This window comes from Thermosynechococcus sp. B1 (assembly GCF_030322985.1).
Taxonomy (GTDB): Bacteria; Cyanobacteriota; Cyanobacteriia; order Thermosynechococcales; family Thermosynechococcaceae; genus Thermosynechococcus.
This window is the reverse complement of the sequence record NZ_CP096573.1, coordinates 1-907,145: the sequence shown is the minus strand read 5'-3', so window position 1 is coordinate 907,145 and position 907,145 is coordinate 1. Positions and strand designations below refer to the sequence as shown.

The window sequence follows — 907,145 nt, the reverse complement described above, 5'->3', positions numbered from 1 at the left end:
ATCTTGATGAACTGCGCACCCATGAAGGCGTGCTTTGGAACCGCTCCCTTGTCTGTGTTGCCTGTAATGGTGAACTGGTGGCACTGGTGTTCTATAGCAACCCCGTGCGTTCTGAAGCCGCTAGTGTGATTGCCGCTCTGCAACAGCGGGGTATTGAGTGCTATATGGTGACGGGAGATCACCACGAAGTCGCCAATGCGGTGGGCTATGCCACTGGCTTTCGTCTCGGTCAAATCTATACCAATAAAATGCCAGAGGACAAAGTTGAACTTCTAGAGAAGTTTAAAAATGGTGGCGAAAAAGTCGTGGCCTATGTGGGCGAAGGCTTCAATGATACAGCAGCAATGGCCTACGCTGATATTTCCATTACCCTTTCTGAAGGCAGTGATGCGGCGCGGCAAACCGCAGATCTTCTCTTGATGAATAATCGCCTTGAGGGACTGGTGCAGGCGATCGCCCTCAGCCAAGAAGTGATGAACATTATCAATCAAAATATCGCCCTTGTGGTCATTCCCAATGTCAGTGTGGTTTTAGCGGGGGTCTTTTTGAGCTTGCACCCTGTGATTGCCGTCTTGATTAGCAATGGAGCAACCCTCTTGGCCGAACTGAATAGCCTGCGCCTCCTCACGAACTATCGCCCCGTCAAAGTTGAGCACAAGTCCAGTCGTAGCCGCTCCCAAGCGGGGGTTCTCGATATTCCTTGGAAAAAACGTCCGCGCCGCAGTTTTGGTCATTTCGGCAGCGAGTTGAGTTCTGAGTCCCTCAGCAATGGCCACGTCCCCTCAGAAACTTGACCAACAACTTCAGCAGGTCAATCAACGCCTCAAACTGGCGCAGTTGGGTCTGCAAATTGAACAACGCGGCCAACGTCTCAGCCTGCGGGGTACCCTGCCGCCACGACCGGGCAGTCATCGGCTCCGCCCCCACCAACAGCGTTTAAGTCTAGGGTTACCCGCCACCCCCAGCGGTCTTAAGGCAGCGGAAAAGGAAGCCAAAATTATTGCCGCCAAATTACTGGAAAACACCTTTCGCTGGCAGGACTATGAACGGGTCAAGGGCTTAGGGCGCCTTGGGGAGTTATCCTTGGGGGAACAAATTACTGCTTTTGAAACTGCCCTGTTGGCTCAAGGGGATCTCAGCCGCACCACTTGGGAAACGGCCTATGCCCCCTATTTGCGGCAGTTGCTCAAAGCCGCCGCTGCCCATCCCGACCATTCATTACCAGAACTGATCTATGGCCTGTTGCAGCAAATCCCCGCTGATAAGCGACAACGGCAGGTGGCCTGTACCGCCTTTCAAAGGTTTTGTCGGTTCCTAGGGGTAGAGTTACCGATTCCCCTAGCTCAGTTTTGGGGCACCTATTCGCGGCGATCGCTCCAACCACGGGAGTTACCCAGTGATGAGGAGATTCTAGCCGCCTACCAGCAAATTCCCAATCCCCAGTGGCGCTATGTCTATGGCTTGATGGCGGCCTATGGCCTGCGCAATCATGAAGTGTTCTTCTGCGATTTAAGTGGCCTTGTCACAGGTGACGCGGAAGGGATGATCGAGGTGCAGGAAACGACAAAAACTGGCTGCCATCAGGTGTGGCCCTTTCCTCCCCAGTGGGTCGAGGTGTTTGGCTTGCGATCGCCCCAGTTGCCGAGGATCAATACGGATTTGACCCAAACAACCCTCCAACGCATTGGCCAGCGGGTAAATCAACAGTTCCGTCGCTACGGCTTGCCCTTTCGTCCCTATGACTTGCGCCATGCGTGGGCGGTGCGCACAATTCACTATGGCTTACCCGATACCGTTGCCGCACGGATGATGGGACACAGTGTGGCGATTCATACCCAAACCTACCACCGCTGGCTGACCCTACGGGATCAACGGCAGGCAGTGGCTCGTGTCCTTACTCAATTCGAATGCTCTTGAAGTCACTGGGGGGGGGTGGCGGCGGGCTGGGGGGCTGATAGTCGCCGTACTGCTTGAGCCAATCGCTGACTGGCTTTTGATCAAGGCTCAACCCCAACAATCCAGAGACAAAGCCGCCCATAAAGGCAACGGGTTTTTGGCTCAACTCTTTGACAAGGGGCGCTAATTCGCTCAAGAACATAGGCTATCTGGCAATATCAGCACAGGTTTCCTCACTGATTGTAGCTTAGGCACAGCGGAACGCACCTAAAACTTGGCACGGACAACAAATTCATAATCGCCCCCCGGCTCCAATTGATAGTCTTGGGCTTCCAGAAACCGCCCCAAGGGTTCTTTGATCAGAGCACGCCCAAGGGCTGGGGAGATTTGCAGTTTTTTCGCCTTAAATTGCCAGCAAAATTCCCACTGGTACTCGCTGGCGCAGACATGGCCACGAATGTGACCCTCTTGCCAACTGTGGGCAATGATGCGGACATAGGCAGTAGTTTGGGGTAGGGAATGGGGAGCCACAATGCAATTCGGTCAACGCAATTGGGTGACGATTTGATTATTGATGAGACGCTCTTGGGTGAGCAAGTCATCAACGGTAACTCGCAGTTGGCGATCGCCATCCACTTGAAAGAGAACCCGAATGCGATCGCTCCCCGGATAGCCAGGGGGATCCAGCTTGGCGAGGGTTTTGCCTTGGGGGGTGTCATTGAGGGGCTGCACCGTGCGTTCACCGGCACTACGGGTAATCAGGCGATCGCCATCAAAAAAGATCTCCACACCCCCTTGCTCGTCCCCCAATTCACCAATCACCAGTTCAATACTGGGCTGTCCCTCCGTCGAGGCCCCTAAAATCAATTCCACGGGTTCGCCCATGGGGTAGGGTTGTCCCCGCTGGATAATGGGGTGCCAGCCATGACGGTTGAGCTTAGCATCCCAGAAGCGAATGCCGTAGCTGTGGTAGAGAAAATCCTTGAGATCCAGCCCTTGGGTCACTGCTAGAGCACCCATGGCCACCGCTGTAAAAGGCTGTTGGGCGTTGATCTTTGTGGCCTCAAAATACTCAGCAACCCATTTTTGCACTGCGGGAATTTGCGTTGTCCCCCCCACTAGGAGCACCGCATCAATCGTGTCGGGGGTGATCCCTTGGCGGCGAGCCTGTTGGAGTACTTGAGTGAGGGCATCATCGAGGCGTTGGAAAAATTGCTGTTGGCGAAGCATCTCCTCCAGTTCAGACCGTTCGAGGCGCAGTTCAAGGGTGGTGAAGGCTTCGCTGTCAAAGTACACCTCTTGGGCATAGGGCTGCTGCGAGAGTTGAATTTTTAAGCGCTCGGCAAGGCGCAGGAGTAGGCTATTGGCGGTCATTCCCCGCTTCACCCACTCATCAACAATCCAGTGGTCAATATCGGTGCCCCCTAAATTTAAGCCCGCTTTGGCAATCACCCGCGCTGTGCGAGGCCGTTGGTTGTCGCTTGAGGCCCACTGGCGATCGCCCCACTTGAGAATAAATCCCAAAGGACGGCTTTGGCGTTGATCGGTCTTGAGTTCCACAAGGGAGAGATCGAGGGTGCCCCCACCAAAATCAATCACTAAAATCAGCGGGCGATCGGCCACGCCATAACCTAAGGCCGCAGCCGTCGGTTCATCCAAGAGGCGAATTTGCTCAATGGCAAACCCCTCACACACCTGCAACAGCCAACTGCGATAGGTTTCAAAGCTATCCACCGGCACGGTGAAGATCAACCCCTGTTCGACATCGCCGCCGCTAGTGTGTTTCAGTTCCTTCAACAGGGCTTGCAAAAACCACGTACCAATGGTTTCAAAGCTCAAAGAACAGCCATCCAGCTCGGGTAAATAGCCCTGTACGGTGGCGCCAATCCCCCGCTTAAACCGCGAGAAAAAGCGACGATCGCCCACGACATCAAACCCGCGATCGCGCACCTGCTGCCCCACCACCACAAGGGGGACACTGGCATCCTCCACATAGGCCAAGCTAGGAATGAGCGCAGGTACCTCACCAAACCCCACCGAGAGTCCAGAGAGCGTTACCGCTTCCGCCGCTTGGGTGGCATAATTCCACCGCGCCACCAACGTATTACTGGTTCCAAAATCAATTGCGTAGGTCACCGTTTGCACACATCAACCGCATTCTCTCATCCCTACCTTACCGAGATTTCTCCCCCTGAGATCCTGAGAGTATGTCACAATAAGAAAGCGATCGCGAAAAGATTTAGGTGATTTTGGGAATGGCGAGCCAAACAGGTGTACTACTTCTCAATTTAGGGGGGCCCGATCGCCCCGAGGATGTGCGCCCCTTTTTGTACAACCTGTTCTCTGATCCCGAAATTATTCGCCTACCCTTCCGTTGGCTGCAAAAGCCGCTTGCTTGGTTTATCTCCGCCAGTCGTGCCCGGCGCTCTCAGGCCAACTATGCCCAAATTGGTGGCGGCTCTCCCCTGCGGCGGATGACTGAACAGCAAGCCCGTGCCCTCAAGGATGCCCTAGGAGGCATTGGCATTGAGGCCAATTTGTACATTGGTATGCGCTACTGGCACCCCTTTACCGAGGAGGCGATCGCCCAAATCAAAGCAGATCAAATTCGCGATCTAGTGATTTTACCTCTTTACCCGCAGTTTTCCATTAGCACCAGTGGCTCTAGTTTTCGCCTCCTAGAGAGCCTGTGGAACCAAGACCCTGAATTGCAAAAGATTCGCTATACGCTGATCCCTTCTTGGTACAACCACCCCGGCTATGTGGCGGCTATGGCGGACTTGATTCGCCAAGAACTCGACCAATGCCCCAACCCCGACGAAGCCGTGATTTTCTTTAGTGCCCACGGCGTTCCCAAAAGCTATGTCACCGAAGCAGGGGATCCCTACCAAGAGGAAATCGAAGCCTGTGTAAAGCTCATCATGGCTGCCCTGAATCGCCCCAATGTCCATGTGTTGGCTTATCAAAGTCGGGTGGGGCCTGTGGAGTGGCTGCAACCCTACACCGAAGATGTGATTCCTGAGTTGGCCGCTCAAGGGGTGAAAACCCTTGTTGTTGTTCCCATTAGCTTTATTTCAGAACATATTGAAACGCTTCAAGAAATTGACATTGAGTACCGCGAGATTGCTGAAGAAGCGGGTATTGAAGTCTTTCGGCGGGTGCCTGCCCTCAACGATCACAAGGGGTTTATTGCTGCTCTTGCCCAGCTAGTGAAGGACGCCCTTGCTGCTCCACCCCGCACCTTTGCCGAAGTGAATAAGTCTCGCAAGCGCGTCAAGCTCTATCCTCAGGAGCGCTGGGAATGGGGGATGACCTCCGCTGCTGAACGCTGGAATGGTCGCTTAGCAATGTTGGGATTTTTAGCCTTGATCATTGAGTTGATTAGTGGTCAAGGGCCATTACACATGCTGGGGCTGCTGTGAAAAATTGCCGCCTGTTGCCCATAGGAACCTGAAAATTTTCGATAGAATAGGGGGTAACCTCACTGGCAAAGGGCTACGCCTGTGTCTGAATCGCCCAAACCGGAATTTGACAAAGAAAAGTTCCTCTTCCCCACCAGCCGCTACCATGGTGTATTTACGCCGCAAAACTTGGCCTTTAATGCCAATTTGCAGGAATTTGCTCAACGGGTGAGCTATATTTGTGGTCTGGAAACCGGCGGCAAAATTAGCACCGAGGAGGCCTACAGTCAAATTAAGGCACTTTGGAAGCAACTGAAGAAATCACGAGACTTGCTCTTTGCCAATGTTCCTCCTGAGGAGGATACGGATAGTTCAGATGTTGATTAGTTCTTGATGCGTTCTGATGGCTCGCTTAGCACCGACAACACTACTGTTAAGCTTGAGTACCGCTCCCTTTCTAGCGGCTTTGTGCCTAGGGCAGGGATTATGGCAGATGGGATTGTCCTTGAGTGCAAGCAGCACTGAGCTATTACGGGGCGATCGCCTGCCCTTGGTCGAACAGGATGAAACTTGAGTCCTAGGGATAAAAGGCGACCTGCGGTAAGCCCAGCGTTTCTGGCCAGCCCATCATTAGATTCAAGCATTGCACCGCTTGGGAAGCCTGTCCCTTCATTAGGTTATCAATGGCGGACATGACAATCACCCGGCCGGTGCGCTCATCCACCTCAATGCCAATAAAACAGGCATTGGTGCCCCATGCCCATTTCGTCTGGGGATAGAGGCCGGGGGGCAGGATATTCACCCAAGGGGAATGGCGATAAAAAGCTTGGTAGATGGTGATTAAATCTTCACGCACTAGACCGGGATCCCGCAGCGTGGCATAGACAGTGGCCAAAATCCCCCGTGGCATGGGCACGAGGTGGGGCGTAAACTGCACAAGGACGCTTTGGCCGGCTAATTCGCTACAAATAGCTTCAATTTCTGGGGTGTGGCGATGTCGAGCAACACTGTAGGGAGCAAGGGAGTTGTCAGCTTCCGCAAGCAGGAGATTGATTTTGCCCTGACGACCACCGCCGGAGGTACCGGACTTAGCATCAATAATTGCCGTATTCGGTTCAATCAGACCCTGCTTCATCAGGGGTGCTAGAGCCAGCAAGCTAGCGGTGGGATAACACCCCGGACAACCAATGAGGGCACTTTGGCGAATGCGATCGCGATAGAGTTCTGGCAACCCATAGACCGCCTGTCGGACCGTAGCCTCATCTTCCCTTGGTTCACCGTACCACTGGGTGTAGGTTTGCAAATCCTGAAAGCGATAGTCTGCCGACAAATCCAGCACTTTGCAGCCCTGCTCAAGGAGTTGCGGGGCAAGCTTACAGGCAATGCCATTGGGCAGCGAGAGAAACACCACTTGGGCGCGATCGCGAATCACCTCCACAGATACGGGTTCCACCGTGAGATTCACCCGACCCTGCAAATGGGGATATAGCTCCGTGTAGGGGCGACCCGCACTCCCCTCACCGCCAAGGTATGCAATCTCCACTTGGGGATGGTCAAGGAGTAAACGCACCAGTTGGACGCCCCCATAGCCAGAGGCCCCCACAATCCCCACCGTCACGCGATCGCCCATCGTTCCTCAATCCTGCCGCTACTGTTGGCCTCACCACTGCGATAGTGCCATCGAATCCCCTGTTTCGCCAAGGGGGCAGACCACGCTGAAGAAGTTAAGAATTATTACAAATCTAGCCTTGCTTTTCCTCTCTGATCCTTGAACAGCCCTACGGGGGACAGGCTACAATAGCGACGAAGAACCTGTCGGGAATAATGAGTTGATGACATCGCCAATTGACTGGGATTATCTTGCGGCCCTTTCAGGGGGCGATCGCGAGTTTGAAATGGAATTGCTGCAAACCTTTGTCGAGGATGCCCAAGAGCGCCTCCAAACATTGGCTAACGCTGTCAACCAAGGCAACATTGAACAAATTAAGCGGGATGCCCACCATCTCAAGGGCGCCAGTGGTAATGTCGGCATTACTGCCATGCAAACCATCGCCGCCCAACTGGAACAATCCACAACCCCGCAAACGCTCGCCCAAGCCAAAGCCCTAGTGGAAGAGCTACAGCGCCTGTTTGCCACCGTTGCTAGTGAGGTCTCCGCTTAAGACTCATGTCGATCCTGCCCCCCGATAGTCTGGAGACTGCCCTTAGCCAAGCCCAACAGGCCACCCAAGCTGCGCTTCAAGAGGGGAAAAATCGGCTGCAAATCGAGATCCTGTTGCCCGATCTCAATGCGATGGCCTTTGCCGCTGGCTACCTCCCTTTGTTTGAGGAACTAGGTCGTGATCTCAAGGTCTTTTTTGCCGATGCCGGATCTGCCGCCCTAGCCCGTCGCGAATGGGGAGAAACCGCCTATAGTGTGCGGGGCGTGAATGAACTACTGACACCCATTGCAGCGAGCGATCGCGCCATTGTCATCGTTGCCCCAACCCCTGTAGAAGTCAATGCCATTGAGCAGATGTGTGAAACGGCTGGCGATCGCCCTTTTATCCTTTTGAACCCAAGGCTTCAGGATGTGGCCGTCGTTGGTATTGGCTACGCCGGTCGGCGGCTGCGGGAGCGATTTCTCAACACCCTTGAACCCTGCTACTACCTTCGTCCCCTCGCAGAAACCATCATTCTCTGGCGCTGTTATCCGCAACCGTGGCAAATTTGGCAATACGGCAAAACCGCCCCCACCTGCCTAGCAGAATTTGAGCAACGCCCCAGTAGTGAAGACATTGAGCGTGCCCTGACGCCCCAAGGCAAACCCCGTGGTCAGGGAATCTTTAGTCGCTTGGGTGCCTTTTTGCGAGCACTTCAGAACTAGCCAATCTCTAAGGGGTGGCCGGTTCAGTGTTACTGGTTGGCGGGGGTGACACCTCGGGCATTGCCTCTGTCGGTGGCGGTGAGGGCGTAGGTGTTGGTGGAGATGGTTCAACGGTGGTGGGGGGGGCGACGGGAGGCTCTGCGTTCTTTGGGGGCTTTGGGGACTTTGGGGGTTTTGGAGAGAGGGATGGAGGAGGAGTCGGCGTTGGTTCTGGGGATGCTTCCTCAGGACTCGGGCTAGGGGTAGGCGTTTCCGTTGGCTCTGGGGTGGGCGTCGGTTCCGTAGGGGTGGGTTCCGGCTCTGGCGTCGGTGTCGGGGTGGGAGTGGGCCTCACCTCTACAGGTGGCACAATGGTCGGCAGGGTGGGTGGAAATTCCTGTTCCTGAGGACGCGGGGGGCGAGGGGTGACTGTGTCCACGGGTTGGTTGCGCAAAAATAGCCCTAGGCCAATGCCTGCTAAGCTGCCAAAGATTGCCGTTCCCAATAGCCATAGCCACGGCGAAAAATTGCGTTGTTTGAGGGGAGCAACGACGGCTGTCCCCTCCGGTTGAGTATTTGCCAAGATAGTGGATCGGTACTGCGGCATCACCGCTACCGTTGCTGTGGTTTGACGCGCCACGGGCTGTCCCATGAGCAGTTGCAGCCACGCCCGCACCGTTTGGGGACGTTCGCGGACATCCAAAGCCATTCCTGCTTCAATGGCATCAATGGTGCGCTGACTAAGATTGGGCTGAAACTGGCGTAAATCCTCGAGAGGCACGCGATCGCGCAAGACCGAGGCCACAGGAGGGCGTCCCGCCAAAAGGGCATAGAGCGTTGCTGCTAGGGCATAGACATCCGTTGCCGGCGTCCATTGGTGGCGGGGTAAATACTGCTCCACCGGCGCATAACCTGCTGAGAGCAGTCCCGTATTTGTTTCCGTCACCCCAGCAGTGTATTCACGGGCAATGCCAAAGTCAATCAGCACCACTTGATCTGTGCCGTCCCGCAGCATGATGTTATCGGGCTTGACATCGCGGTGCAGCAGCCCATGCTCATGCACTAATTCAAGGGCGCTAGCCACTTGGCGAATATAGTGGAGAGCCGTTTTTTCCGGTAGGGGGCCTTCCTCCTGAATCACTTGGGCAAGGGTGCGTCCGGGGATATAGTCCATGACAATGAAGGGACGCCCCCCCTCAATAAAGCAATCACTGACGCGCACAATGTGGGGATGATTAAACTGGGCAAGGCGCTGCGCTTCTTGGATAAAGCGCTCCCCCAGATCATGAATCCGCTTCGGGGGTTCCTGCTGCAAGTTCAATGTTTTGAGCACCACTGGCTGATGGAGCAGGGTGTGGGTTGCGCGATAGGTGACACCAAAGCCCCCCTGACTCAAAAGGGCATCGAGGCGATATTTTCCCCCTTGGAGGGTTGTGCCCACACTAAGCAAACTGAGGGAGGACATAGGCACCTTAGGGACGCAATGGAGCAGATGGAGTAGTGGTTGGCAGTGGGGCTAAGCGTTGACTGAGAATAACCAAGCGATAGCCCAAATATGCAGGTAAGGTTGCCATCATCATCAAGAGTATCACGGACAACAAAGATTCCCATTCAAACCGAGACCCATAGTAGCTGCGGTAGGGATCGTAGTTGGCACTGGGCTTGATTTTTTCCCGCAGGGCCATGGGTCGCTTAAAGCGCAATCGGCGATCGTCGAGCTTCTCAAATAAAATCCAACCCCCTTGGGCTTCCTCTTGGCAGACTTTGCGCAGGACATCGGGATCATGAAATTGGTTGCGGCGCGATCGCAGGATTTTGAATTCCCAACCTCCCAGCTTGGGGGATACTTGACGCTGTTCTTCTTTGGAGGGGTAGGTGGTCAACTGTTCCTCTTCTTCATCGCGTTGTTGGCTGAGTTGCTCCCGCCAGCCCCACCACTGATAGTAAAGCAGTGCTGAGACACCGAGGCTACCGCTCATCAGGGATAATAACAGCACTTCAGGCATGGGGAATAGGAGCAAGCGTCTGTTGGGCGATCGTACTCGAAAAGTTGATCCTCCTCAGGAGAGATCACCCCCTTCCCCCCGGCGGACAAAGTGGCAAATCCCTCGTTCTGAGGCACTAATAAAATCGCAAAACTCTTGAATGAGGGGATGGATAAACTGTTCCCGCAGGTGCTGTACCGCTTGGGAGGTGGTGAATTGGGAGCGGTAGAGGATATCCAGCGCTTTTTTAAGCAGTTGGCGCTCTTGCGCTGAAAAGCCAGCACGTCGCAAACCCACCACATTTAAGCCCATGATCGTATTGGTACTCAGACTACGGGTCATACAAAAGGGGGGCACATCTTTTTGAATGGCAGTGCCGCCGGAGAGCATGGCCAAGCGACCAATACGGGTAAATTGATGCACAAGGCAGTTCCCGCTGATAAAGGCGCGATCGCCCACATGGGCATACCCGGCAATCAAAGTATTATTGGCGATCGTCACATGGTTTCCCACATAGACATTGTGACCTAGATGACTGTGGGCCATCAGCAGACAATCATGCCCGACATGGGTGACGGTTTCTGGTTGGGTTCCCCGATGAATGGTCACGCCCTCGCGCAACGTACAGCGATCGCCAATGTGGACATAGCTAATCCCCCCCTGATAAGCCACATCTTGGGGGAGATCGCCAATGACTGCCCCACTGTGAACTCTACAGTTCTCGCCAAGACGGGTATATCCCAACAGGGTGACATGGGGAGCCAACTGCGTACCGCGTCCAATCTCCACCGTGGCCGCCACATAGCAAAAAGGACCAATCTCCACTTCTTCCCCAATGTGGGCACCCGCCTCAATCACTGCCGTGGGATGAACCGCCATGACATTCCTGCACGATTGGCTAAAGATTCTTAACATAAAAGAGATTAAGCGATTTTGATCCCCGATGACGAACGACCTGCGGCAATATCTCCAGCTTTTAGAACAGCGGCAACAACTGCGACGCATCACCGTACCCGTTGATCCCGATCTGGAGATGGCGGAAATCTGTAACCGCCTGTTGGCTGCCGGCGGGCCAGCGTTACTGTTTGAAAAGGTCATTGGCTCTCCCTATCCCGTGGCAATTAACCTCTTGGGCACCGTCGAGCGCGTGTGCTGGGCCATGAACATGAACCACCCCTTAGAGCTAGAGACCCTCGGGGAAAAGTTGGCTAAGCTACAACAGCCGAAGCCGCCCAAAACCCTGAGTCAAGCCCTTGATTTCGGCAAAATTCTCTTTGATGTCGTCCGTGCCAAGCCGAGTCGCGATTTGTTACCCCTCTGTCAGCAGGTGGTGATCAAAGACCCCGATTTGGATCTACGGCAACTGCCCCTGATTCGCCCCTACCCCAAGGATGCAGGCAAAATTATCACCCTTGGCCTCGTCATTACCAAAGACTGTGAGACGGGCATTCCCAATGTCGGGGTTTACCGCTTGCAACTGCAATCCCCAACCACCATGACCGTGCATTGGCTTTCAGTGCGGGGAGGAGCACGCCATCTCCGCAAAGCTGCCGCCCGTGGCAAGAAGCTAGAAGTGGCTGTGGCATTGGGGGTGCATCCTCTAATCATCATGGCGGCGGCAACGCCAATTCCCGTGGATTTATCCGAATGGCTCTTTGCGGGTCTCTATGGTGGGGGCGGCATTCATTTGGCCAAGTGCAAAACCCTTGATCTCGAGGTGCCTGCCCACGCGGAATTTGTCCTTGAGGGCACCATTACCCCCGGTGAAGTTTTGCCCGATGGCCCCTGTGGCGATCACATGGGCTACTACGGTGGCGTTGAAGACTCCCCCGTCATTCATTTCCACTGCCTGACCCATCGCCGCAATCCCATTTACCTGACAACATTTAGCGGTCGCCCCCCCAAGGAAGAGGCCATGATTGCCCTTGCCCTCAACCGCATTTACACACCCATTTTGCGGCAGCAGGTACCGGAGATTGTGGACTTCTTTTTGCCCATGGAAGCCCTCAGTTATAAGGCGGCGATTATTTCCATTGACAAAGCCTATCCTGGCCAAGCACGCCGCGCTGCCCTCGCCTTTTGGAGTGCCCTACCCCAATTTACCTACACCAAGTTTGTGATTGTTGTGGACAAAGAGATCAATATTCGTGATCCGCGTCAGGTGGTGTGGGCGATCAGCTCCAAGGTGGATCCCAGCCGCGATGTCTTTATTTTGGGAGATACCCCCTTTGACTCCCTTGACTTTGCCAGCGAAAAAATCGGCCTTGGGGGACGCATGGGCATTGATGCCACCACGAAAATTCCCCCAGAAACAGACCATCCTTGGGGCGATCCCCTCACATCGGATCCTGAGGTGGCACGGCGAGTCACAGAACGCTGGCAGGAATATGGCCTTGGGGATATTGACTTAACAGCCGTAGATGCGACGCGGTTCGGCTATGAGCTAGACCCCGCCTTTCGTTGGCGATAATCGGAGAAACAACGGTTCATAAAACATGACGAATAGAGATGCGATGCGTTGGCAACAGCGGTTGCAGAACTTTGGTCGCGCCCTAATCCGCCTAGAAACCGCCTGTGCTCAGGAGGAGTATTCGGAACTAGAGCGAGCCGGTCTGGTGCAAATGTTTGAGTTCACCCTTGAACTAGCGTGGAAAACATTGAAAGACCTTCTTTTTTATGAGGGGCTGGATGTGAAAACTCCCAGAGAAGCTATTCGCAAGGCCTTTGAGACGGGCTATCTCACGGAGGAAGACACGGAGACACTGCTAGATGCCTTGGCAAAGCGAAATCTCTTGAGCCATACCTACGAAGAGCAAACGACAAAAGAGGCGGAACGACTGATCAAACACAGGTTGACTCCTGTTTTTCGGAAACTGTACAACTGCTTGCAGGAAAAATATCAACAATGACGGACGGACTCACCCCAGAAAAACGCAAAGCCATCGTTGACACTCTAACGGCCAATCCCAAGGTAGAACGAATCGTCCTCTTTGGCTCACGGGCGATCGGTACCTTCAGAACAACTTCGGATATTGATATTGTCCTCTTTGGCGAGAACCTCACCCTTAGTGATCAAGCTGCCCTTGCCGAGGCGATCGCTGAACTGCCCATTGCCCAACGGGTGGATCTCCTCGTCTATCACAGCATCGAGAATGCAACTCTGCGGGAAGAGATTAACCAGCATGGGGTGGAATGGTTTGCCCGCGACAAGTTGATTAGTGGATAGGGGACTGGCCGCGATAGCCTAAAAGATAGGCTAAAAATGTGCTGCTATTGTCTGGATACTTCGGATGGGTCGCACCTACCGCACAATTGGCATTAACCTCAAGGCCATGCCCCTGGGGGAAAGCGATCGCCTGCTCAGTGTCTTTAGTCGCGATCGCGGGCTGTTGAAGTTAGTCGCCCCCCATAGCCGTGGCTCCCGCTCGAAACTGGGCGGACGGGTGGATTTGTTTGTCGTCAATGACCTCTTTATTAGTCCTGGCCGCAATTTAGATCGCATTCTCCAAGCAGAAACAGTCGCCACCTACCAAGGCCTCAACAGCCACTTGACCACTCTGACCGCTGCCCAATATCTCGGTGAGGTGGTGCTCTACCAAGTCCATCCGCAGCAGCCTCAACCGGATCTCTTTGATTGGCTCTGTACCACCTTAGACCAGCTTCAGGGGGTTTCGAGTCGCGCTGCCCTAGCGCTATTGGTGCGCGGCCTGTGGGGCATCTTGCGATTGGGGGGCATTGCCCCGGAATGGTACCAGTGCCATGAAAGTGGCTGCCAGATTGCTGTTCCTGCGGCGGATACCGACTGGCGGGTGGGCTTTAGTTTTGCTAGGGGAGGCGTTTTTACCCTTACTGAGGCGCGTCCCAACAACTCTCTTGCGGCGGTGTCTTCAGAGGGCGATCGCCAACTGACAGCAAGTGAAGTGCGCCTCGGGCAATGGCTAGCACTGCCCACCACCCCATCCTTGGCACGGGATGAATTCCTTGCCCAAGCCGAGACCTATCCCCTTAGTGTTTGGCTGTCCCTTGAGCGGGTGTTGCGCCAGTACCTGCAATTTCATCTGGAGCAAACGTTGCGGGTGCCCCCCCTCCTTGATAGTTGTTTTTCACCTGTTGCGGTGTCCCAGCCATGACCATTGAGCAGCAAGACATTCGCATAGATCTCCCCCTACCACCGGTGCCTCCCCTCTGGCAAAACCGCAATTTTATTGCTCTTTGGTTGGCGCAGGTCTGCTCACAGTTGGCTGACAAAATTTACCTTGTATTTGTAATTGCCCTCACTACAGAGTTTTTCCAAGCGGCACACCAGAGTATTAGTGGCTGGGTGTCGGCCATCATGGTGGCCTTTACGATTCCGGCCATTCTCCTCGGATCGGTGGCGGGGGTGCTGGTGGATCGCTGGTCAAAAAAACAGGTGCTCATTGTCACCAATCTCTACCGTGCCCTCCTTGTCTTAGGGATTCCGATCACGATTCTCCCTGGCGCCGGGCAATGGTTTGGGTTTATGGCGCTGTTGCTGATCACGTTTACGATTTCCTGTTTAACCCAGTTTTTTGCCCCCGCAGAACAGGCGGCCATTCCGCTGCTGGTGGATAAGTCCCATCTGATGTCCGCCAACTCCCTCTATACCCTGACGATGATGGCTGCTCTCGTGGTGGGGTTCGCTGCGGGTGAACCGCTTTTGAATCTTGCGAGCCACTGGCACTCCCAGTGGGGTGGGGCTGTCTTTGTCAGTGCCTGCTATGGGGGGGCAGCACTCCTACTCATGCTGCTGCGGCCACCGGATCAGTGTCATCTGCCGCCAACCCACTATCGTCAAGTGTGGCAAGAACTCCGCCAAGGCCTTCAGCTTTTGCAGGAATATACAGCATTGCGTTTTGCCCTGCTGCAACTCATCCTGCTGTTTGCCATTGTCGCGGCGATGTCGGTTTTGGTAGTGCGCCTTGCGGAGGTCTTACCCAGCCTCGATACGGATCAATTTGGGTTTCTTTTGGCGGCTGCGGCCGGCGGACTCGGGCTAGGGGCACTGCTCTTGAATACGGTGGGCAAGCACTTTGCCTACGGCTGGTCGGGTTTAGTGGGCTGTTGGGGCATGGGGGGCATGTTTCTTGGTCTGTCCCTGAGTTTGGATTCTTTGGCTTGGAGCATGGGCTACATCATTGGTTTGGGCTTCTTTGCCGCCTTTGTGGCGATTCCGATGCAAACCTTAATTCAACTAATGACCCCAGCCGAACAGCGGGGGACGATTTTTGGGCTACAAAATAATCTCGTGAATATTGCCCTCAGTGTGCCCTTGGCGGTGGTTGGTTTAGCGGAGACTTGGTGGGGGCTACAGCCGGTACTCATCGGTTTGGCGGGGGCGATCGCCCTTGGTGGGACGCTGATGACCCTCAGCCATCGCAACGGCATGGTGACCGGCGGCCTGCTCTAAAAGTTCCATAAAAAATCTTAAATCCTTTCATCTTGACGTTTTTTGCGCTACGCTGTAGAGTCAATTGACGCTTTTGCTGGCGTAACTTACCATGTCACCTGCCTTCCCCTCCTCCTCTATGACCTCCTCTAGCCCTGTGATCGCCCTTAAGGAAATGGTGTCGCGGTTACAGCGGGAAAACAGTAAAATTCAGGAGCTATTGGCCTCCCTAAGCTTTGCGCTGCGGAGTTTCAACAACCTGAATCAATTTTTTGAACTGATCCCCCTCATTACCTGTCGGGTCACAGAGGCAGAGGCAGCAGCTCTAGTCTTATTTCGCGCCGATGGTCAGGCTCGTCTTGAACAACTCCATTGTCACGCCAGCGATCAGTGTCCCAATATTCGCGCCGCCCTAGAAACGGCCACCCGCACCCTTGCCAATAGCGTTGGTATGGCGGCAATCGATGCGGAGAATAATCGCGAGATCAGCCGGCCTCGGCTTGAGCAACTTCTGGATCAGCAACTGCGAGAACGCCTCCCCCAAAGCATTCAGTTCTACGGCACGGCGATTCTCGTCAAGGATTCGGGACTCACGGAGCGGGGGCGGCTCTACGTTTTTAGTCAGCAACCTGAGTACGAGTGGAATGAAACGCGGCAGCAACTGTTGCAGGTAATTGCGGATCAAACGGCAGTGGCCATTGCCAATGATGAATTGGCCTTAAAGTTGCGCGATCGCCAGCGTTTGGATCGGGAACTGGAAATTGGGGCAGAAATTCAACGGCGACTCTTGCCCCACCGCTGTCCCAAAATCCACGGCCTCGAGCTAGCCGCCGAGTGTCGCACCGCCAGTTGGGTGGGGGGGGACTACTATGACTTTATTCCCATTACCTATGGCCTCGGCGATCAACAAGACATTGAACAGGGTCGTTGGGGCATTGCCATTGGCGATGTGATGGGTAAGGGGGTACCGGCCGGATTGATCATGACCATGACCCGAGGCATGCTGCGGGCAGAAGCACTCAATGGTCACCGTCCTAGCCGCATTTTGCAGCACCTCAACCGGGCGATGCAGCCGGATTTAGAAAGCTCCCACCGCTTTGTCACCCTCTTTTACTCTGAGTACAACCCGCAAACGCGGCTCTTGGCCTACAGTAATGCGGCTCATCTTCCTCCCCTATTATGGCGAGCTGAAACCGGGATTATCCATCGGCTGGACACCTACGGTATGCTCATTGGTCTGGATACCCGCAGCCAATATCAAGAGGCAGAAGTGCGACTGCAACCCGGCGACACGGTGGTTTACTACACGGATGGCATCACAGAAGCCGATAATCCGAAAGGTAAACGCTTTGAGGAAGAGCGCCTCGCAGCAGTCTTCAAAGAGGGCTGTGCCAAGGGTTTGGGTGCTCAGGCACTATTGGATTATATTTTTGATGCCGTTGATGCCTTTACCAATGCCAGTGGCCGGCGCAGCGATGATATGACGCTAGTGATTCTGCGGGTCATTGACCAGTAGGCAATCCTGCTTGACCCTTGTTTGACCCCATCGAGCTAACAAAGGCACCAGCAAAACCCTTGCCATAACGCACAAGGATTGAAAGTTGCTGCCTCCTCTCCCATTCGAGGGAACCCTCCCAACAGCATGACAATGAAATCAATAAAAGCGGTTAAGATAGCCGCAGGTGCCTGTGAGGTGGGGATGCGCTATTTCGTTGAGGTGAGTTTCCGATGCGATGATGATGCCATTTGGGACATCCTAACCCGTCATCTCGGCTTTGTTGAAGCCAAAACCCTTGAGCAAGCCATGGCACTCCATCATTTTTTTGAGATGCATCCCCTTGTTACTGGTGTGGAAACCTTTGTGCAATCAAGGGAAAGCCAACCCTACCTCCTGATGACCACGTATCCAGAGCGCATCAGCAAGGCCAATGTTCAACGCAGCCGCTTTCAAGAGGCCATTTCCATCCTTGGGGAACATAGTCCGGGACTGGCGGAGTGGCTCTTTATGGAGACCACGGGGGATGAGTATTAGGTGCTCTACTCCACAATAGAGAAAACTATAATATAAGGTCCCCTTGGAGCACACCACAGGAAGCTGTGACGTTGCCATGTCCGACGATCGCCCGCTGCCCCATTCTGAGACTGAGTCCCCTGCCCTGCGCTTAGGACGCAACCCTGGCCTACAGGTGCGCCACGATGAGGTGGAGCGATCGCTCTTGACGCCGATGCTTCAGCACTATGCTGAAATTAAGGATGCCTACCCCCAGGCCCTCCTCCTCTATCGGGTGGGGGACTTCTACGAAACCTTTTTTCAAGACGCCTGCACCGTTGCCCGCGAGCTGGAACTGGTGCTCACCGGCAAAGAGGGGGGCAAAGAAGTGGGACGAGTGGCCATGGCTGGCATTCCCCACCATGCCCTTGAACGCTATTGCCGCACCCTCATTGAAAAGGGCTACGCCATTGCCATCTGCGATCAAGTGGAAGACCCCGCCCAAGCTCAAGGACTGGTGAAGCGGGAAGTGACCCGAGTGTTTACGCCAGGAACGGTGTTGGACACAGAACTGCTCCAACCGCGCCGCAATAATTTCCTTGCTGCTGTTCTGCTTTCTGGGAGCCATTGGGGATTGGCCTATGCCGATGTTTCGACGGGCGAGTTTTGTACCACCCAAGGGAGCGATCGCGCCGAGTTAATTGCTGAACTCAACCGCTTGCAACCCGCAGAAATTCTCCTGCCTAGTCAGGCTCCGGACATTAATCGCGTTTTGCGCCCGGGTGAAGCCAAGGATCAATTGCCCCCTGAATTGCCTCCCCAGTGGTGCTACACCCTGCGATCGCCCCAAGATTTTCAGGCAGCGGAAGCTCGCCAACGCCTGTGTCAACGCTTTCAGGTCAAATCCCTCGAAGGCTTTGGCTGTGAACATCTGCCCCTTGCCATGCGGGCGGCCGGTGGCCTCTTGGCCTATTTGGATGAAACCCATCGCCAACAACCAGTGCCCCTGCAAAACCTCAGCACCTACTCCCTCGCCCAGTATCTCTTTCTCGACCCGCAAACCCGCCGCAATCTGGAACTGACGCAAACCGTCCGCGATGGTAGCTTCCAAGGTTCGTTACTGTGGGCGATCGATCGCACAACGACGGCAATGGGGGGGCGTCTATTGCGCCGCTGGCTCCTGCAACCCCTCCTTGATATTGAGCAGATCACGGCGCGCCAAGAGGCCATTGCTGAATTAATGGCCAATAGTAGCCTACGTCAGAGTCTGCACCGCCACCTTCAGGAAATTTATGACCTCGAACGCCTAGCGGGTCGGGCGGGTTCTGGGACGGCCAATGCCCGTGATTTAGCGGCACTGCGGGACTCCTTTCGGACGTTAGTTTCCCTTGCGGCGGTTGTGACGGCAACCCAATCCCCCTATCTCCAAGCCCTTGCCCACCTGCCACCGGTGATTGAGCAGTTGGCGGATACCCTCAGCGCAGCCCTTGTGGATCAGCCCCCCATTAGTCTCACCGAAGGGGGTCTCCTGCGGTCGGGTGCCTACCCCGAACTAGATCAGCAACGCCAGCAAATTGAGCAAGATCAGCAGTGGATTCTTAATTTAGAAGCCCAAGAACGGGAGCGCACGGGCATTACCACCCTCAAAGTGGGCTATACAAAAGTCTTTGGCTACTATCTGAGTGTCTCCCGCGCCAAGCTGAACCAAGTCCCCGATGACTACATCCGCAAACAAACCCTAACAAATGAGGAACGCTTTATCACGGCGGAACTCAAGGAACGGGAAGCACGGCTATTGGCGGCTCAAAGCCATCTTTTTGAACTGGAGTACCAGTATTTTGTGCAGTTGCGGGAGCAGGTGGCCGCTCAGGCCTCAACGATTCGTGAGATTGCGGCAGCGGTGGCAGCGGTAGATGTGCTTTTGGGGTTAGCAGAGGTGGCGCTGTATCAGGACTATTGCCGACCGCACATGACCCGCGATCGCCAGCTTCAGATTCGCGGCGGGCGCCATCCGGTGGTCGAGCAGATGCTACCAGCGGGGTTTTTCGTTCCCAACGATACGGAACTCGGTACAAGCGCTGATCTGATGGTGCTGACAGGCCCCAATGCCAGTGGCAAAAGTTGTTATCTACGGCAGGTGGGTTTGATTCAACTGCTGGCGCAAATGGGCAGTTATGTGCCCGCCACCAGTGCCACCTTGGGAGTGTGCGATCGCATTTTTACGCGGGTGGGTGCCGTTGACGATCTCGCCACGGGTCAATCTACCTTTATGGTGGAGATGAATGAAACGGCCAATATCCTCAACCATGCGGGCGATCGCTCCCTTGTCCTCCTTGATGAAATTGGGCGCGGCACGGCCACCTTTGATGGGCTGGCGATCGCTTGGTCAGTGGCAGAATATCTTGCCACCACCCTCAAATCCCGCACCATTTTTGCCACCCATTACCACGAACTCAATCAACTGGCAACGCTGCTGCCCAATGTGGCCAACTACCAAGTGGTGGTCAAAGAACTCCCCGACGAGATTATTTTTCTCCACCAAGTCAAGCCCGGTGGTGCCGATCGCTCCTACGGCATTGAAGCGGGACGCCTTGCGGGCCTTCCTCCTGTAGTGATTCAGCGAGCCCGTGAAGTGATGCGCCAAATTGAAAAGCACAGCAAAATTGCCGTGGGGCTACGCAAAAGTCAAATGAATGGAACTCCGAAAACCGAAACTCCCGAAGAAATTGATCAGGGAGAATTACCTCTTTAACTAATCACCAAAGAGTTTCCATTCATTTCCATTCATTCTGCTTCCCCGAAGAGAAGCAATAGCATCTTCGACATAGCCTCTCCCGGAGCGGATTGCAACCCCCTGTTCCGAGGGATCCCTTTTGAAGGGGGGCAAATTATTTTCTACAAGGTCATCGAAAATACTCAAATCCTCTCCCAGAGCGACTCCGAGGGATTCTACGAGAGAATCAACCTTAGGGAGGCTTTTGGGGATCTGTCGGAGCAGGATCGCAGGCATTCTTGAGCCAGCAGCAGTGGACAGAATTCAGGTGCATAGCCAGCGGCCAGCAAAAAGCTATCATAGATAAGGAATGTAACGTTTTGTTAACAAGGGGGATTTGTGGTTGTCCTGTTGAAGCTACCCCCATCCGTGCGCCAAACGCTACTCAGGCTCGTACTGGCTGGTCTGTTGTTTTGGTCCAGCATTGCCGCAATGTTACCCACATTACCCCTCTACATTGCTGAGAAGGGGGGCACGCCCCATCAGGTGGGGTTTGTCATGGGTGCCTTTGCTGTGGGGCTGATTGGTTCCCGCTCGTGGTTAGGGCCTCTGGCCGATCGCCGGGGACGCAAAATTACATTGCTGATTGGCCTCGCTGTGGCCGCGATCGCTCCCCTGTTTTATATCGTCAGCCACGACCTACCCCTCCTTGTTGCGGTGCGCCTTCTCCATGGCGTGAGCATCGCTGGCTTTACCACCGGCTACATGGCACTGGTGACAGATATTGCCCCACCTGAGCATCGCGGTGAAATCATTGGCTACACCAGCCTTGTCCATCCCATTGGGGTTGCCCTCGGACCGAGTCTCGGTAGTTGGCTGCAAATGAACTACAGTCATAGCTCGGTCTTCATGGTTGCCAGTAGCTTAGCTGCCCTTGGGTTCATGGCTGCCGCAGGCGTGCGGGCGGTGAATATCCCACAGGACTCTGGAGGGTCTCGCCCAGAGAAAGCCCTCTTTTGGCGGCTCTTGCTTTCAGAACGGCTGCGGATTCCCAGCTTGGTGATGCTGAGTGTAGGGCTGACCTTTGGCACGATCGCCACCTTTATTCCCCTGTTTATTGCGGCTGAGCGGCTCAACATTTCGGCAGGGCTGTTTTACTCCGTGGCGGCGATCGCCAGCTTTATCGGTCGTGTGGCCACGGGTTCTGCCTCCGATCGCTGGGGAAGGGGCATTTTCATCTCCGCCAGCCTTGCCTGCTATGGGGTCTCAATGGTGCTCCTCGCCCAAGCCCAAACCCCCTTGGATATCCTCTGGGCGGCGATTCTTGAAGGTCTTGCCGGCGGTGTCCTGATTCCCATGGTCGCTGCCCTGATGGCCGATCGCTCCACCACCGATGAGCGGGGACGGGTTCTCAGCCTCAGTTTAGGGGGATTTGATCTGGGGATGGCCTTGTCAGGGCCACTGCTGGGGGGGCTGATTGATCCTTTGGGTTATCGCCTGATCTTTCGCATGGCGGCGGTCTTTAGCCTCTTGGGGCTAACCTTCTTTTTAACCGCTAGTAGCAAAAGCCTGCCCGATTCCCTGCGTTTTGCCCTCGGCATGGGGCGCGATCGCTATGCCCTGTAGCCTATTATTCTTTGGTATCGTTAGGGATTCGTTACAATTTGTTGAGATCACCCACTAGGGAAGAGCGTGTGTCCACACCAGTTTCGGCCAGTTTGACGCCCACCGGCAAATCCTATCGTTGGAATCGCGAGCGCTACTCAAAAACGCGGCGCTTCTTTGATATTTGGTTTTTTGTCTGGCGATTTCTCTTTGGCCGTTGGCTCCTCACCAAATCTTGGAGCTACTGGGGCGGTATGACCGATGCTAAGCGTGCGGCGCGACGCCGTGCCCAAGCGATCTGGATTCGTGAAACCTTCCTTGAGCTGGGCCCCACCTTCATTAAACTGGGGCAACTCTTTTCTACCCGTGCCGATCTCTTCCCCAGCGAATACGTCGAAGAACTGAGTAAACTTCAAGACCGCGTCCCCGCCTTTAGTTACGAGCTAGTCGAAAAAATCATCTACGAAGACTTTGGCCGCCATATCCCTGAACTGTTTCGCAGTTTTGACCCGATCCCCATGGCCGCCGCCAGTCTGGGTCAAGTCCACAAAGCACAACTCCTCTCAGGCGAAGAAGTGGTGGTCAAGGTTCAACGCCCCGGCCTGCGGCAGTTGTTTGACATTGATCTGGCGATTCTCAAAGGCATTGCCCAATACTTTCAAAACCACCCCAAATGGGGGCAAGGGCGCGACTGGATGGGCATCTACGATGAGTGTTGTCGCATTCTCTACGAAGAAATTGACTACCTCAATGAGGGACGCAATGCCGACACCTTCCGCCGCAACTTTCGCGATCGCGACTGGGCCTGTGTTCCACGCGTCTATTGGCGGTATACCTCACGGCGTGTGCTCACCCTTGAGTACCTACCGGGGATTAAAATTAGCCACTACGAAGCCCTTGAAGCGGCGGGTCTAGACCGCAAACGCCTTGCTGAACTCGGTGCCAAGGCCTACCTCTATCAAGTTCTCAACGATGGCTTCTTCCACGCTGACCCCCATCCGGGCAACATTGCCGTCAGCCCCAACGGCCAACTGATTTTCTACGACTTTGGCATGATGGGGCGCATTCAACCTGTGACCCGCGATAAATTGCTGAAAACATTTTTAAGCATTGCCCAACGGGATGCCGAACAGGTGGTACAGTGCCTTGTAGAGCTAGGAGCGTTGGTTCCCACAGGCGATCTAGGGCCGGTACGTCGCTCGATTCAGTATCTCCTCGACAATTTCATGAACCAGTCCTTTGAAGCCCAATCGGTGGCTCAAATTAGCGATGACCTCTACGAAATTGCCTATGACCAACCCTTCCGCTTTCCCGCCACATTTACCTTTGTGATGCGGGCATTTTCCACCCTAGAGGGGGTAGGTAAGGGACTCGACAAAGACTTTAACTTCATGCAAGTTGCCCAACCATTTGCGACTGAACTTATGACCAACGGAAACTTCCCCGATCCCAGTAATGGCAGTCTTTTCTCTGAACTGAGTCGTCAAGCGGCTCAAGTGGGCAGCAGTGCCATTGGCTTGCCCCGTCGCCTTGAAGAGGTGCTCGATAAACTGGAAAATGGTGATCTGCGCTTGCGTGTCCGTTCCAGTGAGAGCGATCGCATTCTGCGGCGCCTGAGTAACATTAACTTAGGACTAAATTATGTCGTCCTTATTGGCAGTTTTTCCTTAGTGGCGACAATTTTACTCGTGAACCAGTATCTCCTCTTGGCGGGTGTGGCAGCCGCATTAGCGGTATGGTTTGGTATCCTCTATTGGCGACTCATGCTTAAACTCGATAAGTATGAAAAAATGTTTTAACAAGCAACCCAACATAGGGGGGTCATGGACGTTGCCGGCTTAACTGATTGTGGTCTGATTCGCAAAAGCAATCAGGATGCTTTTTATATTGACGAAAAGCATCAGCGTTTTTTTATTGTGGCCGATGGCATGGGTGGGCACGCTGGGGGCGAGGAAGCCAGTCGTTTAGCTGTCGAACATATTCAGGCATTCTTGGAAACCCACCTTGAGGACCTTCAGCATGACCCTGTGACCCTACTCCGCCAAGCCTTTCTCGCTGCCAATCATGCCATTGTTGAGCAGCAACGCCAAAATACTGCCCGTGCTGATATGGGGACAACGGCTGTGGTGGTTCTCGTTGATGAAAAGGGCGATCGCGCTTGGTGTGCCCATGTGGGCGACTCCCGCATCTACCGCTGGCGCAAAGACCAACTCCAGCAAATTACCAGCGATCACACTTGGATTGCCCAAGCCGTACAACTGGGAAGCTTGACCATTGAGCAGGCGCGGCAGCATCCATGGCGCCATGTCCTCTCCCAGTGCCTAGGCCGTGAAGACCTCACCCAAATTGATATTCAACCCATTGATCTAGAGCCGGGCGATCGCCTGCTGCTGTGCAGTGACGGCTTAACTGAAGAACTCACCGACGAGGTGATCAGTATCTACCTCAGTGAACCCAATGTCGAAAAAGCGGCGGCTGCCCTCGTGAATGCTGCCAAAACCCACGGCGGCCGCGACAATGTCACCGTCGTTGTCATTGGTGTTTAACCCATCAAGCAAAACCTATGCAAACGGAATTTATCCGTCTGACCCTACCCCGACACAGCCTTTCCTCGCCTTTCCATGAGGCTATCGAACAGGCGCTGCAAGCCCATGGTCAGCCCCTGCGTTGGGCGATTACCGCCACCACTACCACAGATCTAACGGTTGAAGCCGTTGTTCTCAAAACCCCACCCCGCCCTTGATACAATCCCTCTAGGTTCTTTGATTCACACCTCTATGACCCGTGCAGGTATTGGCATTCAAACCGCTCAGATTCGCCCCGGACGGGTGAGCGGTCAACTCCACGTCTATGACGGTGCTGGTAAGGGCAAATCCCAAGCTGCCCTCGGGGTTGTTCTGCGCTCCATTGGTCTGGGTATTGCCTCTGCTTGGCCCACTCGGGTACTCCTGTTGCGCTTTCTCAAAGGACCTGGCCGTGCCTATGCCGAAGATGCCGCCATTGAAGCGCTGCAGCGCGGGTTTCCCCACCTCATTGACCAAGTGCGCACTGGCCGCGCTGAATACTTTACTGCCGAGCAAATTACCAAGTTCGATCGCCAAGAGGCACAGCGGGGCTGGGATATTGCCAAGGGGGCGATCGCCTCTGGTCTCTATTCCGTCATTGTTTTAGATGAACTCAACCCCGTCCTAGATTTAGGCCTTTTGCCCGTTGATGAAGTTGTCAACACCCTCCGCCACAAGCCCGAACACCTAGAAATTATTGCCACTGGCCGGGGGGCTCCTGCCCAGCTCCTGCAAATTGCTGACCTCCACTCCGAGATGCGTCCCCTTGTGCATCCTACGGCTCAAGAACAGGGCATTGAAGGTATTGAAATCTATACGGGTGACGGCAAAGGCAAGTCCACCAGTGCCCTCGGTAAAGCCCTGCAGGCGATCGGCAAAGGAATTAGCCGCGATCAATCCCACCGTGTGCTCATTCTGCAGTGGCTCAAGGGGGGGCAGGGCTATACCGAAGATGCGGCGATCGCTGCCCTCAAAGAGAGCTATCCCCATTTAGTGGATCATCACCGCTGTGGTCGGGATGCCATTGTCTGGCGCGGTCAGCAGCAGGAAATTGACTACATCGAAGCCGAACGCGGCTGGGAAATTGCTCGAGCTGCCATTGCCTCTGGCCTTTACAAGACCATTATTCTCGATGAACTCAACCCCACCGTTGACCTCGAGCTTCTCCCCGTCGAACCGATTGTGCAAACGCTCCTGCGCAAGCCCCGCACCACGGAAATCATTATTACCGGTCGCTGCAAATATCCCCCCGCCTACTTTGAACTGGCCAGCGTCCACTCGGAGATGATCTGCCACAAGCACTATGCTGAGAAAGGCGTTGATCTCAAGCGCGGCGTTGATTTTTAAGAACAGATGCGAGCCAGCACCGTTTCCCCCACCGTAAACTGCTGCAAATAGGCCATTAGGACTTCAAATTGGGGACGATTGAGGCGGTAATAGACCCACCGCCCTTCTTGACGCGACAGCACGAGATTGGCTCGCCGCAGTGCCTGCAGATGAAACGAGAGTTTTGAGGGGGTCAGGTGCAGGCGATCGCACAGATCACAGACACACAGCTCCTCCCGATGCAGAATCTCAATCACCTTCAACCGCAACGGCTCCCCAAGGGCATGGAAGGCCAATTGAATCTCAGCGGGGTATTCCTGATCAATCTCTGAAACAACCATCACTGCACCGGACAAGGGACACCAAGGGGTTGGCGAAACTGCTCCTGCTCCCCTGTTTGAGCCGTATTCATGGGCTTAGGCGCTTGACTGCGATAAATGGCTTGGCGCAATTGAGCCACTCCTGCTTGGTACAGGCGATCGGCTGCTGTCGTCCACAAACGGGGATTGGTACTCACCTCCTGCGGCAGCGTCACCATTACATTCGGCGTAATCCCTGTGCGGTTAATATCCGTGCCATTGGGCGTGTAGTAATGAGCAACCGTCACCGACAATCCTGAACCATCACTCAATTGATGAATGGATTGTACCAAGGCCTTACCGTAGGTTGGCGTGCCCACCACAATCGCACGACCGTTATCCTGCAATGCCCCTGTGAGAATTTCACTACTGCTAGCAGAGCGGTGATCCACCAAAACCACGAGGGGCAAATTCGTCAATGCCGATTGATTCGCCCGTGCCTGCTCACTGTGGCCACTGCGATCGACCGTACGCACAATCAAACCTTGATTCAACCACATGCGGGCAATATCAATTCCTGCCTGCAATAGTCCTCCTGGATTCCCTCGCAAATCCAAAACAAACCCCTCCACCTTCTCCGCCTCTAGCTTGCGAATCGCCGCGCGCAACTGATCCGCTGCATGGGCAGTAAATTCACTCAGATAGATATAGCCAATGCGGGCACCGCCTTCCTCCTTCACTAGCGATCGCACCGCAGGGAGTTCAATCAATGCCCGTGTCAGCGTCAGGCGAAAGGTACCGCGATTAGGGCGAAACAACTGAAGTTCAATGGGAGTCCCCACCCGCCCCCGAATCCGCCGCGATGCCTCCTCAATCGACATCCGCCGAGTAGAGTGACCATCAATGGCCAGCAGGCGATCGCCCGCCCGAATTCCCGCCTTAGTTGCAGGTGAATTTTCCAGCGGCTCCAAAATCGTCAACTGTTGTGTCTTTTCATCCACCGTCAAGCGAATACCAATCCCCGAAACTTCCCCCGACGTTTGCGTGCGCAAAGCCGTAAACTCCTCTGGAGTCATGAAGCGCGTATAGGGGTCATTCAACTGCTGCAACATTCCCCGAATAGCTGCATAGGCCTGCTGCCGCGACGTGTAGCGCTGCGCCAAAAGTTGCCGCCGTACCGCCAGCCAATCCACTTGATTAAACGACTCATCCACATATTCCTGCTGCACAATTTGCCACACCTCATCCACCAACATCTTGGGGCTATCCTGCATTCGTCCATAGCCTGGTAACGCCGCCGCCAGCACCGCTGCCACCACCGAGGAACCCACCCGCATCCAGTGCCGAAGACCCATCAAACGCATGAATTGAGGCATGACCCTAAAAACCTTTTGAGGAGAGCGATATTTGATGCAATATAGACCGAACTACCCATCAATGTCACTCCTCTATCCAAAACCGATCATCCCTTAAACATTTCTTAAAAATCAAGACCCCACCTAGGCAACCTAGATGGGGTGGTTTGAATATTTTGCCTAGCACCGAGCTATTTTTGCAGGAGGCGACCCTCCAACTATCTTCACCGCTGCGGCGTTTCACCTCTGAGTTCGGGATGGATCAGCGTGGTTCCACCGCGCCATAGGCACTAGGCAAAGCATTAATTTTGAATTGAGAACCTAGACTAGAGAACTGCTAGATAAATTCAGCGGAAATACCCTTTCAACTAAATAGCGATTGTCAGTACAGTTGCTTAACTCAGACACCGGTTGATTGATGAGGTCAAGCCCTCGGTCTATTAGTACTCCTAGACTTCATCCATTACTGGACTTCGATCGGGAGCCTATTAACGGGTGGTCTACCCGTGACCTTACTGGCTTACGCCATGGGAGCACTCATCTTGAGGTGGGCTTCCCACTTAGATGCTTTCAGCGGTTATCCACTCCGCACATGGCTACCCTGCGTCTACCGTTGGCACGATAACAGGTACACCAGAGGTGCGTTCCTCCCGGTCCTCTCGTACTAAGGAGGACTCCTCTCAATGCTCCTACGCCTGCACCGGATATGGACCGAACTGTCTCACGCATGTTGTTCTCGTATCACTACGAGCATGGACTATATCTTCATCCTGACTCTCGCCACTAACGAATCAGGAGCCGACATTTGATGTCTCTGACAACCTCAGAGCATCTCAGCTTACGCTTGATGGCTAACTCAAGCCTAGGCTTCAGTCTCTACGGGATCAAGAGTTGTCGTGATCTCAAAAACTGCTCCACCTGCTCAGAGCGAATCGAACGCTTTTTAGAAGCATTCAGTTCACCGAATTGATCCACCTGCTGAGCAAGTTTTAGGAATTGTTCTGGCGTTAATCGCCTTGATTGAACAACTTCCTGTAGAACAGTAATTGCTAAATCACACTGTGGCTTCTTGAGTTTAAGGTAGCTGCGAAGAGTTAGCAGTACTTCTAAGACAGATGGCGCATCAACAATTGCATACTCACTTAAGCCACCCTTTCGGTCTCTCACAAACCCTGCTTGGAAAATGGACTTTAACCACTCCAAGAAGGAACGATGCGAAGAAGACTGAAAGAAAGTGATGCTAGCGCGAATTTGATAACCAAGGATGTAATCCTTACGTCGCACTAGTTGAAGGTTGATACAGCCATCACCATCCAAGAAACCAGCAATGTAACTCAGCGTTAAATCGTCTGTCACGAGACTCTTGCTTACCCTCGGTATTGTCTTAATCAGCCGTTCGTCACTGATTAAGATTCTACCGATTTTAGTCGGTTTGCTGCTTCACATTACTGTGAAGTGACGCAATGATTTACGTTCTGAACCCAGCTCACGTACCGCTTTAATGGGCGAACAGCCCAACCCTTGGGACGTACTACCGCCCCAGGTTGCGATGAGCCGACATCGAGGTGCCAAACCTCCCCGTCGATGTGAACTCTTGGGGGAGATCAGCCTGTTATCCCTAGAGTAACTTTTATCCGTTGAGCGACGGCCCTTCCACGCGGAACCGTCGGATCACTAAGGCCGACTTTCGTCTCTGCTCGACTTGTAGGTCTTGCAGTCAAGCTCCCTTATGCCTTTGCACTCTACGGCTGATTTCCGACCAGCCTGAGGGAACCTTTGCGCGCCTCCGTTACCATTTAGGAGGCGACCGCCCCAGTCAAACTGCCCACCTGAAACTGTTCCTTCGCTGGCTAACAGCAGAAGGTTAGAATTCTAGCCTTGCCAGAGTGGTATCTCACTGGCGACTCCATATCCCCCGCAAGGGATACTTCAACGTCTCCCACCTATCCTGCGCAAGCAAAGCCCGAACCCAATTCCAGGCTACAGTAAAGCTTCATAGGGTCTTTCTGTCCGGGTGCAGGTAGTCCGCATCTTCACAGACACTTCTATTTCGCCGAGCCTCTCTCCGAGACAGCGCCCAGATCGTTACGCCTTTCGTGCGGGTCGGAACTTACCCGACAAGGAATTTCGCTCAGTTGTTCTCTACCGTTTCCGATAGAGCTGGACTTTACCTTGTGCGACTACGATTTATTTGAGACGCCAGTTTTTGGATTTTTTCTAGACCATCATTTGTCAAATGGACACCTGCTTGACACAGCAGAACTGCATCTCTGAACTTCAAGAAGTCAATGTTCTTACTTGTTTTCAGAGGATGCTTAAGAAAAAAGGGACAAATACGGTCAGCTAGATGCTCTATGCTTCGGACTCGATAGGCCATGCGATCGCCATGATTCACACGAACCACGCCACAATCGAAATAAGCCTTGAGTGCATAGAGAATTTTTACGTCTCGTCGATGTTGAACAACAGTAAACTCAGGAAGCACCTGAAAACCTGTTGCCATCTCGGAGTGAGGATTGACCCTCACATGAAAGCATCCCTCGCCATCAACGAAACCAACAATCCACTGGGCATCTAAATTCATGCGTCGCACCTGAACATCAAGTCTCTGAGGATTCCTAGAAACTTCTAGGTCTTTCCTGCGGATTATCCCCATGTCTTTCACATTTTGACTGAACAGCACCGCAGCACCTTAAGTTTTCAAACTCTTTCGAGTTAAGTGCCTCGCTGAACGAGTAGTGAAAAGCTGTCAGAGGATTTCCCCGCATATGGTTCAGTTTTACTAAGGCTAGCGTTCGTTAACCTTAGGACCGTTCATTTATGTTTCACTCAACTCTCAAGTATGCTGTACATAATTGTTGAGTGCGACCAGAGCATCACCTAAATTTACTCTGATCCTTCATGTCGCCATGAAGATCGGACTATATCATCACCTTCAATTTGCGGTGTCTGGCATATAGTCTCTGAGGATTTGCCAATGGTTGCCAAGATTTGATCGTCCGTGTATCGCCGTTTCCCACCGTCATTCATTAATTGACGGATCTTGAGAATTTTTTTGATACCGTCCTCCGTTAGGTGAGCACCTTGCAGCATCAGAGCTACAATTTGCTTAAATTTGGAAAAGTCCCGCTTTTTCTTAGCTGAAAGAAAGCCAAACCGATTAAAAAAAGGTATGACCTTTTCAGCTATAGCATTCAGATTGGTAACTTCGTAGTACCATACCCCATCAGGGCGCTCACGAAGTGTTCCACAACCCAAATGCTTTTTGTACAAAGCAAGGATGACACGGTCTTTTTGGGAAACATTGAAGCTAGCAGTAACCTTCCAAGGCACAAAGTAGTCAGGACGCGGGCGAAAAGAAACATTGAAGCTTCCTTCGCCATCAGCAAAACCTGCTAGGTAGTAACCTATCTGTGGAGGCACTTGCTTGATATTGGCAGTCATTGGCACCTTTCCTGCTGATTGTCCGCACTGCATGCATTGTCACTGCTCTTTTATCTTAGGAGCGAGTAGCAGCAGATACACCGGATGTTCCAGCATATAGCCAGATTTATTTACGTAACTACAACTGGGTCATAGTTACGGCCGCCGTTCACCGGGGCTTCGGTCGCCAGCTTCGCTTGCGCTGACCAGCTTCCTTAACCTTCCGGCACTGGGCAGGCGTCAGCCCCCATACATCGTCTTACGACTTAGCGGAGACCTGTGTTTTTGGTAAACAGTCGCCTGGGCCTCTTCACTGCGACCACCTCTCGGTGGCACCCCTTCTCCCGAAGTTACGGGGCCATTTTGCCGAGTTCCTTAGAGAGAGTTATCTCGCGCCCCTTGGTATACTCTACCCCCCCACCTGTGTCGGTTTCGGGTACGGGTATCTTGGCTTAACGTGCTTAGAGCTTTTCTTGGAAGCATGACATCAATCACTTCCCCACCGTAGTGGGTCGTACTCCTGCCTCAGCTCAGAGCGTTTTCACCGCTCCTCAACACCTCGGACAGTTGAACCGGTAACCAACATCCGGCTGATCTAGCCTTCTCCGTCCCTCTGCACAAACCAAGATGAGTACTGGAATATTGACCAGTTGTCCATCGACTACGCCTTTCGGCCTCGCCTTAGGTCCCGACTAACCCTTCGCGGACGAGCCTTCCGAAGGAACCCTTGGGGTTTCGGGGCATTGGATTCTCACCAATGTTTTCGCTACTCAAGCCGACATTCTCACTTCTGCCTCGTCCACACCTGCTTACGCTAGTGCTTCAAACTAATGCAGAACGCTCCCCTACCACTTACGTAGTAAGTCCACGGCTTCGGTACATCACTTAGTCCCGTTCATTTTCGGCGCAGGAACGCTTGACCAGTGAGCTATTACGCACTCTTTTAAGGATGGCTGCTTCTAGGCAAACCTCCTGGTTGTCTGAGCATCCCCACCTCCTTTGCCACTTAGTGATGATTTAGGGACCTTAGCTGGTGGTCTGGGCTGTTTCCCTCTCGACGATGAAGCTTATCCCCCACCGTCTGACTGGCTGTGTGTACACAGGGTATTCAGAGTTTGACTCGATTTGGTACCGCTCTCGCAGCCCGCACCGAATCAGTGCTTTACCCCCCTGCTATAATCACAACCGCTATGCCTCAACATATTTCGGGGAGAACCAGCTAGCTCCGGGTTCGATTGGCATTTCACCCCTAACCACAGCTCATCCGCCGATTTTTCAACATCGGTCGGTGCGAACCTTCACTTGGTGTTACCCAAGCTTCATTCTGGCCATGGTTAGATCACCCGGGTTCGGGTCTATAAATACTGACAAACGCCCTATTCAGACTCGCTTTCGCTATGGCTTCGGCATTCTTGCCTTAACCTGCCAGTACCTATAAGTCGCCGGCTCATTCTTCAACAGGCACGCCGTCACTCGTTAAATCGAGCTTCGACTGCTTGTAAGCCTACGGTTTCATGTTCTATTTCACTCCCCTTCCGGGGTTCTTTTCACCTTTCCCTCGCGGTACTATGCGCTATCGGTCACACAGGAGTATTTAGCCTTACGAGGTGGTCCTCGCAGATTCATCCGGAATTCCACGTGCTCCGGACTACTCGGGATACAGCTAGGATTGTTAAGCTTTTGACTACAGGACTTTCACCTTCTCTGGTGTAGCATTCCACTACTTCGTCTAGCCGCTCAATTCCACGTTGCTGTCCCACGACCCCAACAGGCAAGCCCGTTGGTTTAGGCTGTTCCCCTTTCGCTCGCCGCTACTAAGGGAATCGAGTTTTCTTTCTTTTCCTCTGGCTACTAAGATGTTTCAGTTCGCCAGGTTCGCCCTCTAACGTTATGGATTGGCGTTAGAGTCACTGGGTTGCCCCATTCGGAAATCTCCGGATCAAAGCTTGTTTCCAGCTCCCCGAAGCGTATCGTCGGTATCCACGTCCTTCATCGCCTCTGTGTGCCTAGGTATCCACCGTAGGCTCTTTGTAGCTTGACCACAGTCAACATTGGTGTCTGTGTTTCTAGATAGGACAAGTGATTGTCCTATCCAAGATAACTACCTGACTAATCGCTATTCAGTTTTCAAGGTTCTGTCGCTGAAATTTAATGTGCAGACACGTCAACCTTTGATGGAATGACGTGGAGGTAAGCGGACTCGAACCGCTGACCCCCTGCGTGCAAAGCAGGTGCTCTACCAACTGAGCTATACCCCCAGGCATGTGTATGGGCCATCCTGGACTCGAACCAGGGACCTCACCCTTATCAGGGGTGCGCTCTAACCACCTGAGCTAATAGCCCATGCCTGTCTGCTTAACCTAGCAGAGTTTGAAAGCCAAGGTCAACCTCGTGCTTAGACCGCATTGAATCTGTTCTAAATAAGGTGACGTTGCGACCTGAACAGATTGGGTCTCCTTAAAAGGAGGTGATCCAGCCACACCTTCCGGTACGGCTACCTTGTTACGACTTCACCCCAGTCATCAGCCCTGCCTTAGGCGTCCCCCTCCCTTGCGGGTTAGAGTAACGACTTCGGGCGTGGCCAACTCCCATGGTGTGACGGGCGGTGTGTACAAGGCCCGGGAACGTATTCACCGCAGTATGCTGACCTGCGATTACTAGCGATTCCGCCTTCATGCAGGCGAGTTGCAGCCTGCAATCTGAACTGAGCCGTGGTTTAAGAGATTAGCTCGCCCTCGCGGGTTGGCAACTCTCTGTCCACAGCATTGTAGTACGTGTGTAGCCCAGGACGTAAGGGGCATGATGACTTGACGTCATCCCCACCTTCCTCCGGTTTGTCACCGGCAGTCTCCCTAGAGTGCCCAACTGAATGCTGGCAACTAAGGACGAGGGTTGCGCTCGTTGCGGGACTTAACCCAACATCTCACGACACGAGCTGACGACAGCCATGCACCACCTGTGTTCGCGTTCCCGAAGGCACTCCCACGTTTCCGCAGGATTCGCGACATGTCAAGCCCTGGTAAGGTTCTTCGCGTTGCATCGAATTAAACCACATACTCCACCGCTTGTGCGGGCCCCCGTCAATTCCTTTGAGTTTCACACTTGCGTGCGTACTCCCCAGGCGGGACACTTAACGCGTTGGCTACGGCACTGCTGGAGTGGATACCAGCAACACCTAGTGTCCATCGTTTACGGCTAGGACTACAGGGGTATCTAATCCCTTTCGCTCCCCTAGCTTTCGTCCATGAGTGTCAGTAACGTCCCAGTAGGGCACTTTCGTCACTGGTGTTCTTCCCGATATCTACGCATTTCACCGCTACACCGGGAATTCCCCCTACCCCTGACGCACTCTAGCGATCCAGTTTCCACCGCCGATCCGAGGTTAAGCCTCGGGCTTTGACGGCAGACTTGGAAAGCCACCTGCGGACGCTTTACGCCCAATAATTCCGGATAACGCTTGCCTCCTCCGTCTTACCGCGGCTGCTGGCACGGAGTTAGCCGAGGCTTATTCCTCAGGTACCGTCATTGTGTTCTTCCCTGAGAAAAGAGGTTTACAACCCAAAGGCCTTCATCCCTCACGCGGTCTTGCTCCGTCAGGCTTTCGCCCATTGCGGAAAATTCCCCACTGCTGCCTCCCGTAGGAGTCTGGGCCGTGTCTCAGTCCCAGTGTGGCTGATCATCCTCTCAGACCAGCTATGGATCGTCGCCTTGGTAGGCCATTACCCCACCAACTAGCTAATCCACCGCGAGCTCATCCCCAGGCCAAAAAAGATTTCACCTTGCGGCATATGGGGTATTAGCGGCCGTTTCCAGCCGTTATCCCCCTCCTGAGGGTAGATTCTCACGTGTTACTCACCCGTCCGCCACTAGCACCGAAGTGCTCGTTCGACTTGCATGTGTTAAGCAGACCGCCAGCGTTCATCCTGAGCCAGGATCAAACTCTCCATTTTGAAGAAAGAGAATTTGACTTTTTGCTCTAGTAGGTGTAACCTACATCGAAAATGTACTTACTTGAGTACCTTGACGAGGGTTAACGCTTTGGCTTTCAAACGTTGATTTGTCTAGGTTCAGGACTCGTTTCGGCTGCGCGCCTCATCGAGTGCTTTATCAATCTAACAAGCCTACATAGGCGTGTCAACCCCTTTTTCGAGATTTTTTTCGGATTTTTTTCTGGATTTGGCTGAAACGCTCTCTACAAGCGGCTTTTGGGGCTAAAAATTTTTTCAGATTTTCGTTTCAGGAGGGTGAGCATGTCAGCGTTGGCGCTGCTGGAGGCCTATAGTCGTGCCCATCCGCAGGAGGTGTTGCTGGTGGAGGCACAGGTGGGGGAGCAGGAGGAGGTGGTGCTGATCTTTAAGGGGGTGTCGTCGTCGTTGACGGGAGCGACGGTGGTGGATGCGGATGTTCCCCTTTTGCCGCAGGAGGCGGTGATTGTGGCGGTGGATCGGCTGCGTAGTCCCTACACGCCTAGTGCGCCGGTGTATTTGGAGCGCGGAATTCCTTGGGAGGATTTTCAGCAACGGTGCTTGGGCGTAAGCTGATCGACGATACGTGTGCTTAAGGGATAGTGGTATGGATGTGCTGCTGCGGCGGTTGGATATGGAGGGGTGGCGAAGCCACAGTGGGGTGGGGCGGCTTTTGGGTTTGCTCCAAGGATGGCAGGAGAAGAGTTGGCTGGGGCGATGGCTGCCACATTGTGCGGCGCTGCTGGTGGGCTTGGTGCTGGTACTGGCGCCGTTGATGCCGTCGGGAATGATTGGGATGCTGCTGGCAGCAGGGGGTGGGTTTTGGTTGCTGTGGACGCTGGCGGGGGAACGGGAAGGCCGCTGGTCGGGGGTACATTTGCTGGTGCTGCTGTATTGGGGGATTGCGCTGTTGGCAACGGTGTTGTCGCCGGTTCCTCGGGCGGCGATGGTGGGGTTGTCGAAGCTGACGTTGTACTTGCTGTTTTTTGCGCTGGCGGAGCGGGTGATGCGCAATGAGCGGTGGCGATCGCGCTTGCTGACGGTCTATCTGCTGACGGCGTTGCTGGTGAGTGTGGAGGGGATACGGCAGTGGATTTTTGGGGCGGAGCCGTTGGCGACGTGGACGGATCCAGAGTCGGCCTTAGCAAATGTGACACGGGTGTATAGCTTTTTGGGAAATCCCAATCTCTTGGCGGGTTATTTGTTGCCTAGTGTGCCGTTGAGTGCGGCGGCGATCGCGGTGTGGCGAGGCTGGCTGCCAAAGCTGTTGGCGGTGGTGATGCTGGGGATGAATACAGCAAGCCTGATATTGACGTTTAGCCGTGGTGGTTGGTTGGGGTTGGTTGCGGCGACGATCGCTGGGGTGGGGTTGCTGGGGATTTGGTTTTGGCCAAGGTTACCGCTGCAATGGCGGCGTTGGGGGGTGCCGACTGTGGGGGGGCTGGCGATCGCCCTCTGTATTGGTGCGATTGTGAGTGTGGCGCCGCTGCGGGAGCGAGCAGCGAGTATTTTTGTTGCCCGAGGGGACAGTAGCAATAATTTCCGCATTAATGTTTGGACGGCAGTGCAACAGATGATTTGGGCACGGCCTTGGCTCGGCATTGGACCGGGGAATGTGGCCTTTAACCAGATTTACCCGCTGTATCAGGTGAATGTGCGCTTTACGGCCTTGAGTGCCTATTCCATCTTTCTGGAAATCCTTGTGGAAGTGGGGGTGATGGGCTTTAGTGTCTTTCTCTGGTTGTTGGCGGTGCTCGCCGATCGCGCGTGGCGTTGTTTGCAGGCGTTACGGACAACAGCAAACCCTCAAGGGTTCTGGTTAATGGGAGCTGTGGCAAGCATGGTGGGAATGCTGACCCATGGGTTGGTAGATACGATTTGGTTTCGCCCGGAGGTGGCTACCCTTTGGTGGCTGATGGTGGCGATCGTTGCCAGCTTTGCACCGTTGGCAGACCGAACAGAGAATACAGCCGCTAACGGTCTGGATGCTGAGCCGTCAACCTAGGCATAAGCTCGGAATCGCCCGCTTGATCTTGCCAGCCACAGTGGGAGCAATGGCACTGACCTATCTTGAGTTGGGAGTGATGGATAGGTTGCCGACACGCAGGGCAGCGACCGGTGAAGTAAGGGTGGTACATCAGCATCCGAATCTGCTCAACAGGAGGAAGATGACCAATCACTTGCTCAAGACTGGCTGTGGGGCATTCTAGAGAAAACATCAGGGAGTCCACAGGAACGTTCGTATCGGTTGGCACAATCTCTTTTTTTCAGTGTGCGAGCGATCGCCGACAAGGGGAATCGTAGAAATACGGAAATCTTCCCCCCCTAGCCTGTGGAAAACTCCAAAAAGCCTGTGGAAAATTCTGGGGAAAACCTGTGGAAAACCCCGGAAAAACTCTGAAAAACTGTGGAAAACTTTTTATTCTTTTTCCACTAAGATAATAGCCTGTGGAAAAACCCCCCACTTTTTCCACAAGTTTTCCACAGGGGGGAAGTGGCTCAAAGTCGCTCTGCAAGCGGGTTTCCGAAAATTTTTCCACATTTCCACAGCCCCTACTACTACTATAAATATTATTTAAATAATTTAGTAGTAGTAGATCTCTAAGATCTAAAGAGAATAAGATTCTGACAGAGAAAAATAAAGATGTGATTTGGGGCATGTGGGGTTAGTCTGAAGCTGTCTTAGAGCTTGAGGAAATCTTGGTTGAGAGGGTTGTGACACTGGGAAACATTAGGAAGACAAGAACAAAACGAAGGGTTGAGATGGCTAGAGGATCAGAACTTCCAAGTGCTTGGGGAAAACTTTGGGGAACTTGGGGAAAACTCTGAAAAAGGATTTGAATTTAGGTTCAGAATGCTCTAATGAGGATCTGTTTGCGCCGCGAAAAATTTTTTTGGCCTGAGAAGGGTCTAGAAGCCCCTAGAAGGAGGGCGATCGCCCTAGTAAGTAGCTTTATCGTTGAGGGGATTTTGCTGCCCATAGAAGCGATTTTATGAGGGGTTGTCTAGAGAACCTTGGGATAGCCGTTTGCCGATAGGATAGTCCAAGCAACTATCGTCCTCAAACTTGCCATGACACGCATTGTTACTCTCTTAGGAGCAACCCCAGAACAACAAACAGCACTGGGTCTGGCTATTGCCCAGTGGTTTGCCGGGCGACAGCAGCGAACCTTGTTAGCAGTGCCGAGTCCAGCCACTTCCCTGCAATTTTTCATTGGCAGTCCAGATCAGGCGATTGGTTGGCAACCCAAGTTGCTGTCGGAGGGATTAGCGATCGCTGAGCTGCTGGCTACTGAAAGTCTCAACACCGCATGGCAAGAACTCAGCCGTTTGGTGGAACCCTATTTGCCCCAAGAGTTGGTGGGTAAGGTTTATGCAGGCGAATTGGTGATCTTGCCGGGGATGGATACTTTGCTCACCCTCAATGCCCTACGCATTCACTACAGCAGTGGTGAGTACGATGTGATTGTCTACGTGGGCGGGAATAGTCAAGATACACTGCGGCTGATTGGGTTGCCCCAAGGGTTGGCGTGGTACTATCGCCGCTTTCAACGTTTGCTAGATCAACTAGATCTCAACGCGATCGCCAATGCTATTGGGGGGCCGATCGCTAGTGCAATTATGGCAGCCAATATTGATACCCAAAAAGTGCGGGAGCGTTTCGGTGAGGCGAAGGAGTGGATCGATCGCGGTGTGCAGATTGCCGCGGACTCGCAACGGTTATCGGTGTTTCTGCTAACGGATGGCACAGTGATCTCAACGGCTCAAACCGAATGGTTATGGGGCAGTGCTCAACAGGTGAATATCCCCATTTCTGAGGTCTTTTGTATGGGGGAACCCACGCCAGAGGTCAGCCGCACGTTTGCACTGCTACGCATTTCGGCGCTCCCCAAAGACTGGAGCCACTGGCAAAGCCTTGTTTCCCATCTTCCAGACCTGAACCAGTTGGCGGCAGCACCAGCTCCCCATGAATTTGATGAGACGCAACAGCAGGTGCGCATTTTCCTGCCAGGATTTCGCAAAGAACAGGTGAAACTCAGCGAGTTTAGTGGGGAACTGACGGTGGAGGCTGGCGATCAGCGACGCCACATTGAACTGCCCCCTAGCTTGAAGGGCAAACCGGTTCGCGGGGGTAAATTTGAAGCCCCCTACCTGATTGTTAGTTTCTAAGGCTCAAGGCGCAGACGCACGGAGTCGCGGTGGGAAATCAGGCCTTCTGTTTCAGCGAGGGTCATGACCGCTCCCCCCTGTTTGCGTAAGGCAGCAGGGGTGTATTGAATAATGCTGGAGTGTTTGAGGAACGTTTCTACACCCAAGGCAGAAGCATAACGGGCGGCACCAGAGGTGGGCAGGGTGTGATTGGGACCCGCGAGATAGTCGCCAACCGCTTCAGGGGTGGAATAGCCGAGGAAAATCGCACCGGCATGGCGCACCTGCTCGACAAGGCTCCAAGGGTCTTCGACTTCCAATTCCAGATGTTCAGGGGCAAAGTGATTGGAGAGTTCTACCGCTTGTTCTAGGCTCTCGACAATGCCAATCAACCCGTAGTGGGCGATCGCCTTCTCGGTGAGGACACGGCGCCGATGCTCAGCCAATTGTTCATTAACAGCCGTGACAACTGCTTCCGCAAGGGGAAGACTCGGTGTGAGCAAAATGGCTGCCGCAAGGGGATCATGTTCCGCTTGAGCCAGTAGATCAGCAGCAATGTGAACGGGATTGGCTGTCTCATCGGCAATGATCAAGACCTCTGACGGCCCTGCTAGGGAGTCAATACCAACGCGGCCATAGACCTGTTTTTTGGCCAGCATCACATACAGGTTTCCCGGCCCAGTAATGACATCCACCCGAGGAATCGTTTCTGTGCCATAGGCAAGGGCGGCAATGGCTTGGGCGCCACCAACGCGATAAATCTCTTGAATTCCCGCTTCTTGGGCGGCAACGAGAACCGCAGGGTTAATGCCTTTGCCCTGACCGGGAGGGGTGACCATGACAATCCGCTGCACACCGGCCACCTGAGCGGGAATCGCATTCATTAACACCGTACTCGGATAGGCAGCCCGTCCCCCCGGCACATACAGTCCGGCAGCATCAACAGCAGTGTAGCGTTTGCCGAGGACAATGCCATCTTCACCAAATTGCACCCAACTTTTGGGCACGCGCTGGCGGTGGAAGGCTTCAATTTGTTGCTTGGCAAGGCGAATGGCATCGAGGAGTTCTTTGGACACCTGTTGGTAAGCGGCATCCAGTTCATCTCCTTTCACCCGTAATGTTTCGGGGGTGAGGTCAATGTGATCAAACTGGGCAGTGTACTCAATCAGGGCGCGATCGCCTTCCTTGGCCACACGGCGCAAAATTGCCTCAACGGTAGCCTGTTGTTCGCTCATCTCCCCGCTATCGGTGCGATCGCAAATGCGGCGTAGTTCAGCGCGTAGGTCTGTTAACTGGGTGATGATCCGCAACATGGTCGTTCACGTAGGCGAGGCAGAGAGTCGGGGAAAGGTTAAAAAACCTTAATCAACCCTATCAATAGCTTACAGCGATTTTCCAATTACAGGGGCGGGCTAAGGCTGGCCAACAACGAGTGCTTAGGGCAAGATCGCGATTCACGAGACTGAGCCTTCGCAGTTCGCATCAGATTGCCAAGGCAGCCAGTTCTGATCGAGAGCTTGTTCAAGGCTAAATTCGGGGGCTTCAGGAATCAAATGAGGATTTACCCCACTAGCGCTGAGAAAGAGTTTTCTCCCATTGCAATATTGTTTGATGAAAATCTCCTGTACAAAGGATGTCAAGCTAGGGCTGGCTTCGAGTATTTCCTGAATGTGCAGTCTAAAATTCATCACTTCTCGTTGCCAACCCCGCAGGCAGTATTCCCGTTCCGTGTCCCAGTATTTAATTTTGAGGAGGTGCTCACAGAGTCGCATTAAATAGCTCGCGATCGCCTGTTTTTCGCTTCGACCCAAGCTCTCAATCTCCTCAATTAAATTTTCCACATCTAAGTTGTCGAAGTCCCCTGCCTTGAGTTGGGCAACGGTCTCCTTAAGCCAAAGGTAATAGTCTGCGGTGTAGAGGGATGCAGGCTTAGTTTTAATGGGAGAGGTCATACCAGAATACTTCTCGAAGGCCAGTGGATTCTATGAATTGAGGTCAGATTGCCAAGGCAGCCACTCCTCGTCTAGAGCTTCCTCCATTGTGAAGTCGGGGACTTCCGGAATCACGTCAGGGGATAACCCAATCACCTTCAGCATATTTTTCCTTGCCTTTTGATAGGAATCTAGGAAAGATGCCTTTGCAAATGGCTGAAGACTGGGGCTATCCTGCAAAATTAGTGCAATTTCTAAACGGAAATGACTAATCTCCAACAGCCAACCCCTATAGCAGTATTGTCGCTCAGTTTCCCAGTATTTGAGCTTGAGAAGATGCTCACAAAGACGCAGTAGATAGCTGAATAGGGCGCGTTTTTCGCTTCGACCCAAGCTCTCAATCTCCTCAATTAAATTTTCCACATCTAAGTTGTCGAAGTCCCCTGCCTTGAGTTGGGCAACGGTCTCCTTAAGCCAAAGGTAATAGTCGGTCTCATAGAGGAGTTGGGTCTTAAGACAAGGGGTCATGGGGACGAGATAACAACGGCAACTGGTTCTCTGGTGGAGTATAGCCTAGGTGTTGCCAAGCGCGGGGAGTGGCAACGCGGCCTCGGGGGGTTCGTTGCAGATAGCCCATCTGGAGCAGGTAGGGTTCATAGACCTCTTCAATGGTTTGCACATCCTCACCAGTGGCTGCAGCAAGGGTTTCAATGCCCACAGGCCCGCCTTGATAGGACTCAATCATCAGACTGAGGAGCCGGCGATCGCTCCAATCCAAGCCTGCTGGATCCACATTGAACAGTTCAAGGGCAGCGGTAGCCACCTCTAGGCTAATCGTGCCATCGTGTTTCACAGCGGCATAATCCCGTACCCGCTTCAGGAGCCGCAGGGCAATGCGGGGGGTACCCCGACTGCGGCGGCCAATTTCTAGAGCGGCTTCAGGAGTAATGGGAGTTTGTAAGAGGGCTGCCCCCCGCTGAACGATCTGCTGGAGTTCTTCGGGATGATAAAAGCGCAAGCGCTCCACTAAACCAAAGCGATCGCGCAAGGGCGAGGTCAACGCACCGGCACGGGTGGTTGCTCCCACAAGGGTAAAGCGATTGAGTTTCAGTCGTCGCGTGCGTGCCGTTTGCTGTTTGCCCACGGTGAGATCAAGGTAAAAATCCTCCATGGCGGGATAGAGGAGTTCCTCGGTCATGCGGGAGAGGCGGTGAATCTCATCAATAAAGAGAATATCCCCCGCTTGCAGGTTCACCAAGAGACCCACAATGTCGCGGGGGCGTTCCAAAGCTGGGGCACTGGTCACTTTGCAGTTGACCCCCATTTCTGCCGCTAAGATCAAGGCAATGGTGGTTTTCCCTAAGCCCGGCGGGCCATAGAGCAGCAGGTGATCAAGGGGTTCTTGGCGTGCCTTGGCTGCCTCGATCGCAATGTGCAGCACATCTTTTAGTTCCTGCTGGCCAATGTAGTCCTGCAAAGAGCGGGGACGTAGGGACTCTTCAGCCGGCGCGTGCTGTTCCTCTGGGGTGAGTTGATTGGAGAGCAGTGAAGGGGGGCGCGATCGCTCCGGCGGTGAATTTTGCGATGAAATAATCGCCATTGGTGCCCCCTAGGGCAAAGCTTAAGCCCGTTTTAACCAGCTAAACATGGAACGCAGTTCTTGACCCACCTGTTCAATGGGGTGTTCTGCCTCCCGTCGCCGCATTGCAGTAAAGCCCGGTTTACCCGCCATATTTTCCAGCACAAACTCACGGGCAAATTGACCCGTTTGAATTTCGTGGAGAATTTTGCGCATTTCCGCGCGGGTCTCCTCGGTAATAATCCGTGGGCCACGGGTGAGGTCGCCGTATTCTGCGGTGTTGGAGATGCTGTCCCGCATTTTGGCAAGCCCCCCTTCCACAATCAAATCCACAATCAGCTTCACTTCATGGAGACACTCAAAGTAGGCCAGCTCTGGCTGATAACCGGCCTGCACCAACGTTTCAAAGCCAGCCTTAATCAGGGCGCTGAGGCCACCACAGAGCACCACTTGCTCACCAAACAGATCGGTTTCTGTTTCTTCGCGGAAGGTGGTTTCCAGAATGCCGGCACGGGTGCCTCCAATCCCCTTGGCGTAAGCCATGGCTAAATCGCGGGCTTGACCACTGGCATTTTGATAGACCGCAAACAGGCAGGGTACCCCTTCCCCTTGGGCATAGGTGCGGCGCACGAGGTGACCGGGGCCTTTGGGCGCCACCATCACCACATCCACATTGCCGGGGGGCACAATTTGGCCAAAGTGAATGTTAAAGCCGTGGGCAAAGGAAAGAACATTCCCCGCTTGCAGGTGGGGGGCAATCTCCTGCTCATAAACAACCCGCTGAACTTCATCGGGCAGAAGAATCATAATCCAGTCGGCCAGTTTCGCGGCTTCCGCCACGGAGTGCACCGCTAGACCATCGGCACGGGCACGCTCTGCAGAACGACTGCCGGCATAGAGACCCACCACAACATTGAGACCGCTATCCCGCAAGTTGAGGGCATGGGCGTGGCCTTGGGAGCCATAGCCAATAATGGCGATCGTTTTGTCCTTGAGGAGTTCTAATTGGGCATCTGCGTCGTAATACATGCGCGCCATAGTGATGATGTTCCTTTCCAATTGCATTCAGCAGGTCGTTATTATTTCTCTACCACATTGGCAGAGCCGATATAGCACCTCCTAGAGGGCTAGTTGCGGGAGTTAGCGATTACGGGAATAACGATTGTTGCCACCACCCATGGCTTCACGGGGGCGTGCCTTGTTGACCTTGAGTTGCCGTCCCATCCACTCGGCACCGTCGAGATCAGCGATCGCCGCCTCTTCTTCAGCATCCGTGGACATTTCCACAAAACCAAAGCCCCGCTTACGGCCTGTTTCCCGATCCACCGGTAAGTAGACTTGTTTGACGGAACCGTACTCGGCAAAAACGGCCTCTAGGTCTTCTTGGGTGGCCGTGTAGGAAAGGTTGCCGACATAAATAGACATAATCTGATCTGCTCCAAAGCAAAAATTGAACCATGTGTTGACGCTGACTTCGGAGAGACGACTGTCACGTAACCAACCTTCCCTAAAACCGAACTCAAGAATCGCTCTACTTAAAAAACTCAAGCGGCGATTACTCGCCAACCTTGTCTCCCGATTATAGCCGATTGCGATGGCCTGCGCTGCGAAAGTAGGGATGCTACCCTAAAAGAGGTAGATTTTTTGTGAATCTTAACAATGTCCGATTTACCGGCGGTTGTTGTTGGCCTTTCCGGCGGTGTTGATAGTTCCGTGGCCATTGCTAGCCTCAAAGCTCAAGGGTACCCCGTTGTTGGTCTGACGCTGTGGCTGATGAAGGGTAAGGGGCAGTGCTGCTCTGAGGGGCTAGTGGATGCGGCGCGTCTTTGTGAGGAGCTGGGAGTCCCTCACCATATTGTGGATAGCCGCGAAATTTTCGAGAAATATATTGTGAACTATCTAGTCAGTGGCTACGCCAGTGGGGTGACACCGCTGCCCTGTTCCCAATGCAACCGTTTGGTGAAGTTTGGGCCGATGCTCGCCTATAGCCGTGAGCAACTGGGGATTGACTACATTGCTACCGGGCATTATGCCCAAGTGAAATACAATCCCACGAGCGATCGCTATGAACTGTGGCGGGCGGTGGATCGTCATAAGGATCAAAGCTACTTTCTCTATGACTTGCCCCAAGAGATTCTGGCCCATGTGCTGTTTCCTCTTGGTCAGCAAACCAAGGCGCAGACCCGTGCCCTCGCGGCGCAGTATGGCCTGCACACCGCCAGTAAACCGGAAAGCCAAGATCTCTGCCTGATTGAAGCCCATGGCTCCATGCGCCAATTCTTGGATCAGTATCTGCCCAGTCAGCAAGGGGAAATTGTCGATGTCCATGGCCGGGTGCTGGGGTACCATCAGGGGATTCACCACTATACGATTGGCCAGCGCAAAGGCTTGGGAATTGCGGCACCTGAACCGCTTTATGTGGTGGCCTTGGATCGGGAACACAATCGCGTCATTGTCGGCGATCGTGCCACCGCCGGCCGTCGTGAGTGTACAGTGGCCCGGGTGAACTGGGTCTCGATTCCCCCTCCCACAGAACCGATCACAGCCACGGTACAAATTCGCTATCGTACTCCTCCGGTGCCGGTAACCATCATTCCCGCTGCCAACGCTGAGCAGGTACAATTGGAGTTTGCTGAACCGCAATTTGGGGTAACGCCGGGGCAAGCGGCGGTTTGGTATGCGGGCGATCGCCTGCTGGGGGGCGGCATTATCCAGCCCTTTGTGACACCGACACCACAACCCCTACAAGCAATGGCCACCCACGTTTAAGGAAAAGACTGACCATGCAAAAGCGCCTTCATTACTCAGCCTTGGAAATTAACCGCCGAGCGGAAGAATTAATCAAGCACTCCGCCAATCGCTATCGGATTACGGTGCAAATTGCCAACCGGGCGAAACAGCGGCGGGGGCTAGAGGCCAGTGAAGATCTCGATGATCTGCCCCTGAAGCCGGTGACCCGTGCCATTATCGAAATGTCCGATGAAATTGCTCAACCGGAGTTACTGGCAGATTAGGCGCCATGGGAAGACGACGGGGCTGGACGTTTTTGGGCTGGGTGACGGGGGGGTGCTTGCTGGCACTTTTGTGGTTGCCCCTGAGCAGTACTTGGAGTGTGGGGCGATCGCAACCTGACCCCAACCTACCCGATGCCACTGCCCAAATTCTGATTAACCCGCGGCTGGTGGCAGAAACCCTCTATCCCAAATTGCCCGCTTTACCGAAGGAAAACCACTATATCCGCCAAGAAAATCGTCAGCCCGCGCCGGAGAGTACCCTCCTAGAGCGATTCATTGTCTATCACACCACGGTCAAAGGGCGATCGCCCCTCTACCGTTTTGACTGGAAAATTTCCCTTGCTGACTATTTGGGGCTGAATGACTTCCTGCGGGGAGAAACCTATCCGGGACGTTCTTACCTGACAGTCAACCCCATGGAAGGGGATATTGCTGCTATTCGCCAACTCAATCGCCAACAACGGGATGCCTTGGTGAGCACACTGGCCACCTTCTACGCCCAGCAAGCGGGGTTACCCACGACTACGCCCCAGCGTCCCCAACCCCAAACAACACTGCCAGAACCGACATCGAGACCTCCCACCGTTTTGCCCCCCGTTCCCCAACCTGGCAGTGCTGGACTTTTGGCGCCCCCCGAACCCCCCCCCCGATGCCCACTGGGGAATCCCGTTTTTTACTGCCCTAGATGTTTGCAATTGGGTTCATGAGTCATGGTTGTTCCGATTACTGAGTTGCTCACCCCAGAGATTCTCAAACCTGCTCGCTATTTGGGCAATGAGCGAGGAGCGGTTCATAAGCCATGGCAGGCCGCAACGGTGCGCTGGGTGCTCAGCTATCCGGAAATCTATGAGGTGGGCGCCTCGAACTTAGGACACATTATTCTCTACAACATTCTCAATGCCGTCCCCGATCAACTGTGCGATCGCGCCTACTTACCCGCAGCGGATTTAGCCGCCAAATTGCGAGTGACCCAAACTCCCCTTTTTGCTGTGGAATCGCGCCGTGCCCTGCGGGAGTTTGACCTCATTGGCTTTAGCCTCAGTTATGAGTTGGGTGCCACGAACATTCTGGAAATGCTCGACTTGGCTGGCTTACCCCTGACTTGGCGAGAACGCCAACAGGCACCCCTAGAAGAGATTCCCCTTATCTTTGCCGGTGGACAGACAGCGACATCAAACCCTGAACCCTACGCTGACTTCTTTGACTTTTTTGCCCTTGGGGATGGCGAGGAACTCTTGCCCGAAATTGGCCTCGTGGTGGCAGAAGGCAAACGAGCCGGCTTGAGTCGGCAGGACTTGCTATTGGATTTGGCACAGGTGCCGGGGGTCTATGTGCCGCAATTTTACGATCGCCAAGGGGATGGCGCTGTTAAACCCAATCGCCCCGATGTGCCTGAGCGCATTTTGCGGCGAGTAGCTACCCCGATGCCCCACTATGCCATTGGCTTGGTGCCCTATGTAGAAACCGTTCACGATCGCTTGACGGTGGAAATTCGCCGGGGCTGTACGCGCGGCTGTCGCTTTTGCCAACCGGGGATGCTCACCCGCCCTGCCCGCGATGTTGCCCCCGATGAGGTGATTGCTGCCATTGAAACGGGGATGCGCGCCACGGGCTACAACGAGTTTTCGCTACTGTCGTTAAGTTGCTCCGACTACTTGGCTTTGCCCGCCGTGGGTGTGGAAATTAAAAACCGCCTGCAAAACGAGAACATCTCCCTCTCACTCCCCAGCCAGCGGGTGGATCGCTTTGATGAAAACATTGCCCATATTGTGGGGGGCACGCGCCAAGGGGGACTGACCTTTGCCCCGGAAGCGGGAACACAGCGGCTACGGGACATTATTAACAAAGGTCTGACCAATGAGGAACTGCTGCGGGGGGTCAAAACTGCCTACGAACAGGGCTGGGATAAGGTCAAGCTCTACTTTATGATTGGCCTGCCGGGGGAAACCGATGCCGATGTGTTAGGCATTGCTGAAACGATCCGTTGGCTGAAGCGAGAATGCTGGATCAAGGGACGCAAACCCCTGAGCTTTAACCTGACCATTTCCAACTTTACCCCCAAGCCCCATACGCCCTTCCAGTGGCACGCGGTCTCCACCAGTGAGTTTCTACGCAAACAGGAGCTACTGAAGGCGGAATTCCGCACGATCAAGGGGCTAAAGGCCAACTTTACCGATGTGCGCATCTCAGCAATGGAAGACTTTGTCGGTCGGGGCGATCGCCAACTGGGGCCAGTGATCCGCCGCGCGTGGGAATTGGGGGCACGGGAAGATTCTTGGTGGGAAAGCCTCGATCGCGCCTATGCCGCTTGGACGCAAGCCATTCAAGAAGCTGGCCTGGACTGGAAATACCGTCAACTGGAAGCGGGTGAGTGGAATGTCTTTAGTGGTGGCAGCCACAACCTCGATGCTCCCCTGCCTTGGGATCACATTGATACGGGCATTAGTAAAACATGGCTGAAGGAAGACTTGCACCGTGCCCTAGAAGCGGTGGTCGTTCCCGATTGTTCCTTTGAGGGCTGCTCCCATTGTGGCGTCTGTGGCATTGACTTTGGCCATAACGTGGTCGTGCCGCCCCCCCCGATTCCGCCCATTCAAGGTCAGCCCCAAGCCCCCCAAGAACGGGTGCAACGTCTGCGCCTCACCTTTGGGAAAACTGGGGAAATGACGCTTCTCAGCCATTTAGATCTACTGCGCCTCTTTGAGCGAGCAGTACGCCGTGCCCATCTACCCATTGCCTTTACGGGGGGATTTCATCCTTCACCCCGCATCTCCACCGCCAGCGCCTTGCCCCTTGGGGTGACCAGTTATGGCGAAATTGTTGATCTGGAATTTTATCGCGAGGTGGATCCGCCAACGGTGCTGGAGCAATTGCGGCAACAACTGCCGGCGGAGGTGCCCCTTTACACCTGGGAAGTGGTGCCCTTAAGTGAACCGGCAGCGAGTCAAGCCCTGCGGGCAGCTACTTATGAACTGCTCATCCGTACCCCTGAACCCGTGGAGCGGGGCACTTGGCAACAGTGGTTAGAGGATTTGCGAGCCACCCCTGAAATTCTCTATGAGCTAACCACCAAGTCAGGGAAAACCCAAGTGGTGAATTTGCGCGATCGCCTGCTGGAGATCCGCCTCAAGGAGCACCAAGACCACTGGCCAATGGTGAGCCTGATCTACACGGGGGTCTGTCGCAACGATGGCACGTTCCTGCGGCCAGAGCATTGTCTTTATTTACTAGAGAAGGTCAGTGGTCACGCCTTAGAACTGGGGGCGATCGCCCGCCAGAAATTGCATTTAGAGACACCATGAACCTAGCAACGCAAATTCGCGGCGGTCTGATTGTCTCCTGCCAAGCACCGCCCGATTCTCCCCTAGCCGTCCCAGAGATTATTGCAGCCATGGCAAAAACCGCTGTTTTACGGGGGGCAGTGGCCGTGCGCATCAATACCCCAGCCCATATTCAGGCGGTGCGCCAAGCGGTAAAGGTGCCCATTATTGGCCTCTGGAAACAGGTGTTGCCCGAGTACCCCGTGTATATTACGCCTCGCTTTGCCGATGCAGTGGCCGTTGCTGCTGCCGGTGCCGATGTGATTGCCCTCGATGCCACAGCGCGATCGCGCCCTGAACCCCTACAGGACTTGATTCAGCGAATTCACGATGAACTGGGCAAGCCCGTCATGGCCGACATTGACTCCCTTGCAAGTGCTGAAGCGGCGGTTGCTGCCGGTGCTGATTGGGTGGGCACGACCCTCTTTGGTTACACCGAAACCACGGCGCATACCCCACCCCCCAGTTGGGCGCTCCTGAGTCAGCTTGTTGAGCACCTCAATGTCCCTATTCTCTGTGAAGGGGGGATTGCCAGTTCCACAATGGCTGCAAAAGCCTTGAATTTGGGTGCTTGGGCAGTGGTCGTGGGCACGGATATTACGGGTATTGACCTCAAGGTGCAGCAGTATGTCCAGACCCTAAAGGCAACGACGATTGAAAATTCTCAACCCTAAATCCTATCCAATTCTATCGGTTTGTATATTTTCCTCTATATTCCGACCGATAAACGAGAGTTTGTGGCAAGATAGAATCCGTAGCTAAAGATACATCGTTAGCCTAGGAGCCACCATCTATGAGCCTAAAACTTGGGGATGTCGTACCCAACTTTACCCAAGCCTCTTCCATGGGGGAAATCAACTTCTATGAGTGGGCAGGGGATAGCTGGGTTGTATTGTTTTCCCACCCAGCGGATTACACCCCCGTTTGTACGACAGAACTGGGCGAAGTGGCGCGGTTACGCTCAGAATTTGAGAAGCGCAATGTCAAAACCTTGGCCTTGAGTGTAGATAGTGTGGAGTCCCACCTCGGCTGGATCAAAGACATTGAAGAAGTCAACAACGTCAAGGTGGATTACCCGATTTTGGCAGACGAAGATAAAAAAGTCTCCAACCTCTACGACATGATCCACCCCAACTCCCTCAACAACCTGACGGTGCGCACAGTCTTTATCATTGACCCCCAAAAACGCCTGCGCTTGACCTTGACCTATCCCGCGAGCACGGGGCGTAACTTTGCTGAGATTCTGCGGGTGATTGATTCGCTGCAACTGACGGACAACTACAGTGTGGCCACCCCCGTCAACTGGCAAGAGGGTCAAGAGTGCGTGATTGTGCCTTCCCTCAGCGATGAAGAGGCGAAGCAGAAGTTTCCCAAGGGCTTCAATGCTGTTAAGCCCTATCTGCGGTTGACACCTCAACCCAACAAATAGCCTAGATTAGCCTAGACAAGTTATGGCGACACCCTGAGCTGTTCGGGGTGTTTTTTTGTGCCTTGGCAGCATCCCAAGATAGGATAATCTTGCACAGCAAAACCAAGGAAAGGAATAGAGGCGGAATGCAGCGCTGGATACTTTGGCTCTTGATACCCCTTGTGGTCTGTTTGAGTGGATGCGTCCAAGCAGATATGGTCATCCAGCATCAGGGACAAACTGGGGGGAGCCTAACCTACACGCTGACGCTGCCCCAACCCGATCTCCCTTTTACAGAACAGGTGATTCAGCAGGCGCGCCGCTTGGGGGGAGTGGTCAAGGAACGCGATAAAACCCATCTTCAGCTGACGATTCCCTTTGACACCAGCCAGCAATTGGCCACTGTCCTCAACCGCATCGGTGGTGTGCCCTATCTTCCCCAAGTCACTGCTGAGGCGGAGATTTTTGACCAGAACTGGTTGCTCTTTGTACGGGAGCGCTTTCGCTATGACATTGATCTGCGCCCCTTGGGCATTGAGTCCCGTGATCAAGCTGTTTTGGTGGCACCGCAGTCGCTCCTGAAGTTTCAACTTGCCCTAGAAACCCCTTGGGGGGCACGCCCGATTGAGCGTCCAGCCACTACTGCTGATACCGTGGTCAATCCTCATGTTCAGCAAAGGGGCGATCGCCTGACTTGGACATTGATGCCCGGTTATCTGAATCACCTAGAGGCAGCCTATTGGTATCCGAGTCCCTTGGGTTGGGGCACACTGGCGATCGTGGGCTTGCTGGTGCTGGGCAATTGGTTACGCACTCGCCTGCCTAGGAGTCATTCAACCTAGAGTCCCATGAGATGGTCTGGCCCGCCGCAGAGTTGGCAACGGTATCTTGCCTATTTAATAGCGGGACCTTTGATTGTCCTCAATCTCTGGGTGGCGGAGCAGGTTTACCTTTACTTTGAATATCCGATTAATCTCCTTGTCATTGCCGCCATCTTGGCTTTTTTGCTCAATCAAGTGGTGATTCGCCTCTGTGCTCGTGGTTTGCGGCGGCGGAATGCGATCGCCCTTGTGTTACTGATTACTCTTTTAGTGGTCAGTGTCTTGATGCTGTTGCTGCTCCCCCTTGCTATTCAACAGGCGGAAGAACTCCTGAATCAACTGCCAGAGTTGGCGGATACCAGCAATCAAAATTTGCGCCATCTGGATCAACTACTGCGCCGCTACCGCTTTCCCGTGGGGGTGAATGACTTGATGGAAGAGCTGACGATCCAGCTCAAAGGGATTGCCGCCATGTTACCCGGTGTGGCGATTACAACCCTAACTAAATTTGTTGATGTGCTCCTCGTGCTAATCCTAACGGTGTATATGCTCTTTTATGGCAGTGAAATTTGGCGCGGAATCATGAAACTGGTACCCAAGCCTTGGCGACAGATGGTGGATTACTCGCTGCGGCTGAATATTCGCAGTTTTTTCTCAGCACAGCTTTTTCTGGGGTTGTTTATGTTTCTTGCCCTGATTCCCTTTATGATCGCCTTCAAGGTCAATTTTGGCTTTCTCTTTGCCCTGATCATTGGTATTGCCCAGCTCATCCCTGTGGTGGGGGCGACCTTGGGCATTGGTTTAGTGACACTGCTCATCCTCTTTCAGAATGCGTGGCTGGCTTTGAATATTTTCGTGATTGCTGTGGTCTTGCAACAAATTAAGGATAACGTGCTTACCCCAAAGTTACTGGGGGACTTGATGGGCCTGAATCCCCTCTGGCAGTTTATTGCTCTGCTCATTGGCGGACGGGTGGCAGGTTTTTTGGGAATTTTGCTGGCCATTCCCCTAGCCGCAACGCTGAAAACCGTCCTAGAGTCTGAGCCTGTCGAAGACACCTAACTAGGCGATCGAAACGTTTTGATCACCGTACACACCCCATGACCGCAAATGTTCATCATGACGGCATTCGTCGCCCCGCCAATCACGCCACTCACAAGGGGAACGGCCTGCGCAGGTAGGGTGAGACTTTTGCTCGAGGCTTTGCCAAAAATCTGCCGCAAAAGGGGAGGCGGCAGCTGCCTGAAGACTGCCATCAGCACTTGGGATAAATTTTTTTGCGCCGCCCGCCGGCCAAAGGTCTTGAAGATTTGCCGACAAAATTGGGTACCGAAGTGGTTTGCAAGTTCAGCGGCAGTAAACCCCAAGGCAGTGGGAATCAGCATCATCAGCACATTTTTGTTTTCGGGATCTAAGCCATAGATGATGAACAGCGCCGCTGCCAGCTTGATTTGGGCATAGTAAAAGTAGGCAATTTCGAGGGGCATGCCAGCCCAGCCCATGACGCCAGTGGCGACTCCAGAACCCACTGACCAGAGGGTGGCTTCATAAATTGCGTGGTTGGCCATGCGATCGCGATCGCCACCCCAGTGGGGATCACGAAGAAACTCGTATCCCCATTCTCGACCATCCTGAATAGCAAGAAGCATGAGGTTGAGCAGCCAATCGGGTATAGACGCTGACGCTGTGGCCATAGGCTTAAGAAATAATTGTCAACTTAAGGGATGGCGTTGGCACAGAAGTGTTGAAAGATAGTTTGAGAGGCTAGAAAAAAGGGAAGAAATGTCATATTCTTCCCTTAAAAGAAGAAAAACAGTCAACTTACTATGGCATCTTTTGCAACTCTTGTCAAGTCCATTCTCAATCGGCTCAGCCCCTGTGACTACCCCGTGCTGAACTCTCAATTGTTCTTCAAAATCTGGTTGACCTACGTTCTCGACCAAGGGTTAACCAGTATGAGAGCCTTATTTTATCGCTTGAATCATGCAGGGATTACAAATGCTGTTGTAATCATGGATAGAGGGTTTGCGAGCTGGCAATTTTTAGAGCGACTGAGTGAGAGGAAGTGCTCATTTGTTGTACGTATCAAGAATAACATGAGAATAAAGCTCAATCATGAGAGATATCGCGTGGTTCAATTTTTTGACGAGAATCAAAGGGAGTTTCGTATAGCGACAAATCTAAAGGAGCTGAGTGATGAGGAAGTGAGTGAGTTATATCGGCATCGGTGGGCGATTGAGAACCTATGGAAATTTCTGAAGATGCATTTATCATTAGACAAGTTGATTACGAAGAGTTTGAACGGGGTGATAAATCAGATTTATATGGTTTTAATTGCCTATTTAATTTTAGAGCTGGTGGAGATAACTGAATACTTTGGGAAGAAGCTATTAGACAAATTGCGATATTTGCAACTGGAACTCAGTCGTCGCTGCTCGATAGTGCATTGGAGCTTTGATTGGCAGCCAGAGCTACTGGTCACTTAAAATGTTAAGTTTTGTTGCAGGATTCAACACTTCTGACCAAGTTCCTGTAGTATGTTTGTGACTGAGGTCTCCTCACGAAGGATCACAGAATTCTTGGGAAAAGTAGTGCTAATCACAGGCTTTTGTGTTTTGTGTTAAGATGTTAAAATATACACGGATTTTGTATGGTCACAGTAGTTTTCAGTAACAATTCTGATATTTTAATTATTCTGAGGATATGCGCCGCTCTATCAATTCAACCTCATATAATAGCTTAATTACTCCTTCAATTACCTTTTTAGTTGGTTTAATAATTTATACACTAACACTTGCGCCTACAATATCATGGGGTGATAGTGCCGATCTTGCTCTCAGAATGCTTAGTACACAAGATACAACTTTCATAGGTAGTCATCGAGAGTATAAGTTATTCCTTTCAATAGGCCAATTTTTCCAAGCAATTCCTTTTGGTGATGTCGGTGCTAGGGCTAATTTTGTTTCGGCTTTCTTTGGTGCAGTAACCGTAGCCTTGGTAACATGGATAGTACAAGTAATTACCCTTAATAGAACTGCCTCTGTTCTTGCAGGTACTAGCCTCATTGTATCTCACAGTTTTTGGCTGCTGTCAGTCATTGCTGAAGTTTATACTTTTAGTACTACATTAGCTTTTGCAACTCTTGGCAGCATAGTCTATTGGAGTCGCTACAATGCACACCACTCGAAATACTTTTTGTTACTCTCCTATGGTTTAGCAGGATTTAGTTTACTTCATCTGCCAACTGGCTTAATTCTTCTAGTAGCTATCGTTTCCTTAACATTCATTCGATGGAGGCAGACTAATCTAGCTAATTTTGCTATTTGTCTAGCTATCTTCTTTCTAGTTTCTCATACATACTGGAACAATGTTTTCTTGGAATTACTTTCAGGTCAAAGTATTTTCAAGGCACTTGGATTGGTCATGACTCAAAATTCATTTTATGAAGTTTCGCCTTTACGTGAATTTTTTAAATTTTTTGCTTATCTGGCATATAATTACTTTGGTCTCTCTATTTTAATTGGCTCAGTTGGAGTCGTTGCTTCTATTTGGTTTCGTGTGTTTGAGGCATTACCTATTATCATTTGGGGCGGAACATTCATATATGCAGGGTCGATAAGTTCTATTCCTGATAAATTCAATGTTTATATTCATGTCTATCCAGCATTTTCGGTTTTTGTTGGTTTGGGGATTGCCTATCTTACACATCTATATCCTTTCTTTCGTAGGAATATTATTTTACTGTTTTTAGCAATTGCATTAATTCCCCCAATCACATATTTTTCCGCAGTTAAATTTAGTGAAATTACGAAAATAGATATAGTTGGAGCAAGAGTAGCACCATTGCGAGATAATAATTGGTACTTCTTATGGCCACCTAAAAATGGAGACTACTCACCTAGACTATTTGCTGAAACGGCTTTAAGTAATGTATCCAAAGATGGTATTTTGATAGCAGATTATACACTGTGGAGACCTTTACTATTTATTCAGACCATTGATAAGTATAGGACAGATGTTCGATTAATTTTTGTAGAAAGACTGTTTTCGGAGGGAGTTGTAAATTGGATTGATCGCAATATTGATGATAATCAGATATTTATTGCAGCAATTGAACCACCTGCTTATTATCAGTTAGATGAAGTGATCAAAAAATATCAACTTGAGCAAAAAGGAATTATTTATCAAATTATTCCAAAATTAAACTCATCTAGCTCACTGAGTAATCACCCATGACCTTAAATCGCTGTGACAATAGAGTTCTATCTATCCCATTTTTTACTTCCGCCTTTCTATTTCTGGCATGAATAGATGATTTACCTTGCAGTTGATTTAGATAAAACACTACTGAAAACAGATGTTCTGCTGGAATTAATCTGGTCGTCTTTTAGTCAGTCTCTAATTCAATTATTCAAAACAAGAAGTTTTAATCGCGCCCAGATCAAAAGAAAATTAGCCACTCTCTCTAAAATAGAGGTTACATCACTACCCTATAATTCAGAAGTTATTCAGTATATCCAAGCTTGGAAAGCAAGGGGGGGTAAGGTTGCTCTCGTCACTGCCACTGATCAACTCATTGCTGATAAGATTGCTGCCCATTTAGGGCTTTTTGACGAGGTTTATGGGTCTGATGGCCAGCTTAATTTGAAGGGAGAGCATAAGGCAAGGTTCATTATAGAGCGTTTTGGTGAGAAAAACTTTATCTACATGGGGGACTCTGAGGCTGATTTGCCTGTGTGGGCAGTTGCGGCCAAAGCAATGACGGTCAATGCGTCTCCTCGGCTACGCAAAAAAGTCGAGCAAATTAATCCCAATGTGGAACATCTCGGCAGCGCAAAACGAAGTATTAAGCCCTACCTGAAAGAAATCCGCCCCCATCAGTGGGTGAAAAATAGTTTGGTCTTTGTGCCTATGCTCGCGGCACATCAATTTGATTTACCAACCTTTTGGATTTCGCTGTTGGCAGTGGTTGCCTTTAATTTCACGGCTTCTAGTGTCTATGTCTTAAATGATCTTTTGGATTTGCAGGCCGATCGCGCCCATCCCCGCAAGCGTCATCGTCCCTTTGCCGCTGGGGATCTTCCCCTCTGTCATGGCATCTGGATGATTTTGGTGCTTTTAGGACTGGGAATGGCGATCGCCACCACTATTAGTTGGTCATTTCTGGGCATTCTGCTGGCCTATTATGGTCTCACAACTGCCTACTCCTTTTACCTAAAGCGACGGATTATTATTGACATTTGCACGCTGGCTGGTCTTTACACCATTCGCATCTTTGCGGGTGCGGTTGCCACAAAAATTTCCCTCAGTGTCTGGCTTTTGGCCTTCTCCATCTTTTTCTTCTTTTGCCTAGCAACAGTCAAGCGGCAAGCAGAACTGGTGGATCATCGTCACCGCAAACAACTCAAGACCAGTGGTCGGAGCTATCATATTGACGATTTGCCGATTATTAGCATGATGGCCATTGGGGCGGGTTATGTCTCAATTTTGGTGCTGGCACTCTATATCAACTCTCCCCAAGTGCAGCTTCTTTACACAAGACCACAGGTGCTCTGGGGTATTTGCTGTGTGCTGCTATATTGGATTACCCGCACCATCCTGCTGACCCATCGCGGGTTGATGCACTATGATCCAATTGTTTATGCAATTAAAGATCGCCAAAGTCAAATTTGTTTCTTGATCTGCCTAGTTCTCTTTATTCTTGGTGGGATTCTATGAGTTTGCAAACTCTGATTATTCGCTATACAGTTTTTGCGGTTATTGCCACCTTTATGAATTTATTTTTTCAAAGGGTGATATTACTCATTGATAATAGTTTCCCTTATTTTATAACCGCAGTGGCAGTGGGTACCCTCGTGGGTTTGGTAGTGAAATACTATCTGGATAAGCGCTGGATTTTTTTTGATCATAAAAAGGGTGTGCATCACTATAGCCGTCAATTTAGTCTGTATGCTTCGATGGGGATTTTCACAACGGCCATCTTTTGGGGATTTGAAACTGTATTTTGGTTGATTTGGCACAGCCATTTCATGCGCGAAATTGGCGCCATTATTGGTCTAGCCATTGGCTATGTTGTCAAGTATCACTTAGATAAACGATATGTCTTTTCCCATCACCCATAGGAGCTATCTACAACCGCTCTGCGGCTGGGGGCGGTATCCTGTGCAGACCTGTCATGTCTATTGCCCGCGCTCAGAATCCGAAATTCTCCAGCTTCTCAAGAGGGATTTGCCGCTCATTGCCCGAGGAAATGGCCGTGCCTACGGCGATAGCGCCCTCAATGGCGAAGCAACGCTGCAAATGCGCCACTTCAATCGCCTATTGGGGTTTAATCCGCACACGGGTCAATTGATTGCTGAGGCGGGGGTGCTGCTGGCGGAGATTCTCGAGATTTTTGTGCCTCGCGGTTGGTTTCCCTTGATTACCCCCGGTACAAAGTTTGTCACTGTGGGGGGCATGATTGCGGCTGATGTTCATGGCAAGAATCACCACAAAGAGGGCAGTTTTGTTCAGAGTTTGGACTGGCTGGATCTCCTCACCAGTGAGGGGCAAATTTATCGCTGCTCCCCTTCCGAAAATCAGGATTTGTTTTACTGGACGGTGGGGGGAATGGGCTTGACGGGGGTGATCCTCAGAGCCGCCTTTCGCTTGCGCCCCATTGAAACCGCGTGGATTCGCCAAACGACCCGCATCGCCAAGCATTTAGACGAGGTCATTGATCTCTTTGAGGCGGCTCAGGACGTGACCTACTCCGTGGCTTGGATTGATTGTCTGGCGACTGGTTCGCAGTTAGGACGGTCTGTGCTCATACTGGGCGAACATGCCACACGGGAGGAGTTGCCAGCCAAATATCGCCAAAGGCCACTGCGGACTCCGCAACGACGCAAACTCTCGATTCCCGTGGATTTTCCCAATGGTGCCTTGAATCCCTTGACGGTTCGCGCTTTTAATCAACTGTATTTTCTCAATCAGCAACGGCAAGCCAGCCAGTCCTTCGTGGATTGGGATCGCTTCTTCTATCCCCTTGATAGCTTATTGGGATGGAATCGCATCTATGGGCGGCGCGGTTTTGTCCAGTTCCAATGTGTCTTGCCCCTGAGCACTGCCCGTGAAGGTTTATCGGCGTTACTGCATTGCACGTCAGCCGCAGGAGCGGGATCCTTTCTGGCGGTCTTGAAGAAGTTGGGGGATCAACAGGGTTATTTTTCATTTCCCATGGCGGGTTATACCTTGGCCTTGGACTTTCCGATGTCGCAACGCACCCTCAAGGTTTTGGATCAACTGGAGGAGATCACCCTACACTATGGGGGTCGCTTTTACCTTGCCAAGGATAGCCATTTGACGCCGATGCGCCTGCGCCAGTCCGATGCTCGGGTAGAAACGTTTGTCAAGGTCAGGGATGCCCAACAGTGGACGGTGAATTTTGCTTCGGAACAGTCAAAGAGGTTACATCTATGAGGGCGCCTGTGCTGATTTTGGGGGCAACTTCCGATATGGGGCGGGCGATCGCCCAGCGGTTTGCAGCTCAGGGCTATCCGATTCAATTGGCGGCACGACAGGTGAGTCGCCTAGAGCCAGATAAAGCAGATCTGGAAATACGCTACGGCGTGGCCGTCAGTGTCCATGAATTTGATGTTTTAGCGGTGGAGACCCATGCAAGTTTTATCCAGCAACTCCCGGAGCAACCCGCGATCGTGATCTGCGTTGTTGGCTTTATGCCAGACCAAAAGGCATGTGAGCAAGATTTATCCCTTACCCTTGAAGTGATGCGCACCAATTATGAGGGGCCAGTCGTTATTTTGAGTCTCTTTGCCAATATGTTTGAGCAGCGGGGGTTTGGGACGTTAGTGGGGATTTCCTCTGTGGCCGGGGAACGGGGGCGGGCAAAGAATTACTGCTATGGCTCTGCCAAGGCGGGGTTTACAGCCTTTTTGTCGGGGTTGCGGCAGCGCTTGGCCAAATCGGGGGTTCGGGTCTTAACGGTTTTGCCGGGCTACGTGAGGACACGGATGACCGAAGGCATGAGGTTGCCCCCCCTACTCACTGCTCAGCCGCAGGAAGTGGCCAATGCGATCTTCACAGCCATAGAAAAAAAGAAAGATGTGATCTATGTGCGACCCATCTGGCGCTGGATCATGGTGATCATTCGTTGGATTCCTGAACCCTTGTTTAAGCGACTGTCTCTGTGAACTGCCTATGGCTCGCTGCATTACCCTGCTGACGGATTTTGGCCATCAGGATGTTTATGTGGGGGTGATGAAGGGGGTGATTTTAAGTATTGATCCCCAAGCCCAAGTGATTGATCTGTGCCATGAAATTCCACCGCAGGATTGTCGCACGGCCAGTTTTCAACTGCTGCAAGCGGTGCCCTATTTTCCCCCGCAAACGGTGCATGTCGTGGTGGTGGATCCGGGGGTGGGAACCCGTCGGCGGGCGATCGCCCTTGATCTGGGGGTTGGCTATTGTGTGGGACCCGATAATGGGGTCTTTAGTCTAGTGGGCGATCGCTATCCCCCGCGGCGAGTGGTTGAACTCACCCAGCCGCAGTTTTGGCGTACCCCCAACCCCAGTGCTACCTTCCATGGGCGGGATATTTTTGCCCCCGTGGCCGCCCATTTAGGCGCAGGAACAGATTTCGCGCGCCTTGGCTCTGCCATTGAGCCAGACAGTTTGGTGCGCTTGCCCCACCTCACCTATGAAATCACCCCCCAAGGCATCCAAGGTTGGATTCAAGCGATTGATCACTTTGGCAATGTGATCACCACACTCCCTGCGGCGCTTTTAGCCAAGGGCTACCACCACATTCAGATTCAGGGGCAGCAGATTCCCCTCGTCCACACCTATGGTGATGTTCCACCTCAACATCTGATGGCATTAGTAGGCAGTCATGGGTTTATTGAGTTAGCCGTTAATGGCGGCAGTGCCCAAAGGGTGTTGGGTTGCCGCAATGGCGATGCCCTGTGGCTAATTTGAGGGGGGATTGCTCAGGACAGTTTTTGAAGCAATGCGCGTGCGCTTAAGGGCTGATTCACTGAGGGTGGATTGTTGCTGTAGCTCTTGAGCCGAGGCCTCAAGGACTTTTGCGGCTTCCGTATCCCCCAGTTGGAGAGCAGTTTTGGCCGCACTCTGAAGAAAGGTGGCAGCGCCAGCGGTGTCTCCCGATTGCAGTTTCGTTTCCGCCAGTTTCGTTTTGCGGTATTTTTCGAGGGTGAGAATGCTCTGCTGCACCTCTGGATCCACTTGGGGGATGTGCTCTGGTTCTGCTGTGAGCGTCAGGGGAATCCTCTCGGAGAAAAGGCCAGTGGCTTGCTGCACGGGGTCATCGTAGCGGACTTGGACAAAACCAATGAGGTGAGAGCCTGGGGGCAAGGGTTGGGTACTCAGGGTGATCAGGAGTGTGCGTTTGACGGTAGCGGAAACATCGCCAATCCGAATCACATACTCGTGGGGGGTGGGGCTGTCGTAGGTGAGTTCAATCGTATCGGGAGCCACTTGGTTGACTGGTTTGAAGTTCCCTAGTTGTGCCGCCTCACTCAGGGTCAATAGGACATGGGCATTGGTGTAGTCCACGCTGCTAATGTGGCTAAAGAGCGCTTGAAAACAGGGGATCGCCTGCTCAGCATACTCAATAAACATCAGCCGCCCGCCGCCTGCATCGGCAATTTGCTCGAGGACATCCTGATTCCAGTGAACGCCAAACCCTAAGGTATTAAACGTAATGTTGTACTCTGCTGCCAGCTTGGCCAGTTCAAGGCAGCGTTGGTTATCGCCGTGCTCATTTTCGCCATCGGTGAGCAAAAAGGCTTGGGAGATGGTTCCCTGTTTGCCTTTGGCCAACTCTGTCAGGGCCAGTTTCATCCCCAGATCAATGGCAGTGCCACCACTTGGCTCAAGGGTTGCAATTTGCTCCTTGATTGCGGTTTTATCCTGCACAAATTGATTGGGCACTAACACCTGAGCTTTGTGATCAAAGGCCACGATACTCAGGCGATCGCTCGGCTGTAATCGATCCACTAATGACTGAGCCGCTCGCTTGACCATTGCCAAAGGTTGCCATGCCATTGAGCCACTGTGATCCAAAATCAGGCAGAGATTGAGAGGAGCGCGCTGCTGTTGTTGTCGCTGTGCCGCTAACGTTAGTTCCAGTTGGCGCTGTGCCCCCTGTCCGGCACTGACAATGGGATCGCTGAGTTTGGCAATAAGTTCAACCGTCATTGGCAAAGTGTGCTGTTGCTGACTCTACTCTACCATTTTGCCGATATTGTGCCGCAAGCTGCTACCCCTGTCCTAGGTAATGATGCTGAGTTGGGAGGCTCCCCCTATTTTGGTGACTTCGATGCGGGTTTGAAAAGCTTCTTTGAGGGCAGGCACATGGGTAATGGCGAGGATGCAGTGAAATTCAGGGGCGATCGCGTTCAAGGCGGCAATCAGCCGTTCACAGCCCTGGGCATCTTGGGTTCCAAACCCCTCATCAATAATGAGAAACTGGACATCACTGCCGGAGCGCTGCGCCAACAATCGCGCCAAGGCTAAACGCAACGCAAAATTGATGCGAAAGGCTTCACCCCCAGAATAACTTTCGTAAGGTCGAGTCCCTTGGCAATCGGCAATGAGAATATCGAGGGTCTCAATGGGCTTAGTATCAGCGCCACTGCGCCGCCGACTGCGTTGGGTAATGAACTGCACATGGAGTTGATGATTGCTGAGGCGACCCAGGATATGGTTGGTTTCTGCCTCCAGATGGGGCAAGACCGTTTCAATGAGCATGGCAGGAATGCCATTTTTGCCTAGGGCTTGGGCTAGTTCGCAGTAGAGGCGGTATTGATAGCGGAGGTGGGCAAGGGTTTGCTGTCCCTGTTCGTATTCTTGGGCTAGGCGATGGAGTTGCTCTAATTCAGCGCTGAGTTTGCCATGCTGGGCAAGGTTAGCTTCGAGGGTCTGCTGCTGCTTCAGGAGTTCCTGTTGACATTGGTTCAGCTCGGCGGCAAGGCGGCTGGCGGCGCGTGCAGTGTCCTCAAGGGTAGCAAGTTTGTCAGTAATGCGTTGCAGTTGTTCCCGTTGTTGGTGCAGCGTTTCCTCTAGGTGCTGGAGGTCTTGGCGGAGTTGGGATTGGCGCGATCGCCCCCGTTGCAGGGTCTGATAGGCCTCACAGTTCGGTTCTAATGCCGCCAGTTGTGCCTGAATTTGGGCGTGCTGCTCAGGATCGTAGGCTAAGGCCGCCAACTGCTGATCAATGGTGGCCAAGGTTTGTGCCAAGGGGGAGAGGGTTTCAAGGGCATTGAGTTGGCGTTGCAGTTCTTCCTGTTGTGCCACTAGGGCCGGCAGTTGTTGCTGAATTTGGCGGTATTGCCGCTGCGCTTGGCGGAGTTCCTGTTCCTTGGCTTCGGCCCAACGCCATTTTTCCACTTGCCCGCGGGCGATCGCTAAATTTTTCTCGTCATAGTTGAGGCGCTTCAGTTCCGCCTCAATCGATTGTAGTTCCCCAAGGGTTTCCTGATGGCCGTTCCTCAGCTGCCGCTCAATCTGCTGAATTTCTGCAGCCAAGCGATTCAACTGAGGTTCCAAATCCTGTGTGCTCTGGAGTTGTTGCTGGAGTTGCCCCCGCTGCTCAAAGAGTTGCGTCAGTTGGGAAATCTCATGGGCAACCGTTGCATATTCCCGCCGCAGGACCTGAATTTCGCGCTCTGTGACTGCCAGCTGCTCGCGGATTACCCACACCTGATTGAGCAGTTCCTGTTTTTCAGCGACATGGCGCTGCAGGACAGCCTGGTAGTGCTCGGCATCGAGGGGACGTTGACACAGGGGACAGATGGCTCCCGGTTGATGGAGCAGTTCTAGGCGCTGGTTCAGTTGATGAATCTGCCGCTCGTATTCCCGCTGGCGGGCTTGCAGTTGCTCTAGGAAGCGGCGGCGCTCTAGTCCCTTTTCCCGCACATGGTCTTGATAAACCCGTTGTTTTTCAAGGGTTTCAATCTGTGTTGTAATCAGTATCACCGCCTCTTGGAGAGCAGGTTGTCGTTCCACCTGTTGGTGGAGATGCTGCCACAGCTGCTGCAATTCATCGCGCCGGCTGCGGAGGCGTTGCTCCTGCTGTTGCCGTTCCAGTTCAAGGCGCTGTTTGGCTTGCAGAAGGGGAAAGACTTTTTGTTGAAGCTCTTCCTGTGCTTGGAGCTGAGCGCGCGATCGCTGTAGCTGTTCAAAGGCAGCGACAATCTGATTTTCTTGCTTGAGGAGCTTTTCCAACTGCTGGCATTGTTCCAGAAGAAATTGCTGCTGGCTCTCCAATCCATGCAGGATGCGCAGAAGGTCTTGGCGCTGCTGGTCGAGGTTCTGCTGCTGGCGATCGCGCTGTTGGCGCAGCCGTTGATAGTCAGCAAAACACTGCTGCAATTGCGCTTCAGCGGTTTTCAGGCGCTGCCATTGGCTAACGGCGGCTTCCAAGAGGGGGGCACGGGCTTCTAGATCCGCAATCGCGGCCTGTTCTTGGCGGAGCGTCTGGCACTGCTGCTCGAGATGGGCGATTGTTGTCCCGAGGGTGTCTCGCTGCTGTTGCAGGTGTTCATAGTCCCGCTGTTGCAGTTGATGGACGTGGTAGGCGGCCTGTTGCTCTTGGAGCCGTTGTTGACACTGCTCGACTTGCTGCCGTTGCTGTTGAATCTGCTGGCTCACCGCTGCCTGTTGGGCGCGTAACTGCGGTTCTTGGGCGAGTTGCTCCCCTAGGCTCTGGAGGCGTTGTTCCAGAACGCTGATTTGGGCTTTGTAGTCACGGGCGCGATCGCGAGCCGCTTCCGCAAGGGTCTCGTATTGATCCAAGCCTAAAAGGGTGGCCAAGAGTTGCTTGCGTTCACTGGGGCGTTTGGCCATAAATTCATCGGCACGGCCTTGGCGCAGATAGGCACTGTTGACGAACGTGGCGTAGTCAAGGCGCAGAATTTGAATGATTTTTTCCTGTGTTGCTCGTAGCGATCGCCCCGTTAGCGAGGTATAGCCCGCTGCTGTTTGAATCTGCAACTCTAAAACCGTATGTTGCTCGCGTCGCCGCAACCGTACCACCCGATAGGTCTGCCCCTGAACGCTAAACTCAAACGTCACTTGGGCTTCCATTTCGCCGTAGTAGATCACATCATCCTCACGGCTAGCGCGGCTTTGCCCCCAGAGTGCCCAGGCGATCGCCTCAAGAAGCGAGGACTTGCCCGCCCCATTGGCACCACAAATACAGGCCAGATGTAACCCCGCAAAGGGAAGAGTGGCCTGGCGATAGCTGAGGAAATTGCGCAATACCAGTTGACGTGGAATCATAGGGCACCACACCCTTGATGTTTCCACAGTTTAGGGCATTCTCTAGCGAAGAATGCGTCACTTCTGAGACTCTGCCTAAAATTAAGATCATGATCATCACCACTTGCCAACCCACTCCAACCCCCCAACCAGTGCGATTTACGGTGCAGGACTATCACCGTTTACTGGAACTTGGGTTTCTGAGGGAAGATGACCACATTGAGCTAATTCGGGGGGAATTGGTGCGAATGGCGGCCAAGGGAACAGCGCACGAAAGCTGTCTGCGGCGATTGTTGCGAATTTTACCGAAGATTGTGGGCGATCGCGCCACGCTTCAGTGCCAGTCGCCGATTACGATTGCCCTTGACGGTGAGCCAGAACCCGATGTGGCGATCGTTAAAAACCAAGAAGATGACTATGCCTCAGCCCATCCCACACCTGCGGACACGCTCCTTGTGATAGAAGTGGCGGATTCATCCCTAGAGTACGATCGCACAGTGAAACTATCGCTTTATGCTGAAGCCAAGATTCCCCATTACTGGCTGTTCAATGTCAGCGATCGCACACTGGAAGTCTATAGCGAACCTGCTGAAATTACCCCGCGGCAGTTTGGCTACCTCAGCAAGAGAATTATTCCGACCAGTGGCGTTGTGCAATTGCCGCAGTTCCCCGAACAAGTGCTTGAGCTTGCTTCTATTTTCCCAAATAGTTCACAATGATCAGCAGGCCAATTCGGGTTTGACACTCTTGGGCTTTGCCACCTCACACTGAAGCGACTGTTGTGAGCGTATTCAATTCTTGCAAAAAGTGCCGTAAGTTTGATTGGCGTCATTTTCTGAAGGATAGAGCATCTACCGCCCTTGTCTTAAATAAGGGATACATAAACGCTGATAGAAATCTCTTCCGTCGTGGCTTTTGTAGTGTTTGAGTCTGCGCGATACCTGTGAAAAGGGCTGTAAAAGAGGTGGCGTACTTTCTACACTAGCCCTCACTTTTTTGAGTCTCTTGCGTCCCTGTGAAAAGAGTGTCAATGTAACTCGTCTAAAGGAAATGTAAAACCCTGACTCAAGGGCGATCGCAACTTGAATTCTGAAAAAAATTATGGTTTGCTAAAAATAGACACTCACTCATTACGAGTTCGCTGTCAGGCTTTGGCACTCTTTGATTGAATCGCCAATGAATAGACAGTATTTGATCATTGAAAAGGTAGGTTAAAATGGGACGCAAGCAAGTAGAACCCTTGACAGGTGCTGCTTTATTAGAGAAGTACAAACAATTGGAACATCTCAGCCACGAGGAAAAAGCAAAGGCCTGTGGCTACTACACGGTCACCCAAAGTGGTAAGGAGCGCATCAGCAAAATGAAGTTTAATAAGGCGCTTCTTGAAGCCTTGGGTATGAATCTTGATACGAAGTCAGGGCGTGGTGGTAGCCGAGGCGGTCGCAGTGCTAGTTATCGAATCACGGTACAAGCCAATGGTAATTTACTCATTGGTTCGGCCTATACCAAGCAAATGAATCTCAAGCCGGGGGATGAATTTGAAATTACCCTTGGCCGTAAGCACATTCACCTTAGACAAGTGAGCAGCAACGGTCAACCCACCGACGATGAAGATTAATTTGATATATCTAATCTGAGAGTTGAGGTACCCCAAAGCCACCACCACCTGGGGTACAAATGCGCAGGCGATCGCCCGCTTCAACATTGATTGTGGCGGTTCCTGCTAAGGGATGGGGAATTTGGCCGAGTTTCAGCCATTGATTTTCACCCACTGCACCGCACTCACCACCCGCAAGGCCAAAAGGGGGAATTTTCCGCGACTGGCTGAGGAGGCTGACGGTCATGGGTTCACGAAACTCAAGGACACGAATTGCCCCATCTCCCCCCGGTTGCTGCCCTTTGCCCCCACTGCCCCGCCGACGGCAAAACTCCCAAACAATCACGGGGTAGCGGTTTTCGAGCACTTCGACATCGGTGAGCCGAGAGTTGGTCATGTGGGTTTGCACCGTACTGGCTCCGGCAAAGGTGGCTCCTGCCCCAGCGCCGCCAGAGATGGTTTCGTAGTATTGATAGCGATCGCTGCCAAAGCTGAGGTTGTTCATCGTTCCCTGAGCCGCTGCCATAATGCCGAGGGCACCGTAGAGGGCATTGGTGAGGGTTTGCGAGGTTTCGACATTGCCAGCAACCACCGCCGCCGGAAACTGGGGGTTCAACAGTGAGCCTTGCGGCACCCGCAGTTCAATGGGACGCAAACAGCCCGCATTCAGGGGAATGTCCTCTTGTACGAGGGTTCGCAAGACATACAGCACAGCCGCCTTGGTAATGGCAAGGGGAGCATTGAAATTGTCATTGGTTTGCTGGGAGGTGCCCTCAAAGTCCAGGCAGGCGGTGCCTTCGTTGCTATCAATGGTGATTTGTACCTGAATTTGGCTGCCGTTGTCCATCGCAACGCAAAAGCGTCCCCCTTGGAGCGATCGCAGGCATTGGCGCACACACTCAGCAGCATTGGCTTGGCTAAATTCCATATAGGCAGCGACAACCTCGCGACCATAGCGATCGCACAGGGTAATCAGTTCTTGTACCCCCCGCTGATTGGCGGCTATTTGGGCTTGCAGATCCGCCAGATTCTGCTCAGGATAGCGAGCCGGCCAAGGGGCTTGGCTCAACAGTTGATTAATGGCCGCCTCTTGAAACTCCCCGCCCTCCACCAGCAGCACATTATCAAAGAGAATTCCCTCTTGACGGACATCGGTACTATTGGCCGGCATTGATCCAGGACTAATGCCCCCAATGTCAGCATGGTGCCCCCGTGAGGCGACAAAGAAGGCGGGTTGCGCTTCCCCCTTGAGAAATACGGGGGTAATCACGGTAATATCCGGCAGATGGGTGCCACCGCGATAGGGATTATTTGTGGCAAAAACCTGACCCGCCCGGAGGGTGTTGCCTTTCTCAGCCAGCAGTGCCTTAACACTTTCGCTCATTGACCCCAAATGGACGGGGATATGGGGGGCATTGGCCACAAGGTTGCCGGCAGCATCAAACAGAGCACAGGAAAAATCCAACCGTTCTTTGATATTGACCGAGGCACTGGTCTGCTGGAGCGTTACTCCCATTTGCTCAGCAATGGCGCGAAATAACTGCTGAAAAATGGCTAGTTGCACCGGATCCGCAACGGTGACGGCAATCTGCTTTGACGGTGCCGGGGATTCCTGCAGGGGACGCAGCCACAATCCCCCTTGATCATCCACTTCCGCCTGCCAGCCCGCCTCAACCACATTGGTGCCCGTAGCATCTAAGATCAAGGCCACCCCTGCAATGACCTGATGGACAGGGAGGCAATCGCGCTCATAGACGGGTGCTTTGTGCCATTGGCCTTTGCTGTAAACCGACACATGGGCAAGGGGCGTGAGTTCTGTGGCGGCATGGGGCATCGTGACCGCTGGAACTGCCTGAACAGCAACGGCTTCAACCGCGACTTGACCGATGCGGAGCAATCGCCCCCGTATAGTAAACCCATAGCGATCGCGATGGGCTTGGGCAAATGCGGCTGCCATCCTTTCCAAATCTGCCCAGGGCACCCAGAGGATCGTATCTGTCCCCACATAACCTAAGCCGATGCGCACTTGACTTTGAATCTGCGGGCGATCGACCCCTTGGGCAACAAGTTCATCTATTGCTTGCCCTTTTAGCTGCTCAATTTGGCCTTGCAGCTCCACCAGAACAGCGGCGGTGAGGGGTTGTTCAATCGTTTGCTCCTTGAGTACCCGCAGCTCCGCCTGACCAATGCCGTAGGCCGAGAGCACCCCCGCATAGGGATGGAGATACACCTGCGGCATTCCCAACACCTCGGCAATCAAACAGGCGTGTTGGCCGCCGGCACCGCCAAAACAGCAGAGGGTATAGTCGCGCACATCGTGCCCCTGCTCTAGGGAAATTTTCTTAATTGCCTGTGCCATGGTATTCACCGCCACTTCAATAAAACCAGCCGCCACATCGGCAACACTGCGGGCATCTCCGGTGCTCTCGTAGATCTCTTGGCGCAGTTGAGCAAATTGCTGTTCCACCGTCTCGCGATCCAAGGGCTGTTGACCATCGGCGCCAAAGACAGCGGGGAAATAGGCGGGCTGAATTTTCCCCAAGAGGATATTGGCATCGGTCACCGTGAGAGGTCCGCCGCGACGATAGGCAGCAGGTCCGGGATTGGCACCGGCAGAGTCTGGCCCCACTTGGTAGCACCCCTTATCAAATCGCAAAATCGAGCCACCGCCGGCAGCGACGGTATGCACGGCTAGGAGGGGCGATCGCAAGCGCACACCGGCAATGGTGGTTTCCTGCCACCGCTCATACTCTGGCCAAGGGGCATCCGGATTGTGGCGATAGTGGCAGACATCTGTCGAGGTACCTCCCATATCTAAACCAATCAGCCACTCAATCCCTGCGGCTAAAGCAGTGCGCACCACCCCCACCATCCCCCCAGCAGGGCCTGAAAGCAGACTATCCTTACCGCGCAAGCAGGCCGCCGCCACCACACCGCCATTGGACTGCATACAGTAGAGGGGAATCTCCCCCAGCTCCCCCTGCACCCCCTGTAGATAGCGATGCAGCACCGGCGACAAATAAGCATCCACAACAGTCGTATCGCCCCGGCTGACCAGCTTGATCAGGCCACTTACCTCGTGGGACACCGACACTTGGCTAAACCCCATCTCCCTTGCCAAGGCTGCCACCTGTTGTTCATGGTCAGGGTAGCGGTAGCCATGCACGAGCACAATGGCGCAACTGCGGATGCCTTGGTCATAGACCGCTGCCAATTGGGGCTTCAGGGCTTCTAAGTCAAGGGGAACGAGAATTTCCCCTTGGGCACTCACCCGTTCTTTGACTTCAATGACATGGCTGTAGAGGGGCGGCGGTTGCTGAATCGCTAAGGCAAACAGCTCCGGGCGGTTTTGGTAGCCAATGGCTAGAGCATCCCCAAAGCCTTGGGTAATCAGGAGCACCGTTGGCTCGCCTTTGCGTTCCAAAAGAGCATTGGTGGCCACCGTTGTCCCCAGTTTCACAATTTCAATGGCTTCACTGGGAATGGGGGCATCCGGCGCCAACCCCATGAGCATCCGAATTCCCGCTACTGCTGCATCGCGATACTGCTCTGGATTCTCTGAGAGCAGCTTGTGCACCACCATTTGCCCATCGGGACGGCGGGCGACAATATCCGTAAACGTGCCCCCGCGATCGATCCAAAATTGCCATTTGGCTTTCATTGCAACCGCATTGTTCATGATCACTCTCAGAAGTGTTGAATCCTGCAACAAAACTTAACGTTTTAAGTGACCAGTAGCTCTGGCTGCCAATCAAAGCTCCAATGCACTATCGAGCAGCGACGACTGAGTTCCAGTTGCAAATATCGCAATTTGTCTAATAGTTTCTTCCCAAAGTATTCAAGTATCTCCACCAGCTCTAAAATTAAATAGGCAATTAAAACCATATAAATCTAATTTACCACGCCGTTCAAACTCTTTGTAATCAACTTGTCTAATGATAAATGCATCTTCAGAAATTTCCATAGGTTCTCAATCGCCCACCGCTGCCGATATAACTCACTCACTTCCTCATCACTTAGCTCCTTTAGATTTGTCGCTATACGAAACTCCCTTTGATTCTCGTCAAAAAATTGAACCACGCGATATCTCTCATGATTGAGCTTTATTCTCATGTTATTCTTGATACGTACAACAAATGAGCACTTCCTCTCACTCAGTCGCTCTAAAAATTGCCAGCTCGCAAACCCTCTATCCATGATTACAACAGCATTTGTAATCCCTGCATGATTCAAGCGATAAAATAAGGCTCTCATACTGGTTAACCCTTGGTCGAGAACGTAGGTCAACCAGATTTTGAAGAACAATTGAGAGTTCAGCACGGGGTAGTCACAGGGGCTGAGCTGATTGAGAATGGACTTGACAAGAGTTGCAAAAGATACCATAGTATAGTAAGTTGATTGTTTTTTCTTCTTTTAAGGGAAGAATATGACATTTCTTCCCTTTTTTCTAGCCTCTCAAACTATCTTTCAACACTTCTGGTAAAAGCGGTGAGATCCTCCAACCTTTTTGAAAAGGCCTATACTGTCCTTCTCGCTGTTGATCAGAGTGACTTGATCAGATCAGCGTTGCCCGCGGTCGAGAAACTGCCTATTGGGAGATGGAGGGATTGAGATCACCACTGGTGGAAATTCCCTCACTGTGAAAGCCATTGGTCGTTTCCCCTTGGAGTCGTTGATGATGCTGGTGAATCAGTTGAATGGTGCGGCTGACTTCCGCTGGAAAGATCACCACTAGGGAGCCTTGGGGGGCGCGATCGAGGGCAAATTGAATCGCTGCTACCTCGTCATGGATGATGTCGTATTGGCGTTGGACACTGTGGTGATGTACTCCTCGCTCAATCCAATAGGCGGCATCGCCGCGCGGCCGGCCACGGGTATCGTCATCTTCTTTAATGATGATCCAATCAAAGATTTTCGCCGAGAGTTCACCCAGTTGTTCTAAGTCTTGATCACGGCGATCGCCCGGTCCGCCAACGACACCAATGCGCTGCCCTGGCCATTTTTGGACAAATTCACCAATGGCCTCATACCCTGCTGGATTGTGGGCATAGTCCACCAAGACACTAAATTGCCCCAAATCAAAGAGGTTCATCCGCCCGGGGGTTTGCTCCACTGAGGTTCGGAAGCTGGTCAAGGCAGTGCGAATATGCTCAATACTGATGCCTTGGGCAAAGGCGGCTAGACTGGCAGCGAGGGCATTGGCAATCATAAAGCCGGCTCGACCGCCAAGGGTAATGGGCACATTTTCTGCCTGCTCAATCCGTAGCGTCCAGTCCCCTTTCAAAATCGAGAGATAGCCATTTTCATAAACGGCGGCGAGACCCCCCTGCTGAATGTGCTGCCGAATAATCGGATTGTGGGGATTCATCGAGAAATAGGCCACTTGGGCTTTGACTTGGCGTGCCATTCCCGCCACGAGGGAATCATCGGCATTCAAGACAGCATAGCCATTCGGCCAAGCGGATTCCACCACCACGGCCTTTAAGTCCGCCAACTGTTCAACGGTGTCAATATCACCAAGGCCAAGATGGTCAGCCTGCACATTTAGCACCACCCCGACATCACAGTGGTCAAAGCCCAAGCCGGAGCGGAGAATACCACCGCGCGCTGTTTCTAGGACAGCAATCTCAACTGTGGGGTCTTGCAGGATCAGTTGGGCACTTTGAGGCCCGGTGGTGTCCCCTTTTTCCACCAGATAATCGCCAATATAGATGCCGTCTGTGGTGGTGTAGCCAACGGTTTGCCCCGTTTGTTTGCAGATATGGGCAATGAGGCGGGTGGTGGTGGTTTTACCGTTGGTGCCCGTAATCGCAAAGATTGGGATGCGGCAGGGCGTTCCCGGTGGAAAGAGCATATTCAACACCGGTTCGGCGACATTGCGGGCAATCCCTTGGCTGGGGTTTGTGTGCATGCGAAAGCCGGGAGCAGCATTGACCTCGACAATCACACCGCCAACTTTAGGCAGGGGCTGACTAATATCGGGGCTGACAACATCAATCCCCGCAATATCGAGGCCAATGATCTGAGCCGCCCGCTGGCAAATCCAAACATTTTCCGGGTGAATTTCATCGGTGCGATCGACGGCAATGCCACCGGTACTCAGGTTCGCCGTGGCGCGTAGATAACAAATTTCCCCCGGTTGCAAGACAGTATTTAGGGTATAGCCCTGCTTTTCCAAGAGTGTCCATGTGTCGTGATTCACCTCAATGCGAGTGAGGATATTATCGTGACCGTCTCCCCGCTGCGGGTCTTGGTTAGTTTTCTCAATGAGTTCTTCGATGGTGGAGCGGCCATCGCCAATGACATGGGCTGGCACCCGTTCAGCAACGGCGACTACTTTGCCATTGACCACTAGAACCCGAAAGTCGCGACCCGCATGGTAGCGTTCCACAATCACTGATTTGGAGACACTGCTGGCAATTTCAAAGGCTTCTTCGGCCTCTTCTAGGCTGTTGATGTCAATCGTAATCCCCCGACCGTGGTTGCCGTTGAGGGGCTTAATGACAATCGGGTAGCCGCCGATGTCTTCAATGGCTTCAGGGAGGTCTTCAATGTAGCGGACGACGGTTCCCTTGGGCACAGGAATTCCGGCATCCTGAAGCAGTCGCTTTGCCCCTTCTTTGTCCCCTGCGAGTTCCACGGCCAAGATGCCACTGCGATCGCTCAAGGTGGCTTGGATGCGATGACTGCGGGCACCATAACCCAATTGAATGATCGAGCGACTGCTCAACTCAAACCAAGGAATATTACGGGCTTCCGCCTCGCGGACAATCGCTTCCGTACTTGGGCCTAGGGAGGCTTTGGCTTTTAACTCGCGGAGATCGGCGAGATCCTGATCCAGTTCGCGCTGGGGATAGGTGCCCGTATCAATAATGCTTTGACAGAGTCGTACTGCTGCGCGGCCGGCATAGCGACCCGCTTCTTCCACTTGGTATTCATAGACGACTTGATACACCCCCGGCGTTGAGGTCTCCCGCGTGCGGCCAAAACCAACGGGCATCCCTGCTAGTTCTTGGAGTTCGAGGGCGACATGCTCAACCACATGACCGAGGTAGGTGCCTTCCCTTAGGCGGGTGAGAAAGCCCCCCTCATGGCCAAGGGAACAAAAATGATTGTAGAGACTGGGTAAAACCCGCGCCAACCCATCCACAAAGCCGGGAATCTGATTGGAGGGGGTGTTGGCCACCTCTTCTAGATCTAAACGCATGACAATCAGCTTATGACGCCGAATGCTCCAATAATTAGGACCCCGCAGCGTTTGTAATTTGAGAATTTTCATAGAAGAGTGGCTTTTTTAAGGACAGCTTACCATTTTTAGTTTTGAGGCGAGTGACGCAATAAACTGTATCTTAAGCAACACTTTCCTGAAAACTTAATTTAGGGGAGGCAAAATACATTTGTGCTGCACTTGATGGGTGCGGAGGTTATAGCAGTCACCATCACTGAGGATGTGCAGGCGCAAGTTGTAGATACTCAAGGGTTCGTTAACATCCACATGGGCATAGTTCGTGTAGCTGACATCCCGAGGATCAACAATGGTGACAGAGCCACGACCAAGAACCCGCAGCATACCATCAGCTTCAAACATGGCACAGGTATCTTCGTCAATGCCGACTCCCAGCTTGTCGGGGTGAGCAGAAATGGCGCTGATCAGGCGCGCGAGGCGATTGCGATTGTGGAAATGCTGATCCACTAAAACATCGGGAAGAATACCCAAGCCTGTGGCCAAATCGACTAAGGAGCGGTTTGGAGCTTCATTGCTGCCCCCACTGGCAATCATGCACTCACCCATGACAGCGGCACCGGCACTCGTGCCCCCAAGAATTGATTTGCCTTCCCAGACTTGATGACGCAATTGGTAGAGGAGGGGGGTTTCATCTAGCAGCGCCGACAAACGCAGTTGATCGCCCCCGGACATAAAAATGCCAGTACAGCGACTCAAGCGAGCTAGCATCTCTTCCTGTTCGGCATCAGCGCGATCGCCCACCAATAGAACGTCCACTTCGCGCACACCAATTTCGCGGAAAATATCGTGGTAGAGCCGCCCCATGGCATCGGGTTCACGGGAAGCAGAGGGAATGACGCCAATGATGGCATCTAGGCCGCCAGCGCGTTGGCAGAAGGTGGTGAGAATTTGTCGCCCACGTACTTTGTCTTCCGCTCCCCCGATCGCCATCACTAAACCTTTGTGACCAGAATGTTGATTGGTCGTTTTGGAAATGGGGTCTAATTGCAACATAGGGCTACGGTGAATGAAACGTTCAATCGGCAGACAGAATCGATGCATTTGGCAAGGGCGATGCCAATACCCCCCTATTGACACGGGGATTCTATACAGCATAATGCCAGATTAGGGAAATTTTTTAAGTTTTGGTCAAGATTTGCACGAACGCTTGATGTTCGGGGGTGGCAATTCCCTGTTGGAGTACCTGCAAAACCATACCCAGATCATGGGCCAGTAATGCCTCAGGGGTGAGCCAAAGGCCGGGGAATTGGCGACTGCGAATGATGCCCTCAGCATCAGCAGTGAGGGGCTGGTATTCTCCTGCTTCAAGGGAGAACCAGTGGATTTGGCGATCGTAGGTACACCACACAAGATATTCCTGAACGCCATTGCGGCGGTACACCCTGAGCTTATCGTGCAGGTCGTAGGCGGCACTGCTGGCGGCAATTTCAACTACAAGTTCCGGTGCCCCCTCGATATAACCATCCTCACTAATGCGAGAGTTGCCCCCGCTTTCAAGGCGGAGCACAGCATCGGGCTGCGGTTCATTATCGCCATCCAAGCGAACCGTCGGATTGTCATAGACGAGAGCCCCCGGCGTAACTGCTTTGTAAAAACCGAGCCAAGCCATGATCTCGGCATGGGGCTGACTGTGACTGACACGAACGGGAGAAGCCACGTAAACAATTCCCTCAATCAGTTCTGCTTTTTTCAGGTGGGGCATGGCTGTATAGCGGCGCTCAAATTCGTCCCGTGTCAGGCGATCGCCATTTTCAAGGGGCGGCAGAGAATACTTTAGTGTCATGGCTCTCTCTCCTCAGAACCTCTCTATCGCTGCTGGCGAGCCACAAACGCTTGATGTTCAGGGGTGGCAATTCCCTGTTGGAGTACCTGCAAAACCGTACCCAGATCATGGGTCAGTAATGCCTCAGGGGCAAGCCAGAGTCCGGGAAATTGACGACTGCGAATTATCCTCTCAGCATCGGCAGCAAGTGGTTGGTATTCCCCCGCTTCAAGGGAGAACCAGTGGATTTGGCGATCGTAGGTACACCACACAAGATATTCCTGAACGCCATTGCGGCGGTACACCCTGAGCTTATCGTGCAGGTCGTAGGCGGCACTGCTGGCGGCAATTTCAACTACAAGTTCCGGTGCCCCCTCGATATAACCATCCTCACTAATGCGAGAGTTGCCCCCGCTTTCAAGGCGGAGCACAGCATCGGGCTGCGGTTCATTATCGCCATCCAAGCGAACCGTCGGATTGTCATAGCAACCTAGCCCCGGTGTTGCAGCACTGTAGAACCATAACCATCCCATAATTGAGCCATGGGAGCGACTATGATCGATACTCACGGGAGACCCCATGAATACAACTCCTTCAATCAGTTCTGCTTTCTTCAGGTGGGGCATGGCTGTATAGCGGCGCTCAAATTCCGCTCGTGTCAAGCGATCGCCATTTTCAAGGGGGGGTAGAGAATACTTTAGTGTCATGGCTCTCTCTCCTCAGAATCTCTCTATCGCTGCTGGCGAGCCACAAACGCTTGATGTTCAGGGGTGGCAATTCCCTGTTGGAGCACTCGCAAGACAGTACCCAGATCATGGGCGAGTAATGCCTCAGGGGCGAGCCAGAGTCCAGGAAATTGGCGACTGCGGATGATGCCCTCAGCATCAGCAGTGAGGGGCTGGTATTCCCCTGCTTCAAGGGAGAACCAGTGGATTTGGCGATCGTAGGTACACCAGACAAGATATTCCTGAACGCCATTGCGGCGGTACACCCTGAGCTTATCGTGCAGGTCGTAGGCAGCACTGCTGGCGGCAATTTCAACTACGAGTTCTGGCGCGCCCTCAATATAGTCATCAGCAGTAATTCGCGATCGCCCCCCGTGGCTGAGGCGTAAAATGGCATCGGGTTGCGGTTCATTATCGGCATCTAGGCGAATAGTCGGAGCATCTGCCGCTTCAACCCCCGGTGTGGCTGCACAGTAGGTGCCCAGCCAAGTGATTAGGAATAGGTGAGGTTGACCGTGACTGCGGTAGCGTAGGGGAGAAGCCACGTAAACAATTCCCTCAATCAGTTCTGCTTTTTTCAGGTGGGGCATAGCCGCGTAGCGACGCTCAAATTCGTCCCGCGTCAGGCGATCGCCATTTTCAAGGGGCGGCAGTTGCACTGGGTGTTCAATTGTCATGGCAGGCTGTTGAGGATCCGCGTGCTGCCTTTATTGTAGTTGGTGCATTCTGCGGCTATATTGTCGCTGCTTGATTTGGGCAAGGGGGGCAACAAAAGCCGTGTTGGGAATGCTGTCTAGGGTGGCGATCGCCCGCTGCCACAAGGTCTTAGCCACTGATGATTGTTGTGCTTTAGCGGCAAGCGTCGCCTGCTCCGCCAGTTTGAGAGCCGCTTGATATTGACCTTCAGCAGCTTGTTCAAAGGCCAGCCGTTGTTGCACCCAAGACAGAGCTGCCTGTTGCTCCCGTAGGGTGGCCGCTAGGTACTCCCGTTCGGCGATCGCCCATGGGGGTGTAGTCTTTAGCTCTTTTTCTAAAACTTGAATGCGGGTCTCTAGTTGCAGAATCAACTGCTGAAGCTGCGCCGTTTCTTGAATCGTCAGCCAAGAAGGGGGTTCTGGTAGACTCGTTGGCTCTTGAGCGGCAATCAACTCAGGAACAGTAACAAATTGATAGCCCTTAGCTCGCAGTTCGGCAATGATTCTGGGCAAGGCTGCAACCGTTGCTCGCCGAGAGCCACCCCCATCATGGAGCAGAACAATGGCACCGGCATGCGCCTGCTGGACAACTGTGTTGACAATGCGATCGCTCGTTTGGCGAGGTAACCAATCCTGTGGATCTACTGACCACATTACCACACCGTAGCCCTGTTGGCTGGCGCGACTCACCAGACCATTATGGAGATTTCCCCCCGGTGGTCGAAAGAGCTTGATATTTGCCTCAGTGATGTCTTCTATCAATTGTTGGCTTTGATCCACCTCGTGCTGGGCAGCCGCAGGATTAAAGTAATGGTAGCCGTGGCTCCAAGAGTGGTTGGCCAAGACATGACCTTCCCTAACAATGCGCTGCGCTAATTTTGGGCGCGCTGCAACGGCTCTGGCAATGGCAAAAAATGTCGCTTTGACCTTTTCTTGGGCAAGAATGTCGAGCACTTGGGGCGTGTAGGTCGGATCAGGGCCATCATCAAAGGTCAGTGCCACCAACTTTTGCTCAGGGGGTAACGCAACCCGATTAAACACATGGCCACGAAAGGCCTCAGGGGGTGAGTAGTGGTGCCACAGGGGTGGGCGGGCGGGAGTCAAAATGGGCGCAGCATTAAGAATGACCGATCGCACTTGTTCAACGGTGGGTTCGGGTGCTGCTGCCAACCAAACACTAGGAGACTGCCATTGGCCGACGGCTCCTAAACCAAAGATTCCTAAGACACTGGCCGCTAGGGCTAAGGGTTCAAGCTGGCGAGCGCGAACTGTTGCGGGTGTGGGGGTTGCAACCGGCCGAGGCCGCAGACGTACCCCCCATGCAGGGCGCTGCCCCCCCAACTGTCGCCCATAGACATCAATGGATTGGGGTAGGAAAGGACTTAAAAAAGCAACCAAGACATCAAGGCAGGTGCGTTGATCGGGAATTTGCTCTGCCTCTAGGAGAATTTTCCAGCCTTCGGCGGAGTGAGCGACACGCACATAGGTGGCCTGCGGCGCAAGGCGGCGCGCTAATTCACGGGCGATCGCCTGAGGTGAAATCTCCCTGACCGTTGACTCCAGCGATGCCACCATAACTGCGCTCCTAGAGCGAGAACGAATAACTACTAGCCCTAGGGTAGCGATCGATTCACAACCACACCTTACCTCTTAGACCACATTCTCAAGCGGACTTGACGCAGCGATCAACCAAAGCGACCACTCACGTAATCGGCAGTCTTCTGTTCCACTGGCTTCGTGAAGATGGACATGGTTTCGTTGTACTCAACGATTTCGCCCAAATACATAAAGGCGGTGAACTGGGAAATACGAATCGCCTGCTGCATGTTATGGGTCACAATCAGAATCGTCACTTGCTCCTTGAGTTCGCTAATCAGGTTCTCAATACTGACCGTGGCAATCGGATCCAATGCCGATGTTGGCTCGTCAAAGAGAATAATCTCTGGATCAGTGGCTAGGGCACGGGCAATACAGAGCCGCTGCTGCTGACCGCCCGACAGAGACGTGCCCGGTTCCTTCTGACGATCTTTGACCTCATCCCACAGGGCAGCACGACGGAGCGATCGCTCCACCACCTCATCGAGGATCGCACGGTTATTGATGCCGCGCACCCGCAATCCATAGGCAACGTTTTCGTAAATCGACTTGGGGAAAGGATTGGGCTTTTGGAAGACCATGCCAATCTGCATCCGCACTTCGATTGGATCCATTTGCAGGAGGTTACGCGGTTGCTCATCCCCCAACCAAATTTCCCCCTCGTAGCGATTGCCGGGATACAGATCATGCATGCGGTTAAAGCAACGCAGCAACGTAGTCTTGCCACAACCTGAAGGCCCAATCAGTGCCGTAACTTTCTTTTCATAGACCGGCAAGTTGATGTTTTTCAGAGCCTGCTTGCCACCGTAGTAAAAGTTCAAGTCCCGAACTTCTGCCAGCTTTTTCAGTGGCTCGTTCTCGGTAGCCACGACCCAATCTGTAGGTTTTACCATTTGATACTCTTCCTAAAACGATAGCGTAGATAAATAGCTGTTGCATTCACCGCCAGCGTCAACACCAGCAGGATAATCCCAGCCGCTGCAGCATTCACTTGAAAGGCCTCTTGAGGACGGGAAACCCAGTTAAACATCTGAATCGGCAGCACCGTAAAGGGAGACCAAATCCACTTAAAGGAAATGTAGGGAAACTCGCTTTGAATTGGTGGATCCGGCAAGAACGTGATAAACGTCAAAGCACCAATCGTGATCAGGGGCGCCGTCTCACCAATCGCACGGGAGATACCCACAATAATCCCCGTGAGGATCCCACCCATCGAGTAGGGCAGCACATGATCAGCAATCACCTGCCAGCGACTCGAACCAACCGCATAGGCGGCTTCCCGAATGCCTTGGGGAATGGCGCGCAAGGACTCGCGGGTGGTCACAATCACCACGGGTAAAATCAGCAGTGCCAGCGTAAACCCAGCTGTGAGAATGCTCTCACCCCAGTTGAGGATATAGACAAAGAAACCGAGAGCCAGCAGACCATAGATAATCGAGGGCACGCCTGCTAGGTTCGTGATATTGACCTCAATGAAATCCAACAGCCAGTTTTTAGGAGCATATTCTTCGAGGTAAATGCCCGCCGCAATGCCCAAAGGAATAGCCACAAACGCCGTTACAAGAATGACCAATAAACTGCCCACCCATGCCGTGAGGATACCTGCCTCTTCTGGATCGCTACTGGGGGGCGAGGTGAAGAATTTCCAGTTGAGCATTGGCAGGCCGCGCATAAAAAGGTCAGAGACCAAAAAAATCAGTGTTAAGAGCGCTACAGCTAGGGAAAACCACCCTAGAACAATGAAAAAACGTTCCCAACGGGTGCGAGAGCGAATGGAGGCAGCGATGGCGATGGGGTTGCGGAGGTTACTCAAAAGCGGGTGCTGGCTAGGCATAGCTAGTACACCTCACGATAGCGACGACTAAAGAAGTACCCCGCCACATTGAGAATCAGTGTGGCAAAAAACAGCATGATCCCAGCGGCAAAAATAGATTGATATTCCAATGAGCCATGGGGGAGATCCCCTAAACTGACCGAGACAATGAAGGCGGTAGTTGTGGAGGCCCCTTCTAAAGGATTAAAGGTGAATTTGGGCTGTAACCCAGCGGCCACGGCCACAATCATTGTTTCGCCAATTGCCCGTGCCAGCCCCAAAATATAGGCGGCCATAATGCCAGAGATAGCAGCCGGCATGAGAACCTTGATTGCTGTTTGCAAACGCGTTGCCCCCATCGCATAGGATCCCTCCCGCAATTGCAAAGGAACAGCCTGCAGGGCATCTTCTGTCAAACTGGCAATATAGGGCAGCACCATTAGTCCCACCACAATACCTGCCCCCAACATGTTAAAACCAGGTAGCTCAAAATATTCCCAAGGTTCCTTGCCAGGATTAAAAAATTGCTGAACGCCAAGAATGATTTTCTGGAGAAAGGGAGTGACCACCAAAAGGGCAAAGTAGCCGTAAACAACCGTGGGGATACCCGCCAAGATTTCAAGGATAGGCTTGAGGATCTCCCGCATTTTGGCGGGTGCAAACTCACTCAGATAGATGGCCGCAATCGTGCCAAGGGGGATAGCCACACAACTGGCCACAAAGCAGGTCGTGAAGGTTCCAGAGAGCAAGGGTAAGATGCCGATTCCAATAGGCTCAATCAGAGGTGACCAGTCCGTACTCGTAAAGAACTCCACCAACGCTTCAAAGAGGGACTCTTGATGCAGCTCCATCACCTTTTCAAAGAAGATCACTGTTTCGGTAAACAGGATATAGATGATGACAAGCGTGGTCACGACCGATGAGATTGCTGCCAAAAATAGAATGCTAGCAATGATCCGCTCCCGCCAAATCCTGACGGTACGGGATGGCAGGGTAACAGGTAGCTTCGTTGAGTAGGGTAGGGGCTGTTCTACCATGGGTATTATTCCAGCAAGCAAAAATCTTTTAGTTGGAATTTATCTTTTGAGAGAATCAACGACTGAGGTTGACAAAATGGGAAAAAAGGGTGGAGGGCTGATACCTCACACCCTTCATTAAATCAAAATATTAATCTATTGGGGTTGCATCCTCAGCAGTTGGTTGATTGTCAAGCCAATGGCCTCTTTGCCCCCAAAGATCGTACCCACACGGTTGCGGTTGAAGTTAGCCAGAATCGTGCGGTAGGCACTAGCCGGCAGAGGCACATACTTCACCTTTTTCACCATGGCCGGGGCATTATTGAGGTAGTAGGTGACAAACTGCCGTACTTCAGGCCGCTGCGCTGACCTAGCGTTGACGTAGATAAAGATGGGACGGGAGAGGGGCTGGTATGTCCCATTCAGCACGTTTTGCTCGGAGGGTTGGACAGGGCCTTTGCCGTTGTCAATGGCAACCGCTTTGAGCCGATTACGGTTTTCCGCATAGTAGGCAAAACCAAAGTACCCAAGCGCACCGCGATCGCGACTGATACCTTGAACTAGCACATTATCATCTTCGCTGGCGGTGAAATCTTTGCGACTGACTTTTGATTTACCATTGATGGCCTCTGTGAAATAGTCAAAGGTTCCAGAGTCGGCACCTGGCCCAAAGAGTTTCAAAGGAATATTGGGGAAACCTTGGCGCACTTGGCTCCAGTTATTGATTTTAGAATCGGGTTCCCAAATCCGCTTCAATTCAGCAACCGTTAAGCTTGTTGCCCAAGTATTTTGGGGATGAACCACCACGGTGAGGGCATCGTAGGCCACTGGCAGTTCAATAAAGTTGATACCAGCAGCGCGGCAGTCGGCAATTTCCTTGGCCAAAATGGGGCGTGAGGCGTTGGAAATATCCGTTTCACCGCGGCAGAACTTCTTGAAGCCACCGCCTGTACCAGACACACCTACCGTAACGCGGACTTTACCCCCTTGGGCTTTTTGGAAGGCTTCAGCAACAGCTTCGGTAATGGGGAAAACGGTGCTAGAACCATCAATGCGAATCGTAGGTGTCCCTTGGGATAAAGCAGCAGGAGTCAGGCTACCCGACAGAGCCGCGACCGCGGCAACGATACCAAAACGAGCATAGCTCTTTACAGATATGAACATAGTAATCTCTCCTAGCGGAGTAAACAGCGTTTCCCAAAGACTTGAACCCTTGGGGTCTTGGCTTGACGGCTGCCAACAGGTTGCAGGCAGGCGAACCGATCAAACTACCCTTCCGTCAGAATACGCAACGTTTCTAGGGGATAGGTTAAACCAAGGGAAAGATTTGGTTAAAATTCCTACCCAATGTTAGGGATTAGCCATATTGTTGAGGTGGGTTCCATACCCGCTGGTTCAGTGTCAGGGAAATCCTCAGAGGCTGTCTGCAATGCCGTCATTTGTTTCTAAAACCTATCGGTGGCAGGGCTTTCCCTGCACTTATCGTCTCAGTGGCAAAGAAGGGCATACCCCCATTGTTTTTGTCCATCCAGTGGGCGTGGGCCTCTCTGGGCGGTTCTGGGATCGCTGTGTGGGCCATTGGCAGTCCCAAGGGGAAGGTTACTCATTTTATATCCCTGACTTGCTCGGCTGTGGCCAGAGCGCCCTACCCCACATTGCCTATTACCCCGAAGATTGGGCGGCTCAGTTACATGGCTTTATCGCCTCTGAGATTCGCCAAGCGGTGATTCTCGTTGTCCAAGGGGCATTGTTTCCTGTGGCAATGGAGCTAGTTCACCTTGATCCCCAAGTCGTTCGAGCCATGATCCTCAGTGGCCCTCCAGCGGCTTCTCTCGTTTCTGAAAACACTGATCCTAGGTGGCAAAAGGTGCGCTGGAATCTCTTTGACTCCCCCTTGGGTTGGGGCTTTTATCTCTATGCCCGCCAAGAAAGTTTCCTGCGGCAGTTTTCCATTAATCAGCTTTTTGCCAAGCCTGAGGATGTAGATGATGAGTGGCTAAAGATGCTGGCCGCTGGTTGTGCTGACCTTGAGAGTCGCCATGCGGTGTATTCATTCCTGTCGGGTTTTTGGCGGCGGGACTATCGTGAGAAAATGCAGCAGACTGGGCAGCCAGTGCTTGTGGTGATGGGAGACCAAGCCTCGAGTATCAGTCGGGAGGGGGGGGCTGGATCGCCTGCAAAACGGTTGAAATTTTATACCAAGACATTTCCCAATGCTGAGGGAGTGGTGATTGCGGGGCGCAATGTCTTGCCCTATGAGTCAGCCCCTGCTTTTGTGGAGGCGTGTCAAGGGTTTCTGCGTGCTCAGGGTCTCTAAAGCCAACCTCTGAGTTTGTAAACGAGCAGACCTTGGTATTCCCGTAGGGCGATCGTGGTGATGTCCACGTTGGAGGGATTGGGGATCAGGCTGAGCAGTAGGTTTTGCCAAGTGGGCGATCGCGCGATCGACAGGTACCGATAGTCCGTCGGTGCCGGGATCACCTTCATTCCCAAACGGCGAAAAATGGCGACGGAGCGGGGCATGTGGTAGGCGGATGTCACCAGCAGCAGATCCCCCTGAATTTGATGCTGCTCAAGAAGCGCTTTGACATTCACGGCATTTTCATAGGTATTCAGTGCGGTGGTGTCCAGCAGCATCTTGTCCATCGGCACACCGCAGGTGGTGGCAATTTCCGCCATGTCTGCTGCTTCTCCCCGCTGAAAGGTTTCGCCGAGCCAGTCAATGCGACCCCCACTGAGGATGAGATAGGGGGCATAGCCTTGGCGAAAGAGGTGGGCACCGTAGAGGATGCGATCGCCCCCTTCCGTGACTTCTACCCAAGGCCTCGGCGCCGTTTGCGGGACAACCGCCCCACCGAGAACAACGATCGCGGCAGCTTTGGGCATGGGATCAGGGGGTAAATACTGTCGCTCTAGGGAAGCAATAAGCGCTGTTGCCACATAGTCATTGCCGCTCAGGAGTAAAATGCTCAGGGCAATCACGAGGGCGATCGCCGCCTGTTTGGGAGCACGCCAAAAGCGAACAATGGCAAAAATCAATGCCCAACAGGCCAAGGGCAATGGATACAGCAATGGCGGCAGTAATTTCGACAGCAGCAGATCCATAGTCTTAGCGAATGCGCTCCATCTGGATGCGGTAGCGCTCTTTCTTGGTAACTTGAATGTCTTGAATCCGTAATCGCCCTTTGCCACGAATGGCAATGAGGTCATTCACCTTGAGCAGATACCGCGGTTGTTGCACCACTTGCCAGTTGACCCGCACCAGTCCTTGGCTAATCCAGTCGCTCATTTTACTGCGGGAGACGCCAAACCCGGCTGAGGCCACAGCATCCAAGCGCAATGATGCTTCGACGGTACTGAGGGATTTCCGTTGGGGGGGCGCTACGGCCAGTTCTGACCAGTCACAGAGATCGACGGTCACCGCTACAGTCCGCACTTGTTTTAAGTGTTCTTGTAAAGTAGGGACTTTTTCAGGGATGAGAATGACCTGTGCCCCCCGTTCCCCAAGGAGAATCACATCCCCATAATCGCCGTCATCGAGACCGGCATTGGCGATCGCTTGCTCAAAATCACTGTAGGTGGCGGGATCAAAGAGAAAGTTGCCTGTGATTCGCACCAAAGCAAGGGGCGGCTGTTGCTCTTCAAGACTAAGTTCAGTGGGGGCGATCGCCAGCCGACAGCGTTCCGCTTGCGGGTACCCCCCCCAGGCGAGACCATGAACATCGGCCCGTTGCTCAAGGGTGCGGAGTGCCTGCACCACCTGATCGGGGGACAAAAAGGGGGTATGCACCACCGACCAAGTTTTAATGGCTGTGTCAAGGGCGGTCCCTAGGTCAAACATTTAGACCTCAAGAAATTCCGGCAGTTCCAGCCACTGGGCTAAGTGGGCTTTCACCTGTTGGCAAAACTGGGGGCGATCGCCAAATTTCTCAGTGCGGATGGTTTTGCGCTGTGCATCCAATGTCCAGCCATAGTCACTGCTGAGGCGGATTTTCCCCTGCCAGTCGGCGATGGATAGCATGAGCTGTGGGGCGGGGCTATTGTCCACCCCCTTGACGCGAAAGACATAGTTAAAAGTGTTTTGCTTGCCGGCAGCAACCGTTGAGGCTTGACCAAACCGCTCCTGCAAGCGCGATCGCACCCGCTCCACAAATGCCGCATCGCCTAAATCTTCTAGGGTGCGCATGGCCAAGGTAAGGGCAAAATAAAACTCTTCGACAGGAATGAACTCCAGTTCCATGCAGCTTGCCAAGACTCTCTTCAAAATAGTATATTAGTAAGCTGTGTCTAAAATAGGGCAAGGCTATGCCAAAGCTAAAAACACGTCGTGCTGCTGCCAAACGATTTCGGACGACGGGCAGTGGTAAGTTTGTCCGCCGTAAGGCCAACAAAAATCACTTACTCGAACATAAGGGGAGCGATCGCAAGAATCGTCTTTCCCACAAGGCCCTCGTCGATCCACGGGATTTTGAGCGAGTATCGCTGATGCTGCCCTACGCTTAATTGATAAATTTTCAGTTTTTGATCAAGGGTGAAATTGAACTATGGCAAGGGTCAAACGGGGTAACGTTGCCCGCAAACGGCGTAAAAAAATTCTCAAGCTCGCCAAGGGCTATCGTGCGGGGCACTCCAAGCTCTTCCGCACCGCCAATCAGGTGGTCATGAAGGCACTGTGCAATGCCTATCGCGATCGCCGGCGGCGCAAACGGGACTTTCGGCGGCTCTGGATTGCGCGGATTAACGCTGCTGCGCGTCAACATGGCATGAGCTACAGTCAACTCATGGGCGCCCTGAAAAAAGCCGATATTCACCTCAATCGCAAGATGCTGGCTCAATTGGCGGTGTTGGATACGGACGCCTTTGCCACTGTCATTCAGACTGCTCGCGCTGTTTAGAACCTATTCTAGGCATGATCGCCACTTTCCAATCCCCCGGTGCCACCCTTGAGCTAGGGTTCATCACCCTACGGTGGTACGGTCTACTCATTGCTGCCGCCGTCTTTATTGGCATTTGGCTGAGTCAACGCTTGGCACGCCAGCGGCAGATTGATCCTGATCTGATTGCGGATCTGTCGATTTGGCTTGTGGTTGCCGCTATTCCCGCTGCACGGCTCTATTACGTCGCCTTTAACTGGGGCTTTTACCAAAAGCACTTAGATCAAGTGGTGCAAATTTGGAAAGGCGGCATTGCCATTCACGGTGCCATCCTCGGCGGTATGCTAGCGATGGCGATCTTTACGTACGTGCAGCGGCTTTCCTTTTGGCAAGTGGCGGATGTCATTGCCCCTTCACTAATTTTGGGACAGGCCATTGGACGCTGGGGCAATTTCTTTAACTCTGAGGCCTTTGGTGCCCCTACGGATTTGCCGTGGAAACTCTATATCCCCGCGCCGCAGCGTCCTCCGGCGCTAATCAACGAAGCCTATTACCACCCCACCTTTCTCTATGAGTCCCTTTGGAACCTAGGAGTCTTTGTTCTCCTGCTGTGGCTCTTTCGTCAACCTCGCTATCAAAAACCCGGCACCCTGCTTTTGGTCTATGCCATTGCCTACAGCTTGGGTCGCTTCTGGATTGAAGGACTGCGCATGGACAGCCTGATGTTGGGGCCGCTGCGAATTGCCCAAGTGGTTAGCTTGGTGGCGATCGCCCTAGGGGCTTGGGGACTCTTTCGCCTCTATTACCAAGGCAAACCGTTACCAGATTGGCAAACCGCCTAGGCAATAATTTCATCAGCAAAGCTCTGCCAGCGCACAAAGTGAAAGGGACCTGCCACGGAGCCCCAAACGTGCTCATCGGTTTCGGGATCCCGTCCGCGATCGTGGCTAATGAAGCGATCGCCATCAATTTCAAACGTGCTATCAAGATAGGTTTCCCGTCCTTTACGTACGACTTTACAGGCTTTGCCCGGCTCCACTTCACCGCGAAAGCTGTGCCCTGTCCAGTAGGTGAGCATATTGCAGCCACAGAGGAGTTCCAAATCATCGGCTGTCATCGCCTGAAGCCGCTGGCGATCGCGAGCTGCCCCAAAGAAGCGTTTTTCATCCTTGAGTATGTAATTTTTAATCACAATGTGATCATTGGCGGGCACCAGTTCTAAAACCCGTGTGCGGTAGGGAACACCTAGAAGATAGTCATAGGCCTGTTCCACATAAAGGGCAATGCCCTCTAGAAGACCACTGGGCAGAGGGCGCATACACACCCGAATATGGGCATAGAAGGGGGGATTCTCAAAGGCTTGGGCTTGGTTACTAAAATCCGCCGCCATCCAACGGCCAAGGGTCAGCACATCGGTTGCGTGTGTCATGCTCCACAATTGCCTTACAACAGTCCTTTTTTCACACTAGCGGATTGGTGCACCCAAAGCACTAAGTGATCCGTAATAACGCCTGAAGGAGTCCCTCAAGGGTATGCTCTGTGGCTTCAGTATCCACCCGTCCCAAGAGTTCGCGACAAGTTTGCGAGGTTTGCGGGCCAATACTGGCAATCTGCACATTCTGAAGTAACTCTGCCGCCTGCGCACCCACCAATTGGCAAAAGTGTTTCACCGTCTTAGAACTGGTAAACGTGACCATATCCACTTGACCCCCTTGCAGCGCCCCTAAGACTTGGGCATCAACGGTTTGGGGACAGCGGGAATCGTAGGCGGGCACCTCAACAACCTCAGCCCCAGCCGCTGTAAAGGTCTCTACTAGAACGGGTCGTCCGCCCTTTTCAACCCGTGGAAAAAGAAAACGCAACCCCGCCACAGGTTCTGGGAATTCTGCCACTAGGGCATCGGCGACAAATTCACTGGGGGTGAAGTCAGCCACTAAGCCGTAACTGCTGAGGGTTTGGGCGGTTTTTTCGCCAACAACAGCGATCTTGAGACCCGCGAGGGTACGACTATCCTTGCCATGATGCTGTAACCGTTCCATAAAAAAGCTAACGGCATTGTGGGACGTGAGAATGAGCCAGTCAAAGGTATTGAGTTGCGCCAAAGCCTGATCGAGGGGCTGCCAAGAACTGGGGGGAACGATTTCCAGTGTCGGCATTTCTAAAACGGTGGCACCGGCGGCTGTCAGTTGCTGCGTAAAGTCACTCGCTTGCGCTGCTGCCCGGGTGACGAGAATGGTTTTGCCGTGGAGCGGAGACATGGCTGGTGGGGAAATCTTCAAAAATTCAGGGAAGACCAGATCTAGACTAGCCAAAGGGTAGCGTTTTTGGGCGATCGCCCCCACAACCACGACGGCTGGTGCCCTGTCTGGAACGTGAGGCGTATTTAGATAGCTCTCCAACGTGCCAAACCAAAACTGTTGCTGCGGCTGGCCGGCCCATTGCAAAATTGCCAGTCCCTCAGCGGGCGATCGCCCCTGTTGCAGCAGTTCTTCAACGATTTGCCGCAGGGAACGGCTGGCCATCAAAAAAATCAACGTTTCCATTTGGGCGATCGCTGGCCAAGGAAGCCGCTCTGGAGCATGACCTGAAAGAATGGCCACCGACTGGCTCACATCCTTTGCCGTCAGACACAACCCCGCCAGCAGTGGTGCCGCCAGCGCTGACGATAGACCCGGAATCACCACCGCCTCTAGACCTGCCCCTAGGACAGCATCCAGTTCCTGATGCAAACGGCCAAACAGTCCCGGATCGCCACTTTTGAGGCGGACAACCCGTTCATACTGCTGGCCGTAGTCCACTAAAAGGCGGTTGATTTCTGATTGGGGAACCACCTCAGCCCCTGCCCGCTTGCCCACCGCGACTCGCAAACAATCGGGGGGCGTAAGGTCTAGGAGGTCTGGGGAAACAAGCGCATCGTAAAGAACCACCTGCGCCTGCTGTAGACAAACCCAAGCGGCCAAGGTGAGATAACTAGGTGAACCTAGGCCTGCCCCCACAAAATAGATCGTCAACGCCTAGCCTTGGCTACGTTGCAGGAAGATCATCGGGTTGACCGCACCCCGCCCTGGGGGATGTATCTCAAAGTGAACGTGGGGTCCTGTGCTGCGTCCCGTACTGCCCATTTCGGCAATCTGCTGACCCTGCTCAACGTATTGGCCCACGCGCACCAAGTTGCGATGGTTATGGGCATAGAGCGTCAGGGTGCCATCGGCGTGGCGAATTTCCACCAAGTTGCCGAAACCACCAGAATTCCATTGGGAGTAGGTAACGACACCGGCGGCAGCAGCATAGATGGGCGTGCCAATGGGAGCAGCAATATCAATTCCGCGGTGCATCCGTCCCCAGCGAGGTCCAAAGCCAGAGGTCAACACACCACGCGCCGGCCAGATAAAGTTGGTGGTTAGGCTAGGTAGAAAGCGATCGGAGTTGGGCAGAGGGGGTAGGTCGAGATTACTGGGTAAAGGGGGAGCCACAATTGAGCGTGCCACCTTGACGGGCACAGGGGGAGCAATGGGCTGTACAGTCGCAGGTGTCGGTGCTGCTACTGTTGTTGTTTGCGGGCGATTTGCAACAGTGGGCTGGGGTAGAGCTGGGCGAGCAGGCGGTTGTTGGACTGAAACTAGGGCAGGGGTGGTACGCCGCCGCCGCTCAGCAGCCCGCCCAAAGGGAACAGGCTCTAGGGTTGCAGTTGAGGTCGATGCGGCTGGAGAGTGCACAACTGCCACCCGCTGGGAGAGTTGAGTCGTTTCCCCCTCGGCGAACGGTGGTTCAACTTCCGTCGTGGTTTGCTCCAAAGAGCCACCCATTGCAAAGGGGGTATCAATGGCCAAGGAAGCAACAACAGAGGTGGTGGCCTGCGTCACCAAATCCGCCAAGCTATTGGTGCGAACCCGCCGATCCACCACTTTGAAGGTCGGTTCAGAAGGACGGCTGCGGTGCTCAAAGGTGGCAGAGGTAGATAGGGTAGGTGCAGGTGTACTCAAGGGCAAGGGGGCAAAACTGACTTGGGGCTGGATGGTGCGTTGCCATGCCGTTTGGGTGACGCCCAAGAGTAGGTCGGTTTTGTTGGCGGATAAAAGATTTTCAAATTCCGCAAGCGGGTCTTGGGTTTCAGTGCTGAAGAGGGAGGGGAGGTTAAGAGATTCGGGGCGAATGTCCTTTGAACCCAGATCGCGATCGCTCGCAAGAGTGGTCAGATCAAGGGCTTGCGTAGGCTGAATCAAAACAAAGGTGCCCAGCAGGGGCAGACAGGAACAAAGGGAGCGCAGCGAACGACCAAGCATAGCAGCAGACGCAAGGGGTGCATCCTGAGAGGCGGTAGGGGTACGACTATCGTTGCTCAAGGTAATCCTCCTCGCACACAAAATTGACAGTGATTCGACAAAGCGGTGAACCGAGAACACACATCATGAGCAATCGTCCAAGGTAGCCAGAGGCCACTCGCCGCATCTATGCCTAAAACTGTCCCAATCTGTTGTTTATGCAAAGGGTGTTTTGGCACCACGACGAAACTTCTAGGTGACTTTACCCAATCCACAACCAAATGACAAGCCACCCCCTTGCCTCGTCCTGCCCTCTCTGGGGGGTGAATTACTTACTGCAAAATAAAAATGCGAATTTTCTACCTACTGGTCAATAATCAAAAAAAACCTGAATTCATCACGACTTGGGCTTAATTACTACCCATGAAAAAAATCATTATTTCCAATAAATGAATAAGTAGAGTAAAGTCAGCTAATCAGTGTGTATAGTTTTTTTTAATAATGTAAGTCAGTTGACAGCCTTCTCATCGTTGGTCGTTACACCAAAATTGTCCTATAGCACTTGTGCCAAATTGCGCCAAAAGTGGCACATATTCATCTTCACTCTCAGGAGCGATCGGAGCAAGCTTGCTTGGTAAAATAAACCAGTTTGTAACGATTTTTGGCGATCGCCTTTTTGACGGAGCTTTGTCCCCATGACTTACCACAAGCTGTGGTTTCAACAAACAGCAAGCCACCTCAAAGTCTTGCGTCCTTTTCCCCCCTTTAGGGTTGTCCAAAACTTTATTCGCGAATATCTTCCCAACCTCATTGACTATATGGATGGCCAAGGATTGGATCTGCGGGATCCACAGCACTGGTGGGAGAGTATCCACATTGACGGCATTTTGGAATTAGAAAATAGCGAAGGGGAAACCCTGCGGGTGGCGGCTGGGATTATTGAGCAGTGGCGCAATGCCAACGCTGCTCTGCGCCTGATTACAACCCCGGCAATGACCAAGCTGCGGCGCGAGTCCCTCAATGTCAGCCAGCATTGGCTTTTTTATGTCTCTAGTCGCAAGCCCTACCCGGAGTCGCTGTGGATTGATTTGCTCTATGAGCAGGCGGATACGCCCCCCACAGAAACGGGCTGTACCATTATTGAAGTGACGGAACCCGACGCCTAGGCGGTAGGTAGCCCACTAGGAGAATGTCCTCGCCCACGATTTGCCAAGTCACGTCCTCTAGGCACAGGGCCTCATTCATCTTGGTTAAGCCGAGATCGGCCACTGGGGCGGGGGCAGCAGAGCCACCAATAATCTTTGGCGCAATAAATGCCCACACTTTCTGTACCATGCCTTCGGCGATCGCTGCCGCTGCAAGGGAACCGCCGCACTCCCAAAGCACCGTCATAATGCCCCGTTGATGCAGCTCTGCCATAACAGTGGTCGGTGTTAGCGGCTCTCGGTGCACCACCTCCACGCCCCGTGCCTGCAATTGGGGAATGAGGGGATGTTGGGGGGAAGCAGCGGTAACCACCAATGTTGGAGCCGTGGCCGTTTCCCACAAAGAGGCATTCGGCGGTAGATCAAGGGTACGACTCATCACCACCCGTAGGGGATTGCGCTCATGGCGCGAGGTCAAGAGGGGATTATCCAGACGCACGGTATTGCCCCCCACAATCACAGCATCGCATTCAGAGCGCAGTTGATGCACCATGGCGCGTGCGGCTTCACCACTCACCCAGAGACTGTGGCCGGCACTGGAGGCAATTTTGCCATCGAGGGTCATGGCGTATTTGAAAATGCCAAAGGGACGCTGATAGCGCACCCGATGCACAAACGCTTCGTTCAGGCGTTGACACTCTGCTTCCCGCACGCCGACGGTGACTTCTATGCCCGCTGAGCGCAGCCGTTCTACCCCCGCCCCGGCCACTTGGGGATTCGGATCAATCATGCCCACCACCACCTTGGGAATGCCCGCCGCTATAATCGCCTCGGTACAGGGGGGCGTGCGGCCATAGTGATTGCAGGGTTCAAGATTGACGTAGAGGGTGGCCTTGCTGAGGAGGGGGCGATCGCCCTCGCTGACGCTGCGCAGGGCAAACACCTCGGCATGGGGTTCCCCCGCCTTGGGATGAAACCCCTCCCCAATCACCCGTCCCTCTGCCACAATCACACAGCCCACGAGGGGATTCGGAGCCGTACAGCCTTTGGCACGAGCGGCTAACTCAAGGCAGCGCCCCATGTACTGGGCATCAATCGTGGCTATCTCCTCCACAACGGGGGCTGAGCGCATGGGTTAAGACTCAACGCTCGTGTTCGGTTTCCGAGGAATGCTTCGGCAGTTGCTCCGCCTCTGGACACTCATCCGCAATGGGTAACTCCGCATAACCCCGCGGAACTGCTGCGAGCCGCCGTGAAATCGAGCCAATGCTTTCGATATTGACGATCTCTTCCCAAGCACACACTTCGTCGTCTTCCTCCGTTTCGTAGCGGATGGTAACAACATTCCCTTCGATGTCCACAATGCGTGCCCGGTCAATCAGGCGTTGTTGATCCCGCAAGTAAATCCAGACTTCTTGGCCGTCGGTATAGAGTTGATAAAGCTTGCGGTGTAACATAGAACGGTCTCCTTCTCGGAATTGGGTGTAGCAACAGTGAGTCAGCTGTGCTGCAACCTCTTGCCTGTCATCTTACCGCTAGACTTCAAGAGATGAGCAGCGGTGAATGGGAGGTGTGGGGACTGAGGTTGTTCATATCGTTGTAGCGATCGCGCAGCACAGGGGAAAGAGTGATTCTCTGACGGTCTAGGGCAGATCTCGTACAATCAAATAAGCGTAACGAAGGGTAAATAATCCGTTACTATAACGCTATTCATTTATTCTAACCAGTGCGGAGTCGTTCAAACGGCATGGGCAAAATTGTTGGCATTGATCTGGGGACAACCAATTCCGTCATTGCTGTGTTGGAAGGGGGAAAACCCGTTGTGATTGCCAATGCAGAAGGCTCCCGCACCACCCCCTCTGTGGTGGCCTTTGGCAAAGATGGCGAGCGCCTTGTGGGTCAGTTGGCACGGCGACAGGCGGTGCTCAATCCCCAAAACACCTTCTATGCCGTGAAGCGGTTTATTGGCCGCGAATACAGGGAACTGACGGCTGAATCCAAGCGGGTACCCTATACCATTCGCCGCGATGAATCAGGTAAAGTGCGCATCAAGTGCCCACGATTGCAACGGGAATTTGCCCCCGAAGAAATTTCAGCCATGGTCTTGCGCAAGCTGGTGGAGGATGCCAGCCGCTATCTAGGGGAACCCGTCACCGATGCGGTGATTACTGTCCCCGCCTACTTTAATGATTCACAGCGGCAAGCCACCCGTGATGCTGGGCGGATTGCGGGTCTGAATGTGCGGCGGATTATTAATGAACCGACGGCAGCAGCCCTTGCCTATGGCCTCGATCGCCAGAAGGAGCAGACGATTCTCGTTTTTGACCTTGGCGGTGGCACCTTTGATGTCTCGATTCTTGAGGTGGGGGATGGCGTGTTTGAGGTGAAGGCCACCAGCGGCGATACCCAACTGGGGGGCAATGACTTTGATAAGTTGATTGTGGACTGGCTAGCCGAAGACTTCCTCGCCAAAGAGGGCATTGATTTACGGCGCGATCGCCAGTCGCTACAACGGCTCACCGATGCTGCCGAAAAAGCCAAAATTGAACTTTCAGGCTTACTGGAAACCAATATCGATCTGCCCTTTGTCACCGCCACAGCGGATGGGCCAAAACACATTGAAACCACCCTCAGTCGTCGCCAATTTGAAGACCTGAGCCAAGACCTGCTGCAACGGCTGCGCTATCCGGTCGAACAGGCACTGATGGATGCCCATTTAACCCCCGCTCAAATTGATGCCGTGGTGCTGGTGGGTGGTGCGACGCGGATGCCCATGGTGCAGGATCTGGTGCGGCAGATGATTGGCCGTGAACCCAACCAAAATGTCAACCCCGATGAGGTGGTGGCTGTTGGTGCCGCCATTCAAGCAGGCATTCTCGCCGGGGATATGAAGGATATCCTGCTGCTGGATGTAACCCCCCTTTCCTTAGGGGTGGAAACCATTGGCGGCGTCACGAAGGTGCTGATTCCCCGCAATACAACGATTCCGGTGCGCCGCTCCGATATTTTCTCAACCTCAGAAAATAACCAAAGCCAAGTGGAAATCCACGTCGTTCAAGGGGAGCGGGAACTAGCAGAACACAATAAGTCTTTGGGACGCTTTAAGTTAACGGGAATTCCGCCAGCGCCTCGGGGGGTGCCCCAAATTCAAGTGTCCTTTGACTTGGATGCCAATGGCCTGCTCCAAGTGGTGGCCTTGGATCGCTTTAGCGGTCGTGAGCAAAGTGTGGTGATTCAGGGGGCATCAACCCTGAGTGAAGAGGAAATTCAGCAGATGCTCTTGGATGCGGAGGCCAATGCAGCGGGCGATCGCCAGCGGCGGGCACGCATTGAGAAGCGCAACCGTGCCCAAGATTTGATTCACCGCGCTGAACGTCAATTGCGGGAAGCGGCTCAAGAATTTGGCTATCAATTTGCCGCTGATCAGCGCCGGAGTATTGAGGCCCTAGTGCGGCAATTGCAGGAGGCCATTCGCAATGAGGACGATCGCCAGATTGACCTCACCTATGCTGCCCTTGAAGAGCGGCTCTACGACTTTGTCCGCCAACTGCGCCTCAGCGAAGAGGAATTGGAAGACGATGAGGATCTCTTTAAGCTGCCCAACCTCAAGGAAGCAGTCAATAAAGGCCTTGATGCGGTGCGGGGTCGAGAGCGGCGGCGTGACGATTATGAGGATGAGTGGGATGAGCCACCCCGGACGCGGCGTTCTCGGGGGTATTCCCAGCGCAGTGATTCAGCCGCATGGGAGGATTGGGATGACGACGACTGGTAGAGCTTGTTTGCATTGTTTGCCGCAACTGTGAGTGTAGATAGGACTGTCGATGCGTAATTTTCGAGATTACTACCAGCTTTTGGGCGTGGATCGAGGTGCGAGCACTGAGGAAATTAAACGTGCCTATCGGCGGCTGGCGCGGCGGTATCATCCCGATATGAATCCGGGCGATCGCGCTGCTGAAGAGAAGTTCAAAGACATTAGTGAAGCTTACCAAGTCCTAAGTGATCCGGCTCGCCGTGAGCAATACGATCGCTACGGTGAATATTGGTCACAGCCCGGCTTTCGCACTCGCCCTTCCCAACGTACCACTATGGCTCGGCGCAATGGCACCAGTGTCAGGGAAGAACCCGACCTCAGTGAAGATAATTTTCAAGAGTTTTTGGATCAACTGTTGGGTCGGCGATCGCCCCGCACCTCTACGGTTGCTGCGGATCCCCCCCGTCGCTCGCCTACGATAGAGACAGACTACTTTCGCCCCGGCACCGTCAAAACCGCCTATACCGCTGTGAGTCGTCGCGACGCTGAAGCCACCCTAGAAATCCCCCTCGAGAAGGCCTACGAAGGGGGACGGGAGCGGATTCGCCTTGGGGATGGGCGCTCCTTAGAAGTGACGCTGCCAGCGGGGATGGTTACGGGTCAGCGGATTCGGCTGCGGGGTCAAGGTACGGGTGGAGGTGATCTCTATCTGAAAATTCAAGTGACGCCCCATCCCCTCTTTCGCCTTGAGGACTACGACATTGTCTGTGAACTCCCCGTGACCCCCAGTGAGGCTGCCCTCGGCGGCCAAATTGAAGCCCCGACCCTCGATGGTTGGGTGAAAATGATGGTGCCAGCAGGCGTACGCACAGGCCAACGTTTGCGACTGGCGGGTAAGGGCTATCCTCGCCCCGATGGCGATCGCGGTGACCAACTGGTGGAGATTGTCATTACACTGCCGCCCCAACTGAGTGATGCTGAACGCGATCTCTACCGGCAACTTCAGGCCATTGAGTCCTACAACCCCCGTGCCCATCTGGCGTACTCCTAAACTATGGATGCCTTGGTCTTTGCTGACCCCGCAGCGCAGCCTCTCCTAGAGGACATTCAGACCTACCTCAGTACCGTTGTTGCGCCAATTGCCAACCGCATTGATCAGCAAAAGTCCCTTTTATCGGAAAGTCTGCAAGCCCTAGGAAATTTGGGCATTTTTCGTTTGGCGGTACCCAAGGCAATGGGGGGATTGGGGTGCGATCGCCGCACGCTGTGGCATTTGAGCTTACAACTAGCGCAAACCTCCGGTGCCCTTGCCTTTTTGGTGGCACAACATCAATCCGCCTTGGGGATGATTCTTGAACATCCTGAAGGGAACGTTGCCCAAACCTACCTAGCGGACTTAATGAAGGGGCAGATGTTGATTGGTGTCAGCTTTTCCCACTTACGCCACAACCCAGTGGATCTACAAGCTCAACCCACCAGTGGGGGCTACCTCCTGCAGGGCACGCTGCCTTGGCTCAGTGGCTTTCAGCACATGACGATGTTTATCGCCGCAGCTCCCCTACCGGATCAGCGTATTCTCTTTGCCCTCATGCCCTTTATCAATGCCCAACAGGCTGGCGGTGGCATTTTGCACCTCTCATTGCCCTTACCTCTAGCGGCTGTGCCCTCAACTCAAACGGTGCAAGCAGAAGTGGTGGATTGGTTAGTCCCGCCGGAAGATGTGGTGGGTATCAGTGAGGCGGATTGGATGGCCCTCCGCGATCGCCAGCAATTGCTGCGGGGCAGTGCCGCCCCCATGGGTTGTGCCCGTGCCAGTTTGCAGATTCTCGCCGAGAGTACCGACGCCAAAGACCTCTATCACCACTTTCGCGATCGCTGGCACCGCCTTTACCACCAAATTCAAGAAGAGCTAGAGAACCTGAATCCCCCCCACCATGCACAACTGCGCGCCGCAGCCATTCACCTTGCCGTCCAAGCGGCTCAGGCTGCCCTGATGACGACGGGTGGCAGTGCCTTGATGCTCAGTCACACGGTGCAGCGTCTCTATCGCGAAGCCATGCTCTACACCGTCTCTGGCTTGAATGCCCCCGTGCGCCATGCCTTGATGGAGGATTTGTTGCTTGAAAAGGGTTCCCATTGAGCGAGATCAGTGTCTGCCCCTTGAGTGGTTGGCTCGCCCTGCCCCAGTGGTTGCCCAAGAATTACTGGGGTGTCTTCTCGTGCGACAGCAGGCCAATGGTCAACTCTACCGCGGCCGTATTGTTGAAACTGAAGCCTATATGGCCGGCGACCCCGCGTGTCATGGCTACCGTCGCCAAACGGCTCGCAACGCCCCGATGTTTGCAGCACCAGGGACAATCTATGTCTATCAAATCTATGGCATTCACCACTGCCTGAATATCGCCAGCGATCGCCCCAATTTTGCCAGTGCTGTTCTCATCCGTGCCCTTGAGATGCTCAGCCCGCCCTTGCCCCCCCGCAGTGCCGCTGGTCCGGGGAAACTGTGCCAAGTCTTGGGGATCGATCGCCAGCTTTCGGGCTTGATGCTAGGGAAAGAGAGCGGCCTCTGGTTAGAAAAGCCGCCCCAACCCCTGACAGCCCCTGTGGTACAAACCACTCGCATTGGTATTTCCCAAGGGCAGGAGATTCCGTGGCGCTGGTATGTGCAGGGCAACCCGGCGGTCTCCCGTTATTCGTAGCTGCCCGTTGTCACCTCCAGCAATTCCTCCGGTTGGTGGAGAAACTGAATGGCCTTTTCGAGGGCGTCTCGGCGATCGCTCACCACATGGTCTGCCGGCAACCGATCCAAAATACGGAAGCGTTGCAGCCGCTGTTGCACCTTATCCGCCGAACCATTCACGAGAAAAATTGCTAAACGATGCTTTTGTGCCTCCTGGATGAGTGACTCAATGGCCAAGGTTGCCGTTACCCCCAACAGGGGCACACTGCTGACATCCAGAATCAGCACCTTATAGTCCGACATGATCGCCTGCCGCTGGGAAATTGCCCAAGCGGAGCCAAAACTCATCGGACCCCCAAGGTGGAGGAGCAACAGTTGACCCTTGGCTTCGCGGAAGAGTTCTTTTTCCTCGGGGGTGAGGGGCGTTTGATCATCGGCGTGGGTAATCGCCTTCACATCCTCCGATTGCAGATCCGCCAAGCGCTTGATCGTCAGCATATTGGCAATAAAGACACCAACACCCACCGCCACAATCAAATCCACAAAGACCGTCAGCAGCATCACGCCATACATAATGAAGGCCGCCCGCAGGGACAAGAGGTGGGCACGTTTGAGAAAATTCCAGTCAATGATGTCAATCCCCACCTTGATCAGAATCCCCGCCAACACTGCATTGGGAATCGGTTCCGTCAAAGGCGCCGCCCACAGCACCACCATCAGTAGAATGACAGCGTGGATCATGCCCGATAAGCAGGTGCGTCCCCCCGCTTGAATATTTACCACTGTGCCCATCGTGGCACCGGCACCGGGCAGACCACCAAATAAGCCGGACAGTAGGTTACCAATACCTTGGCCAATCAGTTCCTTATCGGAATCGTGCTGGGTGCGGGTAATGCTATCGGCAATCACCGAGGTCAGGAGCGAATCAATACAGCCGAGCATCCCCAGCATTGCCCCGTCCACAATCATCGTTTTCAGCGCAGGCAGTGTAAACGTCGGCGGCACAAACGCTGGCAGCCCCGTGGGAATCGTGCCAATGCGGGTCAAACCGGCATCCCCAAAAAACACCATTGACAAAATCGTGCCTAAAACTAGGGCGAGAAGCTGTGGCGGCACAATTCGCCGAATTTTCTGGGGCGTGAAATAAATGAGTCCGAGGGTGAACAAGCCCAAGGTAAGGGCAGCCGAGTTCAGGGTTTGAATCCACTCTGGCAAGTTTTGCACTGCCCCCAAGACCCCCCCTTTACTGCTGTGCCCCAACAGCGGACCAATTTGCAGCAGGATCATGATCAGGCCAATTCCCGACATAAAGCCAGAAATCACGGTGTAGGGCATGAGGGTGATGTATTTACCCAACCGCAACAGACCAAAGAGGATTTGAAAACCGCCCGCCAGCATTACCACCGTAAAAGCCATGTATAACCCCTGTTCGGGATATTCACTGGTCAGGCGGGTGATCACTGCCGTCATCACGACGGTCATCGGCCCTGTCGGATTGGAAATGAGTGTTGGTGTGCCCCCAAAGAGAGCCGCAAAAAAGCCAAGAAAGACGACGCAGTACAGTCCCGCCGTTGCACCAGCCCCAGAGGTGACCCCAAAGGCCAAGGCCATCGGCAAGGCGACAATGGCGGCAGTCAGCCCACCAAAGAGATCGCCGCGCCAATCGCGAAAGTGAACTCGATTAACTAAATTTGTTAGCATTTCTGCCCCTTTTGGCGAATCTAGAGAGGGTGTCATAGCGAAATCGCTGTTAAGAGCACTCCCTATGGGAGCATCCTCATAACTTGTAGCTATGGTAAGAAAATATTTAATTGATATAATTCTATGCTTTAGCGGAGACAATTGGTCTAGGGAGAACGTCAAAGAATTTCTTATCTGTTCTATAGGAAAAAGCTGGAGAAGGGGGAGAGAGCGAGATCTGTTTACTGTAAAACTTTGTTACACTCGTGGATTGAGAGACACAACTGATGAGGAATACAGCTCCTATGAGTCAATCGCCGCTGGATGCCTTCTTCCTTGGTCGGGCAACCGCAACGCTCCTGCGTGATCAGGCGCAGCATCTATTTGTAGAATTCCTGAGTCAACTGGGGCGATTTGATGCCGAACAGCAGCAGCGGCTCCATCAATTCATGGAAGAGGTGCAAGCTCGTGCCCGTCAAGAGGCAGAAATGGTGGTGCCTCGGAGTGGGGTGGATTGGCAAGCCCTCATTGATGATTTGCGGGCGGAAATTGCTGCTCTACGCACGGAACTGCAACGCTACCGCAATCGCGAAAGCTAGGCACGCGGAACAACAATATAGCCAGTTTTTAAGTAGGCATCGGTTGATGCTGGCTCTGGGGAAAAAGACTCACCACCCAAAACCCAGTGGCGATCGCGCCCCCAATACCACCAATAGGCTGCCGTGTAGGCACAGAGAACGGCATCGAGTTGATCCTCAAGAGCCTTGAGGTCTCGCCCGTTGCTGGGGATTTCGATAGTTAGTTCTAGTGCTAAGGGTGGCTCACAGTGGGGAAGCTGGGTGGCCATTAAATCCCTAAGCTTGGCTAACCCTTTGGCTCGTTCTGCAAGGCGGCCTTTTTTGTATTTAATGATTTGGTCAAGCTGAAAGAGGGCGATCGCCGTGGCATGGGGGAAGACTTCAATTTGAAATCGCCCGCGTTCTTGGGGGGCGATCGTAGGTCCATGGCGAAACCCCCGTTGGCTAAGGGCTTGACTAAAACCCGTGGTGTGCTGCGCAAAGGGGGACTGCTGATTCGCAGGATAGCAGCCGGCATGATACCGCCCAAGGACTTGATGGGCTTGGCGATCGCAGGTACGCATTCCCCGCGAATTGGGAATAATTAGGGGGGCATCCACCGCCACCATGGCTGCTTGCGCAGAGGGTGCATCGCGATCAATCCATGCCAAAAGTTCATCCGTATCACGGGAGCGAGCCAGACACACTATCTCTAGATGCTGAGCCTGCCACTGCAAACAGCAGTACCCTGATGCCCCCCCTTTCCAAGCCAGATCAACGCCGAGAAACCGCATTCGCTGCCATCAACTGTTGTTGCGGTGGATGATCTTGAATCAGTAAAGCAGCAGCCACAACTCCCACGGGTGGTACGAGCACCAAACCGACGAAGGGGATCAGCAGCCCCAAAAACTGCGCCAAACCAAGGCCATAGATTTGGGGCGTATAGGCACGGGTCAAGAGCTTGCGCTCTCTCAAAGAGGTGCTGTGTTTTTCAAGGAGGTAATCAAAGCTGCCTCGCCCTAGGAAGAAACTGTTGACGATCGCCATCACGATAGGTTGCAGCGGCCCCGTTAGAAATGAAAGTAGCAGGAAGATCACCTGCAACACTGCATCCCGCAGCGCAAACCAACCACCGATAATGGCGTTCAATAGATCGCGCCGCCACCCCACCTCAATCGTTTGTCCCGTGGTAATTTTTTCAACACGGTTGAGCAGTGGACCAAGGAAAGGAATCACCACAAGGGGAATCAGCGTTTGATAGCCAATTAGGGCCAAAAAGACAGCAATGAGGGTTGCCAAAATATCAATGAACCCTTGGTAGAGCCACTGCCATTCCCCACCCACAAACCAATCATCACCAATGACTTGAACAGCCCAGAAAGCAGCAATGATAAGCGTTACCCCCAGAACGAGGCTCAAGCAGGCAGGTAACAATAGATAGCCCCAAAGACGATAACGGGCGATAAAAAAAAGACCACGACCAAAGGCAAAGAAACCCGCCTGAAACCGCTGTCCTGCTGACCAAAGCTGCTTGATCACTCAATTGTTCTTCTAGAAGCCCCTAGGAAAATCCTAGCCTATCCACGGCGGGGCGGTGTTCCTTCATCATCCGGCGGCGGCGCATCGGCAACAAAATCAGGGGTATTGACCTGTTCAGCACGGGAAACTGGCGTTGCTGTCGGTCGCCATAGCCAACTGGTCAACAGTCCAAGGGTGAGAAGTCCCACCAGGAGGGGAATGAATAGATCCGTCATCGTTGTTCGCCTCATTGAAGTCATTATTGTACAGAATCGGAGGAATCTCTCTTGAGTGCTGGCTCTCTTGACGCAGTGGGACTCTTGTAAGTTCCAGTGCAACTCTTTCGCAAGAATTGAACACACTCAAAACGGTTAAACCTGCTCGCTGTAGCCGCAGAGTTTGAGCTATCGTTGAAGTGGCTGCCTTGGGTGATAAGAGCAATGCCCCTGTCTCCCTTTTGGATTTGGTTAATTGTTGCCATCATTCTTTTTGTGATGGAGCTTGTTTTGCCGACGGCTTTTATGGAAGCCACTCTCGGCCTCAGCGCCCTGATTGTTGCCTTTCTCTCGTTTCTGATTCCCAGCTTTTCAATACAGATTCTCCTCTGGATGGTGCTCTCTGTTGTGGTGGTCTTTCTCCTGCGGCGGTATCAACCAAAGCGAGTTCCCCCCGTACTCAAGGAAGCCGCCGAGGCGGAAACACTTACGAAAATCCCCGCTGGCGAGACGGGGCGAGTGCTGTACGAAGGGATCTCTTGGCAAGCTCGCTGTGATGATCCCCGCTTGGCCATTCCCGAGCATCAGCGGGTGATTATCATTGGCCGTCAGGGAACGACGCTGATTGTGATGCCCGAGGATGCTATTCAGTCCTAGGGGGCGATCGCCGTTTCTTGCGGTGCGTGGTGGCTGGATCAATGGGAAAACCGGCAAGGGGAACCACCTGCTCAAGGCGTTCTTTCTCAAGCCGTTTTAATTCCGTGTAATCTACCCAGTGGATACAGTCAACGGGACAGGTATCAATGGCTTCTTGAATCAGTTCGAGGGGGTCACCATCTTGGCGTACAACCCGCGATCGCCCGTAGTTCGGCTCAATGTAGAAAGTATTACGAGCCACATGGGCACAGTGTTTGCAGCCAATACAGGTAATTTCATCGACATAGACACCGCGTTGGCGATGGGTTCCTCCGAGTTCAGGTTCGTAGCCGCTGCGAGGTTTACTTTGGCGCAGTTGGCCGCCAAGCTCTGGTTCTAAGCCAAGGGGCTGACCCATCTGCCTATCCATTATTTTGACCGGCTAGGAACGCCAGCGTTGCAATACGAGCTTGACACTCCCATCGGCCTGCTGTTCTGTGGCCTGCACTTGAAAGCCCTGTTCAGTAGCGGATTGCAACACCGCATGGTAGGCATAGCGCTGAGTGACTTTATTCAAGAAGCGATCCACTGACCATGCCTGCTGCCAAAACTCCAAATCCGCCACTAGCTCATACTCAGTGCCATTCCAGCGAAAGCCAATGTCATAGCCATTATCTTGGGGAACAACGACTTGGGCCGTTTGGGTTTGACCGCGAAAGCCGCGCACTTCTTGGCAGCCAGATTGCCATGGTAGGCCCAAGTCCGTTAGGGCAGCCTGTAGGGCGGGTAAACTGCGAATTTGGGTTTTGATTTGGCTGAAGTGCGACATGGATCACCAATCCTCAACGATTACCACTGGGAGGGGACAGATTGAACAACCAATTGATTTTCTTCCTCTTGGGGAGCGTAGTATTCTGCGGTGGGCTGTTGGCTAATGACACACCCGAGTTGCGCTTCAATGGCAGCAGTCACCTCAGCACAGGATGCCCCAGAAATGCCCGTCACTGTTTCAACGACACGGCCATCGGGATAAATCACAAATTCAAGGGTTTCTAGCATTGGCACAACCTACCCACTCGCAGCTATGACTAACCGCTCACGAGGATAAAATTCAAGTCCTAACCTATGGAACTCATTGTGACGAAGGCTAACCAAAGGAGTCAAGGTCTTTAATAAACTTTACACTCCGCAGCAGTTTCCCCCGGATGCCTGAAGACCTGAAGAATCAGTCATCTATAGAGCCAAGTCTGCGTCGAGAATTGATAAGAGATATGTAGATTGCTTTTCTTGGACGGGACGGCGGCCTCAGGGCGATCGCGACCTCACTCAATCCCTCTGGAAAAGGCGGTATGATATTCAGAAATTCGTTTCGCCTTAAACCCTCAGAAAACCATAAAAAACGATAAAACAGTTATTCTGAGACAGGTAGGCGTGTACAAAGAGCGTCTTGGGAGTCAGATCAACGACAATATTGTCAGTATCAAGGTAGCCTTTTCTAACGTTACAGATACATTGATTGTGATGATGGATAGCAATGGTAAGATCACAGGTATTGATTTCCCTGCAGCGCCTGATGACCTGTCTGCTCAGCCTCTGCTTTCGCCCTCTCGGCCTTGACCTTTATGCAAGAACGGCGTAGTTCTCCTGCACCTGAATTATCTTTACAAAATACGCCCTTTTTTCGCGACTTACCCCAGGCAGTGGTGGAGAAAGCCCTAGCCCATGTAGTGACACGTCAGCATCCCGCCAACCGAGTCATCTTGCTGGAGAATGATTGGGGCACATCGGTTTACTTTATCCTCAGTGGCTGGGTCAAAATTCGCACCTACAACATTGATGGCAAAGAAGTCACCCTGAATATCCTCGGGCCCGGCGAACTCTTTGGCGAAATGGCCCCCCTAGAGGAAGTGCCCCGCTCAACGGATGTGATTACCCTAACACCGACAGTTGTGGCCAATATGCCCGCGACGGATTTTGTCAATCTTGTCAATACGGAACCTCAAGCGGGCATACGCCTCGCCAAGTTGATGGCACGACGGCTTCGGCAACTGAATCGGCGGCTGCGGCTGCGGGAATCGGATAGTACGTCAAGGGTGGCCGATATTCTGCTGTTTTTGGCGGATGGTCAAGGGCGACAGGGAGCCGATGGCCTAGAAATTCCCAATCTACCCCACCGTGAATTAAGTAGTCTCAGTGGCATGGCGCGGGAAACGGTGACACGGGTGCTTGGGAAACTGGAGCGCAAGGGCATTATTCGCCGCAATCAAGAGAGCTTGTGCATTACGAATCTACGTGCCTTAGAAAGTTTACTCCTTTAGGACTAAGAACAATAATGATTGCCCTGAAGAGGATGGCAGCAAGTAATGCCCAATGCTCCAGCCAATGAACACTCCTAAAATTGCCATTTGAATCAGCACTAGCATAATTTGCCAGTTCTGGTAGCCAGCGGCTTTCATTTCAATGCGCACGAGAATTTCGGTGCCAATGAGAATGGCAATCACACTAAAGACATGAAAGGCAATAATGGCAAGGGTGACAGCGGTACTCAGCACTAGTACTGTAAAGAGACTGGGGGTGCCCACGCGCATAATTAAGCTACTAAAGATACTTTTAGGGTTGCTCTGGCGCGATCGCAACAGGCTAGAGGTGCCACCCACGACAAACACTGTCAGAATTGCTGCCAAAAAAGAGGCATAGGCTGACCACATCCAAGGATAGGCAGACAAATACCAGCCCACGAGGACGTAGCCCAGAACCACCAGCAACAGTAGAGCAAGGGGAAACTTGGTATAGTCTGGCGATGCGCTCATCGCTAACGAGGTGCAAGGTGCGTACAAATCCACTCTACGGCAGCGGCTAAATCTGCTGCAATGTAATCGGGTCGACTGGCGTGCTGGTAACTCCCCTCAAGAACGCGATCGCCAAAGCCGGTTTGTACTAAAATCCCATAGCAGCCGGCATTCCGCGCCAGATCAATATCGGTGGCTTTGTCCCCCACCATGACACTGCGGCTGAGATCTAAATCATGATCCCAAGCGGCCGCTACGAGCATTCCTGTATTGGGTTTGCGCCATGTTGTCCAACCCGCATAGTCGGCAACCACTCCCCCTTCAGGACGGCTGAGATCAGGACAGAAATAAACCGCATCCAACACCGCACCAGCACTGGCGGCTAGCAACTCCTGAAGTCTGTGGTGCAGGGCATAGACATGCTCAATGCTGTAATAATCCCGCGCCGGACCCGACTGATTGGAAGCTAAACAGCAAAACCACCCCGCATCATTGAGCCGTCGCACTGCCTGAGCCACACCGGGGATGAGCTGTAAGTCCTCAAGGCGGTGAATATAGCCCACCTCTTGGTTCAGTACGCCATCGCGATCGAGAAAGACAGCCGGTCTAGCCATGGCGAGCCGCCTCAATCACGGCTGAGACGGGAATATCGGCCATGTTGCCAGTAGGGGATTTAACGGCTCGAAAGCGCGGATCGTTGGGCAGGAGTTTGGCAGGATCCGTAGGGCCAAAAAGCGCCACAAGGGGAGTCCCCACCGCCACGCCAATGTGCATCGGGCCACTGTCGGTACAGAGAATCTGTTGTGCCTGTTGCATTAAAGCCGCAAGTTTACGCAGATCAGGGGGATGGCTAATTGCAAGGTTGGTGAGAGTTTGTGTCAGGGCACCCACCCATGCCTGATCCTCAGGGCCACAGACCACAATGAAGGGCAGGTGCGGCTCCTGCTGTTGCAGCGCCTGGATGACTTCAGCCCAAGCAGTGGGGGGGTAAATTTTGTTAATCCCCTTTGTGAGGGCCATTTGACTAGAGCCGCCGTGCAAAAGGCGATAAGCACCAGAAATGCCTAGGCGTTGCCGCTCTGCAGTTGCCCATTGCCTATCTTCTTCGGCAATCACTGCCTTGGGTAGGGGACAAGGGGTAGTAATGCCAAAGGCCTTGAGCAAATCGTGGTAGGTGGCGGCGCTGTATTGATCAAGGTTGACAGGTACCGCATCGGTGAGAAACCCCAAGGGATTGAGCTTCGCAAAGCCCACGCGCTTGGGAATCCCCGTCAGCCACAGCAAAAAGCGCACCGCCTTACTGCGCCCCAAGGAGAGAATGGCGTCGTACTCCCCATCCCGCAACATACCAATCAGGTTTACCCAGTCAGCCAAGGCATTGCGGTCTTTGAAGTCAAAGGGAATCACTTGGTGGACTGTAGAACTCAGTTGGTAGGCAGCAACCGCACGGGGTTCAACAACCACATCAATTTGACTATTCGGAAAGTGGGTTTTGAGGTCGTCGAGGGTAGGAAAAAACAAAATTTGATCCCCAATACCCCCTGGCACCAGCGCCACAATATTTTTCATCAGCGACCTCCAACAGCAAAAAGCCTTGAATCCAAAGCCCCATAAAAGCCACTGCGTTTCCAGAAGAAGACCACTTTGCAGGGCTTGATCCAAGACTGAGCCATTGCTGGCTGATTCAGCATAAATGGTGGATTCTGGTTGACCACAGACACATCCATAGGGCTAGATTCCTTGGGCAGTATTGAGGAGGCTTAGCTTCAATTTTAAAGGCTAGCGTCTTTTCCCAAATGTGGACATCAAAGCCCCCCTAGTTCCCTGTTGTTCTAAAAACGGGCGCCGATACCAATGCGTGCTAAGGGATAGCCTGCACTAGAAAAACTTGCCCCTGCATCAATAATCACCGGTCCGATTTGGTGGGCTATAGCCATCCCGGCTGCACTGTATCCACCGTAGGTTGCAAATCCCACATTAAATGTGGTTTGACCAGAACGTGCCGGCACAATCGGCATGAGTGCTGCTGCCGAGGCAATGCCCGCAAAAGCCTCTCCCCGTAATTGATTGATTTGAGCATCGGTGTAGGCATTCGCTGCTCCCAAGGCCACTGCTCCCATGCCGTCAACATAGGCTTTATTGACAGCATCCGTTGGATTGATGGGGGTGGCCACATTGGTAATGCGGCGTTCTGCTCCTGGGGCGCCCACAGAAACCGTGTTGGGAGCTGTTGTTACAGAGCCAGCGCCAATGGCCACACTGTTGGGATGGATGGCCTGTGCCGATGGGCCAAAGGCAATGGCATTATTGGCACCCGTCGTTGAATTGTTGCCAATGGCAATACTATTAGCACCCCCAGGGTTAGCAGCATTTCCCAAAGCAATGTTACCGCACGTTACTGTTGCGTTAGTGATTGAACAAATTCCAGTAGCAAACAGTTGGTTGATGAGGGCAGAGAGCTGACTGCCATTGATTGCATCCGTACTCGTTGGTGCAATGATGCCAGGCGCAACATTGACAACCTTGCGTTCAGCACCGGGGGCACCAACAGACACAACATTGGCCTGTGTTGTTACAGAGTTTGCCCCAATGGCCACACTGTTGGCATGTTGAACTGTGGCACCTCTACCAATGGCCACACCATCAGTAGCACCACCCACGACTTGGGCAGTCTGACCAATTGCAATACTATCAGCCGGGTTTGCAGTACTTTGGTGGCCAATGGCAATACTACGAGCCCCCAGCGCTTGGTTGCCAGAGCCTACAGCGGTGGCGTTTGCTGCATTTGCTTGGTTCAAAAACCCCATTGCGGTGCTGTCAGCTCCTTGGGCTAGGTTCTGCCTCCCCACAGCGGTGGCATTGTTTTGGGTGGCTTGGTTGCCCGAACCCATTGCGGTGCTGTCAAGCCCTTGGGCTAGGTTCTGCATCCCCACAGCTGTAGTGTTGTCTGCATTGGCTTGGTTCACAAACCCCATTGCGGTGCTTCTATCTCCTTGGGCAGTGTTTGCAAAGCCAACCGCGCTGCTCTGAACTCCTTGGGCGGTGTTTTCAAAGCCAACTGCGCTGCTGGCATCTCCCAAGGCGTCGTTATCATACCCCATTGCGGTGCTTCTAGTTCCTTGGGCAGTGTTTGTAAAGCCAACCGCGCTGCTCTGAAATCCTTGGGCTTGGTTACCAGAGCCTACGGCGGTGGCGTCCTGTTGAGTGGCAAAGTTCTGTCTACCCACGGCGGTGGCATTTGCTTGGGTGGCTTGGTTGCCTGAACCCATTGCGGTGCTGTCAGACCCTTGGGCAGTGTTTGTAAAGCCAACCGCGCTGCTTTGAACTCCTTGGGCTTGGTTGCCTGAACCCATTGCGGTGCTGTCAAGCCCTTGGGCTTGGTTACCAGAGCCTACGGCGGTGGCGTTTACTGCATTGGCTTGGTTCACAAACCCCACAGCTGTGGTGTTGTCTGCATTGGCTTGGTTCACAAACCCCATTGCGGTGCTATTAGCTCCTTGTGCGGTGTTTGCAAAGCCAACCGCGCTGCTCTGAACTCCTTGTGCAGTGTTTGCAAAGCCAACTGCGCTGCTGTCATTTCCCAGAGCTCGGTTCACAAACCCCACAGCGGTACTGTTGTCGCCAGGGGTCAGGTAGGTGTTGCTAGTGCCATCATAATTATTCTGCATCCCCACAGCGGTGGCATTTGCTGCATTCGCTGAATTCTGCATCCCCATCGCGGTGGCATTTACTGCATTGGCTTGGTTCACAAACCCCACAGCTGTAGTGTTGTCTGCGTTGGCTTGGTTCACAAACCCCATTGCGGTGCTATTAGCTCCTTGTGCAGTGTTTGCAAAGCCAACCGCGCTGCTCTGAACTCCTTGTGCAGTGTTTGCAAAGCCAACCGCACTGCTGTCATTTCCCAGAGCTTGGTTCGCAAACCCCATTGCGGTGCTATTAGCTCCTTGTGCGGTGTTCACAAACCCCACAGCTGTAGTGTTGTCTGCATTGGCTTGGTTCACAAACCCCATTGCGGTGCTTCTATCTCCTTGGGCTCGGTTCTGCATCCCCACAGCGGTACTGTTTTCGCCAGGGGTCAGGTAGGTGTTGGTGGTGCCAATATAATTATTCTGCATCCCCACGGCGGTGGCATTTACTGCATTCGCTGAATTCTGCATCCCCACAGCAGTGTTGTTATCACCCTCGGCTCGGTTCTGCATGCCAATGGCGGTGTTGTTACTGCCAGTTGTATTCGTAGTGCCATCAGCAACGTTTTGATAACCGACTGCGGTATTGTTATTGCGAGCTGCGTTGGCAAAAGGACCTGATCCACTGGGTGTTCCAGTTGTGCCGACTTGATTTTGTGCTCCTAGGGCAGTGTTATTGTTGCCTTTGGCTTGATCTTCTGGAATTGACAAATTCAAATTACCGTCATTGTTGCCAATTGTGTTGTTAGAGCCAAAGGCATGATTTTGAGAATTAACGGTGTTGATCCTGTTGTTAGTACCAACAGCGGTGTTTGTGGTATTTATGTTTGACCCAAGGTTATTGTTGCTACCGATCGCATGATTGGCGACAGTGCCACCATTTACTGTGTTGCTAATACCAACAGCAATAGACCGTTGCAAGGCAGGGAGTAAATTGTTATTTGCGCCACAAATTAGGTTGTCGTTCGCTCCACCACCGGTAGAATTGAAGGAACCACTAGGATTCCCACAGTCTAGAGTTTGAGACAATGCAGGTGTGGTGACCAGAATAATGTGCACTGTTGTGCTAACAACACAAGCCAAAACGGGGTGTAGTCTTTTGCACATGAGGATAGGCCTCCCAAGGTTAAGGTGTAAATACAACAGTCAAGTGCTTTGTAGAATTTTGCACTTTCCTATGGGCTACTCTTTCCTTAAACCCAAAAAGACACAAGTCCTACAGTCGCTAAAAAAGCGAAGGAAAACCTTGCCTTTTTGGTATCCCCCGTTAGCTCACTATTTAAGTAACTCTAGTCAGACTTCGCTTAATTGTCAAGCTTAGTCAAGCACAATTTAGATTTTTTTCGTTTTTAATCAACCTCATCAGTTCCTGATCGCCCGTTGCAGGCGATCGCGCCATGCCAAGGCAAGGGTGAATTCTGTAAAAGGAATGCGATAACAGTCTCCTGTAAAGGTTTCTAGCACCAGTTGAATTGCTCCTTTAGAATGAGTAGTTTGTGTGTCAATTCGTTGACCGTTACACTCAATCCAAATGTTTTGAATAGTTGATAATTCACAAGTTTGCAAATGAATAATGCCCTGTTGGGTAGGGCGTCCCCACGTCAAGCGATCGCCCTGTTGACCGAGGACAGCGGCAATGTCATATTTACTGGTTTCAAAATTTTTTGCCCACTGGCGATAGTGTTCCACCTTCCGGTACTCGACCCAGCCCAACCGTGCCAGCACGATAAAAATAGCCAATAGGGGTAACCAGAGCAGACCGTGACTCATCGATTCACCAATAACTGCCGCCGCAAGACATCGAGGGCATTCATAGCACTGAGATGCCGCACCCAATCCCGTCCCCGTTGACCACTAAAGCGAAATTCACGGGTCATGACCTCGCCATTGGGCAGTGCCACGCCAATATACACCAATCCCACTGGCTTACTGAGCGTCGCGCCGCCGGGGCCAGCAATCCCGGTAATACTGACGCCCCAGTCACTGCCTAAACGCGTTTTCACGCCTAAAGCCATCTGGGCAGCCACCACGGCACTCACGGCACCTTCTTGCTCTAAGTCCTCAGGATTGACCCCCAGTAGAGTTACCTTGACATCATTGGCGTAGGCAATTACGCCCCCCTTAAACGAGAGGGAACTCCCCGGCAAACGGGTTAGCATCTCCCCAAGGCCACCGCCGGTGCAGGACTCTGCCACTGCCACTGTTTGCTGTCGTTCCTGAAGCAGCCGCGCTACCGCACTGGCAAGGGTATCCTCATCCGCACCGTAGCAATCTAGGCCGACAATTTGGCGGATTTCTGCTTCAACGGGTTGAATCAATTGCTGGGCTTCTGCTTCGTCCTTGGCACGGACGGTAATGCGGAGGCGGGTTTCCCCATTGCTGGCATAGGGCGCCACCGTGGGATGCTCACGGGCAATTTGGGCAGCCACTTTTTCCGCAAGTACCGATTCAGGGATGCCCCAGAAACGCAGCACACGGCTGTAAATCACCTCTTTTCCCCAGCCCTGGGAGCGCAAAAAGGGCACCGCAGTTTCTTGCCACATCTGCTTCATTTCGGCGGGAACACCGGGAAAGGTGAGAATTGTCAGACCCGTGCGCGGCTGCCAAATCATACCGGGGGCACTGCCAATCGGGTTGGGCAAAATCTGGGCGCCCGCAGGCAGGAGCGCCTGTTTACGGTTACTGGGACTAAAGCCGCCGCGATGGGCATACTTGCGTTCTAGGTCAGTAATAATTTCCGGGCGTTCTTCAAGGGGGGCTTGAAAGAAATCCGCTAGGGTTTCCGTTGTCAGGTCATCGGGCGTGGGGCCAAGGCCACCCGTGAAAATCAATAGGCGGGCGCGATCGCAGGCAATAGCGACGACTTTCTTAATCCGCGTGGGATTGTCGCCAACGACAGTTTGGTAATAGTGGGGAATACCCAAGCTCGCCAGTTGTTGCGCTAAAAACTGGGCATTGCTGTTGAGAATTTCCCCCAGCAGCAATTCTGTGCCCACGCAAATAATCTCTGCGCTCATTGTTTCAGTCATCTTCGTTGTTGCGCACCCGTTCCCATACATACCAAGCGGCAAAGCCCATCAAAAGGGAGGCAGCCACGGCATAGCCCCATCCCCCCGGCAAACCAGCCAAGGCCAAGGCCAGACTCCCCACCCATAGCGTTAGGCAATAGATAAACAGCACCGTCATCCGCTGAGAAAGACCAGCCTTGAGCAAGCGATGGTGCAGATGACCCTTATCGGGGGCAAAGGGAGACTGCCCTTTCAGGAGGCGGTTAAAAACAACGGTTGAGGTGTCCACAATAGGCACAGCCAGAATCAATAGGGGCAGCAAAATTGCCACCGCTGTGTAAGCCTTCACAAGGCCAATCACCCCCAAGCCAGCAAGGGTAAAGCCCATGAAGTAGGCACCACCATCGCCCATGAAAATTTGGGCAGGATTGAAGTTATAGCGTAGAAACCCCAAGGCACCTCCTGCCAAGGCAGCTGCCAATAGTCCTGCCTCCGGCTCCCCCATCAGCATACAGACAAACAGCATTGCTGAGGCAGCAATCCCCGACACCCCTGCTGCTAGCCCATCTACCCCATCAATGAAGTTAATGGCATTGGCAATGCCCACTAGCCACACTGTGGTCAGGGGCAAACTGAGCCAGCCGAGGTCAACAGTTCCCACCAAAGGCACTGTGATAATGCGAATTTTGACCCCCACCGCCCAGACAATACCCGCCACCAGAAATTGCAGGACAAGGCGTAGAAGCGCTGGTAAAGTCAGCAGATCATCCGCTAGGCCAATGAGGAAAAAGGCCACCCCGCCAAGAGTGACCCCCCAAATTTCATACTCCGCTGGCTGGGGTAAAACACCAAATCCGCCGGCATTCCAGACAATCAGCAGTGCCACCAGATTACCAAGAAAAATGGAGACGCCACCGAGGCGCACCATTGGGCGGGTGTGAATTTTGCGTTCATTAGGTCTATCCACAAACCCTGCCTTCTGGCCAAAGTCATTGACAATGGGGGTGACCAACAGAACAACGGCAATGGCAGCAAGGAAGGCAATCAGGTGGTACAGCATCTGATTAGACCATTGGCAGGATTCCCCCTCAGGCTAGCACTGGTTGCGGCAATTGCAAGTGGGGATAGAGGGGAAATTGAGCACAGAGGGCAGCCACCCGCTCGCGGCAGCGGTTTTTAATCACCTCATCCTCGGGGGCATGCAGGCGATCGCTAATAATTTCGGCGATTTCCGTAAACTCAGCCTCAGTGAAGCCACGGGTTGTCAACGCTGGGGTTCCTAACCGCAGACCACTGGTGACAAAGGGAGAGGCAGGGTCAAAGGGAATCGTATTTTTATTGGTGGTGATATTGATTTCCCCCATCAGGCGATCGGCCTCTTTGCCCGTTAGATTTACCGATCGCAGGTCAATCAGCATCAAGTGGTTATCGGTGCCCCCAGAGACAAGGCGCAGTTGTCGCGCTTGCAGCCCCGCAGCGAGGGCTTGGGCATTGCGGATCACTTGGCCAGAATAGGCTTTGAACTCGGGCTTAAGGGCTTCACCAAAGGCCACCGCCTTAGCGGCAATAACGTGCTCCAATGGCCCCCCTTGGGTACCGGGAAAGACGGCTTTATCGAACTTTTTGCCCAACTCTTCATCACGGGTAAGAATCAGGCCGCCGCGAGGGCCGCGCAGGGTTTTATGGGTGGTGGTGGTGACCACATCGCAAAGGGGCACCGGATTGGGATGGTGACCTGTGGCAACCAAACCGGCAATGTGGGCAATATCGGCCATGAGGTAGGCCCCCACTTCATCGGCAATTTGGCGAAACTCGGCAAAGGGAATGACGCGTGGATAGGCGGAATAGCCGCAGATGATCAGCTTAGGACGGTGCTGCCGCGCCAAATCCCGCACCTGGTTCATATCGAGGCGTTCTGTTTCAGGATGGACACCGTAGTGAACGACGTTAAACCATTTACCAGAAACGTTGACGGGGGAACCGTGGGTGAGATGGCCACCGTGGGACAAGTCCATCCCCATAATCGTGTCGCCGGGATTGAGCAGTGCCAAAAAGACGGCAAAATTGGCTTGGGCACCGGAGTGGGGTTGCACATTGGCGTGGGCGGCGGCAAAGAGTTCCTTGGCGCGATCGATGGCCAGTTGCTCTACTTCATCCACAAATTCGCAGCCACCGTAGTAGCGTTTACCGGGCAATCCCTCGGCATATTTGTTGGTGAGAACTGTGCCTTGAGCGGCCATCACCGCAGGAGAAGTAAAGTTTTCGCTGGCAATCAGTTCAAGGTGTTGCTGCTGCCGCTGGATTTCCCGCTGTACCATTTCAGCGACCAAGGGATCCGTTTGCGCAAGCCAATCAATATGGGTCATTTTATTGTCGATGGAGGGAGATGAACTGCCTTACTATCTTATCGCGGATCGCTGCCTGAGCCTTGGTTAGTTGCTCAGTTGCACGTTCCAGAGTCGGGAGGTTTCGAGGCGATCTAGCCACGTTTCGTAGAATGCCCGATTGGCGGCTTGCTCTTGGGGGTCAGTGGTCGTCCAAGGATAGGGGGCAAGGGCGGTGATTGCCGCTGTGGTGACGCAAAACATTGATTTTTGGAAGGTTTGGCAAATTTTCACGCGCAGATCGTCTTCCCCTCGGCCTTGGCGACGATAGAACTCTAAAAGATAGGGAGGGAGATAGTGGCGCATATCCTGCATGAGCAGTGTGGGAGGAATACCAGCCGCACCCGTGGGAATGGGATCCGCAAACAGGGCGCCATAGCCAAATTCGGCTTGATCGCGGGAAATTTGTTGCGCTTGGGCATTGAAAGAAATGAGGCCAAAGAAGGGGGTACCCCGCAGGAACACCGCTTCGACATAGGGAATGGCGGTGTCAGCTAAAAAGGTAAGACCAGCGCTAGCCGGCAGAATATCGTAAGTTTGGCCGTGAATGGTAACGCTGTAGGTAATGGGGCGATCGGCAGCCGCAATCAGTCCCGCGCGAATATGATCTACGACATCGGGAATGCTGCGAATCTCACCCGCATCGTAGCGATCGCTCAAGGTGAGAAAGATGGGATACATCACCGTCCAAAACTGCCCCAAGCCACTGTAGTAGCAAAGCATCCGCACTGTTTCCAGCAAAAACTCTGGAAAAAGCTGGTTCACGAATTGCATCAGGGGATTGCCCCGCAGTTTAGCGGCGATCGCCTTGGCCGCCAATTGCCGAAATTCTGCCGAATCAAGGAAGGCATCAAGACCGCCGCCCCCATGCCACATCATGGCACGCATACAGTATTCGGCGTATTCGTAGTTAATGCGGTCGTGCCACCAGTGGCGCAGCAGCTTGGGAATGGTAATCTCACCGTTGAAGTATTTGAAAAAGGGAAAGAGCACCAGAAACTGCCGCTGACTAATGTCACAAAGATTTTCGGCATAGGCCTTGAGCACCACCCCATAGCTTTTGAGGATGCCCACCACTTCCATCACATGGGTTGGCGTATCCGGTAACAGGGCTTGACCATTCAGCAACCGCTCTAGGATGGCGGTACGCAGTTCTTGATGCAGGGAGGTTGGAGCAGCAGTAATCAGGGTCATGGTACGGGCAGCGTAGCAACAGCAGTGGTGAGAAGGCTAACGGTGGTTTCACTCCAATGGATCAGCCAGTTAGGAACAATCCCTAAGATCAAGATTAGCGTGGCTAATAGGAGGCTCGGCAGGCGATCGCCCCACGCCACGGGCGGCAAATCCGTCAATTCATTGGGCAAACGACCAAAAAAGACGCGGTTCACCAGCAAGAGAAAATACACTGCCGTTAAGCCCGTCCCCACCATACACAGGAGTGTTTGCACTGGGAAGGTGAGGAAACTACTGCGGAAGATCAGGAACTCCGCCACAAAGCCCACCATGCCGGGGATACCGCCACTGGCCATGACACCGACAATCATCAGGCTACCAATCAGGGGCAACCCCCGCTCAGGGTTCAGCAATCCCCGCAGTACCTCAATGTTGCGGCTGCCAGTTTTTTCATAGACAACCCCCACCAGCAAAAAGAGGAGGGCGGAAATTAAGCCGTGGCTCATCATTTGGGCAATAGCCGCCAAAATACTCAAGGGAGTGGCAGTGGCAGTGGCCAAGAGAACAAACCCCATGTGCCCAATGGAACTGTAGGCCACCATTTTTTTCATATCCGTTTGGGCGATCGCCATTAGGGAACCGTAGAGGACACTGACTACCGCCCAAGTGGCCAACCCCGGCGCCAAAACTTGCCATGCCTGCGGGAATAACTGCACGCCAAAGCGCACTAGCCCATAGGTACCCAATTTCAGGAGTACCCCCGCCAGCAGCACAGAAATCGGCGTGGAAGCTTCAACGTGGGCATCGGGTAACCACGTATGGAAGGGCACGAGGGGAATCTTGATGCCAAACCCCACCAAAATCAGCCCTAGCAAAACCAGCTGTGAACTGAGGGGCAGGGGGGTGGATAACTGGGGGTCAAAGTCAAAGGAGGGGGCATGGGCAAGCCACACCAGTCCTAGGAATCCGGCTAGAAGCAGCACCCCAGAAATGGCCGTGTAAATTAAAAACTTGGTGGCCGCATAACTGCGCCGTGCCCCACCCCAAATCGCAATCAGAAGGTAGAGGGGAATCAACTCCAATTCATAGAAGAGGAAAAAGAGCAGCAAATTATCGGCCAAAAAAGCGCCACTGACACCCGCATTCAACAGCAGTACCAGCGGGTAATACAACCGCGGACGGGGCAGATTGACAGAAGTGGCCAAGAGGGCAATCAGCGTCAGGAAGTTATTTAAGACCAATAGCGGCAGCGACAGGCCATCCACGCTCAGGCGATAGCTCAAGCCCAGTGGCTCCAACCAAGGAATCACCTCGGTTAATTGCGGTGCTGCATTGGCGGGGTCAAATAGACGGGCGATCGCGAGACTGACGACAAGGGCGATCGCCATCACGACAGCGGCTAAACTGCGGTAGGTGCGTCCCAGACTTTCAGCGGGTAACAGGCTGAGGGCAAGGGCACCGAGTAAGGGCACCCAGAGAAGGAAACTTAACAGCGGCATTACAGTAATAGCCATGCGATCGCCCCCCCAAGAATTGCCACACCAATAAACACCAGCAGCAAATAGGCTTGGGATTGACCACTGGCACTGTACTTGAGCAACTCACCCCCCACAAGGGATGCCACACCCGTTGTATTCACAATGCGATCCACAATGTGGCGATCCACCCAAGCGCTGAACTGCGAGAGCGATCGCACTGCCCAAACCACGGTATAGCGATAGAGTTCCTCAATGTAAAGATCGTAGGCTAACAGATCCTGCACAAAGCGCAAGGGCACCTTGATCGGACGTGTCCACTGGCGTTTGAGGGTGACAAAGCCCCCAAGGAGAATTCCAGTGAATCCTGACACCACAAGCAGAACCACAATCCACCAATCAATCGTTGTCGGTAACAACTGCACGCGCTGCAAGATAAAGGGCACCAGCACATTCAAAATACTCAGGGTGACCATTGGCACTGCCAGCGGCCAAGGCACTTCAGGGGCACGGCGGGTTTTGGGTTGAGCAGGCCCCAAGAAGACCAAGCGAAAGACACGGGTGAGGTTGACCGCCGTTAGGGTATTAACCAGCAAAATCAGACCCACCAAGCCAAGCTGGGTTTGCCAGTAGTAGTCAATGCCGCGATAAAACGACCAAAAGGCACCCAAGGGCAGACAGCCAATTAGGGAGAGACCGCCAATCACAAAGGCTGAACTTGTAGCTGGCATCCGTCCGCCTAAGCCCCCCAATTCCGTCAAATCCTGACAGTTGGTGGTCATAATCACACTGCCAATACTCATAAACAGCAGTGCCTTGGCGATCGCGTGGGTGAGCAATACAAACAGGGCAAAATCTGTCCAGTTGGTGCCGACACCAATAAACACCAACCCCAGATAGGCGCTCGTCGAGTGGGACAGTGCCCGTTTAATGTCAATTTGGGCAATGGAAACAAGGGATTCACTGATGGCTGTGACTGCCCCAATCAGGATCAGCGCAATGTTTGCCCCCGGGCAGGCCACCAGAATCGGCTGTAGCTTAATGAGAATATAGGCACCCGCCGCCACCACCACTGAGTTGCGCATAATCGAAGCGGGGTTGGGCCCTTCCATCGCTTCATCGAGCCACAGGTGCAAAGGCACTTGAGCACATTTACCCGTGGGACCTGCAATCAAGGCTAAGCCCAGTAAAAAGCCCCAACCGTCTGGTAAATTGGCGTCTTCTGCCCATTGGTAGAGATTGGGAAAATCATAACTCCCCGCAAGGCTGCCGACAGCGACTACCCCCATGAGGAGTAAGATATCCCCCACCCGTTTGGTGAGAAAGGCATCCCGTGCTGCTTTGACCACAAGGGGCTGAGCATACCAGAAGCCAATCAGCAAATAGGTCGAGAGGGTCAGCATCTCCAACAGGCCATAGCTCAGGAGCAGCGAGTTACTGATCGCAATGCCACTGAGGGCCGCCTCAAAAAAGCCCATTAAGGCAAAGAAGCGGGCCATACCCCAGTCCTTTTCGAGATAACCCAGGGCAAAAATCTGGGCGAGGATACTCAGGCCCGTCACCAACTCCATAGCCCCCGTGGTGACACTGTTGATGAGCAATGAAAACGAGAGATCGAGTCCCGGTGCCTGTAGCCAATGCCAAACAATCGTTGCGGTGGCGCCACTGCGAGTTTGTTGCAATAGGAAAAAGCCATGCACAAAAGCAACAACCGTCATCAGCAGATTGAAATAGGCTGCGGGTCGAGGCCCGGTGCGCCGCACAACACCGGTGGCCCAAGGCAACGTCAGGGCTGCACCCACTAAGCCATAACAGGGCACCCACCAACTGGTTTCTAACAGTGAATTTGGCATGGCAAAAATGAACCTTGGCGGTTGAGGACGTTTGCAATACTGCTCTCTTCGTGTATTTTACAGGCTGGGGTTCCGCAGCAGTTTTGAGCCAAATCAATCATGGGGCAAGGATTCACTCTAGGGAAGGTTGAGCAATGGGGGCGATCGCCCTTCCTCGCTATTGTCCTAGCGGTAACGTTTTTTGCCGCCCCACCCGCCCCAGCTCAAACGATTAGCCAGCGGGGAATGGTGACAGCAGCTCAACCCGCAGCAGCAAAAATAGGAAGAGACATCCTCAAGGCAGGGGGCAATGCCGTGGATGCAGCCGTGGCAACCGCATTCATGATCGCCGTCGTTGAACCCTATGCCGCTGGGATTGGTGGCGGTGGCTTTGCCCTTGTGTATCACGCCCAATCTCAAACCCTGCGTGCCCTTGATTTTCGGGAGCGTGCCTCCCTGCAAGCGACACCAACGATGTATCTCAACGCGAAGGGAGAGGTGATTCCCCGCGCCAGTTTGGATGGAGTCTTGGCCGCAGGCACCCCCGGCACCGTTGCTGGCTTAGCCGCTTTGCACCAGCGCTATGGTCAACTGCCTTGGTCGCAGGTGGTGGCACCCGCCATTCAGGCTGCCCAACAGGGGTTTGCGGTTACCCCACGTTATCAGCAGTGGGCAACGATGCGCCAAGCCGTTCTGCAGCACGATGCTACCGCCGCGCGCATTTTCCTCAGGGATGGCCAAGTTCCCCCCTTGGGCACGGTGATTCAACAGCTAGAGTTAGCAAAAACCTTGGGGGCGATCGCCCGCGAGCCGCGCAGCTTTTATGAGGGTTGGATTGCCAGAGCGATTGCCGAGTTTATGGCGCAGCAAGGGGGCAAGATCACCCTAGAGGATTTACGAACCTATACCCCCGTTTGGCGAGAGCCAATTTGTGGCACCTATCGTGCGTTTCAGGTCTGTTCGATGCCACCCCCCTCTGCTGGTGGCGTTGCCCTTGTGCAAATGCTCAACCTCTGGCAACTGTTGCCCCCTGCTTCTACCCCCAGCGATCGCGGTCACTACCTAGCCAGCGTCATGCAAATTGCCTACGCCGATCGCGCCCGTTACCTCGGGGATAGTGACTTTGTGCCGGTGCCGGTCACGACCCTCACCCATCCTCGCTATGCCCAACAGCGGGTTAGCGAAATTCTTCCCCGTCGTGCCCGTCCCCAACGTGCTGTGAGTGCCGCAACCCCAATTCAACTTGCAGAGTCAGACAACACCAGTCACCTGAATGTTGTCGATGCCCAAAGAAATGCCGTTAGCCTAACCTTTACGATCAATGGTCCCTTTGGGGCGGGTGTGGTGGTGCCGCAAACGGGGATTCTCCTCAACAATGAAATGGATGATTTTGCCATTGCCCCCAATCAACCCAACCTCTTTGGTGTGGTTGGTATTCAATCAGAAAACGCCCCCCTAGCCAATGGCATCGAACCGGGCAAGCGTCCCCTTTCGAGCATGAGTCCAACAATTGTGCTAAAGGATCATCGCCTCAATATGGTTTTAGGCTCCCCCGGCGGCAGTCGCATTATTACAACTGTGCTGCAACTGTTTCTGAACGTCGTTGATTTAGGGCAGGATGCCGCCACCGCCGTTGCCCGTCCCCGCATTCATCAGCAGTGGGCGCCGGATACCCTCTTTGTCGAGCCAACGATTCCAAGTTCTTGGATTCAAACGTGGCAGCAGTGGGGCTATCGGGTAGAACAAAGCCGCCCTTGGGGGAATGCCAGCTTAATTCGCGTTTTGGATCAGGGACAATTGGAAGGGGCAGCGGATCCTCGGGGGGAAGGAGCTGCCATGGGTTGGTAGAGGAGAAATATGGCACAGGTGAGTATGGCCGCCTTAGTCGCCGCAGTGCGAGCGGGCCATTGGTTGATTAGTTTTCCCACCGATACGGTGCCCGCCTTGGCCAGTCGGTGCGATCGCGGGGAATTGATCTATGCTGCCAAGGAGCGCCAACTGGCTAAACCCTTGATCCTCATGGGTGCCAATCCTGAGCAACTCTGGCCCTTTGTGCGCGGTAGTGCGGCTGAATGGGAGCAGTGGTCTGCCATGGCGGCGCGTTATTGGCCGGGAGCCGTGACCTTGGTGTTGCCCGCTGCTGAACTTCCTGCGGGTTTGAACCCCCTAGGTACAGGCACGATTGGCTTGCGGGTTCCCGATTGGCCGCCTGCCCAAGCCCTCCTCGAGCAAACAGGACCATTGGCCACCACCAGTATTAACCGTTCAGGTCAGCCGCCACTCATTGAATGGGGGGCGATCGCCTGTGAGTTTCCCCAAGTGCTGACGCTCCACCCGTGGCAGTTACCCCCTACCCCCCCAGAACCTTCAACCGTCGTGCAATGGCAATCGGGGGAATGGTACGTCCTGCGCCAAGGGCGAGTGCAGATTAAAACACCCTAATACTGGGAATCAATTTCCCCAGAGGCGACCCGTTCGAGGAGTTCCTGTAAAATTTTTTCCTCTTCTTCGGAAATTTGGCCATCGGAAAGCACTGCGTCAATAATTTGGCCATGCTCTTCGAGGGTAAGAATTTTATCTTCTAGGGCTTTTTCCACTAGAGCTTTAATTTGGGCTGTATCCATACTGCGACTCCACGTCGTCACTGCCAGTATAGCCTTGATGCCATGAGTATGCTTCAGAACGCTGAAGTTTTTTACTTCGTGGCAGGAAAGTCGGGATCAAAGAGTTGCCCCAGTGTATAGGGGCAGGTTTCAGGGAGATCTGAGTAGTCCAAGGGGGTTTCACGCACCACTAAATCTTTGCCAGATTCATAGGCCTCAGCGATCGCCTGGGGTAAGTAGGGTTGCAGGCTGGGGTTTTGATGGATCAGTTTCTGCACAGCTCGCCGTTGTTCGCGAATGGTTGCTCGCCAGCTTTTACTGCGTTTTTGCGGCTGATAGTCCCACTTCAGGAGATGTCCAATGAGAATCCCGAGGCGATTTTCTAGCTCCCGACGCTCCTGCCGTCCCAAGGCTTCGATTTCCTCTACTAGGTGGGCAATATCAAGATGGCCAAAGTCGCCTGCCTTGAGCAACTTCGCCTGCTCTAGGCTCCAAGCATAAAAGTCCGTGTCATACAGAGGAGAGGTCATGGCCTTTGATGGTGAACTATTCCGTGGGATACAAATCTCGCGGGAAGTCTGGGTCAAGCAATTGTTCTAGGGTATAGGGACAGGTTGGGGGTAAATCTGGATAGTCTAGGGGCGTTTCCAAGCACACTAAGTCGAGTCCTGCCAAATAGGCTTTGGCGATCGCCTTCGTTAGATAAGACTGAAGGCTAGGATTTTCCTCCAATAAATCCTTAATCTCGCGTCGTTGCATCTGAATCGTGACTCGCCAACTTTTACTGCGTCTTTCTGGCTGATACTCCCACTTCAGCAAATGCCCAATCAAAACACCGAGGCGGTTTTTTAGTTCTTGCCGCTCCTGCCGTCCCAAGGCTTCGATTTCCTCTACTAGGTGGGCAATATCAAGATGGCCAAAGTCGCCTGTCTTGAGTAACTTTGCCTGCTCTAGGGTCCAAGCATAAAAGTCGCTTTCATAAAGATTGCTTTGCATGATTTTTGATGAGCAGATCCCCTCCAGCTGCATTTTAGATAATGTACGCCGCAAAAAATTGCCCCAAGCTAGGACTAGCACTCACCAGTGTATGGAAGATGCGACTGCCGGCTTCCTGCCCCGGCTGAATGGGAAACATTCTTTGCCAAGGTTCTGGCGGGTCTAACCATTGCCAGTGGGCACCAGCAGCATGGACAATCGGCCAAGCGGGGGCAACATCCCAAATGCGAGGTGTGCGCTCCACAGCACCGAGGGTATAACCCGCAGCAACGGTCAGCAAGTTGTAACTGGCGGCTCCTAACATGCGAATTTTGCAGGGGAAGGAGCGCTTGAGCACATCGGTACTGCGGGCACAAAGACTAAAAAACGTCTGCAACGTTGGCTCACTGACCTTAACGCGAATGGGTTTCTCATTCAAATAGGCACCGTTGGCATGGTCAGGGGCTTGATAGAAGCCATGAAACGTCTGCTGAAAGCCGGGAACGTGCACATAGCCAAATACGGGTGTGCCTTGGTAGAGCAGACTGAGGGCAATACACCAAATGGGCAAACCATGACTATAGTTAGTCGTGCCATCAATGGGATCAATGATCCAACACCACTGTTCACCACCGTAGGTATGGTTGCCCTCTTCACTCAGACAGCCGTGGTGGGGAAAGCGTTGTTGCAGCATTTCGGTGATTTTCTGATCGGCCCAAAGGTCGGCGCGGGTAACAAGGCTGCCATCGGCTTTGCGATCGCTGGGGGATTCCCCTGCCCACTCCAGCAAACGGGGGGCAACCACCTGTTGAATCTGTTGACAGGTTTGCAGCACCTCAGACCAAAACCCTGAGTTCATTGGCTGTCTCCCACCGCGATACAATGAGCACGTCTGATCCTATACCCACTGGTCAATATCCGTCCCGACTCCCCATGGCACAAACACTGGTCGTCAAAATTGGCACATCGAGCTTAACGGGGGGTAAAGAAGGAAATCTGGCCTTGGCCACTATTGCCCAACTGGTGGAGGTCTTGTGTCACTGTCAACGGCGGGGCGATCGCGTGGTACTCGTCTCCTCTGGGGCGGTGGGTGTGGGTGCTGTGCGCTTGGGCTTAACAGAGCGTCCCCAACAATTAGCCCAAAAACAGGCGGTGGCAGCAGTGGGGCAGGGACACCTAATGCGCATGTACGATGATCTTTTTTCAGTCCTGCGCCAGCCGATTGCCCAAATCCTCGTGACGCGGCAAAATTTTGTGGATCGCCAGAGCTACCTGAATATCTACAACACGTTCCAGGCGCTGTTTGAACTGGGCGTCATCCCCATTGTCAATGAAAACGATACGGTGGCGGTGGATGAACTCAAGTTTGGCGATAATGATACCCTCTCAGCCCTTGTGGCGAGCCTTGTAGAAGCCGATTGGTTATTTTTGCTCACGGATGTCGATCGCCTCTACTCAGCAGATCCGCGCATTGATAAAACAGCCGTTCCCATTGAGCGGGTGGTCTCCTTAGCCGAGTTAGCCCAAACGATTCAAATTGGTGCTGCTGGCTCCCCTTGGGGTACCGGGGGCATGGCCACCAAAATTCGGGCTGCCGAGATTGCCACCGAAGCTGGCGTACGCACTGTCATTACCGATGGGCGATCGCCCACCAACCTGCTAAAAATCCTTGCGGGTGAACCCTTGGGCACCCACTTTGAACCTCGTCCCAAAACCATCAATGCCCGCAAACGCTGGATTGCTCGTGCCCTCATTCCCAAAGGCGAGTTGTGGCTCGATGAGGGTGCCGTTAAGGCCATTACTGTGGGTGGCAAGTCTCTTTTGGCAGCAGGCATCACCCGTGTTGCAGGGGAGTTTCAAGCCCAAGATGCCGTGAAGCTCTGTGACCCCACAGGCACTGAAATTGCCCGTGGCCTTGTCAACTACAACAGTGAAGAAATCCGGCGTGTGCAGGGGCAACAGTCCAGCGAACTAGCCAAGATCCTCGGCTATGCCGCTGCCGATACAATTGTCCACCGCGACAACTTGGTGGTGACCCTGTAACCGTGCTTTATCGCCCCAAAAAGAACGATCGGTAGCAAGTGCGGTAAAATTACTCACTAACTGTGACGGTTTATGCAGCGATTGGGGGTAGGTTTTGCATCTGGCATAGCCACACCAAGGAGGGCGTATCCCTCTAGGACAGTACCTGATGGGCGAAAGGACACGTATGGTTCAATTCCACATCCAACCAGATAGCGAAATTCCTGCTTCAACTCAGCTCTTTAATCAAATTAGTTTTGCGATCGCTGCACGGCAATTTCCGCCGGGGTATCGCTTGCCCAGTACGCGGCAGCTGGCCATGCAAACTGGATTGCACCGCAACACGATCAGCAAAGTTTACGAACGCCTTGAAGCTGCTGGTTTAGTCGTGCCCCAAGTGGGGTCGGGCATCTATGTGCGTGCCCTCGGCCAAGAGGAAACCCGTCCTCGCCAACGCCGACCCGCTGTTGTGCCTGTGCACCGCATTGTTCAAGAAAGCGTTGATACCCTCCTCGAAATGGGCTATTCCCTAAGTCAAATTCGCGAGTTATTCCTTGCGGAGATTGATGCCCGCCAAAAAGCCGGGGTGAGGGTTTTGGTGACGGTGCCCCGCCACGATCAAGGGGCTGGCGAACTGATTGTTCAGGAACTGCAACAACTGCTGCCGATTCCCGTCGAGCTGATTTTTCTTGAAGACTTAGAAACCGTCCTTGATGGCGATACCTCTGCAACTGTCGTTACCGTGCGCTATTTTGCCAGCATGACGGAAGCCATCACCCGCGATAAGGACGTGCGAGTATTTTTCATCGACATCTACAACTACCAGCGGGAACTGGAAGTGGTACGGCAATTGCCGAAAGGCTCCTGCTTGGGGTTGGTCAGCCTCAGTTCCGGTACCCTTGGTGTCGCAGAGGTGATGATCCACAGTTTGCGGGGGGATGAGCTACTCTTGGTGACGGCTCAAGCCAACGATAGCTATAAGCTCAATGCCTTGGTGCACCGTGCCCATACGATCATTAGCGATCGCGCCAGTGGGGAACGGGTCAAAGCAGCCATTGCGGCGGCCCGCCATGAGTTGATTCGCATCCCCCGTCTCATTTGCTGCGAAAGCTACATTGATCCGCAGTCGGTCGAACTGCTGAAACGGGAAATTGGTCTGACGGAAGATCTCCCCCTCGAAGCTAAAGCCTCTTGACTCAGGGATTGAGATCATTCAGGCTATGGGACAATTGCACGGTGATTGCCTGGTTTTTTGCTTGATTGTGCATTGCATCCAGTTGTAGGTTCGTAAGATAACCTAAGCCAGCGGCTAGACCACAGTACAGGAGGCCGACGGCACTGAGTTTTGGCCAATGCAAGCTCATAAAACGCCACATGAGTTGACTCCTCGTTGACAGAACCACACCACATAAATCAAGACCCCTGCTGCCAGCCCAAAACCCAGCCCTCTTCACAGGGATGGAACACAGTTAAAACGATGAAAGTCTCTATAGGAGAGAAGCCCCCTTTGTGTCCCCCATGTTTTAGAACAGGACTGTACCTAGGAAATCTCTGGAGAACTTCCTAAGCAAGGGAACGCGGTTTGCGAGTAGGGGTCACACCTAAAAAGTTATTTCCAATTCTACTGATTGCGCTAAGAACCGTACTAAGCGTGTTACAGTTATTAAATTTTATGAAATATGCAGCAAAGTCCTGAATTTGTAAGGACTTGAGAAAGATTAAAGAAGTCTTCTAAAATCATCTAGAAAATGTTAATTATTTTTTTATTTTGGCTCAGCCAGCAAGCGTGGATACCCTGCCTTTGGTACGCATTGTGCTCGTTGAACCCCAAGGGGAGATCAATGTCGGCAGCATTGCCCGGGTGATGAAAAATATGGGGTTACAGCAGTTGTGGATTGTCAGTCCCCGCTGTGATCCCAAGGGAGAGCTAGCCCGTCGCTGGGCGGTTCATGCAGAGGATGTGCTCCAGCAAGCCAGAATGACGGACTCCCTCGCAACGGCACTGGCGGATTGTCAGCGGGTCTTTGCCACGGTGGGGCGAGATGTGGCGGATTTGGCGTTACCTCTGTGGACACCGCGTCAGGCGGCACCGCAACTGTTGGCTGTCCCGCAGTCGGCACTGGTCTTTGGTCGCGAGGATCGGGGACTCACGAATGCAGAATTGGAGTGTGCCCATGGTTTGGTGCAGATTCCTACGGCTAATGCTTATCCATCTTTGAATCTGGCGCAAGCTGTTGCCGTATGCTGCTATGAGTTGTGGTTGACGGCCTGCGACAGCGCGGGAACTTTTTCCCAAGGGTCTGCCGTCCCCTTTGAGCAGTTGCAGGGGTTTTATGACCATTTAGAGCAGGTGCTGCTCCAGATTGGTTTTTTGTATCCCCATACCGCTGCTAGTCGTATGGCCAAGGTGCGATCGCTCCTCGGGCGCGCCTACCCCACGGCTGCTGAAGTAGCGCTGTTGCGGGGCATACTGCGTCAGGTGGAGTGGGCGATTCAGCACGCAGCCACGATTGCTTCGGACACCTTCCCTCTACAGTAAATGGCATGGTTGCTCAGTCGCGTTCAATGGTTCCGTCCTCTACTCTTTCCTCACTGTCTCGTCCAGCACCGCTTCCTAGCCCAACGCCTCCCCGTCCCAATTTGTTCTTAATGACTTTTCGCTTTGGCGTCAGTGTGGTTGCCCTTGCCACCATAGTCGGCACACTGCTGTCGGTGTTGCAGCCTGAAAAACTGTCCCTAGAGACCACGGCCAGTCAGGCGATCGCCCCCGAAGCACCAATCCCCAACTTGCCCCCAGAACGTCCCCTGACAAACCTGCAACAGCAAATTCAGCAATTAGTGAGCCGTCAACCCAATCTGGCCGCGGGGCTGTACTTTTTTAACCTCGACTCCGGGGCATCTCTGAATGTAGGCGGCGATGCGGTCTTTCCAGCGGCCTCTACGATTAAATTTCCCATCCTTGTTGCCTTTTTCAAGGCGGTGGATGAGGGACGAGTCACGCTCCATGAACGCCTGACGATGCGCCCCGATCTGATTGCTTCTGAGGCGGGCACATTGCAATACCAAAAGCCGAATTCCCAGTACCCCGCCCTTGAGGTGGCCGATTTAATGATTACCATTAGCGACAACACGGCAACGAATATGATTATTGATCGCCTTGGGGGCGCCGCCGTGCTCAACCAACAGTTTCAGGAATGGGGCTTAGAAAATACGGTGATCAACAATCTGCTACCGGATATGAAGGGCACCAACACCACTAGCCCCCGCGACTTGGCAACGCTGATGCTGAAAATTGGTCAGGGGGAAATTGTCTCCCCCCGTAGTCGCGATCGTCTGCTGGACATTATGCGGCGCACGGTCACTAATACCCTCTTGCCCGCTGGTCTTGGCAAAGGGGCCACCATTGCCCACAAAACTGGCGATATTGGTATTGTGGTGGGAGATGCGGGCATGGTGGATATGCCCAATGGCCAACGCTATGTGGCAGCAATGATGGTGAAACGCCCCTACAATGATCCCCGAGGTAGTGAACTCATTCGCCAAGTCTCGCGCATGGCCTACCAAGCCTTCGAGAAACTTCCCCCTCCTCAGCCCTAGATGTCGCAGCCACTCCTGACCTTAGAGAATGTGTGCCGCTACTTTGGCGGCCTCAAGGCGGTTGATCGCGTGTCCTTTAGCGTGGCAACGGGGGAGATTTTTGGCATTATTGGCCCCAATGGCGCTGGTAAAACCACCCTTTTTAACCTGCTGACGGGGTTAATTCCTCTCACCTCAGGAGAAATTCAGTTTCAGCAGCAGCCCCTGCACCTGCTTAAGCCCCACCAGATTGCTGGGTTGGGCATTGCTCGCACCTTTCAAAATATTCGCCTCTTTCCAGAGATGAGTGTTTGGGAGAATGTGCGCATGGGACAGCATCTCCATGCCCCTGCCAGTTTTTGGGCAAACCTCTGGGGAGCAGCCCCTGTACGGTATGCTCAGGAGCGCTTGGAAAACCGCGCCAAGGAACTTCTCTACTGGGTGAATCTCTATGAGCGGCGCCACGAGCGGGCAGGCAACTTACCCTATGGTGAACAACGCCGCCTTGAACTGGCGCGTGCCTTGGCACTGCAACCCCGCCTGCTTTTGTTAGATGAACCCGCTGCGGGTATGAACCCCAAGGAAAAGCAAGACCTCTGTGAGTTAATTCGCCGCCTCAAGGAGACCTTTGACCTGACGGTGATTCTCATTGAGCACCATGTGCCCTTGGTGATGAGTTTGTGCGATCGCTTGGCAGTATTGGACTTTGGTCAACTCATTGCTCTGGGCGATCCCCTGACGGTTAAAAATGATCCCAAGGTGATTGAGGCCTATCTTGGCGGTGATGTTTAGAGCTACAGATCGCTACTTCCAAGGACGCACGGCAATTCTTGCCACCAAGCATGGCAAAGAGCAGGCGATCGCTCCGGTGCTGGCTCGCTTAGGGGTAACGGTAGTTGTGGCCTCAGATTTTGATAGCGATCGCTTTGGGACGTTTAGCCGTGAAATTCCCCGCTGTGGCACCCAAGAAGAGGCGGCTCTCGCCAAGGCAGAAGCAGTGCTGGCACAAACGGACGCAGACTTAGTGGTTGCCAGTGAGGGGAGCTTTGGCCCCCATCCGCAATTTCCGATGCTTCCGAGCGATCGCGAACTCATCCTGCTTGTGGATCGCCGCCATGACCTTGTCTTGCGGGGGGAAGTGCTCTCCCTAGAAACGAACTTTAACCATGCCACCGTGAGCAATCTTGAAGAGGCCTTGGCCTTTGCCGAGCGGGTGGGCTTTCCAGAACATGGTTTGATTGCGATGGCGCAGGCGGATCCTCTACCCAATACGCCAATTTTCAAAGGAATTCAAAGCGAGGAACAGTTGCAAAGGGCGATCGCCACCCTGCAAACCGATCGCCCCACCATTCACCTTGAAACCGATATGCGGGCCCACATGAACCCGACGCGCATGCAGGTGATTGCTCAAGCGGCTGCTGACCTCGTTCAAGCAATGGCTCAGGGCTGTCCTCAGTGTGGTTGGCCGGGGTTTGTGGCTCGTGAGAAACTGCCGGGGCTACCCTGTGAACGGTGTGGCGCACCCACCAGCGCCATCAAAGCCAGCTGTTACCACTGTCAACGCTGTTTGCACCAACTCACAGTACCGGTTCCTGAAACCGTTGCCGATCCCAGTCAATGCTACTTCTGCAACCCCTAGGCAACGACAAAGACTTGGTATAATCCCTTGTACAGCCCTCGGCACCGATTGAGCCATCCTATCGTCTGCATTCCTAGCGCATGTTTTGAGGAGTGACCCATGACACCTCGCTATCTAACCAGTCTTGCCCTTGCTGCACTTACTCTCAATCTCGGGAGTATGGCGCTTGCCCAGACTGCAAACACGAATAACCCAATGGAAGGCTGGCAACAAAACGGCAATGCCAATGATTTGGGAAGCATTCTTAATCCCCAGAATGGCAACTTTTCCGTGCCCGGACTGATGAATCGCCTGCGTTTGATGGATGGTCGCGATCCCAACGAAGTAGTGGCGGATCAAATGGAAAATCTTAATGCTGAAGCAGAGGCCTTTCGCAAACGACAGCAGCAACAATTTCAAAATCTAACGGTTACCCCCTAGGACGGGGATGGTATGTCCCCAAGGGTATTGATTTTGGGCTTAGGTCATTGGGGACAAACACTGGCATACCTATTTGAGCAACAGGGCTGCACGGTCTCCTGCTGGGGGCGATCGCAGGGGGCACTCTCGGCTGTTCTTTTTCAAGACATTCATTTACTGGTTTCGGCTCTCCCCATCAAAGCCGTACGGGAAGTGGCTGCCCAAGTCGCCGCCCTTCAACCCCCCTTAGAAATGATCCTTGTCAGTGCTACCAAGGGTTTAGAAGCAGAAACCTTTGCCACAGCGGCGGATATTTGGCAAACCTACTGCCCGCATCACGATCTTGTGGTGCTTTCAGGACCCAACCTAGCCAGTGAAATTCAGCAGGGATTACCGGCAGCGGCAGTGGTGGGGGGCAACCTAGCAGCAACCAAGCAAGTGCAGGACTGTTTGGGCAGTACCACCTTTCGCCTCTATAGCAATGAGGATCGGCGGGGTGTGGAAATGGGGGGCATCTTCAAAAATGTGATTGCGATCGCCTGTGGCGTCAATGATGGTCTGGGTCTGGGCGTCAATGCCCGCTCTGCCCTGATTACCCGAGGACTGGTGGAAATGGTGCGGGTGGGTACCCACTGGGGCGGACAAGTGGAAACCTTCTACGGCCTTTCAGGGTTAGGAGATCTCCTCGCCACCTGTACCAGCGCCCTGAGTCGCAACTATCAAGTGGGGTGGCATCTTGCCCACGGTAAGTCCCTCTCCCAAGCCCTAGCGCTGACCAAGGGGACGGCTGAAGGGGTGAACACTGCTCGCGTGCTCTGCACCTATGCCCAGCAGCACCAGTTAGATATCCCGATTACGGCGATGGTGAATGCCGTTCTTAGTGGCCATCTCACTCCCCAAGCTGCCCTCAACTGTCTTTTGGAGCGTCCCTTCAAGCCGGAGATTATTCCTAGTCAGTAGCTTCAGTCCTTGGCTGTGAACTTGCCTGGGGTGCCGGCAGCGCCGCAGGAGCCGTTTCACTGACGGGAATGGCCACAGGGGGACGGTCAAGACTGAGCATCAAGCCGACTGCCGTTGGCTCAATCGGTAGGGGAGATACCTCTGGCTCAATGCCAGCAGGACTGGTGATAGCTACAGGCAGACTGGGGAAGGGATTGGGAATTAGACCCGTCAGGATTGCCACGAAGGATGCCGCTAGGGTTGCTCCCGCACTCCCTAAGACCCAAATACGACGGGGGCGATGGGCCTTAGCAATCACTTGAGCGGCCAAACGATCCGCTGGACAGGGGGTCAAGGGTACGGGCAGTTCTTGCATCTGCTGCTTGAGGGTCAGGAGTCGCTGATAGAGGCGTTGGCCTTCGGGGTCAGTGGCCAGCCATGCTTCCACCTGTTGCCGTTCTGCAGCCGTCACTTCACCATCGAGGTAGGCGCTCAGGAGTTCAAAGGTATCGCGTTTGCAGTGATCAAGTTCGTCCATCATAGGGGTCTGTCCTTGCAGGAAAAGGGTAGGGGTGATTCGCATCAGGTTGAAGGGAGATCGAGGTGGGGTTGGAGTTCTAGTTGGAGTCGCTGTCGGGCACGGGCGATTCGCGATTTCACGGTTCCGAGGGAAACCCCAGTGATTTGGGCAATTTCTTCGTAGGAGAGGCCTTCAATTTCCCGCAGAACAATCGTTGTCCGAAAGGTTTCCGGTAGGTTGGCGATCGCCCGCCGTAATTGATCATAGAATTCATCCGTACGCAACCGGTCATCGGGACTGGCATCACTGGCGGCAAGTTCCCAGCTCATTTCACCCTCTTGGGTTTTCAGGGGTGCATCCAGCGACAGGGGCGGTTGATGGCGTTTGCGTTTGCGCAACTCATCGTAAAACAAGTTGGTGGCAATGCGGCTGAGCCAACCCCGAAATTTGCTGGCGTCTTGCAGTTTGTGAATGTTGCGATAGACCCGAATCCAGACTTCTTGCACAAGGTCGGCGCGATCGTCCCAGTCGGGCGCGAGGTGATAGATAATTCGCTCCACATGGGATTGGTATCGCCGCAACAATTCAGTAAAGGCAGCGCGATCTGGGGTTCTGCCGGCTTGACAGCGGACAACCAACTCTTGGGGTGTAAGTTTTGTCAGCGGCAGCGTCACCCGAGCACTGGTCTCCTCAACACGCGTCCAAGCAAGGGGAAGACTGGATGTCATGGATACAATCGACCTCAGACCAATCGCTTTTCATGACGCCCTTGCCCCCATGATGTTCCATAATCCGTTATAGCTTGGCAAGGACACTGCCATGCATCCTGTCTTGGCTGCGAGTCTGTTAATGTTCCCTTAACGTTGGTGAATTTAGATTAAACTTTTTATTGTAGCGGCGATCGTTCTTTGGACGCGCTACGCAAACACTCAACGCGCGGCTCAATGTAACCCCTTATCACCGCCCCTCACCACCATGCTCTGGATCCGCATTGCCAGTGGACTTGTCGCGATCGCTCTCGCGCTGCTAATGACCTTTCTAGGCGGTTGGTATTTTTGTCTGGGCATTGGGGCACTGATTTATCTGGGTCAACTGGAATACTTTGAATTAGCCCGTGCCAAAGGGAGTGCGCCGGCGGCTAAAACCACCCTCGTGGTGAGTCAAGTGCTCCTCATCACCTCACTGCTGCGTCCAGACCTTGCGGATGCTGTCTTTCCCGTCGCAGGTACCTTCATTTGCTTCTACTTGCTATTTCAACCCAAGCTGGCCTCGATCGCCGACATTTCCACCTCAATCATGGGGCTGTTTTACGGCGGCTATTTGCCAAGCTATTGGGTGCGCTTGCGGGGATTGGAGCAACAGGCAACATTACCTTTGGGAGGATTTTGGCCAGAGCAGTTTCAACTCACCGCTTTGCCCTTGGGGTTGCAGGTAACCCTCTTGGCCTTTGTCTGTATTTGGGCGGCAGATATTGGTGCCTATGCTGTTGGTAAGCTCTTTGGCCGGACACGGCTTTCCCACATCAGTCCCAAGAAAACCGTAGAAGGGGCAGTGTTTGGCGTTTTAGGGAGTTTAGGCGTCGCCCTTTGGGGAGCACATTCCCTCGGCTGGCCACTCCCTTGGCTTTTGGGTGCAATGTTTGGCCTCATGATTGGCATTGCCAGTCTATTGGGGGACTTAACGGAGTCAATGATGAAACGGGATGCCGGCGTCAAAGATTCTGGCCAGTTGATTCCCGGGCATGGCGGCATTTTGGATCGCGCCGATAGCTATGTTTTTACGGCACCCCTTGTGTTTTACTTTGTGACGTTACTATTGCCCCTGTGTCAATGAGTTTCTTGCCATTCAATCTACCAAAATTCGCCGCAGTGCTCCGTCTATACCGCAAAGCGGTTAGGTAGTGGTGAGGCGGCGGGCGACCATAGGGAGCAGTCACTCAATCTCAGCTTGTTGCTGGATATATTGAGCTAGCACCGAACATCGGGTGCGACTGATAGCTATAGTCCACTCATGATCACCCTGACGTACGAGTACAGGCTAAAACTAACCCAGCAGCAGGCCAAGCAGATCGACTACGATCTAGAGGTGTGTCGCCAAGTTTGGAATGATGCGCTGAGGGAACGCAAAGACTGGATTGCTTCGCGCAAATGTCCAGTCAATGCCTGCTCTGTGCATAGCGAGTACATCATCTCAGCGGATGCCCCTTACCCCAGCTTCAACGTGCAGTGCCAACGATTAACCCAAGCAAAGCAGACCAACCCTGATTTAGCGTCGGTTAACACCCAAGCATTGCAGCAAGTCTTGAAGCGGGTGGTTGGCCTCGATGTTGGTCTGGAATACTTTCTCTCCACCTCGGACGGACTTCAACTAGCACGGCCTAGGTTTTTCGTAGAGATGCTGTGAACGGGGAATCTCCTGCTATACGCCTAGCGTTAGCGGGATGAGCGTCAATGAGAACGGGGCTCAGCCTGTCCAGAGGTACTTGATCGTCCGCCTAAAGATCAGGAAAGACAACCCGCACATCGGGATGGACTAAATGGTGCTGCTTGACCACTAGACCCTTGGCAAGGGCAGGGGAGAGTTCGAGGGCGCGATCGCCATGATCGGCGAGGCAAAGAATATAGGGCAAGGTGCTATTCGTCAGGGCTTGGGTGGCTGTCCAAGGCACGGCTCCCGGCATATTCGGCACGCCATAGTGAACCACACCAAAGGCGGTATAGGTGGGGTTGGAATGGGTAGTGGGTCGCAGCGTTTCCACACAGCCCCCTTGATCCACGGCCACATCAATGATCACTGCTCCGGGGCGCATCGTTTGCACAAGGGACTTGGGCACCAAACAGGGAGGACGCTGACCCGGCACAAGGACAGCACCAATCACTAAGTCCGCTTGGGGCAATAGCTCAGCAATGAGGTGAGAACTGCTGTAGAGGTACTCCACCCGGGCGCCAAAGAGGGTTTCTAGGTACTTGAGACGCTCGACATTAATATCGAGAATGCTCACCTGTGCCCCCAAACCCACAGCCATCCGCGCCGCTTCTGTGCCGACGACACCGCCCCCTAAAATGACAACCCGCCCCGGCCGCACCCCCGGAATGCCACTGAGGAGCACTCCCCGCCCCCCTTGGGTACGCTCTAGGAAGCGGGCACCAAACTGCACTGCCAAGCGACCGGCAATCATGCTCATGGGGGTTAGCAGCGGGAAGCTGCGTTGGTGATGCGTTTCTTCAACACTTTCGTAGGCGATCGCGGTAATCCCCGATTCCAACAGAGCCACCGTCAGCTCCCGACTAGCGGCAAGGTGCAAGTAGGTAAAGAGCAGTTGGCCAGAACGCAAATAGCGATACTCCGAGGGCAAGGGTTCCTTGACTTTGACCACCAGTTGGGCATCCCACGCGGCTTGAGCCGTGGACACAATTTGGGCACCTGCGGCAACATAGGCCTCATCGAGAAAGCCTGAACCCACCCCCGCGCCACTTTCAATGAGAACCTCATGGCCGCGCTCCCGCAGACTTTGTACCCCCGCTGGCGTCAGACCGACGCGGAATTCTTGATCCTTCATTTCTTTGGGGACACCGATACGCATGGCCAATCTATTCTCCGAGGTCTAGAAATTGATAACTACCAAAGACTTTCAACACATCTGTAGCGTCCTTAAGCGCCAGCAGACAATCAGCCACCACATCAGGGCGACCATTCACCTCTAGGTCAACAAAGAAGAGATAATCCCCCAAAGCACGTTTGCTGGGGCGCGATTCAATGCGGCTGAGGTTAATCTGGCGATCGCTAAAGAGTTGCAGCACCTTGAGCAGGGCACCGGGGGCATTGGCCTTCAGGCTAAAGGCAATGGAAGTGTGGGTATCCCCCGGCTGGGGCCAGCCATCCCCCTGTTGGCGACTCACCACCCAAAACCGCGTGCAATTGTCGGGAATATCCTGAATTTCGGTGGCGACAATGGGTAGTTGATGGAGTTGGGCGGCTCGTACGGAGGCGATCGCCCCCACCCGATCGGATTGAGCCACGTATTGCAGCCCTTCGGCGGTGGAGGTCACCGGACATTGGCGCGCATGGGGAAGATGGGCTTGTAACCAGCGCTGGCACTGCCCGAGAGCTTGGGGATGGGAATAGACCGCTTGAATTTGGGCGAAATCTGTGGTTTGGGCAATGAAGGCATGGACAATGGGGCGGATAAAGGCGTACTGAATGTGCAGCGTATCCAGTCGCCACAGCGAATCAAGGGTAATGTTGACACTGCCCTCAACCGAGTTTTCACTGGGCACCAGCGCTAAATCTAATTCTCCTACCGCCAATGCCTCCAGACAGCCGGCGATCGTGATCATCGGCACAAGGCAAAGGCATACTCCCTGTTGTTGCTGCCATTGGGCATAGCTTTGGGCAGCTTCTTCGCTGTAGGTGCCCACTGGGCCAAGGTAACCCAGCTTCACCATAGATGGACTTCAATACAGAGGCAGAAAAGAGTCAAGGGCACGTCCCCAGGGGGCATTTCTCAAGATCATAAAAAATGATTAATGAATGAGTTAGACGTAAGCCGGGTTCTGTTCAAAGGGTGGTTATCTATCTGGGACACTTGTTACCAAGTGCCTCTAGCGGCTCTGGCTAGCAAAGAACTGGGGAAAAGACCAACCCTGGTTCCTTAGCGCTAGCACACCTTGCTTCCAGCCGGGGTTTACCGAGCCAACACCTCTCGATGTTGCTGGTGCGCTCTTACCGCACCGTTGCACCCTTGCCTGTGAGGTTTCCCTCCATCGGCGGTATATTTCTGTGGCACTATCCTCGCGGTCACCCGCACTGGGCGTTACCCAGCAAGCTTGGTCTTTTGGAAGCCCGGACTTTCCTCAGGAGTGAGAGACTCCCGCAACCACCGCGCTAACTCATTCAGTTTTATTGTACTAGGGGTGCTTGGGCAATACTCCCTAGACCAACGGCAGATAATACGGCGACCCATTCACTGCGGGCTAGGTTCCGTGTGGCTTCATTCCCTTGCAGCTCGGCCAAAATCGCCAAGGTTTCGTACCAAAGACCCGCATCAACTGCTGCCCCAAGGCGATCGCCCCCACTCTTGCCCTGAAGTTGCTTTGCCAAATCCGTTGCCGGCTGCACCCGCGAAATCACGCCACTGACAGAGATAAAGGCGGAGGGATCATCGGCATCAGCACCACACAGTAGGGTAAAGGTCCAGCGGTAGTCTTGGCCGGGTTGGAGTTGCACATTGGGCTTCAGTGCCAGAATCCCCGGTTCAGCGGGTAGATCCACCACCATTGTTGCTAGGGGACGATGCTCAGCATCAGCAATCACCACTTCCCCCTGCGTGGCTTTGCTCTTGGGCACAAAAACAAAGAGGGTTGGTGTCGCCACAGCCGTTTGGCCAAGGTGGGTATCAGGGAGTAAGGCGGTTAAACGTTCACTGCCGCTAACACAGGCTCCACGGGTTGCCCCCCCAAAGCGACTACCGGGAACACCACGGTTCGGCAGATTCGCCCGCAGCCGCGCCACAAGACTGGAAGGCTGACTCACCACAGGGGTCGTTCCCTGCGCAAGGCTGAGAGAACCAAGGGGCAACAGAAAGAGGGTCACCGCAGGTACAAGGGCAAGGTAGGAACGCATGGCCAAACTCCTAAGAAGAATGGCTCTACCCTAGCCCTAAGGAGTCGGCCTTGGCAGTGAACTCGCTTACCGTTGGGGTGTGATTGCGATCGCTTGTTTTAGGCAGTGGCACTGGCCAACTGACGCAAAATCTTGAGCGCCTCATCTACGTGGGCTTTGAAGTTGAGCATAGAGTCAAAAACGTAGCGCACCACACCCTCTTGATCAATGACATAGGTGACCCGCCCCGGAAAGAGACCAAAGAGCGAAGAGGCACCATACTGCTGGCGAACCTTGTTGCCGGGATCACTGAGGACGAGAAAGGGGAGTTGGTGATTTTTCTGGAAGCCCTGCTGCCGCTCCACGGGGTCGCCACTAATGCCAATCACTTCAGCACCCAGTTCTTGGAAAACACTGTAGGCATCGCGAAAGGCACAGGCTTGAATCGTGCAGCCGGGGGTTTCTGAGGCGGGGTAAAAGTAGAGGACAACGTTCTTTTTGCCACGAAAGTCGGAGAGCTTCACCTTGCGGCCATCGGCAGCCGTGAGTTCAAAGTCAGGGGCGCGATCGCCCACTTGAATTGCTGTGGCCATACTCTCGCTAATTGCCTCCCAACCACTTTTGGCCATTCAGGCGCTGCATCACCCCAAAGACTAGGAGATCAAGCGTTACTTTACGCTCATCCCCCAAAAATGGCTCAATGGTGCTGGGGGTAATGCCACCGCTGCTACAGACAAAAGCCTTCGGCCCTTGGATATCCCCCTCTAGGAAGTAGAGGCGAAACTGATACATTCCCTTGCCCCACTCACCCATCACGGTATTCTCCTCTAGGCGCAGACTCACATCCCCCACTTTGGCGCTGAGGGCGTTCTGGAGAGCAGGCAAAAAAGCCTCATTAATAAACTCAGCAAAGGGTTTATCCTCAATGGCGGGGGGCTTTTCTTTTTTGGGGGCTTGGGTGGGCGTCTCTTCTGCCATAGCGCTGCTACACGGTACCATTTCCTCTGCATGATAGCACTCTCCCTTGCAGGCAACGGCCATGGGGCAATTAGAATTACGACGCCCAACGATCAAGGATTTAGATAGCATCGTTCAACTGGATCAGGTGTGTCTGGGGGGCTTTTGGTCGCACCAGGGCTATGCCCGTGAGTTGGAGAATCCGCAACATACGCTGCTGGTGGTGGCCACCCTTGATCAAGTGTGGGGCTGTGGCGTGAGCTGGGGGATTGCCGATGAATTGCACCTTGTGTTGCTGATGGTGCATCCGCAGTACCGGCGGCAGGGGTTAGCGGGGTTACTGCTGTGTCGGCTCTTGCAACTGGGGCATCAAGGGGGCGATCGCCAGTGGGCAACTTTGGAAGTACGCGCCAGCAATGCAGCCGCCCAACGACTCTATCAGCACTTTGGCTTTGAACTGGTCGGACGGCGTCCCCACTACTACGAGAACCCCCCAGAGGATGCCCTGATTCTTTGGCGCAATCACCTCAATACTCCCGAAATGGGGCAGGAACTTGAGCAGCACTGGCAGCACTGGCGATCGCGGGTTGAGGCGCAAGGTTGGTTGCTCAGCGATCGCACTGAGAGAACCTAGGGGTGACATATTGCGCTTTGTTACGGTGCTTTCCCCGACCCTTGGGCTGGCGAACGATAATGAAAGGGACACCTTTGGGAGACCTGTCTCATGAACTTGCTGGAACAGTTGCGACAAATGACAGTTGTGGTCGCTGATACGGGAGACATCCTCGCCATTGAAAAATTCACCCCCCGCGATGCCACCACGAATCCCTCGTTGATTACGGCTGCTGCCCAAATGAAGGAGTACCAGCCCATTGTCGATGAAACCCTGCGCAAAGCCAAAGCTGATTTGGGGTCTGGTGCTACTCCCCGTGAGATTGTCTCCCTTGCTGTGGATCGCTTGGCGGTGGCCTTTGGCTTGAAAATTTTGCAAATTATCCCCGGTCGGGTCTCAACGGAAGTAGATGCGCGGCTCTCCTACGATACAGAAGCTACAGTGCAAAAGGCGCGGGAGTTGATTGGCCAATACGAAGCCGCAGGTGTGGGGCGCGATCGCGTGCTGATTAAAATTGCCTCGACTTGGGAAGGCATTCGTGCAGCCGAAATTCTCGAAAAAGAGGGCATTCACTGCAATTTAACCCTGCTGTTTGGCTTCCATCAGGCGATCGCCTGCGCTGAGGCGGGTGTGACATTGATTTCCCCCTTTGTTGGGCGCATTCTCGACTGGTACAAGAAAAAAACAGGTCGTGCCGAGTATCCGGGGCCTGAGGATCCAGGGGTGATTTCCGTCACCAAAATCTACAACTACTACAAGAAATTCGGCTACCCCACGGAAGTGATGGGCGCCAGCTTCCGCAACATTGGCGAAATCATTGAACTGGCCGGCTGCGATTTGCTCACCATTTCCCCGGCCTTGCTCCAAGAGCTACAAAATACCAGTGGCGAGCTAAAACGCAAGTTGGATCCGGCGATCGCTGCCACCCTTGACATTGAAAAAGTCGCTATGGATGAAGCCACCTTCCGCAAGATGCACGCGGCTGATGAGATGGCCAGTGAAAAACTGGATGAGGGCATTAAGGGCTTCACCAAGGCACTGGAGACCCTTGAGGATCTCTTGACGCAGCGACTGGCCCGCCTTGAAGGGGCGGAAACCCTCACCCATGCAGCAGAAGAACTCTTCCATGTCTATGACCTCGATGGCGATGGCATTATTACCCGCGAAGAGTGGCTGGGAACGGATGCAGTGTTTGATGCCCTCGATGCCAACCACGATGGTAAGGTCACGCCAGAGGATATGGGCGCGGGTCTGGGCGTTGTGCTGCATTTGGCTAAGGCGAAATAGAGAGCTAACTCGGCAGGCTTGCATCGGCATCCCCTGTGCGTCACAGTGGAAGAAGTGTTCATGGCTGATGCACCAACGATGTCTGATACTTCTCCCTCCTTTCAGCAATTCCTCAGGGATTGTGAGCAATTGGGGCTACTGCGCCTTGTGGTTACAAACGAAACTGCCGTTCTGGAGGTGCGATCGCCCCTCACCAAGGTCTTCTATGCCGAACTGCCCAAGGGGCGCTATGCCAATATGCACACGGAGGACTTTGAGTTTCACCTGAATATGGATCAGGTGGCCAAAGTTCGCTTCGAGGAGGGGCAAGCCAAGCGGGGCAACTTTCCCACCTACGCCATTCGCTTTCTCGATGCCAATGAAAAATCTGTCCTCAGCGCCTTTTTGCAATGGGGCAAACCCGGTGAATACGCCGCAGGTCAAGTGGCAGCTTGGCACGCCCTGCGGGAACGCTACGGTACAGAGTGGCAACCCGTGGTGGCCGACCTTGAGGCAAAAGCGTCCAGCGCAACCCATGGATAGGCATCTATGAGAGTCGTTGTAACCGGTGCTACTGGATTTGTCGGGCAGCAGGTCGTCAGCGCCCTCAGCGATCGCGGCGATCACGTGGTTGCCTTAGTACGCTCCCCGTCGAAAGCCGCCAAACAATTCGCTGGCATGACCCATGTTGAATGGGTGGGCTATACCCCCAAAGCCGCTGGGGACTGGTTTGCTGCCCTTGAGGGGGCGGATGCAGTAATTAACTTGGCAGGAGAACCCCTTGCCAATGGTCGCTGGACAGCGCAGCGCAAACAGGAGATCTACGATAGCCGGGTTGTCGGCACACAGCAGTTGGTGCAGGCGATCGCCCAATGTCAACAGCGCCCGCAGGTATTGGTCTCCACCTCTGCCATTGGCTACTACGGCACTAGCGATACAGAAATGTTTGTCGAAACCCATGCAGCGGGAAATGATTTTCTGGCCAAGGTCTGTGTGGACTGGGAAGCGGCTGCCCAAGGGGTAACGGATTTAGGGGTGCGGTTAGTGATTCTGCGTTTTGGCATTGTCCTCGGCGAGCAGGGGGCACTGGCCAAGCTCCTATTGCCCTTTCAGTTATATCTAGGGGGGCCCCTTGGCTCGGGTCAGCAGTGGTTTTCGTGGATCCATCAGCAGGACTTAGTGCGCCTGATTCTAGCCGCAGTGGATCAAGCGGGAATGCAGGGGGTTTACAATGCCACCGCCCCAGAGCCACTGACGATGGCGGACTTTTGCCGGGTATTAGGAGAGGTGATGCAGCGCCCCTCTTGGTTGCCTGTGCCTGCCCCAGTTCTCCAATTGCTGCTTGGGGAAGGAGCTGATGTGGTGCTCAAGGGGCAGCGGGTCTTGCCGGAGCGAACGCTGGCTACGGGATTTCAATTTGACTACCCCAACGCCAAGGCAGCTCTCACCAACCTCCTCAAACCACGATATACTGATGGTTCCCGCTAGTTTGGTGCAAGATGGTGGAATTGACCCCCGCAGCCATTCAAGAGTTGGAACGTCTCCAAGCCCATGGCGTCAGTCGAGGCCAAGCAGCCATTCTGCGGATTCAGGTGCAACCCAGTGAGTGCAGTGACTGGCGCTACGATCTTGCCCTTGTGGCCGAACCCGAGCCGACGGATGTGCTCACCCAGTCCCAAGGCTGGACGATCGCGATCGCGGCGGAAGCGGCTGAGATGTTGCGGGGCTTGCGGGTGGATTACATCGAAGACTTAATGGGGGGCGCTTTTCGCTTCCACAATCCCAATGCCAGTCAAACCTGTGGCTGTGGCATGGCCTTTCGGGTGAGCGGATCGTAGGTTTCAGAAATCACTATGGGCAATACGTTTGGGCATCTCTTTCGCGTCACCACCTTTGGTGAATCCCACGGGGGCGGTGTGGGGGTGGTTGTGGATGGCTGCCCTCCCCGATTGGAACTGTCAGAAGCGGATATTCAAAAGGAACTGGATCGCCGCCGCCCCGGCCAAAGTCGTCTCACGACCCCTCGCCAAGAGAGCGATCGCTGTGAAATTCTCTCCGGGGTCTTTGAGGGCAAAACCCTCGGCACGCCCATTGCGATTCTGGTGCGCAACAAGGACACTCGCCCCGAAGATTATGCCGAAATGGCACAGGTCTATCGTCCCTCCCATGCAGATGCTACCTATGACGGCAAATATGGGATTCGCAACTGGCAAGGGGGTGGGCGTTCCTCGGCACGGGAAACCATTGGGCGTGTGGCCGCGGGGGCGATCGCCCGCAAAATTCTGGCTCAAGTCGCGGGTACCGAAATCATTGCCTACGTCAAGCGGGTCAAGGACATTGAAGCCATTGTTGATCCTGATACCGTGGCAGCGGCTGCCGTTGAGGCGAATATCATGCGCTGTCCCGATGCCACCACCGCAGAAAAGATGATTGCCCTTGTGGATGAGGTGCGGCGGCAAGCCAACTCCATTGGCGGTGTCATTGAGTGCGTGGTTCGCAATGTGCCTGTCGGCCTAGGCTCCCCCGTCTTTGACAAACTAGAAGCAGATCTTGCCAAGGGGGTGATGTCGCTGCCCGCCAGTAAGGGCTTTGAAATTGGTTCTGGCTTTGCCGGTACCCTGCTCACGGGTCAAGAGCACAATGACGAGTTCTATACCGATGAACAGGGGCGCATTCGCACCCGCACCAATCGTTCTGGGGGGGTTCAGGGGGGCATCTCCAATGGCGAAAACATTATTTTGCGGGTAGCTTTTAAGCCCACCGCCACCATTGGCCAAGCCCAGAAAACCGTGAACCAAGCAGGTGAAGAAACCATTCTAGCGGCAAAAGGACGGCATGATCCCTGTGTGTTACCGCGAGCGGTGCCGATGGTCGAGGCAATGGTAGCTCTCGTTCTCTGTGACCATCTGCTCCGGGATCATGCCCAGTGTCATCTGCTGTTTTAGCGACTGCGATTGAGGGCAATCAGTAACCGCAGGATAAAGATAAACAGGTTGATGTAGGTCAAGTACATCGAAAGGGCAGCAGAGAGGTACTGATCATCGCGGTAGGTACGGGGCAGCACAAAGAAGTCCACCACCGCAGCCCCCACAAAGAGCACGACACCAATGCCAGAAATCGCAATTTCCAGAAACGTGGGTGTAAAGACACCAAAGAAGCTGAAGACTAACTGGAGAACGAGCACCACCAGCAGGGCAATAATCCCCAGTTGTACCGTTTTGGCAAGGGCAAAGCCATCGCGTTCCGACAGATTGGAACCAATGGGACTAGCGGCCATAAACGTGATGCCACAGCCGCCAGCGGCAATGATGATCCCCATAATGCCCACGGTGCTGAGGGCAAGGGCAATCAATCCAGAGAGCGTATAACCCGACAGCAAACTGTAGGTGGCCAACAGGGGTAGGGCTAGCCCATTGTTCCCTTTGCGAGCGGCTCCCTGCGCCACAAAAAAGAGGACAAGTTCAGCAATAATGGCCACAATAAACGTGGGCATGAAGAGTTGGGGCGCAGCAGCAAGCACGCCCAGACCACCCCAGCTACCCACCGCCGTCAGGACGAGGCCACCACCGACAAAGGGCAGGGCATTGCGAATCACATTGGGACCGACGATCGCGCTACTACGCGCCTCGCGAATCGCCTCTTGAAAATTACTGGTACTACTCACGGGAATCCTCCAAGGGTGGTGAATAGACAACATGGCCAGATGGCATAGTTCTATTGTGCCAAAATTCCCAAGGGCACCTAGCTGGCAACAACCACGGAGACCTCTGGTGGCGGGGCGGTTATCTCTAATGGCGGATAGAATTGGGTCAAGACACTCAAGGATAGATGCTCCACCGTTGGGTAGTATCCCAGCCATTGACTGGCTAACTGGGCAAATTGTTCGGGTATCCCACTGACATAAAAGTGCACTTGGCCTTGGGGGCAAGGAGTCGCTAAATTCATGGCTTCTAGTTTGCGCACTGTTGCACGGGCAACGGCATGGGCAGGATCAAGGTGATGAACCGTTGCGGGCAAATACTGCTCAATCACAGGGCGCAGGTGGGGGTAATGGGTGCAACCATAAATGAGGGTATCGGGGTCAAATTGAACTAGGGGGTTTAGGGTCTGACAAACAATGCGGTGGACGCGATCGCCCTCTAGGCAATTGCTTTCCACAAGGGGGACAAACTCAGGGCAAGCCACTTGAGCGATCGCCACTGTGGGTGAGAGTTCCTGAAGTGCCCGTGCATAGGCACCGCTTTTAACCGTTGCGGGGGTAGCAATGACACCAATGCGCTTTCCCAGCGTGACCGCCATCTTGGCAGCGGGGACAATCAAGCCAAGGATCGGAAAGGGAAACTCACTGCGAACCTGTGCCAAGGCAAGGGCTGAACTAGTATTGCAGGCCATTACCGCCATCTTGACGCCTTGGGAATGCATCCACGTCAAAATCTCCCGCACATATTGCAGGATTTCACTGCGGCGGCGAGTTCCATAGGGCAACCGTGCTGTATCCCCAAAGTAGAGAAACGATTCTTGGGGTAAAAGGCGTTGGAGTGCCTGTAAAACCGTTAGGCCCCCCACCCCACTGTCAAACACGCCAATCGCTCCCAGAGGATTTAGCCCTAGGGATGTCTTGTGCCAGTTGTCCACTCGAACCTCGACCTCACACCAACAAAAATGACATTGCCCCGTTCAGCAAGAGAGCAACCACAGCCAATCTACCGCCCTTTTCACCGGGATGAAACACGCTCCAAACCGTGAGAGCCACAATACATCCCCTCTATGGACGCTAGGTCTGAGAAAAGGGCTGTAGTGCCACTCTAGCAGGTTTTGCCAAGAACCGAATAATTGACGCCAAGACCGAACATCGGGTGCTATACATTGAATCACAGAGCACCTGTGGCTGTAAGTTTCGTCACCCCCTACTGGGGAATTATGGTGTGAGGATAGGAAAAACAATGCTCAGTCAGGAACAGCTCACCAGTTCCCATGAGTGTGAGCGCGCGTGGATTGAAATTGATTTAGCGGCCTTGGCAGCCAATACCCAACATCTTCGCCAATGGCTGGCACCAACAACGGAACTTTTAGCCGTGGTGAAAGCAGATGCCTATGGTCATGGTGCCCTCACGGTGGCACAGACGGTTTTAGCCCACGGTGCAACTTGGCTAGGGGTGGCAACAATTCCCGAAGGGATTGCCCTACGGCAGGCGGGGATTACAGCGCCAATTTTGGTCTTGGGATCCGTCAATTTGCCCGTGCAGGTGCAGATGATGGCCGAGTGGCAGCTTCAGCCCACCCTCTCTACACCCAAGCAAGCCTTGATTTTCTCCGACTACGCCGATCATCTGCGGGAACCCCTTGATGTCCATTTGATGATTGATACGGGCATGTCTCGCTTGGGCTGTCCGTGGCAGGATGCCGTGGGTTTTGTGCAGTTTGTGCAGCGGTTACCCAACCTCCGCATCCAAGGGATTTATTCCCACTTTGCCAGTGCCGATGACCCTGACCCCAGTTTGATGCACCAGCAGCAGGCCTATTTTGAGCAGGTGTGTCAAGAACTTGCTCCCCTTGGGTTGGGATCGGTGCGGCGTCACATGGCCAATTCAGCCGCCACCTTGGCCAATCGCAGTAGCCACTATGACATGGTGCGGATTGGTTTGAGTCTCTACGGTGTGTATCCTGCCCCCCATTTACGGGAGGTGGTGCCGCTGCGACCAGTCATGCAAGTGCGATCGCGCATTACCCTATTGAAAGAGATTCCCGCCCATACGGGCATTAGCTATGGCCACCAATTCATTGCCCCCAAGCCGATGAAAATTGCCGTTGTTGGCATTGGCTACGCCGATGGGGTGCCCCGCCTTCTTTCCAACAAGCTTGAAGTCTTGGTTCAAGGAAAACGGGTGCGCCAAGTGGGAGCCATTACGATGGATCAACTGATGATTGATGTCAGTGACATTGATGGCTTGCAAGAGGGGGATGTCGTCACGCTCCTAGGCGAAGATGGCGAGGATTGCCTAACCGTAGAAACTTGGGCGGATACCCTAGGCACAATTACTTGGGAAATTCTCTGCGGTTTCAAGAACCGCTTGCCGCGTATTCCTGTCTCCTGAATTTTGCTACTCTCCTTCAGAGGTGAGTTCGCCAATGTCCTCGAACCAGAGCTGGGGATGTTGCGTAATAAAGTCCCGCATTAACTGCTGACATCGCTCCAAGTTCAGGTCAATCACCTCAACGCCGTGGGCTGCCATGAACTCCCGCGCCCCCCGGAAAGGTCTGGGATTCACCCGCAATCACTTTTTTGATGCCAAACTGCACCACCGCACCGGCGCAGAGATAGCAGGGCATGAGGGTTGAGTACAGTACTGTATCATCGTAGCGACCGATGCGACCCGCATTGGCCAGACAGTCAATCTCCGCATGCAGAATCGGACTGCCCCGCTGCACCCGTTGGTTGTGGCCGCGACCAATGATTTGGCCATTGCGCACCAAGACCGAGCCAATGGGAATGCCGCCCTCTTTGAGTCCTTGCTCTGCCTCGGCGATCGCTGCCGCCATAAATTCATCCATGATTGTCCGCCTGAGCAAATGTTCATTCCTAGTAAACGTCTTTTTCTGAACAGGTGTCTAGTCTTGGTATGATGCAAGCCAGAATCTGCTGGTGTCAGTGTCCATGATCAAGTTTTTGGTAACGGGTGGGGGTGGTTTTATTGGCGCCAACTTTGTGCGCTTAGCCCTTACGGAAGGCTGGGGTGCAGTGCTCAACCTCGATAAAGTGACCTATGCCTGCCACCCTGGAACCTTGGCCATGCTGGAGCAACTGCCCAATTATCAGTTTGTCAAGGGGGATGTGGGCGATCGCCCCCTTGTCCAAGAGCTATTGCAAACCTTTCAGCCCGATGCCGTGATTCACTTTGCTGCCGAAAGCCATGTGGATCGCTCCATCAATAGTCCCCAAGACTTTATCCAAACCAATGTTGTGGGCACCGCCAATCTCCTCGAAGAGGTCAAAACCTACTGGCAACAGTTACCCACTGGAGCACAGGAGCAGTTCCGCTTCATTCATATTTCCACCGATGAAGTCTATGGCAGCCTTGGCCCTGAGGATCCGCCCTTTCGCGAAGACACCCCCTACGCCCCCAACAGCCCCTATGCCGCCTCAAAGGCCGCCTCAGATCACCTTGTGCGTGCCTACCACCACACCTACGGTCTGCCCACCCTGACAACGAATTGCTCCAACAACTACGGCCCCTACCAGTTCCCCGAAAAACTGATTCCCCTGACGATCTGCCAAGCCCTAGCGGGGCAACCGCTACCCATTTATGGCGATGGTCAAAATGTACGGGATTGGCTCTACGTTGAAGATCACTGCCGCGCGGTCTATACCGTTTGGCAAAAGGGTCAGGTGGGGGAAACCTACAACATTGGTGGCAACTGCGAAAAGCCGAACCTTGAGGTGGTGCAAACCCTCTGTGATCTGCTGCAAACCCTTGTGCCCCGGTCTGATTTGAATTACCGCAGCTTGATTACCTTTGTGAGCGATCGCCCCGGCCACGATCGCCGCTACGCCATTGACGCCCGTAAAATTCAGCGAGAATTGGGGTGGCAGCCCCAAGAAACCTTCAGCAGTGGCCTCGAAAAGACGGTGCAGTGGTATCTTGCCCATCAAGATTGGGTGGAAGCAGCGCGCACCGCCGACTACAGTGCTTGGCTGGCAACCCACTATGGCAGTCTTTTAACCCCTTGCCCATGAAAGGAATTATTTTGGCTGGTGGCTCTGGAACCCGCCTCTATCCCCTGACGCAGGTGATCAGTAAACAACTGATGCCCATCTACGACAAGCCAATGATTTACTATCCCCTCTCAATTCTGATGTTGGCGGGGATTCGGGAGATCCTCATTATTTCTACCCCAGAGCACCTCTATCTTTTTGAAAAGCTTCTAGGGGATGGTCATCAGTGGGGCTTGTCCCTCAGCTATTGTGTGCAGCCTCAGCCCAATGGTCTCGCGGAAGCTTTTATCCTAGGGCGGGAGTTTTTACAAGGAGAACCCGTCTGCCTCACCCTTGGGGATAATCTGCTCTACGGCCATGATTTACCCCAAAAATTGCAACAGGGGGCGCAATTGACGGAAGGGGCAATGATTTTTGGCTATCGGGTGGCCAATCCGCAGCAGTACGGTGTGATTGAGTTTGATGCCAGCGGTCGCGTCCTCGGCATTGAGGAAAAGCCAGCAGTACCCAAGTCCAACTATGCGGTGCCCGGCATCTATTTCTATGACCATCAAGTGTGCGATCTGGCAGCCCAACTGCAACCATCGGCACGGGGGGAACTGGAAATCACCGATCTCAACCGCCTTTACCTTGAAAAGGGACAACTGCGGGTGGAATTGCTGGGACGCGGCTATGCGTGGCTGGATACGGGTACCCATGATCTGCTGCAACAGGCCAGCAGCTTCATTCGCACGCTGGAGGAACGGCAGGGGGTGAAAATTGCCTGCTTAGAGGAAATTGCTCTGCATCAGGGCTACATTACCCCAGAGGAACTTTATGAACTCGCCCAACCCCTGCGCAAAAGTAGCTACGGTCAATATCTCTTGCAGGTGTGGGCAGAAGTCACTGGAGGCATTCATGCTTAAGGTACAACCGTTGGCGATCGCTGATGTTCTGCTTTTGGAACCCCGTGTCTTTCGCGATCAGCGGGGCTTTTTCCTAGAAAGCTTTAATCAACGGGCTTTTATGGCCGCTACAGGCTTAGAGGTGACCTTTGTCCAAGACAATCACTCTGCCTCACAACAGGGCGTGCTACGGGGATTACACTACCAGCACCAACAGCCCCAAGGCAAACTCATTCGCGTCATCGAAGGAAAAATTTTTGATGTCGCAGTCGATTTGCGGCGTTCCTCGCCCACCTGTGGCCAATGGGTAGGGGCTTGGCTCAGTGCAGACACCTTCCAGCAACTGTGGATTCCCGCTGGCTTTGCCCACGGCTTCTGGGTGCAATCAGCCACTGCCCAAGTGCTCTACAAAACAACGGACTACTACAATCCGGGGGATGAATATACACTGCTGTGGAATGATCCAACCGTCGGCATTCAATGGCCGATCGACAGCGAACCCCTCCTTTCTGCCAAGGATCAGCAGGGCAAGTCTTTCAACGAACTTCCCCTATTTGCTTGAGATAAAAAATCCCTCCCCAATTGGAGAGGGACACTCAGACGAGGATACGATTAGGCTCTACAGAGCGTTACCACGGGGGAGTACCTCTTCTGGGAAGACAAAGTTTTCATGGGGTTGGTCTTGGGGCGCCATCCAAGCGCGAATGCCCTCGTTCAAGAGCAGGTTCTTCGTGTAGAACGTCTCAAACTCAGGGTCTTCCGCGGCCCGAATCTCCTGGGAAATAAAGTCGTAAGACCGCAGGTTCAACGCCAGACCCACCACGCCAATCGCACTCATCCACAGCCCCGTTACGGGCACAAACAACATGAAAAAGTGCAACCAGCGCTTGTTCGAGAAGGCAATCCCAAAAATTTGGCTCCAGAACCGGTTCGCCGTCACCATCGAGTAGGTCTCTTCCGATTGGGTGGGGCTAAAGGCACGGAAAGTGCTGGCGCCTTCGCCATCTTGGAAGAGGGTGTTCTCCACTGTGGCACCGTGGATGGCACACAACAGGGCACCGCCGAGCACACCGGCCACCCCCATCATGTGGAAGGGGTTCAAAGTCCAGTTGTGGAACCCTTGGAAGAACAGCAGGAAGCGGAAGATGGCAGCCACCCCAAAGCTGGGGGCAAAGAACCAACTGGATTGCCCCAAGGGGTAGATCAAAAAGACGCTGACAAAGACGGCAATGGGGGCACTGAAGGCAATGGCGTTGTAGGGACGGATGCCCACCAAGCGAGCAATTTCAAATTGCCGCAGCATGAAGCCAATGAGGCCAAAGGCGCCGTGGAGGGCGATAAAGGTCCACAGACCACCGAGTTGGCACCAGCGGGTGAAGTCCCCTTGGGCTTCGGGACCCCAAAGGAGAAGAAGGGAGTGCCCCATGCTGTTGGCGGGGGTGGAAACGGCAACGGTGAGGAAGTTGCAGCCTTCGAGGTAGCTGGAGGCGAGGCCGTGGGTGTACCAAGAGGTCACAAAGGTGGTACCGGTCAGCCAGCCACCGAGGGCAAGGTAGGCGCAGGGAAACAGCAGGATGCCTGACCAGCCGACAAAGACAAATCTGTCACGTTTGAGCCAGTCGTCGAGGATGTCAAACCATCCCCGTTCTGCTGGCGCTCGTCCAATTGCGATCGTCATAAAACTCAACTCCAAAAGGAAGTGATAAAGGCAGATTCGTGAGGTAGCTCAATGGGACGATAAGAGCCAAGTTTACGAATCTTAATAACGACTCTAATCTAGCAAAGGCGTTTTGTGGATTTCAACAACGCATAGATCCCAAGATAGGGCGGTAGCTATTATGGCCCTTGCTTCAACATCCCTGTTAAAAGCTGTTTTTGCCGGGAGGGTGCAATTACTGTGAAAAGGGCTGTAAGATACTCGGTGTTTCTTGCGCTGAATTTTGCCCTATGGGTCGCTCAGTTCTAATTCCCGCCATTCCCGTAAAGGTCTCTGTTCTTGGCTTTCCACTGCACTTGGTGGATAATGCCCCAGAGTGGCTCTTGATGCAGCAGCGGGATGGCCATGGTCAGCACGTAATCACGCTCAATTCAGAGATGGTGATCCTAGCGGAGCGCACACCAGAGTTTGCCGATGTTTTACACCGTGCTGATTTGGTGATTCCCGATGGATCGGGGGTCATTCTCTACCTCAAGTTGCATGGCCTCTCGGTGCGCCGTCTGCCGGGGATTGAATTTGCCGAAGCCCTCCTGCGACTCGCCAATGAAGCTCCCCAGCCCAAGCGAGTCTTTTTCTATGGGGCAGCGCCGGGGGTGGCAGAAAAAGTGGCTGAGCGCTGGCATCGAGAGTTGCCCAACCTGAACATTGTTGGTGTGCAGTCAGGCTACCACGATGCCGATACAGAGGTTGCTCTCATTGAAACGCTGAAGGAGACACAACCCCACATTATTTTTGTGGCTTTGGGGGTGCCTCGGCAGGAATACTGGATCGATCGCCATCGTCACATTTGCCCAGAGGCGATTTGGGTTGGCGTGGGCGGTAGTTTTGATGTGTGGGCGGGGGTGAAAAAACGGGCACCCAAGCTAATGCAAAAACTCCATCTAGAATGGCTCTATCGCCTGTATCAGGAACCGTGGCGCTGGCGGCGGATGTTGGCTTTGCCCCAATTTGCATGGAAGGCGCTCCTAAGTCGTTTGTATGGGCGACAGCGTTTCTCGTCCCGATGACAGCAGTGACCCCAGTGGTACCCCCCTGCGAACCCACCTCTCAGGGGGTAATCGTTGCAGAACTGTGGCAAGTCACGAAGTCCTTTGGTGGCACTTTGCCCTGCTTACATCGCGTCAATTTACAACTGCGACGGGGAGAGTTTTATTTTCTCACGGGTGCTTCGGGGTCGGGTAAATCCACCCTCTTAAAACTTCTCTGTGGCCAAGTTCGCCCAGATCAGGGCATAGTTCGCCTGTTTGGTGAGGAAGTCAATCCCCAGCAGGATCGGCGGATGGCACAGTTGCGGCGGCGCCTAGGGGTGATTTTTCAGGACTTTAAGCTCTTGGGCGATCGCTCCGTGGCAGAGAATGTGGCCTTTGCGCTGCTGGTGCGCGGTATTCCCAAAGCAGAAATTCAGCAGCGGGTACAAACGGCGCTCAAACTGGTGGGCCTGAGCCACAAAGCCAATGCCAATCCCCAATCTCTATCGGGGGGAGAGCAGCAGCGGGTGAGCATTGCTCGGGCGATCGTTGGTGGGCCTGAGCTATTGCTGGCGGATGAACCCACGGGCAATCTGGATCCGCAAACCAGCCAACAAATTCTTGCCCTGCTCCATCGCCTCCATCAACATGGGCTAACGGTTCTCTTTACCACCCATGACTTAGCCTTGACTCGCTTAGTCCCCCATCGGATTCTCCATTTGCACCATGGCAAACTTGAGCCCCTTACCCACCCTTGACTTTTTGCTTCCAGAAGTGCGCCGCAGTCTCTGGCGCGGTGGTTGGCTCAATAGCGCAGCCGTCATTGCTGTGGCCGTGACGCTCTTTATTTTTGGTTGGGGTTGGCAAGTGTCGCACCTCCTTGGCGCTAGTGTTGAGTCCTTGGGCAATCGCCTAGAAATTACGGCCTATGTGTCGCCTAAACTTCCCGCAGCCAAAGTGGCCAGCCTTAAGGAGCAGTTGGCGGCATTACCGGGGGTAGCCGACTTCACTTGGATGGATCGCGATCGCGCTTGGGCAGAATTGCAAGCTGATTTAGGCCTCAAAAGTGAACAGGGTGGCTTAGACCTCTTTGACACCAATCCCCTCAGCGATGAAATCAAGATCCGCGCCCAAAGCCTCGATCAGGTAGCTCCCCTAGCCAGCCAAATTGCCCAAAAGGAAGGCATTGAGTCGGTGCAGTATCTTGAGCGCGCCCTAGTAGGTCTGCAAAGTGTGCAGCGAGTAGTGCGGGGAATCACGTTCATTTTGGTGCTGCTCCTGAGTTTAACGGTAGTTGCCTTAGTGAGCGCCATTTTACGGTTGATTATCCTTGTGCGCCAACCTGAAATTGAGATCATGACTCTAGTGGGCGCCACCCAAACTTGGATTTATACCCCCCTATTTATTCAAGCTGCTAGTCTAGGGGGCGGCGGCGGTTTACTGGCGTGGATGGTTGGCTGGGGTAGCAGTCAACAGCTGCAGCAGTGGTTAGCCCAACAGGCCAGCTTTCGCGCTCTTTCTAGCCATGCCTCTGTTGTCTGGTCACCCGCTTTGGGGGTGTTCTTGGTTCTCAGCGGCGTGATTTTGGGACTGGTGAGTACCCGATTAGCCCTGCCAACCACCTCTCAGCGGTAGGCGGCTATGCCACAATAAATGGGGCAATGACGATTGATTCTAAGGGCTATGACACAATTTACGGCTGACGAGAAAGCAATTGTTCAAAATTATTTCAACACGACCGGCTTCGATCGCTGGCGGCGCATCTATGGCACGGATCAGGTCAGCAAGGTGCAAGCGGATATCCGCATGGGACACCAACAGACCATTGATACGGTGCTGGCATGGCTCAAGGCTGATGGCTCCCTCAAGGGTAAACTCATTTGTGATGCGGGCTGTGGTGTTGGTAGTCTGAGCATTCCCCTAGCGGAATTGGGGGCACGGGTCTATGCCAGTGATATTTCCGAGAAGATGGTGGCCGAAGCCCGCGATCGCGCCGCTGCTCAATTGAATGGCCACCATGAACTCATCCTCAGTGTCAGTGATCTTGAAGCCCTGCGGGGACAATACCATACCGTCATCTGCCTCGATGTCCTCATCCACTATCCCGACAGCCAAATGGCAGGGATGCTAGCCCACTTGAGTTCCTTGGCGATGGAGCGACTGATCCTCAGCTTTGCCCCCAAAACACCAAAATATACGCTGCTGAAAAAAATTGGTGAATTCTTCCCCGGCTCCAGCAAGGCCACCCGTGCCTATCTCCACAGTGAGGAATTTATTGTGGGGATTTTGCGAGACTTGGGTTGGCGGATTGAACGCAATGCCATGATCAAAACCCGCTTTTACTTTTCGCGACTCCTAGAAGCAGTGCGCGCCTAGATGACGAACCTCAACCTCAGCTTGGCGGATCTGCAAGCCTTGGGGCGCCAGTGGGGGACATGGCTGCCGCCGGGGACAGTGCTCTTGTTAGCGGGGGATCTAGGGGCAGGGAAAACCACGTTTGTGCAAGCCTTGGGGGAGGGATTGGGCATTGCGGATGTCATCCAAAGCCCCACTTTCACGCTGATTCAGGAATACCCCGAAGGGCGTGTGCCCCTCTATCACTTTGATCTCTATCGCCTTACCCCCGCTGAAGTGGCGGAGTTGGCACCGGAACGCTATTGGCTTGGGGAAGAAATTGATCTGGGAATTGTTGCCATAGAGTGGCCCGATCGCCTGCCAACGCTACCCCCAGACTACCTTAGGCTCCAGCTTCAACGACAGCAGGATCGCACCCATCTAACCTTAGAGGCTGTAGGGGCAGCGACATCGCTGTTGCCCAAGTGCTTAAATCTTTGAGGGCGCGATCGCGATAGGCGGCATAGCGCAAGGCCTTTTGCCGAACATTTTGCTCTAGGGGTGGCAGAATACCAAAGTTGGGGGGCATGGGCTGGAAGGTTTTGCTCTCCGCCGTACTGATGTAGTGGAAGAGGGCACCGGCCATCGTGGTTGGGGGTAATACCAAGGGGGCGAGTCCTTGTGCCAAGCGAGCCGCATTCGTGCCGGCTAACCACCCCCCCGCCGCCGCTGCTGTATACCCTTCGGTACCCGTAATTTGACCCGCCGCCAAGAGGGTGGGGCGATCGCGAAACTGGAGACTGGCACTCAACAACTTCGGCGCATTTAAGAAGGTATTGCGGTGCATCACCCCCATGCGCACAAACTCCGCCTGCTCTAAACCGGGGATCATCCGAAACACCCGCTGTTGCTCCCCCCAGCGTAGATTCGTTTGAAAGCCCACCAAGTTCCACAGTTGGCCGTGGCGATCCTCTTGGCGCAGTTGTGCCACCGCATAGGGACGCTCTCCCGTACGCGGATCTCGCAAGCCCACGGGTTTCAAAGGTCCAAAGCGCAGGGTATCCACCCCCCGCCGCGCCAACTCCTCTACAGGTAAGCAAGCCTCAAAAAATTGAGCATTCTCACGCTCAAAGTCCTTCAAGGGTGCCTGTTCAGCTTCACAGAGAGCCTGCCAAAAGCGCTGATATTCTTCAGCAGTGAAGGGACAGTTGAGATAGGCCGCTTCCCCGCGGTCGTAGCGGGAGGCCAAAAAGGCCACCTCACGGTTAATGGACTCCCCGACCACAATTGGGCTGGCAGCATCGAAAAAGCTGAGGTAGTCCAGTCCGGTAAAGCGTTGGAGATCCGCACTCAGCATCTCACTGGTAAGCGGCCCGGTGGCTAGCACGACAATCCCGGTCTCTGGCAAATGGGGGAGTTCTTCGCGCCGCAATGTCACAAGGGGATGGCGTTCGAGGGTTTCAGTCAACTCACGACTAAACTGGGCACGATCCACCGCTAGAGCACCGCCGGCGGGCACTTGATGGCGATCGGCAGTGGCAATAATCAACGACCCGAGGGCACGCAGTTCATGGTGCAATAACCCCGTGGCGCGATCGCTCGCCTTGGCACCAAAGGAATTACTGCACACCAACTCTGCCAACTCCGCCGTATGGTGAGCTGGACTAGGCACATGGGGGCGCATTTCATACAGCACCACCGGCACACCCGCTCGAACAATTTGCCAAGTTGCTTCTGTACCCGCTAGACCACCACCAACGACCGTAATCGGTTCCATTGCTATCCTTCTGGGGGAGACTCCACTGCAACTTCTGAGCTGGGTAACGCCTCTGACTCCTCTACCTCTGGCTTAAAGACCAAGCGCAACAGGGGTGGCGCAACAAAGGTGGTCACAATCACCATGACGATAATACCGGCATCTAGAGCCTTCGAGAGCACACCGCTGGCCGACCCCACAGCCGCAAAAATCAAACCCACTTCACCGCGAGGCACCATACCAATGCCAATGGCCCAACGGTTAATTCCCGGCTGACCAAAGACCGTTGCCCCTGTAACTACCTTACCAACAATGGCCACAACGACAAGGAAGGAGGCAATGATCAGACCCGCACGATTGGCCGGTTCTAGGGGATTGAGAACGCTAATATCGGTGCGCGCGCCAACACAGACAAAGAAAACTGGCACTAGCATATCGGCAATGGGCAAAATCTGCTCCTCTAGCTCACGTCGTTTTTCCGTTTCTCCCAAGACTAAGCCAGCGGTAAAAGCACCGAGAATCGCTTCCAATTGCAGGATCACTGCCACATAACCAAGGACAAAGGCAAAGATAAGAGAGGGAATCAGCAAGTTACCGCGCGTTGTCAGGCGATCGACCATTCCCAAAAAGAAGGGACTCAGCAGCCGCCCCACGACAACAGACCCCACCAAAAAGACCACAGAGCTAATGATCAAGTAGATCACATTGCTAATCTCGACCGTGCCCGTTTTGGCTAGACTGGCCACCACTGCCAGCACAATAATGCCGAGAATATCATCGAGAACGGCTGCCCCAATGATGATTTGACCTTCCGGGGAAGTAAGACGTTGAATTTCGGCAAGGACTTTGGCTGTGATGCCAATACTGGTTGCCGTCAGAGCCGCACCGGCAAAGATGGCCGGCACCAAGTCCACATGAAACAGCGTCACGAGGCCAAGGGTTCCTGCTGTAAAGGGAGCCACCACCCCGCCCACAGCAACGATGGCTGCCTGCGGACCCACCCTCAGCAAACCCTCTAGATCCGACTCCAAGCCAATCTCAAAGAGCAGGATCATGACGCCAATTTCTGAGAGGACGGCAATGACCTCACTGGCAGTATTGGCAACCACCGTAGCCAGCGGGTCATCCATACCGGTGGTCTGCTGAATAAACGTCGTCAGCACAGAGGGCTCAGTGGTTCCCCCTTCGGAAAAGACCAACAGGTGCAAAACCGAAATACCAACCACCACACCGCCCACCAGCTCGCCCAACACCGGTGGAAAGTTAATGCGGGCACAAATTTCACCGCCCATTTTGCTCGCCAAGTAAATCACCACCAGACTCAGTAAAACAGCGGCCAAAATTAAAGGTGCTGCTTCCGCCAAGTTCACTGATTCTGCTGCCGCATTGGCAAAAAAGGGTTCAAACAGTAGCGTTATCAAAGGCATAGGAGCAAAGGCTCAAAACTCTTTAACTCAGTTAAGCATGCCTTCCCCTTTTGCTCAACTTGCCTCTGGCCTGAACCGAATCCTATTCCTTTCTGTCTAACCTAAATTGGATTTCAGCAGGTTTATCATCGTTCTTTATAGCAGCGGTCACTCGAGCATGCGCATTCTCTTTGTCGAAGATGATCCCCATCAGCGGCAGCCCATTTACCTAGCACTGCAGCGGCAGGGCTACACCGTTGATACTGCACCCGATTTGAAAACAGCCTACTGGTTAGTCCATGAGGTGGATTATGAATTGCTCATTTTAGATTGGCTTTTACCCGATGGTGAAGGCACACAGCTGTGTCGCTATTACCGCCAGCAGCAAAAAACTGCGCCAATTGTCTTTCTTACCGCAAAGGACACGACGGCGGATAAAGTCACTGGCTTGGATGTGGGTGCCGATGATTATCTCATTAAGCCCGTGGATCTATTGGAATTATTGGCACGCATCCGCGCCCTGCGGCGGCGATCGCCCCTCTGGCAGGGGGATGAACTAACCCTTGAGGGATTAACTCTCCACCTAGAGACTCGGAAGTTGAGCTATCAAGGTGCGGAAATTCAGCTTAAAAGTCGAGATTTTCAGTTGCTCAGCTACCTGATGCGCCATCCACGCCAAGTTCTCAGCTGCCAGCAAATTGAAAGTCAACTCTGGGAATGGGATAAATCCCCTGAGAGTAACGCGGTTGCCGTGCGAGTGAAACGGCTGCGGGAGCAATTGAAACAACTGGGGGTAGAGCATTGGCTCAAAACCCACTACGGTAGTGGTTATTCCTTGAATCCCCAGCAAAATGTTTCTTAGGAAAGTAGTTGGATCAATTCGCTATCGTGCTGGCTTAATTATTGCCATGCCGATTATCTGTCTGTTCATTATTGTCGCGTCATTTATATGGTTGAAGCTAAACCTAATTGAAGATGATGAATGGGTGTTGCATACGCAAAAAGTACGACTAGAAACGCAAAAACTACTTAACTTACTGCTGGACTTGGAAACAGGTGTGCGTGGCTATAGCCTGACACGCAGTCACAGCTTTCTGCAACCTTACATCACAGCAAAATCTCGCATTGTTCCATCATTGGAAAAAATTAGAGGGCTGGTACAGGATAATCCTGAGCAACTTAAAGCTTTAGACTCCATCGAGGAAACCCTTCATCAAAACATTCAGATTTTTGATCGTTACGTATATTCAGAAAATTTTGCATCTACGACTCATGTATTCAGTAAGTCCAACCAAGAGCAGAATATTGATTGGAATAAAAGTCGAATTTTAATGGAAAGAGCACGGCAAAGCATTTACGAATTTTATAAAAATGAGGAGGTGCTGTTGGGCGATCGCCGGCAGCACCAAATTGAGTATCGAGAATTGGCATGGTCAATTATAATTGCTGCCGCCGTGATTGGTGGTATTGCTAGCTTACTCTCTGTTCGCTTGTTTTATCAGCTGGTTGCGGAGCTAGAATTTCGCGAAAATTCCCTTAGGGAAAATAATGAAAAACTATCTGTTGTTTGTCATCAGCTTCAGCGATTTACAGCCAATGCTTCCCATGAGCTAAGGGCACCTTTATCAGCAATTTTAAGTAATAGTCAGCTGGCTCTAATGATCCTAGAAGAAGAGCTGCAAGATGACAGTGAATCATTTGCAACTGTGCAGCAAAATTTAAACAACATTTGCCAGATTGCAAAACAAATGGCCAATTTAGTCAGCGATCTGCTGTTTTTGGCTCGCCATGAAGGTCAATTGGCCAATTGCCAATCGTTTAATGCCCATGCGCTGATCAAGGAATTAGCTGAAGAGTGGCAGCAGCCCATGGATAACCAAGGGATCACATTTGTGGTTCAATTCCCTGAATTGCCCGTCATGGTAAAGGGTGACTTTTTGCTGCTCAAGCAAGCAATTGCAAACCTTTTGAGAAATGCCTGTGCCTATACCCCTAGGGGTGGCAAGGTGAAATTGGAAACTCAGTCAACGGAGCGCGAGGTTCAAATTGCTGTTGTGGATACGGGGATCGGCATTCCAGAAGCTGCCCTGCCCCATGTCTGCGAGCGCTTTTATCGCATTCATCAAGGTCAGAAACAACCGCAGGGCTTTGGTTTAGGGCTGGCAATCGTCAAACAAATTGTTGATGCTCATCAAGGACAGCTGCAAATTCACAGTCGCGTGGGGGAGGGAACAACGGTGACCATTACCTTACTCCCAAGCGGACGTTGACGGACGTTGACATAGTTCTGTCATTTTTTTTCCTTAATCTAGGGATTGAAGCATTGAGGACACAGAAGATGGTTAGGAAGTATTTATGGGCCTTGGGTATGTCTCTTTTTGTTGGTACTACGGGCGTTTTGATGCCGCCGATGGCTCAAAGCGTTGCCCAGTCGGTAACCCCGATTCGTAATTTAGGCAATGTCTATGGCATTACCATTCGCGGCACCGTACGCAGTGCGGTTGGCAATCATTTCATTCTCGATGATGGCACTGGCCAAGTGATTGTGGATGCGGGGCCGCGTTGGTTTCACCAAATCAATCTCCAGCCCGGCGAAACGGTCACGGTGGTGGGGAAATATGATGATTATGATTTTGACGCCTTTCGTATTACCCGCGCCAATGGAGAGGTGATTAACATTCGTCCCCATGGTGGGCCTCCCCCTTGGGCGGGTGGCCGGCGACGCTGGGAGCAACGACAAGCACGTTAGGATAAACCACTTTACCACATAGGCCGCTGGAAAATTTTGTGAGGTAGCTAAAAATTTCGATGGATAGAGGGGGCGATTGCCCCTTTTATTTTCAGCGATCGCTAGCCAAAATCAGCCTAGAATCCAGCCTAGTTCTATTACGGATTCTTGGGTTAAGGCATGAGTTTTTCGAAACTTTCCGCGAAAGGATTCTTGGTATAGTAGAAGCGTTTACGAACTACTGTCCACTCGTCATTGGGTCAGCCATGCTACTGAAGTCCACAACACGTCACGTTCACATCTATGCCGGCCATGTGGTTGATGGTGAAGTTCATCCTGATACAGAAACGCTGACGCTGAATGTGGATCCCGATAACGAGTTGGAGTGGAACGACGCCGCCCTAGCGAAGGTGGAAGCCAAATTTCAGGAGTTGGTGGCAAATGCCGCTGGCGAGGACTTGACGGAATATAATCTGCGGCGCATTGGCTCGGACTTGGAGCATTTTATTCGCTCTTTGCTGATGCAGGGGGAAATTGGCTACAACCTCAACAGTCGCGTGCGCAACTACAGTCTGGGGATTCCTCGTGTGAATCACTCCTAGATTTATTCATCCTTAATCGCGAATTATTTAACAGGTACTTTGACAGCGAAATTTCCCGCTACAGTCCTGACATATTGGGATGCATAGAGGGAGTACAATCCTCTCTGCTAGTCGCTTTCACGGTTTTGAAGGTGTGCTCTCTTTGTGAAAGGCGCTGTGTTTGCCTTGTAGTACCGCTGAATTGGCCAAAAAAAAAAGAGGCCATTACTGACCTCAAAATGACACTTTGACCGCTGAAAATTGGGAGAGAGTTAAGGTCTAGAGGAGACCCCAGAAGTGAAGCACGCCTTGTTTGGTGATCAGTTCTGTGAGTAGCGCCGCCACAAAGCCAATCATGGCGAGGCGACCGTTCCAAATTTCAGCTTGGGGGGTGAATCCAAAGACCCATGCGTTGCGATCTTCAGCTTTGATGGTTTTGGTATCTTCCATGGTTTTGACTCCTGATCGAACCCTGTACCCTCACTGTAACAATTCTTTACTAATTCCGCAACATCTCTTAATATATTTTTCTCTATTGCTGTCCTAGAGGGCGATCGCGATATCCCTAATCAATGACTGTGGCCATCTTCACGTTCTCCAGCTTGGCGAGGATTTGCGGCTTGTAGTTTTCAAACTCTGCTTTGAGGAGATTACGGCTCACAATCGCTGGGGCAGAACTGGGCAAGCTTTTACTGGTTTGCAGCCAATCCCGTAGCAGTTGCCGCTGGAAGGTAGCGATCGTAAACATGCGGACATTGATGCAGTGTTGCGGATCCTCAAGGGAGAAAAAGAGCAGCGGATAGTAGCCGGTCTCCGAGAGCAAAACGCAGAGTTCTTGGTTGCGTGGCAGTTTCATATCCAAATAACAGGGCAACCAGCGGGGACCTTGTTTGGGATCGTAGATAGCAGTAATCCAGAGGATCATCGGGTGGGGACTGGTGGTAAAGAGAAACTGGTTGTAGCGAATATTGAGCATGCGCCGATCAATTTCTGGGCGAGGCAGCATCACCCACAGCGAGGCGGCTGATTCCCGCTGTGCATACAAAGGCATCGGAAAGACAATTTCCGCGACGGGTTTATCGGCAGGCCAAACACTTTGCCAGCAGACTTCTTCAACCGTTGCAAGGGCAACAGGCGGTTGAGACTGGCGTTCTGAGGGTTGAGAGACTTTTGCAGCAACCTCTACCCCCGGCTGGGTGACTCGACTACTCCCAAACTGTTCCTCAAGGGCTGTTAAGACGTTGATAATTTCACCGACGTTTTGGGGGCGATCGCTGGGGGACTTGGCCATGCAGGCCATGATCAGTTCCTCAAGGACAGGAGGAAGATACAACCCTGGACTGGCCACATTGAAGGGCACTGGCTTTTGGAAGTGGTGTGCCTTAAACCAACTGCCAATGGAGTGGGTGTCCGCCTGAATGGGCATCTTGCCGGTGAGTAGCTCATACATGGTGATGCCAAGACTGTAGATATCCGAGCGGTGATCCAACTCTCGCCCTTCAATTTGCTCTGGGGAACAGTAGGCCAAAGTGCCCATAAACGACGAGGTTTGCCTTTTTTCAGAAACATCCCCCAAAAATTTGGCAATCCCAAAATCCAATAGCTTCGCAAGTTCCCCCATCGTGCCATCCTGAATCACAAGGACGTTGCTAGGTTTGATGTCACGGTGAATAATGGGGCATTTTTGGCCTTCGATGATAATTCCCTCATGGGCTACCTGCAGACCAAGGCACATATGGCGTGCAATTCGCAGAAATCGGCTTAAGGGCAGGGGTTCTTCTAGGAGCAAATCACTGAGGTTTTCGCCTTCCAAAAATTCCATGACGTAGAAGGGAATTTCCTCGTTGTTCATGCCGTAGTCGAGCACCCGCACCACGTGCATACTTTTCTGACCGAGGAGAGCACCCGCGCGCGCTTCTTGGGCAAAGCGGGTTTTCATGCGATCGTTGAGCAGGGTTTGCGACAGGAATTTAACGGCAACGGGAACACCACCAAGGAGAATGTCCTCTGCTCGATACACCCGCCCCATTGAGCCTTTGCCAATCAGCTCCGTCAGCTGGTACCGATTCATCAGAATTTGGCCAATGTTGGTATCGCGGTGCGGTTCTGACATAGTTGCCTCAAGGGGAAATCGGCTGATGAGGTCGCAAACAGGCAAGTATTGTGTTGCTAGGTCGCTATGGTTATACGTCTATTATCTCTAGAGTCTTTAGGTTCTGTTTGATCCATTGGGGCGATCGCTCCCCCCAATCCGTAGTTTCTTAAGCCTTTTTAGGGTTCTAAGCATTGGGAACGCCTAACCAAGACATCAGTGAAGAACTGGTAATCTGAATCTCTTTCTCCAGATCCGGAACAGGGATAAAGACCACACCGCCACTACAGGAAATCTCCCCCACCGATCGCCACTGATTCGCGGTATAGATGTGCACATGATCAACGGCGCCCCGTCGCCAACTGCGCCACATCTCACTGGCAGCACAATCATAGAGTTGATAGCCTTCGGGAATGGCGGCACGGGTAAAGGGCACCAGTTGTGCCTTATTTTGAGCAAGATCAGGGAAAAATGAACCATGGGTCAATGCTTGTCGCAAAGATTCCCACGCATCGCAGTAGCGCTTGACCATGATCTGCGGTTGACCATTTTCACTTTTGCCTGTGGCAATGACGCCCGCTTTGTTGTCCACCAGTTGCCAAGTCCCTAAGACGGATTCAATGCGATAGTTGGGATTCGATGCAAGGCTCTCAGCCCCATTGACAACATCGGCAACAAAAACAGCAAACAACTCGCTGTCATCCATGTATCCACTCCCGATTCTGCTTCTCTCTTAGTGTAGCCAGTTCGCTGGGCCGCACCAGCAGGAGAGGGGGAGCCAATTCATTTTTACTTTTTGAAATTAAAACATCTGGGAAAATTTCCTTTCTGAGGCGATCGCAAAGCTCCGTATAATCATGGATTGATAAGGTAGTTGCATGGCTGCCTTCACTGGACTCTTACGCAGGGGTATCTCCCACACTCTGACTGCTTTGAGATGCTTTGACTTCTGAGGTTAACCATGAAATATCGCATTTTAATGGCGACGCTGCTGGCGGTATGTTTAGGGATTTTTTCCTTGAGCGCCCCCGCCTTTGCCGCAAAACAGACTTTAACCTATGACGATATTGTCGGCACTGGTCTGGCCAACAAGTGCCCCACGCTTGATGATACGGCACGCGGTGCCTACCCCATTGATAGCTCCCAAACCTATCGCATTGCCCAACTGTGCTTGCAGCCGACGACATTTTTGGTCAAGGAAGAGCCTAAGAACAAACGCCAAGAGGCCGAATTTGTTCCCACAAAACTGGTGACCCGCGAAACCACGAGCTTGGATCAAATTCAAGGGGAACTCAAGGTCAACAGCGATGGCAGCCTCACGTTCATAGAAGAGGATGGGATTGATTTCCAACCAGTGACCGTGCAAATGCCCGGTGGCGAGCGTATCCCACTGCTGTTTACGGTGAAAAACTTGGTGGCGAGCACTCAGCCCAACATTAGCAGGATCACCACTTCAACGGATTTCAAAGGGGAATTCACCGTTCCTTCCTACCGCACCGCCAACTTCCTCGATCCCAAAGGACGGGGCTTGGCCTCTGGTTATGATTCGGCGATCGCCATTCCCCAAGGTAAAGAAGAAGAGCTGGCTCGCGCCAACGTCAAACGCTTCTCCCTGACCAAGGGTGAAATTTCTCTGAATGTGGCGAAAGTGGATGGCCGCACGGGTGAAATTGCTGGCACCTTTGAAAGTGAGCAACTCTCCGATGATGATATGGGTGCCCACGAACCTCACGAAGTGAAAATTCAAGGGGTCTTTTACGCCCGCATCGAACCTGCCTAGGATCGACCAGCCCATGGCGACTCTTTTAGAACTCAGGGAACTGCGGGTCGCCTACCCTACAACGGAGACATCATCTGCTGCAACATGCGTGGTGGATGGTGTTTCTTTTTGTGTGGCCGCAGGGGAGCGGTTTGGCTTAGTGGGGGAGTCGGGTTGTGGCAAATCCACGATTGGTAAGGCCATTTTGCAATTATTGCCGCCGGGGTCCCAAGTTGCTGGGGCGATCGCCCTTCAGGGGCAATCCCTTTTGGGGCTGACCACTTCCCAATTGCGGCGACTGCGGGGCGAGCAAATTGGTTTGGTCTTTCAAGATCCGATGACGCGCCTCAATCCCCTCATGAGCGTCTATGACCACTGCGATGAGCTATTGCGGAGTCATTGCTCTGCTTGGAGTCGCTCCCAACGGCGGCAGCGCATTGTTGAGGTGTTGGATCGGGTGAAAATTTCGGCCAATCGCCTGCATCAGTATCCCCATGAGTTTAGTGGCGGGATGCGTCAACGGGTGGCGATCGCCCTTGCGTTGCTCTTGAACCCACCCCTGATCATTGCTGATGAACCGACAACGGCGCTAGATGTGACTGTCGCGGCGGAAATTCTCGATGAACTCACGCGCCTGTGCCAAGCGGAGCAGCGGGGACTGCTGCTGATTTCCCACGATTTGGCATTGATGGCCAAGTATTGCGATCGCCTTGCGGTCATGCACCAAGGCAAGATTGTTGAACTGGGAGCGGCTCGTCAAGTGCTGCAACAGCCCCACCACCCCTATACCCAGTCCCTACTTGCGGCCACCCAACTCACCCCTAAAGAAACCCCACCCTTGGACACTGCCCCAGAACTGCTGCGGGTTCACAATTTACAGCGGCACTACCGCTTGGGGGGATGGCTACAACCGCAAACCACGATTCGAGCGGTTGATGGCGTCGATCTAACGTTGCGCCGCGGAGAAACCCTTGGCCTTGTGGGCGAATCCGGCTGTGGTAAAAGTACGCTCTCGCGCCTGATTCTGCAACTGATTCCCGCCAACGCCGGTGAAGTGGTCTTTTTGGGGCGCAATTTAACTCAATTACCAGCGGCACAACTGCGCCCAGTCCGCCGCGATCTGCAAATGATTTTCCAAGACCCCCATGCCTGCCTCAATCCCAAAATGACCGTAGGGCAAAACTTGCTGGAGCCACTGCTAATTCATCGGCTGATGGCCAAAGAGGCTGCCCAAGAACGGGTACGCGAGATGCTGGCACAGGTGGAATTAACCCCCAGTGAAGTGTATGTTCATCGCTATCCCCATGCCCTGTCGGGGGGACAACGCCAACGGGTGGCGATCGCCCGTGCCCTGATTACCCATCCCCAACTGGTGGTCTGTGATGAACCAGTGAGTATGCTCGATGCCCATATCCAACGCCAGGTGCTGGCGCTGATGCAACAGTTAAAGGAACAATTCCAACTCACTTATCTCTTTATCACCCACGATCTGGCGATCGCCCGCTATTTTTGCGATCGCATTGCCGTCATGTACGCTGGTAAGATCGTTGAACTGGCTCCCACTGCCCAATTGTTTGCCCAGCCGCAGCATCCCTACACGCAAAAATTGCTGGCCGCTGCTCTGTAGCGTATCTTAACCATTTTTCCCCCATTTCTTAGGCAAACCCTAACCCAACTTCCCTAAAGTTTAGGAACTGGCTGCCCACAGTGGATGAATTTGGAACGAGATACGCTTCATGGCTGAATATTTTGGTGATCTGTTACCCCGTGTCCTAAGCCGACGCACCGTACTAAAAACTGCTCTTTTTGGCGCGGCGGGTTTAACCCTTGCAACCCTGACCAAGGGGTGTGCCACTGCACCGGCTTTAGGCTTTCCAACGATTTACCCCAACACCGACGATAAAATTACGCTGCCTGAGGGCTTTGAGCATGGCGTCGTGATTCGCTGGGGCGATGCCCTCGATGGTGGTGAAAACTTGAATTGGAATCGCATTCACCAAACAGTCACCGCAGCCGATGTCCAGCGGCAGCAGCAGTGCTTTGGCTACAACTGTGATTTTGTTGGCTATCAGACCACACCCGATGGCAAGCATTTGCTGGTCGTGAATCATGAATACACCAATCCCGAACTCATGTTTCAAACCGTGGGCGATCGCCCCAATCAATGGCAAGCCGCACTCCAGCGGGAGGCCCATGGACTCTCCATTGTCGAGATTGCCAAAAACGCCAATGGTGGCTGGCAATATGTGAAAGCCTCGCCCTACAACCGCCGAATCACAGGTTCAACGCCCTGTGAGATTTCTGGCCCTGCTAAAGGCCACGCCCTTTTGAAAACGGCTGCGGATCCCACGGGGACACGGGTGAATGGCACCCTCAATAACTGCGCAGCGGGCAAAACCCCTTGGGGCACGGTACTCACCTGCGAGGAAAACTTCCATAGCTATTTTGGCGGCAGTGATAGCAACCTCACGGGCATGGTGAAGGAGCTGCATAAGCGCTATGACATTCCCAATGAGCGGGCCGATCGCTATGGCTTTTATCTCTATGAAGATCGCTTCAACATCGCGAAGGAACCCCAAGAGGCCTTTCGCTTTGGCTGGGTTGTGGAAGTGGATCCTCTTTCTCCGGATCGCGCCCCCATTAAACGCACAGCCCTAGGACGGTTTCGCCATGAGGCGGCGACAACGGTGATTGCCCCCGATGGTCGAGTTGTGGTGTATATGGGGGATGATGAACGCTTTGAGTATGCCTACAAATTCATTACCAAGGGCAAGTACCAAGCCAACGATCGCGCCGCCAACTTGAACCTGTTGGATGAAGGGGAACTGTACGTTGCTCGCTTTAATGACGATCTGACGGGTGAATGGCGAGCGATCGCCCGCGTTGAGGGCAGTACAATTACCCCCAACCCCAATCTGCCCACAGCCTTCCAACAGGATCCTGCCCTGTGTTTTATTTACACCCGCGCCGCCGCTGATGCCCTAGGGGCAACAAAAATGGATCGACCCGAGGACTTCGAGTGGAATCCGGTCACCAAAAGTGTTTGGCTGGCGCTGACCTACAACGAGAAACGGAAGGCTAAGGCCACGGATGGCGCCAACCCGCGTCCTGAAAATGTGATGGGGCATGTGATTGAAATGATTGAGCAGGGCAATAACCCAACCGCCTTGCAGTTTCAGTGGCGTTTACCTTTGCTTTGTGGAGATCCCTCCGCCCCAGAGAAAAACCGCCAGTTAGTGCTGTATGGTGAACCCACCAACGCAGAGGTACCGCCAATCTCAGCCCCCGATAACTTGACCTTCGATCGCGCCGGCAATGTCTGGATTGCCACCGATGGCAATGGCGGATCAACCCGCTTGGGCAAAAATGATGGCGTTTATGTCCTCAATCCGCAGCGCCGCGAACTGAAGATGTTCCTCTCTGGCGTGCCCGGCTGTGAAATTTGTGGCCCTGAATTTAGCAGTGACTATCAAACCTTCTTCTGTGCTATTCAGCATCCGGGGGAAGGGGCAAAATCCACAGCTGATCTGCCAACACGCTGGCCCTATGGAGAAGAGGTGGTCGTGCCTCGGCCTGCCGTCATTGCTGTATGGCGCTCAGATGGCCGGGAAGTGTCAGCCTAGGGCTTGCGGGAAGAATAGCGATTGATCCCTTCAGGACGCAGGGGTACGACTGGGGCAGCCCGGCGGCGGTGGGTTCTAGACGTTTTGGCGCGAGTGTTTGTGGCAGCGGGGAAGGCAATCACCTCTGCCTGCTGTCCTTCACGGGCACAGCGAATCAACAGGCCAGCGATCGCCATACTGGCCATAATTGAGCTACCGCCATAGCTAAAGAGGGGAAAGGGTAATCCTGTTGTCGGTAGGATACCAATGGCGACACCTATATTAATCAGGGCCTGTAGGAGCATGATCACCGTTGCCCCCAAGGCAATGAGCTGGATCAGGGGATCCCGCGCCTGATTCACCACCCGCATTCCCAGCCAACCGTAGGCCGCCAGCAGTCCTAGGAGCAAGAGGCACCCCAATAGCCCCATTTCCTCGGCATAGACCGCAAAAATAAAATCCGTGTGCTGGATGGGCAAATAGGAGAGCTTTTGCTGTGAAAAGCCATAGCCCGTGCCCAAAACGCCCCCCGAAGCAACCGCCAAGAGACTCTGCACCAGTTGGTAGCCATCCCCCATCGCATCCGCCCAAGGGTTGAGGAAGGACATCACCCGCCGCCGTTGATACTCGTTAATGCTGATGCTGAGGACTGCCAAGCCCAAGCCACTCATGGCTGTTAACAGTAGGGGCGCCAAGGGTAAACCTGCCCCAAGGGCAATCAGCCACAATGTCATGCCACAGAGGGCGGTGGTGCTGAGGTTGGGTTGGATTAAAATTCCCAGCAGCGTCACGGCAAAGGCCGTTAACCAAAAACAGCGTGCCTTGAGATGCAGCCGCCGCCAAGAACTAAACACCCAAGCGGCTTGCAGGACTAAAAAAGGCTTCATCATTTCCGAGGGCTGGAGTTGAAAAGGACCAAGACTAATCCAGCGGGTGGCGCCCATCACCGTTGTCCCGACCCCCGGTAGGCGTGTTGCCCAGATCAGCAGCAGAAACAAAAAGAAACCTGGAATGGCCATCTGGAGCGATCGCCGCAGCGGCAGCCGCAGAAACACTTGAAAGCCTATCCAGCCAAGGGCAAGCCACAGCAACTGGCGCGTAAAGTAGTACAGCCCATCCCCTGTTTCGGCCAAACCGACGGGAAAACTAGCGGAAAAGAGGACGACCAAGCCAAGACCAATCCACACTAGGGTCAACCAGTGGAGCAATCGTGCTTCTAGGGTCCACTGCCGCAGGTCGCCAACCGCTTCGCTGCGCCGCAGGCGATCGCCAAAGGGGAGAAAACGCCACCAACTCACGCTTAGATGACCCTCACTGGCATCGGCCACTATAGGAACAGTATCTAATCTGGCACAATTATTATGCATCTTTTAGAGCGACTGCCTGTGACTTTGCCTACAATTTCTGAACGCTTTGAGCAATGTCGTGCCCGCCAACGCTGTGCCCTGATTCCCTTTTTGACTGCCGGTGACCCTGATTTAGAAACGACGGTTGCTGCCCTCAAGGCCTTAGATGCCCATGGTGCAGATTTGATTGAACTGGGAATGCCCTATTCCGATCCCTTGGCCGATGGTCCCGTGATTCAGGCAGCCGCTACCCGCGCCCTGCAACGGGGAACTCGCCTCGAGGCAGTCTTAGAAATGACAACGGACTTACACCGCCAACTGAGGGCACCACTCATTTTATTTACCTACTACAATCCCATCTACCATCGAGGGGTCTCTTCATTTCTGAAAGCCGTTGCCCAAGCCGGGATCAAGGGCTTAGTGATTCCGGATTTGCCCCTTGAGGAAGCAGAACCCGTTCTTGCAGAAACAGCGCATCTAGGCTTGGAATTGACACTACTGATTGCGCCCACCACATCGCCCGAACGGATGCAGGCGATCGCCACCGCCTCCCAAGGTTTTATCTACCTTGTCAGCACCACGGGTGTCACTGGCATGCGCCAAGAAATGGCCACTCGGGTTCAGGAACTGGTGCACACCCTACGCCAGATCACTCCCAAGCCCATCGGTGTCGGGTTTGGCATTGCCAGTCCGGAGCATGCCCGCCAAGTGCGCGATTGGGGCGCCGATGCTGCCATTGTCGGCAGTGCCTTTGTCAAACGTCTGGCAGAACCAGAGCAGGGAGTTGCCGCTGTCGCCGAGTTTTGTCAGTCACTCCGCGCAGCCCTCGATACGCCCTAGGGACGCACCGTCAACGTAAAGTAAATGCCATCGGACTGCAAACTGCGGGTTTGACCGGGCAGATCAATCAATGGTGCCGCGTACTGGAACTGAATGTCTAAGTTGGGCGTTGGTTGCACCAAGAGTCCCATACCTAAGCCGGCAATCACATTATCGGGCACTGCACCCGCAGGATTACGGCTATTGTTCCAGACCACCCCTAGATCAAACAGCGGTCCAATGGAAATAATCGGGCGACGATTGGCAGTGCGCAGTATGGGAAAACGGGCTTCCCCAGAGAACCGCAGGCCATTATCCCCAGAGAGGGCATTGGTTGAGTAACCCCGCACCGACAGGGGGCCACCAATGACAAATTGGTGAAAGGGGAGGAGGCTATTGGGACTCAGTTGCACATCCGTACGCAAAATCAAGAAGTTATCTGCCCAGAGGCGTTGCAGCCGCTGTCCCTGTCCCAGCCAGCTAAAGAAAGTACCATCAGGGGTTGGACTGGGGTTTTCGGTGGCGCCAAAGATCGGCAGGCCAAAGTTGAACTGCGAACGAAAGACCCATGCCCCTTGGGGATCACGGCGGATATATTCTTGGCTCACTTCCAGCACTCGGGTGGCACTATAGCCCGATGGATCAGAACCAATGGAAATGGGGGTTGGCACTCCCAAAACAAAAGTCTGTGCCGACTGCATCAGGAAGCCAATGCCAAAGGCCAGTTCCTCACGGAGATTGCGAATCACCGGTTGGCGAAAACTGGCTTCGTAAATAGAAGACTCACTGCGAATATTCAAGCCAGCAAGGGCGGGGGGGCGGGTAATTTCGCTGTCTGCTTGTACGGTGCGAATGGTGAGTGTGCCATTCATGGCATTGAGGGGCAGACTGTAGCCAAACTCTACGGTGTTGGACGCTCCCCAGTCAAAGGTGCTAAGGTTGTTGCTAATGGCGTAGGAGCCATAGACACTATCGCCGCGGCCACTGAGGTTGTTGTATCCCAAAAAGACAGTAGCACGGCTGGGGGCGATCGCCGGTGGTGTATTGTTATCCAAACCAAAGGCGGCATTAAACCAGCGGGCGGGCACCACCCGTACCACCAAAATACTGTCTTGGGGCGTCGTGCCGGGTCGCAGACTGGCAGAAAGATTGGCAAAGAGAGGATCCGTTCGCAGCAGGCGCAACTGCTCTTCCAGACGATTGGAGTTGAGGGGCACGCCGGCACCGAGGGCAATACGACTGCGAATATAGCGTTGGATAATTCCTTTATTCCCTTCAATACGAATGTCCTCTAGGCGGCCTTCAAGCACTTGAATCGTGATTACCCCATCCCGTGCCACCTGCTCGCCTAAAACGGCGCGAGAGGTCAAATAGCCCCCCTCAAGATAGAGTTTTGTAATCGCATCGGCAGCGCCTTGTAGCTCCGCAAGCGTCACCTGACGCCCTTCCAGGGGCTTAATAATCGGATCAAATTCCGCAGGCCCAAAGATAGTACTCCCTTCAACAACAATTTTTTGTACAGGTATTAAAACGTTTTCTGACTCGGGGGCTGGGCTAGGGGGTGAAGGGGGCGGTTCAAGAGCGGGTGGCGACGTGGGGGGTAGGGGGGGCGGATCCGGTAGGGGGGGCTGAATATCCTGTTGGGTGGGGGTGATAATTGGAATCGCTAAAGCAGGTAACACCGCTCCCGTACTGCCGAGAACAGAGAGAAGGGCAACGGGTGCAAATAAGTTTGTTTTCACGTCCTCAACCCCAATGCTTAGTTATTTGGTTTTAGATAGGGCAGCAAAATCAATACAAAAATTTGTCTCTTTTCCTGAGGGTCAAGCCCAAGGAACCATCGGCGTGAGGAGTTATTGATTCTTGCCTTCAGATTTTAGCGGATCATTTGTGGTTGTTGGCAACGATCGCCCCCATCAACACTGACTCCGAACCTGTTTCAAGCGGGGGGAAGTGCCGTTTCAGCAGTGCCATCAGGGTTATTAACGAGGGCGGATTCATCAATGGCCAAATCAAACCAAAAGGTACTGCCGACCCCCAATTCACTAATTAAATGAATTTGTGTATTGTGCTTGTGGATAATATCTTGGACAATGGCCAACCCCAGCCCTGTCCCCTCTAGGGTATGCACGCGATTCTCAACGCGGAAAAACCGTTCAAAGACGCGGGGTTGATCCTCTGGGGCAATGCCCATACCCGTGTCGGCGACTTCAATGCGCACCCGTTCCTGCTCTGGATCGCTGGGGGGATGCCAGACATAGGCACGAATGGTTACCCGTCCATTTTCGGGGGTAAACTTCAAAGCATTCCCCACCAAGTTAGTGAGGGCACCAATGAGTAGATCGTAGTTGCCCCAAACCGGTGGCAAGGGGTTTTCCACTTCGGCAGTGAGGGTAATGGACTTATTGGCAGCATTGAGTTGGTAGGTGCGCATGATCTGATCAATCACCTGCGCCATCTGTACCGAGCCAAATTGATAGGGGCGACCCGATTCGAGGCGAGAAATATCGAGGAAATCATTCACAAGACGAGTCAGGCGATCGGTCTCGTGATTCGCGGTTTCCAGAAACTCCTGCTGCTCTTTTTCACTAAGACTGCTGCCGTACTCTTGAATGGTTTCGATGATCGATTTGATATTGAATAGAGGTGTGCGCAATTCGTGGGAAACATTGCTAATCAATTGCGCTTTGGCTTCGTTGAGTTCCACCTCGCGGGTGATGTCCTGAATCGTAATCGCAATGCCCTTGGGTTTTTCCCGTTGCACATCCATAACCGTTGTCAGCAAAATGCGTACCGATCGCGAGCTGGGTTCTTGGAGCGTGACGCGAAATTCTCCCCCTTCCGATTCGCCCTTGGAGGCTTTGTAGAGAGGACAGGTGAGTTTTTCACACACCGGCGCCGGAAAACAGTTCAGGGCATTTTGACCAATGACATTCATCCCCTCCCAATTAAAGAGACGTTGAGCCGTGGGGTTGACCAAAATAATCCGCATGTCAGTGTCCAACAGGATTGCCCCATCGGCAATGGTGGAAACCAAGGTATCCAGCTTGGCTTTTTCCGCTTGCAGTTCTTCAATGTTTTGCGCTTCGTAGGAAGCAAGCCGCTCTGCCATGTCATTAAAGCTAGCAATCAACTCCCCCAGTTCACCACCAAAGGGCAGGTTAATGCGTTGCTTAAAATTTCCTGCGGCAATGTTTTTCACCCCCTGTACCAACTCTTTGATGGGTTGGGTAATGGTCAGGGCATTGAACACTCCGCCCAAGATCACCATGATCCAGAGGGAGACAAACACGGCAATGGTCAGATCACGGGTGAGATTGGCAGAGGCAATAAGCGTTTGGTTGGGATTAATGCCCAAAGCCACAACTCCTAGATTTTCATCATTAAATATCAATGGCACAAAGACATCGGCCACAAGGCCGTCGGGGGTTTGGTGTTGGCGCACAAGGGGTTCTTGGCTGGCACGGTAGGTGTCCGGCAGTTGAATACGGCGGCGCAGGGTCAGCGCACTTTCCACTTGGGGGGCAGAGTAGGGGAGGCCATAGTAAATTTCGCCATCGGGATCGGCATAAAGGATGTAGCGAATACTGGCACTGCGCTCATAGAACTTACGGGAAAATTCGGCAACAGCGGCGGTATCCCCCTTGGCCACGAGGGGCGCCACATCGGCAGCTAAGAGCAACCCCAAATCGCGGCCATAGCGGGTGTCATTGAGGTGGGCATTGGTTTGAATGGTATTCACCGCCCAAAAGGTGAAACCACTCATGATGATCGAGACCACGAGGGTTGCTGTGGCCATGAGGCGGGTTTGAATTTTGAATTCCGACCACCAACGGGCAATGCCCCGCAATTTATCGCTCAAGTCCCCTTGGGTTTTCTCGGTTTTCAACACCACCATTGCGCCTAACGTACGAAAAATTTTCCCTGATTCTACGGGATTTTGCTCACATTTTTATTGTGGCATCTGAGAGGGGTTCCAAGCGGGCAAACTCTTCAATGCGGCGGCTATAGCGTTGCAGCATCTGCTCACTCCAAGTGGCATCGGGACTATTGACGTAGAGGTGTACCAATGGCTCACTGGCATCGGGCAGAATCAGTACCCAGTGGTCAGTATTGGGTTCACCAATTTTGACGCCATCAATGAGACTCAAGTGATTGCGGGGATGGGTTTCCACCAAGTGGCGCATCAATGACCCTTTGGCAATCCAAGGACAGCGAATCGGGCGATGATAGTAGTGGACGCGGGGCAGTTCTTGGCGCATGACGGTGAGGGGTTTGCCAATCAGTGCCAGCAGTTCGATCAGGGTGGCGATCGTAAACATGGCATCAAATCCCGGATGCAGTTGTGGGAAAATAAATCCCGTTTCCGCAGAACCGCCGAGAACCACACCGCTGTGGTGTTGGCAGGCTTCCATGAGATCAGTGGGGTTGGTGCGACTGCGAATCACTTGTCCGCCCTGTTGATGGGCGATCGCCTCCACCGCACTAGAAGTTGTGACCGGCACCACGACAGTGCCCCCCGGATGGGTCAAGAGGATCAAGTAGGTCATCAACGCTGTGAGTTCTTGATCACTGAACACCTGACCGGCATTGTCCACTAAGGTCAACCGTTCACCATTGGCGGAGACTTGCACCCCCAAACTGGCAGATAGCGCTGTCACCACCTGTCCCAGTTCCCGCAGGAGTCGCTGTCGCTCGAGAATATTGAGGGGGGTTGGGTGCAGGGTGGCATTGAGAACAACGGCATCACAGCCAAACTTACTGAGGATTTGTGGCAAGACAACCCCAGAAACGGCATAGGCATAGTCAATGACAATTTTGGCGGCGCTACCATAAAACAGTTGGGTATTTAGCCACTTTTCAAAGCCCTGGGCATAGGCGGCCACGCAGTTGTTGGGATGGGTCATGACACCGACATCCGTAAGTAGGGCGCGGCGAATATCTTCGCGGAAGTAGGCGGTTTCAATTTGCCGCTCTTTGGCTTTGCTCAGGTTGATGCCCTTATGGTCAAAAAACTCAATCAACAGTTGATCGGCGCGATCGGGATGGGCACGCACATGAATTCCGCCGCTGACTGAAAGGGTTTGGGCAGCAAAGCGGGCAATCGGTAGGGCGATCGCCTCCAAATTGAGGACATGAATCCCCACCGACATCAAACCCGACATCAGAGCATGGGACACCATCCGCGACACATTGCGCTGATCTCGCGACACCAGCACACTAGTTCCGGGCTCAAGGATTGAAGCATAGGCGGCCGCCAGCCGCACAGCAAACTCCGGTGTAATGTCCACATTGGCCACACCGGCTACCCCCCGCTGGCCAAAGAGATAGCGTTGCCCCGTTGTGCCCCAGATCAGGCTTTCATTGACAATTGCACCCGCTTCAATGCGTTTGCCCGGCCAAAGCCGCACCCCCTGACTGAGGCTAGCTTCCTCCCCGACCACACAGCGACTGCCAATAATTACCCCTTCGTGCACCCTCACATGGCGATCGACATGGACATGGCGAGCCAAAATGCAGTGCTCTAATTCACTGTCATCCCCAATAAAACAGCCACTCCAAGCCACCACTGAGCGCAACCGACTGCCATTACCAACAATCACGTTATCTCCCAAGATCGTCCCTGCCCCAAGGGTGACCCCCGCACCAAAGCGGCAGTTATTGCCCAAGACTAGCGGCGCCTGTAGCTGAACTGTTTGCGGCAATGTGGTGTTGTGCCCTACCCAAATTTGCGGCTGAACTTCGTGCCCCTGAATTTCCAAGTGCACGCGGCCATAGAGGGCATCCTGTTGCACCTGTTGATAGGTTTGCAGACTACCGACATCGCACCAGTAGGCATCGGTGATATAACCATACATCGGCACATCCGCCTGCAATAGCAACGGGAATAAATCCCGCGAAAAATCCCGCTCGATGCCGCTATTGAGATAGTCCATGACAGCAGGGCTGAGGATGTAGATGCCTGTATTCACCGTATCCGTAAAGACTTCCCCCGCTGAGGGCTTCTCGAGAAACCGCCGCACGCGACCATCGCTATCAGTAAAGACAATGCCAAACTCCTTCGGTTGAGGTACACGGGCAAGGATCAGGGTTACGGGAGCACCGTGCTGCTGGTGAAAACGGAGGGCATCGGTTAAATCGATATCGGTAATGCTATCGCCACTGACCACCAAAAAAGGATCCGTTAGCAAATTGGCAATGTTTTTGACTGAACCTGCTGTGCCAAGGGGCTGCTCTTCCTCAACGACATAGCTTAGGTGCACCCCAAACTCATTCCCATCGCCAAAATAGTCGCGCACGACATCGGGGAGATAGTGCAATGTCATGACCACATCATCAAGGCTATGGCGGCGTAGGAGATTGAGAATATGCTCAGCAATGGGACGATTGACCACCGGCACCATTGGCTTAGGTAGATCACAGGTGAGGGGACGCAACCGAGTACCACTTCCCCCGGCCATGAGGACGACACGCACTGTTTTCTCCTTTGTCAAACCTCGCCCTAGGATCCCAGTGTAGGAGAGGACGGCAGGCTCAGGGGGATGGCTTCAGGAAACTGCAATGATTTTTGACACTTGAGAGTAGCCTAGGCATAAAAAAACCTACCCTGGGTAGAGGGCAGGTTCAGAGCATGATATAACGCGATCGCGCCTAGGCAGTAAAGCCAGCTTTGTATTCGGCGATCGCCTCTTTCAGCAAGGCTTCAGCTTTTTCATCCAGTTTTTGGGTGGTGCGGATGATTTCGCCGTATTCGGGCTTGCTTGTGTGTAGGTAGTCCCGCAGACCGGCAACAAACTTGGCCACTGCCTCAACGGGGATGTCGTCAAGGTAGCCATTGGTACCGGCGTAAATGGTTGCCACTTGGTATTCCACCGGAATGGGTGAGTACTGGGGCTGCTTGAGAATTTCCCGCAGGCGTTGGCCTCGTGCCAGTTGGTTTTGGGTGGCTTTATCCAAGTCAGAGGCAAACTGGGCAAAGGCTTGCAGTTCATCAAATTGCGCCAATTCCAGCTTCAGTTTGCCAGCCACCTGCTTCATGGCTTTGATTTGAGCAGCAGAACCCACCCGTGACACGGAAATCCCCGCGTTGATGGCAGGACGCAAGCCAGCGTTGAAGAGGTCAGAGGAGAGGAAGATTTGACCGTCGGTAATGGAAATGACGTTGGTGGGAATGTAGGCAGACACGTCACCGGCTTGGGTTTCAACCACAGGAAGCGCCGTCATGCTGCCACCGCCGAGGGCATCGTTGAGTTTGGCGGCACGCTCCAGCAGGCGGGAGTGGAGATAGAACACATCCCCAGGGTAGGCTTCACGACCGGGGGGACGGCGCAGCAGCAGCGACATTTGCCGATAGGCTTGCGCTTGTTTGGAGAGGTCGTCATAGATGACGAGGGTGTGCTTGCCTTGGTACATGAAGTACTCAGCAATCGTGGCACCGGTGTAGGGAGCGAGATACTGCAAAGCGGCTGGATCACTGGCGTTAGCGGCAATCACAATCGTGTAATCGAGTGCACCCCGCTCCCGCAGCACGTTCACCACTTGAGCGACACTGGACGCTTTTTGACCGATGGCCACATAGACGCAAATCACATCTTGGCCTTTTTGGTTCAGAATTGTGTCAATGGCAACGGCCGTTTTTCCGGTCTGGCGATCGCCAATGATCAGTTCTCGCTGACCACGACCAATGGGAATCATGGCGTCAATAGCCGTAATCCCCGTTTGCAACGGCTCACACACAGATTTGCGCTGGACAATACCGGGGGCAGGGGATTCAATCAGGCGGGTTGCCGTCGTGTGGATCTCCCCTTTGCCGTCAATGGGGCGCATCAGCGCATCCACGACCCGACCAATGACCGCTTCACCCACAGGCACGGAAGCAATTCTACCGGTGGCCCGCACCGTACTGCCTTCTTCGATACCGAGGCCATCGCCCATCAGCACCACCCCTACGTTATCCTCTTCGAGGTTAAGGGCAATCCCCACGGTGCCGTCTTCAAATTCCACCAATTCTGAGGCCATCACTTTGTCGAGGCCATAGACACGGGCAATGCCATCGCCCACCTGCAATACAGTACCGACATTATCGACTTTGATCGACTGTTCGTACTGCTCGATTTGCTGGCGAATAATGCTACTGATTTCGTCGGGTCGGATACTTACCATAGAAGTCGCTCTCAAGGGTTGAACAGTTTACAAAGGGACGTTAAGCGGCTTGCGCCAAGGTGAGACTGAGGCGGCGGAGTTGACCCCGCAGACTAGCATCAAAGACTTGGGAGCCAACTTTAATCACCACGCCACCAATCAGTTCGGGATCGCAGGCAGTGACAAGCTCCACATCGGCAGCACCGGTCATGGCTTTGACCTTTTCGACCACGGCACGGCGTTGATCGTCATTGAGTTCGACAGCACTGGTGACTTCCGCCAAGACCACATTGCGGAGTTTGCGCACAAGGGCACGATACTGCTCACAAATAGGGCCAAGAAGGTTAATTCGCCGCCGATCCACGAGCAACATTAAGAAGTTGAGGAAGTAGCCGTGCACCTTATCCACTGTCAACTGCCGCAGCACATTCTTTTTGGCCTCAGGCTTGATCAGGGGATTGGCAAGAAACTGTTGCAGTTCACTGGAGCTGGCAAGGAGTTCCAGAATTAACTGCGTGTCCTGCTGAAACTGATCAATGAGGTTGTGGGTTTGCGCCAACGACAGCAGCGCCTCGGCATAGGGTTCAACAAGTTCACCACGGACAGTGGTCTGCATCATTTGCCTCCTAGTAGGGCAATACTGCGATCAACAAGGGTGCGTTGAAGGTCTGGATTTTGGCTCAAACGCGCTTTGAGTTGGTTTTCGGCCTCGGCAAGTGCCATAGCAGCAATCCGCTCACGAATTTCGGCGATCGCCCGCTCAGTGGCGGCACTGGTATCTTGGGAAGCGGTTTCCTTCAAGCGCTCAATTTCTCGCTTGGCTTGGGCAATGAGTTCTTCCTTGGCAGCCTTGGCACGGGCAAGGGCGTCTTCGCGAATGCGTTGTGCCTCCTGCTTGGCCTGAGCCAGTTTTTGTTGCTCTTCGGCGAGGCGGGCAGCGGCCACTTTCTGGCGTTCTTCGGCTTCCGCAATGGCTGTGGCAATTTGTTGCTGGCGATCGCCCAAGGTTTTGCCAAGTACGCCCCGCCCAAAATACACCAATACCCCAATAATGATGGCAAGGTTGATCACATTGGTTTCGAGCAAATTGGTGTTAATGCCAAAATGCCCCGCTTCTTCCGTTGCCAATAAAAATACTGCGTCCATGACCCACACTCCTAGGCCAGTAACTTCGCTAATAACTGTTCACTCAAGCTGGCAACTTGACCCTCAAGCGCTTGCAGTGTCGCCTGCTTTTGCTGATCAATTTCTGCTTGAATCTTGAGTAACTCTGCCTGCACGGCCTGCTGTGCTTCAGCAATTTCGGCGGTGGCAATTTTTTGTGCCTCGGCTCTGGCCTCTTCAATCAAGGCTTGGGCTTGGCGACGGGTACTGGCCAATTCCTGCTCATACTGCTGAGCCAGTTCAGTTGCCTGTTGCAACCGCTCCTTGGCCTGCTGCAAGTTGGTTCGGATATATTCATCCCGATTGTCCAGCGCCTGACCCAAGGGCTTGTACAGCAGCGCATTCAAAATGACGGTCAAGATTAAGAATTGCACAGCCATCAGGGGTAGGGTGGCATCAAAATCAAACATCAGCCTCTCCAGAATGGGGGATCGGGGGAAAGCTCATCCAAGCCTCCCCCACTGGGGTTAATTAGGATGCAAAGGGGTTGGCAAACAGGAGCACCAGCGCAATCACCAGACCGTAGATGGTCAGGGACTCCATGAATGCCAAGGTCAGCAGCAGTGTACCCCGAATTTTACCTTCCGCTTCCGGTTGCCGCGCAATCCCTTCCACGGCTTGACCAGAGGCATTCCCTTGACCAATCCCAGGCCCAAGCGATGCCAAACCAATTGCCAGAGCAGCAGCCAAAACAGAAGCAGAAGCGACTAACGGATCCATAGTTGATTTCCTCGAGACGTAGTAGGACGAAACAAAATTTCCAGAGATAACAATAGCAGGGTATGTACCCCTTTTAGGAGTGAGCCTCTTCGTGCTCGCCGCCATGCCCCTCCATGGCCTCCCCAATGTAGGTGGCTGCGAGGGTGGCAAACACAAGGGCTTGAATGGCACTGGTAAAGAGTCCCAAGGCCATCACGGGCAAGGGCACAAACAAGGGCACCAGCAACACCAAGACCCCCACCACCAATTCATCCGCCAAGATGTTGCCAAAAAGACGGAAGCTCAGGGAAAGCGGTTTTGTAAAATCTTCCAAGATGGCAATGGGAAGTAAGACGGGCGTTGGCTCGATGTACTTGGTGAAATACTTCAGCCCCCGCTTGCGTAGCCCGGCGTAGAAATAGGCCAAGGAGACCAGTAAAGCCAAGGCCACGGTGGTATTGATGTCATTGGTGGGTGCTGCTAGCTCCCCTTCTGGTAGTTCGATGAGTTTCCACGGTACCAGTGCGCCTGACCAGTTACAAACAAAAATGAACAGGAACAGTGTCCCCACAAAGGGAACCCAAGCTCGGTACTCGTGCTCACCCATTTGGCTCTTGGTCAAATCGCGGATGAATTCCAGCGCGTATTCCATCAGATTTTGAATCCCACTGGGCACCCGTTGGATATTCCGCGAGGCGGCAAAGGCCGCCGCAATCAGAATGGCCATCACAAACCAAGTGGTGATGAAGACTTGACCGTGAACTTTTAGGTTGCCAATATGCCAGTAGAAATGGTGCCCCACCTCCAACTTGGCAAGGGGAAGAGCTGTCCAAAGGTGTATCAAAGGCATCATGCCTCCGCGCTCGGTTGTCTAAGCACTACAGTGAGCCAGCGTTAAGGGGACGGCAAAACCGTACGAAACATATAGACCAGAATGGCGGCTTTGTAGGTTAAGAACCCCAAGAACACTGGAATAATATGTAGCTCTTGCCAACGGGCTGCCAAAATAATCACAACCACGACGACAAGGAGCTGCGTTTTCCCCAGCTTTTTCTGGTCGTTTCCTAGGCGCTCCACACTGCGGGCGAGGAGCCGCAGATAAATTAGGCTCGCACTTGCCCCCAAAAGGTAGTTCAACGCTGTGTTCAGGCCGTGAATCAGCCAAACCGCTCCAAAGGCGATCGCCATCAGCACGAGGCTTGTCGTGAATAATTCGCGACAGAGTTGATAAAACTCGGCCATCGAGCCGCCCTTCTTTGGGGAATTGGCAATGGTTGATGGCGCAGAGGGTGCTGAAGCAGAATCGGGAACAGTCACAGCAGAATAGGGAGCATCCGAGGATGCCTTGAACTGGCCACTAAGCATCCTATCACGCAGTGGTTACATTTCATTACGGGATTCTGCTTCGTCGATATTGCTGTTCATTTCATTGCGAATGTGCCGCTCAAGCAGTTGAAAAATCTCCTGTAGACGTTGAGGATTGGTGAGGTAGAGGTATCCCAGTAGGGCTTCAAAGCCAGTAGCTTGGCGGTAAATTTTTGCGGCAACTCGCTTTGGGCCATCGGCAGCCGCATTGCGACCCTGACGAAAAATCGAGCGTTCGGTTTCGGTGCAATGCTGCCAAAGGAAGTCCATATAACGGGCTTGACTTTCAGCACGCACATGCGCCACCACTTGGCGGTGGTAGGTATTGATGCGTTGGGGCGGGGTTAGAAAAAGCCAGCGGATAAAGAGTTCATAAACGGCGTCGCCAAAGTAGGCCAAAGCCGCCGGTGGCAGTTGATGGGCGGGAATTTTGGGGGGGACAAGGGGCAATAATCCAGCAGAGTCCAGCATGACGTTTCAGCTAAAGAGACCCCCCTTGGTTTTACTGCCACAGGAACAGAATGTTTAGGAATGGGTTTCGCCAGTAATTTGGGCGATCGCCGTCGCCAGATCCGGCTGAAGGGGCAAAAAGTTTTCTAAACGCACGAGTTTGACCGTTTGGGTGATGCGGGGATTGGTGACAATTTGCAGTTGACCCTGATGCTCTTGGGCTTTTTTGGCGAGTTGTACCAAAATGCCGAGGCCAGAGCTGTCAATAAACTCAATTTTTGAAAGGTCTAAGATGACGTTGGCAGGCCCATCGTCAAAACACTTACTAATGACCTTGCGAAAGGCCGACTCGGAGAACGCATCAATGAGACCCGTCAGGCGAAACACTTGATAGTTATCGCGAATCTCACGGGTACCCCTTAGGCTTTGGGTGAGGGCAAGTGGTTCAGAAATGAGAGCCTCCTTTGCCGATAACTGGACACACAAAACGATAGAAAACAAGTATAGATAAACGTGGCATCCTTGTCTATGACTTGATCGCTAACTCAACAAAAGTTTGGAAGTGCAGCAACCGCAGGAAGCTCTTTGCCAGAATCGGATCAGGTACCGCCCCAATGAAATTCTCCAAACTCGTGATGAGCCTTCTCAGCAGTAGCGGTCTGGGATTGCTGAGTTTATCTATTTTCGCCCAAGAAATGCCAGCGGCGACTTATCCCCCAGAGGCGATCGCGGTCTTTATGCAGGAGTGTCAAACCAAATTTGCGGCGCAAGCGCCTCCCGGCTTTGGCGATCGCGGCGATCGCTATTGCACTTGCCTGATAAACCGCCTCCAACAAAAAATGAGCTATGAGGAATTTCAGAAAATGACTGCCGACAATGAACCCCCGGAAGTTAAAGCCGCAACCAATGAATGTATTGGCGCTATTTTCTAGGGCGCCTAGGATGGACGGGCGATGAGCCTGCGCCTGTTTTGGCATCGTCGCGATCTGCGCCTCAGTGACAGTGTGGGGTTGGCGGCTGCCTACACCCAAACTCCCAAAGTGGTTGGCATTTTTTGCTTTGACCCGGCGATTCTCAGTGCCTCGGACATTGCGGCGGTGCGGGTGACATACCTCATGGGTTGCCTACAGGCCTTGCAAGAAGCCTATCAGCGACTTGGGGGGAGCTTTTTAATTTTTCATGGTGACCCGCGTCAAATTCTGCCCCAAGTGGCCGGTGGCTTAGGGGCGGTGGCGGTGCATTGGCATGAGGATGTGGAACCCTACGGTCGCGATCGCGATCGCGCTGTGGCTGCTGCCCTCAAGGAAAAAGGCATTGCCGTCGAAACCACATGGGATCAACTCCTACATCCCCCAGAGGCCGTACAAACAAAACAGGGGCAGCCTTACACCGTCTATTCCCCCTTTTGGCGCAACTGGTCGAGCCTTGCCAAACCGCAGCCAGCTCCCACTCCCCAACGCCTCGAACCTCTGACAGAAGCTGAACAAGCGACAGCCACAGCCCTAGGGGCGATACCGCTGCCCACTGCCAAGGACTTGGGATTTCACTGGTCAGGAGAACTGATCCTTGCTCCCGGTGAAGCCGCTGCCCAAGCACAACTGGAGACCTTTATTGACCAGCACATTCAAGACTATGGTGAGCAGCGCAACTATCCAGCGCAACCTGGAACCTCCCTCTTAAGCCCTGCCCTCAAGTTCGGTGTCATTGGTATTCGTCGTGTCTGGGCAGCCAGTCAGGCCGCTATGGCCGCAGCCCGCAGTGAAGAGGCACAAACGAGTATTCGCACGTGGCAGCAGGAATTGGCGTGGCGGGAGTTTTATCAGCACGCCCTCTATTGGTTTCCCCACTTGGCGGAGCGTCCCCATCGTGAAGGATTTGCCACTTTTCCTTGGCTGAATCACGCAGAACACTTTGCGGCTTGGTGTGAGGGGCGCACCGGTTACCCAATTGTGGATGCCGCCATGCGCCAACTCGATGAAACGGGTTGGATGCACAACCGCTGCCGCATGATTGTGGCCAGTTTCCTCACCAAGGACTTAATCATCAATCCCCAATGGGGTGAGCAGTACTTTATGCAAAAACTGATTGATGGCGACTTGGCAGCCAATAATGGCGGTTGGCAGTGGAGTGCCTCTAGTGGGATGGATCCAAAGCCGCTGCGGATTTTTAACCCAGCCAGTCAAGCGCAAAAATTTGATCCTGAGGCGGAGTACATTCGCCGTTGGCTGCCGGAATTGAAATCCCTAGACACGGCAGATTTGGTGACGGGAAATATTTCTCCCCTAGAGCGGCATCGCTGCGGTTATCCCTTGCCAATTGTGGATCACGGGCAGCAACAGCGGCGATTTAAGCAGCTCTATCAAGCGCATTTTCGTTCACCCATCCCTCAAGGATAAAATTGACATTCCCCTGATCAGCGCAACAGCGTTATCCTGAAAAAGAACGATTTTTGCGGTTGCATCGCGCCCATGAATATCCTTGGCAGTCTGCTCACTCCCCCCACCACCCCTGTCCAAACTCGCCCCCGCCGTGGCATTGAAATTAAATCTAAGCGAGAAATTGAGATTATGCGGCAGGCCTCGCGGATTGTCGCGACGGTGCTCAAGGAAATCTCCCAAATGATTGAGCCGGGCATGACGACGGCGGATCTCGATGCCTATGCTGAGAAACGCATCCGCGAAATGGGGGCAACACCAAGCTTCAAAGGCTATCAGGGTTTTCCGGCCTCCATTTGCGCCTGCATCAATAATGAAGTGGTTCATGGCATTCCCAGCCCCCGCAAAGTGATTCGCAATGGCGACATCGTTAAGATTGACACCGGTGCCTACTACAACGGCTTCCATGGCGACTCTTGCATTACGATTCCGGTGGGGGAGATCTCTGAGGAGGCGGCCAAGCTTGTAAAAGTTGCCGAAGAAGCCCTCTACCGCGGCATTGAGCAGGTCAAAGAAGGCAACTACCTCATGGATTTGGCGGGTGCCATTCAAGATTATGTCGAAGCCAATGGCTTTGTGGTGGTGGAGGACTTCACAGGGCATGGTGTGGGTCGCAATCTCCACGAGGAACCCTCGGTGTTTAACTTTCGCACCACTGAACTCAAGAATGTGCGGCTGCGGGCAGGGATGACCCTAGCTATCGAACCCATTGTCAATGCGGGGTCAAAGCAGGTGCGGATTTTGCGCGATCGCTGGACAGCGGTTACGGTTGATAATTCCCTCTCTGCCCAATTTGAGCACACGGTCTTGGTCACCAAAACGGGCTACGAAATTCTCACCGATCGCACCCTTGTCTAACCCCTATGACGAAAATCCCCCCCGAAGTCCTCGAACGCCACTGCTTTTGCCGCAGTCGTAAGTTTACCTTTGAGGTCAATCAATATCGCTTGCCCCATGGGTCTGTCTCGATCTTGGGAACTGTGCGGCATCCAGGGGGGGCATTAGCTGTGCCGGTGACCCCAGAGGGCAACCTGATCCTTGTCAAACAATACCGCTTTGCCACTGAGGAATATCTGCTGGAGTTCCCAGCCGGCACCGTTGAGGATCACGAAAAGCCCTTTGCTACGATTGAGCGGGAAATTGAAGAGGAAACGGGCTACCGCGCCCACCATTGGCAAAAACTGGGAGAGTTTTACATTGCCCCCGGCTATTCTGATGAAGTGATCTACGCCTACTTGGCCACTGAGCTGGAAAAACTAGAGACACCCCCGCCTCAGGACACCGACGAGCACATTGAAATTGTGGAGTTTTCTCTAGCTGACTTGACCGCTGCGATTCATAGTGGTCAAGTGAAAGATGCCAAGACCGTCACCAGTTTCTATCTGGCCTTGCCCTATCTGCAACCCGCTTGAACACTGAAGTTGTTCGTAAACGTTTGTAAGCATCCTGCACCGCCCACAGTTTTGATCCCTCAAGGTGAGATAATGCGGAAATAATCCAAAGGTTGTACGTGCTGATTCACAGCTGTTTGAACTGGGACATTACTGAGTTTTTGATTGTTGAATTATGGAGCTAACCCATCGGCCTCGCCGTTTACGCCGCACGGCTCAAATTCGTCGCTTGGTGCGCGAGCATACCCTAACCACGGGCGATTTGATCTATCCGGTCTTTGTCATGGAGGGGGAAGATCAGGTGCAGGAAGTCCCCTCAATGCCCGACTGCTATCGCTATACGCTGGATCGCCTGATTTTAGAGCTGAAGGAGGTCTATGCCTTGGGAATTGGGGCGATCGCGCTATTTCCCCTTGTGCCTGAGCACCTCAAGGACAACGCAGGTACTGAAAGCTACAATCCTGAGGGTCTTGTCCAGCGATCGGTACGCGCCATTAAGGCCGTCTTACCGGATCTGCTGATCTTTACCGATGTCGCCCTTGATCCCTACAGCAGCGAAGGCCACGATGGCATTGTCAAAGATGGCGAAATTCTCAATGACGAAACCGTAGAGGTGCTGGTCAAACAGGCAGTGAGTCAAGCGGCTGCGGGCGCTGATTTTGTTGCTCCGTCAGATATGATGGATGGCCGTGTCGGTGCCATTCGGGCGGGTCTAGATGCCGCAGGCTATACCCACGTGGGGATTCTCGCCTACTCTGCGAAATACGCCTCCGCCTACTATGGCCCTTTTCGCGATGCTTTAGATTCGGCACCGAAGTTTGGTGATAAAAAAACCTACCAAATGGATCCCGCCAATGTCCGCGAAGCAGTGCGGGAGGTCAGCTTGGATATTGAGGAGGGCGCCGATCTGGTGATGGTGAAACCTGCCCTTGCCTACATGGATGTCATTGCCCAACTCAAGCAGGTGAGCGATGTTCCGGTGGCCGCCTACAACGTTTCCGGGGAATACGCAATGGTGAAAGCCGCCGCCCGCAATGGCTGGATTGATGAGAAAAAAGTGGTGCTGGAAACTCTCCTTGGCTTTAAGCGGGCAGGTGCTGATGTCATTCTCACCTACCATGCCAAGCAGGTGGCGCAGTGGCTGCAAGAGGGATTGAATTAGGCGCTTGCTTCTCGTAGTTGACGGGTGGTCTGAATCCAACTGGCAATCATTTTGTCCACTCGCTCATCCAGCTTGGGATCCCTCAATTGCCCTTCGGGTGTGAAGGCTTGCCACGCCTGACCAATGGCTACCTGCTCTGGAATCACCCAAGCATGCACCCAGCGCAGAATCACCCGTAGATCGTTGAGGGCATTGCTGTTGGTTTGGCCGCCGAGGACACTCATCATGGCGACCACTTTGCCGCTGAGGTGTTCAAAGCTGAGGAGATCAAGGGAGTTCTTGAGCACACCGCTAACGCTGCCGTGGTACTCCGGGGTCACCAGCAAAATACCATCGGCTTCCTTGACCTTGGTTTGAAAGATGGCGACATCGGGGTAGTCGGGGTAGCTCTCAGCACCGGTACAAAAGGGGAGCGTCATTTGCCGTAAATCCAGACGTTCAACGGTAACCCCTTGGGCGGCGGCTTTGGCAATGGCAACATCTAGGGCGCTTTGAGAGTAGGAGCCATCCCGCAGACTCCCTGCCCAACCAATGAATTTGAGCATAAACAAACTCGTAATGACTATGGCTTATTATACAAAACTTAGGTTTGTTCAAACATCCTCTTTAAGAAGGAACCTCACTCAGGGAAATGGAACCACCCGTGGCCATTTGGGCAATGACGCGTTGTAACTGCGCTAGCGATCGCTCGGCCTCGGTGTAGCGATCCTTCCAGTGTTGAACAGCGGTTTCCTGCTCCCGTGCCTGCTGTGCCTGATGGAGAATTTGCTCTTGGAGTTCGGCAATTTGGGCTTCTAGGTGTTGTAGGCGTTCCTGTTGTTGACTAGTGCGCGCCTCCAGCTCTTGGTTGTAGTGCTGGGTGGTCATATATTGCAGGCGCTGCTGCTGATAGTCCCGTTCCAATTCCTGTAACTTGGTTTGGGTTTTTAGCAGGGTTTTACTCAGTCCCTGAATAACACTGTTTTTGCTGGCCTCTGATCCTTGCGCCTGTTGCAGCGCAGTGATGATCCGTTCTTGGGTTTCAATTAAATGGTTGGCTTGGGTGAGGCGACGGTTGAGATCATCCAGTTGGGTTTGGCGATCGCTCAACTCTGAGCGGGCTTGTTCAAGGCGAGTTTGCAGCAGCGCTTTTTCCTCTTGGACTTGGCGCAGTTGGGATTCAAGGAGTTGATATTCCTGTTCCCGTTGCCGCAGGAGGCGATGGCTATTCACCAATTTAGCCTCGAGGGCATCTTGAGCCTTGAGGAGCCGATCCACCTCCTGATGTAGGTGCTCAATTTCCGTTTGCGATTGCTGAAGAATCGTTTCCAAGGATTGGCGATGGTGGCTCATTTCGGCCAACTCGTGGGCACAGGTGGCTTGGGAGCGCAATTGTTCTTGGAGGGCAACGATCGCCTGTTGTTGAATCTGAGCGGTTTCCTCAGTGCGAGCAAGTAAGTCTTCCAAAAAGGCCTGATTGCGCAGTTGCTGCTTCAGCTCGTTAATATAGTGTTCGCATTGGTCAATAGCCTGCTCTAAATAACGGATGCGCTCTTGGCTACTATCACTCCCTGCAACAGGAGTAGCCGCTAGGGAACCTTCAGCCAGCGGTTCAGAAGGCATCGGATTCCATGGAAAACTGAGTTGCTGGGGCAGCTGTGCTTCCATTGCAGCAGGGGTGAGAATCGTGCCACTCTTCCCTAGTTTAACGGTACAGGGAATTGTCCCTAAACCCGGCTCAAGACAAAAAGGCTCCCCTCATTGCCGCGGGCAATTCGCAAATCCTCATCAAGGTAAGTGATATCGAGCCAGCCCTGTTGATCATTGCTGTTGAGGGGGACATCTAGGGCAATCAGCGGCTGACGGCTGTGGAGTTGGGGAATGAACTGGGAGGGAGAATAGTAATTGAGCCACTGACGCAACCCAACAATGGAGCGTTCAAAGTACACCTGTACCCGCTGTTGGGTCAAGGGTTCAAACCGCGCCAAGACACTGATAATCCCCTCTAGGAAGGGCAAGCCGTAGAGTTCAGCGATATTGTAGATGCGCTGCTGCTGCGGACGAATGCACTGATAAATTTGCCCCAGCTTGACAATTGGGGAGCGATCTAGAGCAAGCAGCGCCTGACTACTGGTGTAGATGAGTCGCCAATCCCCGGCAAGTTTTTCGAGGGCATTGAGGGGATCGGGGGTGGGATTCATGGTTTCAAGGGAAGCGGCAAGGGCGGCCACCTGTTTGCGATCGCGCGGTGTGGCTAGAATGCCTCGATTCAGGCCAGCGATCGCCATCAATAACTCTGCTTTTGCCACAGTTTACCCCTCCTTGTGCAAGAAACTTTTTCGCCCCTATGGGTTGCGTCAAGACCCCCCTAATTCGAGAATGGGAAAAACCTCCCTCCCATTCAGGTTAGCGAAATGCGGATCGCGCTATTTACCGAGACCTTTCTTCCCAAGATTGATGGCATTGTGACCCGTTTGTGTCAAACCGTCCGACATCTGCAACGGAATGGCCATCAGGTGTTGGTGGTGGCTCCCGAGGGCGGGCTAGACCATTATGAAGGTGCGCAGATCTATGGTGTCTCCGGTTTTCCCCTCCCATTGTATCCTGAACTCAAACTCGCCCTGCCACGACCCGCCATTGGTCAAGCCCTAGAGGCCTTTGCACCCGATCTGATCCATGTGGCGAACCCAGCGGTCTTGGGGGTAGCGGGTCTGTACTATGCGCAGAAATTCCACTTACCTTTGGTCGCTTCCTACCACACCCATTTGCCGCAATACCTGAAGTACTATGGCTTGGGGTTTCTTGAAGAGATGCTCTGGTCGCTGCTGCGGTTGGCCCATAACCGTGCTCAACTCAACTTGTGTACCTCAACGGCCATGGTGGCAGAACTGAAAGCGCACGGCATTCGCCATCTGGATCTCTGGCAGCGGGGGGTAGATGTGGAGTTGTTTCATCCGCAGCGCCAAAGTCAAGAAATGCGTTTCTTTCTCAGCCAAGGGCATCCAGAAGCGCCCCTATTGCTCTACGTTGGTCGCCTCTCCGCGGAAAAGGAAATTGAGCAGATTAAGCCCATTCTGGAGCAGATTCCTCAGGCGCGACTGGCACTCGTGGGCAATGGTCCGCATCGGGAGGCACTTGAAAAACACTTTGCCGGTACCCCCACCCATTTTGTCGGCTATCTGCGCGGTGAACGCTTGGCAGCAGCTTTTGCCTCGGCGGATGTCTTTGTCTTTCCCTCGCGCACGGAAACCCTTGGCTTGGTTCTCTTGGAAGCCATGGCCGCAGGCTGTCCTGTGGTGGCTGCCAACAGTGGGGGGATTCCGGATATTGTCACTGATGGGGTGAATGGGTTTTTGTTTGACCCAGCGGATTCTACAGGAGCGATTACGGCTTGTCAGCGCCTCTTTGACTCTCCGAGCGATCGCGAGACCCTACGCCAAAATGCCCGCCAAGAAGCTGAACGCTGGAGTTGGGCGGCGGCCACCCAGCAACTAGAGCAGTACTACCGATCAGTTTTGCCAGTCCCCCAGCGGGATGTGGCTCTTAGTCATTAACTGAATCCCTGATCCGCTTCTCTGAGTTGCGGCAGATCGAGGGTGGCTTGCTTCCCTTGGAGAACGACGTAAAAGCCACCGAGGCCAAGGGGGTCAATGAGTTGGTGCAGTGATTGATGGCGGTTCAGGGCTTGGAGGAGATTGCCATTCCTCTGCTGTTGCGCCAGTAGGCGATCGCCCAAACCCAAGGCCATGAGAAATAAACTCTGGCGGGTGACATAGAGGGTTTCAAGGCCAAAGTGCTCCCCATAGCGCGTCAAGGCCGTCACATCCACATGAGCCGTAATGTCTTGCTCGCCAACAAAACAGTAGGGATTGTCATGGTAGCGGTGTTGATAGTAGCACTGCAAGGTACCCTCACAGCGGGCGGGATGATAGTATTGCTGGGCGGGATAACCATAGTCAATGGTGAGAACAAAGCCCCGCTCTAGGTGCTGACTCAGATCCTTGAGCCAGGGGATGAGGTTCAAATTAACCTCGGTACGGTAGCCGTCGCTGTAGCCCTGCTGCTGCGGATTAATGCCAACGGTGGCAAAGTATTTGTGAATGCGATCGTCGCTAAGGGGACGCAAGACTTCTTGCAACGCCCCTTGGGCATCGAGACTGACATAAATTTCCTGCCAACCGTCCCCCTGCCATTGCAGCCGATGCACGGGAAAAGCATCCACGAGTTCATTACTAAAGATGCAGCCGGTGATTGGTTCAGCAGGAGTGTCAGAGCCTCGCCAGCACAGGCGATCGCCCCAAGGAGCCAAGCGTTGCCGTTGGCGTTCCCGTAAAGTGGGGGACTGCTCTTGAATCTGGTACTCCAAGGCGGTAAAGAAATCGGGGTAGGTCGCTTGGCTATAGCCCAAGACCCCAGCCGCAAATTGGCCTTCACCCGCCCCCATCTCCAACAGGGTAAACCGCTGCGGTCGCTCCAAGGCGTGCCACATCTGCACAAAAGCCTCAGTGAGCAGTTCCGCAAAATCCCTCGTCAGACTACTGGACGTGATAAAGTCGCCGCGCCGACCAATCTGTATTTGGGGACGGTTGTAGTAGCCCCACTGCGGTGCATAGAGAGCCAAGGCCATAAACTCACAGAAGGAAATGGCGCCCGCTGCCCTGATGCGCTCCTGAAGGTCGGCCAATAGCTGAGTGCCCTTTGACATCAATCATCCACTCCGGCAATGGGGGCAAACCCTTGGCGCTGCACATTCTCGGTAATGACACGCGGTTCCAGAAATTGCAGCAGGTAATCGCGGCCACCCGCTTTGGAACCAATCCCTGAGAGCTTAAAGCCACCAAAGGGCTGCCGATCCACGATCGCCCCCGTAATCCCACGGTTGATGTACAGGTTCCCTACGGCAAATTGGGCTTTGGCCTGCTGAATATGGGACGGCGTCCGCGAATACAGCCCCCCCGTCAGGGCATAGGCCGTGGCATTGGCAATTTCAAGGGCTTGGCTGAAGGTTTCTGCCCGCAGTACCGCTAGCACCGGGCCAAAAATTTCCTCTTGGGCGATCGTGGCGGTGGGGGGGACGTTGGTAAAGATGGTAGGAGAGACAAAATACCCCACCTCCGGTACCGGTACACTCAAGGTCAGTTCCGCTTCCCGCTGTCCCTTGGCAATGTATTCCTGAATGCGATCGCGGGCGGCTGCGGTCACCACCGGTCCAACACGGGTACTGGGCAAATGGGCAGGCCCAATATTGAGGGACTTGGTGGCCTCCACTAAGCGCTGCACAAAGGGTTGATAGATGGACTCGAGGACAATCACCCGTGAACAGGCGGAGCATTTTTGGCCGCTGTAGCCAAAGGCTGATTGCACCACCCCCGCCACTGCCTGATCTAAGTCGGCACTTTCGTCAATGATAATGGCGTTTTTGCCCCCCATCTCGGCAATCACCCGTTTGATGTGGGTTTGTCCCCGCTGCAACACCGCTGCCTCAGCAATAATGCGGCAGCCCACCTCTTGGGAGCCAGTAAAGGCAATGAGATGCACATCGGGATGTTTGGTGAGGTAGGGGCCAATCACGGAGCCACGGCCGGGGAGAAACTGAAATACCCCGCGGGGAAAACCAGCGGCAATGAGAATTTCAGCCAGCTTCGCTGCAACCACAGCCGCCGGATCCGCGGGCTTGAGGATGGTACAGTTGCCTGTGACTAAGGCGGCCACGGTCATACCGGTGGGAATCGCTAGGGGAAAGTTCCAAGGGGAAATGACGACTGCAATGCCGCGACCTTGGTAGTGGTAATGGTTGGTTTCGCCGGGAAAGTTGCGGTCATAGCCGCTGCTGAGGCGCTCCATTTCATCAGCGTAGTAGCGGCAAAAATCAACAGCTTCGGAGACTTCAGCATCCCCTTCCGCCACCACCTTGCCCACTTCGTAGCACATCCAAGCCACCAGTTCATGGCGTTGTGCCTCGAGGAGATCCGCTGCCCGCCGGAGCAGGATGGCCCGTTCGGCTACGGGAGTCTGTTGCCACTGCGCTTGAGCAGCTTTGGCAGCCCGGATTGCATGCTCGGCATCCTCAATGGTGGCCAAGCCAACGCGACCGACAACTTCTTCGGGCTGTGAGGGGTTGAGGGACTCACTGTATTCGAGGGTATTGACGCGATCGCTATTGATGATGGGGGTATAGGTTTGCCCTAGTTGGCGATGGACATGAATTAAGGCCGCTTGAATCGCTTCCCGCTGGCTGGCGCGGGCATAGTCGCTATTGGCAGCATTGAGAAAGGTTGAGGTCTTGCCCGTGGTCAGATGAACGTTCACTGCCCTAAAGTCTGCCGTTGGTTCTGGCGGTGCCAAGAGTGCGTCAATATTTACCGCTCCCAATTGTTGGCGCAAAAAGGAACTATTGGCCGTATTTTCCAAGAGCCGCCGAATCAGGTAGGCCATCCCCGGAATCAGCTCACCGTAGGGACAATAGACCCGCACCGTCTGCCCCGCTTCCACAAGAGCCTTGGCAAGTTTATCGGCCATACCATAGAGAACTTGGCATTCCATGGCCGTGGGCGGAATGTGCTGATGTTGGGCGATCGCGATCGCCCGCGCTTGGGAACGAACATTATGACTCGCAACTGCTGTGCGCAAAAGCGTGTGGTGACTCAGGAGCAGTTCAATCACCCGCTCAAAGTTGGCATCGGTATCTTGCTTGTGTTGATAGACGGGCAATGGCCAGTCATTTTGTACCGCCTTAATGAGTTCTTGATCCCAGTAGGCGCCCTTGACCACCCGCACCGTGATTGGTGTCCCCCGCTGTTGCACCCAAGTAATCAGGTCTTGGGCATCTTGGTAGCTATCCCGCAAATAGGCTTGTAGTGTCAGCCCGACATCGGCGCGATCGCGAAACTCTGGCTCTAGCAAAATGTCCTTCAAGATTGCGAGGGTAATGTCTTTGTAGGCGTACTGCTCCATGTCAAAGTGCACCGCCACCCCCAATTCTTGGGCACGATGCAACAACCGCCGAATCGGTTCCCCTACCTTGGCACGGCAGCCAGACACATCTAGGGGATCAAACTGGGAGTAAAAGGCCGTCAGCTTCACGGAGACTTGGACTGGATTCACCCCTTCCCGCTGACCCAAGGGGCTGAGTTGCTGCATCAAGTCAAGGTAGCGATCGCAATACTGCTGTGCCTCTGCCTCCGTAATCACCGCCTCCCCAAGAATATCCATCGTCACCAACATGCCCTGCTTGCGTAGGCGGCCAATGGTTTTCAGCACCTGCTCGGTAGTTTCACCAGCAATGTACTTGTGGGCAAGGGCTTGAACGGCTGTTGTGAAGGTGGTTGCCGCTGCTTGGGCGGGCAGGGAATCCGGCTGAGCAAAGTTCAAGAGTTTTTTTAGGCCTTCCGGCAACTCCACACTGGGGTCACTGAGGTACTCCTGCAAGTGGCGTGCCACCTCGGCTTTACTGCGCAGACTCGGCAGGCAGTCAATGAGGCGAAAGAGTTGCACCCGTAGCCCCGGATGTTCCATCGCCCAGCTGAGGAGTTTATCTTCAATGCGCATTTGCTCCCGCAGTTGACTGAAAAAGTTGCGGGACTCTTGACTAGCCGCCCACAGTTGACGGGCGATCGCGATCGTTTGTGCTTCGTAAAGACCAGTCATGAAGAATCTTGGGTGAGGAGCAGTCTTCCCTATTTTCCCACGCCCTCTCAAGCAAACTAAAGTAAACAACTAAATTCTCAGCGCGGACGAATAAATCGGCGGTTGGCTCGCACCAAGCAAATGCGATCCTCGTCACCAATGGAGACCTTCAGCCAAGGCAAACCGCGACTATCGGTAATCGTGGCAAAGCCTGCGGGAGTGATATTGGCCGTTAGAACGGTTCCTGTGGGAAAGCGGTGCACCACCGGCCAGCGCATAATCGCCAGCTCCCAGCCTAGCGAGCAAATCTGCGTTGTGGAATAGCGAAAATCTAAAGAAGAAGTATGTACAGTGGTTGGGGACGTTTTTATCTGCCTGTCTGAGTGAAAACCAATCAAACCATCTGATGGCCTTAGCACCTCAACAACCCTCTCTCTACGCCAGTGTGCTTGTGGACTGTCCGGCGGCAAGCGAGGCTTACACTTACCAAGTTCCTGCGGGTTGGTGTCTTCAAGGGGGCGAGGTGGTGGAAGTACCCTTTGGCTCCCAAGTGGTGCGGGGGATTGTCCTCGAGGTACTGGAAACTGTACCGCCATCAGTTGAGCCACAACGCTTGCGATCGCTCCTTGACGTGGTTGACCAGCAGCTTTTTCCCAAGGACTATTGGGCGTTGTTAGAACAAATTGCCACCTACTACTGCACGCCTTTAATTCAAGTGGTACGCACTGCCCTACCGCCAGGGGTCTTGGGGCGATCGCAACGGCGGGTGCGCCTGCGGCCACAACAGGGGATTCCCCCCCTGTCAGAACAAGGGCAACATCTGCTGCGCTTTCTCCAGACCAAAGGGAGTGGGGACTACAGTGTGCGCTACCTCCAGCAACAGCTTCCCAAGGCTCAGCGTGCCCTCAAAGAACTCGAACGCCTTGGCTGGGTGGAAACCTACTTAGCGGCACCCGCCAGTCAACAGCCAAAACAGCAACAGGCGGTGGTACTCCTCAATAGTGAAGGGGAGACCTTAACCCAGCGGCAGCGCCAAATCCTCCGCTATTTGCAGCAACAGGGTCGCGATTGCTGGCTGCAAGAGGTACTCAAGGCTACTGGCACCACCGCCCAAACGCTCCATCGCCTTGCTGCCAAGGGATACATTGCCATTGTCGAGCAGCAGCATTGCCGCATTGAACAGGGGGTAACGGTGACATCGGATCGGCCAAAAGCCCTCACCCCTGCCCAAGCCACTGCCCTGCAAGCTATTTCCGAACACCTAGACTGTGCCCAAACCTTTCTCCTGCACGGGGTCACTGGGTCTGGCAAAACGGAAGTCTATCTGCAAGCAATTGCTGAGTGCCTAGGGCGAGGGCGATCGGCCCTACTGCTGGTACCGGAAATTGGCTTGACACCGCAATTAACGGATCGAGTGCGAGCACGCTTTGGTGAACGCTTGCTGGTGTATCACAGTGGTCTCAGTGAGGGGGAGCGCTACGATACTTGGCGACTGACGCTGATGCCGCAGCCACGGGTAATCATTGGCACGCGATCGGCGGTTCTGCTGCCTTTGGTGGGCTTGGGTTTGATCATTCTCGATGAAGAGCACGACAGTGGTTACAAACAGGATCAACCTCAGCCTTGTTACCATGCCCGTACCGTTGCCCAATGGCGATCGCGCCAGCAACGGTGTCCCCTGATTTTGGGCACTGCTACCCCTGCCCTCAGCACTTGGCAAGCCGCCCAAACAGGACAGATTCAGCTTCTTTCTTTACCCCAGCGCATTCATGCCACCCCCCTACCCCCCATCACCATCGTGGATATGCGCCAAGAATTACACCGGGGCAACCGTTCCATGCTCAGTTACCTTCTCCAGGAGGCCCTTGGCAACCTACAGAGCCGGCAGGCAATTCTCTTTGTGCCGCGGCGCGGTCACAGCACCTTTTTTTCCTGCCGCAGTTGTGGCACAGTGATGTACTGTCCCCATTGCAGCGTGTCTCTCACTGGGCACCTCTTTAACGATAAAATGGAAGTGCTGCGTTGTCATTATTGCAACTACACCCAAGCTGTGCCCGAACGCTGCCCTAATTGTGGCTCTCCCTATCTCAAGCCCTTTGGTGGCGGGACGCAGCGGGTGGTGAGTGAACTGAATCGCCTCTTTCCACAGCTGCGAGTACTGCGTTTTGACAGTGATACCACCCAACGCAAGGGCGCCCATCGCCAGTTATTGACTCAATTTGCCGCCGGCGCAGCCGATGTGATGGTGGGGACGCAAATGCTGACGAAGGGCATTGATCTACCCCAGGTGGCGCTGGTGGGCATTCTGGCAGCCGATAGCCTCCTGCACTTACCGGATTATCAGGCGGCAGAACGAACCTTTCAACTCCTCACCCAAGTGGCCGGACGATCGGGGCGGGGTGCCCACGCCGGTAAAGTTATTCTTCAAACCTATGTACCCGAACACCCCGTGATTACAGCGGTCAAAGCCTATGACTGGGACACCTTTGCCACACAGGAGCTAAGTAGCCGTGCCCCCTTGGGCTATCCCCCCTATGCCCAACTCATCCTTCTGCGCTTGAGTAGTCCCGATCCTGAGGACGTGGCCGCAACGGCTCAGGCGATCGCCCAACAGCTCCAAACGTTAGCCCCAGTTTCTCAGGGAGAATGGGAAGTGCTTGGCCCCGCCCCCGCGGCGATCGCCAAAATTGCTGGCCGCTACCGCTGGCAAATTTTACTCAAGGGCAAATCACCGCAAAGTTCTGAACTGAGCCAAGCCCTGATGCACCTCAAGGCGCAGTGTCCCCGCTCAACCCGCCTCAGTATTGATGTTGACCCCCTGAACTTTCTCTAGGGGGGCTTCAGTAAACCACCACAGTGCTGTGACCGGCACGACCCCCAAAACAAATCCCAAGGTTGCCGGAATCCAAAAACGTTGATCCAAGGATGTGAGCGTGATCATCGCCCCAAAGGCAAAATTCACCAGATACACCACCAAGGGAGTAATCAGTTGCCCACGGTTCACCACCATTGGCTTTGGCCACCAAGTGATCATCGCCAGCCCCATAAACACGGCTCCTGTGCCCGTCCATCCCAGAATGTTGCGGTAGGGCATACCAAAGAATTCACCGACATCCTGAAATTGCCAAAAAGGAATGGCAGTTTGACTCATGGCCGGATCAAGGACAAAATCCCAAGCGGTTAAAAAGATTGCTCCCAAGCCCACGGTGATCAGGGCTGCCCCCCAGCCCACGCCTTTGCCTTCCCGCAGCGGACGACTGATGAAGCCACTGTAGGCCAAAAGAAACGTAACTAGCCCCATATAAAACCAGGAGAGGGGAATCGTGAAGGGCACCAGCCCAGCAATTTTGTACCCCAAACCACTGAGGTAACCATAATGGCCAAAGGGAAAGCCGGTACTCGTCCCCAACAGTTCACTGGTAAGGGAAATGCCCACCGCTGGCAGTAAAAAGCCAAGCAGTTTGCCAAGGCCAAAGTTGCGATAGGTGTGAAGGGCGATCGCCAGTGCACCGAGGACAATATAAACGACACCCCCACTCCCCATGCTCCATTGAAAAAGCTGCTGACCCCAGGCGGGCAATGCCAGAATAAACTCGGGATGGGGTACGACGAGGAGCAACCCCGCTAAGCCAAAGGCCATCGCCACAATGTGGCCAACTAGGCACACCTGCTCCGCAACGAAAAGCGCGTTCTTGGGTTTCATAGGGGCAATCTCAAAGGGGCAATCGTTTACAAATGTTAATATGTTAATGTACCACTGTTCCCACTGTCGTCTATCCACCTCAAAAAGGCAGTTGGATTTCACCAAGGGCATCATAGATTGCCAACAATCCTGCCCCCAAGCCAGCACTCAGCGTTAGCCCCCAACTCCAAACCGCCCCTTCAGAAAATTGCGGATGACGCTGAAGCACTTGCCCATAGCCCCGTAAGCGCATTGCCAGATAGATCTGCTGTGCCCGTTCCTCGGCGCGAATGAGAAAGATACCAATCACCTGTGCCCACGGGCGAAGGCGGCGCCAACTCAAGCGAAATCCCCGCAGAAAGAGTGCCTGCTGCATTTGTGTCAACTGACTCTCTAGCTCAAAGAGATAGCGATAGGTCAAAGCCAACGTATCCACCAACAAGGGCGGTAGCCCCCACCAGCGACAGACCTGCACCCATTCACTAAACGTCAAGCTTTCTAGCAACACCCCGCCAAGGGCAAGACACAAGACCAAGCGCCATGTGAGGAGCAGTGCGATCGGCCACGCCGTAACCGCCAACAGTAACCACAGTCCCAGAAAAAAGAGCCCCATCTGCTGCAGACGTTTGCCCAAGCGCTGCCAAGGGACATGGCTCAGGAGATAGAGGAGCGCCACAAGCAAGGTCGCGATCGCCAGACTTTCCCACCGCCGCAAGCTACTAATGCAAAAAATCCACAGGAGAATCGCCATCACCCGTGCCGGTGGCGACCAGCAGTGAAAGCTCAAGGGTTATGCCCTAGTTAATGTGTTGACTCCGCAAAAAGCGATCAATATCGTTATTGGCACCAATCACCACCATAATGTCCCCTTTATTGAGCTTCTGGTTGGGACTGGGATTGATCTCAAACTTATCATCAAAGCGCAGGGCAATTAAATTGAGGCCATAGCGACTGCGCAGTTCCACCTCGGCAACTGTGCGATTGTGAAATGCCTCAGGCACTTTGACTTCGACAATACTTTTTTCGGGGTCAAGGTCGAACCAATCGAGAATCGCTGGGCGGGTGAGCGATCGCGCCAGTTCACAACCCGCCTCATACTCTGGAAAGATCACCCGATCTGCCCCCACTCGCTCTAGGAGTTTTTTATGAATCTCTGAGGAAGCCTTGGCAATGACATTGGGCACGCCTGCCTCCTTTAGGTTCAATGTGGTGATAATACTGGCGTCGAGATGGTTGCCAATGGCCACAATTACCGTTTCAAACTCAAAGAGACCCGCCTCCTTCAGGGCTTGGGGATCCGTGGAATCCAGTTGAATCGCATGATCCACAATGTGATCCTGAAGCACTTGATTCACCAATCGCTCTTGGTTATCACTGCCGAGCACCTCATAGCCCATGCCGTGCAGGGTCTCGCACACCCCCCGGCCAAACCGCCCTAGGCCAATCACTGCATACTGCTGCGAGATCTTGACCCCCCGCCCGCGAAAGAGCATTGCTCCAAAATCCACCATTCCTGAGTTTCCTATTGGCTTTGCGATGCCGATGACGACCCTTTTCTAACATATGGGATACATAGGGGGGATGCAATCTAGCAATTAAATTTTTGGCCGTATTCGATCGCTGTGAAAAGGGCTGTAATTGATCATGCCCTTAAGGAGTGGACGCTGAGCCGCCTGAATGGGTCAGTTCTTGGAGTCGCTGACGAATGTGTGCAGCACTGGCACGGGGAGAAAAGCGCGGTACGGGAAGCACTTGCGTTCCAATCACTAGGTAGAGAACAGGAATCTCGTATTGATAGGCTTGCCACCAATCATCGCGGCTGGTGATGTCGCGTACCTCAAGGGTAAATTCCTTCAGAGTGGCCAGCTTCTCTTGTAGTCCTTCACAGAGGTGACAGCCGGGCTTGCTATAGAGAATCAGATGGGTCACGGTTGCGGTGCAGAAACGAGGGGGGTATCGCCAATATGACGGTGATCCCGCAGGCCAAAAATGGCTTCTGCATGGCGGTAGTGCTTAATCTCAATCAGGTTGTGGAAGGGGTCTGCGAGAAAGAACGTTTGGTGCTCTAGGGGGGTATTGGCAAAGCGGGTACGCGGTGGCTGGTAAAAGTCAAGTCCCTTCTTGATCACGCGATCGCAGAGGTTTTGCCAATCGGCCTGGGCCAAGAAAATCAAGCCAAAGTGGCGCGGATAAATGCTCTTGGGTGGGGTTAAGGGTTCATCCGTGACGTGAGCCACCAGTTGATGGCCATAGAGCTTCATGATCAGGCAGTGGGGATTTTCGCGCCCCGGTTCACAGCCCAACCCATCAATGTAGTAGGCCTTGGTGTCCGCCAAATTACTGACAGGAAAGGCAAGGTGAAATAAAACGGGAGCGATCGCCAACTGAGCCATAGATTTCTCTCGAACTGAAAATGGCTAAATTAGCCGCTATTTTAGCAGGAGAACCGGCTCTCGGTCTGCTTCCCAAGTCGAGTCAAGTATCAATCCCCAGTATTGTTGTTTATCGGCAACGGAATGGATAACAGGGGTAATAGGGATAATAAACGGGTGAATAGGGGGGCGGGTAAATTACGGGGCGAGGTGGATAGGGCACTGGCACAATAATGTACGTTTGAGATTGCCCCGGCGGACGGTAAATGACAGGATTGTAGGGACTGTACTGCGGTGTCCGCGGCCGCCCAAAGGACTCTAGCCCTGGGAAGAAGACATCAACTCCCGGCTGATTAGGAAAGAGGGGATAGGCGGCACGACTGGGGGGAGCGATCGCCACCAGCGTAGCTAAGCTACTGATGGCCAACGGCAGGAAGCGTAACATAGAAGCCTCCAAGGAGAGAGTGATCCTCTGATTCCGACGCTGCGGTGCCTAGGGAAGTTCCCGTAGAACACGACTCAAAATATCCACCATTTGATCAATGTGCGATCGCTCCACAATCAGCGGTGGTGAGAGGGCAATAATATCCCCCGTGACACGAATCAGTAGTCCCGCCTCAAAGGCACGACAGAGGGCATCATAGCCCCGTGCCCCTCCTTGCCCCTCCCGTGGCGCCAATTCAATCCCTGCCACCAAGCCCAAGTTGCGAATATCAATGACATGGGGCAGACCCCGTAGGCTGTGGATGGCCTCCTGCCAATAGGGCGCAAGGGAAGCCGCCCGCTCAAATAGGGCTTCTTTCTCGTAGATCTCTAGGGTTGCCAAGGCGGCCGCACAGGCAAGGGGATGTCCCGAATAGGTGTAGCCATGGAAAAACTCAATTTGCCCCGCAGGGCCTTGCATGAAGGTGTCGTAAATCTCATCGCGGACAATCACCGCTCCCATGGGTACAGCGGCATTGGTTAGACCCTTGGCAACCGTGATGAGGTCTGGAGTCACACCAAAGTACTGACTGGCAAAGGGGGCACCGAGACGGCCAAAACCCGTGATCACTTCATCAAAGATCAGCAAAATGCCGTGGCGATCGCAAATGGCACGCAGGCGTTCCAAGTACCCCTGGGGCGGAATCAATACCCCCGTCGAACCCGCAAGGGGTTCAACAATTACCGCTGCGATCGTCGATGCATCATGCAGCGCCACTAAGCGTTCTAGCTCGTCGGCTAAATGTGCTCCCCAAGTGGGTTGTCCCTTGCTGAAGGCATTGTGCTCAAGGTTGTGGGTGTGGGGCAGATGATCCACCCCTGCCAAGAGAGAACCAAAGAACTTGCGATTGGCAGCAATTCCCCCCACTGAAATTCCACCAAAGCCGACCCCGTGATAGCCCCGCTCGCGACCAATGAGCCGTTGCCGTGTCCCCTCTCCCCGCAGCCGATGGTAGGCAAGGGCAATTTTCAAGGCTGTATCCACGGCCTCAGAGCCAGAGTTGGCAAAAAAGACATGGTTGAGGGGGTCAGGGGTCATCGTGCGCAGGCGATCGGCCACCTGAAATGGCCCCGGATGTCCCATCTGAAATGTGGGGGCAAAATCCAGTGTTGCTGCCTGTTGGGCGATCGCCCTCACAATTTCTGGACGGCAGTGGCCGGCATTGACACACCACAACCCGGCGGTGCCATCGAGAATCTCACGGCCATCAATGCTCCTGTAGTACATCCCTGCTGCCGAAACAAGGAGCCGAGGACTTTGCTTAAACTGGCGATTGGCCGTAAAGGGCATCCAAAAGGGGTCGAGATTCAGATCTGCAAGGGTGGGCAGCGTCATCGGACTAAAACTGGTTACTATTGTCAGTGGTGGGCATGAGGCCAATAATATCGCGGTAAGCCGCCACAATGACACAACTACTCCAAGGAATAGTCACCAGCATCCCCACACAGCAGAGGCAAAAGCCCAAGATATTGAAGAAAATGATTGACACGCTGAGAAAAAAGAAGCTCCACCAATCGCGGGAAACTAAGCGGCGGCTGGTTTCTAGTGCCGGCCACACATCAAACCGGTGTTCCACCACCAAAGGCACAGCAAACATATAGGCTACCCCAAAGTAAACCCCCGGCAGCAGCAGGATGGCACCCACCAAGATGAAAACGGGGGTCAGGGCATTCGGCACAGAGGGAAGCTGCTCCAGTAACGCTAGCAGTTGTTCTAAGTCGGCATCGGGTTCCGTTGCTTCAGCCGCCGCCTGCTCTAATATGCTTTGCAAGAAGGGCAACCCCGCAATCACAAATAGAATGCTGGCACTGATCACAAACACATTCGTAATCAAACCGATGATCAAGTTCGTCAAGAAGATGGGCAGAAAGTAGTTGTTTTTGAACGCATTAAAAAAGTCGCTAAATTCGGTTCTTTGGTTGCGGGCAATGCGAAAGCTGAAAAAGTAGTAGCCTGCGGCGAAGAGGCCTGCCAAAATCGTGCTAACAATTGGGCCGGCCCCCGGAATATTGTTGAGCACACCATTGATAATGGTTGCCAGAATGAGAAAACCAATGTAGGCAGCGGGTTGAGTGCTGAAAATTTGCCAGCCCTCATTGAGGTATTGACCAATCCGTACTTGATAGGGGCGGTTGGCGATCGCTTGGGGAGTATGTTCCGACTCACTGTACATAATGGCGGTTCCAAGGTTTTGCCTCTAGCCTAGCGATCGCTTGGGGCTGCGCCAATTGTCAATGTGTCACTTCTTCACCTTTCTAAAACATCGGATATAAGTCTTTCCTGTAATCATTTTCAAAATGTTGAGTGTGTTCAATCCATGGGACAAGACTTGTATTTAAGACTCAATCATGAACTTTTGTACAGGATCGTAACTAGGTTTGGCTATAAAGCCTACAATAGAAGTGTAGGGAAAGCGACTGAGTCCCCTACAACTCTAAACAGCTCCTCACATTTTCTTATTACTTTTTTGCAGTTAATACCTTTAGTATTCACTGTTCAAGACTCAAAGCCTCACGTTTGCAAAAGCGGGGGAAGGAATCTAAGGAACTGTTACAAGTGATTTCATCAATGACTTGAAGGCGGGGGAATTATGTTCAGCATGCAGTTTTGGCGGCAGTCTCTTGTCGCCACGATCGCCTTGAGTTTGTTAGCCGTGTTTTCTTGGACACCTTTGGCTCACAGCCAAACCCATAGCACGCTACAGGTGGGAGCGACGGTCATTAAAACCTGTCAAGTCAGCCGCCCTGCCCAACCGTCAAGCCTGCGCAATGGCAACTACAGTTTGCAGACTGATTGTCTCCAAGCAACGCAAACAACTCCTGTGGGACAAGTGGTACCGTTACCAGTTGAATGGGGACTGGTGGAGGATGCTAACCCCACACTGATGCGGCTAGTCACCTATTAAGCAGCGGGGGACGAAATTTTACCCGCATGGTTGAGGGGCCAATAGCAGGCGATCGCCCGACCAATGACATTCTCAAGGGGCAAAAATCCCCAGATATGGGAGTCATTGCTGTGGTTGCGGTTATCTCCCATAACAAAGAGCATATTCTCTGGCACTGTCACTGGGGAGAGCGTATAAAAGGGTGGCTCAGCAATGTAGGGTTCTTCAAGGGGGCGATCGTTGACCCAAACTTGACCATCATGCACGGCAACCGTATCCCCGGCGGTGGCAATCACTCGTTTAATGAGGGCTTGATCGGCGCGATAACCAAGGGTCTGCAAGAGGGGTGGGGTATAGAAGACAACAATATCCCCCGGTTGAGGCGATCGCTGGCGATAGGTGATCTTTTCCACCACAATGCGATCGCCCGGCCAAAGCGTTGGCTCCATAGATTCTGAGGGAATAAAGCGCGACTCCGCCACAAAAATACGAATCAGTAGCGTGATCAGCACAGCCACCCCAATCAACAGGGCATTATTGCGTAGCGATCGCCAGCGGGAAGGGGAATTCGTTGCCGAAGCAGACATATAAGGGCAGATTTAGAGAAACCACCCTTTTTATGGTACCGGTTTCAGTAGACCGACTGATTACAAAGAGTGTGAATGGATAGCTCTGATTCGCCACTCCCCCCTCTCACAGAAGCCACATTGTGGCAAATTCTCAATGATGAATTGGATGATGCTACGGTCAATCAGCTCCTGTGGCACTGCTTGGGCTATCGCTATGACGCCCACAGTCAAACTTGGCAGAGCGATCGCGTGCCTCCAGAATGGCGACAAGACTATCCCCAACCCCCCGACTTCATTGGCAGCCGCCCCGCCATCGTCAAGCTTACCCGCTCTATTCCCCCTGCCCACAAGCAACTTCTCAAGGAACAGTTGGGCTTTGCTGGCTATGAAATCAAGGAACTCAACCCCCGCCGTACGCGCCGTGCCACTGCGGTCAATTGGCTCCTCAGCTACATGGCCACTCAAGCCGAGGCTGCGGTGAAATAACCTGCGGCCACCTCGATCGCCACTTGGCGGATGGCGCGATAGACTGCGGCCAGTTCTTCATCACTAATGCAGTAGGGGGGCAGGATATAGAGCGTATTGCCCAAAGGTCGCAGCAGCACACCCAACTCAATAAAGCGGCGGCGCAGTTGGGGCACAAGGTCACTAAAGTAGGAGGCCGCCGTCGCCAATTCCATGGCCGCGATCGTGCCACAGGTGCGAAATTGCTTGAGATTGCTGACATCGGCAAGATACTGCTGGTAACACTGCCAATGGCGCGCCTCTAGACCTTGGTAGGCTTCAGGTTTGGCAAGCAGCAATTGAAATGAAGCCACACTCACCGCACAGGCCAAGGGATTGCCGGTATAGGAATGGCTGTGGAAAAAGGCGCGCGCCGGATCATCGGCATAAAAGGCTTGGTAAATGTCCTCAGTGGCCAATGTGACGGCAATGGGCAAGCAGCCTCCCGATAACCCCTTAGAGAGACAAAGGAGATCGGGTTGTGTCCCCGCTTTCTCACAGGCAAAGAGGGCACCTGTGCGGCCAAACCCCGTCATCACCTCGTCATAGACGACTAACACCCCATAGGCCTTGGCGATCGCAGAAAGGGCTTGTAAAAACTGGGGACGACACATGCGCATTCCCCCTGCCCCCTGTACGAGTGGCTCAATGAAGAGAGCGGCATAGGCATCGGGGTCTGCCTTCAGGGTATCCTCCAGTTGAGCGATCGCCTGTGCTTCCTTGGTCTCGACCTCTGGATCCCCTGCATAGGTTGCTGGGTAGGGCAGGATTGTTAAGGGGGGGAGCAGCGGTTGAAAGGGTTGCCACCACGGGGAACTTTGGCCGACAGTCATTGCCCCAAGGGTATCGCCATGGTACCCGCCGGCAAAGCCAATGAAGCGCGATCGCTGGGGTTGATCTCGCCGCTGCCAATACTGGTAGGCCATCTTCAGCGCCACTTCCACGGCGGTTGAGCCATTGTCGGAAAAAAAGACCCGTTGTAACCCCGCTGGCGTGTGGGCACACAGCAGTTGGGCAAGCTGCTCCGCTGGCTCATGGGTAAAGCCGGCAAAAATGACGTGCTCAAGGGTTTGTGCCTGCTCATAGAGCGCTTTAGCCAGCACAGGATGGCTATGGCCATGGAGCGTCACCCACCAACTGGAAATGGCATCAATAATCTGACGGCCATCGCTCAGTTCAAGGCGAGCACCCTGGGCACGCACCACCTTCAGGGGCGGAGCCGCCGTTTTCATTTGCGTAAAGGGCTGCCAAATGGGGGAGTCAGTCATAGTTGCGATGGGCATCTAAGCGAGCAGCAAGGGTCGTAAAAATATCCTCGGGAATGGGACAGCGGAGCGATCGCGCCAAGCGTTTTTTTTGTTTGGCCACCTTGAGACACTCGGCAGTGGGACACAGATAGGCCGATCGCCCCATCCCCCGATCCAACTGCACCTTTTGATCGGGCCAGCAGCGCACGATTCGCCAAAAGTCCGAGCGATCGGCCAAGCGGCCACAGGACACACAGCGGCGTTGGGGGACAGCCATCATCCCTAACTGGCAACTTGTTCTTCGAGGGCGGCCATGGCCAAGCGATCCTCCTCTTCATAGTTGTATTGGGAGCTATCGCGCACCTCAATTTTCCAGCCCGTTAGGCGAGTTGCCAAGCGCACATTTTGGCCTTCCTTACCAATGGCTTGGGAGACCTTATCCGGTGCCACAAGGACATGGGCAATGCGGGCTTCGGGGTTGATTAGCCGCACATCCTCTACCGGGGCGGGACTGAGGGAATTGGCAATATAGGTGGCTGGATCCGGCGACCAGCGGATCACATCAATTTTTTCCCCCCGCAGTTCATTCACCACTGCTTGAATGCGGGATCCCCGTGCCCCAATACAGGCACCCACCGGATCGACATCCCGCTCTAAGGTATCCACGGCAATTTTGGTGCGGGGGCCGACTTTATGATTCGGGGGATTGGCTTCGCGGGCAATGGCCACAATCCGCACCACTTCATCCTCAATTTCTGGCACCTCATTGGCAAAGAGATAGACCACCAAGCCAGCATCCGCACGGGAAACCTCCAATTGGGGGCCGCGCTGAGGTCCCTCTTTGACGCGCTTGAGATACACCTTGAATGTGGAGTTAGCGCGATAGTTGTCGTTGGGAAGTTGTTCCCGTTTCGGCAGTTCGGCCTCCACTTCCGGTTGGCTAGCATCGCTGCGCACAGCCATAATCACCGATCGCCGCTCAAACCGCAGGACGCGCCCCATGAGTACGGTGCCCTCGAGGTCTTTGAATTCCTCTTGGACGAGGCGACGCTGTTGATCTCGCAATTTCTGCGCCAGCACTTGCTTGGTTTGCATGGCGGCCATGCGACCAAATTCCTGATGGTCAGGGGTCACATCCAACAGCACCGTATCGCCGACACGGGCATCCTGCACCACCTCAATCACATCGGCAAGGGCAATTTCGCGATCGGGGTTCGCCACTGTTTCCGTAATCGTTTTGGTGGCCAAAACGCGGAAGCCCTCCTGCTCGGTGTCTAGTTCCACTTCAAAGTTGGCAAAGTGGTCTTCTTCAAAGTGACTATGATCCGGGCGCAGACTGCGGCGATAGCGTTCGTATCCCTTGAGCAGTGCTTCCTTGAGGGCTTGATGCACTGCGTGCTTGGGCAAATTCCGCTCTTGACTGATTTCATTGATCATGGCCCGTAGGCCGGGTAAGCGATAGATGGTCATCGTCTGTTACAACCTCGTTCATTAAGTAGATCAACTGCTGCTAAGGCTCACTGCTGGGGGTGTACAGTTGGACACTGGCAATGAGTGAGCGGGGAATCGCCAGCGATCGCCCCCGTTGATTGAGATAGACATTCGCTGCGTCACGGCGAATTAGGTTGCCCTCCCAAAGGGTTTTGCCCCGATGGGGTGCGGTGGTCGTGACCCGTACAGGAAAGCCACGAAAGGCATCAAAGTCGCGATCGCTACTCAAGTAATCCGACAGGCCGGGACTCGACACCTCGAGAACGTAGGCAAACTCCAACTCTGGCAGCCCATCCAAAGCCATCTCCAGTGCCCGACTCAGCCGTTCGCAATCCTCTAAGCTGGTGTCATTCTCAGGATGGCGCACCTCCACCCGTAAAATCGGGGGCGATTGATGGGTCAGCCACTGCACACTCACCAGATCAAGGTGTTCTTGGTCGGCAACCTGCTGGGCAAGGGTTTGCACCACAGGCAAAAGCATCTGTATCTGCATAGGAAATAAAAAAGGCGGGACATTGCCCACCACACCCAAACAATCTCAGAAAATGACAACCCCCCTTCCCTAGGGGAAGGAGACTTTTGAACCGTTCACAACAGAACGTTCATGGGTGCTGCCAATACACCACTCTTCGTAGCACTTAGTATAGCAGCTAACAGTGGGCGATCGCCACCCTGACCAACAGACCCGAGACGCTCCTAGCGATCGCTAAAATCGCCATTCGTCAGCTCATCACCGTCGTAGTCCTCTTCTTCTAGCTCCAAATCCTCCAAGACAGGATTCAAGAGCACTGCCATCTCCGCCTCATGGTGGGTGAGCCACTGGCCTGGGGTGCGGAACCAGCGGGGTGGGTTAATGTAGCGAGCATAGTACCACGGGGGAGCAGTGGGCTGGCTAATTTCCGCCTGTACCCGAATCTTCTCACCCGCATAGTAGGCATCTTCGGGCTCCACTTCCAACCACACTTTTTGGCCGATGATTTCTTGGGGGAGCATCATAATGGCAATTCCTCGGGGAACCTCTCCTACAGCCCTTTTCTGGAAGTACTACCCTGTCTCACGTGTGCTTTTACCGTGTTGAGGATATCTCATCCTTAGGAAAAGAACTGTACCTTACCTTAATTCTATTCAGTTGTAGCCGATCTGGGGAAATGTTGCAGTTACTCACCATCGCCCATCGCCAACGAGGGGTAGGGCTGCTGCCATTTCGGATCCTCGAGCTTTAGGGAAATGAGTCCAGCACAGAGGACAAAGACCATCGAAACCCACAGACAGCCGACAATGCCCCAAATTTGATAGATGAGGCCAGAGAGAACCGTTCCTGCTAGTCGCCCGCCGGAATTGGCCATGTAGTAAAAGCCAACATTCAAGGCCACCTTTTCATCATCGGTGTAAGCCAGCACCAAGTAGGAGTGGACTGCCGAATTCATGGCAAAAATCAAGCCAAAAAGGAGCAAGCCGCCAATAATGACGGCATTGGGATTCCAGTGGCTCATCAAGCCCAAGGCAATGACTGCTGGCACAATCGTCAGTGTAAACGTCCAAAACTGAATAGTGGCGGCTTGGGGAGGGCGACCGCGATTGAGGTATTTCAACAGCAGGGGTGCCGAGGACTGGACACCCCCATAGCCAATGACCCACAGGGCGAGAAAGCCCCCCCACTTCATAAAATGACCAGTTGAGAACACTTTGGAGATAGACGGGCAAACCCACCACAAACCAGACATCCCGCGCCCCAAAGAGGAAAAAGCGAGCGGCAGAAAGAATATTGATCTCCTTGCTCTTGGAAAAGAGTTGGCGAAATTTGATTTTCTTTTTGATCTGCCCCATCCCCCGTGGCAATAACAAACCGCTGAACAGGATCAAGATAAGCGCGATCGCCATAATCCACAGGGACGCTCTATAGCCCGCCAATGTCAGCAACACACTGCCAACAAAGAAACCCACCCCCTTGAGGGCATTTTTAGAACCCGTCAGAATCGCCACCCACTTAAAGAGCCGTGACTCCGCCTCTTGGGGCACCACTAAGCGAATGGCGCTCTTAGAACTCATCTTTGTCAGGTCTTTGGCCACCCCCGACATCGCCTGTGCCGCCATCACATAGGGCACCGCAAACCACAAGGGCCATTCTTGCGTTAGGGGCGTGAGCATGATCAGCGAGATCACCTGTAAACCAATGCCCGCGTAGAGGGTGACATTCAGCCCTAAACGGGAACCAATCCAGCCACCGAGAAAGTTGGTGACAATGCCAAAAATTTCATAGAAGAGAAAGAGGAAGGCAATTTGCAGCGGTGTGTAGCCAATCTGGTTAAAGTAGAGCAGCACTAGCATCCGCAGTGCGCCATCGGTAATCGTGAACCCCCAGTAGGCGAGGGTAACAATCATATAGTTGCGGACACTGGTGGACACAGCCATAGCAGACTCCCTAGGGCAAAGTAGTGGCGACGTGACGAGCTAATTCGGCCATGCGATTGCTGTAGCCCCATTCGTTGTCGTACCACGCGAGAATTTTTACCTGCGTTTCATCCACAACCATTGTGGAGAGGGCATCGACAATACTTGAACGGGGGTCGTTGCAATAGTCAATGGAAACAAGAGGGCGCTCCTCATAACCGAGAATTCCCTTGAGCTGACCGTTTGCCGCCGCTTTCAGGGCTGCATTCACCTCTGTTACACTAGTGGGGCGGCTGACTTCAAAAACACAGTCGGTGAGGGACGCATTCAACAGCGGTACCCGCACGGCTAAGCCATTGAGTTTGCCTTGGAGTTCTGGATAAATCAGCCCAATAGCAGTGGCTGAACCCGTGGTTGTCGGCACAAGAGACATTAGACTAGAGCGGGCACGGCGCAAGTCCTTGTGGGGGGTATCCACCACTGTTTGCGTATTGGTGACATCGTGGATCGTGGTGATCAAGCCGTGGCGAATGCCAAGGGTTTCGTGAATGACCTTAACGACGGGGGCAAGGCAATTTGTCGTACAGGAGGCGGCGGTGAGTAAGTGGTGTTCTTGGGGATTGTAGAGATGGTCATTGACGCCCATGACAATGTTGAGAGCCTGTTCTTTGACGGGGGCAGCAACAATCACTTTTTTCACCCCAACTGCAAAGTAGGCCGCCAGTTGCTCAGCGGTACGGAATTTACCGGAGCACTCTAGGACAATGTCCACCGCGCGCTCTTGCCAAGGTACCTCTGCTGGGGTTTTTGCTTCCGAAAAGGTCAGGATCTGATCGTTGATGGCGATCGCCCCCTCTTTGGCCTCGATAGTTTGGAGCCAGCGGCCATGCACCGAGTCAAACTCTAGCAAATGGGCGGCAGCGGTTGTGCCTCCTTTAATCTCGTTAATGTGGCGAAAGTCGAGTTCAGGCCAACCCCACGCGGCACGCAAAACCAAGCGACCAATGCGGCCAAAGCCATTAATGCCGATGCCAACGCCCATCGTTGCTGCTCCAGCGGGACATCCCTACGTTATTTCAAATAATCTTGAATTGTCAATCAGCAAAAATTCTTTCTGAAAGGAATGCTCTTAAACGTGGGAGCAGGGGGGTTGACTCGGATCTTCCCAACACGGCGGCAGCGTCGGCTCAGGAATCGGCTGGGCAGGGGTACCAAAAACCATTTCGCAACTGTAGTCGCTAAAGTTGGGCGTCATCGTCAAGGGAATGCCAAATCGCTGCCGAAAGAATTGCTCTGTGGGCTTTTTGCACAGGTTGATACAGAGTGCCACGCATTGAGATTCAGCAAGATAGCGGCATTTTTGAATGCGCACGCCACTGTGTTGCCATTGACGGGGTTGATCGGGGGGAATGACCTCGACCCAGTAGCGATCGCTGGCTCCCACTAACCAGCCCGTGAGGCGGGTGGCAAACCACGCATTCCACTCACAGACCCAACGGGTCGGGCGAAAGAGTGTGCGCACCAAGGTGCTGATGACAGGGGGGACTAACCGATCAAAGACGGTGGCCACGATAGCCTGCTGCTGCACGGGCGATCGCCCCTGCTTCACTTGCCGTGTGATTTCAACAAAACCAACATAGTCGAATCGCTGTGGCTCAACTCCAATGACACTAGCGATCGCTCGAATCAACCGAGCCAAGCACCATCGCTCTAGCCAGTTGAGGGACTCAGGCGGCATCGTCAAGCTGATCGAGCACCTCAAGGGCAGCACGGCGAACGATTGGATCCGTTTCCTGTCCCAGCAGCAAATACAGGGCTTCCTGCACCTGGCGGCAATCAGTATTTCTAGGGACACGTGCTAACTGGCGAATGGCCACTAGCCGATGGAGCGGTTGCGGATGGGTGAGGTCAGCAAACCATTGGGACACCTGTTGGGTCTGATGCTGCTGTTGCAGTTGCCCCATGAGCGTCCCAAGCAGGGCAATGACGGCCACTAAAAGAATGCCGAGGATGACAAGCGCCACCACGAGCCATGGATCTGCGGTGTGCTGACCCAAATGCAAAAGGGTATAGGTGCCCAAACAGGCCAACAGACCCGCGACCACCGTAAAGGCGAAGGGATGGTGTAGCCATTGGGACATCTGTTGGCGCAGGTCTTGCCATAGGGTCAACAGTCGGCATTGCCAGCGACTGAGGAGAAAAATCGTACCCACACCGCTCAGGGTGGCCACCATCAAGGGGCCATCGGTTTGCCACAGGAGAAGGCCGGCCCCCAGTCCGCCGATGACCAGCAAAAGACGCTCAGACAGCAGATTAAAAACGAAGGATTTCCAGCGCAGCCGTTGCGATCGCGTCGCGTGCCCTTTGGGCAATCGCCTGTGGTGCAACACAGCTGAGTGCCGTTGAGGTCGCGGCAATGACCATTTCGCCCAAGAGGTAACCATAGGGTGGGTGTACTGCCAGTTGATGCCTTATTTTACAGTAATTCTTAAGGTACAGCCCATCTGGACTGACTCGACTATCCTTTCCAGCGTAGGATCACCACTTCTTCGCGCAGTTGCTCCTTAGTGGCACTGGCAAACCGTGTTCGGAAGAGATCTGTGCGCACAACCTCATAGCCAAGGGCTTGGGCAATGTCAGCCAATAACTGACCTGTGCGAATCATCACCCGCAAATAGGAGGCTTGATCACCCACGACGTAGGCCAATTGGGCATTGGGACGCAACCGCGATCGCAGGGCGGCCAAGTGACGCGCCATGCCACCAAAATAGAGCTTTGTTACCCTGCTGTAGCGTCTCTCAAAGCCAGACGTTTTACCCAGCTCAATTCTGCGGCGTTCAATTTCAGCTGCTATCTCCTGAATTGCAGGATGGTTTTGAATCCACTGATCGTCATCATCGGTTTTGTACACATTGCGGGTGTTGGAACGGATCAGACCCTTCTTAAAGACTTGTAAATCCGCCTTGGTTTTGATAAAGCCCAATACCACCGATTCAAGGCGGGTTGTTCTGGTGTAGTCCTTTTCGTTGGGGTAAGGCGGTGACGTGATCACTGCATCCACTGATTGTGGCGCCAAGACTGCATCTAAGCATCGTGCATCTGCCAAATAAACATGGGCAAGACCACTATCCCGTTCTTTTGCTACTCGCAAATCCTCGGCCATTTCTTCAATCTTGGCCAGCCAAGGGGTGATCACTGGTACATCCACTTTCGGTTTGCCGACACTAACTTCAGGGCCAAAGCGCAAATTACTCACGGCAAAAACCAGTATGTTGGCGATCGCTAGCAGTTGATGCCGATAGACCTGTTCTATTCTGTATTTCTCTAAGCAGTCAAGGAGTACCAAGACCTTGTGCAAGGGAATCGGGCTGATCGACCCCGTAAGGATGAGTTTATGTTGCTCTGGCGAGAGTTGGCGTAACGGTAGATCCGCAATATTCCCCTCAAAAGGCAGCGAGTCCTCTATCCCTTGCTGCCGCAGGATGTCAAGGGCAAATTCTGCGATCTCACAGGAGTGACGGTAGAGTAAATCCGGATCAACATCCCAATCCGTCTTAACACACGTCGCAAAATGGGCAAATGGATTGGCTTCGGTACCCAATGAGGGGATTCCACGCAGCTTCGACTCAACCAGCGTTGTGCCTGTGCCGCAAAAGGGGTCGAGGATGACACTCTCTGCATTCAAGCCAAAGTCTTCTATATAATCCCTCACAAGATGGGGCGGATAAGAGAGCACAAACCGATACCAGTCATGAAAGGCGCGGTCTTGCTCATCTATCTTGTTGATATTGCCATTGTCTTTGGGAACGGTTGTATCCTCAGAATGTTTTAGCAACTCAACTCCTGTGGCGATTTGCTCCTAATCCTCTAAAGTCTATGAAAAATTGACTGCATTGGCAGGGGGTTCACTTCACTGCCTCAAAAAGCGGGCATTCTTTAGGCCTCTTTGCAGCGTTCTTGATCCAATTGAGGTCGTTTAGGGCAGACGTTGAATCTCAGCGCGGAAGCCATTGACCTCCATAAAGGCGCGCATTTCGGTGGCATTGGCCTCGTTTTGGAAACTTCCCACTTGTAGGGCGCGGCGCTGACCCAAGGTAATGGGTATCACTTCGGGAACGAGCGATCGCAGGCGTTCTTGATTGGCCAGATCATCCTCCCGCAAATCCAAAACAATGACTCGAAACCGCGTTCTGGGGGCTACGGGAGCTAGTGTTGCCAAGTTTGCATCAGAAATGTCTGGTGGGGGCGGCAATTGATTCATCGCGCGATCGCGACCCACAAATCCCATCGGAATCGGGCCACTAGGCACCGGCAATCGTTCGAGGGAGTTGTCAAGCTGCTGCGGCGGTGGGGTGGGAATTGGCGCGGTACTCACCTCTGGGGCAGGCACGGGAATCGGGATGACGGTATTCACCTCTGGCGGTGGCACGGGGATGGGAATCGGTTCTGCCGCCAATACGGGCGTCCCCCAACCCATTAGGATCAAACATAGGTGACTCAACCACGGCTGGGAGTGAATGCTGAAACGGCTCATCAAAAACTTCATTGCGCTATCAACAATGCCGATGAACGGTGAACAGAACTGTGTTGATTCTTTTCTGTGGGGATCGGACGTGCTATGCAAAATTTAGCTCCCGGATTTGAGGGGCAACGCATCCGGCGGATTCTCGATGCCAACCTTGACCGTGCCCGCGAAGGTCTGCGGGTGATTGAGGAATGGTGCCGCTTTGGCCGCGAAGATGCTGCCCTGAGTGCAGAATGTAAAGATTTGCGCCAAACCCTTGGCCGCTACCATACCCCAGAGTTGCGGGCGGCACGACAAACGGATCAGGATCCGGGGACTGCTTTGCGTCATCCGCAGGAGCGCGATCGCCAGACCCTCAGCGAGGTGCTCACTGCTAACTTTGCCCGTGTCCAAGAAGCCCTGCGGGTGATTGAAGAATACGCGAAATTGACGGACACTGAGCTGAGTGACACCGCCAAAGCCCTCCGCTATCGCGTTTACATTCTCGAGCAAGCCTTGATCCTCAACCCGCGCCACGCTCGAGCGCAACGCCTGCAAGGGGCAAAGCTCTATCTGGTGACTGCCCCCAGCGATCGCCTGCTGGAAACCGTCGAAGCTGCTTTGAAGGGGGGACTGCCCCTTGTGCAATACCGCGACAAAACCAGTGATGATCACACCCGTCTAACCACGGCTCGCCAGTTACAAGCGCTCTGCCAACGCTACGGCGCCCTGTTTTTGGTCAACGATCGCGTGGATATTGCCGTGGGTGCCAATGCCGATGGTGTCCACCTCGGACAGACGGATATTCCCATGGAACTGGCTCGGCAAATTTTAGGGCGCGATCGCCTCGTGGGACGCTCGACCACCAATCCCCAAGAACTGGAGCGTGCCATTGCTGAAGGTGCCGATTATGTGGGTGTTGGGCCGATTTTTGCGACTCCTACCAAACCCGGTAAAGCGGCTGTGGGCTTTGACTATCTCCAATACGCCCGCAAACACGCCCCGATGCCGCAGTTTGCCATTGGCGGCATTGATCTCAGTAACATTGATGAGGTGGTCAAGGCCGGGGCGACTCAGGTGGCCGTTGTCCGCGCCATTATGGATGCGGCTGACCCAGAGGCAACCACCCGAGAATTATTACGACGCTTATCTCAAGGGGAACCATCATGACCTCGGCGGCTGAGATTACTGCTGCTGTGCGGCAACTGTACAATACCTATCCTTTTCCGCCGGAACCGCTCCTTGATGAGCCACCACCGGGGTACAACTGGCGCTGGTCTTGGCCGGCGGCCTATAGCTTTTGCACAGGACGCTATCCCTCCCAGTTGGACGTTGCCATTCTCGATGCTGGCTGTGGCACTGGTGTAGGAACGGAATATCTCGCCCATTTGAATCCGCAGGCAAAGATTACTGCGTTGGATCTCAGTGAGGGTGCTTTGGAGATTGCCCGCGAGCGCTGCCGGCGATCGGGCGCCACCAATGTCGAATTTCACCACCTGAGCCTAGAGGATGTGGCACAACTGGGGCAAAGGTTCCAGATGATTAACTGTGTGGGCGTGCTGCACCATCTGCCGGATCCGCAGCGGGGCATTCAAGCTCTCGCCGATGTTCTTGCTCCCGGCGGCATTTTGCACATCTTTGTTTATGGAGCCTACGGTCGCTGGGAAATTAAACTGATGCAGCAGGCCATTGCCTTACTTCAGGGGAGCGATCGCCACAACTATCGCGAGGGGGTGGCCATTGGACGGCAACTCTTTGCCGCATTGCCCCAGAACAATCGCCTGAAAAAGCGTGAGCAGGAGCGCTGGAGCCTCGAAAATCAGCGGGATGAATGCTTTGCCGACATGTACGTGCATCCCCAAGAAATTGACTACACGATCGCCAGCCTCTTTGACCTCATTGCTGCCTCTGGCCTAGAATTCGTTGGCTTTTCTAACCCTCAAGTTTGGCGGTTGGAGCGGCTATTGGGCAGCCAGCCAGAACTGTTGCACCGCGCACAGCACTTAGATCCGATCCAGCAATATCAACTCATTGAATGCCTTGACCCTGAGGCAATGACCCACTTTGAGTTCTTTTTGGCCAAGCCGCCGCTGCCCCGTCACGATTGGTCTGAGGATGCGGCTTTGCTGGTGGCTATTCCGTGGCGACACCCCTGCTTAGACGGTTGGCCGGGGGTCTGTGTCTTTAACTGTCACTATGATGTGATTCAGCTCAATCAGGCTGAGCAGCAATTTCTGACGGCTGCGACGGGTCAAAAAAACGTGGCTGAGTTATTAGCTGAGCAACCGGGCTTCAATCTTGCAGGGGTGCGATCGCTCCTTGAGCGGGACTTGCTTCTCTTAGGAGTAAAAGAATGACGGATCTACTGGAAACAGTCTCTGCCAGTGGTGCAGTCTATGATTGCAGTCATTGGGGGCGCCTACGCCTCACGGGGGGCGATCGCCTAAAGTTTTTGCACAATCAAAGCTCCAATAACTGTCTTGTCTTGCAACCCGGCCAAGGGGCAGATACGGTTTTTCTGACCTCGACGGCGCGCACCCTTGATCTTGTCACCCTACTTGTTCATATGGAGTGGGTGGATCTACTGGTGTCACCGCAGCGCCGCGAGTTTCTCTTGAAATGGCTCGATAAGTACATCTTCTTTGGCGACGATGTGCAGGTGAGCGATCGCACTTCTGACAGTTACTGCTACCGAGTGTTCGGTGCCGTTTCGGATCAGATCGCTGACCAATTGGGTCTGCAACCGTTTTCCCAGCCCTACGCTCATGTGACTCTCACCTACGAAAACGCTCCCATAACCATTGCTGCCACCAGTGGCTTAGCGATTCCGGGCTTGACCCTTTGGAGCGATCGCCCCCTCACAGATCTCCTCAATGCCCATCTCCAACTGAATGATACCGACTGGGAACACCTACGCATCCGCCAAGGGCGACCCGCTGCCGACGCTGAACTCACCGAAGACTATAACCCCCTCGAAGCCCGACTGGGGCATACGATTTCTTTCAATAAGGGCTGCTACATTGGCCAAGAGACGATCGCCCGCCTCAACACCTACCAAGGGGTCAAACAACATCTCTGGGGACTGGAATTGAGTGCCGTTGTTCCCGCCCCAACTCCCCTACTTTTGGAAGGGGAAAAAGTGGGTCTGCTCACCAGTTGTACGCCCCTAAATGGGGGTGCCTTTGGTCTAGGCTATGTGCGCACCAAAGTGGGCGGTGCCGGGTTAACCTTGCACACCCCAGAGGGCATCATTGCTCAAGTGGTTGAGGTGCCCTTCTTAAGAACTGTTGCCTAAAAATACTCTCAGCAGAGAATGCTATAATCCAATCGGTTCGTGCAGAAAATTTACTGACCGAAGGAAGGAAGCCTATGGCGACGGCACAGGTGTTAGCGTTCATGCAAAAGACCGCTGAAGATACCCAACTACGAGATGAACTGGAGAACCTTCTGGGGGTAGGGGATGGCAATATCAGCGGCGCTGCCGAACTAGATGCTGAGGAACTCGCTGCCCTGCGAGGAGAGATGGCGCCTAAGGTGGTGGATTTTGCCAGTCAACATGGTTTTGAATTTTCCACCGATGAACTCATTCAAGTGGTTGATTCCTTTGCTCAGCACCAAGCAGGGGAAATTAGCGATGATGAATTTTCCGGGATTTTAGGTGTTCCCATTAACAGTAATCATGCCGAACACAAAAAACAAGTGGCCAATCCTCTGCAGCGCCTAGCCCGCTATCTGAGCAAAACCTATTTGGGTATTGGTGCGGATGAGGAGAGCGAATAAGGCTCAACCACTCTCAGCGAAGCTACGGCCAGCCCGTCGTAAAATCCGTTTGTGGTCCCAATGGTTGCTCCCTGGGCTACTGGTGAAACGATGGCTCCTAATTAGTGCAGTTGGCGTTTTGCTGGCTAGTCTGGGCTTTGCCATTAGCATCAACCTCACCCCCATTTTTTACTTCCTGCAATTTCTAGAGCAGTTTGTTCAAAGTATTGCCCGTTTTGTGCCCAGCTACATCAGTGGCCCTTTACTGCTGCTTGGGGGGTTGGCACTGATTGCTTGGGGCTATGCCCGCACCCTTGGCTCGATTACGGAAGTCCTGTTGCCAGAAGACGACAAGGCCTTGGTGGAGCGGCTGCTCATCCATCGGCGGCTAGGCAGGGGGCCAAGAATTGTTGCTATTGGGGGGGGAACTGGTCTCTCCACCCTCTTGCGGGGACTCAAGCTCTATAGTTCCAATATCACTGCCATTGTGACGATGGCCGATGATGGCGGCTCATCCGGACGACTGCGGCGGGAAATTGGGGTGTTGCCACCGGGGGATATTCGCAACTGCTTGGCGGCTCTTGCCGATGAGGAGAAAATCGTCACTGAACTGTTTCAATATCGCTTTGAAGCGGGGGATGGCTTAGCAGGGCACAGTTTTGGCAATTTGTTTCTGACGGCGATGACAAATATCACGGGGGATCTGGAGCGAGCGATCGCCACCAGTTCAGCGGTCTTGGCCATTCGTGGTCAAGTGTTGCCAGCCACCCTAACAGATATGACCCTTTGGGCACGCCTTGCCGATGGTCGCCTCATTCATGGGGAGTCCAACATTACAGCCGCCCGCGGCAAAATTGTCGAAATTGGTTGCTCTCCCCCTGCCCCCAAAGCCCTACCCCGCGCCATTCAAGCTCTCCATGAAGCCGACTACATTATCCTTGGCCCCGGCAGTCTCTATACGAGTATCATTCCCAATCTTTTGGTGCCTGAGATTGCCCAAGCCCTAGCGGAGCGGCAGTGCCCCTGTGTTTACGTCTGCAACATTATGACGCAGCCGGGGGAAACCGATGGCTATGCTGTGAGTGATCATGTGCGTGCTCTTGATGCGGTCACGGGCGATCGCCTGTTTGATGCAGTGCTGGTGCAAAAATATCCCCCCAGTGCTGCTCACCTTGAACGCTATGCGCAGCAGGGAAGTACCGCTGTGGCTATTGATCGGGAAGCCCTGACCCGCCAAAACTGTCGGCTGATCCTTGCTGATGTGATGGACGAATCCACGCCAACCGTGCGCCATGATTCGCAAAAGTTAGCAGCCATTCTGATGCGTTGGTATGAACGCGTGCGATCGCTCTAGCCTTGTGCCTTGGGAAGGCGATCCCTAATAATAGAACCGTTGCACTTGGGTCTGTGGCCTGCCATGTCCTTGGAACTTCTGCGCTCGCTCGTGTGGATGGACTACCGCCTTGCGGTGCTCTTTACTGTAATTATTCCCTTGATCCTGTTGCTGTGGTCAACGGTTAAAAATGTGCCAGCGATTACCCAACTGCTGATTATCTATTGGCGGGTGGCCAGTCTATTGGCGATTACGGTGTACCTGATGATGCCGCAGTGGCCAGTGGCCTACGTCACCGGATTTATGGCCTTGGTGCTGATTCCCATTAGCCTCTGGTTTTGGGTGGATCTCAATGAGGAAATTAGCGATCGCCAAGATTTGATTGGTCAGGTCTTTAGTAGCTGGCGTTGGGCAATCACGCTCTACTGTACCCTTGCCGCCATTGGTCAGGCCTTTTATTTGCCCTGTGCGTTTGTCGCTGGTGCCGTTCAGACCCCCAGTTGCCAAGTCTGGCTCGAGCCGCCCCTGATGTTCAAAGATATTTTCCATGCCCAAGCCCGCGCCGGTACCCTTGGCTTCTTTGCCGCCGTTGCCCTTGTCATCTATATGCTCTATCTGAGCTACTTTGTGTTTGTGCGCTTACCCAAGCAGGGGCGATCGGCGACGGGTCTATAGCCTATGCCGCTGCAACGCATTCTTGAACCTGAGGTCATGGAAACGCCAGAAACGGCTGCCGCCTATGACGCCATGGATTTTACTGCCGTTAATGCCGTCTTCTGTGAAGATTTAGCCGCAGTCTTACCCAATGTTGAGCAACCTCTAAAAGTCTTAGATGTGGGTACAGGGAACGGGCGGATTCTGCAAATGCTGCATCAACGCTATCCCCATTGGCAACTAACAGGGATTGACCTCAGTCCAGCCATGCTGGCGATCGCCCGCCACCACAGTCCGCAATTAAACTTTATTCAAGGGGATGCCAAAGCCTTGCCCTTTGCCGACGCGAGTTTTGATGTTGTGATCAGTAATAGCTTGATCCATCACCTAGCGGATCCGCGGCCTGCCCTTGGCGAAATGCTGCGGGTGCTGCGTCCCCAAGGGACGTTGTTTATCCGTGACCTTTATCGCCCAGAAACATTGGCCGAACTGCAAGCCTTGGTTGAGCAATATGCGGGTCAAGACCCGCCCCAGCAACGGCAACTGTTTGCCGATTCGCTCCATGCGGCACTGACCTTAACGGAAATGGGGGATCTGTTCAAAACCTTGCCGCAGCCGCCGCAGCAGTGGCAAGCCACCCTCACCTCCGATCGCCATTGGACCGTTGTGGCACAGCGCTAATGAACCGGCGGCATTACTTTATTGCTTTGTTGCCCAATGCTGACATTCAGGCGGAAGTCACCCGCCTCAAGCAGTATTGTTGCGATCGCTACCAAACCCAAGCAGCACTACGCTCCCCACCCCACGTCACCCTCTATCCCCCCTTTTGGTGGCCACATGTAGCAGTAGCAGATCTAGAGCAAGCCCTAGAAACCTTTTCCCGCCAAGCTGCTCCAGTGGAATTGATTCTCAATGGCTTTGCTGCCTTTCCGCCGCGGGTCATTTACATTCATGTTGCCGCCACCCCAGATCTGAAAATGCTCCAAGCCAACTTAGTTAAGAGCGTAGCTCAACCCTTGAACCTTCCCTTCACCCGGCGGCACCCTTTTACCCCCCACATGACGATCGCCTTTCGTGATTTAACCAAGGACAACTTTCGCCACGCTTGGGCAGACTTTCAAGCACAATCCTTTGCGGCTCGCTGTTGGGTATCCCACCTCACACTGCTGGTGCACAATGGCCGCCGCTGGCAGATTTATCGTGAATTTTTGTTAAGAAATCTTGCCCCTGATGCCCCTTGAAATCAATTTGCAACAAGCCAATGACTTGATTTTTGCCAACTGCGGAATTATGATGCAAGGAACACTTTTCTCTCAGACTTCCTAAAATCAGAAGTATAGCCCTTTGCCCAAGGATGGCCCACGCTTAAAATCGTGAAAGCCGATACGGGAGAAGACTGTTTCTCCTATATTTCAGGAAAGGGTTGTAAAACAATATTGTAGTCTTGGTAGTGATAAATACTTAGTGACTTTCATGCGCTATATGAGGCTAGAGGCAAGTGCTGATATTAAGGGGGGAGTATTTGTGTTTTCTATCGTTTGGAGCAACAGAGTTGAATTCAGACGCTTCCATGATCTGAGGAATTTTGGGGAGTCAATGGATCAGCAGTAGCCCATTGCTGAGGATAAGGTTATGAAACTGGAAGATATCTACACCTTTTTCCGCCAGCCACCGCCTGTTTACCTGAGCAAGGAAGTTGCGGTGTGCTATGTGCTCTATACCCTTGTGGAAAAGGGGGACTCCTATGGCACGGCGCTGATTCAAGCCATTGAAAACGAATATCCTCTTTACCGCCTTTCTGATACGGTTCTTTACAGCGCCCTCAAATTCCTCGAGGATGAGGGAATTATTGATGGTTATTGGAAGAAGGTGGAAGGTCGCGGTCGGCCGCGGCGAATGTACCACATTGTTGGCGAAAAGGAGCAACAGGCGCGGGAACTTTCGGAGCTTTGGCTACGCTATTTGCAGGAACATCCCCACCGTCAGGAGTAATCTAAGCATCGAGTTGGCGCAGGCGATCGCGCACGGCTTGCATATCCTGCCACGTTAGCCACTTGGGACTGCCCGGCTCCCGCGAGTTATTTCGCAACAGATAAGCAGGATGAAAAATCGGCATACACCAGCGTCCCTGCCATTCAATCCACTGGCCACGAATTTTGGTAATGCCGCGATTATCTTTCAGCAATCCAGAGACAGCCGTTGCCCCCGCCAGCAAAATAATGCGGGGATTCACCAAGCGAATCTGCTCTAGGAGGTAGGGCAAACAGGCTGCTGCTTCAACGGGTGTTGGGACGCGGTTGCCGGGGGGGCGGCACTTCACAATGTTGCAGATATAGGCATCCCGTTCACTATCGAGATTGACCGAAGCAAGGATTTTATCGAGGAGCTGCCCTGCCTTGCCAACAAAGGGGCGACCTGTTTCATCCTCCGCTTGACCCGGTCCTTCCCCAATAATCATCAGCTTGGCGGCGGGATTACCACGGCTGACCACCACATGGGTACGGGTGGCCGCTAAGCCACAGCGTTGACACTGCTGACAATGCGCCGCAAGCGCCTCCAAGTCGCGGTAGGTACCGGCGGGAATGGGCACCTCAGCCCGCAGTGGAATTTGATCGTAGGTGGCAGCATCAAGGGGCGTCGCTGGTGCAGGTTCGGCCTCGGTGGGGGTGTCAAATAAGCTAAATTGCAACGGTTCACTCATGTGGATCGTAACTTCCTGAGAATAATGTTAAAGAAACTTCACGAAACTTAGGAAAAACTTAGGACAAATCGCACCAATTTTATGGCGATCGCGGGAAGCTTAATTTATCTCACAAAAGTATTTTACAAATTAATAACTACGGCGAAACAGGTTTCCCACTGCATTGTATAAGAAATACCTGAAGGGTTTAACAGCACGGTTGTTGACCTCACCTAGGGAAACACAGGCTGTTATTCGACCTTTCCGGCACCCACCACTGTGGTGTTCGTGACCTGACATATCCACACCAAGGATCAGCTTGGTCGCTCTAAGGTTGCTTGACACAGCCTTTATGGGTTGACACAAAAACACCATAAAAATCCTGCAATCCCGCTAGGGGCAGGAATGTCAAGAAGTTCTAACTTCTTTAACAACCTTTAAGGAGAATTGATCCATGCTAGATGCATTTGCCAAAGTTGTCGCTCAGGCCGATGCCCGCGGTGAATTCCTCACCAACGCCCAGTTCGATGCCCTGTCCAACTTGGTGAAAGAAGGCAACAAGCGTCTGGATGCCGTCAACCGCATCACCAGCAATGCCTCCACGATCGTTGCTAACGCTGCTCGTGCCCTCTTTGCAGAGCAACCCCAACTGATCCAACCCGGTGGGAATGCTTACACCAACCGTCGTATGGCTGCTTGCCTGCGCGACATGGAAATCATCTTGCGCTATGTGACCTACGCCATTTTGGCCGGTGACTCCAGCGTCCTCGATGATCGCTGCTTGAACGGTCTGCGGGAAACCTACCAAGCCCTTGGTACCCCCGGCTCCTCCGTGGCTGTGGCTATCCAAAAAATGAAAGATGCCGCGATCGCGATCGCCAATGATCCCAATGGCATCACCCCTGGCGATTGCAGCGCCCTGATGTCCGAGATTGCTGGCTACTTTGATCGTGCCGCTGCCGCCGTTGCCTAAGACACAGCTACCGTCTTGTAACTTTGACCGTTCTGAACACGCACATTTTTTAGGGAGATATTTTATCCATGAAAACGCCGATTACTGAAGCCATTGCCGCCGCCGATACCCAAGGTCGTTTCCTTAGCAACACCGAGCTGCAAGCGGTTGACGGTCGCTTCAAGCGCGCTGTGGCCAGCATGGAAGCTGCTCGCGCCCTGACCAACAATGCTCAGAGTCTGATTGACGGCGCAGCCCAAGCGGTGTACCAAAAATTCCCCTACACCACCACCATGCAAGGCTCTCAATATGCCTCGACCCCCGAAGGCAAAGCCAAGTGCGCCCGTGACATCGGCTACTACCTGCGGATGGTGACCTACTGCCTCGTTGCCGGTGGCACTGGTCCCATGGATGAGTACCTCATCGCTGGCTTGTCTGAAATCAACAGCACGTTTGATCTCTCCCCAAGCTGGTATGTGGAAGCTCTGAAATACATCAAAGCCAATCATGGCTTGACGGGCCAAGCTGCGGTGGAAGCCAACGCCTACATCGACTACGCCATTAACGCCCTCAGCTAATAGGCGTTTCCCTTCATTGCCCGGTGAGGTAAGCAGATGTTGTCGGCGTTGGGCTGACCCTTTGTTTACAACACCGGGCTTGTTTGTACCCTCGATATTTAGGAGTTTGTACCGTGGCTATTACTGCTGCTGCTTCGCGCTTGGGTACCTCCGCCTTCAGTGATGCTCCGCGGGTGGAGCTGCGTGCCAACTGGAGCGAGGAAGATCTAGAGACTGTCATCCGTGCCGTTTACCGTCAGGTCTTGGGCAATGACTATGTCATGGCATCGGAGCGTTTGGTGAGTGCGGAGTCACTGTTGCGCAATGGCAAAATTACCGTGCGGGAGTTTGTGCGCGCAGTGGCCAAGTCGGAACTATACAAAGAGAAGTTTCTCTACGGCAATTTTCAAACCCGTGTCATTGAACTGAACTATAAGCATTTGTTGGGGCGGGCACCCTACGACGAGTCGGAAGTAATCTTCCATTTGGATCTCTACGAAAATGAGGGCTTTGATGCCGACATTGACTCCTACATTGATTCCCCCGAATACACCGATAGCTTTGGGGATTGGGTCGTGCCCTATTACCGTGGCTTTAATAGCCAGCCGGGTCAGAAAACAGTGGGCTTTAACCGCATGTTCCGTCTCTATCGTGGCTATGCCAATAGCGATCGCGCCCAAGCAGAAGGCAGCATGTCCCGTTTAGCGCGGGATCTGGCTACCAACAGTCCCAATACGGTGGTGCCGCCTTCGAGTAGCGATACGGCCTTTGCCTACTACACCCCCAGTGCCGATGTGCCCCCACGGGCTTGCTTGGGTGGTTCCTTTGGTGAAAGTGGCCGCGTCTATCGCATTGAAGTGGCGGGCATTCGCCAACCGGGCTATCCGGGGGTGCGCCGCAGCAGTACCGCCTTCTTGGTGCCCTATGAGCAACTGTCGAGCAAAATGCAGCAGCTTCAGCGCACGGGTGCTCGCATTGTCAGTGTCAATCCTGCCTAGGAATGTTTGTTTAGCGTCCTTTTGAGATTGGGAGTCAGGTGTCATGTTTGGTCAAACTGCGTCTGGAAGTGCTGCCCTTAGCCCCTCCGGCGCTCGCGTTTTCCGCTACGAGGTTGTGGGTCTGCGTCAAAACGAAGAAACTGACAAAATGGGGTTTCCGATTCGGCGCAGCGGTAGCACCTTTATTACGGTGCCCTATAGCCGCATGAATGAAGAGATGCAGCGCATTACCCGCATGGGGGGCAAAATCGTTTCCATTACCCCCGTCGTCGCCTCCTAATTGGCTGAGGTCTGGAGAGGGAATGACGGCGGTCTCTGAACCGGTACAACTGACGGTTCCCCAAATGCTGGCGCAGCTTCAGGGGACGGATACCAGTCTCCGCTACTATGCGGCGTGGTGGCTGGGGAAGTTTGGCCTAGAAACGGCAACGGCAGCGGAGCGGCAGGCCATTGTCAGCGCTTTGATGATGGCTTTAGCCGATGAGGCCGATCGCACAGAATTGGGGGGCTACCCTCTGCGACGAAATGCCGCCCGTGCCTTGGGCAAGTTGGGCGATCGCCAAGCCGTACCGGCGTTAATTGAGTGCTTGCGCTGCGAGGATTTTTATGTCCGTGAGGCGGCGGCCATTGCCCTTGGTCAGTTGGGAGATCCCCAAGCGATCGCGCCCCTGCAATCGCTCCTAGAAGGGGGTGTGGCAATGGCGCGGCTCGTCCCCGGGCGCCCGCATCTGGTGCAGCCGGTGGAAGCTGTGATTGAAAGCTTGGGTCACCTTGGTGCCACTGAAGCCATTGCCCTGATTGAGCCATTCTTGGCCCATGAAATGCCGCGAGTCCAATTTGCCGCTGCGCGGGCACTTTTTCAGCTCACGGGAGCGGCCGAGTATGGCGATCGCCTGCTGGCGGCTCTCAACAGTGAGGATGTGCAACTGCGGCGGACAGCGCTTCTGGATTTGGGAGCGATGGGCTATCTACCCGCAGCAGAGGCTATTTTGCAGGCGGGTGTTGAAGCGAGCTTCAAGCTCATTGCCCTCCACGGCATCCTCAGCCAGCAACTGCGGCAGGCCGCCCCAGCCGAACAGACCCTCTCCCTCTTTCAAGGATTGGATCAACTGCTGTGAGTGATCTCCATCCCTATATCCATGCCGTTGAGACCGCCACCTCTGCTCCTGCCCTATGCGAGGCGGTGGTTCAGCTTGCCCAGCAAAAAGACACCGCTGCCATTCCCACGCTGATTGCGGTTTTGGGGTACAACAACCCCGCTGCTGCCCAAGCCGCTGTGGCAGGCCTCATTGCCCTTGGGGATGCTGTCGTGGAGCCGCTGTTGGCACAGTTGGATGGATACAACTACGGTGCCCGTGCCTATGGGGTGCGAGTTTTGGGAAGCATTGGTCATCCTGCCGCCCTACGGGTCTTATTGGCTGCCGCGCAGTCGGATTTTGCCCCCAGTGTTCGTCGCGCCGCCACAAAGGCCTTAGGAACGCTCCGCTGGCAGTTAATCCCTGAAGAGACGGCAAGAGAGGCTCAATTAAGGGAAGCACTCACAGTTCTTCAACGCAACAGTGAAGCAGCGGATTGGGCGGTTCGCTATGCCGTGGGTGTTGCCCTCGATCATCTGCATCAGCAGGCGGCTGCTCGTGCCCTTCGGGAAGCGGTGCGTTTCCTCCTCAATCATTTGAGCGATCGCGACCCCGACATTGTTGTGCGTTCCCGTTGTCAACTTGCCCTCCAGAGGGACTCTCTGTCCATGCACACCTAAAAGGATTGGAAAGTTATGTCGTTACCCTTGCTGGCTGTGAAGCCCAGAACCCTTGACCAGCGGGTGGTCAGTTATGAAGTCCCCGCCGAGGATGATCCCGTCATCTACCGCCTCACCGATGCCACCGATGCCGCAGACGTGGATGCCCTGATTTGGGCAGCCTATCGCCAAATTTTCAGCGAGCACCTGATTTTGGCCTCCTACCGTCAGCCCTTCCTAGAATCCCAACTGCGCAATCGTGCCATTTCCGTACAGGATTTTATCCGTGGCTTGGGTAAGTCCGAGGTCTATCGCGAGCAAGTGGCAGCCGTCAATTCCAATTACCGCCTCGTGGATGTCTCCTTCAAGCGATTCCTTGGCCGCCCCACCTATGGCCAGCAGGAGCAGATTGCTTGGTCAATTATTTTAGCCACCCGTGGCCTAGAAGGATTTATTGATGCCTTGGTGGACAGCGACGAGTACCAGCAAAACTTTGGTGCCGATATTGTCCCCTACCAACGGCGGCGGCGCATGGCGCGTCCTTTTAACCTCGTTAATCCCCGCTACAGCGACTACTGGCGCAACAAGGAAATGTCCCTGAGTGGTCGTTCTTACTATCAAGTGCGCTACTACACCGCAGGGCCACTGGACAAGCAAATTATCCGCGGCGCGATTCCAGCCAACTTCCTCTCTATGGCGCGTTCAATTGTGGTGCCTACCCTCGATACTCAACGCCATGTGGCACGGGCCACCTCCAGTTTGGTGACGGTTCCCAACACCGCCCAAGAGCGGGATTTGCCGCCGACACCGGTCAAACCTGTGCCCGTTGCGTTGCCCTATCGTTATTTGCCCTCTCAACCAAAGGTGTAAGCCATGACGATTCCCTTGCTGAGCTATGCCCCTAGTTCCCAAAATCAGCGGGTACCGGGCTATGAAGTGCCCAATGAAGACACCCCTTGGCGCTATTCCCTTGAGGATGCAGTGGATCAGTCGGATATTGATGAACTGATTTGGGCAGCCTATCGCCAAGTGTTTAGTGAACACGTTGTCCTCAAGAGTACCCGCCAGCCCCATTTGGAGTCCCAACTAGCCAATCGTGCCATTTCGGTACGGGATTTTATTCGCGGCTTGGCCAAATCGGAGACATTCCGTCGCTTGGTGGTGGAGACGAACTCCAACTATCGCTTGGTGGAAATTGCCCTGAAGCGGCTCCTTGGGCGTGCCCCTTACAACAAAGATGAAGAACTGGCGTGGTCCATTCGCATTGCCACCGACGGTTGGCAGAAATTTGTCGATACCCTTGTAGACAGTGACGAATATACGCAAAACTTTGGCGATAACACCGTGCCCTACCAGCGTCGTCGCTATAAAGATCGCCCCTTTAATCTGGTGACCCCTCGCTATGGTGACTACTGGCGCGATAAGTTAGAGAACAGTCGCTACAAGTGGGGCGACATTCGCAACTTCTTGGAGATGGCACGATCGGTCAAGGTGACGCCTGTGCAGTTCAAACCAGTGTCCACGGCCAATGTGCAAATCCCCGATACCACGCGGCGCGATCGCCCGACTGTACCGGCGTCGATCAACCCGACGGCGACCTTTCCGCTGCGCTAGCTATTGTTTCACTCTTTGACTTGGGAGAGATCCATGGACTTACCTCTACTCACCTACAAACCCACGACTCAAAACCACCGCGTCGCTAGCTTTGGAACTGCCGATCAAAACGAAGATACCCCCTATATCTATCGTCTTGAGGATGCGGCCTCCTACGCGGAAATCCGCGAGGTGATTTGGGCCTGCTATCGGCAGGTGTTTAGTGAGCATGCCACCTTGGCCTTTAACCGTCAAATCACCTTGGAATCCCAATTAGTGAACCGAGTGATTACGGTGCGGGACTTCATTCGCGGTCTGGCCAAATCAGAGCGCTTCTACAATACGGTGGTGGCTGTGAACGACAACTACCGTTTGGTGGATGTTTGCCTGCGGCGGTTCTTGGGGCGCAGTGCCTACAACGAAGAGGAAAAAATTGCTTGGTCAATTAAAATCGGCACTCTTGGCTTCTATGGCTTTGTCGATGCCCTCCTCGACAGTGAGGAATACACCAATGCCTTTGGTGACTTTACGGTGCCCTACCAGCGCAAGCGGATGGAGGGACGTCCCTTTAACCTCGTGACGCCGCGCTATGGCTTTGAATACCGCGACAAAGTCGGCACCACTACCACGGATTGGCGGTTTACGCTGGAGAAATTCTACGATCGCAAGTTCCAAGAGCGGCGGCTACCGGAGGGCGACCCCCGCAAATACCGCAATTTGGCAGCAGCGATCGCGCCCAAGACTCGCTATGCCCAGCAGTTGCGTGCCGCTGATATTGACTACTTGGCCAAGGTGCCCCGCCGGCGTTAAATTACGCTCAACGATGCTTTAATCATCTGGCCGTCGGTAAATTTACTGGCGGCTTTTTCTCATTCGTTCCTGCTTGGAACCCCAGTGCATTTTTGCGTGTCCAATCTAGAGGCTCATTGTTTCTTGCCGCTATGCGCGATCGCCTTCTCCCGTGGCTAGTACCTGCCATTATCACTACCACCATTCTGCCCGCCAGTAGTCAAGTTACGATTCCAATTACGGTCACCGTCAGTCCCGGTCGCGCTGTTTTGGGAGATACGCTGGCCATTGTGGTCAACGCTGCAGAACAACCCACAGTCGAGGTGGCGGGCAAAGCCCTGCCGGTCTTCTCCATTGGGCCACAGCAATGGCGTGCGTTTGTGGCCACAACACCACTACAGACCCCCGGCCGTCGTTCATTGGTGGTTCGCTCAGGAAATGAAACCCGCAATCTGTTGCTGTGGGTGGGCGATCGCTCCTTTCCTGTGCAAAGTATTTGGCTCCCACCGGGCAAAGACTCCTCAGGAACGGATTTGGAATTTGATCGCGTGGATGCCTTTAAGGCACTGGTCACCCCCGAAAGACTCTGGCAAGGTGCCTTTCGCCGCCCCAACAGTGGCCCTGTGACCACACCCTACGGCGTGCGGCGGTACTACAACGGGGTTTTTGCCAAGGACTACTTCCATCGTGGTTTGGACTATGCAGGCCCCAAGGGATCACCCGTAGTAGCGGCGCAGCGGGGGCGAGTGGCCTTAGTGGGGCGAGAATCCCAAGGATTTCTCATCCATGGCAACACGATCGGTATTGATCATGGGCAGGGGGTGCTGACGATTTACCTGCACCTCGATCAAATCCGCGTTCAAGAGGGACAAATGGTTGAGGCAGGACAAGTCATTGGTACGGTTGGCAATACGGGTGCCTCCACAGGACCCCATTTACATTGGGGACTCTACGTTAATGGCGAGTGCGTTGATCCGCGATCGTGGCTGGCTCAGGGCTGGCAATAGTTGCGATATAACTCGCTGCTGAGCCTAGTTTAGGGTCAAGAAATGGGGGATAATGCTAGTTCAGAGGTAGCCGCTTCGCTACCATTGCCGCTGATAAGATTTGGGAGTTAGCAACAATGACGATTCTCTTTCAACTGGCTCTTGCTGCCCTTGTCGTCCTCTCCTTTGTGATGGTGGTGGCTGTGCCAGTGGCCTACGCCTCGCCCCAAGACTGGGATCGCTCAAAGCAGTTAATTTTCCTTGGCTCTGGGCTATGGATTGCCCTAGTGCTGGTGGTAGGCGTTCTCAACTTTTTTGTGGTTTAGTTCAGCCAGCGTTGGCGATAGACTTCGTACAAGAGCACTGCTGTGGCGATCGCCACATTGAGGGATTCAACATTTGGCTCCTGAGGAATCCGCAGTGCCGTAAACGTGAGATCTTGGTAGGCCGGGGGTAACCCTTGGCCTTCATTTCCCATGACCAGTAAGGTCGGTTGACGAAAATCCGCTTGCCAATAGATCAGTGGCGCGGTTGGTAATGTGACGACTATTTGCCATCCTTGGGCTTGGTAGGCTTTGAGAGTTGCCAAACCATCGCTAACAGTTTGCATCGGTAGGCGAAACCACTGGCCGGCACTGGCACGCAACACTTTTGGATGGGTCATGTCCACACAATCGGGGGTCAACAATAGCCCCTCAACACCTACGGCGGCAGCGGTACGAATAATCGTTCCCAAGTTGCCCGGATCCTGAAGCGTGACTAAGCACAGACCTAAACGCTGGAGTGGCAAGGTAGGAAGGGGTGTATAGTCGGCAACAGCAACGACGCCATCGGGAGTGGTTGTCGTACAGAGGGCAGTCAGTACCTCTTCACTGACTTCAACGGCGCGATCGCTCCTATGGACAACCTGCTGCCAAAATGTTGGCGATTGCTTTGCTTGCCAAGCGCTGGTATAGCAAACCACCGATAAGCGATAGCCGGCTGCCAGTGCCTCTTGGAGCAAATGAGTCCCCTCTAAAAGCAAGTGCCCTTGGCGATATTTACGGTGGTGCAGCCTACGGATCGAGCGCACCAAGGGATTCTGCCGACTGGTAATGATCACGACTGAATCCAGCGCTCAAGTAAACGTTCCAGATAGGGAGTCAAGAGTGCGGTTTGCGCGGCTTGAGCTTGAATCTCTGTGGCGGATTGAATGTAAGGGCCGGGGACTAGCTCGTGCTGACAGTGCTGAATCAACTCCCCAAGGCTAGCGGGGGTCACTTCTAAGTGAAACTGAAGACCAACAATGCGATCGCCCCACAAGAATCCTTGCTGCGGACAGGCGGCACTTTTGGCGAGGGGCATCGCATCCGGAGGGAGGCTAAACATCTCCCCATGCCAATGCAGCACCGTCAGTTGGGGTGGCCAATCCTGAAACCAAGGATGCGCTTGGGCGGCTGCTGTCAGTTCAATGGGAAACCAGCCGATTTCCTTCGTGGGTGCTGGGGTGACCTCTGCCCCTAGGACTTGTGCCAAGAGCTGAGCACCAAGACAAATCCCGAAAATGGGTAACCCGTTGGCGATCGCTTGGCGCAAAAAGGCCTTTTCAGCCCCTAGCCACGGATAAACAGCCTCATCGTGTACCCCCATAGGGCCGCCCATCACAATCAGCGCATCCACCTCCGTCAATGCGGGTAGCGGCTCGCCCGCATAGAGATGACTGCCTTGCCAATCAAAACCACGGGCGATCGCCCACTGCGCAATGTGGGCGGGGGTCTCAAAGGGCACGTGCTGGAGGTAGTGCAGCCGCATGAATCCCCTTAGGAAGAACTGCCGCCTTCGTTGCCAAGGATACGGGATTTGTACTCGTTCACCTTTTGGCCAAACTCACGGCGACCGGACTCAAAGAGGACATACCGATAGAGAAACCAACAAGTGTAGCCAAAGCCTACGAGTTCACAGGTCGGGCCTAGGAGGGGAATGGCATTCACTACTTCCAAAATGGCAACCGCGAGTGCCACAAAGGGAACAGTGGCGAGAATGATGAGGAGGGTGCGCAGGGGCTGCTTGTATTCGCCCAGAAATGCACTAACCTGATCGGGGAAGACCGTGAGGAGCCAATAGAGTTTTTCACGAGCCTGTTGCCACTGTTCATCCGTGAGACCGCCCACCTTCGGCGGTGCTGGCTGAGACTCTACTTCCGCTAAGGGTGCTGGTGCCGGCGTTGGTTCAAAAATAGGCTTTTCCGTATGGGCGGTTTCTGTGGTTGGGGATGTCTCAAATTCATTCATGCGCTTAAGTTCCTTCAGTACCTCAGCAAGTTTAGGCTAAGTTCACCGATCAGCGTTGGCTAATAGCTAATAATTGTTTAACATAGGTGGTGCCTTACCGCTAGCATCCCCTGTCCCCAAAAGACGGCTCTAATCATTAAGCACCCACGTATCCTTGCTCCCGCCCCCTTGGGAAGAATTCACCACCAATGAGCCACGCTTCATCGCCACCCGCGTCAGACCACCGGGATGGACATAAATTTCCTTACCGTACAGGATATAGGGGCGTAAGTCCACATGGCAGCCGACAATTTCATCCCCCAGCAGGGTGGGCACGCGCGACAGCGAAAGGGTGGGCTGGGCAATGTAGTTGCGGGGATTGGCTTTGATGCGCTCTGCAAATTCTGCCCGCTGCTCAGCCGTGGCTTGACAACCAATGAGCATGCCATAGCCGCCGGACTCGTTGGCAGATTTCACCACGAGGGAATCGAGGTTCTTGAGCACATGATCTAACTGTTCTGGCTCCCAACACAGGTAGGTGGGCACATTGGGCAGTAGGGGTTCCTCACCGAGATAATAGCGAATCATTTGCGGCACATAGGCATAAATTACCTTGTCATCGGCCACGCCAGTTCCGAGGGCATTGGCGATCGCCACCCGCCCTTGGCGATAAACCTCCATCAGACCCCTGACCCCCAGCATCGAATCAGGACGAAATACCGCTGGATCAATGAAGTCATCATCAATGCGGCGATAGACCACATCCACGCGCTTCAGACCCTTGGTTGTGCGCATTTGTAGGTAACCATCGGCCACCACCAGATCCCGCCCTTCCACAAGCGTTACCCCCATTTGCTGAGCAAGGAAGGAATGCTCAAAATAGGCGGAATTGTACATCCCCGGCGTCAGTACCACCACGGTCGCATCCGGTAGGCCGGGGGGCGCAAGGTTCAGCAGCGTTTCTAGGAGATGGCTGGGGTACTCGTCCACAGGTTGAATGTGCAGTTCTTTGAAGACAAGGGGAAACGTGCTTTTCATCACGCGGCGGTTTTCCAGCACATAGGAGACCCCCGAAGGGCAGCGCAGGTTATCTTCTAGGACATAGAAGGTGCCATCGCGATCGCGCACTAAGTCGGTACCCGTAATATGGCACCAAATGCCCCCCGGCGGCTTCAGGTCATGGCAGGGACGCAGATAGCCCTTGGCCGACTCAATGAGTTGCCGTGGGATGACACCATCCTTAATAATTTTTTGCTCACCATAGACATCCGCAATAAATGTATTGAGCGCCGCAATCCGTTGCTTGAGACCCCGTTCAAGGGCTTGCCACTCTTGGGCGGGAATGACCCGCGGCAGAATATCAAAGGGCATGATCCGCTCGGTGCCCTCGGCAGCACCATAGACCGTGAATGTGGCGCCAATGTTAAACATCACCTGTTGGGCGGTTTTTTGGCGCTGTTGCAGTTCTCCCGCTGGCAGCGATCGCACCCCTTGTAACAGCGGTTCAATAAAAGATCGTGGTTGGCCTTTGGCTAGAAACCACTCGTCGTAAAAGTCTTCCGGATCGTAGTTCTCAAATTCCAGCATTGATATTCCTTGGTGGCGATTTCCCTCAATGGTCTTGCTCGAGAGGAGTCGGCAAATCTGACACCGCCACTAAATGAAACCCCATTTGACAGCGAAAGTGTTGACATCCCGCTTCGGCAGTACTCCCTAGAGGCGCCCCACAACGGAGCTGACCCTCCTGCCAGCGGGGTTGGCCTTGGCGATCAGCAAACAAGCAGGATTGACACACAGACTGTGACGGTAAAATCTGATTTTGGGTGAGGATCACAAGCATTGGACACCTCCCGCCGATCAGAGCCTTTAATAGGCCGTCTTTATAGAACCTGATAAAAGTAAAGACTCTAACCCTAATGTTTTTATCTTACCGTGAAAGCCTAGGGGATACGGTTGACGACCACTGCTAACTTTGCTACAAATTGCAACTCGCAGCCCCTTGCTTAAATCGGCAGCCAAGACGGTATGGGGAAGACGGTTTGCTACGATAGATACTCTAAGATCAATGAAATTCTTGTTGCCCCTTGAGCTGTAATCCATGTTTGACGCCCTTGCCGAACGCCTTGAATCTGCTTGGAAAACCCTACGGGGTCAAGACAAAATTACCGAAAACAACATCCAAGAAGCTCTTAGGGAAGTGCGCCGTGCCCTGTTAGAGGCCGATGTCAACCTCCAAGTCGCTAAAGACTTTATTGAAAATGTGCGTCAGCGGGCGATCGGTGCTGAGGTCATTGCCGGGGTTCGTCCCGATCAGCAATTTATCAAAATTGTTTACGATGCCCTTGTTGAGGTCATGGGGGAATCCCACAGTCCCCTTGCTCACGTGGAGCCACCCCCCACGATTATTCTCATGGCCGGTTTACAGGGAACGGGGAAAACCACCGCCACAGCAAAGCTCGCCCTGCACCTGCGCAAAGAACGCCGCAGCACCCTCTTGGTGGCCACCGATGTCTATCGTCCCGCTGCGATTGATCAGTTGATTACTCTTGGCAAGCAAATTGACGTGCCCGTGTTTGAGATGGGTACAGAAGTTAGCCCCGTGGAAATTGCTCGCCAAGGGGTGGCCAAAGCCAAGGAACTCAGTGTAGATACCGTGATTATTGACACAGCCGGGCGCTTACAAATTGATGCCGAGATGATGGCAGAACTAGCGGCCATCAAGGAAGCGGTCCAACCCCACGAAACTCTCCTCGTGGTGGATGCAATGACGGGACAAGAGGCAGCCAACCTCACCCGTGCCTTCCATGAGCAGGTGGGGATTACGGGTGCCATTCTCACCAAACTGGATGGGGATACACGCGGCGGTGCAGCTCTTTCAGTGCGACAGGTGTCAGGACAGCCAATTAAGTTTATTGGTGTTGGTGAAAAAGTCGAGGCTCTCCAACCTTTCTATCCCGATCGCTTGGCCTCTCGCATCTTGGGGATGGGGGATGTCCTCACCCTTGTCGAAAAAGCCCAAGAGGAAGTGGACTTGGCCGATGCCGAAAAAATGTCCCGCAAAATCCTCGAAGCCCAGTTTGACTTTGATGACTTCCTCAAGCAACTGCGCCTCCTAAAAAATATGGGTTCCCTTGCGGGAATTATGAAGCTCATCCCCGGCATGAATAAAATTTCAACGGAGCAACTCCAGCAGGGCGAAGTACAACTCAAACGGGCGGAAGCAATGATTAACTCCATGACCCGCGAAGAGCGCCGCAATCCTGAACTTCTCGCTAGCTCCCCCAGTCGCCGTGAACGGGTTGCCAAAGGTTCTGGTTATCAAGTGGCCGATGTGACAAAGTTGGTCAGCGATTTCCAGCGGATGCGATCGCTGATGCAGCAGATGGGTCAAGGGGGCTTTCCGGGAATGGGGATGCCGGGTATGAACCCAATGGGTCGAGGGGGTCGTGCTCAGGCTCCCAAAAAGCCCAAGAAGCAAAAGAAACGCAAAGGCTTTGGCGTTCTTTAAACACTGCCCCAATTACAAGGGGCGATAGACCCGATAGTTAATGTGGGGAAAGATATTGTCAATAGCTTCCACTTTTTCCAGCCAACCCGCATCAATTTTTTGTGCCTTGATGTCATCATAAAGCTTGTGGAAGCGCATCAAGTGGCTACGGGTGCGGCGAACCGCATAGGGTACCATCGTTCCCGTCCGCATAATAAAAGCCCAGTCTGAGGATTGGGCAAGGAGTAATTCCCGTGCCGCTTGGTTGAGGGCACGCCAACTCAATTCATCCCACGGCTCCCCCTTGGCCAGTTCAATCATCCGTTCAGCAGCCTTATGGAGGTGGGGGTAAATCCAAGCATTGGTGTCATTCAGCCAGTATTCATGGAAGCCCTTGTAGCCCCAACTGGACTGGGACGGACGGCACACCTGCTGGGTGGGATGGGCGCGCAGATAGTCTGCCAAGTGGGTCATGGCAAAGGTGTCTTGGTCAAACCAGACCTTGCGGAAGAGAAAGTCAAGGAACCAAGGCCCTTCATACCACCAGTGGCCATAGAGTTCAGCATCGTAGGGAGAGACCACAATTGGCGGACGCTGCATTAGGTGGTGCAAGTAGCGAATTTGATTTTCGCGGTTAAACATGAAATTGGCAGCGTGCTCAGCCGCCTTTTCCCGTGCCCAATAGGGGTCGTAGAGTTGCTTGTCCCCTAAACCAAGACCGCGCCCGGTAATTTTGTGGTACTTAATCCCCGTATTTTTGCGTTGGCCATTGGGCATGATGTAGGGCTTGATGTATTCGTACTCCGCTTCCCACCCCAAGTCCTTGTAGAACTCACGGTATTCAGGCGCCCCCGGATAGCCCACCTCTGACGACCACACCTGCTGGGAGGATTCATGATCACGGCCAAAGGCAGCCACCCCAGTTTCGGTGAAAATAGGCGCATAGGTGCCAAAGCGAGGCCGCGGACGGGCATAGAGAATACCATGGCCATCAGTAATGAAATAGCGCAAACCCGCATCGGCCAGCATTCGCTCTAGGCCTTCGTAATAGGCGCATTCTGGCAGCCAAATGCCCTTGGGCGGGCGGCCAAAGGTTTGTTCATAGTGCTCACAGGCCACTTGCAGTTGTGCCCACACCGCTTGGGGATACATTTTCATGAGGGGCAGGTAGCCGTGGGTGGCACCACAGGTAATGATTTCAAGGTTATTGGTGTCTTGAAACTGCTTAAAGGCCTTGACGAGGTCGCGATCGTAGTTTTCCCATGTCTGCCGTACGCGGTTGAATTCTTGGGCATAGTGCTCGGCAAGGTAGCGGATGTGGCCATTGTAGGTATTGCGCTCTACCTCTAGTTCTGCCAGTTCCTCTAGTTTTGCCAAGTGCTGATCGTAGCGTTCCTGAAGTAGCGGATCCCGCAGCATTGAAATTAATGGCGGCGTCATACTCATGGTGATTTTGAAGTCCACGCCGTCACGCTTTAGCCCCTCAAACATCCAGATCAGGGGCACATAAGTTTCGGTAATTGCCTCAAAGAGCCACTCTTCTTCTAAAACGTAGTCACTCTCGGGGTGGCGGACAAAGGGGAGGTGAGCATGCAAAACCAGCGCTAAATAACCAATTGCCATAGGAAGCTTGCCTATTTATGTATTTGGGACAACGGCAGGGGATCAATGAGATCAGTTGAGTTTCCCTCATCTTAGGCGAAATAGCCAAATCTGCAACGGGTAATTTTTATCTTTTCTTCAGATTTACCGTTGGTGCCATCCTCCTGCGATTGATGGCGCGTACAGCTGCCCTTTGCTGAAATAGGGGATAGGAAATCAAATCCTTGCCGGCACTGGCTTTCACAGCTGTGAGCGTGTGCCATCCTTGGGAAAAGGGCTGTAGGGTTGCCAACCCATGCCTTGAAATTTTGGTTCTTGGGGTGGGTGGAGAATCTCGACAAGAATTTCAAGGGAATCCACTAAGCGGGGGCCGGGGCGGTTGAAATAGGCGTTGCCATCAACAATGTACAGTTGACCTGTTTGCAGGGCACGCAATTGCTGCCACTGGGGATAAGTGTGCAAGGCTTGGTCAAGTTCTTGACGGCTGCGTTCGAGGTCAAAGCCACAGGGCATGACAATGATCACCTCCGGGTCGATCGCCAGAAGTGTTGACCACTCAATGTAGGGGGAATGTTTTCCTGCTGTACCGAGGACATTTTCACCCCCCGCGAGGGCAATCAATTCCGGTACCCAATTGCCACTGGCCATGAGGGGGTCAATCCATTCAATGGTCGCGACTTGCCGCCGCGGGCGATCGCTCACCCATGCTTGACAGGCATGAATTCTGGTGTGTAGCGAATTCAGTAGGGGGTCGGGAGAGACACCGAGGGCAAGACCCACCCGCCGAATATCCTGCCAGACATCCTCAAGGCAATGGGGTTGGAGGGAAATTAACTGCGGTGGTGGCTCAAAGAGTCTGGCGATTGCCCCCTGCACCTCTGCAAAGGTTACAGCACAAACATCGCATTGATCTTGGGTAATGATGTGGGTCGGTTTTAGCGCTTGCAGGGTCGCCAGTTCCAAGTCATAAATGCCCAGAGCCGATCGCAGGAGGTCTTGAACCGCCCGATCAATTGCTAAACTTGACTGCTGTGCATCTAACCTTGCCCGTGTACAAACAGGCAATGTCTTCACCTCTGGCGGATAGTCACATTCATGGCTACGCCCCACAAGAAACGGTGTCAATTCTAGGGCAGCAACAATTTCTGTGGCACTCGGTAGGAGCGAAACGAGGCGCATCTTGTCGGCGATGCCAGGAGCCAGAATTGAACTGGCGACACGAGGATTTTCAGTCCTCTGCTCTACCAACTGAGCTATCCCGGCTTGAAAGTGCTTCATGATTCTAGCAAGCGTCTAGGTGCGATGACAAGTCTCTCAGAAAATCAATTAGGGCAAAGGCATACTATCGCATACTATATGGAAAGGTCTTGACCACGATTCTGGAGCCGACTAAGCTGCCCTTATAGTGACAGTCCCCTTGTGGAGCCTCCTAATGGGTATTCAAGTTGTTGCCACCACTCCCTTCAAGGATCAAAAACCCGGCACCTCTGGGTTGCGTAAGGCGGTACCTGTTTTCCAGCAGCCCCATTATCTGGAAAACTTTATCCAAGCGATTTTTGACACCATTGAGGCACCGCAGGGGCAAACCCTTGTCCTAGGGGGTGATGGCCGTTACTTCAATGCTGAGGCGATCCAAGTCATCCTCAAAATGGCTGCAGCCAATGGCTTTGCACGGGTCAAGGTGGGGCAAAATGGCATTCTCTCAACGCCGGCAGCCTCCTGTGTGATCCGCAAGTATGGGGCGATCGGTGGCATTATTCTCTCAGCCAGTCACAACCCCGCAGGGCCACAGGGAGATTTTGGCGTTAAGTTCAATATTGCCAATGGCGGGCCTGCGCCAGAGAAAGTTACCAACGCGATCTATGAGCGGAGCCTTGCCCTCACCAGCTACAAAATCTACACAGCCCCCGATGTGAATCTGCACACCCTTGGGGAGTTTCCCTTGGGTGAAATGATTGTTGAAGTCATTGACCCCGTCGCCGATTATCAAACATTGCTGGAGACTCTTTTTGACTTTGATCGTATTGCTGAGGTCATTCGCAATGGGAAGCTGCGCCTTGTCTTTGATGCCATGCACGCGGTTACGGGACCTTATGCCCATCGGATCATTGAAAAACGCCTAGGGGCACCCCAAGGCACGGTGCAAAATGGTGTGCCGCTACCGGACTTTGGTGGTGGTCATCCCGACCCCAATTTGGTCTATGCCCATGACTTGGTGCAGCAACTCTTTGGCGAGCAGGCTCCTGATTTTGGTGCGGCCTCCGATGGCGATGGCGATCGCAACATGATTTTGGGGGCACACTGTTTTGTTACCCCCAGTGATAGCCTAGCCATTCTGGCCGCCAATGCCCAACTGGTGCCCGGCTACAAAGACGGATTAGCGGGGATTGCCCGTTCCATGCCCACGAGTCAAGCGGCCGATCGCGTTGCGGCCAAGCTGGGTATTGACTGTTATGAAACCCCCACGGGCTGGAAGTTCTTTGGCAACCTCCTCGATGCCGGTAAAGCCACTCTCTGCGGTGAGGAAAGTTTTGGTACTGGCTCCAACCACGTGCGCGAGAAAGATGGCCTCTGGGCTGTGCTTTTTTGGTTGAATATCTTGGCCGTCCGCCAAACCTCCGTGGCCGAGATTGTCAAAGCCCACTGGCAGACCTATGGCCGCAACTACTACTCGCGTCATGACTACGAAGGCATTGAGAGCGATCGCGCCCACACCCTGATGAGCCAACTGGAGCAAAAACTGCCCAGCTTCGTGGGTCAGACCTTGGGTGCCTACACCGTGGCCACTGCCGATAACTTTAGCTACACCGATCCAGTGGATCACAGCGTCAGCCAAAATCAAGGGATGCGGCTGATTTTTGAGGATGGCAGTCGCATTGTCTATCGCCTATCGGGAACGGGAACCCAAGGGGCAACACTACGGGTCTATTTGGAGCGCTTTGAACCCAATCCTGCCCAGCAGCACCTCGATGCCCAAGTGGCACTCGCCGATTTAATTCAACTGGCCAATGAAGTGGCGAATATCAAAGGCTTAACGGGGCGCGATCGCCCCACGGTCATCACCTGATCGCTATGAAAATTCTCCATGTGTCCGATATTCACCTAGGCAGTGGCCTCAGTCATGGCCACATTAACCCGGCCACCGGCTTGAATACGCGCCTTGAGGATTTTATTGCTGCTCTGGCCACCTGTATTGACCGTGCCCTCAGTGAACCCGTTGATCTGGTGCTCTTTGGCGGTGATGCCTTTCCCGATGCCACGCCACCCCCTCTCGTCCATGAAGCCTTTGCCAGCCAATTTCGCCGCTTGGCCGATGCCCGCATTCCTACGGTTTTGCTGGTGGGCAACCACGATCAGCACGCCCAAGGACAGGGGGGCGCCAGCCTCAGTCTTTATCGCACCCTTGGGGTGCCCGGTTTTATCGTGGGCGATCGCTTGGCTACCCATCGCATTGAGACTCGCCGGGGTAGTGTTCAAGTCATTACCCTCCCTTGGTTAACGCGATCTACGCTCCTCACTCGGCCAGAAACCAGTGGCCTTTCCCTTGCGGATGTGCATCAACTGCTCCTAGAGCGGCTGCGCCTTGCCCTTGAGGGGGAAATTCGCCAACTTGATCCGGCCTTGCCCACTGTCTTACTTGCCCATGCCATGGTGGACACCGCCCAGTACGGCTCTGAACGCTATTTGAGTGCCGGCAAAGGTTTTACGATTCCCCTGAGTTTTTTGGCGCGCCCCTGCTTTGACTACGTTGCCCTTGGCCATGTGCATCGCCATCAAGTCCTGTGTCACGATCCACCCGTGGTCTATCCCGGCAGCATTGAGCGGGTGGATTTTGGTGAAGAGGGGGAAGAAAAGGGCTATGTCTTAGTGAACCTTGCTAAGGGCAAAACAGAATTTCAGTTTTGTCCCCTACCCACCCGCCCCTTCCGCACCATTCGTGTGGACTTAACCGAGGTGGAACTGGATCCCCAAGCCGCCCTCTTGGGGGCGATCGCCCGCGGGGAGATCAGCGGGGCTGTGGTGCGGGTCATGTATCAACTGCGCCCCGATCAAATTCCCCTGATCAACCTCCATGAACTGCAAAAAGCGCTTGAAAGTGCCCACAGCGTCAGCCTTCTGCCTCAACTGGTGAATAGCCAGCCCATTGCCCGCCTGCCAGAAGTTGCCCTCGAACAGTGCCTTGACCCCAGCCATGCTCTGCAACTCTATCTGGATCATCACCCTGACCTTGAACCGCTGCACCAAGATCTGCTAGCGGCACTCCAAACCCTTGATGACCACTCTGAAGAAGAGGGTCAAGACACTCCAGAGATGCCGCGATCGCCTGAAGGGCGCGCTGCGCGATCGCCCGAACCTGTGATTCAGCAACTGAAATTGCTCTCCTAATATCGCAATTATTTGATTTTTATTCACCACACTTGAAAACGAAATTAAGGCGAATCATTTACCCTTCGAAATTTTCCCCGGTGGCATTGGCGTGCGCACTGGCCTGCGAACATCACGGGAACCAGACTGATGCATCAGGACAATCCCTAATTCGATCAACGCTACTCCCGCAATTGGTGTTGAGGGCTGAGCAACTCTTCAACCTTGAGCACCCCCCTAAGCAGTGGTAACTTTTCTCAGAGGTTAGGGCGAAAGCCCATGGCTTGGAATCTGAGGGAGAGGGGGCAAGGGAGTGTGCGGCATCTTGGGCAAATTTTTTCTTCGAGCTTGTTGACATTTTTTCTCATCTGACTTAGGCTAAGTCTTAGTGTTCTCCTCTCTGAGGAATCGGCAGGCGGGGTCAGTCATTGCGACGACCCCATTTTTTCTTTAGTCGCTACGGTTGATCCTCAGAAAGCGCTCGATCTCACGCCCCTGCGGGGAAGTTAACTATTGCCAAAAATTTGCAAATTCTTGGTAGGGAATATGGCGGCTACAGTACCACAGCACGGTATAGGGAGCCATCAGGTAAGGTTCTTCTTGCGCCTTAAAAACCGCAATTTTCTGGCAAACCCATGGGATGACTGTAGTTGAGATGTAGGGGGTTAGGGGCTGCTGCAAGTCATCGAGAGCTGCTAGCCCATAGTAAAAGCCGAGAATATCTTGGGTTTCCTGTGCCTTGACCAAGAGCGATCGCAGGGTCGCCAACACAAGGGGATGCTCAGGGGAAATGCGGTGAAGGGCACGCACCGCCGCCATCAATGTTTCCAGATCGTAGGCCTGCTGCTCAATGATTAACTCAAGGGTGTCAATGGCTTGGGGATGATTCGGACTAACAAGGCCAAGGGCGCCGGCAAGGGCAATCTGGTGGGACTGCACCGTGGCCAAGCCCAAATAGCGCTCTAGTCGGCCAACAACCTCCCACTGCTGCACCCCCGCTTGGTGTAAACAGCGACTGGCAAGGATCACATCCTCTAGGTATGAGGAGTTACGAAAAATTTCTAGGGCAACATTGCTAGCTTCAACCGCCCAACGGCCTTTTGCCGTAATCAGAACAGAGGCGATCGCCAGTTTCAGGCGGTTAGACTGTTGGGGATAATGGAGCAGCCGCTGTAAAAACTGCTGTAGGCGCTCTCCCGTGGTGCTGTCCCAAACGCTCCTGACAAGCTTGGCATCTAGCTCCTTGAGAAATTGCTGACACTCCGCTAATAGTTCTTCGCGCACTTGGGGCTTGGTGTCTTGGCGTAAGGTATCCTCTAAAACTTGAAACGCTGTACTGAGGTGGCTGACATTGGGATATTGCTGCGCAATTAAAAAAGCGGCACGGACACGGGGGAGACCCCGCTGCTCCACCACCAAGGATTCCAAGTAAGGCAGCAGCTGTTGGCTAGAGATCCGCGCTAGAAGTTGCCGAGCCTCAGCCTCTAGGGCAGGAAAGAAAAAGGCCAGCTCCGGTTGCTGGGGAAAGCCGCCAGTGGTTTGTTGGACACCACAGGCCCAGTGGCTCATATTGGCAAGGGCGTGTTGGTAGTTTTGCTGCGGCGTTTGGTAATTCACCCCCTTGGGCATGACCGTTACCCAGCGACCCGGATCATCTTGCAGCGCTTGGGGTCTCAGTTGTGCCAGTTCCAATTGCCAGCGACACCAGTAGAGGAAGTTGGGGAATTCAGAAGCTTTTGACGAGGGGCGATCGCCCCCAGACACACCAACTGTAACAGCAGGGGCTTCTGATCGGCGTAAATGGTGCCAGTGTAGGCAGCGGGCTTGGGGATGGCGGCAAATTAAGGGAAGCGCTGATGTGCCCGGCAGATGATCATCGCAGCGACTCAGTTCGCGTAATTGCGATCGCGCTTGAGCTACAGCGGCATAGAGATCTGCACCGCCGTGAAAGTTCTGTAAAAAGTACTTCAAAAACAACTCAGCGGCAATATTCGGAACCGCTTCGCGCATCACGATCGCGTGGGGCAAGCCCAATTGAATCAAAAACTGTCCTAGGGGAATACTGTTGCAGGAATTAAAGATTGCCAGTTTTAGCCCCTGCGCCACTGCACGTTCAAGCGTGCGATAAAGTTCGCGAATCTCTAATGGTTCCTCTTCATTGTTGATAATAATGCCATTACCCTGACTATGCCCAGCAAAAAAGAGAATGTCCCAAGGCTGACACCACAGGGAATAGAGTTCACTTAATTGGGGCGATCGCAGGCAGTGGAGTTCGACATTGGGTAACGCCCTGAGAGCCTCAAGATCCCCCTTGAGATCAAGGTCGCCATTCGCGCCAAAAATTGCCAGAATCCGTACTCCCTCATGGTGCGCTGTCGAAGACTTCAGGGACTGATACACCATTGGTGAAAACACCACATCCAGATTGCTGTGTTGGCGAATCGGTGTCCAATCGTGCCATGGATAGTGCCACAGTTCAACAAAATCTGTCTGCACAGAAATGCGGTGAATCTCGTTCATCGGCGGCGGCAAGATAAAGTTGCCTAGGCCAAAAAATGAAGTCTGCTCCTTGGAAAGTGAAGTTTGCTCATTGATCTGTTCCTCGCAGAGATAACAGATGCGCGTATTGTGCAACCACGTGCCAAGGGTGGTCACAAGGTCAGTGTAGTTTTGCCGTACCTCTTTAAGGAGGGTGGGTTGCTGAGTACCAATGTTCGTAATCTGGTTACCGCTAGCCCCCAGACGAGTATTCTTCGCATAGCCGTGATAGGCGTCACGCCACTGCCGATAGCGGTGCGGAAGGTGAGGCATTGCTGGAAACTCTACAGGATACACCCCATAGGCATCCACTTGGCTTTCTGTCCCCAGTAATAGGCGACCCTTGAGGGAATGCTGCTCAAGGCAACCCCCGTAGATTTCGAGACAGACGTGTTTCATCGCAGCGGCAATCAAAAAGAGCCAATGCAGCTAGACAACAAAAGTTTCCGTGATCTTAGCATCTCCATAGGCCAATGTGATGCCAAAAGTTTCGCCAATTTGTCCCCAAAACTTGTACTGCACCGCTTGATCCTGCTGCCGACTAGTGACTTGGGCAAAGGTATTGCCATTGGCCTCAGTAATCATCAAAACCAAGTCTGGGGGCAACGTTTCACCTACCTTGAGGGCAGTGACGCGCACAAGAATATTGGCAGACATCGTATCTCGCGGCAGTACGGCCATGACCAAGCCGAAGGACTGTCCGCCGAGGGCAAGACCCAAGTCCACGGTACGAGTTTTCCACACCCCTGCTTCTGGGGCAGTGGCATCTTTAGCGTGGAGATATTCTGCCGCCAGCCAGCGCAATCCTTCATCGGCAGTGGTGGCAATCAGGTCTTTGAGGAGGGCAACCGCTTGGCGACAATCCTCCGTTGCCAAGGCTTGGCGTAATTGAGCTTGAGCTTGCATGGCTTCTAAGGTGTCATTGGAGCGCAATGCCCACTCTGGCGATGTCCAGCCCAGCTTCCAACTGAGATAGGGATTGATCATAGCGCCCTCCTCAAGCAGTTCCTGCACGTCTTGCCACACTTGACCCAACAGGTTGCTCACGCCCTTGGTCTTGGCATAAAGCCAGAGACTCAGCCGCTGCGGATGACAGGCCAAAAAGAGATCAAGGCGATGGCGAGGTTGCCCAATGATGTGCAGCCATTCCTCTAGGGGTAACACCAAGCGGGGCAAGAGAATCTCACCACTGGCAATTTGCTGAAGCGTGGCTGTGGGAATCGCAGTTGCGGCAGGTGATGGAACAGGGATGTGATGGCAGGCCGGCAAGGCAGCGAGGAGGGGCACATCTTCGATCATGTCCTCGCGATCGAGGGTGTAGGTACGGCTCAAGGCATCAATGGCAGAACGATTCACGCTGCTAGTCGGTGCATAGCCCCAGAGTCTGACTTGCGCTTCTTCGGCAAAGACTTGGACACCCAAGATGTAATCGGGTTTCCAAGCGGCAATGTGCAACCATTCCTGAGGAATGCGGCACTCGTCAAGCTCTATGGAAGTATCAGGCACAATCAACACTTGACCAATGGCGGTCTTCAGCAGGGTGCCGTTGACAAACTCCCAGAAGATGGGCAGTTCGACGGTGGAGAGGAAGGGGTCGGCACTGATGCCCATTGCTGCGAACCAGTCACGCACAGCTACATAGGCCATCGCATTTATTCGGACACTGCCACGACGGTAAGCGCGGGCAGCCGCTGTGATCTGCTCAATCCACTGGCGATCGCCACTATCTGCTAAATCAATGTGAACATGTTCCGTGTGCGCCATCGGTGGCGCATCTATGGCAGTGAGAAACGAAAGTGATAGCGATGTCATGGTTTCTTACCTAAGTACAACAACTCCCAAAAGTTCATACCGTTTACAAAACAGTCAAGATGCACCCTCATAACGACAGTGTTCTGCCATACCCACCCGACCACACCGTTGACAAGACGCTCTTAACACTTTATAGCCCCCCTTTAACCACAGATTGATAGCCACTGTTACCTCCTTAAGGCGTTGAGGATGCGTGGGTTGGTTAAGGCCTGCGAGTAGCACTTTCGCCAAATGACCACGAATCCGCTCTAGGACGCGAGACACTTGATATTGTTTTGGAAAACCTAAGCGCTGGGCAATTTCTTGTTGGCTGACCTGCTCGCAATAGTACAGACAAAACACCTGACGACTGGTGTCATCCAGTGCTGCAATCGCATTTTTCATCATTTCAAAGACCCGTTTAAGGGTTTCCTGTTCTTCCTGTTTCAGGGTTGCTTCCCAAGGCGTATTTCCTCCTTCTAGGGTGTCCCAAAACCTTTGCTCAGCAGGATTCACCACCTGTGGTTGTTGATAGGCACGCAAGGCGTCGATCGCTTCGTGGAGCAGGGTTTTAACTTCGCTAGGGGTTACAGCGGGGAGATCAGGACAACATTGACGATAGGTTTTAGCCACCTGAGCCAACAGTGCCTGATCGGGAGCAGTGGTCTGATCCGCCAACTCCTGCCACAATTTGACAAGGGCACAGATTTGACGAACGCGATCTTCTGTGTATCCTTGGTTCTTCAGGGCTGCGGAAAGAGAACGGGAACCGCTGTGTTTGAGTAGGCCCCAATCTGATTTCCGAACCCCCACCAGCGCAGCATACACACCGTCATAGATACGGCGATAGGCATAGGTGGATAGCCGCGTACCCCGCTCGGGCTTAAATTTGCTCAATAACTTGAGGGGATCATTAGTGAGACAGCAAGCCTGCTGAAAACAGTCACTGACCTGATGCATCCCGCCCAGTTTCTCCCGCAGGGTCATGGCTACAGACCAACTAGTTTCTTGGAGATAGCAAAATAGACCCCGCCGCCAGTACTGGGCATCATCATGGTTCGGCTGACTCTGGAATTTTTGGAGGAGGAAGACAGCCGTCGGCTCCGGCTCCTCGAGGTTGTACCCCGCTGCTGTGAAGTAGGCCTGTAGTTGGCGATCGCAATACCAGCGCGGGCGATCGGAACCGTCAAATTGGAGCAAAGCAATGAGTTTATCGCAGGGTTGGCGTGTCATCAATCGTTCTCACTAGATATCAATCAAAGGACAACCGTACGGAGAAACGTGACTGCCTGCTTTATTCACTCCTCATTATTCATCCATCCTCCTGTTACAACCCTCTATTCATTTATCCAATGGCGTTTTTACAAATATGCACTCGCCTTGCAGATTTTAAAAAAAATTTTTCACCAACCCTGGTGGCGGCTAGCCGCCACTCTATCAACTCCTAGCGTCACAGGGGGAGGATGATCCATATCACAAGTCAAGCGTGTTTTCTGTGGCACACTACGATCAAGATTTGCGATATGCCCATGTTTAACCCACTCACCATTCGGTTTTGGGGCGTGCGCGGCAGTATTCCCTGTCCCGGTTCCCACACTGTCCGCTATGGCGGTAACACTCCCTGCGTGGAAATTCAAGCTAATGGTCAACGCATCATTTTTGACGGCGGTACGGGTTTACGGGTTCTGGGGGAGCACTTAATGAGTCAACAGCCGGTGGCAGCACATTTATTCTTTACCCATACCCACTGGGATCATATTCAGGGTTTTCCCTTCTTTCAGCCCGCCTTTGTACCGGGGAATCAGTTCCATATCTACGCAGTGCCGGGGAAAAATGGTCAGGGCATTGAACGACGACTGAATGATCAAATGCTGCACCCCAACTTTCCTGTCCCGTTGCAGATTATGGGGGGAGATTTGCGTTTTTATGACTTGGAGGCGGGCGAACAGGTACACCTAGGCGGTGGTGTGGTGGTGAGTAATGAAGCCCTGAATCATCCGGGTGGGGGGGTGGGCTACCGTGTGAGTTGGCAGGGTATCCATGTGGCCTATATCACAGACACGGAGCATTTGCCCGATCAGTTGCATCCGGGGGCGTTTGCCTTGGCTGATCGCGCTGATGTGATGATCTACGATGCCACCTATACCGATGAAGAATACTATCACCCGCAGCAGAGCAAGGTGGGGTGGGGGCATTCCACATGGCAGGAGGCGGTTAAGCTTGCCCAAGCCGCCCAAGTGAAGCAACTGATTTTGTTTCACCATGACCCTAGCCACGATGATGACTGTCTAGATCGCATTGGTGAGTTGGCACGGGCACGATTTCCGCAGACGCTGCTGGCTCGCGAGGGGCTAATGATTTCCGTCTATCCAAATGTGATACACTTCCCGGCGACGCCTCAAGCAAGTTAGTCCTGTGTTGCCTGTCGTTCTTTTACCGGGATATTTAGCGGCTGCCCCTGACTATTACCCACTGCGGGATTATCTGCGGCAATTGGGGTTTGTGGCGGAGGTGGTGCCCCTCAGGGTACGCTCGTGGTTTCCCACGTTGGGGGGGCGATCGGTGGCGCCAATTTTACAGGCCTTGGATACCACCATTCAGCATGTTCTGAATACAACAGGGGCGTCCGCCGTGCATCTCATTGGCCACTCAGCGGGGGGCTGGATTAGCCGCATTTACCTAGGGGATCAACCCTATGATGACCAAGTTTGGGCGGGTCACAAATGGGTGCACACGCTAATCACGTTGGGTACTCCCCATCGGAGTCAGGAGCGTTGGACGCGCCGCAATCTTGACTTTGTGAACACCACGTACCCCGGTGCCTATTACCCGCAAGTTCGCTATGTGTGTCTAGCGGGCAAGGCCATCTATGGCACACCACGCGGTTCGTTTGCCAATTGGTTTACGTATCAAAGCTATAAACTCACCTGTGGCGAGGGTGCCTGTTGGGGAGATGGGGTGACACCGGTGGCAGCAGCCCACCTTGAGGGGGCAGAGAATCTGGTCTATGAAGATGTGCTCCATGCGCCTCGCAGCCGCTTGCGCGATCGCCCCGATGCCCCTTGGTACGGTTCCCCAGCAATTGTTGCTACTTGGCAGCAGTATTTGAAAGCCAGTTAGAGGGCACACCGCTCAAATTGCCAGCGGTAAACGGCTAATCCTTTACTGAGGACACATTTTTCCCGTTCTGTCGCGACGGGCCAAGGACTCTGGGGTAACCAATCGGTACAGGTTGAGCTAAAGGCGGCATGGGCACGAAACTGTTGCACCATTGATTCAGCCACCTCAAAGACATCTGACTGAAGGACAACACGCCCACCAGCGGGCAGGAGTTCGGCAAGGGTGGCCACCAGTTCAGGGGTGACGACGCGGCGTTTATGGTGACGGCGCTTGAACCACGGATCTGGAAACTGAATCGTGACGGTGTGCAGGGGGAGTCCGCCGAGGATTTTGCCCAAGTGGACATTGGCATTGCCCCAAAGGTAGTGGAGGTTCCGAAGTTGCTGGCGATCGCGCCGTTCATTGGCCGTCACCACCAGCGGGTAGCGAATTTCCAGACCCAGAAAATTTTGCTCTGGATACAGTGCTGCCATTTCTAGCAAGAACGTCCCCTTGGCACAGCCAATATCGAGATGTAAAGGCTGCGAGGGTTTCTCGTAAGTTGTTGACCAATCGGGAACAGCAATGTCCTGCTGGAACTTTTGACTGAGAGGGTTAACGTGTTGTCGCACCCGTACCGCCATGGCGCGATCGCTCATCCAAAACTCCCTAATGTACTGCCGCTATAGCGTAGCGTATATCACTGCAAAGTTAGAAAAAACTGCCCTCAAACGCTGAGGACAGCAAAAACCACCTAGGGCAATGGGATCGTCCAGCGGCGTGGTACGACCCCAAACTTATTGGCAGGCGAGTTACTCCTTCAAGAAACCGCTGTAGGCTTCCATGCCATGCTCGCCGATGTCCAAGCCTTTGAGTTCCTCTTCTTCGGAAACACGAATGCCAAGCGTTTGTTTCAGAGCCAGCCAAAAGATACTGGTCAGCAGTACAGTAAAGCCACCGACTGTCAAAATACCGATAATCTGAGCAATCAACTGAGTCACTCCGTGGCCGGTGAGCAAGCCTAACTCTTTGTCAAACAAGCCAACAGCTAAGGTACCCCAAGTGCCGCAGACCAAGTGGACAGAGGTGGCGCCGACGGGGTCATCAATTTTGATGCGGTCAAAGAAAAGGACAGAATAGACCACAATCACACCGCCAATGGCACCAATGATCACGGCACTCCAATAAGACACACCTGCACAGGGTGCTGTAATGGACACTAATCCCGCCAGAATACCGTTGATAATCATGGAGAGGTCAGGTTTACCAATGGCTAGCCAAGCGGTAATTGTTGCCGCAACCCCACCGGCTGCCGCCGCCAAGTTTGTTGTGACTGCGATGTAGGGTACAGCTTCATTCGCGGCCAGTTCAGAACCAGGGTTAAAACCAAACCAGCCGATCCAGAGGATCAAACACCCCAGCATGGCAAAGCCCATGTTGTGGCCGGGCAACGCCCGAGGCGTACCATCTGCGGCATACTTGCCAAGCCGTGGTCCTAGAAACGCAGCGCCCATCAGTGCCGACCAACCGCCTACGGCATGAACCACCGTTGAACCGGCAAAATCCTTAAAGGCAATATCTGGGCCAAGGAAACCAATGTTGCTGAGAAGGCCACCCCCCCAAACCCAGTGACCCGTAATGGGGTAAGAGATACCAGTGAGCAGGAGGCTGAAAATCAAAAAGTCAACAAACTTGATCCGCTCGGCCACTGCTCCAGAAACAATGGTGGCTGCGGTTCCTGCAAAGGCAGCTTGGAACAGAAAGGCCACAGCGATGGGTAAGCCCTCCGGAAAGGGATCAAGACCGTAGGTTTCGGGGTTTTCACTACTGAGGAAAAAGCCCCCTAGGCCAATAAAAGCATTGCCCTCGGTACCAAACATGAAAGAGAATCCGATCGCCCAGTAGGCAAGGGTGGCCAAGGCAAAAACAATTAGGTTCTTAGAAAGAATGTTGACAGCATTTTTCTGGCGGCAGAAGCCAGTTTCCAACATGCCGAAGCCAGCATTCATGAAAATCACCAGAATGGCTGCAATGAGTACCCAAATGGTGTTGAGTACTCCTTGAACTGTTTCAGGGGTGAGGGGTTTATCCTGTGCCTGAGCAGCCACTCCCCAAACAGCCACAATGATTAAAGCTAGGGGAATGCAGGCGACAAGGGCTGGCGATCGCCAGCGGAAATTGGGCTGCCGGTCGAGGTTGCGTAACGGGCGCTTTTGCCGTCTCGCACGTTTCAGTTTTAACTTGGACATCGCTTTCATTCTCAACGATTATGGAGTAGAGTTGCACATGAGTTCAGCGGAGGAGAAATCGCAGTTGCGGCACCATCGCGCCAGAAAGTTATCTGGCTGTTGTTTGGCTTGAGCTGAGCAAAGCATTGACCCGCAATTAACCTTTGATTGCACCAGTTCTCGCAGTGGAAAATCTGTATCGGGTTATACATTTACCTTGACGGCCAAAACCGCCTATCCTAGGAAAGGCAAATAGCTTCAAGTTTGCGGGTAACGTTCCTCTAGGTGTGAATGGATACGATCTGGGAGTTGGATTTTTATTCCCGTCCCCTTGTGGATGAAAACAACAAAAAAATCTGGGAATTGCTGATTTGCGATCGCCAGCAACAATTTCAGTTCAGCAAAACTTGTGCCGGCGCTGAAGCCAATGCCCGCTGGTTAGAAGCTGCCCTCAAAGAAGCCATGGATCAATGGCGGCAGCAACTGGGACTGGCAAACAGTGCTCAACCCGATCGGGTACGTTTTTTCCGCCGAGCCATGACCAGCATTATTACGCGGGGGGGAGAAGCGGCAGGATTAGTGATGGTGCCCAGTCGGCGCACGTTTGCCCTCTATGATTGGCTGCGCGATCGCGCCACAAACCTCTATCCAACCCTACCCAACTACCAAGCCGATCTGGCAACGCCACCCCAGTTGATCCCCCCTGCACCTCAACCTTTACCACCAGCCCTGCGGGGCGATCGCTGGCAATTCAGTGGTCTTCCTCTGGGGGAAATTAAAACGGCTGGTGAATGGGAACTGCCCTTTGGTGAGGTACCCCCACTGCCCTTTTTGACCCTCAGGGACGATACGCTACTGCCGGGGTTAATTATCTATTCGCAGCGCGCACTGCCCTTAGCGGGTTGGCTATCGGGATTAGAGCCGGCCTATTTGAGTTTTGAGGAGAACCCCCAACCGTTATTGGTATTAGAAACAGGAGCGAGCGATCGCTGGGTTCTCATTAGTGGCCGCAATCCCCAGATTCAGAAGGAACTGGCTGCCTTTAGGGACGCCTGTACTCAAAGCCAGGGGCTACACTTTATCGCAGTGAAGGAACGACCGGAACAAGATGTATTGCAAGGCTTTTGGTTGTTGCAGCAAACCCCTGAAGTTTAGACTAAAGCAGCTTTTCAAGGCCATAGATTAAGCGTTTGAGGTGCGTGACTTTGCGAATGGCAAGCAGTACCCCCGGCATATAGCACTGGCGATCGCTGGTGTCATGGCGCAGCGTATAAATTTGTCCCGGTGCCCCAAAAATCACCTCCTGATGGGCAATCAGTCCGGGGAGGCGAACACTGTGAATGCGAATTTCAGCGTCAGCGCACGCCCCTCGCGCCCCCGTGAGATGTTCGGACTCCTGCACTTGGGGGGGGTTAAAGGTTTTGCCCAATTCTGCTAAACGCTGCGCGGTTTGAATGGCGGTACCACTAGGAGCATCAGCCTTTTGGTTGTGGTGCAGTTCAATGATCTCCACGTGATCAAAGTACTGGCTTGCGCGGATGGCAGCCTCTTGGAGCAGCACCATGCCAATTGAGAAATTCGGCGCAATGACCACCCCCATATCGGCCTTGTCGGCAAACTCGGCCAGATCTTCAATTTGTTCTGGACTCAAGCCTGTCGTCCCCACCACCGGATACACCCCGTAGGCGATCGCCATGCGCACATTCTCATACACTGCTTGGGGATGGGTAAAGTCCACCATGACCACGGGTTGTTTTTCTTGGGCAGCCGCCACACACACCTCTTGCAAGCTGCTGCTAATGGGAATCTCTAAGGCTCCTAGCCCCAAGGCTTCACCAATATCTTCCCCCACCTGCTTGCGATCAACAGCCGCATAAAGGGTCGTGTCAGGAGCCTGCTGCACTGTTTTCACAACTTCGCGTCCCATTTTACCGAGGGCGCCAACAACAATCACTGGGATGGATGTACTCATGCCAAACTCCGACACAGACCACAGGCTAGGATAGCGCGATCGCTTGGCGATACAATAAGCCAATGCTGAGTATTTTGTCCTAAAGGCACGATGTTAGTTTTTTCTTTTCCTGAGTTGGTTGAGCGCTGTCAAACTTGGACACCAAAGCGGCCGGGCTATGCCGTCTGTCCCTTGGATCACCACAACCCTGAGCTAGCCTCTAGTCTCTATCGCATTGAGCCAGGACAAGCCAACTATCCCCATTACCACCATCGCGGTGACGATATTTTCCTGATTGTATCGGGAGTTGGTGAACTGATTACCTACCCGATGACGCCCCCTGCGAGTTCTGTGGCGGCAACCGCCTTGATCCGTACCCCCGTGGAAACCGGCTCCTATGTCCATGTGGATGCCCAATGTCTCCATTGGCTGCGGAATTTATCGCCGGATCAGCCCCTGTACTACTTGAACATTGCGCCCCTTTCCCACGAGAGCGATCGCGTCGATGTCACCATTGAGGGCTGGAGCTAAGAAAACAGTTATTCACCCTTAAACTTACTGGCTGCTTCCTCAAAGGCCTTGCTCAACTCATCCCACGCACTCTGGAACCCTGCTTTGAGGGACTCCCAAGCATCATCGCCCGCTTCTTTGAGGGCAGCCAATTGCTGAGTAATCTCATCGCGTTTGGTCTTGAGGGCTTCAATTTTAGCTTCAATATCTGCCTTGACATCTTCACCCGCTTGATCCGCCTTTGCCTTGAGTTGGTCAAGCTGGGCACCGAGTTGTTGCAGCTTCGTTTCCATTTCGCCTTGGTAGGTCAAGCGATCGGACATATAACTATCCTCCCTTGCTCAAGATAAATACCTACGATGACTCAAAGCATCCTAGATGGATAACAATGCAAGGGTGGCATACTCCGTGCCATGGGATCAAGGCATTGGGGATATTTTGTAAAAGTTACTTTCATTTCCACACAAAGCGAATTAAAAAACTAAAGAATAATTAAAAAATGTGTCTAATCATTTTATTTTGTGTAGTGTGTCGAGAAATACAATCAGAGAACTACAGAGAAATCTATACTTTTCATTAGAAAGTCAGGGGGATACTCTCTGCATTAACCGCAGCCTGTTTCTGCAACGCAGAGTGATAAGTAAGCTAACTTCATACTTTTTAGAATGAGGAGCAACTTTTATTTCTGTGTTGAGTCCCTGTGAAATCGGCTAAATCTGAGTTGAGGTTGCATGTCGTGGAGTGAGAAAGCGCTTTTCAAGCATCTAATGCAGGGGTCTGTACCAGCGGTGCTTGGATTTTTAAGGGGGAATCTTTAATTGTTTCTGAAATTTTCAGCTTTTCCGAATATTGTTTGTTAGCTTGCAGGAGCAAGTGCCTGACTTGATTCTAATCACTGAATCACGGACGCCCAGTCAATTCACCTGATCTAGTAATTAAAGTTATTCAGTGTTTCGAGGCGAAAGAGATGACAATTGAGCCAATCAATTTTATGGCAATAATGGTGCGACGAGTCCAGTTGACTGATGAAGACAAATCCCTGTTAGCTGAGGCTGCCCCTTGGGGAAAGGAAATTGCTCCACAGATGGCTGATATTTTTTATGACTACTTGGGGCGGGATGAAGAGATGAATGCCATTCTCAACGCCACAGAAGGACGCATTCATCGCCTCCATCAAACCTTCATCGACTGGTTCCATGAAATGTTCACAGGGATGGATAGTTGGGGCAAGGCCTACGCTGAGCGACGCTGGAAAATTGGTCTGGTTCACGTGCGCATTGGCATTGGGCCACAGCATGTGGTACCCGCGATGGCAATTGTTGTCAACGCCGTGCGGCAAAAGTTAAGGGAAGCCAACAAATCCGAGGCCCTCAGTGATGCCCTAGGCAAAATTTGCATGATTGATCTTGCCTTTATTGAACAGGCCTACTTCGAGGTGTCTTCCCAAGCGGTTCTTAAGGAAACCGGTTGGACCCAGGCACTATTTCAACGGCTAATTGCCACAGGGGCTGCTGCCATGTAGATGACCTAGCAGTCATTGTTCCAAAAGTTCCCATACTTTATATGAGGATTAGATTATGCCAATTAATGCCGCTAAACTTGAAGCCACATTGCAACACTTTGTTGCCAATGCCAGTAATGTCCAAGGGGCAGCGCTTGTGTCTCCCGATGGTCTGACGCTGGCGGCAACCTTGCCGGGGGGAATGGATGATGAACGGGTGGCAGCGATGTCAGCGGCCATGTTGTCGTTGGGGGAACGTATTGGACGAGAGCTAAGCCGGGGCAAAATCGAGCGCATCCTTGTAGAGGGTGCCAGTGGGTATGGTATTCTCACCAGCTGCACCGAAGATGCGGTTTTCCTTGTGCTGGCAGACGCCTCTGCCAAATTGGGCATTATCAACCTCGAAATTAAAAATGTGTTGGCTGAGCTGCAAACCCAACTCACCAGTGTAAGCCAAGCCGTCAATGTTTAGGCCTGATTCCCTGAATTTGAGGTGCTAATCCATGGAAATTATGCGCATTGTGATCACAGGACCAGTGGGCGCAGGGAAATCTACCTTCATCCGCACGATTAGTGAGATTGAGGTGGTGGATACCGATCGCAAGGCAACGGATGAAATTGCTGCTTTCAAGGAAAAAACAACCGTGGCCATGGACTTTGGGCGGCTGCAGTTTGGTCCTAATGTTGCCCTGCATCTGTATGGCACCCCTGGCCAAGAACGCTTTGACTTTATGTGGGATATTCTTATTCGCAAAGCCCATGCGTTTATCCTACTGGTCAGTTCTCACCGTCCCCAAGATTTTCGAGCCGCACGGCGGATTTTGGCCTTCATGCGCCATCGCACAAAGATTCCAATGCTAGTGGGTCTGAGCCATGCCGATAATCCCAATGCGTGGCCTGCTGAAGAGATCGCGATCGCCCTTGGCTACTTGAGTCCCCACCGCCGCCCACCCATGGTGCCTGTGAATGCTTTGGATCAGTCTTCCGTTGCCGCTGCCATGATGGCACTCATTCAAGCCTATGCCAGTGCCCAATCCTCGCAATTAAACCGCAGTGCACTCACCACTTAGAACAACATCACTCACTAGGGGGAATGTATGAAAATTACAGGTTATCTATCGGAATTTTCCTTGGGGGAAATTTTTCATTTTCTGGAGCAGGGGCAAAAAACGGGCTGCCTCTCCATTAAGCCCGTGGAAATGGCGGGGATGATGCCGCTGATTCCCCAAATGCAGGAGTACTATATCTTCTTTCACTTGGGTCAGATTGTAGCCGCAACAACGACCTTGGATCACCAAGGATTGCAACGGCTCATTGAGCAGCGGGGCTGGCTGCGCCCAACTACCATTCAACGCCTTTTACCCTTTTGTTCCCGAACCGGATCCCTTGGGCTGTGTTTGAAAACCCAAGGTGCCCTTGAGCCAGAACAGCTGCGGCTATTGTTCAAGCAACAGGTACTGACACCGATTCCTCACCTCTTTAGCCTCAATGAGGGCTGGTTTAAGTTCGATGCCAACCATCCACTGCCCTTTGCGGAAATGACGGGACTGAGTGCCTCACCCATGGAAATTTCCTTGGCGGGTCTACGACTGCTGCGGGATTGGACAGCCCTAATGGACAAGCTGCCCCTGCCGAGTTCAACCATTGCCAGCACGATTGAAGGACAGCCCCCCTACCACCTCAATCATCATGAGTGGCAAGTGTGGGAGTACGCTAACGGTACCAAAACCCTCCAAGAAATCAGTGAAGCGTTGAACTTACCCATTCTAGAGGTGCAAAAAATTTGTTTTCGCCTGATAGTGGTGGGGATTGCCGAGGAAATTGCTGGCATTGCTGCTGCCGCCGCCAGCCCTACGGAACCAGAACTCATTGAAACAACAGAAATTAGCTCTTCCTTTCTAGAGGGAATCTTTACGTTCCTGAAAACAAAAACCCACCCACAATCGGTCTAGGGGGATAAAAAACAATGCAACGCTTCGCGTGGACAGAGCAGCTCCAGACCGGCGTGCCCATGATTGATATACAGCACAAGGAACTCGTCTGTGCTGTCAATGATCTGGCGGATGCCATTGAACAGGGTCGGGGAAGCGCTGCGATTAAACAGCTAATTGCTTTCATGAAGTATTATGCAGAGTGGCACTTCGGGAATGAAGAAAGCTGTGCTGAAAAATACCAGTGCCCCCTAGCAGAAGTTAACCGCTGCGCCCATAAACAGTTCATCGAGATGATTGAAGAGCTGCAGCAGCAGTACCGCAACAGCCAAGCGGATGCGGCGATCGCCACCCGGATCCATGGTAAGTTAGCAGACTGGTTAGTGAATCACATTATGAAAATTGACAAGCAAATTGGGCAGCACATCTGTGCCCATGCTTCAGGCTAGGAGGGCATGAAGAAATACCATCTGGTGGTCAAACCGAATGCAAGAGCGTCCTCTGTTGCTGTTGATTCTGCCGGTCAGCTAGTGGTGGCGGTGCGTGCCCCTGCCACTGATGGCAAGGCCAATCAAGAACTGATTGCGGTCTTGGCAGCCTATTTTCAGGTGCCTAAGTCCCGTGTTCGGTTAATCAAGGGTCATACCAGTCGCTATAAGGTGGTTGAACTCCTCGATTGATGCCCCTTAGACTAAGAGCAAGTGCGGCTCAACATAACCTATGACTCTTGATGTCACTCCAGCCAAATCCTTTGTCCTCAGCGGTGCACGTCCCCACTACAGTCCCGATCGAGTGGGGCAGGTGGAACATATCTGCTTGGACTTGACCCTAGATTTAGAGACCCAGGCATGCTGGGGACAGTGTCATATCCACCTACGACCATTGCACTCCCAAGTGCGCCAGCTGCGCCTCAATGCCGTGGGGCAACAGATCCAGAGTGTGACTGTGCAGCACCAACCCCAAGCCTTCCACTACGATGGTGAGTTTCTGGATATTTCCCTTGATGCGAGCTTGGGGATTCACCCAGATCAGGTGCTGGTGATCACCATTGACTACCGTCTGCAGAAACCCCAGCGGGGATTGTACTTTGTTGCCACTGATCCCCCCCAAGCTTGGACCCAAGGGGAAGATGAGGACTCCCGCTATTGGTTTCCCTGCTTTGATTCTCCTGGGCAGCTGGCGACGTCAGAGGTACGAGCGCGGGTGCGGCAACCCTTACAGGCCATTTCCAATGGGGAATTGCGTGCCTGCTACAGCGAGGGAGAGTGGCAAATCTTTCACTGGTATCAACCCCAGGTCCATCCCACTTATCTGATGACCCTAGCGGTGGGGGATTTTGCGGTTTTTGATGACCAGTGGCAGGGCAAGCCCGTCACCTACTACGTTGCTAAAGATCGCGCTGCTGATGCCCGCCGCACCTTGGGCAAAACGCCAAAGATGATGGACTTTTTCAGCCGCATCTACGGCTATCCCTATCCCTACCCCAAATATGCCCAAGTCTGTGTGGCCAATTTTATCTTTGGCGGTATGGAAAATACCTCGACAACCCTATTGACAGACCGCTGTCTGTTGGATGAGCGAGCCGCCGCTGAAGATTTTCGCAGTGAAAGTTTAGTGGCCCATGAGTTGGCACACCAGTGGTTTGGCGATCTGGTGGTGATCAAGCACTGGTCTCACGCTTGGATCAAGGAGGGCATGGCCTCCTATGCCGAGGTGCTCTGGTTTGAGGAGGAATATGGCGCTGATTTTGCCGCCTATTATCGCCTTGGGGAATTGCGCAACTACCTCAGTGAGGATAGCGATCGCTACCGCCGCCCCATTGTCACCCATGTCTATCGCGAAGCCATTGAACTCTACGATCGCCACCTCTACGAAAAAGGCGCCTGCGTCTATCACATGATCCGCCAGGAACTCGGCGAAGAACAATTCTGGAAAGCCATTCAAACCTTTGTCCAAACCTACGCCCATCAAACTGTCGAAACGGTGGATCTGCTGCGGGCGATTGAAATGGCCACCGGCCGCAACCTACTTCCCCTCTTTGACCAATACGTTTTTCGTGGGGGACATCCCGACTTCCATGTGAGCTATCGCTGGGAGGTAGCCGATCAATTAGCCGTTCTTACCGTCAAGCAGCAGCAGGTGACCGATGGGGTCACGCCCCTAGAGCGCAACCTCTTTGATCTGCGCATCCCTGTTGGCATCGGTACGGTGGATGATCAGGGGCAGGTGACGGTCAAAACCATTCCCCTGCGCATTCATGAACCAGAGCACACCTTCTATTTGCCGCTGCCACAGCAGCCCACCTTTGTGAGTTTTGATGCCGGCAACCATACCCTCAAAACCGTTACCCTAGAGTACCCCCTCCCTGAACTCAAAGCCCAACTGCAGTACGACCCCGATGTTTTGGGGCGGGTTCAAGCTGCCATTGCCCTAGGCAAAAAAGGAAACCTAGAAGTTGTGCAAACCTTGGCGGCGGCGCTGCAACGGGAACCCTTTTGGGGAGTGCGGCGTGAAATTGCCAAAGTGCTGGGCACGATTCAACTGGATCAAAGTTTAGAGGCGCTCAAGCTGGCACTAGCCGATGATCACCCCCATGTTCGTGCCGCCGCAGTGGAGGCCATTGCTGGGTTTAAGTCCGCCAAAGCCTACGAACTTCTCAAGCCCATTGCCAAGCACGGCGACCCCAGCTATAGCGTTGAAGCTGCCGCCCTGAAGGGAATTGGTGTGATTGCCGCTGCCAAACCGCAACCGAAACCCAAGCTCGAAAAAGTGCTGAAACGACTGCGGAAGGCTTTGGAAAAACGACAAGGCTGGAATGAGGTGGTACGCTGTGGGGCGATCGCTGGCGTGGGGGAACTCAAGGAGTCTCCAGAGGCGGTGAATTTGGTTCTTGACTACACCGCTATTGATGTCCCGCAACCCCTACGCTTGGCCGCCATTCGTACCCTTGGCACCATTGGCGATCGCCACCATCCCCAACTGCAACAAATTCTGGAACGGCTAGAGCAACTCAGCCACGAGACCTTTTTCTTTACCCAGATGGCCGTTGTTCAAGCCCTGAGTCAAATTGACCATCCCCAAGTTTTAGGCCTGCTGCAGCAGCTGGGCGATCGCACCACCGACGGCCGTATCAAACGATCAGTTGATGAAGGAATCGCCAAAGTTCAGAAAGCCCTTGGCAGCGATGACCGCCTCAAGACCCTTGAGACCACCCTCAACGAGTTACAAAAGGAAAATCAAACCCTAAAAAGCCGCCTTGAAGAGTTAGAAGCACGCACTAAAGCGACCCAGCAGGACGCAGCGCTAAGTTAGGGATAGCGACACCCAGACCCCTGCGGGCATTGGGCAAGCCTAGATGACCCTGCCATGGGAGAGGGGCTTTCATCCTTTAAGCCGTGTTCCATCCATAGGAAAAGGGCTGTAGCATAGTAGGAATGCAATTAGAGGAGGTTGGGGTGACCAAAAAACGGGTGCTTTCGGGAGTCCAGCCCACAGGTAGCTTGCACTTGGGGAATTATCTCGGAGCAATTCGCAACTGGGTGGCGGGGCAAGCCGAGTATGAAAACTATTTTTGTGTCGTAGATTTACACGCCATTACCGTCCCCCACGATCCAGCGGAACTGGCGGCTAATACCTATACGGTGGCTGCTCTGTATTTGGCCTGTGGCATTGACCCCACCCACGCCACTATTTTTGTGCAATCCCACGTCAGCGCCCACGCCGAACTCACTTGGTTACTGAACTGCATTACCCCCCTCAACTGGCTGGAGGACATGATTCAATTCAAGGAAAAAGCCGTCAAGCAGGGGGAAAACGTGGCGGCAGGACTACTGGACTATCCTGTGCTCATGGCCGCGGATATTTTGCTCTACGATGCCGATCTGGTTCCTGTGGGGGAAGATCAAAAGCAACACTTGGAACTGACCCGCGATATTGCTGCCCGTGTCAACTACCTCTTTGCCCACAATCAGCCGCCAATTCTCAAGCTGCCGCAACCCTTGATTGCCCAAGAGGGGGCACGGGTGATGAGCCTTACCGATGGCACCAAGAAGATGTCGAAGTCGGATCCCTCGGAACTGAGTCGCATTAACCTTTTGGACTCCCCCGATGAGATTCGCAAGAAAATCAAGCGTTGCAAGACCGACTCAATCCGCGGCTTGACCTTTGATGATCCTAACCGTCCTGAAGCCAATAACCTGCTGAGTCTCTATCAAGTACTCACGGGAAAAACGAAAGAGGCAGTGGCAGCAGAATGTGCCGATATGGGCTGGGGACAGTTTAAGCCCCTACTCACCGATGCGGTGATTGCTACCCTAGAACCGATTCAGCAGCGATACCAAGAGATTATGGCAGACCCCAGCTATCTCAAGGATTTGCTCAAAAAAGGCCAAGAACAGGCCGCCCGTGTGGCCAATGCAACCCTAGAGCGGGTAAAACTTGCCTTTGGGTTTACGCTGCCATGAATATCACAAGCGGGTTGAGGCGACTCTGGCGGGGATTTTGGCGGCGATCGCGCCTTGTCAATGACGAACCCCTGAATTGGGTCAGTCTCATTGTCATTATCTTGGTGGATATTTTTATCCTCATTAATGTCTTTAGTGGCCTCAGCGAAATTAGCAATTGGCCTTTGAGTCCCAGTCAAGCCCAGCCCTGTTATGCTCCTTGGCAAGCCTATCGCCAAGACACCGCTAGGGAGCGCGACATTCGTTTTCTAGAGCAGCAGATTAGCCTTGACCCCCCGCCCCAGACGGCTGTGGAGCGCCTACAGGAAAGCAGCAAGGGCAAACTGGGAACCATCTCCGCCATTTGCTTCACCTATGCAAAGTATCAAGATGCCGTCAACCACCCCACCAATCAAGCCCGACTTAAGCAACGACAGCAGAAACAGGCACAAATTCAAACCCTCGAGGCCACCAATGCCCGCATTCGTGAAGAGTATGACTCGACACTATTAGAGCAGCTTGCGGGGCAACCCGCGGATCAATCGATCAACTTGGTGGAAGCCGCCAAGGCCAAAGCCACCCTTGAGGCCAACAACCGCCAAATTGCCGCTCTCAAAAATGAGATTGCCGCCCTTGAACAGGCGATTCTCCAAGAAGCCGATAGCCAAGCCTTCTTGAAATTTTTAGCCGAGGACGCCACCTTTGCCCAGCTTGAGAACCAATATCAGCGCTCTCAGTTTTGGTATCCCAGTCTCCAATTTGTTTTACAAGCCCTCTTTCTATTACCGCTGATTGCGATCGCCCTAGTGGTGCATCGTTTTGCTGATCGCCGCCGTTATGGCCTGCTTGCCCTCATGAGTTGGCACCTGCTGGTGATCTTCTTGATTCCTTTGGTGTTGAAGATTTTTGAACTATTGCAGGTGGGAGCACTCTTTGAGTGGCTGGCTAATGTCATTCTTGCTCTCTTTGGCGGTCTGCTTTTTTTGGTCAGCTACCTCTATATCCTGCTGATCCCAGCGGTCGGGTTTGGCATGATTAAAGTGGCGCAAGCTCTTTTCCTCAATCCACAGCGACAGGCGGCAGGGCGAGTCCAAAAACACCGCTGTGTCCGTTGTGGCAAGCGGCTACGGGATCTCGATCAGCACTGTCCCCACTGTGGTTATTTGCAGTGGATGCCCTGTCCCAATTGTCAGCAGCCCACCTATCGCCACTTACCCTATTGTCGTCATTGCGGTGCATCGACCCGTTCTTCTGGCTAGTCCTTGCTGGGGCGGTTGAGCCAGTCGGCACACTCACGCTGTAGCCCCTGCAATGTCATATTGGGTAGCCGCTCAGCAGCAAAGGCCTCGGCCTCAATTGGAATGTCTGCGGGGTTATAGCCACTCTTGCGGTAGAGATCCGCGACGATACCGGGGCTGACGCGAATGCCCACGGGTACCAAGGAATCCAAATCTCGTTTCGCCGCAAAGCAGGCTTGAACGACATGCCAGCCCTCATGGCGCAGCGTTTCGATAAAAATCGGCCAATGAGCAAGGGCGCGAGGACGCAAGATCAAGCGATCGCGACTAAAACTATAGGAGCCGTAATTATCATCTTGGCGCTGCCGGATGTAGAGGGTCGTGCCCGTACGCAAAATGGTGCGAATCAACTGATAAGCTTCCACCTCAGCACTGTTTTGCAGCCGAAAACGGGCAGGATCGCGGCGCGGATAATAAACCAGATCAAAGAGAAGCTGCATATCCTCATCGGAACCGTCAATGGGGATCAAATCCCGCTGGGCGAGACCCGAGGATGGGGAAACTACAAGGGCGATCGCCAGCGTCAATGTCGGTAAAGAAACCCGCAGCCAGCTTTGAAGTTGTTTTTGCAGCACAATGATCAACCCCCTGCCTTTGGGGAATGCTGCTTCTAACCTAGCAATTTTGATAGCAGTCTAAACGTGTTCTCTATCACGATCTCACAGCGATCCCCACCCCTTTTCACAGTGACGGGATCACGGTCAGAAAAGCCTCAAAACCGCTCTTTGAGGGGATGAAGTGCCATCGCTGCCCCAATAGTTTAGAAAAGGGCTGTATGATGGACTTAGGAAGAAGCAACAAATAATATTCCTTGATAAATTTTTGTATAGTTTGTGATTTTAATGTGTTGAATGATGACTTAGCAATGATTGAGAAACTCCTTGTTTTGTCCGCTGTTGATGACTGCCCTTTAGAACCACTAGCGACCGTTGAAGTCGTCGCAGAAGACTCTGCGCAAAAATATCCTCAAAAAAAATGCTTATTGCCATCCATCAACATATTACTGATCGAAAACATCCCCCAATCGGGTGAAATTTTATATCCCCATCTCGCCGAGATTGATTACATTTGCTATCAAGTTCACACCTGTCCGTATTCTCATTTAACCCCCGGGGTGGTTGCTCAGGCCAAGCCCAATCTCCTTGTCCTCATTGCTCAAGGGGATCACGTTCTTAAAGCAGTGCAAACACTCCAGCAACGCTATCCACACTTACCCTTAGTTGTGATTGATCCCAGCGATCGCCCTGATCTGGCCACTCAGATCCTCCACAGTGGTGCTCAGGACTACTTGAGCTTTCAGGAACTCAGTCCCAACTTGCTGGCGCGCAGTTTTCGCCATGCCATCGATCGCCATCAGGTGGAACAACAACTGCTGCGCCAAGCCCAGTACGATCGCCTGCTGGTACAAATTACCCAGCACATTCACCAATCCCTTGATCTGGCCACGATTCTCGAAGCTGCCGTCAAGGATGTGCGAGAACTCTTGGGCTGCGATCGCGTGCTCGTTTATCGTTTCCTCGAGGATTGGCGCGGCATTATGGATGTTGAAGCCGTCGTTCCCCCTTGGTTCTCGGCTCTTGGGGACGTGGTGGGGGATTCCTGCTTTACAGAGCGATACATTGAAGCCTACAAGCGCGGTCGCATCCATGTGGTAAATGATTTAGACACCGCCCCTCTAGTTCCCTGCTATCGGGATCTGCTGGCTCATTATCAGGTCAAGGCCAATCTGGTGGTACCGATCGTTGTCGAAGGGCGGCTGTGGGGGTTGCTCATCTGTCATCAATGCGCCCATCCCCGCGACTGGCAAGACAGTGAAATTGAACTGATTAAGCAGATTTCAACCCAGTTGGCGATCGCCATCCTGCAAGCAGAACTCTATCAAAAGGCGCAAGCGGAAATTCAAGAGCGCAAAGCAATCGAAGCCCAACTCCTCTACCAAGCCCGCCATGACCGCCTCACCCATTTACCCAATCGCTGGTTCTTTGAGGAACAGTTGCGCCTTACCCTCAGCTATGCAGCCGAGCACCCCCACTACCACTATGCTGTTTTCTGTTTGGATATCGATCGCTTCAAGACCCTCAATGACAGTCTGGGACATGGCACAGGGGATTTATTCCTCCAAGCCTTTGCTCAGCGGCTGACGCGTTGTGTGAGTCCTCAGGACGTAGTGGCACGCCTAGGGGGAGATGAATTTGCGGTCTTGCTCAATGATATTGAGGGGATAGAACATGCCCAAGCCATTGCCCACCAACTGCAGGATCGCCTCAACCATCCCTTTGAAATCGATCACTACACCCTGTACAGCACGGTGAGTATCGGTCTTGTGATGGGTAACCCCCATTACACCAGTAGTGAGGAACTGCTGCGGGATGCTGACATGGCCATGTACCACGCTAAAACTAAGGGACACAATCGCATTGATGTCTTTGATCCTGTGATGCTGCAACAGGTGCGCGATCGCCTGTACTTAGAAGTGGAACTGCGGCAAGCGATTGAACGGGGGGACTTTGTCCTCCACTATCAGCCCATCGTCAAGCTCCGGAGCCAATCTCTCAAAGGTTTTGAAGCACTCCTGCGCTGGCAAAAGGGGGATACGCTGATTTCCCCCAAAGTTTTTATTCCCGTCGCTGAAGAAACGGGGCTGATTTTTGAACTCTCCCGCTGGGTCTTGCACAATGCCTGTGAACAGTTGCAGCAGTGGCAACAGCGTTATCCCAAGCTTCAGTCCGTGGGCTTTACGATGAGTATCAATCTGTCCGCCAACCAATTTTCGTTGCCCACCCTTGTAGCTGAGATTCAACAAACCCTTGAGCATTACCATTTAGCAGGGCACTTTCTAAAGATAGAAATTACTGAAAGTACCTTGATGCAACACTTGGACTCTGCCCGCGAAATTCTTGCCGAGTTGAAGGCGATGGGGGTACGCATTAACATTGACGACTTTGGCACTGGGTATTCCTCCCTGAGCTATTTACGCAATCTGCCTCTCGATGGCATTAAAATTGACCGCTCCTTCATTTCCCAAATAGATCGCAGCCAAGAAGATCTAGAGGTGGTTCACACGATTTTGGTGCTGGCGCGCAACCTCCACCTCGATTGCGTTGCCGAGGGCATTGAAAACACAACTCAACTGCAACTGTTGCGATCGCTGCGCTGTCCCTCTGGCCAAGGCTATCTTTTTGCCCCACCGCTGACTACGGACAAGGCTGAGGTGTATCTACAGGAACACATCCTTTAACAACACCAGCACCTTCAAGTCAAGTTCAATCGAAAAATGAATAACAAATTGACTTGTCATCATTGCCCAAGGGAAAGAAAACAAAAGTCCGCGCCACCACTGGCAATGGGTGTGCCGATAGGATTTAGGATAGTGGCAGTGCTCTTGGATTTCTCAGATGGCCAGCTTATTTGACCAAAACTTTCGCTATACCGATCGCGCCCGCGCCATCTTCAAAGAACTGCAACGCAACCTCCATCCTATCTATATGGAGCTACTGGAAGAAGGGTTCTCTCCTCGGGAAATTTCCGCCCTCGTCACCAGTGCTGCTGCCCAAACCGAAAATGCCGCTATTGCTGAATGGGAAGAGGTGCGGGGTGGCTCCCCCAACCCGGAGGAATCACAGACCACGGCCTAGGGGATGACTTCTCAAGCGCGCATCTTGGAAATTGAGTCCCTGAGTGTCCACTACGGTGGCATTTGCGCTCTGCGCGAGGTGAGTCTGGCCATTGCAGCCGGCGAGTGCATTACCCTTGTGGGTGCCAATGGTGCTGGCAAAACCACCCTGCTGCGTGCCATCTCTAAACTCGTTCCCAGTGAAGGTACCATTTGCTTTGCCGGTCAATCGATTGCAGGGCGATCGCCCCATGAATTAGTGAGGCTGGGCATTGCCCATTGTCCAGAGGGGCGTCAGGTTCTCGCCCGCCAAACCGTACGCGACAATCTTCTTCTCGGTGCCTACTGTCGTCGAGATGAGGCGCAGATTGCACAAGACCTCGAAGAACAACTCAAGCGCTTTCCTAGACTACGGGAGCGGCAATACCAACTGGCGGGAACCCTCAGTGGCGGTGAGCAACAAATGCTGGCGATCGCCCGTGCCCTGATGAGTCGTCCTCGCTTACTGCTCCTTGATGAACCCAGTTTAGGCTTAGCGCCCAATTTAGTACGGGAAATTTTTGCCATCTTGGCACAACTGCGGCAACAGGGGATGACAATGCTACTGGTCGAGCAAAATGCGCACCTAGCCTTACAATTGGGCGATCGCGGTTATGTGCTTGAAGCGGGTCAAGTGACCCTCAGCGGTCGTGCAGCGGATCTCCTGAATGATCCACGGGTTCAGCAAGCCTACCTTGGTTAATGCTATGATGAGAAGGCTGGACGTGTGGCTCAGTGGATAGAGCATCAGATTCCGGTTCTGAGGGTCGGGGGTTCGAATCCCTCCACGTCCGTTAATCAAGTGTCAGCATCATGACTGAACCCGTTAGCCGTTCCGAATTGAGCCAAGTTTTAGATGCTATCCAAGGGATGCAGGCCGATATGCAGTCAATGCAGGCTGCCATCCAAGCCATGGATAAAAAGCTGGATATTCACATCGCCACGAGTAACGAGAAATTCCAAAGGCTTGAGGACAAAATTGATACTGTCGAGGCCAAACTTGAACAGCGTATCAATGCTGTGGAGGCTAAGCTAGAGCAGCGCATCAACGCCGTCGAAGCCAAACTAGAGCAGCGCATCAATGCTGTCGAAGCTAAGCTGGAACAACAGATGAAGGCTGTGGAGGCCAAACTGGAGCAGCGTATCAATTCCATAGAAGTACAGTTAGGGCAGCGGATTGATACGGTAGAGTCCACCTTGCAGGATATTTCTAAGCGACAAGCGGGCACAGATGCGCGGCTATGGGGATTCCTAGTGACCCTGTTGGTGGCCACAGTTGGCTTACTGACAAAAGTGCTGTTCTTTGATTTGCCCCGCCCCTAGATTCGTTACCTTAAAACTGGCCTTATCGTTCTTAGCCAGTATGTTTCTCAACCTCAAAGACATCATTTTGCTGTTGCATCCCATCTTGGCCTGCACATTTGTCTTTCCGGTCATTGGCATCACCACATTCTTTGCTCTGCAAACGCGGCAGCGTCGTCTCAAAGACACCACCATCCCACCCACAGTGGGCACCCTGCATGTCAAATTGGGCAATCTTTTAGCAGCCGGCGTGGTTGGCATCACATTGGTGGCCTTGGCCTATTCAGTGGTGTTTGGATTTCAGGGCTTCTTGATGCAGGCGGAGAATCAGACACTGCAACCGCTCTCTGTTGTCCTCGTGGCACTGATGTTTGTTGTCACCATTGCAGCAACGGCGCTGCTGTATCGCGCTCAATCGAAGCTATGGCGTGCTGTTTTTGCCACCCTCTCAGGGATGGGGGTGACCATTCTAGCTTTTCAACCGGGGGTCTTTCGCCGTGATGACGAGTGGTGGGTTTCCCACTTTTACTTTGGCTTGGCGGCGGTGATGCTGATGATTTTTTCTGTGGCCATTGTGGGGGAGATTTACCAAGATCGATCGCTCAGGTGGCGGCGGATTCACATTGGCTTGAATTCCCTTGCCCTTGTTCTTTTTCTCTTGCAGGGAATTACGGGTACCCGTGACCTCTTGGAAATTCCCTTGAGTTGGCAAGCACCTGTGGTCTATCAGTGCAACTTTGATCCGCGATCGCCCCAATTCAAGACCTGTCCCTAAAAGCGAGTCAGGATATACAGCAGGGTGAAGAGGATAATCCAGATCACATCCACAAAGTGCCAGTAGATCTCTGCCATGGCCACCCCCGTATGCTTGTGGGCATTGTAATGTCCGGGGCGGCGCGATCGCCAGATCACCCCCAAAATCAGCAAAATCCCCACAAAGACATGGAGGCCATGGAAGCCCGTCATCACATAAAAGCAGTTGGCAAAGACATTGGTGCGCAGGCCGTAGCCGAGGGTGAGGTACTCATAAACTTGACCGCCCAAGAACACTGCCCCCATGGCCGCCGTGATCCAGTACCATTGGCGCATGCCGCGAACGTCATCCTTTTTGATGGCAACATCGCCGTAGTGGATGACAAAGCTACTGGAAATAAGGATGATGGTGTTGATGGTGGGCACAAGAAGTTCCACCTCAGTGCCTTCGGGCGGCCATTGCTCATTCATGCCCCGCAGAAGTAAATAGGCCGCAAAGAGGCCACCAAACATTAGGGATTCAGAAATCAAAAAGACCAGCAACCCTAAAACCCGAAAATCAGGGTGCTCATGGGCATGATCAACGGCTATGGCCGTCGCTTGAGAGTCAACAGTACCTTGCATGGCTTGCTCCTACAGTGTCCTACTCTTCCTCGTCCTCATCCTCATCGGTGCTTCCCTTGCGCTGCTCAATGCCGTAGTCGTAGGGACCTTTGGTGACCACAGGCAGCACTTCCCAGTTTTCAATCAGCGGCGGTGAACTGGTCGTCCACTCTAAGCTGAGACCGCCCCAAGGGTTATCGCCGGCAATTTTGCCCTTATTCCAGCTCCAAATGATGTTAATCAGGAAGGGAATAATTGAGAAGGCCAAGACAAAGGCGCCAATCGTACAAATGAGATTAATCGACTCAAACTGGGGATCGTACATGGCCACTCGCCGTGGCATGCCTTTAAGACCCAACTCATGCATCGGCAAAAAGGTCAGGTTCGTGCCAATAAAGGTCAGCACAAAGTGGAGAATCCCTAAGCGCTCATCGAGGAGCCGTCCTGTCATTTTGGGGAACCAGTGGTAAATCCCCGCATAGAGACCAAACACGGAACCACCAAAAAGCACGTAGTGGAAGTGTGCCACTACATAGTAGGTGTCGTGGACGTGAATATCCACGGGGGCAGTCCCCAAGGTCACACCACTGAGGCCACCAAGGACAAACATCGACAGTAGGCCAATGGCAAAGAGCATGGCACTGTTGAGGCGAATCTTGCCCCCCCAGAGGGTGGCGACCCAACTAAAGATTTTTACTCCTGTCGGCACCGCCACAATCAGTGTCGAAATCGTGAAGAACATCCGCATCCAAGGGGGCGTACCGCTGGTGAACATATGGTGTACCCAGACAAAGAGACCCACGCAGCAGATGGCCAAACTGGAGTAGGCGATCGCCTGATAGCCAAAGATAGGCTTACGGGCATGAACCGGAATCACCTCAGACATAATGCCAAAGATCGGCAAAATCATCAGGTACACCGCCGGGTGAGAGTAAAACCAGAAAAGGTGCTGGTAAATGACAACGTTCCCACCGGCATCAGGTTTGTAAAACGAGGTGCCAAAGTTAATATCAAACAGCAGCAAAATCAGCCCCGCCGCCAGCACGGGCGTTGACACTAGAGCCAGCAGAGAGGTGGCTAGCATGGCCCAGCAAAAGAGGGGCAATTGATCCCAGCGCATACTAGGCACTTTCATCTTCCAGATGGTGACGATGAAATTCACCGATCCCAGGATCGAGGAGGTACCCACAAGGATGATCGCCAGAATCCACATACTCTGGGCAGTAGTGGCCGTGATCGTACTCAAGGGCGGATAGGAGGTCCAACCCGCTTGGGCACCGCCAAACAGGAAACTGGCCAAGAGTAATGCCCCCGCCGGCGGGTTCAGCCAAAAGGCTAAGGCATTCAAGCGGGGAAAAGCCATGTCCCGCGCCCCAATCATCAGGGGCACCAAGTAATTGCCAAAGCCACCAATGGCCGCTGGCACCACCCAAAAGAAAATCATAATGGTGCCGTGGTTGGTCATGAAAGCATTGTAGAGATTGGGATTGAGAAAATCTGAATCTGCCGTTGCCAGCTCCGTGCGCATGGCCACCGCCATCAGTCCGCCAATCAAGTAAAAGATAAAGGCGGTGACCAAGTATTGAATGCCAATCACCTTGTGATCAACATTAAAGGTGAAATAGTCGTACCACTTCCACGCCTTGGGATGCTCAGGGAGCGACAAGGGGGTATCTAGCGGCAGTTGTGCTTGCGCCATAACTCTCTCAAGAATGCAACAGTAGGAAGAAAACTAAAGCTTTGCCGGAGAATGGTGGTGGGTCATTGCTTCTACTTGCGCCACTAATTGGGGGGTGACGCCCATCTCCTCGACATGGCGATCGCTCAGGGAGGGGATCACGGGAGTCGTTGCGATCGCTTGGTTTTGACTGCGCCACGCTTCAAAATCCTCTGGGGTATGCACGATCACCTGCGTGCGCATGGCACCGTGGTAGCCACCACAGAGTTCAGCACAGACGACGGGGTATGTCCCGACCTTGGTAGCCTTAAAGCGCAGTTCAGTGGGCACACCCGGAATCGCATCCTGCTTCAAGCGAAACTGGGGCACCCAAAAGGAATGGATCACATCCCGCGCGGAGAGGTTCAATTGGACATCCTTGCCCACTGGGATATGCAATTCGCCGGAGACAATGCCACTGTCGGGGTAGGTGAAAATCCATGCATACTGCATACCCGCCACATCCACCACTACATCTGGGGCTTTGCCTTGAACATCGGGGCTGGCACCAATGCCAATTTCAGGGGTTGGCGCTGCTGCTAAAAGGGCAGTTGCATCGCTGGTGGTTTTTGAGGGGGCTTCGGCAACAACTGCCACTGCTGGCTTGGGCGTATGCATCGCGTGCATAGCATGATCCCCCGGATTCAGTCCCCCCATGCGCTGGAAAATATCCACGCTGTAGATGCCAAGGAAAATCACAATCAGGGCAGGAATGGCCGTCCAGAAGGCCTCTAGGGGTAAGTTGCCCTCTACGGGTAGGCCATCCCCTTCCTCACCGGCACGGCGGCGATAGCGAATCACAAAGAGGATGATCGCACCCTGTACCACCAAAAAGAGAGCGGTACCAATTGTGAGCATAATGTCAAAGAAGTTATCCACCAAGGGAGCCTGCTCAGAGGCCTGTTCCGGCAGGAGGCCATGGTGATGACCAACCCAAAAGCTAATCAGGGTGACAACAACGCCAGCGGTGAGTGTCCAAATTGAAGCGGGTATTTGTTCCATGGTGCCAAAGCGTCCAGAAAATCCCACCCTGATCCTAGGCAGATTCCCCAAGGATGTGGGTTAAAAGAACCTAAAGATTTATGTTGATTTATTCACTATCCTTAAAGCAGCTTGGGGACAGAATCATCTGTTTTTGCGTCCTAGGTTAGAGATAGCCCACCGAAACTGAAGGCTGTGCCGGAGGAAAATAGATGCTGAGTGTGTTGCCTTGGGTTGGCCTCTCGTTAGCCACTCTCCAGTACTCGACCCATAGAGTGGATCAAACGCAGGTATATATGGTGGCTGCGCCGATGGCAGACTATCGGGTGGTCATGACAGAACCTGCCCCCAATGGCCAAGATACCTATTTAGAAACGACAGCGGCTTTTGCGCGGCGGACGGGAGCTGTGGCAGCGATGAATACTAATTTTTTCCGCTGGCTGCATGCTCAATCCCTGCTCTCTTTTCAGGATTATCAAAAATGGATCATGGGCGAGTCCCATCCTGAGGGTATTAGTTACCGAGCACTGCGGCAAACCTGCTTGAGCGGTCGAGGCACGATTCCAGCGGGGGTTCTCGGAGCCTACATCGTGAATGGTCAGGTGGTGCGTCCCTATGAGGGGGGCTATTCAGGGGTGGTGAATTTTCCTGCCCAAGGAGGGATCGAGTTTTATCGCGGTAGGTTGCCAGAGCAACCCTTTAATGTGGTGAGTGGCTCGCAGCAAATTTTAGAAGGGGGCAGGAAGCTACCCGTTGATGGGAGCGATCGCACGTCCCCAAAGGCGATTCTCGGCAGACGGGGCAATGAATATATTTTCGTCGTCAGCGATGGGCGGGGCAATGGTGGTTCGCCGGGGGTCTCCTTTCCACAGCTTCAGGCGTTTTTACTGGAGCAGGGCGTCACTGATGCAACGGCGGTGGATGGTGGCGAATCGGCGACGTTGGTGGTGCAGGGACAAGTAAAAAATCATCCCCGCGATCGCTATTGCGAACTGGCGCGTTGGCTACCCGCTCCCACCCTCACGTTTATTCCTCCTGGAGAAGAGGCTCGCGAAGCGGCGATGGCCATGGGGCGATCGCTCAGACCGGTCGGGGCAAATATCGGCTTAGTCCCACGAGAGCAACCCCGAGGCACCCTTTCCTTTGGGTTTTGGGAGCGGATTCAGCAGCGGCTACTGACGCGATTGCGGGCTTGGCGAGACTGGGGCTAATGAGCAGCAAGGCCAGATTTTGTTAAAATCCTAGTGTTCACTTTGACCTGCAAGCAACAGCCATGATTCATTCTGCGTACCCTCTACTGTTGACCATTACCCCTTCTCTGAAAGGTTTCTTTATTGGGCTATTGTCCGGCGCGGTGGTGCTGGGTTTAACCTTCGCTGCTTTGATCACCATTAGTCAAATTGATAAAGTGCAGCGTTCTTCATAGGCAGCCAAGCGGCTGGTGGGCTTTGCAATCATCGCTAAAATAGAGTCATGGCCATTGCGCTGTGACTCTGTGTTTTATTTTGCCCCTTCAATACAATGGGTTAAATGACGTATCTTTCCTTTTCCCCCCTCCTTGGTCAAATTGTTAATGTCGGGCTTGGGCCTGCTGGCATTTTGGGAATTGGCCTAGCGGTTGCTGGAGCCCTCCTCTATTTTCTGCGCTCGATTCAACCAGAGTTAGCGCGGGATCATGATATTTTCTTTGCCGCAGTGGCTCTCCTGTGCGGTGGGATTCTCTTTTTCCAAGGATGGCGCCTCGATCCAATTCTGCTCTTTGGCCAGTTTCTGCTGACGGGCACCGCTGCCTTTTTTGCCTACGAAAGTATTCGTTTGCGGCGGGTAGCCACAGAGCAGGCGCGGCGAAATACCCCGATTGTGGATGAAGAGCGACCTGTGAGCCGCAGCTACACCTACCGTGCGGAAATAGAGGAACTCGAACCCTACGACGACGAGGAAGAAGAGGAGGAGTACCCACCCCTGCGGCGAATTCGTGGTAGCCGTGATGTGTCGCGATCGCGCTATGAAGACGAGGATGTAGAGGATGCCCCCCCGGTCGGACGTTTACCCTCGCGCCGCAGTAGCCCACCCCCTAGCCGCCCCAGTGTTCGGCGTCCCCCTTCAAGACGTCCGCGACCGACAACACCAGCGGCAGATGAGATTGTCGATGAACCCTATCGCCCACCAACACCGACAACCCGCCGGCCAACCCGCCGACCGCCGCCGATTACGGAAACTGCGGAAGTGAGCGATCGCCCTGTGCGACGGCGACCCCCCCGCCCCCGTCCGGAAGGAACAACGGATGGCAGTGAATATGTGCCCTATCAACCCTTGGATCGTCCCCCCACTGACGAGCAAGATAACTCCGCCAATTTTGATGAATAGACCTTAATGGCAAACGAGTCGCAAAGGCAGTGAATGATGCGTCGCTCTTTTTTGGTTTCAGTTCTTGGCTTGGCAGTGATCTGTGGGGGGATACAGGAGCAGACTTGGGCGGCTCCCCTCGCGCAAGCCACTCCGGCTGCTCTGCCAGAATCGTTGCAATCCCTCGTTAACGGGTTGGATACAGCAGCCAGTCAAAAGAATCTAGAGGCAGTGCTAGCCTTTTATGACCCTGAGTTCAAAACAGGGGACGGCCTCACCCTTGAAATCTTACGCAAACAACTGCCGACGTTTTGGCAACCCTACCGTGACATCCGCTACCGCACGACGGTGAACCGTTGGCAACAGCAGGGAAATGAGTGGATTCTAGAGATTAGTACAACCATTGAGGGAACCGGCGGCACGAGCGATCGCCCGCAAAACATTCGTGGCAACCTGCAAGCCACCCAAGTCATCCGCAACGGCAAAATCATCCGCCAAGACATTACCAGCGAAAAAACTACGATCACGATTGGTGCGACACCGCCTACGGTGCAATTCTCCCTCCCCCAAGCCGTGCGTGCGGGTGAAGAATTTAGCCTTGATGCGATTGTGCAAGAACCTATTGGCAATGCCATTCTCCTCGGCGCCGCCAGCGATCAGCCCATCAACGCCCAAACCTACGCCAATCCTAGCCCCGTCAAATTGGAACTCCTCTCTGCGGGCGGGATTTTTAAGGTGGGACGTGCGCCTCAAGAAGCCGGTAATCGCTGGGTCTCTGTGGCCTTAATTCGCGATACGGGCATGGTTCTGATTACACAGCGACTGCGAGTGGAAAAACCATGAGTGAGTCTGAGTCAACCCCCCTAGAGGAACCTGCTGAGAGCCCTGCGGTAACTCTTGAGGTGGAGCAAAGCACACCCATTGTCAGCGGCCTTGCTTTAGAACACTGTGGAGGGCGCTACCGACTCACGTTGCCGGCCGATTTAGACTGGATTGACCTGTGGCCGCAGTTGCAACTTTACCTTGTCGGTCAAGAACACCTCTGGTCAGAGACCTTACCCGTAGATTGTGCCTGCGGACAGCGGCTTTTAGATCAGTCACAGCTTCAACAGTTGGCCGAGGCTCTCAGCGAGCATCAGTTGCGACTGGACAAGATTATTACCGAACGCCGCCAGACGGCGATCGCTGCCGCTACCCTTGGCTACAGTGTCCAGCAGGGGGAACTGCCACCCTTAATTGCAAAAGAGACTGAGGGGGACTCAGACCCCGTGGCCAACCCCCTTTACTTGAAAACAACCCTGCGATCAGGCATGGAAATTCACCATGACGCCACTGTGGTGATTGTTGGCGATGTCAATGCAGGAGCCAGTATCATTGCTGCCGGCGATATTATCGTCTGGGGGCGATTACGCGGTATCGCCCACGCTGGTGCTAAGGGCAATCGGGGGGCACGGATTATGACCCTTGAAATGGCAGCCACACAGTTACGGATTGCTGATCTGTTGGCACGTACCCCAGATCCGCCAAATCCCCCCTATCCAGAGGTGGCCTACGCCACTGACCAAGGGATTCAGATTGCCTCCGCCAATACTTGGGGACGAGCTTTCGCTGTATCCGAGGCGCCTTGAGATAATCTATTCTAGTAAGCCAATTCCTAGGGAGTTCAATGGGGCGCACGATTGTCATTACCTCGGGCAAAGGGGGCGTGGGGAAAACAACCGCCAGTGCCAATATTGGTGTGGCTTTGGCCAAATTGGGGCGATCGGTGGTGCTCATTGACGCCGACTTTGGCTTGCGCAACCTCGACCTACTACTCGGCTTGGAAAATCGCGTGGTTTACACCGCCATTGATGTGCTGACCGGGCAATGTCGCTTGGATCAAGCCCTTGTGCGTGATAAGCGCCTCAATAAACTGGTGTTGCTGCCCGCCGCCCAAAGCCGTAATAAGGATGCCATTACCCCAGAGCAAATGCGACAGTTGGCCTCAGCCCTGAGCAAGCACTATGACTATGTGCTCATTGATTGTCCAGCGGGGATCGAGGCGGGATTTCGCAATGCCATTGCTCCCGCTCAGGAAGCCTTGGTGGTGACCACGCCAGAAATTGCCGCTGTACGGGATGCCGATCGCGTGATTGGCTTGCTCGAAGCCTACCGTATTCGCAACAGCCATTTGATTTTGAATCGCTTGCGCCCAGCAATGGTGGCCGCCAACGACATGATGTCTGTGGAAGATGTTCAAGAAATTCTTTCGATTCCCCTGATTGGCATTGTCCCCGAGGATGAGAAGGTGATTGTTTCCACCAACAAAGGGGAACCCTTGGTCTTGGCAGAGTCGCCGTCCCTAGCGGGGCAGGCCTTCATGAACATTGCCCGTCGCTTGGAGGGTGAAACCGTTGAGTTTCTAGATCTAGAGGCGGCAAGCGGGGGACTATTTAGTCGCATTCGACGCTTGTTTGGGGCAAAGGGATGATCAGTGAACTGTTAGAGCGGCTGTTTACGCGGACTTCCCCCAGTCGCACCACTGCCAAGGAGCGCTTGAAGTTAGTTCTTGCCCACGATCGCACGGCCCTGACACCGCAAATTTTGGACAATCTGCGGCGCGATATTTTAGAAGTGGTCTCCCGCTATGTGGAGCTAGAAACGGAGGGGCTAGCGGTTTCCCTAGAGTCGGATCAGCGGACAACGGCCCTGATTGCCAATTTACCGATTAAACGGCTGAAACTGTCTCCAGAGGACGTTCCGCCCCCCGAAAATTCGCCAGCAGAGGACGAGGCAGAAGAAAGTTGAGTACCGTTGCAGTTGGCATAGCAGCGATCGCCAGCGCCGCGATCTTGGCCCAGACACCTTGGATAGCTGTTTTAATCGCCCGTTTAGGATCGGGTTGGCGACGACCGACTCCCTTAACCCCTCAGCCCTCCCGCCCAGAGAACTTAGCCAAAGTCTCAATTGTTGTCCCCACCCTCAATGAGGCACAGCGGTTGCAACCCTGTTTAGAGGGCTTAATGCGTCAAGGCTACGAGGTGCGGGAAATTCTGATTGTTGATAGTCATTCCCAAGATGGCACGGCTGAGATTGTGCAGGCAGCGCAACACCGCGATCCGCGTCTGCGACTGGAGTTTGATCCCCCCTTACCGCCGGGGTGGGTGGGGCGGCCTTGGGCCTTACATACGGGCTTTTGTCGTGCCCATCCTGAGAGTGAGTGGATTTTGGGCATTGATGCGGATACCCAACCGCAACCCGGCCTTGTGGCTAGTCTTTTGGCGACAGCAGAGCAGGAGCAACTGGATCTGATTTCTCTCTCACCTCGCTTTATCCTCAAGACCGGCGGTGAATGGTGGCTGCAACCGGCGTTGCTCTTGACGCTGATCTACCGCTTTGGCGCAGCGCGCGCTGTGGAAACTCAGCCGGAGCGGATTCTGGCCAATGGTCAGTGCCTACTCATTCGGCGATCGCGCCTCGAGGCAATGGGCGGCTACCAAGTTGCCGCTTCCTCCTTTTGTGATGATGTAACACTGGTGCGAGCCATAGCGACTACGGGGGCACGGGTGGCCTTTCGCGATGGCTCCAAGGTGCTTAAGGTGCGGATGTATGAGGGTATGGCGGAAACATGGCGAGAATGGGGGCGATCGCTGGATCTCAAGGATGCCACCCCAGCCGCCCAGCTCTGGGGCGATGCCTATTTCCTCTGGGCAGTACAGGGATTACCGTTGCCCCTGTTGGTTTTGGGCTTGATGGCACTGGCAGTGACTACTCCCACCCTTCCTTTAGAAATGGCGACACTGCTCAATGGCCTACTGGTGCTGATCCGCTGCGGCATGACACTGGCCATTGCCCCCGCCTACGATTGGCAAGTGGGTCAAGGACGTTGGCTCTTTTGGCTGTCCCCCCTTGCGGATCCCCTCGCGGCTCTGCGGCTTACCCTCTCCTCTTGGCAACGCCCCAAGCAGTGGCGAGGACGGATTTATCCTGCCAACACTCAGACTTTGGTTTAAGTCTTTATCTTTATGACACTTGCCGTTGCTCAATGATTAGTCTCGACGTGAAAACTCCACTTGTAACTGCTGCCCAAGGGGCACTTGCCCCAACGTTTAACGAAATTGATGGCCGCGTCAAGGAAAACTTGCGGCGGGTTTTAGGAGCTTTTCGTCAGCAGCGGCTGGGGGTGCATCACTTCAGTAGCATGACGGGCTATGGTCATGGCGACCTAGGGCGTGAGGTGCTTGATCGCGTTTTTGCGCAGGTGATGGGAGCTGAGGCGGCCTTGGTGCGGGTGCAATTTGTCTCTGGTACCCACGCGATCGCCACGGCGCTATTTGGGGTGCTGCGCCCTGGGGATGAACTGATTTCCCTTGCGGGTGCCCCCTACGACACCCTAGAAGAGGTGATTGGCCTGCGGGGTCGCGGCCAAGGTTCCCTCAAGGATTTTGGCATCCACTATCGCGAGATTCCCCTCCTGAGTACGGGTGAACCCGATTGGGGGGCGATCGCCACCTGTGTCCAACCTCAAACCCGCATGGTGCTCATTCAACGCTCCTGTGGCTATACATGGCGGCCGAGCCTCAGCCTTGAGGACATTGGCAAAATGATCCAACTGATCAAGGGGCAAAATCCCAATGTGGTTTGTTTTGTGGATAATTGCTACGGCGAATTTGTCGAGACCCAAGAACCGCCCCATGTGGGCGCTGATTTGATTGCGGGTTCTCTGATTAAAAATCCCGGCGGCACGATCGCCACCGCGGGGGGCTACTTAGCAGGACGCGCTGATCTCATTGAGCAAGCCAGTTATCGCCTTACGGCACCGGGGATTGGCCACGAAGGGGGTGCCACATTTGATCAACATCGTCTGCTCTTTCAAGGGCTGTTCTTAGCACCGCAAATGGTCGGCGAAGCCCTCAAGTGCGCCCATCTCTTGGCCTATGTCTTTGACCAATTGGGTTATCCTGTCAACCCTGCCCCCCTTGCCCCCCGCCGCGATGTCATTCAAGCGATCCAATTGGGCAGTCCTGAAAAGCTGATTGCCTTTTGCCGTACGTTGCAACGTTACTCCCCGGTGGGTTCCTATCTTGATCCTATACCTGCGCCCATGCCCGGCTATGCCGATGATCTAGTGATGGCTGGGGGCACGTTTATTGACGGCAGCACGTCGGAACTGTCTGCCGATGGCCCTTTGCGTCCACCCTATATTGTCTTTTGTCAGGGGGGAACCCACTGGACCCATATGGCCTTGATTTTAGAGGCTCTCCTAGAGGATCAGGCTTTTTGAGGCCAGCCGTAGGCTTGGGCAACCGCTTCCCATTGGCACAAAATGCTCTGCTCAAAGGCGTCCTGCCACGTGGGGCACGTTGCTTGGGTGATCTGGTGTGCCCGTGTTCCCATCCGCTGGCGATAGGGGGCATCGTCTAACAGCGGGGTAATGGCGGCTGCCCAATCTTGGGGGTCGCGACTGTAAACCACCACCCCATCCTCCCCTGAGGTTTGGACATATTTGCGCCCGCCATCAAACCCAGAAATAACGACGGGTAATCCTGCCGCTCGTGCTTCCACCACTACATTGGGCCCTGTTTCCGACTCTGAGGGAAAGACAAATAGATCACTGCTGGCATAAATTGCCCCTAATTTTTCTTGGGGTACCTTGCCTGTGAGGGTGACGCGATCGCCCAAAAGGTCTTTGACAAGGGTAGCCTGTGCCCCTTCGCCAACAATCAACACATGGAATGCCTTTCCTTGATTGGCTAACACTTGAGCTGCCTGCGCCAACAGGAGCACATTTTTACTGGCATCTACCCGACCGACAAAAAGCGCGATCGGCACCTCTGGCAGGTGATACTCCTCCCGTAGCCATTGGGGATTGCGAAATCGCAGATGAAAGCGATCGCGATCGATGCCCCGCTGAAACCACGCCACCCGCTCAGGGGGCAAAAACGTGAGCAGCCAATCGGCATCCTGCTGTCGCGAGACCAAGACGCGATCGCTAGCACGCATAAAGCCCGCTAATTTCCGTTCGGCTCGGTAACCAAACCACTGATCCACTTGTAATTTCTCCAGCCATAGCCACCGCCAAAACTCCCGCCCCCAACTGCGGCCACTCATGCGCCAAATAATTTCCCGCGAATAGGTGCGGGTCAATAAGGGCAAATCCGTGTGAATTGAACTGAGCAGCGGACGATGCTGCTGGCGACAAAAGCGGCGCACCGTTTGGGCAAAGCTAAAAGTATCCGTAATGTGAAACACCTGATGTTGGGGTAAATAACGGCGCAATGCCCAGTGAAAGGGAGCCACATCGGTCATGCCTGCCCCTTGGCGCATAATTTCCAGTGAGTGCGTGCTGAACTGGGGCGGTAGCAATTGGTAGCGAACATTGGCTGCTACCTCTAGGGTTTGCTGTTTGGCGCCAAGGAAGTAAATGGTCAAGTCAACGCGGTCTGGGTAGTGGCTGGCAGCTTCCGCAAAACGTTCCCAACATTTGACATGTCCCCCGGCGTTGGGTTGCCATTCTAGGCAAATAAAGACAGCAACAGATAGTGGTTGTGGCAATCCAGACTCCTCAAGGTTGCGTTTTGCTAAAGATTAACTGAATATCGCATTTAGAGTCATTCACAGTGAGCAATAATGGGCTACCGTAATCGCGCGATCGCCATCCTCTTAGCCTTGGCCGGCATCTTTCTCCCTGGGCTCCATAAGTTTTATTTGCGCCAACCCCTGTGGGGTGGCGTTTACCTCATGCTGGGGCTACTCTTTTCGACAGTGCCCTACGGTTCTCTGGGTAGCATTGCTCGCATTGCCTGTGTGATTGAGGCTGTGTGGTATTTGTTTCAGGGAGCCGATGCCTTTGATGCCACCTTCAATCCTGAGATTAGTGCCGTCGTTCCGAAGCTCCCCGCGTCTCGTCTTGAGGAAGCGAATTAATACCGCCAGTAGCGACGACCTTGCCAAAAAATCCCCACGGCTGTGCCAATCAGGAACACCTCTGTGAGTGGAAAAAATAGGGGTCGCAGTCCCAAGGTGCCGCCAAAAAAGCTCAAGAACACACTGGCCATTAGGACACACAGAAATAACGCCCAGAGGGTGCCGCTATAGATCGGCGCTGGGTTAAACCACACCTCCAAAGAGATCACTGCCACCATTCCAAGGCCAATGCTCAGACCAAGGCGGACTAGGAGACCCAAAGGAGGCTGAAGTAGGATGATCAACGCCTCGCGGACAGGGGCAACGGCACCGGCAATATAGTAAAGCCCCGTATCAAACAGCGCTGCAAGCAGGGCAACAAGAAGACCTGTGGGCACCAGCGATCGCCAAGGCAGTGCCTTAAACTGTTGCCAAGGATCGGACACAAGCAAGACTCACAATAAGTATGTGGGTAGAACCTAGGGCATAGGTAGATCGCCGAGGCTCATTTCCAGTTCCATGCGCTGTTCCATCTGGCGCAGAAAATACCCCGTCATCATGGCTGAGGCCAATAACCCCGCAAGGTTGTCGCGATCGGTGGCAATTTGGACATTAAAATCCTCGGAGGGAAGGCCGCCCACGAGACCTTGGACATTCTGGCTGATAATTTGGCGAATTTCTGGACTGACGGAACGGGCAATACGGGTCAAAACTTCTGGCGATTGGCTTTGCAGGTACTTCAGGAGCAGATTGGGCTGCCCATCATCCGTAGAAGACTGGTAGAAATTAGCGTTTCCGGGATCAAAAACCATAGGCAGTGCTCGTTAGTTATGTTAACTATATGTTACCAAACCGAAATGCGCTACTAGAGCGAAGACTCCCGTGCTACCTGCTCTGCCTGTAGAATAGACCTCAGCACTCGGTGAGACTGAATACACAAGGATTCTTGCATGACCGCCCTCGATCAGCTTCAGCCTGCCAACCCCCGGGACGTCAATATCTTTGCCCCCTATATGCGTGCTGAGAAACGTCCGCTGCTGCCCTTGGGTATCGCCCTCTACCGTCTGGGGAAGTTGGAGGGACAACGGGGGATTGAAGGCGGTAACAATGTTGATTTTGTTGCCACATGGACGATCGCCAATTTGCCGGCGGATTTATCCCGCTGTACGGTAACCTTTGATAACTCGCCTGATCTACAGTACGAAATGTCTATCACCACGTTTGAACTGGTGGATCATCTCATTGATGTAATTATTAACTATAAAAAACATCGTATTGCCGATTTTTCCAAAGCGTTTTATCGTAAGCTGTTACGGCTTGACTAAGGATAGCGTGTTTAGGGTTGGGGTTGCGGGAGGAGTAACTAAACGGTGGCAAAGCATTTATTGATTGGTTCAATTGTGCCCTATAGCGGTAAGTCTGCAACGGTTTTAGGCTTGGCCAAGCTCTGTCGCGATCGCCATCTGCGCATTGCCTATGGTAAGCCCTTGGGCACCTACCAACCCGCTACCGACAGTGAAGAAACCGAAGCCGATGTCAGTTTTTTACAGCAAACCCTCAACCTAGAGAATGTGCGACCGACATTGCTCACGCTGACGCCAGAAGCCATCAAGGCACGGCTGATGGGCACAGATCAGCAGGATTATCGCCAAGCCCTAGCAGCCTATCACACTATCAACAGTGAAGACTTGGTGCTCCTCGAAGGGCCAGCCACATTAGCCGAGGGGCGGCTGTTTGATTTGGGGTTAGCTCAGATGGCAGCGGTGTTGGATGCACCCATTTTACTGGTGGTGCGCTACGAGTCCCCCTTGGTGGTGGAATCGCTCCTCCTCGCCAAGTCGGAATTGGGCGATCGCCTATTGGGGGTGATCATCAACGATATTCCCCAACCCGAAGCCCAACCCTTGCCTGCTATTCGCCAATATCTCGAGGCACACCAAATTCCAGTTTTTGGGATGTTGCCCCGCAGTCAGTTGCTGCGCAGTGTCAGTGTCAAGGAATTGGTACGCCAGTTAAATGCCGAAGTTTTGTGCCGTCCGGATCGCTTGGATCTCCTAGTGGAGGAACTCACCATTGGGGCAATGAACGTCAGTGCTGCCTTGAAGTATTTCCGTAAAGCGAACAATATGGCGGTGATTACCGGGGGCGATCGCACCGATATTCAATGGGCGGCCTTGGAGACCTCCACCCACTGTCTGATCCTCACGGGGCATTTGCCGCCTTCCCCGGCGATTCTTGCCCGTGCCGAAGAGTTGGAAATTCCCATTCTCTCAGTGGACTTAGACACCCTAACAGCCGTGGAAATTGTGGATCGTGCCTTTGGTCAGGTGCGCCTCCATGAAATCGCTAAAGTCAAATGCGTCGAACAAATGATGCAGGAGCATGTGGAGGGCGATCGCCTGTTAGCACAACTGGGACTCTTGACCGTTGAGGCCTAGCGCTGGAAGGTTAAGGCAAAAATCAGGACTTGGGTCGGCGTCTTGCCATCAAAGTTATTGTCGCCAATGATGTAGAGCGATCGCGCCCCATCGGCCAAGGGGGGACCCAAGCTCATCCCCTCCAAATTAGTCAAGGGAATCCCCAGCCTCTTGAAATCCAAAATCAGCCGTTTCTGCACAGGGCGGAGAGTGCGCAGATCAACCGGTAACGTGGCCATGCCAAGGGTATCTGTCGCCCCCGCTAGGGATACTTCAAAGAGCTGAATGCCATGCCCTGCTCCCGGACTATAGGTGCGCTCCAAGCTCAGAAAATGGCCACCATTGTCAAGGGCAAGTAGCTCCACGAGGCCATTAAACACTGCCTCTGAGGGTTCCAAGGGATAGAGATGCTCCGCCAGCAACACAGGGGCAACATCCCCCCGCAGGTAATGGAGCAGGCGGCAGTAAATGGGGATATTGGGGCGGACATCTTGGGCAAGGGCTGATTCAACGCCGACAAACAGGCGATCGCCCGCCGGCGAAAGCGTCAGTGCCTCAAAACCGAGATTATTGCGAATGCCCTGCTGACCATTGGGGAGATAGTACTTAGGAATAGGGAGAGCTGCAATGGTTCGTCCATTCGCGCGCTCAAACTCTTTGATCCAAGGGGGGCTAGCCGTGGCCGTTACCCCTTCACTGCTAATTACAAGGTGCCCCTCAGGCGTCAGCGCAATCCCCTCAGTGTCGGCAGTGTTGGGCGGATACACCTCACCATGCGTCTGCTGGAGAAAGGTTACGCCCTTGGGGGCAATGGTTTCGGGAGTGATTTCGAGGGTGTAAAACCGAGGTTGCTGGCGATCGTCACTAATGGCATAGAACTGCTGTTGACGCGGATCGTAGGTCAAACCCGACAGCCCCCCCACCTCGGTATTCTGCCACTGGCTGCCGACGGCTAATTGCACTTCAGCGCGAAATTCCACTCCCACGTTCAGAAACAGGCGCTCCTCTGCTCGCACTTGAGGCAGGGCACATCCCCACAGGAAGCCAAGGAGTAGAATTGCCGTCAGCAGGTGTCGCCAAGGCATGGGTGTGTCTTAGCGGTTGCGGTTTGTGCCTTGACCGCCCCCCTGTTGATTTGGGCGCTGGGGAGACGCGGGTTGATTCGCTTGATTGGGTCGCTGGGCATTATTGCCACCGCTCTGTTGCACGGCAAACTGAATCGCCTCCGGCGTTTGTACCAGTTGAATTTGACCCGCCACAGGATCGTTGGTGCTCAACATGGTTGCCACCAAATTATCCAACATGACGACGCGAATCCCGGTATCCTTGGCCAGTTCAGGACGCTGCTGGCGGGCTTGATCCACTTCCCGTTGGAGTTGGGTTTTATCGAAGTAAAAGGGAATAAACCGCTGGGTGCGGGTCTGGCCGTTTTCGCGCAGTTGTGCTTCTACGGCGATGGGGTTGCCTGTTTTGCTATCTGCTAGGAAAAAGAGGGGGGTGCCGCCCATGAACGGCCTACCATCCTTGGTGAGAATTTTGCCATCGCGTTCCACTAGATCGCCACTTTGTTTGAGCAGATTCACCGCTGCTTCCAGTTGCGGCCTTGAGGGGATAATGTCCACACCAATGGCAGGATTTTTTTGGCTTTCGAGGGCAATCTTCACCGCCCCACTGAGGGCGGCTGCCGAGACCCGAGCCACGCGACCCACCTCCGGCTGCTGGGTTTTAATGGTGTTCAGGGCAGTTTGGGCATCCTGCTGATTGACAAAGAAGGTAAAAACTTGAATTTTCTTGCTTTGATCTTGGGGATTGGGCATCTCAAAGGTCAGCGGTTCCCCCTTATCATTGGTGATCATAAAAACGGGCACATTGTTGAGGATGCGCAGCACTTGTTCTTCGGGCAAGGCAGTGGCAATGTCATAGCGGCTGATGGCGGGTGCTAGCCACAGGCTACTCACTAACCCTGCCAAAACACCCAAGTGTGCCAATCTTTTCATACAGTCTCCTAATTCATGCTTTATTGCAGTCGGTTAACTCTCCCAATCCCATTCTTCACGTGTGGAGAGAGGGGCGATCGCCCTGTAGTACCTAACTCACACCAAAACTTATGCACGTAACAAGTGAGTATTTTTACATATGAAGTACTCCCTTTGCTTTCCCACCCTAAGCCAATTTGACGCAAGGGACAAGGGGCAAGTTTCTAAAGTCGATGGGGAACTAGCGTTCAGTATCTAGGGAGCCTATACTGGTGCTGCTTTGGAACCAGCCCTTGCGCCAGAAAAAGAAAAATAAACTGCCCGCCACGGTAAGCATGACCGCCCAGCAGGCTGGATAGCCCCAATACCACTCCAGTTCAGGCATATTCCAAGGGGAGGTATCGGGATCAAAGTTCATGCCATAGATACCGACAATAAAGGTCAGCGGTATGAAAATGGTCGAAATGATCGTCAGAATTTTCATAATTTCGTTCATTTTATTGCCAACGGAAGAAAGATACACATCCATCAAACTGGCCGCTAGTTCACGGTAGGTTTCCACCATATCTAGCACTTGAATGGCATGGTCATAGCAATCTCGTAGGTAGATGCGCACTTCCTCGGAGAGAAGGGGGCTGGGATCGCGAATCATGGCATTGATGGCATCCCGTTGTGGCCAAATGGCCCGACGCAGCGCCAGTAATTCGCGGCGCACTTGGTGGACTTCTTCGAGAATGGCGCGACTAGGACGGGTAACTACGGCATCTTCTAATTCCTCAATGCGCTCGCCGTAGTCTTCTAGAACCGGGTAGAAGCCATCAATAATGGCATCCAAAAGGGCATAGGCTAAATAATCGGGGCCATAGCGACGAATGATGCCGCGACTGGTGCGAATCCGCTGCCGAACCATGTCAAAACAATCCCGTTCGGGTTCTTCTTGTACTGTGAGCAAGAAATGCGGCCCCAAGACAAAGCTCACTTGTTCAGTATAAAAGCCGTGTTCATTTTCCTTGGGGGTGACCATGCGGGTAATCAGCACAAGGTAATCGTCATGATCCTCAACTTTGGGGCGCTGGGGGACATTGACAATATCTTCAAGGACAATGGGGTGCAGGTGAAAAACTTGGCCGAGTCGCCGCATCACGTCTTCATCGCCAATCCCTTGAACATCTATCCAACTGACGGAGGGACTGCTGAGGTAGGGGCCACATTCTTCCGGCGTTTCTAAAACGCGACGGCTGGCCTGATCCGGCTGATAGTCAATGAGAATAATTGTCGGCGGTGGCGCATCGGCCTCAATACTGAGGGTACCGGGCATGGCGCCGGGTTCATCAAAGAAGTAATCTTCGAGATAGTTATCTTCTTCCTCGGCGGGGGGTGTGGGGTCTGGCGGGGGGGCACTACGGAAAAAGTGAAAGGGTTTTCTGGCCATAAAGGGGGAAATCGACAGAGTGCAAACGGGCTAACTAGAAACCTAGGGCAAATGGGGCGGTAACGTCCCAAAATCGCCTGAAAAGTTAAGATTTTTAAGTGTAGTGGCATTCACGGTGGGAGCGGTGTGGTGAATTCTCAAGTTTCGAGAACCTCAGTGCCAACTTGGGTGGCCATTGCCCAACTGTTGCGCTGGCATAAGCCTGCGGGTCGTTTGATTCTCCTCATTCCGGCGCTGTGGTCGTTAACCTTGGCCAGTGAAGGCTTGCCGTCGTTGCAGTTGCTGCTGATTATCACGGTGGGGGCGATCGCCACCAGTGCGGCGGGCTGCATTGTCAATGACTGCTGGGACCGCAATATTGACCCCCATGTGCAGCGGACTCAAAACCGCCCCCTAGCCAGTCGCCGCCTTTCCCTCAGTGTGGCCTTGGGCTTGATGGTGATTGCTTTCCTCTGTGCTTGGGGATTGGCGTTTTACCTCACTCCCTTGGGGTATTGGCTGGCGGTGGCCGCAGTGCCGGTGATTCTGCTCTATCCCTTGGCGAAGCGAGTCTTTCCCATTCCGCAACTCGTTTTGGCAGTGGCTTGGGGGTTTGCTGTCCTCATTCCTTGGGCAGCGGTACAGGGACGCTTAACCTTGACCACCGCGTGGTTGTGGGCAGCAGTGGTGATGTGGACATTGGCCTTTGATACGGTGTATGCCATGCCCGATCGCCCCGACGATCGCCGACTGGGGGTAAATTCCAGTGCCTTATTTTTCGGTGCCTATGCGCCCTTGGCGATCGCGCTATTTTATGGGCTGACGGTGGTGTTCCTGATCATTGTTGGCTGGAGTGCGGGACTCACTTGGCGATTTTGGCTGGCCTTGGCCGTGACCACCTACTTTTGGCTGCGGCAATCTCTACAAATTTATACCCACGAACGCCGTGACACCCAAACCACAACGCTCCCCATTCAGACCTATGGTCGTTACTTCAATGAAAATGTCTGGTTGGGCTTTTTGCTCTGGGTGGGGATGTGGTGCCCTAGGCCTTAGTCAAAAGCTTGGGGGAAACCTGCCACGGCACAATTGCCAGAATATCCACTTGGGCACAATATTTGAGATCGGCTTCATTGCCAAGGTTGAGCAGGCGCTGCCCGTGGCTGGAATGGTGAAAGAGGGTCAATAGATCATCTTGGTAGTAGCGGTACAAAGCAGTGGCAGCAATAGTTTCGTCATTACCCGCAAGGGCTTCGAGGGGGGCATCCTGCTGACCCCAGAGGTGATGAATCAGCGCCCCAGCACAGACGGTATCTTCGAGGGAATAGCTACCTTCCCAGCCCGAACCAACAATCCAGATGGTTTCCGGTTGATGTTTTTGGACAAACTCGGCAACGGCAGCACGGTTGACAAGGGCGGCGGCAAGAACGAGGGGACTGGCTTGAATTCGCTCAAGGGAACGGGTGCCATTGGTGGTGCTCATAAAGAGGCGACATCCTTTTACCCGCTCTGGCAAGCATTCAGCAGGAGAGTTGCCCATGTCAAAGCCAGCAACTTTTTTCCCACCCCGTTCACCAACGCGAATCCGCTTGGCTGCCGGCCACTGCTGACTCACTTGTTCTAGCTCTGCTAGATCACTAAAGACTTGAACGGCTTCTGCGCCAGCGGCAAGGGCAGTGGCGATCGTAGTGGTTGCCCGCAGGACATCAACAGCAATGGCACAGTCGGGTTGCCAGTCGGCTGGTACACGCTCTGGTGTGTGGTAGGTATAGATTTTCATAAATGGAAGGGGAGCTTGGCTACGATGATCCTTGATACATAAAGTATGTCACCATTGGGATCACTGTAGCGGCGATTAGCAGGGCAACGACGATAATTGTGGCGGAGCGATCGTCGGTTTCCTCTTTGCTCTTGTAGGTTTTCTCGACAACCACTTCGCGTACTACGGGCGGGCCTGGATCCGGTTCGCCTTTGAGGACTTTCGCAAGGCGATCGACGGTGTCAAGGACTGATTGATTGTAGTTGCCATCCCGTAGGGGCACCCGCATCGTTTCTTGGACAATACTTTCGGCAGTTTCAGGATTCAGGCGTTCGGCCACGGCCTCGCCATAGTGAATCGCTGTGCCATTGGTAACGGTATCGAGGGCAATGATCACCTGATTGGCTTGGGACTCAGGATCGGGAAACCACTGGTTAAAGAGGTCATCCACAAAGCTCTGGGGGGTTTCACCATAGTCGAGGCGGTGCAGTGTAACTACATGAACATTGATGCCCGTTGCCTCGGAGAGGTCTTGGAGCGATCGCCCGACACTGCCTTGGGTGACGGCACTAAGCACATTACCTTCATCAACGACCCCAGCCGCTGTTTCCGGCAAAGGGATATCGATCGCGCTGGTTGCCCAGACGGGGGTGACCCACAACGTAGTAGCGAGTAGTGCCAGCAAAAGATAGCGAATGCCGTTTTTCCAAGCCACTTGCCAATGCATCTGTGTTTAATCCTGTATCTCTCAATGCAATTTTCTCAGATGTTGCTTGCAAAAATAAATTTTCTTCTAACAAATCTTAAAACGATGGCCAGACAATTGCTTTACCAAGGAGCGCCCACGAGTGTAAAGCCTGCCCAAAAGTAAGGTGCTTGGAATCTTGAATGTCTCAGAAGGTGTAATTGAGCCTTTTGCAGAGCAGCAACTTTACTAGCAGTGTGGTGCAGATGGCTATAGAAGTATTCCATGAGTTCTAGGGTACCCGCATCACTCACTTGCCAGAGGCTAGCGACGGCACTTTTGGCACCCGATTGAAGGGCAAGACCCGCAAAGCCTAACTCCGCGCGATCGTCTCCCAGAGCGGTTTGACAGGCACTCAAAACCAGCAGTTCGAGAGGGGGTTGCTCTAGATTAAGTTGGGGGAGGTTTTGCAGCGTGACTGTTTCACTGCCCCACAGTTGAATAAAGGACTCTTGGGCTTGACCGGGGCGAAACAAGGCATGGGTAGCCAGATGAACGATGGAATGGTTACCCTGCTGCCGTTGTTGCGTTAGGTTGGCAACAGTAAAGTCACGATTGAGGAAGGTGGATCCGCCCCAGAGTTGTTGGATGGCACTTAATTCTTGGGGGACTGCCGGCAGTGGACTGAGGCGATCGAATTCTGAAGCCCCCATTGCCAAGACCGTGGCATTTTTGAGGGGAGCATAGTCAGTTTTGATCAGGTTAAACGCTGGAATTAAGGCAACACCGTACTTTTCTATCAGAAATTGACCGGTACTGCGGTCTCGGAGAGCCGCCCAAGGGAGCGATCGCAGGCCTGCTCCAACACAAATGAGCAAGGTGTCAATCCGATCAGCCCTGAGTTTGGCTTCTAAGGGCGCAATTAACCAGTCATAAAGCTGCTCACTCCTGCCAAAGGAGGCAGATAAAAACTGTTGGCGTGGATCCGCCACTGAGCGGCGAAAGTCTTGAACCGTAGCCATCAGATCAGCTTGCGACACCGCTGGCACAGTCAGCAACAGTGGCTCTCCCTGTAGAGAGGTAACGAAGAGCTTAATCTCGTTTGCCGTTGGTACCAAGTGCAAAAGAGCTGTGCGCCGACCCGTACGCTTGGACATTTGCCTGAGAATGCGCTGAATGGCAGAGGGATTGAGTCGCCGACTAGTAAATTGATTTTGAAAATAAACTTCATATTCCCGTTGCCAAGTGGCCTCGCGACCTGTGAGAAATTCCCCTGCACCAGCGGGTAAGGCACTTTGAGCAATGGACTGAAGAGACAGCACCAACACTAGAGCAATACAGATTCGGAGGAGGTGTCGGTGCATCTTTAGTGTTCCAAGAAAGTGTTGTCGCTCTAGCCAAGCTTTATCTTAGCCAATGCACCATTCAAGTGTTTTTTCAGAGGAGAGACAGTGACTGCCAATGCCGAATTCAACACTGGACGATAGACATTGAGCCAGCGAGTAATGGTGGACTCGTTGCGATGGAGCAACTAGGCAATTTGTGGACGGCTTTTGGATGGATAGTCCCCTCGTTTAAGACCTATAAGCTTAATGTTACAAAGAGCTGGCAAAAATCATTTTTCATTGGCATAGCTGTAGGCTCGATGCCACGCTTTTGCCTGACTAGGGCGGGTGATCCGCATCCAGTGACGACTCAGGGGAGGCGAGACGAGAGTGTGCAGAAGCAGCCACAGGGTTTGTAATTCACTGGGGGCTTTTTGCCATTGCCAACGGTTGGGTTCACAAAAAAGTAAGGTGACCAATTGGCGGTATTGAGCCAAGGTCAGGGGGTCAAAGTAAATCTCTAGGGTCGTTGGATTGGGCATATCAACAACTTGGCCGCTGAGGTCAATGCCTGCCTCCAAAAGCCGACAGGTGAGGGGTACACCCATTGCGGAGGGGGGGAGGGGTTGATGCAGATGCACGATCGCCCCCCCTTCAGAAAGGCGAATTGTCGTGCCCCACAGGGCAGTGGTTTGATCCCAAGCGAGATGGAGTTCAACGGTTTGCTGGACATTGAGCCAATCATAGGGATCGGGGCGGGGGCGTTCGATGAGGCTGTAGAGGGCAAGGGCGAGAATTACCAGATTGTAGAGGTTCCAGACCCAAGCCAATAGTAGCCCCTTGGTGTGTAATGCCTGCCAATTTAATACAGCAGCCGCCACAGAGAGAAGAAAAAGCACGAGGAGCGGTGCCGCTAGGTGCCACTGAAAATGGTAGCGATCGCGATAACTCCCCTTGGGGGTGACCCAAAAGCCGCGACCAAAGGGACGCAACAACGTGTCAATCACTGTCAATGTCAACGGCACACACTGAAGCACAGCATAAATATCAGATACCAAGGCAGAGCGACTTTGGCCATTGAGCCAGCGGAACGTACTCAACAGCAGCCAGTAGTAGGGCACAAAATAGTAGAGCCACTGCCGCAGGGTGGTTTCAAGGGGGACGACACCCCAAAAGGCGGCAATCAAGGGCAACAGCAGCAATAGCAACCGCATGGGACTATGGAACCATTGCGTGATCCCCTCTAGGTGGGCAAGGCGCTGAAGCCCAGTGAGATTGGGTACCCGCAGTGGACTTGCCGCAATGAATAATCCTTGGAGGGTGCCCCGTGCCCAGCGTTGACGTTGACGAATATGCGCCGTCATTTCCTCTGCACACAAGCCCGCACTGAGACTTTCATTCAGGTAAATCAACCGATGACCTGCTGCCGCCAATTGAATTCCTGTGTAGTAGTCCTCGCTGAGGGATTCAGTAACAAAGCCGCCAATGGCTCCGAGGGCCGATCGCCGCACCACAAAGGAACTGCCGTAGCACAGCGCTGTTTCAATGCCATCCCGCAGGACTTGATAATGACGGGAGAAGATTTCCACCTCTTGAGGCAGGTGATCCTCGAGGCCAAGGTTACGGGCAATGGGATCGGGATTGTAAAAGCTCTGGTAGGTTTGGACAAGGCCAATATCAGCGGTCTGGAAAAAGCCCACAGTGCGGGTGAGAAAATTACGAGTGGGAACAAAGTCAGCATCAAAGACCGCAATCAGTTCACCCTTGGTTTGCGTAAGGGCATGGTTCAGGTTGCCCGCTTTGGCATGGCGATTGTCTGGACGGCTGAGGTACTCACAGCCCAGTTCACAGGCCAATTCCCGTAGGGCAGGGCGACGGGTATCGTCAAGAACATAGATACGTTTGTGGGGATAGTCGAGGGTTTGGCAGCCAACAATCGTGCGTCGCAAAATTGTCAGGGGTTCATTGTAGGTCGGAATAAAAATATCCACCCAAGGCTGATAGTGGCCACTTTTGACCGCAAGGGCAGCAGCATCCGCTTCAGGACGACGATTTTTGATGTGCAAGAGCAGGTAGAGTTGCAGGCCGTAGCCCGCCATCATAAAACCTTCAATCGCCAGTAGGAGTAGGCTAAAGGTGGCCTCTAGGGGAGTGCGCAAATTGAGGGTAGCGAGCGATCGCCACAGCAGATAATGCAGCATCACGGCCATTAAACTGCCAACGACAATGACCCGCGCCCACTGCTGCTGCACTTTTCCCCAGCGCAAAACAATACTGCTAAGAAGCACCATCAAGCACAATGGCCAAAAAATCCACGGCTTGTCCAAGTGTTCAATGGCGAGCCAAGGAGGGACAGGGGGCATTGCTGGAGCCTCAAGCAACTGAATAGTAATGTAACGAAATGTAAACCAACCATTGGACAGGGACAATATTTCCAAAGTTCCCCGCAGTAGCGATCGCCCCCAGCCGTATGTCAGGATCAAAATCACCAAATGCTGATCTAATACTATGACCGATGCCCAAGAGGGGACAAAGCTACCCCCCTTTATTTTTCACAACCAATTCCAAGGCTGGATGGAAGTCTATGCGCCCGTTCAACGCTACGAGACCTATTTGAACAATCACCAAGAATGGTTTCACCGCTGCGCCCATCCCATGAAAACAGAACCTGTGGGCAAGCATGGCTACATTCTCACCATTGGCCGCTATGGTTCCCATGGCTATGAAGTGGAACCCAAAATTGGACTGCACCTACTGCCCCAAGAGCAGGGGGTCTATCGCATTGAAACAATTCCTGTGCCCGAACAGCCGTTTTTGAACTATGAGGTGAATTTTCAAGCGGCCATGGCCTTGGTACCGATGCGAGCCACCCCTGAGACGGATAGGGACCTGTTGGCGCTGAATGTCATTGATTACACGCGGGTCAATTGGGAATTGGATTTGCGGGTGGAAATGTACTTTCCGCGGTTTATCTACCGTTTGCCCCATGGCCTGATTCAGGGGACAGGCAATCGCGTCTTGGCTCAAATTGTCCGCCAAGTGTCCTACCGTCTCACGGCAAAGGTGCAGGATGATTTCCACAAAACCATTGGCCTCAATTTGGGCAAACGCTGGCGCCGCAAACGGTTCCATGCTGAGCGGGTGCGCACCCTTACCCCTGCGCCAGTGCCTGATACGCCTGACGAGCCTGAGCCACCTGCTGCTTGAGCATTGTGACATCCGTACCCAGTTGACTGCCCATACCAATGGCGATCGCCCCCGCTTTCCAGAGGGGTACCACATCCTCCCAACCAATACCGCCACAGGGAATCAGGGGAATCTCAGCCAACAAGGGTCGCAAGGCGCGTAGATAGCTCGCCCCCCCCACCGCCATCACTGGAAAAACCTTCACTGCCGTTGCTCCCACTTGCCAAGCGTGGAGAATTTCCGTTGGTGTCAATGCCCCCAAAATCAGAGGACAATTGGCCTCCTTTGCAAGGGGCACCACCTCTAGGGCTGCATGGGGGGTCACTAAAAATTGTGCGCCAGCGGCGATCGCTCCTTTAACCATTTCTGGGTTTTGCAGGCTCGCAGCGCCAATGGTGCAGTGGGGAGCGTCTTGACGGAGTTGTTGCAAGACGCCAGCAGCATCGGGGGTGGTCCAAGTCACCTCTAGGCAGGTGAAGCCCGCTTGAATATACACTTGAGCGCGGGCGATCGCTGCAGTAGGATGAGCAGCACGCACCACTGCAATCAAGGGCAGGCCTTGCAAAAACGCTAACTGCTGCGGCTTGGGCATAGCGTCATAACCATTGAGCAGGGGGGTGGGAGGGCAGTGATAAGATGAAAATTTCCCCTACCCCTAAACTACGGTATATTGGCAATACCCTTGCGGAGTTTTTGATGGGCGATAGCATCAAAGTCCTGAGTGAAAATCGCCAAGCGCGCTTCCAATACGAAATTCTGGAAACCTATGAATGTGGTCTCGTGTTGCTCGGCACTGAGGTCAAGTCCATTCGCGCTGGCAAGGTGAATTTACGGGATGGCTTTGCCCGCATCCGCAATGGTGAAGCATGGTTGATGAATGTGCACATTTCGCCCCACGGGAGTACCAACCCATCCTATAACCATGACCCCCTGCGCGATCGCAAGCTCCTTCTCCACAAACAGGAAATTCGCAAGCTAGTGGGCAAGGTGGAACAAAAGGGGCTAACCCTTGTGCCCCTGAAGCTTTACCTAAAAAATGGGCGGGTCAAGGTTTCCCTAGGGCTAGCCCGTGGTAAGAAGCTCCACGACAAACGCCAAGACCTCAAGCAGCGCCAAGATAAACGGGAGATGGAGCGGGCAATGAAGCAGCGGTAAACCTAGCTTTGGGGAGTGGGTATGGGATCAATGTTGGTTTCCGTGCCGATGGGCGTTGCAGGGGCAGGGATACTCCCGGTTGCTGCTTCCCAAGAGTCATTGGTGAAATACACATGACCCAGCACTTGCCCCTCATAGGTGCGTCGTGTTAACCGCCAAGTGGGTTCCAGTTGAAACTTGAGAAATTGCCCTTCCTGCATGCCGTGGGTGCGGCCAATAACCATACGCGGACCACCGCGATTGCTGCTGCCAACAAGGAGCAACTCACCCTCCCCCTGTTCAATGCGCAGACCATACTGCAACCCTAAATCCTGTTGCGCCACCCGAATCGAGTAGCCATTGCTATCCGTAGCCCGCCCACAAATGCCCGTAAAGTCAAAGGTCGTCAACAATGGGTCAATCACCACGGGGTTGCTGCCCGACTCACTCCAGCAGGGACGAGTATCCTTAATTTGCTCCACCACTAAGAGGCGATACCCACCGCGGGCAAGGGGCACGGCCATCACCACATAGCGGCTTTGATCCACTTCTGTTTGTGTAAACATGCTGGCTTGGGCAGGCCGAGGGGCAATTGTTCCCAAACAGGCCACCGTCAATAAGCTCAGGCCAAATTTTTGCCAGTATTTCATAGGGACACTCCTCAGCAGAACTTGGAGGTTTTGACAGTTAAATGGCTTCTACTGTTCCACTACGATCCACGCCGATCAACTATCAAAATTCTAGGAATTATTTTTCAGACACCGTCAGGCATCAATGGTGAGCGGTCAAATCGAGGCCAATCACTTGGGTATGTTGACCCCGCGCTTGGGTGACGCCAATCGTGCGCTGAGCCGCTTCAATCATTGGTCGCCGCAGACTGACAACAATAAACTGTGCCTCTTGGCTCTGCTGCTGAATCATTTTGGCAAGGCGCTCAACATTGGCACCATCGAGAAACATATCCACCTCATCAAAGGCATAGAAGGGGGAAGGGCGATAGCGTTGTAGGGCAAAGATAAAACTGAGGGCCGTGAGGGATTTTTCTCCCCCCGACATTGAGGCTAAGCGCTGTACGGGTTTACCCTTAGGATGCGCCACCAGATTCAGGCCTCCGGCAAAAGGGTCCTCAGGGGTTTCCAGTTGTAAATAGCCATCACCCTCGGAAAGGGTGGCAAAAATGGTTTGGAAGTTCGCATTGACGGCATCAAAAGCTTCACGGAAGGACTGGTGACGCAGGGTGGTGAAGTTCTCAATCCGCAGTAGGATCTCCGTGCGCTCCGCTTCTAGAACGGCGAGCTTCTCCTGTAGCTCATTAAGCCGCCCTTGTGTCTCCTCAAATTCCTGAATCGCCAACATATTGACGGGTTCCATGGCACGCAGCCGTTTTTCGAGGGCTTGGCACTGCTGTTGAATGTCGCTGAGGGAGAGATTGGCGGGCACTTCCGGCCATGGCTGGGGTAAAGGGGGTGCCTCGATGGTGCTGAATTCCTGAAGTTGGGCTTGCAGCGTGGTGAGGGTGTCGCTGGCTTTTTGGTATTGCCATTCCAGTTGTTGGTAGTCCTTTTGCTGCTGTCGTAGTTGGTAGTCTTGGCGATCGCGATCGCCCTTGAGGTGGCCAAGGCGGGCGTCCAATTCCCTCAGGGCAGTTTGCGTGCTTTGAATTTGCGTCGCTAAGTCCCCAAGCGTCTGATCGAGGGCTTGCTGCTGACAAAGCGTCTCCTGTTGGGCTTGGCGCAGTCGCTGAATCTCCTGTTCTGTTTGTTTTAGGTCTCGTCCCAGTTGCTCGAGTTGACGGTGGCGATCGCCCAAGGCTTGATCCACCGCTTGCAGGGCGGCCACATGGTCGGCGTGAATTTTTTCCTGTGCCTGAAGCTGTGCCTGAAGCTGCTGCCACTGCTGATGGCTGGGATTGGCTTCAAGGGCATTGAGGGTAAGGCGTTCGGCGGCGAGTTCTGCTTCGAGTTCAGGAAGACGAGCCTCTAGGTGCGCGAGTTCAGTCTCTGCGGCGGTTAACTCTTGGCTAAGGTGCTGCTGTTGGCGCGCTAAGTCTGCTTGCTGGCGGTTGAGGTGCTGCTGTTGCTGCTGAAGTTGCTCCCATTGCCGCTGGCGATCGCGATGGCTTTGGCGGGCTTCACTCAGGGCTTGGCTCAGCTCATTCACTCTCCCCTGTTTTTGCGTGCGCTCTTGAATGAGGCAATCTAACAGGCGTTCCAGTTCCCCAAGGCGATCGCGCACCTGTTGGACTTCTGCCGATTCTTGGGGGGTGACCCCCTGACCAAAACGGAGGGTATTGGTGCGACTATAGCTACCCCCGGTCATTGCCCCTGAGGGTTCTAGCAAGTCTCCCTCTAGGGTGACCATCCGATATTGCCCTAGGTAGAGTCGCGCCGCCTCAAGGCTCTCAAAGACCAGCGTACTGCCAAACACATAGGCAAAAATGGGGGCATATTGCGGCTCAAAGGTCACAAGATTCAAGGCATAGTCAATACAGCCTGCCAAGGAGATAAGGGGTAGGGTCTTGGGACGTGCCATCTTGTTCAGGGGCAAAAATGTGGCTCTACCGGCCCGTTCCCGCTTCAGGATGGCGATCGCTGCTGCCGCCACACTGTCATCCGCCACAACGATATTGCCTAGGCGTGCCCCGGCCGCAATTTCCAAGGCCAGTTGATAGCGGGGTTCCACTTGACCGAGCTGTGCCACCAGCCCAAACACGCCGGGGAGATCAGCACTTAAAATGAGCCGCGCCGCAAAACTCCCTTGACTTTCCTGAACCGCCTGTTGCCGTGCTTCCAGTTGATCCAGCTCCCGCTGCTTTTGGCGCTGTTCTCGCTCAAGGCGTTGATAGGTTTCTTCTGTTAAGCTCAATTGTTGCTGCGCTGTGGCCAGTTGTTGGGCGAGGGTTTGTAGTTGCTGCTCCTCTTGTTGGACTACTGCTGCAGCTTTTGTGAGCGCGTCTTGCAATTCCAATTGTTGAGCTTCTAAGCTGGTGGCTGCCTGGTGCAATTCCCCCTGCCGTTGCCGCAATTGTTGCGATCGCTCCTGCAGGCGAGAGAGTTCACTGCGACTCGGTTCCAGTTCGTGGATCAGGGCATCAATCCGCTGCCGTCGCTGACTGTGCTCCTGAAACCAAGCTTGGGCTGCCGTATTCAACTCCTGAGCTTGCTGCCGTAGGGCGTCGAGGGTGGCTTGGCTGGTGGCAACGGCTGTCACTAAGGGGGGGCGATCGCCCTGTTGCTGTTCTAGCTCTTGAGCAAGTTGCTGTTGCTGCAACCGTTGACTGTGGTACTGGGCTTGCCGTTGCTGGAGTTGTTCTGCCAACTGTGCCTGCTGCTGTTGGTAGCTCGTTTGCTGACGTTGACACTGCCGCTCTTGGGCGTGGAGATCCGCCAACGCTGCTTGCAGGCGGAGGTACGCTTCTTCGCCGAGGGCTTTCACCTCTTGATTGAGTTGTTCTAGCGTAACCGTTGCCGCTTCAATCTCCCGTGCCTTTTGTTGCAGTTGGGCTTGGCGTTCAGCTTGTTCTTTTTGTAGCGTCTGAATCTGTGCTTGTAGTTGCACCTTTTGCGCTTCGTGGGCTTGCCATTGGCGCACCAGCAGCCATTGCTCTCGCTCTTGCAGTTCCAGTCGTAGGGCTTGATATTTTTCCGCGTGCAGGCGATCCCGTTGCAGGCGATCGCGCTGTTGGATGAGTTCCTGCTCAACAATGCGAAAGCGTTCTTCGCGCTCCTTGACTGTATCTAATTTTTCGCGAGCTTGGGCAATCTTGCGGTCAAAATCCGCCACCCCCGCCAATTCGTCAATAATTTCCCGCCGTGCTTTGGCATTCATCGAGATAATGCTGGTGACATCCCCCTGCAAGACCACGTTATAGCCTTGGGGATAGATACAAAACGCCTGCAACTGGTCGTGCAGTTCATTCAGCGTGCAGGGTTGATCATTTACCGCATAGGTCGAGGTATAGGTGCCCTGCTTGGTTACCCGCAGTCGCCGCGTCACCCGCCATTCCGTTTCAGCATCCAGCGCAAAGGTCACCGTGACTCGCGTTTCAATAACACTATGGCCGCGCCGCGTTTGGCTATGGTTCACCAAATCTGGGAGCCGTTCTGCCCGCATCCCCTTAGACCCCGCAAGGCCGAGGGCAAAAAGCAACGCATCCAACAGGTTGGATTTTCCAGAGCCATTCGGACCAGAAATGACCGTAAACCCCGGCAGCAGCGGAATCACGGTTGTGCCGCCAAAGGACTTAAAATTCGTGAGTTCCAACTGCTTGATATACACAGCCAAGGAGCGTGCCTAACCGTTTCATTATGCCTAAAGATGCTCCCCTTGTTTGCCACGGAAAATCAAGCTAAAATCAAATAACTCATAGTCGTTTCGAGTTTGTTTTAGCCATGACACCGCCACGGATTGAAAACGTTGTCATTATTGGTTCTGGCCCTGCGGGCTACACAGCAGCCATCTATGCTGCTCGCGCCAACCTCAAGCCCTTTATGTTTGAAGGCTATCAAATTGGGGGGCTGCCGGGGGGACAACTCATGACCACCACCGAAGTGGAAAACTTTCCCGGCTTTCCGGAAGGCATTCAAGGGCCGCAACTGATGGCACGGATGAAGGCGCAAGCGGAGCGCTGGGGCACAGAAATGGTCACTGAAGATGTGATTCAGGTGGATTTTAGTCAACGCCCCTTTCTCATTAGCTCAGCCGAGCGGCAGGTCTATGCCCACAGTGTGATTATCTGTACGGGTGCCACGGCCAAACGACTCCATCTGCCGGGGGAAGAACAGTATTGGACCAAGGGGGTCTCCGCCTGTGCCATTTGTGATGGGGCAACGCCGATTTTCAAGGATGTCGAGTTGGCGGTGATTGGCGGCGGTGATAGTGCAGCGGAGGAAGCAGTCTATCTCACTAAATATGGCTCCCATGTCCATCTCCTTGTGCGCAGTGACAAAATGCGCGCTAGTAAGGCGATGCAGGATCGCGTGTTTGCCAATCCTAAAATTACGGTTCACTGGCAAACTGAAGCACGGGAAATCCTTGGCGATGGCAATTTAATGACGGGTCTGCAGATTATCAATAAAGCCACAGGGGAAGAATCCGTCCTGCCGGTGCGCGGCCTATTCTACGCCATTGGTCATACCCCCAACACCCAACTCTTCAAAGATTTTCTGGAATTGGATAGTGTGGGCTATATCGTCACCCACCACGGGACACAAACGAATGTGGAAGGGGTCTTTGCCGCAGGGGATGTTCAAGACCATGAATACCGCCAAGCAGTAACGGCGGCAGGCAGTGGTTGTATGGCCGCCCTTGATGCCGAACGTTGGCTGTCGGCGCGGGGGCTAATTCAGGAGTTTCACCAAACGGAAACCGAAACCAAACCCGCAGAAACAACGCCACCTACAACATCCCCAGAACAGGCGTTTGATCCCAATGCCATCAAACACCGCGGCAGCTATGCCTTGCGCAAACTCTTTCACGAGAGCGATCGCCTGCTGCTAGTGAAATATGTTTCCCCCACCTGTGGCCCTTGTCATACCCTCAAGCCCATTTTGGATCGGCTGGTGGATGAATTCGATGGCAAAGTACAGCTCATTGAAATTGACATTACTGAAGATAGCGCGATCGCCGAGCAAGCAGGGGTTACCAGTACACCCACGATTCAACTCTTCAAAAACAAAGAACTCCTAGAAGTGATCGTGGGGATGAAACCCAAGAGTCAGTACCGCGAGACCATCCAACGCTACCTTGCTTAGGCTCTAGCTAGTCAAGGGCATGATCAGCGAGATCGGACTGCTGACCGTTGCAGGTCTGGCGGCAGGCTTTGTCAATGCCATTGCCGGTGGGGGAACACTGATTAGTTTTCCTGCCTTGGTGGCGATCGGCTTGCCGCCAGTGGTTGCCAATCTCACCAGCACGGTGGCTTTGGTACCCGGTTACTTGGGAGCGACAGTGGCGCAACGGCAGGATCTTAAGGGTCAGCAACGGCGCCTTGGTTGGCTCTTTCCCAGTGCGGTGGCCGGGGGCATCACAGGGGCGATGTTACTCTTGCACACTAACGAGGCACTGTTTAATGCCTTGATTCCCTATTTGCTCCTCTTGGCCGCTGTCCTCTTGGGGGTTCAGGAGCAGGTGCGGGCTTGGTTGCTGCAGCGGATCAGTGCGCCAGCCGTATCTGAAGTGGGAGCCATTCCTCTTGTGTTTCTAGCGGCGGTCTATGGCGGCTATTTTGGCGCGGGGGTGAGCGTGATTCTACTCGCCGTGCTGGGCATTGTTCTCGGGGAAAGCTTGACGCGCCTCAATGGCTTGAAGCAAATGTTGGCTTTTGGGATCAATGTCGCCGCAGCGGCGTTTTTTGTTGTGTCTGGGGAGGTGGTGTGGCCTGCTGCTTTGGGGATGGCGATCGCTACCATTGTTGGCGGACTTTTGGGGGGTAAATTTGCCCGTGCGGTTAACCCGCTGCTGTTACGCCGTACAGTGGTTCTTTTGGCCGTTGTGCTGGCGATCACTTACTGGTTGCGACAGCGATAAACTACCCCACCAGAGATGGAAAATGCCGTGAGATTTGCCAAACAAAGCCCGTGACGAGGATTGAACTCGTGGCCTCACCCTTACCAAGGGTGTGCTCTACCACTGAGCTACACGGGCAAAAATTCCCAGAGCTTTATCATAGCCCATTGGGGGAACAATTGCACAGTTGGCTGCGAGTTTTTGCTAAAAATTGCGACGAGAGAAAATCCAAGTGGCGATCGCCAGCAGTGCTACCGTATAAATCACGCCATAGAAGGCATTGGCCACGAGTTCCGGTACAGAGGGCAGCATGCCATAGACCGCTGTATTCTTAAAATCCAAGCGGGATAAATCGGGAAAGATCAGATAGAGAAACTGCATCAGTTGCCGTACGGCATCACTCTCCATCTTTTGGCTGAGGATCACCAGATTTTGGCTAAAGTGCCCCATAAAGTACAGTGCCACCGTTAGCAGCGTGGCAATCAATGAACTAGTGAAACTGCCAAACAGCAAAGCGGCTGCCGTCAAGAGAGCGAGTTGCAGCGCAATATAGAAAGAGGTCACCATCAAAGGGCCAGCGGGATAGGCAAACTGATTCAAGCTCATCAGAATAAACAGAATCAGCGTCATCAGTGCCACCAGTACCAGCAGAACCGCCGATAGGCCCAAATGTTTGCCAATAATAAATTCCGCACGGCTGATGGGTTTCGCCAACATCACTAAGATCGTGCGCTTTTCTATCTCTTTATTGAGCAAACCACCCCCGACAAAGGCAGCAATCAGCAAGCCAAAGAGAGAAATTCCTGCCATTCCCACATCAAGGCTAATTTTGTCTTGGGTGCCTGCTGACACCTGTCCCAAAATCACAACCGCTAAGGCTAGGCCAATGGCAAAAACAGCAGTGACGTAAAGAACCCGCTCCCGCAGTATTTCATTGAAAACATTACGGCTAATTGTCCAGAGGCGACTCACCGTTAACGGCAACATGTCTGGTACCCCTTGAATTTACTCTCCTCTCAAAGAATACCCAATTTTGCTTTTTCGATAGCCTCGGCGTTCATAGGGAGAGCCGCTTGCTGTTTCACGGAGCAGTGGTATCTACGGCGGGGGCAGAGAGGTCAACGTCTTCATAAAACTGTTCAATAGGCACTTTGAGGTCAATGCTCCTCAACTCAACGCGATCGCCCGCGCGGTAGCAGCGCAGCAGCCAATCCCCCACCTCATTTTTTTGGTAAATGTCGATCGCCATTTCCTCTGAGCTAGCGAGCACATAATCCACGAGGTTGGGGTTACGACGGTAGAGATCAAACTTTTTGCCGCGATCGTAGGCCTCGGTGGCGGGTGAGAGCACTTCAACAATGAGACAGGGATAAGTGATGAAAAAGGGACTCTGGCGATCGCGATCGTCACAGGTGACACTCAGATCAGGATAAGTAAAGTTGGTCGTATGAAGGATATTCACCCTCAAGTCAGAGTTAAATACCTGACACCCACGACCCCGTAGATGGGGTTTAATCAGATTGCCGAAGTTCAGTTTAATGATGCTGTGGTTCTTACTACCACCTGCCATTGCATAGACGCGACCATCAATCAACTCATGCTTTTCTAACTGCTGCTCTTCCCACGCGAAGTATTCTTCTGGTGTGAAATAGCGATCGCCCGTCTCCTTGGCAGTCACCATTCTCTGTATTTCTCGTGAAAACCTCACTCCTTTAGCATAGCTCGCCCTTTCCCTGACATCCCAAAGCCAACGTGCCACAATAGGCGGTGGGGACGCAGTTAGGAGATTGAACGTAGTTCTTTTTGGAGAGGGTGCGACGTGTCCCTAAGTTCAAGTGTTGATTCTCACGCCCCTGAGGTAGCCATCCTGCGGGTGAGCGGCTTGCGTTGTGCTGGCTGCGTGCGATCGCTGGAAAATCAGTTAAAAGAGCAGCCGGGCGTAGATGCTGCGGCAGTCAATCTGGTCACGGGAACCGCCGTTGTCACCTATTCCCCCGCTGAGACAACCCCCAGTGCCATTGTCGAGAGCTTAAACCAAGGCCGCTTTCAAGCCACCCTCGCAGAAGCCAATGCCCTTTTGGAACTGCCCACGGCCTCTGAGGAAACCTCTTTGCCAAGGTTAGCGATCGCCCTTGTGCTCCTTGTTCTCTCTAGTGTCGGCCACGGGATTGATCTGCTGCCGGGGCACTGGCCCATGTTAGAGGCGATGATCTGGCATTGGGGGCTAGCAACCATTGCCCTTGTCCTACCGGGGTGGGAGATTCTGCGGGAAGGAATGATAGGCCTGTTCCAACGTCGCCCGAATATGAATACGCTGGTGGCTCTTGGCGCCTTGGGGGCTTACCTCATTAGTACGGTGGCGTGGCTGTGGCCGGCCTTGGGCTGGGCGTGTTTCTTTGATGAACCGGTGATGATCCTTGGCTTTATTTTGCTGGGGCGATCGCTGGAGCAACGGGTACGTCAACAGGCACAACGGGACTTGCGATCGCTCCTTGCGCTTCAGCCACAACAGGCGCTATGGCAACCCAGTTTGACTGCTAGCGATCGCTGGCCCATTCCCGTCAGTCGTATCCAAGTCGGGGACTGGCTGTGGGTAGATGCTGGAGAACCCTTTCCTGCCGATGGCACGATTGTGACCGGGGAAACCCTGGTGGATGAATCCATGCTCACAGGGGAATCTTTACCGGTGGCCAAGGGGGTGGGGGCATCCGTTCTGGCGGGCAGTCGCAATGTTGGTGCTGCGGTCACCCTACGGGTGGAACGCTGTGGTCGTGCCTCATTTTTGGGGCAGATTCTAGACCTCGTGGTGCAGGCACAAAATCGCAAAGCACCGGTGCAGCAAATGGCGGATGTGGTGGCCGGCTATTTTGGCTATGGGGTGCTAGCCTTGGCAGCAGCAACGGCTCTGTTTTGGAGCGCGATCGCCCCCCATTTCTTCCCAGAAATGACCAATAGCACACCCCTATTGCCCTTAAAGCTAGCCTTGAGTGTTCTGGTGATTGCCTGTCCCTGTGCCCTTGGCCTTGCCACCCCGATCGCGCTGCTTGTGGGCACCAGTCACGCCGCTGCCAAAGGCTTAATTATTCGAGGCGGTGATGTTCTTGAGCACAGTCAGCAGTTGGACACGATTGTGTTTGATAAGACGGGCACACTGACGACCGGTGAACTGGCAGTGGCCGAGATCAACCTCTATGGTCATTACTTTTCAGAGGAAGTGCTGTATCTGCTAGCCAGTTTAGAGCGCGAGAGTCGCCATCCCCTTGCAGTGGCGATTCAGAAGGCGTGGGCTGCGACCGGCCAGACAACAGAGCTAGCAACGGTGACAGAGGTGGAAACTGCCCTCGGACTGGGGATCAGCGGTTGGATTGAGGGGCATTACTATCAGGCAGGTCGCCTCAGTTGGCTGCGTGATCAGGGGGTTGACTGTCCTTCCCTAGAAGTGGAAACCCATGTGGCCTTGGCCTGCGATCGCCAGTTGATTGCCGTTGTGACCTTTCGCGATCGCCTGCGCCCAGAGGCAGTGAGCACCGTTCAAGCCCTGCAAGCCCAAGGCTATGCGATCCATGTCCTGACGGGAGACACGGCCAAAGCCGCACAGCAACTCCTAGAACCTCTTGGCCTACCGCCAACGCATCTGCACACCGATCTTCAGCCGCAACAAAAGCTCGCCCTCATTGAAGGTTGGCAAGCCCAAGGCAAAACCGTGGCCATGGTCGGGGATGGCATGAATGATGCGCCAGCTCTAACGGCAGCTCAGGTGGGGATTAGCCTTGGTACGGGTACAGAGGTGGCCATTGAAGCAGCGGATATTATCCTCACCCGCAATCATCTAGAGGATGTGCTCGCTGTGCTGAGCCTTAGCCGCGCCACCTTCCGCAAAATTCAGCAGAATCTTCTTTGGGCAGTGGCCTACAATATCGTCGGTTTACCCCTTGCAGCCGGTGTTGGATTACCCCTATGGGGCCTCAGTCTCACCCCCGGAATTGCTGCCGCTTGTATGGCCGTGAGTTCGATTGCCGTTGTCCTGAATTCCCTAAGCCTCAGTCGAGCAAACTAGCTCGCGAATCTGTTGGGCATTGGCGCGGGTCAGCCGTTTCTTGTGGGGCAGGACAACCACCGCTGGCCCCCGTTTGCATTCCCCCATACAGCCCGTCGCCTTCAGGGCAATGGGGAGCTGTTGTGCCTCTAGCTCTTGCCACAGTTCCTTGGCACCCCGCCGACAGCAGGAGGATTTTTGACAAATGAGCACCTTACAGGGCTGAGAACGCTTTGCCGCTGAGGGTTGAGCCGTTGCTAAAAATTCTAAATGACTGGCCTTGTATTGCTTGACCCAGCCATCGTACTTATCGCTGATCGTTCCTTCTAGCCGCAGGCGATCGCCCACCGTGGGAACTTGCTGTAACTCACGGCGCAGGGACTTTTCTAGCTTAATCCAGACCGTTCCTGTGGCGGTTTTTAGAATCACGACTTTGGGTCGCCCCTTCTTATAAAAGACTTCTTCGACAGTGCCCTCAAGGCAAAATGTCGGCAAATCAATAACACCCAGACCCATGAATGTCAGACCTTGTTAGAAATTTTTCTCAACAAATTGAGTCTAGCATACAAGGGACGGTCTTGGGGGCATCCCAGATCGTTGTGAGATTCATCTGTGGAAAAATAATCTTAGCTGGAGAGAATCCGCTCCCACTCTGCCAGTAGGTTATCAATACTAGCGTCCGTCGGGTTACTCTCAAGGTGGGTGCCCACTTCCTCAACGCTATTGGGAAAGAGTTCTTCGAGAGTGGGTTGAACGGTGGGGGATTCCTCTGAAGCGAGATCGGGCATTAAGTAAATTTGGCGAATATCCGGCGGCAGATACTCCGCGATGCGTACTAGCCCCTCTTCTAAATGCTGGTTGAGTTCCTCAAGGCTGTAGGTTTCTCCTTGAACTTCTAGGTAGGCACGCAGGCGCTCAAGGCTCCAGTGAAAGGTCTGGGTGGTCACCACCACCAAGCGGCTAAGGGGATTGAGGTAGGCAAGGCTGGCTTCCAAGTAACACCAGAGCGGAGGTGGCGCATCCTGCAGGACATAGGTAATGTGCTCAATGCCGGGGAGTTCCTCTTGAATCAGGGTAGCGGTGCGGTTGACAATCCAATTGCGCAGGGAGCGAGCTTCCTCGTCACCCACTTTCACGCCCTCAGGGGTAAACTCCACAAGGTCAAAGCTGAAAAATAACCCGTGCCACACCTTGGCAAAAAGATAGTCCACCTGTACTGGCGATCGCCCGTGGTGTTGCAGCACACTATAGACAAGAGCGGCATAGCGACAATAAAGGGCAACAAAGTAGCAGCCGCGATCGCGCTCATCTTGAAAGGCCTTGATCAACTCCTCATCGGAAAGGGTGAGTAGCGGTTGGATCAGCGGATGTTGCCGCTCCGCCATCATCGGAAAGGAAAGTGCCTTGACCATCTCACTGCCACTGAACCAGACAAACCGTCCTACGCCTTCGCCGATTGGCCTATGCAGAATTCATCGTTGCCTTAGCCTTGGGTGCGATCGCGAAACAGGGGCAGGTAATCGCGGCTCTCTGTTCCCAGCCACCGATCCCAAAAGGTGAAATAGAGGCCATAGTTACAGCGAAATTGACTGTGGTGCAAACTGTGGTGGGTGGCGCCAATCAACCACTGCCCCAACCAATGCTCGGCAAAGCCACGGGGATAAATCTCTAAATTCAAATGGTTAATCACACTGGAGACCGTCATCAGGCTGAGCTGAATCACGATCGCGTAGGGGTGCAGCGGCACAAGCACAATAATCAGCGGCAGGAAAATGGCCTGTAGGAACGCTTCCCACGGGTGAAATGAAAAGGCCGTCCAAGGCGAGGCCACAATGCTATGGTGATGCACCCGATGGACACGGCGATAAATTTTCGGTTGGTGCATCCAGCGATGGAGCCAATAGTAATAGGTTTCGTGAAGCAGCAGCACAAGGCCAATACTCAAGGGAAAGTAAATGTAGTCCCAAAGGGAATTTAACTCTAGATAAACGGCTGTCCAGCCCCGCTGCCACATCACTGCGGCGATCGCCCCCGCCAACGCAAAAATAGCCGCTGTCACCAACGACCAGCCAAACTCCTGCCAAAACTGCCCCCGCTGGTAGGGGCGCAAATTGACCCGCCGTTTCCTCAGGGGCGTCCAGCGAGCCACCACATATACAAGCGAAAAAAAGCCGGCCACCAGCACGAGGCGGCTGACCACCATCAAAAACATGACCCCAACCATAATGCCAAAGAGGCGGGGGTCACTGAGGTTGTAGGGAATCATGCAAACAAGTGCTAAATGCGTCCCCTAGACCCAGCCCAACCAGTGGAGCAAGCCCTCTCCTGTCCAATATTCCCATAACAAAAGCGCCACAAGACCGACCATAGCAGCACGACCATTGATCCGCTCAGCAAAAGTATTAAAGCCGTACTTGGGGGTTTCCAGTTTTGGGGTGCGGCTTGGCTCCGTGGGAGTGGCCATGGATTACTCCTGCTCGTCTTCGTTTTCTTCTTCAGCTTCAGGGAAGTAGAAGCCTTGGGCGCGCTCGGTCAAAATAGACTTGCCAATGGAAAGGGCACGTTGCGCTTGAAGGGCAGCTTGGCGCTTCCAGACCGCACGGCGCATACTGCGCTTGGACTTCGAGGTTTTTTTCTTGGGGCAGGCCATGATGATCCCTAGGACTAACTTTCGCAATCTACTAGTATATCCCAAACGCTTCCCTAGGGCAACCACCAATCCCCCCTATGGAGGGCAATGTTCCTCTTTTTGCCCAAAAAACTATCACAGAGGGACACCACCCTTGTAATATCAGTAAGGGAATACTGAACCACCCCATCAGGGGATGTCCACTTCTACGAGCAAAGGGAATCGTCAGCTATGAGCAGTAAGCCAGACCGTGTGGTTCTCATCGGCGTTGCTGGAGACTCCGGCTGTGGTAAATCAACGTTTTTGCGCCGACTGGCCGATCTGTTTGGCGAAGAGTTTATGACTGTGATTTGCTTGGATGACTATCACAGTCTGGATCGCAAGCAGCGGAAAGAAACGGGGATTACAGCTCTTGATCCCCGCGCCAACAACTTTGATCTGATGTATGAGCAGATCAAGGCTCTCAAAAATGGCGAATCAATCATGAAACCCATCTACAACCACGAAACGGGGACGATTGATCCGCCAGAGAGGGTTGATCCCAACCACGTGATTGTGATTGAAGGGCTGCATCCCCTTTACGATGAACGGGTGCGATCGCTGATTGACTTTAGTGTCTATCTCGACATCAGCGACGATGTAAAAATTGCTTGGAAGATCAAGCGCGACATGGCCGAGCGGGGTCACAGCTACGAAGACGTGATTGCCTCGATCAATGCCCGTCGCCCCGACTTCATGGCCTATATCGATCCCCAAAAGCAGTACGCTGACGTGGTCTTGCAAATTCTGCCGACCCAGTTGGTCAAAGAGGAAAAAGTCGGCAATATCCTGCGGGTACGGATGCTGCAACGGGAAGGCATCCCTGGCTTTGAGCCAGTCTATCTTTTTGATGAAGGCTCCACGATTACTTGGATTCCCTGCGGTCGTAAGCTCACCTGCTCTTATCCGGGCATCCGCCTCAGCTATGGCCCCGATGAATACTATGGTCACCCCGTTTCGGTGTTAGAAGTGGACGGTCGCTTTGAAAAACTCGATGAACTGATCTACATCGAAAGTCACCTGAGCAATACCTCCACCAAGCACTATGGTGAAATGACGGAACTGCTGCTGAAGCACCGTGACTATCCAGGTTCCGATAATGGTTCGGGTCTGTTCCAAGTGCTGACGGGGCTGAAAATGCGGGCGACCTATGAGCGCTTGACCTCGCGGGATGTGGCCACTGTCACCAACCGCTAATTTGGCCTGCCACATTGAGGGCACTGATGCAACCGCACCATCGATCGCTATGGTCATCGTTTTTGGTCTTTATCCTCTGCTGGTGGGTTCTAACCTGTGGCCAGCCAGCCTTCGCTGCCGATAGCGATGACCTGATCTTTGTCCCCCGCCAAGCCCAGAGTGTCCTCAAGCTCAATCAACGTCCCAGTAGCGATCCGCTGCGCTTTTTTTGGGAGCGTTTTTGGACATCCCAACTGGCTGATTGGGGCTGGTCGTGGTCTGAGGTCAGTACTTGGGTAGGAGAGGGGGTGACGGTTGCCCAGTTCCCCTGTTCTGAAGTGTGTCCATCCCCGCGGCAGTTGTGGATTCTGCCCCTGAAGCGCCCAGACGCAGCAACGGCTTTCTTAGAGACCTACTGGCAGAGCCATCCTTTTGAGGCGCAAGTCTATCAAAATATCCCCCTCCAAGTGGGTAAGGACTTGGTGACGGCACGGCTGGGCGATCGCCTGCTCCTCGCTGCCGATGTGGAGACCATGATCGCTAGCTTGGGGTCAGCGGTGACTGGGGATGGCAATCTGGCGGGTTTGAGCTTTTATCAAGCGGCGCGACCTCAATTAGACACTCAACCTACGGCCCTCTACTATGTCAACCTGCAATCCCTAAGTCGTGAGGATCGCGAACTGGCACCCACCTACGATCGCCTGCTGTTGGCTGTGAAGGCGCAAAACAACGAGCTGCATCTGGAAACGCTGCTGCACCGCACCAGTGATCCGACATTGGCGGCTGATCCCCTTGACCTTGAGTTCCTCCGTGCCCAAGAACCGATGCCGACGGTGGTGGTTGCGGGTTCCCACTTGCCAGAGGGCTATAGCCAACTCACCAAGGCTTTGGCAGACTACCGCTTTGGCAGAACGCCCCAAGGGGATGAGATTGCCAGCCAACTGCTGCGGGATTTGACGGCAGAGATACCGCTGGACGTGACGAGGCAAATTTTTCCCTTGGCCAGCGATCGCTTTAGCCTTGCCCTTTGGCGCCAAGGCGATGAACAGTGGCAATGGTGGTGGCAGACGCGCAATACCCCAGAGGCGGCAACTGTGCTGCAACAATTGGATGATCTTGCCCGGGCCAATGGCTATGAGGTGAATCGCTTGGTCTTGAATAAAGAACCCGTCACTGCTTGGGTGAAATTAATTCTTGACCCGCAGACCAGTGAAGGCTTGGTCTCTGATGTGGCCGCGGCCTATGAGCAACGGGGCGATCGCCTGATCTTGGCATCCTCCCTATCGGTACTGTCCCCTAGCCAGCATAAAAACGTGTCTTGGCTGCCGGAGAACCTCCTGCGACAGCGGCAAGGGATTCGTGGGCTGGTCTATGCCCGTTGGCCACAGCTATTTGCTCCCTTGAGCCAGCGTTGGCCGCTACTTCAGTATCTCAATGGCATTAGTGCTGGTTGGTTGGAACGTCTACAAAGCATGACTTTGGTGAATTATGGCGTGCGCGATCGCTTGCAACACCTAGAACTGATTCTCAGCAGCAAAAAAGATTAGAACTGTTAATAAATCCTTAATACGCCTGTTATCAATTGTTGTACTGCCCTAGCTCAGGATTGGGTAAAGTAGGGAGTATTATGTTTGCAGACTGGGGTAAATATGACATCAGTCCTCGATGCGACCAATCGCGATCGCTTGATTGAAAGTGAAAGTTTAGCAGCTCGCACCCTACAGGCACGTTTGCGACTGGTGGAAGAGGTCTTGGTAGATGTCTTGGCGGCAGAATCGGGTCAGGAATTAGTTGATCTACTGCGGCGCTTGGGTGCTCTCTCTTCGCCAGAAGGCCATGCGCTCCATGCCCCAGAAGGGGAACTGCTGAAGGTCATTGAATCCCTCGAACTCAATCAAGCGATCAGAGCAGCGCGTGCTTTTAACCTCTACTTTCAAATTATCAACATTGTCGAGCAGCACTACGAGCAACAATACAATCGCGAACGAGCTGCCCAAGAGGGACTGTGCCGCCGCAGTGTCATGAGTGAACCGATTTCCGGTGTCAGTGGTGAAGGCTTTCCCTTGCCCCATCATGCTGCCAATGCAACGGATGTGCGCAGTGGACCGAGTGAACGCCTAGAGCATAGTCTCTACGAAGCCATTCCCGCCACTCAGCAGTATGGTTCCTTTGCTTGGCTTTTTCCGCGGCTGCATACACTGAATGTACCGCCGCGCCATATTCAAAAGCTGCTGGATCAACTCGACATTAAGCTGGTTTTCACCGCTCACCCGACGGAAATTGTGCGGCAAACGATTCGCGATAAGCAGCGGCGGGTTGCCCGCTTACTGGAGCAACTGGATGTGCTAGAGGGGGCTTCTCCGCACCTGACGGACTGGAATGCCCAAACCCTGCGGGCACAACTAATGGAAGAAATTCGCCTCTGGTGGCGCACCGATGAACTGCACCAATTTAAGCCCGAAGTGCTCGATGAGGTGGAATACACGCTCCACTACTTCAAAGAGGTCATTTTTGCCGTCATTCCCAAGCTCTATCGCCGCCTTGAGCAATCGCTCCATGAAACATTTCCCTATTTGCAGCCCCCGCGGCACAATTTCTGTCGCTTTGGCTCCTGGGTGGGGGGCGATCGCGATGGCAATCCCTACGTGACACCGGAAGTGACGTGGCAAACCGCCTGCTATCAGCGCAACTTAGTTCTTGAGGAGTACATTAAATCCGTTGAGCGGTTGATTAATCTGCTGAGCTTGTCCCTGCACTGGTGTGATGTGCTGCCGGATTTACTGGATTCCCTTGAGCAGGATCAACGGCAACTCCCTAGCGTCTATGACCAGTATGCGGTGCGCTATCGGCAGGAACCCTACCGTCTGAAACTCACCTATGTGCTCAAACGGCTGCAAAATACCCGCGATCGCAACCGAGCGCTGCAAACCTACTGCATTCGCCGCAATGATGCGGAAGAGCTAAATAATGGACAGTTTTACCGCCACGGTCAAGAATTCTTGGCAGAGCTGCTGCTGATTCAGCGTAACCTGAAGGAAACGGGACTGGCCTGCCGCGAACTGGATGATTTGATTTGCCAAGTGGAGGTTTTTGGCTTTAATTTGGCAGCCTTGGATATTCGCCAAGAAAGCACCTGTCACGCTGAGGCGCTTAATGAAATTACCGCCTATTTGGGCATTCTCCCCTGTCCCTATACGGAATTGTCGGAAACGGAGCGCACTCGCTGGCTCCTCAGTGAACTTTCCACCCGTCGCCCCTTGATTCCGGGGGAACTCCCCTTTAGCGATCGCACCAATGAAATCATTGAAACGTTCCGTATGGTGCGACAACTCCAACAAGAGTTTGGCACGGATTTGTGCAATACCTACATCATCAGCATGAGCCACGAGGTCAGTGATCTCTTGGAGGTGCTGCTCTTTGCCAAGGAGGCTGGACTGTTTGATCCCGCCACAGGCACCAGTACCCTACAGGCGATTCCCCTCTTTGAGACGGTTGAAGACCTCAAACACGCCCCCGCAGTGCTGACGGAACTCTTTTCTTTGCCCTTTTGCCATAGCTATTTGGGCAGCCACAGTACCCCCTTTCTGCAAGAGGTGATGCTGGGCTATTCCGACAGCAACAAAGATTCGGGCTTCCTCAGTAGCAACTGGGAAATTTATAAGGCACAACAACGGCTCCAAAAAATTGCGGAAAACTTTGGCTTTCAACTGCGGATTTTCCACGGCCGGGGTGGCTCTGTGGGACGGGGGGGTGGGCCTGCCTACGCAGCCATTTTGGCACAGCCAGAGCAAACGATCAAAGGACGAATCAAGATTACTGAGCAGGGCGAGGTGTTGGCCTCTAAATACTCATTGCCGGAATTGGCGCTCTTTAACCTCGAAACAGTGGCCACAGCCGTGATTCAGGCGAGTTTGCTGCGCAGTAGTATTGATGAAATTGAGCCTTGGCACGAGATTATGGAGGAGCTGGCCACGCGATCGCGCCAATGCTATCGCCATCTCATCTATGAGCAGCCAGAATTCATTGAATTCTTTAACGAAGTTACTCCGATTCAAGAAATTAGCCAACTGCAAATTAGCTCCCGACCCACGCGGCGGGGAGGTAAGAAAACCCTTGAGAGTTTGCGGGCAATTCCTTGGGTCTTTAGTTGGACGCAAACCCGTTTCCTGCTGCCGGCTTGGTATGGTGTGGGCACTGCCCTGAAGGAATTCCTTGAGGAAAAACCCGCTGAGCATCTCTCCCTGTTGCGCTACTTTTACTACAAATGGCCCTTCTTCCGCATGGTGATCTCCAAAGTTGAGATGACCCTTGCCAAAGTGGATCTAGAGATTGCCCGCTACTATGTCCAAGAACTCAGCCAACCCCAAAACCGTGAAGCCTTTTTCCGCCTCTACGATCAGATTGCTCAGGAACATCGCCTGACCACGGAACTGGTGCTCACGATTACTGGCCATGAGCGGCTACTCGATGGGGATCCGGCGCTCCAGCGATCGGTGCAACTGCGCAATCGCACCATTGTTCCCTTGGGGTTCCTGCAAGTATCTCTCCTGAAACGGCTACGCCAGCACAACAGCCAAACCACCTCTGGGGCGATTCTCCGCTCCCGCTATGGCCGGGGTGAGTTGCTGCGGGGCGCTCTCTTGACGATCAATGGTGTGGCGGCAGGTATGCGCAATACGGGCTAAACAATCATGAACCCGACGACCCGCACATTAACACCATCCCCGCTGCACTTCCGCATTGAGGACTATCACCGTTTAGCTGAACTCGGCTTTTTGGGCGAGGATGATCCCATCGAATTAGTGCGGGGGGAACTGATTAAGATGGCGGCTAAGGGGACAGCCCACGAAACCTGTATCACCCGACTCCTGCGGGTCTTAATGCCAATGGTGGGTGAGCGGGCAACCCTACGCTGTCAATCGCCGATTGTAATTGCAGATCACAGTGAACCTGAGCCAGACATTACCCTTGTCGACAATCGGGAGGATGATTACGCCACGGCGCATCCGACAGCAGCGGCAGTGCAATTGCTAATTGAGGTGGCGGACTCTTCCCTAGAGTACGATCGCACTGTGAAATTGATGCTCTATGCTGAGGCAGGGATTCCCCACTACTGGCTTTTTAACTTGGTGGATCGCACTCTCGAAGCCTATAGTGAACCAGCGCAAATTACACCGACAACCTTTGGGTATTTGAATCGGCGAATTGTGCCCGCGACGGGAGCGATCGCTCTGCCGATCACTGAACAACAGCTCCCCTTGAGTCGTATTTTCCCCTAGACTTCTGCAAAAACCTTAACAGTCGCTGTTTTGGGAAAGACCCTTGATATAATCGCAACGATTCTCTTATTGACGACGCTATGAGCCACTGGCAACGGATTACGGGTGGTGTGACTGCCGCCAAAGGCTATCGAGCTGCGGGCATTGCGGCAGGACTCAAAGCTTCAGGGGCACTGGATTTGGCCTTGATTGTTTCCGATGTGCCGGCGATCGCCGCTGGGGTATTTACGACGAACCACATGTGTGCGGCACCTGTCACCTACTGTCGTCAGCGGTTACAAACGAAGGGAGCGGCGCAGGCGATTTTGTGTAATTCGGGTCAGGCCAATGCGGCTACGGGAGAACAGGGCTGGCAGGCGGTTTTAGCCCAAGCGGATATGGTGGCAACGGCCTTGGGGGTGAGTCCAGAGATGGTGCTCGTGGCTTCGACGGGGGTCATTGGTCAACCCATTCCCCTTGAAAAGATGCGCCAAGCGCTGCCAACGCTAACGGCAAACTTGAGTGATGGCGGTGGAGAGGCGGCTGCCCGAGCCATTCTAACCACAGACTTGGTGCCCAAGCAAATTGCCCTCGAAGCCGAGTGGGAGGGGCAGCCCATTCGCATTGGTGGCATGGCCAAGGGGTCAGGGATGATTCACCCGAATATGGCAACGATGCTGGCCTTTATTACCTGCGATGCTGCTGTGTCGCCCCATCTGTGGCAGGAGATGCTCCAACGCGCCTGCGATCGCTCCTTCAATCAAATTACCGTTGATGGTGATACCAGCACCAATGACAGTGTGATTGCTTTGGCCAATGGACAATCGCGTACCCCTGCGATTACGGAGCCGGGCGCAGCGGCCAGCCGCCTTGAGGAAATGTTAACGGCGGTCTGTGTCCATTTAGCGAAGGCGATCGCCCGTGATGGCGAGGGGGCGACCTGTCTCATTGAAGTTCAGGTGAGTGGTGCTAGTGATGATGCCGCTGCCCGTCAAGTGGCCAGAACCATTGCGGGTTCAATGCTCGTCAAATCAGCCATCTATGGACGGGATCCCAACTGGGGACGCATTGCCGCCGCTGCTGGCCGCGCTGGGGTGCCCTTTGATGCCAGTAATCTGGCCATTTCCCTTGGGGGGATTGCCATGATGCGCCACGGTCAACCCTTACCCTTCGATCGCGCCGCTGCCAATGCCTACTTAGTCAATCAAGCCGCCGCTAGTAGCGATCCCAGTGGCCAGCAGTCCCTCGACCATCCGGTGGTGATTGAAGTCAGTATTGGTCATGGCAGTGGTCGAGGTGTCGCTTGGGGCTGTGATCTCAGCTATGATTACGTTAAAATTAATGCCGAGTACACCACCTAGTCCTACAGCTGGGCAACGAACACAGGGGTGTCCCCACGCCGCCGGCCTTAATGAAAATTTTAATTGTTGAAGACGATCAAACCATCGCCAACTTGATTGCCGAATCCCTGGCCCATCAGCGCTACACCCCTGAAGTGGTACATGATGCCGAATCAGCTCTTGAGTATTTAGAGGCCACTGCCTTTGACCTACTGATTTTAGATCTAGGCTTACCGCGCATGGACGGCCTAAGACTGTGCCAAATCCTTCGCCAGAGAGCCTACCAGCTGCCTATTTTGATCCTAACGGCTCGAGACACCAGTACTGACAAAGTCATGGGTCTTGATGCCGGCGCCGATGACTACCTAGTCAAGCCCTTTGATCTGGCCGAACTGTTGGCTAGGGTGCGTGCCCTACTGAGGCGTCAGTCGCTACCATTTTCCTCTGTCCTTAGGTGGGGCGCCCTCACCCTATATCTAGACAAAGCCAAAGTCACCTATAACAACCAAGAGCTCCAGCTGACCCCCAAAGAGTATGCCATTTTGGAGGTGTTGTTGCGTAACGGCAGTCGCATCCTTAGCCGCTCAGCAATTATCGATCATGCGTGGTCATTGGAGGAAGTGCCAGGGGAAGAAGCCGTTAAAGTACACTTAAAGAGACTGCGGCACAAACTGAACGCAGGCGGGGCTCCTCCTAATTTTATTGAAACTGTCTATGGTTTTGGCTATCGGCTTAATCCCAACTTTGAATCGCCGAGTTAGCAATCTGCGGCATCGCCTATTTTTTATATACTTTTTGGTGATTACTGGAATTTTATCTATCTCTTCATTCTCAATTTACTCTCTGATTGTTTATCACCGCTACAATCAACTCGACGATCATCTAAAAGAAGTAGGCACCCAGTCTGCAAGTATCTTAGAAATCCTGCAGCACGAGTATGAAGAGTTAAAGAAAGAACCAAAATACAAAGGGTATGTTCCTAAAAATGTTTCAGGAGACTTGCAACCAATTACAGTTTCTCAATTAATGGGCAAGTATTATTTTGAGTCTGTCTATGAAGTCATGACAAACTTCCCCAGTCATTTTTCTCAGAGTGTTCAATGGTATGACAAGGATAGGAAATTAATTGTTTATGAAGGCAGAAGGATGGATCAAGTGAGTATACCCAATCATCTTTCTGACGCTGGAACAATTGTCAAAGAAGATCAATATCGCTATTTCTTTCTGCCGGTATATGCCAGAGCAAACAAAATGGAGCCTCATCGCCAAGCCATTGGCTATGTCTGTGTCATAGAATCAACCACTGAGTTAGATCGGGAGCTAGAATACTTAAAATCTATCTTTCTATTGAATATCCTCGGCATTAGTATGATTACGCTTTTGGCAGCATTTTGGTTAACTAATCAAAGTCTTCAACCGATTCTCATTTCACTCAATCAATTAAAACAATTCACTGCAGATGCCTCCCATCAATTGCGACATCCCCTAACGGCAATTCAATCTTCGATTTCCTTGCTAGAGCAATACTCCAAGAATCTTGAACCATCCCAATCAAATAAATTCAAAGTAATTTTATCCGCCTGTTACCAGATGAATACCTTGATCAATCAGCTATTGCTCCTAGCGCGTATGGATCATCATAAACTTGATCAGAGTCAATGGGTCAATGTTGACTTGGATGAGCTATTGGAGTCACTCGTTGAGCTACAGTACGATCGCGCTAAGAAAAAACAGATTCATCTGACTTATCACTGTGATACCAATGTCTATGTCTATGGCAATCCTGAACAAATTTACGAGATTTTTAGCAATCTTTTGGATAATGCGCTTCACTATACCCCTAGCCATGGGGCTGTAACCATTAACCTCAAAAAAAGGGGGGCGTTTGCGATTGTTGAGGTTCAGGATACTGGCATCGGTATTCCTCCCGAAGACATCTGCCGAGTGTTTAATCGCTTTTGGCGTTCTCAGGAGGCACAGTTGTACCATGCCCAAGGCTCAGGGCTAGGTTTAGCAGTGGTGAAGGCGCTTGTTGAGCACTATGGGGGCACGGTAGATGTCCAGAGTCAGCGGCATCAGGGAACCACCTTTACAGTCAAGCTCCCCGCCCGCTCCTAAGTACAGCAACCTTCCCTAGATTGTTACTTTTCTTGAGCACAATCATGGGGTAAAAGCCCATTGAACAAGGAGCAACCTATGAATAGTTACGGTTCAAAAGCCCTCTGCCTATTTGTCTCCCTAGGCTTGGCAAGCACAATGGTGAGTTGCAGCAATCTCAGTGCCGGTGGTGAAGAGGGAGGGGTGTCCTATGAGTTCCCAGCGCCGGCTGCCAGTGCTTCTGCTGTCGCTGCTACCAAAAACCGGACTGTTGGATCGAGCATTTACCTGATGGCGGAACGGGGCGAACGGGGCGAATGGGGCGAAGGCGAGGAAGGTGAAGGGGGTCGTTATCGACGCCGACGCTGGTGGCCCTATTCCCATTCGTAAAGTTAAAGCAGGAAGAAGGAATCTACAGCCTTCAGGCCGGGGAGGAGGTCAACCTTGTTTTTCCTCCCCCCAAGTTGCTGTCTTTATGGGTCAGCCCCTAGGAAAGCGAGCCAATGCTACTGCAAATCCATCAAGTCTTAACCTCTGAAGAACTGCATCGCCTAAATGCCATCCTTGAGGCAGGGGTCTTTGTAGATGGCAAATTGACTGCTGGCATCTATGCAAAAACTGTTAAAGACAATCAACAATTGGCGCAAGACAGTGAGGCGTATGCGCTGGCTTCAGAAATCGTGCTTGCAGCCTTAACAAGAAATCATCTCTTCCAAGCCTATGTACAACCTAAGGTCATCCGTCCCATCCTTTTTAGCCGCTACGAACCCGGCATGGTCTATGGCAGCCACATGGATAATGCCCTAATGGGTAGCGGTGAGCAGTTGAGTCGCTCTGATGTGTCCCTCACCCTCTTTCTGAGTGATCCTTGTACCTATGAAGGGGGAACCTTGGTTCTCGATACCAGTTTGGGCGAACAGTCCTTTAGGTTGCCTGCGGGCTCAATGATTGCGTATCCAGCCATCTTTTTGCATCGAGTGGAACCAGTGAGTCAGGGTGTTCGCCTTGCGGCAGTCACATGGGTGCAAAGTTTAATTCGCGATCCCTTGGAGCGAGAACTCCTGTTTGAACTAGATACTGTTCGCCGCAGCATTTTTGAAAAACAGGGGAAAACCATTGAGTTTGACCTGCTCTGCAAGGTGCACGCCAATTTACTGCGCAAATGGGCGGATATTTAAGCCAAGGTATTCCTTTCAGGAATCTACTGAGTTGAATGGAGACGGGCGAGAATGAAAGTACGTCAACTGCATCGTCAAGTCGCGATCGCGCTGTGGCTGCCCTTGGGGTTAACGATGTGTAGCGGATTGGCCTATCGGTTGGGTCGCAGTTGGTTAGGACTATCCAAAGACTTTGGCAAATTGATGATGACAATCCATACGGGCGCCTTTTTGGGGGAGTCCTTCAGTTTGCTCTATGTGCTCTGCTTGGGGTTAGGTGTGGCCGTACTGACCGTCAGTGGTTTTAGGTTAATCAATCCCAGACGACTCAAGCAGTACCACCGGCTGGCTCAGCCAAGTAGCACCCTGAGACTCATCCATCAGTATGGAGCTACTGTTGTCTTGCTGCCGCTTTTGGTGAGTGCCATCACAGGCGTTGCTTACCACCTGAGTTAACAGTGGCTGCATTTGCCAAAACAGCAGCTGGCTGTCTTACTCCAGATCCATGAAGGAGCCTATTTGGGGGTCGTCTTCAAGCCTATCTACATCTTGGCGCTCAGTGGCGTCTTGCTCCTGATGTTTTTAACGGGTTGGCAAATGCTCGGTCAGCGATAAAGACCTTAAGCAGGCAGTTTTGCCTTGTTTTCTAAAATTAGGTTGCCAATTGAGATAAATTTGCAATAATAAGTAGGGGCACATGACAGCGTTCACGGGCTCCCCAATCCTGCCGATCGCCCCAGAACCTCCAAGGAGAACGCCGGCAAACAATTCTTACGGGGATGTTATCGATGGCAACAATTGGCTTATTTTATGGAACCCAAACTGGCAACACCCAAATGATTGCAGAGAAAATCCAGTCCGCCTTTGCCAATGCTGCGGTGGTAGAACTGCATGATATTGCATCAGCGAGTCCCTCTGACTTTGAGGCCTACGATCGTCTGATTATCGGCTGTCCAACGTGGAATGTGGGCGAACTTCAAGCCGACTGGGAGGGCTTTTACGAGGAGCTAGACAGCATTGATTTCACTGGCAAAAAAGTGGCCTACTTTGGCGCAGGAGATCAAGTGGGCTACGCTGACAACTTTGGCGATGCCATTGGTATTCTTGAGGCAAAAATCAGTGAACGGGGTGGCGAGACGGTAGGATACTGGTCGATGGCGGGGTATGAATTCAATGCCTCCCAAGCGCTGCGGGGAGATCGGTTTGTGGGTCTACTCATTGATGAAGACAACCAGTCCGATCTTACGGATCAACGCGTTCAGCAGTGGGTCGCACAACTCAAGCAAGAGTTTGGTCTCTAGATGGTTTTGGGGCAACTCGGTGAATGCAGGGTTGCCTCTCTTTTGAATTTTGATAATAGTAATCATTCCGTTTTTGGGTATGGGAATGATGTCCGTCCCCCTCTACACGCCTATTGATCCAGCCACAACTGCGGCGAAAGCCTACCCAGCTTCTGAACTAGGCCGCAACGCATCCCTCGTGCTGCGGGAGCGTGTTTGGCTGATTCAAACAGGGATTATTGAGATCAACCTCGTCGACAGCGACGGCAACCTCTGTTTTATTGGGTTAGGGACGGCGGGAATGGCCGTTTGTGGCTCCCCTGATCTTTGCTATGAAATACAGGCGCTGAGCCCAAGTCGCCTCCTCTCATTTACGGCCGCTGAGGTACACGCATCTGCCCACTTACCACGCCTCATTTGCGAGGGGCAACAGTATCGGCAGTACTACAGTGATCTGTTACTGAAGGCCGGTCATTATCCCACTGCTGTGCAGCGATTGTATGAAGTTTTAGTGGTTTTGGGGCAAATGATTGGCGTCAGCACCCCTGCGGGTGTTCGCCTCCCTGTGCGGTTCACCCATGCCCAACTGTCCCGCTACACAGGCATTACTCGGGTGACCGTAACCCGCTTGCTCCACCAACTCCGTCAGCAACAGCAGCTCTGGTGGGGGCGCGATCGCCACCTAATTCTTCTTGGCCAAGATTCATGCTGCCCAAAGAACAGGGGTTAGTGTAGCTTAGCCAAGAGCGCTTCTTCAATTTCCTGCCGCAGGGGGTCTGGCTCAATCTCCACCAGTTGCTCAAGGGCAAAGGCCTTCACCAGTAAATCCCGCGCTTGGCGCTCATCAAGGCCACGACTGCGCAGATAGAAGATATCCTCTGCCGCCAGTTGACTGACAGTGGCACCGTGGGAGCACTTGACGTTATCAGCCACAATTTCTAGTTGGGGCTTGGTATCCACGCGGGCTTTGGCGGAGAGCAGCAGCGTGCGATTGAGTTGGCTAGCATCCGTGAGCTGCGCCACTTGGGGCACAACAACGCGACCATTAAAAATACCGTGGGCGCGATCGCCAAGAATGCACTTGTGAATCTGTTCACTGCCGCTATGGGGAGCATTAAAGAACACTGCCGAGTGGGTGTCCATAATTTGGCTATCCATGGCGATCGCCAGTCCCTTCAGGATTGTCTGGCTGCCACTACCTTGGATCTGCACCTGCCAATTGTGGCGGCTCAAGCATCCCCCCAAATCAACGGCGTGCCCCTCGTAGTCACTGTCTTGGGCTTGGCACACCGCTGTACAGCCAATGTGAATCGCCGTTGGTGATTGGTGTTGAATCCGCACATGGCGCAGGCGGGCACTGGCTCCTAGGGAGAGTTCCGTGACACTGTTGGTGAACTGTTGATCGCCCGTGAGGGACAAAAAGCGTTCAATCAACGTAGCTTCACCTTGGGCAGCAACTTGAACCGTCAGACGCGGTGACACCACACTCTGCTGCTGCCGACTACTGACACAGAACACCTCCATGGGTTCAGGGAGAGTCCCCGATAGACGCAGACAAACCCGATCCGCAAGCATGGCGGCATTGAGATCGCTAAAGACCTCTGGCGGCGCGATCGCTGGTAGGGAAGGGGGCAATAGCTCAACCCCAGCGGCATTCACACGGGAGAGTTCTCCGCAAAAATAGCCATCAATCAGAACAATTTGGGCAACGGTTGGAAAGCTGCGCTCACACAGCAGATGCCGCACTTCGGCAACAATTTCTGGATTGAGGGGGGCAATGGGGGCTTGGAAGGATCGCGTCCGTAAAGCCGATAAATCCGTAAAGCGCCAATCCTCATCGCGGGGGGTGGGCAAGGTTTGCTCATGGAGGCGATCGCGGGCCGCTTGCCGCAGGGATTCTAACTCAGCATGGCGCGGGGGCGGTGCGCAGTTCAATAGATCATTGAGTTCATTCGTGCGACTGGCCTTGGGCAGATCCGCTTGATCGGAATTGGCGTTGACTGTAATGGTCATGATACAGCCCCCTCCTCTTCGCGAACCCAGTCATAGCCCCGTGCTTCCAGTTCTAGCGCCAGTTCCTTCGAGCCAGTGAGGATAATCCGCCCCCCCTCCATCACATGGACATAATCGGGCACGATGTAGTCCAGCAGCCGTTGATAGTGAGTAATCAGCAGAATGCAGTTATCGGGGCGAGTGAGTTGGTTGACGCCATTGGCAACAATGCGCAGGGCATCAATATCAAGCCCAGAGTCGGTTTCATCGAGAATGGCTAAGGTCGGCTCCAGCAGAGCCATTTGCAGGATTTCGTTGCGCTTTTTCTCACCGCCGGAGAAACCCTCATTCACCCCGCGATTGAGGAAGCCTTCATCCAACTTCACCAGTTCAATTTTCTGTCGCACCAGATCATCAAAGTCAAAGGCATCCAGTTCCTCGAGACCTTGATGCTTGCGCTTGGCGTTGTAGGCCACCCGCAAAAAGTCGAGATTGCTCACCCCCGGAATTTCAAGGGGGTATTGAAACGCCAAAAAGACGCCTTCACGGGCACGCTCTTCAGGGGGCAAGTCCAAGAGATTCTTGCCTTTATAGAGTACTTCGCCACCAGTTACGGTGTAGTCGGGATGACCCGCGAGAATTTTTGAGAACGTGCTTTTGCCGGAGCCATTGGGCCCCATGATGGCGTGAATTTCCCCAGCGCGAATCGTCAAGTTCAGGCCTTTGAGAATGGGGGTGTCCTCCACACTGGCCGTTAACTCTCGAACTTCTAAAATGACTTCGCTGTCGGGACGAATCACGCCTTACCTCCCTTGCATCGTTCATAATTTTTTAATGTAGCGCAGCGGGCTGGCGATCGCGATTGAGTTTCTTGGCAGAGGAGTATTGACGACAACAGTACACCGGCACCGCTGTCAAACCATGCCCACAGGAGAAAATCAACCACCTTTTATGACACTCTCAACAACCACCATTCCCGAACTGGAACGCCTCCATCAGCAGGCCAGCCGCTGGCAATGCCTCGCACCGCGAGAGCGCATGGGCTATCTTCAAGCCATGAAGACCCTTGCCCGTCGCCATGCTCCAGAATGGGTGACCTTGGCCTGTCAAATCAAAGGTATTGACCCCCAGGGGGTTTGGGCAGGGGAAGAATGGACAACAGGCCCTTTGGGCTTAATTCTCAAGCTCGATCACTATCTCCATGCCCTGCGTCACGAAGCCGCCCCCCCAGTGCCCCGCTGGCGAACCGCCCCCACTGGTCAGGCGATCGCTGACATTCTGCCGCGCAATTGGCAAGAGCGTTTACTTTGGTTTGGGGTGAAAGCCGAAGTTTGGCTCCAACCCGATCAACCCCCAAGTCAGGGCAGTGCCCACCGTAACCCACCGCCGCCGGGGGTCGTTGTGGTGCTGGGGGCGGGCAATATCACATCATTGTGCTTGGCGGATGCCCTCTATCAACTGGTGGCGGCCAATCGAGTGGCACTACTGAAGATGAATCCCCTCTTGGCGCCCTTGACGGAGTGTTTTCGCAAGATTTGTGCGCCCTTAATTGAGGCGGGTTTCCTTGAGATTGTTGAAGGAGATGCCGCCCTAGGGGAAGCCCTCTGCCATCATCCATTGACGCAGCACATTCACATTACCGGTTCCCACCACACCTACAATCGCCTTGTTTGGGGAGAAACGGCGGCCGAGCAGGCCATTCGCAAAGCTCGCCAACAACGGAAGCTAACCAAACCCGTGACAGCAGAACTGGGAAATGTCACTCCCCTGTTGATCGTTCCCGGCGAATGGACAGCAGCAGAACTGACCTACCAAGCCCGCCAAGTGGCCAGTGCCCTTGTCCATAACGCCAGCTTTAACTGCATTGGGGCGCAAATCCTCGTCACGGCTGCGGGATGGCCGCAGCGAGAGGCATTCCTCAACGCCCTGAAGGCACAACTGCAAGCGATTCCCCCTCGCCCTGCCTATTATCCGGGGGCGATCGCCCGCTATGAGTCGTTTCTGGCGGATTATCCCCAAGCCACGGTGCTGAGTCCCGCTGTCAAAGGCACAATTCCTTGGACCCTGATTGAAGGCCTCACCCCCACGGCCAATCCCCGCATTTTCCAAGAAGAGGTCTTTTGTGGTCTGTTGGCAGAGGTGCAACTGCCCGTTAGCGATGCCGCCGCCTACCTCACCACTGCCGTGCCCTTTGTCAATGAGCGGCTCTGGGGTACCCTCGGCTGTAGTCTAATCGTTGATCCGCGCACTGAGGCCAGCTGTGCAGAAGTGCTGGAACAGGCGATCGCCCAACTGCGCTACGGTTCTATTGCCATTAATGCGTGGGTCTCCTTGGCCTATGGATTGGGCTGTACGCCTTGGGGAGCCTTTCCCGGACATACACCAGCGGCCATTGGTTCTGGGGTGGGCGTGGTTCACAATAGCTTCCTGTTTGACTATCCCGAAAAAGCCGTGGTGCGTGTTCCCTTCCAGTTACCGGTGACGCCCCCTTGGTTCTATGGCCATCGCAGCCTACCCCAACTGGCGCAGGCGGTCATGGACATTTACGCTGGCGGCAATCCCTTGGGTTGGCTGTCCCTCTTGATGGGGGCGATGCGGGGCTAGGCTCATAGCCGAACGGTGACGGTTGTCCCCCCTTGAGGCAGTGTCAACTCCTGTGTGCGGGTTTGGCCTTGGGCTGTCACTGTTAAGCGATAGCGACCAAGATAGCCGCGTCCTTGCCATTGGCCTTGGGCATTGGTTTGACCCGTCACCTTTGTCCACCACTCCTCAAACAGCAGTTTGCGGTAGGCGATCGCCGCTGGCTTGGCGGAAAAGTCTTGGCGATAGAGTCCGGCTTGGGGACGCCAATGGTTCCCCGCCCAAAAGCCCCAAAGCAAAATTTCCTTGACTGCGGAGTGGGCAAAACCAATGCGATAAATTTGGCGCAGGGTCTGGGCCTGCTGTTGCTCATCGGCCAAACTCACACTCACTTCGGTAATTTTCAAGGGGAGATTGAACTGGGCGAGGGTATCGAGGGCACGCTGCATTTTGGCCTCATCTAAGGGATATTCCAGATGGGCTTGAATCCCAATCCCGCCAAGGGGCACCCCTTGGGCCAAGAGACTGCGAATTTGCTCAACATAGTCGTTCAGGCGATCGCCCTCAATGATGCCGTAGTCGTTGACATAGAGAATCGCATCGGGATTGCCCTCGCGGCACCATGCAAACATCTCCTTGACAATGCCCTCCCCAAGGCGACTGCGGAAAAAATTGCCATGGAGCATCTCATTGTTGACATCAAATTCGTTGATCCGACCGCGATAGTGGCGACAGACAGCAATGGCATGGTTTTTCACCGCTGCGCGCAATTGCTCTGGTGGCAGTGTTTTCAGCCATGGGGGATTAAACTGCTCCACTTCCCAAAAGAGGGTATGCCCCCGCATTGGCCAGCCTTGGGCCTGCACCCAGTTGAAGAGGGCGTCAGCCATAGTAAAGTCCAGCTTGCCCTGCTCTGGCTCCAATTGATACCACTTGAGGGCATTTTCATGGACGGCGGCATTGAAGTTTGCCTGAGCCGTTTGTTTGTACCAGTCAGCAGCCGGAGGTGGGCTGGGGCGAAACATCTCCGTATCGAGGGCAACGCCAAAGGGAAAGGCATGGCTTTGCTGCAGCAGTTGGACGTGGGCATGGGGAATCGGACGGCCTTGGGCATTCTCAACGACGACGGTAAGGGGCGCCTGTCGCAATTGCTCAATTTTCTGGCTGAGGGTATCAGTGGCCACAGAAGAGGCAGAGGTACCGCAGGCAACCACTAAGAGAGCGGCCAAGCAACTCAACCAGAGAAAACGGCGCCAGTTCAGCATAGATGATGACCTTTTGCGACGAGGGCTTCAGATGGATTGCATCCCTAATGGCTCACTTGAATCCCCTGTTGACGCAGTTGTTCCACAAAAAACTCTTCGAGGGTGGGGCGAGCAAGGCGCAGTTGGAGGATTTTACCGCCCATTTCTTCAACGAGGGTGAGGAAGCGTTGTAGGGGAATTTTGATCACGCCTTGCCAGCGATCGCCCTGAATATCTAAGGAATAGAGCCATTCCTGAAGGCCATCCACATGACCGCCTTTGCCCACCACGTGATAGGCTTCGCTACTGCCAAGGAGTTCATCCACACCGCCTGCGCAAATCAATTGCCCTTGCGCCAAAATACCAATGCGATCGCAGATGGCCTCCACATCCGCTAGGACATGACTATTAAAGAAGATCGTCTTGCCCTGCTGTTTTAAGGAAAGAATGATCTCGCGAATTTGGTAGCGGCCAAGGGGGTCGAGACCCGACATGGGTTCGTCCAAAAAGACCACTTCGGGATCGTTAATCAGGGCTTGCGCCAATCCTACCCGCTGCACCATCCCCTTCGAGTAGCGGCGCATTTGCTTTTTGCGGGCATCCTTGAGGTTGAGGCCCACCATTTCCAACAGCAGAGGAATGCGTTCTTTGCAGGTGGCGGCACTGAGGCCAAAGAGTCCCGCCGTAAACTCTAGGAACTCCCAAGCCGTCAAATAGTCATAAAAGTAGGGGTTTTCCGGCAGGTAGCCAATCCGCTGCCGCACGGCGCGATCCCCCAAGGGATGTCCCAGCAGCGTACCCTGCCCTGCACTGGGTTGCACTAGCCCCAAGAGAATCTTCAGCAGGGTGGTTTTACCGGCGCCATTGGGGCCAAGTAGGCCAAAGGTTTCCCCCTTGTACACTCGCAGCGAGACAGACTTGAGGGGCGTGAGCACCGTCCGCAGCCAAAATCCGCTACGGTAGGACTTTTGTAAGTTCTCAACCGCCACCACAGGGGGGCGATCGCCCGCAGCGTCAGCCAGCATACCGGAGATTCACCTCAGGAAGAACGAGGGCGATGGAAATGCAAGCCCACCAAAGCATCATAGAGAAAGGGCAAGAAATTCCCTGGTTCCAATATACCAAGGGTCTGTTTGCAGCCGTGGGCATCGAGGAGGGGTTTAACGGCGTAGTAGGCCGGCTGCACTTTGTACCAAGGGATATTCGGCCAGAGATGGTGGATGAGGTGATAGTTTTGACCAAAAATGAGGATGTTTAGGAGGCGGCTGGGATAAACGCGGGCATTGTGCCAGCGATCGCGCTCGGTATGGGGACGGTGGGGAAAATAGTCAAAAAACAGCCCCAACATCAGACCCACCACCCCAGCGGGCAAAAACCAATAATTAAGCACGTAGTCTAAATAGCCATTAAACGCCGCAAAGATCACAATGCCCACCAGCGTCAAGCGACTGAGAAACCACTCCCAAAGTTCATAGTTGCGCCAAAGCCGCCGCTTAAAAAAGAACACCTCATGGTAGAAAAAGCGGGGTGCAATCAGCCACAGGGGTCCCCCTTTGGAGACATAGTGGTCGGGATCGTTTTCGGGATCATTGACATGGGCATGGTGCTGCATGTGCACCCGTGTAAAGACAGGGAAAACAAACCCCAACATCAGGGCACTGCCATGACCCATAATTGCATTCATAATGCGGTTACTGTGGGCAACATTGTGGGAGGCATCGTGGATTACTGTGCCCATGAGGTGCAAGGCCAGCATATTGGCCACAAATGAGACCCAGCCCGGCCAGTGACCTTGAAAGTAGCCCCAAGTGGATAAAATGGCGATCGCAAATGCGGCAAAAAACATCACTAAGGTGGGATTAAAGCCCATCGGGGGACCTAAAAATTCCTTGGGAACCGTGGCCGGGATCGCTGCCTCCGTGATCATCCGCGCGGTCGCTCCTCACATTGTTGCAAAATGTTACCTTCATACTATGTAGGCTAATCAGCGGTACAAAATCAAGTCGCACGATTCCAAAAGTGGGTCACCGCCCTTTGCTCAAGGATGGCCCTAGAACCGTTGCTCTAGTGGAGCCACAATGCTACAAACGCTGCGGATTCAGAACTTTGCCCTCGTTGCGGAGCTAGAGGTGACCTTTCAGCGGGGGTTGAATGTCCTCACGGGGGAAACGGGGGCAGGCAAGTCGATTCTCCTCGATGCCATTGATGCTCTCCTTGGGGGGAAGCTCTCGGCGCGGCAATTGCGATCGGGGACAGAGCAGGGCTGTATCGAAGCCACTTTCACCCTGACCCCCCCAGTGAGAGACTGGCTGGCCACCCTAGAAATTGATGCTGAAGGGGATGAGGTGATCTGTAGCCGCGAGTTTAGTCTCAAGGGAGAGACCTTTCGCAGTCGCAGCCGCGTCAATGGTGTGTTAGTGAATCGCCAGCAACTTCAGGAATTGCGGCGGCACCTTGTGCGCCTGACAGCTCAAGGACAGGCAGGACAACTGGCCAGTGCCTCTCAACAGCGGGATTGGCTTGATCGCTATGGGGGCGAGGCCTTAATGAGCCAGCGGCAGCGGGTGGCAGACGCCTACCGAGTATGGCAACAACGGCAACGGGAATTGCAGGATTTTGCCGCTCAGGAACAGCAACGGCTCCAGCGACTCGACTTACTGCACTTTCAACTCCAAGAACTGTTGCCGGCTGCCCTAGACGACCCTGAAGAACTGACCCAATTGCAACAGGACTACCAACGCCTCAGCCATGTGCAGGAACTGCAAAGCCAAAGCCAACAGGCCTATCACCTCCTCTACGAAGGGGAACCGAGTGTGGTGACGTTGCTGGCCCAAGCCCAAGGGGCAGTGCAAGCCATTGCCAACTGGGATCCAGCGCTTCAGCCGATGAGCGAATTGTTGGCAGGGGCGATCGCCCACACCGAAGAAGCCGCCCGCCAACTGCGCAGTTATGCCGATCGCCTCGATGCGGATCCAGCCACACTCGATGCCCTCGGTCAGCGCATTCACCAATTACAACGCCTGTGTCGCAAGTATGGCCCTGATTTAGCCAGTGTCATTGCCTATCGCGATCGCATCCAAGCAGAATTAGCTGCCCTCAGGGATGCCTCTACTAGCCAAGAGTCCCTAGAAGCAGAAGTTGCCCAACTGCGGCAGACCCTTGAACAAGCCAGTGCGGCACTTCACGAATTACGACTAAAGGCAGCAGAACGCCTCGAACAAGACCTGCTGACCCATCTTCAACCCCTTGGACTCCCCCAAGCCCGTTTTATCGTGCAGGTCACAACCACAGAAGCCAGTAGTCACGGTAGTGACGAGATTAGGTTTCTCTGGAGTGCCAATCCTGGCCAACCCCTGCAACCCCTTGGGGAGATTGCCTCTGGCGGTGAAATGAGCCGATTTTCACTGGCGTTGGAGACCTGCTTGACGACACAGCAAACACCGAAAACGCTAATTTTTGATGAAATTGATGTTGGGGTTTCCGGACGCGTGGCGGGGGCGATCGCCGAGAGTTTAAGACGATTGGGGGAAACCCATCAGGTGTTGTGCGTTACCCATCAATCCTTGATTGCGGCAGCGGCTGATCATCACTATTTGGTGCAAAAGGACATTGATCCCAGTGCCGCCACAACGGTAATTCGTGTGCAATACTTAAGCGGTGAGGCACGTGTTCAAGCCCTTGCGGATTTAGCGGGGGGCGATCGCTCGGCAATGGCATTCTCATTTGCCAGTGGCCTGTTGGCACACCAACAACGCCCCTTTCCGCCTAACGCCCAAGGAATTAGCATGAAAACCTGACGATTTGATGTCCATATCCTTACAGTAAAATAAGTTTGATAGCAACATTACCGTTTGGCCGTTCTCAATGCAGCGTTCTTCCTATCCTGCGGGGGGGGATGAGTTAATGACCATTGATCAAGTGCAGCAAACTCTCCGCCGCTCCCGTGCGTCTATTTATCGTTATGTCAACACCAATAATGAAACCATTAATCCCCCCTTTGATCCCCAACGCCTCAATCCAGAGCATCGCAAAAGCCGTCGTGAACCGCTGCTGTTTCACCCCAATGAAGTGGCTCGTTTTGCCCGTGACGTGATGGGCATTACTACCCTCCAAGTGGAATTAAAAACCACGCCCCCCAATCCGACAGATGATCTCCTCAAGGAAATTCTCGGGGAATTAAAGCACATTCGCGAGGTTCTAGAGCGGGTGGAGAAGTTACTAGGAAGCTAGGCAGGTATAATACGTCTGTTTCATTTGCGCATTGACCACACATGGGTTTGCAAGCACCACGGGGAACTCGCGATATTTTGCCCGCTGAGCGGGTCTATTGGCAGTATTTAGAAACCATTGCTCGCCAGATTTTAGATCGCGCTGCCTACCGCGAAATTTGCACTCCCATTTTTGAGCAAACCCCTTTGTTTGAGCGGGGCATTGGTGAAGCCACCGATATTGTCAGTAAGGAAATGTACACCTTTAGCGATCGCGGTCAACGGTCGCTGACGCTGCGGCCAGAGGGCACGGCGGGGGTGGTGCGCGCCTATATTGAACATGGTTTGCACAGCCAAGGGGGCGTCCAACGCCTGTGGTACCTAGGGCCCATGTTTCGCTACGAGCGGCCACAGTCCGGTCGCTATCGCCAGTTTCACCAGTTGGGGGTGGAAGTTTTAGGCAGTGCCGATCCCCGTGCCGATGCCGAAGTCATTGCTGTGGCTTTAGATATTTTGCAGGCCCTAGGATTGAAGGAGTTAACCCTGATGCTCAACTCCGTGGGCGATCGCGAGGATCGCAGTGAGTATCGTCAGGCCTTGGTGGATTACCTCACCCCCTACAAGGCAGAGTTAGACCCCGATTCCCAAGAACGCCTCCACCGCAATCCCCTGCGCATCCTCGATAGTAAAGACCCTCACACCCAAGCGATTGTTAAGGAAGCGCCGCGGCTGTTGGATTATCTCAGTCCGCGATCGCGCAACCATTTTGAGCAGGTGCAATCCCTCTTGCAGGATCTGGGCATCCGCTACCAGATAAATCCTGCCCTTGTGCGGGGCCTCGACTACTATACCCACACCGCCTTTGAATTTCAGGATTTGAGTTTGGGCAATGAGGGAACCGTCTGTGGAGGGGGGCGCTACGATCACCTTGTCGAGGAATTAGGGGGACCTGCCACCCCCGCCATTGGTTGGGCGATGGGACTGGAACGATTGATTTTACTCCTGCGCGATCGCCCGTTGCCGCCGCGCGATCAACCCTACCTTTATATGGTGACCCGTGGCAAAGCTGCCGAACGCCAAGGCCTGATTTTGGCACAGCAATTGCGGCATCAAGGTTACACCGTTGAGGTGGATCTCAGCGGCAGTGCCTTTGGTAAACAGGTCAAACGCGCCGATCGCGTTGGTGCTACGGTGTGTCTGGTGATTGGCGAGAGTGAGGCTACAGATCGCACCGTGCAAGTGAAGTGGTTGACCTCTGGGGAGCAGGTCTTGGTACCGCAACAGGAACTCTTGAGTGAGAACTGGCGATCGCGCTTTTCTGCCCCATCATGATGGCCTACTTTCTCATTAGCCACGGCAGTCCTGCCCCTGAGCCACAGGCGGCCATGGCCTTTTTGTGTCAGCAACTCACCCGCCTAGGAATGGTGGGCTGGGGCACCCTTGAGGAAGAACCACTGCCTAACAAGATTCAGGAATTCAGTGGCCAAGCGCAACGCCAAGGCGCTCAGCGGGTAGTCATTCTACCCCTGTTTTTACTGCCGGGCAACCATGTGGTGGTGGATCTGCCGCAGGCGATCGCGGCAGCCGAGTCGGTGCTTCCCATGCAATTACTCCCCTTCTTGGGGGGACAGCCGCTTTTTCAAGCATGGTTACAACGGGCGATCGCTGATGCAGCCGCCGATATTCTCCTTGGCCACGGCAGTCGTCGGCCTGAAGTTCGCCCTTGGTTTGAGGAACTGTGTCAGACCTGTGGTGTGCATCCAGCGCTCCTGACTGAAGTGGGAAGTTTAGACCATGCCATTGAGACGCGGATGGCTCAGGGATATACCAGTAGCAAAATTTATGGCTACTTTCTCTTTGGCGGTAAAACCGTTGATCAGGTCCACAGCCAACTAGCGACATTGCAAGTCAGGTATCCCCACCACGCTGTTTCCTTGGTGCCAGCCATTCAACCCACCCCCGCCTTGATCAACGTTCTTCAAGACATTCTTCAGGCAGTGCCGCTAGTGGAGCCTGTCCCATGAGTCAAGTCTTTCTCTGTGGCTACTACGGCTATGGCAATGCCGGGGACGAAGCCCTCTTGGCAACGCTCCTCGAACAGTTGCCGCCCCACGTTTCACCGGTCGTCCTCAGCGGCAATCCTACAGCTACAGCAGCCCGCTATGGCGTTGCTACCTGCGATCGCCGCCAGTGGCCAAAGGTGCTGCGCACCCTACAACAGAGCCAAGCCTTCATTTGGGGTGGTGGGAGCCTCATTCAGGATGTCACCAGTTGGCGCAGCCCCCTCTATTACCTTGGTCTGATGACGCTGGCTCAACAGTTTGGCTGTCGCACCCTTGCCTGGGCACAGGGGATTGGACCAGTGCGATCGCCCCTCTATCGTTGGTGGACACGGGCACTTCTGCGGCGTTGTCTTGCAGTCACGGTGCGCGATTCCGGGTCAGCGGCTCTCTTGCGGCAGTGGGGCATTCCCCATCAACAGGGTGCCGATCCCGTGTGGCTGATGTCAGCCCGTCCTGTTCTACCTCCCAAGGACAAGGCGCCCATTGCTGTGTGTTTACGTCCCCATCGACACCTCACGGGCGATCGCTGGCAGCTTCTAAAAATGGCCTTGCGGCAGTGGCAGGCAGAGACGGGGGTACCGCTTTTGCTGTTGCCCTTTCAGCCCCAACAGGATTTGCCCTTGGCTGAGGATCTCTATGGGGCATTGCAGCCTGAGCAGACGCAACTTGTGTCCTGTGAGGATCCCCGCGAGATGAAGGGACTGTTGGCAACAACGGCGGGGGCGATCGCCATGCGCCTCCATGCCCTGATCATGGCGGCCAGTGTGGGTTGTCGCTGTTTTGCCCTCAGCTATGATCCCAAGGTGAGTTACCTCATGGCCGATACGGGTATGGCGGGGGTTGAACTAGCAGCATTGCCCCCTGACCCCACTGCCTTGATCCACCAATGGCAACACACCTTCGCAGCCCCCGTGCCCGACTATCAACCCTACCTGCAATCGGCTGCGGTTCACAAGGCAGTACTGAATCTCCTCTAGGCCAGCCCTTCAGCAAGGATAGGATAAGATCAACTCGATGCGTCGTTTTATTGCGGCAACCCCATGAGCGAATTCCACCGCCGCTATCCGACCGGCAGCATTGTCAGTGATTTATTGCAAATTCATGACGGCCTCTTTATTGTCAAAACCACCCTCCTTGTGGGCGACACGATTTTAGCCACGGGGATGGCTGCTGCCCCCACCCTAGAACAGGCGGAAGATAGTGCCCGCCAGCGTGCCCTGCAACTTCTCGGTATTCACCTCCCTGTGCAAACGGAGGCGGAACTGATTCCCCGCACCCCCGCAGCCCTCGAGGCAGCTCCTTGGTCAGAGGCCAGCAATACTGATCTGCTCCTAGAACCCACCCCCCCTCCCAATCCCCGTCGCAGTAAGCCAGCGGTCAAACCTGTTAGCGAGAAGCCCCCCCCTAAGCGCGAACCCGTGGATCTGGCGGATGAAATTGCCCAAACCACTGTCGAAATGAAACGCTTGGGATGGACGGAAGCCCAAGGCCGTGCCTGTTTACTCGAACGCTACGGCAAGCGATCGCGCCAGCAACTGAGCGATGAAGAACTGTTGGATTTTCTCCACTTTTTGCAGCGTCAACCCAGTGCCGGAGAGCCATCGTTTTAGACCTTCAAACTCGGCAATCAAATGCAAGAAAAATTTATACTCTAGCGAAAACTTAAAGAAAAGCTATAGATTTTCACGCCAGCCCTGATCTCCCCCTTAGCTTCTTTACCATGAAGAAGTTGTTGCTGTCGAGGAAAAATCCGTGCTGGGGCCTTTTCATGTCTCACCCTTGACCCTAGGCAGTGATCCGAGTGTCCGTCGCCAGTGGATTTTTCGCCTCGTGCTGCTGATGACGGTCTTTACCCTCTTTTTGATGGCGGTGGGCAGTGCCACACGGGTGATGGATGCCGGTTTAGCCTGTCCCGATTGGCCGTTGTGCTTTGGCACGCTGGTACCGCAAATGGATTTGCAGATCTTCCTAGAGTGGTTTCACCGCCTGCTGGCCACCAGTTTAGGGCTGATGGCGATCGCCTTTGTAGGATTGAGTGTGGCTTGGCGGCAAGCTCTGCCCCCTTGGGTGCCCTCTGCTGCTGCGGCGGCACTGTGCCTTGTGATTGTGCAGGGGATTCTCGGTGGCCTGACGGTGACTGAGTTGCTGCGCTTTGAAATTGTTACCGCTCACCTGGGCACAGGACTGCTCTTCTTTTGCCTTTTGGCAGCCATCACCGTTGGTTTCGCTCCCTTTCGGGGTACGGGGAGCGCCCGTTGGTTGCGGATTGCCGCAGTGATTGGCGCGCTATGTGTCTATGGCCAAAGTTTGTTAGGGGGCTTGGTGTCTTCGCAGTGGGCAGTGCATCAGTGTCTCTATGGCGATCGCCTGTGTGTAGTCCTCAATAGCCATCTGATCGGTGCTGTCCCAGCTACCCTGAGTGTTTTAGGGGTGGTGATTGTCGCTTGGCGTAGCCCCGCCTTGGCCTCCCTCTTGCGCCAACTCAGTTTCTCACTCCTGCCAGTGGTGGCTCTGCAGGTGGCCTTGGGGTGGAGCACCCTACAACTAAAGCTACAGGTGCCGGCTCTCACCGTTGCCCATCAAATGATTGGCGCCACCCTCTTGGGGGTGTTGGTTGCCATTTCCACATTGGCATGGCGCGATCGCCAAGCCGGTTCCCTGAAGCATAAGTTTTGAACGATCTTGAGGCTCGCATGACATTCCTAGCCAGACTTTCCTCCTCAACGGGGGATCTTTCGACAAAATTAGTGGACTATGTCCAACTCACCAAACCGCGGTTAATTCTGCTCTTTTTGATTACAACTGCGGCAGCAATGGAAGTGGCAAGCCAAGGTCGGGTGGCTCCCCAATTACTCCTGATAACCCTTGTCAGTGGTGCCTGTGCAGCGGCGGCAGCGAATACGATCAACTGTCTCTATGACCGCGATATTGATGCCATTATGGAGCGGACGCGCCGTCGCCCTTTGCCAGCGGGTCGGGTGGCTCCTTGGGAAGCGCTGTTTCTAGCAGTGCTCTTGGCAACAACGGCCTTTAGCCTCTTGGCAGTGTTTGCCAACCTCCTGAGTGCGAGCCTTGCTATGGCCGGAATTGCGGTGTATGTGGGGGTCTATACCCACTGGCTGAAGCGGTCTTCGCCGCAAAATATCGTCATTGGCGGTGCGGCTGGGGCGATTCCCCCCTTGGTGGGTTGGGCAGCGGTGACGGGAGAACTGAGTTGGGCGGCTTGGGTGCTGTTTGCCATTATCTTTATCTGGACGCCGCCCCATTTTTGGCCGTTGGCGATGCTGATTCAAGAGGACTATGCCCGTGTGCGGGTGCCGATGTTGCCCGTTGTTGATGGCGATCGCGTCACGGCACGGCAAATTTTTCTCTACACCTTGGCACTGGTGCCCACCAGTCTGCTGTTAATCTACCCTTGCGGTGTCGTGGGCTGGGGCTATGGTGTGGTGGCGATCGCCCTTGGCAGTTGGTTTATTTACCGCGCGTGGCAGTTGACCCAAGCCCCCGAGGACAAAGAACAGGCACGCAGCCTCTTTAAGTTCTCGATTCTCTACATGATGCTGCTGTGTGCCGCCATGGTGGGCGATCGCATTCTGCTGCCCCAATTGCCAGAAAGCCTCGATGCCCTTGCTTGCCTCTTGAGTTAGGCGTGCCCCAACTGTTGCAACCACTCAATGAGGATCGGGTTCACCAGCTCCGGGCGATCGTCATGGGGACAATGGCCAGTATTGGGCAGTCGCTCAATGCGAATCGGCAAGCGATCTTGATGGGCTGCAAAGTGCTGAGTCCCCGACACCGGCGTCCAAGGATCCACCTCACCCCAGAGCACCAGAATCGGCACTTGAACCTCTGGCAGCAAATCCACAATTTTCGGTCCCGGCGGTGCTGAAATCACACGGGCAAACACTTCTTTGGCACCGGCATCCATGGCGGGCCGATGCAGCAGTTCCACCAATTCATCGGTAATAGCGTCGGGATTGGCATAGACTTGGGTCAGGGTTTTGCGGATGCGCGCTGGCTGGCGAATTTGATCAAAAATAATGTGACCAATGATAGGAGAGGCTACTAAGGCGCGAAAAATAGCTGTAAAGAGACTCTGCGTCCAGTTCAGTTCATTGGGACGGTGGTTGAGTCCCCCGGCACAGTTGAGAACACTCACCGCACGGCAGGTGTGGCCATAGCGAGCCGCCATCATCAGACACAGCAGACCACCAATGGAATTCCCTACCCAAACCACGGGTTCCCCAATGTGGGCTTGCCAAAAGTCCGCCAGTAGCTCGGCCCACAGATCCAAACTGTAGGTTAAATCCGGCTTTGCCGAAGCACCAAAACCCAGTAAATCAAGGGCATAAACACGGTAACCTGCGGCGGTGAGGGCAGGGATATTTTTGCGCCAGTGACCAATAGAGGCACCAAAACCATGAACCAACACCACTGGGGCACCACTGCCATTGACGCTGTAGCGAATGCGATGGCCACGCCAAGTCCAATCTGCGGTGGGAAAAGCTGCGGTGGCTGAAAGCGTAGAGGTCATTCTGCCCATTCCCGAAATGTATTACTTTTAGAATAGCGATCTTTAAGTTTCGTAACAATTTTATGGCAACCGCACTGATTACGGGGGCAACGGGGGGATTAGGGCAGGCCTTTGCCCAAGCCTTGGCCGATCGCCAGCACGCTTTGATTCTCACTGGTCGCCGCCTCGACACCCTAGAAGAGCTAAAGACCCAGCTCAGCACACAAGTACCGGTTGTAGGTATTCCCCAAGACCTCAGCGAACCCAATGCGGCGCTCCGCCTCTATGAACAGATTCAGTCCCTAGGACTAACGGTGGATGTATTAGTCAATAATGCCGGCTTTGGGGATTATGGTGCCTTTGGCGATCGCGATCGCCAGCAATTGACGGCCATGCTCCAAGTGAACATCACAGCGCTAGTAGAACTCACCCATCTCGTGCTCCAAGAAATGCGCTCCCGCCGCCAAGGTACGATTATCAACGTTAGCTCCATTGCTGCCTTTCAGCCCCTGCCCTATCTCGCCGTCTATGCCGCCAGCAAAGCCTTTGTTCGCCACTTCAGCGAAGCTCTGTGGGCAGAAGTTAAACCCTTGGGTATTCGTGTCCTAGGAGTGTGTCCAGGGCCAACGGCCACCGATTTCTTTGAGCGGGCAGATATGCTGCGCAACCCCGCGCTCCTTGCCCGGCAGGACACTCCCGAACAGGTGGTGGCCGAAACCCTTGCGGCGTTGCAAACCGATGTGGCCACGGTCATTCCCGGACAGCCCGCTAACCGCTTCTTGGCCTTTGCCGGTCGCTGGGTACCGCGTCAGTGGTTGGTGCGGCAGTTAGAACCCCGCTTCCGTCCCCCCACTCAGTAGGAGCAAGCCCAAAAAGGAGCCACTGTTCCAGATGCTGTGGAGAATCATGGCTGCACCGATATTTTGCGATCGCCAGTAGATGTAGCTGAGCACGGTTCCCAAAACCGTCAAGGGCAATAGATCGGCCAAATTCAGGTGGGCAATGGCAAAGAGGAGTCCCGTCACCCCCATGGCAGTGCCGAGGGGCAAATAGGATTGCACCGAACGAAAGAAAAATCCTCGAAAGAGAATCTCCTCAAAGAAGGGTGCCATCACTGCCACCATGACATAGAGTAGGGCAAAGGTGGTATAATCGCGGCTTTGTAAAATAATTTCCAGTAGGGGATTGCCGCCCCCTTGATTTTTCAGCAGGGCTTGACTAATCAGGGAACTGACCACGACTAAGGGCAGTGCCGCCAAATAACCGCCGACCCCCCAACGCAAGGCACCCCCTAACCCCCCTTGCCAGCGTAACCAATCCGCAGGGCGTTTACCAAAGGGACGCAGAAAGTACCACAACCAGCCCAAGCCAGCAACCATCGTTGTGCCGTAGCTCACTAAGGCATACAGTGTTTGAGCCATGGCAGAGCGCAGCGGCAGTCCCATGCCGATCAGGGAGCGCACCAAGGGCATCAATACCAAACTAATGGCAAAGAAGAGAGCAAACCAGATCACCATGCCTTCCCACAGGGTTTCCCAGCCCCATGTCACGGGGGTTAGGGGTGGAAGGGTGTTCCCTTGGTGGCGGCGTCGTAGGTGTTGATAGATCCAGACAATCCAAAGCACAATCCCAATTAAACTCCCCAAAACAGGAGTGACGCCAAGGAGGGCAAGGCGATAGAAGGCTGCTTGGGCGCGCTGCTGTTCTGCACGGGTCAAGGTCATCAGGGCGTCGGATCGCTGTTGCAGTTCATAGAGGCGTTCGAGGGCGCGATCGCGAAACCAGCCTTGGAGTGTATTTTTAATCAATGGTTCGGCATCTGGCAGCAATTGCGGGGGATCGGTCCACAATCCCATCAGCACTTCTGCGGTACTGCGGGTTGCCCCTTGAGCCTCATTAATGAGGAGTTGCCATGTGTTGAGGGCGCGATCGTGCTGGCCGGCATCGGCATAGAGCAGTCCCAATTGAAGACGCAGCGGTTGGTTTTGTGGTGTGGGGGTTGCCAGCACCGCTTCGTAGGCTTGGATGGCAGCTTCTAAATTGCCCACTAGGCGATCGCGGGTTGTGGCATCTCCCAGACCCTGCCATTCTCGGGCTTGTAGTGACAAATTGGTCTGAAATAGGTTAATTTGCCCTTGGGTTTGGGGTTCTAAATAACTGCCCAGCAACGACACCGTTAGGAGGGCAGCAACCACGACACTGAGGGCTGCAAGCACCAACCGCTTTAGAGACATAGGGCAAAGCTGACAAGGGACTCCCCAAAACCTTAGCGGAAAGCGACCCAAGGGATCAATCCAGTGCTTGCTTCAATGTCCCGATCTCGATTAAATGGAGACTTGTTGCGTGGACATGATTCTATGGGTATTGATCTGAGCCGTATTCCTGCCCAACCCAAGCCGGGTGTTGTCAATGTGCTGGTGGAAATTGCGGGGGGCAGTCGTAATAAATATGAGTTTGACAAGGAAATGAACGTCTTTGCCCTCGATCGCGTGCTCTATTCGGCGGTGACCTATCCCTATGATTATGGGTTCATTCCCAACACACTGGCGGATGATGGCGATCCCCTCGATGGTCTAGTGATCATGGATGAGCCGACGTTTCCGGGATGTGTGATTCCTGCCCGTCCTATTGGCATGCTGGAGATGATTGACAGTGGCGATCGCGACGAGAAAATTCTCTGTGTGCCCGTTGATGATCCTCGCTATGCCGAGGTGACGTCCCTCAAGGACATTGCGCCCCACCGCCTCGAAGAAATCGCTGAGTTCTTCCGTACCTACAAGAATCTGCAAAAGAAAGTGACTGAAATTCTTGGCTGGCAGGATGTGGATGCGGTGCAGCCCCTTGTTGAAAAATGCATCAAGGCCTATAAAGGCTAGTGCCTAACCAGCACACGCTCTAAAAAGAGGCGGGTTCGCTCCTGTTGCGGACGACGAAACAGTTCTTGGGGCGATCCTTCCTCAATAATTTGGCCATCGGCAAGAAAGACGACGCGGCAAGAGACTTCACGGGCAAATTGCATTTCGTGGGTGACCACCACCATGGTCATTGCTTCTTCGGCCAGTTGTCGCATCACGGCGAGGACATCCCCCACTAGCTCCGGGTCAAGGGCAGAGGTGGGTTCGTCAAAGAGGAGAATTTCCGGCTGCATGGCCAAGGCGCGGGCGATCGCCACCCGTTGTTGTTGTCCCCCGGAGAGTTGCCGAGGATAGGCATCCCGTTTGTCCAGCAATCCTACTTTGGTCAATAAACTTTCAGCCATTTCAATAGCCGCGCGGCGGGGGAGCTTGCGCACAAGGATCGGCGCTTCGATGATGTTTTGCAAGACTGTCATGTGGGGAAAGAGGTTAAAGTTCTGAAAGACCATACCCACATCCCGGCGAATCACCCGCAGTTGTTGCGGCGTTGGCACTGGGGGCAGGTAATGACCGAGAATGAGAATCTCCCCCGATTGGTACGTCTCCAACCCATTCAAGCAGCGGAGCAAGGTGCTTTTGCCAGAACCACTGGGGCCAATGAGGGCAACCACCTCTTGCTTAGCAACGGTGAAGTTGATGTCCTTCAGGACGTGGCGATCGCCAAAATATTTATTGAGGTGGCGGGTTTGGATCACGATTTCTGGGGCTGCCCCACGCTGAGTCATCGCTGCTACCTAAAAACCGTTATGCTGACTAAACAGATTCTCCGCATCGCCCATTGGTTAGGCTAGGGTTATCAATATAAGGAAGTGCTTCTCCTTGCTCCCCATGATACGGTGGGAGAACACAATTCTATGATCGATCGCTAAACTTGAGAGTGCCGAAAAACCCATCCCGCAGCATCTGCTATGTCCACCCTTGTTATCGTTGAATCCCCGACAAAAGCCCATACCATTCGCAAATTTCTGCCCCCGGACTATCGCGTTGAAGCCTCGATGGGTCATGTCCGTGATCTGCCCCGCAGCGCTGCTGATGTGCCCCCCGAACTCAAGGGGGAGGAGTGGGCAACCCTAGGGGTGAATGTCGCTGCTGGCTTTGAACCCCTCTACATTGTCCCCAAAGACAAGCAAAAAGTTGTCAAAGACCTGAAAACGGCCCTGAAAACTGCTGATGAACTCCTGCTTGCGACCGATGAAGACCGCGAAGGCGAAAGTATTAGTTGGCACTTGCTGCAACTGTTGGAGCCAAAGGTGCCCGTGCGGCGCATGGTCTTCCATGAAATTACGGAAGAGGCCATCCGAGAAGCCCTGCGCAATTGCCGCGATGTCAATCAACAACTCGTGCGTGCCCAAGAAACGCGGCGTATCCTCGATCGCTTGGTGGGCTATACCCTGTCGCCCCTGCTGTGGCGGAAAATTGCTCCCCATCTGTCGGCGGGGCGGGTGCAGTCGGTGGCAGTGCGTCTATTGGTGCAACGGGAGCGGGAACGGCTGGCCTTCCGCAAGGGGCAATTTTGGGATCTCAAGGCCACGCTGGATCAACGGGGAACCCTCTTTCCAGCCCGTTTGGTGAGTGTCGGCGGTCAACGCTTGGCCACGGGCAATGATTTTGATCCTGCTACAGGACAGGTGCGCAACCCTGATGCTGTCTTGCTCTTGGATGAGGCGGCGGCCAATGCCCTGCGCGATCGCCTGCTGACGGAAACATGGACGGTCACTGAACAAGAGGAGCGCCAACAAACCCGCAAACCCGCTCCTCCCTTTACCACCTCGACGCTGCAACAGGAAGCCAACCGCAAACTGCACCTCTCGGCCCAGGAGACGATGCGCATTGCCCAAAAGCTCTATGAAGAGGGCTATATCACCTATATGCGCACGGACTCTGTGCATCTGTCGGAACAGGCGATCGCTGCCGCTCGCAGTTGTGTGGAAGCCATGTACGGCAAAGCCTTTTTGTCGCCCCAGCCGCGGCAGTACACCACCAAAACCAAGGGCGCCCAAGAAGCCCACGAAGCGATTCGCCCTGCGGGTAGTCAGTTTCGCACCCCCCAAGAAACCGGCCTTAAGGATCGGGAACTGGAACTCTACGAACTGATCTGGAAGCGCACAGTGGCCTCACAAATGGCTGATGCCCGCGTCACCCTGCTAACGGTCTCGATTACGGCGGGGGATGCCCTCTTCCGTGCCCACGGTAAACGCATTGATTTTCCGGGCTTTTTCCGTGCCTATGTGGAAGGGTCGGATGATCCCGATGCCGCCCTCGAAAGCCAAGAGGTGATGCTGCCCCTGATGCAGGTGGGCGATATTCTCCGCTGCCAAGCCCTTGAAAGTGTCGGTCACGAAACCCAGCCGCCGCCACGCTACACCGAAGCCAGCCTTGTTAAAGCCCTCGAGCAAGCCGGCATTGGGCGTCCCAGCACCTACGCCACCATCATCAGCACGATCCAAGACCGCGAGTATGCCATTCGGCGGGGCAATGCCCTTGAACCCACCTTTACTGCCTTTGCGGTTACGGCACTGCTGGAGAAATACTTCCCCGACTTAGTGGACATTAACTTCACGGCGCGGATGGAGCAAACCCTTGATGAGATTTCCACGGGGGAGGTGCAGTGGCAACCCTACCTTGAATCCTTCTATCTGGGTGAAAACGGCCTTGAGCAGCAGGTCAAAGAGCGGGAGCGCACAATTGAGTCCACAGAAGCCCGGGCGATCGCCCTGCCAGAACTGAATGCCGAAGTGGTGGTGGGTCGCTTTGGTCCTTTTGTCGTCTATCAAAATGGCAATGGCAGCGAACCGATTAAAGCCTCGTTGCCCCAAGATGCCACTCCCGGTAGCCTCACCCGCGAACAAGTGGAGCAATTAATTCGCCAAAAACTAGAGGGTCCCGACAAGCTAGGTGTGCATCCTGAAACTGGCGAACCGATCTTCTTGCTAACGGGGCGCTTTGGTCCCTATGTGCAGTTGGGGGAAGCCACAGCGGCCAATCCAAAACCCAAACGAGCCTCGTTACCCAAGGGGGTCAGTCCCGATGAAGTCACTCTAGACTTGGCGATTACGCTGTTGTCGCTGCCCCGCATATTGGGGGTTCATCCCGAAACGGGCAAACTGATTCAAGCCAATCAAGGTCGCTTTGGCCCCTACATTGTCCATGACCCTGAGGGGGAAAAGGACTATCGTTCCCTCAGGGGGGAGGATGATGTTTATACGATTACCCTAGAGCGTGCCTTGGAGCTGCTGGCGACCCCGAAAGCGAGTCGTGGCCGTGCCAAAAAACAGGTGCTCGCGGTGTTGGGGACTCACCCAGAGGATGGCGAACCGGTGCAGATCTTGGATGGTCCCTATGGTCCCTATGTCAACCACGGCAAGGTGAATGCCTCACTGCCGGAAGGGGTGAGTCCAGAGACCATGACCCTTGAGCAAGCCCTGCCCCTATTGGCGGAGAAAGCACCGAAGAAAACCCGCCGCAGCGCAACAGCCACTGCCCCGAAACCAAAATCAACCACCAAAAAGATCAGTACAAAGACGGCCACCAAGACCGCAAAAACCAGCCGCCGTAAGTCAACGGAAACCTAGGTGAATTCCCCTTTTGCTGCTGAAACTCTCCTCTTTGAGCGATCGCGCCCGCGGCCAGAGGCACTGCGCGTCATCTATGGCTTTCCCAATACCTACAGCGTTGGCATTACCAGCTTAGGGTATCAACTAGTGTGGGCACAACTGGCCAGCCGTCCTGATGTGGCCGTGAGTCGCCTCTTTACCGATGTGCACGAACTCCTGCCTCGAGATCCCGAGTTAGTGGGCTTTTCCTTCTCGTGGGAGTTGGACTACGGCAATCTATTGGCGCTCTTGGAGCAGTTGGGCATTCCCATTTGGCAGCGCGATCGCCACGATCGCCATCCTTTGATCTTTGGCGGTGGTCCAGTGCTGACGGCCAATCCCGAACCCTTTGCCGACTTTTTTGATGTCATTTTGCTAGGGGACGCCGAACCGCTTTTAGATCCCTTTCTGACGACAATGGCACAGGTGCGCACTGCTGCGCGATCGCAACAGTTGGAAGCCCTTGCCCAAGTGCCCGGCCTCTATGTCCCCAGTCTTTATGCCGTCAGTTATGCCAGTGCCACAGGCCCGATTCAAGGAATTGAACCCCGAAAGCCCACGGTACCCGCCACAGTGACCAAACAAGTCCATCGCGGCAATACCCTTGCTGCCTCAACGGTGGTCACCCCCCTCGCCGCTTGGGAAAAGATTTACATGGTGGAGGTGGTGCGTAGTTGTCCAGAGCTATGTCGCTTTTGTTTGGCCAGTTATTTGACCTTGCCCTTTCGCACGCCCAGTCTCGAAACACTGATTCCTGCCATTGAGCGGGGGCTAGCGGTCACCGATCGCCTAGGGCTTTTGGGTGCCTCGATTACCCAGCATCCCGAATTTCCCGCCTTGATTGAGTATCTAGGCCAACCACAATTTGACCATGTGCGGGTGAGTTTAGCGTCTGTGCGCACAAATACGGTCACTGAATCCCTTGCCCAACTCTTGAGTCAACGGGGCAGTCAATCCCTGACGATCGCCATCGAAACGGGGTCTGAGCGTCTGCGCCAAGTGATCAACAAAAAGCTTGGGACTGAGGAGATTCTTGCTGCTGCCAGCCATGCCCAAGCCGGCGGCCTCAAGGGGCTAAAGTTTTATGGCATGGTGGGACTGCCCACAGAAACCGATGCCGATGTTGCAGCTACGGTGGATCTCTTTCGCCAATTGAAAAAAACAGCGCCGCGCCTGCGACTCACCCTTGGCTGTAGTACCTTTGTGCCCAAGGCCCATACCCCTTTCCAGTGGTGGGGCGTGCAACCCGTAGCCGAAAAACGTCTTAAGTTCCTGAAAAAAGAATTGGCCAAATTGGGGATTGAGTTTCGTCCTGAATCCTATAATGACTCGCTGATTCAAGCTTTAATTTCGCGGGGCGATCGCCGGCTTGCTCCCCTGCTTGAGCAGGTGCGTCACTATGGCACTTCCTTGGGCAGTTATCGGCGGGCGTTTAAGGAACTGCGCGGACAGTTGCCCGACTTTGAAGCCTACGTCACTGCTAATTGGCCAGAGGAAACGATCTTACCGTGGCAGCATCTCCAGAGTGGCCTGCCCACTAAAACCTTGCAAAATCATCTGCAGCGAGCGATCGCCTAGGCCAGTCTGCGCTGATACCCCTGTTTAGTGACTTTAGCCTGAAAACAGCATTGGGGCGATGAAGTCTTTCTGATGTCTATACCGTCCTGCGACTCAACTCTCTCTTTTCTGACGCTTCCCCGCTCGCTCTCCATCAATTCGTTGGCCTCGCGCTGACCACCCATACTCACACGCCACCCAAGAGTCAAACCCCGTTTCATCGATATACACCAGCGTTTCCTTGCCGTGGCTCTCTACCCATGTGTTCCTAAATTCCGATACTGAAAGCCCCCGACTTTAGTCGGTGGGAAGTTTACTATAACCAAGCTGCCAAGAGTGTGACCACGCCCAAGCCCGTGAGGGCAAGCCAGATGAAGGCATTCGGTAAAGGCGTAGCAGGGGGCGGTGGTTCTTGGGGTTTTGGGGGGGCAGCCGATGGCTTTTTCGGGGAACGGCTGTAGGGGGACGTGTAGGCGCGATCGCCCACATGGGATAGGTCGGGAATTTCGCTGTACCATTCCGGACGGCGTTTGAGTTGGGGAGCTTCCAAAATCGCCAGCAAGCGACGACTTTCCTGCCGCGTGTGATGATCTGGGTGTCGTTGGAGTTGACGGCAGAGGCTGACGGCAGCCCCTTGATCGCCAGCAGCACTATAGGCCGTGACTAACCAGAGGCTAATTTCCCCCGATCGCACCGCATTTCCCTCCGCCAGCGCCGCCGCCTGTCCTAAAAGAACAATCGATTGTTGGTAGTTTCCCCGCTCGAAGGCCTGTTGCCCTTGCTGAAAGAGGGCAGCGACTGCATCCGTCATGGCCTATGAGCTGACCCCCACGTCTTCGACCACAATAAGCCCCTTTTTGAGCAGCGCTTGCAGGTCAGCATTGTGGGTTTTGCAGTTGCGCCAGCGCCGCTCATCGACATTTTCATTGCGACCGGGCTGCAGGGTCACAGGTCCAAAGAAACTATCAAAGGTCATGGGCTGTTCGAGGTAGCTAATCACAGTCAGCATGCCAGCAGAGGTTCGACAAACTCACTATTTTCAGGATAAGGCTAGAGTGGATCTGCTGCCGAGTTGAGTTGAGTATGGTTCGCACACGGTTGAGTTGCGTTGGGATGGCGATCGCCCTTGTGGCACTGACGGGCTGTCCATTGCGTTTGCCCGATCGCAACTCCCCCACCCCTAATACGGGGGCATCTTTGCCTCCCCTTGCCCCCACGGAGCGACCCAATGCGGGGGAGAATTTCATTGCCAAGGTGGTTGCTGAGGCAGGGCCAGCAGTGGTGAGCATTGATACCCTACGACTGCGCCGCAGTCAAGAGGATAGTTTTCTCAATCCTTTTCCAATACCAGAGGTGCCGCTGCGCCAAGGTCAAGGCTCTGGGTTTATATTTACCCCCGATGGCAAGATTATGACCAATGCCCATGTGGTGGAGGGGGCTACTGCCGTGCGAGTCACGCTCCCCGATGGTCGCCAGTATGATGGCAAGGTGGTGGGTGCAGATTCCCTGACGGATGTGGCGGTGGTGCAGATTGAGGCTGAGAATTTACCGACGGTACAACTGGGCAATTCCGATAGCCTTGTCCCCGGTGAGTGGGCGATCGCCATCGGTAACCCCTTGGGGCTAAGTAACACCGTAACCGCCGGCATTATTAGTGCAACAGGGCGTGCCAGTAATGAAATTGGCGCTGCCGATAAGCGGGTGAGCTTCATTCAAACGGATGCGGCGATTAATCCGGGCAATTCCGGGGGCCCCCTTCTGAATGCTGCTGGTCAAGTGGTGGGCGTCAATACCGCCGTGATTTCCCAAGCGCAGGGTCTTGGTTTTGCCATTCCCATCAATACGGCCTATCGCATTGCTGAACAGATTATTACTACGGGGCGCGCCCAGCACCTCTATCTGGGGATTCGCATGGTGCAATTGACGCCAGAAGTGGCTGCCCAAATCCGTCAAGATCAGCCCAACTGGACACTGAATCAAACCCAAGGGACGCTAATCGTTGGTGTTGCCCCCAATTCGCCGGCGGCTAAAGCGGGGCTGCAAGTGGGAGATTGGATTGCCAAAATTAACGATCTCAATCAACCCAGCCCCCAACAGGTACAAAGCGTGGTTGAGCAAACAAAGTTGGGGGAGAAAGTGACTTTGGAGATTCAACGGGGCGATCGCCGGCAAACCGTGAGCCTGCAACCGGAGCCAATGCCACCAGAATTGTATCCCTCTTCGCAGCCAGAATAGGTTAGCGTCGAGGCTCCGACAGTACTGCTTCCCCCGTGAACCAACGGCCACAGTAACTGAGGCGCCCATTAAAAATGCGGCAGGTGCGATAGAGGTTGTTCTGCAACAGCACCGTTTCCCCCGTGAACCACCGACCACAGTAACTGAGGCGCCCATTAAAAATGCGGCAGGTGCGATAGAAGTTGTTCTGCAACAGCACCGTTTCCCCTGTGAACCAACGGCCACAATAGCTAAGGCGTCCGTTAAAAATGCGGCAAACCCGATAAACATCACTGCGGGGCGTTTGACTGAGCCATGTCGGCACCCCTTGAGCCTGTTCTAGCCCGATGAGAAGGGCGGCAAGAATCTGAGCAACCATCAGAAAATCCCCAATTATGGGACGAGTACCACCTTACCCTGCACCAAGCGTTGGCTGAGATAGCGATGGGCATCCGCCGCCGCCCCTAGGGGAAAGGTTTTATCCACAACCACTTTTAGCTCGCCGCGATCCACAAGGGTGGCCACCTGTTCAAGGATTTTTCCCTGATGGGCAAGGGCATCACTCAACCCCATGAGTTGCGGCGTCAGCATCAGTGTGAGTTGGATCAAGAGGTTGCGTTGGCGGGCAATTTTCCACGGCGTATCGGCGGCGGGTTCCAAGAGGGTGGCGAGGGTGCCATAGGGACGCACCGCTTTGAAGGTGTCGCTAAAGGTTGTGCTGCCGACGGTGTCAAGAGCAAAATCAACTCCTTTGCCCCCTGTCCAGTCCAAGACTGCTTGTACCCAATCACTGGTGGTGTAGTTAATGGCAAGGGTGGCACCCAGATCTTGGGTAAATCGTGCTTTTGCTGCGGAACTAATTGTCGTGGCCACTTGGGCTCCGAAACGCCGCGCCAGTTGAATGGCGAGATGCCCCACCCCGCCTGCCCCGGCATGGATGAGAACGGTTTTTGCGGTGGAGAGGACATTCAAAGGTGGCACTGCCCCGCGATCGCCCAAGGCTTCCCAGGCCGTAATCACTGCTAGGGGCAAGGCAGCGGCCTGAATAAAGGAAAGGGTTTTGGGCTTGTGGGCAACGGCAACTTCAGGAACAACGGTGTATTCGGCATAGCAGCCGCCGCGATCGCCCAAGCCCCCATAGCAAAAATAAACTTCATCCCCTACGCGAAACCGCTGCACCGCTGCACCCACAGCCACGACCACCCCTGCGCCATCACAGCCGAGAATGGCGGGCCGGCGATCGGGAAAAAATGTTCCCCGCTGTCGCAGCTTCGTATCAATGGGGTTCACACTGGCCGCCCGCAGTTGAATTTTCACCTCATTGGCAGCTTGAATCTGCGGCTCAGGCATCTCCCGCAGCGCTAAAACATCGGGGTCACCAAATTCTGTGATGGCAACGGCTTTCATTGTTGCTGCGTTTCCGTTGACTCCGCTGGGTGCACGACTTAACACCAATTTTGACACACTGCCCGCCCTAAAGGTCAGGGATGCTTGTTACTGGTTCCGCGACCTTGCTTGCCACCTCAGGTTCAGGCACTGATCTCCCCCCCTGAAGCCCCCTTTTAGGAGGAAGTGTTTCCATTAATTCGGCTGGGAAAGAATCCCAGCACTTGAGGGGCAGGTGCAGGTTGAGGGGCAGGCGCTAGGTCAACACCGTGAAAGACTAACGGCAAGTAAAACAGGCCTTTCCAGTTGTCGGAAAACTCTACCAAGAGATTGGGATTAGTTAGGATGCTAAAAATACCATCCTGTAAAGAACGTGGCGTTCGGGTATAAAATTTGTGCAGTATTTCGGCAAGCGTGGAAAGGTCTAAGTCATCCATTGGATCGCCTTTGTATAAAATAGTCCGTTCAAGCGAAAAGTTCTCAGGAATTTTCCCGTGCTCCAAGATGCTAAACACCACTTCCACTTGTGTCGAAAGCCATCCAAGTGGAATAAAAATCCGCTTGGCAATTAAGCGCTCACGCAGCTTAGAAACTTTGGAGTGAGCAGTCTTAGATTGCGTAAATACGCACAACGCCAAGGGTTCTAAGTCGACGTGGTAAACGGCACGAGAGCCGCTGCTAGTAGTAGCAGCTTGAATTGATGCGGTTTTGACCCGGTCATAATGCACTTGAGGGGCAGGTGCAGGTTGAGAGGCAGGCGCTAGGTCAAAACCGTGAAAGGCTAACGGCAAGTAAAACAGGCCTTTCCAGTTGTCGGAAAACTCTACCAAGAGATTGGGATTAGTTAGGATGCTAAAAATACCATCCTGTAAAGAACGTGGCGTTCGGGTATAAAATTTGTGCAGTGTTTCGGCAAGCGCGGAAAGGTCTGAGTCATCCATTGGATCGCCTTCGTATAAAATAGTCCGTTCAAGCGAAAAGTTCTCAGGAATTTTCCCGTGCTCCAAGATGCTAAACACCCAGAAGTGTTGAAAGATAGTTTGAGAGGCTAGAAAAAAGGGAAGAAATGTCATATTCTTCCCTTAAAAGAAGAAGAAAAAATCAATTTACTATGGCATCTTTTGCAACTCTTGTCAAGTCCATTCTCAATCGGCTCAGCCCCTGTGACTACCCCGTGCTGAACTCTCAATTGTTCTTCAAAATCTGGTTGACCTACGTTCTCGACCAAGGGTTAACCAGTATGAGAGCCTTATTTTATCGCTTGAATCATGCAGGGATTACAGTGGATATGTCCACGTTTTCCAAAGCCAACAAAACTCGGACAACCAGCTTATTTGAGGGGATTTACACTCAACTGATGTCTCAAGCTCAAAAGAGACATCGTACTTCAAGCATGACGCTGTTTCCTATCGATTCAACCATCATTACCCTGACGAGTAAACTCTTTTGGTTCTATAAATATCATCAAGTGAAGTTACTTACGGGATTTGATTTAACAGAGAACATCATGGGTAAAGCGGTGATTTCTTTTGGGGAGAGACATGACCTGAGCTTTCAAGAGGAGATTCTAGAAATGATCCCTGAGAATGCTGTTGTAATCATGGATAGAGGGTTTGCGAGCTGGCAATTTTTAGAGCGACTAAGTGAGAGGAAGTGCCCATTTGTTGTACGTATCAAGAATAACATGAGAATGAAGCTCAATCATGAGAGATATCGCGTGGTTCAATTTTTTGACGAGAATCAAACGGAGTTTCGTATAGCGACAAATCTAAAGGAGCTGAGTGATGAGGAAGTGAGTGAGTTATATCGGCATCGGTGGGCGATTGAGAACCTATGGAAATTTCTGAAGATGCATTTATCATTAGACAAGTTGATTACGAAGAGTTTGAACGGGGTGATAAATCAGATTTATATGGTTTTAATTGCCTATTTAATTTTAGAGCTGGTGGAGATACCTGAATACTTTGGGAAGAAGCTATTAGACAAATTGCGATATTTGCAACTGGAACTCAGTCGTCGCTGCTCAATAGTGCATTGGAGCTTTGATTGGCAGCCAGAGCTACTGGTCACTTAAAATGTTAAGTTTTGTTGCAGGATTCAACACTTCTGGCTAAACACCACTTCCACTTGTGTCGAAAGCCATCCAAGTGGAATAAAAATCCGCTTGGCAATTAAGCGCTCACGCAGCTTAGAAACTTTGGAGTGAGCAGTCTTAGATTGCGTAAATACGCACAACGCCAAGGGTTCTAAATCGACGTGGTAAACGGTACGAGAGCGGCTGCTAGTAGTAGCAGCTTGAATTGATGCGGTTTTGACCCGGTCATAATAAACGCCCATAACAAACTCCAAACTCCAAATAACAGATAGCTAGGCTTTTCTCCTAGCCAAGTTTCCATTAGTTCGGCTGGGAAAGAATCCCAGCACACCTACATCAACGACAACTTTCGGGCCATCGAAGTGTTTCCATTAGTTCGGCTGGGAAAGAATCCCAGCACTTGGGTCTCTTGCAAAAACTGATTGCTCAACAGGTTTCCATTAGTTCGGCTGGGAAAGAATCCCAGCACCAGTTACTGGTTTTTAACGAACTGCGGGGTTCTGTCGTTTCCATTAGTTCGGCTGGGAAAGAATCCCAGCACAAGAAGATATCGATATCATGTTTGACTACCCAGGGTAGTTTCCATTAGTTCGGCTGGGAAAGAATCCCAGCACGCTTTGCGGGTAGTGATTAATGACAGGCAACGTCTGTTTCCATTAGTTCGGCTGGGAAAGAATCCCAGCACCTAAAAGCCCAGGCGAAACTTCCAATTGCGGAAAACGTTTCCATTAGTTCGGCTGGGAAAGAATCCCAGCACGGCACCTTCCTAGAAGGCGCTCTACGACTACTATAGCACAGGTCATTTTCAAGCACCTAGACGGGATCATTTTTTTGTTTTTGTAAAATTTTTAGATCCGCAGGGTCACAGGGCGTGAAAGTCACTCTGGAACTGAATTTCGGGAAAATTCAAGCACCTCTAAATCTGTTAGAAATTGCTCAAAGCGTTGTGGAGACTGGGTTTGAGAAAATTGCCGAGCTGAGAGGATATTTTTGTCCAGAGGTGCTTGATCAACCCCTCAAGGCTCTCAATTCACCACAGCAATCCCTTGCCTTCAGGAGCAAAATTAGGGACACAGGGCGAAACCTCTATACTGAGGATGTTGAACCTCTGGCGATGTGTTTTTGAACCATGAGCTTGCTCCAAGTGTCTGATGTCTATGCCGGCTATATTCCCGATGTGGATATTTTGCGGGGGGTAAACTTTCGCCTCGAAGCGGGAGAACTGGTAGCGGTGATTGGCCCTAATGGGGCTGGAAAATCAACCTTGGCAAAAACCATCGCTGGGTTGCTGACGCCCCGCCTCGGCACAATTACCCTCGCCGGCGAAGATATTACCTACTTACGTCCCAACCAAATCGTCAAAAAGGGAATTGGCTACGTGCCGCAAATTGCCAATGTCTTTCGTACCCTGACGGTTGAAGAAAATCTGGAGATGGGTGCCTTTACGAAAAGCGGCAACCTCAAAGCCCTCAAAGAGCGGGTCTATGACACCTTTCCCCGCTTGGCTGAGCGCCGACAGCAACGAGCGGGTACCCTTTCGGGGGGAGAACGGCAAATGCTGGCCATGGGACGCGCCATGATGTTGGATCCCCAAATTATGGTCTTGGATGAACCCTCCGCTGCTCTCTCCCCAGCTCTTGTCAATGATGTCTTTGCCAAAATCAAGGAGATTAATGCCCAAGGGACGGCCATTATTTTGGTGGAGCAAAATGCACGGAAAGCCCTTGCCATGAGCGATCGCGGGTATGTCTTGGAAATGGGCAAAGATCGCTATGAGGGATTGGGCAGCGAATTACTCAATGACCCTAAAGTGGGGGAACTCTACCTCGGAATTGTGCGGGCAGAGCCTTAGGGCACAGGGCTAAAAATTGCTGTTTCAAGAGCAATCAGGCTTTTTTCCAAATCATCATTGACAATTTGAACATCAAATTCTGGGGCCGCAGCAATTTCGGTTTCCGCTTGAGCTAAACGGCGGGCGATCGCCTCCTCACTATCTTGGCCACGGCTACGCAGACGGTGTTCAAGTTCCGCTAAAGATGGCGGCAGAATAAAAATGTGACGCGCTTGAGGATAGGACTGGCGAACTTGGCGTGCCCCTTGCAGTTCAATTTCAAGGATGACGGTTTTTCCTTGGGCAATGAGTTGCAGCAACGGATCGCGTGGGGTACCGTAGTAGTGGCCGGCAAACTCTGCCCATTCCAAGAGTTGCCCAGCAGCAATCATTCCCTTGAATTCTTCTACAGAGACAAAATAGTAATCCACCCCTTCAACCTCCGTGGGGCGTGGCGGACGGGTCGTTGCTGAAACCGAAAGTGCCAGTTCGGGATGTCGCTGTCGCAGTTGCCGTAGGAGCGTCCCTTTGCCGACCCCACTAGGGCCAGTAATCACAATGAGTTGTCCGGGCTGGGGCGTTGCACTGGTCATAACTGCACGGGTGGGAAACTTTTTGATCCTACTGTGTTTGCTCAGAGTTTTATCATTGAGGCAGCGTGGTTGAGGAATGGCCGTGAAGATTCATTTGCCCAGTGAAAGTGAAAATGCTCGCATTGAAATGCTGCCGCTGATTGATGTGGTCTTTTGTATCCTCACGTTCTTTATTTTGGCGGCGGTGAGTCTGACGCGGCAGCAGGCGATTACCTTGAATCTGCCCCAAGCCAGCACCAGTCAAGCGCAGTCGCAAAAGATGCTGGTGGTGAGCATTGACCCTGCCGGGCAACTCTTTGTGGATAAAGACCCCGTCAACCGCAGTGAGCTATATGAACGCTTGGCCACCTATTTGAAAACGAATCCCCAAGGAATGGTGATTTTGCGGGCATCACAGGTGGTGAGCTACAACGAAGTCATTCAAGTTTTGGATCTGCTGCGATCGCTCGGGGGCAATCGTGTGGCCTTGGCAACTCAACCGGTAGAACAACCGGTACTGAGGACGGAGACCCGTCCTAACCCTCTCCCCTCGCCACCAGCCAACGATCAACCCACGCCCTCCAATCCATAGGGACTCACGGTGGAACCCATTTCCAGTATTCCTGTTGCCCCAGAGGGCTTTCGCTCTGGCTTTGTCGCCTTAGTGGGTCGTCCCAATGTAGGCAAGTCTACCCTCTTTAACCATCTCTTGGGGCAGAAGGTGGCCATTACCTCACCGGTGGCGCAAACCACCCGCAATCGCTTGCGGGGCATCCTGACCACGGCAACGGCGCAATTGATCTTTGTGGATACACCGGGTATCCATAAGCCCCACCATCGGCTCGGAGAAGTGCTGGTGCATAATGCCAAGGGCGTTCTCAATCGGGTAGATGCGATTGTCTTTGTGGTGGATGCTGCTAGTCCTCCCGGTGGAGGCGATCGCTATGTGGCGGATCTCCTGACCACAACCCAATCTCCTGTGCTGGTGGCCATCAATAAAATTGACCTGCTGCCAGAAGGGGAGCGTCCACAGCGGCAACAGGATTATCAAACCCTTGGCCCTTGGCCAGCCTATCCCTGCTCGGCGCTCACGGGAGAGGGAGTGGGTTTGCTGCAATCGGCGATCGCAGCGCAGTTGCCCCTTGGCCCCTATTACTATCCGCCAGAGATGGTCACCGATCAGCCAGAGCGCTTCATCATGGCGGAATTGATCCGTGAGCAAATTTTGCACCACACCCGCGAGGAAGTCCCCCACTCGGTGGCCGTGACGATTGAACAGGTGCAGCAGGATCGCAAGCTCACCCGTGTCCACGCCGTGATTTATGTGGAGCGTCCAACGCAAAAGGCGATTATTATCGGCCAAGGAGGTCAGTTGCTCAAACAAATGGGCACCGCTGCCCGCCAAGAAATTGAAACCCTCATTGGGGGCAAGATTTACTTAGAACTGTTTGTCAAGGTACGCCCCCGCTGGCGACAGGATCGGTTGCGCTTGGCGGAGTTGGGCTATCGCATTGAGAAGGATTAAGCCGATGGAGACAGCATTGCGAGTGGGTGTGGCAGGGCCTGTGGGGTCAGGTAAAACCGCCCTTGGGGATGCCCTTTGTAAAGCTTTGCGCGATCGCTATCGCCTAGCGGTTGTGACTAATGATATTTACACCCAAGAGGATGCCCAGTTTTTGGTGCGCTCCCAAGCCCTTCCCTCCGAGCGAATTCTCAGTGTTGAAACGGGGGGATGTCCCCACACCGCTTGGCTGCGACCTTTAGCCCAGAGCTGGTGGATTTAACAATTTACGCGATTGATGTGGCTGCTGGCGATAAAATTCCCCGTAAAGGCGGGCCGGGGATTACCAAGTCGGATTTATTGGTGATTAATAAAATTGATCGTGCCCCCTATGGGGGTGCTGATTTAGAGGTAATGAAACGGGACACCCCGAAAATGCGGGGCGATCGCCCCTATGTGATGACGAACTTGAAAACTGGCCTTGGGCTAGATCAGGTGATTGCCTTTCTCGCATCCCATTTAGCAGCCTAAACAGAATGGCACGGAAGTTGACCCAACGCACAAAAAATCACTGATCACCATCACTGGCACGGCAACAATTTGCCCCTTAGAATCGTCCTATCGGTGTCGTCAGGTAGGAAGTATGATGAACTACGCAGGGGTGAGGGGTGCGATGCTCGGAGCAACGGGGTTAGTGGCAATGGCTTTACCCGCAGTGGGTCAAGTCCAACCCCTGAGTGGTGAGCAAATTAACGAGATTGCCCGCAACATCACAGTCTTGATTGTGGGGAAAGATTCCCACGGTTCTGGTGCCATTATTTCCCGCTCCGGTTCGACCTACTATGTGCTTACGGCAAAGCACGTTGTCAATCGTAAGGATAATTACCGCGTGATTCCCATTGATCAGCAGGCCTACGCCGTTGATTTCAGTAAGATTAAATTTTTGCCGAATACAGATTTAGCTATTGTGGAATTCACAAGCGAGAAAAAAGACTATCAGGTGGCTACGCTGACAAACTCTGACTTTGCCAAGGAAGGGTCGCAGGTCTTTATCTCGGGGTGGCCGCAGCCGGGGGGCAGTGGTCAGTTAGTGCGGCAGTTTACCGATGGCCGTATCTCCGGCTTTTTGATTGAACCCATTGATGGCTATAAAATGATCTACACCAATGTTACCCGTCGCGGTATGAGTGGTGGCCCTGTTTTGGATAGTGCAGGGCGTGTGGTCGGGGTTCATGGTCTCGGTGATACAGAAGACCCCCGCTCCCTTGAGCGCCAAGGCTTGAGTCCAGAGGCGGCAGCGAGCATTGCCAGCTTGATTAAGCCGGGGTTTAATTACGCGATTCCGATTAACACCTTTCTGACGGGTGCGCCAGCGGCGGGTGTATTTCTCTCTCTGCAAGTAGATAATCAGGCGATCGCCAGTGGCACTGCGCCTGTGGTTGTGACCGCACCGAGTCAACCCGATAGTCGCGATCGCATTGAGAACATCAATTCAATTTTGAATACCGTCAATACGGGTGTCAGCGTCATTCGCAACATCTTTAGTTTTTAGAAAGAATTCCAATGACCTGTTGAACTGAGTCCCGGTTCATTGCCTGTTCAATTGCGAGGATTGAGTGATATGGCTATTCAATTTGGGATCCGCCCCATTGCCATTCCCCTAAGTTTGGCAGTGGTCATGATTGGGGCGATCGCCCATGCCTCTTGGGCAAGTTATCGTCCACCCGCTAATATTGGCCGCCCCGGTAACCGTGAGGGAGCTGCAACGCGGATTGCCCGTCCCATGCTACTGCGGGAAAGTACCGGTGGCATCGAAAGCTGTCTGACTGAGCCAAAACAAACTGTGGTTGCCCTTGTGCCCAAGGATAACAATGGCCTTAGCAGCACCCCCACCCCTACCCTCTATAGCTTCATTCCCGCCAACAAGGGCGCAACCCTAACCCTGACGCTGCGGGATCCCCAAGGCACAGAAGTCTATCGCCAAGAGCGTCCTGCCCCCACGGAAGCGGGTATTATTGGCTGGCCTGTGGAGAATGTTGCCCTCAAAAATGGGGTGGATTACCAGTGGCAACTCACCCTCACCTGTACCAATGGCACCACAGCCGTCAAAACCGTCAGTTGGTTTCGACCGATGCCCTTATCGCCAAGCCAACAGCAGCGAATCGTGCAAGCTAAGGATGTGGCGGATGCCTTTGCCATGGCGGGCTACTGGTACGACACCCTCAATCAACTGGCCAAACAACGCCTAGCGCAGCCGCGGAATGCCCAGCTCCAGCAAAAATGGCAAGCCCTGTTGCAGTCTCCCGCTGTCCAGTTGGCCAATGTGGCGAATCAACCCCTCATCCCATTACCACCCCAGCCCTAACTCTCTAGGGAGAGGTCTGCCAGCCACTGGTAGAGGTCAGGAATATTGGCATTGGGTTGTAGCAGATCTTCTTTGATGTGCATCAGCACCTTGGCCAAGGGTTCGGCGCGATCGCGGTACTCAGCAACACTGGCCAGCAGATCCGTAAACACCTGTTCTTCGATCTGGGCGCGGGGGGGTGGTTCAGCCGTCGCATCACGGTAGGTTTGATAGGCCACAGGGGTTGCGGCAAACCCCAATCGAAAGATAAAAGCATTGGCTGCCTCTTGCAGTTGCTCTTGGAGCGATCGCACAGATAAATCGCCGCGCTCAAACCCCACTTCGCCTTTTAGGGTGACTTCGACAATCGCCTCTGCCATGTCTGAGCGATGCCGCTGCACCAGTTGCTGGAGTTGGCTCTCCACATGGCTCACGGTGTTACTGGGGGTGAGGGTAAGGGTGTAGCGATGGATGGGACGCTGCCAATAGTCGCGCTTGAGTTCCGCTTGGGGTGACCCCTTCTCAAGGGTGACCAACAGCACCCCCCGCGGATTTTGCTGCTGATTTTCCTGAATCGAATTGGCCTCAACGGAGCCAGGATTAAAAATCCAATCCTCAACGGCGTAATGGCGATGGATATGCCCTAGGGCAAGGTAATCTACACCCGCTTGGCGCAGGGGTAGGAGTTCGTTGTAGCGCAATGCCCCTTGGTAACGGGAGACTTGCCCCTCAAGGCCGTGGTGAAAGAGCAAAATCGTCGCACCAGCAGCGGGCGGTAGTGCCTGAATTTGACTGGCAAGCTGTTGAATGGCACGGGGGGCACTGGCACCATACCACTGGGAACCAATGACGCGCACGCCACAGGGGAGATCCATATAGCCACCCCGCGCTGCCTCGGCGTCCCACGGCTGTAATTGGCCACTTTCGTCAGGTTCCAGTAGATAGAGATAGTCTTTTTCACAGAGGTAGCGGAGCCAATTGGACTTGACACCGTAGGGGCAGTTATCGTGGTTGCCCTCGATCGCCAGCACGGGAATCCCCGCCGATCGCACCTTGTCGAGGACGTATTCCGCTTGATTGAGAATGCCGGGGGTAATCAGCCGCTCCTCAAAGAGATCGCCGGCAATCAGGACAAAATCCACCTGTGCCTCGATGGCGTAGGTTTGCAGGGCACTGTCAAAGGCGGTGAAAAAATCAAACGTGCGATTGGGATTCTCTTGACGGTACTTATTAAAGCCAAGGTGGACATCGGCAACATGGAGGAAACGCACCATTTCCCACTGTCTCCTAGGGGCGATCGCTAGGGATTTGGGCAAGGCGTGCTGCCCAATTGGGATAGGCCTCGGCGGCTTGATCTGTGGCTACCACTTCTACGGTGCGATAGCAGGCCACGGGCAAATTCAGTAAGCTGACCAGAAACGCCGCTAAATCTTCGCGACTCAGAGAGCCCGTCAGGCGATCGCCCTGATCAAGGCGCAGCTCTTTGCCACCGGGCTGATCCGTCAGACCACAGGGGCGGACAATCGTATAGGGTAGGCCACTTTGGCGCAGCATATTTTCTGCCGCCAGTTTCCAAGTGAGGATGCCCCCCAGTTGGTCGTTGTATTGAACTGCCAAGGGCTGCCCCTTCAGGTCAAGATCCGCTTGTTGCGGACGGGTCACCCCCGCAGAACTCACCTGAATCATGCGGGGCAAGGGCAACCCCCCATAGGCTTGAATCGACTCAATCTCAAGGCTGAGGGTGCCGGGGCGAAAGTGGGGGTTGAGGGCACCGTCATACTCAAATTTGCTGAGCATCAGTTGCAGCGAGTAAATTTGCCCCACATTTAGAGGCGGCGCATTGGTGGCGGTGCGGGCCCGAAACACCGGAATAAAGTGGCTAAAGGGCAATTCAACCGTGATCCACTGATCGGCCACCGTATCAAAGGACATGGCATAGCCGACGCCATCCCAAGCGGGGTCACTGCGTAGGAAAAATTTATAGCGCTGGCCATCGCCGCGAACCCGCAGTTGAATGCCCGTGTAGCCTTGGAGATTGAGGGCTGGGGTGAGGTTGCGGGTGCGAATCGAGACAAACCCCCCAGAATTTTCCGTAGAAACCAGCCCCGTGAAGAGGGCGCTGTGATCCTTGAGGTAAAACTGGCTGGCACTGACGCCGCCCATGACCACATCATCGAGGGCACCCCAAACTTCCTTCAGGGGGGGCGTGGGATAGCGATAGTCAAAGAGGGGATAGGTGTTGGGTTGACTTTGAAAATAGGGTTGGGCACGTTCCAACAAATGCCGCATGCCCTCAAATTCAACCGCCTCTGGACTCGCACCGACAATTTCAAGGCCGGGGGGTGGCGCGTTGGGATTGGGCTGTACCTTTGCCCCAACACAGTTGATCACCGCCCGACTGCCCTGCAAGAGATCGGCAGGCAAGGGTTGAGTCACGTCGGCAACGACAATGTCTAAAAAAGGGTCTGAGGGAAGTACATTCTCAGCTTTGGCGCGATCGCGCACCCCTGCCCGCACCGCATAGCCTTGAGCCAAGAGGGTTTTCACCACTGCTTGACCGGTTCGACCCGTTGCCCCCATCACCACAACAAGACCACTGCCCCGATAGGCGGGCGGCTTAAAGAGATCCGGTAAAAGGGGTGACAGCACAGGGCGGAGGGGCTCCAGTGTTCCCACAAAGGGGAGGGCTTGAAAAAAGCGCAGTGTATCGAGAAAGCGACCAAGTTCCCAGTTATTTGCCATAGAGGGGCACCACGCTTGACCAATGGGGGAGTTTTTCCCCTGCCCTTAGTGTATCGTGCCACTGTTGGGCTGCCCATGTGAGCAGAGCGCGGCCATAGTCAGTGGGGTTGGGGGGACTCAGGGGTTTGTAGGGGTGAGGCCAAGTAGCTAAAAGTGTTGCTGCTTCGTGGTCGGCCAGCAGGCGATCGCCCCAAAGAGAATTAAGACTTCCCCCCTGATAACGGTAAATGCCAAGGTACTGATGCCCCTGCTGGGCACGACGCGACACCACCCCATCCTGTTCTATGAGTTCATCACGATAGTGCCACGCCATTGTGCCAAGGCTAGACAGACCCAAAAGGGGAACTTCCAGTTGCTGGGCTAGGATGCGGGCAGTCACGACCCCCAAGCGCGTTCCCGTAAAGCTGCCCGGGCCACAGCCAATAGCGATCGCCCCTAGTTCACCCCAAGTGTAGCGACCCATCAGTTCCCCAAGGCAAGGGTGAAGTTGGCTGGCCAGTTCTCGACCCAAGGGCCATGTTTTCATCTCCAGCAGTTGATCTGCCCCCAAGTCATAGAGGCCTGCCACTAGGGTGGCATCGCTGGTATCAAAACCAAGACAAAGCAGATTAGCTCACTCCGACGGCGATCGCCACCAAGCCAGCCACTAAAAGCAATCCGCCCACAACCAACAGGGCTGCCCGTACTTTTTGCTGCGGTGTCCAAGGCTGTGCTTGATAGACCCTAGGCTCAATAGCAAAGTTGTTGAGGCGACCGCCCTCATCGGTGGTATAGCGCATCGAAACAAACCTCAATTCAGCGTTACAGTGCAGCTATTCTAACAAGCAAACTTTACGACTCTTGAGAATCCTTAACAATTTCTTGCAATTGACCGTGGCGATAGACCCGCAACCAGCGACCGCGCCAGTAGATGCGATTGCCAAAACAGCCCCCCAGCCAAATCAGGAAGCTCATCACATCCCGCAGGGGCAATAGCCAGAGCCACAACAGCAGCCGAGGGGTGCCCATCAAGACCATGCTCATGATCGCCTGCAACCAGCGAAGGCCCTGAACCCCCAGAAAGACGCTGAGGGTCCATGGGGTTGGAAACAGTCCCCACAGCAGGGCACTATAGACGGTGCCAAACATCAACACCATGCCAAAATACTGATTGCCGCGATTGGCACGAATACTGCGAGACCAGCGCAGTTCCCGTTGCACCGCCTTCAAAAAGGACTCATCAGCGCAGTCATTGTCAAGAATATAGGACGATAACTCCACGCGATACCCAGCACGCCACGCTGCATACCCCAGTTGGTAGTCCTCACCAATGCGATTGAGCGCAATCTCAAAGCCACCAATTTTTTCTAGGACTTCCCGCCGCAGCAGCACGGTTGGCCCAATGGCAAAACGCAGTCCCCGATCAAGGCAGCGGGCAACAAGCACACTGGGGATAAAGTCAAGGCATCGCCCCATGGCCAGAAACGCAGCTCCTAAGCGGCGGGGATGGTGATCAATGTAACCACAGGTAACGACCCCCACTTGGGGATCCGCCAAGGGTTGCACCAAAGTGGCTAAGTAATGGGGTCTAACTTGCACATCACTATCGGTTTCAACAATTACCCCATAGCGCGCATGGGTAAACAATTGGGCGACATTGCTGGCCTTACGGTTCAGCCCGCAAATCCGCTGACAAAGATACCAGCGAGCCCGGTGGGGATAGGTCTGGCAAATGGCCTTTAACAGCGGTATGGCTGGATCACTGGGGTCTTGAACCCCAAAGAGGACTTCATAGAGGGGGTAATCTTGCTCGCACAGTGAAGACCAGTTTTGCCAAGCCCTTGCTTCTAAGCCGCAGACAGGAACCAAGATCGAGACCGCCGGTAAGGACTCTAGGCGAGTCGTCCGCTGGGTGGTGAAAAATTGATAGGTGAGGGCAGCGGCAACAATGTAGAACAGGCTTCCCGTGATACTCAGCAGGCTCAGGAGAAGGAGGACAACCATCATGGTGCTGTCGTAATTGTTCCCGTCAGGGGGGAACTGGCACTGGCATAGGCTTTGACGGGAATTCGACCCGCCAAGTAGGCAAGACGACCCGCCGTGGTTGCCAGTGCCATGGCTTTGGCCATTGCTGGGGCGTTTCCCGCTTGGGCGATCGCGGTATTAATCAAGAGTGCATCTGCCCCTAACTCCATCGCGGCGGCCGCCTCACTGGGCGTGCCAATGCCCGCATCAACCACAACAGGAACACTAGCTTGATCAATAATGATTTGAATATTGGCGGCATTACGCAGACCTTGCCCCGACCCAATGGGGGAGGCCAAAGGCATCACAGTAACACAGCCCACTTCCTCAAGGCGTTTGGCCAGCAGGGGATCTGCATTGATGTAGGGAAGAACCGCAAATCCTTCTTTGACCAGTTGTTCTGCAGCTGCCAGTGTGCCGAAGGGATCGGGCAGCAAGTATTTCGGGTCGGGAATCACCTCTAACTTGACAAAGTTGTTGTCCTCTTGACCCAAGAGCTTGGCCATTTCGCGGCCTAAACGGGCAACGCGAATCGCCTCCTCAGCAGTTTGACAGCCAGCGGTGTTGGGCAGCAGCCAGATTTTACTCCAGTCAAGAGCATCCACAAGTCCTTCGTGACCGGGGGCATTGGTTTGAACGCGACGTACAGCTACTGTGACAATTTCGCAGCCACTCGCGGCAACACTGGCTTGGAGATCCGCAATAGAACGATATTTGCCCGTACCGGTCATCAGGCGTGAGCGGAACTGACGCCCAGCGATTGTTAGCGGGGCATCTTCAATTAGCAGCTCAGGAGGAGGCGCAGTTACCATGATGCACTTGTGACGTGAAAAGCACTAGGGTTTGCCTTTCTACGATATCAGGGTTACGCTCTTCACTGCTGCGACCTTGGAAAACTTGTGGCATCATAGAGGCACCATAACTTTGGGAGTGCAACAGTTGGTGCATGGCACATATTGGCAACAATGCCGCCATTCAGGCTGCCGATCGCCTGCTACGTCAATATGGCTTTGATTTGGATGGCTCCTCAGTTGAGGTCATCCTAGATCGTTGGTTGCGCCATTTTCCTCCCCGTTGGATTCGCCTCGCCCTCATTGAAGCTCTTTATCTAGGGCGCTATAAAGCCATTTCCGTAGAGCAAATTTTAGAGCTATGGCAACGGCGTGAGCAACCGATTTATCACTTCAACAGTGAGTTTGAAGCCATTATCTGCCAGTCATTGCCCATTAGTGTGCCGGAACCTACTCCCTCTCGCCTTTCAGAGACACCTAGCAATACAAAAATTAGTGAATTTCACCCTGATTTAGCGTCTGACCCATTTGTTACCAAGTTAACTAGTATTGTGCGGCAGTGGCAGCCCCAAGACGTCCTCGTGGAGCAGGGCGATCGCTCCTCCTAGGCCGTTGCAGGTTATACTCTTTTGAGTAAGATTTGGCACCTCCACCTATGGCTGTTTTTGAAGGCACCTATCAAGTTCTGGGAACGCCTCGCTTTGGCATTGTGATTTCCCGCTTCAATGACCTGATTACAACCAAGCTGCTAGAGGGTTGCCAAGATTGCCTGCGTCGTCATGGCGTTGATCCCAATCCCCACGGTTCTCAAGTAGACTATGCTTGGGTGCCCGGTAGTTTTGAAATTCCCCTTGTGGCGGCTCAACTGGCGGCCAGTCGTCGCTATGCTGCCATTATTTGTCTCGGGGCAGTCATCCGTGGCCAAACCCCCCACTTTGACTATGTGGCTGCTGAAGTCACCAAAGGGATTGCGACGGCCTCTATGCAAACGGGTGTGCCGATTATCTACGGCATTCTCACTACCGACACGATGCAACAGGCCCTTGAGCGCGCTGGCATTAAAAGCAATAAGGGTTGGGAATATGCCCTCAATGCCCTCGAAATGGCAAACCTGATGCAAACCCTCCCCAGCAGCATCAATTCACCCACAGCCAAACTCAGCCCCAGTACCCCTGTTCTCGCTGATGGGTAATCCCAAATGGTGAAGTAGAAATTTCTTCCTAAGGCTACCAAGGGCTGCCAATCATCGTAAATCCTGCCCAAAAGTACGGATGGGAAAGTTGACGCCCACCCCCAGTTTGAACTTCTGGGGGCAAAGGAATTGAAAGCCCTCCTTGCACCCCAGCACTACGCAGATGATTCTCCTCAATCACAACCTGCTGATGGATCAGGGCAAGCTGCGCCTGTCGCAAGGCCTCTGCTTTAATGGCAGCAATTCTCAACTGTCCATAAAATGCCGTCATCAAAGCCAGCGTCCCTTCATCACTGACATACCAAAGGCTAGCAACCGAACTTTTCACGCCCGCTTGGAGTGACAGTCCAGCAAACCCAAGTTCTGCATTGGTATCTCCTACCGCTGTGCGACAGGCACTCAGCGTCATTAGCTCTGTGGGTGGCTGGAATAACCGCAACTGCCGCACTTGAGCCATTGAAAGCTGGCTATCCCAAAACTGAATATAGGAATTTTGTGGCTTACCCGCATTAAATTCACCATGGGTCGCTAAGTGTAGGATAGGGTAGAGACTGCGCCGCCGCTGAGTTTCCAAGTTTGAGACCGTAAAAGCTTCATTGAGGAATACTTGCCCTCGTCCTACCAGTTGCGTAATGGTTTGTAGCTCGATGGGAACCGCTGGCAAAGGACTTTGCTTTGTGAACTGCGAGGCACCCATTGCCAGTACAGAAGCATTTTGCAACGGTTGGTAGCGGGTATCCACCAAGTTGATACTGGGAATGAGACCCAGATTATAGCGTTCCACTAGAAACTGACCATTACGACCGATTGGACTATCACTGACCGTTGAGGAAATAAGATTTGACCCCGTGTGCAAAGCCGCGATCGGCACACTCCGCAACCCCTGATCAAGGGCAAAAACCAGTGTATTAATGCCTCGTGCTTGCAATTCAGCATCAACGCCGCCCATGATCCATTGGTAAAGCTGCTGCGCAAAGGGTAGATAGGATTCGCTATTGGTTTTCGTTGGATCTCGCACCTCGCGATTAAAGGCAGAAATGACGCGGCGCACTACTTCTTGGGGCACTCGAACGGGTTGATAAATGGGTTCCCCTTCGGGTGTGATGATGAGAATATCCAACTGTTCAGGTCGCCAAAAGACATAGCTCAGGGCAGGTTTTTGACCTGTTTCTTCAGCCATACGCCCCAATAATTCTTTGATTTGATCAATGTCAAGGAACTGTAGTCCCTCTTGACTAGGAGTGCTCAAAAATTCACCAAAGTACTCACTAAACTCAAAGGAATAAAGCTGCTGAAGCAGTTTGATCGCACTGTTGTAGTCTCCCTGATCAAAAGCCGTACTGATTTGCTGACGAATGATCTCAACTCCGGGGAAGTAAATGACTTGAGCGGTATTCTGGGGCAGTTGAGTGCCTTGTATCTCCTCTCCCAATAAAATCCGACCCAGATTCTCTTGAGTTTGGGGTTCTGGTGGTGTTGGCGGTGTGGACGGCTCCGTGGGTGGAGTTGGGGGTGTGGATGGCTCCGTGGGTGGAGTTGGCGGTGCTTGAGAAACCCGATAGAGAAAACCAGAACCAGAAAATAGGGCAGGCTCAGGATAAGTAGTGTTGAATTGCTCTGAACCCGTGAGGCCGCCGTTGATATTGAAATTCGGGTCAGTCGAATAAACTAGCCAGCGACCGTTGGGGGTACTGAAGACACCGGAGCCATAGTTGTTAACAAAGTTATTTTCCGCAGCAAGGACAATCGCATCCCCAGTCCCAACGGCAGAAATTGGCGCATTGAGAACAATATCGCCTGTTAGTGTTTGTAGGAAAATGTTGCGCCCTGTAATGCCTGTTGGGTTAACATTGCCAACGGTAAGGGTACTGTTATTGACAAATTGCAAATCACTCGCACTGTTCAACTCAGCAGCTAGTATCCCCACTTGGTTATTGGGGTTGGTTAGGATTGCACTGCCATTTCGTAAAGTTAAACCCAAGTTGCCTGCTCGAATTGGTGCACTTTGCGTTAGGTTCCCACTGTTTAAGCTGAGGATTAGGGTATTGCCGTTGGTATTGATGCCAGTGGTGAGGCCATTGACACCATTGTTGAAACTAACGATACCTAGGGCACCTTGATGACTCAAGTTCACATTTCCACTGACATTGCCTGAGAGTGCCTGAAACTCATTGTTGACATTGTTGAGGGTGAAAGTCCCCTGTCCAAGAAGTTGCAGCGTTCCCGCAGAAATGACATGACTGCCCTGAGTAACGCCGCCACCGCTATTGAGTGTGAGATTGCGACCATAGAGATTCGTCGTGCCAGAGCCATTGAACTGAATACCTAGGGAACTTACGCCGGGGGTTTGCAGCGCAAGATTGTAGTTGAGGCTGAAGGGACGAACATCAATGAGACCAGTACCATTAGGGTGACCAATGGTCACCAAAGAAAATCCACCCGTGATTTGGTTGAGGAGAAACTGATCAATGATTAAGTTACCCGTTGCACCATCGCCAATGCCGACGGGAGTATGCGCATCAATCGGTTGAAAGACAAGGCGGCCTGCCCCGGCACTATGGATATCTAGCAGAGAGGGAAAATCACCCAAGACTTCAATCCCCCCCTGAGCTGCTAATGTGAGCATGCCATCTTGAACAGCTAATGTCAGGGGGGCGTCAGAGACTTCCATGACCAGACCAGGATTGCCGTCAGTGCCGCGACCTTCGATGAGAATCTTCCCATTTCCAGCCGTTCTGACCTCAGCAGAGTACTCTGTGTCAGTTGCTGCCCTAAAGCCAAGACCAGCACCGAATTCACCCCCTGTACCTCTCAGGATAATGTCACCACTTTGACTGGTAATACTTGTGAAGCTACTCAGAATACCTTCTTGGTTGTAGGCAAAGCCCGTACCACCAGTACCCGTCAGGGTAATATTCCCAGTCGTGGTTCGAATTCCTGACTCTTCAAGATGGATGCCAATGTTGGAAAGTCCTTCGGAGACGTTGCCCCCAGTACCCGTTAAGGTCAGATTGCCAGCCGCAGCGCTGATGAAGGAGTTTTGAATCGAGATACCATCCACAGGGCTATAAACACTAGAACCACCTGTCCCTAGAATGGTGATCTCTCCAGACCCTGAGGTGAGGATTGAACTCCCACCGATCAGTACCCCTTGTTGGCCATTAGTTGTTGCACCACTGCCATGAATCCTAATATGGCCGCCATCTGCATTGAGGGTAGAGTTTTCGATACTAACCCCAGCAGTGCTGACACCGATCGCTGGACTGGTGAAGGGATTAGAGCCACCCCCCAAAATAATATTGCCACCATTGGTAATGAGTGTAACTGAGTCTAATCTAATTGCTCCTGCACCACTGTTATCGGCATCGGCATGGAGAATGATATTCAGTCGGCCTGCTTCTGAGCGAATGTCATCGGCAACAAGAATGTTATTTGCAGCTTGCAAGGTTAGGGAGGCATCGCCGCCGCCTATTTTGGTAATCGAGGCAAGTACAGAAATATCCCCTACTTGGGTTCCAGTATCACCAGTTGTGATGATGACACTAGTGCCGAGATTCAGAGCAGCTTCAATGGCAGTATTCACAACAAAAGCATCATCAGTGGTGGGGGTAAAGACATCAGGATTGCTCCCAGAGAAACTCCCGCCACTCGTAGGGGAGTTAGAAATGGTGACATTTCGTGGATCAAGGAGCCATGTACCGGGCTGACCATTCACTGCACTGACATCTACTGTTCCCCGAACGCTAAGTAATTCTCGCCCAGAGGTTTCCACAAAGCCGCCATTACCGCTAAGTTGCCCGCCGCGTGCGCTGATCGTGCCGGCAAATTGGGTGCTGTTGTCTGCCCATGCAATGACAGTGCCACCATTGCCTTGATTGAAGGCATCCGCTGCAATCACACTGCCGCTGTTGATAAAGAGATTCTGGGCATTGAAACTGCTATGCAAGCGGTTACTGCCAGTGGTGCCCCCTAGGTAATCGCCCCCCAAGAGAATCGTGCCACCCCCGAGTTGACCAGAGGCGGTTAAGTTGGCATTGATGAGGGCGATATTTTGACCGGTGATCGTGATTTGGCCACCCATACCGATGGGGTTGGCGACGGAAAGGCTGCCACTGATGACGGCGGTGTTCGTTGTGGTGGGAATTTTGCTGGGGTCATGGACAAGGCGAATTGTGCCGTCGGGGTTTTGAATGACGCTGTTGACAGGTTGTGAACCATTGCCAGTGAGTAAGCTGGGTAAGTCCACAGCGGCGATCGCTCCCCCAGTCGGTAGTCGCTCTTGAGGAATCTCAAGGCTGAGCAGCATTCCCTCTTGGGAGACGCGCACCATTCCTGTTTCAGGTACAGCCGCAATGTGGATATTTCCTGCAGGGGCTGCGAGTGTACCCGTATTGATCACTTGGTGGGCCATTAGGCTGAGGGTTTGACCACTACCCACCCTCAGCTCACCTTCATTGATGATGAGGCCTTTACTCAGAAATTCAAAACCTGTGGGCTGACCATTGAGGGATTGATAGAGATTCTGGCCATTGACATCAAAGATCCCTCCCTCAAACAGCACCCGTTGAGCGGTAGAAGCATGGAAGGCAGCGGGGAGATTCAAACGGGCATTGGGGCCAAAGACAATTCCTGCGGGGTTGAGCAGATAAAGGTTGCTGTTGCCACCCGTAATTTGAATCAAGCCATTGATGTAACTGGCGTTGCCACCATTGACCCCCGCAAGAATGTTGCGAATTTGCGGATTAGAGAGAAAGTTGGCGATTTGGCCGTTACTAATATTGAAGTCACGGAAGAGGTGAAGGAGATTTTGACCATTCCCCGATAGGCGGCCACCGCTAATATCAATCTGTTGACCATTTTGGATGACGGTGGTACCAGTGCCATTGGTGGCTGGGGTAATTTGGCTGTAAGCAGCGCTACTCAGCAGTCCCCAAAAGACTAAGGTGATGGAAAATAGGTACTGTTGGAGAGTTTTCACGATCCCAGCCTCCAGATGATTTATCGAGTCCTGCCGCTGGCGACTCTTGTGGGGGAGTGCAGAGGCTGTGGTGGAAATTGGCTATAGCCATTATAGATATGGCAGTAAAATTTCCAAAATGCTACGCTTTGCGATTTCTCAATCCGCAACGATCGTAAAATGAGCTTATCTTCCTAGGAGTAATGGTCTTGGCACAGGGATTACGGGTTGGCATTTTAGGAGCGACAGGTGCGGTTGGCACGGAAATTTTGGCCATTTTGGCGGAACGCTCGTTTCCAGTGGCAGAGTTGCGGCTGTTGGCTTCGCCCCGTTCAGCCGGTCAAACCCTCTCTTTTGCGGAGACAGTGCTGCCTGTGCAGGCGGTGAGTGAGGAGACCCTCAAAGGACTGGATTTGATTTTGGCTTCGGCGGGGGCAAGTGTGTCACGGCAGTGGCTACCAATTGCGGTTCAGGAAGGAGCCATTGCCATTGATAATTCCAGTGCCTATCGCATGGATCCCAACGTCCCCTTAGTGGTGCCCGAAGTCAACCCTGAAGATCTAAAAACCCACCAAGGCATCATTGCCAATCCCAACTGCACGACGATTTTGATGACGGTTGCGCTATGGCCCTTGCATCAGGTGCGACCGATTCGGCGAATTGTGGCGGCTACCTACCAGTCTGCCAGTGGGGCGGGGGCAAAGGCCATGCAAGAACTCAAGGATCAAGCCCTCGATATTCTCAAGGGGCAACCACCGCGTACAGAGGCCTTTCCCTATCCTTTGGCCTTTAACCTCTTTCCCCACAATTCTCCCCTCAATGAGCAGGGTTACTGCCAAGAGGAGATGAAGATGGTCAATGAGACCCGCAAAATTTTCCATGCCCCAGAGTTGCGGCTAACGGCGACCTGTGTGCGCGTCCCTGTGCTGCGTGCCCATTCGGAAGCGTTGAATGTTGAGTTCTTTGAGCCTTTTCCGCTGCAAGAGGCGCGCGATCGCCTGCAACAGGCCGCAGGCGTCCAGTTTGTTGAAGATTGGCAGCGCAATTATTTCCCCATGCCCTTAGAAGCCACAGGTAAAGACCCAGTGCTAGTGGGGCGGCTGCGCCAAGATATTTCTCAACCCAATGCCCTTGAACTGTGGCTGTGTGGCGATCAAATTCGCAAGGGGGCAGCCTTGAATGCGGTGCAAATTGCTGAATCTCTGATTGCCCAAGGACTCCTCTAAAGAGCTTACCACGGTTGACTGAGTACATTGAGAATGTCCTGCTGTGCCAATACCCGCGCACAGTTGCGCCACTGATCGGGATCGTCGCTGACATGGCGTTCATAGCGCAATTCAAAAGCATTGCGGGCTTCTTGGCGTAGGTGGAGGTACTTGTCCATCAGGTCTTCGAGTTCCTCGATGTTGTCAATCCATTCGTCCTCAAGGGTGTCGGGCAGGCTACCAAAGAGCTAGGGTTGAATCTCTCCCACGACGACGTGTATCAGTAGCATCCCCAATGAGTAAGCCAGCGAGCAATTTTGGCGCTCCCATTTCTCTGGAGGGAGATCACTTTCGCGTCGAAATTCCCAGTCAACGCATGCTCCGCCAACAACCCCCCGTTCACCCCGTCCTGTAGAACCACAGTTTACCGAGTTGCCGCTTTTTAGCCTGCCCCCACGGGAATAGGGATAGGTTGGTATTCATCAAGTCACTGGAAACAGTGCACCCTCTAAATAGGCTTCAAAGTGCTCCTGAAAATACAGCCAAGAGGTCATATCAGCACCCTCGCGGTATTCAGTGGGGGCTTCACGGTATTGGGGCAGTCGCTCTAATTGGTCTTGTAGGAGGGAGGGCAAGTCTTCGACGGTCAGGGCTTTGCAGCCAGTCGCACTGTAGATGAGATAACCGGGGCGATCGCCCATCTTCATCCAAGGCAACCAAGGCCCAATCCGACTCCAACACAAATGGACAGCGGCAATCGTCTCCGTATCTTGTTGTAAATCGGCGGTGGCCACCGTTAGCTTAAAGAGTTCTGCCGCTTGGTAGATCGGCTGGGGGCTGTAGGCCTGAAACCGTTCCTCACCCGCAAGGGGATTGTCATAGTAGGGAAATAGATCAAACTGAAACGTAATGGTTCGCTCACTGACTTGGGCAGGCACCTCACGGCGAAATAGCCCCTGCACGGGATCATTAGCAACGGGAATCACGGGAACCACGTCCTCTGTCCAAGGATTGCGCCAGCGATCGCACAGGGATTGCTTTTCTGGATCCAGATAAAACGTCAATTCACGGGAGAGAAAATACCACCCGCCCTCGGGATGGGGCAAACAGCGAGCGGCACTCATGCCAACAATGTTGAAGAGGTGACGGCGACGCTCTTGGGGAACAAAACTATACACCGCTCCCTGCCACGCGATAAACGTGGTCTTGCCCGTCAAATCTGCCCGTACCCGCACCCAATCGCGAGCACTCAACCATTTTTGAACAAATTCAGCGGCGGGCATGGCTACTCCACAGGAATATTAACAGCCTGCAATTGCACATCCTGATTCGGATAGCTGGCAAGGCGCAGGGTCAAGGTTTTTGCATTGTCAAGGAGGCTTTTGGGAATCAAAATTGTGCCTTTGACCAGATCACTACCGGGGGGTAATTCCGTGGGTAGGCCTTCGGTGAGGGCACTCAAAAGGGTACCTTTATCATTTTTGATTTCAAGAAAGGTGTAGATAAACTGCACCCCTTGGCTACTGTCGTTTTTCAAGCTGACGTGCAGGGCTAAATCTTGGCCAATGGTATCCACACGGCTAATTTCTAGGCGCACCCCCTTATCCTCAGCAACGATGGGCAGTGTCCGACTCGTCGCCGGTTCCGCTGCTGGGGGGTCATTGGCAGTGGTGGGGGCAGGCACAATCTCGCGATCGCTGGCACCTTCAGTCATTTCGGCAATGCGGGCTTTGGTTTGGGCAATAATCTGTGCCTCGTCAAGAATGGGCGATCGCTCCCCTTGGGATTGATCATTGGCATTCACGGCACTGCCAAGGATGGGATTCACCACGGGCTGGGACACACCGCGCAATGACTCTCGCCCTAGGTGGTAGCCAATAAAAGCCGTGATTATTGTAATGGCGGCTGTGGTACTGATCAAAACAAGGGAGGTGAGAATTCCGGGTTGAAGGGCACGCAGCATTGTTCTACTCCACTGAGGATGGCTTCATTGACGAAGAAACAGGTGATAAGGGGGGCGGATTACTAGGGAGTGCAACGGTGGCATCCACGTCCTCGGCATTGAGGCGCGATCGCACACTCACCAAGAACGTTTTAATCACTACCGCGATCGGAACCGCAATGAGAACCCCGACTAACCCCGAAGCCCTAGCCCCAGTCAGGATCGCCAAGAAAACCCAGACTGGATTTAAGCCCGTAAAGCTACCGATGATCCGAGGGGCAACCACATTCTCCAAAAACTGCTGATAGAGAAACGCAAATCCCGCTACCTTGAGGGACAACCACACATCCTGAAGGGCGACGAGCAAACTAATTGAAATAATCCCCACCGTACCGCCAAAGGGCACCAAGGCCATCACGCCAATAATGACACCAAAGAGCAGTCCATAGGGCACCTTGAGGAAAATGAAAATCGTGGTCAACCCGATGCCCATGCACAGTCCCAGCACCAACTGACCAATAAAATAGCTTTCAAAACTGCGGCGTATCGTTTCTGAAACCGTGGGGCGCAGCGTATCAGGCAACCAACTGAGGAGGCCATCCCACAATTCGTCACCATGCTGCAGCAAATAGAACGTGAGAACAACGGTCAAAATCAGATTAATGAGCACATCCACCGCACTGCTGAGGGTGCCCAAAATTAAATTCAGCGCCTCGCGAGCTAAACTTTGCAGTTGATCCTTGAGTTTTTCCAAGAGTTGGTTGGCAAGGGCATCCACATCCACCGTCACCGGCAGGTTCAGGGAGTCCACCCACTGGCCAAATTCCAAGAGTCGCCGTTGGCTGGAGTTAAACCATTCGGGCAAGCGGGCAATGAGCTGTTGTGCCTGATTAAAGACATTGGGCACCACGACCAAGGCAATGATGGCAATCAGTACCAGTGCCAAAAGAAAGACCAAAATTGCTGAGGGGCCTCGCGGATTTCCCTGCTCCTCCATCCAGCGCACCGGATAGTTCAGCAAAAAGGCAAATAGAGAAGCCAGCACCAGAACCGCCACCAGCGGCCCAAAAAACTTGAGAATGGTCGCAAAGGCCCAGAAATTCAGCGTCAGGATAGGCCCTGCCAAGCCAATAATCAGAAACCGACTGGCAATGGAGAGGCGATTCCACCAGTGACCCGAGGCCGCAGATTGGCTCATAGCTCTAAGCACAGTTGACGAAAGTGATCACCACGTTCTTCAAAATTCTGGTACTGGTCAAAGCTGGCACAGGCAGGGGAAAAGAGAACGGTTTTGATCGGGTACTGGGTCACCAGTTCAGCAGCCGCCGCCACCGCCCGATCCAGTGTCTCCATGATCTCATAATTTGTAAAGCCCGTGGCTTCTAAGCGCTGCGCAAACTGCGGTGCCGCTTCACCAATTAAGAGCACCCAAGCGGCTTTCTCCTGAATCAGCTTGAGCCAAGCGCGATCGTCCCCCTTTTTGGCCTGTCCACCCGCAATCAGGATCACAGGGCCGGTCACCGAACGCAGCCCAATTTCGGCGGCGTCATAATTGGTGGCCTTACTGTCGTTGATCCACTCCACCTGTCGCCATTGACGAACGCGCTCCAAACGATGGGGCACACCGGCAAACCCTGCCACCGCTTTGGCAATTGTTTCGGCAGGAATACCGGCTAAATGGGCCGTTGCCACGGCTAGAAGAAAGTTTTGCTGATTGTGTTGACCCGGCATTTGCAGGACATGGGTGGGCAGCAGGGGTTGATCTTGAAACCACACCTGATCCTCAGCAATATAGATGCCCTGTTCAATCCCCTTGGGTAGGGCTGCCGCCCCTTGGGTACTGATCCACCAAGCTTGCGGCCAACGATTCACCATGTGCTGACGCAGGTAGGGATCATCCCCATTGAGGATCACCTGTTTCGCACCATTCATGAGGTGAGCTTTGGTTTCGACATAAGCGTCGAGGGTGCCGTGGCGTTCCAAGTGATCTGGTGTGAGGGTTGTCCAAAGGGCAAATTGGGGTTGCAGGGGGGGGCTAGACTCTAATTGATAGCTACTGATCTCAGCAATCACCCAATCAAGGGCGCTAGCGGTCAAAGCCACTTCGCAAATACTATTGCCGATATTGCCACAGGCGGGAGCATTGTACCCCGCTGCTTGAAAAATGGCGGCAGTGAGTGCGGTGGTCGTTGTTTTGCCATTGGTGCCCGTAATACATACCCACGGCAGATGGGCGAGGGTCTGCCAAGCAATTTCCACTTCCCCCCGAACGGGGATGCCTGCTTGGCGAGCGGCAATCAGAGCAGGAGACTGCCAAGGGACACCGGGACTAATGACAATTTCCGCCGGGACACGCAGACCCACACTGGCGAGGGTTTGTAAATCAAAGTCGTAGTTGAGTTGAACAGCAATGCCTTCGGCTTCTAGGAGTTGCTGCTGGGATTGTAGGGCAGGGGTTTGACGACTATCACTCACCTCCACTTGCCAGCCTTGACGTTTCAGTAAACGGGCAGCGGCGATGCCAGAGCGACCAAGACCAATCACATGAACAGTTGGCATAGTTAAGTGGGGTGAATCCAATCCAGCAGGTACAGACTCGGGGCAGCGGTCACTAAGGTGGTATCCTCAAGGCCAATGAGGCCGATCGCTCCCGCTGAATGCTGCGTCTTAGACTCTATTATTGTCACACCGGTTAGAGAACAATGCCTAGCTTACGCACAATTTGGCTCTGTGGTCTGCTGTTGACGACTAGTGTCGGGTTCGTATCTCTTGATGACATGCCCGCGATCGCGCGCCGTCGCGAAGCGCCCAAAGTGGTGCGCGTCACCGATGTCCAATTGCAGAGCGAGAATATTGCGGGTGTCTGGTACCACCGCCTGACGGGGCGCGTGCGCAATGAAACGGCGACACCAGCGCGCAATGTCCAGATCTACTACGAGATTTATGACCCGACGAGCAAGCGACTACTGGAAGCGGGATCCACCCAGTTGCGCAATCCCGTGATTAATAGCGAAGGGGAGGCGGAGTTTCTGGCAACTCCCAATGCGGGGGGGCGGGTGAAAATCACGCTCGTGGAATGGCTGAGTGGCGATCGCGAGTACCGTTCGTTTCAGCAAATGCAGGAATTTTCCCAATAGCGCCTACTGGGTCGTCTCACTGGAGGTGGGGGATTGAGCTGTTGTTTCCTGCACGCCAAAGGCCAGTACCCAGCCTTCAAGATTGTTGGCGGTGCGAATCTTCAGCCATTCCCCATCCTCACTGCGCTCTAGGATCGTCACCACTTCATCAAAGGCCACACCGCCTAGGGCATTTGCCTCGCGACTGGGGCGATCGCGCAACCGTAAACCATCGCCATAGATCACCCGCCCTTCAGAGTTTGGCTGCGGTGAGGGGGTCGGGGTTGGTTCAGGAGTGGGTGAGGGGGAATTCGGTGACGACTCTGGTGGCGTAGGCGGTGGCGAATTTTGTGCTTCGACCTTGGGGCGGGGGGGTGGCCAGAGCAAGTTAAAGACGAGGGGTGTAATGATAGCAGCGGCCACAAGGGTAATCAGACCTAAACCCAAAAAGGTTCCTAGGAGCCATTGCAGCACACGCACCACTGGTTTCATGATCTAACGCCCTGTGGGGGGAGAGAGGATCCGTGAGGCAAACCGTGCCCGCCCGGAGGCCGCCCATTCTTGTAATTGGTGTACCTGTTCGCGAGCTGTCCGTGCCAAGGGGATAATCTCACTGGCCGCGTGCAGCAGATCTTCGGTGGTAAAGTCGCGGTCTTGGCTAAAGGCAAGGTGCATTGCCTCAATGATACACTGCTCAATTTCAGCCCCAGAAAAGTCAATGGTTTCGTAGGCCAAGCGCTCTAGATCATAGTTTTGCAGGCGATCGCGCCGCACGCGACTGAGGTGCACTTCAAAAATCGCTCGCCGCTCATCCACATTGGGTAGTCCGACAAAAAAGATTTCATCAAAGCGACCCTTACGCAGCAGTTCCGGGGGCAAGACCTGCACATTGTTGGCAGTGGCCACGACAAAAACAGCAGAGGTTTTCTCAGCCAGCCAAGTGATAATCGTACCAAAGACGCGGCTACTGGTGCCGCCATCCCCTCGGCCATCAATGCCCGCAAAGGCTTTATCCATTTCATCAATCCAGAGGACACAGGGGGCAAGGGCTTCAGCAATTTGAATCATCTCGCGGGTCCGCGCCTCTGACTCCCCCACTAGGCCGCCAAAGAGTCGCCCCACATCCAATCGCAACAGAGGCAAGTGCCATTGGTGGGCGATCGCCTTTGCCACTAGGGATTTACCGGTGCCCTGAATTCCCACTAGCAGCACCCCCCGCGGATAGGGCAGCCCATAGCGCCGTGCCCGCTCGGAAAAAGCACCGCCGCGCCGCAGCAACCACTCCTTGAGATTGTCAAGGCCGCCAATGTCGGCAATCGTTTCTTGGGTGGGATAAAACTCGAGAATTTGGGTTTGCCGCAGGATCTGCCGCTTTTCCTCCAAGATCAAATCCACATGGCTACCGTCGAGCATGCCGTGGAGGGCAATAATCCGACCAATGACGCGGCGAATGCGCTCTAGGGTCAAGCCCTGACAGGCGCGGATCAACTCATCGAGAATCGGCTCAGGGGGAATCCTGCCGAGGCTTTGACAGAGCTTCACCAGTTCAAGGCGAATTTCCTCCCGTTGGGGCAAAGGGAACTCGACAACGGTAATCACATCCCGCAGTTCCGGGGGCAACTGCACCGTCGGAGCCAGCAGGATCAGGTTTTTGGGCTGGGACTTGAGCTGCCGCGCCAAGTTGCGCAGTTTGCGAGAGACGGCCACGTCCTCAATAAAGCGGTGAAAATCTCGCAGCAGAATCATCGCCGCTGCCGGTGGCGGTAGTCTTTCAACAAATTCAAGGGCACTGAGGGGATTGCGCTTGGCGACCCCCAGATCATTGGGATTGCCCTGATACCCCTCGACAAAATCCCAAATGTAGATGGGGCGCTGATTCAGGCGATTGCTAATTGTGTGCAGTGTTGCCTCAAGGCGTTCTTCCTCTGTTGTGGCCACATACAACAGGGGATAGCGTGCCCGCAGCAACAGTTCAAGGTCAGACTGAGCACTCACGGCGATGGTTCCGAACGCTCCAGAACCGATTGTAGTTGCGCAAGCATTGCCCAGCGGTGATCAATGGGGGGTTCCGCAGGGACAGGGGGGTGAATACCGCCACAATTGGGGTCACAGTATTGGGGGTAGGGCAGGGCAAGGCAGAGTTGCTGGTAGAGCCAATCCGCAAGATCAATGCGACCGTTGGCGGGCAAGGTTTCCACCAGATCATCGTCCGGTTGACTCGCCGGCGTTTCTGCAAGCCAAATGAGTTCCGTAGTCGTACACACCAAGCGATGGTTATAGTACTGCAAACAGCGATCGCAACAGAGGGTAACGATCGTACTCACACTGGCACTAACTTCTAAATAGGTGTAGCGGTGACTGGCAGTCACAATCCCTTGCACGGGAGTTAGCGTTGCCAAGTCTGGAAAACCGGTATCCACCCGCCACTCATAGGTCTGGGCGGGCAGCCGCAGTAGATCGGGAATACTTAGCCAGTGGGCATCGCTCACACTAAGTTCCTTGGCTCATTTCATAGAGTTCTTTGAGGAAGTGAAAACATTGCTCAGCCGTCATTGAGGTGGGCTGAAAGGTTGCTGCTGGTGAGTATTTTAACCGCAGGTGCCGAATTTTATCACTGTCCATCTCGCCCAACTGCACCAGACGCATTGACCAATTGATGAAGGTGCGCTCTGCGATGGCCTTGAATTCAATGAGTTCGGCGCTGTGGTGGCGGGGATCCTTGAGGATGCGGGCGTAGGTTTCACTGATTTTCTGGCGATCGCCCTCTAGGGTTTGCAGAAACATGCCGTTGCCGTAGCACAGTATTCCCGTAATGCCATCGCGGAGATTGTTCACCTCTGACTTGGCCATAATATCCCGCAGATCCGGGTAGGACAGGCCATCTGTGGCACAACTGAGATAAAGCAAGCGATGTAATCTCATGGGTCTCCGGTTCTCGATCGCACACAACCGATTTCAATATCCCATGAAAGGGACCCTTGCTAAAGACGACTCCCGTGATCTTTACTTTAAGTTTCGCGAACGCCTCTGACCACTGCGCTAGTGCCAGCACTTGATTTGACAAATCCGGCAAAAGTAACCTTAGCTCCGTGACGTTCAAACATAGCAGCAACATCTTTTATTCTTTGGGGATTGTCATACTCCGGCGAGAACATATCAAAGGTGTCTAAAATTGCCCATTCACGGCGTTTTTGCTGATCCACAGTACTAGGAATTGTTCGTAGATCAACAATTGGTAAAAATCGAGTCAGTACGCCTAGTTTAACTTTCACTAAAAAATCAAATAACGTAATTAAACCATCGATATTCTTCTCAATCAAATTCAACAGAGCTTGGTGTGACATCTTTTTTGTCAAGGGTCTTAAAAGATATTTTGCGTGTATTTTTGTCCAAAAACCTTTAATCGGATAGAAATCAACCACAATCTCAGCACCGATTTTTGCGTATTTAATCAGATTTTTTACAGATTCTTCAAAGTCAGGTGTATGTTGTAGAACCCCAAAACAAAACACCTTATCAAAAGAGGCTTCAGGCAAAGGGATGTCATAGATGCTCGCCTGAAATAGGTGTAATCTTCCGCCAGCAATATCAGAATTATTTTGCCAATTTGCCTCAACCGCCTCTGAATAATCAAAACTCCAAAGATAAGCAGACGTTTTTTCCAAGATAACCCGTGTAAATCTACCTGCACCAGAACCGGCTTCTAAAATACTTTTGCCAGCAAGCTCCTCAGGCTGCCAGTTTGTTGTTGCAAAGAATCGAGTTTCAGATTGTTTTTGATCTGTATCATCTATTTGTGTTTTTGAGAACTTATTCCATTGCAGACCAAAACTTTGGGTGTAGTTTTGGCTTGAATCTACAAATCTAGGAATCTGATTAACAATTGGATAAACAGAACCCGTCTCACTATAGTACGCAGTATGATCCTTTCTAAGTGGTGCTTTCGTCTTGGGATCAACGTAATGAATGGAGATAGTCATTGATTAACTCCTCAGAAAGATGTTTTTTAGGGGATTGATATAAAATTCTCCGGTGTGAAATAGGCTGTACAGTCGCAGGCCATAGTAGCCAAGATAAATCACCCCTAGCCACCACCAGTTTTGAATGCGTTCATTGATGTAGCGAAAGGGGGTGTGCTGCAATCGCCGGCCAGTTTTCAGCTCTAGGCCTATAAAAACCGCCATCACCGTAAATGCGAGAAAGAGCACAGGGCCAAAGAGATGCATTCTCAGGGCATCTTCAACATTGCCGCGAGCGATCGCCATAAAGGAACGGGTCAGACCGCAGCCTGGACAGGGAATGCCCGTTGTTGCCCGAAAAAGACAAAGTAAAAAAGGCGGCGTCCCCGTATGGTTAAAGAGTGCCGCTCCCACTAAAGGTGCTGTGGTCAGTCCCAAAAAGCCCCAGCGGCTCAAGCGTTCCTGCCTTGATAAAACGGCATCAGAGAAGCGCAGCATCGGGTTCCTCAGCATCCACCACTAGTCGCTGCTCCCATTCTGCCGCAAACGCCACAAATCGCTCCTCTAAAATTGCTTGGCGTGCTGCTTGGGTGAACCGAATCAGTTCCGTCACATTATGAATCGAGAGTAAGGTGTAGGCCAGTAGCTCCTTGGCACGCACTAAATGACTCAGGTAGGCTCGGCTAAAGGTGGTGCAGGTATAGCAGGGACAGGTGGGATCCAAGGGTTCATAATCGCGGCGAAAGCGGGCATTTTTCAGGTTCCAGCGCTGCCCTTGGACAATGGCACAGCCATGGCGAGCCAGACGGGTAGGAATCACACAATCAAAGAGATCGACCCCAGCAGCGATCGCCCGCAACATTTCTAAGTGAGTTCCCACCCCCATCAAATAACGTGGCTTATGGGCAGGCAAGAGGGGAGCCGTCACCGCCACAATTTCGTGCATGGCACTGTTGGGTTCCCCGACACTCACCCCACCAATGGCATAGCCCGGCAGGTCATAGGGCAGCATCGCCGCAGCGCATTCCCGCCGCAGATCGGCATACACTCCCCCCTGAACAATGGCAAAGAGAGCCTGATCCGATCGTTGTTTGGCGGCAATACAGCGCTCTAACCAATGTAGTGTGCGTTGCGTCGCTTGGATCACTGCCTCCCGGCTCGCAGGGTAGGGGGGGCACTCATCAAAGGCCATGATCACATCTGCCCCCAAGGCCTCTTGAATGGCGATCGCCCGCTCAGGTGACAGTTCAATGATTTGACCATCGTGGGGTGAACGAAACACCACCCCCTGATCGGAAATCTGCCGCATTTCACTGAGGCTAAAGACCTGAAACCCCCCCGAATCCGTGAGAATTGGCCCTGACCAGCCCATAAAACGGTGCAGTCCCCCCGCTGCGGCCACAATGTCTTCCCCCGGTTGCAGGTGCAAATGGTAGGTGTTGGCCAAAACCATTTGAGCGCCCGCCGCCTTGAGGTGTTCTGGGGTGAGGGTTTTCACATTCGCTAAAGTACCCACGGGCATAAAACGCGGCGTTGCCACTGCGCCATGGGGGGTGTGAAACAGGCCTGCCCGCGCTTGGGTATGGGCACAGTCCTGCTGGCAGACAAATTCAAACACGCTGCTGGATCCACAAGAAGGCGTAAAAAATGTTACCAAATGCCTAGACAAACCCACAATCGCTGATCTATGATTAAAACTTGTGACCAAAAACGGATACTGAGTGGGCGCGATCGCCTCAACCCCCTTAAGTCCTTGGTTCCACTGATCCAGGGGTGGCAGCGTGTTCGCAACTTGCAATCATAGCCTTGCCATCTTTACCTGCGCCTGTCCTTGATCAATGATAGATGCGCTTTAAGCGTCATCGTCTTGACCGTGTAACTGCTGGGTCAATCCACCATTCCTAACTGTAGGAATCTGCCGAGGTGTAGCCTTGCGGCTGCCTCTCGCTGTTTTGTTGTGATTTGTATTTTGAAGGAACGCGATCGTGACAGTTGGTATTTTAGGGACAAAGTTGGGCATGACCCAAATCTTTGACGAGGCGGGTCGATCTGTCCCCATTACGGTGGTACAAGCGGGGCCGTGTCCGATCACACAAATCAAAACCCCCCAAACCGACGGCTACACGGCAATTCAAGTGGCCTACGGCGAAGTGCGGGAGAAAAACCTGAGTCGCCCCGAGCGCGGCCACCTCAACAAATCGCAAACGCCCCCCATGCGTCATCTGCGGGAATTTCGCCTTGAAGATGCCTCTGCCTATCAATTGGGTCAGGCCATCACTGTTGACATTTTTAGTCCGGGGCAGCTTGTGGATGTCCACGGCACCAGCATTGGCCGAGGCTTTGCGGGCTATCAAAAACGCCACAATTTTAAGCGCGGTCCAATGGCGCATGGCTCAAAAAACCACCGTCTGCCCGGTTCCACTGGGGCAGGAACCACCCCGGGTCGGGTTTTCCCCGGCAAGCGGATGGCCGGTCGCATGGGCAATGCGGCAGTCACCATTCGCAAGTTGCAGGTGGTGCGCGTTGATGCTGAGCGCAACTTAATCCTGATCAAAGGGGCACTACCGGGTAAACCGGGGGCACTCGTGAGCATTACCCCCGCCAAGGGTGTCGGTCGCAAATAGGGGCTGGAGAGTAGTTATGGTTGCATGTGTGGTTAAAGACTGGCAGGGTGCCGACAGTGGTGAAGCCACCCTTGATCTGGCGACAGCAAAACCTGAAACCGCCAGTCATATTGTTCATCGTGCCCTTGTGCGGCAGTTAGCCAATGCGCGTCAGGGAACGGCATCTACCAAAACCCGTGCTGAGGTGCGTGGCGGCGGTCGCAAACCTTGGCGGCAAAAAGGAACAGGGCGTGCCCGCGCTGGTTCGATCCGTTCTCCCCTCTGGCGGGGTGGCGGTGTGATCTTTGGTCCTAAGCCCCGCGACTACAGCCAAAAAATGAATCGTAAGGAGCGGCGACTTGCCCTGCGTACAGCCCTGATGAGCCGCGTTGAAGACTTGATTGTGGTTCAGGACTTTGCCGATCACTTGCCCCGTCCCAAAACCAAGGAACTGGTGACCGCGCTGCAACGCTGGGGCATTGAGCCAGAGCAAAAGGTGCTGCTACTGGTGGAAGACATTGCCGAAATGGTGGCACTCTCGGCGCGAAATGTGCCCACCCTGAAACTCCTGCGTGCCGATCAATTGAATGTTTTTGATTTACTCTATGCCGATCGCATTGTTGCCACCACTGGCGCGATCGCCAAAATTCAGGAGGTGTACGGTGACTAAAGTCCAACCCCGCGCCCTTGCGGATCTCATCAAGCGCCCCATCATCACAGAGAAAGCCACGATTTTATTGGAAAACAATCAATACAGCTTCGATGTGGATCGGCGCGCCACCAAACCGCAAATCAAGGCTGCGATTGAAGAACTCTTTAACGTCAAAGTTACGGCAGTGAATACCTATCATGTGCCCCCTAAAGAGCGCCGCGTGGTTCGGTTTGTTGGCCATCGTCCGCGCTACAAGCGGGCGATCGTCACCCTTGCCCCCGACAGCAAGATCGTTCTCTTCCCCGAAGTTTAACGGAGTAGATCATGGGCATTCGCGTTTACCGACCCTACACCCCCGGCGTTCGCCAAAAAACTGTTTCTGACTTTGCTGAAATTACCACCGACAAGCCGGAAAAGTCGCTGACCCGTGGCTTCAAACGCGACAAAGGCCGCAACAATCGCGGTGTCATTACCAGTCGGCGGCGGGGGGGTGGCCACAAGCGTCGCTATCGCATTGTTGATTTTCGCCGCAGCAGCAAGCTCAATGTCCCCGCCAAAGTGGCAACTGTGGAGTACGATCCCAACCGCAATGCCCGCATTGCCCTGCTCCACTATCGCGATGGCGAGAAACGCTACATCATCCATCCTCGAGATTTGACCCCCGGCACCGAAATCATTGCCAGTCCTGATGCGCCCATTGAAGTGGGCAATGCTTTGCCCTTGGGCAAAATTCCCTTGGGTACTAGTGTGCACAATGTGGAAATTACCCCCGGTCGGGGTGCGCAAATGGTGCGAGCTGCCGGCGCGATGGCACAAGTAGTGGCCAAAGAGGGGGATATGGTCACCCTCAAGCTTCCCTCGGGTGAAGTGCGGCTCTTCCGCAAGGAGTGCTATGCCACCATTGGCCAAGTGGGGAATGTTGAAGCCAACAACATCAGCTTAGGGAAAGCGGGTCGCAATCGCTGGAAAGGTCGTCGTCCGAAGGTGCGCGGTTCGGTCATGAACCCGGTGGATCACCCCCACGGTGGTGGTGAAGGGCGCGCCCCCATTGGTCGTCCCGGGCCTGTCACGCCTTGGGGTAAACCCACCCTTGGCTACAAAACTCGCAAGAAGAAAAAACTCAGCGATGCTCTCATCGTGCGGCGTCGTAAGAAGTCTTCCAAGCGGGGTCGCGGTGGTCGTCAGTCTTAGGTTTTTGCGGAGAAGTTAGGTTATGGGACGTTCATTAAAAAAAGGCCCCTTTGTGGCGGATCATCTCTTACGCAAGATTGAAGCCCTCAATGAGCGCAATGCCAAGGAAGTGATCAAAACGTGGTCGCGTGCCTCAACGATTGTGCCAGAAATGATTGGCCACACGATTGCCGTCCACAACGGCAAGCAGCACGTGCCCGTGTACATCACTGAGCAGATGGTGGGTCACAAACTAGGGGAATTTGCCCCCACCCGCAACTTCCGCAGTCATGTTAAGGGCGATAAAAAAGCCCGCCATTGATTCTCTTGTTCGCGTCTGGGATAGCCGTCTATGGTTTCTACCTCTTCTCCTACTGCCCGTGCCTGCGCCAAGTATGTCCGCATGTCACCCCACAAGGTGCGGCGGGTACTGGATCAACTGCGGGGTCGCACCTACCGCGATGCCCTGATTATGCTGCGCTTTATGCCCTATCGTGCCTGTGAGCCGATTACAAAGGTCTTGCGATCGGCGGCAGCCAATGCCACCCACAATTTAGGCTTGGATCCCGCCACCTTGGTAATTAGTCAAGCCTATGCCGATCAAGGGCCTTGCCTGAAGCGGTTTCGCCCTCGCGCCCAGGGCCGCGCTTACCAAATTCGCAAGCCCACCTGCCACATCACGATTGCTGTGGCGCCCCAAAACACTGCTGACGAATCGTAGAAGGATACCACCGTGGGACAGAAGATTCACCCAATTGGCTTTCGCCTCGGCATTACACAAGAACATCGCTCCCGCTGGTACGCCGATAGCGATCGCTATCCTGAGCTATTACAGGAGGATCACCGCATCCGCACGTTTATTAACAAGCAACTGGCCAACGCTGGTATTGCGGAAGTGCGCATTGAGCGCAAAGCGGATCAAGTGGAGTTGCAAATTCGCACCGCTCGTCCCGGCGTCGTCGTTGGTAAAGGCGGCCAAGGGATTGAGGAACTGCGCAAGCAACTGCGGCAGATGCTCCCTAGCAACCGCACGATCAAAGTGAACGTGGTGGAAGTCAACCGTGTCGATGCTGAAGCCAGCCTCTTGGCGGAATACATCACCCAGCAACTGGAGCGACGGGTGGCCTTCCGACGCGCCGTGCGCCAAGCCATTCAGCGGGCACAGCGAGCAGGCATTGAGGGGATCAAAGTCCAAGTGGCGGGTCGCCTGAATGGGGCGGAAATTGCCCGTACCGAGTGGACACGGGAGGGTCGCGTTCCTCTGCATACCCTACGGGCAGACATTGACTATGCCTACCGCACCGCCCGCACAATCTACGGCATTTTGGGTGTGAAAGTGTGGATCTTCAAAGGTGAGGTACTGCCGGGACAAGCCGAAGCCGTAACACGGGAACCCAGTCGCCGCAGTCCCCAACGCCGCCTACCCCAATTTGAAAATCGCTCTAACTAACAGGGAAGCCAGCGATGTTAAGTCCAAAGCGTACAAAATTTCGCAAACAGCAGCGGGGTCGCATGACCGGGGTTGCCAGTCGCGGTAACTCCATCCACTTTGGCGACTATGCCCTTCAAGCCCTTGAACCCGCGTGGATCACCGCACGGCAAATTGAGGCTGGTCGTCGTGCCATGACCCGCTATATCCGCCGCGGTGGCAAAATCTGGATTCGCATTTTCCCCGATAAGCCCGTGACGATGCGGCCTGCCGAAACGCGGATGGGGTCAGGGAAAGGCTCACCGGAATACTGGGTGGCAGTGGTCAAACCCGGTCGCATTATGTATGAAATTGCCGGTGTGCCGGAGGCGGTTGCCCGCGAAGCCATGCGCCTTGCTGCCTACAAAATGCCGATCAAGACCCGTTTTCTGGTGCGCAATCAAGAAGAGGAACAACAGGAGGGTTAAGAATGGCACTGACAAAAATGAAAGACCTGCGGGAACTGAGTGATCAACAGGTGAGCGATCGCATTGCCGCCATTAAGAAAGAACTCTTTGATCTGCGCTTCAAAAAAGCCACCCGCCAAGAGGTCAAGCCCCATCAATTTAAGCATCTGCGCCATGAGTTGGCACAGCTTTTAACCCTTGAGAATGAACGTCGCCGCAGTGGAGGCCAAGACTAATGGCAGTTAAAGAACGTGTTGGCGTCGTCGTCAGCGACAAAATGCAAAAAACCGTCGTCGTTGCCGTCGAAAACCGCGCCCCCCACCCCAAGTACGGCAAAATTGTCGTCAAAACCCGCCGCTACAAAGCCCATGATGAAAATAACGAAGCCAAAGTGGGCGATCGCGTGCGCATTCGGGAAACCCGTCCCCTGAGTCGCACCAAGCGTTGGGTCATTGCCGAGATTCTCAGTCCTCGCACTGCCTAAGGAGAGCCAGCCATGATTCAACAGGAAACCTATCTCAACGTTGCCGACAATAGCGGCGCCAAAAAGCTCCTCTGCATCCGTGTGCTCGGCGGCGGTAACCGTCGCTACGGCAGTGTCGGCGATGTGATCATTGCCACCGTCAAAGATGCCACCCCCAATATGGCAGTGAAAAAATCCGATGTGGTTCGCGCTGTCATTGTGCGCACCCGCAAAACCATCCGCCGTGAAAGTGGCATGAGCATTCGCTTTGATGACAATGCCGCTGTCTTGATCAACCAAGAGGGCAACCCTCGCGGTACCCGTGTCTTTGGTCCTGTGGCTCGTGAACTGCGGGATAAAAACTTTACGAAAATTGTTTCATTGGCACCGGAGGTACTCTAATGGCGGCCAAGAAAGCAAACAAAAAGCCAGTGCGCTATCGCATGCACGTGAAAAAAGGGGACACGGTTCAAGTCATCGCTGGCAGCGACAAAGCCAAAGTCGGTGAAGTCCTCGCCGTTTTCCCCAAAACCAGTCAGGTGATTGTCAAAGGAGTGAACCTGAAAACCAAACACGTCAAGCCCCGCCAAGAGGGCGAATCTGGGCAAATCATCACCAAAGAAGCCCCGATTCACAGTTGTAAGGTCATGCTCTACTCCACCAAGCAAAACGTGGCCAGTCGCATCTGCTACACCTACACCGAAGATGGCCGTAAGGTGCGGATGCTCAAGAAAACTGGCGAAATCATTGATTAGGTCTAACCCGTTTTCCCCTCTCTGACCCAGCCCAGAGAATGCCCCTAGGAGAAGCCCCATGTCCCAACGCCTCAAAGATCACTACAACAAAACCGTTGTGCCGCAGCTCATGCAGCAGTTTCAGTACAAAAACATTCACCAAGTCCCCAAGATTGTCAAAATAACCGTCAACCGCGGTCTGGGGGAAGCGGCGCAAAATGCCAAAGCCCTTGAAGCCACACTGGCAGAAATTGCCACGATTACCGGCCAAAAGCCCGTCGTTACCCGCGCCAAGAAGGCGATCGCTGGCTTCAAAATTCGCAAAGGCATGCCCGTTGGTGTGGCCGTGACGCTGCGATCCGATCGCATGTATGCCTTTTTGGATCGCTTGATTAACTTGGCACTGCCACGGATCCGTGACTTTCGCGGTGTCAACCCCAAAAGCTTTGATGGCCGGGGCAACTACACCCTAGGTTTGCGCGAGCAACTGATTTTCCCCGAAGTCAACTACGACGACATTGATCAAATTCGCGGCATGGATGTCTCAATCATCACCACTGCCAATACTGATGAAGAAGGACGCGCCCTGCTCAAAGCAATGGGCATGCCGTTCCGTGAGAACTAACGCCGGAGGCAGATTTTTAAGGAGCAACTATGGCAGTAAATGACACGATTGGCGATATGCTAACTCGCATCCGCAACGCAAACCTTGCGCGTCATCAAACCACCACCATTCCGGCCACGCGCATGACCCGCAGTATTGCGCAGGTGCTGAAAGCGGAAGGGTTTATTCGCGATTTTGAAGAGCAAGGGGACGGCATCAAACGGCATCTTGTGGTTTCCCTAAAATATCGCGGCAAGCAGCGCCAGCCGATTATTACTGCGCTCAAGCGGGTGAGCAAACCCGGTCTGCGCGTCTATGCCAATTCCCGTGAGTTGCCCCGGGTGCTCGGTGGCATCGGCATTGCCATCATCTCCACCTCTAGCGGCATCATGACTGATCGCGAGGCACGGAAGCAGGGCATTGGCGGCGAAGTACTCTGTTACGTTTGGTAAGCTCGGAGGAAGTCCCACATGTCTCGTATTGGCAAGCGTCCCATCCCCCTGCCAAAGAATGTTACCCTCACCCTAGACGGGCAGCAGGTCACGGTCAAAGGCCCCAAGGGTCAACTGAGTCGGGTTTTGCCGCCCGAGGTGAATGTTGCCCAAGAGGGCGAAAGTATTGTTGTCAAACGCCGCGATGATTCTCGACCTGCTAAAGAACGCCACGGCCTCTGCCGCACGCTACTGGCTAACATGGTGGAAGGCGTCTCCCAAGGGTTTACGAAAAAGCTGGAGATTCAAGGGGTCGGTTACCGCGCCCAACTCCAAGGCAAAACCCTTGTCCTCAGTATGGGCTACAGCCACCCCGTTGAGATTGTGCCACCCGAGGGCATTACCCTAGAAATTGAGGACAACCAAGGTAAAAAAGTGCAGCAGGGCACGATTGTCCTTGTCAGTGGCATTGATAAAGAACTAGTCGGCAACACCTCTGCCCGTATTCGCGCCGTACGTCCCCCTGAACCCTACAAGGGCAAGGGCATTCGCTATATGGGTGAATTTGTGCGTCGTAAAGTTGGTAAGACAGGGAAGAAATAGATGAAACAAACTCGTACTGCGGCTCGCCAAAGTCGGCATCAGCGCATTCGCCGCAAAGTCAAAGGTACCAGCGATCGCCCCCGCCTCGCTGTCTTTCGTTCCCATCAGCATATCTATGCCCAGGTGATTGATGACACCCGGCACCATACCCTTGTGGCCGCTTCCAGTGTTGAGCCAGAACTGCGGCAAAAACTAGGAAAAGGGAGCACCTGTGCCGCCTCTATTGAAGTGGGGCGACTAATTGCAGAGCGTGCCAAAGCCGCTGGCATTGAGCGCGTTGTCTTTGATCGCGGTGGCAATATCTACCATGGTCGTGTCAAGGCCTTGGCGGATGCCGCCCGTGAAGCTGGACTAGACTTTTAGAGGATGACCCGATGGCAAATCGTCGTAAAAACCCCCGCAAAGTTGAAAAAGAAACCGACTGGCAAGAGCGGGTCGTCCAGATCCGCCGCGTCTCCAAAGTAGTCAAAGGCGGTAAGAAACTAAGCTTCCGCGCCATTGTGGTTGTTGGCAATGAGCGTGGCCAAGTGGGTGTGGGCGTCGGTAAAGCTGCCGATGTCATTGGTGCGGTGCGCAAAGGTGTGGCCGATGGCAAAAAGCACCTGATTGATGTCCCGATCACCAAATCCAACTCTATTCCCCACCCCACTTTTGGCGAAGGCGGTGCTGCCCGCGTCATGATTCGCCCCGCTGCACCGGGAACCGGGGTAATTGCTGGTGGTTCTGTGCGCACCGTTCTGGAACTAGCAGGGGTACGCAACGTGCTGGCCAAACAACTAGGCTCCAGTAACCCCCTCAACAATGCCCGCGCCGCCCTCGAAGCCCTTGCAGCCTTGCGCACCTTCCAAGAAGTTGCCGAGGAGCGGGAAATCCCCATTGAAAACCTCTATAGCAAATAGGTAGGAGTTGTCCATGCGGTTTCAAGATCTGCACCCCCAAGCGGGATCGCGACGACGCAAACGGCGGATTGGTCGGGGCATTGCCGCAGGTCAAGGGGCAAGTGGTGGCTTTGGGATGCGCGGGCAAAAATCCCGTTCTGGTCGCCCCACCCGTCCCGGCTTTGAAGGCGGTCAAAACCCCCTCTACCGTCGTCTCCCCAAACTCAAGCACTTTCCCCTCGTCAACCGGAAGGTTTACACTACGATCAACGTGGGTCGTCTCAATACCCTACCCGCCAATAGTGTAGTGACGGTTGAGTCTCTCCTTGAGGCTGGCATTCTCACCACCGCCAAATATCCCCTCAAAGTGCTGGGGGATGGTGAGCTAAACGTCAAGCTAGAGGTTCATGCCGCTGCCTTTAGTGGCAGTGCCCGCAGCAAGATTGAAGCTGCTAGTGGGGTATGTGTGGAGACCTGCGTTGCTGCCGACAGTGAATAGAGGAACCCCAATATGATTGTGAATCGCGGCAAGGCACCCACTGCCCAAGAAACCTTTATGCAGATGGCTCAAGCGGCTGGTCTGCGGGGGCGACTCCTGATCACCATTGGGCTATTGATCTTGGTACGGCTGGGGATTTATCTACCCATTCCGGGGATCGATCGCGCCGTTTTTGCCCAGAGCGTCCAAGATAATGCCGTGATTCGCTTCCTCGACATCTTTTCAGGCGGTGGCCTCTCTGCCCTTGGGATTTTTGCCCTCGGCATCCTGCCCTATATTAACGCCTCCATCATCATGCAATTGCTGACTGCTGCTCTCCCCTCCTTGGAGCGGCTGCAAAAGGATGAGGGAGAAGCCGGCCGCCGCAAAATTTCCCAAATTACTCGCTACGTGGCTGTGGGCTGGGCAGTTCTGCAAAGTTTTGGCATTGCCATTTTTGTGAGTTCCATTCCCGGTGCGGCTTTGCATCCAGGGGCGTGGTTTGTGGCTGAAATTGTCCTTGGCCTGACCGCTGGCTCAATGGTGGTGATGTGGATTTCGGAATTGATTACTGAGCGGGGCGTGGGTAATGGAGCCTCACTCTTGATCTTTTTGAGCATTGTTGCCTACTTGCCTGCCTCAGTGGGTCAGACGATCGCCCTCGCCGAAAGTGGTGGCAATATTGGCGGCATTGTTATTCTGGTGGCCGTCTTTTTGGCCATGATTGTTGGCATTGTCTTTGTGCAAGAGGGTACCCGCCGCATCCCTATTGTTTCGGCACGTCGCCAAGTGGGGCGCAAACTCTACCGCGAGCAAACCAGTTACCTGCCCCTGCGCTTAAACCAAGGGGGGGTGATGCCAATCATTTTTGCCTCAGCAGTACTGATTCTGCCTTCGACCTTAGCGCAGTTTACCCGCAATGAACTCGTGGCGCGATTTGCGAGTTATGTTTCTCCAGCAGGGCCGACGCCGTGGCTATATGTGATTTTCTATTTACTGTTGATTCTCTTCTTTAGCTACTTTTACTCCTCCTTAGTGGTCAACCCCGTGGATATGTCCCAAAACCTGAAAAAAATGGGCGCCAGTATTCCGGGAATCCGACCGGGGAAAGCCACCTCTGATTACCTAGAGCGGGTTCTCAACCGCCTGACATTCCTAGGGGCGATCTTTTTGGGTCTGGTGGCGATTATTCCCACGGCAGTCGAAAGTGCAACCAAAGTAACAACATTTCAAGGGCTGGGGGCGACCTCCCTGTTGATCTTGGTGGGGGTGGCCATTGACACCTCAAAACAGATTCAAACCTATGTGATTTCACAACGTTATGAGGGGATGGTGAAGCAGTAATGCGCTTAATTTTGTTTGGCGGTCCCGGTTCGGGCAAGGGGACACAGGCAGCAATTCTGACCACGCTTTTGGGGATTCCCCATATTTCCACAGGGGATATTCTGCGGGCAGAGCGAGCTGCGGGCACCCCCCTCGGTCAACAGGCTCAAAGCTATATGGATCGCGGTGAACTGGTACCGGATCAGGTGATTGTGGATATGGTGGCCAATCGCTTGCAACAGCCAGATACGGCTGCGGGTTGGCTTTTGGACGGTTTTCCCCGCAATGGGGCACAGGCGGCAGTCTTTGAGGAGATGCTCAAAAGCATTCACCAAGACTATGATTATTTGCTCTTCTTAGATGTGCCTGCTGCGATTCTCCAAGAACGCGCCCTCAATCGCGCCAAGCAAGCGGCCAATGGTCAGCAGCGCTCCGATGATACTCCTGAAACCATCCTCAAGCGGGTACAGGTCTATGAGCGGGAAACCCTACCAATGATTCGACAGTACATGAGTCATCCCAAGTTTGTACACATTGATGGAACACGTACGATCGAAGAGGTAACTGCTGCCATTCAAGCACGTATTGGGGAGGTGAACCGTGTCTAAACAGGATGCCATTGAAATTGAAGGGACAGTGACCGAGTCATTGCCCAACGCCATGTTTCGGGTGGATCTGGACAATGGCTTTAATGTCCTTGCCCATATTTCCGGTAAGATTCGCCGCAACTACATCAAAATTTTGCCGGGCGATCGCGTGAAGGTGGAATTGACCCCCTATGACCTGACCAAGGGGCGGATTACCTATCGTCTGCGCAAAAAGTAGTTTGATCTTTGTTGGCCACTCTGCTAAGATATAAAATTTGCGACTACATGAGCAACTGATATGAAAGTAAGAGCATCGGTACGGCGTATTTGTGAAAAATGCCGCGTCATTCGGCGACGTGGTCGGGTCATGGTGATCTGCACCAATCCGAAGCACAAGCAGCGCCAAGGGTAACCCACTGTTGTTGCACACATAGGAACTAGATTCATGGCTCGTATTGCTGGTGTTGATTTACCCCGCGACAAACGCATTGAAATTGCCCTCACCTACATCTATGGCATCGGCTTGACCCGCTCCAAAGAAATTTTGGCAAAAACGGGTGTTAACCCAGATACCCGCACTCGCGATTTGACGGATGCCGATATTGCGGCACTGCGGGCTGCGATTGACGAGTACCAAGTGGAAGGGGATCTGCGCCGTCTCGAGGCCATGAATATCAAGCGGCTCATGGACATTGGCTGCTACCGCGGGCGGCGGCATCGCCTTGGATTGCCGGTTCGTGGTCAGCGCACCCGTACCAATGCTCGCACCCGTCGTGGTGGTCGCCGCACTGTGGCGGGTAAGAAAAAACCCGCTGCTAAGAAATAAATTTTTCCGCTCCTGCTACCTGATTTACGGTTTGGATAGATTATGGCACCCTCTGCAAAACGCTCTGGCCCTCGTAAGCAAAAGCGCAATGTCCCCAGTGGCGTTGCCCACATTCAGTCCACATTTAATAACACGATTGTCTCAATTACCGACCCCAATGGTGAGGTGATTGCTTGGGCCTCCGCTGGCTCCAGTGGTTTCAAAGGTGCCAAAAAAGGCACACCCTTTGCGGCTCAAACTGCTGCTGATAATGCAGCTCGCCGTGCCATTGATCAGGGGATGCGGCAAATTGAGGTCATGGTGAGTGGTCCCGGTTCCGGTCGCGAGACAGCGATTCGGGCGTTGCAAGCCGCAGGTCTAGAAATTACCCTCATTCGGGATGTGACCCCCATTCCCCACAATGGTTGCCGTCCCCCCAAACGGCGGCGGGTTTAGGTTGGTTTGGGTCACTTGGGAGCACAGCTATGGCATATCAAATTGAATGTTTGGAAACACGGGTTGAGGAGGATCAAGGGCAGTACGGCCAATTTGCGCTGCACCCCCTCGCCCCCGGTCAAGGGATTACGGTGGGGAATGCCCTGCGGCGGGTTCTTCTTGCCAACTTACCCGGTAGTGCCGTGACAGCGGTGCGCATTGCCGGTGTGAATCATGAGTTTTCAACAATTCCCGGTGTGCGCGAAGATGTCATGGACATTTTGCTGCAAATGAAGCAGTTGGTGATTCGCAGCCACACCTCAGAACCCCAAATGGGTCGCCTTTTTGCCCAAGCCCCTGAGAATGAGCCATTGACGGTTACTGCTGGCATGGTGCAACTTGGCTCTGAAGTGGAAGTGGTCAACCCCAACCACTATATTGCCACGCTGATGCCGGGGGCAACCTTGGAGATGGAATTCAAGATTGAACAGGATCGCGGCTATCGCTCGGTGGAGCGGGTACGGGACGATCGCCTTGCCTTGGACTATCTGCAATTGGATGCGGTCTTTATGCCCGTGCGGCGGGTGAACTATACCGTTGATTCGGTGCGCAGTGCCGGTACAGAGGGCGATCGCCAACTCCAAGACTATCTAAAGCTGGAAATCTGGACGAATGGCAGCTTGACCCCCCAAGATGCCCTCAATCAGGCGGCAACAATCCTCGTGGATCTCTTTAGCCCCTTGAAGGAAGTGCCCCTGCACACCTCCGAGGCCACCACCACTGACGAGCATGATGAAACGGGACAAATTCCCATTGAGCAACTCAATTTGTCGGTGCGTGCCTACAACTGTCTCAAGCGTGCCCAAGTCAATACGGTCGCTGACCTCCTTGAGTATTCCCAAGAAGAGCTACTGGAGATCAAAAACTTCGGTCAAAAGTCTGCTGAGGAAGTGATCGAGGCACTGCAAAAACACTTGGGAATTACGCTACCGCCCCAAAAAGCTGCCCGTAATTAGAGAGATTGAATGAGGTTTGTCTATGCGTCACCAACGTCGGGTTCCCCAGCTAGGACTGCCAGCCGATCAACGAAAAGCACTGCTGCGGGCACTGACCACTGAATTGATTCGCCATGGCCGCATTACCACCACCAAAGCGCGGGCAAAGGCGGTACGCGCAGAGGCGGAGCGGATGATCACCTTGGCAAAGGATGGCTCCTTGGCGGCACGGCGGCGTGCCCTTGGCTATCTCTACGATAAGCAACTGGTGCATGCTCTGTTTGCCCAAGCCCCAGAGCGCTATGGCGATCGCCAGGGGGGCTATACCCGCATTATCCGCAGTGTGCGGCGGCGGGGTGATAATGCCGAATTGGCAGTCATTGAACTGGTGTAGCAGGCAATGATGACGGCGATCGCACCTCCTCAGAGTGGCCAACGCTTGGCACTGCTTATTCAGTACCAGGGCACCCATTTCCACGGCTGGCAACGGCAGGTGGGACAGCGCACGGTACAGGAGGTGATTGAGCAGGCGATCGCCAGTGTTGTCAACCATCCCGTCTCTGTTGTCGCAGCAGGTCGTACCGATACAGGGGTTCATGCTGCTGGTCAAGTGGCTCACGTCACGGTCAACTCGCCCATTCCCGTTCATCGTTGGCCGGGGATTCTCAATGCTCGCTTGCCCGCTGATGTGGTGATTCGTGCGGCGGCGGTGGTGCCCGATCACTGGCATGCCCGTTTCTCCGCGCTGTGGCGTCGCTATCGCTATACCCTCTATACCGATCCCTGCCCCAATATCTTTCTGCGCCCTTGGACATGGCACTACTACTATGCCCCCTTAGATGTGGAAAAAATGGCAGCCGTGCTTCAGCCATTGTTGGGGCGGCATCACCTCAGTGCCTTTCACCGTTCTGGCTCGAATCGTGCCCATTCTTGGGTGGAGGTGCAGGCGGTGAGCTGCCAGCGGCGCGGTGCCCTTGTGGAAATTGAGGTGCAAGCTTCGGGGTTTCTCTACGGCATGATGCGCCTGTTGGTGGGACTCTTGGTACAGGTGGGGCAAGGCCAGCGATCGCCCGCCAGTTTTACGGAAATTTGGCAGCAGGAGCAACGCCACCTCGTCAAGTATGCTGCCCCCCCTGTAGGCCTTTGTCTATTGGGGGTGGGCTATCCTGAATCGCCTTTCCCCCTTGCCCTGTGCACCGAGGCGATGCCCCAGTTTCAGTTAGCCTCCATTAGCCCTGAATTGTCCATTGCATAGAATCATGGAGTTTGTGATGACCAGTACCGTAAAGACACCCCTGCCCGCCGTGGATGACCTTGCTCCCCAGTGGTATGTCATTGATGCCGCTGATCAACGCTTGGGTCGGCTAGCCGCAGCAATTGCCCGTATTCTCAGGGGCAAAAACAAAGCCATTTACACCCCCCATATGGACACGGGCGACTTTGTGATTGTCATCAATGCCGAGAAAGTCACCGTCACCGGCAGAAAACGCTCCCAAAAGCTCTACCGTCGTCACTCGGGACGCCCCGGCGGCATGAAAATTGAAACCTTTGATCAACTGCAAGCCCGCATTCCCGAGCGGATTATTGAGCATGCTGTCAAAGGGATGCTGCCGAAAAATTCCCTTGGCCGTAAACTCTTTACCAAGCTGAAAGTTTATGCTGGGCCAGAGCATCCCCACCAAGCGCAAAAACCCCAGCCTTTGACCATTAACACGATTCCGGGAGCCTAACATGCAGATTGCTGATCAGTCTAAGCGGGTAGTTTATTTGGGAACCGGTCGCCGTAAGTCGGCGGTGGCACGGGTGCGCCTGATCCCCGGTAGCGGTCAACTGTTGATCAATGGCCGCAATGGGGCTGACTACCTGCAAAACAACCCCACCTATCTCAACTTGGTGAAAGCCCCCCTTGAAACCCTTGGCCTTGAAAGTAGCTATGATATTTATGTCAATGCTACGGGGGGTGGTTTGACGGGGCAAGCAGATGCCATTCGTTTAGGGATTGCCCGCGCCCTGTGTCAACTGGACATCGAAAACCGCAAGCCGCTGAAAACGGAAGGCTATCTCACCCGCGATCCCCGTGCCAAGGAGCGGCGTAAATACGGTCTGCGCAAAGCCCGCAAAGCCCCCCAATACTCAAAACGCTAAGATGTTTGTTTTTTACTTCTCGTTTGTGGTGAGACTCCTATGCCAAAACTGAACATTCATCCCCAGTGGTATCCCGAAGCCAAAGTCTATTGTGACGGTGAAGTGGTGATGACCGTGGGTTCCACGAAACCCGAACTACACGTGGATATCTGGTCAGGCAACCACCCCTTCTTCACGGGTACTCAGAAAATCGTTGACGCTGAAGGGCGGGTGGAACGCTTCCGCCGCAAATACAGCGGTGCCAAACCCCAGCAAACTGCTAAAGGGAAAAAAGCTGCCGCTAAACCTGCACCCAAAACCAACAAAAAGGGCTAATCGCTCTTCATGTCCCCCTTTTTTCAGCCGGCTGAGTGGCTGCCGCATCGCGCCTGTTGGTTAGCTTTCCCCAGTCACGAGGATTTGTGGGGCGATCTCTTACCTCAAGTACGCTCAGAGTTTGCAGCCCTGTGTCGGGCGATCGCTGACCCCGATCCCGTAACAGGTCAGTGCCGCGGGGAGCAACTGAAGATTCTGGTGCTGGACGAGGTGGGAGAAGCCACTGCTCGTTCTTATCTCGGGGATCTGAATCCACAGTTTTATCAGCTCCCCTTTGGTGACATTTGGCTGCGGGATACCGCTCCTGTGGGCTTAATCAATGAGGCAGGGGAGCGCCGACTCCTCTGTTTGCCCTTTAATGGTTGGGGCAAGAAGTATCAACTTCCCGGCGATAGTGACTTGGCTGTGCGCCTTGCTCTAGCCATCGGCCTCCCCTATGGAGCGGTGCCGTTATTCTTGGAGGGGGGGGCGATCGAAGTGGATGGCGAAGGAACCTGCCTTACCACCCGCCAGTGTCTCCTCAACCCCAACCGCAATCCCTATTTAGACAGCGAAGAAGTGGAAGCCCGCCTCAAGCCCGCCCTTGGCGTGAGCAAAATCCTCTGGATTGAATCGGGACTGGCCAACGATCACACCGCGGGACTGGCCAACGATCACACCGATGGTCACATCGATACGCTGGTGCGTTTTGTGGCTCCGGCAACCGTGGTTTGTATGCTGCCCGACAGCCCTGAGGATCCGAACTACGATGTCCTGCTGACGATTTATGAGCAGTTGCAAACGCTAACGGATGCCAAGGGGCGCTCCCTAGAGGTAATCCCAGTGCCTTCGCCGGGGCGGGTGACGAGTCGAAAGGGGGAGATTTTACCCGCTAGCTATGTCAATTTTTATATCGCCAATACCACTGTTGTCGTCCCCACCTATGGTGTCGAAGCCGATGCCAAAGCGGTTGAGGCGATCGCCAAGCTCTTTCCCAGTCGCAGAACCGTTGGCCTTCCCGCACGGATGATTTTAGAAGGGGGAGGCGCCTTCCATTGCATTACGCAGCAGGAACTATGAGAACACTGACCGTTGCTGCCATTCAAGCTCAGCTGACCGATGATGTTGAGACCAATATTCTGCACCTCAGTGATCTAGTGCGGCAGGCGCATCAGCAGGGGGCACAGGTCATTGTCCTGCCAGAGCTATTTGAAGGTCACTATTTTTGTAAGGAAGAGCGGGAGAGTCACTTTCGGCGCGCACACCCCGTGAAAAACCACCCAACAATTGCCCACTTTGAGGCTTTGGCGCGGGAACTGGCGGTGGTGATTCCAGTGTCCTTTTTTGAAAAGGCGGGCACCGTCTATTACAACAGTGTGGCCATGATTGATGCGGGGGGCGTCAACCTCGGTGTCTATCGCAAAAGTCATATTCCCGATGGCCCCGGCTATGAGGAAAAGTTTTACTTCCGCCCCGGAAATACGGGCTTTCGAGTCTGGCGTACTCGCTACGGCAAAATCGGTGTCGGCATCTGCTGGGATCAGTGGTTTCCAGAGGCTGCACGGGTGATGACCCTGATGGGAGCAGAGGTGCTCGTGTATCCCACTGCCATTGGTAGTGAACCCCACGATCCCACACTGGACACCAAAGACCCTTGGCAGCGGGTGATGGTTGGCCATGCAGTGGCAAATGTGATTCCAGTGGTGGCAGCCAACCGTGTGGGTGATGAGGGGGGGCAAGTATTTTATGGCAGTTCATTTATTGCTAATCCAAGGGGAGATCTAGTGGCCGAGGCCGATCGCACCCAAGAAGCAGTGCTTGTCCATAGATTTGATTTAGAGGAAATTGAACGCCTACGGGCGGCCTATGGCTTCTTTCGCGATCGCCGACCCGGCCTCTACAAAGCCCTGTTGACTGCGGATGGTGTTATTTAATTGCTGTGGCTTGGCTGGAGATGAAAGTGTAGGTGCTGATGAGCCTGTAGCCGATGGCAATGATCATGCTCGCTGTCGTGCTCATGGGGATGAGTGTGCCAAAAACCAGCGGGGAGATGCCGCAAGTGCCACGGTCGGGTCAACACCACAAAAGCGATGAAAAGCACCATGCTACTGAGGCCAGTATAGAAAAAATGTTGGGCTGGAAACTGACTGCCGAACCATCCCGTTAGGGGATAGGCCAAGACCCACCAAAGATGACTCCAAGCAAACTGAGCGCCATAAACCCGACCCTGCAATTCCACGGCCACTCTCTCAGCAATTACCGTCTGCATAGGCACATTGACGAGGGTTTTACCGATACCCGCGATCGCCCACAACAGAGCGAGGGTAGGGACATTAGCACTATAGGCAGCCAGCAACGGCAGCACCGTCAGTATCCCCCCTAGACCCATCACCCTCACGGCACTCATCCTGCGACAGGAAGAACCCCAAATCACCGCAGCCAAAGTAGCACCCACACCAAATGCCGCCATGATTGAGCCGTAGGCCTGACTTCCTGCCTGTAGCGTGCCCTGAACATAGCCGACGGTATTCACCAAAATTTCCGCACCAGCGATCGCTGCCACCAATTGCAGTAGTAATCCATAGCGAATTGCTGCATCCCACCAAAGGCACTGACTACCAACACTTAGCTCCTCAAGAAATCCGCTACGGGGGGGGACTGATCCTGCTCTAGGTACGATCAAAGCAGTGGGCAGCCAAGCAATCAACACCGCTGCAACCAAAAAGGTCAAAGCATCCAAAAAGAACACTGAACGGGTACTGAATAACGCCGCAACACTACCTGCGAGGGCTGGGCCTAAAACACTCAGGAGTTGGTACGTGGCATTCGAGAGGGCGATCGCCGGTGGGCACTCCTCAGCCGTCGTAATCAAGGGTAATGTGGCCGTGTAGGTTGGGGTAAAAAGGGCGTGAAAGCCACTCAGCAAAGCCACTACGAGATACAGTTGCCAGCCGTCAGTAACAAACGGCAAGAACGACACCAAAACCATCCGCACAAGATGGGTAGTCACCATCAATCCCTTGCGATCCAATCGATCTGCTAAAACACCAGCAATAGAAGCCAATAGCACAAAAATGGTGACCCGCAGCGTTAAGGCAGTGGAGAGCCACAGTCCAGACTTCTCTCCTGCTAACTCAAAAGCAAGGAGTGCTAAGCCGAGCCATGTGAACGCATCCCCAATCAGATTGATCGTTTGCGCCGCATAGAGACCGGCAAAGGCTCGATTCCGTAGGCACTGCAACAGGGGAGGAAGTTGAAAGGTCATGGTGGCCATCTCAGAACCCACACGTTTACTATATCCCCCCTAGGGGGATGTTTGCCAATCAGTATCCTGCTCGCGATCGCCAGCGGCCTAGCTCTACCGACAGTTGCTTTTGCAAACTGCACCATTAACAGCGTGACTGGCCTAAAATTTGGCAAATTTGGCGCCTACAGTACTTCTAGTGCCTCTGCTAACGATGCCACTAGTCAAATTATCTTCGTCTGTACGAATGTCCAAGGGGCAATTACGATTCGCCTTAGCACTGGCAATGCCGGTCGTTTTACCCCTCGACAAATGACCTCTGGCAGGGGGCGCCTTGACTACAACCTTTACATTGATGCCGCTCGCACCCAAATCTGGGGGGATGGTACCGGTGGGAGCAGTTTGCGTACCTTAGTGCCTGTGAATAATGCCCCTACAACCCTTGAAATTTTTGGTTGCATCCCCACCCGGCAGTTTGTGCCTGCGGGCATCTACAGCGATACGATTGTAGTGACACTGGAATACTAAGAAACCGTAAAGCGATTGGTTTCCTCGCGAATTTGTTCAAAGGAAATCTCCTGGGCTGTACCCGCAAAGGGATGATCCGGAGTTAAAAAGAGAAGGCAGTGACACTCCCGCCGTTCGCGCATGGGCACACAGGGGCAATTCCAGTAGGCCGCTTCTACCTCTGCTTCTTTGTCTTCATAGTGGCGGCAGGGACACAGGGGAGAGCCATAGTCGTCCTTATGCTTGGCCAATCCTTCCAGAACAACCGCCGTTGTCCCTAAATCTGAGCAAAAGTAGGTTCCTGTGCGCTTGGCATAGGTTTCCGCAAACTTGCGCATGGCTTCAAGATTTTTGTCGGAGGCCTGTTGCGGTTTATAGGTGTTACTCATGGCAAAATTTGCGACACGAAACTTCTTTCAGTGTAACGGAAGGCGATCCCCCCGTCAGGGTTAAGCGGATTGAAATATCCAGGGTGCTGGAGTTGAACCAGCCTATGGCGAATTATGAGTTCGCTGCCTCATCCGCTCGGCCAACCCTGGGAAAATGCCTATCACTTTTCAATATAGTCCCACTTGGCGCTTTCTACCGCCAGATGGTCTGAATGGCCATTGAGTGCGGGGTTCCTTGCTAGGCTAAAGGAGAAGGGGTTTCAAGAAGACTGGGGATGAAGCCAATTTACTTAGATGGACTGGCAACCACACCGGTGGATCCCCAAGTACTGGCAGCCATGTTGCCCTATTTTAGCGATCGCCCTGGCAATGCCAGTAATCGTGCCCATGCCTACGGTTGGGAGGCCGCCGCCGCCATTGATCTTGCCCGTGAAACGATTGCCGCAGCCATCCATGCCCATCCCGAAGAAATCATTTTCACCAGTGGTGCCACTGAAGCAGACAACTTGGCAATCAAGGGGGTGGCTGAAGCCTACTACAGTCGCGGTCGCCATATCATTACCGTGCAGACGGAGCACAATGCGGTGCTTGCTCCCTGTCGCTATTTGGAGTCCCTTGGCTTTCGGGTGACCTATCTAGGGGTGAATGAGAAAGGGTTCATTGATCTGGCGGAGTTAGAGCAAGCCTTTACCCATGAGACCATCTTGGTATCCGTGATGGCTGCCAATAATGAAATTGGGGTGCTCCAACCCTTGGCCGAGATTGGTCGCCGCTGTCGCGATCGCGGGGTACTCTTCCACACCGATGCCGCTCAAGCCTTGGGCAAAATTCCCTTGGATGTTCAGGCGCTTCAGGTGGATCTCATGTCCCTGACTGCCCATAAACTCTACGGACCAAAGGGCATTGGTGCCCTCTATGTGCGGCGCGATCGCCCCCGCGTCCAACTGGCACCTCAACTCCACGGCGGTCATCAAGAACAGGGCTGGCGATCCGGAACCTTGGCCACTCCCCTCATTGTTGGCTTTGGGGCAGCAATACGACTCGCTCAGGAACGTCAAGCCACGGATATTCCCCATCTGCGGCACCTGAAAGAACGGCTGTGGCAGGGCTTAGCCTCCCTTGGAGACATTTATCTCAATGGTGATTGGCAACAGAGTTTACCCAACTGTCTCAATGTCAGTATTGGTGGGGTTGAGGGCAATGCTCTGCTGCGCGCCATCTATCCCCATGTCGCCCTCTCAACGGGGGCAGCCTGTAGTAGCGACAAACCAACACCGTCTCACGTTCTTCTTGCCTTGGGGCGATCGCCCACCCTTGCTCGTGCTTCGCTGCGATTTGGTTTATTACGTACCACCACAGAGACCGAGATTGATTTAGCGCTTCAGCAGATTCACCACAGCATTCAACAACTACGCCACTAGAGATAGATTTATATTTCTTAATATTTATGATTTCTTGACATAAATTTACAATATTCCCAAATGCCGATAATGTCATGGTTTCCGTGATCTAAATCACATCTAAAAGCGCTTTTACGTGGAATTACGCATGATCCCCAAGTTGCGAAGTTCATAGAATAATAACGTACAGTAAATCAATCCTTAACGAGCAGTTATATCCCCTGTTGATCCCCCACAAAATTTGCCCATGGGTGGAAGTGGACAGCGGGAAATCAATTCACAAGATGCCGACATAAGTAGTTGGGGGAACACAACATGACAAAATTATTGCCCGTTACTGCCTACACAATTCGCCGTCTATTGCGGCAATACCAAGGACAGCTCAAATCCGTCGTGGTGGAAGGGGCTTGCTTAGTGGCTGATCCCGAAGCAGACTTGAATGCGGTGCTCGAGAGCCTTTATTTAGATGAGGAAGAAGTCCGCACCCAAGTGGCTGAAATTGAGAAGCTGATGATGACCCATCAACTGCTGTTGAAAGCAGGGGCAAAAGAGCAAGCAGCAGCCATCGAAGATCAAATCCTCTGGATTTTTGGCCTGAAGCGGATCAAGAATCAAGCCACCCAAGAAGCAGCCCCTGCAATGCCGATTATGATGGCCGTGGGCATTTAAGGCCCCGCAAAAATGGCTTCCTCCACCTCGGCACGGGGGCAGGAGTACTTAAAAGAGCGCTGAATCACACTGCCCTCAAGGCGATCGTGATAAACCACTTGGAGTTCCTCAATGTCCAAGCAGATTCGGGCTGACCACTGGGGATACTCTAACTCCCAACAGTGGATATCCGTTTCGTCCCGCACACAGCCCTTTTGCTGTAGCCACGCTTCAATTTGCGGCAGGGCATGGTTGTAGAGGGGGGTTTGGGGATTAGGCAGAGTGTTCATCCAAGTTCTGAGATGCGACTGACAATTTGCAAGATCCATTCTTGCCCCTGTTGGGACAAACCGACAATTACCGCCAGAACCAGACAGCCGACAAAGGTGACCCCCAAGATGAACAGAGCAAATAGTTCCCCCGGCGAGAGGGGGCGATCGTCGGGGGGCACAGCAGTAGAGCGAACAGACCCCTGAGAGCGAGAAGAGGCACCTATCCCCATCGTGCCTGACTGTTTTGACTGTGCCCGCAGGCGTAATTGCAAGTCATACCACTGCCGCTGCTCTGGATTGGTCAGCACTGCATAGGCCTCATTGAGGCGATGAAACTCCTCGCGAGCGATCGCCACCGGCAATGTCGTCGTATCCGGATGGTAAAGCTTACTCTTCTCTCGATAGGCACGGCGAATCTCCGCCAACGAGGCCGTGGGTGCCACCTCGAGAATGTCGTAGTGGGTTCGCGACGGGGACAGATGTGCCATGGCAAGGCTTACTTGACCAGATCGAAGATCTTGAACATGGGCAGGTACATCGCCACCAGAATTGACCCTACCATACCCCCTAGCACCGCAATCATCAAGGGTTCCATCACACTGGTCAGGGACTTCACCGCCTGTTCCACTTCATCTTCATAGAAGTCGGCCACCTTCATCAGCATCTTATCCAGTTCCCCTGTCTCTTCGCCCACGTTAATCATCTGGGTCGCTAGCACTGGAAAGACCCGTTCCTGTTGTAGGGCAAGACTGAGCATCCCCCCTGTCTGGACTTCCTTCGCGGCACGATCAATGGCATTGGAAATCACTTGGTTACCCGCTGTGGCACTGACAATTTCAAGGGAGCGCAAAATCGGTACCCCTGAACGGGACAGCGAACCAAACGTGCGGCAGAACCGTGCCACCGCTGTTTTTTCCACCAAATCACCAAAGAGGGGTAGCTTCAACAGCAAGCCATCAATCATCAGCCGGCCAGCCGGGGTCTTGTAATAAAAGCGAATCCCCAATACCAAGCCCACCACACAGATAATCAACAATGCCATATACTGCGGCGTGCGCAGGAATTCACTAAGCGCCACCATCATGGCGGTAAAGGGGGGCAATTCCCCCCCCAACTGTTTGAAAATACCCTCAAACACAGGGATCAGGAAAATCACCATCCCCAAGAAGATGCCCACCGCCAGCAGGCCTACCACCACGGGATAGGTCAGAGCGGACTTGATTTGGTTATTGAGGCGGGCTTGATCCTCCAGCAACTTCGAGAGACGGTTGAGCACCTCATCGAGCACCCCCCCCGTTTCCCCTGCTTGGATCATGGCTACAAACAGATTATCAAAGGCCTCTGGATGGGGTCGCATGGCATCAGCTAGGGTACTTCCCTGCTGAATATCATTGTTGACGGCCATGAGGATCTTTTTCAGTTTGGGATTGGTGCATTGATCTGCCAAAACACCGATCCCACGCACCAAGGCCACACCGGCGTTCACCAGTGCCGCAAACTGCCGCGCAAAGATCGCCCGATCCTTCACCGTAATTTTGGAGAGGAAGCTGAGGTCGAGGTCGGACTTGAGGGTGAGTTTTTTGGCCTCCTTGACCTCTAGAACCTGTACCCCTTCCAATTGCAAGGCCATGCGTGCTTCCCGTGGTGTCGAAGCTTCCTCGCGAACGGTCCTGTATTTGCCTTGGGCATCCCGGATCCGCACTTCATAGGTTGCCATGACTCAATACCCCTTCTCTTGATCAATAATTGCTAACTAGCGTGCTGCTGCCGCAGGTGTACCCGTACCAATCAGACGTTGCAGCTCGTCCTGACGCGAGGACTTGGCCATTGCTGCTTCATAGGTGATGATGCCCGCACGATAATAATCGGCCAAGACTTTTTCGAGGGTCTGCATCCCCAGCTTGCCGCCCGTTTGAATTGCCGAATAAATCTGCGAGGTCTTGCCTTCGCGAATCAGGTTGGAGATAGCAGGGGTCACTACCATAATCTCTTGTGCCATAATCCGCCCAAATTCACCGGGCTTGGGATTTTTCTTAGGAACCAGCGTTTGGCTAAAGACCGCCACTAACGAGTTGGACAACTGGACGCGAATTTGCTGCTGCTGCTCTGGCGGGAACACATCCACCATACGGTCAACGGTTTGGGCAGCTGAACTGGTGTGCAAGGTACCAAAGACCAAGTGCCCTGTTTCCGCTGCTGAGATGGCAAGCTGAATTGTTTCCAAGTCACGCATCTCACCCACAAGGATAATATCGGGGTCTTCCCGCAGCGCTGCCCGCAGAGCATTGGCAAAGCTCTTGGTATCTTCCCCCACCTGCCGTTGGTGGATCAGGCTCTTGATGGGTTCATAGACAAACTCAATGGGGTCTTCAATCGTCAGGATATGTTCAGCGCGGGTTTTGTTGATCAAGTCAATCATCGCCGCCAAGGTTGTGGTTTTCCCTGATCCTGTCGGCCCAGTCACCAGAATCAAGCCCCGTGGCCGCTCACTCATTTCGCGGACAATGTTGGGCAATCCCAACTGCTCAAACGTGGGAATTTTGGAACTGAGTGCTCGCAAGCAAGCAGCATAGGTTCCCCGGTCTTTATACACATTGACGCGGAACCGGGCGAGGCCACGTACACCATAGGAGCAGTCCAACTCCCAGTTTTGCTCTAGGTGCTTGCGTTGGGTATTGTTGAGCATGCTGAAGATCAGGCGCTGGCATTGCTCTGGGGTGAGTGGTTCGTAGTCCGTCGGGGTTAATTTGCCGCTAATGCGAATGTAGGGGGGTAAGCCAGCGGAGATATGCAAATCGGAGCCACCATTGGCCACCACTTGCTCCATTAGGTCTTCAATCATTAGCTCCATAGGGTGTTCCTCGTCTAAGCAGTTTGGTCAACAACACGAAAGTTCATCACTGACATTAATAATCTTGTTAATCCACAAAGCGGGGTGTCATGCAATAGGGGCATTCTAACCATTCGGGCTGCGCCTCGGCACCGCAGGTACGGCAGGTTAAAGAACTCTTACGTTTGGCCTTGAGTTCTGATTCGAGACCCGTGTCTGTAAAGGTGACGCGCTCGACTTCCTCGAGGGTGGTGACCCCTTCTTTGACAAGGTTCAGGCTATAGGCCAACAGGGTTTTCATGCCCTCTTCAACCGCCGCTTCCTTGATCCGCTCCGTGGGGGCACCCTCAGTAATCAGGCTTTGCAGGCGCTCCGTCACCCGCATAATTTCGTAGACCCCGACCCGCCCTTTGTAGCCAACACCGCCACACTTGCTACAAATCGGCTGGCCACTGGCTTTGGCTGCTTGAATCTGCTCGGGTGTGAGTTTATTGGCTTTGTAGAGGGTGAGGTTCACATCCTTCGAGGCAGACAAGCCAAAGCGTGCCAGTTCCTCACGGGTGGGCGTATAGGGAATGCGACACTCACTGCATACCCGCCGCATCAGTCGCTGGGCAACGACCCCAATTAAGGAAGCGGAGACCATGAAGGGTTCCACCCCCATTTCCGAGAGACGGGCAACGGCACTGGCGGCATCGTTGGTGTGCAGGGTGGTTAACACCAAGTGACCTGTCAAGGCAGCTTCAATAGCGGTTTTTGCTGTTTCCTTGTCGCGGGTTTCCCCCACCAGAATCACATCGGGGTCTTGGCGGAGAAAGGCACGCAGAATGGAGGCAAAGTCCATGCCTTTTTCGCGAATAACCTGTACCTGCGTTAGGCCGGGGAGCGTGTATTCAATCGGGTCTTCCGCTGTACTGATGTTGACACCGGGACTATTACATTCAGCCAGCGCTGAGTAAAGCGTGGTGGTTTTCCCTGAACCAGTGGGACCTGTAACGAGGATGAGGCCAAAGGGGCGCTTGGTCATCTCCCGCACAATAGCAAGGCTCTCAGGGTCAGTAATCAGCTTGTCGAGACCGAGTTGGGTGGCGGAGTTATCGAGAATCCGCAGTACGACTTTTTCGCCCCAGCGGCTGGGGAGGGTATTCACTCGGAAGTCCACCCGTCGCCCTTGGAACATTTTGCGGATACGACCATCTTGGGGGGCACGCCGCTCGGCAATATCAAGGTCAGCCAAGATTTTGAAGCGGGAAACGACGGCTGGCACGATTTTCTTCGGCAGTGGATCAAAGGCTTGGTGGAGCACCCCATCTTTGCGGAAACGAATCCGCAGGTATTCCTCTTGAGGTTCGATGTGAATGTCGGAAACGCCTTCGGTGAGGGCTTTAGCCAAAATTTTGTTGACAAGGGCAATAATCGGAGCATCTTCTGCGCCTTTCAGCGCCTCGGCAAGGTCAACCTCCTGCTCCCCTTCCAGCTCTTCGAGGCCGCCCATGGCTTCGATGTCTTCTTCGATGTTGATGTCACCGATCGCAGCCGGGGCGTTTTTGCCAGCAGTGGTTTCAGCTACCTGTTTATTGAGAATCGGGTCAATGAGGCGTTGGTAATCCTCTAGGGTGATCACCATTCGCTTGAGGGTGAGGTTGTGGGCGCGGAGTAAGCGGGTGAGGTTGTCAATGGCTTGGAGGTTATCTGGATCCACCATCGCCACGAGCAGATAGGGGGGATCAGCGTCGAGGTGCTTGGCAATGGGGATGACTTGGTAGGTGCGGCAGGTGTCAATCGGTACAATCGTGTTGATCAGTTCCTCGATTTGCTCGGTGGGGAAACGATTGAGTTCGGGATCGAGGCAATCAACGCCGTAGATCACTTTGAGTTCAAAAAGCTGTTGCTTGTGGTACTGGCGTAACACATCGGGGGGCATGGTGCTGCCGGTAATCTCCTGTAACACGGTTACGAGGGACTTGCCCGTTTTGCGGGCGGTGTTCATGGCTTCTCGCACCTGATCGATACTGGCGTAACCGGAGGCAACAATGGCTCGTTCTGTGGGGCTAGCGGCTCTGCCGCGCACGGTAAGTGCTTTCCGAGAAGAAGATGACGATGTGTTGACCATAGGGCGCGTTCGGGTCTGGATGGCTTGCCTACTATAGTAGCAACAACCTTCCCAGAGATTTCATGGGTATTTTCACGGTTTATGTTTATTGACATTTTTGTTGACAATTCTTGTTATAGACGCTTTGTAACCGCGATCGCCCTCTTTTGCATAGGCTGAAAATTATTTACAATCCTGCGGCACATTAGAAACTATTAGTTATCTGTTCTCCCTGTTAGCGCGTCCTCTCGATTCCGCCATCATCCTGTGGAGGTTTGCTCTATGCGTGTCAAAGACTTGATTTTGCCTGTGCTGGTGGTTGGTTTGGTCTTTGTTGGTTTTGGCGATCGCTTTTTGCCGGCACCTCTGAGTACGGCCAGTGCCAGTACCCGCGAGCAACTGAATGGCTTTCTTAAGGGTATGTTTACGGGGTTTTCTGTCTATAACCGCTACCATAAGACGGAGGAGATGATTCGCCAAGCGGAAGGGAAGTAAATGCGCCGCTTTTTGCTCTTTTTACTCTGGATGATCAGCAGCGGGGCGATCGCCCTCTTTTCGGTACAGAATGCGAAAGCGGTGTCCCTAAAATTTTTATTTTGGCAATCCATTGAGATGCCCCTTGGCTTGCTCTTGATCTTTGTGGCTGCGATCGCTCTGTGGGTGCCCTATCTAGCTCGTCCACTGCGGCGATGAAGGGGCCACACGCGCTGCTCATTGTACTTGTGATTGTTTTGTGCTTGATGAGGCAACCAAGAATTGCGGCCATTCCAGCCTCACCCCTCACCCTAGAAGTCAATCCAGCCAATCCACAAGCCAGCGATGCCGTAACCCCTTTCCGTACGATTGCTGCTGCTTTGGCTTGGGCACAGGCGCACGATCGCCCCAGCGACATTTACATTCATGGCGGCATTTATCGGGAGGCATTGGGAACGATTCATCAGCGGCAGACGCCCCTGCGACTGGTGGCTCAGGCGGGCGAACGCGTGATTTTGCGGGGCAGTCAACAATGGTCAGATTGGCAAGAAGTCTCCAGCACGCCTAGGTTCACCATTTACCGTCACCCTTGGACATTGGCTTGGGGCTTTTCGGGTAATCCGTGGACAGACTATGGTATTGAGTTACCCCTCGTGGCACAGCGGGGCGAACTGGTGTGGTGGCGGGATACTCCCCTGCGGCAGCGACTCTCATTTAGGGAATTGCAGGGGGATGATTTCTACGTGAATGATGCAGAGCAGCAACTATATGTGGCATTGCCTGCGGGTATCTCACCCAGTGAATTAGAAGTGGCTGTTCACCGTGAGGCTCTGCGCATTTTAGACAGTGGTTTTATCAGTTTGGTGGGGCTACGCTTTGAGCACTATGGTGGCACATTTACCCAAGCGGTGCGCATTGAACGCAGCCATGACATTGAGGTTAAAGACTGTACTTTTTGGGGCAATAATTGGGGCGGCCTCGAAAGTCATCAGAGCGATCGCCTGCGGGTGGAACGAACACAGTTTCTGCAAAATGGCTGGCGGGGCATGGCGGGGGTTCATTTGCGGGACTTCACAGTGCAGCAGGTGCTGGTTCAAGGGAATAATTGGCGGGGGGCATGGGCAGGCTTTTACGATTGGGATGCGGGGGATAAGTACTTTCATCTGCGCCGTGCTGTCTTCGATCGCTACCGCGCTATTGAGAACCAAGCGGCCGGTCTGTGGCTTGATACTGATAATCAAAACGTTGAGATTCGGCGATCGCAATTTGTCGGCAATGCCGTTGTCGGTCTTTTCCTCGAGGCGGGCACAGGTCCAGTGACCATTGAAGATTCCTTAATTGCCTATAACTACAGCATTGCCCCGAACTATCTACAAACCCCCGGCATTTTTGGCTGGGCGACTGCCCATGTTACCCTGCGCCACAACTGGATTTGGGAAAACCAAGGGGCACAAATTGGCGTTCGCGATCCTTCGCCTCGAACCGTCACCCTACCCGAAACGGGTGAGGAAGTCACGATGACTTCTCAAGATTGGTACCTAGAGGGGAATTGGATTGGTAGCCGCCAAGAGCGACTCCTGACTACCCTCAAGGGGGAAATTTTCTTGCAGACACTGAGATTGGCGGAGAACCACTGGTGGAGCGAAGCTCCCTACCCCTTTCGCCTAGAGGGGGAAGACCTCACTTGGTGGCAGTGGCAGGAACGCTATGGCAATGCCAGCGATCGCTGGATCAGCCCCTAGAGGCGATCGCGTAACTGATTGACCATCGCTTGAGCCGAGGCCTCATCGACAAACATCCCCAGTTGAATCTTGGTTTGGTCGCCATTGCCCACCAAAAAGGCATCCGGCACCACAGCTTGGACTTTTTCTAAGTCCGCAGGTTCCTTGTAGGGAGCCAGCACATAGTAGCGACCATTGGGCATTTTTTCCACAAAAAGCTGCGTCGTATGTTCAGGTTCAGCCGGGGTTGGGCTGGCCGTAGGGGTGGGTGATGCACTGGTTGATGGACTCGCCGCAGGTTCTAATTGGGCAAGGGTGCTGCGATTGACATCGGGAAATTCCCGCGCAGTCATATCAGGGCCGACGGGGGGCGTGGGTGATGCTGCTGTTGGCGTTGCAGGTGATTCAGTGGCAACGGGGGCAGGTCGGCGGTTGAACCACCACAGGGCTGCACCACTAAAGCCGGCAAGAATGCCAACCACAATTAACCAGCGTTGCACTAGGTGGTGACTATTGCTCTCCCGCCGCTGGAACCAAGGACGCTGTTGGTTTTTTCGGGCCTGCTTGAGTAGTTCACGGGTAGAGGCAAAGGGACGCTTTGTTGGGTTTGGTGTTTGGGGAGCAGGGGGATCACTGGGATAGGAGGGGGGCAAGAGTTCTGCTAAATCTGTGGGATCAAACTCGAAAAATGGATCGGCGAGTCCCCCGTTGGCGCGTTCATCGGTGGCTGGTGCTGTCTCAGGGGTGAGGGCTAAAGAACTGGCAACGGGAGGAACAGTTTGTGAAATCGGCTCTGCGGCAGCAGCAGGGGTGACACTCGGTTCTGGGGAAGTTGCAGACTCGGGAACCGGCGGCGCTTCAAAGGGGGAATGGGCTTGTACCATGCGATGGCAGCGATATTGAGTGAGTTCTGCCTCTAAACTAAGGTTGAGGGAAGCCAAAGCCGCTTGCAAACGTTGGCGATCGACGGTGGCAGAGGTCATAGCAATCGCTCCGAAAACAGTGCCCTAAAGTCTCTTGGATGAACGCACCACCCCAATGGATTATGCAGCAAACTGTGCAGGTTCCCAACAATGGCACAAGCACCCCTATTGAGCATTTGCATTCCGGCCTATAACCGTCCCCAAGGATTGGCACAAGCGGTTCGCTCAGTTGTCGCAGCCTTGCCCCCTGAGAGCCACGATCCGGTGGAAGTCATTATTACCGATGATTCTGCCACCCCCACAGCAGTAGAGGATTTACTAGCTGGATGGTCAGGCCGCTGGCACTACCAACACAATGCCCAGCGCTTAGGGATGGTGGCCAATTGGAACGCCAGCTTGGCGAAGGCTTCAGGGGACTTTATCCTGCTGTTGCACGACGATGATTACCTCCTGCCCCAAGGAATACCAACAATTCTCGACATCCTCACCAAGGAGGGCACTGCCTTTGATGTCTTTCTCTTTGGCGTGCATTTGGTGGATTCGCATCAACGCTGTTTGCGACGGCAGATACCCCGGCAGCAAACATGGCTCTCCCCAGCTCAAGCCCTTAGGCAATTGCTACGTCATTCCTCGTTTGTACGGTTTCCCGCCTTGATCTGGCGGCGATCGCTCCTCGAGGAGGTCGGCTATTTTGATCCCGCCTACGGCGAAGCCACAGACCTCTATCAATGGCTGCGATTCCTTGCCCAGAAGGGCGTTTACACGGTTCCCCACGCAACGGCAGCTTACACAATCCACGATCAGGCACTGACAATGGGGATGTTTCAAGCTCAGACCTTGGCTACCCTAGGGAATATTTTTGCCGCCGCTGCGAATTTATCGATTCTCTCACCAGCGGAACTACGGCAGTGCCAATGTGACTTTTTTCACCAGTTTATCTTGGCGGGAACATGGCGATTTTTGCGGCGACGGCAATGGCAACGGGCACAGGCAGTGTACCAGCTGTTTGATCTACCAGAGGTGATTGCATTGGGGCGATCGCGCCGCTGGCAAGGCTGGCGTTGGCTCTTTGGGGCTTGGCTTTGGCTACTGCGACGGGTTAACTAACTGCCCACCGCACATAGGGCAGCCGCGCTGCAACGTCGTGAATTTTGTCCTGATTGGCCAACAGTTGACCACAGGCATCCCATTGACCAGAAAGAAGCATTTGCCGCGTACTTTCCGCCATGGTTAAGGGAATCACTTGATCGCCTGCTGTCAAGGTCAGCGCCTGTAAGTCTAGGGTCAGTTCCGTAGTGGGCTGATCTTCTAAGAGGGTTTGCAGTGCTTGTACCTGTTCTGGAGCTGCCGTCAGACAGGGAACCCCCATTGCCAAGCAGTTTCCGGCAAAGATCTCGGCAAAGCTTTCGCTGACAATTGCTTGAATTCCCCAACGGGCGATCGCTTGGGGGGCGTGTTCGCGACTAGAGCCACAGCCAAAATTGGCATTCACCACCAGAATCCGTGCCCCTTGGTACTGAGGCAGGTCAAAAGGGTGTTGCCCCGACTGGCGATCGTCAGCAAAAACGTGTTCCCCAAGGCCATCAAAAGTGACACAGCGGAGAAACCGTGCGGGAATAATGCGATCCGTATCGATATCGTTGCCCCGCAGAGGAAGGCCACGACCCGTAATGCGTTCAATCTTGCTCATAGGCCTATCTTACTGGATTGCGCAGCCTGCAAGTGCATTTTGGGGGGAATTGCCCTGAAGCAGGTTACTCAACAGTAGGGTCGGCGGTTGCGCATGGGGCCAAGCAAAGGCATGGCGAAAGGCGGCTTCCTGACAGGCTTGTAACTCCTTGAAGTTGAGGATGTCGTGGGTGAGCAAGTTTTCGTACTCAAAGGGCAGCCGCACGTTGTGCAGACCCGCGTTGTCGGTACAGATGGCCACGTCCACCCCTGCTTCAAAACAGCGTTCAAAGACGAGGCGTAATTGCGCGTAGCTCTCAAGGGTACCCGTTTGAAAATAGGTGGTGGGGCACACTTCGAGGCATTGACCGGCTGCCGCCACTTCCTTGAGCAGCTCTGGATAGCGCAGGGGAATTTGAATGCCATGACCAATGCGTTGCAGGTAGGGTAGCAATTCGGGATAGCAGCCATTCACCGTTTCGTAGAGGTGGCCGGTGGTTTTGAGACCGCGATCGCGGGCATAGGCATAGAGTTCAATAAATTCCGCCATGCGATCGCCATAGACGCTATCGCCCCCGGCCAAGTCAATGCCACAGACAAACTGCGGAAAACTCGCCGCCAGATCAACAATGGCACGGTTCACCGCATAGGGTAGCCGCGTGTGCATACAGAGAATTTGGCTCGTGACAATCGGGTATTCTGGTACTTGGCAAGCCAGACCCACCGTTTTAACAATGTCGGCCATCTGCTCAATGCGATCGCTCTGGGATCGCTGCGGATCCGTGCGCAGATAGGGGGTATAGCGCAGCTCTAGATACGCCAAGTTTTCAAAAATATAGGCGCCGCGAATCAAGCGAAAGATGAAATAGGGCAAAGTTTGCGGCGTTTGCACACTCTCCACTAGGGTGTGGAGTTCGAGGTATTCTTCAAGGGATTGGCGGGGGCGAGTATAAAAGGTTTCAAATTCCTCATAGTCAGGAAAGCGATCTGCAAGGGCGCGATCGTTCCGCTGAAAATACCGCCAAAGAATCCGCGGTACCACTGAGCCACCCAAATGCCGATGTAATTCTGCGTACAGTGCCATACCTGCTCCTTAAACTGGCCAAAACGCAATCAATACCTAAGCTGGCCAGAGGGGTCAATGCCCGCACCTCAGCCATCGAAAACAGAACGAAAACAGTGATGAACGAAGGATTAAATTGTTCTAATGTTAACAAATTTTACAAAGGTGGCGCAGGAACCAATGGGCGCAAACGCTAGGATCATTTCGATCTCCAATTGGTTGGGTATCGCGAATGTGGCCTTTTCGGCGGCGAGGACGACTCCCCTCTGCGCTCTCTAGTGGCAATGTCGTCACGATTGCTTTGGAACTGTACCGTCATCAGGGCAATCGCTACTTTCTTTTGAGCCTTTTTGCCCATGCGTGGTTTTTTCTGCTCACCATTGCCGCCGTGCTGATCGTGGCCGTAGCACTGATTGTTGGGGGGATTCTTGCTGGGGCGATGGATAATGTTGCCCCCTTTCTCTGGCTCACAGGCATTAGTATCCTCGTGGCTTTGCCCTTGTATCTCTTTGGTTGGACACGGCTAATGGCCAGTGGTGCGCTGCTTTCTCGTCGTATTTACGCTGTCCTGACGGCTCTTGAGGAATCAGAATCGGCAGCCCGCAGCTTCATTTTTCCCAAGATGCTGAATTATTTGCTGGCCACTCTGATGGTCGGTGTCATTTTGCTCTTGGTGTATGGGGTCTTGGGGGCGATCGGCTACTTAATTTATTTGGTGGCATCCCCCTTAGTGCAATTCCTCGAGCAGAATATCCAAACGGAACCCGCAAGAAGTCTCTTCTTTTTAACTTTTCTGCTCAGTATCCTGTTGCTAGTGCTCCTTGCGCTGTTGGTGATTAGCTACTTTATGGCGCGGCTCTCCCTTGTTGATGTGGTCTTAGCCCTTGAACCGGACTGTACGCCCCTCAAATCCGTTCGGCGCAGTTGGCAACTGACGCAGGGACAGGCATGGCATACCCTAACGGTATTTTTTGTTGCTTCCCTTGCAACGATTCCCGCCAATCTCCTTGGCAGTATTATCAACAGCGTGGTGATTATTCCCGTTGCTGGCCTCTTTGTAGGGGTTTTACTCCTGCCCCTCTGGCAAGGGATCAAGGCAGTTCTGTACTGGGATCTGCGAGTCCGCAATGAAGGAGCAGCGTTTCAAGTCCGCCCTGAAGCAGTGAATCCCCTGCGCTGGTTGCGGCGGGTCACACTACGCACACCGGAAAGCATCGAGTTGGACTTTGCCCTTGGGGGAATTGGCAGCCGCGTTTTGGCTTGGCTGATTGATCAGGTGATTCTCTACACGGCACTTGTGCTTTTTTCGCTGGCGGCAGGGTACATCTACTTCTATGCCCTTTACCCGTGGCTGATTGAGGTGCTACCCGCTAGTGGCCAGAGTATTGAAGCTTGGAGTTTGGGCATTTACCTGTTGGTAATGTTTGCCCTCTACAACGGCTATTACATTTTCTTTGAAACCTACTGGCAGGGGCAAACCCCCGGCAAGCGCTTTGCGGAAATTCGCGTCGTCCAAGACAATGGCCTTCCCATTGGTCTGAAGGAAGCAACCCTGCGCAGTCTGCTGCAACCCATTGATTTTGCTTTTTTCGGTATAGGGGCACTCCTAGTGGCGTTATCTCGATCAGAAAAACGTTTGGGAGATATGGTGGCGGGTACCCTTGTGATTCAAGATGAACAAGCGACACGGTTGGCTCCTAAAGCTACAACCCTTCAGCAACCACAGGGGGCTTGGGTGCAGGAGTTGCGATCGCTCGCCCATTGGGAACGGATGACTCCCGAACAGTATCTCCTAGTACGCAATTACCTCAACAATCGCGATCGCCTGAGTCCTGTCGGTCGCTATCAAGCGGCTCAAGAGCTGCGTCAGCAATTAGAACCCCTGTTGCTGCCCACCTATCCCGCCCACTGGCCTACCCTCAGTGCTGAGGACTTCCTAGAAGGTCTATACACTGCCTATCGTCAACAATACCAGTCATCCCCCTAGTGTGAGGCCGTTATGCGCTTGCTGCTGACCCTTGGTTGTAGTCTGACCCTTTTGGGCGCCTTTCCCCTGCTCATGGGTCGGGCGAGTGAACCGACAATTCAGGCTGCTGCCCCTGTCCCCCAACGCTATCAACTACTGGGGTTATCCTTTGAAACACCCCTACAATTTTCGCCACCCACTTCTTTTGGTGAAAATGGCGTTGCTGTGGTCTATCCCGCCAATGCCGTACCGGGGGAGCACGAGTTAATGGTGAGCCTGATTAGCCTACCCAAAACAAGCGAGGTACTGGGGGGACTTTCGGATCAAGAGTTGCGCAGTTGGCTACGGTTTACCCAAGTGGGGGGTCCTCTCTCAGCAGCCCCCGCACGCATTGAGCGGCGAATTTTGGGACGGCGAGTCCGTGGTGAAATGTTTTATTATCCAACCCCCCGACCGATTCACCAAGAGTTATATTTGATGCATCTCCAAGGGGGGCAGCGGCTAGCTATTCTCTTTGAAGCGGAAGACCAAGTGCCCTTACCCGTGATGGAGCAGGTTTTTAACCATGTGGCAGCATCATTGCAGGAATTACCCCCGCGATCGCGAGAATGGAAACGTAGTTTTGAATGGTGGAAAAACCGTTAGATCTTTGAGGGGCAATAGCTATGCACCATGCTCCCCCCGTGTATCTACCCAAAACCCTTCAGTTCACTGAAGAGCAATTCGCAGAGATTATCAAAGCCAATCCTAATCTACGGTTTGAATTAACTGCTGCGGGAGAATTGGTTGTTATGCCCCCTACAGGCGGCGAAACGGGTCGCTACAATGCCGCCCTCACGGCTGACATTAGTCTTTGGAATCGCCAAACTCAACTAGGGGAGGTCTTTGACTCCTCAACGGGATTTCGCCTGCCCAATGGCGCCATTCGCTCACCCGATGTTGCATGGATTACCAAGGAACATTGGCAGCGCCTAACCCCAGAGGAACGCCAAGGCTTTGTGCCTCTTTGCCCCGATTTTGTGATTGAACTCGCGTCTGCTAGTGATGACTTGTCCCATTTAAGGGCAAAAATGCAGGAATACATGGACAATGGTTGCCGCCTTGGCTGGTTGATTGTCCCCCAGCAACAAATGGCAGAAATTTATCGCCCCCAGCAAACACCAGAGAGCGTGTCTCTGCCAACAACGCTTTCAGGAGAGGAAATTCTTCCTGACTTTTGCCTTGCATTTTCTCCCTAAGGCCAATGGATAAACCAGTGGAATCTTCTCACTGGAGATATCAATCATGGAACAGACCGTTGCCTGCGCTGAAACGGAGACACTGCGCGTTAATTCTCTCCATGCTTTTGCCTACTGTCAGCGGTTATTTTATCTCGAAGAAGTTGAGGAACTTTACACCCAAAATGAATCCGTCTTTGCCGGGCGACGGCTCCACGCTGAGCTACAAAAATTAGAACGGGAAGATTGGCAAGAATTCAATCTGGAAAGTGTAGCCCTTGGCCTCCGGGGGCGGGTTGATGCACTGCGTACCCTAGAGGGGCATTTGATTCCCTACGAGCACAAAATCGGTCGCTGTTATCGCGATCGCCAGCAGCAGCCCCAAGCTTGGCACAGCGACAGGGTACAAATTCTGGCCTATGCCTGTTTACTAGAAACCGTTCTCGGCGTCACTGTCCCCGAAGGCCGCATTCACTATCACCGCGATAACGTCACTGTACGGGTTCCTGTGGATGAGGCAGGCCGCCAACTGGTGCGGGACACAATCGAGCAAGCGCGTCAACTGCGTGCTTCCCTAGAACGTCCCCCTGTCTGTAGCAACGAAAGACTTTGTCTCAACTGCTCCTTGGCGCCTGTTTGCCTGCCTGAAGAAGCCCGCCTCGCCCGAGATCCTGAGCATTTACCCCTGCGGTTATTTCCGCGAGATGACGAGCGTGAGATTATCCATGTCACGGCTGGCAAAGCGGTAATCAGGCGAGCTGGCGAGCAGCTACGGATTGCCATTGACGATGAACCTGAGCAAAAGCTGCCCATTCAGCAGGTGGGTCAAGTTGTTATCCACAAATTTGCCCAAATTACCACCCCAGCCATTCATCTCTGTGCCTATGAGGATGTCGGTGTTCACTTCATCAGCAGTGGTGGGCGTTATATCGGCAGCATTGACAACCGCAAGGGCAGTATTCAACGGCGTATTCGTCAATATCAAGCCCTGACGAACCCAGACCAATGTTTACGTCTTGCCCAGTTACTGGTGAACTGCCGGGGACAGAGTCAGCGTCGCCTGTTACTCCGAGGACAGCGGAATCGCCAAGATGCTCTGCCTGCATTGCAAGAGACCACTACGCAAATGGATCGGCTCATTAGCAGCATCTCCCACGCCAATTCCCTAGAGGCTCTACGCGGCATTGAAGGCAATCTTGGCGCCCTGTATTTTTCAGCGTTGCCCTATTTACTGGGGGATCACGTTCCGAAGGAGTTGCACTTCAACGGTCGCAATCGCCGCCCCCCGAAAGATCGTTTTAATGCGCTGCTCAGTTTTGGCTATGGCATGCTCCTCAAGGACGTGATGAATGCCATTCTCACTGTTGGTCTTGAACCCGCCTTTGGCTTCTATCATCAGCCGCGTACCCAAGCACCACCCCTTGCGTTGGACTTGATGGAAATTTTCCGCGTCCCCCTTGTGGATATGGTCGTTATTGGTTCGATTAACCGTATGCAGTGGAACTTTGACGAGTGCTTTGAGGTACACCGAGATCACGTATGGCTAAGTGACTATGGTCGGCGTAAGTTCATTGAACTCTATGAAGCCCGCAAAGGTGAAACATGGAAACATCCAGTGACCAACTACTCGCTCACTTATCGGCGAATCTTGGAGCTGGAAGTACGTTTGCTCGAAAAGGAATGGTGTGGTGAAGCAGGTCTATTTGGCAAACTCATTTTGCGTTGACCCATGGGTGAATCCAAAAATTGGTACCTCATCTGCTACGACATCCGCGACCCCAAGCGATGGCGACAGGCTTATAAGCAGTTAGAGGGCTATGGTGAACGATTACAGTTCTCGATTTTTCGCTGTCGTCTCACGCCACGGGAGCGGGAAAAGCTGCGGTGGCAACTAGAAAAAATCCTCACAAAGGAAGACAGTCTCCTAATCGTAGGATTGTGCAGCCAATGCGTTGAGCGGGTATGCGCTTGCAACCGAGCGGGGACATGGCCAATGTCGGAGCAGAACTTCAAAATCTTTTAGCATGCAAGCACCTCTGGACTCAAATATTCTCCGAACGCGCCGATATTCAAATACAGCCCCTTGACTAGGTTTGGGAGTTTTTGTTAGATTTAGAGGTGCTTGAAAATCTCTGAACCTATTCCCCAGAGCGGGATTGACAACTGAATACTGTCCGAGGCTAAAAATTTTACAGTCACAAAAAAACAAAGTGCCTGAGGTGCTTGAAAAGTGACTGTGCTAAGCTAGTCCTAGAGGCATTTCTAGGGCGCCGCTGTGCCTCTACCTTTGATGCCGTAAGGCGTTGAGCACGTTCCCTAGCGTACTTTTCTATCTGGTTGTGGCGAGTGCCTCTACCTTTGATGCCGTAAGGCGTTGAGCACTAACAAGCACTATTTTCACAACACTGATTCTTGGGGTGCCTCTACCTTTGATGCCGTAAGGCGTTGAGCACGCTCACTCAATGCAACGCTAATTTCCTCTATATTTGTGCCTCTACCTTTGATGCCGTAAGGCGTTGAGCACAACCACGAGTATTATATTTACATCAAAAAAGATCTTGTGCCTCTACCTTTGATGCCGTAAGGCGTTGAGCACGAAGTGCTAGTAATTTAGCAGAGGCAGTTTTAAAACGTGCCTCTACCTTTGATGCCGTAAGGCGTTGAGCACGTGTTCAGAGGGGTAGTTATTAATAAACGGCGCAATGTGCCTCTACCTTTGATGCCGTAAGGCGTTGAGCACCTCGCTATTTGTATCGCCTTCAAAGCTTGTGCAAGTGCCTCTACCTTTGATGCCGTAAGGCGTTGAGCACGGCCTAGGTTAGAGTAAAGGTTAGAACTTAAAAATTGTGCCTCTACCTTTGATGCCGTAAGGCGTTGAGCACTCGGTATACTCTAAACTGAATGAAATTCTTAGACGAGGTGCCTCTACCTTTGATGCCGTAAGGCGTTGAGCACTTGATTGCCTTTTCCACCACGGGGATGATGATAGGTGTGCCTCTACCTTTGATGCCGTAAGGCGTTGAGCACTTTTTGTAAGATAATTTCGCGGTTTTTCCTCCTCGTGCCTCTACCTTTGATGCCGTAAGGCGTTGAGCACACAAATTTACTCTTTTATGCTTGCTTAGCTTGCTAGGTGCCTCTACCTTTGATGCCGTAAGGCGTTGAGCACCCTAAAGCCTCACCTTTTAATCCTCAGGTCAACCTAGTGGCTGTGCCTCTACCTTTGATGCCGTAAGGCGTTGAGCACTCCAATAATCTTCAGGTCGTTCTACTCTACTAAACGTGCCTCTACCTTTGATGCCGTAAGGCGTTGAGCACCTTAGGGCACAAAAAAAGAGCAGTTTAACGTCAGTGCCTCTACCTTTGATGCCGTAAGGCGTTGAGCACATCTTTGATCTAAGTCAACTTCGCCCAGAAGGGACAGGTGCCTCTACCTTTGATGCCGTAAGGCGTTGAGCACTACAGTCGGAAATCCTAAATTTCTCATCCATTTGTAAGTGCCTCTACCTTTGATGCCGTAAGGCGTTGAGCACTACAAACTGCAGGCACAATTGCTATTCCTGCGAAGGTGCCTCTACCTTTGATGCCGTAAGGCGTTGAGCACTGGGTTGGTTACTTCAATAGCTACATTACGAAGCCGGTGCCTCTACCTTTGATGCCGTAAGGCGTTGAGCACTTTTGTACCGCCAAAAGTGCAGAAGAAAGCTAAGGTGCCTCTACCTTTGATGCCGTAAGGCGTTGAGCACTATTTTGCCAAGGAGCTTGAAGTCTTCCTTCGCCCGTGCCTCTACCTTTGATGCCGTAAGGCGTTGAGCACAAGAGGGTAAGCGCCTTATTATCGCTGACTACTCTCGTGCCTCTACCTTTGATGCCGTAAGGCGTTGAGCACGTTTGAGCTGGGTTTACTTTTTTGATAAACCAGAGTGCCTCTACCTTTGATGCCGTAAGGCGTTGAGCACGGAAACCTTTCTATTTAGGAGATTCTCTATTGGTCATGTGCCTCTACCTTTGATGCCGTAAGGCGTTGAGCACTGTCGGTGGATGTCTGCCCCGCGGGTCCTGAGGGGTGCCTCTACCTTTGATGCCGTAAGGCGTTGAGCACTCTCTGGGAGATGATAGAATTCTGCAGGGATTGTGGTGCCTCTACCTTTGATGCCGTAAGGCGTTGAGCACTAGTGTTTGCGGATCTAGGTAAGTTTGGTTGCTTAAGTGCCTCTACCTTTGATGCCGTAAGGCGTTGAGCACTCGTCACTAGAGTAGCTACACCTACTTCTCGCCCGTGCCTCTACCTTTGATGCCGTAAGGCGTTGAGCACACTTTCAGGCTTTTGAGCAATCTGAATATGATATTGTGCCTCTACCTTTGATGCCGTAAGGCGTTGAGCACTTAGTCTTAAACGTCCTAGTAAATTTGTATATTACGTGCCTCTACCTTTGATGCCGTAAGGCGTTGAGCACAGAACAAGAGCAGTGTTTGCTCTTGCAGCGTGCGTGGCGTGCCTCTACCTTTGATGCCGTAAGGCGTTGAGCACAGCAGAGGTAAAACGCCCTGTATCCGCCCCTAGTTGTGCCTCTACCTTTGATGCCGTAAGGCGTTGAGCACTTTTCGAACCAGCTAATCAGTCTGTCAGTAGACTTGGAGTGCCTCTACCTTTGATGCCGTAAGGCGTTGAGCACATCTCGCCGATTGGAGCTGTCTCGCCAGTGAAGTGAGGTGCCTCTACCTTTGATGCCGTAAGGCGTTGAGCACTTCCTAATCCAGAACTAGCTGCAGCAGATACGTGCCTCTACCTTTGATGCCGTAAGGCGTTGAGCACATCTCCAAATCAACTTAGCCAAGAAAATCTTGACCGTGCCTCTACCTTTGATGCCGTAAGGCGTTGAGCACACGGCCAAGCGAGACAAAACTTTAGCGGTAGAAGTTCGTGCCTCTACCTTTGATGCCGTAAGGCGTTGAGCACAGCGAGGAATCGATTTTAGATATAGCGCCTCTCGACGTGCCTCTACCTTTGATGCCGTAAGGCGTTGAGCACGGACTTCTTCCCCCGTCAAAAACCGAACAAAAGGTGCCTCTACCTTTGATGCCGTAAGGCGTTGAGCACGAGAACCCCCTTGTACCAAAACGACAACCTTAACGAGTGCCTCTACCTTTGATGCCGTAAGGCGTTGAGCACGGACTTCTTCCCCCGTCAAAAACCGAACAAAAGGTGCCTCTACCTTTGATGCCGTAAGGCGTTGAGCACGAGAACCCCCTTGTACCAAAACGACAACCTTAACGAGTGCCTCTACCTTTGATGCCGTAAGGCGTTGAGCACGGACTTCTTCCCCCGTCAAAAACCGAACAAAAGGTGCCTCTACCTTTGATGCCGTAAGGCGTTGAGCACGAGAACCCCCTTGTACCAAAACGACAACCTTAACGAGTGCCTCTACCTTTGATGCCGTAAGGCGTTGAGCACCTTCAACAGCCTTTAACAATTCCTCCCCACGCGTGCCTCTACCTTTGATGCCGTAAGGCGTTGAGCACGCTTGGGTTTTGAAGGATCGCAATTTTGTCCCAATTGAGTCTGTTCTGTAACCTTTCACCTATCACCTACCCCTATCGATTAGGGGTAGGTTTTGTTTTCTAGTTAGGAGAGAAAATCGTCACTATGAGCGAAATTAGCATCTTTGCCCGCGATTTTGGGTTCGGGTTTACCCCCAAGCCCAATACTGCTAAAGTCGCCGCTACTGTTAGCGGTCGCAACTTAGCAATTAGTATTACACCACTAGCGTTGACGCTTATTTCAAGCGACAAACTACGCCTAATGCGGGCCAAAAAGCTAGTGGACCGTTTACTGGTCAAAAGGGTTTTCGTTCCCATTGGGTTTCTGGTCCTTGGCGGTTGCACCGCCACCGATATTTACAACCTACTTGAACGGGGTTGTTTTATCCAATCGCTAAAACTACACTTTTTCTATAAAGGGGTTCTTTGTCAAGAATCCGACCTAACCTTACTCCAACAAGTGATTGTTGGAGAGTACCTAAAATTACCCGAATCCCTAAGGGGGGCAATCGCTTGGATTTTAAACTTGCCAGAAGCCCAATTAGAATACTGCGAAGCTTGGGCTTCTTTGACGTATCTTAATGATAATTTTAGGGCGATTGAAGTGGTGACTTCTGAAGTAGGAACTTCAGAAGTAGGAACTTCAGAAGTAGGAACTTCAGAAGTAGGAACTTGTGCCTCTACCTTTGATGCCGTAAGGCGTTGAGCACGCTTCTCAATTTAGAGGATGCGATTCTTGAGTATTGTGCCTCTACCTTTGATGCCGTAAGGCGTTGAGCACATCGCGATCGATGGATAGATCGCCCCAGATATAAGCAGTGCCTCTACCTTTGATGCCGTAAGGCGTTGAGCACGTCCGGGTGTATCCCGCCTACTTCACAATCCTCAAGTGCCTCTACCTTTGATGCCGTAAGGCGTTGAGCACCAGACCGCGCTTTGTGGCAACAACAAGCGATCGGGTGCCTCTACCTTTGATGCCGTAAGGCGTTGAGCACCTCTTGAAGAACGGCGCCTAGATATGGATGCTACTGTGCCTCTACCTTTGATGCCGTAAGGCGTTGAGCACCTCTTGAAGAACGGCGCCTAGATATGGATGCTACTGTGCCTCTACCTTTGATGCCGTAAGGCGTTGAGCACAGATCCAAAAAAGAATTGAGTGAAGTAGAGAAACGTGCCTCTACCTCTGGTGCTGTGGGCTAGCCCAGCGGTTGGTTAACTTTCTTGAATAAAAATAAAAAATTGTATCCAAAAGCTTTTTTGCTCCTTGTGGTTACCTACAGTAGAAGTTAAAATTTTTGTAAGTTGACAACTATAAGTTATCCGTTAGCATGATTCTTGAAACTAGACAGTGGCTACCCTTGGCAGTGCTCCAGAGACCCATAATTGAGGGAAAGCATTCAGATTAGGCGGGGGTAATAAGATAGCGTCATGACTAGCCACAATCACTTTCTTGAAATCCATTACAGCTTGCGTGGAAGAACACTGCCAGCAGATCATGGCTATGCATTATACTCTGCTATTAAAAAACAGTTGCAACAATCGGGGCGGCCAGATCTACCTTCAGATATACCAAGTGATCTTCGCCTTAGCAGTATTGCTGGAATTCCTAACGGTGAGGGTATTATTTATCTAAATCGTGCTTCACGCTTTCGCCTTCGCTGTCCTACAGATCAAGTGCAGACGTGGTATCGCTTTTTCCAGAACCAAGTGTTGGATATTCAGGGGCATCTGATTCGCCTTGTGCAACCTCGAATTACATTGCCAGAGCCTTCAGGAACCCTCGCAGCTCGCCTAGTCACTTTCAAATTAGAAGCAATTGATCACCTAGAAGTGCCCCGCTATTTTTTGGAATCTTGTCAAAAAGGCCTAACTCATTTAGGCATTCAGGGAAAGGTATTTATTCCTTCTGATCCGAATGGTGATTTAGCACGGCGCACGATTCAAGTGAAAGGCAAAAAAGTCGTAGGCTACCGCGTGATTGTTGAAGATTTAACTCCTGAAGATTCTCTAAAGTTGCAGTGGCATGGATTAGGAGGACGAAGACATTTTGGCTGCGGCTGGTTTTACCCGGTCAAGGAGGAACCGAATGCTGCCTAGTTCTCCACCCCCAAAACTAGACCCAGATATTTTGTTGGCAAAATCTTCACTCCCAAGCAGCGCCGACTGGAGAGGAAGGTATCATTTGGCTGGTCATACCGCGGCGGTTGTGAAGTCAATTACCACCTTGGTTGATGCACTGGGCACAGGGTTGCTCCAGCAGTTTGGATTTAGCAACGACACTAGGGAAACCCTGCGGGCAACGGCGCGACTGGCCGCTTATCTGCACGATTGGGGTAAGGCCAATCACCAATTTCAAGGGGTGGTCAGGTACCCCCTCAGGGCTTCAAATCCATCGGTGCAGCCTCAACAGAACCCCTTGCAATACCCACAACTTATCCGTCATGAAGTGGGGTCTGTCTTGCTGGCGTGGGAGTTCCGAAACTGGCTTTGCCAATGCCCCAATGCTGACTTGATGACAGCGATCGCCGCAGCAGGAGGACATCACCTCAAATTAGGCGGTCAGCAGGGGCGAGACACCAGTGCACTGGGGGAGATCCGCGAGGGCAGTGGCGACCCTTACCTGTACTGGTATGTCCATCATCCTTCCTTCCGCAAGCTGCTTCGCTATGGGGTAAGAACCCTAGGGCTGCCTCAAATCATTCCTCCTTTTGCGTTCTCATCGCGATGGGACATGCAAACAATCAAGGAGAAACGGGCAGCAGTCTTGCAGGCTTTTATTGACTGGAAACCAACTGTTGTGTTTGTTGCTGTTGTGAAAGCACTGCTTGTGGCAGCAGATGCCATTGGCTCGGCCTCAGCAGCGGTGACAACCAACCTCCAGCAATGGATCCAAGAACAACTACAATGCACTTTAACGGTGGCTGATCTACAAAAGGTGATTGATGCCCGGCGGGGTCAGCACTGCCTGCGGCCATTTCAAATTGATCTGCGGGAGGACTCCAAACGAGTCACACTGGCACGTGCGGGTTGCGGTACAGGGAAAACCCTTGGTGCCTATTGCTGGGCACAACGCCATGGCATTGGACGCAAGTTGTTCTTTTGTTATCCAACAACGGGCACTAGCACCGAGGGCTTTCTGGGCTATGTTCATCACCAAGTAGAGTCAGAGCTATTGCACTCTCGGTCGGCTATTGATTTGGAGTTGGCTTGCACAGGAGAAGAAGAAGACAATGGCGATGGAGCGGTTAATGAGGCCGCTCAGAAATTAGAAGCCTTCAAGGCGTGGGGGGCAAAGGTCAATGTTTGCACTGTAGATACCGTTTTGGGACTCCTGCAATGTCACCGCCGTCCCCTGTACTGCTTTCCAGCGATCGCCAAGGCTGCTTTCGTCTTTGATGAAGTTCATTGCTATGACGATGCTCTCTTTGGCGCCTTACTGCGATTTCTCAACGTTGTTAAAGCGCCAATCTTACTCATGTCTGCCTCATTTCTACCCGCGCAGGTGGAGGCCATTCGCAATGCAGTGGGAGAACCTGTTGAAATTATCCAAGGCCCCCGAGACATTGAACACCTGCCCCGTTATCGCTTCCATGAGCTAGCACAGCTGGACTGGGCGCGGGTTCAGCAAGAACTTGACCAAGGTGGTAAAGTCCTGTGGGTTTGCAATCAGGTGGATACAGCGATCGCTACCTATCAGCAAGCGAAAAATCAGGGACTTCAACCTCTGCTCTATCACAGTCGCTTTCGTTATGGCGATCGCGTGCACCATCACCGCAAAGTGGTAGAGGCCTTCAAACAAAATCAACCCGTCCTAGCCATCACCACGCAAGTGGCAGAAATGTCGCTGGACTTGTCGGCAACACTCCTCGTGACTCAAATTGCTGACCCCGCAGGGCTAATCCAGCGGTTGGGGCGGCTCAACCGTCAGTACTGCGGCCACGCCCTTGATGCCCTCTTTTACCCCGATGACAAGGTTGGTTTTCCCTACAGTGCAGATGAACTGGATGCGGGTTGGGCACTGGTGCGAGGGTTTGTCGGTCAGCTGGTTAGCCAAGCCCAGCTCGCCGCTTGGTTAGAAAAACTCAACACTCCACACACACCCAAGGATCACTTTGTCTGGCTGGATGGCAGATGGAAAACGTATCCTGCACCGTTGCGCGAAGCAGGCTATACCGTCACTGCCCTTCTCGAACAGGATCAGGAGGAGATTGCGTTCCTCAAATCTAGTCAACTGATGCGCTACACAATCCCCCTACCCGCTACCAAAAATATCAAGGGTTGGCGGCGCCACAAGAGCGGATATTTGATTGCGCCTAAGGAGCAGTGGCACTATGACCCAAACCTAGGGGCGTTCGCTTCCCGGCAGGAGGTGAAATTGTGAGCCAATTTACCTTATCGATCTTTGATCCAAATTTTCTTTTGCCCCATCGAGCAGGAATTGCGGGTCTAGCCTTAGCCCTATCCGAGTTGGAAAGCCAACGTTCACAGGCTCCCTTAACTTGGAACGTCACCGATGAGGTCGTTGAACTGGCGTGGAAAGGGAGTGATCGAGAGGTTGTGACATGGCTGCTAAAGCAAACCTATCAGATTAATCACCAAGGCTATCTAGAGGTTCCTGCCCTCAAGCTTGATGCCCAGGGGCAATACACGTTTACCCAAGGGGTACTCACCACATTCCTCCAGCACAATACACAGCGCAAACTCAGCAACACTTCTGTCACTCGCACGTTCTTAATTGAGCCGGATCAACCAGAGATCTCGATTGAGGTGAAGCCCCTAGAGAGCTGTTATTACACCGGCGACATCAAGGAGGCCTTTAACAATAAGGGAGCCTTCAAGAAAGAAATTCCCCTGAAGGGAAATCATCTGCCCGGACTGGTGGAATGTTTTGTCAATGGTCCCTATCAAGAATCGCCGCAGGGCTTTCTGGCGTTGCTTTTTTTGCCCCTTGCCTGTGGCTACTACCAACTTCCTCCCCAAACTGTTGGTGGCAAGCTCTCTGCCCGCTCAGCACTGGTTATTCCTGAAGTTCAAAATCTAAAGCACTGGGTTAAGCGCCGTCGGGCGATGTCGGGGTGCACGTATCGAGACTTTCGTAGCAGTGGCGCTGGTGAATCTGCGTTGCATTTCCTGTTGCAGGAAAAGGTGGTCGAAGCAGTGCAACCCTTTGGCGTGCACTACTGTGAGGTTTACCAGTTGGGGAAGCAAGTCTGGGATGCCCAGCAAGCTTACCTGAAACAGGCGGTGTATCGCGTAGAGGTTATGGATGAAGTCCTCGAATTGTATGAAGTCGCTCGCCAAGTTTTTCCTGCGCACGTGCGACAAAAGGAGAATGGTGAAACTTGGTTAGCTCTTTCTAAAGCACTGCCTTGGATTTGTGACAATTTAATTGGAGGTCAGCCTTGGTATGCAGGTTTCTTTGAATTTTACAAACGTAATAAGCTCTATGAACGTGAAGGGTTGGTAAAAATGACCAAACACTTGAATCCCGATGAACAGGTGCTCTTTGAGGTGGTACAAGGTGCTTTTAGTAAATACCTGTACGGGCAGATTCAGCAAGCTAAGAAGCAAGGTCGCCAATTAGACTATGGGCAAGTGACCGATAAGGTTATCTACCGATTCCAACGTCCGAGTACGCAACAGGAATTTGCTACTGCATTGGTGGATTTCCTAAGCCAGTTTCGTAGCAAAGCCGCTCGCGATAAAGGCCCGCAAATTGTTCACTGGATTCACCGTGAGGAAAACTGGCGGCGAGCAAGAGATCTGGTACTGCTGGCGATCGCCACCTACAGCAGTAAGAAGGGAGATGCTCTCAATGGTGCTGAGGTTGCCTCTGAATCAATGGATGAGGTGAATGTAACGGAAGAGGAAATGTTTTCCTTTGTTGATGAATAGTTGCTGTCTTTAACTTAGGAGAAATAACAATGACAAAACATCTTTTTGCAACAATTGTAACGACCACTGCTGTTGCAGCCAATAACCGGGGGGAAGGGGATGGGAGCACTCTCTCAACTTTGCAAAAAATCACCCGTGGCAATGATCAATACACTACTGTGAGTGCAGAAGCGATCCGTTGGGGATTGCGGGAGTATTTTCAAAATCATTATGAAAAAGAGGTGAATCGCACATTTAATGCTGAGACTGACAAGTATAGCTTCAAGGATGAACAATTCAGCGCTGAAAAATACATTGATGATGACTTGTTTGGCTACATGGACGCCAAAAAGGGGAAGGATAATGAAGATGCCACGACCAAACGGCGGGGTGCCCTAGAAATTAGTCGCGCTATGAGTCTGGATCCCTATTGGGGGGATATTGCCTTTGGTTCTAAAGGCGGCGAAAAGGGAAAAACTTCGATTCATAGCACCGAAGTACACTGCACTGCCTATCAGTACACGATCGCCCTCACGCCAGAAAGTCTTAAGAAACCGGAACGGGCACTACTCGCCTTGGATGCTATTGGCGCTGTCCGTCATGTGGGCGGTAACCATGCCCGCTTTTTATACGACTTTCATCCAGAGTCCATTGTGCTTCGGATAACCGATGATCCGAGTCCTTGGATTATGGACGTGTTTAAGCGCATTGGCGAATCGGTGGGCTGCCCACGGCTAGTGCGACTGGTTGAAGTGGGGGATGTGAAGGCTGATGAGCTACTGGTGGGCGGTGAGATTGCCGATACTCCCTATGGTCAGCAGTTAAAGGCGTTAGGGGTTCAGGTCTATCGCGGGGTCAAAGAAGCGATCGCCCACGCCAAAGAACAATTAAAGCAACAACTCAAGCTTGAGGTGCCCGCCTAATGCAACTTTACCTTGATTGTCCCTGTACCAGTTTTCCCCGCAGCTTTGCCCGCGACTTTAAGGAGACCTACCGCTATCCACCCCCCTCCACGATCTATGGCATGCTCCTTTCCCTGATCGGTGAAGAGAATTTGGATCAACATCGGGGTGTCAAACTGGCCATTGGCATTATTGGTGCTGACCCACCCATTTCTCGCATTCTGCGTAAACAGCGGCATCACAAGTTCAGTAAGAATCGCCTCGGCACCTATTCCACGAGTAAATTCTCCAAGCCGAATCACCATGAACTGCTCACAGATGTGCAAGTGGTTGTCAAAGTTGATTCGAGTGAGGAAAATGCACCACTGAAGCTGGTTGATCGGCTGGCGATCGCCTTCACCACACCCCAGCAAATTTCCCGCTTTGGTGGCCTGAGTTTGGGGGAGTCGTGGGCACTGGTCAATGGTGTACGCCCCTATCGGGACAACGATGGCTCGATCCGCTGGCTCATTAAAGACAATCGAGGTCTCATTAGCCTGCCCATCTGGATTGATCGCCAGAGCAGCCAAGGAACCTTTCAACGCTTTCGCTTAGGCAACGAATTTGAAGACCATTGCTGGGTCAGGATTCCGCAGCTAACTGTGCCAACCCCAAGATCGCGACCCTCCGCCGCTCGCAGATCTTGATGCCAATCGAGCAAATTGCGGTTTGTTAACAACCTTAACCTGAGCTGGCCGTCTAGGAGCACTGATTAAAGGCATTGATGCGCCACCAGCGGATATTTTCTGCCTCAAAGCGGCCATCTAAATCCACTCGTACTGAAAAGTCAAACCAAGCAGCGGGGGGAATTTCCATCCCCCACAGGCGATCGCTCCCCAGAACAACGCTAATCAGGCACTGCAAAAAGCCGCCATGACTAATACACCAAACACAGTCCTCATCCCTGTGGCGTCGGAGCTGTTTCCAAGCCTGTTTTGCCCGCTGCCAAGCCATGGCCATTGACTCTGCCTCGGGAACTGGAATCAGGTAGTCACTCTCCTCCAGTTCTTCACAAAGATCGGGATGTTGCGCCTGCGCCTGTGCCCACGTGAGTCCTGTGAAAATGCCCTGATCAATTTCAATTAACTCCGCCAACTCTTGAACCTTTAAGTCAGGACAAGGATTCATGAGTGTCGCCGTATCGCGGCAGCGTTGCAGCGGACTGGTGTAAATGGCATGGGGTAAGGGGAGCTTTTCCCGTAAGGCAAGGACTTGCTGCCGTCCTCGTTCTGTGAGGGGTACATCCTGCCGCCCGAGCATGACGCCTGAAGCATTACCAACGGCTTCTCCATGGCGAATCAAAATTAGACGCATAATGTGATTCTCCGGCAATTGGCAAGTGTAACCCCTGATCGCTAAAATTATCCTACTGTGTGGCTAATCTCTATCTTCAGCCTCAAATTTATTCATATTTTTTGACTGCGTACCTGTGCCTGTAACACTCTCTGCTCCCCCCATCCGTCCTGCTTGGCATGGCCTGATTCACGCTTACGGTGAGTTTTTGCCTGTGAGCGATCGCACCCCAGTGGTCACCCTCTATGAAGGCAATACACCACTGATTCCCGTGCCTCAAATTGCAGCCCGCATTGGCCGCAACGTCGCGGTGTATGTCAAGTACGATGGCCTCAACCCCACAGGGAGCTTCAAAGATCGTGGCATGACCATGGCCATTTCCAAGGCCAAGGAAGCGGGAGCCGAAGCTGTGATTTGCGCCAGCACAGGAAATACCTCGGCCTCAGCAGCGGCCTACGCGAGACGGGCAGGCTTACGGGCCTATGTCTTGGTGCCCGAAGGGTACGTTGCCCAAGGAAAACTGGCCCAAGCGCTCCTCTATGGTGCTGAAGTGATTGCCATTGAGGGCAACTTTGATCAAGCCCTAGAGATTGTGCGCCTAATGGCGGAAACTTACCCCGTGACGCTGGTCAATTCCGTCAATCCCTATCGGCTGGAAGGACAGAAAACCGCCGCCTTTGAGGTGGTGGATAGCTTGGGCAATGCCCCCGATTGGCTGTGTATTCCCATGGGTAATGCAGGAAACATTACTGCCTATTGGATGGGCTTTTGCCAGTATCGTGAGCAAAATCGTTGCGATCGCCTGCCGCGGATGATGGGCTTTCAAGCAGCGGGATCTGCCCCCCTTGTCAAGGGCGAGGTTGTCACCCATCCCGAAACGATTGCGACGGCCATTCGCATTGGCAATCCTGCCAACTGGCAACGGGCGATCGCCGTCAAAGAAGCCAGCCAAGGTGCCTTTAATGCCGTTACCGATGAGGAAATCCTGAATGCCTATTGTCTGCTGGCTTCTGAGGAAGGTATCTTCTGTGAACCGGCTAGTGCGGCTTCTGTGGCGGGTCTCTTGAAATTGGCCGATCAGGTGCCCAGTGGTGCCACGGTGGTCTGTGTGCTGACGGGCAATGGTCTCAAGGATCCAGAAACAGCGCTCAAGCAACAGAGCGATCGCTTCCACCGCCACATTGAACCCACTGAGCAAACTGTAGCCAAGGTCATGGGCTTTTAGAAACCGCGCTCCGCTCGCATCAGGTGGCGACTTGCCTTCAAGAGTTGTACTGCGGCTCGATTGGTGGCTAAGCTGGCAACATTGGCGGTGGTGGGTGCAGCTGCTGTCAAGCTGGCAGGTTGGGCTAACTGCTGAGCACGGCTAAACAGATCGCGCACGGTGGGATTGCCCCCACGAAAGTAGGCCATTTCTGCTTCGGTGCGGGTCAACTCACGACTCAGCGGATTGGGCTTTGGCAATATTTCGAAACGTACTCCTTGCCTCCCGCTCAATGGATCGAGGCGCAGCGGATCTAGGACGCCCTATTGCGGCGGGGGCGATCGTCGTCGGTAGAAACATCGAATTGGCAACGTGGGTGTTGAGCCGCTCAAGACGTGCAAACAGCTCCGCCTTTGACCGGTTGAGCCCAAGGAACAGAAGCTTGAGGGTCTTAGTGAGCGTTGCCATGTTGATACCATACCAATGTCCCGTGTATTTGCAAAAGATATCCCCCCTAAAGGAGGGGGGACTTACAGCGCTAAGGGTAATAGTTACTGCAAAGAATCAGTCTCTAGCTCAAGGTTTACGCATTGACCCTCGTCTGTCCACTCCTCATTTTCATATACTGTCAGCTGCGTTAGCGGATCAACAGCTGTTTGTTGGCTATTGATGAGTACAAGACGAGACTTCGATTTACCTTTTTGATCCTCTTCTGTAAATCCCTCCCTATTAGAAGAACAGCTTGCACTGGTTGTTCCTGCTATGGTCACACCACCACGTTGCCCCCCTAAGGTTGCTTTAGAAGCACCTTGGTCACCATTAAGAGGCTGATTCCCACCACTAGGAGGCTGATTGCCGTCACCGGGTAGATTGGGGGCACTAGGAGGCTGATTCCCACCACTAGGAGGCTGATTGCCGCCACCGGGTAGATTGGGGGCACTGGGAGGCTGATTCCCACCACTAGGAGGCTGATTGCCGCCACCGGGTAGATTGGGGGCACTAAGGCCGGTAGTTGTTACAATATCACTACCAACAGTGCTAGTTACTGTACCAATATTAACCGAGTTTAGACCATTGTAAAGCAGGCTACCATTTACCTGTGCAGCAAACAACGTTACGGCAACAGGGGCATTGTTCAGGTCAAAGGTGCCACTGCCCTGCAGACCCAGTCCGGTGGCGGTGATGCTGCCTGTTGCTGTCTGAGTGACCCCATTATTACTGATCAGGGTTAGGTTGCCGCTGCCAAAGTTGCTGCTGGCGGCTAGGGTGAGGGTGTTGCCGCTCTCGATGATGGCATCGTTGTTGGTGGTGGTAAGGCCAGCTGCGGTTGTTGCCGTATCGCTGCCCACCGTGCTGGTGACAGGTCCGCCAATGGTCAGGTCATCACTGTCTTTGAAGCTGACGCCACCCGTGACGTTGGCCGCAAGGGTGTCCACATCATTGCTGGCATTGTTCAGGTCAAAGGTGCCACTGCCCTGCAGACCCAGTCCGGTGGCGGTGATGCTGCCTGTTGCTGTCTGAGTGACCCCATTATTACTGATCAGGGTTAGGTTGCCGCTGCCAAAGTTGCTGCTGGCGGCTAGGGTGAGGGTGTTGCCGCTCTCGATGATGGCATCGTTGTTGGTGGTGGTAAGGCCAGCTGCGGTTGTTGCCGTATCGCTGCCCACCGTGCTGGTGACAGGTCCGCCAATGGTCAGGTCATCACTGTCTTTGAAGCTGACGCCACCATTGACGTTGGCCGCAAGGGTGTCCACATCATTGCTGGCATTGTTCAGGTCAAAGGTGCCACTGCCCTGCAGACCCAGTCCGGTGGCGGTGATGCTGCCTGTTGCTGTCTGAGTGACCCCATTATTACTGATCAGGGTTAGGTTGCCGCTGCCAAGGTTGCTGCTGGCGGCTAGGGTGAGGGTGTTGCCGCTCTCGATGATGGCATCGTTGTTGGTGGTGGTAAGGCCAGCTGCGGTTGTTGCCGTATCGCTGCCCACCGTGCTGGTGACAGGTCCGCCAATGGTCAGGTCATCACTGTCTTTGAAGCTGACGCCACCCGTGACGTTGGCCGCAAGGGTGTCCACATCATTGCTGGCATTGTTCAGGTCAAAGGTGCCACTGCCCTGCAGACCCAGTCCGGTGGCGGTGATGCTGCCTGTTGCTGTCTGAGTGACCCCATTATTACTGATCAGGGTTAGGTTGCCGCTGCCAAGGTTGCTGCTGGCGTCTAGGGTGAGGGTGTTGCCGCTCTCGATGATGGCATCGTTGTTGGTGGTGGTAAGGCCAGCTGCGGTTGTTGCCGTATCGCTGCCCACCGTGCTGGTGACAGGTCCGCCAATGGTCAGGTCATCACTGTCTTTGAAGCTGACGCCACCCGTGACGTTGGCCGCAAGGGTGTCCACATCATTGCTGGCATTGTTCAGGTCAAAGGTGCCACTGCCCTGCAGACCCAGTCCGGCGGCGGTGATGCTGCCTGTTGCTGTCTGAGTGACCCCCCCATTACTCATCAGGGTTAGGTTGCCGCTGCCAAGGTTGCTGCTGGCGGCTAGGGTGAGGGTGTTGCCGCTCTCGATGATGGCATCGTTGTTGGTGGTGGTAAGGCCAGCTGCGGTTGTTGCCGTATCGCTGCCCACCGTGCTGGTGACAGGTCCGCCAATGGTCAGGTCATCACTGTCTTTGAAGCTGACGCCACCCGTGACGTTGGCCGCAAGGGTGTCCACATCATTGCTGGCATTGTTCAGGTCAAAGGTGCCACTGCCCTGCAGACCCAGTCCGGTGGCGGTGATGCTGCCTGTTGCTGTCTGAGTGACCCCATTATTACTGATCAGGGTTAGGTTGCCGCTGCCAAGGTTGCTGCTGGCGTCTAGGGTGAGGGTGTTGCCGCTCTCGATGATGGCATCGTTGTTGGTGGTGGTAAGGCCAGCTGCGGTTGTTGCCGTATCGCTGCCCACCGTGCTGGTGACAGGTCCGCCAATGGTCAGGTCATCACTGTCTTTGAAGCTGACGCCACCCGTGACGTTGGCCGCAAGGGTGTCCACATCATTGCTGGCATTGTTCAGGTCAAAGGTGCCACTGCCCTGCAGACCCAGTCCGGCGGCGGTGATGCTGCCTGTTGCTGTCTGAGTGACCCCCCCATTACTCATCAGGGTTAGGTTGCCGCTGCCAAGGTTGCTGCTGGCGGCTAGGGTGAGGGTGTTGCCGCTCTCGATGATGGCATCGTTGTTGGTGGTGGTAAGGCCAGCTGCGGTTGTTGCCGTATCGCTGCCCACCGTGCTGGTGACAGGTCCGCCAATGGTCAGGTCATCACTGTCTTTGAAGCTGACGCCACCCGTGACGTTGGCCGCAAGGGTGTCCACATCATTGCTGGCATTGTTCAGGTCAAAGGTGCCACTGCCCTGCAGACCCAGTCCGGTGGCGGTGATGCTGCCTGTTGCTGTCTGAGTGACCCCATTATTACTGATCAGGGTTAGGTTGCCGCTGCCAAGGTTGCTGCTGGCGTCTAGGGTGAGGGTGTTGCCGCTCTCGATGATGGCATCGTTGTTGGTGGTGGTAAGGCCAGCTGCGGTTGTTGCCGTATCGCTGCCCACCGTGCTGGTGACAGGTCCGCCAATGGTCAGGTCATCACTGTCTTTGAAGCTGACGCCACCCGTGACGTTGGCCGCAAGGGTGTCCACATCATTGCTGGCATTGTTCAGGTCAAAGGTGCCACTGCCCTGCAGACCCAGTCCGGCGGCGGTGATGCTGCCTGTTGCTGTCTGAGTGACCCCCCCATTACTCATCAGGGTTAGGTTGCCGCTGCCAAGGTTGCTGCTGGCGGCTAGGGTGAGGGTGTTGCCGCTCTCGATGATGGCATCGTTGTTGGTGGTGGTAAGGCCAGCTGCGGTTGTTGCCGTATCGCTGCCCACCGTGCTGGTGACAGGTCCGCCAATGGTCAGGTCATCACTGTCTTTGAAGCTGACGCCACCATTGACGTTGGCCGCAAGGGTGTCCACATCATTGCTGGCATTGTTCAGGTCAAAGGTGCCACTGCCCTGCAGACCCAGTCCGGTGGCGGTGATGCTGCCTGTTGCTGTCTGAGTGACCCCCCCATTACTCATCAGGGTTAGGTTGCCGCTGCCAAGGTTGCTGCTGGCGGCTAGGGTGAGGGTGTTGCCGCTCTCGATGATGGCATCGTTGTTGGTGGTGGTAAGGCCAGCTGCGGTTGTTGCCGTATCGCTGCCCACCGTGCTGGTGACAGGTCCGCCAATGGTCAGGTCATCACTGTCTTTGAAGCTGACGCCACCCGTGACGTTGGCCGCAAGGGTGTCCACATCATTGCTGGCATTGTTCAGGTCAAAGGTGCCACTGCCCTGCAGACCCAGTCCGGCGGCGGTGATGCTGCCTGTTGCTGTCTGAGTGACCCCATTATTACTGATCAGGGTTAGGTTGCCGCTGCCAAGGTTGCTGCTGGCGGCTAGGGTGAGGGTGTTGCCGCTCTCGATGATGGCATCGTTGTTGGTGGTGGTAAGGCCAGCTGCGGTTGTTGCCGTATCGCTGCCCACCGTGCTGGTGACAGGTCCGCCAATGGTCAGGTCATCACTGTCTTTGAAGCTGACGCCACCCGTGACGTTGGCCGCAAGGGTGTCCACATCATTGCTGGCATTGTTCAGGTCAAAGGTGCCACTGCCCTGCAGACCCAGTCCGGCGGCGGTGATGCTGCCTGTTGCTGTCTGAGTGACCCCCCCATTACTCATCAGGGTTAGGTTGCCGCTGCCAAGGTTGCTGCTGGCGGCTAGGGTGAGGGTGTTGCCGCTCTCGATGATGGCATCGTTGTTGGTGGTGGTAAGGCCAGCTGCGGTTGTTGCCGTATCGCTGCCCACCGTGCTGGTGACAGGTCCGCCAATGGTCAGGTCATCACTGTCTTTGAAGCTGACGCCACCATTGACGTTGGCCGCCAAGATGTTCACATCATTGCTGGCATTGTTCAGGTCAAAGGTGCCACTGCCCTGCAGACCCAGTCCGGCGGCGGTGATGCTGCCTGTTGCTGTCTGAGTGACCCCATTATTACTGATCAGGGTTAGGTTGCCGCTGCCAAGGTTGCTGCTGGCGGCTAGGGTGAGGGTGTTGCCGCTCTCGATGATGGCATCGTTGTTGGTGGTGGTAAGGCCAGCTGCGGTTGTTGCCGTATCGCTGCCCACCGTGCTGGTGACAGGTCCGCCAATGGTCAGGTCATCACTGTCTTTGAAGCTGACGCCACCCGTGACGTTGGCCGCAAGGGTGTCCACATCATTGCTGGCATTGTTCAGGTCAAAGGTGCCACTGCCCTGCAGACCCAGTCCGGTGGCGGTGATGCTGCCTGTTGTTGTCTGAGTGACCCCCCCATTACTCATCAGGGTTAGGTTGCCGCTGCCAAGGTTGCTGCTGGCGGCTAGGGTGAGGGTGTTGCCGCTCTCGATGATGGCATCGTTGTTGGTGGTGGTAAGGCCAGCTGCGGTTGTTGCCGTATCGCTGCCCACCGTGCTGGTGACAGGTCCGCCAATGGTCAGGTCATCACTGTCTTTGAAGCTGACGCCACCATTGACGTTGGCCGCAAGGGTGTCCACATCATTGCTGGCATTGTTCAGGTCAAAGGTGCCACTGCCCTGCAGACCCAGTCCGGTGGCGGTGATGCTGCCTGTTGCTGTCTGAGTGACCCCATTATTACTGATCAGGGTTAGGTTGCCGCTGCCAAGGTTGCTGCTGGCGTCTAGGGTGAGGAGACCGCCGGTACGGAGGATGACATCAGCGTTGTTGGTGGTAATACCATTAGCAGTTAAGGTTGTTGTGCTGTCAGTGCAGCAGTTAGGATACGTTGTAACAAAAGGAATGCTCAGATGCCCAACCGTCAGATCGTCCTGATCTTGGTATGTGATGGCGCCAGTTGAACTCGCGGTTGCAATTGTATTGACGTTGTTTGAAGGTTGATTCAGGATAAAACTGCCGCTGCCACCCAAAATTAAGCCACTTGCTGTGAAGGGAGATGTTTGAGTGACAGAGCCCCCATTACTGAAAAGTGCTAGCGTGTTTCCTCCTAAGTTAATTGATGAATTCAGTTGAATGTTGCCACCCCGGAGGGTAAGGTGTTGATTTCGAGTAATGGGAGAGTTGATGGTAACTGTTCCTGTGCCATTTTCATGGCCAAAGATGACATGACTAAAACCATTCGTTAGACCAAATTCGGTGCTGCTTAGGGCAAGATGAGTCGTATCGGGCGCTGTCCCAGCAATATCAATATCACGACCCGGTGTAAAGGGTTGGATGACCAAAATGCCAGAGCTACCTAATGTAGTGTTGCTGCTTAGATCAAGCCTGTCACCCACAAGAATAATGTTGCCACCATTCGTACTTTGAATCGTTGGAGTAGCACCTGCTGTACGAATACTCATCCAATTTTGGGTGATGGCGCTGCTGGCAGTACCGGTATGTTCACCGATTAGGCAGATGTTGCCCGTATTGCTGGTCACTATAAAGGCATTATTAGGGTTACCCGAAGACGAAGGCTCACCAAACTTAATTGCATAATCGGTTGGGTTACCACCCCGCAAAACGCCCTTTAGGGTAATATGGCCTGAACCCATTGCCGAGATTTCAGCAGAGAAGCCGTCGGTTAAATGACGCTGTAACTCAAGACCGTCTTTGCTTCCTGTACCTGTCCCTGTACCTGAATAACCCTCGTAAGTGATGTTGCCGCTTCCTGTGGTTCGAACTAAAGCGTTCCAGTGAGCAATTCCGTCATCCGTTGAACTGCTGCCATTGGCAGTACCTTTAATGGTTATGTTTCCATCTTGGTTAGTGATTTGTGTTTGCCTACTACCTGAGGTATTGGGATTGTCAGTGCCGCGTGGAGTTGTTGTAATGAAAACACCATCGTTGTTTGAGCCGCTACCCCCAGCAGCAATACCGGTAATGCTTATATTTCCTGTGATATTTTCAATGCGAGCACCCCGGCTGAGATAAACACCATAGCTACTACCACCTCCCGTACCGCCAGTACCGTTGAGGGTAATTTGGCCACTGTCGCTTCGCAGCGTGGCATGACCTGTTAATTGAATGCCGTAGTTATTACTACCTGAGGTACCTCCCCGACCCGTGAGGGTAATGTTACCTGAGTTTGTTGCTAGTAGCGTGGGTTGAGCCGCCGTTCCCTCAATGAAAATACCCTTAAAATTACCAGAAGTACCACCACTAATGTTGGCTTCTAGTGTGATGCCACCGCCGCCGGTATTTTGGATTGTTACACCGGGCTGAATGACAATGTTACGGCCTGCCTGTAGCGTTAGAGTAGTATTCTGACTCCATGTAATGTTTGTATTGGTTTGAACAGTAATTGTCTCCGAGCCACCACTAGTTGCAGCTGCCGTGCTGATGGTCAAGTTAGCCGACCCAAGTTGACCAACGATATGTGCATCATCAAAGGTGTTAGGGCCAGTGTTAGAGCCGAGGCCATTTTGAATGGTAATCGAGCCGGGATCAAGGAGAAGGGTACCAAAGGAACCGTTGGGCGCCCTGAGATCGGCAAAGCCTGTGACGTATAGGTTATTGCGTGCCGAAACTTCGGCAAAGCCGCCATTACCACTAAGGCTGCCCCCGCGGGCACTAATGTGGCCGTGGAAATGGGTGGCTTCATCTGCCCAAGCAATGACAGTACCCCCATTCCCTTGGGTTAGCGCATTAGCTTCTAGGCGTGCCCCTGCGTCAATGAAGGTGTTTCTGGCATTGGGCAGAGGACCTTGCCCTTGAGGACTGCCGCCAATAAAAATCTGCCCGCCGCCTAGGTTGCCATTGGCCGATAGATGGGCAGTGTTCTGAAGATGAATATCTTGACCTGTTACGGTAATTTGACCGCCGTAAATACCATCTGCATCTAGGCGTCCGCTAATATTCACTTCGCCTGTGGGGCCGCCTGCTAAGATAATCCGCCCTTGACGATTCTCAACTGCTCGCGCTTCGATGATGCCATCAACGTTCATCACCCGATCCATGATGCGCTGAGCAGCACTGGCAGAAAGGATAACGTGCCCCGCGCTAATGTGCCCCTGCTGATCAATTAGACTAGAAAGTGGGCGACCATAGACATCCGTTACTTGCTGAGATAGATCACTATCTACCCTGACGCTGAGCAACCCATCTCCTGTGAAGTCTAGGGTAACACCAGTGCCGCTCACTAGGGCAACTTGACCCAAGCGTGCTGAAATGAACCCTGTGTTTTGAACTGCTGGCGCAATTAGGGACACCACACCTCCCTCCTGGGCAGTGATGCGCCCTTGGTTGGTAATAGCAGCCGGCGGCCTATTGGAGAGGTTGTAAAAGCGGAAATTGTCCTGCAAAAAGTCTTGATCTTTAATGTCAAGGGTACTTGCAATAAGGCTGCCCACATTAACTTGGGCACTGGGTAAAAAGACGATGCCGTTGGGATTGATTAGAAAGATGCGACCGTTGGCGTTCAGTTGACCGGCAATACTTGAGGGGGTTAGCCCTGTCACTCGGTTGAGTGCGGCTGCTGTTGCGCCCGGCTGGACAAAGAATACCCCTTCATTGGCTCCAATGCTAAAGCCCTCCCAGTTAATGATGGCTTTATGACTGCTTTGCAGAATATGAAGCTGATGGGGGGTACTTTGTTGAAAAGAGACTTGCCCCTCACTCACTGTTGGGTTTTGTGGCAGTGCCTCGGCTATCCGAGGACTGAGACTTGTTAGGAAAATACTCGACAGGGTAAGGGTGATACCATTTAGGAACACACTGAATATCTTTTTCATGGGTTTAACTCCAACAGCCTTTGGAGGGTTGAAGAATAGTTTAAAAAGGTAGGTACAGTAGCACAAGTTAATCCTAGAACATCCTTGACTATAAAATCAATAAGTATTTAGGCTGACCTAGTCATTGATTCCAAGGAAGCAGCAGAACCATGTTTCGGCTTCGTGACTCGGTTTTCCTTTCTGCTCCATGCAACTGAATCCCTAAGAACAACAGTTGATGGCTGCTTCCCTACCTCAGAGTCCCTGCGCTGCCCAGTTCTCTTGCCCACAATGTAAGACCGTAGTATCCCCTAAAAGCTAGAATATGCCCTGAACTTGGAAGAATAGACGCGGGCTCCGTTCAAAGGCGGGTTCAATTCTCGTTAGGGGAAAGGCTAGCTCTAGGCGAAGTTGTAGGCTAGGGTTGATGAGCTGTCGCAAACCCAAGCCCGTTGACAAGGCCTCCTGACTGCTAGGCTCAGCAATCGTCGGTCTTTTAAGAAAGGTCTGGCCATAGTCTACAAAGGCATAGGGCTGGCTAGTGAAGCTTGTTTTACGAAATTTATAGGAACGGGTATGTTGTAGCTCAAGACGTAGAGCGTAGCCATCATCTCCTAAAATGGCGGATTGAACATAGGCAGAGCCAGAGTTGAAGCCACCAATTCCAAATTGCTCAGAGGCAACAAGGGGAGCGGCGGCTGTTTGGGCTGCACCTGTTAGGCTGACTGACCAATTTTTAGGGAGAAAGAAAATCTGTGTAAAGTCCAAATTTGCTTTGAAGGCTGCAGGGGTAGCATTGAAGCGAGAAAGAGGTAAAGTGGGAGTTCCGCTCAGACGCGCCCCCAAACCTGCAATGCCTTGAGAGAGCTGTATAGAGGCATTAGTGAATCCAACCCGGCTTGTATAAGTGACTTGACTCGATGCACGGAAAACACGAACTCGATCCTGACTGAGGAGAACTTGTGGCCCTAAAAATGTGGTACTGACCGTGCTATTGAGGGCATCAAAAGAAGCACTTGTGAGCAGGTTGAGTTTCCTTGAGCGAATGGGGTAATAGGAAAAGCCTATGCTGCCCAGCCAACTGTTGCTTTTGATCCTGAAGGGGGCAAGGTTATCTCCAGGCTCACTTTCAGCATAACTGAAACTGCCTACAAATTTGAGACTATTGGCGTCTAAGGGAATGTTTACATCGAAGCGACCACTTTTGAGTTCGTTGAAATCGAAAGGAACGGTTGTACTACTCAGAATAAATTGCTCACCTCTGTTCAGCAGAGAATTAAAGTAAGCCCCTGCCTGAAGACGAATAGGACCAACACTGTCGGCATACCAATTGTTGAGTGTAAAGAAGGGTTGAAAGGAATCCTTCTTGGCAGTAATCGTCAGAATAGTTGCGCCGGGCTGGTTACCAGCTTCAAAGCGTCCACTCACTTTGTAGCCGGCCAAATCGCTCATCAATAGTAGATTACGCTCGAGAACTTTAGTTCTGAGAGGGCGAGAGGATTGAATACGATCAGCATAGGGCTGTAATGGCTTGATCGTTCCCGCGGAACCTTCAAACCGTACTTCCTCGACATAGCCTTCGACAACTTTGAGACGAACAATGCCTTCGGTAACTTCTTGGGCAGGTACAAGGACACGGATTAGAAGATAGCCTGAGCGGCGGTAGTGCTCGCTGATTTTTTGGGCAATGGTATAAATGTCAGCAAGAGTCACGTTGCGGTTGAGCTGATCTGCGTATAACGTTTTAAGTGCTTCGGGGGAATAGACAGTTGAGCCACTAATAATGATGTCTTTTAGAAGGAAGCGAATTTGATCGGAATCGGTCGGTGGCCGGATCTCTTGACCCTCAGGAATTGTAATCTTTGGCTCACGAGGGGGCAGGGGAGGGGGTTGAATTTCTTCGATGAGGCGCTCAGGGGAAAAAGCTTGGGCAAGAAGCACTCTTGCTTGCAGTTCGGCAAGATTGGTGTACAGGAGTCCAAGTACAGAAATCATAGCTTGTCTGTAAAATACTTTCAGTTGCAAAATATCAGAGCCTCTCTCTTTTGTCTAGGTTCTCAAAACGTTAGCCCCTAATTCAGGGGGTAAGCAATAGCGGATATTACGAAATTAGTTAACAAAATTAATCTAGGAGTTGTAATTCATGCCCTTTGTGCAACCAGTGGAGCACGAGCTTTTCTAATTCAATCCAGACAAACACCAGCGTGCTAAAGCCGATGCACACGGCTAGCTCAGTCCCCGAGAGCAGATAGGTACCAAAGAACCGTCGCAGAGGGGAGGCGTAGATCAGCAGGAGTTGCAGAATCGTTGTCAGGATGACTGAGCCCCAAACAAAAAGGTTGGAGGTGGGGCTCATTTCAAGCGTCAGCCGTGTACTGGAACGGGCGGCAAGGGCATGACCCATTTGAGCGAGACAGAGGGTGGTAAAAACCATGGTTGTCCAACGTCTTGGATCGAGTCCTCCTTCCAGATGTTCAGCGGTGTAGCTGTAGGCCCATACCATCAGGGAGATGCCGACGATCGCCAAGATCAAACCGACACGAATCATATAGGAACCCAAGCCACGGCTAAAAATACTTTCGTTGGGCTTAACAGGAGGACGCTTCATGACATCGGGATCCCCCGGCTCAACGGCAAGGGCAAGGGCAGGCAGGCCATCAGTCACCAAGTTCATCCAGAGGATTTGCAAGGGCGTTAGAGGCACACCTCCTAGTCCCAGTAGGGGTGAGCAGGCAATCGTGATCACTTCACCAATGTTGGAGCCGAGAATGTATTTAATAAAGCGACGAATATTGCTGTAGATCACTCGCCCTTCCTCGGTAGCCGCCACAATGGTTGCAAAGTTATCATCCAAGAGCACCATATCACTGGCTTCCTTGGTGACATCCGTCCCCGTAATCCCCATGGCTACGCCAATATCCGCTTGTTTGAGAGCCGGGGCATCATTCACACCATCCCCAGTCATGGCCACAATTTCACCGTGACGTTGCAGCGATTTGACAATCCGCAGTTTATGTTCCGGCGAGACCCGGGCATAGACACTGACGGTGGGGGTGGCGGCATCCAATTCCTCGGTACTGAGTTTTTCAATGTCCCGACCCGTGAGGGTACAGTCGCCCCACTCACAGATACCAATTTGACTGGCGATCGCCTGAGCTGTGAGTTGGTGATCTCCCGTAATCATAATCGGGCGAATCCCAGCAGTGCGACAGGTGGCGACGGCCGCCAGTACCTCCGGACGCGGGGGATCAAGAATGCCCACTAGCCCCAACCAGATCAAATCCTGCTCACTGGTCTCTACACTCTCCGCTGGTGGCAGCGCTGACCAGTAGCGATGGGCAATGCCCAAGACCCGCAGACCCTGAGCGGCAAAGCGATTGTTTTGCGCCAGAATCTCTTGACGCTCCGCCAGTGTGAGGGGTTGAATGTCTTGCCCCACTTGGCGCCATTGACAGCGTTCCAAGGTCAGCTCGGGTGACCCTTTGGTAATCATCCAGTAGGGTTCCTTGGCGGCAATCGCAGGAACGGACTCACTGCGGTAGAATGTACTCATGCGCTTGCGATCGGCATCAAAGGGAAACTCCACTACCCGCTCAGCCTTTTCCTGCAATGCTTTGAGGTCAATCCCCCCTTTAGCGGCCAAGGGCAGGAGAGAGCCTTCGGTCGGGTCACCGAGAATCACCCATTCGGCTGCGTGTTGTTTGAGAAGGGCATCATTGCACAGCGCTCCCGCTAGAAGGAGCAGTTGGCGTTCGTATAGGGCTGAGGGGTCATCGGTATTGGCGTCATAAAATTCCCCCCTTGGTTCATAGCCATTGCCGCTCACCTTGGCGCGATAGGAGGTAGTAGCCACCGCCTGCACCACCATTTTGTTTTGGGTGAGGGTACCCGTTTTATCCGAGCAAATGGTTGTAACACTCCCCAGTGTCTCCACGGCCGGCAGCCGCCGAATCAGGGCATGGCGTTTCACCATCCGTTGCGTTCCCAAGGCAAGGGTGACGGTAATCACGGCAGGCAAGCCTTCGGGGACCACGGCCACCGCCATACTGAGGGAGACTTCAATGAGATGCGGCAGCAGTGAGAGATCGTAGAGACCCCCAGCAATCACGACAATGCTCACCAGCACCAAAGCAATGGCGACTAGGCGATTTCCCAGCTCGGTCATCCGTTTTTGCAGAGGTGTGGGTTCCTGCTCCACCCCTTGCAGGGCAGCGGCAATTTTCCCTAGTTCAGTGTCCATGCCGATCGCGGTGACGATGGCGGCTCCTCGCCCTTGGTTGACCTCTGTGCCCGCAAAGACTAGATTGGCGCGATCGCCCAGTTCCGTATCAAGGGGCAAGATTTGCGCAGCATTTTTACTGGCGGCTTCTGCTTCACCGGTGAGTGCTGCCTCGCGGATTTGCAGGTTGACGGCTTCAAGGAGGCGACCATCGGCAGCCACTTTGACCCCCGCTTCCAAAAAGAAAATGTCCCCAACCACCAGTTCAGGGGAATCAATTTCCATGACCTTGCCCTCACGCAGGACACGCACTTTGGGCGCCGCCATACTTTTCAGCGCAGCGAGCGCCTCTTCAGCACGGGCTTCTTGGACATAGCCCAAAATGGCATTGAGAATGACCACCACCAGAATGGCGGTTGCGTCCTTGGGGAAGGGAATGGTGTTTTCTTCGAGGGATTCGAGAATCTCCAATGTGCCAGAGATGAAGGCCACCACGAGCAGCATGATCAGCATGACATTGCGAAACTGATCAATGAAAATCTGCCAGCGCGGGCGGCGACCATTGTCAACGAGTTCATTGCGGCCATATTGGACTTGTCGCCGTTGCACTTCTGCACAACTCAGTCCCTGTTGGCGATCGCTCCCTAGGCGGCTAATGACTTCATCAGCACTCAGAGCATGCCAAACTGATTCACGATCCATGGGGGAGGAGGCATTGGAGGAGGTCATGGCGGGTGAGGAGATGAACGGTTTTTATCCTTTCTTTATCTTCGTCTATTTTGCTGGAACCATACCAAAGCGCTGCCAATAGTCCTCATAGCGCGCCATCAGCGTCAGAGGTGGCTCAGGCTGTGTCCAAAACTCTACGAGGGTGTGTCCCGTTGCCCAAGTGTCTTGATCGAGGGGGCTACGACGTTGTAGCAGCAAGGGAGCCAGGGTTTTCAGATCAAAGGGGCGCGTTGGTACCTCTATGCGATCGCTGGCATTTTGCAACAGCGTGTAGAGTTCATAGGCCAGTTGCAATTTACAAAGAATCACCGGCAGGTGTTCTAGGGGCAGTTGTTCGGCGAGGAGCCATGCAGCGGCGGCAGACCCCGTGAGCATGGTCGAAAGAAACTGGAGCACTGGTCGCTTGAGCAAATCGGTAATGCCCTGACTGGTGGTGATGCGGTGGCAATAGGTGTCAATGAGGCGAGAAGCAGCGTGAAGCCGTGTCTGGCGATCGCTAAGCCAGCGAGCCATGCGGATCTGCTTGGCGGGGGCAATTAAATTCACAAGGGTATCACTGAGGGCATCGAGTCCCCAAGCCATGCGTTCTTCAGTGCCGTTGACAATCGGCAAAATATGGGGCGTATAAGTGCCCAACTGTTCTTGGCGATAGGCCACCGCCTCGCGAATACTCACTTCCTTGGGACGGGTACCCCGTTGCCAGTCGTAGGGGGGATGCCATTCCCGCAGGGGGCGTAGCCGATCCACTTGGGTGACCGCCACCACAATCGGCAAGTCCCTCACCTGTTGGCGAATCAGTTGCAGGGCGGTGATGTCCGGGGCAAGGGCAGGATCCAGCGCTGGGGTCAGCAGCAGCACCACATCCATGCGCGGCAGTAATTCCCGCAGGCGAGCTTGAATATCGGCACCGCGAATATCTTCGTAGCCGGGGGTATCCCACAGGGTCAAATCCTGCTGCCAACGGTATTGCTGGATCTCGTTTGTGTTGGGCAAGGGGGAAACACGGGTGGTGGGGGCAGCAAATAAACTATTGATCAGGCTACTTTTGCCTGCGCCGGTGCGACCCACGAGAAAGACGTTCACAGGCTCAGTTTCGGCACGGGCAAGGGGCAGACTCTGCTCTAAAATGTCCTGTAATGTGCCTGTATCTGTGCGCGGGGTGGGGGTGGGCAATTCCAGTGGGGTGAGGCTGCCACTGTAGAGGGCGATCGCCCGCAGTCCCAAGGCCTTGAGCACCTGTTCCCGCAGGGTGAGTCCCAAGTTAGCAATCAGGGCTTGATTGGCCTTTTGCTGCTGCTCTTGGGTAAAGGTTTTGGTAATCGCCACACTGGGATTGAGGAGCCACTGCGCCCAATTCCAAGCCGTAAAGCCCCAACGCGCAACGGGTGCCACCTGCCGCGAGAGTTCATAGGCGCGCACTGCCTGCCCCACAGTTACCCGCGACAAAATTGGGTTGAGGGTTTCCAGCCAGCGATCCACATCATCAATCGTGTCCCGCAGCAGGCGGTAGGCTTGGGGCACATAGATTTGCAACAGCGGACGTTGGGCATTAGGGTAATAGACTTTGGCAATCTCACTGACAAGGGTGTGTGCCCGCTGCCAAAAGAGTGGCCAATTTTCCCAAGGGGGCGGGTCTTGGCGGCTCTGCTCAAGGGTGTGTTGGAGAATCTTCAGGGCGCGTTGATCCGTTTCTGAATCACTGCTTCTTGGCAAATCAAAGGGACGGGGGTCAATCTCTGTCGGCTGACCCTTGAGCCAATGGGCAACCCCCCACCGCCACAGCAGCAGAATCAGCACGACTACTGCCCAGACCCAACTCAGTCCCCAAGTATGAATTTGGATCGAGGCGGCGGTGAGGATAAAGCTGGCGATCGCCACCAGTGGCAAGATCAAAAGAATCCACTGCCACCAAGAGGGCTGCATCGGCTAGGTGGTCACTAGTGACTCAAAGGGAATGCGCTGGGCGTGCCCCCAAAAGGCCTCAAGGTTGTAGTATTGACGTTCCTTGGGCAATTGCACATGGACAATCACATCACCGTAGTCCATCAGCACCCATGAACATTCCGCTTGGCCTTCAATATGTTGGGGTTGGCGTTGGCAATGTTCGAGAGCCGCCTCCTCAATCCCTTGGTAAATGGCGCGCACTTGGGTTTTTGAGAGTCCCGTAATGATCACAAAGTAATCGGTGAGGTAGGACACGCCACTCACATCCAAAAGGCAGATATCCACTCCCTTGCGATCGTCGGCGGCATAGGCGGCGGTCCATGCTAGTTTAAGGCTAGGGTCAGTAATTGCGGCTACCCGTTGCATCTGTTGAATAGTCAGGCTGCTGTCTCCTAAATGCACTCCTTTATCCTTTGATTTTACCTATTGGTTTAGGGAGGGGTAGGACAAATTTGTTACAAAACCTTACGAGTATTGCCCCCCACTGGCTGTGGTATCCCCACAACGGACAATGGCACACTGCTACTGCCATCCTTCTAGAGCAATTAGCCAACTATCAAGAGCAACTCCAACAGCGGCAGCCGACGATCCTCGTGTTGGCTGAACCCGATCCCCTCTCGTTTCTCAGTGGTTTTCTCGCAGCGCTCTCCACAGGGACGCCCCTATTACTGGCCAATCCCCACTGGCAATCCCAAGAGTGGCAGCAGGTGGCAGCGATTCTGCCTAGAAATTTCCTTGCTTGGGGAACGGTGCCCCCCCTCGACCCCCAAGGCTCTGAAGAACCATTGCCCCAAGGCTGGATTCTGATTCCCACTGGCGGCACTCAAGGGCGGTTGCGCTGGGCAATTCACACGGTGGCGACCCTTCAAGCGGCAGTAATGGGGCTGCAAAGCCATTTACAACAAAGGGCGATTTACTGTCTGAGTATTTTGCCCCTATACCATGTCAGTGGCCTGATGCCCGTGGTGCGATCGCTCTGGAGTGGCGGAGAACTCTATCTCGGTACCCATCTACGGGATCTACGGCAAACGGCGCCTCCTGCCAATGGCGATCTGTGGCTGTCTCTGGTACCGCGGCAACTGCAACAGGTGCTTGCAGACCCTCTGCCATGGCTAGCGGATTTAAGGGGCATTTTCGTGGGCGGTGGCCCCACTTGGTCGCAACTATTAGAGGAAGCAGCAACCCAGCGATTGCCTCTATGTCTCAGTTATGGCATGACAGAAACTGCTGGCATGATCTGTGCCCAACGGCAGGGGGAATTTTTGGCGGGCGATCGCTCCTGTGGTCAGGTCTTACCCCATGCCCAAATTGCTTTAACCCCTACGGGGGAGATTCAGATTCAGGCCGCCTCCCTTGCCCTTGGCTATTACCCTGGGTTATTCCATGAAGGGATATTCCAAACGGACGATCGCGGCGAATGGCGGGGCGATCGCCTCTACATTTTGGGACGCAGCAGCCGCAAAATCATCAGTGGTGGTGAGAATATCTACCCCGAAGAGGTAGAGGCCTTACTCCTTAATAGTGGCCTTGTCCAAGACATCTACATCTACGGCGCACCCGACCCCCTTTGGGGTGAGCAGGTCATTGCCCTCTATGTGGGAGATGCCTCCCCTGAGGAACTCAGCCGATGGCTCAAACGGCAGTGCAGCGCCTACAAATGCCCTAAGAAATGGATTTCTGTGCCCCAAATTCCCCGCACGCCCCAAGGAAAAGTGCGATTATCCTCGATTGAGACCTAGCCACCACCATAAGTATGACCAAAACGAAAGCCAATACTTATCCCTAACTCAGCAAGGGTTTGAGGAGTGAGACAGGAGTATTGGGGTTCCCCGCTACTACTGCGCGAACATATTTATCCTCATCCTTCGCATTTATCCTCATCCTTCGCAAGGGTTGCCAAAACAGAAGCAGGAGTATTGGGGTTCCCCGCTACTGCTGCGCGAACATCCGTACAAAAGTGGCCAGCTAGTTCGGCTAGTCGGTCTGTAGAAGTGTTGCCACTGTAAGCTTCCGTGATTAAAGCAGTAATTTCAGGTCTTCTTGCTACTGCTCTGCGGACATCACTTTCCTTATCCTTCGCAAGGGTTTCGAGGAGTGAGACAGGAGTATTGGGGTTCCCCGCTACTGCTGCGCGAACAGTCCAATACTCATCCTTCGCAAGGGTTTCGAGGGCAGAGACAGGAGTATTGGGGTTCCCCGCTACCGCTTGGCGGACATCACTCTCCTTATCCTCAGCAAGGGTTTCCAAAACAGAAGCAGGAGTATTGGGCTTCCACGCTACTGCTGCGCGAACATCACTCTCCTTATCCTTCGCAAGGGTTTCGAGGGCAGAAGCAGGAGTATTGGGCTTCCACGCTACTGCTGCGCGAACATCACTCTCCTTATCCTCAGCAAGGATTTCCAAAACAGAAGCAGGAGTATTCGGGTTCCGCGCTACTGCTCTGCGAACATCACTCTCCTTATCCTCAGCAAGGATTTCCAAAACAGAAGCAGGAGTATTGGGGTTCCCCGCTACTGCTGCGCGAACATCGCTATTCTCATCCTCAGCAAGGGTTTCGAGGGCAGAGACAGGAGTATTGGGGTTCCCCGCTACTACTGCGCGAACATTCGAACTCTCATCCTTCGCAAGGGTTTCGAGGGCAGAGACAGGAGTATTGGGGTTCCACGCTACTGCCGTGCGAACATTCCAATACCTATCCTTCGCAAGGGTTTCGAGGGCAGAAGCAGGAGTATTGGGGTTCCCCGCTAATGCTACGCGAACATTCGAACTCTCATCCTTCGCAAGGGTTTCGAGGGCAGAAGCAGGAGTATTGGGGTTCCCCGCTACTACTTCACGAACCTCCCAATACCAATCCTCAGCAAGGGTTTCGAGGGCAGAAGCAGGAGTATTGGGGTTCCACGCTACTGCCGTGCGAACATTCCAATACCAATCCTCAGCAAGGGTTTCGAGGGCAGAGACAGGAGTATTGGGGTTCCCCGCTACTGCTCTGCGAACATCCGTATAAAAGTGGCTAGCTAGCTCTGCTAGTCGGATGGTAGCGGTGTCGTTGCTCTTAGCCTCCTCAATCAACGAAACAATTTCAGGTCTTTCTGCTATTGCTTTACAAACCTCCCAATACCAATCCTCAGCAAGGGTTTCGAGGAGTGAGACAGGAGTATTCGGGTTCCCCGCTACTACTGCGCGAACATTCGAACTCTCATCCTTCGCAAGGGTTTCGAGGGCAGAGACAGGAGTATTCGGGTTCCCCGCTACTGCTGCGCGAACATCGCTATCCTCATCCTCAGCAAGGGTTTCGAGGGCAGAGACAGGAGTATTGGGGTTCCCCGCTACTACTTCACGAACATCGCTATACTCATCCTTCGCAAGGGTTTCGAGGGCAGAGGCGGGAGTATTGGGGTTCCCCGCTACTGCCGCGCGAACATCCGTATAAAAGTGGCTAGCTAGCTCTGCTAGTCGGATGGTAGCGGTGTCGTTGCTCTTAGCCTCCTCAATCAACGAAACAATTTCAGGTCTTTCTGCTATTGCTCTGCGAACATCGCTATCCTCATCCTTCGCAAGGGTTTCGAGGGCAGAGACAGGAGTATTGGGGTTCCCCGCTACTACTGCGCGAACATCCCAACTCTCATCGTTCGCAAGGGTTTCGAGGGCAGAGACAGGAGTATTCGGGTTCCCCGCTACTGCTGCGCGAACATATTTATCCTTATCCTTCGCAAGGGTTGCGAGGAGTTCAGGAAGAATCGTTGTTGCCCTAGCCGCCTGCTGTCTTACTTTTGCGCTTTGACGCTGAACTGCAACTGTCAATGCCCAAGTCGGCGGCTCTGTAAGCTTTAATATTCGTATTAAGGTTTCATCACTGATGCTCTGTAGTTCACTGTCTTGGAGCACAAGGAGTTTCATCCCAGGATTGCGAGCTACTGCCACTGGAAATTCCTCAGCTAGTTTATAGAGGGTCGCTGGAGGGGTCTGGGGATTCATCGCCACTTTACGGCGGACATTGGCCGCTGGATGTTGTGCTAAAGTTGTCAGGAGAGCATGGGATGCACTGAGGTTCTTGGCAAGAGCTTCTGCTAACGGTTTATTGCTTTGAGCTTCCGATAGCCAAGCCTCTAGGACTTCAGCAGGGGTATTGCCATTGGCAGCAACCGCAAGGCGCACTTTTTTATCGGGGTCATTGGCCAACATCCGTAAAATGTTTGGTGAAGTAGTAGCAGACTGCGCTACCTGCCGACGTACACAAGGGTCAGGATGCTGAGCTGCAGTAGTCATCGAATTAACATCAAAATCATCAATATCCATTGCGCGCCACAATTTTTATTTGTGATATTGGTACTAGTCTGTTATTGTAATTCTAGCTTTAGTTGTTAACTATGGTTGAGTTGCTTCCTAATCAGTTGAACGTGTTGAGGGGTTATTGCTCGGCAAGAAATCAACCGAAAGCCCCCGATCGTTTCAACGCTAGCTAGCGCAGCGGCAACAAAAATAAACGGGCAGGGATGCCCTACAAAATAGGCACCTTCTCCTGCCCAAGGGGCTTGATGCTAGCCAACCACAGAAGCGGTGCTGCGACGCCGCCGAATTCCTGTCGTCACAGTGGGGGTGACTTCGATGGGTTGCAGAAGCAATAGGACTGAGGCATTGCCCTGAAGTTCACGGCGCACCAGTCGCACCAGTTCCCGTTCAATGTGGGCTTTGACCCCTGCCCAATCGATATCGCCGTTGCGGGCATATTCACTCCAGCGATCGCTCAAAGCGGTTTCGACCGTGGCATGTACCCAAGCCTGCCAAGCCTGTGGCTCAATCGCCGTGACCACACCCCGCAGGTGGACTTCAGGAGTAGCTTTCAGACTGCCATCAGTACCCACCGCCACCGCCACGGTGATAATCCCTTCCTCAGCCAGTTGTTGTCGCTCTTGCAGCACATGGGCTTTGACAATGCCACCGCGATCCAGTAACTCAATACCAGCAGGCACCTTATCGACGACCCGAATCGAGTCACGGGTAAGTTCCACCACATCGCCGTTGTCAATAATCACCATATTCTCCGGGGGAATGCCCATGCTCTGAGCCGTTTGGGCATGTTTCACCAACATGCGGTGCTCGCCATGTACGGGTAAAAAGAACTTGGGCTTGGTCAACGCCAGCATCAGCTTTTGATCCTCTTGGCAGGCATGGCCAGAGACGTGGATGCCCTGTTCGCGACCGTAGATGACTTTGGCGCCTTGCATCATCAGGCGATCGATCATGTTCACCACGGCAATCGTGTTCCCCGGAATGGGGTGAGCTGAGAGAATCACAGTATCGCCGGGGCGAATTTTAATTTTGTTGTGTTCCCCTTTGGAAATCCGCGTCAGGGCAGATAGGGGTTCCCCTTGGGAACCAGTGGTCAGGTACATCACCTGATGATCGGGGTACTTGTGCATCATGTGCAGTGGCACAAAGAGATCGTCTGGGCAGCGAATGTAGCCCAACTGCCGCGCATGGGCAATGACATTGAGCATCGATCGCCCCAAGACCGAGACGACACGGCCATATTTTTGAGCCAGCTCTAAAGCCATACTGAGGCGATGTACCGAGGAGGCAAAGGTGGTAAAAATAATCCGCCCCTCTGCTTGGCTAAAGGCACGATCCAAGTTGGGAAACACCGATCGCTCCGAGGGGGTGTGGCCGGGCACTTCCGAATTGGTGGAGTCACTAATGAGACAGAGAACCCCCTTTTCTCCATGTTCTGCCAGCCGCTGAATGTCAAAGCACTCGCCATCAACGGGGGTAAAGTCAAATTTGAAATCCCCGGTGTGGATAATCACGCCAATGGGGGTATGAATCGCCACGGAGAAGCTATCGGCAATGGAATGGGTATTGCGGATATACTCCACAAGGAAGTTTTTGCCCAAACGCACCATCTCCCGCGGCTGTACCGTGCGCAGTTCGGTGCGATCGCCAACCCCTGCCTCTTCCAGCTTCCCTTGGAGCAGTGCCATGGCAAGGCGAGGGCCATAGATGACGGGAATATCAAACTGCTTGAGATGAAAGGGGATGCCACCAATGTGATCTTCATGACCATGGGTCACAATCATTCCCTTGATTTTTTCGCGGTTTTGCCGCAGGTACGTCATATCGGGTAAGACGATATTGACCCCATGCATGCCATCGGTGGGAAAAGCTAACCCTGCGTCCAGCAAAATAATTTCATCTTGGAATTCAAAAACACAGGTGTTCTTGCCAATTTCGTGCAGCCCACCGAGGGGAATAATTTTCAGGGCAGCAGTTGCAGCGGATTGACTCATAGGTCTCCTTACGATGAAACAACAAAAAAGGTGCAGCTTGGGAAATGCCCAGCGTTGTCTTAAGACTTCAGTAGGCCAAGAGCATCTAAAACAGGCTTCAATTGGTCAATCACAGCGTCACTCGCGGACGTGAGGGGCAGTCGGGGAGCACCCACCGCCCAACCTTGCAGGCTGAGGGCAGCTTTAATCGGAATCGGATTCGTCGTCACAAATAAAACCTTGAACAGGGGCAATAGTTGACAATGAATAGCAGTCGCTGTCGCTGTGTCGCCTTGGATAAAAGCTTGGATCATCTCTTGAATCCGTCGACCAACAAGGTGACTGGCTACACTGACGACACCATAACCACCCACGGCCAGCAATGGCAACGTTAGGGAATCATCCCCAGAGTAAATGCGAAAATGTGGCGGCAGCTGGGCACGAAGGGTGCTGGCTTGGTCAAGGTTGCCACTAGCCTCTTTGATGGCAATAATGTTGGGATATTCAGCAAGGCGGATCACTGTTTCTGGTAGCAGGTTCTGCCCTGTACGGCCGGGGATGTTGTAGAGCATAAGGGGAAAGTCCGGCACTGCCTTGGCGATCGCCTGAAAATGGGCATAGAGTCCTTCTTGGGGGGGTTTGTTGTAGTAGGGTACCACCAAGAGGGCACCATCGAGGCCGAGTTCTGCGGCCTTTGCCGTGGCATGAATGGCTTCACGGGTGGAGTTGGAACCCGTACCTGCAATCACCTTGGCTTTGCCTGCCACAGCCTGCTGCACCGTTTGAAAGAGTTGAAATTCCTCTTCCCAAGTGAGGGTGGGGGACTCGCCCGTGGTGCCACAAACCACAATGCTATCGGAGCCATTGGCCACAAGGTGCTGTGCCAGTTCTGCCGCCACATCGTAGGCGATCGCGCCATCGGCTGTAAATGGCGTAATCATGGCGGTAATCACACGTCCAAAGTCAGTCACAGTCCACCCTCAGCCAAGTCCTGTTGAGTTGCCGAATTGTGACCGCGCGGCTATACACGCGCCGGCGATCGCCCCCACCACCACTCCGACGGCGAATCCCCAACGGTGGGGCAGGGGAGACAACAGACGCCAGTAGCAAATTTGGCTCAAACTCAAGGCAGTGATGGCAGTGATACAGGCAAAGTAGTCAATGAACACCACCTTCCCATCTAAGCCTTCGATGGCGGGGGGGTCAGCGGTTGTGGGAGAGTTGGGCATAGGCACTTAGTTGAGGGCTTGGGCACGCTCGTAGGCCGCTTTTACCGTTTGCATGAGGGTTCCACGCACACCAGCAGCTTCCAGTACTTCGAGACCCGCAATGGTTGTCCCCGCAGGACTGGTGACCGCATCCTTGAGTTGCGCTGGATGCAGCCCGCGCTCATTAAGTAATTGTACTGTGCCTGCTATTGTGCCATAAACGAGTTCCTGTGTCAGCGATCGCGACAAGCCCACCGCCACCCCCGCATCGCACAGTGCCTCCACAATAAGGGCAATAAAGGCAGGCCCTGAGCCAGAAAGTGCAGTGACCGCATCCATTTGCCCTTCACTGACGGCCACCACTTGCCCTAGCACACCTAACAAATTCTTAATTTTTGCGATCTCTGCTTCAGTCGCTGCACTATCGCTAGCAAGGGCAATCACGCCGGCGCCCACTTGGGCTGGTGTATTCGGCATCGCCCGAAAGATCAACCGCTGGGGAAAAAGCCGCCGCAGCCGCCCACTGTTAATCCCTGCCATGATGGAAAGGGCAACGCCAGTGCCCTGAGCTACCGGCGTATCCGCCAGTTCTGACTCAATATCGGCAAAGACCTGTGGCTTGACCGCCAGTAGGAGCGTTTCGGCGGTAGCGACCTCTAGGTTCGTTGTCACCCTAACCCCATAGGTGTGGGCTAGATACTGCTGCCGCTGGGGCGATCGCGCCGATACCCACACCTGCTCTGGCAATAGACCATCTGCCAGCAACCGCGAAAGCATTGCTTCCGCCATGCGGCCACAGCCAATGATCCCCAGGGCAGGCACCCTAGGCACTGCGCTGTTGTTGGGCATCCATTCCCCAAGCTGGTGATGGGGCAACCGGTGTTGCGGCTGGGCGCACTCCCCCCACTTGCGTACTCACTTGGACACAGCTTGGCGTAAAGAGGAAAATACTCTCGCCAATACGCTCTTGGTGGCCATCAATCGTGAACGTGGCACCGGCAACAAAATCCACTGAGCGTTGGGCTTGCTCTGGCTCCATCAAGGTCAGATTTAGCACCACAGACTTCCGCTCTTTAAGAGCCTTGATCACCTCAGGCATTTCACTAAAACTACGGGGCTGCATCACCAAAACTTCCGCCACTGCCCCCCACCAACGACCGGCATTGGGCATCCCAATCACATTCGAAGGAGCTGATCCCGTCGGCACTGAGCCAGTGGCAACTGAGGGAGACGGACTGGCGTCACAGTCGTGACTCAGGGTTGGCCGCGATGCGGGCAGCGATTCCACGTCGGATTCCGTGGTTAGTGTTCGTGCCGTTCTTTGAGGGTATTCCTCATCGTAGATGTCAGTCTCTGGGGTTAGGCCCATGAGGTCACGGAGTTTGCCCAACATAACGACTCACTATTGCTCCCAATAAATGTATGAGTTGTAAGAATTTTCTGACATGCCGTAGCTGAGTCACCGCGACAGGTCAGAGGGATAAAAACCAAATGAATATGTTTCATGTCTTAACAATCCTAGTTTCGTGGCTAAAAGGGAACCTATGCACAAACGGCCACGAGAGTTGAGTTAAAACAGGAAGGTTCAACTGGCCATTTTACAGGAAACCGAGACAAAAAGATGAGGTTGGCCTTAAGTGTCTCGCTTTTGCCTTGGGTTTGTCAAGGGTAATGATGCCTTATGTTGGTCTGGCTATGGGAATGCGAAACCAAAAAGTAGCCCCCTGCGGGTGGTTGTCTTCAACCCCTATCTCACCACCATGGGCCGTAATAATTTGCCGACACAGGTATAGCCCTAAACCAATACCGGTGCGATGGTGACTTTCCCGGCCACGGTAATACAGATCAAAGAGGCGCGATCGCTGGTCAGAGCCAATACCGACCCCATTATCCTGAACGGTGCAGTAAGCCATGTCCTCCTGAACCTCTGCTGTGAGGGTGATTGTTAGGCCGGGGCGATTGTGTTTCAGGGCATTGCTAATCAAATTCTCATAGACTCGCCGCAGTTGCATAGGATCAACAGGCACAAGGGGCAACGTGGGGGGGATATCAAGTTTCACGGTGGCTTTATTTTTCTGGAGCAGCGGTTGTAGCTCCGCCACGATCGCCTTGACAAGCGTGGCTAAGGATGTGGGTGCGATCGCCAAAGAGAGGGAAGGTTGCTGATCCACGTGAATATGCAGCAGTGTTTCAATCAGATGTAGTTGCCGCTGCTGGCTATGCTGAATACAGGTCAAGGTGCTGCGGGGCACAGGAATCGTGTCGCTGGTGTTGTTCTGCAAGAGATGGTTAATCACCATCAGGGTACCTAGGACAGGGGTGCGTAAATCATGGGATACGGCGTGCAAAAAGACATCCTTGAGGTGGTTGAGTTCCTCTAGTTCACGCATTTTTTGCTGCAACTGCTCGGTACGCTCGGCCACCTGCTGTTCCAAGTTGGCATTTAAGGCCGCCAGTTGTTGATAAAGTTCTGCTTGTTGCAGGGCGATCGCCACCTGAGTCGCCAACTGCTCCAAAAAAGCGCGCTCGTAGGGCTGCCACTCTCGCGGGCGGTCACATTGGTGGACTCCCAGTAAAAAGCACAGGCCTTGGGGCTGATGTTGGATCGGAATCAGCAGACAAGACTGGATATGGTGCGCTGCATACACCTGTCGCAGATGGGGATCAAGCATTTCCCGCTCGCAGGAGAGTGTGGCCGGTGTGGTCAGCAGCCGTGAACGGTAATGCACGTTTTGCAGGAGAACCTCAAGATTCGTGTGCCATTGGGGCGCCATCGCCGCCGCCACCACTTGAATCTCCTCTGTCCTCGGATCAAAAGAGACAATAAACACGCGATCGCTGAGGAGATAGCGGCGCACTTCCACCACTGTGGTATTGAGAATCTCTGGCAGTTCCAGCGTTTGGCGAATGCGGAGGGCAATTTCCGCCAGCAGTTGTTGCCGTTGGGCAGCCAATTGTACGTTCTGTTCAGCGGTTTTGCGTTGGGTAATATCCCGTATTCCCACCACCCTCGCCCAGCGCCCCCGATAGAGAATGGATTTTCCCTGAACCTCAACAATCAGTGCTTCACCACTTTTGGTGCGAGCAAGGGCTTCAAAGGGAATATCAATGGGCTGCTGAATTCGCTCTAAAATCAGCGATCGCGACTCTGGATGGGTCAGCAACAACACCGACTGCCCCACTAGTTCTGAAGCCGTATAGCCAAACAGCCGTTCAGTTGCGGCGTTGACATCAAGAATTGTCCCCTGCTCATGGATGACTACTGCCTCAGAGGTGGCTTGAAAGAAGGTGGCTAAGCGGGCTTCGCTTTCCTCTAGTGCTCTGAGGGCGCGGTGGCGATCGCGACTTTCCACCACCAAGGACACCAGATCCGCTAGGGAAGCGGCAAACTGCTCTTCAGCAATGGTCCACTGGCGGGGTGAACCAATGTGTTCGTGGCAGAGGATGCCAATCATGCTCCCTTCAACCCAAATCGGCACATCCAACAGCGAGGTAATGCCAAGAGGTTCTAAATAGGTCTTGCGAAACTCCCGCGTGCGGGGATCGTGCCAAGCGTCATGGGCAGTAATGGTGCGCTCCTGTTCGAGGGCAGCAAAATAGTCGGGGTAATGACTAGCGGTGAGGGTCATCCCCACCGTAAAGGCTTGGGGCGACTGCTGAAACAACTGCACACATTGAATTTGCTGGCGATCGCCCGCATAAAACCACAGACTCACCCGTGCCACATTGAGACTGCGGGCACTCGTCCAGAGAATGTCCTGCAAAATCTCCTCAAAGTTTGCTCCGTGGAACGGCTGCCGCCGCGCCAGTTCTACCAAAATGCGGTTGAGACTTTGCAGTTGTTCAATCACGGGGGTCATCAAGAGGCGGCAGCGTCAGGGATAAATTCCAGTGCCGCTGAGTTAATGCAATAGCGCAGTCCCGTGGGTGGCGGGCCATCCTCAAAGACATGGCCAAGGTGGGCATCACAGACATTACAGAGAACCTCCGTGCGCACCATGCCATGGGACAGATCCCGCTCCATGCGGATATTTTTGGGGTCAAGGGGTTGCCAAAAACTCGGCCAGCCACTGCCAGAGTCATACTTGGTCTCAGAGCGAAAGAGCGGCGTGCCACAGCAGACACAGCGATAGAGTCCGGGCTTTTTGTTGTTCCAGTAGCAGCCCGTGAAGGCACGCTCCGTTCCTTTCTTGCGGGTGACATAGTACTGCTCAGGGGTAAGTTGAGCTTGCCATTCCGCATCTGTTTTTACAACCTTAGCCATGCTTGCCTCAGAAATAGACAGTGATCCTACTCCTCAGCATAATCAGGCAGACAGGGAAGTTCCAGTCTTTTTGCCAAAGGTTCCCTGCCAAGGGGAAAATGTAAGGGCAATCTTGACCTTGTTTGGTTATGCCCGTTTCGCTGCCCCTTACTTTTGATTTGTCCTCTGAGTCCGAGTTTTATACTCAGGTCAGCGCTGGAATGCAGGCAGCACAGCAGGCCAATTGTCAGTTCCTGAGTTTAGGCATCTCCTTACCCACCGTTGATCCCCTGATCCTATTGGCTGGGCTGATGCAAGTCAGTGGCGAAAGTGAGCATTTTTACCTTGAGCAAGCGGGGGAGATTGTTGCTGCCTGTGGTGCGGTGGCGACCCGCAGTGTTCAGGGACATCAACGGTTTGTGGAACTCCAGCGTTTTAGTGAACAAACTCTCAGCCGCGTGTGGGCGATCGCTCCAGCCGAACCGCGCCTGTTCTGTCAATTTAGTTTTTGGGATCACCTAGGCTCTAACTGGGGGTTCTTACCCCGCTGGCAGGTGATTCAGCGTCTGGATCAGGTTTGGCTCACCCTCAGTTGTGCCCTAGAGACCAGTACACCCCATCGCCTCTGGCAAGACTGGCAACTAGTGCAGCGGGCACTGACCCACATTCTGGCTGAGCCGCCCCCCTGTCCAGCGCCCTCGGCGATCGCTCTTCCGCCTCTAACTGAGCAATACGGGCAATTTATTACCAGTGTCCAGCAGGCTCTCAAGCTCCTTGAGGAGGGAGACCTCGAAAAATTGGTTTTGGCCGCTGCCCTCACCCTAGAGCAGCCTCAGGGGTTCAACTGGCTGGGAACGTTGCAAAACCTGCGTCAGCAGTACGCCAATTGCTACATCTTCAGTGTTGGCCAAGAGCGGCAGCAGGTCTTTTTGGGGGCGAGTCCCGAACGCTTGGTCAAAATTGCCGATGGCGTTCTCTGTGCCGATGCTTTGGCGGGTTCCCGTCCCCGCGGGCAAACCCAACAGGAGGATCAAAGCCTGCGCAATGGCCTTTACCACAGCCCCAAGGAGCGCTACGAGCATCAGGTCATTGTTGAATTTCTCTGCCAAACCCTCCAACAGTTGGGCATGACCTGTGAGGTGCCGACCAAACCACGTATCCTTGAGCTAAGTCATATCCAACATCTGCAAACGCTGATTCAGGCCCCGCTGCCGCAACCCATTCATATTCTCCAAGGGGTGGCGGCCTTACATCCGACGCCAGCAGTGGCAGGGTATCCTGCTTCACGGGCACAGGACTGGCTGCGGCAACTGGAACCCTTTGATCGCAGTGGTTATGCTGCCCCCCTTGGTTGGGTGACACCCAGCGGAGAAGGGGAATTCATTGTCGGAATTCGCTCTGCCCACCTTCAGGGCAACTCTGCCCATCTTTTTGCTGGGGCGGGGATTGTCAAAGGCTCTCACCCGGAACGGGAATGGCAGGAAATCCTGTGGAAATTTCAGACGATGATCTCGGCTTTGGCTTAGCGCAGGGGGGGCTGTTTTTTGCTCATCGTCAGCATCGGCAAGGGCTGGGAGGATTGGGGCGGCAGCGCATACTGGGGCACTTTCTCAGGGAGAGGACGTTCGGGCGATCGCTGGAGCAGGCGATAGAGCAGCGCGCTGCCCATCAAACCTAGACCCAATAGCAGCAGACCGTTGTAGCCCCCCAAGCCACCAATGGTCGAATCCACCCCTCCCATTAGCAGAAGGAAGGCGGAGATGGGTTCTTTACGGTAGGCTTTGCGCAGAAAGCGAGGATAAATCATAGGCGATCGCTGGGTACTCACCATACCATTAGAAGAATACGAGAATGCTCATGACTTGGCGTTAAATAGGCTACATTCTAGCAACCGTACGCCAAACATCTTTCAGGAACAGCTCCATCAGGCGACTTACTTCTATCCTGACAGATCCAAAGGGCAATTGGCATTGAGGAAAAAAGGGGGCGATCGCCCCCCAACTGATCTTCCTAGTAGGTTTCCACGTGCCAACGGCCTTCTTTTTTGAGCGTGCCCTTGAGGAACTCTTGCCAGTCGGCACCATTTTTGGCTGCCACTGCTGCCATTGCTTCATCAATACCCGACTCCATGCCCTTCAGACCACACATATAGACATGGGTGTTTTTCTTCTGCAGGAGTTGCCAGATCTCATCCGCATGCTCAGCAATGCGACCTTGGATGTACATCTTGCCGCCGTCGGGGGTTTTCTGCTCACGGCTAATGGCATAGGTGAGGCGGAACTGATCGGGATACTTCGCCTGCAGTTCTTCTAACTCATCCTTATAGAGGATATTCGCGGTATAGGCAACGCCAAAGAAGAGCCATGCCAGACCCTTGAATTGATAGTCTGGATTATTTTCTTTGAACATGCGCCACAAAAAGGCACGGAAGGGAGCAATCCCCGTTCCTGTTGCCAACATAATGATCGTTGCTTCTGGATCATCGGGCAGGAGCATTTCTTTACCGACAGGCCCAGTGATTTTCACTTCATCGCCAGGTTGCAGTTGGTTCAGGTAAGAAGAACAGACCCCATAGATGGTTTCGCCGGTTTCTTTGTCTTTGTACTCTAGACGGCGCACACACAGGGAGACGGTTTTGTCATCTTGAAAGTCGCCGTGGCGGGTCGAGGCAATCGAGTAGAGGCGCAGCTTGTGGGGTTTGCCGTTGGCGTCAGTACCCGCAGGAATAATGCCAATACTTTGGCCTTCGAGATAGCGCAACTCAGTACTAGAGATGTCAAAGATGATGTGCTTGACGGTTCCCTCGCCCCCTTCGCGCACCAACTCTTCATTGGAAATGACCTTACCAACGCAGGGATTATTGGGACGATAGATATTGACGGGAATATCAACTTTCTTTTCTTTAACTGGGGCAGCACTATTATTGGATACGGGTTCCGTGGTGGCAGCCGTACCATCGAGGGGTTGAATGCTCACAATTTTGCCCCCCCAGCGGGTAATCTGCTGCATAAACTGATTCATGCGGTCATAGGGAACGTTGAAAAATTGACTGCCACTGTTGCGGATGGCATAGTCGGTTTTATCGGTTTCGGCATTTTGTCGCAGTCCCACCACTTCATAGCGAAACATCCGACTGCCAGAATTCGTCGCATTGTACATGGGCTACACGATCTCCAAAAATTTACTCAGCTTTACATTCTGCAACACAACGTCCCAACCGCGATCAACTATCACGTTTTGGCTACGGGATTGCCGTGCTTTGGCCACCCACATTATATCTAGCAGAGGCAGCTACAGGGGCTTTCCCTAGGGGTAGGGCTGAATTTCTTGGCTGGAAGAGACAGGCGCACTCATCCAAGCATAGGTTTGTAACACATAGCGATCGCGCCCTGAGCGTTTGGCCTCGTACAAGGCAGCATCAGCAGTCGCTAGCAGCTCTGCCATTGGGCAGTCCCTAAGGGTGGCGCTCACGGTGCAAATGCCGGCACTGACGGTGAGGTAGGGTTGCACTGGTGAACTGGCATGGGGAATCCCTAGGCTGCGAATGTAGTTAAAAATCCGCTCTAAAACGCAAATGGCAACGTCATGGTGGGTGTGGCGCAACAGGAGAATAAACTCTTCACCGCCATAGCGAGCCACGAGATCAGCTTCCCGCACTTGGGATTTAATGGCATGGGCAACCCGTTGCAGGGCGCGATCGCCCGCCAGATGGCCGTAGGTGTCGTTGTAGCGCTTGAAGTGATCAATATCCAGCAGAGCAATGGCAAAGGGAAGATGGGTGGTGGCCGATTCCCGCCAAGCCGACCGCAGACCGTCTTCAAAGGCACGCCGATTCGCCAATTTGGTCAGGCTGTCCTGCTGGGAGACCCCTTGGAGATGGCGATTTTCCGCCTCTAGCTGTTTTTGCCGCTGCTGTAGCTCCACAATTAGAGCTGTTTGCCGAGCCATTTGCTCTTGCAAGCGCTGAAACTGCTGCCGTTGGACGATGAACTGTCGCAGAAAACGGGGCTGGCGAAACAGGCGCAGGAGAATCAAGGGGGGCTGGCAACGGTGGATACCCACGGCTTCCACTTCGATTTTTTGTCCTTGGGGACCTCGAAGAGTGCCGGGCACCATTTGCGTCGCCTGTTGCCAGAGGGGCAGCCATTTATTGAGTTTCTCTGGGGGGGTGGCGACCAGTTCCCGAAGGTTGCAATTGAGCACACTGCTGCCAAAAAATTCACGGCCACTGGGGTTAATGGCCACAATGTTGCCTTGGACATTCATGACCAGCGTTGGCTCTGGCAACAGATCGATCCATGCGCCAATATCGAGTGTAAAGTCGCTCATCTTAACCCCGCCGGAATGTAAGGACTTGACTGGCTTAGACTGACTCAATGCGATAGTATTCTCGCCCCTTGGCCGCTGAGGCCGCAGCAGTAGGTTGGGTATAGATCACCACGTGGCACCCTTGATCCCCATTGGCGATCGCCTTTTCAATACAGACCTTGGCATAGCCCAAATGGTGCGCCACAATCACGCCAAACACATTTGAGGTCATCATGCACAACGAGGGATGACCCACCACACCACTGCCAAGGGGGCAACGCTGATTCCCTAAGATAATACGTTCCTCATCCTGCTCAATCAGGAAAAATCCCCCTTCAATGCGATTTTTGAGATCCACAAGAATTTGGGCAATCGTCTTGGCATCAAGGGGGCGATCGCCAAGGGCTTGAGTGTAGAGAGCGTTGATTTGATTGCCCATTTGCTGCCCTACAAGGGCAATAAACCCAGAGGCATCATCGAGACCCACGACATCTTCAAGGGTTTCTGCCACTAATCCCAGCAAATTTTGCAGAAAGCTAGCGGACTGTAGGCTAATGGGCAGATCTCCCACGTTTGTGCGAGTCTCAACTGGGAACATTTCCGTTGCTGTCATAGGGGTTACAAGGTTTGAGCGACTTGAGCACCCTTTGCCGTTGGTCATGCCTGAAGCAGTGTTGCCATCAAGCCCTTTTAAGGTGTTGCTGACTGTGCTCAGGTGTGACTCAAAGGGTGTAACTATATAAATCTATGGTAGATAAGCGACGGAGAATGATAAGAATCCGTAAAGAATTCCTTACATTTTATTGATGAGAGAAGCAGATGTGACTCAACGATCGCCCCTATTCGGCGTTTTGCGATCGCTGGGCTTGATAGGCCTGCCAACTCTCGATCACACGACCAAAATTGGTGCGGAATTCTCGCCAACCGAGCCAACTTCCCTGCTCGTGCTCATCCCAAGAGGCAGAAAGAATCCCATAGCTCAGCCCCAGCGCCCCAAGGCCAAAGAGACCGAGACTAGCGATGACAACGGCCACATTAGGCAACTTAAACCAGCCCTCATGGACAATGAAATAGCTGAGGGGAAACGTCATCAATCCCAAAAGCGTGGGGGTACCGCAGCAGATTGCCATCCGGGTAACCATGCGTTGGCTGACAATTTCTGGAATGCCTGTACTTTTTTTGGCTGGCTTGGCTGGGGATTTTGGGGCATTAGAACGGACGGCTGCGGCAGCAGGAGCTTTGGCAGGCTTGGTTGCTCCTTTTTTCTTTTTAGGCTCAAAAGGCAGATCCGACCGTTTTGCCATTGTCTTTAACCCCGAATTCCTAAACGTTCAATGAGTTGGCGATAGCGCTGGGCATCGTGGCGATGGATATAGGCCAGTAGCCGCTTGCGACGGCCAATAATTTTCAGCAGTCCTCGGCGAGAGGCGTGATCTTTTTTATTCGCCTTGAGATGCTCAGAAAGCTGCTTGATCCGCTCCGTGAGGATGGCAACTTGGACATCCGCAGAGCCAGTATCGGTACCGTGAATCTGGTAGGTGTTGATGATTTCTTGTTTAACGTCGTGTTGCAGGGCCATGGTCATCAGTTATGAACAGCGCGATCTATTATCATACTCCGATCTTTTGAAATAATAAACTCTCCTGAGCGCGACTATTCTGCCTGTTGGCTGCCACTGCGTTGCCCTAAGAATTACTGACATTGGTGCTGTTTTCCTCAAGGGGGGCGATCGTCAGCAGTTCCTTAAGGGGTTTTTCACTATCGGAGATGGGGGACTTGGCCGTTGTCAGTTCTGTATCAATGGCAAAGGTGGCAAATTGGGTGAGAATTTCACGGCAGAAGACCTCGGCTGCCCGCGATCGGTAGCGATTGGGATTGGTAATCAGTGACAGGGTGCGTTTCACCACCACATTTTCGATACCTATCCGCCGCAGGCTCCCCAGTTGTAACTCCTTCTCAATGGCGGAAATGGAGACAAAGGCAGCCCCCAAGCCCGACTGCACGGCGTTTTTAATCGCCTCAATGGAATTCAGCTCCATCTCCACCTTCAGGCGGCGGGGGTCAATGTTGGCGCGCTGCAGCACCTGATCAATCACCTTGCGAATGGTGGATTGGGCATCGAGGGCAATAAAGCCCAGCTTGTACAAGTCTTCTTTGGTGAGGGTTTCGGCACTAGCCAAGGGATGATCCACGGGTAAGACCAGTGCCAGTTCATCCTCCGCATAGGGGGTGATGGTAATTTGCTCGCTCAGTTCTGAGGGGACTTCGCCGCCAATAATTGCTAGATCAATTTGACCGTTGACCAAACTCCAGCAGGTGCGGCGGGTGGAATGCACATGGAGTTGAACAGCGACTTCGGGATATTTGCTGCGAAACAGGCCAATCATGCGGGGCATCAGGTAGGTGCCGGTGGTTTGGCTGGCTCCAATGATCAATGTCCCCCCCTGCAATTTTTGTAGGTCTTCGATGGCACGGCAGGCTTCATGGCACAGGGAGAGAATTTGATCGCCGTAGGCCAGTAGGAGTTGTCCGGCTTCGGTGAGTTGGGCACGGCGTCCCCCGCGGTCAAATAGGGGAACATCCAGTTGGCGTTCAAGGTTTTGCACCTGTAAACTCACTGCGGGTTGGGAGACGTAAAGGCTGTCAGCGGCTCGCTTAAAGCTTCCTTCGAGGGCGATCGCCTTCAGGATTCGCAATTGATCAAGGGAAAAGGGCAGTTCGGACATAGGCATTGAGGCCATAGGCGTGCCACTAAGAGGCGTTTTTCTGAACTTATCAGGAATCATGCCCAATTGATATCTATCCCCGCACAAGAAAGCTGAGTTTGGCTTGCCAGTGACGCAAAATAGCACATCTGAAACCTATTGTAAGGGTTCAGTTTCCCCCGCGCGATCGCTGACTTTTGTTACATGTTGTTACATTATTGCGCTGGGGAGCGAGCGATCGCCATCTAGCACCAAGAGAACAGTTGCCTCTATTGGCTGCTTCTTAACCCCCTATCCCGTTGCTCATCCCCTAGCAGCAGCGGAAAGGGAAGATGGCGGTTCGCTAAAATCGGTCTAGCGATGCTCTCGGGGCGCCGCTGCACAATTGCGCGAGGAGTTGAAATCGTGCCCTACCCTTGGCCAAAATGGCTGCCGATGCCGGTTGTTGCCACCACACTGGGAGTAACCGCTGTGGTGATCGGTGTGCGCCAACTGGGACTGCTTCAGCCGTCGGAACTGAGTCTGTATGACTTCTATGTGCGATCGCAACCCGCCCGTGACCCTGATTCGCGTATCCTGACGGTGCTGGTGACGGAGCAGGACATTCAAGCCCAAAAAACGTGGCCCCTGCCGGATGCTACCGTTGCCGATCTCCTCACCCGCCTTAATGCCGCTAGCCCGCGTGCCATTGGCTTGGATATTTTCCGCGATTTGCCCCACCCCCCCGGCCACGACGAGTTGCAAAACATGATTCGCATCAACCCGCGCATTATTCCAGTGTGCAAATCAACGGGGGAAACAGCGGAGCAACCCGAAGTGCCACCACCACCCAGTATTCCCGCAGCACAGGTGCCAGAGCGAGTGGGCTTTGCCGATATCCCCCTCGATAACGATGGTGTCATTCGCCGCAATCTATTTGTGATCAGCAATCCTAAAGCACAGCGGTGTACAACGCCCTTTTCCTTTGCCCTGATGCTGGCACTGCGCTACCTAGAACAAGACCCCGCTCAGACTATCAAACTCGATGACAAGGGTTTGACGCTCAATGATGTGCATTTTCCCCTCCTCAGCAGCGATGCCGGTGGCTATGTGGGGGTGGACGATCGCGGCATGCAAACCCTGCTGAAGTACCGCTCACGCAACGCAGTGGGGCCAACGGTTTCCCTAACGGATGTACTGACCGGACGGGTGAGCGAAGACCTGATTCGCGATCGCGTCGTTTTGATTGGGGTGTCTGCGCCGAGCATCAAGGATATTTTCCTCACCCCCTATAGCGGTAGTGATGCCGTGACGCAGCAAATGCCGGGGGTGGTTGTTCATGGCCAGATGGTGAGTCAATTCCTGAGTGCGGCCCTCGACGGCGAAAGTCCCATTTGGTATTGGCCGCTGCCAGTGGTGCTCGGCTGGATTCTGCTGTGGGCTGGGGTGGGCAGTGTCCTTGGCTGGTGGTTGCGGCAACCCCTGGGGTTGGGGGGCGCGGTAGTGGGGGGGCTAATTGTCCTTTTTGGTGGTGGCTTTGGCATTTTTGTCATGGGGAGTGGCTGGATTCCCGTGGTGCCGCCGGCGATCGCCCTAGTGCTCAGCAGTATGGGTATGGTCGGCTACGTTAGCTATCAGGCGCAGCAGGAGCAAAAATCTTTCCAAGAAAAAGTACAGGAACAGGAAAAAGCCTTGGCACTGTTGCGATCGCTGATGGCCGAGGATACGGCAGCCCTCAATGCAGCCCTGCGAGAACCCACAGAAATTACCGGCAAACCCCGTTCTCTCCTCAGTGGTCGCTACAAAATCCAAAAAGTCTTGGGGTCAGGGGGCTTTGGCCGCACCTATTTGGCTCAGGATACCCAGCGACCGGGGAACCCCCTCTGTGTGGTCAAGCATTTGCGACCGGGACGCACCGATGAGCGCTTTATGCAGGTGGCGCGACGGCTCTTTAATACCGAAGCAGAAATCCTTGAAAAGCTAGGACGCCACGATCAAATTCCCCTCTTGCTGGCCTATGTTGAGGAAAATCAGGAATTCTATCTGGTGCAGGAGTTTATTGATGGTGCTTCCCTAAGTGAGGAACTGCAACGCAAACACACGGAAGCTGAGGCCATTCAACTCCTACGGGAAATCTTGGAAGTGCTGAGTTTTGTCCACAGTCACTATGTGATTCACCGCGATATTAAGCCCGATAATATTATTCGCCGTGCCAGCGATCGCAAGCTGGTGCTGATTGACTTTGGGGCAGTGAAGCAAATTCAACCCCAAGAAGTGGAGAAAACCCAAGGGAGCACCGTGGTCATTGGTACGATGGGTTATGCTCCGCCAGAGCAGCTCTCCGGTCAGCCCACCCTCAGCAGTGATATTTACGCTGTCAGCATGATTGTGCTGCAGGCTTTAACGGGTATTAAACCCCGCGATCTACCGCGAGATCCGCGCACGGGTGAAGTGGATTGGCAGCAGTGTGTCACAGTGAGTGAAGGTCTAGCGGCAGTGCTCAATAAGATGGTGAAATTTAACTTTAGCGATCGCTACCCCTCCGCCAAGGAAGCCCTTCAAGAGGTCCGGCGCTTGGCGACACCTGCTTCACCCGTCTCATGAATTATCCTGTGGTGCTCTCTGACCTCCCCCTTGGTACTTCGGCGCGGATTACTGCCATTGAGGGAACCCCCGCTTGGCAACGGCGCCTTGCTGCCGTGGGGTTTACCGTCGGCCAAACCGTCACCCTGTTGCGTCGTGCCCCCTTCAGTCAAACCTTGGCCGTACGGGTGGGTGCCCTGACCGATGTGGCCATACGGGCAACAGATGCCAGCACTATCCTTGTGGAACCGCTGCGAAATCTAGAGGCTTGGGACTAACTGTGAATTGTCACGATTAGAATTCTTGGCTGCCGCTGCCAGCAAGCCGTAAAAGAGAGGATGAGGCGCATTGGGGCGGGAACGAAACTCGGGGTGAAACTGCACCGCAATAAAGAAGGGGTGAGCCGGATACTCGATAATTTCTACTAAGCGGCCATCAGGAGAGGTGCCTGTAATTTGATAGCCCGTTTCTAAAAAGAGGCTGCGATAGGCATTGTTAAACTCGTAGCGATGGCGGTGCCGCTCGTAGATGACCGTTTCGCCGTAGAGCTTTTCGGCAAGGGAATTGGGGGCTAGGCGGCAGGCATACAAGCCCAAGCGCATCGTTCCCCCCAAATCCACAATGTCCTGCTGTTCAGGCAACAGGTGAATCACCGGATGGGGGGTATTGGCATCAAACTCAGCACTGTTAGCATTTTCTAAACCGGCAATATGGCGTGCCCACTCAATCACCGCGCACTGCATCCCCAAGCACAACCCCAAAAAGGGAATTCCTTGCTCACGGGCGTACTGAATGGCGGCAATTTTGCCTTCGACGCCGCGAATACCAAACCCCCCCGGCACAACAATCGCCGCGACATTGCTGAGGGCATTTTCTACACCATTTTCAACAATTTCTTCGGAGTTGACCCAGCGGATACGCAGTTCCTGATCAAGGGCGATCGCCGAGTGCCGCAGGGCTTCCACCACCGAAAGATAGGCATCGCTGAGGCGGACATATTTGCCCACAATCGCCACCTCCAACGGCGTATGGGAACGGTAGAGCCGCTCCACCAGAGCCTGCCACTGACTGAGATCCGGTTGCCGTTGCTCCAAGTTCAAAAGACTCAAAACTTGGGTGGCTAACCCTTCGCGCTCAAGCAGCAGAGGCACTTCATAGATACTTTTGGCATCCGGCGAGGGAATGACACATTCCACAGGGACATCACAAAATTGGGAGAGCTTTTCCTTGATGCCCGGTACAAGGGGGCGATCGCAACGACAGATCAGAATATCCGGCTGAATCCCAATGGAGCGCAATTCCTTCACCGAGTGCTGGGTGGGTTTTGTTTTCATCTCCCCTGCCGAGGGAATCCAAGGCACCAAGGTTACATGCATAAACAGCACATGGTGCCGCCCCACCTCCGTGCGAAACTGACGGATGGCCTCTAGAAAGGGCAGCGACTCAATATCGCCAACGGTTCCCCCAATTTCAATAATCACCACATCGGGGTTTTTGTCCTTCGCCACCCGTAGAATGCGTTCTTTAATCTCATTCGTAATGTGGGGGATGACCTGCACCGTTCCCCCCATATAGTCGCCGCGTCGCTCTTTGTTAATCACCGCTTGGTAAATGGATCCCGTCGTGACGCTATTGAGGCGGGACATGGGTGTATCCGTAAAGCGCTCGTAGTGCCCCAAGTCCAAATCCGTTTCGGCACCATCGTCGGTCACAAACACTTCCCCGTGCTGGAAGGGACTCATCGTGCCCGGATCCACATTGATATAGGGATCAAGCTTGAGAATTGACACGGAATACTGCCGCGATTTCAATAGACGCCCCAGACTAGCGGCGACAATTCCTTTCCCAATACTGGAGACGACACCGCCAGTCACAAAAACATATTTCGTCATTGCTGAATGCTAGTGCTAAGCCGCAGAGGCCATACTCATCAAAACCTACGCAACTATTCTCGCATATTGGGGCATGGCGCCTAGGAGAAATTGTGCACCAATTCCTTGACGACTTGGGATTGCTCCTCAATGCGCTGCCTCAGCCGCTGGCACACCAGATCACACAGCGGAAAGATCGTCGGGTCAGCAATTTCGTAATAGACGGTAACCCCTTGGGGTTGTCGCCGCACCAGACCCGCCTGAGCAAGGGTTTTCAAGTGCTTTGAGACATTGGCCTGCCCCAACCCCGTTTCCTGAATAATCTCCGAGACATTGCGCCGTCCCTGTTTTAGGGCACAGAGCACTTGCAGGCGACTCGGTTCCGACAGCACTTTGAAATACTCGGCAACGTGGGTGAGCAAGTCAGGGGAGGGGAGGTCAACCATAGGGGATATCGCACACTAGAGACACAGATCAAGATAACTTAGCTTAATAACTCTATTATATGACTGTACAGTAAATAAAGCAGCCCATCCTAGGGATGGGGAATGCTGCGAGGAGCGTTAGCGCAGCTTCACTGGCAACTTGATGGCCGATTTGGGCGAGGTGGCCGTTGTGTTTTTTTGCCGTAGCCGTTGGGCATAGAAGGACGCCGCCTCATCACCACGGGCACATTCTTGGGCAAAGTTAATCAGATGATGCCCCACCACACCCACGTGGATCACTTGTTCAATTTGGCCTTTTTTCAGGGCAGGCCCTGCCAGCTTCCAGAACGTCTTGCGGTAGCTCCCCCAAAGCCCCACGTGCCAGAGGAGATTTTTCATGATCCGCAGTCCCCGCAGGATATTTTCGCGGCTGAGGCGAGCTGGGCTATTCGGCACTGCAATGCGGTTGGGATACGTGTGTTCCATTTGATAGGCAAACCGCTCGTAGAGAAACTCCGGTTCATAGGCGGTGGTGATGGTGCGGCGCCACATTTCCACTACTTCTTCGTAGGGCATCAGGAACTCAACATTGGATTCGCGGTTTTCGTCATGGTTGAGGCGGCCTTCTGCTTCCAGCCGACGCCAGAGGGGGGTACGGGGTAGGGCGTGCAGCAGGTTAATCGTCAATGTGGGAATGTGGGAAGCGCGAATAAACTCAAGAATGCGATCGCCCGTTTGGGGTGTATCGGTATCAAAGCCAATAATGATCCCAGAAACCACTTCCATGCCGTAACGATTGAGGGTTTGCACCGCCTGCAAAATCGGCATACTTAGGTTTTGATCCTTGTGGATGGCGTGGAGCGCTTCAGGTTCCGGGGTTTCAATGCCACAGAAAATCGTACAGAAATAGGCTTCCCGCATCATTTCTAGAAGTTTTGGGCTTTGGGCAATGTTCAGGGTCGCTTCACAGGCAAATTGCAGCGGGTAGCCATTGGCCCTTTGCCAGTCAATCAGATGGGGCAGCAGTTCCATGACGGCGCGGCGATTGCCAATAAAGTTATCGTCAACGAAATAGACCGCCCCCGGATTTCCTGAAGCCAGCATTGTATCCAGTTCCTTGAGGATTTGCTGCGGCGTTTTCAGGCGCGGATTGCGGCCATAGAGTTCGGGAATATCACAAAACTCACAGCGAAAGGGACAGCCACTGGAAAACTGCACACTGCCGAGGAAGTAATTTTCCATGCGCACGTGCTGGTAGGCAGGCACAGGAAATTCACTCAAGGGTAACCGTGCCGTGGTTTCAAAGATCAGTTGTTGGGGCGGGCGCTGGCTGCCGTACTCGTCAAAGTAAGCAATCATTTTATCGGTGGCATCCCCCAGTTCCCCTAGGTGGAGAATATCCACATCGGGATAGTATTCCGGACAACTGGAGACCGAAGGCCCGCCGAGGGCAGTGAGTTTACCGTGACGATGGGCAATGTCGTTGATTTCTAAAATTTGTGGCCGCTGAATGTGCATGCCGCTAGTAATGACAATATCAGCCCAAGCATAGTCAGCATCGGTTGCTGGCCGTACATTTTCATCAATCAGGCGCACTTCCCAAGAGTCTGGAAGATAGGCGGCCACCAACAAAATCCCTTGGGGTGGCATAAAGGCGCGTACCGTGCCCATGAGGGGGTAGGCGTGGTGAAACGTACCAAAGGAGCGGCTATAGCGGGGGAAAATGCAGAGAATACGGCGATGGTTGCGGGGGGTATAGGGGACTCGACCACCGGTCATCTCGGGAACCAGTTTAATCTCATCGGTGTTCCGACTGAGGTTCATAGCCCACCACTCCTACCTACACGCACTTTTCAATAGGTATAGCCTACAAATGCGGCTATCGCCTAGGTTTTAGTACCCTTTGGCACTAAAGTCCAAGGTGAGGGGAATCTCTACCCGTTCAATGTGGGTTCTAAAGGTGCCATCGGGGTATAACAACAGATGACGAAAACCGGGACCAATGGGTTCAAGGGAAAATTCAGGGGCGCGAGGCAAAAACTGGATACAGGTGGAGGGGCAGCCGAGATACGTCACCCCTTGCCGCTCGGTGGCAAATTCCTGATGGATATGACCAAAGAGGACAAGCTTCACCTGCGAATGGCGATCCAAGACAGCAAAAAGGTGCTCAGGGTTTTGTAGGCGGCTACTGTCGAGCCAAGGGGCACCGGTCTCAAAGGGGGGATGGTGCAGGGCAATGAATGTGGGGCGATCGCCCGCGCGACTCAAGGTTGCCTCTAGCCAGCTTAAGGTTTCAGGACGCAATTCACCATGGACTTTGCCATCCGCTTGGGAACTGAGGAGCAGGCCTTGCCAAGTCCCAAGATTGATCTGGCGATCGCCCCTCAGCGGCGGACGTTCCAGCGCCGGCAGCATTACCCTTGGTTCATCATGGTTACCGGGAATCCAAATATACGGGACATTTAAAGTCCCCGAAAGCAGTGGCCAAACGGTCGTAGGTGGTGGCAACGGGTTCCTGTGCCAAGTCTCCCGTCAGCAGCAGGGCAGCAGGGGCATGACGGTGAATTACCCCTAAAACAGCAGCTAGGGATTGAGCCGTGGGCAAGCCAAGGAGTCTGCCTTCATCTGTGGCAAATAGATGCAGATCTGATAACTGGATCAGGTGAAAGGGATCATTCATAGACTTGCTGGGGTGTGGGGACGCTGGGCAGGAAACTGACCTATTTGACTGAGGTTAATCGACTACTTTTGATCGACTACTTTAACGCTGACCGAAGTTGCCGATTCCCGCAAGCGGGTGGGTAAGGGGAGTTGTTGCCACCACCGCCCCAGCACTTGGCGCTGATTGATGATGTAAATGCTAACCAGCGTCAGACCCACTCCTAGCAACTGAACTTGACTCAGGGTTTCCCCCAAGAACCAATGCCCAAAGGTGAGGGCAAATACTGGGGTGAGGAAGGTCAGAGCACTGAGACTAGTCAGATTCCCCTTGGCAGCGAAATAAAAAAAGACACCGTAGGACAGGGCACTACCGAAGAGGGTGGCATAGCCCAAATTAAAGACATCTGGCCACTGTAGAGCCGCCCAAGGTGCTGGGGTATTCAGGCTCGGCAAGAGCAAGAGGGGCAACCCGCCCAAGACCATGTGCCAGCCGGTAGCCACAACGGGATCCGCATAGCGTGCCAAGGGACGCATGAGAATGGTTCCCACGGCCATTGAGAGGGCAGCCAACAGCATCCACAGTTCACCTCGCTGCCACCACTGTCCCCAAGGAATACCTTGCCATGCGCTGGGTTGATGGAGCAACGTCAAGAGATCATCGCCTAGACCAATACCGCTAATGCCCACTAAGCCAAGAAATAGCCCCAGCCAGCCCCAGCCGCCAACGCGCTCTTGATATAGCCAGCGGGACAGCAATGCCACCGCAAGGGGTTGGGAGTCAATCATGACAGAACCCAGCCCGGCTCCCGTTTTTGCTAAGCCAGTGGCCAGAAGCCCCTGAAATAAAAAGCCATCCACAAAGGCAAAAAGACTAATCCATCCCCACGCCCGTAAGCTATTGGGTTGGGGCTTACCGAGGGCGATCGCCACCGCTAACACCAGAAGGCCTGCGGGCACAAGGCGCACACCGGCAACCCACAGCGGCGAGGTATGGGGCATCACCTCTTTCATGGCCACCATGGCAGTTCCCCAAAAGAAAAAGGGGGAGATTAAAATCAAGCTTTGCCAGAGTGCGGTCACAGGCGTTGCAAAATCAGGAGAAATGTTAAGGATTATTGCGATTCGTATCCTTAAATTATAATCCTGCCGTGGGAAACGGCAACTTGAGGAGGGAATTGCCAAGTTGATTTGCTATAACAATTTCTAACGACCTCCCTAGCATCCTAGGGAAATTTGAGGCAGTGGGTGAGGAGCCGCAGCAGGAAATGAAAGCACTAGAGGTTTGGCAACGGTGGTTGCGGCGGGTTCCTAAGTCAGCGGAGCTAGCGATCGCCCCTGTGGGGACAACAGTCACTGCATCTCTGCCCTCCCGCTGGCAAACCTACCGCCAACGACTCATGGCCTATGAGGGGTGGCCTTGGCTCATCCCCTTTTTAATCTCCGGCGCAACCCTGATGACCGCCAGTGCTTGGCTATTGGTTTTACCCCCCTTGCCCGATTGTCGTCGCCCCGGCCTCGTCATGAGCGATGGCGATCGCCTCTACTGTGCCGATCAAGCCGCCCTCCACGGCAACTTACCCTCTGTTGCTCAAGCCATTGAAACCGTCGGTCAGTGGCCCGAAGATCACCCCCTTTTTCCCCAAGCGAAGCGGCGCGTGGATGAATGGTCAGCCGCCCTACTCGTGATTGCCCGCCAACAGTTGAGCCAAGGCAACATCGAACTGGCAACGCTGCTGCTGAAAAAAATCCCCACCACTGCAGCCAGCTACTCCCAAGCCCAAGAGCTACTGAGCGCAACCAATGTGGGAGAAGGGGGAAACTTGTTGGCCACGGCGGAGGCGGCACTGCGCCAGCAGGATTGGGGGCTGGCATTACTGCAAGTGAAACTGATGAACCAGTTGGGCACCGACTACTGGCGCGAACAGGCCCAAAAGCTCTCGGTGCGTATCTCCCAAGAACAGGATGCGTGGGTGCAATTGGTACAGGCACGGGATTTGGCGGCTTGGTTAACAGCCAATGAACTGGCCGAGGCGGTCATGCTGGCTCTGCAAATTCCCCCCGAGGCGGTTGTTTATTCCCAAGCCCAAGCGGATATTCGCCGTTGGATTCCCGAAGTGTTTGTGTACGCTGAAGAACGCCTAGCGGCCGGCGATCGCGAGGGTGCCCTAGCCCTCATTGAAAAAATTGCCCCCGCTCTCGATGTGTCCTACCACGATCGCCCGATTGTCATCTTGGGGCAGGCCAAAGCCCTTGCGGCCAAGGGAACGGTTTTGGGCTACTGGGAAGCGATCGCTCGCGTGCAGCAGATTCCCACCACGGATCCCTTCTATGCATCGGCTCAGGCCTACCTCAAGACATGGCAGCAGCAGTTGCGCAACCAGCAGCATCTTCAGTGGGCATCGTGGCTCGCCAATTCTCATCTGCGCTGGGGGTATGCCTTGGCCATTGCTCAAGCTCGGCAGGTGCCCCTTGGTCAGCCGGAACGGGGTCAAGCCCAAGGTTTGATTGCCCTTTGGCAGCGGGATCTGCGTACGATTGATGAGCAGCCCTTGCTCCATGCGGCGATCGCCCTCGCAGAACAGAAACAGTATCAGGCCGCCCTAGGGGTTCTGCAATACTTCCCCAGCAATGCTGTGCTTGCTTCTGTAGTGGCCAACTACCGCAACGAGTGGCAGGAAAAACTGGAAGAAATTGAGGATCGTCCGATTCTGGATCAAGCGATTCGCTTGGCACGGGAAGGCAAACTAGAGGAAGCCATTCAAACCGCTGAGCAAATTGGTTCTGGGCGCGCCCTCTACCGTGAAGCCCTCAATCGCATCTGGCAGTGGGACTATGAACTCAGCGTGCGCCAACGTCAACAGGCAGCACCCACGCCCGCTTGGTGGGAAAGCCCCCCCAGTCCCCCTGAAAGGACTTCTGAACCAGTAACCGAACCAGAATCAGTGCCGCCGGCCACACCCACCCCTGAAGCCACTGCTGCTCCTAAGCCGACACCTGAGACATCTCCAACGCCTACGCCCACCCCTGAAACCACCGTTGCTCCTACCCCTGCCAGTCCTGCACCGACACCTGAGGCCACGGTTGCCCCGATGCCGACACCTATTCAACCGCCAGCAGTAGACCCCGAACCAACGGCTACCCCCTAGCGATCGCTGGTCATCGTAAAATAGAGGCTCTGTGCAGTATCGGTAGCCCAGCTATGCGCCTCTCGCAAATGCTTTTTGTCACGCTTCGCGAGGATCCAGCGGAAGCGGAAATTCCCAGCCACAAATTGCTCCTGCGGGCGGGGTATATTCGACGGATTGCCAGTGGCATCTATAGCTATCTGCCCTTGATGTGGCGAGTGCTGCAAAAAGTGAGCGCCATTGTCCGTGAGGAAATGAACCGCAGTGGTGCCTTGGAATGTTTGCTGCCGCAATTACAACCCGCTGAACTGTGGCAAGAGTCGGGACGCTGGGATACCTATACCAAGGCCGAAGGGATCATGTTTTCCCTCACCGATCGCGCTGAGCGGCAGTTGGGACTAGGGCCGACCCATGAAGAGGTCATCACCACCCTCGCTAAGGACTTGATTCGCTCCTATCGTCAGTTGCCCGTTCACCTGTACCAAATTCAAACCAAATTCCGCGATGAGATTCGCCCGCGATTTGGTCTGATGCGGGGACGAGAATTCATTATGAAGGACGGCTACTCCTTCCATGCCGATGTGGCCAGCCTCAAGGAAACCTATCAGGTGATGTACGACACCTATAGCCGTATTCTTCAGCGCTGTGGCCTGACGTTTCGAGCTGTAGAGGCGGATTCGGGTGCGATCGGCGGATCGGGATCCCATGAGTTTATGGTGCTGGCTGCCGCCGGCGAAGATGAAGTGCTCTATACGGCTGACGGCCAATATGCCGCCAATGTGGAAAAGGCCGTTTCGCTGCCCCCTGACGCGGTGCCCACAACCTACAAAAAGGTGGCGACACTAGATACCCCCAATACGGCAACCATTGATGCCCTTGTTGAGCACTTGCAGTGCCATCCGACGCAAATTGTGAAAAATGTCCTCTATCGAGCGGTTTTCGATAATGGGCGGGTGGGTCTCGTGTTGGTGAGTATTCGCGGCGATCAAGAGGTGAATAGCGTCAAGCTGCACAACACCCTCACTTCCCTTGCGCCCAACTACGGGGCAACGAAATTGCTGGATCTGCGGGTGGCGGATGCCAATACCGCCCAAGAGTGGGCAGCCACCCCCATTCCCTTTGGTTACATTGGCCCTGACATAGAGGACGGCGTTATTAAAGCCGATCCCCAGATCATTCCCCACTGGATTCGCATTGCCGATCACACCGTAACGGAGTTAAAGCGGTTTATTACAGGAGCCAATCGCGATCAACAGCACCGTGTCGGTGTCAATTGGGGCAAATCCTGTCCATTACCGGCCATTGTCGCCGATGTGCGCAAAGCCCAAGCCGGCGATCGCGCCTGCCACGATCCAACACAGCACCTAGAGACGGCCCGTGGCATTGAAATTGGCCATATTTTCCAGTTGGGGACAAAGTATTCTGAGGCGATGAAGGCCACCTACACCAATGAACAGGGGGAAGAGGTGCCGCTGGTGATGGGCTGCTATGGCATTGGGGTTTCCCGCTTGGCTCAGGCGGCGGTGGAGCAGCACCACGATGCTCAGGGGATCATTTGGCCGCTGGCGATCGCCCCCTATCAGGTGATCATTGTCGTTCCCAACATCGAGGATGGGCAGCAAATGCAGGTGGCTACTGACCTCTACGATCAACTTCAGGCGGCAGGAATTGAGGTGCTCCTCGACGATCGCGATGAGCGGGCAGGGGTGAAATTCAAAGATGCGGATCTCATTGGCATTCCCTATCGCCTAGTGACGGGGCGGGCGATCGCCAAGGGGGAAGTGGAACTGGTGATCCGGGCAAGCGGTACCAAATCCACCCTCCCCTTAACCGAGGTTGTTCGTTATCTTCAAAAGGAGATTGCTCAGCAGTTAGGTCGATGATTCTCAATCCCTACCAGCGCACGAAACTGGATAGCCGCAGCGATGCTCTCTTTTATGCGGCACCGCGCTTTGTTACCCACGTGGATGATTTCTTTCTGGCGCGCCTCACAAATCTCTACCGCGAATACCTGCAGCCACAAATGCGGGTTTTGGACTTAATGAGTAGTTGGGTGTCCCATCTACCACCAGAGCTATCCTTTGCGGAGGTGGTGGGTCATGGGATGAATGCGGCGGAGCTAGCCCGCAACCCTCGGCTGGATCGCTACTTTGTCCAGAACCTCAATGAAGCGTTGGCTTTGCCCCTAGAGGAGGCCAGTTTTGATGCCGTGCTGATGGCGGTGTCGGTGCAGTATCTCCAGTATCCTGAGGCCACTTTTACAGAAATTGCCCGTATCCTCAAACCCCAAGGGGTGGTCATTGTCAGCTTCTCGAATCGAATGTTTTTTGAGAAGGCGATTCAGGCGTGGCGCGAGGGTACCGAGGGCGATCGCCTGCGCTTGGTGCAAACTTATATCAACAGCATTCCCTCCCTTAAGGTCATCGAAACCCATCTGCCCCGTCGCTGGCCTTGGCTGGGATTCACCGATCCCTTCTATGCTGTCGTGGGTCAAAAGCAGTCGGCGTGATGGTCAGAGGGGGCGTCTATGAACAGTTTCGCGGTGCCCTCCTTGGACTTCTGTGGGGCATTGCTAAAGAGGATATCTATCTAGCCCAAGCACTGCCCCACCAATGGTTAACCCCCAACCAAGGGGAGTGGCTCGTTCAGCTGCCGCAGTTGCTGGCATCATGGGACCAACCTTTGGTTGCCGTCCCCGAAGGGTTGCAGGACATTCAGACCCTGCTCCATGAATACCTCGCGGCGGCTTGGGCACCTGAGGCTCTGCCCCTACCCTCAGAAAAAGGGGAGATGATCCGCTATGCCTTGGCGATCGCCCCGTGGGACTTAGAATTAGCCCATGAAATTGTTATCAAGCAGCAACCCAGTGCTGGTTTTCTCTTAAGCTGTCTTTTTGGTGCCTATTGGGGGGCATTGGCCTTGCCCCTTAGCGCATGGGAACATTGGACGCCCACCGTAGCTGCAGTACTGGCGAATGTGATGGCGCAATGGACAGGGGGGATAGGAACCGAGATGGCACTTGCCCCCAAGGACGGGCTAAAAAACTGGAGAAGGGGCTGTACTCGGAACATAACGCTCTAGCTGTGCACCCAAACCCCGCAGCTTGGCTTCAATTTGCCAGTAGCCCCGATCTAAGTGCTGCAAGCCATAGACGTGGGTTTCGCCGTGGGCAGCCAGTCCAGCAACGACTAAAGCCGCTGTGGCGCGTAAATCCGTACCTGTTACCGGTGCACCGGAAAGATGGGGCACCCCTCGGATGGCGGCGTGATTTCCCTTGACGCGAATATCGGCACCCATGCGATTCAGTTCAGCCACATGGCCAAAGCGATTTTCAAACACCGTTTCGCTGACTAAACTATTCCCCTCACTGATGGCCAGCAATGTCATCATCAAGGCCTGCATATCCGTGGGAAAGCCGGGGTAGGGGAGCGTTTCAATGTCGGTGGCACGGTAGTGCAGAGCAGGGGTAAAGCGGACACGGGTGGGATCGGGAAATTCAATCCTCGCTCCCATTTCTTCCAGTTTGGCAACCACAGGTGTCAGGTGACTGGGAATGACCGGTGCCAATGTAATGGCAGAGCGGGTGACGGCAGCCGCCAAGAGAAATGTTCCCGCTTCAATGCGATCAGGGATAATTTCGTATTCAGTGCCGTGGAGGCGATCGACCCCAACAATGGTAATCGAATTGGTGCCTGCGCCATAGATTTTTGCCCCCATGGCGATACAGAAGTTGGCCAAATCCACCACTTCCGGTTCTTGAGCGGCATTTTCAATCGTGGTTTCCCCCTCGGCAAGGGTGGCGGCCATCATCAGGGTTTCCGTTGCACCAACGCTGGGATAGTCCAAATAGATGCGGGTTCCCTTCAGTTTGGGGGCACTGGCGGTAACAACACCGTGGTCAATCGTGACTTCGGCTCCCATCGCTTGCAGACCGCGCACATGCAGTTCCACCGGACGAGCGCCAATAGCGCAGCCGCCAGGCAAGGGAACACGAGCAATCCCCAACCGTGCCACCAATGGACCAATGGCAAAGAAACTCGCCCGCAGTTGGCTGACCAAGCGATAGGGGGGATCATTGGTATTTAATTCCGTGGCATCAATGGCGATCGCTTCACTACCGAGGCGTTGTACCTTGACCCCCAATGCCTGTAAAATTTCCCCAAGGCGACGAATATCCGCCAAGTCAGGCACTGCATGGAGAATTGTTGTATCCGCTGCTAAGAGTGCCCCCGCCATCAAGACTAATGCTGAATTCTTGGCTCCGCTAATCCTCACCTCCCCCGATAACCGATAGCCCCCCTGAATCTTGAGGTGTGCCTGCTCTGTGGTCAGCGGCGTTGCGGTCGAGGTTAGCATATTTCACTCTCACAGCCAAAAGAATTCCAAGCGATTATATCCTATCAGTGCGAATTTTATGCAAAGATCAACAAGAGAAAGACTGTGATTGTGCAAGTAATTTAATCATTCATTTGATGGAACACCAAAACCTCAGCGATCTACTGCGGCAAGAGGCAGCCAAACAAAGTCAAGCGCCCAGCAAGCGGAGTCGACACCAGCCCACCAAGGCAGAACTAGAGCAAGAACTGGCCACCCTCAAAGCAGCGTTAGCAGCGGCAGAAGCTGAGAAAACCGCTCACAGCACCCAGATAGAGCAACTGCAACAGGAAGTGCAAACGTGGCGCGATCGCGCCCAAGCCCTCGAAACTGAGCTTCAGGACCTCCAAACCCGCCATCAGGCTCTAGAAGCCGAATTTGAAGAGGCCAAAGAAGTCATTCGCCAACTCACGGTGCCTCAGCCCTACCGCTTTGAGGATGTGGGATTTAAGCCCCTTGTCAATGAAATTCCCATCTCCAATCCCAATGCCTCTCACCTTGGCGATGCAGAAATTGGTTGGTTTGATTAGGGATTGTCCAAGGGATTGGATCACTCTTTGAGAAGATTAAAAAAATGTAAAGGCAGATAAATCAATTATTAAAATTCCCGCAGCGGTAATCTAATGTACATTTCACAAATCTGTATTAGCCTTAAGTTAAGTTATTTCCGATTCCTTCAGAGCCACAGGTTGCATGAATAGTTCCTCCACTCCTAACGGTCATCCTGTTCATTCAGTTTCCCACACCAACCCTACTGCCAACGACGAACACTGCGATTTGTATATCGAGAGCGATCGCACAGGGATGACAGTGCAAACCCTGAAGCGCGCCTTTGTGGATAACCTGCACTACATCCAAGGCAAGGATGCCATGTTTGCCACGCCCTACGATTACTTCATGGCACTGGCCTACACGGTGCGCGATCGCCTGCTGCATCGACGGATTAAAACTGCCCAAACCTATTTTGAGCAGGATGCGAAGGTGGTCTATTACCTGTCGGCAGAGTTTCTCATTGGTCGCTTGCTCCTGAATAACCTGATTAACGTCGGCCTCTATGAGCAAACCAAACAGGCCATGACCGACTTTGGCTTAGATCTCAATGAACTCATGGATCGCGAACCTGAACCAGGCTTAGGAAATGGCGGCCTAGGACGGTTGGCGGCTTGTTTCCTCGACTCCTTAGCCACCCTCGAAATTCCCGCTGTTGGCTACGGCATTCGCTACGAGTATGGAATTTTCGAGCAAATCATCACCAATGGCTGGCAGCACGAAGTCCCCGACAACTGGCTGCGCTTTGGTAACCCTTGGGAGATTGCCCGGCCCGACTACAATGTCGAAGTTAAGTTTGGCGGCCACACCGAAGCCTACACCGATGTCCAAGGGCACTACCGGGTGCGGTGGGTTCCTAGCACTACCGTTTTTGGCACGCCCTACGATACGCCAATTCCAGGCTATGGCAAAAATACGGTGAATACGCTCCGTCTGTGGAGTGCTCGTGCAGCGCAGGACTTTAACCTTCAGGTGTTCAACGCCGGTGACTACACCCAAGCGGTCTCGGAAAAAACCTTTAGTGAGAATATCTCGAAGGTTCTTTACCCCAACGACAACACTCCCCAAGGCAAGGAGCTGCGCCTGCGGCAACAGTATTTCTTTGTCTCCTGTTCGTTGCAGGACATTATTCGCCTTTACCTGCGGCGGCACACCAGCTTTGATGCCTTCCCCGACAAAGTAGCCATTCAGCTCAACGATACCCACCCTGCCATTGGTGTGGCTGAACTGATGCGATTGCTGGTGGATGAGTACCAACTCCCGTGGGAAAAAGCGTGGGACATTACCCAGCGCACTTTTGCCTACACCAACCATACCCTGCTGGCGGAAGCCCTTGAACGCTGGTCGGTGGAACTTTTTGCGCAACTACTGCCGCGCCACCTTGAAATTATTTACGAGATTAACTACCGCTTCCTCAACGAGATTCGCCAACGCTATCCCGGCAACATTGCCCGCTTAGCACGCATGTCCTTGATTGAGGAAGGTCATCCCAAGCAGGTGCGCATGGCGCATTTGGCCTGTGTCGGCAGCCATACGGTCAACGGGGTCGCCGAACTGCACACAGAGCTGATCAAGCAGGAGCTGATGCGGGACTTCTACGAGATGTACCCCAACAAGTTCCAGAACAAAACCAATGGCATTACCCCCCGCCGTTGGCTATTGATGAGTAATCCCCGCTTGGCCAGCCTGATTACCGAAACACTGAAGAGCGATCGCTGGATTACCCACCTTGAAGACCTGCGCGGCCTAGAACCCTACGCCACGGATCCCGCCTTTCAGGCCAAGTGGCAGCAAATCAAGCAAGCCAACAAAGAACGCCTAGCGGAGTACATCTGGCGCCACAACCAGATTGAAGTGGATCCCTATTCCCTGTTTGACATTCAAGTGAAGCGGATCCATGAGTACAAGCGGCAGCACTTGGCGGTGCTCCACATTATTACCCTCTACGAACAAATCAAGGCCAACCCCAACATTGACATTCAGCCGCGCACATTTATTTTTGGTGGCAAGGCAGCCCCCGGCTACTTCATGGCCAAGATGATCATTAAGCTGATCAATGCGGTGGGGGATATGGTCAACCATGATCGGGATGTCAATGGCCGTCTGCGGGTCGTGTTCCTCAGTAACTATTCCGTTTCCCTTGGGGAAATGACCTATCCTGCGGCTGATCTTTCAGAGCAGATCTCCACCGCTGGTAAGGAGGCCTCCGGCACCGGCAATATGAAATTTGCCCTCAATGGCGCCCTGACGATTGGTACTCTGGATGGGGCAAATGTGGAAATTCGCCAAGAGGTGGGGGCAGAGAACTTCTTCCTCTTTGGTTTGACGGCGCAAGGGGTAATGAGCCTGAAAGCTGAGGGCTACAATCCCCGCGAGTACTACAACAGCAACCCAATGCTCAAGAAAGTGATTGACAGCCTGATTTCCGACTACTTCAATCCACGTGAGCCGGGGCTATTTGAACCGATTGTCAGTTCCCTGCTCAACGAAGATCCCTATATGCTGTTGGCGGACTACCAATCCTATGTGGACTGTCAGCAACGGGTTGCCCAAGCCTTCCGCGAGAAGAGCCACTGGACACAGATGTCTATTCTCAATGTGGCGCGCATGGGCAAATTCTCTAGCGATCGCACGATTGCGGAGTACTGCAAAGACATCTGGCACGTCAAACCCGTCCCCGTTTCCCTAGATACCTGTCGGCCCGCTTTTCGCCCCAGTCGCATCAATCAAGCCAGTAGTCTTTAGGTGACTGCCCCTTTTGCTCTACACTAGGGCAAGTCTCAAGCAGGGGAACGACATGAATGGCGGGAATCGGCGCAGCTCTACGGGTGTTTCAAAGTCGCAAAATGGCGGCCCTGCTCTTGTTGGGCTTTTCCTCAGGGTTACCCCTGTTTCTCACCAGCCGAACACTGCAGGCATGGATGACCGTTGAGGGCATTGACTTGACCGCCATTGGCCTTTTTAGCCTCGTGGGGTTGCCCTACTCGCTGAAGTTTCTCTGGTCACCCTTGCTAGATCGCTATACAATTCCCTTTTTGGGACGGCGGCGGGGCTGGTTACTGCTCATTCAGGTGCTCCTCTTGGGGGCGATCGCCCTAATGGCGGTACAGGATCCCAGTACGAGCCTGCGGCTGTTGGCAGTGAATGCCTTCGCCATTGCTTTTTTGAGCGCCAGCCAAGATATTGCGGTGGATGCCTACCGTGCCGATGTCCTAGAACCCCTTGAAATGGGGGCGGGTGCGGGTATTTACGTCCTTGGCTATCGCATTGCGCTCTTGGTCACGGGTTCCCTAGCCCTGATTCTTGCCGATCAACTGCCTTGGCCCGTGGTTTACGTCCTGATGGCGCTGCTGATGCTCGTGGGCATGGTCACGACCCTTTGGGCACCGGAACCCGAAGTCCATCCCCCGGCTCCTCCTTCATTGGCGCAAGCAGTGATTCGCCCCTTCCTTGATTTTTTCCAGCGCTACGGCTGGGGAACGGGGCTGATTATTCTGCTCTTTATCTGCCTCTACCGCTTGGGGGATGCCCTCACAGGGAACATGATGACCCCTTTCCTGTTGCAGCAGGGCTTTAGCCAAACCCAAATTGGTGCGGTGCAAGGGGGTGTCGGGCTGATTGCCACCATTGTTGGTGCCCTTGCCGGCGGGGCGGCCATCAGTCAAATCGGTATTCACCGTGCTCTTTGGATCATGGGGGGATTGCAAGCTTCTAGCAATGTCTCCTATTTTGTTTTGGCCAATGTGGGTGCCAATCCAACGGTGATGGTGGCCGCCATTAGTATTGATAACTTCTGTGCCGGACTGGCGATCGCGGCTCTAACGGCACTCTTAATGAGCCTGTGCAACCCTCAATTTAGTGCAACACAGTATGCCCTGCTCTCCAGTTTGTTTGCCTTTAGTCGGGATGTGTTGGCAGCGCCCGCGGGTAAAGCGGCAGAGATCATGGGCTGGCCGCTCTTTTTTCTCTTTACGATTGGTGCTGCCCTACCGGCACTTCTCCTCCTGCCGTTTTTTGCCCCTTGGCAAGCGAAGCCAGCCTTTCCCCGCCCCGGCAGTGATGACTGAAAATACTTAAAGATACTTAATGTAGTTGTCCCCAGCAAATCCAACAATGACGACGCTGATTCCCGTTCCCCTTGGTGAGCACGCCTACCGCATTGCCATTGGTGTCAACACACGGCGGCAGTTGCCTGCACTGTTGGCCGAATATACGCCGTTGACGCCGAAAGCACCCGCCCTCATCGTTTCCAATCCGCAAATTTGGCAGCACTACGGCACGGATGTGCAAGAGGCATTAACGCAAGCAGGCTGGCAGGTCACCCCCTGTATTCTGCCAGCAGGGGAACGCTACAAAACCCTCAGAACCGTCGAAAAGATCTATGATGCGGCCCTGAGTCAGCGTTTAGAGCGGGGTTCCACCCTCTTTGCCCTTGGCGGTGGCGTCATTGGCGACATGACTGGCTTTGCAGCGGCCACTTGGCTGCGGGGGATTGCCGTGGTTCAGATTCCCACCAGTCTCTTGGCGATGGTGGATGCGGCGATTGGCGGGAAAACAGGGGTGAACCATCCCCAGGGCAAAAATCTCATCGGTGCCTTTCATCAACCCCGTCTTGTGGTCATTGATCCCGATGTTTTGGCAACCCTGCCCCCCAGAGAATTCCGGGCTGGTATGGCAGAGGTGATTAAGTATGGTGTGATTTGGGATGCTGAGCTGTTTGATTTGTTGAGTCAGCTGCCGCGCTTGGATCGCATGGCTGCTTTGCCTACTGAGCAGTTGCTCCAAATTCTGCAGCGTTCCTGCCAAGCGAAGGTGGATGTGGTCAGCAAGGATGAGCGGGAAGCGGGTCTGCGGGCTATTTTGAATTACGGGCACACCATTGGCCATGCCCTTGAAAGTATGGGCAACTATCGTCTTTTGAACCACGGCGAGGCTGTGGCCATTGGCATGATTGCCGCTGGAGAACTGGCGGTGGCCTTGGGGTATTGGTCAGTAGAAGCCGCCGCCGCCCAACGGGCATTGATTCTCAAAGCAAAACTACCGACAACGATCCCGCCTCACTTTGATGTCGAGGGACTGCTGGCACTCCTCCAGCATGACAAGAAGGTTCAGGCACAACAGGTGCGGTTTATTCTCCCCACTGCCATTGGCCATGTGGACATTTTTGATCAGGTGCCGACCGAACTGATTCGGGAGACGCTTCATCGCCTCCAAGCCTAGCTAGGGGGCGCAGTATCTAGCAGCGCTTTTTTGGTTGCTTTCAGTTCTTTCCAAAGGCGTTTAATTTGCTCATAGGCTTCCTGAGGGGAAAGCTTGCCACTGTTTTCCAGACCGGAAATGTAGCTCACTTGGGTCGCAAACTCCTGTAAGTTGGCATCAAATAAAAAGTTTTCGGGTGTAAACTCACCGTGGTAACGGCTGTGGGGATGTAAAAATTCGTATTTATTCATTGCTTACCTATCCTTTTTTCTCAGGGGTTAACCTATTCTTAACTTCATTTTAACCGTTTTCTCTCGGATAACCGTAGCTGCCGTAACAAAACGGTGATCTCGCTGGTGGCAAAACGGCGCTTTGTTAACAACTATGGGCAAAAAATTAAGCATTATTAACTTTGATTGATCAAATAAAGGAGACTTATCACACTACATATACGAGAGTGATCCCTTGCGATCGCTAGATATCAATGCTGTGATTTAGGAAATGGATAAATGATGCACGGACTCTCCTTGGCTCCCCGTTATCGCTTAGATGATGTTGATCCTTGGCTTCTGGGAATTGATCCCAGCCGTCATTATTGGCTGCAAGTCAATGGGGATCCCCAGCAGCGGGTGGCCATTCCGGGGGTCTGTGTCCAGAGCATCTCGGAACTACGGGAGATTATGGATGCGGTGCGATCGCTCCTACCGGGGCAGCAGTTGCAAATTCAGCGAGCAGCCACCTGTTTAGAAATTCACTGCGTGGCTGAAAATCTGCTGGCGATCGCCCACCATGTTGACGGTGCCCCTGTTTGGCATCTTTTTGATCGCGAAACCCTCGAAAGTTTAGTGATGAGTGCCCATCCCCACTGGCAATGTCGGCCTGAGGATGTGGAGTTGGGGCGGCAGCAATTGTGGCAGTCGTTTCAGTTACCAGTGGCCGCCTGAGCCGTGTCAAGGGCTTCACTGATCCGCCGCAGCACACCATTGATAAAGCGATGACTACCTTGGTCGCTGTAGCGTTTGGCCAGTTCGATCGCTTCGTTGATGGCCACTGGCTTGGCCACGTCAAGATAGCGCATCTCTGCGACGGCCATTTCAATAATGGCGCGATCTAAGTGTGTCAGTCGCTCCAGTTGCCAATCCACCATTGAGCGATTCACCAGTTCTTGAATCTCCGTTTGGTGTCGCTGCAAACAGCGCAGTAGGGCGATCGCGTAGGCTTGAACTTCCTCTTGATGGGCAAAGTAGAGAATTTCGGGTAAATCGAGGGCAGCACCTATTTTGTTCAAGCCCTTTTCCGCCCGATTGAGGGCATCTTGAAGCACCATCTGTGCCTTTTTGAGGTGGGGCAACTGAAACTCGCTATGGTTGAGCAGTCGCTGACTTTCACTGAGTTCAGTGCCGGCCTGTTCGAGGGTATCGCGCACATCACTCGCCAGCGTCCGTACCGCCATCAGGATCAAGCTGCGGCAGTCACTTTCATCGAGCAGTTTCGGTTGGCGTAACACTTGAGCGGCACTGAGCAACGCCAATTCACGGGCAACACGACGAGCAGTAATCATGGGTAAATCCTCAAAAACGAGTTCTTAACGCAACGACGCAGGGGCGGGGGGCAGGGTCGAGGTCGGAACTGATCCCGGTGTGACAATCCCCCCGGAAATAATCAGCTTAAAGGCATCCTCGATCGAAATATCCAAATCTCGCACATCCCGCTCACTGGCAATCACATACCAACCGGTGGTGGGGTTAGGCGATGAGGGGATAAATAGACTCAACATTGGCTCGGAAAAAACCGTTTGCAATGAACCATTAATCGTGCCAGTGACAAAGGCCACGGCCCACAGACCCGGCCGCGGGTATTCTACGAGCACTACTCGGCGAAAGCGATCGCGCGAGTCCCGCAGAATCGTCTCTAGGAGTTGTTGCAGCACTTTATAAATAGTGCCCGCCAAGGGGATGCGCTTGAGAATGCTCTCACCTGTGTTCAACAGCCACTGGCCAAAGATATTGCGTGCCATCAAGCCAATGAGCAAGATCCCTGTTAAGGGCACAACAATCCCCACCGCCACATTGAGCAGATCCACCAACAGGGGGTGCCATGTTTTGAAGGGGTTCACCTGCTTAGGAATACGGGTGAGGAGATCCAAGACCCAACTGGAAACAGAAATCGATAGCCAAATCGTTGTTGCCAGCGGGATCACCACCAGCAGACCAGCAATGAGATCATTTTTAATTGCTTGTTGGAGTCGGTGCAGCACAGATACTCGCACGAGCAGACTTCTGTTTCTAGCTTAGCGGTTGCTGCCACTGCGGTCACGGTGAAAGGCCAAACTGCTGTAGAGCATGAAGGCGGCATCCCAAGGACTTTCCTCACGGCGAAAGAGGTTAATGTGGGGGGGAATTTTACTCAGGAGTTCCGTAAAGTCCAAGGCGGTTTCGGCAAAACTGGTAAAGTCTTGCCACACGGGGCGATCGCCACAGTGCTGCTGCCACAGACTCGATAACTGCCGCCACTTCACCCATGAGGTATTTTGATCCAAATCCAAATCACTCTGGATCACCTCTGCCACTTGATTGAGGGGAATCCCTTGGTGAAACTGGTAACCGCCGCGATAAAAGCGCAGGATTTGATTTTGCTGAAAGAGGTGGAGATCACAGCACTGGGCATGATCCTGAATTTGTTCTTTGCGGGTAACTTTTCCTTGGCGATCGCGATCGAACACCTGCTCAAAAATCGGCAGCAACCCCTCTACCCGCTGGCTCACCTGCGACCAAGTAAACGTTAACGCCACTGGCTCTGGCGAGAGCGAAGTGGTACACACCACACGCGGCTGTGGCTCCAAGGCCACAAAATAACGCACCTGCAAGACGGGTGTGGCTGTCAGTGCCTCAAAGGGGACACAAAAGAGGGTAAACCCCTGCTGTTTCAGTTCTTGGCAATAGACCCTGAGTTCCGCAAAATTGCCCGTGCGGATCAAACGCCAGCCCCGCGACGGAATCAACAGTCGCGCCGTGTAGGGGTCAATCTTAAACATGGTGGCCAAAAGACGGGCGAGGATCGTCCGCTGCTCAGAGCCAGCCACCCCCTCCAAAACCAGAACGCCCTGCTGCTCGACTCCCACCACGGCATGGGTTGCTAAAATGGCCTGTTGCCGCTGCTGTTGGCGAATTTGCTCAATTTTTTCGAGGCCACGCCGAGCCATTTGCGTCAGCTTGGGGCCACAGTTCAGCCGCAGTAATTGGCGAAAGTCTGACTCCGCCTCCTCTAGCCGCTCTGTCTTGAGATAGAGTTGACCTCGGCACAGGAGGACACGGGGATCCTCAGGAGGCAAGGTGGCCAGCAATTTTTCTGCCTGTTGAAAATTTCCTTGATCCAGTGCTGTCAAAACCTCAGTCAGCATGGCCGGCGCCCCCAACGGTTTTTTCTATTTTAGGCAACACGCCCTAACCACCAAACAAGCTGCCGAGGAAGCCCTCTAGACCGCCTTTGCCCATACGCTCGCCGCGAATCTTGGCCAATTTCTCCAGCAGTTCTCGCTCTTCATGGGTGATATGGGTGGGAATTTCGACATCAACGGTAATGAGGTGATCGCCCCGCGCCACAGGATTGCCCACACGGGGGACGCCTCGGCCTTCTAGGATGAACACCGTACCGGGTTGGGTGCCTGCGGGAATCTTCAGTTCTGCTTCGCCATCCACGGTACTCACGGGAATCCGACAGCCCAGAATCGCTTGCAGGTAGCTAATTTTAATCCGCGATAGGATGTTGTTGCCTTCGCGCTGAAACTCGGGATCGGGTTCGACAAAAAGATAGACGTAGAGATCGCCGGGAGGGCCTCCGCGCAGACCGGCATCCCCTTCCCCTGAGACCCGCAGCCGGGTGCCATTATCCACCCCCGCAGGAATCGTAATTTTCAGCTTTTTACTGACTTGGATGTGGCCTTGGCCGCCACAGGACTCACAGCGAGATTCAATCACTTCCCCCGAACCGCCACAGGTTGGACAGGTGGTCAATTGGGTAAAACTGCCGAAGGGAGTGCGTGCCGATCGCCGCACTTGACCGATGCCACCACAGGTACTACAAGTGACTGGCCGTGTGCCGGGTTTGGCCCCTGTGCCTTGACAGGTTTTACAGGTTTCCAAATGATTAATGCGAATTTCCTTCTCACCGCCAAAAACAGCTTCGCGAAATTCTAGTTTGAGGTCATAGCGCAGATCTTCACCGCGGGTTGGCCCCTGTGACCGCCGCCCACTGCTGGTAAATCCACCAAATCCACCCCCAAAGAAGGTTTCAAAAATATCGGCGAAGCCGCCCATGTCACCAATGCCAAAGTCACTGAAGCCAGCAGCCCCGACGCCACTGACCCCGGCTTCACCAAAGCGATCGTAGTTGGCTCGCGCTTGGGGATCCGAGAGCACCTCGTAGGCGCGGTTGATTTCCTTGAACTTTTCTTCAGCGCCCGGTTCTTTATTGACATCGGGGTGATACTTGCGAGCCAAGCGCCGATAGGCTCGTTTTAATTCTTCAGCATCCGCAGAGCGTGAGACACCTAAGATGTCATAGAAATCACGAGCCATAGCCACCGTTACCTAAATTAATCAACCGCTTCATAATCTGAAACAACTGTTTCTTCATTATCGCTGATTATTGTGGCCTCACTATCTAAAACTTGAGTGGCTTGGGAACTAATCGTAGCACCCCCCATTGTCGGGGTTGAGGTCATCATGGAACCGCCTGCGGTTTGTTGATACACCACCGTTCCCAAGGTCACCAAGGCCTGCTGCAGGGCTTCCATCCGCTTGCGAATTTCATCGGGAGTAATATTGTCATCCACCATTGCTGCCTGCATACTCTGAACCACCGGCTCAATCCGTGCCCGTAGATCGGGAGTTAATGTGATGCCATGGTTTTTGATGGTTGATTCATAGCTGTACAGCAGGGCATCGGCTTGGTTGCGCAATTCGGCAATCTCTTTCTTGATTTGGTCGGCTTGGGCATAAATCGTTGCCTCTTGGCGCATGCGCTCGATTTCCATAGTGCTGAGGCCACCGCGATTGGTAATGCGCACACTTTGCTGGCGACCGGTGGCGCGATCGACGGCAGACACACTCAGGATACCGTTGGCATCAATATCAAATGTGACATCAATTTGCGGCACACCCCGAGGGGCGGGAGTAATGCCGGTGAGTTCAAAGCAGGCCAGTTGTTTATTGTCTTTTGCCATCGGGCGCTCCCCTTGATAGACAGCAATTTCCACGACCGTTTGGCCATCGGTAGCCGTGGAAAAGGTCTGCGTCTTACTGGTGGGGAGGGTGGTATTGCGTTCGATAATTTTGGTAAAGACACCGCCCAGGGTTTCCAACCCCAAAGAGAGGGGCGTGACATCCAGCAGCAGGAGATCTTTGACCGTCGTTTCCTTGCCCAGAATGCCCCCTTGAATAGCTGCCCCGACAGCAACGGCTTCATCAGGGTTGACGGAGCGATCGGGATTTTTGCCACAGAATTGCTTCACTAACTCCTGAATCGCAGGAATACGAGTAGACCCACCGACGAGTAAGACGCGGTCAATATCCTGAACAGTCAGACCCGCATCGGCGATCGCCTGCTGCATGGGTTCGAGGGTGGCCTGAACCAAGTGGGCGCAGAGTTCCTCAAACTTACTGCGGGTGAGTTCCATTTCAAGGTGCTTAGGCCCCGTTTCATCAGCCGTAATGAAGGGCAGGTTAATGGAAGTGCTCAGGGTTCCCGACAGCTCAACCTTGGCTTTTTCGGCGGCTTCCCGCAGGCGTTGCAGTGCCATTTTATCTTTCGAGAGATCGATCCCCTCCTGCTCCTTAAAACAGGCCAAGAGCCAATCAAGAATACATTCGTCAAAATTATCGCCCCCTAGGTGGTTATTCCCCGCTGTGGAGCGCACCTCAAAGACGCCATCCCCTAGTTGCAGAATCGAGACATCAAAGGTGCCCCCGCCCAAGTCAAAAACCAAAATGGTTTGATCTTGATCCTGCTTGTCGATGCCGTAGGCCAAGGAGGCTGCCGTTGGCTCGTTGATAATGCGCATTACCTCAAGGCCGGCGATCGCCCCCGCATCTTTGGTGGCTTGGCGTTGCGCATCACTAAAATAGGCTGGCACAGTAATGACGGCTTGGGTCACGGGTTCCCCCAGATAGGCTTCCGCATCCTGCTTCAGCTTTTGCAGGATCATGGCGGAAATTTCTTGGGGGGTATAGGTGCGATCGCGAATCTGCACATCCACCATGCCATCGCGACCCGGCACACAGGTATAGGGCACGCGCGCCCGTTCTTCAGCGGTTTCCTCCCAGCGGCGACCAATAAACCGCTTGATACTGAAAATCGTGTTCTCGGCATTGGTGACCGCTTGCCGTTTCGCCAGTTGACCCACCAACCGTTCGCCCGATTTGCCAAAGGCAACAATACTAGGGGTGGTGCGCCCGCCCTCTGCACTGGGAATTACGACGGGATTCCCCCCTTCTAAGACTGCCACACAACTATTGGTGGTTCCAAGGTCAATGCCAATGACTTTACCCATAGCCGTAATCGCCGTTTCCAAAAATGCGTTGTTAGGAGGAGACTGCTTGCAAAAAAGTCTTACTCTTTAGGCTAGAATGCCGCAATGATGATGCTATCGTAACACCTGAATTCAAGGCAAAACGGTTTACCAATCATCTTAGTCAACTGGAACAGGGTTGACCACAGCCTTACTCGCGCATGAGTGCCACCGCCACACGGTTGTTTCCCTGATCCATAATACTTACCCGAATATTGGGGCCAAAGAATGTCTGCATCTTGGCTTGCTTCGATTGCCACACCTCAAGGGGAACCGCCGGGGAGTCAAATTCTAAAATTAATGTATAGGCACCGTCCGTTAAGGTCTCGGCGATCGCCACTAAGACAGGACGCTCAGCATCCGAGGGACTCAAGCCTAAAGTGGCCAATGTGCTATCTAGGTGTGCTTCTTGGCCATAACGATAGCGGGTGACATCCTTACGGATTTGGGTTTGGGTGGGGGTTGCTTGGGCACGGCCAGCGATCGCCGCCGCGGTGGGGGCTTCACGATAGGTTACCGGCTTGAGTTCCGCCGCTTTGAGTGCCAAGCCGCCCAAGAGTAGGGGCACACCGTAGAAAAAGCCCGCTAGATTCAAGGTGGCATTCCCCGTGGCATAGGCCACCACTCCCACCACCGTCAGCAGTGAACCGACAATTAACCCCAACGTTCCCAGCGATACAGACCCCAACATGACCCTTGAACCACTAACGGTAATTTGTAAATTGTAATGGCACGGGGTAATCCTCAGTTTTCAGGCGTTGGATCACCGCTTGTAGATCATCCTTTGATTTGGCACTGACCCGTACCACATCCCCTTGGATCGAGGCTTGCACCTTCTTAAATTCATTGCGGATAAGCTTGCTAATCTCCTTGGCTAGTTCTGAATTGATCCCGCGCCGCAATTTGATCAACTGTTTGACCCGTTGACCACCCGCTGCTTCCACAGGCCCATAGTCAAAAATTTTCAGAGACAACTGCCGCTTCGCCGCCTTCTGTTGCAGAATCGTTTGCACTGAATTGAGCGTAAATTCACTATTGGTGTGAATCGTCAGTCCCTCTTTGGTTAATTCAAGGGTGGTCTGGGTATCCTTGAGGTCATAGCGGGCTTTGATCTCTCGCTCCGTTTGATCCACTGCATTGACCAGCTCCTGCCAGTCAAAGTCACTCACAATATCAAAGGAAAAGGTGCTTGCCATGCCTAGGGTTTTTGGGGATTCACTTGACCAATTACCTTTAATTTACCGTCATCCGTGACCTGCCAAATGTCGTACACCCCCACAACATCGCCATTTTCATCAATATCGACATTGCCACTAGCGCCTTGGTAGTTAATTTCTTTGCCTTCCCGCAGCAGCGCTAGGGCAGCGCACACATCATCCACTTCTTCCCCCGGTGCGTTGGCCACCTCTCGCACTTTGCTGCGAATCCCTTCACCCGTATTTTGTCCTGCGGCTTGTGCAGCCAGTACAAGGAGCGCGGCGGCATCCCAAGCTTGGGCACCAAAGGCCGGCAGATCGCTCCCTTTTTTAGCACGCCACAGTTCTCGCAGGCGACTCAGGGCTTGACCATCGGCGCCGGGAACCGTTCCCTTGGCACCGGCAATAATATATTTGCCATCGGGAGTACGGCCCACTTGCTCAGGGAAACTTTCGGACTTGACACCATCGGTGAGGAGAATGGCCACGTTTTGGGTGAGACCTTGCTCAAAAGCGGATTTCAAAAGCAAGCTCCCTGTTTCGGGATACAAAATCGCCACTACCGCATCGGGCTTGCCGCCAAAGGCAGCAGCAGCTTCTGTCGTGAAGGTGGTTGCCCGCTCATCATAACGGGTCGGGCGGTCTTCATTGATCACTGTGCCCCCTAGGGCTTTGAAGGCGCGGGTAAATTCCTGCTCAAAGCTGCGGCCATAGTCATTGTTGATCACCACAGTGGCGACTCGTTGATACCCCTGTTCTTTGGCCAGTTGGGCAAGGGCTTGGGCTTGGTAATTGTCGGGGGGAGCAGTGCGTGCCCAATAGCCGTTAAAGTCTCCTTTTTTGGCGCGTTCAGTCAGGAGTGTACTCGTACTGCCGGGGGAAATTAGCATCACTTGACCCCGGGTGGCAATATCGGCGGCGGCATTGGAGACACTACTGCCAAAGGAACCAACGACTCCGGCAACTCGGTCAATCTCCACCAACTTCGTCATCGCTTCTGCCCCAGAGGCAGGATTGGATTGATCATCGGCAGCAATGAGCGTAACGGGCTGGCCATTAACACCACCACAGGCATTCACCGTTTCCACCAGCAGGGGGACAACTTCAGCTATAGGGGTTCCCACGGAGGCTAAGTCACCGGTTGAGGGCAATAATGAGCCAATGCGCAGTCCCTCACCCGTTGGGGTTGTGGTGGTGGTGTCCGCCTCGCAGGCACCAATGGTAAAGAGGAGAAGTAAGCCTGCAAAAACCTTGGCGGCTGCCCATCCGCTTGACGGTTTTTGACCCATAGTTGTACACCCTCGTAATTTGCCAGCATCCTACTGCAACTGGGGGCATCTTGCAATGCGCAGAGAGGATACCTTGCACAAAAAAAGGGGCATTCCCACATCAACAGCCCCTTTGCATCCAATGCTCTGTGGATGAGGTGTCCTAGGTAGAGGGACGAACTTGCCGCGCCATATTCAAGAAGGCAGCCATATTGGCTCCGGGACGACGCCGCGCAAACCGGGTGTAGGGAACACTGGGGGTGACAGGGGTCGGTGTGGGTGCTGCGGGAGCTGTGGCAACGGGTTGAGCGGGTTGAGGGGCAGTAGCAGGTTCAGGGGTCGGGGCAGGTTCTACCACTTTAGTAGGGGTTGGCGGTGCGGCAGGGGCCGCCGTGCTCTTATCTAATTCAATGTAAAACTCGCCCTTTTTGCCCAAACCAAAGAGTTTCGCGATCGCCCCCAATAGGCCAAAAATCGCACCAAAGAGTTTCTTCAACAGATTCATCTCAAAGCCTCCCAAGCGGTCGTTGTGAGTAAGGTAGCAGAGGAGACAGCCCCAAGTCAGCATCCTGAAGCTGTTGAGACTTTATTATCGGACGGTGGGTGGCAGCAATCAACTGAATATGGAAAGTCTGAGAGGGCATATGTTACATTTTTCAAAGTAAAGCAGCGGTTTCGCAGGACTAATCACTGTTATGAACAAAGTTTACGACTGGTTTGAGGAACGCCTCGAAATTCAGGCGATCGCTGACGACATCACCAGCAAGTATGTACCGCCCCACGTAAACATTTTTTACTGTCTGGGTGGCATTACCCTCACCTGTTTTTTAATCCAATTTGCCACGGGCTTTGCCATGACGTTTTACTACAAACCGACGGTGGCTGAAGCCTTTGCCTCTGTGCAGTACATCATGAATGAGGTCAACTTTGGCTGGTTGATCCGCTCCATTCACAAGTGGTCCGCCAGCATGATGGTCTTGATGATGATTCTGCATGTCTTCCGCGTCTATCTTACCGGTGGCTTCAAGAAACCCCGCGAACTCACTTGGGTGACGGGTGTGGTCTTGGCGGTGATTACCGTCAGCTTTGGTGTCACGGGCTACTCCCTGCCTTGGGATCAAGTGGGCTACTGGGCGGTCAAAATCGTTTCTGGTATCCCTGCGGCAATTCCCGTGGTGGGTGATCAACTGGTGGAACTGATGCGTGGTGGTGAAAGTGTCGGTCAAGCGACCCTCACTCGCTTCTATAGCTTGCACACCTTTGTGCTGCCTTGGTCGATCGCCGTCTTTATGCTGATGCACTTCCTGATGATTCGTAAGCAGGGCATTTCGGGTCCCCTGTAAGCCAAGCATCAAGAAATGTAACAGGGCCTGCTATTCTCGGCGGTTTCCCTTGTTATGCTCCAAGTAATCTCCCCCCTTGCTGACCCTCTAGGAGAACGATTGATTTATGGCAAAAGTTTTGAAAAAGCCTGATTTAACGAATCCGGCGCTGCGGGCAAAACTGAAAAAAGGCATGGGCCACAACTACTATGGCGAACCCGCTTGGCCCAATGACCTGCTCTATATCTTCCCCGTGGTGATTATGGGCACGATCGCCCTTGTGATCGGTCTAGCGGTGATGGATCCTGCCATGGTCGGTGAGCCAGCGGATCCCTTTGCCACCCCCTTGGAAATTTTGCCGGAGTGGTACCTCTATCCCACCTTCCAGATTTTCCGGGTGGTGCCCAACAAGCTGCTGGGGGTGCTCATGAATGCCTCCATTCCCTTGGGCTTGATGCTGATTCCTTTCATTGAAAGTGTCAACAAGTTCCAGAATCCTTTCCGTCGTCCTGTGGCCATGACGGTCTTCCTCTTTGGCACATTGGTGACGCTATGGCTGGGGATTGGTGCTGCTTTCCCCTTGGATAAGTCGCTGACTCTCGGCCTGTTCTAGGCATTTTAAGAAAACACTTCATTTGCTTGCGCATCTGGCGATCGCTGGATGCGCTTTTTAGTTGGGATTTTGCGAGTCAGTTTTTTCAATAAAAGGCCGAATTTCGTTCAAATCAATGTAGCGATCGGTGGCATTGCGCAGCTCACGGGCAATCATGCCTTCGGTGGAGACAACCGTAATGTGGGTGTTTTTGGAGCGCAGGAGTTCGATCGCCCGCTCAAAATCGCCATCGCCACTAAAGAGAACCACGCGATCGTACTGACCGACGGTGTTGAACATATCAATCACAATTTCAATGTCTAAATTGGCCTTTTGGTAATACTTGCCTAGGGTCTCGTCGTAATATTCCTTCAACAGTTTTGTGCGTACGGTATAGCCAAGGTTAATGAGGGCATCGCGAAACGAACGCTGATCTTGCATGTCCTTGAGGCCGGTGTACCAAAAGGCATTCACCAATACAATGTTGGGATCACGGGTGAAGAATTCGAGAACACGACGGGGATCAAAAAACCAGCCATTTTTCTGCTGGGCATAGAACATATTATTCCCATCGATAAAAATTGAGAGCCGTTCTTGATGGGTAAGCATAATTAGGGAGAACCTATAGATCAGTGATGTATGTGTAATAGAAGAACCGTTGATAGAAGTTTGAATAGGCGATGGGTTTTATACATTCTATAGGAGAGAATTTGACAGGATTCAAGAGAGCAAGAGCTAGTCCTTCAACAGGTAACAAGATAAAAAGAAGGTAAAAGGAAATATACGATAAGTTTTGCGATCGCTCGTAATCAGAAAAATAAAAGTTCGCTAATGGTTCAGTGGGAACACTTTTAAGAAAAAGAAAACATTTATTAATGCTTTTTAACCACTGCAATCTATTTTAATAGAACTGCATAGCGGATGCTATAGTTTTTTCCTTGGCGATCGCCCCTTAAACACCAAAAAAGGGGGCAGTGCCCCCAATCCTTCATGTTGTTCACTGCGTTTAATACAGGGCACGTACCGGCGGAGCTGGCATCACCGCTGGGGGGGGTGGGGGGGTCAAGAAGGGCGGTTGCGGTGGTGGTAAGGGAGACTCCACCATCAAGTTACAGGGGAAGGGAGTACCATACATTGAAGTGCAGAAGGGGCTATCGAGATCGCGGGTGCGAATCGGTGGTTGGTTGCTTTGCTGGTACCAAGCATCGGTGGAAAGGTAGTTGATCCGCCGTCCTCGATTCACGATATCATTATCGCGAAAAGTGGGAGCGCCAAATGTAAAAGCAGCATCTCCTGCGATCGAATCATCTTGCCAGTACCCCTGACTGCCATCAATACGCTCAAAAGCTTGGGGTAGGGTAGGTTGGCTAATGGGAAATTGTTGGGGATTGATGGGTTGGCGGCGGCTTTGGGCAGTTGCCGGAGCGACCACCGCTGCCAACATTGCCACGCACACCAGCGGCACAAATTTCATGCCCATAGGTTCATCTCCATAAGCGTTTTACACTTCGGCAACAGTGATAGGCCTAAAGGGTCTTAGGCATCCTAGGATTTCTTGCTTAAAATTATTCTAAATTCACTCCTCTTGCTGTTCCCAGAAGACTGTGCCGCTTTTTGCAACGCTGAGACTTCTCATCAAGGCTTAAGCCAGTGCAATGCCGGATGCCGATATAGATCTCATACAGGCCGCCCTACAACAATACTGGGGCTATTCTGAGTTGCGATCGCCTCAAGCAGAGGTGATGACGGCACTCTTACAACGGCGGGATGCCTTAATTGTCCTCCCTACTGGAGCGGGCAAAAGTCTCTGTTTTCAGTTGCCAGCAGTGCTGCAGGGCGGATTGACGCTAGTGATCTCGCCGCTGCTTGCCCTCATGGAAAATCAGATCACTGAATTGCGGCAACGGGGTCTGGCGGCCGCAGCCTATCATAGTGAACTGCCCAGCCGCCAACGCCGCCAGATTCTCTCGCACCTAAGGGACTACCGTTTGCTGTATCTTTCGCCGGAGTCCCTATTTTCCACACCCCTTTGGCAGCACCTCTGTGCAGCACCGATTCAACTCAATGGCTTGATTGTGGATGAAGCCCATTGCCTTGTACAGTGGGGCGATCGCTTTCGACCTGTTTATCGTCGCTTGGGAACCGTGCGGCCTGCCCTGCGCCAATGTAAACCACTGCACCCGCGGCTGGCGATCGCTACCTTTACTGCCACTGCCGATCCCAAGACCCAGCGCACCCTCATTGAGGTTTTAGGTCTAGAGCAGCCTGTGCAGATCATTCACAGCCCCTATCGTGCCAATCTCCATTTAGCCGTACGCTCTGTGTGGAGTCGGGGGTATCGCCGCCATTGCCTCCAGCAATTTCTCAAGCAGCAGGGCAGAACCTCAGGCTTGATCTATGCCCGCACCCGCCGCGACTGTGAAACCCTTGCCACTTGGCTTCAGGAGCAGGGGCACCGCACCACCGCTTACCATGGCGGACTACCGGCAGCACAGCGACGCCAAATCGAGAGCGATTGGTTGCAGGATAAGCTGCCCTTTGTGGTCTGTACCAATGCCTTTGGTATGGGGGTCAATAAACCCAATGTGCGTTGGATTTGCCACTATCAGCCACCCCTGCAACTCAGTGAATACCTCCAAGAGGTGGGACGCGCTGGGCGAGATGGCCAACCAGCACAGGCACTGGCCTTGGTGAGCGATCGCTGGGGTTTAGATTGCGAAGATCAACAGCGTTGGCACTTTTTTCAGCGCCAAAGTCAAGATACCTACAATCGCGCCATGGCACTTCAGACGCATCTGCCCCTCAGGGGTAATCTTCCGCAATTGCGACAACACTTTCCTGAGGTGGAATTGACCCTAGCATTACTGCATCAACAGGGGGCACTCCGCTGGCAAGACCCTTTTCACTATTGCCGTCAACCCTTAGCACAGGTGCCACCGCCGCCCAAAGACACTCAAGAACAGTTGATGCAAGAGTTTCTCTATCACCGCGGCTGCCGCTGGCAGTTTCTCCTCCAAGCCTTTGGTTTTGCCACTGAGGCAAGGGGATTGCGTTGTGGCCATTGCGATCGCTGTCGGCCTGCGAACCGCACCTGTAAAATACCGTAAATTCACAGATTTGTATCACTGGGACTTTGTGTACACTGGCACATAGAATGGCAGATTTACCATCGGTAAGCAAAGGTTGCCCAACAGTCATTCTGTTGCCACAAGGTAGGGGTTGCGGGCATGGGGCTACTACAAGTTGAGCAAATTCGTGAAATCCTTCAGGACGTTCTTTCAGAACATGCCGTTGTGGTTCAAGTCAATCAGTTTCGCAACCAATTAAACATTGTTTTGAATAAGCCCCCCGGCACCGTTGCCCATTATTCTGCCTTGGTGGATCTGCTCAAATCCCGCTTGGGACAGTTTCACCTCGACGATATTGCCCGCATTAAAATTATTGGCCGCATTCAAGGGTCGCCTAAACCCGATTGGGAAGAGGTGATTGATCTACGCCCCCCCAACCCAGCCCTAGCTGCCCCTGTGTATGCTTCCTCAGCTCCGTGGGTGGTGGCGATCGCCGCTGGGGTTGTGAGTTTACTAGTGATCTTTGGCTATCATCTCGGTCAGTGGCAGCAACAGCAACGCATGCAGCAGTTGATTGGCGGTACCCTTGCGCAACAAGGCGTCACCATGGCCGATTTTAAGTGGCACCTCGAGGGCGGTGCACCGTTTATTGTGGGCGTTCTGAAAAACTACAGTGAAGAGCACTTTCGCATGATTCAGGCGGATTTTGAACTCTTTGACAAGGCCGGGCAGCGGGTCGGTGCCGTTTCGGTACAGGTTTATGGCCTTGGTCCTGAGGAAACTTGGCACTTCCGTGAACCCGTGGGCAATCATCAGGCAGTGCGAGCACGACTGGTAAAATTACAGTCATTCCATTAAGTTTTCCCCTAAAAGGGGTAGAGTAAAAACCCTCTATGGCTCACCTCAAAGCCCTGATTTTTGACGTGGATGGCACCTTAGCGGACACTGAGCGGGACGGCCATCGCATTGCCTTCAATAAAGCCTTTGCTGCGGCAGGCCTAGATTGGGAGTGGGATATTCCCCTCTATGGTCAACTGCTGGCGGTGGCGGGGGGTAAGGAGCGGATGAAGTATTACCTTGATCGCTTTCGTCCCGATTGGCTACGTCCCCAAAATTTGGATGCCCTGATTGCCGACCTGCACAAGGCGAAGACCCGCTACTATACGGAGCTATTGGCAGAAGGGGCGATTCCCCTGCGGCCGGGGGTGAAACGGCTGCTCACTGAAGCCCGTGAAGCAGGATTACGTTTAGCGATCGCCACCACGACCACCCCTGCCAATGTCACCGCGCTCCTTGAAAATGCCCTTGCTGCTGATGGCGTCAGTTGGTTTGAGGTGATTGCCGCTGGGGATGTGGTGCCCGCCAAGAAACCTGCGCCCGATATTTACTTCTACACCCTTGAAAAGATGCGCCTCTCGCCCCAAGAGTGCCTTGCCTTTGAGGATTCCGCCAATGGGATTCAGGCAGCCACCGCCAGTCGCCTAGCGACCATTATCACGATCACCGACTACACCAAGGATCATGATTTTCGGGATGCAGCGCTTGTCTTGGATTGCTTAGGGGAACCCGACTACCCCTTTCAAGTGATTCACGGTGAGGTGGGTTGGACGACCTATGTCGATGTGCCCCTATTGCGATCGCTCCACCAACAGTGGACAAGTACGTTGAGTCACCGATGATTTTCTGGCCACAGCGTTTTACAGTGAAGAATATACGAACCTAGCCTGAGTGATTAAAGAACGCAATGTACACGATTGATTTAATTCTGCGTCATGTCCCCATGCCCGTGAGCATTGAACGCAAGGAAAGTGCCGCAGCGACAGCAGCCTATCAGCAAATTCAGCAGGCGATGGCCAGTGGCACCCCGACTGTCCTCGAACTGACGTGCGATCGCCAAGTGGGCAAGAAGTTAACTGTCCTCACCTCAGAAATTGTGGCTGTGCAAATGGCTGATAAGGATGCTCCCTCCAGTGTCACCAGTCGTGGGGGATTCTTTGCCCAGCTCGTGCAGCAAACCAGCAACTAAGGAAAAATCTCTCAACAAAGTTTAATTTTTCTTCGCAATGGTGATTCTTTGCCGTTAGGATACTAAGCAGACTGATCCGTAGGGGAACGTCTAGCGAATCCTCCCCGTCTGAAAGTCAGGTATCTGTGGTGTGTCGTAATAGGGTTGTCTATGGTGAAGCGTTTCCTACCGGTTCTGATTCTGTTGGGGTGTAGTCTTGGTCTTGTGACCCCTGCCCTTGTGCGAGCCCAAGCCAATCAGGGCTTTACGTTTACTTGGGGAGATGGCCCTAGTGGACGGCAGCAACTCCAATACCATCTAGAAAACGGCACCCCCGGTTTTATGGGCGATCGCTACTGGCTGCGCTTGGGTGAACAAAAAGTCGCGATTAATCGCATTAACATTACTTATCCCGATTACTACAATGGCATTATTGATCCTAGGGGTATCGAGGTGCGGGTAGGGGGCGATCGCGGGAATCGCTTTTTTCAATTCCGCCGTAATCTTGGCCAAAAAATTGAATTGGCGGAGGTGTCCCTTGACCGCGATAACCGCGTCATTGACATTGTGCCCGCAGAGGTCATTCCCGCAGGTACGCCAGTACAAGTTGTCTTGAACAATGTCCGCAATCCCAATCATGGCGGGATGTACTACTTCAATGCGCGCATTGGCTCCCCCGGCGATATTCCCCTGATGCGTTATATCGGGACTTGGATTCTGAGTATTGCCAATAACTAAGCCAATAACTCACTGGAACTCAATTTGCCAATTTGCGAACTGGTTCGCCATCCCTAGCCAGATTCGGGCGATCGCCCTAGGCTAGTCCTTGTGTGTCACAGCCGGTTCACTCTTCACGCCTGATGCTAGATTCTGTCAAGTCCTCATTCCCCCACATTTCGCCTCTCCTCACTCCCCTGATGTACCGTCTGGTGGGGGATATTGTCCTGCGGCGCTATTTTCGTACCCTTGAGGTGCAAGGGCAGGAGCAGATACCCAAAAGGGGGCCTGTGATCTTGGCACCCACCCATCGTTCCCGTTGGGATGCGCTCATTATTCCCTATGTGACGGGACGGCGGGTGAGTGGCCGCGACCTCTATTACATGGTCTCCCACGATGAAATGCTGGGACTGCAAGGCTGGGTGATTGGTCAGTGTGGTGGTTTTCCCGTCAATACCCAAGCGCCTTCGGTGAGTGCCTTGCGGACAGGTGTGGAACTTCTGCGGCAGGGACAGGCGTTGGTGGTCTTTCCTGAGGGCAATATCTTTCGCGATCGCCAGATTCATCCCCTAAAGCCGGGCTTGGCGCGTTTAGCCCTTCAGGCAGCTCAGCGCTGTCAAGAAGCGATCCAGATTCTGCCGATTTTACTCGATTATGCTCAGCCCTATCCGCAGTGGGGAAGCGAGGTCAAGGTGATCATTGGTGCCCCCTTGAGTACGGGCAATTACGATGTCACCCACCCCAAACATACTGCTCCCCAGCTGACCCGCGATCTGTTTAGGGCACTGCAGCAGCTTCAGGAGGGGCGATCGCTCCTGTGCTTGGCTTGAATCCCTCTAAGAATCCGTAGGCACAATCAAGGCTTCAAATTGTTGGCGAATCTGATCAGTGACTTCCTTGACGGCCTGACGTGCCCCTTGGCGATCGCGCCGATACAGCGGCCAATAGCTCTCTAAATTGAGCGGGTCTCCGACACTGAGGCGCACCTGCCGCAAGCCCACCAAGCGATTCACATTTGGGCTTTTTCCCTCGAGCCAATCAAACGTCCGCCAGAGAATCAGTGCCACATCGGCAAAGCGATCAATCGTGAATTTCTCACGGATATAGCTACCCGTAATCGAGGTAAATCGCTCCGCAAGGCGCATATGACGTAATCGCACATTGGCTTCCTCGGCCAACCAATCGGCTAGACAGCGCTCTACGGCAGACAGTTGTGCCAAATCACCGCGAAACATCCGTTCCCAAGCAGCCTGCTCAATCCGTCGGCAGCGACTCACAAAATCTTCACTGGCCTTAAGACCAAAGTAGGACTCTGCCACTACAAGGGCACTGTTGAGGAGTCGCTGAATTCGTGCCGCCAATTCCGCATTGGGGGAGTCAAAGGGGGGCAGCTCTGGAAAGACTTGGCGGTAGGACGTGGCATAAAAGGTCTCTAGGCGATCCAGTAGGTGCATCGCCAAATTGAGCAGGCGGCGGTAGAGTTCCTCTGGCTGGGTACTGTCGCTATTGGTGGGGCAGCCGAGGCGGTTTTCCAGTTGAGTCATCAGCCAACCCATGCGTTCCCAAGAGGGCTGACTGAGGCTGTACTGAATGCCAACGGGGAGAATGACCACAGGGAGCGATCGCCCCGCCTTAGTTAAATCTTCCAGACACCAAAATCCCAGTTGTGCCACGCCCGGCTCTAAAGGTGCGACCAGTTCATTGTGTTCATTCGTTGCCCCCTCCGGCGCTGCTGCTAGGGGAAATCGTCCCTCCAAGAGTAACTCCCGTGCCGATCGCAGGGCTTGGCTATCGAGCTTGCCGCGCATGATGGAAATCCCCCCCAACCGTGAAAAGAGCCAACCAATTTGCTCCCCTGCCCAGAGGGGAATCCCGCGATCGTAGAGAAAATAACCATTTGTCGGTGGTTGCAGCCGAATCCCCAGTCGCTGAGCGGTCTGGGGCAACAGATGCCACATCAGGTAGCCCATCACCAAAGGATCATCCGTACAAGGATGGCGAAAGGCAATCAGCAGCCGTACCTGCCCCCGTTGAAACTGTTCGTAATAACGGGCAAGGGTCTCGACATTCACCCCTTCCACCCGATTGAGACCAAGGCCGTAGCGGATGTAAAAGGGCAGGAGTCGTGCCGCCGTCCACCAAACTGGATAGCTAAACCGCTGGGGGAGAAAATCCAACGGGGGTTGGGCAGTCGCAACCACACTGGACATGACACAAACTCCTCAGAAACAAGAGTTTAGACTGAGGCAGTGGCCAACTCCGCAATCAACTGTTCCAACATCGGCTGATCCGCCCAATAGACAGCATTACAGAACTGACAGGTGGCTTCCGCCTTCGCCTCTGTGGCTAGAATATCCTTTAATTCTGCCTCCCCTAGGAGCTTGAGTGCCGCTAGCATCCGTTCATGGGAACAGCCACAGTGGAAGCGCACCATTTGCCGTTGGGGCAAGATTTGCAAGTCCATATCCCCAAGGAGTTCCTGAAAGATATCTGGCAGTGTCCGCCCCGCCTGTAGCAGGGGTGTAAAGCCCTTGAGATTGGCCACCCGTTGTTCAAGGGTGGCGATCAGGTGTTCATCATTGGCAGCTTTGGGTAGCACCTGTAACATCAACCCACCGGCGGCAGTCACCCCGGCCTCTTCAACAAAAACACCCAACATGAGGGCTGAGGGGGTTTGCTCTGAAGTGGCGAGGTAGTAGGTGACATCTTCGGCAATTTCCCCGGAGACAAGCTCTACCGTGCTGGAATAGGGATAGCCGTAGCCAAGATCGTGGATGACGTAGAGATACCCCTGATGACCCACTGCCGCACCCACGTCCAGTTTGCCCTTGGCATTGGGGGGCAGTTCAACACTGGGATACTGCACATAGCCGCGAACTGTGCCATCGGCACCCGCATCCGCGAAAACCGTTCCTAGGGGGCCATTGCCTTGAATGCGCACATTCACCCGCGCTTGGGGCTGTTTGAAACTAGAGGCGAGAATTAAGCCAGCGGCCATGGTTCGTCCCAAAGCAGCCGTGGCCACGTAGGACAGTTGGTGGCGTTGGCGGGCTTCATCGGTGAGTTGAGTGGTAATGACGCCCACTGCACGGATGCCTTCAGCCGCAGCCGTTGCTCGCAACAGAAAATCTGCCATGATTAGCCTAAAGAAATGTTTCGTTACACTTAGTTTATCTCCTTTCAATTGACCCTAAGGGCAGCCACCTGACGGGCAACATTTGGGAGACCCCTAGCAAGAACCTCAGGAAATTGGCGATGATAGGCAAACAATCGTGATGCAGCGTCCAGTGATTGCGCCTATGGCCATGTCCTTAACTGTTTTGTCGGCGGCAACTGTCTTGGCAGAAGCAACAGAATTGCCTGAAGGGGGTCTGATTACGGAGATTCCGACGCTGGCGATCGCCCACCGCTTGGCACACCACCTCCGCCACCACTGGCCTTTAGAGACACCCTTGACACTCATTGACGCCCAACACCAGAGCACACTCCTCACCCTTGGCGAATTAGCAGAACTAACGGAGGCCACCTGCCCGCTACAACTGTATGTGCCACCCCCCCTACCAGAGGTACTGATTCAGTTTCAACGCTTGATTGACGTGGTTCGAGAACTGCGCCATCCTGAGCGAGGCTGCCCTTGGGATTTGCAGCAAACACCCACCACCCTCATTCCCTACGTTCTTGAGGAGGCCTATGAAGTCGTCCATGCCCTTCAAGAGGGAGACAGTAGGGCGATCGCCGAAGAATTAGGGGATCTGTTGCTTCAGGTCGTGCTCCAGAGTCAACTGGCCCAAGAAGCCAACCAATTTACCCTTGCCCAGGTCATTCAAGGAATTACCGATAAACTGATCCGTCGCCATCCCCATGTCTTTGGTGAAGTGGCTCTCACCACTGCGCAAGAGGTGCGCGACCAATGGGAGCAAATCAAAGCGGCTGAAAAAGGGACAGAAGAACCTCTCCCCCTGAGTCAAAAGCTGCAACGCTATGCCCGTACCCTGCCCCCCCTGATGGCGGGGATGAAAATTGGGGAGCGAGCTAGTCGCGCTGGCCTAGATTGGCCGACCATTAGCGGTGCGTGGGAGAAATTTTACGAGGAGCTGGCGGAGTTTCAAGAGGCGCTTCTACAAGGGAATGCCGAACACCAGATTGCCGAATTAGGGGATCTGCTCTTTAGTGTGATTAACCTCGCCCGCTGGTGCCAACTAGATCCTGTGAATGCCCTGCAACAAACCTACCAACGCTTTATCCAACGCCTCGAACGCATTGAGGCTGCCATCGATCGCCCCCTTGAAACTTACACCCTAGAAGAACTGGAAGCCCTATGGCAACAGGCCAAGGTACAGTTAGCCGCAGACAACCGAACCGAAGTGCCACCGGAGACCAAACCCGAAGAGGCCTAATCCATGGCTGCCATTTCCACTTTCAGTTCATCGAGGTTCCACAGCGCTCCCCCTAAAGCGGTGGGATTCGCGCCCACCACATGATTGCGAAAAGCCGTGAGGGAGAGGGGATTCACCAAGTAGATAAAGGGGAGATATTCCTGAGCCAGCCGCTGGGCTTCAGCATAGATTTGCTTGCGCTGTTCTAGATTGAGTTCCTGTGCCCCCTGTACATAGAGATCACTAATGCGCTGCTCCCAGTCAGCCACGACTCGACCCGTAATCGGAGGTTGGTTGGGGGCCGGTTGCTGATTGAACGTATGCAAAAGGCCATCCACGCGCCAGATATTGGCACCGCTATTGGGTTCATTGCCACCCCCTGTAAAACCAAGGATGTGGGCTTCCCACTCTAGGGAATTGGACAGGCGATCTACTAGGGTACTAAAAGCCAAAAATTGCAGATCCACCTGCATCCCGATCGCCCCCAAGTCCTGCTGAATTTGTGTCGCTATCGCCTCACGGATTTTGTTGCCCGCATTGGTAATCAGTGAAAAGCGGACGCGGTTCCCTTGAGCATCAAAGAGGCGACCTTGATTGTCGTAGCGGAAGCCTGCCTCTTGCAGTAATGCCTTGGCTTTGGCCACATCGTAACGGTAGGTGGGCAGTCCCTGCTCTGGGGAGAAGTAAAAGGGGCTTTGTACGGGAATCGTTGAGTGTTGGGGCGCCCCTAGGCCTTGGTAGATATTGTTAATCATCCGCTGGCGATCGAGGGCATAGGCCACTGCCTGCCGGAAGCGGACATCGTTAAACCACGCCGATTTCACCGGATCTACGAGGGGCTTGCCATTGCGCCGCCCACGATTCAGATTAAAACACAAGAAGAGGGTGTTGGGACTCGGTCCACTGTTGTAGATGCGAAACTGGCCGCGCTTTTCTTCCCGCTTGAGGAGGGAAAACATCTCAGGGGTAACGGCAAATAAATCCAGACCGCCTGAGCGAAATTGCAGCATGGCGGTGTCGGTGGATTCCACAATTTGCCAAATAAACCGTTCAAGATGGGGTAGGGGCGATCGCCAGTAAAAGGGATTGCGCCGAAAAATCAGCCGCTGGCTATTCACATAGCGATCCATGACAAAGGGACCATTCCCCACAATCTGCCGTGGATCCGTATCAGTTCCCCACATTGACAAAAACTTCAACCGCCCTTGACTATCCCGTTCTCGTACGGCCTCCCGCAGCAGATGGGCGGGCAAAATCGGCAGACCCGTGTTTCGTAAAAAAGGGGCAAAGGGTTCGGGGAGCTTAAAGGTTACTTGGCGATCGCCTTGGGCCGTCACTTCAGGGAGCAACCCCTTCTGGCCAATGCGCAGAATATCGCGGCTACTGGTGGGAATTTCCGGATTGAAATAGATCTCGTTGTAGGTAAAGACCACGTCCTCACTGGTGAGGGGCATCCCATCCGACCATTTCAGATTCGGCTTGAGTTGAAAGACAATCTCGAGGGTTTCAGGCTTGATTTGCCAAGACTCAGCAAGGGCTGGCTCCAGCTCACCTGTAAGGCCATTTTCTTGAATTAACCCTGTGTAAAGGTAGCCAAAGACATTGGGAGATTCTTGGCTCAGGGCATAGTTAAAGGTTTTTGGGTCTGAGGTGACGGCGGTCACCAATTGGTTGCCCTGCGGCGTAATTAGGCCAGCACAGCTTCCGAGGCTGAGGGTGCATAGACAAACCAGTAGCGCAATTAGAGGCCATCGCCACCCGCGCATCAGCCGCCACCGACAATCGTGACAATTTCCAAGCGATCGCCCGCCTGCACATAGGTGGTGTCCCAAAACTGCCGATGCAAAATCTCACCATTGTATTCAATGGCAACAAGGCGGGGATGAATATTGAGCAGGTCACAGAGTTCTGGAATTGAGAGCGATCGCCTCAAGGTGTGAGGAGTGCCATTGACATGGATGACGATCGCTGGCTCAACAGGAACCATAGTGACAAGGGCATATCCAACCTAGAGGAACTGGGCAAGGGTTGCTTCAATTTTGGTTTTGGGTACTGCACCCACCAAAATATCCACCTTTTGACCGCCCTTGAAAATCATCAGTGTTGGGATGCTGCGAATACCGTAGTCGGTGGCCACTTTAGAGTTTTCATCGGTATTCACCTTGACAACCTTGACCCTGCCCTGATACTCATTGGCAATTTCGTCAACAACGGGAGCCACCATGCGACACGGTCCACACCAAGGCGCCCAAAAATCCACCAGTACAGGAATATCACTATTTAATACTTCTTCTTCAAAGGTGGCATCCGTGACGGACAATGCACTAGACATAAACAGAACCCTTATAACGAATCAGCAGCCTTAAAAATATACTCTAGCAACCTTTAGACCAATCTTGGGCTTCAGATTATTTTTTGATACCCTAGGCAGTCTAGCTCGCGACTAGGTTTGATTTGCAGTATATCACGTCGCCCTCAGCATACAGGAGACTATCGGCGTATAATAGGATTACCGTTTCCTATCCAGAGGATGTCAACTATGGCAACAAAATCTGCAAAACCCACCTACGCTTTCCGTACCTTTTGGGCTGTGCTGCTGTTGGCCATTAACTTCTTGGTTGCCGCCTACTACTTTGGCATCCTCAAGTAGGACTTCAGAGGAAGGGATGGAGGGGGCACCCTAGCCCCCCATTACTGGTAATCACTTCAACTCACGGCCAAAGGGCAGTAATCCTAAAATCATCAGCTTGAAATGCTGCTGTGCAAAGGGCAGGCCAATAATCGTCACCGCCAAGAGCAACCCCCAAAAGAGGTGATTGAGGGCAATACCCCAGCCCACGACCAAAAGCCACAGGATATTAAAGATCATCGTTAGGGTGCTGTTGGCAGCGGGCGCTTCAACAACTTGCTTCCCAAAGGGCAATAAAGCACTCCAGCCCAGTTGAATGGCTTTAATCCCAAAGGGAATGCCAATGATCGTCAGGCACAGCGTCACACCGCCCAGCATATAGCCAATGCCCGTCAGGAAGCCGCCAAAGATTAGCCAAATGATATTGCCCAGAAGACTCATGATCCGCTGCTCCAAACATTACCTAAGCCTAGCCTAGCAAGTAGCCAGTCGAGGAATTCTGCATAGGCAATCTGAGTCTGGAACCATGACGGTGGCAGTTGTCCAAAATAGGTCATCGCAAACTCAACTCTCACATCCCGTTCACGGTTGTAGCGCTGTTGGGGTGTAAGTGCATTATCTTGGGGGGAAAGGCGCAGGAGTCGCTGCACCCTCTCCGCTGGAGTTTCCTATTATACAGATTCAACCCCAGCTATTTTCTTTAATTCAGTCAGATTATCAATTATCAAATTATTCTGCTGATTTAAGTAATCTAAATCATCTTCATTTCCTTGTCTTTTTTGCTCTATTTCATAACGTTGGCTATTTAAGTATTCTATTGATGTTTCGGAAACTTGTTTTACTGTTTCTTGAATCCTTTCTCTTGAGTCATCTATTATTGCTGTAACCCATCTTGTGATCGCTTCAACAACTTTATTGTTAAATTGAGACGCCCCTAATGATGATTCCCAACTTACATAAAGCGCGTCAATAATTGTTAGTTTTAAATCTTTGATTTCTTTTATTCTTTTTATTCTAGTGTCATGATCAGTACTAGAGCCAAGTGCTGCACCTAAGCCAAACCCAATAGCTGCAGCTGCACCAACCCCTGCAGTTGCAAGGCCAAATAATAACGGATTCAATGACTTGGGCTACTTCGGTAGCGTAATGCGGAAGCTGGGGGGGAGATAGTCATCCCCTAAGTAGTTGCTGGGAATCGTGCTGGTGTTGCCATCCCGCAGTGCCAAGTAGCTTGGTGACATGATTTCGATACCCGCTTCGTTGCAGGCGTCTTGGAGGTTTTGATGCAATTCAGAAATGGTATAGCGCAGCCCCTTCCAGTTACGGGTGTAAACATTCAGCTCATAGGCGATGTGGTAGTCATTGAGGGCAGTTTGCAATATTTTTGAGCAGGTTTTGGGGAACGCGATCTTGGCGATAACGGGTAATGGCCTCACGAATGGGCTGGGCGAGTTCAATCGCTATTTCTTCTTGCGTTTCTAGGCGATCGCCCACATCGGCTTTTGTAATGGTGACGAGCGGGCGGTTGTCTTGAACCACGCTGACATTGTCGCGATCGCCCACTCTTTTGATCGTAATGCTCTCAACGGGAATATCTTCATCCTCTGCCACTTGCAGGATACGGCGTTGAATCGCTGCCGCCCGTTCCTCGGGGGTAAAGGAGCCAATGCCTTCACGCACCTCAAACAAAACTTCGCCATCATTGATCGCCTTCACGGGTGCGAAAGGTGACGTCGGGAACCCGTTGCCCTTCACGGTTGGGTAGCATGGTGGAGTCCTCTACATAACGTTGCTTTCTAAAGCGTAGTTGTTATGACTTTAATTTGTCAAGCGACAATGGCTAGTTTTTGATCTCAGGTGCTCCCCTCTAACCTAGGAAGTGATCTACAGCCTTCTGATAGGGTCTCCTGATTGACAGGTTATTTGGAAAACTTTGTGGTTTGACTCAAGTTTGCTATCGTACAGGTAGACTTACTCAGCGTACGATTACGACCACAACCTTTGGCGAGCTTCTGATGGAAGAACTGCTTAAAACCAGCCAAGAATTAGCTGAACTGTTCCCTGACGGTGCGATTTTTATTGGCGGAATCGCAGTTTATCTGCATAGCAAATCCCAAGGTCTATTGCATCTTGCTGAAAGCAGTCATGATGGAGACTTCTACATCTCCCTTATTGATTTTGCAGATTTACGAGATTTGGAAGAGATCACACCAAACCGGCGCTTAAATAAGTATCAGCTCATTAAGAATGGATGGGAATTTGATGTCTATGTTGAAAGAAATAATCATCTCGCTATACCCTTTTGTGAGGTCAATGCAGAAAAAATAGTTATTGATAATTTGCCCTGTGCGTGCTTAGAGCATCTATTAATTCTTAAGTTAGATGCTTATTCTGACAGGTTTCATTCATCAAAAGGCGATAAAGATAAGCGAGATATTATTCGCATCTTAAACATGATGAAAAGTCCAAGAATTGATATTTTGAAAAACTACTTAGATCAAGAAAAAATAAAACTTATTAAATTGGCAATTAGTGATAATTCAAAGTATCTAGAAATGTGCAAAAACAATTCTCAACAAGCAAGTGCATTACGTAAGTCAACACAGAAAAATAGTCAAATTTTGCTCGATTTAGAAGTATGAGAAAACTATATCGCGTTTTTATACCACCGCCAAAATATGAGAAAAGGTGTTACTCCTATGAAATGATTTATACACTTGAGGAAATATGTGAAAAAGCGGGCTACAAATTAAAAGTAACAGGATGCCTAACACCGAAAATAATTTTAGCAGAAAAAGAAAATACAATTGCTTTTGATCGAGAGGGAAATCCAATCTATATCGTAGATGTTAGAGGTATTGATTTGTCGAGACCTGAAGGGTGGGAAATGATTTTGGAAACATTAGCCTATGGCTTTATGGATTACGCCACACGAGAAACGGTGCGTCACCGGTCTTGATTGAACTTCACGGGAGCGTTGATGGAGCAGCAAATTGTCCATGCCACAACAGGACGGGTGCGCTTTCGCGTGCCGCGTGTGCAGCGAGATTCGGCCTACGGAGAGTTATTGGTGCAGTTGCTGGAGTCTTTGGCCATTGTCGAGCGGGTACGGCTCAATCCCCAAGCGGCAACGGTGGTGGTGGAGTATCAACCCCATTTGCTCCATGAAGCGGCGGTCTATGAAAGTTTGAATCACTGTTTTCAGCAAGCCATGGTGGCCATGCCGCAGCCCTTGCCGGATAGTGCGGCTCCTGCGGATGCGATCGCCCTTGAAGATTACGAAGCACAAGTAGAGGCCGATGCTCGCCTTGAAAGCGATTGGGAACGCTTGGGACTGCCCTTGGTGGCCTTGGGGGTCTCGCTCCTCAGTGTGCCCTTGGAATTGCCCTTCGCGGTGGTTGGGGCTACGGTCTTGGCCAGTGCTTGGCCTTGGTTTCAGCGGGTGGGGCATCAGATGTATCAGGGACATCCCCCCAATGTGGATTTGCTCGATAGCCTCTGGATGGCACTGCATACCGTCAATGGCCAGTTCTTAGCGCCTGCCTTGAAGACTGCCCTAGTGGGGGTACGGGCAGATGTGCGCGATCGCCAGCGACGACAACAGTTGCATCGATATCCCAGTGTCTTGATGGCTCACTACGAACACCTGACGGTGGAACGCCAAGGACATTCCCTGACGATTGAAAGTCAGGAGTTACAAGCGGGGGATCTCCTGTGGCTGCGGCCGGGGGATGTTGTGCCCGTAGATGGCAGTGTTGTTGCTGGATTGGCGGAAGTGGAGCCTGCCCATTTTGAATTCTCGCGACAGGTGTGGGTGTGTCGTCCCGGCGATGCTCTCTATGCCGGCTGTCAAATTCTCACGGGACAGGTTCAACTGCGGGTGATGCGCACCGGTTGGCAAACGCGCCTTGGCTTGATCACGGATCTTCTGCACACTGAACCGGTCTATGACAGTGCCCTTGCCCACCAACAGGGGGAATTTGCCCGCCATGCGGTGCTGCCAACCCTTGCCCTCAGTGGTGCCCTCTGGTTGGCTACGGGAGCCTATGGGCCAGCGATCGCCCCGTTACAATTTGACTTTGGCAGTGGTGTGCAACTGTCGCTGCGGACGGTAATGCTCTCGGCGCAGGTATTTGCTGTGCAACAGGGGATCTATTTACCCACCGCTGGTACCTTAGAGCAACTGGCACAACTAGAGAGCTTGGTGATTGATGCTCGCGCAGGTCTTCCCCAGCCCGAACGGGCACAAATCCTGATTCAGCAATTGCGACACCTTGGCCTTCATATCTATCTGCTGCAAGATCAAGGCTCGCCCCTTGAGGGCACCACCGATCTCACGAGCGATCGCCTCACCGATCTGCAGGCCTACCTCGTGGGTAAGCGGCGGCGGGTGGGTTGGATTAGCTTTGGTGAAACCTGCTCCTGTCCTGAATCCACATGGCTACCGATTCGCTGGCAGCCCCCTACCTTTGCCCCCAATGCCAAAGTGGTCGTTCTCTTGGATGGCGACTGGTTTGCCCTTGGCCGTGGCATGGCCATTGCCCGCGATGCCCTAGAGCGCACCTATCAAAATGTCGCCTTGATTTCTCTACCCAATTTAGCCGTTACCTTTGGCGGCATGTTTTTGGGCTTGCATCCTGTGGTCAATGTCGTTACCAACAACGCCACTGCCTTTATGGCCGAGTTTTGGCATGGAAACTCACCCCAGTTTCGTACCGCCCTATTGCCAAGTACACCAACGACCGTCCCCCTGCAACCGCTGCCCCTAGAATCCCCGCAACTAGCGGTGGCCTTATAGAGCGAGGCTATCAAAGCGTCAATAGCGCTGCTTCAAGAAGGTGAGCAGCAACCAAAGTCCCGTCAACCAACTGGCCATGGCAAGGATTAAGAAAATTCCTCCCGGCAGCATCGTCAGCCAACCGGTTCCTCGCAAGAGGTAGAGAATGAGGAAGACGGTGAAACAAGTACCAAAAACATAATAGGCACGGCGCACGGCAAATTAGGTAATGAAGTGTTATAGTGATCTCGTAATGTAAGGGCATGGGACTTGTCAACAGTGAAACAATTGACGTTGATGGGCTATCCCAACATCACCACTTGGTATCTCGAAATGGGGTTGCGCCAACGGCGAGCAGCCATCCCTGCACTCTCGGTTGTGGATAATTGCGAAGGACCGAGTATGAGCTGATCGGCCTGCAACTGGAGGTTCACACCGTTGTGAACTGGGTCGATCAGAAGTGTTGAGCACGTTCCGCCCTGTTACGGCACTTTAAGTTTTTAGCTATTCAAAATCATGAAACACCCCTCAGCGGGTTAAGCAATGCTATGGTTGGGGTAGTTCCCGCCTGAGCGGCTGCGCCTGCTGTGGAATTAGCTTGCGAGGAACGACCGATGTCTGCATTTGCTACCCCCATTACCCCTGCTCCCATTCCCGATAATATCAGCCTGACAGAACTCATTGATAAATACTTCACCGCCTATAACTCAGCACGGCTACGGGAAATTTGCCAATTGTTGAGCCAACGGGTGTTTCGGCCAGAAGTGACGGTTGGTCTGAGCCTCTCAGGGGCGATGACGCCTGCGGGTTTGGGAATCTCGGCTCTGGCGCCTTTGGTGCGCGCTGGGTTTATTGATTACATCATCAGTACTGGAGCAAACCTCTACCACGATATTCACTATGCCCTCGGCATGGATCTCTATGCGGCGCATCCTTTTGTCGATGATGTGCAACTGCGCAAGGAAAGCAAAATCCGCATCTATGACATTATCTTTGACTACGATGTGCTCCTTGAAACTGACGCCTTTTTGCGGCAAGTGCTGCGCAGTGAAACCTTCCAACGCCGCATGGGCACCGCCGAGTTTCACTATCACCTAGGGCGCTATGTCCGCGAACTGGAAGTGCAGCGGGGACAAACCCATTCCTGTCTCTTGGCCACGGCCTATGAGTGTGGGGTGCCCATTTACACCTCCTCCCCCGGTGATAGCTCCATTGGTATGAATGTGGCGGCGATCGCCCTCGAAGGGTCGAAACTGATCATTGACCCCGCCATTGATGTCAATGAAACCGCTGCGATTGCCTACTTTGCCCGCGAAGCCGCTGAAGGAAATGGTAAGAGTGCCGCTCTCATTATTGGTGGCGGGAGTCCGAAAAACTTCCTGCTGCAAACCCAGCCACAGATCCACGAGGTTTTGGGATTAGAGGAACGGGGGCACGATTACTTTATTCAGATTACCGATGCGCGGCCGGATACGGGTGGCCTCTCGGGCGCTGTGCCCAGTGAAGCCGTCAGTTGGGGCAAGGTGGATCCCCAAGGGTTGCGGGATACCGTGGTCTGCTACACCGATAGCACGATCGCTCTTCCCATCCTTACCGCCTACTGCCTCAATCGCTGTCAACCCCGTCCCCTCAAACGCCTCTACGATCGCCGCGGCAAAATGGTCGAACGCCTCCAACAGCTCTACCTGCAAGCGCAACTTCAGCACAAGGTGAAAGACCTGCCCCCTGCAGCACCTGTAGCCACCTATCCCTGTGGTACGCCGATTCGTCGGGGCTAGTCACAGCGGCGGGGGATCCGCAGGGATCCCTCGAAGGCTCGCGCGAGATTTTCAGGGGTAAAGACCTCACTGGTGCGGCCATAGGCTAGGATGCTGCGGTTCACCAGCACCACCTGATCACAAAAGGTGGTAATCGAGGAGAGATCATGAGTGGAGATGAGAATTGTGTGCCCCTTCTCCCGCTCCGCCATGAGGAGATCAATAATCAGTTTCTCCGTTTTTACATCCACACCCGCAAAGGGTTCATCCAAGAGCAACACCTGTGCTTCTTGGGCAAAGGCGCGGGCAAGGAACATGCGTTTCTTTTGTCCGCCGGAGAGTTCGCCAATTTGGCGGTGCCGCAGAGGCCACAATTCCACCTGTTCTAGACTTTCCCCTACCCGCTGGCGATCGCCCGCGGTTGGTTGGCGCAGCCAGTTCATTTTGCCATAGCGCCCCATCATCACGACATCCCAGACCCGCAGGGGGAACTGCCAATCGACATCTTCACTTTGGGGCACATAGGCCACAAGGGACTGCCGTTGTACCTGCTGTCGGGGTAAGCCATGAATGCGTACCTGACCTCGGATCGGCTTGACAAACCCCATGATGGCCTTGAAAAGGGTGGATTTACCAGCCCCATTCATCCCCACGACCCCACAGATCGTGCCGGCGGGCAGTTGCAGCGTTGCCCCATGGAGGGCAAGATGGCGATGATAGGCCACCGTCACATCTTGTAAATCAATGGCAGGGCTAGAAATCATGAGGCTGTCCTCCCGGTAAGACCGCGAATCAGGGTGTGGATGTTGTAGCGCAGGAGTTCAAGATAGGTGGGTGCATTGCCCTCAGGGGGCGATAGGGAATCCACATAGAAAATGCCGGCAAAGGTAGCGCCAGACTCCCGTGCCACCTGTTGTTGCGGACCTGCATTAACCGTACTTTCGCAAAAGACAGCGGGAATCTGTTGCCGTCGCACAATGTCAATCACCCGTGTCATTTGTCGCGGCGTCCCTTCCTCATCGGCATTCACAGGCCAGAGATAAACTTCTGTGAGGTTGTAGTCCCGTGCTAAATAGGAGAAAGCGCCTTCACAGGTGACGATGTAGCGTTTGTTGGCGGGGAGGGCTGCTAGGGCTTGACGTAGTTCTTGATCAAGGGCGCGAATTTGGGCTTTATAGGCTGCGGCGTTGGCGGCATAGATCTCCGCGCCAGCAGGATCGAGGTCTGTGAGCGCTTTGCGAATGTTGTCAACATAAATCAGGGCATTTTGGGGTGACATCCAAGCATGGGGGTTGGGTTGTCCGCGGTAGGCATCCTCTTGAATGGGAATGGGGGTAATCCCCTCTGTGAGCGTGACGCGGGGCACATTCGGTAGGCTGCTGTAGAAGCGATCGCCCCAGCGTTCGAGGCCAAGGCCATTTTCTAAAATGAGGGCGGCTTCCTGTCCCCGCACAAGGTCACTAGGCGTGAATTCATAGCCGTGGACTTCCGCTCCCGCTTTAATCAGTGACTCCACCCGCAGGCGATCGCCCGCCACCTGCTGCGCCATATCCGCAAGGACTGTAAACGTGGTCAGCACCAAGGGGCGTTCATCCCGGTCGGTTTGCATTTGACCAGTTGTTTCCCGCTGCTCAGGCGCAAGAGCGGCACATCCCCCCACTACGAGTACTCCCACCAATAACCAACTCAGTTTCCGCATTGCATTTTCATAATCCTTTCATAATTCTCAGGCTAACACAGAAGCTTCAAGAAAATGAAATAAAAATGAAAAGCTCCCCCTTGGAGGGCGATCGCCCCGTCCGATACACTGAGGGGAGACGAAGTCATGGGAAAAAACGGTGAAACGACGCAAACGCTGGCTCGCTCTTTTGGTGATACTGCTCCTCTGGTTGGGAACCTTCCTGCTGCCGCCGCTGGCGATCGCGCTGCCTGTTGAACATCCGTTAATTGCTGCCCTGCCCCAAGGGAATGCCATTACTGATCCCAAAGCGCTGCTCCGTTGGGCCTTACCGATTGACAATCCAACGGTACGAGAACTGCAAAAGGATCTGGAACAAATCTCTTTTTGGGTGCGGGGCAAACAGTGGTCAAAAATTGCCAGTAACATCAGCAAGGCGAAAGCCATTGTTCGCGATCGCGCCGATGAACTGCTCAAAAGTATCCCTGCCGAGAAACAGGCGGCGGCCAAAACCCTCTTGGCGGAGTTAGAGACCTCCCTCGATACACTTCAGGAAGCCGCCAAAGCCAAAGATCGCAGCCAACTCTTGCCCGCTAAAGCCGCTGCCCTCGACAAAGTGGGGGACTTGGAGGCCATGATGGTACAAAACGTGAGCTATACGCCTCCCAAGGGCTACGAGAACCTGCCGCGATTGCTGGGGCGTGCCACCGTGGAAATGGAAACCACTAAGGGGAACCTGACGATTGTTGTCGATGGTTACAGTGCCCCCCTGACCGCCGGCAACTTTGTGGACTTAGTACAACGCCACTTCTACGATGGCCTCCCCTTTACCCGTGCTGAGGAATCCTATGTGCTGCAAGCAGGGGATCCCCCAGGGCCAGAGGTGGGCTTCATTGACCCCAAAACCCAGCAGTACCGTGCCATTCCCCTTGAAATTCTGGTGGAGGGCGACAAGTATCCCCTCTATGGCATCACCCTTGAGGATGCAGGGCGTTACTTAGAACATCCCGTGCTCCCCTTTTCCGCCTATGGCACTGTCGCCTTGGCGCGTCCCAACGATGATCCCAATGGTGGCTCGTCACAATTTTTCTTTTTGCTCTTTGAACCCGAACTGACGCCCGCCGGCCTAAATCTCTTGGATGGTCGCTATGCCGTCTTTGGCTATGTCGTAGAGGGAGAAGAAACCCTGCGGCAATTGCGCCAAGGAGATAAAATTCTCTCGGCTAAGGTGGTGGAGGGCCTTGAAAATCTGATACAACCGGCGTAGGTTAGGATGTCCAGTATAGACACCGTTGAGAGAGTGCGATGATTGTCAAGGTTGCGCCTGCCCTTTGCCTGCTCCTAGTCAGTACCCCTGCTTGGGCTGCCAATCCAGCCCATTTAGAACAACTGCGGCGCACGGGCAACTGCCCCAACTGTGATCTCAGCTATGCCCGCTTGCGGGGTCGGAATCTTCAAGGAGCGGATCTGCGGCGGGCAAACCTCAATGCTGCCAATTTACGCGGTGCCAACCTGAGCAGCGCCAACCTCAGCGGGGCTGTCCTCAATAATGCTGATTTAACGAAGGCCAATCTCACCAATGCCAACCTCAGCGGGGCAAGCCTACTCATCACTCGTTTGGATCGAGCCATTCTCGTGGGGGCGAAGTTAGTGGATGCGATTCTCGGGGGGCGCGATCGCCTAGCACGGGTACGGACATTCCGCGATGCCACCTTGCTCAATGGTCAAAAGGCGCTCTTTCTCGAAGAACCAACTGGCCGCTAGCCTATGGGGATTGCGATCGCCAGCTTTATTATTTTGTTCCTGCTCAGCGAAGCCGTATTGCACCTACGGCAGTGGGTAATTCCCTTTCCTGTCGTCTTAATTGCTGCGGTTGGTTTAGTGGTGGCCTCCAATTGGTCGCTCCTTCGCCGTGAGTAGCCTCCCTATCCTAGACATAACGGCTAAATGTCTAGAGGAACTCCTCGCGTGGCATCAGGTGCACCATCCGCAATTGAGTGCCCAATGGCAGCCCCTCTATGAGTTGCGCGATCGCCTCCACCAGAGCGCATGGCACATTGTTGTCTTGGGTCAAGTGAGCCGCGGCAAGTCCACCCTTTTGAATGCCCTCTATGGCGAAGCGATTTTTCCCGTGGGCGCCCTTCATGGCACGACTCAATGGCCGCGAACGGTTCGCTGGCACTGTCAAGATCAAATCGTCGATCTCACTGATACCCCTGGGCTGGATGAAGTAGCGGGTAGTAACCGCGAAAGCATGACATGGAGTGCCGTTGAGACTGCCGATCTTGTCCTTTTTGTGACCCAAGACAGCCTTACCCCCGTCGAATGCCAAGCCCGCGATCGCCTAAACACCCTTAGGATTCCCCACAAGCTGATTCTCACCAAGGCGGATCTCTACCCGCCAATGGCCGAAGGTATTGCCGTGAGCAGCACAACAGGTCAAGGCATTCCAGAACTGCGACAGCTTCTTCAGCAGTGGTTACAACAGGAGGCTCCCCAAGCCCGTGCCCTGCGAATTCTCCACCAAGCCAGCCAAGTTGAACAGAACCTCGGGGCAGCTCTTGGCACGCAAGACACGTCGGCATGGTCTTGGTTAACCGCACAGATGGTGGGTAGCCTGCTGCTGCCGGGGGGATTTTTCGATGTCGTGCTGGCGATAATCAGTACCCTTGCCTATATCCGCAAAGCGTGCCAAGCCTATGCCGTGCCCTTTCCCCTACCGGCCTTTGGGAGTCTGAGTCAGTTTGTCTTACTGTGGTATGCGGCGATTTATCTTTCTAGTTGGCAAGGCTTGACCTTCGGCAGTGAACTCTGGGGAGTCAATACGACTGTTGTCCTCCAGGGGGGAGTGATCTTCTGGGGCTACCAACAGATTCGCCGCCGCCTAGACCCCTATCTTCAGCAGGGCTATCAATGGGGACACCATGGACCCCAACGGCTGTTGCAGCAACTCACTCAAACCCGTGCCAATGTGACGGCCTCCGGCTGATCTTGGTATTTGCCCCGCCGCGTTTCATAACTGACATCGCAGGGTTCACCCTCAAAAAAGAGCAATTGCACCACTCCCTCATTGGCGTAGATGCGACAGTCTGCACTGGAAGAATTTGAGAATTCTAAGGTCAGATGGCCTCGCCAGCCCGCCTCTGCCGGTGTCAGGTTAGCAATAATCCCCGCACGGGCATAGGAGCTTTTACCAATACACAGAACCGTGACATTTTCAGGAACCTGTAGGCGTTCTAGCGCCACCCCAAGACCGTAGGAATGGGCGGGCAAAATAAAGAAGGCACCATTGGCATCTTCATGGAGGGGCGCAGATTCCAGATTGGCAGGGTTAAAGTTTTTGGGATCCACCACTGTCCCCGGCACATGGCGAAAGATACGAAACTCCTTCGGGCTGAGGCGAATATCGTAACCGTAGGAAGAAAGGCCAAAACTAATCACGGGCTGCTCAGCCACCCGCCGCACCAGTGTCGGTTCAAAAGGCTGAATCATGCCCTGAGCCGCCATGGCCCGAATCCAAATGTCATTTTTAATCATTGTGCTGTCGCGATCGCACAAACAACCAATGTATCTTACAGCCCTTTTCCCATGAATAGAACACGCTCAACACTGTGCAGAGACTTAACGCTTTGCTTCCCACTGACCCCAGCGATAGCCGAGTTCAAACCAAATCAGCGAATTGACAAAATAGATCGCGACCACCGTTAACCCTTGCCATAGTTGACCCAACTCAGGCCAAAGCCACGGCAACAGAACAAATCCAACGGCGAGACCAATGAGGAAGCCAAGACCTGTTCCCCCTGCCATGACAAGCATGATGAACAAGCCCCCCAGTTCTAGCTTGCTAGGCAACTTGCGGCGAAATAGCCAAAAATAAAACTGCATGAGGTAGAGATGCGGCCACGTCAGCAGGAAGATAACCGCCAGTAAGAGACTAGAGAATAGGCCTCCCACACTCTAGAAAATTCCAGAAACAACAGTGGTGCTGCGCCCCAGTATAGCGAGAAGGCGCTAAATCCGATCCAAAACCCGAATCCCCAGTAGGGATAGCCCTAGCTTCAGGGTCTGAGCAGTGAGATAGGCGAGGGTCAAGCGGGATTGCTTCGTTGGCTCAGTTGCCGAAAGGATGGGACAGCGATCGTAGAACTGGTTAAAAAGCTGGCTCAGTTCAAAGAGGTATTGGCAGAGGCGGTTGGGCAATAGCTCAGCGCTCACAAGGTCAAGGGTTTCCTCCAGTTGCACAAGGTGCTTGGCCAAGTTTTGCTCGGTCTCATCCTCTAGGAAGAGGGGGGTATCTGGTGAGAGGGTGCGCCAATCAATGTCGCCGCGCCGTGTCAGTCCTTGGACACGCACATAGGCATAGAGCAAATAGGGAGCAGTATTCCCCTGTAGGGAGAGCATCTTGTCGTAGCTAAAGACGTAGTTACTGTTGCGGTTTTGGCTAAGATCTGCGTATTTGACAGCACCGATACCGATCGCCCGTGCCACGGTGTCAATGAATTCTGGAGATTCACGACGGCCTTCAGTGGCAAGGCGCTGTTCTAAATCCGCTCGACTGCGGGCGATCGCCTCCGTCAACAAATCCATCAGGCGAATCGTTTCCCCAGAACGGGTTTTCAAGCGTTTGCCATCTTCCCCCAACACTAAGCCAAAGGGGACATGGGTGAGGGTGACATGGGGCGGCACCCAACCCGCGCGCTGCGCCACTTGAAAGACTTGGGCAAAGTGGGTGGACTGCCCAACATCGGTAACATAGATAATCCAATCTGCTCGGTCTTTGTCAATGCGGTAGCGCAGGGCGGCTAAATCCGTGGTTGCGTAGTTGTAGCCCCCATCGGACTTCTGAATAATTAAGGGTTGGGGCTGCCCCTCTTTATTGGTGAAACCTTCCAAGAAGACGACCTTTGCCCCCTGATCCTCCACCACGAGGCCAAGAGCGGCTAAGTCCTCAATCACCGCGGGCAAAAAGGGATTGTAGAAGGACTCCCCTCGTTCGGTGAGTTCAATATCCAGCAGATCGTAGATCTTTTGAAACTCGCGGCGGGATTGCTCACACAGCAGTTGCCAAGCGCGGCGACTCTGTTCTTCTCCCTGCTGGAGTGCCACCACCTGCTGCCGTGCCTTCTGCTGAAAGTTTGGATCGCTGTCAAAGCGTTGCTTGGCCTTTTTGTAGAATGTCACCAAGTCACCTAAGTCAAGGGCATTGGCGGTTGTGAGGGCGTCGGGATAAACCTCCTCAAGGTAGGTAATGAGCATGCCAAACTGTGTCCCCCAGTCCCCCACATGGTTGAGCCGCAGGACATTGTGGCCTTGAAATTCAAGAATGCGGGCAATGCAGTCACCAATAATCGTGGAGCGCAGGTGACCCACGTGCATTTCCTTGGCAATGTTAGGGCTAGAAAAATCAACCACCACCCGGCGTGGCTCTTGTGCTGGCGGAATCCCCAAGCGATCGCTCCCAATAGCGGCTTGCAGGCTGCACGCCAGAAAGTCCGGCTTGAGACGAAAATTGAGAAAGCCCGGACCAGCAATTTCGACGGGTTGACAGAGATCCTCAACATTGAGATGTGCCACCACCTCTTGGGCTAGCTCACGGGGTGCTTTGCCCACCTGCTTGGCGAGGCTCAGGCAAACATTGGATTGATAGTCGCCAAACTTGGCTTGACTGGCCGGCAGCAGGAGCGGCTGGGGATAGGTATCTAAAGGAAGTGCGGTTTGCAGAGCACTGAAGAGGCGATCGCCCAAAAGCCGTAGAGGAGCAACCATTAACGCTTGCGCCCCCGTCGTTGTTCTTTTTGCTCTGCTTGCAGCCGCCGGCGATCGCGCCACTCCGCAAAAGTCAGATAGCCAATGCCACCAGTGACGACAATCAGCAGCAGCAAGGCCACCAGAACCAGAAGATCCGCCAATGAAACCGTCATTGCCCCAGTCCTAGGTGGCTACATGCCGTGGCGACCCCACACCACAAAGGCGATCGAGAGCGTAAAGACACTGAGAACACCCACCCAACCGAGCGTGATAATATCCATTGCATGCGATCCTAAACTCAATGCAGACCTCATTTTAACTCAGATAGATTATCTTTTCTTTATTAGAGGCAGGCTACAGGCAATGACGCAGGGGATGACAGCAATTGAAACCGCCATTGAGCAAGGAGACCTGACCGCTGTCCAGGAGGCGATCGCCAACGGTATCGAGATGAAAACGGAAGCGCTGGCACTGGCAGCAGAACTGGGGCACACTGAAATTGTCAATGCCTTGATTGCCGCAGGCGTCGATGTCAACCAAGGGGACAGCGAGGGGTGGACACCATTGATGGCTGCTGCCGGCGGTGGACATACCGCCATTGTGGAGAAACTGCTAGCCGCCGGTGCCAATGTCAATGCTCAAACAGCCTTTGGTCTGACCCCATTAATGGCCGCAGCCGCTAAGGGACAAACAGCTACGGTCAAACAACTGATTGCAGCAGGTGCAGATCTCAACGCCAAGGATCAGAATTCTTGGACAGCTTTGGTGTGGGCGCTGGATGGGAAACATGCCGACGTGGTGGCAGTCATTAAAGCCGCTCGCGCACAATCTTTAGGACCATGATTAAGTACCTCAGTTTATTTTTAGCAGCAGCCCCTTCAAGTATTCTCATTGCTCAACTGGCGCGAACTCAACGGCTGCGGGTCGCGTTCATTGAAGCGGCTCAAATTGTGGGGATTGTCGGCATTGCGATTCTCACGGACTGGCTCCTGCTGAACTTGGGGATTCATCAACTGCAACAGCGGCTTGACCAAAAAGCCAGCCAACAATCCCAGCCTTGGCTCTCCCTTGGCGCTAGTCTATTGCGCCTGACGCTGCGGATTTTACTCTGGGCACTCGTTTTATCTTGGATTCTGCAATCGGTTCAAAGTCTTTCCCCTTGGCATGAGCGCATCGATAGCACAATTCAGTTTCTCCTCGAACGGGTGGCCGTGGTGTTTAACACCCCCTTTATGGAGTTGGGGCGCACCAAGGTCACGCTGAACTTTCTCTTCCTAATTCTCTTTTTGTCCCTCGCGGTGATTTTTATCTCCCGCTGGGTGAGCGAGTGGCTCAAGAGTCGGGTTCTCATGCAGTTGCGGGTGGATCGCGGTAGCCAAGAAACCATCACCCGTGTGGTTAGCTATAGCCTCAGCTTTATTGGCTTTATTGTTGTTCTGCAAACCGCGGGCATTGACCTTAGTTCCCTCACAGTGTTGGCGGGGGTCTTGGGGATCGGTTTTGGTTTTGGTTTGCAAACCCTCGCCAGTAACTTTATTAGCGGTTTAGCGATTTTGTTCGAACATCCGATTAAAGTCGGAGATTTTATTGAAGTGGATGGCCTGCTGGGCACGGTGGAGAAAATTTCAATTCGCGCTACGATTATCCGCACCAACGATAGCCAGTACGTGATTGTCCCCAACAACCGCTTTATTGAAAAGAACGTCGTTAACTGGAGTTACGGTAGTCCCGATAGCCGTATCCATATCCCTGTGAGTGTCGCCTATGGCAGTGATACAGTTCTGGTGACCGAAGCACTCCTCAGTGCCGCCCGTCAGGATCCGCGCGTCCTGCTCACCCCACCCCCCAGCGTTTGGTTTCGCGGTTTTGGCGAGAATGCCTACCTCTTTGAATTGCTGGTGTGGATTAACCGCCCCCAAGATTCTGAACCCATTAAAAGCGCCCTCAATTTTCTCATTGAGCAGGAATTACGGCAGCGGCAGATTGAAGTGCCTTTTCCCCAGTTGGATTTGCGGTTGCGCGACTTGGGGGAACTGCGCTCCTTGGCTCATTACTACCACCGTTCTGTGGCCAGTGTGCCCGAAACCGCAGCGGTGAGTGAGCCAGTAGCTCCTGAAATGGTCAAAACCGAACCCTCCCTTGCTGATTTACTGCGCAATATCAGTTGTTTCTCTCGCTGCTCCAATGCGGAATTGCAAATGCTGATTGAGTTGGGCAATCGTCAATTTTATGGTGTCGGGGAAATTATCTGCTCTGAGGGCGATCCGGGGGATGCCTTTTACATTGTCCTTGAGGGATCCGTGGAAGTCCGCTCCGAGCACCTGAATCAGATTTTAGCCACCCTCTATGAGGGGGAGTTTTTTGGTGAAATTGCCGTGCTGACGGGGATGCCGCGATCGGCCACGGTGCGAGCCTTGGAAGAAACAGTTCTATTTGTGGTGCATCGTTCAGCCGTACAGCGACTGCTGCAAGCCCAACCCCAATTGGCGGAAGATATTGCCCACGAGCTAGCGGCACGACAACAGGTTCTTCAAGAACTCGGCCTCGTGAACTCCCAAGAAATCAAAAGCCTGCCCCCCTTGCAGTGGATTCGTCGCCGTTTGCAAACGCTCTTTAATGTCTAGGGCGTCAAGCGTTCAATTAATCTCTGGTGCTGAGGAAACTGCTGCTGCAATTGCTGGCGATCGCCCAATTCAAAATCGCGAAAGTCAAATCCCGGCGCCACCGTACACCCCACAAGACTAAAACTGTCTAGCGCATCCACCGTTGCTCCAAACCATGCCCCCGCTGGTACCACCTGTTGCCATTGCTCCCCCTGATCGATATTCATCCCCAAGCGCAGGGGCTGATACTCGCCCGTTGGTAGAATCACATGAATCGTTAGGCTACTGCCCGTGTAAAAGTGCCACAGTTCATCACTGGCAATGCGGTGCAGTCGCGAACAGGCCGTGGAGGGGAGCAAAAAGTAAATACTCGTACAGTAGGCGCGATCGCCCCCCTGAAAGCCTGAAGGCAAAACCGCGGCGGGAAGCCTCCCTGCTGAGCGATAGACCTCACGGAAATAGCCCCCCTCTGGATGGGGTTGCAGAGCCAGTGCCTCAATCCACGCCTTAGCTGGCCAAGTATTCATACATTTGCTGCCGCCGCCGCCGCAGGTGATCAAGGGCTTGCCGCTCCAGTTGCCGCACCCGTTCACGGCTGAGGTTGAGTTGCTCACCCACCTTGGCAAGGGACAGTTCTTGGCCATCCCCCAAGCCGTAGCGCAGGGTGAGGACTTGCCGTTGTTGCGGGGTGAGTTCCGCCAGCCACAGGTTGACATCATCGCGGAGGGACTCCACCGTGGTAAATTGCTCTGGCGAAAGACTATCATCCTCGAGCAGTTCACCGAGTTCAGTGTCCTGATTGTCCCCAACGCGCAGATCAAGGGAAACGGGTTGGCGCGCAAGGGTCAGGTATTCACGGATTTGCTCCGGTTCGAGTTCTAGGGCTGCTGCCACCTCAGCAGGGGTGGCACTCCGTCCCAATTTTTGCGCCAATTCGCGTTGGGTGCGTTTGATCTTGTTCAGCTTCTCGGTAATGTGGATGGGCAGCCGAATGGTTCGCGCCTGTTGGGCGATCGCCCGCGTAATGGCCTGACGAATCCACCAGTAGGCATAGGTAGAGAACTTATAGCCCCGCGTGGGATCAAACTTTTCCACACCGCGTTCAAGGCCAAGGGTGCCCTCTTGCACCAAGTCCAGCAATTCAAGGTTGCGTTTTTGATACTTCTTGGCCACCGAAACCACCAGCCGTAGGTTGGCTTCAATCATTTTTTGCTTGGCGCGTTCGCCGCGCTTAAGGAGATTGCGCAATTCCGTCGGCGTGAGATGAGAGGCCGCCGCCCATTCTTCAAAGGTTGGTTCACGTCCCAGTTCTTTGGTGAGAGCCTCGCGTTTTTCCCGCAGTGCCATCATTTGCTGTACCTGTTTACCCAGAATAATTTCCTGCTCATGGGTCAGCAGCGGCACGCGCCCAATTTCCTGTAGGTAGGTGCGCACCATATCGGTGCTAACAGTGGGTGTAGGGGATGGGGTTTTGGAAGCGGAGTTCATCATAGCGGCTCAGATTCTAAACAGTATTTGGCAAGGAAGAATGTAGATAAAAGATTTATCGCGATGAAGATGACGACTCGCACTGATGAAGCTGAGGTTTGTATAGCGTTAGCCTAGCAGGTGAGAGGGAGTTGGCCTGTATCCTAATCTACTTAGACTTAAATTGTGCCCCGAAAGTTGCCAATTCATAACAGCCGATTCCTGAAATAAAGATTAAAGTTTGTCAACTAGAGACCGGGATCAGGAGATCGGCAAGGGCTTTGGGGGCAAATTCGAGGGCAAAAACACGGCCAAAGGCAGCAACAAACTGCTGGCGCACCTCCTCTAAGGTAATGTCGGCACAAAACTGCCGTAGGTTCCCGACGGGGCGATCGCCAATGCCACAGGGGACAATACGCCCAAAGCCCTTCAAATCGTTCACCACATTGAGGGCAATGCCGTGGAAGCTAATCCAGCGGGTCACCTTGATCCCAATTGCGGCCACCTTGTACCCCTCTACCCAAACACCCGTAAGGCCAGCAACGCGTTCCCCTTTAATGCCATAGTGCCCTAGGGTTTGAATCACGACTTCCTCCAACTGGTGGAGATACCAATGCAAATCGCAGCGGTGGCGGCGTAAATTCAAAATCGGGTAGGCGACCAATTGGCCGGGGCAGTGGTAGGTGACATCGCCTCCGCGCTCAATGCGCAATACCTCAATGCCCGTAGCCACAGGATCAAAGTGAAGGTGGGCGGTGGTTGCCCCTTGACCAAGGGTGTAGATGGGGGGATGCTCCAAAGTGAGTAGGACATCTCGGGCAGTGGGATTGTGGCAGCGCTCAGCCACCAGTTGCTGTTGCCAGCGCCAAGCATCGCGGTAGGGAATGATCCCCAAGGCACAATGCCAACCAAGGGCAGTTTTCATAGGGGGTGCCAGATTGTCAAGAGCTAGAGGATAAGAATTATCACAGAACACGAATAAAGGTGAAGAGCCTCAGGATGCCCTGTAATCCCCGATACGAAGATGTTAGGGTGGAAGTAGATCAGCCTTAGATGTATCTGTTTTGCTCAGGGGAGGCAACCCTATGAGGCTAGTGATTCACGGTAAAAACATTGATATTACGGATGGCATTCGCAGCTATGTGAACCAAAAAATTGAGCGAGCCACCAGTCATTTCCAAAATGTGATTAACGAAGTTGATGTGCATCTGTCCGTGGCTCGTAACCGTAGCACTGCTCCCAAGCAAACCGCTGAAGTAACCCTCTTTGTTAATGGCTGCGTCATTCGCGCCGAAGAAAGCAGTGAAAATCTCTACGCCAGTATTGATCTCGTTGCCGACAAAATTGCCCGCAAACTGCGCAAACTCAAAGAAAAACGGCAAGACAAATCCCGTGCCAAAGATACCAATAGTGTGGTGGAGCCCGCAGTGGTGACCGACTTAGTGGGCGATCGCACACCGCAACTGCCCGAACAAGTGGTGCGCATGAAATACTTTGCCATGCCGCCGATGACGATCCAAGAAGCCCTTGAGCACCTAGAAATGGTGGATCACGACTTCTATGTCTTCCGCAATCGCGATACGGGAGAAATCAACGTGGTCTATGAACGGAATCATGGGGGCTATGGCGTCATTCAACCCCGCCCCACCTCCCAAGAGAATCATCACGCTGCTGCTAAACCCATGGCGAAAACCAGCCACTAGCAGCGATTCAGCGAGCCATTGAAGAGGCTAATTTGCATCGCTGTTTGTACAAGCCTTGGCACAGCGAGGAACTGGTGGAAACCATCCGTTCGGGTCTTTCTTCAGAGGCCTCCTAGGGACGCAGGATCAACTGCCATTCCTGCGTTTGGCGATCGCGCTGAAGTTCGCTATTTTCACCAATGACATAGGGCCCCCAGTAGCGTTTGGAACCATCGAGGGTAAAGGCCAAGACAATATCCCCCGATTGGAGGGTGAGCTTACCTTCGGGCAGCGTTAATAGTAATCCCTTAATATTGCCTTCCATAGGAGCAAAATCCCAGTGAACGGCGCCCTGATCAGGATGGGCGCGATCGCGGGCAGCGAGCAACACCACGCGCACCGGAAAGGCCGTTTGATTACTGATGCGTAGCCCATTCGGTTGCGGGTTGGCTGGCGTTTGGGGAGGGGGTAAGGGCTGAACAGTAGTGGTTTCTGGTTCTGCCTCGACAATGGGGGGCGGTTGGGTCAGCAGGTCTGGCTCCCACCAGAGCGCAAAATGTAGTTGTGAAAGAATAATCGCACCCATCACCCCGACCAGCACTGCCACGAGGTAAGGAAGAAATTTAATTCGGATAGACATAGAGATAGGTTACTGCGGATGCCGCGCCTTTCTTTCCAGTTTAGAGAGTTGTGGCAGAAACCGCAGTGGGCAAAAAAGTTTGATCTCAATTGCCAGTGCCCTGAACTTCGGAGGAAAGTCGCTCTTGCAAGCGTTGCAAAGAAATCTGGGCTGCCGTCGCCACATGGGGATGCTCATCTTTAGCGAGGTATTCCAAAGCGGCTTGGGTTTTCGGGCTAGGGAGATTGCCCAGAGCTTCAGCGAGCCGTTGCCGTACCAACCAATCCTCTGCGGTCACAAAGGGCAAAATATCTTCGACAACACTGGGATCGCCAATTTCCCCCAGAGCGGCGATCGCCCCTTGGAGCATCACGACTTCCTGACTTTTCAGCGCCGAGCGCAATACATCCACCGCGCGGGGATCCTTAAGATTGCCCAGCGCCACAGCGGCACTAAAGCGCACTAACCAATCGGTGTCTTCATAAAAGGCGCGCACTAGCGGTTCAAAGGCACGTCCATCTTCGAGATAGCCCAAGGCACCCGCAGCATCGGCACGAATACCATAATCCGGTTCACTTTCGAGCAACTGCACCAGAATGTCAAAGCACTCCGGTGTGGATTTGACCCCAAGGGCAAACACAGCCATTGAGCGAATCTGTAGATTTTCGTCCCAAAGAACTTTTTTAATCAGGGGTACGGCATCCGCAGAGGGGACATCCCGTAGCGCGGCTAGCGCCAGCAGGCGATCGCGGGAATTGGGACTTTCCAGTTGATGGGCAAGCTGTTCGAGGGAAGGCATGGCAGTAACCTGAAAGCTAATTTACAAAAGTTAACAATATACTTCCTATTATAAAAAAGTCTCCCCGAAGTAAAACCAAGATCACACTCGGTCTGGTTCCTTGGGGAGCGCTTGCCCAACAATTCTACAGAGGATACAGCCGTATCAATGTCCTAGGCTGCTTTGGCTTTTTGCAGGAGCTTTTGAAACTGCTTGACAGCATAGGGCAGAATGTTACGAACTGCCCAACCCGCAGCCAGTAGGACAGGTAACAGGACAATCAGGACACGCCAATCCATACCCATAACCTCCCAAAACGTTTTCTGAAAACTTTATGAATTATTGTACAGCCTTCTCTAAGGAGAGAAGGGGAACTTTCTATGGATGTAACGAAGAAAAATCTGATTATGATTGGGTTAATTCCTGAACTGTAGGCCAAATCCTGATGGGCGAAGACAAAATGACCCTCCGTGACAACCAAACGGCGGCTGCTTTGCGTCTCAGTAAAGTGTTAGCCGCTCGTAATCGTTGGCGCACGGGTTGGCAGTCTCTGCGTTCGGTGTTGATGCCGATCGCCATGGTCACTGTCTTGGTGGCTTGGGGACTCGATTGGGATGCGGTGGGTGTGGTGGCTGCTTTGGTGCTGGGGGGACTGAGTTTCCCCTTGGTCTGGACTTCGACCTATCACTGGTTTACTGAAGATCTCACGGAACAGCAACGGCAGTTCATTTTGGCCTCACTGGGTCTGAGTTTGACGGTGGTGGCACTCATTGCCATGACTGGCGCCATGGACTGGATTCGAGGACGCTTTCAAGGTACGAATTGGGATGCGGTGGGGGCACTGGCGGAGGGCTTCGGTGCCTTGGGACAAATTTTGGTGGCGCTCTTGGCCGCCTATGTGGCTTGGCGACAATACGTGATCTCGCGGGATTTGACGACGCAACAAAACCGCATCACCCAACAGCAAACGATTGACAGTTATTTCCAAGGGATTGCCGATCTCATTCTTGACGATGAGGGGTTATTGGAGGATTGGCCGCCGGAGCGGGCGATCGCCGAGGGACGCACTGCTGCCATTTTAGGGGGGCTCGATGCCGAAGGCAAGGCCAAAATCATTCGCTTTTTGTCAGGCGCAAAGTTACTCTCGCCGCTGAAGCGCGATCGCCGACTGGGACGGGCGATTTTTGATGGGCTGGGTGGCTATGAGGAAGACGTTGAGTATGGTGTGCGGGTGATTAACCTTGGCAGTATGCTAGCGGGCGCTGATCTCAGTGGTACCGATTTGCGCTGGACCGAATTGAGTGATGCCAATCTAACGGGAACGCTCTTTCGCAACTGTAATTTGACACGAGCCAATTTGGCAGGGGCGATTTTGCAGGGGGCAGATCTCACCAATGCCGATCTCAGTCGGGTTCGCTTCTTTTATGGCACCGCTGATCAGGCCAGTCCCCGCGATCGCCTGAATCCTCCCAACTTTCGCACTGGGGCGCAGACGGGTGCAGTGGTCGAGGATGTCAACTTTACCAATGTCAAGAACCTCTCCGAAGAACAACGCTACTATTTCTGTGCTTGGAGTGGTAGCCGCTCCCGTGAAACGATTCCCGGTGGCTGTGAGGGCATTCCTAATAAACTAGGACGCTAGCGCCTCGGTTAGTAGCGCGATCGCGGGCGATGATTCGCCACGGAGAGCACCATACCTAAGCCAAGATAGGTCGCCAGCAGGGCTGAGCGGCCATAACTCACCAGTGGTAACGGCATTCCTGTCACGGGGAGCAGACCAATGGTCATGCCAATATTCACCACCACTTGAAACAGGATCATGGCAAATAGACCGATCGCCAGCAACGAGCCAAAGTCATGACCTGCACTATTGGCAATTTGCAATAAGCGCAAACCGATTAACCAAAAAAGGCATAGGAGAACTAAACTGCCAATGAACCCCGTCTCCTCAGCGATCGCTGAAAAAATAAAGTCTGTATGCTGTTCGGGAATAAATCCCAACTGGGTCTGGGTGCCTTGAAAAATGCCCCGCCCCCATAGCCCACCAGCACCAATGGCAATCCGCGATTGAATCAAGTGGTAGCCAGCCCCAAGGGGATCCTTGTCGGGGTCAAGAAACATGAGAATACGGGTTTTTTGATAGTCCTTGAGCACGCTCCAAAGCAGTTGCCCCAAGCCAGCCCCCCCGAGATTGAGTACCAGTCCTCCCAAGCCACCGACCCAGCCCAAGGGCAAGCTCCGCCATGCAACGATTGCCATCGCCAGTGTCCACACCAACCAGAGGCCGATATTCAGTTGGTAGGGTAGGGGCAGGGCAACGAGAATTGCCGCCACCAAAGGGGAAAGCATCAAGATAATCCAACTGCCGGGGGTATTCGCCCAGTAGAGCATCGTCAATGTAATGGCAATGAAAACAAGGGACGTGCCCAAATCCGGCTGCGTCAAAACTAGGAAAAAGGGGGGGGCGGTGGCTGCAAAGACACTGAGAATGCCCTTCAGAGAGTGGCCTGAAATGCGGTGCAACAGTGCCGCTTGGGTAAGAATGAGGGAGATTTTGGCAAACTCCGAGGGTTGCAGGTTAAAGCCGCCAATCGCCAACCAGCGCTCTGCTCCCTTGGCCTCTACCCCCACGAGATCAACCGCTAGCAGCAGGGCACAGCTCAGGCCGTAGATGACCCAATGACTGCCCATAAAGACCGATTCCGGAACGCGGGCAAGGATCAGGGCAAGCATCGTACCCATCCCCCCCACCAATAAATGCTGGAGACTATCGTTTTCCTCTAGGTGTAGTTGACTACTGTGGATGAAGACCGCCCCAATGACCGTGGTTGCCCAAACAGCCCCCAACAGCAGCCAATCCACGCCTCGCCATGGATAAAACCAGCCAAAAGTCCGCCGTCGGGGTACTCGCCAAGTCATCAGCCACTGTCCTGTCTCTCCTAGGGGGTTAGTCTATCGGCTGGCTCAAAAGGTTGCAAACGGCCAGCGCGGACAACCGACATGGCACCTTGCCTTGGTGTATTATCCGAAGGGTTGAGCTTCTATTCCGACAAGGAGCGATCGCAGTGGCAACCCTAGGGGTCAACATTGATCATGTGGCAACGATTCGCCAAGCGCGGCGCACAGTTGAACCCGATCCCGTAGCCGCAGCCGTTTTGGCAGAACTGGGGGGAGCTGATGGCATTACCGTACATCTGCGGGAAGATCGTCGCCATATTCAAGAGCGAGATGTGCGCCTCCTGCGGCAAACGGTACGCACCCATTTGAACCTAGAGATGGCTGCCACTTCCGAAATGGTGGCGATCGCCCTTGACATTCGGCCAGATTACGTGACGTTGGTACCTGAGCGGCGCGAAGAAGTCACCACCGAAGGGGGGCTAGATGTGGTGGGTCAGCAGGAACCCTTGACCCAAGTGGTGCAAACGTTGCAAGGCGCAGGAATTCCTGTGAGTTTATTCATTGACGCGGATCCGGCCCAACTGGAAGCCGCCGCCAAAACCACGGCTCAATTTATTGAACTGCACACCGGTCGCTATGCTGAAGCCAAGGGGGAAGCGGCGCAACAACAGGAGTTAGCGATTTTAGCTCATGGTGTCCAACAAGCAAAATCCTTAGGCTTGCGGGTGAATGCAGGCCATGGCCTGACCTACACCAATGTGGGGGCAATCGCCCGCCTTGAAGGCATTGAAGAACTCAATATTGGCCACACGATTATTAGCCGCGCTGTTCTTGTGGGCATGGTGCAAGCCGTACGGGATATGAAAGCCCTCATTAGCTCTTAAACTCAGCCCTGAGGGCGTCATCATAGTCATCAGCGAGTGTCGCCACAATCGTAATTAGGCGGGAAATTTCACCCGCAGTAATCCCCCCTAGGGTGCGGGTAGCCACGACTTGGACTTGGTCTTCAGCAATGGCAAAGTGTGCCTCGAGGGTGGTGAGCCAGTTCAACGTCAGGAGCTTACGATAGAGTGCCAATTCATCCGCTACGGGCAGAGGCAGTACCGGTGACCAAATGGTGAGAAAGTCTTCCGCTGTATGGCCACTCAACTGTACAAAGACCTCGGCACTGCCATAGCGAAACATCCAAATTTTGCCACTGTCCGTTTGGCCAACGAGGGGGGCGTCCCCTTGGTGGAGACTAGAAATCACCGTTTCAATAATCTCAACCGCATTTTCTGGGGGCGTGTCAAGGGATGTTGCGGGGACGGGCTGCACTTCACTGACCATGGTCATTCCTTTCGTGAATCAGGACAACTTGTTAGAGGACTTGGTGGGTGTAGGCGTGTTGTTTGACATTGTCGGCAGCGGTAACGATACGCTCGGAGTTGAGCACCCGTTTGCGTTCTGTGGAGGTATTAAAGTTGCGGTAGGTTTGGCCAAGGGGAATATGGCGGGTACTTTGGGGACGGGCAATGTAGGTGCGTGCGGCTGCTGCAAGGCGATCGCCATAGTCATCACACAGATGGGCACTGGGGGGAAACTGCTGCTGCACCTGCTGCGGATCTTGGGCTGTACCATAGGTGAGGGCATGGGCTTCACTATAGGAAGTGGGCAAGCCATGGAGCAAGGCTTCCAACGCCGCTGAGGGAATCGGCTCAATCACCTCTACGGGCTGGAGTTTTCCCTCCACCTGCACAAAACAATGAGCCAGTCCAAGCACCACATAGGCTTCTGGGGGGGGAATCTCTTGACTCATTGCAACCTCACAATCCTGTGGTTCCCCTCAAGTCTAGCCTGCTTTTCGAAAAATTAGCCTAGGGGGCAACATAAAGATAGGCGGCAGTCGTCAGCGAAGAAACGGCTAAGATCGTTTAGGCCTATTTCACCATGAGTCCTGTCATTATTGCTGTATAGTGAGCACTCTAGAGAGTATGGAAACGGCAAACTCAATGCCAGCAACAATCGAATCCCCTGAAGTTGAGCTATTACCTCCGATGTTGGCAGCACTGCCCGACCCTCAAGGGGTGAGTGTGTGTCCTCGGCGGGCACGTTGGCAATTAGACTTATTGTTGCTTGCCCTAGAGTGCGTTGATTTGCATGCCTCTGAGTTGATGTTGCAAGTGCTGCGAGATCTGCAACTGCAAGTGATGATCCCCAATCGGGTCGTATTTTGGCAAATTCGCTGCACCAATCCCTTTCGCCAAATTACCCAGCGTACCCCCTTGCCCTTAGCGGAAACAAAGGCACTCACCGCAGTGGTTGTGCAAGTGGCGCGGCGGCAGACGGCAATCCTGCGGCATTTACTTTTGGTGTTGGATCAATTGCAGGCGCAAAATTTGCCCCCGGAAACCTATGCCCCCTTGGCGGAGTATTTAGACCGCTTTCGCCGCCATTTTCGCAAACGCATGAACCTCCAGCGATCGGGTCTCTTTCTCTACAAAAATAACCAAGCCCTCAATGAGTTGGGTCTAAAGCTGTTGGCACAACTTCTGCTCTGTGCAGGTACAAAGGGCATGGAACGCCTTTGGTTTAGTTTATTTGACGGGGAAGTAAGTTAATGCTGCTGCAACGCCAGTATTCATTGCCCAATTGCACACTGCGAATTGAAGGGCTGAGTGGTCAAGCCGGCGCAGAGCAGTTGGATATTGTCACCCTCTGCGAGTGGGAGATTATTGGCCAGAATCAGCGGGTCAAGGGCGGGAAAGAATTCCTTGTGGCATTGCTCAATAGTGTGCCCGCAGCAGCGCAAACGTGGTTGAGTGGTGTTAAGTTACGGCGATCGCCCCAGTACCCGATTCAGGTCGAGATTCAGGCCTCTAATCAAGTATCCCTCCATATTCCGCGCAAGCTACTGCAAGTATCCCCAGAAGAAAATGCAGAGCCACCCGCCAACGATGAAGCAGGGGAAACCCTAGAAGTTCATCTGACATGGTTGCAATTGGCTGATTTAGTGGAGGCACTGGATCAACTCTGTAGTGATAGCCAAACACTGCCTACCCTGATACCGACATTCCATTCCCTCCCTCGGCGGGCGATCGCCCCTGCTGTGCCTTTGCGCAAACAACTGATGCCTTTGGGTATTGGCGCTGCTAGCTTAGCCGTCATGGCTGCGATCTTTTTCCATCTACCAGTGCCCGAACGCCGTCCCCCCGAAGAGGAAGCCATGCCCCCCGCCCCCGAAGCCGTCACACCCTCACCGGCACCCACGACACCAGCAACCCCGAATCCGTAAGCCCATTTCAGGCCTACCCGCAATTTGGCAACTGTCGTTTAGCTTTTTAATGCTTGGAATCAACCATGGTAATCACTGCCCCTAGTGCTTTTTGGCCCCCCGTTGCCAGCGATCGCGCTGCTTTTATTGCCCCCAATGCCACCCTTGTTGGCGATGTCCGCTTGGGTGAAGGCTGTAGCATTTGGTATGGCGCTGTTTTACGCGGTGACGTGGCGTACATCGAGATTGGTGCCCACACCAATGTTCAAGATGGCGCCATCCTCCATGGTGATCCGGGACAACCCACGATCCTTGGGGAAGAGGTGACGGTCGGGCATCGCGCGGTTATTCATGGGGCAACCGTTGAAGATGGCTGCTTAATTGGCATTGGCGCCGTGATTCTCAATGGCGTTCGAGTTGGAGCGGGCAGTATTGTCGGTGCAGGGGCAGTGGTGAGCAAAGATGTCCCCCCACGCTCTTTGGTTGTGGGCATTCCCGCTAAAGTGGTGCGGGAAGTGAGTGACACTGAGGCCGCCGATCTACGTCAGCATGCCCGTAAGTATGAACAACTGGCCCATGTCCACAGTGGCACAGGCACCGATCTAGGGTTCTATCCGTAGAAGTTTGTCCTAAACTGCCCCTCAGCGTGTTCAGTGTCCGCCATTCTTAGGAAAAGGGCTGTCATCTGCTAAAATTCTGAAGGATTTTCTCGTAAGAGTTCAGCCAATGACTCGTGCACGGATTGCTGTGGATGCCATGGGGGGTGACTATGCTCCCGATGAGATTGTTGCCGGTGCCCTCAGAGCCAGTGAAGAATTAGATGCCGATATCCTCCTTGTGGGTGATCCGGTGCCCATTCAGCGCTACCTCAATGAACATGCCCCCACAGCCAAGCCCCAAATTGTCGAAGCGAGTGATGTTGTGGAAATGGGGGAAGAACCCCTGACCGCCCTGAAAAAGAAACCCAAGGCCTCAATTAACGTGGCGATGGATCTGGTCAAAGCGGGTGCGGCTGATGCGGTTGTTTCCGCTGGTCACTCAGGGGCAGCGATGGCTGCGGCACTATTGCGCTTGGGTCGACTCCCTGGCATTGATCGCCCCGCCATTGGTGCCGTCTTACCCACCCTCATCCCCGGCAAATCCGTTCTTGTCCTCGATGTCGGTGCCAATGTGGACTGCCGCCCGAAATACCTTGAGCAATTTGCGGTCATGGGTTCGATCTACAGCCAGTACGTCTTGGATGTCGAAGATCCCAAAGTGGGCTTGCTTAACATTGGCGAAGAGGACTGCAAAGGCAATGATCTGGCCCTAAAGGCACATCAACTCCTGCGGCAAAATCGCCAAATCTCCTTCTTGGGCAATGCCGAAGGCCGCGATGTTCTGTCGGGACAATTTGATGTCGTGGTCTGTGATGGCTTTGTTGGCAATGTTCTGCTTAAATTTGCTGAATCCTTGGGTAGTGTCCTTGTCCAAATTCTCCGTGAAGAGCTACCTCGGGGCTGGCGCGGGCAACTGGGTACGGCGCTGCTGCGTCCCAATCTCCGCAAAATTAAGCAGCGCATTGATCATGCCGAACATGGCGGTGGTTTGCTGTTGGGGGTGGATGGCATCTGTATCATTAGCCACGGCAGTTCCCAAGCGCCCTCGATTTTCAATGCCATTCGCCTAGCCAAGGAAGCGGTGGATCATCGCGTTTCAGAGCGGATTCAGGCCTGTTATCAGCATGCCGTTGCCGTTGAGGATCAGGCTTAGTGACTGTGCAGGGCGTTAAATTTAGCGGCGTGGGCGCGGCAATCCCCCGTCAATGCTTGACCAATGCCCACCTCAGTGCCCTTGTGGATACGTCTGATGAGTGGATTCAATCCCGTACGGGCATTCAAGAACGGTACGTGGCAGCTCCTGACCAGCGTCTTGTGGATTTGGCCAGCGAAGCGGCGGGCGCAGCCCTACAGATGGCCGGCCTAGAACCCACAGCAGTCGATTTAATCATCTTGGCGACCTCTACGCCCGATGATCTCTTTGGCACCGCCTGCTTGGTGCAAACTCGCATTGGTGCGGTAAATGCCGTGGCCTTTGACTTAACGGCTGCCTGTTCTGGCTTTCTCTTTGCCTTGGTTACGGCGGCTCAGTATTTGCGCACCGGTGCCTACCGCAGTGCCTTGGTCATTGGTGGTGATATTCTGTCGCGCTGGGTCGATTGGGGCGATCGCCGCACCTGCATTCTCTTTGGCGATGGCGCCGGCGCGATGGTCTTGCAAGCCAGCGATGCTGATCAACTCTTGAGCTTTGAATTGCGCAGTGATGGTCGCCTCAATGAGCACCTTACCCTTGCCTTTGCTGGTACTCCCCAGACCTTAGGGGACAATCTCGCGATCGCCCAAGGGGGATTTGCTCCCATTGCCATGAATGGCCGTGAAGTTTATCGCTTTGCCGTCACCCAAGTCCCTGAAGTCATTGAGAAAGCCCTGCACCGCGCGGGGTGTACGGTTGAGGAAATTGACTGGCTGGTGTTGCATCAGGCCAATCAACGCATTCTGGACGCGGTTGCCCAGCGTTTGGGCATTCCTCAGGAAAAGGTGATTAGCAATGTGGGTCAGTGTGGTAATACCTCCGCCGCCTCGATTCCCCTTGCCCTGACGGCTCCGATTCAACAGGGGCATATTCAACCCGGAGACTTAATTGCCACCGCTGGCTTTGGTGCGGGGTTAACTTGGGGAGCGGCCCTGTTCCGCTGGCAATAGCCTATGCAAGGGGACACTGACCTGCGTACATTAACGATGCGGGTGGAGGCCATTCTCTACCTGAAGGCGCAGCCCCTGACCCTTGCTGAACTAGCAACCCTTGCCGCCACTGCTCCTGAGGCCGTTGAAATGGCACTGATTGAGCTACTCAACGACTATGCCCATCGCCAAACGGCCCTTGAAATTGTCCAAATTGACGATAGATACAGCCTGCAACTCAAGCCCGCCTTTCAAGAATTGGTTCAGTCCCTTATCCCCGTTGAATTGGGGGTTGCGGCACAGCGCACATTAGCCCTGATTGCTTTTCGTGGCCCCATTCGCCAACCAGAGGTGATTGAACTGCGGGGATCCAGTGCCTACCAACACATTCAAGAACTCCTCACCCTTGGGTTTATTCAGCGGCGGCGGGATAGCCAAAGTCGCTCCTACATCCTCCAAGTCACTGAGCGCTTTCACCAGTATTTTCAGGTGGATCAACTGCCAACTATTCAGGGGGAAAGGGCGGGCGATTGACATACTCACTGAGCAACTGGGAGGGCAAATCATCATTGGTCGCCAATTGCAGATTCAAAAGAGCCACTGCGAGCCTGTCTTGCTCTAGTTTGTTGCGTCCCAAGGCCTTGAGAATGCGGCGTAATTGAGCTGCAATTTCTGCCCCAAACATGGTGAGATTTTCATCGGGCAGTGCGGGCAGCCAATCAATTGCCCCATGTTCTACTGCCCATTGTCGCTGCATGGGGGAAATATGGTTGTCGTAGCGGTCAATAATGAAACTGCGCAGCTTGGGATAGGTTGCCTTGATCCAATTCAAAAGGTTACCAATATCCGGGGTTTCCAGTTGCGAATCAAGGAGCAACAGGTCAGGGTTGCGCTGCATCACGGTCACAAAATCACTAATAATGCGGCGGCTATTGATTTGCCCCGATTCAACGATAACTTCTAACCCCTGACTGCGCAGCAATTCTTGCCAAATTTGTACTTGAATGCCGGGGGGTTGAATGATGAGAATGGTGGGTTGAAGGGCAAGAGGGGCAGCCGGCGGGGTGGTGGAGACAGCCTCATCGGTACGAAATTCAAGGGTTGTTTTGCCGATAATAAAGCGATCGCCCGTTTTGAGGAGCGTCGGCACCTGAATCATTTGACCATTCAGCACACAGCCATTACGACTCCCCAAATCAATGAGATAATAATCATCATTATCCAGACGCTGAATCATGGCATGGCGACGGGAAGACCAGCGATCCGCCAAAACAATTGTGCAGTCTTTACCTCGACCAATCACCCATGAATTGCCTTGGGTAAGAGGGACGATATAGGTGCTGGCCTCTGTGGAGATGACCAATTGTGGATACTCTGGTAACAAGGTGATCCCTCTTCCAACTCCCTGTAGGAATAAATTCGGTCTCTCAGTCCTTTATTCAAAATGATAATCGGGACATTCAATGGCGGCTTCTGTTGCTGCCCAATCGGGATGTAGGGAACACTTGAGGCGATAGTCTCCTGAAAAGAAACGACAGCGAGAACAGGGAATTTGATGTAAGCGGCGGGCGATCGCCAGCCCCTCCTGTGTGAAGTGCCACACATTCCACGCCATGATTGCCAGCAGCAGCCAAGCAAAACAAAAACAAATTGGGACTAGTAATGGCTCTACGGTATGTAAAAAAGATGACAACCAAACAACCATAGGCTGCAACAGAAGAAGAAATGAGAATGATGTGGGCGACTGCTAGCCTTTAATTATTTCCTACGACAATTTTACCACTTGGCTATACAGGTATGAAGATTTCGTAGGATTTGGCAGTTCTTTGCAACAGTTCTTATCGTTATCTTAGCGTTACCGCCTTTTTCTAAAATATGGACTACATACAGTGCAAAATTCCCCCTGCCCTTGGCAGTTCCTCGGCATATACTAAATTTGAGTGGGGGAGTGCCCCTACAGCAATTACGGCGGAAACACGTATGGGGATTCAAGAGATTGTTGAACAAGCACTGCGCAATGGTTATCTCACACCAACGCAGGAGGCAGAAGTAGGACGCATTTGCGACAAAGCCACCGAACTCTCCGTGGAAGACTATATGGCGTTGGATCGCCTTATGGGTGCCCTATTGACGGGGCAAGTGGTGGCGGTTCCCCGCAAGCAATTTATCAACGTCATGGAAGAATTGGTGCTCACCGAGGCAATTACCCGCATTGCTGCCATTGAAGCGGAGCAAGAATGCGCCCTTGATTTGGGAGATATTGCCGCCTACGCCCTCAACCGCCTTCCCCCGCTCTACGCCACAACCGAAGAGGGCGCACAGTATCAACGCCAGCGGGCTGAAGAGGAACTCATGGATCTGATTCGCGCCCAAGTCCAAGAGGCGATTAACCGCAGCATGGCACGGCCACAATTTCATCCGGAGCGATCGGCCATTGGCAAAACCTCTGGTAAAGAGGTCTTTTCCCAAGTCAGTTCTTTGCTGCAGGCTTACGCCAATGACTATGAGCATCCCAAGGGAGAGTCGGCACGGTGAAAATTTGGCTGTACGATACCACTCTCCGCGATGGCGCCCAGCGGGAAGGTCTCTCCCTCTCCCTCGAGGATAAACTGCGGATTGCCCGTCAACTGGATCGCCTTGGCATTCCCTTTATTGAGGGGGGGTGGCCGGGCGCCAATCCCAAGGACGTACAGTTTTTTTGGCAGTTGCAGGAAACGCCCCTCCAACAGGCAGAAATCGTTGCTTTTTGTGCCACTCGTCGCCCCGGCCGCAAGGCCGCAGAAGAGCCAATGTTTGAGCCGATTCTAGCGGCCGGTACCCGCTGGGTGACACTCTTTGGCAAATCTTGGGATCTGCATGTCACCGACGGCCTCAAGACCACCTTGGCCGAAAACTGCGCCATGATTGCCGATTCCATTCAGTTCTTGAAATCCCATGGGCGACGGGTGATCTACGATGCCGAGCATTGGTTTGACGGTTACTTTGCCAACCCCGACTATGCGCTACAAACTCTTGAAACCGCTTTAGCGGCGGGTGCCGATTGGTTAGTTCTCTGCGATACCAATGGCGGTTGTTTGCCCCATCAAATTCAGGCAGTGGTCGCCGAGGTGGTGGCGCATTTTGGTGCCTTGGACTGCTTGGGCATTCACACCCACAACGATGCTGGCACAGCCGTAGCCAATGCCCTTGCGGCGGTGCAAAGTGGTGTGCGGATGGTGCAGGGAACGATCAACGGCTATGGCGAACGCTGCGGCAATGCCAATCTGTGCACCCTGATTCCCAATCTGCAATTGAAACTGGGCTATGACTGTGTCACTCCGGAGCAGTTGGCGACACTGACGGAAGTCAGCCGCCATGTGAGTGAAATTGTCAACCTTGCCCCCGATGATCACGCGCCCTATGTGGGTCTGTCGGCCTTTGCCCACAAGGGGGGAATCCATGTCAGTGCCGTGCAGCGTAACCCCCGTACCTACGAACACATTGAGCCGCATTGGGTGGGCAATCAACGGCGCATTATTATTTCTGAGCAGGCGGGTATCAGCAATATTTTGGCGAAAACCAGTGAACTCGGCTTTGAGTTGGATCGGCAGCATCCCCTGAGTCGGACGATTTTGGAGCGGATTAAACACCTAGAAAGCGAAGGCTATCAATTTGAAGCGGCGGAAGCGAGCTTTGAACTGCTGATTCAGGAGGTTCTAGGGCAGCGCCAGCGACCCTTTACCCTCAAGGGCTTTGATGTTTTTTGCCGCACCGATTCACGCCAACTAGAGGCCACGATTCGCAGCCAGTCTCTGGCCACGGTCAAAGTTGAAGTCAATGGTGAGGAGATGCTCACGGCGGCAGAGGGCAATGGTCCTGTCTCGGCATTGGATCAGGCGCTGCGCAAGGCCTTGATGTCCTTCTATCCAGAGATTGCCGAGTTTCACCTGACGGACTACAAGGTGCGGATTTTAGATGGCCATGCCGGCACGGCAGCCAAAACACGGGTGCTGGTGGAATCCAGTAATGGGCGCGATCGCTGGGCAACAGTCGGTGTCTCTGCCAATATCATTGAAGCTTCCTACCAAGCAGTTGCCGAAGCCCTCGAATATGGCCTACAGCGCACTCGGCGATCGCAACCTTCCCCTTTGGTGGCCTCCTGAAGCCTCTTAGACCTTGGCAAAATCCGCTAAGATCAAAACTGCTGTTTAGGTTGCATCACTGCCAAGGAGCCGCGTGTGCTCAGCACCCTCAAAGCAGATTTCCAAATTATCTTTGAGCGGGATCCCGCTGCCCGCAATTGGTTAGAGGTTGTTTTTTGCTATCCCGGACTTCAGGCCATTGTTCTCCATCGGTTGAGCCACTGGCTTTGGCGGCGGGGTATTCCCTTTATCCCCCGCTTTATTTCTCACATTGCTCGCCTGCTGACGGGGATTGAAATTCACCCCGGCGCCACGATTGGCAAGGGCGTTTTCATTGATCACGGCATGGGGGTCGTCATTGGCGAGACTGCGATTGTGGGCAATTACTGTTTGATTTATCAGGGAGTGACCCTCGGCGGTACCGGTAAAGAAACGGGAAAGCGGCACCCTACCCTCGGTGAAAATGTGGTTGTCGGTGCTGGGGCAAAGGTGTTGGGCAACCTCACTATTGGGGACAATGTGCGCATTGGCGCGGGGTCTGTGGTGCTGCGGGATGTGCCCTCGGATTGTACCGTGGTGGGGATTCCCGGGCGAATTGTCTATCGTGCAGGTGCCAAAATTGCCCCCTTGGAACACGGTCAACTGCCAGACTCTGAGGCCGAAGCAATTCGCTATCTCTTGGATCGCATTGAACTCCTAGAGAAACAGGTGCAAACACTGCAACAGCAGGAAAAGGTGCCTGCTCTGGCGCAAGGACATTTGCGAGCCTCCCAAGGTCAAGCCTGCCGCCTGAGCGATCGCCCCATTGAAGAGTTTCTCAACGGCTCTGGTATTTAGAGCGATCGCGTGTAACACAGGCCACAACGCCCCCAGCGCTGTAATTCCTCAAGGGGAGTGGGGCACTGACAGCGGGGGCAGAGGGGATAGTCTCGCGATCGCTGGCGCACTTGGGCTTGCCATCGTTGAAAAGCCTCTTGGGGAGTGGCCGCAGGCGCCACACTGGGAAGATTCCCGACTTTCGGTAAGGCCTCATGGCTAGCGATCGCCGAGCGTTGGGGTTGCCAGTCCCGATTGGAAAAGCGAATATCACTGAGGGGAATACCAAGGGTCTGCTGAATTTTGACCATGACGGGCGATCGCGAGAACATCAGATGATGTGCCCAAGTACTACTGGCAACGGCCACATGCAAAACCCCTTGACTGGTGAGTTCCACAGGAACAGCGTGCTCAGCGACGACCGCCCCCACGAGCTGCGGCCACTGCTCCAAAAGACGCAAGAAGTGTTGCGGCTGTTGCCATTCAGGAGCCTGCTGCCATTGCTGAAGTACCGTGGCCAGTGGGACATAGGCCATTGTGGACTATTCCCGACTATTCGTGATCGTATTCCTCTTGCTTCTGCCGCTGCTCAAGGCGAATCGGTTGTTGTTCTTCCCAAGGATCGGCAGTGGGTTCCGATTCCGGCAGTTCTACGGGCATGGCTGGAGCTGGAGGTTTAACTTGACGCGAGCGGGGACGCTCTTCGTACTCATACTCCTCCTCATACTCCACATACTCGGGCTGGCGACGGCGCCGCCGGGGAGCGGTTTCCCAATCGGCTTCGTAATCACTGCGGCTGCGTTGGGGGGGATAGACAGGCGATCGCGCTCCGGAGGGCAATTGATTACTGCTCGGCGTAACGGGTTGATAGTACTCGTCCTCGTCGCTTTCCCAAGGGGGTGCCCCCAAGCCGACCCGTTCTAAGAGACCCACTGTTAATTGCCGCAGGCGGGTTTCTGCCCCTTCAAAGACAATAATGCGATCAGGGCCGGTGCTGACAATTTCCTCAATGGGCAACTCGTAGGTGCTAATCAGTTGCGCCGGAATCCAAGGCAAGCCAATGGAAGCCAAAATCAAATCCGTAATGTCGCCCGTTTCAGGATCAAACTTAAAGCCCCGTACCTTACCCAGCACTTCGCCGGTTTCGGTGACAATCTCACTATCAATCAGTGTGCTGTAGTTGTAGGTATTGAGAGCTTCGGTGACATCATCATCGTGCTCAACGAGAATGACATCGCCAATTTGGCGAATACTGTCGAGAAGAATGTAGCGTTGCTCCCCTGTAAAGAGGGTATTGCGTACCCCCAAGGCCACCACTTGCCGCTGGTCAATATCGACCCAAACTTGATTAATGACGCCTAACTTCCGACCAGTATCACGGGTAATTACCTGTGTACCGATCAAATCTGCCCGTTGCAGCAATTGCGCCGATATGGTCATGCCTTTGTGTATCCCAATGAATCTTAGTAATACTATAGCGGCGAATACCAATGGTACGCCAAAGGCGATCGCAGGAGTGATAAATTGCCCCGTGCAATCGGTGCTTCTAGGCTAGCGCATTTTTGCCACACTGCTCAGGTGCTCAAGCCGATTCCCCTAGGATGGACTGGGTCAGTGCCATCACAGGCTGCATTAACGGTGTTTCCTCTCCCGAGAGCACTTGATTGACCGCTTGGGGCAGGACTTGGTACGTCACTTGTGCCACCTTTTCATCCTTGAAGGCCTTAATGATCGTGCGGTACCACAGCAAGAAGCCATCCCGCAGGGCATCCAAATCGGCAAATAACATCGCCGCTGCCGCTAGGCGCAGCACATGCTTGCGATCGCGCCGACACACGGCGGAATAGTCGTGATTGCCCTTACGGAAAATATGGGGACTTTTGGCGCGCAGTTGCTGCTCCACCTGATCTAGGATTTTCTCTTCAGCATCGCGGATTTTTTCGTAGGCACTAATGCGCTGCTCCGCTGCTGCTAGATAATTTCTGAGAAATTCCAGTTCCTTGGCACTGGCATAGCGGCCATCGGCCTCAAGGCTGAGTTTTTCTAGTTGACGCAGCATCAGTCCCACCCCACAACAACTCTATTCTGACAAAATTGAACTGCCGAGGGCAAGGACAGGCTGCATCACCCGTTGTTCTTCGGGCGTGAGCAGTTGCTTCATCATATTCGGCAGGTACTTGCCATAGGTGGAGGAGGCAGTTGCTTCGTAGTTAAAGGATTTGACAATGGTGCGGTACCAAAGTAAGAAATTATCCCGCAGCAAGTCCAACTCCGCAAAAAGCATGGCCGAGGCACACAGACGAATGGTATCCACTAAATCACGACGGCAAATTTCTGAGCGATCGCCATTGATGAACTGGAAGCAGCGGGGATTTTCTGCCTTTTGCATGGATTGAATTTTATCCGCCATCATTTCCGCCTCAGTGCGGATTTTTTCGTAGGCACTGATGCGACTCTCCACCGAGGCCAGATAATCCCGCAGAAAGTTCAATTCCTCAGGACGGGCATAGCGACCATCGGCAACAACGGTTAAGTGATTCAACTGACGGAACATAGGGCAACCCTCGCTAGAAAATAAATGAACACACTCACCTGGAGCTTATCGTTTCACCAACTCCCCTTGGCGCAGGCGTTTTTCAATATCCCGTGCCGTGGCTCCTTCGTTTTGCCAGAAGGCAGCAGCATCAATGCGATCCTGTTTACCGACGAGAAACTTACAGTAGGTTTCCCCCATGGCATAGCACTGCAACTCGATACAACTCAGGGGCTTTTGAATCAATCCCGTAAAGAAGCCCGCAAACAGACCGGCATAGATGTAGCAGACGGGCTTACCCACATCCCCAAGGGTGCGCGCCACCACGGAGTCAAAGATATTGATGAACATAAAACCATTCTTTTGCTCCGTGAGATCCACTTCCCAGTTGCCCCAGCCTAGGGTTGTAAAGGGCCACCACCAAGCCTCAAGGATAAATGTCAAGGCGGCCTTGCGTAGTTCGCGCTGGTACTCTTGCTCAAAGTGTTGCTTAAAGACAACCGCATCGCGTTTGCCCCACTCTTCGCCAATTTTGTACATGACGAGGGCAGAAGCAGGGCCAACTTCCTCTTCGAGACCTTCCACTAGGCCAATGACAAAGTCTTCTGTCGCTAGAGCGATCCGCTGATCATACCAGTCGGTAATGCTGCCCCGTTGGCGATCAAATTGCAGATAGTCCCGCAGGCTATAGTGATTGGTGCGCGTCGGATGAGTTTGGTGTAACTGATGCTGATAGCCCTGAGCACGGGTCATAGCATTGGCACTCCCAGCAGGTCGAGACGGCGTGACAGAAACCATAGATCAGCGAATTGCCCCCTATTGTGCTTGAACGTTAGGTACTAAGCAGCCACACTTTTTAGGCTAAAAGATTTTTCAGGGTCGTGACGCCGTACTCCCACTAATTTTTTGTCTAACGACACATTTCTATAAGTTCTGTTTCACTGATGCAGGGGATGCCCAATTCTTGAGCGCGTCGCAGTTTACTCCCCGCTTTTTCGCCCACCACTAGATAATCCGTTTGCCGACTGACACTCTCACTCACTTGACCGCCATGTTGCTGGATCAGCGTTTTGGCTGCTTCACGGGTGAGGCTGGGTAGGGTGCCTGTAATCACAAAACGTTTGCCCGCAAGGGGTTGCCCAGTCGTTGGTGCAGTGGCGATCGCCGCCGCCAGTTGTAGCCCCAAGGCTTTGAGATCAGCAATGAGGGTTTGGTGCGCTGGGTCTTGGAACCACTCGTGAACCGCTTGGGCAATTTCCTCACCAATGCCATAGACCCCACACAGATCGGCGACGGTAGCAGCGGCCAGCTCCTCAACAGACTTGAATTGATCGGCAAGCACTTGGGCATTGACACTCCCCACATGGCGGATGCCTAGGCCATAGAGCACCCGTGGCCACGGTTGTTCTTTCGAGTCGGCGATCGCCTGCAACAATTTAGCAGCGGACTTTTGACCCATGCGCTCAAGGCGCAACAGTTGTGCTGCCGTCAGGCGATAGAGATCTGCCGGGGTGTGCACCAACTCCTTGGCCACCAATTGCTGTACTAGCTTTTCCCCTAACCCTTGAATATCCAAGGCATCCCGACTTGCCCAGTGGAGGATTTGGCCGCGCACGATCGCCGGACACCGCGGATTGACACAGCGACTCACAGCTTCGTTGGCAGGGCGCACCACCGGCTGATGACATTCAGGACACACGGTGGGCATCGTAAAGGGTTGAGCCGTTGGCGATCGCAATTCGGGAAAGACCCGCACAATCTCTGGAATGATTTCGCCGGCTTTGTGGATCACCACCTTATCGCCAATGTGCAAATCCAATTCGGCAATATAGTCTGCATTGTGCAGCGTTGCCCGTGATACCGTGGTACCCGCTAATTGCACTGGCACCAGTTCAGCGACTGGGGTGAGCGCACCCGTGCGTCCCACTTGAATGGTAATGGCCACCACATCAGTAATGGCCTGCTCGGGTTCGTACTTCCAAGCAACACAGCCGCGGGGAAACTTTTGCGTAAACCCAAGGGTCTGTTGCAGCGTTAAATCATTGAGCTTGACCACAATGCCATCGGTCAGATAGGGCAGTTGGTGGCGGGCGGTTTGCCAGTGGTCGTAGTAGGCTTTCACCGCCTCTAGGTCAGGGCAGTCGGCATTGTGGGGATTGACCCGAAAGCCAAGGCGTTGCAGCGCATTGAGCACTTGCCGCTGCGATTGGGGTTCCCCTGCTTGCTTCTCATCCCAAGGAACGCTACCCCCTTCAGGTAAATGCAGCGCATAGGCAAAGAAGTCCAGTTGGCGTTGGGCAACAATGCGCGGATGCAGTTGACGGAGAGTACCGGCGGCGGCATTACGGGGATTAGCAAAGGGAGCTTCTCCTTGGGCTTGGCGTTCTTGGTTGAGTTGATGGAATCGCGCCAAAGGCAAAAAAGCTTCCCCACGAACTTCAACGATTGGTGGTGGGTTCTCGACGGCTAGCCGCAGGGGAATGGTGCGAATCGTGCGCACATTGCTGGTAATATCCTCACCGCGTTGGCCATCGCCCCGAGTTGCCCCCCGCACCAATAACCCGTTTTCATAGGTCAAAGCAAGGGCCACGCCATCCATTTTGAGTTCGCAGACATATTCCGTCGGGGGAATTGGCTCCTCTTGCCGTAGGCTACGCCAATAGCGCTGCCAGCGTTCCTGCCACGCCACCATATCGGCAAAGGTAAAGGCATTTTCGAGGCTATAGAGGGGAATGCGATGGCTGACACTCTCAAATTGACTGACGGGAGCTTCGCCGACCCGCTGGGTAGGGCTGTCGGGGGTGATGTACTCAGGATGAGCCGCTTCGAGTTCCTGCAGTTCGCGATAGAGCTGGTCATAGACTTCATCTTCCATGATCGGCTGATCGAGGGCATAGTAGGCGTAGCTCGCACGCTGAAGCAGGTGCCGCAGTTGTTGAATCCGTTCGGCTGCTGTTGTCATCGGGGGTTCCTTCGAGACCATTTGCCCTAGGGATTTGGACTATTCTTGGGGCGTGGTTTGGCTACATGGGGCAGTCCCCAGCCCAGTTTTTGCCGCAGCACATGGAAGAATTCTGGCGCACGCAGGCGAATGAAGCGGGCACGGTAGGGGGCACGTTGCACAAAAACTTGATCCTCTGGCTGAATGTAGCAGCCCGCATTGCCATCCACCACCAGAATGAGATGCTTGAAGGGGTTCGCTGGATAAATCCACACCGGTTCGCTGTTGGCAAAGACAAGGGCACGGGAGGCTAAAGAGTGGGGACAAATGGGCACCAATTGTAAAGCCGCCACACCGGGGGTAATCACAGGGCCACCCGCCGAGAGGGCATAGGCCGTAGAACCGGTGGGGGTGGAGAGAATCAAGCCATCAGCAGCAATATCCACGCGGGCATGGGCACCCACATCCACTTCAAAGTGGCACATTCCCGTCAGGGGTTCTTTGTGGATCACCATTTCATTGAGGGAGAGGGCTTCCCAAATAACGGTTTGATCGCGCAGGACTTGAACCGTGAGCATCGTGCGATCTTCAATCGTGTAGTCGCCGCGCAGCACTTGATCAAGGGCAGGTTCTAAATCGGCGACATAGCCCTCGGTGAGAAAGCCCAAGTGGCCGGTGTTGATGGTGAGCAGCGGAATCTCACAGGGAGCCAACTGGCGAAAGGCAGAAAGCACAGTGCCATCGCCGCCAAGAACCACCGCAAAGGCCATGGAAGCATCAAAGCCGGGGGGCACCAGTTGATCAATGGGGGTATGGCAGACGGGACTATCGGGACGGGAATAGCCAAGAATGCCACCAATCCCCGTGGCCATGTGCACTTCCCAGCCCTGAAGCTCTAAGATTTGACGGACATGGGTAGCCAATTCGACCGCAAGGGGTTTGCCTTCGTTGTAGATGATCCCCGCCTTCACAGCAACTCCTAGGGGGTGGACTTAAAGGGACTGCGTTTTTTGCGTCCAGATTTTTTCTGTTTGGCTTTTTCGTAATCCAATTCTTTGAGTTTACGCAGAATTCGGGTGAAATAGTCCTGTAAATAGGCCTCAAGGGTCAGGGTTTCGCTGGGATCGAGGTCAAAGGTGCGATAGACTTCCTCCATCGGGGCATTGAAGACTTGACCACTGGCAATCACTTCCGTAAAGGCAAGGCGATCGCTAATGTTCCATGTCCACTGAAACCACTGGGTGGCCTGCCGTGCGGCTCGCAAAACCCCAATGGGCAAGCGGGTAATTTTTGCCTCCTGCCCTGAGAGATTTTCACATAGCTTAATAATTTCATCGGCTGTCCAAGCGCGGGTGCCCGCTAGATCAAAGGTTTTGCCATAGGTCGCTGGCCGATCAATGGCACGCACGGCAAATTTGGCCACGTCCTGAGTATCCATGTAGGCAATGGCGGTGGACTCTCCCAAAACCCAAATGGATTGATTTTCCAGAATCGGGATCGCGTATTGGCCAATCAAGCCCTGAAAGAAGCCACAGGGACGCAGGATCGTGTAGTTTAGCCCTGATTCGCGCAAGAAGTCTTCGGTACAGTGTTTGATTTGCATCAGGGGCACGTGGGGATAGTCCTGCGCCCCCATGATTGAGAAAAAGATGAAGTGTTGGACGTCAGCAGCTTGGGCAGCCTGAATCAAGTTGACTTTGCCTTGCCAATCCACTGCTTCGACGGTTAGGGTATCGGTGGGGCGAGTGGCAGAGGCATCAATGACCACTGAGGCTTTGGCGTACTGCAATGCCTCAAGAATACTGTCAGCAGCACAGAGGTTTCCCTGAAGAATGGTGGCGCCCCATTCCCGCAGAAAGGTGGCTTTGGCTGGACTGCGGACAAAACAATAGACCTGATGTCCTTCATCTAAAGCGCGGCGCACAATTTGCCGCCCTAGGGTACCCGTACCGCCAACAATAAAAACGTTCATGAAAAACTCTAGTCATAAATCTTAACTTTTGTAATACTTTATCAGAATTCCCGACACGGGCGATCGCGCAGCGTGTCCTACGGACAATCGTGGGGATCATCCTGAGCAAACGCAGACGGATTAAGTGGCAAAGTCTTCACAGTGGAGCGTTTCCCAGGTTTTGCGCCCCGTCACGGGATTGGTGCCACTGGCAACTTTGCAGAGCTGGCGCTGGGCGTCTTCCCGCAGTTCCACATCGGTAAAGTCAGCACCGGTGATAATGGCATCGTCAAAGTTGGTATTAAAAGCAAAGGCACCTTCAAGGATGGCATTGGTGAGATTGGCCTTGGTCAGCCGTGCGGTGTCCAATGTGGCGTAGCGTAAATCGGCACCTTCAAGGTTAGCCGTTTCCATGTTGGCACCAAAGAAGCTTACCCCCTGAAGATTGGTGTGGCTGAGGTTACTGTGGAAGAGGTTGGCTTTTGTGAATTCCGACCCCCGCAGATCCCGCCCGGAAAAATCCATATTGATCAGGGCTTCTTTCGTGTAATCTTCGGCGATCGCCCCCGTAGGGGTGAGCAGAATCCACAGGATGGCCAATAGCAATGCTACACACCAGCGCCAGTAACGGCTAATGGTTGTCGTGACAGCTGAGGATGAGAGTAGCATAGGCAACACTAGAGTTAATGTGAAGTGTCTATTGTTCAGATTATCAGCATGGAGATTTCTGAGGCCGAGTGGGTACGCGATACCTTTATTGATGATGGCTATGCCGAAGGCTACTTTCTCATGGGGGAAGGCGATCACCTAGAGTGGTACACCAGCCGCCAGCGGGCATTGATTCCCCTCGATGAGCGGTTTCGCTATCCGAAGTCTTTGCAGCGGGTGCTCAATCAAAATCGCTTTCAAGTAGCGATTAACCGGGACTTTGCTGCTGTGGTTGAGGGGTGTGCCGATCGCCCGAGTACATGGATAACACCCCGTCTCAAGGAGGTGTACCATCTGCTTTACGCCACGGGTTGGGCAGTAAGTTTTGAAACGTGGCAGGGGAATGAACTGGCAGGGGGCATTCTCGGTATTGTGATTGGCGGCGCATTTATTGGTGAGTCCATGTTCTATCGCATCCCCGACGGCTCGAAAGTGGCGATGGTGAAACTGGTGGAGCATCTGCGGCGTCGCGGCTTTCTGCTGTTTGATGCCCAACTGCAAAATCCCCATCTTGAGCGCTTTGGGGCATATGTTGTCAGCGATCGCGAGTATCGGCAGTTATTGGCACAGGCAATTCGTCAACCCTGTCAATTTCTCTAATGCTCTCAGACCAGTGCCTGCGTCAATTATCTATCAGAAACAATTAATCTATTCTTAAACGAAACTTAGTCATAAATTAGTCATCAATACACACATTTTGTGAATGTTTTTGAGCAGAAAAGCTATACTGTGAGCCAAGATGCACTCCTTTCAGAAAAATGATGACTTTGCGCTGGCGAAACCGCCCTTTGTTGCTGATCCTTTCTGTGGTGGCCGGTTTGATGTTGACGCTGGCGCCGTCGCCGATTCAAGCCTATGTGCGCTTCCCTGATTTACCCGATACCTACATCAACGATCTAGTGAAGGTGTTAGAGGATCCCCAGCGGGAACAGGTTCGCTCCGAACTTCAAGCATTTCATCAACGCACGAATCAGCAAGTCCTGCTGGTAACGATTCCTTCCTACCGCGACTACAGCAACCAACACCCGAGTTTTGAAGCCTTTGCCACGGATTTATTTAACCATCGGGGCGTGGGTAGCCGTTGGCGCAATGATGGCGTGATGATGTTGGTTGCCCCTGGCGATCGCAAGGTGCGGATTGAATTGGGCAGTGCCTATGGCAGTGGTTGGAACCCACGCATGCAAACCGTGATTGATCGCTATATGCTGCCGGACTTTCGCCGGGGCCAGATGGCGCAGGGCATCATGAATGGGGTGCGTGCTCTGCTCAATGAACTGGGGACCAATCAGTTGACCACCTCCAGTAGCTCTGTCCCCTCAACTTACACCAGCACTGCCGGCGGGGACATTATTACGGGCATCTTTATCGTTGTTGGTCTGAGCATTCTTATTCCTTCCAGCATCATTTCTGCGATCGTCAAGTTTATTTTCAATTTCTTTTTTGGCAACTGGCCGCAGCCTCAGGATCGCTCTCGCCCCTCCTACGACGATGATGACGATCGCTACCACAGTTACTCCAGCTATGACGACAGTTACTCGAGCCGCAGTGATGATGAGGGTGGGCATTCCTCAGGTGGGGGGGCTTCGGGCAGTTGGTAACTGGATTCACCCCTACTAGAATTGAAGGCCAAAATGCTAAAATAGCGTCGTTCCGTAGCACATGAGACACGCTCTTGACGCAGGCGACGAATCTTCCGGGCATTGATTCCCCCCAAATTGATGAGTTTTTGCAGGAATTAGCGACAATCCAAGACTCTGGTCCGAAGCGGATTGCGCTCCTTGGCTCGCGTCACGTCCCGATTACGCATCAGCACCTCATTGAAATGATGAGCTATGCCCTCGTGCTGGCGGGTAACCGCTTGATGACCTCAGGTGCCGTTGGAACCAATGCAGCGGCAATTCGGGGAGCCATGCGGGCAGATCCCAATTTGCTAACGGTGATCTTACCCCAAAGTCTTGAGCGCCAGCCTCGCGAGTCCCGCCAACAGCTGGACAAGGTGATGCACTTGGTGGAGAAGCCCGAAAACGATCACCTGCCCCTCGCAGAAGCCAGTTCCCTCTGCAATCAGGAAATTATTTCCCGCTGCCAACAACTGATTTGTTTTGCTTTTCACGATAGCCACACACTGCTGCAAACCTGTGAACTGGCGGAAGAGCAGCATAAGGTGGTGACGCTCTTTTACTTTGATTAACCGCGGACGGTTTTCCCCACCTAGGGTCATTGAGTCCCTATGCCAGAATAGGAGCAGGATTCAAGGTTGATACGCCATGAGCGGCTTCTACAACTGGTATCGGAATGTGTTGCGGCATCCTAAATATCGCTGGTTGATCATTGCCGCCAGCTTGATCTATTTGCTCAGTCCTCTGGATATTTCACCCGATCTAGTGCCGATCATCGGTCAATTGGATGATGTCACGGTCATGGTGATCCTTGCCAGTGAGCTAACGCAATTGCTGGTGGAGCGGATTAAAAGCCGGCGATCGCCCAACATCACCACCACGGTAGATGTGGAAGCAGAGCAAGTTTAGGGATTAATCCCGCGATCGCAAGTCACTGCCAACAGAGCGCAGCAGCCAGCGGTTTTGCACATAACTCAGGCCACCGTTAATGAGTGCGGCGGCCATTAAGATGCCAATCGCGGGCATAAAGAGGGGTTCCCAGAGGCTGAACCAGAGATCAAAGCCAAGGGGTAGCGCCAAGGAGCGCCCCACAAGGGCGACCACAAACCAGCCAAAGCTAGCCAAGACAAAGAAGGTATCCGCCACCAAGAGCCAATTGATCACGTCCCGCAGCCGTGCCATAGCTATCCCCCCAATACCCACTGTTTGACGCGGGCAAGGCTCTCCCAATTGGGTTTGCGCTGCAGGCCGTCGGCAAAGTTATCGATGACCTCTTGGCGCAGCTCAGCGACAGCAGCAACAACGGTTTGCGCCAATTCGATGTGGGGACGAACCCCCTTTTGGCCTGTTTCTAGCATCGCTACCGCAAGGTTAATGCGGGCTTGGGGGTCTTCAGGATTTAGCTTGACCGCTTTTTGGGCAGCCTTCAGGGCAGATTGGGGCTTGTCATCGAGGAGATAGAGCCACGCTAAGCACGTCCAAGCGGCGCTACTTTTTTGAGCACGCTGGCAAATCTCTTTGAAGGTGGGAATCAGTTCCGCCGGCGGTGCCCCTTCTTTGTAGCGGGCGATCGCCGCCTCAAATTGACGTTCAACGTCACTCACCGGTTGAGATGTGGTCAAGGGCAGGACTCCTTAGGCAGAAAATGAGGTACCACAGCCACAGGTTTGGGTGGCATTGGGATTCGTAAACTTAAAGCCGCCACCAATGAGGGCGTTGCTGTAGTCGAGCACCAAGCCATAGATGTAGAGCATACTCTTGGGATCGGAGACCACTTTGAAGCCATCATAGTCAAAGACTTCATCATCGGGACGGATATTGGCGGGGTCTTCAAAGTCCATCGTGTAGGACATGCCGGAGCAACCACCTCCTTTGACGCCGACCCGCAAACATAGGTCTTTGCCGTGCTTATCGCGGAGTTCAAGCACGTGCTTGAGAGCAGCTTCGGTCATCATGATTCCCTTGGCGGGCTGTGTGGCCTGTGTCATCACCCACTCCTGAAAGACTCCAAACTTTATCGTAGCAAGTTCAGCGGTGGCTCACCATCTCGTGGGCACGCTTAAAGGCTTCGTCAAGGACCTCCGAGAGGGTGGGATGGGTGTGGACATTAAAGGCTAAGTGGCTCACGGTTTGGCGATCGCGAATGGCATTGGCGGCCTCTTGAATTAAATCCGAAGCATGGAGACCAAAGATATGCGCCCCCAGTAGCTCGCCGGTATCCGCACGGAAGATCACCTTGGCAAGGCCATCGGTTTCGGTTTCCGCCAGCGCTTTTGAGTTGCCCTTGAAATAGGTGCGTGCCACTTGGACTTCAAAACCTTCTTTTTCCGCCAATTCGCGGGCTTGGGGTTCCGTCAGGCCAACAAAACTGATTTCTGGATGGGTAAACGCCGCTGCAGGAATACTGCGATAATCCACTTGGCGTGGTCGGCCAACAATGGTTTCCACGACAGCAATTCCCTGCGCCGAAGCGGCATGGGCAAGCATCATTTTCCCCGTGGCGTCACCGATCGCCCACAGGTGGGGAACGGGTTTCCCTTTTTTCGTTACTGCCAAATACTCATTGACGGGGATAAAGCCACGCTTATCGGTGTTGACGCCCACACTCTCTAGGCCAATATCTTGAGTGGCGGGAATGCGACCGGTGGCCACAAGGCAGGCATCCACCTCTAGAACCTCCACCACTTCGTTGGTTTTGGCATCCGCCAATTCAATGACCACCGGACTACCGGGAATCACCCGCTTGGCTAAGGTACCGCTGTAGGTTTCAATGTCGCGAGGGGCAATCAAGACCCGCTGTGCCTGTTTGGCAATATCTGGATCAAAGGTGGGCATGAGTTGATCCAGTGCCTCAATCATGGTCACTTCGCAACCCAAGGCGGTGTAAATATCGGCAAACTCTAGGCCAATATAGCCACTGCCAATGATGGCTACCCACTGCGGCAACCAATCCAGCTTAATGGCATCATCACTGGTATAAACGGTCTTGCCATCCACTTCAATGCCGGGGGGAACCCAAGGCACTGACCCCGTGGCAATGATAATGTCCTTGGCGGTAACAATTTTTTCCCCTGTGGGGGTGCTGATGCTCACTTTTTGGGAACCCGCCACTTTCCCGCGGCCAATGAGCGTATCCACACCGAGACGCTTGAGGCTGTTTGTCAGATCACTGCGGATTTTTTGTACCAAATTGGCGGCATGGGCAGCCACACCCGCGCGATCCACATTCACCTGCCCCAGTTGAATCCCTAAGGCTTGCCAATGATTGGTTTGACGCAGTTCCCGTACCCGTCCGGCTGCTGCAAGGAGTGCCTTTGAGGGAATACAGCCGCGATTGACGCAGGTGCCCCCCATTTCTGCGGCTTCAACAATGGCCGTTTTCAGACCGACACTCACGGCATGCAGGGCAGCCCCATGTCCCCCCACACCCGCACCGATAATGACGAGATCGTAGTCAAAGCTCAAGGACGGTTCTCCCCAACAGCATTTTCCTAGCTTATCAAAGGCCGTCCCCCCTGAGAACTTAGACCTTTTGGCTATAGGCGGTTAGGGGTTCTTTGATCCAACGAATATAGAGATGTTTGAAGGTGGATTTGAGGACACGCGGCGCGCCAAAGTCAATGGGCATCATCTGCTGCGGCAGTTGCCAATCCCGAATCGCCAATTCATGGGGCTGTGCCAAGGGAAAGTCAATCTCACTGAGGTCATAGTTGTAGCCAAGGGCGGTGGCGGCACGCTGGGTGGGAACGCGATCCGGATCAACATTCAGAACCGCCACAAGAGCGCGATCGAGGGCAAAGACATCGCGACTGGCACCCAAAATATTCAGGGGGCGCGGCGTTCCCCCACTGGGGCCATTGCCTTCATGGCCGATAATGCCATCCACAATCGTGAGGTCGGGGGCGATCGCCCGTGCAGTTTCCACGAGCATGCGGCCAAAGCGATCGGCATCCTTGCCGGCTTCCATATGCCACCATGCCTTCATTTTGCCGGGGACACAGCCAAAGAGATTCTTGACCCCAAGGGTGAGGGTGAGTTGCACATGGGATTTGACCTTGGGTAGGTTAATGACGACATCGGCGGCCATCGCTTCTTTGCTCAGGCGCAGGTGAGCAAATTCAGGATTGGCGGTGGCATAGCGATCGCCATGGAATTCAATGACCGGTAAATTCAATTCCTGAATAAAGGGCAAATAGCCATTGTTGCGGGCGACCCCCAATGCCGAGCCAAAGGCAGGTCCATCCCCTAGGAAGGGTTGTCCCCCCACCGCCTGCACCATTTTGGCAACGCAATAGACCAGTTCTGGGCGAGTGACGCATTCGTGTTTTGGTCGTGCGCCGGTGAGTAAATTCGGCTTGAGCAGCACGCGATCGCCCGGTTTGACGATCGCCGCCATTCCCCCCAAGGGCGCTAGGAGTTCCTCAAGGGATGCACTGAGACGGTCAAGGTCATAGGATGTTGCCCGCAGTAAACTCACGCTTGGCATCGGAGGCTCCTTGTCACTGGCATTGTTTCTCAACAGTGTGCCACAAAGATAAAATTGAGGCTTTGCAATCCCTGCCCAATGATCCTCTCAAACCAACATTAGATGATGAGAAAGCTGCAAAAAGATACGATAGAGAAGAGAAATGTCTGCTAACGAGCGATCGCGAATGCCCCAAGGCCTTGAGTCAGAATTTCGGCAGCAGGTGGATCGCCTGCATCGCTTTACCGTTCTCATGCGCTGGAGTGTGGTGCTCTTTCTTTGGCTGACGGTTGGCACATTGAGTCTCTGGGGCTTCCGTTATGAAATTAGCCTGATGCGGGAGCATTTTACGTGGGCAGCGTTGCGTTATGGCATTCTCTTCAATCGGCTGCCGGCGATCGGTTTGGCGCTGTGCATTGGCATGACCCTGAGCGTTCTCTACTGGCAGACCCGCAACATTTTCTGGGGCAGATCCCCCAAGTGGCAGCAACGCCTAGAAAAACAAGTCCTGCGCATTCGTCAACAGGGGCAACGCCATCCCCTATGGCATTGGGTGTGTCGGCAGTAGCAAATCCCCCAGAGGTGCCGGCACCGGCAAAATAATGAGCAATAGCAACACCAGTGCCATCAAGCCAAGGGCATCGCGCCAGTTATCCAATTCACTGACATCATTGAGGGCAGGTTCATCAAAGGCAGGCATAAAGAAGAGGATCAAGGCCCAGACAAAGAGCCACGGTTGAATAAAGGAGAGAATCAGCACCAGTAAACGGCTGACTTGGCCAATGACTGCCCCCGCCCGATGACCATACATCGCATGGACAATGTGCCCCCCATCCAATTGACCCACCGGCATCAAGTTCAAAGCCGTCACCACCAAGCCCAGCACCCCCGCCACTGCCATCGGATGGAGGTGTAGCGCACTATCACTCTTGAGGGCAGCGCCAAAAATGGCTTTGGCAATCAGGGCAAAGAGAAGCGAAATGCGGGGACTAAACACTTGGGGATTGAGGGGCTGCTCGGAAGCATTGGCGGGCAGTTGTACCACCTCGGACTGCTGTAGTCCCCAAACTAGAATCGGTAGCGTCACGAGCAATCCCGCAAGGGGACCCGCCATACTGATGTCAAAGAGGGCACGGCGATGGGGAACGGGCGATCGCATCTGGATAAAGGCCCCCAGTGTGCCCATGGCAAAGGGGAGAGGAATAAAGTAGGGCAGCGTTGCTTTGACGCGGTAATACCACGCGGTGGCAAAGTGTCCCAGTTCATGGATGCCCAAAATCAACAGCAGACTGACACTGTAGGGCAACCCCTGCCAGAGCAAACTGGGATTGAGTCGCAGCTCCGCCGCCGTCAGATCAGGCGCCACGAGTGCCAAGCCAGCAACGGTGGTGGTGAGAAAGGTTAAGGCAAGTAGGCCAAGGCTAAGACCGGGACGAAAAAGCTGTTGGGGCTGGGGCAGGCGATCGCGAGGAATCAAGGCAAAAAAGGGCTTATTACTCAAACCCATTTGAAACATGACCAGAAAGCGATCGCCAAAGCGTTGGGCAATATTGCGCTCCACGGTTTCATAGACTTGGTTGGCATCCCCGCGCATTTGCCCCCGGCAGATCACCGCCTGCGGACGATACTCAATTTGTTGCAGATAGTACATGCCCCAAGGGAAACAGCTCTGCAATTGCGTTTCTTCATCCTGATTGAGGAGCTTGCCATTTTCCGTCGGTGTGGGCGGTGGGGGTGTGGGTGGTGCCGCTGGTAAGGAGGGCTGGCCTCGGCGCAAAAGCACAAGATAGAGCACCGAACTGGTGACAAAAACAAGGATCAACCATCCCGACGGCACAGGGGTATTCCCTAAAAGCAGCATCCAACCCCCAATAAAAAATGCTGGCAACATCAGCACCAGCCATAGGAGCCACCAAGGGGTTTGACTGACACGGGCAGCACTCTGGCGGACAATAAACACCAAGATCAAACCCAATACAATAAGGGAAATCCATGTCATGATTTCGATACCTGTGGCTCAACAACAGAAACCGCCCCGCCTTGTATTGCCCATGGTTTACGGGTTTCCACCAAACCGCGAGACGCTGGGAGGCACTGCTTATCTCATTGTAGAAAATGATGGCAATACCCTTATTGATTCCCCCCCTTGGACAGAGAGCAGCCAAAATTGGCTCAGGGAGCAGGGTGGCGTTCAGCGCCTCATCCTTACCCATCGGGGGGCGATCGCCCGCGTTCGTGAGCTGCAGCGCACCTTTAACTGTGAAGTGATCATCCATGCCCAAGAGGCCTACCTGCTGCCCCAAGTGGCCGTGACCACCTTTGGGAACCATCTGCAAGTCAGTGAAACCCTCGAAATCCTCTGGACACCCGGTCACTCCCCCGGCAGCGCCTGTGTCTATTGGTCTGGCCAAGGGGGTGTTCTCTTTAGCGGTCGTCACCTACTCCCTACGCCGACGGGAGAACTGGCACCGATGAAAACGGCGACCACCTTCCACTGGCCTCGACAACTGCGCAGTGTTGAGACATTAAAAGCCTTTTGTCGGCAGAAGTCCCTGAGTTATCTCTGTCCGGGGGCAAATATTGGTTTTCTGCGGGGGACACTGGCGATCGCCAATGCCCAAGCCATTCTGCAAGAAATCCCTGTTGATAACCTTTTGGCTAACAAGGTTTAATGTTTCCTTAATTTCCCCATCAGGATAATACAGGTTCGGGAAAAGGAACTTGGAGAGATCGTTAAACCCCACTTGGATCAAGACTTGCATCCTCTATAGTGAAGGTAGGCAGAGGGAATAAGCCCAAGCAATACCAAGGTAAACAAAAACAAAGTTAATTGTTGGTGCTGTTCTCTCTGTAAGTCATCCCGTGGGCAATCTAAAACCTTAAGGAATACAGGAGGATCAGCGTATGGCACTCGTTCGTTGGGAACCGTTCCGCGAAATCGATGCGCTACAACGCCAAATGAACCGTCTATTTGATGAATTGATTCCCTTGACCGAACGCCGCAACGATCTTAGCTTCCTGCCGGCAGCCGAACTCGAAGAAACCCCTGATGCTTTGCTTCTAAAAATTGAACTGCCCGGCATGGAGGCCAAAGACCTCGACATTCAAGTGACGGCGGATGCGGTCTCTGTCAGTGGCGAACGCAAATCTGAAAGCCAAAGCGAAAGCAATGGTATCAAACGCACCGAATTCCGCTACGGTAAATTCCAACGGGTCATTCCTCTGCCAGTGCGGATTCAAAACACCGATGTCAAGGCCGAATACAAAGATGGCATCTTGCACCTGACCCTGCCGAAAGCGGAAGAAGAGAAAAACCGCGTCGTCAAAGTGAACCTTGGCTAATCCGCCATTCTCTCGGCCAAACGGTCAAGGTTGTTGAACAGATGATGAAGCTCCCCCAGCAATGGGGGATTTATTTTGGGCGTCAGTGAAGGTGAGCAAAAACTATGAAGCGAAGGCCACCTCAACCAGTTGTTGCAACTCACCACTTTGGTATAGCTCAATGAGAATGTCCGAGCCACCAATAAACTCACCATTGATAAACACTTGGGGAATCGTTGGCCAGTTGGAATACTCCTTAATCCCTTGGCGAATCTCAAAATCCTCAAGGACATCCACCGTTTCATAGGGAACACCGAGGGCATTCAGGATTTGCACCGCATTGTTGGAAAACCCGCATTGGGGCATGAGCTTGCTGCCCTTCATAAAGACAATGATTTTGTTGCTTTTGACGAGGTGATCAATTTTGGCGTGGAGTTCGGGTGTCATCGTTGGCTTTCCCTCTTGAGTTCACAAGTTACAAAAGAACAGCAATAGATTGCATTCTAAATCACTGGCGTTGTGCCCATTGCTGGGGGGTATAGGTCTTGAGGGCAAGGGCGTGGAGTTCATTGCTGGCCATGAGATCCTTAAGGCTGCTATAGACCAATTGGTGCTGCTGCACCAGTCGCTTACCCTCAAAGGCGGCAGAGACCACTACAGCTTCGTAATGATCGCCACCCCCGGTCAAATCTTGCACTTGCACAAAGGCATCGGGCAAGCTGGATTGAATTAAGGTGGTCAGTTGTTCAGGGGTAACCATAGATAATTATTTATTCCTAGCTGGAATTAAGAACCCGTTAATCTATCTCTTTAGTCTATCGCTAAATGTTAAGTTGTTGAGGTCTGGAGGGGATGGCACTGACGGAGGGCACGCACCAAGTCTTCAAGGTTAATGGGCTTGCTCACATAGTCGTCCATACCTGCATCCAAGCAAAGCTGGCGATCGCTCTCCATGGCATTGGCGGTCATGGCAATAATTCGCGGACGGGGTTGGTTCAGCTGTTGAAACAGATTAATCACCTCACGGGTAGCCGTTATCCCATCCATCTCCGGCATCTGCATATCCATCAAAATCACATCGTAGGGCTGCCGTTGCACCGCATCCAGCACCTCCAAACCATTGGCAGCAATATCACCGCGATAGCCCAATTTTTCTAAGATGCGCAGTGCCACCATTTGATTGACTTTGTTGTCCTCGGCAATGAGAATCCGCAGCGGCGGCAGACCAGCTTTTAAGTCTTCAAAGGATAGGGCAGCCGCTGGCTTAGGCGATACCGTTGTCGGCTCTTGGCCAAATAAATGGTTAAAGACATTGTACAGTGTGGACTGTTTGACCGGCTTGCTGATCAGGGCAGAGAATAAAGCAGTTTCCGACTCTGGCAGTGTATTGCCCAGGGAGGTCAGCAGAATCAGGGGCAATTGCGTGTAGGTGGCGCGAATTTTACGAGCAAGGGAAATGCCATCCATCTCCGGCATTTGCAGATCTAAAATGGCCACATCCGGCAGGGCTTGTTGTTGAAGAAGCACAAGGGCCTTGCGGCCACTCTCAGCCACAAGGGGGTGCATTTTCCAGTTTTTGGTTTGTAGGGCCAAAATTTGACGGTTGGTGGCATTGTCATCCACAATGAGCACGCGCCGATTTTCAAGATGGCCGACCCCCCTGCTCTCTTTGGCAATGGCCCGCGGATTGACGAGAAATTTGACAGTAAAGTAAAAAACAGAGCCACTTTCTTCAATTGGGATCGATTCATAGTTGGCTGGGGGTGTGCCGCCAACGGCCAAAGGATCTGTAGCCGTTTTACTTTCTACCCAAATTTGCCCCCCCATATGCTCCACAAGGCGTTGACAAATGACAAGGCCCAAACCTGTGCCGCCGTAGTGCCGAGTGGTTGAGGCATCCACTTGCATAAAGGGCTGAAAGAGGCGAGCCATGCCCGTTGGCGAAATGCCGATGCCCGTATCCTGAATGGCAAACCAGTAGGAGTAATAGCAGGGCATAAACTCATACTGGCTCATTGGTGCAGGCATGCCCTTAAGGTAGAGGGTCACATTGCCACCTTGGGTAAATTTGATGGCATTGCCCATGAGATTCACCAAGACCTGCCGCAGCCGCCCCATATCACCAATGACCTCATAGGGAATCCCTGGCTCAATATGGGCAGCTAGTTCCACCTGGCGATCGCTGGCTCGACTGGCCAAAAGGTCGAGGACTTCTTCGACGCAGTTACACAGGTTAAAGGGATAGCTCTCTAACTGCAGCTTGCCCGACTCAATCTTAGAGAAATCGAGAATATCATTGATGATGGCAAGTAGGGCATCACCACTGAGGCGAATGGTGTTGACAAATTCCCGCTGTTGGGGATTGAGGGGGGTATCCAGCAGTAATCCAGTGAGGCCAATGATGGCATTCATTGGGGTGCGAATTTCATGGCTCATGGTGGCCAAAAATTCACTCTTGGCCCGGCTGGCTTCCTCGGCAGCCCTACGCGCTTGCTCTAGGAATTCCTGCTGCTGGATCATTTGGGAGATGTCTTCCCAGGTGCCAACAAAGCGATCTTTGCCACGGCTTTGCTGCAGAGGAATAATCCGCGCCCTAATCCAGCGACTACTGCCGTCTTCTTTAACCACCCGGAAGCGCTCGTTGAGGGGTACCCTCTTTCGCTGGCAGCCGGCCCATGCCTTCAAGACGCGATCGCGATCCTCAGGGTGCAGGCGTTCTATCCACTGTTGTTCGGCTTCCTCCAGACTGTTGACGCCCAACAGGTCTAGAAGTGCCTGATTCAAAAAGGTGGGTCGTCCCTCGGCATCTAGAGTAAAAATGCCCACCGGCGCCATTTTGCTGACACTACGAAAGCGCGCTTCACTTGACCTTAGGAGTTCTCGCAATTGCTCTTTGCGCTGGCGATCGCGGGCAATGATCAAGAGAGCACCAGCCGCCAAAACGGATAGGGCAGCAAAGAGGACAAGGAACTCCTGGTGGAGGCGGCGGCTGTATTGCGCCAACAGGGTGTCAGAAAGCCGCGAAACCAGCCACCAACGGGTGCTGCTCGAGTCCCTAGCCGAATTGGTTGCTCGATCAGCAGAGAGGTAGTTGGCCTTTAGGGGAAAAAAGGCTTGATAGACAAATAGCCCCTGGGGGCTCAATAGGCTGCCTCGAGGCCGTCGTTGCATTTGTTGCCACAGCAGCGGATATTGATTGCGGATCGTAAACTGCTGTCGCTCAGGATAATGGAATCCCCATTCTTGGTGATTATTTTCTGCAATGAACCAATAGCCTTGGTCATCTGCTAGGAGACAGCTGCTGTTCCCTAGATTGCAATTGTTGATCAACTGATTGAGAAGGTGGCTGGCGCGGTAACGAACCAGCAAAACCCCCCTTGGTGCTGCTTTTTGGTACAGGGGTACCCCAATATACAAAACAGGTTGAGCCAAGCTGATACCAGTGCCCTCTATTATATCCAAGGGGGAAATAAAAATCTGGTTGGGGGTCAATCGCTGTAGGATAGGCCAGTAGCGGTCAATTGTCTTGGTCGCAGCGGCATCCGTCGCTTTGGGTGTTGCATGCCACTGAAAACGCACCCTGCCCTCTGGATCAAAAAAATAAAATTGATCATAGTGTTTTTTGAGGCGTTGCCATGCTGCCAGTCCTGCCTTTGCCTTTTCGTGAGCCTCTTCCCCAGCAGAAGCCTCCATTAAATTAGACAACACCTGCAGTGCCATCAAAGCTCTCAACTCTTCAACCGCGTCATCCAAGATCATTCTTAGGAGCAGCCGGCTGCGCTCTAGTTTATACTCCTCTTGCAGTTGTAAGTCCTTAAGAAGGGCGTGGCGTTGGCTAAAATAGAGGGGTGTTAACAGAGCGGCAATGACTGCTGTTGTGGGCAAAAATAACTTAATGAAAGAGAAAAGAGGAAAGCGAAACATGGACGTTCTCGCTGGCGGTGAGGATGATTTTTCCTGATCAACAGGGAGATGCCGGTACAGCGCCCATTCATTAGTGTATCGTGGGGAATGGAGTTCATGGTTAAAAGGGGTGTAAGGCCATGATTGAACCTTTACTGTGCGGCATTGTGCTGGGGCTAATTCCAGTCACATTAGCGGGCTTGTTCTTTGCTGCCTACCAGCAGTACAAGCGCGGCAGTCAATTTGAGACCTAGGTTGAGGGGTAAACTAAAGCCTGATTCTGCAAACAACACGCCTATGGCTTTGCCCGTTGTTGCCGTTGTAGGACGCCCCAATGTGGGCAAGTCCACCTTTGTCAATCGCTTGGCCGGGGAACGGGATGCCATTGTCCACGATCAGCCCGGTGTAACCCGCGATCGCACCTACCGCCCAGCCTTTTGGCGCGATCGGGAGTTCTTGGTGGTGGATACCGGCGGACTCGTCTTTGACGATGACAGTGAGTTTCTCCCCCTGATTCGCCAACAGGCGGAACTGGCTCTGCAGGAGGCAACAGCTGCAATTTTAGTGGTAGATGGCCAAGCAGGACCCACTGCCCTAGACTATGAGATTGCGGCTTGGTTGCGACAGCATCCTGTTCCTGTTTTACTGGCGGTCAACAAATGCGAATCTCCTCAAATGGGTCAGGCGCAGGCGGCAGAATTTTGGGCGCTGGGTCTAGGGGAACCCTACCCCATTTCCAGTATTCATGGCAGCGGTACGGGGGAATTGCTGGATCAGTTGATGACCCACTTACCCGCAGCGGCAACGCTCCCCGAGGCGCCGGAAATTCAGGTGGCCATTGCTGGGCGTCCCAATGTGGGCAAATCCAGTTTGCTCAATGCCTTGATTGGGAGCGATCGCGCTATTGTCAGTCCGATTTCAGGTACCACCCGTGACGCCATTGATACCGTGATTGAACACAATGGCACCCAGTACCGCTTCATTGATACCGCCGGCATTCGTAAGCGGAGTCATGTGGCCTACGGGCCTGAGATGTTTAGCGTCCACCGAGCTTTTAAGGCCATTCATCGCTCTGATGTGGTGCTTCTGGTTTTAGATGCCTTGGAAGAAATTACCGAGCAGGATCAACGCCTTGCCGGTCACATTGCCGATCAGGGACGAGCCTGTGTGCTGATTATGAACAAATGGGATGCTGTTCCCGAAAAGGATACCTATACAATTCACACCTATCGCGATCGCCTGTATCAGCGGCTGCATTTTCTGGAGTGGGCAGAGGCTCTCTTTGTGAGCGCAAAGACAGGTCAACGCCTCGAGAAAATTTTTGCCGCTGTGGATGCGGCGGTTGAACAACATCGTCGCCGCGTCAGTACGGCAGTGGTCAATGAAGTCATCCAAGAAGCTCTGCGCTGGCACACGCCCCCCGCCACTCGTCAAGGTCGCCAGGGGAAAATCTACTACGCCACCCAAGTGGCCACCCAGCCGCCAACATTTGCGATTTTTGTCAACGATGCCAAACTCTTCAAGGACAACTATCGCCGCTACATTGAAGGGCAAATTCGCCAACAACTGGGATTTCGAGGCACCCCCATTCGTCTCCTTTGGCGCAGTAAGAAACCTCGTGAAGCTGCTGAGTTAGTTGCCCGTTAGGGTTGGCGTTCAACTTTTTTCACCAAACTAAACTTCCCACTCTGGCCATCCTCACTCATCTCAATCTGGCCAACGTAAAAGAAGCGTTGCAGCACTTCGCCTTCAGGGGTAAAGCGAATTTCCCCAAGGGGGGTTTCATAGACTCCCTTGAGAATCTCTTGATTCAAGGCCTGACGCAAATCAGCAAGGGGCAATTCCGACAGGTTCTTTTCTTGAGACAGTCGTGCCAAGGAGTCCGCAAAGACTTGAACTGCCGTAAAGGCTTGAGCACTGAATTGAGAGGGGGCTTGACGATATTTGGCTGCAAAGGCGTCGCGAAACTTGACATTCATGGGATCGGGGTTTTCGGGATTATAGGCCTGCGCCACCAGAACGCCATTGCAGAGGCGACGACAAACGGGGAAGAGGTTGACTGTGTTGACGCCATTCCCGCCCAAAATTAGGCCTTGGTAGCCCAATTCCCGTAGTTGGCGAATCAAATTGCCGCCGTCGGCTGCTAAGCCGGAGATAACAATTAAATCAGGTTTGAGATTGAGGGTGGCATTGATTTGGGCTTGGAAGTTGGTATCCGTGGTTTGGGTCTGCTGGACAGTCACCAATTCAAGCTTGGGGTTCTCGCGAATGGCCTTTTGAAAAATCTCAGTTTCTGAGCGACTAAAGGCATCGTCTTGGGCAAAAAAGACCGCCACTCGGCGAATGTTGGGATTAATCTCAAGGGCTGCTTGAATTGCCGTGGGCGCCACCACATCCACCCCTGCGGAGACGCGACTAATGAAGGCACCGATTTCGGGAATGCCACGGGCGGTGTTGGAAGGAGCCACCACGGGGACACCAGCCTGCTCGGCAATAGGATCGGCACTAAAAGCCTGCTGCGAGAGGGTGGGGCCAACAATGCCAATCACGCGATCGCGATTGATTAAGGTTTGAAAAACATTCACTGCCCCCGCTTCATCACTGCCGGTATCCTGAATCACCAGCCGTAGGGTCTGCCCCTTGATCTGGCCGGCTTGGTTGAAAAACTCCCCGGCGACTTGCACCCCCTGTAGAGCCTCTTGGCCGTAGAGAGCAGCATTACCGGTTTGAGCGAGGGCAACCCCAAGGGGTAATGAATTGTTGCTTACTGAGGGAGACTCCGTTGCGGTACAGCTACTGAGGGCGATCGCCCCTAGTGCAAGTAATAACCAGCGATACTTCCCCGCCAATTAGACCCGTGCCTCCAAGGACTTCAGGTATTCCGTATTCACCCCGGACTCGCGCACAAGGGCAATCTTCCCGGTGCGGGCAATTTCGCGAATCCCAAATTTATTGAGCATTTGGACAATGGCCACCATCTTGCCGGGGTCACCCGACACCTCAATAGTCAGGGAATCATCGGACACATCCACCACCTTGGCACGGAAGATTTGTACCAGCTCAAGAATTTCAGAGCGGGTGCTGGCGGTGGCATTCACCTTCAAGAGCATCAGTTCCCGTTCCACACAGGGAATCGTGGTAATATCCTGCACCTTGAGGACATTGATCAGCTTGTAGAGTTGCTTGGTCAATTGCTCAATGATGGCATCGTCGCCGGGCACGACCATCGTAATGCGGGAGATGCCAATTTGCTCCGCAGGGCCTACCGCTAAGCTCTCAATGTTAAAGCCACGCCGCGCAAATAAACCGGCAATGCGAGTGAGCACACCCGCCTCATCTTCCACCAAAACCGATAGGGTATGTTTCATAACTGGGATTGAATCTTGCTGCCATGCTGGGATGCTGATTCTCTCTAGTTTAGCGGACAAGCTGACACTCTGCGAAGAGGCGCTGGGCAATGCGAAAGAGTTCCTGCCCAGTGTGCAAATAGCGATCGTCGTAACTGTGGCTAAATTGCTCTAGCTCATCGAGACCATCCACCAGTTGATTCAAACAGTAATAGAGGTGGGCTGCCACCTTGGCCACAGCAGCGGGGTTGGGTTGGGCTTGGAACGTATAGCGGGCGCGGGTGAGGGCGCGACGACAGTCCTGCAAGTAGGTAAGGAAATGATCCATGAGGTCATCATCAAAGGGATCAGCTGCAAGGGCATCAATCTGGCGGGGGAGCGATCGCAAGACCGCTTCAATAATCCGACTCACGGGGTTGTAGGTGAGTACCAGCCATTGCTCTAGCTCGCGATCGGCCGCTTGGGAACGCTGCACATCAGGCTTAGCGGTTGTTTGCTGGACACGGTGCTGGGCATCATAGGCCTGCCGACACTGCTCATCCCCCAAGATTTCATAGGCGGCGTTAATGGCGGCCATCCGCTCATGGCTGGAGCGATCGCTAGGATGGTAGTCGGGGTGATACTGCTTGACTAAGCGGCGATAAGCGGCCTTAATCTCGGCTTGGGTCGCCGTTACTGCCACCTGTAGTGTCACGTAGGGATTGGGCTGGGACATCGAAATGGTGAGAAGACCTCCATATTTAGGTTAAAGTGCTGATTTGGCGGTGTCGAGAAATGGTTATCTATGGAACTGCAAGAACGCCTTGGGGGAGTCAATATCTATCTTGTGGGCATGATGGGTGCCGGTAAAACCACTACGGGTCGGATACTGGCCCAACGTTTGGGCTACGGGTTTGTGGATACAGATGCAGTGATTACGGAGTTTCGCCAACGACCGATTCGCGAGATCTTTGCCCAAGAGGGGGAGGCTGCTTTTCGGGAGTTGGAACAACAGGTCTTAGCACAAGTCTCTAGTTACCATCATTTGGTCGTGGCCACCGGTGGCGGCATTGTCCTCAACCCGATGAACTGGAGTTATTTGCGCCATGGCATTGTCGTCTGGCTTCATGTCCCCCTTGCGGTGCTCTGTCAGCGCCTGCGCCAAGATCAGGAACGTCCCCTGTTGCAGGATCAGCCCCTTGAGGAACGCTTGAGTGAACTGCTGCAAGCGCGTCAATACCTCTATGCGCAGGCGGATTTAGAACTGGCGATTACGGCTGAGGATACCCCAGAAACGGTGTGCGATCGCCTGTGGGAAACCCTCCCCAATATCTTGAAACCCATAGAGCCATCATGCTAGAAGTTCTAGCGATTCTTTCAGCAGCAGCGGCCGGCGGGCTACGACTGGCACTTCCCCTCCTGTTAATTGGTCTATTGCAGGGGGAACAACTGTGGTCACAGGTGCCTTTACTGCGCCATTTTTCCCCCTATGGCGTGGTTGGTGTTTTAGCCGCTTGGTCGTTTCTGGAGATTTTCTTGACGGGCAATGTCTGGGGCTACCGCCTGATTATCCTTGTGCAACTGTGCTTTAGCCCCCTTGTGGGTGCCCTCCTTGGCATGACCGTGGCAACAGCAACAGAGACACCGCAGTGGCTCATTGGTACCCTGAGTGGTCTTTTTGCCTTTGTGTTGCAATTGGTGCAGGTAGGTTGGTTTTATCGGCTGGGGAAGTTACCCCGCTGGGTGATTGTCGGGCAGGATATCCTGTGTATGGTGTTAATTTTATTTGCCCTCAGGGCACCCAAGCAGGGCGGGTTGATTGCCTTACTCCTGTTGTGGTTGGCCGTTCGCAGTGCTAAGGATTGGCAACAACGACATCAGCGCTCCCGCCGCCAACGGCTAAATTCCTAGGACTTGTGCTAAAGTCTCTCTAGCGTGGCAGGAGGATGTGGATGTGAACCAGCAAGCATTCATCGCAACAGCAATGATTAGTGCGGCGCTTACCAGCGGTGCTGCTTTTGCCATGCCCTCCCCCATGCAGCAACTGGTGCAAACCAATGCTTGTCCCGGCTGTGATCTGCGGAATGTCGATTTACGGGGCTATAACTTAGCAGGGGCAAATTTGCGCGGCGCCAATCTTCAGGGCGCCAACCTCCAAGATACTAACCTCATGGTGGCCAATTTGGTCGGGGCAAATCTGAGTAATGCCAACCTCACCGCCGCTTATTTAGAACGAACTAACCTAGAACAGGCCAATCTCAGTGGTGCTAACCTGGGCCGTGCGATTTTGCGCCATAGTCGTGCCCGCCGTGCCAATTTCAACAACAGCAACTTAACGGGAGCCGATGTCCGCTATGGGGATTTTCGCCGCGCCAATCTCAACGGTGCCACTTTTGAGCAAGCCAATATGCAGTGGGCACGGTTAAACAATGCCACTGTCAGTCAGACCAACTTTAGCGATGCTTACCGTCCCCGTATGCCCTATCACCTCAATCTCCACTAGGCGCTAGGGGTGGCGCTCATCAGTTCGTAGGGAACCTTTGTGCCTCCAAGGCCGCAGTAGCCATTGACATTGCGATGGAGATATTGCTGGTGGTAGGGTTCGGCAAAGTAAAATTCAGGCGCTGGTAGAATTTCAGTGGTGATCGTGCCATAACCGGCGGCTTTTAGGGCTGCTTGGTAGCGATCGCGACTGGCCTCGGCAAGGGCTTTTTGCTCAGGGGAATAGTAGTAAATACCGGAGCGATACTGCGTCCCCACATCATTGCCTTGGCGCATGCCTTGGGTGGGGTCATGGTTTTCCCAAAAGACCTTCAGCAATTCTTCATAGGTCACCTTCTGGGGGTCAAAGACCACGCGCACCACCTCGTTGTGACCTGTCATGCCCGTGCACACCTCCTCATAGGTGGGATTGGGGGTATAGCCGCCAGCATAGCCCACAGCGGTGACATAGACCCCCGGCACCTGCCAAAACTTGCGCTCAGCTCCCCAAAAACAGCCCATACCAAACATGGCTAACTCCATGCCTTCGGGATAGGGAGGGGTGAGGGGATGACCATTCACAAGATGAGCCTCTGGCACGGGCATGGGTTCTGCTCGGCCGGGTAGAGCGGCACTGGGGCTAGGCATTGTCAACTTTTTGAATCCGAAGAATCCCATGGCTGATGTCCACTCGATAGTTCACTACGCTTTTATATTCTGACGAGCTTTTGGGGAGTCGTGCCAGAAGTCACAGCGTTCTAGTTTGCTGCTTGCTGACGCTCCCATTCCTGTAGGGGGCGCTGGAGGGCATTTTTAAGATCAAGGGGCACGAGGGTCACCGTCATTTTTTCGCGCGGTTCCGCTGGCGGGTCAATTTCCGCGTAGAGCTTGAGGCCGTCAAAGGTGGTGTCCCCCAAGTGTAAACGGTGCTGCTGGCCATCTTTAAGGGTGATATCCACAGTGGCCATAGGGGGAGCAAGGCCATAATCCCCGGCACGTTCAGTAGGTACATCGAGAGAGCGATCGCGCTGACCAGTGGTTAACAGGTTTAATAGGAACACAACCGTCCCTTCCTCTGCGGGGGTTTGCTTTTCCCGATCAATCACCCAGTGACCTGTAACCAACTTTCTCAGGTTGAGGCGGTAATCAGGGGTAATAATTTTCAGTGCCACCACATCCCCTTCTTGAAAGCCAAACAGAGGTTTTTTTGCCGCTGTATCAGTGCTATTGGGAGTAGGCAGTTGTTGTTCAAAAAGATAGAGGCCACCACCCAAAATGGCTGCCGTTGCTAAAAGAACTAGCGTTTGTGTGCGGATGCCAGTTGCCATAACCTATCAATTATAGACTCATTGATAGGGAAGACCCTCAAACCCCTTGGCGCAACTTATCCAGCACTGAGCGATCTTCCAATGTTGAAGTATCCCCAGCCACCTCTTGGCCAGCCGCAAGAGAACGCAGGAGCCGCCGCATGATTTTGCCCGATCGCGTTTTGGGCAGGGCATCGGTAAAGCGAATCTCCGCCGGCCGTGCCAAGGCACCAATTTCATTGACAACGTGCTGCTTTAATTCCTGTTGGAGAGCATCGCTGGGGGTAGCCGACCCTTCAAGAATCACAAAGGCAACGATTTCTTCCCCTTTGACCTCGTCGGGTTTACCGACAACGGCTGCTTCAGCAACAGCAGGATGGGACACCAATGCCGATTCAATTTCCATGGTGCCCAAGCGGTGACCGGAGACATTGATCACATCGTCAACCCGTCCCATCACCCAAAAGTAGCCATCTTCATCCTTGCGGGCACCATCACCGGTAAAGTAAACGTACTGGCCATCGCGAGGCGGAATGTGTTCCCAATAGGTGCGGCGGAAGCGATCGGGATCCCCATACACTGTGCGCATCATCCCCGGCCAAGGGTGACGAATCACCAGATAGCCGCCCTCGTTGACGCCGACAGGGTTACCCTCGAGATCCACGACATCAGCCAGGATCCCCGGAAAAGGCTTGGTGGCAGAGCCGGGTTTCATCGGAATCGCCCCCGGCAGTGAGGTGATCATGTGCCCCCCTGTTTCTGTTTGCCACCACGTATCCACAATGGGACAGCGCTCACCGCCAATGACCCGGTAGTACCACATCCATGCTTCGGGGTTAATAGGTTCACCCACGGTTCCCAAGAGGCGCAAAGAAGAGAGGTTCCGTGCGCGGGGCAAGTGTTCGCCCATTTTAATGAAGGCACGAATAGCCGTGGGAGCTGTGTAGAAAATAGTCACCCCATACTTCTCAATCACATCCCAGAAGCAACCGGGATTGGAGGCGCGGGGTGCCCCTTCATACATGAGGGTGGTTGCCCCATTGGACAGCGGCCCATAGACAATGTAGCTGTGACCCGTAATCCAGCCAACATCAGCGGTACACCAATAGACATCGCTCTCTTGGAGGTCAAAGACCCATTGAGTGGTGATGTGGGTGTAGAGGTTGTAACCCGCTGTGGTGTGGACAACGCCTTTGGGTTTGCCGGTGGAGCCAGAGGTGTAGAGAATAAAGAGTAAATCTTCGCTGTCCATGGGTTCGGCAGGACAGTCAGCGCTGACTCCCTTTTGCAGATCATGCCACCAGTGATCGCGACCGGGCACCATGGTCACTGGCTGCTGCGTGCGCTGCACCACCAAGACATGTTCAACGCTGGGAACCGCCTGATTGGCTAGGGCTTTATCCACTTGATCCTTGAGGGGCACAATGGCATCTTTGCGCCAGCCACCATCCGCCGTAACCACCAGCTTGGCTTGGGCATCAATGAGGCGATCGCGCAAGGCTTCGGCACTAAACCCCCCAAAGACCACTGAGTGGGGGGCGCCAATCCGTGCACAGGCCAACATGGCAATGGCTGCCTCTGGAATCATCGGCATATAGATACCCACGCGATCGCCCTTTTTCACCCCCAGTTGCTTGAGGACATTGGCAAATTGGCAGACTTCGCGGTGCAGTTGGGCATAGGTGAGGGTGCGGCTATCACCGGGTTCTCCTTCCCAGATCAAGGCTGCTTTATTCTTGCGCCAAGTCTTGAGGTGGCGATCCAAGCAGTTGTAGGTGATGTTGATTTTGCCATTGACAAACCACTTGGCATTGGGGGGCTGCCAATCCAGCACCTGATCCCAAGGTTGAAACCACTCTAATTCCTGTTGTGCCAATTCGCCCCAAAAGGCAGCGGGATCGGCTTTGGCCTTTTCGTAGAGGGCATTGTAGGCCTCAAGGGAATTGATCCGCGCCTTGGCCACAAAATCAGCGGGGGGATAAAAAAGGCGGTTTTCCTGAAGAATGGATTCAATCGTGGGATGACTCATCCGTTTTATCCGTGGCAGCAAGATCTATCATAGGGGCGATCGCTCCCCTACTGAAGATGACCCCTGCTTATCCCCGTTGAATCCAATCCAAACCAATCCCCCGCGCCATCATCGCTGCCAAAAAGGGAATGGCACTGAGAAAGGCCAGTTCAGCCCGAATCACCCAAGTCAAACGCTGCACCGTTGGTAACTCGAGGGTGGGAGCCTTCTCTTCCCGCAGCGGTTTAATCCACAGTAGAAAAGAGATTGTTGGATACAGCGACAATAGCCCCACCAAAATAAATAAGCCTACCTTGAGGTGAAAGATGGGGTTGGCCAAATAATATTCAGTGCCTTTGCCAAAATAGAGAACCCGCAAAATGCCCGTGACAAGAACAGTCACCGCAGCAATGCCATAGAGGGCATCCGTAATCACTAATCGCCAAGCCTGTTTAAGGTCTATATCCTTGCGCAGGGTGAGGTGCTCCACCACAAGGGCAGCAAAAGCCACCATAAAGCTGAGGTAGTGCAGATAGGCGATCGCGGCACTGCTCCAAAGGGTGTTCATCCGATAGCGTTCCTTGGCGAGAGGGAGACTTTGCAAAAAGGGCTGTATTGATCCTAGGGGGCAGCCTTGGGATGCGCAAGTGCCAACCCCCACAGGTTTTTAGGCTTTAGCCACGGCGTAGATCTTTGGCCATGGAGCGAAAGCGATCTAGGCTGGGATCACGGCGACGCCGTTCCTGTTCTTCTACTGGGGGCGTCACTACATCACTGACACTGGGTTCGGGTTTACCTTTGTTTTCTGCCTCTGGATTTACCTTTTCGATGGAGGAGACCAACTCCACCACTTCTACCTCTTCTTTGGCACCGCCGGTCGCAGGGAACGTTTTTTTCACGACCTTGGCGGTACGCATGTACTCAATGTTGCCGTAGGTCTTGGCTGCATCGGGATCGAGAAAAAAGTCTTTGCTGGGTTGGGCGTCAGCTTGCTTGCCCCGACGGAAAAGGCCATCAAAGAGTCCCATAGCGGAATTGTTACCTTTTGTGAAGAAACCGCTGATCAGTTTACAATAAAACCCCAAGGGGGGCTATCCAAAATTCCGCAAATGAGTGGCGATTGCCAACCCTAGTAGCAATTTTTGTCCCCTAGGTTTTCCAAGACCTGAATCCTCATGGTAGGTTAACGGTGGAAATGCCACAGGATGCAGGACCATGCACGCCAAAACCAAAGGGGAATCGCTCGTCCGCTTACTGGATGTGGGTAAGGCCTACCGTCAGCCCAACGGTCAGGTCATTAGCATTATGGAAAATATTAACCTTGAATTGCGCACGGGGGAAATTGTTGCGCTCCTAGGGCCATCGGGATCCGGTAAGTCAACCCTGATGCGCATTATTACGGGTTTGGTTGCGCCTACCTCTGGGCAGGTCTTGTACCGCGAGCAGCCAATGCAGGGCCTAAATCCGGGGGCGGCGATTGTCTTTCAAAGTTCGGCGCTCTATCCGTGGCTAACGGTTTTAGAAAATGTGGAATTGGGGCTAAAGGCTCTAGGAGAAGGCCCGCGATCGCGCCGCCGCAAGGCACTGCGGATGATTGACATTATTGGCTTGGATGGTTTTGAAAACGCCTACCCCAAGGAACTGTCGGGGGGGATGCGGCAGCGGGTGGGATTTGCCCGTGCCTTGGCGGTAGAACCCGAACTCCTGTGTATGGATGAGCCATTTTCCGCCTTGGACGTACTGACAGCAGAGAACCTGCGTTTTGAACTTCTCGATCTGTGGCTAGAGCATAAAATTCCTACCCAGAGTATTTTGATTGTCACCCACCACATTGAAGAAGCGGTCATTCTCGCCGATCGCATTATTGTTTTGGGGAGCAACCCCGGTCGCGTCCGCGCTGACTTTCCAGTGACATTGCCCCACTATCGCGATCGCAAGAACCCCGAGTTTCAAGCTACCGTGGATCGCATCTATAAAATTCTCACCAATCCCCATGTGGATGAATTGGAGCAACTGGAACCCAAGCCAGCTACCCTGCCCACGAGTCAAGAACCGCGTTATCCGCTGCTACCCCATGTGCGCATTGGCTCGATCGCCGGTCTATTGGAACTCTTAGAACACCGCAAAGAAGACCTCTACCGCATTGCTCAAGAGCTGCAACTGGAGCTAGATGATATTCTGCCCATTGTCGAAGCCGCCCAGATGATGGAACTGGTGGAACTCAAGGAGGGAGACATCAGCGTGACCCCGATTGGCAATGCCTTTATTCAGGGGGACATTGACCAGCGCAAGCTGATTATTCGCCAACAACTCCTCAAGCATATTCGCCTTGTGCAGCAAATCCACACTTTCCTAATGGCCAAGCAAAACCACCGCATTCCCGAAAGTTTGGTGCTGGATATTTTAGAGCGGCACTTTACGCCGCAGGAGGCCGATCGCCAGCTCAATACCGCCATTGACTGGGGACGCTACGCCGAACTCTTTAGCTACGACGAACCGGCCAAAGAAATTTTCCTTGAAGTCAGTGAACCCGAGGAGCCATTGCCCCTTGAAACGACAGCAGTCTGAGGGGAATTTCCTAATGGGTCTGCGCTTGGGTAAACTCCTCTAGCGCCTCCATCACATGGGTGGCATACATCAAGGCAGGGCCGCCATCCATGGCTACAGTCACCATGAGGGTTTCCATGATTTCTTCAGGGGTTGCGCCTGCATGCAAAGCAGCACGGGTGTGGAAGGCAATGCAGCCGTCACAGTGTTTGGCAACCCCAATGGCTAGGGCAATCAACTCTTTGGTTTTGGTATCAAGAGCACCGGGGGTTGACGAGGCCCGACTCAAGCTATAAAAGGCCTTCATGGCATCGGGCATCGCTGCCGTTAGCTTTGCCGTGTAGGATTTGATGTGGTTAATTTGCTCGGTGTACATCGCTGTTCTCAAACAATCGTGTTACGCCTATCATCGCCGCTGAAGGAGGCTACCCGCCCGAAACTTCAACGTTTTTTCTTCTTCATTAGTCTATTGGCAACTCCGCTTCGCTACATTACCGCGCCCTAACCCCCACCTGTGACGCGAGGATGGGGGAGTGCAGGCTAAACATGTTCGACGGTCACCGCCCTTGGTGATGAGCATCATCGGTTGCGGGTGAGAAACGCCACGGATGTTCTTAGTCAGCCCACCTAGGATAAGAGTAAGAGTATTCACCCCATAGGGGCTAGACAAAACTGTTCTCTCCATTCACACAAAGGACACCCAAATGCTGAATCAAAAAGGTTTACTCCTCGCCTGCCTCGCCGTTGCCCTCAGCCCCGCTGTGAGCCGTGCTGTACCTCTAGCTGCTACCCAGACCGTGCAATTGCAACCCCCAAGTAATGTACGGGTGCGCCCTACGATTATCGGCAAGATCAATAAATCTCCTTCTATCTCCTGCAATGAGATTGTGATTAATGCCACACTGCATCCTCCCGGCGGCTTTCCAGTGGGGGGTGCCACCGCTACTTTGTCCCCTGCTGGTAGTCATGGTTGCAGTTACAAAATTACCGTTCCGCCCGAGCTACTCGGTCAGAAGGTTCATCTCTGGGGAACGTTCAAGAGTCCCTCACCCCTGTTGTCAATTCAACCCGTGGGCTGGCAAAGTCCCATCTCTCTGCCTCAGCAATTAGGGATTTCCCAGAGCTATGACTTTGTTGCTAAGGAAACCGTGATTCATTAAGCCTAAATAAAGGAATTCTGAGAGCGCCACTAGGAGTGACTGGTTTCTAGCCAGTCAAAGATGCGGTCAAGCTGCTCAAGGCTCACCAAGCCATACTGCCAGAGAACAACGGGCAACAGATTCACCTGCTCATCGCAGTGCTTGAGGCCGAAGTCAATGGCAGCGGTGGGCAGTGCCATCTCCCGCTGTAGGAAGTCAATGAGTCGTGTCCAACGTGGCGTTTTCATGATTCCTATAACTACCACACCTTACCCTCTATCCTAGGGATTAATCTGAGAAAATGCAACATTTCGTTACAAAACCACAGAAAGTGAAATAATCAGCCTGCTATTTGGTATGATGCCTGCTATTTTCGGGGACACTCTCCCCAGAGACTTCCCCCACCAGAGGGAATTTATAGGGGGGATTGCCGAATCATTGGTCTTGGGAAAAACACCCTAAGTAAAGATACTCAACCGTAGCTCGTTATACTAAAGTCTGATGGGTGTTGTTCAAGCTCAGCCTAGAGAGAACAGCAGCCGAATCAGTTGTTTTACGGATGTGTTCATGACCCAAGCCACCGTTGCCAAACCCCCCATTGCCTGGCCTACGGCGACCTTTATTATTTTTGTGCACCTCGGTGCTCTTCTTGCGTTTTTACCCGGCATGTTTAGTTGGAAGGCAGTCCTGCTGGCGCTTGCACTTCACTGGTTGACTGCTGGCATTGGTATTACCCTTGGTTGGCACCGCCTCGTTACCCATCGCAGCTTCCAAGTGCCCAAGTGGTTAGAGTATTTCTTGGTCTTTTGCGGCACACTCTCAATGCAAGGGGGGCCGATTTGGTGGGTTGGGCTGCACCGCCATCACCATCTGTACTCCGATCAACCCAATGATCACCACGATTCCCGTAAGGGCTTTTGGTGGAGCCATATTGAATGGATGTTTCGTGAGGTGCCAGCGGAGGCAGAGATTCCCCGTTTCACCAAAGATATTGCGGATGATCCGGTGTATCAGTTTCTTGACAAGTCCTTTCTACCAATTCAGGTGGTCTTGGCCATTGTTCTTTACCTCTGGGGCGGTTGGCCGTTTGTGGTTTGGGGAATTTTTGTGCGCCTTGTAACGGTCTATCACACCACTTGGCTGGTGAATAGTGCCACCCATGCCTTTGGCTATCGCACGTTTGAAACCACGGATCACTCAACGAATTGCTGGTGGGTCGCCCTGTTAACCTTTGGCGAGGGTTGGCATAACAATCACCATGCTTATCAATACTCGGCACGCCATGGGTTGCAGTGGTGGGAACTGGATCTGACGTGGCTCACCATTCGCTTCTTGCAATTGCTGGGTTTGGCTACGAAGGTGCGTTTGGTAGAAGCACCAGCAGCCTCTTCCCAAGACTAGAGCGCAATGCGGGTTCTCATTCTCGGTTGCGGTTATACGGGAACGTGGTTGGCGCGATCGCTCCAAGCCCAAGGCATTGATGTGGTCATTACCAACCGTCGGGGAGAGCCGCCGCCAGAACTCAGCACTGTTCCCTGTTTTCCCTTTACATGGGAGCAGCAGGGGGAGCCAGTCCCCTTAGCACCAGCCGCCCTTGAGGGGGTAACCCACATCCTCAATAGTATTCCTCCTGATCGCCAAGGGGAGGATGCGGTTGCGCTGGCACTGTTGCCGCAGTTAGAGAAACTGAATCTGCACTGGTTTGGCTACCTTTCGACAACGGGGGTCTATGGCGATCGCCAAGGGGGCTGGGTAGATGAAACCACACCCGTCAATCCCCAAAATTTGCGTTCACAACACCGCGTCAGCATTGAGCAAACCTTTCTCAACTCCAATCTGCCCACCCATATCTTTCGACTCCCCGGCATCTATGGCCCCGGAGAAGGACGCAATCCCATTGCTCGTATTCTCAAGGGGGATGTGCAACTCATTGATAAACCGGGACACTACTTCTGCCGTATTCATGTGGTGGATATTGTCCAAACCCTTGAGCGATCGCTGGCACAACCCACGCCGCAGGAAATCTATAACCTCAGTGATGATCAACCCTCAGAGTCGCTCCCTGTTCTACTCGAGGCCTATCGTCTTTTGGGTCGCCCAGCCCCACCAGCCATCCCTTTAGAGGCAGCCAATCTGAGTCCAATGGCCCAGTCCTTTTGGCGCGAATCCCGCCGAGTCCGCAATGACAAAATCAAGCGGGTTTTAGGCGTTCAGCTCCGCTATCCTTCCTACCGCGAGGGGTTACTAGCGATCGCCCGCGAATTAGGTCTTTGAGACGGCCTGCCATCCCCTGTTAGAAATAGGCACCTTTAATACCTAAGGATTCGGTCGCCGTCGCTGGAGAAACTCAGGAATGTCTAACTTCGGCTTGGCTTCAACCTCTGGTTGTGGTGCGGGGGCTTCCGGGGGAGGCGATGCCATCGTTAGGGGGCGGTTCGTTAGGGGTGTCGTTTTGGTTGTGGCACGAGTGCGGCTAATGGGTTCACCACTAAAGCCAGTGGCAATAACGGTGACTTGAACTTCCCCTTGCATTTGGGGATCAATCACCGCACCGAAAATGATATTGGCGTTAGCATCGGCCACATTGTAGATCACCTCGGCAGCGGCATTGACCTCATGGAGGGTGAGATCTGTGCCCCCCGTAATATTGAAGACAACGCCCTTGGCACCCTCAATCGACCCCTCCAGTAGGGGCGAAGAAATTGCACTGACGGCAGCTTCCGTAGCTCGTGACTTGCCAGAGGCAATACCAATACCCATCATGGCAGAACCGGCATCAGCCATCACCGAACGAATATCGGCGAAATCAACGTTAATCAGCCCCGGCAGGTTAATAATGTCGGAAATCCCCTGAACCCCTTGGCGCAGGACATCATCGGCCACTCGAAACGCATCCTGAACCGATGTTTGCTCCGAAATCACTGAGAGAATCTTGTCATTCGGGATCACGATGAGAGTGTCAACACGACTTTGTAGGGCTTCGATTCCTTCATCCGCTTGGCTAGCGCGACGGCGACCCTCAAAGGTAAAGGGGCGGGTTACCACTGCAACAGTTAGGGCGCCCTGTTCCTTGGCTACTTCAGCCACAATTGGGGCAGCGCCAGTGCCGGTACCGCCACCCATGCCGCAGGTAATGAAAATCAAATCGGCATCCTTGAGTGCCGCAGCAAGGTCTTCGCGGGATTCTTCAGCCGCTTTTTGACCAATGGCGGGGTTGCCACCGGCGCCGAGACCACGGGTGAGTTTCTGGCCAATTTGCAGGCAGCGGTGAGCCTGGGATTGGGCGATCGCCTGCGCATCAGTATTGACGCACCAAAATTCAACACCCGCCACATTACTGGCAATCATGCGGTTGACTGCGTTGCCACCGCCCCCACCGACACCAATCACTTTGATGCGCGCTGCTGAAGTTTCCACCAAGCTGTCATAACTCCTTAACACATCGGTTGGTGCGCCATGGCCATTGTCGCCAGATGCAATGCCTACCTCTCCCGAAACAAAGGAGGCGGGGACTTCAGAGGGAACAGGTTCCGTAGGCCACTGTTGATCTGACTCCATAACGCAACTGTCTTCACCCATGATAAATATGGGGCAACTATATCATGAACTCTAGCAAAGGCATCGGCAACACCCCACAAAATAATCCTTAAACCTAACTCAGGGGAGAGCGGGCTTTGGCCAACAGACCGTGCTTGGGGGCAAAAATCATCGCCAGCAAAAAAATCACTGTTTGCAGAACAACAATACAACCCCCCGTTGACGCATCGAGATAGTAACTGATGTAGGTTCCCAATAAACTGCCAAGGCCACCCACTGCCAAGGCAATGAGTACCATGATGCCAAAGCGATCGCTCAGCAAATAGGCCGTTGCCCCCGGTGTAATTAGCATCGCCACGACGAGAATAATGCCCACGGTTTGCAGGGCAGCGACAGTGGTGAGGGATAGCAACGCCAGCAGGAGATAGTACAGCAGCGTTGTATTTAGGCCAATGGTGCGGGCATGGGTCGGGTCAAAGCAAAAGAGGATCAAATCCCGATGCAATAGGGCGATCGTGATCAGTGTCATGAGGCTCACAATCACTGTTTGCCAGAGGTCGCGATCGCTAATCCCCAAGACATTTCCAAAGAGGATATGCATCAGGTCAACACTGCTGGCAGTCTTCGAGAGCAGCACCAACCCCAAGGCAAAAAAGCCCGTAAACACCAAGCCAATGACCGTATCCTCCTTCACCCGTGTCTGCCGTTGAATAAAGCCAATGAGGGTCACGGCCATCAAACCAAAAACAAAGGCACCTAAGGCAAAGGGCAGCCCCAGCCAATAGGCCAAGATCACACCGGGTAGCACTGCATGGGACACCGCATCCCCCATCAAGGCCCAGCCCTTTAGGGTTAAAAAACAGGACAATACCGCACAAACGCAGCCCACAAGGGTGCTCACCCCTAGTGCCTTGACCATAAATGTGTGTTGCAGCGGCTCTAGTAGCCAAGTGCTCATCCTCTGTCCTCTATCTTGAAAAGTATGATTATGATAAGGTGCTGCCAGTACAGTCGGAGTGCAGTTCTTGTGGATGGCAGTCTTTTACTGAACCCTTGGTGGATAGGTATTTTGCTCAACACCTTCCTTGGAGCGATCGCCCTCCTTGCGCGGCAGAAGTTACTGACCGCGGCGGGACTTTTCCATGCGTGGCTCCTCGGCGTACTGATTTGGGGCACCTTAGGCTGGCAGGGCTATCTGATTGTCATGGTTTATTTCCTTGTCGGTTCAGCCGTCACCCGCATCGGCATGGCCGAAAAAGAGGCCGCAGGCATTGCTGAAAAACGCTCCGGGGCGCGCGGGCCAGAGAATGTCTGGGGATCAGCCTTTACAGGCACCCTCTGTGCACTCCTTGCTCTCCTGCTGCCCCAATGGCGGGAGTTATTTTTGGTGGGGTTTGTGGCCAGTTTTAGCACCAAGCTCTCAGATACCTGTGCCAGTGAAGTGGGCAAAGCCTATGGCCAGCGCACCTTTCTCATCACCACATTACAACCGGTGCCCCGCGGGACAGAGGGAGCGGTGAGTTTAGAGGGAACACTGGCCGGTCTAATTGGTGCCACCGTGATTGCTGTGCTAGGCTGGAGTGTGGACTTGATGGGGGCGATCGCCATCCCCATTTGTATTCTTGCTGCTTTCCTAGCCAACCTTGTGGAGAGTCTGGTGGGAGCTACCCTTCAGGAACGCTACACTTGGCTGAGTAATGAAATCGTTAACGGCATCAACACAACGGTGGGAGCTTTCGTGGCAATGGTAGCCGTTTTTATCGCTTCGTAAGCGTTGTAAGCGGGCTGTTAGTGACCTAGGGATTTACCTCATTTGATTTATTGACATTTATCAAATTTTTCAGGTATGAACAAAGTTTTAGACTGGCTTGACTCATTGCTAATTCAAAACTCATTTCAAAGAGAGGTTCGTCGCTGGTTTCGAGATAAAGGCGATAGCACCTTGCGGCTTGATTATCCACTTGATGCAGAGAGCATTGTCCTAGATGTGGGGGGATATAAAGGAGACTTTACTGCTCTCATTCATGAGAAATTCAATTGTCGAGTATTTGTTTTTGAACCGGTTTCAGTCTTCTATCATATTTGTAAGAAACGGTTTGCTGGTAATGCAAAGATTATTGTCCTGAATTATGGACTGTCCAACGTCGATGAAATTTCCCAAATTCACATAGCTGAGGACTCGTCAAGTTTTTATAAAAGAAATTCAAAAACATCAGAGGAAATAGCTCAACTACGAAACTGTGCTACTGTTTTCAAGGAGCTTGGTATCGAAAAAGTAGATTTGATGAAAATTAACATTGAAGGAGGAGAGTATAATTTAGTGAAAAAGCTCATCGATTCTGATTTAATAGAAAAGATAAAATATCTTCAGATTCAGTTTCATAATTTTGTTGAGAACTCAGAACAAAAGCGTCAGAATTTGCGCTTTAAGTTAACAAGAACTCATATTGAAATGTGGAATTATGAATTTGTTTGGGAAAGCTGGCGCCTAAAGAGCATTTGAGTTTTAACCTAGAAAATCATGCAATGACAAAGCAAGGATTAACTGGTCTTTTTGTCTATCCTGATATTCCCACAACCGTATTTTTTGATCCGAATGGATCTCCAGACGGGCTAACACAGCCTTGGGTCGCCCTGCGGGAGGGGTTTCGTGCTCAAGGCGTTGAACTTGTCGGCCTCGATCAATGCTGTAATGCCCCCGATTTTGAACTCCATCTTAATGTTCAAGCTCCCCGCTCTAAGTCTCCAAAATTTGTAATTCTCACTGAACATCCCTTGATCTATCCAGCCAATGGGCAGCGGTTCTTATTGCGTCGCTATCAAAGTGTGTTTACTTGGAACCCTGACCTAGCTATCAAGCAGGCCCAGCAAATTCAACTGCCTCACCCCTTCAAGGTAACAGGTGGTGTAGATGGCTATGGGCAACGTCCTCAGTTGGTTGTTTTAATCAACAGTAATAAGGCTTTGGCTTGGTGGGCTCCGTATCAAGATCTCTACCGCGAGCGGGTCAGAGCTATTCGCTGGTTTGAACGTCATGCACCACAGGACTTTGCCCTTTATGGTCACGGTTGGAATCATTCAGCCCGACAGCCCGTGGTGGGAGAGATCATTCACGCCTTAGAAAAAAGGTGGATTCACAGACCATTGCCCCCGTTTCCGTCTTGGCGGGGCATTGCGCCCACAAAGAGTGAAGTGTTACGACAGTCCCGCTTCTCAATTGTCTATGAGAACGCGATTTTTCGTGGTTACATCACAGAGAAAATTTTTGATGCCTTTTGCGCCGGGAACGTGCCGATCTACTGGGGGGCACCAGACATTACCGACTACATTCCTAAGGCTTGTTTTATTGACCGTAGAGAGTTTTCTTCCTACGACTCTTTGTACGATTTTCTCAAGACGATGCCAGAAGAGATCTATAAAGGCTACCAGCAAGCGATTTGGAATTTTCTGCACTCTCCTCAAGCACAGCGGTTTTCTATTGCTCACTTTGTGCAGACCATCGTTCACGGCATTTTGGATCAAGTCAACGCTAGTCATAAACACTCGGAATAATGATCTTTGTCAATCTTATCGGTGGCCTTGGCAATCAGATGTTCCAGTATGCTTTAGGAAGGGCTTTGTCTATGACTAGGGGAGTGCCCTTGCGCTTGGATATTTCGGATTTTGAAAGCTACCAGCTTCATCAAGGGTTTGAACTACATCGTGTATTTTGCTGTGAGGCTCCGATTGCTTCTCTTGAGGATTTGAAGTCTGTTTTGGGGTGGTGGGGGGTGCCAACAATCAGAAGAGCGATCGCCAACCTGCAACTTTCAGCGCTATGTAAGGGGCGACTGATTCTTGAACCTCACTATCACTATTGGGAACAAATTCACTCTATCCCCAGCACTGCCTACCTTCAGGGTTACTGGCAATCAGAAAAATACTTTAGCGAAATTGCTGACGTTCTACGGGAAGATTTCAAGTTTAGGCAACCCTTGTCAGAAATAAATGCTCAATGGGCAGATAAAATTACCCAGTGTCATTCAATTAGTCTCCATATTCGTCGTGGAGACTATGTTTCAAATCCTATGACCCATAAAGTTCATGGCGTCTGTCAGCTTGACTATTACTATCGAGCCATTGAATATATCACGTCACTTATAGATGATCCTGTATTCTTTGTTTTTTCAGACGAAGCTGAATGGGCAAAATCAAACTTGAAAACTTCTTATCCAATTTTTTATGTAGAAAACAATACTGCTCAAGAGAGCTATAATGATATGCGCCTCATGAGTCTATGTCGTCATCATATTATTGCCAACAGTACGTTTAGTTGGTGGGGAGCTTGGCTAAATAATAGCCCTGAAAAAATTGTAATTGCTCCTCAAAAATGGTTCGCTACCTCTGATAAAGATGATTCGGATTTAATTCCAAAGACTTGGATTAGAATTTGAGATGATTTAGTTATTGTTAATGATGAATATACACAACAGTCCGACTATTTCAGTTATTTTACCAGTTTTTAATTCTGGCCAATATATTGAATTAGCTATAAATTCTATTCTTAATCAATCCTTTAATGATTTTGAACTCATTGTTATTGATGATGGTTCTTCGGATAACTCCTTTGAAATTTTATCAGATTATGCAAAACTTGATGCTCGTATTCATTTAATTCGTCGGGATAATCAAGGTTTGATTTATACACTAAATCAAGCAACTGAACTTGCTAAGGGTCAGTATATCGCTAGAATGGATGCAGATGATTTGGCTTTACCTAACAGGTTAGAAAGTCAACTTGAATTTCTAGAAAAAAATAAATTACATCTTTGTGGCTCATCTGTTCAGCTCATTGGGGCAGCGACTGGCTGCTGGCGCTACCCTTCTTCCCATGAAGGCTGTGAAACTGAATTATTATTTGGTGTCCCTTTTGCCCATCCCTCTGTGATCGGTCGCTCCGCAGTATTTAAAGAACTGAGGTACTCCTCTGAGTGGTCACTGGTGGAAGATTATGATCTATGGCAGCGGGCATGGGCGGCAGGGTTTAAGATGGGGAATGTGCCAGAGGTGCTTCTGCAGTACCGAGTGCATCGGAAGCAAACCTCAAGCCTTTATCGCCGGCAGCAAGCTCAAAATAGTCAACGGATTCGTTCGCGCCACTGGCAACAACTGCTGACGGCAAAGCTAGGGATTTTACCAACTGAGGCTCAAGAAGCAGAGAAAGACCCTTGGAAAACGTTCCAACTCCTGCGGCAGTTAAAGCAATGTTATAAAGGAACAGAAGCAGAAAAAATTCTTCACCATGCGTTCCTGCGCCTTTATTCCCATCGTCTCCATAGTTGGGTTTTAGATAGAACAAGCTAGTTGAGTAGCTCAAGACTACATTTCTGGAGTGATCATGTTTTTTAGTGTCGTAATTCCTACCTATAATCGCTTGCCCATTCTAGAAAAGTGTCTTCGCGCGATCGCCCATCAAACGTGGAATCCAGACTTAGGCATTGAGGGCTATGAGGTCATTATTGTTGACGATGGCTCAACAGACAACACCATTGAGTGGCTTGAGGCACATCGTGAAGCGTTTCCCTGTGTCCGCTGGCTTCAACAGGAACATCTTGGCCCTGCGGCTGCCCGTAACTTGGGGCTTCAGGTGGCTCAGGGGGACTGGATTATTTTTATCGATAGTGATTTGGTAGTGACGGAAACGTTTTTAGAAGCCCATGGGAAGTGCTTAACCCAAGAAAAAGAACGTCTTGGCATTGAGGATATTACTCAGGTTCCTGCTTTTTCCTATGGCCGTGTGATTAATACCTGTAACTTTGAAGACCCCACCTCAGAACCCTACAAAATCATTGATTTTTCAGCCGCCTATTTTGCAACGGGGAATGTGGCGATCGCCCGCCATTGGTTGGAAAAAGCAGGCCTCTTTGATACCCAGTTTCAGCTCTACGGCTGGGAAGATTTAGAACTAGGGGTGCGCCTCAAGAAATTGGGTTTGCGATTACTGAAGTGCCCCGAAGCCGTTGGCTACCACTGGCATCCCCCCTTTTCCCTCAGTCAAGTGCCCACCCTGATTCAGAAAGAGATTGAAAGGGGACGAATGGGGGTCTTGTTCTATAAAAAGCATCCCATTTGGGAAGTGAAGCTCATGATTCAAATGACGCCCTTTCACTATTTCCTTTGGGCCATCCTATCCCTCGGCGGCATTCTCAATGAAAAAACACTGGCGCCCCTGTTGCAATGGCTGATTAACATCGGTCGCCCTCAAGATGCCTTGGAAGTGGCTCGCATCTTTTTGAACTGGTATAATGTGCGGGCAGTCTATTCAGCCTATCAAGAGCAAACACCGCAGCAGCAGCATTGAGCTTTCGTGGGAGCTATGTCAACCCTGTCTCCAGAGCTAAAAGCCCGTTTGGCAACGCCATTGCAGATTGGCTCTGTTACGGTCAATAGTCGGGTCTTGCAGTCCCCGTTGGCCGGGGTAACTGATTTGGTGTTTCGGCGATTGGTGCGCCGTTATGCCCCCGACTCAATGATGTACACGGAGATGGTCAGTGCTTCGGGGTTGCACTATCTGAAAACATTGCCCCGGATCATGGAAGTGGATGCCAATGAGCACCCCATTAGTATTCAGCTTTTTGACTGTCGCCCTGATTTTCTAGCAGAAGCAGCGATAAAGGCAGTGGCTGAAGGGGCGGATACGGTAGATATCAATATGGGCTGCCCCGTGAATAAAATTACGAAGAATGGCGGTGGTTCTTCGCTGCTGCGGGATGTGCAAACGGCAGCAACAATTGTGCGGACGGTCTCCAAGGCGGTGCCTGTGCCGGTTACGGTCAAAACCCGCATTGGTTGGAGCGATCAGGAGATTAATATCCTTGACTTTGCCAAGGCGATGGAAGATGCTGGCGCGGCAATGATTACGGTTCATGGGCGGACCCGTGCCCAAGGCTTTAATGGCCCAGCCCGCTGGGAGTGGATTGCGCGGGTGAAGGAGCGCGTCAGTATTCCCGTGATTGCCAATGGCGATATTTTCTCGGTGGAAGCGGCAGTGCGCTGCTTGGAGCAAACCGGCGCAGATGGTGTGATGTGCTCGCGGGGAACGATGGGTTATCCCTTCTTGGTGGGGGAAATTGATCACTTTTTGAAAACCGGGGAATTGCGGCCTGCGCCAACGGTGGTTGAACGTCTGCACTGTGCGCGGGATCATCTCATTGCCCTCTGGGAATACAAGGGGGAACGGGGGATTTGCCAAGCGCGTAAACATTTGACGTGGTACGCTAAGGGCTTTGCTGATGCCGCAGAACTGCGCAGTGAATTGTGTCGCATTGAAACCCTAGAGGCTGGTTTAGCCCTGCTGGATGTAGCAATTGAGCGGTTGCAAAATGCCCAAGAAATGAGGGCGATCGCGGCCTAAAGCAATGAACAGAATGCTTTACTTTTTGCAAAAATCAGCCCCTAGATTATAGGGAGTATAATGAAAGTGTAGGCGTGAGCAGGCCGAAAAAGAGTGATGAGGCTTGGCCTACAAAAAGTTCATTTGCATTTCTCGTTTGATCGCAATCGCTTAATCTCTTGCGTATTTTCTAGCATTTGCAGTTAGCAGGTTCTTGCTGGTTTGAAGGGGCGATCGCTATTGGTGAAGGGCGATCGCGAGAAATTGCTGTACACTTGATGAGGAACATTGATTATGAACTGTACACGCTACACAGAATTGCCCGAAGCGGCATGGCGAGAATTTACGGGTGGTGATTGGGTCGATCGCATTGATGTGCGCGACTTTATTCAACGCAACTATACCCCCTACGCTGGGGATGCCTCCTTCCTCACAGGCGCTAGCGATCGCACCCAACAACTATGGGCAAAAGTGCGCGATCTGATGGCACTAGAGCGCGAAAAAGGCGTCCTTGATGCCGATACCAGTATCCCCTCTTCGATTACAGCCCACGCACCGGGCTACATTGATCGCGAGTTAGAGCAAATCGTTGGCCTGCAAACCGATCAGCCCCTGAAACGGGCGATTATGCCCTTTGGTGGCATTCGCGTTGTTGAAACCTCCCTCAAGGCCTACGGCTACGAATTGGATCCGCGCACGAAGGAAATCTTCACCAAATATCGCAAAACCCATAACGATGGCGTCTTTGATGCCTACACCCCCGAAATGCGCCGCTGTCGTAAATCGGGGATCATTACGGGACTGCCGGATGCCTATGGCCGCGGTCGGATTATTGGTGACTATCGCCGCGTGGCTCTCTATGGGGTAGATCGCTTGATTGCCGACAAACAGGCACAGCAGGCTTCCCTAGAACTGGATGTCATGGACGACGAAACCATCCGCCTACGGGAAGAACTCTCAGAGCAAATCAAAGCCCTCAATGAACTCAAGGAAATGGCCGCCAGCTATGGCTTTGATATTTCGCGGCCAGCGGCCAATGGCAAAGAGGCGATTCAGTGGCTTTATTTTGGCTACCTTGCGGCTGTCAAAGAACAAAACGGCGCCGCCATGTCCCTTGGGCGGGTCTCCACCTTCCTCGACATTTACTTTGAACGGGATTTGCGCCACGGCACAGCCACAGAAGCTGAAATCCAAGAATGGATTGACCACTTTGTGATGAAACTGCGGATGGTGCGCTTCCTGCGGACGCCGGAATACAATGAACTCTTCTCTGGCGATCCCACATGGGTCACGGAATCCATTGGTGGCATGGGTCTTGATGGTCGCCCATTGGTGACGAAAACCAGCTTCCGTATTCTGAATACGCTCTATACCCTTGGGCCTGCCCCCGAACCCAACTTGACGGTGCTGTGGTCGGAAAACTTGCCAGAGGCCTTCAAACGCTTCTGCGCCCAAGTTTCCATTGACACCAGTTCGATCCAATACGAAAACGATGACTTGATGCGTCCCTACTGGGGCGATGACTACGCGATCGCCTGCTGTGTCTCGGCGATGCGGGTCGGCAAACAAATGCAATTCTTTGGGGCACGGGTGAATTTAGCCAAAGCCCTGCTCTACGCAATCAATGGCGGTCGGGATGAAGTCTCTGGCCAGCAAGTGGCACCGATGTTTGCGCCGATTACGGGCGACACCCTGAAGTGGGAAGAAGTCCTACCCCGTTTTGAGCAGATGATGGCTTGGTTGGCGAAGGTGTATGTCAATACCCTCAACGTCATCCACTACATGCACGATAAGTACTGCTACGAGCGGCTGGAGATGGCGCTCCACGATCGCGATGTCTTTCGCACCATGGCCTGTGGTGTGGCGGGTCTATCGGTGGTGGCGGATGCCCTCTCGGCCATTAAGTACGCCGAGGTGAAAGTGATCCGCAATGCCGAGGGCTTAGCGGTGGACTACGAGATTAAGGGTGATTTTCCGAAGTACGGCAACAACGACGATCGCGTGGATAGTCTCGCGGTGTGGGTCGTGGAAACCTTCATGAATGAAATCCGCAAACACAAAACCTACCGCAATGCCGTGCCTACGCAGTCAATCCTGACGATTACCTCCAACGTCGTCTATGGCAAGAAAACCGGCAATACTCCCGATGGCCGCAAAGCCGGTGAACCCTTTGCACCGGGCGCTAACCCCATGCACGGTCGCGATACGAAAGGGGCGATCGCCTCACTGGCATCCGTGGCCAAGTTGCCCTATGTCCATGCCCAAGATGGCATCTCCAACACGTTCTCCATCGTGCCCAGTGCCCTTGGCAAGACACGGGAGGATCAAATCAGCAACTTGGTGAATCTGCTGGATGGCTACATCCACGACCAAGGCTTCCACATCAACGTCAACGTGCTTAACCGCGAAATGTTGTTGGATGCCATGGATCACCCTGAACTGTACCCCCAACTCACCATCCGGGTGTCGGGCTATGCGGTGAACTTTATCAAACTCACCCGCGAACAACAGTTGGATGTGATTAACCGCACCTTCCATGAACGCTTTTAGGCTCATCTTTAGGCTCTTTAAGCGAACTGCCGCCTAGATGAACGTCGCGTCCTCTACCTCGGTTGCTCTAGCGATCGGGGTAGATTTTTTCTATGTTGGTAACGTGTGGCATGCAACTGCATTGATTCATCTCGTCAATCGTCCCTTTTTCCACAGACACCCTGAGGGCGATCGCGCCTGCTTGTTACTCCATGGCTTGGGGGGTGGGGTTTATGAACTGCAACTTTTGGGAGAGGTTCTCTACAAAGCAGGCTGGACGGTTCAGGGCATCCTCTATCCGGGGCACGATCGCCCCACTCCCCAAATGCCCGCCTCGACATGGCCGCAGTGGTATGAGGCTGTCGTCAGTGCCTTTCAGGCCTTGCGAGAGAGCTACTCAACGGTTGCGGTGATCGGCTTTTCCACAGGGGGGACGCTAGCCCTGCATCTTGCCCGTCACTATGCCGTTGATGCCCTAGTGCTCCTTGCTCCCTTTTTGCGTATCTATCGGCCTTGGTTTTTGCCCTTGGCTCCAGAAACTTTGGTGCTATCCATTGGTCAGTGGATTCCTTGGGTGCCTCGGCGCAGCCTACCAATCCGCGATCGCCCCCTACGCCAAGCAGCAGAAGCCGCCTGCTTTTTCAAAAGTTTCAACCTGCAAGCGGTGCGCAGTGCCCTCGACCTGATTGCCCAAGTGGAGCGGAAACTGCCAACCATCACAGCTGAAACCCTGATTCTGCAAAGCCTTGCTGACACGGTCGTTGACCCCCAAGGGGCGCAGAGGATTTATGAACAGCTGGGCAGTGCCCACAAGGAATTGCACTGGCTCAAGGATTCGGATCACTTGCTTCCCCTAGATGTGGAGCGAGAACAGGTATTCGCCAAGGTGGTCGCCTTTTTGGGAAGATAGTTGCAGTTGGTTACTTGCCCTGCCATGGAAACATTGGATCTACGGGGAACGCCCTGTCCTTTGAACTTTGTGCGCACAAAACTGCGACTGCAACAGTTGCCCCCCCAGCAGCCCCTTGAGGTCTGGTTGGATGCAGGAGAACCCATTGAGCAGGTGCCCGATAGTTTGCGCATAGCGGGCTACGATGTCCTTGGGATTGAGCCACGGCAGGACTATTTTGCCCTTCAGGTGCAGCGTCCGGCATGAGTGATCTGGTGGGCTTGGTGCGGGCTGTTCAGGCCAATTACTACCGTGTCCGCCTGCAAGAAGCCGCCAATGGCATTGAGGAGTTACTGTGTGTACGCCGCGCCCGCCTCAAGAAGATGGGGCAACAGGTGTGTGTGGGGGATTGGGTGGTGGTGAGCCATCCCGACTGGCAAGGACACCGCGGAGCGATCGCTGAGATTTTGCCCCGCCGCAATCAATTGTCACGCCCAGCGATCGCCAATGTCGATCAAGTGTTGCTCCTTTTTGCCTTGGCTGACCCTCCTGCTGATGTCCATCAAATTAGCCGCTTTCTCTTGACCGCCGAGGGATTGAATGTCGAGATTCAGGTGGTTTTCACCAAAGCGGATTTAGTTTCTGCGCAAGAGCAACAGCAGTGGCGCGATCGCCTGCATCAATGGGGCTATCACTGCCATGTCCTCAGTCTCACCCAAGGAAGCGACTGGCAACATCTGCATCCCCACCTCGCCGATAAGATTACAGTTGTCTGTGGCCCGTCGGGGGTAGGCAAAAGTAGCTTGATCCGCCATCTGACACCTCGGGAAGATATTCGCGTCGGTGCGGTCTCGGATCACTGGCACCGGGGGCGGCACACCACTCGCCATGTGGAACTCTTTCCCCTGCCAGCGGGGGGCTGGATTGCCGATACACCGGGCTTTAATCAACCCGAACTGCCCCAAGACCCCCAGCAATTGGCGGCGGCTTTTCCGGAGATTCGCCAACGGCTGAGCAAGGATCGGTGTCTCTTTGATAACTGTCGCCACGATCAGGAACCGGGCTGCTGTGTACGCGGTGATTGGGAGCGCTACCCCCTCTACATTGAGTATTTGCATGAGCTAGAAACAATGGCCAGTTCAGAGCCATCCTTAGGGAAGGCACCCCCAGTGAAGGCCAAGAGTGACCGCCAAGGGCAGCAGCGCCTTGAACCCCTCTTGGATCCGAAAAAATATCGCCGTCGATCGCGACGGCAGCAACATCAGCACCTCAATCCTATGGCTGAAGAAGTCCTCGATAGTGAACTGTGATGACCATATCCCCTGTGTTAACCCTCATCCTGTTGAGTGTAACGGTTCTTTCCCTTGTGATCTGGCTGGTTTTGCTGCTGTTTTGGGGACAGTTTTGGCGCCCGGATCAGCGGCTACAGGGGGGAGACCTCAGGGCTTGGCCAAGGGTGGTGGTTGTCATTCCAGCTCGCAATGAGGCGGCGGTGATTGGCACCAGTGTGCGATCGCTCCTCGAACAGGACTACGAGGGAACCCTACATCTGATCTTGGTGGACGATCAAAGTGACGATGGCACAGGGGACATTGCTCGCCAAGCGGCTTTGGAACTGGGCAAGGGCGATCGCCTGACGGTCATCGAGGGCGCACCGCTTCCTTCCGGCTGGTCCGGTAAGCTCTGGGCACTGTCCCAAGGCATTGAGGCCGCCCGTGCGTTTGATCCCGATTACTTGCTGCTTACAGATGCCGATATTGCCCACGATCGCCAAAATTTGCGGCAATTGGTCGCCCACGCCCGTCAGCAAAATTGTGCCCTTGTCTCGCTGATGGTGAAACTGCGCTGCCAAAGTATTTGGGAAAAATTGCTGATTCCCGCCTTTGTCTTTTTCTTTGCCAAGCTCTATCCCTTCCCTTGGGTCAACGATCCACAGCGATCAACGGCGGCTGCAGCGGGGGGCTGTATTCTGATTGATCCTGTGGCGCTGGACAAGATTGGTGGCATTGCCTGTATTCGCCATGCCCTGATTGATGATTGTTCCTTAGCTGCCGCTGTCAAACAAGCCGGCTACCGCATTTGGTTGGGGCTGACACCGACCACCGTGAGTCTGCGTGCCTACAATACGCTCGGCAGTATTTGGCAGATGGTGGCTCGCACCGCCTATACGCAGTTGTCCTATTCACCGCTCTTGCTGGTGGGAACCGTGATTGGCATGACACTGGTGTATTTGTGGGCGCCCCTTGCCCTTGCTATCGGTCTGATCGGTCAGTCGCTGCCCTTAGCCGTCATGGCGGGACTCACTTGGGGGAGCATGGCGATCGCCTACGGGCCAACGGTGCGTTTCTATGGCCTCAATGGCGCTTGGGCGCTGACACTGCCGCTGATTGCCTTCCTCTATACGCTGATGACACTGGATTCGGCGCGGCGCCACTGGCAAGGTCGGGGTGGTGCTTGGAAAGGACGGGTTTATCCCCGCAAGTCATAGATGGGGCGATAGGCCATGACAATCAGCGTGTCAGTGGGGTCAAGGCTCTGAAAGTCTGTGGGACGAGGGTTGAGCAACACCTGTTGATTTTGGCGGCGAATCCCGATCAGGAGCAGCGGGTTCTCTGGATGGCGGCTACTGTACTCACTCATCCAGGCACTGAGGGCAGCAAAGGAGAGGCCATAGAGGGTGGTGGGATAGTACCCCGGCTCAATAAAGTAGAACTCATTGGTGTGATCAGAATAGGTCAGGAGTTGGCGATAGACCTCGGACATTTGACGAAAGAGGGCACTTTGGGCCAGAATCCCAGAACTATAGTCCTGACTCAAAATCACTTCATCCACCCCTGCTTCCTTAAGGTGGCGCTGGCGATCGCTATTCACCAATTCGGCCACCACATGAATATCCTGCTCTTGGCCAGGGGTTTTCTCTAGGTGCTTTACCGCAAGGGCAATGAGGGCATTTTTTTCATCGGGAGCTTCCATGTCGGCATCCGCAAGCAGAATAATGGCTTTGGCTTGGGGGGCATTGAGGCGCTCTAGGGTGCCATGGTGGGTAGGATCCCCTTGTACTACAAAGACATCCGGGCGCCCTTGGAATTCAGGATCCAGTGCAATCGGTTCAGCACATAAAAGCACAATGTCGCGGGGATGGTAGGCGTTGGCGGCAATCAATTGGCGGAGCACAAGGGGCGCCTTGGCATTCCAGTTGCAGATAATAATGTGATTGCTAAAGGGTTTCATGGGTAGGGTTTGGCTAAGAGCTTGGGTGACAAAGTAGGCGGAAAACTTGCCAATCAGGGCACCAAAGGCAAAGGTGCCAAAGAGCAGTAGCAGCAGCTGCAGGACTTGCCCCAGCAGGGTGCGCGGGCGATCGGGATACTCCCCCACCAAGGTAATCACTGCATTACTGAGGGTCTCCCAAGTGCGGCTCGGCGACTGGAGTGCCTCTTCGCTCCAGAGGAAAGCCACAATTAACAGCACCAGAATCGCGATCGCCCCTAGGGTAAGGAAGCGTTGAAGTCGCTCGTGCATTGGTTGGCGAGGGAAACATCACGTCTATTCTAAGATTCCGCCCCCTTGTAGAGTCTCCCAGATTCCAGTATCCTGACTGCTATACAACCCTTTTCCCTAAGGATGGAACCCCCTCGAAACAGCCAAAACTGCTTAATGACCCAATCACATCCCCTCAACAGGTCGATATCACTGGCAGAGGGGCGATTTATTCAGCATGATAGAAACAACATCGGCAGTAAAGGAGCAGTCTCTTGAATAAGCCTGACGACCCACAATGCCGACTCAGACTGTATATCTGGGGTTCCCCCTAGAAGAATAGCTGCAATGTCTGCCGCTGCCTTAGAAATTTTACTTGTGCTGCTGCTCATTATCGCCAATGGCATTTTTGCTGGTGCTGAAATCGCAGTGGTCTCTGCACGCAAAGTCCGCCTCGAGCAACTGGCAAAACGGGGTCAACGCAAGGCGAAGGCAGCCCTAAAACTCGCCAACTCCCCGAATAATTTTCTCTCGGCTGTACAAATTGGGATTACCCTGATTGGGATTCTCAGTGGTGCCGTGGGCGGTGTCACCCTTGCCCAGCGGTTACAGGCTGTCCTCAGTCCCGTGCCATGGTTGGGTCAATACAGCCAGCCTTTGAGTATTGCCCTTGTGGTGACGGGGATTACATACCTTTCCTTGGTGATTGGCGAACTGGTGCCCAAGCGCATTGCCATGACGTACCCCGAGGCGATCGCCTGCAACATTGCCAAACCCATGACATGGCTGACGAAATTAGCGGCTCCGATTGTGCATTTACTCAGCGTCTCCACAGATACCATTCTGCAAGTATTGGGCATTGCCACCATTGCCGACCAAACGGTTACAGAGGATGAAATCAAAGTCCTGATTGAGCAGGGGGCACAGGCGGGTCTCTTTGAGGTGGCGGAGCAGGACATGGTGGCGCGGATTTTCAACTTGGGCGATCGCCCGATTCAGTCGATCATGACCCCCCGCACCGATATTGTGTGGCTGGATATTGAATCTTCCCTTGAAGAAATGGAGGCGGAAATCCTAGCCAGTTCCCATTCGCGGTTTCCCGTGGCTGAAGAAACCATTGATCACTGCTTGGGAATTATTTCAGCCAAGGACTTTTTGGCCGCTCGTCTCACCCAGCAAGAGATTGACCTGCGCCAGCTTTTGCAACCAGCGCTCTTTGTTCCCGAAGGCCTACCGGCACTTGATGTCCTTGAACTCTTTCGCCAATCGAGTCAACACATTGCCCTGATTACTGATGAATACGGGGGCATCGAAGGGCTGGTGACGCTCAATGATCTCACGGAGGCGATTATTGGCACACTGCGCCACGACGAGGGGGAAGAACCGCAAATTATTCAGCGGGAGGATGGCTCTTGGCTATTGGATGGACTGCTCTCCACCTATGAACTCAAGGAATTGCTGCGGCGGGAAAGTTTACCTGAGGAGGACACGGCCAACTACCACACCCTTGGCGGGCTAATCATTACGCTATTTGGGCGTATTCCCCAGTCGGGAGATTACATTGAAACCGATGGCCTGCGCTTTGAAGTGGTGGATATGGATGGCAACCGCGTGGATAAGGTGCTGGTGACCGAACTAGTGAGCGATGATGCCCTCGCCGATGACAGCAACCCCAAGGACAAGGATTAACGACGGCGCAGATCCGCTACCGTGCGTTGCAGCGATCGCCAGCGTTGTTGTCGCAGTTGATTCAGGGCGCGTTTCAGGGGTGGCAAGGGGGGCTGATCACCACCATAGCGCCAAGCCCCATAGGCCTGCGTCAGGGTTTCAATGGCTCGCTGACTGACGGCATCAAGACGGCCAGCGGTTTGCAGCGATCGCGCGTATTCCCACGGCGTTTGATTGGGTCGCTTCGGTAATCCCTGCTGGGCGAGACCATCGAGCATTTGTACATAGAGGCGGGCGATCGGCGGCAGTTTTTGCAGGCGTTGACGATATCGCCACGTCTGGAGAGCGTACCACAAACCCCAGACCACAATGACGCCACCAAAGAGCATCAAAATCCCTTGGACAATCCCCCCCAGCCCTTGGCTAAACAGATCAAAGAATTTTTGCAAAGCAGTTTCGAGGGTAGCAAAGATAATGCCAAAAAATCCCGTCACCGGGGTCGGCAACCATCCCGTGACCCACTGCCAAAACTGCTGGAGGACGCTAAAGGTCTGATCTACCTCTAGGGTGGCTGGATAGAGATCGTGCCCCGGAATTGGATCAAAGAGAAACCAGCCCAAATTGGGAAAGTAGGCTTCCGTCAGGGCATAGGCATCGGTATTGCGAACCACATACAAGCCCGTGAAGGGGTTAAATTCCCCCGTTCCTAAACCGGTGACCAAGCGGCTGGGAATGCCAATACTGCGCAGTAGCAGTGTCAACGCCGTGGAAAAGTGATCGGGATAGCCGCCGCGCCACTCAAACAGAAAGGCTGCGACCAAGTCTTGATCTTTGCCTAGTTCGGGAATGTCGGTTTTCAGGGCATAGGATTGCTTCAGGGCTTGGGTGAGGTAGAGAGCTTGCTCGTAGGGTTCGGGAATCGAGCGATCGGCCTTGGCAAGGAGGTCTTTGGCCAGTGCTTGCAGGCGTGGTTTCAGGTCAGGGGGCACTTCAAGGTAGGACTGATAGCCTACGGTGTGATTTAATTTTGGCGCTCTGCGCAACAGAGAGCGATCGCGCACGGGCACTTGGGAAATCACAGAATAGGTCAGCCCTTCGGGCAAGGGCACTGGCGCACGCAGGCCACCATCGGGGTCACGGGCAATTTCACGGGTGGGAAAATAGAGTTCGCGGGGTTCGTAGAGATGGGGAATCAGGTTACTAAACTCAGAGACAATGGTATAGGTCTGAATCACTTCCCGCGTCGGCATTTGGGAGAGTTGTTGTGGCAGCAGATAGCGAAAACTCCAAGGGGAACGCCGCAGCACTTCTGCCTCATCGTTGCGACTAATGCGCCAACCCCGCCCCGTATATTTGTCAAAGGCAAGGACGCGCCAAAAGCCGGGGGCTTGCGATCGCACCCGCATTAACTCCCTAGGCGTCATGCTCCCGCCAAAGGTCTGATCAATCTCGGAGCCAAAGCCATAGTAAAAGTTCGGGTCAAAGGTTTGATTGGCCAGTTCCTCGCCGACACCGCCACCACCACGGCCACTGACATAGCCCGGATTGATCACCCGGGTTTGGTCAAACTCCCCTGCCACTTGAATTTCAGCACTGACAGGCAAGGTGCGAATCTGATAGCCAGGGAAGCGCGGCAGCAGCACAAAGACCACCATCCCCAAGCCAAGAATCAGGGCAAAGAGGCCGACCCATTGCCGCCAAGGCAAGGCCAAGGCTTTCAGGGTGGTGGAGAGTAAGCCAAGGCGCGAGCGGTAGTCAAGGACGAGTACAGGTAGGGCGATCGCCAGAAAGATCACAAGAAACAGCCCAAAGGTCATGGTTTGACTGAGGGTGGCCGCCACACTAATTAAAATCAGGGCAATCACCATCGAGTAGCCCAAATCTTTGCGGCGGGGCAAGTCAAAGCTATGGAGCACTTGCAGTTGAATCAAGAGTTCCGTCAGCAGAATCCGTGAATCTTGGTTGAGGGTGGCCAATCGCCCCAAAAAAATCGCCAATGCCGTCAACATCCCAATGGCGATCGCCAGCTTTGCCACCACATTTTTTTGTCGCCGTGCCCACCAACTCCAACTAAAGCCGGCAATGGAGAGGGGAACCGCCCAGAGACTATTGGCAGTATCCGCCGCCACATCGGTTGCCACCAAGCCAACAATCACCATGCCCAAGACCCCTAGGCGCAGCAGCAGGGAATCCTCAACATCTTTGGCGGGAGCCAACATTGGAGAATTGGCAATGGGCTGTAACCAAGACTGAAACATCGGACAGCAGCGGCAAACAGTGCCCTGATCCTAACAAATCTCTTCCCAAGAAGCGGTGGATACCTTGGCGGCGATCGCGTCCTCTATCAGCGGCTTGCAGCATGGCTTAAAAATCAGCCCCTGACGGCGCAAATTTACACCGAAGAGGAACTCAGATCGCTTCCTTCCCCCAGAGCTAAAATCAGCGTTCAATCATCTCAACAGGAGCAAATTCCTCTTGCTTAGCCGCCAGCGATCGCGGGAATGATGCTGACTTCGTCGCCATCCTTGAGGGGCGTTTCAATGCCATTGAGGAAGCGAATATCCTCATTGTTGACGTAGAAATTGACGAATCGCCGCAGTTGGCCACTTTCATCACAGAGGCGCCCTTTAATGCCGGGGCAGTCCTGCTCTAGCTTTTCCAGAAGCTCGGCGATCGATTGGGCTTGGCACTCCACCGTTGCTTGATCGCGGGTGAGCTTTTGCAAGGGAGTGGGAATCAAAACAGTAACAGCCATAGACCTCTACAAACCATCCATAAATTTCAACACAGCGTCGGGAAAACCGACTAGACCAATACCGGTTGCCAATCCAACCGTTCGAGGGTGCGCGATCGCTCCAAGGCGCGCTCAAAGCTAGCCAACTTGGGTTCGATCGTCAGGGGTTGACCAATGTCGTTTTGCACCGCCTCTTGGGTTTTCAGGCCATTGCCCGTGATATAGACCACCGTCACCTCCTCAGGGTCAATTTTGCCCGATTCCACCAATTTTTTGAGAACGGCAATTGTGGTACCGCCAGCGGTTTCCGTGAAAATACCTTCCGTTTCCGCCAGCAGCTTAATGCCTGCCACAATTTCTTCATCGGTGGCCGCAGCGATCGCCCCATTGGTTTTGCGGGCAATCTCTAGGGCATAGACCCCATCGGCGGGGTTACCAATGGCAATGGACTTAGCAATGGTGTTGGGCTTCACGGGTGCCACAAAATCCCGCCCCTCGGCATAGGCTTGAGCAATGGGGGAGCAGCCCATCGCTTGGGCACCACTACAGCGCACGGGTTTATCCGCCACCAGACCCACTTCCACAAATTCGCGGAAGCCCTTGTAAATTTTCGTGAACAAAGAGCCAGAAGCCAAGGGAGCCACAATGTGGTCAGGAAGCTGCCAGCCCAACTGTTCAATCACCTCATAACCGAGCGTCTTTGACCCTTCCGAATAGTAGGGGCGCAAATTGATATTGACAAACCCCCACCCGTGGGTATTCGCCACTTCCGAACACAGGCGATTCACTTGGTCGTAGTTGCCCTCAACGGCCATCACCGTTGGCCCATAGATGAGCGTCCCCAAGACCTTACCCGCTTCCAAATCCGCTGGAATAAACACACAGCAATCTAGCCCCGCATGAGCTGCGATCGCTGCCGTTGAATTCGCCAAATTGCCGGTACTGGCACAGGAGACTGTCGTAAAACCCAATTCCCGCGCCCGCGTCAACGCCACCGATACTACCCGATCCTTGAAGCTCAGGGTGGGCATATTCACAGCATCGTTTTTGATGTACAGATGCTTGAGTCCGAGCCGCCGAGCCAGCCGCTGGGCTTTGACGAGGGGAGTCATCCCTGTGCCCACATCAATGGGGTTGGCCGATGTCACAGGCAAAAAGGGACGGTAACGCCAAATGGACTTTGGCCCCGCCTCAATCGTGCTGCGCGTTACGGCTGCCGCCAATTGGCTCAGATTGTACTTCACCTCTAGGGGGCCAAAACAGTATTCGCAGACATGAATGGCTTGGGGTTCGTACTCTGCGCCACACTCTTTGCATTTGAGGTGGGTAAAGTAGGCGGTGGCGGTGGTGGAGCTAAGGGTTGCGGTCATGGGTGTCAGACTGCCTCAGACAAGTTGTTGACCATCCTAGCAGGGGGCGATCGCCCTGTCAAACATATCCGACTATTTTTATCGGGATTTGAATGACTGCAAAATTCTTTCCGCACCCCTTGGGAATGCGTTGCTAGTCATTGGTTGGCGCTAACTTGAAGCGTTTTCAGACGTCAGCGAATGGGGGTATGCCCTGTCACCAGCTTCGTGCTATCGGGAAATGTTGCTTCGACTTGTACTTCTGTGAGCATTTCTGGCACCCCCTCCATGACATCGTCACGGCTGAGCAGTGTTGTGCCATAGTTCATCAAATCAGCAACTGTGCGCCCCTCCCGCGCCCCTTCCAAAATGGCAGCAGAAATATAGGCCACTGCTTCGGGATAATTGAGCTTGAGACCCCGTGCTTTACGACGTTCGGCCACAAGAGCGGCGGTAAAAATCAGGCGCTTGTCTTTTTCTTGGGGGGACAGTTGCATCGTTCCTCAGGCTAAACACTCACTTTGGCCTCTATCTCTTAACTTGTGGCTTTGGTGCCCAGAAAATCAATGAGCGATAAAGTCAAACTGCGACAACACTATCTTGAATGGCGGCAGCACTTGAGCGATCGCGAGTGGCAAGATCGCAGTCAGCGCATTTGTCAGCACTTGCTTGATCATCCCCAGTTTCAACAGGCAACCACAGTGTTGACCTATGTGCCCCATCGCCGCGAACCCGACTTGCGCTTCCTCTGGTCACTCCCGAAACAGTGGGGCTTGCCCCGTGTCGTGGGTCAGGATTTGCGGTGGCATTGTTTTAATGGCAACCAAGACACTCTCCAGCAAGGACGCTATGGCCTTTGGCAACCGCCCCCCGAAGCGCCCCCGATTGATCCAGCGTGTGTTGATCTCTGCCTAGTGCCTGCTGTTGCCTGCGATCGCCAAGGGTACCGTCTCGGCTATGGCGCCGGTTTTTTTGATCGCCTCTTTGCCCACCCCGATTGGCAGCACGTGTGTCGCTGGGGAATTGTCTTTGAGTCAGCCCTTCTAGCAGAATTGCCCCGTGATCCGTGGGATCAGCCACTGCAAGCTATCTGCACTGAATCAGGCCTCTTGGAAATCAGCTAAAGCCCTAGTTTTGCCAACACCGGTTGCGTTGAAACCACATGTTTTCTCAAACCCAGTTCCTCAGGACGCAGGCCAAGGGCTAGACCCACCAGTTGCGGCAAATGGAGAATCGGCAAATTGAAGGCAACTCCCACCTGCTGGGCAATTTCTGGTTGGCGAGCATCCAGATTCAAATGACAGAGGGGACAGGGGGTGACAATGCAATCCGCGCCATGGGCGATCGCGCTCTGGAGTCGTTGTGCTGCCATGGCAAAACTGGCCGCCGTCGCATAGCTGGAAATGGGCCAACCACAGCACTGAGTGCGTCCCTCATACTCGATGGGGGTAGCCCCAACTGCCTCAAAGACCTGTTCCATTGAGGTGGGACGAATCGGGTGATCAAAGGGCAGCCTCTCTTGGGCGCGCAGGAGATAGCAGCCATAAAAGGCCGCACAGCGGAGTCCCTTGAGGGGACGACGGACGCGATCGCGCAACTCGTCAATGCCCACATCGCCGACAATCGCCCAGAGTAAATGCTTCACTTCTGTGGTGCCTTGGTAAGGAGCGCAGCCCTGTTGCGTCAACACTTGGTTAATTTCTGCCACGTACGCCGGGCGATCGCGCTGAAAAGTTTTCAAGCGTTCATCCACATGGCCAATCACCCCCTGACAGGTGCTGCAATGGGTCAACAGGGGCAAAGCCAACTGTTCGGCAAGGGCAATGTTGCGGGCATTGACGGTATCTTCTAGCAGCCACGAATTTTCCTTAAACGTGCCTGAGCCACAACAACTGGCTTCCTGCAGTTCCACAAGGTCGATATTCAACAGGGGGGCGATCGCCCGCGTTGAGAGGTCTAATTCCCGACAGGCGCCTTGAGCCACACAACCAGGATAGTAGGCATAGCGTAAAGCAGACATACAACTTGAAACGCCTAAAATCTGCTCCTAGTCTAGCCAATCATCACAATCACTCGTGTGTCCTACTGCTCAGGTATAATCCTAGGATTTAGAAACCAATCCTTGTTTTTTAGTCAAAAGTCCGTGTTACCATAAACCAATTTCTTGCAGTTCTTTCAACAACCCATGCCATAGGAGTGCTATCTTGCGTTACTTATTTAGTTCGGAGTCCGTCACCGAAGGCCACCCCGATAAGATTTGCGACCAAATTGCCGATGCCATTCTCGATGCCCTCCTCACCCAAGACCCCCAGAGTCGCGTTGCTGCTGAGGTGGTGGTTAATACCGGTTTAGTCCTGATTACGGGGGAAATTACCACCAAGGCACAGGTCAACTACGTCAACCTAGCGCGGCAGAAAATCCATGAAATTGGCTACACCGATGCTGAAAATGGCTTTGCCGCCAATAGCTGTGCCGTTATCGTTGCCCTTGATGAGCAATCCCCCGATATTGCCCGAGGGGTGGACACGGCTCAAGAAGCACGGGAACGCCTCAGTGATGCCGAATTAGATCGCGTTGGCGCCGGTGATCAGGGCATTATGTTTGGCTATGCCTGCAATGAAACCCCTGAGTATATGCCCCTGCCCATTAGCTTGGCTCACCGCATGGCGCGTCGCTTGGCCGCTGTCCGCAAAACGGGTCAACTTCCTTATCTGCGTCCCGATGGCAAAACCCAAGTCACCGTCATCTATGAAGATGGCCAGCCGGTGGGCATTGATACCATCCTGATTTCCACCCAACACACGGCCACCATTGGTGACATCAGCGACGAAGCGGCCGTTCAAGAAAAGATTAAAGCCGATCTATGGGAAGCCGTCGTCAACCCTGTCTTTGCGGATCTGGCAATTAAACCCGATGACAAGACCCGCTTTCTCGTCAACCCCACGGGCAAATTTGTCATTGGTGGTCCTCAGGGGGATTCGGGACTCACAGGACGTAAACTCGTCGTTGATACCTACGGTGGCTATGCCCGTCACGGGGGCGGTGCCTTTTCCGGGAAAGACCCCACCAAGGTCGATCGCAGTGCTGCCTACATGGCTCGTTACATTGCCAAAAACATTGTGGCCGCAGGCCTAGCCGACAAATGCGAGTTACAGATTAGCTATGCCATTGGCGTTGCTCGCCCCATGAGCCTCTTTGTGGATACCTTTGGCACGGGTCAACTTGCCCCAGAGCAACTGCTGGAGTTAATTACAACCCACTTTGATCTGCGCCCCGCTGCCATTATCCAAACCTTTGGCCTGCGCCACTTGCCCCAAGATCGCGGTGGTCGCTTCTACCAAGATGTGGCTGCCTATGGTCACTTTGGGCGTCATGACCTCGACCTACCTTGGGAAAAACTCGATAAAGTCGCCGATCTGCAAGCCGCTGCCGCTCAATTTCTAAGCGCAGTCTAGGATCATATTGGGGGGGATTTCTCTCCCCCTTTGCTTATTGGGTGACTCGTTGCAGGCAGGTTTGTGCCGTGTTGGTGAGCATCTGGCGCACTTCGGGAGTGACATTGGTCTGTACATCTTCACCGATCGCCTGAAATTCTGCCAAGGTGAGCGAGGATTGCAGTTCATTGATCACACAGGTACAGTAGGCATTGCCGTATTGCGCCATCTGTGGCACCTGTTGTTGCAGGGCAGTGGTACATTCACTGGTAAATCGGGAAACCACTTCTGGGGGGTAGGGAGCAGCGATCGCCCCCCCGCCGAGGGACACCGCACTTAAAACCGTCAAAGAGATGGATGATTTTTTGAGTAAAGACATTGTTTCTATCCCTCGTGTATCAAAGTTTCATGCCCATTCTTTAGGGACTTCTCCAGTCTAGGCAGGTTCCAGAGAATGTGCCACTTTGGGCGATCGCCACAAAACGCAGATTTACATTCCTAGGGGCAAACGTTAAAGTAGAGGATTGGACTACTACAACACCGTTCACCTTAGCCCTATGACCCTATACAACCCCTCTTTGTACGAAGAACCCATTTCCCAAAAGAACTTAACCGCTGCGGGTCGTTCCGATCGCTCCATTTTGGAATGGTTACAGCAAACGGGTCGATTAATTGCCCGTGATGCCAATGAGACAGACCCGATCGTGGATAGCACCCTCGATGATATGGGTGAAATTGAGGAATTTGTTGGTGACTCCTTGGGCGATTACGACGAAGAAGATGACCTAGGGCTTGAGGAGTAGGGCACAGATCCCCCTATTATCGGAGTGATGTGCTAGAGCTATCCCCATGCCCTCCACCAAAACCACGGCTGCCATTGAACCCCGTTGGCTGACAGGACAGCGACTTTTTGGCCTTCTCGCTATTGGCCTGCTCATGGCTAGCATTGCCTACGATACAGGGGCAAACCACTGGCAACAGCCGTTGCAAACCTTGACACTGCCTTGGTTGCTGAGCTTTGCCATCGTTGCAGTTCTAGGGAGGGCCGTGGTGCCCCTGTTGCGGCGGTTGAAAACGGGGCAGATTATTCGCGAAGATGGCCCGCAATCTCACCTGCAAAAATCGGGCACACCGACAATGGGGGGAATCTTTTTTGTGCCGACAGGGTTAGGTCTAGCCCTCCTGTGGACTGGAGTTGCGCAGGGGAAAGTATCCGCAACGGTGGGGGCGATCGCCCTCCTTGTCCTCTGCTATGCCGCCATTGGCTGGTGGGATGACTGGCAAGTTCTGCGGCGTAAATCCAACAAAGGGTTATCGGCGCGGCTGCGACTCCTTCTTGAGGGGATTGGGGCAGCTCTTTTTTGTGCTTGGCTGGTCGGAAGCGATCCAACGGCAACGGTAGTGACCGCGCCTTGGGGCTGGGTTTGGCCTTTAGGGATTGCCTTTATCCCCTTGGCGATTTTTGTGCCGATGGCGGAAGGGAATGCCCTCAATCTCACCGATGGTCTCGATGGTCTTGCTGGTGGCACGGCAGCGATCGCCCTTCTCGCTTTAGGCATTATTCTGACCGCCCATCCCGATTTGCAAATTCTGGCAGTGGTCATGAGTGGTGCCTGTCTCGGCTTCCTTTGGCACAATCACCATCCGGCACGGGTGTTTATGGGGGATACGGGTTCCCTAGCCCTTGGGGCACTCCTAGCGGGCATTGGCTTGGCCAGTCATCACCTCTGGGAACTGTTGATTGTCAGTGGTCTTTTCTTTGTGGAGTCTCTCTCAGTCATTGCCCAAGTGCTCTACTACAAGGCAACCAAAGGTCCCGATGGCGTGGGCAAGCGGCTGCTGCGCATGGCCCCTCTACACCATCACTTTGAGTTGGGGGGCTGGTCAGAACTGCGGGTGGTGAGTACGTTTTATGGGTTGGTTGCCCTTTTGGGACTGCTCTGTGGCCTCCTGCAATGGTTGGCCTAATGGGGGAAGTGCAATGAAAGCAGCAGTGCTTTACGGCAAAGAAGATGTCCGCATTGAAAGCGTCGCCGATCCGATACCGGGGCCGGGGGAAGTGGTGATTCGTGTTCAGGCCGCCACTACCTGTGGTACCGATTTGAAGGTATGGCGGCGCGGCGGTCATGCACGGATGCTAACCCCACCGATTCTCTTTGGCCATGAAGCGGCCGGGGAAATTGTTGCCCTTGGGGCGGGTGTGACGGGATGGCGGGTGGGCGATCGCGTGGTAGCGAATAATTCTGCCCCCTGTGGCCAGTGTTTTTACTGCCAACGCCAAGCCTTTTCCCTGTGCCCCCATCTGGAGTTTAACAATGGCACGTTTGCCGAGTACCTAAAAATTCCCGCCAGCATTGTCCGCCAGAATCTGCTGCCTATTCCGGAGTCCCTCTCCTTTGCCTTGGCGGCGCTGACCGAACCCCTCGCCTGTGTCCTCCACGGTGTGGCTCGCTCTGGCTTTGACCCCGCAATGGTTGCGACTTGGCCGAGTCCACCGCAAATTGTGGTGCTGGGGGATGGTGCCATTGGCTTGATGTTTGTCGGTGTGCTGGCACAAGAGGGGGCACGGGTCTTCGCCTTTGGCGGTTCCGATCAGCGGCTGGCGATCGCCCGCACCTTTGGGGCAGAGCAAACGGTCAATCATCACCAGTGCAGTGATATTCCTACGGTGGTCAAAGACTGGACCCAAGGACGGGGTGCCGATATTGTCATTGAAGCCACTGGCGTACCTGAAGTCTGGGAAACGGCGATCGCCTGTGGTCGCCCCGGTGCCACCATTAACCTCTTTGGTGGCTGCCCCCGCGAAACTTCGATCCGCGTTGATACCGAACGCCTGCACTACGAAGAACTCACCCTCAAGGGGGTCTTTCACAACACACCCACCTTTGTCCGCCAAGCCCTGAAATGGATTGCCAGTGGTACACTGCCCTTCGAGAAACTGATTAGTGGCCAAGCCCCCCTCACGGAGATTGAAAACGTCCTCCAAGCAATGAAGGCGCGCCAAGTGATTAAAGTAGCACTGCACCCCTAGCTATTCCCGCAGGAGCAAATAGTACAACTGCCCCGGTGTATTGATCAGACCCGCCCGCGCTTTGGCCACCTCCCCCGTGCCCATGAAAATATCGACACGACCCGGCCCGCGAATGGCACTCCCCGTATCCTGATCCAAAACAAAACGGCTGACGGGGGTTTGCTGCCATTGGCCTTGGGCTTTGAGGGGAATTTTCGTGTTGATCAGCGCCAAGGCACCCGGAGGCATCAGGGACTTATCAGTGGCGATCGAACGCTCTGGAATCACCGGGGTTGAAAGACTACCCGTGGGGGGACGCCCTTGGGTGTGTTCAAAAAAGACAAAGCTGGCATTGCGGGGCAAGTAGCGATCTAACTCAGCGGGGTTGGCCTCAAAGTAAGCCATGAGGCGCGGTAGCGTCAGTTCCTCACGGAGAATTTTGCCATCGCGAATGAGTTCTTGGCCAATACTCGTGTAGGGGTGATTGGTCTTACCGGCATAGCCCACCGTAAAGCGGCGACCATCGGGCAGTTGCAGCTCAGCCGACCCTTGGACGTGAACCAGAAAGGCCTCTAGGCGATCGCGCAAATAGACCAGTTCCAGACCCCGCAAAGGCCCATTGCGCCACTGCTGACCATCCGCCCCTTCCAGTTCCAAGCGGGTTGGGTGCGGCTCTCGCCACTGCTCAAAATTGGGGGGGCGACGAAATAGGGGATAGCGGTATTCTACGGTGGGCACTAAGCTGGCACGATACGTCGGTGCATAATAGCCCGTGAAATCCACTCGCCCTTGGCCATCGGTGCCAATGGATTGATAAAAGACAAATTCTCGCTTGACAGATGCTTGCAGTTCTGCCGCAGAGCGACGGGTTTGTACCAGATGGCGAAAGCGTTCGAGGGAGCGGATCACTCGCTGATGGAGATTGGGGCCAAGGGCGGCGCCGGGTTGACCGGGAGCAGTGTAGGCAGCGTAGTCGCGGCGCGCTTTATCGGTGCGCAGGTAACGCAAACTATGATCAATCGCTTGCAGCAGTCGTGCTCGTTCCCTAGGGGATTGCCAGAGGGCCGTATCTAGGGCAACCGTTGGGGGCAGTTGGCTTTGGCGCGCTAAGGGAGCAACCGTTGGTGCTGTGGCGATCGCGCTCGTTGCGAGGATCACGACCCCCTGAACCCATCCTGCGAATAAACCCGCCATAGACGTTAGGCAAAGCGATCCACACTAGAGGCAAACACGGGTTCTACCCGAATTGCAAAGACTTTCGAGGGGCGCACCACCATGTATTCCCCTTGAATGTTTTTAATGGGAACGGAAATAAAGTCGTTGGAATCTGCTTTGGCCACTAACTCGTTGCTGTACCACTTCTGGAAGTCTTGAATGGTGGGGAAGCGCACCTCCTCACGGTGACCGCCATCCAGAAATAAATGCACCGCAAATTCAGAAGGGGTTCTGGGCATAGGCGCGATCGCTCATCCTTATCATGCACATTATCCCCCTATTATCGCCGCAATCGGTGGCTTCAGGTACTAGGGACCGCCAGTGAGGGGACGGGGGGCGCGATCGTAGTACTGGGCTGTCATCGCTGGGTTGAGAGCGCGAGCACGCTCATAGTCCCGTTGCGCCAATTCCACATTGCCACTATCGAAGTGAGCCATGCCCCGACTATAGTAGGCAGCAACAAATTGCGGATCCCGCGCTAGGGCAGCATCAAAGTCTGCAATCGCCGCTGTGTAGTTTTGCAGGGCAAGATAGGCCATGCCCCGGTTGTAGTAGGCGGCAATAAACTGTGGATCGTTGCGCAGCGCAGTGTTAAAGTCCGCGATCGCCCGCTGCATATCCCCTTGGTCATAGTAGGCTAGGCCGCGAGCAAAGTAGTAGTCAGCACTGGGGTTGAGTCTGATTGCTTGGCTAAAGGCATGAATGGCAGCGGCCAGATCACCCGTACCTTGGTGCATTAATCCCACGTTGTAGTAGTCCTCGGCACTGCGGGGCACAAGGCGTTGCAGTTCCTGAAGTTCAGGGGGGGTGAGGGTAGCGATCGCCATCGGCTGTGCCACAGCAGCACTGCTGAGACTAACAAAAGCAGCTAAAACTGTCAAAGCACTGAAGAGTTGTTGGCGCATCGTCGGCCTCCTTTCGGCATCGCTCAGCCTTACTTCGATCCTAAAAGAAAATGAAGAAATCGCCCAGCAAACGATAACAGTTGTAATAAATCGCTCGCTCCGATCCTTTTCTTAGCTGCATACACAGCATTGCGCTCTGGAGCGGTAGTGCATGCCATGCTTGGGAAAGGGCTGTATGTTGATATCTTTAAGTTTTTCTGCGCCGAGGGCAGTGCGCTGTCTCTTGGATAAGTGTGATCTGGGGCACTGACGCAGAACTGACGGTGATGTTCAAAGGGGCTTATAATTAACTATGCGCCCAAAACTCTCCGGTTGCAAACTAGCGCCACCCACCAGCACCCCATCAACTTCTGGCTGCGCCATGATCGCATCAATGTTGTTGGCATTCACCGAGCCACCGTACTGAATGGGAACATCGGGATTTTGTAACTTGCTACGAATCAGGCCAATGACACGGTTGGCTTCCGCTTCTTCACAGGTATCGCCCGTACCGATCGCCCAAATGGGTTCGTAGGCAATCACCAAATTGCTCTGATCGACATCCACCAAGTCCAGCGCCAACTGCTGAAGGATGTGGTTTTCCGTTTCGCCAGCATCCCGTTGGGCTTTCGTTTCACCGACACAGAGAATGGGGGTCAGGCCATAGTGTTGGGCAGCCTTGAGCCGTTGGTTGACCGTAGTATCCGTTTCCCCAAAATACTGCCGCCGCTCACTGTGGCCAACAATCACGTAGCGCACGCCCAACTCCACCAGCATCGGTGGCGAAATTTCCCCTGTAAACGCCCCTTGATCCGCCCAGTGGACATTTTGGGCACCCAGCTTCACCCGCGTTCCGTGCAGACTCTTGGACAATACACTTAAACAGGTGTAGGGAACACAGAGCACCACCTCGCGATCGCTGGGGGTGTCCACCAATTTCCCTAAGAACTCCTGTAGGAAGGCCACCGCCTCCTGTTGGGTTTTGTGCATTTTCCAGTTGCCAGCAAGAACTTTTGGGCGCACTCGTCCTGACTTTCCTCTGCGAAACTTAGCGTAATTAAGCGTACCACACGAGTTGCCTCATATAATTAGAGGTTTAACTGAGGAAGTAGATCAGACTTAACCCAGCTTGTCCCAAACCGCCGCAATTCGGGGAGATTGACGCTTGGGTTGCACGCGCGGGGTTCGCCGTCCGAGTTTGACTTGGTAGGTGTCGTTTTCAACTGTCACATAGCCGAGTTGGAGAACCTCTGCGAGGGTGGCACTGACCTCTTCCGCAGACCACTGCAACTGCTCAGCCAATTCTGGCACGCTGAAGGGCGTTGGCTGGCGCATCATCAGTGTCAATAGCGATCGCTGGCGATCGGGCAAAACCAGTAAATCTGCTGGATTGAGACCCCCACCGCAACCACTGCTAGCGTTTTGACTGTCTATCATTGGCAATGTTCCTCAATGGCAGTGACTGGCAGTGGCACTCGAGAAGGATCAAAATCAGTCAGTCTCCTTACTCCTAGGCTACCCTAATCCAACAGATGCTGCACAACACTCCTGACAACGAGACTGTAGGGATGCTCAGGGTAGCGTAAACAGAAAATATCGCTGCTCCCCAGTTGAAACATTTCTTCACAAACAGGTAGGATACCTGCAACTGGCACACCATAGGTCGTTTCCACCTGCTGCTTGAGGGAGTCCTTATTAAAGGCGCTGGGGACTTTGTTCACCACCATCACCATTTTTGGCACATCCAGCTGCCGCGCCACATCAACCGTGACCGCTGTTCCTTGAAAGTCTTGGCGATCGGGGCGCAGAATCAGCACCAAGGCATCGGAGACTGTAATCGAGAGCAGCGTTTCCTCGTTCAGCCCTGGGTGGGTATCAATGAGCAAAAAGTCGAGATTCAGCCCTTGGAGCAACTGCTGAAAACCGTCATTGAGCAAGCCGACATCGTAGCCTTCCCGCAGCACACGGGTAATTTCACTGGTTTTGAGGCTAGAGGGAATGAGATAGATTGCTCCTTTGGCTTGCTGGCCGTGAGCCGTAATCAGATGGCTGACATCCCGCGCCACATCAGTAATTTCACAGCGTCCCCACAGGTAGTCATTCAGGGCATGTTCCGTATCTTCCGACTCAAGGCCAAAGAGCACATGGATACCGGGGGATTGAATATCCGTGTCCACGATCGCCACCCGATAGCCCAAGGTTGCCAAGGTACAGCCTAGGTTTGCCGTTGTATTTGACTTGCCTGTGCCACCACGAAAAGAATGCACAGAAATAATGCTACCCATGGCTGTCCTCGCTAATTTAAGAATTCAACGTCTATTTTCACATCCTGCTGTTGAGGAAACAGCCCATAGCCATTCAAGTTACAGCTAGAGCCAAAGAACTCGCCCACTAGAGAAGGGGTTACTCTGTCTCTTGGAAGTACTGCTGAGCATAGAACTGGGCATAGCGGGAAGGCCGGGCAAGCAGTTCTTCGTGGCTGCCACTTTCAATGATCTGACCTTGCTCCAAGACAAGAATGCGATCGGCGCGACGAACCGTGGCTAAACGGTGGGCAATAATAAAGACGGTGCGCCCCTTCATTGCTTTCTCCAAAGCACTTTGCACCAAGGCTTCCGATTCAGAGTCCAAAGCAGAGGTGGCCTCATCCAAAATTAAGATCCGTGGATCGGCATAAACTGCACGGGCGATCGCCAGTCGTTGGCGTTGACCCCCAGAGAGATTAATCCCCCTTTCCCCGACCCATGTCTGATAGCTATCGGGACACTGAGTAATAAAGTCATGGGCATTAGCGATTTTGGCTGCCTCAATCAGTCGCTCCCAATCGGGTTCAGCATAACCAAAAGCAATGTTGTGGGCGATCGTCCCTGAAAAAAGAATTGTTTCTTGGGGAACAATACCGATTTGCCGCCGCAGGCTTTTCAGCGTCACCGTTTTAATATCAATGCCGTCAATCAACACTTTTCCCGCTTGGGGGTCATAAAACCGGGGCAAGAGGTTAACAATGGTGGATTTACCTGCTCCTGAATGTCCTACAAGAGCAATCACCTCGCCCGGCTCCGCCAAGAGATTAAAGTCCTTGAGCACGGGACGCTCTGGATCATAGCCAAAGCACACATCTAGGTATTGCACTTTGCCAGAAATGGGGGGTAGGGGCTGCGCATGGCTCATTTCCTTGATCGTGGGTTCGAGAGCCAACAGGCCAAAGCTACGCTCCACCGACGCCTGTGCCATTTTGAGTTCATTGTAATCAGCAGAAATCATATTAATGGGTTCCATCAGTAGCGCTACTGCGGCAACAAAGCTGAGGAACTGCGGCCCTGTGAGATGACCGGCATTGATTTGCCACGCCCCCAAGATAAAGAGCAGCATAATGCTCAGGGCCTCAAGAAACCCCACCACCGGGTATTGCATTGACTTAATGCGTTCGGCACGGTAGCGAGCACGACGGTTCATATCAGCCTGCTGTTCAAACTGCTCTACGGCATAGTCCTCAGCCGCAAACGCCTTAATCAGACGAATCCCCGAAAAAATCTCCGTGAGGTGGGAGGCTAAATCGGCAATGCGGGCTTGACTCAGGCGCGACTGTCGCAACAACCGATTGCCAAACCAAGCGATGAGAAACGTCATCAGCGGCGCAATGATCATCGTCCCCAATGTCAGTTGCCAGTTGAGGTAGAACATATAACCAATGACCGCAACTGTGGTTAAAGTTGAGGGGATGAGGCGATGAAAACTGCTATTGACCATGACGCCAATGCGATCCACATCCTCAGTGAGGCGGTAGGTGAGATCGCCGGTCGCTGCCTTTTCAAAATAGTCCACCCCCAAACGATGCAGATGACGGTACAGCCGCACCCGAATGTCATAGACAATCCGTAGGGAAATATCGGACATTAGGACATCTTGGCCAAATTGGCAAAAACTACGACCGACAAACAGCAGCGAGGAGGCTGCACACCATTGAATCAGGCCTATCAAATCCCCTGCCCCGATGAGCTTCGCCGCTTGGCCAATCAGGTAGGCGATCGCCGGCATGGTCGAGACGTAGCCGAGGGTACACAAAAAAGCGACCAGCAACCGTCGCCGATAGGGAAGGATATAAGCAAGTAACGGCCGGTAGCTGGTATTCCAAAGCATGGGCTATTTTCCAATGCAAAAACGGCTAAAGATTTGTTCTAGCACAGACTCAGTCACCTCTTCCCCGGTTAGGGTACCAAGGGCACGAGCGGCAGCATGCAGGTCAATTGTCCAAAAATCAAGGGGGAGTTGGGCATCAATGGCCGCAAGCACATGATTCAGGGATTGGTGAACCTGCTCCAAGAGCGCGGCTTGACGTTGGTTGATGGCAAAGTCTAGGTTGGCGGCGGTAACCCCTTGGCCTTGGACAAGGTCTAAAATGGCGTCCTCGAGAGACTCAATTCCCCTTTGACTGAGGGCCGAGAGCAGCACAGTGGGAATGGGGGCAATGGGCAATGGAATATCCTGAACCTCTACGGTTTCGCTGAGGAGATCAGCTTTATTCAAAACCACCAAGACGGACTGAGGCGCTTGCTGCCGCCGCTGCTGCAGCTCGAGTTGGTCGTAAATCTCCTGATCGGCGGCTGTCCACCCTTGACTGGCATCAATGACAAGGAGGATGAGATCAGCACTGGCTGCGGCTTGGCGCGATCGCTGGACGCCAATTTGTTCCACCAAGTTATCGGTCTCGCGAATGCCGGCCGTATCAAGGACTTGGATTGGAATGCCACCGACAACCAATTGGGACTCGACAATATCGCGGGTGGTGCCGGGTAAATCTGTAACAATGGCGCGATCGCTACGGCTCCAAGCATTGAGCAGACTCGACTTACCGACATTGGGGCGACCCACAATGGCCACTTTTAGCCCAGTGCGGATCAGTGCTCCCCGTTCTGCCGTGGCCAAAAACGCTGCTACTTGGTGTTGCAACTGACGAATGTCCTCAGCAATGGCTGCGGGGTCAAGGGGGGGTAGCTCGTCCGTAAAATCGAGTCGCGCTTCAATTTCCGCCAAGAGGGATAAACAGGTCTGACGAATCTGCTTGAGGGGGCGGGCGAATTTTCCTGTCAGACCCGCCAAAGCAATTTGAGCGGCGGTTGTGGATTGGGCAGCCACCAGTTCGGCCACACTCTCGGCTTGGGTGAGATCAAGGCGACCGTTGAGGAAGGCGCGCAGCGTAAATTCCCCCGGCTCGGCGAGGCGTGCCCCTGCGGCGACACACAGTTGCAGCACGCGCTGGACAGGGATGAGGCCACCATGACAGTGGAATTCCACCACATCTTCGCGGGTGTAGGAGCGGGGCGCCAGCATTAACAGCAGGAGGGCTTCATCGACCCGTTCTCTGGTTTGGGGGTCGCGGACATAGCCATAGAGAATGCGATGGGATTCCCAAGGCTGCTTGCCGGGGGCTTCAAATAAAGACTGGGCGATCGCGACTGCTTTGGCGCCTGAGAGACGGACAATGCCAATACTCCCTTGCTGGGGCACAATAGCCGTGGCGATCGCCACAATCGTGTCATGGAGGGATTGCACTACCGTGGGTGATAGGACTCCTTTAGAGACTCATCTCGGCGGCTTGCACTTTCTCCACTTGTTTCTTCTTCAGAACCAGCAGAATTTGCGAGAGGGTAATGGCGGCAAAGAAGACCAACAGCCACTTAATGCGGTTGGGATCCTGCAGGACAATTTCCGTATCCTTTTGCCCAAAACCACCCACATTGGGATTGTTGGTGAGGGCTTCACCCGCTGCCACCGTTTGGCCTTCACTGACAATGAGGTCAGGGCCAGCGGGAATGGTCTCTGTCACTGCTTCACCACTCTCGGGGGTGATCACCACCGCAGTACTGCCATCGGGGTTAGCGGTAATACTGGTAATCGTGCCCGCGATCGGTGCAGTAAAGACGTTATTGTTGCTCTTTTCACCATTGGGATAGACTTGGCCGCGACCGCGGTTGCCCCCGGCGTGAACGGAGTATTTACCGAAGTGGATCGATTTATCCGTGGCAGGGTTGGGGGCGAGGACGGGGAAAACAATTTCCTGATACTGCTCACCCGGTAAGGGCCCCACCAGAATAATGTTTTGCTTGTCCTCACTGTAGGGCTGGTAGTAAATGCCGCTGGTTTTGGCTTGTAACTCCTCGGGAATGCGATCGGGAGGAGCAATTTTGAAACCCTCGGGCAGCATGAGAACTGCACCGACATTCAGACCGCCCTTAGAGCCATCCCCCAGCATCTGTTGCACACGGGTGTCGTAGGGAATTTTCACCACGGCTTCAAAGACGGAATCGGGGGTGACGGCTTGGGGCACTTCCACTTGGGTGGGTTTGGCGGCGAGGTGACAGTTGGCACAGACAATTCGCCCAGTCGCTTCGCGAGGACTGTCATAGCCCTGCTGGGCATAAAATGGATAGGCCTGTGCTTGCGGTGACCAAAGAAGCACACTGGCGGCAAGGGCGATCGCCAGCGTCAACGATTTGAAAAAGCGTTTCATACCACTCCCTAATTTCTTTTTACGTCCACCAAGGTTCTTTGCCCGTGCGGAAATCGGTTTCCGTCCAAGGGGTAAACACCAGTTTGTCATCTTCGGTAACCGTGGCATTCACCAGTGCCAAGGAGAGGGGAGCAGGGCCACGCACCACTTTACCCGTGCTGTCGTATTGAGAGCCGTGGCAGGGGCAAATGAACTTGTTTTCACTGACATTCCAAGGCACCACGCAGCCAAGGTGAGTGCAGACGGCATTCAAGCCGTAATTGGCAATTTGGTGATCCTCAGTAACAATCACGTAGGTGGGATCCCCTTTAATCCCTTGGGCAAGGGAGCGATCGCCCGGCAGGTGCTTCGTCAGGTAGTCGGAAACCTTAATATCGTTGCCTAATGCATCCTTGGCAACCACACCACCACCCGTGCCGCCACTGGAGGGCGGAATGAAATACTTGACGACAGGGTACAGAGCGCCCAACGCTGTACCGGTAATGGTACCAAACGTCAGCAGGTTCATAAACTGTCGCCGCCCCATATCGGGCACATCAGACATTCCAGAAACTTGAGCCATGGTTTACGCTTATTTACTAAGGAATCGAAACGAACAGCCGTAAAATAATTACGTTTGTTAACTATTATCACACTGTCCGAGCCGTCCTAGCCGCAAGGGCTGAAATTCTTGCCAATGCTGACGCCCCTCACTGGTGATGAACTCCATGCCTTGCTCCTGCGCAAATGGGGGCGCTCCTTTGACCTTCAGTTTCGCCGCGTGGGCGATCGCATCTTTTTGCAGGTGATGTGGCGCTACCTCGAGCAGGCCTCCTATCCCGATACGCCTGAAGATTATGCCGCCCACCTTGGGGCGATCGCCCAGCACCTCAATGACTGGGGCTGTGCCCAGCAAGTTTGCACCTTTATTGAGACCACCCGTGAGAAACCCCGCCTCGGCAAAGCCGTGAATATTCCCCTCAACCTTGGCACCCGCATTATCGAATGGCTGGAATAGCTGCCCTTAGCAGATTTTTGAAAAAATGTTAAGAATGTTAAAAAGGATTGCGATGATGTGGGAGATGTCCCCCCTATGCCTGAGAATGTTTGCGGAAGGTTACGTCAGCCCGTCGGGTCCATCGCCGTACCTATCTCTCCTACAGGAGTGCGGTGAGTCGTAACATTTCCAATGGCAGATGCCACATTATCAAGACCCTTGTTTTACAATTCCAACTTTGGAGGAACTCAATGAGCGTCGTCACGAAATCGATCGTGAATGCAGATGCCGAGGCCCGTTACCTCAGCCCCGGTGAACTGGATCGCATTAAAAGCTTTGTCAGCACCGGCGAGCGTCGTCTGCGCATTGCCCAAACCCTGACCGAAAACCGCGAGCGGATTGTCAAGCAAGCGGGCGATCAACTCTTCCAAAAACGGCCTGATGTGGTCTCCCCCGGTGGCAATGCCTACGGTGAAGAAATGACCGCCACCTGCCTGCGTGACCTCGACTACTACCTGCGGCTTGTGACCTACGGTATTGTTGCGGGTGATGTCACCCCCATCGAAGAAATTGGTTTGGTGGGTGTGCGTGAAATGTACAACTCCCTCGGCACCCCCATTCCTGCCGTGGCCGAAGGGATCCGCGCCATGAAGAACGTTGCTTCCTCGCTGCTGTCTGCAGAAGATGCCGCTGAAGCCGGTTCTTACTTTGACTTCGTGATTGGCGCCATGCAGTAGGTCGCCTCAGCATCCTTCATTGATCCATCATCCAAATCAGTTTTTGAGGAAAAAGAACTATGCAAGACGCGATTACCGCTGTCATCAACGCCTCTGACGTGCAAGGCAAATACCTCGACACCGCCGCCATGGAGAAGCTGAAAGCTTACTTCGCAACGGGCGAACTACGGGTGCGTGCTGCGACCGTGATCAGCGCCAATGCCGCCAATATCGTCAAGGAAGCAGTGGCCAAATCTCTGCTCTACTCTGACATCACCCGTCCCGGTGGCAACATGTACACCACCCGTCGCTATGCGGCCTGTATCCGTGACCTCGACTACTACCTGCGCTATGCCACCTATGCCATGCTGGCTGGGGATCCTTCCATCCTCGATGAGCGGGTGCTCAATGGGTTGAAAGAAACCTACAACTCCTTGGGTGTGCCCATCGCTGCCACTGTGCAAGCCATCCAAGCCATGAAAGAAGTCACCGCCAGCTTGGTGGGTGCCGATGCCGGCAAAGAAATGGGCATCTACTTTGACTACATCTGCTCTGGCTTAAGCTAAGTACAGCTCTCCAGTCGCACATCTGTCTGGGAGTTAGGGGTTAGAGTGTCAGCCTGTCATGGCAATTGTGCTTAAACAGTCTGAGTCTGGCCTTTAGCTCCCAGACGTGTAATCACCCCACATAGATTTGGAGTCCCATCCCATGCGCATGTTCAAAATTACTGCCTGTGTGCCGAGTCAAACCCGTATTCGCACCCAGCGCGAACTGCAAAACACCTATTTCACAAAACTGGTGCCCTACGAAAACTGGTTCCGCGAGCAACAACGCATCCAAAAAATGGGTGGCAAAATTGTGAAAGTGGAACTGTTTACGGGTAAGCCGGGGGTCAACACCGGTCTAGCCTAGGTATCCCTCTAAAACTGTTTCCTAGCGATTTTGCGGCTTCACTGTTGAGATAGTTGATTGGGGGGGTTCTCCCTTCTGAGCCAATTATCTGGGCGGTGGAGCTTTGCGCATTAGAGAAGCTTTAGAGAACTTTTCCTAGGGCTGCTAAACGAGAAAACGCTCCCAGCCATCGCCATATTGGAACCGCATTTTCGGGAAAACGGCCTCTAAATTCCCGTGGGGGCGCGGGATCACCGTTGACGACAGATAGAGCGTTTTTTCCTTAGGACTTTGAGCTGGAATTTTCTTGGCGGCTTCCACACCCGCTGCAACCGCAATTTGCACTTCAGAAACGTCGCCGCGCACAATAATCGTCAGGCGAGCACCACTAACTACTTCATAGCCCACAAGGGTAACACGCGCCGCTTTCACCATCACATCGGCAACGGCTAAGGCAGGGGGATGACCCAGTACTTCTACCATCCCAAGGGCAATGGGCATGAAGACCGCTCCTAAACACAAAAATTTGTTAAAGTAATGCCATTTTTGCGATCGCGAAGGGATGCACTAATTTGGCAACATCAGCATATCATCTCTATTGAGAGCCTTGATAAGTTCGAGGGGCGATCGCCATAATTGATTTTTATCGCCAAAATCATCTTTTCTGATTGAGTCTTTTTTGGGGGTATTGCAAGTTTAAGCCTCAGAACGCCCCACCCCCATCAGCTTGGCCAAGCCAATCCCCGTAAAGTAGAGGGCAAGCAGAGCACCCGCCAACAGTCCTTGAGTAATCGGATCAATGGAGGGGGTCAAAACCGCTGCCACGGCTACGGCAATAATCACCACGTAGCGCCATTGGCTGAGCATTTGCGGGATGGAAACAATCCCGAGGGCAATGAGGACCAACTGGAGAATCGGGACTTGGAAGGCGAGGCCGGTGGCAAGGAGCAATAGCAAAATAAAATCTACATAGCGATCGATCGACCACAGTTGCTCAACCACATCTGCCCCATAGTTAATGAAAAAGCCAAGGGCTGCGGGTGCCAAGAGGGTATAGGCAAAGGCCAAACCGGCAATAAAGAGAATGGATGAACCAAAAACCACCGGTGCCAGCAAGCGTTGCTCACGTCGTGTCAATCCCGGCAGGATAAAACGGATGGCTTGGTAGAGAATCATCGGCGTCGCTAGGAGGATGCCACTGTAGGCCGCCGCTTTACAGGAGACAAAAAAGTACTCCCCCGGACTGAGTTGCAGGAATTTCGCACCATGGGCTGGTTTTTCAAGGAACTGAATGATCCAGCGGACTTGGGTAAAGCAGAGAACAATGGTGACAGCAACAGTGCCGAGGACAACAAAGAGCCGCTGTCGCAACTCCTCAAGGTGATCCCAGAGGGACATTTCCACTTCATTGGGCAGTTCATCCTCAGGGTCAATGGGGTCGCTTGCCTCAAGGGTGCTGTCAACAATCGCTGAGGATTCTGGAGCCGGACTATCAATATCGGGCGATCGCGTCATTCAATCTCTGCAATTCCTACTCTTTCACAATTATGAAGGAAGTGCCCACGGGGTTCCACCCTCTCTTCAGCAGTGATGTAGCTCTTTTTACAGGGATGGCACACACTGAAAACAGCCAAAGTGGCTACCAAACAGGAGCATCCCCCCTTCTTTACCCCCTAATTGTCGAAAAGCGCTTTAGCTAGAGTTTTCTGAACCCTTGTCCTGCTTTTTACAATGATAGGAGAGCGTAAGAATTATAATGCGTTAGCGCTGCCCCAAGGGGTCGCAATTCAATTCTGAAGTCTTGATCACCTGCACTGACACTCGTCTATGTCCTTAATGGCAATTCCCCGCAGTTGGGGTAAGCTGCCGCTGACAGCTGAACTGCTCAGCAAATTACAACACCAACGGGAACTGGTCCTCACGGGGATGCCCCGCCTTGTCAAGGGCTTTGTGGCCACCACATTGGCGCAGCAGAGTCAGCAATCGCTGTGTGTGATTACTTCCACTCTAGAGGAGGGGGGACGCTGGGCGGCGCAATTGGAACTGATGGGTTGGGAGGCGGTGCTCTTTTACCCGACATCGGAGGCCTCTCCCTATGACCCCTTTGACTTGGAAGCGGAGATGGTCTGGGGGCAACTGCAAGTTCTAGTCGAGAGCGATCGCCCCAATATTGCAATTGTCACCACGGAACGGGCACTGCAACCCCATTTACCCCCACCAGAGCAGTTTCGTGCCGCCTGTCTAACTTTAGAGGTGGGTCAAGAGCACTCCCTAGGGGAAGTGGCCACCGCCTTGGCAGCCCTTGGTTATGAGCGGGTTTCTCTCGTGGAAACGGAAGGCCAGTGGAGTCGGCGCGGCGACATTGTGGATATTTTCCCCGTCTCGGCGGAGCTACCGGTGCGCTTGCAGTGGTTTGGCGATGAGATTGAGTCCATTCGCGAGTTTGATCCAGCCAGTCAACGCTCCCTACACACCGAGGGCGATCGCCTTGATGCCCTTGCGCAGGTAACCCTGACGCCCATTAGTTTTACTCCCCTGATTGCCCAAGCCCTGCGGGCAGCGGATCACGCCCATCTCATTTCAGAGGATCAAGAGGGATTGCGGCGCTATCTGGGGGTGGCTTTTCCGCAACCGGCTTCGCTCTTGGATTATTTGCCTGCCCAAACCCTCATTGCCGTGGATGAGCCGCCCCTCTGTGCTGCCCATGGCGATCGCTGGTATGAGCACAGTCAAGCCTACTGGCAAAGCCTTGAAACGCCACCCCCCCCCATCCATCGTCCGTGGTCAGCCAGTGTCCAAGCCCTCGAGCGGTTTCAACGGGTGCACCTCTACGAACTGGCCAGTGAGGGACTCGGTCTCAATTTATCAGCACGGGCGATTCCAGCCATTCCCCACCAATTTGGTCGCTTGGCGGCAACCCTGCGGGAGGAACGGGACAAGGGGTACACCGTGTGGTTAGTCTCTGCGCAGCCGAGTCGCTCTGTAGCCCTGTTGCAGGAGCATGATTGCCCCGCCCAGTTTGTGCCCAATCCCAAGGACTTTCCGGCCATTGATAAGCTGCAACAGCAGCGACTGCCCATTGCCTTGAAGGCCAGTGGTCTAGCGGAAATTAGTGGCTTTATTTTGCCTACGTTCCGCACGGTGCTGGTGAGCGATCGCGAGTTCTTTGGTCAGCACAACTTGGTCAACCTTGGCTATGTGCGCAAACGCCGCCGCGCTGCTGCCAAACAGGTGGATCTCAACAAGCTCCAGCCGGGGGACTACGTCGTCCATCGCCAACACGGCATTGGTCAGTTCCTGCGCCTAGAAACGCTAACGATTAACAACGAAACCCGCGAGTATCTCGCCCTGCAATATGCCGATGGCATTCTCCGCGTTGCCGCCGATCAACTCAACAGCCTCTCCCGCTACCGTAAGCAAAGCGATGGCGTTCCCCAACTCAATAAGTTAACGGGCAACACTTGGGAACGTACCAAAGCCCGGGTGCGCAAGGCCATTAAGAAAGTGGCGGTGGATCTGCTGCAACTCTATGCCCAACGTGCCCAACAACAGGGCTTTGCCTTCCCTCCAGATACACCGTGGCAGCAGGAAATGGAGGACTCGTTTCCCTATCAGCCCACCCCGGATCAACTCAAGGCCATCCAAGAGGTCAAGGCCGATATGGAGAGCGATCGCCCCATGGATCGGCTGGTCTGCGGTGATGTTGGCTTTGGCAAAACCGAAGTGGCCATTCGCGCTATTTTCAAAGCCGTGATGGCAGGCAAACAGGTGGCTGTTCTTGCCCCGACGACAATCCTAACGCAGCAGCATTACCACACCCTCAAGGAACGCTTTGCTCCCTATCCGATTCAAGTGGGGCTGCTCAACCGTTTCCGCACCGAGAGTGAGCGGCAAGAGATCCTGCAAAAGCTGAAAACGGGCGAAATGGATGTTGTCGTTGGGACGCACCAGCTCCTGAGCAAGAGCGTTAAATTTCGGGACTTAGGGCTACTGGTGGTGGATGAGGAACAACGCTTTGGCGTCAACCAAAAGGAGAAAATCAAAGCTCTCAAAATCCAAGTGGATGTGCTCACCCTCAGTGCAACGCCAATTCCCCGCACCCTCTATATGGCTCTGTCGGGGGTTCGAGAAATGAGTCTAATCACCACACCACCCCCCTCGCGGCGCCCGATTCAAACCCACCTTGCTCCCTATGACCCAGAAACGGTGCGCAGTGCGATTCGCCAAGAATTGGATCGGGGGGGTCAAGTTTTCTATGTTGTGCCGCGGGTTGCGGGAATTGAGGAGGTGGCGGCAAAGCTGCAAGGGATGGTGCCCAGTGCCCGTATTCTCATTGCTCACGGCCAGATGGCAGAAGGAGAACTGGAATCCACGATGCTTGCCTTTAGCAATGGTGAAGCCAATATTCTGGTGTGTACGACCATCATTGAGTCCGGCTTAGATATTCCCCGTGTGAATACGATTTTGGTGGAGGATGCGCAGCGGTTTGGCTTGGCACAGCTTTATCAACTGCGGGGTCGGGTTGGCCGAGCGGGCATTCAAGCCCATGCGTGGTTGTTTTATCCCCGTCAAGAGGTGCTGACTGAGGCGGCACGCCAACGGCTGCGGGCTATTCAGGAGTTTACCCAACTGGGATCGGGCTACCAACTGGCAATGCGAGACATGGAAATTCGCGGTGTGGGCAATCTCCTAGGGGCGGAGCAGCACGGTCAACTGGACAGTGTTGGCTTTGATTTGTACGTGGAACTGCTCGAGGAGGCGATCGCTGAAATTCGTGGCCAAGAGATTCCCGCCGTTGACGATACCCAAGTGGATCTCAATGTCACTGCCTTTATTCCCGCTGACTATATGCCCGATTTGGAGCAAAAGATGGCCGCCTACCGCGCGGTGTCCGCTGCAACGACAAAAGAAGACTTGAGGCAATTGGCAGCAGAGTGGAGCGATCGCTATGGGGCATTGCCCAAATCAGTTCAGCAACTGCTGCGGGTTGTGGAACTCAAACAACTGGCGCGCCAGTGTGGCATTAGCCGCATTCGTCCGGAAGGCAAGCAACATGTGATCTTGGAAACTCCGATGGCTGAACCCGCATGGAAACTGCTCCTAGAGCAACTGCCCACGCATCTCCAAAGTCGGTTTGTCTACAGTCAGGGCAAAATTACCGTGCGGGGTCTAGGGACGCAACCGGTGGAGAAACAACTGGAGCAACTCATTGACTGGTTCAGCCAAATGAAAACAACCGTTGCGACACCCCCCTAAAGCACGGATTGCGGATCTAGTTGGTCTAAAAGGGGCTGAAGAACCGCTTCCCATGAGGGGAGGGAAGTCCCCAAAACCGCCTCCAACTTCTCGCAGGTCAGGGTAGAAAAGGCGGGTCGCTTGGCCGGTGTCGGATACTCACTGCTGGGAATCGCCTCTAGGGTGGCAGTTGCATAGCCTTTGGCACGCAGGTGATCAAAAATTTTTACCGCAAAGCCATACCAACTGGTACTGCCGCGGGGCGTCAGGTGATAGAGACCGCTCAGGGAGGGATCCGCCTGCCAGCGTTCCAACAGTTGATAGGTGACTTGGGCAATGAAGGGGGCAGCCGTGGGCGTGCCGATTTGATCGGCAACGACCCGAACGAGAGGACGGGTTTGGGCAAGGCGAACCATGGTGCGCAAAAAGTTCTTGCCCCGCAGGTCATACACCCAACTGGTGCGCAAGATTAGATGGGCGGGGTGATGGGTGGCGATCGCCTGCTCTCCTAGCCACTTACTATAGCCATAGGCATTGAGGGGGGCAGGGGCATCGGTTTCGCGATAGGGTCGCGATTGAGTACCAGCAAACACATAATCCGTCGAGTAGTGAATCAACAGCCCACCCAAGGCGGCCATCGTTTCTGCCAAAAGACCCACGGCAGTGCCATTCATCCGCTGTGCCCGTTCCGGTTCCTGTTCCGCCTGATCTACAGCAGTGTAGGCCGCCGCATTGATGACCACATCGGGGCAAAGGGTTTTTACCAGGTTGGGAATGGCCTCTAAATCTTCCAAGTCCAGCGTTACGGCAGTGCCTTGGCGAGCAATGGGAATGACTTCAACGCCGGGGGGTGCCTGCTGCACCAATTGCCAGCCCACCTGCCCCGTTGCCCCCAAAATGACTAGGCGCATTTTCCGCCCTCCTTGAGGATGAACTGATTGTTAAAATACTTTAAGAGTTTGCGCGACTGCCCATGAATACGGCAATTGTCCCCAGTGATTCCGCGCCCCAAGAGATTGCGATCGCGGCTGAAACCCTTCCCAATGATCCGGAGACCTTTCAACCCTACGATCCCGTGGCCATTGATGCCTACTATCGGCAGCGGCCTTTACTCGTCTTGAGTCGCTGGTTGCGGATTCTCTGGCCAGTGTTTTGGTTGCTCTTTAACCGTTGGTGGGACAGGGTCACAGGCCAAAGTAAACAAAATCAACACCAGCGAGCGATCGCCCTGCGGGAAACCCTCACCCGCCTTGGCCCTGCCTATATCAAAGTGGGACAAGCCCTCTCCACCCGCCCGGATCTGCTGCCCGCCGTCTATCTGGAGGAATTGACCAAACTCCAAGATCAGTTGCCCCCCTTTCCCAATGAAGTGGCCTTTCAGTTTATTGAGGAGGAATTGGGCGCCCCCCCCAGTGAGCTTTTTGCTGAACTGAGTGATCATCCCATTGCGGCTGCCTCCTTGGGACAGGTGTATCGCGGCAAACTCCACAGTGGCGAAGAGGTGGCCATTAAAGTGCAGCGCCCCGGCTTGGCGGAAAGTATTACCCTAGACATTTATATTCTGCGGGGGGTGGCCTATTGGGCAAAACGCCTGATCAAGGAGATTCGCAGTGATTTAGTGGCCATTCTCGATGAATTTGCTGGTCGCCTCTTTGAGGAAATGGATTATACCCAAGAGGGACGGAATGCCGAACGCTTTGCCCGTCTCTATGGCCACTTAACCGATGTCTATATTCCCAAGATTTACTGGAATTATACGCGGCGGCGGGTGCTCACCATGGAGTGGGTGACGGGGGTGAAACTCAACCAACCGCAGCAAATTCAGGCCTTGGGGATTGATCCGCGCTACATGGTGTATGTGGGGGTGCAGTGCTCCCTGCGGCAGTTGCTCGAACATGGGTTTTTCCATGCTGATCCCCATCCGGGAAATCTGCTGGCCATGCCCAGCGGCAAATTGGCCTATCTCGACTTTGGCATGATGAGTGAGATTGCCCCAGAGCAACGCTATGGCTTGCTGAATGCCATTGTCCACATTGTTAACCGTGAGTACGAAAGCCTTGCCTACGACTATGTTCATTTAGGGTTCCTAACCCCCGATACAGATCTGGAACCAATTATTCCGGCGCTGGCCTTGGTCTTTGAGGATGCCTTGGGGGCAAGTGTCTCGGAACTAAATATCCAACGCATTTTCGATCGCCTGTCAGAGGTGATGTATGAGTATCCTTTTCAGGTGCCCGCCTATTATGCCTTGATTGTGCGATCGCTCCTGACCATGGAAGGGATTGCCATGGGCGTTGACCCCAACTTTAAGGTACTCAGTGCCGCCTATCCTTACATTGCCAAACGACTGCTCACGGATCCTGCCCCAGAGCTGCGCACGAGTCTCACGAACCTGCTCCTCAAGGATGGTCAATTTCGCTGGACGCGCCTAGAAAATCTGCTGCGCAATGCCCGCGAGAGCCGTGACTATGACTTTAATGTGGTGCTGGAGCAGGCTTTAGATTTTCTCTTTTCGGAGCGGGGAGCGGAGTATCGCGATCGCCTAGCGGATGAAATTGTCAAGAGCCTTGATACTTGGGCACGGACAACAATGGGGCAATGGAACCTTGTGCAACTTTTACCCCTCGTCACCCGTCCCGTACCGGCAACGCCAAGTTCCAGCATCGTCAGTGAAGCCAATGCCCTAGAGCATTTGCGCCGCATTTTCAGCATTTTGCAGGATACCCCCGGCTTTGACTGGGGCAAGGTGATTCCGGCAATCTTGCGGATCATTGTGCGGCCAGAGGTGCAGCAAATGGGTCAGCGTATTGTCAATGGCCTCCTGCAACGGGCGATCGCCCGCTTTATTCGGGAGATGTTGCTGGCGGACTCGCAGCCGGCGCTTCAGACGACGAGTTTGTCTCGCTAGGTTCTGGGGATACGGGCGGTGGCGCTTCTTCAGTGGGTGTGGGTGCTGGTGAGGCTTCACTCGCAGGGGATGGTCTAGCCTCTGGTTTTGGTGTTGGTAGTGGTGTTGCCGGTGCTGGCGTGGCAGGCTGTGGTCTTGGGGTGGCAGCAGGTTGCTGACCTCGGCATACTTCGGGCCGATACTCAAAAGCAAAGGTGAGCGCTAGGGCTTGGTACTGCCCTGTGGCCTCAAAGGATTGCTGACGTACCCGTTCTAGAGCCGCTTGATCCAAGAGTGCCGAGCCACTGCTGCGAATAATTTGGGGATTGCGAGTGAGCAAGCCAGTTTCTGGGGCGGCATTGGCAGGCAGCAATTGCCCTTGGGGAGTGACCACCACCGCAACGGTTGTTTCCCCCTGCAGGCGATCGCCACAGGCCTCTTGGGGATAAAAGTCCGTGATCCGCTGGGCTAAATTCACTTGTAGATTCGTCGTATTGAGGGTCAACCGCGTTTGATTAAACCACCGCGATAACGCTGCCGCTGCTTCCCCCTCTGTGGTTGCTAAGGGTTCTTCAGGGGTGGGTTCAGGCGTAGGTGTCGGTGAGACGAGTTCCGGCGCAATGGCCACATCCTCATTCGGGGTTGTCGGGATAACAGGTAAGGGGCGGGCGGGCGGGGGCAATTGCCATAGCGGCGGCAAAAGTTGCAGCGGTACTGGATTGGGTAGGGGCGGCAGTTCCGTCAGCGGCGGCAAGGGGGGCAGGGGTGCCAAGGGGGCAAAGGAAAGGGGGGGTGGCTCAATGCCTGTAAACGGTAGAGGCGGTGGTGTGGTCGTGGCAAGGGGCGGCAGTTCCGTGGGCAAGAGCGGTTCAATAGAGGGTAAATCCGCTTCTAGTTCGGGAGAAAGGCTGACCAAGGGCACCAGTTGATCACTGGCCAACTCTGGCGGTATGGGTTCGGGCACACGCACAAGGGAAAGAATCACAGCGTGCAGCAGAATTGAACTGGCGATCGCCACCCGTGTTGGTTCCCACACGGGCCACTGGGAAACCCTTTGCCAAATCGGTTGAATTGGTAGCCGCAGCACCCCAGATCCTCCACACCGATATTCATGACAATTGTATCTCGGCTGCTTAAATTTGTAACAAGACTTGCTATAATCATCCACATTTACATTCCCTGTAAATCATGTTCGCCCAATTTCCAGAAGTTGAAGTTATACTCAATCGTTTTTTTGTGAAAAATCTGACTCAACAGGATCTCAGATTTTATGAATACCAATGCCAATTTACTCAAGTGCCAGAACAAGGGAGCGAGCAAAAAGCCCTTTCCAGCGTTTGCTACAAACTAGGCGTAACTGCTGTTCGACTAGGGAGCCTCATTATTACAAGGGAGCGTATTGATACTAGTAGGAGGCAAACTCAGGATTGGCAGTTACAAGAAATAGGATGTAGAGAGCTGAGTTGTCAAAAAGATCACGAAAGGCAAGCACTGGAATCCTTTGAACGCAAAATCCTAGAGTGCAAATTAAAAGAAAAATTTAAGAAAACCAGATTTGAAAAAGATTACGAAGTCGGATTGATTTGGTGGATTTTTGACCAAAAAGGGCTGGAAAAAAGCGGCCATGGCTGGGAAGTACATAGAGGTGGAGCAATCAACGTTAGAATTGAGCCAGATGGAAAATTATACTTGGAAATTGATATTCATCATCGCTTTTATACTCCATTTACACTTGAATGGTGGCTCAATGAATATCCCGATATTCAGATCAAGTACGTCAGGAATACCTACAAAGATAAAAACGGAAATCAACAAGTTTGGATTCTTAAAAATTTTTCGAATGAAAATCCAAATGATGTAGAAATAAAAGAACTCGGAATCAGTTTAGCGGCTTACCACCGTCAAAACGGTGCATCTGAGCAAGATATCAATGAGTCACGCGTTGTAACTGTTGAAAAAACTAGTGACTATAAACCTAAGACAGTATATCATCTATCTCAAAGACTATCACCAGTTCTCACAATGGAAATGTTGGCACAAATTGCTGAACAAGGCAGAGAAAAAAGTGAAATTCAAGGTGTGTTTGACTGCATTAGGAAAAACATTAACCTGCGTTTGTCGGAATCCCAAAAAACAGCCGAACTCATTTTCAAACACATCTATAATCTTAGTCGTCAACCAGAGCTGATCAAAGTTAACGGGTTTGTCATGCCTCGCGCAAAACTATTAGCTTGCGATAATAAAGAAATTGACAAAACAGCTAAAATTAGCTTCTTTGGCTGTGCAAAAATTGGCGAAACGAAATTTGGTTGCCTTAATCTTTTTGATGATAAACCTCAATACCCAGAAAAAGTACGCGAATGCTTACTGCAAATAGCAAAAAGTAGTGACACGCAGATACAAATAGACTCCTATTTTACAAAAAGCGAATATCCGAAAGATGATCTGGATCAACAAACATTCTGGCAGCAATGGGCTAATAAAGGAATTAAAACTGTCTTAGTAGTGATGCCTTGGTCGCCCAATGAAGAAAAACAAAAATTGCGAAATCAAGCATTAAAAGCAGGTATAGCAACTCAGTTTATGGTGCCAGTTAATGTAAATAATTATAAATCTCTCAATGTTTGCCTAGGGCTGCTGTGTAAAGCCAAGTGGCAGCCTGTCTACCTAAAACCATTAGATCATTCTGAAGCTGCTGACTTGGTTATCGGTTTTGACACAGGTACAAATGGAAGACTGTACTATGGTACTTCTGCTTTTGCAGTCTTGGCCAATGGTCAAAGCTTGGGTTGGGAGTTACCAGATGTGCAACGGGGAGAAACTATCTCTGGCCAAGTAATTTGGCAAGTTGTGTCTAGTTTAGTTTTTAAGTTTCAAGTTAAATTTAACCGCTACCCTAAAAAGATATTAATTATGCGCGACGGCCTTATTCAAAAAGGGGAATTTGAGCAAACAATCGAAGAACTAAATAAAAAAGATATTGCTGTCGATATTCTCAGTGTCCGTAAAAGCGGCTCAGGCAGAATGGGACGTGAGATTCGTTCAACTGATAGCAAAGTAACCTATCAGGATGCTGCAGTGGGTACTGTTGTCTTTTTCGAGGAAACGAAATCGTTTATTTTACAAAGTAGCGAGGAGGCAAGCAAGAAAAAATATGGAGGCAGTGCTAGACCGTTGCGCGTTGTGCACACCCATGGCAAGACCCCTTTAGAGCTACTGGCTTTACAGACCTATCATTTGACTCAATTGCATCCTGCTAGCGGATTTTGCTCTTCTCGACTGCCTTGGGTACTGCACCTCGCCGATAAAAGTAGCAAAGAGTTTCAGCGCATCGGTTCGATCAGCGTTTTACAGAGTATTGATCGAGAAAAGTTAATTGCTGTTTGATGAAACAATAGATTTTAGTCTAGCAAAATACGGAGCAGCATTGAAATACTCTATGCAGTCTGCCCAAACGCAGGCGGATCCCTCTTAATCGAGTAATCGGTCTATGAGAAGATAACTGGTTTTAGATAAAATTCTATGGATTAACCAATTCGTATTGACGTGTCTTGGGTTGAAAGGGGTGTCAAGGGCTTAGAATTAGATTTGATAATATGAGAAACTAGAAAAGATTATCAATCATTATATTGTCAAAAGAAACCCCTCACCCTATGCTTGTTTTAGAGATAAAAAGACGGTGATTAACGTCACGATAACAATCGGCTATCCCGTCATTATTTTCTGTAGCGATCGCTCTGATTGCAACTCTAGCTTTTGTACTGCTTACCCTTATTCTAATTAGGAGAGCTTACTCATGCCAATTGCTGTGGGAATGATTGAAACGCGCGGATTCCCCGCCGTCGTCGAAGCAGCAGACGCAATGGTAAAAGCCGCTCGGGTCACCCTTGTGGGCTACGAAAAAATTGGGAGTGGTCGGGTCACTGTGATTGTGCGGGGTGATGTCTCCGAAGTACAAGCCTCAGTGGCTGCTGGGGTTGATTCTGCCAAACGTGTCAATGGCGGCGAGGTTCTGTCTACGCACATCATTGCTCGTCCCCACGAAAACCTTGAGTACGTATTGCCCATTCGCTATACCGAGGCAGTGGAGCAATTCCGAAACTAAAGGGTTGGGCAGTTTGGTGGAGTTTTCAGTTGCATCGCTTATCGATCCTCTAGTTCTTTACTTGTTTGACGTTTAGGAGTTATTACAATGGCAATTGCCGTCGGTATGATTGAAACCCTTGGTTTCCCCGCAGTGGTGGAAGCCGCAGACGCAATGGTGAAAGCCGCTCGCGTTACCCTCGTGGGCTACGAGAAAATCGGCAGTGGTCGGGTGACTGTGATTGTCCGTGGTGATGTGTCTGAAGTGCAGGCTTCGGTGGCGGCGGGGGTCGAAAACGTGAAGCGTGTGAATGGGGGTCAAGTGCTTTCCACCCACATCATTGCACGTCCCCACGAAAACCTCGAATACGTCCTACCCATTCGCTACACCGAAGCGGTGGAACAATTCCGCGAAAGCGTTAGCGGTATCCGCCCGATGGGTCGCCCATAGTGAAAATCGCGCGAGTGTGCGGCACCGTTACCAGTACTCAAAAAGAAGACACCTTAACGGGAGTCAAGTTTCTCGTCTTGCAATATTTGGGTGAGGACGGCGAATTTTTACCCGACTACGAAGTGGCTGCGGATACGGTTGGTGCAGGACAGGATGAGTGGGTATTGGTAAGCCGAGGCAGTGCCGCCCGCTGTATTATCAATGGCACCGACAAACCCATTGACGCAGCCGTTGTCGCCATTATTGACACCGTAAGTCGGGATAATTATTTGCTCTACAGCAAACGTACCCAGTATTAGCATTGGAGACTTCTCCCTATGGCGGTTCAAAGCTATGCGGCACCTCCGACGCCGTGGTCTAGGGATTTAGCGGAGCCAGAGATTGCCCCCACGGCTTACGTCCACTCCTTTAGTAACCTCATCGGCGATGTCCGCATCAAAGATTATGTTCACATCGCACCCGGCACGTCCATTCGTGCCGATGAAGGAACGCCCTTCCACATTGGCTCCCGCACCAACATTCAAGATGGCGTTGTCATCCACGGCCTCCAGCAGGGACGGGTGATTGGCGATGATGGCCAAGAGTATTCTGTCTGGATTGGTGATAATGCCTCAATTACCCACATGGCCTTGATCCACGGCCCTGCCTACATTGGCGATGGCTGTTTCATTGGCTTTCGTTCGACGGTCTTTAATGCTCGGATTGGCGCAGGCTGTGTGGTGATGATGCATGTCCTCATTCAGGATGTGGAGATTCCACCGGGAAAATATGTGCCTTCAGGAATGGTGATCACGACGCAGCAGCAAGCCGATCGCCTGCCGAATGTGGAAGAGTCGGATATTCACTTTGCCCAGCACGTGGTTGGCATCAATGAAGCACTGCTATCGGGGTACCAGTGTGCTGAGAATATTGCCTGTATTGCCCCGATTCGGAATGAACTCCAGCGTCAAGAAGACCCACTCATCCTACACGTTGAAACGCTCACCGGGGAAAAGAACACCATGACCGCAGATTATGGGACTCATGTCCGCCAATTGTTGCAGCAGGGATACCAAATCAGCTTGGAATATGCCGATGCGCGGCGGTATCGCACTAGCTCTTGGCAGAGTTGCCCGACGTTGACGGGACGGCAGGAGTCTCAAGTGATGGCGGCGATCGCCCAACTCCTCAAGGAACACGAGGGCGAGTATGTGCGCCTGATCGGCGTCGATCCCAAAGCCAAGCGCCGCGTTTTTGAAGAGATCATTCAACGCCCCGGTCAAGCTCCTGTGACCAGTACCAGTCCCTATCGTCCCAGTGCAACCGTGAGTGCAGCCCCAGTGGGTTCCCTCGATGCTTCCGTTGTGGCTCAGGTGCGGCAGTTGCTCCAGCAGGGCTATCAAATTGGCACAGAGCACGCCGATGCCCGCCGCTATCGCACCAGCTCTTGGACCAGTTGTGCTCCGATTCAAGCAAAGCAGGAACGGGAAGTGCTCGCCGCCCTTGAAGCCTGCCTCCAAGAACATGCAGGGGAATATGTGCGCTTGATTGGTATTGATCAAAAGCAAAAGCGGCGCGTCCTTGAGCAAATTATTCAGCGGCCCGATAGCGCGGTGGCGATCGCCACAAAAGCAGCAACCCCAGCGGCTACTAGCCCTGTCTCCGTCAGTTCGGCCAGCAATGAAACCGTTCTCAGTGCCGATCTCCTGAACCAAATTCAAGACCTGTTGCGCCAAGGCTGCCAAGTCACCACCGAGTATGCCGACCAGCGTCGCTTCCGTACCAGTTCTTGGCAAAGCGGCATCAAAATTACCTCAGCGCAGCAGCTCAATGACCTCAGTGCCTTCCTTGCCGAGCACCAGCGGGACTATGTCCGCCTCGTAGGTGTCAATCCCCAAGCCAAACAGCGGGTACTGGAAACGATTATTCACCGCCCCAATAGTAAAGCCGCCAGCAATGGCAGTAGCACCCGTGGTCAAGGGTTCGCACCGCGCCCAACCGCCTCTAGTCAAGGGAGCACTAGCAGCCACAACCTCAGTCAAGAGGTCGTCGAACAAGTACGGCAACTGCTACAACAGGGCTATACCCTCGGCCTAGAACACGTGGATGCCCGTCGCTACCGCACCAACTCTTGGCAAAGTGGCCCCCGCATTGAGGCCAAAAATCTCAATGAAGCCCTTGCTGCGATTCAGGCTTGCCTCCAAGAATACAGTGGCGAGTACGTGCGGCTGATTGGCATTAATCCTGCCGGTAAGCAGCGGGTGGCCGAAATCCTGCTCCAACAGGCTGCTAAGTAGCCCTCCCTGTGAGGTGCCCCAATGCCCCTGCCGCCTTTAGCCCTGCCCCCTTCACCTGCGGTTCGCATTGTTGGTGATGTGGTGGTGGATCCCCAAGCCGTTTTGGCACTTGGGGTGTTGCTTTGGGCAGAAGCAGGGGCTTCAATTCGCATTGCCGCAGGTGTCTGTATTGGTATGGGCAGCGTCATTCATGCCCACGGCGGCACCATTGAAATTGGCGAAGGGGTCAACATTGGCGCGGGCGTGCTGCTGATTGGGGCAGTGACCGTTGAACCCCATGCCTGTATTGGCGCCAGTACCACCGTGATGCAAACAACGATTCCGGCTGGTGCTGTGGTGGCCGCTGGTTCGCTTCTTGGTGATAGTAGTCGCCGTTGGCAGCCCCCCGCAGAAACGAGTCCCCCCCAAGAGAGTGCCGTTTCCTCTGAGGATCCTTGGCAAGAGCCATCAACAACTGCCGATACTGCAGAGAATGCCCCGCCAGAGCAGCAGGAGTCTACAGCCTCTCCCTCTAGCCATCAGGAAAGTCCAGCCGCCGCGCCACCAGAGACAAGCACTTCGCCAACACCTAAGACCAGCGTAGTCTATGGCCAAGCCTACGTTAGCAAGATGTTTGCCAAAATATTTCGCGTAGAGCCCATCCAACCCACTGGGGAGAATCCTGCCCTAGGAAGTAGTCAGTAAAGCAACCGTTTCTACATGGGCTGTTTGCGGAAACATATCGAGGGGCTGAATTTTGGTTAGTTGATAGGCACCGGTAGCGCAGAGGTGAGCCAAATCCCGTGCCAAGGTGGCAGGGTGACAACTGACATAGAGAATGCGCGGCGGACGGTGGCGGAGAATCGCCTCAAGAAGGGGGCGATCGCACCCTTTGCGCGGTGGATCAAGAATTAGCACATCCACGGCCTGATCGGACTGGGGTAGCCACTCTTCTGCTCTGGCGCAGAGAAAGTGAGCATTGTGAATACCATTGTGCTGGGCGTTGGCGATCGCCTGTTGTACCGAGGCAGGATGCACTTCCACACCAATCACTTCAGCGACAGCGCCGGCAAGGGGTAGGCTCAGTGTCCCGACTCCACAGTAGAGATCCAGCAGTCGTTCGTGACCCGTTGGGGCAATCCACTCTCGCAGGGTGCTAACCAGTTGCTCCGCTTGCGCCGTGTTGACTTGAAAAAAGGTGGTCGAGGCAATCTGAAACCTCACCCCTGCCATCTCTTCCCAAAGGTACGATCGCCCCGCCAATACCTGCGTCTCGTCACCAAAGATGCGATTGCCCACTTGATGATTGAAGTTGACACAGACCCCCACCACCCCTTGAAACTGCTGTAACCAACCTTCTGTCTCTGCCTGCAAGCCAGCGGGTAATGCCCCCGCGAGCACGAGGGTAATGAGCTGCTCCCCGGTACGCTGACCAATGCGCAAGCCCAAGTGGCGCAACCCCGGTTCATGGGTCTGCTCGTTGTATATCGGCCAAGGTTGTAACGCTTGCTTCAGGGCAGCCAAGAGCGGATTGAGGCGCGGATCTTGCACGGGACATTGATTCAGGTTCACTAGGTGATGGGAGCCTTTTTGGTAATAGCCCGCAACCACGGTACCATGGCGGCGACCGAGGGGATAGGTTACTTTATTGCGGTAGCCAAAGGGGTTAGGGGCAGCCATAATGGGCAGAAAGGTTTGCGGCTCTAGATGAGCAATGCGGGCGATCGCGTCCTTCACCAGTTGTTCTTTGGCCGCCAATTGCGCCCCATAGGCCACCCGCTGCCACTGACAGCCGCCACACTTATCAGCGACAATACAGCTTGGCCGCACCCGCTGTTCTGAGGGCTGCACCACCTCCAAGACCTTGCCGTGGGCATATTGCCGCTTGACATGGGTCAGTCGCACCCGCAGGCGATCGCCCGGAACTGTATCCGCCACAAAGACCACCCGATCCTGCCAGCGTCCTACCCCCTCCCCCGTGTGGCTCAAGGAGTCAATTGTTAGCTCAATGGTGGCACCCTGCTGCCAAACGCTCATCAATTTACGTCTAAGCCTACTAAACGTTAGGGATAAGTTAAGGAGAGCCAGCAAGCTCTATTTTCGCTGCTATACTGCTAGCGGTGCAATCCGACGTTTGTACTGAAGTGATTTTGGAGTCGATCCCCTATGCTGAAGCGTCTTTCGCCTTGGTTACTGGCTCTGGCACTACCCGTGGGTGCCCTTTTCACCACCCCTGCCAAAGCAGCTAACTTTGTCTCCCTCACCTATGGTCCTTTTCAGCGCTCCTTCCCAATGTCGGAGCTAGAGGAATTTGTGTCCACCCAAGAAGCCACGGGAGAATTGCGAGCATTGATGCGGTTCGTTCCCAAAGAAGACCAAGCCAAGCTCCTTGAATTCTTGGGTATGCGGCTGCCCTTCAATGTTGTGCAAACCGATAAAATTTTGGGTAGCCCCATTGGCAAAGATTTACTCAAACAATTTTCTCAGGTCACGATTCGCCGCGATAAAGCCGGTGAAGTGGCTCTCCGTGGTGCCATGCTCACTGCCGCTGCTTCTCCGGAAGGGTTGAGCATGATGTCGTTTTTGAAAAACTATCCTGCTGAAACCATCAACCTTGATTTGCGCAAGCTCAACCAAATGCTCAAGAAACAAGATGGCATTATGAGCATGCTCGGGAAACTGCGCCCATAGTGCTAGACGATTGACGAAGAGTTAAAATTAACGATTCCAGTGCAGGGGCACAGAGGCTCCTGCATTTTTTGGCAATCTACTCCTGCTGTCGCAACCACGTCCACCAGCGATTCAAGGGGGCATAGAGCAAGGGTGCCCAAAGACTACTCATAATGGCTGAACTAAGCGCGACTTGCCGATGGTGCTGCCAAATCTCCTCGAGGGGAAAGCCACTGCCAAGGCTCATTTGGATTGCGATGACCGTTTGTTGCAGGATGGCCATTGCAAAAGTAATCAGGGCAACCGAAATAAAATCCTCAGAAACAAAGCGCTGCTTTTGCATCAGGGCGGTCAACCCCCCCACCAAAGCTAAGCTGACTGCGTGGCTAGGATGAGCACTGACCAAGCCATCTTGAATCCAACCGAGGGCAATACCCGCCAGTATCCCTTGCCCCCACGATCGCTTGACACTCCACACCACCACCCAGATTAAAAACCAGTCTGGCACCAATAGATGCAGGTTGGGTAAGTGAATAAAGCTCAGCAGGGCACAAAGTCCCACAGAGCCAATGGTAATCAGCCCGTTGAGGCTAGTTCGGTGTAAACGTGTCTGTCGGTTCAGCATAGGGAATGACGGTGACCCACTCAAGGCGATCAATCGGTGCGCCCAGAATAACAGTGGCATGGGGGCGGGTGGGATCGCTCAGTTCCACCGATTGCACCTCACCAATGGGAATGCCTGCCGGATAGAGACTACTCAGGGCTGAGGTATAGAGGACATCCCTGGGCTGCACCTTCGGGTCTTTCTCTAAAAACTCGACAATCACCTGCTGGTTGAGTTGTCCCCGCAGAATCCCCATCTGCCGCGTCCGACCCACCACAACCCCCACTCGACTGGCGGGATCCGTGAGCAACATTACCCGACTGGTATTGGGAGTAATGCTTGTAATGCGCCCCACAAGGCCCCCGTTGCCCACCACGACTGAACCAATGGTGAGACCCTGACGACTGCCTTCCCCCAAGAGGAGCGATCGCCACCACTGATCGGAACTGCGACCAATCACCGGCACAACGCGGCCATTCAAATTAGGCAGCATCGGTGCATTCAGCATTTGCCGCAACCGCCGGTTTTCCGCTTGGACGGCGGCCAGTTGCTGCTCCAGTTGCCATGTGCGGGCTTGAATCAGAGCTTGCTGATCCTCCACTGCGCCTTGAAAGGGCAAACTAAGAAGGCGGTACAGCTCGCGAATCGCTGCCCCATTGGTCTCGCGCAAAATCCAAGCACTTGTGAGTACCAAAGCAACAAGGACTAGGCCGCCGGCATATCGTCCCCACCAGCGCAGCAGAAAAGCCATAGCTGCTCATCCTTAACCAATCACTGCTGGTTGTGTGGAAAAGACACGGGCGAGGTCTTTGAAGTTTTCCAGTACCCGACCGGTACCCATGACCACACACCGCAGGGGATCCGCTGCCACGTGAACAACAATGCCCGTTTCATGGCTAATCAGGGTATCGAGACCCCGTAGCAGGGCACCGCCGCCAGCCAGCATAATCCCGCGATCGACAATGTCTGCGGCCAGTTCCGGAGGCGTCCGCTCAAGGGTGCGTTTAATGGCTTCAATAATCGCCGAGAGGGGTTCAGCCATGCTTTCGCGAATCTCTTCTGCTTTGACCACGACTGTGCGTGGTAGGCCAGAGAGTTGGTGCAGCCCCCGCACTTCCATGGATTCGGAGTCATAGCTGTCATTGGGGTAGGCAGAGCCAATGCGAATCTTGATCTCCTCAGCCGTGCGTTCACCAATGATCAGGTTGTGTACTTTTTTCAAATACTGGACGATCGCCTCAGAAATTTCATCGCCAGCAACGCGGACGGATTCACTCAAAACGGTGCCCTGCAAACTGAGAACCGCCACTTCGGTCGTGCCACCGCCAATGTCCACAATCATGTTGCCCGTCGGTTCTTCCACGGGTAAACCCGCACCAAAGGCGGCGGCGACGGGTTCATCAATCAAATACACTTCCCGTGCCCCAGCACCCCGCGCAGCATCCTCAATGGCACGGCGTTCGACACCGGTCACGCCACTAGGAATCCCAATCACCACACGGGGGGCAAACAAATTCTTACCGCCGTGCACTTGGCGCATAAAGTGCTTGAGCATCAGTTCCGCACGTTCAAAATCAGCAATCACACCATCCCGCAGGGGACGCACGGCCACCACATTGCCCGGTGTCCGCCCCAGCATTCGCTTTGCTTCAACACCAACGGCAAGGGGTTGTTTGGTATTTTGGTCAATAGCAACAACGGAGGGTTCCTCTAAAACCACACCCCGCCCAGACACGTAAACTAGGGTGTTGGCTGTGCCCAAGTCAATGCCGATGTCTCGTGATAGGCGACTAAATACTCCCACGATGGTGTACCCCTTCTTTGAATCCTGTTGGTTGTAACAGTGCTGTTACCAAAAAACGTGATGGCAAGATTGTATTACGTTTTGTTTGGAAAATCTCGGTGGGTTCTCCCTTGGTCGAGATTGTTTGATAAAGGGATAACTCCTCATTATCTTGGCTCATAATTTCTTGGCTCATGACCCACCGCAGGCTATTGATTGACAGCATCCTCTTCATCAGGGTCACTCAAGGCCATGCCATTGGCTTCGCGCCGAAAGGTTTGCCGCTGCTGCTGGGTGACTTCGATACCGACGGCGATCGCTTCCTTGAGCCGTTCTAAGGTGGCTTGCCAGCGTTCTTGGGTGGTTTCTGAGAGGCGATCGCGATGTTGCTCAAAACTCGCAGTAATGTCTTCGAGCAGTTCGGGCAGGGCATCAGCGGATTTGCGCAGGAGTTGTCGGGTTTCCTTGCCAGAGCGGGGAGCCATCAGCAGCCCCACGACTGTCCCGATCGCGCTCCCTAGGAGCAGCCCCCCCCAAAAAGCACCACCGCCACCCTGTTGCTGACTCATCGCTTTCTCCTTTGCAGGCGGACACCATATCGCCCTATCCAGCTTATCAAGGTTAAAAACAGACGGAGATTGCGCTGTTGTCGCCGCCATTTGGGCAATTGCGATCGCAAGCCGGCCACCCCCCGCTGGCCAATGATAATCACCTCAGGGGCACCGCCTAAAACCCCGTGGGTACTCCGCTCCGCATCTAGGAGCGCACGGGACACCCCCCGCAGAATCTGGCGCAGCTTGACCAACTGCCACGCCGACCATAATGCAATCAGCGCAATCAGGCAATTGCAGCTAATCACAATCCAGACCATTCGTGGCATAGGGGGCATTGGTGTTCACAATTATTGGTTCATCTTTTCATAGATTGCCACAGCGGAGGGCGATGTGGGGGTGAGGTCGTTAATGCGATTTCCTGAAGCGCGATCGCCCCTCGGTAGCACCCAGTTGCCACTGCTGCATCCAAGACCACCACATACTTAATAAGAATGGGGTTGTACTCCCTAGTTTACTGTGGAGATTGGAGAGCGGGGTTGCTGGCTGGAATTGCAAATTATGGTTAAATCACTCCCAAAACGAAAGCAGCGGCGAGGCATACGGCCTTGGCTGGTGTCGCTGTTGTTGGCGGCACTGATTGTTGGCGGTGGGCTGTTCAGTTGGTACCATTGGCGATCGCCTTCGCCCCTTTACACGCTGACTGTTGAAGCGCCGCCCCAAAGTCCGCAAGAGTTAAAGCAATGGGCAGAGTCTGCGGATCCCCTCAAGCGCGATCGCGCCCGCTATCTTTTGGCCGTAGAAAGCCTGAGTCAACAGCAACCCCAAGCTGCCCTGCAGTGGCTCCAAGATCTTGAGCAGACTTACCGTCCCATGGCCGCACCCATTCTCCTGCTGCGAGCGGAGGCCTATCGCCAACAGGGGGACAACCGCAGGGCCAAGGAAACGTGGGAACAGTTGCTGCGGGAGTATGGCAGTGAACCTGAAGCGGCAGTGGCACTCCTGAGCCTCAATCAACCGCAAAAGGCGATCGAACGCTTTCCACAGCATCCTGCCGTTGTCAACTATGTGGCGCAACAGTTAGAGAAAAATCCCGATCAAGTGCCCTACCTGAAGTTGGTGGCACGCCACGGCCTCTTTCTTAAGGAATACGGCACCTACCTTGAAATTTTGCGGCAGCGCTACGCCGATCAACTGACGCCCGCCGATTGGGAAGCGATCGCCTTTGGCTATTGGGAGAAAATGCAGTATGCTCCGGCAGCAGCGGCCTATGCCAAGGCACCACCAACCCCCTTGAATCTCTATCGGGTGGGCCGGGGACGTCAATTGAGTGAGGACACCTCTGGGGCGATCGCCGCCTATCAAGCCCTGATCAACCGCTTTCCCCAAAGTTCAGAAGCAGCCCTTGCCCAACTGCGCCTTGCCCGTTTAGCCAAAATGCCGGCGGAGCGTCTCCCTTTGCTGGCCAAGTGTCTTCAGTTAGCGAGGCAAAATCAAGCACCCGCGATCGCTGCCGATGCCCTTCTGGCACAGTACCAAGCTTATCAGGAACTAGGCAATACCAAGGGGGCACAACAGAGCCAACAACAACTCTTCAAGACCTATCCCCAAAGCAGCGCCGCAGCGGAACTGCGCTGGCAACTGGCCCAAGGGGCTGCCCAAAAACGGCAGTGGTCTCAGGCACAACAGTGGGTTAGCGAAATTCTCAAATTGAACCCTGAGAGTGAGCTGGCACCGCGAGCCGCCTTTTGGCAAGGAAAATGGCAAGGGGAAGCAGGACAACCCCAAGGGCAACGCCAAACTTGGCAACTGGTCATCGAGCGCTATCCCCACACCTACTATGCTTGGCGAGCCGCCAGTCTGCTCAAGAAACCCGTGGGCACCTTTACAACGCTGCGACAACAGCGACCCTCGGTAGCGAGCGATCGCAAGACCCTCCTCCCCTTGGCCACAGGGAGTGCCACCCTACGTGAACTGTACCTGCTGCGGCAATCTCAGGAGGCTTGGCAGCGCTGGCAGTGGGAGTTCCAAAATCGGGTGACGCCGACAGCGGCAGAACAACTCACTGATGGCCTGATTCGCCTTGGCGTCGGAGAATACCTCGATGGCATCTTTATGCTGCAAAACTTGTTTACGCGGGCCGCCAGTGAACCCGAGGTGGCAACGTTCTTTGCGCCTATTCGCCGCGATGTCCGCTTCTGGTATGCCCTTTACCCCCTGCCCTACTGGGAATTAGTGGAAAAGTGGTCTTTGGCACGCAACTTAAATCCTCTATTGGTGATGGCCTTGATTCGCCAAGAATCTCGCTTTGAAAAGGAGATCCGCTCAGTGGTGGGGGCAACGGGGTTGATGCAGTTGATGCCAGAGACGGCTGCTTGGATTGCCGAAAAGTTGAACCTAGAGAGCTATTCCCTTGTGGATCCAGAGGACAATATCCGCTTGGGCACATGGTACGTTGACTACACCCACAATCAGTACAATCAAAACACGCTCTTAGCCTTGGCCAGTTACAATGCAGGTCCTGGCAATGTCAGTCAGTGGTTAGAGCGGTTCGATATTGGCGATAGCGATCGCTTTGTGGAATCGATTCCCTTTCCTGAGACCTATGGCTATGTCAAGAGTGTCTTGGAGAACTACTGGAACTACTGGCAACTCTATGCCCAGCCCTAGGAAAAATCGTCTATTCTCATAAAAAGGCACGGGACTGCGTCATGGATCAAGATATTCCTGTTGCGGAGCGGCTACAACCAATCACTCAGGGCAAAGCGGCACCTCGGCGAGGGGGGTGGGCGATCGCCCTTGTCCTTGTGGGGCTAATGGGCGTGGGAGCTGTGTGGTTCCTCAATCGTGCCACGGAATCACCAACGGCTACGGAAACGGAGCCAACGCTAACGCCAACGGAAAATCTGCTGGGACATCTGCCCTATGAAGAGGCTCCCCTATCAGAGCTTGAACCAGTGAGTGCCGATGGCCAAATTAAGTTACGGCGAGCCGCAGCAGAGCGGTTTCGTGCCATGGTGGCAGCAGCGCAGCAGGAAGGAGTGGTATTGGTGCCCCTATCGGGTTTTCGCTCCAAGCAGGATCAGGATTATCTCTTTTTTGAGGTCAAGGAGCAGCGGGCACAACGGGCAAGTGAGCGGGCATTGGTGAGTGCGCCCCCCGGCTATAGCGAACACCATACGGGCTATGCCATTGACATTGGCGATGGCGCCCGGCCAGACACCCATCTCAGTGAGGCTTTTGAGGACACCCCCGCCTTTCGCTGGCTGGAAAAAAATGCAGCGCGTTTTAGTTTTGAACTGTCCTTTCCCCGTCATAACCCGCAGGGGGTGAGCTATGAGCCTTGGCACTGGCGATTCGTTGGCGATCGCCACAGTTTGCAAACCTTCTATAGAGCACGACAACTGACACCGAGGAACGAACCATGAGGGGATTTGCCCATCGCGCGGTTTTAGTGACAGGGGGCACAGGCGGACTCGGTCAAGGGGTAGTGCCAGTTCTTCTCAGTCAAGGCTATACGCTGACAATTCCCTATATTGATGCAGCGGCTCGTGAAGCCCTAGAGAAACAACTGGCTGCGGCTGAATTGGCCAATGTGCGGTTTGTACCCGCCGACTTGAACAATGAAAGTGAGGTGGCTGCGCTGGTCAGTCGCATGCCGCAATTGGATGCCGTGGTTCACCTCGTGGGGGGCTTTAGTAGGGGGGCAACGGCACAATTTGCCCTCAGCGATTGGCAGCAGAGTTTTCGCCTCAATGTCGAGACCACCTTCTTGGTTTGTAAGCACGCCCTCAAACGTATGCAGGCCCAGCAATATGGGCGCATTGTCACCATTGGCTCACGGGGTGCAGTTGAACCAGCGGCTGAACTGGCTGCCTATTGTGCTGCTAAAGCCGCAGTCATGGCCTTCACGCGGGCGATCGCCGCTGAAACCAAAGGCAAAAATATCACTGCCAATGTGATTCTCCCCAGCATTATCGATACTCCTGCCAATCGGGCAGCGATGGGTGAAGCGCAAGCGGTCAATTGGGTGAGTCCTCGGGCGATCGGTGATCTAATTGCCTATCTCATTTCTGAGGGAGCGGCTGCCATCAGTGGTGCCGTGATTCCTATCTATGGCAATGTCTAGAGCGAGTTGCCATGTTCTTTATCATTTTGCTCATTCTTCTTTGTACGGTCACCCATCTCTTTACGGAGGTGCTAGTTTTAACTCCCCTAGAGGTGTTGCGCTCCATTCATATTCCTGCAATTGTCCTTTGGGGCGGCCTGATCCTACTCTTGGCATGGATCATGGGCGATTAGCGCCCGACACCTGAACGACCGTTTGGCTAAATTCGGCAATTTGGGCAGCCGCCACTTCTAAACAGGGGCGATCGCGCACGAGGGCAAAGCGCACATAACCCTCTCCCCCTTCCCCAAAACCCGATCCGGGAGCTGCGGCAATCCCAGTTGCCTTGACAAGAGCTTGACAAAAGCCAAGGGAATCCCCGTGCCAAGGTTCCGGCAGTTGCGCCCACACATACATCGTTGCTGGCGGGAGGGGCACTGGCCAGCCATGATCGCCGAGGGCTTGGACAAAGGTATCACGGCGCTGGCGAAAGATCTGCCGCGTTTGCTGGACACAGGTTTGATCTCCCGTGAGGGCGGCAATGGCACCCCGCAGGATGCCAGCGTATTGGTTGAAATCAATCACCGATTTAATTTGGCGCAGGGCAGCAATGATGTCGGCACGGCCAATGGCAAAGCCAATGCGAAACCCACCCATGTTGTAGGACTTAGACAGGCTATAGAATTCAATGCCCACTTGGCGATCGCGATCCACTTCAAAGATCGAGGGTGCCCGCTCCGCATCAAAGACGAGATCAATGTAGGGAAAATCATGCACCAGTAAAATCCCGTGGCGATCGCAAAACTCAACCGCTGCCTTGAAAAAGTCCAAGGGCGCAACCGCCGTGGTGGGATTGTGGGGATAGCTGAGAATCAGTAGTTTTGCCTGCTCTCGCACTGGCAGCGGAATGGCCGCTAAATCCGGCAAAAAGTGATTTGCTGCCCGCAAGCGCAAGGGATACAGTTGTCCCCCTGCAAGATACACCCCCCCCGCATGGGAGGGATACCCCGGATCAAGCACTAGCGCATACTCTTGGGGATTCATCACCGCAAGGGGCAAGTGCGCCGTCCCCTCCTGTGAACCAATCAGCGTCAGTACTTCCCGCTCGGGATCCACCCTGAGGCCAAAGCGGCGTTCAAACCAAGTGGCCACTGCCTGTCGAAAGGCCGCCGTACTAGCAAAGAGTTGATAGCCATAGGTACTGGCATCGCGCACCGACGCTTCAATAGCCGCAAGAATGTGATCGGCGACGGGCAAATCCGCAGAGCCGAGGGAGAGATCCACAATCGGCTGCCCAGTGGCTGCCACCGCTGCCTTCGCCCGATCCATGGCGTCAAAGACATTGCCTTGAAAGTAGCGCAGGCGATCGGCCAGCTTCATGCTGCCACCTCCACCTCACTGGAGAGCAAGGCCTCGACAAATTCAAAACTGGAAAAGGGGCGCAGATCCTTAATGCCCTCGCCCGCACCAATGAAGCGAATCGGTAGTCCCAATTCCTGCACTACCGCCAAGGCCACTCCCCCTTTGGCTGTCCCGTCCAGCTTGGTTAAGATCACCCCAGTGAGTTGCGCCGCTTCTGCAAACACCTGTGCTTGGCGCAAGCCATTTTGGCCGAGGGTGGCATCGAGAACCAGTAGCGATTCAATTTGAGCATCACCCGCTTTTTTATCAATGATGCGACGGATTTTCTTGAGTTCCTCCATCAGGTTGGCCTTGTTTTGCAAGCGGCCAGCGGTATCCACTAGCAGCAATTCTGTGCCTCGGGCTTGGGCAGCGCCAATGGCATCAAAGACCACAGCAGCAGGATCGGTATTTTTGCCGGGGTTGGCAATCACCTCGACATCGGAGCGCTGTCCCCAAATTTTCACCTGCTCCGTGGCGGCTGCCCGAAAGGTATCTGCCGCTGCAATCAGACAGCGATAGCCTGACTGGGTGGCAATGTGGGCCAGTTTACCAATGGTGGTGGTTTTGCCAACGCCGTTGACACCGGCAATCAACCAGATATTCAGCGTGCCTTTTTTCGGAGCAAAGTCGCGGCGGTAGCCGGCTTCAAAGGGGCGATCGAGAATGTCCCGCAGAATTTCCTTCAGGTAGGCGATCGCCTGATCGGCAGGGAGTGTTTCTTGGCGAATTTTTGTTTGCAGCGCCGCAATAATCTGATCCGTGGCCTTGACCCCCACATCCGACTGCAACAGCAGCATCTCAATTTCTTCGACGGCATCCCGACTTAAGGGGCCTTGGCCGACGATCGCCCGCAGTTGATGCACTAGGCCACGACGGGTTTTGCCCAGACCTTGGCGCAGACGTTGCAACCAAGTAATTTCCTCAATATCCACCTCCTCTGGGCGCCGGCCTTGGGCGGCAAGCACCTCCGCCGACCACAAAAAGCCTTCATCAAGGACAAGGGAGGAGTCTACGGGCTCAGCTTCCCCAACGGGCTGGACAGGGGCAGGTTCAGCAACAGGGGGCTTTTCAGACTCGATAGAAACGGGAACGGGGGCATCATCGGCAGGCGGTGTTTCTTGAGTTTCTTCAGCGGTTTCAATGGTTTCAATCGTCGCGGCACTCTCCGATTGCTGTCGCGCTTGAATCGACTGGAGTGCCGTTTTTGCCCAGTTGAGGATGCTGGGGGAAGCAGTGGATTCAGTTGTAGATTGCGGGGATTCTGCGGATGGCGCTGCCGTTGGGGTTTCTGCAGGGGGCGATGGCTCCTCACCACTGCCACCAAACTTGCGTCGAAACCAATTAAAAACCATGGCCTATCCTCTGTGCGACTGAACTTGCCTATTTTCCAGAATAGCCTTGATTTTCCTGTAAAAAGGCTTGCAGGCGATCGCCCACCGTGCGACTCAAAGCTGGATGACACACCACCAAGGGCGGCCAATGCTGCACATCGGCGCGATTGTAGCGGGGCAACTCACCATTGGCATAGGTAAAGGCTCCCCCCGCCTCCTGCATGATCAAATCCGGTGCCGCTAAATCCCAGTCCTTCGGGGCACTGCGCCCTGTGAGATTGACGTACAGATCTGCATCCCCTTGGCAAATACTCGCCGTTTTACAGCCCATACTCCCCATGGGAATTAGCTGTACGCATCCTAGGGTTCTTAAAAAGGCCTGTAGGCGCTCTCCGCCGTGGCTCCGACTCATCACCACCCGCAACGACTGCCCCGCCCTAGGGGGTTGTACCCGCAGTCGCGTCGCACCTTGGCGCGTCTCTCGATAGGTACCGGCGCCGGCAATGGCAGTGTAGATCACCTCCTGCTCTGGCCAGACGACAGCGGCTAAACAAGGGCGATGTTCATGGACAAGGGCAACGTGAATCGCATACTCCCCCGTTTGCTGCAAAAAGTCGTAGGTGCCATCGAGGGGGTCAATGATCCACTGGTAGGGCTGGGGCAAGGGCTGCCCTAGGGTGTAGGTCTCTTCGGTTAAATAACCAAACTGCGTCGGCGGAAAATGAGCTTGGAGGGCGTGGCGCAAAAAGCAATCAACCGTTTCATCGGCAAGGGTGACAGGATCACCGCCTTTGTCCTGCACCGCTAGATCCTGCACCTGACGGTAAAACTGGCGCAGTTGCTCAAGGGCTTGCCAAAGAAGCGGGCGCAGGGTGGCAAGGGTATTCTCAAGATCAAGGGCGGGGGACATCTAGGCTGCCTCAAGGGAAAGACCACGGGGAATCGCGGCAATTAGCGTGCGAGTATAGTCGTGCTGTGGCTGTTGGTAAACGGTTTCCGCGTCACCCATTTCCACAATTTCGCCATTGTACATAACCATGAGGCGATCGCTCATGAATTTCACCACACTGAGATCGTGGGAAATAAAGAGGTAGGTCAGTTGAAACTCCCGCTGGAGTTCTTTGAGCAAATTCAGTACTTGCGCCTGCACCGACACATCCAAGGCCGACACTGACTCATCACAAACGACAAACTCAGGATTCAAGGCCAAGGCACGGGCAATACAAATTCGCTGCCGCTGCCCCCCGGAAAATTCATGGGGATAGCGATTCTGGGCTTGGGGGTCAATGCCCACCCGTTCAAGGAGATAGGCCACCCGCTCTTGGTGTTGCCGTTGCGACTGATGACGGCGGTGAATCCGCAGGGGTTCTGCCACCAACTCGCCAATGGTCATGCGGGGATCTAGGGAACTATAGGGGTCTTGGAAGATGAGTTGCATCCGTTGCCGCAGGGGACGCAATTGGCGAGGCGATAAATGGCTGATGTCGCGATCGCCAAAGATAATTTTTCCCTGTGCGGGTTCTAGGAGGCGCAAGAGGGTCCGTCCCAGTGTTGTTTTGCCACAGCCCGATTCCCCCACTAAGCCAAGGGTCTCCCCGGCGCGAATCGTAAACGAGACATCCCTGACGGCAGTGACAAAGCGCTGCTTGCCCGCCACGGGATACTTGACCCAGAGATGTTCAACCCGCACCAAGGGGGGTTGGCTCGCCAAATGCGCCAAGCGTTCCTGCTGCTGCGCTGCGGAAATCACTTCTAATCGCGGGGGAGTGGTCGCTAGAAAATCCGCCACTGTTGGCAAAATGGCCAAGGTCTGATCCAAGCGAGGACGACAGGCCAGTAGCCCCTTGGTATAGGGATGTTGGGGGTGACGAAAGACCTGCTGAACTGTCCCCGATTCAACAATTTGCCCTTGGTACATGACAACGACCTGATCCGCCAATTCCGCAATCAGATTCAGATCATGGGTGACAAAAATCAATGAGAGAGGGTACTGCTGCTGCAACTCCCGCAAAAGCCGTAGGATCGCTGCTTGGACAGTGACATCGAGGGCAGTGGTGGGTTCATCGGCAATTAAAAGCGCTGGCGAAGCGGCCATGGCTATGGCAATCATGACCCGCTGAATTTGTCCCCCGGAAAGTTGGTGCGGATAGCGACGGAGAAACCGCTTTTTCTCCTCAAGGGGGTCTGCCGGTTTGAGAAGATGCACCTGTTCAAGGAGAGCGATCGCCCGCTGTTGACATTGCCCTTGGGGCAGTCGTTGCTGTGGATCAATAGCCTCTGCCAGTTGAAAGCCAATGGAATAGACCGGATTGAGAGAACTCATCGGCTCTTGGAAGACCATACTGATTTGGCGACCCCGAATCTGTTGCATTTGGCGGGGGGTGCAGCGCAGCAAGTCAATGGCCTCCCCCTCTGGCTCTGGCTGAAACCACGCTTCGCCGTGGCTGATCTGTCCCGGCGGCAGGAGTAACTGCAAAAGTGCCAAACAGGTCACCGACTTCCCTGACCCCGACTCACCGACAATGCCAAGGGTCTGACCCCGCTCCAAGCGAAAGGAAATGCCATCCACTGCCCGTAGGGTTTGATCGGCTTGGCGAAAGTCAACGGTAAGTGCTTCCACACGCAAAAGGGGTGATGACATCACAGGGCAAACCAACTCGGAATAATCCTAGAATAGAGGCGATTCTGGCACTTAGGCATGGAGTTGATCTTTTTTGGGGTTGGCCTGCTGTTGGGGCTAATGGTTTGGTTTTGGCAGCGCTGGCTGGTTGAGGGATACCTAGAAACCCTGCTTGAACAGTATGGGGCACGTCCCTTCAAATCCTCGCCTTGGCTACGGTTACAAACTTTACTCAGGGAGCAAGTCAAGGAGTTGAAACACTGCCAGCAGAAAGTGACACGATATCAAACGCTCCTTGAATATGCCCCCATTGCCTATCTAGAAGTGGATGAGGCTAACTGTGTGGTTGGCTGTAATCAGGCGGCGCGATCGCTCCTTGGTTTAGGGCATGCCGAAGGCCGCCTTTTTTTGGAATTGGTGCGCTCCTATGAATTGGACTGTCTCATCGAAGAGGTGCGCCAAGAGGAAACGATGCGGGAGCAGGAATGGCTCTATGCCTACCTCACACCGACGGGGCAAACCAAGCGCAAACCCTTGCGGGCACGGGGACTCTGCCTTGGCGAGGGGCATGTGGGTGTATTTATTGAGGACTGCGAAGAGGTGGTGCGGCTGCGGGATGAGCGCGATCGCTGGGCAGCGGATGTCGCCCATGAACTGAAAACCCCCTTGACCTCCCTGCGCTTGGTGACTGAAACCCTACAACAACGGGTACCGGAGTCCTTACGGGATTGGGTCGATCGCCTCCTTGAGGAAATTATTCGCCTCAGCCTCCTTGTTCAAGAACTCCTAGAGTTAAACCGCCTGAGTCACACTCCCGCCGATAGCCTTGAGCGGCATCCCGTTGACCTTGTCCAACTCATTGATACTGCGTGGCAATCCCTCGCCCCCCTCGCTGCGGCTAAAAACATTCACCACGAGTACACAGGCCCAGAGCAATTTTCCTACTGCGGCAATGAATCGCAACTGTTTCGGCTCCTGGTCAATCTTTACGACAACGCCATTAAATACGGCCCTGTGGGTGGTCAAGTGCTGACGCGGCTGCTGAGCGATCGCGAGGGGGGCTATCTGTGTCTCGAAGTCATTGATAGCGGCAGTGGCTTTCCCCCCAAGGACTTGCCCTATGTGTTTGAGCGGTTTTATCGGGCCCAAGCCCGGCGGCATCGCTTTGTCATTCCCACCGATTCTGAAGGGCGGATGCCCCCCGTCGGTAGCGGTAGCGGTTTGGGATTGGCCATTGCTCGCCAAATTGTTGAATGCCATGGCGGCTATATGCAGGCGGCGAATCATCCCGACTATGGCGGCGCATGGTTGCGTATTTATCTGCCTCTGACTTCGCTATAGTTCCTTGGCGACCCAGCGATCGCGCCCAAGGGTCTTCGCCTCGTAGAGACACTGATCCGCCAGATGCAACAACATGGCTGTCTCATGCTCTGGAGTGGGCAGCGTCGTTGCAATCCCAAAGCTGGCCGTTAGCCTTGGCCCAACGGTACTTTTAGCATGGGTGATATTAGCCTCCGCCAGCGCTGCCTGAATCTTCTCAACAATATGGATAGCTCCCCTTTGGTCGGTACTGGGCAGCAGCAAGGCAAACTCTTCCCCACCAAAGCGCGTGGCCAAATCCCCTGCCCGCTGCAGATGGCTTTCTAAAATTTCCGCTACCTGCTTGAGAATTTGATCGCCCTGCAAATGGCCGTAGTGATCGTTGTAGGCTTTGAAGCAATCAATATCCAGCATCACTAAACTTAACGGTTGTTGCTCCCGCTGACAGCGCCGCCACTCCTTCGCAAACAGTTCATCAAAACAGCGCCGATTGCCAATATCCGTCAGACTGTCGATATACACCATCTGCTGCAGATTGGCATTGGCAGCTTCCAATGCGGCATACATCTCCGCCTGCTGCAGTGCCACTGTTAGGGGTTCAGCAATCCGTTGCAGTAGGAACAACTCCTCCCGCTGCCAGAGGCGAGGGCCACGACACTGGTGGGCAATTAGGAGTCCCCACAAGTCTTGCCCCTGAAGTAGTGGCACCACGAGATTCGCCTGAACTTGCAAGCTACTTAGGAGCTCACGATAGCAATCCTGTAATTGCGCTTGATTGACATCGCTAATGGTCACAGTGCGTCCTTCCAGAAACCGCTGCGCTGTCTCTTTACTAAAACAGGGATCGTGAATCACTTGACCTAGGATTGAATACTGCGGCAACGTGGTGGCTTCCACTTCCACAACGCCACTGCCATCGGCTAAAAAGCGGTAAATCAGCACGCGATCGCTCAAAAGCAGTTGTTGAATACTGGTTACCGCCCGCTGCAAAATCTCCTCTAAGCGAATCGACTGGCGAATATCCTGAATGATCGTGCTGACAATCATTTCCCGCTCTAGGGCAGTTTTCAGCCGCTCTTCTGTGCGCTGTTGCTCCGAGACATCCAAAAGAACGCCATGGAGCATGTGACTGTGGGGGTCAAGCTGGCCGCGATCGCTCAACCAGCGGAAACAACCATCGCGGTGTTGAATGCGATAGGTGGTACTGTAGGCACGCTGCTGCCGAATCGCCTGTTCAATATCCCGTTCTGCCAAGGCCAAATCCGGCGCTGGGATAATCTGGCGCAGATCCGGTAAATCTTGGGGAAAGTAACCCGTGAGGTGATAAATCTGATCGCTAACATAGCTAAACCGCCACAGGCGATCGCGATCGCGCCGATAGATCGCAACGGGCAAATGACTAATCAGAGTGTTATAGCGCTGTTCGCTCTCCGTAATCGCCACCGTAATCGCCTGTTGCCGTGACAGTTGCCAGCGCAGTTCCGCCGTGGCCTTATTGAGCTCTTGGGTTAGCACCTGAATCACCCCTTGAGCTTCCGTAATATCAATGGCCGCCAAAAGATTACTTTGGGTCACAATCCCCACCAGTTGACCTGTCTCATCCACGACCACCACCCGCCGCACTTGGTGCTCCTTGAGGAAATGATTCACCTGCCACAAACTTTGATCGGGCTTCACGGTCAGCACGGGTTGGGACATAATACTGCCAACGGTTCCTGTGAGCACTCCCCCTTGGCCCTGCAGTGCCTCAAAAATATCCTTTTCCGTAATAATGCCGCGCGGCAGCACACCCGAGGCGGATGCCTCAGGAACCACTAAACTGGTGACCCCCCGTTCGGTCATCAGGACAGCGGCCTCCTGTAGCGAAGCTTCCGCCGCAATGGTAGCCACATCGGGTACCATCACCTCCGCCACCCGTTTAATTCGCAGGAGATCCACAGGGCGCAGGCTCTCCCGAAAGGCTTGGCGAGTCAGCAGTCCTTCCACCCGTCCCGATTCATTGACCACGGCAAGGGCATCCACGCCCAAGTAGCGAAAACGCCCTAACACAGCTAGGGGATCATCGAGATCACTGAGGCGCAGGCAATAATCCGATGGCAGCATGATCTGGGCAGCCGTGATCGCCTGTGGCGAGTACCCCTTACCAAGGGCACGGATCACTTCCCGTTGGGTGATCAAGCCCCGAAACTGTCCCTGCTCTTCGACGACTAAACCCAATCCTTGGTTGCTTTGTAATCCTTGGAGAATCTCATTGAAGGAACCCCTTGGAGCGATCGTCACTAACTGAGCCTGTACCAAGGCTTGCAAATTTAAGCCTGAATTCAATTGCTCCATAGTGCCCCTCTTTCGCCAAGATATACTGTTAAAATGATGTCTAAAGTTGCGTCTATCGTTTTTAATCGTTCTGGCAAATAAAAATAAGACTTACAAAAGTTTGTATCACTAATTGTGATCCTTTTTACCCCGAATTAGTTATTCTAATTCTATCTTGATAGTTCGTGGCAACATCAGGGATGTTGACAGGGTTGAATAAGCCCTTGTCTAAAATATGGGATAGGGGATGTGAGTCTCTTCTGTAGGGGCTTTCACCGTTTTGAGTGTGTTCGATCCATCGCCAAAGGGCTGTCACTGGGATATTCCGCTGTTACAGGAGAAAAGCTAGGATAGGGAATTGAATGTATTCTATTCGCTGCTGCTATGGACTAGCGAATTACTGGATCAGAGACGTTGTGCGTACCTGCTGCGGGTGATTGTGACTGCGGCAGCCATCTCAGGATTGAAGCGATGAATCCACCTGCGCCTAATCTCATTTGCCCGGAGTGTGGCACTGCAAATTCTATTCACCAAGTTGAGTGTTGCCACTGTCAGGTGCCACTCCTGAAGCGCTATCTGTGGGCGATCGGTTCTGGTTTGGATCCCTACAGGGTGGGTGAGCTAGTGGGCGATCGCTATCTAGTGCAAGGCAAACACTTGCTCTTAGACCTATTGCCGGGGGAGCCAGCGCCCAGTGTGGACAACACCTCCCAGCTCTACCGTCCCTATCTGCGCCTCTTTCCCAAGCGTCCCCATGTCCCGGAATTATTTGGCGCCCTTTCCCTCCCTGAAGGAGAACTGTTGCTCCTTGAGCATGCCCCCGTCAGTTGCATTGACATTGCCGATGCCAAAGTTGCCCCCGGTCTCACCCATGCCGCTCCCCTCACCACCATCTGGGAGAAAGCCAATTTAGTACGCCGCCTCAACTGGTTATGGCAAATCATCTCCCTTTGGCCAGCCTTGGTGGCAGAAAATGTGGCTCTCACACTGCTCAATCCCCAGCTTTTGCGAGCCGAGGGATCCCTTGTGCGGCTGCTGCAACTGCAAGCAGGCCATAATCCCACCTTGACTGATCTTGGCAAATTCTGGCAAACCCATTTCAGTTTTAGCGACCAAGGGGAAAACTTTCAGCAGGCCTTCACGATTCTGTGTCAACACATGCAGGATCCTCAGGAAACCACCCCTGAATTTATTCGTGACACCCTAGAGACCCTCTTTCAGCAGGCTCTCGATCACCTCGGTTATGAGTACCACTACGATATTGCCAGCCGCTCCGACCAAGGACCTAGTCGGACTCGCAATGAGGACAAATGCTTTCCAGAGCGCGATCTCACGAGCCAATCACAGGTGCTCGCCCTCGTGTGTGATGGCGTCGGGGGGCATGAAGGGGGCGATGTCGCTTCCGGTTTGGCCATTGACATTCTGGAGGAGACGCTAACCCCCCTCAAGCTGCTGGAGATGTCCCCTGCTACAGTTGAACAGGCGATTCAAACCGCTATTCGCCGCACCAATGATGCAATCAATCAACGCAACGATACAGAGCAGCGCCACGAACGCCAGCGCATGGGAACCACGGTTGTCGGTGCCCTGATGGAACACGCCCATCTTTACCTTGCCCACATTGGTGATAGCCGCGCCTACTGGATCAACCGCTGGGGCTGCTACCAGCTCACCCTCGATGACGATGTGGCCAGCCGTGATGTGCGCTTGGGGATGAGTACCTACCATCAAGCCCTTGAGCTGCCCTACGGTGGTTCCTTGGTGCAAGCGTTGGGGATGGCACCCTCCCAGCATCTGCACCCCACAGTAGAACGCTTTTTGCTGGATGAAGAGGGAATTCTTTTGCTGTGTTCCGACGGCCTCAGTGATTTTAATCGTGTCGAAACCTACTGGCCACAGTACCTCCTGCCTGTGCTCCAAGGTCAGCTTGCCCTCACTGCTGCGGCTGAACAACTCATTGATCTTGCCAATCGCCTCAATGGCCATGACAATGTGACGGTGGTGCTCATTCACTGTCGGGTGAAGAATACATCGGGTGTCATTGACTTGGACTACAGCAATATTGTTTGTCAAGGGGAGTTGCCAGAGGTGACAGACATTACAATGGGCTACGTCCCCCCACCCGATCCAGCGGATCTCGACCTGACGGTTTCCCAGATTGTGGAACCCCCTCAACCCCAACCTAAACCGCCGCCAGCCCAAAGGTCTCGTTTCCAAGCGTGGCTGCTACTGCTGGTGGCTGTGGGCGTTGCCACCGCTGCCCTTGGCTTTCTGGCTGTGATGACTTCTATGAATCGCTCTGTGGTAGAGCCATCCCCCTCACCGTTGACCCCACGCCAATAATGCCGAGTTCTGACGATTTTTCCCTCGACGCCTACGACTATCACCTGCCTCCGGAACGGATTGCCCAACAGCCCGTTTCTCCCCGCGATCATTCCCGCCTGATGGTGGTGGCACGGGACACTGCTACCGATCACTACTTCTATGAGCTACCGCAACTGCTGCAACCGGGGGATTTGCTAATACTCAATGACACACGGGTGATTCCGGCACGGCTGATCGGTCAAAAAATCGGCGGCTCTGGCCGCACCGTGGAGGTGTTTCTCCTCGAAGAATTGAGCGATCGCCAGTGGTTGGCCTTGGTCAAGCCCGGTCGAAAATTGCGCCTTGGGGCGGTGATTCAAATCGGCACACTGCAAGCAACGGTACAGGCCATTGATGAGGAGACCCGAGGCCGGGTGATTGAATTCGACCTGCCGCCGGGCGATCGCCTGTGGTCCTATCTTGATCACCTAGGGGAAGTGCCCTTACCTCCCTACATTGACAACCCCATTGAAGATACTGAACAATACCAAACCGTCTATGCTCGCCGTCCCGGTGCTGTGGCTGCGCCAACCGCTGGCTTGCACTTTACCCCCGAACTCTTGAGTAAGTTGGCCTATCACGGCATTGATCATTGTTTTTTGACGCTCCACGTGGGCATTGGCACCTTTCGTCCTGTGGAGGCCAGCGATATTCGCCATCACCATCTCCACGAAGAATGGATTGAGGTACCGGCTGCTACCGTCGAGCGGATTCAGGCCGCCAAAGCTGCCGGAGGACGGATTATTGCCGTCGGCACCACCGTTATTCGCTCCCTAGAAACGGCAGCCCAATCCGGCACCCTTCAGCCCTTTTGTGGCAAGAGTGATCTCTATATCTATCCGGGGTATCAGCCCAAGATAGTCGAGGGCTTCATTACCAACTTTCATCTGCCCCGCTCTAGCTTGATGATGCTCGTCAGTGCTTTTATTGGTCGCGAACGGTTGCTTCAGTTGTACCAACAGGCCATCGATCGCCAGTACCGCTTCTATTCCTTTGGCGATGCCATGCTCATTTTGCCCAGCGCTTGCCACAATACCGTTTGAGTGTGCTATCTTAAAGCCAGCTGTTTTGCAAATTACCGTTCAGGGAGATGGAGGTGATGCCCATGGCAGATAGTAGTAAGCGCTTGGGTCGTCGTTTTGGAGTAGCTCAGCTCTAGGGAAGAGTTGTTCTCCATCTGTTGATTTGAAATCACACCTAGGAGGCCACTTCTCCTAGCAGTTGATACCCACGATAACCACCAGACCGCTCCTAAGGCCTTCCTTGGGGGCGGATGGCTTTTTAGGGGTATGTTGGGGGCGTCTGAGCGATAGTGTAGTTTTGTGACCAGGCATTAAAAAACATTTCAGATGCTGGGTGGCGAATGGGGCAGCGATCTATAGTAGGGGCAACCGGAACGTCGCCATTATTGGCCAGAGAAGACAAATTGAGAGTGAACAACGACTAATGATGGTGGACTCTGGAACTGTTGCGTTCTGAGAGCAGCCATGGCCGTTCAATTCCTACCCCAAAAAACACGGCAAAAAACGCCGCGCTTGCATCCCATTAGTGGTACCAAGCTACTGCTAGTCGTGCTGTTGAACCTCTTTATTGCCGGCTATGTCTTTTGGGCATACCGCACTGCCCATGAGCATCAGCTCCCGACCCAACGCAATCCGATCTTCCGGAACCTGCGTTCTCGCTAGACTTGCCCTAGGCAGATTGCGACGATAGAATGAGGGATTGCTGTCTTTTTTTCAATGGGCATGAAATCCTATCTCGCTGCCGCAGTACAAATGACGAGCCAACCGAATCTTGAGGCAAATCTGGCACAGGCAGAGGAATTGATTGAACTGGCGGTGAGACGGGGTGCAGAACTTGTAGGGTTGCCAGAAAATTTTTCCTTTCTTGGCGATGACCGGGAGAAAGTCGCCCAAGCGGCAACAATCGCTGAGCGGACTGAGGCTTTTTTGAAACGCATGGCGCAGCGATTTCAGATTACCTTGGTGGGGGGTGGCTACCCAGTACCAGCAACCGCAGGCAAAGTCTATAACACAGCCGTCCTCATTGGTCCTAGCGGAGAAGAATTGAGCCGTTACCAAAAGGTGCATTTATTTGATGTCGATTTGCCCGATGGCAATATCTACCACGAATCGGGCACAGTGCTAGCGGGACGGCAGTTACCCTCTGTCTATCCCAGTAAAGATTTGGGGAATATCGGCTTGTCGGTGTGCTACGATGTTCGCTTTCCAGAACTCTACCGCGCGCTCTCCCAAGCAGGGGCAACGGTGCTTTTTGTGCCGGCGGCCTTTACCGCCTTCACGGGTAAGGATCACTGGCAAGTTCTCCTGCAAGCACGGGCCATTGAAAATACCTGCTACGTGATTGCACCGGCTCAGACGGGAATTCACTATGCGCGGCGGCAAACCCATGGCCATGCCATGATTGTGGACCCTTGGGGAACCATTTTGGCGGATGCCGGCGATCGCCCCGGCCTCGCCATTGCAGCCATTGAACCTAGCCGCCTTGAGCAAGTGCGTCAACAAATGCCCTGCTTGCAACACCGTGTCTTTTTCTGATTTGTGAGCCAATTGTGAAATAAATCGTAACATGGCATACAGACGGGGGGAGTTTCCTACGCTATCGTAGAACCATAGGTGAATCCTTGCCCTCACTCCAAACCGACTAGGAGAGTATCTATGGAAAGCGTTACGGTTCCCAATCCGCAAGCCTCCGCCGAGGTTTGGAACTCCCTGAAGCGGGCGATCGCCCACAGTTCAGGTTTTCAGCGTTGGCTGAGCGAAAAGCAGGCCAGTGTTGTCGTCGAGCAGCCTACGGATCTGGATGCTTGCGTTACCGCTTACCTGCGTCAGGCTCTCGAAACCCTTGCCTATTAAAAATTGGTAAGAATTGTAAGCTTTGCCCCTATACTAGGAGCATTCTGACTCCTTAGGTCACATATTACCCCCACGGCGCATTCCATCTGGGGGGTTTTATTTGCGAGGCAGGAGCAACACCATCCTGCAGAGTTCCCTTGGTTATAGTGGAAAGTGCCAGCCCCCAAGGTGCATATGATTGAAGGCCCGTGGATCCATAAGTTTATTGTCTCCAATGGTATCCGTCTCCACTATGTCACCCAAGGAGAAGGGGAGTTGGTGCTGCTGCTCCACGGCTTTCCCGAGTTTTGGTACTCTTGGCGACACCAAATTCCTGTCTTGGCGGAAAAGCACAAAGTCGTTGCCCTAGATTTGCGCGGCTATAATCTCAGCGATAAACCCCAAGATACCGCTAGCTATGTTCTTGACGAGTTAATTCTCGACATTGTCGGTGTCATTGACGGCCTTGGCTATCCTCGCTGTCATTTGGTGGGACATGATTGGGGAGGGATGGTGGCTTGGGGCGTGGCCTATGCGGTGCCGCAGCGGATTCAAACCCTGAGTGTGCTAGCCTGTCCCCATCCTGCTAAGTTTCAACAGTTGAGTTTCGAGCAATGGTTGCGCAGTAGCTATATGCTGCTGTTTCAACTGCCGTGGCTACCAGAGATCCTCTTGGAGTGGGGGGGCTATGGAGCGATCGCCCAAATTTTTCGCTGGGCCGCAGTGAACCAGCAGGCCATTCGACCCGCAGACTTGGCACTCTATCAAGATGCCGCCGCCCACCGCGGTGCCCTCTCGGGAATGCTTAACTACTACCGTGCGGGGTTGCAAAGTCTGTGGAGTCGGGAGTGGGGCATGCTAGACGTACCAACCTTGATGCTCTGGGGGCGCCAAGACCCCACCTTGGGTATGGAACTCACCTACGGCACCGAAGCCTACGTTAAGGAACTGAAAATTCAATACTTGGACTACTGTGGTCACTTTGTGCAGCAGGAGCAACCCGACTTAGTGAATGAGTATCTACTGGAGTGGTTAGAAACCGTTTCTGCTGCCCTAAATTAGACCTAAAACCTAAATTAAACGCCGCAACTGCGTAATTTGGTCAGCGATCGCCAGCAGCGATTCTGGCATTTCAGGTCCTGTCAGCATGACATCGAGAGTACGTGGGCGATTCTGGAGAAAATCCAGTACCTCTGCTTCAGTTAGCACCTCCAGTTGAATGGCCACACTCACCTCATCTAAGACCACCAAGCGATGCTGTCCCCCTTGCACCGTGGTTTGCAGATGCTGCCATAGCTCACGCACTGCGGCTTTTTCTTCGGCAGTGATCGAATCTCCTTGGCCTAAACAGCGTTGCAGCGCCGGTCGCCACCACGTGAGATGCTGACCCAACTGAATCGGATGCGCGATTCCCGTTTGAATCCCCCCCTTGAGGAATTGCACAATCAGGACACCACTGCCTTGAGCAGCTACCCGCAACGCCTGCGCCATGACCGTGGTGAAAAAGTGTCGCTGCGGACAGGTAAACACCTGCACCACTCCCTCAATACCATAGGTTAGGGGCAAGCCTGCCTCAGAAACGGAAACCGCGAGTTGTGCCACCATCGTGTTCCTGTCCAGTTAAAAAGGAGAACGACCCCCTAGGGGTTATACATCTAGTGTAGTGCGCAATGATTTAACCCTAGTGAACACTAGATATACGTGGTCGTCAAGGGGTCAGAAAATTGAGTTATCTTAAAACAATGTGACTGTTACTGAGGATGCCCCCATGCCAGCGACACAGGCTCTTGATGCTGAGGCGCTCTTTCGCGCTGCCTACGAAAATCGTTACACATGGGATGAGAATTTTCCCGGCTTTACGGCCAAGGTCACGCTCATTGAGGGCGATCGCACCTACCAAGGGCAGGTAAAAGTTAGCCGCGACTACGCCGTTGAAGTGAGTGGCATAGAAGACGAACAAGTCCGCGAATCCCTCTACAACCAATTGCGGGATGTGATTGTCCATCGCAAGCGCAACCGTTTTGAAGAGGCCCACGGCAAAAACACCTTCCAAGCTGGGGAAACCGACGCCAGTGGGGCAGTGGAAATCCTCGTTAGCGGTGACGCCATGGGGTCGAACTACAAGGTGCGGGACAATCAAATTGTCTATGTCAGCCGTGTCATGGGGCGAGTTGCCTTTGCCATTACCCACCGTGAAGCCCTTGATACCGGTGCAGGCTACATTTCCACCAACTATGTGGCTATCTTCCGCAATCCGCAAACCAACGAAGTGCTGCGGCAAATGGAGTTTGAGGATACCTATGTGCCCGTCGGCAATTACTACCTGATGAGCCGGCAGGTGGTGCGCACCCATGAAAATGGTCAGACCAGCACCTTTGAAATTCGTTTTGATGACCTGCAACTCCTAGACGACTAAGCGTGGAAATTACATTTCTAGGCACCAGTTCTGGGGTGCCCACCCGCACACGCAATGTTTCCAGTGTGGCTCTGCGGCTGCCCCAGCGCAAGGAAATTTGGCTCTTTGACTGCGGTGAAGCCACCCAGCACCAATTGCTGCGCAGTGACCTGCGAACCAGTCAGATCCGCCGCATTTTCATTACCCACATGCACGGCGATCACATCTTTGGCCTGATGGGCTTGCTTGCCAGTTGCGGCCTTGCGGGAACCGTGAGTCAAATTGATGTCTATGGCCCGCCGACATTGGATCGCTACATTGCCAGTTGTTTGCGCTGGTCTGTGATGCGGCTCCCCTACAAGTTGCAGGTGCATACGGTGGAGCCGGGGGAAGTCTTTAGTGATGGCGAGTTTACCGTGACCTGTCGGCTGCTGCATCATCGTGTTCCCGCCTTTGGCTACCGCGTCACCGAGAGCGATCGCCCCGGTCGCTTTCATGTGGAAAAAGCCCAAGCCTTGGGAATTCCCTTTGGACCACTGTATGGTCAACTCAAGCAGGGAAAAACAATCGCCCTCGCAGATGGCCGCACCTTTGATGGCCGCGACTTCTGTGATCCACCGCAGCGGGGGCGCAGTATGGTTTATTGCACCGATACAGTCTTTTGTGAAAGCGCGGTTGAATTAGCCCAACAGGCGGATGTCCTCATCCACGAGGCGACATTTTCCCATCAGGAGGCGGATCTGGCTTTTGCACGGCTGCATTCTACATCCACGATGGCGGCTCAGGTGGCGGCCTTTGCCCAAGTGAAATTGCTCTTCCTCACCCACTTTAGTGCCCGCTACGCCCCCGGCAATCCCGTGCAGGTGGAGGATCTGCTTGCGGAAGCACAAGCCATTTTCCCCAATACTCGCTTGGCGCGGGATTTTCTCCATTACGAAATTCCCCGGGACGCGCCCCAAGACAATCCAGCCGTGGCTACTGCGCCAGAGAAAGGGGATATCCTGATCAATCGGGATGAGGAGAAAACGGTTGCTGTTGCTCAGAAAATTGCGCCAGTGATCGCCATCAACCGTGCCACCCGCCAACAAATGCAGCAGAAACTGGGAATTGACGCTGCTACAGCCAATGCGATTTTGGAGCGGCGGCGGCAGCAAAAGTTTACCTGCCTAGAGGAACTCGAATGCCTGTATCCGCAGGTGGCATGGGACACCCTCAACGTGGAGTTCTAAAGAGCAACTATTTTCAGTCTCAAATAGGAACTTGTGATTGAGATCAACGTCTTTGTGTGCTGTTGATCACAGTTAAGCTTTGTGAAGCACTGGCATAGTTGAGACCATACACGCAAATTGCAAGGGGATTGATGTATGACGCTGCTGGAGCTAATCCGCCGTATTCAGGCGACTCGGATCGTAACCCCTGCTCAAGAGCGGCAGATCAATGAATTGTTGTGGCAGCGTTCCCTGAGCGCCACAGAATATCAAGCAATGCAGGAGCTGGTTACAGGGATTATTGCGGGGGAAATTCAAGTCATTTCTCAGATTCAGCGGTTTGGCAGCAAAAAGGAGCTAGGGAATAATCGGTTACAATTGGCTTAAGGGACTGGGTTTTATGACAGTTCCGCCATTGGTTTTTGGGAGCTGCTCCTGCCCATGCAACTGTATTTCGACTATGGTGCAACGACCCCCTGTCGAGCAGAGGCTATTGCAGCGATGGTGGCGGCCTATGAACAGCAGTGGGGCAATCCATCGAGTATTCACGAGTGGGGGCAACGTGCAGCGATCGCCCTTGAACAGGCACGGCTGCAGGTGGCAGGGCTGATTCATGCCCAAGCGGATGAAATCATTTTTACCTCTGGGGGCACAGAAGCGGATAATCTTGCCCTGTGGGGAATTTGCCAACGCTATCGCCAACCTCAGCATCTGATTATTTCGGCGGTCGAGCATTCGGCGGTGGCTCAACCCGCGGCGGCCCTTGAAGCTCAAGGCTGGCAAGTGACCCGCTTAGCGGTGAATCACTGGGGACAGGTGGAACCCGCCCAACTACGGCAGGCTTTGCAGCCGAACACGGTCTTGGTCTCGATCATCTACGGCCAAAGTGAGGTGGGCACGCTGCAACCCATTGCTGAACTCGCAGCCATTTGTCAAGAGGCGGGGGTGCTCTTCCATACGGATGCGGTTCAGGTGGCGGGACGAGTTCCCCTTGACGTACGACGCTTGGGAGTAGATTTACTCTCGCTGTCCAGTCATAAAATTTATGGCCCTCAGGGAGCGGGGGCGCTCTATGTGCGATCGGGGGTACCCCTAGAGCCGCTCTTGCGTGGCGGGGGACAAGAACTGGGCCTCAGGGCGGGAACCCAAGCGGTGCCGACCTTGGTGGGCTTTGGGGTGGCAGCGGAATGGGTCGCCACTGAACTAGCGACAGAACCGATGCGCCTTGCTCAACTGCGCGATCGCCTGTGGCAGCAGTTGCAGGATCATCCCCAAGTGGAACGAACAGGGCATCCATGGCAGCGATTGCCCCATCACTTGAGTTTGATTGTGCGCGATCGCCACGGCCAACCCTTGAATGGCAAAACCTTTGTACGGCAACTCAACCTTGCGGGCATTGGCATTAGTGCGGGATCCGCCTGTCAAAGTGGTCAAACCCAACCCAGTCCCACCCTCTTGGCCATGGGCTACGATCCTGAAACCGCCAAAGCAGGGATACGCATTACCTTGGGGCGAGAGACCACCGCTGCCGATGTCGATTGGTTGGCCATGGTGCTGCGGCAATATCTTGCCGAGGCGATCGCTCCCCCCTTAGCAGTATCTCTTTCCTAGGGTGTATCCATGGTGTGGGCGGCATTATCTGCACAGGGGACTTGGGCACTGGCCAGCTATGGCGTGGTTGCCACCCTGATTCTGCTGTGGACAATTCTGCGATCGCTACAACACCCCTCGCAAAAAGCCGCCCTCGAAGCCGAAGTCGTGCGACTGCAAGATCACTGCAATCAACTCCAGCACCAACTGCAGGCAATAGCCGCCGAAAATCAACAATTACGAGCAGACAGCGATTACTGGCAACAGCAACACCAAGCCCTCAATGCTCAACTCACCACCCTAGAAACCACCTATCACCAACTGGAGATGAACCTTCAACGTCTCGAACAGGAGCGCGATCGCCTGCAACAGGCACTGCAACAGCCCGCCGACTGGTGGCAGGAAATGACGAAAAACTATCAAAGTTGGTGGGAAAGCCTGCCCTTTCTTCCCCATGAGGATACCAGCAGCAAATCCTAGGGCAAGCAATCAATCGGCAATGGCGGATAAAAGAGGTAGCCTTGGCCATAGCGACAACCGAGATCAATCAATTGGGCGGCTTGGGTCGCTGTTTCCACCCCCTCTGCCACCACATCTAAGCGCAGGCTTTTACCGAGGGCAATCACGGCACCAATAATTTCCTGAGCCGCTTGGCTCTGCTCTAAGCTCTGGACAAAGGAGCGATCGATTTTCAGGGCGTGGATCGGCAACTGATGCAACCGACTCAGGGAGGAATAGCCCGTGCCAAAGTCATCAATGTTGAGGGCAACCCCCAGTTGTTGCAGTTCCTCGGCCACCTGCAATGTGGCTTCAAGGTTGCGGATCATGGTCGTTTCCGTGATCTCCAGATGCAACAGATGAGGGGGCAATTGGGCACTGCGCAGCGCCGCCAAAATATCACTAACAAAGTTGGCATCCACCAGTTGTTGAGGCGAGATATTAATGCCCAAGGTCATGGTCTGGCGACGGCTGTCCTGTTGCCGCCACTGGCTGAATTCCTGGATCGCCCGTTCAAAGACCTGTCGGCCAAGGCTGACAATGAGACCTGCTTGCTCCGCAAGGGCAATAAATTCAGCGGCAGGAATTTCACCCTTTTCAGGATCAAACCAACGGCTCAGGGCCTCAAGACCCACGAGCGCCCCGCTCTCCAGCTCAATAATGGGCTGAAAATAGACCTGTAGCTCACTGTTGGCGATCGCCTGATGCAGTTGACTCTCCAGCGTAAAGCAACTCTGGGCTTGGGTGTGCATTTGGGGGTCAAAAATCCGATACTGCCCTAATCCCTGTTTTTTTGCTTGGTACATGGCAATGTCAGCATCCCGCAGGAGGGTAGCGGCAGAGGCAGCGTCGCGATCGCTAAAGGTGACGCCAATGCTGGCACTGAGACTTAACAGATGGCCATCAATGACCAAGGGCTCCTGAATCACCCGCTCTAGATCGGCAACCCGTGCTTCTACCTGAGCCACCATTTGCTCCGGATCCAGATCTTCACACAGCACCACAAACTCATCGCCACTCAGGTGAGCCAAGGTATCCCCCTCTGGCACCACACTTTGCATCCGCTGGGCAAGGGTAATCAGCACCTGATCTCCTGCTTGGTGTCCCAAGCTATCGTTAACCCGCTTAAAGCGATCAATATCAATAAAAACAACGGCAAAGGGGCGATCGCGATGGCGTTGATACTGGCGCCAGCAGTGTTTTAAGCGATCTTGGAGCAGCGTACGGTTGGGGAGTCCTGTCAGGGCATCGTGGAGGGCATCGTGAATTAAGCGATCCTCCATTTCCTTGCGGCGGGTAATGTCGCGTCCCACACATTGATACTCCACACAGCGACCTTGGTGATCAAAAAAAGCGCGGGTTGTCCATTCAAACCAAGCAAAACGTCCTTCACCAAAAGTCACGCCACATTCAATCGTGCTGATGGACTGCGTGGGGGTGAGGGCTTGCAGGTGTTGTTGGAAGCGTTGCTGCGTCAGCGGATCAAAGGGATGCTGGATCACATCGCCAAAATCGCAACTCATCCCTGCTTCAGCCAGATAGCGAAAGAAGGCGGGATTGCCAAAGGTGAGATGTCCCTCAGGGGTACAGCGATAGAGCAATTCTGTCTGTGCCTCAAGAACCCGCCGATAGCGTTCCTTTTCCTGATGGAGGGCACTGACCAATTCGGCGCGGTTGATGCCAAAGCCCAGTTGTTCCCCCAGTTGGCGGATCAGCTCCACCTCGTCAATCGCCCAAGGTCGAGGAGAAGAGCAGTGGTGGCACAGGAGTAATCCCCAGAGACGTTCCTCCTCAATAATCGGTACCACTAAGAGGGCACGCACCTGCAATTGGTTGAGAAAGTCGCGATGACACTGGGTCATTTCAGCGGTGTTAATATCAGCAACCGCCAGTACCCGCCCCTGAAGATAGGCTTCGGCAGACTCACGGTGGAAACAGGGGTCATAGAAGGTGCGGTGCATGAGAGAAAACTGCGGTGCCGCTACCGATTCAGCCACCACCTCACCCCGGCCATCGGCATAGAACTGGAAAATCAGCGTGCGATCGACCCCCAGCAGTTGACGCACTTCCTCAAGGGCGGTTTTAAGAACCGTTTCCAGATCAAGGGAACGGCGAATTTTCAAGGTTAGCCGATGCAGGAGTTCCGCTTGGGTTTGCCGTCGCTGTAACGAAGTAGTGGAGTCCACCTGAAGCGTAATATTCTGGAAGAAAACCGCAAGGCCTCGGCCAGTGGGAAAAGCCCGTACCGCAAACCATTGGTTCAGCCCCTCATAGAAGGCTTCAAATTGGACAGGGGTTTCCTCCGCCATTGCCTGCCGACTTTGGCTTTCAAAAATTGAGTTGCGCTCATCGGGAAAGAGATCCCAGAGGTTTTTCCCCAGCATCTCTGAGGCAGATTTCCCCACTAGACGGCAAAAATTCCCGTTGACATAGATAACTGTGAAGTCGCGATCCACTTCAAAAAAGTGATCCGACATGCTCTCCAAAATATCAGTCACTTGGTTGTAGGCCGCTTGCAGGCGATCGCTAAATTGGCGCTGTTCCGTGACATCCCGCGCTGCGCCATAGATGCGCCCTTGACTGAGCAGGCCTTGCCATTCATACCAGCGGTAGTCTCCCCCTTGGGTGCGCAGGCGAATCGTGTGGTTAGTGATTTGCTCCCCAGCAAGGAGACGTTGCTGCATTTCCCGATGGCGGGGGCGATCGCCGGGGTGGAGAAATTCCTCAAACTTTGCCCCTGCCAACCGATTCAGGTCATAGCCCAGGCAGGTATGCCAGTGTTGATTCACCCGCCGCAGCCGTCCCTCACTATCGGCAATCATAAATAGCTCTAGGGAAGAGCCAAAGAAATACTCTAATTCAGCGGTTTTTTGGGCAATTTCTGCTTGCAGACGCATGCGATCGCTAATGTCCCGCTGCACGCCAAAGTGGCCAATGATTTCCTTATTTTGGTTGTAGAGGCACACATAGTTCCCCTCCACCCAAAAGGAGCTACCATCGCGGCGGTGGAGTTCAATTTCAATGTGAAAATAGCCCAGATCAAAGAGTGCTCGCCACAGCCGTTTGGCGAGTTCCAGATCATCCTTAAAGCAAATGCGCGGCGTCAGGCCAATCAGCTCCTGCGGCGGTAATTGATACTGCTGGGCAAAGGCACTGTTGACACGCGTAATCCGCTGATGATCAAGGACATACTCCAAGATTTCCTCTTTGTTGACTGTGTCATCCCAGCGGATGGGCTGATCCAACATCATGAAGAAGCAGGCCTCAAGGGATTGTTGAAAAAAGGCTTCCAGTAGTTCTTGCTTGGCTTGTAGCTCTAGCTCGAGTTGACGGCGACGGGTAATATCCCGCGATGTGGAGACTAAAAATAAAACATTTCCCCCTGCATCACAAATGGGGTGCGTGAGGGTTTCCAACCAAACATATCCGCCATGCTTTTTGCGGATGCGATAGGTTTCTATCACATTCACACTGCCTTGCAGGGTGAGGGCATGGGCACCACTGCGAATGCGCTCTGCATCTTCAGGATGAAATAATGTGTAGGGACTCTTACCAATCAGTTCTTCAGGAGAATAGCCTAAAAGGGTTTTGCTGGAGGGAGTCACATATAGATAGTTGCCATCCGGTTCGTGCAGGCAAATGAGATCATCGGTGTAGTTGACCAATAATTCAGTAAAATGCTCAAATTCATCTATAATCATTCGCTAGAATCCACAATTTTTATCACGCATTAAGATACTTCTGGACGTTTTACACTATGAAACTTTAAGTAATGATTAACAATTTTAGCGAATGACAGCCCTTTCCTGAAATATCAGCGACATAACGGGAGTGCGGTGCTCTGCCATCGGGGCTTTTAGCGGGTTGAGGGTGTTCGATCGCTGTGAAAAGGGCGATACGACTAGGAATGCCCCACTGCAACGCCCTAGCTGTTCATATGATCCTTGACAAAGACTTGCTCACCCCCTAAAATGCCAAGTGGCAGTTGAAAGATTTCCTAGGCTGCTGGCATTTGTCTATTTTTGGAGATTTTCTTAATGGAGTCTAGTAGGAGTCACTGTAATGTTGCTTCTGCTGACCCCATCTCCGCTAATGAAGATCCCTGCCATAGGTGGAGCCTCTCTCCCCTAAGGATCGCCGAGGTGAATTCAGACTTGTCTGCTGCCTAATGGCTTGAACTTCTGGTTCATCTCCGCGCGTTCCAAGGCAGTTGATCTGCAAATGGAGATGGATCACGAAGCAAATTGTTCAATAGGTCTCAGTCTGGTATCTACCTGAGTCTGCCTAAAGTTGGCTGGTTCAAACCTGTTTGTTGTTGAGAGCGATCGCCCGTAGTCAAGCGTTTTTATTGAACGACTACTTTTCATCGCTCAAGTTGTTGCGTGGCAAAACCATTAGCAACGGAGAGTTTCTATGTTTGAAGTTTGTTTGTTCAGCATGCTGGCCGAAATGCTGGGAATTACCCTTTCGGAAGTGCTGGGTGTTGCCCTTGGCCACCTGATGATTACGGTCATGAGCCAAGCGATCGCCCACTTGGGAGAGTTCTCACCCTTTGAGTTGTCTCGTTAAACCCTAAAACATCCTATTGTCGTTTCTCAATGGAGCTTAGAACCATGATGACCCACGATGCAAAGCAGGCATTAAAGCAGGCATTTCTGTGCCCCTATACCCTTTACCGTGGGCACGTCACCCTAGACGCGCTGACCTTTGATGCCTACCTACAGAAATTTGCTCAACGGGCAGGGTTTATTGCTGCTCTCCATACGAGTGGGCAACTTTCTACATCCGAAGCCTACAACCAGTTGGCTGATCTCTGGCATCAATTGAGCGAAGCCTATGTCCCTGTCTCACCCACCCTAAATTGTCAACCATAGAAGGAGCAATGCGATGGTAATCAATCCCCTCGATGATCTGCTGACCTATCCGCAGGGTCTTGGTGCTGCCAAGCGGACAGCCAACCAACTGACGATTCCTGAGCTAGTGCGTGCCCTGCGCCAAATTGACCCCCACAAGCGGGTATTGGCCTTTCGCCTCCTCGAAAAAGACAAGGCGATCGCAGTCTTTGAAGCCCTGACTCCCGATGAGCAGGCAACCCTCATTGAAGGGATGACGGATCCTGAGATTCTGCATTTTCTAGAAGCCCTTGAGGCCGATCAACGGGTGCGGCTCTTTGAGGAATTACCTGCCAAGGTCACCAAACGGTTGCTCAGCCAGTTAAGCTCAGAATCCCGCGACGCCGTGAACCTGCTGTTGGGCTATCCTGAGGGCACAATTGGTCGGCGCATGAATCTGCGCTACTTGGCGCTGCGGCAAGACTTGACCGTGGAGCAGGCGATCGCCGCTATCCGTGAGAGTTCCTTGGATATTAATGACCTGAGCATTATTTTTGTCATTGATGAACAGCGCTTTTATCGTGGCTTTGTGCAGCCGATTCAGTTGATGAAAGCAAATCCCCACCAGCCGCTTCAAGATTTGGTGCAAGGACAGGAACTGGCGATCGCTGTGACCGCGCCGGAACTATCCGCAGCCAAACTCCTCAAGGAATACGATGTCCCTGCTATTCCTGTGGTGGATCAAGAGGGGCGACTGGTGGGCGATATCACCTTTGATGATGTGATTGACCTGATTGAGGAGGAGGCAACGAGCACCATTTTGGCGCAAGCAGGTGTGGGCAACTTGCTCAACCGCGATCAAGCTTGGAGTGAACGACTGGTGCGCGGTCCCATTCGCTATGCAGTGCAACTGCGGATTATCTGCCTGATCATTACCCTCATTGGCGGTATGATTGTTGGCGGCGTGATTCAGTACTTTGAGGAAGTTCTGGAAGCCGTCGTTGCCGTAGCCATTTTCATTCCTGTGGTCATGGACATGGGAGGCAATGTCGGTACCCAATCCACCACTGTCTTTGCCCGTGGTCTTGCTTGGCAGCACATTGATATTCGTCGCTATGGCGGTTATCTCTTTCGCGAGTTTCGCATTGGTGCGATCATGGGTCTTATCTTGGGAACTGCTGGCGGTCTCATTGCTCTTGTTTGGCAAGGGTTACCCAACGACATTCCCCAACTGGGACTGGCTGTAGGGATTTCACTTTTTGTTGTAATTACCTTCGCGGCGATCTTAGGGGCATTGCTTCCTTGGGTGTTGCTGAAGTTGGGCTTTGACCACGGGCCAGCGGCGGATCCCTTTATCACAACCATCAAGGACTTTACAGGGCTGTTGCTCTACTTCTATCTGGTGAGTGCCTTCCTAGGGCTGTCGTTTTAAGTCATGTCAACCACTGATTTCATTGTGCGTTTGATGGCAGCCTTTGCCCTGGGGGCAGCCCTCGGCTTGGAGCGACAATGGCGGCAACGCATGGCCGGTCTGCGCACAAATACCCTCGTGGCAACGGGGGCAGCACTATTTGTCATGCTCTCGGCTTTGACGCCGGGGGAAGCGAGTCCAACGCGGATTGCCGCCCAAATTGTCTCTGGTATTGGGTTTCTCGGCGGGGGCGTGATCCTGCGGGAAGGCCTGTCGGTGCGCGGCTTAAATACGGCAGCCACCCTGTGGTGTGCAGCGGCAGTAGGAGCACTGTGTGGTTCGGGATTACTCTATCAGGCAACCTTAGGAGCAGTGGCAGTGCTCATGGCCAATCTGCTCTTGCGTCCCCTCGGCTATCGCATCAATCAGCAGCCCCTCAAGGGCACCGAAGTGGAGTTGTGCTATCGCTGTGATATTGTCTGCCGCGCCGATGCTGAGGCTCATTTGCGCGCACTCTTGTTACAGTCGCTGGCGGGCAGTCGGCTGAAGTTGCGATCGCTCCTCAGCGAGGATATTGAAGACACCCCCGATCGCGTCCATATTGAAGCAGAACTCCTCAGTCAAGAGCGCAATGATGATTTTGTTGAAGGCTTGGTCAGCCGCTTGAGTTTAGAGCCAAGTGTTCTTTCGGCGCGCTGGCGCATTACAGAGCAGGAGTATGGTTGATTTCTCTAGGGATAGAGGCGCATATTCAGCCGAGCGGTGCTGCCTGCTTGGGGACATTGCAGACGCGGCGTATAAGTACCGCCAACTCGCCACACGGAAATATAGCGATTATCCCGTACCCATTGAATCGTTACTTCGCCACTACAGCCAAAATTACCCCCCAGATCGCGATCGCTAAAAAAGCCGCGCACGAAGCCATTGCCGCTTGCCGTGACGTTAATGGTGCCCTCATAAACTCGTCCATTGACTTTGGTGGTGTAGGGCAAGATATCTCCCGGCAAGGGGCTAAGCTGGTAGCCGTAAATTTCAGTCAGCCCGCTATCAGAAACTAGCGTCTCAGCAGCAGCAGGCAAAATAGAGGCCATACCCAGAACCACTGCGCCTAGCAAGCCCTGTAACATTTTCATAGACAGCCTCCTTTTGGAAAGATTAGAAACATAAACCGCTCCTCCCCTTGTCTCTATTGTCATTGTCTAGGAGGATAATTTCATACTTTAGGGAATGTGACAGGGCTGATAAAGAACTTGATATCTATTAAGCAGGACATCAAAGAAATGCCCGCACATCTGTAACTTCACCCGTAATCGCTGCGGCGGCCACCATCGCTGGACTCATGAGGAGTGTCCGTCCTGCTGCTGATCCTTGGCGTCCTTTGAAGTTGCGATTGGAAGAGGAGGCACTGATCTGACGCCCTTGCAGCTTGTCGGGATTCATGGCGAGGCACATCGAGCAACCAGGATTGCGCCATTCAAACCCTGCGGCTTGGAAAATGACATCGAGACCCTCCGCTTCGGCTTGCGCTTTCACCCGTTCTGAACCGGGGACAACGAAGGCTTTGACACCGGGTTTGACTTTGCGCCCTTCGACAACTTTGGCAGCCTGCCGCAGATCACTAATGCGACCATTGGTGCAACTGCCAATAAAGCAGACATCAATCTTGGTGCCTTGAATGGGCTGCCCCGGTTGCAGATCCATGTAAGCATAGGCTTCAGCGGCGATCGCCCGTTCTGCCTCGGGCAAACTCTCTAGGGTGGGCAAGGTCTCATCCACCGCAACGCTTTGGCCGGGGGTAATACCCCAAGTGACCGTCGGTGCAATGTCCGCAGCCGCAAATGTGACAACATCATCGTATTCAGCATCGGCATCACTGACGAGCGATCGCCACCACACCAGCGCCTCATCCCAAGCCTTGCCCTGGGGAGCAAAGGGGCGGCCTCGTAAATAGGCAAAGGTGGTTTCATCGGGGTTGACATAACCGCAGCGGGCTCCCCCTTCAATGGCCATATTGCAGACGGTCATCCGCTCTTCCATTGAGAGCTGGGCAAAGGTACTGCCAGCAAACTCATAGGCATAGCCAACACCGCCTTTAACACCAAGGTGGCGAATAATGTGGAGGATGAGATCCTTGGCATAGACCCCAGAACCAAGGGAGCCATTCACTTCTACTTTGCGAACCTTCAGCTTATTGAGGGCGAGGGTCTGCGTGGCCAACACATCCCGTACTTGACTGGTGCCAATCCCAAAGGCGATCGCCCCAAAGGCACCGTGGGTAGAGGTGTGGCTATCCCCGCAGGCGATCGTCATCCCCGGTTGCGTTAACCCCTGCTCAGGGGCAATCACATGGACAATGCCCTGACGACCGGAGCCAATCCCAAAGAAAGGAATATGGTGAGCACGGCAATTCGCCTCAAGGGCTTGCAGCATCTCTTCAGCGAGGGCATCTTGGAGAGGACGCGCCACCGTATCTGTCGGCACAATATGATCCACCGTCGCCACAGTTCGCTGCGGATACAACACCGGCAATCCTCGCTCCCGCAGCATGGCGAAGGCTTGGGGACTCGTGACTTCGTGAATCAGGTGCAGGCCAATAAAGAGCTGCGTTTGCCCTGAGGGCAGTGTAGCCACCGTGTGCTGTTCCCAAACCTTATCGAAGAGTGTGCCGCGACTCATAGACTCGTGAAAAAATCCAGTTTATCAATTATAGGCAAAAGGAAGAGATTCAGTACAGTGATTATACAAGGCAAATATCCGTTTTCAGTCGCATCACAGCCATGTTGCAGCTTGGTTTATGATGTTTAACTTTATGAAAAAGCTTTAATTGCTATGATTAAGCCAAAACTCGCGAACCTTTGTAAAGTATTTCAACCGCTCTTCAATTTTGCTAATTTCACGGGGATAGAATTCAGCTAATGCATCACACAACTCAAGCATCCACTGCTTACGGGAGTAGCCACGGTTAATCGTTAAAACATTAGAGTTCGCAATCTGAATTTGCCCCCAACCCAAAGCGCCAATTGTTAAGCAGTCCCACCCCAAAAACTCGATTGGCAGAAATTGAACATTTTCAATACCGATACGAGTTCCTTGAGCCTCATAGGCAATCAGCAAAATTGCAAAAACATTTTCATCTGATTGATAGAAACGAGTGAGGCGTTCTACAGAAATTAAATTGGGCATATTAAACTGTGTACTCAATCTGTGGGTTTTCACGTCAATGACATAGTAAAATCCTTGATCATCCTTGAAAGCGAGATCAGCCATGGCTCTACGGGCAAAATGTGCTGAATAGTTTTTACAAATCTCTTCACCAAGAACCGCCTGTAGATGATTGGCAAGATTTGCTGAACAGCATCGCCAACAGCTCTTGGACTATTGATTGTCACAGCAGACAAGAAATCTTCCTGTGAGTTTAAGAGTTCTTTGATGTTTTCTTCGATCTGACCAATCTGGTCACCATAGAAAATATGTCTTTTTTCCATTGATTCTTATGTTTCTCCTAGGGAAAAAAGCTCTGGTTGGTGAAATAGTTTTTCGCACTGATACTGCTTTTGCGTAAAACGTCCTTGCTCACTTAATGTGTTTCTTTCCCAAAACACGCCATCAGCATAGCCCTGAATCGAAGCATCTACTTCAGCCATTTCAAGGCGTTTCTCCGCTAGGCAAGCATAAGTCTCATCCAGTTCAACCCCCAAAAAACGTCTACCGAGCTTCTTGGCAACGACAGAGGTTGTTCCCGAGCCGAGGAACGGATCAAAAATAATGTCATCTGGATTGGAGCTAGCTAAAATGACCTTAGCCAGTAGTTTCTCGGGCTTTTGGGTGGGATGATCTGTATTTTCTGGCATTGACCAAAAGGGCACAGTTAAGTCTGTCCACAGGTTAGAAGGATGCGTTAGGCGGTAATTACCTTCTTCGGTAGGTTCCCAATCTTTGGGATGTCCATTGACTCTATAGGGAGCGATGACTTTACGCTTGAGCTTAACAGCCTCAACATTAAAGGTGTACTCATTAGAAACAGTGCAGAACCATATATCCTCAGAGGCATTTTTCCAATTCTTGCTTGCTCCTCGTCCTTTCTCGCGCTCCCATGTAATTCGGTTGCGGATTTGAAAACGGTCTTTAATGACTTCAAATACAGCAGTTGAGGATTCCCAATCAGAGCAAATGTAAATAGATGCAGTTGGTTTTAGAATTTTTTCAAGACTCGACAAGCAAGACTCTAGCCAGTTGATGTAATCCTCTAAACTTTTTTTCTTGAAGCTAATTGAGTTAAATACTTTATTCAGGTTGTAAGGTGGATCAATAAACAGCAAATCAACAAATTGACTTGGGAGAAACTTGATGACCTCAAAGATATCTTGATGGATGGTGCGGTTAATGATTTCTGATAGGCTCACAGGATGACTCAACCGTAGGAGTCGCTGCCGATACTTCGCTTGTTCTTGCTCGGTCAACGTAATTGTTCTATTTCTGGGGGCGCGTTCTTTGCTGTGAACCATATCGCTTTATCAAAACTTGATTACTGGTTTGAATCACATCCCCTGAGTGGCTAAGCATGACTCAATGTTAACCTAATAGCCAAGCCATCACCTGTTGACCAAGGCAAGTCCCATTGAGGCGATCGATCTCGCGAACACCGGTGGGGCTAGTGACATTCACTTCTGTCAAATAGCCACCAATGACATCAATCCCCACAAAATAGAGGCCATCGCGCTGGAGGGCAGGAGCCAAGGTTTGACAAATCTGGCGATCGCGCTCGGTAATTTCCACTGCTGCCACCCGTCCGCCGGTGGCCATATTGCCCCGAAATTCATCCCCTGTGGGAATCCGATTCACAGCACCAATGGGTTCCCCATTGAGGAGAATGATTCGTTTATCGCCTTCCTTGGCCGCGGGTAGATACTCTTGCACCATCACGGGCAGTTGTCCGCGTTGGGTACTGATTTCAATCATGGAATTGAGGTTGCGATCGCCCGCCTGTAAAAAGAGAATGCCTTCTCCGGCTTTGCCCCCCAAGGGCTTGAGAACGGCCATGCCCTGCTGCTGCACAAATTCCCGAATACGCTGCTTGTCTCCAGTCACAATGGTCTTGGGAATCACACTGGGAAATTGCAGGGCATACATCTTTTCATTGGCATGGCGCAACCCTGCGGGCGAGTTGAGAACAAGGGTGGTTTGAGGATCCACTAAATCCAGACAGTAGGTGGCATAGAGGTAGGCGGTATTGACTGGGGGATCTTTGCGCATCCACACCGCTCGAAAGGTGTTGAGGGGTCGCCATTCCACTGCCCCCGTCTGAAACCAAGGTTGGGGAATCTGCCACTGGCTGGCCACTAGTTGCACGGGCGATAACTGGATCGGGGTGAGCGCCGCCCATACCTGACCTTCGCGGATCAGCAGTTGGGAAATTTCCGTGATCCACACCTGAACCCCTGCGGCTTGAGCCGCTTCCATCAAGGCCACACTGGTATCGTGGCCGGGGTCAAGGCTGGCGATCGGGTCAATAATAAAGGCAATATCCACGGCCATTCCGCTAGGCTGCCGCTTGCAGGAGCCTATCCAAGATGCCTTGCGCCTCTAGGGCATAGAGATCATCGCAGCCGCCAATGTGCTCGTTGTTAATGAAAATTTGCGGGAGCGATCGCCGACCATGGGCACGTTGGGCCATTGCAGCACGAGCCGCTTCATCGCCATCAATGACGTACTCGGTAAATTTCACCCCTTTGCGTGTCAGCAATTGCTTTGCTCGAATACAAAAAGGACAACGAGACCACGTATAGATTTCGACGTTGGCCACGGCTTTACCTCGTTACAAAAATTCACTTTGATTCCAGCCTAGCAAAAAGGGAGAAGAGACACACCCCCTCTCCCTAATGTCCTGTCCTACAACTCCCTACAAATAATTGGGATCTTGGACATTGCGGATTTTGCAGGCTTCAGCAATGCCGTACTGCGGTCGCAAAAAGCGATCCATCTGAGCCACAAAGAAACGCCGGTTGGCCATGAGATGCTCCGGCTTGGGATCATCCAAGGGGTAGTAGAAGGCGGCACGGGTTGCTTGCAAAACAGCGGAGGTCACCGTGTACATGGCGTGCTGGAAGGCAATTCCCAACTGCACCAAAATATCATCCTCACCGCGACAGTGCTGGTGGAAGTAATCCTTCAGGTATTGGGGGAGGAAGTGATACATGTCTTGGTGGAGCAACGTAGGTGGAATCCCCGCCGTCCCCACAGGGAATTTATCGGCAAAGAGAATGCCATAGTGGAAGTCCACCTGATCAGTGGGCACCTGATTGGCTTGGGCATTGTAGGACTTGGTTCCCCGGAAGGGCGCCGTGCGGTAAAAGACCGCTTCCACATAGGGGAAGGCCGCTTCATAGAGCCACATAAAGCCCTTTTCCTTGGGCACAAGGACATGCACCTCGCCATCAATATAGACATGGTGGTAAATCGGGCGACCGGCCATGGCAAAAATTCCATTGACCAAGAAGTTCATGGCATCCTTGACGCTGGTAATGCTGCCCTCGTCATAGCGATCGCTCATCTCGAAGAAGACGGGTGCCATCACTTCCCAAAATAGCCCCAGCACGTTCATGTAGGTGGCTTGGCGAGCCTGCTCCAAGAAGAGGTCGGGAAAGAGCTTGTACAGCCCGAGCATCAGCGGGTTGCCTTTGAAGTAGGCGCGGATTGCCCTATCGGCGGCAGCTTTGTACTCTTCAGAGTCAAGGTAGATATCCAGCTGCCCCCCCATGCGATGCCACATCATTGAGCGCGCCAAGCTTTCGGAAAACTCCATGTTGATGCGGTCGTGCCAAAGGTGGTGGAGCAGACGCGGCATTTTCCCTGTTTCCCCCTTTGCAATAAATTCCATCAGTTCGGGGTGGGCATGGGCAGGGCCACGCCAAATCCGCAGATCAGCAGTCTCCCCTGCATAGTGATTGGCCAACTCAAAGTAGTCCTTGGTTGGAAAATACTTGAAGAAGGGAAAGGGATGGATAAACACCCGCTCGCCGAGGTAGAGCAAATTCCGCCAGTAAAAGTCCATCGGAATGGCGTAGGCCTTGTACATACCGATGATCTTCATCAGGTTCACTGGCGTGTCGGGAATGAGGGCACCCCCCGCCTCGAGGCGGTAAATAATGTCGGCTAGGGGATGATCCAAGGGGGGAAGTTTGGCAGAACTGGGACGCTCAATTGTTTCAACCATGGTTTCCTCTCTGAGCTATTGGGGTAAACTGGCAATGGTTTCGGTGGCAGTAGGGATAGCGGCAACCAGCTGCGCACTGGTGGTCTCACTCCAACGCACCAGCCATGTTGGTTGGATGCCCAAAACCAGAATCAGCAGTGTCAGTACCATAGCGGGGAACTTCTCTGACCAAACCACCTGTGGGTAGTAGGCAGTGGCATTGTCAAGACGGCCAAAGCAGGTGCGGTTAATCAAAATCACAAAATAAACAGCCGTGAGGCCGGTGCCCACCACCGCAATTAGAGTTGGCATCGGGAAGGTACCATAGCTGCCTTGGAAGATGAGAAATTCCGCCACAAACCCCACTAATCCTGGAATACCGGCACTGGCCATCCCCCCCAAAATGAGGAGAGCACTGGTGGTCGGTAACCCCCGCAGAGGATTGAGCAAGCCATTGAGCACATTGAGTTCGCGGGTGCCAACTTTCGTTTCAATGACGCCGACCAAATAGAACAGCAATGCCAAAATCAGGCCATGGCTAATCATTTGGGCAATGGCGCCGACGATGCTGAGGTGGGTATGGGCTGCTGCCGCCAACAATACGTAGCTCATGTGACCAATGGAGCTATAGGCCACCATGCGTTTAATGTCCTTTTGGGCGATCGCAGCCAGTGCCCCATAGCTAATGCCAAGAGCCGCCACAAGGGCCAGCAGGCCAGAAAACTGCCCCCAAGTCTCTGGAAAACAGCCTAAGGCAAACCGCACTAGGCCATAGGCACCCAGCTTAGCTAGGATTCCCCCAAGGAGAATGGCGGTTGGCATTGAGGCTTCCACATAGGCATCGGGCAACCAACTGTGGAGGGGCACCAAGGGCATTTTGATGCCAAAACCTAGGATCAACAGCAGCAGCAGAATCCCTTGGGTCGTGGGTGCTAAGCCGGCAACGCGAATATCTTGATAGTCAAAGCTAGGAGCATGGGTGAGCCAGCCCATCCCCAAAAAGGCAGCTAGCACGAGAATTCCTGAGACTGCCGTATAGATAAGAAACTTGATCGCTGCCTGCTCGCGACGCTGCCCGCCCCAGATCAAAATCAACAGGTAAAAGGGCACCAACTCAACTTCGTAAAAGAGAATAAACAGCAGCAGATTTTGTGCTGCTAACGCCCCGGTAATTCCCGCATTGGCCAAAAGAACAAGGGCATAGAAGAGCCGATGGGCACTTTTTTCACCCGTGAACACGACCACAAGGGTCAAGAAGGTTCCCAAAACAATCAGGGGCAGCGATAGACCATCCACGCCAAGGGAATAGTTTAATCCCAAGGGCGACAGCCACGGCACAAATTCCGTAAATTGTAGTGCAGTCTGCTGGACATCAAACTGCGTCAGCATCCAGAGAGACAGGGCAAAGGTGACACCGGCGCTCACCAAAGCAACCGAACGCAGGGATCGCTCTGGCAGCAGCGGCATCAGCAGCGCACCGATGACAGGCAAAACAATTAACAGCGTCAGCATAGGCCAAGAACCTCAATAGTGGAGCATTAAGCCAGTAGTGGCCAACAAATGGCAATCACCAGAAGGGCCACCCCCATCAAGATGGTGAGGATATAGGCTTGGGATTGACCGGTTGTACTGTACTTCAGGCGATCACCCCCTAGGAGGGTTGCTCCGCCAAAGGCATTGCCAGTGCCATCCACCAACGTGCGATCAAACCAAGCAGTCATGCGGGAAATCATATCCACTGCTCCCACCACTGTGGCTTTGTAGAGCTTGGGCGTATAGAAATCGTAGGCCAGCAGATCCTGTACCGACGGTAGGGGAAACTGCACCGGCTTGGGAATGGCTTTGCCGAGATAGACCCATGCGGCTGCACCCCAGCCCAAGATAGCGGTTACCGTCAGGGCAGCTGCTGTGGTTAAGGAAGGATCTGTCCAAATCACCCAATCAAAGCGCCCCATGAGAATGGGCAAGTGCAGCACCAGACCCAGATCAACGGTCATCGGCAAAATCATCGGCCAAAAGACCTCGGGCGATCGCGCCGTCATTGGTTTGACCTCACCGCCCCAAATCAGGCAGAACGTGCGACCAAGACTAAAGGCAGCAAACGCATTCATCAATAGAAGCACCACCCCCACCCAAGGCAGTTGGGCAAAGGCCGTATCCAGCAATTCTGCCTGTGGGAAAAAGCTGGCCAAGGGGGGAAGCGCCAGCAACCCTGCAGAACCAACGAGAAACGAAATACCGGAAATGGGGCGCCGCGACCATAGCCCGCCCAATAGGCGCAGATCTTGGGTAATGCTATTCCAAATAATGCTGCCAATGCTCATCATCAGCAGTGCCATGGCCACGCCGTAGGTGAGAATAAAGACAAAGGCTAAGCCCGGCTCCTTGAGACCAACGGCAATAAACACCCAGCCCATGTAGGCACTCACCAAATAGGAGAGGGCGCGTTTAATGTCCACTTGGGCAATGGCAATCAGGGTTCCTCCCAAGGCAGTGACGCTACCAATGACCAGCAAACCTGTTAGAGCGACAGAGGAAAGGCTCAGCACCGGCGTCAGCTTCACCAGCACCCATGCCCCCGTGCCCACAACAATGGCATTCCGCAGAATAGAGGCAGGCACAGGGCCTTCCATGGCCTCATCCAACCACAGATGCAATGGGAATTGGGCACATTTCCCCATTGGCCCAGCAATCAGCGCCAAACAAATTAGGGTAATGAGGGTGGGATCCACCTGAGCCGTAGCTGCCCAAGCCGCTAAATCGTCGTAGTTCCAAGAGCCAGCAAGGGGATAAATCGCCAACACCCCCATCAGCAGCACCAAGTCTCCCACCCGCTTGGTGAGGAAGGCATCGCGGGCACCGGTCACCACCAGCGGTTGGTTAAACCAGAAGCCAATGAGCAAATAGGTCGCTAGGGTCAGAATTTCGAGCATGACATAGTTAAAAAACAGAGAATCCAGCAGCACCAGCGCCCCCATCCCCCCTTCAAACAGAGCCAATAGGGCAAAAAAGCGCGCCCAGCCCCAATCCATCTCCATGTAGCCGATGGCAAAGATCTGAGCCATGAGGTTCAAACCCGTAATCAGCATCAGGGCGGTGGTGGTCAAGATGGAAATTTCCACCGGAACGTCAAAGTGCAGACCCGCCACATCCAGCCACGTCCAGTGCAAAGACTGCGGCGGCTGGTTGGCGATCGCTACCGTGGCCAACAGTGCATGAACAAAGGAGAAAAACGTGAGCAAGAGATTCAAATAGCCCGCTGGCCGAGGTCCCGTTTTCCGAGTCATCCCCGGTGACCAAATCAAGGACAGCACCATTCCCGCCAGCGAGTAAAAGGGAATGAGCCACACCGTGTCTGCAAACGATTGCAACATAAACCCTGCTTGTGCCTATGGACAAAACTAATTAGATTTAATCTTATCTATGAATGGCACCAGACCTCCTAGGGCTAAGTGCAAAGTTGCATCAATATCTCTTATCGCCCAGATAAAAGGCAACTATGAAGGATTGAGCATTGTTTAGGATAGCTATAAAAGCTTAGGGGGAAATTTGAAAGGTCACCCGTGCGGTGTAGCCCACATAACAGAAATTGCCTTCGCCCCAGTCTTGATCAGCGTCTAATTCAACGCGCACTTGGCTTTGACGCGGATAGTTTTCGGGAATGGGAATGACCTGATCGTCGCCGGGGTTGAGGCGACCCAAGCCAGAGCGAATGTTGGTGACTGTGCCCCAAAGCACCTTGCCTTTGCTGCCATAGAGTTCAATTTTGGCCTTGGTACCGGGGTGGATTAGCCGCAGGGACTGTTCCTCTACAAACACATCAATCCAGCGCCGTTGACAATCCAATAACTGCAAAATTCGATCCCCTTTGCCAAGAAACATCCCCGGACGGGCATCCACCCGCCAGACATAGGCGGCAATGGGAGCCGCTACCTTCACTATTTTGCGCTGAGCAACCTCCCGCCGGGCTTGGGCAACCTGTCGCTGTTGAGCCGCAATTTCCCGTTTCAGCCCTTGGACGATCGCCTGCTGTTCGCCAATCTGAATTTTTAGCTCCTGAAGCCGCAGACGGGGGTCATAGTTGCTGCGGGTATTGCGCAGGGTCAGTCCCAATTCAGCGGCACGGGCATCGGCCTTGAGCGCCTCTACCCTATCAGCGGCAGCCTCCACTTCCCGTTGGCGAGCAGCCACTTGCGCTTGGCTTTGCTGCAATTCCGTTAGAGCCGCATCTGCTTGGGCTTGGGGTACCGCTCCCTGCTGCGCCAACTGGCTAAAGCGCTGGTAGTTAATTTTTGCGAGTTGATAGCGTGCCTTGGCATCGGCCAGATTCGCTCTAGCAGCCCCTAGTTCCGCTTGGGCAGCCGCCACTTGGCGATTGGTTTGTTTCACCTCAAGCAGCTGTTGATGGCGTTCATCCCCTTGGGCAGAGGTGAGGAGTCCCTGCAATTGAGCCAGTTTTGCCTGAGCGGCTTCTAGTTCACCCTGCCGCCGTTCGAGCCATTTTTCAACTTCCTTGAGGTCGCCTTGGCTAAGGTAGTCATTTTCTAGCACGGCTAGGGGCGTCTCCTCCGCTGGCTTGATAAATTGCCCCACCTTTGCCCTCAGTTGCTGGAGGGTTCCTTCCTCCGGAGCCCGCACATTCACAATGACGCCATTAATGACCGCATCACGACTGCGCACGGTTGTTAAATGGCGGTAGAGAAACAAGCCTGCAAAGGCAAGGATGCCACACCCGGCTGCAAACACTAACAGATTGGCAAGGAGCGATCGCCGCAGCTTGAGTTGCTGGGTAAAAGTGGGTATTGGGTTACTGGTGTGCTCATGAATTACTATGATATTTTGGGGATGCTGCAGATTGCTTTTCACGGCCAGTCCTAGAACACAAATAACTAACAGTATCAAATATTAGTGATCATCAGTGGTAAATCAATTTTTGAAAACAGGGAACTCAAACAAAACACTAGGGATTTGCTACCCTGACGACAGGGTTTTGATTCGTTGCTTATCCTGATCAATACAGGCAAGGTTTGATTGAAAACTATCTATAGCCTAATCAAACCATAAACAGTGGGGGAAGTTATCCGTAGATACCCTGAAATTTTGGATTGCGTTGGCTCATCACCATGAAAAGTTTTTTAACTTCATTAAGATAGAGATGGACAGGATTGTAATTTCCTGACCCGATGAATCAATTATCTAAATCATTGGCCATATCTTTCTAATGACGCGGTTCTCAGACACGAGCAAGCAAGCATGGCTCATTGTCCGTTCTCAAGGCACGGTGGTCGGTAAATATCACCTCGCAGGCAAAGCCTTTTGGAAGATTGGCCGTGCCAGTGACTGTGACATTATTATCCATGACCCGTTTATTTCACGGCACCAAGCAACCATTGAACTACGCCCGCGGGGCAATGCTCTAGTGTACCTGATCCGTGACAACAATAGTCGCAATGGCACATTAATTAACGGTACACCCCTGTCGGAGGAGCGAGTCTTATACCATGGAGACCTTATTATGATGGGGGATACGGATCTCACGTTTCGCTATACAAGTCCGACCCCGTCTGTCCCGCCTAATGTGTTGCAGTGCTCTTGAGAACCAACCTGTCACCCCTCGATGAATTTTTGTGGGCCATTTTAGGCCTCCTGCTGACAGTGGCTGGAACCTTCATGGAGGCGGCGATCGCCCTCCCCAACCTCCTCAATGAGGAAGGGCAATTTGTTTTGCCCAGTTCATGGGCCGCCGTTCCCGTGTATGGGTTACCCGTATCCTACCAAGTAGCGGCGGTTCTCTTGGTCGGGTGTATGGGGGGACGGCAAGCCGCCGCCCTCTCCCAGGTGGCCTATTTGATTCTGGGGCTGAGTGGCTTTCAGGTTTTTTCCCAAGGGGGCGGTCTGGACTATTGGCGTGAACCGACATTTGGTTACCTGTTGGGTTTTGTGCCGGGGGCTTGGGTCTGTGGTTGGCTGGCTTTTCGCCCCCAAAAGCGAGTGAGTTTAGAATGGCTTGCTTTGAGTGGCCTAGCGGGACTGGTGCTCATTCATGTCTGCGGTGCGCTCTACCTCAGTGGTCTGGCTCTTGCAGGGCAGTTGAGTCAACCCTTGGTGGAGCTACTAGAGCAGTATTCGCTTTTTGCCTTGCCAAGGCAGTTGGTGATTGTCTGCTTGGTGGCAGCGGTAGCGCGGGTGTTGCGCTTGATTTTGCTGTATTAAAGCTAAACCATTAAAATTTGCCCTCAATTAAACCTTCGGCCTCTAGGGCGATCGCTCGCAGGCGGTCTAGGATCTGCGGATCCGGTGCTTGCCACAGTTGGCGCTGGGCAGCTTCGAGGAGTCGCTCCGCCATGTCCCGCAGTGCCCAAGGATTATGCTGCGCCACAAAGGCTTGCATTTCGCTATCAAGCACATAGGTCTGAGTAATGCCTGTAAACACATAATCGGGCACACAGCGAGCCGTAGCGGCATAGCCAAAGAGATAATCCACTGTGGCTGCCATTTCAAAGGCACCTTTGTAGCCATGACGCTTGATGCCGGCGAGCCATTTGGGATTAATGACGCGGGAGCGATAGACCCGCAGCAGTTCCTCTTGGAGGGTGCGAATTTTCGGCTGCTCTGGCCGGGAGTGATCGCCAAAGTAAACCGTGGGCTGCTGCCCCGATCGCGATCGCACGGCAACGGTCAAGCCCCCCTGAAACTGGTAATAATCATCGGAGTCCAATAGATCATGCTCGCGGTTGTCTTGGTTTTGCAGCACCACTTGCAATTGACTCAGCCGCTGCTCTAGGGCTTCGGCAGCATTGTGGCTGTGGGCTTCCCCCGTGTAGGCGTAGCTACTCCAGTGAATATAGGCGCGGGCGAGATCTTCATCCCCTTGCCAGTTTTGGGCTTCGATCAGTCCTTGCAGCCCTGCACCATAGGCACCGGGTTTGGAACCAAAGATGCGAAAGCGTGCCCGTTCTTGAGCTTGATTCAGGGAGAGACCCTGCTGTTGCCAATAGGCCGTTTCTTTGGCCACTTGCGCTGCCAAGGGATTTTGATCCGGGGGTTCATCCAACTGGCTGACCCGCTGCACGGCCTCATCAAAGAGGGCAATTAGGTTAGGAAAAGCATCGCGGAAAAAGCCAGAAATGCGCAGCATGACATCCACACGCGGTCGTCCCAACAGCGATAGGGGAATCACCTCCAAATCCACCACCCGTCGCGAGGCACCCTCCCAGACAGGACGAACCCCCAAGAGGGCAAGGGCTTGGGCAATATCATCGCCTCCAGTGCGCATGGTTGCGGTTCCCCATACCGAAAGACCTAGGGTACGGGGAAATTCTCCCTGCTCTTGACAATAGCGTTCGATGAGTGCCGCCGCCGATCGCTCCGCCAATGCCCAAGCGGCCTCTGTTGGGACTGCCCGCAGATCCACCGCATAAAAATTCCGTCCGGTGGGTAGGACATCCGGACGACCACGACTGGGGGCACCGGCAGCGCCACTGGGAACATAGCCGCCATTGAGGCCATGGAGAAAGTGGTCAATTTCTTGGCGGGTCTGTTGCAGGGCAGGGTAGAGCACCGTACGAATCCAATCCAGTACCTGCTGAGTTGCACGGCCACAGGGGAGATCAGGGGTGCCCTTCAGTAAGTCCTCCACCAGTTTTGCCGCGGTTTCCTCGAGGGCATGCTGCCACTCACCAACGGAACGGTATCCAAGTACAGGACTTGGATCGGTTGGGTTAGCGGTCAGGGGATCTAAATCAACCCCTTGATCCTTTGCTAAGGCACGAGTGAGACCCATGTGCTGGCCACTGGGACTGCGGGCGATCGCCACCATCAGATCTCGCAACTGCTGTCCCTGGGGGCATTGGCCAAGAATATGCAGGCCATCGCGAATCTGGGCATCCCGCAGATCACAGAGGTAGCCATCGGTGCGCGCTAGCCACGCCGTCCAGGTTTCCTCAGGATTGGGGGCACCAATTTCTTGATCGAGATCGAGTTCTTTGACGAGGGCTTCAATCTGCTGCCGCAGCACACTCAAACGGGGGCGATCGAACTGCTCAGCGGCGTAGTATTCCTCAATGTAGTGGCTGAGGGTCTCTAGACCACCGTACAACTCGGCACGGGTCAGGGGCGGCGTCAGGTGATCCAAAATCACCGCTTGGGCACGGCGTTTGGCTTGGGCACCTTCGCCCGGATCATTGACAATAAAGGGGTAAAAGTGGGGCACAGGGCCAAGGGCAATTTCGGGAAAACAGGTGTCACTGAGGGCAATGCCTTTACCAGGAAGCCATTCTAGATTGCCATGTTTGCCCACATGGACAATCGCATCCGCCCCAAAAACATGGCGCAGCCAAAAGTAAAAGCCGAGATATGCTGGGGTGGGTTCTAAATCGGGGGCATGGTAATTCAAACTGGGGTCGCGATCGTAGCCCCGACTGGGTTGGACACCGACAAAAATGTTGCCCCAACAGTCACCAGCAATGGGGAGGTCTGTGGTGGGCGACGGCCAGCGTTCGTTAATGGCCGCCTGTACTGCTCTTGGTAGGTTCTGAAAATAGTGCTGGTAGGCCTCAAGGGGAAGGGTGTAGCGGGGCTGCCGCCAGTGATTGCCTTCGGGATCGTTGGTGCGGTAGCGGCTGAGGTGTTGGATCAGGGCATCGCCATCCTTGGGCAAAGGGTCAGTCCCCAGATCATAGCCAGCCGCCTGAAGTGCCTTGAGCAGTTCCACCGTACTATTGGGGGTGTCGAGACCAACGCCATTGGCAAGACGACCATCGCGGCAGGGGTAGTTGGCTAAAATCAGGGCAATGCGGCGTTCAGCAGGGGCTTTGCGGCGGAGCTTGAGCCAGTTGGCTGCCAGATCACTGACCCAGTGCAGGCGATCGCCCGCTGGGGCATAGGTGGTCACGGTGGTTTCCACATCTGCTTGAATTTGCGACACCGCCTTAAAGGACACCGCACGGGTAATGATGCGGCCATCCACCTCCGGCAGGACGACGTGCATAGCAAGGTCGCGGGGCGTCAGTCCTTGGGGATGGTGTTGCCAAGTCTCGTGGGTGCTGCTGCTGAGAATCACCTGTAGCACGGGGATATCCAATTGCTGCCAAAGGTTCACCTCGTTCGGTTTGGCGATCGCGAACCCCGTCGTATTGAGAACCAGTTCCACCTTGCCCTGCCATGCCGCCAGCAGTTCCCGTTGAATTTCTGGATCTTGCAGCGAGGAGACAAACAGGGGGACAGGTGCCAATTGCCGCTGCAGCAAGGCCTGAGCGAGGGCATCAATCACCGCCGTATTGCCCGCTAAGTAATGGGCACGGTAAAAGAGAATCCCCACCTGCGGCCAGTCGCTGGCTATCTGCCCCGCAATCGGATAGCTGCCCCAGCGGGGAATCCTTTGGGGGGGTGGGGGGGGCTGACCCCAACCGCAACCGTAGTGGCCAATGAACTCTAGGGCACGCTGAATATTTTCCTGTCCGCCCTCGCGGAAGTATTGCCAGAGGCGATCAACTTGGTCCAGCGGCCAACTGGAGAGGCTCATGAGTTCTAAGTCGGGGTGATCGTCCCCCGGCAGTAAGATCAACTGTCCACCGCGATCGCTGACCATTTGCTGCGCCACCTCTAGGCCATAGCTCCAATAGCCCCGTCCCCCCAAAAGGCGAATCACGACCACGTCGGCCTCGGCCAAGACGCGATCGCCATAGTCATCAATGGCCGCTGCCGCTTGTAAATGAAGTAAGTTCGCGAGGCGCAGAGGGGGAAAGTCCTTGGGTAGTTGGTTGTACGCTTGAGCCAGCAGGGCAATATCCGTATCCGCTGCCGTTAGAATAACAATGGGAGCACTGCTTTGCTGTAGAAATGCAACATCGCTGTTATCTGTGGCAACAGTCAGATCATTTAATGTAAGAATTCGATGCATACGTTGACAACAATCATTAAAGAAACTAGTGGGCTTTCCCCCCTGTCCCCCTTGAGCCGCTACAACAGAAATTAATGGGAAACGCCTTTAGCGATCGCAACCCGCATGGCAATGCCACTGCCTGCGATGGATCGATCAAGGATTAAACTTCAAAAACTATGCGCCAGCCCGTCTTTAATCGAATTTTACCAGCATTTTTCTACGAGCGAATCGCCACAGTCCTGCTCGCAGAAGCTAGCCATCGCGGCGCAACTGTTCTTACCCGTGAAGATGTTATAGGGTCTGCCGATGCCCCTTTTCTCGTTGTTGTGGCAGAGACCTTTGCGCTGCTGTTGCAGACAGAACCCGTACCGCAGATGAGTGCCTATCGGGTGAAAATCCTCACTGAGCCGGTGGCGATCGCTCGCTTTCTGCGCAAAATTCGCAGCCAGACACCCCTAGGCCAGCGTTCCCTGATCCGCTCAGTTTTGCAGCAGTTGACTCCCTTGACCTCCAAAGACCAAACGTTGCCCGCCGACTTGGCCCTTTCGCTGATGAATGTGCTCAGCGAAGACATGGCTCAGCAGTGTCAAAATTGTGCCCCCCTTGTCACTGCTGCCTTGAGCGAACGACAGGCCAAAGAGCGCCTGCTACATCAGGTCACCACCCAAATTCGCCAAAGTCTGGAGCTGCCTGAACTCTTGAAAACAGCCGTGGATCGGATTCGCGAATTTTTAGGTGCCGATCGGCTACTGGTGGGACAGTTTTACAATTCTACTGGTCAATTGCAGGGGCAAATTGCCTACGAATCTTGCCGCTATGGGGGAATTCCGTCGGTTCTTGGGCTCTGGGATGACTGCTGGCAGTGGTCTGCCCTACCCAGCAGTAGCTATCAGCGTCTCAGTCGTGGCCAAACCATCGCAGTCAGTGACATTGAGGAATTTTATCAAGAGGTTCCCTGCCTACAGGCCTTTGCCGCCCGCTGGCAGATCAAGGCTTGGCTAATTGTGCCAATCATTGTTCAAGAAAAACTTTGGGGAGTGCTCATTGCCCACCAGTGCGATCGCCCCCGCCAGTGGCAACCCCAAGAAATTGAGTTTCTTACCCACCTCAGTCAACACCTGAGTATTGCCATTTACCAAGCGCAACTCTACAGCGAGCTGCAACAGCAAAAGGCCACCCTTGAACAGCGGGTGAATGAACGCACCCAAGCGCTGCGGGAAGCCCTGAGTGCCATGGAAGCCGCCCATCGGATTAAGAATGACTTTTTGGCCACCATGAGTCATGAACTACGCACGCCTCTGACCTGTGTGATTGGGGTTTCGGCCACCCTCTTGCGCTGGCCCCTCGGTCCGCTAACGGAAAAACAGCGGGAGTATTTGGAAATTATCCATGAGAGTGGCACGCACCTGCTGGAGTTAATTAACAGCATTCTTGATCTTTCGCAGGCGGAATTGGGGCGATCGCACCTGCATCGTAGTGCCTTTTCGATTCGGCAACTGTGTACCGACTGCATTGAAGTCGTCAAACCCCAAGCCCATCGCCATCAGGTCAACCTGCACCACCAACTGATGATTCCCCCTAGTCGCGATCGCTTTTGGGGAGACTATCGCCGCCTCCAGCAAATTCTCATTAACCTGCTCAGCAATGCAATTAAGTTTACCCCTGCCATGGGGGAAGTGATCCTACGGGCATGGTGGAAAGAGGATGAACTCATTTTCCAAGTTCAGGACACGGGTATCGGTATCCCAGCGCACCTGCAACCCTTACTCTTTCAAAAGTTTCAGCAGTTGGATAGCTCCTTTGGTCGTGCTTATACTGGAGCAGGTTTGGGGTTAGCCCTCACTAAGCAGTGGGTGGATCTGCACCATGGCTGGATTGATGTGGACTCCACTGAAGGCAAAGGCAGTACGTTCACGGTGGGGCTGCCGGCAATCCCTTCAGACTCCCTACCAGAACCCCCGAAACTCAAGCTAGATGTCCCGCCTCTGGCCACAACGGATGTACTGGTCGAACCGGAGGGGCGAATTGTGCTTGTGAGTGAGGATGAGGCCACTGCCACACTGATCTGTTCTATTTTGACGACCGCAGGCTATCAAGTGATTTGGCTGGTGGATGGTGAAGTGGAACGGTTGCTGGCACTAACTCCCATTGCCGTTCTTTTGGCGGAACCCTTTAGCTCTGGGGATGTGCAGGAGCTAGTGGATCAGTTGCGACAACGCTGCACCCCTGAGCAACTCAAGATTTTCATTTTGGGGTCAAAGGGTAATTACCAAGGGGTCGATCGCTACATTCCTTTGCCGATCAATCCAGAAAGTTTCCTGCAACAGGTGACAATGGGGCTAACCTCCCTTGCCATTTCTGCCCAGTAGGGAAAAGGCCTGATCCACCTGACGGTAAAGTTCCTCAAGAGAACCAGTATTCCAGAGCACTGTATCTGCCCGCCGAATTTTTTCCTCTAGGGGCAATTGACTAGCGAGGCGTTGGGCGGCTGCCTTTCCAGAGAGGCGATCGCGCTGCTGAAGGCGAGCTAACTGCTGTGCAGGTGTAGTGGCAACGACCCAAATCTGATCCACTAACCCTTCGAGGTGGGCTTCGAACAATAGGGGAATCACGAGGGTAATCAGGGGCTGATCACATGCTTGAATGGCTTGCTGCATCTGGGCAATCACCCAAGGGTGAATTTGCGCTTCTAGCCAGTGGCGTTCCTGGGGCTGAGCAAAGACAATCTCGCCCAACCGCGGGCGATCGAGGGTGCCATCGCTCCGACAGATGCCATGGCCATAGCGATCAACAATGGCTTGATAAATGGGTGTGCCCACGGCAACCGCCTGCCGCGCTAAGACATCAGCATCGACAATAGGCACACCATACTGCTGCTGCAAATAGGCAGCCACCACCGATTTACCGCAGGCAATTCCCCCCGTGATACCGAGGCGAAGCGGTCTAGACACCCCCTTGGAGCTGCACCGCTGGCTGCATTAAGCGCACCCGTGCCCCAATATCCGCTGGCACAGTGGGGAGCATTTGTTGATAGGTCACTGTCTGACCGGGACCAACAGTTGCCGGTTCTGGCGTCGCTGCACCCGTTTGTAGAATTTGGCCATTAGGCCCCACGACTTCATAGTTAACGGATTGAATCGTTACCGGTTGGCGGTTATTGTTCGTCACGGTACCGGTCACCACTGAAGAGCCTGGTAACTTCAGTACAGGTTGAAGCTGCGGCTGCCCCACGCGGATATTGCGTAGGAGCTGTTGTTCCAGCACTTTGGGATCGACTTCTTGGGGCGTCTCTGATGGTGTTGGCGTAGAAGCGGCTGCCGTTGCTCCAGAAAGGTTGAGCAAATGATTCCAATAGCGTTGATGGCGCCCCCAGTCATAGGGAGAGTTGCCAATAATCACAATGTCGCCCGCAGCCCGTTGTGCCAAGGCAGGGAGGGGGGCGATCGCTCCAAGAAGCACAATACTGGTTAGCCAAAGGGGAAATGGCGATCGAGTTATCTTTAGCATGGCGCACGCTCCTGTCAATGCAGCCTACTCTCCATCCTACTGCAACTTGATGTGGGGTTTGGGGTCAGCCAACCGCCCTCAATATCGGCCTAGGGGCAGCTATCGCAACAGCGGCATATTAACAATTTGGGGATCAATACCGGCACTCTTGAGCACATCTTGCCACTGCTGTTTGATGACAGCATCATTGGGATTGCTTTGCTGCAACTCCACAAGGGTTGCCAAGGTATCATTCCAGAGTTGACTGGTGGCCAAAAGGGGCAGGCGATCGGCTGGCGGCATGGTGGTAATCACCTGGGCAAGGTTGCTGTCTAGCTCAGCCCGCTCAATCCAGCCCGTCACAAAGGGATTGGCATCGGGTTCATTGGGCTTACAGGTGAGGGAGAAGATCCACTGGTATTTTTGCCCCGGTTGTAGCTTCGCCTTACTGGCATCCACTGTCACAGGTAAAATGCCGGCTTTACCATTCAGGGGCACTTGTTGGGTGAGGAGCAGATCGCCAGCTTCTGAGAGCAGCATCAGTTCCGCCGATTTGGCCGTGCTTTGGGGAACAAAGAAAAAGAGACTGGGATTGGCCGCAGCGGTCATCCCCAAGTTGTTATCGGGCACAAGAGCGACAATTTTTGTCAGAGAGCCTTGGGTACATTCACCAAAGCGGGTGGCGCCTGCGATCCGTTGCCCTGGCATGCCGCGATTTGGGGGTACAAAGGTGAGACGGTTACTCGATTGGGCAGCGTAGCGATCGCGAGCAATATAGGCCTCGACATTACTCATCGCTGTGAGGGCATAGCGGTTACCGGGGCGCAGACTGAGGGCACGGCGGAAATTCACCAAGGCGGATTGATAGTCGCGTTTGGCGGTGAGTTGATACCCCCGCTGCATGTAGCGATCGAACTCACTGGCTTCCCTAGGGGAAGTTTGGCCAACAGCAGGTAACGATGGCAAAATAACTGGCAGGGCACCCATCCCCATTGCCAAGGTACCGACAAGCAGCCACGAAAGGCCAAAACGGTGGGCAGACATAGCACTTACCTACTGAACACGCTAACTATCTTTAAGGTACTATCGGAAAGAACGCCCGATTGTGATCAGGCTTGCACATCCCCTGTGATTTCTGTAAAAGAGCAGCAAACTAACGATCAGTTCTCCCTTGCGCCGATCACGCTTCCCTTGGTGGAGATGTTCTCAGCGATTCAAGGGGAAGGCGCCAATGTGGGGTGTCGGCAAATTTTTATTCGCTTGGCGGGTTGTGATCTCCGCTGCACCTATTGTGACAGTGCCCACACATGGTTTGTTCCCGCCCATGCCCTAATTGAAGCACAAGCGGGCGATCGCCACTTTCAAACCGTACCCAATCCCGTCACTGCCGCCCATATTCTCGAAGCCGTACAGCAGCTCAATACTCCCCCCATCCACGACAGTATTAGCCTCACCGGCGGCGAACCGCTGCTCCATGCTGCAACACTGGCACCATTTTTGCCCCTCCTCAAAGCCCATAGCTCCCTGCCCCTCTACCTTGAAACTGGCGGACACCATCCAGAAGCACTGGAGCAAATTCTTCCCTATCTCGATAGTGTCGGCATGGACATTAAGCTCCCCAGCGTCAGTGGTGAGTGCCATTGGTCAGCCCATGAAGCCTTTTTGCGCCTGTGCGATCGCGCCCCTGTCGAGGTCTTTTGCAAAGTAATTATTTCCCAAACCACCGACCCTGCCGATCTCGATTGTCTCAGTGCCCTTGTGGCCAGCGTCAATCCCCATATCCCGGTCTTTCTCCAACCTGTAACGCCCGTAGGTACCGGTCGCTGTACCCCCCCACCCACCCCGGAACAACTCCTCAGGTGGCAAGCGCAATTGAAGGCACAGCTGACCCAAGTGCGCGTCGTCCCCCAAACCCATAAATATCTCGGCCAGCGCTAGGGGTATTTTTTAATCACTTTTTGATCAAAATGTAGGCACGGACATAATTGGGGATGCGACGGGCAGCCGCTTGGTAGGTAGCACGGTCTGGAAAAATTCCCGCTAGAAAGTCCAACTGATAGAGATTGGGCATAAAGGCTCCTCCTGTATCGGCAATCACACCGAGGCGCAGTTTAGGCTGACCGCCTTGGGTATCTTCAACCACAATGACTCGCCCAAGACCGATATTCCAGACATCCCCCGCAAAGGTGACTTCAGGTTCAATGTTAATTTTGTTCTCAATGGTGCTGCCGTAGCCCTTGATGGCGGCCACTTGGCGAAAGTACCAATAGCGTTGCTGCTCGTAGGGGGAAAGCCCCTTGACGAAGGGAATATCATTATTGCGATCCACATTGAAAAAGGCTTCAGTGCCATCGGTAAATTGCACCAGAATCGTCCCCTGCATCAGGGCATCCTCAAGCCCTCTCCTCGTCAAGTAGGCCAAAGGCTTCACCCGTCCATAGAGGGAGCCACCCGGTTCAAAAATCCCTTTCAGTACCTGTTGCTTTGTCAGTTGCTTATAAAATAAGTCCTCGCGTTGATCGGGAACATGGGGCGGCAGAGCATAAAGCGCCGTATTGTACGTCTCTGTGCGGGTGCGTGATCCGCGATGGGTAAATACCGCGTAGTTGGTGAGGCGCAATTCCTCAGTTTGATTTGGATTGCGGGGATTGTGGGGCAGCCATTGAATGACGCGAAAGTGCTGATTAATAAATGCGGGATCTTGCAAACGAATTGGGCGCTTGCGGCTAATATCCTCCGTGAGCGTTGCAATCATGAAATCTAGGGTGTCGAGGACTTGGGGCAACGTCACCCCCTGAATCGCCAGAATGCCCTCCCGCTGGGTAATGGGGTCTGTGTCACTAAAGTCTTGAAAATACTGGCGAGTGCTACGCAACACTTGCAGCAGCTTCATCGGGGCGGTGCTAATGCGGTGGGCGGGCAGGGGGCGATCGCGAAACAGGTTCCGCCCATCCACTTGAAACTGGGGCTGGCCAAACTCATCCAGCGCGGTGTACAGAGGAGATACAGCCACAGGGGACGTTGTAACTGTTGCAGATGCTTCTACTGGTGCTGAGGGAACCGTTACCGCTTGACAGCCCACTGCCAAAAACATCAGACTCAGACGACTTGCCGCACTCAGCCAATAGAAACGCATAAGTAGACCTTGAACATGCTTAGCCTGCACTCCCTAATCCTCGCATCGCAGATGGGGGTTAAGGCGCGGCGATGTAGGGAAGCGGAGTGGCCAATCGATTCATCATCCTAACCTTATGTGGAAAACTACACAAGGGATGCTGCTCTCACACCTATGGGAAGTGTCGTCATCTCAACCGCATTTGAGGAATTGACCAGTGGATCACTTGGGAATAGGGAAGTGGCTCTGTGAGCAGGTAGCCTTGAGTGGCCTTACAGCCAAGGTGGTGGAGGAGTTGCCCTTGCCCCCAAGTTTCTACACCTTCGGCGACAGTGGGAATCTCTAAACCGTTGGCTAAGTCAATAATGGCTTTGACAATTGCTTGGTCTTGGCGATTGCCTGCAATCTCAGTAATAAACGAGCGATCAATTTTTAGCCCAGTGATCGGGAATTGTTTCAGATAGTTCAGTGAGGCGTAACCAGTGCCAAAATCATCCAGCGTGATCCCCACCCCAAGGGCACGCAACTCTTGAAGGATTAACTGCGTTCGTTGGACGTGATGGATGGCCGTGGTTTCTGTAATTTCCAAGGTGAGTAATTCGGGAGGAAGGTGGGCGTTCCGCAGGCACTGGCTGACTTCTTCGACAAGATTCATGTGCAAAAACTGCCGTGCCGACAGGTTTACCGCTACTCCTACGCCAGCTAATCCCTGTTGTTGCCATGCTTGGCAGTCGCGACAGGCCTGTTGGAGAACCCAGCGGCCAATAGCAAGGATCAGACCATTTTCTTCAGCAATATCAATAAAGTGTTTGGGATAGAGCAAGCCCTGCCGAGGATGGTGCCAGCGCAGTAATGCTTCAATGGCGTGAATTTTGCCTCTTGTGAGATCCAGTTGGGGCTGATAGTAAATTGAGAGTTCGCCGCGTTCAAGGGCCCCATGGAGATCGTTTTCAAGGCGCAGGAGTTCCGGGGCAAGGGCATTGAGACTATTGGTGTAGAACTGATACGTGTTGCAGCCTGTTTCCTTCGCCACGGTGGTGTACTCTCACAGGAAAAGAGAAACCCCAAGAGTTGATCCATCAATTGGGTGAGGCGCTGCGGATTTTCGGCGAGGGGACTATGGCTTGGCTCATGCTGCAGAAAGGCAACAATGAACCCGGATGCCGATGCTGTCTCCCTGAGGGGAACCATGGTGAAGCAGAGTTCGCGGTGGCAACCTTGCAGGGGCATTTGCTGGTGCCAACACTGATCCAAAAAGGTTAGCAGTGCTCCATCCTGAAGCAGTGAAGCTACGGAGAGGTGATTCCCCAAAAGCTGCTGGCCAATGCTGTTGGCGCTAATGACTTGATATTGGGGTGGGCGGGTGGCAGAAACACCAATCAGTAGTAGCCCTTGGGCACTGTAGTTAAAAAGAATCTCCAACAGGCGATCGGTCATGGAGAGGGAGGAAGCGGCCAGTGTCTGGCCTTGCAGAGGAGAGGGCTGAACCACGGCCACTGTTTCTAAATTTTATTTCTTAATCCATCTACTCTAAACGACTCTGGCCAAGATGAATTGCTAAATGGAAAACACTTTATGCCACACCAAAACGATGCCGCCTGTGGCTGTAAGGGTGATCAGGTAGAGGGAACGGCTGAGCCGCAGAGCCGCAATAATCGTGCCTTGATCAATGGGGTGCAGCGGTTCTCCTAAAAAGGGTTTCACTTTCACCGTGCCGCGATAGGTATTCGTACCCCCCAGCCGTACGCCAAAAGCAGCTGCATAGGCACACTCACTCCAACCGGAATTGGGACTGGGATCCTTGGGCGCATCCCGGCAACACCACTGCCACACTCGCTGCCACTGCCCGGAGCAAAGGGCAACCAGAAAGACGAACCACCGACAGGGCAACCACGTGAGCACATCATCGGTTTTGGCAGCAAACCATCCCCAGTGGGTGTAGGGTGGCTCGCGATAGCCAATCATTGAGTCCAAGGTACTGGCAGCTTTGTAGGCCATCACGAAGGGCAGGGGCGTCAGTTGAGGCACCCACAGGGTGGCGATCGCCCCATAAAAGAGTGGCGCCATCATGCCATCGGTGGTATTTTCACTGACGGTTTCCAGAACCGCCCGCAGAATCTCAGGTGCCTCTAGATGGGCAGTCTCGCGACCCACATACTTGGCCAAGGACTGGCGTGCCCCCTCAAGATTGCTAGCCGCCAAAGGTACCAATACCTCTGCCGCTGCATCCCGCAGACTACGACCCGCAAAGCCACTGGCCGTGCCCACGACTGCAATCCCCCAACCGAGGAGGGGCGAAATCCTCATCCCCAGTGCCACCACCCCCCAACTGATGAGGGCAGAACCTAGGATTAAGCTCAGTGTCAGCAGCGCCCCCCCCAACCGCTGTCCCCAAACTGGCCAGCCTTGGCCATAGTTGAACCCGTTGCTAAGGGATTGAATATACGCTCCCATCCAGCGCACGGGATGCGGCCAGCCCCAAGGATCCCCAAGGCCAAAGTCAAGGAGGGCAGCAGCCAGAAGAATCGTGTAGGCAATGAAGGGGCAAGACACAGGAACGATCAACGGGGGCGATCGCTCATTTTAGAACCTTAGCGCCACCCCGCCCGATCCATGAGCCGCAGAGCCTCGGCATTGTTGCGGCCAAACACTGCAGCATTGACATTTTGGCCACGGAAGTTGCCAAACTGGCGCACAACCGGATGCAGGGGTACCCCGGCGCGCACGGGATATTCAAAGTTGGCCATGGCAAACATTTCCTGCGCCCTAGGACTCACTAAGTATTCGAGAAAACGAATGGCCGCTTGCCGGTTGGGGGCACCCGCCACCACGCCGCCACCACAGATATTGACATGGGCACCGCGATCGCGCTGATTTGGGAAGAACAAACCAACCTTCTCAGCAACTGCGCGGTCTTCTGCTTTATCTGAGGCCATTAATCGAGCGAGGTAGTAATGATTTGTAATTGCAATACTTCCAACACCCGCTGCACAAGCGCGAATTTGTGCGGTGTCATTTCCCTCTGGGGGTCGGGCAAAGTTGGCAACCAATCCCCGCACCCACTCTTCTGTTCTTTGAGGACCATGAATCGCCAGCAGTGAGCCTACCAAGGATTGGTTATAGACATGGCTGGAGCTGCGTGTGAGGATCTGCCGCCGCCACCTAGGATTGGCCAAGTCTTCGTAGGTGGAGAGTTGGTTGGGATTCACTTTGGATTTATCGTAAATCAGGACACGCACCCGCCGCGAGAGACCAAACCAGTGTCCTTGAGGCTCCCGTAGGTTGGCTGGCACAACGCTATTGAGTACCCTTGACTGAATCGGCTGCAAAAGACCGGCCTGCTGGGCTCGCCACAAGCGACCGGCATCCACCGTAATCAACACATCGGCAGGACTCCGACTGCCCTCACTGCGAATCCGTTCAATTAGGGCATCAGCCTCAGCTTCAATGAGATTGACCCGAATGCCAGTTTGCTCGGTGAAACCGTTGTAGAGGGCTTTGTCGGTATCGTAGTGCCGTGCTGAATAGACATTGATCACACCCCCTGCCTGCCGCTGTTGAGCATTGCTCGATTCTGCTTTTTGGTTCCAGAGGTGGTGGGCGACATAGGCCGTTGCCCCAGCGCCCATGCCTAGGAGTACACGGCGACCGACTTTCTGCATAATTGAGAATTTCTCCTAAATCCAATCTGAAAAATATTCTAGGACGATGGCTTCGTTTTTGCAATTTAGTTGCAATAAGTTAAGTCTTTGCTGTACCACCACTGGCGATCGCTAGGGGATAACTCCACCCAATAGAGCGTAATCACCATCATTGCCCCCGTTTCGAGGTGGCGCACCCAATAGCTGGGATGCCGTTTTGTGGCACTGTCGAGAACAAGCCGCCGCCCAATGCGCCGCCAACTGGGTTCTTTGCTGCGCCAAGCGATGCGGCAACAGGGCCACGGTAACTGCTCGCGGTCAAAAAGGCGACAACAGGCACCGACCACTTCATAGCTAAAGGAATAGCCGGGACTGTAGAACTGAGTCCCACTCCCTAAGACCGGTGGTTGTTCTATGGTTGAATCTAAGCCAATCAAGGGGATGCGCTAGCGTGCAGGCCAGCTTCTCAGTGTATCAGGAATCCCCCCTAGGGTTCTTGGGCGGCAATCAAAAGGGCACAGCAGCTAAATCCGACCACAAGGGGGAACAAGGACTGCAGCCAGCCACTCAAGCCCGTGGTGACTAGGGCGATCGCCAGTGCCAACATCTGGAGGCGGCGTTGCTGCGGCGATGGAGCCGTCGGCAGTTCAACGAGTTGCAGTCCCTCAGTGGGCAAGGGCAGGGGCATCACGCCGCCAGGGGGAAATGCCCAATACTGGTACTGCTCAATAAAGAGATCTGTCCAGCCATGTTCTTGGCACCAGGCCACTGCGGACTGATAAGAGTATTTGAGTAATTGCAACGAAGGATGACGATCCATAGGGGCACTGGTCAGGGCAAGACAATGAACATCTCTATTGAGAACATAACAGAACTGGGAAATCGGTTTGGAACCCTTGTAGTAACTCTTAATCCTTTTGCTTGGGAGAAAATTAAGATTCCCGAAAGAGGTCAGCAGATATACTGAAAGATAGATAGAGTTGTGCCAGAAAGCACAACGGTTCCTACACAACCGTTCGTTGCAGCCGAGTGATGTAAAGAAGTGTTTATTTATGTTTTGCAGTGAGGGGTATTGTTAAGCCATCAATAAATGGTTTTCAACAATCATTAAAATTTCCTCAAACCCTTATTAAGTCTTGCTTTGCCATGAATCCAAACCAATCATGAAATCCCTTAAAACCATCCAGGAGGCGGTCATGTTGCTGGAGGCACCGACTGTACCAGTTTCCCCCATTGCCTTGCTCCATAGCCTGTTAGAACTGCGGCAGGAAATTACCAAAGAAGGGGAAGCCCGTTTTCAACAGTGGCAATCAAAAATTAAGCGATCCGAATTTATACCTAGTGCCCGCAATCTTGCCTACTATTTGGCCTTGCGCTGGCGGGATCTACGGGCAATTCAAATGGCCTTGATGCCTTGGGGGTTATCGTCCTTAGGGCGGATTGAGTCGCGGGTGCTCCCCAATTTGGATGCGGTGATCAATACTTTGGGCGCCCTGTGCCATACCCATGAGTCACTGCCCCCCCGCCCACCCTTAGATGCCTTTTTTGCGGGCGATCGCCAACTGCGCCGCCAGACGGAAGAACTCTTTGGTCCGATTCGGGGCAAACGCCATGGGCGCATCATGGTGACCCTGCCCCCTGAGGCGGCGACTGACCCCCAATGGAGTATTACGCTCCTGCGCAAGGGGATGAACTGTGCTCGGATCAACTGTGCCCACGATGACCCTGCCACTTGGGAAGCGATGATTGAGCACCTGCAAGCGGCAAGCCACATTACGGGTCAACCCTGCAAAATTCTCATGGACTTGGGGGGGCCAAAACCCCGCATTGCCGACATTTTTCCTGAGGTGGTGCGCCTCCACGGCGGCGATCGCCTGCGCTTGACTACAGCAATTTGCCCTGATGGCGGAGAAATACCGCAATTCACCTGCTCCTTGCCAGAAATTTTGCCGCAATTGGAGGTGGGGCAGCGGATTTGGATTGACGATGGTCACATTGGCGGTCGCATTGTCAGCAAAGATGAGCAAGGGGTGGAACTGACTATCACCCACTGCAAAGAAGGACAGCGGTTGAAAGTGGCCAAAGGCTTAAACTTCCCCGATAGTGATTTGCGCCTGTGTCCTCTGACCGCAAGTGATCGCGAGCATCTGGCCTTTGCTTGCCGCCATGCCGACATCATTGGCTACTCCTACGTCCAGTCCGCCGAGGATATTGCCCTACTGCAACGGGAACTGGAGCATTGTTGTGGCGATCGCGCCGACCAGATGGGCATCATTGCCAAAATTGAGACCCCGAAAGCAATTCGAGCACTGCCAGAACTGATCATCCAAGCGGCGGGTCGGCAACCCTTTGGCGTCATGATTGCCCGGGGTGATCTCGCAGTTGAAATTGGCTACCAACGCTTGGCAGAAATGCAGGAGGAAATCCTCTGGCTCTGTGAAGCCGCCCATGTGCCCGTGGTTTGGGCGACCCAAGTCCTTGAAAACTTGGTGAAAAAAGGCGTGCCCTCCCGTGCAGAAATCACGGATGCAGCGATGGCGGAGCGAGCGGAGTGTGTCATGCTCAACAAAGGCCCCTATGTGGGACTGGCAGTAGATATCCTCGATGATGTTCTTGCCCGCATGGAAGCCCACCAGCAGAAGAAAACACCGCAACTGCGGGCACTGCACTCGTGGCACCCCTACGAGACAATTGTGCGCCAATAAACCTCTAGTTAGCCCTCAGAGAGAATGCTGGGGCGAATTTTATCCCCGTCCCGCAGGGGTCGACCCGAACGGACGACATAGCGATCGCCGGCATTCAAACCACTGAGGATTTCTACTTTGCCCTCCCGCCGTTGGCCTAGGGTGACCTGCCGCTCCTGCACGCGATCGCCAACCACCACAAAAACGCTGCCTTGCCGTGAGGATAGTTGCCCCGCCTCAAAACCACTGAGGGCGGATTGCGGAATCATCAAGCGCGGCGCATTCGCTCCTTGGAAGGCCACCCGTGCCAGTAAACCACTGCCCAGGCGTTCATCGGCATTGTCAATCACGACTTCCACAGGAATCAGACGGGCAGCGGCGGCGGCAGGTGAAATTCGCGTAATCCGTCCTTCATAGGTGCGGTTGGGCACGGCATCAAACGTCACTGTTGCCCCTTGGCCGGGAGCTAATCTCGCTAATTCCCGTTCCGAGACTTCCACAACAACTTTGAGTTGACGAATATCGCCAAGGCGAAGAACTTCTCCCCCCGGTTGCAGTAGGTTGCCCACTTCTGTCAGTCGCTCTAGCACCACGCCATTGAGGGGCGATCGCAGGAGGGCTTGATTCAACCGTGCCCGTGCCTGTTGGACAAAGGCGGTTTGGGCTTGGACTCGTCCTTGGGCAACGGCCACCCCCTGTTGGGCGGTCACCACCTCTGCTTCACGAGACCGCAGTACCTGCCGTGCTGTTTGCGCCGTTGTGCGTGCCTGTTCCGCTGCTTGCGCTGAGACGGCACCATCCCGCAGCAGGGTTTCAAGGCGGCGGGCGTCACTTTCCGCCTGTTGGAGGGTAAGACGGGCTTCTTCGACGGCTGTACGGGCGCGATTGACGGCGGCTTGGGCTTGGATCACCTCGTTGCGACGGGCAGCCAGTTCTGCCTCTGCTTCAAAGACGGCATTTTTCAGCACAATGGGATCCACCTCTGCAAGGAGTTGCCCCGCTTGAACGCGATCGCCCACATCCACGCCAAGGCGAATCACTTGACCTTCCACCTGCGATCGCACCATCACTTCACGGTAGGGGCGAGTGGTACCTGTCAGGGTTGAGCCTGTTTCCAGCCGTTCCAAGCGTGCCACTGCCACATCAGCAGCGACCCCTTCCCTTTCTGGTCGCGCGACTGCCGGTGATTCTAAGCGATTTATTGCCGACTGGCACCCCCCCAAGAGCACCGCGATCGCGATCGCCCCCAGCCATTGTTGTTTCGCCATCATCTGTCTATTTATCTTCCCAACTGCTGCCGATAGCCTATCACACCGTCCCCAACTGCATCAGTAACACCTCCCAGACAAGGCGAGGCTGAACGTACTGCTGCAAATACTGACGGGCACGCTCCAATTGCTGAAGCATAGACACCTTCTGCGGGAACGATCCCCCTTGCCAAATTTGCTGCTGCATTAGACCGAGGAGCCAGAGCTGTCGTTCCACATCAAGGGATTGGCTAATATCTCGTGCCAATTCCAAAGCAGTTTGTAAAGGGAGGGGTGTGGTCAGTTGTTTGCCGAGGTGGCGGAACGGCTCAGGAATCTCTCGCCATGTTTGCCACGCTTGCAGAACTGCTCCTGGGGAGCCAGCTCCTAGGTCAAAGAGGGCGGGGCTAACCTCCTGCCAAAATTCAGGGGGGGCGACCTGTCGCAGAACCTGCTCCAGATCCGAACGATTCAGGGGATAGAAGGGAATTTTCTGACAACGGGAAACTATCGTATTCAAGAGCGCTGACGGACTGGGAGCAATGAGGATCAACGTGGCACGCCCCGGTTCTTCGAGGGTTTTTAGCAGGGCATTGGCGGCAGCTTCGTTCATGGTTTCAGCTTGGGTCAAGACCACTAGCGATCGCGACGCACGCATCGGCGGTTGGCTGAGGTGACGGCTGAGTTGGCGAATTTGCTCTAGACGAATCTGGGGGGCACTGCGGGGAATCTCCTTCTCAGCGGCGACGAGTTGGCGACGGGTGTAGAGCGTCCCTTGGATACTGTAGGTGGGTTCAATCCAGAGGACATCCGGGTGGTTGCTGAGATCCTTGGCCTCGTTGAGAATCGCTTGCAGAAAACAGCGGGCAGTGAGGGCACGGCCTACCCCTTCAGGTCCAACAAAGAGATAGGCGGGGGTGAGTCGCTGGCGATCGAGGGCATGGGTCAAGAGTTGAACAGCGGTTGGCTGACCAATGACGGAGCGAAACCAATTCATGGTTTGGGGAAATGGGCTTTAACATAGGCAATGGCACTGGGGCGATCGCTGACAAGGCCATCAAGCATTGCCGATCGCAGGGCAAGGAGAATTTGCCGTAACTGCGGTCCGCGAGGATAGCCCAACTGTTGCAGATCATGGCCATTTAGGGGCGGCTTTTGCAATCGCCAATGCCAGAGATACTCCCGCAATAGGGCGACATCCCCTAAATCGGCTGCGCTACCTTTTGCCTGCTGTACTGCGGCCAAAAGCACAATGATGGGTAGGGGCTGACGCTCTAAAAATTCACAGTAGCGACTGCGCTGTTGCTGGCTCTGCCGCAATCTCTGCCACTCCTGTTGGCATTGAGGAAAAGTGTCCAGCCACTCACAGATATGCTCCCCCAGTTGCAGTTGACGGGCGATCGCCCCCGCCGTGGGGACAGTCACAATCAAGGCCAAGAGTTCTAGCTCCCACAGGGGAAAGGTTTGCCACTCTCGCCGCTCAGGAATCTCTGGCCACCACTCCCAAACCAATTTCAAGCGCACCTTGGCCGCCTGATCAAACTTCACTTGGCGATCTAAACACTCAAGGGCACCCAATTCCGCGAGTAACGTCAAGGCACGCTCACCGCCAAAGTGTTCCGTTGGCGCAAGGGGCAGTTCAAGGATGTGGCGCAGTTCATTGCGCAGCCGACTTTGCAGGGAAGGCCGTTTTGAGGTGGGGCGATCGCGGGTGGCAAAGACACCGCTGGTGAGGGCATATTCAATGTACTGGCGGGTTTGCGGCTCTAGGTCAAAGCCAAGGCGCACAGCAAAGCGCACGGCTCGAAAAATCCGCGTCGGGTCTTCAATAAAGCTATTGGGGTGGAGCACCCGAATCAGTCGCCGCTGCAAATCCTCCCGTCCGCCAAAGAAGTCCAGAACCTCCCCGTGGCGCGGTGGCGTCAGGCGCATAGCAAGGGCATTGATGGTAAAGTCGCGGCGGTAGAGATCTTGGCGAATCGAACTGGCGGCCACTTCCGGATGCGCCGCCGGATAGGGATAAAACTCACTGCGGGCGGTGGCAATATCCACAGCAAACCCGGCTAAGGGCAAGGCCTTCGGCCAGTGGAGCGCCGCGGTTTGAAACTGGCCATAGATTTGTAAATCCGTCTCTGGGTAAAGGTCATGGAGCGCTTGTGCCAAATGCACGCCAGCAGCTTCCTCCTGTTGCACCCCATCCACCACCAAATCAAACTCCCGTGTCGGTAAATGGTGATTCCCTTGGGCAATGGCCAACAGCAGATCCCGCACGGCGCCACCCACAAGGTATAGTTGCCAGCCGCGTTCCTTGGCGATCGCTGCCGCCCGTTGCAGTAGCGCCCACAGTTGCTCCGGCAGCCGTTGTTGCAGTGCCTCGTAAAGATTTAGGGTTGGCAAGGGGCAGACCGTTTCCGTTTCGCGGCTGAGGGCATAGAGGTGGCGCAGCACATCGGTACGGGTGACAATTCCCACAAGATCACCTTGCTCATTCACCACCGGTAGCCGCCCAATATCGTACTGCACCATTAGGGCTTGAATCTCTGGCAGTGGCGTTGTCGGGGAAACCGTGCGCACCGGTGCTTTCATGTATCCTTTGACCGGGGCATGGGCAAAGCCGTGGTGCAGCGCTACATCCAAATCTCGCCGTGAAATAATCCCCAGCAGTTCCCCTGCGGCACTCACCACCGACAGACCAGAGTGGCCATAGCGCAGCAAGACGCGGTGGGCATCGGCAATGGGGGTTTCTGGACGTACTGTTCGTACGGGTGAGGACATGAGTTCTGCCGCTGTTGGCGGATGGGGAATCTGTGCTTGAAGCGCTGTAAATATCTCTTTGAGCACCGCCTCTGGCTGGTCTGTGGTCATCGTCACTGCGGCGGCTTGGGCATGGCCACCCCCGCCAAGGGGAGCCAGCAAATGGGCAACATTGACATTGGGAATTTGGCTGCGGGCAATAATGGCGAGATGATGTTGGCGATAGCAGTGGCCAAGGAGAATGGCATCGCATTCACTGAGATCCGCCAATTGGGTGATTAACCGCGAGAGGCCGGGGAGATACTCCGCTGTGTGCAGCAGTACCCAGCCCAGCCGATAGCCCTGATAAACCACTTGCTGGAGATTTGCCCACGCCTGCTGCAAATAGGGTTGCAGATCTGCACTCAAGCCAGCCTCGGAATAGGTGGCGATCGCCCGCTGATTGGCCCCTTGGCTCAACAGCCACACCAAGGCCTGCACATCCCGCACCGTGGTTTGCTCAAAGGTCAAGGAACCCGTATCCGCATGAATCCCTAGGGCGAGAACCGTTGCTTCTGTGGGTGTCAGGCGAATCTCTGCGGTCTGCAACTGTTCGCAAATAATGGTGCTGGTTGCCCCCACGGGTTCTAACCATTGCTGCTGGGGGACAATATCCCCCGTCATCTCTAAATGGTGATCGTACAGGCCAATTTGGACTTGGGGTTGATCCAGCCATCCTGCGGCTTGCCCCAATTGGCGGCGCCACTGTGTATCCACCACCCAAATCTGGCGCAATTGACGGGGGTCAACGGCTCTTGCTTCAATGAGGGGATATTCATCGCGATGGTAGGCCAAAAATTCCCCCACCTTGGGATGGGTTCCCCCAGTCAAGACAATTTTGGTTCCTGGATAAAGGCGTGTGACACCGACGGCTGCCCCAAGGGTGTCAAAATCAGCAATTTGATGACAAAGGACAACATTCATCAGAACTTCCGCAAGGGGGCGGTGGCGAGAGTTTTCAACTCCCCTGTATCCAGTCTGCGGCAAGTTGTGTTCCAGCAAAAGGACAAAAATTAGTAGAGAAGAGGAATCAGTTTCTTCACCGTTTGCCGATAGGTTGGGTAGTCCTTAAACTTGGCCGATAGCCACTGTTCTTCTTGAGCGGCCTTGCGGTCAAAGAAAATGAAGAGGGCGATCGCCCCCAGCCCGTGGGAAAGACTCATTTGCCATACACCATAGGCCAAGGCCAAAAAGATCACACTGCTATAGATCGGATGGCGCACCCAAGCATAAACCCCCGTGGTTACTAACTGACTGTCCTCCTTGGGATGGGGTAGGGGTGTCAAGTTGTTCCCTAGGTGAAACAAGCCAGCAATGCCTAGACCAAGGCCAATCAGCCCCAAGCCAAGGGTCAATCCTAGGCGCACCACCAAGGGTAGGCTAACCACTCGTACCACTGGCAAGAGAATAAAGCCGATACTGAGTACCGTTTGGCCAATGACCCAAAATTCTCCCCGTTGATTGCGCCACCAGTCTTTGCTGAAGCCCCACTCTTGCAGTTTATTCACCTTGGTTGCCGCTGTTGCTGCATATCTTCAATTCTAGCGATCGCGCGCTCATTCCACAGGGGGCAACAATTTTGTGGCTTTCGCACTGGCTTTTTTCGCCTTCGTCTGGCCACTTCCCAGTTTACCCAAGGATTCTTGGAGTGTGCCCATCGGGCAAATCGCACACCATGCCCGCTGATTAAAGATCACCCCTAAAAGAATCGCAACAATGGACGTGACGACGCACATATTGACAAAGAGGCCACCTACCGCGACCCAGTTGCCCCATGCCAATGTCATGCGAAGGGCAAAAACCGTCATGATGAAGCTAAACACCGCCCAGCGAAAACTTTGTTTTTTGAAGAGTTTGGGATAGGGACGGTGGGGACTAAAGTGATAAAGCACAATGTCTAGGAACGCGCCACGCGGGCAGAGGTTGCCACACCAGTAGCGGCTGCGAAAATAGGCCAGCACAGGAATACCCAGCATCATGGCCAGCATCAGGTACCCCAGCCAAGGATACCAGAGGCCACCGATCGCAATTAGAAAAAATAGCCAAATCATTGCCCACTGACTGGGCTTGCCCCTCAACGATTGCTTCATAACCTGCCTAGTCTTATAGTCTTATATGACTATAAAGTTATTTAGTAGAAAAAGTCAAGGTCTGGCTCCAGTGCCTTCACGACTCTTTACGTGGTCAAGGCAATAGCTAGCCGTGCCGCTCTAGAGCCAATTGCACCAAGCGATGGACTAATTCCGGAAAGGGCACACCACTCGCCGCCCACAGTTGGGGGTACATACTCAGGGCGGTAAACCCCGGTAGGGTATTCACTTCATTAATCAGGATTTCGCCAGTGCTGGGTACATAGAAAAAATCAAAGCGGGCAAGGCCAGCGGCATCAAGGGCTTGAAAGGCCTGTAGGGACATCCTGCGGATCTGCTCACTCACCGCTGGGGAAATCTCCGCAGGAATATGGAGTTGAGCGCGGCCATCGGTGTATTTGGTTTCGTAGTCGTAGAACTCACTGCTGTAGGTAATCTCCCCCACCACCGAAGCTTGGGGTTTATCATTGCCGAGCACCGCGCACTCTAGCTCACGGGCAACCACACCCGCTTCCACAATGATGCGGCGATCCAGTTCGGCAGCGGCCTCAAGGGCAGTTGTCAGTTGTTGGCGATTTTTGGCCTTGGAGATGCCCACGGAGGAGCCAAGGTTGGCAGGTTTGACAAAGCAGGGATAGCCCAATTCGGTTTCAATGCGATCGCACAAATGGTTGTAACGACAGGGATCCGACCACAGGTCACTGCGCTGAAGGGCTACGTAGCGCACTTGGGGTAAGCCCACAGCTCCAAAGACCGTTTTCATCAAGATTTTGTCCATACCAATGGCCGAGGCAGCCACCCCCGAACCCACGTAGGGGCGTTGCATCAATTGCAGCAGGCCTTGCATCGTACCATCTTCACCATTGGGGCCGTGGAGAATCGGGAACCAAACATCAATGGTTTCGGCAACCGCAGGAAACTGCCACAGGGAGTCCTCTGGTGCTGCGCCCTCGGGGATGCCAACATGGTCTGTGGAGCGCCAGTGGCCATCTTTTTGGATGTAGATCGGAATCACCTCATAGCGATCGCGATTGTCGCCCTCGGTAAAGGCTTGGGCGATCGCTGCCGCCGAGACCACCGAAACTTCATGCTCCCGTGAGCGACCTCCAAACAATAGCCCGACCCGCAGACGACCCATAGGACAAACCCGTGTGAATGTGACGGTTTCTTGGTACGATTTTCAAGGATTATACAAAGTTTGGGAGTTGCTATGGACGTGGGGCAAAAAGTGCGCGTCTGTCGAATTCGCGATCGCGTCGCCCAAGACATCATTCAAAAACTCGGCCAAGTGGGTCAAATTACTGGTTTTAAGATGACCGATGGCAGTGGGGTTGGCGTCATTGTCACCTTTGACGATCGCTCCAGCACTTGGTTTTTTGAGGACGAAATTGAAGTCGTCGGCTAATTCCTGCCCTGCCGCCTTTTTCACAGCAACTGAGCGGGGTCAATAAGACCTCAGATTTGGATCCCACTGAATCCGATAGAAAAAGGCTGCATTAGTGGTACGTTGTATTGTGGTGCGCTTGCACCAAAAGCTGCATTCCACTTTCAGTCTCGATCGTTGTGCCCCTTGGGGAGCGATCGCCCTCTGAAAAAACGCAAATGAATTTACCTAGACAGTAGGCAAACGTCCATGGTCATATCAGCAGAACGAACCAATGTAGGCTTTATTACTCAGGTCATTGGCCCTGTCGTTGACATTGAATTTCCCAGCGGCAAAATGCCCTCCATTTACAACGCCCTGCGGATTCAAGGCAAAAACGAGGCCGGCTTAGACGTGGCTGTAACCTGTGAAGTGCAACAACTCCTTGGCGATAACCGCGTCCGTGCCGTTGCCATGAGTAGCACCGATGGCTTAGTGCGGGGGATGGAAGCCGTAGATACCGGTGCCCCCATCAGCGTGCCCGTAGGGACAGCCACCCTTGGTCGCATCTTCAACGTGCTGGGTGAACCCGTGGACGAAAAAGGCGCTGTCAGTGCCACTGAAACCCTGCCCATTCACCGTCCTGCTCCCAGCTTTACGCAACTGGAAACCAAGCCCTCGGTCTTTGAAACCGGCATCAAGGTGATTGACCTGCTCACCCCCTATCGCCGTGGCGGTAAAATTGGCCTCTTTGGCGGTGCGGGCGTCGGCAAGACCGTGATCATGATGGAACTCATCAACAACATTGCGACCCAACACGGTGGGGTGTCGGTGTTTGCTGGCGTGGGCGAACGTACCCGCGAAGGCAATGACCTCTACAACGAAATGATTGAATCGGGCGTGATCGACAAAAACGATCCCAGCAAATCTAAAATCGCCCTTGTGTACGGTCAAATGAACGAACCCCCCGGCGCACGGATGCGTGTGGGTCTGTCGGGGCTGACGATGGCCGAATACTTCCGCGATGTCAACAAGCAGGATGTGCTGCTGTTTATTGATAACATCTTCCGCTTTGTGCAAGCCGGTTCTGAGGTGTCGGCGCTACTCGGTCGGATGCCCTCTGCGGTGGGATACCAGCCCACCCTCGGTACCGATGTGGGTGCCCTGCAAGAGCGGATTACCTCGACCACGGAAGGTTCGATTACTTCGATTCAAGCGGTCTATGTGCCTGCGGACGACCTGACTGACCCTGCTCCGGCCACGACCTTTGCCCACTTGGATGGGACAACGGTGCTCTCCCGTGGTCTAGCCGCAAAAGGGATTTACCCCGCTGTGGATCCCCTTGGCTCCACCTCCAACATGTTGCAGCCGGACATTGTGGGTCAGGAGCACTATCAAACGGCACGGGCGGTGCAAGCCACCCTGCAGCGCTACAAAGAGTTGCAGGACATTATCGCTATTTTGGGTCTCGATGAACTCTCTGAGGAAGACCGCCTAACCGTGGCGCGGGCACGCAAAATTGAGCGCTTCCTGTCTCAGCCCTTCTTTGTGGCGGAAGTGTTCACCGGTGCCCCCGGCAAATACGTCACCCTCGAAGAAACCATCAAAGGCTTCCAGATGATCCTCAGCGGTGAGCTGGATGATCTGCCCGAACAAGCCTTCTACATGGTGGGCAATATCGAAGAAGCCAAAGCTAAGGCTGAAAAACTCAAAGCCTAGGTTTCACAGGTGTCGATACAGGGTGGGGCAACCCGCCCTTTGATCATTGAGTGGCAAGGGAAGCGTTATGGTGATGACTGTCCGGGTAATTGCACCCGATAAAACCGTTTGGGATGCCCCCGCTGAGGAAGTGATTTTGCCCAGCACAACGGGGCAATTGGGTATTCTCTCAAATCATGCCCCCCTCTTAACCGCCTTGGAAACGGGCGTGATGCGGGTGCGCCAAGACCGCGAGTGGGTGGCGATCGCCCTCATGGGGGGCTTTGCCGAAGTTGAAAACAACGAAGTGACCATTCTTGTCAACGGTGCTGAGCGCGGGGACACAATTGACCTCGAAAAAGCCAAGGCCGAATTTGCTGAAGCACAGGCTGCCCTCGCTAAAGCCGAACAGGGGGAATCTAAACAGGCCAAAATTCAAGCCACCCAAGCCTTTCGTCGTGCCCGTGCTCGCTTGCAGGCCGCAGGGGGTGTGGTCGAGATTTAGGTTCTTTCCCTGATTTGCTGAACTGCAATTGCTCCCCCTAGGGGGAGTTTTGTGTTTCACTGGCTTCCTCCGTTTGCTGCCGCAGGTAGGCTTGGATAAAGGGATCGAGGTCACCATCCATTACCTCTTGAATGGCTGTCGTTTCCACCGCCGTGCGCAGGTCTTTGACCAGTTGATAGGGATGGAAGACATAGTTGCGAATTTGGTTGCCCCAAGCCGCTTCAACGGCATCACCGCGAATATCCGCAATTTCTTTGGCCTTTTGTTCTTGGGCAATGACTAATAGCTTGGCCTTGAGAATGGCAAGGGCTTTTTCCTTGTTTTGCAGTTGCGATCGCTCCTGCGTACAGCGGACGGCCAAGCCCGTTGGTTTATGGACAATACGCACTGCCGTTTCCACCTTGTTCACGTTTTGCCCCCCCTTGCCACCACTGCGGGAAGTGGTAATCTCCAAATCGCTTTCCGGGATTTCAACCGTAACGGATTGATCCAGTTCGGGCATCACATCCACGCCGGCAAAGCTGGTTTGCCGTTTACCATTGGCATTAAAGGGAGAAATGCGCACAAGGCGATGGGTGCCCTTTTCAGAGCGCAGATAACCGTAGGCATAGCGCCCCCGAATTTCTAGGGTGGCTGACTTAATGCCCGCCTCCTCCCCCTCCGATAGCTCGGCCAGATGGGTTTGGTAACCGTGGCGCTCCGCCCAGTGGGTGTACATTCGCAGCAACATTTCTGCCCAATCCTGAGCATCAGTCCCGCCAGCACCAGCATTGATCGTGAGAATGGCGTTGTTTTTGTCGTAGGGGCCACTGAGGAGTTGTTCCAGTTCCCAGCGACTCAACTGGGCGTCTAAATCCTTGAGCAGCGTAGTCGCCTCTGTCACCAACCCTTCATCCGGCTCTAGCTCCAGCAGTTCCAGTGCCGTTTCCACGTGTTCAATTGTTTTTTGCCACTGCTGAAGTTGGTTGAGGGCGTCTTTGGCTTCGGTCAACTGTTGGAGCGTGACTTGGGCGATCGCTTGATCATTCCAGAAGTCGGGCTGAGCGGCAGTGTGCTCAAGGTCGTGAATCTTAGCGCTTAATGCTGCTGGGTCAAAGATAGTCCTGGGTATGACCCAGGCGATCGCGCAACAGGGAAAAATCGCGTTTGAGCGTACTTAAATCGATCATTCTACAATGCAAAGGAAATGAATTCTGTTGATATTCTATCAAAGGCAGACCGCCGCCCAACGCTACTGTGGGCTATTTCTGAGGCAGCTGAGGGGTCAAGGCAAGAAATGTTAAGTTTTTCACCCTTGCCCTTAGTCCCTCCCAAGTGTCACCATGATCCCTAGGTGAACTCTGGGGAATGGAACCCATGGCCATCAAAAACTCGCCCGAAGTACCCCGCAATCGCTGGATTGGCAATGCCTTACTCTTTCTGGGTTTGGGATTTCTGCTGCTGAACCTCTTCTTTCCGCAGCTCTTTGCACCGCGCCCGCCTCAGGTTCCCTACAGTATGTTTATCCATCAGGTGCAAGAGGGAGAAGTGGCTCGCGCCTATGTGGGTCAAAATGAGATTCTTTATCAACTCAAACCCCAGGGGGATAAGCCTGCCCAAGTGTTGGCGACCACGCCCATCTTTGATTTAGAGTTACCTAAACGCTTGGAGGAACAGGGGGTTGAATTTGCTGCCGCGCCACCCCCCCGCAACAGTTGGCTATTGAATGTCTTGGGCTGGGTGATTCCGCCGATTGTTTTTGTGCTCGTTTTCCAATTCTTTGCCAGTCGCCAAGCGGGCGGTGGTCCTCAGGGGGTTCTCTCCATCAGCAAAAGCCGCGCTAAGGTCTATGTCGAAGGTGCGAACACGGGGATTCGCTTTGATGATGTGGCCGGGGTGGAAGAAGCCAAGGCGGAACTGGTGGAGATTGTGGATTTCCTAAAAAATCCCCAGCGCTACATTCAAATTGGAGCCCGCATTCCCAAGGGGGTGCTGCTGGTGGGGCCGCCGGGGACAGGGAAAACCCTGCTGGCCAAAGCCGTTGCTGGCGAAGCTAATGTCCCCTTCTTCTCCATTTCAGGTTCTGAATTTGTGGAGCTATTTGTGGGCGTCGGGTCGGCCCGCGTACGGGATCTCTTTGAGCAGGCGAAAAAGCAAGCCCCCTGTATTGTCTTTATTGATGAGTTAGATGCCATTGGTAAGTCCCGTTCCAGTGCCGGTTTTTATGGCGGGAACGATGAGCGGGAGCAAACCCTCAACCAACTGCTGACGGAAATGGATGGCTTTGATGCCACGGGGGCAACGGTGATTGTCCTTGCGGCAACGAACCGCCCAGAAACCCTTGATCCGGCATTGCTGCGCCCTGGACGCTTTGACCGCCAAGTCTTGGTCGATCGCCCCGATTTGAGTGGTCGGGAGGCAATTTTGAAAATTCATGCCAAAAAGGTGAAACTGGCTCCTGAAGTGGATCTGCACGCGATCGCTGCCCGTACACCGGGGTTTGCTGGCGCAGACTTGGCCAACCTAGTCAATGAAGCAGCCCTACTGGCGGCGCGCAATCAACGGGAAGTGGTGACGCAGCAGGACTTTGCCGAAGCAATTGAACGCATCGTGGCTGGCCTTGAGAAAAAAAGCCGTGTCCTCAACGACAAGGAGAAGAAAATTGTCGCCTACCACGAAGTCGGTCATGCCCTTGTCGGCTGTGCGCTGCCGGGCAGTGGTCGGGTAGAGAAAATCTCGATTGTGCCCCGTGGCATGGCGGCTCTTGGTTACACATTGCAATTGCCGACGGAGGATCGCTTCCTCCTTGATGAGCAAGAATTGCGCGCCCAAATTGCCACCTTGCTAGGGGGGCGATCGGCAGAGGAGATTGTCTTTGGCACGATCACAACTGGAGCTGCGAACGATCTACAACGGGCCACAGATTTGGCAGAGCGGATGGTGCGCAGCTACGGCATGAGCAAAGTCCTTGGTCCTCTTGCCTTTGAGCAACAGCAGGCGAGCTTTTTGACGAACAATGGCATGATGCTACGGGCAGTCAGTGAGGAAACCGCTCAAGCCATTGATCGCGAAGTCAAAGAAATTGTCGAGTCAGCTCACCAGCAGGCGCTCAGTATTCTTAAGGAGAACCGTGACCTTCTCGAAGCGATCGCCCAAAAACTCTTAGAAAAAGAAGTGATTGAGGGCGAAGAACTCCACGAACTACTGAGCCAAGTAAAAACCCCAACCGCTGCTTAACCAACGGAGCCGCAAAACCGCCAAAAAAAAAGACCAGCGGATTACTGGTCATTCAGTCCAATGTTTTTGTCTCAGAAGAGAAGTCAAGGTGCACACAAAGCGGTGAGGGCGATCAAAAAGCTGCACTGCCTGAGCTCCCCTTCTTCCTCCATGATAATGTAGCGAGAGTCACAAAAGTTCACATATAAAATCTTTAGGTATTTCTACTCAAATCCATAACCGCAGGTAATCAGTTTAGCGGCCACCGACGGTAATGGCATCGACTTTAATGTGGGGTTGACCAACAGTGACGTAGATACTACCGCTAATCGAGCCACAGAAACCGGGGGCAAGGGCGAGATCGTTGGCAGACATTGAAATTCGCTGCATGATTTCCTCGGCTTCGCCAATCAGTGTGGCTCCCTTGAGGGGCTGTTTGATTTGGCCATGTTCAATCCAGTAGGCTTCCTCAACGGCAAAGTTAAATTGCCCCGTGGCACCAACACTACCGCCCCCCATGCGTTTGCAGTAAATGCCGCGATCAATGGAGGTAATTAAGTCCTCAACACGGTATTCACCGGGGGCAATGTAGGTATTGCGCATCCGCGAAGCGGCGGCATAGGTATAACTTTGGCGGCGGCCACTGCCCGTGCGAGGGTGCCCTGTGCGCATCGAACCCGCGCGATCGCTCAGGAAATTCTTAAGGATGCCATTTTCAATCAGCAACGTGCGCTGCGTCGGCATCCCCTCATCGTCCATATCAATACTGCCAAAGGCACCGCTGGTGATTCCCTCATCCCAAGCGGTCAAGTTTTCATGGGCAATTTTTTCGCCTTTTTTATCAGCAAAGGGGGTCGTACCGCGTTCAATTTGAGTGGTTTCCAAGAGGTGACCACAGGCTTCATGGAAGATCACCCCCCCAAATTGGTTGGCCATGATCACCGGGTAAGTACCCGATTCCACATAGTCAGCATAGAGCATTTTGCCCGCCGCTTCGGCAACGGTATCGGCCAAGGTGGTGTAGTCCCACTGACGCAAAAAGTCTGGATTACTGGTATCGCCATTGCGCTCACCAATAGAGGCGCGGTGCTCGCCATCCGCACAGAGAACAGAGGCCACTGCTGACTGGGTGAGGCGAATATCGCGACCAAAGGTGCCATCACTAGCGGCCACCATTACCTCTTGCCAATCGCGAAAATAACTGAGGCGGCGGGATTGCAGATGCTGGGTTTTCTGGCGTAGGCGATCGCTCCCCGCCAGCAGAATATCGGCCACTTCAGCAATAGAACTACAGCTAGCCAGCCAGCCTTCCTTGCGGCCTTGGGCATAGTCCCGCAGCAATTCAAGGTGGATTTCAGGCACGTAAGCTTGCGGACTGGGTAAGAGCAACCCCATTAAGCCCAAAGCCTTCTCTAGAGCCGCCCGCAACCCCTTGAAGCTGAGGTCATTGGTGCTCACGTAGCAATCACTGGTACCGCGAAAAACGCGAATACCCGCCCCTAAACTCAAGCGAGGGGAGACACTCGTCAGGCGATCGTCCTCGACAAGGGTACTGAGGTAATGGTTGCGCTCAAGGAAAATCTCGACAAAATCAGCGCCAGCCGCCCGCCCAAGGCCAAGGAGCGTAGCGAGGGGAGATTCCCAAGAGCCGTCAAAGCGATCGCCTTCGGGGGAATAGCTAAGGTGGGCAAGATCCGCAGAACGAAGTAGCGTGGCTGGCATTGTTAACAATCACTTAACATATCCCCACTATAGCAAATTCCCCCTCGCAGCCTAGTTTTCAGCTTTGGCTAAAAAGGAGAGGTGATAGAGGGTATCCTTGGCGGGGTGGGCTTGCACCTCTTGGAGCACCACCGTTCCCTGCCACGGCAAATCGGGGATCGAAAGCTGGATCGGGGTTTTCTGGGGACGGGCATCCCGCACCAAAAATTCGGCGGCATGGGTATCCACCACCAAGGAAATCGAAGACTCAATCGTCGAGCCGTAGAGGACGGCAGGGGTTTTGCCCTCACGGCGTAGGGCATTGGGTTTAGCATCGGCAGGGCGTAGGTGCCCCTCAATAGCTAAGGAACGAGACATTGCTGCAACTCCAATTAAGATAAAACGGGATGGACTTGGGTGCCATCATCCTTGAGGAGTGCCCGTTTCGGACCATGGATCGGATCCTCAACAATGATGGTTTGGCTGCGCTCTGCCCCCAACGAGACAATGGCGATGGGCACAGACATAATTTCAGCCAAAAACTTGAGATAGTTCAATGCCGCCTTGGGCAGATCGTCAAGGGAGCGGCAATGACGGGTGGATTGCTGCCACCCCGGCAGGGTTTCATAGATGGGACGACAGCGGGCAAATTTGAGGGCATTGCTGGGGAAGTGTTCGCAGCGCTCACCGTCAATATCGTAGGCAACACAGACTTTGATCTCTGGCAGCTCATCGAGAACATCGAGCTTCGTAATTGCCAAGCAGTCGAGACCATTGATGCGCACCGCATAACGGCCAATCACGGCATCAAACCAGCCACAGCGGCGGCGCCGTCCAGTTGTGGTACCAAATTCAGCACCGCGATCGCCCAAGAGTTCTCCCACCTCATCCAGCAGTTCCGTCGGAAAAGGCCCTTCGCCGACCCGCGTGGTATAGGCTTTGGCCACACCAATGACGCGGTCAATCATCGTTGGACCAATCCCCGCCCCAACACAAGCACCCCCGGCCACAGGGTTTGAGGAGGTGACGTAGGGATAGGTGCCATGGTCAAGGTCTAAAAGAGTACCTTGGGCACCTTCAAAGAGAATGTTGCGCCGCCGGCGGATGGCATCATCCAGCACGAGGGAACCATCGACAATGTGCGATCGCAGGCGCTCACCGTAGGCACAGTACTCTTCAATGATCGGCTGCGGTTCGAGGGGAGCCAGTCCGTAGAGCTTTTCGAGGATCAAATTCTTTTGGGCGATCGCCCACTCCAGCTTGGCGGCCAACTGATCAGCATCCAGCAGATCCAGCATGCGAATCCCCGTGCGCTCCGATTTATCGGCATAGGTGGGGCCAATGCCGCGTCCTGTGGTACCAATGCGCCGCGAGCCACGCCGTTCCTCAGCAGCAATATCCAACTGGCGATGGTAGGGCATCGTCACATGGGCTGTTTCTGCAATCAGCAGATTCTCAGTGCTCACCCCCAACTGTTCCAGTTGTTCGAGTTCCTCAAGGAGCACCTTCGGATCCACCACTGTTCCCGCGCCAATGATGCACTGGGTATCAGGGTAGAGAATCCCTGACGGAATCAGGTGCAATTTTAGGGTCTGGTCTTTGACGACAATCGTGTGACCTGCATTGACACCGCCCTGATAGCGGACTACCACATCGGCAGACTTGCTCAGGAGATCGGTGATTTTACCCTTGCCTTCATCGCCCCACTGGGCACCAACAACGACGACGTTTGCCAAGTGATTTTCTTAACTCGTTAATTAACACAATCGTCTATTGTAACCCTTGGGGCAAATGCACACAAGCGCGCGATCGCAAAAATTTTGCCATTGCCCTGCCCGTCCTAGGGGCGATCGTGCTATCATAAGAAATGCTTTGAATGCCGATGTAGCTCAGTGGTAGAGCACTCGATTCGTAATCGAGCGGTCGTGAGTTCGAATCTCATCATCGGCTTGGCTCACCCATTTCCAATCGTCTGCGAGCAGGAACAGACTGTGTTTGCCTACCTCAGAGGAACCGTTGTTGCCCATCAATCGGAGGGTGGCCATCGCTCTGCCCTGATCCTAGAGGTGAATGGGGTCGGCTATCGCTTACTGGTCACATCCCATCTGTTGCGGCAATACCCGCCGAGTGCTGAGGTGGTGCAGATTTTTACCCATCTCAGTGTCCGTGAGGATCAGATGCTCCTCTATGGCTTTGCCTCGGCAGCGGAGCGGGATCTCTTTTTGCGTTTGATCCGTGTCAATGGGGTTGGGCCACAGATGGCACTATCGTTGCTGGATACCCTACCTTTGCCAGAACTCGTACAGGCAATTGTGAGTGGCAATACCCGTCGTCTCAGCCGTGCGCCCGGAGTAGGCAATAAAACCGCTGAGCGCATTGCCTTGGAACTGAAAGCCGCCCTGAGTGCTTGGCGACAGGAAACGGGGTTAACAACGGCTCCCGCTGGCCTGCCCACGGAAGCGATGCGTGAAGAACTGGAGTTGACTCTTTTAGCCTTGGGTTATAGCGATCGCGAGATTGAAGCTGCCCTTACTGCCATCGGCCAAACGAGCACCCTCGCCAAGAATAGCGATCCAGAGGCATGGCTACGGGAAGCCATCACATGGTTAAGTGCCAATACCTAGGCCTTAGGATAAATAAAGACGACACCTAACTCTAGACTGCTATGGGGCAGCCAACCTTCATTGATCTATTTGCTGGCATCGGTGGCATGCGGCTCGGTTTTAGCCAAGCAGGTGGTTGCTGTGTTTTTAGCTCAGAGTGGAATAAGTTTGCCCAAATAACCTACGAAGCAAACTTTGGCGAAGTGCCAGCAGGAGACATTACTCAAATCCCCTCGGAGAGGATTCCTGACCATGACATATTATTAGCGGGTTTTCCCTGTCAGCCCTTTAGCATTGCGGGTGTCAGCAAGCACAATGCCCTAGGAATGAATCATGGTTTTCAGCACCCGACTCAAGGCAATCTATTTTTTGAAATTGCGAGGATCATCAACGATAAACGTCCTAGGGCTTTTTTGCTAGAAAATGTTAAAAATCTTCAAAGCCACGATCGCGGTAGAACCTTTCAAAGGATTCAAGAAATTCTAAATGATTTGGGATACTACATCTATTACCAAGTCATCAATGCTGTTCATTTTGTGCCCCAGCATCGAGAAAGAATTTTTATTGCGGGTTTTAGAGAACCCCTTGAATTTACATTTCCTCAGGTACCAATTCAGCAACATAGAGTTAGGGATATTCTGGAACCGTCAGTAGATGCTAAATATACGTTGAGCAATCATCTGTGGCAGTATTTGCAAAACTATGCTGAAAAGCATCGTGCCCGTGGTAATGGATTTGGCTATGGGCTAGTTGATTTAGAGGGAGTAACCCGAACATTAAGCGCAAGGTATTACAAAGATGGCTCGGAAATCCTCATTCCCCAAGAAAACAAGAATCCCCGCCGCCTGACGCCAAGGGAATGTGCCCGCTTAATGGGGTTTCCCGACTCTTTCAAAATTGTGGTGAGTGATACAAGGGCATACCAGCAGTTTGGCAATTCAGTTGTGGTGCCGCTGGTGAAAGTTATTGCTGATGAGATATTAAAATCCCTAAAGCAGGGAAAATTATTAAAACAAACTAGGCAGCTTACGCTCTTTTAGTTCAGATATGTCATTCAAGGTTTTAAGCAAGCAGGAAAAGAAAGTTTTAAGAAAGATATGTTCAGGCAATAAGTATTACATGAAGCCTATTGTTAAGAGAATTAATCAATGGGTTGCTAGTCAGAAAAACATTAAGGAAGCATGGCTATTAGTGCTTAACCAGTTACACGACATCATACGAGCTTCTCAGATTGATGTGGAAATACTTTTAGATCAAAAGGTTCAACAGGGGAAAATAGAGAATAAAAATCAAGCAATAAAGAGCATTGCTGGCAATGCTTTTTCAAACGCCTTAATTTACATCTTTCTTGTTAACAAGTGTTGCAAAAACATACCTGAATGGATGTTCATAACATCTCAGCTATCAAGTGTTCCAAATTTCAGGCAGTCAATTAATATCAATATCCAAAATGAAGTGCAAAAACCAGATATGGATATTGTGATTTATGCAAATAATAATATTAAGCAGAAACATACACCTGAAAGCTATATCATTTTGTCTCTTAAAACATCCTTAAGGGAAAGGGCGGCTCAAACTTATAAGTGGAAACTCCTAATGGAAGTTGCTCTACATAGCCCTGAATTATGCGAAAAATACAATATCTCCTATCGATCGTCAGTAGTTCCGATTATTTGCTTTGCAACAACAAACTTTTATAACGAAATTAATAACCCTCAGCAACGCGGAATGTTGAAATTCTTTGATCGGTCTTTTATCGCTAAGGAAATAATAGATTTTACAGAAGATGCGTTTATTTATCCTCTTTCTAACTTAATTCCATTTGCTATAGAAAAGCTGTCAAATCCCTATGTTCAGCTTAGTTTGTTTTAACCCGCAAATAAAAAAGGGGCAGTTTTATGCCCCCTAGTATTAGCAAACTATAGCGAACAATTTGAATCTCTAGGAAAACATGGGCAGGTGAGAATAGATGGCTGTCCACAGGGGACTCCAAGGCCCAAGGTTGAGTACTAGAGTTGCGATCGCCACGGTGCTGCTGAGCCATGTCAGCCACTGAGCGTAGATATTTGCTCCTTGTTTTTGCGTTTGCAGGTGGTCAATGGTTTGCTGAAGCTGCTCGACTTCTTGGTTGAGATCTGCAATCTCATGGTGTAGCTCGTCAATTTCACGATCGCGCTCGCTGACTGTGGCATGACAGGCCGCCAGTTCTGCCTCTTTTTCGCGACAGGTGGCTTCAATTGTGGTCAGAGAAGCAGTCAATGTGGCCGTTTGACTGGCGTATTCTTCTTCGAGGCTGCTACTGCGCTGGTAGGCGGTTTCTAGCTCTTGGCGATAGCGATCGCAATTGTCCCGTAGGGCTTCGTTTTCCGCTTGGCTAGTGTTGAGGGCATGCGTCAATTCCACCACCTGTTGGCGATAGTCACTAACTTGAGTGTGTAGTTGCTGTTGTTGGTCTTCTAGCTCTTGACAGCGGTTTTGCAGCCGTTCCACCTCTGAGCGCAATTGCTCAATTTCTTGGCGCTGGCGATCGCGCTCCTGTTCACTACGGCTGACCAGTTCCTTTAGCCCTTCAATGCGCTGGGCTTGTTCGCTGACAATCCTATGCAGGCGATCGCACTCTTCCTTCAAACGTTGCACAGAACCCTTGTACTGCCGCTGTACCCAAGCCCGCAAAAACGATAGGCCAGAGATGGTAAATCCAATCAGGGCATAGGTGCCCACCAGTGTATGACCCGTGGCCGACATCTGTAACATATTGAACCCCTGAACTTCAGTTGAATGTCAATGAAAACGCCGCCATCCAGAATACAGCCCTTTTCCCAAGGATGGAACCCGCCCAAAACAGTCAAAGCCGCTGTCGGACAGGCCTCTATCTCTTTATCCTTTGGCGATCGCTCCCCTATGCAGGGGCACAGCGATAACTTTATGGGAATGCATGCAGAAACTTCTATTTCCTAGTCTAGCGAGGGAGAATGACCGCTGGGGCTAGCTTCTTGCCAGCATTGGTACAATAAGGGATGCACTTGAATTTGCAAGGGGAAGACCAATGACCGAGGCACCTGTATTGCCCATTCTATTGATGGGGATTGCGAACTTTTTGCAGATCTACTTAATTGTGCTGCTGATTCGGGTTCTGCTGTCGTGGTTTCCCAATATCAACTGGTACAATCCGCCCTTTTCGATTCTCAGTCAGTTAACGGATCCCTACCTGAATATCTTTCGTGGTCTGATTCCCCCCATCGGCGGCCTTGACTTTTCGCCGATTATTGCCTTCTTCCTCTTGCAATTTATTGTCCAACTCTTATCGGGGTTCTCCAGTAGCGCCACATTCTTCTAAACCATCGCTAGCCTAGGGTGCAATCGCTATGTCAACGCTGCCTGCGTTTCAGGATGAATTTGATGTCATTGTTGTTGGTGCCGGTCACGCCGGCTGTGAAGCGGCCTTGGCAACGGCACGGTTGGGTTGTCGTACCCTCTTGCTGACCCTCAACCTCGATAAAATTGCTTGGCAGCCCTGTAATCCTGCCGTGGGTGGGCCGGCCAAATCGCAACTGGTGCACGAGGTGGATGCCCTCGGAGGCGAAATTGGGCGTGTGACCGATCGCACTTATCTGCAAAAGCGGCTCCTGAATGCCTCACGGGGGCCAGCGGTCTGGGCATTGCGGGCGCAAACCGATAAGCGCGAATACAGCGCCGTCATGAAGCAGGTGGTGGAAAATCAGCCCAACTTGCTGGTGCGCGAAGGCATGGTCACGGATTTAGTCCTTGATGCCAATGACACGGTGATTGGGGTTGAAACCTACTTTGGCGTCGCCTTTCGCTGTCAAGCAGTGATCCTGACAACGGGAACCTTCCTCGGTGGCCGCATTTGGGTGGGAAATAAATCCATGGCCGCTGGTCGGGCTGGCGAATTTGCTGCTGAGGGACTCTCCCAAACCTTAGCACGGCTCGGTTTTGAGGTGGATCGCCTGAAAACAGGAACGCCCGCACGGGTAGATCGGCGATCGGTGGACTACAGCAAGATGGAACCGCAACCCCCAGATGAGCAGGTACGCTGGTTTAGCTTTGACCCCACCGCATGGGTGGAAAGACCCCAAATGAACTGCTACTTGACTCGCACCACCGCTGCTACCCACCAACTCATTCGCGAGAATTTGCACCTGACGCCCGTCTATGGCGGTTGGGTGGATGCCAAAGGCCCCCGCTACTGCCCCAGCATTGAGGATAAAATTGTCCGCTTTGCTGACAAAGAAAGCCATCAAATTTTCATTGAACCCGAAGGCCGCGATACACCAGAACTCTATATCCAAGGCTTTTCCACGGGGCTACCGGAACCGCTGCAATTGCAACTGTTGCGCACCCTGCCGGGGCTAGAAAACTGCATCATGCTGCGTCCGGCCTATGCAGTGGAATACGACTACTTGCCGGCAACCCAGTGCTTTCCCACCCTGATGACGAAAAAGATTCAGGGGCTGTTTTGTGCCGGGCAAATCAACGGTACCACCGGCTATGAGGAGGCCGCCGCCCAAGGGATTGTGGCCGGGATCAATGCGGCTCGCTTTGTTCAGGGGAAACCGATGATCACCTTCCCACGCCAAGAGAGCTACATCGGCACCCTGATTGATGATCTGTGCACGAAGGAACTGCGGGAACCCTACCGCATGCTCACCAGCCGCTCGGAATATCGCTTGGTGTTGCGATCGGACAATGCTGACCAGCGGCTCACCCCCTTGGGGTATGAGATTGGCTTGGTGAGTGAAGCCCAGTGGCAAGTGTTTCAAGCAAAGCAACAGCGCCTTGCGGCGGAGACCCAACGCCTGCAAATGACGCGCATTAAAGCCCATGAACCCGTGGGCGAAGCGATTGTGGCTGCAACAGGTCAAGCGATTAAGAGTGCCATTGCCCTTGATGAGTTGCTGCGGCGATCGGGGGTACATTACGACCTATTAGATCGCCATGGCCTTGGCAATCCTGATCTGACCCCCCAAGAGAAAGAGGCGGTTGAAATTGCCATTAAGTACGCAGGCTACATTGAACGGCAGCAACGGGAAATTGAGCAGATTGCCCGTCAAGACCAGCGTCCGCTCCCTGCGGATTTGGATTACTTTGCCATCCCCACCCTTTCAATGGAAGCACGGGAAAAACTCAGTGCCATCCGCCCCCTCACCATTGGTCAAGCCAGCCGTATTGGTGGGGTCAACCCGGCAGATATTAATGCCCTTTTGGTCTATCTCCAAGTGCAACAGCAGCGGCAATCCCTAACGGCGGTGGAGGGCTAGAACCGTGTGGCCGTCTGAACTAGAGTTGTCCTATGTCAGACATCAAGCTCCCCTGTATACTTCTGGCAACCCAGTTGGGGAAGCGGGCAAGCATCTCCCTTGTCCAAAAGCTCCCTTTTTTGCAAAACAAACCCATGATTGCTCTGAACCTGCGTCCCACGATTGAATTAACTGATGAAGCCTTCGAGCAACTTTGCCGTAGTAACCCTGAGCTACGGCTAGAGCGTAGCGCCCAAGGAGAATTGATTGCCATGGCGCCTGCCGGCAGTGAAAGTAGCCGTCAAAACCTCAGTCTCAGTTCCCAGTTATGGCACTGGAACCAACAAACAAAGCTGGGTGTAGCCTTTGACTCCTCCGCTGGCTTCCGTTTGCCCAATGGCGCCATTCGCTCCCCTGATGCCGCTTGGATTGAAAAAAGTCGCTGGCAACGCCTCACGCCTGAGCAACGGCGCCGCTTTGCCCCCATCTGTCCTGATTTTGTGTTGGAACTCAAGTCACCAACGGATGATTTGGCTGCCCTCCAAGCCAAGATGCAGGAGTATGTGGACAATGGTGCCCAACTGGGTTGGTTAGTTGATCCCGAAATGCGACAGGTTTACTGTTATCGATCTGGGCAAGCTGTGCAGGTTTTCGAGCATCCCCCTTGTCTTTCAGGAGAGCCCCTGTTGCCTAACTTTGTAATGGATTTCACCTTGATTTGGGATTAGGGATTCCCTATTATAGGGTGCCTCTGCCGTTCGTACTGCCCTTCCGCAGCATGAATGCCGAGGCTTGGCGCGCCCTAGGTCAGTGCCCTGATTCGTGGAGTGGTTTGTCGCTATCGCGGTCACTCCATGGCGGGATTACAGCACTGGTTTGTGGTGGCTTGGCAATTGCTGCGGCAGGAGCAAGGTTCTCATCTTACGGTTTGTTATCCCCGGGTGTGGCCACGATGACCCGCAATCTTGCTCTTACGGATTATGAGCGGCAACAAATTAAAAAAATCAGTGCGTGGCTGCGGGAAGAAACGAACCCTCTGCAACAGGCGGTGCAATCGGTCAATGCCACAGTCGAGCGTCATGTCAGTCGGATGTTGTCCCCTGAACATCTAGCGATTCTGCGTAAGGCGGGCGATCGCCTACTAGCCAATAGTGATCAGGCTTGGCAACACCTGAAACAGCGATTGGGGAACACTCGGATGCCAGTCGATCATTGGCAGGATCTCAAGGATCAACCCCTAGAGGTGTGCGATCGCCTGCAAGCTAGGGTTGCCGGTGCGGCCTTGACCAACGCTGCCTTGGAAGCCCTGATCACTGCTCCCTTTGACTTTCTGGGCGAACTGGTGGATGTGGGGTTAACTCTGCTGTTGGGTCTCAAAACGATTCAAGCGGTGGGCTTGTGCTATGGCTTTGGCAGTGAGACCACAGTTGAACAGCACATCATCTGGGGCACATTGGGGATCAGTTTTGCCGGCACTGCCAAGGAACGTCAGCATCTATTGTTGAGTTTGCTGCATCCTTCTGAGGACAGTGAACGGGGGGCGATCGCCAGCCTCTTGGAAGACAGTGCCTTTGAAGTTTTTACCGACAACACGGTGGAGGCGGTGTTGAGTCGCGCATTAGTGACGTTGAGCGAAGAATTGAGTGGCGAGTTGATCCCCGTGATTGGCACTGCTTTGGGGGTTCTGGAAAGCGAACAATTTGCCCGAGAAGTGGCAACGACCGCGCGATATGTTTATCAGTTGCGTTGGCTACTGCGTGCTCACGGTGGCAGCGGAGTGGATGGTTGACAACGGCTACCGCCGCCAAAGTCCATGGTCGTGCCAAAATCTCTGTAGAAGAAACAATCCACTACTATCTTGCCGATGACGCTGTTTTGGAATGGCTACCTCAAGAAAAGAAACAGTCGTTTGTCACTATCGGGGTTACTCAATTTTATTCAATTAATGGAGTCAATTCTCTTTTCATTTCTTCTGCTGTCTTGATACAGTTAAATCCCCAAAAATAGTTACAGGCTTCATACTGATCATGTGTAACACTCAGTGAGATATCGCGAAATAAATTCGTTAAATGTGATGAAATTGATTGATATGTTTTTCTTTCTTGATAAGATTTTATACCATTCTCTACCCTGATTTTCAAGGGAATGTTGATCAGAACATCTGCTGTACAGATTATCTGTTGTTCAAATAGCCAATGGGGTTTATTCATGTAAATACAGTACCCAATGTGAGTACCAATAGCGTTAGAAGCAGTGACATCTGACAGCCAAATGATTGATTTAAGACGATTCAGAAAATTCCAATCATAAATGTGACCTGCTGTTGTGCAGTGAAACCCTGCATTCAGGTAGAGTTCTACAATTTCAGGACGGCAATCTTTCCAGTAAAAACAAATAAGTACTGATTCAAACTGATGATCCTTTGATACTCTTCTAAGCCATTCGATAGCCTGTAAATGATTGAATGAAGTTTTAATTAGATGAGTTGAGTGTGCAGGGAAAAATAGTAGCGTTTTTCCAAGTTTTTTCTTGTAATCCTTTAGTGTTTCAATATCGATTAACTCTGCGTAATGTATATATGGGCCTATAGGTAATAATTTCCTCTCTGTATACTTTGAAATAACTTCTTTTCTAAACTCACTGAATGTAATAATTGCCCTTGCAAAGGGATCATCGTCAGGTGCTCCGGAATCATCTAGATAACAACCATGTTCGATAGGCGCCAGAAGCTTTTTTTTAGGCTGAATGCCAGCGTACTGCTTGATTGTTTTGGATATACCGTAGAGTGAATTTTGTGAAAATTCTTCTGGAACTAAGTGATAGCAAGCTCTCATAGGCAGAAGTGTTGAATTCTGCAACAAAACTTAACATTTTAAGTGACCAGTAGCTCTGGCTGCCAATCAAAGCTCCAATGCACTATTGAGCAGCGACGACTGAGTTCCAGTTGCAAATATCGCAATTTGTCTAATAGCTTCTTCCCAAAGTATTCAGGTATCTCCACCAGCTCTAAAATTAAATAGGCAATTAAAACCATATAAATCTGATTTATCACCCCGTTCAAACTCTTCGTAATCAACTTGTCTAATGATAAATGCATCTTCAGAAATTTCCATAGGTTCTCAATCGCCCACCGATGCCGATATAACTCACTCACTTCCTCATCACTCAGCTCCTTTAGATTTGTCGCTATACGAAACTCCGTTTGATTCTCGTCAAAAAATTGAACCACGCGATATCTCTCATGATTGAGCTTCATTCTCATGTTATTCTTGATACGTACAACAAATGGGCACTTCCTCTCACTTAGTCGCTCTAAAAATTGCCAGCTCGCAAACCCTCTATCCATGATTACAACAGCATTCTCAGGGATCATTTCTAGAATCTCCTCTTGAAAGCTCAGGTCATGTCTCTCCCCAAAAGAAATCACCGCTTTACCCATGATGTTCTCTGTTAAATCAAATCCCGTAAGTAACTTCACTTGATGATATTTATAGAACCAAAAGAGTTTACTGGTCAGGGTAATGATGGTTGAATCGATAGGAAACAGCGTCATGCTTGAAGTACGATGTCTCTTTTGAGCTTGAGACATCAGTTGAGTGTAAATCCCCTCAAATAAGCTGGTTGTCCGAGTTTTGTTGGCTTTGGAAAACGTGGACATATCCACTGTAATCCCTGCATGATTCAAGCGATAAAATAAGGCTCTCATACTGGTTAACCCTTGGTCGAGAACGTAGGTCAACCAGATTTTGAAGAACAATTGAGAGTTCAGCACGGGGTAGTCACAGGGGCTGAGCCGATTGAGAATGGACTTGACAAGAGTTGCAAAAGATGCCATAGTAAATTGATTTTTTCTTCTTCTTTTAAGGGAAGAATATGACATTTCTTCCCTTTTTTCTAGCCTCTCAAACTATCTTTCAACACTTCTGTCTCATAGGGATATCTACTATATTATTAATATCCCGATCAAACTGAAGTATGTTTGCATTCTTTTCTATGTAGGGCAAGTATAGGTAAGACTCAAGTTTTGTAATTGGGTTTCTTGCCGGTGCAATCAGAAACAGTCTAATAGCCCTGATCGTTTTCCTAATTCCTCTTAAAAAAAATTGATTTAGTAACATGACTTCTTGTATCTGCTTTTTTGGAGAAGGAATGATTTTTCTTATAAGATTATACTAGGGGTTGACTCTTGTTAACAGAAGCCAAAGCTAATTTGGCTAGTAATAATAATAGAGTTTCTTAAGTCTGGCTAAATGAGATTGGCGGTGCTGTTGGGCTTGAATAGAAGATCATTTGGGGCACGTTGGGGTGAGTTTTCTAGCTATAGTCAAGGAACATCAGTATCCCCACGGTGCTCGCTACTGCGTGCTCACGGTGGCAGCGGAGTGGATCGCGCTTGCAGTTGATCACCAATGCGCTGTAGGGCATTCATAGAGCCAGTGAGAAGGAGGCGATCGCCCGCCATTAGGGGACAGTCCTCCTTGGGTTCCAAGAGCAGCGTTCCCTCTCGCCGCAGGGCACGGATGGTGATGGTCTCAGGCAGATGCAGATCGGCAATGGTGCGATGTTGTTCGCCAATCTCTTTGGGCAACATGATCCAAAGAAACAAGGTTTCCCCTTGGGGCACACTGACACGGCCATTGATCAGGGCTTCACAAGCTTCAAACTCTGCTGGCTGACCAACAATCAGGAGGCGATCGCCCCCCTGCAGACAGGTTTCACCACTGGGATAATCCACCTCAGTACCATCGGCACGGACAATGGCCAACAGAGTCACCCCCGTCAACTGGCGCAGTTGAATTTCCGCAAGACTCATGCCCCGAATGGGGGAATCCTCAGGGACGGTCAGCCAGCGACTATTCATATCCTGAGCCGCTTGCCGCAGGAGACGGGCGGTTCCCTCAGGGGGAGTATCGCCGCGCAAATTGGCGTAGTGGCTGTCGCGCACCTGTTGTACCTGCTGCTGAATGTGGCGTTCACCCATGCCTAGCGTAAAGAATAGATGAGCGGCCAACTCCAGACTGGCTTCAAACTCGGGCTGCACCACCTCCCGTGCCCCCAGTTGATAAAGCAACTCAATGTCGCGATCGCTATTGGCGCGCACAATAACATCCAGTTCCGGGGCAAACTCTAGGGCACGCTTGAGACAGAGGCGGGTACTCATACTCTCCGAGAGGGCGATCGCCATACCAAGGGCTTGATCGACGCCTGCTTTGGCCAGAATGGTGGTACTAGCAGCATTGCCGTAAATGTAGGGCAGTTGGGCATCGCGCACTTCGTTAATCACCGTTTCACTTTGCTCAATGACCAACACGGGATAATTTTGTTTTTGGAGGAGTTTCACCACACTCTTGCCGACGCGACCATAGCCACAGACAATCACATGATTCCGCTGCGGCAACCCCGTTAAATCCATGTCGAGGATTTCATCTTCCTTGAGGATACGGCGCAGTAGGGGCAGTTCCAACAGCACAGGCACCAGCTTTAACAAAAAGGGCGTCACCAGCAACGTCACTGCTGTCGTGCCGAGGGTGAGCAGATAAACTTGTTGGGACACCAACCCCAAGCCCCGCCCTGCTGTCAGCAGTACAAAGGAAAATTCCCCAATCTGAGCCAGCCCAATCCCCGCCAGTAACGACGTTTTCCACGAATAGCCAAAGAGCTTGACAATGGGGGTGGTGATCAGGAATTTACCCAGAATCACTAGGCTGACCAGTTCAATAATGCGATCCGAGTGCTGCCAGAGAAACACTGGATCAATGAGCATACCAATGGAAGCGAAGAAGAGCGTGGTAAAGACATCGCGGATCGATTCCACGTAATCGAGGGTTTGATCGGCATACTCCACCTCGGAGATCATCAGACCGGCAATAAAGGCACCAATCTCAATCGAAAGCCCCAAATACTGGGTCAGCAGGGCAATTCCCAAACAGAGGGCAACGACGCCTAAAAGGAAAAGCTCACGACTTTCTGTTTTGGCCAGTAGCCGTAGCAGAGGCGGCAGCAACCACATCCCAGCGGCGATCGCCCCCACGGCAATCAAAGCAATGGTCAAGACTGCTTGGCCGAGGGCAAGTCCCAACTCCTCTGGGGGTTTGTTCAGGGCGGGTAAGACGGCAATCATCAAGCCCACCGCCAGATCCTGCACCACCAAGATGCCCAGCATAATTTGCCCTTGGATCGACTCCAGCTCATTGCGATCCATGAGGCTGCGCAGCACCACTGCTGTTGACGAGAGGGAGAGGACAGCACCGAGGAAAATCCCCTGATTGGGGGAACTTACCCAGCCAACCCCAACGGAAATGAGCGTTGTAACTGCAATGGTCAGGAGAATTTGCAGGGCACTGCCCCCCAAGCTAACCCCTTGAACTTTGCGAATTTCACCGAGGGAGAAGCTCACCCCTAGGGCAAAGAGCAAAAAGGCCACCCCCAGTTGTGCCAAACCTTCCACCTGGGGTACTTCCTTGAGGAGTCCCAAGCCCGTTGGCCCGACCAACATACCGGCCAAAAGGTAGCCCAGCAGGATCGGTTGTCGCAGCAAAGCCGCCAACACACCCCCCACTGCCGCTGCCCCCAGTACCACACTGAGGTCAATGACAAGGCGAAAATCTTCAGTCATGGGATCTCATGCTAGGGCATCAAGGCTAGCATCTGAGCCACAACGGCAAAACTCTCACTGTAGAGGAAGTCTTGTCCCCAGCGCTGAAGTTCCTGACTCAAGAGCACCTCAGCCGTGAGATCACTCAGGGGAGACACATGATAAGTACGGCACATTTGAGCACTGCCCCCGGCCTCCATGCGCATACAGCCACGGGTTTCTGAGCAAATGATTGTACAGCAATCGGCTTGGAGATTGGAGGAGGTGAGTTTGAGGTCAATTAAATCCCCCAGCACGAGGCCAGCATCACCCGTGGGAATACCTGCTAATTCTGCCTTAATCAACCGTTGATCGGAGGCCACCAATTCCACGTGATAGACATCATAGTCACCGCACTCGTGGCGGATCTGGCGCGGCTGCCACTGAAGCCGGGAAGCTAACCAGCCAAGGTACATTAAAGCTTGGGCAGGATTGCCCTTTTCGTAGTCAATGACCACCTGATCAATTTCCTGAATGGCCAAACGGCGTTCGGGGGGATCAAAGGCTTCGGCGGCCAGTTCTTGCCATGCCCCCAGACGGCGCCAGTTCAAATCTGCGAGGGGAAGGTTCTGCTCCAGCAAAGGCGCGATCGCCCGCAAGCCCCGCAGCGGATCGAGAAATTCACTGGAATCCACAATCACGCGGCTAAATTGGGGCGCAAGGGTTTGAAACAACTCAAAGTTATTGAACAAGTCCCCCTTCCACCACAAAAAGCGGGGGAGTTCGCGAATGATTAAAGACTGCAACAGGGGTTCCACCCGCTGGAAGGCGCTATGGGTGCCCTTGAGGGTAATGTATTCACAGCAAACGAGGGAACTGCGCATCTTTTTGTTAATCGGGCAGTAGGCCGCCACCTGAGCAGTAATTCCCGTATCTTCGCCAAGGGTAGGACACAGGGCAATCACCCGACAGGGATTTTGGCTGGCGATCGCGTCAGCAATGCCACTACCGCGCATATCTACCGCATAGCGATCGCCCCGAGGGGTTCCCTGAGCATATTCTGCCTGCAAGGCCTGCCGCAGTTGGGGCGTGACTCGACCCGTCAAGGGCAAGTTGTGATTCTTTTCAGCAGCACGAATCGCCGACTGCATGCGGGGGCCAAGGATACCATCAATGGGGCCTGTGTAGTAGCCCAAGGCCGCTAGCAATTGTTGGGTATCATCCGCCTCATAGACAACTAGGGTAAAGGTGGTTGCCCGCACTGCTGCTGGCGCCGTACCATCTCCGCCATGGCTGAGCCAAATTTGCCGCAAACTTTGCTCAATATCATCTAACGAGACATCCACGGGATCTTGGAGCGCTACGAGGGGAGTTGATTCAGTTGCCATACCTAGGTACCTATCTGTGAATGAAGTTCGGCCTTGATTCCCATCTCTTCCCATGATGGATAAAGATCACAGTCGCCGCCACCGCCGACCATCGGCATTAATCATCGCTTCTGCGGCATCGGGATCCCATGTCCCCGCTTCATAGGTGGGAATCGTGTCTGGATCCGTAGGGGCATCCCAAGCACTGAGCACTGGCATCACCACCCGCCAAGCCGCTTCCACCTCATCTGCCCGGGTAAACAGGGTTTGATCCCCGAGCATGCAGTCCAGTAAGAGCCGCGCATAGGCATCCGCCGTTGCCATTCCAAAGGAGGAGCCGTAGCTAAAGTCCATTTCCACCGTGCGCGTGCGCAGATCTGCACCGGGCATCTTTGCCTCAAAGCGCAGGGCAATCCCCTCATTCGGCTGGATACGCATTGTTAGAATATTGGGGTTAGTTTGGCGGGCGGCCGACTGGAAAATCAGCAGGGGCACATCGCGAAACTGAATCGAGATTTCCGTCACTTTTTTTGCCAAGCGTTTACCCGTGCGCAAATAAAAGGGCACCCCCTGCCAGCGCCAGTTATCAATCACCAGTTTGAGTGCCACATAGGTGGGGGTGGTGGAGGTGGGACTCACCCCCGGTTCTTCGCGGTAACCCACCACAGGTTTGCCCTTCATCCAGCCGGCTCGGTATTGGCCGCGGACAGCACAGGCATCGAGATTATCCAAATCTGCTAAACGGGTGGCTTGGAGCACCTTCACCTTTTCGTTGCGCAGACTATCGGCATCGAGGGCATTGGGGGGTTCCATGGCGGTCAAGGCCAATAACTGAAGGATGTGGTTTTGCACCATGTCCCGCAGAGCACCCGAAGTTTCATAGTAGCCCGCGCGGTCTTCAACCCCCACGGTTTCGGCAACGGTAATCTGCACATGATCTACGTACTGGCGGTTCCAGAGGGGTTCAAAAATAGCATTAGCAAAGCGAAACACCATCAGGTTTTGAACGGTTTCTTTGCCGAGGTAGTGGTCAATACGGTAAACCTGCTCCTCTTTGCACACCGACTGCACCACTTCATTGAGGACTTGGGCAGAGGTGAGATCGCGGCCAAAGGGCTTTTCAATGACGAGGCGATGCTTTTGGGGATCACTCAATAGACCGGCTGCCCCTAGTTGTTGAATCGCTTCAACGAAAAAGCTCGGTGAGACCGCAAGGTAAAAGACGCGATTGCCGCGAGTTTGGCGTTTTTCATCCAGCTCGGCCAAGAGGGTTTTCAGTTTGGTGTAGGCGGCGGGATCATCCATATTGCCAGAGCAGTAAAACAGGCCTTGGGCAAATTCCTGCCACAGGGGTTCCGCCTGAATGCCGCCGCCAAATTCCTCGACCCCTTGGCGCAGATGCTCGCGAAAATAGTCATCACTCCAGTCGCGACGCGCCACACCAACAATCGTGAGTTCTGGGGGCAGACGGCGTTCCAGTTTCAGTTGATAAATGGAGGGAATGAGCTTGCGCTGGGTGAGATCTCCACTGGCACCAAAAATCACTAGAATCAGTGGTTCTGGGGTGCGCTCTTGGCGTAATCCGACCCGCAGGGGATTTTCAAATAGGGTTACCATGGGTTTACACCTAAGTCACGGTTGGATTGGCAGGGGCTTGCCGGATGAAGGATTCAACGAGAGCAACATTCTCAGGACTGCCAATGATCAGCGGTGTGCGCATGTGCAGATGATCAGGCACGACATCGAGGAGGGGTTGGGTGCCGGTACTGGCTTTGCCACCGGCCTGTTCCACGAGGAAGGCGATCGGTGCCGCTTCGTAGAGTAGACGCAACTTACCCGCCGGATTTTTTTGGGTGCCCGGATAGAGAAAGACCCCCCCCTGCATGAGGATGCGGTGAATATCGCCGACAAGGGCACCACTGTAGCGGGCACTGTAGCCGGGCTGGCGATGGACATGGCGGACATAGTTACGAATGGATTCTTCCCATGCCCAGAAGTTGCCTTCGTTGACACTGTAGATCGGGCCACTAGCGGGAATTTGCAGGTTCTCGATCGCCAGAATAAATTCTCCGAGGCTAGGGTCAAGGACAAAAACATGGGTGCCCCTGCCCAGGGAATAGACCAGCATCGTACTAGGGCCATAGAGAATGTAGCCAGCGGCAATTTGCTTGTGGCCATCTTGTAGAAGATCAGCAGCGGTGCCGTCTAGATCAGTGCCCTCCTGCTGGCGAATCGCAAAAATTGATCCCACGTTCAGGTTAATGTCCACATTGGAGGAACCATCGAGGGGGTCGTAGAGGAGGGTATAGCGACCAATGGGGCAATTTTCTGGAATGTAGTAGGGCTTCTCCATTTCCTCGGAGGCGAGGCGACACACTAGGCCACTTTGCTTGAAGGCCGCAATAAAGACTTCATTGGCATAGACATCCATTTTTTTGACGTCTTCCCCTTGGATGTTCACTGCCCCCGTAAAGCCCAACACCCCCTCCATGAGACCCGCTCGACTCAAACGGCGGGCAATGAGCTTGCCAGCAAGGGCAATGCGATTCATTAGGGCACTGAGGTCTTGGGCAGCGGCGTCAAAGCTTTGGAGTTGCTGGAGAACGTGCCGAGATAGGGTCAAACAATCGCGATCGAGAGCCTGTTCATGGGCTGCGTAGTCAGTCATTGCCCCTCCCTAGTGAGGATGCGTCTAGCCCCGATCCTAAACTGTCTCTTTTCAGAAGTGGTAAGTCTTTAGATCAACTAAAGATTCCAAGGAGCACTGCTAGTGGTGATCCGGTGCATGCCGGCAGCAGCAAACTCGGCAAAGGTTGCATTGGCAGTTTCACTAAAGTCCACGACCCCCGGCACCACCACAGGGGACATACAATCCTCAAGGAGATAGACCCGCTGGGCGAGTTGGGGATCGCGCTGCTGAATTTCACTGAGCAGGTCAGCCACCGTCCAAGCAACACAGTGACTTTTGGCTTGACCGGCAATGATCAGGCGATCGCCCGCCAGCAGATGCTCAATCAAAGCCCGATTCACCGCCACTAAGGGACGCCCTTGGGGGTCATGGCTCACCTCTGGCCGCAGCACCGAATAATTTTCGGTCAGGGGATGGCTCCCCTTGAGTTCGATGCGGGTTTGCTGCTGTCGCGCCACGGTGTGAAAGAAACAGGCCTCCTCCACAGCAGACACCAGTGCATGACCAATTCCCCCCAGCATCGAGTGGTAAGGCCAAATCGTCAACGGAAATTTGCCTTTGGCGGCTAACTGGGCAACATAGTGCCGGGCATAGGCCTGCAAACTTTCTTGATCAGTCATGCCGAGGGAGGTCAGCAAATGGGGATTGGGTTGCCAGCGCCCGCGCTCAACATCGTCAACGGTAATCGTGGTTAGGGGTGGCGGCGGTTCCCCGGTAGCATCTCTCCAAAAGAGGGGATGAAAAATTTGACTGGCGGTATGGGTATCGAGGGTAACGATAATCTCGCTAATGTGAGTAAGGTGGGTATAGATAAAGCGGCAGAGGCGTTGATTATCCGCAACGGCACCGTGGACAAATAGCTCAAAGTCGGGTAAGCAAAACGTGTTTTGGACATCAATGAGCAAAAGGATCGTACGCTGCTGATCCTCAGCGGCAGGGGGAATTTGATACCGCTGTGCCCATTGCCGCGCCTGCGCTGCCCGCTCTTGGTAGGGAACGCGCCACACTTGAGCAACCTTAGTGGCATCAAAAAATTCAGGGATGGGCAGTTCTGTGATCGGCGCCATAGGCAAGGGCTCCGCTGCAGACCCGCTGCAAAATAGTGTAATAAAGTATTTGCGGATACAATTGTTAATTTTTAATAAAAATCTAGAATATCAGAAATTCTACGGATGCGCAACAATTGATTCCCTCTATAAAGTAGAGTTAGTCAAAGCTTAATCTTGATTAGGAAACTCGCAATGCTGGTGCGTACACTCAAGAGTGTTTTAGAACAACACATTGCTGGGGTGCCGGGCGTTTTGGCCGTGTTGATTGGCCGCATGACGGATGGAGCAACCATTGCCGAAATTAACTACAGTGGCAACAGCCTTGAAAATGAGTCCTTGAGTTCTTTGGGTGCCTATGCCAGCGATCTGCTGCGAGCCAACAATCGCGTGTGCCAAGTGGTGGATCCGGCCTCGGAGGCAGACTATCTGCTAGCGGGTTCGGCAGAGGTACGACTGGTCATCAAAGCCTTCAGCAAAACTCCCTACTTTGTCCTGTTTCTGACCAAGGGTAGCACGAACCTGAAGCTGGTCTTTGAGCGCATTAAGGCGATCTTGGCGGATGGCAAGCCACTGCTGCCCCCCGTGCAGGATAACACGACCTCCGTCGCTCAACTGCTGCTTAGTTATGCCCGTCGCTATGCCCCGGATCCCAACTTTGTGACGCTGCGGCTCTCGTTGAAAACGGGCTTGCACCGCGAGCGGCTGGAACAAGGCCAATTGGATGAGCGGGAAGTGCGGATTCTCTATAAGGGTGTGGCCGATATTTTGGGCGTGGAACGTCTCCCCGTTGCGCTTCCCTAGTGTTGTTGAACTGCCCCTAATTAGAAACTTAAGAAAAGATTTGTACCCATGTTTGAGCATCTCCGTATCGATCGCCCCCGCAAGCTGGTGGCTTTTTTTAACGAGCCGGTAATTTTTCACTGCCACCACTACAACCTATTTCTCCAGCAAACCATTGAAGACCCCGACTGGATTGATGGCGTCACTATCCTACAGACCTCAGCCCAAGAGATTTTCTATAGCTTGCTCGCCAATGCCTTTAATACGTTGGGAGTGCAAACGCCAGCGGAACGCCTTGCCACCGCCGCCCAAATTTTTAGCTTCTTGGGCTTTGGCCGCCTCAACTTTGAGGTGACAGAAGAGGGGGGTGAGGTGGAATTAACCCACTCCCACTATGCAGAGGGCTGGCTTGGAAAATACGGTGAGCAGGTGAGCCGCACGAAACCCATTGATCACTTGGCGGTGGGTTATGTGGCGGCAGCCCTAGATGCCACCTTTGCGGCGTTGGGTACCTATGTGGCTGAAGAAACCAGTTGTATGGCGGTGACGCGGCAGGATCACTGCATGATCCATGTGACCAAAGCACCGGTGCGCCGCTCCCTAACACCGAGTCCGCAAATGGGCAAGCTCATTGATCAACCCGTCCCGTTGCCAAAAGCAGAAACCAGTGTGGACTACGATGCGGTGAACGAAGCTCTGTGGGGACTGCCCCTGGAAGGGGATGCGAATGGTCAAATTCGTGCCTTTAATGTGCTGCTGACGCGGATGCCTGCCAACTACTACAACCGCATTCAGTACCGTTTCCTTGATGAGCTGCAAAAGGTGGATCCACAGCTTTTAGAGGTGGGACAGGCGTTGATTCGTGAATCGGGCCATGTTTGTGTCTTTTATACCTTTGGCAATATCATGGAATCCTTGGAGTGGGAAACGGTCGTTGGCCCGATGTTGAAAACCGATACCGATTGGATTCACGGGGGCTATGCCGTTGCCAGTAGTTTGGGGTGGGGGCGTTGGCAAGCCCTAGAGGTGGTCAGGAATGAATCCTGTCGGGTGGCCATTGATGGCAACTACGAAACCAACTACTTCTTAGCCTCTTATCCCCATGCTGCCCAACCGGCCTGCTATTTTGCCCAAGGGGCGGTACCGGCAATGATGAACATTGTCTATAACGGGCGCATTCAACAGAAGCCTGTCTTAGATGAGGCGTTTTACAATCGTCTCTTTCAACGGGGCGGTGTGTTTCAAGGGGCAGAGGTGAAGGCGCGGGAAAAGGGCGATCCTTGGTGTGAATTTTATGCTCAACGCCTATAAGTTAAGTTCTGAGAATGCCAATTCAACTCTCTAAACGGCGGGAATGTGGGGGCACATGGGTGGTTGATATGGATCTGGGGCGATCGCCCACCAGCGAGGAACTCGCCACCCTTGCCCAACGCTATGGCGGTCGCTGTCGCCAGTTTCAACAGTTGGTGTGGTTAGATCTTCCTAGCGGTCGGATTACGGCCTCCCTGCGGCTGTCGCGTCTGACGATTCGCTTGGGGGATAAGACCCTCGAAGCGGCGATGATTACCGAGTTGCAGCAGCTTGTGGAGGGAAGCGTGCCGGCCTGTACGGTGGATCTCTAGCGCTAGCTATGGCGGGTTGGCTTGGCACCTACGATTTCTTGATTGTTTCAATGACCTTGGGGGCAATGTTGGCCTTGTCGCTCTATTTGCCTCTGATGAGTGGTCAACTCTCCCTTGCCAGTCCAGCCTTTTATGCCATGGGTGGCTATATTGCTGCACTGCTCTCCACCCGTGTTTTTGCAGGACTGAACCCCTATCCGGTGCCTTTGGTGCTGGGGGAAATGGTGTTGGCGGCTATTGTCTGTGGTCTGGTGGGCTGGGGCTTGGGGGTGCCGGTGCTGCGGTTGCGGGGCATTTATTTTGCCATTGCGACGATTGCTTTCTCTGAGGTGCTGCGGGTGTTGGCACTCAATCTGGAGGTGACTGGGGGGGCGATCGGCATCTTTGGCATTCCCCAACCCTTTAGTACACCCTTGGGCTATTTGTGGCTGACGCTGCCCTTGCTGATCATGGTGGCGATCGCCATCGGTCGCTTGGAACAAACCCGTGCGGGCAAGGCGATGCAGGCCATTCGTGCCGATGAATTGGTGGCACAGACCCTCGGTATTGATACCACTCGCTACAAGGTTTTGGGGTTTGTCTTGGGGGCGATTCTAGCGGGGGTGGCGGGAGTTTTGGCGGCCCATCTTTTGAATACTTGGAATCCGCGGCAGGGCACGTTTGATACGGGGGTGTTGGCACTGACAGCAGTGCTGGTGGGGGGCAATCGGACGTTTGTGGGGGCGATCGCTGGCGGTATGCTCTTTACGGCTCTGCCCGAACTCCTGCGGGGACTCGCCGATCAACCCTATTTGCCAGTGGCAGTGGCCACTTTTTTCCGCGATGGGCGTCTGATGCTCTATGGGTTGCTGATTATCCTCGGCACACGGTTCTTTCCCCAAGGGTTGTGCCAGTCTCCCAACTGGCGATCGCTCTGGTGCACCCTATTGGGCAACAAAACGAGGAAAATGTAATCAGTCCTCCTGCATTTGGCTGCTTCATGTCCCATCTGCGTTGCGCCATTGAACCCTCTTTCTCCTGCAGCCCATCTCAGCAGCCCTCCAGCGGCGAAACGTCTATTCGTCATGGTTCCATTTGCATCCTTTACATTCAGTGGGCAGGGCGAGCTGCGGAGCTGTTTTTGACCTCTTGGTATCCGATCCTAAGGCTCTGCAACTGATTCCACCCCAGCAAGGACAACTCAGCCTATGACGCCTCCCTTCACCACGGTTTCCCTAACCCTGACCAGTGACCTGACCCAACTGGAGGCTCTCTTGGCATGGTTCAATCAATATCGCCCCACGACGCTGCCCATCGAAGAGTGGTTGAAATTGGAACTCGCCCTTGCCGAGGGGTTTACCAATGCTGTGCGCCATGCCCATCGCGATCGCGCCAGCGATACCCCCATTCGCATTGATCTCTCCCTTGCAGACACTGTGATTGAATTGCGGATTTGGGATCAAGGGGATCCCTTTGATTTGATGGCCAAACTGGCAACACTCCCCAGCCAAATTGCCCTCGATGCCGAAGGGGGACGCGGCCTACGCCTCTTGGCAACCATCATGGATGAATTGGACTATCAGCGCGTGGGCAATACGGGTAACTGTTTGATTCTGCGCAAAACCGTGAAGCCCACTCCCCAATAACCCTATTCCTTGTGGGGGAAAAGGCGGGCTGCCAATTCCTCGTAGGTGGCATCAAAGGGACAGCGATCGCCCATCGCACACTGGCGACAGTATTTGCCATCGCTATAGCGCTCGAGGTTTTGGCGGTTAAAAAAGTAGGGCTTGTGGCTAAAGGTACTGGCCACCCACTGCCACGAGAGGTTATTACTTGCCGGATCGCCATCGAGGAGATGCTGCAAAAACCAAGTGGCTCCCGCCTGCCAGCGCACCCGACACCAATGCACCACATAGGCCGCCAACCATAACCGCGCATGGTTATGCAAGTAGCCCATTCGCTGTAGGTCGTCACTAAAGGCATCCATACAGGCCAGTCCCGTTTCCGCTGCGATGAGTGCAGGAGGTAAGTCGGTTTGATAATCGGCTGCTTGCCAACCCGTTTTATAGGGTTCGATGTCCTGCCACAGACGATCGCCCCAGCGGGCATAGAGGCGCTGCCAATAGTCTCGCCACGCCAGTTGTTGGAGTAAGGCTTCCGCTTGATGGGGATGAGCTACCACTTCCCGCAGGCGATCGCGCACAGTTGCCAAACTAATCACCCCATGGCGCAAATAGGCCGAAAGCCCCGTTACTGCCCCCGCCAAAAAGTTGCGACTCTTGCCATACCGTAGAGGCTGTATCTTGGCCAAACGCTCTTGGGCTGCTCCTAAGCCACCACAGGTTTCACTGACCGCGTCATCCGCCCCCACCACATCGGCAAAGACTTGGCGCAGATAGGGCACATAGGCATCACGAGTTCCCGCCATTCGCTCCACAGCAGCAGCCGCGAGCAGATCTTTAGCAGAATTTGTCATCGGTCTAAGGGCTTAACAAACGTTGCAGGCGATCGCGATTATCCAAGTGTCCCACAAGGCGGCGCACCGGCTGGGGATAGACCCGCACCAATGTTGGCGTGGCCTGCACTTGATCCTCCTCCGCCAGATCGGGTTGCTTGGTGACATCCACCACTTTGAGCGTATAGGGCACCTTGAGGGAGCGACTCAGCAAGTCATGGAGGTTTTTGAGGGCAACTTCCGTGGCATGGGTTTCTCCACGCACATAGAGGCGAAAGACATAGCGATCGGGTTCCGAAGGACGCGGTGCAAAACTGCTCAGGGGGGTGGCTTCCTGCAAATCATAGATCAGTTGGTGAGGCTCCCACAGTTGGGGAAAGCTGCTGCGGTAGGCCTCTAGGGCTTGGACATCGCAGGGATGCTGCGGATCCTGTACCAACTGCCACGGCAATGTGGGCTGATGAGCAGGGGCAAAGAGGGCATTCAATAGGGGACGATGGGGCCATGCCAAGGGATAGACCTCCGCCGCCACTCGCAGGCATTGCTGCTCCTCATCAAACCAGTAATCTACCGCCGCTGTGTAGCAGGGGGATAGGAAAAGGGGCGGCTCCTCCAAATCCAACAGTTGTTGCAGGGCTTGACAAAGCGACTGATGCCAATGCCCCTGTTTTGATGGGTCACGGCAAAAGACCACATCCTCCCCCGGTGTAAAGAGGGCCAACCCCTTGTATAAGACAGGCTTGAGGCCAACCATTGCCCTAGACACGACCCCGTAGAATTTGCGCCATTTCGTTGGGTTTGGGGGAGTTTTCGATGGCGGTTTCCTCGTCAATGCGCCCCGCCTCATAGAGTTCGTAGAGGCACTGGTTCATCGTGCACATACCGTCGTAGGTACACTGCGGAATAATTGCCTCAATTTCCTCCACTTCACCCCGCAAAATGTAGTCCTTGATGGCATCGGTGTTGATCATGATCTCGTGAATTGCCGCCCGCTTACCATCCGTCGTGCGCACAAGGGCTTGGGCAATGACCGCCACCAGCGACTCCGCCACCTGCATCCGCATCGGTCCCTGTTCATCGGGGTTGTAAAGGTTGAGGATCCGCTCAATCGTTTTCACGGCACTGTTGGTGTGCAATGTACCAAAGACCAAGTGACCCGTTTGCGCTGCTTTTAGGGCTGTATTCACTGTCTCGCGATCGCGCATCTCCCCAATCAGAATAATATCGGGGTCTTCCCGCAATGACGCCTTCAGAGCATTGTCAAACTTCAGTGTATGGATACCCACCTCCCGCTGGCGGATCAGGGCACGGCGACTTTGGTGCACAAACTCAATCGGGTCTTCAATGGAGATAATGTGCTTCGGCATTTCGGTATTGATATAGTCCACCATTGCCGCAAGGGTGGTGGATTTCCCGGAACCCGTTGGCCCTGTCACCAGAATCAGACCCTTGTGGTAGTGGCAGAGATCCTTGAAGACCGGCGGCAAATTCAACTGCTCTAGGGTCAGAATCTTCACCGGAATCAAGCGCAGCACCATGGCGGGGCCTTTGAGGGCGACAAAGATGTTGATCCGCACACGGCACAGACCCTCGTACTGATAGGCACCATCGTATTCAAGGTGGGTGCGAAACTGCTCAATTTGTTGGGGGGTCAGCAGTTCATTCAGCCAGTAGTTAAAGGTTTCCTCATCAGTAACGGGATAGTTGGTAATTTCTAAACGTCCGCGATCGCGAAAACGGGGCGCTTCTCCCACTCCAACATGAATATCAGAATAGCCGTGCTCAAAAGCCTCCCGCACCAGTTGTTCCATTGTCGGGCCAGAGATCCGCGCGGCTGGTGTCGGCATCGGTTGGGTCGGTACCCCCTGTTGGGGCATTCCCGGCTGCGGCGGCATTGGTCGTGGCGGCATCCCCGGTTGTGGTGGCATGGGTCGAGGCGGCATGCCGGGCTGTGGGGGCATCCCTTGGGGAGGCGGTGGGGGGGCAGCAGGACGGGGAGGCGCCATTCCCGGTTGGGGAGGCAGCGGTGGAACACCCCCACCCATTGGCGGCCGGGGCGGCGGCATCGGGGGTGAATTGGGAACACGCGGCGGTGGCGGCGGAGGACTTTGGGGATTCGTCATAGGGAGACTCGTGAAAGGGCTAGCAATGGATCAGGTATTTTCAGTGTGCCACTGTTCTTGGAAAAGGAGAGCAGTCGTTAGCGTTATGTTAAAACTTGGCGGCACAGGAACACCCACAGCGGTAACACCACCACAAAGCTCAGGGTACTCAGGGCAATCACCGCCGGTGGCAGTTCGGTATTGAGTTCGTATTCCTCTGCCAAAATTAGCGCGGCAAAGGCGGTGGGCGTACCAGTCATAATCGCGATCGCCAGCAACGTATCGCCCCGCAAGCCCAAACCATAGGCGATCGCCATCATCGTCAATGGCAGCAACAACGTCTTCACTAACATAGGCAGCAACCCCATACGAAAACTTTGCCAGCCGGGGAGCCGACTCAAACGAATTCCAGTGAGAACAAAGGCAAAGGGAATCACCAAGTGAATATCTATCTCACACAACCTTTCGATTGCATCTGGCAAGGAAAGATCATGGGTAGCAAAGCCGGCCATGGAGGCCCAAAGTGTCGGTACCGTTGGAATCACCCCGAGGGCGCGCCACCAAGGTTGATCATTGCCCTTACCGTAGTACTGACCGAGAAATGAACCCAATCCATAGGTGCCGAGGGCATTTTGGGTAATGGCATAGAAGGCCGCCCAGGGCAATGCCGTGGCACTCAGGAGAGGAATCGTGACCCCCAAACCGACAAAGCCCGTATTGCCGAGAATGCTGGCAATCAGATAGCTCCCCTGAAAGCGGCGACTTTCTCCTTCGGGAACTGTACTTGTCAGGAAGGGGGGGGTGTATTGCAGCCACTGGGGTTGAAAGTAGCGTTGCTGCCAATAGTAAAGTCCTTGGGCAAGGGTATAGCCGACAATGAGCGCCACAAAGGCCAGCAGCGGTGCCAACCAAATTAACCCCGCGAAGTTGGTTTGCCGCACCAAAGCAAAAATTTGAATGGGCACTCCGACCCAATAGAGGCTGCGCCCCAACCATTGGGGAATCACTGCTGGCAACCAACGGCCACAGATGAACCCCAGACTTGTCCAAATGACTAAGGGACTAGCTGCGCTGAGTGCACCCACCATCGCGATCGCCCTTAACGATTCTCCACTCAATATACTGTGGACATTCCTAAATACAGGAGTTGAGTCATGGTTTGCCAGAAAGGCTCCGCCCTCAGGTTTGTCGTGCTCCTAGGGGTGGTTTCCCTCTGTGCCGATGCCACCTATGAAGGCGCCCGCAGCCTTACGGGGGTCTATTTAGGAGTATTGGGTGCCAGTGGTACCGTTGTCGGCCTCGTAGCGGGTTTGGGGGAATTCATCGGCTATGGTCTACGCCTTGGGATTGGCTATCTCAGCGATCGCACCCGTGCCTATTGGCGCATTACCACCCTTGGTTATGCCATCAATACCTTGGCTGTGCCCCTCATGGCCTTGGCCCATCGTTGGGAAGTCCTAGCGGGATTGATGATTGCTGAGCGCACCGGTAAAGCGATTCGTACACCCCCCCGCGATGTGTTGCTTTCCTACGGTGCTCGTCAAGTGGGTCGCGGCTTTGGCTTTGGTCTCCATGAGGCGATGGATCAAATTGGTGCCGTTGTTGGGCCGCTGATGGTGGCCGGCGTCTTTGCCCTCACCCGGCACTATCAATGGAGTTTTGCCGTCCTCGCCATCCCTGCCCTGATGGGGCTGGTCGTTTTATTGGTGACGCAGTGGCGGTACCCAGAGCCACGGGACTTTGAAACGGTGGTGCAGGATCTGGATACCAAAAGACTACCAACACTGTTTTGGATTTATCTATTGGCCATGGCCTTTCTGGGCGCCGGTTATGTGGATTTCCCCTTGATTGCCTTTCATTTACAGCAGGGGGATAGTCTGCAAACGAGTCAAATTCCGCTGCTCTACGCCTTGGCGATGGGGGTTGATGCCGTGGCTGCCCTGCTCTTTGGGTACTTACTGGATCGCATTGGCATCATGGCCTTGATCCTTGCGGTTGTGCTGTCGGTAGGCTTTGCTCCCTTGGTCTTCCTCAGTTCTGCGGTGATTTGGGGCATGGTGCTGTGGGGCATTGGCATGGGTGCCCAAGAATCCATTGTGCGGGCGATCGTCGCCAACCTCGTCCCCCCAGAGCGGCGGGGGTCAGCCTATGGCATCTTCAGCACTGGTTATGGCTTAGCGTGGTTTCTCGGCAGTTTGCTCATGGGAGTGCTCTACGATCGCTCCTTGGGGTTGTTGGTACTGGTGTCAGTGGTGCTGCAACTGCTGGGGCTGCCGCTGTTATTGTGGATTAGGCAAGGGGCGAGGCATCCTGCTTAGGGGCTGCTTCTTCAGCGAGTGCTTGCAATCGGTAGAGATGGGCATACACCCCGTTGCGAGCCAAGAGTTCACTGTGGGTGCCCTGCTCCACTAGTTGTCCCCGTTTGAGCACAAAAATGCGATCCACATGGCGAATCGTGGCGAGGCGGTGGGCAATAATAATGGCGGTTCGATTCACCAACAGGCGGTTCAAGGCCTCCTGAATCATTGCCTCCGTGCCCACATCCAAATTGGCGGTTGCCTCATCAAGGATAAGGATTTCTGGATTGCGAATCGCCACCCGCGCAAAGGCCAAAAGTTGTCGCTGTCCCGCTGATAGATTCGTGCCCCGCTGCCGCAGGGGAGTGTCATAGCCTTGGGGCAACTGCTCAATGAAGTCGGCAATGTTCATTTCGGCGGCCACCCGCTGAATTTCGGCAAGGGTGTAGTTGTCGCCAAGGGCAATGTTGCTTTTGACATCGCCGGAAAAGAGAAAGCTATCCTGCAAAATCACGCCAATGTGCTGCCGCAGTTCTGCTTGGGTAAAGTCGCGAACATTGCGACCACTAACAAGGACTTCACCGCGCGTTGGATCATAGAGGCGACAGAGCAAGCGAATAATTGAACTTTTGCCTGCACCCGTAGGGCCAACAATCGCCACCTTTTCGCCAGCATGGATCTGAAAGGAAAGTTGCTTGAGGACATAGTCATCGTCTTTGTAGGCCAGCCAGACATCGCGAAACTCAACGGCAGCGGCTGTATTTTCTGGCTTGGGCAAACGCAAAAAGGTGCGATCGGGATCCTGAATTTCAATCGGTTCTAAGAGCAGATCATGGATGCGCTCAATGGCCGTTAAGCCCGCTTGCACCGTGGTAAATTTCTCCGCCAACTGCCGCAACGGATCAAAAACGCGCTGGGAAAAGAGAATAAACGTGGCCAAAGTGCCAAAGTCAATCGTGCGCTGCTCCACCAAGGCACCGCCCAGCCAGAGAACCCCCGCGATCGCCACAAAGGCAATCCACTCCAACGTTGCTGATACTGCCGAATCGTAGAAAATCGTCCGATCCACCTCTTTGATGTAGCGTTGATTGCGCCGCCGAAACAGTTGGCTATTAAAGGCCTCACGGCGAAACAGTTGCACCACGGTAATGCCAACGATGTTTTCCTGAAGATCGGCATTCAGTAGCGACAGCTCCTCGCGGGATTTGTAGTTGGCCACGCGGTAGCGATGTTGAAAATAGATAATCAGGGCGGTGATGGGCAGTACCAAGGCCAGCAGCAGCGTTGCTAGGAGGCGGTCAATGAAAAACATCGTCAGGACGACCACCAGCATTGAGAAGACATCGCTGAGAACCCCGACGGCGCCAGTGGCAAACACATCCCCCAGAGCATCCACATCACTGGTCAAGCGGGTAATGAGCTTACCGACGGGGGTGCGGTCAAAAAAGCGCGACGATAACCGGAGCACGTGGTCAAATAAGTCATGGCGAATATCGGCAGTAATGTTTTGGCCAATTTTTTGAATCCAGTACCCCTGCACCGCCTGCACCCCAAAACGCAGCACCACGGTAATCAGCAGTGCAATGCTCAGTAGATCAATCCCTTGGGTCAGGGTCAAAGGTTTCAAAAAGCTATAGGTACTCTCTTCCCCCTTGAGGAAGGCGATCGCCTGACCAATGATGATCGGTTGTAATGCTGCTGCTGCCGCCAAGGGAATCAAGAGCAAGCCACTTCCCACCAGTCCCCAGCGATAGGGCTTGAGGTAAGGAATCAGTCGTTGCAAAAGTTGCCAATCCGTGGAACGTGTTGCCGCTGTCATGCCCTGCTGAAACTTGTGAACATCCTTTTTCCCAGTCTAGTGGGTGCTTGTAATTGTTTGTAACAATTTACACGCTTTAGGCAGTTGTCATCTGGCCATCCCTTAGCTAAACTAAAGGTAGTTCGGGCTATTAATCCCCCGCATAGCCCCACTGAAATCCCCGAAAGGGTAAGTTACGCCGAAAGGGTAACGCACAAATCAAGGATCCTATAGCCGCCGCTTCAGAAAATGGTATGGATGTCCTTGATGCCGAAGGGATTTTTTCCAAGCTTCTCAACCGCTCTAAATTTAGGGTGTAGATTAGCTCGGTCGTTGATACGTAGGATAGTCAAGCGATCGCCCCCAGTCCCTCACCCCTCTCTGGAAATTGCAGTAGGCTAGAACTAGCGGCACCCCGTTCCATTCATCGGTTTATGAGTGATTCCCGTTTGCTCGATATTGCGCGGCAGGGCGACCCCCGTGCCATTGGTACGCTGCTGAATGCTGTCCTCCTGCCAAAGCGGGTAAAGGCCACTGTGGTACGTCAGGCCGAGGAGTTAATGATCACGCTGCATTCAGAAAAAATGCTCAATCAAGGGGCAGCCGTAACCCTGATCCGCACTGCCTTAGAAAAATTGCACTTGCCAGCGATTCAACGGGTTTTCATTGAGTCACGGGTGTTGGGCGTCCCCCTCTGGGAAAGTCATTTTCAGCTCCAAGTCCTGCCACCCACCCAACCCCATCGAGACGTGGTCGAGGATCCATGGGGCACCGAAACGGCAGCGACTGAGCCATCCCCCCCTGAACCCACGCTGCTGGATTTAATGTCTGCTTTTATGACCTCCGAGGCACCTGCCATATCTGAAAGTCAGGATGTTGTGGCGCGATCGCCCGAAGAGAAGGAATACCCGATTCCAGTAGAGAGCACACCTGAATATGGGGATGTAGCTCCTCCCCTAGAGCAAGTCACTGAGAATGGAACAGGGGCAGAACCCATCAGTGAGCCGCAAGAGAGTTTCCTAGATGAGATTCCAGAAATCGATCCTGATGAGGACATTAGTTTGGCAGATTTAGCTGCCGCCTTTGACCCCAACCCACCCTCACCAGAACCCAATACTGACCGTGGAGAATCTCCATTTGAGTCGCCCCCCCTTCAAGAAGAGCGTATTGAATCCGACACCCTTGCTGGGTTTTCAGGAGAATTGCCAGTCTTCGAGGTCGCTGCTGAACCACCTCCAGAAGCTTCTGAGTCCATAGAAGAGAGCATTGCAACACCAGAAGCCCAAGACAGTATTGCTGAGATCCCTGAACCAGCAGCCGAATTCTCTGAAGCTGCCCTAGACCAACCGACCCTTGAGGCATACGACTTCCCTGAACCGACGACTGAGGACATTGCCGCCCTAGAAGCTGAGGTTCGCCCACCCACCGCGATAACCCCTGAGATGACTGCTGAAGCTGAATCCTCGCCTGAGGGGGCGATCGCCCCAGACGCTGCCCCTGTTGTTGAGGATCCTTGGGCAGTCTCAGACATGTTGCCCACTGCACCCCCAGTCCCTTCAGAATCTTCTGCCCTTCCCCAAGACCAAGAAGCCGCCAACTATCCTCCCCTACGGGATCCTTGGTTAGAGGTCGAGCCTGTGCCGCAAGTGAAGGCAGATGAGACGCCTCCCCCTGAAACCGCCACAGAACCCCCACTACCCCCCTCTGAATCCGAGATTTACACCATTCCAACGATTGAAAAAGTCCCCCGCGATCATCAATCAAAGGTGGCAGGTCTTGCCGGCATAGTCATGGGTCTGGGCTTTTGTGCCACGGGGCTAGGCACCATCATCGGTCTGCCGATGGTCGTGGGCAGTATGTGGATGCTTGGGGATGAGGAAGTGTGGAGTGGCGAGTGTCCCCATTGTCATCACCCACTGAAAGTTCCGGTCGGTAAGCTGTGGCGCTTTAGTTGTGAAAAGTGTCAAGGGTTGATTGAAATGAAGAATGGCCGCTTCTACGCGCGGCAAACGCCCCCTGCACCCCCCTCGTCTTGAATCTGAATCTAAACAGAACTCTAGATGTCTAAACTTAGGTGTCTAAATTCTCTAAATTCAAACTGACCCGACCCCGTTGGCGGCGGGCTTCAAGAGCTTGGGCAATGAGATCCAATAGCCCCGGTGCTTCTTCCTGAATCGTCAGCAGGAGACGTTCCCCCATGGCCAAATCTGTATCTGGAGCGGGCGGTTCTTTTTGAACCAACTGCCGCAGCCGAGGCACTGTATTGTCAACGATTTCCACGAGTGCCCCCAAGCAGCGAAAAAATTGCCGCTCGGTGAGGGTGCTATCCTCAATGGGGAATTCAATCATGGCACGCACTTCACCGGTGTTGGGGTCGTACTCCCACTGCAACATTTTTGTCTGCCACGAAATGCACAGTAGCGTTTGCAAAATGGCATCACGAAACTGGTGGGTTTTAATCCCCGGCAAAAGATTGGGGGCATAGAGCTTAAAAAACTCACCTCCCTCATCTAGCTCAATGACGACGATAAATCGCTCAAGGTGATCACCGTTGACGCCCGTAATAATTTGGTGGTTGGCCGCATTCAACCGATAGTTCAGTTGGTGCCGTTGGAGATATTGGGCAATTTGGCTGAGGGCGATCGCCATGCCACGGTGATCCTACACTGCTGCCAAGGGTCGGTGGCTAATCGTTGTTCCCAAAATCTCTAAAAATGCCGCCAACCACTGGGGATGGGCAGGCCAAGCGGGCGCCGTGACCAGATTGCCATCCACTACGACTGCATCCACTGCCACACTGGTAAAGTTACCCCCAGCACTCACGACCTCAGGACCACAGGCCGGATAGGCCGTACAGGTTTTGCCCGCAAGAACGCCTGCTGCCGCCAACAGTTGGAGGCCGTGACAAATGGCTGCAATCGGTTTTTGGCTCTCGCCGAAGTGCTTGGTGATTTCCAGTACCCGTGGATTGAGGCGCAAATACTCTGGGGCGCGCCCCCCCGGCACCACTAGTGCATCGTAGGTAACGGGGTCAATCTCTGCAAAGGTGGCATTGAGGGTAAAGTTATGTCCCCGCTTTTCACTATAGGTTTGATCCCCCTCAAAATCGTGAACTGCCGTGCGAACAATGTCCCCAGCAACTTTATCAGGGCAGACAGCATGCACGGTATGACCCACCATTTGGAGGGCTTGGAACGGCACCATCACTTCGTAATCTTCTACATAGTCACCCACAAGCATGAGAATTCGTTTGCCGCTCATGATTCGCTGCCTCTTAAACTGACCTGTCTTGATCCTGACATAACTTGTGTTACCGGCAAAAGTTAATCTTAGTAAGGGGAATAATCAGGTGCAGTGTAGTGCTAAAAAGACAGACCTCGGCTGGGGTTTACTTTGTGGGTGCTGGCCCCGGTGATCCAGAATTACTCACCCTCAAGGGACAACGGCTGATTCAAGAGGCCGATGTGATTTTCTATGCCGATTCTCTTGTGCCGACGGGGATTTTGCAGTTTGCACCGCCGAGTGCCACCTGTATTCCCACAGCCGCAATGACTCTTGAAGAAATGATTCCGCTGATGGTTGAAGCAGTCCAAGCGGGTAAAAAAGTGGTACGGTTGCAATCGGGAGACCCTAGCCTCTACAGTGCCATTCACGAGCAGATTGCCCGCCTCGCCGAAGCAGGCATTACCGTTGAAGTTGTCCCCGGCATCAGTGCCTATCAATTGGCTGCCGCCCGCCTTAATGCCGAACTCACCCTACCCGAATTGGTACAGACAATTATCCTCACCCGTGCCAGTGGCCGTACACGCGTCCCACCAACAGAAGAATTGGCCAGTCTAGCCGCCCACAAAGCCAGCCTTTGCCTCTACCTGAGTGCGAATTGTGTCCACCGTGCTCAGCGAGATTTGCTTCAGCACTATCCACCCGAAACCCCAGTTGCTGTGGGCTACCGCTTGGGATGGTCCGATGAGCAGTTGTGGCTCGTTCCCTTGGCTGAAATGGCATCATTCAGTCAGCAGCAGCACTTGACGCGCACCACCCTTTACCTGATCAGTCCAGCACTGGCAGTACAACATCAAGGCCATGGCTCATTGCGCTCCTGCCTCTATAGTCCAGAACATCACCATCTATTTCGCCCCCATTAACCTGGGTATAATTGGGATACCTTGTAGGCAAAGGCTGTGGACAACTGGCTAAGCAAAGCACTGATCTTTTTGATTCGCGCTTATCAGCATTGGATTTCGCCGTTATTTTTGCCCACCTGTCGCTATACGCCCACTTGTTCTGTCTATGCGATTGAGGCGATCGCCCGATTTGGAGCAGTCAAGGGAACCTATTTAGCCATTCGTCGTATTTTGCGCTGCCACCCCTTTGCTGCCGGCGGCTATGACCCTGTACCCGATCCCCACGATGACTCTGTGCCCCCCTCTTCCCCTTGTTAGTGTCCGGGAGAGCCTATAGACCCTCTACAGCATCGGCATAGCGATAAATTTCTATTCCCAATGCTGCGGCAACCGGTCGTGCTCGATCATCTACCATTGGCAAAATCACGATTTTACGGTCAATTTGGCGTTGGTGGTGCCGTGCATAAAAATTCACCTTGCGATCAAAGATATACATCCCTGCCTTGTCAATTGAAGATTTAATTTCACAGGCGATCGTGAGACCATTCTTGATGATCAAGTCTAGTTCCACCTGATCCGGACGACCAAAGACCTCGCGCTCATGGTCCCAGAGGCTTCAACCCCAAAGGATTCCGTCAAGATCCCAGCAAGTGCCTTCCGAAAACTTGTTTTAGAGGCAATGCCCCAGCGAGCACCTAGGGCACCTATCGTACTCTCAAACCGTTTATCCAGACGCCGAATTTCTGCAAGTTGCTCATGCCAGCGGCGATCCTGTTCCTCCCATCTGCGGACTTGTGCTTCCCATTTACGATTTTCTTCCTCCCAACGACGGGCTTGTTCCTCGCGATCGCGCCGCAGTTCCTCTAGGATGCGATCGAACTTAATATCTGCCTCACGACGGGGAAGGGATAATTCTGAGACTGTGCGCAGGACAAAGTCCCTCAGGCTGGGATCTTGAGCCACGAGCCGAGGTAGCTCCTGTTGAATGAGGGCAATAATCTCTGCCTGCTCCATGACATGCTTTTACCTGAGCTATTTTCAATTCTAGGGGAGGGACTGTTGGCGTCACGGCCTTAAGCCAAGACTTGCTTGAGTGCCTGAATCACTTGATCCTGTTGAGCAAGGGTCAGTCCATAATACAGTGGCAAGCTAATCGCTTCTTGGTAGTAGGCTTCGGCGTTGGGAAAGTCTCCCCATTGAAAGCCCAATTGCTGATAGTAGGGTTGGGTATGTACAGGAATATAGTGCAGATTCACCCCAATCCCAAGGGCGCGCAGGGCTTCAAAGACTTCGCGATGGGAAGTTTGAATCTGGTCTCGCTTCAGGCGAATGATGTACAGATGCCAACTGGAGCGGGTGTCAGGATGCTGAAAGGGGAGCGTGAGGGGCAAATCAGCAAGGTATTGATGGTAGCGTTGGGCTAAAAAACGCCGCCGCTCGACAAATAGATCGAGGCGTTGCAGTTGCCGTAGGCCGAGGGCGGCTTGGAGGTCGGTCATGCGGTAGTTAAAGCCCAGTTCCAGTTGTTGGTAGTACCAAGGGCCGTGGGAGTCGCTCACCATTTGTTGGGGATCGCGGGTAATGCCGTGGCTGCGCAGACGGATAAGGCGCTGGTAGAGGTCTGGATCATTGGTGAGAACGGCACCGCCTTCACCCGTGGTGATAATCTTGACGGGATGAAAGCTAAAAACCGCCATCGTCGAGAATTCACAGCAGCCAATGGGCCGGCCACGGTACTGACCCCCAAGGGCATGGGAGGCATCTTCAATAAGCATAAAGCCATAGGTCTGCGCCAATTCAGCAAGGGCAGCCATCTCACAGGATTGCCCTGCCAAATGAACAGGAATGACGACCTTGGGAAGCGTCCCTTGCTTTTTGGCCATTGCTAGCTTGTCGGCAAGGGCAGAAACACTCAGGTTATAGGTGTGGGGGTCAATATCAACAAAATCCACCGTGGCACCACAGTAAAGGCCACAATTGGCGGAGGCCACAAAAGTAATCGGCGATGTCCACAGGCGATCGCCCCCCTGTAGCCCCGCTGCAATACAGGCGAGGTGAAGCGCTGCTGTGGCACTACTAACCACAACGGCATACCGTGCACCACAACAACTGGCCAGTGCTGCTTCAAACTCGGGAACCTTGGGGCCTTGGGTCAGCCAGTCCGATTGCAGGACGTCAACGACAGCCGCAATATCCTCTGGTGTAATGTCTTGGCGACCGTAGGGAATTGTGCCCATTTAGGCCCTGCCTGGAACAAAGTGCGGGTCAACGTGTTGGCGAATCAGGGCGCGTAGCTCCTCGACACTAAGGAAGCGATCGTTGGTGCCAGAATTATAGCTGAAGCCCGGTTTAACCCGTGTTGCCCCTGTTTGGGCACAGTACTCTTCTAGCGTGAAGCGTCCCTGAGTTGGCAAAATGGCATAGTATTGACCCAAATCAACCGTGGTATAAGAATCGGAAGTGGTAATCATCTCTTCGTGGATCTTTTCCCCTGGACGGATACCCACAAACTGTTGCTCACATTCCGGGCAAATCGCCTCTGCAACATCGAGAATGCGGTAGGAGGGAATTTTCGGCACAAAGATTTCGCCCCCCCAACTGTGCTGCAGTGCCCACAGTACCATTTCTACCCCCTCTTGGAGGGAGATATTGAAGCGAGTCATGGCTGGATCCGTAATTGGTAGGCAGCCCTCACAGCGCTTTTTCAAGAAAAAAGGAATCACGGAGCCTCGTGACCCCATGACGTTGCCGTAGCGAACCACACTGAACCGCAGATCACGACCCGCAAAGTTATTGGCAGCAATGAAGAGTTTGTCACTACAGAGCTTTGTTGCCCCGTAGAGGTTGATGGGGGCAGCCGCCTTGTCGGTGGAGAGGGCAATGACTTGCTTGACACCGGTGTCGAGGCAGGCTTGAATGACGTTTTCGGCCCCCATGACATTGGTGCGAATAAACTCAATGGGGTTGTATTCCGCCGCAGGCACTTGCTTCAGGGCAGCCGCATGAACCACAATATCGACCTTGTTCAGAGCCCGGCGTAGGCGATCGCGATCCCTAACATCGCCAATGAAGTAGCGGATACCTGGATACTTTTGGTAGGGGAACTCCTGAGCCATCTCGAACTGCTTTAGCTCGTCACGGCTAAAAATGACGAGACGTCGAATATCAGGGAACTGCCGCAACACCTCCTTGACAAAGGCACGGCCAAACGACCCTGTACCCCCCGTCACCAGTATGCTACTCTCTCTTGTCAGTCCTTGAGACATCCTATAGACCCTCTACGGCATCCGCATAGCTATAAATTTTGAGTTCCTCAGCCTAGGAAGCCTATTGTACACGGACTTTACCTCTTGCGATCGTGCTAATCTTCAGCATAGAATTGTAACCAAACCTACATATTTACTTTATGATGAAGAACAAAGTACAGTTTTGAAACTGTACAAAAGACAAAGTTTCCTAGTCTGAATATCTTATACTTCGATCCGAAGTGACTCCAGCTAAATTCAGTGCACAAATTTTAAGTTTGTTAATCATCAAGTTTACTACATAAAAGGTAAAAATGGCCGTAGATATATTACTGATAGAAACGTTTGCCTACTGTCCTCACTTAGAAACCTCTGGTGAGATTGCTATTGAACTCAAAAAAACAAATGATCTTGAGGTTGGTATTGCATTCATTGATGTAGATAATCCTGATGACTATATTCCAAAACCTAAATTATTTATTCCTAGAAGTCGTCAAAATCGTGTAAGAGCTCTCTTTAGAGTTCTTAATAGATATGGTATTGAAAATTGCTGGATAGAAATTCCTGATGAAGTATCAACTAAATTAATCTTTGAGAAGATCCAGAATCAAATTGATAACTGTAATGATATTCAATCGATAAAAGAAATAAGAATAGATGATTTTAAGATTGGTATGGGAGTTGCAAGCTCCTATGTTTCATACATGAAAGATCCAGAACCCTATATCAATAAAAACTTAATCGAGCGGTACTTCAAGTCAGCAATCGCTACATATCTGACAGCAGAAAGATTAATTAAATGTTTTAATCCTCTTAAAGTCATAACATATAATGGAAGATTTGCTTGTTCGAAACCAATTGTTGATGTATGTAAAAAATATTCAATACCTCTACTATATCATGAAAGAGGCGCAACAAAAGAGCGATACTATTTATCGGATAAGTCTCCCCATGACTTTAAGGCTATTAGGGCATCAATAAAGGAAATGTGGGAGCTTTCTCAAGATCAAAATAAAGAAGAAATAGCAGAATCTTACTTTTTAAGAAAAATAAAAGGTGAAGGAATCGGCTGGGTTTCTTTCACAGAAAAACAGATAAAAGGGATGATTCCTGAAAAAAGTAAAAAGTATAGATGGACGTATTATAGTTCCAGTGACGATGAATATATCTATGTTGAAGATTCAATAGAACATCCTATTTTTAAGTCACAAATTGAATCAATTCATTGGCTTATAAATTATGCAGCACAACTAGATGACGTAGAGCTAGTTATACGTGTTCATCCTCATAAAGAACAAAAGAGTCAGAAACTGAGAGATTCTTGGAATAACCTTAATGGTAAGAATGTATTGGTAGTACCTAGTTACTCTCTGGTTGATTCCTATGCCCTAGCTAAAAACTCTGATCTGATTATTGTTTATGGCTCAACTATGGGAGTAGAAGCAGCCTATCTTGGTAAACCTGTGATTACTATTGGTGATGCTACTTACAAAGGATTAGACTGTACTTACGAGCCATCATCGTTGCAGGAGCTAAGGGACTACTTATCTTTGAAAAAACTTGAACCTAAAGAGACTAAAAACTCACTTCCTTTTGGATATTATTATATGCTTTATGGAAACTTATTTTCGTACTACAAGCCTTATAACTTATTTCAGGGTAAATTTGTGGACGAGCATTTATCCTATGAAAATCAGATCTTTTCGAGATTATATGAAATGAAGCTAAAATTGACCCGGTTATTTCAATTTATAAAAAGGAGTTGAAATGCGATATTTTCTGAAAAAGATTAAATCTAAAGTTAGTAACTCATTATGTCAGTTTTTAAGAATTGACTATGTCAGATTTTTTATTGGCTCCCTTCGTTTGAAATATTTTGCTCTAACTCGCGGAATTAAGTCATTAGAATCAGATAATGCATTTGAGTTGACTATATTTCACAATATGAAGTCAGTTAAAAATCATAAATTAGACTTTTTAATGCCTCGAATGAATAAACTCATTGTACCATTATTGGGTATAGAAACAGTGTTTCCTGAGTCTTCAATTCTAGTGATTGGGCCAAGAACTGAAAACGACTTACTTCGATTATTCAGTTGGGGTTTCAAAAATGTTAAAGGCCTAGACTTAATAAGCTACTCACCTCTAATTGATCTTGGAGATATGCACTCTATGCCCTATGAAGATAGTTCCTTTGATGTAATAATATGCGGCTGGACTATCTCATACAGCAAAAATCCTGAAAAGGCAGCTTCTGAAATGATTAGGGTAATTAAGAGCGGTGGAATTATTGGTATAGCAGTGGATTTTTCAAATATGTCGCCCATAGAAGCTGAGAAGAAATTCGGTTATTCAATAGAACCAACAGATGGTAGCTTTGTAAGATTAAATAGTGCTGAACAAATTTATGAACTCTTTAGTGATGCAAATGGAGTATAAGCTGAGTAAAGCAGTTCTTTTTCTCATTTTCAATCGTCCTCATACGACACAACGAGTTTTTGAGGCGATTCGTCAGGCTCGGCCACCAAGGTTATATGTGGCTGCTGATGGACCTAGGGCAGATCGAGAAGAGGAAGCTGAGAAGGTTGCGCAGGCGAGGGAAATTGCGACACAGGTTGATTGGCCTTGTGAAGTTAATACTTTGTTTCGCGAGAAGAACTTAGGGTGTAAGATAGCGGTCAGTAGTGCTATTACTTGGTTTTTTGAGCACGAAGAAAAGGGGATTATTCTAGAAGATGACTGTTTGCCCCATCCTGACTTTTTTAGGTTTTGTGATGAATTGCTTGAATACTACGAACAAGACGAACGGGTTTGGGTTATCACGGGAAACAACTTTCAGGATGGGCAGTGGCGTGGAAAAGCTAGCTATTATTTCTCTAAATATAATCACTGCTGGGGTTGGGCTACGTGGAAACGGGCATGGTCTAAATACGACGTAAACATCTCATTTTGGCCGGCGTGGAGCAAATCATCAGCGTGGCAAAATCTTCACTTTAACTCTGTTGAGGAGGGATACTGGCGTAAGATTTTTAATCGAGTGTATTCAAGTGAGATTAATACATGGGACTATCAATGGACGGCCTGTGTCTGGTATCATGGCGGGTTAACGGCAACACCCAATGTTAATCTTGTAAGTAATATTGGTTTTGGTTCTGATGCAACTCATACAAAGACTGCAGGTCATATTCATGCAAACTTGCCCGTTTTTCCAATAGGAGAGATTCAACATCCAAGTGAAGTGGCTGTTGATGTAGAAGCAGATAAGTATACCTTCAATGAGCATTTTGGTGGTAAGTTTATACACTCGCCATTGAGTGTAATTAGGCTATTCAAGGAAAAACTTTATCGTTTTTTATTTTTTAAATCAAGTTCTTAGGGAGTAGTAATTGTAAAAATGAGTACATATTATCAGCTTAATAAAATATGTCCTATTTGTGGGAGTAGCCTAGAGTTTTGCTTTTCTCATCAAGTATTAGATAAGTATTTTGCTAAATATTACTTCTGTAAAACATGTGGCTATCTAAAAGCTGATGATCCCTTTTGGTTAGGTGAAGCATATTCATCAGCCATAAGTAAAGCAGATACAGGAATTCTGATCCGTAATTTATCTTTACTTCCTAAAGTTGCATCAATTTTATACTGGCTTTTTAATGAAAGAGGGGAAGGCAGGTATCTAGATATTGCTGGTGGATATGGTATACTAACTCGCTTAATGCGTGATATTGGTTTTGATTGCTATTGGAATGATAAGTACTGCCAAAATTTATTTGCACGCGGTTTTGAATATACTAGTGAGCTAGGGTGTTGTAAGGCTGTCATAGCTATTGAAGTAATGGAACATTTGGTTGATCCATTAACTTTCATGAAGGAAACAATTGCAATGAGTTCTGCCGAAACAATTATTTTCACAACTGAGCTTTTTTCCGGAGATTCACCTCCACCAATCAGCTGGTGGTATTATGTATTTAAAACAGGCCAGCATATTAGCTTTTTTCAAGCAAAAACTCTTGCTAAATTAGCAAGTTTACTTAATATGAACTTTTATAGCTCAAACGGTATACATATGTTTACTCGTAAAAATTTGAATAGACTTGCTTTTCACCTTCTAACAACTAGATTTATCAGCCTTGCATCATTCTTAATAATCAAGAAACTAATGCAGTCAAGAACTTTACCTGATCATTACTTAATGCTTAATGATTAAATAACCTCAAGAAAACTAATTCAAACTTTAAGAATTCTAACTAAGGTGATCAGCAATGATAAACCTGTTAATCACTGGAACAGTCCGTAACGTTGGAAATAGTATCTTAAAAAGAGTATTAAAACTAGAAAAGAATCTAAAATCTGCTTTTGATACAAAATGGTTAATTATTGAATCGGATAGTGAAGATGACACTATTGTTGAGTTATTGAAACTAAAACAACTGGTTTCAAATTTCGAATTTATTAGTTTAGGAAGACTACAGGAAAAGATACCTCTTAGAACACAACGACTTGCTTACTGCAGAAATTTATACCTACAGAAGCTAAAAGAATCACCTAAGTATGAGAATATTGAATATATCATGGTTATTGATCTAGATGAAGTAGGTGATCAACTAACCCAAGAATCTATTTCTAGTTGCTTCGAGAGAAGCGATTGGGATGTTTGTTGTGCTTGCCAAAATGGACCCTATTATGACATTTGGGCATTGCGTCATTATTTATGGTCTCCCAATGACTGCTGGAAGAGTTACCAATTCCTAATAAACCACGGCTCTAGTAGGTATACAGCTTTAACCTCTGCTGTATATAGCCGAATGTTAAACATATCTAAATGCAAGGATTGGATAGAAGTCGATTCTGCATTTGGTGGATGTGCAATTTATAAGAAACATATTTTGCTAGATGTTTTATATTGTGGAACAAATGAAAATAACGAAGAAGTATGTGAACATGTTGAGCTTCACAGGCAAATAAAACAAAAAGGGGGACGTATTTTTATTAATCCTAGGTTTATTAATGCTAGAGTTATTGAACATTCAATTTATGCAACTCATTTGGGCTTGGTTAGGCTTTGGCTTAAGGATTTTATTAAGTCTGTAATGGCTTTATTTTTTGGACGATTTTAGAGGCGAGCAACTACCTCGACAGCACTGACTACTGATCGCCCCAAGGCATTAAGGTTGTACCCTCCCTCCAAGCCAATGACAATACAGTGAGTGATCTGCAAGCATTGGTGCATCATCCAGCCATAGTCTGCCTCCTGTAATTCAATGCTAGAAAGGGGATCATCGCGGTGGGCATCGTAGCCCGCACTGATGATGAGCACATCTGCGCCAAATTGCTGCAAAAAGGGCATGACTTGATCTTGAAAAGCAGTGCGATAGGCCGCTCCAGTGGAGCCTGTGGGCATGGGTAAGTTGAGGACGTTGTTGTGGTGCCCGCGATCGCCCCCATCCCCCGTACAGGGATAGGCAGGAAACTCATGAAGTGAACAATAGGCAATCTGAGGATGGTCTTGAACCAGTGCTTGGGTACCATTGCCGTGGTGGACATCCCAATCGAGAATTGCGACTCGTCTTATCCTTGGCAAACTGAGGGCATAGTGGGCAGCAATGGCTGCATTCGCTAGTAGGCAAAAGCCCATTCCCCGCTCCCGCAACGCATGGTGGCCGGGGGGGCGTGCCAAAACAAAAATCGGTTGCTGCCGCTGCACAGCTAAATCCACCCCATCGAGCCACGCCTGTACTGCTAACCGCGCCACGCGATCGCTCTGGTCATTGAGGTAGGTATCGGGATCTAGCCAGCCGCCCCCTTGTGCTGCAATCCGCGTTAATTGGTCTAAATACACCCGACTATGTACCTTTTCCAACCAAGGAGTTAATCCTTCTCCGACAGGTGTAGGTTCACGCCATTCTGCTGCTGGAAATGCTGCCTGTAAGTGCTGACGGATGGCCACTAACCGTTCGGGTCGCTCAAAGTGAAACTGGCGGCAGCGGTGTTCGAGGAAGCGATCGCTATAGATAAAGACAGGGGAAAACATAAGCGCTTGGTCAGGCTGGGTCGTTCCAATCGCCACTTGTATCACAAAGAAATGTTGGATCGAGCACCTGCTCCAACGTGTAGGGATAGACGTCGGGAAAGACTCGCAGAGACAGCAACGTTTCTCGCAAAGTTAAATCTACCACCACCCTTTCGAGGCCATCACTTAAGGCTTCAGCTCCCAAGCTCTGCAGACTAGGGCTCCAGCGCAAATGCCTCTGAATATTGGTAGTGTCTCCAGAAGCCACTAACACCCTAGCTGTCGAAGAAGACTAAACTCAAGAGCAATCTAGAAAATTTAGAAACTCTAAAAAAGAATCCAAGAATTTTTTTTCAGTCTCATCATTTGCTCTTCCTAGCTCATACTGATCATTTTCGCTTATATTCATTATGCAGTTTTTCTCTAAAGCTTTTAAGTAAAGAAGAAACTTTTCTCTTGTTAGATCGAATTCTTGGTTGCATATTTTTTTCAAAGCGTTAGAGCAATCACTCAAATCACGTATTGGAAAGACTCCAGGAGCATACTGATAAACATGATAGCCAAAAAATAAAACTGGTTTCTCTTGATATAACGACTCCAAAGTAACGGTTCCAGTAATAGTCGCAACACAAAGACTATTCTTGATTAAATCAAAAGAAGAACAGCGACGAGAAACTAACCTTACTCTAGGGATTCTCAAGATATCGCTGTAGAAACTTGGCTCCCTATATCTACTGGTGTTTAGGTCGTATGTCTGAGCTGGGTGCTCCCTCACATATAACCATACATCCTCTGGTCTTGAGTGAGACAGCCATTCTATCATGATTTTTTGGTTCTCAAAAAACTCGCCCATTGGAAGTGTGGAACATTCAGGTTGATAATGTAGAGGAACATAAATATACCGCTCGTTATCTAAGCAGCTGTTATTTGTAATTGTACATAAACCTTCGTAATAAGTATCAAAGCATAGGTTACCAAATCTAGGTCTATGCCTATTTACTAACTTAAAAGTTCTTTCTACTGGTTTAACAACTCTAGTTATTTTTATAATCCTAGCTATTCTTTTCAAAATCCCAGTCAATTTTAACTTGGTATATGAAAACTTAATACTAATAGTCATCAAGTATTTTAACATTTTATTTCTAATTGAATTAGGATTGATAGACTTGGTATTAATAGCCATTAAGTATGACAATATTTTATTTTTACCTAGCTGATCAAAAGTCTGCTTCATGTAAGGAGGATGCATTTGGAATTTCTGGTTACTTATAAACTCGGCAAACTGTGGCGACCAGCGACTTATGTCCACAGAATCAGGATCATTGATGTGCTTTTGGCACAAGGTATCTACCCTAGGATCTGGGATTCTCCAGTCACTCATTAGTGTATACGACTCCGAGATTCCTAGGGGGTGAACAAGGATAGTTTTTATAGACATTAGCTTGCAGAGGTAATAAATAAGTGAATAGTAAGTTTCATGGGGTACAACTCCAAAAAAGAGATTAATTTTTCTATCCCTTAAGTACCATGACCAAAATTTTAAGTGTTGATAGTATTGGTCTCTAGCTTGTGTATACGACAAGTTAAGCCATCTATAAATAATAGCAGAAGTGTTGAATCCTGCAACAAAACTTAACATTTTAAGTGACCAGTAGCTCTGGCTGCCAATCAAAGCTCCAATGCACTATTGAGCAGCGACGACTGAGTTCCAGTTGCAAATATCGCAATTTGTCTAATAGCTTCTTCCCAAAGTATTCAGGTATCTCCACCAGCTCTAAAATTAAATAGGCAATTAAAACCATATAAATCTGATTTATCACCCCGTTCAAACTCTTCGTAATCAACTTGTCTAATGATAAATGCATCTTCAGAAATTTCCATAGGTTCTCAATCGCCCACCGATGCCGATATAACTCACTCACTTCCTCATCACTCAGCTCCTTTAGATTTGTCGCTATACGAAACTCCGTTTGATTCTCGTCAAAAAATTGAACCACGCGATATCTCTCATGATTGAGCTTCATTCTCATGTTATTCTTGATACGTACAACAAATGGGCACTTCCTCTCACTTAGTCGCTCTAAAAATTGCCAGCTCGCAAACCCTCTATCCATGATTACAACAGCATTCTCAGGGATCATTTCTAGAATCTCCTCTTGAAAGCTCAGGTCATGTCTCTCCCCAAAAGAAATCACCGCTTTACCCATGATGTTCTCTGTTAAATCAAATCCCGTAAGTAACTTCACTTGATGATATTTATAGAACCAAAAGAGTTTACTCGTCAGGGTAATGATGGTTGAATCGATAGGAAACAGCGTCATGCTTGAAGTACGATGTCTCTTTTGAGCTTGAGACATCAGTTGAGTGTAAATCCCCTCAAATAAGCTGGTTGTCCGAGTTTTGTTGGCTTTGGAAAACGTGGACATATCCACTGTAATCCCTGCATGATTCAAGCGATAAAATAAGGCTCTCATACTGGTTAACCCTTGGTCGAGAACGTAGGTCAACCAGATTTTGAAGAACAATTGAGAGTTCAGCACGGGGTAGTCACAGGGGCTGAGCCGATTGAGAATGGACTTGACAAGAGTTGCAAAAGATGCCATAGTAAATTGATTTTTTCTTCTTCTTTTAAGGGAAGAATATGACATTTCTTCCCTTTTTTCTAGCCTCTCAAACTATCTTTCAACACTTCTGAAATAATAGATATTATTTCTGACTTGTACATTTCCATTGAATTTAAAATGTATCTATCTACTGGAGGTATGCTAGTAAGCAATTTTTGATTGTAAATACAGTGCTGAAGATCATCATGATCCATGATTTCAATAGTAAAGTTTACATTTGAAAAATCTTTAGTCTGCCCATGATACTTAAATGAACTAAATTGGTAAATACACAAGCAAAATCCTAGGTCAATAGCAGTTGATAGCATCTTGGCAAAGTAGGGTTGCTGTAAAACGATCGCCCTGTATGGAGTTGCCATTTCAGTTTTCCAATATTTACTCAATTTATTAATTCTATAAAGAAAAGACTAAGGAGTCAAGACCAGTTTGCCATAGGAAAACGCGAAGACTCAACTAGGGAGGATGGTTAGGAAATACTCGGAAATAGTCATTGTTGTCCGCTTGGAAAGCTCTTCGGTAGGTTGCCCCGGTTGAGCCACTGGGCAGAGGCAGATTAAGGACGTTATTGTAGTGCCCGCGATCGCCCCCATCCCCCGTATAGGGATAGGCAGGAAACTCATGGAGCGAACAATAGGCAATCTGAGGATGGTCTTGAACCAGTGCTTGGGTACCATTGCCGTGGTGGACATCCCAATCGAGAATTGCGACTCGTCTTATCCTTGGCAAACTGAGGGCATAGTGGGCAGCAATGGCTGCATTCGCTAGTAGGCAAAAGCCCATTCCCCGCTCCCGCAACGCATGGTGGCCGGGGGGGCGTGCCAAAACAAAAATCGGTTGCTGCCGCTGCACAGCTAAATCCACCCCATCGAGCCACGCCTGTACTGCTAATCGTGCCACGCGATCGCTCTGGTCATTGAGGTAGGTATCGGGATCTAGCCAGCCGCCCCCTGCTGCTGCAATCCGCGTTAATTGGTCTAAATACACGCGACTATGAACCTTTTCTAGCCAAGGTGTCAATCCTTCTCCGACAGGGGTAGGTTCTCGCCACTCAGCTCGTGGAAATGCCACCTGTAAATGTTGACGGATGGCCACTAACCGTTCGGGTCGCTCAAAGTGAAACTGGCGGCAGCGGTGTTCGAGGAAGCGATCGCTATAGATAAAGACAGGAGTTGGCACTGCTGTTGCGTCCATGCATAGAAGTTGGTATCGTAGAGCGCAGGATGGCTCATAAAGAGAACCAGTAAACTACTGACGAACTATACCGCAACCCTAACATAATGAAAGTCGCGATTATTCCTGCGCGAGGAGGAAGCAAGCGAATTCCTCGTAAAAACATCCGTAATTTCTGTGGAAAGCCAATGATTGCTTACGCGATCGCGATCGCTCAAGACTCCTGCTTATTTGATCGCATCGTTGTTTCTACTGAAGACCCAGAGATTGCTATTATTGCTTCTCAATGGGGTGCAGAGGTTCCTTTTGTGCGGCCAGCTTCCCTAGCTGACGACTATGCAGGCACCACACAAGTCATTGCTCATGGTATTCAAGTATTGCAAGAGCAGGGTTGTCATCCTGAACTAGTGTGCTGTATTTACCCCGCCGTGCCGCTGCTACAGGTTGATGATCTCAAAGCTGCCTTCGACATGCTACTTAGTTCTAATGCTTCCTATGTTTTTCCCGTAACGAACTTTCCTTCCTCCATACAGCGAGCTTTACGACGACATCCATCTGGTCAGATGGAGCCTTTTTATCCAGAGTATGAGCAAGAACGCACTCAGGATTTAGAGCCTGCTTATTATGATGCAGGTCAGTTCTACTGGGGCAGAACTGAAGCATGGCTTGCAGACATCAGTATTCATCAGCAAGGTATTGGTCTTGTCATTCCCCAGTGGCGGGTTGTGGATGTCGATACCCTTGAGGATTGGCAGCGTGCCGAACTTCTGTATAAAGTACTGTACTCTACTGAAGTGGTGCAGGATTCATGGTAGTCATTTTCTACTGGGGCTTTTCTTATCTAGGCTGTTTGAAAAACAGAACTAATACCATTGTTCAGGAAACATTATTTATATGCGAAGATTAGGTAATATTGCGATTAGGGTAGAGGCTAATTCAGAGATCGGCCTAGGACACTTACGACGTTGTTTAACCTTAGCAAAACAGTTATTTGAAGATGGCTTTTGTGTCTACATTGTTTCTCTTTCGTCAATTAGCCACGATCTTTTACAGGGTTTTCATCATATTTGCATGAGAAACATTTATAGGAATCTGGCCCAAAGTAATATATTTGCTAATAACTTTAATAAAGAATTACTTGATGCTGAATGTACATTAATAGCAATTAGAAACTTGTCAATTGATTGGGTAGTACTAGATAGCTATAATTTGGGGATTTGGTGGGAACAACGAGTTGCTGAATCTGGATATAAAATACTGGTGATTGATGATTTTCGTAATAGAGAACATTATGCAGATATAGTATTGAGTGATATTGATATCCCTTTTGATAAAAATCTGCTAAAGAAATCAACTAATTGTCATCAATTAGTAGGCTTAAGATATGCATTAATTGATTCACATTTTATTGCTGTAAAGAATAGTGATCAAGACTGTACTGTACAAGATAATAGAAAGAAAATTCTGATTTCCTATGGTGGAAGTGATCCTACAGGAGAGACAATTAAAGTGCTAAAATCAATAAAGTTGCTAATGAAAAGTCATCCTAGCTTTAAACAAGAAGTTAGTACTGATGTAGTAGTTGGTTGTTTCAATTCACAGCTAAAAACAATTAAAAAAATCAGTAAGAACTTAGATGAAGTAAAAATTCATTATGCTCCCGAGAGCTTAGCAAATCTGCTTAAGAATGCTGATATTTTTTTAACTTCGGGAGGCAACTCTATGATAGAAGGTTTATTTATGCAAAAAAAATGTTTAATTACAACAACAGCTGAAAATCAAATTCTCTCTGTTATGTGCTTACTTAAACAAAACCTTATTAACTACTTAGGTCATTACAATAAGGTAAATTCTCATATTATATGTGACTTCTTGTTAAAGGCTATAAAAAATCATTCAGGTTTTAAGATCAACCACAATCCGGTATGCGATCATCTAGGGGCTAGCCGAGTAAGCCATATGCTACAGTTAATCATGAGCAAGTAAATCCATAAAAATTTGAAGTAATAGTATGAACACATCTATTTCAATCGGTTCTAAAATTATTGGACAAAGTTATCGTCCCTTAATTATTGCCGAAATGTCTGGTAATCATCATGGTAATATAGATAGAGCATTTGCTATTGTCGATGCTGCGGCTAAAAATGGTGCAGATGCTATAAAGTTACAAACTTTTACACCTGATACTTTAACTATTGATAGCAAACGTCATGAGTTTCTTATAGATGATTCTGAGAGTCCATGGTTTGGTAAGTATCTCTGGGATTTATACTCTGAGGCTTACATGCCTTGGGAATGGCAGGAGGAGTTATTTAAATTTGCTCGCAATAAAGGTTTGGCTTGCATTAGTACTATATTCGATATTTCTTCATTAGAATTTCTCCTATCTATTGGAGTCGATGCTATAAAAATTGCATCATTTGAGCTTATTCACATCCCTCTACTGTCAGAAGCATCCTGTTGCGGTAAACCATTGCTCCTTTCTATTGGCATGGCAACATTAGATGAAATACAAAAAGCTGTAGAAACAATCAGAAAAAGAGGCTGTGAAAACTTTATTCTACTAAAATGCACTAGTGCCTATCCTTCAACTGAAAAAGATGCTAACATCTTAACAATACCAGACTTGAGAAGTCGCTATAATTGTTATGTAGGATTATCTGATCACACTTTGAGTCCTTATGCTGCGTTTGCTGCCGTTGCTCATGGAGCAGTGATGATTGAAAAGCACTTTACTTTATCCCGTTCTGAAAGAGGAGTGGATTCAAGTTTTTCAATTGAGCCCGCAGAATTACACCAGCTTCGACTAGGTACGGAGATGGTTTGGGAAAGTTTAGGCAAAGTCTGTTATGAGCCGTTATCATCAGAAAAAACTTCACTGAAAGAACGTCCCTCGATCTATGTTGTGAAATCTATTAAAAGCGGAGAAACATTTACGCATGAAAACGTCCGTATTATACGACCTTCAGGGGGATTACTACCTGAGTTCTACGACCAAGTAATCGGAAGAAAAGCTAAAGTTACGATGGAAGCAGGCACCCCTCTATCTTGGGATATAATTGACTAACTTCAGCCAACTGTTTAAGTCTTAAGAGCATAAATAATTCTCAAGAGGAAATATCGATGAACGACTATCTTCAAACAAATGCTCGTTATTGGTCAGGAACTTACAACGCTCCAAACGTAGAGAGCTTTATTTTTAGGTTTTATGGCAGAATCCTGAAGTTTGACTACGGTATTGACGGCTCAGGACATGAACGTTTACTAGATTTTGGTTGTGGACAAGGTGCTGCCTTGGCCTTTTTCGATAATTTAGGATTTGATTGTTTCGGAGTTGATATTGCGGCTAACGATATTGCCGTTGCTCGTAGCAGAATGCCACATATTGCTTCCCACTTTGCTGTCATTGATCCTAAACCTAATCCAGAGCAAATTTTCTTTGGAGGTAACTTTGATATAGTTATATCGATTCAGACCTTAGACTTTTTGTCGAATACAGATTTTGATTTAGCAATTAGGTGTCTTTATAACAATATGAAAGTTGGTTCCAAAATTTATGCTTCTATGAATGGATGGGCGCACTACTATAGAAATTACGCAACTTATGTTGGGGACGGTTTGTGGCATGTCCAATTTAAGACTGACCGTTTAGACTCAGAAGTGTTGAAAGATAGTTTGAGAGGCTAGAAAAAAGGGAAGAAATGTCATATTCTTCCCTTAAAAGAAGAAGAAAAAATCAATTTACTATGGCATCTTTTGCAACTCTTGTCAAGTCCATTCTCAATCGGCTCAGCCCCTGTGACTACCCCGTGCTGAACTCTCAATTGTTCTTCAAAATCTGGTTGACCTACGTTCTCGACCAAGGGTTAACCAGTATGAGAGCCTTATTTTATCGCTTGAATCATGCAGGGATTACAGTGGATATGTCCACGTTTTCCAAAGCCAACAAAACTCGGACAACCAGCTTATTTGAGGGGATTTACACTCAACTGATGTCTCAAGCTCAAAAGAGACATCGTACTTCAAGCATGACGCTGTTTCCTATCGATTCAACCATCATTACCCTGACCAGTAAACTCTTTTGGTTCTATAAATATCATCAAGTGAAGTTACTTACGGGATTTGATTTAACAGAGAACATCATGGGTAAAGCGGTGATTTCTTTTGGGGAGAGACATGACCTGAGCTTTCAAGAGGAGATTCTAGCAATGATCCCTGAGAACGCTGTTGTAATCATGGATAGAGGGTTTGCGAGCTGGCAATTTTTAGAGCGACTAAGTGAGAGGAAGTGCCCATTTGTTGTACGTATCAAGAATAACATGAGAATGAAGCTCAATCATGAGAGATATCGCGTGGTTCAATTTTTTGACGAGAATCAAACGGAGTTTCGTATAGCGACAAATCTAAAGGAGCTGAGTGATGAGGAAGTGAGTGAGTTATATCGGCATCGGTGGGCAATTGAGAACCTATGGAAATTTCTGAAGATGCATTTATCATTAGACAAGTTGATTACGAAGAGTTTGAACGGGGTGATAAATCAGATTTATATGGTTTTAATTGCCTATTTAATTTTAGAGCTGGTGGAGATACCTGAATACTTTGGGAAGAAGCTATTAGACAAATTGCGATATTTGCAACTGGAACTCAGTCGTCGCTGCTCGATAGTGCATTGGAGCTTTGATTGGCAGCCAGAGCTACTGGTCACTTAAAATGTTAAGTTTTGTTGCAGAATTCAACACTTCTGCTATATAGGGTTACAAGAAAATATTTAATATTGCTAGAGCCTGCCTACGAATTTGCCAGCGAGGATGCTAGGAAAAGAATGGATTTTCATGGTTATTGCCGAAACTTAAAAGCTTACGCTGACACCCTAGGATTTGAGGTCATTGAACATACTCTTTTTCCTTACTGCGGGAATCCACTCAACCCTACAGCAGTGACAATCATAAAGAAAGCAGAAGCAATCTCTTCTCGCTCTGCAACATATGATGATCAAGTACTTGTTTGCCCAAAATATAAAACAGAATTGATTAACATTGAGGGCATGCTATTCAGCCCAGAAGCACTCGTAGTTTATCCGATAATTGGCGGTATTCCTTGTTTACGAATTGAGAATGGAATTTGGGCAAGCAAGTATCCTGATTTCATGCTTGCTAAGAAGTAATTGGAAGGATCAATCTGCCATGGGAAAATGCGAAGACTTAACTAGGGAGGAGGGCTAGGAAATGCTCATTGTTTTCCGTGCCGACTCGGCAACCCACATTGGCACTGGGCACATCATGCGGTGTATGACACTGGCAACAGCGCTGCATGAGCAAGGGGCAACCTGTATTTTCATTTGTCGCAACCATCCAAACAATATCATCGCCCTTGTGCAGAAAAAGGGCTTTAGGGTCTATGAGCTGCCAAGGGGAGCTGAACCCACAACAGCCGCTGACCTAGGCGTCCCTCAAGAAGTGGATGCAGTCCAAACCAAGCAAATTATCGAAAGTCTAGAGGCAACCCCTGACTGGCTGGTGGTCGATCACTACGGCATTGACAAGGCGTGGGAGCAGCAGTTGCGTCCAGTCGTCAAGCAGATTTTTGTCATTGATGACCTTGCCAACCGTTCCCATGATTGTGATGTCTTGCTGGATCAAAACTATACACATCGCTGGGATCGCTACGTCGGCTTAGTTCCTCCGCACTGTTGCCAGTTGCTAGGGCCTGAGTACGCTCTCCTCAGACCAGAGTTCATCGCTGCCCGCGAAAAATTGGAGCGTCAAGGACGCTCACCGTTTGATCCGCGTAAGGTAATGGTCTTTTTTGGCGGGATGGATCCCCAGAACTACACAACCCAAGCTCTGCGCATCCTGCGGGAAATAGGCGACTTTGCCCCTGAAGTGGTGATTGGTGGAGCCAATCCTCACCGTGCGGAAGTGGAATCGCAAATGCAGTATTTCCCTGAAGGACAGTTGCATATTCAAACCGATGAGATGCCGGAGATCATGTTAAGATGCTCATGGTACTTGGGGTCTGGAGGTTCTATTACATGGGAGCGAATGTGTCTTGGTTTGACGGGAATTGTTGTAGTGACCTCTGATAATCAAGTAGAGTTCTGTGAGGCTTTGCATGCTGATGGTTTCGATGTTGTGATTTTTGATATCTCTAAATTAGGAGAGTTGATTAAGAAACATTTGAATTCCAGTGATTTAGATACTAAGCCAGTGGTCACAAATGTCTTAATTACCGATGGCAAAGGTAGCAAAAAAGCCGTATTAAAGATGACTCAGTTGATTGATCAGAAGCAGTTATGGTTAAGACCTGCCAGTCAAAATGATTTGATTAATTTGTTCTACTGGGCAAATGATATTACTGTTCGTCAAAATTCGTGGAACCAAGGGTTTATTACTCTAAATCAACATAACAAATGGTTTAACAACAAATTAAACAGTGGCAAGGTCAAGATATACATCCTGATGTATAACGATATACCTATTGGACAAATAAGATATGACTTCTTTAATGAAAAATGGTTGATAGATTACAGCATTACCAGTGCACTCAGAGGTTTCGGTATCGGTTCGAAACTCTTAGAACTAGGTGAACAGTATTTGTTGAAAGAACTTGGTTGTCCCTTAAGAATTTCAGCTGAGGTAAAGGAAAAGAACACTGCTTCGCTAGTTTGTTTCCAAAAGAGTGGCTATGCTATAAAGCAAAATGTGATCGAGCAATCTAGCTACTTCTCTTTTGAAAAAATAATTACAAACACTGAAAAATGACTAGTTATTTTAGAGACAGATCGGTATTAGTCGTCGCTGCCCATCCTGATGATGAAATTCTTGGCTGTGGTGGCACGATAGCTTTACATGCTGCCCACGGGGATAAAGTAACTACTCTAATCTTGGCCGAAGGCCTAACTAGTCGAAGTGCCAAGCGAGATATTCAAGAATGGGAGGAGGAACTGGGGCAACTGAAGGAAACAGCACGAAGGGCTGGGGAAGTGGTAGGGTGTAGGGATGTGCGCTTTGGTGGCTTTCCTGACAATCGGATGGACAGCGTGGACTTGCTGGATGTTGTGAAAGTAATTGAGGGAGTAATAGATGACATTCGCCCAGAAATAATCTATACTCATCACTACGGCGATCTCAATATTGATCACCGTATTACCCATGAAGCAGTTATGACAGCAGTACGCCCCTTGCCTAGTAGTTCAGTAAAGCAGATTCTGTTTTTTGAGGTACCCTCTGCCACTGGATGGAATACACCAACGGCTTTTAATACTTTTATTCCGCAGTACTTTGTGAATTTATCCGAGAAAGTGAATGATACTGAAAATGCACTTGACCTTAAATTGAGAGCATTGGACATGTATTCTAAAGAGATGCGTCAATATCCTCACTATCGCTCTATAGATGTGGTAAAGTACCTAGCCTATATTCGTGGCTCATCTGTGGGTCTTTTTAGTGCAGAAGCATTTCAGATTGGGAGGATCGTAAGATGAGCTATGACTCTATCGTGATTGTTACGAATAGAGAAAGAAATAAGTTTTTAGTTGAATCAATTTCAAAAAAAATCAAAACTAAGACACATTTAATTCAAAAAGAATCAGATTTTACCTACGATAATTTGTCTAAGCTGTCACCTCGCTGGATCTTTGTACCCCATTGGTCAAAATTAATTCCAGCAGAAATCTATGAGAATTTTCAAGTCGTCATTTTTCATATGACTGATCTTCCTTTTGGACGTGGAGGAAGTCCGCTACAGAACTTAATTATGCAAGGATTTGAAAGTACTTCTATCTCTGCTATTCAGTGTACTAAAGAATTGGATGGAGGACCAATTTACCTAAAGGAGCCACTTAGCCTTCACGGAACTGCCGATGAGATACTAATTCGTGCTAGTAGGATCATTGAGAACATGATCATCAGGATTGTAAAGGAAAATCCATCTCCTACACCCCAAATCGGAACCCCTACTTACTTCAAGCGACGCAAACCCGATGAAAGCAGAATTGATATCAGTCAAATATCATCTCTTGAAAAGCTGTACGATTTTATTCGAATGCTAGATGGTGAGGGATATCCCCCAGCTTTTTTAGAAATTGGTAATTTTCGTATTTCTTTCTGTTCACCCCACCTCCGCTATGGTTATATTGAAAGTCAAGTTAAAATTGAGCAAGTAAAGTTTCCTACATTAGATAGTGATGAGCAAAATTAGTATTAATAAACTCCAAACGGTGGTTCCCTTCATTATTGCCGAAATGTCGGGTAACCATAATCAATCTTTAGAGAGAGCGTTAGCTATTGTTGAAGCTGTAGCAAAAGCCGGTGCCCATGCCCTTAAGCTCCAGACCTACAGGGCTGATACAATCACAATCTCCTGTGAAAAACCTGATTTTTTCATTCATGACAAAACCAGTCTTTGGCAAGGGGAATATCTCTACAATCTCTACCAAAAAGCCTATACCCCTTGGGAGTGGCATGAGCCTATTTTTAGGCGCGCTCGGGAACTGGGTTTAATTGCCTTTAGCACCCCTTTTGATCTGACAGCAGTTGATTTTCTTGAAGAGTTGGATTGCCCAATCTATAAGATTGCTTCCTTTGAAAATGTGGACTTAGGACTGATCCGGCGGGTGGCCGAAACGGGCAAGCCCATCATTATGTCTACAGGGATGGCAACTCTTGCGGAACTGGATGAAGCGGTGCGAACAATTCGGGCCACGGGCAATGATCAGATTGTCTTGCTCAAATGTACTAGCACTTATCCTGCGAGTCCAACGGATTCTAACTTACGCACGATTCCCCATCTAAAGGAACTCTTTGGCTGTGAAGTGGGACTATCGGATCACACGCTGGGCATCGGTGTCGCAGTAGCGGCGGTGGCCCTAGGGGCAACGGTCATTGAAAAGCACTTTACGCTGAGTCGTGCTGAGGGCGGGGTAGATGCCGCCTTTAGTTTGGAACCCCACGAAATGAAACTGCTGGTGGAGGAAACGCAGCGGGCTTATCAAGCGCTGGGGCGGGTGCACTATGGGCCTACGGAGGCGGAGAAAAAGTCGCTGGTGTATCGCCGCTCACTGTACTTTGTCAAAGATATGGTGGCGGGGGAAGTGATTACGCCAGAGTGTATTCGTTCCATTCGCCCCGGGTATGGGTTGCCTCCTAAATACTATGAGGTACTGCTGGGCAAGCGAGTGAATCAGGCCATTGAGCGGGGTACGGCTGTTTCATGGGAGCATATTGGCTGAGTTTGTACTATCTGTTGTAGTATTGGCCATAATAAGCAAATAATATGGTTTTTTAGATGATAGATGACAGAAAGATTGCTGCATGCTGTAGATTATACCAGCTCTTTGTAACATTAGCCGTCCACAAATTGCCCAATTGCTCCATGGCAACGAGTCCACCATTACTCGCTGGCTGAACGCCTATCGCCAAGGAGGACTCCAGCAGTGATGGCACAGTTGCAGGAATGCCTACAAGACCCCACAGTTACAAGGCCATTGTGCAGTGGCTGCGACAGGAGCATCAGCTTGAGGTCGCCTACCCGACGGTGCATCGCATTGTGGGCAATGTCGTGCCTGTGTTTGCCCCCGAGGTCAATCCCATTGAGCGGTTGTGGCAACATCTGCGAGCAGCATGAGCATGGCAGTCCTTCGAGACGCTGGAAGCCCTGCGTCAAAAGCTGCAAGCTGTATTGTCACAACTGACGGCGGGGGTGATTCGTTCTTTGACGGGCTGGTCATTCATTACACAGCCTTTATTAACCCTATCTTCAAATTGAATTGGTATTAGTAGCAGGACGGTATAGACACCAGAAAGACTTCATCGCCCCAATGCTGTTTTGCAGATATTTGAATGCGGTAGGGTTTGTGATTTGAATGTGATTGAGCACGACTTTAGTGCGCTGAAGCGAGCGCGGATGTATGCAGGGTCAAACAGTTCTATTGATGAGGTGATTCGCAATTATTGTGCTGGATAATGTCTCATTCTTTATTGGAATAGCTATAAGGCAAAAAATGAGCACTCATCAATAGAGTATGGGTAGTGAACTGCCATGCAGTGAGGGATCAATTTGCTTGGCTAAGCGAGATTTGTCTCAGAATCGCCAAGAATCCTCAAGGCGCAATTGCAGGTCAAGGGTGCAGCCGAAAGGCTTGAATTTGCCACGGGCTGAGGGTTACTGAGTCTGTGTCCCCTGCGGGCGTCTCTAGGAGCGTTTGCTGCTCTTTGACTTGCCATGGAATAAACGTTGAGTGCAGCTCCAAGGTGCCCCCTTCACCAACCACTTCAGCGACTCGCAATTGCCAACCCTGTCCATCCTCCGCTTGTTTCAGGGCCAAACATTGAATGTGGGCATCCGACCAATGGAGCAGGTGAGCGTGGGGGGGTAAGGTGCCTGACAAGTTGACAGGGGCGATCGCGCTGCGGAGGGGATGATTAAACTGAGCCGCCCATTGGGAGACAGCAGCCGCTTGCCATGAGCCACTGTGGGGAAACACGCCATAACTAAAGCGGTGGTGGCGGCGATCGCTCGTCGGATCTGGCCAAGTGGGCGATCGCAACAGGGTTAATCGCAATTGATTCGCTTGGGCATCAAGGCCATGCTTGCAGTCGCTGAAAAGACTCACCCCATACTCTGGGGTACTCAGATCCACCCACGTTAAAAAGGGCACCTCCCATTTTGTTTGCTCATGGGCGCTGAGGTGGGGATTGGGAAGGGTCGGGCGCAGCGTAACGCCGCCGGGAGTTTCACAGGTGATCTGCTCAGCCCTGATTGCCAAGGGAAAAGCCGTCTTGAGGAGAATATGTTCCTCTTGCCAGTCAATCACTGTATCAATGCGCAGCCACGGGGTTTGATACTGCAACACATACTCCTGCTGCATCCGCGAGGACTGAAAGCGCCATCTGACCCGTAGTCGCTGCTCCAGTTGATGCCACGTCACCCATTCAATGGCCTCTAGGGTCGCCCCCGGCAGTCGCTGCTGCCCATAGTTGGGGTCAATGTTCCAAGCATCCCAGTATTGCCCCTGATCACGGAAAAATTGCAGTTGATTACCGCGATCGCCCAAGCAGGGACGATGATTCAACTTGTCATACAGATTGGTGATTTCCCCTGTTGCCGGATCAATTTCAACGTGGAGATAGTTATTTTCTAAGACATAGCCCAAGGGTGGGGTTGGTAGCGTATCAGGGCGCGATCGCGGGCAGAGCCACAGCAGTGTGTAGCCAATTCCCGGCACCTCAGGGGTACGAAACGTCAAGCAACCTTGGGGAGCATTCAACTGCGCTGGTAAATCGTAGTCGCCCCGTGGACAATAAACCCGCCAAGAGGAAACCTCCTCAGGGAGCTGTGCCAAGTCAATGTGGACAACCCCGGCGCGATCGCCCACCAATCCATTGAAAATCACAACGGGAATTGCCTCTTTCACCGGGGGTTCACCGCCGTCAATGGACTGGCACAGCGCTGTTTGTGCTTCCCTTAGGACTGTCTCTGTCGTGGTCAGGAGTTGCTGCCACGTTGGCGCCACCTCAGCATAGACCTCTGGAATCGAGGAGCCAGGGAGAATATCATGAAACTGGTTAAAGAGAAGTTGTTGCCAACAAGCTTTGAGTTCTTCTTTGGGGTAGGAAAAAGAAGTTGTGATTGCCGCGAGGGCACACCAGCGTTCCGCCTCTTGCAGTTGGCGTTGGGCGCGATCGTGGGCAGCCTTTTGATCGCCATGGCTGGTGTAGCAGCCGCGATGGAATTCCAAGTAGAGTTCCCCGTGCCAGACGGTTGTGGGGGGTGTTTCTTGGGTTAATTGTTCCAAATACTGCTGCACCGTTGTCCATTGCCACTGCGGCCCAATGCCACCGAGGTGTTGCCAGCGTCGCACCCGTTCTAACATGTCTGCCGTTGGTCCACCGCCATGATCGCCGACACCGGGGAGCCAGAGACTGCGCCGCGATCCCGTTTGTTGCCACCACTCTTGGGCATAGGCAGCCATTTTTACCGCATCAATGCCCTCGCCAATGGGTGCTGACATCAGGGCATTCACCGCCGCCCCCGCCACATCCCGCCAGACAAACCAACCGTGGGGAAAGCGTGTGGTGTCATTCCAGCGCAATTTTTGAGTGACAAAGTAGCGAATGCCCCCCTGAGCCAAGAAACTGGGGAGCCGTTCCGGAAAGCCAAAGGTATCGGGTAACCAAGCAATCGGGCTAATGCCACCAAAAGCCTGCTGCACGTACTGCTGCCCATGGAGAATCTGACGGGCAATGGACTCAGCATGAATGAGATTGAGTTCCGGTTCTACCCAAAGACCTGCCGCCACATCCCACCAACCCGCTGCCACGGCTTCCTGAATCCGCCCAAAAAGTTCTGGGGCATGGGTCTGCAAATAGGCATAGAGGGCGGGAGTGGAGTGGGTAAAGGTGAGTTCGGGATAGCGTTCCTTTAGCTGCAAGACGGATCGAAAAGTGGACTGTGCCACTTGCCAGGTTTCGGCGATCGGCCAAAGCCACGCCAAGTCCAGATGGGCATGGCCACACAGGTGCATGGTGAAGTCCCGCAAGGGGGTGGCGATCGCCTGCATTTTCTCGTGGATCTCCGCCAGCAACGGATCTAAGATGGGGCGCTGTCCATGACTTTCTAAAACGTCCTTCAGCAGGGGTTCAAGGGGTTGCAGGTTGAGGGTTTCACCAAAGATCGCCAAAATGTCCAACTCAGTGGCAATAAAGTCGGGATCCACTCCCGTTGGCAATTCAAACCGCAGGCCTGATCTCACCAAAGCACCGTCATCGTGGCCGGGACTCACAAGATGCAACACCACCTCCCATGCTTGGCCGGGGGTCACTGCCTCCCCTAGGCACAGACTCACCGAATGATCAAATAAATCCCCCTGATGCACCGCCTGACCATTGACATACACCGTTGCCTGATCCGCCCACCACGTGAGATCAAGGTGTAGAGTTAAACCCGCCACACTATAGCCTTGAACCGTCGCGGGTACCGTGATTCGCTGCCCCAACCAGAGGGAGTGCCGACCCTTGGGCCACGCCAAATGCCCTTTAGCATTCACTGCATAGGGGGTCGTCGCCGCATCTTTGAGCGAGGGGGAACTGAGGGGAAACCACTGGGAATGAATCTCAATGACTGCCAATGACTGCAAATAGTCACGAGATTTTTTAACTAATTCTGTCAAGATCATAAAACTTCGTTAATTTTCCTGCGATCGGCCTAGGCCAATTGCTATGCTGGAGGTGTGAGGAGCCGTCATCATTCGTTTAACCAAACTGTCAATAAAATAAGCAAACTTTATTTCAGAGGAGTGACCTCATGGTAACCCGATTTGCGCCGTGGCGGGGCTTTTTGATCTCCTCAGTCTGTGGGATATTGACAGCCCTTGCGATCGCCCCAGTAACGCCTGCCCAAGCCCAGCGACCCTCAGCCCCCGATCAACCCGTAGAAACAGTAGTCACGGATCCGCTTCAGAGTCCTTTCCCCCTCCCTTGGAAATGGATTGACGACGGCCACGCCGCTGCTCTAAAGGCTAAGAAATCTCTCCGCTTGACTCAGCAGACGCCCCAATATCTCTCTCCCGATGGCCGCTATGTGGCACAGGCCACCCTCTACTTCACGGCCCATCCAGAAGCCCATCGGCAACAACTGGTGAGTGTTTTGGAAATTCGCGATCGCCAGAGCGGCAGTCAGCAGCGCATTGAAAGCCTCAAGGAAATGCCGCCTGAATTTTTGGCAGAGGTGCCCCAAGGTCAAGGTCTGATTGCAGTACTGGTTCCAGTTGGCTGGTCAGAAACGGGCAATCGTCTCTTGGTGCGCCAGCTTAGCGGCTTGTTTGCCACTGATTTAATTAGCGATGGCGCGTGGATTTGGCAGGCGGGGTTGGGTCATGTGGCCACGGTTTATCCCACCGCTGATGAATACGACTTTGCCACCCTTTTGGGCTGGAGCACAACGGATCCGCAGCGGGTGCTCTTTCAAACCCAAACCATGGGGAACCCCAAAGCCACAATTTGGGCAGTGGATACTCAAGGCAGCACCCAATTGGCCCAGGGCGATCGCCCCCGTGTCTATGGCACAACCCTACCCGCCACTGCCAATGCCCAGCGTTAGATCACCTCAGGGGGAGGCCAGCAACTGGCCAAGGTAGCGATCAATCCAGCCAATCATCACCGCAGGGCACTCCAACTGCGGCGTTAGTCCCACCCCTGGCATCACATCAAAAGCACGAATCGCGTCGGGGTTTAACTGTGCCAAGCGTTGACCCACGGCCACAGGAGGGAGTTTTGCCTGCTCTCCCCAAACGATATAGGTCGGCACCGTCAAATGGGGTAAAAAGCGACTGAGATCGCAGCAGAGATCACCCCGCACAAAAGCCAGTGCAGCAAATTCTGCCCCCGCCGACTGCGCTACTTGCGTATAGGTGGCAACCATTTCCGGGCTGATGCGGCTAGGTCGGGCAAACTGTTGATTGGCCATAAAGGATTGCACACTCAGGGAATTGGCCACGCCGAGGCGATAAAAGGCGATATCCACATAGGACTGGCGGGCAATCTGGGCAAGGGGGGTCTGGCGGTAATCTTGACCAAAATCACTCAGCCCCGTTGGACAGGTGAGAATCAGGCCACAGAAGCGTTGGGGATGGGCGATCGCCCCTTGAATAGCAAAGGCTGCCGTCAGTGACGACGTGATTACCACTGCTGGTTCTGCCGTCAATTGACCAAGGCACTCTAGCAAATGATCCACATAAGCCGCCACCGTATAGGGTTGATCGCGATGCTCAGAGGCGCCCCAACCGGGCAAATCCAAAGCAAAAAGGGGATACTCGGCTGAAAAGGCCAGATAAACTGCCGACCATTCATAGCGGCTCGAGCCACCACCAAAACCATGCCAAAAAAATAAAGGCGGCCGAGCAGGGTTAACATTGCCGAGATCATTGGTAACGTAGGCCACCTCACCCATAGCCGTCGTGAGGGTGCGCGATCGCAAGCAATCAAACATCGGGATTTCCTAAAAAGAAGAAACCTGCTATGATAATAAATCGCGCTGAATTAAACGGGTAGCAACGGGCTGCCCCCGCCCTAAGGAGTGCCGCCGTGACCAAGAGTACCGAAGGCGAAAAGCCCACTAGTGGCTTTAATCTAACCGAGTTTTTCCGCGAAACCAAGGAAGAACTCAGCAAAGTGGTGTGGCCCGATCGCCAGCGTCTGATTGGCGAATCTGCGGCAGTCATTCTCATCGTTTCCCTTTCGGCTGCGGTCATCTACCTAGTGGATGAACTCTTTCGTTGGCTGGCCACACTGATTTTCTAGACAGCCAAAGATTCCTACGAGTACGCGCCTATGGTGAGTGAATTTACTGATCATTCTGATCTGAACGATCCTCTTGACGACACCGTTGAAGTGGCCGAAGGGGATCAAGCGGGTAAGGTCAAACGGTTTTGGTATGCCGTGCAGGTGGCCTCTGGCTGCGAAAAAAAAGTGAAAAGCACCATCGAGCAGCGGCTCCATACGCTGGATGTGGCCGATCGCATCTTTCGCATTGAAATTCCCCAAACCCCCGTCATCAAAATCAAAAAAGATGGCTCGCGGCAAACCATTGAGGAAAAAGTTTTTCCCGGTTATGTTCTTGTCCAAGTGCGGGCACAGCAGTCCCCCGAAACAGGTGAATGGCAAATTGATGATGAAGCTTGGCAGGTAATTAAAAACACCCCCAATGTGATTAACTTTGTGGGTGCCGAGCAACGCCGCAGTACAGGCCGCGGCCGCGGTCACGTCAAGCCCATGCCCCTGAGTCCGGCCGAAGTGGATCGCATCTTCCGCAAAGCCCAAGAACAAGAACCGGTGCACCGCATTGATCTCAATAGTGGTGATAAGATCAAAGTTCTCAATGGTCCCTTTAAGGACTTTGAGGGAGAGGTGATTGAAGTCAGTGCTGAGCGCAGCAAACTGAAAGCATTACTCTCGATTTTTGGCCGCGAAACGCCGGTCGAACTCGAAGTGACTCAAGTGGAAAAAGTAGATTAGGACGCTAACTCACTATGGCGAAAAAGGTCGTCGCAGTTATTAAACTTGCCATTCAAGCGGGTAAAGCCAACCCTGCTCCCCCCATTGGTCCGGCCCTTGGTCAGCACGGTGTGAACATCATGATGTTCTGCAAAGAGTACAATGCTCGCACCGCCGATCAAGTGGGGATGGTGGTTCCCGTTGAAATTTCGGTCTATGAAGATCGCAGTTTCACCTTTGTTCTGAAAACGCCGCCCGCTTCCGTGCTGATTCAAAAAGCTGCGGGCATTGAAAAAGGCTCCGGCGAACCCAACAAGAAAAAAGTGGGCAGCATCACCCGTGCCCAACTGCGGGAAATTGCTGAGAAGAAAATGCCGGATCTCAATGCCAACGATATTGAAGCGGCCATGCGGATTATCGAAGGTACTGCTCGCAATATGGGCGTGACCATTGCTGACTAAAGCTTTCCTTCGTGTGTTCCTGTTGAGTCCGTTGTTGTGTTGGGGGGAGAAACTTCGTTTCGTTAGTACCCCGTGGAGGTAAATTCTGATGCGTAAACTCTCGCGACGACTGCGTGAACTCTATGCCAAGGTGGAGGATCGTCCCTACGCTCCCCTTGAGGCCTTGCAACTGCTGAAGGAAACGGCCACAGCCAAATTTCCTGAATCGGCAGAAGCCCACATCCGCTTGGGCATTGATCCCAAATATACCGACCAACAATTGCGAACCACTGTGGCGCTCCCCAAAGGCACCGGTCAAACGATTCGCGTGGCGGTCATTGCCCGGGGTGAAAAAGTGACTGAAGCCAGTGCCGCCGGTGCCGATGTTGTGGGTTCAGAGGAACTCATTGACGAAATTCAAAAGGGGCGGATGGACTTTGATCTCCTCATTGCCACCCCCGATATGATGCCCCAAGTAGCTAAAGTGGGTCGGATTTTGGGTCCGCGGGGGCTAATGCCGTCGCCCAAAGCCGGTACAGTGACCTTTGACTTGCCCCAAGCGATTCAGGAGTTCAAAGCGGGGAAAGTGGAATTCCGCGCCGATCGCACCGGGATTGTCCATGTGCTCTTTGGCAAAGCTAGCTTCAGCGCCGAAGACTTGCTCGTCAACCTCAAGGCACTACAAGAGAGTATTGACCGCAACCGCCCGAGTGGTGCCAAGGGTCGCTACTGGCGCAGTGTCTATGTGGCCGCAACGATGGGGCCGAGCATTCAAGTGGACATCAACGCCCTGCGGGAGCTAAAACTGGCCGAAGCCGCCTAAGGAGGACTTGCCTATTGCCCAATACTGGACAACTCAAGACTGAAACCGAAGACCGCAGGGGTCTGGCTCAGACATAATCTTCCTGCCGAGGTTTGCGAAGTCCATCCGTTGGGATTGGGCGATCGCCCCGGCACCACTGCTGGGGTTTTTCTTTCACTGACTACAGGAGGTGATGCGCGTGGGACGCACGCTAGCAAACAAAAAAGAAATTGTGGCGGAGCTAAAGGAACGCCTGAGCGAGTCACAAATGGCACTGGTGATTGACTACCAAGGTCTCACCGATGCTGAGATGAAGGATTTGCGGCAACGCTTGCGCAAGTGTAATGCCAGTTGCAAGGTCACTAAAAATACGCTGATGGAATTGGCGGTTAAAGAAAGTGACACTTGGCAACCCATGACCCAATTCCTTAAGGGACCTTCGGCGTTCCTCTTGGTCAAGGATGACATTGGTGGCACGATCAAGGCCTACCAAGAATTCCAAAAGGCCACGAAAAAAACCACCCTACGCGGTGGGGTCATGGAGGGACGGGCCCTTGATGAAGCGCAAGTGAAGGCCATTGGTGATCTGCCCTCAAAAGAACAACTCATGGCGCAGATTGCTGGTGCCCTCAATGCCGTCACAGCGAAGATTGCCATTGGCATCAAGGAGGTTCCTGCTTCCTTGGCGCGGGCAACCCAGGCGATCGCCGACAAAGGTGCGGCATAGATCGATCCTGTTTTCGGTTTCCCTTGGGAAGCCACCTGTTCTTGTTTTCTAACCTTGAAACGATAGGAGTTGACAATGTCTGCTGCAACCGATGAAATTCTCGAAAAGTTGAAATCCTTGACCCTGCTGGAAGCCGCTGAGCTGGTCAAGCAAATTGAAGAGGCCTTTGGTGTCAGTGCCGCTGCGCCGGTCGGTGGCATGATGGTCGCCGCTCCTGTGGGTGGTGGTGCTGCTGCTCCCGCAGAAGAAGTCGAAGAGAAAACCGCCTTCGATGTCATTCTCGAAGAAGTCCCCGCCGACAAGAAGATTGCCGTGCTCAAAGTGGTGCGCTCTTTGACCGGCTTGGGTCTCAAGGAAGCCAAGGAAGTGGTGGAATCCACGCCCAAACCCGTGAAAGAAGGTGCCACCAAAGAAGACGCCGAAGCCGCTAAGAAAGAACTCGAGGAAGCCGGCGCCAAAGTCAGCATCAAGTAGTCTTTGGTATCCATTTGTTTCGGGGGTGGTCTTGTGGCCCCCCCTTTTTTATTTGCAACCTTTGGAGGGCATAGAGACTCATGACCGAGATTCGTGCCATTTATACCGATGGTGCCTGCGAAGGCAATCCGGGACCGGGGGGCTGGGGCGTGGTCATTTACTTTACCGACGGCTCTGTGCAGGAACTGGGGGGACATCACCCCGCGACCACAAATAATCGCATGGAATTGCAGGCGGCCATTGCAGCCCTCAAGGCATGGCGCCAACTGGCTCCGGGGAGCGCGATCGCCCTTTACACCGACAGCGAATATGTCCTCAAGGGAATTACGGAGTGGATCCACAACTGGAAACGGCGGGGCTGGAAAACAGCCGCCAAAAAGCCTGTTCTCAACCAAGACCTGTGGCAGGAGCTAGATGCCCTCAATGATCCCTTAGTCCAGTGGCACCATGTGCGTGGCCATAGTGGCGATGTCGGCAATGAACGCTGTGATCTTATTGCCCGCAGTTTGAGTCGTGGGCAGCCAATTGCCCTAAGAACGCTGCCACCATCGCTGGGGTAATGTCGCGCGTGTGTTCAAAAACTGCACTGGCTCCCGCTGAGCGCAAGCGATCGCCATAGCGTTGCCGATCTTCGGGCTGGACATGGGGAGGAATCACCCCTAAGGCAATCCACGGCGTTGTTGCTTGTTCTTTGCGGGCATTGACAACGGTCTGCATATCCGCCACTGTATCCCCCACATAAAAGGCAGGAATGGTTTCCTGAGCCGCGGCCTGACGGTAGGCCATGCGGAGTCCTGTGGGGTCGGGTTTGCCGGGGGCATCTTCCATGGCGATCAAAAGGGGCTGATCGAGACCCAAGCGGTGTTTCAGAACATATTCTGCCGAGTCCCGCGTCGCACCACTGACAAACCCCCAGCGGATTTGTGCCTGATCAAGAGCCTGAAAATAGGCAACATCCACCAGCAGTGGCTCATCTTGAATATAGCCGCACCAATTTTCGCCACTATAGCGCTCCTCAAAAAAGATCACTAGGCGTTCATAGTCCAAGGGCACTTGGCAGCGGGGTTTCCCTTGGCGTTCAAAGTAGCGATAAATGAGTTCACGCGACCCTTCCCAGTCGTTATTCCAGCAGCCTTCCGCCTTGAGGTTGTCAATTTCCTTTTGACTGGGACGATAGGCACCCCCCGTAAAATGCTCGACGGTATCCGCTAGGGCACGGCGATAGGAACGACTGACATCGCGAATCACCCCATCAATATCAAAAAAGACACAGGCGCAGGGGGTACTCAACCGTAGCTCTCCAGAAACTTGTATGCAGTTGGCCTGATTGGTTATTATAAAGGATGGCTTTTTGTGAAAAACGAGTTTTAGGAGGTTAGAATTGTCCCGCTTTACCCTGAGAGTACTTTGGTTAGAAAAAGACGTGGCGATCGCTGTCGATCAAATTGTTGGCAAAGGGACAAGCCCCCTCACCTCCTACTTCTTTTGGCCGCGCACCGATGCTTGGGAACTCCTGAAGGCGGAGTTAGAGAAGAAATCTTGGATTACGGAAGCCGAGCGGATTGAACTCCTCAACCGTGCCACCGAAATCATTAACTACTGGCAAGAGGAAGGCAAAAATCGTCCCGTCAGCGAGGCACAAAAGCGCTTTAGTGATGTTAGTTTTGTAGGCACAGCCTAGGGTATTCTGAATCCCGAGGTAAATCACTACCTGTTGAGGAGAAACATGATGGGAATTGTTTTGTACTTTGTCATTGTTGCGGGCGCGATCGCCTTGGCGACAATTTTGTTTCACACGCTACGTACGGTGAAGCTCATTTAGCGGCATCCTACCCTCCTAATACCTTTGTCTTTCAGTTCTGCATAGGGAGAGAGAACTCGTGTCCCACGCTGTTACCTTAATTCGCGGCGACGGTATTGGTCCTGAGGTTGCCGCTGCCACTCGCACTGCCATTGATGCTACGGGCGTCAAAATTGATTGGGTGGTGGTGGATGCCGGTGTGGACATGATGGAACGCTACGGTACCCCCTTGCCCGAACACGTTCTCGATGCGATCAAAAGCACGAAAACTGCCATCAAAGGGCCGATTACCACCCCCGTAGGTACGGGCTTTCGTTCTGTGAATGTCGAGATCCGCAAGCGGCTCAATCTCTATGCGAACCTACGGCCGGCTAAATCCATTGTTGGGGTGAAAAGCTATTTTCAAAACATTGACCTTGTCATTGTTCGCGAGAATACCGAAGACCTCTATGCCGGGATTGAGTTTGAATACACCAGTCCCGAGGCGGCCAAAGCCCGTGCCTTTTTGAGTGATCTAGCGGGTAAGCCGATCCGTGAGGATGCTGCCATTGGTGTCAAGCCGATTTCTGTGCTGGGGAGCGATCGCATCATTGAGTTTGCCTTCAAATATGCCAAGGCCAACCATCGCCAGAAAGTGACTGCCGTTCACAAGGCCAACATCATGAAATTTACCGATGGCCTCTTCCTTGAACGTGCCCGCGAAATTGCTACCCGTTACCCCGACATTGCCTTTGAAGATCGCATCGTCGATAACATGTGCATGCAGTTGATGCAGAAGCCCGAACTCTACGATGTGATGGTGATGCCCAACCTCTACGGTGATATTCTTTCCGACCTTTGTGCCGGGATGATTGGGGGTCTAGGAGTGGCACCGGGGGCAAACATTGGCGATGAATATGCCGTTTTTGAGGCGATTCATGGTTCAGCACCTAAATATGCCGGCCAAAATAAAGCCAATCCTACGGCATTGATTCTCTCAGGGGTGTTGATGCTGCAACACTTGGGTGAAATGGAAGCGGCACGGCGTCTGCAAGCGGCTGTGGAAAAAGTCATTGCTGAGGGGCGCTTTGTCACCTATGATTTGGCTGCACCGGGCAAAGAACCCGTGGGTACCCAAGAGATGGCTGCCGCCATTGCCGAGTACGCTGCCCCCTAACCCACCAGCAGATTTTCCTCAGGATATTGGACGCTAGAAGGCTGGGGGTCACCGATAATTGCCGCCATCAGCAGCAGGATACCCACCCGTCCAGCATACATCGTTACAATCAAGACCAGCTTGGAAAAGACGGTTAGCCCACTGGTAATGCCGGTGGAGAGACCAACGGTGGCAAAGGCAGAAACAGTTTCAAAGAGAATATTAATGAAATTCTCTTCGGGGTCAGCGATCGCGATGAGGGTAGTGGAAACCAGCACCGTAAACATTGAGCCAAAGGCGACAGCGACCGCTTTCATGATCAGCGAGGGGGGCACCTGACGGCGGTAGAGCAGCACCACCTCTTTCCCTTGCAGAGCTGACTTGGTAATCCCTGCCAAAATCCGCAACGTGGTTGTTTTAATGCCCCCTGCCGTCCCACCGGGGCTACCGCCAATAAACATCAGGGCAATGATAATAAATAAACCGCCATTGTTAAACTCGCCAAGATTGACCGTATTAAAGCCAGCGGTACGGGAAGTAACGGACTGAAACCATGCTAGCAATAATTTTTGATCAAACGAAAAAACACCATACTGTGGCGATCGCATCTCCGTCGCAAACAGCATCGCCGTTCCCAAGATGAGGAGAATCGCCGTTGTACTCGTCACAATTTTGAAATTGAGGCTAAACGTCATCTGGCTCGCCTTGCGGATTAGATAGGCGGGTTTACCCCAGTGACGCAGATGCTCCCGCAGCCAAAGATAAAACTCAAAGATCACCTCATAGCCAATGCCGCCAAAAATAATCAGCAGTGAAATCACGAAATTCAGGGGCACAGAGGTTTGATACCCCATCAAGCTGTCACTAAACAGACTAAACCCGGCATTATTCCAAGCACTGATACTGTGAAACACCGCCAGCCACAGTGCCCGTGGATCACTAAAGTCTTGGCGAAAAATCAGCCACAGCAACAAGGCACCCGTCAGTTCAAAGAGAAACGTGAGACCCAAAATCGAGCGCACCAATTGCCGTGCCCCCTGCATGCCCCGCCGATCCAAGGCTTGCTGTACCGCTATCTTCTGCCGCAGGTTAAACTTGCGTCCCAGCAAAATAATCAAAAAGGTGGTCGCCGTCATGTACCCCAGACCACCCACCTGGATCAACAGCAGAATCACCAGTTGACCAAAGGGAGAAAAGTGGGTTCCCGTATCGACAATAATGTGGCCGGTCACACAAACGGCCGATGTTGCGGTAAAGAGAGCAACGATAAAGGGGTTCCATTCCCCATTACTAGTGGACCAAGGCAGCCACAACAGCAGCGTCCCCAGCGTAATCACCGCCAAAAATCCAAGGCAAATTGTCCGTGGAACCGTCAGCATCAATGAATACGTATCCAAAAGGCCTGAGGCTAATCTACCGCAGGATTGTATGGGCAACAATCGTTCTAGGTTTACGGTTCCGAATCGGGATGACAGGATTTGAACCTGCGACCCTCTGCTCCCAAAGCAGATGCGCTACCAAGCTGCGCTACATCCCGGCAGTTAATTTCTATCCTACCACCGAATTCTCAGCACAATCGGACAGGGACGCTTAGAATCAAGAAAGGAGTTTTTCATTTTGTTAAGGTTGCCCTCGCTGGTATGACCGACGTCCCCGTTTCCCACATTCGCAATTTCTCGATCATTGCCCACATTGATCACGGCAAATCGACCCTTGCCGATCGCCTGCTGCAATTTACAGGCACGGTGGATCCCCGTGAAATGAAGGAACAGTTTCTTGACAATATGGAGCTGGAGCGGGAGCGGGGAATTACGATTAAGCTGCAAGCTGCCCGCATGACCTACACCAGTCGCGATGGCGAAACGTATATTTTGAATTTGATTGACACCCCCGGCCACGTGGATTTTTCCTATGAGGTGTCGCGATCGCTGGCTGCCTGTGAAGGGGCACTCCTCGTTGTGGATGCCTCCCAAGGGGTAGAAGCGCAAACCCTGGCCAATGTCTATCTGGCATTGGAGCATAATTTAGAAATTATTCCGGTCCTCAACAAAATTGACCTACCCGGTGCTGAACCCGATCGCGTGAAGGCAGAAATTGAAGAGATTATTGGCCTCGACTGCTCCCAAGCGGTTCTAGCGTCTGCCAAGGAGGGAATTGGCATTGAGGAAATTCTGGAATCCATTGTGCATTTGGTGCCACCCCCCCGCGATACGGTAGATCAACCCCTGCGGGCATTGATTTTTGATAGCTACTACGATGCCTACCGAGGGGTGATTGTCTATTTTCGGGTCATGGATGGTGTGGTGCGCAAGGGCGATCGCATTCGCTTGATGGCCTCTGGCAAAGAGTACGAAATTGATGAACTCGGCGTTCTCGCGCCCAACCAAAAACCCGTGGACAGTCTCCATGCCGGGGAAGTGGGCTACCTCGCAGCCGCCATTAAAGCCGTTGGCGATGCCCGTGTCGGCGACACGATTACATTGGCACAAAACCCAGCCAAGGAACCTCTTCCGGGTTACACTGAGGCCAAACCGATGGTCTTTTGTGGTCTTTTTCCCACGGATGCCGATCAGTTTGAGGATCTGCGGGAAGCCCTTGAAAAATTGAAGCTCAACGATGCTTCGCTCCACTACGAGCCGGAAACCTCCAGTGCCATGGGCTTTGGGTTCCGCTGTGGTTTTTTGGGGCTGCTGCACATGGAAATTATCCAAGAGCGGCTAGAGCGGGAATACAATCTGGACTTAATCATTACCGCCCCTTCGGTGGTCTATCGCGTCACCACCATCAAAGGGGAAGTGCTGACGATTGATAACCCCAGCCTGCTACCGGAACCCCAATACCGCGAAAAAATTGAGGAACCCTACGTTCAACTGGAAATGATTACCCCCGAAACCTATGTGGGAACGCTGATGGAATTGGCGCAGTCGCGGCGGGGCATCTTTAAGGATATGCGCTACCTCACCCAAGGGCGCACCACATTGGTCTATGAAATGCCCTTGGCGGAAATTGTGACGGACTTTTTCGATGAAATGAAGTCGCGATCGCGCGGCTATGCCAGTATGGAATACCACCTGATTGGCTACCGTCCTAATGATCTGGTGAAACTGGATATCCTGATCAATAACGACCCGGTGGATTCCTTGGCAGCGATTGTTCACCGCGATAAGGCCTACTATGTGGGACGTGCCCTTGTCAGCAAACTCAAGGATTTGATCCCACGCCACCAGTTCAAAATTCCCATTCAAGCGGCCATTGGCTCACGGGTGATTGCCAGTGAAAGTATTCCCGCCTTACGCAAAGATGTCTTGGCCAAGTGCTACGGCGGCGATGTGACCCGTAAACGCAAGCTCCTCGAAAAACAAAAAGCGGGTAAAAAACGGATGAAGGCGATCGGGCGGGTGGATGTCCCCCAAGAGGCCTTTATGGCGGTATTGCGACTCAAGAATGAATAGGAGGCTCAGGGTGTCTCAACGGTCATCGGGCAAATGGGTGGCGATCGTCACCGGTGTCATTTCCCTGTTATTGGGAATTGGCTACTTGGTGTTAGTACAGCTTTTGGATTGGCGCGGCGATTGGCAGCCGGCTCCTTTGGGATTACTGCGAGTGCTCCTGTCTTAGAACTATTTAGGCAATTGGGGGCAGCTCACCATGAATGGTAAAGCGCACATGATTGAGGGCTAAATCTCCAAGGCGTAGCCCGCGATCGCGATAATTCGTGCTCTCAAAGCGAATCCCTTTACCCGCTTCCACGTGGTACCAAGGCAGTGCCATAAAGAACCGTGTTGGATAAGGGCCGCGCTCTACGACATCATCGGGATTGGACTCCATGGGCAACCAGCCAACCCCCGGCACATAAAACTCCAACCAAACGTGGTTATAGGTGGGTTGAAGGGGGATGCCCCGCTTTTGGGGATGGGGGGGACATTTGTAGCGACCCACCGTACGGCAGGCAATGCCATTTAATCGCGCCAAGGCAAGGAGCACCCCCACGTACTCACCACAGGACCCCGTTCCCCGTTTCAAAACCAAATCGGGCGTTTCAATCGTGGGTCGCATGGCATAGCTCAGGCGATCGTACACATAGTTACGAATCTTGAGCATCTTGCGCAGGATATTGGTCTCTGTGCCCACAGCTTGCCGTGCCACCTCCTGGACAATGGGTTGATCCATCGCCAACTCATCGTTATCCACTAGATACTGTGCTGCAAATTCTGGCGGCAGCGGTAGCGTCTCATCAATGTCGTCAAAGCTGAGATGGTACTTGATACCTCTCACTTCTAGCCAAGCACGCCAACCAAAAAGACGGGCTTCGTAGGGACGCACTTCAGGAAAATCAAACACCGCCACCTGCTGATCACCCACGGTTTCCAAGCGAAAGGGGGTACCGACGGGTTCAACCCGCAGCAATTTTTGGCGCAGGGAATTGGCGGGCAGAGCAATTCGCCACTCTAGGTTATCTAGGTGCAGCGCATCGAGGGGAGACATTTCCTCCACGTAGGCCATCTCAATCAGATAGCCATTGGAGACCGTGTAATACTGCTCTTTGTGGGTCTGATAGAGCAGAGGATGAATCAGGCAAATATCGCGATGATCAATTTCGAGGGGGGCTTCGCGGTTGTTGGGGTTATCCCGCAAATAGGGTTCTTCACCGCCATAGGCCACCCACAGTCGCCCCGTTGCATCAAAGGTAAACGCCGTTGGCTGGGCAAAGGGCGTCAAGGCCACCCATTCAACACGGCCACTCTGGCGATCGAGACAATAGATGGATTGCTCTAGGCGATCGCTCACCCACAGATAGCCATCCTTGAGGGCTAAATTTTCACAGCCAATGCCCGGCGCGCTGAGGCGATACTGCTCTCGACCTGTTTCATCAAAACAGTGGATGTAACCCGATTTTTGACAGGCCACATAGATGCCTGTGTCATCCACCGCCACACCGTAAATGGGATAGCGGCACTCCAGCACCTTTTCTACATGCCAGTCAGGCAGATGACAGCGATAGAGCCATGTGTCCCGGCAAAACCAGAGGGTTTCGCGATGGAGACAGAGGCCATCGGCATCGAGAAATGCCTCTAGATCGTAGGGATTGAGAATCTCACTGTGGTCATTTTCGCCATTGATGAGCAAAATAAAGCCCCGCACCCGATCCAAGGCCAAAAAACTGGCGCCAAGGGTTGCTTGGCAAAAGGGCAAACGGGGCAATTGACGTAGCCACAGGGCTTGGGGATCGACCCATGCCAGACCGTGGATTTGGTAAGCACCCAAGGGATAAATGGTGCGCCAGTCGTGATCCAGCGCTCGGGAGCTGAGGGAGTCCCCATAAACCTCTTGCGGTGTGTCTGGCATAGGAAGTCAATACCCTACTCAACCGCTTGGGGCAGTAGCTCACGCCGAGGTTGAGCTTGAATCTTCACTTGACCCGATTCATCCACATCAATGAGGGCAGTATCCCCTTCACGAATGCGGCCAGAGAGCATTTCCTCAGCCAAGGTATCCTCTAGGAGGCGCATAATGGCTCGCCGCAGGGGTCGCGCACCGTAGCTGGGATTGTAGCCTTCTTCAATGAGTCGCTCCTTGAAGCGATCCGTCACTTCTAGGGTGATTCCTTTCTCGGTCAGGCGTGAGAAGACCTCCTTCAAGAGGATGTCGGCAATTTGCTTGACCTCGTCTTTGGTCAGCTGGCGGAAGACAATAATCTCATCCACGCGGTTGAGGAACTCTGGACGGAAGTACTGCTTCAGTTCCTCATTCACCAAGGAGCGAATGCGATTGTATTGCGATTCAGCAGCATCCTCAGTGCCAAACTCAAAGCCAAGACCGCCAGCGCCTTTCTCAATCACCTTCGAGCCAATGTTCGAGGTCATGATCAAGAGGGTGTTCTTGAAGTCAACAGTACGCCCCTTAGAGTCAGTGAGGCGACCATCCTCAAGGATTTGCAGCAGCAGGTTAAAGACATCGGGATGGGCTTTCTCGATTTCGTCAAAGAGCACCACCGTGTAGGGACGCCGCCGCACGGCTTCGGTCAGTTGACCGCCCTCGTTGTAGCCGACATAGCCGGGGGGCGAACCAATGAGCTTGGAGACGGTATGCCGCTCCATGTACTCGGACATATCCAGGCGGATCATCGCCTCTTCAGAACCAAAGAAGTAGGCGGCCAAGGCTTTCGTTAGCTCGGTTTTACCCACACCGGTTGGCCCAGAGAAGATAAAGCTAGCAATGGGACGGTTGGGATTTTTTAGACCGACACGGGCACGGCGAATGGCACGGGAGATGGCTTTCACCGCTTCATCTTGGCCAATGACCCGCTGGTGCAGGGTCTCCTCCATGTGCAGCAGTTTTTCCGATTCGCTTTCGGTGAGCTTGCTGACAGGCACACCCGTCCAAGAGGCAACAATGTGGGCAATGTCCTCTTCGGTAACGACGGGGGTTTCCTCTTCACCATTGGCGCTTTCGGATTTTTTCTGCTGGGCAATGGCACGGATTTGCGCTTTCAGTTCCATCTCGCGATCGCGCAACTCACCCGCTTTGTCAAAGTTTTGGGCACGCACGGCATCGTCTTTTTCTTTGAGCACTTGCCGCAATTCGCGATCCAGTTCCTTGGCCGCAGGCGGTAGTTGCGAGTTAATCAGGCGCACCCGTGAGCCGGCTTCGTCAATGAGGTCAATGGCTTTGTCGGGCAGATAGCGATCGCTAATGTAGCGATCAGACAGCTTCGCTGCCGCCTCAAGGGCTTCATCGGAAATTTTCAGCTTGTGGTGCTTCTCGTAGCGTTCCCGCAGGCCGTAGAGGATCTCAATGGTTTCCTCAACGGAGGGTTCACCCACCATCACCGGTTGGAAGCGGCGCTCCAAGGCGGCATCTCGCTCAATGTGTTTGCGGTACTCATCCAACGTGGTGGCACCAATGCACTGCAACTCACCACGAGCCAAGGCGGGTTTGAGGATATTCGCCGCATCAATGGCACCCTCAGCGGCCCCAGCCCCAATCAACGTGTGTACCTCGTCAATCACCAAGATCACGTTACCGGCTTGGCGGATCTCGTCCATGATCTTCTTCAGCCGCTCTTCAAACTCACCTCGGTACTTCGTGCCCGCCACCAACAGGCCAATATCGAGGGTGACCACCCGCTTGTCTTCTAGAATATCGGGGACATCTTTATTGGCAATGCGTTGGGCAAGGCCTTCAGCAATAGCGGTTTTACCTACCCCCGGTTCACCGATCAGCACAGGGTTATTTTTGGTGCGGCGGCCGAGGATTTGAATCACCCGCTCAATTTCTTTTTGCCGACCCACCACGGGATCTAGCTTGCCATCAATGGCCATCTGGGTGAGGTTGGCACCAAATTCGTCCAGTGTCGGTGTTTTGGTGCGCCCTTGGCTGGCACCGGCAGCCACTTCTGCGGTTTCACCCAGCATACGAATCACTTGAGTGCGCACTTTCGACAGATCAACGCCGAGATTTTCAAGAACCCGTGCTGCTACCCCTTCCCCTTCGCGAATCAGACCCAAAAGAAGGTGCTCAGTACCAATATAGTTGTGTCCCAGTTGGCGGGCTTCTTCGAGGGAGAGTTCCAACACTCGCTTGGCACGGGGGGTAAAGGGAATCTCCACCGCCACAAAACCAGACCCACGGCCAATAATTTTTTCCACTTCGATGCGGGCATCCTTGAGGTTCACCCCCATGGAACGTAGCACCTTCGCAGCCACACCGGTGCCTTCACCAATCAATCCGAGGAGAATTTGTTCGGTACCGACAAAGTTGTGGCCGAGGCGGCGAGCCTCTTCCTGTGCCAGCATGATGACTTTAATGGCTTTTTCTGTAAACCGTTCAAACATGACCCTTCCCCTAATGGCTCCTGCGTGCTGGTAACACTCATCTTAACACGTCCACTTTGGCGTGTTTTTGTATGCCAATTTACAGCCCTCTTCCCAAAAGATGGAACAGACCCAGAACCGTCAAATCCACTCTTAAACAGGATCAACGTCCCTTGACGTACCCTATAGCTTAGATAAAGGGCTGTACTCCTACTGTAGATGTTGACTCATTTTTTTGCAGGTGTGGTTGCCCGTATTTTAATTGAGATTTTGGGGGCTAGCCTGCGGCAAAATTCCATTGATCGATTGGCCAGCCTCTTTAGTCTCAAAAGACGATAGACTACACTTGCTGATGCCCAAATTTTTCGCCAATGGCTAATTTTTCCCAGTTTCTTGCCGTTGAACCCTCGCAGCGTGCCCTGATTTTTGATATGGATGGGGTCATCTGCCATACCATGCCCTACCACCTTGAAGCTTGGCGGGTCTATGTCGATCGCACCCCTGAACTGCGGCAGCAGATCAATCTGGAACAGTTGCGGCAAATGGGGGGCAAACGCAATGCCGAACTCCTGCCAGAACTCTTGGGGCGATCGGTCACTGAAGCGGAAGTCGAACGCTGGGGCGCCGGCAAAGAGGCTGTCTTTCGGGAATTGCTGGCACCCAATTTGGAACTGTTGCCGGGGCTGTTGCCCTTTCTCAAAAGTGCTAAAGAAAAGGGCTATCGCTTGGGCCTAGGCACCTCGGCCTGTGCTGCCAATGTGGAATTGGTGCTCTCCTGTGAGGGGGTGGGCAACTTTTTCGATACGGTGGTGATGGAGCAGGATGTGCAGCGGGGCAAGCCCGATCCAGAATGCTATCTCCTAGTGGCGGAGCGGTTGCAGGTGTTGCCGCAGCATTGTCTTGTCTTTGAGGATGCCGTGGCAGGGGTGATGGCAGCGGTGCGGGCAGGGATGCTCTGCTGGGGAGTGTTAACAACGCAATCGGAAACGGCACTGCAAGCCGCAGGAGCAGAGGTCTGCATTGAGGACTTTACGGATCCACGCCTGCAATGGCTATTGTCCTAGGGCATTTTCGGCGATCATGGGTACTGGCGCGTTAGGAATCCACCACCTTGGGCGTTGATCTGCGCAGTTATGTCTATCTCGACTCGATTCAACCGCAACACGCGGCCTACTTGGGAACCGTGGCTCAAGGGTTTTTGCCTTTGCCGGGGGATTGCTCCCTCTGGGTGGAGATTTCACCGGGGATTGATGTCAATCGCCTTTTGGATATTGCCTTGAAGTCTGCGGTGGTGCGGCCGGGAGTTTTGTTTATCGAGCGACTCTACGGACTATTGGAGGTGCATTCGGGCAATCAGGGGGAAGTACGCGCAGCAGGGCAAGCAATTTTAGATGCCATTGGCGCTCGGGTACAGGATTGCTTGCGGCCACGGGTGATTTCGAGTCAGGTGATTCGCAATATTGATGCCCACCACACCCAACTAATTAACCGCTCGCGGCGGGGCAATATGATTTTGGCGGGGCAAACCCTCTATGTGTTTGAAGTAGAACCTGCCGCCTATGCTGCACTGGCCGCCAATGAAGCGGAAAAGGCAGCACTCATTAATATCTTGCAGATTTCAGCCGTGGGCAGTTTTGGCCGACTCTTTTTGGGGGGCGCGGAGCGGGATATTCTGGCAGCAGAACGGGCCGTCTTGGCAGCCATGGAACGCTTGCCGGGGCGTGATAGCCTTAGCGATCGCCGCGAGTAGCTTTGGCATATTTCTTTAGCTTCTGCTCTAGGGCAGCTAAGAAAGGACAAGGGTCACTGTCTTGCAGTTGATAAAACCCTCGCCAGTCAAAGCTCTGCCAGTTAAAGGGGGCTTGGTGGGCGGCGGCGAGCCACAGTAAACGCTTAGCACGGGTCATGGCCACGTAAAGCAGGCGGTATTCCTCAGTAACTTTGGCCTCTTTGGCTTTTTGATAGGCGGTTTGCCAGTCAGGAAGGGGTTGCTGATGGCCGTAGGCCCGCAGTTGCGATCGCACCACATCCGTAAAATCCACCTCTGGACTGAGGAACTTGGCATTGGCCGCCACCCAGCTCTCACCGGGGAGGGTTCTTGCCTCTAAGAAGGGAACAAAAACGGCATCCCAATCCAGACCCTTGGCGCGATGCATCGTCATAATCGTCACTTGCCCTGATCGCACCAAGCGGCTATGGAGGTCTTCCATCTCAACAGCGTCAAAGCGATCCGTCGCCACCAACTCCTGCCAACGGGGATGGATACGCTCCCACAGTTGCGTTGGTTCCTGCTGTGCCAAGTGGCAGATCAGGCGATCGCTGGTGGCCAATTCAGCGGCATCATAGCCCAATTCCTGAGCGCAGTACGTGATCAAAGGAAATAGAGATAGCTCTAGGCGGGCTTTGAGGAGACGTTGACAGTAGTGCCGTGCCTTGAGTACCGGTTCCTCGGCAGGGGGGTCTAAAGGACCAGGGTAGAGAAACACCTCTGGCTGGGCGGCTAAGCGATCCAAATTTTGGACAGAAATGCGTTTGCGCTCCTGAAGAACAGTCAGGGCTGCTTTGACCGCTTCGGGAGAATAGGGACAGTGGAGAAAATAAAGAATGTCCAGCAATTCCTTGGGCACCTGCGATCGCCGTTCAATGCCCGATACATCGAGAATCGGAATCCCCTGAGCGGCAAGGTCGGTATTAATGCTGAAGCTAGCGGGCGATCGCAACAGATCCGCGACAAATTCCCCTTGGCGGTTGGTACGCACCAGTACCGCAATTGAGGCCTCAGGATACTCTACTAAAACCTCAGAAATACGTGCTGCTAGCTCGCGCACGGTCTCGAAAACGGTTGCTGGTCGGGCAATTTCTACCCCTTCTCCCCAGGGGGGTGGGTTCGCCCCCGGTTGCGGATCTGTCGGTGAGACGGGCTGAATTGCTTGGGATCGAAAGGGCAGTTCTTGGCCTTTGAGGGCATGATTGACCCAGTTCACTAAAAAGTTGGCCGATCGAATGACCAATGGGGTGGATCGCCCCGCTTGGGTCATTTTATAGAAGGCCTGCTGCTGGGCACATTGGTCACAGAATTCATTAAAAAAGAGAGGGTCTGCCGCCGTAAATGTGGAGTTAATGGCTTGATTGGGATCCCCCACCCGCACAAAATTCACTTGCCCTGTGGTGTTGTCCTCGGCGAGAAGTCGCAGTAACCGCGATTGCAAGGGGGTCGAGTCCTGCGCCTCATCTTCAAAGACGGCATACACCCGCTGTTGCCATTCTTGGCGGCACTGGCGATCGCCCTCTAGGAGTTGTACCGCTGCCAAAATCATCTCATCATAGTCAATTTGCTCTCGCTGCGCTAAATGGTGCTGGTATAGTTCCAAAAGGTCGGCACCAATTTCTAAAAAGGGGTAGGGTTCTGCCGCGGCTGCACTTTGGGAGCGCAACTGCTGGGACAACTGCCGCAGATCATGGGGCGTCAACGCCATACTGCGGGCACTGCTAATAACGGTTTGTGCCAACTTCACCAAGATGTCAGTCAAAAGCGCACTTCTGCGACCATCGTGTTCAACGTCACTCAGGGGACTGGTATCGCAGCCTTGGATCAGTTGCTCGAGAATGTCGGGGTGCGATCGCGCCCATTCCTTAACACAGGTAACACACAGGCGTCGCTGCTCATGCTCACTCATTAAATTCTCGCCACTCCAACGCAGACCCGCTGTGGGGTGACTGGTGGCAATTTTCAAGGCCAAACTGTGGAGCGTCTGCACACTAAAACCATTGCGGGGCAAGCCCATTTCCCGCAGGTACTGGCGAATCCGCACCTTGATATTGGCCGCTGCCGAACGACTATAGGTGACTACGACCAGTTGCCGCTGCTGATGGAGTTTTTCGCGAGCGATGGCGATCGCGGCTCCTACGGCCATGCCATGGGATTTGCCTGCTCCGGGCACTGCCGATACCGCCAAGAGACCCCCTTGCCATTCACTAATTTCCCGTTGACCCGGACGCAACGTCCTTAGAAGGTGACTGGCATTGGCGGGGAGTGACAACACGTTCATAGGAGGACTGTGGGAGGGCTAAAGATTTGTTAAAAAAACCGGCTTCTACCCAATGAAGATCGAAAAATCGTATAATAGAATACAGAAAGTTAAAAGCAAGTTGTTTCCTAACGCAGACCACCTAAAGCTTGATAACGAGTCAATAGTATTCACCTAGAAGCCTTGATTTAATTATGCAAGTAATCTATCGCGGCGTTAAATACGAAACTTCTGAGCAGCACATTCCCCTTGTTGAATCGGGCGCCAAGGGTCTCTACCGGGGGGCGCAATGGGTAGGGCACAAAGCGGCTGAACCGGTTCCTCAACCCAATCATGTCCTCTGCTGGCGGGGGGTGACCTACCAAACGAACGGTACACCAGTTACCACAAGCGCTCCGACGACGAGTACTGCCCCTTCAGTACTTCCCCAGCGTAAGCGTGACTCCTTGGCCGAAGCCCATCGCCATGCAATTCTGAAAACTCTTGAGCGGCGGCTGCAAGTGGCTCGGAGTCAGGGCAATGAAGATCTCATCAGTCTGCTGGAAGAAGAGTGGCAGCAATTTGCCTAAGGTTGGATCACCGAAACCCAAACTGCGGTGCCGTTGCTAACAGCGGCACTTTTTTTATTTTCTATTGGTGATTGCCCCTTTCTTGGCGAAAAGCTGTTGCTTGGGCAAAGGCCGCCGCCGCCCGCTCGCGATCGCCCAAGGTTTCATAGGCACGCCCTAGTTGTTCGGCTGCAATCTCCCGCACATAGCCCAAGGGAAAAATCATCTGCTTGCTGTAGCCATTGGTGCGCCCCAGTTCAAGGCAATACTCAAAGTAGGCCGTTGCTCCCAAGGGGAATCCTAAAGCCATCAGCCAGCGCCCGGCCAAATCATTGAGGGGAGGATAGGTGGGAAACCACACCAGACTTTGCTGACAGAGGAGTTGCAATGTTTCGTGATCCCCCATAGCCAGCAGACGCCGCCCCAGTTGATTCAGAATTTCGGGCAGGGCGCCAGGGGCATTCTCAGGCAGTTGGCTGATGAGGAGATGGGGCAAAAGCCGCTCAAAAAGTTCTTGGTAGCAGTCATCCGCAGCCGTGGGGTTATTCACAGCGTGGTACATCTCCGCCAAGGCAAAGAGGAGATTCAAAGGCAGACCTTCACTAGCGCGGATGCGTTCCAAAATCGGGATGTTGCGATCGCGCATCTTGGCTTGAATTTGTGCGGGTTGATAGCCATAGTGGTCAATGCGCAGCGTTTCCAGAGTACCAATGGTCAGCGGTTCTGCGGCTGTCGAAACCAACTGCTCATGGAAGCGTCCCTGATAGCGCAGCGTCGGCAGGTTGCGAAAGAGTCGCACAATGGCAAAGTCAGAAAATTGCTGCCCCGTGCCGATTTCCCGCCGTAGGAGTTGGTAGGCAGTGAGGGTGCTGCCCTCCAGTTGTTGTCCGAGGGGCACAGGTGGCTCCTGTAAGCTCACGAGCACCTCATCGGCATCTATCACCAAAATCCAATCGCCCGTGGCCTGCTCTAGGGAGTAATTGCGGGCAGCGGCAAAATCATCCTGCCAAGGGAAGGTAAAGATGCGCTCTGTAAACTGGCGGGCGATCGCGATCGTCTCATCCGTTGACCCGGTATCTACCACAACGATCTCATCTACCCAAGGCTGAACACTGCCCAGACAGCGTGCCAAATGGGCTGCCTCATTTTTGACAATTAGACAGGCACAGACCCGCACCATCTACAGCAGCTTTTCAAATTGTTGGCGCAACTGATTCAGTTCACTTTCGGAGAACTCACTCTCAGCAGCGGGGGGCACGCGATTTTCTAGTTCCCAGTCGGTTTCTTCGACATTGCGTTCGGGAGGCGCCAAGAAGAGACGCTCAGCATCGTTTGTCGGCACAAATCCTTCGGGCACCAAGTGACAGGTGTAGCCTGAGGATTCGCAGAATTCTTCGATTTCCTTGGCATCAATGGGGACAACGCTGGGGGGATGAAAATCCTGTGCCTCTAAAAGCATGGCGTAGCGACTGGCATCGTCTTCGCTTTCAAACATCAGAATCAGGTTGCGATCGCCCAGTTGCAGAGAATGAATGCCCTCATTTTCAGTCCCCGGGTTGTAGAGCAACACGTAAACGCGCATGATGCCTCGCTAATGAAATCTCAACAGCGATTATAACGATTTTGGTTCCCCCTACCCGTAGGATTTTCTCCTTCAAAACTGTCAAAGGGGCAAAAATAGCTTGAGTTAGAACAATGTTTTTTCAGGTTCCCCTTTGATCCGCTGCTCTAGCCATGCTTGACGATAGGTGAGTTCTAATTCATTGCCAGTGCGGCGAAAAATTTGTGCCTGCTGCAAGAGAAACGCTTGAAAGAGCCGCTGAAAGGCAAGGGCAATGATCGCCACCACCAGACCAGAGGCAGTACTAATCAAGGCCTCACTAATCCCGAGACCCACGCCCATGGTGGCCGGTGTGCCAATATCCCCCAAGCGAATAGAACTGAGGGCACTAATCAGACCTAACACCGTTCCCAACAAACCCAGTAGAGGTGCCATCGTAATCGTTGCCTCTAAGACCTTTTCTCCCCGCCGCATGGCACTCAGCTCCTCATCAGCCGCAGCTTCTAGGGCTAGGCGAAAGATTTCTGGGTTGGTGTCAATCAATTGTAAAGGGGTATAAAGGAAGCGACCAATCGGTTGGTCACAGGCATTGGCTGCTAATTCAATGGCTTCTTGCCAATCGTGGCGAGCGGCATCCAGAATCTGCTCGGCCAGTTTCGTCTCTCCTTGGAGAACAATGCTCCAAAACCAAAGCCGCTCAAAAATGGTGCCTAAGGTCAAGATCGAGAGAATCAGTAGTGGCCACATGGCCAAGCCACCACGGTTAAAAATTTCAGCGATATTCACGATCGGTTCCCTGTCAGAGCATCCGACGTTTAGTATAGTCCAGCCAGTAGCCGCAATTGTTTACCAAATTCTAGCGAACCGTGGTGCCAAGGGTCTTGAACCGCTCTTTTCGATGCCCCGTCTAAATAGATGATTACGTTAATGGAGTGATACCTCGCATGAGTGTATCTTTACCCCTATCAGCGGCAACGGCATCAACGGCTATCGTGACCCGACCCCAAGTGATCGATCCCGATCGGCGGATTATTGAGCAGTGCCTTTCCGGACATCCAAATGGGTTTCGGGAACTCTATCAACGGCATCAGCAACGGGTGCGATCGCTCCTGTTTCAGTTGTGCGGTGCGGTTGCCCTTGACGATTTGGTGCAGGAGGTGTTCTTGCGGGCATGGAAGGGGCTAAAGGGTCTCAAGCATGAGGCAAAGTTTTCGACATGGCTCTACCGGATTGCTTGGAATGTGGCTTGCGACTATCGCCGTCAACTGGCAACGCGCAAATCGCGACATCAGCAATACCTGTCTCAAAGTGAGCCACTCACCCCTGGACTGGATCTACGGCAATTGCATTACGAAGATTTAGTTCAGCGCGGTTTAGCCACACTGCCCTTGGAGTACCGCAGTGTTTTGGTCATGCATGATCTCCAAGGCTTGCCCCAAAAGGAAATTGCTGAAATTCTGCGGATTCCGGTGGGTACAGTGAAATCCCGCCTCTTTCGTGCCCGAGGCACATTGCGGACTTACTTTACCGAAGCTGGAGTCAGCCTATGAAACGAGAACCCCCACCTGTGGAGGATACACCCTTGGTTAAGTTTTTACAAACCTATGCGGGGACGCCCCCGCCCCCCCACCCCCATTTGGAGCAGCGCATTGTCCAAGCGGCTCTGCATCAACACCAACTGAGTAAGCGACGCTGGCAAGTCGTGTCTCTTTTGGGGGCTGGCGCGATCGCCACCGCCACCAGTGTGTGGTTCCTCAAACCTTCAACTCAAGTGGCAAAGCAGACGTCCCCGGATGCAGTGGCTATCTTCATCACCACCAATTGGCAAGCAATGTTTCAGGACGCAGAACCCACCATCTTCGACTAAATTCTGTCCACCCTACTTTTACTCTTTGTTGAGTTTTGACAAGTTGAGTTTTGACAAAGGAGAACACAGCTATGTTGAAAAAATCTTTAGCCACGCTTCTTATATGTGGTAGCCTCAGCCCCCTACTGGCGATCGCTCCTCCGAGTGTCGCTGACCCCGGTTATGGCGGACCTCGCTGGGGAGCCAATCTGGACAACCTAAACCTCACACCTGAACAGCGGCAACGTTTGAAAGCCGTGCGGCAACAATACCAAGGCCAAATGGAACAAACCCGCAACCAACTGCGTACCGCCCGGGAAGAACTGCGGCAGATGATGAGTGGCAATGCCTCGGAGGATCAAATCCGCAGCAAGCACCAACAGGTGCGCCAACTGGAAAACCAACTCGCCTCTCTCCGCTTTGAAAGCATGCTGGCCATGCGGGGCATTCTCACACCGCAACAACGGCAAGCCTTGGCCACTCAGATGCAGCAACGCCGTCAGGGCAATCGCCCCATGAAACCGCAACAGTAGGTTAGTGCCTCACTAACCCTTAAACCAGTTGGTTTCTTCACTCGTGTAGGGTCGCTGATCCTGCACGTTTTCTATTGACCAGCAGATCTAAAATCTCTGTGGCGGCGCGATCGACCACGCCGGGAGTCCCCATCGCAGCTCGCATTTTGGCATAGCCTGCCTGCATGGCTAGGCGTTTTTCAGGATGATCCAATAGCGCAAGGGCAGCAGCGGTAATGTTGGCAACAGTGGCTCGTTCCTGCAGGAGTTCGGGGACGATGTCTCTATTCACGAGTAAATTGGGGGGAGAGACAAATTTGAGGTCAAACTTCAGGAAACGCCGATAAAGCCACAAACTCAGGGGATGAACGCGGTAGATCACGACTTGAGGCACATTCAACAGCGCGGTTTCTAAATTCACCGTGCCGGATTTGGCGATCGCCAGATCTGCGGCCGCTAGGACTTGCAGGGAGTCTTCCGCCAATGTGACGCGAATGGGATATTCCTTGAGAACTGCTTCAATGGCTGGGCGATACTGCCGCAGCGAAAGGGGTAACCAAAAGCGGGCTTCAGGATAGGCTTTCGCGATATTCGTGGCAGCCCCTAAAATTAGAGGCAAGAGGGATTTGATTTCCTGTTTGCGGGACAAGGGCAACAGGGCGATCGCCAGCTCATCGGCAGCAATGCCTAAACTTTGGCGTGCCACTTCACGACTGGGAGCGGCAGCAATGCGATCCAACAGGGGATGTCCCACCCAAACGACATTGGCACCATGACGGCGGTAATAGGTGGCTTCTTCTGGAAAAATGGCAAGCAGGCGATCGCTGAGGGCAACAATTTGCCGAGTGGCCTTCAAACTATGGGACCAGACCCACTCTTGGGGAGCGATGTAGTAAACCATGGGAATAGAAAAATGTTTGCGGATAAACCGCCCCATGGCGACATTGCCACCAATGTAGTCAATTAAAACCACTAAATCAGGGGGATGCTGCCGTAAATAGCGGCGAGCCTTGAGTTGGAGCGCGATCGTTGGCTTGATCAATGGCAGGGCTTCTAGTAGCCCCACGGAGCCAATTCCTCCGGTGTTAAAGAGTAGCTTTGCCCCCGCAGCAGCCATGCGATCGCCCCCAAGGGCAGAAATTTCTAGGGGAATCCCCCGCTCTGCTGCGAGGCGATAGAGTGCCTTGACCAACAGGGCGCCCTGCAAATCCCCAGAGACTTCGCCGGTGCTAATGAACAAATGCGCCATGCCTAGCCCCGCACTGCCGCCACTGGTTGACAGAGTTGATCGGCAAATTCCTGTTCGCTAGCGGCCATTTCCTGTACGGCGGTGGCCATAATCTCAGGGATCGATTGCCCCGCTGCATATTGAGCCAGCCATTGCTGAGCGGTGTTCCCCTGGCGCAGGATTTTCTTGATCGGTGCCAGAAAGCAGCTAAAGCCCTGTGCTTTGGCGATCGGCCAAACCTCTTCGTAGAGTTCGGCTATCCAAGCGGCTGCCGTTAGTTGCCGGCGATCGCGCCAATGGGTCAGCACGGCCTCTAGGCTGTTTTTTGCAGCAATCTGCTCGTTTTCATCGGCTAGTTGTGCCAGCATCTCGCCATCGCCCCAGCGGAGCGGGTCAAGGTCAGGGGTGTCGAGCAATTGTAGGAGTCGCGCTTCCAAGAGAGCCGTAATCGCCAGTAGGGCAATGGCATCCGTAACTAGATCACAAATTCGCAGTTCAAGGCGGTTGAGATCATAGGGTCGGCGATCGCCATTGGGGCGCACAGCACTCCAGAGATGCCGCACATTTTGCATCGTGCCCAGTTGAAGTTGTGCCTCTGTCCACTCAATGAAGTGGGCATGGCTGGTAAATAGGGGCACTTGGGGTGGGGTCTTCGGAAAGATTGCCCAACGGGTGGAGTGATAGCCCGTTACCTTGCCATCGAGAAACGGCGACGCAGCACTGAGAGCCAGAAACAGGGACGCCTCTAGCCGCACTAGCCGACAGGCACGGATCAACTCTTCTGGATCCCGCAGGCCAATGTTGATGTGGACACTAGCGGTGACAACCCTTGTGCCATAGGTTTGCTCAATGTAGGTGTGATAGGGGTTCTGGGGGTCAGAGCGATAAAAGCGTTGACTGTCCCCTAGACTCAGGGTGCTACCGGGGACAAGGGTTAAATCCCCTAGGGATTGCAAATAAGCGCGCAGCCGAAAGCGGGGGCGCAGCAGGTCACAGAAGGCTTGATCATAGAGATACACAGGGGGCGTTGTGAATTCAACATTGCGACTATCGGGTTCGCGCACAAACCCCGGCAAGTCCCTCACAATGCGATCCGACAGTCCCACAATCTCGCCCGTGGGCTTACCCGTGTAGAGTTCAACCTCAAAGCCCTTTGACAACATGGCATCCCTTTGGCTAACTTGGGTCAGCAAGCCCCCTCGCAGAGAGTGGGAGTTTTTAGCTACTTAGCCACAATACCATGCGCGCGTCCCTGCTGCACATATGAACATTCGTGAAACCCTTCCTGTGGCGATCAAAACTCGATCAGTTAACCTGTATTATCAATTACACAAATCACCCCTATAGTGAGAATCTCAAGATGTTTGGTCAGCGGCGAGTCGAAGCAGATGTCCGTGTCAGTCGCATTTTGGATCGCCTGGGAATCCGCTATCAAGTGGATGAGGATGGTGATTACCGCGTTGTCTTTGAGCTATCTAACGGTCGAACGCAACAGGCCTTTATTGACTCCAAAACCCAGCAGCTAGGAAGCTATGAAATTCGGGATGTCTGGTCTGTGGGCTACAGTTGCGAGGGCTTTCTTGACCAAGAGATAGCCAATTATCTGTTAATTGAAAATGCCAATAAGAAAATTGGCGCTTGGGAGTTGCGTCCCCTTGCTGACAATAGGTATATCGCTGTATTTTGTACGAAGGTTGCTGCTGACTGTGACCCCGAAGCCCTTTACACCAGTATCCGCGTGGTTCTTGAGGTGGCAGACGAACTTGAAAAAGTTCTTGAGGCGGGCGATCGCTTCTAGGTTAGTTTGCAGTGAGTCCCCTTAAAATCAGGGCTTGAGGCCAGTGGGGAGCTTCTGAATGCCCCGCCCCTAGGTAGGGATTCTCATTTGCATCTGAAATACTAGAAAATGCTCAAACCCGCTTCCTGAGAAACGCTAAGGGATTCAACGAAAGCATCAGGGTTGGAGGCAACTTGGCAGATCTCTCGGAAGCAAGACCCAAATGTTTCAATTCTTATAGCTAGTACAAAAAACTGTTAAATATTACAAAAGAATTTTTATTTTGCTTCCACTGCATATCCCAACTCACGACACTGGATAAAACATTAGCTGCGATCGCCCAAGGCGCATTGCTAGGTGTTCGCAGTGGAGTCAATTGTTCTAGGAAGCCCATCTATGTACTACGAACGCAAACTCTTTGCCCTCCTCCACGACCCCTACCTCAAGGCGTTGTACCGCAACAAAGCTCTCAAAGGCCCATGGCAACAGGTGTCTTGCCTGAATCAACATGCCCAGGATTTGCAAAATTGGTGGAATCATCACGGCGGTGTTACGGCAGACCATATTGCTTCGGCCAGCGATCGCCTGAGCTTTCAGCGCGGCATGAGCACCCCCCCAACAACCACTGCAAATATCACCCAAGTGGAAATTCGCCACCCGATTACTGGTGCCAAAAGTAATTTGAACTTTGCCTTTGCAGGGAGTCTCAGCGATGAGAATTTAGCTGAAATTGAGGCGCAGTCCATCTGGAGCGAGATTCGCCAAGAAACCGATGCTGAAAAGGTCTTCTGGTGGTTTTGGCGATTTTATGGCGAAGCCATTGCTGGCGATCGCGGCATCAAAGGCCAAGCAGTCTATGCCAAAGATATCTTGCTGTTACCCTCAGACACACGCATTCCCGACTGCCCCCTCGAAGCCCACACCTCGATTACCGCTGCCCTTGCCGGCACCCTCTTTCCCCGAAACGCCAGCAATGGGGATAAACCGCAGCACCCATGGCTGTTGATGTTTTCCTTTTCACCGGTGCAGGAATTCATTAAATCTTCACGCAAGCTGCTGGACTTTTGGTCAGGCTCCTATCTACTCCATTACCTAAGTGCCAAGGCCTGCTGGTTCCTTGCCGAACGCTATGGCCCTGATGTTGTGATTACCCCCAATCTCTACAACCAAACGATCATTGATGCGTTTCTGCTGCAAAAATACCCAGACTTTGAACCCTACTTTGAGGAATTTGGTATCCCCAAACCAGTTGAGGCACAAGGGCAGCCGTCCTCCAGCTTGGTGACAGCGGGTTTTCCCAACGTGATTACGGCACTCATTCCTGAACAAGACAAAGACACGATTGGCAAAGAGCTTCAAGACCATTTGCGGGAAACATGGCTCAACCTTGGCAAAAATGTGCGCGAAGCCATCAAAACCAAGGTACGGAGTGGCTATGAAGATTGTCACTGGATTGCTCACATTGAAGCGTGGATTGATACACAGTTTCCTGCGGCAGAGCAAGAGGAGCTAAAGAAAGAGTTTCTCAGTTGGCAGCAGGGAGGACGCTGGGAGTGGAATGCCCTTTGGCAAGCCCAACTGGAAAACTTTTGGGAAAGCTACTGGATCGCTTTGCCCCTTGGGGAGCCAACCCAACCTCTAACCTACCAGCGTGGAGCATCCACCTACTCAACCTACTCAATTTGGAAAACCGCCCAAAACATGTTAGCAAAAGCCGAGGCTCCCCTGCCCACTCAGGTTGAGGAAAACGTGTATGCCACGATTAACGTGGGTACATGGTGGCCATTGCTGCAACAGCGCCTTGGTGCGGCTCTCTCCGCTGTCAAAAACACTCGCAACTGGCAGTTTCCCGCTTCACCGGGTGAGCGCTCCTCGATTTCTGGGGCCTACAGTGCCCTGCACCCGAATTTGCTGTACCGCGATCCCTTTCGCGAGGGGCATGGCCTGCCGGCGAGTTCCCTGCGCCTGTTTTGGTATGTGATGAGCCAAGCCTTTCCGGGGCTATTTAATGGCAGTGAGCGCTTGAATGCGATTGAGGTCACCAAGCGAATGGCGTGGAAGCATGGCGGTGTCGCTGAGTCCTTGGGGGTTGCGTGCCCTGAGGAGGACTATGAAAACTTGGTGCGCTTTCCCAATGCCAGCAGTATCGCTGCCGCTCGCATTATGGTGAGGTATCCCAATCAGGTCAAGCGGTATTGGCGAGAATTGAACCATGAATTTACTGCCGATCTGGATTTACAGCCCTATCGCGATCGCTTTGGCAGCACCACTGGCCGCCCAACCCAGATTCCCCAAGTAGATGCCAAGCTAGGGGATTACAACGGTGTCATGTTCTCGGCCAAGTGGTTGGCAGAAGCCTTAGGTCTTGACAGTAAACAGGAGTTGGCCGAACTTCGGAGGGCGGTGAATCAGACACAAAAACGAGTGGGTTGGGGCGATCGCTCCCCTGCTGACTGGTGGTGTATTCTCTTGGCCGATGGCGACAGCATGGGCAACTACGTCCGCGGTCGCAACCTGAAGAAGTATCGTGAGTATGTTGCTACGAACATTATTCAAGACATTCAGCAAAGAAAGAGCTACATCAAAAACCCTGATGAGTGGCAAACACTGCTCAACCAGACCCCCAAACGCATGGGACCTGCCACCCATGTGGGACTCAACCGTGCCCTGCTAGATTTCTCGAATCGTCTGGTGCCCTACTTGGTGGAGCAACGTCACTGTGGCCGTGTGGTCTATAGCGGTGGCGATGATGTCATGGCCGTCTTGCCCCTAGAGGATGCCCTCTCGGTGATTCATCTCCTACGCCAAGCATGGTGCGGCGGTACGGATCCAGCCGGGGAGTTTGAACCCCACGGGGACTACTGGCAAACCGTTCAGGACAGTACAGCGGCTGAGGTCTTGGGCATGCGTCGCCTGTTTACGATGGGCAAAGGGGCAACAATGAGTATGGGTGTGGTCATTGCCTACAAGAGTGTTCCTCTGCCCACGGTTCTAGAAAACCTCTGGCAAGCCGAAAAGGAACGGGCGAAAAAACTCCCCGGCAAAGATGGCCTCTGTTTCCGGGTGCTCTACGGCTCCGGCAATGTCCTCGAAGCAGTGTTGAAAGGTGAACTGCTAGCGGCCTGGGGCAGATTACTTGAGCAAGCAAATGACGATGTGAGTCCGCTGCTGTACCGACTCGTGACAGAGTTGCCCCAACACTGTTGGTTGACCAAAGAGCGGGTCATTGAGAAGGCGATCGCCAGCATTGCCAATCGCCGTGAAAAAGACATCCCTTCAGAACTGATTGAGCAGCTTTGTCAGTGTTGCAATCAATGGGAAGACTGGGCGCTCCAGCATGAAGGTCAGCTAGGAACGGATCTGCAAGACCTGCTCAACCTGTTGCGGCTCATGGCCTTCTTCATTGATAAACGGTTTGTACCCCCAGGGAGTAATCAGGATGGCATCGATGAAAGCAGAGGGTTCTAAAACTCATTTGGGCAAAACTATTCTGCTTCAAGGATAACGAAAGACACATGAGGTTGATTATCATGACTGAATTAAGTTGGTATCGTCTAGATCCCCTAGATGTTCTCCTTTTTCGTGACTCCCGACCCTTTCAACCGGGAGAAGGCTCTTGGGCAAAAAGTCTCTTTCCGCCCTTGCCGATTACGGTCTTTCAAGCCTTACGCTCCCTGTGTGATCCCTACACACAAAATCTGGAGTTTCTTGGGCCTTTCCTCATTGATGCCAAAAACCAAGTCTGGGTAGACACGCCCAAGGATTTGGTATGCATTGGCAACAAAAGCAACGAGGAAGCCGACATCAATGATCGTGCCGACCTCAGTAAAGTCAAGGGCTTTGCCCGCACTCAACCCGCTGCCACCGACGACCCTGCTTGGAAAGATGTCCGCCATCCGTTGCCGGGAAAGTTACGCCCTATTGTGGAACCGACCCTCAGGGAGAATGAGCAAACCCAAGGCCGACCGGCTCCCCTGATGCGCTTGGATGCTCTTGTCCTCTATCTCCAAGGAAAGCTGGATCAGCTCAACGCCAAAGAGCACTTCCATGATTTGCCGTGGTCAACCCAAGTCCTCCCCCACATCAAAATGCAAACGACGAGTCGCACAGTGGAAGAGGAGGCTGGCTACTTTACCGAGGTGGCCAACCGATTGCATCCGGGCTGGGGCTTTGTGGCCGGCATCAGTGTTGCCAATCGAGAGGGAGTCGTGCGCATTGGGGGGGAGGGGCATCAGGCACAGGTGCATGCCCTAAAGAAACATCTCTTTGCAGACCTAGAGCGGTTTCAAGGCACCGGTCAGGAAACCCTAGCCTATGTACTGACTCCCGGCTTGGCGCCCGTGGTGGCTGACGTACCTGTTTATGGACTGTATCCCCATGATTGGCAAGAGCATCTGATTGGTGTGGTGGGCGATCGCCCCCTCCTAGCCGGTGGCCTCAGTACCTTCACCCGTCGCAACGGGCAGCTCCAATTGGGCTATTCCGCACAGCGTGCCTATGTCAGGCCGGGAACTATCTATCGCTTTGCTCAGCCTCCCTCTCCCCAGCCCCAACAACTCCTCGGCGGTGTAGCCCCCAAAGCTCGCACCACGTTTGAAAAACTTCACTACGGCCAATTGCTCTGGGGCACTGCATAACCACCCGAATACGAATGGATAAATAGGTGAGCACCGATACACGTTGACCTCAAAGAGACTGGATGATCAACAATGTTTAACCTTGCCTACCTCTACCTTCTCTCCCCCCTGCACACGGGTGGCACCACCCAAGAGGGCAACCTTCTCGGCATTGCGCGGGAGTCCCACACAGAGTTGCCCTACATTCCCTCCAGCACGATTCGGGGTCGCTTGCGTGCCAGTACCCCCCCCAAAGACCGCAACCGCCTTTGGGGCAACACCATTGAAGATGTCATGGGCGGCGAAAACACCAACCTTACCCAAGGGCAAGTGTGGGTCGGCGATGGTTCACTCCTGTGGGTACCAGTTCCCTCCCTCAGCCATGGCGTGATCTGGATTAGCTGCCCCATGCTGCTGCATCGTTGGCAACGCCTCACTGGTCAGTCCTCAGGAACAGTCGCTGCCTACAGCACCAGTTTAGACACCAGCAAACCTGTTTATCTCAAGGACGCGATTCTCAAAGGCGATCAGCTCAAGCCTTGGGAGGAATGGCAAAAGTGGATTCCGATCCGCGAGCAAACCCAAATTCTTCAAAAGGTCTTGGTTCTACCCGATCAGCACTGCAAAACCCTCATTGAAACCAGCCTGTGGCGACAGGTGAAGGTGAAACTCGATCAACATAAAACCGTTGAAGGCGGTTTTCGCTACGAGGAAGCCATTCCCCCCGATACATTGATGTACTTCCCGTGGGGGACGGTTGCCCAGCTCAATGGCGCCGCAGAAAAAGTGAAAAGCGATCTGCGGGATGTTTTCGATAGCCACCCAATTCTCCAAATTGGTGGTCAAGAAAGCCTTGGTCGCGGCTTTGTCCAACTTGTCCCTTGGGAGGTTAATTATGGCCTTTGATCCACGCACAATGGCACAGCCAGTCTATGAAGCCTTGAGTCAACTGCGGAATGATACAAAAGACGACACTCGGCTGCGGGAGCAAAAAAGCCAAGCCGTTGAACTCTACACCTACTTGGCCACTTGGGGACTGATGCGCCTAAAAGCGGAAGAAGCTGCTCTCAGTCAAGAGGGGAAGAAGGAGGTTGTCAAAGCTTTTTTCCGTGTCCTTGAGGAAACGGCGGATGTTCAAAATTTGGCCAATGGCAAAGGTTTAGAAACCCTGAAGAACCTTGATACAGAGTCCTACCTTGGCTTAACCGGCTTAGGGTTACAAATTGCCCGTGAATTTAGCTTCTGGACAACTGCCCTGTACGTTGGCATTGGAAATGCAGACTAGGAGGAGTACAACATGACAAATAACCCTGCATTACAGCGACCTCAAACGCATAAAGCAACACAGCGCCCCAACTCAGGAAACGCTGGCCATGGCAGTAGTGGTAAAGGTGGCAGAGGCAATAGTGGTGGTTCCCAAAAGGGCGGGAACACTCCACCCCGTCCTTCCCCATGGCTCGAACATCCCCTTGATCCAAATCCCAAGCCCGATCAAACTGCAGGGTTTGTCGAGTATCTGCGCTGGATGCGATCGCCCGCTAGCCCCGCCAAAGATGGTACGAAAGTGGAACTAGTGACAATGGCAGAGCAGCGTGGTAACTACAGCCAACGTTTGCAGGTCTTAACAGAGCGCACCCGCCAAATTGCCGGCAAAGACAATTGTTTTGAAGTCACCTGCCCATGGCGCATCCGTGTTGGTGGCCACCGTGGTCCTGAAAGTATCCTTCTGCCTGCCTTTGATAACCTAGGCATTCCCTATATTCCCTCCAGTACCTTACGAGGTGTTGCTCGTGCCCAAGCCATTCGGGAGGTGATGGCAAACGAAGGTGTACCTTGGGCTGAAGCAGACAAACTCGTCGGCCAGCGTTACTTTGGTTATCTCGACAGCAGGGACTCTAGCGAAAAAGCTGGCAAAATTATTTTCCTCGATGCCTACCCCTTGCCTGAAAAAGAGAACGGGGGACTAGCAGTGGACATGGCCAATAATCTCTGGTCATGGGATAATGGCAACCTCAAGTATGCTGCCAACCCAAACGTGTTCTTTTCCCTGCGAAGAGTTTCATTTCTTATTGGTATTAAACCTACCAATCATTGCTCTCCTCAAATGCTTAAACAGGTCAAGGAGTGGTTGATTCGCGGCCTGACCCAAGGAATTGGTTCGCAAGTGAATGCAGGCTACGGCATTTTAGTCGAATCCCTAAAACAGGTGGGGCGTGGTTTCTTTAGCGTTGATTTTACCGTTCAAGGCCAACTCATCCACGGTTGCCAAAAGTGTACGTCTACGTCATGGCAATGGAACGCTAGAAATCAAGCGTGGCAAATGCGCGGTCAACCAGAGGCCGAGGTGCGAGCCACAGCCTTTAAGTCCCTGCTGCGATACTGGTTTCGTGCCTTTGCGCGGGGGGTGTTGCCCACAGCAGAAGTCCAACGCCTTGAAGGAGTGATTTTTGGCGCAATTCAGCCGCAACCCAAACATGGCTACCTGCGGGTACGGGTGATTAATGGGAGGGTGACCCAACCTGAGGCACGCCCTAATCAGCAAGGTAAAAACGATCCCTGTGGAGAAGAACAGGGGACACTGGTATTAGACTTTTCTTCTGAAGTTCCTGATGACCACCAAAAATCTTCTGAAGTTCCTGATGACCACCAAAAAACCCTAGCAGAGCTGGCAAGCAACTTGACGTGGCTCATGTTTCACTTGGGTGGCATTGGTCAAGGGGCACGTCGCCCTTGCTACTCTCGTAAAACCCGTAACCAAGCACCCTGGTGGCGTGGTTCTAATCTGATTCCTGAAAACGATGGTCCCTTTTGGAAACTCCCCGGCAGTGCCAAGGAATTCAAAGAAATTTTTCAACAGCGACTTCGAAACTTTTACACAGCTTTAGGGCAGCTTGGTAATTGCTCAATCAACCCGACTCAACTATTATCCGTTGGCACCGTCACCCCTGGGCAGTGGGCAGAAGCAATTGATGCAAACTGCTGTATCGTCCTTTGCAGTGGTAATTCCAGCGGAGGAAAGCCCTACGGCCTTGCCCTTCTTCATGACCCTAGCCTTAAGGTGAATGGTAACTACGACAAAAACCTCTGTGGTTCCACTGGCAAACCCTCGCCAGTTTGGGTGGCTGACTTAGGGAACTATCAAGTCATCACGATTTTTGGGGTCACCCAAAATCCACGACTCAAGTTTCTGAACCACTTGAAGACGTCTAGAGGATATTTGCAACTATTTCCTTGAATAAATACCTAAGAAACCATGACCGACTACTACGACATTCTTGGCTTGCAGCCGGGTGCTTCCAAAGAGCAGATCAAAGCAGCCTATCGCCGCCTCTGCCAAGAGTGCCATCCTGATAAACTGCCTCCTGAGACCCCCAAAAAGGCGCGGCAAATCGTCGAGGAGCACTTCAAGCAAATCAACGAAGCCTATGCCTACCTCATGGAGCAGGGCGATCGCCCGCCCCCACCTACCCAACCAGCAACAGATGTTAGAACTGCCCGCTCCATTTTCGATCCCGCTCGTATGGAAGCCGTAGCTCGGAAACTGGAGACAGAGCGGCAGACCATTCAACGGCAGTATCAGCAATCAATCAATGCTATTGACCAACAACAGCGGCAAAAGCTAGCTTGCCACGGCCTCAGGATTGACGATTTGGATACAGTCGATCCAGCAACAAAATGGGGCAACGTTATTCAGGGGGGGGATTCTCTTGTTGGTTGGCCTATTGGTAGGGAGTGTAGGCGGTCTTTTGGGCTTTCTGGGATACCTGTGGGCTTTCTTCTGCTTTTGGGGAACCTTGGGGGCAATGCTGACAAAAACAGTGAGTCCCCGAAAATACAAAATTCTATGTGAGATTAAAAAGGAAACCGAAGCAGCAAAGGCCGCTGCTGCGCAGAAAAAAGAACGACGATTACAGGAGCAATCTAGTTACATTCGTCGTCACATTGACTATTTCAAAACTCTACCCTTGGAAATGCTTTCAGAATCCTTTGTTCAAAATTTAAGTGATGAAGATCAGTTTTTCCTGCTCTTGGCCATCAAAGAAAAAGAGGATGATAAGCAGTGGGCGCGCACAGTTGCAGCCGGTGTAGAGATTGCTGCAGCAGCGGGTGTGGTTCTACTGCTGTCGCAACTCTTTCTGGGTGAGCCATTCTAATCTGAGCGCAATCAAGAAAAACAGGAAGGGAGGAACGATCGCCCCCCCTATCGCAGGGGTTTTGCTGAAACGCATTCTACCCCTACCCTTAGAGAAATAAAATGTGATAGCATAACTAGTCTGGCATTATACCTAGTGTTTACCTATGCCCAAAGTGCTGGTTTCCGATCCCATTGAACAGGTGGGGCTTGATTTACTTGCCCAAGTGGCACAAGTCGATGTCAAACTTGGCCTCTCAGAGGCAGAACTGATCAAAATCATTCCCGAGTACGATGCCCTGATGATTCGATCGGGAACCAAGGTCACTAAGGCGGTCATTGAGGCCGCCAACCAACTGAAGATTATTGGTCGGGCGGGGGTTGGTGTAGATAACATCGATGTGCCTGCGGCCACCCGTAAAGGGATCATGGTGGTCAACTCCCCAGAGGGCAACACCATTGCTGCTGCGGAGCACACCTTGGCGATGATGCTCTCCCTTGCTCGGCATATTCCGGATGCGAATGCTGCGGTGAAAGCAGGTCAATGGGATCGCAAACGTTTTACGGGTGTAGAGATTTATAAGAAAACCTTGGGCATTATTGGCCTAGGAAAAATCGGCTCCCACGTGGCCACCGTTGCCCGTGCTATGGGCATGAAGCTTCTTGCTTACGATCCCTATCTATCTACGGAACGCGCCGAACAACTGGGCTGCCGTCTTGTGGAGTTGGATGTTCTCTTTGCTGAGTCCGACTTTATTACACTGCACCTGCCAAAAACTCCGGAAACCCAGCATCTGATTAACGCCAAAACCATTGCCAAGATGAAGCCCACAGCCCGCATCATTAACTGTGCGCGGGGCGGCATTATTGATGAGGCAGCGCTTGTGGAGGCGCTCAAGACAGGTAAGTTGGCGGGAGCTGCCCTCGATGTCTTTGAAACTGAACCCCTTGAGGCGGAGTCTCCGCTGCGTGCCTTGGGGATGGAAGCCATCTTGACTCCCCACTTGGGGGCTTCCACGGAAGAAGCACAGGTAAATGTGGCCATTGACGTTGCCGAACAGATTCGGGATGTGCTCCTAGGGTTGCCGGCGCGATCGGCGGTGAATATTCCCGGTCTGCGTCCCGATGTTCTTGAGAAATTGGCGCCCTACATGCAGTTGGCAGAAACCCTAGGTAACTTGGTGGGGCAGTTGGCGGGCGGTCGGGTCGAGTCTCTGGAAGTCCGTTTGCAAGGGGAACTAGCCACCAATGACAGTCAACCCATTGTGATTGCCGCTTTGAAGGGGCTACTCTCACCAGCGCTGCGGGAGCGGGTCAACTATGTAAATGCTGGGTTAGAGGCCAAAGAACGGGGAATTCGCGTTGTCGAAACCCGCGATGAATCGCAACGGGATTATGCGGGGTCGCTGACATTGATTGCCAAGAGTCCCTCGGAAACCCGCTCGGTGTCTGGTGCCTTGCTGGCTCACAGTGAATTGCGCATCACCAGCATTGATGACTTTCCCATTAGTGTGGCGCCAACCCGTTATATGTTGCTGACGCTGCACCGCGATATGCCCGGCATCATTGGTAAAATTGGCACCCAGTTGGGGAGCTTCAATGTCAACATTGCCAGTATGCAGGTGGGACGTAAGATGGTACGTGGCAATGCGGTGATGGTGATTAGCTTGGACGATCCCCTACCCGAAGGCCTCTTGGAGGAAATCTTGAAAGTCCCCGGTATTCGTGATGCCTATATCGTGAATCTGTAGGCACGGCTGTGGTACAACGTTGGTGGGAAATTACCGTCACTTGTCAAGCTGAAGCGGAAGAGCTGGTCTATTGGCGCCTTCAATCCTTTGGCTGTCAAGGTACAGCAACCCAGCAACAGCAGGGGCGGGTGTTGATCCAAGGCTATGTGCCGCAGCAGCAGGTGACACTACTGGACATTGCTGCCCTAGGGGTTTGGATTGAGCAAGATGTGGTGGCGCAGGGCTACCTCTCGCCAAAACTCCACTGGCAGTTGGTGAATGAACAGGATTGGGCCCATAGTTGGCAAGCCTATTGGCATCCAATACCGGTGGGCGATCGCCTGCTGATTTGTCCGGCTTGGGAAACCCCACCCCTCGGCAACACCCGCTTAGTGATCAAACTCGATCCTGGCATGGCCTTTGGCACCGGCACCCATGAAACCACCCAGCTTTGCCTTGAGGCTCTAGAGATGCAATTGGATCAAACCTTTGAGCCGCTGCCACCCACGGTGATGGCTGATATTGGCTGTGGTAGCGGCATTCTGGCGATCGCCAGCCTCTTGCTAGGGGCACAAAAAGCCTATGCTGTGGATACCTCGGATCTTGCGGTCACTGCCACCCAACGCAATGCAGAACTCAATGGCATCAGAGCCGACCAGTTGATTATCCGCCAAGGGAGTTGGGAGCAAGTCCTCGAACTGGTGGATGGCCTTGTCTGCAACATTTTGGCACCGGTGATTATCGAGATTCTGCCCCACTTGCCGGCAATTGTGAAACCCAAAGGTTGGGGCATCTTTAGTGGGATTCTTTTGGATCAAGCGGATCGCGTAGCGGCGCAACTGGAACAACAGGGCTGGAGCCTAGGCAGTGTCTGGCGACGGCAGGAGTGGTGTTGTCTCAATGCTCGCTTTGAGCGTTTGCCAGATTAGAGGGACCTAGCTTTTCACCTTGGCCGCAGGTCGCACCAAAGAATAGGAGGCCATCAGTTCTTGATAACAGGCCTCTAGGCGATCCAAGTTGTGACTGAGGCTATAGTGCTCAAGCACCCGTTTGCGGGCTTTGTCCCCCAGCAGGCGAATCATTTCCGGATGCTGATAAAAAATAGGCAAGAGCGTTTGCAACTGAGTTTTCACATACTGGGGATTCAAGACAATGCCTGCCCCAGTGAGCACTTCACCATCAGCACCGACATCGGTGGCCAAGCAGGCCAGGCCACAGGCCATTGCCTCTAGGAGCGACAGGGATAACCCCTCAATTTGCGAGGGCAAAATGAACACATCACAGCCCCGTAAAATTTGCAGCCGCTCTTGATCATTAACGATTGAGCCAAGCCAGAGAATATTTTGATCCGGACCATAGTTGGCCATCAAGGAGGGCATCAGGACACCGCCACCCACCATTAGCAACTTACAATCAGGCGGCATTTCCGCTGCACACCAAGAGCGCAGCAGCGCTTCAACATTTTTTTCAATAGCCATCCGCCCTTGATAGATATAGAGGTAGCGTGCCTTAAAATCCTCTTTGGCCGTAGAAGGTCCCGGTGTATATTTGCGCGTATCGACGCCATTGGGAATCACTCGCAGCGTCTCAGCACCGACCCCAAGACGAATTAGTAGTTCCTTTTGCGATTGGGAAAAGACAATCACGCGGTCATAGCGAGCCAAAAAGGGGGCATACAGTTGGTAAGTCATCAAGGCGGTGCCCGTCGTTAGGGTACGATACTTTTCGCTGTAGGCAGGATGAAATGTGGCGACTAGGGGGATGTTTAACTCTTCGCAGATGTCCGGCAGAAAGAAATCGAGGGGAGACAGAGTCAATGAGGCGTGGACAATATCGGGTTTGAGCTTCTTGAGGGATTCAACCAGAACTTTGTTGGCTCGCAGGGAGGGCAGGGTATAGACTTGCGATTTATAGAGGCAAGGGAGCGTCACATCTGGCATCTCCCCTTCGTTCTCAGCGTCCTGTTCATCCTCTTGGGCAAAATGCAGAAAGCTCACTTGGTACCCGCGATCCAATAGCCCATTGGTAATTTCACGACTATAGGTGACATTGCCGCAGGGGGGAGATTTTTTGCCAAGCCATGCGATGTGTAAAGCCACGATTATTGATTCCTTATTTATTACGTTATTTATAGAGCAGCGGTACCCACTTGATCAATGATCCGAATCGGACCGTTGACATCACCGCTGAGAAACTGCCGCAGGTAGGGATTATCGGTCGTGCGGGCTTCGGCATGGGTGCCCTGCCAACAAATGCGGCCTTGGTAGAGGAGAATCAGGCGATCGCCCGTGCGCTCAATTGTGCTGTTTTGATGAGTCACAACAACGTAAGCATGACCCGTCTTTTCCCGTAATTCGCGAATCAAATCCTCAATCACTGTTGAGGCAATGGGATCTAGCCCTGCCGTTGGCTCATCGTAAAGCAGGAGATAGGGATCATCATCGGGGTCTTCGGGATTATCCACAATGGCGCGGGCAAAGCTGACTCGCTTGCGCATCCCCCCAGACAACTGGGCTGGGTAGAGGTCTTCCATGCCAGAGAGGCCGACCATCGCCAGTTTTTCACTGACAATTTCGCGAATGCGGGCTTCGGGCAAACGGGTGTGCTGGTATAAATAAAAGCCGACATTCTCAGCAACCGTGAGGGAGTCAAAGAGGGCAGATTGCTGAAAGACCATGCTCATCCGCAACCGGCACAGGCCATCTTGGCGCAACCCTTGACGCCGTTCACCGGCCACATAAACTTCGCCCTTATCGGGAGCGAGTAACCCAGCAATAATGCGCAGAATTGTTGACTTGCCCGTGCCAGAGGGGCCGAGAATCACAAGGGCATCTTGGGGATAGATGACTAAATCCACATCATTGAGGACATGCTTATTGCCAAAGGATTTGCAGACACCGCGCAGCTCTACCAGTGGTTTGGCCATCTGAGGCATCCCCTAGCCAAAGGCTTCTAGTTGCAGGTCTTCGATCGCTTGCAGTCCCCGTGCATCCCCCAGCTTGAACAGCGCTGCTTTGGCATCTTCTTGGACACCCATATCACTGTCCCGCAGGGCAGCAATGAGTTGATCAATGGCTTGGGTGTAAAGAGGCCCAAGGGGAATTTTGCGACAGGCATGACCTAAGGCCCAAGCACAGTTACTACGCACAGCGGCGATCGCGTCCTGAGCCAAGGCAAGGGCAAGGGCAGGAATGGCAACCGTCGCCGCCTCTTCACTAGCTTCTGCCACCTGACCCAAGGAACTCGCTGCCCACAGACGCACGGCAGAAATATCCGTTTGCAGGGCACGAATCAAGGGATCAAGGGTGCGCCGATAAATTTCTGGCAAGGGAAAGCGGACGCCACAGTTACCCAGCGCCCAAACAATGCCTTTGCGGACATAGCCATTCCAGTCCTGCTCCAATTGCTGAATGAGGGCATCCACCGCTGCCAAACTGGGGTTACGGCCAAGGGCATAGGCGGCACTGACACGGACAAGGGGACAGGGTTCTTGCAGGAGATTGATGAGATAGGGTGTGGCGCGTTCATCCTGCAATTCGCAAAAGGCGCGAGCCGCCAACATCCGCTCCGTCACATCGGCGGAGGTCAGCAGGGGCAACATGGCTTCGGGATCGGGGCGATCGCTCTCCTCACTCGGCAGCGCCGCTAGTGCATCTTCTGAAGTGTCGAGAAGGGGGAAATCATTGTCATCCATACTGTTTAATCTACAGGATGCTTGGAATCCCGACTAGAGCGCACCGTTGACTTCGCCGCGAAAGCCATAGATTTGGCGACTGCCACCAAAGGCCACCAGTTGCACCACCCGCTCATCCCCCGGCTCAAAACGAATGGCGGTGCCAGCGGGAATATCTAAGCGCATTCCTCGTGCCTGTTCATGATCAAATTGGAGGGCTGGATTGACTTCGTAAAAGTGGTAGTGAGATGCCACCTGAATTGGGCGATCGCCCGTATTGGCCACCGTTAACGTCACCGTTGGCCGGCCAGCATTGAGTTCAATGGTTCCCTCTGCGGGGATAAGTTCACCGGGAATCATGGGCATCTCAGCCAATCTCTAAAGGTATCCCTAATCCTAGGGGTAGAGGCGCACCCGCTGCCAGTGGTCTCCTTGGCGCCGATAGCACAGGCGATCGTGGAGGCGATTGGGTCGCCCTTGCCAAAATTCAATCAGCGTCGGCAGGACACGATAGCCCCCCCAATGCTCTGGCCGGGGAACATTTTCACCGTAGCGGGCTTCCACTTCGGCAAGGCGGGCTTCCAAATCGGCGTAGGATTCTAAAACCTCACTCTGCTGGGATGCCCATGCCCCCCAACGGCTACCCAAAGGACGACTCTGGAAGTAGGCATCGGACTCCGCTGCACTAATTTGCTCAACAGTGCCTTCAATGCGCACCTGCCGTTCTAGCTCTGCCCACCAAAAGACAAGGGCGGCCTTGGGATGGGCGGCTAATTCTAGACCTTTGCGACTGCGATAGTTCGTGAAAAAGACAAACCCGCGATCGTCCACATCTTTGAGCAACACCACTCGCGCAGCGGGCATCCCATCTAAGCCAATGGTGGCCAGTGTCATCGCATTGGGTTCCGGTAATTCAGCGTTGACCGCATCCGTAAACCAGAGGCGAAACTGTTCGATCGCATCCTCAGCCGCCTCACTTTCGAGGAGACGTTGACGACGGTAATCACGGCGCAGATCAGCAATGCGGGTCATGGGTTTTCTTCGGACTCGTTGCTTGGGGTTTCTTCACTGATCCTAGAGGATTCCACGGGCGATCGCCGCCACAGGGCGCGGAAAAAATAGCTCAGCAGCAAAAAAATCAAACCAAACCCCATAAATAGGAGCACTCGCCACACCGGCGCAAGATGGATGAGATCAACGAAGAAAAGCCGCACCAAAGTAATGATCAACGTGATTAAAGCCACCGTGCGCACCGCTGAGGTGTCCCGTCGCAACCCATAGATCAGCAGTCCAACGCCAAAGAGTCCCCAGACAAGGGTGGCTGCCCCGGTGCCAAAGGGCGCCAGTTCGTGCTGCATCCAGATCATCGTCACCCCATCGCCCAATATCCAGTAAAGGGGGCGGGTGGGTGGGGGCAAAAAACGGATACTGACGGCTGCGGCTGCAAGCACCACCAAATGGTTGAAAAAAGCCAGATTCAACAGCGGGGGGCGATCGGCAGCGGTAAAGAGCAGTTGCCCAACAAAACCAAGGCCGAGCAGTCCCCACCAAAGATGGGCAATAACCCGCAGGGTGCGCGAGGCATAGTGTTGGCTCAGATAATGCAAAATCAACCCCTCGATCGCCAGCGGTGCGAGGATAAAGCGATTGCTGTTGTAACGCACAACGATTCCAAAGGCAATTAGCACCAACCCCGTCAAGCTATAGACCCAACGCCAAGGCTGGGGAATGCGTCGCCACAGTACACTAGTCACTAGGTAAAGGCCGCCAAATAGGATCAAGACCCGACCCGTTAGCGTTGCCGACCAATCCCAGAGGAAGGCACTTAAGCCCAAAGCAATCAGCGGATTAAAGAGGGCGATCGTCTGACCATAGGACGGTGGGGAAGTCTCCTGAGGGCGATACAGCTCCCCTGCCCTGTCGTGATTGCGCCCCTGATACCAAGGGGGTAATACCGTAAAGCCCAGCCAAGTCAACGCCAGAATGGTCTGTAATGCCACGACCCGATCAAGCCGTTGAGCAGTAATAGACACCGTTAACATCAGCCATCCCAACCAAAAAGCTGACAGCAGCAGCGATCGCCAGCCCTTCACTGCGTAAATTGCCCAACTGCCCAAGAGAATTAAAAAGGTATAACTGGCCAAGGCCAAAGGACGACTCATCTCTGTGTTGTAGAGCAGCAAAGGGGTTGCTAAGCCGCCAACCACGCCAATCACTGCAAAAATGGCTCGATTTTGGCGCAACGAGATGAAAAATGCCCCTAGGGTCACTAACACCATCACCGGGAAGGCCACACCCCAAGGCATGACGGACAAAAACTGATAGGCCGCAAAGATCGTCAGGTAATAGGTCGCAAGGCCGCCCCCCTGCAAAAACTGGCTAAAGATGGCTCGCCGCTGCAACCGCCAGCCCAACCCCATCAGCACCGTACCAATGACAAAGCCCATGGCCACAAGAACCGCATCGGTAATCCAGCCCAATTCAACGGCGTACCGAAAGAGGAAGCCAATCCCCAACAGCAGCAGGCCGATGCCGAGACGGTTGAGCCACAGTTCCCAATTTTGTAGCCAGTCAGCTTGGGAAGGCCTCACTGGGCGTAACGGTGGCACCGCTGGAGATTCAGGCGCTGGGGGTTGCGGTTCAGCAGCAGGGGCAGGAGCGATCGCAGTCGGTTCCTCAGGTGGCGTTGATGGTGTTGCAGGTTCTGGGACTCCAGAAGAGGAGAGGTCTTCACGGAGAATGGCTCTTTGCAGAATCTCGAGCGATCGCTGCAGGGCAGCCACAGCGGCTTCTAAGTTTTCAAGACGACGCCGCAAGTCATCCCTATCTTCCATGGTTCGGCTCCCTACGGACTATATCCCCGTTTTATGCGCTAGAGGAGAGAGCAATTCCTTGGGCAATGCACTTTATGAAGTGGCTAGAGGCGCATCCCAACAGGGGTAAAACGGGAAACAAAATTGGGTGAGAAATCGTCCTATGGCACACAGAAAAGGTCACAAAAAGCAAATTTTCTCTTTTAGATAAATTTTTATTTTCGGTGATCTGAGTCACAGAAATCTTCAGAAATTAAAAACGATTTGTTAAAAGTTTATAAAATTTTCTTATTTTCTTTCGCCAACCGTAAATTCCGTTAATATGCCAGTCTGCGTAGGTTTCACCGCCTTCAGCGCTTTTTTATTCTTTTTCAAAATGTTTGTAATGAACAAAATGCCCCTGATGCTTGATTCTAGGCCTTCGTGGTAGGTTGAAACAGTTCCGCGATGAGAGCGAACACGGCACCAGTAGGGGTAGCCCCTGTGTGATGTTGGTGCCCTACTGTCCAGCCGTATGGATGCCCTTTTTAACGGACGCCTATGAAAAAAACGCTTTATGTGGGTCTGACAACAACCACCTTGGCTGTGTTGGGAATCCTTTCCAGTAGCCGTGCAACCACAACCACACCAGCCATAGAGTCAGGTTCAGCCCCCTCTTCCCCCGTCGTTGCCACAAAAGTCGGGGAACGCCAATCCACCGCCCCCACCACCACACGGGCGATCGCCAGTCTCCATCGTCACCAACAGCAAGGCCGCGAAGCCGTAACCGTCTATTTGCGGGGGATTCCCGTACTCACCTTCTTGGGTCAACGGGTAGCAGCTACAGAGGGCGTCAAAGTCGCTGCCGCCAACGGCGCCGGGATACCAGAGCAAACCACCCTCTCAGAAGCAGCCCAACAGGCAACCCTTCTCACCGCTCGCCTCAATCAGCTCCACGAACAGGGCTTTGATGCCAACCTTGTGCGCGTGGGTTGGGATGCCCAACAACAGAACTATCGCATCTACGCTGACAAAGAACCTCTCCTGACTCTGAACCATCAAGTCACGCTTCCCAATAGTTCACAACGCAATGATGAAAACGCCCTGCGCATTACTAACCTGATCCGCCGCCAACTGGGGAATGCCCCTGCCCTAACCAGCGTAGAGGGTAGCCCAAATACCGTTGTGGCCATGGGACCAATTCGGATGCAGTTGACGGGTATTGCCTCGTGGTATGGCCCCGGCTTCCATGGTGCCCGCACTGCCAATGGCGAGCGATTTGATCAGGATGCCCTGACGGCGGCTCATCGCACACTGCCCTTTGGGACACGGGTACGGGTGACCAATCTCCAGAATGGCCGCTCAGTAGTGGTGCGCATTAACGATCGCGGGCCTTTTACGGGGGGACGGGAAATTGACCTCTCGCGGGGCGCTGCGGCTGCCATTGGCCTCATTGGTGCCGGTGTCGGGCCTGTACGCATTGACGTTTTAGACTGATCCCCACCCCCCCAAGGGCAAAGTGGTAGAATGAACGACATGCTAGGGGTGTCTGCGGTCAGAGCAGGCTGAGAGCAAACCCTTAGAACCTGAACCAGATCATGCTGGCGCAGGGAAGCTGTCTAGAGAGGATTCTATCAATGGTGCGTAGCGAATGGATTGCTGCCCGTAAGGGGCACGACAATGTCACCCAAATGCATTATGCCCGCCAAGGGATTATCACCGAAGAAATGCACTATGTGGCACGGCGGGAAAACCTACCTGCGGAATTGATTCGCGATGAGGTCGCCCGTGGGCGGATGATTATTCCCGCCAATATCAATCACCCCAACCTCGAGCCGATGGCGATCGGGATTGCTGCCAAGTGCAAAGTCAATGCCAACATTGGTGCCTCTCCTAACTCCTCAAACCTCGAGGAAGAATTGGCCAAACTGCGTCTCGCAGTGAAGTATGGTGCCGATACGGTGATGGATCTCTCCACCGGGGGGGGTGACCTTGATGCCATTCGCACTGCCATTATTAATGCCTCACCCGTGCCCATTGGAACGGTGCCCGTCTATCAAGCCCTTGAAAGCGTCCACGGTAGCGTTGAGCGGCTTACCCCCGATGACTTTCTCCATGTCATTGAAAAGCACGCCCAGCAGGGGGTGGACTACATGACGATCCATGCGGGGATTCTCATTGAATATCTGCCCTTGGTGAAAAACCGCATCACGGGAATTGTGTCGCGCGGCGGCGGCATTCTCGCCAAGTGGATGCTGTATCACCACAAGCAAAATCCCCTCTACACCCACTTCCGCGACATTATTGAGATCTTCAAAAAATACGATGTTTCCTTCTCCTTAGGGGACTCGTTGCGGCCGGGGTGTCTCCATGATGCCTCTGATGAAGCTCAATTGGCGGAATTGAAAACCCTCGGTCAACTCACCCGCAAGGCTTGGGAACACGATGTCCAAGTGATGGTGGAAGGCCCCGGCCACGTGCCCATGGATCAAATTGAATTCAATGTGCGCAAGCAGATGGAAGAATGCTCTGAAGCTCCTTTCTATGTCCTTGGGCCCTTGGTCACGGATATTGCCCCCGGCTATGACCACATTACCAGTGCCATTGGCGCGGCGATGGCGGGTTGGTATGGCACGGCCATGCTTTGCTATGTGACCCCCAAAGAGCACCTTGGCTTACCCAATGCTGAAGATGTGCGCAATGGCTTGATTGCCTACAAAATTGCGGCTCACGCAGCGGATATTGCCCGTCATCGTCCGGGGGCGCGCGATCGCGATGATGAACTGTCGCGGGCACGGTATAACTTTGACTGGAACCGCCAATTTGAACTGGCTCTCGATCCGGATCGGGCACGGGAATACCACGACGAAACCCTACCGGCAGATATCTATAAAACGGCTGAGTTTTGCTCCATGTGCGGGCCGAAGTTCTGCCCCATGCAAACGAAGGTAGATGCCGACGCCCTTGCCGAACTGGAGAAATTCCTCGCCAAGGACAAAGATCAAGTGAGTGCCTCTGCCTAGGGCATGGCCATTGATTTCAAGGGGGGGTTGATTGCGATCGCCCTCCTTTTTGATGTCACCAATGGCTTCCATGATGCCGCCAATGCCATTGCAACGGTGGTGGCCACCCGTGCCCTTTCCCTGCGCTCGGCGCTCATCTTTGCTGCTGTCGCTAATTTTGGTGGTGCCTTCTTGAGTACGCGGGTGGCGCTAACAATTGAAGCCGGCATTCTCAACAGCAGTGCCTTGGGTGCCCATTGGTTTGGCGTCATTAGTGCCGCACTCCTCGGCGCGATGGGCTGGAATTTGCTCACTTGGTATTGGGGTTTACCCAGTAGTTCTTCCCATGCCCTCATTGGTGGCTTGGTGGGGGCAGCCCTCTTTCAAGTGTCACCCCAAATCATCTATTGGCAGGGGATTGTTGAGGCGGTGGTGATTCCCATGGTCGTGTCCCCCTTGGTGGCGATCGCCATTGGCCTGAGTTTCATGACGCTTGTCGAGAAATGGCGGCAATCCCAAGACATTCCCCCAGAGCACTGGCAACGGTTGCAGATTCTCTCCGGAACATTGATGGCCGTTGCCCACGGTGCCAACGATGCCCAGAAAACAATGGGGGTGATCACCCTTGCCCTTGTGAGTTGGGGACAACTGTCACCGGATGCGGGTGTGCCCTTCTGGGTGATGGCTGCCTGTGCCCTGGCGATCGCGATCGGTACCTATGGCGGCGGCGAACGCATTATCCGCACCACGGGGGAGAAAATTACACCCCTTGACCCTGTGAGTGGCTGCTTAGCGAATCTCAGTGCCGCCTTGACCGTGGGAGCCGCAAGTCTGGTGGGCTTTCCCGTCAGTACGACACAAGTCGTGGTGGGTGCGATTACGGGTGCTGGCTATCGCCATCAAGGGGAAGTGAACTGGCAAGTGTGGGCGCAAATTTTCATGGCATGGGTACTCACGTTTCCCGGTGCAGCCCTGCTGGCGATCGCGATCTCTTTTGGTCTATCCCAACTTTGAGTCAACCTCAGGAAACCTGTGTGGGCTGCATCTGTTGGGCATATTCACGAAAGCGTTCGAGATCTGCTTGCAATGTACTTTCAACTACGCGGCCAAGGAAAAGGCGATCCATCATTTGTCCCAAAATTCCCGGAATGGCATAGGAGACCGACAGCTTGACAATGGTGCTGTCTTGGCGATCGTAAAAGCGAATTGCACCCCGATTAGGCAGCCCATCCACGGACTCCCACTGAATCATTTGGTGCTTCACTTGGCGGCAAATGCGCGATCGCCAGCTAAAGTGCCAGTTGCCCGTGGCCAATGTCCAGCGCGATAGGGTAGGGTCTTCTTCAGTGATGACCACAGATTCAATCCACTTCATCCACAGGGGCATTTTCTCCAGATCCGACCACAGTGCCCAGACGCGATCGACATCGGCTGCCACTTCAATCTGAACCGTATGCTCTAACCAACTCATCCATGACCTCCTGCCAAAATCGCTTGGGCGGCTTGTCGTCCGGACATTGTCGCGCCCTCCATACTGTCAATGTAGTCCTGTTGCGTATAGCTGCCCGCCAAGTAAAAGTTAGGAACGGGTGTTTTTTGGGGCGGACGATAGGGATCCATGCCGGGGGCTTCGCGATAGAGGGACTGCGCTAATTTGACGACACTGTACCATGTCATGTTCAGATGGCGCGACGAGGGGAAAAGTTCATGGACTTGGCGCAGCACATGTTGGGCAATTTCTTCATTGCTGGCTTTGATGAAGGGATCACCGGGAGTAAGCACCACTTGCAGTAAGGAGCCTTGACCTTCGCGATAGTAGTCCGCTGGACTAGTGAGGGCCAGATCCGCAAAGCAGGAAAAGTCAGCATCGGCAGTGTAGAGCAGGTTATCAATACCCGTTGCCGCCACCTGTTTTTGCTTACTGGGGTCTTGCAGTTCCGTAACCCAGCCATCAAATCGCAGTTGTACCGTGGCCACAGGCACGGCCTCGAGCTTAAAGATGTTGTCAAAGGTCGGGTGCGATCGCCATGCTTCTGGAATCAGGCGTTGAATCCCCGGCACATCACAGGCACATAGATAGGCATCCGCTGTAACTGTTTCTAGTTCTTCGCCTAGGGGAATCACCAACCCTTCCACCTGCCAAGTGCTAGGATCCTCGCCGCGAAAGAGAATTTCCTTCACCCGTCGCCGCAGATGAATCTTAGCCCCCCGTGCTTCAATGTAGTTCACCAAGGGTTTGAGCAGGTATTCTGCCGGTGATCCCTTGAGCATATTGAGCCGTGAGGCAGTTGTTTTGGCGGCAAACATCATAAAGATCGTCAGCATACAGCGAGCGGACATGTGCTCGGTATCAATAAAGCCCAAGGCGTAGGAAATGGGATTCCAAAGGCGCTTGAGGCTATTTTCTGAACCGCCCTGCCGCCGAAACCACTCCGCAAAACTGACCTGATCTAAGGCGCGGATTTGGCGCATTGCCCCCTCGTAGTCCACCAGACCCCGCACCACAGGACTCGTGCCAAGGGCAATGGCATTAAAGAATTTATCGGCAGCAGAGAGTTGACTGGTGGTGAAGAAGGCCTTGAGACCGTTGAAGGGGGCACCCAAGGGAAAGCGAAAATCCAGTTCTCCCACCTGACCACCGCGATTAATAAAGGTGTGGGTATGTTCCTTGGGCAGTAGGTTGGCGATCGCCCCCACCTTGGTCATCAGTTCAAAGAGATTGGCGTAGTTGTAAAAGAAAACATGCAGCCCCATCTCAATGTGGTTTCCATCGGCATCTTGCCAACTGCTGACTTTGCCCCCCACAAAGGGACGGGATTCATAGATTTCAACACTGTGACCGGCATCCACCAAATCCACTGCGGCGGCTAAGCCGGCTAACCCTGCACCAACAATGACAACCCGCATCAGTGATCCCAGAAAACTTTACAGATTTTAACATTTTTCGCCCCTCGGACGGTTTCTCGCGCGTTAAGAAACTTGGCAGAGACCCTTGCCCCCCAGAACCCTCGTCTATGATCAAGGTAAGTTGAAGTTTTTGAATCGCTCACGCTCACGGTGTGCTTATGGCTACGCGTCGTGTCCTCGCCTTTCCTCTGTGGCAGTATTTGAACCAACGGCTATTTAGTCCGGGCTTTACCCTCAATCCCAAACGGTTCTGGCGGCAGTATTACGATGCTTACCTCGAACGCTGCTGGCAAAAGGACTGTGCCTCCAAGGAAGAACCCTCCTGTTAATCGTTCCACAGGTTCGCTAAAATGAGATAGCTCACTTTCCCGATCAAGATTAGGGACTTTTGGCTGTCGTCATTTTAGTTACTTTCACCTGCTGGAAAAAAGAACACTATGGTTGCTTCGCCCCCCTCTGCTGATGCTGCCCTGAAACGCTCAAAAATTGAGGCTCTCAAGGAACGGAGCCAACATCTGCGAGAACCCCTAGCCACAGAACTGCTAAAACCAACCAATCATTTTAGCGAAGCGGGGGTGCAGATCCTCAAGTTCCACGGCTCCTATCAGCAGGACAACCGCGATAACCGCGTCAAAGGGCAGGAAAAAGACTACCAGTTCATGCTGCGCACCCGCAGTCCAGGAGGGTATATTCCGCCGCAGCTCTATTTAACCTTGGATCGCTTGGCGGATGAGTATGGCAACCACACCCTGCGGGCAACAACGCGGCAAGGATTCCAGTTGCACGGCATTCTCAAGAAGAATCTGAAAGCAGCGATCGCCGCCATTGTCCGCAGCATGGGATCCACATTGGGCGCCTGCGGTGATTTGAACCGCAATGTCATGGCGCCACCCGCCCCCTTTCGCGATCGCCCGGAATATGCCCTTGCCTATGAGTATGCCCACCGCATTGCCGATCTGCTGACCCCACAAACCGGTGCCTACTACGAGATTTGGCTCGATGGTGAAAAGGTGATCTCCGCCGAAGAGCACCCCGATGTAAAGGCGGCACGGCAGCGCAATGGCAATGGCACGATCTTCGCCAATAACGAAGAGCCAATCTATGGCGATCACTATATGCCCCGCAAATTTAAGTGCTGTGTCACGGTGCCGGGGGATAACTCCGTAGATCTCTTCTCCCAAGATTTGACACTGGTGGTGATTACAGATGCCCAAGGCCATCTTGAGGGCTTCAATATCTATGCTGGTGGTGGTTTGGGGCGCACCCACAACAAAGAAGAAACCTTTGCCCGCATGGCTGATGAAATTGGCTTTGTCCGCGCGGCAGATGTCTATGAGGCGGTGAAGGCGATCGTGGCCACCCAGCGGGACTATGGCGATCGCTATAATCGGCGCCACGCCCGTTTGAAATACCTGATCCACGATTGGGGAGTCGAAAAATTCAAGGCCAAGGTGGAAGAATACTTTGGCAAGCCCCTCGAACCCTTTCGCCCGCTGCCGCCGTGGCGCTATCAGGACTTTTTGGGCTGGCACCCCCAAGGAGATGGCAAATTCTTCTATGGCCTCTCCATTGCCAATGGCCGCATCCTTGATCAGGGGAACTTCAAACTCAAGTCGGCCCTCAAGAAAATCGTCAAGGACTTTCAGCTCCCCCTGCGGGTCACGCCTCACCAAAATCTGCTCCTGTGTGATGTCTCTCCCGATCAACAGGATGCAATTCAGCACATCCTTGAGCAGCACGGGGTGCGTGATGTCAATGCCATTGATCCCCTCGAACGCTATAGCATGGCCTGCCCGGCGTTGCCTACCTGTGGCTTAGCCATTACTGAATCGGAACGGGCAATTCCGGGGGTACTGGAGCGGATTCGTCGCCTCATGGATCGGCTGGGACTCCAAGAGGAGCACTTTGTGATTCGGATGACGGGGTGCCCCAATGGCTGTGCCCGCCCCTACTTAGCGGAATTGGGCTTTGTTGGCATTGTCCCCGGCGCCTATCAGACTTGGTTGGGGGGGAGTCCCGATCAAACCCGCTTAGCGGAGGTCTATATTGAGCGGTTACCGATTGCCGAACTGGAAACAGCCCTAGAGCCATTGCTAGTTTTTTATCGCGATCGCCGACAGCAGGGAGAATCCTTTGGTGATTTTTGCCATCGGGTTGGTTTTGCGGCCTTGCGAGAATTTGCCGCGAATTACGTTCCCACAGCCACAACGAAGCGCTATCGTGTGGATGTGCGGGCTGATCAATACCAGCAACTCAAGGAATTAGCAGCAGCCAAGGGCATGTCTCTGGCGGCAGTGACCCGGGAAGCGATTCAGCGTTACCTTGAGCAATCTGGTCAGTAAGCTAAAACAATCAAGGATGGGAAGAGCGCTATCGGCTATAATGAGAAATCGCCAAATAGGGCGGCATAGCCAAGTGGTAAGGCAGAGGTCTGCAAAACCTTTATCCCCCGGTTCGAATCCGGGTGCCGCCTTTATACTTTCGTGGGTTATCTAGGTTGCTGCCCTAGCCAATCCAAGAGCCGATGGATGCCCCAGCAGTAGTCGGGATCGCCCCAGAGGCGTTGACACTTGCGATCGCTGGTAAAACCGACATGGCCGCCCTGTTCTGTCATCAGCAGGGTGAGGGCAGGATTGCTCTCGGCAATCGCTAGGAGTTCTGGCACCAGACAGGGATCAAATAGGGGATCATCGGCGGCATAGAGAATCCATACGGGTATTGTCAGTTGCGGCAACAGTGGCAAGGGACTACTGGCAGCGTAATACTCGGCCACACTGCCAAAGCCAAGGCGGTCAATGACGAGGGCGGCATCAAAACCGGCAATGGTGTCAATCTGGGCAACGGTGTTGAGATCAAACATCTGAAGATGAAGGCGATGGAGGTAGTAAGCCAAGTGTCGGAGTTGACGGCTGATGGCGCGTTCAAATTGCCGTCCCCAAAAGGTTGTGCCAAGGTGGGCGAGGGAACGGTTGGAGTCAAGGTTGGGGCAAATCACAGCCGCCCCCCCAATGTCTTTTGTCCATTGCTGTTGGGCATACCACGCCCCCCAAAGGGCTAACTGACCCCCCAAGGAATAGCCAACAAACCAGTAGGGAGGGGTATAGCCCAGTTCTTGACACTGTTGGGCGATCGCCACAAAGTCTTGGCCTTCGTAAAGCCCATCACTGGTCAACGCCGGAGAAAGTTCAGCACTGCGGCCATGGGCACGCCAGTCGAAAAGCACCACATCAAAGCGGCGGGCGATCGCCCAATGGGCAAGGGTATGCAAGTACCATTGATTCTTGAGATCACCCGTAATGCCGTAGGTGGCAATGATGGTTCCGCGTGCTTGGCCAACCCGATACCCCTCACCGTACAGGGGCACGCCCTCCGCCCCATGGAAAACATGGCTGGTTTGCGGTTGCCAAGGGTAGAGGCACCCCCAGCGTTGGACATAGGCAGTAAAGACCGTGTGGATCACGCCAGAGTGCAGCGGCAGTGGTGGCCAATAGGATAGGGATTGCATAGAATTTAGTCATCCATCGTAAACAAAATAGGCAAGGTTGGGCGTTTTTGGTGATCATTGTGAGGCATGGGTGATGACACGGAGCGATGATCCGCAGAGGACAGACCCCTATACCATGGAAACCTGTCTGACAGATGTCCAAGCCAATCGCTTGCTGGATGAAGTCTTTGCCGCTGTGGAGGCCGACCTCAATGAGCCAGAATCCCTAGCAGCGGTCTTAGAACCGGAACCTTCCCTCCTTGTCCCTTTTGAAGCAACGACACCTCCTCCCCCTCCACCGCCGGCGGAACCTTCTCGCTGGCTGCACCGATCTCAACCGCAGCAGGCCTTTTCTTGGGGCGATCGCTTTTTGATGGGGGTTGGCATTGCCTCCTTTGTACTGGGGGTTGGCCTCTGGATCAGCCTGAATCGCCAACCGGTCGCAGTTGCCCCTGAGGGTGCGGTGACCACAACCACCAGCCCTGCCGATATGGCCTTCGCTGAGTATCTGCAAACCTCCCTTCAACTCCTCAGTCAACAGGCCGCCACCCCAACCCCTTCGCCGCCGGCGATCGCCAGCAATTCGGTTCCCACCCCCTCAACCCCCACCCCGACGGTTGAACGCATTTACGTTCCCGTCTACCAAGCCCCCAGCGCGCCAACGGTGACCCTGCCCAATTTACCTACAGTCACAGCCCCTAGCCCTGCCCCCACACCCACCCCGCCATCCCCTGCACCCGCACCGCCGCAGCATACCTTGGTGGGCATCTTAGAACTGGGCGATCGCTCAGTGGCTCTTTTTCAAAGCAATGGCCAAACACTGCGCTTGAGTGTGGGCGATACAATTGGCAACGACGGCTGGCAACTGGTACAGATTCAAAATCAGCGGGCGGTGCTACGGCGTCAAGGGGAAGTGCGCTCCCTCACCGTTGGCCAAAGTTTTTAAAAAAAGGGGCACTCATGAGCTTTTTCCGCGACTTGAATGCATTCCTAGAGCAAAAACTCGAGGACTTTATTCGTGCCAATCCGCAGCTTGAACTCAATCTACTGCTCCTTGAGCTAGAGGATCAAGAACGGGAAACCCAAGAGCGATTACTGCGGTTGCAACAGGAAGTCAATACCTGCGAACAGCAAATTTTAGGCCTTGTTTCGGAGATTCGCCGCTGGCGCGATCGCATCCAAACGGCGATGGCAGCTCAACGCCCCGACCTTGTGGAATTGGCACAGCAACGGGAGGCCGAATTACGCCGACGCGGCGAGCAACTGTGGACTCAGCGCCTCAATGCCCTCAATCAAATTCCCGTTACCCAGCAGCTGCTGCAAAAGATTCGCGATCGCCGGCGAGAAATCATGAACCGTGTGCCTACCGCCAGTGCGCCCCCACCACCGCCCCCACCGCCACCACGCATGACCAGTGACCTGAATGACCCAATTGAAGCTGAGTTTCGCCGCTTGGAACTGCAAACTGCCCTTGAGGAACTGAAGCGCTCAATGGAGCTATAGCGCAACAGACGTGGGACAATCGAGAACGCGGTTTTATCCAAATGTCCCATGGCGGTGATTCAGATTACATCCGACGACACTTGGCAAATTCAGGCCGATGGCCATCCCCTGCAGGGCACCCTCCAGGTACCGGGAGATAAATCCATTTCCCACCGTGCCCTGATGTTGGGGGCAATGGCAGAGGGCACTACCCATATTGAAGGCCTGCTCGTGGGTGAAGATACCTGTAGTACCGCCGCCTGTTTTCGTGCCCTTGGTGCCGAGATTTCAGATCTCAATGCCACAGCAGTCACGGTTCAAGGCTTGGGAATTGGCCATCTCCAAGAACCCGTGGATGTCCTGAATGCCGGCAATTCTGGTACAACGATGCGGTTGTTGTTGGGGGTATTGGCAGCGCAAACAGGTCGCTTTTTTACGATGACTGGGGATGCCTCATTGCGATCGCGCCCCATGGCACGGGTCGTCACACCCTTGATGCAGATGGGTGCCCAGATTTGGGGGCGTCAACACCACAGCCGTGCCCCCTTGGCCGTTTTGGGGCAGCCCTTAGAGCCAATCACCTACTCCAGTCCCATTGCCTCCGCTCAGGTGAAATCAGCGCTATTGCTCGCCGCCCTCCACACCGAAGGCACCACCATTATTCGCGAACCCCACCGCTCACGAGATCACAGTGAACGTATGCTTCAGGCCTTTGGTGCCTGTTTGAGCGTGGATGAGGCCACCTGTACGGTGAGTCTTGAAGGACCTGCGGTCTTAAAGGGTCAGAAGGTGATTGTGCCCGGCGACATCAGTTCAGCCGCCTTTTGGTTGGTGGCAGCCTCCATTACCCCTGATTCAGAATTAGTGCTGACCAATGTGGGAGTTAACCCCACCCGCACCGGCATTCTCGATGTGCTTTGGGCAATGGGAGCCGAGATTACCCTTGAAAATGAGCGGCTCGTCACAGGCGAACCAGTGGCAGATCTGCGGGTGCGATCGGCGAGGCTGCAGGGAACCCGTATTGGCGGTGAATTGATTCCTCGCTTGATTGATGAGATTCCGATTTTGGCTGTGGCTGCTGCCTTTGCTGAAGGGATCACCGAAATTCGCGATGCAGCAGAACTACGGGTGAAGGAGAGCGATCGCCTCAAGGCCGTGGCCACAGAATTGCAAAAAATGGGCGCTAAGGTCACTGAACTCAGTGATGGCCTCGATATTCAGGGGGGCGTACCCCTGCAAGGCACCCATGTGGAAACCTACGGCGATCATCGCATGGCCATGAGTCTGGCGATCGCTGCCCTCAATGCCACAGGAACCAGCCACATTCACAACGCCAGTGCGGCAGCCGTCTCCTATCCTGAATTTGTAACAATTCTGCAACAAATTGCTTGACAACACAAAAATCCCAGTAATTTTTGGGACAACTTCCCTCAACACCAAACGCTGTATGCTAGCATCAAATAAATTGTTTTGGTGTCACAATGCAGCTTCGCGTTGCGTTGAATTCTCTGTAGCCTTGTAATATTCAGGTGTTTACTTTCCTTGATAATTGTAAGACTACATGAGACCCAAAATGATACAGAACCAAAAAAATACGATAATATAGTTTCACTCCTGCTCTAGGGGCGCCCTTGCGCTCTATCTGGGACAGGGAAATTCCTCTCTAACTGACTTCTTTGTTTTTTCGTTCAAAAAAGGCTGTGTTTGTTCATCATGGCAACAATTCAAGATTTCATCCACGTTCAGGATCAATGGTCATTAGATGAGTTGGTGGAAATCGCCAACGAACTCTTACCCCAGCACCTCCCCCAGGAGGATTCCAAAAACCGTGTTTTGGAAGAGGTCAACCCGCGTCTGGTGCGCCATTACACCTCCTGCAAATTGATTGACCGTCCCGCTCGCATTGGCCGCGAAGGGCGCTACGGCTATCGCCACCTGGTGCAATTGCTGGTGGTGCGGCGGCTGTTGATGGAGGGCTATACCGCAGGTGCCATTTACAAGCTGGTGTATCGCATGAGCACCCCAGAACTGCGGGCACTCCTTGAGCAAGGGGTTCATCTGCAATTGAATCCACCCCCGATCAACCCAGCTTTGGCCTTTTTGCAACAGGTACAAGACCGCTCCGAGCATCGCTATGGGGAACCCATGCGCGTCAGTCCCAGTGTCAGCCGCCGCGAGGTACCGCCCCCGAGCCATTCACCGCAACCAGAATCTTGGAAGCGCATTGAGGTGGTGCCGGGCTTTGAGGTTCATATTCGCGATGACTTTAACTTTCCCCAGATCAATCGCGATCAGGAAGCCCTTGTGAAGCAACTGGTGCAATTGCTCTCTAGCTATACCCAGCGCTAACTGAGACTGACTATCCGGTGTCGCGGTCAGCCCGCTGGCGATCGCTATAATAGCGCCATGGAAGGATGCCTCAACGATACGGATATTTACACGCTGTGCCAAACCCTTGCCCTTGGCCAGCGCACCGGGGAACTCTACCTCGAAGATGATGCCGGTCAGACGTGGCTTCTCTTTTTGACTCATGGCCACTTAGTGTATATTGCCGATCGCCACAGCCACAGTTTAGAGCGGTTGCAGGATCTGCTCTATGGGCAGGGCATTCCTTGGCCGAGTCCCGATAGCTTCATCGAAAGCAAAGCTGGTGCCAGTTGGGTGGAATACGAATGCCTGTGGTGGCTCCTCGATCACTGCAAGCTCAATCAAATCCATAGCGTGTGGCGGGCGCTGCTGCGGGAGAGTCTCTTTGACGTTGTTAGCCTCAATCGCGCTTGGTTCAAGTTTTATAGTGCGAGTCCCCTCACCCCCCAATGGCACAATCTCTCCCTGACAATGCTGCTCAATGACAGCCTGAGTCATCTGCGGGAATGGAAAAAACTGCATCCAGAGTTGCGTTCCCTTGATCAATCCCTCGAACTGACGGATATTAAACCCACAGGCAACGATCCAGCGGATCAGTGGTTTCGCCAACTGGAACCCTTCGTGCGCGAGCGGATCACCTTGCGCCGTCTGAGTCGGCAACTGGGACGAGATGGCGTGACGGTGGGCAAACTCCTGCTGCCCTATCTCCATCAAGGGTACTTACAAGTCAGTTCTTGGGGAACCAATGGCCACACCCGTACCTTTCCCCCCCTCTCTTGGCGGCGATCGCCCCGGGTCGTGTGTGTGGATGATGCCGCCACCGTCCGTCAAGTGGTTGAATCCACCCTACAAGCCGCAGGGTATGAAGCCACGGCGATCGCCCACCCCTTAACGGCCTTGAGTCTCATTTTCCAACTCAACCCCGACCTGATTTTCCTCGATATTGCCATGCCCGAATTGGATGGCTACGAATTTTGCACCCTTCTGCGACACACCCCTCGCTTCCGTTATACGCCGATTATTATGCTGACTAGCCTCGTGGGTTGGAGCGATCGCCTGCGCGCCAAAGTGGCCGGTGCCACTGATTACCTCAGCAAGCCCTTTTCAACTCAAGAATTGTTAACAATTACGCACCATTACATTGGTGCAGCCCCACCTGTGACCTCCTTAACAGACGAGTCCTTTGGCGACGTGCTAGAACCAAAATCAGGCCTTGAGACGCCCCGTTAGCAGGTTAGCTATCATCAACCTGTCAACCTCTTAGGCTTTTAGAATATAAAGTAAACCCTTAATTCTACGTGTAACCCCCTATGAGTAAAGTCTTAGTTGTCGAAGATAGTCCACCCCAGCGGGAAATGATCAGCGAATTGCTGGCGAAAACAGGCTTTGAAGTAACCGTTGCCACCGATGGTGTCGAGGCAATGGAGCAATTGCAGCAGAGCACGCCCGATGTGGTTGTCCTCGACATTGTCATGCCCCGCATGAATGGGTATGAAGTCTGTCGCCAAATTAAGTCCGACCCCCGCACCCAATCCATTCCCGTGGTGATCTGTAGCTCCAAAGGTGAGGAGTTTGATCGCTATTGGGGCATGAAACAGGGGGCTGATGCGTACATTACGAAGCCCTTTGACCCCAAAGAACTGGTTGGCACCATTAAGCAACTCTTGCGAGGCTAAAAAAATGTTTAGTAGCTCAGACTTACTCGCAACCAATGCCCCCATCGAAAGTGGCAATATCGATGACCTCAGAACCCCAGAGGGGGATTTACATATCCTCTTTACCATCCCTAGCGGTGATACCCTAGCCCTACCGGCTATTGGGGTACGCGAAGTTGTGGCCGTGACTCCCGATCGCATTACGCCAGTGCCCAATACCTCCAATCTGCTACTGGGGATTTTGAACTTGCGGGGGCAGGTGATTTGGGTCGCGGATACCGGTAAGTTTCTTGGCGATGACACCCCCTTGAATACCGATCGCTCTGAGCTATCGATTATTGCCATTGAAGATGATGAGTTAATGGTAGGGCTAGCAGTTCATCAAGTCCGAGGCATGGAGTGGCTCAACAATGACACCATTAAGCCCGCGACCCATGTCAGCGATCAGATGGCTCCCTTTGTCCGTGGCGAATGGGTTTTTGATGCCGAGCAACAGGACATTGTTAAGCTTTTGGATCCCCTCGCCATTTTACGCAGTGCTCGTTGGGGACTCTAAACTAGAAAAAGTAGAATCTCAATGGACACTCGTGCTCAAGTGTCACCATGGAACTCATCAACACCAGTCACTTTAGGAAAATTAACACCCCCGTGCTATCTTTCCCAAGGATTGGCGCATACTTTGTAATTAAAGCTTCCTTGATGTAGTCCTTAAGAATTCTTTGCCCCTTGTCATCATCCATTCTGGGAGTAAGCCCATGGCATCCAGCAGCACCCAACACACCCAAGAATATCAAAAAGCGGTTGCCGCTTATGTGCAAGGCAACTATGAAGAGGCGGCCAAAATCACTGACCAATTGGTGGGCACCCGACCGGGCGATCCCAACCTACGGCTGCTGCGGGGGCACATTTACTGCTGTCAACAACGCTACAGCGAGGCTCAAGAGCAGTACCATGCGGTTCTCAATGCCACAACGGATCCAGAATTGATCAACTTGGCCAACGAGAGCCTTGCCAAGATTAAAGATTTGATTCCCGCTGCTGAACCTGCCAAGAACGGGGGCGAAGAATACCATACCACCCTGCAAGGAGATCACACCCAACTTCAGGGGGACAATACCTTTTTGCAAACCACGCCACCCATTGTGGAACCCCAAGCCGCAAACCCTTCAGAGGAATTGAGTCTTGATCACTTTGATGACTTTGGTAGCGATTTAGGGACAAGTAACCCCTTTGACGATCTTGAGGTGGGCGGCATTGAGGAAGAATTTGGCGCCAGTTTAGAACAGGGTGCCTTTAATCCCTTCGACGAAGAGGCGGCGGTTCAGGATCCCTTTGCCTTTTCGGCCAATTCTTTGGAGGAGCCAGTCGCGGACATTCCAGAAATTCCCATTGGCGAATCCGTGCAGCTCCTAGGTACAGAGTCCATCAGTGATGATGATGTCACAATGCTCATGGGAAGTTCTCCTTTGACCCCGTCCGAACCCGCCAGCCCTGTTTTTGATGGTGAGACATCAGAAAGTACTGCGGCTCCGTTGCAAGAAATGATGTCCCCCTCCCTCGAAACATTTGATGATCCCTTTGCTGCTGAAGTAGCCGTATCTGAAGAGACTCTCTTTGGCGGGCTTACAGAATCGGGAGAAGCCAACGCTTCTGAAGAGAGCCTTTTTCCCGGTCTTGAGGAATCCCCAGCGGCAAATATGTCGGCAGAAAGTCTCTTTGGCGATATTGAGGAAGCCCCAGCAGCCAGCATTTCTGAAGAGAGCCTCTTGCCAAATCTGACGGAATCCGTTGAGACCAATGTTCCTGAAGTCTCTACCTCTGCCGCTGGTATCAGTGATTTGTTGACCAATGAGGCGGCAGATGCCATTGAATTGTTGCCGCAGCCCGAATTCGGTTCTTCTGATGCAGCCGAGGAGGAAGACGATCTCTTTGGTGACTTCTCAGCTTCCCCTGAGGCTTTTGAAGCCCCAGATATTGTGGCAGAACCCCTGTCTCCTGAGGCCTTTGACCCCGCTACTTTTGAGGATGAGCAGACGATCGCCATGTCTGAGTTTCCCGCAGGTGAAACCGTTAGGGAGCCAGAGGCACCAGCGATCGCGCAAGGGGAAGCGAGCTCTGGTGGTGCTGAACCCTTTGAATCCATTGCCGACTTTGACCTAGAGGATCTCTCCTTTGGCAATGCAGATCTCTCCGGTGCGGGATTTGATGATGAAATGACCATTGCCAATCCTCAAGTACATGGCATGGGGGCTGTTGGCTCAGATGCCACCGTGATGGCCGATGCCGGCACCGAGACCTTTGCAGTTTTACCGGATGAATTTGATCTCAGCCAGCAAAGTCTTGAGGACTTGGCCGATTTTAGCCTCAGCCTGAGCCAAAGCACCGCTAGCCGCGCTGAAACCCCACCCCCTCCAGCAAGTCAGGATCTGTCAGCCTTTACCGAGCAAGTACCCGTTGCAGCACCAGCGGCTACTGCGCCAACACCTTCCCGTAGTCCTCGTCCTGTGGCTAGAACAGTCCCAGCAACCTCAACGGCCACGAGTTCCTTTGGCCAGCAAAACATTACCTCAGCCGTAACCAGCGGTGTCCTTTCCGCCTTGGCTGCGGGTGCCGTTAGTTTAGGCTTTAGTGCCCCCGGCCCTGCGCCTTTAGTGAGTGGTACTGCTGCTGGTCTCACCGCCGGGGTGGCCGTCTATGCCATGGGGCAGCGCAGTGTCAGCCGCATCAAGCGCTTCTGTACAGATTTGCAGGCACAGTGTAATGCCGTGATTGCCGGTGATATGACGGCGCGGGTGCCGGTCACCAGTAACGATGAACTGGGACTCTTGGCACAAAGCTTTAACCAAATGACGGATACCATCCAGCAAATTACTGCTGATGCCCAGAAAAAAGCAGAGGAAAACGAACGGCAGCGGGATGATTTACAGCGCCAAGTGATCCGACTCCTCGATGATGTGGAGGGTGCCGCCCGCGGTGACCTGACCGTACAAGCGGAAGTGACAGCGGACGTGCTCGGCGCAGTGGCCGACTCCTTTAACCTGACAATTCACAACCTGCGGACGATTGTGCAACAGGTGAAAATTGCCGCCCAGCAGGTGAGTCGCGGTGCCGCAGAAAACGAAACCTTTGCCCGTAGTCTCTCAGCAGATGCTCTGCGGCAAGCGGAGGAGCTAGCGGTCACCCTGAACTCGGTGCAGATGATGACCAATGCGATTCAGCGGGTGGCCGAAAGTGCCCAAGAAGCTAATGAGGTGGCACGCAATGCTTCAGAAACAGCCCTCCGTGGTGGTGAGGCGGTGGAACGCACAGTGGCGGGTATTTTGCAGATTCGGGAAACGGTGGCCGAGACTACCCGCAAGGTGAAGCGCCTAGCGGAATCTTCCCAAGAGATTGCCAAGATTGTCGGTGTGATCTCGTCGATCGCCAACCGCACGAACCTGTTGGCCTTGAACGCCAGTATTGAGGCCGCACGAGCTGGGGAAGCAGGTCGGGGTTTTGCGGTGGTCGCCGATGAGGTGCGGCAACTAGCAGACCGCGCAGCCAAAGCCTCGAAAGAAATTGAGCAGATTGTGTTGCAAATTCAAAGTGAAACCGGCGCGGTGATGACCGCCATGGAAGAAGGGACACAGCAGGTGATTGAGGGGACGAAGCGGGCTGAACAGGCCAAGCACTCCCTTGAGGACATCATCCAAGTGTCGTCGCAAATTGATACCCTTGTGCGCTCGATTACCAACGCTACGGTCGAGCAAACAGAATCGGCGCGAGCCATGGCTCAGGTGATGCAATCTATTGAGTTGACAGCGCAGGCCACCTCTCAGGAGGCACAGCGGGTGTCTGACTCGTTGCAAGGTCTAGTGAGTGTGGCGCGCAACTTGCAGGCATCGGTGGAACGGTTCCGCGTTGAAAATACTGAAGATCAAGCCTAAGCAATCCGGGAGGGGGCTATGCAAAGCGATCAACAAAAGCGCATTCTTGGCTACTTCATTGAGGAGGCGCAGGAACACCTGACCACCATTGAAGACAGTTTGATGAATCTCCAGCAGGTGGTCAATGACCCCGAGGCGATGAGTGAAATGTTTCGGGCAGCCCACTCCGTCAAAGGGGGAGCGGCTATGCTCGGACTCCATAGCATTCAACACACCGCCCACAAGCTGGAGGACTACTTCAAAATTCTGCGGGAACACCCCGTAACGGTAGATGAAACCCTAGAGCAACTCTTTTTGCAAGCCTTTGATGCGCTGCGGGAACTCCTCGATGAATTGCAAGGCCCCTTTGGTTTGACGGAGGAGACAGCAACGGCAACGCTGAATCGGGTGGAGCCAGTCTTCAATCAACTGCAAGCCCACTTGAGCCACCTGACCCAAGGAGCAGAGGTGGCGCCCCCTGTAGCTGCGCCTTCTCCCCCTGTGGCCGAACCCGTTAAGCCGCCGGTACAACCCGTTGTTGATTCCAGCTACCGCTTAGTCTTTCAAACGGAGGTGCCCGATCGCCTGCGGGCAATGTTACAACTCTTTAAGCAGCCCGATTCGCCCCAAGTGCGGCAAGAATTGGCGGCGGCCTGTTCTAATTTGGGTCAATTGGGGGAAACCTTTGCGCTGCCCCAGTGGGTTGAATTGCTGGCGATCGCCCAACAGGCGGTGAGTAACACAGCTCAGCCCCTCACGGCCTTGGCACCCGTGGTGATTAAAGAGATTATGGCGGCTCGCGACTTGGTGCTCAATGGTCAAGGCAGTGCGATTCGTCCCAGTGACAGTTTAGTGGCGCTTCAGCCCCCTGTGATTGAGGAAGCGCCGGCTGTTGTTCCAGAAGCGCCAGAGCCTGCGGTCTTAGAATCAGCTCCCGTCACCCTTGAGGAACCACTGCAACCCCTTGAAATGGCCTCTGAGGTTGCTCCGCTAGAGGTGAGGGTGCCCGAAGAAGAGATTTCCGAGCCAATGGAGCCAATGAGCAGCGGTGGCGATGGTGTCACTGTTTTTGGCGAGGAGAGTGGGACTGATTTCCAAGAATTGAGTGACATCTTTAGTGATGCCACAGCGCTGCCGACGGACTGGCTGGAGGACACCCTTGAGGAGGATTTGGCCAGTTTAGGGCTGGGGGATGAAGCGGCCTTTGATGAGGAGATTTCCGACTTTTTGAACATGACCGCTGCTGAGGAGTTGCCTGAGGCAGAACCCAGCCTTGATGCCATCCTCGATGAAATTGAAGAACTCTCGGGTGAGCTGGTCTCTGCGGAGGTGGAGGAAGCATCCCTCGATGACCTCACGCCGCCAGCGATCGCCGAAAGTATGGCTGAGGCCCTTGAGGCGCCCTTGACACTTGACCGTCCTCTTGAGGAGAGTGCAGCCGCAGAACCCGTCGAACTTGGTCTGGATGCATTCCTTGAACAATTCACCGAGGAAGCCCCCTCAGAGATGGCCGCTCTTGATGAGGCAGTTGCTTCCCTAGAAGACTTTTTGGGTGAGGTGGAAACCACTGAGGCTCCCGATCTGCTTCCCCTAGAAGAGGACTTTGAGATCCCTGCTCTCAGTGATGTTGCTGAGGATGTGGCTGAGTTCCTCGAAGAGGTGCCGGGTCTCAACGATGCCCTAGAAAACTTGGTCGTAGATAATGCGGCGGAAGAAGCCCTCGCGGAATTTATTGCCCCGCCAAGCCCTGATGATCCTTGGGCAGAAACGCCATCCGAGGCGACGGCGATCGCTGAGCCAAGTATGCCTGAAGTCACAGCGGCAAATATTGCTGAACCCGAAGCACTAGTGGAGGAGATTGTACCCGCTCCTGAAACTGCTAGCCTTGCCGAGCTAGAATCCCTCATGGAAGCCTCCCTAACCTCTCCTGAGGCTGCGACCGTTGCTGAATCTGAAGCCCTGGCCGAGGAATCTCTCGCCTCTCCTGAAGCTGCGGGCATGACGGAACCTGAAAGGTTGGTGGAGGACTCTATCCTCTCCCCTGAAGCAGCCAGCATGGCAGAACTGGAAGCACTGGTGAATGATGCCACTGTGCCTGCTAGCCCCGAAAGCGTCCTAGAGGAATTGGAGGGGTTGATTGAGCAAAGTGCAACGAGTACAACTCCAGCCGAGGCTGCCACATTCAATGAATTGGATCAGCTTTTAGAGACGGCGGCACCACCTACAGCGGCCTTTGAGGATCTCGAGCAACTCTTGGGGCAACCCACCCCAGCCCCTGCCACCGCTGATGATAGTTTTGCCGATTTAGAGAAATTAATTCCCCAACCCGCAGGGAGTAGTGCGAAGGCGGCCACCCCTCGCCGAGCCGGGGCAGGGCCAAAAGGTGGCTCCTTGGTGGAGCAAACCATGCGGGTACCTGTACGCCACCTCGATACCTTGAGTAACCTCGTTGGGGAGTTGGTGGTCAACCGCAATAGCCTCGAAGACACCCAAGAACGCCTGCGGCAGTTTCTTGATAACTTGCTCTACCAAGTCCAACAACTGGGGGATGTCAGCCAACAAATGCAAGACCTCTACGAGCGATCGCTCCTTGAGAGTTCACTGTTGGGCGTCACGACAGCACGGGCAGCCAATGGCCAAGGGGAACGGGGAACCCACGCCACAGGGGTCGAGTTTGATGCCTTGGAAATGGATCGCTTTACCGGCTTCCACACCCTCTCGCAGGAGGTGATTGAGCGAATTGTGCGGGTGCGGGAGGCCGCCGATGACATCCAATATGTCGTTGATGAAGTGGAGCAGGTGGCACGGCAGTTTCGTCAAGTCACTACCCAAGTTCAAGAGGGGTTGAGCCGCTCCCGAATGGTGCCCTTCCGTGAAATGTCTGTCCGCTTGCCGGGTGCCGTGCGCCGCGTTGCCAGTACCATTGGCAAACAGGTGGAACTGAAGATTGAAGGGGAAGATACCCTCATTGACAAGGGCATCCTCGAAAAGCTCTTTGACCCGATGACCCACCTGATTAATAACGCCGTCTATCACGGTATTGAACCCCCCGAAGAGCGGCGGCGATTGGGCAAACCTGAAAAAGGCTTGATTCGCGTGCGGGCGTTCTATCAGGGAAGTCAAGCGATTATCTCCGTCAGTGACGATGGGGCGGGGATTGACCCAGAACGGGTAAAACGCAAGGCGATCGAGAAGGGTCTCCTGAAGGAGGCGGATGCCCCCAACCTATCGCGCCAAGAGGTCTATGCCTTCCTCTTCCAGTCGGGATTTAGCACCAAAGATCAAGCCGATGCCCTTGCCGGTCGCGGTGTGGGGATGGATGTGGTGCGCAAAAATCTGGAGGACATTCGCGGCACGATTAACATTGACTCTACGGTGGGCAAAGGCACCACCTTTACGATCCGCTTGCCGCTGACGCTGAGTATTACCAAAGCCCTCTGCTGCATTGATAACCACTGCCGCATTGCCTTCCCCATTGACGGTGTGGAGGATATGCTGGATATTCCCCAAGAGCGCATCCAAAATCTAGAAGATGGTCAGCGTGTCCTCTCGTGGCACGATCGCCTGCTGCCGGTGCGTAAACTTGGGGACTTGCTCAAGTACAGCCGCAATATTAGCCGCAGCAATGTCTATGGCGGGAGCAGTCAAGACGATGGCATGGTCTCAATTGTTGTGCTGCGCAGCGGCGATGATCTCGTGGCCATGGAGGTGGATCAGGTCATCGGCGAACAGGAAATCGTGATTAAGCAGTTGTCTGGACCGGTGCCGAAGCCGGTGGGGGTAGCGGGAGTCACAGTTCAAGGGGATGGTCGCGCGATGGCGATCGCCGACGTGCTGGAAATTATTGACCTGTCCCTAGGACGCATGGATCGCGACTGGCGTGGCTTTGGTCACACCATGGATGTTGCGGAACCCGAGGAAGCCTCCGAACCCTTGGTGCTGATTATCGACGACTCGATTACGGTGCGGGAGTTGCTCTCAATGACCTTTACGCGGGCAGGCTACCGCGTCGAGCAGGCACGGGATGGTCAAGATGCGTGGGAAAAACTGCGCTCGGGCTTGCCCTGTGACTTGGTCTTCTGTGACATTGAGATGCCACGCATGGATGGCTTGGAGTTGCTCTCCCGCATTCAAAAGGATCCCAAACTCAACCATCTGCCGATCGCCATGCTGACCTCACGGGGCGCCGATCGCCACCGCAAGATGGCCGCACAACTGGGGGCACGGGGCTACTTTACGAAGCCCTATCTCGAGGAGCAATTACTGGATGCGGCGGCACGGCTCCTCAGGGGTGAAGTTCTGGTGCAGCAGGAGCCGACACCTACCCCATGAGTGAGCGATCGCCGGCCCTAGCAGACTTCCTTGCCCAACTCCCCTTTGAACTGGATGCCTTTCAAGAAGCGGCGATCGCTGCCCTTGATGCCGGTCGCTCTGTGGTGGTCTGTGCTCCTACGGGGTCAGGTAAAACCCTCATTGGTGAGTATGCAATTCATCGCGCCCTGACGCGGCAGCAGCGGGTTTTTTACACCACCCCCCTCAAGGCACTCTCAAACCAGAAGTGGCGTGACTTTCAGCAGCAGTTTGGCGCGGAGCAGGTCGGCCTCTTGACCGGGGATGTCTCGATTAACCGCGATGCCCCGATTCTGGTGATGACGACGGAAATTTTCCGCAATATGCTCTACGGCACCCCCATTGGCGAAGTGGGTACCTCCCTTGCGGGGGTTGAAGTGGTGGTGCTCGATGAATGCCACTACATGAACGATCGCCAGCGGGGCACCGTTTGGGAAGAATCGATCATCTACTGCCCCAAGGAAATTCAACTGGTGGCCCTCTCCGCCACGATCGCCAACGGCGAGCAACTCACCGACTGGATTCAATCCGTCCATGGGGATGCTGAACTGATCTACTCCGACTGGCGACCGATACCGCTGCACTTTTACTTTTGCAATGGCAAGGGACTCTTCCCCCTCTTGGACGGCCAACGCAAACGCCTCAACCCGAAGCTCCACGGCCAGCCCGAACTGCGGCGACGCGGCGGCAAGCGGGACTTTTTGAACATCCGCTACGTGGTCAGCCAACTGCAACAGCGGGAGATGCTGCCGGCCATTTACTTTATCTTTAGCCGGCGCGGCTGTGACCAAGCGGTTCAAGAGGTCCTGGGCATGAATCTCCTCACCAAGGCAGAACAGCAAGCACTAGCGGCGCGGGTCGAGGCCTTTTTGGCACAACATCAGGACATTGTTGCCCCGGAAATGATTGCCCCCCTCTACCAAGGGATTGCCGCTCACCATGCCGGGGTGCTACCCGTGGTGAAAACCCTTGTGGAAACCCTCTTTCAAGAAGGCCTAATCAAACTCGTCTTTGCTACGGAAACGCTGGCCGCAGGGATCAATATGCCTGCGCGCACCACCGTCATTTCCACCCTCTCGAAGCGCACCGACAGCGGTCATCGGCTCTTGACAGCCTCTGAATTTTTGCAAATGGCAGGACGAGCCGGCCGCCGCGGCATGGATACCGTGGGTCATGTGGTCACCTTGCAAACCCCCTTTGAGGGCGCCCATGAAGCGGCATTTTTGGCCACCGCCGCCCCCGATCCCCTCATTAGCCAATTTACCCCCAGCTATGGCATGGTCTTGAACCTGCTCCAACGCCACACCCTCGAAGAAGCGCGGGAATTGGTGGAGTGCAGTTTTGGGCAGTATTTGGCCACATTGCAACTGACCCCGCAGCGGCAGGCGATCGCCCAACTGGAAACGGAATTGCAAACCGTGCAACAACGCCTCACAGGCATTGATCGGCAGCAACTAGCACAGTATCAGAAGCTGCGGGAACGGCTGCGGCAGGATCAACGCCTCCTGAAAATCCTCGAACAGCAGGCGGAGCAGGAACGTGCCCAAGAACTCCTCCCCTTTATGATGGCAGTGCCGCCGGGGACATGGCTCCATATCAAATCCCCCCTGCGGGATCATCCCCCCTTAGCCGCCATCCTCTGTCAGCCCGTTGCTGGTTCCGGGCAGTTGCCCCACTGGCTGTGTCTTGCGGCCGATGGTCGCTTTCGGGTCGTTGACATTGATGATATTTTGGCTGTCTATCCCGATCGCCCCCCCTGTAGCAATCTCCCCCCGCCCCCAGAGGCAATGAAACTGCGTCTAGGGGAAAGTTATCCCTGCAATGAGGCGAATCACTACCTCGGTACCCTCCCGGATCTGCCACCTGTCTTAGCCGCGCCAGAAGTGGCTGCCCAAGCTGCTAAAATCGCTGACCTTGAGGCCAAACTCACGCAACTCCAAGCCAGTCTGCCGCAAAATGTCCATTCGCTGCTGCGCTTAGTTCGTCGCGAAGAACGGCTACAAACGGAACTGCGCGATCGCCAGCACAAGCTCCAGCAACAGTCCCAACGCCACTGGGAGCAATTTCTTGCCCTCATTGCTGCCCTGCAGGACTTTGGTGGCCTCAACGACCTAACCCCCACCCCCCTTGGGGAAATGGCCGCTGCCCTGCGGGGCGAAAATGAACTGTGGTTGGCCCTAGCCTTAGCCTCTGGCGAATTCGATGACTTGCCCCCCCATCTCTTGGCGGCAGCGATCGCAGCTCTAGTGACTGAAACCCCCCGTTCCGACTGTTGGTGCAACTACCCCATTGCCAGTGAGGTGGAAGAACGCTTGGCCGCCCTCAGCCCCATTCGCCGTCGGCTGTTTCAGGTGCAGCGTCGCCATCACATCATCTTTCCCCTCTGGTACGAGTGGGATCTCATTGGCTTGGTAGAGCAGTGGGCCTTGGGCACGCCGTGGAATGAATTGTGCACTGAAACCAATCTCGATGCCGGCGATATTGTGCGATTGCTGCGGCGCACCCTCGATTTTCTTTCCCAGATTCCCCATGCGCCCCACACCAGTCCCCAACTACGCCAAAGCGCCCAGCAGGCACGCTACCTCCTCGATCGCTTCCCCGTGAATGACTTGCTAGAAGAAGTCGAGCTAGAGGCAGCAACCGTATAGTTTGAATCGTCATAGGGAGTGGCTCAGGCGGGATTTGAACCTGCGACCTTGGGCTTATGAGTCCCCTGCTCTAACCACTGAGCTACTGAGCCGAAATTTTTGCATAATTCTCATTATAACGCGAATGTCCCAAAACTCAAGGCTCCGCCCGCAGATTCCAGTCGAGTTCGCCGTACAATAAAGGGTGGATCCATTAGAGGAAAGATAGGCGTTGAGCAAAGCAGAACGCACGGCGCTTGACAACAAGCTATCGCAGCGATTTATTCATCTCGATCCGGCAGGGTATTTCATTATCTACATTGACCCTGAGCAAGAACTGATCTGGATGAAACACTATCCCAATGACATCAATGAGAAGGGCTTAGCGGTGGATCCCGATACGGGGGAACCCATTCCCACCAAAGGGAAAGTAACGCGGGAACCCGATCTAGTACTCAGCGGTCGAACAGCCAAGGAGTTGTGTATTGAACTCTTTGAAAAGGATCGCCAACTGGTGACGATGTTTGACCATGCGGCCTATCTCGGTCGTGAATTGATGCGGGCACAGTTTTGTTTGGATGAAGGGCTTGAGTATATCCAAGATTAGACAACACTGGCGCTGGGGGGTAGGGGCAGTTCTTTTGATGCTCTGTGCCCTAGTGGGTACAGCCTTAGCAGCGATCGCCACCCCAGACTTGAGCGGTACCGTCGATGTTTTGCCCTTGAATGCCCAGTTGGGAGCGCAAATCTATCTACGGCGCTGTGGCAGTTGTCATCTCGCAGTCCCCCCGGAAACATTGCCCACTCAGGCATGGCAGGTACTGATTCAAGATACCAATCACTACGGCGCAACCCTCGAACCCATTCCCCGTCCAGAGTTGGTTCCCCTGTGGAACTATTTGCGCACCTATTCTCGACCCCTGCCCAACGATGCCCAAATTCCCTTTCGCGTCGGGCGATCGCCCTTCTTTCGTATCCTCCATCCCCGTGTTGCGGTGCCGCAGCCCGTCACCCTCGATGGTTGTGCCCAGTGTCATCCCAAGGCCACCCTCTTTAACTTTCGTGAGCTAAGTCCGCAGTGGCAGGATTCCCCCTAGAATGTTTAGGGATGGCGAATTTTCCACCGCCCCATGTTTTCTAGCGCCTCCAATCGCTATTCTCCGCGTGTCCAACGCATGATGATGCGCCGTCGCTGGCTACAGCAAGAGTGGTGGACGGTTGTGGCACTCCTCCTCTGGGGAATGTTGTTTCTCCGATATTGGTTGCAGGGGCGACTGGGGTTACTGATTCACCCCAACTACTTTGGACTGGCGATCGCCGCTGGGTTTCTTTTAGTTACTGTGAGTGGTTGGCAAGGGTGGCGGTTGTGGCGGGGGCGAGTGACACCTGTGCAGCATGTTGCGCTCTTACCGGCTCGTTGGACGCTCAGTATTCTGATTGTTGCGGCAGTGGTGGGGTTGGTGATTACGCCTCGTCCTTTCAATAGTGCCACCGCCATTCATCGCGGTCTCGAGGATGGCTTGACAGTGACCCGCAATAGTCCAGTGGCCTTTCGCCTCAATCAACGGCCTGAGGAGCGCACGCTCATTGACTGGATTCGCACCCTTGATGTCTATCCCGAACCCGATGCCTATAGGGGGTTGCCCGCTCGCGTTGAGGGATTTGCGGTCCATAGTCCCCAACTGCCAGAGACTTATCTCACGCTCACCCGTTTTGTCATTACCTGTTGTGCAGCGGATGCCTATCCTGTGGGACTGCCCGTGAAATTGGGGCGATCGCGCCAAGCCTATCCCCAGGATCAGTGGTTTCGCGTTGAAGGTCGGATGACCACAGAAACCCTCAACGACCGCCGCCAATTGGTATTGGTTGCTGAGACGATAACGCCGATTCCTGAGCCTGAAAATCCCTTTATGTACTAAGGCAATGCTGTTTCACTTGATTCACACTCCCTACTGGATTGTCTTGGGCATGGGGGTCTTGCTCTTTTTGACGGTGATCCTTGGCGATGTGGGCGCTGAAGAGGTCGACCTAGAGGGAGATGCCGATCCCTTGGAAGTGGAGGTCGATCTAGAGGAGGGCATCTCATTTCTGACAATTTTGCATTGGTTGGGGGTGGGGAGAGCGCCCCTCATTCTCTTGCTCGCCTTAGACTTTAGCCTTTTGGGCGTGCTGGGCTGGTTTTTTAATGTTCTCTTTTACACCCTGAGTGGCAGTTGGCCGGGGGTGGTGTGGTCTGGGGTGATTGCGATCGCGGCACTGCTGTTGGCGCTAACAATTGGGGGGCTGTGTTCACGGCCTTTGGGGCAAATTTTTGCGCAGTTTAGTGAAGATACCAGTCGCGATCGCCTGCTGGGGTGCAGTGGCCACGTCAGTTCTGCCCATATTCCCCGCAGTGGTACTGGTATTGGCCAAGTGAGTGTTTTGGATGCCAATCGCAATCGGCTGATTCTGCCGGCAGTGCTCCCCCCTTGGGCAACGGTCACCCCCCAGCATGGTCAGGAGATTTTAATTATCGATCGCCAAGAGAATGAGTACATCGTCGTGGCCAAAGACAGCTTGGATGAAGCCACATGGTTACGCCAGCAGCGGCAATCTCAGATTAAAGATAGCGAAGAGTCTTAGGGAATCCTTGATGGGCGGTGAGGGACTCGAACCCCCGACAGCCTCGGTGTAAACGAGATACTCTACCAACTGAGTTAACCGCCCAAGTTCCAGAATATCTATCATAGCAAAGGTATAGCCCATTTATAAAATAACGGTACACAAAGCGGATAGGAGCTTGTGCTACAGAAGTTTGAACCTTTCAAGCCCGTTCAATCTCCATGAAAAGCGCTGTACGTCAACATGGGTCAACTCTTGCGAAGAAAATCCGCTAGGATCAACGTGTTGAGACGTGCAAGGAATGCCCTATGGGAGCAGCAACGGCAGCCAGTGGTCAACGGTTACGGAATTTTGTGATTGCTGTTGTCGCCATTCTCATTAGTCTTGCCCTATTGGCGGGTCTGCGCAGTAGCAATCAACCCCTCACCCTCGCCGAGCAAGCCCGCCAAGCCACCCCTTGGGAGGAGGCTCAAGTCAATGGCAAGCCGACACTTTTGGAGTTTTACGCCAACTGGTGTAGCACCTGTCGTTCGATGGCCAAGGATTTGGGGGAATTAAAGGCGCAATATCGCGATCGCCTGAACTTCGTCATGCTGAATGTGGACAACACTAAGTGGCTACCGGAAATTGAGCAATTTAATGTGGATGGCATTCCCCATTTTGTCTTTCTGAATCGGCAATTGGAACCCCAAGCAGTGGCGATCGGCCTCCAACCCAAGGAAGTGATGGCCAAAAATCTTGAAGCCCTCAGCAATAACCTCCCCTTGCCCTACGGTCAACTGACGGGTGAAATGTCCCAACTCACGAGTTCCCTCGCCCGCCAACGCAGTGATGATCCCCGCAGTCATGGGGGCTAGGTTGTGGAACCCCAAGATGAGGTGCGTCAGGTTTATGAAGAGACGCAAACACGGATGGCAGAGCTTTACCGTGAGTATGAGCAGATCAAAGCCACCCAAGCACGGTTAAAAGGACGTAATCAGGCTGCCCTAGATCAAGAGCGCGATCGCCTGCAACAGGAACTGCGGCAACTAGAGGCGGAGTTTGGCCTCACACTGCTTTTTCATCTGGGGGAGGCGGCACGGGAACGCTGGCAGGACATTCTGGCTCAAGAAAACTTTTGGCAGTTTGTGCGCTTTGCCGGTTTGGGGTTTGTTCTTGGCATCTTGGTTAAGACCCTGACGGGTTAGACCCCTGCCTAAGGTTCAAGGCCGTTTGCCAAAGTCCGGGCCGCGAATTGGAAATCGGCATGGCACCAACGGTCTTCGCATAAAAGTCTTCTGAGGAAACCCAGCCAATCACGGCATAGGCATAGCCCGCTGCCTGCATCTGAGCCAAGGTTAACTGCAACAGCAGGCGACCAATCCCCCGCCCGCGATGGGGTTCGGCCACAGCCATTGGCCCAAAGAGTCCTAGGGCGGCTGCATCATAGCAGGCAAAGCCTAGAAGTTCGCCATTTTCAACTGCAATCAGTCCGCGGGGCGGTCTCTGGCTCAAGGCAAGAGCCACTTCACTGCGCCAACCGGCACTAAAGCGATCGCCCACCCACTGGACAATCCAGTCTACTTCTGACCCCAAAGGCTGGCGGTAGTGAATTCCCTGCTGCTGATGCGCCATGACGGCGGGCCAATCCACCGCTAGCTCGTAGAGCTTGACCAGCATATCGGTCATCTCGGCAGCCTATCGACTGAGACTCACAAGGGGACGTTGCAGGGCCTGCATCAACTCATCAAACTGATCGGGCGTGAGGGATTGGGCACCATCGGAGAGGGCTTTTGCTGGGTTGGGGTGCACTTCAATCATCAGGGCATCGGCGCCCGCGGCCACGGCGGCTTTGGCCATCGGCGGAACAAATTCTGCCCAGCCGGTGCCATGACTGGGGTCAATCATAATCGGCAGATGGGTGAGCTTGCGCAGCACCGGAATCGCTGCTAAATCCAAGGTATTGCGGGTATATTCACGGTCAAAGGTGCGAATGCCCCGTTCACAGAGAATCACATTGGGGTTCCCTGCCGCCAAAATGTACTCCGCCGCCATCAGCCATTCCTCGATGGTGGCAGACATCCCCCGTTTCAGGAGCACAGGTTTGGGCTGGGCACCCACCCGCTTGAGAAGCGAAAAGTTTTGCATATTACGGGCACCAATTTGCAGCACATCGGCTACTTCGGCAATTTTGTCTAGATCCGCTGCGTCCATGACTTCGGTAATGATGCCCAAGCCCGTTTTTTCTTTTGCTGCTGCCAACAGATCAAGGGCACTTTCACCATGGCCTTGGAAGGCATAGGGGGAGGTACGGGGTTTATAGGCGCCACCGCGGAGAAACTTGGCACCCGCCGCTTTCACCCGCTGCGCTGTTTCAAGGATCATCGCTTCATTTTCAACGGAGCAAGGCCCTGCCACCACCACCACATCATGACCTTCGCCGAAAATAACTTCGCCGTTGGGCGTTGGCACCACCACTTCACTGGGTTCACCGTGGCGATACTCGCGACTGGCTCGCTTGAAGGGCTGCTCAACCCGCAGCACATGCTCAATCCAAGGGCTAATTTCCTGAATCCGCAGGGGATCGAGTTCCGCAGTTTCGCCGACAAGGCCGATAACTACCTTGTGCTTGCCCACAATTTTTTCGGGGGTGAGTCCCCAAGTGCGCATCTCACTACTGACCCGTTCAATTTCTTCACCGGGGGTGCCACTTTTTAGAACAATAATCATCGACTTGCTGATCCCAAATTTTCGGCTTAGGGTTTGATTGTATTGTGCCAAATTGGTTCGTTTGTGCCTATGCTGCGTCCTTCCCAAGGCGGGCGGTTTCTTATTTCCCTAGCGATCGCCACCGTGGTGGTGTTGTCCCTCTGGAGCGCCATCATCGGATCAATGCCCGCTAGCGATCCCCCCCTAGATCTCAGCCAAGCGCTGTCCATTGATGACCCCCAGTTTGATCGGCCACCTGAACCGCCCCAACCCCCGCCACAGGATAGCCGTTTGCCCCTGCAACGCAGTGACGGCGCTGAGTATGAACGGCTCTTTGCCCAAGTGCGCCAAGCTCACCAACAGTGTCCAGTCGCCCCCCCTTGGTACCGTGTGCCGGCCCACCCCACAAATTTTGGCGATCGCTACCGTACCGATATTCGGGGTCAAGTGGTGACCTACCCGCCCCTGATTGTTCTCCATGAAACCGTGGCCTCCGCCCAAGCCACCCTCAACTTTTTCCAAACCCCCCATCCCCGCGATGAAGATCAAGCCAGCTACCATGAATTGATCACCCTGCAGGGGTGGCTGCTGCACTTAGTGCCTTGGTCAAAGCGTGCTTATGGCGCGGGCAACTCTGTCTTTGGCAGGGAAACGGTGCAGACCAATCCTCGCCTTGCCCCTTCGGTGAACAATTTTGCCCTCCACTTTTCCTTGGAAACACCGCCCCAAGGTCGCCACGATCGTCCCCAGCACGCAGGCTATACCGATGCCCAATACCGCGCCTTGGCTTGGCTAGTGTCCCAAACCGGCATTGATCTCCAACGGGTAACCACCCATGCGGCGGTGGATCGCTCTGGGGAGCGCATGGATCCGCGTAGTTTTGACTGGGCAACGTTTAATCGCTATTGGCAGGCCTATCGCGATCGCCCCTGTGGGGATATCCCCAGCTAGAAGTAGCGATCCAAGAATGTCTCTAGGGATTCAAAGGAAAGTTGGAAATAGGTTTGGGCACGGGCAATTTCACTGGCAGGACAGAGACTTTCATAGGCCAACAGCGTCCGCAGCGTTCCCAGACTGGCCTCAAGATCCCGATTCATCACTCCCAAAAACTGACGAGCGCCGTCAATCACGCCTAGGGGAACCGTCATGACAAAGGGGCGTTTATTGAAAAAGCGACCAAGGCGATCGGCAATCTCTTGGCGGGTTAAGACCTCTGGATGTGCCAAGCTAAAAATGGCCGGTTGGCTGGCTTGACTAGCCATGAGAATACAGCGGGCTAAATCCTCGGGACTGAGCAGTTGCAGGCGGTGCTGGGGATCTCCAAGGACAATGTAAACCCCCGTCTGCTGAAAGCGCTCCGCAAGGGGCAGCAAACTAGACATAAGGGTGGGACAGCGAAAAATGGTGTAGTTGAGGCCACTGCTGATGAGCACCTGCTCGACTTCGTACTTGGCCTTGAGAAAGGGGGACTGCTGGCGATCGCCCGTCACCGCCAAAGGAGAAATCAAGGTTACGTGGCGCACCCCCTGTTCCTGAGCCGCCTGAATCACATCCAACGTGGCACGGTAATCAATGGCCTGAATGGCACGGCTGAGTAACTGACTACCATGGCAGCAAATCACCGCCTCCACGCCCGCCATGGCAGCCTGAATATCGCGGGGCTGTTGCAGATCGCCAATGAAAATCTCGGCACCCCATTCCTTGAGGAGATCGTATTGGCTCGTTAGGCGCACAAAGGCTCGTACGGGTAGCCCCAACGTGATACAGCGGCGCACCACCCGCAAACCCAATTGTCCTGTGGCACCCGTGACCAGATACATGAAGCGGAACTATTAAGGGATTCTTGTCTCAGCGTGCCCTAGGGAGAGCTACAATGCAAGACTCTTGAAGGATATGCAGGGGGGAATGCGCTAACCTAAGGAATACCCTTGAGAATCTTCACAACAACTCTGCACCGCATGACCCTTGACTTTTCTGCTGCTCAGCACCTGAGCCATGAGCTGTTTGCTGCCCTGAAACCGACAGAGGCGCTTTTCGTTGAAATTGCCAGTGAATCCAGCCAGTTTATCCGCTTCAATCGGGCGCGGGTGCGGCAAATTGGCACGGTAGAAGATACGGTGGTGACCCTGCGGTTGCAATCGCAGCAACGGACGGCTAGCACCTCTTTTCCCTATACGGGAACGGCAGATCTAGCGGCTGCCCTAGATCACTTGGCGCAATTGCGTTCCGAAACCGTGCAACTTCCTCTGGATCCTTACCTTGTGCCACCAACGGATACCGGTTCCATTCAGGATACCTACCTTGGTCGCTTACCTGATCCTGAGGCCGTCGTAGAAACGATTCTGACACCTGTCCAGGGCCTTGATTTTGTCGGCATTTACAGTGGCGGCACGATCGCGCGTGGCAGCTTTAACTCCGCTGGACAGGAACACTGGTTTGCCACAGAAACCTTTTGCTTGGACTACTCCCTCTTTACGGCGGCGGGTAAGGCGGTGAAAAATAGCTACGCCAGTACCCATTGGGACACTGCCACTTATCAAGCCCAAATTGAGGGCGATCGCCAGCAACTAGCACGATTAGAACAGCCTCCCCGTCAGTTAGCAGCGGGACGCTATCGCACCTACTTTGCCCCAGCAGCGGTGGCTGAACTGGTGGGCATGCTCTCTTGGGGAGCAGTCAGTGAGGCGGCCTATCGTCAAGGCGGCAGTGCCCTCGCCAAATTACGGGAAGGGGCAACCCTCTCTCCCCTCTTTAGTTTGCAGGAGGACTTTACCACAGGAACGGTGCCCCGCTTTAATGCCGATGGCGATATTGCGCCCCCTTGCTTGTCTTTGATTGATCGCGGGAAATTGCAAACGTTACTCATTAGTCGGCGCACCGCTCAAGAATACAACCTCGTGGCCAATGGTGCCAACCGCCAAGAAACCCTGCGATCGCCCCTCCTCTTGCCGGGCACGCTACCAGAGCAGGAGGTGCTGGCTGCCCTCGATACGGGTCTCTATGTGGGCAATTTACACTACCTCAACTGGAGCGATCGCCCCAATGGCCGCATGACCGGCATGACCCGCTATGCCTGCTTTTGGGTAGAGCAGGGCAAAATTGTTGCACCCATTACAGACCTGCGCTTTGATGACAGTCTCTATGAGTTTTGGGGAGACAACCTCGAAGCCCTGACGGACACCCCCGTTTGGGTTGCCAACACCGACACCTATGAACGTCGTTCCCTTGGGGGTATGACTGTGCCGGGGATGCTGGTCAAGGCCTTTAACTTTACGCTCTAGGCTACTCGGCAGTGGCCAACTCGGTGCTGCCGCGCTGTTTGCGACGGGTGAGGGTATTAAAGAGCAACTGGCCAATGGCTCTGATGAGGTTGCCCTCCAGTTCTTGGAAGATCTTCATATTCATCCCAAAGGCGGCATTGGCCTCATCCACAATCTGCTGCGCCGTTGCTTCATCTACGGCCAGCTCATCCAAGCGTTGGCGATAGAGTTGCTTAAAGGCCTTTTCGTCACTAATGGCCTCAAAGCGATAAAACGCCGTACCTTCGCCATCTTGGAGATTCATGGCACGCTCAGCAATCCCCTTGAGGATTTGGCCGCCGGAAAGATCGCCAAGGTAACGGGTGTAGGAGTGCGCCACCAACAGTTCGGGGGCAGTATTGGCCACTTCGTGGATGCGGGCAACATAGGCTTGAGTCGCGGGCGAGGGGGTAATTTCTTCCCGCCAATTGGAACCAAAGTAGTAGGTGAGATCTCGCTCAAGGCTGTTTTTGCGGTTCAGCTCCGGAAAGTAAATCTTGCCCACAATGGGATGGTCCTTGAGCCGTTCCATCTCCTGTTCCATAGCACTGTAAACGTGATAGAGGCTGGCAACGAGTTTGCGGTAGGAGCTTTTTTCCACGGTGCCTTTGAGGAAGCAACGCACAAAGCCAACGTTCTCGGCCATGGTGTGAGCTTTTTTGGTGCCTTCGCGCAATTTCGTCGCTAGAGACGTCGTCATCACGAGATCCTTCTTAAAAATTTGCAACGTTTTGTTTCTAAAAGCGACCGTAAGTACAGTCTATTTCTCAGGCTAAGGGCAAATGACACCATTTTTCATTAAAAATCATTAAGGCGATCGCGGGCAGCAGCAAGGGCTTGGCGCACCTGATCAAACCCTGTGCCCCCATAGCTATTGCGGGCAGCCACCACCTGTCGCGGTGCAATGCGTTCATAAATATCCGCTGCAAAGGCGGGGTGTAGGGCTTGCCATTCTTCAAGGCTGAGGTCTTTGAGGAATTTCCCTTGAGCAAGACAGGTTTTCACCACCTGCCCCACCAAGTTATAGGCCTCACGGAAGGGCACCCCCTTACTGGCCAAGTAATCGGCGACATCCGTGGCATTGGCAAAATCACTCTCCACCGCCGCCGCCAAGCGTTGCGGTTGAAACACCACCCCCTCCGCCATCAGGATCGTCATTGCCTCTAGGCAGGCACGGACGGTATCCACAGCATCAAAAAGCGCCTCTTTATCCTCTTGCAAGTCTTTGTTGTAGGCCAAGGGCAGCCCCTTCATAATCACCAAGAGGGCTTGCAAATGGCCAAACACCCGTCCTGTTTTGCCCCGCACCAGCTCCGGCACATCGGGATTTTTCTTTTGGGGCATGATGCTAGAACCCGTGGCACAGGTGTCGGTGAGCTTGACAAAGGCAAATTCCTCAGAGGCCCACAGAATAATCTCCTCCGAGAGCCGCGATAGATGCACCATGATCAAGCTAGCGGCACAGAGAAATTCAATGGCAAAATCGCGATCGCTGACGGCATCGAGGCTATTGCGATAGGGTTCGCGAAAACCCAACAATGCTGCTGTGTAGTGGCGATCGATGGGAAACGTTGTGCCCGCCAGTGCCCCAGCTCCTAAGGGAGAGACATTCACCCGCTCACGAATTTGCCGCAGTCGCTCGCTGTCGCGCTCGGCCATTTCCACATAGGCCAGCAGATGGTGAGCCAAGCTCAGGGGTTGTGCCCGTTGCAGGTGAGTGTAGCCGGGAATCAAGGTTTCAATGTGGGACTCTGCGAGATCCAGAAGTGTGCGCTGCCACTGTCGCAGTTGTCGAAGAATATGGTCAATTTCTGAGCGCAGGTAAAGGCGAATATCGGTGCCCACCTGATCGTTGCGCGATCGCGCCGTATGCAGTTTCTTACCCACCTCCCCCACCAGTTCTGTGAGGCGGCGTTCAACGGCAAAGTGCACATCCTCCGCTTCAATACCGGGGGTAAACTGGCCATCTCGATATTCTTGGCGAATTTGCTCTAGGCCTTGAATCAGTGTTTCTGCTTCCTCAGGGGAAATAATCCCCGTTTTTGCCAGCATGCGGGCATGGGCCTGGGAGCCGGTGAGGTCGTATTCAATGAGGCGAATGTCAAAACCAATACTGGCATTAAAGCGGGCGATCGCCGGGTGGAGGGCTTGTTCAAAGCGCTGGCTCCAAGGCTGAGGTTGGGCAGTCACAGGCGATTCTCAGGGCTAAAAATTCAGGAGCTTGCCAAAGATCCAGCCAATGGCCAGACCAATGATCAGTGCCCACAGTTGACCCGAATCGACAAAGTTTGCCCACGCCTTAGAAACGTCTTCCCCCAACGTGTCTTTGAATTTTTGTGCCACGATAATTTGCGGCTCAATCGTCATTTGGCTGGCAATAAAGTAGTTCGGTGCAGTATTCATAGCCATTGGCGGAAACGCAACTCAAGTTTATCCTAGCGGAGGCGGGGGCGATCGCCAACCAGTATCGCAGCACTGAGAATTAGAAGACACATTTTGTGACCACTCAAGCAGAATACAGCGATCGCGCCCCTGTTGCTTGGCCTGATAAAGGGCGGCATCAGCAATGGCAAAAATCTCCGTTAAGGTGCCCTCACTTGCCTTGGCAGGAACAAAGCATAACCCAGCACTGACGGTTATGTAGGGATGGTGCGCCCTCTCCCCTTGGGGGATTTTCAGTTCCCGGACATGATGGAGCACCCGTTCAACAATGTGTAGAGCCGTATCAGCAGAAACATGGGAGAGCACAAGGGCAAACTCCTCACCGCCGTAGCGAGCAATGATATCGTTGGAGCGCAGATGGGCCTTAAGGGTTTGAGCCACCTGTTGCAGGGCGCGATCGCCCGCCAAGTGACCCCAACGATCGTTATAGGCCTTGAAATCATCAACATCAATTAACGCTAGTGTCAAGGCATGGCTTTGGACTTGTGCCTCCTGCCAAAGACGATTCAACGCTGCATCCAGAAAACGACGATTACCTAACCCCGTTAAGGGATCCCGTTCTGCAAGGATCTGTAAATGCTGTTTTTCTTGCTCTAGGGCTTGTTGGCATTGTTGCAATTCCCTCACAAGGACGATTTGCTGAGCCAGTTCGGCCTGTAGTTGTTGCAACTGGGCAGCGAGTAACTGCTGATTGTGGCAAAAGCTAGGAACAATCCGCGTCAAAATCGCAGGTTCATCATCCAGATTGACGCCAATGCCTTCAATAACCCACTGATCCGCTTCAGGGTTGGGAATTGGAAAATGGGCAGCCAACATCTGGGCATTGCTTTGACAGAGCTTTAACCATGCCTCTACCTGCTCCGGCGATTGTTGCAGCAGCGCTGCGAGGGATTTACCAATTAAGGCTTCTGCATCCTGTTGCCAAAAGAGCGAGGCACCATCGTTGATTGCTAGAATTTCACCGCTACTATTCACGATCGCGATCGGCTCAGGAAAGAGGCGGATATATTCAACAAGTGTGCCCCTTATTTCTGACATCAAATTTCCTCAAAAGTGAAAGATAACGTTTACGCCACGAAGCAGTATTTCAGGAACACACTGGCTAGGTGAAGATTGATTGCCAAAATAAAATTTTTTTAATTATCAGACTATACTAAAGATAGTTGCTAAATAGAAAAAAATTAATCAGGAGGCGATTGACAACTATAGTAATCAGGGAAAACAACGTAAAGAGGCTTTTCAAGAATCGTTGCTATTTCCTTCTCAATCATTGCCGAGCGGGAGCGGCCACGAATCACTGCCGATACACAGTGACGGGAAACCCCTAGCTTTTGGCCAATTTTGGCGCCATTCCAGCCCCGTTTTCGCAATTCTGCCTTAATGTCCTCAGGATGCATAGTGCTGTTATCAATCTGTGCCCAACAATTCAATGTTAATTGCGGGCAATAAGGTTGTCAAGCGACAACTTTTGACAAGGTAGTGGGGGTATTCATTGATGAGGTTGACATGTAAAGTTATTGAAAGACGCAGTGCCCTTTCCAAGGGTCTATTTAGGTTCCGCATGGTTAGTCCACTCTCTCGAAAACAACTCTCTAGGCTGCTACGCCAAAAACGGGGGATACGCAGTCAACGTGCCTTTGCCGCCGAGCTGGGAATCTCCTATACCTGCTTGCAAAAATGGGAAAATATGGCCTCATTTCCAAATACTGAAAATCTATTAAAGTTGTGTCGTGTTTTTGGCTTTGAGGATTTAGAAAGTTTTATCGCCTACCTCAACCAAACGGATGTCACCAACCGCGAAGAAGAACAACTGGTGACTGAGATTCTTGCCAAATTGCGTCACTTGCCTCCGGCGACAGCAGTTCGGGTGCTAGAAACAGCGCTAGGGTTGTTAAAGGCTGCCGCTAACAATGAAGGGGACATTTGAGTATTTTTTAGGTTCCAAAAGAATTATAGCAAATCTCTTGGGGGGCGATCGCCTGCCGCAGCTTGCCGCTTCTATGGCATCCTGAAAGGGAGAAGTTGCGCAATTTGGCCACTTACATCCTATGCAAACGCTGCCGAGTCCTGTTCAAGCTACTCCGACAGAAACCGCCATTGTCCGTCGCAAAACCCGTCCTGTGCCCGTTGGCTCTGTCATCATTGGGGGCGGTCATCCTGTGGCGGTGCAATCGATGATCAATGAAGACACGCTAGATATTGAAGGCTCAGTAGCCGCCATTCGTCGTCTCCATGAAATTGGCTGTGAAATTGTGCGGGTGACAGTGCCTAGCCTTGCCCATGCTAAAGCCATGGAAGAGATTCGCGATCGCCTCTACAAAACCTACAAACCTGTGCCCTTGGTTGCCGATGTCCACCACAACGGCATGAAAATTGCCCTCGAAGTCGCCAAGTATGTGGACAATGTACGCATCAATCCGGGGCTATACGTCTTTGAGAAACCCAAGCCCGATCGCACTGAATACACCCAAGCCGAGTTTGAGGAAATTGGTGCCAAAATTCGCGAAACCCTTGAGCCACTGGTGATCTCGCTGCGGGATCAGGGCAAATCCATGCGCATTGGCGTCAATCACGGTTCTCTTGCTGAGCGGATGCTCTTTACGTATGGGGACACCCCAGAAGGCATGGTGGAATCGGCTCTAGAATTTATCCGCATCTGCGAGTCTTTGAATTTCTACAATCTTGAAATTTCCCTCAAGGCCTCACGGGTACCCGTGATGATTGCCGCCAACCGCCTTATGGTCAAGCGCATGGACGAACTGGGCATGGACTACCCCCTCCACTTGGGAGTCACTGAAGCCGGCGATGGCGAGTATGGCCGCATCAAATCCACTGCTGGCATTGCCACCCTCCTTGCCGAAGGTATTGGCGATACGATTCGTGTCTCCCTCACCGAAGCCCCCGAAAAAGAAATTCCTGTCTGCTACGGCATTTTACAAGCCTTGGGTCTGCGGCGAACCATGGTGGAGTATGTGGCCTGTCCCTCCTGTGGGCGCACGCTCTTTAACCTTGAGGAAGTGCTGCACAAAGTCCGCGAAGCCACCAAACACTTGACGGGTCTCAACATTGCCGTTATGGGCTGCATTGTCAATGGACCGGGAGAAATGGCCGACGCCGACTATGGCTATGTGGGCAAACAACCCGGCTATATCTCGCTCTATCGCGGTCGTGAGGAAGTGAAAAAGGTGCCGGAATCTGAAGGGGTGGCTGCCCTTGTGGAATTAATCAAAGCCGATGGCCGCTGGGTGGATCCCTAAACCATTAGACATGTGTGAGGAGTGAAACCATGACCACGGAAACCATTTTTAGCCGCATCATTCGCCGCGAGATTCCAGCGGATATTGTTCACGAGGATGAGCTGTGTCTGGCCTTTCGTGACATCAACCCCCAAGCCCCCGTGCATATTCTGGTCATCCCCAAAAAGCCGATTCCCCAACTCAGCTTGGCAGAACCGGAAGATCACCGTGTGCTGGGGCACCTGCTGCTGACGGCGAAACGCATTGCTGAGGCAGAGGGTTTAACCAATGGCTATCGGATTGTCATTAACAATGGCCCCGATGGCGGTCAAACCGTCTATCATCTGCACCTGCACCTGTTGGGCGGGCGAGCCATGCAGTGGCCACCGGGTTGAAGTTGCGTAGCAGTCAATACACTTTTTTACAAAAGGTAATTAGCCGTGGGGAGCGATCGCTGAAACCTTGTAGCCTAGGATACAGTTTGCGCCAATAACGTCCTCTGAACCTATGGGGGATTATTGCTTATTACGAGACAGCAAGCCCCCACTGCTCAACAATTTGGACTCGGACGACCGAAATTTTTGGTGTATGGCTCAGGTTCCACCCCATGGGCGGAGATCTCAGCGGCGGGCAGCAGCAACAGTTGGCGATCGCCCGCGCCCTAATGGGCGAACCCAAGCTTCTCCTATTGGATGAACCCACCGAGGGAATTCAACCCTCGATTATCTTTGAGATTGAGGCGGCAGTTCGTCGCATTATTGCCGTCCGAGGCATTTCTGTCCTCCTAGTGGAGCAGCACCTCCACTTTGTCCGTGAGGCAGACTGGTACTATGCCATGCAAAAGGGGGCATTGTTGCCTCTGGCCCCACCCGTGATCTCAGTCAAGAGGTGATTCAGCGGTTCCTCGCGGTCTAACCTCTAAATCGGGCGATCGCCCCCCTCCAAGGAACTCGGCTGCTCCACTAGCGTTACCCGTCGAGGTTGTGCCAGTTGCCGTAGCACCGGTTGCAGATTCCCCAGCGTGTGGTTGAGGCTATCGAGGAGCAGTTGCAGATTACCCGTATCGGCGAGGGCTTGCAGGGCTTGGTTGAGGGTTTCTAACAGTTGTAACCGCTGTTGCAGGGTGCGATCGCTCTCAGCCAAGAGTTGAGCAATGTACTGACTCTGTTGCCGCAGTTCTTGGGCAATGGCGGTCTGTTCCCGATTGACGTGCGCCAGTAGTTCCCCTTGGCTGTGCTGAATCTGGGTCACGAGGCGCTCAAACTGCTCAATGGACTGTTGCTGGCGCTCCTCCAGTGTGGCCACAAATTGCTGCCGATCCCTGACCACGGCACGGGCCAGTTGATTTAAGTTGTCCAAGAGTTGTTGCAGCCGTTCCTGCGTGGGCAGCTCCGTGCGAATTGTTTCCTGAATCACTTCTTGGAGAGTGTCGCGATCCACCCCTGCGGACGTATGCGTAACGGGGAGGCGGGGCAGCAGTTGATCGTTAATGTAGGTGTCAATTTGCAGCAGCAGCTTATTCTCCCAGCGTTCAACGATCACCATCGGAATCATCACCAGCACACTCAGCACTAAGGCCACGAGGGTCGTATCAAAGGCCACTGCTAGCCCCGTCGTTACACCGCCAATCCCCTCCTTGATTTGGTTCACGTCCTGAGCCGTCTCCAAAAAGCTGGAAAAGCCACTGACCGCTTGGCTAATGCCCACAACCGTACCAATAAAGCCCAGCAGGGGAATCGCCCACACGAGGACACGGGGAATTGTATAGGAGGCATCGGTGGCGGCTGCGGCACTACCACTCTCTTCTGCGGCGGCTTCAACGGCAATCTCTCGCCGGCCACTGCTGAGAAAGGCGCCTAAAACACGGGCACAGCGATTGGGCAGCAGCGTCCGCCGTTGGGCAAGGGTTTGCTGCAGTTGCAAAATATCCCGCATCGAGGTGAAGGGGTAGTTGGCGGGAATCCAGATTTGCCGCAGGCTGGGTGCTTGTTGAACGAGGGCGATCGCCTTCAAAATCGTAAACACCAAAACTGTCCACGCAAAAAAGACAGCCACGGGTTGCGTCCAGCCACGATTGAGGAGCAGTTGGCCAAGGTAGGTGCCCTGAAGGGGCAAAAAGAAAATGTAAAGGATCACCGTAGCAACGGCAGCGATCGCCAGCGCTAACCACAGCGGCACAGTCAGATCCCGGCGGGGTACCGCCACCGGTGTTAGGGAAGGGGCAGTTGTTGTCGAAACGGAAGAAGAAGCTGTCATGACAATACTCAGGGCGCAAACATTTTTCAATCTATCGTGAAGGCGCCTCAAATTTTGGCAACTGCTGCTGCTCCCTGCTGCCGATCGGGGAATGAACCAGCCCCGAAATCCACAGGGTACTGCCGTGAGAGGATTCGCACCAGTTCCCAGTCAATGAGTCTCCTACTACCACGGTCCTCTGCTCTCCTGAGGGATGGTATTCATGGACAGGCCACTCCAGACTTGGCGGACATCCTTGCTAGGATGGGGATGACTGGTCACGGAGACGGGAATCATGCCTGCACAGGTGGAGGAAAAGTCGATTGTTCCGACAGTAATTGTTGGCGTGGGAGGTACAGGCATTGAGGTGCTATCGCGGGTGCGGCGACTGGTGGAAGAAACCTACGGCAGCCTGAAGCAGTTTCCCGTGATTAGCTTCCTCGCCATTGACACCGATCGCGACTACAAAGTGAGTAACCCCCTCGCCGCTGGCTCTCCCCTCAAGGACAACGAAAAGCACTGGGCCAGTGTCAGTGGCAAAAACGTGCAGCAAATCATTCAAAACCTCGACAACTACCCGTGGATTGCCTCTTGGTTTCCCAAGGAACTGGAGCGCAACATTACCGCCCTAGAGGCTGGGGCGGGTCAAATCCGTGCCTGTGGTCGGTTTGCCTTCTTTTGCAACTACCATGCGATTCAACAAAAGTTCCAAGCGGCCAGCGATCGCGTTAAAGGCCACGAAAGTTATATGCAAAGCCGCTATGGCCTCAAGGTCAACAATAGTAGCCTCAATGTCTTTATTACAGGTTCCCTCTCTGGGGGCACGGGTAGCGGTATGCTCATTGACCTCGGCTATTGTGTCCGCCATTGGCTCAAGGGGCAGTCGAGTCCTCTCGTCACGGGAATTGTGCCCATGCCCAATGCCTTTGCGGCCATTAGTGTCGGCGATCGCGTGCTGGCCAATGGCTATGCCGCCCTCATGGAACTCAGTTACTTTGCCGACTACCGCACCGAGTACGTGGCGCAATTTAGTAGCAGCCTCAGCGACGAAGTGCGCTACAACTGTCCTCCCTTTGACTTTACCTACCTCGTGGGCACCAAAAATGGCGAGAATGAATTCAAGCTCGATGAGATCCGCGAGATGATTGCCCAAAATATCTTTTTGGATCTCACTTCTGACTTTGCCCCCCACAAACGCTCGATTCGCGACAACATTAAGGCGGCTTGGGCCTCTCAGGATGCCGGGGGGCGGGGCTATCCCAAGAGCTTTATGGCCTTTGGCCTCTCCAGTGTCGAAATTCCCATTGCCCAAATTCGCGCCTCCTTGACCTATCGCCTTTGCCAAGACTTTATTCACTGGTGGCTGAACGAATCGGTGCAATTGCCACCCCAGCTTTTAGAGGTGACCCAGAGTCTCCTGAAACCCATGAACTTGCTGGATGTGGATTTGGTACTGGCCTTAGCAGCAGCGGGCGATCGCCCCTACATGCAGGAAATTTCCCGCTGGGTTAACGATCTACGCAATCAAATTAGCCGTGAAAACCGCCTTGAATGTACCCAACAGGGGGTAGGGGGCATGATTGGTGCCGAAAGAGGCAAAATTTTGCAATTTGTGCCTTGGCTGAGTGAACAGGTGGACAATTACCGTGCTGCCCACTTGCGCGAACTTAGCCCCGATGAGCGTCTCCACGGTGACTTTTTGCAGCGCATGTACGACAACCGCAATCAAATTATCCAGCAGGCTCGCCAAAGTCTTGAGGAGGAGTTCTACCGCATTGTTGAAGATCGCAATCGCGGACCCAAGTTTGCCAATGCCTTTCTGCTGCAAATTCGCCAAATTTTTGTCAGTCAGAAGGAAAAATATGACCGCGAAATTCAGCAAACTTGGCAACCCAATATCACCAATCGTCAGCGGCAATACGAAAATGCCCTGCAGGATATCCAGCACTTTAGCACTCTCTTTGGCATCTCCAAGCAAGCGAAAATGGAGGAATTCTGCCAGCAGGCTCTAGAAGGCATTGAGGGCAGTTTCAATGCCATCATTCAAGCTAAAGCCCGCTTTCTGGCCAAGGAGGTGATGGACAAACTAGAGGAATGGCTGCAAGGGATGGAGGCACGTCTTGCCAAGCTCAACCAGCGGCTCCTCAATTTACGGGATAGTTTCAAGGCGATGGCCGATAGTCAAGCGGATAGTGCCGATGCCCTGCGAATCAATGGGGTGAAGCTCTACGATCGCCAAGAACTCAATGGCCTCTATCAAGACTTGGTGGAACGCTATGCGGGTGCCAATACCGGGGTGCAGTCCACATTTGCCATTGGTCTAAACCAACTCTGTACCACAACGGCAGCAACGGTGTTGCAGGAGGCCAGTCCCCTCTGGAAGGAAACCCGCGCCGCCAATGAGGTGATGCGTCTCTTGGATTTGGCACAACTAGCGGATGTCCAAGAAAGTGACCTGCGGGAGATTATCCAAGAAACCGTACGGCGCACCGTGCAAAATGCCCCAGAAGAGAGCCGCCTTGTGCGGGATCTCACCGCCTGCGATCGCCTGTTGCAGTTCTATCGCAATGATGAAGCGGAGATCCTCAATGCCCTGCGCATGGCTTACCAAAAATCAAAGCCACTGCTATTGCTCTCCCAAGCGGTCATGAGTGGTCGTGATGCTGGCTTTACTCCTTCAGTGAATACCAATATTGCCATTGTTGGCGGTGAAAATACGGCTGATTTGGCTGCCAAAAAACTGATTCCCCTGCTCAAGAACCTCGTCAAACCGAATGGCCAGAGCATTACCAGTGATGACATCAAGCCCTTGGGCGATCGCGAACGCCACCGCATTGTCTTTGTCCAAGAGATGGGGGGCTTTTCCCTACGCTGTATTGAGGGCATGCCCGAACTGCGCCAGTCCTACCAAGATTGGCGAGGCCAAATGATTACCGCCAAACGCGCCCGCCTGCGGGGCGAAAACCGCGATTTGCCCATCCCCGTACATCTGCAAAAGGATCCCCCCTTCTGGGATGTCTTTCCAGAAAACCCCCAAATTCTAAAACTGGTGGTGATTGCTCGCGCCCTTGATGTCCTCAAACAAGCAGAAAACCGCGCCACCCGCGAAGCCACCATCCGCTACACCCGCCATACCGCCGTTGGTCTTGAAGATGTGGACATTGCCGCCAACTGGGAGGAAGTGACCCAAGTCCTAGAGGTGTTGGCCTGCCGTCCCGACTTAGAGGAAATTCAGCGCCAAGTGACCGTCATTCTCAAAGCAGCCGAAACCCCAGCAGAAAAGCAAGCCCTCTATGAGCATCTACTGAACTACTTGAAGCGACGCGAGGAAGAACTCCACAAAGCTGGGGGACGCGACAGCCTTGAATATAAGCGAGAAGCCGCCATTCTCCAAGAGGTGATCCAAACCTATCAATTGGCTCAAGGCACACCAGCCCCTAGCCCCACACCAACGTCCCCTGCTCCTGAACCACCTCCATCGCAACCCGAACCAACACCTGAAACCAGTGCTTCGGCGAGTTCCTCTGGCTTAGAGCAACTGCAACAACTCATGGCCATGTATCAGCAGGGGCTACTCTCAGAAGCGGAGTTCCAAGCGGCCAAGAAAAAACTACTGGGGCTATAGAGGAGCTCCCTGTAATTTCACAGAGATCTGTGGGAACACTTGAGAGTGAAGACGAGTCTAACCTGAGAGTCGCCCTATGTCTCCTTACCGTCTTAATTTGCCTTGGTTCTACCGATCGCTCATCCTCTCGAAAGGCCTTACCCTGATTGAACTGCTCGTCGTTGTCATTATTATTGCGATTTTGGCGGCGATCGCCCTCCCCTCCATGTTAAATCAAGCTACAAAAGCCCGCGAATCCCAAGCCAAAACAAACGTTGGTGCGGTCAACCGTGCGCAACAGGCCTACCGTTTGGCCAATCCCACATTCACCACTGACATCGCAAGTTTACAAATCGGCTTTAGTGATACGCCCGACTATGATTACGCAATCACCGCTGCGAATAGTAACTATGCTGAATTCCGAGCCACCCCTGAGCGTTCAGAATTGAAAGCATTTACGGGCTGCACCTATGCTACGTTTACAACACTAACCACAACCCAAATTTTAGAAGCTGCCCCCGCTGGTTCAGGAATTGCCTCACCCTCATCTTGCCCCGTTCCCACTCCCTGAAGTGTCTGATGCGTCTTCATCTAAGTGTTCTGCGACCGCCTCATAAAGAGCGAGGACATGGTGATCTAGCAATTGATAAAAGATATGCCGCCCTTGGCGACGAAACTTGACCAGTCGCATGGCCTTAAGCATCCGCAATTGATGGGAGACGGCAGACTCGCTCATTTCCAGTGCCACGGCAATATCGCCAACACAAAACTCCCCTTGGGCGAGCAAGGCGACAATCCGCAGTCGGTTGGCATCGGCTAGCAGGCCAAAAAATTGCGCCATCCGTTGGGCTTTCTCCGTGGAGAGCAGGCGATCGCTGGCTCGTGCCAAAGCCTCTGGATGATGAGGATGAGAAGGAGCAAAAATTTTAGTATTCATACTTCCATCATAGGCGTTGATCAGGTGCTAACTAATTGACGTTTGAACAACTGTTCAGATATATTAAAGGAGAGGTGAAGCATACCTCCCTTGTGTCACCCATTTGGAGAAAAAGCCATGACAACCGTTACCCAAATGAAATGTGCCTGCCCCCACTGCCTCTGCATTGTCTCCCTCAGCGAGGCCATCATGGTTGAGGGCAAACCCTACTGCTCCGAAGCCTGTGCCAACGGTACCTGCAAAGAAAGCGGTGGCTGTGGCCATACAGGCTGTGGCTGTAGCTAAGGTTCGCAATTTTTAGCTGAATGGGCGGGGAACTCCGCCCTTTGCCACCTTAGAACCTGAAAAAGTTAGAGTTTATTTAGAGGGAAAACGCAAATTAAGCGGCATATTTTAGCAGCAAGTTTAGGAGCAGTAACACCATTTTGTTCTTGCTCTGCCGTGCCTTTATTTATCGGTTTTGTTAAAGCTGGGTTGCTTATTTATTTAATGCTATCTCAGCCTAACAGATCCTTAGCCTGCTGTCGCTGTTGCCGATGGCGTCTATGCTTAAGGAACCCAAGAAAACTTCTGGGACACAAATAAAGGACAAGAAGGATTAGGAGCAACTCATAGCACCCACTGCGCCATGTGAGGCGAAGAAGAGTTTTCGTATCCAATATCTCTGCATTAATTTTGGTGTTTATCAATGTGGCTATGGCAATTCGGCGAAAACAGGCCTTAATCCCTCGGCGGTGGTGGTAAGGAGTTTGCTGAGAGTGTAACAACTCTACTAAAAAGGGTAATGAAGCAGGGAGTGCAGCTTGAGGGAGTTTACTGCAGCGATTCTCTGCATCTTGGTTATAGATAACAGTAACTATTGCTGCATGAGCCACAGGGTATTGGTACCCCAAGTGCCACCAAGCGATGTAGTCCTCATTTAGTTTGACACCCACGGGGAAGCCCCCAACAGAAAGTAGCGCCTCCTTGCAAACACAAGCAGTTGAGGAATTAACAATGCTTAGTCCTTGGGCATGGGCTTCAAAGAACCGCTCCACCATGCCTCGCCAGCCGTATGGCAACCCGCTTGGCGGCAAATAGTAGTCCCCATGTTGCCGAATTAGACAAAATGTACTCCACAAAGCGGCTTGCGGAAACTCCGTGATTAATGCTTGAAGAGTACTCAAGTGCTCGGGCAGCCACTCATCATCAGCATCTAAAAATGCGACGTAGGGATAACTGGCTTCCTGTAATCCGCGATTACGGGCGGCGCTCACCCCTTGGTTTGGCTGTTGAATCAAACGCACACCCTGATCCAAAAAGCCGCGAACAATTTCAGCGCTAGCATCAGTTGACCCATCATCAACCACAAGAATCTCAGCTGCTGGGCTGGTTTGCTGCAAAACGCTCCTCAGCGTATGAGCAATATGCCTAGCTTTGTTATACAAAGGAATTACCACAGAAATTTTGATCTCTGTTGTTGAATGCGGGGCCAACATCTGATAATCCGATAAAAGAGTAGCAAGGTTTGGACAAGGAGGGAGTGTCCTAAACGAACTTGAACCCGATACAGCTCAACAATCGATCCCAAAAGATCGCTACCACTGGTTCCATGGGGATGGAAACGCCCAGCAATAAAATCTCTCCTAGCAACCCTTGCCCCTGCACGAATTGCTTGCATAACAAAAAGCTGATCCGCTAGGAGAGGAAAATGGCGAGAGTATTGACCAACCCTTTGATGTAATGTGCGTCGAATTGCCAAGCCAACAGCATGACCAGTTACGTGAGCCTGCATGCCCTTCAACCATTCCCATGTTGGCTGCCAAACAGACGCTATGTCACGCTCTCCTATGTAATAGTTAGCAGTAACAAAATCCGCCTCTGTTTCCTCGCAAGCGATCTTGTATTGGGCAACTGCCTCAGGAAAGAGCTCGTCATCTGCACCCATCACCAGATAATAGTCTCCTGAGGCTAGGCGAATAGCACGGTTGAGGGCATCATAGATCCCAAAGTCGGGTCGCGAGTCGACAACGACTGCCTTGAGTTCAGCTGTTGCTGCTTCTATTAGCTCTAAAGTGCGATCTGTAGAGCCGCCATCGGCAACGACCCACTCAAAGTCTTGATCGGTTTGAGCAATCAACGACGCAATCAACCGTGGCAGGTGTCCCTCAGCATTATAGGTCGCAGTAATAATACTTAGAGTTGGTTGAGTGGGTTTCATGGGTTCAAGGTCGCTGCAATCGCACCATCTCGGCCTGAATACGCTGACTCAAGGCGCTGTCCTGCTGTGCTCGCAGTGTAATCGCATTGAATTGCTCTAAAGACATATTATATTTCCTCAGCACCTGCATTGCCTCACGCACATAGTTAGCACAGATGGTCTCCAAGCCACTGGGGATATTTTGGGGATTCATGCCAAAGCAAGAATTGCGGGGCACTTGACCTTGGAAAGCCACCTGAGCTTGACGGTAGTATTTTTGACGAATGGGTTCAATTTCCAGAACCACGCGGGCATAGTTCATGATCTCCCACGGAGCGATCGCATCTGTGCGCGGGGAAGTCTGAGCCAAGGAATGAGGTGAAGGCACAGGCACCAGCAGCAGACCTGCACTACACACAGCAAGGGGCAACCATTTCCAAGACATGAACCACCACACACAACGCATCCGACTACACTGTACTTGGAATCCCTAGAACCCCTTCAAGTTCCGCAACGCAGGCAAGCACCGCAGAGTAAAAACTGTTTTGGCTAAGATTGATCCCACAATAGGTAAATTTACCAGACTTTACAAAAAAGTTACATTCTTTGAAGTTTGCCCATCCACTCCGCCGCGCAACCAACCACTGCGGTATCCTAAATCTCGGTATTTATCTCCAGACTGCCCTTATTGTCGTAGCTTAGGGGCTTCCTGAGTTGGCGGCAGGGCATCCACCTGTCATCCTGATCGTTTTAGGAGCGGTTATTCCATGGCTCACACTGTCAAAATCTACGATACCTGCATTGGCTGCACCCAGTGTGTGCGGGCCTGCCCCACCGATGTGCTGGAAATGGTGCCTTGGGATGGTTGCAAAGCGGGTCAAATTGCCTCCTCCCCCCGCACGGAAGATTGCGTTGGCTGCAAACGCTGTGAAACGGCCTGTCCGACGGACTTTTTGAGTATTCGCGTCTATCTGGGTGCCGAAACCACCCGCAGTATGGGCCTAGCCTACTAGTTCCCTGTGTAATCTTCCTCGAATTCTTGATTGGGCTTGAGGCAATATCCCTACGTCTCAAGTCTTTTATTTGTTGTCTGCAGCACCAACCAACCCATACTCACTTACGGCTCAGGACTGATCCTCGTTGCTGAGGCGGTTTTGCAGGTCATCCACCGCTTCATTGATTTGGGCAATTTTGGCCTCTAGCTCTAGGCGCATAGACTCCATTAAGTTGTCATCACTGCCATTGAGGGGAGCAGTTTTATCCCCCTTCAGCCGCCCAGAGTCACTGGTGATTGCTTCGCTCAATCGATCCTTAACTAAAAGCGTGACAAGGGAACCCGCAATGCCACCAAAGAGGGCACCTGCTAGAAATCCCCAGCCAAAGCCATTGCCACGGTTATTCATAAAGAGACTGATCAGGCTTGATAACTATAGACTAGCCTACTGCACACCATGCGAAGATACCACAGGAGCAAGCTACCGCAAATTTAGCAGATTGGGAATGACGCCTACCGAGGGCACTCCAGTAGTAGCAGGAAAAAATCGGAAACTTTTTGGAAGGGGTGTTAATTTTGCTGCAGGGGGTGGGTATGTTATGCCTAGAGGCGAATATGTCTTGACCTAAGGAGTCTCAAAAATATGAAAACCGAACTGAAAGCAAAATTCCTCCAGCACCTGCTGGCCAAGAAAAAAGCCAACGAAGGGTTCACCCTCATTGAGCTGCTGGTGGTGGTGATCATCATCGGTATCTTGGCCGCCATTGCCCTGCCCTCCATGCTCAACCAGGCCGCTAAAGCTCGTCTCTCTAGCGCCAAGAACACGATCGGTGCCATCAACCGTGCCCAACAGGCCTACCGTCTAGAAAACACTGAGTTTGCCCCTAATGTCACACTCCTGAAGCTAGGGGTCTCGACACCTGATGGATACAACACGCCTGGAATTACGACTAATGCTGGGGCACATGCTATCGCCAAAACAACCTCTATTGACAACCAAGGGACAGGGGTCACAGGTTGTGTGACGGTGGCCAACGGTATCACGACCTCTACAATTGTGACAGGCACCGGTGCTAATGCTCCTGACTGCCCTTCTTCCTAACTGCCCTTCTTAGGTCAATGCAGTAGGACTGCCTAAGTTTTTTGTAGAGTTTTACTGATCAAACCTGAAGTGCCAAGAATTCTGTATTCTTGGCCTTTTATTTATATCTAGATTTTATTTTGAATGTGCTTGAGCATGACTTTAGTGCGCTGAAGCAAGTGCGGATGTATGCGGGGTCAAACTGTTCTATGGATGAGAAGATTCGCAAGTATTGTGCTGGATAATGTCTCATTTTTGATTGGAATAGCTATATTAGTCTTAAGTTAAGTTTTAAGTCAAAGTTGGCTTTACTAAGTCAAACCAAACTAGAGCTAAAACGAGGTATTCTTGGCTTTTTTCACCAAAAACTACTACCTTAAGAGAAAATTAGTCTGGTCAGTTACCCTCTGCTCCTATGCGCATTCTCTTTATTGATCGGATTGGTTGGCAGTACACACTCAACACACCCTATGAAGCTCCCTTAGGGGGGTCACAGTCGGCGTTGTGTTATCTGGCGGAGCAATTGCAACAGCGAGGGCACGAGGTTTGGCTCTTCAATAACACGCGGCACATTGAATGTATTCGGCAGGTTCCCCATCTGCCCCTAGCTTGGCTGACGCTGCCATTCCTTGAGCAACTGCAACCTGATGTGGCCATTATTTTGAATAGTACCGCTGCGGCTGACCAGCTTCGTTTAGTGTTGCCACCCCAGACTCCCCTATTACTATGGACACAACACGCTGCCGATCAACTTGATGTTCAATCTTTACATTCATCCGAACATCAGGAGGTCTATCAACGGATTATCTTAATTAGTCAATGGCAGCAAGAGCAATATATTGAAGTATTCAAAATTCCTGTTGAGAAAACCGCTGTCCTGCGTAATGCCATTGCCCCTTGTTTTGAAAACCTTTTTGATCCTACAGAATCTATCCTTAAGGCAAAGGCGCAACCTTTGACACTGGCCTATACGAGTACCCCCTTTCGCGGTTTGAATCTACTTCTTGATCTCATGCCTTCGCTGCAGGCGAGCCATCCCTCAGTACGTCTCAATGTCTATTCCAGCATGAAGGTCTATCAAGCCAGCGAGGCTGAGGATCAACAGCGGTATGGAAACCTCTACCAACGCTGCCATGACTTGACCAATGTCAATTATATTGGCTCACTCCCCCAACCAGAACTAGCTCAAGCCCTCAAATCCACTGCCATTTGGGCCTATACGAATACCTTTGCTGAAACCTCCTGCATTGCCGCAATGGAGGCTATGGCCAGCGGTTGCTACGTCATTACTAGTGAACTGGGTGCCCTCCCTGAAACAACAGCGGGCTTTGCTGACCTCATCCCTCTTCCCCACGAGGACTATCTGGCTGCCTATGGCCGCGTGCTTGATCGGGTGATTCAACGGTTTAAAGACCCTCAAGCCCATGCCGCCCTCGATGCCCATCTCCGTGCTCAAGTGGACTACATCAATCGCCACTGCACATGGTCAGTTCGTGCCCGCGAATGGGAAGCATTCCTAGAACAGGTGTTGACAGAGTCTGTGGTAATGTTGGGCAACTGGCAGCAGCGACTTCGCTATTATCTTGAACAGCGACGATATGAGGATGTACTAGCTGCCTGCGAGACATTGAGCGAGCAGTTTCCTGCAGAGCACTACTGGGTTGCCTATCAAGGCGCCACGTACATTTTTCAGGACAAAGAGACAGAGGCACAGCTGCTGTGGTCAGTGTATCTCAGTGACTTTACTGAAGAAGAGCAAGTAGAAATTACCGCAACATGGGCACCCATCTTATTGGAGCTTGCAAATTTACCCTGCAACACCTCAGAGCTGCAATTTGCTCTCACAAGCTACGCCTACGAATTTACCCCTAACTTCAAGATAGGGTTGAAATTACTAAACCTCTCACTTGAATTACGATTTGGCACAGAAGAAATTACTCACTTGTTACATCAACTCACTGCTTTATTGACACCAAATAAAGGCTTAGAGGAAATTAACCCTAATGATGTTGTTAATACAGTGCAGCACTTGGTAGGTTACAGCAGTGAGCTAGAGGGGTTGCCTGAGTTTATCAAAGCGCTAGGCCAATATCCATCACTGCAACCTGCGCTTGAGAAGGCAGTGTTTGAAATGCTCAATAATCATCCTGCTAGCCTAGCTCCTTCCCTAGCTGAGGTTTGCCTAAAAATTGCTGAGGAAAAATGGGGATTGTACGAGTTTATTTCCCGTATTTGTGCTAAGAGCAAGTTACATGAGTTGGCACTTTACTGTGCAAATAAGCTCTTTGATTATCCACTGACACTTTTGGGGGAGGATGTCAGCCCCACTTCTAAACTGCACGTGCTACAAACGTTTAAGTATGATCTCAATTATTCTGAAGAAGTTGCAAATCTGTGGAAGAGATGGTTTGAGAACGTCGATCGCTGTAATCAATTTCTTGTAGAGAATATCAGCAGTCAACAAATTGACTTTGGCAGCATCTTTTATGCTATCTCTTCTTACTTTCATCTGACACATCAATTTGATGAACCTTCTAAAATTAAACCAATCTATAACAGGCGTAATAAAGTCTTTTATGAAAATGCTCAGTACTTTCTACCCGTCAATAATTACTATGCTAATCATCAACTATCTTTACATTCTTCTATAGAGAGTTCATCTACTGAGAAAATTAAAGTTGGATTTATTGGCACTTGTTTTCACGAGCATCCTGCGGGTCATCAGGTTCGTGCCTTTATTCGGTTGTACGATCGCCAGCAGTTTGAATTTTATGGCTATAATCCATGGTTTCGTACCAGTAAGGAAGACCAACTTTCTCGCTGGTTTCAAGTTAGTTTCGATTACTTTCGCAGTTGTGACACAAAAGTCAATGAGATTGCTCAGCAGATTTATGACGATAAAATTGATGTTCTCATTGACTTAGATAGCTGCACCAGTGACCTTACCTATCAAGTTCTCACCCTCAAGCCAGCACCTGTACAAGCGACATGGGTGGGCTTTGATGCCATTGGCTTGCCAACAGTAGATTACTTTATTGTTGACCCTTACATTCTGCCTGAGGGAGCGCAAGCATGGTACACAGAAACCCTGTGGCGCCTGCCGGATTGTTATCTCTCCCTTGATGGCTATGAGGTGGCCAACAAAACTGGGATTCGCGATCAATTGGGGCTGAGTGCCGATACGGTAATCTTTCTCTGTGCCCAGCGAGCCAGTAAAATTCAACCCGAAATGCTCAAGCTGCAATTTGCCATTGTTGAAGCGGTGCCAAATGCTGTACTCATTGTGAAATATCACAGTAGCAGTCCCATCTTTGAGGAGTGGTGCCGTAGTGTTGCTGAAGCTGCCGGATTTGATTTAAGCAAACTCTATTTCTTGACATCAAATCCGCCAGAGATCCACCGTGCCAATCTTTACGATGTAGATGTAGTACTCGATACCTATCCCTATGTGGGGGGGGCAATGAGCCTAGAGGCGCTATGGATGGAGGTGCCAATTGTGACGAAGGTGGGTCAGCAGTTTGTGGCACGGCACACCTACACTTTCCTCAAAAATGTTGGCGTTGAGGAGGGGATTGCCTTCAATGATGAGGAGTATGTGAATTGGGGAATTCGTTTCGGGACGGAGCCAGACCTGCGGCAGCAGGTCAGCTGGAAACTGCGGCAAGCTAAACGCTATGCCCCCCTGTGGAATCCCCAACGCTTTAGCCGTGAGATGGAGCAAGCCCTAACGGCCATGGTGAATCGGTATCGGACAGGGGAGTTGGTTGTGCCCCCGCGCCATCGAGTCGGAGAATAGAGCCAGTCATCGAGTTTGCTTAATTTTCTCCATAGAGTTCAATGTCTATAAGTATTTCAGATACCTTGGAAGCCTTAGATTACGAAAACGATACAAGGAGGGGTTTGCAGTTGCCAATCAAGGCTGAGGTTTTCCCCTAGTATCTAAATTGGAGCGTGATGGCTCCCTGCCTTTTCCATATAAGAGAGGACAAGATTCATGGCAACCTACAAAGTAACGCTTGTGCGTCCTGATGGAAGCGAAACAACCATTGATGTGCCCGAAGATGAGTACATTCTGGATGTGGCTGAAGAGCAAGGCCTAGACCTGCCCTTCTCCTGCCGTGCTGGTGCTTGCTCGACCTGTGCTGGCAAGCTGCTGGAAGGGGAAGTGGATCAGTCGGATCAATCCTTCTTGGATGATGACCAAATCGAGAAGGGCTTTGTGCTCACCTGTGTCGCCTATCCCCGCTCTGATTGTAAAATCCTCACCAACCAAGAGGAAGAACTTTACTAAGGCGATTTTGCACAATTTATCTTGCTGGGGCGGTTGTCGTGGGGCAGCGCCCCTTTATTTTGGTGACGGAGTCCTTAAGATGGAAGTAGTGATTGGTGCCGGCTGATGGTTTCCGACTTGCCCTCCACTGGTGATTTGATTATCCGTCCCTTGGCCTATCGGGATGTGGAGGTGGTGGAACAGCGGCTGTGCCATGAAGGGGTACATGATCAACCCTTTGGTCTGCCGTCCTTGGCGGGTGGCCTGATGACCTCACCGCTGCATCTATTGCAGTGGCTAACGGGGATGAGCAAGCTGCGGATTTATGTCGCGGAGCGGGACAACCAAGTGTTAGGCGTTGTGCAAGTGGCTCCCTTTAATGAAAGTCGCACCACATGGCAGGTGCAGCAATTGGCCGCCCAAGAGTTTACGGAGGTGGGGACACAACTCCTGCGCCACTGTTTTAGTACCCTTGTGGAAGCCCGTACTTGGATGGTTGAAATCAATATTGACCACCGTGAAGCACTAGACCTCTACCGCCAAAATGGCTTTCAACCCTTGGCGCATCTCACCTACTGGCAAATTTCAGCGGATCAGTTGGCAGAACTGGCACAGGGCACGCCTTGCTTGCCTAATTTGCTGAAGGTCACGAATGCTGATGCACGGTTGCTGCATGAGTTGGATACGATGTCGATGCCGGCACTGGTGCGCCAAGTCTTTAATCGCCACTATCGGGACTTTCAAACGAGTCTTTTGGATTGGCTACACCACGGTTTGGCCAGTTGGTCGCAACAGGTACAAGTGCATCGTGCTTATGTGTTTGAACCACAGCGGAAGGTGGCGATCGCCTCCTATACACTCCATACCAGCCAAGATGGACACACGCCCCACTGGCTAGACTTAACAGTACATCCTGCCTATACAAATCTGTATCCAGGGGTACTGACCCACATTGCTCGCTTGGTGCAGGCCTATCCGCCCGTACCTCTACTGCTGTCTTCGACGGATTACCAAGGGGAGCGAGAAGCCTACCTTGAAAGCTGGGCTGAACCTATCCGCCGCAGTTTAATGATGTCGCGCTCGGTGTGGCACAAGGTGCGGGAAGTGCGATCGCCCCTGCCGGAAGGCCTGACCTTATCAGAAGTGCTGCAAGGCCTGCAAACCCATCGCCGCCCTCAACCCGGTCAGATTCATACCAAAGAGGGAGCACAGGCCTACTACCGCGAGCACCCACCCGAAAACACATCGCCCCCAGAAGCCCAATCCTAATCTTGGGAGAGGGAAATTTCCGAGGTTTCAGTGTAGCCTTGGAGAGCTTGTAAAAGGCGTTGGATTGCGGTTTCATTGTCGAGGGGCAACCGTTCAGGTTCAGCAACAGCCGTGCGCTGGGTGAGCTGCGGCAGAGTTTCGAGGGGTTGACCGTAGGTATTGCCCTTGGTGGCCAGCGGTGTACTGGGGGGCAGTGGATTGAGGAAGCTAATTTGCTCGGGCAAGTAGAAGATGGGTTGCAGGTGCTCTAGGGGGAAGGTGCCATAGCCGTGGGCATCCGCTGGATGGTGTTGCCAGTAGTCAAGAAGGGTCTGGCGATCGCAAAAACCCAGCATCTGTGCCTGACGGCGATCGCGATCCAAACCAACAGCAACCGCCAAATCGGCGTTGATCACCCCCAAAAATGTCGGGCAATGAATCCGCACAGACTCTCCCGCCTCGACAGGATAGATAGATAACTGCACCCCTTCCAAGTTGAGATCCGCAATGTCCACAAGGTCAAGAACCTCTGGCCGCTCACACCAAGTGGTACTCAAGGTCAGATCATCGGGCAGATCGTCCAGATCATCCTGCTTACTGGGAACACCCTCATTTTCCCACCAGTCTATGAACGAGTAGAGGGCAACCAAATAGGGCAGAACCTGCCGTTGCCGACTGGGACGACATCCCTGAAGCACCCCATGGGCGGCATCCAATATCAGGGAACGAATGGGAACAGTCGGTGCCAAAAAGGAAGTCATAGCCGTCGTCATCCAAACCAAGTACGAAAAAGCGAGGCTGCCTAGGGAAGGTAGTAAATATCGTTATGCTCACACCACTGCGCAAGTTTGGCCTCTATTTGCTCATCAATTTGTTTTGCGGTGCAGAGGCCACGGGCATAGTCAGGGTGAATTTCACGGCGGGTTTGCCGTCGTTGATGGGGGCTGGGGATTGATTGGGTTTCATACCATCGCCTCATCCATTGCGGAATCTGGGGATCTTGAAAGAATTTACGGTAGAGCCACAGGCGATATTCACGACCGAGGCAGCGAGAAATCGTGGGCTGGCTGACAAAGAGTTCACGGGCAATTTCCGCTTGGGTACGGCGACGCTCACACCAATCCCTGACCCATGTCGGCGTCTGCGGATCATTGAGAAACTCCACCATGCACTCCACCCCTTGGCCATTGCTGGTTGGCAGTGTGCGGGTATCGGGATAGTTGTCAATCCATTCTTGGTTGCTGTCGGTGGAGCAAATGTTCAGAGAGCGAGTGGACTGCACATAACGTCCAAGAATACGCCGCACCTGTTGATGAATGTCGCGGGTGTACTCGATCGTCCAGCCCAAGAGTTGGGCAATGTGCTGGCGCAAGCGAGCCGTCGAAGCACGGATACGGGGATCGGTAATTTCCGTTTGGACAATCGTAATCAACTGAGCGCAGGCTTTGGGATCAATCTCCCGTTTTACCTCAGGGGGTGCTGCTTGATAACGATCTTGAAAGACTTGCAGGGCGCGGTTGTCATAGAAGAGCAGTTCATCGGCCTCGCGCTTGAGGAGTTTGCGTTTTTCATCCGCCAGTTTATTGCTGATGACCGTGCGCACCCATGCTTCAAAGGTGGGACGACCATGACCAGTGGCACCAAAGGGCTTGAGGGGGTCAAAGGACTTCATTGCTTCCCAGAGCCAGCCCGTGAGGTTACTTTGGCATTGCTCGGGATCAGAGCTACCCAGACAGACCGTGCGCAGGAGATCGCGGTACTCTTGGCGAAACTGGGGGGATAGGAGAACCGTTGCACCGAGTTCTTGACGTAGGCACTGGATAAAGAAGGCGAGGAAACACTCGGCCTCTGTCAGTTCGGGGGAGGGATTGCGGTTGGCTAGGACTGGGCGACTAAAGGCAAGCACCAGTTGCTTCAGGGGTTGATTGTACTGGCCACGATTGAGGCGATCGTACTCATCCTGAATGATGGTGGCAGGAATTTGCACTATGCGCAGCACAGTTTTGTGAACAGCCTGCTGCTGCAGTTGTTCGCGACTGAGATGTTCTAAGCAGCGGGGAAAAAGGCGAAAATAGGCTTCCACTAAGCGTTGGAGATACCCCCCTCGTTGGCTGAGATGGCTATCAATGTTGCGCTCTAGAACCGCTTGCAGGACTTGAGAGAGGGGCTTGATGACGGCGGGCGATCGCTCCCCGGCTAAATAACGAGACCGAGCTGCCTGCAATAACTGCGGCAGTTGTTCCACCTCAAGATCAGGACTGCGGGTCGAGAGACTCATCCGAAATCGGCAACGTGAAAATAATTTAATTACTCAACATAGTAGCGGTTTTTGCCGATGTCCTTGGGGCAATTGTTAGGATCGCTTAAGATAGCTCTTCCTCATGGGATAAAGGGGTTTTCATCGCCTCAGGAATCACGGTTCCAAGTTGCGATGGCAAGCGAGCGATCGCCTGCTGCACAAAGGAGCGAATAAATTCATCGCGGCGATTGAGTTCAAATTGCTGTTGAACTACTTCGCTGATGCCACCATCGCCCCAGTCTTGGTTGTGGCGAAAATACTCAATAAAACTTTTACCAGCAATGCGAGTGAGGTAGGCAGCTGTAATCCCTTGGACGGCTTTGCCCACCACCAGCCCCCCCATGCTCAATTGCAAGGCCGTACCGACGAGATTCATGGCTCCCTTAACAATGCCCAAGCTGACCAGGGTTTTGCCCAAGGAAAGGGCTAATTCGCGGGCGCGATCGCGATTCAGGTCACAGCCATAGACCTTGCCAATTTCCATCACCATTTGCGCATTCACGGCGGCGGCAGCCAGTAGATCTACGCCGGGAATCGGCGTGACACAGACCACACCCGCACTGATCCACTGGTAGCGCTCCACCACCTTATCGGCTTGGCGGCGCCGTTGCTGATCAATGATTTTGCGAGCCTGCTCCCCTAGGCGTTGAGACTGCAAGAGGATATTATCTGCCACGAGGTCATCCCCTTCCTCGCGGAGAATGGCACTCAGCCGCCGAATCAATGGCCAAATATGGGGTTCGGGTTCTAACCACTCTCCTGTGTCGAGGCGAATCGGTTGGGGACGGGCGGCAATACCCACGACATCTTGGGGCGGAATCAACCCCTTAACTCGCTGCCGTAGATGGCGCAAAAGAGCCAGTTGATCGGCCTCGGAGCGCAAGTCAATTTTATTGAGGACCAAGAGCGATCGCTTGCCCATTTCCACCAAGTTGACCAAGGGCAGATATTCCGACTGGCGCAGGTCATCATCGAGCACAAAAAGCAGCAGATCTGCTTCTGCGGCCAGTTGTCGCGCTAATTGTTCCCGGTAGGTTCCAGCCACACCCGCCTCCAAAATGCCGGGGGTATCGGTAATCAGAATTTCCCGCTCTGTATTAGGTAGCCAAAAACGATAGGTTTGCCCCACTGCGGTGGTGCCCATTGTTGGTGCCACTTCCCCCACCATTTCACCAAGGAGGGCATTGACGAGAGAGGTTTTACCCGCTGAACCGGTGCCAAAGACCACAATGCGCAATTCTTGGCGGTAAAAATCCTCCTCCAGCTCCCGTGCCCGTGCCAACAGTGCTTGCCGTGCCACCTCATCTTCAATTTGACTCAGTTGCTGCCGTAGGGCTTTGAGGTTTTCGGCGGCGGCTTCCGTTTTATCAAGGGGGGCTTGGGGCGTAGCGGTAGCGGGCTTGGGCTTGCCCTTGCGCTCAAGTAAGTACAGGTAACGAAAGAAGGTATAGAGCAGCCCCCCCAATAGACCAATGAAAATCAGCACCAAGAGATTGGCCAAAAAGGGGGCAGTAAAGGCCACCTGCACATAGAGCCACGTGAGTGCCGATATCAACCAGAGGATGAGCACCAGAATGGCGCTGAATCCTAACAGGGGCCAAAACCAACGCCTGGGGGTCATGGCAGGTATTTCATCAGACGCTGCAAGACGGGCAATTTCAGCGATCGCCCCCGCCATAGGCGCACCATTAGCCCCAAGTTCACCAAAAAGTAGGCGGATCCCCAGAGACTATTGAGAAAGAGTAATAGGCCATGATGCAGAGACTGGGCTTCACTCACGCTGACCGCCCCATTCAGCAGGCCATAGCCCAACAGCCAAATGAGACCAATGAGAAGAGCAAGACGACTGACTTGACGGGTCTGGCGATCGCTCCCCCGGCGACTCAACTGCCACAGTGCTGGAATCATGCCAAAAATGGGCAGCAAATAGACAAAGAACCACAATCGCTGCAACGTGGGATTGCTAAAGGCTTCCCGATCCACGGGGTCGAGCGGTTCCATCGAATACTCCCCAAGGGCATGGGCACCGTCGTCACGGCTTCTTGATTCCTAATATATCGCTGATTGATTAGGAGACAGCGCCGTGCCAAAGCGCTGCATCTGGGGCGATAAATGATCAGCCACATTGCTAAACTTAAGATTGGCCTGTTTGCGGCCATGCCCGCGATCGCCAGTGTTGCATTGTCACTAGGGAATCTGCATTTATGTCAGTGATTCAGGAGCTCCACCGTCAACTCGTTCGCAAAGAACGCTCCGCCACTGAAATTACCCAGGCTTACTTAGATCGCATTGCCCAAGTGGAGCCAACGCTCCATAGCTTCTTAACCGTGACGGGCGATCGCGCCCTTGCCCAAGCGGCCGCCGTGGATGAGCGCATTGCTGCCGGTGAAGAGATTGGTGTGCTCACAGGGATTCCCTTGGCCATCAAGGATAACCTTTGCACCTACGGTGTGCGCACCACCTGTGCTTCTAAGATGCTGGAGCACTTTGTCCCCCCCTACGAATCCACTGTGACCCAAAAATTGCAGGCCGCTGGCGCGATTATGGTGGGCAAAACCAATCTCGATGAATTTGCCATGGGCAGCTCTACTGAAAATTCTGCCTTTGGTTTCACCGCCAATCCTTGGCATCCAGAGCGGGTCTCTGGGGGGTCTTCTGGGGGGTCTGCTGCCGCCGTGGCTGCCGGAGAATGTGCTGCTGCCCTTGGTTCCGATACGGGCGGTTCCATTCGTCAACCCGCCGCCTTTTGTGGGGTGGTCGGCCTCAAACCTACCTATGGTTTGGTGTCGCGCTATGGCCTTGTTGCCTATGCGTCGTCATTGGATCAAATTGGGCCTTTGGCACCGACGGTTACCGATGCTGCGATTCTTTTGGGAGCGATCGCGGGGCATGATCCCAAGGATGCCACCAGTCTCAGCGTGTCGATTCCCGACTACACCCAAGCCCTCAAACCCGATCTCAAAGGCATACGCCTTGGCGTCATTCAAGAAACTCTAGCAGAAGGCGTGCAACCAGAGGTGAAATCCGCCCTTGAAGCCGCCCTAAAAACCCTTCAGGAATTGGGGGCCACGATTGTTGAACTCTCCTGTCCCCGCTTTGCCTACGGCCTGCCCACCTACTATATCATTGCCCCCTCGGAAGCCTCGGCAAACCTAGCCCGCTATGATGGCGTGAACTTTGGTTTTCGCGCTGAAGGAGCCAGCGATCTCCTTGAAATGTACATGAAAACCCGCGCCCAAGGCTTTGGGGCTGAGGTGAAGCGGCGGATCATGATTGGCACCTACGCCCTTTCCGCTGGCTACTATGATGCCTACTACCTACGGGCACAAAAGGTACGCACCCTGATCAAAGAAGACTTTGCCCAAGCCTTTGCACAGGTGGATGTCTTGGTTTGCCCCACCACCCCCACCACTGCCTTCAAAGTTGGGGAAAAAACCGCCGACCCCCTGAGTATGTACCTGTCAGATCTGATGACCATTCCCGTCAACCTTGCCGGGCTACCAAGCTTGAGCCTCCCCTGTGGCTTTGATCAGGAAGGGCTGCCCATTGGTCTGCAATTGATTGGCAACGTCCTAGGGGAAGAGACCCTCTTTCACGTGGCCTATGCCTATGAACAGGCGACCCCTTGGCACCAGCAGCAGCCGCAGCTTTAGGCTTTAACCAAAGCGGCCACTGACATAATCCATCGTGGCTTGCTCTTTGGGGTTATTGAAGACGACGCTAGTGTAATCATACTCAACAAGGTAGCCCACCCGGTTGCCCCGTTCAGTGGCCTCGGCATTAAAGAAGGCGGTGCGATCGCTGACTCGAGTTGCCTGCTGCATATTGTGGGTCACGATGACAATTGTGTAGTTCTGCTTCAATTCATGGATTAGTTCTTCCACCTTGAGGGTAGAAATGGGGTCAAGGGCAGAACAGGGCTCATCCATGAGGATGACCTCAGGCTTGGTGGCGATCGCCCGCGCAATACATAGCCGTTGCTGTTGTCCGCCAGAGAGCGATAGACCACTTTCTTTGAGCTTGTCCTTCACCTCATCCCAAAGAGCCGCCTGCCGTAGCGCCGTTTCCACTAGCTCACCCAAATCCCCCTTATACTTATTGACCCGCGCTCCAAAGGCCACATTGTCATAAATTGATTTCGGAAAGGGATTGGGCTTTTGGAACACCATGCCAATACGCCGCCGCACTTCTACTGGATCCACCTCCTTGGCGTAGAGATCCTTGCCGTGGTAGGTAATCTTGCCCTCTACCCGAGCACCTGGCACTAGGTCATTCATGCGGTTAAAACAGCGCAGTAGTGTGCTTTTACCACAACCCGATGGGCCAATGAGAGCCGTCACTTCATTGGCATAGATGTCCATCGTTACATCCCGCACTGCCCGAAATGAACCATAGAAAATCGAGGCATCTTGGACTTGGAGAACGACTTTGGGAGTGGGTTTAGGATGAGTCGTCATAGAACAGTTACCTTTTAAGTCCTTAGTAGCGTTTCTTACGGGTAAGCAGACGCGAGACAATACTGACGAGCAAGATGATGCTCAGCAACACCAACGCGCCTGCCCATGCCAGTTCCTGCTGGGGTTTGTAGGGAATGATGGCAAAGAAATAAACCTGTACTGAAAGCGTGGAAATGGGGCGAAACAAATCCGTTGACCAGAAGTTATTATTCAGTGCTGTAAAGAGGAGAGGAGCCGCCTCACCCCCCGCCCGTGCCACCGCTAGAGTCACCGCAGTAGCAATAGAGGGTAGCGCCGCAGGAAGCACCACTCGACTGACGGTTTCAAAACGAGTCGCCCCCAACCCCAATGCCGCCAGACGAACCTCTTCAGGAACGAGGACTAACCCCTCCTCTGTGGTTCGCATCACAATGGGCAGCATGACCACTGCAAGGGCAACCCCACCGGCAAAAGCACTAAAGGTGCCCATGGTCATGACCACAATCGTGTAGGAAAATAAACCCGCGATAATAGCGGGCACCCCGCTGAGAACGTTCGCCGAAAACCGCACCCAATAGGCAATTTTGCTGCCGCGCCCGAATTCCGACAGCCAGACGGCTCCCAAAACCCCAATGGGAACACTAATCGCCATGGCAACAGCAAGCACAATTAACGTACCAACGATGGCATTACCTAAGCCCCCCCCACCCAGACCCGGTGGCGGTGGGAGTTTTGTAAACAGATCTAAGTTGATCCGAAGCAGTCCTTGGGACGCCACATTGATGACAATGGCTGCCAAGGGAATCACCGCAATGACAGCAAACAGTCCCGTCACACCTGTCATCAACAGACCAAAGAGGTTTCGTGCCGAAGTCCAGACCTTGCCTAGTTGAATCTCTGCGGCAGAAGGGCGGTTACTGATCTCTGTCATGGTGCAACCTATCGCTCAACGTTTTGAAACTTCTTAATAATGATTTCCGCCAAGATATTGACCAGCAGCGTCAGGATCATGAGCACCAAACCAGCATACAGCAGTGCAGCCACTTGCTCTCGCCCTGCTTCACCAAACTGGGAGGCAATCAATGACGCTATCGTCGAACCCGGCTCAAGGATTGAGAGGCTAATGCGGTTGGCATTTCCCACTAGCATCGCTGCGGCCATTGTTTCGCCCATGGCTCGCCCCAAAGCCAACATCACTGAACCGACAATCCCAGAAAAGCCAGCCGGAATGAGAACCCGCAAAATGGTTTCCCAACGGGTGGCTCCCAGAGCCATTGCTCCTTGGCGTAAGTAAGGGGGCAAAGAAACCAGCGTTTGCCGTGAAATGGAGCTAATCAAGGGCAAAATCATGAAGGCCAGCACTAAACCTAGGGTGAGGAGGTTGTTACCACGGGGACTGGTACCAAAAAAGGGAATCCAGCCAAAGTGCTGATGCAAAAAACTGTAAACGGGTTGCAAAAAGGGAATGAGAACAAAAATCCCCCACAGACCAATCACCACACTGGGAATCGCTGCCAATAACTCAATAGAAAAGGCGATGGGGGTACTTAGGTATGTCGGTAGAAAGTCCTCACTTAAAAAGACTGCAATACCGATTCCTAGGGGAACTGCCACCAGTAGGGCAATGAGGGCACTCACAAGGGTACCGTAGATTTGGGGTAGGATGCCGTAGATATTTTGCACCGGGTCCCATGTGGTGCTAGCCAGAAAGCGCAGGCCAAATCGTGTAATTGCAGGTATAGCCGCAAGGCCAATTTGAATCACAATCCAGAGCAGGGCAACAGCCACCGCTAGGGCAAAGACCATTGTCAGATAGTAGAAGGATTGATCGAGGTAGTAGCGTAGGTTTTTCCGTGCCTCAATCGCAGCCAAATCCGGTAATTCAGGGGGGGTGCTGGTAACAGCCATAGGTTTCACGGGTAATATTGATCAATTGCCATAACTGACTCTTTTTCATCCTAGGGGATTGCGAGGGGGAAACACTCCCCCTGCAGTTAAATGATTTAGCCTTTAACTTTCACCTTATCGAGGGTTGCCTTGACTCGCTCGACGATGTCGTCAGGCATGGGAACATAGTCCAGTTGTTCGGCAATGCTTTTGCCCTCATTGCCCAGTGCCCAAAGCAGCACATTTTTAAGGGCTTGCCATTTTCTGCCATCTTGGTACTCAGGATACACCAAGATCCATGTCAAGCCAGCGATGGGAAAGGCTTCGGGATTTTCGGGATCCGGCACTAACAATGCAAAATCTTCGGGAACGTCAGCGCCCTCAAAGGCTTTGGAGGCAGCTTCCGGGGAAGGATAGACGAAGTTACCTGCCTTGTTTTCCAGTAGGGCGCGGGGCAAGTTGTTGAGTTTGGCATAGGCATACTCGACGTAGCCAATGGTGCCTTCGTTTTGCTGAATTTGGGCAGCCACGCCTTCATTGCCTTGGCCACCAACACCCACAGGCCAATTGACGGAGGTGCCAACCCCTGCCGGCCAGCCGGGACACACGGTGTTGATGTGGTTTGTGAAAATAAATGTGGTGCCACTGCCGTCAGAGCGGTGGGCAAAGGTAATTGGTTTATCGGGAAGCGTTTTACCCTCATTTGCGGCAACCAGCTTGGGATCATTCCAGCGGGTAATTTTGCCCATGACGATGTCGCAATAGACCGCCCGCGGTAATTTCAGCTCATCCACACCGGGCAGGTTATAGGCAAAGACAACGGCACCCCCCGCCATGGGCACTTGAATTGGATCTACCTTGTATTTTTCTTGGAAGGATTTTAGGCGATCGCCGGCTATTGGGGCATCGGAACCAGCAAAATCCACTGTACCGTTAATGTATTGCTCGAGGCCTGCTCCACTGCCAACGGATTGATAACTGACTTGGACGTTGGGATCAACCTGCTGGGCGTAGGTTTTGAACCAGTTTTGGTAAAGGGGGGCTGGAAAAGTGGCGCCGGCACCATTAATGTTTATCGGCTCGCCCGCTTGATTTGGGCCACCCCCTCCCTGAGGGCCACAGGCAACAACAATGCCAGCGGTGAGGATGGCGCAAACAGCAATGAGAATTCGAGATTTTCTGAGTTTGAAGATCATAAGCGCGATCGCAAGTAAGAACAATGAACAAATGCATTGATGCATCAGTGTTTACAGCCCCTCTCGTGAGGATTGAGACTGCTCAAAGTAGTTAGAACTACTGTGCACTGACAGCAGGCACGAGGATCTCATCCCCGTTCATGTACTCCATAAGTTTTCAGAACAAGGGCTGCATGACAGCTTGCTCGATAGCAACGACAAATCTATCGCAACTCAAAGACAAGCTAGGGCGATAATACGCGAACGATGTAAAGGTTAGGTTAAGAATGACTCTATCTGTTAATTAAGTTTTTTTATTATTGTGCAGTCTCTGTCGATCTGAACCAAAGCTTGGGTAGGGCAGTCTAACTTTAGTTTTCCGCTGGGTGTAGTGAGGAATACTTTCAAGGAAGCAATTTATAAAAATTTTCTTAATCTCTAGGTTCCTGAGACCAAAGGCAGCCTAAGATTATCGCTAGGGTGTTCTCAACAATACTTTCTCTAGGGAGAAGGGCTAACGAAATGCCTTAAGATAAGACTTTTTAAGTCTCAATTCTTTGAATTCAAGTTACTAACTTTAGAAGGATTTATATTAATAACTCATCTTTGAAGTTTTATTTATAAATAGTTTTGGCAAGTTATTCATCGTTTTTAGTGATTTTGTTTTAGTGGGGAAATAGTTGAATTCACCAATTTTCTAATTGATGCAATATCCGTCATTTTTAGAGTGAGGCTTGAGTTATGAAGTTTCAGCAATTGAGACGTGGCGTCTTACCCCTTTTGGCCATCATCCTTGTGGGTTGCACCATGGAGGCGGCATCTAATGATCCGATGCTGAAGGTGATTCGGGTGGATGGCTCGAGTACGGTTTATCCGATTTCCAAGGCGATCGCCGAAGAGTTTAAGACCACGCCCAATGGTCAAGAGGCCGATATTGCTGTTGCTTTTTCAGGGACATCTGCTGGCTTTCGCGCCTTTTGTAGCGGCAAAACGGATATTAGTGACGCCTCTCGCCCGATCCTCATTACCGAAATGAATGAGTGCATTGCCAATGGTGTCCCCTTTATTGAATTGCCCATTGCCTTTGACGCGCTGACGATCGCCGTCCATCCCCAAAATACTTGGCTCAAGGAAATTTCTGTGGCTGAGCTGAAAAAACTCTGGGAAAAAGCGGCGGAGAAAAAGCTCACTCGCTGGAACCAATTACGTCCCGACTTTCCCAATGCACCCATTGTGCTCTGGGGACCGGGTCAAGATTCAGGCACCTTTGATTATTTCAACGAGGCGATTCTTGGCAATCAGCGCGGCTCTCGCACCGACTACAAAGCCAGCGAAGACGATAACGAAATCGTAGGGGGTATTGCCGGGGATGTGAATGCCCTTGGTTACCTTCCCTATGCTTACTACATGGCCAACCAGAATCGGCTGCGGGCTGTGCCGGTCAGTGATGACCGAGGCGCCATTCTACCTTCAGTGGAAACGGTGCAAAACAGTACCTATCAGCCCCTCTCGCGCCCCCTCTTCCTCTATGTCAATGCCAAATATGCCCAAGACAAGCCCCTGCTGCGACAGTTTGTCGAGTATTACATCCAGCAGGCACCGACGGTCGTTCCCAAGGTTGGGTATGTCCCCCTTACGCCCGAAGGCTATCGCTTGGCAGGCATTCAGTTTATTCGCCTAGAGGTGGGGACTGCCTTCAAGGGGGTGCCTGAACCTGATGTAACAATTGAAGAGGTGCTGCGGCGTCAGGTGATCTTCCAAGAGGCCCATGCCAATAATCCGACCCCCTAGAATAGGGGCATGGAAATTATCGAGAAGTCTCAGCAGCGGCTGATTTTGCGCAGTCGCCCTTGGGGGGTGTGGCTGGCAGGTCTGATATTCTGTGTTGGTGCTGCTGTACCGATTTGGTTTGCAGCCCGCTATGAGCTGGTGTGCCGCCATGAGGTTCGCGTTATTGATAGTCGCTGTCGCTGGGTGCGCTCTGCGGCAACGGGGGTACAGATCACCCAAATTCCCCTGAATCGGCTCCAAGGGGTGGGCATTATCGAGCAGTGGCGCTCTAGTCGCGGACAACGCTACCGTGTCTATCAGGTGCACCTACAAACCACCGCGGGTTCTATTGCCTTTGGTGAATTTACCCGCGATCGCCAGAATCGGGAAGCCGTTGCCGAACGCATCCGTCGCTTTTTGCAGCAGCCGCAACATCCCCCTTTGACATTAGTGGAAGACAACCACTGGTGGGGATTTTTGATCTTAGCTGTTGGCTGGGGCCTAGGCTTACCCCTAATCTTTATCGGAGCCAAGGTGCTGGTGCTGGTTTTTGATAAAAGTGCAGGGGTGGTATCGCTGCAATATAGCAGTCTTCTCAGGACAGAAAAGAAAACCTTCCCTTGGCATGACCTCAAGGATGTCGTCGTACAGCTCTCCCGTGGTCAGAAGGGCAGAGTATCAGCTCGCTTGGCCTTGGAGTTGCAGAATGGGCAGGTAATTCCCCTGCGGTTTTATTACAGCAGTGATGTCAGGGGCACTCAGGCACTGCAAGCCACGATTCGGGCGTTTCGTGATCGTTCGTGATCAAACGTAACGGGTACGGCGGAACGGCGATAAATTAGCTAGGCTAGAAGCAAGAAATTTCCCTCAGCAGGGATAGAAATTTTATCTGAGAACAGCAAATTAGAATTTGTTAGCGGTTGTTGACGCGAGCGATCGCTAGCCCTGAATTCCCGAAAAATTTATCCCTCTGCTGTGGGCGATTTCTGTTAGAAAGGCTACAATCAATGAGGTTTTAGTTAAAATTAGTCAAAAGATTCCTGCACAGTCTCAACCGCTCGCTACTGCCTGCTCCCTGACCCCGTGGGTCACACAGGAAATTTTTCAAGATGATCCAGCGGCAGAGATCCTGAGGATGTGGAATCTAGAGCCTATGCCCCCGTCCAACCGCTTTCCTTGGCTACATTCCATGATTGAAATGTGGCTGACGATTCTAGCGTCACCAAAGGCAACGGTTGTCGACAACACACTGACAATACACATTTAGGGAGATTTTACGAGGACAACGGCATGACCCAAGTGAATGTACTTGACGTTTACGACCCCGCAACAGCCCCCCTTGAAGACGAGGTGGCTCTGCTCAGTGATTATGGCCTTGATGGTGTAGAGGCTGTAGAGATCGAGGAAGAGGAGAGCGAAGACTTTGAGGAGGTCAGCGATGATCTTGACGGCAAGCCCACAAAAGGTCGTGCCAGCCGACGACGGACACAAGTCAAGAAGAAACATTACACTGAGGACTCGATTCGCCTCTATTTGCAAGAAATTGGCCGCATTCGTCTGTTGCGTGCTGATGAGGAAATTGAACTGGCGCGCAAAATTGCCGATCTCCTAGAAATGGAGCGAGTGCGCGATCGCCTGTGCGAACAACTGGGCTGTACCCCTGAAGAACTAGAGCGCAATCCCGAACCTTGGGCCACAGAACTAGGGATGACGGTGCAGGCATTTCGGCATCGTCTCTTTGTCGGTCGCAAAGCCAAGGAAAAAATGGTGCAGTCAAACCTGCGACTGGTGGTGTCGATCGCCAAAAAATACATGAACCGGGGGCTATCCTTTCAGGACTTGATTCAAGAGGGCAGCCTAGGGCTCATCCGTGCTGCCGAGAAATTTGATCACGAAAAGGGCTATAAATTTTCCACCTACGCCACCTGGTGGATTCGCCAAGCGATTACCCGCGCCATTGCCGATCAATCCCGCACCATTCGTCTACCTGTGCACCTGTACGAAACCATTTCGCGGATCAAGAAAACCACCAAGCTCCTCTCACAGGAAATGGGGCGCAAACCCACTGAGGAAGAAATTGCCGATCGCATGGAAATGACCATTGAAAAGCTGCGCTTCATTGCCAAATCGGCTCAACTTCCCATTTCCCTAGAAACCCCCATCGGTAAAGAAGAGGATTCCCGTCTGGGGGACTTCATCGAGTCCGACGGTGAAACCCCTGAAGATCAAGTGTCCAAGCACCTGCTGCGCGAAGATTTAGAAACGGTATTGTGTACCCTTAGCCCCCGCGAGCGAGATGTGTTAAAACTGCGGTATGGCTTGGACGATGGTCGCATGAAAACGTTGGAGGAAATTGGTCAACTCTTTAATGTCACCCGTGAGCGCATTCGCCAAATTGAGGCCAAGGCCCTGCGGAAACTGCGCCATCCCAACCGCAACAGTGTCCTCAAAGAATACATTCGTTAAGGAGTCGTTTATGTTGCGTCCCCTCATTGCCCTGACTGTTGGTCTGTCTGCCACTCTGGTGGCAATGCCGCAACCCAGTTCTGCCCAAGCCTGTGCCTATGCCAAAGGGTTAAGTCAAAGTCTGAGTAATTCCTCATTTTTCGATAGCAGCAAGCTGCCGATCGCCCTTGGACTGGGTGCAGGTGCAATTACAGCAGCGGCAGTGGGGGTGACCCTCTGGCAACGGCAGCAGCAAACGGATGCCCCGACCCCTGCTTCTGATGCTACCTCTTTGGAACTGCCGGTGGTCTTGCCGGAGTCTGAAGGTGCAGAGCGTTCTGAAGATGTGACACCCATTGCCTAGTTATCGATTTGTCAAATTACTCCCCCTCATGGGGGCGATCGGGGTATTCCTAGGCTGTAGTCCCATTGCGCAGTCGGATACCCCGTTACCTTTATCAACCGCTGAACCCCTGTTAGAATCGCAGCCACCACCAACACTGGCGGTACGCATTGAAACCGTTGTTGAAGGGTTAGAGCATCCTTGGGCAGTAACTTGGCTGCCGGATGGCAGTGCGTTGATTACTGAGCGTCCCGGACGATTGCGGCGATTTCACCAAGGGCGTTTGGGTTCACCTATTCGTGGCGTGCCGCCGGTCTTTGCCCAAGGCCAAGGGGGCTTATTGGATGTCGCCCTTCACCCCCGCTTTGCTGAAAACAATTGGGTTTATCTTACCTATGCCCATGGCACAGCATCCGCGAATCGTACTCGCCTAGCACGGGGGCGTCTGGTGGGCGATCGCCTTGAAGAGGTGACAGTTCTCTTTGAAGTCTCGCAAGCGAAAACTGGGGGACAGCATTTTGGCTCCCGCTTGGCTTGGCTCCCCGACGGCACATTGCTCATGGCCATTGGCGATGGCGGCAATCCCCCAATTGAACTGGAGGGCAAATTAATTCGCGAGCAAGCCCAAAACCGCCGCAGTCATTTGGGCAAAATTATTCGCCTGCGGGACGATGGCACTGTGCCAAAGGACAATCCCTTTGTCGGCGACGCCACAGCCACCCCCGAACTCTGGAGCTACGGCCACCGCAATATTCAAGGACTGGTGGTTGATCCAGTCACAGAAGCGGTGTGGTCAACGGAGCACGGCTCCCTCGGTGGCGATGAACTCAATCGCATTCAGGGCGGTGCCAACTACGGTTGGCCAGTGGTCACCTATAGCCGTGAGTATTGGGGCGCAGAAATTACCCCAGAGCGGCGCCGGCCGGGGATGGTGGATCCTTTGGTGGTGTGGACACCGGCCATTGCGCCTTCGGGGCTAGCAGTTTATCGGGGCGATCGCGCTCCCCAGTGGCAAGGTGCCCTCTTCGCTGGTGGCCTAGTTTCCCAAGATGTGCGCAAAATTCGAGTGAATACCAATACTGCTGTTGCAAGCCAAGGGCGCATCCCCATCGGTCAGCGGGTACGGGATGTGCGCCAAGGCCCTGATGGCTACCTATATGTTCTCACGGATGACCCCCAAAATGGCCGACTGTTGCGGCTGATTCCTTAACGTTGAGCTAAGCAGTTCTTTATCGCTCCTTAAATGCAAACCAATATCTTTATCAAGGCGGTCGCACATCATCGGCTACCGCCAGTTTAGGTGTTGAGGAGTGTATATGCGTTCTTGGGGGAAGCTTCTAGGAAGCTGCCTAGTTGGCTTGGGCGTCATTTTGGGATTGAACAATGCAGCCGTTAGCCAGTCATCAGCAGAGGAAATGTTAGGGCCTCGAATCCAGCCCCGTGGAACGATTCGCTTCAATAGTGAAGGCGCTGGTTTTGATAACTACCTCAGTGCAGAAACATTTATTCCGTTCTTTCAACAGCAGGGTGCTAGCGTCGGCTTCTTTGAAGGCAAACTCCTCATGGCCACGCCCAATACAGCCTTGGGGTACAATTTGACCCTTGGCTACCGTGCCCTGACAGGCAATCAGAAATTTGCCCTTGGTGGCTACCTATCCTACGATTTTCGCAACACGGGAGATGCAGGTTTTAACCAGCTTGGGCTTGGTCTGGAACTCTTGGGAGATGTTGATGTCCGTATAAACGGCTATATCCCCCTAGGGACTCGACAAGTCCTTCTCAATCAAGCAGTGGGTTCAATCGGCACCATTCAAAACAACCAGATTCTCCTTGATCGCGATCGCCTTTTCCAAGAAGCGCTGACGGGTTTTGACTTTGAAGTAGGAACCCGATTGGTTCCATTAGGTAAAGACTATCTGCGGGGTTACGCAGGTTTATACTACTACAGCGGTGAGAGTATTGCTGATTTTGTGGGCGTCCGTGCCCGTTTAGCTACCCGCCCTATTGAGTACCTCAGCCTCAGTGCAACAGTGCAAAATGATGATCGCTTTGGCACGAAAGCTTGGTTTGGAATTGGGGTTTCTTTTCCCGGTGTCGCAGGTAGTCGCCGCCGTACTCCAGAACAGGGTCAAAATGTAGCAGCCCGTCTAGGCGAATCCCCCGAGCGCCTTAGCTTTATTACCGTTGATAACGAACTTGTTGAGGATCAAATTGCGGCAATTAACCCTGCTACAGGTCAGCCTTATCGCGTTTTCACAGTTGATACCGGCGCTGGCAGCGCGGCTCGTATTAATGATTTACCCCTCACTCAAAACGATATTGTCTTAGTTGGCGTTGCTGACACCGATGGCAATACCGCAGGTCAGGGCACAATTAATCTCCGAGATGGCGTCCAACTCCTCTCGACAACTGTCAATCGGCAACTACCAAGTACAGTAGGAACCATTACGATTCCTGCGCTCACACCGAGTAACCAACAGCCTATTATAGCTGCCACTATTGTTTTAGCTAGGAATAATACAATTGATGGCTTCAATATTACACCGCCTGCCGGCCAACCTGCGATTATTGGTAATAACGTCAATCCACCGCGTATTCTCAACAATCAAATTACAACCATCAATGCCAACGGCATCAGTATAACGAATAGTACTGGTGTACAAATTACCAATAACCAAATTACGAGTACCAATGGCAGTGGCATCATTTTAGTCAATGCTGAATCCCCTGTGGTTCGCAATAATAATGTTACAATTACGAGCACAACTGCCCCTGCCTTTAACCGCCGTGGCATCAGTATTACTGAAAGCACCAACGCAACGATTGAAAATAACACTGTTGATGGGGGGATTGGTGAGGGAATTGGCCTAGATAATGCCCTTGGAAATGTAACTATTCGCGGCAACACTGTCCGTAATGTTGGCCAAACAGCAACAGATACTAACCTTGAAGCTAGCATCTTCATTCGCAACAATCGTGGCAACGCCAACATCACCATCGAAGATAACGTGACTGAAAACAACCTGACGGCAGGTAATCGTGTGGATGGAATTGAATTCAACCTCTGCCGTGGCGATAGCTTTGCTGTGGCTGACCGTTTCAGTGACAATCAGTTTGCCAATTGTGCTGCCCCTGCAAGTGCAACGGTGACTGTTCGGAACAATCAGATTCGCAACATTGGTACAGGGACTGATGGCAGTGATGGTATTGACTTCAATATTGGCGATGGTGCCAACCTCACAGCCGTTCTAGAAAATAACGTGGTTAACAATATTTCTGATGCGGGGATGACGTTTGATATTGTCAGCAGTGCGGCTCCAATTGCACCTCCCAGCGCAAACATTACAATTCGCAACAATGAGATACGCAATATCCTGAATGATGATGCCATCACCCTAGAGTCGAATAGTGCGGGACAAGTGGTACTAAACATTGAAAATAATGTGATCCAAAATATTGGCAATAATAATGACGGCATTGACATCGAGTTCACAACAACGGCTGCAAGTCCAACCCCTGCACAAGTCAGAATTGTGGGGAATCAACTGAATAACATTAGCGATCGCGGGATTGAAGTGGACACCACTAATAATGCTCGCTTAGCAATTGAAATCAGCAACAACACCTTAACCAATACAGGCGAAGCAATTCGCTTACGTGGTCAAAATAACTCTGTATTGACGCCTACGGTTAACAACAATACCATCACCGTTACAAATGCCGCAGGTATTATCTTGCAAAATGTACAATCCCCTGTGGTTCGCAATAATACCGTTACAATTACGAGCACAACTGCCCCTGCCTTTAACCGCCGTGGCATCAGCATTACTGAAAGCACCAACGCAACGATTGAAAATAACACTGTTGATGGGGGGATTGGTGAGGGAATTGGCCTAGATAATGCCGTTGGAAATGTAACTATTCGTGGCAACACTGTCCGTAATGTTGGCCAAACAGCAACAGATACTAACCTTGAAGCTAGCATCTTCATTCGCAACAATCGTGGCAACGCCAACATCACCATCGAAGACAACGTGACTGAAAACAACTTGACGCCAGGTAATCGTGTGGATGGAATTGAATTCAACCTCTGCCGTGGCGATAGCTTTGCTGTGGCTGACCGTTTCAGTGACAATCAGTTTGCCAATTGTACTGCCCCTGCAAGTGCAACGGTGACTGTTCGGAACAATCAGATTCGCAACATTGGTACAGGGACTGATGGCAGTGATGGTATTGACTTCAATATTGGCGATGGTGCCAACCTCACAGCCGTTCTAGAAAATAACGTGGTTAACAATATTTCTGATGCGGGGATGACGTTTGATATTGTCAGCAGTGCGGCTCCAATTGCACCTCCCAGCGCAAACATTACAATTCGCAACAATAAGATACGCAATATCCTGAATGATGATGCCATCACCCTAGAGTCGAATAGTGCGGGACAGGTGGTACTAAACATTGAAAATAATGTGATCCAAAATATTGGCAATAATAATGACGGCATTGACATCGAGTTCACAACAACGGCTGCAAGTCCAACACCGGCACGGGTCAGAATTGTTGGCAATCAGCTTTCTGGTGTCAGCGATCGCGGGATAGAAATCGATACCACTAACAATGCTAGCTTGCAACTTGAGGTTAGCAATAACAGTATCCAAGCAACAGCTGGTGGTGAAGCAGTGCGACTGCGTGCTCAGAATACTTCTCGCCTCAATGCCACAGTCAACAATAACACCCTCACTCAAGGGAATTCTGCCACGAAAAGTTTACAGCTGCGGGCTGTTAGTAGTGCAACCCTGTGTGCAAACGTATTTAGTAATGTCCAAACAAGTGGTGCAGGTTTCGACTTAGTACGTGGTGGTAGTAGTAGCAGCCTCCGTATTGTTGATCTTCCTAATCTCAGCCCGAACAATGGTGGTGTGGCCATCAACACAACTGGAACAGTTACCAATATCACGCCTGCCATATTCAGTGCTGCACCACCTGCGGGTTGTACGTTCCCCTAGGACTCAGCAGGATTGTGATACTCACTCAAGGTGGTCAAAGAGCACTGCCAACAGTGTTCGAGCCAATTGATCAAGGTCTCGCGAGGGGCAGAGACTTGGCGTACCACTGACCACACCTGTAAGGCAGCTAGGGGGGAGTTGACCTCGACCCTCAGGGGTTGATAGGGAGCATAGTCACAGGGCACCTCTAGATCGATCAACCGTTGGTAGATCGGCCAGCGTAATTGCCACTGAACTGCAATAAGGTGGGGGTTTATAGACATTCAAGAAGCACTCCACTATTGAAAATGTACAGAAAGGTAGTTTAGGATCGGGCTGTCAGAGCTAAGTTAGTTAGCTCACTAGTGTCCGCAAAGGAGCATCGTGCTATGACGACCAGTGCATTGCCGCGCCAAGCGTTTGGCGAGATGAAAGATACAGTTGTACTGCTGGAGAAGGCCACCACCACGCCCATCTGTGAGGGGATGAATCGCCTCTTGGCCAGTTTTCAAGCCCTGTATTTGCAGTACCAAAAGCATCATTTTGTGGTTGAGGGGGCAGAATTTTATCCACTGCATCAGTTTTTCCAAAATTGCTACGAACAGGTGCAAGGTCACGTCCATGACTTGGGTGAGCGTCTGAATGGGCTGGGGGGTGTTCCCGCCGCCGGTTTTCAACAGTTGGCCACGCTCTGCTGCTTTACCCCTGAACCGGAGGGGGCTTTTAACTGCCGCCAAATGCTCACTAATGATTTGCAGGCCGAACAGGCAATCATTAGTGTTCTGCGGCAACAGGCTACCCAAGCAGAGAGTTTGGGCGATCGCGCCACTGCCTACCTCTATGACCAAATCCTGCTGCAAACGGAGGAGCGAGCCTACCACATTGGTCATTTCTTGGCCAACGACAGCCTGAAGTTGTAGCTTTTCGCGATGTTGGTTAACGAACCTTAATGCAAGATCACGGTTGTCCATAAAACGCCCCCACCCAAGGGGGTTTTTTAATGCAGATTTTTCCTATTGCTTAGCCTAGCTTAGTTGCGATTAAATTGCAATAAATTTATCCGAGGGGGTTTGTTGCAGGACGCTGGCGGGGATACTGTTGCATCAGGGCACGCACCTGCTCGGCATGGTAGGAACTGCGGGTGAGGGGAGAGGAGACCACCTGCAAAAAGCCCATGGATTCGCCAAGCTGTCGCCATGCTTCAAATTGCTCTGGTGGAATAAAAGCCTGCACGGGTAAGTGCTTCGGACTCGGTTGCAGATACTGGCCAATCGTGAGAATATCACAGCCCACTTGACGCAGATCCGCCATCACCGCTGCCACTTCCTCAGGGGTTTCTCCCAAGCCCACCATGATGCCAGACTTTGAGTAGATCCAAGGGGCGCGATCGCGCACCCGTTGCAGCAGTTCCAGACTGCGCTGATAGTTGCCTTGGGGACGCACCCGCCGATAGAGACGGGGCACGGTTTCGGTGTTGTGGTTCAGCACTTCGGGACTGGCGGCGAGAATTTGATCTAAGGCCTGCCAATTGCCACAGAGATCGGGAATGAGCACTTCAATGGTTGTTTGGGGCGATCGCGCCCGCACAGCCTGAATCGTGGCCACAAACTGAGAGGCACCACCATCAGCCAAGTCATCCCGATTTACCGAGGTAATGACAACATGATTGAGCTGCATTCGCACCACTGCTTCCGCCAGTCGCTGGGGTTCAGTGGCATCCAAGGGCAGTGGCTTTTTCGCAAAATCAATATCGCAGTAAGGACAAGCGCGGGTGCAAGCTGGCCCCATCATTAAAAATGTCGCCGTTCCCTCATGAAAACATTCACCAATATTGGGGCAAGAGGCCTCTTCGCAAACGGTATTGAGGTTTAAGTCCCGCAACAGTTCCTTGACGGAACCGACCCGCTGCCACTGGGGTGCTTTGACCCGTAACCACTCTGGCTTAACAACCACGGCTAACTCCACTGCAAATTCAAAAACAAACAAAGGGAAAACGTCAATTGTGCCACCAACAGAAAGAGGTAAATTAGAGCACGGGGGCGAAAAATCGTCAGCAGTAATCCCAGCCCCTTGAGATCCACCATCGGTCCGAGGACAAGAAAAGCAAGAATTGACCCCGGCGTAAACGTGGCAGCAAAGGCAAGGGCAAAAAAGGCATCAACCGTCGAGCAAATGGAAATCACTGTGCCCAAGATCATCATTGCCACAATCGAGATCACCGGCCCTTGGCCAAGGCTGAGAATGAGTTCGCGGGGGGCGGCCACCTGAATAATAGTCGCCACTAGGCTACCGAGGACTAAAATTCCCCCCAGTTCACGAAATTCCTGCACCACATTCTCTAGGACTTGGGGCAGACGCTGCTGCCAAGGCATCGTTGCAGTCGGTGGCGCAAGCGTGAGAGTTTCCATGGCAAGGGGTTGGCCGGGGGTTCCCAACAGGTAGGTGCCTGACTGGAGCAAGGCCGGTATAGTGGCTGCCTGAGGCTGGGGACGACGCATGAGACTGGTGACGGTGGGCTGCAAAAAGGGGGTTAGATCCTTTTGGAAACTAAAGACCCAGCCAATAATGGTGGCGATCGCCAGTGAGAAGAGGACGCGAAAGACGACAATCTCCGGTTGATCACGAAAGGCCGTCCACGTTGCCCAAATCACAATCGGGTTGATTGTCGGTGCCGCCAACAAAAAACCAATGGCCACGGATGTAGGCAGTCCTTGCACCAATAATCGCCGCGCCACCGGCACATTACCACACTCGCACACGGGAAAAAGAAAACCAATGCAACTGCCCACCAAGGCCCCCAAGAGGGGCGATCGCGGCAAGCGACGAATCAGTGCCTGCTCATCGACAAACAGCAGCAGTGCGCTAGAGAGCAAAATGCCCAGCAGCAGAAACGGCACTGCCTCCACCAGTAGGCTCAGAAAAAGGGTAAAACCGCTTTGCAACTGATTCGCAAATGCCATGGGTGTATAGCGGGGTCTAGGACACAATCTCCTTCAACTCGAGGGGACTCGGCTGAATATCCGTTTGCCGTGAATCGGTAATCAACCAATCAAGGGCAGCGGCCTTCAGATCAATCGTTGTCCCTGTTTTATCAACACAGTAGCGGCCAAAGACCAGCTTATCCACAAGACGAACGTCAGAGCCAAGGCGAGAATACTCAAAAATCACACAGTTATCGACGACCGCACCGCTACAAATGTGGCAATTGGGGCCAATCATCGTCGGCCCAATAATCGTTGCCCCATCTTCAATCTTGGTCATGCCGCCAATGTACACGGGGCCTTGAATTGTGACTTTATTCCAGTTGACCGCCACATTCAGCCCGGTATAAATGCCGGGGGACTGCTCATGGCCGGGAATCGAGACATTTTTAATTGTGCCCTCAAGAACGCCACGCACCGCTTGCCAGTAGTCGGGGACTTTACCAATATCAATCCATTCAAAGTCCATCGCTAGGCCATAGAAGGGGGCACCCATTTCCACCAATTTAGGGAACAGCTGGCTGCCAATGTCGTATTCTTGATTGGAGGGAATGTAGTCGAGAATTTCTGGCTCAAAAATATAAATCCCCGTGTTGATATTGTTGCTTAGAGCCTCTTCGACACTAGGTTTTTCTTGGAAGGCAACAATGCGATCGCTCTCATCGGTGACAACAACGCCATAGCTCGAGACATCTTCTTTGGGCACTGTCTTCATAATGACGGTAGCGATCGCCCCCTTTTGGCGGTGCCAAGCCACGGCTGCTGTCAAATCCAAGTCAATCAGGGCATCCCCACACAGCACCACAAAGGTGTCATCAAAAAAGGGGTGAAAATCTTGAATCCGCTTGATCCCCCCCGCAGAGCCTAGGGCTTTACCGACGAGTTCGCCATCCTTGATATAGCCCTCAAAGGAGTAGGCAATCTCCACCCCAAACCGCTGCCCATCCTGAAAGTAGCTTTCAATTTCATGGGCGAGGTGGCTCACATTCACCATAATCTGGTTAAACCCATGCTGCCGCAAAAGTTCCACCAAAAACTCCATCACCGGTTTTTGCAGAATTGGGATCATTGGCTTCGGAATGGTGTATGTAATCGGGCGTACCCGCGTGCCTTTTCCAGCCGCCAAGATCATTGCTTTCATATCGGTTTTACCCAATCTACCAACACTGCAAGGGAGACATCCCCGCTTATGATTATCCCCCCTAGCTTACCTCAATCCAGGGCATACACCCGCCCATGGTAAAGCAAGCGGGTAATCCCTTTTGACTGAAGATAGCTGCGCACTTTCCGCAACATTTCGCCGTCAGGCACCTTAACAACGGTCTTGCGCCATTGGACATCACTGGCCTTATAGAGGCGTTGATTTTGCTGGGAATAGCGTAAAGCCACGGGGCGGCTATCGAAAATCGGTAGAGTACTTTGTTGCGCTTCTTCACTGGAAAGGGCACCTAAACCGCGAAAGGCTTCTAGGGGACGGGTGAGCAGTTCCGCCCGCCGATCCACCACAACATAACAGGGACGGGGCAGCACCGCTTCGGCAAGGGGAATGACCTCCACCGACTGCACCACTTCTACATCGGCGAGATCCGGTAAGGGAATGTCCCCCTCAAGTTCCTCGTCATCGTCATCTTCGAGATCGTCATCCTCTGCATCACTGTAGTCATCCTCATCGAGGACAACGGCCTCTGCCGTCTCTACATCTTCTAGATCCTCTTCCTCTGGCATGTCATCCGTTGTAGCCATGGCCAATAGGGGAGCTTCAGGGGCAGCCGCTTCTTCTTCCATTTGTTTGATCACACGCCGAATGGTGTTTTCACTCACACCAAATTCTGCAGCCAGAGCTTTGATGGTTTGTCCGACAGTGTACTGTTGAAAGACACGCTGGCGTTCGCTGTCACTGAGTCGCTTGTAGGTCATGGATCCAGATTAAGAAGCAGGTGGCCAGATCTATTATCTGGGGTGACGGTGCCAGAATGTTGATTTTGGCCAAAGCCCTGTTCAAGGGGCGATCGCTAGCGCAGGCGCACAAACCCTGCTTTTTCAATGGCCGCTTGCCCTTGATCCGTGAGCAAGAGTGCAGCGTAGGCACGTCCTGCTTGGGCATCGAGGCTATTGTCCTCCTTGGTAATGACAAATAGGCGGCGGGTGATGGGATACGTCCCCTCTCGAAATGCCTGGTGATTCAGTTGATTGCGCTCTTGGGGACAGCGTTCCGGAGGAACGTAGGGTTCCTGATAGGGAGGCACGTATTGATTGGCTTGGCGGCCAAGGGGAAGTGGGTGGATGCTGCACTGACCCACCACCTCTGGGGCAGAAGCATAGTAAATCCCCCCCAGTGTCGCGGCGACCCGCCGTAGGCCATCGGTGGTATCGCGAACCATGACCACATTGCGACCAAAGGGCTGCTTCCCTAGCACTTCCTGAATAAAGTATTCAACGGTACCACCATCTTCCGGGCGGCGAGAGAAGGGGGTAATCTTTTGGTTGGGGCCGCCCACCTGCTGCCAATTGGTCACTTTGCCGGTGTAAATATCCACCACTTGTTGCACCGTCAGTCCGGCAATCTCTAGCCTCGGATTGACAGCGATCGCTAGCCCATCAATGGCAACAGGAATGGCAGTTAATTTAATACCCTGAGCCGCCGCCTTGGCTAACTCCTCGTCTTTGAGGGGACGGGAAGATTGGGAGAAAGACAGTTGATTATTCAATAACATGCGGATCCCACTGCCCGACCCCGGCGTTCCTGTGGGCGGATCCACATAGCGCAGTTGAAAATTGGGCCAAGCCGCTTGCAGCAGCGGATCCACATCGCGGCGAATGGGTGCCCAAGTGGTGCTACCGCCATAATTAAAAAGGCCACTGGGGACATTCTTGACTTGGCTAAACGTAGATCGACCCTCGGTTCCGAGATTGAGACCGCCATTGCCAATGATTTCGCCGTTATTGACGAGGCGAAGCACCAGCCCTGCACCAACGCCCAAAAGGCCGAGGGTAGCCAGCAGGGAAAGGAGTAGAGGCAGGAGAGAATTGCTTTTCCCTTGGAACATACAAAATAATTGCTGTCATTTTTTCTAGCCTAGCCCAAACCAAGGGATGTTGTGGATACTCTCTTCAGTGACGCTGCCTCAGCCCCTCATGCCCCCGTTAGCGAAGGATCGGGAATTCCGCGACAATGATGAAGAAGCGTTCATTGAGTTCAACATGCGCTACCGTCGCTTTGGTCGTACCCAATTACCGATGCCTGTCTTTTCCTGTGGCGGCATGCGCTATCAGTTTTCATGGCAGGATGTCAGTCCGAGTACGATTCCAGAAGAGAATCAACGCAATTTAGAGGCGACGATTTGCCGAGCCGTGGAGCTAGGCATTAATCATATTGAAACCGCCCGGGGCTATGGCACCTCAGAAGTGCAGTTGGGCAAAATTCTGCCGCGGCTGCCTCGCGAAAAGCTGATTGTGCAAACCAAAGTGGGGCCGCGACCCACCGCCAAGGAGTTTCGGGCAACCTTGGAAACCTCGCTGCGCAATCTGCGGCTGGACTACATCGATTTGCTGGCGATTCATGGCCTTAATTTGCCAGAGCATCTGGAACAGGTGCTGCGACCGGGGGGCTGCCTAGAGGTGGCACGGGACTGGCAAGCGGCAGGAAAGATTCGCTTCATTGGCTTTTCTACCCACGGCAGCCTAGAGGTGATTCGGCAGGCGATCGCCAGCGATGTGTTTGACTATGTCAACCTACATTGGTACTACATCAATCAGCAGAATTGGCCGGCGATTCTCGATGCCCAAGCCCGTGATATGGGCGTCTTCATCATTAGCCCTGCGGATAAGGGGGGGATGCTCTACAAACCACCCCAACGCCTTGTGGAACTGTGTGCCCCCCTCAGCCCGCTGGTCTTTAACGATCTGTTTTGCCTCTCCCATCCCCAAGTGCATACCCTGAGTGTCGGTGCTGCTTGCCCCAGTGATTTTGATGAGCATCTCAAGGTGCTCGATCTGTTGGATCGGGCCGATGAAATTTTGCCGCCGATCTTGGTACGGCTGGAGCAAGCCGCCATTGAGCGTTTGGGGGAAGACTGGTACCACACTTGGCATCAGGGACTGCCAGACTATCGCCACACCCCCGGTGAGGTGAATATCCCCACCATTCTCTGGCTGTGGAATCTGGTGCAGGCCTACGATTTGCTTGAGTACGCCCGTATGCGCTATAACTTGCTTGGCAACGGTGGCCACTGGTTTCCGGGGGCGAATGCAGCACAGGTCAAGCACTTGGATTTAGACCCCTGTTTGCAAAAGAGTCCCCATCGGCAGAAGATTCCAAGGATTTTGCAGGCAGCCCATGATCTGCTCAGTGGTACTCCGCAGCAGCGCTTATCTCAATCCTAAGGATAGGGGAGTTTTCCCCAGTAAATCGCGGACAATTCCCCTAGGGGATCGCTCTAGGTGCCACCGACAATAAAAGTATCAAGGGTAAGAGGTCAACACCATGGATTTCATCTATCACCTCAGCAATGCCAGCCTTACCCTGCGGGTTGTGCAATTCTTGCATGAATACGCCAAGCTACCAATACAGTTTGTTACAGTCATTCATCAAGTGGATGGGTGGGTGATTCGCATTAAAATGCATTCGCCCCTCTCCGACGAACAAGCAGGGAATTTCCGCGCCTTCTTGAACGAATTGGGATTCCCCTACACACCAGGGATTTCGCTGAAAATGGCACTGTGGGCACTGGAAACCGGACAGTCAATGGTGGATGTGATGCGCCGTTATCAAGTGGCGATTGTCTCCCATGGCTACCCCAACTACGACGACATTGAAGCGTTTCGCAAGCAGTTCATTCAAGGCTTGGGCTACTGTCCCGAAACCTTGGCCTAGGGCATCGTGTCCCTTTGGCCTTGCTCTTGGCGATGCTGCAAGATTCGTTCTGCAAGGGGGAGATCGCTGGGAGTGGTTATCTTGAGATTGGTTTCTTCGCCTAGAACAATGTGCACGGCATAGCCTAGGCGTTCAAAGAGGGCAGCATCGTCTGTGACTTCCCAGCCTCTGGCCACCGCCATTTCATGGGCAATACGCAAGGGTTCGACGCGAAAGCCTTGGGGAGTTTGAGCCGCCCACAGGGAGTCCCGCTCTGGGGTTTGGACGACAACCCCTTCACGGTTGACGATTTTAATCGTATCTTTGACCGGCACGGCGGCAATGAGTCCGGCATAGGTCTCTAGGGCTTGGGCACAGCGGTTGATCAGATCGGGGGTGGCAAGGCAGCGGGCACCATCGTGGATCAGCACCTGCTCAGCCCTTTCGGGAAGTGCCTGTAACCCATTAAAAACGGAGGCTTGACGGGTCTCACCCCCTTGGATAAGCTGGACGGGCTGCCGTAGGTTCAAGTCCCCAAGGAGTGCTTCCCAAGTGGGAAAATCCTCTGGCTGGCCAATAACGCCAATCCATTCAATCGCTTCCGCGGCAGCCACCGCTGCCAATGTCCATGCCAAAAGGGGTTTACCCAAGAGTTGCAAGCGCAGTTTATTGTGGCCTGCCCCCATGCGTTTACCCATGCCGGCGGCGGGAATGAGGATGTGCATTCATACCCCTTTTAAGACTGTTTTTATCTTGGCATAGGAAGGCTCTGGGCATTATGGCTCTGTGGGACGGCTGGCCAAGTTAATGCGATCGCTGAGTTGTCGCAGCAGGCTGCCCATTTCTGGATCGGTACGCTGCAATTCGGCCACCTTGTCACAGCTATACATGACGGTGGTGTGATCCTTGCCGCCAAACTCTTCACCAATTTTCGGCAAGCTGAGGCCAGTATATTGGCGCATCAGGTACATGCCAATTTGACGCGCCATACTAATTTCGCGACGGCGGGAGTTGCCCTTGAGATCACTAATGGACACATTCAGGGCTTCAGAGACCACATTCAGAATCACCTCTGGGGAGGTCTCAATTTTGCGGATGGCTGGACTCAGAACGGGGGCAATATTTTCCACCGTCATCGGCAACCCAGAAATGGAAATGTAGGCCACCGCTCGAATCAGTGCCCCCTCTAGTTCCCGAATATTGGAAGTGTAGCTGGCGGCAATATACTCAATCACATCGCGGGGCAGGCGGATATTTTCGTACTCCGCTTTTTTCTGGAGAATGGCCATGCGCGTTTCGAGATCGGGGGGTTGAATATCGGCAATCAGACCCATGGAAAAGCGGGAGCAGAGGCGCTCTTGCAGGCGGGGAATTTGACTGGGGGGGCGATCGCTGGCCAAAACCACCTGCTTACCGGCCTCGTGCAGTGTATTGAAGGTGTGAAAAAACTCCTCTTGGGTGTATTCCTTGCCCTCAATAAATTGAATATCATCCACGAGCATGACATCCACCGCCCGATAGTGCTCGCGAAAGCTCTGCATACTGTCTTTGCGGATGGCGGCAATCAAGTCATTCGTAAACTGCTCGGTCGAGACATAGAAAATCTTGGCATTGGGGTCAATTTCCAAGCGATAGTGACCGATCGCCTGCATCAGATGGGTCTTGCCCAAGCCAACACCGCCACAGAGAAAGAGGGGATTAAACTCCCGCCCCGGTGATTCTGCCACTGCCAAGCAGGCCGCATGGGCCATGCGATTATTGGGGCCAACGACATAGCGGGAAAAGACATACTTGGGATTCAGTTCACTGCCGCGATGACGAGCGGGCGGGGTGGTGGCCTCTACTTCAGCACGACTGGTGGGGCGAATACTGGTGTCATGCTCTGCCCCTTGGGCGATCGCCAGCTCAATCTCCACCGCCTCACCGACAATTTCCCGTGCCACATCGGCAATGGTTTTCAAATAGTACTTTTGCAGCCAATTGCGGGCAAAGGGATTGGGGGTGCAAATCGTAAGGGTCTGGCCATCAAAGGACTGCACCGTTGCTGTCTTAATCCAAGTTTCAAACGTCGGGCGACTGAGCAACAGTTGCAACCGCTCCAAAATTTGGTGCCAGAGATCTTCGGCAGAGCTAATCAC

At 53.2% G+C, this 907,145-nt stretch carries 907 protein-coding genes, 11 tRNA genes, 3 rRNA genes, 1 other RNA gene, 10 pseudogenes, 3 CRISPR repeat arrays, 1 riboswitch and 1 other annotated feature (1 of these 937 running past the window's edge); of the genes and pseudogenes, 479 read left to right on the top strand and 453 right to left on the bottom strand.

From position 1 onward, the window contains the following. Positions 1-794, top strand: the end of a protein-coding gene (locus M0644_RS04660) for a heavy metal translocating P-type ATPase (RefSeq protein ID WP_286626816.1). 1,513 nt of this gene lie to the left of the window's left edge; the window shows 794 of its 2,307 coding nt (coding positions 1,514-2,307); its start codon lies off the left edge, out of view; the stop codon is at positions 792-794. Beyond that, positions 769-1,917: a tyrosine-type recombinase/integrase gene (locus M0644_RS04655; RefSeq protein WP_286626814.1), complete on the top strand. Its 1,149-nt coding sequence runs from the start codon at positions 769-771 to the stop codon at positions 1,915-1,917. Before M0644_RS04660 ends, M0644_RS04655 begins: the two co-directional genes overlap by 26 nt. Here M0644_RS04655 and M0644_RS04650 read toward each other — a convergent pair. The 3 genes from M0644_RS04650 to M0644_RS04640 all read right to left on the bottom strand — a co-directional run bounded on the left by M0644_RS04650 (position 1,895) and on the right by M0644_RS04640 (position 4,032). Further along, positions 1,895-2,098, bottom strand: a complete 204-nt coding sequence (locus tag M0644_RS04650) for a hypothetical protein (protein ID WP_011058047.1) — start codon at positions 2,096-2,098, stop codon at positions 1,895-1,897. The genes M0644_RS04655 and M0644_RS04650 overlap by 23 nt on opposite strands. 65 nt (positions 2,099-2,163) lie before the next feature. Beyond that, the gene (locus tag M0644_RS04645) at positions 2,164-2,427 is read right to left on the bottom strand and encodes a DUF3146 family protein (RefSeq protein WP_149818605.1); all 264 of its coding nucleotides are present in this window, start codon (positions 2,425-2,427) and stop codon (positions 2,164-2,166) included. Positions 2,428-2,439: 12 nt separating this feature from the next. Next, positions 2,440-4,032, bottom strand: coding sequence for an Hsp70 family protein (locus M0644_RS04640; protein ID WP_286626812.1), 1,593 nt, complete (start codon positions 4,030-4,032; stop codon positions 2,440-2,442). A gap of 119 nt (positions 4,033-4,151) precedes the next feature. On the opposite strand from M0644_RS04640, the gene hemH reads away from it, so the two are divergent. From hemH to M0644_RS04625, 3 genes are all read left to right on the top strand, one after another. Then, positions 4,152-5,318 (top strand): ferrochelatase, encoded by a 1,167-nt coding sequence (hemH, locus tag M0644_RS04635; protein WP_190278227.1) that lies wholly within the window; start codon positions 4,152-4,154, stop codon positions 5,316-5,318. Between the two features lie 81 nt (positions 5,319-5,399). Further along, on the top strand, positions 5,400-5,684 hold the full coding sequence (locus tag M0644_RS04630; RefSeq protein ID WP_149818600.1) for a hypothetical protein: 285 nt from the start codon (positions 5,400-5,402) through the stop codon (positions 5,682-5,684). Positions 5,685-5,700: 16 nt separating this feature from the next. Further along, entirely contained in the window at positions 5,701-5,871 is a 171-nt protein-coding gene (locus M0644_RS04625; protein WP_149818598.1) for a hypothetical protein, read from the top strand. A gap of 3 nt (positions 5,872-5,874) precedes the next feature. Here M0644_RS04625 and argC read toward each other — a convergent pair whose 3' ends face one another. Further along, complete coding sequence (argC, locus tag M0644_RS04620) at positions 5,875-6,927, bottom strand: N-acetyl-gamma-glutamyl-phosphate reductase (protein ID WP_286626809.1); 1,053 nt, start codon at positions 6,925-6,927, stop codon at positions 5,875-5,877. Positions 6,928-7,129: 202 nt separating this feature from the next. Here argC and M0644_RS04615 point away from each other — a divergent pair, with 202 nt between their 5' ends. Next, on the top strand, positions 7,130-7,459 hold the full coding sequence (locus M0644_RS04615) for an Hpt domain-containing protein (protein ID WP_226972011.1): 330 nt from the start codon (positions 7,130-7,132) through the stop codon (positions 7,457-7,459). Between the two features lie 5 nt (positions 7,460-7,464). Further along, positions 7,465-8,163 carry a DUF1995 family protein gene (locus M0644_RS04610; protein ID WP_286626807.1) on the top strand — a complete coding sequence of 233 codons (699 nt, stop codon included), beginning with the start codon at positions 7,465-7,467 and terminating at the stop codon, positions 8,161-8,163. Positions 8,164-8,170: 7 nt separating this feature from the next. On the opposite strand, the gene M0644_RS04605 is transcribed toward M0644_RS04610, so the two are convergent. Genes M0644_RS04605 through lpxA form a run of 3 tightly spaced genes read right to left on the bottom strand, consistent with a single transcriptional unit; the run spans position 8,171 to position 11,006 of the window. Continuing rightward, the gene (locus M0644_RS04605) at positions 8,171-9,607 is read right to left on the bottom strand and encodes a serine/threonine-protein kinase (protein ID WP_286626806.1); all 1,437 of its coding nucleotides are present in this window, start codon (positions 9,605-9,607) and stop codon (positions 8,171-8,173) included. A gap of 7 nt (positions 9,608-9,614) precedes the next feature. Beyond that, the gene (locus M0644_RS04600; RefSeq protein WP_286626804.1) at positions 9,615-10,148 is read right to left on the bottom strand and encodes a hypothetical protein; all 534 of its coding nucleotides are present in this window, start codon (positions 10,146-10,148) and stop codon (positions 9,615-9,617) included. 54 nt (positions 10,149-10,202) lie between these two features. Beyond that, positions 10,203-11,006: an acyl-ACP--UDP-N-acetylglucosamine O-acyltransferase gene (gene lpxA / locus M0644_RS04595; RefSeq protein ID WP_190278226.1), complete on the bottom strand. Its 804-nt coding sequence runs from the start codon at positions 11,004-11,006 to the stop codon at positions 10,203-10,205. 64 nt (positions 11,007-11,070) lie between these two features. Between lpxA and M0644_RS04590 the strand changes: the two genes are divergently transcribed. From M0644_RS04590 to M0644_RS04530, 13 genes are all read left to right on the top strand, one after another. Further along, positions 11,071-12,597, top strand: a complete 1,527-nt coding sequence (locus tag M0644_RS04590; protein ID WP_149818584.1) for a UbiD family decarboxylase — start codon at positions 11,071-11,073, stop codon at positions 12,595-12,597. Between the two features lie 25 nt (positions 12,598-12,622). Continuing rightward, positions 12,623-13,036 (top strand): HI0074 family nucleotidyltransferase substrate-binding subunit, encoded by a 414-nt coding sequence (locus M0644_RS04585; RefSeq protein ID WP_190278225.1) that lies wholly within the window; start codon positions 12,623-12,625, stop codon positions 13,034-13,036. Further along, the gene (locus M0644_RS04580) at positions 13,033-13,353 is read left to right on the top strand and encodes a nucleotidyltransferase family protein (protein WP_286626801.1); all 321 of its coding nucleotides are present in this window, start codon (positions 13,033-13,035) and stop codon (positions 13,351-13,353) included. Before M0644_RS04585 ends, M0644_RS04580 begins: the two co-directional genes overlap by 4 nt. Positions 13,354-13,417: 64 nt before the next feature. Further along, positions 13,418-14,257, top strand: coding sequence for a DNA repair protein RecO (recO, locus tag M0644_RS04575; protein ID WP_286626800.1), 840 nt, complete (start codon positions 13,418-13,420; stop codon positions 14,255-14,257). Further along, the gene (locus M0644_RS04570) at positions 14,254-15,555 is read left to right on the top strand and encodes an MFS transporter (RefSeq protein WP_286626799.1); all 1,302 of its coding nucleotides are present in this window, start codon (positions 14,254-14,256) and stop codon (positions 15,553-15,555) included. Before recO ends, M0644_RS04570 begins: the two co-directional genes overlap by 4 nt. Positions 15,556-15,673: 118 nt before the next feature. Next, a complete protein-coding gene (locus M0644_RS04565; RefSeq protein ID WP_286626797.1) occupies positions 15,674-17,050 on the top strand; it encodes a PP2C family protein-serine/threonine phosphatase in 1,377 nt (458 codons plus the stop codon). A gap of 126 nt (positions 17,051-17,176) precedes the next feature. Beyond that, complete coding sequence (locus M0644_RS04560; protein WP_190278224.1) at positions 17,177-17,566, top strand: hypothetical protein; 390 nt, start codon at positions 17,177-17,179, stop codon at positions 17,564-17,566. Positions 17,567-17,642: 76 nt separating this feature from the next. Beyond that, positions 17,643-20,276, top strand: coding sequence for a DNA mismatch repair protein MutS (gene mutS / locus M0644_RS04555; protein WP_286626796.1), 2,634 nt, complete (start codon positions 17,643-17,645; stop codon positions 20,274-20,276). A gap of 360 nt (positions 20,277-20,636) precedes the next feature. Then, positions 20,637-21,863, top strand: a complete 1,227-nt coding sequence (locus tag M0644_RS04550) for an MFS transporter (RefSeq protein WP_286626794.1) — start codon at positions 20,637-20,639, stop codon at positions 21,861-21,863. A gap of 68 nt (positions 21,864-21,931) precedes the next feature. Further along, the gene (locus M0644_RS04545; protein WP_286626792.1) at positions 21,932-23,641 is read left to right on the top strand and encodes an AarF/ABC1/UbiB kinase family protein; all 1,710 of its coding nucleotides are present in this window, start codon (positions 21,932-21,934) and stop codon (positions 23,639-23,641) included. Positions 23,642-23,665: 24 nt separating this feature from the next. Beyond that, positions 23,666-24,388, top strand: coding sequence for a Stp1/IreP family PP2C-type Ser/Thr phosphatase (locus M0644_RS04540; RefSeq protein WP_149818567.1), 723 nt, complete (start codon positions 23,666-23,668; stop codon positions 24,386-24,388). A gap of 17 nt (positions 24,389-24,405) precedes the next feature. Next, positions 24,406-24,585, top strand: coding sequence for a hypothetical protein (locus M0644_RS04535; protein WP_149818565.1), 180 nt, complete (start codon positions 24,406-24,408; stop codon positions 24,583-24,585). A 34-nt stretch (positions 24,586-24,619) separates the two neighbouring features. Then, entirely contained in the window at positions 24,620-25,753 is a 1,134-nt protein-coding gene (locus M0644_RS04530) for a cob(I)yrinic acid a,c-diamide adenosyltransferase (protein WP_286626789.1), read from the top strand. Here M0644_RS04530 and M0644_RS04525 read toward each other — a convergent pair. From M0644_RS04525 to M0644_RS04495, 7 genes are all read right to left on the bottom strand, one after another. After that, positions 25,750-26,073: a helix-turn-helix transcriptional regulator gene (locus M0644_RS04525; RefSeq protein ID WP_149818561.1), complete on the bottom strand. Its 324-nt coding sequence runs from the start codon at positions 26,071-26,073 to the stop codon at positions 25,750-25,752. The genes M0644_RS04530 and M0644_RS04525 overlap by 4 nt on opposite strands. After that, the gene (locus tag M0644_RS04520) at positions 26,073-27,395 is read right to left on the bottom strand and encodes a S41 family peptidase (protein ID WP_399363193.1); all 1,323 of its coding nucleotides are present in this window, start codon (positions 27,393-27,395) and stop codon (positions 26,073-26,075) included. The genes M0644_RS04525 and M0644_RS04520 overlap by 1 nt, the downstream gene beginning before the upstream one ends. Positions 27,396-27,564: 169 nt before the next feature. Continuing rightward, a 5S ribosomal RNA gene (gene rrf / locus M0644_RS04515) occupies positions 27,565-27,681 on the bottom strand. A gap of 125 nt (positions 27,682-27,806) precedes the next feature. Continuing rightward, a 23S ribosomal RNA gene (locus M0644_RS04510) occupies positions 27,807-32,850 on the bottom strand. Between the two features lie 144 nt (positions 32,851-32,994). Continuing rightward, a tRNA-Ala gene (locus M0644_RS04505) sits at positions 32,995-33,067 on the bottom strand. 11 nt (positions 33,068-33,078) lie between these two features. Beyond that, a tRNA-Ile gene (locus tag M0644_RS04500) sits at positions 33,079-33,152 on the bottom strand. Between the two features lie 117 nt (positions 33,153-33,269). Further along, positions 33,270-34,759 (bottom strand): 16S ribosomal RNA (locus M0644_RS04495). The 16S, 23S and 5S rRNA genes sit together here with 2 tRNA genes alongside, the layout of an rRNA operon. A 300-nt stretch (positions 34,760-35,059) precedes the next feature. On the opposite strand from M0644_RS04495, the gene M0644_RS04490 reads away from it, so the two are divergent. Both M0644_RS04490 and M0644_RS04485 read left to right on the top strand, forming a co-directional pair. After that, a complete protein-coding gene (locus tag M0644_RS04490; RefSeq protein ID WP_190278222.1) occupies positions 35,060-35,350 on the top strand; it encodes a hypothetical protein in 291 nt (96 codons plus the stop codon). 31 nt (positions 35,351-35,381) lie between these two features. After that, positions 35,382-36,779 carry an IctB family putative bicarbonate transporter gene (locus M0644_RS04485; protein ID WP_149818554.1) on the top strand — a complete coding sequence of 466 codons (1,398 nt, stop codon included), beginning with the start codon at positions 35,382-35,384 and terminating at the stop codon, positions 36,777-36,779. Here the strand turns inward: M0644_RS04485 and M0644_RS04480 are convergent. Further along, complete coding sequence (locus M0644_RS04480) at positions 36,748-36,993, bottom strand: hypothetical protein (protein ID WP_286626785.1); 246 nt, start codon at positions 36,991-36,993, stop codon at positions 36,748-36,750. The two genes, M0644_RS04485 and M0644_RS04480, sit on opposite strands and share 32 nt — an antisense overlap. 853 nt (positions 36,994-37,846) lie before the next feature. Here M0644_RS04480 and M0644_RS04475 point away from each other — a divergent pair. Next, a complete protein-coding gene (locus M0644_RS04475; protein WP_286626784.1) occupies positions 37,847-38,944 on the top strand; it encodes an ArsA-related P-loop ATPase in 1,098 nt (365 codons plus the stop codon). On the opposite strand, the gene hisD is transcribed toward M0644_RS04475, so the two are convergent. From hisD to M0644_RS04445, 6 genes are all read right to left on the bottom strand, one after another. Further along, positions 38,941-40,236 (bottom strand): histidinol dehydrogenase, encoded by a 1,296-nt coding sequence (hisD, locus tag M0644_RS04470; protein WP_286626783.1) that lies wholly within the window; start codon positions 40,234-40,236, stop codon positions 38,941-38,943. The genes M0644_RS04475 and hisD overlap by 4 nt on opposite strands. Positions 40,237-40,377: 141 nt before the next feature. Further along, positions 40,378-40,875, bottom strand: coding sequence for a DUF29 domain-containing protein (locus tag M0644_RS04465; protein WP_286626781.1), 498 nt, complete (start codon positions 40,873-40,875; stop codon positions 40,378-40,380). 30 nt (positions 40,876-40,905) lie between these two features. Next, entirely contained in the window at positions 40,906-41,382 is a 477-nt protein-coding gene (locus M0644_RS04460; protein ID WP_149818546.1) for a DUF29 domain-containing protein, read from the bottom strand. Then, a complete protein-coding gene (gene ruvB, locus M0644_RS04455; protein WP_286626779.1) occupies positions 41,366-42,454 on the bottom strand; it encodes a Holliday junction branch migration DNA helicase RuvB in 1,089 nt (362 codons plus the stop codon). The genes M0644_RS04460 and ruvB overlap by 17 nt, the downstream gene beginning before the upstream one ends. Before the next feature lie 21 nt (positions 42,455-42,475). Continuing rightward, the gene (gene ilvC / locus M0644_RS04450; RefSeq protein WP_286626778.1) at positions 42,476-43,471 is read right to left on the bottom strand and encodes a ketol-acid reductoisomerase; all 996 of its coding nucleotides are present in this window, start codon (positions 43,469-43,471) and stop codon (positions 42,476-42,478) included. 102 nt (positions 43,472-43,573) lie between these two features. Next, positions 43,574-43,858, bottom strand: coding sequence for an RNA-binding protein (locus M0644_RS04445; protein WP_149818540.1), 285 nt, complete (start codon positions 43,856-43,858; stop codon positions 43,574-43,576). A 234-nt stretch (positions 43,859-44,092) separates the two neighbouring features. On the opposite strand from M0644_RS04445, the gene mnmA reads away from it, so the two are divergent. From mnmA to M0644_RS04405, 8 genes are all read left to right on the top strand, one after another. Beyond that, the gene (gene mnmA, locus M0644_RS04440; RefSeq protein WP_149818537.1) at positions 44,093-45,202 is read left to right on the top strand and encodes a tRNA 2-thiouridine(34) synthase MnmA; all 1,110 of its coding nucleotides are present in this window, start codon (positions 44,093-44,095) and stop codon (positions 45,200-45,202) included. Between the two features lie 14 nt (positions 45,203-45,216). Beyond that, positions 45,217-45,447, top strand: coding sequence for a DNA-directed RNA polymerase subunit omega (locus M0644_RS04435; protein ID WP_149818535.1), 231 nt, complete (start codon positions 45,217-45,219; stop codon positions 45,445-45,447). Between the two features lie 5 nt (positions 45,448-45,452). Beyond that, positions 45,453-46,154, top strand: coding sequence for a hypothetical protein (locus M0644_RS04430; RefSeq protein ID WP_286626773.1), 702 nt, complete (start codon positions 45,453-45,455; stop codon positions 46,152-46,154). Positions 46,155-46,157: 3 nt separating this feature from the next. Then, the gene (locus M0644_RS04425; RefSeq protein WP_286626771.1) at positions 46,158-48,749 is read left to right on the top strand and encodes a TIGR03960 family B12-binding radical SAM protein; all 2,592 of its coding nucleotides are present in this window, start codon (positions 46,158-46,160) and stop codon (positions 48,747-48,749) included. Next, the gene (locus tag M0644_RS04420; RefSeq protein WP_286626769.1) at positions 48,746-49,441 is read left to right on the top strand and encodes an N-acetylmannosamine-6-phosphate 2-epimerase; all 696 of its coding nucleotides are present in this window, start codon (positions 48,746-48,748) and stop codon (positions 49,439-49,441) included. The genes M0644_RS04425 and M0644_RS04420 overlap by 4 nt, the downstream gene beginning before the upstream one ends. Positions 49,442-49,560: 119 nt before the next feature. Continuing rightward, on the top strand, positions 49,561-50,196 hold the full coding sequence (locus tag M0644_RS04415) for a peroxiredoxin (protein WP_149818527.1): 636 nt from the start codon (positions 49,561-49,563) through the stop codon (positions 50,194-50,196). Positions 50,197-50,321: 125 nt separating this feature from the next. Continuing rightward, positions 50,322-51,017, top strand: coding sequence for a DUF3153 domain-containing protein (locus tag M0644_RS04410; protein ID WP_190278220.1), 696 nt, complete (start codon positions 50,322-50,324; stop codon positions 51,015-51,017). 6 nt (positions 51,018-51,023) lie between these two features. Next, complete coding sequence (locus M0644_RS04405) at positions 51,024-52,058, top strand: AI-2E family transporter (RefSeq protein WP_286626766.1); 1,035 nt, start codon at positions 51,024-51,026, stop codon at positions 52,056-52,058. Here M0644_RS04405 and M0644_RS04400 read toward each other — a convergent pair. Then, a complete protein-coding gene (locus M0644_RS04400; RefSeq protein WP_286626764.1) occupies positions 52,055-52,690 on the bottom strand; it encodes an EcsC family protein in 636 nt (211 codons plus the stop codon). The genes M0644_RS04405 and M0644_RS04400 overlap by 4 nt on opposite strands. Before the next feature lie 132 nt (positions 52,691-52,822). On the opposite strand from M0644_RS04400, the gene M0644_RS04395 reads away from it, so the two are divergent. The 7 genes from M0644_RS04395 (at position 52,823) to M0644_RS04365 (ending at position 59,969) form a co-directional block, all read left to right on the top strand. Beyond that, entirely contained in the window at positions 52,823-53,482 is a 660-nt protein-coding gene (locus tag M0644_RS04395) for a transposase (protein WP_399374240.1), read from the top strand. A gap of 217 nt (positions 53,483-53,699) precedes the next feature. Next, a complete protein-coding gene (locus tag M0644_RS04390) occupies positions 53,700-55,232 on the top strand; it encodes a protein O-mannosyl-transferase family (protein ID WP_286626762.1) in 1,533 nt (510 codons plus the stop codon). 75 nt (positions 55,233-55,307) lie between these two features. Then, the gene (locus M0644_RS04385; protein WP_286626761.1) at positions 55,308-56,714 is read left to right on the top strand and encodes a UbiA family prenyltransferase; all 1,407 of its coding nucleotides are present in this window, start codon (positions 55,308-55,310) and stop codon (positions 56,712-56,714) included. After that, positions 56,711-57,118, top strand: coding sequence for a GtrA family protein (locus M0644_RS04380; RefSeq protein ID WP_286626756.1), 408 nt, complete (start codon positions 56,711-56,713; stop codon positions 57,116-57,118). Before M0644_RS04385 ends, M0644_RS04380 begins: the two co-directional genes overlap by 4 nt. Further along, on the top strand, positions 57,096-58,454 hold the full coding sequence (locus M0644_RS04375) for an FAD-binding oxidoreductase (protein ID WP_286626755.1): 1,359 nt from the start codon (positions 57,096-57,098) through the stop codon (positions 58,452-58,454). The genes M0644_RS04380 and M0644_RS04375 overlap by 23 nt, the downstream gene beginning before the upstream one ends. After that, entirely contained in the window at positions 58,451-59,185 is a 735-nt protein-coding gene (locus M0644_RS04370; protein WP_286626754.1) for an SDR family oxidoreductase, read from the top strand. Before M0644_RS04375 ends, M0644_RS04370 begins: the two co-directional genes overlap by 4 nt. 7 nt (positions 59,186-59,192) lie before the next feature. After that, the gene (locus tag M0644_RS04365; protein ID WP_149818507.1) at positions 59,193-59,969 is read left to right on the top strand and encodes an S-adenosyl-l-methionine hydroxide adenosyltransferase family protein; all 777 of its coding nucleotides are present in this window, start codon (positions 59,193-59,195) and stop codon (positions 59,967-59,969) included. Here M0644_RS04365 and M0644_RS04360 read toward each other — a convergent pair. Then, complete coding sequence (locus M0644_RS04360) at positions 59,961-61,211, bottom strand: VWA domain-containing protein (RefSeq protein ID WP_286626751.1); 1,251 nt, start codon at positions 61,209-61,211, stop codon at positions 59,961-59,963. The two genes, M0644_RS04365 and M0644_RS04360, sit on opposite strands and share 9 nt — an antisense overlap. A gap of 72 nt (positions 61,212-61,283) precedes the next feature. Further along, the gene (locus tag M0644_RS04355; RefSeq protein ID WP_286626750.1) at positions 61,284-64,295 is read right to left on the bottom strand and encodes an SMC family ATPase; all 3,012 of its coding nucleotides are present in this window, start codon (positions 64,293-64,295) and stop codon (positions 61,284-61,286) included. Positions 64,296-64,384: 89 nt separating this feature from the next. Between M0644_RS04355 and M0644_RS04350 the strand changes: the two genes are divergently transcribed. Next, a complete protein-coding gene (locus tag M0644_RS04350) occupies positions 64,385-64,993 on the top strand; it encodes a Uma2 family endonuclease (RefSeq protein ID WP_149818501.1) in 609 nt (202 codons plus the stop codon). A 497-nt stretch (positions 64,994-65,490) separates the two neighbouring features. Beyond that, positions 65,491-65,892, top strand: coding sequence for an AbrB family transcriptional regulator (locus M0644_RS04345; protein WP_149818499.1), 402 nt, complete (start codon positions 65,491-65,493; stop codon positions 65,890-65,892). Between the two features lie 10 nt (positions 65,893-65,902). On the opposite strand, the gene M0644_RS04340 is transcribed toward M0644_RS04345, so the two are convergent. The 12 genes and pseudogenes from M0644_RS04340 to M0644_RS04285 all read right to left on the bottom strand — a co-directional run bounded on the left by M0644_RS04340 (position 65,903) and on the right by M0644_RS04285 (position 81,888). Then, a complete protein-coding gene (locus M0644_RS04340; RefSeq protein WP_286626749.1) occupies positions 65,903-69,550 on the bottom strand; it encodes a hydantoinase B/oxoprolinase family protein in 3,648 nt (1,215 codons plus the stop codon). A 44-nt stretch (positions 69,551-69,594) separates the two neighbouring features. Then, positions 69,595-70,254 (bottom strand): annotated as a pseudogene (locus M0644_RS04335) (transposase). 205 nt (positions 70,255-70,459) lie between these two features. Beyond that, on the bottom strand, positions 70,460-73,150 hold the full coding sequence (gene cphA, locus M0644_RS04330) for a cyanophycin synthetase (RefSeq protein ID WP_286626748.1): 2,691 nt from the start codon (positions 73,148-73,150) through the stop codon (positions 70,460-70,462). Positions 73,151-73,243: 93 nt separating this feature from the next. After that, positions 73,244-74,212, bottom strand: a complete 969-nt coding sequence (locus tag M0644_RS04325) for a cyanophycinase (protein WP_286626747.1) — start codon at positions 74,210-74,212, stop codon at positions 73,244-73,246. A 22-nt stretch (positions 74,213-74,234) separates the two neighbouring features. Continuing rightward, on the bottom strand, positions 74,235-74,900 hold the full coding sequence (locus M0644_RS04320; protein ID WP_286626746.1) for a Uma2 family endonuclease: 666 nt from the start codon (positions 74,898-74,900) through the stop codon (positions 74,235-74,237). A 23-nt stretch (positions 74,901-74,923) separates the two neighbouring features. Continuing rightward, on the bottom strand, positions 74,924-75,586 hold the full coding sequence (locus M0644_RS04315; RefSeq protein WP_149818489.1) for a Uma2 family endonuclease: 663 nt from the start codon (positions 75,584-75,586) through the stop codon (positions 74,924-74,926). A 23-nt stretch (positions 75,587-75,609) separates the two neighbouring features. After that, positions 75,610-76,281: a Uma2 family endonuclease gene (locus M0644_RS04310; protein WP_149818487.1), complete on the bottom strand. Its 672-nt coding sequence runs from the start codon at positions 76,279-76,281 to the stop codon at positions 75,610-75,612. Positions 76,282-76,311: 30 nt separating this feature from the next. Next, on the bottom strand, positions 76,312-77,874 hold the full coding sequence (locus M0644_RS04305; RefSeq protein ID WP_286626745.1) for a polysaccharide deacetylase family protein: 1,563 nt from the start codon (positions 77,872-77,874) through the stop codon (positions 76,312-76,314). Positions 77,875-77,984: 110 nt separating this feature from the next. Next, positions 77,985-78,788 (bottom strand): phosphate ABC transporter ATP-binding protein PstB, encoded by an 804-nt coding sequence (gene pstB / locus M0644_RS04300; RefSeq protein WP_149818483.1) that lies wholly within the window; start codon positions 78,786-78,788, stop codon positions 77,985-77,987. After that, positions 78,782-79,729 carry a phosphate ABC transporter permease PstA gene (gene pstA / locus M0644_RS04295; RefSeq protein WP_286626744.1) on the bottom strand — a complete coding sequence of 316 codons (948 nt, stop codon included), beginning with the start codon at positions 79,727-79,729 and terminating at the stop codon, positions 78,782-78,784. Before pstA (M0644_RS04295) ends, pstB (M0644_RS04300) begins: the two co-directional genes overlap by 7 nt. Positions 79,730-79,731: 2 nt before the next feature. Next, entirely contained in the window at positions 79,732-80,745 is a 1,014-nt protein-coding gene (pstC, locus tag M0644_RS04290) for a phosphate ABC transporter permease subunit PstC (RefSeq protein ID WP_149818479.1), read from the bottom strand. 135 nt (positions 80,746-80,880) lie between these two features. Beyond that, the gene (locus tag M0644_RS04285) at positions 80,881-81,888 is read right to left on the bottom strand and encodes a PstS family phosphate ABC transporter substrate-binding protein (RefSeq protein ID WP_286626743.1); all 1,008 of its coding nucleotides are present in this window, start codon (positions 81,886-81,888) and stop codon (positions 80,881-80,883) included. A 265-nt stretch (positions 81,889-82,153) separates the two neighbouring features. On the opposite strand from M0644_RS04285, the gene M0644_RS04280 reads away from it, so the two are divergent. Then, positions 82,154-83,041 carry an alpha/beta fold hydrolase gene (locus M0644_RS04280; RefSeq protein ID WP_286626742.1) on the top strand — a complete coding sequence of 296 codons (888 nt, stop codon included), beginning with the start codon at positions 82,154-82,156 and terminating at the stop codon, positions 83,039-83,041. On the opposite strand, the gene M0644_RS04275 is transcribed toward M0644_RS04280, so the two are convergent. From M0644_RS04275 to M0644_RS04265, 3 genes are read right to left on the bottom strand one after another with little or no spacing between them, the layout of a single operon-like run. Then, entirely contained in the window at positions 83,038-83,829 is a 792-nt protein-coding gene (locus tag M0644_RS04275; protein WP_286626741.1) for a YdcF family protein, read from the bottom strand. The two genes, M0644_RS04280 and M0644_RS04275, sit on opposite strands and share 4 nt — an antisense overlap. 4 nt (positions 83,830-83,833) lie before the next feature. After that, positions 83,834-84,565: a photosystem II S4 domain protein gene (locus tag M0644_RS04270; RefSeq protein ID WP_286626740.1), complete on the bottom strand. Its 732-nt coding sequence runs from the start codon at positions 84,563-84,565 to the stop codon at positions 83,834-83,836. After that, positions 84,566-84,964 carry a hypothetical protein gene (locus tag M0644_RS04265; protein WP_149818469.1) on the bottom strand — a complete coding sequence of 133 codons (399 nt, stop codon included), beginning with the start codon at positions 84,962-84,964 and terminating at the stop codon, positions 84,566-84,568. Between the two features lie 65 nt (positions 84,965-85,029). Here M0644_RS04265 and rpmI point away from each other — a divergent pair, with 65 nt between their 5' ends. The 3 genes from rpmI to lgt are packed head-to-tail and all read left to right on the top strand — an operon-like array spanning position 85,030 to position 86,440. Then, on the top strand, positions 85,030-85,227 hold the full coding sequence (rpmI, locus tag M0644_RS04260; RefSeq protein WP_149818467.1) for a 50S ribosomal protein L35: 198 nt from the start codon (positions 85,030-85,032) through the stop codon (positions 85,225-85,227). Positions 85,228-85,268: 41 nt separating this feature from the next. Further along, the gene (gene rplT / locus M0644_RS04255) at positions 85,269-85,619 is read left to right on the top strand and encodes a 50S ribosomal protein L20 (RefSeq protein ID WP_286626737.1); all 351 of its coding nucleotides are present in this window, start codon (positions 85,269-85,271) and stop codon (positions 85,617-85,619) included. Between the two features lie 14 nt (positions 85,620-85,633). Further along, on the top strand, positions 85,634-86,440 hold the full coding sequence (lgt, locus tag M0644_RS04250) for a prolipoprotein diacylglyceryl transferase (RefSeq protein ID WP_149818461.1): 807 nt from the start codon (positions 85,634-85,636) through the stop codon (positions 86,438-86,440). On the opposite strand, the gene M0644_RS04245 is transcribed toward lgt, so the two are convergent. The 3 genes from M0644_RS04245 to M0644_RS13185 form a co-directional block, all read right to left on the bottom strand. After that, positions 86,437-87,027 (bottom strand): chromophore lyase CpcT/CpeT, encoded by a 591-nt coding sequence (locus M0644_RS04245; RefSeq protein ID WP_149818459.1) that lies wholly within the window; start codon positions 87,025-87,027, stop codon positions 86,437-86,439. The genes lgt and M0644_RS04245 overlap by 4 nt on opposite strands. Positions 87,028-87,088: 61 nt before the next feature. Further along, positions 87,089-88,609, bottom strand: coding sequence for a uroporphyrinogen-III C-methyltransferase (gene cobA, locus M0644_RS04240; protein WP_286626735.1), 1,521 nt, complete (start codon positions 88,607-88,609; stop codon positions 87,089-87,091). Positions 88,610-88,612: 3 nt separating this feature from the next. Further along, positions 88,613-89,941, bottom strand: coding sequence for a M23 family metallopeptidase (locus tag M0644_RS13185; protein WP_286626733.1), 1,329 nt, complete (start codon positions 89,939-89,941; stop codon positions 88,613-88,615). 614 nt (positions 89,942-90,555) lie between these two features. Between M0644_RS13185 and M0644_RS04230 the strand changes: the two genes are divergently transcribed. Next, the gene (locus tag M0644_RS04230; protein ID WP_286626732.1) at positions 90,556-91,026 is read left to right on the top strand and encodes a hypothetical protein; all 471 of its coding nucleotides are present in this window, start codon (positions 90,556-90,558) and stop codon (positions 91,024-91,026) included. Here the strand turns inward: M0644_RS04230 and ribD are convergent. Both ribD and M0644_RS04220 read right to left on the bottom strand, forming a co-directional pair. Continuing rightward, on the bottom strand, positions 90,998-92,137 hold the full coding sequence (ribD, locus tag M0644_RS04225) for a bifunctional diaminohydroxyphosphoribosylaminopyrimidine deaminase/5-amino-6-(5-phosphoribosylamino)uracil reductase RibD (RefSeq protein WP_286626730.1): 1,140 nt from the start codon (positions 92,135-92,137) through the stop codon (positions 90,998-91,000). The genes M0644_RS04230 and ribD overlap by 29 nt on opposite strands. A gap of 10 nt (positions 92,138-92,147) precedes the next feature. After that, the gene (locus M0644_RS04220; protein WP_024125163.1) at positions 92,148-92,462 is read right to left on the bottom strand and encodes a DUF6679 family protein; all 315 of its coding nucleotides are present in this window, start codon (positions 92,460-92,462) and stop codon (positions 92,148-92,150) included. 290 nt (positions 92,463-92,752) lie between these two features. On the opposite strand from M0644_RS04220, the gene dnaK (M0644_RS04215) reads away from it, so the two are divergent. Genes dnaK (M0644_RS04215) through M0644_RS04200 form a run of 4 tightly spaced genes read left to right on the top strand, consistent with a single transcriptional unit; the run spans position 92,753 to position 97,455 of the window. Further along, entirely contained in the window at positions 92,753-94,777 is a 2,025-nt protein-coding gene (dnaK, locus tag M0644_RS04215) for a molecular chaperone DnaK (RefSeq protein WP_286626729.1), read from the top strand. A gap of 49 nt (positions 94,778-94,826) precedes the next feature. Continuing rightward, a complete protein-coding gene (locus M0644_RS04210) occupies positions 94,827-95,807 on the top strand; it encodes a DnaJ C-terminal domain-containing protein (protein ID WP_149818449.1) in 981 nt (326 codons plus the stop codon). Between the two features lie 3 nt (positions 95,808-95,810). Further along, entirely contained in the window at positions 95,811-96,896 is a 1,086-nt protein-coding gene (locus M0644_RS04205; RefSeq protein ID WP_286626727.1) for an acyl-CoA dehydrogenase family protein, read from the top strand. Positions 96,897-96,942: 46 nt separating this feature from the next. Beyond that, the gene (locus M0644_RS04200; RefSeq protein WP_255451731.1) at positions 96,943-97,455 is read left to right on the top strand and encodes a DNA-3-methyladenine glycosylase; all 513 of its coding nucleotides are present in this window, start codon (positions 96,943-96,945) and stop codon (positions 97,453-97,455) included. Here the strand turns inward: M0644_RS04200 and M0644_RS04195 are convergent. Then, positions 97,446-99,137: a SulP family inorganic anion transporter gene (locus M0644_RS04195; protein ID WP_286626726.1), complete on the bottom strand. Its 1,692-nt coding sequence runs from the start codon at positions 99,135-99,137 to the stop codon at positions 97,446-97,448. The two genes, M0644_RS04200 and M0644_RS04195, sit on opposite strands and share 10 nt — an antisense overlap. Positions 99,138-99,421: 284 nt before the next feature. On the opposite strand from M0644_RS04195, the gene M0644_RS04190 reads away from it, so the two are divergent. After that, complete coding sequence (locus M0644_RS04190; protein ID WP_181494369.1) at positions 99,422-99,715, top strand: DUF6825 family protein; 294 nt, start codon at positions 99,422-99,424, stop codon at positions 99,713-99,715. Here M0644_RS04190 and M0644_RS04185 read toward each other — a convergent pair. Genes M0644_RS04185 through M0644_RS04175 form a run of 3 tightly spaced genes read right to left on the bottom strand, consistent with a single transcriptional unit; the run spans position 99,712 to position 101,427 of the window. After that, positions 99,712-100,467 (bottom strand): DUF429 domain-containing protein, encoded by a 756-nt coding sequence (locus M0644_RS04185; protein WP_286626724.1) that lies wholly within the window; start codon positions 100,465-100,467, stop codon positions 99,712-99,714. The genes M0644_RS04190 and M0644_RS04185 overlap by 4 nt on opposite strands. After that, complete coding sequence (locus M0644_RS04180) at positions 100,448-101,212, bottom strand: EI24 domain-containing protein (RefSeq protein ID WP_286626722.1); 765 nt, start codon at positions 101,210-101,212, stop codon at positions 100,448-100,450. The genes M0644_RS04185 and M0644_RS04180 overlap by 20 nt, the downstream gene beginning before the upstream one ends. A 38-nt stretch (positions 101,213-101,250) precedes the next feature. Further along, positions 101,251-101,427 (bottom strand): hypothetical protein, encoded by a 177-nt coding sequence (locus tag M0644_RS04175; RefSeq protein WP_190278217.1) that lies wholly within the window; start codon positions 101,425-101,427, stop codon positions 101,251-101,253. A 204-nt stretch (positions 101,428-101,631) separates the two neighbouring features. Between M0644_RS04175 and M0644_RS04170 the strand changes: the two genes are divergently transcribed. Continuing rightward, a complete protein-coding gene (locus M0644_RS04170) occupies positions 101,632-102,063 on the top strand; it encodes an NfeD family protein (RefSeq protein WP_190278216.1) in 432 nt (143 codons plus the stop codon). Here M0644_RS04170 and M0644_RS04165 read toward each other — a convergent pair. Genes M0644_RS04165 through M0644_RS04155 form a run of 3 tightly spaced genes read right to left on the bottom strand, consistent with a single transcriptional unit; the run spans position 102,050 to position 103,101 of the window. Beyond that, entirely contained in the window at positions 102,050-102,460 is a 411-nt protein-coding gene (locus tag M0644_RS04165; RefSeq protein WP_286626721.1) for a ferredoxin, read from the bottom strand. The genes M0644_RS04170 and M0644_RS04165 overlap by 14 nt on opposite strands. 24 nt (positions 102,461-102,484) lie before the next feature. Beyond that, a complete protein-coding gene (locus M0644_RS04160) occupies positions 102,485-102,871 on the bottom strand; it encodes a DUF1257 domain-containing protein (RefSeq protein ID WP_149818434.1) in 387 nt (128 codons plus the stop codon). 20 nt (positions 102,872-102,891) lie between these two features. Then, entirely contained in the window at positions 102,892-103,101 is a 210-nt protein-coding gene (locus M0644_RS04155) for a DUF2997 domain-containing protein (protein ID WP_190278215.1), read from the bottom strand. Positions 103,102-103,664: 563 nt separating this feature from the next. Between M0644_RS04155 and M0644_RS04150 the strand changes: the two genes are divergently transcribed. Then, the gene (locus M0644_RS04150) at positions 103,665-104,360 is read left to right on the top strand and encodes a Crp/Fnr family transcriptional regulator (RefSeq protein WP_149818430.1); all 696 of its coding nucleotides are present in this window, start codon (positions 103,665-103,667) and stop codon (positions 104,358-104,360) included. Here M0644_RS04150 and M0644_RS04145 read toward each other — a convergent pair. The 12 genes from M0644_RS04145 to M0644_RS04090 form a co-directional block, all read right to left on the bottom strand. Continuing rightward, positions 104,349-104,852, bottom strand: a complete 504-nt coding sequence (locus M0644_RS04145; RefSeq protein WP_286626717.1) for a hypothetical protein — start codon at positions 104,850-104,852, stop codon at positions 104,349-104,351. The two genes, M0644_RS04150 and M0644_RS04145, sit on opposite strands and share 12 nt — an antisense overlap. 2 nt (positions 104,853-104,854) lie before the next feature. Beyond that, a complete protein-coding gene (locus M0644_RS04140) occupies positions 104,855-105,445 on the bottom strand; it encodes an HAD family hydrolase (RefSeq protein WP_286626716.1) in 591 nt (196 codons plus the stop codon). Beyond that, a complete protein-coding gene (locus M0644_RS04135; protein WP_149818423.1) occupies positions 105,438-106,400 on the bottom strand; it encodes a glycosyltransferase family 9 protein in 963 nt (320 codons plus the stop codon). The genes M0644_RS04140 and M0644_RS04135 overlap by 8 nt, the downstream gene beginning before the upstream one ends. Next, complete coding sequence (locus tag M0644_RS04130) at positions 106,400-106,558, bottom strand: hypothetical protein (protein WP_286626715.1); 159 nt, start codon at positions 106,556-106,558, stop codon at positions 106,400-106,402. Before M0644_RS04130 ends, M0644_RS04135 begins: the two co-directional genes overlap by 1 nt. 105 nt (positions 106,559-106,663) lie before the next feature. Then, positions 106,664-109,228, bottom strand: coding sequence for a YadA-like family protein (locus tag M0644_RS04125; protein ID WP_286626713.1), 2,565 nt, complete (start codon positions 109,226-109,228; stop codon positions 106,664-106,666). Between the two features lie 651 nt (positions 109,229-109,879). Then, positions 109,880-110,287, bottom strand: coding sequence for a hypothetical protein (locus M0644_RS04120; protein WP_286626711.1), 408 nt, complete (start codon positions 110,285-110,287; stop codon positions 109,880-109,882). Then, positions 110,284-111,534, bottom strand: coding sequence for a competence/damage-inducible protein A (locus tag M0644_RS04115; RefSeq protein ID WP_190278212.1), 1,251 nt, complete (start codon positions 111,532-111,534; stop codon positions 110,284-110,286). Before M0644_RS04115 ends, M0644_RS04120 begins: the two co-directional genes overlap by 4 nt. 4 nt (positions 111,535-111,538) lie before the next feature. Next, positions 111,539-112,585: a glycosyltransferase family 4 protein gene (locus M0644_RS04110; protein ID WP_149818414.1), complete on the bottom strand. Its 1,047-nt coding sequence runs from the start codon at positions 112,583-112,585 to the stop codon at positions 111,539-111,541. Between the two features lie 28 nt (positions 112,586-112,613). After that, complete coding sequence (gene glyA, locus M0644_RS04105) at positions 112,614-113,891, bottom strand: serine hydroxymethyltransferase (RefSeq protein WP_286626709.1); 1,278 nt, start codon at positions 113,889-113,891, stop codon at positions 112,614-112,616. Between the two features lie 66 nt (positions 113,892-113,957). Next, on the bottom strand, positions 113,958-115,103 hold the full coding sequence (locus M0644_RS04100) for a CO2 hydration protein (RefSeq protein ID WP_286626707.1): 1,146 nt from the start codon (positions 115,101-115,103) through the stop codon (positions 113,958-113,960). Further along, the gene (locus M0644_RS04095; RefSeq protein WP_286626706.1) at positions 115,100-116,596 is read right to left on the bottom strand and encodes an NADH-quinone oxidoreductase subunit M; all 1,497 of its coding nucleotides are present in this window, start codon (positions 116,594-116,596) and stop codon (positions 115,100-115,102) included. Before M0644_RS04095 ends, M0644_RS04100 begins: the two co-directional genes overlap by 4 nt. After that, positions 116,581-118,410, bottom strand: coding sequence for an NAD(P)H-quinone oxidoreductase subunit F (locus M0644_RS04090; RefSeq protein ID WP_286626705.1), 1,830 nt, complete (start codon positions 118,408-118,410; stop codon positions 116,581-116,583). Before M0644_RS04090 ends, M0644_RS04095 begins: the two co-directional genes overlap by 16 nt. A gap of 99 nt (positions 118,411-118,509) precedes the next feature. Here M0644_RS04090 and ggt point away from each other — a divergent pair, with 99 nt between their 5' ends. Both ggt and M0644_RS04080 read left to right on the top strand, forming a co-directional pair. Beyond that, complete coding sequence (gene ggt, locus M0644_RS04085) at positions 118,510-120,237, top strand: gamma-glutamyltransferase (RefSeq protein WP_286626704.1); 1,728 nt, start codon at positions 118,510-118,512, stop codon at positions 120,235-120,237. Between the two features lie 9 nt (positions 120,238-120,246). Next, positions 120,247-120,831, top strand: coding sequence for an L-threonylcarbamoyladenylate synthase (locus M0644_RS04080; RefSeq protein WP_286626703.1), 585 nt, complete (start codon positions 120,247-120,249; stop codon positions 120,829-120,831). Here M0644_RS04080 and M0644_RS04075 read toward each other — a convergent pair. The 4 genes from M0644_RS04075 to M0644_RS04060 all read right to left on the bottom strand — a co-directional run bounded on the left by M0644_RS04075 (position 120,828) and on the right by M0644_RS04060 (position 122,826). Next, entirely contained in the window at positions 120,828-121,013 is a 186-nt protein-coding gene (locus tag M0644_RS04075; RefSeq protein WP_011057956.1) for a hypothetical protein, read from the bottom strand. The genes M0644_RS04080 and M0644_RS04075 overlap by 4 nt on opposite strands. A 71-nt stretch (positions 121,014-121,084) precedes the next feature. Further along, on the bottom strand, positions 121,085-121,522 hold the full coding sequence (locus M0644_RS04070) for a DUF29 domain-containing protein (RefSeq protein ID WP_286626702.1): 438 nt from the start codon (positions 121,520-121,522) through the stop codon (positions 121,085-121,087). A gap of 16 nt (positions 121,523-121,538) precedes the next feature. Then, a complete protein-coding gene (locus tag M0644_RS04065; RefSeq protein WP_190278211.1) occupies positions 121,539-121,988 on the bottom strand; it encodes a DUF29 domain-containing protein in 450 nt (149 codons plus the stop codon). A 34-nt stretch (positions 121,989-122,022) separates the two neighbouring features. Further along, positions 122,023-122,826 carry an inositol monophosphatase family protein gene (locus tag M0644_RS04060; RefSeq protein ID WP_286626701.1) on the bottom strand — a complete coding sequence of 268 codons (804 nt, stop codon included), beginning with the start codon at positions 122,824-122,826 and terminating at the stop codon, positions 122,023-122,025. Between the two features lie 74 nt (positions 122,827-122,900). On the opposite strand from M0644_RS04060, the gene proB reads away from it, so the two are divergent. Further along, positions 122,901-124,010 (top strand): glutamate 5-kinase, encoded by a 1,110-nt coding sequence (gene proB / locus M0644_RS04055; RefSeq protein WP_149818394.1) that lies wholly within the window; start codon positions 122,901-122,903, stop codon positions 124,008-124,010. 166 nt (positions 124,011-124,176) lie between these two features. Then, the gene (locus M0644_RS04050; protein ID WP_190278210.1) at positions 124,177-125,184 is read left to right on the top strand and encodes a GntR family transcriptional regulator; all 1,008 of its coding nucleotides are present in this window, start codon (positions 124,177-124,179) and stop codon (positions 125,182-125,184) included. Between the two features lies 1 nt (position 125,185). Here M0644_RS04050 and M0644_RS04045 read toward each other — a convergent pair whose 3' ends face one another. Then, complete coding sequence (locus tag M0644_RS04045; RefSeq protein WP_149818392.1) at positions 125,186-125,365, bottom strand: hypothetical protein; 180 nt, start codon at positions 125,363-125,365, stop codon at positions 125,186-125,188. 392 nt (positions 125,366-125,757) lie between these two features. Between M0644_RS04045 and M0644_RS04040 the strand changes: the two genes are divergently transcribed. The 6 genes from M0644_RS04040 to M0644_RS04015 all read left to right on the top strand — a co-directional run bounded on the left by M0644_RS04040 (position 125,758) and on the right by M0644_RS04015 (position 130,563). After that, on the top strand, positions 125,758-126,528 hold the full coding sequence (locus M0644_RS04040; RefSeq protein WP_286626698.1) for an RNA methyltransferase: 771 nt from the start codon (positions 125,758-125,760) through the stop codon (positions 126,526-126,528). A 110-nt stretch (positions 126,529-126,638) separates the two neighbouring features. Next, on the top strand, positions 126,639-127,586 hold the full coding sequence (locus tag M0644_RS04035; protein ID WP_286626697.1) for a serine hydrolase: 948 nt from the start codon (positions 126,639-126,641) through the stop codon (positions 127,584-127,586). Continuing rightward, positions 127,587-128,357, top strand: coding sequence for an ABC transporter ATP-binding protein (locus M0644_RS04030; protein WP_286626696.1), 771 nt, complete (start codon positions 127,587-127,589; stop codon positions 128,355-128,357). Beyond that, the gene (locus M0644_RS04025; protein ID WP_286626695.1) at positions 128,350-129,204 is read left to right on the top strand and encodes a DUF6671 family protein; all 855 of its coding nucleotides are present in this window, start codon (positions 128,350-128,352) and stop codon (positions 129,202-129,204) included. The genes M0644_RS04030 and M0644_RS04025 overlap by 8 nt, the downstream gene beginning before the upstream one ends. Positions 129,205-129,303: 99 nt before the next feature. Then, complete coding sequence (locus M0644_RS04020; RefSeq protein ID WP_149818381.1) at positions 129,304-129,624, top strand: hypothetical protein; 321 nt, start codon at positions 129,304-129,306, stop codon at positions 129,622-129,624. Positions 129,625-129,636: 12 nt separating this feature from the next. Beyond that, complete coding sequence (locus M0644_RS04015; RefSeq protein ID WP_286626693.1) at positions 129,637-130,563, top strand: NAD(P)H-dependent glycerol-3-phosphate dehydrogenase; 927 nt, start codon at positions 129,637-129,639, stop codon at positions 130,561-130,563. Here M0644_RS04015 and M0644_RS04010 read toward each other — a convergent pair. Further along, positions 130,553-131,083: an anti-sigma factor gene (locus M0644_RS04010; RefSeq protein WP_286626692.1), complete on the bottom strand. Its 531-nt coding sequence runs from the start codon at positions 131,081-131,083 to the stop codon at positions 130,553-130,555. The two genes, M0644_RS04015 and M0644_RS04010, sit on opposite strands and share 11 nt — an antisense overlap. A 41-nt stretch (positions 131,084-131,124) precedes the next feature. Next, complete coding sequence (locus M0644_RS04005; protein ID WP_149818375.1) at positions 131,125-131,790, bottom strand: sigma-70 family RNA polymerase sigma factor; 666 nt, start codon at positions 131,788-131,790, stop codon at positions 131,125-131,127. Positions 131,791-132,037: 247 nt separating this feature from the next. Here M0644_RS04005 and M0644_RS04000 point away from each other — a divergent pair, with 247 nt between their 5' ends. Then, the gene (locus M0644_RS04000; RefSeq protein ID WP_149821646.1) at positions 132,038-132,895 is read left to right on the top strand and encodes a phosphatidate cytidylyltransferase; all 858 of its coding nucleotides are present in this window, start codon (positions 132,038-132,040) and stop codon (positions 132,893-132,895) included. Between the two features lie 177 nt (positions 132,896-133,072). Next, complete coding sequence (locus M0644_RS03995; RefSeq protein ID WP_286626691.1) at positions 133,073-133,465, top strand: helix-turn-helix domain-containing protein; 393 nt, start codon at positions 133,073-133,075, stop codon at positions 133,463-133,465. A 91-nt stretch (positions 133,466-133,556) separates the two neighbouring features. On the opposite strand, the gene ald is transcribed toward M0644_RS03995, so the two are convergent. The 6 genes from ald to M0644_RS03965 all read right to left on the bottom strand — a co-directional run bounded on the left by ald (position 133,557) and on the right by M0644_RS03965 (position 137,641). Then, a complete protein-coding gene (gene ald / locus M0644_RS03990; protein ID WP_149818373.1) occupies positions 133,557-134,645 on the bottom strand; it encodes an alanine dehydrogenase in 1,089 nt (362 codons plus the stop codon). A gap of 7 nt (positions 134,646-134,652) precedes the next feature. After that, positions 134,653-135,507, bottom strand: coding sequence for a prephenate dehydratase (gene pheA, locus M0644_RS03985; RefSeq protein ID WP_149818371.1), 855 nt, complete (start codon positions 135,505-135,507; stop codon positions 134,653-134,655). A gap of 82 nt (positions 135,508-135,589) precedes the next feature. After that, positions 135,590-135,954, bottom strand: an RNA gene (rnpB, locus tag M0644_RS03980) — RNase P RNA component class A. 7 nt (positions 135,955-135,961) lie between these two features. After that, positions 135,962-136,684, bottom strand: a complete 723-nt coding sequence (locus M0644_RS03975; RefSeq protein WP_149818368.1) for a DUF928 domain-containing protein — start codon at positions 136,682-136,684, stop codon at positions 135,962-135,964. 98 nt (positions 136,685-136,782) lie between these two features. Further along, positions 136,783-137,292, bottom strand: a complete 510-nt coding sequence (locus tag M0644_RS03970) for a peroxiredoxin (RefSeq protein ID WP_225901532.1) — start codon at positions 137,290-137,292, stop codon at positions 136,783-136,785. Beyond that, entirely contained in the window at positions 137,264-137,641 is a 378-nt protein-coding gene (locus M0644_RS03965; protein WP_226972003.1) for a DUF2996 domain-containing protein, read from the bottom strand. The genes M0644_RS03970 and M0644_RS03965 overlap by 29 nt, the downstream gene beginning before the upstream one ends. A gap of 61 nt (positions 137,642-137,702) precedes the next feature. Between M0644_RS03965 and rimI the strand changes: the two genes are divergently transcribed. The 6 genes from rimI (at position 137,703) to aroC (ending at position 142,444) form a co-directional block, all read left to right on the top strand. Beyond that, complete coding sequence (rimI, locus tag M0644_RS03960) at positions 137,703-138,254, top strand: ribosomal protein S18-alanine N-acetyltransferase (protein WP_286626690.1); 552 nt, start codon at positions 137,703-137,705, stop codon at positions 138,252-138,254. A 90-nt stretch (positions 138,255-138,344) separates the two neighbouring features. Further along, on the top strand, positions 138,345-139,520 hold the full coding sequence (locus M0644_RS03955; protein WP_286626689.1) for a transaldolase: 1,176 nt from the start codon (positions 138,345-138,347) through the stop codon (positions 139,518-139,520). A gap of 60 nt (positions 139,521-139,580) precedes the next feature. Continuing rightward, entirely contained in the window at positions 139,581-140,042 is a 462-nt protein-coding gene (locus M0644_RS03950) for a ChuX/HutX family heme-like substrate-binding protein (RefSeq protein WP_286626688.1), read from the top strand. A gap of 6 nt (positions 140,043-140,048) precedes the next feature. After that, positions 140,049-140,987: a TIGR01777 family oxidoreductase gene (locus M0644_RS03945; RefSeq protein ID WP_286626686.1), complete on the top strand. Its 939-nt coding sequence runs from the start codon at positions 140,049-140,051 to the stop codon at positions 140,985-140,987. Between the two features lie 11 nt (positions 140,988-140,998). Next, positions 140,999-141,337: an iron-sulfur cluster assembly accessory protein gene (locus M0644_RS03940; protein ID WP_286626684.1), complete on the top strand. Its 339-nt coding sequence runs from the start codon at positions 140,999-141,001 to the stop codon at positions 141,335-141,337. A gap of 15 nt (positions 141,338-141,352) precedes the next feature. Further along, complete coding sequence (gene aroC / locus M0644_RS03935; RefSeq protein ID WP_286626682.1) at positions 141,353-142,444, top strand: chorismate synthase; 1,092 nt, start codon at positions 141,353-141,355, stop codon at positions 142,442-142,444. Here aroC and M0644_RS03930 read toward each other — a convergent pair. Both M0644_RS03930 and murI read right to left on the bottom strand, forming a co-directional pair. Then, a complete protein-coding gene (locus M0644_RS03930) occupies positions 142,441-143,163 on the bottom strand; it encodes a Bax inhibitor-1 family protein (RefSeq protein WP_190278207.1) in 723 nt (240 codons plus the stop codon). The two genes, aroC and M0644_RS03930, sit on opposite strands and share 4 nt — an antisense overlap. Before the next feature lie 77 nt (positions 143,164-143,240). Then, on the bottom strand, positions 143,241-144,134 hold the full coding sequence (murI, locus tag M0644_RS03925; RefSeq protein ID WP_149818353.1) for a glutamate racemase: 894 nt from the start codon (positions 144,132-144,134) through the stop codon (positions 143,241-143,243). A gap of 308 nt (positions 144,135-144,442) precedes the next feature. Here murI and alr point away from each other — a divergent pair, with 308 nt between their 5' ends. Continuing rightward, on the top strand, positions 144,443-145,594 hold the full coding sequence (alr, locus tag M0644_RS03920; RefSeq protein WP_286626680.1) for an alanine racemase: 1,152 nt from the start codon (positions 144,443-144,445) through the stop codon (positions 145,592-145,594). Between the two features lie 6 nt (positions 145,595-145,600). Here alr and M0644_RS03910 read toward each other — a convergent pair. Beyond that, positions 145,601-146,051 (bottom strand): annotated as a pseudogene (locus M0644_RS03910) (nucleoside deaminase). A 103-nt stretch (positions 146,052-146,154) separates the two neighbouring features. Between M0644_RS03910 and rfbB the strand changes: the two are divergent. From rfbB to rfbC, 3 genes are read left to right on the top strand one after another with little or no spacing between them, the layout of a single operon-like run. Then, complete coding sequence (rfbB, locus tag M0644_RS03905; RefSeq protein WP_286626676.1) at positions 146,155-147,234, top strand: dTDP-glucose 4,6-dehydratase; 1,080 nt, start codon at positions 146,155-146,157, stop codon at positions 147,232-147,234. Next, positions 147,231-148,118: a glucose-1-phosphate thymidylyltransferase RfbA gene (rfbA, locus tag M0644_RS03900; protein ID WP_286626674.1), complete on the top strand. Its 888-nt coding sequence runs from the start codon at positions 147,231-147,233 to the stop codon at positions 148,116-148,118. The genes rfbB and rfbA overlap by 4 nt, the downstream gene beginning before the upstream one ends. Next, on the top strand, positions 148,111-148,659 hold the full coding sequence (gene rfbC / locus M0644_RS03895) for a dTDP-4-dehydrorhamnose 3,5-epimerase (RefSeq protein WP_286626672.1): 549 nt from the start codon (positions 148,111-148,113) through the stop codon (positions 148,657-148,659). Before rfbA ends, rfbC begins: the two co-directional genes overlap by 8 nt. Positions 148,660-148,716: 57 nt before the next feature. On the opposite strand, the gene psbD is transcribed toward rfbC, so the two are convergent. Beyond that, positions 148,717-149,775: a photosystem II D2 protein (photosystem q(a) protein) gene (gene psbD, locus M0644_RS03890; RefSeq protein WP_149818344.1), complete on the bottom strand. Its 1,059-nt coding sequence runs from the start codon at positions 149,773-149,775 to the stop codon at positions 148,717-148,719. 269 nt (positions 149,776-150,044) lie between these two features. On the opposite strand from psbD, the gene M0644_RS03885 reads away from it, so the two are divergent. Genes M0644_RS03885 through tsaE form a run of 5 tightly spaced genes read left to right on the top strand, consistent with a single transcriptional unit; the run spans position 150,045 to position 153,617 of the window. Further along, complete coding sequence (locus tag M0644_RS03885) at positions 150,045-150,821, top strand: WecB/TagA/CpsF family glycosyltransferase (protein WP_190278205.1); 777 nt, start codon at positions 150,045-150,047, stop codon at positions 150,819-150,821. Continuing rightward, positions 150,818-151,540, top strand: a complete 723-nt coding sequence (ftsE, locus tag M0644_RS03880) for a cell division ATP-binding protein FtsE (RefSeq protein WP_286626671.1) — start codon at positions 150,818-150,820, stop codon at positions 151,538-151,540. Before M0644_RS03885 ends, ftsE begins: the two co-directional genes overlap by 4 nt. After that, the gene (locus M0644_RS03875) at positions 151,509-152,417 is read left to right on the top strand and encodes an ABC transporter permease (RefSeq protein WP_286626669.1); all 909 of its coding nucleotides are present in this window, start codon (positions 151,509-151,511) and stop codon (positions 152,415-152,417) included. Before ftsE ends, M0644_RS03875 begins: the two co-directional genes overlap by 32 nt. A 48-nt stretch (positions 152,418-152,465) precedes the next feature. Beyond that, a complete protein-coding gene (bchM, locus tag M0644_RS03870) occupies positions 152,466-153,158 on the top strand; it encodes a magnesium protoporphyrin IX methyltransferase (RefSeq protein WP_149818338.1) in 693 nt (230 codons plus the stop codon). Then, on the top strand, positions 153,159-153,617 hold the full coding sequence (tsaE, locus tag M0644_RS03865; RefSeq protein WP_149818336.1) for a tRNA (adenosine(37)-N6)-threonylcarbamoyltransferase complex ATPase subunit type 1 TsaE: 459 nt from the start codon (positions 153,159-153,161) through the stop codon (positions 153,615-153,617). Here the strand turns inward: tsaE and trmFO are convergent. Both trmFO and M0644_RS03855 read right to left on the bottom strand, forming a co-directional pair. Further along, on the bottom strand, positions 153,520-154,893 hold the full coding sequence (trmFO, locus tag M0644_RS03860; RefSeq protein WP_286626667.1) for an FADH(2)-oxidizing methylenetetrahydrofolate--tRNA-(uracil(54)-C(5))-methyltransferase TrmFO: 1,374 nt from the start codon (positions 154,891-154,893) through the stop codon (positions 153,520-153,522). The two genes, tsaE and trmFO, sit on opposite strands and share 98 nt — an antisense overlap. Before the next feature lie 2 nt (positions 154,894-154,895). Beyond that, the gene (locus M0644_RS03855) at positions 154,896-156,299 is read right to left on the bottom strand and encodes a cation:proton antiporter (protein WP_286626666.1); all 1,404 of its coding nucleotides are present in this window, start codon (positions 156,297-156,299) and stop codon (positions 154,896-154,898) included. Positions 156,300-156,456: 157 nt separating this feature from the next. Here M0644_RS03855 and M0644_RS03850 point away from each other — a divergent pair, with 157 nt between their 5' ends. The 4 genes from M0644_RS03850 (at position 156,457) to ndhM (ending at position 159,608) form a co-directional block, all read left to right on the top strand. Next, positions 156,457-157,140, top strand: a complete 684-nt coding sequence (locus M0644_RS03850; protein ID WP_286626664.1) for a response regulator transcription factor — start codon at positions 156,457-156,459, stop codon at positions 157,138-157,140. Positions 157,141-157,186: 46 nt separating this feature from the next. Next, a complete protein-coding gene (locus M0644_RS03845; RefSeq protein ID WP_286626662.1) occupies positions 157,187-158,548 on the top strand; it encodes a CHASE3 domain-containing protein in 1,362 nt (453 codons plus the stop codon). 140 nt (positions 158,549-158,688) lie between these two features. Then, the gene (locus tag M0644_RS03840) at positions 158,689-159,027 is read left to right on the top strand and encodes a DNA-binding protein (RefSeq protein ID WP_315863022.1); all 339 of its coding nucleotides are present in this window, start codon (positions 158,689-158,691) and stop codon (positions 159,025-159,027) included. 245 nt (positions 159,028-159,272) lie between these two features. Then, complete coding sequence (ndhM, locus tag M0644_RS03835; RefSeq protein WP_206199685.1) at positions 159,273-159,608, top strand: photosynthetic/respiratory NAD(P)H-quinone oxidoreductase subunit M; 336 nt, start codon at positions 159,273-159,275, stop codon at positions 159,606-159,608. Between the two features lie 258 nt (positions 159,609-159,866). On the opposite strand, the gene M0644_RS03830 is transcribed toward ndhM, so the two are convergent. The 3 genes from M0644_RS03830 to M0644_RS03820 all read right to left on the bottom strand — a co-directional run bounded on the left by M0644_RS03830 (position 159,867) and on the right by M0644_RS03820 (position 162,385). After that, on the bottom strand, positions 159,867-160,037 hold the full coding sequence (locus M0644_RS03830; protein WP_011056299.1) for a chlorophyll a/b-binding protein: 171 nt from the start codon (positions 160,035-160,037) through the stop codon (positions 159,867-159,869). Between the two features lie 115 nt (positions 160,038-160,152). Continuing rightward, a complete protein-coding gene (locus M0644_RS03825; protein WP_286626657.1) occupies positions 160,153-161,700 on the bottom strand; it encodes a serine/threonine-protein kinase in 1,548 nt (515 codons plus the stop codon). A gap of 166 nt (positions 161,701-161,866) precedes the next feature. Next, the gene (locus M0644_RS03820; protein ID WP_149818322.1) at positions 161,867-162,385 is read right to left on the bottom strand and encodes a hypothetical protein; all 519 of its coding nucleotides are present in this window, start codon (positions 162,383-162,385) and stop codon (positions 161,867-161,869) included. 255 nt (positions 162,386-162,640) lie between these two features. On the opposite strand from M0644_RS03820, the gene M0644_RS03815 reads away from it, so the two are divergent. The 3 genes from M0644_RS03815 (at position 162,641) to M0644_RS03805 (ending at position 167,061) form a co-directional block, all read left to right on the top strand. Then, a complete protein-coding gene (locus tag M0644_RS03815) occupies positions 162,641-163,459 on the top strand; it encodes a photosystem II manganese-stabilizing polypeptide (protein WP_286626656.1) in 819 nt (272 codons plus the stop codon). A 13-nt stretch (positions 163,460-163,472) separates the two neighbouring features. After that, positions 163,473-165,065 carry an ABC transporter ATP-binding protein gene (locus tag M0644_RS03810; RefSeq protein WP_286626655.1) on the top strand — a complete coding sequence of 531 codons (1,593 nt, stop codon included), beginning with the start codon at positions 163,473-163,475 and terminating at the stop codon, positions 165,063-165,065. Between the two features lie 109 nt (positions 165,066-165,174). Then, entirely contained in the window at positions 165,175-167,061 is a 1,887-nt protein-coding gene (locus tag M0644_RS03805) for a PhoX family phosphatase (RefSeq protein ID WP_149818316.1), read from the top strand. On the opposite strand, the gene M0644_RS03800 is transcribed toward M0644_RS03805, so the two are convergent. Continuing rightward, entirely contained in the window at positions 167,058-168,338 is a 1,281-nt protein-coding gene (locus M0644_RS03800; RefSeq protein WP_286626653.1) for an FtsW/RodA/SpoVE family cell cycle protein, read from the bottom strand. The genes M0644_RS03805 and M0644_RS03800 overlap by 4 nt on opposite strands. 93 nt (positions 168,339-168,431) lie before the next feature. On the opposite strand from M0644_RS03800, the gene trpA reads away from it, so the two are divergent. Next, a complete protein-coding gene (gene trpA / locus M0644_RS03795) occupies positions 168,432-169,226 on the top strand; it encodes a tryptophan synthase subunit alpha (protein ID WP_315863020.1) in 795 nt (264 codons plus the stop codon). On the opposite strand, the gene M0644_RS03790 is transcribed toward trpA, so the two are convergent. From M0644_RS03790 to M0644_RS03735, 12 genes are all read right to left on the bottom strand, one after another. Continuing rightward, positions 169,223-170,947, bottom strand: coding sequence for a ShlB/FhaC/HecB family hemolysin secretion/activation protein (locus tag M0644_RS03790; RefSeq protein WP_286626651.1), 1,725 nt, complete (start codon positions 170,945-170,947; stop codon positions 169,223-169,225). The two genes, trpA and M0644_RS03790, sit on opposite strands and share 4 nt — an antisense overlap. Before the next feature lie 197 nt (positions 170,948-171,144). Then, the gene (gene nblS, locus M0644_RS03785; RefSeq protein WP_206199677.1) at positions 171,145-173,103 is read right to left on the bottom strand and encodes a two-component system sensor histidine kinase NblS; all 1,959 of its coding nucleotides are present in this window, start codon (positions 173,101-173,103) and stop codon (positions 171,145-171,147) included. A 46-nt stretch (positions 173,104-173,149) separates the two neighbouring features. Then, complete coding sequence (locus tag M0644_RS03780) at positions 173,150-175,681, bottom strand: mannose-1-phosphate guanyltransferase (protein ID WP_286626649.1); 2,532 nt, start codon at positions 175,679-175,681, stop codon at positions 173,150-173,152. A gap of 175 nt (positions 175,682-175,856) precedes the next feature. Next, positions 175,857-177,368, bottom strand: coding sequence for a F0F1 ATP synthase subunit alpha (atpA, locus tag M0644_RS03775; protein ID WP_149818305.1), 1,512 nt, complete (start codon positions 177,366-177,368; stop codon positions 175,857-175,859). A gap of 40 nt (positions 177,369-177,408) precedes the next feature. Beyond that, a complete protein-coding gene (gene atpH / locus M0644_RS03770; RefSeq protein ID WP_149818303.1) occupies positions 177,409-177,966 on the bottom strand; it encodes an ATP synthase F1 subunit delta in 558 nt (185 codons plus the stop codon). Beyond that, positions 177,963-178,493 (bottom strand): F0F1 ATP synthase subunit B, encoded by a 531-nt coding sequence (locus M0644_RS03765; RefSeq protein ID WP_226972001.1) that lies wholly within the window; start codon positions 178,491-178,493, stop codon positions 177,963-177,965. The genes atpH and M0644_RS03765 overlap by 4 nt, the downstream gene beginning before the upstream one ends. A gap of 11 nt (positions 178,494-178,504) precedes the next feature. Beyond that, positions 178,505-178,921, bottom strand: coding sequence for a F0F1 ATP synthase subunit B' (locus tag M0644_RS03760; protein WP_206199672.1), 417 nt, complete (start codon positions 178,919-178,921; stop codon positions 178,505-178,507). A 61-nt stretch (positions 178,922-178,982) separates the two neighbouring features. Next, complete coding sequence (gene atpE, locus M0644_RS03755; RefSeq protein WP_009767951.1) at positions 178,983-179,231, bottom strand: ATP synthase F0 subunit C; 249 nt, start codon at positions 179,229-179,231, stop codon at positions 178,983-178,985. 73 nt (positions 179,232-179,304) lie between these two features. Continuing rightward, positions 179,305-180,063, bottom strand: coding sequence for a F0F1 ATP synthase subunit A (gene atpB / locus M0644_RS03750; protein WP_149818298.1), 759 nt, complete (start codon positions 180,061-180,063; stop codon positions 179,305-179,307). A gap of 41 nt (positions 180,064-180,104) precedes the next feature. Further along, positions 180,105-180,575: an ATP synthase subunit I gene (locus M0644_RS03745; protein WP_286626642.1), complete on the bottom strand. Its 471-nt coding sequence runs from the start codon at positions 180,573-180,575 to the stop codon at positions 180,105-180,107. Positions 180,576-180,590: 15 nt separating this feature from the next. Further along, the gene (locus M0644_RS03740) at positions 180,591-181,046 is read right to left on the bottom strand and encodes a Mini-ribonuclease 3 (protein WP_149818294.1); all 456 of its coding nucleotides are present in this window, start codon (positions 181,044-181,046) and stop codon (positions 180,591-180,593) included. Positions 181,047-181,100: 54 nt separating this feature from the next. Further along, positions 181,101-181,511 carry an STAS domain-containing protein gene (locus M0644_RS03735; RefSeq protein ID WP_226972000.1) on the bottom strand — a complete coding sequence of 137 codons (411 nt, stop codon included), beginning with the start codon at positions 181,509-181,511 and terminating at the stop codon, positions 181,101-181,103. Positions 181,512-181,639: 128 nt separating this feature from the next. Between M0644_RS03735 and M0644_RS03730 the strand changes: the two genes are divergently transcribed. The 5 genes from M0644_RS03730 to hemB all read left to right on the top strand — a co-directional run bounded on the left by M0644_RS03730 (position 181,640) and on the right by hemB (position 186,013). After that, the gene (locus M0644_RS03730; protein ID WP_286626640.1) at positions 181,640-181,957 is read left to right on the top strand and encodes a hypothetical protein; all 318 of its coding nucleotides are present in this window, start codon (positions 181,640-181,642) and stop codon (positions 181,955-181,957) included. Between the two features lie 21 nt (positions 181,958-181,978). Continuing rightward, positions 181,979-183,421, top strand: a complete 1,443-nt coding sequence (locus M0644_RS03725) for a deoxyribodipyrimidine photo-lyase, 8-HDF type (RefSeq protein WP_286626639.1) — start codon at positions 181,979-181,981, stop codon at positions 183,419-183,421. A 72-nt stretch (positions 183,422-183,493) separates the two neighbouring features. After that, entirely contained in the window at positions 183,494-184,318 is an 825-nt protein-coding gene (gene map, locus M0644_RS03720) for a type I methionyl aminopeptidase (RefSeq protein WP_149818287.1), read from the top strand. Between the two features lie 5 nt (positions 184,319-184,323). After that, positions 184,324-184,872, top strand: a complete 549-nt coding sequence (locus M0644_RS03715; RefSeq protein WP_286626637.1) for an NUDIX hydrolase — start codon at positions 184,324-184,326, stop codon at positions 184,870-184,872. 154 nt (positions 184,873-185,026) lie between these two features. Then, complete coding sequence (gene hemB / locus M0644_RS03710; RefSeq protein ID WP_149818282.1) at positions 185,027-186,013, top strand: porphobilinogen synthase; 987 nt, start codon at positions 185,027-185,029, stop codon at positions 186,011-186,013. Here hemB and M0644_RS03705 read toward each other — a convergent pair. The 3 genes from M0644_RS03705 to M0644_RS03695 all read right to left on the bottom strand — a co-directional run bounded on the left by M0644_RS03705 (position 186,010) and on the right by M0644_RS03695 (position 188,301). Beyond that, complete coding sequence (locus M0644_RS03705) at positions 186,010-186,558, bottom strand: NADPH-dependent FMN reductase (protein ID WP_286626636.1); 549 nt, start codon at positions 186,556-186,558, stop codon at positions 186,010-186,012. The two genes, hemB and M0644_RS03705, sit on opposite strands and share 4 nt — an antisense overlap. Before the next feature lie 61 nt (positions 186,559-186,619). Further along, complete coding sequence (locus M0644_RS03700) at positions 186,620-187,660, bottom strand: hypothetical protein (RefSeq protein WP_286626635.1); 1,041 nt, start codon at positions 187,658-187,660, stop codon at positions 186,620-186,622. 59 nt (positions 187,661-187,719) lie between these two features. Beyond that, a complete protein-coding gene (locus M0644_RS03695; protein WP_286626633.1) occupies positions 187,720-188,301 on the bottom strand; it encodes a PAP/fibrillin family protein in 582 nt (193 codons plus the stop codon). A 105-nt stretch (positions 188,302-188,406) separates the two neighbouring features. Between M0644_RS03695 and M0644_RS03690 the strand changes: the two genes are divergently transcribed. After that, positions 188,407-189,546: a glycosyltransferase family 1 protein gene (locus M0644_RS03690; protein WP_149818275.1), complete on the top strand. Its 1,140-nt coding sequence runs from the start codon at positions 188,407-188,409 to the stop codon at positions 189,544-189,546. Here the strand turns inward: M0644_RS03690 and M0644_RS03685 are convergent. The 3 genes from M0644_RS03685 to M0644_RS03675 all read right to left on the bottom strand — a co-directional run bounded on the left by M0644_RS03685 (position 189,543) and on the right by M0644_RS03675 (position 193,896). Continuing rightward, positions 189,543-190,697: a class I SAM-dependent methyltransferase gene (locus M0644_RS03685; RefSeq protein ID WP_286626630.1), complete on the bottom strand. Its 1,155-nt coding sequence runs from the start codon at positions 190,695-190,697 to the stop codon at positions 189,543-189,545. The two genes, M0644_RS03690 and M0644_RS03685, sit on opposite strands and share 4 nt — an antisense overlap. Then, a complete protein-coding gene (pruA, locus tag M0644_RS03680; RefSeq protein ID WP_286626629.1) occupies positions 190,697-193,639 on the bottom strand; it encodes an L-glutamate gamma-semialdehyde dehydrogenase in 2,943 nt (980 codons plus the stop codon). The genes M0644_RS03685 and pruA overlap by 1 nt, the downstream gene beginning before the upstream one ends. Before the next feature lie 77 nt (positions 193,640-193,716). Continuing rightward, complete coding sequence (locus M0644_RS03675; protein WP_286626627.1) at positions 193,717-193,896, bottom strand: hypothetical protein; 180 nt, start codon at positions 193,894-193,896, stop codon at positions 193,717-193,719. A gap of 128 nt (positions 193,897-194,024) precedes the next feature. On the opposite strand from M0644_RS03675, the gene priA reads away from it, so the two are divergent. After that, on the top strand, positions 194,025-196,451 hold the full coding sequence (gene priA / locus M0644_RS03670) for a primosomal protein N' (protein WP_286626626.1): 2,427 nt from the start codon (positions 194,025-194,027) through the stop codon (positions 196,449-196,451). Here priA and cruF read toward each other — a convergent pair. The 8 genes from cruF to M0644_RS03630 form a co-directional block, all read right to left on the bottom strand. Continuing rightward, a complete protein-coding gene (cruF, locus tag M0644_RS03665; RefSeq protein ID WP_286626625.1) occupies positions 196,407-197,321 on the bottom strand; it encodes a gamma-carotene 1'-hydroxylase CruF in 915 nt (304 codons plus the stop codon). The two genes, priA and cruF, sit on opposite strands and share 45 nt — an antisense overlap. 79 nt (positions 197,322-197,400) lie before the next feature. Then, positions 197,401-198,087: an energy-coupling factor transporter transmembrane protein EcfT gene (locus M0644_RS03660; protein ID WP_286626624.1), complete on the bottom strand. Its 687-nt coding sequence runs from the start codon at positions 198,085-198,087 to the stop codon at positions 197,401-197,403. Positions 198,088-198,097: 10 nt separating this feature from the next. Continuing rightward, positions 198,098-198,811, bottom strand: a complete 714-nt coding sequence (locus tag M0644_RS03655; protein WP_149818262.1) for a TrkA family potassium uptake protein — start codon at positions 198,809-198,811, stop codon at positions 198,098-198,100. A gap of 139 nt (positions 198,812-198,950) precedes the next feature. Next, positions 198,951-199,229 (bottom strand): glutaredoxin family protein, encoded by a 279-nt coding sequence (locus M0644_RS03650; protein ID WP_286626622.1) that lies wholly within the window; start codon positions 199,227-199,229, stop codon positions 198,951-198,953. Beyond that, positions 199,226-199,693 carry a VOC family protein gene (locus M0644_RS03645; protein ID WP_286626621.1) on the bottom strand — a complete coding sequence of 156 codons (468 nt, stop codon included), beginning with the start codon at positions 199,691-199,693 and terminating at the stop codon, positions 199,226-199,228. Before M0644_RS03645 ends, M0644_RS03650 begins: the two co-directional genes overlap by 4 nt. Positions 199,694-199,802: 109 nt before the next feature. Next, entirely contained in the window at positions 199,803-200,117 is a 315-nt protein-coding gene (locus M0644_RS03640) for a hypothetical protein (RefSeq protein WP_149818256.1), read from the bottom strand. A gap of 48 nt (positions 200,118-200,165) precedes the next feature. Next, positions 200,166-201,491: an aspartate aminotransferase family protein gene (locus tag M0644_RS03635; protein WP_286626619.1), complete on the bottom strand. Its 1,326-nt coding sequence runs from the start codon at positions 201,489-201,491 to the stop codon at positions 200,166-200,168. A 4-nt stretch (positions 201,492-201,495) separates the two neighbouring features. Continuing rightward, positions 201,496-202,329, bottom strand: coding sequence for a DUF975 family protein (locus M0644_RS03630; RefSeq protein ID WP_286626618.1), 834 nt, complete (start codon positions 202,327-202,329; stop codon positions 201,496-201,498). 417 nt (positions 202,330-202,746) lie between these two features. On the opposite strand from M0644_RS03630, the gene M0644_RS03625 reads away from it, so the two are divergent. Then, complete coding sequence (locus M0644_RS03625; RefSeq protein WP_286626617.1) at positions 202,747-203,061, top strand: hypothetical protein; 315 nt, start codon at positions 202,747-202,749, stop codon at positions 203,059-203,061. Here the strand turns inward: M0644_RS03625 and lepB are convergent. Next, a complete protein-coding gene (lepB, locus tag M0644_RS03620) occupies positions 203,058-203,627 on the bottom strand; it encodes a signal peptidase I (protein WP_286626616.1) in 570 nt (189 codons plus the stop codon). The genes M0644_RS03625 and lepB overlap by 4 nt on opposite strands. A 75-nt stretch (positions 203,628-203,702) precedes the next feature. Here lepB and M0644_RS03615 point away from each other — a divergent pair, with 75 nt between their 5' ends. Then, a complete protein-coding gene (locus M0644_RS03615; protein ID WP_149818246.1) occupies positions 203,703-204,095 on the top strand; it encodes a DUF1823 family protein in 393 nt (130 codons plus the stop codon). On the opposite strand, the gene bioA is transcribed toward M0644_RS03615, so the two are convergent. The 11 genes and pseudogenes from bioA to M0644_RS03555 all read right to left on the bottom strand — a co-directional run bounded on the left by bioA (position 204,071) and on the right by M0644_RS03555 (position 213,776). Beyond that, positions 204,071-205,396 carry an adenosylmethionine--8-amino-7-oxononanoate transaminase gene (bioA, locus tag M0644_RS03610; protein WP_286626614.1) on the bottom strand — a complete coding sequence of 442 codons (1,326 nt, stop codon included), beginning with the start codon at positions 205,394-205,396 and terminating at the stop codon, positions 204,071-204,073. The genes M0644_RS03615 and bioA overlap by 25 nt on opposite strands. Then, the gene (locus M0644_RS03605; protein ID WP_286626612.1) at positions 205,374-205,640 is read right to left on the bottom strand and encodes a YlxR family protein; all 267 of its coding nucleotides are present in this window, start codon (positions 205,638-205,640) and stop codon (positions 205,374-205,376) included. Before M0644_RS03605 ends, bioA begins: the two co-directional genes overlap by 23 nt. A 2-nt stretch (positions 205,641-205,642) precedes the next feature. Then, complete coding sequence (gene nusA / locus M0644_RS03600; RefSeq protein WP_149818240.1) at positions 205,643-206,830, bottom strand: transcription termination factor NusA; 1,188 nt, start codon at positions 206,828-206,830, stop codon at positions 205,643-205,645. Positions 206,831-206,870: 40 nt separating this feature from the next. Continuing rightward, the gene (rimP, locus tag M0644_RS03595) at positions 206,871-207,332 is read right to left on the bottom strand and encodes a ribosome maturation factor RimP (RefSeq protein ID WP_286626611.1); all 462 of its coding nucleotides are present in this window, start codon (positions 207,330-207,332) and stop codon (positions 206,871-206,873) included. A gap of 215 nt (positions 207,333-207,547) precedes the next feature. Further along, positions 207,548-207,847 (bottom strand): hypothetical protein, encoded by a 300-nt coding sequence (locus M0644_RS03590; RefSeq protein ID WP_149818236.1) that lies wholly within the window; start codon positions 207,845-207,847, stop codon positions 207,548-207,550. 161 nt (positions 207,848-208,008) lie between these two features. Continuing rightward, positions 208,009-209,263 (bottom strand): annotated as a pseudogene (gene arsJ, locus M0644_RS03580) (organoarsenical effux MFS transporter ArsJ). Between the two features lie 10 nt (positions 209,264-209,273). Next, positions 209,274-210,284 carry an ArsJ-associated glyceraldehyde-3-phosphate dehydrogenase gene (locus tag M0644_RS03575; RefSeq protein WP_286626608.1) on the bottom strand — a complete coding sequence of 337 codons (1,011 nt, stop codon included), beginning with the start codon at positions 210,282-210,284 and terminating at the stop codon, positions 209,274-209,276. 87 nt (positions 210,285-210,371) lie between these two features. Beyond that, on the bottom strand, positions 210,372-210,980 hold the full coding sequence (locus tag M0644_RS03570) for a DUF4033 domain-containing protein (protein WP_226972039.1): 609 nt from the start codon (positions 210,978-210,980) through the stop codon (positions 210,372-210,374). Next, on the bottom strand, positions 210,970-211,686 hold the full coding sequence (locus tag M0644_RS03565; protein ID WP_286626607.1) for a hypothetical protein: 717 nt from the start codon (positions 211,684-211,686) through the stop codon (positions 210,970-210,972). Before M0644_RS03565 ends, M0644_RS03570 begins: the two co-directional genes overlap by 11 nt. 74 nt (positions 211,687-211,760) lie before the next feature. Beyond that, positions 211,761-213,077 (bottom strand): DNA methyltransferase, encoded by a 1,317-nt coding sequence (locus M0644_RS03560; RefSeq protein WP_286626606.1) that lies wholly within the window; start codon positions 213,075-213,077, stop codon positions 211,761-211,763. A 141-nt stretch (positions 213,078-213,218) separates the two neighbouring features. Next, on the bottom strand, positions 213,219-213,776 hold the full coding sequence (locus tag M0644_RS03555) for an SPOR domain-containing protein (protein ID WP_190278198.1): 558 nt from the start codon (positions 213,774-213,776) through the stop codon (positions 213,219-213,221). Positions 213,777-213,860: 84 nt separating this feature from the next. Here M0644_RS03555 and M0644_RS03550 point away from each other — a divergent pair, with 84 nt between their 5' ends. From M0644_RS03550 to M0644_RS03510, 9 genes are all read left to right on the top strand, one after another. Then, on the top strand, positions 213,861-214,916 hold the full coding sequence (locus tag M0644_RS03550; RefSeq protein WP_286626605.1) for a thiamine phosphate synthase: 1,056 nt from the start codon (positions 213,861-213,863) through the stop codon (positions 214,914-214,916). After that, complete coding sequence (locus M0644_RS03545) at positions 214,913-216,103, top strand: bifunctional 2-polyprenyl-6-hydroxyphenol methylase/3-demethylubiquinol 3-O-methyltransferase UbiG (RefSeq protein WP_286626604.1); 1,191 nt, start codon at positions 214,913-214,915, stop codon at positions 216,101-216,103. The genes M0644_RS03550 and M0644_RS03545 overlap by 4 nt, the downstream gene beginning before the upstream one ends. Beyond that, the gene (locus M0644_RS03540; protein WP_286626603.1) at positions 216,100-217,041 is read left to right on the top strand and encodes a folate-binding protein YgfZ; all 942 of its coding nucleotides are present in this window, start codon (positions 216,100-216,102) and stop codon (positions 217,039-217,041) included. The genes M0644_RS03545 and M0644_RS03540 overlap by 4 nt, the downstream gene beginning before the upstream one ends. Before the next feature lie 74 nt (positions 217,042-217,115). Continuing rightward, the gene (locus M0644_RS03535) at positions 217,116-217,526 is read left to right on the top strand and encodes a hypothetical protein (RefSeq protein WP_286626602.1); all 411 of its coding nucleotides are present in this window, start codon (positions 217,116-217,118) and stop codon (positions 217,524-217,526) included. Next, entirely contained in the window at positions 217,510-218,859 is a 1,350-nt protein-coding gene (locus tag M0644_RS03530) for a YvcK family protein (RefSeq protein WP_315863008.1), read from the top strand. The genes M0644_RS03535 and M0644_RS03530 overlap by 17 nt, the downstream gene beginning before the upstream one ends. Positions 218,860-218,922: 63 nt before the next feature. Beyond that, entirely contained in the window at positions 218,923-219,513 is a 591-nt protein-coding gene (locus tag M0644_RS03525; protein ID WP_286626601.1) for a DUF3177 family protein, read from the top strand. A gap of 3 nt (positions 219,514-219,516) precedes the next feature. After that, positions 219,517-220,173, top strand: a complete 657-nt coding sequence (locus tag M0644_RS03520) for a class I SAM-dependent methyltransferase (RefSeq protein WP_286626600.1) — start codon at positions 219,517-219,519, stop codon at positions 220,171-220,173. Next, entirely contained in the window at positions 220,173-220,733 is a 561-nt protein-coding gene (locus tag M0644_RS03515) for a 2'-5' RNA ligase family protein (RefSeq protein WP_286626599.1), read from the top strand. The genes M0644_RS03520 and M0644_RS03515 overlap by 1 nt, the downstream gene beginning before the upstream one ends. 391 nt (positions 220,734-221,124) lie before the next feature. Further along, positions 221,125-221,484: a PadR family transcriptional regulator gene (locus M0644_RS03510; protein ID WP_149818207.1), complete on the top strand. Its 360-nt coding sequence runs from the start codon at positions 221,125-221,127 to the stop codon at positions 221,482-221,484. 1 nt (position 221,485) lies between these two features. On the opposite strand, the gene M0644_RS03505 is transcribed toward M0644_RS03510, so the two are convergent. After that, the gene (locus M0644_RS03505; protein WP_149818205.1) at positions 221,486-222,193 is read right to left on the bottom strand and encodes a uracil-DNA glycosylase family protein; all 708 of its coding nucleotides are present in this window, start codon (positions 222,191-222,193) and stop codon (positions 221,486-221,488) included. 433 nt (positions 222,194-222,626) lie between these two features. Between M0644_RS03505 and M0644_RS03500 the strand changes: the two genes are divergently transcribed. The 11 genes from M0644_RS03500 to psbZ all read left to right on the top strand — a co-directional run bounded on the left by M0644_RS03500 (position 222,627) and on the right by psbZ (position 230,108). After that, positions 222,627-223,145, top strand: a complete 519-nt coding sequence (locus tag M0644_RS03500) for a phycocyanin subunit beta (RefSeq protein WP_011057792.1) — start codon at positions 222,627-222,629, stop codon at positions 223,143-223,145. 68 nt (positions 223,146-223,213) lie between these two features. Continuing rightward, complete coding sequence (cpcA, locus tag M0644_RS03495; protein ID WP_149818203.1) at positions 223,214-223,702, top strand: phycocyanin subunit alpha; 489 nt, start codon at positions 223,214-223,216, stop codon at positions 223,700-223,702. 113 nt (positions 223,703-223,815) lie between these two features. Continuing rightward, positions 223,816-224,679, top strand: a complete 864-nt coding sequence (locus M0644_RS03490; RefSeq protein ID WP_149818201.1) for a phycobilisome linker polypeptide — start codon at positions 223,816-223,818, stop codon at positions 224,677-224,679. Positions 224,680-224,722: 43 nt separating this feature from the next. Continuing rightward, positions 224,723-224,959: a phycobilisome linker polypeptide gene (locus M0644_RS03485; protein ID WP_024124994.1), complete on the top strand. Its 237-nt coding sequence runs from the start codon at positions 224,723-224,725 to the stop codon at positions 224,957-224,959. Positions 224,960-224,981: 22 nt separating this feature from the next. Continuing rightward, positions 224,982-225,797 (top strand): HEAT repeat domain-containing protein, encoded by an 816-nt coding sequence (locus M0644_RS03480; protein WP_286626597.1) that lies wholly within the window; start codon positions 224,982-224,984, stop codon positions 225,795-225,797. Then, entirely contained in the window at positions 225,794-226,435 is a 642-nt protein-coding gene (locus M0644_RS03475) for a HEAT repeat domain-containing protein (protein ID WP_225901515.1), read from the top strand. The genes M0644_RS03480 and M0644_RS03475 overlap by 4 nt, the downstream gene beginning before the upstream one ends. A gap of 15 nt (positions 226,436-226,450) precedes the next feature. Further along, positions 226,451-227,284: a phycobilisome rod-core linker polypeptide gene (locus tag M0644_RS03470; RefSeq protein WP_149818193.1), complete on the top strand. Its 834-nt coding sequence runs from the start codon at positions 226,451-226,453 to the stop codon at positions 227,282-227,284. A 3-nt stretch (positions 227,285-227,287) separates the two neighbouring features. After that, a complete protein-coding gene (locus tag M0644_RS03465) occupies positions 227,288-228,028 on the top strand; it encodes a phycobilisome rod-core linker polypeptide (protein ID WP_149818191.1) in 741 nt (246 codons plus the stop codon). 33 nt (positions 228,029-228,061) lie between these two features. Then, the gene (locus tag M0644_RS03460) at positions 228,062-228,817 is read left to right on the top strand and encodes a phycobilisome rod-core linker polypeptide (RefSeq protein ID WP_149818189.1); all 756 of its coding nucleotides are present in this window, start codon (positions 228,062-228,064) and stop codon (positions 228,815-228,817) included. 131 nt (positions 228,818-228,948) lie between these two features. Then, positions 228,949-229,803: a M23 family metallopeptidase gene (locus M0644_RS03455; RefSeq protein WP_286626595.1), complete on the top strand. Its 855-nt coding sequence runs from the start codon at positions 228,949-228,951 to the stop codon at positions 229,801-229,803. A 116-nt stretch (positions 229,804-229,919) separates the two neighbouring features. After that, entirely contained in the window at positions 229,920-230,108 is a 189-nt protein-coding gene (gene psbZ, locus M0644_RS03450) for a photosystem II reaction center protein PsbZ (RefSeq protein ID WP_149818185.1), read from the top strand. Here psbZ and M0644_RS03445 read toward each other — a convergent pair. The 5 genes from M0644_RS03445 to M0644_RS03425 all read right to left on the bottom strand — a co-directional run bounded on the left by M0644_RS03445 (position 230,105) and on the right by M0644_RS03425 (position 233,871). After that, entirely contained in the window at positions 230,105-230,881 is a 777-nt protein-coding gene (locus M0644_RS03445; RefSeq protein WP_190278304.1) for an RNA methyltransferase, read from the bottom strand. The genes psbZ and M0644_RS03445 overlap by 4 nt on opposite strands. Beyond that, on the bottom strand, positions 230,881-231,573 hold the full coding sequence (locus M0644_RS03440; protein ID WP_286626594.1) for a type 1 glutamine amidotransferase: 693 nt from the start codon (positions 231,571-231,573) through the stop codon (positions 230,881-230,883). The genes M0644_RS03445 and M0644_RS03440 overlap by 1 nt, the downstream gene beginning before the upstream one ends. An 8-nt stretch (positions 231,574-231,581) precedes the next feature. Further along, a complete protein-coding gene (locus M0644_RS03435) occupies positions 231,582-232,052 on the bottom strand; it encodes a CAAD domain-containing protein (protein ID WP_286626593.1) in 471 nt (156 codons plus the stop codon). A gap of 129 nt (positions 232,053-232,181) precedes the next feature. Beyond that, a complete protein-coding gene (locus M0644_RS03430) occupies positions 232,182-233,618 on the bottom strand; it encodes a circularly permuted type 2 ATP-grasp protein (protein WP_149818177.1) in 1,437 nt (478 codons plus the stop codon). Between the two features lie 25 nt (positions 233,619-233,643). Next, on the bottom strand, positions 233,644-233,871 hold the full coding sequence (locus M0644_RS03425) for a hypothetical protein (protein ID WP_024125006.1): 228 nt from the start codon (positions 233,869-233,871) through the stop codon (positions 233,644-233,646). A 258-nt stretch (positions 233,872-234,129) separates the two neighbouring features. Between M0644_RS03425 and ffh the strand changes: the two genes are divergently transcribed. After that, on the top strand, positions 234,130-235,539 hold the full coding sequence (gene ffh, locus M0644_RS03420) for a signal recognition particle protein (protein ID WP_286626592.1): 1,410 nt from the start codon (positions 234,130-234,132) through the stop codon (positions 235,537-235,539). Between the two features lie 12 nt (positions 235,540-235,551). On the opposite strand, the gene M0644_RS03415 is transcribed toward ffh, so the two are convergent. The 3 genes from M0644_RS03415 to M0644_RS03405 form a co-directional block, all read right to left on the bottom strand. Further along, on the bottom strand, positions 235,552-237,141 hold the full coding sequence (locus M0644_RS03415) for a glycoside hydrolase family 57 protein (RefSeq protein WP_149818172.1): 1,590 nt from the start codon (positions 237,139-237,141) through the stop codon (positions 235,552-235,554). A gap of 219 nt (positions 237,142-237,360) precedes the next feature. Further along, complete coding sequence (locus tag M0644_RS03410) at positions 237,361-238,299, bottom strand: cobalamin-binding protein (RefSeq protein WP_286626590.1); 939 nt, start codon at positions 238,297-238,299, stop codon at positions 237,361-237,363. 11 nt (positions 238,300-238,310) lie between these two features. Next, positions 238,311-238,383 (bottom strand) — tRNA-Phe (locus M0644_RS03405). A gap of 169 nt (positions 238,384-238,552) precedes the next feature. Between M0644_RS03405 and M0644_RS03400 the strand changes: the two genes are divergently transcribed. After that, on the top strand, positions 238,553-240,187 hold the full coding sequence (locus M0644_RS03400) for an alpha-D-glucose phosphate-specific phosphoglucomutase (RefSeq protein WP_286626588.1): 1,635 nt from the start codon (positions 238,553-238,555) through the stop codon (positions 240,185-240,187). A gap of 5 nt (positions 240,188-240,192) precedes the next feature. Then, positions 240,193-241,506 (top strand): exonuclease subunit SbcD, encoded by a 1,314-nt coding sequence (gene sbcD, locus M0644_RS03395; protein WP_190278194.1) that lies wholly within the window; start codon positions 240,193-240,195, stop codon positions 241,504-241,506. Positions 241,507-241,995: 489 nt separating this feature from the next. On the opposite strand, the gene M0644_RS03390 is transcribed toward sbcD, so the two are convergent. From M0644_RS03390 to M0644_RS03380, 3 genes are read right to left on the bottom strand one after another with little or no spacing between them, the layout of a single operon-like run. After that, positions 241,996-244,422: a CHAT domain-containing protein gene (locus M0644_RS03390; RefSeq protein ID WP_286626587.1), complete on the bottom strand. Its 2,427-nt coding sequence runs from the start codon at positions 244,420-244,422 to the stop codon at positions 241,996-241,998. 30 nt (positions 244,423-244,452) lie between these two features. Further along, positions 244,453-245,835 carry a DUF1822 family protein gene (locus M0644_RS03385; RefSeq protein ID WP_286626586.1) on the bottom strand — a complete coding sequence of 461 codons (1,383 nt, stop codon included), beginning with the start codon at positions 245,833-245,835 and terminating at the stop codon, positions 244,453-244,455. A gap of 54 nt (positions 245,836-245,889) precedes the next feature. Continuing rightward, entirely contained in the window at positions 245,890-247,047 is a 1,158-nt protein-coding gene (locus M0644_RS03380; RefSeq protein WP_286626585.1) for a sigma-70 family RNA polymerase sigma factor, read from the bottom strand. 290 nt (positions 247,048-247,337) lie between these two features. On the opposite strand from M0644_RS03380, the gene M0644_RS03375 reads away from it, so the two are divergent. Continuing rightward, entirely contained in the window at positions 247,338-248,225 is an 888-nt protein-coding gene (locus tag M0644_RS03375; RefSeq protein ID WP_286626584.1) for an MBL fold metallo-hydrolase, read from the top strand. Positions 248,226-248,229: 4 nt separating this feature from the next. Continuing rightward, a complete protein-coding gene (locus M0644_RS03370) occupies positions 248,230-248,934 on the top strand; it encodes a triacylglycerol lipase (RefSeq protein ID WP_286626583.1) in 705 nt (234 codons plus the stop codon). Here M0644_RS03370 and trmB read toward each other — a convergent pair. Then, the gene (trmB, locus tag M0644_RS03365) at positions 248,931-249,572 is read right to left on the bottom strand and encodes a tRNA (guanosine(46)-N7)-methyltransferase TrmB (protein ID WP_286626582.1); all 642 of its coding nucleotides are present in this window, start codon (positions 249,570-249,572) and stop codon (positions 248,931-248,933) included. The two genes, M0644_RS03370 and trmB, sit on opposite strands and share 4 nt — an antisense overlap. 153 nt (positions 249,573-249,725) lie before the next feature. Beyond that, on the bottom strand, positions 249,726-251,171 hold the full coding sequence (locus tag M0644_RS03360) for an ammonium transporter (RefSeq protein WP_149818152.1): 1,446 nt from the start codon (positions 251,169-251,171) through the stop codon (positions 249,726-249,728). A 261-nt stretch (positions 251,172-251,432) separates the two neighbouring features. On the opposite strand from M0644_RS03360, the gene M0644_RS03355 reads away from it, so the two are divergent. Continuing rightward, positions 251,433-252,296 (top strand): Tab2/Atab2 family RNA-binding protein, encoded by an 864-nt coding sequence (locus M0644_RS03355; protein WP_286626581.1) that lies wholly within the window; start codon positions 251,433-251,435, stop codon positions 252,294-252,296. 1 nt (position 252,297) lies between these two features. Here M0644_RS03355 and dapB read toward each other — a convergent pair whose 3' ends face one another. After that, positions 252,298-253,113: a 4-hydroxy-tetrahydrodipicolinate reductase gene (gene dapB / locus M0644_RS03350; protein ID WP_286626580.1), complete on the bottom strand. Its 816-nt coding sequence runs from the start codon at positions 253,111-253,113 to the stop codon at positions 252,298-252,300. 90 nt (positions 253,114-253,203) lie between these two features. On the opposite strand from dapB, the gene M0644_RS03345 reads away from it, so the two are divergent. Beyond that, positions 253,204-253,623 carry a cupin domain-containing protein gene (locus tag M0644_RS03345; RefSeq protein ID WP_286626579.1) on the top strand — a complete coding sequence of 140 codons (420 nt, stop codon included), beginning with the start codon at positions 253,204-253,206 and terminating at the stop codon, positions 253,621-253,623. A gap of 8 nt (positions 253,624-253,631) precedes the next feature. Here the strand turns inward: M0644_RS03345 and M0644_RS03340 are convergent, their stop codons facing one another. Continuing rightward, positions 253,632-253,925: a hypothetical protein gene (locus M0644_RS03340; protein WP_149818146.1), complete on the bottom strand. Its 294-nt coding sequence runs from the start codon at positions 253,923-253,925 to the stop codon at positions 253,632-253,634. A gap of 644 nt (positions 253,926-254,569) precedes the next feature. On the opposite strand from M0644_RS03340, the gene M0644_RS03335 reads away from it, so the two are divergent. The 9 genes from M0644_RS03335 (at position 254,570) to M0644_RS03295 (ending at position 262,735) form a co-directional block, all read left to right on the top strand. Further along, positions 254,570-255,124: a protoglobin domain-containing protein gene (locus M0644_RS03335; protein ID WP_286649868.1), complete on the top strand. Its 555-nt coding sequence runs from the start codon at positions 254,570-254,572 to the stop codon at positions 255,122-255,124. Between the two features lie 55 nt (positions 255,125-255,179). After that, the gene (locus M0644_RS03330) at positions 255,180-255,575 is read left to right on the top strand and encodes a roadblock/LC7 domain-containing protein (protein ID WP_286626577.1); all 396 of its coding nucleotides are present in this window, start codon (positions 255,180-255,182) and stop codon (positions 255,573-255,575) included. A 31-nt stretch (positions 255,576-255,606) separates the two neighbouring features. Next, a complete protein-coding gene (locus M0644_RS03325) occupies positions 255,607-256,173 on the top strand; it encodes an ATP/GTP-binding protein (protein WP_149818140.1) in 567 nt (188 codons plus the stop codon). A 27-nt stretch (positions 256,174-256,200) separates the two neighbouring features. Then, entirely contained in the window at positions 256,201-257,055 is an 855-nt protein-coding gene (locus M0644_RS03320; RefSeq protein ID WP_286626575.1) for a DUF4388 domain-containing protein, read from the top strand. A gap of 14 nt (positions 257,056-257,069) precedes the next feature. Next, positions 257,070-257,483, top strand: coding sequence for a hemerythrin family protein (locus M0644_RS03315; protein ID WP_286626574.1), 414 nt, complete (start codon positions 257,070-257,072; stop codon positions 257,481-257,483). 6 nt (positions 257,484-257,489) lie between these two features. Beyond that, positions 257,490-257,714 (top strand): DUF167 domain-containing protein, encoded by a 225-nt coding sequence (locus M0644_RS03310; RefSeq protein WP_149818134.1) that lies wholly within the window; start codon positions 257,490-257,492, stop codon positions 257,712-257,714. 40 nt (positions 257,715-257,754) lie between these two features. Beyond that, entirely contained in the window at positions 257,755-260,346 is a 2,592-nt protein-coding gene (locus M0644_RS03305) for a M1 family metallopeptidase (RefSeq protein ID WP_286626572.1), read from the top strand. Positions 260,347-260,489: 143 nt separating this feature from the next. Further along, complete coding sequence (trpS, locus tag M0644_RS03300; protein WP_286626571.1) at positions 260,490-261,497, top strand: tryptophan--tRNA ligase; 1,008 nt, start codon at positions 260,490-260,492, stop codon at positions 261,495-261,497. Continuing rightward, entirely contained in the window at positions 261,494-262,735 is a 1,242-nt protein-coding gene (locus M0644_RS03295; protein ID WP_286626570.1) for a zinc ribbon domain-containing protein, read from the top strand. Before trpS ends, M0644_RS03295 begins: the two co-directional genes overlap by 4 nt. On the opposite strand, the gene M0644_RS03290 is transcribed toward M0644_RS03295, so the two are convergent. Continuing rightward, positions 262,732-263,349 (bottom strand): hypothetical protein, encoded by a 618-nt coding sequence (locus tag M0644_RS03290; RefSeq protein ID WP_286626569.1) that lies wholly within the window; start codon positions 263,347-263,349, stop codon positions 262,732-262,734. The two genes, M0644_RS03295 and M0644_RS03290, sit on opposite strands and share 4 nt — an antisense overlap. A gap of 407 nt (positions 263,350-263,756) precedes the next feature. Between M0644_RS03290 and M0644_RS03285 the strand changes: the two genes are divergently transcribed. The 6 genes from M0644_RS03285 to M0644_RS03260 all read left to right on the top strand — a co-directional run bounded on the left by M0644_RS03285 (position 263,757) and on the right by M0644_RS03260 (position 268,503). Beyond that, positions 263,757-266,012 carry a bifunctional diguanylate cyclase/phosphodiesterase gene (locus tag M0644_RS03285; RefSeq protein ID WP_286626568.1) on the top strand — a complete coding sequence of 752 codons (2,256 nt, stop codon included), beginning with the start codon at positions 263,757-263,759 and terminating at the stop codon, positions 266,010-266,012. 157 nt (positions 266,013-266,169) lie between these two features. Then, positions 266,170-266,409, top strand: coding sequence for a hypothetical protein (locus M0644_RS03280; RefSeq protein WP_286626566.1), 240 nt, complete (start codon positions 266,170-266,172; stop codon positions 266,407-266,409). Between the two features lie 3 nt (positions 266,410-266,412). Further along, positions 266,413-267,129 (top strand): ABC transporter ATP-binding protein, encoded by a 717-nt coding sequence (locus M0644_RS03275; RefSeq protein WP_149818118.1) that lies wholly within the window; start codon positions 266,413-266,415, stop codon positions 267,127-267,129. An 18-nt stretch (positions 267,130-267,147) separates the two neighbouring features. After that, positions 267,148-267,220 (top strand) — tRNA-Arg (locus M0644_RS03270). Between the two features lie 19 nt (positions 267,221-267,239). Continuing rightward, on the top strand, positions 267,240-267,749 hold the full coding sequence (locus M0644_RS03265; RefSeq protein WP_190278188.1) for a hypothetical protein: 510 nt from the start codon (positions 267,240-267,242) through the stop codon (positions 267,747-267,749). 40 nt (positions 267,750-267,789) lie between these two features. After that, positions 267,790-268,503, top strand: coding sequence for a DUF4079 domain-containing protein (locus tag M0644_RS03260; RefSeq protein WP_286626565.1), 714 nt, complete (start codon positions 267,790-267,792; stop codon positions 268,501-268,503). Here M0644_RS03260 and M0644_RS03255 read toward each other — a convergent pair. Genes M0644_RS03255 through M0644_RS03245 form a run of 3 tightly spaced genes read right to left on the bottom strand, consistent with a single transcriptional unit; the run spans position 268,500 to position 271,803 of the window. After that, positions 268,500-269,105 (bottom strand): heme-copper oxidase subunit III, encoded by a 606-nt coding sequence (locus M0644_RS03255; protein ID WP_149818114.1) that lies wholly within the window; start codon positions 269,103-269,105, stop codon positions 268,500-268,502. The two genes, M0644_RS03260 and M0644_RS03255, sit on opposite strands and share 4 nt — an antisense overlap. A gap of 19 nt (positions 269,106-269,124) precedes the next feature. Next, on the bottom strand, positions 269,125-270,783 hold the full coding sequence (gene ctaD, locus M0644_RS03250) for a cytochrome c oxidase subunit I (protein WP_286626564.1): 1,659 nt from the start codon (positions 270,781-270,783) through the stop codon (positions 269,125-269,127). Positions 270,784-270,816: 33 nt separating this feature from the next. Then, a complete protein-coding gene (locus tag M0644_RS03245) occupies positions 270,817-271,803 on the bottom strand; it encodes a cytochrome c oxidase subunit II (RefSeq protein WP_286626563.1) in 987 nt (328 codons plus the stop codon). 191 nt (positions 271,804-271,994) lie between these two features. On the opposite strand from M0644_RS03245, the gene M0644_RS03240 reads away from it, so the two are divergent. The 9 genes from M0644_RS03240 to M0644_RS03200 all read left to right on the top strand — a co-directional run bounded on the left by M0644_RS03240 (position 271,995) and on the right by M0644_RS03200 (position 279,391). Continuing rightward, positions 271,995-272,993 (top strand): phosphodiester glycosidase family protein, encoded by a 999-nt coding sequence (locus tag M0644_RS03240; protein WP_286626562.1) that lies wholly within the window; start codon positions 271,995-271,997, stop codon positions 272,991-272,993. An 89-nt stretch (positions 272,994-273,082) separates the two neighbouring features. Beyond that, on the top strand, positions 273,083-273,208 hold the full coding sequence (locus M0644_RS03235; protein ID WP_190278187.1) for a photosystem II reaction center X protein: 126 nt from the start codon (positions 273,083-273,085) through the stop codon (positions 273,206-273,208). A gap of 104 nt (positions 273,209-273,312) precedes the next feature. Then, complete coding sequence (locus tag M0644_RS03230; RefSeq protein WP_286626561.1) at positions 273,313-274,149, top strand: Ycf66 family protein; 837 nt, start codon at positions 273,313-273,315, stop codon at positions 274,147-274,149. Between the two features lie 33 nt (positions 274,150-274,182). After that, positions 274,183-274,971, top strand: coding sequence for a nuclear transport factor 2 family protein (locus M0644_RS03225; RefSeq protein ID WP_226971996.1), 789 nt, complete (start codon positions 274,183-274,185; stop codon positions 274,969-274,971). Next, positions 274,968-275,756, top strand: a complete 789-nt coding sequence (gene minC, locus M0644_RS03220; RefSeq protein ID WP_286626560.1) for a septum site-determining protein MinC — start codon at positions 274,968-274,970, stop codon at positions 275,754-275,756. The genes M0644_RS03225 and minC overlap by 4 nt, the downstream gene beginning before the upstream one ends. Positions 275,757-275,794: 38 nt before the next feature. Further along, entirely contained in the window at positions 275,795-276,598 is an 804-nt protein-coding gene (gene minD, locus M0644_RS03215; protein WP_149818100.1) for a septum site-determining protein MinD, read from the top strand. Then, positions 276,595-276,915, top strand: coding sequence for a cell division topological specificity factor MinE (minE, locus tag M0644_RS03210; protein WP_149818098.1), 321 nt, complete (start codon positions 276,595-276,597; stop codon positions 276,913-276,915). The genes minD and minE overlap by 4 nt, the downstream gene beginning before the upstream one ends. After that, positions 276,912-278,120 carry a 2'-O-glycosyltransferase CruG gene (gene cruG / locus M0644_RS03205; protein WP_286626558.1) on the top strand — a complete coding sequence of 403 codons (1,209 nt, stop codon included), beginning with the start codon at positions 276,912-276,914 and terminating at the stop codon, positions 278,118-278,120. The genes minE and cruG overlap by 4 nt, the downstream gene beginning before the upstream one ends. Positions 278,121-278,167: 47 nt before the next feature. Further along, on the top strand, positions 278,168-279,391 hold the full coding sequence (locus tag M0644_RS03200) for a methionine gamma-lyase family protein (protein WP_286626557.1): 1,224 nt from the start codon (positions 278,168-278,170) through the stop codon (positions 279,389-279,391). Here the strand turns inward: M0644_RS03200 and M0644_RS03195 are convergent. Beyond that, entirely contained in the window at positions 279,379-280,662 is a 1,284-nt protein-coding gene (locus M0644_RS03195; RefSeq protein ID WP_286626556.1) for a glycosyltransferase, read from the bottom strand. The two genes, M0644_RS03200 and M0644_RS03195, sit on opposite strands and share 13 nt — an antisense overlap. A gap of 75 nt (positions 280,663-280,737) precedes the next feature. Here M0644_RS03195 and M0644_RS03190 point away from each other — a divergent pair, with 75 nt between their 5' ends. Continuing rightward, complete coding sequence (locus M0644_RS03190) at positions 280,738-281,034, top strand: TM2 domain-containing protein (protein ID WP_225901511.1); 297 nt, start codon at positions 280,738-280,740, stop codon at positions 281,032-281,034. Here M0644_RS03190 and M0644_RS03185 read toward each other — a convergent pair. Further along, the gene (locus tag M0644_RS03185; RefSeq protein WP_286626555.1) at positions 281,031-281,459 is read right to left on the bottom strand and encodes a hypothetical protein; all 429 of its coding nucleotides are present in this window, start codon (positions 281,457-281,459) and stop codon (positions 281,031-281,033) included. The two genes, M0644_RS03190 and M0644_RS03185, sit on opposite strands and share 4 nt — an antisense overlap. A 33-nt stretch (positions 281,460-281,492) precedes the next feature. Beyond that, on the bottom strand, positions 281,493-281,825 hold the full coding sequence (locus M0644_RS03180) for a DUF760 domain-containing protein (RefSeq protein ID WP_011057859.1): 333 nt from the start codon (positions 281,823-281,825) through the stop codon (positions 281,493-281,495). Between the two features lie 138 nt (positions 281,826-281,963). Here M0644_RS03180 and ebsA point away from each other — a divergent pair, with 138 nt between their 5' ends. Both ebsA and M0644_RS03170 read left to right on the top strand, forming a co-directional pair. Further along, positions 281,964-282,338, top strand: a complete 375-nt coding sequence (gene ebsA / locus M0644_RS03175) for a type IV pilus biogenesis protein EbsA (RefSeq protein WP_149818084.1) — start codon at positions 281,964-281,966, stop codon at positions 282,336-282,338. A gap of 45 nt (positions 282,339-282,383) precedes the next feature. After that, entirely contained in the window at positions 282,384-283,451 is a 1,068-nt protein-coding gene (locus tag M0644_RS03170; RefSeq protein WP_149818082.1) for a phosphotransacetylase family protein, read from the top strand. On the opposite strand, the gene M0644_RS03165 is transcribed toward M0644_RS03170, so the two are convergent. The 3 genes from M0644_RS03165 to corA form a co-directional block, all read right to left on the bottom strand. Then, a complete protein-coding gene (locus M0644_RS03165) occupies positions 283,448-284,515 on the bottom strand; it encodes an esterase-like activity of phytase family protein (RefSeq protein ID WP_286626551.1) in 1,068 nt (355 codons plus the stop codon). The genes M0644_RS03170 and M0644_RS03165 overlap by 4 nt on opposite strands. A gap of 9 nt (positions 284,516-284,524) precedes the next feature. Next, the gene (locus M0644_RS03160; RefSeq protein ID WP_149818079.1) at positions 284,525-285,427 is read right to left on the bottom strand and encodes a Tic22 family protein; all 903 of its coding nucleotides are present in this window, start codon (positions 285,425-285,427) and stop codon (positions 284,525-284,527) included. 220 nt (positions 285,428-285,647) lie between these two features. Further along, the gene (gene corA, locus M0644_RS03155; protein WP_149818077.1) at positions 285,648-286,838 is read right to left on the bottom strand and encodes a magnesium/cobalt transporter CorA; all 1,191 of its coding nucleotides are present in this window, start codon (positions 286,836-286,838) and stop codon (positions 285,648-285,650) included. A gap of 156 nt (positions 286,839-286,994) precedes the next feature. Here corA and M0644_RS03150 point away from each other — a divergent pair, with 156 nt between their 5' ends. After that, on the top strand, positions 286,995-287,873 hold the full coding sequence (locus M0644_RS03150; RefSeq protein ID WP_286626550.1) for a 4-hydroxybenzoate solanesyltransferase: 879 nt from the start codon (positions 286,995-286,997) through the stop codon (positions 287,871-287,873). Here the strand turns inward: M0644_RS03150 and M0644_RS03145 are convergent. The 4 genes from M0644_RS03145 to M0644_RS03130 all read right to left on the bottom strand — a co-directional run bounded on the left by M0644_RS03145 (position 287,863) and on the right by M0644_RS03130 (position 292,949). Further along, positions 287,863-288,597, bottom strand: coding sequence for a 2-phosphosulfolactate phosphatase family protein (locus M0644_RS03145; protein WP_149818073.1), 735 nt, complete (start codon positions 288,595-288,597; stop codon positions 287,863-287,865). The two genes, M0644_RS03150 and M0644_RS03145, sit on opposite strands and share 11 nt — an antisense overlap. Positions 288,598-288,616: 19 nt before the next feature. Then, positions 288,617-289,303, bottom strand: coding sequence for a photosystem II repair protein Psb32 (gene psb32, locus M0644_RS03140; protein WP_149818071.1), 687 nt, complete (start codon positions 289,301-289,303; stop codon positions 288,617-288,619). Positions 289,304-289,404: 101 nt separating this feature from the next. Further along, positions 289,405-290,625: a CHAT domain-containing protein gene (locus tag M0644_RS03135; RefSeq protein WP_286626549.1), complete on the bottom strand. Its 1,221-nt coding sequence runs from the start codon at positions 290,623-290,625 to the stop codon at positions 289,405-289,407. 251 nt (positions 290,626-290,876) lie between these two features. Continuing rightward, on the bottom strand, positions 290,877-292,949 hold the full coding sequence (locus tag M0644_RS03130; protein ID WP_286626548.1) for a glycosyltransferase: 2,073 nt from the start codon (positions 292,947-292,949) through the stop codon (positions 290,877-290,879). A 145-nt stretch (positions 292,950-293,094) separates the two neighbouring features. Here M0644_RS03130 and M0644_RS03125 point away from each other — a divergent pair, with 145 nt between their 5' ends. Next, the gene (locus M0644_RS03125) at positions 293,095-293,793 is read left to right on the top strand and encodes a DUF1997 domain-containing protein (RefSeq protein ID WP_286626546.1); all 699 of its coding nucleotides are present in this window, start codon (positions 293,095-293,097) and stop codon (positions 293,791-293,793) included. On the opposite strand, the gene M0644_RS03120 is transcribed toward M0644_RS03125, so the two are convergent. Further along, positions 293,738-294,364 carry a keto-deoxy-phosphogluconate aldolase gene (locus M0644_RS03120; protein ID WP_286626545.1) on the bottom strand — a complete coding sequence of 209 codons (627 nt, stop codon included), beginning with the start codon at positions 294,362-294,364 and terminating at the stop codon, positions 293,738-293,740. The genes M0644_RS03125 and M0644_RS03120 overlap by 56 nt on opposite strands. Positions 294,365-294,468: 104 nt before the next feature. Here M0644_RS03120 and smpB point away from each other — a divergent pair, with 104 nt between their 5' ends. Then, complete coding sequence (gene smpB, locus M0644_RS03115; protein WP_286627158.1) at positions 294,469-294,927, top strand: SsrA-binding protein SmpB; 459 nt, start codon at positions 294,469-294,471, stop codon at positions 294,925-294,927. Between the two features lie 2 nt (positions 294,928-294,929). On the opposite strand, the gene M0644_RS03110 is transcribed toward smpB, so the two are convergent. Next, positions 294,930-295,556: a DUF3747 domain-containing protein gene (locus tag M0644_RS03110; protein ID WP_286626543.1), complete on the bottom strand. Its 627-nt coding sequence runs from the start codon at positions 295,554-295,556 to the stop codon at positions 294,930-294,932. Between the two features lie 121 nt (positions 295,557-295,677). Then, positions 295,678-299,184, bottom strand: a complete 3,507-nt coding sequence (smc, locus tag M0644_RS03105) for a chromosome segregation protein SMC (protein ID WP_286627157.1) — start codon at positions 299,182-299,184, stop codon at positions 295,678-295,680. A 113-nt stretch (positions 299,185-299,297) separates the two neighbouring features. Between smc and trxB the strand changes: the two genes are divergently transcribed. Together trxB and M0644_RS03095 are read left to right on the top strand one after the other, a co-directional pair. Then, a complete protein-coding gene (gene trxB / locus M0644_RS03100; protein ID WP_149818063.1) occupies positions 299,298-300,659 on the top strand; it encodes a thioredoxin-disulfide reductase in 1,362 nt (453 codons plus the stop codon). 19 nt (positions 300,660-300,678) lie between these two features. Next, a complete protein-coding gene (locus tag M0644_RS03095; protein WP_149818061.1) occupies positions 300,679-301,434 on the top strand; it encodes a sulfite exporter TauE/SafE family protein in 756 nt (251 codons plus the stop codon). 45 nt (positions 301,435-301,479) lie between these two features. Here the strand turns inward: M0644_RS03095 and M0644_RS03090 are convergent. The 3 genes from M0644_RS03090 to M0644_RS03080 all read right to left on the bottom strand — a co-directional run bounded on the left by M0644_RS03090 (position 301,480) and on the right by M0644_RS03080 (position 303,094). Then, positions 301,480-301,551: transfer RNA gene (locus M0644_RS03090), tRNA-Thr, on the bottom strand. Between the two features lie 66 nt (positions 301,552-301,617). Next, the gene (locus M0644_RS03085; protein ID WP_149818059.1) at positions 301,618-302,400 is read right to left on the bottom strand and encodes an ABC transporter permease; all 783 of its coding nucleotides are present in this window, start codon (positions 302,398-302,400) and stop codon (positions 301,618-301,620) included. 94 nt (positions 302,401-302,494) lie between these two features. Next, positions 302,495-303,094 (bottom strand): Uma2 family endonuclease, encoded by a 600-nt coding sequence (locus M0644_RS03080; RefSeq protein ID WP_149818057.1) that lies wholly within the window; start codon positions 303,092-303,094, stop codon positions 302,495-302,497. 138 nt (positions 303,095-303,232) lie between these two features. On the opposite strand from M0644_RS03080, the gene M0644_RS03075 reads away from it, so the two are divergent. Further along, entirely contained in the window at positions 303,233-305,470 is a 2,238-nt protein-coding gene (locus tag M0644_RS03075; protein WP_286626542.1) for a cation-translocating P-type ATPase, read from the top strand. On the opposite strand, the gene M0644_RS03070 is transcribed toward M0644_RS03075, so the two are convergent. The 5 genes from M0644_RS03070 to M0644_RS03050 form a co-directional block, all read right to left on the bottom strand. Further along, positions 305,447-305,965, bottom strand: a complete 519-nt coding sequence (locus M0644_RS03070; RefSeq protein ID WP_149818054.1) for a hypothetical protein — start codon at positions 305,963-305,965, stop codon at positions 305,447-305,449. The genes M0644_RS03075 and M0644_RS03070 overlap by 24 nt on opposite strands. Before the next feature lie 110 nt (positions 305,966-306,075). Next, positions 306,076-306,861, bottom strand: a complete 786-nt coding sequence (locus M0644_RS03065; RefSeq protein WP_286626541.1) for a hypothetical protein — start codon at positions 306,859-306,861, stop codon at positions 306,076-306,078. A gap of 71 nt (positions 306,862-306,932) precedes the next feature. After that, a complete protein-coding gene (gene crtG / locus M0644_RS03060) occupies positions 306,933-307,715 on the bottom strand; it encodes a 2,2'-beta-hydroxylase CrtG (RefSeq protein ID WP_149818050.1) in 783 nt (260 codons plus the stop codon). Positions 307,716-307,739: 24 nt separating this feature from the next. Further along, the gene (locus tag M0644_RS03055) at positions 307,740-307,913 is read right to left on the bottom strand and encodes a hypothetical protein (protein ID WP_149818048.1); all 174 of its coding nucleotides are present in this window, start codon (positions 307,911-307,913) and stop codon (positions 307,740-307,742) included. A 3-nt stretch (positions 307,914-307,916) separates the two neighbouring features. Beyond that, positions 307,917-308,099, bottom strand: coding sequence for a 50S ribosomal protein L32 (locus tag M0644_RS03050; RefSeq protein ID WP_024124949.1), 183 nt, complete (start codon positions 308,097-308,099; stop codon positions 307,917-307,919). Between the two features lie 210 nt (positions 308,100-308,309). On the opposite strand from M0644_RS03050, the gene M0644_RS03045 reads away from it, so the two are divergent. The 13 genes from M0644_RS03045 (at position 308,310) to M0644_RS02985 (ending at position 321,155) form a co-directional block, all read left to right on the top strand. Then, positions 308,310-309,314 (top strand): phosphoribulokinase, encoded by a 1,005-nt coding sequence (locus tag M0644_RS03045; RefSeq protein WP_149818046.1) that lies wholly within the window; start codon positions 308,310-308,312, stop codon positions 309,312-309,314. A gap of 26 nt (positions 309,315-309,340) precedes the next feature. Beyond that, the gene (locus M0644_RS03040; RefSeq protein WP_286626537.1) at positions 309,341-310,840 is read left to right on the top strand and encodes a DUF3352 domain-containing protein; all 1,500 of its coding nucleotides are present in this window, start codon (positions 309,341-309,343) and stop codon (positions 310,838-310,840) included. 102 nt (positions 310,841-310,942) lie between these two features. Further along, the gene (gene ppc / locus M0644_RS03035; protein ID WP_286626535.1) at positions 310,943-313,978 is read left to right on the top strand and encodes a phosphoenolpyruvate carboxylase; all 3,036 of its coding nucleotides are present in this window, start codon (positions 310,943-310,945) and stop codon (positions 313,976-313,978) included. A 6-nt stretch (positions 313,979-313,984) separates the two neighbouring features. Next, the gene (locus tag M0644_RS03030) at positions 313,985-314,572 is read left to right on the top strand and encodes a Uma2 family endonuclease (RefSeq protein ID WP_149818039.1); all 588 of its coding nucleotides are present in this window, start codon (positions 313,985-313,987) and stop codon (positions 314,570-314,572) included. A gap of 80 nt (positions 314,573-314,652) precedes the next feature. Next, entirely contained in the window at positions 314,653-315,912 is a 1,260-nt protein-coding gene (argJ, locus tag M0644_RS03025; RefSeq protein ID WP_286626534.1) for a bifunctional glutamate N-acetyltransferase/amino-acid acetyltransferase ArgJ, read from the top strand. A gap of 50 nt (positions 315,913-315,962) precedes the next feature. Then, entirely contained in the window at positions 315,963-316,652 is a 690-nt protein-coding gene (locus M0644_RS03020; protein WP_149818035.1) for a response regulator transcription factor, read from the top strand. After that, positions 316,606-318,009 carry a cell wall metabolism sensor histidine kinase WalK gene (locus M0644_RS03015; RefSeq protein WP_286626532.1) on the top strand — a complete coding sequence of 468 codons (1,404 nt, stop codon included), beginning with the start codon at positions 316,606-316,608 and terminating at the stop codon, positions 318,007-318,009. Before M0644_RS03020 ends, M0644_RS03015 begins: the two co-directional genes overlap by 47 nt. A 78-nt stretch (positions 318,010-318,087) precedes the next feature. Further along, positions 318,088-318,378, top strand: coding sequence for a hypothetical protein (locus tag M0644_RS03010; RefSeq protein ID WP_286626531.1), 291 nt, complete (start codon positions 318,088-318,090; stop codon positions 318,376-318,378). A 113-nt stretch (positions 318,379-318,491) separates the two neighbouring features. After that, positions 318,492-319,166, top strand: coding sequence for a Fe2+-dependent dioxygenase (locus tag M0644_RS03005; RefSeq protein WP_286626530.1), 675 nt, complete (start codon positions 318,492-318,494; stop codon positions 319,164-319,166). A 51-nt stretch (positions 319,167-319,217) separates the two neighbouring features. Next, positions 319,218-319,601: a PepSY domain-containing protein gene (locus M0644_RS03000; RefSeq protein WP_286626528.1), complete on the top strand. Its 384-nt coding sequence runs from the start codon at positions 319,218-319,220 to the stop codon at positions 319,599-319,601. Between the two features lie 12 nt (positions 319,602-319,613). Continuing rightward, entirely contained in the window at positions 319,614-319,760 is a 147-nt protein-coding gene (locus M0644_RS02995) for a hypothetical protein (protein ID WP_286626526.1), read from the top strand. A gap of 173 nt (positions 319,761-319,933) precedes the next feature. Next, positions 319,934-320,446, top strand: coding sequence for a flavodoxin FldA (gene fldA, locus M0644_RS02990; RefSeq protein WP_149818024.1), 513 nt, complete (start codon positions 319,934-319,936; stop codon positions 320,444-320,446). Positions 320,447-320,531: 85 nt separating this feature from the next. Further along, positions 320,532-321,155, top strand: coding sequence for a Crp/Fnr family transcriptional regulator (locus M0644_RS02985; RefSeq protein ID WP_286626525.1), 624 nt, complete (start codon positions 320,532-320,534; stop codon positions 321,153-321,155). On the opposite strand, the gene sufD is transcribed toward M0644_RS02985, so the two are convergent. Beyond that, positions 321,152-322,438, bottom strand: a complete 1,287-nt coding sequence (sufD, locus tag M0644_RS02980; RefSeq protein ID WP_286626524.1) for a Fe-S cluster assembly protein SufD — start codon at positions 322,436-322,438, stop codon at positions 321,152-321,154. The two genes, M0644_RS02985 and sufD, sit on opposite strands and share 4 nt — an antisense overlap. Further along, complete coding sequence (sufC, locus tag M0644_RS02975; RefSeq protein ID WP_286626523.1) at positions 322,435-323,217, bottom strand: Fe-S cluster assembly ATPase SufC; 783 nt, start codon at positions 323,215-323,217, stop codon at positions 322,435-322,437. Before sufC ends, sufD begins: the two co-directional genes overlap by 4 nt. A gap of 151 nt (positions 323,218-323,368) precedes the next feature. Here sufC and M0644_RS02970 point away from each other — a divergent pair, with 151 nt between their 5' ends. Continuing rightward, a complete protein-coding gene (locus M0644_RS02970; RefSeq protein ID WP_286626522.1) occupies positions 323,369-325,021 on the top strand; it encodes an aldehyde dehydrogenase family protein in 1,653 nt (550 codons plus the stop codon). 2 nt (positions 325,022-325,023) lie between these two features. On the opposite strand, the gene M0644_RS02965 is transcribed toward M0644_RS02970, so the two are convergent. The 3 genes from M0644_RS02965 to crtR are packed head-to-tail and all read right to left on the bottom strand — an operon-like array spanning position 325,024 to position 328,165. Beyond that, the gene (locus M0644_RS02965) at positions 325,024-326,262 is read right to left on the bottom strand and encodes an endo-1,4-beta-xylanase (protein ID WP_286626521.1); all 1,239 of its coding nucleotides are present in this window, start codon (positions 326,260-326,262) and stop codon (positions 325,024-325,026) included. Positions 326,263-326,306: 44 nt separating this feature from the next. Further along, positions 326,307-327,266, bottom strand: a complete 960-nt coding sequence (locus M0644_RS02960) for an ABC transporter ATP-binding protein (protein WP_149818013.1) — start codon at positions 327,264-327,266, stop codon at positions 326,307-326,309. A gap of 14 nt (positions 327,267-327,280) precedes the next feature. Then, the gene (gene crtR, locus M0644_RS02955; RefSeq protein WP_399374355.1) at positions 327,281-328,165 is read right to left on the bottom strand and encodes a beta-carotene hydroxylase; all 885 of its coding nucleotides are present in this window, start codon (positions 328,163-328,165) and stop codon (positions 327,281-327,283) included. Positions 328,166-328,319: 154 nt separating this feature from the next. Between crtR and recN the strand changes: the two genes are divergently transcribed. The 8 genes from recN (at position 328,320) to M0644_RS02915 (ending at position 336,159) form a co-directional block, all read left to right on the top strand. Beyond that, a complete protein-coding gene (gene recN, locus M0644_RS02950) occupies positions 328,320-330,038 on the top strand; it encodes a DNA repair protein RecN (protein ID WP_286626518.1) in 1,719 nt (572 codons plus the stop codon). 67 nt (positions 330,039-330,105) lie between these two features. Next, a complete protein-coding gene (locus M0644_RS02945) occupies positions 330,106-330,471 on the top strand; it encodes a resolvase (protein WP_149818006.1) in 366 nt (121 codons plus the stop codon). Between the two features lie 41 nt (positions 330,472-330,512). Continuing rightward, positions 330,513-331,781, top strand: coding sequence for a histidine--tRNA ligase (hisS, locus tag M0644_RS02940; RefSeq protein ID WP_286626517.1), 1,269 nt, complete (start codon positions 330,513-330,515; stop codon positions 331,779-331,781). Continuing rightward, positions 331,778-332,473, top strand: coding sequence for a sirohydrochlorin chelatase (locus tag M0644_RS02935; RefSeq protein ID WP_149818002.1), 696 nt, complete (start codon positions 331,778-331,780; stop codon positions 332,471-332,473). The genes hisS and M0644_RS02935 overlap by 4 nt, the downstream gene beginning before the upstream one ends. After that, the gene (gene csaB / locus M0644_RS02930; protein ID WP_149818000.1) at positions 332,470-333,489 is read left to right on the top strand and encodes a polysaccharide pyruvyl transferase CsaB; all 1,020 of its coding nucleotides are present in this window, start codon (positions 332,470-332,472) and stop codon (positions 333,487-333,489) included. Before M0644_RS02935 ends, csaB begins: the two co-directional genes overlap by 4 nt. A 63-nt stretch (positions 333,490-333,552) precedes the next feature. Next, positions 333,553-334,122 carry a hypothetical protein gene (locus M0644_RS02925; protein WP_149817998.1) on the top strand — a complete coding sequence of 190 codons (570 nt, stop codon included), beginning with the start codon at positions 333,553-333,555 and terminating at the stop codon, positions 334,120-334,122. A 145-nt stretch (positions 334,123-334,267) separates the two neighbouring features. Further along, on the top strand, positions 334,268-335,188 hold the full coding sequence (locus M0644_RS02920) for a COX15/CtaA family protein (RefSeq protein ID WP_315863018.1): 921 nt from the start codon (positions 334,268-334,270) through the stop codon (positions 335,186-335,188). Positions 335,189-335,205: 17 nt separating this feature from the next. After that, a complete protein-coding gene (locus M0644_RS02915) occupies positions 335,206-336,159 on the top strand; it encodes a heme o synthase (protein WP_286627155.1) in 954 nt (317 codons plus the stop codon). Here M0644_RS02915 and M0644_RS02910 read toward each other — a convergent pair. Then, on the bottom strand, positions 336,156-337,046 hold the full coding sequence (locus tag M0644_RS02910) for an alpha/beta fold hydrolase (protein WP_286626514.1): 891 nt from the start codon (positions 337,044-337,046) through the stop codon (positions 336,156-336,158). The genes M0644_RS02915 and M0644_RS02910 overlap by 4 nt on opposite strands. Before the next feature lie 62 nt (positions 337,047-337,108). On the opposite strand from M0644_RS02910, the gene M0644_RS02905 reads away from it, so the two are divergent. After that, positions 337,109-337,885 carry an SDR family oxidoreductase gene (locus M0644_RS02905; protein ID WP_286626513.1) on the top strand — a complete coding sequence of 259 codons (777 nt, stop codon included), beginning with the start codon at positions 337,109-337,111 and terminating at the stop codon, positions 337,883-337,885. Here M0644_RS02905 and M0644_RS02900 read toward each other — a convergent pair. After that, positions 337,853-339,259, bottom strand: a complete 1,407-nt coding sequence (locus M0644_RS02900) for a type II CAAX prenyl endopeptidase Rce1 family protein (RefSeq protein ID WP_286626511.1) — start codon at positions 339,257-339,259, stop codon at positions 337,853-337,855. The two genes, M0644_RS02905 and M0644_RS02900, sit on opposite strands and share 33 nt — an antisense overlap. Before the next feature lie 129 nt (positions 339,260-339,388). Here M0644_RS02900 and M0644_RS02895 point away from each other — a divergent pair, with 129 nt between their 5' ends. Continuing rightward, the gene (locus tag M0644_RS02895; RefSeq protein ID WP_149821614.1) at positions 339,389-339,901 is read left to right on the top strand and encodes an inorganic diphosphatase; all 513 of its coding nucleotides are present in this window, start codon (positions 339,389-339,391) and stop codon (positions 339,899-339,901) included. Here M0644_RS02895 and M0644_RS02890 read toward each other — a convergent pair. Continuing rightward, on the bottom strand, positions 339,898-340,665 hold the full coding sequence (locus M0644_RS02890; protein ID WP_286626509.1) for an amino acid ABC transporter ATP-binding protein: 768 nt from the start codon (positions 340,663-340,665) through the stop codon (positions 339,898-339,900). The genes M0644_RS02895 and M0644_RS02890 overlap by 4 nt on opposite strands. A gap of 183 nt (positions 340,666-340,848) precedes the next feature. Between M0644_RS02890 and topA the strand changes: the two genes are divergently transcribed. After that, positions 340,849-343,512, top strand: coding sequence for a type I DNA topoisomerase (gene topA, locus M0644_RS02885; protein ID WP_286626508.1), 2,664 nt, complete (start codon positions 340,849-340,851; stop codon positions 343,510-343,512). Further along, positions 343,513-345,111, top strand: a complete 1,599-nt coding sequence (locus M0644_RS02880; protein ID WP_286626507.1) for a radical SAM protein — start codon at positions 343,513-343,515, stop codon at positions 345,109-345,111. Between the two features lie 295 nt (positions 345,112-345,406). Here M0644_RS02880 and M0644_RS02875 read toward each other — a convergent pair whose 3' ends face one another. Together M0644_RS02875 and M0644_RS02870 are read right to left on the bottom strand one after the other, a co-directional pair. Further along, complete coding sequence (locus tag M0644_RS02875; protein WP_286626506.1) at positions 345,407-345,901, bottom strand: hypothetical protein; 495 nt, start codon at positions 345,899-345,901, stop codon at positions 345,407-345,409. Between the two features lie 3 nt (positions 345,902-345,904). Then, the gene (locus M0644_RS02870) at positions 345,905-346,099 is read right to left on the bottom strand and encodes a hypothetical protein (protein ID WP_149817974.1); all 195 of its coding nucleotides are present in this window, start codon (positions 346,097-346,099) and stop codon (positions 345,905-345,907) included. A 74-nt stretch (positions 346,100-346,173) separates the two neighbouring features. Here M0644_RS02870 and M0644_RS02865 point away from each other — a divergent pair, with 74 nt between their 5' ends. Further along, positions 346,174-347,325 (top strand): trypsin-like peptidase domain-containing protein, encoded by a 1,152-nt coding sequence (locus M0644_RS02865; protein WP_286626505.1) that lies wholly within the window; start codon positions 346,174-346,176, stop codon positions 347,323-347,325. A gap of 1 nt (position 347,326) precedes the next feature. On the opposite strand, the gene M0644_RS02860 is transcribed toward M0644_RS02865, so the two are convergent. The 3 genes from M0644_RS02860 to M0644_RS02850 form a co-directional block, all read right to left on the bottom strand. Then, positions 347,327-347,683: a hypothetical protein gene (locus M0644_RS02860; protein ID WP_286626503.1), complete on the bottom strand. Its 357-nt coding sequence runs from the start codon at positions 347,681-347,683 to the stop codon at positions 347,327-347,329. A 14-nt stretch (positions 347,684-347,697) separates the two neighbouring features. After that, positions 347,698-348,711 (bottom strand): zinc-dependent alcohol dehydrogenase family protein, encoded by a 1,014-nt coding sequence (locus tag M0644_RS02855; protein WP_286626502.1) that lies wholly within the window; start codon positions 348,709-348,711, stop codon positions 347,698-347,700. A 155-nt stretch (positions 348,712-348,866) separates the two neighbouring features. Then, positions 348,867-349,763 carry a hypothetical protein gene (locus tag M0644_RS02850; RefSeq protein WP_286626501.1) on the bottom strand — a complete coding sequence of 299 codons (897 nt, stop codon included), beginning with the start codon at positions 349,761-349,763 and terminating at the stop codon, positions 348,867-348,869. Between M0644_RS02850 and M0644_RS02845 the strand changes: the two genes are divergently transcribed. Then, entirely contained in the window at positions 349,757-350,764 is a 1,008-nt protein-coding gene (locus M0644_RS02845; RefSeq protein ID WP_399373867.1) for a transposase, read from the top strand. The genes M0644_RS02850 and M0644_RS02845 overlap by 7 nt on opposite strands. 23 nt (positions 350,765-350,787) lie before the next feature. On the opposite strand, the gene M0644_RS02840 is transcribed toward M0644_RS02845, so the two are convergent. Then, the gene (locus tag M0644_RS02840) at positions 350,788-351,027 is read right to left on the bottom strand and encodes a hypothetical protein (protein ID WP_286626499.1); all 240 of its coding nucleotides are present in this window, start codon (positions 351,025-351,027) and stop codon (positions 350,788-350,790) included. Positions 351,028-351,078: 51 nt separating this feature from the next. Then, a CRISPR array of direct repeats spans positions 351,079-351,542; the repeat unit is 36 nt; unit sequence GTTTCCATTAGTTCGGCTGGGAAAGAATCCCAGCAC. Positions 351,543-351,914: 372 nt separating this feature from the next. On the opposite strand from M0644_RS02840, the gene M0644_RS02835 reads away from it, so the two are divergent. After that, a complete protein-coding gene (locus tag M0644_RS02835) occupies positions 351,915-352,637 on the top strand; it encodes an ABC transporter ATP-binding protein (protein WP_286626497.1) in 723 nt (240 codons plus the stop codon). Here the strand turns inward: M0644_RS02835 and gmk are convergent. Next, positions 352,634-353,209, bottom strand: a complete 576-nt coding sequence (gene gmk / locus M0644_RS02830) for a guanylate kinase (RefSeq protein WP_149817966.1) — start codon at positions 353,207-353,209, stop codon at positions 352,634-352,636. The genes M0644_RS02835 and gmk overlap by 4 nt on opposite strands. A 76-nt stretch (positions 353,210-353,285) precedes the next feature. On the opposite strand from gmk, the gene M0644_RS02825 reads away from it, so the two are divergent. From M0644_RS02825 to M0644_RS02805, 5 genes and pseudogenes are all read left to right on the top strand, one after another. Continuing rightward, the gene (locus M0644_RS02825; protein ID WP_286626496.1) at positions 353,286-353,780 is read left to right on the top strand and encodes a biopolymer transporter ExbD; all 495 of its coding nucleotides are present in this window, start codon (positions 353,286-353,288) and stop codon (positions 353,778-353,780) included. A gap of 9 nt (positions 353,781-353,789) precedes the next feature. Next, positions 353,790-354,713 carry a GTPase Era gene (era, locus tag M0644_RS02820; RefSeq protein WP_286626495.1) on the top strand — a complete coding sequence of 308 codons (924 nt, stop codon included), beginning with the start codon at positions 353,790-353,792 and terminating at the stop codon, positions 354,711-354,713. Between the two features lie 4 nt (positions 354,714-354,717). After that, positions 354,718-355,220, top strand: a pseudogene (locus M0644_RS02815) (GTP-binding protein). 112 nt (positions 355,221-355,332) lie between these two features. Continuing rightward, positions 355,333-356,241, top strand: coding sequence for a serine protease (locus M0644_RS02810; protein WP_190278180.1), 909 nt, complete (start codon positions 355,333-355,335; stop codon positions 356,239-356,241). Positions 356,242-356,310: 69 nt separating this feature from the next. Then, positions 356,311-357,054, top strand: a complete 744-nt coding sequence (locus tag M0644_RS02805; RefSeq protein ID WP_286626494.1) for a DUF928 domain-containing protein — start codon at positions 356,311-356,313, stop codon at positions 357,052-357,054. Here M0644_RS02805 and M0644_RS02800 read toward each other — a convergent pair. Genes M0644_RS02800 through M0644_RS02775 form a run of 6 tightly spaced genes read right to left on the bottom strand, consistent with a single transcriptional unit; the run spans position 357,051 to position 362,591 of the window. Further along, positions 357,051-358,307, bottom strand: a complete 1,257-nt coding sequence (locus tag M0644_RS02800) for a DNA repair exonuclease (RefSeq protein WP_149821610.1) — start codon at positions 358,305-358,307, stop codon at positions 357,051-357,053. The genes M0644_RS02805 and M0644_RS02800 overlap by 4 nt on opposite strands. Positions 358,308-358,320: 13 nt before the next feature. Next, positions 358,321-359,775: a CIA30 family protein gene (locus M0644_RS02795; RefSeq protein ID WP_149817958.1), complete on the bottom strand. Its 1,455-nt coding sequence runs from the start codon at positions 359,773-359,775 to the stop codon at positions 358,321-358,323. After that, positions 359,765-360,343 carry a tRNA (adenosine(37)-N6)-threonylcarbamoyltransferase complex dimerization subunit type 1 TsaB gene (gene tsaB, locus M0644_RS02790; RefSeq protein WP_286626493.1) on the bottom strand — a complete coding sequence of 193 codons (579 nt, stop codon included), beginning with the start codon at positions 360,341-360,343 and terminating at the stop codon, positions 359,765-359,767. The genes M0644_RS02795 and tsaB overlap by 11 nt, the downstream gene beginning before the upstream one ends. Positions 360,344-360,383: 40 nt before the next feature. Further along, positions 360,384-360,554: a photosystem II assembly protein Psb34 gene (gene psb34 / locus M0644_RS02785; protein WP_149817953.1), complete on the bottom strand. Its 171-nt coding sequence runs from the start codon at positions 360,552-360,554 to the stop codon at positions 360,384-360,386. Between the two features lie 52 nt (positions 360,555-360,606). Further along, positions 360,607-361,761, bottom strand: coding sequence for a glycosyltransferase (locus M0644_RS02780; RefSeq protein WP_149817951.1), 1,155 nt, complete (start codon positions 361,759-361,761; stop codon positions 360,607-360,609). Then, positions 361,758-362,591, bottom strand: coding sequence for a thiazole synthase (locus M0644_RS02775; RefSeq protein WP_149817949.1), 834 nt, complete (start codon positions 362,589-362,591; stop codon positions 361,758-361,760). The genes M0644_RS02780 and M0644_RS02775 overlap by 4 nt, the downstream gene beginning before the upstream one ends. 134 nt (positions 362,592-362,725) lie before the next feature. On the opposite strand from M0644_RS02775, the gene M0644_RS02770 reads away from it, so the two are divergent. Together M0644_RS02770 and ribH are read left to right on the top strand one after the other, a co-directional pair. Continuing rightward, positions 362,726-363,178 carry a hypothetical protein gene (locus M0644_RS02770; RefSeq protein WP_149817947.1) on the top strand — a complete coding sequence of 151 codons (453 nt, stop codon included), beginning with the start codon at positions 362,726-362,728 and terminating at the stop codon, positions 363,176-363,178. 47 nt (positions 363,179-363,225) lie between these two features. After that, on the top strand, positions 363,226-363,762 hold the full coding sequence (gene ribH / locus M0644_RS02765; protein ID WP_286626492.1) for a 6,7-dimethyl-8-ribityllumazine synthase: 537 nt from the start codon (positions 363,226-363,228) through the stop codon (positions 363,760-363,762). 34 nt (positions 363,763-363,796) lie between these two features. Here ribH and M0644_RS02760 read toward each other — a convergent pair whose 3' ends face one another. Beyond that, positions 363,797-368,740 carry a CHAT domain-containing protein gene (locus tag M0644_RS02760; protein WP_286626490.1) on the bottom strand — a complete coding sequence of 1,648 codons (4,944 nt, stop codon included), beginning with the start codon at positions 368,738-368,740 and terminating at the stop codon, positions 363,797-363,799. A gap of 182 nt (positions 368,741-368,922) precedes the next feature. Between M0644_RS02760 and M0644_RS02755 the strand changes: the two genes are divergently transcribed. Then, entirely contained in the window at positions 368,923-369,945 is a 1,023-nt protein-coding gene (locus M0644_RS02755) for an aspartate-semialdehyde dehydrogenase (protein WP_286626489.1), read from the top strand. A 5-nt stretch (positions 369,946-369,950) separates the two neighbouring features. On the opposite strand, the gene M0644_RS02750 is transcribed toward M0644_RS02755, so the two are convergent. The 6 genes from M0644_RS02750 to M0644_RS02725 all read right to left on the bottom strand — a co-directional run bounded on the left by M0644_RS02750 (position 369,951) and on the right by M0644_RS02725 (position 374,553). Beyond that, entirely contained in the window at positions 369,951-370,103 is a 153-nt protein-coding gene (locus tag M0644_RS02750; protein WP_190278178.1) for a hypothetical protein, read from the bottom strand. 303 nt (positions 370,104-370,406) lie between these two features. Beyond that, positions 370,407-371,207 carry a DUF1838 domain-containing protein gene (locus M0644_RS02745; protein ID WP_286626488.1) on the bottom strand — a complete coding sequence of 267 codons (801 nt, stop codon included), beginning with the start codon at positions 371,205-371,207 and terminating at the stop codon, positions 370,407-370,409. 2 nt (positions 371,208-371,209) lie between these two features. Next, positions 371,210-371,887, bottom strand: coding sequence for a hypothetical protein (locus tag M0644_RS02740; protein ID WP_286626487.1), 678 nt, complete (start codon positions 371,885-371,887; stop codon positions 371,210-371,212). A 4-nt stretch (positions 371,888-371,891) separates the two neighbouring features. Further along, positions 371,892-373,064, bottom strand: coding sequence for an AI-2E family transporter (locus M0644_RS02735; protein ID WP_286626485.1), 1,173 nt, complete (start codon positions 373,062-373,064; stop codon positions 371,892-371,894). Further along, positions 373,061-374,425, bottom strand: coding sequence for a UDP-N-acetylmuramoyl-L-alanine--D-glutamate ligase (gene murD, locus M0644_RS02730; protein WP_286626484.1), 1,365 nt, complete (start codon positions 374,423-374,425; stop codon positions 373,061-373,063). The genes M0644_RS02735 and murD overlap by 4 nt, the downstream gene beginning before the upstream one ends. A gap of 2 nt (positions 374,426-374,427) precedes the next feature. After that, positions 374,428-374,553 carry a hypothetical protein gene (locus tag M0644_RS02725; RefSeq protein WP_255451700.1) on the bottom strand — a complete coding sequence of 42 codons (126 nt, stop codon included), beginning with the start codon at positions 374,551-374,553 and terminating at the stop codon, positions 374,428-374,430. Between the two features lie 15 nt (positions 374,554-374,568). Here M0644_RS02725 and M0644_RS02720 point away from each other — a divergent pair, with 15 nt between their 5' ends. Further along, a complete protein-coding gene (locus M0644_RS02720) occupies positions 374,569-375,003 on the top strand; it encodes a hypothetical protein (RefSeq protein WP_149817931.1) in 435 nt (144 codons plus the stop codon). Between the two features lie 3 nt (positions 375,004-375,006). Here the strand turns inward: M0644_RS02720 and M0644_RS02715 are convergent, their stop codons facing one another. From M0644_RS02715 to tgt, 7 genes are all read right to left on the bottom strand, one after another. Further along, entirely contained in the window at positions 375,007-375,474 is a 468-nt protein-coding gene (locus M0644_RS02715; RefSeq protein ID WP_286626482.1) for an SH3 domain-containing protein, read from the bottom strand. Positions 375,475-375,477: 3 nt separating this feature from the next. Continuing rightward, positions 375,478-376,977, bottom strand: coding sequence for an AAA family ATPase (locus M0644_RS02710; protein WP_149817927.1), 1,500 nt, complete (start codon positions 376,975-376,977; stop codon positions 375,478-375,480). After that, entirely contained in the window at positions 376,974-377,471 is a 498-nt protein-coding gene (locus tag M0644_RS02705; RefSeq protein WP_286626480.1) for a DUF177 domain-containing protein, read from the bottom strand. Before M0644_RS02705 ends, M0644_RS02710 begins: the two co-directional genes overlap by 4 nt. A 1-nt stretch (position 377,472) precedes the next feature. Then, positions 377,473-377,904, bottom strand: coding sequence for a BLUF domain-containing protein (locus M0644_RS02700; protein WP_149817923.1), 432 nt, complete (start codon positions 377,902-377,904; stop codon positions 377,473-377,475). 86 nt (positions 377,905-377,990) lie between these two features. Then, a complete protein-coding gene (locus tag M0644_RS02695) occupies positions 377,991-378,962 on the bottom strand; it encodes a bifunctional 2-polyprenyl-6-hydroxyphenol methylase/3-demethylubiquinol 3-O-methyltransferase UbiG (RefSeq protein WP_149817921.1) in 972 nt (323 codons plus the stop codon). A 3-nt stretch (positions 378,963-378,965) separates the two neighbouring features. Beyond that, the gene (locus M0644_RS02690) at positions 378,966-379,439 is read right to left on the bottom strand and encodes a DUF2752 domain-containing protein (RefSeq protein ID WP_206201517.1); all 474 of its coding nucleotides are present in this window, start codon (positions 379,437-379,439) and stop codon (positions 378,966-378,968) included. After that, positions 379,423-380,559 (bottom strand): tRNA guanosine(34) transglycosylase Tgt, encoded by a 1,137-nt coding sequence (tgt, locus tag M0644_RS02685; protein ID WP_149817917.1) that lies wholly within the window; start codon positions 380,557-380,559, stop codon positions 379,423-379,425. Before tgt ends, M0644_RS02690 begins: the two co-directional genes overlap by 17 nt. A gap of 367 nt (positions 380,560-380,926) precedes the next feature. On the opposite strand from tgt, the gene rplC reads away from it, so the two are divergent. From rplC to aguB, 32 genes are read left to right on the top strand one after another with little or no spacing between them, the layout of a single operon-like run. Continuing rightward, the gene (gene rplC, locus M0644_RS02680; protein ID WP_286626477.1) at positions 380,927-381,565 is read left to right on the top strand and encodes a 50S ribosomal protein L3; all 639 of its coding nucleotides are present in this window, start codon (positions 380,927-380,929) and stop codon (positions 381,563-381,565) included. 16 nt (positions 381,566-381,581) lie between these two features. Further along, a complete protein-coding gene (gene rplD, locus M0644_RS02675; RefSeq protein ID WP_149817913.1) occupies positions 381,582-382,214 on the top strand; it encodes a 50S ribosomal protein L4 in 633 nt (210 codons plus the stop codon). Further along, on the top strand, positions 382,207-382,509 hold the full coding sequence (locus M0644_RS02670; RefSeq protein ID WP_286626475.1) for a 50S ribosomal protein L23: 303 nt from the start codon (positions 382,207-382,209) through the stop codon (positions 382,507-382,509). The genes rplD and M0644_RS02670 overlap by 8 nt, the downstream gene beginning before the upstream one ends. 11 nt (positions 382,510-382,520) lie before the next feature. Then, the gene (gene rplB, locus M0644_RS02665) at positions 382,521-383,387 is read left to right on the top strand and encodes a 50S ribosomal protein L2 (protein ID WP_286626473.1); all 867 of its coding nucleotides are present in this window, start codon (positions 382,521-382,523) and stop codon (positions 383,385-383,387) included. 22 nt (positions 383,388-383,409) lie between these two features. Continuing rightward, positions 383,410-383,688, top strand: coding sequence for a 30S ribosomal protein S19 (gene rpsS / locus M0644_RS02660; RefSeq protein ID WP_011055940.1), 279 nt, complete (start codon positions 383,410-383,412; stop codon positions 383,686-383,688). Between the two features lie 30 nt (positions 383,689-383,718). Continuing rightward, positions 383,719-384,087 (top strand): 50S ribosomal protein L22, encoded by a 369-nt coding sequence (gene rplV / locus M0644_RS02655; RefSeq protein WP_011055941.1) that lies wholly within the window; start codon positions 383,719-383,721, stop codon positions 384,085-384,087. 12 nt (positions 384,088-384,099) lie between these two features. Beyond that, on the top strand, positions 384,100-384,816 hold the full coding sequence (gene rpsC / locus M0644_RS02650; protein ID WP_286626471.1) for a 30S ribosomal protein S3: 717 nt from the start codon (positions 384,100-384,102) through the stop codon (positions 384,814-384,816). A 14-nt stretch (positions 384,817-384,830) separates the two neighbouring features. Then, positions 384,831-385,262 (top strand): 50S ribosomal protein L16, encoded by a 432-nt coding sequence (gene rplP / locus M0644_RS02645; RefSeq protein ID WP_286626469.1) that lies wholly within the window; start codon positions 384,831-384,833, stop codon positions 385,260-385,262. A 2-nt stretch (positions 385,263-385,264) separates the two neighbouring features. Continuing rightward, the gene (gene rpmC / locus M0644_RS02640) at positions 385,265-385,477 is read left to right on the top strand and encodes a 50S ribosomal protein L29 (RefSeq protein ID WP_149817902.1); all 213 of its coding nucleotides are present in this window, start codon (positions 385,265-385,267) and stop codon (positions 385,475-385,477) included. Further along, a complete protein-coding gene (rpsQ, locus tag M0644_RS02635; RefSeq protein WP_011055945.1) occupies positions 385,477-385,725 on the top strand; it encodes a 30S ribosomal protein S17 in 249 nt (82 codons plus the stop codon). The genes rpmC and rpsQ overlap by 1 nt, the downstream gene beginning before the upstream one ends. Before the next feature lie 12 nt (positions 385,726-385,737). Beyond that, on the top strand, positions 385,738-386,106 hold the full coding sequence (gene rplN / locus M0644_RS02630) for a 50S ribosomal protein L14 (RefSeq protein ID WP_149817900.1): 369 nt from the start codon (positions 385,738-385,740) through the stop codon (positions 386,104-386,106). Continuing rightward, complete coding sequence (gene rplX / locus M0644_RS02625) at positions 386,106-386,459, top strand: 50S ribosomal protein L24 (RefSeq protein WP_226971991.1); 354 nt, start codon at positions 386,106-386,108, stop codon at positions 386,457-386,459. The genes rplN and rplX overlap by 1 nt, the downstream gene beginning before the upstream one ends. 58 nt (positions 386,460-386,517) lie before the next feature. After that, positions 386,518-387,063, top strand: a complete 546-nt coding sequence (gene rplE, locus M0644_RS02620; protein ID WP_250681994.1) for a 50S ribosomal protein L5 — start codon at positions 386,518-386,520, stop codon at positions 387,061-387,063. A 29-nt stretch (positions 387,064-387,092) separates the two neighbouring features. Next, a complete protein-coding gene (rpsH, locus tag M0644_RS02615) occupies positions 387,093-387,494 on the top strand; it encodes a 30S ribosomal protein S8 (RefSeq protein WP_149817898.1) in 402 nt (133 codons plus the stop codon). 18 nt (positions 387,495-387,512) lie between these two features. After that, positions 387,513-388,076 carry a 50S ribosomal protein L6 gene (rplF, locus tag M0644_RS02610; RefSeq protein WP_149817896.1) on the top strand — a complete coding sequence of 188 codons (564 nt, stop codon included), beginning with the start codon at positions 387,513-387,515 and terminating at the stop codon, positions 388,074-388,076. After that, positions 388,077-388,439, top strand: coding sequence for a 50S ribosomal protein L18 (gene rplR / locus M0644_RS02605; RefSeq protein WP_149817894.1), 363 nt, complete (start codon positions 388,077-388,079; stop codon positions 388,437-388,439). It begins immediately after the preceding gene. A gap of 11 nt (positions 388,440-388,450) precedes the next feature. After that, a complete protein-coding gene (gene rpsE, locus M0644_RS02600; protein WP_011055952.1) occupies positions 388,451-388,975 on the top strand; it encodes a 30S ribosomal protein S5 in 525 nt (174 codons plus the stop codon). A 13-nt stretch (positions 388,976-388,988) separates the two neighbouring features. After that, on the top strand, positions 388,989-389,453 hold the full coding sequence (gene rplO / locus M0644_RS02595) for a 50S ribosomal protein L15 (protein ID WP_286626463.1): 465 nt from the start codon (positions 388,989-388,991) through the stop codon (positions 389,451-389,453). Positions 389,454-389,465: 12 nt separating this feature from the next. After that, entirely contained in the window at positions 389,466-390,776 is a 1,311-nt protein-coding gene (gene secY, locus M0644_RS02590) for a preprotein translocase subunit SecY (RefSeq protein ID WP_149817890.1), read from the top strand. Beyond that, positions 390,776-391,363, top strand: a complete 588-nt coding sequence (locus M0644_RS02585) for an adenylate kinase (protein WP_286626462.1) — start codon at positions 390,776-390,778, stop codon at positions 391,361-391,363. Before secY ends, M0644_RS02585 begins: the two co-directional genes overlap by 1 nt. Beyond that, on the top strand, positions 391,356-391,580 hold the full coding sequence (gene infA, locus M0644_RS02580) for a translation initiation factor IF-1 (protein WP_011055956.1): 225 nt from the start codon (positions 391,356-391,358) through the stop codon (positions 391,578-391,580). The genes M0644_RS02585 and infA overlap by 8 nt, the downstream gene beginning before the upstream one ends. Positions 391,581-391,640: 60 nt before the next feature. Continuing rightward, positions 391,641-391,754, top strand: a complete 114-nt coding sequence (rpmJ, locus tag M0644_RS02575) for a 50S ribosomal protein L36 (protein WP_011055957.1) — start codon at positions 391,641-391,643, stop codon at positions 391,752-391,754. A 33-nt stretch (positions 391,755-391,787) separates the two neighbouring features. Beyond that, positions 391,788-392,168, top strand: a complete 381-nt coding sequence (rpsM, locus tag M0644_RS02570) for a 30S ribosomal protein S13 (RefSeq protein WP_024125578.1) — start codon at positions 391,788-391,790, stop codon at positions 392,166-392,168. A gap of 42 nt (positions 392,169-392,210) precedes the next feature. Next, positions 392,211-392,603 (top strand): 30S ribosomal protein S11, encoded by a 393-nt coding sequence (rpsK, locus tag M0644_RS02565; RefSeq protein ID WP_011055959.1) that lies wholly within the window; start codon positions 392,211-392,213, stop codon positions 392,601-392,603. 29 nt (positions 392,604-392,632) lie between these two features. Further along, positions 392,633-393,598, top strand: coding sequence for a DNA-directed RNA polymerase subunit alpha (locus tag M0644_RS02560; protein ID WP_149817884.1), 966 nt, complete (start codon positions 392,633-392,635; stop codon positions 393,596-393,598). Between the two features lie 22 nt (positions 393,599-393,620). Beyond that, the gene (gene rplQ / locus M0644_RS02555) at positions 393,621-393,971 is read left to right on the top strand and encodes a 50S ribosomal protein L17 (RefSeq protein ID WP_149817882.1); all 351 of its coding nucleotides are present in this window, start codon (positions 393,621-393,623) and stop codon (positions 393,969-393,971) included. Positions 393,972-393,977: 6 nt separating this feature from the next. Next, positions 393,978-394,832, top strand: a complete 855-nt coding sequence (gene truA, locus M0644_RS02550; protein ID WP_206201502.1) for a tRNA pseudouridine(38-40) synthase TruA — start codon at positions 393,978-393,980, stop codon at positions 394,830-394,832. A gap of 16 nt (positions 394,833-394,848) precedes the next feature. Then, positions 394,849-395,307 (top strand): 50S ribosomal protein L13, encoded by a 459-nt coding sequence (rplM, locus tag M0644_RS02545; protein ID WP_206201501.1) that lies wholly within the window; start codon positions 394,849-394,851, stop codon positions 395,305-395,307. Between the two features lies 1 nt (position 395,308). Beyond that, complete coding sequence (rpsI, locus tag M0644_RS02540) at positions 395,309-395,722, top strand: 30S ribosomal protein S9 (protein WP_149817876.1); 414 nt, start codon at positions 395,309-395,311, stop codon at positions 395,720-395,722. Positions 395,723-395,761: 39 nt separating this feature from the next. Then, entirely contained in the window at positions 395,762-396,037 is a 276-nt protein-coding gene (rpmE, locus tag M0644_RS02535; protein WP_286626461.1) for a 50S ribosomal protein L31, read from the top strand. 9 nt (positions 396,038-396,046) lie between these two features. Continuing rightward, on the top strand, positions 396,047-397,096 hold the full coding sequence (locus M0644_RS02530; protein ID WP_286626460.1) for an agmatine deiminase family protein: 1,050 nt from the start codon (positions 396,047-396,049) through the stop codon (positions 397,094-397,096). Next, the gene (gene aguB / locus M0644_RS02525; RefSeq protein WP_286626459.1) at positions 397,093-397,950 is read left to right on the top strand and encodes an N-carbamoylputrescine amidase; all 858 of its coding nucleotides are present in this window, start codon (positions 397,093-397,095) and stop codon (positions 397,948-397,950) included. The genes M0644_RS02530 and aguB overlap by 4 nt, the downstream gene beginning before the upstream one ends. Here the strand turns inward: aguB and M0644_RS02520 are convergent. Then, entirely contained in the window at positions 397,947-399,281 is a 1,335-nt protein-coding gene (locus tag M0644_RS02520) for an MFS transporter (protein WP_286626458.1), read from the bottom strand. The genes aguB and M0644_RS02520 overlap by 4 nt on opposite strands. Positions 399,282-399,332: 51 nt before the next feature. Here M0644_RS02520 and M0644_RS02515 point away from each other — a divergent pair, with 51 nt between their 5' ends. Then, positions 399,333-399,788, top strand: a complete 456-nt coding sequence (locus M0644_RS02515) for a spore coat U domain-containing protein (protein WP_286626457.1) — start codon at positions 399,333-399,335, stop codon at positions 399,786-399,788. Here the strand turns inward: M0644_RS02515 and M0644_RS02510 are convergent. After that, positions 399,785-400,156 (bottom strand): ferredoxin-thioredoxin reductase catalytic domain-containing protein, encoded by a 372-nt coding sequence (locus M0644_RS02510; RefSeq protein ID WP_286626456.1) that lies wholly within the window; start codon positions 400,154-400,156, stop codon positions 399,785-399,787. The two genes, M0644_RS02515 and M0644_RS02510, sit on opposite strands and share 4 nt — an antisense overlap. Before the next feature lie 77 nt (positions 400,157-400,233). Then, positions 400,234-400,306 (bottom strand) — tRNA-Ile (locus M0644_RS02505). A gap of 125 nt (positions 400,307-400,431) precedes the next feature. Here M0644_RS02505 and M0644_RS02500 point away from each other — a divergent pair. Both M0644_RS02500 and M0644_RS02495 read left to right on the top strand, forming a co-directional pair. Beyond that, positions 400,432-401,577, top strand: coding sequence for a cysteine desulfurase family protein (locus M0644_RS02500; RefSeq protein ID WP_286626455.1), 1,146 nt, complete (start codon positions 400,432-400,434; stop codon positions 401,575-401,577). A 294-nt stretch (positions 401,578-401,871) separates the two neighbouring features. Beyond that, positions 401,872-402,225: a hypothetical protein gene (locus M0644_RS02495; RefSeq protein ID WP_149817857.1), complete on the top strand. Its 354-nt coding sequence runs from the start codon at positions 401,872-401,874 to the stop codon at positions 402,223-402,225. Here the strand turns inward: M0644_RS02495 and M0644_RS02490 are convergent. From M0644_RS02490 to M0644_RS02470, 5 genes are all read right to left on the bottom strand, one after another. Beyond that, on the bottom strand, positions 402,222-402,494 hold the full coding sequence (locus M0644_RS02490; RefSeq protein WP_149817855.1) for a DUF3143 domain-containing protein: 273 nt from the start codon (positions 402,492-402,494) through the stop codon (positions 402,222-402,224). The two genes, M0644_RS02495 and M0644_RS02490, sit on opposite strands and share 4 nt — an antisense overlap. Beyond that, positions 402,491-402,964: a J domain-containing protein gene (locus M0644_RS02485; RefSeq protein WP_206201315.1), complete on the bottom strand. Its 474-nt coding sequence runs from the start codon at positions 402,962-402,964 to the stop codon at positions 402,491-402,493. Before M0644_RS02485 ends, M0644_RS02490 begins: the two co-directional genes overlap by 4 nt. Before the next feature lie 8 nt (positions 402,965-402,972). Then, positions 402,973-404,193, bottom strand: coding sequence for a type II secretion system F family protein (locus M0644_RS02480; protein ID WP_286626454.1), 1,221 nt, complete (start codon positions 404,191-404,193; stop codon positions 402,973-402,975). 36 nt (positions 404,194-404,229) lie between these two features. Next, positions 404,230-405,327 carry a type IV pilus twitching motility protein PilT gene (locus M0644_RS02475; protein ID WP_149817851.1) on the bottom strand — a complete coding sequence of 366 codons (1,098 nt, stop codon included), beginning with the start codon at positions 405,325-405,327 and terminating at the stop codon, positions 404,230-404,232. A 67-nt stretch (positions 405,328-405,394) separates the two neighbouring features. Continuing rightward, positions 405,395-407,419 (bottom strand): GspE/PulE family protein, encoded by a 2,025-nt coding sequence (locus M0644_RS02470; RefSeq protein WP_149817849.1) that lies wholly within the window; start codon positions 407,417-407,419, stop codon positions 405,395-405,397. A 261-nt stretch (positions 407,420-407,680) separates the two neighbouring features. Between M0644_RS02470 and M0644_RS02465 the strand changes: the two genes are divergently transcribed. The 3 genes from M0644_RS02465 to M0644_RS02455 are packed head-to-tail and all read left to right on the top strand — an operon-like array spanning position 407,681 to position 409,614. Then, complete coding sequence (locus M0644_RS02465) at positions 407,681-407,893, top strand: hypothetical protein (RefSeq protein ID WP_286626452.1); 213 nt, start codon at positions 407,681-407,683, stop codon at positions 407,891-407,893. Next, on the top strand, positions 407,894-408,091 hold the full coding sequence (locus tag M0644_RS02460; RefSeq protein WP_024125597.1) for a lipopolysaccharide assembly protein LapA domain-containing protein: 198 nt from the start codon (positions 407,894-407,896) through the stop codon (positions 408,089-408,091). It abuts the gene before it with no gap. A 47-nt stretch (positions 408,092-408,138) separates the two neighbouring features. Continuing rightward, entirely contained in the window at positions 408,139-409,614 is a 1,476-nt protein-coding gene (locus tag M0644_RS02455; protein WP_286626450.1) for a right-handed parallel beta-helix repeat-containing protein, read from the top strand. On the opposite strand, the gene M0644_RS02450 is transcribed toward M0644_RS02455, so the two are convergent. Continuing rightward, positions 409,611-410,576: a hypothetical protein gene (locus M0644_RS02450; protein ID WP_286626449.1), complete on the bottom strand. Its 966-nt coding sequence runs from the start codon at positions 410,574-410,576 to the stop codon at positions 409,611-409,613. The two genes, M0644_RS02455 and M0644_RS02450, sit on opposite strands and share 4 nt — an antisense overlap. A gap of 90 nt (positions 410,577-410,666) precedes the next feature. On the opposite strand from M0644_RS02450, the gene M0644_RS02445 reads away from it, so the two are divergent. Next, entirely contained in the window at positions 410,667-411,623 is a 957-nt protein-coding gene (locus tag M0644_RS02445) for a glycosyltransferase family 2 protein (protein ID WP_286626448.1), read from the top strand. On the opposite strand, the gene leuD is transcribed toward M0644_RS02445, so the two are convergent. Then, the gene (leuD, locus tag M0644_RS02440; protein ID WP_286626447.1) at positions 411,616-412,206 is read right to left on the bottom strand and encodes a 3-isopropylmalate dehydratase small subunit; all 591 of its coding nucleotides are present in this window, start codon (positions 412,204-412,206) and stop codon (positions 411,616-411,618) included. The genes M0644_RS02445 and leuD overlap by 8 nt on opposite strands. 9 nt (positions 412,207-412,215) lie before the next feature. Continuing rightward, complete coding sequence (locus M0644_RS02435) at positions 412,216-413,268, bottom strand: adenosine deaminase (protein WP_149817839.1); 1,053 nt, start codon at positions 413,266-413,268, stop codon at positions 412,216-412,218. A 211-nt stretch (positions 413,269-413,479) separates the two neighbouring features. On the opposite strand from M0644_RS02435, the gene M0644_RS02430 reads away from it, so the two are divergent. From M0644_RS02430 to cas5, 10 genes are all read left to right on the top strand, one after another. Further along, positions 413,480-415,234: an RDD family protein gene (locus M0644_RS02430; protein ID WP_286626445.1), complete on the top strand. Its 1,755-nt coding sequence runs from the start codon at positions 413,480-413,482 to the stop codon at positions 415,232-415,234. 12 nt (positions 415,235-415,246) lie between these two features. Then, positions 415,247-415,858 (top strand): hypothetical protein, encoded by a 612-nt coding sequence (locus tag M0644_RS02425; RefSeq protein ID WP_149817835.1) that lies wholly within the window; start codon positions 415,247-415,249, stop codon positions 415,856-415,858. A gap of 20 nt (positions 415,859-415,878) precedes the next feature. Continuing rightward, entirely contained in the window at positions 415,879-416,451 is a 573-nt protein-coding gene (locus M0644_RS02420; RefSeq protein ID WP_149817833.1) for a Uma2 family endonuclease, read from the top strand. 46 nt (positions 416,452-416,497) lie between these two features. Continuing rightward, positions 416,498-418,156 (top strand): type I-MYXAN CRISPR-associated endonuclease Cas4/Cas1, encoded by a 1,659-nt coding sequence (locus tag M0644_RS02415; RefSeq protein ID WP_149817831.1) that lies wholly within the window; start codon positions 416,498-416,500, stop codon positions 418,154-418,156. Between the two features lie 3 nt (positions 418,157-418,159). After that, positions 418,160-418,453 carry a CRISPR-associated endonuclease Cas2 gene (gene cas2 / locus M0644_RS02410; protein ID WP_149817829.1) on the top strand — a complete coding sequence of 98 codons (294 nt, stop codon included), beginning with the start codon at positions 418,160-418,162 and terminating at the stop codon, positions 418,451-418,453. A 252-nt stretch (positions 418,454-418,705) separates the two neighbouring features. Beyond that, a CRISPR array of direct repeats spans positions 418,706-421,953; the repeat unit is 36 nt; unit sequence GTGCCTCTACCTTTGATGCCGTAAGGCGTTGAGCAC. Positions 421,954-422,645: 692 nt separating this feature from the next. Then, a CRISPR array of direct repeats spans positions 422,646-423,108; the repeat unit is 36 nt; unit sequence GTGCCTCTACCTTTGATGCCGTAAGGCGTTGAGCAC. Between the two features lie 291 nt (positions 423,109-423,399). Continuing rightward, positions 423,400-424,068 (top strand): type I-MYXAN CRISPR-associated protein Cas6/Cmx6, encoded by a 669-nt coding sequence (cas6, locus tag M0644_RS02405; protein WP_149817827.1) that lies wholly within the window; start codon positions 423,400-423,402, stop codon positions 424,066-424,068. 85 nt (positions 424,069-424,153) lie between these two features. Beyond that, positions 424,154-426,352 (top strand): CRISPR-associated helicase Cas3', encoded by a 2,199-nt coding sequence (cas3, locus tag M0644_RS02400; RefSeq protein ID WP_286626443.1) that lies wholly within the window; start codon positions 424,154-424,156, stop codon positions 426,350-426,352. Beyond that, entirely contained in the window at positions 426,349-427,866 is a 1,518-nt protein-coding gene (cas8a1, locus tag M0644_RS02395) for a type I-MYXAN CRISPR-associated Cas8a1/Cmx1 (RefSeq protein WP_286626441.1), read from the top strand. Before cas3 ends, cas8a1 begins: the two co-directional genes overlap by 4 nt. A 29-nt stretch (positions 427,867-427,895) precedes the next feature. Continuing rightward, on the top strand, positions 427,896-428,768 hold the full coding sequence (gene cas7i / locus M0644_RS02390) for a type I-B CRISPR-associated protein Cas7/Cst2/DevR (protein ID WP_286626440.1): 873 nt from the start codon (positions 427,896-427,898) through the stop codon (positions 428,766-428,768). Beyond that, the gene (cas5, locus tag M0644_RS02385; RefSeq protein WP_286626439.1) at positions 428,768-429,433 is read left to right on the top strand and encodes a CRISPR-associated protein Cas5; all 666 of its coding nucleotides are present in this window, start codon (positions 428,768-428,770) and stop codon (positions 429,431-429,433) included. The genes cas7i and cas5 overlap by 1 nt, the downstream gene beginning before the upstream one ends. Positions 429,434-429,485: 52 nt before the next feature. On the opposite strand, the gene M0644_RS02380 is transcribed toward cas5, so the two are convergent. Next, positions 429,486-430,100 (bottom strand): histidine phosphatase family protein, encoded by a 615-nt coding sequence (locus tag M0644_RS02380; RefSeq protein ID WP_149817816.1) that lies wholly within the window; start codon positions 430,098-430,100, stop codon positions 429,486-429,488. Between the two features lie 115 nt (positions 430,101-430,215). Here M0644_RS02380 and thrC (M0644_RS02375) point away from each other — a divergent pair, with 115 nt between their 5' ends. Then, positions 430,216-431,304: a threonine synthase gene (thrC, locus tag M0644_RS02375; RefSeq protein WP_149817814.1), complete on the top strand. Its 1,089-nt coding sequence runs from the start codon at positions 430,216-430,218 to the stop codon at positions 431,302-431,304. Here thrC (M0644_RS02375) and M0644_RS02370 read toward each other — a convergent pair. The 6 genes from M0644_RS02370 to rsfS all read right to left on the bottom strand — a co-directional run bounded on the left by M0644_RS02370 (position 431,301) and on the right by rsfS (position 447,282). Next, a complete protein-coding gene (locus M0644_RS02370; RefSeq protein WP_286626438.1) occupies positions 431,301-431,543 on the bottom strand; it encodes a hypothetical protein in 243 nt (80 codons plus the stop codon). The two genes, thrC (M0644_RS02375) and M0644_RS02370, sit on opposite strands and share 4 nt — an antisense overlap. Before the next feature lie 291 nt (positions 431,544-431,834). Then, complete coding sequence (locus tag M0644_RS02365; protein WP_286626437.1) at positions 431,835-440,045, bottom strand: filamentous hemagglutinin N-terminal domain-containing protein; 8,211 nt, start codon at positions 440,043-440,045, stop codon at positions 431,835-431,837. 297 nt (positions 440,046-440,342) lie between these two features. After that, on the bottom strand, positions 440,343-442,019 hold the full coding sequence (locus M0644_RS02360; protein ID WP_286626436.1) for a ShlB/FhaC/HecB family hemolysin secretion/activation protein: 1,677 nt from the start codon (positions 442,017-442,019) through the stop codon (positions 440,343-440,345). 127 nt (positions 442,020-442,146) lie between these two features. Continuing rightward, positions 442,147-444,972, bottom strand: coding sequence for a cation-translocating P-type ATPase (locus M0644_RS02355; protein ID WP_286626435.1), 2,826 nt, complete (start codon positions 444,970-444,972; stop codon positions 442,147-442,149). A gap of 45 nt (positions 444,973-445,017) precedes the next feature. Then, entirely contained in the window at positions 445,018-446,895 is a 1,878-nt protein-coding gene (locus tag M0644_RS02350; RefSeq protein WP_286626433.1) for a GTPase family protein, read from the bottom strand. Between the two features lie 3 nt (positions 446,896-446,898). After that, entirely contained in the window at positions 446,899-447,282 is a 384-nt protein-coding gene (gene rsfS / locus M0644_RS02345; RefSeq protein WP_226971989.1) for a ribosome silencing factor, read from the bottom strand. An 86-nt stretch (positions 447,283-447,368) separates the two neighbouring features. Between rsfS and M0644_RS02340 the strand changes: the two genes are divergently transcribed. Then, positions 447,369-448,655 (top strand): AMP-binding protein, encoded by a 1,287-nt coding sequence (locus M0644_RS02340; protein WP_286626430.1) that lies wholly within the window; start codon positions 447,369-447,371, stop codon positions 448,653-448,655. 119 nt (positions 448,656-448,774) lie between these two features. On the opposite strand, the gene M0644_RS02335 is transcribed toward M0644_RS02340, so the two are convergent. The 8 genes from M0644_RS02335 to msrB form a co-directional block, all read right to left on the bottom strand. Further along, a complete protein-coding gene (locus M0644_RS02335) occupies positions 448,775-451,099 on the bottom strand; it encodes a HEAT repeat domain-containing protein (RefSeq protein ID WP_286626428.1) in 2,325 nt (774 codons plus the stop codon). Positions 451,100-451,455: 356 nt separating this feature from the next. Next, positions 451,456-453,201, bottom strand: a complete 1,746-nt coding sequence (locus tag M0644_RS02330; RefSeq protein WP_286626427.1) for a ribonuclease J — start codon at positions 453,199-453,201, stop codon at positions 451,456-451,458. A 59-nt stretch (positions 453,202-453,260) separates the two neighbouring features. After that, complete coding sequence (dapA, locus tag M0644_RS02325) at positions 453,261-454,151, bottom strand: 4-hydroxy-tetrahydrodipicolinate synthase (RefSeq protein WP_286626426.1); 891 nt, start codon at positions 454,149-454,151, stop codon at positions 453,261-453,263. Positions 454,152-454,160: 9 nt separating this feature from the next. Continuing rightward, positions 454,161-454,409: a hypothetical protein gene (locus M0644_RS02320; protein ID WP_286626425.1), complete on the bottom strand. Its 249-nt coding sequence runs from the start codon at positions 454,407-454,409 to the stop codon at positions 454,161-454,163. A gap of 6 nt (positions 454,410-454,415) precedes the next feature. Beyond that, a complete protein-coding gene (proC, locus tag M0644_RS02315) occupies positions 454,416-455,237 on the bottom strand; it encodes a pyrroline-5-carboxylate reductase (protein ID WP_286626424.1) in 822 nt (273 codons plus the stop codon). Then, positions 455,212-455,781, bottom strand: a complete 570-nt coding sequence (locus tag M0644_RS02310; RefSeq protein ID WP_286626422.1) for a cell division protein SepF — start codon at positions 455,779-455,781, stop codon at positions 455,212-455,214. The genes proC and M0644_RS02310 overlap by 26 nt, the downstream gene beginning before the upstream one ends. Positions 455,782-456,067: 286 nt before the next feature. Then, entirely contained in the window at positions 456,068-458,248 is a 2,181-nt protein-coding gene (locus tag M0644_RS02305) for a GAF domain-containing protein (RefSeq protein ID WP_286626420.1), read from the bottom strand. Next, the gene (gene msrB, locus M0644_RS02300) at positions 458,248-458,652 is read right to left on the bottom strand and encodes a peptide-methionine (R)-S-oxide reductase MsrB (RefSeq protein ID WP_149817785.1); all 405 of its coding nucleotides are present in this window, start codon (positions 458,650-458,652) and stop codon (positions 458,248-458,250) included. The genes M0644_RS02305 and msrB overlap by 1 nt, the downstream gene beginning before the upstream one ends. Before the next feature lie 158 nt (positions 458,653-458,810). Between msrB and M0644_RS02295 the strand changes: the two genes are divergently transcribed. Beyond that, a complete protein-coding gene (locus tag M0644_RS02295; protein WP_286626419.1) occupies positions 458,811-460,157 on the top strand; it encodes an isochorismate synthase MenF in 1,347 nt (448 codons plus the stop codon). Here the strand turns inward: M0644_RS02295 and M0644_RS02290 are convergent. The 7 genes from M0644_RS02290 to M0644_RS02260 all read right to left on the bottom strand — a co-directional run bounded on the left by M0644_RS02290 (position 460,154) and on the right by M0644_RS02260 (position 465,665). Beyond that, positions 460,154-460,462, bottom strand: a complete 309-nt coding sequence (locus M0644_RS02290; RefSeq protein WP_226971987.1) for a hypothetical protein — start codon at positions 460,460-460,462, stop codon at positions 460,154-460,156. The two genes, M0644_RS02295 and M0644_RS02290, sit on opposite strands and share 4 nt — an antisense overlap. A gap of 179 nt (positions 460,463-460,641) precedes the next feature. After that, on the bottom strand, positions 460,642-461,790 hold the full coding sequence (gene petH, locus M0644_RS02285; protein ID WP_149817780.1) for a ferredoxin--NADP reductase: 1,149 nt from the start codon (positions 461,788-461,790) through the stop codon (positions 460,642-460,644). A 147-nt stretch (positions 461,791-461,937) separates the two neighbouring features. After that, positions 461,938-462,960 (bottom strand): diguanylate cyclase domain-containing protein, encoded by a 1,023-nt coding sequence (locus M0644_RS02280; RefSeq protein WP_149817778.1) that lies wholly within the window; start codon positions 462,958-462,960, stop codon positions 461,938-461,940. Between the two features lie 34 nt (positions 462,961-462,994). After that, on the bottom strand, positions 462,995-463,510 hold the full coding sequence (locus tag M0644_RS02275; protein ID WP_286626414.1) for a methanogen output domain 1-containing protein: 516 nt from the start codon (positions 463,508-463,510) through the stop codon (positions 462,995-462,997). A 268-nt stretch (positions 463,511-463,778) separates the two neighbouring features. Then, positions 463,779-464,243 carry a PAM68 family protein gene (locus M0644_RS02270; RefSeq protein WP_149817774.1) on the bottom strand — a complete coding sequence of 155 codons (465 nt, stop codon included), beginning with the start codon at positions 464,241-464,243 and terminating at the stop codon, positions 463,779-463,781. Between the two features lie 5 nt (positions 464,244-464,248). Beyond that, on the bottom strand, positions 464,249-464,518 hold the full coding sequence (rpsO, locus tag M0644_RS02265) for a 30S ribosomal protein S15 (protein WP_149821602.1): 270 nt from the start codon (positions 464,516-464,518) through the stop codon (positions 464,249-464,251). Between the two features lie 106 nt (positions 464,519-464,624). Further along, the gene (locus M0644_RS02260; RefSeq protein ID WP_149817772.1) at positions 464,625-465,665 is read right to left on the bottom strand and encodes a LysR family transcriptional regulator; all 1,041 of its coding nucleotides are present in this window, start codon (positions 465,663-465,665) and stop codon (positions 464,625-464,627) included. A gap of 384 nt (positions 465,666-466,049) precedes the next feature. Here M0644_RS02260 and M0644_RS02255 point away from each other — a divergent pair, with 384 nt between their 5' ends. Together M0644_RS02255 and M0644_RS02250 are read left to right on the top strand one after the other, a co-directional pair. Further along, positions 466,050-468,227 carry a CHASE2 domain-containing serine/threonine-protein kinase gene (locus M0644_RS02255; RefSeq protein ID WP_286626413.1) on the top strand — a complete coding sequence of 726 codons (2,178 nt, stop codon included), beginning with the start codon at positions 466,050-466,052 and terminating at the stop codon, positions 468,225-468,227. Next, entirely contained in the window at positions 468,224-468,484 is a 261-nt protein-coding gene (locus M0644_RS02250; RefSeq protein WP_286626411.1) for a FeoA family protein, read from the top strand. Before M0644_RS02255 ends, M0644_RS02250 begins: the two co-directional genes overlap by 4 nt. On the opposite strand, the gene M0644_RS02245 is transcribed toward M0644_RS02250, so the two are convergent. The 6 genes from M0644_RS02245 to M0644_RS02220 all read right to left on the bottom strand — a co-directional run bounded on the left by M0644_RS02245 (position 468,467) and on the right by M0644_RS02220 (position 474,183). Continuing rightward, positions 468,467-470,098: a CTP synthase gene (locus M0644_RS02245; protein ID WP_149817766.1), complete on the bottom strand. Its 1,632-nt coding sequence runs from the start codon at positions 470,096-470,098 to the stop codon at positions 468,467-468,469. The two genes, M0644_RS02250 and M0644_RS02245, sit on opposite strands and share 18 nt — an antisense overlap. Before the next feature lie 80 nt (positions 470,099-470,178). After that, positions 470,179-470,523 carry a helix-turn-helix transcriptional regulator gene (locus M0644_RS02240; RefSeq protein ID WP_149817764.1) on the bottom strand — a complete coding sequence of 115 codons (345 nt, stop codon included), beginning with the start codon at positions 470,521-470,523 and terminating at the stop codon, positions 470,179-470,181. 117 nt (positions 470,524-470,640) lie between these two features. Continuing rightward, entirely contained in the window at positions 470,641-472,326 is a 1,686-nt protein-coding gene (locus M0644_RS02235) for a B12-binding domain-containing radical SAM protein (RefSeq protein ID WP_286626408.1), read from the bottom strand. A 69-nt stretch (positions 472,327-472,395) separates the two neighbouring features. Continuing rightward, positions 472,396-472,917 (bottom strand): metallophosphoesterase, encoded by a 522-nt coding sequence (locus tag M0644_RS02230; RefSeq protein WP_286626407.1) that lies wholly within the window; start codon positions 472,915-472,917, stop codon positions 472,396-472,398. 19 nt (positions 472,918-472,936) lie between these two features. Beyond that, positions 472,937-473,182: a hypothetical protein gene (locus M0644_RS02225; RefSeq protein WP_286626406.1), complete on the bottom strand. Its 246-nt coding sequence runs from the start codon at positions 473,180-473,182 to the stop codon at positions 472,937-472,939. A 62-nt stretch (positions 473,183-473,244) separates the two neighbouring features. Continuing rightward, entirely contained in the window at positions 473,245-474,183 is a 939-nt protein-coding gene (locus tag M0644_RS02220) for a DMT family transporter (protein WP_286626405.1), read from the bottom strand. Here M0644_RS02220 and M0644_RS02215 point away from each other — a divergent pair. The 5 genes from M0644_RS02215 to M0644_RS02195 all read left to right on the top strand — a co-directional run bounded on the left by M0644_RS02215 (position 474,182) and on the right by M0644_RS02195 (position 479,369). Continuing rightward, a complete protein-coding gene (locus M0644_RS02215) occupies positions 474,182-474,304 on the top strand; it encodes a hypothetical protein (protein ID WP_286626404.1) in 123 nt (40 codons plus the stop codon). The genes M0644_RS02220 and M0644_RS02215 overlap by 2 nt on opposite strands. A 124-nt stretch (positions 474,305-474,428) precedes the next feature. Continuing rightward, a complete protein-coding gene (locus tag M0644_RS02210) occupies positions 474,429-476,309 on the top strand; it encodes a hypothetical protein (RefSeq protein WP_286626402.1) in 1,881 nt (626 codons plus the stop codon). Between the two features lie 53 nt (positions 476,310-476,362). Beyond that, the gene (locus tag M0644_RS02205; RefSeq protein WP_286626401.1) at positions 476,363-478,171 is read left to right on the top strand and encodes a proline--tRNA ligase; all 1,809 of its coding nucleotides are present in this window, start codon (positions 476,363-476,365) and stop codon (positions 478,169-478,171) included. Then, entirely contained in the window at positions 478,168-478,797 is a 630-nt protein-coding gene (locus tag M0644_RS02200) for a class I SAM-dependent methyltransferase (protein ID WP_286626400.1), read from the top strand. Before M0644_RS02205 ends, M0644_RS02200 begins: the two co-directional genes overlap by 4 nt. Further along, a complete protein-coding gene (locus M0644_RS02195) occupies positions 478,794-479,369 on the top strand; it encodes a hypothetical protein (protein ID WP_286626398.1) in 576 nt (191 codons plus the stop codon). The genes M0644_RS02200 and M0644_RS02195 overlap by 4 nt, the downstream gene beginning before the upstream one ends. Here M0644_RS02195 and murA read toward each other — a convergent pair. Beyond that, complete coding sequence (gene murA, locus M0644_RS02190; protein WP_286626397.1) at positions 479,325-480,644, bottom strand: UDP-N-acetylglucosamine 1-carboxyvinyltransferase; 1,320 nt, start codon at positions 480,642-480,644, stop codon at positions 479,325-479,327. The two genes, M0644_RS02195 and murA, sit on opposite strands and share 45 nt — an antisense overlap. A gap of 116 nt (positions 480,645-480,760) precedes the next feature. Between murA and M0644_RS02185 the strand changes: the two genes are divergently transcribed. The 4 genes from M0644_RS02185 to aroB all read left to right on the top strand — a co-directional run bounded on the left by M0644_RS02185 (position 480,761) and on the right by aroB (position 486,431). Continuing rightward, positions 480,761-481,192, top strand: a complete 432-nt coding sequence (locus M0644_RS02185) for a hypothetical protein (protein ID WP_286626396.1) — start codon at positions 480,761-480,763, stop codon at positions 481,190-481,192. A gap of 163 nt (positions 481,193-481,355) precedes the next feature. Next, complete coding sequence (locus tag M0644_RS02180) at positions 481,356-483,956, top strand: glycogen/starch/alpha-glucan phosphorylase (RefSeq protein ID WP_286626395.1); 2,601 nt, start codon at positions 481,356-481,358, stop codon at positions 483,954-483,956. A 56-nt stretch (positions 483,957-484,012) separates the two neighbouring features. Next, positions 484,013-485,278: an AmpG family muropeptide MFS transporter gene (locus tag M0644_RS02175; protein ID WP_149817742.1), complete on the top strand. Its 1,266-nt coding sequence runs from the start codon at positions 484,013-484,015 to the stop codon at positions 485,276-485,278. A gap of 46 nt (positions 485,279-485,324) precedes the next feature. Further along, complete coding sequence (gene aroB, locus M0644_RS02170) at positions 485,325-486,431, top strand: 3-dehydroquinate synthase (protein WP_286626394.1); 1,107 nt, start codon at positions 485,325-485,327, stop codon at positions 486,429-486,431. Here aroB and M0644_RS02165 read toward each other — a convergent pair. Beyond that, complete coding sequence (locus tag M0644_RS02165) at positions 486,428-486,661, bottom strand: hypothetical protein (protein ID WP_149817738.1); 234 nt, start codon at positions 486,659-486,661, stop codon at positions 486,428-486,430. The genes aroB and M0644_RS02165 overlap by 4 nt on opposite strands. A 258-nt stretch (positions 486,662-486,919) precedes the next feature. Between M0644_RS02165 and M0644_RS02160 the strand changes: the two genes are divergently transcribed. Then, a complete protein-coding gene (locus M0644_RS02160; protein ID WP_149817736.1) occupies positions 486,920-487,354 on the top strand; it encodes a hypothetical protein in 435 nt (144 codons plus the stop codon). Here the strand turns inward: M0644_RS02160 and nusB are convergent. The 9 genes from nusB to M0644_RS02115 form a co-directional block, all read right to left on the bottom strand. Then, positions 487,333-487,971: a transcription antitermination factor NusB gene (gene nusB, locus M0644_RS02155; RefSeq protein WP_149817734.1), complete on the bottom strand. Its 639-nt coding sequence runs from the start codon at positions 487,969-487,971 to the stop codon at positions 487,333-487,335. The two genes, M0644_RS02160 and nusB, sit on opposite strands and share 22 nt — an antisense overlap. 24 nt (positions 487,972-487,995) lie before the next feature. Next, a complete protein-coding gene (locus M0644_RS02150; RefSeq protein ID WP_149817733.1) occupies positions 487,996-488,667 on the bottom strand; it encodes a DUF502 domain-containing protein in 672 nt (223 codons plus the stop codon). Positions 488,668-488,700: 33 nt separating this feature from the next. Further along, entirely contained in the window at positions 488,701-489,810 is a 1,110-nt protein-coding gene (locus M0644_RS02145) for a M48 family metallopeptidase (protein ID WP_286626393.1), read from the bottom strand. A 43-nt stretch (positions 489,811-489,853) separates the two neighbouring features. Continuing rightward, on the bottom strand, positions 489,854-490,987 hold the full coding sequence (gene dnaJ / locus M0644_RS02140; RefSeq protein ID WP_286626392.1) for a molecular chaperone DnaJ: 1,134 nt from the start codon (positions 490,985-490,987) through the stop codon (positions 489,854-489,856). Positions 490,988-491,004: 17 nt separating this feature from the next. Beyond that, complete coding sequence (gene dnaK / locus M0644_RS02135) at positions 491,005-492,960, bottom strand: molecular chaperone DnaK (RefSeq protein ID WP_286627154.1); 1,956 nt, start codon at positions 492,958-492,960, stop codon at positions 491,005-491,007. Between the two features lie 169 nt (positions 492,961-493,129). After that, positions 493,130-493,669, bottom strand: coding sequence for a DUF2854 domain-containing protein (locus M0644_RS02130; protein ID WP_286626391.1), 540 nt, complete (start codon positions 493,667-493,669; stop codon positions 493,130-493,132). 13 nt (positions 493,670-493,682) lie between these two features. Then, entirely contained in the window at positions 493,683-494,174 is a 492-nt protein-coding gene (locus tag M0644_RS02125; protein WP_286626390.1) for a YajQ family cyclic di-GMP-binding protein, read from the bottom strand. 2 nt (positions 494,175-494,176) lie between these two features. Next, positions 494,177-495,463: an ABC transporter substrate-binding protein gene (locus tag M0644_RS02120; protein WP_286626388.1), complete on the bottom strand. Its 1,287-nt coding sequence runs from the start codon at positions 495,461-495,463 to the stop codon at positions 494,177-494,179. A gap of 142 nt (positions 495,464-495,605) precedes the next feature. After that, complete coding sequence (locus tag M0644_RS02115; protein WP_190278164.1) at positions 495,606-495,947, bottom strand: hypothetical protein; 342 nt, start codon at positions 495,945-495,947, stop codon at positions 495,606-495,608. Positions 495,948-496,137: 190 nt separating this feature from the next. Here M0644_RS02115 and petB point away from each other — a divergent pair, with 190 nt between their 5' ends. Both petB and petD read left to right on the top strand, forming a co-directional pair. Beyond that, on the top strand, positions 496,138-496,785 hold the full coding sequence (gene petB / locus M0644_RS02110; protein ID WP_011056639.1) for a cytochrome b6: 648 nt from the start codon (positions 496,138-496,140) through the stop codon (positions 496,783-496,785). A 106-nt stretch (positions 496,786-496,891) separates the two neighbouring features. After that, a complete protein-coding gene (gene petD / locus M0644_RS02105; protein WP_011056640.1) occupies positions 496,892-497,377 on the top strand; it encodes a cytochrome b6-f complex subunit IV in 486 nt (161 codons plus the stop codon). 57 nt (positions 497,378-497,434) lie between these two features. Here the strand turns inward: petD and M0644_RS02100 are convergent, their stop codons facing one another. Together M0644_RS02100 and M0644_RS02095 are read right to left on the bottom strand one after the other, a co-directional pair. Then, positions 497,435-497,965 (bottom strand): NYN domain-containing protein, encoded by a 531-nt coding sequence (locus M0644_RS02100; RefSeq protein WP_149817720.1) that lies wholly within the window; start codon positions 497,963-497,965, stop codon positions 497,435-497,437. A 397-nt stretch (positions 497,966-498,362) separates the two neighbouring features. Continuing rightward, the gene (locus tag M0644_RS02095; RefSeq protein ID WP_149817717.1) at positions 498,363-498,836 is read right to left on the bottom strand and encodes a hypothetical protein; all 474 of its coding nucleotides are present in this window, start codon (positions 498,834-498,836) and stop codon (positions 498,363-498,365) included. Between the two features lie 175 nt (positions 498,837-499,011). On the opposite strand from M0644_RS02095, the gene M0644_RS02090 reads away from it, so the two are divergent. From M0644_RS02090 to M0644_RS02065, 6 genes are all read left to right on the top strand, one after another. Further along, on the top strand, positions 499,012-500,463 hold the full coding sequence (locus M0644_RS02090; protein WP_286626386.1) for an ATP-dependent DNA helicase RecQ: 1,452 nt from the start codon (positions 499,012-499,014) through the stop codon (positions 500,461-500,463). A gap of 120 nt (positions 500,464-500,583) precedes the next feature. After that, positions 500,584-501,282 carry an FxLYD domain-containing protein gene (locus M0644_RS02085; protein WP_190278163.1) on the top strand — a complete coding sequence of 233 codons (699 nt, stop codon included), beginning with the start codon at positions 500,584-500,586 and terminating at the stop codon, positions 501,280-501,282. A 35-nt stretch (positions 501,283-501,317) separates the two neighbouring features. Further along, positions 501,318-502,103, top strand: coding sequence for an HAD family hydrolase (locus M0644_RS02080; RefSeq protein ID WP_286626385.1), 786 nt, complete (start codon positions 501,318-501,320; stop codon positions 502,101-502,103). A gap of 65 nt (positions 502,104-502,168) precedes the next feature. After that, on the top strand, positions 502,169-502,450 hold the full coding sequence (locus M0644_RS02075) for a hypothetical protein (RefSeq protein ID WP_149817711.1): 282 nt from the start codon (positions 502,169-502,171) through the stop codon (positions 502,448-502,450). A gap of 150 nt (positions 502,451-502,600) precedes the next feature. After that, complete coding sequence (locus tag M0644_RS02070; RefSeq protein ID WP_149817709.1) at positions 502,601-503,167, top strand: DUF2808 domain-containing protein; 567 nt, start codon at positions 502,601-502,603, stop codon at positions 503,165-503,167. A 122-nt stretch (positions 503,168-503,289) separates the two neighbouring features. Then, positions 503,290-503,976, top strand: a complete 687-nt coding sequence (locus tag M0644_RS02065) for a 1-acyl-sn-glycerol-3-phosphate acyltransferase (protein WP_286626383.1) — start codon at positions 503,290-503,292, stop codon at positions 503,974-503,976. 6 nt (positions 503,977-503,982) lie between these two features. Here M0644_RS02065 and M0644_RS02060 read toward each other — a convergent pair whose 3' ends face one another. Then, a complete protein-coding gene (locus M0644_RS02060; RefSeq protein WP_149817705.1) occupies positions 503,983-505,356 on the bottom strand; it encodes a 1-acyl-sn-glycerol-3-phosphate acyltransferase in 1,374 nt (457 codons plus the stop codon). Positions 505,357-505,382: 26 nt separating this feature from the next. After that, complete coding sequence (gene hslO, locus M0644_RS02055; RefSeq protein WP_149817703.1) at positions 505,383-506,282, bottom strand: Hsp33 family molecular chaperone HslO; 900 nt, start codon at positions 506,280-506,282, stop codon at positions 505,383-505,385. A 139-nt stretch (positions 506,283-506,421) separates the two neighbouring features. Here hslO and mazG point away from each other — a divergent pair, with 139 nt between their 5' ends. Continuing rightward, positions 506,422-507,543, top strand: coding sequence for a nucleoside triphosphate pyrophosphohydrolase (gene mazG / locus M0644_RS02050; protein WP_315863017.1), 1,122 nt, complete (start codon positions 506,422-506,424; stop codon positions 507,541-507,543). Here the strand turns inward: mazG and M0644_RS02045 are convergent. From M0644_RS02045 to trxA, 3 genes are read right to left on the bottom strand one after another with little or no spacing between them, the layout of a single operon-like run. After that, complete coding sequence (locus M0644_RS02045; protein WP_286626381.1) at positions 507,540-509,288, bottom strand: ABC transporter substrate-binding protein; 1,749 nt, start codon at positions 509,286-509,288, stop codon at positions 507,540-507,542. The two genes, mazG and M0644_RS02045, sit on opposite strands and share 4 nt — an antisense overlap. Continuing rightward, on the bottom strand, positions 509,288-509,509 hold the full coding sequence (thiS, locus tag M0644_RS02040; RefSeq protein WP_149817699.1) for a sulfur carrier protein ThiS: 222 nt from the start codon (positions 509,507-509,509) through the stop codon (positions 509,288-509,290). Before thiS ends, M0644_RS02045 begins: the two co-directional genes overlap by 1 nt. A 21-nt stretch (positions 509,510-509,530) precedes the next feature. Then, positions 509,531-509,854 carry a thioredoxin gene (trxA, locus tag M0644_RS02035; protein ID WP_149817697.1) on the bottom strand — a complete coding sequence of 108 codons (324 nt, stop codon included), beginning with the start codon at positions 509,852-509,854 and terminating at the stop codon, positions 509,531-509,533. A 207-nt stretch (positions 509,855-510,061) separates the two neighbouring features. Here trxA and psaX point away from each other — a divergent pair, with 207 nt between their 5' ends. Continuing rightward, a complete protein-coding gene (gene psaX / locus M0644_RS02030) occupies positions 510,062-510,172 on the top strand; it encodes a photosystem I protein PsaX (protein WP_081711791.1) in 111 nt (36 codons plus the stop codon). Between the two features lie 51 nt (positions 510,173-510,223). On the opposite strand, the gene M0644_RS02025 is transcribed toward psaX, so the two are convergent. The 4 genes and pseudogenes from M0644_RS02025 to M0644_RS02010 form a co-directional block, all read right to left on the bottom strand. Then, positions 510,224-510,592, bottom strand: coding sequence for a YccF domain-containing protein (locus M0644_RS02025; RefSeq protein WP_286626378.1), 369 nt, complete (start codon positions 510,590-510,592; stop codon positions 510,224-510,226). A gap of 230 nt (positions 510,593-510,822) precedes the next feature. After that, positions 510,823-511,272, bottom strand: a complete 450-nt coding sequence (locus M0644_RS02020; RefSeq protein ID WP_286626377.1) for a hypothetical protein — start codon at positions 511,270-511,272, stop codon at positions 510,823-510,825. Positions 511,273-511,281: 9 nt separating this feature from the next. Beyond that, positions 511,282-511,533, bottom strand: a pseudogene (locus M0644_RS02015) (mechanosensitive ion channel family protein); the annotation flags it as partial. After that, complete coding sequence (locus M0644_RS02010) at positions 511,511-511,867, bottom strand: hypothetical protein (protein WP_149817689.1); 357 nt, start codon at positions 511,865-511,867, stop codon at positions 511,511-511,513. The pseudogene M0644_RS02015 and the gene M0644_RS02010, both read right to left, overlap by 23 nt. Positions 511,868-512,166: 299 nt before the next feature. On the opposite strand from M0644_RS02010, the gene M0644_RS02005 reads away from it, so the two are divergent. The 3 genes from M0644_RS02005 (at position 512,167) to M0644_RS01995 (ending at position 514,949) form a co-directional block, all read left to right on the top strand. After that, complete coding sequence (locus tag M0644_RS02005; protein ID WP_149817687.1) at positions 512,167-512,793, top strand: hypothetical protein; 627 nt, start codon at positions 512,167-512,169, stop codon at positions 512,791-512,793. 62 nt (positions 512,794-512,855) lie between these two features. After that, the gene (locus M0644_RS02000; protein ID WP_149817685.1) at positions 512,856-513,110 is read left to right on the top strand and encodes a hypothetical protein; all 255 of its coding nucleotides are present in this window, start codon (positions 512,856-512,858) and stop codon (positions 513,108-513,110) included. A gap of 21 nt (positions 513,111-513,131) precedes the next feature. Beyond that, positions 513,132-514,949, top strand: coding sequence for an HMA2 domain-containing protein (locus M0644_RS01995; protein WP_286626374.1), 1,818 nt, complete (start codon positions 513,132-513,134; stop codon positions 514,947-514,949). Between the two features lie 18 nt (positions 514,950-514,967). Here M0644_RS01995 and M0644_RS01990 read toward each other — a convergent pair whose 3' ends face one another. Beyond that, positions 514,968-515,144 carry a hypothetical protein gene (locus tag M0644_RS01990; RefSeq protein ID WP_286626373.1) on the bottom strand — a complete coding sequence of 59 codons (177 nt, stop codon included), beginning with the start codon at positions 515,142-515,144 and terminating at the stop codon, positions 514,968-514,970. A 63-nt stretch (positions 515,145-515,207) separates the two neighbouring features. Between M0644_RS01990 and M0644_RS01985 the strand changes: the two genes are divergently transcribed. Both M0644_RS01985 and speY read left to right on the top strand, forming a co-directional pair. Then, on the top strand, positions 515,208-515,339 hold the full coding sequence (locus M0644_RS01985) for a hypothetical protein (RefSeq protein WP_255451698.1): 132 nt from the start codon (positions 515,208-515,210) through the stop codon (positions 515,337-515,339). A 203-nt stretch (positions 515,340-515,542) separates the two neighbouring features. Beyond that, complete coding sequence (gene speY, locus M0644_RS01980) at positions 515,543-516,706, top strand: homospermidine biosynthesis protein (protein ID WP_286626372.1); 1,164 nt, start codon at positions 515,543-515,545, stop codon at positions 516,704-516,706. On the opposite strand, the gene M0644_RS01975 is transcribed toward speY, so the two are convergent. Together M0644_RS01975 and M0644_RS01970 are read right to left on the bottom strand one after the other, a co-directional pair. Continuing rightward, positions 516,703-517,449 (bottom strand): metal ABC transporter ATP-binding protein, encoded by a 747-nt coding sequence (locus tag M0644_RS01975; RefSeq protein ID WP_286626369.1) that lies wholly within the window; start codon positions 517,447-517,449, stop codon positions 516,703-516,705. The genes speY and M0644_RS01975 overlap by 4 nt on opposite strands. Then, the gene (locus M0644_RS01970; RefSeq protein ID WP_286626367.1) at positions 517,446-518,384 is read right to left on the bottom strand and encodes a metal ABC transporter substrate-binding protein; all 939 of its coding nucleotides are present in this window, start codon (positions 518,382-518,384) and stop codon (positions 517,446-517,448) included. The genes M0644_RS01975 and M0644_RS01970 overlap by 4 nt, the downstream gene beginning before the upstream one ends. A gap of 190 nt (positions 518,385-518,574) precedes the next feature. Here M0644_RS01970 and M0644_RS01965 point away from each other — a divergent pair, with 190 nt between their 5' ends. The 4 genes from M0644_RS01965 to M0644_RS01950 are packed head-to-tail and all read left to right on the top strand — an operon-like array spanning position 518,575 to position 521,352. Next, the gene (locus M0644_RS01965; protein ID WP_399363169.1) at positions 518,575-519,630 is read left to right on the top strand and encodes a peptidylprolyl isomerase; all 1,056 of its coding nucleotides are present in this window, start codon (positions 518,575-518,577) and stop codon (positions 519,628-519,630) included. A 38-nt stretch (positions 519,631-519,668) separates the two neighbouring features. Further along, complete coding sequence (locus M0644_RS01960; RefSeq protein WP_149817671.1) at positions 519,669-520,127, top strand: pentapeptide repeat-containing protein; 459 nt, start codon at positions 519,669-519,671, stop codon at positions 520,125-520,127. Between the two features lie 3 nt (positions 520,128-520,130). After that, entirely contained in the window at positions 520,131-520,283 is a 153-nt protein-coding gene (locus M0644_RS01955; RefSeq protein ID WP_190278162.1) for a hypothetical protein, read from the top strand. Further along, a complete protein-coding gene (locus M0644_RS01950; RefSeq protein WP_286626365.1) occupies positions 520,276-521,352 on the top strand; it encodes an Era-like GTP-binding protein in 1,077 nt (358 codons plus the stop codon). The genes M0644_RS01955 and M0644_RS01950 overlap by 8 nt, the downstream gene beginning before the upstream one ends. Here M0644_RS01950 and dcd read toward each other — a convergent pair. From dcd to petN, 5 genes are all read right to left on the bottom strand, one after another. Beyond that, complete coding sequence (gene dcd / locus M0644_RS01945; RefSeq protein ID WP_181496856.1) at positions 521,319-521,900, bottom strand: dCTP deaminase; 582 nt, start codon at positions 521,898-521,900, stop codon at positions 521,319-521,321. The genes M0644_RS01950 and dcd overlap by 34 nt on opposite strands. An 84-nt stretch (positions 521,901-521,984) precedes the next feature. Next, entirely contained in the window at positions 521,985-522,317 is a 333-nt protein-coding gene (locus M0644_RS01940; RefSeq protein ID WP_286626364.1) for a hypothetical protein, read from the bottom strand. A 57-nt stretch (positions 522,318-522,374) separates the two neighbouring features. Then, positions 522,375-524,129, bottom strand: a complete 1,755-nt coding sequence (gene argS / locus M0644_RS01935; protein ID WP_286626362.1) for an arginine--tRNA ligase — start codon at positions 524,127-524,129, stop codon at positions 522,375-522,377. After that, a complete protein-coding gene (locus M0644_RS01930; RefSeq protein WP_149817663.1) occupies positions 524,129-524,284 on the bottom strand; it encodes a hypothetical protein in 156 nt (51 codons plus the stop codon). Before M0644_RS01930 ends, argS begins: the two co-directional genes overlap by 1 nt. An 18-nt stretch (positions 524,285-524,302) precedes the next feature. Next, positions 524,303-524,392: a cytochrome b6-f complex subunit PetN gene (gene petN / locus M0644_RS01925; RefSeq protein WP_011056671.1), complete on the bottom strand. Its 90-nt coding sequence runs from the start codon at positions 524,390-524,392 to the stop codon at positions 524,303-524,305. A gap of 94 nt (positions 524,393-524,486) precedes the next feature. Here petN and M0644_RS01920 point away from each other — a divergent pair, with 94 nt between their 5' ends. Then, on the top strand, positions 524,487-524,954 hold the full coding sequence (locus M0644_RS01920; RefSeq protein WP_226971985.1) for an ankyrin repeat domain-containing protein: 468 nt from the start codon (positions 524,487-524,489) through the stop codon (positions 524,952-524,954). Next, positions 524,951-526,735 carry a mechanosensitive ion channel domain-containing protein gene (locus M0644_RS01915; protein ID WP_149817659.1) on the top strand — a complete coding sequence of 595 codons (1,785 nt, stop codon included), beginning with the start codon at positions 524,951-524,953 and terminating at the stop codon, positions 526,733-526,735. The genes M0644_RS01920 and M0644_RS01915 overlap by 4 nt, the downstream gene beginning before the upstream one ends. Here the strand turns inward: M0644_RS01915 and M0644_RS01910 are convergent. The 3 genes from M0644_RS01910 to lipB form a co-directional block, all read right to left on the bottom strand. Next, the gene (locus M0644_RS01910; RefSeq protein WP_149817657.1) at positions 526,732-527,241 is read right to left on the bottom strand and encodes a cupin domain-containing protein; all 510 of its coding nucleotides are present in this window, start codon (positions 527,239-527,241) and stop codon (positions 526,732-526,734) included. The two genes, M0644_RS01915 and M0644_RS01910, sit on opposite strands and share 4 nt — an antisense overlap. Beyond that, positions 527,222-528,205: an RNA polymerase sigma factor, RpoD/SigA family gene (locus M0644_RS01905; protein WP_149817655.1), complete on the bottom strand. Its 984-nt coding sequence runs from the start codon at positions 528,203-528,205 to the stop codon at positions 527,222-527,224. The genes M0644_RS01910 and M0644_RS01905 overlap by 20 nt, the downstream gene beginning before the upstream one ends. A gap of 220 nt (positions 528,206-528,425) precedes the next feature. Next, complete coding sequence (lipB, locus tag M0644_RS01900) at positions 528,426-529,106, bottom strand: lipoyl(octanoyl) transferase LipB (RefSeq protein ID WP_149817653.1); 681 nt, start codon at positions 529,104-529,106, stop codon at positions 528,426-528,428. A gap of 160 nt (positions 529,107-529,266) precedes the next feature. Between lipB and hpf the strand changes: the two genes are divergently transcribed. Beyond that, on the top strand, positions 529,267-529,884 hold the full coding sequence (gene hpf, locus M0644_RS01895) for a ribosome hibernation-promoting factor, HPF/YfiA family (RefSeq protein WP_286626355.1): 618 nt from the start codon (positions 529,267-529,269) through the stop codon (positions 529,882-529,884). A gap of 2 nt (positions 529,885-529,886) precedes the next feature. Next, positions 529,887-530,000, top strand: a pseudogene (locus M0644_RS13100) (response regulator); the annotation flags it as partial. Here the strand turns inward: M0644_RS13100 and M0644_RS01890 are convergent. The 3 genes from M0644_RS01890 to M0644_RS01880 all read right to left on the bottom strand — a co-directional run bounded on the left by M0644_RS01890 (position 529,997) and on the right by M0644_RS01880 (position 531,565). After that, positions 529,997-530,503 (bottom strand): hypothetical protein, encoded by a 507-nt coding sequence (locus M0644_RS01890; protein WP_286626353.1) that lies wholly within the window; start codon positions 530,501-530,503, stop codon positions 529,997-529,999. The pseudogene M0644_RS13100 and the gene M0644_RS01890 sit on opposite strands and share 4 nt — an antisense overlap. An 85-nt stretch (positions 530,504-530,588) precedes the next feature. Continuing rightward, entirely contained in the window at positions 530,589-531,281 is a 693-nt protein-coding gene (locus M0644_RS01885; protein WP_286626351.1) for a HEAT repeat domain-containing protein, read from the bottom strand. A 152-nt stretch (positions 531,282-531,433) separates the two neighbouring features. Further along, positions 531,434-531,565 carry a photosystem II protein Y gene (locus tag M0644_RS01880; protein WP_149817644.1) on the bottom strand — a complete coding sequence of 44 codons (132 nt, stop codon included), beginning with the start codon at positions 531,563-531,565 and terminating at the stop codon, positions 531,434-531,436. A 140-nt stretch (positions 531,566-531,705) separates the two neighbouring features. On the opposite strand from M0644_RS01880, the gene M0644_RS01875 reads away from it, so the two are divergent. Next, complete coding sequence (locus tag M0644_RS01875; protein WP_286626349.1) at positions 531,706-532,902, top strand: pentapeptide repeat-containing protein; 1,197 nt, start codon at positions 531,706-531,708, stop codon at positions 532,900-532,902. A gap of 8 nt (positions 532,903-532,910) precedes the next feature. On the opposite strand, the gene rodA is transcribed toward M0644_RS01875, so the two are convergent. Further along, positions 532,911-534,179: a rod shape-determining protein RodA gene (rodA, locus tag M0644_RS01870; RefSeq protein ID WP_149817642.1), complete on the bottom strand. Its 1,269-nt coding sequence runs from the start codon at positions 534,177-534,179 to the stop codon at positions 532,911-532,913. Positions 534,180-534,325: 146 nt separating this feature from the next. Here rodA and M0644_RS01865 point away from each other — a divergent pair, with 146 nt between their 5' ends. Beyond that, positions 534,326-535,042 carry a pyridoxine 5'-phosphate synthase gene (locus tag M0644_RS01865; protein ID WP_149817640.1) on the top strand — a complete coding sequence of 239 codons (717 nt, stop codon included), beginning with the start codon at positions 534,326-534,328 and terminating at the stop codon, positions 535,040-535,042. Here the strand turns inward: M0644_RS01865 and M0644_RS01860 are convergent. Continuing rightward, positions 535,032-535,493, bottom strand: a complete 462-nt coding sequence (locus tag M0644_RS01860) for a YbjN domain-containing protein (protein WP_149817638.1) — start codon at positions 535,491-535,493, stop codon at positions 535,032-535,034. The two genes, M0644_RS01865 and M0644_RS01860, sit on opposite strands and share 11 nt — an antisense overlap. Positions 535,494-535,518: 25 nt before the next feature. Next, complete coding sequence (locus M0644_RS01855; RefSeq protein ID WP_149817636.1) at positions 535,519-535,956, bottom strand: hypothetical protein; 438 nt, start codon at positions 535,954-535,956, stop codon at positions 535,519-535,521. A 193-nt stretch (positions 535,957-536,149) separates the two neighbouring features. Between M0644_RS01855 and M0644_RS01850 the strand changes: the two genes are divergently transcribed. The 6 genes from M0644_RS01850 to scpB all read left to right on the top strand — a co-directional run bounded on the left by M0644_RS01850 (position 536,150) and on the right by scpB (position 540,665). Next, positions 536,150-536,758, top strand: coding sequence for a DUF3038 domain-containing protein (locus tag M0644_RS01850; RefSeq protein ID WP_225901665.1), 609 nt, complete (start codon positions 536,150-536,152; stop codon positions 536,756-536,758). Next, a complete protein-coding gene (locus M0644_RS01845; RefSeq protein ID WP_286626348.1) occupies positions 536,758-537,432 on the top strand; it encodes a DUF4335 domain-containing protein in 675 nt (224 codons plus the stop codon). Before M0644_RS01850 ends, M0644_RS01845 begins: the two co-directional genes overlap by 1 nt. A 65-nt stretch (positions 537,433-537,497) precedes the next feature. Continuing rightward, on the top strand, positions 537,498-538,031 hold the full coding sequence (locus M0644_RS01840; protein WP_149817630.1) for a gamma carbonic anhydrase family protein: 534 nt from the start codon (positions 537,498-537,500) through the stop codon (positions 538,029-538,031). A gap of 106 nt (positions 538,032-538,137) precedes the next feature. Beyond that, positions 538,138-539,163, top strand: a complete 1,026-nt coding sequence (plsX, locus tag M0644_RS01835) for a phosphate acyltransferase PlsX (protein ID WP_149817628.1) — start codon at positions 538,138-538,140, stop codon at positions 539,161-539,163. Next, positions 539,163-540,152, top strand: coding sequence for a beta-ketoacyl-ACP synthase III (locus M0644_RS01830; RefSeq protein ID WP_286626347.1), 990 nt, complete (start codon positions 539,163-539,165; stop codon positions 540,150-540,152). The genes plsX and M0644_RS01830 overlap by 1 nt, the downstream gene beginning before the upstream one ends. A gap of 3 nt (positions 540,153-540,155) precedes the next feature. Further along, the gene (scpB, locus tag M0644_RS01825) at positions 540,156-540,665 is read left to right on the top strand and encodes an SMC-Scp complex subunit ScpB (RefSeq protein ID WP_149817624.1); all 510 of its coding nucleotides are present in this window, start codon (positions 540,156-540,158) and stop codon (positions 540,663-540,665) included. Here the strand turns inward: scpB and M0644_RS01820 are convergent. Together M0644_RS01820 and M0644_RS01815 are read right to left on the bottom strand one after the other, a co-directional pair. After that, entirely contained in the window at positions 540,637-541,515 is an 879-nt protein-coding gene (locus tag M0644_RS01820; protein WP_286626344.1) for an FHA domain-containing protein, read from the bottom strand. The genes scpB and M0644_RS01820 overlap by 29 nt on opposite strands. A 51-nt stretch (positions 541,516-541,566) precedes the next feature. After that, on the bottom strand, positions 541,567-541,746 hold the full coding sequence (locus tag M0644_RS01815) for a hypothetical protein (RefSeq protein ID WP_286626342.1): 180 nt from the start codon (positions 541,744-541,746) through the stop codon (positions 541,567-541,569). A 365-nt stretch (positions 541,747-542,111) separates the two neighbouring features. Here M0644_RS01815 and M0644_RS01810 point away from each other — a divergent pair, with 365 nt between their 5' ends. The 3 genes from M0644_RS01810 to cysE all read left to right on the top strand — a co-directional run bounded on the left by M0644_RS01810 (position 542,112) and on the right by cysE (position 545,089). Beyond that, positions 542,112-542,666: a late competence development ComFB family protein gene (locus M0644_RS01810; RefSeq protein ID WP_286627150.1), complete on the top strand. Its 555-nt coding sequence runs from the start codon at positions 542,112-542,114 to the stop codon at positions 542,664-542,666. Continuing rightward, on the top strand, positions 542,663-544,273 hold the full coding sequence (gene cimA / locus M0644_RS01805) for a citramalate synthase (protein ID WP_286626341.1): 1,611 nt from the start codon (positions 542,663-542,665) through the stop codon (positions 544,271-544,273). The genes M0644_RS01810 and cimA overlap by 4 nt, the downstream gene beginning before the upstream one ends. Positions 544,274-544,348: 75 nt before the next feature. Further along, positions 544,349-545,089, top strand: coding sequence for a serine O-acetyltransferase (gene cysE / locus M0644_RS01800; protein WP_286626340.1), 741 nt, complete (start codon positions 544,349-544,351; stop codon positions 545,087-545,089). On the opposite strand, the gene M0644_RS01795 is transcribed toward cysE, so the two are convergent. From M0644_RS01795 to M0644_RS01755, 9 genes are all read right to left on the bottom strand, one after another. Beyond that, positions 545,086-545,604 (bottom strand): DUF721 domain-containing protein, encoded by a 519-nt coding sequence (locus tag M0644_RS01795; RefSeq protein WP_286626339.1) that lies wholly within the window; start codon positions 545,602-545,604, stop codon positions 545,086-545,088. The genes cysE and M0644_RS01795 overlap by 4 nt on opposite strands. Positions 545,605-545,620: 16 nt before the next feature. Beyond that, complete coding sequence (locus M0644_RS01790; protein WP_190278159.1) at positions 545,621-546,508, bottom strand: PRC-barrel domain-containing protein; 888 nt, start codon at positions 546,506-546,508, stop codon at positions 545,621-545,623. 142 nt (positions 546,509-546,650) lie between these two features. Then, a complete protein-coding gene (locus tag M0644_RS01785) occupies positions 546,651-547,127 on the bottom strand; it encodes an allophycocyanin (protein ID WP_286626336.1) in 477 nt (158 codons plus the stop codon). A gap of 21 nt (positions 547,128-547,148) precedes the next feature. Beyond that, complete coding sequence (locus tag M0644_RS01780) at positions 547,149-547,622, bottom strand: allophycocyanin (protein WP_149817610.1); 474 nt, start codon at positions 547,620-547,622, stop codon at positions 547,149-547,151. 45 nt (positions 547,623-547,667) lie between these two features. Beyond that, positions 547,668-548,399 carry a V4R domain-containing protein gene (locus M0644_RS01775; RefSeq protein ID WP_149817608.1) on the bottom strand — a complete coding sequence of 244 codons (732 nt, stop codon included), beginning with the start codon at positions 548,397-548,399 and terminating at the stop codon, positions 547,668-547,670. Between the two features lie 112 nt (positions 548,400-548,511). Continuing rightward, positions 548,512-550,584, bottom strand: coding sequence for an NAD-dependent DNA ligase LigA (ligA, locus tag M0644_RS01770; protein ID WP_315863006.1), 2,073 nt, complete (start codon positions 550,582-550,584; stop codon positions 548,512-548,514). Between the two features lie 5 nt (positions 550,585-550,589). Next, positions 550,590-551,513 (bottom strand): NAD(+) kinase, encoded by a 924-nt coding sequence (locus tag M0644_RS01765; RefSeq protein ID WP_149817604.1) that lies wholly within the window; start codon positions 551,511-551,513, stop codon positions 550,590-550,592. 8 nt (positions 551,514-551,521) lie between these two features. Beyond that, positions 551,522-552,514, bottom strand: coding sequence for an SDR family oxidoreductase (locus M0644_RS01760; protein WP_286626331.1), 993 nt, complete (start codon positions 552,512-552,514; stop codon positions 551,522-551,524). A 120-nt stretch (positions 552,515-552,634) separates the two neighbouring features. Next, the gene (locus M0644_RS01755) at positions 552,635-553,162 is read right to left on the bottom strand and encodes a pentapeptide repeat-containing protein (protein ID WP_286626330.1); all 528 of its coding nucleotides are present in this window, start codon (positions 553,160-553,162) and stop codon (positions 552,635-552,637) included. Between the two features lie 48 nt (positions 553,163-553,210). Here M0644_RS01755 and aat point away from each other — a divergent pair, with 48 nt between their 5' ends. The 4 genes from aat to M0644_RS01735 all read left to right on the top strand — a co-directional run bounded on the left by aat (position 553,211) and on the right by M0644_RS01735 (position 555,729). Continuing rightward, on the top strand, positions 553,211-553,801 hold the full coding sequence (aat, locus tag M0644_RS01750) for a leucyl/phenylalanyl-tRNA--protein transferase (RefSeq protein WP_315863015.1): 591 nt from the start codon (positions 553,211-553,213) through the stop codon (positions 553,799-553,801). A gap of 158 nt (positions 553,802-553,959) precedes the next feature. Beyond that, the gene (locus tag M0644_RS01745; protein ID WP_286626327.1) at positions 553,960-554,799 is read left to right on the top strand and encodes a YgcG family protein; all 840 of its coding nucleotides are present in this window, start codon (positions 553,960-553,962) and stop codon (positions 554,797-554,799) included. 74 nt (positions 554,800-554,873) lie between these two features. Continuing rightward, entirely contained in the window at positions 554,874-555,392 is a 519-nt protein-coding gene (locus M0644_RS01740) for a hypothetical protein (protein WP_024125793.1), read from the top strand. Positions 555,393-555,468: 76 nt separating this feature from the next. Continuing rightward, on the top strand, positions 555,469-555,729 hold the full coding sequence (locus tag M0644_RS01735; RefSeq protein WP_206201437.1) for a YkvA family protein: 261 nt from the start codon (positions 555,469-555,471) through the stop codon (positions 555,727-555,729). Between the two features lie 3 nt (positions 555,730-555,732). On the opposite strand, the gene M0644_RS01730 is transcribed toward M0644_RS01735, so the two are convergent. Genes M0644_RS01730 through M0644_RS01710 form a run of 5 tightly spaced genes read right to left on the bottom strand, consistent with a single transcriptional unit; the run spans position 555,733 to position 559,306 of the window. Further along, entirely contained in the window at positions 555,733-556,002 is a 270-nt protein-coding gene (locus tag M0644_RS01730; RefSeq protein ID WP_286626324.1) for a hypothetical protein, read from the bottom strand. Between the two features lie 2 nt (positions 556,003-556,004). Next, positions 556,005-556,442: a M48 family metallopeptidase gene (locus M0644_RS01725; protein ID WP_226971983.1), complete on the bottom strand. Its 438-nt coding sequence runs from the start codon at positions 556,440-556,442 to the stop codon at positions 556,005-556,007. 12 nt (positions 556,443-556,454) lie between these two features. Next, positions 556,455-556,808, bottom strand: a complete 354-nt coding sequence (locus M0644_RS01720; RefSeq protein ID WP_206201439.1) for an iron-sulfur cluster assembly accessory protein — start codon at positions 556,806-556,808, stop codon at positions 556,455-556,457. Positions 556,809-556,848: 40 nt separating this feature from the next. Further along, a complete protein-coding gene (lpdA, locus tag M0644_RS01715) occupies positions 556,849-558,285 on the bottom strand; it encodes a dihydrolipoyl dehydrogenase (protein WP_286626320.1) in 1,437 nt (478 codons plus the stop codon). Between the two features lie 58 nt (positions 558,286-558,343). Next, a complete protein-coding gene (locus tag M0644_RS01710; RefSeq protein ID WP_286626318.1) occupies positions 558,344-559,306 on the bottom strand; it encodes a DUF362 domain-containing protein in 963 nt (320 codons plus the stop codon). Positions 559,307-559,448: 142 nt separating this feature from the next. Between M0644_RS01710 and M0644_RS01705 the strand changes: the two genes are divergently transcribed. After that, positions 559,449-559,853 (top strand): hypothetical protein, encoded by a 405-nt coding sequence (locus tag M0644_RS01705; protein ID WP_149817595.1) that lies wholly within the window; start codon positions 559,449-559,451, stop codon positions 559,851-559,853. Here M0644_RS01705 and M0644_RS01700 read toward each other — a convergent pair. After that, a complete protein-coding gene (locus M0644_RS01700) occupies positions 559,827-561,284 on the bottom strand; it encodes a site-2 protease family protein (RefSeq protein ID WP_286626317.1) in 1,458 nt (485 codons plus the stop codon). The two genes, M0644_RS01705 and M0644_RS01700, sit on opposite strands and share 27 nt — an antisense overlap. Between M0644_RS01700 and M0644_RS01695 the strand changes: the two genes are divergently transcribed. Then, positions 561,283-561,957: an MBL fold metallo-hydrolase gene (locus M0644_RS01695; protein WP_149817593.1), complete on the top strand. Its 675-nt coding sequence runs from the start codon at positions 561,283-561,285 to the stop codon at positions 561,955-561,957. The genes M0644_RS01700 and M0644_RS01695 overlap by 2 nt on opposite strands. A gap of 232 nt (positions 561,958-562,189) precedes the next feature. After that, positions 562,190-562,627, top strand: coding sequence for an Hsp20/alpha crystallin family protein (locus M0644_RS01690; protein ID WP_149817592.1), 438 nt, complete (start codon positions 562,190-562,192; stop codon positions 562,625-562,627). A gap of 102 nt (positions 562,628-562,729) precedes the next feature. Here the strand turns inward: M0644_RS01690 and grxD are convergent, their stop codons facing one another. The 3 genes from grxD to M0644_RS01675 all read right to left on the bottom strand — a co-directional run bounded on the left by grxD (position 562,730) and on the right by M0644_RS01675 (position 566,530). Further along, positions 562,730-563,053, bottom strand: coding sequence for a Grx4 family monothiol glutaredoxin (gene grxD, locus M0644_RS01685; protein ID WP_149817591.1), 324 nt, complete (start codon positions 563,051-563,053; stop codon positions 562,730-562,732). Positions 563,054-563,114: 61 nt separating this feature from the next. Continuing rightward, on the bottom strand, positions 563,115-563,366 hold the full coding sequence (locus M0644_RS01680) for a BolA family protein (protein WP_149817589.1): 252 nt from the start codon (positions 563,364-563,366) through the stop codon (positions 563,115-563,117). A 68-nt stretch (positions 563,367-563,434) separates the two neighbouring features. Beyond that, complete coding sequence (locus tag M0644_RS01675; RefSeq protein ID WP_286626316.1) at positions 563,435-566,530, bottom strand: response regulator; 3,096 nt, start codon at positions 566,528-566,530, stop codon at positions 563,435-563,437. 119 nt (positions 566,531-566,649) lie between these two features. On the opposite strand from M0644_RS01675, the gene petG reads away from it, so the two are divergent. Together petG and der are read left to right on the top strand one after the other, a co-directional pair. Beyond that, a complete protein-coding gene (gene petG / locus M0644_RS01670) occupies positions 566,650-566,763 on the top strand; it encodes a cytochrome b6-f complex subunit V (protein ID WP_149817584.1) in 114 nt (37 codons plus the stop codon). A 43-nt stretch (positions 566,764-566,806) separates the two neighbouring features. Beyond that, positions 566,807-568,156: a ribosome biogenesis GTPase Der gene (der, locus tag M0644_RS01665; RefSeq protein WP_286626315.1), complete on the top strand. Its 1,350-nt coding sequence runs from the start codon at positions 566,807-566,809 to the stop codon at positions 568,154-568,156. On the opposite strand, the gene M0644_RS01660 is transcribed toward der, so the two are convergent. Genes M0644_RS01660 through M0644_RS01650 form a run of 3 tightly spaced genes read right to left on the bottom strand, consistent with a single transcriptional unit; the run spans position 568,153 to position 570,571 of the window. Then, a complete protein-coding gene (locus M0644_RS01660; RefSeq protein WP_149817580.1) occupies positions 568,153-569,358 on the bottom strand; it encodes an ABC transporter substrate-binding protein in 1,206 nt (401 codons plus the stop codon). The two genes, der and M0644_RS01660, sit on opposite strands and share 4 nt — an antisense overlap. Then, entirely contained in the window at positions 569,359-569,877 is a 519-nt protein-coding gene (gene ilvN, locus M0644_RS01655) for an acetolactate synthase small subunit (RefSeq protein ID WP_149817577.1), read from the bottom strand. It abuts the gene before it with no gap. A gap of 49 nt (positions 569,878-569,926) precedes the next feature. Continuing rightward, the gene (locus M0644_RS01650; protein ID WP_286626313.1) at positions 569,927-570,571 is read right to left on the bottom strand and encodes a J domain-containing protein; all 645 of its coding nucleotides are present in this window, start codon (positions 570,569-570,571) and stop codon (positions 569,927-569,929) included. Positions 570,572-570,640: 69 nt separating this feature from the next. Here M0644_RS01650 and M0644_RS01645 point away from each other — a divergent pair, with 69 nt between their 5' ends. Genes M0644_RS01645 through M0644_RS01635 form a run of 3 tightly spaced genes read left to right on the top strand, consistent with a single transcriptional unit; the run spans position 570,641 to position 572,338 of the window. Beyond that, the gene (locus M0644_RS01645) at positions 570,641-571,195 is read left to right on the top strand and encodes a shikimate kinase (RefSeq protein WP_286626312.1); all 555 of its coding nucleotides are present in this window, start codon (positions 570,641-570,643) and stop codon (positions 571,193-571,195) included. Then, positions 571,189-571,746: a DUF4126 domain-containing protein gene (locus tag M0644_RS01640; protein ID WP_286626310.1), complete on the top strand. Its 558-nt coding sequence runs from the start codon at positions 571,189-571,191 to the stop codon at positions 571,744-571,746. The genes M0644_RS01645 and M0644_RS01640 overlap by 7 nt, the downstream gene beginning before the upstream one ends. Before the next feature lie 43 nt (positions 571,747-571,789). Continuing rightward, positions 571,790-572,338, top strand: a complete 549-nt coding sequence (locus M0644_RS01635; RefSeq protein ID WP_286626309.1) for a pentapeptide repeat-containing protein — start codon at positions 571,790-571,792, stop codon at positions 572,336-572,338. On the opposite strand, the gene msrA is transcribed toward M0644_RS01635, so the two are convergent. From msrA to M0644_RS01610, 5 genes are all read right to left on the bottom strand, one after another. Then, the gene (gene msrA / locus M0644_RS01630; protein WP_149817567.1) at positions 572,335-572,994 is read right to left on the bottom strand and encodes a peptide-methionine (S)-S-oxide reductase MsrA; all 660 of its coding nucleotides are present in this window, start codon (positions 572,992-572,994) and stop codon (positions 572,335-572,337) included. The two genes, M0644_RS01635 and msrA, sit on opposite strands and share 4 nt — an antisense overlap. 80 nt (positions 572,995-573,074) lie before the next feature. After that, a complete protein-coding gene (locus tag M0644_RS01625) occupies positions 573,075-573,644 on the bottom strand; it encodes a DUF4340 domain-containing protein (RefSeq protein WP_286626307.1) in 570 nt (189 codons plus the stop codon). Between the two features lie 37 nt (positions 573,645-573,681). Further along, a complete protein-coding gene (acs, locus tag M0644_RS01620; RefSeq protein WP_286626306.1) occupies positions 573,682-575,652 on the bottom strand; it encodes an acetate--CoA ligase in 1,971 nt (656 codons plus the stop codon). A 67-nt stretch (positions 575,653-575,719) separates the two neighbouring features. Then, positions 575,720-576,199, bottom strand: a complete 480-nt coding sequence (locus M0644_RS01615; RefSeq protein WP_310438400.1) for a DUF2214 family protein — start codon at positions 576,197-576,199, stop codon at positions 575,720-575,722. Positions 576,200-576,305: 106 nt separating this feature from the next. Further along, the gene (locus tag M0644_RS01610; RefSeq protein WP_149817561.1) at positions 576,306-576,659 is read right to left on the bottom strand and encodes a hypothetical protein; all 354 of its coding nucleotides are present in this window, start codon (positions 576,657-576,659) and stop codon (positions 576,306-576,308) included. Positions 576,660-576,846: 187 nt separating this feature from the next. Here M0644_RS01610 and M0644_RS01605 point away from each other — a divergent pair, with 187 nt between their 5' ends. Beyond that, positions 576,847-578,199 (top strand): AAA-associated domain-containing protein, encoded by a 1,353-nt coding sequence (locus M0644_RS01605; protein ID WP_149817559.1) that lies wholly within the window; start codon positions 576,847-576,849, stop codon positions 578,197-578,199. 10 nt (positions 578,200-578,209) lie between these two features. Here the strand turns inward: M0644_RS01605 and M0644_RS01600 are convergent, their stop codons facing one another. Beyond that, positions 578,210-578,554, bottom strand: a complete 345-nt coding sequence (locus M0644_RS01600) for a carboxymuconolactone decarboxylase family protein (RefSeq protein WP_149817557.1) — start codon at positions 578,552-578,554, stop codon at positions 578,210-578,212. A 328-nt stretch (positions 578,555-578,882) separates the two neighbouring features. On the opposite strand from M0644_RS01600, the gene M0644_RS01595 reads away from it, so the two are divergent. Further along, positions 578,883-579,338 (top strand): hypothetical protein, encoded by a 456-nt coding sequence (locus M0644_RS01595; protein WP_149817555.1) that lies wholly within the window; start codon positions 578,883-578,885, stop codon positions 579,336-579,338. A 29-nt stretch (positions 579,339-579,367) separates the two neighbouring features. Here M0644_RS01595 and M0644_RS01590 read toward each other — a convergent pair whose 3' ends face one another. Next, positions 579,368-579,565, bottom strand: coding sequence for a DUF2949 domain-containing protein (locus M0644_RS01590; RefSeq protein ID WP_190278154.1), 198 nt, complete (start codon positions 579,563-579,565; stop codon positions 579,368-579,370). A 319-nt stretch (positions 579,566-579,884) separates the two neighbouring features. On the opposite strand from M0644_RS01590, the gene M0644_RS01585 reads away from it, so the two are divergent. Further along, positions 579,885-580,718 (top strand): fatty acid desaturase, encoded by an 834-nt coding sequence (locus M0644_RS01585; protein WP_190278153.1) that lies wholly within the window; start codon positions 579,885-579,887, stop codon positions 580,716-580,718. Positions 580,719-580,724: 6 nt separating this feature from the next. Then, entirely contained in the window at positions 580,725-581,591 is an 867-nt protein-coding gene (locus tag M0644_RS01580; protein WP_149817549.1) for an SDR family oxidoreductase, read from the top strand. A 42-nt stretch (positions 581,592-581,633) separates the two neighbouring features. Here the strand turns inward: M0644_RS01580 and ftsZ are convergent, their stop codons facing one another. Both ftsZ and M0644_RS01570 read right to left on the bottom strand, forming a co-directional pair. Beyond that, positions 581,634-582,896 (bottom strand): cell division protein FtsZ, encoded by a 1,263-nt coding sequence (gene ftsZ / locus M0644_RS01575; RefSeq protein ID WP_149817547.1) that lies wholly within the window; start codon positions 582,894-582,896, stop codon positions 581,634-581,636. A gap of 73 nt (positions 582,897-582,969) precedes the next feature. After that, on the bottom strand, positions 582,970-583,812 hold the full coding sequence (locus tag M0644_RS01570; protein ID WP_286626304.1) for a metal ABC transporter permease: 843 nt from the start codon (positions 583,810-583,812) through the stop codon (positions 582,970-582,972). 69 nt (positions 583,813-583,881) lie between these two features. Between M0644_RS01570 and M0644_RS01565 the strand changes: the two genes are divergently transcribed. The 12 genes from M0644_RS01565 (at position 583,882) to M0644_RS01510 (ending at position 596,132) form a co-directional block, all read left to right on the top strand. Then, positions 583,882-584,625, top strand: coding sequence for a TIGR00297 family protein (locus M0644_RS01565; RefSeq protein WP_226971982.1), 744 nt, complete (start codon positions 583,882-583,884; stop codon positions 584,623-584,625). 75 nt (positions 584,626-584,700) lie between these two features. Then, the gene (locus M0644_RS01560; RefSeq protein WP_286626302.1) at positions 584,701-585,357 is read left to right on the top strand and encodes an FkbM family methyltransferase; all 657 of its coding nucleotides are present in this window, start codon (positions 584,701-584,703) and stop codon (positions 585,355-585,357) included. Then, the gene (locus M0644_RS01555) at positions 585,327-586,406 is read left to right on the top strand and encodes a glycosyltransferase family 10 domain-containing protein (protein ID WP_286626301.1); all 1,080 of its coding nucleotides are present in this window, start codon (positions 585,327-585,329) and stop codon (positions 586,404-586,406) included. The genes M0644_RS01560 and M0644_RS01555 overlap by 31 nt, the downstream gene beginning before the upstream one ends. Then, positions 586,406-587,287 carry an alpha-1,2-fucosyltransferase gene (locus M0644_RS01550; protein ID WP_286626299.1) on the top strand — a complete coding sequence of 294 codons (882 nt, stop codon included), beginning with the start codon at positions 586,406-586,408 and terminating at the stop codon, positions 587,285-587,287. Before M0644_RS01555 ends, M0644_RS01550 begins: the two co-directional genes overlap by 1 nt. A 19-nt stretch (positions 587,288-587,306) precedes the next feature. Then, on the top strand, positions 587,307-588,197 hold the full coding sequence (locus M0644_RS01545) for a glycosyltransferase (RefSeq protein WP_286626298.1): 891 nt from the start codon (positions 587,307-587,309) through the stop codon (positions 588,195-588,197). A 34-nt stretch (positions 588,198-588,231) separates the two neighbouring features. After that, positions 588,232-589,194, top strand: a complete 963-nt coding sequence (locus M0644_RS01540; protein ID WP_286626297.1) for a glycosyltransferase family 2 protein — start codon at positions 588,232-588,234, stop codon at positions 589,192-589,194. A gap of 15 nt (positions 589,195-589,209) precedes the next feature. Then, complete coding sequence (gene dusB, locus M0644_RS01535; RefSeq protein WP_286626296.1) at positions 589,210-590,247, top strand: tRNA dihydrouridine synthase DusB; 1,038 nt, start codon at positions 589,210-589,212, stop codon at positions 590,245-590,247. A 273-nt stretch (positions 590,248-590,520) separates the two neighbouring features. After that, positions 590,521-592,776, top strand: coding sequence for a formate C-acetyltransferase (gene pflB, locus M0644_RS01530; protein ID WP_286626295.1), 2,256 nt, complete (start codon positions 590,521-590,523; stop codon positions 592,774-592,776). A 37-nt stretch (positions 592,777-592,813) separates the two neighbouring features. Further along, complete coding sequence (locus tag M0644_RS01525) at positions 592,814-593,665, top strand: carboxylesterase (protein WP_286626294.1); 852 nt, start codon at positions 592,814-592,816, stop codon at positions 593,663-593,665. A 24-nt stretch (positions 593,666-593,689) separates the two neighbouring features. Beyond that, entirely contained in the window at positions 593,690-593,911 is a 222-nt protein-coding gene (locus M0644_RS01520) for a sulfurtransferase TusA family protein (RefSeq protein ID WP_286626292.1), read from the top strand. Continuing rightward, positions 593,908-594,954, top strand: coding sequence for a small ribosomal subunit biogenesis GTPase RsgA (gene rsgA, locus M0644_RS01515; protein WP_286626291.1), 1,047 nt, complete (start codon positions 593,908-593,910; stop codon positions 594,952-594,954). Before M0644_RS01520 ends, rsgA begins: the two co-directional genes overlap by 4 nt. After that, entirely contained in the window at positions 594,954-596,132 is a 1,179-nt protein-coding gene (locus tag M0644_RS01510; protein WP_286626290.1) for a glycosyltransferase, read from the top strand. Before rsgA ends, M0644_RS01510 begins: the two co-directional genes overlap by 1 nt. Here the strand turns inward: M0644_RS01510 and M0644_RS01505 are convergent. Beyond that, a complete protein-coding gene (locus M0644_RS01505) occupies positions 596,114-597,166 on the bottom strand; it encodes a TrkA-related ion transporter (RefSeq protein ID WP_286626289.1) in 1,053 nt (350 codons plus the stop codon). The two genes, M0644_RS01510 and M0644_RS01505, sit on opposite strands and share 19 nt — an antisense overlap. Positions 597,167-597,472: 306 nt before the next feature. On the opposite strand from M0644_RS01505, the gene M0644_RS01500 reads away from it, so the two are divergent. After that, positions 597,473-598,813, top strand: a complete 1,341-nt coding sequence (locus M0644_RS01500; RefSeq protein ID WP_286626288.1) for a hemolysin family protein — start codon at positions 597,473-597,475, stop codon at positions 598,811-598,813. Here M0644_RS01500 and M0644_RS01495 read toward each other — a convergent pair. The 4 genes from M0644_RS01495 to ureA form a co-directional block, all read right to left on the bottom strand. Further along, positions 598,810-601,050 (bottom strand): DUF3488 and DUF4129 domain-containing transglutaminase family protein, encoded by a 2,241-nt coding sequence (locus tag M0644_RS01495; protein WP_286626287.1) that lies wholly within the window; start codon positions 601,048-601,050, stop codon positions 598,810-598,812. The two genes, M0644_RS01500 and M0644_RS01495, sit on opposite strands and share 4 nt — an antisense overlap. Positions 601,051-601,271: 221 nt before the next feature. Further along, positions 601,272-601,547: a MoaD/ThiS family protein gene (locus M0644_RS01490; protein ID WP_149817514.1), complete on the bottom strand. Its 276-nt coding sequence runs from the start codon at positions 601,545-601,547 to the stop codon at positions 601,272-601,274. A 50-nt stretch (positions 601,548-601,597) separates the two neighbouring features. Then, the gene (gene thrC, locus M0644_RS01485; protein WP_286626285.1) at positions 601,598-602,896 is read right to left on the bottom strand and encodes a threonine synthase; all 1,299 of its coding nucleotides are present in this window, start codon (positions 602,894-602,896) and stop codon (positions 601,598-601,600) included. 173 nt (positions 602,897-603,069) lie between these two features. Next, positions 603,070-603,372 (bottom strand): urease subunit gamma, encoded by a 303-nt coding sequence (gene ureA, locus M0644_RS01480; RefSeq protein ID WP_149817510.1) that lies wholly within the window; start codon positions 603,370-603,372, stop codon positions 603,070-603,072. A gap of 69 nt (positions 603,373-603,441) precedes the next feature. On the opposite strand from ureA, the gene M0644_RS01475 reads away from it, so the two are divergent. After that, positions 603,442-603,999, top strand: a complete 558-nt coding sequence (locus M0644_RS01475; protein WP_286626284.1) for a 5-formyltetrahydrofolate cyclo-ligase — start codon at positions 603,442-603,444, stop codon at positions 603,997-603,999. On the opposite strand, the gene M0644_RS01470 is transcribed toward M0644_RS01475, so the two are convergent. Further along, a complete protein-coding gene (locus M0644_RS01470; protein WP_149817506.1) occupies positions 603,996-604,895 on the bottom strand; it encodes a CoB--CoM heterodisulfide reductase iron-sulfur subunit B family protein in 900 nt (299 codons plus the stop codon). The two genes, M0644_RS01475 and M0644_RS01470, sit on opposite strands and share 4 nt — an antisense overlap. A gap of 184 nt (positions 604,896-605,079) precedes the next feature. Here M0644_RS01470 and metK point away from each other — a divergent pair, with 184 nt between their 5' ends. Further along, entirely contained in the window at positions 605,080-606,330 is a 1,251-nt protein-coding gene (gene metK / locus M0644_RS01465) for a methionine adenosyltransferase (RefSeq protein ID WP_149817504.1), read from the top strand. Between the two features lie 34 nt (positions 606,331-606,364). Here metK and M0644_RS01460 read toward each other — a convergent pair whose 3' ends face one another. Then, entirely contained in the window at positions 606,365-606,658 is a 294-nt protein-coding gene (locus tag M0644_RS01460; RefSeq protein WP_286626283.1) for a hypothetical protein, read from the bottom strand. Positions 606,659-606,866: 208 nt separating this feature from the next. Between M0644_RS01460 and M0644_RS01455 the strand changes: the two genes are divergently transcribed. Genes M0644_RS01455 through M0644_RS01445 form a run of 3 tightly spaced genes read left to right on the top strand, consistent with a single transcriptional unit; the run spans position 606,867 to position 609,340 of the window. Next, positions 606,867-607,112, top strand: a complete 246-nt coding sequence (locus tag M0644_RS01455) for a DUF3134 domain-containing protein (RefSeq protein ID WP_149817500.1) — start codon at positions 606,867-606,869, stop codon at positions 607,110-607,112. A gap of 46 nt (positions 607,113-607,158) precedes the next feature. Beyond that, positions 607,159-608,277 (top strand): phospho-N-acetylmuramoyl-pentapeptide-transferase, encoded by a 1,119-nt coding sequence (mraY, locus tag M0644_RS01450; protein WP_286626282.1) that lies wholly within the window; start codon positions 607,159-607,161, stop codon positions 608,275-608,277. A gap of 13 nt (positions 608,278-608,290) precedes the next feature. Then, positions 608,291-609,340 carry a zinc-binding dehydrogenase gene (locus M0644_RS01445; protein WP_286626281.1) on the top strand — a complete coding sequence of 350 codons (1,050 nt, stop codon included), beginning with the start codon at positions 608,291-608,293 and terminating at the stop codon, positions 609,338-609,340. On the opposite strand, the gene M0644_RS01440 is transcribed toward M0644_RS01445, so the two are convergent. The 10 genes from M0644_RS01440 to petC all read right to left on the bottom strand — a co-directional run bounded on the left by M0644_RS01440 (position 609,341) and on the right by petC (position 618,491). Then, complete coding sequence (locus M0644_RS01440; protein WP_286626280.1) at positions 609,341-610,513, bottom strand: murein transglycosylase A; 1,173 nt, start codon at positions 610,511-610,513, stop codon at positions 609,341-609,343. It abuts the gene before it with no gap. 5 nt (positions 610,514-610,518) lie between these two features. Next, the gene (locus tag M0644_RS01435; RefSeq protein ID WP_149817491.1) at positions 610,519-610,773 is read right to left on the bottom strand and encodes a hypothetical protein; all 255 of its coding nucleotides are present in this window, start codon (positions 610,771-610,773) and stop codon (positions 610,519-610,521) included. Positions 610,774-610,842: 69 nt separating this feature from the next. Beyond that, the gene (locus M0644_RS01430) at positions 610,843-611,439 is read right to left on the bottom strand and encodes a tetratricopeptide repeat protein (protein WP_286626279.1); all 597 of its coding nucleotides are present in this window, start codon (positions 611,437-611,439) and stop codon (positions 610,843-610,845) included. 270 nt (positions 611,440-611,709) lie between these two features. Next, positions 611,710-612,441, bottom strand: a complete 732-nt coding sequence (gene tpiA, locus M0644_RS01425; protein ID WP_286626278.1) for a triose-phosphate isomerase — start codon at positions 612,439-612,441, stop codon at positions 611,710-611,712. Positions 612,442-612,537: 96 nt separating this feature from the next. After that, the gene (locus M0644_RS01420; RefSeq protein ID WP_286626277.1) at positions 612,538-612,855 is read right to left on the bottom strand and encodes a hypothetical protein; all 318 of its coding nucleotides are present in this window, start codon (positions 612,853-612,855) and stop codon (positions 612,538-612,540) included. Positions 612,856-612,938: 83 nt separating this feature from the next. After that, positions 612,939-613,703, bottom strand: a complete 765-nt coding sequence (locus M0644_RS01415; protein WP_149817487.1) for a MinD/ParA family protein — start codon at positions 613,701-613,703, stop codon at positions 612,939-612,941. A 118-nt stretch (positions 613,704-613,821) separates the two neighbouring features. Next, positions 613,822-615,558 (bottom strand): ABC transporter ATP-binding protein, encoded by a 1,737-nt coding sequence (locus tag M0644_RS01410; protein WP_286626276.1) that lies wholly within the window; start codon positions 615,556-615,558, stop codon positions 613,822-613,824. Positions 615,559-615,561: 3 nt separating this feature from the next. Then, on the bottom strand, positions 615,562-616,971 hold the full coding sequence (mnmE, locus tag M0644_RS01405) for a tRNA uridine-5-carboxymethylaminomethyl(34) synthesis GTPase MnmE (protein ID WP_149817482.1): 1,410 nt from the start codon (positions 616,969-616,971) through the stop codon (positions 615,562-615,564). Positions 616,972-616,993: 22 nt separating this feature from the next. Beyond that, a complete protein-coding gene (petA, locus tag M0644_RS01400) occupies positions 616,994-617,929 on the bottom strand; it encodes a cytochrome f (protein WP_286626275.1) in 936 nt (311 codons plus the stop codon). Between the two features lie 19 nt (positions 617,930-617,948). Then, a complete protein-coding gene (gene petC / locus M0644_RS01395) occupies positions 617,949-618,491 on the bottom strand; it encodes a cytochrome b6-f complex iron-sulfur subunit (RefSeq protein WP_149817478.1) in 543 nt (180 codons plus the stop codon). Between the two features lie 114 nt (positions 618,492-618,605). On the opposite strand from petC, the gene M0644_RS01390 reads away from it, so the two are divergent. From M0644_RS01390 to M0644_RS01375, 4 genes are all read left to right on the top strand, one after another. Further along, on the top strand, positions 618,606-618,926 hold the full coding sequence (locus tag M0644_RS01390) for a DUF3067 family protein (protein ID WP_149817476.1): 321 nt from the start codon (positions 618,606-618,608) through the stop codon (positions 618,924-618,926). A 230-nt stretch (positions 618,927-619,156) separates the two neighbouring features. Further along, positions 619,157-619,642 carry an allophycocyanin subunit alpha gene (apcA, locus tag M0644_RS01385; RefSeq protein WP_149817474.1) on the top strand — a complete coding sequence of 162 codons (486 nt, stop codon included), beginning with the start codon at positions 619,157-619,159 and terminating at the stop codon, positions 619,640-619,642. Positions 619,643-619,701: 59 nt separating this feature from the next. Further along, entirely contained in the window at positions 619,702-620,187 is a 486-nt protein-coding gene (gene apcB / locus M0644_RS01380; RefSeq protein WP_149817471.1) for an allophycocyanin subunit beta, read from the top strand. 142 nt (positions 620,188-620,329) lie between these two features. After that, positions 620,330-620,533, top strand: coding sequence for a phycobilisome linker polypeptide (locus M0644_RS01375; RefSeq protein WP_011056799.1), 204 nt, complete (start codon positions 620,330-620,332; stop codon positions 620,531-620,533). A 144-nt stretch (positions 620,534-620,677) separates the two neighbouring features. Here the strand turns inward: M0644_RS01375 and M0644_RS01370 are convergent, their stop codons facing one another. After that, positions 620,678-621,013 carry a carbon dioxide-concentrating mechanism protein CcmK gene (locus M0644_RS01370; protein WP_149817469.1) on the bottom strand — a complete coding sequence of 112 codons (336 nt, stop codon included), beginning with the start codon at positions 621,011-621,013 and terminating at the stop codon, positions 620,678-620,680. Positions 621,014-621,208: 195 nt separating this feature from the next. Further along, complete coding sequence (tatC, locus tag M0644_RS01365) at positions 621,209-622,027, bottom strand: twin-arginine translocase subunit TatC (RefSeq protein WP_149817467.1); 819 nt, start codon at positions 622,025-622,027, stop codon at positions 621,209-621,211. A gap of 312 nt (positions 622,028-622,339) precedes the next feature. On the opposite strand from tatC, the gene mfd reads away from it, so the two are divergent. Next, positions 622,340-625,768: a transcription-repair coupling factor gene (mfd, locus tag M0644_RS01360; RefSeq protein ID WP_286626273.1), complete on the top strand. Its 3,429-nt coding sequence runs from the start codon at positions 622,340-622,342 to the stop codon at positions 625,766-625,768. Here the strand turns inward: mfd and rfbD are convergent. Beyond that, positions 625,765-626,658: a dTDP-4-dehydrorhamnose reductase gene (gene rfbD, locus M0644_RS01355; protein ID WP_286626272.1), complete on the bottom strand. Its 894-nt coding sequence runs from the start codon at positions 626,656-626,658 to the stop codon at positions 625,765-625,767. The two genes, mfd and rfbD, sit on opposite strands and share 4 nt — an antisense overlap. Positions 626,659-626,720: 62 nt before the next feature. Here rfbD and M0644_RS01350 point away from each other — a divergent pair, with 62 nt between their 5' ends. After that, positions 626,721-628,655 carry an AarF/ABC1/UbiB kinase family protein gene (locus tag M0644_RS01350; protein WP_286626271.1) on the top strand — a complete coding sequence of 645 codons (1,935 nt, stop codon included), beginning with the start codon at positions 626,721-626,723 and terminating at the stop codon, positions 628,653-628,655. On the opposite strand, the gene M0644_RS01345 is transcribed toward M0644_RS01350, so the two are convergent. After that, the gene (locus M0644_RS01345; RefSeq protein WP_286626270.1) at positions 628,591-629,721 is read right to left on the bottom strand and encodes a hypothetical protein; all 1,131 of its coding nucleotides are present in this window, start codon (positions 629,719-629,721) and stop codon (positions 628,591-628,593) included. The genes M0644_RS01350 and M0644_RS01345 overlap by 65 nt on opposite strands. 101 nt (positions 629,722-629,822) lie before the next feature. Between M0644_RS01345 and M0644_RS01340 the strand changes: the two genes are divergently transcribed. The 6 genes from M0644_RS01340 to M0644_RS01315 all read left to right on the top strand — a co-directional run bounded on the left by M0644_RS01340 (position 629,823) and on the right by M0644_RS01315 (position 636,128). Then, on the top strand, positions 629,823-632,021 hold the full coding sequence (locus tag M0644_RS01340; protein WP_286626269.1) for an argonaute PAZ domain-containing protein: 2,199 nt from the start codon (positions 629,823-629,825) through the stop codon (positions 632,019-632,021). A 409-nt stretch (positions 632,022-632,430) separates the two neighbouring features. Continuing rightward, positions 632,431-632,739, top strand: coding sequence for a carbon dioxide-concentrating mechanism protein CcmK (locus M0644_RS01335; protein WP_011056791.1), 309 nt, complete (start codon positions 632,431-632,433; stop codon positions 632,737-632,739). An 87-nt stretch (positions 632,740-632,826) separates the two neighbouring features. Next, a complete protein-coding gene (locus M0644_RS01330; RefSeq protein WP_011056790.1) occupies positions 632,827-633,168 on the top strand; it encodes a carbon dioxide-concentrating mechanism protein CcmK in 342 nt (113 codons plus the stop codon). Beyond that, the gene (locus M0644_RS01325) at positions 633,168-633,467 is read left to right on the top strand and encodes a EutN/CcmL family microcompartment protein (RefSeq protein ID WP_149817455.1); all 300 of its coding nucleotides are present in this window, start codon (positions 633,168-633,170) and stop codon (positions 633,465-633,467) included. The genes M0644_RS01330 and M0644_RS01325 overlap by 1 nt, the downstream gene beginning before the upstream one ends. An 18-nt stretch (positions 633,468-633,485) precedes the next feature. Next, positions 633,486-635,444, top strand: coding sequence for a ribulose bisphosphate carboxylase small subunit (locus M0644_RS01320; RefSeq protein ID WP_149817453.1), 1,959 nt, complete (start codon positions 633,486-633,488; stop codon positions 635,442-635,444). 21 nt (positions 635,445-635,465) lie between these two features. Then, a complete protein-coding gene (locus M0644_RS01315) occupies positions 635,466-636,128 on the top strand; it encodes a hypothetical protein (protein ID WP_286626265.1) in 663 nt (220 codons plus the stop codon). Here the strand turns inward: M0644_RS01315 and rlmD are convergent. Continuing rightward, complete coding sequence (gene rlmD, locus M0644_RS01310; RefSeq protein ID WP_286626264.1) at positions 636,111-637,460, bottom strand: 23S rRNA (uracil(1939)-C(5))-methyltransferase RlmD; 1,350 nt, start codon at positions 637,458-637,460, stop codon at positions 636,111-636,113. The genes M0644_RS01315 and rlmD overlap by 18 nt on opposite strands. A gap of 129 nt (positions 637,461-637,589) precedes the next feature. Here rlmD and M0644_RS01305 point away from each other — a divergent pair, with 129 nt between their 5' ends. Next, positions 637,590-638,114, top strand: coding sequence for an alpha/beta hydrolase (locus M0644_RS01305; protein ID WP_286626263.1), 525 nt, complete (start codon positions 637,590-637,592; stop codon positions 638,112-638,114). Positions 638,115-638,190: 76 nt separating this feature from the next. Here M0644_RS01305 and mreD read toward each other — a convergent pair whose 3' ends face one another. From mreD to M0644_RS01275, 6 genes are read right to left on the bottom strand one after another with little or no spacing between them, the layout of a single operon-like run. Further along, a complete protein-coding gene (gene mreD, locus M0644_RS01300; RefSeq protein ID WP_286626262.1) occupies positions 638,191-638,718 on the bottom strand; it encodes a rod shape-determining protein MreD in 528 nt (175 codons plus the stop codon). Then, the gene (gene mreC, locus M0644_RS01295) at positions 638,684-639,448 is read right to left on the bottom strand and encodes a rod shape-determining protein MreC (protein ID WP_286626261.1); all 765 of its coding nucleotides are present in this window, start codon (positions 639,446-639,448) and stop codon (positions 638,684-638,686) included. Before mreC ends, mreD begins: the two co-directional genes overlap by 35 nt. A gap of 12 nt (positions 639,449-639,460) precedes the next feature. Beyond that, on the bottom strand, positions 639,461-640,501 hold the full coding sequence (locus tag M0644_RS01290) for a rod shape-determining protein (RefSeq protein WP_149817440.1): 1,041 nt from the start codon (positions 640,499-640,501) through the stop codon (positions 639,461-639,463). Continuing rightward, the gene (locus tag M0644_RS01285) at positions 640,488-640,676 is read right to left on the bottom strand and encodes a hypothetical protein (RefSeq protein WP_286626260.1); all 189 of its coding nucleotides are present in this window, start codon (positions 640,674-640,676) and stop codon (positions 640,488-640,490) included. The genes M0644_RS01290 and M0644_RS01285 overlap by 14 nt, the downstream gene beginning before the upstream one ends. A gap of 13 nt (positions 640,677-640,689) precedes the next feature. Beyond that, positions 640,690-641,049, bottom strand: a complete 360-nt coding sequence (locus M0644_RS01280) for a YtxH domain-containing protein (RefSeq protein ID WP_190278147.1) — start codon at positions 641,047-641,049, stop codon at positions 640,690-640,692. Next, complete coding sequence (locus tag M0644_RS01275; protein WP_286626259.1) at positions 641,046-641,360, bottom strand: hypothetical protein; 315 nt, start codon at positions 641,358-641,360, stop codon at positions 641,046-641,048. Before M0644_RS01275 ends, M0644_RS01280 begins: the two co-directional genes overlap by 4 nt. A 232-nt stretch (positions 641,361-641,592) precedes the next feature. Here M0644_RS01275 and M0644_RS01270 point away from each other — a divergent pair, with 232 nt between their 5' ends. The 4 genes from M0644_RS01270 to M0644_RS01255 are packed head-to-tail and all read left to right on the top strand — an operon-like array spanning position 641,593 to position 645,333. After that, complete coding sequence (locus tag M0644_RS01270) at positions 641,593-643,701, top strand: transglycosylase SLT domain-containing protein (RefSeq protein ID WP_286626258.1); 2,109 nt, start codon at positions 641,593-641,595, stop codon at positions 643,699-643,701. 41 nt (positions 643,702-643,742) lie between these two features. Continuing rightward, positions 643,743-644,459 (top strand): D-alanyl-D-alanine carboxypeptidase family protein, encoded by a 717-nt coding sequence (locus M0644_RS01265; protein ID WP_286626256.1) that lies wholly within the window; start codon positions 643,743-643,745, stop codon positions 644,457-644,459. After that, positions 644,456-645,160, top strand: a complete 705-nt coding sequence (fabG, locus tag M0644_RS01260; RefSeq protein ID WP_286626254.1) for a 3-oxoacyl-ACP reductase FabG — start codon at positions 644,456-644,458, stop codon at positions 645,158-645,160. The genes M0644_RS01265 and fabG overlap by 4 nt, the downstream gene beginning before the upstream one ends. An 11-nt stretch (positions 645,161-645,171) precedes the next feature. Further along, the gene (locus M0644_RS01255; RefSeq protein WP_190278145.1) at positions 645,172-645,333 is read left to right on the top strand and encodes a hypothetical protein; all 162 of its coding nucleotides are present in this window, start codon (positions 645,172-645,174) and stop codon (positions 645,331-645,333) included. Here the strand turns inward: M0644_RS01255 and M0644_RS01250 are convergent. From M0644_RS01250 to M0644_RS01235, 4 genes are read right to left on the bottom strand one after another with little or no spacing between them, the layout of a single operon-like run. Beyond that, positions 645,320-646,519 (bottom strand): LL-diaminopimelate aminotransferase, encoded by a 1,200-nt coding sequence (locus M0644_RS01250; protein WP_286626252.1) that lies wholly within the window; start codon positions 646,517-646,519, stop codon positions 645,320-645,322. The two genes, M0644_RS01255 and M0644_RS01250, sit on opposite strands and share 14 nt — an antisense overlap. After that, a complete protein-coding gene (ftsY, locus tag M0644_RS01245) occupies positions 646,516-647,895 on the bottom strand; it encodes a signal recognition particle-docking protein FtsY (RefSeq protein ID WP_286626250.1) in 1,380 nt (459 codons plus the stop codon). The genes M0644_RS01250 and ftsY overlap by 4 nt, the downstream gene beginning before the upstream one ends. 28 nt (positions 647,896-647,923) lie before the next feature. Next, complete coding sequence (locus M0644_RS01240; RefSeq protein ID WP_286626248.1) at positions 647,924-648,784, bottom strand: 3'(2'),5'-bisphosphate nucleotidase CysQ; 861 nt, start codon at positions 648,782-648,784, stop codon at positions 647,924-647,926. Next, a complete protein-coding gene (locus M0644_RS01235; protein ID WP_286626247.1) occupies positions 648,785-650,515 on the bottom strand; it encodes an ABC transporter ATP-binding protein in 1,731 nt (576 codons plus the stop codon). A 57-nt stretch (positions 650,516-650,572) separates the two neighbouring features. Between M0644_RS01235 and M0644_RS01230 the strand changes: the two genes are divergently transcribed. Beyond that, entirely contained in the window at positions 650,573-651,835 is a 1,263-nt protein-coding gene (locus M0644_RS01230; RefSeq protein WP_286626245.1) for a PAS domain-containing sensor histidine kinase, read from the top strand. On the opposite strand, the gene M0644_RS01225 is transcribed toward M0644_RS01230, so the two are convergent. After that, the gene (locus M0644_RS01225; RefSeq protein ID WP_286626243.1) at positions 651,830-654,148 is read right to left on the bottom strand and encodes a diguanylate cyclase domain-containing protein; all 2,319 of its coding nucleotides are present in this window, start codon (positions 654,146-654,148) and stop codon (positions 651,830-651,832) included. The two genes, M0644_RS01230 and M0644_RS01225, sit on opposite strands and share 6 nt — an antisense overlap. Positions 654,149-654,598: 450 nt before the next feature. On the opposite strand from M0644_RS01225, the gene M0644_RS01220 reads away from it, so the two are divergent. The 6 genes from M0644_RS01220 (at position 654,599) to M0644_RS01195 (ending at position 660,408) form a co-directional block, all read left to right on the top strand. Beyond that, positions 654,599-656,470: a PP2C family serine/threonine-protein phosphatase gene (locus M0644_RS01220; RefSeq protein WP_286626242.1), complete on the top strand. Its 1,872-nt coding sequence runs from the start codon at positions 654,599-654,601 to the stop codon at positions 656,468-656,470. Then, entirely contained in the window at positions 656,470-657,534 is a 1,065-nt protein-coding gene (queA, locus tag M0644_RS01215) for a tRNA preQ1(34) S-adenosylmethionine ribosyltransferase-isomerase QueA (protein WP_286626241.1), read from the top strand. The genes M0644_RS01220 and queA overlap by 1 nt, the downstream gene beginning before the upstream one ends. A 444-nt stretch (positions 657,535-657,978) precedes the next feature. Further along, on the top strand, positions 657,979-658,176 hold the full coding sequence (locus M0644_RS01210; RefSeq protein ID WP_149817414.1) for a hypothetical protein: 198 nt from the start codon (positions 657,979-657,981) through the stop codon (positions 658,174-658,176). A 60-nt stretch (positions 658,177-658,236) separates the two neighbouring features. After that, a complete protein-coding gene (locus M0644_RS01205) occupies positions 658,237-659,049 on the top strand; it encodes a carbon-nitrogen hydrolase family protein (protein ID WP_149817412.1) in 813 nt (270 codons plus the stop codon). Positions 659,050-659,169: 120 nt separating this feature from the next. Beyond that, positions 659,170-659,367, top strand: a complete 198-nt coding sequence (locus M0644_RS01200; protein WP_149817410.1) for a hypothetical protein — start codon at positions 659,170-659,172, stop codon at positions 659,365-659,367. 174 nt (positions 659,368-659,541) lie between these two features. Continuing rightward, a complete protein-coding gene (locus M0644_RS01195) occupies positions 659,542-660,408 on the top strand; it encodes an alpha/beta fold hydrolase (protein WP_190278143.1) in 867 nt (288 codons plus the stop codon). A 9-nt stretch (positions 660,409-660,417) separates the two neighbouring features. Here the strand turns inward: M0644_RS01195 and M0644_RS01190 are convergent, their stop codons facing one another. Next, positions 660,418-660,951 carry a P-loop NTPase family protein gene (locus M0644_RS01190; protein WP_286626237.1) on the bottom strand — a complete coding sequence of 178 codons (534 nt, stop codon included), beginning with the start codon at positions 660,949-660,951 and terminating at the stop codon, positions 660,418-660,420. A gap of 163 nt (positions 660,952-661,114) precedes the next feature. Between M0644_RS01190 and M0644_RS01185 the strand changes: the two genes are divergently transcribed. From M0644_RS01185 to M0644_RS01165, 5 genes are all read left to right on the top strand, one after another. Beyond that, positions 661,115-661,762 (top strand): DUF3386 domain-containing protein, encoded by a 648-nt coding sequence (locus M0644_RS01185; protein WP_286649779.1) that lies wholly within the window; start codon positions 661,115-661,117, stop codon positions 661,760-661,762. A 2-nt stretch (positions 661,763-661,764) separates the two neighbouring features. Beyond that, the gene (locus M0644_RS01180) at positions 661,765-662,970 is read left to right on the top strand and encodes a ribonuclease Z (protein ID WP_315863005.1); all 1,206 of its coding nucleotides are present in this window, start codon (positions 661,765-661,767) and stop codon (positions 662,968-662,970) included. A 135-nt stretch (positions 662,971-663,105) separates the two neighbouring features. Continuing rightward, positions 663,106-663,336, top strand: coding sequence for a hypothetical protein (locus tag M0644_RS01175; protein WP_149817400.1), 231 nt, complete (start codon positions 663,106-663,108; stop codon positions 663,334-663,336). A 54-nt stretch (positions 663,337-663,390) separates the two neighbouring features. Beyond that, entirely contained in the window at positions 663,391-664,560 is a 1,170-nt protein-coding gene (locus M0644_RS01170) for a cysteine desulfurase family protein (RefSeq protein ID WP_149817398.1), read from the top strand. Positions 664,561-664,569: 9 nt separating this feature from the next. After that, the gene (locus tag M0644_RS01165; RefSeq protein WP_149817396.1) at positions 664,570-665,019 is read left to right on the top strand and encodes a hypothetical protein; all 450 of its coding nucleotides are present in this window, start codon (positions 664,570-664,572) and stop codon (positions 665,017-665,019) included. On the opposite strand, the gene M0644_RS01160 is transcribed toward M0644_RS01165, so the two are convergent. After that, entirely contained in the window at positions 665,016-668,738 is a 3,723-nt protein-coding gene (locus M0644_RS01160) for an EAL domain-containing protein (protein ID WP_286626232.1), read from the bottom strand. The genes M0644_RS01165 and M0644_RS01160 overlap by 4 nt on opposite strands. 712 nt (positions 668,739-669,450) lie before the next feature. Between M0644_RS01160 and M0644_RS01155 the strand changes: the two genes are divergently transcribed. The 4 genes from M0644_RS01155 to M0644_RS01140 are packed head-to-tail and all read left to right on the top strand — an operon-like array spanning position 669,451 to position 672,006. Then, on the top strand, positions 669,451-669,606 hold the full coding sequence (locus M0644_RS01155; protein WP_190278142.1) for a hypothetical protein: 156 nt from the start codon (positions 669,451-669,453) through the stop codon (positions 669,604-669,606). Positions 669,607-669,650: 44 nt separating this feature from the next. Next, complete coding sequence (locus M0644_RS01150) at positions 669,651-669,911, top strand: hypothetical protein (RefSeq protein ID WP_286626231.1); 261 nt, start codon at positions 669,651-669,653, stop codon at positions 669,909-669,911. Between the two features lie 13 nt (positions 669,912-669,924). Beyond that, entirely contained in the window at positions 669,925-671,301 is a 1,377-nt protein-coding gene (gene mgtE / locus M0644_RS01145) for a magnesium transporter (protein ID WP_286626230.1), read from the top strand. Between the two features lie 3 nt (positions 671,302-671,304). Continuing rightward, a complete protein-coding gene (locus M0644_RS01140; protein WP_286626229.1) occupies positions 671,305-672,006 on the top strand; it encodes an MgtC/SapB family protein in 702 nt (233 codons plus the stop codon). Between the two features lie 5 nt (positions 672,007-672,011). Here the strand turns inward: M0644_RS01140 and M0644_RS01135 are convergent, their stop codons facing one another. The 10 genes from M0644_RS01135 to M0644_RS01090 form a co-directional block, all read right to left on the bottom strand. After that, positions 672,012-672,413, bottom strand: coding sequence for a hypothetical protein (locus M0644_RS01135; RefSeq protein ID WP_149817386.1), 402 nt, complete (start codon positions 672,411-672,413; stop codon positions 672,012-672,014). Between the two features lie 139 nt (positions 672,414-672,552). Further along, entirely contained in the window at positions 672,553-673,956 is a 1,404-nt protein-coding gene (gene leuC / locus M0644_RS01130) for a 3-isopropylmalate dehydratase large subunit (protein ID WP_286626228.1), read from the bottom strand. A gap of 144 nt (positions 673,957-674,100) precedes the next feature. Further along, complete coding sequence (locus M0644_RS01125; RefSeq protein ID WP_286626227.1) at positions 674,101-674,547, bottom strand: hypothetical protein; 447 nt, start codon at positions 674,545-674,547, stop codon at positions 674,101-674,103. Between the two features lie 224 nt (positions 674,548-674,771). Then, complete coding sequence (locus tag M0644_RS01120; RefSeq protein ID WP_149817379.1) at positions 674,772-675,785, bottom strand: DNA methyltransferase; 1,014 nt, start codon at positions 675,783-675,785, stop codon at positions 674,772-674,774. 67 nt (positions 675,786-675,852) lie between these two features. Further along, the gene (gene gshB, locus M0644_RS01115) at positions 675,853-676,809 is read right to left on the bottom strand and encodes a glutathione synthase (RefSeq protein ID WP_149817377.1); all 957 of its coding nucleotides are present in this window, start codon (positions 676,807-676,809) and stop codon (positions 675,853-675,855) included. Between the two features lie 10 nt (positions 676,810-676,819). Continuing rightward, positions 676,820-677,083 (bottom strand): glutaredoxin 3, encoded by a 264-nt coding sequence (gene grxC, locus M0644_RS01110; RefSeq protein WP_149817375.1) that lies wholly within the window; start codon positions 677,081-677,083, stop codon positions 676,820-676,822. A 96-nt stretch (positions 677,084-677,179) separates the two neighbouring features. Beyond that, entirely contained in the window at positions 677,180-678,493 is a 1,314-nt protein-coding gene (locus M0644_RS01105) for a CO2 hydration protein (RefSeq protein WP_286626225.1), read from the bottom strand. A 15-nt stretch (positions 678,494-678,508) separates the two neighbouring features. After that, positions 678,509-679,984, bottom strand: coding sequence for an NADH-quinone oxidoreductase subunit M (locus tag M0644_RS01100; RefSeq protein WP_149817371.1), 1,476 nt, complete (start codon positions 679,982-679,984; stop codon positions 678,509-678,511). A gap of 26 nt (positions 679,985-680,010) precedes the next feature. Then, entirely contained in the window at positions 680,011-681,846 is a 1,836-nt protein-coding gene (locus M0644_RS01095) for an NAD(P)H-quinone oxidoreductase subunit F (RefSeq protein WP_286626224.1), read from the bottom strand. A 163-nt stretch (positions 681,847-682,009) separates the two neighbouring features. After that, positions 682,010-683,338 carry an HlyD family secretion protein gene (locus M0644_RS01090; RefSeq protein ID WP_286626223.1) on the bottom strand — a complete coding sequence of 443 codons (1,329 nt, stop codon included), beginning with the start codon at positions 683,336-683,338 and terminating at the stop codon, positions 682,010-682,012. A 355-nt stretch (positions 683,339-683,693) separates the two neighbouring features. On the opposite strand from M0644_RS01090, the gene M0644_RS01085 reads away from it, so the two are divergent. Both M0644_RS01085 and M0644_RS01080 read left to right on the top strand, forming a co-directional pair. Beyond that, on the top strand, positions 683,694-684,068 hold the full coding sequence (locus M0644_RS01085; protein ID WP_149817367.1) for an FHA domain-containing protein: 375 nt from the start codon (positions 683,694-683,696) through the stop codon (positions 684,066-684,068). Positions 684,069-684,142: 74 nt separating this feature from the next. Next, entirely contained in the window at positions 684,143-684,685 is a 543-nt protein-coding gene (locus M0644_RS01080) for a biotin transporter BioY (RefSeq protein WP_286627147.1), read from the top strand. 10 nt (positions 684,686-684,695) lie between these two features. On the opposite strand, the gene cobN is transcribed toward M0644_RS01080, so the two are convergent. Continuing rightward, positions 684,696-688,373: a cobaltochelatase subunit CobN gene (gene cobN, locus M0644_RS01075; protein WP_286626219.1), complete on the bottom strand. Its 3,678-nt coding sequence runs from the start codon at positions 688,371-688,373 to the stop codon at positions 684,696-684,698. Between the two features lie 158 nt (positions 688,374-688,531). Here cobN and M0644_RS01070 point away from each other — a divergent pair, with 158 nt between their 5' ends. Next, positions 688,532-690,724 carry an ATP-binding protein gene (locus M0644_RS01070; RefSeq protein WP_286626218.1) on the top strand — a complete coding sequence of 731 codons (2,193 nt, stop codon included), beginning with the start codon at positions 688,532-688,534 and terminating at the stop codon, positions 690,722-690,724. On the opposite strand, the gene coaE is transcribed toward M0644_RS01070, so the two are convergent. From coaE to M0644_RS01055, 3 genes are all read right to left on the bottom strand, one after another. Further along, a complete protein-coding gene (gene coaE, locus M0644_RS01065; protein ID WP_149817360.1) occupies positions 690,695-691,306 on the bottom strand; it encodes a dephospho-CoA kinase in 612 nt (203 codons plus the stop codon). The two genes, M0644_RS01070 and coaE, sit on opposite strands and share 30 nt — an antisense overlap. After that, on the bottom strand, positions 691,299-691,862 hold the full coding sequence (locus M0644_RS01060) for an FxLYD domain-containing protein (RefSeq protein WP_286626217.1): 564 nt from the start codon (positions 691,860-691,862) through the stop codon (positions 691,299-691,301). Before M0644_RS01060 ends, coaE begins: the two co-directional genes overlap by 8 nt. Positions 691,863-691,961: 99 nt before the next feature. After that, positions 691,962-692,885, bottom strand: coding sequence for a DUF928 domain-containing protein (locus tag M0644_RS01055; protein ID WP_286626215.1), 924 nt, complete (start codon positions 692,883-692,885; stop codon positions 691,962-691,964). A gap of 156 nt (positions 692,886-693,041) precedes the next feature. Between M0644_RS01055 and M0644_RS01050 the strand changes: the two genes are divergently transcribed. Continuing rightward, the gene (locus M0644_RS01050) at positions 693,042-693,779 is read left to right on the top strand and encodes a 7-carboxy-7-deazaguanine synthase QueE (RefSeq protein WP_190278288.1); all 738 of its coding nucleotides are present in this window, start codon (positions 693,042-693,044) and stop codon (positions 693,777-693,779) included. Between the two features lie 13 nt (positions 693,780-693,792). Here M0644_RS01050 and M0644_RS01045 read toward each other — a convergent pair whose 3' ends face one another. The 6 genes from M0644_RS01045 to M0644_RS01020 form a co-directional block, all read right to left on the bottom strand. After that, positions 693,793-694,977, bottom strand: a complete 1,185-nt coding sequence (locus tag M0644_RS01045; RefSeq protein WP_149817350.1) for a hypothetical protein — start codon at positions 694,975-694,977, stop codon at positions 693,793-693,795. 166 nt (positions 694,978-695,143) lie between these two features. After that, a complete protein-coding gene (locus M0644_RS01040) occupies positions 695,144-695,989 on the bottom strand; it encodes a bifunctional diguanylate cyclase/phosphodiesterase (RefSeq protein ID WP_149817347.1) in 846 nt (281 codons plus the stop codon). Between the two features lie 524 nt (positions 695,990-696,513). Beyond that, the gene (gene cbiB, locus M0644_RS01035; RefSeq protein ID WP_149817345.1) at positions 696,514-697,509 is read right to left on the bottom strand and encodes an adenosylcobinamide-phosphate synthase CbiB; all 996 of its coding nucleotides are present in this window, start codon (positions 697,507-697,509) and stop codon (positions 696,514-696,516) included. Between the two features lie 38 nt (positions 697,510-697,547). Then, complete coding sequence (locus M0644_RS01030; protein ID WP_286626213.1) at positions 697,548-698,618, bottom strand: Fe(3+) ABC transporter substrate-binding protein; 1,071 nt, start codon at positions 698,616-698,618, stop codon at positions 697,548-697,550. Between the two features lie 65 nt (positions 698,619-698,683). Next, a complete protein-coding gene (locus M0644_RS01025; RefSeq protein ID WP_149821575.1) occupies positions 698,684-699,031 on the bottom strand; it encodes a hypothetical protein in 348 nt (115 codons plus the stop codon). Between the two features lie 53 nt (positions 699,032-699,084). Beyond that, positions 699,085-699,417, bottom strand: a complete 333-nt coding sequence (locus tag M0644_RS01020; RefSeq protein ID WP_149817341.1) for a hypothetical protein — start codon at positions 699,415-699,417, stop codon at positions 699,085-699,087. A 376-nt stretch (positions 699,418-699,793) separates the two neighbouring features. Here M0644_RS01020 and M0644_RS01015 point away from each other — a divergent pair, with 376 nt between their 5' ends. Then, positions 699,794-701,302: a pyruvate kinase gene (locus M0644_RS01015; protein ID WP_149817339.1), complete on the top strand. Its 1,509-nt coding sequence runs from the start codon at positions 699,794-699,796 to the stop codon at positions 701,300-701,302. A gap of 8 nt (positions 701,303-701,310) precedes the next feature. Here the strand turns inward: M0644_RS01015 and M0644_RS01010 are convergent, their stop codons facing one another. The 6 genes from M0644_RS01010 to M0644_RS00985 form a co-directional block, all read right to left on the bottom strand. After that, the gene (locus M0644_RS01010) at positions 701,311-702,552 is read right to left on the bottom strand and encodes an efflux RND transporter periplasmic adaptor subunit (RefSeq protein WP_286626211.1); all 1,242 of its coding nucleotides are present in this window, start codon (positions 702,550-702,552) and stop codon (positions 701,311-701,313) included. A gap of 37 nt (positions 702,553-702,589) precedes the next feature. Continuing rightward, positions 702,590-703,525: a DNA polymerase III subunit delta' gene (locus M0644_RS01005; RefSeq protein WP_286626209.1), complete on the bottom strand. Its 936-nt coding sequence runs from the start codon at positions 703,523-703,525 to the stop codon at positions 702,590-702,592. Further along, positions 703,522-706,245 carry a CBS domain-containing protein gene (locus M0644_RS01000; RefSeq protein ID WP_286626207.1) on the bottom strand — a complete coding sequence of 908 codons (2,724 nt, stop codon included), beginning with the start codon at positions 706,243-706,245 and terminating at the stop codon, positions 703,522-703,524. Before M0644_RS01000 ends, M0644_RS01005 begins: the two co-directional genes overlap by 4 nt. Positions 706,246-706,334: 89 nt before the next feature. Next, positions 706,335-706,829 (bottom strand): isoprenylcysteine carboxylmethyltransferase family protein, encoded by a 495-nt coding sequence (locus M0644_RS00995; RefSeq protein ID WP_149817331.1) that lies wholly within the window; start codon positions 706,827-706,829, stop codon positions 706,335-706,337. Positions 706,830-706,877: 48 nt separating this feature from the next. After that, a complete protein-coding gene (locus M0644_RS00990) occupies positions 706,878-707,411 on the bottom strand; it encodes a 4Fe-4S binding protein (protein WP_149817329.1) in 534 nt (177 codons plus the stop codon). Between the two features lie 106 nt (positions 707,412-707,517). Beyond that, positions 707,518-708,549 (bottom strand): D-alanine--D-alanine ligase family protein, encoded by a 1,032-nt coding sequence (locus M0644_RS00985; RefSeq protein WP_149817327.1) that lies wholly within the window; start codon positions 708,547-708,549, stop codon positions 707,518-707,520. Between the two features lie 72 nt (positions 708,550-708,621). Here M0644_RS00985 and M0644_RS00980 point away from each other — a divergent pair, with 72 nt between their 5' ends. The 3 genes from M0644_RS00980 to atpC all read left to right on the top strand — a co-directional run bounded on the left by M0644_RS00980 (position 708,622) and on the right by atpC (position 710,977). After that, positions 708,622-708,816, top strand: coding sequence for a DUF2862 domain-containing protein (locus M0644_RS00980; protein ID WP_149817325.1), 195 nt, complete (start codon positions 708,622-708,624; stop codon positions 708,814-708,816). Between the two features lie 228 nt (positions 708,817-709,044). Further along, the gene (gene atpD / locus M0644_RS00975; protein WP_286626204.1) at positions 709,045-710,493 is read left to right on the top strand and encodes a F0F1 ATP synthase subunit beta; all 1,449 of its coding nucleotides are present in this window, start codon (positions 709,045-709,047) and stop codon (positions 710,491-710,493) included. Between the two features lie 67 nt (positions 710,494-710,560). Then, on the top strand, positions 710,561-710,977 hold the full coding sequence (gene atpC, locus M0644_RS00970) for an ATP synthase F1 subunit epsilon (protein WP_149817321.1): 417 nt from the start codon (positions 710,561-710,563) through the stop codon (positions 710,975-710,977). 37 nt (positions 710,978-711,014) lie between these two features. On the opposite strand, the gene prfB is transcribed toward atpC, so the two are convergent. After that, positions 711,015-712,146 (bottom strand): peptide chain release factor 2 gene (gene prfB, locus M0644_RS00965; RefSeq protein ID WP_286626203.1). Its coding sequence is split into 2 segments (ribosomal slippage): positions 711,015-712,070 and positions 712,072-712,146, totalling 1,131 coding nucleotides; the frame shifts between segments, so codons are not numbered across the junction. 187 nt (positions 712,147-712,333) lie between these two features. Between prfB and ftsH4 the strand changes: the two genes are divergently transcribed. Beyond that, on the top strand, positions 712,334-714,193 hold the full coding sequence (ftsH4, locus tag M0644_RS00960; RefSeq protein ID WP_149817316.1) for an ATP-dependent zinc metalloprotease FtsH4: 1,860 nt from the start codon (positions 712,334-712,336) through the stop codon (positions 714,191-714,193). A 234-nt stretch (positions 714,194-714,427) separates the two neighbouring features. Here the strand turns inward: ftsH4 and M0644_RS00955 are convergent, their stop codons facing one another. From M0644_RS00955 to M0644_RS00945, 3 genes are read right to left on the bottom strand one after another with little or no spacing between them, the layout of a single operon-like run. Beyond that, positions 714,428-715,894, bottom strand: coding sequence for a TldD/PmbA family protein (locus M0644_RS00955; RefSeq protein ID WP_286626201.1), 1,467 nt, complete (start codon positions 715,892-715,894; stop codon positions 714,428-714,430). Between the two features lie 51 nt (positions 715,895-715,945). After that, positions 715,946-716,251 (bottom strand): 50S ribosomal protein L25, encoded by a 306-nt coding sequence (rplY, locus tag M0644_RS00950; RefSeq protein WP_286626200.1) that lies wholly within the window; start codon positions 716,249-716,251, stop codon positions 715,946-715,948. A gap of 14 nt (positions 716,252-716,265) precedes the next feature. Next, positions 716,266-717,609, bottom strand: a complete 1,344-nt coding sequence (locus M0644_RS00945; protein WP_149817309.1) for an adenylosuccinate synthase — start codon at positions 717,607-717,609, stop codon at positions 716,266-716,268. Positions 717,610-717,751: 142 nt separating this feature from the next. On the opposite strand from M0644_RS00945, the gene M0644_RS00940 reads away from it, so the two are divergent. The 4 genes from M0644_RS00940 to M0644_RS00925 all read left to right on the top strand — a co-directional run bounded on the left by M0644_RS00940 (position 717,752) and on the right by M0644_RS00925 (position 720,348). Further along, a tRNA-Thr gene (locus tag M0644_RS00940) sits at positions 717,752-717,823 on the top strand. A gap of 41 nt (positions 717,824-717,864) precedes the next feature. Continuing rightward, a complete protein-coding gene (gene ruvA, locus M0644_RS00935; RefSeq protein WP_149821573.1) occupies positions 717,865-718,497 on the top strand; it encodes a Holliday junction branch migration protein RuvA in 633 nt (210 codons plus the stop codon). A gap of 41 nt (positions 718,498-718,538) precedes the next feature. Beyond that, the gene (dcm, locus tag M0644_RS00930) at positions 718,539-719,516 is read left to right on the top strand and encodes a DNA (cytosine-5-)-methyltransferase (RefSeq protein ID WP_149817307.1); all 978 of its coding nucleotides are present in this window, start codon (positions 718,539-718,541) and stop codon (positions 719,514-719,516) included. Positions 719,517-719,595: 79 nt separating this feature from the next. Next, the gene (locus tag M0644_RS00925) at positions 719,596-720,348 is read left to right on the top strand and encodes a BsaWI family type II restriction enzyme (RefSeq protein WP_286626196.1); all 753 of its coding nucleotides are present in this window, start codon (positions 719,596-719,598) and stop codon (positions 720,346-720,348) included. 69 nt (positions 720,349-720,417) lie between these two features. On the opposite strand, the gene M0644_RS00920 is transcribed toward M0644_RS00925, so the two are convergent. Then, positions 720,418-721,230: a hypothetical protein gene (locus M0644_RS00920; RefSeq protein WP_286626195.1), complete on the bottom strand. Its 813-nt coding sequence runs from the start codon at positions 721,228-721,230 to the stop codon at positions 720,418-720,420. 292 nt (positions 721,231-721,522) lie between these two features. On the opposite strand from M0644_RS00920, the gene M0644_RS00915 reads away from it, so the two are divergent. The 5 genes from M0644_RS00915 to M0644_RS00895 all read left to right on the top strand — a co-directional run bounded on the left by M0644_RS00915 (position 721,523) and on the right by M0644_RS00895 (position 725,523). After that, positions 721,523-721,813 carry a YggT family protein gene (locus M0644_RS00915; RefSeq protein ID WP_149817300.1) on the top strand — a complete coding sequence of 97 codons (291 nt, stop codon included), beginning with the start codon at positions 721,523-721,525 and terminating at the stop codon, positions 721,811-721,813. 28 nt (positions 721,814-721,841) lie between these two features. Next, positions 721,842-723,755 (top strand): tRNA uridine-5-carboxymethylaminomethyl(34) synthesis enzyme MnmG, encoded by a 1,914-nt coding sequence (mnmG, locus tag M0644_RS00910; RefSeq protein WP_286626193.1) that lies wholly within the window; start codon positions 721,842-721,844, stop codon positions 723,753-723,755. Positions 723,756-723,889: 134 nt separating this feature from the next. Further along, positions 723,890-724,462, top strand: a complete 573-nt coding sequence (locus tag M0644_RS00905) for a Uma2 family endonuclease (protein ID WP_286626192.1) — start codon at positions 723,890-723,892, stop codon at positions 724,460-724,462. Between the two features lie 99 nt (positions 724,463-724,561). Further along, complete coding sequence (locus tag M0644_RS00900) at positions 724,562-724,690, top strand: hypothetical protein (RefSeq protein ID WP_255451688.1); 129 nt, start codon at positions 724,562-724,564, stop codon at positions 724,688-724,690. Further along, the gene (locus M0644_RS00895) at positions 724,687-725,523 is read left to right on the top strand and encodes an EcsC family protein (protein ID WP_286626191.1); all 837 of its coding nucleotides are present in this window, start codon (positions 724,687-724,689) and stop codon (positions 725,521-725,523) included. The genes M0644_RS00900 and M0644_RS00895 overlap by 4 nt, the downstream gene beginning before the upstream one ends. Before the next feature lie 145 nt (positions 725,524-725,668). Here M0644_RS00895 and M0644_RS00890 read toward each other — a convergent pair whose 3' ends face one another. The 7 genes from M0644_RS00890 to M0644_RS00860 form a co-directional block, all read right to left on the bottom strand. Then, on the bottom strand, positions 725,669-726,568 hold the full coding sequence (locus tag M0644_RS00890) for a hypothetical protein (RefSeq protein ID WP_286626189.1): 900 nt from the start codon (positions 726,566-726,568) through the stop codon (positions 725,669-725,671). A gap of 38 nt (positions 726,569-726,606) precedes the next feature. Further along, entirely contained in the window at positions 726,607-727,614 is a 1,008-nt protein-coding gene (locus tag M0644_RS00885; protein WP_399373867.1) for a transposase, read from the bottom strand. 486 nt (positions 727,615-728,100) lie between these two features. Next, complete coding sequence (locus M0644_RS00880) at positions 728,101-730,350, bottom strand: cation:proton antiporter (protein WP_286626187.1); 2,250 nt, start codon at positions 730,348-730,350, stop codon at positions 728,101-728,103. An 11-nt stretch (positions 730,351-730,361) separates the two neighbouring features. Beyond that, positions 730,362-731,696 carry a glucose-6-phosphate dehydrogenase assembly protein OpcA gene (gene opcA, locus M0644_RS00875; RefSeq protein ID WP_149817288.1) on the bottom strand — a complete coding sequence of 445 codons (1,335 nt, stop codon included), beginning with the start codon at positions 731,694-731,696 and terminating at the stop codon, positions 730,362-730,364. Positions 731,697-731,762: 66 nt separating this feature from the next. After that, positions 731,763-733,292: a glucose-6-phosphate dehydrogenase gene (zwf, locus tag M0644_RS00870; protein ID WP_286626186.1), complete on the bottom strand. Its 1,530-nt coding sequence runs from the start codon at positions 733,290-733,292 to the stop codon at positions 731,763-731,765. A gap of 10 nt (positions 733,293-733,302) precedes the next feature. Next, positions 733,303-734,343, bottom strand: coding sequence for a class 1 fructose-bisphosphatase (gene fbp, locus M0644_RS00865; RefSeq protein WP_149817284.1), 1,041 nt, complete (start codon positions 734,341-734,343; stop codon positions 733,303-733,305). A 77-nt stretch (positions 734,344-734,420) separates the two neighbouring features. Continuing rightward, the gene (locus tag M0644_RS00860; RefSeq protein ID WP_286626185.1) at positions 734,421-735,431 is read right to left on the bottom strand and encodes an isochorismatase; all 1,011 of its coding nucleotides are present in this window, start codon (positions 735,429-735,431) and stop codon (positions 734,421-734,423) included. 174 nt (positions 735,432-735,605) lie between these two features. Between M0644_RS00860 and M0644_RS00855 the strand changes: the two genes are divergently transcribed. From M0644_RS00855 to M0644_RS00835, 5 genes are all read left to right on the top strand, one after another. Beyond that, complete coding sequence (locus M0644_RS00855; RefSeq protein WP_149817280.1) at positions 735,606-736,214, top strand: hypothetical protein; 609 nt, start codon at positions 735,606-735,608, stop codon at positions 736,212-736,214. Positions 736,215-736,262: 48 nt separating this feature from the next. Continuing rightward, positions 736,263-737,504 carry a hypothetical protein gene (locus tag M0644_RS00850; protein ID WP_286626184.1) on the top strand — a complete coding sequence of 414 codons (1,242 nt, stop codon included), beginning with the start codon at positions 736,263-736,265 and terminating at the stop codon, positions 737,502-737,504. A gap of 14 nt (positions 737,505-737,518) precedes the next feature. Continuing rightward, positions 737,519-737,815 (top strand): hypothetical protein, encoded by a 297-nt coding sequence (locus M0644_RS00845; RefSeq protein ID WP_286626183.1) that lies wholly within the window; start codon positions 737,519-737,521, stop codon positions 737,813-737,815. 8 nt (positions 737,816-737,823) lie between these two features. Beyond that, the gene (locus M0644_RS00840; protein WP_286626182.1) at positions 737,824-738,768 is read left to right on the top strand and encodes a branched-chain amino acid ABC transporter permease; all 945 of its coding nucleotides are present in this window, start codon (positions 737,824-737,826) and stop codon (positions 738,766-738,768) included. 234 nt (positions 738,769-739,002) lie between these two features. Then, entirely contained in the window at positions 739,003-739,440 is a 438-nt protein-coding gene (locus M0644_RS00835; protein ID WP_149817272.1) for an ATP-binding protein, read from the top strand. Between the two features lie 2 nt (positions 739,441-739,442). Here M0644_RS00835 and M0644_RS00830 read toward each other — a convergent pair whose 3' ends face one another. From M0644_RS00830 to M0644_RS00815, 4 genes are all read right to left on the bottom strand, one after another. Beyond that, complete coding sequence (locus tag M0644_RS00830; protein WP_286626181.1) at positions 739,443-740,270, bottom strand: FAD-binding domain-containing protein; 828 nt, start codon at positions 740,268-740,270, stop codon at positions 739,443-739,445. A gap of 4 nt (positions 740,271-740,274) precedes the next feature. Then, positions 740,275-740,970 (bottom strand): circadian clock KaiB family protein, encoded by a 696-nt coding sequence (locus M0644_RS00825; protein ID WP_286626180.1) that lies wholly within the window; start codon positions 740,968-740,970, stop codon positions 740,275-740,277. A gap of 37 nt (positions 740,971-741,007) precedes the next feature. Beyond that, on the bottom strand, positions 741,008-742,372 hold the full coding sequence (locus M0644_RS00820) for a type IV pilus twitching motility protein PilT (RefSeq protein ID WP_149817266.1): 1,365 nt from the start codon (positions 742,370-742,372) through the stop codon (positions 741,008-741,010). An 83-nt stretch (positions 742,373-742,455) separates the two neighbouring features. Then, on the bottom strand, positions 742,456-743,439 hold the full coding sequence (locus M0644_RS00815; RefSeq protein WP_286626178.1) for an AEC family transporter: 984 nt from the start codon (positions 743,437-743,439) through the stop codon (positions 742,456-742,458). 66 nt (positions 743,440-743,505) lie between these two features. Between M0644_RS00815 and M0644_RS00810 the strand changes: the two genes are divergently transcribed. Beyond that, complete coding sequence (locus M0644_RS00810) at positions 743,506-744,669, top strand: MFS transporter (RefSeq protein ID WP_286626176.1); 1,164 nt, start codon at positions 743,506-743,508, stop codon at positions 744,667-744,669. Here the strand turns inward: M0644_RS00810 and M0644_RS00805 are convergent. Further along, positions 744,641-746,467, bottom strand: coding sequence for an ABC transporter ATP-binding protein (locus tag M0644_RS00805; RefSeq protein ID WP_286626175.1), 1,827 nt, complete (start codon positions 746,465-746,467; stop codon positions 744,641-744,643). The genes M0644_RS00810 and M0644_RS00805 overlap by 29 nt on opposite strands. Before the next feature lie 413 nt (positions 746,468-746,880). Between M0644_RS00805 and M0644_RS00800 the strand changes: the two genes are divergently transcribed. Continuing rightward, entirely contained in the window at positions 746,881-748,482 is a 1,602-nt protein-coding gene (locus M0644_RS00800) for a hypothetical protein (RefSeq protein ID WP_286626173.1), read from the top strand. A 34-nt stretch (positions 748,483-748,516) separates the two neighbouring features. Here the strand turns inward: M0644_RS00800 and M0644_RS00795 are convergent, their stop codons facing one another. Together M0644_RS00795 and M0644_RS00790 are read right to left on the bottom strand one after the other, a co-directional pair. Beyond that, positions 748,517-749,095 carry a hypothetical protein gene (locus tag M0644_RS00795; protein ID WP_286626172.1) on the bottom strand — a complete coding sequence of 193 codons (579 nt, stop codon included), beginning with the start codon at positions 749,093-749,095 and terminating at the stop codon, positions 748,517-748,519. Positions 749,096-749,107: 12 nt separating this feature from the next. Next, positions 749,108-749,707: a DJ-1/PfpI family protein gene (locus M0644_RS00790; RefSeq protein ID WP_286626171.1), complete on the bottom strand. Its 600-nt coding sequence runs from the start codon at positions 749,705-749,707 to the stop codon at positions 749,108-749,110. Between the two features lie 98 nt (positions 749,708-749,805). Between M0644_RS00790 and cobM the strand changes: the two genes are divergently transcribed. Together cobM and yidD are read left to right on the top strand one after the other, a co-directional pair. After that, on the top strand, positions 749,806-750,591 hold the full coding sequence (gene cobM, locus M0644_RS00785) for a precorrin-4 C(11)-methyltransferase (RefSeq protein WP_286626170.1): 786 nt from the start codon (positions 749,806-749,808) through the stop codon (positions 750,589-750,591). A gap of 36 nt (positions 750,592-750,627) precedes the next feature. Beyond that, positions 750,628-750,888, top strand: a complete 261-nt coding sequence (yidD, locus tag M0644_RS00780) for a membrane protein insertion efficiency factor YidD (protein WP_286626169.1) — start codon at positions 750,628-750,630, stop codon at positions 750,886-750,888. 13 nt (positions 750,889-750,901) lie between these two features. Here the strand turns inward: yidD and M0644_RS00770 are convergent. The 3 genes and pseudogenes from M0644_RS00770 to pseB all read right to left on the bottom strand — a co-directional run bounded on the left by M0644_RS00770 (position 750,902) and on the right by pseB (position 753,836). After that, positions 750,902-751,584 (bottom strand): annotated as a pseudogene (locus M0644_RS00770) (PD-(D/E)XK nuclease family protein). A 59-nt stretch (positions 751,585-751,643) separates the two neighbouring features. Further along, positions 751,644-752,807 (bottom strand): UDP-4-amino-4,6-dideoxy-N-acetyl-beta-L-altrosamine transaminase, encoded by a 1,164-nt coding sequence (gene pseC, locus M0644_RS00765; RefSeq protein ID WP_286626167.1) that lies wholly within the window; start codon positions 752,805-752,807, stop codon positions 751,644-751,646. After that, positions 752,808-753,836, bottom strand: a complete 1,029-nt coding sequence (gene pseB / locus M0644_RS00760) for a UDP-N-acetylglucosamine 4,6-dehydratase (inverting) (protein WP_286626165.1) — start codon at positions 753,834-753,836, stop codon at positions 752,808-752,810. It lies immediately after the preceding gene. A gap of 293 nt (positions 753,837-754,129) precedes the next feature. Between pseB and M0644_RS00755 the strand changes: the two genes are divergently transcribed. The 5 genes from M0644_RS00755 to M0644_RS00735 are packed head-to-tail and all read left to right on the top strand — an operon-like array spanning position 754,130 to position 758,929. Then, complete coding sequence (locus tag M0644_RS00755) at positions 754,130-755,581, top strand: DUF354 domain-containing protein (protein WP_286626164.1); 1,452 nt, start codon at positions 754,130-754,132, stop codon at positions 755,579-755,581. A 1-nt stretch (position 755,582) separates the two neighbouring features. Then, positions 755,583-756,254 carry a class I SAM-dependent methyltransferase gene (locus M0644_RS00750; RefSeq protein ID WP_286626163.1) on the top strand — a complete coding sequence of 224 codons (672 nt, stop codon included), beginning with the start codon at positions 755,583-755,585 and terminating at the stop codon, positions 756,252-756,254. Next, entirely contained in the window at positions 756,223-757,191 is a 969-nt protein-coding gene (locus tag M0644_RS00745) for a glycosyltransferase family 2 protein (protein WP_286626161.1), read from the top strand. The genes M0644_RS00750 and M0644_RS00745 overlap by 32 nt, the downstream gene beginning before the upstream one ends. An 18-nt stretch (positions 757,192-757,209) precedes the next feature. Then, positions 757,210-758,019: a class I SAM-dependent methyltransferase gene (locus M0644_RS00740; RefSeq protein WP_286626159.1), complete on the top strand. Its 810-nt coding sequence runs from the start codon at positions 757,210-757,212 to the stop codon at positions 758,017-758,019. Between the two features lie 55 nt (positions 758,020-758,074). Then, on the top strand, positions 758,075-758,929 hold the full coding sequence (locus tag M0644_RS00735; protein WP_286626157.1) for a hypothetical protein: 855 nt from the start codon (positions 758,075-758,077) through the stop codon (positions 758,927-758,929). Here M0644_RS00735 and M0644_RS00730 read toward each other — a convergent pair. The 6 genes from M0644_RS00730 to M0644_RS00710 form a co-directional block, all read right to left on the bottom strand. Continuing rightward, positions 758,926-759,843: a histone deacetylase gene (locus tag M0644_RS00730; protein ID WP_286626156.1), complete on the bottom strand. Its 918-nt coding sequence runs from the start codon at positions 759,841-759,843 to the stop codon at positions 758,926-758,928. The genes M0644_RS00735 and M0644_RS00730 overlap by 4 nt on opposite strands. 10 nt (positions 759,844-759,853) lie before the next feature. Further along, positions 759,854-760,090, bottom strand: coding sequence for a DUF29 family protein (locus M0644_RS13180; protein ID WP_399374057.1), 237 nt, complete (start codon positions 760,088-760,090; stop codon positions 759,854-759,856). Between the two features lie 30 nt (positions 760,091-760,120). After that, a complete protein-coding gene (locus tag M0644_RS00725) occupies positions 760,121-761,461 on the bottom strand; it encodes a hypothetical protein (RefSeq protein ID WP_286626155.1) in 1,341 nt (446 codons plus the stop codon). Position 761,462: 1 nt separating this feature from the next. Next, positions 761,463-762,470: a transposase gene (locus M0644_RS00720; protein WP_399373867.1), complete on the bottom strand. Its 1,008-nt coding sequence runs from the start codon at positions 762,468-762,470 to the stop codon at positions 761,463-761,465. Between the two features lie 14 nt (positions 762,471-762,484). Next, positions 762,485-762,805, bottom strand: a complete 321-nt coding sequence (locus M0644_RS00715; protein ID WP_286626154.1) for a hypothetical protein — start codon at positions 762,803-762,805, stop codon at positions 762,485-762,487. Between the two features lie 94 nt (positions 762,806-762,899). Further along, complete coding sequence (locus M0644_RS00710) at positions 762,900-763,637, bottom strand: histone deacetylase (protein ID WP_286626153.1); 738 nt, start codon at positions 763,635-763,637, stop codon at positions 762,900-762,902. Positions 763,638-763,723: 86 nt separating this feature from the next. Here M0644_RS00710 and pseF point away from each other — a divergent pair, with 86 nt between their 5' ends. The 13 genes and pseudogenes from pseF to M0644_RS00650 form a co-directional block, all read left to right on the top strand. Beyond that, the gene (pseF, locus tag M0644_RS00705; protein ID WP_149817234.1) at positions 763,724-764,431 is read left to right on the top strand and encodes a pseudaminic acid cytidylyltransferase; all 708 of its coding nucleotides are present in this window, start codon (positions 763,724-763,726) and stop codon (positions 764,429-764,431) included. 79 nt (positions 764,432-764,510) lie between these two features. Continuing rightward, positions 764,511-765,602 (top strand): UDP-2,4-diacetamido-2,4,6-trideoxy-beta-L-altropyranose hydrolase, encoded by a 1,092-nt coding sequence (pseG, locus tag M0644_RS00700; protein WP_286626151.1) that lies wholly within the window; start codon positions 764,511-764,513, stop codon positions 765,600-765,602. A 25-nt stretch (positions 765,603-765,627) separates the two neighbouring features. Further along, positions 765,628-766,683: a pseudaminic acid synthase gene (pseI, locus tag M0644_RS00695; protein ID WP_149817230.1), complete on the top strand. Its 1,056-nt coding sequence runs from the start codon at positions 765,628-765,630 to the stop codon at positions 766,681-766,683. Positions 766,684-766,739: 56 nt separating this feature from the next. Beyond that, positions 766,740-767,303: a bifunctional 2-polyprenyl-6-hydroxyphenol methylase/3-demethylubiquinol 3-O-methyltransferase UbiG gene (locus M0644_RS00690; RefSeq protein WP_286626149.1), complete on the top strand. Its 564-nt coding sequence runs from the start codon at positions 766,740-766,742 to the stop codon at positions 767,301-767,303. Between the two features lie 14 nt (positions 767,304-767,317). Beyond that, complete coding sequence (locus M0644_RS00685) at positions 767,318-768,325, top strand: transposase (protein ID WP_399374051.1); 1,008 nt, start codon at positions 767,318-767,320, stop codon at positions 768,323-768,325. Between the two features lie 113 nt (positions 768,326-768,438). Then, the gene (locus M0644_RS00680; RefSeq protein ID WP_286626147.1) at positions 768,439-768,780 is read left to right on the top strand and encodes a hypothetical protein; all 342 of its coding nucleotides are present in this window, start codon (positions 768,439-768,441) and stop codon (positions 768,778-768,780) included. 61 nt (positions 768,781-768,841) lie between these two features. Beyond that, positions 768,842-770,377 carry a UDP-2,4-diacetamido-2,4,6-trideoxy-beta-L-altropyranose hydrolase gene (gene pseG / locus M0644_RS00675; RefSeq protein ID WP_286626146.1) on the top strand — a complete coding sequence of 512 codons (1,536 nt, stop codon included), beginning with the start codon at positions 768,842-768,844 and terminating at the stop codon, positions 770,375-770,377. After that, positions 770,374-771,099 carry a PIG-L deacetylase family protein gene (locus M0644_RS00670; RefSeq protein WP_286626144.1) on the top strand — a complete coding sequence of 242 codons (726 nt, stop codon included), beginning with the start codon at positions 770,374-770,376 and terminating at the stop codon, positions 771,097-771,099. Before pseG (M0644_RS00675) ends, M0644_RS00670 begins: the two co-directional genes overlap by 4 nt. Continuing rightward, a complete protein-coding gene (locus M0644_RS00665; RefSeq protein ID WP_286626142.1) occupies positions 771,096-771,815 on the top strand; it encodes a formyltransferase family protein in 720 nt (239 codons plus the stop codon). The genes M0644_RS00670 and M0644_RS00665 overlap by 4 nt, the downstream gene beginning before the upstream one ends. Continuing rightward, complete coding sequence (gene pseI / locus M0644_RS00660) at positions 771,802-772,845, top strand: pseudaminic acid synthase (RefSeq protein ID WP_286626141.1); 1,044 nt, start codon at positions 771,802-771,804, stop codon at positions 772,843-772,845. Before M0644_RS00665 ends, pseI (M0644_RS00660) begins: the two co-directional genes overlap by 14 nt. A 136-nt stretch (positions 772,846-772,981) precedes the next feature. Further along, on the top strand, positions 772,982-773,053 hold the full coding sequence (locus tag M0644_RS13175) for a hypothetical protein (protein ID WP_399363159.1): 72 nt from the start codon (positions 772,982-772,984) through the stop codon (positions 773,051-773,053). Positions 773,054-773,069: 16 nt separating this feature from the next. Continuing rightward, positions 773,070-773,240, top strand: a complete 171-nt coding sequence (locus M0644_RS00655) for a hypothetical protein (protein ID WP_286626139.1) — start codon at positions 773,070-773,072, stop codon at positions 773,238-773,240. A gap of 231 nt (positions 773,241-773,471) precedes the next feature. Further along, positions 773,472-773,579: pseudogene (locus tag M0644_RS00650) on the top strand (IS630 family transposase); the annotation flags it as partial. Positions 773,580-773,733: 154 nt separating this feature from the next. Here the strand turns inward: M0644_RS00650 and M0644_RS00645 are convergent. Beyond that, the gene (locus tag M0644_RS00645; protein WP_286626138.1) at positions 773,734-776,742 is read right to left on the bottom strand and encodes a glycoside hydrolase family 38 C-terminal domain-containing protein; all 3,009 of its coding nucleotides are present in this window, start codon (positions 776,740-776,742) and stop codon (positions 773,734-773,736) included. Between the two features lie 176 nt (positions 776,743-776,918). On the opposite strand from M0644_RS00645, the gene M0644_RS00640 reads away from it, so the two are divergent. Then, positions 776,919-777,713 carry a hypothetical protein gene (locus M0644_RS00640; RefSeq protein ID WP_149817222.1) on the top strand — a complete coding sequence of 265 codons (795 nt, stop codon included), beginning with the start codon at positions 776,919-776,921 and terminating at the stop codon, positions 777,711-777,713. 6 nt (positions 777,714-777,719) lie between these two features. Here the strand turns inward: M0644_RS00640 and M0644_RS00635 are convergent, their stop codons facing one another. After that, positions 777,720-778,601 (bottom strand): alpha/beta fold hydrolase, encoded by an 882-nt coding sequence (locus tag M0644_RS00635; RefSeq protein WP_286626136.1) that lies wholly within the window; start codon positions 778,599-778,601, stop codon positions 777,720-777,722. Between the two features lie 95 nt (positions 778,602-778,696). Here M0644_RS00635 and secE point away from each other — a divergent pair, with 95 nt between their 5' ends. The 7 genes from secE to rnhA all read left to right on the top strand — a co-directional run bounded on the left by secE (position 778,697) and on the right by rnhA (position 782,608). After that, a complete protein-coding gene (secE, locus tag M0644_RS00630) occupies positions 778,697-778,912 on the top strand; it encodes a preprotein translocase subunit SecE (protein ID WP_149817217.1) in 216 nt (71 codons plus the stop codon). Positions 778,913-778,942: 30 nt separating this feature from the next. Further along, on the top strand, positions 778,943-779,626 hold the full coding sequence (gene nusG / locus M0644_RS00625) for a transcription termination/antitermination protein NusG (protein WP_149817215.1): 684 nt from the start codon (positions 778,943-778,945) through the stop codon (positions 779,624-779,626). A gap of 14 nt (positions 779,627-779,640) precedes the next feature. Then, positions 779,641-780,066 carry a 50S ribosomal protein L11 gene (gene rplK, locus M0644_RS00620; protein ID WP_149817213.1) on the top strand — a complete coding sequence of 142 codons (426 nt, stop codon included), beginning with the start codon at positions 779,641-779,643 and terminating at the stop codon, positions 780,064-780,066. An 85-nt stretch (positions 780,067-780,151) separates the two neighbouring features. Beyond that, on the top strand, positions 780,152-780,868 hold the full coding sequence (gene rplA / locus M0644_RS00615; protein WP_190278287.1) for a 50S ribosomal protein L1: 717 nt from the start codon (positions 780,152-780,154) through the stop codon (positions 780,866-780,868). Between the two features lie 27 nt (positions 780,869-780,895). Continuing rightward, positions 780,896-781,028 (top strand) — a sequence feature (ribosomal protein L10 leader region). 18 nt (positions 781,029-781,046) lie between these two features. Continuing rightward, positions 781,047-781,574 (top strand): 50S ribosomal protein L10, encoded by a 528-nt coding sequence (gene rplJ, locus M0644_RS00610; protein WP_149817208.1) that lies wholly within the window; start codon positions 781,047-781,049, stop codon positions 781,572-781,574. A 75-nt stretch (positions 781,575-781,649) separates the two neighbouring features. Beyond that, positions 781,650-782,048: a 50S ribosomal protein L7/L12 gene (rplL, locus tag M0644_RS00605; protein WP_149817205.1), complete on the top strand. Its 399-nt coding sequence runs from the start codon at positions 781,650-781,652 to the stop codon at positions 782,046-782,048. An 80-nt stretch (positions 782,049-782,128) separates the two neighbouring features. Then, positions 782,129-782,608, top strand: coding sequence for a ribonuclease HI (gene rnhA, locus M0644_RS00600; RefSeq protein ID WP_149817203.1), 480 nt, complete (start codon positions 782,129-782,131; stop codon positions 782,606-782,608). Here rnhA and M0644_RS00595 read toward each other — a convergent pair. After that, positions 782,541-783,338: a TIGR01548 family HAD-type hydrolase gene (locus M0644_RS00595; protein WP_190278134.1), complete on the bottom strand. Its 798-nt coding sequence runs from the start codon at positions 783,336-783,338 to the stop codon at positions 782,541-782,543. The genes rnhA and M0644_RS00595 overlap by 68 nt on opposite strands. Before the next feature lie 91 nt (positions 783,339-783,429). On the opposite strand from M0644_RS00595, the gene M0644_RS00590 reads away from it, so the two are divergent. Both M0644_RS00590 and M0644_RS00585 read left to right on the top strand, forming a co-directional pair. Beyond that, positions 783,430-783,729: a 30S ribosomal protein PSRP-3 gene (locus M0644_RS00590; RefSeq protein WP_149817201.1), complete on the top strand. Its 300-nt coding sequence runs from the start codon at positions 783,430-783,432 to the stop codon at positions 783,727-783,729. Between the two features lie 199 nt (positions 783,730-783,928). Continuing rightward, entirely contained in the window at positions 783,929-785,005 is a 1,077-nt protein-coding gene (locus M0644_RS00585; protein ID WP_149817199.1) for an isocitrate/isopropylmalate dehydrogenase family protein, read from the top strand. Here M0644_RS00585 and M0644_RS00580 read toward each other — a convergent pair. Both M0644_RS00580 and M0644_RS00575 read right to left on the bottom strand, forming a co-directional pair. Continuing rightward, positions 785,002-786,360, bottom strand: a complete 1,359-nt coding sequence (locus M0644_RS00580) for a TrkH family potassium uptake protein (RefSeq protein ID WP_315863014.1) — start codon at positions 786,358-786,360, stop codon at positions 785,002-785,004. The two genes, M0644_RS00585 and M0644_RS00580, sit on opposite strands and share 4 nt — an antisense overlap. Before the next feature lie 87 nt (positions 786,361-786,447). Then, positions 786,448-786,521: transfer RNA gene (locus M0644_RS00575), tRNA-Pro, on the bottom strand. Positions 786,522-786,624: 103 nt separating this feature from the next. On the opposite strand from M0644_RS00575, the gene lepA reads away from it, so the two are divergent. Continuing rightward, positions 786,625-788,436: a translation elongation factor 4 gene (gene lepA / locus M0644_RS00570; RefSeq protein ID WP_181496686.1), complete on the top strand. Its 1,812-nt coding sequence runs from the start codon at positions 786,625-786,627 to the stop codon at positions 788,434-788,436. Positions 788,437-788,446: 10 nt separating this feature from the next. Beyond that, positions 788,447-788,602 (top strand): hypothetical protein, encoded by a 156-nt coding sequence (locus M0644_RS00565; RefSeq protein ID WP_206201713.1) that lies wholly within the window; start codon positions 788,447-788,449, stop codon positions 788,600-788,602. Between the two features lie 6 nt (positions 788,603-788,608). Here the strand turns inward: M0644_RS00565 and M0644_RS00560 are convergent, their stop codons facing one another. Both M0644_RS00560 and M0644_RS00555 read right to left on the bottom strand, forming a co-directional pair. Then, a complete protein-coding gene (locus M0644_RS00560) occupies positions 788,609-790,330 on the bottom strand; it encodes a transglutaminase domain-containing protein (RefSeq protein ID WP_286626131.1) in 1,722 nt (573 codons plus the stop codon). 14 nt (positions 790,331-790,344) lie between these two features. Continuing rightward, entirely contained in the window at positions 790,345-792,819 is a 2,475-nt protein-coding gene (locus tag M0644_RS00555) for an ATP-dependent Clp protease ATP-binding subunit (RefSeq protein ID WP_149817189.1), read from the bottom strand. 350 nt (positions 792,820-793,169) lie between these two features. On the opposite strand from M0644_RS00555, the gene M0644_RS00550 reads away from it, so the two are divergent. Continuing rightward, positions 793,170-793,862 carry an HAD family phosphatase gene (locus tag M0644_RS00550; RefSeq protein ID WP_149817186.1) on the top strand — a complete coding sequence of 231 codons (693 nt, stop codon included), beginning with the start codon at positions 793,170-793,172 and terminating at the stop codon, positions 793,860-793,862. A gap of 47 nt (positions 793,863-793,909) precedes the next feature. Next, on the top strand, positions 793,910-794,548 hold the full coding sequence (locus tag M0644_RS00545; RefSeq protein ID WP_149817184.1) for a hypothetical protein: 639 nt from the start codon (positions 793,910-793,912) through the stop codon (positions 794,546-794,548). Here the strand turns inward: M0644_RS00545 and M0644_RS00540 are convergent. After that, positions 794,529-796,847: an ATP-dependent helicase gene (locus tag M0644_RS00540; RefSeq protein WP_286626130.1), complete on the bottom strand. Its 2,319-nt coding sequence runs from the start codon at positions 796,845-796,847 to the stop codon at positions 794,529-794,531. The two genes, M0644_RS00545 and M0644_RS00540, sit on opposite strands and share 20 nt — an antisense overlap. Before the next feature lie 173 nt (positions 796,848-797,020). Between M0644_RS00540 and M0644_RS00535 the strand changes: the two genes are divergently transcribed. After that, entirely contained in the window at positions 797,021-797,395 is a 375-nt protein-coding gene (locus tag M0644_RS00535) for a DUF4278 domain-containing protein (RefSeq protein WP_286626129.1), read from the top strand. A gap of 61 nt (positions 797,396-797,456) precedes the next feature. On the opposite strand, the gene M0644_RS00530 is transcribed toward M0644_RS00535, so the two are convergent. The 3 genes from M0644_RS00530 to M0644_RS00520 form a co-directional block, all read right to left on the bottom strand. Further along, positions 797,457-798,554 carry a glycosyltransferase family 2 protein gene (locus M0644_RS00530; RefSeq protein WP_286626128.1) on the bottom strand — a complete coding sequence of 366 codons (1,098 nt, stop codon included), beginning with the start codon at positions 798,552-798,554 and terminating at the stop codon, positions 797,457-797,459. Next, complete coding sequence (locus M0644_RS00525) at positions 798,555-798,956, bottom strand: DUF3110 domain-containing protein (protein ID WP_149817176.1); 402 nt, start codon at positions 798,954-798,956, stop codon at positions 798,555-798,557. A gap of 105 nt (positions 798,957-799,061) precedes the next feature. After that, a complete protein-coding gene (locus tag M0644_RS00520) occupies positions 799,062-799,721 on the bottom strand; it encodes a MotA/TolQ/ExbB proton channel family protein (protein WP_190278133.1) in 660 nt (219 codons plus the stop codon). A gap of 158 nt (positions 799,722-799,879) precedes the next feature. On the opposite strand from M0644_RS00520, the gene M0644_RS00515 reads away from it, so the two are divergent. From M0644_RS00515 to M0644_RS00505, 3 genes are all read left to right on the top strand, one after another. After that, complete coding sequence (locus M0644_RS00515) at positions 799,880-800,485, top strand: sigma-70 family RNA polymerase sigma factor (RefSeq protein WP_286626125.1); 606 nt, start codon at positions 799,880-799,882, stop codon at positions 800,483-800,485. Then, complete coding sequence (locus tag M0644_RS00510; RefSeq protein WP_286626124.1) at positions 800,482-800,802, top strand: hypothetical protein; 321 nt, start codon at positions 800,482-800,484, stop codon at positions 800,800-800,802. Before M0644_RS00515 ends, M0644_RS00510 begins: the two co-directional genes overlap by 4 nt. 71 nt (positions 800,803-800,873) lie before the next feature. After that, entirely contained in the window at positions 800,874-801,314 is a 441-nt protein-coding gene (locus tag M0644_RS00505) for a Spy/CpxP family protein refolding chaperone (protein WP_286626123.1), read from the top strand. Positions 801,315-801,351: 37 nt separating this feature from the next. Here M0644_RS00505 and lpxB read toward each other — a convergent pair whose 3' ends face one another. Both lpxB and gshA read right to left on the bottom strand, forming a co-directional pair. Next, positions 801,352-802,542, bottom strand: a complete 1,191-nt coding sequence (gene lpxB, locus M0644_RS00500) for a lipid-A-disaccharide synthase (RefSeq protein WP_286626121.1) — start codon at positions 802,540-802,542, stop codon at positions 801,352-801,354. 2 nt (positions 802,543-802,544) lie between these two features. Next, the gene (gene gshA / locus M0644_RS00495) at positions 802,545-803,684 is read right to left on the bottom strand and encodes a glutamate--cysteine ligase (RefSeq protein ID WP_286627145.1); all 1,140 of its coding nucleotides are present in this window, start codon (positions 803,682-803,684) and stop codon (positions 802,545-802,547) included. A 110-nt stretch (positions 803,685-803,794) separates the two neighbouring features. Between gshA and M0644_RS00490 the strand changes: the two genes are divergently transcribed. The 10 genes from M0644_RS00490 (at position 803,795) to prmA (ending at position 815,705) form a co-directional block, all read left to right on the top strand. After that, a complete protein-coding gene (locus tag M0644_RS00490; RefSeq protein ID WP_286626119.1) occupies positions 803,795-804,319 on the top strand; it encodes a hypothetical protein in 525 nt (174 codons plus the stop codon). A gap of 375 nt (positions 804,320-804,694) precedes the next feature. After that, a complete protein-coding gene (gene cas10 / locus M0644_RS00485) occupies positions 804,695-807,766 on the top strand; it encodes a type III-B CRISPR-associated protein Cas10/Cmr2 (RefSeq protein WP_286626118.1) in 3,072 nt (1,023 codons plus the stop codon). Between the two features lie 62 nt (positions 807,767-807,828). Continuing rightward, positions 807,829-808,935: a type III-B CRISPR module-associated Cmr3 family protein gene (locus M0644_RS00480; protein ID WP_286626117.1), complete on the top strand. Its 1,107-nt coding sequence runs from the start codon at positions 807,829-807,831 to the stop codon at positions 808,933-808,935. A 72-nt stretch (positions 808,936-809,007) separates the two neighbouring features. After that, entirely contained in the window at positions 809,008-809,820 is an 813-nt protein-coding gene (gene cmr4 / locus M0644_RS00475; protein WP_286626116.1) for a type III-B CRISPR module RAMP protein Cmr4, read from the top strand. Next, positions 809,810-810,199, top strand: coding sequence for a hypothetical protein (locus M0644_RS00470; RefSeq protein WP_286626114.1), 390 nt, complete (start codon positions 809,810-809,812; stop codon positions 810,197-810,199). The genes cmr4 and M0644_RS00470 overlap by 11 nt, the downstream gene beginning before the upstream one ends. Before the next feature lie 12 nt (positions 810,200-810,211). Next, positions 810,212-812,149, top strand: coding sequence for an RAMP superfamily CRISPR-associated protein (locus tag M0644_RS00465; protein WP_286626113.1), 1,938 nt, complete (start codon positions 810,212-810,214; stop codon positions 812,147-812,149). 18 nt (positions 812,150-812,167) lie between these two features. Next, entirely contained in the window at positions 812,168-812,764 is a 597-nt protein-coding gene (locus tag M0644_RS00460; RefSeq protein WP_286626112.1) for a J domain-containing protein, read from the top strand. After that, entirely contained in the window at positions 812,718-813,068 is a 351-nt protein-coding gene (locus M0644_RS00455; protein WP_286626111.1) for a hypothetical protein, read from the top strand. The genes M0644_RS00460 and M0644_RS00455 overlap by 47 nt, the downstream gene beginning before the upstream one ends. A 145-nt stretch (positions 813,069-813,213) precedes the next feature. Continuing rightward, on the top strand, positions 813,214-814,797 hold the full coding sequence (gene serA / locus M0644_RS00450) for a phosphoglycerate dehydrogenase (RefSeq protein WP_149817151.1): 1,584 nt from the start codon (positions 813,214-813,216) through the stop codon (positions 814,795-814,797). A gap of 8 nt (positions 814,798-814,805) precedes the next feature. Further along, positions 814,806-815,705, top strand: coding sequence for a 50S ribosomal protein L11 methyltransferase (gene prmA, locus M0644_RS00445; RefSeq protein WP_286626109.1), 900 nt, complete (start codon positions 814,806-814,808; stop codon positions 815,703-815,705). A 6-nt stretch (positions 815,706-815,711) separates the two neighbouring features. Here the strand turns inward: prmA and M0644_RS00440 are convergent, their stop codons facing one another. The 6 genes from M0644_RS00440 to M0644_RS00415 are packed head-to-tail and all read right to left on the bottom strand — an operon-like array spanning position 815,712 to position 821,283. Then, the gene (locus tag M0644_RS00440) at positions 815,712-816,875 is read right to left on the bottom strand and encodes a glycosyltransferase family 4 protein (protein WP_286626108.1); all 1,164 of its coding nucleotides are present in this window, start codon (positions 816,873-816,875) and stop codon (positions 815,712-815,714) included. 29 nt (positions 816,876-816,904) lie between these two features. Further along, positions 816,905-817,702: an ABC transporter ATP-binding protein gene (locus tag M0644_RS00435; protein WP_190278129.1), complete on the bottom strand. Its 798-nt coding sequence runs from the start codon at positions 817,700-817,702 to the stop codon at positions 816,905-816,907. 12 nt (positions 817,703-817,714) lie between these two features. Beyond that, positions 817,715-818,470 carry a HEAT repeat domain-containing protein gene (locus M0644_RS00430; RefSeq protein WP_149817142.1) on the bottom strand — a complete coding sequence of 252 codons (756 nt, stop codon included), beginning with the start codon at positions 818,468-818,470 and terminating at the stop codon, positions 817,715-817,717. A gap of 33 nt (positions 818,471-818,503) precedes the next feature. Continuing rightward, entirely contained in the window at positions 818,504-818,809 is a 306-nt protein-coding gene (locus tag M0644_RS00425; RefSeq protein WP_286627144.1) for an urease subunit beta, read from the bottom strand. Positions 818,810-818,845: 36 nt separating this feature from the next. Then, positions 818,846-819,481: a pyridoxamine 5'-phosphate oxidase gene (pdxH, locus tag M0644_RS00420; RefSeq protein ID WP_149817140.1), complete on the bottom strand. Its 636-nt coding sequence runs from the start codon at positions 819,479-819,481 to the stop codon at positions 818,846-818,848. Next, positions 819,478-821,283, bottom strand: a complete 1,806-nt coding sequence (locus M0644_RS00415; protein WP_286626105.1) for a DUF2339 domain-containing protein — start codon at positions 821,281-821,283, stop codon at positions 819,478-819,480. The genes pdxH and M0644_RS00415 overlap by 4 nt, the downstream gene beginning before the upstream one ends. Before the next feature lie 519 nt (positions 821,284-821,802). On the opposite strand from M0644_RS00415, the gene M0644_RS00410 reads away from it, so the two are divergent. From M0644_RS00410 to M0644_RS00400, 3 genes are all read left to right on the top strand, one after another. Continuing rightward, the gene (locus M0644_RS00410) at positions 821,803-822,738 is read left to right on the top strand and encodes a septal ring lytic transglycosylase RlpA family protein (protein WP_286626103.1); all 936 of its coding nucleotides are present in this window, start codon (positions 821,803-821,805) and stop codon (positions 822,736-822,738) included. Positions 822,739-822,772: 34 nt separating this feature from the next. After that, positions 822,773-822,871, top strand: a riboswitch (TPP riboswitch). A gap of 10 nt (positions 822,872-822,881) precedes the next feature. Further along, positions 822,882-824,264 carry a phosphomethylpyrimidine synthase gene (thiC, locus tag M0644_RS00405; RefSeq protein ID WP_190278284.1) on the top strand — a complete coding sequence of 461 codons (1,383 nt, stop codon included), beginning with the start codon at positions 822,882-822,884 and terminating at the stop codon, positions 824,262-824,264. 3 nt (positions 824,265-824,267) lie between these two features. After that, positions 824,268-825,257 (top strand): inorganic phosphate transporter, encoded by a 990-nt coding sequence (locus M0644_RS00400; RefSeq protein WP_149817131.1) that lies wholly within the window; start codon positions 824,268-824,270, stop codon positions 825,255-825,257. A gap of 7 nt (positions 825,258-825,264) precedes the next feature. On the opposite strand, the gene M0644_RS00395 is transcribed toward M0644_RS00400, so the two are convergent. Both M0644_RS00395 and zds read right to left on the bottom strand, forming a co-directional pair. Next, positions 825,265-825,714 carry an SRPBCC family protein gene (locus M0644_RS00395; RefSeq protein WP_149817129.1) on the bottom strand — a complete coding sequence of 150 codons (450 nt, stop codon included), beginning with the start codon at positions 825,712-825,714 and terminating at the stop codon, positions 825,265-825,267. Beyond that, positions 825,711-827,150 (bottom strand): 9,9'-di-cis-zeta-carotene desaturase, encoded by a 1,440-nt coding sequence (gene zds, locus M0644_RS00390; protein WP_286626101.1) that lies wholly within the window; start codon positions 827,148-827,150, stop codon positions 825,711-825,713. Before zds ends, M0644_RS00395 begins: the two co-directional genes overlap by 4 nt. A gap of 158 nt (positions 827,151-827,308) precedes the next feature. Between zds and M0644_RS00385 the strand changes: the two genes are divergently transcribed. The 3 genes from M0644_RS00385 (at position 827,309) to M0644_RS00375 (ending at position 829,623) form a co-directional block, all read left to right on the top strand. Next, positions 827,309-827,479: a hypothetical protein gene (locus M0644_RS00385; RefSeq protein ID WP_190278128.1), complete on the top strand. Its 171-nt coding sequence runs from the start codon at positions 827,309-827,311 to the stop codon at positions 827,477-827,479. Between the two features lie 108 nt (positions 827,480-827,587). After that, the gene (sir, locus tag M0644_RS00380; protein WP_286626099.1) at positions 827,588-829,492 is read left to right on the top strand and encodes a sulfite reductase, ferredoxin dependent; all 1,905 of its coding nucleotides are present in this window, start codon (positions 827,588-827,590) and stop codon (positions 829,490-829,492) included. Between the two features lie 59 nt (positions 829,493-829,551). Then, positions 829,552-829,623 (top strand) — tRNA-Cys (locus M0644_RS00375). 15 nt (positions 829,624-829,638) lie between these two features. Here the strand turns inward: M0644_RS00375 and M0644_RS00370 are convergent. Continuing rightward, the gene (locus tag M0644_RS00370) at positions 829,639-830,655 is read right to left on the bottom strand and encodes a YheT family hydrolase (RefSeq protein WP_286626097.1); all 1,017 of its coding nucleotides are present in this window, start codon (positions 830,653-830,655) and stop codon (positions 829,639-829,641) included. A gap of 73 nt (positions 830,656-830,728) precedes the next feature. On the opposite strand from M0644_RS00370, the gene M0644_RS00365 reads away from it, so the two are divergent. The 10 genes from M0644_RS00365 (at position 830,729) to M0644_RS00320 (ending at position 847,041) form a co-directional block, all read left to right on the top strand. Further along, entirely contained in the window at positions 830,729-831,580 is an 852-nt protein-coding gene (locus tag M0644_RS00365; protein WP_149817119.1) for a hypothetical protein, read from the top strand. A 14-nt stretch (positions 831,581-831,594) separates the two neighbouring features. Further along, positions 831,595-832,137, top strand: a complete 543-nt coding sequence (locus M0644_RS00360; RefSeq protein WP_149817117.1) for a TIGR04376 family protein — start codon at positions 831,595-831,597, stop codon at positions 832,135-832,137. Positions 832,138-832,185: 48 nt separating this feature from the next. Beyond that, positions 832,186-833,508 carry a 3-phosphoshikimate 1-carboxyvinyltransferase gene (gene aroA / locus M0644_RS00355; RefSeq protein WP_149817115.1) on the top strand — a complete coding sequence of 441 codons (1,323 nt, stop codon included), beginning with the start codon at positions 832,186-832,188 and terminating at the stop codon, positions 833,506-833,508. A gap of 321 nt (positions 833,509-833,829) precedes the next feature. Further along, entirely contained in the window at positions 833,830-834,465 is a 636-nt protein-coding gene (locus M0644_RS00350) for a MerR family transcriptional regulator (RefSeq protein ID WP_149817113.1), read from the top strand. A 57-nt stretch (positions 834,466-834,522) separates the two neighbouring features. Beyond that, positions 834,523-835,713, top strand: coding sequence for a response regulator (locus M0644_RS00345; RefSeq protein ID WP_149817111.1), 1,191 nt, complete (start codon positions 834,523-834,525; stop codon positions 835,711-835,713). An 80-nt stretch (positions 835,714-835,793) separates the two neighbouring features. Further along, the gene (locus M0644_RS00340) at positions 835,794-836,159 is read left to right on the top strand and encodes a response regulator transcription factor (protein WP_149817109.1); all 366 of its coding nucleotides are present in this window, start codon (positions 835,794-835,796) and stop codon (positions 836,157-836,159) included. 4 nt (positions 836,160-836,163) lie between these two features. Beyond that, entirely contained in the window at positions 836,164-836,694 is a 531-nt protein-coding gene (locus M0644_RS00335; RefSeq protein WP_149817107.1) for a chemotaxis protein CheW, read from the top strand. A gap of 199 nt (positions 836,695-836,893) precedes the next feature. After that, positions 836,894-840,064, top strand: coding sequence for a methyl-accepting chemotaxis protein (locus M0644_RS00330; protein ID WP_286626095.1), 3,171 nt, complete (start codon positions 836,894-836,896; stop codon positions 840,062-840,064). 18 nt (positions 840,065-840,082) lie between these two features. After that, positions 840,083-844,375, top strand: a complete 4,293-nt coding sequence (locus M0644_RS00325) for a response regulator (protein WP_286626094.1) — start codon at positions 840,083-840,085, stop codon at positions 844,373-844,375. Then, positions 844,372-847,041, top strand: coding sequence for an RNA helicase (locus M0644_RS00320; protein ID WP_149817101.1), 2,670 nt, complete (start codon positions 844,372-844,374; stop codon positions 847,039-847,041). The genes M0644_RS00325 and M0644_RS00320 overlap by 4 nt, the downstream gene beginning before the upstream one ends. A gap of 19 nt (positions 847,042-847,060) precedes the next feature. On the opposite strand, the gene M0644_RS00315 is transcribed toward M0644_RS00320, so the two are convergent. Then, positions 847,061-847,133 (bottom strand) — tRNA-Met (locus M0644_RS00315). 119 nt (positions 847,134-847,252) lie between these two features. On the opposite strand from M0644_RS00315, the gene M0644_RS00310 reads away from it, so the two are divergent. The 4 genes from M0644_RS00310 to M0644_RS00295 are packed head-to-tail and all read left to right on the top strand — an operon-like array spanning position 847,253 to position 849,642. Next, the gene (locus M0644_RS00310) at positions 847,253-847,627 is read left to right on the top strand and encodes a DUF4346 domain-containing protein (RefSeq protein ID WP_286626093.1); all 375 of its coding nucleotides are present in this window, start codon (positions 847,253-847,255) and stop codon (positions 847,625-847,627) included. Between the two features lie 37 nt (positions 847,628-847,664). Then, complete coding sequence (locus M0644_RS00305; RefSeq protein WP_226971977.1) at positions 847,665-848,117, top strand: diheme cytochrome c; 453 nt, start codon at positions 847,665-847,667, stop codon at positions 848,115-848,117. 33 nt (positions 848,118-848,150) lie between these two features. Then, positions 848,151-848,939: a TIGR03943 family putative permease subunit gene (locus M0644_RS00300; RefSeq protein ID WP_149817094.1), complete on the top strand. Its 789-nt coding sequence runs from the start codon at positions 848,151-848,153 to the stop codon at positions 848,937-848,939. A gap of 4 nt (positions 848,940-848,943) precedes the next feature. Then, on the top strand, positions 848,944-849,642 hold the full coding sequence (locus tag M0644_RS00295; RefSeq protein ID WP_149817092.1) for an OB-fold-containig protein: 699 nt from the start codon (positions 848,944-848,946) through the stop codon (positions 849,640-849,642). An 11-nt stretch (positions 849,643-849,653) separates the two neighbouring features. On the opposite strand, the gene M0644_RS00290 is transcribed toward M0644_RS00295, so the two are convergent. Next, positions 849,654-849,726: transfer RNA gene (locus M0644_RS00290), tRNA-Val, on the bottom strand. A gap of 203 nt (positions 849,727-849,929) precedes the next feature. On the opposite strand from M0644_RS00290, the gene M0644_RS00285 reads away from it, so the two are divergent. Both M0644_RS00285 and M0644_RS00280 read left to right on the top strand, forming a co-directional pair. Continuing rightward, on the top strand, positions 849,930-850,478 hold the full coding sequence (locus M0644_RS00285; protein ID WP_149817090.1) for a thioredoxin family protein: 549 nt from the start codon (positions 849,930-849,932) through the stop codon (positions 850,476-850,478). A gap of 3 nt (positions 850,479-850,481) precedes the next feature. Further along, the gene (locus M0644_RS00280; RefSeq protein ID WP_286626088.1) at positions 850,482-850,808 is read left to right on the top strand and encodes a hypothetical protein; all 327 of its coding nucleotides are present in this window, start codon (positions 850,482-850,484) and stop codon (positions 850,806-850,808) included. Here M0644_RS00280 and M0644_RS00275 read toward each other — a convergent pair. Beyond that, a complete protein-coding gene (locus tag M0644_RS00275; RefSeq protein ID WP_286626087.1) occupies positions 850,789-851,289 on the bottom strand; it encodes a GNAT family N-acetyltransferase in 501 nt (166 codons plus the stop codon). The genes M0644_RS00280 and M0644_RS00275 overlap by 20 nt on opposite strands. A gap of 9 nt (positions 851,290-851,298) precedes the next feature. Then, positions 851,299-852,330, bottom strand: a complete 1,032-nt coding sequence (gene aroF, locus M0644_RS00270; RefSeq protein ID WP_286626086.1) for a 3-deoxy-7-phosphoheptulonate synthase — start codon at positions 852,328-852,330, stop codon at positions 851,299-851,301. Between the two features lie 69 nt (positions 852,331-852,399). Between aroF and M0644_RS00265 the strand changes: the two genes are divergently transcribed. Then, on the top strand, positions 852,400-853,260 hold the full coding sequence (locus M0644_RS00265) for a peptidoglycan recognition family protein (protein ID WP_286626085.1): 861 nt from the start codon (positions 852,400-852,402) through the stop codon (positions 853,258-853,260). Here M0644_RS00265 and M0644_RS00260 read toward each other — a convergent pair. Next, on the bottom strand, positions 853,257-854,129 hold the full coding sequence (locus M0644_RS00260) for an SDR family oxidoreductase (protein ID WP_286626084.1): 873 nt from the start codon (positions 854,127-854,129) through the stop codon (positions 853,257-853,259). The genes M0644_RS00265 and M0644_RS00260 overlap by 4 nt on opposite strands. Positions 854,130-854,267: 138 nt before the next feature. On the opposite strand from M0644_RS00260, the gene M0644_RS00255 reads away from it, so the two are divergent. Next, positions 854,268-855,590, top strand: a complete 1,323-nt coding sequence (locus tag M0644_RS00255) for a TldD/PmbA family protein (RefSeq protein WP_286626083.1) — start codon at positions 854,268-854,270, stop codon at positions 855,588-855,590. A gap of 1 nt (position 855,591) precedes the next feature. Here M0644_RS00255 and M0644_RS00250 read toward each other — a convergent pair whose 3' ends face one another. From M0644_RS00250 to M0644_RS00230, 5 genes are all read right to left on the bottom strand, one after another. Continuing rightward, entirely contained in the window at positions 855,592-856,308 is a 717-nt protein-coding gene (locus M0644_RS00250; protein ID WP_286626082.1) for a heme oxygenase (biliverdin-producing), read from the bottom strand. 98 nt (positions 856,309-856,406) lie between these two features. Beyond that, positions 856,407-857,798, bottom strand: coding sequence for an argininosuccinate lyase (gene argH, locus M0644_RS00245; RefSeq protein ID WP_286626081.1), 1,392 nt, complete (start codon positions 857,796-857,798; stop codon positions 856,407-856,409). A 15-nt stretch (positions 857,799-857,813) separates the two neighbouring features. Next, positions 857,814-858,011 (bottom strand): hypothetical protein, encoded by a 198-nt coding sequence (locus M0644_RS00240; RefSeq protein ID WP_225901602.1) that lies wholly within the window; start codon positions 858,009-858,011, stop codon positions 857,814-857,816. Between the two features lie 27 nt (positions 858,012-858,038). Continuing rightward, positions 858,039-859,088: a GGDEF domain-containing protein gene (locus M0644_RS00235; protein WP_286626079.1), complete on the bottom strand. Its 1,050-nt coding sequence runs from the start codon at positions 859,086-859,088 to the stop codon at positions 858,039-858,041. 143 nt (positions 859,089-859,231) lie between these two features. Continuing rightward, positions 859,232-859,447, bottom strand: coding sequence for a helix-turn-helix domain-containing protein (locus tag M0644_RS00230; RefSeq protein WP_286626078.1), 216 nt, complete (start codon positions 859,445-859,447; stop codon positions 859,232-859,234). Positions 859,448-859,611: 164 nt separating this feature from the next. On the opposite strand from M0644_RS00230, the gene M0644_RS00225 reads away from it, so the two are divergent. From M0644_RS00225 to M0644_RS00210, 4 genes and pseudogenes are all read left to right on the top strand, one after another. Next, positions 859,612-859,977 carry a helix-turn-helix domain-containing protein gene (locus tag M0644_RS00225; RefSeq protein ID WP_190278126.1) on the top strand — a complete coding sequence of 122 codons (366 nt, stop codon included), beginning with the start codon at positions 859,612-859,614 and terminating at the stop codon, positions 859,975-859,977. Positions 859,978-860,098: 121 nt separating this feature from the next. Then, entirely contained in the window at positions 860,099-861,307 is a 1,209-nt protein-coding gene (gene ispG / locus M0644_RS00220; RefSeq protein ID WP_149817066.1) for a (E)-4-hydroxy-3-methylbut-2-enyl-diphosphate synthase, read from the top strand. Positions 861,308-861,336: 29 nt separating this feature from the next. Beyond that, positions 861,337-861,681 carry a histidine triad nucleotide-binding protein gene (locus M0644_RS00215; RefSeq protein WP_149817064.1) on the top strand — a complete coding sequence of 115 codons (345 nt, stop codon included), beginning with the start codon at positions 861,337-861,339 and terminating at the stop codon, positions 861,679-861,681. A 212-nt stretch (positions 861,682-861,893) separates the two neighbouring features. After that, positions 861,894-862,201 (top strand): annotated as a pseudogene (locus M0644_RS00210) (ATP-binding cassette domain-containing protein); the annotation flags it as partial. A gap of 3 nt (positions 862,202-862,204) precedes the next feature. Here the strand turns inward: M0644_RS00210 and M0644_RS00205 are convergent. After that, a complete protein-coding gene (locus M0644_RS00205) occupies positions 862,205-863,542 on the bottom strand; it encodes a MotA/TolQ/ExbB proton channel family protein (RefSeq protein ID WP_286626077.1) in 1,338 nt (445 codons plus the stop codon). A gap of 274 nt (positions 863,543-863,816) precedes the next feature. Here M0644_RS00205 and M0644_RS00200 point away from each other — a divergent pair, with 274 nt between their 5' ends. Next, a complete protein-coding gene (locus tag M0644_RS00200; RefSeq protein ID WP_286626076.1) occupies positions 863,817-867,146 on the top strand; it encodes a tubulin-like doman-containing protein in 3,330 nt (1,109 codons plus the stop codon). Positions 867,147-867,222: 76 nt separating this feature from the next. Next, the gene (locus M0644_RS00195) at positions 867,223-867,696 is read left to right on the top strand and encodes a type IV pilin-like G/H family protein (protein ID WP_286626075.1); all 474 of its coding nucleotides are present in this window, start codon (positions 867,223-867,225) and stop codon (positions 867,694-867,696) included. Here the strand turns inward: M0644_RS00195 and M0644_RS00190 are convergent. After that, the gene (locus tag M0644_RS00190) at positions 867,670-868,062 is read right to left on the bottom strand and encodes a helix-turn-helix transcriptional regulator (protein WP_286626074.1); all 393 of its coding nucleotides are present in this window, start codon (positions 868,060-868,062) and stop codon (positions 867,670-867,672) included. The genes M0644_RS00195 and M0644_RS00190 overlap by 27 nt on opposite strands. Positions 868,063-868,179: 117 nt before the next feature. Between M0644_RS00190 and M0644_RS00185 the strand changes: the two genes are divergently transcribed. Then, entirely contained in the window at positions 868,180-868,347 is a 168-nt protein-coding gene (locus M0644_RS00185) for a metallothionein (protein ID WP_206200560.1), read from the top strand. A gap of 55 nt (positions 868,348-868,402) precedes the next feature. Next, positions 868,403-868,539 (top strand): annotated as a pseudogene (locus M0644_RS13095) (permease); the annotation flags it as partial. 20 nt (positions 868,540-868,559) lie between these two features. Here the strand turns inward: M0644_RS13095 and M0644_RS00180 are convergent. The 3 genes from M0644_RS00180 to M0644_RS00170 are packed head-to-tail and all read right to left on the bottom strand — an operon-like array spanning position 868,560 to position 870,686. Then, complete coding sequence (locus M0644_RS00180; protein WP_286626072.1) at positions 868,560-869,540, bottom strand: glycosyltransferase family A protein; 981 nt, start codon at positions 869,538-869,540, stop codon at positions 868,560-868,562. Then, positions 869,495-870,262 (bottom strand): glycosyltransferase, encoded by a 768-nt coding sequence (locus M0644_RS00175; protein WP_286626071.1) that lies wholly within the window; start codon positions 870,260-870,262, stop codon positions 869,495-869,497. The genes M0644_RS00180 and M0644_RS00175 overlap by 46 nt, the downstream gene beginning before the upstream one ends. Before the next feature lie 4 nt (positions 870,263-870,266). Next, positions 870,267-870,686 (bottom strand): DUF4168 domain-containing protein, encoded by a 420-nt coding sequence (locus M0644_RS00170; RefSeq protein ID WP_206200556.1) that lies wholly within the window; start codon positions 870,684-870,686, stop codon positions 870,267-870,269. 322 nt (positions 870,687-871,008) lie between these two features. On the opposite strand from M0644_RS00170, the gene psaC reads away from it, so the two are divergent. Then, entirely contained in the window at positions 871,009-871,254 is a 246-nt protein-coding gene (gene psaC, locus M0644_RS00165; RefSeq protein WP_011056855.1) for a photosystem I iron-sulfur center protein PsaC, read from the top strand. Between the two features lie 111 nt (positions 871,255-871,365). Here psaC and M0644_RS00160 read toward each other — a convergent pair whose 3' ends face one another. Beyond that, positions 871,366-871,644: a hypothetical protein gene (locus tag M0644_RS00160; protein WP_286626067.1), complete on the bottom strand. Its 279-nt coding sequence runs from the start codon at positions 871,642-871,644 to the stop codon at positions 871,366-871,368. Positions 871,645-871,878: 234 nt separating this feature from the next. Between M0644_RS00160 and M0644_RS00155 the strand changes: the two genes are divergently transcribed. The 4 genes from M0644_RS00155 (at position 871,879) to M0644_RS00135 (ending at position 877,855) form a co-directional block, all read left to right on the top strand. Further along, on the top strand, positions 871,879-872,337 hold the full coding sequence (locus tag M0644_RS00155) for a type IV pilin-like G/H family protein (RefSeq protein WP_286626065.1): 459 nt from the start codon (positions 871,879-871,881) through the stop codon (positions 872,335-872,337). A gap of 394 nt (positions 872,338-872,731) precedes the next feature. Continuing rightward, complete coding sequence (locus M0644_RS00145; protein ID WP_286626063.1) at positions 872,732-876,112, top strand: glycosyltransferase; 3,381 nt, start codon at positions 872,732-872,734, stop codon at positions 876,110-876,112. 198 nt (positions 876,113-876,310) lie between these two features. Continuing rightward, positions 876,311-876,607 (top strand): ferredoxin PetF1, encoded by a 297-nt coding sequence (gene petF1 / locus M0644_RS00140; RefSeq protein ID WP_011056851.1) that lies wholly within the window; start codon positions 876,311-876,313, stop codon positions 876,605-876,607. A gap of 105 nt (positions 876,608-876,712) precedes the next feature. Then, positions 876,713-877,855, top strand: coding sequence for a GNAT family N-acetyltransferase (locus M0644_RS00135; RefSeq protein ID WP_286626056.1), 1,143 nt, complete (start codon positions 876,713-876,715; stop codon positions 877,853-877,855). Here M0644_RS00135 and M0644_RS00130 read toward each other — a convergent pair. The 4 genes from M0644_RS00130 to M0644_RS00115 form a co-directional block, all read right to left on the bottom strand. Next, the gene (locus M0644_RS00130) at positions 877,852-878,595 is read right to left on the bottom strand and encodes a hypothetical protein (protein ID WP_286626053.1); all 744 of its coding nucleotides are present in this window, start codon (positions 878,593-878,595) and stop codon (positions 877,852-877,854) included. The genes M0644_RS00135 and M0644_RS00130 overlap by 4 nt on opposite strands. Before the next feature lie 41 nt (positions 878,596-878,636). Continuing rightward, positions 878,637-880,112: a hypothetical protein gene (locus M0644_RS00125; RefSeq protein WP_286626051.1), complete on the bottom strand. Its 1,476-nt coding sequence runs from the start codon at positions 880,110-880,112 to the stop codon at positions 878,637-878,639. Positions 880,113-880,197: 85 nt separating this feature from the next. Then, positions 880,198-881,754 carry a DUF697 domain-containing protein gene (locus M0644_RS00120; RefSeq protein WP_286626050.1) on the bottom strand — a complete coding sequence of 519 codons (1,557 nt, stop codon included), beginning with the start codon at positions 881,752-881,754 and terminating at the stop codon, positions 880,198-880,200. Then, positions 881,751-882,134: a hypothetical protein gene (locus M0644_RS00115; protein ID WP_286626049.1), complete on the bottom strand. Its 384-nt coding sequence runs from the start codon at positions 882,132-882,134 to the stop codon at positions 881,751-881,753. Before M0644_RS00115 ends, M0644_RS00120 begins: the two co-directional genes overlap by 4 nt. A 203-nt stretch (positions 882,135-882,337) precedes the next feature. Here M0644_RS00115 and gatA point away from each other — a divergent pair, with 203 nt between their 5' ends. Beyond that, complete coding sequence (gene gatA, locus M0644_RS00110; RefSeq protein WP_286626048.1) at positions 882,338-883,786, top strand: Asp-tRNA(Asn)/Glu-tRNA(Gln) amidotransferase subunit GatA; 1,449 nt, start codon at positions 882,338-882,340, stop codon at positions 883,784-883,786. 3 nt (positions 883,787-883,789) lie between these two features. Here the strand turns inward: gatA and pstB (M0644_RS00105) are convergent, their stop codons facing one another. The 4 genes from pstB (M0644_RS00105) to pstS form a co-directional block, all read right to left on the bottom strand. Continuing rightward, on the bottom strand, positions 883,790-884,590 hold the full coding sequence (gene pstB / locus M0644_RS00105) for a phosphate ABC transporter ATP-binding protein PstB (protein ID WP_286626047.1): 801 nt from the start codon (positions 884,588-884,590) through the stop codon (positions 883,790-883,792). Between the two features lie 22 nt (positions 884,591-884,612). Continuing rightward, positions 884,613-885,500 (bottom strand): phosphate ABC transporter permease PstA, encoded by an 888-nt coding sequence (gene pstA, locus M0644_RS00100; RefSeq protein ID WP_149817025.1) that lies wholly within the window; start codon positions 885,498-885,500, stop codon positions 884,613-884,615. An 8-nt stretch (positions 885,501-885,508) separates the two neighbouring features. Then, positions 885,509-886,477, bottom strand: coding sequence for a phosphate ABC transporter permease subunit PstC (gene pstC, locus M0644_RS00095; RefSeq protein WP_149817023.1), 969 nt, complete (start codon positions 886,475-886,477; stop codon positions 885,509-885,511). Positions 886,478-886,572: 95 nt separating this feature from the next. Next, positions 886,573-887,652, bottom strand: a complete 1,080-nt coding sequence (pstS, locus tag M0644_RS00090) for a phosphate ABC transporter substrate-binding protein PstS (protein ID WP_149817021.1) — start codon at positions 887,650-887,652, stop codon at positions 886,573-886,575. A gap of 720 nt (positions 887,653-888,372) precedes the next feature. On the opposite strand from pstS, the gene M0644_RS00085 reads away from it, so the two are divergent. The 6 genes from M0644_RS00085 to M0644_RS00060 all read left to right on the top strand — a co-directional run bounded on the left by M0644_RS00085 (position 888,373) and on the right by M0644_RS00060 (position 897,195). Then, a complete protein-coding gene (locus tag M0644_RS00085; RefSeq protein WP_286626046.1) occupies positions 888,373-889,422 on the top strand; it encodes a PstS family phosphate ABC transporter substrate-binding protein in 1,050 nt (349 codons plus the stop codon). A 9-nt stretch (positions 889,423-889,431) separates the two neighbouring features. Further along, positions 889,432-890,205, top strand: coding sequence for a hypothetical protein (locus tag M0644_RS00080; protein WP_286626045.1), 774 nt, complete (start codon positions 889,432-889,434; stop codon positions 890,203-890,205). A 486-nt stretch (positions 890,206-890,691) separates the two neighbouring features. Beyond that, a complete protein-coding gene (gene rpoD / locus M0644_RS00075; protein ID WP_286626043.1) occupies positions 890,692-891,867 on the top strand; it encodes an RNA polymerase sigma factor RpoD in 1,176 nt (391 codons plus the stop codon). 10 nt (positions 891,868-891,877) lie between these two features. After that, a complete protein-coding gene (locus tag M0644_RS00070) occupies positions 891,878-892,210 on the top strand; it encodes a hypothetical protein (protein WP_286626042.1) in 333 nt (110 codons plus the stop codon). Between the two features lie 28 nt (positions 892,211-892,238). After that, entirely contained in the window at positions 892,239-893,399 is a 1,161-nt protein-coding gene (locus M0644_RS00065) for a PQQ-dependent sugar dehydrogenase (RefSeq protein ID WP_399374400.1), read from the top strand. 148 nt (positions 893,400-893,547) lie between these two features. After that, a complete protein-coding gene (locus M0644_RS00060) occupies positions 893,548-897,195 on the top strand; it encodes a right-handed parallel beta-helix repeat-containing protein (protein ID WP_286626040.1) in 3,648 nt (1,215 codons plus the stop codon). Here M0644_RS00060 and M0644_RS00055 read toward each other — a convergent pair. Further along, positions 897,192-897,458 (bottom strand): Asr1405/Asl0597 family protein, encoded by a 267-nt coding sequence (locus M0644_RS00055; protein ID WP_149817010.1) that lies wholly within the window; start codon positions 897,456-897,458, stop codon positions 897,192-897,194. The two genes, M0644_RS00060 and M0644_RS00055, sit on opposite strands and share 4 nt — an antisense overlap. A gap of 105 nt (positions 897,459-897,563) precedes the next feature. Here M0644_RS00055 and M0644_RS00050 point away from each other — a divergent pair, with 105 nt between their 5' ends. Next, positions 897,564-898,094, top strand: coding sequence for a Dps family protein (locus tag M0644_RS00050; protein ID WP_286626039.1), 531 nt, complete (start codon positions 897,564-897,566; stop codon positions 898,092-898,094). Positions 898,095-898,230: 136 nt separating this feature from the next. Here M0644_RS00050 and lipA read toward each other — a convergent pair whose 3' ends face one another. The 5 genes from lipA to M0644_RS00025 all read right to left on the bottom strand — a co-directional run bounded on the left by lipA (position 898,231) and on the right by M0644_RS00025 (position 903,202). Further along, on the bottom strand, positions 898,231-899,127 hold the full coding sequence (lipA, locus tag M0644_RS00045) for a lipoyl synthase (protein ID WP_286626038.1): 897 nt from the start codon (positions 899,125-899,127) through the stop codon (positions 898,231-898,233). Positions 899,128-899,129: 2 nt separating this feature from the next. After that, positions 899,130-900,134: a permease gene (locus M0644_RS00040; protein WP_286626037.1), complete on the bottom strand. Its 1,005-nt coding sequence runs from the start codon at positions 900,132-900,134 to the stop codon at positions 899,130-899,132. A 16-nt stretch (positions 900,135-900,150) separates the two neighbouring features. Then, positions 900,151-901,296 carry an NDP-sugar synthase gene (locus M0644_RS00035; protein ID WP_286626036.1) on the bottom strand — a complete coding sequence of 382 codons (1,146 nt, stop codon included), beginning with the start codon at positions 901,294-901,296 and terminating at the stop codon, positions 900,151-900,153. A 71-nt stretch (positions 901,297-901,367) separates the two neighbouring features. After that, positions 901,368-902,072, bottom strand: a complete 705-nt coding sequence (locus M0644_RS00030) for a helix-turn-helix domain-containing protein (protein WP_286626035.1) — start codon at positions 902,070-902,072, stop codon at positions 901,368-901,370. 95 nt (positions 902,073-902,167) lie between these two features. Next, entirely contained in the window at positions 902,168-903,202 is a 1,035-nt protein-coding gene (locus M0644_RS00025; RefSeq protein WP_286626034.1) for a PstS family phosphate ABC transporter substrate-binding protein, read from the bottom strand. Positions 903,203-903,356: 154 nt separating this feature from the next. On the opposite strand from M0644_RS00025, the gene M0644_RS00020 reads away from it, so the two are divergent. Together M0644_RS00020 and M0644_RS00015 are read left to right on the top strand one after the other, a co-directional pair. Beyond that, complete coding sequence (locus M0644_RS00020) at positions 903,357-904,538, top strand: aldo/keto reductase (protein WP_190278282.1); 1,182 nt, start codon at positions 903,357-903,359, stop codon at positions 904,536-904,538. Between the two features lie 100 nt (positions 904,539-904,638). Further along, positions 904,639-905,028 (top strand): hypothetical protein, encoded by a 390-nt coding sequence (locus M0644_RS00015; protein WP_149816995.1) that lies wholly within the window; start codon positions 904,639-904,641, stop codon positions 905,026-905,028. Here M0644_RS00015 and ispD read toward each other — a convergent pair. After that, positions 905,025-905,732 (bottom strand): 2-C-methyl-D-erythritol 4-phosphate cytidylyltransferase, encoded by a 708-nt coding sequence (ispD, locus tag M0644_RS00010; protein WP_149816993.1) that lies wholly within the window; start codon positions 905,730-905,732, stop codon positions 905,025-905,027. The two genes, M0644_RS00015 and ispD, sit on opposite strands and share 4 nt — an antisense overlap. Before the next feature lie 51 nt (positions 905,733-905,783). Next, complete coding sequence (dnaA, locus tag M0644_RS00005) at positions 905,784-907,145, bottom strand: chromosomal replication initiator protein DnaA (protein ID WP_149816991.1); 1,362 nt, start codon at positions 907,143-907,145, stop codon at positions 905,784-905,786.

Bases quoted from the DNA above. Each gene is read 5' to 3' on its own strand.
- M0644_RS04655 (WP_286626814.1), top strand. From the start codon at position 769: ATGGCCACGTCCCCTCAGAAACTTGACCAACAACTTCAGCAGGTCAAT.
- M0644_RS04650 (WP_011058047.1), bottom strand. From the start codon at position 2,098: ATGTTCTTGAGCGAATTAGCGCCCCTTGTCAAAGAGTTGAGCCAAAAA.
- hemH (WP_190278227.1), top strand. From the start codon at position 4,152: ATGGCGAGCCAAACAGGTGTACTACTTCTCAATTTAGGGGGGCCCGAT.
- M0644_RS04625 (WP_149818598.1), top strand. From the start codon at position 5,701: ATGGCTCGCTTAGCACCGACAACACTACTGTTAAGCTTGAGTACCGCT.
- argC (WP_286626809.1), bottom strand. From the start codon at position 6,927: ATGGGCGATCGCGTGACGGTGGGGATTGTGGGGGCCTCTGGCTATGGG.
- M0644_RS04615 (WP_226972011.1), top strand. From the start codon at position 7,130: ATGACATCGCCAATTGACTGGGATTATCTTGCGGCCCTTTCAGGGGGC.
- M0644_RS04610 (WP_286626807.1), top strand. From the start codon at position 7,465: ATGTCGATCCTGCCCCCCGATAGTCTGGAGACTGCCCTTAGCCAAGCC.
- M0644_RS04605 (WP_286626806.1), bottom strand. From the start codon at position 9,607: ATGTCCTCCCTCAGTTTGCTTAGTGTGGGCACAACCCTCCAAGGGGGA.
- M0644_RS04600 (WP_286626804.1), bottom strand. From the start codon at position 10,148: ATGCCTGAAGTGCTGTTATTATCCCTGATGAGCGGTAGCCTCGGTGTC.
- lpxA (WP_190278226.1), bottom strand. From the start codon at position 11,006: ATGGCGGTTCATCCCACGGCAGTGATTGAGGCGGGTGCCCACATTGGG.
- M0644_RS04590 (WP_149818584.1), top strand. From the start codon at position 11,071: ATGACGAACGACCTGCGGCAATATCTCCAGCTTTTAGAACAGCGGCAA.
- M0644_RS04585 (WP_190278225.1), top strand. From the start codon at position 12,623: ATGACGAATAGAGATGCGATGCGTTGGCAACAGCGGTTGCAGAACTTT.
- M0644_RS04580 (WP_286626801.1), top strand. From the start codon at position 13,033: ATGACGGACGGACTCACCCCAGAAAAACGCAAAGCCATCGTTGACACT.
- recO (WP_286626800.1), top strand. From the start codon at position 13,418: ATGGGTCGCACCTACCGCACAATTGGCATTAACCTCAAGGCCATGCCC.
- M0644_RS04570 (WP_286626799.1), top strand. From the start codon at position 14,254: ATGACCATTGAGCAGCAAGACATTCGCATAGATCTCCCCCTACCACCG.
- M0644_RS04565 (WP_286626797.1), top strand. From the start codon at position 15,674: ATGACCTCCTCTAGCCCTGTGATCGCCCTTAAGGAAATGGTGTCGCGG.
- M0644_RS04560 (WP_190278224.1), top strand. From the start codon at position 17,177: ATGACAATGAAATCAATAAAAGCGGTTAAGATAGCCGCAGGTGCCTGT.
- mutS (WP_286626796.1), top strand. From the start codon at position 17,643: ATGTCCGACGATCGCCCGCTGCCCCATTCTGAGACTGAGTCCCCTGCC.
- M0644_RS04540 (WP_149818567.1), top strand. From the start codon at position 23,666: ATGGACGTTGCCGGCTTAACTGATTGTGGTCTGATTCGCAAAAGCAAT.
- M0644_RS04535 (WP_149818565.1), top strand. From the start codon at position 24,406: ATGCAAACGGAATTTATCCGTCTGACCCTACCCCGACACAGCCTTTCC.
- M0644_RS04530 (WP_286626789.1), top strand. From the start codon at position 24,620: ATGACCCGTGCAGGTATTGGCATTCAAACCGCTCAGATTCGCCCCGGA.
- M0644_RS04525 (WP_149818561.1), bottom strand. From the start codon at position 26,073: ATGGTTGTTTCAGAGATTGATCAGGAATACCCCGCTGAGATTCAATTG.
- M0644_RS04520 (WP_399363193.1), bottom strand. From the start codon at position 27,395: ATGCGTTTGATGGGTCTTCGGCACTGGATGCGGGTGGGTTCCTCGGTG.
- M0644_RS04490 (WP_190278222.1), top strand. From the start codon at position 35,060: ATGTCAGCGTTGGCGCTGCTGGAGGCCTATAGTCGTGCCCATCCGCAG.
- M0644_RS04485 (WP_149818554.1), top strand. From the start codon at position 35,382: ATGGATGTGCTGCTGCGGCGGTTGGATATGGAGGGGTGGCGAAGCCAC.
- M0644_RS04480 (WP_286626785.1), bottom strand. From the start codon at position 36,993: ATGTTTTCTCTAGAATGCCCCACAGCCAGTCTTGAGCAAGTGATTGGT.
- M0644_RS04475 (WP_286626784.1), top strand. From the start codon at position 37,847: ATGACACGCATTGTTACTCTCTTAGGAGCAACCCCAGAACAACAAACA.
- hisD (WP_286626783.1), bottom strand. From the start codon at position 40,236: ATGTTGCGGATCATCACCCAGTTAACAGACCTACGCGCTGAACTACGC.
- M0644_RS04465 (WP_286626781.1), bottom strand. From the start codon at position 40,875: ATGACCTCTCCCATTAAAACTAAGCCTGCATCCCTCTACACCGCAGAC.
- M0644_RS04460 (WP_149818546.1), bottom strand. From the start codon at position 41,382: ATGACCCCTTGTCTTAAGACCCAACTCCTCTATGAGACCGACTATTAC.
- ruvB (WP_286626779.1), bottom strand. From the start codon at position 42,454: ATGGCGATTATTTCATCGCAAAATTCACCGCCGGAGCGATCGCGCCCC.
- ilvC (WP_286626778.1), bottom strand. From the start codon at position 43,471: ATGGCGCGCATGTATTACGACGCAGATGCCCAATTAGAACTCCTCAAG.
- M0644_RS04445 (WP_149818540.1), bottom strand. From the start codon at position 43,858: ATGTCTATTTATGTCGGCAACCTTTCCTACACGGCCACCCAAGAAGAC.
- mnmA (WP_149818537.1), top strand. From the start codon at position 44,093: ATGTCCGATTTACCGGCGGTTGTTGTTGGCCTTTCCGGCGGTGTTGAT.
- M0644_RS04435 (WP_149818535.1), top strand. From the start codon at position 45,217: ATGCAAAAGCGCCTTCATTACTCAGCCTTGGAAATTAACCGCCGAGCG.
- M0644_RS04430 (WP_286626773.1), top strand. From the start codon at position 45,453: ATGGGAAGACGACGGGGCTGGACGTTTTTGGGCTGGGTGACGGGGGGG.
- M0644_RS04425 (WP_286626771.1), top strand. From the start codon at position 46,158: ATGGTTGTTCCGATTACTGAGTTGCTCACCCCAGAGATTCTCAAACCT.
- M0644_RS04420 (WP_286626769.1), top strand. From the start codon at position 48,746: ATGAACCTAGCAACGCAAATTCGCGGCGGTCTGATTGTCTCCTGCCAA.
- M0644_RS04415 (WP_149818527.1), top strand. From the start codon at position 49,561: ATGAGCCTAAAACTTGGGGATGTCGTACCCAACTTTACCCAAGCCTCT.
- M0644_RS04410 (WP_190278220.1), top strand. From the start codon at position 50,322: ATGCAGCGCTGGATACTTTGGCTCTTGATACCCCTTGTGGTCTGTTTG.
- M0644_RS04405 (WP_286626766.1), top strand. From the start codon at position 51,024: ATGAGATGGTCTGGCCCGCCGCAGAGTTGGCAACGGTATCTTGCCTAT.
- M0644_RS04400 (WP_286626764.1), bottom strand. From the start codon at position 52,690: ATGGCCACAGCGTCAGCGTCTATACCCGATTGGCTGCTCAACCTCATG.
- M0644_RS04395 (WP_399374240.1), top strand. From the start codon at position 52,823: ATGGCATCTTTTGCAACTCTTGTCAAGTCCATTCTCAATCGGCTCAGC.
- M0644_RS04390 (WP_286626762.1), top strand. From the start codon at position 53,700: ATGCGCCGCTCTATCAATTCAACCTCATATAATAGCTTAATTACTCCT.
- M0644_RS04385 (WP_286626761.1), top strand. From the start codon at position 55,308: ATGATTTACCTTGCAGTTGATTTAGATAAAACACTACTGAAAACAGAT.
- M0644_RS04380 (WP_286626756.1), top strand. From the start codon at position 56,711: ATGAGTTTGCAAACTCTGATTATTCGCTATACAGTTTTTGCGGTTATT.
- M0644_RS04375 (WP_286626755.1), top strand. From the start codon at position 57,096: ATGTCTTTTCCCATCACCCATAGGAGCTATCTACAACCGCTCTGCGGC.
- M0644_RS04370 (WP_286626754.1), top strand. From the start codon at position 58,451: ATGAGGGCGCCTGTGCTGATTTTGGGGGCAACTTCCGATATGGGGCGG.
- M0644_RS04365 (WP_149818507.1), top strand. From the start codon at position 59,193: ATGGCTCGCTGCATTACCCTGCTGACGGATTTTGGCCATCAGGATGTT.
- M0644_RS04360 (WP_286626751.1), bottom strand. From the start codon at position 61,211: ATGACGGTTGAACTTATTGCCAAACTCAGCGATCCCATTGTCAGTGCC.
- M0644_RS04355 (WP_286626750.1), bottom strand. From the start codon at position 64,295: ATGATTCCACGTCAACTGGTATTGCGCAATTTCCTCAGCTATCGCCAG.
- M0644_RS04350 (WP_149818501.1), top strand. From the start codon at position 64,385: ATGATCATCACCACTTGCCAACCCACTCCAACCCCCCAACCAGTGCGA.
- M0644_RS04345 (WP_149818499.1), top strand. From the start codon at position 65,491: ATGGGACGCAAGCAAGTAGAACCCTTGACAGGTGCTGCTTTATTAGAG.
- M0644_RS04340 (WP_286626749.1), bottom strand. From the start codon at position 69,550: ATGAACAATGCGGTTGCAATGAAAGCCAAATGGCAATTTTGGATCGAT.
- cphA (WP_286626748.1), bottom strand. From the start codon at position 73,150: ATGAAAATTCTCAAATTACAAACGCTGCGGGGTCCTAATTATTGGAGC.
- M0644_RS04325 (WP_286626747.1), bottom strand. From the start codon at position 74,212: ATGCTGTATAGAATCCCCGTGTCAATAGGGGGGTATTGGCATCGCCCT.
- M0644_RS04320 (WP_286626746.1), bottom strand. From the start codon at position 74,900: ATGACACTAAAGTATTCTCTGCCGCCCCTTGAAAATGGCGATCGCCTG.
- M0644_RS04315 (WP_149818489.1), bottom strand. From the start codon at position 75,586: ATGACACTAAAGTATTCTCTACCCCCCCTTGAAAATGGCGATCGCTTG.
- M0644_RS04310 (WP_149818487.1), bottom strand. From the start codon at position 76,281: ATGACAATTGAACACCCAGTGCAACTGCCGCCCCTTGAAAATGGCGAT.
- M0644_RS04305 (WP_286626745.1), bottom strand. From the start codon at position 77,874: ATGGTGGCATCGCTGGAGTCAACGGTCAGGGAGATTTCACCTCAGGCG.
- pstB (WP_149818483.1), bottom strand. From the start codon at position 78,788: ATGGTAAAACCTACAGATTGGGTCGTGGCTACCGAGAACGAGCCACTG.
- pstA (WP_286626744.1), bottom strand. From the start codon at position 79,729: ATGCCTAGCCAGCACCCGCTTTTGAGTAACCTCCGCAACCCCATCGCC.
- pstC (WP_149818479.1), bottom strand. From the start codon at position 80,745: ATGGTAGAACAGCCCCTACCCTACTCAACGAAGCTACCTGTTACCCTG.
- M0644_RS04285 (WP_286626743.1), bottom strand. From the start codon at position 81,888: ATGTTCATATCTGTAAAGAGCTATGCTCGTTTTGGTATCGTTGCCGCG.
- M0644_RS04280 (WP_286626742.1), top strand. From the start codon at position 82,154: ATGCCGTCATTTGTTTCTAAAACCTATCGGTGGCAGGGCTTTCCCTGC.
- M0644_RS04275 (WP_286626741.1), bottom strand. From the start codon at position 83,829: ATGGATCTGCTGCTGTCGAAATTACTGCCGCCATTGCTGTATCCATTG.
- M0644_RS04270 (WP_286626740.1), bottom strand. From the start codon at position 84,565: ATGTTTGACCTAGGGACCGCCCTTGACACAGCCATTAAAACTTGGTCG.
- M0644_RS04265 (WP_149818469.1), bottom strand. From the start codon at position 84,964: ATGGAACTGGAGTTCATTCCTGTCGAAGAGTTTTATTTTGCCCTTACC.
- rpmI (WP_149818467.1), top strand. From the start codon at position 85,030: ATGCCAAAGCTAAAAACACGTCGTGCTGCTGCCAAACGATTTCGGACG.
- rplT (WP_286626737.1), top strand. From the start codon at position 85,269: ATGGCAAGGGTCAAACGGGGTAACGTTGCCCGCAAACGGCGTAAAAAA.
- lgt (WP_149818461.1), top strand. From the start codon at position 85,634: ATGATCGCCACTTTCCAATCCCCCGGTGCCACCCTTGAGCTAGGGTTC.
- M0644_RS04245 (WP_149818459.1), bottom strand. From the start codon at position 87,027: ATGACACACGCAACCGATGTGCTGACCCTTGGCCGTTGGATGGCGGCG.
- M0644_RS04230 (WP_286626732.1), top strand. From the start codon at position 90,556: ATGACTTACCACAAGCTGTGGTTTCAACAAACAGCAAGCCACCTCAAA.
- ribD (WP_286626730.1), bottom strand. From the start codon at position 92,137: ATGCGCTCAGCCCCCGTTGTGGAGGAGATAGCCACGATTGATGCCCAG.
- M0644_RS04220 (WP_024125163.1), bottom strand. From the start codon at position 92,462: ATGTTACACCGCAAGCTTTATCAACTCTATACCGACGGCCAAGAAGTC.
- dnaK (WP_286626729.1), top strand. From the start codon at position 92,753: ATGGGCAAAATTGTTGGCATTGATCTGGGGACAACCAATTCCGTCATT.
- M0644_RS04210 (WP_149818449.1), top strand. From the start codon at position 94,827: ATGCGTAATTTTCGAGATTACTACCAGCTTTTGGGCGTGGATCGAGGT.
- M0644_RS04205 (WP_286626727.1), top strand. From the start codon at position 95,811: ATGGATGCCTTGGTCTTTGCTGACCCCGCAGCGCAGCCTCTCCTAGAG.
- M0644_RS04195 (WP_286626726.1), bottom strand. From the start codon at position 99,137: ATGCTAACAAATTTAGTTAATCGAGTTCACTTTCGCGATTGGCGCGGC.
- M0644_RS04190 (WP_181494369.1), top strand. From the start codon at position 99,422: ATGAGTCAATCGCCGCTGGATGCCTTCTTCCTTGGTCGGGCAACCGCA.
- M0644_RS04185 (WP_286626724.1), bottom strand. From the start codon at position 100,467: ATGCGGTTTCTCGGCGTTGATCTGGCTTGGAAAGGGGGGGCATCAGGG.
- M0644_RS04175 (WP_190278217.1), bottom strand. From the start codon at position 101,427: ATGACGGATCTATTCATTCCCCTCCTGGTGGGACTTCTCACCCTTGGA.
- M0644_RS04170 (WP_190278216.1), top strand. From the start codon at position 101,632: ATGCCCCTGTCTCCCTTTTGGATTTGGTTAATTGTTGCCATCATTCTT.
- M0644_RS04165 (WP_286626721.1), bottom strand. From the start codon at position 102,460: ATGGGTCAGCCCCTTGGCTTAGAACCAGAGCTTGGCGGCCAACTGCGC.
- M0644_RS04160 (WP_149818434.1), bottom strand. From the start codon at position 102,871: ATGTCGCACTTCAGCCAAATCAAAACCCAAATTCGCAGTTTACCCGCC.
- M0644_RS04155 (WP_190278215.1), bottom strand. From the start codon at position 103,101: ATGCTAGAAACCCTTGAATTTGTGATTTATCCCGATGGCCGTGTCGTT.
- M0644_RS04150 (WP_149818430.1), top strand. From the start codon at position 103,665: ATGCAAGAACGGCGTAGTTCTCCTGCACCTGAATTATCTTTACAAAAT.
- M0644_RS04145 (WP_286626717.1), bottom strand. From the start codon at position 104,852: ATGAGCGCATCGCCAGACTATACCAAGTTTCCCCTTGCTCTACTGTTG.
- M0644_RS04140 (WP_286626716.1), bottom strand. From the start codon at position 105,445: ATGGCTAGACCGGCTGTCTTTCTCGATCGCGATGGCGTACTGAACCAA.
- M0644_RS04135 (WP_149818423.1), bottom strand. From the start codon at position 106,400: ATGAAAAATATTGTGGCGCTGGTGCCAGGGGGTATTGGGGATCAAATT.
- M0644_RS04130 (WP_286626715.1), bottom strand. From the start codon at position 106,558: ATGGATGTGTCTGTGGTCAACCAGAATCCACCATTTATGCTGAATCAG.
- M0644_RS04120 (WP_286626711.1), bottom strand. From the start codon at position 110,287: ATGAGTCACGGTCTGCTCTGGTTACCCCTATTGGCTATTTTTATCGTG.
- M0644_RS04115 (WP_190278212.1), bottom strand. From the start codon at position 111,534: ATGAGCGCAGAGATTATTTGCGTGGGCACAGAATTGCTGCTGGGGGAA.
- M0644_RS04110 (WP_149818414.1), bottom strand. From the start codon at position 112,585: ATGCTGTACCACCTGATTGCCTTCCTTGCTGCCATTGCCGTTGTTCTG.
- glyA (WP_286626709.1), bottom strand. From the start codon at position 113,891: ATGACCCATATTGATTGGCTTGCGCAAACGGATCCCTTGGTCGCTGAA.
- M0644_RS04100 (WP_286626707.1), bottom strand. From the start codon at position 115,103: ATGACCCTGATTACTGCTGCTCCAACCTCCCTGCATCAAGAACTGCGT.
- M0644_RS04095 (WP_286626706.1), bottom strand. From the start codon at position 116,596: ATGGCTATTACTGTAATGCCGCTGTTAAGTTTCCTTCTCTGGGTGCCC.
- M0644_RS04090 (WP_286626705.1), bottom strand. From the start codon at position 118,410: ATGCCAAATTCACTGTTAGAAACCAGTTGGTGGGTGCCCTGTTATGGC.
- ggt (WP_286626704.1), top strand. From the start codon at position 118,510: ATGGGGCAAGGATTCACTCTAGGGAAGGTTGAGCAATGGGGGCGATCG.
- M0644_RS04080 (WP_286626703.1), top strand. From the start codon at position 120,247: ATGGCACAGGTGAGTATGGCCGCCTTAGTCGCCGCAGTGCGAGCGGGC.
- M0644_RS04075 (WP_011057956.1), bottom strand. From the start codon at position 121,013: ATGGATACAGCCCAAATTAAAGCTCTAGTGGAAAAAGCCCTAGAAGAT.
- M0644_RS04070 (WP_286626702.1), bottom strand. From the start codon at position 121,522: ATGACCTCTCCTCTGTATGACACGGACTTTTATGCTTGGAGCCTAGAG.
- M0644_RS04065 (WP_190278211.1), bottom strand. From the start codon at position 121,988: ATGCAAAGCAATCTTTATGAAAGCGACTTTTATGCTTGGACCCTAGAG.
- M0644_RS04060 (WP_286626701.1), bottom strand. From the start codon at position 122,826: ATGAACTCAGGGTTTTGGTCTGAGGTGCTGCAAACCTGTCAACAGATT.
- proB (WP_149818394.1), top strand. From the start codon at position 122,901: ATGGCACAAACACTGGTCGTCAAAATTGGCACATCGAGCTTAACGGGG.
- M0644_RS04050 (WP_190278210.1), top strand. From the start codon at position 124,177: ATGGTTCAATTCCACATCCAACCAGATAGCGAAATTCCTGCTTCAACT.
- M0644_RS04045 (WP_149818392.1), bottom strand. From the start codon at position 125,365: ATGTGGCGTTTTATGAGCTTGCATTGGCCAAAACTCAGTGCCGTCGGC.
- M0644_RS04035 (WP_286626697.1), top strand. From the start codon at position 126,639: ATGACTTTTCGCTTTGGCGTCAGTGTGGTTGCCCTTGCCACCATAGTC.
- M0644_RS04030 (WP_286626696.1), top strand. From the start codon at position 127,587: ATGTCGCAGCCACTCCTGACCTTAGAGAATGTGTGCCGCTACTTTGGC.
- M0644_RS04025 (WP_286626695.1), top strand. From the start codon at position 128,350: ATGTTTAGAGCTACAGATCGCTACTTCCAAGGACGCACGGCAATTCTT.
- M0644_RS04020 (WP_149818381.1), top strand. From the start codon at position 129,304: ATGACACCTCGCTATCTAACCAGTCTTGCCCTTGCTGCACTTACTCTC.
- M0644_RS04015 (WP_286626693.1), top strand. From the start codon at position 129,637: ATGTCCCCAAGGGTATTGATTTTGGGCTTAGGTCATTGGGGACAAACA.
- M0644_RS04010 (WP_286626692.1), bottom strand. From the start codon at position 131,083: ATGATGGACGAACTTGATCACTGCAAACGCGATACCTTTGAACTCCTG.
- M0644_RS04005 (WP_149818375.1), bottom strand. From the start codon at position 131,790: ATGACATCCAGTCTTCCCCTTGCTTGGACGCGTGTTGAGGAGACCAGT.
- M0644_RS04000 (WP_149821646.1), top strand. From the start codon at position 132,038: ATGCTCTGGATCCGCATTGCCAGTGGACTTGTCGCGATCGCTCTCGCG.
- M0644_RS03995 (WP_286626691.1), top strand. From the start codon at position 133,073: ATGATCACCCTGACGTACGAGTACAGGCTAAAACTAACCCAGCAGCAG.
- ald (WP_149818373.1), bottom strand. From the start codon at position 134,645: ATGCGTATCGGTGTCCCCAAAGAAATGAAGGATCAAGAATTCCGCGTC.
- pheA (WP_149818371.1), bottom strand. From the start codon at position 135,507: ATGGTGAAGCTGGGTTACCTTGGCCCAGTGGGCACCTACAGCGAAGAA.
- M0644_RS03975 (WP_149818368.1), bottom strand. From the start codon at position 136,684: ATGCGTTCCTACCTTGCCCTTGTACCTGCGGTGACCCTCTTTCTGTTG.
- M0644_RS03970 (WP_225901532.1), bottom strand. From the start codon at position 137,292: ATGGCCAAAAGTGGTTGGGAGGCAATTAGCGAGAGTATGGCCACAGCA.
- M0644_RS03965 (WP_226972003.1), bottom strand. From the start codon at position 137,641: ATGGCAGAAGAGACGCCCACCCAAGCCCCCAAAAAAGAAAAGCCCCCC.
- rimI (WP_286626690.1), top strand. From the start codon at position 137,703: ATGGGGCAATTAGAATTACGACGCCCAACGATCAAGGATTTAGATAGC.
- M0644_RS03955 (WP_286626689.1), top strand. From the start codon at position 138,345: ATGAACTTGCTGGAACAGTTGCGACAAATGACAGTTGTGGTCGCTGAT.
- M0644_RS03950 (WP_286626688.1), top strand. From the start codon at position 139,581: ATGGCTGATGCACCAACGATGTCTGATACTTCTCCCTCCTTTCAGCAA.
- M0644_RS03945 (WP_286626686.1), top strand. From the start codon at position 140,049: ATGAGAGTCGTTGTAACCGGTGCTACTGGATTTGTCGGGCAGCAGGTC.
- M0644_RS03940 (WP_286626684.1), top strand. From the start codon at position 140,999: ATGGTGGAATTGACCCCCGCAGCCATTCAAGAGTTGGAACGTCTCCAA.
- aroC (WP_286626682.1), top strand. From the start codon at position 141,353: ATGGGCAATACGTTTGGGCATCTCTTTCGCGTCACCACCTTTGGTGAA.
- alr (WP_286626680.1), top strand. From the start codon at position 144,443: ATGCTCAGTCAGGAACAGCTCACCAGTTCCCATGAGTGTGAGCGCGCG.
- rfbB (WP_286626676.1), top strand. From the start codon at position 146,155: ATGATCAAGTTTTTGGTAACGGGTGGGGGTGGTTTTATTGGCGCCAAC.
- rfbA (WP_286626674.1), top strand. From the start codon at position 147,231: ATGAAAGGAATTATTTTGGCTGGTGGCTCTGGAACCCGCCTCTATCCC.
- rfbC (WP_286626672.1), top strand. From the start codon at position 148,111: ATGCTTAAGGTACAACCGTTGGCGATCGCTGATGTTCTGCTTTTGGAA.
- psbD (WP_149818344.1), bottom strand. From the start codon at position 149,775: ATGACGATCGCAATTGGACGAGCGCCAGCAGAACGGGGATGGTTTGAC.
- M0644_RS03885 (WP_190278205.1), top strand. From the start codon at position 150,045: ATGGGTCGCTCAGTTCTAATTCCCGCCATTCCCGTAAAGGTCTCTGTT.
- ftsE (WP_286626671.1), top strand. From the start codon at position 150,818: ATGACAGCAGTGACCCCAGTGGTACCCCCCTGCGAACCCACCTCTCAG.
- M0644_RS03875 (WP_286626669.1), top strand. From the start codon at position 151,509: ATGGCAAACTTGAGCCCCTTACCCACCCTTGACTTTTTGCTTCCAGAA.
- bchM (WP_149818338.1), top strand. From the start codon at position 152,466: ATGACACAATTTACGGCTGACGAGAAAGCAATTGTTCAAAATTATTTC.
- tsaE (WP_149818336.1), top strand. From the start codon at position 153,159: ATGACGAACCTCAACCTCAGCTTGGCGGATCTGCAAGCCTTGGGGCGC.
- trmFO (WP_286626667.1), bottom strand. From the start codon at position 154,893: ATGGAACCGATTACGGTCGTTGGTGGTGGTCTAGCGGGTACAGAAGCA.
- M0644_RS03855 (WP_286626666.1), bottom strand. From the start codon at position 156,299: ATGCCTTTGATAACGCTACTGTTTGAACCCTTTTTTGCCAATGCGGCA.
- M0644_RS03850 (WP_286626664.1), top strand. From the start codon at position 156,457: ATGCGCATTCTCTTTGTCGAAGATGATCCCCATCAGCGGCAGCCCATT.
- M0644_RS03845 (WP_286626662.1), top strand. From the start codon at position 157,187: ATGCCGATTATCTGTCTGTTCATTATTGTCGCGTCATTTATATGGTTG.
- M0644_RS03840 (WP_315863022.1), top strand. From the start codon at position 158,689: ATGGCTCAAAGCGTTGCCCAGTCGGTAACCCCGATTCGTAATTTAGGC.
- ndhM (WP_206199685.1), top strand. From the start codon at position 159,273: ATGCTACTGAAGTCCACAACACGTCACGTTCACATCTATGCCGGCCAT.
- M0644_RS03830 (WP_011056299.1), bottom strand. From the start codon at position 160,037: ATGGAAGATACCAAAACCATCAAAGCTGAAGATCGCAACGCATGGGTC.
- M0644_RS03825 (WP_286626657.1), bottom strand. From the start codon at position 161,700: ATGTCAGAACCGCACCGCGATACCAACATTGGCCAAATTCTGATGAAT.
- M0644_RS03820 (WP_149818322.1), bottom strand. From the start codon at position 162,385: ATGGATGACAGCGAGTTGTTTGCTGTTTTTGTTGCCGATGTTGTCAAT.
- M0644_RS03815 (WP_286626656.1), top strand. From the start codon at position 162,641: ATGAAATATCGCATTTTAATGGCGACGCTGCTGGCGGTATGTTTAGGG.
- M0644_RS03810 (WP_286626655.1), top strand. From the start codon at position 163,473: ATGGCGACTCTTTTAGAACTCAGGGAACTGCGGGTCGCCTACCCTACA.
- M0644_RS03805 (WP_149818316.1), top strand. From the start codon at position 165,175: ATGGCTGAATATTTTGGTGATCTGTTACCCCGTGTCCTAAGCCGACGC.
- nblS (WP_206199677.1), bottom strand. From the start codon at position 173,103: ATGGTGGTGTTGAAAACCGAGAAAACCCAAGGGGACTTGAGCGATAAA.
- atpA (WP_149818305.1), bottom strand. From the start codon at position 177,368: ATGGTAAGTATCCGACCCGACGAAATCAGTAGCATTATTCGCCAGCAA.
- atpH (WP_149818303.1), bottom strand. From the start codon at position 177,966: ATGATGCAGACCACTGTCCGTGGTGAACTTGTTGAACCCTATGCCGAG.
- M0644_RS03765 (WP_226972001.1), bottom strand. From the start codon at position 178,493: ATGGACGCAGTATTTTTATTGGCAACGGAAGAAGCGGGGCATTTTGGC.
- M0644_RS03760 (WP_206199672.1), bottom strand. From the start codon at position 178,921: ATGTTTGATTTTGATGCCACCCTACCCCTGATGGCTGTGCAATTCTTA.
- atpE (WP_009767951.1), bottom strand. From the start codon at position 179,231: ATGGATCCGTTAGTCGCTTCTGCTTCTGTTTTGGCTGCTGCTCTGGCA.
- atpB (WP_149818298.1), bottom strand. From the start codon at position 180,063: ATGATGCCTTTGATACACCTTTGGACAGCTCTTCCCCTTGCCAAGTTG.
- M0644_RS03745 (WP_286626642.1), bottom strand. From the start codon at position 180,575: ATGCTTAGTGGCCAGTTCAAGGCATCCTCGGATGCTCCCTATTCTGCT.
- M0644_RS03740 (WP_149818294.1), bottom strand. From the start codon at position 181,046: ATGCTGGACTCTGCTGGATTATTGCCCCTTGTCCCCCCCAAAATTCCC.
- M0644_RS03730 (WP_286626640.1), top strand. From the start codon at position 181,640: ATGAAATTCTCCAAACTCGTGATGAGCCTTCTCAGCAGTAGCGGTCTG.
- M0644_RS03725 (WP_286626639.1), top strand. From the start codon at position 181,979: ATGAGCCTGCGCCTGTTTTGGCATCGTCGCGATCTGCGCCTCAGTGAC.
- map (WP_149818287.1), top strand. From the start codon at position 183,494: ATGAATATCCTTGGCAGTCTGCTCACTCCCCCCACCACCCCTGTCCAA.
- M0644_RS03715 (WP_286626637.1), top strand. From the start codon at position 184,324: ATGACGAAAATCCCCCCCGAAGTCCTCGAACGCCACTGCTTTTGCCGC.
- hemB (WP_149818282.1), top strand. From the start codon at position 185,027: ATGGAGCTAACCCATCGGCCTCGCCGTTTACGCCGCACGGCTCAAATT.
- M0644_RS03705 (WP_286626636.1), bottom strand. From the start codon at position 186,558: ATGCTCAAATTCATTGGTTGGGCAGGGAGTCTGCGGGATGGCTCCTAC.
- M0644_RS03700 (WP_286626635.1), bottom strand. From the start codon at position 187,660: ATGGAAGCACAGCTGCCCCAGCAACTCAGTTTTCCATGGAATCCGATG.
- M0644_RS03690 (WP_149818275.1), top strand. From the start codon at position 188,407: ATGCGGATCGCGCTATTTACCGAGACCTTTCTTCCCAAGATTGATGGC.
- M0644_RS03685 (WP_286626630.1), bottom strand. From the start codon at position 190,697: ATGTCAAAGGGCACTCAGCTATTGGCCGACCTTCAGGAGCGCATCAGG.
- pruA (WP_286626629.1), bottom strand. From the start codon at position 193,639: ATGACTGGTCTTTACGAAGCACAAACGATCGCGATCGCCCGTCAACTG.
- M0644_RS03675 (WP_286626627.1), bottom strand. From the start codon at position 193,896: ATGCGCTGGCCGGTGGTGCACCGCTTTCCCACAGGAACCGTTCTAACG.
- priA (WP_286626626.1), top strand. From the start codon at position 194,025: ATGGCCTTAGCACCTCAACAACCCTCTCTCTACGCCAGTGTGCTTGTG.
- cruF (WP_286626625.1), bottom strand. From the start codon at position 197,321: ATGAAACCCAAGAACGCGCTTTTCGTTGCGGAGCAGGTGTGCCTAGTT.
- M0644_RS03655 (WP_149818262.1), bottom strand. From the start codon at position 198,811: ATGGTGGATTTTGGAGCAATGCTCTTTCGCGGGCGGGGGGTCAAGATC.
- M0644_RS03645 (WP_286626621.1), bottom strand. From the start codon at position 199,693: ATGGCTCAGTTGGCGATCGCTCCCGTTTTATTTCACCTTGCCTTTCCT.
- M0644_RS03640 (WP_149818256.1), bottom strand. From the start codon at position 200,117: ATGTTACGCTTCCTGCCGTTGGCCATCAGTAGCTTAGCTACGCTGGTG.
- M0644_RS03635 (WP_286626619.1), bottom strand. From the start codon at position 201,491: ATGACGCTGCCCACCCTTGCAGATCTGAATCTCGACCCCTTTTGGATG.
- M0644_RS03630 (WP_286626618.1), bottom strand. From the start codon at position 202,329: ATGTACAGTGAGTCGGAACATACTCCCCAAGCGATCGCCAACCGCCCC.
- M0644_RS03625 (WP_286626617.1), top strand. From the start codon at position 202,747: ATGTTCAGCATGCAGTTTTGGCGGCAGTCTCTTGTCGCCACGATCGCC.
- lepB (WP_286626616.1), bottom strand. From the start codon at position 203,627: ATGTCTGCTTCGGCAACGAATTCCCCTTCCCGCTGGCGATCGCTACGC.
- M0644_RS03615 (WP_149818246.1), top strand. From the start codon at position 203,703: ATGGATAGCTCTGATTCGCCACTCCCCCCTCTCACAGAAGCCACATTG.
- bioA (WP_286626614.1), bottom strand. From the start codon at position 205,396: ATGCCCATCGCAACTATGACTGACTCCCCCATTTGGCAGCCCTTTACG.
- M0644_RS03605 (WP_286626612.1), bottom strand. From the start codon at position 205,640: ATGATGGCTGTCCCCCAACGCCGCTGTGTGTCCTGTGGCCGCTTGGCC.
- nusA (WP_149818240.1), bottom strand. From the start codon at position 206,830: ATGACCATCTATCGCTTACCCGGCCTACGGGCCATGATCAATGAAATC.
- rimP (WP_286626611.1), bottom strand. From the start codon at position 207,332: ATGCTTTTGCCTGTGGTGCAAACCCTTGCCCAGCAGGTTGCCGACCAA.
- M0644_RS03590 (WP_149818236.1), bottom strand. From the start codon at position 207,847: ATGATGCTCCCCCAAGAAATCATCGGCCAAAAAGTGTGGTTGGAAGTG.
- M0644_RS03575 (WP_286626608.1), bottom strand. From the start codon at position 210,284: ATGGGCGTTGGCATCGGCATTAATGGCTTTGGCCGCATTGGTCGCTTG.
- M0644_RS03570 (WP_226972039.1), bottom strand. From the start codon at position 210,980: ATGCCGCCTGAGTCCCTCAACTGGCTAGAGCGATGGTGCTTGGCTCGG.
- M0644_RS03565 (WP_286626607.1), bottom strand. From the start codon at position 211,686: ATGGTTACCTCTTGGGCGAAATGGTCATTGCCGCGACCTCAACGGCAC.
- M0644_RS03555 (WP_190278198.1), bottom strand. From the start codon at position 213,776: ATGAGCCGTTTCAGCATTCACTCCCAGCCGTGGTTGAGTCACCTATGT.
- M0644_RS03550 (WP_286626605.1), top strand. From the start codon at position 213,861: ATGCAAAATTTAGCTCCCGGATTTGAGGGGCAACGCATCCGGCGGATT.
- M0644_RS03545 (WP_286626604.1), top strand. From the start codon at position 214,913: ATGACCTCGGCGGCTGAGATTACTGCTGCTGTGCGGCAACTGTACAAT.
- M0644_RS03540 (WP_286626603.1), top strand. From the start codon at position 216,100: ATGACGGATCTACTGGAAACAGTCTCTGCCAGTGGTGCAGTCTATGAT.
- M0644_RS03535 (WP_286626602.1), top strand. From the start codon at position 217,116: ATGGCGACGGCACAGGTGTTAGCGTTCATGCAAAAGACCGCTGAAGAT.
- M0644_RS03530 (WP_315863008.1), top strand. From the start codon at position 217,510: ATGAGGAGAGCGAATAAGGCTCAACCACTCTCAGCGAAGCTACGGCCA.
- M0644_RS03525 (WP_286626601.1), top strand. From the start codon at position 218,923: ATGTCCTTGGAACTTCTGCGCTCGCTCGTGTGGATGGACTACCGCCTT.
- M0644_RS03520 (WP_286626600.1), top strand. From the start codon at position 219,517: ATGCCGCTGCAACGCATTCTTGAACCTGAGGTCATGGAAACGCCAGAA.
- M0644_RS03515 (WP_286626599.1), top strand. From the start codon at position 220,173: ATGAACCGGCGGCATTACTTTATTGCTTTGTTGCCCAATGCTGACATT.
- M0644_RS03510 (WP_149818207.1), top strand. From the start codon at position 221,125: ATGAAACTGGAAGATATCTACACCTTTTTCCGCCAGCCACCGCCTGTT.
- M0644_RS03505 (WP_149818205.1), bottom strand. From the start codon at position 222,193: ATGAGTGAACCGTTGCAATTTAGCTTATTTGACACCCCCACCGAGGCC.
- M0644_RS03500 (WP_011057792.1), top strand. From the start codon at position 222,627: ATGCTAGATGCATTTGCCAAAGTTGTCGCTCAGGCCGATGCCCGCGGT.
- cpcA (WP_149818203.1), top strand. From the start codon at position 223,214: ATGAAAACGCCGATTACTGAAGCCATTGCCGCCGCCGATACCCAAGGT.
- M0644_RS03485 (WP_024124994.1), top strand. From the start codon at position 224,723: ATGTTTGGTCAAACTGCGTCTGGAAGTGCTGCCCTTAGCCCCTCCGGC.
- M0644_RS03480 (WP_286626597.1), top strand. From the start codon at position 224,982: ATGACGGCGGTCTCTGAACCGGTACAACTGACGGTTCCCCAAATGCTG.
- M0644_RS03470 (WP_149818193.1), top strand. From the start codon at position 226,451: ATGTCGTTACCCTTGCTGGCTGTGAAGCCCAGAACCCTTGACCAGCGG.
- M0644_RS03465 (WP_149818191.1), top strand. From the start codon at position 227,288: ATGACGATTCCCTTGCTGAGCTATGCCCCTAGTTCCCAAAATCAGCGG.
- M0644_RS03460 (WP_149818189.1), top strand. From the start codon at position 228,062: ATGGACTTACCTCTACTCACCTACAAACCCACGACTCAAAACCACCGC.
- M0644_RS03455 (WP_286626595.1), top strand. From the start codon at position 228,949: ATGCGCGATCGCCTTCTCCCGTGGCTAGTACCTGCCATTATCACTACC.
- psbZ (WP_149818185.1), top strand. From the start codon at position 229,920: ATGACGATTCTCTTTCAACTGGCTCTTGCTGCCCTTGTCGTCCTCTCC.
- M0644_RS03440 (WP_286626594.1), bottom strand. From the start codon at position 231,573: ATGCGGCTGCACTACCTCCAGCACGTGCCCTTTGAGACCCCCGCCCAC.
- M0644_RS03435 (WP_286626593.1), bottom strand. From the start codon at position 232,052: ATGAATGAATTTGAGACATCCCCAACCACAGAAACCGCCCATACGGAA.
- M0644_RS03430 (WP_149818177.1), bottom strand. From the start codon at position 233,618: ATGCTGGAATTTGAGAACTACGATCCGGAAGACTTTTACGACGAGTGG.
- M0644_RS03425 (WP_024125006.1), bottom strand. From the start codon at position 233,871: ATGCTTGTGATCCTCACCCAAAATCAGATTTTACCGTCACAGTCTGTG.
- ffh (WP_286626592.1), top strand. From the start codon at position 234,130: ATGTTTGACGCCCTTGCCGAACGCCTTGAATCTGCTTGGAAAACCCTA.
- M0644_RS03415 (WP_149818172.1), bottom strand. From the start codon at position 237,141: ATGGCAATTGGTTATTTAGCGCTGGTTTTGCATGCTCACCTCCCCTTT.
- M0644_RS03410 (WP_286626590.1), bottom strand. From the start codon at position 238,299: ATGCGCCTCGTTTCGCTCCTACCGAGTGCCACAGAAATTGTTGCTGCC.
- M0644_RS03400 (WP_286626588.1), top strand. From the start codon at position 238,553: ATGGGTATTCAAGTTGTTGCCACCACTCCCTTCAAGGATCAAAAACCC.
- sbcD (WP_190278194.1), top strand. From the start codon at position 240,193: ATGAAAATTCTCCATGTGTCCGATATTCACCTAGGCAGTGGCCTCAGT.
- M0644_RS03390 (WP_286626587.1), bottom strand. From the start codon at position 244,422: ATGAAACACGTCTGTCTCGAAATCTACGGGGGTTGCCTTGAGCAGCAT.
- M0644_RS03385 (WP_286626586.1), bottom strand. From the start codon at position 245,835: ATGACATCGCTATCACTTTCGTTTCTCACTGCCATAGATGCGCCACCG.
- M0644_RS03380 (WP_286626585.1), bottom strand. From the start codon at position 247,047: ATGACACGCCAACCCTGCGATAAACTCATTGCTTTGCTCCAATTTGAC.
- M0644_RS03375 (WP_286626584.1), top strand. From the start codon at position 247,338: ATGCCCATGTTTAACCCACTCACCATTCGGTTTTGGGGCGTGCGCGGC.
- trmB (WP_286626582.1), bottom strand. From the start codon at position 249,572: ATGAGCGATCGCGCCATGGCGGTACGGGTGCGACAACACGTTAACCCT.
- M0644_RS03360 (WP_149818152.1), bottom strand. From the start codon at position 251,171: ATGAAAGCGATGTCCAAGTTAAAACTGAAACGTGCGAGACGGCAAAAG.
- M0644_RS03355 (WP_286626581.1), top strand. From the start codon at position 251,433: ATGGATACGATCTGGGAGTTGGATTTTTATTCCCGTCCCCTTGTGGAT.
- dapB (WP_286626580.1), bottom strand. From the start codon at position 253,113: ATGAGTACATCCATCCCAGTGATTGTTGTTGGCGCCCTCGGTAAAATG.
- M0644_RS03345 (WP_286626579.1), top strand. From the start codon at position 253,204: ATGTTAGTTTTTTCTTTTCCTGAGTTGGTTGAGCGCTGTCAAACTTGG.
- M0644_RS03340 (WP_149818146.1), bottom strand. From the start codon at position 253,925: ATGTCCGATCGCTTGACCTACCAAGGCGAAATGGAAACGAAGCTGCAA.
- M0644_RS03335 (WP_286649868.1), top strand. From the start codon at position 254,570: ATGACAATTGAGCCAATCAATTTTATGGCAATAATGGTGCGACGAGTC.
- M0644_RS03330 (WP_286626577.1), top strand. From the start codon at position 255,180: ATGCCAATTAATGCCGCTAAACTTGAAGCCACATTGCAACACTTTGTT.
- M0644_RS03325 (WP_149818140.1), top strand. From the start codon at position 255,607: ATGGAAATTATGCGCATTGTGATCACAGGACCAGTGGGCGCAGGGAAA.
- M0644_RS03320 (WP_286626575.1), top strand. From the start codon at position 256,201: ATGAAAATTACAGGTTATCTATCGGAATTTTCCTTGGGGGAAATTTTT.
- M0644_RS03315 (WP_286626574.1), top strand. From the start codon at position 257,070: ATGCAACGCTTCGCGTGGACAGAGCAGCTCCAGACCGGCGTGCCCATG.
- M0644_RS03310 (WP_149818134.1), top strand. From the start codon at position 257,490: ATGAAGAAATACCATCTGGTGGTCAAACCGAATGCAAGAGCGTCCTCT.
- M0644_RS03305 (WP_286626572.1), top strand. From the start codon at position 257,755: ATGACTCTTGATGTCACTCCAGCCAAATCCTTTGTCCTCAGCGGTGCA.
- M0644_RS03295 (WP_286626570.1), top strand. From the start codon at position 261,494: ATGAATATCACAAGCGGGTTGAGGCGACTCTGGCGGGGATTTTGGCGG.
- M0644_RS03280 (WP_286626566.1), top strand. From the start codon at position 266,170: ATGGCCAGCTTATTTGACCAAAACTTTCGCTATACCGATCGCGCCCGC.
- M0644_RS03275 (WP_149818118.1), top strand. From the start codon at position 266,413: ATGACTTCTCAAGCGCGCATCTTGGAAATTGAGTCCCTGAGTGTCCAC.
- M0644_RS03265 (WP_190278188.1), top strand. From the start codon at position 267,240: ATGACTGAACCCGTTAGCCGTTCCGAATTGAGCCAAGTTTTAGATGCT.
- M0644_RS03260 (WP_286626565.1), top strand. From the start codon at position 267,790: ATGTTTCTCAACCTCAAAGACATCATTTTGCTGTTGCATCCCATCTTG.
- M0644_RS03255 (WP_149818114.1), bottom strand. From the start codon at position 269,105: ATGCAAGGTACTGTTGACTCTCAAGCGACGGCCATAGCCGTTGATCAT.
- ctaD (WP_286626564.1), bottom strand. From the start codon at position 270,783: ATGGCGCAAGCACAACTGCCGCTAGATACCCCCTTGTCGCTCCCTGAG.
- M0644_RS03245 (WP_286626563.1), bottom strand. From the start codon at position 271,803: ATGGAACAAATACCCGCTTCAATTTGGACACTCACCGCTGGCGTTGTT.
- M0644_RS03240 (WP_286626562.1), top strand. From the start codon at position 271,995: ATGCTGAGTGTGTTGCCTTGGGTTGGCCTCTCGTTAGCCACTCTCCAG.
- M0644_RS03230 (WP_286626561.1), top strand. From the start codon at position 273,313: ATGACGTATCTTTCCTTTTCCCCCCTCCTTGGTCAAATTGTTAATGTC.
- M0644_RS03225 (WP_226971996.1), top strand. From the start codon at position 274,183: ATGATGCGTCGCTCTTTTTTGGTTTCAGTTCTTGGCTTGGCAGTGATC.
- minC (WP_286626560.1), top strand. From the start codon at position 274,968: ATGAGTGAGTCTGAGTCAACCCCCCTAGAGGAACCTGCTGAGAGCCCT.
- minD (WP_149818100.1), top strand. From the start codon at position 275,795: ATGGGGCGCACGATTGTCATTACCTCGGGCAAAGGGGGCGTGGGGAAA.
- minE (WP_149818098.1), top strand. From the start codon at position 276,595: ATGATCAGTGAACTGTTAGAGCGGCTGTTTACGCGGACTTCCCCCAGT.
- M0644_RS03190 (WP_225901511.1), top strand. From the start codon at position 280,738: ATGGGCTACCGTAATCGCGCGATCGCCATCCTCTTAGCCTTGGCCGGC.
- M0644_RS03180 (WP_011057859.1), bottom strand. From the start codon at position 281,825: ATGGTTTTTGATCCCGGAAACGCTAATTTCTACCAGTCTTCTACGGAT.
- ebsA (WP_149818084.1), top strand. From the start codon at position 281,964: ATGACCGCCCTCGATCAGCTTCAGCCTGCCAACCCCCGGGACGTCAAT.
- M0644_RS03165 (WP_286626551.1), bottom strand. From the start codon at position 284,515: ATGCCTTGGCGACACCTGCTGACGGCAATTCTACTCCTTGGCTTCCTG.
- M0644_RS03160 (WP_149818079.1), bottom strand. From the start codon at position 285,427: ATGAAAAGATTGGCACACTTGGGTGTTTTGGCAGGGTTAGTGAGTAGC.
- corA (WP_149818077.1), bottom strand. From the start codon at position 286,838: ATGGCCAGAAAACCCTTTCACTTTTTCCGTAGTGCCCCCCCGCCAGAC.
- M0644_RS03145 (WP_149818073.1), bottom strand. From the start codon at position 288,597: ATGAAAATCTATACCTACCACACACCAGAGCGTGTACCAGCCGACTGG.
- psb32 (WP_149818071.1), bottom strand. From the start codon at position 289,303: ATGCATTGGCAAGTGGCTTGGAAAAACGGCATTCGCTATCTTTTGCTG.
- M0644_RS03135 (WP_286626549.1), bottom strand. From the start codon at position 290,625: ATGCACCGACACCTCCTCCGAATCTGTATTGCTCTAGTGTTGGTGCTG.
- M0644_RS03130 (WP_286626548.1), bottom strand. From the start codon at position 292,949: ATGCCCCCTGTCCCTCCTTGGCTCGCCATTGAACACTTGGACAAGCCG.
- M0644_RS03125 (WP_286626546.1), top strand. From the start codon at position 293,095: ATGACCGATGCCCAAGAGGGGACAAAGCTACCCCCCTTTATTTTTCAC.
- M0644_RS03120 (WP_286626545.1), bottom strand. From the start codon at position 294,364: ATGCCCAAGCCGCAGCAGTTAGCGTTTTTGCAAGGCCTGCCCTTGATT.
- smpB (WP_286627158.1), top strand. From the start codon at position 294,469: ATGGGCGATAGCATCAAAGTCCTGAGTGAAAATCGCCAAGCGCGCTTC.
- M0644_RS03110 (WP_286626543.1), bottom strand. From the start codon at position 295,556: ATGAAATACTGGCAAAAATTTGGCCTGAGCTTATTGACGGTGGCCTGT.
- trxB (WP_149818063.1), top strand. From the start codon at position 299,298: ATGACACCGCCACGGATTGAAAACGTTGTCATTATTGGTTCTGGCCCT.
- M0644_RS03095 (WP_149818061.1), top strand. From the start codon at position 300,679: ATGATCAGCGAGATCGGACTGCTGACCGTTGCAGGTCTGGCGGCAGGC.
- M0644_RS03085 (WP_149818059.1), bottom strand. From the start codon at position 302,400: ATGTTGCCGTTAACGGTGAGTCGCCTCTGGACAATTAGCCGTAATGTT.
- M0644_RS03080 (WP_149818057.1), bottom strand. From the start codon at position 303,094: ATGGTGACTGCCAAGGAGACGGGCGATCGCTATTTCACACCAGAAGAA.
- M0644_RS03070 (WP_149818054.1), bottom strand. From the start codon at position 305,965: ATGGGTCTGGGTGTTATTGATTTGCCGACATTTTGCCTTGAGGGCACT.
- M0644_RS03065 (WP_286626541.1), bottom strand. From the start codon at position 306,861: ATGGTCAAGGCACTTTCCTTTCCGATGATGGCGGAGCGGCAACATCCG.
- crtG (WP_149818050.1), bottom strand. From the start codon at position 307,715: ATGATTCCCTACAACCTCAGTGACCCCCGCCTCTTTGGCATTATGGTT.
- M0644_RS03055 (WP_149818048.1), bottom strand. From the start codon at position 307,913: ATGGCCACTCCCACGGAGCCAAGCCGCACCCCAAAACTGGAAACCCCC.
- M0644_RS03050 (WP_024124949.1), bottom strand. From the start codon at position 308,099: ATGGCCTGCCCCAAGAAAAAAACCTCGAAGTCCAAGCGCAGTATGCGC.
- M0644_RS03045 (WP_149818046.1), top strand. From the start codon at position 308,310: ATGAGCAGTAAGCCAGACCGTGTGGTTCTCATCGGCGTTGCTGGAGAC.
- M0644_RS03040 (WP_286626537.1), top strand. From the start codon at position 309,341: ATGCAACCGCACCATCGATCGCTATGGTCATCGTTTTTGGTCTTTATC.
- ppc (WP_286626535.1), top strand. From the start codon at position 310,943: ATGACATCAGTCCTCGATGCGACCAATCGCGATCGCTTGATTGAAAGT.
- M0644_RS03030 (WP_149818039.1), top strand. From the start codon at position 313,985: ATGAACCCGACGACCCGCACATTAACACCATCCCCGCTGCACTTCCGC.
- argJ (WP_286626534.1), top strand. From the start codon at position 314,653: ATGAGCCACTGGCAACGGATTACGGGTGGTGTGACTGCCGCCAAAGGC.
- M0644_RS03020 (WP_149818035.1), top strand. From the start codon at position 315,963: ATGAAAATTTTAATTGTTGAAGACGATCAAACCATCGCCAACTTGATT.
- M0644_RS03015 (WP_286626532.1), top strand. From the start codon at position 316,606: ATGGTTTTGGCTATCGGCTTAATCCCAACTTTGAATCGCCGAGTTAGC.
- M0644_RS03010 (WP_286626531.1), top strand. From the start codon at position 318,088: ATGAATAGTTACGGTTCAAAAGCCCTCTGCCTATTTGTCTCCCTAGGC.
- M0644_RS03005 (WP_286626530.1), top strand. From the start codon at position 318,492: ATGCTACTGCAAATCCATCAAGTCTTAACCTCTGAAGAACTGCATCGC.
- M0644_RS03000 (WP_286626528.1), top strand. From the start codon at position 319,218: ATGAAAGTACGTCAACTGCATCGTCAAGTCGCGATCGCGCTGTGGCTG.
- fldA (WP_149818024.1), top strand. From the start codon at position 319,934: ATGGCAACAATTGGCTTATTTTATGGAACCCAAACTGGCAACACCCAA.
- M0644_RS02985 (WP_286626525.1), top strand. From the start codon at position 320,532: ATGATGTCCGTCCCCCTCTACACGCCTATTGATCCAGCCACAACTGCG.
- sufD (WP_286626524.1), bottom strand. From the start codon at position 322,438: ATGACCATTACAGTCAACGCCAATTCCGATCAAGCGGATCTGCCCAAG.
- M0644_RS02970 (WP_286626522.1), top strand. From the start codon at position 323,369: ATGACACTCTCAACAACCACCATTCCCGAACTGGAACGCCTCCATCAG.
- M0644_RS02965 (WP_286626521.1), bottom strand. From the start codon at position 326,262: ATGCTGAACTGGCGCCGTTTTCTCTGGTTGAGTTGCTTGGCCGCTCTC.
- M0644_RS02960 (WP_149818013.1), bottom strand. From the start codon at position 327,266: ATGCTGGCTGACGCTGCGGGCGATCGCCCCCCTGTGGTGGCGGTTGAG.
- recN (WP_286626518.1), top strand. From the start codon at position 328,320: ATGCTACAAACGCTGCGGATTCAGAACTTTGCCCTCGTTGCGGAGCTA.
- M0644_RS02945 (WP_149818006.1), top strand. From the start codon at position 330,106: ATGCAGCGTTCTTCCTATCCTGCGGGGGGGGATGAGTTAATGACCATT.
- hisS (WP_286626517.1), top strand. From the start codon at position 330,513: ATGGGTTTGCAAGCACCACGGGGAACTCGCGATATTTTGCCCGCTGAG.
- M0644_RS02935 (WP_149818002.1), top strand. From the start codon at position 331,778: ATGATGGCCTACTTTCTCATTAGCCACGGCAGTCCTGCCCCTGAGCCA.
- csaB (WP_149818000.1), top strand. From the start codon at position 332,470: ATGAGTCAAGTCTTTCTCTGTGGCTACTACGGCTATGGCAATGCCGGG.
- M0644_RS02925 (WP_149817998.1), top strand. From the start codon at position 333,553: ATGAGCGAATTCCACCGCCGCTATCCGACCGGCAGCATTGTCAGTGAT.
- M0644_RS02915 (WP_286627155.1), top strand. From the start codon at position 335,206: ATGACATTCCTAGCCAGACTTTCCTCCTCAACGGGGGATCTTTCGACA.
- M0644_RS02910 (WP_286626514.1), bottom strand. From the start codon at position 337,046: ATGACCTCTACGCTTTCAGCCACCGCAGCTTTTCCCACCGCAGATTGG.
- M0644_RS02905 (WP_286626513.1), top strand. From the start codon at position 337,109: ATGGCAACCGCACTGATTACGGGGGCAACGGGGGGATTAGGGCAGGCC.
- M0644_RS02900 (WP_286626511.1), bottom strand. From the start codon at position 339,259: ATGTCTCTAAAGCGGTTGGTGCTTGCAGCCCTCAGTGTCGTGGTTGCT.
- M0644_RS02890 (WP_286626509.1), bottom strand. From the start codon at position 340,665: ATGACTCAGCGTGGGGCAGCCCCAGAAATCGTGATCCAAACCCGCCAC.
- topA (WP_286626508.1), top strand. From the start codon at position 340,849: ATGTCCACCCTTGTTATCGTTGAATCCCCGACAAAAGCCCATACCATT.
- M0644_RS02875 (WP_286626506.1), bottom strand. From the start codon at position 345,901: ATGACGGATGCAGTCGCTGCCCTCTTTCAGCAAGGGCAACAGGCCTTC.
- M0644_RS02870 (WP_149817974.1), bottom strand. From the start codon at position 346,099: ATGCTGACTGTGATTAGCTACCTCGAACAGCCCATGACCTTTGATAGT.
- M0644_RS02865 (WP_286626505.1), top strand. From the start codon at position 346,174: ATGGTTCGCACACGGTTGAGTTGCGTTGGGATGGCGATCGCCCTTGTG.
- M0644_RS02860 (WP_286626503.1), bottom strand. From the start codon at position 347,683: ATGGTTGCTCAGATTCTTGCCGCCCTTCTCATCGGGCTAGAACAGGCT.
- M0644_RS02855 (WP_286626502.1), bottom strand. From the start codon at position 348,711: ATGAAAGCCGTTGCCATCACAGAATTTGGTGACCCCGATGTTTTAGCG.
- M0644_RS02845 (WP_399373867.1), top strand. From the start codon at position 349,757: ATGTCATATTCTTCCCTTAAAAGAAGAAGAAAAAATCAATTTACTATG.
- M0644_RS02850 (WP_286626501.1), bottom strand. From the start codon at position 349,763: ATGACATTTCTTCCCTTTTTTCTAGCCTCTCAAACTATCTTTCAACAC.
- M0644_RS02840 (WP_286626499.1), bottom strand. From the start codon at position 351,027: ATGGGCGTTTATTATGACCGGGTCAAAACCGCATCAATTCAAGCTGCT.
- M0644_RS02835 (WP_286626497.1), top strand. From the start codon at position 351,915: ATGAGCTTGCTCCAAGTGTCTGATGTCTATGCCGGCTATATTCCCGAT.
- gmk (WP_149817966.1), bottom strand. From the start codon at position 353,209: ATGACCAGTGCAACGCCCCAGCCCGGACAACTCATTGTGATTACTGGC.
- M0644_RS02825 (WP_286626496.1), top strand. From the start codon at position 353,286: ATGGCCGTGAAGATTCATTTGCCCAGTGAAAGTGAAAATGCTCGCATT.
- M0644_RS02810 (WP_190278180.1), top strand. From the start codon at position 355,333: ATGATGAACTACGCAGGGGTGAGGGGTGCGATGCTCGGAGCAACGGGG.
- M0644_RS02805 (WP_286626494.1), top strand. From the start codon at position 356,311: ATGGCTATTCAATTTGGGATCCGCCCCATTGCCATTCCCCTAAGTTTG.
- M0644_RS02800 (WP_149821610.1), bottom strand. From the start codon at position 358,307: ATGGTGCGTTTCCTCCATGTTGCCGATGTCCACCTTGGCTTTAATAAG.
- M0644_RS02795 (WP_149817958.1), bottom strand. From the start codon at position 359,775: ATGGCAAATAACTGGGAACTTGGTCGCTTTCTCGATACACTGCGCTTT.
- psb34 (WP_149817953.1), bottom strand. From the start codon at position 360,554: ATGCGCTATACCACCGATGAGGGCGGTCGCCTCAACAACTTTGCTATT.
- M0644_RS02780 (WP_149817951.1), bottom strand. From the start codon at position 361,761: ATGATGGTTGTCCTCCTTCTCCTGAGCCTGCTGAGTATCACGGGAAGC.
- M0644_RS02775 (WP_149817949.1), bottom strand. From the start codon at position 362,591: ATGGTAACTGCGCCTCCTCCTGAGCTGCTAATTGAAGATGCCCCGCTA.
- M0644_RS02770 (WP_149817947.1), top strand. From the start codon at position 362,726: ATGGCACATATTGGCAACAATGCCGCCATTCAGGCTGCCGATCGCCTG.
- ribH (WP_286626492.1), top strand. From the start codon at position 363,226: ATGGCTGTTTTTGAAGGCACCTATCAAGTTCTGGGAACGCCTCGCTTT.
- M0644_RS02755 (WP_286626489.1), top strand. From the start codon at position 368,923: ATGGTCTTGGCACAGGGATTACGGGTTGGCATTTTAGGAGCGACAGGT.
- M0644_RS02750 (WP_190278178.1), bottom strand. From the start codon at position 370,103: ATGGACAAGTACCTCCACCTACGCCAAGAAGCCCGCAATGCTTTTGAA.
- M0644_RS02745 (WP_286626488.1), bottom strand. From the start codon at position 371,207: ATGCCCGCCGCTGAATTTGTTCAAAAATGGTTGAGTGCTCGCGATTGG.
- M0644_RS02740 (WP_286626487.1), bottom strand. From the start codon at position 371,887: ATGCTGCGTGCCCTTCAACCCGGAATTCTCACCTCCCTTGTTTTGATC.
- M0644_RS02735 (WP_286626485.1), bottom strand. From the start codon at position 373,064: ATGAGCCAATCTGCGGCCTCGGGTCACTGGTGGAATCGCCTCTCCATT.
- murD (WP_286626484.1), bottom strand. From the start codon at position 374,425: ATGCCAACTGTTCATGTGATTGGTCTTGGTCGCTCTGGCATCGCCGCT.
- M0644_RS02720 (WP_149817931.1), top strand. From the start codon at position 374,569: ATGCCTAGCTTACGCACAATTTGGCTCTGTGGTCTGCTGTTGACGACT.
- M0644_RS02715 (WP_286626482.1), bottom strand. From the start codon at position 375,474: ATGAAACCAGTGGTGCGTGTGCTGCAATGGCTCCTAGGAACCTTTTTG.
- M0644_RS02700 (WP_149817923.1), bottom strand. From the start codon at position 377,904: ATGAGATTACATCGCTTGCTTTATCTCAGTTGTGCCACAGATGGCCTG.
- M0644_RS02695 (WP_149817921.1), bottom strand. From the start codon at position 378,962: ATGACTATCTCCATTCATTACGTTGATCCCAAGACGAAAGCACCACTT.
- M0644_RS02690 (WP_206201517.1), bottom strand. From the start codon at position 379,439: ATGCTGCGCTTCTCTGATGCCGTTTTATCAAGGCAGGAACGCTTGAGC.
- rplD (WP_149817913.1), top strand. From the start codon at position 381,582: ATGGTTGCATGTGTGGTTAAAGACTGGCAGGGTGCCGACAGTGGTGAA.
- rplB (WP_286626473.1), top strand. From the start codon at position 382,521: ATGGGCATTCGCGTTTACCGACCCTACACCCCCGGCGTTCGCCAAAAA.
- rpsS (WP_011055940.1), top strand. From the start codon at position 383,410: ATGGGACGTTCATTAAAAAAAGGCCCCTTTGTGGCGGATCATCTCTTA.
- rplV (WP_011055941.1), top strand. From the start codon at position 383,719: ATGGTTTCTACCTCTTCTCCTACTGCCCGTGCCTGCGCCAAGTATGTC.
- rplP (WP_286626469.1), top strand. From the start codon at position 384,831: ATGTTAAGTCCAAAGCGTACAAAATTTCGCAAACAGCAGCGGGGTCGC.
- rpmC (WP_149817902.1), top strand. From the start codon at position 385,265: ATGGCACTGACAAAAATGAAAGACCTGCGGGAACTGAGTGATCAACAG.
- rpsQ (WP_011055945.1), top strand. From the start codon at position 385,477: ATGGCAGTTAAAGAACGTGTTGGCGTCGTCGTCAGCGACAAAATGCAA.
- rplN (WP_149817900.1), top strand. From the start codon at position 385,738: ATGATTCAACAGGAAACCTATCTCAACGTTGCCGACAATAGCGGCGCC.
- rplX (WP_226971991.1), top strand. From the start codon at position 386,106: ATGGCGGCCAAGAAAGCAAACAAAAAGCCAGTGCGCTATCGCATGCAC.
- rplE (WP_250681994.1), top strand. From the start codon at position 386,518: ATGTCCCAACGCCTCAAAGATCACTACAACAAAACCGTTGTGCCGCAG.
- rpsH (WP_149817898.1), top strand. From the start codon at position 387,093: ATGGCAGTAAATGACACGATTGGCGATATGCTAACTCGCATCCGCAAC.
- rplF (WP_149817896.1), top strand. From the start codon at position 387,513: ATGTCTCGTATTGGCAAGCGTCCCATCCCCCTGCCAAAGAATGTTACC.
- rplR (WP_149817894.1), top strand. From the start codon at position 388,077: ATGAAACAAACTCGTACTGCGGCTCGCCAAAGTCGGCATCAGCGCATT.
- rpsE (WP_011055952.1), top strand. From the start codon at position 388,451: ATGGCAAATCGTCGTAAAAACCCCCGCAAAGTTGAAAAAGAAACCGAC.
- rplO (WP_286626463.1), top strand. From the start codon at position 388,989: ATGCGGTTTCAAGATCTGCACCCCCAAGCGGGATCGCGACGACGCAAA.
- secY (WP_149817890.1), top strand. From the start codon at position 389,466: ATGATTGTGAATCGCGGCAAGGCACCCACTGCCCAAGAAACCTTTATG.
- M0644_RS02585 (WP_286626462.1), top strand. From the start codon at position 390,776: ATGCGCTTAATTTTGTTTGGCGGTCCCGGTTCGGGCAAGGGGACACAG.
- rpmJ (WP_011055957.1), top strand. From the start codon at position 391,641: ATGAAAGTAAGAGCATCGGTACGGCGTATTTGTGAAAAATGCCGCGTC.
- rpsM (WP_024125578.1), top strand. From the start codon at position 391,788: ATGGCTCGTATTGCTGGTGTTGATTTACCCCGCGACAAACGCATTGAA.
- rpsK (WP_011055959.1), top strand. From the start codon at position 392,211: ATGGCACCCTCTGCAAAACGCTCTGGCCCTCGTAAGCAAAAGCGCAAT.
- M0644_RS02560 (WP_149817884.1), top strand. From the start codon at position 392,633: ATGGCATATCAAATTGAATGTTTGGAAACACGGGTTGAGGAGGATCAA.
- rplQ (WP_149817882.1), top strand. From the start codon at position 393,621: ATGCGTCACCAACGTCGGGTTCCCCAGCTAGGACTGCCAGCCGATCAA.
- truA (WP_206201502.1), top strand. From the start codon at position 393,978: ATGATGACGGCGATCGCACCTCCTCAGAGTGGCCAACGCTTGGCACTG.
- rplM (WP_206201501.1), top strand. From the start codon at position 394,849: ATGACCAGTACCGTAAAGACACCCCTGCCCGCCGTGGATGACCTTGCT.
- rpsI (WP_149817876.1), top strand. From the start codon at position 395,309: ATGCAGATTGCTGATCAGTCTAAGCGGGTAGTTTATTTGGGAACCGGT.
- rpmE (WP_286626461.1), top strand. From the start codon at position 395,762: ATGCCAAAACTGAACATTCATCCCCAGTGGTATCCCGAAGCCAAAGTC.
- M0644_RS02530 (WP_286626460.1), top strand. From the start codon at position 396,047: ATGTCCCCCTTTTTTCAGCCGGCTGAGTGGCTGCCGCATCGCGCCTGT.
- aguB (WP_286626459.1), top strand. From the start codon at position 397,093: ATGAGAACACTGACCGTTGCTGCCATTCAAGCTCAGCTGACCGATGAT.
- M0644_RS02520 (WP_286626458.1), bottom strand. From the start codon at position 399,281: ATGACCTTTCAACTTCCTCCCCTGTTGCAGTGCCTACGGAATCGAGCC.
- M0644_RS02510 (WP_286626456.1), bottom strand. From the start codon at position 400,156: ATGAGTAACACCTATAAACCGCAACAGGCCTCCGACAAAAATCTTGAA.
- M0644_RS02500 (WP_286626455.1), top strand. From the start codon at position 400,432: ATGAAGCCAATTTACTTAGATGGACTGGCAACCACACCGGTGGATCCC.
- M0644_RS02495 (WP_149817857.1), top strand. From the start codon at position 401,872: ATGACAAAATTATTGCCCGTTACTGCCTACACAATTCGCCGTCTATTG.
- M0644_RS02490 (WP_149817855.1), bottom strand. From the start codon at position 402,494: ATGAACACTCTGCCTAATCCCCAAACCCCCCTCTACAACCATGCCCTG.
- M0644_RS02485 (WP_206201315.1), bottom strand. From the start codon at position 402,964: ATGGCACATCTGTCCCCGTCGCGAACCCACTACGACATTCTCGAGGTG.
- M0644_RS02480 (WP_286626454.1), bottom strand. From the start codon at position 404,193: ATGGCAACCTATGAAGTGCGGATCCGGGATGCCCAAGGCAAATACAGG.
- M0644_RS02475 (WP_149817851.1), bottom strand. From the start codon at position 405,327: ATGGAGCTAATGATTGAAGACCTAATGGAGCAAGTGGTGGCCAATGGT.
- M0644_RS02470 (WP_149817849.1), bottom strand. From the start codon at position 407,419: ATGGTCAACACATCGTCATCTTCTTCTCGGAAAGCACTTACCGTGCGC.
- M0644_RS02465 (WP_286626452.1), top strand. From the start codon at position 407,681: ATGCGTGTCAAAGACTTGATTTTGCCTGTGCTGGTGGTTGGTTTGGTC.
- M0644_RS02460 (WP_024125597.1), top strand. From the start codon at position 407,894: ATGCGCCGCTTTTTGCTCTTTTTACTCTGGATGATCAGCAGCGGGGCG.
- M0644_RS02455 (WP_286626450.1), top strand. From the start codon at position 408,139: ATGAGGCAACCAAGAATTGCGGCCATTCCAGCCTCACCCCTCACCCTA.
- M0644_RS02450 (WP_286626449.1), bottom strand. From the start codon at position 410,576: ATGACCTCTGCCACCGTCGATCGCCAACGTTTGCAAGCGGCTTTGGCT.
- M0644_RS02445 (WP_286626448.1), top strand. From the start codon at position 410,667: ATGGCACAAGCACCCCTATTGAGCATTTGCATTCCGGCCTATAACCGT.
- leuD (WP_286626447.1), bottom strand. From the start codon at position 412,206: ATGAGCAAGATTGAACGCATTACGGGTCGTGGCCTTCCTCTGCGGGGC.
- M0644_RS02435 (WP_149817839.1), bottom strand. From the start codon at position 413,268: ATGGCACTGTACGCAGAATTACATCGGCATTTGGGTGGCTCAGTGGTA.
- M0644_RS02430 (WP_286626445.1), top strand. From the start codon at position 413,480: ATGTGGCCTTTTCGGCGGCGAGGACGACTCCCCTCTGCGCTCTCTAGT.
- M0644_RS02425 (WP_149817835.1), top strand. From the start codon at position 415,247: ATGCGCTTGCTGCTGACCCTTGGTTGTAGTCTGACCCTTTTGGGCGCC.
- M0644_RS02420 (WP_149817833.1), top strand. From the start codon at position 415,879: ATGCACCATGCTCCCCCCGTGTATCTACCCAAAACCCTTCAGTTCACT.
- M0644_RS02415 (WP_149817831.1), top strand. From the start codon at position 416,498: ATGGAACAGACCGTTGCCTGCGCTGAAACGGAGACACTGCGCGTTAAT.
- cas2 (WP_149817829.1), top strand. From the start codon at position 418,160: ATGGGTGAATCCAAAAATTGGTACCTCATCTGCTACGACATCCGCGAC.
- cas6 (WP_149817827.1), top strand. From the start codon at position 423,400: ATGACTAGCCACAATCACTTTCTTGAAATCCATTACAGCTTGCGTGGA.
- cas7i (WP_286626440.1), top strand. From the start codon at position 427,896: ATGACAAAACATCTTTTTGCAACAATTGTAACGACCACTGCTGTTGCA.
- cas5 (WP_286626439.1), top strand. From the start codon at position 428,768: ATGCAACTTTACCTTGATTGTCCCTGTACCAGTTTTCCCCGCAGCTTT.
- M0644_RS02380 (WP_149817816.1), bottom strand. From the start codon at position 430,100: ATGCGTCTAATTTTGATTCGCCATGGAGAAGCCGTTGGTAATGCTTCA.
- M0644_RS02365 (WP_286626437.1), bottom strand. From the start codon at position 440,045: ATGAAAAAGATATTCAGTGTGTTCCTAAATGGTATCACCCTTACCCTG.
- M0644_RS02360 (WP_286626436.1), bottom strand. From the start codon at position 442,019: ATGATTTCTGTACTTGGACTCCTGTACACCAATCTTGCCGAACTGCAA.
- M0644_RS02355 (WP_286626435.1), bottom strand. From the start codon at position 444,972: ATGACCTCCTCCAATGCCTCCTCCCCCATGGATCGTGAATCAGTTTGG.
- M0644_RS02350 (WP_286626433.1), bottom strand. From the start codon at position 446,895: ATGCAGCCCTCTTGGTGGCAGTGGATTCTTTTGATCTTGCCACTGGTG.
- rsfS (WP_226971989.1), bottom strand. From the start codon at position 447,282: ATGCAACGGGTAGCCGCAATTACTGACCCTAGCCTTAAACTAGCATGG.
- M0644_RS02335 (WP_286626428.1), bottom strand. From the start codon at position 451,099: ATGTTGGCCAATGACCCCGATAAAAAAGTGCGCCTTGCGGTTGCTGCC.
- M0644_RS02330 (WP_286626427.1), bottom strand. From the start codon at position 453,201: ATGAGTCAATCCGCTGCAACTGCTGCCCTGAAAATTATTCCCCTCGGT.
- M0644_RS02320 (WP_286626425.1), bottom strand. From the start codon at position 454,409: ATGCCCAACTCTCCCACAACCGCTGACCCCCCCGCCATCGAAGGCTTA.
- proC (WP_286626424.1), bottom strand. From the start codon at position 455,237: ATGCCCAACAACAGCGCAGTGCCTAGGGTGCCTGCCCTGGGGATCATT.
- M0644_RS02310 (WP_286626422.1), bottom strand. From the start codon at position 455,781: ATGTTGGGCAAACTCCGTGACCTCATGGGCCTAACCCCAGAGACTGAC.
- M0644_RS02305 (WP_286626420.1), bottom strand. From the start codon at position 458,248: ATGACCCCCGTGATTGAACAACTGCAAAGTCTCAACCGCATTTTGGTA.
- msrB (WP_149817785.1), bottom strand. From the start codon at position 458,652: ATGGCTAAGGTTGTAAAAACAGATGCGGAATGGCAAGCTCAACTTACC.
- M0644_RS02290 (WP_226971987.1), bottom strand. From the start codon at position 460,462: ATGGTGAGTACCCAGCGATCGCCTATGATTTATCCTCGCTTTCTGCGC.
- petH (WP_149817780.1), bottom strand. From the start codon at position 461,790: ATGTACAATGCGACGAATTCTGGCAGTCGGATGTTTCGCTATGAAGTG.
- M0644_RS02280 (WP_149817778.1), bottom strand. From the start codon at position 462,960: ATGAGCGACTTTACACTCGATATTGGCGCATGGATCGATCTGTTGCCA.
- M0644_RS02270 (WP_149817774.1), bottom strand. From the start codon at position 464,243: ATGGCAAAACGGTCGGATCTGCCTTTTGAGCCTAAAAAGAAAAAAGGA.
- rpsO (WP_149821602.1), bottom strand. From the start codon at position 464,518: ATGGCCCTGCAACACGACGTTAAACAAGAAATCATCAACACCTACCAG.
- M0644_RS02260 (WP_149817772.1), bottom strand. From the start codon at position 465,665: ATGTCCGAACTGCCCTTTTCCCTTGATCAATTGCGAATCCTGAAGGCG.
- M0644_RS02250 (WP_286626411.1), top strand. From the start codon at position 468,224: ATGAATTATCCTGTGGTGCTCTCTGACCTCCCCCTTGGTACTTCGGCG.
- M0644_RS02245 (WP_149817766.1), bottom strand. From the start codon at position 470,098: ATGACGAAATATGTTTTTGTGACTGGCGGTGTCGTCTCCAGTATTGGG.
- M0644_RS02240 (WP_149817764.1), bottom strand. From the start codon at position 470,523: ATGGTTGACCTCCCCTCCCCTGACTTGCTCACCCACGTTGCCGAGTAT.
- M0644_RS02235 (WP_286626408.1), bottom strand. From the start codon at position 472,326: ATGAACCTCAGTCGGAACACCGATGAGATTAAACTGGTTCCCGAGATG.
- M0644_RS02230 (WP_286626407.1), bottom strand. From the start codon at position 472,917: ATGCTGCCGGCGCTGGAACGTCCGCCGCTGAGGGGCGATCGCCAGATC.
- M0644_RS02225 (WP_286626406.1), bottom strand. From the start codon at position 473,182: ATGAATGATCCCTTTCACCTGATCCAGTTATCAGATCTGCATCTATTT.
- M0644_RS02215 (WP_286626404.1), top strand. From the start codon at position 474,182: ATGGCAGTTCCCCAAAAGAAAAAGGGGGAGATTAAAATCAAGCTTTGC.
- M0644_RS02220 (WP_286626405.1), bottom strand. From the start codon at position 474,183: ATGGTGGCCATGAAAGAGGTGATGCCCCATACCTCGCCGCTGTGGGTT.
- M0644_RS02210 (WP_286626402.1), top strand. From the start codon at position 474,429: ATGAAAGCACTAGAGGTTTGGCAACGGTGGTTGCGGCGGGTTCCTAAG.
- M0644_RS02205 (WP_286626401.1), top strand. From the start codon at position 476,363: ATGCGCCTCTCGCAAATGCTTTTTGTCACGCTTCGCGAGGATCCAGCG.
- M0644_RS02200 (WP_286626400.1), top strand. From the start codon at position 478,168: ATGATTCTCAATCCCTACCAGCGCACGAAACTGGATAGCCGCAGCGAT.
- murA (WP_286626397.1), bottom strand. From the start codon at position 480,644: ATGCTAACCTCGACCGCAACGCCGCTGACCACAGAGCAGGCACACCTC.
- M0644_RS02185 (WP_286626396.1), top strand. From the start codon at position 480,761: ATGGAACACCAAAACCTCAGCGATCTACTGCGGCAAGAGGCAGCCAAA.
- M0644_RS02180 (WP_286626395.1), top strand. From the start codon at position 481,356: ATGAATAGTTCCTCCACTCCTAACGGTCATCCTGTTCATTCAGTTTCC.
- M0644_RS02175 (WP_149817742.1), top strand. From the start codon at position 484,013: ATGGCGGGAATCGGCGCAGCTCTACGGGTGTTTCAAAGTCGCAAAATG.
- aroB (WP_286626394.1), top strand. From the start codon at position 485,325: ATGACGACGCTGATTCCCGTTCCCCTTGGTGAGCACGCCTACCGCATT.
- M0644_RS02165 (WP_149817738.1), bottom strand. From the start codon at position 486,661: ATGAATAAATACGAATTTTTACATCCCCACAGCCGTTACCACGGTGAG.
- M0644_RS02160 (WP_149817736.1), top strand. From the start codon at position 486,920: ATGATGCACGGACTCTCCTTGGCTCCCCGTTATCGCTTAGATGATGTT.
- nusB (WP_149817734.1), bottom strand. From the start codon at position 487,971: ATGATTACTGCTCGTCGTGTTGCCCGTGAATTGGCGTTGCTCAGTGCC.
- M0644_RS02145 (WP_286626393.1), bottom strand. From the start codon at position 489,810: ATGCTGACTGAGGTTTTGACAGCACTGGATCAAGGAAATTTTCAACAG.
- dnaJ (WP_286626392.1), bottom strand. From the start codon at position 490,987: ATGGCTCGTGATTTCTATGACATCTTAGGTGTCTCACGCTCTGCGGAT.
- dnaK (WP_286627154.1), bottom strand. From the start codon at position 492,960: ATGGGTAAAGTCATTGGCATTGACCTTGGAACCACCAATAGTTGTGTG.
- M0644_RS02130 (WP_286626391.1), bottom strand. From the start codon at position 493,669: ATGTTGGGGTCTGTATCGCTGGGAACGTTGGGGTTAATTGTCGGTTCA.
- M0644_RS02125 (WP_286626390.1), bottom strand. From the start codon at position 494,174: ATGGCAAGCACCTTTTCCTTTGATATTGTGAGTGACTTTGACTGGCAG.
- M0644_RS02120 (WP_286626388.1), bottom strand. From the start codon at position 495,463: ATGGGTCAAAAACCGTCAAGCGGATGGGCAGCCGCCAAGGTTTTTGCA.
- M0644_RS02115 (WP_190278164.1), bottom strand. From the start codon at position 495,947: ATGAATCTGTTGAAGAAACTCTTTGGTGCGATTTTTGGCCTATTGGGG.
- petB (WP_011056639.1), top strand. From the start codon at position 496,138: ATGAACAAAGTTTACGACTGGTTTGAGGAACGCCTCGAAATTCAGGCG.
- petD (WP_011056640.1), top strand. From the start codon at position 496,892: ATGGCAAAAGTTTTGAAAAAGCCTGATTTAACGAATCCGGCGCTGCGG.
- M0644_RS02100 (WP_149817720.1), bottom strand. From the start codon at position 497,965: ATGCTTACCCATCAAGAACGGCTCTCAATTTTTATCGATGGGAATAAT.
- M0644_RS02095 (WP_149817717.1), bottom strand. From the start codon at position 498,836: ATGGGCATGAAATTTGTGCCGCTGGTGTGCGTGGCAATGTTGGCAGCG.
- M0644_RS02090 (WP_286626386.1), top strand. From the start codon at position 499,012: ATGCCGGATGCCGATATAGATCTCATACAGGCCGCCCTACAACAATAC.
- M0644_RS02085 (WP_190278163.1), top strand. From the start codon at position 500,584: ATGGGGCTACTACAAGTTGAGCAAATTCGTGAAATCCTTCAGGACGTT.
- M0644_RS02080 (WP_286626385.1), top strand. From the start codon at position 501,318: ATGGCTCACCTCAAAGCCCTGATTTTTGACGTGGATGGCACCTTAGCG.
- M0644_RS02075 (WP_149817711.1), top strand. From the start codon at position 502,169: ATGTACACGATTGATTTAATTCTGCGTCATGTCCCCATGCCCGTGAGC.
- M0644_RS02070 (WP_149817709.1), top strand. From the start codon at position 502,601: ATGGTGAAGCGTTTCCTACCGGTTCTGATTCTGTTGGGGTGTAGTCTT.
- M0644_RS02065 (WP_286626383.1), top strand. From the start codon at position 503,290: ATGCTAGATTCTGTCAAGTCCTCATTCCCCCACATTTCGCCTCTCCTC.
- M0644_RS02060 (WP_149817705.1), bottom strand. From the start codon at position 505,356: ATGTCCAGTGTGGTTGCGACTGCCCAACCCCCGTTGGATTTTCTCCCC.
- hslO (WP_149817703.1), bottom strand. From the start codon at position 506,282: ATGGCAGATTTTCTGTTGCGAGCAACGGCTGCGGCTGAAGGCATCCGT.
- mazG (WP_315863017.1), top strand. From the start codon at position 506,422: ATGCAGCGTCCAGTGATTGCGCCTATGGCCATGTCCTTAACTGTTTTG.
- M0644_RS02045 (WP_286626381.1), bottom strand. From the start codon at position 509,288: ATGCGCGGGTGGCGATGGCCTCTAATTGCGCTACTGGTTTGTCTATGC.
- thiS (WP_149817699.1), bottom strand. From the start codon at position 509,509: ATGGTTCCTGTTGAGCCAGCGATCGTCATCCATGTCAATGGCACTCCT.
- trxA (WP_149817697.1), bottom strand. From the start codon at position 509,854: ATGTCTAGTGCATTGTCCGTCACGGATGCCACCTTTGAAGAAGAAGTA.
- psaX (WP_081711791.1), top strand. From the start codon at position 510,062: ATGGCAACAAAATCTGCAAAACCCACCTACGCTTTCCGTACCTTTTGG.
- M0644_RS02025 (WP_286626378.1), bottom strand. From the start codon at position 510,592: ATGAGTCTTCTGGGCAATATCATTTGGCTAATCTTTGGCGGCTTCCTG.
- M0644_RS02005 (WP_149817687.1), top strand. From the start codon at position 512,167: ATGGAAGAACTGCTTAAAACCAGCCAAGAATTAGCTGAACTGTTCCCT.
- M0644_RS02000 (WP_149817685.1), top strand. From the start codon at position 512,856: ATGATTTATACACTTGAGGAAATATGTGAAAAAGCGGGCTACAAATTA.
- M0644_RS01995 (WP_286626374.1), top strand. From the start codon at position 513,132: ATGGAGCAGCAAATTGTCCATGCCACAACAGGACGGGTGCGCTTTCGC.
- speY (WP_286626372.1), top strand. From the start codon at position 515,543: ATGTCTGCATTTGCTACCCCCATTACCCCTGCTCCCATTCCCGATAAT.
- M0644_RS01975 (WP_286626369.1), bottom strand. From the start codon at position 517,449: ATGATTTCTAGCCCTGCCATTGATTTACAAGATGTGACGGTGGCCTAT.
- M0644_RS01970 (WP_286626367.1), bottom strand. From the start codon at position 518,384: ATGCGGAAACTGAGTTGGTTATTGGTGGGAGTACTCGTAGTGGGGGGA.
- M0644_RS01960 (WP_149817671.1), top strand. From the start codon at position 519,669: ATGATTGTCAAGGTTGCGCCTGCCCTTTGCCTGCTCCTAGTCAGTACC.
- M0644_RS01955 (WP_190278162.1), top strand. From the start codon at position 520,131: ATGGGGATTGCGATCGCCAGCTTTATTATTTTGTTCCTGCTCAGCGAA.
- dcd (WP_181496856.1), bottom strand. From the start codon at position 521,900: ATGATTAAAAATGACATTTGGATTCGGGCCATGGCGGCTCAGGGCATG.
- argS (WP_286626362.1), bottom strand. From the start codon at position 524,129: ATGGTTGCTCCTCTACGGCTTTTGGGCGATCGCCTCTTCAGTGCTCTG.
- M0644_RS01930 (WP_149817663.1), bottom strand. From the start codon at position 524,284: ATGACGGTTTCATTGGCGGATCTTCTGGTTCTGGTGGCCTTGCTGCTG.
- petN (WP_011056671.1), bottom strand. From the start codon at position 524,392: ATGGATATTATCACGCTCGGTTGGGTGGGTGTTCTCAGTGTCTTTACG.
- M0644_RS01920 (WP_226971985.1), top strand. From the start codon at position 524,487: ATGACAGCAATTGAAACCGCCATTGAGCAAGGAGACCTGACCGCTGTC.
- M0644_RS01915 (WP_149817659.1), top strand. From the start codon at position 524,951: ATGATTAAGTACCTCAGTTTATTTTTAGCAGCAGCCCCTTCAAGTATT.
- M0644_RS01910 (WP_149817657.1), bottom strand. From the start codon at position 527,241: ATGAATACTTGGCCAGCTAAGGCGTGGATTGAGGCACTGGCTCTGCAA.
- M0644_RS01905 (WP_149817655.1), bottom strand. From the start codon at position 528,205: ATGATGAACTCCGCTTCCAAAACCCCATCCCCTACACCCACTGTTAGC.
- lipB (WP_149817653.1), bottom strand. From the start codon at position 529,106: ATGAAAACTGCCCTTGGTTGGCATTGTGCCTTGGGGATCATTCCCTAC.
- hpf (WP_286626355.1), top strand. From the start codon at position 529,267: ATGAGGCTAGTGATTCACGGTAAAAACATTGATATTACGGATGGCATT.
- M0644_RS01890 (WP_286626353.1), bottom strand. From the start codon at position 530,503: ATGTCTATCCGAATTAAATTTCTTCCTTACCTCGTGGCAGTGCTGGTC.
- M0644_RS01885 (WP_286626351.1), bottom strand. From the start codon at position 531,281: ATGCCTTCCCTCGAACAGCTTGCCCATCAACTGGAAAGTCCCAATTCC.
- M0644_RS01880 (WP_149817644.1), bottom strand. From the start codon at position 531,565: ATGGGTATGGATTGGCGTGTCCTGATTGTCCTGTTACCTGTCCTACTG.
- M0644_RS01875 (WP_286626349.1), top strand. From the start codon at position 531,706: ATGGGCGAAGACAAAATGACCCTCCGTGACAACCAAACGGCGGCTGCT.
- rodA (WP_149817642.1), bottom strand. From the start codon at position 534,179: ATGACTTGGCGAGTACCCCGACGGCGGACTTTTGGCTGGTTTTATCCA.
- M0644_RS01860 (WP_149817638.1), bottom strand. From the start codon at position 535,493: ATGACCATGGTCAGTGAAGTGCAGCCCGTCCCCGCAACATCCCTTGAC.
- M0644_RS01855 (WP_149817636.1), bottom strand. From the start codon at position 535,956: ATGAGTCAAGAGATTCCCCCCCCAGAAGCCTATGTGGTGCTTGGACTG.
- M0644_RS01850 (WP_225901665.1), top strand. From the start codon at position 536,150: ATGCCAGCAACAATCGAATCCCCTGAAGTTGAGCTATTACCTCCGATG.
- M0644_RS01845 (WP_286626348.1), top strand. From the start codon at position 536,758: ATGCTGCTGCAACGCCAGTATTCATTGCCCAATTGCACACTGCGAATT.
- M0644_RS01840 (WP_149817630.1), top strand. From the start codon at position 537,498: ATGGTAATCACTGCCCCTAGTGCTTTTTGGCCCCCCGTTGCCAGCGAT.
- plsX (WP_149817628.1), top strand. From the start codon at position 538,138: ATGACTCGTGCACGGATTGCTGTGGATGCCATGGGGGGTGACTATGCT.
- scpB (WP_149817624.1), top strand. From the start codon at position 540,156: ATGCAAGGGGACACTGACCTGCGTACATTAACGATGCGGGTGGAGGCC.
- M0644_RS01815 (WP_286626342.1), bottom strand. From the start codon at position 541,746: ATGGCGTGGAATGTGTGGCACTTCACACAGGAGGGGCTGGCGATCGCC.
- M0644_RS01810 (WP_286627150.1), top strand. From the start codon at position 542,112: ATGGGGATTCAAGAGATTGTTGAACAAGCACTGCGCAATGGTTATCTC.
- M0644_RS01795 (WP_286626339.1), bottom strand. From the start codon at position 545,604: ATGGCCTATGTCCCACTGGCCACGGTACTTCAGCAATGGCAGCAGGCT.
- M0644_RS01790 (WP_190278159.1), bottom strand. From the start codon at position 546,508: ATGACCATATCGGCGCAATTGCTGCAACGGGCAGATTTGATCGGTACA.
- M0644_RS01785 (WP_286626336.1), bottom strand. From the start codon at position 547,127: ATGCTGCGTCAACTAGAAAAACTCAGCCTTGAGGCCGATGGCCGCTAT.
- M0644_RS01780 (WP_149817610.1), bottom strand. From the start codon at position 547,622: ATGTTCCGTCAGTTGAATCACTTAACCGTTGTTGCCGATGGTCGCTAT.
- M0644_RS01775 (WP_149817608.1), bottom strand. From the start codon at position 548,399: ATGGTTTCTGTCACGCCGTCTCGACCTGCTGGGAGTGCCAATGCTATG.
- ligA (WP_315863006.1), bottom strand. From the start codon at position 550,584: ATGGTCTCGAAGGAACCCCCGATGACAACAGCAGCCGAACGGATTCAA.
- M0644_RS01760 (WP_286626331.1), bottom strand. From the start codon at position 552,514: ATGAACGTTTTTATTGTTGGCGGTACGGGTACCCTAGGGCGGCAAATT.
- M0644_RS01755 (WP_286626330.1), bottom strand. From the start codon at position 553,162: ATGCTACTCTCATCCTCAGCTGTCACGACAACCATTAGCCGTTACTGG.
- aat (WP_315863015.1), top strand. From the start codon at position 553,211: ATGGAGATTTCTGAGGCCGAGTGGGTACGCGATACCTTTATTGATGAT.
- M0644_RS01745 (WP_286626327.1), top strand. From the start codon at position 553,960: ATGATGACTTTGCGCTGGCGAAACCGCCCTTTGTTGCTGATCCTTTCT.
- M0644_RS01735 (WP_206201437.1), top strand. From the start codon at position 555,469: ATGAGCGGCTTCTACAACTGGTATCGGAATGTGTTGCGGCATCCTAAA.
- M0644_RS01730 (WP_286626324.1), bottom strand. From the start codon at position 556,002: ATGGCACGGCTGCGGGACGTGATCAATTGGCTCTTGGTGGCGGATACC.
- M0644_RS01720 (WP_206201439.1), bottom strand. From the start codon at position 556,808: ATGACACAGGCCACACAGCCCGCCAAGGGAATCATGATGACCGAAGCT.
- M0644_RS01710 (WP_286626318.1), bottom strand. From the start codon at position 559,306: ATGCCAAGCGTGAGTTTACTGCGGGCAACATCCTATGACCTTGACCGT.
- M0644_RS01705 (WP_149817595.1), top strand. From the start codon at position 559,449: ATGTCTGCTAACGAGCGATCGCGAATGCCCCAAGGCCTTGAGTCAGAA.
- M0644_RS01695 (WP_149817593.1), top strand. From the start codon at position 561,283: ATGATTTCGATACCTGTGGCTCAACAACAGAAACCGCCCCGCCTTGTA.
- M0644_RS01700 (WP_286626317.1), bottom strand. From the start codon at position 561,284: ATGACATGGATTTCCCTTATTGTATTGGGTTTGATCTTGGTGTTTATT.
- M0644_RS01690 (WP_149817592.1), top strand. From the start codon at position 562,190: ATGGCACTCGTTCGTTGGGAACCGTTCCGCGAAATCGATGCGCTACAA.
- grxD (WP_149817591.1), bottom strand. From the start codon at position 563,053: ATGACACCCGAACTCCACGCCAAAATTGATCACCTCGTCAAAAGCAAC.
- M0644_RS01680 (WP_149817589.1), bottom strand. From the start codon at position 563,366: ATGGTTACCCCTGAACAACTGACCACCTTAATTCAATCCAGCTTGCCC.
- M0644_RS01675 (WP_286626316.1), bottom strand. From the start codon at position 566,530: ATGTTTCGCTTTCCTCTTTTCTCTTTCATTAAGTTATTTTTGCCCACA.
- petG (WP_149817584.1), top strand. From the start codon at position 566,650: ATGATTGAACCTTTACTGTGCGGCATTGTGCTGGGGCTAATTCCAGTC.
- der (WP_286626315.1), top strand. From the start codon at position 566,807: ATGGCTTTGCCCGTTGTTGCCGTTGTAGGACGCCCCAATGTGGGCAAG.
- ilvN (WP_149817577.1), bottom strand. From the start codon at position 569,877: ATGAAACATACCCTATCGGTTTTGGTGGAAGATGAGGCGGGTGTGCTC.
- M0644_RS01650 (WP_286626313.1), bottom strand. From the start codon at position 570,571: ATGTCCCAGCCCAATCCCTACGTGACACTACAGGTGGCAGTAACGGCG.
- M0644_RS01645 (WP_286626312.1), top strand. From the start codon at position 570,641: ATGGAACTGCAAGAACGCCTTGGGGGAGTCAATATCTATCTTGTGGGC.
- M0644_RS01640 (WP_286626310.1), top strand. From the start codon at position 571,189: ATGCTAGAAGTTCTAGCGATTCTTTCAGCAGCAGCGGCCGGCGGGCTA.
- msrA (WP_149817567.1), bottom strand. From the start codon at position 572,994: ATGGGATTCTTCGGATTCAAAAAGTTGACAATGCCTAGCCCCAGTGCC.
- M0644_RS01625 (WP_286626307.1), bottom strand. From the start codon at position 573,644: ATGGCAACTGGCATCCGCACACAAACGCTAGTTCTTTTAGCAACGGCA.
- acs (WP_286626306.1), bottom strand. From the start codon at position 575,652: ATGAGTCATCCCACGATTGAATCCATTCTTCAGGAAAACCGCCTTTTT.
- M0644_RS01615 (WP_310438400.1), bottom strand. From the start codon at position 576,199: ATGAACACCCTTTGGAGCAGTGCCGCGATCGCCTATCTGCACTACCTC.
- M0644_RS01610 (WP_149817561.1), bottom strand. From the start codon at position 576,659: ATGGGACTCTTTGATGGCCTTTTCCGTCGGGGCAAGCAAGCTGACGCC.
- M0644_RS01605 (WP_149817559.1), top strand. From the start codon at position 576,847: ATGCACGCCAAAACCAAAGGGGAATCGCTCGTCCGCTTACTGGATGTG.
- M0644_RS01600 (WP_149817557.1), bottom strand. From the start codon at position 578,554: ATGTACACCGAGCAAATTAACCACATCAAATCCTACACGGCAAAGCTA.
- M0644_RS01595 (WP_149817555.1), top strand. From the start codon at position 578,883: ATGCTGAATCAAAAAGGTTTACTCCTCGCCTGCCTCGCCGTTGCCCTC.
- M0644_RS01590 (WP_190278154.1), bottom strand. From the start codon at position 579,565: ATGAAAACGCCACGTTGGACACGACTCATTGACTTCCTACAGCGGGAG.
- M0644_RS01585 (WP_190278153.1), top strand. From the start codon at position 579,885: ATGACCCAAGCCACCGTTGCCAAACCCCCCATTGCCTGGCCTACGGCG.
- M0644_RS01580 (WP_149817549.1), top strand. From the start codon at position 580,725: ATGCGGGTTCTCATTCTCGGTTGCGGTTATACGGGAACGTGGTTGGCG.
- ftsZ (WP_149817547.1), bottom strand. From the start codon at position 582,896: ATGGGTGAAGACAGTTGCGTTATGGAGTCAGATCAACAGTGGCCTACG.
- M0644_RS01570 (WP_286626304.1), bottom strand. From the start codon at position 583,812: ATGAGCACTTGGCTACTAGAGCCGCTGCAACACACATTTATGGTCAAG.
- M0644_RS01560 (WP_286626302.1), top strand. From the start codon at position 584,701: ATGAACAAAGTTTTAGACTGGCTTGACTCATTGCTAATTCAAAACTCA.
- M0644_RS01550 (WP_286626299.1), top strand. From the start codon at position 586,406: ATGATCTTTGTCAATCTTATCGGTGGCCTTGGCAATCAGATGTTCCAG.
- M0644_RS01545 (WP_286626298.1), top strand. From the start codon at position 587,307: ATGATGAATATACACAACAGTCCGACTATTTCAGTTATTTTACCAGTT.
- M0644_RS01540 (WP_286626297.1), top strand. From the start codon at position 588,232: ATGTTTTTTAGTGTCGTAATTCCTACCTATAATCGCTTGCCCATTCTA.
- dusB (WP_286626296.1), top strand. From the start codon at position 589,210: ATGTCAACCCTGTCTCCAGAGCTAAAAGCCCGTTTGGCAACGCCATTG.
- pflB (WP_286626295.1), top strand. From the start codon at position 590,521: ATGAACTGTACACGCTACACAGAATTGCCCGAAGCGGCATGGCGAGAA.
- M0644_RS01525 (WP_286626294.1), top strand. From the start codon at position 592,814: ATGAACGTCGCGTCCTCTACCTCGGTTGCTCTAGCGATCGGGGTAGAT.
- M0644_RS01520 (WP_286626292.1), top strand. From the start codon at position 593,690: ATGGAAACATTGGATCTACGGGGAACGCCCTGTCCTTTGAACTTTGTG.
- rsgA (WP_286626291.1), top strand. From the start codon at position 593,908: ATGAGTGATCTGGTGGGCTTGGTGCGGGCTGTTCAGGCCAATTACTAC.
- M0644_RS01510 (WP_286626290.1), top strand. From the start codon at position 594,954: ATGACCATATCCCCTGTGTTAACCCTCATCCTGTTGAGTGTAACGGTT.
- M0644_RS01505 (WP_286626289.1), bottom strand. From the start codon at position 597,166: ATGCACGAGCGACTTCAACGCTTCCTTACCCTAGGGGCGATCGCGATT.
- M0644_RS01500 (WP_286626288.1), top strand. From the start codon at position 597,473: ATGTCTGCCGCTGCCTTAGAAATTTTACTTGTGCTGCTGCTCATTATC.
- M0644_RS01495 (WP_286626287.1), bottom strand. From the start codon at position 601,050: ATGTTTCAGTCTTGGTTACAGCCCATTGCCAATTCTCCAATGTTGGCT.
- M0644_RS01490 (WP_149817514.1), bottom strand. From the start codon at position 601,547: ATGGCTGTTACTGTTTTGATTCCCACTCCCTTGCAAAAGCTCACCCGC.
- thrC (WP_286626285.1), bottom strand. From the start codon at position 602,896: ATGACCGCAACCCTTAGCTCCACCACCGCCACCGCCTACTTTACCCAC.
- ureA (WP_149817510.1), bottom strand. From the start codon at position 603,372: ATGCAACTGTCCCCCCAAGAAAAAGACAAGCGCCTGATTTTTACCGCC.
- M0644_RS01475 (WP_286626284.1), top strand. From the start codon at position 603,442: ATGAGCGATAAAGTCAAACTGCGACAACACTATCTTGAATGGCGGCAG.
- M0644_RS01470 (WP_149817506.1), bottom strand. From the start codon at position 604,895: ATGTCTGCTTTACGCTATGCCTACTATCCTGGTTGTGTGGCTCAAGGC.
- M0644_RS01455 (WP_149817500.1), top strand. From the start codon at position 606,867: ATGACCCTATACAACCCCTCTTTGTACGAAGAACCCATTTCCCAAAAG.
- mraY (WP_286626282.1), top strand. From the start codon at position 607,159: ATGCCCTCCACCAAAACCACGGCTGCCATTGAACCCCGTTGGCTGACA.
- M0644_RS01445 (WP_286626281.1), top strand. From the start codon at position 608,291: ATGAAAGCAGCAGTGCTTTACGGCAAAGAAGATGTCCGCATTGAAAGC.
- M0644_RS01440 (WP_286626280.1), bottom strand. From the start codon at position 610,513: ATGGCGGGTTTATTCGCAGGATGGGTTCAGGGGGTCGTGATCCTCGCA.
- M0644_RS01435 (WP_149817491.1), bottom strand. From the start codon at position 610,773: ATGCCCAGAACCCCTTCTGAATTTGCGGTGCATTTATTTCTGGATGGC.
- M0644_RS01430 (WP_286626279.1), bottom strand. From the start codon at position 611,439: ATGCGCCAACAACTCTTCAGTGCTTTGACAGTTTTAGCTGCTTTTGTT.
- M0644_RS01420 (WP_286626277.1), bottom strand. From the start codon at position 612,855: ATGATAGACAGTCAAAACGCTAGCAGTGGTTGCGGTGGGGGTCTCAAT.
- M0644_RS01415 (WP_149817487.1), bottom strand. From the start codon at position 613,703: ATGGGTAGCATTATTTCTGTGCATTCTTTTCGTGGTGGCACAGGCAAG.
- M0644_RS01410 (WP_286626276.1), bottom strand. From the start codon at position 615,558: ATGCTTTGGAATACCAGCTACCGGCCGTTACTTGCTTATATCCTTCCC.
- petA (WP_286626275.1), bottom strand. From the start codon at position 617,929: ATGAAACGCTTTTTCAAATCGTTGACGCTGGCGATCGCCCTTGCCGCC.
- petC (WP_149817478.1), bottom strand. From the start codon at position 618,491: ATGGCTCAAGTTTCTGGAATGTCTGATGTGCCCGATATGGGGCGGCGA.
- M0644_RS01390 (WP_149817476.1), top strand. From the start codon at position 618,606: ATGCTGACGCCCCTCACTGGTGATGAACTCCATGCCTTGCTCCTGCGC.
- apcA (WP_149817474.1), top strand. From the start codon at position 619,157: ATGAGCGTCGTCACGAAATCGATCGTGAATGCAGATGCCGAGGCCCGT.
- apcB (WP_149817471.1), top strand. From the start codon at position 619,702: ATGCAAGACGCGATTACCGCTGTCATCAACGCCTCTGACGTGCAAGGC.
- M0644_RS01375 (WP_011056799.1), top strand. From the start codon at position 620,330: ATGCGCATGTTCAAAATTACTGCCTGTGTGCCGAGTCAAACCCGTATT.
- M0644_RS01370 (WP_149817469.1), bottom strand. From the start codon at position 621,013: ATGCCCATTGCCCTTGGGATGGTAGAAGTACTGGGTCATCCCCCTGCC.
- tatC (WP_149817467.1), bottom strand. From the start codon at position 622,027: ATGACGCGATCGCCCGATATTGATAGTCCGGCTCCAGAATCCTCAGCG.
- mfd (WP_286626273.1), top strand. From the start codon at position 622,340: ATGTCCTTAATGGCAATTCCCCGCAGTTGGGGTAAGCTGCCGCTGACA.
- rfbD (WP_286626272.1), bottom strand. From the start codon at position 626,658: ATGCGCCTAGTCATTTTGGGGGCAACGGGGCAGGTGGGCTGGCAATTG.
- M0644_RS01350 (WP_286626271.1), top strand. From the start codon at position 626,721: ATGAATACGGCAATTGTCCCCAGTGATTCCGCGCCCCAAGAGATTGCG.
- M0644_RS01340 (WP_286626269.1), top strand. From the start codon at position 629,823: ATGTTCGCCCAATTTCCAGAAGTTGAAGTTATACTCAATCGTTTTTTT.
- M0644_RS01335 (WP_011056791.1), top strand. From the start codon at position 632,431: ATGCCAATTGCTGTGGGAATGATTGAAACGCGCGGATTCCCCGCCGTC.
- M0644_RS01330 (WP_011056790.1), top strand. From the start codon at position 632,827: ATGGCAATTGCCGTCGGTATGATTGAAACCCTTGGTTTCCCCGCAGTG.
- M0644_RS01320 (WP_149817453.1), top strand. From the start codon at position 633,486: ATGGCGGTTCAAAGCTATGCGGCACCTCCGACGCCGTGGTCTAGGGAT.
- M0644_RS01315 (WP_286626265.1), top strand. From the start codon at position 635,466: ATGCCCCTGCCGCCTTTAGCCCTGCCCCCTTCACCTGCGGTTCGCATT.
- rlmD (WP_286626264.1), bottom strand. From the start codon at position 637,460: ATGAGCGTTTGGCAGCAGGGTGCCACCATTGAGCTAACAATTGACTCC.
- M0644_RS01305 (WP_286626263.1), top strand. From the start codon at position 637,590: ATGCTGAAGCGTCTTTCGCCTTGGTTACTGGCTCTGGCACTACCCGTG.
- mreD (WP_286626262.1), bottom strand. From the start codon at position 638,718: ATGCTGAACCGACAGACACGTTTACACCGAACTAGCCTCAACGGGCTG.
- mreC (WP_286626261.1), bottom strand. From the start codon at position 639,448: ATGGCTTTTCTGCTGCGCTGGTGGGGACGATATGCCGGCGGCCTAGTC.
- M0644_RS01285 (WP_286626260.1), bottom strand. From the start codon at position 640,676: ATGAGCCAAGAAATTATGAGCCAAGATAATGAGGAGTTATCCCTTTAT.
- M0644_RS01280 (WP_190278147.1), bottom strand. From the start codon at position 641,049: ATGAGTCAGCAACAGGGTGGCGGTGGTGCTTTTTGGGGGGGGCTGCTC.
- M0644_RS01275 (WP_286626259.1), bottom strand. From the start codon at position 641,360: ATGCCACGAATGGTCTGGATTGTGATTAGCTGCAATTGCCTGATTGCG.
- M0644_RS01270 (WP_286626258.1), top strand. From the start codon at position 641,593: ATGGTTAAATCACTCCCAAAACGAAAGCAGCGGCGAGGCATACGGCCT.
- M0644_RS01265 (WP_286626256.1), top strand. From the start codon at position 643,743: ATGGATCAAGATATTCCTGTTGCGGAGCGGCTACAACCAATCACTCAG.
- fabG (WP_286626254.1), top strand. From the start codon at position 644,456: ATGAGGGGATTTGCCCATCGCGCGGTTTTAGTGACAGGGGGCACAGGC.
- M0644_RS01255 (WP_190278145.1), top strand. From the start codon at position 645,172: ATGTTCTTTATCATTTTGCTCATTCTTCTTTGTACGGTCACCCATCTC.
- M0644_RS01250 (WP_286626252.1), bottom strand. From the start codon at position 646,519: ATGAAGCTGGCCGATCGCCTGCGCTACTTTCAAGGCAATGTCTTTGAC.
- ftsY (WP_286626250.1), bottom strand. From the start codon at position 647,895: ATGGTTTTTAATTGGTTTCGACGCAAGTTTGGTGGCAGTGGTGAGGAG.
- M0644_RS01240 (WP_286626248.1), bottom strand. From the start codon at position 648,784: ATGTCCCCCGCCCTTGATCTTGAGAATACCCTTGCCACCCTGCGCCCG.
- M0644_RS01235 (WP_286626247.1), bottom strand. From the start codon at position 650,515: ATGTCATCACCCCTTTTGCGTGTGGAAGCACTTACCGTTGACTTTCGC.
- M0644_RS01230 (WP_286626245.1), top strand. From the start codon at position 650,573: ATGGAGTTGATCTTTTTTGGGGTTGGCCTGCTGTTGGGGCTAATGGTT.
- M0644_RS01225 (WP_286626243.1), bottom strand. From the start codon at position 654,148: ATGGAGCAATTGAATTCAGGCTTAAATTTGCAAGCCTTGGTACAGGCT.
- M0644_RS01220 (WP_286626242.1), top strand. From the start codon at position 654,599: ATGAATCCACCTGCGCCTAATCTCATTTGCCCGGAGTGTGGCACTGCA.
- queA (WP_286626241.1), top strand. From the start codon at position 656,470: ATGCCGAGTTCTGACGATTTTTCCCTCGACGCCTACGACTATCACCTG.
- M0644_RS01210 (WP_149817414.1), top strand. From the start codon at position 657,979: ATGGCCGTTCAATTCCTACCCCAAAAAACACGGCAAAAAACGCCGCGC.
- M0644_RS01205 (WP_149817412.1), top strand. From the start codon at position 658,237: ATGAAATCCTATCTCGCTGCCGCAGTACAAATGACGAGCCAACCGAAT.
- M0644_RS01200 (WP_149817410.1), top strand. From the start codon at position 659,170: ATGGAAAGCGTTACGGTTCCCAATCCGCAAGCCTCCGCCGAGGTTTGG.
- M0644_RS01195 (WP_190278143.1), top strand. From the start codon at position 659,542: ATGATTGAAGGCCCGTGGATCCATAAGTTTATTGTCTCCAATGGTATC.
- M0644_RS01190 (WP_286626237.1), bottom strand. From the start codon at position 660,951: ATGGTGGCACAACTCGCGGTTTCCGTTTCTGAGGCAGGCTTGCCCCTA.
- M0644_RS01185 (WP_286649779.1), top strand. From the start codon at position 661,115: ATGCCAGCGACACAGGCTCTTGATGCTGAGGCGCTCTTTCGCGCTGCC.
- M0644_RS01175 (WP_149817400.1), top strand. From the start codon at position 663,106: ATGACGCTGCTGGAGCTAATCCGCCGTATTCAGGCGACTCGGATCGTA.
- M0644_RS01170 (WP_149817398.1), top strand. From the start codon at position 663,391: ATGCAACTGTATTTCGACTATGGTGCAACGACCCCCTGTCGAGCAGAG.
- M0644_RS01165 (WP_149817396.1), top strand. From the start codon at position 664,570: ATGGTGTGGGCGGCATTATCTGCACAGGGGACTTGGGCACTGGCCAGC.
- M0644_RS01160 (WP_286626232.1), bottom strand. From the start codon at position 668,738: ATGATTATAGATGAATTTGAGCATTTTACTGAATTATTGGTCAACTAC.
- M0644_RS01155 (WP_190278142.1), top strand. From the start codon at position 669,451: ATGTTTGAAGTTTGTTTGTTCAGCATGCTGGCCGAAATGCTGGGAATT.
- M0644_RS01150 (WP_286626231.1), top strand. From the start codon at position 669,651: ATGATGACCCACGATGCAAAGCAGGCATTAAAGCAGGCATTTCTGTGC.
- mgtE (WP_286626230.1), top strand. From the start codon at position 669,925: ATGGTAATCAATCCCCTCGATGATCTGCTGACCTATCCGCAGGGTCTT.
- M0644_RS01140 (WP_286626229.1), top strand. From the start codon at position 671,305: ATGTCAACCACTGATTTCATTGTGCGTTTGATGGCAGCCTTTGCCCTG.
- M0644_RS01135 (WP_149817386.1), bottom strand. From the start codon at position 672,413: ATGAAAATGTTACAGGGCTTGCTAGGCGCAGTGGTTCTGGGTATGGCC.
- leuC (WP_286626228.1), bottom strand. From the start codon at position 673,956: ATGAGTCGCGGCACACTCTTCGATAAGGTTTGGGAACAGCACACGGTG.
- M0644_RS01125 (WP_286626227.1), bottom strand. From the start codon at position 674,547: ATGGCTGATCTCGCTTTCAAGGATGATCAAGGATTTTACTATGTCATT.
- M0644_RS01120 (WP_149817379.1), bottom strand. From the start codon at position 675,785: ATGGTTCACAGCAAAGAACGCGCCCCCAGAAATAGAACAATTACGTTG.
- M0644_RS01105 (WP_286626225.1), bottom strand. From the start codon at position 678,493: ATGGTTGAAACAATTGAGCGTCCCAGTTCTGCCAAACTTCCCCCCTTG.
- M0644_RS01100 (WP_149817371.1), bottom strand. From the start codon at position 679,984: ATGCTGACGCTGTTAATTGTTTTGCCTGTCATCGGTGCGCTGCTGATG.
- M0644_RS01095 (WP_286626224.1), bottom strand. From the start codon at position 681,846: ATGTTGCAATCGTTTGCAGACACGGTGTGGCTCATTCCCTTTTACTCG.
- M0644_RS01085 (WP_149817367.1), top strand. From the start codon at position 683,694: ATGACGCGGTTCTCAGACACGAGCAAGCAAGCATGGCTCATTGTCCGT.
- M0644_RS01080 (WP_286627147.1), top strand. From the start codon at position 684,143: ATGGAGGCGGCGATCGCCCTCCCCAACCTCCTCAATGAGGAAGGGCAA.
- cobN (WP_286626219.1), bottom strand. From the start codon at position 688,373: ATGCATCGAATTCTTACATTAAATGATCTGACTGTTGCCACAGATAAC.
- M0644_RS01070 (WP_286626218.1), top strand. From the start codon at position 688,532: ATGCGCCAGCCCGTCTTTAATCGAATTTTACCAGCATTTTTCTACGAG.
- M0644_RS01060 (WP_286626217.1), bottom strand. From the start codon at position 691,862: ATGCTAAAGATAACTCGATCGCCATTTCCCCTTTGGCTAACCAGTATT.
- M0644_RS01055 (WP_286626215.1), bottom strand. From the start codon at position 692,885: ATGTCTGCCCACCGTTTTGGCCTTTCGTGGCTGCTTGTCGGTACCTTG.
- M0644_RS01050 (WP_190278288.1), top strand. From the start codon at position 693,042: ATGTTCTCAGCGATTCAAGGGGAAGGCGCCAATGTGGGGTGTCGGCAA.
- M0644_RS01045 (WP_149817350.1), bottom strand. From the start codon at position 694,977: ATGCGTTTCTATTGGCTGAGTGCGGCAAGTCGTCTGAGTCTGATGTTT.
- M0644_RS01030 (WP_286626213.1), bottom strand. From the start codon at position 698,618: ATGCAGAAAGTCGGTCGCCGTGTACTCCTAGGCATGGGCGCTGGGGCA.
- M0644_RS01020 (WP_149817341.1), bottom strand. From the start codon at position 699,417: ATGGATCGTCATCCTTCGTTGCAATTACTCAAATACTCTTATCAGTCC.
- M0644_RS01015 (WP_149817339.1), top strand. From the start codon at position 699,794: ATGTTGCTGGAGGCACCGACTGTACCAGTTTCCCCCATTGCCTTGCTC.
- M0644_RS01010 (WP_286626211.1), bottom strand. From the start codon at position 702,552: ATGATGGCGAAACAACAATGGCTGGGGGCGATCGCGATCGCGGTGCTC.
- M0644_RS01005 (WP_286626209.1), bottom strand. From the start codon at position 703,525: ATGAATTGGTTTCGCTCCGTCATTGGTCAGCCAACCGCTGTTCAACTC.
- M0644_RS01000 (WP_286626207.1), bottom strand. From the start codon at position 706,245: ATGAATGTTGTCCTTTGTCATCAAATTGCTGATTTTGACACCCTTGGG.
- M0644_RS00990 (WP_149817329.1), bottom strand. From the start codon at position 707,411: ATGAAGCAATCGTTGAGGGGCAAGCCCAGTCAGTGGGCAATGATTTGG.
- M0644_RS00985 (WP_149817327.1), bottom strand. From the start codon at position 708,549: ATGGGTCGTCTGCGGGTCGGGCTATTGTTTGGAGGTCGCTCACGGGAG.
- M0644_RS00980 (WP_149817325.1), top strand. From the start codon at position 708,622: ATGGACGTGGGGCAAAAAGTGCGCGTCTGTCGAATTCGCGATCGCGTC.
- atpD (WP_286626204.1), top strand. From the start codon at position 709,045: ATGGTCATATCAGCAGAACGAACCAATGTAGGCTTTATTACTCAGGTC.
- atpC (WP_149817321.1), top strand. From the start codon at position 710,561: ATGGTGATGACTGTCCGGGTAATTGCACCCGATAAAACCGTTTGGGAT.
- ftsH4 (WP_149817316.1), top strand. From the start codon at position 712,334: ATGGCCATCAAAAACTCGCCCGAAGTACCCCGCAATCGCTGGATTGGC.
- M0644_RS00955 (WP_286626201.1), bottom strand. From the start codon at position 715,894: ATGCCAGCCACGCTACTTCGTTCTGCGGATCTTGCCCACCTTAGCTAT.
- rplY (WP_286626200.1), bottom strand. From the start codon at position 716,251: ATGTCTCGTTCCTTAGCTATTGAGGGGCACCTACGCCCTGCCGATGCT.
- dcm (WP_149817307.1), top strand. From the start codon at position 718,539: ATGGGGCAGCCAACCTTCATTGATCTATTTGCTGGCATCGGTGGCATG.
- M0644_RS00925 (WP_286626196.1), top strand. From the start codon at position 719,596: ATGAAGCCTATTGTTAAGAGAATTAATCAATGGGTTGCTAGTCAGAAA.
- M0644_RS00920 (WP_286626195.1), bottom strand. From the start codon at position 721,230: ATGTTACAGATGTCGGCCACGGGTCATACACTGGTGGGCACCTATGCC.
- M0644_RS00915 (WP_149817300.1), top strand. From the start codon at position 721,523: ATGACCGAGGCACCTGTATTGCCCATTCTATTGATGGGGATTGCGAAC.
- mnmG (WP_286626193.1), top strand. From the start codon at position 721,842: ATGTCAACGCTGCCTGCGTTTCAGGATGAATTTGATGTCATTGTTGTT.
- M0644_RS00905 (WP_286626192.1), top strand. From the start codon at position 723,890: ATGATTGCTCTGAACCTGCGTCCCACGATTGAATTAACTGATGAAGCC.
- M0644_RS00895 (WP_286626191.1), top strand. From the start codon at position 724,687: ATGACCCGCAATCTTGCTCTTACGGATTATGAGCGGCAACAAATTAAA.
- M0644_RS00890 (WP_286626189.1), bottom strand. From the start codon at position 726,568: ATGAGAGCTTGCTATCACTTAGTTCCAGAAGAATTTTCACAAAATTCA.
- M0644_RS00885 (WP_399373867.1), bottom strand. From the start codon at position 727,614: ATGTCATATTCTTCCCTTAAAAGAAGAAGAAAAAATCAATTTACTATG.
- M0644_RS00880 (WP_286626187.1), bottom strand. From the start codon at position 730,350: ATGACTGAAGATTTTCGCCTTGTCATTGACCTCAGTGTGGTACTGGGG.
- opcA (WP_149817288.1), bottom strand. From the start codon at position 731,696: ATGGCAACTGAATCAACTCCCCTCGTAGCGCTCCAAGATCCCGTGGAT.
- zwf (WP_286626186.1), bottom strand. From the start codon at position 733,292: ATGGTAACCCTATTTGAAAATCCCCTGCGGGTCGGATTACGCCAAGAG.
- fbp (WP_149817284.1), bottom strand. From the start codon at position 734,343: ATGACTGACTACGCAGCCCATGAACAGGCTCTCGATCGCGATTGTTTG.
- M0644_RS00860 (WP_286626185.1), bottom strand. From the start codon at position 735,431: ATGGCGCCGATCACAGAACTGCCCATCCCTGAATTTTTTGATGCCACT.
- M0644_RS00855 (WP_149817280.1), top strand. From the start codon at position 735,606: ATGCTGGTGCGTACACTCAAGAGTGTTTTAGAACAACACATTGCTGGG.
- M0644_RS00850 (WP_286626184.1), top strand. From the start codon at position 736,263: ATGTTTGAGCATCTCCGTATCGATCGCCCCCGCAAGCTGGTGGCTTTT.
- M0644_RS00845 (WP_286626183.1), top strand. From the start codon at position 737,519: ATGCCAATTCAACTCTCTAAACGGCGGGAATGTGGGGGCACATGGGTG.
- M0644_RS00840 (WP_286626182.1), top strand. From the start codon at position 737,824: ATGGCGGGTTGGCTTGGCACCTACGATTTCTTGATTGTTTCAATGACC.
- M0644_RS00835 (WP_149817272.1), top strand. From the start codon at position 739,003: ATGACGCCTCCCTTCACCACGGTTTCCCTAACCCTGACCAGTGACCTG.
- M0644_RS00830 (WP_286626181.1), bottom strand. From the start codon at position 740,270: ATGACAAATTCTGCTAAAGATCTGCTCGCGGCTGCTGCTGTGGAGCGA.
- M0644_RS00820 (WP_149817266.1), bottom strand. From the start codon at position 742,372: ATGACGAATCCCCAAAGTCCTCCGCCGCCACCGCCGCGTGTTCCCAAT.
- M0644_RS00815 (WP_286626178.1), bottom strand. From the start codon at position 743,439: ATGGTGGGTGCACTCAGCGCAGCTAGTCCCTTAGTCATTTGGACAAGT.
- M0644_RS00810 (WP_286626176.1), top strand. From the start codon at position 743,506: ATGGTTTGCCAGAAAGGCTCCGCCCTCAGGTTTGTCGTGCTCCTAGGG.
- M0644_RS00805 (WP_286626175.1), bottom strand. From the start codon at position 746,467: ATGACAGCGGCAACACGTTCCACGGATTGGCAACTTTTGCAACGACTG.
- M0644_RS00800 (WP_286626173.1), top strand. From the start codon at position 746,881: ATGAGTGATTCCCGTTTGCTCGATATTGCGCGGCAGGGCGACCCCCGT.
- M0644_RS00795 (WP_286626172.1), bottom strand. From the start codon at position 749,095: ATGGCGATCGCCCTCAGCCAAATTGCCCAATATCTCCAACGGCACCAA.
- M0644_RS00790 (WP_286626171.1), bottom strand. From the start codon at position 749,707: ATGAGCGGCAAACGAATTCTCATGCTTGTGGGTGACTATGTAGAAGAT.
- pseC (WP_286626167.1), bottom strand. From the start codon at position 752,807: ATGGGCACAATTCCCTACGGTCGCCAAGACATTACACCAGAGGATATT.
- pseB (WP_286626165.1), bottom strand. From the start codon at position 753,836: ATGTCTCAAGGACTGACAAGAGAGAGTAGCATACTGGTGACGGGGGGT.
- M0644_RS00755 (WP_286626164.1), top strand. From the start codon at position 754,130: ATGGCCGTAGATATATTACTGATAGAAACGTTTGCCTACTGTCCTCAC.
- M0644_RS00750 (WP_286626163.1), top strand. From the start codon at position 755,583: ATGCGATATTTTCTGAAAAAGATTAAATCTAAAGTTAGTAACTCATTA.
- M0644_RS00745 (WP_286626161.1), top strand. From the start codon at position 756,223: ATGAACTCTTTAGTGATGCAAATGGAGTATAAGCTGAGTAAAGCAGTT.
- M0644_RS00740 (WP_286626159.1), top strand. From the start codon at position 757,210: ATGAGTACATATTATCAGCTTAATAAAATATGTCCTATTTGTGGGAGT.
- M0644_RS00735 (WP_286626157.1), top strand. From the start codon at position 758,075: ATGATAAACCTGTTAATCACTGGAACAGTCCGTAACGTTGGAAATAGT.
- M0644_RS00730 (WP_286626156.1), bottom strand. From the start codon at position 759,843: ATGTTTTCCCCTGTCTTTATCTATAGCGATCGCTTCCTCGAACACCGC.
- M0644_RS00725 (WP_286626155.1), bottom strand. From the start codon at position 761,461: ATGTTAAGTTTTGTTGCAGGATTCAACACTTCTGCTATTATTTATAGA.
- M0644_RS00720 (WP_399373867.1), bottom strand. From the start codon at position 762,470: ATGTCATATTCTTCCCTTAAAAGAAGAAGAAAAAATCAATTTACTATG.
- M0644_RS00715 (WP_286626154.1), bottom strand. From the start codon at position 762,805: ATGGCAACTCCATACAGGGCGATCGTTTTACAGCAACCCTACTTTGCC.
- M0644_RS00710 (WP_286626153.1), bottom strand. From the start codon at position 763,637: ATGGACGCAACAGCAGTGCCAACTCCTGTCTTTATCTATAGCGATCGC.
- pseF (WP_149817234.1), top strand. From the start codon at position 763,724: ATGAAAGTCGCGATTATTCCTGCGCGAGGAGGAAGCAAGCGAATTCCT.
- pseG (WP_286626151.1), top strand. From the start codon at position 764,511: ATGCGAAGATTAGGTAATATTGCGATTAGGGTAGAGGCTAATTCAGAG.
- pseI (WP_149817230.1), top strand. From the start codon at position 765,628: ATGAACACATCTATTTCAATCGGTTCTAAAATTATTGGACAAAGTTAT.
- M0644_RS00690 (WP_286626149.1), top strand. From the start codon at position 766,740: ATGAACGACTATCTTCAAACAAATGCTCGTTATTGGTCAGGAACTTAC.
- M0644_RS00685 (WP_399374051.1), top strand. From the start codon at position 767,318: ATGTCATATTCTTCCCTTAAAAGAAGAAGAAAAAATCAATTTACTATG.
- M0644_RS00680 (WP_286626147.1), top strand. From the start codon at position 768,439: ATGGATTTTCATGGTTATTGCCGAAACTTAAAAGCTTACGCTGACACC.
- pseG (WP_286626146.1), top strand. From the start codon at position 768,842: ATGCTCATTGTTTTCCGTGCCGACTCGGCAACCCACATTGGCACTGGG.
- M0644_RS00670 (WP_286626144.1), top strand. From the start codon at position 770,374: ATGACTAGTTATTTTAGAGACAGATCGGTATTAGTCGTCGCTGCCCAT.
- M0644_RS00665 (WP_286626142.1), top strand. From the start codon at position 771,096: ATGAGCTATGACTCTATCGTGATTGTTACGAATAGAGAAAGAAATAAG.
- pseI (WP_286626141.1), top strand. From the start codon at position 771,802: ATGAGCAAAATTAGTATTAATAAACTCCAAACGGTGGTTCCCTTCATT.
- M0644_RS00655 (WP_286626139.1), top strand. From the start codon at position 773,070: ATGCCTACAAGACCCCACAGTTACAAGGCCATTGTGCAGTGGCTGCGA.
- M0644_RS00640 (WP_149817222.1), top strand. From the start codon at position 776,919: ATGGTAACCCGATTTGCGCCGTGGCGGGGCTTTTTGATCTCCTCAGTC.
- M0644_RS00635 (WP_286626136.1), bottom strand. From the start codon at position 778,601: ATGTTTGATTGCTTGCGATCGCGCACCCTCACGACGGCTATGGGTGAG.
- nusG (WP_149817215.1), top strand. From the start codon at position 778,943: ATGGTGAGTGAATTTACTGATCATTCTGATCTGAACGATCCTCTTGAC.
- rplK (WP_149817213.1), top strand. From the start codon at position 779,641: ATGGCGAAAAAGGTCGTCGCAGTTATTAAACTTGCCATTCAAGCGGGT.
- rplL (WP_149817205.1), top strand. From the start codon at position 781,650: ATGTCTGCTGCAACCGATGAAATTCTCGAAAAGTTGAAATCCTTGACC.
- rnhA (WP_149817203.1), top strand. From the start codon at position 782,129: ATGACCGAGATTCGTGCCATTTATACCGATGGTGCCTGCGAAGGCAAT.
- lepA (WP_181496686.1), top strand. From the start codon at position 786,625: ATGACCGACGTCCCCGTTTCCCACATTCGCAATTTCTCGATCATTGCC.
- M0644_RS00560 (WP_286626131.1), bottom strand. From the start codon at position 790,330: ATGCCAGACACACCGCAAGAGGTTTATGGGGACTCCCTCAGCTCCCGA.
- M0644_RS00555 (WP_149817189.1), bottom strand. From the start codon at position 792,819: ATGTTTGAACGGTTTACAGAAAAAGCCATTAAAGTCATCATGCTGGCA.
- M0644_RS00550 (WP_149817186.1), top strand. From the start codon at position 793,170: ATGGCTAATTTTTCCCAGTTTCTTGCCGTTGAACCCTCGCAGCGTGCC.
- M0644_RS00540 (WP_286626130.1), bottom strand. From the start codon at position 796,847: ATGAACGTGTTGTCACTCCCCGCCAATGCCAGTCACCTTCTAAGGACG.
- M0644_RS00535 (WP_286626129.1), top strand. From the start codon at position 797,021: ATGCAAGTAATCTATCGCGGCGTTAAATACGAAACTTCTGAGCAGCAC.
- M0644_RS00530 (WP_286626128.1), bottom strand. From the start codon at position 798,554: ATGGTGCGGGTCTGTGCCTGTCTAATTGTCAAAAATGAGGCAGCCCAT.
- M0644_RS00525 (WP_149817176.1), bottom strand. From the start codon at position 798,956: ATGCGCGTTTACGTGTTGCTCTACAACCCGGGGACTGAAAATGAGGGC.
- M0644_RS00515 (WP_286626125.1), top strand. From the start codon at position 799,880: ATGAGTGTATCTTTACCCCTATCAGCGGCAACGGCATCAACGGCTATC.
- M0644_RS00510 (WP_286626124.1), top strand. From the start codon at position 800,482: ATGAAACGAGAACCCCCACCTGTGGAGGATACACCCTTGGTTAAGTTT.
- M0644_RS00505 (WP_286626123.1), top strand. From the start codon at position 800,874: ATGTTGAAAAAATCTTTAGCCACGCTTCTTATATGTGGTAGCCTCAGC.
- lpxB (WP_286626121.1), bottom strand. From the start codon at position 802,542: ATGGCGCATTTGTTCATTAGCACCGGCGAAGTCTCTGGGGATTTGCAG.
- gshA (WP_286627145.1), bottom strand. From the start codon at position 803,684: ATGTTGTCAAAGGGCTTTGAGGTTGAACTCTACACGGGTAAGCCCACG.
- cas10 (WP_286626118.1), top strand. From the start codon at position 804,695: ATGTACTACGAACGCAAACTCTTTGCCCTCCTCCACGACCCCTACCTC.
- M0644_RS00480 (WP_286626117.1), top strand. From the start codon at position 807,829: ATGACTGAATTAAGTTGGTATCGTCTAGATCCCCTAGATGTTCTCCTT.
- cmr4 (WP_286626116.1), top strand. From the start codon at position 809,008: ATGTTTAACCTTGCCTACCTCTACCTTCTCTCCCCCCTGCACACGGGT.
- M0644_RS00470 (WP_286626114.1), top strand. From the start codon at position 809,810: ATGGCCTTTGATCCACGCACAATGGCACAGCCAGTCTATGAAGCCTTG.
- M0644_RS00465 (WP_286626113.1), top strand. From the start codon at position 810,212: ATGACAAATAACCCTGCATTACAGCGACCTCAAACGCATAAAGCAACA.
- M0644_RS00460 (WP_286626112.1), top strand. From the start codon at position 812,168: ATGACCGACTACTACGACATTCTTGGCTTGCAGCCGGGTGCTTCCAAA.
- M0644_RS00455 (WP_286626111.1), top strand. From the start codon at position 812,718: ATGCTGACAAAAACAGTGAGTCCCCGAAAATACAAAATTCTATGTGAG.
- serA (WP_149817151.1), top strand. From the start codon at position 813,214: ATGCCCAAAGTGCTGGTTTCCGATCCCATTGAACAGGTGGGGCTTGAT.
- M0644_RS00435 (WP_190278129.1), bottom strand. From the start codon at position 817,702: ATGGCCAAACCACTGGTAGAGCTGCGCGGTGTCTGCAAATCCTTTGGC.
- M0644_RS00430 (WP_149817142.1), bottom strand. From the start codon at position 818,470: ATGGATGACAATGATTTCCCCCTTCTCGACACTTCAGAAGATGCACTA.
- M0644_RS00425 (WP_286627144.1), bottom strand. From the start codon at position 818,809: ATGATTCCCGGTGAACTTATCCCCGCAGAGGGAACCATTGAACTCAAT.
- pdxH (WP_149817140.1), bottom strand. From the start codon at position 819,481: ATGACCCGCATTGCTGATCTGCGCCGTGATTACCGTCGTCAACGTCTC.
- M0644_RS00415 (WP_286626105.1), bottom strand. From the start codon at position 821,283: ATGGAAGATAGGGATGACTTGCGGCGTCGTCTTGAAAACTTAGAAGCC.
- M0644_RS00410 (WP_286626103.1), top strand. From the start codon at position 821,803: ATGAAAAAAACGCTTTATGTGGGTCTGACAACAACCACCTTGGCTGTG.
- M0644_RS00400 (WP_149817131.1), top strand. From the start codon at position 824,268: ATGGCCATTGATTTCAAGGGGGGGTTGATTGCGATCGCCCTCCTTTTT.
- M0644_RS00395 (WP_149817129.1), bottom strand. From the start codon at position 825,714: ATGAGTTGGTTAGAGCATACGGTTCAGATTGAAGTGGCAGCCGATGTC.
- zds (WP_286626101.1), bottom strand. From the start codon at position 827,150: ATGCGGGTTGTCATTGTTGGTGCAGGGTTAGCCGGCTTAGCCGCCGCA.
- M0644_RS00385 (WP_190278128.1), top strand. From the start codon at position 827,309: ATGGCTACGCGTCGTGTCCTCGCCTTTCCTCTGTGGCAGTATTTGAAC.
- sir (WP_286626099.1), top strand. From the start codon at position 827,588: ATGGTTGCTTCGCCCCCCTCTGCTGATGCTGCCCTGAAACGCTCAAAA.
- M0644_RS00370 (WP_286626097.1), bottom strand. From the start codon at position 830,655: ATGCAATCCCTATCCTATTGGCCACCACTGCCGCTGCACTCTGGCGTG.
- M0644_RS00365 (WP_149817119.1), top strand. From the start codon at position 830,729: ATGACACGGAGCGATGATCCGCAGAGGACAGACCCCTATACCATGGAA.
- M0644_RS00360 (WP_149817117.1), top strand. From the start codon at position 831,595: ATGAGCTTTTTCCGCGACTTGAATGCATTCCTAGAGCAAAAACTCGAG.
- aroA (WP_149817115.1), top strand. From the start codon at position 832,186: ATGGCGGTGATTCAGATTACATCCGACGACACTTGGCAAATTCAGGCC.
- M0644_RS00350 (WP_149817113.1), top strand. From the start codon at position 833,830: ATGGCAACAATTCAAGATTTCATCCACGTTCAGGATCAATGGTCATTA.
- M0644_RS00345 (WP_149817111.1), top strand. From the start codon at position 834,523: ATGGAAGGATGCCTCAACGATACGGATATTTACACGCTGTGCCAAACC.
- M0644_RS00340 (WP_149817109.1), top strand. From the start codon at position 835,794: ATGAGTAAAGTCTTAGTTGTCGAAGATAGTCCACCCCAGCGGGAAATG.
- M0644_RS00335 (WP_149817107.1), top strand. From the start codon at position 836,164: ATGTTTAGTAGCTCAGACTTACTCGCAACCAATGCCCCCATCGAAAGT.
- M0644_RS00330 (WP_286626095.1), top strand. From the start codon at position 836,894: ATGGCATCCAGCAGCACCCAACACACCCAAGAATATCAAAAAGCGGTT.
- M0644_RS00325 (WP_286626094.1), top strand. From the start codon at position 840,083: ATGCAAAGCGATCAACAAAAGCGCATTCTTGGCTACTTCATTGAGGAG.
- M0644_RS00320 (WP_149817101.1), top strand. From the start codon at position 844,372: ATGAGTGAGCGATCGCCGGCCCTAGCAGACTTCCTTGCCCAACTCCCC.
- M0644_RS00305 (WP_226971977.1), top strand. From the start codon at position 847,665: ATGCTCTGTGCCCTAGTGGGTACAGCCTTAGCAGCGATCGCCACCCCA.
- M0644_RS00300 (WP_149817094.1), top strand. From the start codon at position 848,151: ATGTTTTCTAGCGCCTCCAATCGCTATTCTCCGCGTGTCCAACGCATG.
- M0644_RS00295 (WP_149817092.1), top strand. From the start codon at position 848,944: ATGCTGTTTCACTTGATTCACACTCCCTACTGGATTGTCTTGGGCATG.
- M0644_RS00285 (WP_149817090.1), top strand. From the start codon at position 849,930: ATGGGAGCAGCAACGGCAGCCAGTGGTCAACGGTTACGGAATTTTGTG.
- M0644_RS00275 (WP_286626087.1), bottom strand. From the start codon at position 851,289: ATGACCGATATGCTGGTCAAGCTCTACGAGCTAGCGGTGGATTGGCCC.
- aroF (WP_286626086.1), bottom strand. From the start codon at position 852,330: ATGATTATTGTTCTAAAAAGTGGCACCCCCGGTGAAGAAATTGAACGG.
- M0644_RS00265 (WP_286626085.1), top strand. From the start codon at position 852,400: ATGCTGCGTCCTTCCCAAGGCGGGCGGTTTCTTATTTCCCTAGCGATC.
- M0644_RS00260 (WP_286626084.1), bottom strand. From the start codon at position 854,129: ATGTATCTGGTCACGGGTGCCACAGGACAATTGGGTTTGCGGGTGGTG.
- M0644_RS00255 (WP_286626083.1), top strand. From the start codon at position 854,268: ATGACCCTTGACTTTTCTGCTGCTCAGCACCTGAGCCATGAGCTGTTT.
- M0644_RS00250 (WP_286626082.1), bottom strand. From the start codon at position 856,308: ATGACGACGTCTCTAGCGACGAAATTGCGCGAAGGCACCAAAAAAGCT.
- M0644_RS00240 (WP_225901602.1), bottom strand. From the start codon at position 858,011: ATGAATACTGCACCGAACTACTTTATTGCCAGCCAAATGACGATTGAG.
- M0644_RS00235 (WP_286626079.1), bottom strand. From the start codon at position 859,088: ATGTCAGAAATAAGGGGCACACTTGTTGAATATATCCGCCTCTTTCCT.
- M0644_RS00230 (WP_286626078.1), bottom strand. From the start codon at position 859,447: ATGCATCCTGAGGACATTAAGGCAGAATTGCGAAAACGGGGCTGGAAT.
- M0644_RS00225 (WP_190278126.1), top strand. From the start codon at position 859,612: ATGGTTAGTCCACTCTCTCGAAAACAACTCTCTAGGCTGCTACGCCAA.
- ispG (WP_149817066.1), top strand. From the start codon at position 860,099: ATGCAAACGCTGCCGAGTCCTGTTCAAGCTACTCCGACAGAAACCGCC.
- M0644_RS00215 (WP_149817064.1), top strand. From the start codon at position 861,337: ATGACCACGGAAACCATTTTTAGCCGCATCATTCGCCGCGAGATTCCA.
- M0644_RS00205 (WP_286626077.1), bottom strand. From the start codon at position 863,542: ATGACAGCTTCTTCTTCCGTTTCGACAACAACTGCCCCTTCCCTAACA.
- M0644_RS00200 (WP_286626076.1), top strand. From the start codon at position 863,817: ATGCCTGCACAGGTGGAGGAAAAGTCGATTGTTCCGACAGTAATTGTT.
- M0644_RS00195 (WP_286626075.1), top strand. From the start codon at position 867,223: ATGTCTCCTTACCGTCTTAATTTGCCTTGGTTCTACCGATCGCTCATC.
- M0644_RS00190 (WP_286626074.1), bottom strand. From the start codon at position 868,062: ATGAATACTAAAATTTTTGCTCCTTCTCATCCTCATCATCCAGAGGCT.
- M0644_RS00185 (WP_206200560.1), top strand. From the start codon at position 868,180: ATGACAACCGTTACCCAAATGAAATGTGCCTGCCCCCACTGCCTCTGC.
- M0644_RS00180 (WP_286626072.1), bottom strand. From the start codon at position 869,540: ATGTTGGCCCCGCATTCAACAACAGAGATCAAAATTTCTGTGGTAATT.
- M0644_RS00175 (WP_286626071.1), bottom strand. From the start codon at position 870,262: ATGAAACCCACTCAACCAACTCTAAGTATTATTACTGCGACCTATAAT.
- M0644_RS00170 (WP_206200556.1), bottom strand. From the start codon at position 870,686: ATGTCTTGGAAATGGTTGCCCCTTGCTGTGTGTAGTGCAGGTCTGCTG.
- psaC (WP_011056855.1), top strand. From the start codon at position 871,009: ATGGCTCACACTGTCAAAATCTACGATACCTGCATTGGCTGCACCCAG.
- M0644_RS00160 (WP_286626067.1), bottom strand. From the start codon at position 871,644: ATGAATAACCGTGGCAATGGCTTTGGCTGGGGATTTCTAGCAGGTGCC.
- M0644_RS00155 (WP_286626065.1), top strand. From the start codon at position 871,879: ATGAAAACCGAACTGAAAGCAAAATTCCTCCAGCACCTGCTGGCCAAG.
- M0644_RS00145 (WP_286626063.1), top strand. From the start codon at position 872,732: ATGCGCATTCTCTTTATTGATCGGATTGGTTGGCAGTACACACTCAAC.
- petF1 (WP_011056851.1), top strand. From the start codon at position 876,311: ATGGCAACCTACAAAGTAACGCTTGTGCGTCCTGATGGAAGCGAAACA.
- M0644_RS00135 (WP_286626056.1), top strand. From the start codon at position 876,713: ATGGTTTCCGACTTGCCCTCCACTGGTGATTTGATTATCCGTCCCTTG.
- M0644_RS00130 (WP_286626053.1), bottom strand. From the start codon at position 878,595: ATGACTTCCTTTTTGGCACCGACTGTTCCCATTCGTTCCCTGATATTG.
- M0644_RS00125 (WP_286626051.1), bottom strand. From the start codon at position 880,112: ATGAGTCTCTCGACCCGCAGTCCTGATCTTGAGGTGGAACAACTGCCG.
- M0644_RS00120 (WP_286626050.1), bottom strand. From the start codon at position 881,754: ATGACCCCCAGGCGTTGGTTTTGGCCCCTGTTAGGATTCAGCGCCATT.
- M0644_RS00115 (WP_286626049.1), bottom strand. From the start codon at position 882,134: ATGGAACCGCTCGACCCCGTGGATCGGGAAGCCTTTAGCAATCCCACG.
- gatA (WP_286626048.1), top strand. From the start codon at position 882,338: ATGTCAGTGATTCAGGAGCTCCACCGTCAACTCGTTCGCAAAGAACGC.
- pstB (WP_286626047.1), bottom strand. From the start codon at position 884,590: ATGACGACTCATCCTAAACCCACTCCCAAAGTCGTTCTCCAAGTCCAA.
- pstA (WP_149817025.1), bottom strand. From the start codon at position 885,500: ATGACAGAGATCAGTAACCGCCCTTCTGCCGCAGAGATTCAACTAGGC.
- pstC (WP_149817023.1), bottom strand. From the start codon at position 886,477: ATGGCTGTTACCAGCACCCCCCCTGAATTACCGGATTTGGCTGCGATT.
- pstS (WP_149817021.1), bottom strand. From the start codon at position 887,652: ATGATCTTCAAACTCAGAAAATCTCGAATTCTCATTGCTGTTTGCGCC.
- M0644_RS00085 (WP_286626046.1), top strand. From the start codon at position 888,373: ATGAAGTTTCAGCAATTGAGACGTGGCGTCTTACCCCTTTTGGCCATC.
- M0644_RS00080 (WP_286626045.1), top strand. From the start codon at position 889,432: ATGGAAATTATCGAGAAGTCTCAGCAGCGGCTGATTTTGCGCAGTCGC.
- rpoD (WP_286626043.1), top strand. From the start codon at position 890,692: ATGACCCAAGTGAATGTACTTGACGTTTACGACCCCGCAACAGCCCCC.
- M0644_RS00070 (WP_286626042.1), top strand. From the start codon at position 891,878: ATGTTGCGTCCCCTCATTGCCCTGACTGTTGGTCTGTCTGCCACTCTG.
- M0644_RS00065 (WP_399374400.1), top strand. From the start codon at position 892,239: ATGGGGGCGATCGGGGTATTCCTAGGCTGTAGTCCCATTGCGCAGTCG.
- M0644_RS00055 (WP_149817010.1), bottom strand. From the start codon at position 897,458: ATGTCTATAAACCCCCACCTTATTGCAGTTCAGTGGCAATTACGCTGG.
- M0644_RS00050 (WP_286626039.1), top strand. From the start codon at position 897,564: ATGACGACCAGTGCATTGCCGCGCCAAGCGTTTGGCGAGATGAAAGAT.
- M0644_RS00040 (WP_286626037.1), bottom strand. From the start codon at position 900,134: ATGGCATTTGCGAATCAGTTGCAAAGCGGTTTTACCCTTTTTCTGAGC.
- M0644_RS00035 (WP_286626036.1), bottom strand. From the start codon at position 901,296: ATGAAAGCAATGATCTTGGCGGCTGGAAAAGGCACGCGGGTACGCCCG.
- M0644_RS00030 (WP_286626035.1), bottom strand. From the start codon at position 902,072: ATGACCTACAAGCGACTCAGTGACAGCGAACGCCAGCGTGTCTTTCAA.
- M0644_RS00025 (WP_286626034.1), bottom strand. From the start codon at position 903,202: ATGTTCCAAGGGAAAAGCAATTCTCTCCTGCCTCTACTCCTTTCCCTG.
- M0644_RS00020 (WP_190278282.1), top strand. From the start codon at position 903,357: ATGCGCTACCGTCGCTTTGGTCGTACCCAATTACCGATGCCTGTCTTT.
- M0644_RS00015 (WP_149816995.1), top strand. From the start codon at position 904,639: ATGGATTTCATCTATCACCTCAGCAATGCCAGCCTTACCCTGCGGGTT.
- ispD (WP_149816993.1), bottom strand. From the start codon at position 905,732: ATGCACATCCTCATTCCCGCCGCCGGCATGGGTAAACGCATGGGGGCA.